Annotated in this window: 801 protein-coding genes, 9 tRNA genes, 1 other RNA gene, 13 pseudogenes and 3 riboswitches (2 of these 827 running past the window's edge); of the genes and pseudogenes, 355 read left to right on the top strand and 469 right to left on the bottom strand. The window is 71.7% G+C overall.

Going from position 1 to position 903,243, the window contains the following annotated elements:
• Positions 1-162, bottom strand: the beginning of a protein-coding gene (locus tag ACZ3OF_RS09280) for an alkene reductase (RefSeq protein ID WP_361668996.1). 906 nt of this gene lie to the left of the window's left edge; the window shows 162 of its 1,068 coding nt (coding positions 1-162); its start codon is at positions 160-162; its stop codon lies off the left edge, out of view.
• 115 nt (positions 163-277) lie between these two features.
• On the opposite strand from ACZ3OF_RS09280, the gene ACZ3OF_RS09275 reads away from it, so the two are divergent.
• Complete coding sequence (locus tag ACZ3OF_RS09275; protein ID WP_361668999.1) at positions 278-790, top strand: MarR family winged helix-turn-helix transcriptional regulator; 513 nt, start codon at positions 278-280, stop codon at positions 788-790.
• A 93-nt stretch (positions 791-883) separates the two neighbouring features.
• On the opposite strand, the gene ACZ3OF_RS09270 is transcribed toward ACZ3OF_RS09275, so the two are convergent.
• Positions 884-1,939, bottom strand: a complete 1,056-nt coding sequence (locus tag ACZ3OF_RS09270) for an aminotransferase class V-fold PLP-dependent enzyme (RefSeq protein ID WP_361669002.1) — start codon at positions 1,937-1,939, stop codon at positions 884-886.
• Between the two features lie 102 nt (positions 1,940-2,041).
• Positions 2,042-2,734, bottom strand: coding sequence for a DsbA family oxidoreductase (locus ACZ3OF_RS09265; RefSeq protein WP_467303685.1), 693 nt, complete (start codon positions 2,732-2,734; stop codon positions 2,042-2,044).
• 110 nt (positions 2,735-2,844) lie between these two features.
• Between ACZ3OF_RS09265 and ACZ3OF_RS09260 the strand changes: the two genes are divergently transcribed.
• The 4 genes from ACZ3OF_RS09260 (at position 2,845) to ACZ3OF_RS09245 (ending at position 7,530) form a co-directional block, all read left to right on the top strand.
• Entirely contained in the window at positions 2,845-4,545 is a 1,701-nt protein-coding gene (locus ACZ3OF_RS09260) for a recombinase family protein (RefSeq protein ID WP_467303683.1), read from the top strand.
• Between the two features lie 411 nt (positions 4,546-4,956).
• Positions 4,957-5,097, top strand: coding sequence for a hypothetical protein (locus ACZ3OF_RS09255; RefSeq protein WP_467303681.1), 141 nt, complete (start codon positions 4,957-4,959; stop codon positions 5,095-5,097).
• A gap of 1,639 nt (positions 5,098-6,736) precedes the next feature.
• Positions 6,737-7,042 carry a hypothetical protein gene (locus tag ACZ3OF_RS09250; protein ID WP_467303679.1) on the top strand — a complete coding sequence of 102 codons (306 nt, stop codon included), beginning with the start codon at positions 6,737-6,739 and terminating at the stop codon, positions 7,040-7,042.
• A gap of 11 nt (positions 7,043-7,053) precedes the next feature.
• A complete protein-coding gene (locus ACZ3OF_RS09245; RefSeq protein ID WP_467303677.1) occupies positions 7,054-7,530 on the top strand; it encodes a hypothetical protein in 477 nt (158 codons plus the stop codon).
• A 1,244-nt stretch (positions 7,531-8,774) separates the two neighbouring features.
• Here ACZ3OF_RS09245 and ACZ3OF_RS09240 read toward each other — a convergent pair.
• Complete coding sequence (locus ACZ3OF_RS09240) at positions 8,775-10,121, bottom strand: tetratricopeptide repeat protein (RefSeq protein ID WP_467303675.1); 1,347 nt, start codon at positions 10,119-10,121, stop codon at positions 8,775-8,777.
• Between the two features lie 992 nt (positions 10,122-11,113).
• On the opposite strand from ACZ3OF_RS09240, the gene ACZ3OF_RS09235 reads away from it, so the two are divergent.
• Positions 11,114-11,557, top strand: a complete 444-nt coding sequence (locus ACZ3OF_RS09235; RefSeq protein ID WP_467303673.1) for a glycine-rich domain-containing protein — start codon at positions 11,114-11,116, stop codon at positions 11,555-11,557.
• An 81-nt stretch (positions 11,558-11,638) separates the two neighbouring features.
• On the top strand, positions 11,639-12,472 hold the full coding sequence (locus tag ACZ3OF_RS09230; RefSeq protein WP_467303671.1) for a protein kinase family protein: 834 nt from the start codon (positions 11,639-11,641) through the stop codon (positions 12,470-12,472).
• A gap of 211 nt (positions 12,473-12,683) precedes the next feature.
• Here the strand turns inward: ACZ3OF_RS09230 and ACZ3OF_RS09225 are convergent, their stop codons facing one another.
• Together ACZ3OF_RS09225 and ACZ3OF_RS09220 are read right to left on the bottom strand one after the other, a co-directional pair.
• Complete coding sequence (locus ACZ3OF_RS09225) at positions 12,684-13,160, bottom strand: GNAT family N-acetyltransferase (protein ID WP_361669006.1); 477 nt, start codon at positions 13,158-13,160, stop codon at positions 12,684-12,686.
• A 123-nt stretch (positions 13,161-13,283) separates the two neighbouring features.
• Positions 13,284-14,201 carry an AraC family transcriptional regulator gene (locus tag ACZ3OF_RS09220; RefSeq protein WP_361669008.1) on the bottom strand — a complete coding sequence of 306 codons (918 nt, stop codon included), beginning with the start codon at positions 14,199-14,201 and terminating at the stop codon, positions 13,284-13,286.
• Between the two features lie 87 nt (positions 14,202-14,288).
• On the opposite strand from ACZ3OF_RS09220, the gene ACZ3OF_RS09215 reads away from it, so the two are divergent.
• Positions 14,289-15,311 (top strand): zinc-dependent alcohol dehydrogenase family protein, encoded by a 1,023-nt coding sequence (locus ACZ3OF_RS09215; RefSeq protein ID WP_467303669.1) that lies wholly within the window; start codon positions 14,289-14,291, stop codon positions 15,309-15,311.
• A gap of 23 nt (positions 15,312-15,334) precedes the next feature.
• On the opposite strand, the gene ACZ3OF_RS09210 is transcribed toward ACZ3OF_RS09215, so the two are convergent.
• A complete protein-coding gene (locus ACZ3OF_RS09210) occupies positions 15,335-16,828 on the bottom strand; it encodes an aldehyde dehydrogenase (NADP(+)) (protein ID WP_467303667.1) in 1,494 nt (497 codons plus the stop codon).
• A gap of 117 nt (positions 16,829-16,945) precedes the next feature.
• Here ACZ3OF_RS09210 and ACZ3OF_RS09205 point away from each other — a divergent pair, with 117 nt between their 5' ends.
• From ACZ3OF_RS09205 to ACZ3OF_RS09185, 5 genes are all read left to right on the top strand, one after another.
• On the top strand, positions 16,946-17,716 hold the full coding sequence (locus ACZ3OF_RS09205) for an IclR family transcriptional regulator (protein WP_361432545.1): 771 nt from the start codon (positions 16,946-16,948) through the stop codon (positions 17,714-17,716).
• A gap of 173 nt (positions 17,717-17,889) precedes the next feature.
• Positions 17,890-18,882, top strand: a complete 993-nt coding sequence (locus tag ACZ3OF_RS09200) for a hypothetical protein (protein WP_467303663.1) — start codon at positions 17,890-17,892, stop codon at positions 18,880-18,882.
• Between the two features lie 47 nt (positions 18,883-18,929).
• On the top strand, positions 18,930-20,150 hold the full coding sequence (locus ACZ3OF_RS09195) for a sensor histidine kinase (RefSeq protein ID WP_467303661.1): 1,221 nt from the start codon (positions 18,930-18,932) through the stop codon (positions 20,148-20,150).
• Positions 20,150-20,797: a response regulator transcription factor gene (locus ACZ3OF_RS09190; protein WP_467303846.1), complete on the top strand. Its 648-nt coding sequence runs from the start codon at positions 20,150-20,152 to the stop codon at positions 20,795-20,797. Before ACZ3OF_RS09195 ends, ACZ3OF_RS09190 begins: the two co-directional genes overlap by 1 nt.
• Before the next feature lie 70 nt (positions 20,798-20,867).
• Entirely contained in the window at positions 20,868-22,316 is a 1,449-nt protein-coding gene (locus ACZ3OF_RS09185; protein ID WP_467303659.1) for a peptidoglycan D,D-transpeptidase FtsI family protein, read from the top strand.
• Position 22,317: 1 nt separating this feature from the next.
• On the opposite strand, the gene ACZ3OF_RS09180 is transcribed toward ACZ3OF_RS09185, so the two are convergent.
• Entirely contained in the window at positions 22,318-22,893 is a 576-nt protein-coding gene (locus tag ACZ3OF_RS09180) for a GNAT family N-acetyltransferase (protein ID WP_361669018.1), read from the bottom strand.
• A 68-nt stretch (positions 22,894-22,961) separates the two neighbouring features.
• On the opposite strand from ACZ3OF_RS09180, the gene ACZ3OF_RS09175 reads away from it, so the two are divergent.
• Complete coding sequence (locus tag ACZ3OF_RS09175; protein ID WP_361669746.1) at positions 22,962-23,351, top strand: hypothetical protein; 390 nt, start codon at positions 22,962-22,964, stop codon at positions 23,349-23,351.
• 102 nt (positions 23,352-23,453) lie between these two features.
• Here ACZ3OF_RS09175 and ACZ3OF_RS09170 read toward each other — a convergent pair whose 3' ends face one another.
• Positions 23,454-24,278, bottom strand: coding sequence for an ABC transporter permease (locus ACZ3OF_RS09170; protein WP_467303656.1), 825 nt, complete (start codon positions 24,276-24,278; stop codon positions 23,454-23,456).
• Positions 24,275-25,195, bottom strand: coding sequence for an ABC transporter ATP-binding protein (locus tag ACZ3OF_RS09165; protein WP_361669023.1), 921 nt, complete (start codon positions 25,193-25,195; stop codon positions 24,275-24,277). Before ACZ3OF_RS09165 ends, ACZ3OF_RS09170 begins: the two co-directional genes overlap by 4 nt.
• A gap of 207 nt (positions 25,196-25,402) precedes the next feature.
• On the opposite strand from ACZ3OF_RS09165, the gene ACZ3OF_RS09160 reads away from it, so the two are divergent.
• The 3 genes from ACZ3OF_RS09160 (at position 25,403) to ACZ3OF_RS09150 (ending at position 28,515) form a co-directional block, all read left to right on the top strand.
• On the top strand, positions 25,403-26,578 hold the full coding sequence (locus ACZ3OF_RS09160; RefSeq protein ID WP_467303655.1) for a sensor histidine kinase: 1,176 nt from the start codon (positions 25,403-25,405) through the stop codon (positions 26,576-26,578).
• Positions 26,575-27,237 carry a response regulator transcription factor gene (locus ACZ3OF_RS09155; protein WP_361669027.1) on the top strand — a complete coding sequence of 221 codons (663 nt, stop codon included), beginning with the start codon at positions 26,575-26,577 and terminating at the stop codon, positions 27,235-27,237. The genes ACZ3OF_RS09160 and ACZ3OF_RS09155 overlap by 4 nt, the downstream gene beginning before the upstream one ends.
• Positions 27,238-27,321: 84 nt before the next feature.
• Positions 27,322-28,515 (top strand): MFS transporter, encoded by a 1,194-nt coding sequence (locus ACZ3OF_RS09150; RefSeq protein ID WP_361669029.1) that lies wholly within the window; start codon positions 27,322-27,324, stop codon positions 28,513-28,515.
• A 16-nt stretch (positions 28,516-28,531) separates the two neighbouring features.
• On the opposite strand, the gene ACZ3OF_RS09145 is transcribed toward ACZ3OF_RS09150, so the two are convergent.
• Positions 28,532-29,662 carry a hypothetical protein gene (locus ACZ3OF_RS09145; protein WP_467303653.1) on the bottom strand — a complete coding sequence of 377 codons (1,131 nt, stop codon included), beginning with the start codon at positions 29,660-29,662 and terminating at the stop codon, positions 28,532-28,534.
• Positions 29,659-30,588 carry a 5-dehydro-4-deoxyglucarate dehydratase gene (locus ACZ3OF_RS09140; protein WP_361669033.1) on the bottom strand — a complete coding sequence of 310 codons (930 nt, stop codon included), beginning with the start codon at positions 30,586-30,588 and terminating at the stop codon, positions 29,659-29,661. The genes ACZ3OF_RS09145 and ACZ3OF_RS09140 overlap by 4 nt, the downstream gene beginning before the upstream one ends.
• Before the next feature lie 224 nt (positions 30,589-30,812).
• On the opposite strand from ACZ3OF_RS09140, the gene ACZ3OF_RS09135 reads away from it, so the two are divergent.
• Positions 30,813-31,622, top strand: a complete 810-nt coding sequence (locus tag ACZ3OF_RS09135; RefSeq protein ID WP_467303650.1) for an NAD-dependent epimerase/dehydratase family protein — start codon at positions 30,813-30,815, stop codon at positions 31,620-31,622.
• A 252-nt stretch (positions 31,623-31,874) separates the two neighbouring features.
• Here ACZ3OF_RS09135 and ACZ3OF_RS09130 read toward each other — a convergent pair whose 3' ends face one another.
• Positions 31,875-32,852 (bottom strand): AraC family transcriptional regulator, encoded by a 978-nt coding sequence (locus ACZ3OF_RS09130; RefSeq protein WP_467303649.1) that lies wholly within the window; start codon positions 32,850-32,852, stop codon positions 31,875-31,877.
• 69 nt (positions 32,853-32,921) lie between these two features.
• Here ACZ3OF_RS09130 and ACZ3OF_RS09125 point away from each other — a divergent pair, with 69 nt between their 5' ends.
• Positions 32,922-33,152 (top strand): hypothetical protein, encoded by a 231-nt coding sequence (locus tag ACZ3OF_RS09125; protein WP_467303647.1) that lies wholly within the window; start codon positions 32,922-32,924, stop codon positions 33,150-33,152.
• 45 nt (positions 33,153-33,197) lie between these two features.
• Complete coding sequence (locus tag ACZ3OF_RS09120; RefSeq protein ID WP_467303645.1) at positions 33,198-34,421, top strand: TerD family protein; 1,224 nt, start codon at positions 33,198-33,200, stop codon at positions 34,419-34,421.
• A 65-nt stretch (positions 34,422-34,486) separates the two neighbouring features.
• On the opposite strand, the gene ACZ3OF_RS09115 is transcribed toward ACZ3OF_RS09120, so the two are convergent.
• Both ACZ3OF_RS09115 and ACZ3OF_RS09110 read right to left on the bottom strand, forming a co-directional pair.
• Positions 34,487-35,932, bottom strand: coding sequence for an alkaline phosphatase PhoX (locus ACZ3OF_RS09115; RefSeq protein WP_361669044.1), 1,446 nt, complete (start codon positions 35,930-35,932; stop codon positions 34,487-34,489).
• 163 nt (positions 35,933-36,095) lie between these two features.
• Positions 36,096-37,550, bottom strand: a complete 1,455-nt coding sequence (locus ACZ3OF_RS09110) for a hypothetical protein (RefSeq protein ID WP_467303642.1) — start codon at positions 37,548-37,550, stop codon at positions 36,096-36,098.
• Between the two features lie 212 nt (positions 37,551-37,762).
• Between ACZ3OF_RS09110 and ACZ3OF_RS09105 the strand changes: the two genes are divergently transcribed.
• A complete protein-coding gene (locus ACZ3OF_RS09105) occupies positions 37,763-39,610 on the top strand; it encodes an endonuclease/exonuclease/phosphatase family protein (RefSeq protein WP_361669049.1) in 1,848 nt (615 codons plus the stop codon).
• Positions 39,611-39,619: 9 nt separating this feature from the next.
• Here the strand turns inward: ACZ3OF_RS09105 and ACZ3OF_RS09100 are convergent, their stop codons facing one another.
• Positions 39,620-40,330 carry an antibiotic biosynthesis monooxygenase gene (locus ACZ3OF_RS09100; RefSeq protein WP_361669051.1) on the bottom strand — a complete coding sequence of 237 codons (711 nt, stop codon included), beginning with the start codon at positions 40,328-40,330 and terminating at the stop codon, positions 39,620-39,622.
• A gap of 93 nt (positions 40,331-40,423) precedes the next feature.
• Here ACZ3OF_RS09100 and ACZ3OF_RS09095 point away from each other — a divergent pair, with 93 nt between their 5' ends.
• Complete coding sequence (locus ACZ3OF_RS09095; protein ID WP_361669053.1) at positions 40,424-40,867, top strand: GNAT family N-acetyltransferase; 444 nt, start codon at positions 40,424-40,426, stop codon at positions 40,865-40,867.
• 11 nt (positions 40,868-40,878) lie between these two features.
• On the opposite strand, the gene ACZ3OF_RS09090 is transcribed toward ACZ3OF_RS09095, so the two are convergent.
• Entirely contained in the window at positions 40,879-41,619 is a 741-nt protein-coding gene (locus ACZ3OF_RS09090) for an SDR family NAD(P)-dependent oxidoreductase (RefSeq protein WP_361669055.1), read from the bottom strand.
• 130 nt (positions 41,620-41,749) lie between these two features.
• Here ACZ3OF_RS09090 and dapA point away from each other — a divergent pair, with 130 nt between their 5' ends.
• Positions 41,750-42,628 carry a 4-hydroxy-tetrahydrodipicolinate synthase gene (gene dapA / locus ACZ3OF_RS09085; RefSeq protein WP_467303634.1) on the top strand — a complete coding sequence of 293 codons (879 nt, stop codon included), beginning with the start codon at positions 41,750-41,752 and terminating at the stop codon, positions 42,626-42,628.
• Here the strand turns inward: dapA and ACZ3OF_RS09080 are convergent.
• From ACZ3OF_RS09080 to ACZ3OF_RS09065, 4 genes are all read right to left on the bottom strand, one after another.
• Positions 42,613-42,831, bottom strand: a complete 219-nt coding sequence (locus ACZ3OF_RS09080) for a hypothetical protein (protein ID WP_467303632.1) — start codon at positions 42,829-42,831, stop codon at positions 42,613-42,615. The two genes, dapA and ACZ3OF_RS09080, sit on opposite strands and share 16 nt — an antisense overlap.
• 75 nt (positions 42,832-42,906) lie before the next feature.
• Positions 42,907-43,890, bottom strand: a complete 984-nt coding sequence (gene dapD, locus ACZ3OF_RS09075; RefSeq protein ID WP_352186255.1) for a 2,3,4,5-tetrahydropyridine-2,6-dicarboxylate N-succinyltransferase — start codon at positions 43,888-43,890, stop codon at positions 42,907-42,909.
• Between the two features lie 136 nt (positions 43,891-44,026).
• Positions 44,027-44,617 (bottom strand): TetR/AcrR family transcriptional regulator, encoded by a 591-nt coding sequence (locus tag ACZ3OF_RS09070; RefSeq protein ID WP_467303629.1) that lies wholly within the window; start codon positions 44,615-44,617, stop codon positions 44,027-44,029.
• On the bottom strand, positions 44,617-44,937 hold the full coding sequence (locus ACZ3OF_RS09065) for a DMT family transporter (RefSeq protein ID WP_361432597.1): 321 nt from the start codon (positions 44,935-44,937) through the stop codon (positions 44,617-44,619). The genes ACZ3OF_RS09070 and ACZ3OF_RS09065 overlap by 1 nt, the downstream gene beginning before the upstream one ends.
• Before the next feature lie 63 nt (positions 44,938-45,000).
• Between ACZ3OF_RS09065 and ACZ3OF_RS09060 the strand changes: the two genes are divergently transcribed.
• Entirely contained in the window at positions 45,001-46,080 is a 1,080-nt protein-coding gene (locus tag ACZ3OF_RS09060) for a DUF7847 domain-containing protein (RefSeq protein ID WP_467303626.1), read from the top strand.
• Here the strand turns inward: ACZ3OF_RS09060 and ACZ3OF_RS09055 are convergent.
• The 10 genes from ACZ3OF_RS09055 to ACZ3OF_RS09010 form a co-directional block, all read right to left on the bottom strand.
• Positions 46,070-46,435, bottom strand: coding sequence for a VOC family protein (locus tag ACZ3OF_RS09055; protein ID WP_361669067.1), 366 nt, complete (start codon positions 46,433-46,435; stop codon positions 46,070-46,072). The two genes, ACZ3OF_RS09060 and ACZ3OF_RS09055, sit on opposite strands and share 11 nt — an antisense overlap.
• A 64-nt stretch (positions 46,436-46,499) precedes the next feature.
• Positions 46,500-46,838 carry a metal-sulfur cluster assembly factor gene (locus ACZ3OF_RS09050; protein WP_361669070.1) on the bottom strand — a complete coding sequence of 113 codons (339 nt, stop codon included), beginning with the start codon at positions 46,836-46,838 and terminating at the stop codon, positions 46,500-46,502.
• Positions 46,835-47,296, bottom strand: coding sequence for a Fe-S cluster assembly sulfur transfer protein SufU (gene sufU, locus ACZ3OF_RS09045; protein WP_352186261.1), 462 nt, complete (start codon positions 47,294-47,296; stop codon positions 46,835-46,837). The genes ACZ3OF_RS09050 and sufU overlap by 4 nt, the downstream gene beginning before the upstream one ends.
• Positions 47,297-47,305: 9 nt before the next feature.
• The gene (locus ACZ3OF_RS09040; protein ID WP_329121975.1) at positions 47,306-48,574 is read right to left on the bottom strand and encodes a cysteine desulfurase; all 1,269 of its coding nucleotides are present in this window, start codon (positions 48,572-48,574) and stop codon (positions 47,306-47,308) included.
• On the bottom strand, positions 48,571-49,335 hold the full coding sequence (sufC, locus tag ACZ3OF_RS09035; protein WP_352186263.1) for a Fe-S cluster assembly ATPase SufC: 765 nt from the start codon (positions 49,333-49,335) through the stop codon (positions 48,571-48,573). Before sufC ends, ACZ3OF_RS09040 begins: the two co-directional genes overlap by 4 nt.
• A 7-nt stretch (positions 49,336-49,342) precedes the next feature.
• Positions 49,343-49,663, bottom strand: coding sequence for a bifunctional 3-phenylpropionate/cinnamic acid dioxygenase ferredoxin subunit (locus ACZ3OF_RS09030; RefSeq protein WP_260228615.1), 321 nt, complete (start codon positions 49,661-49,663; stop codon positions 49,343-49,345).
• The gene (sufD, locus tag ACZ3OF_RS09025) at positions 49,663-50,844 is read right to left on the bottom strand and encodes a Fe-S cluster assembly protein SufD (RefSeq protein ID WP_361669073.1); all 1,182 of its coding nucleotides are present in this window, start codon (positions 50,842-50,844) and stop codon (positions 49,663-49,665) included. The genes ACZ3OF_RS09030 and sufD overlap by 1 nt, the downstream gene beginning before the upstream one ends.
• 86 nt (positions 50,845-50,930) lie before the next feature.
• On the bottom strand, positions 50,931-52,346 hold the full coding sequence (sufB, locus tag ACZ3OF_RS09020) for a Fe-S cluster assembly protein SufB (RefSeq protein WP_352186265.1): 1,416 nt from the start codon (positions 52,344-52,346) through the stop codon (positions 50,931-50,933).
• Complete coding sequence (locus ACZ3OF_RS09015; protein ID WP_361669076.1) at positions 52,343-53,071, bottom strand: helix-turn-helix transcriptional regulator; 729 nt, start codon at positions 53,069-53,071, stop codon at positions 52,343-52,345. The genes sufB and ACZ3OF_RS09015 overlap by 4 nt, the downstream gene beginning before the upstream one ends.
• Before the next feature lie 165 nt (positions 53,072-53,236).
• Positions 53,237-54,763 (bottom strand): carboxypeptidase-like regulatory domain-containing protein, encoded by a 1,527-nt coding sequence (locus ACZ3OF_RS09010; RefSeq protein ID WP_467303614.1) that lies wholly within the window; start codon positions 54,761-54,763, stop codon positions 53,237-53,239.
• 174 nt (positions 54,764-54,937) lie between these two features.
• Here ACZ3OF_RS09010 and ACZ3OF_RS09005 point away from each other — a divergent pair, with 174 nt between their 5' ends.
• From ACZ3OF_RS09005 to ACZ3OF_RS08995, 3 genes are all read left to right on the top strand, one after another.
• A complete protein-coding gene (locus ACZ3OF_RS09005) occupies positions 54,938-55,864 on the top strand; it encodes an ABC transporter ATP-binding protein (RefSeq protein ID WP_361669081.1) in 927 nt (308 codons plus the stop codon).
• Positions 55,861-56,628 carry an ABC transporter permease gene (locus tag ACZ3OF_RS09000; RefSeq protein WP_361669083.1) on the top strand — a complete coding sequence of 256 codons (768 nt, stop codon included), beginning with the start codon at positions 55,861-55,863 and terminating at the stop codon, positions 56,626-56,628. The genes ACZ3OF_RS09005 and ACZ3OF_RS09000 overlap by 4 nt, the downstream gene beginning before the upstream one ends.
• Before the next feature lie 75 nt (positions 56,629-56,703).
• On the top strand, positions 56,704-57,672 hold the full coding sequence (locus ACZ3OF_RS08995) for a COX15/CtaA family protein (protein WP_467303843.1): 969 nt from the start codon (positions 56,704-56,706) through the stop codon (positions 57,670-57,672).
• Between the two features lie 25 nt (positions 57,673-57,697).
• On the opposite strand, the gene ACZ3OF_RS08990 is transcribed toward ACZ3OF_RS08995, so the two are convergent.
• The 3 genes from ACZ3OF_RS08990 to ACZ3OF_RS08980 all read right to left on the bottom strand — a co-directional run bounded on the left by ACZ3OF_RS08990 (position 57,698) and on the right by ACZ3OF_RS08980 (position 60,229).
• Positions 57,698-58,777: an amidohydrolase family protein gene (locus ACZ3OF_RS08990; RefSeq protein ID WP_361669088.1), complete on the bottom strand. Its 1,080-nt coding sequence runs from the start codon at positions 58,775-58,777 to the stop codon at positions 57,698-57,700.
• A gap of 69 nt (positions 58,778-58,846) precedes the next feature.
• Positions 58,847-59,182 carry a hypothetical protein gene (locus tag ACZ3OF_RS08985; RefSeq protein WP_361669091.1) on the bottom strand — a complete coding sequence of 112 codons (336 nt, stop codon included), beginning with the start codon at positions 59,180-59,182 and terminating at the stop codon, positions 58,847-58,849.
• A 93-nt stretch (positions 59,183-59,275) separates the two neighbouring features.
• Positions 59,276-60,229, bottom strand: a complete 954-nt coding sequence (locus ACZ3OF_RS08980; RefSeq protein WP_467303608.1) for a heme o synthase — start codon at positions 60,227-60,229, stop codon at positions 59,276-59,278.
• A 310-nt stretch (positions 60,230-60,539) separates the two neighbouring features.
• Here ACZ3OF_RS08980 and tkt point away from each other — a divergent pair, with 310 nt between their 5' ends.
• The 5 genes from tkt to pgl are packed head-to-tail and all read left to right on the top strand — an operon-like array spanning position 60,540 to position 67,162.
• The gene (gene tkt, locus ACZ3OF_RS08975) at positions 60,540-62,627 is read left to right on the top strand and encodes a transketolase (RefSeq protein ID WP_361669095.1); all 2,088 of its coding nucleotides are present in this window, start codon (positions 60,540-60,542) and stop codon (positions 62,625-62,627) included.
• A 32-nt stretch (positions 62,628-62,659) separates the two neighbouring features.
• Positions 62,660-63,778, top strand: coding sequence for a transaldolase (tal, locus tag ACZ3OF_RS08970; RefSeq protein WP_361669098.1), 1,119 nt, complete (start codon positions 62,660-62,662; stop codon positions 63,776-63,778).
• Between the two features lie 5 nt (positions 63,779-63,783).
• A complete protein-coding gene (gene zwf, locus ACZ3OF_RS08965) occupies positions 63,784-65,316 on the top strand; it encodes a glucose-6-phosphate dehydrogenase (protein WP_361669100.1) in 1,533 nt (510 codons plus the stop codon).
• A complete protein-coding gene (gene opcA / locus ACZ3OF_RS08960) occupies positions 65,313-66,383 on the top strand; it encodes a glucose-6-phosphate dehydrogenase assembly protein OpcA (RefSeq protein WP_467303604.1) in 1,071 nt (356 codons plus the stop codon). The genes zwf and opcA overlap by 4 nt, the downstream gene beginning before the upstream one ends.
• Complete coding sequence (gene pgl, locus ACZ3OF_RS08955; protein WP_361669105.1) at positions 66,380-67,162, top strand: 6-phosphogluconolactonase; 783 nt, start codon at positions 66,380-66,382, stop codon at positions 67,160-67,162. The genes opcA and pgl overlap by 4 nt, the downstream gene beginning before the upstream one ends.
• 22 nt (positions 67,163-67,184) lie before the next feature.
• On the opposite strand, the gene ACZ3OF_RS08950 is transcribed toward pgl, so the two are convergent.
• The 6 genes from ACZ3OF_RS08950 to ACZ3OF_RS08925 all read right to left on the bottom strand — a co-directional run bounded on the left by ACZ3OF_RS08950 (position 67,185) and on the right by ACZ3OF_RS08925 (position 73,800).
• Positions 67,185-68,747: a PH domain-containing protein gene (locus ACZ3OF_RS08950; RefSeq protein WP_467303601.1), complete on the bottom strand. Its 1,563-nt coding sequence runs from the start codon at positions 68,745-68,747 to the stop codon at positions 67,185-67,187.
• Positions 68,744-69,244, bottom strand: coding sequence for a PH domain-containing protein (locus tag ACZ3OF_RS08945; RefSeq protein ID WP_467303599.1), 501 nt, complete (start codon positions 69,242-69,244; stop codon positions 68,744-68,746). Before ACZ3OF_RS08945 ends, ACZ3OF_RS08950 begins: the two co-directional genes overlap by 4 nt.
• 3 nt (positions 69,245-69,247) lie before the next feature.
• Complete coding sequence (gene pgi / locus ACZ3OF_RS08940) at positions 69,248-70,900, bottom strand: glucose-6-phosphate isomerase (protein WP_467303841.1); 1,653 nt, start codon at positions 70,898-70,900, stop codon at positions 69,248-69,250.
• Between the two features lie 91 nt (positions 70,901-70,991).
• The gene (locus tag ACZ3OF_RS08935) at positions 70,992-71,756 is read right to left on the bottom strand and encodes a sugar isomerase domain-containing protein (protein WP_467303596.1); all 765 of its coding nucleotides are present in this window, start codon (positions 71,754-71,756) and stop codon (positions 70,992-70,994) included.
• A gap of 197 nt (positions 71,757-71,953) precedes the next feature.
• Positions 71,954-73,078: a serine hydrolase domain-containing protein gene (locus tag ACZ3OF_RS08930; RefSeq protein ID WP_467303595.1), complete on the bottom strand. Its 1,125-nt coding sequence runs from the start codon at positions 73,076-73,078 to the stop codon at positions 71,954-71,956.
• A 53-nt stretch (positions 73,079-73,131) separates the two neighbouring features.
• The gene (locus ACZ3OF_RS08925) at positions 73,132-73,800 is read right to left on the bottom strand and encodes a DUF4097 family beta strand repeat-containing protein (RefSeq protein ID WP_361669117.1); all 669 of its coding nucleotides are present in this window, start codon (positions 73,798-73,800) and stop codon (positions 73,132-73,134) included.
• A 243-nt stretch (positions 73,801-74,043) separates the two neighbouring features.
• Here ACZ3OF_RS08925 and ACZ3OF_RS08920 point away from each other — a divergent pair, with 243 nt between their 5' ends.
• Positions 74,044-74,772 (top strand): helix-turn-helix domain-containing protein, encoded by a 729-nt coding sequence (locus tag ACZ3OF_RS08920; protein ID WP_361669120.1) that lies wholly within the window; start codon positions 74,044-74,046, stop codon positions 74,770-74,772.
• A 25-nt stretch (positions 74,773-74,797) separates the two neighbouring features.
• On the opposite strand, the gene ACZ3OF_RS08915 is transcribed toward ACZ3OF_RS08920, so the two are convergent.
• The gene (locus tag ACZ3OF_RS08915; RefSeq protein ID WP_361669123.1) at positions 74,798-75,718 is read right to left on the bottom strand and encodes an N-acetylglucosamine kinase; all 921 of its coding nucleotides are present in this window, start codon (positions 75,716-75,718) and stop codon (positions 74,798-74,800) included.
• Positions 75,719-75,793: 75 nt separating this feature from the next.
• Between ACZ3OF_RS08915 and ACZ3OF_RS08910 the strand changes: the two genes are divergently transcribed.
• Positions 75,794-76,642 carry a MurR/RpiR family transcriptional regulator gene (locus ACZ3OF_RS08910; protein ID WP_361669125.1) on the top strand — a complete coding sequence of 283 codons (849 nt, stop codon included), beginning with the start codon at positions 75,794-75,796 and terminating at the stop codon, positions 76,640-76,642.
• 81 nt (positions 76,643-76,723) lie between these two features.
• Here the strand turns inward: ACZ3OF_RS08910 and ACZ3OF_RS08905 are convergent, their stop codons facing one another.
• The 10 genes from ACZ3OF_RS08905 to uvrC form a co-directional block, all read right to left on the bottom strand.
• Positions 76,724-77,059, bottom strand: a complete 336-nt coding sequence (locus ACZ3OF_RS08905; RefSeq protein ID WP_003976875.1) for an RNA polymerase-binding protein RbpA — start codon at positions 77,057-77,059, stop codon at positions 76,724-76,726.
• A gap of 77 nt (positions 77,060-77,136) precedes the next feature.
• Positions 77,137-77,367 carry a preprotein translocase subunit SecG gene (gene secG / locus ACZ3OF_RS08900; RefSeq protein ID WP_361432662.1) on the bottom strand — a complete coding sequence of 77 codons (231 nt, stop codon included), beginning with the start codon at positions 77,365-77,367 and terminating at the stop codon, positions 77,137-77,139.
• A gap of 112 nt (positions 77,368-77,479) precedes the next feature.
• Complete coding sequence (gene tpiA / locus ACZ3OF_RS08895; protein WP_361669751.1) at positions 77,480-78,235, bottom strand: triose-phosphate isomerase; 756 nt, start codon at positions 78,233-78,235, stop codon at positions 77,480-77,482.
• Positions 78,236-78,265: 30 nt separating this feature from the next.
• Positions 78,266-79,477, bottom strand: coding sequence for a phosphoglycerate kinase (locus tag ACZ3OF_RS08890; protein WP_361669129.1), 1,212 nt, complete (start codon positions 79,475-79,477; stop codon positions 78,266-78,268).
• A 110-nt stretch (positions 79,478-79,587) separates the two neighbouring features.
• On the bottom strand, positions 79,588-80,598 hold the full coding sequence (gene gap / locus ACZ3OF_RS08885; RefSeq protein ID WP_361432667.1) for a type I glyceraldehyde-3-phosphate dehydrogenase: 1,011 nt from the start codon (positions 80,596-80,598) through the stop codon (positions 79,588-79,590).
• Between the two features lie 224 nt (positions 80,599-80,822).
• Complete coding sequence (locus ACZ3OF_RS08880) at positions 80,823-83,780, bottom strand: M14 family metallopeptidase (protein ID WP_361669131.1); 2,958 nt, start codon at positions 83,778-83,780, stop codon at positions 80,823-80,825.
• A 156-nt stretch (positions 83,781-83,936) separates the two neighbouring features.
• Complete coding sequence (whiA, locus tag ACZ3OF_RS08875; RefSeq protein ID WP_260228643.1) at positions 83,937-84,926, bottom strand: DNA-binding protein WhiA; 990 nt, start codon at positions 84,924-84,926, stop codon at positions 83,937-83,939.
• Positions 84,917-85,939 (bottom strand): gluconeogenesis factor YvcK family protein, encoded by a 1,023-nt coding sequence (locus ACZ3OF_RS08870; protein WP_361669134.1) that lies wholly within the window; start codon positions 85,937-85,939, stop codon positions 84,917-84,919. The genes whiA and ACZ3OF_RS08870 overlap by 10 nt, the downstream gene beginning before the upstream one ends.
• A complete protein-coding gene (rapZ, locus tag ACZ3OF_RS08865) occupies positions 85,936-86,910 on the bottom strand; it encodes an RNase adapter RapZ (protein WP_361669136.1) in 975 nt (324 codons plus the stop codon). The genes ACZ3OF_RS08870 and rapZ overlap by 4 nt, the downstream gene beginning before the upstream one ends.
• Positions 86,907-89,117 (bottom strand): excinuclease ABC subunit UvrC, encoded by a 2,211-nt coding sequence (uvrC, locus tag ACZ3OF_RS08860; RefSeq protein ID WP_361669139.1) that lies wholly within the window; start codon positions 89,115-89,117, stop codon positions 86,907-86,909. The genes rapZ and uvrC overlap by 4 nt, the downstream gene beginning before the upstream one ends.
• A gap of 58 nt (positions 89,118-89,175) precedes the next feature.
• On the opposite strand from uvrC, the gene ACZ3OF_RS08855 reads away from it, so the two are divergent.
• Positions 89,176-89,967 carry an SDR family NAD(P)-dependent oxidoreductase gene (locus ACZ3OF_RS08855; RefSeq protein ID WP_361669142.1) on the top strand — a complete coding sequence of 264 codons (792 nt, stop codon included), beginning with the start codon at positions 89,176-89,178 and terminating at the stop codon, positions 89,965-89,967.
• A 55-nt stretch (positions 89,968-90,022) separates the two neighbouring features.
• On the opposite strand, the gene ACZ3OF_RS08850 is transcribed toward ACZ3OF_RS08855, so the two are convergent.
• Together ACZ3OF_RS08850 and ACZ3OF_RS08845 are read right to left on the bottom strand one after the other, a co-directional pair.
• Positions 90,023-90,790: a hypothetical protein gene (locus tag ACZ3OF_RS08850; RefSeq protein ID WP_361669144.1), complete on the bottom strand. Its 768-nt coding sequence runs from the start codon at positions 90,788-90,790 to the stop codon at positions 90,023-90,025.
• A 5-nt stretch (positions 90,791-90,795) separates the two neighbouring features.
• Positions 90,796-91,392 carry a papain-like cysteine protease family protein gene (locus tag ACZ3OF_RS08845; RefSeq protein ID WP_361669147.1) on the bottom strand — a complete coding sequence of 199 codons (597 nt, stop codon included), beginning with the start codon at positions 91,390-91,392 and terminating at the stop codon, positions 90,796-90,798.
• A 248-nt stretch (positions 91,393-91,640) separates the two neighbouring features.
• Between ACZ3OF_RS08845 and ACZ3OF_RS08840 the strand changes: the two genes are divergently transcribed.
• Positions 91,641-92,570, top strand: coding sequence for a hypothetical protein (locus ACZ3OF_RS08840; protein ID WP_361669149.1), 930 nt, complete (start codon positions 91,641-91,643; stop codon positions 92,568-92,570).
• A 19-nt stretch (positions 92,571-92,589) separates the two neighbouring features.
• On the opposite strand, the gene ACZ3OF_RS08835 is transcribed toward ACZ3OF_RS08840, so the two are convergent.
• Entirely contained in the window at positions 92,590-93,015 is a 426-nt protein-coding gene (locus ACZ3OF_RS08835; protein WP_361432689.1) for a Rieske (2Fe-2S) protein, read from the bottom strand.
• Between the two features lie 115 nt (positions 93,016-93,130).
• Between ACZ3OF_RS08835 and ACZ3OF_RS08830 the strand changes: the two genes are divergently transcribed.
• The gene (locus ACZ3OF_RS08830; RefSeq protein WP_467303582.1) at positions 93,131-94,024 is read left to right on the top strand and encodes a carbohydrate kinase family protein; all 894 of its coding nucleotides are present in this window, start codon (positions 93,131-93,133) and stop codon (positions 94,022-94,024) included.
• Between the two features lie 110 nt (positions 94,025-94,134).
• On the opposite strand, the gene uvrA is transcribed toward ACZ3OF_RS08830, so the two are convergent.
• A complete protein-coding gene (gene uvrA, locus ACZ3OF_RS08825; protein WP_361669153.1) occupies positions 94,135-97,140 on the bottom strand; it encodes an excinuclease ABC subunit UvrA in 3,006 nt (1,001 codons plus the stop codon).
• Positions 97,141-97,338: 198 nt separating this feature from the next.
• Between uvrA and ACZ3OF_RS08820 the strand changes: the two genes are divergently transcribed.
• The 3 genes from ACZ3OF_RS08820 to ACZ3OF_RS08810 all read left to right on the top strand — a co-directional run bounded on the left by ACZ3OF_RS08820 (position 97,339) and on the right by ACZ3OF_RS08810 (position 100,722).
• On the top strand, positions 97,339-98,040 hold the full coding sequence (locus tag ACZ3OF_RS08820) for a maleylpyruvate isomerase family mycothiol-dependent enzyme (protein WP_361669156.1): 702 nt from the start codon (positions 97,339-97,341) through the stop codon (positions 98,038-98,040).
• A 49-nt stretch (positions 98,041-98,089) separates the two neighbouring features.
• On the top strand, positions 98,090-98,746 hold the full coding sequence (locus tag ACZ3OF_RS08815) for an MBL fold metallo-hydrolase (RefSeq protein WP_361669159.1): 657 nt from the start codon (positions 98,090-98,092) through the stop codon (positions 98,744-98,746).
• A gap of 686 nt (positions 98,747-99,432) precedes the next feature.
• The gene (locus ACZ3OF_RS08810; RefSeq protein ID WP_467303579.1) at positions 99,433-100,722 is read left to right on the top strand and encodes an MFS transporter; all 1,290 of its coding nucleotides are present in this window, start codon (positions 99,433-99,435) and stop codon (positions 100,720-100,722) included.
• A 78-nt stretch (positions 100,723-100,800) separates the two neighbouring features.
• On the opposite strand, the gene ACZ3OF_RS08805 is transcribed toward ACZ3OF_RS08810, so the two are convergent.
• The 5 genes from ACZ3OF_RS08805 to ACZ3OF_RS08785 form a co-directional block, all read right to left on the bottom strand.
• On the bottom strand, positions 100,801-101,820 hold the full coding sequence (locus ACZ3OF_RS08805) for a TerC family protein (protein WP_361669163.1): 1,020 nt from the start codon (positions 101,818-101,820) through the stop codon (positions 100,801-100,803).
• A gap of 235 nt (positions 101,821-102,055) precedes the next feature.
• Positions 102,056-103,996 (bottom strand): TerD family protein, encoded by a 1,941-nt coding sequence (locus tag ACZ3OF_RS08800; protein ID WP_467303577.1) that lies wholly within the window; start codon positions 103,994-103,996, stop codon positions 102,056-102,058.
• A 96-nt stretch (positions 103,997-104,092) separates the two neighbouring features.
• Positions 104,093-104,671, bottom strand: coding sequence for a TerD family protein (locus ACZ3OF_RS08795; protein WP_361432709.1), 579 nt, complete (start codon positions 104,669-104,671; stop codon positions 104,093-104,095).
• A 153-nt stretch (positions 104,672-104,824) separates the two neighbouring features.
• Positions 104,825-106,960, bottom strand: a complete 2,136-nt coding sequence (gene uvrB, locus ACZ3OF_RS08790; RefSeq protein ID WP_361669168.1) for an excinuclease ABC subunit UvrB — start codon at positions 106,958-106,960, stop codon at positions 104,825-104,827.
• A gap of 71 nt (positions 106,961-107,031) precedes the next feature.
• Positions 107,032-107,979 (bottom strand): MHYT domain-containing protein, encoded by a 948-nt coding sequence (locus ACZ3OF_RS08785; RefSeq protein WP_361669170.1) that lies wholly within the window; start codon positions 107,977-107,979, stop codon positions 107,032-107,034.
• Between the two features lie 190 nt (positions 107,980-108,169).
• Here ACZ3OF_RS08785 and ACZ3OF_RS08780 point away from each other — a divergent pair, with 190 nt between their 5' ends.
• Together ACZ3OF_RS08780 and ACZ3OF_RS08775 are read left to right on the top strand one after the other, a co-directional pair.
• Positions 108,170-108,703 carry a methylated-DNA--[protein]-cysteine S-methyltransferase gene (locus ACZ3OF_RS08780; RefSeq protein ID WP_361669173.1) on the top strand — a complete coding sequence of 178 codons (534 nt, stop codon included), beginning with the start codon at positions 108,170-108,172 and terminating at the stop codon, positions 108,701-108,703.
• A gap of 123 nt (positions 108,704-108,826) precedes the next feature.
• Positions 108,827-110,119: an MFS transporter gene (locus tag ACZ3OF_RS08775; protein WP_467303573.1), complete on the top strand. Its 1,293-nt coding sequence runs from the start codon at positions 108,827-108,829 to the stop codon at positions 110,117-110,119.
• A gap of 132 nt (positions 110,120-110,251) precedes the next feature.
• Here the strand turns inward: ACZ3OF_RS08775 and ACZ3OF_RS08770 are convergent, their stop codons facing one another.
• Positions 110,252-110,608, bottom strand: coding sequence for a cupin domain-containing protein (locus ACZ3OF_RS08770; protein WP_361669176.1), 357 nt, complete (start codon positions 110,606-110,608; stop codon positions 110,252-110,254).
• A gap of 536 nt (positions 110,609-111,144) precedes the next feature.
• Between ACZ3OF_RS08770 and ACZ3OF_RS08765 the strand changes: the two genes are divergently transcribed.
• The 4 genes from ACZ3OF_RS08765 to ACZ3OF_RS08750 are packed head-to-tail and all read left to right on the top strand — an operon-like array spanning position 111,145 to position 115,042.
• Positions 111,145-112,005 (top strand): hypothetical protein, encoded by an 861-nt coding sequence (locus ACZ3OF_RS08765; protein ID WP_361669178.1) that lies wholly within the window; start codon positions 111,145-111,147, stop codon positions 112,003-112,005.
• Complete coding sequence (locus ACZ3OF_RS08760) at positions 111,989-113,191, top strand: hypothetical protein (protein ID WP_361669181.1); 1,203 nt, start codon at positions 111,989-111,991, stop codon at positions 113,189-113,191. The genes ACZ3OF_RS08765 and ACZ3OF_RS08760 overlap by 17 nt, the downstream gene beginning before the upstream one ends.
• Before the next feature lie 49 nt (positions 113,192-113,240).
• Positions 113,241-114,155 carry a pseudouridine-5'-phosphate glycosidase gene (locus tag ACZ3OF_RS08755; RefSeq protein ID WP_361669183.1) on the top strand — a complete coding sequence of 305 codons (915 nt, stop codon included), beginning with the start codon at positions 113,241-113,243 and terminating at the stop codon, positions 114,153-114,155.
• The gene (locus tag ACZ3OF_RS08750) at positions 114,152-115,042 is read left to right on the top strand and encodes a carbohydrate kinase family protein (protein ID WP_361669185.1); all 891 of its coding nucleotides are present in this window, start codon (positions 114,152-114,154) and stop codon (positions 115,040-115,042) included. Before ACZ3OF_RS08755 ends, ACZ3OF_RS08750 begins: the two co-directional genes overlap by 4 nt.
• 63 nt (positions 115,043-115,105) lie before the next feature.
• Here ACZ3OF_RS08750 and ACZ3OF_RS08745 read toward each other — a convergent pair whose 3' ends face one another.
• The 3 genes from ACZ3OF_RS08745 to ACZ3OF_RS08735 all read right to left on the bottom strand — a co-directional run bounded on the left by ACZ3OF_RS08745 (position 115,106) and on the right by ACZ3OF_RS08735 (position 117,068).
• On the bottom strand, positions 115,106-115,753 hold the full coding sequence (locus ACZ3OF_RS08745; protein WP_361669188.1) for a nucleoside/nucleotide kinase family protein: 648 nt from the start codon (positions 115,751-115,753) through the stop codon (positions 115,106-115,108).
• A gap of 45 nt (positions 115,754-115,798) precedes the next feature.
• On the bottom strand, positions 115,799-116,326 hold the full coding sequence (locus tag ACZ3OF_RS08740) for a cupin domain-containing protein (RefSeq protein WP_361669756.1): 528 nt from the start codon (positions 116,324-116,326) through the stop codon (positions 115,799-115,801).
• 112 nt (positions 116,327-116,438) lie between these two features.
• A complete protein-coding gene (locus ACZ3OF_RS08735; RefSeq protein ID WP_467303567.1) occupies positions 116,439-117,068 on the bottom strand; it encodes a winged helix-turn-helix transcriptional regulator in 630 nt (209 codons plus the stop codon).
• Between the two features lie 84 nt (positions 117,069-117,152).
• Between ACZ3OF_RS08735 and ACZ3OF_RS08730 the strand changes: the two genes are divergently transcribed.
• Together ACZ3OF_RS08730 and ACZ3OF_RS08725 are read left to right on the top strand one after the other, a co-directional pair.
• Positions 117,153-118,364, top strand: a complete 1,212-nt coding sequence (locus tag ACZ3OF_RS08730) for a pyridoxal phosphate-dependent aminotransferase (RefSeq protein WP_315890786.1) — start codon at positions 117,153-117,155, stop codon at positions 118,362-118,364.
• Between the two features lie 48 nt (positions 118,365-118,412).
• The gene (locus ACZ3OF_RS08725) at positions 118,413-119,846 is read left to right on the top strand and encodes an MFS transporter (RefSeq protein ID WP_467303837.1); all 1,434 of its coding nucleotides are present in this window, start codon (positions 118,413-118,415) and stop codon (positions 119,844-119,846) included.
• Between the two features lie 306 nt (positions 119,847-120,152).
• Here ACZ3OF_RS08725 and ACZ3OF_RS08720 read toward each other — a convergent pair.
• Both ACZ3OF_RS08720 and ACZ3OF_RS08715 read right to left on the bottom strand, forming a co-directional pair.
• A pseudogene (locus ACZ3OF_RS08720) lies at positions 120,153-120,239 on the bottom strand.
• A gap of 37 nt (positions 120,240-120,276) precedes the next feature.
• Positions 120,277-121,011, bottom strand: a complete 735-nt coding sequence (locus tag ACZ3OF_RS08715; RefSeq protein WP_361669192.1) for a DUF7873 family protein — start codon at positions 121,009-121,011, stop codon at positions 120,277-120,279.
• Between the two features lie 81 nt (positions 121,012-121,092).
• Here ACZ3OF_RS08715 and ACZ3OF_RS08710 point away from each other — a divergent pair, with 81 nt between their 5' ends.
• Together ACZ3OF_RS08710 and ACZ3OF_RS08705 are read left to right on the top strand one after the other, a co-directional pair.
• Complete coding sequence (locus tag ACZ3OF_RS08710; protein WP_467303564.1) at positions 121,093-121,551, top strand: hypothetical protein; 459 nt, start codon at positions 121,093-121,095, stop codon at positions 121,549-121,551.
• Between the two features lie 10 nt (positions 121,552-121,561).
• Complete coding sequence (locus tag ACZ3OF_RS08705; RefSeq protein ID WP_361669196.1) at positions 121,562-122,221, top strand: DUF2293 domain-containing protein; 660 nt, start codon at positions 121,562-121,564, stop codon at positions 122,219-122,221.
• A 25-nt stretch (positions 122,222-122,246) separates the two neighbouring features.
• Here ACZ3OF_RS08705 and ACZ3OF_RS08700 read toward each other — a convergent pair whose 3' ends face one another.
• The 3 genes from ACZ3OF_RS08700 to ACZ3OF_RS08690 all read right to left on the bottom strand — a co-directional run bounded on the left by ACZ3OF_RS08700 (position 122,247) and on the right by ACZ3OF_RS08690 (position 127,449).
• The gene (locus ACZ3OF_RS08700; RefSeq protein ID WP_467303563.1) at positions 122,247-123,071 is read right to left on the bottom strand and encodes a chaplin; all 825 of its coding nucleotides are present in this window, start codon (positions 123,069-123,071) and stop codon (positions 122,247-122,249) included.
• A gap of 176 nt (positions 123,072-123,247) precedes the next feature.
• Positions 123,248-124,597, bottom strand: coding sequence for an SWIM zinc finger family protein (locus tag ACZ3OF_RS08695; protein WP_467303562.1), 1,350 nt, complete (start codon positions 124,595-124,597; stop codon positions 123,248-123,250).
• The gene (locus ACZ3OF_RS08690) at positions 124,594-127,449 is read right to left on the bottom strand and encodes a DEAD/DEAH box helicase (RefSeq protein WP_467303560.1); all 2,856 of its coding nucleotides are present in this window, start codon (positions 127,447-127,449) and stop codon (positions 124,594-124,596) included. Before ACZ3OF_RS08690 ends, ACZ3OF_RS08695 begins: the two co-directional genes overlap by 4 nt.
• Before the next feature lie 187 nt (positions 127,450-127,636).
• On the opposite strand from ACZ3OF_RS08690, the gene ACZ3OF_RS08685 reads away from it, so the two are divergent.
• The gene (locus tag ACZ3OF_RS08685; RefSeq protein ID WP_467303558.1) at positions 127,637-127,969 is read left to right on the top strand and encodes a hypothetical protein; all 333 of its coding nucleotides are present in this window, start codon (positions 127,637-127,639) and stop codon (positions 127,967-127,969) included.
• Between the two features lie 16 nt (positions 127,970-127,985).
• Here ACZ3OF_RS08685 and ACZ3OF_RS08680 read toward each other — a convergent pair whose 3' ends face one another.
• The gene (locus ACZ3OF_RS08680) at positions 127,986-128,435 is read right to left on the bottom strand and encodes a DoxX family protein (RefSeq protein ID WP_361669204.1); all 450 of its coding nucleotides are present in this window, start codon (positions 128,433-128,435) and stop codon (positions 127,986-127,988) included.
• A 101-nt stretch (positions 128,436-128,536) separates the two neighbouring features.
• Positions 128,537-129,232 carry a class I SAM-dependent methyltransferase gene (locus ACZ3OF_RS08675; RefSeq protein WP_361669207.1) on the bottom strand — a complete coding sequence of 232 codons (696 nt, stop codon included), beginning with the start codon at positions 129,230-129,232 and terminating at the stop codon, positions 128,537-128,539.
• 139 nt (positions 129,233-129,371) lie between these two features.
• Here ACZ3OF_RS08675 and ACZ3OF_RS08670 point away from each other — a divergent pair, with 139 nt between their 5' ends.
• A complete protein-coding gene (locus ACZ3OF_RS08670) occupies positions 129,372-129,653 on the top strand; it encodes a DUF6343 family protein (protein ID WP_361669209.1) in 282 nt (93 codons plus the stop codon).
• A gap of 31 nt (positions 129,654-129,684) precedes the next feature.
• Here ACZ3OF_RS08670 and ACZ3OF_RS08665 read toward each other — a convergent pair whose 3' ends face one another.
• From ACZ3OF_RS08665 to rpsA, 4 genes are all read right to left on the bottom strand, one after another.
• Positions 129,685-130,053 carry a tetratricopeptide repeat protein gene (locus tag ACZ3OF_RS08665; RefSeq protein ID WP_361669211.1) on the bottom strand — a complete coding sequence of 123 codons (369 nt, stop codon included), beginning with the start codon at positions 130,051-130,053 and terminating at the stop codon, positions 129,685-129,687.
• A 161-nt stretch (positions 130,054-130,214) separates the two neighbouring features.
• On the bottom strand, positions 130,215-130,823 hold the full coding sequence (gene coaE / locus ACZ3OF_RS08660) for a dephospho-CoA kinase (protein WP_361669213.1): 609 nt from the start codon (positions 130,821-130,823) through the stop codon (positions 130,215-130,217).
• A gap of 31 nt (positions 130,824-130,854) precedes the next feature.
• Complete coding sequence (locus ACZ3OF_RS08655; protein WP_361669216.1) at positions 130,855-131,793, bottom strand: PAC2 family protein; 939 nt, start codon at positions 131,791-131,793, stop codon at positions 130,855-130,857.
• 208 nt (positions 131,794-132,001) lie between these two features.
• Positions 132,002-133,504, bottom strand: coding sequence for a 30S ribosomal protein S1 (gene rpsA, locus ACZ3OF_RS08650; RefSeq protein ID WP_019885395.1), 1,503 nt, complete (start codon positions 133,502-133,504; stop codon positions 132,002-132,004).
• Positions 133,505-133,848: 344 nt separating this feature from the next.
• Here rpsA and ACZ3OF_RS08645 point away from each other — a divergent pair, with 344 nt between their 5' ends.
• Together ACZ3OF_RS08645 and hrpB are read left to right on the top strand one after the other, a co-directional pair.
• On the top strand, positions 133,849-134,676 hold the full coding sequence (locus ACZ3OF_RS08645; protein WP_361669219.1) for a class I SAM-dependent methyltransferase: 828 nt from the start codon (positions 133,849-133,851) through the stop codon (positions 134,674-134,676).
• 104 nt (positions 134,677-134,780) lie between these two features.
• Positions 134,781-137,342, top strand: a complete 2,562-nt coding sequence (gene hrpB, locus ACZ3OF_RS08640; protein WP_467303553.1) for an ATP-dependent helicase HrpB — start codon at positions 134,781-134,783, stop codon at positions 137,340-137,342.
• Here hrpB and pgfA read toward each other — a convergent pair.
• The 3 genes from pgfA to ACZ3OF_RS08625 form a co-directional block, all read right to left on the bottom strand.
• Complete coding sequence (gene pgfA / locus ACZ3OF_RS08635) at positions 137,326-138,291, bottom strand: cell envelope lipid trafficking protein PgfA (RefSeq protein ID WP_361669225.1); 966 nt, start codon at positions 138,289-138,291, stop codon at positions 137,326-137,328. The two genes, hrpB and pgfA, sit on opposite strands and share 17 nt — an antisense overlap.
• Positions 138,292-138,305: 14 nt before the next feature.
• Positions 138,306-138,446: an SPW_0924 family protein gene (locus ACZ3OF_RS08630; RefSeq protein WP_361432772.1), complete on the bottom strand. Its 141-nt coding sequence runs from the start codon at positions 138,444-138,446 to the stop codon at positions 138,306-138,308.
• 188 nt (positions 138,447-138,634) lie between these two features.
• Positions 138,635-140,401, bottom strand: a complete 1,767-nt coding sequence (locus ACZ3OF_RS08625; RefSeq protein WP_467303549.1) for a lytic transglycosylase domain-containing protein — start codon at positions 140,399-140,401, stop codon at positions 138,635-138,637.
• Between the two features lie 233 nt (positions 140,402-140,634).
• On the opposite strand from ACZ3OF_RS08625, the gene ACZ3OF_RS08620 reads away from it, so the two are divergent.
• A complete protein-coding gene (locus ACZ3OF_RS08620; protein ID WP_467303547.1) occupies positions 140,635-141,513 on the top strand; it encodes a DUF4184 family protein in 879 nt (292 codons plus the stop codon).
• Positions 141,514-141,570: 57 nt separating this feature from the next.
• Here the strand turns inward: ACZ3OF_RS08620 and polA are convergent, their stop codons facing one another.
• The gene (gene polA, locus ACZ3OF_RS08615; protein WP_361669764.1) at positions 141,571-144,225 is read right to left on the bottom strand and encodes a DNA polymerase I; all 2,655 of its coding nucleotides are present in this window, start codon (positions 144,223-144,225) and stop codon (positions 141,571-141,573) included.
• A gap of 178 nt (positions 144,226-144,403) precedes the next feature.
• Here polA and ACZ3OF_RS08610 point away from each other — a divergent pair, with 178 nt between their 5' ends.
• The 7 genes from ACZ3OF_RS08610 (at position 144,404) to ACZ3OF_RS08580 (ending at position 154,529) form a co-directional block, all read left to right on the top strand.
• Positions 144,404-146,707, top strand: coding sequence for an FdhF/YdeP family oxidoreductase (locus ACZ3OF_RS08610; protein ID WP_467303545.1), 2,304 nt, complete (start codon positions 144,404-144,406; stop codon positions 146,705-146,707).
• Positions 146,708-146,839: 132 nt separating this feature from the next.
• Positions 146,840-147,346 (top strand): PaaI family thioesterase, encoded by a 507-nt coding sequence (locus ACZ3OF_RS08605; RefSeq protein ID WP_361669236.1) that lies wholly within the window; start codon positions 146,840-146,842, stop codon positions 147,344-147,346.
• A gap of 1,311 nt (positions 147,347-148,657) precedes the next feature.
• Positions 148,658-149,890: a branched-chain amino acid ABC transporter substrate-binding protein gene (locus ACZ3OF_RS08600; RefSeq protein WP_361669239.1), complete on the top strand. Its 1,233-nt coding sequence runs from the start codon at positions 148,658-148,660 to the stop codon at positions 149,888-149,890.
• A 99-nt stretch (positions 149,891-149,989) separates the two neighbouring features.
• Positions 149,990-150,919 (top strand): branched-chain amino acid ABC transporter permease, encoded by a 930-nt coding sequence (locus ACZ3OF_RS08595; protein WP_361592884.1) that lies wholly within the window; start codon positions 149,990-149,992, stop codon positions 150,917-150,919.
• Positions 150,916-152,757 (top strand): branched-chain amino acid ABC transporter permease, encoded by a 1,842-nt coding sequence (locus tag ACZ3OF_RS08590; RefSeq protein WP_467303542.1) that lies wholly within the window; start codon positions 150,916-150,918, stop codon positions 152,755-152,757. The genes ACZ3OF_RS08595 and ACZ3OF_RS08590 overlap by 4 nt, the downstream gene beginning before the upstream one ends.
• 3 nt (positions 152,758-152,760) lie before the next feature.
• Entirely contained in the window at positions 152,761-153,816 is a 1,056-nt protein-coding gene (locus ACZ3OF_RS08585) for an ABC transporter ATP-binding protein (RefSeq protein ID WP_467303541.1), read from the top strand.
• Entirely contained in the window at positions 153,813-154,529 is a 717-nt protein-coding gene (locus tag ACZ3OF_RS08580; RefSeq protein WP_361669247.1) for an ABC transporter ATP-binding protein, read from the top strand. Before ACZ3OF_RS08585 ends, ACZ3OF_RS08580 begins: the two co-directional genes overlap by 4 nt.
• Before the next feature lie 77 nt (positions 154,530-154,606).
• On the opposite strand, the gene ACZ3OF_RS08575 is transcribed toward ACZ3OF_RS08580, so the two are convergent.
• Complete coding sequence (locus ACZ3OF_RS08575; RefSeq protein ID WP_361432797.1) at positions 154,607-155,263, bottom strand: ANTAR domain-containing response regulator; 657 nt, start codon at positions 155,261-155,263, stop codon at positions 154,607-154,609.
• A 113-nt stretch (positions 155,264-155,376) separates the two neighbouring features.
• Here ACZ3OF_RS08575 and ACZ3OF_RS08570 point away from each other — a divergent pair.
• Positions 155,377-155,449: transfer RNA gene (locus ACZ3OF_RS08570), tRNA-Leu, on the top strand.
• An 84-nt stretch (positions 155,450-155,533) separates the two neighbouring features.
• Here the strand turns inward: ACZ3OF_RS08570 and ACZ3OF_RS08565 are convergent.
• From ACZ3OF_RS08565 to ACZ3OF_RS08555, 3 genes are all read right to left on the bottom strand, one after another.
• Positions 155,534-156,487, bottom strand: a complete 954-nt coding sequence (locus tag ACZ3OF_RS08565; protein WP_361669249.1) for a DUF4331 family protein — start codon at positions 156,485-156,487, stop codon at positions 155,534-155,536.
• A gap of 54 nt (positions 156,488-156,541) precedes the next feature.
• Positions 156,542-157,978, bottom strand: a complete 1,437-nt coding sequence (gene pyk, locus ACZ3OF_RS08560; protein ID WP_361669252.1) for a pyruvate kinase — start codon at positions 157,976-157,978, stop codon at positions 156,542-156,544.
• A 134-nt stretch (positions 157,979-158,112) separates the two neighbouring features.
• Positions 158,113-158,796, bottom strand: a complete 684-nt coding sequence (locus ACZ3OF_RS08555) for an SIMPL domain-containing protein (RefSeq protein ID WP_361669255.1) — start codon at positions 158,794-158,796, stop codon at positions 158,113-158,115.
• A 135-nt stretch (positions 158,797-158,931) separates the two neighbouring features.
• Here ACZ3OF_RS08555 and ACZ3OF_RS08550 point away from each other — a divergent pair, with 135 nt between their 5' ends.
• Positions 158,932-160,731 (top strand): bifunctional metallophosphatase/5'-nucleotidase, encoded by a 1,800-nt coding sequence (locus ACZ3OF_RS08550; protein WP_467303538.1) that lies wholly within the window; start codon positions 158,932-158,934, stop codon positions 160,729-160,731.
• Positions 160,732-160,737: 6 nt separating this feature from the next.
• Here ACZ3OF_RS08550 and ACZ3OF_RS08545 read toward each other — a convergent pair whose 3' ends face one another.
• From ACZ3OF_RS08545 to ACZ3OF_RS08520, 6 genes are all read right to left on the bottom strand, one after another.
• Positions 160,738-162,150: a lysine N(6)-hydroxylase/L-ornithine N(5)-oxygenase family protein gene (locus ACZ3OF_RS08545; protein ID WP_361669260.1), complete on the bottom strand. Its 1,413-nt coding sequence runs from the start codon at positions 162,148-162,150 to the stop codon at positions 160,738-160,740.
• Positions 162,147-163,541, bottom strand: a complete 1,395-nt coding sequence (locus ACZ3OF_RS08540; RefSeq protein ID WP_467303536.1) for a pyridoxal phosphate-dependent decarboxylase family protein — start codon at positions 163,539-163,541, stop codon at positions 162,147-162,149. Before ACZ3OF_RS08540 ends, ACZ3OF_RS08545 begins: the two co-directional genes overlap by 4 nt.
• A 123-nt stretch (positions 163,542-163,664) precedes the next feature.
• On the bottom strand, positions 163,665-166,157 hold the full coding sequence (gene pepN, locus ACZ3OF_RS08535; RefSeq protein WP_467303534.1) for an aminopeptidase N: 2,493 nt from the start codon (positions 166,155-166,157) through the stop codon (positions 163,665-163,667).
• Positions 166,158-166,225: 68 nt separating this feature from the next.
• The gene (locus tag ACZ3OF_RS08530; protein ID WP_467303532.1) at positions 166,226-167,212 is read right to left on the bottom strand and encodes an asparaginase; all 987 of its coding nucleotides are present in this window, start codon (positions 167,210-167,212) and stop codon (positions 166,226-166,228) included.
• A complete protein-coding gene (locus ACZ3OF_RS08525; RefSeq protein WP_361669269.1) occupies positions 167,209-167,517 on the bottom strand; it encodes a chorismate mutase in 309 nt (102 codons plus the stop codon). The genes ACZ3OF_RS08530 and ACZ3OF_RS08525 overlap by 4 nt, the downstream gene beginning before the upstream one ends.
• An 11-nt stretch (positions 167,518-167,528) precedes the next feature.
• Positions 167,529-168,416, bottom strand: coding sequence for a helix-turn-helix transcriptional regulator (locus ACZ3OF_RS08520; RefSeq protein WP_361669272.1), 888 nt, complete (start codon positions 168,414-168,416; stop codon positions 167,529-167,531).
• Between the two features lie 84 nt (positions 168,417-168,500).
• Here ACZ3OF_RS08520 and ACZ3OF_RS08515 point away from each other — a divergent pair, with 84 nt between their 5' ends.
• The gene (locus tag ACZ3OF_RS08515) at positions 168,501-170,243 is read left to right on the top strand and encodes a glycoside hydrolase family 35 protein (protein ID WP_467303528.1); all 1,743 of its coding nucleotides are present in this window, start codon (positions 168,501-168,503) and stop codon (positions 170,241-170,243) included.
• Positions 170,244-170,312: 69 nt separating this feature from the next.
• On the opposite strand, the gene ACZ3OF_RS08510 is transcribed toward ACZ3OF_RS08515, so the two are convergent.
• Positions 170,313-171,110, bottom strand: coding sequence for a S1 family peptidase (locus ACZ3OF_RS08510; protein ID WP_361669277.1), 798 nt, complete (start codon positions 171,108-171,110; stop codon positions 170,313-170,315).
• 141 nt (positions 171,111-171,251) lie between these two features.
• Here ACZ3OF_RS08510 and ACZ3OF_RS08505 point away from each other — a divergent pair, with 141 nt between their 5' ends.
• The 8 genes from ACZ3OF_RS08505 to ACZ3OF_RS08470 all read left to right on the top strand — a co-directional run bounded on the left by ACZ3OF_RS08505 (position 171,252) and on the right by ACZ3OF_RS08470 (position 179,609).
• On the top strand, positions 171,252-172,127 hold the full coding sequence (locus ACZ3OF_RS08505) for a hypothetical protein (protein ID WP_361669280.1): 876 nt from the start codon (positions 171,252-171,254) through the stop codon (positions 172,125-172,127).
• A gap of 85 nt (positions 172,128-172,212) precedes the next feature.
• Positions 172,213-173,886, top strand: coding sequence for an ankyrin repeat domain-containing protein (locus ACZ3OF_RS08500; RefSeq protein ID WP_467303525.1), 1,674 nt, complete (start codon positions 172,213-172,215; stop codon positions 173,884-173,886).
• Positions 173,887-174,081: 195 nt separating this feature from the next.
• The gene (locus ACZ3OF_RS08495) at positions 174,082-175,233 is read left to right on the top strand and encodes an ABC transporter substrate-binding protein (protein ID WP_467303523.1); all 1,152 of its coding nucleotides are present in this window, start codon (positions 174,082-174,084) and stop codon (positions 175,231-175,233) included.
• 100 nt (positions 175,234-175,333) lie between these two features.
• Positions 175,334-176,251, top strand: coding sequence for an ABC transporter permease (locus ACZ3OF_RS08490; protein WP_467303522.1), 918 nt, complete (start codon positions 175,334-175,336; stop codon positions 176,249-176,251).
• Entirely contained in the window at positions 176,239-177,105 is an 867-nt protein-coding gene (locus ACZ3OF_RS08485; protein ID WP_361669290.1) for an ABC transporter permease, read from the top strand. Before ACZ3OF_RS08490 ends, ACZ3OF_RS08485 begins: the two co-directional genes overlap by 13 nt.
• On the top strand, positions 177,102-178,178 hold the full coding sequence (locus ACZ3OF_RS08480) for an ABC transporter ATP-binding protein (RefSeq protein WP_467303521.1): 1,077 nt from the start codon (positions 177,102-177,104) through the stop codon (positions 178,176-178,178). The genes ACZ3OF_RS08485 and ACZ3OF_RS08480 overlap by 4 nt, the downstream gene beginning before the upstream one ends.
• Positions 178,175-178,828: an HAD family hydrolase gene (locus tag ACZ3OF_RS08475; protein ID WP_467303520.1), complete on the top strand. Its 654-nt coding sequence runs from the start codon at positions 178,175-178,177 to the stop codon at positions 178,826-178,828. The genes ACZ3OF_RS08480 and ACZ3OF_RS08475 overlap by 4 nt, the downstream gene beginning before the upstream one ends.
• Positions 178,829-178,853: 25 nt before the next feature.
• Positions 178,854-179,609: a GntR family transcriptional regulator gene (locus ACZ3OF_RS08470; RefSeq protein ID WP_361669297.1), complete on the top strand. Its 756-nt coding sequence runs from the start codon at positions 178,854-178,856 to the stop codon at positions 179,607-179,609.
• 15 nt (positions 179,610-179,624) lie between these two features.
• Here ACZ3OF_RS08470 and ACZ3OF_RS08465 read toward each other — a convergent pair whose 3' ends face one another.
• The 5 genes from ACZ3OF_RS08465 to ACZ3OF_RS08445 all read right to left on the bottom strand — a co-directional run bounded on the left by ACZ3OF_RS08465 (position 179,625) and on the right by ACZ3OF_RS08445 (position 183,705).
• A complete protein-coding gene (locus tag ACZ3OF_RS08465) occupies positions 179,625-180,173 on the bottom strand; it encodes a phosphonate degradation HD-domain oxygenase (protein WP_467303518.1) in 549 nt (182 codons plus the stop codon).
• Positions 180,170-181,267, bottom strand: coding sequence for a 2-trimethylaminoethylphosphonate dioxygenase (tmpA, locus tag ACZ3OF_RS08460; protein ID WP_467303516.1), 1,098 nt, complete (start codon positions 181,265-181,267; stop codon positions 180,170-180,172). The genes ACZ3OF_RS08465 and tmpA overlap by 4 nt, the downstream gene beginning before the upstream one ends.
• A 202-nt stretch (positions 181,268-181,469) precedes the next feature.
• Positions 181,470-181,892 carry a guanyl-specific ribonuclease gene (locus ACZ3OF_RS08455; RefSeq protein ID WP_361669304.1) on the bottom strand — a complete coding sequence of 141 codons (423 nt, stop codon included), beginning with the start codon at positions 181,890-181,892 and terminating at the stop codon, positions 181,470-181,472.
• A 147-nt stretch (positions 181,893-182,039) separates the two neighbouring features.
• Complete coding sequence (locus ACZ3OF_RS08450) at positions 182,040-182,921, bottom strand: SDR family oxidoreductase (protein WP_361669307.1); 882 nt, start codon at positions 182,919-182,921, stop codon at positions 182,040-182,042.
• Position 182,922: 1 nt separating this feature from the next.
• Complete coding sequence (locus tag ACZ3OF_RS08445; RefSeq protein WP_467303513.1) at positions 182,923-183,705, bottom strand: SDR family oxidoreductase; 783 nt, start codon at positions 183,703-183,705, stop codon at positions 182,923-182,925.
• Positions 183,706-183,772: 67 nt separating this feature from the next.
• On the opposite strand from ACZ3OF_RS08445, the gene ACZ3OF_RS08440 reads away from it, so the two are divergent.
• Genes ACZ3OF_RS08440 through ACZ3OF_RS08420 form a run of 5 tightly spaced genes read left to right on the top strand, consistent with a single transcriptional unit; the run spans position 183,773 to position 188,079 of the window.
• Positions 183,773-184,534, top strand: coding sequence for an enoyl-CoA hydratase family protein (locus ACZ3OF_RS08440; protein ID WP_361669312.1), 762 nt, complete (start codon positions 183,773-183,775; stop codon positions 184,532-184,534).
• The gene (locus ACZ3OF_RS08435; protein WP_467303510.1) at positions 184,531-185,376 is read left to right on the top strand and encodes a CoA transferase subunit A; all 846 of its coding nucleotides are present in this window, start codon (positions 184,531-184,533) and stop codon (positions 185,374-185,376) included. Before ACZ3OF_RS08440 ends, ACZ3OF_RS08435 begins: the two co-directional genes overlap by 4 nt.
• On the top strand, positions 185,373-186,104 hold the full coding sequence (locus tag ACZ3OF_RS08430) for a CoA-transferase subunit beta (RefSeq protein ID WP_361669317.1): 732 nt from the start codon (positions 185,373-185,375) through the stop codon (positions 186,102-186,104). The genes ACZ3OF_RS08435 and ACZ3OF_RS08430 overlap by 4 nt, the downstream gene beginning before the upstream one ends.
• The gene (locus tag ACZ3OF_RS08425; protein WP_361669320.1) at positions 186,104-187,153 is read left to right on the top strand and encodes an NAD(P)H-dependent flavin oxidoreductase; all 1,050 of its coding nucleotides are present in this window, start codon (positions 186,104-186,106) and stop codon (positions 187,151-187,153) included. The genes ACZ3OF_RS08430 and ACZ3OF_RS08425 overlap by 1 nt, the downstream gene beginning before the upstream one ends.
• Positions 187,154-187,182: 29 nt before the next feature.
• A complete protein-coding gene (locus tag ACZ3OF_RS08420; RefSeq protein ID WP_361669322.1) occupies positions 187,183-188,079 on the top strand; it encodes a tyrosine-protein phosphatase in 897 nt (298 codons plus the stop codon).
• Here the strand turns inward: ACZ3OF_RS08420 and ACZ3OF_RS08415 are convergent.
• The 6 genes from ACZ3OF_RS08415 to ACZ3OF_RS08390 all read right to left on the bottom strand — a co-directional run bounded on the left by ACZ3OF_RS08415 (position 188,076) and on the right by ACZ3OF_RS08390 (position 194,090).
• Complete coding sequence (locus ACZ3OF_RS08415; RefSeq protein ID WP_361669325.1) at positions 188,076-189,704, bottom strand: DEAD/DEAH box helicase; 1,629 nt, start codon at positions 189,702-189,704, stop codon at positions 188,076-188,078. The genes ACZ3OF_RS08420 and ACZ3OF_RS08415 overlap by 4 nt on opposite strands.
• 90 nt (positions 189,705-189,794) lie before the next feature.
• A complete protein-coding gene (locus ACZ3OF_RS08410) occupies positions 189,795-189,998 on the bottom strand; it encodes a cold-shock protein (protein ID WP_290114082.1) in 204 nt (67 codons plus the stop codon).
• A 343-nt stretch (positions 189,999-190,341) separates the two neighbouring features.
• Positions 190,342-191,499 carry an acetyl-CoA C-acetyltransferase gene (locus tag ACZ3OF_RS08405; RefSeq protein ID WP_361669328.1) on the bottom strand — a complete coding sequence of 386 codons (1,158 nt, stop codon included), beginning with the start codon at positions 191,497-191,499 and terminating at the stop codon, positions 190,342-190,344.
• 18 nt (positions 191,500-191,517) lie between these two features.
• A complete protein-coding gene (locus ACZ3OF_RS08400; RefSeq protein ID WP_352186378.1) occupies positions 191,518-192,147 on the bottom strand; it encodes a TetR/AcrR family transcriptional regulator in 630 nt (209 codons plus the stop codon).
• Between the two features lie 15 nt (positions 192,148-192,162).
• Positions 192,163-192,957 (bottom strand): SDR family oxidoreductase, encoded by a 795-nt coding sequence (locus tag ACZ3OF_RS08395; RefSeq protein ID WP_467303503.1) that lies wholly within the window; start codon positions 192,955-192,957, stop codon positions 192,163-192,165.
• Positions 192,954-194,090 (bottom strand): acyl-CoA dehydrogenase family protein, encoded by a 1,137-nt coding sequence (locus ACZ3OF_RS08390; RefSeq protein WP_467303835.1) that lies wholly within the window; start codon positions 194,088-194,090, stop codon positions 192,954-192,956. Before ACZ3OF_RS08390 ends, ACZ3OF_RS08395 begins: the two co-directional genes overlap by 4 nt.
• A 57-nt stretch (positions 194,091-194,147) precedes the next feature.
• Between ACZ3OF_RS08390 and ACZ3OF_RS08385 the strand changes: the two genes are divergently transcribed.
• Positions 194,148-195,293 (top strand): acyl-CoA dehydrogenase family protein, encoded by a 1,146-nt coding sequence (locus ACZ3OF_RS08385; RefSeq protein ID WP_361669337.1) that lies wholly within the window; start codon positions 194,148-194,150, stop codon positions 195,291-195,293.
• A complete protein-coding gene (locus ACZ3OF_RS08380; RefSeq protein WP_361669340.1) occupies positions 195,293-196,297 on the top strand; it encodes an acyl-CoA dehydrogenase family protein in 1,005 nt (334 codons plus the stop codon). The genes ACZ3OF_RS08385 and ACZ3OF_RS08380 overlap by 1 nt, the downstream gene beginning before the upstream one ends.
• Here the strand turns inward: ACZ3OF_RS08380 and ACZ3OF_RS08375 are convergent.
• From ACZ3OF_RS08375 to ACZ3OF_RS08355, 5 genes are all read right to left on the bottom strand, one after another.
• Positions 196,292-196,807, bottom strand: coding sequence for a pyridoxamine 5'-phosphate oxidase family protein (locus tag ACZ3OF_RS08375; protein ID WP_361669342.1), 516 nt, complete (start codon positions 196,805-196,807; stop codon positions 196,292-196,294). The genes ACZ3OF_RS08380 and ACZ3OF_RS08375 overlap by 6 nt on opposite strands.
• Before the next feature lie 41 nt (positions 196,808-196,848).
• Positions 196,849-197,223 carry a VOC family protein gene (locus ACZ3OF_RS08370; protein WP_361669345.1) on the bottom strand — a complete coding sequence of 125 codons (375 nt, stop codon included), beginning with the start codon at positions 197,221-197,223 and terminating at the stop codon, positions 196,849-196,851.
• A gap of 71 nt (positions 197,224-197,294) precedes the next feature.
• Complete coding sequence (locus ACZ3OF_RS08365) at positions 197,295-198,014, bottom strand: VWA domain-containing protein (RefSeq protein ID WP_361669347.1); 720 nt, start codon at positions 198,012-198,014, stop codon at positions 197,295-197,297.
• Positions 198,015-198,129: 115 nt separating this feature from the next.
• The gene (locus ACZ3OF_RS08360; RefSeq protein WP_361669350.1) at positions 198,130-199,008 is read right to left on the bottom strand and encodes an alpha/beta fold hydrolase; all 879 of its coding nucleotides are present in this window, start codon (positions 199,006-199,008) and stop codon (positions 198,130-198,132) included.
• Positions 199,008-199,670, bottom strand: a complete 663-nt coding sequence (locus ACZ3OF_RS08355; RefSeq protein ID WP_361669352.1) for a PadR family transcriptional regulator — start codon at positions 199,668-199,670, stop codon at positions 199,008-199,010. The genes ACZ3OF_RS08360 and ACZ3OF_RS08355 overlap by 1 nt, the downstream gene beginning before the upstream one ends.
• 79 nt (positions 199,671-199,749) lie before the next feature.
• Here ACZ3OF_RS08355 and ACZ3OF_RS08350 point away from each other — a divergent pair, with 79 nt between their 5' ends.
• The 3 genes from ACZ3OF_RS08350 to ACZ3OF_RS08340 are packed head-to-tail and all read left to right on the top strand — an operon-like array spanning position 199,750 to position 202,513.
• Positions 199,750-200,880 carry an LLM class flavin-dependent oxidoreductase gene (locus ACZ3OF_RS08350; RefSeq protein WP_361669355.1) on the top strand — a complete coding sequence of 377 codons (1,131 nt, stop codon included), beginning with the start codon at positions 199,750-199,752 and terminating at the stop codon, positions 200,878-200,880.
• Complete coding sequence (locus ACZ3OF_RS08345; protein ID WP_467303498.1) at positions 200,877-201,602, top strand: SDR family NAD(P)-dependent oxidoreductase; 726 nt, start codon at positions 200,877-200,879, stop codon at positions 201,600-201,602. The genes ACZ3OF_RS08350 and ACZ3OF_RS08345 overlap by 4 nt, the downstream gene beginning before the upstream one ends.
• The gene (locus ACZ3OF_RS08340; protein ID WP_467303496.1) at positions 201,599-202,513 is read left to right on the top strand and encodes an alpha/beta hydrolase; all 915 of its coding nucleotides are present in this window, start codon (positions 201,599-201,601) and stop codon (positions 202,511-202,513) included. Before ACZ3OF_RS08345 ends, ACZ3OF_RS08340 begins: the two co-directional genes overlap by 4 nt.
• 479 nt (positions 202,514-202,992) lie before the next feature.
• Here the strand turns inward: ACZ3OF_RS08340 and ACZ3OF_RS08335 are convergent, their stop codons facing one another.
• The 3 genes from ACZ3OF_RS08335 to ACZ3OF_RS08325 all read right to left on the bottom strand — a co-directional run bounded on the left by ACZ3OF_RS08335 (position 202,993) and on the right by ACZ3OF_RS08325 (position 210,230).
• Positions 202,993-204,453: a glutamate synthase subunit beta gene (locus tag ACZ3OF_RS08335; protein WP_361669363.1), complete on the bottom strand. Its 1,461-nt coding sequence runs from the start codon at positions 204,451-204,453 to the stop codon at positions 202,993-202,995.
• Entirely contained in the window at positions 204,446-209,005 is a 4,560-nt protein-coding gene (gene gltB / locus ACZ3OF_RS08330) for a glutamate synthase large subunit (RefSeq protein WP_467303494.1), read from the bottom strand. The genes ACZ3OF_RS08335 and gltB overlap by 8 nt, the downstream gene beginning before the upstream one ends.
• Positions 209,006-209,501: 496 nt before the next feature.
• Complete coding sequence (locus ACZ3OF_RS08325) at positions 209,502-210,230, bottom strand: VIT1/CCC1 transporter family protein (protein WP_361669368.1); 729 nt, start codon at positions 210,228-210,230, stop codon at positions 209,502-209,504.
• 221 nt (positions 210,231-210,451) lie between these two features.
• On the opposite strand from ACZ3OF_RS08325, the gene ACZ3OF_RS08320 reads away from it, so the two are divergent.
• The 7 genes from ACZ3OF_RS08320 (at position 210,452) to ACZ3OF_RS08290 (ending at position 218,223) form a co-directional block, all read left to right on the top strand.
• Entirely contained in the window at positions 210,452-211,462 is a 1,011-nt protein-coding gene (locus tag ACZ3OF_RS08320) for an ADP-ribosylglycohydrolase family protein (RefSeq protein ID WP_361669371.1), read from the top strand.
• 98 nt (positions 211,463-211,560) lie between these two features.
• Positions 211,561-212,778, top strand: coding sequence for an ADP-ribosylglycohydrolase family protein (locus ACZ3OF_RS08315; protein ID WP_467303833.1), 1,218 nt, complete (start codon positions 211,561-211,563; stop codon positions 212,776-212,778).
• On the top strand, positions 212,759-213,913 hold the full coding sequence (locus tag ACZ3OF_RS08310; protein ID WP_361669375.1) for an ADP-ribosylglycohydrolase family protein: 1,155 nt from the start codon (positions 212,759-212,761) through the stop codon (positions 213,911-213,913). The genes ACZ3OF_RS08315 and ACZ3OF_RS08310 overlap by 20 nt, the downstream gene beginning before the upstream one ends.
• A complete protein-coding gene (locus ACZ3OF_RS08305; RefSeq protein WP_361669378.1) occupies positions 213,910-215,301 on the top strand; it encodes an ADP-ribosylglycohydrolase family protein in 1,392 nt (463 codons plus the stop codon). The genes ACZ3OF_RS08310 and ACZ3OF_RS08305 overlap by 4 nt, the downstream gene beginning before the upstream one ends.
• Complete coding sequence (rbsK, locus tag ACZ3OF_RS08300) at positions 215,298-216,218, top strand: ribokinase (RefSeq protein WP_467303491.1); 921 nt, start codon at positions 215,298-215,300, stop codon at positions 216,216-216,218. Before ACZ3OF_RS08305 ends, rbsK begins: the two co-directional genes overlap by 4 nt.
• Positions 216,215-217,420, top strand: a complete 1,206-nt coding sequence (locus tag ACZ3OF_RS08295) for a CaiB/BaiF CoA transferase family protein (protein WP_467303490.1) — start codon at positions 216,215-216,217, stop codon at positions 217,418-217,420. The genes rbsK and ACZ3OF_RS08295 overlap by 4 nt, the downstream gene beginning before the upstream one ends.
• The gene (locus ACZ3OF_RS08290; protein ID WP_361669384.1) at positions 217,417-218,223 is read left to right on the top strand and encodes an HpcH/HpaI aldolase/citrate lyase family protein; all 807 of its coding nucleotides are present in this window, start codon (positions 217,417-217,419) and stop codon (positions 218,221-218,223) included. Before ACZ3OF_RS08295 ends, ACZ3OF_RS08290 begins: the two co-directional genes overlap by 4 nt.
• An 87-nt stretch (positions 218,224-218,310) precedes the next feature.
• Here the strand turns inward: ACZ3OF_RS08290 and lgt are convergent, their stop codons facing one another.
• The 11 genes from lgt to hisI all read right to left on the bottom strand — a co-directional run bounded on the left by lgt (position 218,311) and on the right by hisI (position 227,607).
• The gene (gene lgt, locus ACZ3OF_RS08285; RefSeq protein ID WP_467303487.1) at positions 218,311-219,303 is read right to left on the bottom strand and encodes a prolipoprotein diacylglyceryl transferase; all 993 of its coding nucleotides are present in this window, start codon (positions 219,301-219,303) and stop codon (positions 218,311-218,313) included.
• Positions 219,304-219,391: 88 nt separating this feature from the next.
• Complete coding sequence (locus ACZ3OF_RS08280; protein ID WP_361669389.1) at positions 219,392-220,213, bottom strand: DsbA family protein; 822 nt, start codon at positions 220,211-220,213, stop codon at positions 219,392-219,394.
• 64 nt (positions 220,214-220,277) lie between these two features.
• A complete protein-coding gene (gene trpA, locus ACZ3OF_RS08275; RefSeq protein ID WP_361593077.1) occupies positions 220,278-221,093 on the bottom strand; it encodes a tryptophan synthase subunit alpha in 816 nt (271 codons plus the stop codon).
• Positions 221,090-222,385: a tryptophan synthase subunit beta gene (gene trpB, locus ACZ3OF_RS08270; protein WP_361669392.1), complete on the bottom strand. Its 1,296-nt coding sequence runs from the start codon at positions 222,383-222,385 to the stop codon at positions 221,090-221,092. The genes trpA and trpB overlap by 4 nt, the downstream gene beginning before the upstream one ends.
• 291 nt (positions 222,386-222,676) lie before the next feature.
• The gene (trpM, locus tag ACZ3OF_RS08265; protein WP_361594116.1) at positions 222,677-222,871 is read right to left on the bottom strand and encodes a tryptophan biosynthesis modulator TrpM; all 195 of its coding nucleotides are present in this window, start codon (positions 222,869-222,871) and stop codon (positions 222,677-222,679) included.
• 88 nt (positions 222,872-222,959) lie between these two features.
• Positions 222,960-223,769, bottom strand: coding sequence for an indole-3-glycerol phosphate synthase TrpC (gene trpC, locus ACZ3OF_RS08260; protein WP_361669394.1), 810 nt, complete (start codon positions 223,767-223,769; stop codon positions 222,960-222,962).
• A gap of 142 nt (positions 223,770-223,911) precedes the next feature.
• On the bottom strand, positions 223,912-224,364 hold the full coding sequence (locus tag ACZ3OF_RS08255; RefSeq protein WP_361669766.1) for a DUF2752 domain-containing protein: 453 nt from the start codon (positions 224,362-224,364) through the stop codon (positions 223,912-223,914).
• A gap of 317 nt (positions 224,365-224,681) precedes the next feature.
• A complete protein-coding gene (locus ACZ3OF_RS08250; RefSeq protein ID WP_361669396.1) occupies positions 224,682-224,933 on the bottom strand; it encodes an HGxxPAAW family protein in 252 nt (83 codons plus the stop codon).
• 147 nt (positions 224,934-225,080) lie between these two features.
• On the bottom strand, positions 225,081-225,740 hold the full coding sequence (locus tag ACZ3OF_RS08245; RefSeq protein WP_361669398.1) for a TIGR02234 family membrane protein: 660 nt from the start codon (positions 225,738-225,740) through the stop codon (positions 225,081-225,083).
• Positions 225,741-225,754: 14 nt separating this feature from the next.
• Entirely contained in the window at positions 225,755-227,245 is a 1,491-nt protein-coding gene (locus ACZ3OF_RS08240; protein ID WP_361669400.1) for an anthranilate synthase component I, read from the bottom strand.
• Between the two features lie 11 nt (positions 227,246-227,256).
• Complete coding sequence (gene hisI, locus ACZ3OF_RS08235) at positions 227,257-227,607, bottom strand: phosphoribosyl-AMP cyclohydrolase (protein WP_345692165.1); 351 nt, start codon at positions 227,605-227,607, stop codon at positions 227,257-227,259.
• Positions 227,608-227,691: 84 nt separating this feature from the next.
• On the opposite strand from hisI, the gene ACZ3OF_RS08230 reads away from it, so the two are divergent.
• Entirely contained in the window at positions 227,692-228,327 is a 636-nt protein-coding gene (locus ACZ3OF_RS08230) for a TIGR03085 family metal-binding protein (protein WP_361669402.1), read from the top strand.
• Positions 228,328-228,478: 151 nt separating this feature from the next.
• On the opposite strand, the gene ACZ3OF_RS08225 is transcribed toward ACZ3OF_RS08230, so the two are convergent.
• The 10 genes from ACZ3OF_RS08225 to hisD all read right to left on the bottom strand — a co-directional run bounded on the left by ACZ3OF_RS08225 (position 228,479) and on the right by hisD (position 236,193).
• Positions 228,479-229,741, bottom strand: coding sequence for an MFS transporter (locus ACZ3OF_RS08225; protein ID WP_361669404.1), 1,263 nt, complete (start codon positions 229,739-229,741; stop codon positions 228,479-228,481).
• Positions 229,738-230,325 carry a helix-turn-helix domain-containing protein gene (locus tag ACZ3OF_RS08220; RefSeq protein WP_361669406.1) on the bottom strand — a complete coding sequence of 196 codons (588 nt, stop codon included), beginning with the start codon at positions 230,323-230,325 and terminating at the stop codon, positions 229,738-229,740. The genes ACZ3OF_RS08225 and ACZ3OF_RS08220 overlap by 4 nt, the downstream gene beginning before the upstream one ends.
• 110 nt (positions 230,326-230,435) lie before the next feature.
• Entirely contained in the window at positions 230,436-231,191 is a 756-nt protein-coding gene (hisF, locus tag ACZ3OF_RS08215) for an imidazole glycerol phosphate synthase subunit HisF (RefSeq protein WP_361593098.1), read from the bottom strand.
• A complete protein-coding gene (locus ACZ3OF_RS08210) occupies positions 231,188-231,586 on the bottom strand; it encodes a RidA family protein (RefSeq protein ID WP_361669409.1) in 399 nt (132 codons plus the stop codon). Before ACZ3OF_RS08210 ends, hisF begins: the two co-directional genes overlap by 4 nt.
• Positions 231,583-232,320, bottom strand: coding sequence for a bifunctional 1-(5-phosphoribosyl)-5-((5-phosphoribosylamino)methylideneamino)imidazole-4-carboxamide isomerase/phosphoribosylanthranilate isomerase PriA (priA, locus tag ACZ3OF_RS08205; protein ID WP_361669412.1), 738 nt, complete (start codon positions 232,318-232,320; stop codon positions 231,583-231,585). The genes ACZ3OF_RS08210 and priA overlap by 4 nt, the downstream gene beginning before the upstream one ends.
• Positions 232,321-232,322: 2 nt before the next feature.
• On the bottom strand, positions 232,323-232,973 hold the full coding sequence (gene hisH / locus ACZ3OF_RS08200) for an imidazole glycerol phosphate synthase subunit HisH (protein ID WP_361669415.1): 651 nt from the start codon (positions 232,971-232,973) through the stop codon (positions 232,323-232,325).
• 5 nt (positions 232,974-232,978) lie between these two features.
• Entirely contained in the window at positions 232,979-233,146 is a 168-nt protein-coding gene (locus ACZ3OF_RS08195; RefSeq protein WP_361669417.1) for a hypothetical protein, read from the bottom strand.
• A gap of 4 nt (positions 233,147-233,150) precedes the next feature.
• Positions 233,151-233,744: an imidazoleglycerol-phosphate dehydratase HisB gene (gene hisB / locus ACZ3OF_RS08190; RefSeq protein WP_158986436.1), complete on the bottom strand. Its 594-nt coding sequence runs from the start codon at positions 233,742-233,744 to the stop codon at positions 233,151-233,153.
• Entirely contained in the window at positions 233,741-234,871 is a 1,131-nt protein-coding gene (locus ACZ3OF_RS08185) for a histidinol-phosphate transaminase (protein WP_467303479.1), read from the bottom strand. The genes hisB and ACZ3OF_RS08185 overlap by 4 nt, the downstream gene beginning before the upstream one ends.
• Entirely contained in the window at positions 234,868-236,193 is a 1,326-nt protein-coding gene (gene hisD / locus ACZ3OF_RS08180) for a histidinol dehydrogenase (protein WP_361593110.1), read from the bottom strand. The genes ACZ3OF_RS08185 and hisD overlap by 4 nt, the downstream gene beginning before the upstream one ends.
• Before the next feature lie 174 nt (positions 236,194-236,367).
• Here hisD and ACZ3OF_RS08175 point away from each other — a divergent pair, with 174 nt between their 5' ends.
• From ACZ3OF_RS08175 to ybaK, 4 genes are all read left to right on the top strand, one after another.
• Positions 236,368-237,969, top strand: coding sequence for an oxidoreductase (locus tag ACZ3OF_RS08175; RefSeq protein ID WP_361669421.1), 1,602 nt, complete (start codon positions 236,368-236,370; stop codon positions 237,967-237,969).
• Between the two features lie 139 nt (positions 237,970-238,108).
• Entirely contained in the window at positions 238,109-239,146 is a 1,038-nt protein-coding gene (locus tag ACZ3OF_RS08170; RefSeq protein WP_361669423.1) for a hypothetical protein, read from the top strand.
• Between the two features lie 5 nt (positions 239,147-239,151).
• Entirely contained in the window at positions 239,152-239,889 is a 738-nt protein-coding gene (locus tag ACZ3OF_RS08165; protein ID WP_361642362.1) for an LON peptidase substrate-binding domain-containing protein, read from the top strand.
• Positions 239,890-239,901: 12 nt separating this feature from the next.
• Positions 239,902-240,399: a Cys-tRNA(Pro) deacylase gene (ybaK, locus tag ACZ3OF_RS08160; protein WP_467303476.1), complete on the top strand. Its 498-nt coding sequence runs from the start codon at positions 239,902-239,904 to the stop codon at positions 240,397-240,399.
• 122 nt (positions 240,400-240,521) lie between these two features.
• On the opposite strand, the gene ACZ3OF_RS08155 is transcribed toward ybaK, so the two are convergent.
• The 4 genes from ACZ3OF_RS08155 to ACZ3OF_RS08140 all read right to left on the bottom strand — a co-directional run bounded on the left by ACZ3OF_RS08155 (position 240,522) and on the right by ACZ3OF_RS08140 (position 244,358).
• On the bottom strand, positions 240,522-241,157 hold the full coding sequence (locus ACZ3OF_RS08155) for a DUF2567 domain-containing protein (protein ID WP_467303475.1): 636 nt from the start codon (positions 241,155-241,157) through the stop codon (positions 240,522-240,524).
• Positions 241,158-241,191: 34 nt separating this feature from the next.
• Positions 241,192-241,938 (bottom strand): ABC transporter permease, encoded by a 747-nt coding sequence (locus ACZ3OF_RS08150; protein ID WP_361669769.1) that lies wholly within the window; start codon positions 241,936-241,938, stop codon positions 241,192-241,194.
• Between the two features lie 130 nt (positions 241,939-242,068).
• Entirely contained in the window at positions 242,069-243,049 is a 981-nt protein-coding gene (locus ACZ3OF_RS08145) for an ABC transporter ATP-binding protein (protein WP_361669430.1), read from the bottom strand.
• 28 nt (positions 243,050-243,077) lie between these two features.
• Entirely contained in the window at positions 243,078-244,358 is a 1,281-nt protein-coding gene (locus tag ACZ3OF_RS08140) for an NYN domain-containing protein (protein WP_467303473.1), read from the bottom strand.
• A 226-nt stretch (positions 244,359-244,584) separates the two neighbouring features.
• Between ACZ3OF_RS08140 and ACZ3OF_RS08135 the strand changes: the two genes are divergently transcribed.
• Positions 244,585-244,755, top strand: coding sequence for a hypothetical protein (locus ACZ3OF_RS08135; protein WP_361432994.1), 171 nt, complete (start codon positions 244,585-244,587; stop codon positions 244,753-244,755).
• Positions 244,756-244,846: 91 nt separating this feature from the next.
• Here ACZ3OF_RS08135 and dnaE read toward each other — a convergent pair whose 3' ends face one another.
• Complete coding sequence (gene dnaE / locus ACZ3OF_RS08130) at positions 244,847-248,386, bottom strand: DNA polymerase III subunit alpha (RefSeq protein WP_361669434.1); 3,540 nt, start codon at positions 248,384-248,386, stop codon at positions 244,847-244,849.
• Positions 248,387-248,621: 235 nt separating this feature from the next.
• On the opposite strand from dnaE, the gene ACZ3OF_RS08125 reads away from it, so the two are divergent.
• The 5 genes from ACZ3OF_RS08125 (at position 248,622) to ACZ3OF_RS08105 (ending at position 254,786) form a co-directional block, all read left to right on the top strand.
• Complete coding sequence (locus ACZ3OF_RS08125) at positions 248,622-249,956, top strand: DUF2252 domain-containing protein (protein ID WP_467303472.1); 1,335 nt, start codon at positions 248,622-248,624, stop codon at positions 249,954-249,956.
• A gap of 81 nt (positions 249,957-250,037) precedes the next feature.
• Positions 250,038-250,727 (top strand): hypothetical protein, encoded by a 690-nt coding sequence (locus ACZ3OF_RS08120; RefSeq protein WP_361669439.1) that lies wholly within the window; start codon positions 250,038-250,040, stop codon positions 250,725-250,727.
• A gap of 77 nt (positions 250,728-250,804) precedes the next feature.
• The gene (locus ACZ3OF_RS08115; RefSeq protein ID WP_361669441.1) at positions 250,805-251,620 is read left to right on the top strand and encodes a thioredoxin domain-containing protein; all 816 of its coding nucleotides are present in this window, start codon (positions 250,805-250,807) and stop codon (positions 251,618-251,620) included.
• A gap of 223 nt (positions 251,621-251,843) precedes the next feature.
• The gene (locus ACZ3OF_RS08110; RefSeq protein ID WP_361669444.1) at positions 251,844-253,493 is read left to right on the top strand and encodes an alkaline phosphatase D family protein; all 1,650 of its coding nucleotides are present in this window, start codon (positions 251,844-251,846) and stop codon (positions 253,491-253,493) included.
• A gap of 327 nt (positions 253,494-253,820) precedes the next feature.
• Positions 253,821-254,786, top strand: coding sequence for a zinc metalloprotease (locus ACZ3OF_RS08105; RefSeq protein ID WP_361669447.1), 966 nt, complete (start codon positions 253,821-253,823; stop codon positions 254,784-254,786).
• A 73-nt stretch (positions 254,787-254,859) separates the two neighbouring features.
• On the opposite strand, the gene ACZ3OF_RS08100 is transcribed toward ACZ3OF_RS08105, so the two are convergent.
• Positions 254,860-255,438: a dienelactone hydrolase family protein gene (locus tag ACZ3OF_RS08100; RefSeq protein ID WP_361669449.1), complete on the bottom strand. Its 579-nt coding sequence runs from the start codon at positions 255,436-255,438 to the stop codon at positions 254,860-254,862.
• 47 nt (positions 255,439-255,485) lie between these two features.
• On the opposite strand from ACZ3OF_RS08100, the gene ACZ3OF_RS08095 reads away from it, so the two are divergent.
• Positions 255,486-256,640 (top strand): mechanosensitive ion channel family protein, encoded by a 1,155-nt coding sequence (locus ACZ3OF_RS08095; RefSeq protein ID WP_467303468.1) that lies wholly within the window; start codon positions 255,486-255,488, stop codon positions 256,638-256,640.
• Positions 256,641-256,657: 17 nt separating this feature from the next.
• On the opposite strand, the gene ACZ3OF_RS08090 is transcribed toward ACZ3OF_RS08095, so the two are convergent.
• The 5 genes from ACZ3OF_RS08090 to ACZ3OF_RS08070 all read right to left on the bottom strand — a co-directional run bounded on the left by ACZ3OF_RS08090 (position 256,658) and on the right by ACZ3OF_RS08070 (position 261,267).
• A complete protein-coding gene (locus ACZ3OF_RS08090) occupies positions 256,658-258,244 on the bottom strand; it encodes a Na+/H+ antiporter (protein WP_361669453.1) in 1,587 nt (528 codons plus the stop codon).
• Positions 258,245-258,362: 118 nt separating this feature from the next.
• The gene (locus ACZ3OF_RS08085; protein ID WP_361669455.1) at positions 258,363-258,830 is read right to left on the bottom strand and encodes a GNAT family N-acetyltransferase; all 468 of its coding nucleotides are present in this window, start codon (positions 258,828-258,830) and stop codon (positions 258,363-258,365) included.
• Positions 258,827-259,768 carry an RluA family pseudouridine synthase gene (locus tag ACZ3OF_RS08080; RefSeq protein ID WP_361669457.1) on the bottom strand — a complete coding sequence of 314 codons (942 nt, stop codon included), beginning with the start codon at positions 259,766-259,768 and terminating at the stop codon, positions 258,827-258,829. The genes ACZ3OF_RS08085 and ACZ3OF_RS08080 overlap by 4 nt, the downstream gene beginning before the upstream one ends.
• 17 nt (positions 259,769-259,785) lie before the next feature.
• Positions 259,786-260,367, bottom strand: coding sequence for a signal peptidase II (gene lspA / locus ACZ3OF_RS08075; RefSeq protein ID WP_467303464.1), 582 nt, complete (start codon positions 260,365-260,367; stop codon positions 259,786-259,788).
• A 63-nt stretch (positions 260,368-260,430) separates the two neighbouring features.
• The gene (locus ACZ3OF_RS08070) at positions 260,431-261,267 is read right to left on the bottom strand and encodes a TraR/DksA family transcriptional regulator (protein ID WP_467303462.1); all 837 of its coding nucleotides are present in this window, start codon (positions 261,265-261,267) and stop codon (positions 260,431-260,433) included.
• Positions 261,268-261,823: 556 nt separating this feature from the next.
• Between ACZ3OF_RS08070 and ileS the strand changes: the two genes are divergently transcribed.
• Positions 261,824-264,955 (top strand): isoleucine--tRNA ligase, encoded by a 3,132-nt coding sequence (ileS, locus tag ACZ3OF_RS08065; protein ID WP_467303460.1) that lies wholly within the window; start codon positions 261,824-261,826, stop codon positions 264,953-264,955.
• Between the two features lie 429 nt (positions 264,956-265,384).
• Here ileS and ACZ3OF_RS08060 read toward each other — a convergent pair whose 3' ends face one another.
• The 16 genes from ACZ3OF_RS08060 to rsmH form a co-directional block, all read right to left on the bottom strand.
• Positions 265,385-266,479 carry a DivIVA domain-containing protein gene (locus tag ACZ3OF_RS08060; RefSeq protein WP_361433029.1) on the bottom strand — a complete coding sequence of 365 codons (1,095 nt, stop codon included), beginning with the start codon at positions 266,477-266,479 and terminating at the stop codon, positions 265,385-265,387.
• A gap of 55 nt (positions 266,480-266,534) precedes the next feature.
• Positions 266,535-266,825 (bottom strand): YggT family protein, encoded by a 291-nt coding sequence (locus ACZ3OF_RS08055; protein ID WP_019885526.1) that lies wholly within the window; start codon positions 266,823-266,825, stop codon positions 266,535-266,537.
• 77 nt (positions 266,826-266,902) lie between these two features.
• Positions 266,903-267,523, bottom strand: a complete 621-nt coding sequence (locus ACZ3OF_RS08050) for a cell division protein SepF (RefSeq protein WP_361669467.1) — start codon at positions 267,521-267,523, stop codon at positions 266,903-266,905.
• 124 nt (positions 267,524-267,647) lie between these two features.
• Positions 267,648-268,367, bottom strand: a complete 720-nt coding sequence (locus ACZ3OF_RS08045) for a YggS family pyridoxal phosphate-dependent enzyme (protein WP_361669469.1) — start codon at positions 268,365-268,367, stop codon at positions 267,648-267,650.
• The gene (pgeF, locus tag ACZ3OF_RS08040) at positions 268,354-269,076 is read right to left on the bottom strand and encodes a peptidoglycan editing factor PgeF (RefSeq protein ID WP_467303456.1); all 723 of its coding nucleotides are present in this window, start codon (positions 269,074-269,076) and stop codon (positions 268,354-268,356) included. Before pgeF ends, ACZ3OF_RS08045 begins: the two co-directional genes overlap by 14 nt.
• Before the next feature lie 17 nt (positions 269,077-269,093).
• Positions 269,094-270,305 carry a cell division protein FtsZ gene (ftsZ, locus tag ACZ3OF_RS08035; protein WP_361669474.1) on the bottom strand — a complete coding sequence of 404 codons (1,212 nt, stop codon included), beginning with the start codon at positions 270,303-270,305 and terminating at the stop codon, positions 269,094-269,096.
• A gap of 279 nt (positions 270,306-270,584) precedes the next feature.
• Positions 270,585-271,385, bottom strand: a complete 801-nt coding sequence (locus ACZ3OF_RS08030) for a cell division protein FtsQ/DivIB (protein ID WP_467303454.1) — start codon at positions 271,383-271,385, stop codon at positions 270,585-270,587.
• A 40-nt stretch (positions 271,386-271,425) separates the two neighbouring features.
• Entirely contained in the window at positions 271,426-272,511 is a 1,086-nt protein-coding gene (gene murG / locus ACZ3OF_RS08025; RefSeq protein ID WP_361669479.1) for an undecaprenyldiphospho-muramoylpentapeptide beta-N-acetylglucosaminyltransferase, read from the bottom strand.
• A gap of 6 nt (positions 272,512-272,517) precedes the next feature.
• Entirely contained in the window at positions 272,518-273,858 is a 1,341-nt protein-coding gene (gene ftsW, locus ACZ3OF_RS08020; protein ID WP_467303451.1) for a putative lipid II flippase FtsW, read from the bottom strand.
• Positions 273,859-273,913: 55 nt separating this feature from the next.
• Positions 273,914-275,341, bottom strand: a complete 1,428-nt coding sequence (gene murD / locus ACZ3OF_RS08015; protein WP_361669484.1) for a UDP-N-acetylmuramoyl-L-alanine--D-glutamate ligase — start codon at positions 275,339-275,341, stop codon at positions 273,914-273,916.
• A complete protein-coding gene (mraY, locus tag ACZ3OF_RS08010) occupies positions 275,323-276,393 on the bottom strand; it encodes a phospho-N-acetylmuramoyl-pentapeptide-transferase (RefSeq protein WP_189802264.1) in 1,071 nt (356 codons plus the stop codon). The genes murD and mraY overlap by 19 nt, the downstream gene beginning before the upstream one ends.
• Positions 276,390-277,814 carry a UDP-N-acetylmuramoyl-tripeptide--D-alanyl-D-alanine ligase gene (locus ACZ3OF_RS08005; protein ID WP_361669486.1) on the bottom strand — a complete coding sequence of 475 codons (1,425 nt, stop codon included), beginning with the start codon at positions 277,812-277,814 and terminating at the stop codon, positions 276,390-276,392. Before ACZ3OF_RS08005 ends, mraY begins: the two co-directional genes overlap by 4 nt.
• A gap of 3 nt (positions 277,815-277,817) precedes the next feature.
• Positions 277,818-279,467, bottom strand: coding sequence for a UDP-N-acetylmuramoyl-L-alanyl-D-glutamate--2,6-diaminopimelate ligase (locus tag ACZ3OF_RS08000; protein WP_467303448.1), 1,650 nt, complete (start codon positions 279,465-279,467; stop codon positions 277,818-277,820).
• 16 nt (positions 279,468-279,483) lie between these two features.
• On the bottom strand, positions 279,484-281,457 hold the full coding sequence (locus ACZ3OF_RS07995; protein ID WP_361669490.1) for a peptidoglycan D,D-transpeptidase FtsI family protein: 1,974 nt from the start codon (positions 281,455-281,457) through the stop codon (positions 279,484-279,486).
• A gap of 5 nt (positions 281,458-281,462) precedes the next feature.
• A complete protein-coding gene (gene ftsL / locus ACZ3OF_RS07990; protein ID WP_361669493.1) occupies positions 281,463-282,008 on the bottom strand; it encodes a cell division protein FtsL in 546 nt (181 codons plus the stop codon).
• Between the two features lie 172 nt (positions 282,009-282,180).
• Complete coding sequence (gene rsmH / locus ACZ3OF_RS07985; RefSeq protein WP_361669495.1) at positions 282,181-283,137, bottom strand: 16S rRNA (cytosine(1402)-N(4))-methyltransferase RsmH; 957 nt, start codon at positions 283,135-283,137, stop codon at positions 282,181-282,183.
• A 312-nt stretch (positions 283,138-283,449) separates the two neighbouring features.
• Between rsmH and ACZ3OF_RS07980 the strand changes: the two genes are divergently transcribed.
• From ACZ3OF_RS07980 to ACZ3OF_RS07965, 4 genes are all read left to right on the top strand, one after another.
• Positions 283,450-283,989 (top strand): beta-class carbonic anhydrase, encoded by a 540-nt coding sequence (locus ACZ3OF_RS07980; protein WP_361669497.1) that lies wholly within the window; start codon positions 283,450-283,452, stop codon positions 283,987-283,989.
• A 159-nt stretch (positions 283,990-284,148) separates the two neighbouring features.
• Positions 284,149-285,168, top strand: coding sequence for an AAA family ATPase (locus ACZ3OF_RS07975; RefSeq protein ID WP_361669499.1), 1,020 nt, complete (start codon positions 284,149-284,151; stop codon positions 285,166-285,168).
• Positions 285,168-286,541 carry a DUF58 domain-containing protein gene (locus tag ACZ3OF_RS07970; RefSeq protein ID WP_361669502.1) on the top strand — a complete coding sequence of 458 codons (1,374 nt, stop codon included), beginning with the start codon at positions 285,168-285,170 and terminating at the stop codon, positions 286,539-286,541. Before ACZ3OF_RS07975 ends, ACZ3OF_RS07970 begins: the two co-directional genes overlap by 1 nt.
• On the top strand, positions 286,538-288,958 hold the full coding sequence (locus ACZ3OF_RS07965; protein ID WP_361669504.1) for a transglutaminase TgpA family protein: 2,421 nt from the start codon (positions 286,538-286,540) through the stop codon (positions 288,956-288,958). The genes ACZ3OF_RS07970 and ACZ3OF_RS07965 overlap by 4 nt, the downstream gene beginning before the upstream one ends.
• A 161-nt stretch (positions 288,959-289,119) precedes the next feature.
• Here the strand turns inward: ACZ3OF_RS07965 and ACZ3OF_RS07960 are convergent, their stop codons facing one another.
• The 3 genes from ACZ3OF_RS07960 to ACZ3OF_RS07950 all read right to left on the bottom strand — a co-directional run bounded on the left by ACZ3OF_RS07960 (position 289,120) and on the right by ACZ3OF_RS07950 (position 291,203).
• On the bottom strand, positions 289,120-289,524 hold the full coding sequence (locus tag ACZ3OF_RS07960) for a DUF3040 domain-containing protein (RefSeq protein WP_361669506.1): 405 nt from the start codon (positions 289,522-289,524) through the stop codon (positions 289,120-289,122).
• 280 nt (positions 289,525-289,804) lie between these two features.
• Positions 289,805-290,593 (bottom strand): class I SAM-dependent methyltransferase, encoded by a 789-nt coding sequence (locus ACZ3OF_RS07955; RefSeq protein WP_361669509.1) that lies wholly within the window; start codon positions 290,591-290,593, stop codon positions 289,805-289,807.
• Between the two features lie 79 nt (positions 290,594-290,672).
• Entirely contained in the window at positions 290,673-291,203 is a 531-nt protein-coding gene (locus ACZ3OF_RS07950; RefSeq protein ID WP_361669512.1) for an SAV_6107 family HEPN domain-containing protein, read from the bottom strand.
• 166 nt (positions 291,204-291,369) lie between these two features.
• On the opposite strand from ACZ3OF_RS07950, the gene ACZ3OF_RS07945 reads away from it, so the two are divergent.
• The 6 genes from ACZ3OF_RS07945 to ACZ3OF_RS07920 all read left to right on the top strand — a co-directional run bounded on the left by ACZ3OF_RS07945 (position 291,370) and on the right by ACZ3OF_RS07920 (position 299,922).
• Positions 291,370-292,323 (top strand): ATP-binding cassette domain-containing protein, encoded by a 954-nt coding sequence (locus ACZ3OF_RS07945; protein WP_467303440.1) that lies wholly within the window; start codon positions 291,370-291,372, stop codon positions 292,321-292,323.
• Positions 292,295-294,382 (top strand): YhgE/Pip domain-containing protein, encoded by a 2,088-nt coding sequence (locus ACZ3OF_RS07940; RefSeq protein WP_361669517.1) that lies wholly within the window; start codon positions 292,295-292,297, stop codon positions 294,380-294,382. Before ACZ3OF_RS07945 ends, ACZ3OF_RS07940 begins: the two co-directional genes overlap by 29 nt.
• A 43-nt stretch (positions 294,383-294,425) precedes the next feature.
• Positions 294,426-295,034, top strand: a complete 609-nt coding sequence (locus tag ACZ3OF_RS07935) for a TetR/AcrR family transcriptional regulator (protein ID WP_361669520.1) — start codon at positions 294,426-294,428, stop codon at positions 295,032-295,034.
• Positions 295,035-295,328: 294 nt separating this feature from the next.
• Complete coding sequence (locus ACZ3OF_RS07930; RefSeq protein ID WP_361669522.1) at positions 295,329-295,949, top strand: DUF4126 domain-containing protein; 621 nt, start codon at positions 295,329-295,331, stop codon at positions 295,947-295,949.
• Positions 295,950-296,046: 97 nt separating this feature from the next.
• Positions 296,047-297,480, top strand: coding sequence for a phytoene desaturase family protein (locus tag ACZ3OF_RS07925; protein ID WP_467303437.1), 1,434 nt, complete (start codon positions 296,047-296,049; stop codon positions 297,478-297,480).
• A 279-nt stretch (positions 297,481-297,759) separates the two neighbouring features.
• Entirely contained in the window at positions 297,760-299,922 is a 2,163-nt protein-coding gene (locus ACZ3OF_RS07920; protein WP_467303435.1) for a hypothetical protein, read from the top strand.
• A 27-nt stretch (positions 299,923-299,949) separates the two neighbouring features.
• Here the strand turns inward: ACZ3OF_RS07920 and ACZ3OF_RS07915 are convergent, their stop codons facing one another.
• The 6 genes from ACZ3OF_RS07915 to ACZ3OF_RS07890 all read right to left on the bottom strand — a co-directional run bounded on the left by ACZ3OF_RS07915 (position 299,950) and on the right by ACZ3OF_RS07890 (position 304,634).
• Positions 299,950-300,801, bottom strand: coding sequence for a hypothetical protein (locus tag ACZ3OF_RS07915; protein ID WP_361669529.1), 852 nt, complete (start codon positions 300,799-300,801; stop codon positions 299,950-299,952).
• Positions 300,802-300,852: 51 nt separating this feature from the next.
• Positions 300,853-301,770, bottom strand: coding sequence for a methylenetetrahydrofolate reductase [NAD(P)H] (metF, locus tag ACZ3OF_RS07910; protein ID WP_361669532.1), 918 nt, complete (start codon positions 301,768-301,770; stop codon positions 300,853-300,855).
• A gap of 136 nt (positions 301,771-301,906) precedes the next feature.
• Positions 301,907-302,554, bottom strand: a complete 648-nt coding sequence (gene thiE, locus ACZ3OF_RS07905) for a thiamine phosphate synthase (RefSeq protein ID WP_361669535.1) — start codon at positions 302,552-302,554, stop codon at positions 301,907-301,909.
• Between the two features lie 86 nt (positions 302,555-302,640).
• A complete protein-coding gene (locus ACZ3OF_RS07900) occupies positions 302,641-303,006 on the bottom strand; it encodes an Rv2175c family DNA-binding protein (protein ID WP_361433095.1) in 366 nt (121 codons plus the stop codon).
• Between the two features lie 43 nt (positions 303,007-303,049).
• Complete coding sequence (locus ACZ3OF_RS07895; RefSeq protein WP_361669538.1) at positions 303,050-304,264, bottom strand: NAD(P)/FAD-dependent oxidoreductase; 1,215 nt, start codon at positions 304,262-304,264, stop codon at positions 303,050-303,052.
• Between the two features lie 28 nt (positions 304,265-304,292).
• Positions 304,293-304,634 carry an avidin-fold protein gene (locus ACZ3OF_RS07890; RefSeq protein WP_361669540.1) on the bottom strand — a complete coding sequence of 114 codons (342 nt, stop codon included), beginning with the start codon at positions 304,632-304,634 and terminating at the stop codon, positions 304,293-304,295.
• A 54-nt stretch (positions 304,635-304,688) separates the two neighbouring features.
• Positions 304,689-304,801, top strand: a riboswitch (TPP riboswitch).
• Here ACZ3OF_RS07890 and thiO point away from each other — a divergent pair.
• From thiO to ACZ3OF_RS07860, 6 genes are all read left to right on the top strand, one after another.
• Positions 304,799-305,965, top strand: coding sequence for a glycine oxidase ThiO (thiO, locus tag ACZ3OF_RS07885; RefSeq protein ID WP_467303429.1), 1,167 nt, complete (start codon positions 304,799-304,801; stop codon positions 305,963-305,965). Its footprint overlaps the riboswitch before it by 3 nt.
• An 89-nt stretch (positions 305,966-306,054) precedes the next feature.
• Positions 306,055-306,255 (top strand): sulfur carrier protein ThiS, encoded by a 201-nt coding sequence (thiS, locus tag ACZ3OF_RS07880; RefSeq protein WP_361669771.1) that lies wholly within the window; start codon positions 306,055-306,057, stop codon positions 306,253-306,255.
• A 5-nt stretch (positions 306,256-306,260) separates the two neighbouring features.
• Entirely contained in the window at positions 306,261-307,055 is a 795-nt protein-coding gene (locus ACZ3OF_RS07875) for a thiazole synthase (RefSeq protein WP_467303426.1), read from the top strand.
• Positions 307,056-307,137: 82 nt separating this feature from the next.
• Positions 307,138-309,051, top strand: a complete 1,914-nt coding sequence (pknB, locus tag ACZ3OF_RS07870) for a Stk1 family PASTA domain-containing Ser/Thr kinase (protein ID WP_467303424.1) — start codon at positions 307,138-307,140, stop codon at positions 309,049-309,051.
• 6 nt (positions 309,052-309,057) lie between these two features.
• Positions 309,058-309,909, top strand: coding sequence for a deoxyribonuclease IV (locus tag ACZ3OF_RS07865; protein ID WP_467303422.1), 852 nt, complete (start codon positions 309,058-309,060; stop codon positions 309,907-309,909).
• A 93-nt stretch (positions 309,910-310,002) separates the two neighbouring features.
• Complete coding sequence (locus ACZ3OF_RS07860) at positions 310,003-310,515, top strand: DUF4396 domain-containing protein (protein ID WP_361669551.1); 513 nt, start codon at positions 310,003-310,005, stop codon at positions 310,513-310,515.
• Positions 310,516-310,535: 20 nt separating this feature from the next.
• On the opposite strand, the gene ACZ3OF_RS07855 is transcribed toward ACZ3OF_RS07860, so the two are convergent.
• Positions 310,536-311,168 carry a sulfite oxidase-like oxidoreductase gene (locus ACZ3OF_RS07855; RefSeq protein WP_361669553.1) on the bottom strand — a complete coding sequence of 211 codons (633 nt, stop codon included), beginning with the start codon at positions 311,166-311,168 and terminating at the stop codon, positions 310,536-310,538.
• A gap of 176 nt (positions 311,169-311,344) precedes the next feature.
• Between ACZ3OF_RS07855 and bfr the strand changes: the two genes are divergently transcribed.
• Positions 311,345-311,821, top strand: a complete 477-nt coding sequence (gene bfr / locus ACZ3OF_RS07850; RefSeq protein ID WP_352191833.1) for a bacterioferritin — start codon at positions 311,345-311,347, stop codon at positions 311,819-311,821.
• On the opposite strand, the gene ACZ3OF_RS07845 is transcribed toward bfr, so the two are convergent.
• The gene (locus tag ACZ3OF_RS07845; RefSeq protein WP_467303418.1) at positions 311,818-312,096 is read right to left on the bottom strand and encodes a (2Fe-2S)-binding protein; all 279 of its coding nucleotides are present in this window, start codon (positions 312,094-312,096) and stop codon (positions 311,818-311,820) included. The genes bfr and ACZ3OF_RS07845 overlap by 4 nt on opposite strands.
• Positions 312,097-312,218: 122 nt before the next feature.
• Entirely contained in the window at positions 312,219-313,571 is a 1,353-nt protein-coding gene (locus ACZ3OF_RS07840; protein ID WP_361669558.1) for a class II 3-deoxy-7-phosphoheptulonate synthase, read from the bottom strand.
• Positions 313,572-313,740: 169 nt separating this feature from the next.
• On the opposite strand from ACZ3OF_RS07840, the gene ACZ3OF_RS07835 reads away from it, so the two are divergent.
• From ACZ3OF_RS07835 to ACZ3OF_RS07825, 3 genes are all read left to right on the top strand, one after another.
• Positions 313,741-316,524: an N-acetylmuramoyl-L-alanine amidase gene (locus tag ACZ3OF_RS07835; RefSeq protein ID WP_467303415.1), complete on the top strand. Its 2,784-nt coding sequence runs from the start codon at positions 313,741-313,743 to the stop codon at positions 316,522-316,524.
• A gap of 103 nt (positions 316,525-316,627) precedes the next feature.
• Positions 316,628-316,684 carry a trp operon leader peptide gene (locus ACZ3OF_RS07830; RefSeq protein ID WP_078513512.1) on the top strand — a complete coding sequence of 19 codons (57 nt, stop codon included), beginning with the start codon at positions 316,628-316,630 and terminating at the stop codon, positions 316,682-316,684.
• A 100-nt stretch (positions 316,685-316,784) separates the two neighbouring features.
• A complete protein-coding gene (locus ACZ3OF_RS07825; RefSeq protein ID WP_361669564.1) occupies positions 316,785-318,653 on the top strand; it encodes an anthranilate synthase family protein in 1,869 nt (622 codons plus the stop codon).
• On the opposite strand, the gene ACZ3OF_RS07820 is transcribed toward ACZ3OF_RS07825, so the two are convergent.
• The 5 genes from ACZ3OF_RS07820 to ACZ3OF_RS07800 all read right to left on the bottom strand — a co-directional run bounded on the left by ACZ3OF_RS07820 (position 318,650) and on the right by ACZ3OF_RS07800 (position 323,722).
• Entirely contained in the window at positions 318,650-319,648 is a 999-nt protein-coding gene (locus ACZ3OF_RS07820; RefSeq protein ID WP_361669566.1) for a 2-hydroxyacid dehydrogenase, read from the bottom strand. The genes ACZ3OF_RS07825 and ACZ3OF_RS07820 overlap by 4 nt on opposite strands.
• Positions 319,649-319,808: 160 nt before the next feature.
• Complete coding sequence (locus ACZ3OF_RS07815) at positions 319,809-320,837, bottom strand: 6-phosphofructokinase (protein WP_361669569.1); 1,029 nt, start codon at positions 320,835-320,837, stop codon at positions 319,809-319,811.
• Between the two features lie 219 nt (positions 320,838-321,056).
• A complete protein-coding gene (locus ACZ3OF_RS07810) occupies positions 321,057-321,731 on the bottom strand; it encodes a response regulator transcription factor (RefSeq protein WP_361669572.1) in 675 nt (224 codons plus the stop codon).
• Entirely contained in the window at positions 321,728-322,954 is a 1,227-nt protein-coding gene (gene macS, locus ACZ3OF_RS07805; RefSeq protein ID WP_361669575.1) for a MacS family sensor histidine kinase, read from the bottom strand. The genes ACZ3OF_RS07810 and macS overlap by 4 nt, the downstream gene beginning before the upstream one ends.
• A gap of 36 nt (positions 322,955-322,990) precedes the next feature.
• Positions 322,991-323,722, bottom strand: coding sequence for a lysophospholipid acyltransferase family protein (locus tag ACZ3OF_RS07800; protein ID WP_361433551.1), 732 nt, complete (start codon positions 323,720-323,722; stop codon positions 322,991-322,993).
• Positions 323,723-323,947: 225 nt separating this feature from the next.
• Here ACZ3OF_RS07800 and ACZ3OF_RS07795 point away from each other — a divergent pair, with 225 nt between their 5' ends.
• Both ACZ3OF_RS07795 and ACZ3OF_RS07790 read left to right on the top strand, forming a co-directional pair.
• Entirely contained in the window at positions 323,948-324,730 is a 783-nt protein-coding gene (locus ACZ3OF_RS07795) for an alpha/beta hydrolase (protein ID WP_467303411.1), read from the top strand.
• A complete protein-coding gene (locus tag ACZ3OF_RS07790) occupies positions 324,723-325,412 on the top strand; it encodes a hypothetical protein (RefSeq protein ID WP_467303409.1) in 690 nt (229 codons plus the stop codon). The genes ACZ3OF_RS07795 and ACZ3OF_RS07790 overlap by 8 nt, the downstream gene beginning before the upstream one ends.
• 177 nt (positions 325,413-325,589) lie before the next feature.
• Here ACZ3OF_RS07790 and ACZ3OF_RS07785 read toward each other — a convergent pair whose 3' ends face one another.
• The 6 genes from ACZ3OF_RS07785 to ACZ3OF_RS07760 all read right to left on the bottom strand — a co-directional run bounded on the left by ACZ3OF_RS07785 (position 325,590) and on the right by ACZ3OF_RS07760 (position 330,629).
• Entirely contained in the window at positions 325,590-326,336 is a 747-nt protein-coding gene (locus tag ACZ3OF_RS07785) for an endonuclease/exonuclease/phosphatase family protein (RefSeq protein WP_467303407.1), read from the bottom strand.
• 76 nt (positions 326,337-326,412) lie between these two features.
• Positions 326,413-327,354 carry an ROK family glucokinase gene (locus ACZ3OF_RS07780; protein ID WP_361669586.1) on the bottom strand — a complete coding sequence of 314 codons (942 nt, stop codon included), beginning with the start codon at positions 327,352-327,354 and terminating at the stop codon, positions 326,413-326,415.
• A gap of 66 nt (positions 327,355-327,420) precedes the next feature.
• A complete protein-coding gene (locus ACZ3OF_RS07775) occupies positions 327,421-327,864 on the bottom strand; it encodes a DUF5304 domain-containing protein (RefSeq protein ID WP_361669589.1) in 444 nt (147 codons plus the stop codon).
• An 83-nt stretch (positions 327,865-327,947) separates the two neighbouring features.
• Positions 327,948-329,072, bottom strand: a complete 1,125-nt coding sequence (locus tag ACZ3OF_RS07770) for an ArsA family ATPase (protein WP_361669592.1) — start codon at positions 329,070-329,072, stop codon at positions 327,948-327,950.
• 254 nt (positions 329,073-329,326) lie between these two features.
• Positions 329,327-329,770 (bottom strand): SRPBCC family protein, encoded by a 444-nt coding sequence (locus tag ACZ3OF_RS07765; protein ID WP_361669595.1) that lies wholly within the window; start codon positions 329,768-329,770, stop codon positions 329,327-329,329.
• A 91-nt stretch (positions 329,771-329,861) separates the two neighbouring features.
• Positions 329,862-330,629, bottom strand: a complete 768-nt coding sequence (locus ACZ3OF_RS07760; RefSeq protein ID WP_361669598.1) for a metallophosphoesterase family protein — start codon at positions 330,627-330,629, stop codon at positions 329,862-329,864.
• Positions 330,630-331,012: 383 nt separating this feature from the next.
• Here ACZ3OF_RS07760 and ACZ3OF_RS07755 point away from each other — a divergent pair.
• Both ACZ3OF_RS07755 and ACZ3OF_RS07750 read left to right on the top strand, forming a co-directional pair.
• Positions 331,013-332,101: pseudogene (locus tag ACZ3OF_RS07755) on the top strand (AMP-dependent synthetase/ligase); the annotation flags it as partial.
• Complete coding sequence (locus ACZ3OF_RS07750; RefSeq protein WP_467303827.1) at positions 332,096-332,683, top strand: hypothetical protein; 588 nt, start codon at positions 332,096-332,098, stop codon at positions 332,681-332,683. The pseudogene ACZ3OF_RS07755 and the gene ACZ3OF_RS07750, both read left to right, overlap by 6 nt.
• Before the next feature lie 107 nt (positions 332,684-332,790).
• On the opposite strand, the gene ACZ3OF_RS07745 is transcribed toward ACZ3OF_RS07750, so the two are convergent.
• Positions 332,791-333,933 (bottom strand): glycosyltransferase family 4 protein, encoded by a 1,143-nt coding sequence (locus ACZ3OF_RS07745; protein WP_361669604.1) that lies wholly within the window; start codon positions 333,931-333,933, stop codon positions 332,791-332,793.
• A 95-nt stretch (positions 333,934-334,028) separates the two neighbouring features.
• On the opposite strand from ACZ3OF_RS07745, the gene ACZ3OF_RS07740 reads away from it, so the two are divergent.
• Positions 334,029-335,300 carry a glycosyltransferase family 87 protein gene (locus tag ACZ3OF_RS07740; protein WP_361669606.1) on the top strand — a complete coding sequence of 424 codons (1,272 nt, stop codon included), beginning with the start codon at positions 334,029-334,031 and terminating at the stop codon, positions 335,298-335,300.
• Here ACZ3OF_RS07740 and ACZ3OF_RS07735 read toward each other — a convergent pair.
• Entirely contained in the window at positions 335,230-336,582 is a 1,353-nt protein-coding gene (locus ACZ3OF_RS07735; RefSeq protein WP_467303403.1) for an MATE family efflux transporter, read from the bottom strand. The genes ACZ3OF_RS07740 and ACZ3OF_RS07735 overlap by 71 nt on opposite strands.
• Before the next feature lie 95 nt (positions 336,583-336,677).
• On the opposite strand from ACZ3OF_RS07735, the gene ACZ3OF_RS07730 reads away from it, so the two are divergent.
• Positions 336,678-337,208 (top strand): PadR family transcriptional regulator, encoded by a 531-nt coding sequence (locus tag ACZ3OF_RS07730; RefSeq protein ID WP_361669611.1) that lies wholly within the window; start codon positions 336,678-336,680, stop codon positions 337,206-337,208.
• Between the two features lie 33 nt (positions 337,209-337,241).
• Here the strand turns inward: ACZ3OF_RS07730 and ACZ3OF_RS07725 are convergent, their stop codons facing one another.
• From ACZ3OF_RS07725 to ACZ3OF_RS07705, 5 genes are all read right to left on the bottom strand, one after another.
• Complete coding sequence (locus ACZ3OF_RS07725) at positions 337,242-338,456, bottom strand: hypothetical protein (protein ID WP_361669613.1); 1,215 nt, start codon at positions 338,454-338,456, stop codon at positions 337,242-337,244.
• Positions 338,457-338,496: 40 nt separating this feature from the next.
• Positions 338,497-339,516: a C40 family peptidase gene (locus tag ACZ3OF_RS07720; protein WP_361669615.1), complete on the bottom strand. Its 1,020-nt coding sequence runs from the start codon at positions 339,514-339,516 to the stop codon at positions 338,497-338,499.
• Positions 339,517-339,710: 194 nt separating this feature from the next.
• Positions 339,711-340,739, bottom strand: coding sequence for a C40 family peptidase (locus tag ACZ3OF_RS07715; RefSeq protein ID WP_361593265.1), 1,029 nt, complete (start codon positions 340,737-340,739; stop codon positions 339,711-339,713).
• Between the two features lie 256 nt (positions 340,740-340,995).
• Positions 340,996-342,360 carry an NYN domain-containing protein gene (locus tag ACZ3OF_RS07710; protein WP_467303398.1) on the bottom strand — a complete coding sequence of 455 codons (1,365 nt, stop codon included), beginning with the start codon at positions 342,358-342,360 and terminating at the stop codon, positions 340,996-340,998.
• Between the two features lie 35 nt (positions 342,361-342,395).
• The gene (locus tag ACZ3OF_RS07705) at positions 342,396-342,638 is read right to left on the bottom strand and encodes a hypothetical protein (protein ID WP_260228851.1); all 243 of its coding nucleotides are present in this window, start codon (positions 342,636-342,638) and stop codon (positions 342,396-342,398) included.
• 156 nt (positions 342,639-342,794) lie between these two features.
• Between ACZ3OF_RS07705 and ACZ3OF_RS07700 the strand changes: the two genes are divergently transcribed.
• Together ACZ3OF_RS07700 and ACZ3OF_RS07695 are read left to right on the top strand one after the other, a co-directional pair.
• On the top strand, positions 342,795-343,544 hold the full coding sequence (locus ACZ3OF_RS07700) for a rhomboid family intramembrane serine protease (protein ID WP_361669620.1): 750 nt from the start codon (positions 342,795-342,797) through the stop codon (positions 343,542-343,544).
• Positions 343,541-343,822 (top strand): Lrp/AsnC family transcriptional regulator, encoded by a 282-nt coding sequence (locus tag ACZ3OF_RS07695; protein ID WP_017238849.1) that lies wholly within the window; start codon positions 343,541-343,543, stop codon positions 343,820-343,822. Before ACZ3OF_RS07700 ends, ACZ3OF_RS07695 begins: the two co-directional genes overlap by 4 nt.
• 48 nt (positions 343,823-343,870) lie before the next feature.
• On the opposite strand, the gene ACZ3OF_RS07690 is transcribed toward ACZ3OF_RS07695, so the two are convergent.
• The 6 genes from ACZ3OF_RS07690 to ctaE form a co-directional block, all read right to left on the bottom strand.
• On the bottom strand, positions 343,871-345,286 hold the full coding sequence (locus tag ACZ3OF_RS07690; RefSeq protein ID WP_467303395.1) for an aminotransferase class V-fold PLP-dependent enzyme: 1,416 nt from the start codon (positions 345,284-345,286) through the stop codon (positions 343,871-343,873).
• A gap of 189 nt (positions 345,287-345,475) precedes the next feature.
• Positions 345,476-345,592, bottom strand: a riboswitch (SAM riboswitch).
• A 77-nt stretch (positions 345,593-345,669) separates the two neighbouring features.
• Positions 345,670-346,734, bottom strand: a complete 1,065-nt coding sequence (gene trpD / locus ACZ3OF_RS07685; protein WP_467303394.1) for an anthranilate phosphoribosyltransferase — start codon at positions 346,732-346,734, stop codon at positions 345,670-345,672.
• A 120-nt stretch (positions 346,735-346,854) separates the two neighbouring features.
• Complete coding sequence (gene qcrB, locus ACZ3OF_RS07680; RefSeq protein WP_361669627.1) at positions 346,855-348,480, bottom strand: cytochrome bc1 complex cytochrome b subunit; 1,626 nt, start codon at positions 348,478-348,480, stop codon at positions 346,855-346,857.
• Complete coding sequence (gene qcrA, locus ACZ3OF_RS07675; RefSeq protein WP_361669630.1) at positions 348,477-349,529, bottom strand: cytochrome bc1 complex Rieske iron-sulfur subunit; 1,053 nt, start codon at positions 349,527-349,529, stop codon at positions 348,477-348,479. Before qcrA ends, qcrB begins: the two co-directional genes overlap by 4 nt.
• Positions 349,526-350,335 (bottom strand): cytochrome bc1 complex diheme cytochrome c subunit, encoded by an 810-nt coding sequence (gene qcrC, locus ACZ3OF_RS07670; protein ID WP_361669632.1) that lies wholly within the window; start codon positions 350,333-350,335, stop codon positions 349,526-349,528. The genes qcrA and qcrC overlap by 4 nt, the downstream gene beginning before the upstream one ends.
• 67 nt (positions 350,336-350,402) lie before the next feature.
• Entirely contained in the window at positions 350,403-351,023 is a 621-nt protein-coding gene (gene ctaE, locus ACZ3OF_RS07665; protein ID WP_361669636.1) for an aa3-type cytochrome oxidase subunit III, read from the bottom strand.
• Positions 351,024-351,199: 176 nt separating this feature from the next.
• On the opposite strand from ctaE, the gene ACZ3OF_RS07660 reads away from it, so the two are divergent.
• The gene (locus tag ACZ3OF_RS07660; RefSeq protein WP_352189323.1) at positions 351,200-351,601 is read left to right on the top strand and encodes a response regulator transcription factor; all 402 of its coding nucleotides are present in this window, start codon (positions 351,200-351,202) and stop codon (positions 351,599-351,601) included.
• Positions 351,602-351,604: 3 nt separating this feature from the next.
• Here ACZ3OF_RS07660 and ACZ3OF_RS07655 read toward each other — a convergent pair whose 3' ends face one another.
• The 4 genes from ACZ3OF_RS07655 to ctaC form a co-directional block, all read right to left on the bottom strand.
• Complete coding sequence (locus ACZ3OF_RS07655; RefSeq protein WP_361669639.1) at positions 351,605-352,858, bottom strand: L,D-transpeptidase; 1,254 nt, start codon at positions 352,856-352,858, stop codon at positions 351,605-351,607.
• A 120-nt stretch (positions 352,859-352,978) separates the two neighbouring features.
• Positions 352,979-353,377, bottom strand: coding sequence for a cytochrome c oxidase subunit 4 (locus tag ACZ3OF_RS07650; protein ID WP_361669642.1), 399 nt, complete (start codon positions 353,375-353,377; stop codon positions 352,979-352,981).
• Positions 353,374-355,110 (bottom strand): aa3-type cytochrome oxidase subunit I, encoded by a 1,737-nt coding sequence (gene ctaD / locus ACZ3OF_RS07645; protein ID WP_361669644.1) that lies wholly within the window; start codon positions 355,108-355,110, stop codon positions 353,374-353,376. The genes ACZ3OF_RS07650 and ctaD overlap by 4 nt, the downstream gene beginning before the upstream one ends.
• Complete coding sequence (gene ctaC / locus ACZ3OF_RS07640; protein ID WP_389572861.1) at positions 355,107-356,102, bottom strand: aa3-type cytochrome oxidase subunit II; 996 nt, start codon at positions 356,100-356,102, stop codon at positions 355,107-355,109. Before ctaC ends, ctaD begins: the two co-directional genes overlap by 4 nt.
• Before the next feature lie 285 nt (positions 356,103-356,387).
• Here ctaC and ACZ3OF_RS07635 point away from each other — a divergent pair, with 285 nt between their 5' ends.
• Complete coding sequence (locus tag ACZ3OF_RS07635) at positions 356,388-357,770, top strand: cysteine desulfurase/sulfurtransferase TusA family protein (RefSeq protein ID WP_361669647.1); 1,383 nt, start codon at positions 356,388-356,390, stop codon at positions 357,768-357,770.
• Between the two features lie 103 nt (positions 357,771-357,873).
• Here the strand turns inward: ACZ3OF_RS07635 and ACZ3OF_RS07630 are convergent, their stop codons facing one another.
• Positions 357,874-358,848 carry a carbohydrate kinase family protein gene (locus tag ACZ3OF_RS07630; protein ID WP_361669649.1) on the bottom strand — a complete coding sequence of 325 codons (975 nt, stop codon included), beginning with the start codon at positions 358,846-358,848 and terminating at the stop codon, positions 357,874-357,876.
• A gap of 132 nt (positions 358,849-358,980) precedes the next feature.
• Between ACZ3OF_RS07630 and ACZ3OF_RS07625 the strand changes: the two genes are divergently transcribed.
• Both ACZ3OF_RS07625 and ACZ3OF_RS07620 read left to right on the top strand, forming a co-directional pair.
• Entirely contained in the window at positions 358,981-359,187 is a 207-nt protein-coding gene (locus ACZ3OF_RS07625; protein ID WP_361433201.1) for a hypothetical protein, read from the top strand.
• A 135-nt stretch (positions 359,188-359,322) separates the two neighbouring features.
• Entirely contained in the window at positions 359,323-360,759 is a 1,437-nt protein-coding gene (locus tag ACZ3OF_RS07620; protein ID WP_467303384.1) for a hypothetical protein, read from the top strand.
• Positions 360,760-360,839: 80 nt separating this feature from the next.
• Here the strand turns inward: ACZ3OF_RS07620 and ACZ3OF_RS07615 are convergent, their stop codons facing one another.
• A complete protein-coding gene (locus tag ACZ3OF_RS07615) occupies positions 360,840-361,196 on the bottom strand; it encodes a HesB/IscA family protein (RefSeq protein WP_018848827.1) in 357 nt (118 codons plus the stop codon).
• A gap of 261 nt (positions 361,197-361,457) precedes the next feature.
• Here ACZ3OF_RS07615 and nadA point away from each other — a divergent pair, with 261 nt between their 5' ends.
• Positions 361,458-362,639 (top strand): quinolinate synthase NadA, encoded by a 1,182-nt coding sequence (gene nadA, locus ACZ3OF_RS07610; RefSeq protein WP_361669653.1) that lies wholly within the window; start codon positions 361,458-361,460, stop codon positions 362,637-362,639.
• Positions 362,640-362,724: 85 nt separating this feature from the next.
• Here the strand turns inward: nadA and ACZ3OF_RS07605 are convergent, their stop codons facing one another.
• From ACZ3OF_RS07605 to ACZ3OF_RS07585, 5 genes are all read right to left on the bottom strand, one after another.
• On the bottom strand, positions 362,725-365,874 hold the full coding sequence (locus tag ACZ3OF_RS07605) for an efflux RND transporter permease subunit (protein WP_467303380.1): 3,150 nt from the start codon (positions 365,872-365,874) through the stop codon (positions 362,725-362,727).
• Between the two features lie 148 nt (positions 365,875-366,022).
• Positions 366,023-366,715, bottom strand: coding sequence for a response regulator transcription factor (locus ACZ3OF_RS07600; RefSeq protein WP_361669658.1), 693 nt, complete (start codon positions 366,713-366,715; stop codon positions 366,023-366,025).
• On the bottom strand, positions 366,712-367,941 hold the full coding sequence (locus tag ACZ3OF_RS07595) for a sensor histidine kinase (protein WP_361669660.1): 1,230 nt from the start codon (positions 367,939-367,941) through the stop codon (positions 366,712-366,714). The genes ACZ3OF_RS07600 and ACZ3OF_RS07595 overlap by 4 nt, the downstream gene beginning before the upstream one ends.
• A gap of 80 nt (positions 367,942-368,021) precedes the next feature.
• Positions 368,022-368,300 carry a PspA-associated protein PspAA gene (pspAA, locus tag ACZ3OF_RS07590; RefSeq protein WP_361669662.1) on the bottom strand — a complete coding sequence of 93 codons (279 nt, stop codon included), beginning with the start codon at positions 368,298-368,300 and terminating at the stop codon, positions 368,022-368,024.
• Positions 368,301-368,344: 44 nt separating this feature from the next.
• Positions 368,345-369,139, bottom strand: a complete 795-nt coding sequence (locus ACZ3OF_RS07585) for a PspA/IM30 family protein (protein ID WP_361669665.1) — start codon at positions 369,137-369,139, stop codon at positions 368,345-368,347.
• A gap of 269 nt (positions 369,140-369,408) precedes the next feature.
• Here ACZ3OF_RS07585 and ACZ3OF_RS07580 point away from each other — a divergent pair, with 269 nt between their 5' ends.
• The 3 genes from ACZ3OF_RS07580 to ACZ3OF_RS07570 all read left to right on the top strand — a co-directional run bounded on the left by ACZ3OF_RS07580 (position 369,409) and on the right by ACZ3OF_RS07570 (position 371,967).
• Positions 369,409-370,005, top strand: a complete 597-nt coding sequence (locus ACZ3OF_RS07580) for a DUF3043 domain-containing protein (RefSeq protein ID WP_361433217.1) — start codon at positions 369,409-369,411, stop codon at positions 370,003-370,005.
• Between the two features lie 92 nt (positions 370,006-370,097).
• Positions 370,098-370,832, top strand: a complete 735-nt coding sequence (locus ACZ3OF_RS07575; RefSeq protein ID WP_361669773.1) for a class I SAM-dependent methyltransferase — start codon at positions 370,098-370,100, stop codon at positions 370,830-370,832.
• Positions 370,833-370,908: 76 nt separating this feature from the next.
• On the top strand, positions 370,909-371,967 hold the full coding sequence (locus ACZ3OF_RS07570) for a S1C family serine protease (RefSeq protein ID WP_467303375.1): 1,059 nt from the start codon (positions 370,909-370,911) through the stop codon (positions 371,965-371,967).
• A 97-nt stretch (positions 371,968-372,064) separates the two neighbouring features.
• On the opposite strand, the gene ACZ3OF_RS07565 is transcribed toward ACZ3OF_RS07570, so the two are convergent.
• Positions 372,065-372,274, bottom strand: a complete 210-nt coding sequence (locus ACZ3OF_RS07565; RefSeq protein WP_361669670.1) for a hypothetical protein — start codon at positions 372,272-372,274, stop codon at positions 372,065-372,067.
• A 91-nt stretch (positions 372,275-372,365) separates the two neighbouring features.
• Between ACZ3OF_RS07565 and ACZ3OF_RS07560 the strand changes: the two genes are divergently transcribed.
• The 4 genes from ACZ3OF_RS07560 (at position 372,366) to ACZ3OF_RS07545 (ending at position 377,310) form a co-directional block, all read left to right on the top strand.
• Positions 372,366-373,571, top strand: coding sequence for a bifunctional adenosylcobinamide kinase/adenosylcobinamide-phosphate guanylyltransferase (locus ACZ3OF_RS07560; RefSeq protein WP_361669673.1), 1,206 nt, complete (start codon positions 372,366-372,368; stop codon positions 373,569-373,571).
• Between the two features lie 47 nt (positions 373,572-373,618).
• Positions 373,619-374,707 (top strand): nicotinate-nucleotide--dimethylbenzimidazole phosphoribosyltransferase, encoded by a 1,089-nt coding sequence (gene cobT, locus ACZ3OF_RS07555; protein ID WP_361669675.1) that lies wholly within the window; start codon positions 373,619-373,621, stop codon positions 374,705-374,707.
• 120 nt (positions 374,708-374,827) lie between these two features.
• Positions 374,828-376,588, top strand: coding sequence for a phosphatidylglycerol lysyltransferase domain-containing protein (locus ACZ3OF_RS07550; protein ID WP_467303372.1), 1,761 nt, complete (start codon positions 374,828-374,830; stop codon positions 376,586-376,588).
• Positions 376,585-377,310 carry a hypothetical protein gene (locus ACZ3OF_RS07545; RefSeq protein ID WP_467303371.1) on the top strand — a complete coding sequence of 242 codons (726 nt, stop codon included), beginning with the start codon at positions 376,585-376,587 and terminating at the stop codon, positions 377,308-377,310. The genes ACZ3OF_RS07550 and ACZ3OF_RS07545 overlap by 4 nt, the downstream gene beginning before the upstream one ends.
• Here the strand turns inward: ACZ3OF_RS07545 and ACZ3OF_RS07540 are convergent.
• Positions 377,235-378,017, bottom strand: coding sequence for a hypothetical protein (locus ACZ3OF_RS07540; protein WP_361669682.1), 783 nt, complete (start codon positions 378,015-378,017; stop codon positions 377,235-377,237). The genes ACZ3OF_RS07545 and ACZ3OF_RS07540 overlap by 76 nt on opposite strands.
• A gap of 76 nt (positions 378,018-378,093) precedes the next feature.
• Here ACZ3OF_RS07540 and cobS point away from each other — a divergent pair, with 76 nt between their 5' ends.
• Positions 378,094-378,876 carry an adenosylcobinamide-GDP ribazoletransferase gene (cobS, locus tag ACZ3OF_RS07535; RefSeq protein ID WP_361669684.1) on the top strand — a complete coding sequence of 261 codons (783 nt, stop codon included), beginning with the start codon at positions 378,094-378,096 and terminating at the stop codon, positions 378,874-378,876.
• 9 nt (positions 378,877-378,885) lie between these two features.
• Here cobS and ACZ3OF_RS07530 read toward each other — a convergent pair whose 3' ends face one another.
• Genes ACZ3OF_RS07530 through ACZ3OF_RS07515 form a run of 4 tightly spaced genes read right to left on the bottom strand, consistent with a single transcriptional unit; the run spans position 378,886 to position 384,590 of the window.
• Positions 378,886-379,536 carry a spherulation-specific family 4 protein gene (locus ACZ3OF_RS07530; protein WP_467303368.1) on the bottom strand — a complete coding sequence of 217 codons (651 nt, stop codon included), beginning with the start codon at positions 379,534-379,536 and terminating at the stop codon, positions 378,886-378,888.
• 9 nt (positions 379,537-379,545) lie between these two features.
• Positions 379,546-380,940 carry a hypothetical protein gene (locus tag ACZ3OF_RS07525; RefSeq protein WP_361669689.1) on the bottom strand — a complete coding sequence of 465 codons (1,395 nt, stop codon included), beginning with the start codon at positions 380,938-380,940 and terminating at the stop codon, positions 379,546-379,548.
• A complete protein-coding gene (pelF, locus tag ACZ3OF_RS07520) occupies positions 380,937-382,451 on the bottom strand; it encodes a GT4 family glycosyltransferase PelF (protein ID WP_361669691.1) in 1,515 nt (504 codons plus the stop codon). The genes ACZ3OF_RS07525 and pelF overlap by 4 nt, the downstream gene beginning before the upstream one ends.
• 57 nt (positions 382,452-382,508) lie before the next feature.
• Entirely contained in the window at positions 382,509-384,590 is a 2,082-nt protein-coding gene (locus ACZ3OF_RS07515; protein WP_467303365.1) for a hypothetical protein, read from the bottom strand.
• Between the two features lie 304 nt (positions 384,591-384,894).
• Between ACZ3OF_RS07515 and ACZ3OF_RS07510 the strand changes: the two genes are divergently transcribed.
• The 6 genes from ACZ3OF_RS07510 to ACZ3OF_RS07485 all read left to right on the top strand — a co-directional run bounded on the left by ACZ3OF_RS07510 (position 384,895) and on the right by ACZ3OF_RS07485 (position 394,739).
• Complete coding sequence (locus tag ACZ3OF_RS07510; protein WP_361669695.1) at positions 384,895-386,409, top strand: leucyl aminopeptidase; 1,515 nt, start codon at positions 384,895-384,897, stop codon at positions 386,407-386,409.
• 343 nt (positions 386,410-386,752) lie between these two features.
• Positions 386,753-388,141, top strand: a complete 1,389-nt coding sequence (lpdA, locus tag ACZ3OF_RS07505; protein ID WP_329121381.1) for a dihydrolipoyl dehydrogenase — start codon at positions 386,753-386,755, stop codon at positions 388,139-388,141.
• 61 nt (positions 388,142-388,202) lie between these two features.
• Positions 388,203-389,963 carry a 2-oxoglutarate dehydrogenase, E2 component, dihydrolipoamide succinyltransferase gene (gene sucB, locus ACZ3OF_RS07500; protein WP_467303361.1) on the top strand — a complete coding sequence of 587 codons (1,761 nt, stop codon included), beginning with the start codon at positions 388,203-388,205 and terminating at the stop codon, positions 389,961-389,963.
• Between the two features lie 121 nt (positions 389,964-390,084).
• Positions 390,085-390,708 carry a GntR family transcriptional regulator gene (locus ACZ3OF_RS07495; RefSeq protein WP_361669699.1) on the top strand — a complete coding sequence of 208 codons (624 nt, stop codon included), beginning with the start codon at positions 390,085-390,087 and terminating at the stop codon, positions 390,706-390,708.
• Positions 390,709-391,048: 340 nt separating this feature from the next.
• Positions 391,049-393,745 (top strand): pyruvate dehydrogenase (acetyl-transferring), homodimeric type, encoded by a 2,697-nt coding sequence (gene aceE, locus ACZ3OF_RS07490; RefSeq protein WP_467303359.1) that lies wholly within the window; start codon positions 391,049-391,051, stop codon positions 393,743-393,745.
• A gap of 31 nt (positions 393,746-393,776) precedes the next feature.
• On the top strand, positions 393,777-394,739 hold the full coding sequence (locus ACZ3OF_RS07485) for a helix-turn-helix transcriptional regulator (protein WP_361669703.1): 963 nt from the start codon (positions 393,777-393,779) through the stop codon (positions 394,737-394,739).
• Between the two features lie 40 nt (positions 394,740-394,779).
• Here the strand turns inward: ACZ3OF_RS07485 and ACZ3OF_RS07480 are convergent, their stop codons facing one another.
• On the bottom strand, positions 394,780-395,697 hold the full coding sequence (locus ACZ3OF_RS07480; protein ID WP_467303356.1) for an SDR family oxidoreductase: 918 nt from the start codon (positions 395,695-395,697) through the stop codon (positions 394,780-394,782).
• Between the two features lie 99 nt (positions 395,698-395,796).
• On the opposite strand from ACZ3OF_RS07480, the gene ACZ3OF_RS07475 reads away from it, so the two are divergent.
• Positions 395,797-396,315: a DUF4240 domain-containing protein gene (locus ACZ3OF_RS07475; RefSeq protein WP_361669776.1), complete on the top strand. Its 519-nt coding sequence runs from the start codon at positions 395,797-395,799 to the stop codon at positions 396,313-396,315.
• A gap of 109 nt (positions 396,316-396,424) precedes the next feature.
• On the opposite strand, the gene ACZ3OF_RS07470 is transcribed toward ACZ3OF_RS07475, so the two are convergent.
• Complete coding sequence (locus ACZ3OF_RS07470) at positions 396,425-397,210, bottom strand: SDR family NAD(P)-dependent oxidoreductase (RefSeq protein ID WP_361669708.1); 786 nt, start codon at positions 397,208-397,210, stop codon at positions 396,425-396,427.
• A gap of 121 nt (positions 397,211-397,331) precedes the next feature.
• Here ACZ3OF_RS07470 and ACZ3OF_RS07465 point away from each other — a divergent pair, with 121 nt between their 5' ends.
• On the top strand, positions 397,332-397,982 hold the full coding sequence (locus tag ACZ3OF_RS07465; protein WP_361669711.1) for a TetR/AcrR family transcriptional regulator: 651 nt from the start codon (positions 397,332-397,334) through the stop codon (positions 397,980-397,982).
• A gap of 20 nt (positions 397,983-398,002) precedes the next feature.
• Here the strand turns inward: ACZ3OF_RS07465 and ACZ3OF_RS07460 are convergent, their stop codons facing one another.
• Positions 398,003-398,503 carry a GNAT family N-acetyltransferase gene (locus ACZ3OF_RS07460; protein ID WP_361669713.1) on the bottom strand — a complete coding sequence of 167 codons (501 nt, stop codon included), beginning with the start codon at positions 398,501-398,503 and terminating at the stop codon, positions 398,003-398,005.
• Between the two features lie 46 nt (positions 398,504-398,549).
• Here ACZ3OF_RS07460 and ACZ3OF_RS07455 point away from each other — a divergent pair, with 46 nt between their 5' ends.
• Positions 398,550-399,446: a TIGR01777 family oxidoreductase gene (locus tag ACZ3OF_RS07455; protein WP_361669716.1), complete on the top strand. Its 897-nt coding sequence runs from the start codon at positions 398,550-398,552 to the stop codon at positions 399,444-399,446.
• Between the two features lie 164 nt (positions 399,447-399,610).
• Entirely contained in the window at positions 399,611-400,966 is a 1,356-nt protein-coding gene (locus ACZ3OF_RS07450) for an NAD(P)/FAD-dependent oxidoreductase (protein WP_361669719.1), read from the top strand.
• 76 nt (positions 400,967-401,042) lie between these two features.
• Here the strand turns inward: ACZ3OF_RS07450 and ACZ3OF_RS07445 are convergent, their stop codons facing one another.
• Entirely contained in the window at positions 401,043-402,521 is a 1,479-nt protein-coding gene (locus ACZ3OF_RS07445; RefSeq protein WP_361669720.1) for a regulator, read from the bottom strand.
• A 300-nt stretch (positions 402,522-402,821) separates the two neighbouring features.
• Between ACZ3OF_RS07445 and lipB the strand changes: the two genes are divergently transcribed.
• The 4 genes from lipB to ACZ3OF_RS07425 all read left to right on the top strand — a co-directional run bounded on the left by lipB (position 402,822) and on the right by ACZ3OF_RS07425 (position 405,950).
• Complete coding sequence (lipB, locus tag ACZ3OF_RS07440) at positions 402,822-403,631, top strand: lipoyl(octanoyl) transferase LipB (RefSeq protein WP_361669723.1); 810 nt, start codon at positions 402,822-402,824, stop codon at positions 403,629-403,631.
• A gap of 106 nt (positions 403,632-403,737) precedes the next feature.
• On the top strand, positions 403,738-404,706 hold the full coding sequence (gene lipA, locus ACZ3OF_RS07435; protein WP_361433279.1) for a lipoyl synthase: 969 nt from the start codon (positions 403,738-403,740) through the stop codon (positions 404,704-404,706).
• Positions 404,707-405,022: 316 nt separating this feature from the next.
• The gene (locus ACZ3OF_RS07430; protein WP_361433281.1) at positions 405,023-405,235 is read left to right on the top strand and encodes an SCO2195 family GlnR-regulated protein; all 213 of its coding nucleotides are present in this window, start codon (positions 405,023-405,025) and stop codon (positions 405,233-405,235) included.
• 10 nt (positions 405,236-405,245) lie between these two features.
• Positions 405,246-405,950, top strand: a complete 705-nt coding sequence (locus ACZ3OF_RS07425) for a DUF4191 domain-containing protein (RefSeq protein ID WP_361593351.1) — start codon at positions 405,246-405,248, stop codon at positions 405,948-405,950.
• A gap of 116 nt (positions 405,951-406,066) precedes the next feature.
• On the opposite strand, the gene ACZ3OF_RS07420 is transcribed toward ACZ3OF_RS07425, so the two are convergent.
• Complete coding sequence (locus ACZ3OF_RS07420; protein WP_361675175.1) at positions 406,067-406,534, bottom strand: RDD family protein; 468 nt, start codon at positions 406,532-406,534, stop codon at positions 406,067-406,069.
• Positions 406,535-406,756: 222 nt separating this feature from the next.
• On the opposite strand from ACZ3OF_RS07420, the gene glnA reads away from it, so the two are divergent.
• A complete protein-coding gene (glnA, locus tag ACZ3OF_RS07415) occupies positions 406,757-408,166 on the top strand; it encodes a type I glutamate--ammonia ligase (protein ID WP_361433289.1) in 1,410 nt (469 codons plus the stop codon).
• 103 nt (positions 408,167-408,269) lie between these two features.
• Here the strand turns inward: glnA and ACZ3OF_RS07410 are convergent, their stop codons facing one another.
• Positions 408,270-408,533 carry a hypothetical protein gene (locus ACZ3OF_RS07410; RefSeq protein ID WP_361433559.1) on the bottom strand — a complete coding sequence of 88 codons (264 nt, stop codon included), beginning with the start codon at positions 408,531-408,533 and terminating at the stop codon, positions 408,270-408,272.
• Positions 408,534-408,692: 159 nt separating this feature from the next.
• Between ACZ3OF_RS07410 and ACZ3OF_RS07405 the strand changes: the two genes are divergently transcribed.
• Together ACZ3OF_RS07405 and ACZ3OF_RS07400 are read left to right on the top strand one after the other, a co-directional pair.
• Positions 408,693-409,052 (top strand): arsenate reductase family protein, encoded by a 360-nt coding sequence (locus ACZ3OF_RS07405; RefSeq protein ID WP_361593355.1) that lies wholly within the window; start codon positions 408,693-408,695, stop codon positions 409,050-409,052.
• Positions 409,053-409,238: 186 nt separating this feature from the next.
• The gene (locus ACZ3OF_RS07400; RefSeq protein ID WP_361675173.1) at positions 409,239-409,895 is read left to right on the top strand and encodes a hypothetical protein; all 657 of its coding nucleotides are present in this window, start codon (positions 409,239-409,241) and stop codon (positions 409,893-409,895) included.
• Between the two features lie 12 nt (positions 409,896-409,907).
• On the opposite strand, the gene ACZ3OF_RS07395 is transcribed toward ACZ3OF_RS07400, so the two are convergent.
• The gene (locus ACZ3OF_RS07395; protein WP_361675170.1) at positions 409,908-410,828 is read right to left on the bottom strand and encodes a Gfo/Idh/MocA family protein; all 921 of its coding nucleotides are present in this window, start codon (positions 410,826-410,828) and stop codon (positions 409,908-409,910) included.
• A 191-nt stretch (positions 410,829-411,019) separates the two neighbouring features.
• Between ACZ3OF_RS07395 and ACZ3OF_RS07390 the strand changes: the two genes are divergently transcribed.
• The 4 genes from ACZ3OF_RS07390 (at position 411,020) to ACZ3OF_RS07375 (ending at position 415,677) form a co-directional block, all read left to right on the top strand.
• Entirely contained in the window at positions 411,020-412,447 is a 1,428-nt protein-coding gene (locus ACZ3OF_RS07390) for a hypothetical protein (RefSeq protein WP_361675167.1), read from the top strand.
• Entirely contained in the window at positions 412,444-413,610 is a 1,167-nt protein-coding gene (locus ACZ3OF_RS07385) for an ARPP-2 domain-containing protein (RefSeq protein ID WP_467303342.1), read from the top strand. The genes ACZ3OF_RS07390 and ACZ3OF_RS07385 overlap by 4 nt, the downstream gene beginning before the upstream one ends.
• A gap of 137 nt (positions 413,611-413,747) precedes the next feature.
• Positions 413,748-414,779, top strand: coding sequence for a glutamine synthetase (glnII, locus tag ACZ3OF_RS07380; RefSeq protein WP_361675161.1), 1,032 nt, complete (start codon positions 413,748-413,750; stop codon positions 414,777-414,779).
• Between the two features lie 358 nt (positions 414,780-415,137).
• On the top strand, positions 415,138-415,677 hold the full coding sequence (locus ACZ3OF_RS07375; RefSeq protein ID WP_361675159.1) for a winged helix-turn-helix domain-containing protein: 540 nt from the start codon (positions 415,138-415,140) through the stop codon (positions 415,675-415,677).
• On the opposite strand, the gene ACZ3OF_RS07370 is transcribed toward ACZ3OF_RS07375, so the two are convergent.
• A complete protein-coding gene (locus ACZ3OF_RS07370) occupies positions 415,678-417,114 on the bottom strand; it encodes a PepSY-associated TM helix domain-containing protein (protein WP_467303339.1) in 1,437 nt (478 codons plus the stop codon).
• Positions 417,115-417,159: 45 nt separating this feature from the next.
• A complete protein-coding gene (locus ACZ3OF_RS07365; protein WP_467303337.1) occupies positions 417,160-417,783 on the bottom strand; it encodes a hypothetical protein in 624 nt (207 codons plus the stop codon).
• A 197-nt stretch (positions 417,784-417,980) separates the two neighbouring features.
• Between ACZ3OF_RS07365 and ACZ3OF_RS07360 the strand changes: the two genes are divergently transcribed.
• Together ACZ3OF_RS07360 and ACZ3OF_RS07355 are read left to right on the top strand one after the other, a co-directional pair.
• Positions 417,981-418,976, top strand: a complete 996-nt coding sequence (locus ACZ3OF_RS07360; protein WP_361675152.1) for an NAD-dependent epimerase/dehydratase family protein — start codon at positions 417,981-417,983, stop codon at positions 418,974-418,976.
• A gap of 53 nt (positions 418,977-419,029) precedes the next feature.
• Complete coding sequence (locus ACZ3OF_RS07355) at positions 419,030-420,475, top strand: DUF1996 domain-containing protein (RefSeq protein WP_361675149.1); 1,446 nt, start codon at positions 419,030-419,032, stop codon at positions 420,473-420,475.
• Here the strand turns inward: ACZ3OF_RS07355 and ACZ3OF_RS07350 are convergent.
• Positions 420,472-420,945 (bottom strand): hypothetical protein, encoded by a 474-nt coding sequence (locus tag ACZ3OF_RS07350; protein WP_467303333.1) that lies wholly within the window; start codon positions 420,943-420,945, stop codon positions 420,472-420,474. The two genes, ACZ3OF_RS07355 and ACZ3OF_RS07350, sit on opposite strands and share 4 nt — an antisense overlap.
• 111 nt (positions 420,946-421,056) lie before the next feature.
• Between ACZ3OF_RS07350 and ACZ3OF_RS07345 the strand changes: the two genes are divergently transcribed.
• The 4 genes from ACZ3OF_RS07345 to ACZ3OF_RS07330 all read left to right on the top strand — a co-directional run bounded on the left by ACZ3OF_RS07345 (position 421,057) and on the right by ACZ3OF_RS07330 (position 425,915).
• Positions 421,057-421,857, top strand: coding sequence for a tyrosine-protein phosphatase (locus ACZ3OF_RS07345; RefSeq protein ID WP_361675143.1), 801 nt, complete (start codon positions 421,057-421,059; stop codon positions 421,855-421,857).
• Between the two features lie 59 nt (positions 421,858-421,916).
• On the top strand, positions 421,917-423,857 hold the full coding sequence (locus tag ACZ3OF_RS07340; protein ID WP_467303822.1) for a hypothetical protein: 1,941 nt from the start codon (positions 421,917-421,919) through the stop codon (positions 423,855-423,857).
• A 79-nt stretch (positions 423,858-423,936) separates the two neighbouring features.
• The gene (locus ACZ3OF_RS07335) at positions 423,937-424,821 is read left to right on the top strand and encodes a metal-dependent hydrolase (RefSeq protein ID WP_361675137.1); all 885 of its coding nucleotides are present in this window, start codon (positions 423,937-423,939) and stop codon (positions 424,819-424,821) included.
• Positions 424,818-425,915, top strand: a complete 1,098-nt coding sequence (locus tag ACZ3OF_RS07330) for a PDR/VanB family oxidoreductase (RefSeq protein WP_467303820.1) — start codon at positions 424,818-424,820, stop codon at positions 425,913-425,915. Before ACZ3OF_RS07335 ends, ACZ3OF_RS07330 begins: the two co-directional genes overlap by 4 nt.
• A gap of 20 nt (positions 425,916-425,935) precedes the next feature.
• Here the strand turns inward: ACZ3OF_RS07330 and ACZ3OF_RS07325 are convergent, their stop codons facing one another.
• Positions 425,936-426,202 carry a hypothetical protein gene (locus tag ACZ3OF_RS07325; protein WP_260226591.1) on the bottom strand — a complete coding sequence of 89 codons (267 nt, stop codon included), beginning with the start codon at positions 426,200-426,202 and terminating at the stop codon, positions 425,936-425,938.
• Between the two features lie 38 nt (positions 426,203-426,240).
• Here ACZ3OF_RS07325 and ACZ3OF_RS07320 point away from each other — a divergent pair, with 38 nt between their 5' ends.
• The gene (locus ACZ3OF_RS07320; RefSeq protein ID WP_361675134.1) at positions 426,241-426,963 is read left to right on the top strand and encodes a TetR/AcrR family transcriptional regulator; all 723 of its coding nucleotides are present in this window, start codon (positions 426,241-426,243) and stop codon (positions 426,961-426,963) included.
• Here the strand turns inward: ACZ3OF_RS07320 and ACZ3OF_RS07315 are convergent.
• Positions 426,948-427,280 (bottom strand): 5-carboxymethyl-2-hydroxymuconate Delta-isomerase, encoded by a 333-nt coding sequence (locus ACZ3OF_RS07315; protein ID WP_467303329.1) that lies wholly within the window; start codon positions 427,278-427,280, stop codon positions 426,948-426,950. The two genes, ACZ3OF_RS07320 and ACZ3OF_RS07315, sit on opposite strands and share 16 nt — an antisense overlap.
• Before the next feature lie 52 nt (positions 427,281-427,332).
• Here ACZ3OF_RS07315 and ACZ3OF_RS07310 point away from each other — a divergent pair, with 52 nt between their 5' ends.
• A complete protein-coding gene (locus ACZ3OF_RS07310) occupies positions 427,333-427,851 on the top strand; it encodes a GNAT family N-acetyltransferase (RefSeq protein WP_467303327.1) in 519 nt (172 codons plus the stop codon).
• Here ACZ3OF_RS07310 and pulA read toward each other — a convergent pair.
• The 7 genes from pulA to ACZ3OF_RS07275 form a co-directional block, all read right to left on the bottom strand.
• Positions 427,838-433,147, bottom strand: coding sequence for a pullulanase-type alpha-1,6-glucosidase (gene pulA / locus ACZ3OF_RS07305; RefSeq protein ID WP_467303818.1), 5,310 nt, complete (start codon positions 433,145-433,147; stop codon positions 427,838-427,840). The genes ACZ3OF_RS07310 and pulA overlap by 14 nt on opposite strands.
• 118 nt (positions 433,148-433,265) lie before the next feature.
• Positions 433,266-434,969, bottom strand: a complete 1,704-nt coding sequence (locus tag ACZ3OF_RS07300; RefSeq protein ID WP_361675125.1) for a carbohydrate-binding module family 20 domain-containing protein — start codon at positions 434,967-434,969, stop codon at positions 433,266-433,268.
• A gap of 122 nt (positions 434,970-435,091) precedes the next feature.
• Entirely contained in the window at positions 435,092-436,174 is a 1,083-nt protein-coding gene (locus tag ACZ3OF_RS07295) for a LacI family DNA-binding transcriptional regulator (RefSeq protein ID WP_361433344.1), read from the bottom strand.
• Positions 436,162-437,829, bottom strand: coding sequence for a glycoside hydrolase family 13 protein (locus tag ACZ3OF_RS07290; protein ID WP_361675122.1), 1,668 nt, complete (start codon positions 437,827-437,829; stop codon positions 436,162-436,164). The genes ACZ3OF_RS07295 and ACZ3OF_RS07290 overlap by 13 nt, the downstream gene beginning before the upstream one ends.
• A gap of 49 nt (positions 437,830-437,878) precedes the next feature.
• On the bottom strand, positions 437,879-438,733 hold the full coding sequence (locus tag ACZ3OF_RS07285; RefSeq protein WP_361675228.1) for a sugar ABC transporter permease: 855 nt from the start codon (positions 438,731-438,733) through the stop codon (positions 437,879-437,881).
• Positions 438,727-439,737, bottom strand: coding sequence for a carbohydrate ABC transporter permease (locus ACZ3OF_RS07280; protein ID WP_467303324.1), 1,011 nt, complete (start codon positions 439,735-439,737; stop codon positions 438,727-438,729). Before ACZ3OF_RS07280 ends, ACZ3OF_RS07285 begins: the two co-directional genes overlap by 7 nt.
• Before the next feature lie 19 nt (positions 439,738-439,756).
• The gene (locus ACZ3OF_RS07275; RefSeq protein ID WP_361675119.1) at positions 439,757-441,034 is read right to left on the bottom strand and encodes an extracellular solute-binding protein; all 1,278 of its coding nucleotides are present in this window, start codon (positions 441,032-441,034) and stop codon (positions 439,757-439,759) included.
• 345 nt (positions 441,035-441,379) lie between these two features.
• Between ACZ3OF_RS07275 and ACZ3OF_RS07270 the strand changes: the two genes are divergently transcribed.
• The 3 genes from ACZ3OF_RS07270 to ACZ3OF_RS07260 all read left to right on the top strand — a co-directional run bounded on the left by ACZ3OF_RS07270 (position 441,380) and on the right by ACZ3OF_RS07260 (position 445,161).
• The gene (locus ACZ3OF_RS07270; protein WP_361675116.1) at positions 441,380-443,074 is read left to right on the top strand and encodes an alpha-amylase family glycosyl hydrolase; all 1,695 of its coding nucleotides are present in this window, start codon (positions 441,380-441,382) and stop codon (positions 443,072-443,074) included.
• A 25-nt stretch (positions 443,075-443,099) separates the two neighbouring features.
• Positions 443,100-444,128: a LacI family DNA-binding transcriptional regulator gene (locus ACZ3OF_RS07265; protein WP_361593403.1), complete on the top strand. Its 1,029-nt coding sequence runs from the start codon at positions 443,100-443,102 to the stop codon at positions 444,126-444,128.
• Between the two features lie 103 nt (positions 444,129-444,231).
• On the top strand, positions 444,232-445,161 hold the full coding sequence (locus tag ACZ3OF_RS07260) for a phosphatase PAP2 family protein (protein WP_361675113.1): 930 nt from the start codon (positions 444,232-444,234) through the stop codon (positions 445,159-445,161).
• 16 nt (positions 445,162-445,177) lie between these two features.
• Here the strand turns inward: ACZ3OF_RS07260 and ACZ3OF_RS07255 are convergent, their stop codons facing one another.
• Together ACZ3OF_RS07255 and ACZ3OF_RS07250 are read right to left on the bottom strand one after the other, a co-directional pair.
• A complete protein-coding gene (locus ACZ3OF_RS07255; RefSeq protein ID WP_467303321.1) occupies positions 445,178-446,752 on the bottom strand; it encodes an amidohydrolase in 1,575 nt (524 codons plus the stop codon).
• The gene (locus ACZ3OF_RS07250; RefSeq protein WP_467303320.1) at positions 446,656-448,209 is read right to left on the bottom strand and encodes an APC family permease; all 1,554 of its coding nucleotides are present in this window, start codon (positions 448,207-448,209) and stop codon (positions 446,656-446,658) included. The genes ACZ3OF_RS07255 and ACZ3OF_RS07250 overlap by 97 nt, the downstream gene beginning before the upstream one ends.
• 105 nt (positions 448,210-448,314) lie before the next feature.
• Between ACZ3OF_RS07250 and ACZ3OF_RS07245 the strand changes: the two genes are divergently transcribed.
• Positions 448,315-448,929, top strand: a complete 615-nt coding sequence (locus ACZ3OF_RS07245) for a TetR/AcrR family transcriptional regulator (protein WP_467303318.1) — start codon at positions 448,315-448,317, stop codon at positions 448,927-448,929.
• Positions 448,930-449,010: 81 nt separating this feature from the next.
• On the opposite strand, the gene ACZ3OF_RS07240 is transcribed toward ACZ3OF_RS07245, so the two are convergent.
• Entirely contained in the window at positions 449,011-451,998 is a 2,988-nt protein-coding gene (locus ACZ3OF_RS07240) for a bifunctional [glutamine synthetase] adenylyltransferase/[glutamine synthetase]-adenylyl-L-tyrosine phosphorylase (RefSeq protein ID WP_361675101.1), read from the bottom strand.
• A 233-nt stretch (positions 451,999-452,231) separates the two neighbouring features.
• Between ACZ3OF_RS07240 and ACZ3OF_RS07235 the strand changes: the two genes are divergently transcribed.
• The 3 genes from ACZ3OF_RS07235 to ACZ3OF_RS07225 are packed head-to-tail and all read left to right on the top strand — an operon-like array spanning position 452,232 to position 455,392.
• On the top strand, positions 452,232-454,385 hold the full coding sequence (locus ACZ3OF_RS07235) for a PIG-L family deacetylase (RefSeq protein ID WP_361675098.1): 2,154 nt from the start codon (positions 452,232-452,234) through the stop codon (positions 454,383-454,385).
• A 60-nt stretch (positions 454,386-454,445) separates the two neighbouring features.
• The gene (locus tag ACZ3OF_RS07230) at positions 454,446-454,946 is read left to right on the top strand and encodes a pyridoxamine 5'-phosphate oxidase family protein (RefSeq protein ID WP_361675095.1); all 501 of its coding nucleotides are present in this window, start codon (positions 454,446-454,448) and stop codon (positions 454,944-454,946) included.
• 11 nt (positions 454,947-454,957) lie between these two features.
• On the top strand, positions 454,958-455,392 hold the full coding sequence (locus ACZ3OF_RS07225; protein ID WP_361675092.1) for a VOC family protein: 435 nt from the start codon (positions 454,958-454,960) through the stop codon (positions 455,390-455,392).
• A gap of 228 nt (positions 455,393-455,620) precedes the next feature.
• Here the strand turns inward: ACZ3OF_RS07225 and ACZ3OF_RS07220 are convergent, their stop codons facing one another.
• Entirely contained in the window at positions 455,621-456,049 is a 429-nt protein-coding gene (locus tag ACZ3OF_RS07220) for a hypothetical protein (protein WP_467303314.1), read from the bottom strand.
• Positions 456,050-456,500: 451 nt separating this feature from the next.
• On the opposite strand from ACZ3OF_RS07220, the gene ACZ3OF_RS07215 reads away from it, so the two are divergent.
• A complete protein-coding gene (locus ACZ3OF_RS07215) occupies positions 456,501-456,827 on the top strand; it encodes a carboxymuconolactone decarboxylase family protein (protein WP_361675086.1) in 327 nt (108 codons plus the stop codon).
• A gap of 127 nt (positions 456,828-456,954) precedes the next feature.
• Positions 456,955-458,385, top strand: coding sequence for a DUF2252 domain-containing protein (locus ACZ3OF_RS07210; protein WP_361675083.1), 1,431 nt, complete (start codon positions 456,955-456,957; stop codon positions 458,383-458,385).
• Between the two features lie 110 nt (positions 458,386-458,495).
• Here ACZ3OF_RS07210 and ACZ3OF_RS07205 read toward each other — a convergent pair whose 3' ends face one another.
• Positions 458,496-459,044, bottom strand: coding sequence for a potassium channel family protein (locus tag ACZ3OF_RS07205; protein ID WP_361675080.1), 549 nt, complete (start codon positions 459,042-459,044; stop codon positions 458,496-458,498).
• Positions 459,045-459,221: 177 nt separating this feature from the next.
• Between ACZ3OF_RS07205 and ACZ3OF_RS07200 the strand changes: the two genes are divergently transcribed.
• Positions 459,222-459,920, top strand: a complete 699-nt coding sequence (locus ACZ3OF_RS07200) for a hypothetical protein (protein WP_361675077.1) — start codon at positions 459,222-459,224, stop codon at positions 459,918-459,920.
• A gap of 94 nt (positions 459,921-460,014) precedes the next feature.
• On the opposite strand, the gene ACZ3OF_RS07195 is transcribed toward ACZ3OF_RS07200, so the two are convergent.
• Positions 460,015-461,376, bottom strand: coding sequence for a glutamine synthetase family protein (locus ACZ3OF_RS07195; protein ID WP_352188302.1), 1,362 nt, complete (start codon positions 461,374-461,376; stop codon positions 460,015-460,017).
• 235 nt (positions 461,377-461,611) lie between these two features.
• Between ACZ3OF_RS07195 and ACZ3OF_RS07190 the strand changes: the two genes are divergently transcribed.
• The 4 genes from ACZ3OF_RS07190 to ACZ3OF_RS07175 all read left to right on the top strand — a co-directional run bounded on the left by ACZ3OF_RS07190 (position 461,612) and on the right by ACZ3OF_RS07175 (position 463,909).
• A complete protein-coding gene (locus ACZ3OF_RS07190; protein WP_361675074.1) occupies positions 461,612-461,992 on the top strand; it encodes a hypothetical protein in 381 nt (126 codons plus the stop codon).
• Positions 461,993-462,073: 81 nt separating this feature from the next.
• The gene (locus ACZ3OF_RS07185) at positions 462,074-462,727 is read left to right on the top strand and encodes a DUF3105 domain-containing protein (RefSeq protein WP_361675072.1); all 654 of its coding nucleotides are present in this window, start codon (positions 462,074-462,076) and stop codon (positions 462,725-462,727) included.
• A 2-nt stretch (positions 462,728-462,729) separates the two neighbouring features.
• On the top strand, positions 462,730-463,365 hold the full coding sequence (locus tag ACZ3OF_RS07180; protein ID WP_467303815.1) for a DUF305 domain-containing protein: 636 nt from the start codon (positions 462,730-462,732) through the stop codon (positions 463,363-463,365).
• Between the two features lie 124 nt (positions 463,366-463,489).
• Positions 463,490-463,909, top strand: coding sequence for a CBS domain-containing protein (locus tag ACZ3OF_RS07175; protein ID WP_361675071.1), 420 nt, complete (start codon positions 463,490-463,492; stop codon positions 463,907-463,909).
• Here the strand turns inward: ACZ3OF_RS07175 and ACZ3OF_RS07170 are convergent.
• The 3 genes and pseudogenes from ACZ3OF_RS07170 to ACZ3OF_RS07160 all read right to left on the bottom strand — a co-directional run.
• The gene (locus ACZ3OF_RS07170; protein WP_361675069.1) at positions 463,894-464,727 is read right to left on the bottom strand and encodes an alpha/beta fold hydrolase; all 834 of its coding nucleotides are present in this window, start codon (positions 464,725-464,727) and stop codon (positions 463,894-463,896) included. The two genes, ACZ3OF_RS07175 and ACZ3OF_RS07170, sit on opposite strands and share 16 nt — an antisense overlap.
• Positions 464,724-465,161: pseudogene (locus tag ACZ3OF_RS07165) on the bottom strand (DUF998 domain-containing protein); the annotation flags it as partial. The gene ACZ3OF_RS07170 and the pseudogene ACZ3OF_RS07165, both read right to left, overlap by 4 nt.
• A 291-nt stretch (positions 465,162-465,452) precedes the next feature.
• Positions 465,453-465,641, bottom strand: a pseudogene (locus ACZ3OF_RS07160) (DUF998 domain-containing protein); the annotation flags it as partial.
• Between the two features lie 153 nt (positions 465,642-465,794).
• Here ACZ3OF_RS07160 and ACZ3OF_RS07155 point away from each other — a divergent pair.
• Positions 465,795-466,649, top strand: a complete 855-nt coding sequence (locus tag ACZ3OF_RS07155; protein ID WP_361675067.1) for a DUF4190 domain-containing protein — start codon at positions 465,795-465,797, stop codon at positions 466,647-466,649.
• Between the two features lie 219 nt (positions 466,650-466,868).
• Positions 466,869-468,629 carry an NAD+ synthase gene (locus ACZ3OF_RS07150; protein ID WP_361675065.1) on the top strand — a complete coding sequence of 587 codons (1,761 nt, stop codon included), beginning with the start codon at positions 466,869-466,871 and terminating at the stop codon, positions 468,627-468,629.
• Here ACZ3OF_RS07150 and ACZ3OF_RS07145 read toward each other — a convergent pair.
• Positions 468,595-469,830 (bottom strand): MFS transporter, encoded by a 1,236-nt coding sequence (locus ACZ3OF_RS07145; RefSeq protein WP_361675063.1) that lies wholly within the window; start codon positions 469,828-469,830, stop codon positions 468,595-468,597. The two genes, ACZ3OF_RS07150 and ACZ3OF_RS07145, sit on opposite strands and share 35 nt — an antisense overlap.
• Before the next feature lie 178 nt (positions 469,831-470,008).
• Positions 470,009-471,031, bottom strand: a complete 1,023-nt coding sequence (locus tag ACZ3OF_RS07140; RefSeq protein ID WP_361675061.1) for an endonuclease/exonuclease/phosphatase family protein — start codon at positions 471,029-471,031, stop codon at positions 470,009-470,011.
• Positions 471,032-471,341: 310 nt separating this feature from the next.
• Here ACZ3OF_RS07140 and panB point away from each other — a divergent pair, with 310 nt between their 5' ends.
• Positions 471,342-472,205, top strand: coding sequence for a 3-methyl-2-oxobutanoate hydroxymethyltransferase (gene panB, locus ACZ3OF_RS07135; protein ID WP_361675059.1), 864 nt, complete (start codon positions 471,342-471,344; stop codon positions 472,203-472,205).
• A 37-nt stretch (positions 472,206-472,242) separates the two neighbouring features.
• Here panB and ACZ3OF_RS07130 read toward each other — a convergent pair whose 3' ends face one another.
• Positions 472,243-472,899, bottom strand: a complete 657-nt coding sequence (locus ACZ3OF_RS07130) for a GNAT family N-acetyltransferase (RefSeq protein ID WP_361675057.1) — start codon at positions 472,897-472,899, stop codon at positions 472,243-472,245.
• A 165-nt stretch (positions 472,900-473,064) separates the two neighbouring features.
• Here ACZ3OF_RS07130 and ACZ3OF_RS07125 point away from each other — a divergent pair, with 165 nt between their 5' ends.
• Both ACZ3OF_RS07125 and ACZ3OF_RS07120 read left to right on the top strand, forming a co-directional pair.
• Positions 473,065-474,057: an ATP-binding cassette domain-containing protein gene (locus tag ACZ3OF_RS07125; RefSeq protein WP_361675055.1), complete on the top strand. Its 993-nt coding sequence runs from the start codon at positions 473,065-473,067 to the stop codon at positions 474,055-474,057.
• A 59-nt stretch (positions 474,058-474,116) separates the two neighbouring features.
• A complete protein-coding gene (locus ACZ3OF_RS07120; protein ID WP_467303813.1) occupies positions 474,117-474,917 on the top strand; it encodes an ABC transporter permease in 801 nt (266 codons plus the stop codon).
• 12 nt (positions 474,918-474,929) lie between these two features.
• Here ACZ3OF_RS07120 and ACZ3OF_RS07115 read toward each other — a convergent pair whose 3' ends face one another.
• Positions 474,930-478,712, bottom strand: coding sequence for an AfsR/SARP family transcriptional regulator (locus ACZ3OF_RS07115; RefSeq protein ID WP_467303305.1), 3,783 nt, complete (start codon positions 478,710-478,712; stop codon positions 474,930-474,932).
• Positions 478,713-478,781: 69 nt separating this feature from the next.
• On the opposite strand from ACZ3OF_RS07115, the gene ACZ3OF_RS07110 reads away from it, so the two are divergent.
• Complete coding sequence (locus ACZ3OF_RS07110) at positions 478,782-479,576, top strand: site-2 protease family protein (protein ID WP_361675052.1); 795 nt, start codon at positions 478,782-478,784, stop codon at positions 479,574-479,576.
• 156 nt (positions 479,577-479,732) lie between these two features.
• On the opposite strand, the gene ACZ3OF_RS07105 is transcribed toward ACZ3OF_RS07110, so the two are convergent.
• Together ACZ3OF_RS07105 and npdG are read right to left on the bottom strand one after the other, a co-directional pair.
• Complete coding sequence (locus tag ACZ3OF_RS07105) at positions 479,733-479,975, bottom strand: hypothetical protein (protein WP_361675050.1); 243 nt, start codon at positions 479,973-479,975, stop codon at positions 479,733-479,735.
• 24 nt (positions 479,976-479,999) lie between these two features.
• Positions 480,000-480,698, bottom strand: a complete 699-nt coding sequence (gene npdG / locus ACZ3OF_RS07100; protein ID WP_361675049.1) for an NADPH-dependent F420 reductase — start codon at positions 480,696-480,698, stop codon at positions 480,000-480,002.
• Positions 480,699-480,818: 120 nt separating this feature from the next.
• Between npdG and ACZ3OF_RS07095 the strand changes: the two genes are divergently transcribed.
• Both ACZ3OF_RS07095 and ACZ3OF_RS07090 read left to right on the top strand, forming a co-directional pair.
• Positions 480,819-481,421, top strand: a complete 603-nt coding sequence (locus ACZ3OF_RS07095; RefSeq protein WP_361675047.1) for a hypothetical protein — start codon at positions 480,819-480,821, stop codon at positions 481,419-481,421.
• A gap of 187 nt (positions 481,422-481,608) precedes the next feature.
• Positions 481,609-482,934 carry an MFS transporter gene (locus ACZ3OF_RS07090; protein WP_467303301.1) on the top strand — a complete coding sequence of 442 codons (1,326 nt, stop codon included), beginning with the start codon at positions 481,609-481,611 and terminating at the stop codon, positions 482,932-482,934.
• 33 nt (positions 482,935-482,967) lie between these two features.
• On the opposite strand, the gene ACZ3OF_RS07085 is transcribed toward ACZ3OF_RS07090, so the two are convergent.
• Positions 482,968-483,198, bottom strand: coding sequence for a hypothetical protein (locus ACZ3OF_RS07085; protein ID WP_361675044.1), 231 nt, complete (start codon positions 483,196-483,198; stop codon positions 482,968-482,970).
• A 58-nt stretch (positions 483,199-483,256) separates the two neighbouring features.
• On the opposite strand from ACZ3OF_RS07085, the gene map reads away from it, so the two are divergent.
• Both map and ACZ3OF_RS07075 read left to right on the top strand, forming a co-directional pair.
• Positions 483,257-484,114, top strand: coding sequence for a type I methionyl aminopeptidase (gene map, locus ACZ3OF_RS07080; RefSeq protein WP_361675042.1), 858 nt, complete (start codon positions 483,257-483,259; stop codon positions 484,112-484,114).
• A 114-nt stretch (positions 484,115-484,228) separates the two neighbouring features.
• On the top strand, positions 484,229-484,882 hold the full coding sequence (locus tag ACZ3OF_RS07075) for a biliverdin-producing heme oxygenase (RefSeq protein WP_361675040.1): 654 nt from the start codon (positions 484,229-484,231) through the stop codon (positions 484,880-484,882).
• Positions 484,883-484,951: 69 nt separating this feature from the next.
• On the opposite strand, the gene ACZ3OF_RS07070 is transcribed toward ACZ3OF_RS07075, so the two are convergent.
• The gene (locus ACZ3OF_RS07070) at positions 484,952-485,638 is read right to left on the bottom strand and encodes a PhzF family phenazine biosynthesis protein (protein WP_361675038.1); all 687 of its coding nucleotides are present in this window, start codon (positions 485,636-485,638) and stop codon (positions 484,952-484,954) included.
• A gap of 216 nt (positions 485,639-485,854) precedes the next feature.
• On the opposite strand from ACZ3OF_RS07070, the gene ACZ3OF_RS07065 reads away from it, so the two are divergent.
• A complete protein-coding gene (locus tag ACZ3OF_RS07065; protein WP_467303296.1) occupies positions 485,855-486,325 on the top strand; it encodes a hemerythrin domain-containing protein in 471 nt (156 codons plus the stop codon).
• A 69-nt stretch (positions 486,326-486,394) separates the two neighbouring features.
• Here the strand turns inward: ACZ3OF_RS07065 and ACZ3OF_RS07060 are convergent, their stop codons facing one another.
• Positions 486,395-487,033, bottom strand: a complete 639-nt coding sequence (locus ACZ3OF_RS07060) for an HtaA domain-containing protein (RefSeq protein ID WP_467303294.1) — start codon at positions 487,031-487,033, stop codon at positions 486,395-486,397.
• Between ACZ3OF_RS07060 and ACZ3OF_RS07055 the strand changes: the two are divergent.
• A pseudogene (locus tag ACZ3OF_RS07055) lies at positions 487,008-487,475 on the top strand (FTR1 family iron permease); the annotation flags it as partial. The gene ACZ3OF_RS07060 and the pseudogene ACZ3OF_RS07055 sit on opposite strands and share 26 nt — an antisense overlap.
• 40 nt (positions 487,476-487,515) lie before the next feature.
• Positions 487,516-488,541, top strand: a complete 1,026-nt coding sequence (locus ACZ3OF_RS07050) for an SCO2278 family lipoprotein (protein WP_467303292.1) — start codon at positions 487,516-487,518, stop codon at positions 488,539-488,541.
• Between the two features lie 39 nt (positions 488,542-488,580).
• Here the strand turns inward: ACZ3OF_RS07050 and ACZ3OF_RS07045 are convergent, their stop codons facing one another.
• Positions 488,581-489,351, bottom strand: coding sequence for a bifunctional DNA primase/polymerase (locus tag ACZ3OF_RS07045; protein ID WP_361675032.1), 771 nt, complete (start codon positions 489,349-489,351; stop codon positions 488,581-488,583).
• A 100-nt stretch (positions 489,352-489,451) separates the two neighbouring features.
• Positions 489,452-490,087, bottom strand: a complete 636-nt coding sequence (locus ACZ3OF_RS07040; RefSeq protein WP_361675030.1) for a TetR/AcrR family transcriptional regulator — start codon at positions 490,085-490,087, stop codon at positions 489,452-489,454.
• A 161-nt stretch (positions 490,088-490,248) separates the two neighbouring features.
• Between ACZ3OF_RS07040 and ddaH the strand changes: the two genes are divergently transcribed.
• Positions 490,249-491,082 carry a dimethylargininase gene (gene ddaH, locus ACZ3OF_RS07035; protein WP_361675028.1) on the top strand — a complete coding sequence of 278 codons (834 nt, stop codon included), beginning with the start codon at positions 490,249-490,251 and terminating at the stop codon, positions 491,080-491,082.
• A gap of 28 nt (positions 491,083-491,110) precedes the next feature.
• Here the strand turns inward: ddaH and ACZ3OF_RS07030 are convergent, their stop codons facing one another.
• Together ACZ3OF_RS07030 and ACZ3OF_RS07025 are read right to left on the bottom strand one after the other, a co-directional pair.
• Positions 491,111-492,091, bottom strand: a complete 981-nt coding sequence (locus tag ACZ3OF_RS07030; RefSeq protein ID WP_467303811.1) for a small ribosomal subunit Rsm22 family protein — start codon at positions 492,089-492,091, stop codon at positions 491,111-491,113.
• 84 nt (positions 492,092-492,175) lie between these two features.
• Entirely contained in the window at positions 492,176-493,450 is a 1,275-nt protein-coding gene (locus tag ACZ3OF_RS07025; protein WP_467303288.1) for a Bcr/CflA family multidrug efflux MFS transporter, read from the bottom strand.
• A 76-nt stretch (positions 493,451-493,526) separates the two neighbouring features.
• Here ACZ3OF_RS07025 and ACZ3OF_RS07020 point away from each other — a divergent pair, with 76 nt between their 5' ends.
• Positions 493,527-494,528 (top strand): Gfo/Idh/MocA family protein, encoded by a 1,002-nt coding sequence (locus ACZ3OF_RS07020; RefSeq protein WP_467303286.1) that lies wholly within the window; start codon positions 493,527-493,529, stop codon positions 494,526-494,528.
• Here the strand turns inward: ACZ3OF_RS07020 and ACZ3OF_RS07015 are convergent.
• Positions 494,515-496,158, bottom strand: coding sequence for an alkaline phosphatase D family protein (locus tag ACZ3OF_RS07015; protein WP_467303284.1), 1,644 nt, complete (start codon positions 496,156-496,158; stop codon positions 494,515-494,517). The genes ACZ3OF_RS07020 and ACZ3OF_RS07015 overlap by 14 nt on opposite strands.
• Positions 496,159-496,293: 135 nt before the next feature.
• Here ACZ3OF_RS07015 and ACZ3OF_RS07010 point away from each other — a divergent pair, with 135 nt between their 5' ends.
• Positions 496,294-497,049, top strand: a complete 756-nt coding sequence (locus ACZ3OF_RS07010; RefSeq protein ID WP_467303282.1) for an SDR family oxidoreductase — start codon at positions 496,294-496,296, stop codon at positions 497,047-497,049.
• A gap of 30 nt (positions 497,050-497,079) precedes the next feature.
• Here ACZ3OF_RS07010 and ACZ3OF_RS07005 read toward each other — a convergent pair whose 3' ends face one another.
• From ACZ3OF_RS07005 to rnpB, 3 genes are all read right to left on the bottom strand, one after another.
• Positions 497,080-497,403, bottom strand: coding sequence for a nuclear transport factor 2 family protein (locus ACZ3OF_RS07005; protein ID WP_361433471.1), 324 nt, complete (start codon positions 497,401-497,403; stop codon positions 497,080-497,082).
• A gap of 63 nt (positions 497,404-497,466) precedes the next feature.
• Positions 497,467-498,480: a hypothetical protein gene (locus ACZ3OF_RS07000; protein WP_361675019.1), complete on the bottom strand. Its 1,014-nt coding sequence runs from the start codon at positions 498,478-498,480 to the stop codon at positions 497,467-497,469.
• Positions 498,481-498,708: 228 nt separating this feature from the next.
• Positions 498,709-499,109: RNase P RNA component class A (gene rnpB, locus ACZ3OF_RS06995), an RNA gene on the bottom strand.
• A gap of 77 nt (positions 499,110-499,186) precedes the next feature.
• On the opposite strand from rnpB, the gene ACZ3OF_RS06990 reads away from it, so the two are divergent.
• Together ACZ3OF_RS06990 and ACZ3OF_RS06985 are read left to right on the top strand one after the other, a co-directional pair.
• Entirely contained in the window at positions 499,187-499,954 is a 768-nt protein-coding gene (locus tag ACZ3OF_RS06990; RefSeq protein WP_467303278.1) for a MerR family transcriptional regulator, read from the top strand.
• Complete coding sequence (locus tag ACZ3OF_RS06985) at positions 499,951-500,754, top strand: hypothetical protein (RefSeq protein ID WP_467303276.1); 804 nt, start codon at positions 499,951-499,953, stop codon at positions 500,752-500,754. The genes ACZ3OF_RS06990 and ACZ3OF_RS06985 overlap by 4 nt, the downstream gene beginning before the upstream one ends.
• A gap of 1 nt (position 500,755) precedes the next feature.
• On the opposite strand, the gene ACZ3OF_RS06980 is transcribed toward ACZ3OF_RS06985, so the two are convergent.
• Complete coding sequence (locus ACZ3OF_RS06980; RefSeq protein WP_467303274.1) at positions 500,756-502,201, bottom strand: RNB domain-containing ribonuclease; 1,446 nt, start codon at positions 502,199-502,201, stop codon at positions 500,756-500,758.
• Between the two features lie 96 nt (positions 502,202-502,297).
• Between ACZ3OF_RS06980 and yaaA the strand changes: the two genes are divergently transcribed.
• On the top strand, positions 502,298-503,062 hold the full coding sequence (gene yaaA, locus ACZ3OF_RS06975; protein WP_361675010.1) for a peroxide stress protein YaaA: 765 nt from the start codon (positions 502,298-502,300) through the stop codon (positions 503,060-503,062).
• 73 nt (positions 503,063-503,135) lie between these two features.
• On the top strand, positions 503,136-503,768 hold the full coding sequence (eda, locus tag ACZ3OF_RS06970) for a bifunctional 4-hydroxy-2-oxoglutarate aldolase/2-dehydro-3-deoxy-phosphogluconate aldolase (protein WP_361675008.1): 633 nt from the start codon (positions 503,136-503,138) through the stop codon (positions 503,766-503,768).
• Between the two features lie 67 nt (positions 503,769-503,835).
• Here eda and ACZ3OF_RS06965 read toward each other — a convergent pair whose 3' ends face one another.
• The 4 genes from ACZ3OF_RS06965 to ACZ3OF_RS06950 all read right to left on the bottom strand — a co-directional run bounded on the left by ACZ3OF_RS06965 (position 503,836) and on the right by ACZ3OF_RS06950 (position 508,069).
• Positions 503,836-505,299 carry a bifunctional RNase H/acid phosphatase gene (locus ACZ3OF_RS06965; RefSeq protein WP_467303809.1) on the bottom strand — a complete coding sequence of 488 codons (1,464 nt, stop codon included), beginning with the start codon at positions 505,297-505,299 and terminating at the stop codon, positions 503,836-503,838.
• Between the two features lie 8 nt (positions 505,300-505,307).
• Positions 505,308-506,051: a zinc ribbon domain-containing protein gene (locus tag ACZ3OF_RS06960; protein ID WP_361675213.1), complete on the bottom strand. Its 744-nt coding sequence runs from the start codon at positions 506,049-506,051 to the stop codon at positions 505,308-505,310.
• Entirely contained in the window at positions 506,048-506,866 is an 819-nt protein-coding gene (locus ACZ3OF_RS06955; RefSeq protein ID WP_361675004.1) for a Nif3-like dinuclear metal center hexameric protein, read from the bottom strand. The genes ACZ3OF_RS06960 and ACZ3OF_RS06955 overlap by 4 nt, the downstream gene beginning before the upstream one ends.
• A gap of 162 nt (positions 506,867-507,028) precedes the next feature.
• Positions 507,029-508,069, bottom strand: a complete 1,041-nt coding sequence (locus ACZ3OF_RS06950) for an ABC transporter substrate-binding protein (RefSeq protein ID WP_361675002.1) — start codon at positions 508,067-508,069, stop codon at positions 507,029-507,031.
• Positions 508,070-508,393: 324 nt separating this feature from the next.
• Here ACZ3OF_RS06950 and ACZ3OF_RS06945 point away from each other — a divergent pair, with 324 nt between their 5' ends.
• A complete protein-coding gene (locus tag ACZ3OF_RS06945; protein ID WP_361675001.1) occupies positions 508,394-509,509 on the top strand; it encodes a hypothetical protein in 1,116 nt (371 codons plus the stop codon).
• A 35-nt stretch (positions 509,510-509,544) separates the two neighbouring features.
• Positions 509,545-509,682 (top strand): hypothetical protein, encoded by a 138-nt coding sequence (locus ACZ3OF_RS06940; RefSeq protein ID WP_361675237.1) that lies wholly within the window; start codon positions 509,545-509,547, stop codon positions 509,680-509,682.
• Between the two features lie 164 nt (positions 509,683-509,846).
• On the opposite strand, the gene ACZ3OF_RS06935 is transcribed toward ACZ3OF_RS06940, so the two are convergent.
• The 4 genes from ACZ3OF_RS06935 to ACZ3OF_RS06920 form a co-directional block, all read right to left on the bottom strand.
• Positions 509,847-510,788, bottom strand: a complete 942-nt coding sequence (locus ACZ3OF_RS06935; RefSeq protein WP_361674999.1) for a 3-oxoacyl-ACP reductase — start codon at positions 510,786-510,788, stop codon at positions 509,847-509,849.
• A gap of 14 nt (positions 510,789-510,802) precedes the next feature.
• Entirely contained in the window at positions 510,803-511,879 is a 1,077-nt protein-coding gene (locus ACZ3OF_RS06930; RefSeq protein ID WP_361674997.1) for a Zn-dependent alcohol dehydrogenase, read from the bottom strand.
• 13 nt (positions 511,880-511,892) lie between these two features.
• Positions 511,893-512,747 carry a MaoC/PaaZ C-terminal domain-containing protein gene (locus ACZ3OF_RS06925; RefSeq protein WP_467303266.1) on the bottom strand — a complete coding sequence of 285 codons (855 nt, stop codon included), beginning with the start codon at positions 512,745-512,747 and terminating at the stop codon, positions 511,893-511,895.
• Between the two features lie 277 nt (positions 512,748-513,024).
• Positions 513,025-513,579, bottom strand: coding sequence for an AAA family ATPase (locus tag ACZ3OF_RS06920; RefSeq protein ID WP_361674993.1), 555 nt, complete (start codon positions 513,577-513,579; stop codon positions 513,025-513,027).
• A gap of 101 nt (positions 513,580-513,680) precedes the next feature.
• On the opposite strand from ACZ3OF_RS06920, the pseudogene ACZ3OF_RS06915 reads away from it, so the two are divergent.
• Positions 513,681-514,186, top strand: a pseudogene (locus tag ACZ3OF_RS06915) (response regulator); the annotation flags it as partial.
• Here the strand turns inward: ACZ3OF_RS06915 and ACZ3OF_RS06910 are convergent.
• From ACZ3OF_RS06910 to ACZ3OF_RS06900, 3 genes are read right to left on the bottom strand one after another with little or no spacing between them, the layout of a single operon-like run.
• Positions 514,186-515,616, bottom strand: a complete 1,431-nt coding sequence (locus ACZ3OF_RS06910; protein WP_361674991.1) for an MFS transporter — start codon at positions 515,614-515,616, stop codon at positions 514,186-514,188. The pseudogene ACZ3OF_RS06915 and the gene ACZ3OF_RS06910 sit on opposite strands and share 1 nt — an antisense overlap.
• Before the next feature lie 49 nt (positions 515,617-515,665).
• On the bottom strand, positions 515,666-516,859 hold the full coding sequence (locus tag ACZ3OF_RS06905; RefSeq protein ID WP_361674989.1) for a lipid-transfer protein: 1,194 nt from the start codon (positions 516,857-516,859) through the stop codon (positions 515,666-515,668).
• 12 nt (positions 516,860-516,871) lie between these two features.
• Positions 516,872-519,046 carry an acyl-CoA dehydrogenase gene (locus ACZ3OF_RS06900; protein ID WP_467303262.1) on the bottom strand — a complete coding sequence of 725 codons (2,175 nt, stop codon included), beginning with the start codon at positions 519,044-519,046 and terminating at the stop codon, positions 516,872-516,874.
• Between the two features lie 166 nt (positions 519,047-519,212).
• Between ACZ3OF_RS06900 and ACZ3OF_RS06895 the strand changes: the two genes are divergently transcribed.
• Positions 519,213-519,986 carry a hypothetical protein gene (locus ACZ3OF_RS06895; protein ID WP_467303261.1) on the top strand — a complete coding sequence of 258 codons (774 nt, stop codon included), beginning with the start codon at positions 519,213-519,215 and terminating at the stop codon, positions 519,984-519,986.
• Between the two features lie 104 nt (positions 519,987-520,090).
• On the opposite strand, the gene ACZ3OF_RS06890 is transcribed toward ACZ3OF_RS06895, so the two are convergent.
• Both ACZ3OF_RS06890 and ACZ3OF_RS06885 read right to left on the bottom strand, forming a co-directional pair.
• Entirely contained in the window at positions 520,091-522,367 is a 2,277-nt protein-coding gene (locus ACZ3OF_RS06890) for a S9 family peptidase (RefSeq protein WP_467303259.1), read from the bottom strand.
• 141 nt (positions 522,368-522,508) lie between these two features.
• Positions 522,509-523,180: a DUF4097 family beta strand repeat-containing protein gene (locus ACZ3OF_RS06885; protein ID WP_361674981.1), complete on the bottom strand. Its 672-nt coding sequence runs from the start codon at positions 523,178-523,180 to the stop codon at positions 522,509-522,511.
• A gap of 318 nt (positions 523,181-523,498) precedes the next feature.
• On the opposite strand from ACZ3OF_RS06885, the gene ACZ3OF_RS06880 reads away from it, so the two are divergent.
• Positions 523,499-524,143: a DNA alkylation repair protein gene (locus ACZ3OF_RS06880; RefSeq protein WP_361675210.1), complete on the top strand. Its 645-nt coding sequence runs from the start codon at positions 523,499-523,501 to the stop codon at positions 524,141-524,143.
• A gap of 104 nt (positions 524,144-524,247) precedes the next feature.
• Positions 524,248-524,871, top strand: a complete 624-nt coding sequence (locus tag ACZ3OF_RS06875) for a class I SAM-dependent methyltransferase (protein ID WP_361674979.1) — start codon at positions 524,248-524,250, stop codon at positions 524,869-524,871.
• A 21-nt stretch (positions 524,872-524,892) separates the two neighbouring features.
• Here the strand turns inward: ACZ3OF_RS06875 and ACZ3OF_RS06870 are convergent, their stop codons facing one another.
• Positions 524,893-526,455: a hypothetical protein gene (locus ACZ3OF_RS06870; RefSeq protein WP_361674977.1), complete on the bottom strand. Its 1,563-nt coding sequence runs from the start codon at positions 526,453-526,455 to the stop codon at positions 524,893-524,895.
• A 374-nt stretch (positions 526,456-526,829) separates the two neighbouring features.
• Here ACZ3OF_RS06870 and ACZ3OF_RS06865 point away from each other — a divergent pair, with 374 nt between their 5' ends.
• From ACZ3OF_RS06865 to ACZ3OF_RS06855, 3 genes are all read left to right on the top strand, one after another.
• Entirely contained in the window at positions 526,830-527,705 is an 876-nt protein-coding gene (locus ACZ3OF_RS06865) for an N-acetylmuramoyl-L-alanine amidase (RefSeq protein WP_361674975.1), read from the top strand.
• Between the two features lie 92 nt (positions 527,706-527,797).
• On the top strand, positions 527,798-528,643 hold the full coding sequence (locus ACZ3OF_RS06860) for a DUF5336 domain-containing protein (RefSeq protein WP_467303254.1): 846 nt from the start codon (positions 527,798-527,800) through the stop codon (positions 528,641-528,643).
• A gap of 112 nt (positions 528,644-528,755) precedes the next feature.
• On the top strand, positions 528,756-529,766 hold the full coding sequence (locus tag ACZ3OF_RS06855; RefSeq protein ID WP_467303252.1) for an LLM class F420-dependent oxidoreductase: 1,011 nt from the start codon (positions 528,756-528,758) through the stop codon (positions 529,764-529,766).
• A 2-nt stretch (positions 529,767-529,768) separates the two neighbouring features.
• Here the strand turns inward: ACZ3OF_RS06855 and ACZ3OF_RS06850 are convergent, their stop codons facing one another.
• Positions 529,769-530,320: a hypothetical protein gene (locus ACZ3OF_RS06850; protein ID WP_467303250.1), complete on the bottom strand. Its 552-nt coding sequence runs from the start codon at positions 530,318-530,320 to the stop codon at positions 529,769-529,771.
• Between the two features lie 111 nt (positions 530,321-530,431).
• Between ACZ3OF_RS06850 and ACZ3OF_RS06845 the strand changes: the two genes are divergently transcribed.
• A complete protein-coding gene (locus tag ACZ3OF_RS06845) occupies positions 530,432-530,719 on the top strand; it encodes a hypothetical protein (RefSeq protein ID WP_361674967.1) in 288 nt (95 codons plus the stop codon).
• Between the two features lie 337 nt (positions 530,720-531,056).
• Here ACZ3OF_RS06845 and ACZ3OF_RS06840 read toward each other — a convergent pair whose 3' ends face one another.
• From ACZ3OF_RS06840 to ACZ3OF_RS06830, 3 genes are all read right to left on the bottom strand, one after another.
• Entirely contained in the window at positions 531,057-532,136 is a 1,080-nt protein-coding gene (locus ACZ3OF_RS06840) for a prenyltransferase/squalene oxidase repeat-containing protein (protein WP_467303248.1), read from the bottom strand.
• A complete protein-coding gene (locus ACZ3OF_RS06835) occupies positions 532,133-532,936 on the bottom strand; it encodes a class I SAM-dependent methyltransferase (RefSeq protein WP_467303246.1) in 804 nt (267 codons plus the stop codon). The genes ACZ3OF_RS06840 and ACZ3OF_RS06835 overlap by 4 nt, the downstream gene beginning before the upstream one ends.
• Before the next feature lie 166 nt (positions 532,937-533,102).
• Positions 533,103-534,431 (bottom strand): glycosyltransferase family 4 protein, encoded by a 1,329-nt coding sequence (locus tag ACZ3OF_RS06830; RefSeq protein ID WP_361674961.1) that lies wholly within the window; start codon positions 534,429-534,431, stop codon positions 533,103-533,105.
• Between the two features lie 218 nt (positions 534,432-534,649).
• Between ACZ3OF_RS06830 and ACZ3OF_RS06825 the strand changes: the two genes are divergently transcribed.
• Positions 534,650-535,384 (top strand): TetR family transcriptional regulator, encoded by a 735-nt coding sequence (locus ACZ3OF_RS06825; RefSeq protein ID WP_361674959.1) that lies wholly within the window; start codon positions 534,650-534,652, stop codon positions 535,382-535,384.
• 17 nt (positions 535,385-535,401) lie between these two features.
• Here the strand turns inward: ACZ3OF_RS06825 and ACZ3OF_RS06820 are convergent, their stop codons facing one another.
• The 3 genes from ACZ3OF_RS06820 to ACZ3OF_RS06810 all read right to left on the bottom strand — a co-directional run bounded on the left by ACZ3OF_RS06820 (position 535,402) and on the right by ACZ3OF_RS06810 (position 537,725).
• Positions 535,402-535,938, bottom strand: coding sequence for a hypothetical protein (locus ACZ3OF_RS06820; RefSeq protein WP_361674957.1), 537 nt, complete (start codon positions 535,936-535,938; stop codon positions 535,402-535,404).
• 84 nt (positions 535,939-536,022) lie between these two features.
• Positions 536,023-536,256 (bottom strand): ferredoxin, encoded by a 234-nt coding sequence (locus tag ACZ3OF_RS06815; protein ID WP_361434810.1) that lies wholly within the window; start codon positions 536,254-536,256, stop codon positions 536,023-536,025.
• A complete protein-coding gene (locus ACZ3OF_RS06810) occupies positions 536,256-537,725 on the bottom strand; it encodes an aldehyde dehydrogenase (RefSeq protein ID WP_467303242.1) in 1,470 nt (489 codons plus the stop codon). Before ACZ3OF_RS06810 ends, ACZ3OF_RS06815 begins: the two co-directional genes overlap by 1 nt.
• A 501-nt stretch (positions 537,726-538,226) precedes the next feature.
• Between ACZ3OF_RS06810 and ACZ3OF_RS06805 the strand changes: the two genes are divergently transcribed.
• From ACZ3OF_RS06805 to ACZ3OF_RS06775, 7 genes are all read left to right on the top strand, one after another.
• On the top strand, positions 538,227-539,261 hold the full coding sequence (locus ACZ3OF_RS06805; RefSeq protein WP_467303240.1) for an MBL fold metallo-hydrolase: 1,035 nt from the start codon (positions 538,227-538,229) through the stop codon (positions 539,259-539,261).
• A gap of 54 nt (positions 539,262-539,315) precedes the next feature.
• Positions 539,316-539,482, top strand: a riboswitch (cobalamin riboswitch).
• 62 nt (positions 539,483-539,544) lie between these two features.
• Positions 539,545-540,795: a prenyltransferase/squalene oxidase repeat-containing protein gene (locus ACZ3OF_RS06800; protein WP_467303238.1), complete on the top strand. Its 1,251-nt coding sequence runs from the start codon at positions 539,545-539,547 to the stop codon at positions 540,793-540,795.
• Between the two features lie 38 nt (positions 540,796-540,833).
• Complete coding sequence (locus ACZ3OF_RS06795) at positions 540,834-541,475, top strand: SCO2322 family protein (RefSeq protein ID WP_467303806.1); 642 nt, start codon at positions 540,834-540,836, stop codon at positions 541,473-541,475.
• Entirely contained in the window at positions 541,472-542,569 is a 1,098-nt protein-coding gene (locus ACZ3OF_RS06790) for an energy-coupling factor transporter transmembrane component T (protein WP_361674949.1), read from the top strand. The genes ACZ3OF_RS06795 and ACZ3OF_RS06790 overlap by 4 nt, the downstream gene beginning before the upstream one ends.
• A complete protein-coding gene (locus tag ACZ3OF_RS06785; RefSeq protein WP_361674947.1) occupies positions 542,566-544,314 on the top strand; it encodes an ABC transporter ATP-binding protein in 1,749 nt (582 codons plus the stop codon). Before ACZ3OF_RS06790 ends, ACZ3OF_RS06785 begins: the two co-directional genes overlap by 4 nt.
• On the top strand, positions 544,278-545,159 hold the full coding sequence (locus ACZ3OF_RS06780) for an ECF transporter S component (protein WP_467303805.1): 882 nt from the start codon (positions 544,278-544,280) through the stop codon (positions 545,157-545,159). The genes ACZ3OF_RS06785 and ACZ3OF_RS06780 overlap by 37 nt, the downstream gene beginning before the upstream one ends.
• Before the next feature lie 308 nt (positions 545,160-545,467).
• Positions 545,468-545,869, top strand: a complete 402-nt coding sequence (locus tag ACZ3OF_RS06775; protein WP_361593586.1) for an aggregation-promoting factor C-terminal-like domain-containing protein — start codon at positions 545,468-545,470, stop codon at positions 545,867-545,869.
• Between the two features lie 157 nt (positions 545,870-546,026).
• Here the strand turns inward: ACZ3OF_RS06775 and ACZ3OF_RS06770 are convergent, their stop codons facing one another.
• Positions 546,027-547,196 carry a steroid 3-ketoacyl-CoA thiolase gene (locus tag ACZ3OF_RS06770; RefSeq protein ID WP_467303234.1) on the bottom strand — a complete coding sequence of 390 codons (1,170 nt, stop codon included), beginning with the start codon at positions 547,194-547,196 and terminating at the stop codon, positions 546,027-546,029.
• 334 nt (positions 547,197-547,530) lie between these two features.
• Between ACZ3OF_RS06770 and ACZ3OF_RS06765 the strand changes: the two genes are divergently transcribed.
• From ACZ3OF_RS06765 to ACZ3OF_RS06745, 5 genes are all read left to right on the top strand, one after another.
• On the top strand, positions 547,531-548,778 hold the full coding sequence (locus ACZ3OF_RS06765; RefSeq protein ID WP_361647670.1) for a cytochrome P450: 1,248 nt from the start codon (positions 547,531-547,533) through the stop codon (positions 548,776-548,778).
• 185 nt (positions 548,779-548,963) lie between these two features.
• The gene (locus tag ACZ3OF_RS06760) at positions 548,964-550,064 is read left to right on the top strand and encodes a DUF2330 domain-containing protein (RefSeq protein ID WP_361674941.1); all 1,101 of its coding nucleotides are present in this window, start codon (positions 548,964-548,966) and stop codon (positions 550,062-550,064) included.
• Entirely contained in the window at positions 550,061-550,735 is a 675-nt protein-coding gene (locus ACZ3OF_RS06755) for an O-methyltransferase (RefSeq protein ID WP_361674940.1), read from the top strand. Before ACZ3OF_RS06760 ends, ACZ3OF_RS06755 begins: the two co-directional genes overlap by 4 nt.
• A 55-nt stretch (positions 550,736-550,790) precedes the next feature.
• A complete protein-coding gene (locus ACZ3OF_RS06750; protein ID WP_361674938.1) occupies positions 550,791-551,108 on the top strand; it encodes an antibiotic biosynthesis monooxygenase family protein in 318 nt (105 codons plus the stop codon).
• Positions 551,105-551,596 carry a GNAT family N-acetyltransferase gene (locus ACZ3OF_RS06745; RefSeq protein ID WP_467303228.1) on the top strand — a complete coding sequence of 164 codons (492 nt, stop codon included), beginning with the start codon at positions 551,105-551,107 and terminating at the stop codon, positions 551,594-551,596. Before ACZ3OF_RS06750 ends, ACZ3OF_RS06745 begins: the two co-directional genes overlap by 4 nt.
• A 120-nt stretch (positions 551,597-551,716) precedes the next feature.
• Here the strand turns inward: ACZ3OF_RS06745 and ACZ3OF_RS06740 are convergent, their stop codons facing one another.
• A complete protein-coding gene (locus tag ACZ3OF_RS06740) occupies positions 551,717-553,771 on the bottom strand; it encodes an MDR family MFS transporter (protein WP_361674934.1) in 2,055 nt (684 codons plus the stop codon).
• A gap of 262 nt (positions 553,772-554,033) precedes the next feature.
• Between ACZ3OF_RS06740 and ACZ3OF_RS06735 the strand changes: the two genes are divergently transcribed.
• Positions 554,034-555,299, top strand: a complete 1,266-nt coding sequence (locus tag ACZ3OF_RS06735; protein ID WP_467303225.1) for a peptidoglycan-binding domain-containing protein — start codon at positions 554,034-554,036, stop codon at positions 555,297-555,299.
• A 182-nt stretch (positions 555,300-555,481) separates the two neighbouring features.
• Positions 555,482-556,132, top strand: coding sequence for an HAD-IA family hydrolase (locus tag ACZ3OF_RS06730; protein WP_467303223.1), 651 nt, complete (start codon positions 555,482-555,484; stop codon positions 556,130-556,132).
• Between the two features lie 118 nt (positions 556,133-556,250).
• On the opposite strand, the gene ACZ3OF_RS06725 is transcribed toward ACZ3OF_RS06730, so the two are convergent.
• On the bottom strand, positions 556,251-556,991 hold the full coding sequence (locus ACZ3OF_RS06725) for an ABC transporter permease (protein WP_467303222.1): 741 nt from the start codon (positions 556,989-556,991) through the stop codon (positions 556,251-556,253).
• 254 nt (positions 556,992-557,245) lie between these two features.
• Between ACZ3OF_RS06725 and ACZ3OF_RS06720 the strand changes: the two genes are divergently transcribed.
• From ACZ3OF_RS06720 to ACZ3OF_RS06705, 4 genes are all read left to right on the top strand, one after another.
• Complete coding sequence (locus ACZ3OF_RS06720; protein WP_361674927.1) at positions 557,246-557,908, top strand: HNH endonuclease family protein; 663 nt, start codon at positions 557,246-557,248, stop codon at positions 557,906-557,908.
• Positions 557,909-557,994: 86 nt separating this feature from the next.
• Positions 557,995-559,704 (top strand): alkaline phosphatase D family protein, encoded by a 1,710-nt coding sequence (locus tag ACZ3OF_RS06715; RefSeq protein ID WP_467303220.1) that lies wholly within the window; start codon positions 557,995-557,997, stop codon positions 559,702-559,704.
• A gap of 184 nt (positions 559,705-559,888) precedes the next feature.
• Positions 559,889-560,374: a DoxX family protein gene (locus ACZ3OF_RS06710; RefSeq protein WP_467303217.1), complete on the top strand. Its 486-nt coding sequence runs from the start codon at positions 559,889-559,891 to the stop codon at positions 560,372-560,374.
• 124 nt (positions 560,375-560,498) lie between these two features.
• Positions 560,499-561,110: a DedA family protein gene (locus ACZ3OF_RS06705; protein ID WP_467303803.1), complete on the top strand. Its 612-nt coding sequence runs from the start codon at positions 560,499-560,501 to the stop codon at positions 561,108-561,110.
• Here ACZ3OF_RS06705 and ACZ3OF_RS06700 read toward each other — a convergent pair.
• Both ACZ3OF_RS06700 and ACZ3OF_RS06695 read right to left on the bottom strand, forming a co-directional pair.
• Positions 561,070-561,318 carry a DUF2277 domain-containing protein gene (locus tag ACZ3OF_RS06700; protein ID WP_361674923.1) on the bottom strand — a complete coding sequence of 83 codons (249 nt, stop codon included), beginning with the start codon at positions 561,316-561,318 and terminating at the stop codon, positions 561,070-561,072. The two genes, ACZ3OF_RS06705 and ACZ3OF_RS06700, sit on opposite strands and share 41 nt — an antisense overlap.
• Before the next feature lie 133 nt (positions 561,319-561,451).
• Positions 561,452-561,676, bottom strand: a complete 225-nt coding sequence (locus tag ACZ3OF_RS06695) for a hypothetical protein (protein ID WP_361674921.1) — start codon at positions 561,674-561,676, stop codon at positions 561,452-561,454.
• Between the two features lie 192 nt (positions 561,677-561,868).
• Between ACZ3OF_RS06695 and ACZ3OF_RS06690 the strand changes: the two genes are divergently transcribed.
• On the top strand, positions 561,869-562,627 hold the full coding sequence (locus tag ACZ3OF_RS06690) for a GntR family transcriptional regulator (protein ID WP_467303215.1): 759 nt from the start codon (positions 561,869-561,871) through the stop codon (positions 562,625-562,627).
• Here ACZ3OF_RS06690 and ACZ3OF_RS06685 read toward each other — a convergent pair.
• The 4 genes from ACZ3OF_RS06685 to ACZ3OF_RS06670 form a co-directional block, all read right to left on the bottom strand.
• The gene (locus ACZ3OF_RS06685; protein ID WP_361674917.1) at positions 562,569-563,369 is read right to left on the bottom strand and encodes an MBL fold metallo-hydrolase; all 801 of its coding nucleotides are present in this window, start codon (positions 563,367-563,369) and stop codon (positions 562,569-562,571) included. The genes ACZ3OF_RS06690 and ACZ3OF_RS06685 overlap by 59 nt on opposite strands.
• Positions 563,366-563,902 carry a DUF4231 domain-containing protein gene (locus ACZ3OF_RS06680; protein WP_361674915.1) on the bottom strand — a complete coding sequence of 179 codons (537 nt, stop codon included), beginning with the start codon at positions 563,900-563,902 and terminating at the stop codon, positions 563,366-563,368. The genes ACZ3OF_RS06685 and ACZ3OF_RS06680 overlap by 4 nt, the downstream gene beginning before the upstream one ends.
• A gap of 82 nt (positions 563,903-563,984) precedes the next feature.
• Positions 563,985-564,812, bottom strand: a complete 828-nt coding sequence (locus ACZ3OF_RS06675) for a universal stress protein (RefSeq protein WP_467303212.1) — start codon at positions 564,810-564,812, stop codon at positions 563,985-563,987.
• Between the two features lie 179 nt (positions 564,813-564,991).
• The gene (locus ACZ3OF_RS06670; protein WP_467303210.1) at positions 564,992-566,224 is read right to left on the bottom strand and encodes a serine hydrolase domain-containing protein; all 1,233 of its coding nucleotides are present in this window, start codon (positions 566,222-566,224) and stop codon (positions 564,992-564,994) included.
• 368 nt (positions 566,225-566,592) lie between these two features.
• Between ACZ3OF_RS06670 and ACZ3OF_RS06665 the strand changes: the two genes are divergently transcribed.
• Together ACZ3OF_RS06665 and ACZ3OF_RS06660 are read left to right on the top strand one after the other, a co-directional pair.
• Positions 566,593-567,477, top strand: a complete 885-nt coding sequence (locus tag ACZ3OF_RS06665; RefSeq protein ID WP_467303208.1) for a 2-hydroxyacid dehydrogenase — start codon at positions 566,593-566,595, stop codon at positions 567,475-567,477.
• A gap of 152 nt (positions 567,478-567,629) precedes the next feature.
• The gene (locus tag ACZ3OF_RS06660; RefSeq protein ID WP_361674909.1) at positions 567,630-568,319 is read left to right on the top strand and encodes a hypothetical protein; all 690 of its coding nucleotides are present in this window, start codon (positions 567,630-567,632) and stop codon (positions 568,317-568,319) included.
• Between the two features lie 115 nt (positions 568,320-568,434).
• On the opposite strand, the gene ACZ3OF_RS06655 is transcribed toward ACZ3OF_RS06660, so the two are convergent.
• Together ACZ3OF_RS06655 and ACZ3OF_RS06650 are read right to left on the bottom strand one after the other, a co-directional pair.
• Positions 568,435-569,664: an ion channel protein gene (locus ACZ3OF_RS06655; protein WP_467303801.1), complete on the bottom strand. Its 1,230-nt coding sequence runs from the start codon at positions 569,662-569,664 to the stop codon at positions 568,435-568,437.
• A 713-nt stretch (positions 569,665-570,377) separates the two neighbouring features.
• Entirely contained in the window at positions 570,378-570,800 is a 423-nt protein-coding gene (locus ACZ3OF_RS06650; protein ID WP_361674905.1) for a hypothetical protein, read from the bottom strand.
• Between the two features lie 345 nt (positions 570,801-571,145).
• Between ACZ3OF_RS06650 and ACZ3OF_RS06645 the strand changes: the two genes are divergently transcribed.
• A complete protein-coding gene (locus ACZ3OF_RS06645) occupies positions 571,146-572,411 on the top strand; it encodes a DNA sulfur modification protein DndB (protein WP_467303205.1) in 1,266 nt (421 codons plus the stop codon).
• Positions 572,412-572,901: 490 nt separating this feature from the next.
• On the opposite strand, the gene ACZ3OF_RS06640 is transcribed toward ACZ3OF_RS06645, so the two are convergent.
• From ACZ3OF_RS06640 to ACZ3OF_RS06605, 8 genes are all read right to left on the bottom strand, one after another.
• Positions 572,902-573,078 (bottom strand): hypothetical protein, encoded by a 177-nt coding sequence (locus ACZ3OF_RS06640; RefSeq protein ID WP_361674901.1) that lies wholly within the window; start codon positions 573,076-573,078, stop codon positions 572,902-572,904.
• Positions 573,079-573,157: 79 nt separating this feature from the next.
• On the bottom strand, positions 573,158-573,253 hold the full coding sequence (locus ACZ3OF_RS06635; protein WP_467303203.1) for a DUF6131 family protein: 96 nt from the start codon (positions 573,251-573,253) through the stop codon (positions 573,158-573,160).
• A gap of 141 nt (positions 573,254-573,394) precedes the next feature.
• The gene (locus ACZ3OF_RS06630) at positions 573,395-573,772 is read right to left on the bottom strand and encodes a low affinity iron permease family protein (protein ID WP_361674899.1); all 378 of its coding nucleotides are present in this window, start codon (positions 573,770-573,772) and stop codon (positions 573,395-573,397) included.
• A 92-nt stretch (positions 573,773-573,864) separates the two neighbouring features.
• Complete coding sequence (gene amaP / locus ACZ3OF_RS06625; protein ID WP_467303201.1) at positions 573,865-574,461, bottom strand: alkaline shock response membrane anchor protein AmaP; 597 nt, start codon at positions 574,459-574,461, stop codon at positions 573,865-573,867.
• Positions 574,462-574,472: 11 nt separating this feature from the next.
• A complete protein-coding gene (locus ACZ3OF_RS06620; RefSeq protein ID WP_467303199.1) occupies positions 574,473-575,156 on the bottom strand; it encodes a DUF6286 domain-containing protein in 684 nt (227 codons plus the stop codon).
• A complete protein-coding gene (locus ACZ3OF_RS06615) occupies positions 575,153-575,596 on the bottom strand; it encodes an Asp23/Gls24 family envelope stress response protein (RefSeq protein ID WP_361674893.1) in 444 nt (147 codons plus the stop codon). Before ACZ3OF_RS06615 ends, ACZ3OF_RS06620 begins: the two co-directional genes overlap by 4 nt.
• Positions 575,593-575,820 carry a hypothetical protein gene (locus tag ACZ3OF_RS06610; RefSeq protein ID WP_361674891.1) on the bottom strand — a complete coding sequence of 76 codons (228 nt, stop codon included), beginning with the start codon at positions 575,818-575,820 and terminating at the stop codon, positions 575,593-575,595. Before ACZ3OF_RS06610 ends, ACZ3OF_RS06615 begins: the two co-directional genes overlap by 4 nt.
• Before the next feature lie 36 nt (positions 575,821-575,856).
• Positions 575,857-576,297: an Asp23/Gls24 family envelope stress response protein gene (locus tag ACZ3OF_RS06605; RefSeq protein WP_361674889.1), complete on the bottom strand. Its 441-nt coding sequence runs from the start codon at positions 576,295-576,297 to the stop codon at positions 575,857-575,859.
• Positions 576,298-576,619: 322 nt separating this feature from the next.
• Between ACZ3OF_RS06605 and ACZ3OF_RS06600 the strand changes: the two genes are divergently transcribed.
• Positions 576,620-577,189, top strand: coding sequence for a hypothetical protein (locus ACZ3OF_RS06600; protein ID WP_467303195.1), 570 nt, complete (start codon positions 576,620-576,622; stop codon positions 577,187-577,189).
• 136 nt (positions 577,190-577,325) lie between these two features.
• Here the strand turns inward: ACZ3OF_RS06600 and ACZ3OF_RS06595 are convergent.
• From ACZ3OF_RS06595 to ACZ3OF_RS06585, 3 genes and pseudogenes are all read right to left on the bottom strand, one after another.
• A pseudogene (locus ACZ3OF_RS06595) lies at positions 577,326-577,509 on the bottom strand (transposase); the annotation flags it as partial.
• Between the two features lie 31 nt (positions 577,510-577,540).
• A pseudogene (locus tag ACZ3OF_RS06590) lies at positions 577,541-578,106 on the bottom strand (fatty acid desaturase); the annotation flags it as partial.
• Between the two features lie 38 nt (positions 578,107-578,144).
• Entirely contained in the window at positions 578,145-578,300 is a 156-nt protein-coding gene (locus tag ACZ3OF_RS06585; protein ID WP_356914107.1) for a DUF6131 family protein, read from the bottom strand.
• Positions 578,301-578,970: 670 nt separating this feature from the next.
• Between ACZ3OF_RS06585 and ACZ3OF_RS06580 the strand changes: the two are divergent.
• Positions 578,971-579,166, top strand: a pseudogene (locus ACZ3OF_RS06580) (tyrosine-type recombinase/integrase); the annotation flags it as partial.
• Between the two features lie 62 nt (positions 579,167-579,228).
• Here the strand turns inward: ACZ3OF_RS06580 and ACZ3OF_RS06575 are convergent.
• A tRNA-Val gene (locus ACZ3OF_RS06575) sits at positions 579,229-579,303 on the bottom strand.
• A gap of 163 nt (positions 579,304-579,466) precedes the next feature.
• Between ACZ3OF_RS06575 and ACZ3OF_RS06570 the strand changes: the two genes are divergently transcribed.
• From ACZ3OF_RS06570 to ACZ3OF_RS06560, 3 genes are all read left to right on the top strand, one after another.
• On the top strand, positions 579,467-580,234 hold the full coding sequence (locus ACZ3OF_RS06570; RefSeq protein WP_361674885.1) for a DUF4097 family beta strand repeat-containing protein: 768 nt from the start codon (positions 579,467-579,469) through the stop codon (positions 580,232-580,234).
• A gap of 116 nt (positions 580,235-580,350) precedes the next feature.
• Complete coding sequence (locus tag ACZ3OF_RS06565) at positions 580,351-581,715, top strand: hypothetical protein (protein ID WP_467303191.1); 1,365 nt, start codon at positions 580,351-580,353, stop codon at positions 581,713-581,715.
• A 9-nt stretch (positions 581,716-581,724) separates the two neighbouring features.
• A complete protein-coding gene (locus tag ACZ3OF_RS06560) occupies positions 581,725-581,943 on the top strand; it encodes an FmdB family zinc ribbon protein (RefSeq protein ID WP_361674882.1) in 219 nt (72 codons plus the stop codon).
• A 62-nt stretch (positions 581,944-582,005) separates the two neighbouring features.
• On the opposite strand, the gene ACZ3OF_RS06555 is transcribed toward ACZ3OF_RS06560, so the two are convergent.
• Together ACZ3OF_RS06555 and ACZ3OF_RS06550 are read right to left on the bottom strand one after the other, a co-directional pair.
• Complete coding sequence (locus tag ACZ3OF_RS06555) at positions 582,006-582,653, bottom strand: response regulator transcription factor (RefSeq protein ID WP_361674880.1); 648 nt, start codon at positions 582,651-582,653, stop codon at positions 582,006-582,008.
• Positions 582,644-583,936 carry a sensor histidine kinase gene (locus ACZ3OF_RS06550; protein WP_467303187.1) on the bottom strand — a complete coding sequence of 431 codons (1,293 nt, stop codon included), beginning with the start codon at positions 583,934-583,936 and terminating at the stop codon, positions 582,644-582,646. The genes ACZ3OF_RS06555 and ACZ3OF_RS06550 overlap by 10 nt, the downstream gene beginning before the upstream one ends.
• A 110-nt stretch (positions 583,937-584,046) precedes the next feature.
• Between ACZ3OF_RS06550 and ACZ3OF_RS06545 the strand changes: the two genes are divergently transcribed.
• Positions 584,047-584,664, top strand: coding sequence for a DedA family protein (locus ACZ3OF_RS06545; RefSeq protein ID WP_467303185.1), 618 nt, complete (start codon positions 584,047-584,049; stop codon positions 584,662-584,664).
• On the opposite strand, the gene ACZ3OF_RS06540 is transcribed toward ACZ3OF_RS06545, so the two are convergent.
• The 3 genes from ACZ3OF_RS06540 to ACZ3OF_RS06530 all read right to left on the bottom strand — a co-directional run bounded on the left by ACZ3OF_RS06540 (position 584,627) and on the right by ACZ3OF_RS06530 (position 589,410).
• Positions 584,627-585,493: an HAD family hydrolase gene (locus tag ACZ3OF_RS06540; RefSeq protein ID WP_361675191.1), complete on the bottom strand. Its 867-nt coding sequence runs from the start codon at positions 585,491-585,493 to the stop codon at positions 584,627-584,629. The two genes, ACZ3OF_RS06545 and ACZ3OF_RS06540, sit on opposite strands and share 38 nt — an antisense overlap.
• Before the next feature lie 92 nt (positions 585,494-585,585).
• Positions 585,586-588,159: a phosphoribosyltransferase gene (locus ACZ3OF_RS06535; protein WP_467303183.1), complete on the bottom strand. Its 2,574-nt coding sequence runs from the start codon at positions 588,157-588,159 to the stop codon at positions 585,586-585,588.
• Between the two features lie 9 nt (positions 588,160-588,168).
• Positions 588,169-589,410: an HpcH/HpaI aldolase/citrate lyase family protein gene (locus ACZ3OF_RS06530; protein ID WP_361674872.1), complete on the bottom strand. Its 1,242-nt coding sequence runs from the start codon at positions 589,408-589,410 to the stop codon at positions 588,169-588,171.
• Positions 589,411-589,611: 201 nt separating this feature from the next.
• On the opposite strand from ACZ3OF_RS06530, the gene ACZ3OF_RS06525 reads away from it, so the two are divergent.
• Positions 589,612-590,508: a TerD family protein gene (locus tag ACZ3OF_RS06525; protein WP_361674870.1), complete on the top strand. Its 897-nt coding sequence runs from the start codon at positions 589,612-589,614 to the stop codon at positions 590,506-590,508.
• 9 nt (positions 590,509-590,517) lie between these two features.
• Here ACZ3OF_RS06525 and ACZ3OF_RS06520 read toward each other — a convergent pair whose 3' ends face one another.
• The 6 genes from ACZ3OF_RS06520 to ACZ3OF_RS06495 form a co-directional block, all read right to left on the bottom strand.
• The gene (locus tag ACZ3OF_RS06520) at positions 590,518-591,255 is read right to left on the bottom strand and encodes a TerD family protein (protein WP_361674868.1); all 738 of its coding nucleotides are present in this window, start codon (positions 591,253-591,255) and stop codon (positions 590,518-590,520) included.
• Positions 591,256-591,350: 95 nt separating this feature from the next.
• Positions 591,351-592,496 carry a DUF475 domain-containing protein gene (locus ACZ3OF_RS06515; protein ID WP_361674866.1) on the bottom strand — a complete coding sequence of 382 codons (1,146 nt, stop codon included), beginning with the start codon at positions 592,494-592,496 and terminating at the stop codon, positions 591,351-591,353.
• A 30-nt stretch (positions 592,497-592,526) separates the two neighbouring features.
• The gene (locus ACZ3OF_RS06510; RefSeq protein WP_361674864.1) at positions 592,527-593,102 is read right to left on the bottom strand and encodes a TerD family protein; all 576 of its coding nucleotides are present in this window, start codon (positions 593,100-593,102) and stop codon (positions 592,527-592,529) included.
• Positions 593,103-593,198: 96 nt separating this feature from the next.
• On the bottom strand, positions 593,199-593,774 hold the full coding sequence (locus ACZ3OF_RS06505) for a TerD family protein (protein WP_352192241.1): 576 nt from the start codon (positions 593,772-593,774) through the stop codon (positions 593,199-593,201).
• A gap of 113 nt (positions 593,775-593,887) precedes the next feature.
• Positions 593,888-594,346, bottom strand: a complete 459-nt coding sequence (locus ACZ3OF_RS06500; protein ID WP_260226461.1) for a peroxiredoxin — start codon at positions 594,344-594,346, stop codon at positions 593,888-593,890.
• Positions 594,347-594,522: 176 nt separating this feature from the next.
• Positions 594,523-594,945, bottom strand: a complete 423-nt coding sequence (locus ACZ3OF_RS06495; protein ID WP_361434854.1) for a DUF3052 domain-containing protein — start codon at positions 594,943-594,945, stop codon at positions 594,523-594,525.
• Positions 594,946-595,355: 410 nt separating this feature from the next.
• Between ACZ3OF_RS06495 and aceE (ACZ3OF_RS06490) the strand changes: the two genes are divergently transcribed.
• Together aceE (ACZ3OF_RS06490) and ACZ3OF_RS06485 are read left to right on the top strand one after the other, a co-directional pair.
• Entirely contained in the window at positions 595,356-598,088 is a 2,733-nt protein-coding gene (aceE, locus tag ACZ3OF_RS06490; RefSeq protein ID WP_361674862.1) for a pyruvate dehydrogenase (acetyl-transferring), homodimeric type, read from the top strand.
• Between the two features lie 66 nt (positions 598,089-598,154).
• Complete coding sequence (locus ACZ3OF_RS06485) at positions 598,155-598,931, top strand: potassium channel family protein (RefSeq protein WP_361674860.1); 777 nt, start codon at positions 598,155-598,157, stop codon at positions 598,929-598,931.
• Here the strand turns inward: ACZ3OF_RS06485 and ACZ3OF_RS06480 are convergent.
• Together ACZ3OF_RS06480 and ACZ3OF_RS06475 are read right to left on the bottom strand one after the other, a co-directional pair.
• Complete coding sequence (locus ACZ3OF_RS06480; RefSeq protein ID WP_467303176.1) at positions 598,912-599,388, bottom strand: peptidase inhibitor family I36 protein; 477 nt, start codon at positions 599,386-599,388, stop codon at positions 598,912-598,914. The two genes, ACZ3OF_RS06485 and ACZ3OF_RS06480, sit on opposite strands and share 20 nt — an antisense overlap.
• Positions 599,389-599,547: 159 nt before the next feature.
• Positions 599,548-601,041 (bottom strand): MFS transporter, encoded by a 1,494-nt coding sequence (locus ACZ3OF_RS06475; RefSeq protein WP_467303799.1) that lies wholly within the window; start codon positions 601,039-601,041, stop codon positions 599,548-599,550.
• A gap of 255 nt (positions 601,042-601,296) precedes the next feature.
• On the opposite strand from ACZ3OF_RS06475, the gene ACZ3OF_RS06470 reads away from it, so the two are divergent.
• From ACZ3OF_RS06470 to ACZ3OF_RS06430, 9 genes are all read left to right on the top strand, one after another.
• Positions 601,297-601,935, top strand: coding sequence for a TetR family transcriptional regulator (locus tag ACZ3OF_RS06470; protein ID WP_361674856.1), 639 nt, complete (start codon positions 601,297-601,299; stop codon positions 601,933-601,935).
• Between the two features lie 298 nt (positions 601,936-602,233).
• Positions 602,234-603,445, top strand: a complete 1,212-nt coding sequence (locus ACZ3OF_RS06465; RefSeq protein WP_361674854.1) for an alpha/beta hydrolase — start codon at positions 602,234-602,236, stop codon at positions 603,443-603,445.
• A 74-nt stretch (positions 603,446-603,519) separates the two neighbouring features.
• Positions 603,520-604,494 carry a DUF4429 domain-containing protein gene (locus ACZ3OF_RS06460; RefSeq protein WP_361674852.1) on the top strand — a complete coding sequence of 325 codons (975 nt, stop codon included), beginning with the start codon at positions 603,520-603,522 and terminating at the stop codon, positions 604,492-604,494.
• Between the two features lie 339 nt (positions 604,495-604,833).
• Complete coding sequence (locus ACZ3OF_RS06455) at positions 604,834-606,129, top strand: sensor histidine kinase (protein ID WP_361674850.1); 1,296 nt, start codon at positions 604,834-604,836, stop codon at positions 606,127-606,129.
• Positions 606,126-606,812 carry a response regulator transcription factor gene (locus ACZ3OF_RS06450; RefSeq protein WP_361674848.1) on the top strand — a complete coding sequence of 229 codons (687 nt, stop codon included), beginning with the start codon at positions 606,126-606,128 and terminating at the stop codon, positions 606,810-606,812. Before ACZ3OF_RS06455 ends, ACZ3OF_RS06450 begins: the two co-directional genes overlap by 4 nt.
• Positions 606,813-607,414: 602 nt before the next feature.
• On the top strand, positions 607,415-608,017 hold the full coding sequence (locus ACZ3OF_RS06445; protein ID WP_361674846.1) for a DUF485 domain-containing protein: 603 nt from the start codon (positions 607,415-607,417) through the stop codon (positions 608,015-608,017).
• A complete protein-coding gene (locus tag ACZ3OF_RS06440) occupies positions 608,014-609,633 on the top strand; it encodes a sodium/solute symporter (protein ID WP_467303173.1) in 1,620 nt (539 codons plus the stop codon). Before ACZ3OF_RS06445 ends, ACZ3OF_RS06440 begins: the two co-directional genes overlap by 4 nt.
• A 265-nt stretch (positions 609,634-609,898) precedes the next feature.
• Positions 609,899-610,879 (top strand): alpha/beta hydrolase, encoded by a 981-nt coding sequence (locus tag ACZ3OF_RS06435; protein ID WP_361674843.1) that lies wholly within the window; start codon positions 609,899-609,901, stop codon positions 610,877-610,879.
• Positions 610,876-612,072 (top strand): acyltransferase family protein, encoded by a 1,197-nt coding sequence (locus ACZ3OF_RS06430; protein WP_361674841.1) that lies wholly within the window; start codon positions 610,876-610,878, stop codon positions 612,070-612,072. Before ACZ3OF_RS06435 ends, ACZ3OF_RS06430 begins: the two co-directional genes overlap by 4 nt.
• A gap of 122 nt (positions 612,073-612,194) precedes the next feature.
• Here the strand turns inward: ACZ3OF_RS06430 and ACZ3OF_RS06425 are convergent, their stop codons facing one another.
• Both ACZ3OF_RS06425 and ACZ3OF_RS06420 read right to left on the bottom strand, forming a co-directional pair.
• Complete coding sequence (locus ACZ3OF_RS06425) at positions 612,195-613,211, bottom strand: aldo/keto reductase (protein ID WP_467303170.1); 1,017 nt, start codon at positions 613,209-613,211, stop codon at positions 612,195-612,197.
• Complete coding sequence (locus ACZ3OF_RS06420; RefSeq protein ID WP_361434866.1) at positions 613,208-613,603, bottom strand: MerR family transcriptional regulator; 396 nt, start codon at positions 613,601-613,603, stop codon at positions 613,208-613,210. The genes ACZ3OF_RS06425 and ACZ3OF_RS06420 overlap by 4 nt, the downstream gene beginning before the upstream one ends.
• 52 nt (positions 613,604-613,655) lie before the next feature.
• Here ACZ3OF_RS06420 and ACZ3OF_RS06415 point away from each other — a divergent pair, with 52 nt between their 5' ends.
• The gene (locus ACZ3OF_RS06415) at positions 613,656-614,477 is read left to right on the top strand and encodes a serine hydrolase domain-containing protein (RefSeq protein ID WP_361674837.1); all 822 of its coding nucleotides are present in this window, start codon (positions 613,656-613,658) and stop codon (positions 614,475-614,477) included.
• Positions 614,478-614,536: 59 nt separating this feature from the next.
• On the opposite strand, the gene ACZ3OF_RS06410 is transcribed toward ACZ3OF_RS06415, so the two are convergent.
• From ACZ3OF_RS06410 to ACZ3OF_RS06390, 5 genes are all read right to left on the bottom strand, one after another.
• Positions 614,537-615,310: a hypothetical protein gene (locus ACZ3OF_RS06410; protein ID WP_361674835.1), complete on the bottom strand. Its 774-nt coding sequence runs from the start codon at positions 615,308-615,310 to the stop codon at positions 614,537-614,539.
• Positions 615,307-616,749: a HAMP domain-containing sensor histidine kinase gene (locus ACZ3OF_RS06405; protein ID WP_361674833.1), complete on the bottom strand. Its 1,443-nt coding sequence runs from the start codon at positions 616,747-616,749 to the stop codon at positions 615,307-615,309. The genes ACZ3OF_RS06410 and ACZ3OF_RS06405 overlap by 4 nt, the downstream gene beginning before the upstream one ends.
• Entirely contained in the window at positions 616,746-617,429 is a 684-nt protein-coding gene (locus tag ACZ3OF_RS06400) for a response regulator (protein WP_467303166.1), read from the bottom strand. Before ACZ3OF_RS06400 ends, ACZ3OF_RS06405 begins: the two co-directional genes overlap by 4 nt.
• A 100-nt stretch (positions 617,430-617,529) precedes the next feature.
• A complete protein-coding gene (gene murJ / locus ACZ3OF_RS06395) occupies positions 617,530-619,254 on the bottom strand; it encodes a murein biosynthesis integral membrane protein MurJ (protein ID WP_361674829.1) in 1,725 nt (574 codons plus the stop codon).
• Complete coding sequence (locus tag ACZ3OF_RS06390) at positions 619,251-620,423, bottom strand: lipid II:glycine glycyltransferase FemX (protein WP_361674828.1); 1,173 nt, start codon at positions 620,421-620,423, stop codon at positions 619,251-619,253. The genes murJ and ACZ3OF_RS06390 overlap by 4 nt, the downstream gene beginning before the upstream one ends.
• 190 nt (positions 620,424-620,613) lie before the next feature.
• Here ACZ3OF_RS06390 and ACZ3OF_RS06385 point away from each other — a divergent pair, with 190 nt between their 5' ends.
• A complete protein-coding gene (locus ACZ3OF_RS06385; protein WP_467303164.1) occupies positions 620,614-621,801 on the top strand; it encodes a L,D-transpeptidase in 1,188 nt (395 codons plus the stop codon).
• Positions 621,802-621,907: 106 nt separating this feature from the next.
• Here the strand turns inward: ACZ3OF_RS06385 and ACZ3OF_RS06380 are convergent, their stop codons facing one another.
• Positions 621,908-622,567, bottom strand: a complete 660-nt coding sequence (locus tag ACZ3OF_RS06380) for a pirin family protein (protein ID WP_467303796.1) — start codon at positions 622,565-622,567, stop codon at positions 621,908-621,910.
• A 120-nt stretch (positions 622,568-622,687) separates the two neighbouring features.
• Here ACZ3OF_RS06380 and fasR point away from each other — a divergent pair, with 120 nt between their 5' ends.
• The 6 genes from fasR (at position 622,688) to ACZ3OF_RS06350 (ending at position 628,257) form a co-directional block, all read left to right on the top strand.
• Positions 622,688-623,857: a fatty acid biosynthesis transcriptional regulator FasR gene (fasR, locus tag ACZ3OF_RS06375; protein WP_361435161.1), complete on the top strand. Its 1,170-nt coding sequence runs from the start codon at positions 622,688-622,690 to the stop codon at positions 623,855-623,857.
• An 89-nt stretch (positions 623,858-623,946) separates the two neighbouring features.
• Positions 623,947-624,864 carry an ACP S-malonyltransferase gene (locus tag ACZ3OF_RS06370; RefSeq protein WP_361674822.1) on the top strand — a complete coding sequence of 306 codons (918 nt, stop codon included), beginning with the start codon at positions 623,947-623,949 and terminating at the stop codon, positions 624,862-624,864.
• A 17-nt stretch (positions 624,865-624,881) separates the two neighbouring features.
• Complete coding sequence (locus ACZ3OF_RS06365; protein WP_361674820.1) at positions 624,882-625,913, top strand: ketoacyl-ACP synthase III; 1,032 nt, start codon at positions 624,882-624,884, stop codon at positions 625,911-625,913.
• A 56-nt stretch (positions 625,914-625,969) separates the two neighbouring features.
• Positions 625,970-626,218: an acyl carrier protein gene (locus ACZ3OF_RS06360; RefSeq protein ID WP_260226435.1), complete on the top strand. Its 249-nt coding sequence runs from the start codon at positions 625,970-625,972 to the stop codon at positions 626,216-626,218.
• A 79-nt stretch (positions 626,219-626,297) separates the two neighbouring features.
• The gene (fabF, locus tag ACZ3OF_RS06355; RefSeq protein ID WP_361674818.1) at positions 626,298-627,560 is read left to right on the top strand and encodes a beta-ketoacyl-ACP synthase II; all 1,263 of its coding nucleotides are present in this window, start codon (positions 626,298-626,300) and stop codon (positions 627,558-627,560) included.
• Between the two features lie 151 nt (positions 627,561-627,711).
• A complete protein-coding gene (locus ACZ3OF_RS06350; protein WP_467303160.1) occupies positions 627,712-628,257 on the top strand; it encodes a hypothetical protein in 546 nt (181 codons plus the stop codon).
• 584 nt (positions 628,258-628,841) lie between these two features.
• On the opposite strand, the gene ACZ3OF_RS06345 is transcribed toward ACZ3OF_RS06350, so the two are convergent.
• Entirely contained in the window at positions 628,842-629,336 is a 495-nt protein-coding gene (locus ACZ3OF_RS06345; protein WP_361434878.1) for a DUF3145 domain-containing protein, read from the bottom strand.
• Positions 629,337-629,607: 271 nt separating this feature from the next.
• Here ACZ3OF_RS06345 and ACZ3OF_RS06340 point away from each other — a divergent pair, with 271 nt between their 5' ends.
• Positions 629,608-630,501 (top strand): SGNH/GDSL hydrolase family protein, encoded by an 894-nt coding sequence (locus tag ACZ3OF_RS06340; protein WP_467303157.1) that lies wholly within the window; start codon positions 629,608-629,610, stop codon positions 630,499-630,501.
• Positions 630,502-630,512: 11 nt separating this feature from the next.
• Complete coding sequence (locus ACZ3OF_RS06335; protein WP_467303155.1) at positions 630,513-631,445, top strand: aldose epimerase family protein; 933 nt, start codon at positions 630,513-630,515, stop codon at positions 631,443-631,445.
• Positions 631,446-631,506: 61 nt separating this feature from the next.
• On the opposite strand, the gene ACZ3OF_RS06330 is transcribed toward ACZ3OF_RS06335, so the two are convergent.
• Positions 631,507-633,945: a beta-glucosidase gene (locus ACZ3OF_RS06330; RefSeq protein WP_467303154.1), complete on the bottom strand. Its 2,439-nt coding sequence runs from the start codon at positions 633,943-633,945 to the stop codon at positions 631,507-631,509.
• Between the two features lie 176 nt (positions 633,946-634,121).
• On the opposite strand from ACZ3OF_RS06330, the gene ACZ3OF_RS06325 reads away from it, so the two are divergent.
• From ACZ3OF_RS06325 to ACZ3OF_RS06315, 3 genes are all read left to right on the top strand, one after another.
• Positions 634,122-634,691 carry a TetR/AcrR family transcriptional regulator gene (locus ACZ3OF_RS06325; RefSeq protein WP_361674808.1) on the top strand — a complete coding sequence of 190 codons (570 nt, stop codon included), beginning with the start codon at positions 634,122-634,124 and terminating at the stop codon, positions 634,689-634,691.
• A gap of 101 nt (positions 634,692-634,792) precedes the next feature.
• Positions 634,793-636,031 carry a pyroglutamyl-peptidase I gene (locus ACZ3OF_RS06320; RefSeq protein ID WP_467303795.1) on the top strand — a complete coding sequence of 413 codons (1,239 nt, stop codon included), beginning with the start codon at positions 634,793-634,795 and terminating at the stop codon, positions 636,029-636,031.
• A gap of 89 nt (positions 636,032-636,120) precedes the next feature.
• Complete coding sequence (locus ACZ3OF_RS06315; protein ID WP_467303151.1) at positions 636,121-636,837, top strand: carbon-nitrogen hydrolase family protein; 717 nt, start codon at positions 636,121-636,123, stop codon at positions 636,835-636,837.
• Between the two features lie 27 nt (positions 636,838-636,864).
• Here the strand turns inward: ACZ3OF_RS06315 and ACZ3OF_RS06310 are convergent, their stop codons facing one another.
• From ACZ3OF_RS06310 to ACZ3OF_RS06300, 3 genes are all read right to left on the bottom strand, one after another.
• The gene (locus tag ACZ3OF_RS06310; RefSeq protein ID WP_361674804.1) at positions 636,865-637,671 is read right to left on the bottom strand and encodes an EI24 domain-containing protein; all 807 of its coding nucleotides are present in this window, start codon (positions 637,669-637,671) and stop codon (positions 636,865-636,867) included.
• Positions 637,672-637,766: 95 nt separating this feature from the next.
• On the bottom strand, positions 637,767-638,189 hold the full coding sequence (locus ACZ3OF_RS06305) for an organic hydroperoxide resistance protein (protein ID WP_467303149.1): 423 nt from the start codon (positions 638,187-638,189) through the stop codon (positions 637,767-637,769).
• 63 nt (positions 638,190-638,252) lie between these two features.
• Positions 638,253-639,272, bottom strand: a complete 1,020-nt coding sequence (locus ACZ3OF_RS06300) for an NADP-dependent oxidoreductase (protein ID WP_467303147.1) — start codon at positions 639,270-639,272, stop codon at positions 638,253-638,255.
• Between the two features lie 97 nt (positions 639,273-639,369).
• On the opposite strand from ACZ3OF_RS06300, the gene ACZ3OF_RS06295 reads away from it, so the two are divergent.
• Positions 639,370-639,804 carry a MarR family winged helix-turn-helix transcriptional regulator gene (locus ACZ3OF_RS06295; RefSeq protein ID WP_361674801.1) on the top strand — a complete coding sequence of 145 codons (435 nt, stop codon included), beginning with the start codon at positions 639,370-639,372 and terminating at the stop codon, positions 639,802-639,804.
• A 15-nt stretch (positions 639,805-639,819) separates the two neighbouring features.
• Here ACZ3OF_RS06295 and ACZ3OF_RS06290 read toward each other — a convergent pair whose 3' ends face one another.
• Positions 639,820-640,686, bottom strand: a complete 867-nt coding sequence (locus ACZ3OF_RS06290) for an SCO2400 family protein (RefSeq protein ID WP_361674799.1) — start codon at positions 640,684-640,686, stop codon at positions 639,820-639,822.
• A 122-nt stretch (positions 640,687-640,808) separates the two neighbouring features.
• On the opposite strand from ACZ3OF_RS06290, the gene ACZ3OF_RS06285 reads away from it, so the two are divergent.
• The 6 genes from ACZ3OF_RS06285 to ACZ3OF_RS06260 all read left to right on the top strand — a co-directional run bounded on the left by ACZ3OF_RS06285 (position 640,809) and on the right by ACZ3OF_RS06260 (position 648,340).
• Entirely contained in the window at positions 640,809-641,360 is a 552-nt protein-coding gene (locus ACZ3OF_RS06285) for a hypothetical protein (RefSeq protein WP_361674797.1), read from the top strand.
• A gap of 177 nt (positions 641,361-641,537) precedes the next feature.
• The gene (locus ACZ3OF_RS06280) at positions 641,538-642,581 is read left to right on the top strand and encodes a rod shape-determining protein (RefSeq protein WP_361674795.1); all 1,044 of its coding nucleotides are present in this window, start codon (positions 641,538-641,540) and stop codon (positions 642,579-642,581) included.
• Between the two features lie 36 nt (positions 642,582-642,617).
• Positions 642,618-644,171: a sensor histidine kinase gene (locus ACZ3OF_RS06275; protein ID WP_467303143.1), complete on the top strand. Its 1,554-nt coding sequence runs from the start codon at positions 642,618-642,620 to the stop codon at positions 644,169-644,171.
• Between the two features lie 132 nt (positions 644,172-644,303).
• Complete coding sequence (locus ACZ3OF_RS06270) at positions 644,304-645,491, top strand: MFS transporter (protein WP_361675178.1); 1,188 nt, start codon at positions 644,304-644,306, stop codon at positions 645,489-645,491.
• 49 nt (positions 645,492-645,540) lie between these two features.
• The gene (locus ACZ3OF_RS06265) at positions 645,541-646,992 is read left to right on the top strand and encodes an acyl-CoA synthetase (protein ID WP_467303141.1); all 1,452 of its coding nucleotides are present in this window, start codon (positions 645,541-645,543) and stop codon (positions 646,990-646,992) included.
• Positions 646,985-648,340 (top strand): carboxyl transferase domain-containing protein, encoded by a 1,356-nt coding sequence (locus ACZ3OF_RS06260; protein WP_361674789.1) that lies wholly within the window; start codon positions 646,985-646,987, stop codon positions 648,338-648,340. The genes ACZ3OF_RS06265 and ACZ3OF_RS06260 overlap by 8 nt, the downstream gene beginning before the upstream one ends.
• A 72-nt stretch (positions 648,341-648,412) precedes the next feature.
• Here ACZ3OF_RS06260 and ACZ3OF_RS06255 read toward each other — a convergent pair whose 3' ends face one another.
• The 4 genes from ACZ3OF_RS06255 to ACZ3OF_RS06240 form a co-directional block, all read right to left on the bottom strand.
• Positions 648,413-652,081: a S8 family serine peptidase gene (locus ACZ3OF_RS06255; protein ID WP_467303138.1), complete on the bottom strand. Its 3,669-nt coding sequence runs from the start codon at positions 652,079-652,081 to the stop codon at positions 648,413-648,415.
• 124 nt (positions 652,082-652,205) lie between these two features.
• On the bottom strand, positions 652,206-653,462 hold the full coding sequence (locus ACZ3OF_RS06250; RefSeq protein ID WP_467303136.1) for an MFS transporter: 1,257 nt from the start codon (positions 653,460-653,462) through the stop codon (positions 652,206-652,208).
• Positions 653,459-653,905, bottom strand: coding sequence for a GNAT family N-acetyltransferase (locus tag ACZ3OF_RS06245; protein ID WP_467303135.1), 447 nt, complete (start codon positions 653,903-653,905; stop codon positions 653,459-653,461). The genes ACZ3OF_RS06250 and ACZ3OF_RS06245 overlap by 4 nt, the downstream gene beginning before the upstream one ends.
• Positions 653,906-654,028: 123 nt before the next feature.
• Complete coding sequence (locus ACZ3OF_RS06240; RefSeq protein WP_467303134.1) at positions 654,029-657,331, bottom strand: AfsR/SARP family transcriptional regulator; 3,303 nt, start codon at positions 657,329-657,331, stop codon at positions 654,029-654,031.
• Positions 657,332-657,500: 169 nt separating this feature from the next.
• Between ACZ3OF_RS06240 and ACZ3OF_RS06235 the strand changes: the two genes are divergently transcribed.
• The 3 genes from ACZ3OF_RS06235 to ACZ3OF_RS06225 are packed head-to-tail and all read left to right on the top strand — an operon-like array spanning position 657,501 to position 660,404.
• Positions 657,501-658,256 carry an SDR family oxidoreductase gene (locus ACZ3OF_RS06235; RefSeq protein ID WP_467303132.1) on the top strand — a complete coding sequence of 252 codons (756 nt, stop codon included), beginning with the start codon at positions 657,501-657,503 and terminating at the stop codon, positions 658,254-658,256.
• A 37-nt stretch (positions 658,257-658,293) separates the two neighbouring features.
• The gene (locus tag ACZ3OF_RS06230) at positions 658,294-658,899 is read left to right on the top strand and encodes an NAD(P)H oxidoreductase (RefSeq protein WP_361674778.1); all 606 of its coding nucleotides are present in this window, start codon (positions 658,294-658,296) and stop codon (positions 658,897-658,899) included.
• Positions 658,896-660,404, top strand: a complete 1,509-nt coding sequence (locus tag ACZ3OF_RS06225) for an MFS transporter (protein WP_467303129.1) — start codon at positions 658,896-658,898, stop codon at positions 660,402-660,404. The genes ACZ3OF_RS06230 and ACZ3OF_RS06225 overlap by 4 nt, the downstream gene beginning before the upstream one ends.
• Before the next feature lie 37 nt (positions 660,405-660,441).
• Here the strand turns inward: ACZ3OF_RS06225 and ACZ3OF_RS06220 are convergent, their stop codons facing one another.
• The gene (locus ACZ3OF_RS06220; RefSeq protein ID WP_361593916.1) at positions 660,442-660,924 is read right to left on the bottom strand and encodes a MarR family winged helix-turn-helix transcriptional regulator; all 483 of its coding nucleotides are present in this window, start codon (positions 660,922-660,924) and stop codon (positions 660,442-660,444) included.
• Between the two features lie 106 nt (positions 660,925-661,030).
• On the opposite strand from ACZ3OF_RS06220, the gene ACZ3OF_RS06215 reads away from it, so the two are divergent.
• Positions 661,031-661,447, top strand: coding sequence for an organic hydroperoxide resistance protein (locus tag ACZ3OF_RS06215; protein ID WP_260226412.1), 417 nt, complete (start codon positions 661,031-661,033; stop codon positions 661,445-661,447).
• Between the two features lie 246 nt (positions 661,448-661,693).
• On the opposite strand, the gene ACZ3OF_RS06210 is transcribed toward ACZ3OF_RS06215, so the two are convergent.
• Entirely contained in the window at positions 661,694-662,527 is an 834-nt protein-coding gene (locus ACZ3OF_RS06210) for an ABC-2 transporter permease (protein ID WP_467303125.1), read from the bottom strand.
• Positions 662,524-662,775, bottom strand: a complete 252-nt coding sequence (locus tag ACZ3OF_RS06205) for a hypothetical protein (RefSeq protein WP_361674773.1) — start codon at positions 662,773-662,775, stop codon at positions 662,524-662,526. The genes ACZ3OF_RS06210 and ACZ3OF_RS06205 overlap by 4 nt, the downstream gene beginning before the upstream one ends.
• 240 nt (positions 662,776-663,015) lie before the next feature.
• On the opposite strand from ACZ3OF_RS06205, the pseudogene ACZ3OF_RS06200 reads away from it, so the two are divergent.
• Positions 663,016-663,411 (top strand): annotated as a pseudogene (locus ACZ3OF_RS06200) (winged helix-turn-helix domain-containing protein); the annotation flags it as partial.
• Between the two features lie 809 nt (positions 663,412-664,220).
• Here ACZ3OF_RS06200 and ACZ3OF_RS06195 read toward each other — a convergent pair.
• Positions 664,221-665,570, bottom strand: coding sequence for an ice-binding family protein (locus tag ACZ3OF_RS06195; protein ID WP_467303123.1), 1,350 nt, complete (start codon positions 665,568-665,570; stop codon positions 664,221-664,223).
• Between the two features lie 683 nt (positions 665,571-666,253).
• Here ACZ3OF_RS06195 and ACZ3OF_RS06190 point away from each other — a divergent pair.
• A pseudogene (locus tag ACZ3OF_RS06190) lies at positions 666,254-666,697 on the top strand (IS5 family transposase); the annotation flags it as partial.
• Between the two features lie 149 nt (positions 666,698-666,846).
• Here ACZ3OF_RS06190 and ACZ3OF_RS06185 read toward each other — a convergent pair.
• From ACZ3OF_RS06185 to ACZ3OF_RS06170, 4 genes are all read right to left on the bottom strand, one after another.
• Positions 666,847-667,776: a zinc ribbon domain-containing protein gene (locus ACZ3OF_RS06185; protein ID WP_467303121.1), complete on the bottom strand. Its 930-nt coding sequence runs from the start codon at positions 667,774-667,776 to the stop codon at positions 666,847-666,849.
• A 660-nt stretch (positions 667,777-668,436) separates the two neighbouring features.
• Positions 668,437-668,510 (bottom strand) — tRNA-Ile (locus tag ACZ3OF_RS06180).
• Positions 668,511-668,686: 176 nt separating this feature from the next.
• Positions 668,687-668,759, bottom strand: a tRNA-Asn gene (locus tag ACZ3OF_RS06175).
• 5 nt (positions 668,760-668,764) lie between these two features.
• Positions 668,765-668,837 (bottom strand) — tRNA-Asn (locus tag ACZ3OF_RS06170).
• A 168-nt stretch (positions 668,838-669,005) separates the two neighbouring features.
• On the opposite strand from ACZ3OF_RS06170, the gene ACZ3OF_RS06165 reads away from it, so the two are divergent.
• The 4 genes from ACZ3OF_RS06165 to ACZ3OF_RS06150 all read left to right on the top strand — a co-directional run bounded on the left by ACZ3OF_RS06165 (position 669,006) and on the right by ACZ3OF_RS06150 (position 674,658).
• Positions 669,006-669,308 carry a YtxH domain-containing protein gene (locus ACZ3OF_RS06165; RefSeq protein ID WP_361680082.1) on the top strand — a complete coding sequence of 101 codons (303 nt, stop codon included), beginning with the start codon at positions 669,006-669,008 and terminating at the stop codon, positions 669,306-669,308.
• 158 nt (positions 669,309-669,466) lie between these two features.
• A complete protein-coding gene (locus ACZ3OF_RS06160) occupies positions 669,467-670,906 on the top strand; it encodes an FGGY family carbohydrate kinase (RefSeq protein WP_361680079.1) in 1,440 nt (479 codons plus the stop codon).
• A gap of 90 nt (positions 670,907-670,996) precedes the next feature.
• Complete coding sequence (locus ACZ3OF_RS06155) at positions 670,997-672,730, top strand: ABC transporter ATP-binding protein (protein WP_361680076.1); 1,734 nt, start codon at positions 670,997-670,999, stop codon at positions 672,728-672,730.
• Entirely contained in the window at positions 672,730-674,658 is a 1,929-nt protein-coding gene (locus tag ACZ3OF_RS06150; protein WP_361680073.1) for an ABC transporter ATP-binding protein, read from the top strand. Before ACZ3OF_RS06155 ends, ACZ3OF_RS06150 begins: the two co-directional genes overlap by 1 nt.
• A gap of 57 nt (positions 674,659-674,715) precedes the next feature.
• Here ACZ3OF_RS06150 and ACZ3OF_RS06145 read toward each other — a convergent pair.
• The 6 genes and pseudogenes from ACZ3OF_RS06145 to ACZ3OF_RS06120 all read right to left on the bottom strand — a co-directional run.
• Positions 674,716-675,858 (bottom strand): annotated as a pseudogene (locus ACZ3OF_RS06145) (RNA polymerase sigma factor); the annotation flags it as partial.
• 91 nt (positions 675,859-675,949) lie between these two features.
• The gene (dnaG, locus tag ACZ3OF_RS06140) at positions 675,950-677,863 is read right to left on the bottom strand and encodes a DNA primase (protein WP_361680070.1); all 1,914 of its coding nucleotides are present in this window, start codon (positions 677,861-677,863) and stop codon (positions 675,950-675,952) included.
• Positions 677,864-677,930: 67 nt separating this feature from the next.
• The gene (locus ACZ3OF_RS06135) at positions 677,931-679,190 is read right to left on the bottom strand and encodes an NAD(P)/FAD-dependent oxidoreductase (protein WP_361680068.1); all 1,260 of its coding nucleotides are present in this window, start codon (positions 679,188-679,190) and stop codon (positions 677,931-677,933) included.
• A 122-nt stretch (positions 679,191-679,312) separates the two neighbouring features.
• Complete coding sequence (locus ACZ3OF_RS06130; RefSeq protein WP_467303117.1) at positions 679,313-680,626, bottom strand: deoxyguanosinetriphosphate triphosphohydrolase; 1,314 nt, start codon at positions 680,624-680,626, stop codon at positions 679,313-679,315.
• Positions 680,627-680,768: 142 nt separating this feature from the next.
• Positions 680,769-681,620: a sirohydrochlorin chelatase gene (locus ACZ3OF_RS06125; RefSeq protein WP_467303115.1), complete on the bottom strand. Its 852-nt coding sequence runs from the start codon at positions 681,618-681,620 to the stop codon at positions 680,769-680,771.
• Positions 681,621-681,709: 89 nt separating this feature from the next.
• The gene (locus ACZ3OF_RS06120; protein ID WP_467303113.1) at positions 681,710-682,408 is read right to left on the bottom strand and encodes a hypothetical protein; all 699 of its coding nucleotides are present in this window, start codon (positions 682,406-682,408) and stop codon (positions 681,710-681,712) included.
• A gap of 66 nt (positions 682,409-682,474) precedes the next feature.
• On the opposite strand from ACZ3OF_RS06120, the gene ACZ3OF_RS06115 reads away from it, so the two are divergent.
• The 3 genes from ACZ3OF_RS06115 (at position 682,475) to ACZ3OF_RS06105 (ending at position 686,156) form a co-directional block, all read left to right on the top strand.
• Positions 682,475-683,206 (top strand): aquaporin, encoded by a 732-nt coding sequence (locus ACZ3OF_RS06115; protein ID WP_361680056.1) that lies wholly within the window; start codon positions 682,475-682,477, stop codon positions 683,204-683,206.
• Positions 683,207-683,237: 31 nt separating this feature from the next.
• Complete coding sequence (locus ACZ3OF_RS06110) at positions 683,238-683,960, top strand: SanA/YdcF family protein (RefSeq protein WP_361680053.1); 723 nt, start codon at positions 683,238-683,240, stop codon at positions 683,958-683,960.
• A gap of 96 nt (positions 683,961-684,056) precedes the next feature.
• Entirely contained in the window at positions 684,057-686,156 is a 2,100-nt protein-coding gene (locus ACZ3OF_RS06105; RefSeq protein WP_467303110.1) for a molybdopterin oxidoreductase family protein, read from the top strand.
• Here the strand turns inward: ACZ3OF_RS06105 and ACZ3OF_RS06100 are convergent.
• The 5 genes from ACZ3OF_RS06100 to ACZ3OF_RS06080 are packed head-to-tail and all read right to left on the bottom strand — an operon-like array spanning position 686,110 to position 691,028.
• On the bottom strand, positions 686,110-686,505 hold the full coding sequence (locus tag ACZ3OF_RS06100; protein ID WP_467303109.1) for a gamma-glutamylcyclotransferase family protein: 396 nt from the start codon (positions 686,503-686,505) through the stop codon (positions 686,110-686,112). The genes ACZ3OF_RS06105 and ACZ3OF_RS06100 overlap by 47 nt on opposite strands.
• Complete coding sequence (cutA, locus tag ACZ3OF_RS06095) at positions 686,502-686,834, bottom strand: divalent-cation tolerance protein CutA (protein ID WP_467303108.1); 333 nt, start codon at positions 686,832-686,834, stop codon at positions 686,502-686,504. The genes ACZ3OF_RS06100 and cutA overlap by 4 nt, the downstream gene beginning before the upstream one ends.
• 13 nt (positions 686,835-686,847) lie before the next feature.
• Positions 686,848-688,683: an ABC transporter ATP-binding protein gene (locus tag ACZ3OF_RS06090; RefSeq protein WP_467303106.1), complete on the bottom strand. Its 1,836-nt coding sequence runs from the start codon at positions 688,681-688,683 to the stop codon at positions 686,848-686,850.
• On the bottom strand, positions 688,680-690,413 hold the full coding sequence (locus tag ACZ3OF_RS06085) for an ABC transporter ATP-binding protein (protein WP_467303104.1): 1,734 nt from the start codon (positions 690,411-690,413) through the stop codon (positions 688,680-688,682). Before ACZ3OF_RS06085 ends, ACZ3OF_RS06090 begins: the two co-directional genes overlap by 4 nt.
• Before the next feature lie 15 nt (positions 690,414-690,428).
• Positions 690,429-691,028: an NADPH-dependent FMN reductase gene (locus ACZ3OF_RS06080; protein ID WP_467303102.1), complete on the bottom strand. Its 600-nt coding sequence runs from the start codon at positions 691,026-691,028 to the stop codon at positions 690,429-690,431.
• A 78-nt stretch (positions 691,029-691,106) separates the two neighbouring features.
• On the opposite strand from ACZ3OF_RS06080, the gene ACZ3OF_RS06075 reads away from it, so the two are divergent.
• The 5 genes from ACZ3OF_RS06075 (at position 691,107) to ACZ3OF_RS06055 (ending at position 695,738) form a co-directional block, all read left to right on the top strand.
• A complete protein-coding gene (locus ACZ3OF_RS06075) occupies positions 691,107-691,865 on the top strand; it encodes an aminotransferase class IV (protein ID WP_361680036.1) in 759 nt (252 codons plus the stop codon).
• Between the two features lie 147 nt (positions 691,866-692,012).
• Positions 692,013-693,734: a right-handed parallel beta-helix repeat-containing protein gene (locus ACZ3OF_RS06070; protein WP_361680033.1), complete on the top strand. Its 1,722-nt coding sequence runs from the start codon at positions 692,013-692,015 to the stop codon at positions 693,732-693,734.
• Positions 693,731-694,132 carry a hypothetical protein gene (locus tag ACZ3OF_RS06065; protein WP_467303100.1) on the top strand — a complete coding sequence of 134 codons (402 nt, stop codon included), beginning with the start codon at positions 693,731-693,733 and terminating at the stop codon, positions 694,130-694,132. Before ACZ3OF_RS06070 ends, ACZ3OF_RS06065 begins: the two co-directional genes overlap by 4 nt.
• Positions 694,133-694,495: 363 nt before the next feature.
• Positions 694,496-694,999, top strand: coding sequence for a hypothetical protein (locus ACZ3OF_RS06060; protein ID WP_361680027.1), 504 nt, complete (start codon positions 694,496-694,498; stop codon positions 694,997-694,999).
• Positions 695,000-695,120: 121 nt separating this feature from the next.
• On the top strand, positions 695,121-695,738 hold the full coding sequence (locus ACZ3OF_RS06055) for a class F sortase (RefSeq protein WP_467303098.1): 618 nt from the start codon (positions 695,121-695,123) through the stop codon (positions 695,736-695,738).
• Positions 695,739-695,766: 28 nt separating this feature from the next.
• Here the strand turns inward: ACZ3OF_RS06055 and ACZ3OF_RS06050 are convergent, their stop codons facing one another.
• The 3 genes from ACZ3OF_RS06050 to ACZ3OF_RS06040 are packed head-to-tail and all read right to left on the bottom strand — an operon-like array spanning position 695,767 to position 698,252.
• Positions 695,767-696,546, bottom strand: a complete 780-nt coding sequence (locus tag ACZ3OF_RS06050; RefSeq protein WP_467303096.1) for a TSUP family transporter — start codon at positions 696,544-696,546, stop codon at positions 695,767-695,769.
• A 37-nt stretch (positions 696,547-696,583) separates the two neighbouring features.
• Positions 696,584-696,826, bottom strand: coding sequence for a hypothetical protein (locus tag ACZ3OF_RS06045; RefSeq protein ID WP_361680018.1), 243 nt, complete (start codon positions 696,824-696,826; stop codon positions 696,584-696,586).
• Complete coding sequence (locus tag ACZ3OF_RS06040) at positions 696,819-698,252, bottom strand: ferredoxin reductase family protein (RefSeq protein ID WP_361680015.1); 1,434 nt, start codon at positions 698,250-698,252, stop codon at positions 696,819-696,821. The genes ACZ3OF_RS06045 and ACZ3OF_RS06040 overlap by 8 nt, the downstream gene beginning before the upstream one ends.
• A gap of 212 nt (positions 698,253-698,464) precedes the next feature.
• Here ACZ3OF_RS06040 and ACZ3OF_RS06035 point away from each other — a divergent pair, with 212 nt between their 5' ends.
• The 6 genes from ACZ3OF_RS06035 to ACZ3OF_RS06010 all read left to right on the top strand — a co-directional run bounded on the left by ACZ3OF_RS06035 (position 698,465) and on the right by ACZ3OF_RS06010 (position 705,108).
• Positions 698,465-699,715 carry an NAD(P)/FAD-dependent oxidoreductase gene (locus ACZ3OF_RS06035; RefSeq protein ID WP_467303093.1) on the top strand — a complete coding sequence of 417 codons (1,251 nt, stop codon included), beginning with the start codon at positions 698,465-698,467 and terminating at the stop codon, positions 699,713-699,715.
• A 1-nt stretch (position 699,716) separates the two neighbouring features.
• Positions 699,717-702,242: a nitrite reductase large subunit NirB gene (gene nirB / locus ACZ3OF_RS06030; protein WP_361680009.1), complete on the top strand. Its 2,526-nt coding sequence runs from the start codon at positions 699,717-699,719 to the stop codon at positions 702,240-702,242.
• A 5-nt stretch (positions 702,243-702,247) separates the two neighbouring features.
• On the top strand, positions 702,248-702,580 hold the full coding sequence (nirD, locus tag ACZ3OF_RS06025; RefSeq protein WP_361680006.1) for a nitrite reductase small subunit NirD: 333 nt from the start codon (positions 702,248-702,250) through the stop codon (positions 702,578-702,580).
• A gap of 69 nt (positions 702,581-702,649) precedes the next feature.
• Positions 702,650-703,234, top strand: coding sequence for a TetR/AcrR family transcriptional regulator (locus ACZ3OF_RS06020; RefSeq protein ID WP_361680003.1), 585 nt, complete (start codon positions 702,650-702,652; stop codon positions 703,232-703,234).
• 97 nt (positions 703,235-703,331) lie between these two features.
• The gene (locus ACZ3OF_RS06015; protein WP_467303092.1) at positions 703,332-704,093 is read left to right on the top strand and encodes an SDR family NAD(P)-dependent oxidoreductase; all 762 of its coding nucleotides are present in this window, start codon (positions 703,332-703,334) and stop codon (positions 704,091-704,093) included.
• Positions 704,094-704,148: 55 nt separating this feature from the next.
• Positions 704,149-705,108, top strand: a complete 960-nt coding sequence (locus ACZ3OF_RS06010; RefSeq protein WP_467303091.1) for an oxidoreductase — start codon at positions 704,149-704,151, stop codon at positions 705,106-705,108.
• Between the two features lie 23 nt (positions 705,109-705,131).
• Here ACZ3OF_RS06010 and ACZ3OF_RS06005 read toward each other — a convergent pair whose 3' ends face one another.
• Positions 705,132-705,542 (bottom strand): VOC family protein, encoded by a 411-nt coding sequence (locus tag ACZ3OF_RS06005; protein WP_361679994.1) that lies wholly within the window; start codon positions 705,540-705,542, stop codon positions 705,132-705,134.
• 140 nt (positions 705,543-705,682) lie between these two features.
• Here ACZ3OF_RS06005 and ACZ3OF_RS06000 point away from each other — a divergent pair, with 140 nt between their 5' ends.
• Complete coding sequence (locus ACZ3OF_RS06000; RefSeq protein WP_467303090.1) at positions 705,683-706,252, top strand: hypothetical protein; 570 nt, start codon at positions 705,683-705,685, stop codon at positions 706,250-706,252.
• A 216-nt stretch (positions 706,253-706,468) separates the two neighbouring features.
• Positions 706,469-707,629, top strand: a complete 1,161-nt coding sequence (locus tag ACZ3OF_RS05995; RefSeq protein WP_361679989.1) for an alkaline phosphatase PhoX — start codon at positions 706,469-706,471, stop codon at positions 707,627-707,629.
• Here the strand turns inward: ACZ3OF_RS05995 and ACZ3OF_RS05990 are convergent.
• From ACZ3OF_RS05990 to dusB, 3 genes are all read right to left on the bottom strand, one after another.
• Entirely contained in the window at positions 707,599-708,645 is a 1,047-nt protein-coding gene (locus ACZ3OF_RS05990) for an ArsR/SmtB family transcription factor (RefSeq protein ID WP_361679986.1), read from the bottom strand. The two genes, ACZ3OF_RS05995 and ACZ3OF_RS05990, sit on opposite strands and share 31 nt — an antisense overlap.
• Before the next feature lie 573 nt (positions 708,646-709,218).
• On the bottom strand, positions 709,219-711,930 hold the full coding sequence (ppdK, locus tag ACZ3OF_RS05985; protein WP_361679983.1) for a pyruvate, phosphate dikinase: 2,712 nt from the start codon (positions 711,928-711,930) through the stop codon (positions 709,219-709,221).
• 377 nt (positions 711,931-712,307) lie between these two features.
• Positions 712,308-713,444 carry a tRNA dihydrouridine synthase DusB gene (dusB, locus tag ACZ3OF_RS05980; RefSeq protein WP_467303087.1) on the bottom strand — a complete coding sequence of 379 codons (1,137 nt, stop codon included), beginning with the start codon at positions 713,442-713,444 and terminating at the stop codon, positions 712,308-712,310.
• A 52-nt stretch (positions 713,445-713,496) separates the two neighbouring features.
• Between dusB and ACZ3OF_RS05975 the strand changes: the two genes are divergently transcribed.
• On the top strand, positions 713,497-714,945 hold the full coding sequence (locus ACZ3OF_RS05975; protein ID WP_467303085.1) for an MFS transporter: 1,449 nt from the start codon (positions 713,497-713,499) through the stop codon (positions 714,943-714,945).
• Here the strand turns inward: ACZ3OF_RS05975 and ACZ3OF_RS05970 are convergent.
• Positions 714,909-715,823 (bottom strand): MmyB family transcriptional regulator, encoded by a 915-nt coding sequence (locus tag ACZ3OF_RS05970; RefSeq protein ID WP_467303083.1) that lies wholly within the window; start codon positions 715,821-715,823, stop codon positions 714,909-714,911. The genes ACZ3OF_RS05975 and ACZ3OF_RS05970 overlap by 37 nt on opposite strands.
• 101 nt (positions 715,824-715,924) lie before the next feature.
• Between ACZ3OF_RS05970 and ACZ3OF_RS05965 the strand changes: the two genes are divergently transcribed.
• Positions 715,925-717,382, top strand: a complete 1,458-nt coding sequence (locus ACZ3OF_RS05965; RefSeq protein WP_467303081.1) for an MFS transporter — start codon at positions 715,925-715,927, stop codon at positions 717,380-717,382.
• Between the two features lie 139 nt (positions 717,383-717,521).
• Here the strand turns inward: ACZ3OF_RS05965 and ACZ3OF_RS05960 are convergent, their stop codons facing one another.
• Positions 717,522-717,731 carry a DUF6243 family protein gene (locus ACZ3OF_RS05960; RefSeq protein ID WP_361679975.1) on the bottom strand — a complete coding sequence of 70 codons (210 nt, stop codon included), beginning with the start codon at positions 717,729-717,731 and terminating at the stop codon, positions 717,522-717,524.
• 254 nt (positions 717,732-717,985) lie between these two features.
• Between ACZ3OF_RS05960 and ACZ3OF_RS05955 the strand changes: the two genes are divergently transcribed.
• Together ACZ3OF_RS05955 and ACZ3OF_RS05950 are read left to right on the top strand one after the other, a co-directional pair.
• Positions 717,986-719,020 (top strand): aldo/keto reductase, encoded by a 1,035-nt coding sequence (locus ACZ3OF_RS05955; RefSeq protein WP_361679972.1) that lies wholly within the window; start codon positions 717,986-717,988, stop codon positions 719,018-719,020.
• 29 nt (positions 719,021-719,049) lie between these two features.
• Positions 719,050-719,637, top strand: a complete 588-nt coding sequence (locus ACZ3OF_RS05950) for a TetR/AcrR family transcriptional regulator (protein ID WP_361679969.1) — start codon at positions 719,050-719,052, stop codon at positions 719,635-719,637.
• 87 nt (positions 719,638-719,724) lie between these two features.
• Here the strand turns inward: ACZ3OF_RS05950 and ACZ3OF_RS05945 are convergent, their stop codons facing one another.
• On the bottom strand, positions 719,725-721,107 hold the full coding sequence (locus ACZ3OF_RS05945) for a glycine--tRNA ligase (RefSeq protein ID WP_361679966.1): 1,383 nt from the start codon (positions 721,105-721,107) through the stop codon (positions 719,725-719,727).
• Between the two features lie 176 nt (positions 721,108-721,283).
• Here ACZ3OF_RS05945 and ACZ3OF_RS05940 point away from each other — a divergent pair, with 176 nt between their 5' ends.
• From ACZ3OF_RS05940 to ACZ3OF_RS05925, 4 genes are read left to right on the top strand one after another with little or no spacing between them, the layout of a single operon-like run.
• The gene (locus tag ACZ3OF_RS05940; RefSeq protein WP_467303077.1) at positions 721,284-722,267 is read left to right on the top strand and encodes a metal ABC transporter substrate-binding protein; all 984 of its coding nucleotides are present in this window, start codon (positions 721,284-721,286) and stop codon (positions 722,265-722,267) included.
• 23 nt (positions 722,268-722,290) lie between these two features.
• Positions 722,291-723,061: a metal ABC transporter ATP-binding protein gene (locus tag ACZ3OF_RS05935; RefSeq protein ID WP_361679960.1), complete on the top strand. Its 771-nt coding sequence runs from the start codon at positions 722,291-722,293 to the stop codon at positions 723,059-723,061.
• Positions 723,062-723,071: 10 nt separating this feature from the next.
• The gene (locus ACZ3OF_RS05930; RefSeq protein ID WP_361680088.1) at positions 723,072-723,968 is read left to right on the top strand and encodes a metal ABC transporter permease; all 897 of its coding nucleotides are present in this window, start codon (positions 723,072-723,074) and stop codon (positions 723,966-723,968) included.
• Between the two features lie 46 nt (positions 723,969-724,014).
• Positions 724,015-724,425, top strand: coding sequence for a Fur family transcriptional regulator (locus ACZ3OF_RS05925; RefSeq protein WP_361434950.1), 411 nt, complete (start codon positions 724,015-724,017; stop codon positions 724,423-724,425).
• 87 nt (positions 724,426-724,512) lie between these two features.
• Here the strand turns inward: ACZ3OF_RS05925 and ACZ3OF_RS05920 are convergent, their stop codons facing one another.
• From ACZ3OF_RS05920 to ACZ3OF_RS05905, 4 genes are all read right to left on the bottom strand, one after another.
• Positions 724,513-725,058: a YcxB family protein gene (locus ACZ3OF_RS05920; RefSeq protein WP_361679958.1), complete on the bottom strand. Its 546-nt coding sequence runs from the start codon at positions 725,056-725,058 to the stop codon at positions 724,513-724,515.
• 107 nt (positions 725,059-725,165) lie between these two features.
• Positions 725,166-725,990, bottom strand: coding sequence for an isoprenyl transferase (locus ACZ3OF_RS05915; protein ID WP_361435166.1), 825 nt, complete (start codon positions 725,988-725,990; stop codon positions 725,166-725,168).
• Between the two features lie 19 nt (positions 725,991-726,009).
• On the bottom strand, positions 726,010-726,759 hold the full coding sequence (recO, locus tag ACZ3OF_RS05910) for a DNA repair protein RecO (protein WP_352187931.1): 750 nt from the start codon (positions 726,757-726,759) through the stop codon (positions 726,010-726,012).
• Between the two features lie 49 nt (positions 726,760-726,808).
• Positions 726,809-727,024 carry a hypothetical protein gene (locus ACZ3OF_RS05905; protein ID WP_352187930.1) on the bottom strand — a complete coding sequence of 72 codons (216 nt, stop codon included), beginning with the start codon at positions 727,022-727,024 and terminating at the stop codon, positions 726,809-726,811.
• A gap of 828 nt (positions 727,025-727,852) precedes the next feature.
• Here ACZ3OF_RS05905 and ACZ3OF_RS05900 point away from each other — a divergent pair.
• A complete protein-coding gene (locus ACZ3OF_RS05900; protein WP_361679954.1) occupies positions 727,853-729,226 on the top strand; it encodes an FAD-dependent oxidoreductase in 1,374 nt (457 codons plus the stop codon).
• Positions 729,227-729,286: 60 nt separating this feature from the next.
• On the opposite strand, the gene ACZ3OF_RS05895 is transcribed toward ACZ3OF_RS05900, so the two are convergent.
• The 3 genes from ACZ3OF_RS05895 to ACZ3OF_RS05885 form a co-directional block, all read right to left on the bottom strand.
• The gene (locus ACZ3OF_RS05895) at positions 729,287-729,943 is read right to left on the bottom strand and encodes a response regulator transcription factor (protein WP_361679951.1); all 657 of its coding nucleotides are present in this window, start codon (positions 729,941-729,943) and stop codon (positions 729,287-729,289) included.
• Positions 729,940-731,136: a sensor histidine kinase gene (locus tag ACZ3OF_RS05890; RefSeq protein ID WP_467303071.1), complete on the bottom strand. Its 1,197-nt coding sequence runs from the start codon at positions 731,134-731,136 to the stop codon at positions 729,940-729,942. The genes ACZ3OF_RS05895 and ACZ3OF_RS05890 overlap by 4 nt, the downstream gene beginning before the upstream one ends.
• A 64-nt stretch (positions 731,137-731,200) precedes the next feature.
• Positions 731,201-733,252 carry an MMPL family transporter gene (locus ACZ3OF_RS05885; protein WP_467303069.1) on the bottom strand — a complete coding sequence of 684 codons (2,052 nt, stop codon included), beginning with the start codon at positions 733,250-733,252 and terminating at the stop codon, positions 731,201-731,203.
• A 246-nt stretch (positions 733,253-733,498) separates the two neighbouring features.
• Between ACZ3OF_RS05885 and ACZ3OF_RS05880 the strand changes: the two genes are divergently transcribed.
• Both ACZ3OF_RS05880 and ACZ3OF_RS05875 read left to right on the top strand, forming a co-directional pair.
• Positions 733,499-735,262: a helix-turn-helix transcriptional regulator gene (locus ACZ3OF_RS05880; protein ID WP_467303067.1), complete on the top strand. Its 1,764-nt coding sequence runs from the start codon at positions 733,499-733,501 to the stop codon at positions 735,260-735,262.
• A gap of 132 nt (positions 735,263-735,394) precedes the next feature.
• Positions 735,395-736,795, top strand: a complete 1,401-nt coding sequence (locus ACZ3OF_RS05875; RefSeq protein WP_467303065.1) for an FAD-binding oxidoreductase — start codon at positions 735,395-735,397, stop codon at positions 736,793-736,795.
• 16 nt (positions 736,796-736,811) lie between these two features.
• Here the strand turns inward: ACZ3OF_RS05875 and ACZ3OF_RS05870 are convergent, their stop codons facing one another.
• A complete protein-coding gene (locus tag ACZ3OF_RS05870) occupies positions 736,812-737,504 on the bottom strand; it encodes a TerB family tellurite resistance protein (RefSeq protein WP_361679936.1) in 693 nt (230 codons plus the stop codon).
• A gap of 253 nt (positions 737,505-737,757) precedes the next feature.
• A complete protein-coding gene (leuA, locus tag ACZ3OF_RS05865; RefSeq protein ID WP_361679933.1) occupies positions 737,758-739,515 on the bottom strand; it encodes a 2-isopropylmalate synthase in 1,758 nt (585 codons plus the stop codon).
• 324 nt (positions 739,516-739,839) lie between these two features.
• On the opposite strand from leuA, the gene ACZ3OF_RS05860 reads away from it, so the two are divergent.
• Positions 739,840-740,916, top strand: a complete 1,077-nt coding sequence (locus ACZ3OF_RS05860) for a M4 family metallopeptidase (RefSeq protein ID WP_467303062.1) — start codon at positions 739,840-739,842, stop codon at positions 740,914-740,916.
• 12 nt (positions 740,917-740,928) lie between these two features.
• Entirely contained in the window at positions 740,929-741,192 is a 264-nt protein-coding gene (locus tag ACZ3OF_RS05855) for a protealysin inhibitor emfourin (protein WP_361679928.1), read from the top strand.
• A gap of 54 nt (positions 741,193-741,246) precedes the next feature.
• Here ACZ3OF_RS05855 and era read toward each other — a convergent pair whose 3' ends face one another.
• From era to ACZ3OF_RS05820, 7 genes are all read right to left on the bottom strand, one after another.
• Positions 741,247-742,197 carry a GTPase Era gene (gene era, locus ACZ3OF_RS05850; RefSeq protein WP_389571786.1) on the bottom strand — a complete coding sequence of 317 codons (951 nt, stop codon included), beginning with the start codon at positions 742,195-742,197 and terminating at the stop codon, positions 741,247-741,249.
• A 29-nt stretch (positions 742,198-742,226) separates the two neighbouring features.
• On the bottom strand, positions 742,227-743,174 hold the full coding sequence (locus tag ACZ3OF_RS05845; protein ID WP_361679925.1) for a WxL protein peptidoglycan domain-containing protein: 948 nt from the start codon (positions 743,172-743,174) through the stop codon (positions 742,227-742,229).
• A gap of 84 nt (positions 743,175-743,258) precedes the next feature.
• Complete coding sequence (locus tag ACZ3OF_RS05840; RefSeq protein ID WP_361679923.1) at positions 743,259-744,593, bottom strand: WxL domain-containing protein; 1,335 nt, start codon at positions 744,591-744,593, stop codon at positions 743,259-743,261.
• Between the two features lie 204 nt (positions 744,594-744,797).
• Positions 744,798-745,271: a hypothetical protein gene (locus tag ACZ3OF_RS05835; RefSeq protein ID WP_361679920.1), complete on the bottom strand. Its 474-nt coding sequence runs from the start codon at positions 745,269-745,271 to the stop codon at positions 744,798-744,800.
• A gap of 196 nt (positions 745,272-745,467) precedes the next feature.
• Positions 745,468-745,830, bottom strand: a complete 363-nt coding sequence (locus tag ACZ3OF_RS05830) for a cytidine deaminase (protein ID WP_361594028.1) — start codon at positions 745,828-745,830, stop codon at positions 745,468-745,470.
• A 27-nt stretch (positions 745,831-745,857) separates the two neighbouring features.
• Positions 745,858-746,580, bottom strand: coding sequence for a hypothetical protein (locus ACZ3OF_RS05825; RefSeq protein ID WP_361679917.1), 723 nt, complete (start codon positions 746,578-746,580; stop codon positions 745,858-745,860).
• A gap of 136 nt (positions 746,581-746,716) precedes the next feature.
• Positions 746,717-747,538: a helix-turn-helix transcriptional regulator gene (locus ACZ3OF_RS05820; RefSeq protein WP_467303791.1), complete on the bottom strand. Its 822-nt coding sequence runs from the start codon at positions 747,536-747,538 to the stop codon at positions 746,717-746,719.
• A 157-nt stretch (positions 747,539-747,695) separates the two neighbouring features.
• Between ACZ3OF_RS05820 and ACZ3OF_RS05815 the strand changes: the two genes are divergently transcribed.
• Complete coding sequence (locus tag ACZ3OF_RS05815; RefSeq protein ID WP_467303055.1) at positions 747,696-749,084, top strand: MFS transporter; 1,389 nt, start codon at positions 747,696-747,698, stop codon at positions 749,082-749,084.
• A gap of 70 nt (positions 749,085-749,154) precedes the next feature.
• On the opposite strand, the gene ACZ3OF_RS05810 is transcribed toward ACZ3OF_RS05815, so the two are convergent.
• The 5 genes from ACZ3OF_RS05810 to ACZ3OF_RS05790 form a co-directional block, all read right to left on the bottom strand.
• A complete protein-coding gene (locus ACZ3OF_RS05810) occupies positions 749,155-749,508 on the bottom strand; it encodes an MmcQ/YjbR family DNA-binding protein (RefSeq protein WP_361679908.1) in 354 nt (117 codons plus the stop codon).
• Positions 749,498-750,805 (bottom strand): hemolysin family protein, encoded by a 1,308-nt coding sequence (locus ACZ3OF_RS05805; protein WP_361679905.1) that lies wholly within the window; start codon positions 750,803-750,805, stop codon positions 749,498-749,500. The genes ACZ3OF_RS05810 and ACZ3OF_RS05805 overlap by 11 nt, the downstream gene beginning before the upstream one ends.
• Positions 750,806-750,812: 7 nt before the next feature.
• A complete protein-coding gene (gene ybeY / locus ACZ3OF_RS05800; RefSeq protein WP_352187910.1) occupies positions 750,813-751,310 on the bottom strand; it encodes an rRNA maturation RNase YbeY in 498 nt (165 codons plus the stop codon).
• Positions 751,311-751,322: 12 nt separating this feature from the next.
• Positions 751,323-752,345: a PhoH family protein gene (locus ACZ3OF_RS05795; protein ID WP_361434971.1), complete on the bottom strand. Its 1,023-nt coding sequence runs from the start codon at positions 752,343-752,345 to the stop codon at positions 751,323-751,325.
• A gap of 106 nt (positions 752,346-752,451) precedes the next feature.
• Positions 752,452-753,567 (bottom strand): carbohydrate kinase family protein, encoded by a 1,116-nt coding sequence (locus ACZ3OF_RS05790; protein ID WP_361679902.1) that lies wholly within the window; start codon positions 753,565-753,567, stop codon positions 752,452-752,454.
• A gap of 258 nt (positions 753,568-753,825) precedes the next feature.
• Between ACZ3OF_RS05790 and ACZ3OF_RS05785 the strand changes: the two genes are divergently transcribed.
• Entirely contained in the window at positions 753,826-755,169 is a 1,344-nt protein-coding gene (locus ACZ3OF_RS05785; RefSeq protein WP_361679899.1) for an MFS transporter, read from the top strand.
• A 28-nt stretch (positions 755,170-755,197) separates the two neighbouring features.
• Here the strand turns inward: ACZ3OF_RS05785 and ACZ3OF_RS05780 are convergent, their stop codons facing one another.
• The 6 genes from ACZ3OF_RS05780 to ACZ3OF_RS05755 are packed head-to-tail and all read right to left on the bottom strand — an operon-like array spanning position 755,198 to position 761,035.
• Positions 755,198-756,196, bottom strand: a complete 999-nt coding sequence (locus tag ACZ3OF_RS05780) for an adenosine deaminase (RefSeq protein WP_467303050.1) — start codon at positions 756,194-756,196, stop codon at positions 755,198-755,200.
• A 4-nt stretch (positions 756,197-756,200) separates the two neighbouring features.
• Positions 756,201-757,103: a ribonuclease Z gene (locus ACZ3OF_RS05775; protein ID WP_361679893.1), complete on the bottom strand. Its 903-nt coding sequence runs from the start codon at positions 757,101-757,103 to the stop codon at positions 756,201-756,203.
• 3 nt (positions 757,104-757,106) lie between these two features.
• Positions 757,107-757,466: a histidine triad nucleotide-binding protein gene (locus ACZ3OF_RS05770; protein ID WP_361434976.1), complete on the bottom strand. Its 360-nt coding sequence runs from the start codon at positions 757,464-757,466 to the stop codon at positions 757,107-757,109.
• A gap of 55 nt (positions 757,467-757,521) precedes the next feature.
• On the bottom strand, positions 757,522-758,610 hold the full coding sequence (locus ACZ3OF_RS05765; RefSeq protein WP_467303048.1) for a tetratricopeptide repeat protein: 1,089 nt from the start codon (positions 758,608-758,610) through the stop codon (positions 757,522-757,524).
• Positions 758,610-759,695: a tetratricopeptide repeat protein gene (locus tag ACZ3OF_RS05760; RefSeq protein WP_361679887.1), complete on the bottom strand. Its 1,086-nt coding sequence runs from the start codon at positions 759,693-759,695 to the stop codon at positions 758,610-758,612. Before ACZ3OF_RS05760 ends, ACZ3OF_RS05765 begins: the two co-directional genes overlap by 1 nt.
• Entirely contained in the window at positions 759,692-761,035 is a 1,344-nt protein-coding gene (locus tag ACZ3OF_RS05755) for an ATP-binding protein (protein ID WP_467303046.1), read from the bottom strand. The genes ACZ3OF_RS05760 and ACZ3OF_RS05755 overlap by 4 nt, the downstream gene beginning before the upstream one ends.
• Positions 761,036-761,129: 94 nt before the next feature.
• Here ACZ3OF_RS05755 and ACZ3OF_RS05750 point away from each other — a divergent pair, with 94 nt between their 5' ends.
• Entirely contained in the window at positions 761,130-761,483 is a 354-nt protein-coding gene (locus tag ACZ3OF_RS05750; protein ID WP_361679881.1) for a hypothetical protein, read from the top strand.
• A gap of 26 nt (positions 761,484-761,509) precedes the next feature.
• Here ACZ3OF_RS05750 and ACZ3OF_RS05745 read toward each other — a convergent pair.
• The 5 genes and pseudogenes from ACZ3OF_RS05745 to hrcA all read right to left on the bottom strand — a co-directional run.
• A pseudogene (locus tag ACZ3OF_RS05745) lies at positions 761,510-761,881 on the bottom strand (cytidine/deoxycytidylate deaminase family protein); the annotation flags it as partial.
• Positions 761,882-761,945: 64 nt separating this feature from the next.
• Entirely contained in the window at positions 761,946-762,689 is a 744-nt protein-coding gene (locus ACZ3OF_RS05740; protein WP_361682010.1) for a 16S rRNA (uracil(1498)-N(3))-methyltransferase, read from the bottom strand.
• Entirely contained in the window at positions 762,686-763,762 is a 1,077-nt protein-coding gene (locus ACZ3OF_RS05735) for a nitronate monooxygenase (RefSeq protein WP_467303043.1), read from the bottom strand. Before ACZ3OF_RS05735 ends, ACZ3OF_RS05740 begins: the two co-directional genes overlap by 4 nt.
• 177 nt (positions 763,763-763,939) lie before the next feature.
• Positions 763,940-765,079 carry a molecular chaperone DnaJ gene (gene dnaJ / locus ACZ3OF_RS05730; RefSeq protein WP_361594062.1) on the bottom strand — a complete coding sequence of 380 codons (1,140 nt, stop codon included), beginning with the start codon at positions 765,077-765,079 and terminating at the stop codon, positions 763,940-763,942.
• A complete protein-coding gene (gene hrcA / locus ACZ3OF_RS05725) occupies positions 765,080-766,099 on the bottom strand; it encodes a heat-inducible transcriptional repressor HrcA (protein WP_361434985.1) in 1,020 nt (339 codons plus the stop codon). It abuts the gene before it with no gap.
• A gap of 153 nt (positions 766,100-766,252) precedes the next feature.
• Between hrcA and ACZ3OF_RS05720 the strand changes: the two genes are divergently transcribed.
• Together ACZ3OF_RS05720 and ACZ3OF_RS05715 are read left to right on the top strand one after the other, a co-directional pair.
• Positions 766,253-766,984, top strand: a complete 732-nt coding sequence (locus ACZ3OF_RS05720) for an MBL fold metallo-hydrolase (protein ID WP_467303039.1) — start codon at positions 766,253-766,255, stop codon at positions 766,982-766,984.
• A gap of 10 nt (positions 766,985-766,994) precedes the next feature.
• Positions 766,995-767,795, top strand: coding sequence for a DUF3097 domain-containing protein (locus ACZ3OF_RS05715; RefSeq protein ID WP_361682001.1), 801 nt, complete (start codon positions 766,995-766,997; stop codon positions 767,793-767,795).
• 222 nt (positions 767,796-768,017) lie between these two features.
• Here ACZ3OF_RS05715 and hemW read toward each other — a convergent pair whose 3' ends face one another.
• The 3 genes from hemW to lepA form a co-directional block, all read right to left on the bottom strand.
• A complete protein-coding gene (gene hemW / locus ACZ3OF_RS05710; protein ID WP_361681998.1) occupies positions 768,018-769,250 on the bottom strand; it encodes a radical SAM family heme chaperone HemW in 1,233 nt (410 codons plus the stop codon).
• An 82-nt stretch (positions 769,251-769,332) separates the two neighbouring features.
• Positions 769,333-771,207, bottom strand: a complete 1,875-nt coding sequence (locus tag ACZ3OF_RS05705; protein WP_361681995.1) for an AMP-dependent synthetase/ligase — start codon at positions 771,205-771,207, stop codon at positions 769,333-769,335.
• Between the two features lie 227 nt (positions 771,208-771,434).
• Complete coding sequence (lepA, locus tag ACZ3OF_RS05700) at positions 771,435-773,303, bottom strand: translation elongation factor 4 (RefSeq protein WP_361681992.1); 1,869 nt, start codon at positions 773,301-773,303, stop codon at positions 771,435-771,437.
• Between the two features lie 185 nt (positions 773,304-773,488).
• Here lepA and rpsT point away from each other — a divergent pair, with 185 nt between their 5' ends.
• Entirely contained in the window at positions 773,489-773,755 is a 267-nt protein-coding gene (gene rpsT, locus ACZ3OF_RS05695) for a 30S ribosomal protein S20 (RefSeq protein ID WP_137989361.1), read from the top strand.
• A 382-nt stretch (positions 773,756-774,137) separates the two neighbouring features.
• Here the strand turns inward: rpsT and holA are convergent, their stop codons facing one another.
• Complete coding sequence (gene holA, locus ACZ3OF_RS05690) at positions 774,138-775,124, bottom strand: DNA polymerase III subunit delta (protein ID WP_361594074.1); 987 nt, start codon at positions 775,122-775,124, stop codon at positions 774,138-774,140.
• A 38-nt stretch (positions 775,125-775,162) separates the two neighbouring features.
• Between holA and ACZ3OF_RS05685 the strand changes: the two genes are divergently transcribed.
• Positions 775,163-775,423 (top strand): hypothetical protein, encoded by a 261-nt coding sequence (locus ACZ3OF_RS05685; protein ID WP_467303035.1) that lies wholly within the window; start codon positions 775,163-775,165, stop codon positions 775,421-775,423.
• A 17-nt stretch (positions 775,424-775,440) separates the two neighbouring features.
• Here ACZ3OF_RS05685 and ACZ3OF_RS05680 read toward each other — a convergent pair whose 3' ends face one another.
• The gene (locus ACZ3OF_RS05680; RefSeq protein ID WP_467303033.1) at positions 775,441-776,382 is read right to left on the bottom strand and encodes an arylamine N-acetyltransferase family protein; all 942 of its coding nucleotides are present in this window, start codon (positions 776,380-776,382) and stop codon (positions 775,441-775,443) included.
• 115 nt (positions 776,383-776,497) lie between these two features.
• On the opposite strand from ACZ3OF_RS05680, the gene ACZ3OF_RS05675 reads away from it, so the two are divergent.
• Positions 776,498-776,986, top strand: coding sequence for a pyridoxamine 5'-phosphate oxidase family protein (locus tag ACZ3OF_RS05675; RefSeq protein ID WP_467303032.1), 489 nt, complete (start codon positions 776,498-776,500; stop codon positions 776,984-776,986).
• A gap of 24 nt (positions 776,987-777,010) precedes the next feature.
• Here ACZ3OF_RS05675 and ACZ3OF_RS05670 read toward each other — a convergent pair whose 3' ends face one another.
• The 7 genes from ACZ3OF_RS05670 to leuS all read right to left on the bottom strand — a co-directional run bounded on the left by ACZ3OF_RS05670 (position 777,011) and on the right by leuS (position 787,398).
• On the bottom strand, positions 777,011-778,273 hold the full coding sequence (locus tag ACZ3OF_RS05670; RefSeq protein ID WP_361681977.1) for an MFS transporter: 1,263 nt from the start codon (positions 778,271-778,273) through the stop codon (positions 777,011-777,013).
• Between the two features lie 3 nt (positions 778,274-778,276).
• Complete coding sequence (locus tag ACZ3OF_RS05665) at positions 778,277-778,924, bottom strand: winged helix-turn-helix domain-containing protein (RefSeq protein WP_361681974.1); 648 nt, start codon at positions 778,922-778,924, stop codon at positions 778,277-778,279.
• Between the two features lie 44 nt (positions 778,925-778,968).
• The gene (locus tag ACZ3OF_RS05660; RefSeq protein WP_467303789.1) at positions 778,969-781,449 is read right to left on the bottom strand and encodes a ComEC/Rec2 family competence protein; all 2,481 of its coding nucleotides are present in this window, start codon (positions 781,447-781,449) and stop codon (positions 778,969-778,971) included.
• 20 nt (positions 781,450-781,469) lie between these two features.
• Complete coding sequence (locus ACZ3OF_RS05655) at positions 781,470-782,321, bottom strand: ComEA family DNA-binding protein (protein WP_361681972.1); 852 nt, start codon at positions 782,319-782,321, stop codon at positions 781,470-781,472.
• Positions 782,322-782,695: 374 nt separating this feature from the next.
• Positions 782,696-783,541 carry a DegV family protein gene (locus ACZ3OF_RS05650; protein ID WP_361681969.1) on the bottom strand — a complete coding sequence of 282 codons (846 nt, stop codon included), beginning with the start codon at positions 783,539-783,541 and terminating at the stop codon, positions 782,696-782,698.
• Between the two features lie 70 nt (positions 783,542-783,611).
• Positions 783,612-784,391: a hypothetical protein gene (locus ACZ3OF_RS05645; RefSeq protein ID WP_467303029.1), complete on the bottom strand. Its 780-nt coding sequence runs from the start codon at positions 784,389-784,391 to the stop codon at positions 783,612-783,614.
• A 133-nt stretch (positions 784,392-784,524) separates the two neighbouring features.
• Positions 784,525-787,398, bottom strand: a complete 2,874-nt coding sequence (leuS, locus tag ACZ3OF_RS05640) for a leucine--tRNA ligase (RefSeq protein WP_467303027.1) — start codon at positions 787,396-787,398, stop codon at positions 784,525-784,527.
• Positions 787,399-787,795: 397 nt separating this feature from the next.
• On the opposite strand from leuS, the gene ACZ3OF_RS05635 reads away from it, so the two are divergent.
• Positions 787,796-789,058, top strand: coding sequence for a ferric reductase-like transmembrane domain-containing protein (locus ACZ3OF_RS05635; protein WP_361681960.1), 1,263 nt, complete (start codon positions 787,796-787,798; stop codon positions 789,056-789,058).
• Positions 789,055-790,632 carry an NADH-ubiquinone oxidoreductase-F iron-sulfur binding region domain-containing protein gene (locus tag ACZ3OF_RS05630; RefSeq protein WP_467303024.1) on the top strand — a complete coding sequence of 526 codons (1,578 nt, stop codon included), beginning with the start codon at positions 789,055-789,057 and terminating at the stop codon, positions 790,630-790,632. Before ACZ3OF_RS05635 ends, ACZ3OF_RS05630 begins: the two co-directional genes overlap by 4 nt.
• 123 nt (positions 790,633-790,755) lie before the next feature.
• Here the strand turns inward: ACZ3OF_RS05630 and ACZ3OF_RS05625 are convergent.
• Positions 790,756-790,828 (bottom strand) — tRNA-Ala (locus ACZ3OF_RS05625).
• A gap of 119 nt (positions 790,829-790,947) precedes the next feature.
• Between ACZ3OF_RS05625 and ACZ3OF_RS05620 the strand changes: the two genes are divergently transcribed.
• Positions 790,948-792,174, top strand: coding sequence for a glycosyltransferase 87 family protein (locus ACZ3OF_RS05620; RefSeq protein WP_467303022.1), 1,227 nt, complete (start codon positions 790,948-790,950; stop codon positions 792,172-792,174).
• On the opposite strand, the gene ACZ3OF_RS05615 is transcribed toward ACZ3OF_RS05620, so the two are convergent.
• From ACZ3OF_RS05615 to ACZ3OF_RS05605, 3 genes are all read right to left on the bottom strand, one after another.
• Positions 792,153-792,386 carry a hypothetical protein gene (locus ACZ3OF_RS05615; RefSeq protein WP_073751314.1) on the bottom strand — a complete coding sequence of 78 codons (234 nt, stop codon included), beginning with the start codon at positions 792,384-792,386 and terminating at the stop codon, positions 792,153-792,155. The two genes, ACZ3OF_RS05620 and ACZ3OF_RS05615, sit on opposite strands and share 22 nt — an antisense overlap.
• A 3-nt stretch (positions 792,387-792,389) precedes the next feature.
• A complete protein-coding gene (locus tag ACZ3OF_RS05610) occupies positions 792,390-792,605 on the bottom strand; it encodes a hypothetical protein (protein ID WP_467303019.1) in 216 nt (71 codons plus the stop codon).
• Between the two features lie 71 nt (positions 792,606-792,676).
• A complete protein-coding gene (locus tag ACZ3OF_RS05605; protein WP_467303017.1) occupies positions 792,677-794,110 on the bottom strand; it encodes an MFS transporter in 1,434 nt (477 codons plus the stop codon).
• Between the two features lie 94 nt (positions 794,111-794,204).
• Here ACZ3OF_RS05605 and ACZ3OF_RS05600 point away from each other — a divergent pair, with 94 nt between their 5' ends.
• On the top strand, positions 794,205-795,110 hold the full coding sequence (locus ACZ3OF_RS05600; protein WP_361681736.1) for a helix-turn-helix transcriptional regulator: 906 nt from the start codon (positions 794,205-794,207) through the stop codon (positions 795,108-795,110).
• 48 nt (positions 795,111-795,158) lie between these two features.
• Here the strand turns inward: ACZ3OF_RS05600 and ACZ3OF_RS05595 are convergent.
• The 6 genes from ACZ3OF_RS05595 to ACZ3OF_RS05570 form a co-directional block, all read right to left on the bottom strand.
• Positions 795,159-795,231, bottom strand: a tRNA-Ala gene (locus ACZ3OF_RS05595).
• 85 nt (positions 795,232-795,316) lie between these two features.
• Complete coding sequence (locus ACZ3OF_RS05590; protein WP_361681798.1) at positions 795,317-795,970, bottom strand: histidine phosphatase family protein; 654 nt, start codon at positions 795,968-795,970, stop codon at positions 795,317-795,319.
• Positions 795,967-796,407, bottom strand: a complete 441-nt coding sequence (gene rsfS, locus ACZ3OF_RS05585; protein ID WP_467303014.1) for a ribosome silencing factor — start codon at positions 796,405-796,407, stop codon at positions 795,967-795,969. Before rsfS ends, ACZ3OF_RS05590 begins: the two co-directional genes overlap by 4 nt.
• Positions 796,408-796,487: 80 nt before the next feature.
• Positions 796,488-798,209 (bottom strand): LCP family protein, encoded by a 1,722-nt coding sequence (locus ACZ3OF_RS05580; protein WP_467303012.1) that lies wholly within the window; start codon positions 798,207-798,209, stop codon positions 796,488-796,490.
• 19 nt (positions 798,210-798,228) lie between these two features.
• Positions 798,229-798,849: a nicotinate-nucleotide adenylyltransferase gene (gene nadD / locus ACZ3OF_RS05575; RefSeq protein ID WP_361681745.1), complete on the bottom strand. Its 621-nt coding sequence runs from the start codon at positions 798,847-798,849 to the stop codon at positions 798,229-798,231.
• A gap of 52 nt (positions 798,850-798,901) precedes the next feature.
• Positions 798,902-799,063 (bottom strand): hypothetical protein, encoded by a 162-nt coding sequence (locus ACZ3OF_RS05570; protein WP_361681747.1) that lies wholly within the window; start codon positions 799,061-799,063, stop codon positions 798,902-798,904.
• A 224-nt stretch (positions 799,064-799,287) separates the two neighbouring features.
• Here ACZ3OF_RS05570 and ACZ3OF_RS05565 point away from each other — a divergent pair, with 224 nt between their 5' ends.
• Complete coding sequence (locus ACZ3OF_RS05565; RefSeq protein WP_361681750.1) at positions 799,288-800,427, top strand: M48 family metallopeptidase; 1,140 nt, start codon at positions 799,288-799,290, stop codon at positions 800,425-800,427.
• Here ACZ3OF_RS05565 and ACZ3OF_RS05560 read toward each other — a convergent pair.
• From ACZ3OF_RS05560 to ACZ3OF_RS05525, 8 genes are all read right to left on the bottom strand, one after another.
• Positions 800,412-801,494, bottom strand: a complete 1,083-nt coding sequence (locus ACZ3OF_RS05560; protein ID WP_361681753.1) for an SCO2583 family membrane protein — start codon at positions 801,492-801,494, stop codon at positions 800,412-800,414. The genes ACZ3OF_RS05565 and ACZ3OF_RS05560 overlap by 16 nt on opposite strands.
• A 121-nt stretch (positions 801,495-801,615) precedes the next feature.
• On the bottom strand, positions 801,616-802,218 hold the full coding sequence (locus ACZ3OF_RS05555) for an SCO2584 family spore wall biosynthesis protein (RefSeq protein WP_361681754.1): 603 nt from the start codon (positions 802,216-802,218) through the stop codon (positions 801,616-801,618).
• Positions 802,219-802,332: 114 nt separating this feature from the next.
• Positions 802,333-803,616, bottom strand: a complete 1,284-nt coding sequence (locus ACZ3OF_RS05550; RefSeq protein WP_361681757.1) for a glutamate-5-semialdehyde dehydrogenase — start codon at positions 803,614-803,616, stop codon at positions 802,333-802,335.
• Positions 803,617-803,706: 90 nt separating this feature from the next.
• Positions 803,707-804,186, bottom strand: a complete 480-nt coding sequence (locus tag ACZ3OF_RS05545) for a hypothetical protein (protein ID WP_361681760.1) — start codon at positions 804,184-804,186, stop codon at positions 803,707-803,709.
• A 165-nt stretch (positions 804,187-804,351) separates the two neighbouring features.
• Positions 804,352-805,458, bottom strand: coding sequence for a glutamate 5-kinase (gene proB / locus ACZ3OF_RS05540; protein WP_361681763.1), 1,107 nt, complete (start codon positions 805,456-805,458; stop codon positions 804,352-804,354).
• A 148-nt stretch (positions 805,459-805,606) separates the two neighbouring features.
• Positions 805,607-806,053 carry a GtrA family protein gene (locus ACZ3OF_RS05535; protein WP_467303004.1) on the bottom strand — a complete coding sequence of 149 codons (447 nt, stop codon included), beginning with the start codon at positions 806,051-806,053 and terminating at the stop codon, positions 805,607-805,609.
• Complete coding sequence (locus ACZ3OF_RS05530) at positions 806,053-807,066, bottom strand: glycosyltransferase family 2 protein (RefSeq protein ID WP_361681769.1); 1,014 nt, start codon at positions 807,064-807,066, stop codon at positions 806,053-806,055. Before ACZ3OF_RS05530 ends, ACZ3OF_RS05535 begins: the two co-directional genes overlap by 1 nt.
• Positions 807,063-809,639 carry a YfhO family protein gene (locus tag ACZ3OF_RS05525; RefSeq protein WP_361681771.1) on the bottom strand — a complete coding sequence of 859 codons (2,577 nt, stop codon included), beginning with the start codon at positions 809,637-809,639 and terminating at the stop codon, positions 807,063-807,065. The genes ACZ3OF_RS05530 and ACZ3OF_RS05525 overlap by 4 nt, the downstream gene beginning before the upstream one ends.
• Before the next feature lie 345 nt (positions 809,640-809,984).
• On the opposite strand from ACZ3OF_RS05525, the gene ACZ3OF_RS05520 reads away from it, so the two are divergent.
• Both ACZ3OF_RS05520 and ACZ3OF_RS05515 read left to right on the top strand, forming a co-directional pair.
• Positions 809,985-812,834 (top strand): bifunctional glycosyltransferase/CDP-glycerol:glycerophosphate glycerophosphotransferase, encoded by a 2,850-nt coding sequence (locus ACZ3OF_RS05520; RefSeq protein WP_467302998.1) that lies wholly within the window; start codon positions 809,985-809,987, stop codon positions 812,832-812,834.
• Positions 812,831-814,012, top strand: coding sequence for a glycosyltransferase (locus ACZ3OF_RS05515; protein ID WP_467302996.1), 1,182 nt, complete (start codon positions 812,831-812,833; stop codon positions 814,010-814,012). Before ACZ3OF_RS05520 ends, ACZ3OF_RS05515 begins: the two co-directional genes overlap by 4 nt.
• Positions 814,013-814,117: 105 nt before the next feature.
• Here ACZ3OF_RS05515 and galE read toward each other — a convergent pair whose 3' ends face one another.
• Positions 814,118-815,104: a UDP-glucose 4-epimerase GalE gene (gene galE / locus ACZ3OF_RS05510; protein ID WP_361681780.1), complete on the bottom strand. Its 987-nt coding sequence runs from the start codon at positions 815,102-815,104 to the stop codon at positions 814,118-814,120.
• A gap of 19 nt (positions 815,105-815,123) precedes the next feature.
• Positions 815,124-816,704, bottom strand: coding sequence for a glycosyltransferase family 2 protein (locus ACZ3OF_RS05505; protein WP_467302993.1), 1,581 nt, complete (start codon positions 816,702-816,704; stop codon positions 815,124-815,126).
• 195 nt (positions 816,705-816,899) lie between these two features.
• Here ACZ3OF_RS05505 and ACZ3OF_RS05500 point away from each other — a divergent pair, with 195 nt between their 5' ends.
• On the top strand, positions 816,900-818,639 hold the full coding sequence (locus ACZ3OF_RS05500; protein WP_361681786.1) for a stealth family protein: 1,740 nt from the start codon (positions 816,900-816,902) through the stop codon (positions 818,637-818,639).
• 73 nt (positions 818,640-818,712) lie between these two features.
• Here ACZ3OF_RS05500 and ACZ3OF_RS05495 read toward each other — a convergent pair whose 3' ends face one another.
• Both ACZ3OF_RS05495 and ACZ3OF_RS05490 read right to left on the bottom strand, forming a co-directional pair.
• Positions 818,713-821,523, bottom strand: coding sequence for a stealth conserved region 3 domain-containing protein (locus ACZ3OF_RS05495; protein WP_361681789.1), 2,811 nt, complete (start codon positions 821,521-821,523; stop codon positions 818,713-818,715).
• On the bottom strand, positions 821,520-822,530 hold the full coding sequence (locus tag ACZ3OF_RS05490; protein WP_361681792.1) for a hypothetical protein: 1,011 nt from the start codon (positions 822,528-822,530) through the stop codon (positions 821,520-821,522). Before ACZ3OF_RS05490 ends, ACZ3OF_RS05495 begins: the two co-directional genes overlap by 4 nt.
• Positions 822,531-822,723: 193 nt before the next feature.
• On the opposite strand from ACZ3OF_RS05490, the gene ACZ3OF_RS05485 reads away from it, so the two are divergent.
• Positions 822,724-824,892: a PIG-L family deacetylase gene (locus ACZ3OF_RS05485; RefSeq protein WP_361681795.1), complete on the top strand. Its 2,169-nt coding sequence runs from the start codon at positions 822,724-822,726 to the stop codon at positions 824,890-824,892.
• Between the two features lie 159 nt (positions 824,893-825,051).
• Here ACZ3OF_RS05485 and obgE read toward each other — a convergent pair whose 3' ends face one another.
• The 18 genes from obgE to ACZ3OF_RS05395 form a co-directional block, all read right to left on the bottom strand.
• A complete protein-coding gene (gene obgE / locus ACZ3OF_RS05480; RefSeq protein ID WP_361678570.1) occupies positions 825,052-826,491 on the bottom strand; it encodes a GTPase ObgE in 1,440 nt (479 codons plus the stop codon).
• A 115-nt stretch (positions 826,492-826,606) separates the two neighbouring features.
• Positions 826,607-826,861, bottom strand: a complete 255-nt coding sequence (gene rpmA / locus ACZ3OF_RS05475) for a 50S ribosomal protein L27 (RefSeq protein ID WP_073914109.1) — start codon at positions 826,859-826,861, stop codon at positions 826,607-826,609.
• Between the two features lie 14 nt (positions 826,862-826,875).
• Positions 826,876-827,196 (bottom strand): 50S ribosomal protein L21, encoded by a 321-nt coding sequence (gene rplU / locus ACZ3OF_RS05470; protein WP_015033583.1) that lies wholly within the window; start codon positions 827,194-827,196, stop codon positions 826,876-826,878.
• Between the two features lie 251 nt (positions 827,197-827,447).
• Entirely contained in the window at positions 827,448-831,152 is a 3,705-nt protein-coding gene (locus ACZ3OF_RS05465) for an Rne/Rng family ribonuclease (protein WP_467302986.1), read from the bottom strand.
• Positions 831,153-831,386: 234 nt separating this feature from the next.
• Complete coding sequence (locus tag ACZ3OF_RS05460) at positions 831,387-832,178, bottom strand: TIGR03936 family radical SAM-associated protein (protein ID WP_361678564.1); 792 nt, start codon at positions 832,176-832,178, stop codon at positions 831,387-831,389.
• Positions 832,179-832,301: 123 nt separating this feature from the next.
• Positions 832,302-833,534: a hypothetical protein gene (locus ACZ3OF_RS05455; protein ID WP_467302984.1), complete on the bottom strand. Its 1,233-nt coding sequence runs from the start codon at positions 833,532-833,534 to the stop codon at positions 832,302-832,304.
• Positions 833,535-833,604: 70 nt separating this feature from the next.
• Entirely contained in the window at positions 833,605-835,533 is a 1,929-nt protein-coding gene (locus ACZ3OF_RS05450; protein ID WP_467302982.1) for a TIGR03960 family B12-binding radical SAM protein, read from the bottom strand.
• 50 nt (positions 835,534-835,583) lie between these two features.
• A complete protein-coding gene (locus ACZ3OF_RS05445) occupies positions 835,584-837,158 on the bottom strand; it encodes a CYTH and CHAD domain-containing protein (protein ID WP_467302980.1) in 1,575 nt (524 codons plus the stop codon).
• A 105-nt stretch (positions 837,159-837,263) separates the two neighbouring features.
• Complete coding sequence (rodA, locus tag ACZ3OF_RS05440; RefSeq protein ID WP_361678552.1) at positions 837,264-838,463, bottom strand: rod shape-determining protein RodA; 1,200 nt, start codon at positions 838,461-838,463, stop codon at positions 837,264-837,266.
• Positions 838,464-838,466: 3 nt separating this feature from the next.
• A complete protein-coding gene (gene mrdA / locus ACZ3OF_RS05435) occupies positions 838,467-840,659 on the bottom strand; it encodes a penicillin-binding protein 2 (protein ID WP_361678549.1) in 2,193 nt (730 codons plus the stop codon).
• Positions 840,660-840,678: 19 nt separating this feature from the next.
• Entirely contained in the window at positions 840,679-841,344 is a 666-nt protein-coding gene (mreD, locus tag ACZ3OF_RS05430) for a rod shape-determining protein MreD (RefSeq protein WP_361678546.1), read from the bottom strand.
• 1 nt (position 841,345) lies between these two features.
• Positions 841,346-842,362: a rod shape-determining protein MreC gene (gene mreC / locus ACZ3OF_RS05425; protein WP_361678543.1), complete on the bottom strand. Its 1,017-nt coding sequence runs from the start codon at positions 842,360-842,362 to the stop codon at positions 841,346-841,348.
• A gap of 128 nt (positions 842,363-842,490) precedes the next feature.
• Positions 842,491-843,510 (bottom strand): rod shape-determining protein, encoded by a 1,020-nt coding sequence (locus ACZ3OF_RS05420; RefSeq protein WP_017239313.1) that lies wholly within the window; start codon positions 843,508-843,510, stop codon positions 842,491-842,493.
• A 304-nt stretch (positions 843,511-843,814) separates the two neighbouring features.
• Positions 843,815-844,228: a nucleoside-diphosphate kinase gene (gene ndk / locus ACZ3OF_RS05415; RefSeq protein ID WP_352187845.1), complete on the bottom strand. Its 414-nt coding sequence runs from the start codon at positions 844,226-844,228 to the stop codon at positions 843,815-843,817.
• Between the two features lie 306 nt (positions 844,229-844,534).
• The gene (locus ACZ3OF_RS05410) at positions 844,535-844,894 is read right to left on the bottom strand and encodes a DUF4233 domain-containing protein (RefSeq protein ID WP_467302975.1); all 360 of its coding nucleotides are present in this window, start codon (positions 844,892-844,894) and stop codon (positions 844,535-844,537) included.
• Positions 844,895-844,899: 5 nt separating this feature from the next.
• Positions 844,900-846,417 (bottom strand): bifunctional tetrahydrofolate synthase/dihydrofolate synthase, encoded by a 1,518-nt coding sequence (gene folC, locus ACZ3OF_RS05405; RefSeq protein ID WP_361678537.1) that lies wholly within the window; start codon positions 846,415-846,417, stop codon positions 844,900-844,902.
• 109 nt (positions 846,418-846,526) lie between these two features.
• Positions 846,527-847,741 (bottom strand): sensor histidine kinase, encoded by a 1,215-nt coding sequence (locus ACZ3OF_RS05400; RefSeq protein WP_467302973.1) that lies wholly within the window; start codon positions 847,739-847,741, stop codon positions 846,527-846,529.
• A 129-nt stretch (positions 847,742-847,870) separates the two neighbouring features.
• Entirely contained in the window at positions 847,871-850,492 is a 2,622-nt protein-coding gene (locus ACZ3OF_RS05395; RefSeq protein ID WP_361678531.1) for a valine--tRNA ligase, read from the bottom strand.
• A gap of 138 nt (positions 850,493-850,630) precedes the next feature.
• On the opposite strand from ACZ3OF_RS05395, the gene ACZ3OF_RS05390 reads away from it, so the two are divergent.
• Positions 850,631-851,569 carry a hypothetical protein gene (locus tag ACZ3OF_RS05390; protein WP_361678528.1) on the top strand — a complete coding sequence of 313 codons (939 nt, stop codon included), beginning with the start codon at positions 850,631-850,633 and terminating at the stop codon, positions 851,567-851,569.
• Between the two features lie 73 nt (positions 851,570-851,642).
• Here the strand turns inward: ACZ3OF_RS05390 and clpX are convergent, their stop codons facing one another.
• From clpX to ACZ3OF_RS05365, 5 genes are all read right to left on the bottom strand, one after another.
• Entirely contained in the window at positions 851,643-852,926 is a 1,284-nt protein-coding gene (clpX, locus tag ACZ3OF_RS05385; RefSeq protein WP_137989313.1) for an ATP-dependent Clp protease ATP-binding subunit ClpX, read from the bottom strand.
• A gap of 156 nt (positions 852,927-853,082) precedes the next feature.
• The gene (locus ACZ3OF_RS05380) at positions 853,083-853,745 is read right to left on the bottom strand and encodes an ATP-dependent Clp protease proteolytic subunit (protein ID WP_137994695.1); all 663 of its coding nucleotides are present in this window, start codon (positions 853,743-853,745) and stop codon (positions 853,083-853,085) included.
• Between the two features lie 62 nt (positions 853,746-853,807).
• Entirely contained in the window at positions 853,808-854,425 is a 618-nt protein-coding gene (locus tag ACZ3OF_RS05375) for an ATP-dependent Clp protease proteolytic subunit (protein ID WP_361435043.1), read from the bottom strand.
• A gap of 346 nt (positions 854,426-854,771) precedes the next feature.
• Complete coding sequence (gene tig, locus ACZ3OF_RS05370) at positions 854,772-856,166, bottom strand: trigger factor (RefSeq protein WP_361678525.1); 1,395 nt, start codon at positions 856,164-856,166, stop codon at positions 854,772-854,774.
• A 161-nt stretch (positions 856,167-856,327) separates the two neighbouring features.
• A tRNA-Pro gene (locus tag ACZ3OF_RS05365) sits at positions 856,328-856,404 on the bottom strand.
• Positions 856,405-856,535: 131 nt separating this feature from the next.
• Here ACZ3OF_RS05365 and ACZ3OF_RS05360 point away from each other — a divergent pair.
• A tRNA-Gly gene (locus ACZ3OF_RS05360) sits at positions 856,536-856,606 on the top strand.
• Positions 856,607-856,728: 122 nt separating this feature from the next.
• Positions 856,729-857,124 carry an amphi-Trp domain-containing protein gene (locus ACZ3OF_RS05355; protein WP_361678522.1) on the top strand — a complete coding sequence of 132 codons (396 nt, stop codon included), beginning with the start codon at positions 856,729-856,731 and terminating at the stop codon, positions 857,122-857,124.
• Positions 857,125-857,168: 44 nt separating this feature from the next.
• Here ACZ3OF_RS05355 and ACZ3OF_RS05350 read toward each other — a convergent pair whose 3' ends face one another.
• The 3 genes from ACZ3OF_RS05350 to ACZ3OF_RS05340 form a co-directional block, all read right to left on the bottom strand.
• Positions 857,169-857,363 (bottom strand): hypothetical protein, encoded by a 195-nt coding sequence (locus ACZ3OF_RS05350; protein WP_147978023.1) that lies wholly within the window; start codon positions 857,361-857,363, stop codon positions 857,169-857,171.
• A 174-nt stretch (positions 857,364-857,537) separates the two neighbouring features.
• Positions 857,538-857,987 (bottom strand): HD domain-containing protein, encoded by a 450-nt coding sequence (locus ACZ3OF_RS05345; protein ID WP_467302967.1) that lies wholly within the window; start codon positions 857,985-857,987, stop codon positions 857,538-857,540.
• A gap of 52 nt (positions 857,988-858,039) precedes the next feature.
• A complete protein-coding gene (locus ACZ3OF_RS05340; protein ID WP_361678516.1) occupies positions 858,040-859,185 on the bottom strand; it encodes a PP2C family protein-serine/threonine phosphatase in 1,146 nt (381 codons plus the stop codon).
• A 107-nt stretch (positions 859,186-859,292) separates the two neighbouring features.
• Here ACZ3OF_RS05340 and ACZ3OF_RS05335 point away from each other — a divergent pair, with 107 nt between their 5' ends.
• On the top strand, positions 859,293-860,522 hold the full coding sequence (locus ACZ3OF_RS05335; protein ID WP_361678513.1) for a GNAT family N-acetyltransferase: 1,230 nt from the start codon (positions 859,293-859,295) through the stop codon (positions 860,520-860,522).
• A 13-nt stretch (positions 860,523-860,535) separates the two neighbouring features.
• Here ACZ3OF_RS05335 and ACZ3OF_RS05330 read toward each other — a convergent pair whose 3' ends face one another.
• Complete coding sequence (locus tag ACZ3OF_RS05330) at positions 860,536-861,345, bottom strand: Fpg/Nei family DNA glycosylase (protein ID WP_467302965.1); 810 nt, start codon at positions 861,343-861,345, stop codon at positions 860,536-860,538.
• Positions 861,345-861,839: a ribose-5-phosphate isomerase gene (locus ACZ3OF_RS05325; RefSeq protein WP_361678507.1), complete on the bottom strand. Its 495-nt coding sequence runs from the start codon at positions 861,837-861,839 to the stop codon at positions 861,345-861,347. The genes ACZ3OF_RS05330 and ACZ3OF_RS05325 overlap by 1 nt, the downstream gene beginning before the upstream one ends.
• Positions 861,840-862,022: 183 nt before the next feature.
• On the opposite strand from ACZ3OF_RS05325, the gene ACZ3OF_RS05320 reads away from it, so the two are divergent.
• Positions 862,023-863,480 carry an amino acid permease gene (locus tag ACZ3OF_RS05320; RefSeq protein WP_361678504.1) on the top strand — a complete coding sequence of 486 codons (1,458 nt, stop codon included), beginning with the start codon at positions 862,023-862,025 and terminating at the stop codon, positions 863,478-863,480.
• 83 nt (positions 863,481-863,563) lie between these two features.
• Positions 863,564-864,877, top strand: a complete 1,314-nt coding sequence (locus ACZ3OF_RS05315; RefSeq protein WP_467302962.1) for an FAD-binding oxidoreductase — start codon at positions 863,564-863,566, stop codon at positions 864,875-864,877.
• 50 nt (positions 864,878-864,927) lie between these two features.
• Here ACZ3OF_RS05315 and ACZ3OF_RS05310 read toward each other — a convergent pair whose 3' ends face one another.
• Positions 864,928-865,521 (bottom strand): biotin transporter BioY, encoded by a 594-nt coding sequence (locus ACZ3OF_RS05310; protein WP_361678501.1) that lies wholly within the window; start codon positions 865,519-865,521, stop codon positions 864,928-864,930.
• Positions 865,522-865,776: 255 nt separating this feature from the next.
• On the opposite strand from ACZ3OF_RS05310, the gene ACZ3OF_RS05305 reads away from it, so the two are divergent.
• The 3 genes from ACZ3OF_RS05305 to ACZ3OF_RS05295 all read left to right on the top strand — a co-directional run bounded on the left by ACZ3OF_RS05305 (position 865,777) and on the right by ACZ3OF_RS05295 (position 869,578).
• Positions 865,777-867,171: an amino acid permease gene (locus ACZ3OF_RS05305; RefSeq protein ID WP_361678498.1), complete on the top strand. Its 1,395-nt coding sequence runs from the start codon at positions 865,777-865,779 to the stop codon at positions 867,169-867,171.
• A gap of 166 nt (positions 867,172-867,337) precedes the next feature.
• Positions 867,338-868,741 (top strand): amino acid permease, encoded by a 1,404-nt coding sequence (locus tag ACZ3OF_RS05300; protein WP_467302959.1) that lies wholly within the window; start codon positions 867,338-867,340, stop codon positions 868,739-868,741.
• Between the two features lie 192 nt (positions 868,742-868,933).
• Positions 868,934-869,578, top strand: a complete 645-nt coding sequence (locus ACZ3OF_RS05295; protein ID WP_361605577.1) for a superoxide dismutase — start codon at positions 868,934-868,936, stop codon at positions 869,576-869,578.
• A gap of 112 nt (positions 869,579-869,690) precedes the next feature.
• Here ACZ3OF_RS05295 and ACZ3OF_RS05290 read toward each other — a convergent pair whose 3' ends face one another.
• The gene (locus ACZ3OF_RS05290; RefSeq protein WP_361678492.1) at positions 869,691-870,326 is read right to left on the bottom strand and encodes a mycothiol-dependent nitroreductase Rv2466c family protein; all 636 of its coding nucleotides are present in this window, start codon (positions 870,324-870,326) and stop codon (positions 869,691-869,693) included.
• Positions 870,327-870,461: 135 nt separating this feature from the next.
• Here ACZ3OF_RS05290 and pepN (ACZ3OF_RS05285) point away from each other — a divergent pair, with 135 nt between their 5' ends.
• A complete protein-coding gene (gene pepN, locus ACZ3OF_RS05285) occupies positions 870,462-873,056 on the top strand; it encodes an aminopeptidase N (protein WP_361678489.1) in 2,595 nt (864 codons plus the stop codon).
• Between the two features lie 245 nt (positions 873,057-873,301).
• Complete coding sequence (locus tag ACZ3OF_RS05280) at positions 873,302-874,291, top strand: hypothetical protein (protein ID WP_361678486.1); 990 nt, start codon at positions 873,302-873,304, stop codon at positions 874,289-874,291.
• A gap of 4 nt (positions 874,292-874,295) precedes the next feature.
• Here the strand turns inward: ACZ3OF_RS05280 and ACZ3OF_RS05275 are convergent, their stop codons facing one another.
• From ACZ3OF_RS05275 to ACZ3OF_RS05255, 5 genes are all read right to left on the bottom strand, one after another.
• Positions 874,296-875,435 carry a serine hydrolase domain-containing protein gene (locus tag ACZ3OF_RS05275; RefSeq protein WP_467302953.1) on the bottom strand — a complete coding sequence of 380 codons (1,140 nt, stop codon included), beginning with the start codon at positions 875,433-875,435 and terminating at the stop codon, positions 874,296-874,298.
• Positions 875,436-875,531: 96 nt separating this feature from the next.
• Complete coding sequence (locus ACZ3OF_RS05270) at positions 875,532-875,999, bottom strand: NUDIX hydrolase (protein ID WP_361678480.1); 468 nt, start codon at positions 875,997-875,999, stop codon at positions 875,532-875,534.
• Positions 876,000-876,008: 9 nt separating this feature from the next.
• Positions 876,009-876,488, bottom strand: a complete 480-nt coding sequence (locus ACZ3OF_RS05265; protein ID WP_361678477.1) for an HPP family protein — start codon at positions 876,486-876,488, stop codon at positions 876,009-876,011.
• Positions 876,485-877,351 carry a pyridoxamine 5'-phosphate oxidase family protein gene (locus tag ACZ3OF_RS05260; RefSeq protein WP_467302950.1) on the bottom strand — a complete coding sequence of 289 codons (867 nt, stop codon included), beginning with the start codon at positions 877,349-877,351 and terminating at the stop codon, positions 876,485-876,487. The genes ACZ3OF_RS05265 and ACZ3OF_RS05260 overlap by 4 nt, the downstream gene beginning before the upstream one ends.
• A gap of 150 nt (positions 877,352-877,501) precedes the next feature.
• Positions 877,502-877,957, bottom strand: coding sequence for a VOC family protein (locus ACZ3OF_RS05255; RefSeq protein WP_361678471.1), 456 nt, complete (start codon positions 877,955-877,957; stop codon positions 877,502-877,504).
• Between the two features lie 120 nt (positions 877,958-878,077).
• Between ACZ3OF_RS05255 and ACZ3OF_RS05250 the strand changes: the two genes are divergently transcribed.
• From ACZ3OF_RS05250 to pepN (ACZ3OF_RS05230), 5 genes are all read left to right on the top strand, one after another.
• Entirely contained in the window at positions 878,078-878,620 is a 543-nt protein-coding gene (locus ACZ3OF_RS05250) for a CGNR zinc finger domain-containing protein (protein ID WP_361678468.1), read from the top strand.
• A 189-nt stretch (positions 878,621-878,809) separates the two neighbouring features.
• Positions 878,810-882,127, top strand: coding sequence for a S8 family serine peptidase (locus tag ACZ3OF_RS05245; RefSeq protein ID WP_361678465.1), 3,318 nt, complete (start codon positions 878,810-878,812; stop codon positions 882,125-882,127).
• Between the two features lie 218 nt (positions 882,128-882,345).
• The gene (locus ACZ3OF_RS05240; protein ID WP_467302946.1) at positions 882,346-883,362 is read left to right on the top strand and encodes an aspartate-semialdehyde dehydrogenase; all 1,017 of its coding nucleotides are present in this window, start codon (positions 882,346-882,348) and stop codon (positions 883,360-883,362) included.
• 167 nt (positions 883,363-883,529) lie between these two features.
• On the top strand, positions 883,530-884,822 hold the full coding sequence (locus tag ACZ3OF_RS05235) for a TerD family protein (RefSeq protein ID WP_361678459.1): 1,293 nt from the start codon (positions 883,530-883,532) through the stop codon (positions 884,820-884,822).
• Positions 884,823-884,874: 52 nt separating this feature from the next.
• Entirely contained in the window at positions 884,875-887,448 is a 2,574-nt protein-coding gene (gene pepN, locus ACZ3OF_RS05230; RefSeq protein WP_361678456.1) for an aminopeptidase N, read from the top strand.
• A gap of 132 nt (positions 887,449-887,580) precedes the next feature.
• On the opposite strand, the gene alc is transcribed toward pepN (ACZ3OF_RS05230), so the two are convergent.
• The 4 genes from alc to ACZ3OF_RS05210 form a co-directional block, all read right to left on the bottom strand.
• Positions 887,581-888,717: an allantoicase gene (alc, locus tag ACZ3OF_RS05225; protein ID WP_361678453.1), complete on the bottom strand. Its 1,137-nt coding sequence runs from the start codon at positions 888,715-888,717 to the stop codon at positions 887,581-887,583.
• Between the two features lie 90 nt (positions 888,718-888,807).
• On the bottom strand, positions 888,808-889,728 hold the full coding sequence (locus ACZ3OF_RS05220) for a LysR family transcriptional regulator (protein WP_361678450.1): 921 nt from the start codon (positions 889,726-889,728) through the stop codon (positions 888,808-888,810).
• A gap of 61 nt (positions 889,729-889,789) precedes the next feature.
• Complete coding sequence (locus ACZ3OF_RS05215) at positions 889,790-890,728, bottom strand: DMT family transporter (RefSeq protein WP_467302942.1); 939 nt, start codon at positions 890,726-890,728, stop codon at positions 889,790-889,792.
• A gap of 25 nt (positions 890,729-890,753) precedes the next feature.
• A complete protein-coding gene (locus ACZ3OF_RS05210) occupies positions 890,754-891,686 on the bottom strand; it encodes an EamA family transporter (protein ID WP_467302940.1) in 933 nt (310 codons plus the stop codon).
• A 153-nt stretch (positions 891,687-891,839) separates the two neighbouring features.
• On the opposite strand from ACZ3OF_RS05210, the gene ACZ3OF_RS05205 reads away from it, so the two are divergent.
• On the top strand, positions 891,840-892,355 hold the full coding sequence (locus tag ACZ3OF_RS05205) for a MarR family winged helix-turn-helix transcriptional regulator (protein ID WP_361678444.1): 516 nt from the start codon (positions 891,840-891,842) through the stop codon (positions 892,353-892,355).
• A gap of 80 nt (positions 892,356-892,435) precedes the next feature.
• Here the strand turns inward: ACZ3OF_RS05205 and ACZ3OF_RS05200 are convergent, their stop codons facing one another.
• Genes ACZ3OF_RS05200 through ACZ3OF_RS05190 form a run of 3 tightly spaced genes read right to left on the bottom strand, consistent with a single transcriptional unit; the run spans position 892,436 to position 895,081 of the window.
• Positions 892,436-892,672, bottom strand: a complete 237-nt coding sequence (locus tag ACZ3OF_RS05200; protein WP_260226244.1) for a hypothetical protein — start codon at positions 892,670-892,672, stop codon at positions 892,436-892,438.
• 20 nt (positions 892,673-892,692) lie between these two features.
• Positions 892,693-894,777 carry a 4-alpha-glucanotransferase gene (gene malQ / locus ACZ3OF_RS05195; RefSeq protein ID WP_467302938.1) on the bottom strand — a complete coding sequence of 695 codons (2,085 nt, stop codon included), beginning with the start codon at positions 894,775-894,777 and terminating at the stop codon, positions 892,693-892,695.
• Positions 894,778-894,823: 46 nt separating this feature from the next.
• Complete coding sequence (locus ACZ3OF_RS05190; protein ID WP_467302937.1) at positions 894,824-895,081, bottom strand: hypothetical protein; 258 nt, start codon at positions 895,079-895,081, stop codon at positions 894,824-894,826.
• Between the two features lie 224 nt (positions 895,082-895,305).
• Here ACZ3OF_RS05190 and ACZ3OF_RS05185 point away from each other — a divergent pair, with 224 nt between their 5' ends.
• Positions 895,306-898,371 (top strand): beta-N-acetylglucosaminidase domain-containing protein, encoded by a 3,066-nt coding sequence (locus tag ACZ3OF_RS05185; RefSeq protein WP_361678436.1) that lies wholly within the window; start codon positions 895,306-895,308, stop codon positions 898,369-898,371.
• A gap of 61 nt (positions 898,372-898,432) precedes the next feature.
• Here the strand turns inward: ACZ3OF_RS05185 and ACZ3OF_RS05180 are convergent, their stop codons facing one another.
• The gene (locus ACZ3OF_RS05180) at positions 898,433-898,996 is read right to left on the bottom strand and encodes an HNH endonuclease (protein ID WP_315893268.1); all 564 of its coding nucleotides are present in this window, start codon (positions 898,994-898,996) and stop codon (positions 898,433-898,435) included.
• A 247-nt stretch (positions 898,997-899,243) separates the two neighbouring features.
• Between ACZ3OF_RS05180 and ACZ3OF_RS05175 the strand changes: the two genes are divergently transcribed.
• The 3 genes from ACZ3OF_RS05175 to ACZ3OF_RS05165 all read left to right on the top strand — a co-directional run.
• Entirely contained in the window at positions 899,244-900,305 is a 1,062-nt protein-coding gene (locus ACZ3OF_RS05175) for a mechanosensitive ion channel family protein (RefSeq protein ID WP_361678433.1), read from the top strand.
• 189 nt (positions 900,306-900,494) lie between these two features.
• Complete coding sequence (locus ACZ3OF_RS05170) at positions 900,495-901,709, top strand: ROK family transcriptional regulator (RefSeq protein WP_361678430.1); 1,215 nt, start codon at positions 900,495-900,497, stop codon at positions 901,707-901,709.
• Between the two features lie 199 nt (positions 901,710-901,908).
• Positions 901,909-903,243, top strand: partial view of an ABC transporter substrate-binding protein gene (locus ACZ3OF_RS05165; RefSeq protein ID WP_361678427.1) — the 5' portion only. The gene runs 3 nt beyond the window's last position; 1,335 of the gene's 1,338 nt are visible here — the first part of the coding sequence; it begins with the start codon at positions 901,909-901,911; its stop codon lies off the right edge, out of view.

Here is a 903,243-nt window from a genome sequence, read left to right as displayed (position 1 = left end):
GATGATCAGGCCGGCGGAGGCGCGCTGGGCGTAGTACTCGGCGACCAGGGCGGTCGGTGTCCGGTCCACGGCGTCGGCGCGGCTGCGGGTCATCGGGGCCATGGCGATGCGGTTGGCGAGCCGGGCTCCGGAGAGGTCGATCGGGTCGAATGCGGTGGTCATGCCGGTCTCCCAGAAATTTATGTGGTCGGCCAAATATGTGGCCCGACATCACCGTAACGCATTAGTTGGTCGACCAAGGTAATCTGGGGGCATCAGCCGCAGCGAGGAGAGATCGATGCCCGAGTCCCCGTCCGTGACGACGTCGGAGCCCGTCTGTACGGGTCCGGTACCGTCCGCCGCGCAGGGCGGACCGGTGAGCCACGGGCTCTCCCGCGTCGCCCGGCTCCACCGCATCGCCGCAGGTCGGCTGCTCAAGGAGATCGGGCTCTTCCCGGGCCAGGAGTTCCTGATGATGTGCCTGTGGGACCGCGGGCCGGCGCGCCAGTCGGAGCTGATCAAGGCCATGGGCCTGGACCCGTCGACGGTCACGAAGATGCTCCAGCGACTGGAGCAGAGCGGCCACGTCCGCCGTACACCGGATCCCTCCGACCGCCGCGCGGTCCTGGTCGAGGCGGCGGACGACGGGGGCGAGCTGCGGACGGGGGTCGCGGACGCCTGGACGGGCCTGGAGGAGTACACCCTGGCAGGGCTCACCCCCGCCGAGCGGACGGAACTGACCCGTCTGCTGGCGAAGGTCGAGGGGAACCTCTGCGCGGAGACGGACGGGTGCGGGGCGGCGGCGCCGTGAGGCGCGGGCGCCCCGGCATCGGCATGCGACCTACGCGCTCGGCGGGGTGACGGCGCCCGCACAGCCGGGCGCCCGAGCGCCCGGCACGCCGTGTCAGCCCGCCAGGACCTCCAGGGCCCGGTCGACGTCGGCCGAGCCGTTGTAGAGGTGGAAGGACGCCCGCAGGTTGCCCGCGCGGGCGGACATCAGGACGCCCGCCGCGAGCAGGGCGGACTGGCGGTCGCCGAGGCCCGGGACGCCGACGACGCCGGAGACGTCAGGCACCGGAGCGTGCCCCAGCTCCACGAGCCCGGCACGGAACCGGGCGGCGAGGGCCTTGTTGTGGGCCTCGATCCGCTCGATGCCGATCTCTTCGAGCAGCGCGAGCGAACGGGCCGCGCCGTGGTACGAGAGGAAGGCCGGGGGTTCGTCGAACCGCCGTGCGGAGCGGGCCAGTTCGCGCACCGGACCATAGCTGTTGGTCCACAGCTCCTCGCCCGTGACCCAGCCCGCGTGGATCGCGACCAGCGAGTCCTGCGCCTCCTCCCCGACGGTCAGGAAGGACGCCCCGCGCGGGCAGAGCAGGAACTTGTAGCCGCCGGCCACCGTGTAGTCCCACTCCCCCGCCCGCAGCGGCAGCCACCCCGCCGACTGGGTGGCGTCGAGGAGCGTACGGGCGCCGTGCGCGGCCGCCGCGGCCCGTACCGCCGTGAAGTCTGCCGTCCTGCCGTCCGCCGACTGGACGGCGGAGAAGGCGACGAGCGCGGTCTCGGGGCGGACCGACTCGGCGAGGAGCTCCAGCGGCACGAAGCGCGTCTTGAGGTCGCCGCGCACCGTGAACGGGGTGATCAGGGAGCTGAAGTCGCCCTCGGGGAAGAGGATCTCGGAACCCGCGGGCATCGACTGCGCGACCATGCCGACGTGGACGGAGACCGAGCTGCCGACCGCCACCCGGTCCGGGTGGACGTCCATGAGCCGGGCGTAGGTGGCGCGGGCCTCGGCGACGATCTCGAAGTCGCCGGCCCCGTTCGGACGGCCGGCCGCGGTCTCCTCGGCGAGGAGCGTGATCGCCTCGATCGTGCGGCGCGGCAGCAGCGCGCAGGCGGAGGTGTTCAGATACGTCTGCTGCGGCGCGAACTCGGCTCCGCCGAGGGGTTCCATGGCATCCATGGGACCAGCCTGGGGTTCCCCCGAACCCACGTCAATGACAAATGATCATGGGGAAACCCCAAGCGGCGCTTATGTTCCGAGGTGGGAGCGGTGGGGGACCGCTCAGGAGGTCCGGCAGGTGCCGTCGACGTCGCAGGCCTCGGCGTCGCCGCCGACCGGCTGGAGCGCCCGGCCCTGCCACGCCTGCTCGAGGGCCCGCGTGAAGACCTCGGCGGGCTGGCCGCCGGAGATGCCGTAGCGGCGGTCCAGGACGAAGAACGGCACGCCGTTCGCGCCGAGCTCGGCCGCCTCGCGCTCGTCCGCCCGTACCGCCTCCGCGTACGCGGTCTCGTCGGCGAGCACGGTGCGGACCTCGGTCTCGTCCAGGCCGGCCTCGACCCCGAGACGTACCAGGGTCTCGGCGTCGAAGACGGACCGCTCCTCGGCGAAGTTCGCGCGGTAGGCGAGGTCGAGCAGCTCGTTCTGCCGGCCGCGCTCCTTGGCGAGGTGGAGCAGGCGGTGGATGTCGAAGGTGTTGCCGTGGTCACGGCCCTCGGTGCGGTAGCCGAGGCCCTCGGAGTGCGCGTTGGAGGCGACGTGCGCCTCCATGGCGCGGGCCTCGTCCAGGGTCCGGCCGTACTTCTTCGCCAGCATGTCGATCACCGGCGCGGTGTCGCCCTTGGGCCGGTTCGGGTCGAGCTCGAAGGAGCGGTGCACGACCTCGATCTCGTCGCGGTGGGCGAACTCCGCGAGCCCCTTCTCGAAGCGGGCCTTGCCGATGTAGCACCACGGGCACCCATGGACCAACGGAGCCATACGGCTACTGACCTGCGGAAACGACGCTAGGAGCCCTCGCGCACTGCGCTAGGTAACCCTCGCGCTCTAGGGGCGGGTCAGTGCTACCCAACTCCGATCAGGGACCCCACATGGAACGCGAGGACTACCCGGCACTCAAGGCGCTGGGGTTCGAGGACGACGAGCTCAAGACGCTTGGACTCTGGGAGCCGGTCTCCGGCTCTCCGGAAGAGCTGGCAGAGATGTACGTCCGGCGCAGCAAGAAGAAAGACACACTCAGCTCACTGCGGGAACACGTCCGCCGGATGTGCGCCCATGCCGCCAACGAGCGGAAGAAGATCCGCCACGTCTGGTTTGAGCAAAAGAGCGCCAGCAAGGCGTACGTGCGCCGCGAAGAGTTCGAAAAGGCAACCGGCGCCATCACCGAAAAGCTCCTCTCCAAAACTCTCTATGTCTTCAAGACCAGCCGCCTTTCCCGGCGAGGCATGGGGCAGGTTGGCCTTTTGCTCGACAAGCTGGACGAACTGAAATCCCGCATCTACGCCGTAGCCGAACACCTGGATTCATCCAAGGCGCGAATGCTTTTCGCCATCCTCAGCGAGCAGGCACGCGAGCAAGCCGCCGATATAGCGACGTTCACCAAGGTCGGCATTGACGCCAATAAGTCGGAAGGGCGCTGGACAGGTGGCGTGGCGCCTTACGGGCTCTACTCGCCGCCGGGGTCAGGAAAGCTCGACCACCACCCCAAGGAATACCCGACCGCACGCCGAATTGCGGTCTACCTCCTTAACCGGCTGACGCCCGCATGGATCGCGAACAAGCTGAACTCGGAAGGGCTGAAAACTCGCCACGGAAAGAAGTGGACAGCGTCCGGGATTATCAGCCTTGCACACTCCGTAACGTGGGCGGGCTTGGTGGCCAACCGGGAAAAGATGCTCGACGAAAAGGGAAGAGATCTCGGAAAGTACCACCGAGGAGGAACCCCCTTGCTCGACGAGAAGGGCCACCCGGTCTCGTGCGGAAAGGGAGTTATCTCCTTCGCCGAGCACGTGAAGATCAAGAAAATTCTCGCCGAGCGAGCCCAGCCGGGAACCTCCATTGGCGACAGGACACGCGGAAAGCGTGAAACCGTGGCACTCCTCACCGCCATCTTTCGCTGCCCGCACTGCAAGGGACCGATGGCAAATGGCGGCGTAAATTACCGCTGCTACACCCGACAGATGGAAGGGGAGTCGTCTTGCATTGGCATCTCCACGGATCGCAAACGAATCGATGCAGCGATTGAGTGGGCTTGGGTCTCGCACGTCCACTCACTCACCCCGGAATCTCCGACCATCCATGAAATCGCGCGAGAGTGGCTTTCCTATCAGGACCCCGAAAAGGAAGAGCGCAAGCAGCAGGTAACAGCCGCCCTTGAGTCTGCCGTAGGAAGAGAAATGAAGCTCCGCAAGGACCATTTCGTTCTCAACCGTATCTCCGAGGCAGACTACGAATATCTCTGGCAAGAGCTCAACAAGCAGATCGACTCGCTCAAAAAGGAACTCGCAGGACTCGCCAAGTCCAACGACCTCACGCCACTAATGGAGCCCGAACAGCTTTCGTCACTTTGGGTCGGCGCCGGATTGGGGGAACGGCGGGCCCTGCTGAAAGCGGCGATCAAGAAAATCTCGATCACGCCGCCAAAGTACCGGGGCGACCGAACCCCCATCACACAGCGGCTGATTATCGAGTGGAAGGACACGGAAAACGTGATCTCAGACAACGCGCTTGACTCCGCATTCGACCGAGTGGAGAACAGCCGCAAGCGCCGACTCCCCGAGGAAGCCGCCTAGCGCCCCCTGAGAGCCCGTACAGCCCCGGATGGCACCCCAAGCCGTCCGGGGCTTTCTCATGCCCGCAGACGGCCGCACAGGGACGCGTACAGGTGCCCCCGTCTCCGGCTGTCGGCCAGGAAGCCGCCTGCGCGCCCCCGTGGGCCCCTGGGAGACGCCCCGGCCCCCCGAAGTGGGCGAGGACGCTCCCGTGCCCGCAGACGGCCGTACAGGGTCCGTCGCACAGCCCTCAGCGCGCTGGCACTCCGGGAGCAATCCCTGAATTCAGCAACTGCCCTCCCACGCAGGTACTGAGATCCGTACCTGACCCTCCACCCGCTGGCAGGTAACCACTGCGCTCTAGGTCAGGCGGAGAGAGAGAGAGAGAGAGAGAGGGCGCGAGTGAGCGCAGAGAACTTCTGGGAACGGGTGATGAGTTGGGCGTCTGAGGACTCCCACCGTGGCCGACTGGTCCGGGCCTTCCAAAGCAACCTAGGCGACAGCGCCGAACTACAGGCGCAGCGGGTGGGGATGCTCTCCATCTACATGGAGCGCGAGGCCGTCGCCGCGTAAGAGAACAAGCCGTCCGGCACACCGCTGGGCGGCTTTTTCGCTCCCTCATTTCGTCGCCTTTCGTCTCCCCCAGCCGGCCGTTCCGTCTCTTTGCGTCCCAATTCCGTTCCATTACCGCCACGGAGAAACCTTGAACTCGCACCTACTTGCCGAACTCCACAACGCCGAATCTGCCGCATGGGCGGCTCTCGCCAACCCCACCACGGACGCGCTCATAGAGATCCATGGGCTCATCGGAAAGGCCCTGCGCATCGCCGAGGGACAGGTTTCCGCCCCTCGCTGTGAAGCGCCTTCCTGCACCAACACTGTGGAGTACGGCGGAGTCGGGCGGCCCCGCCGGTACTGCTGCGACAGATGCCGGAAGAGGGCCCACAGGGCAGCGGGCAGCGCATGAGGGGGCTCTGCCTAGCTGTCTGTTCTTTATCTAGATCAAGAGTTATCGATCTTAGGTAACACAAAAGAAAACCTATAAGCATTACCAGCTTCCGTAACGTCTGACCGAGAAAGAGAACACCCATGCTTGGCTTCCATGACACGCCCGTCTGCGAAGAGTGCCCCGAGTGGCTGACCGGCCGTCAGTCCCGCTACTGCTCGCCGCGCTGTCGACAGCGTGCCTACCGACGCGCCCGCTCTAGCAACGCCCCCGCCCGCCTATGCGTTCTCTGCGGGGCAGAGTTCCGACCCACCCGGGGTAAGCAGACGTACTGCGATTACGAGTCGAGCGCCGGTCCCTCGTGCGCCGCTATGCAGGAGCAGCGTCAAGAAAGGGTGCGCGAGCTGGATAACGCGCGCTGGGATGCCGAGTGCGCGCACTGCGGGAAGAACGTCGATTGGGAGGGAGTAGGCCGCCCTCGGCGTTTCTGCTCACCCCGCTGCCGGACGGCTTTCTACCGAGCGGAGAGGAAGAGGGCTTAGATGCCCCTACATGCCCCACAGGCGCCCTCATTCAGGCCCACTCGGGTTTCCCCCCTTCCGAGACTCTCCCGTAGTCGCAGGCGCCCACACAGGGGCTCTCCATTGTCAGCACCCTTAGCCTTTTCAGTAACGCTTGGGTAAAGGTTTTTTCGGAATGTCCAGTGCGTCCCGAATAGTCGGTAACCCTTGCGCTCTAGAGGGGGTGGGCAAGAAACGCCACTCCCTCTAGCAAAGGACACTACCAATGAGTTTCGTGACGCCCCACGAAATCGATCGGGCCCTCGGGGCGCTGGCCGATCACTGCATTGTCCCCCGGGATTCACGCCACCGAAACGCAGTGCTTGACGCATTCGGAACTATTGCCCGTGCGGGGCGCGAACTGGCCGACGCTATCGAGCGGGAGGCAAGCCAGAATGCCGCCTGCTAATTCAGCCACCACCCCCAGCCGGCCGCCCCTGCCCGGGGAAATTCGCGAGGACGAGTGGCGGTATCTGCCGGGGATTTATGACGCCCTGCGTGCTATCACTTACGACGCTCCCGGACAGTGGGTAAACCGACGTGACCTAGGCCGAGAGCTAAGCCACTGGATAGGGCGTCACGGCAAACCGACTCCGCCGATAGGAACCCTTAATCGCGTGCTCAAGCGCGCCGGATATCGACGAGGCCGTGTCAGTTCCACGCCTGTGGTGCACGGGCTACAGCTACTAGAAGGAAAGAGAACCCTATGAGCAACTACCAGGATGACCTAGACGTCAACGGCTACACCCCCGGAAGCCTTGAGACGAACCTACGCAGCCGGGCCGACGCTTGGAATTTCGACCACCAGGCAGAGACGGCGATTTCCTACGCTGGGCAGGGCGGGGAGGTAAGCCCCCAGCTACGTATGTCGATGGGCTACTACCAGACCGGAAAGAAGGCCGCTGAGGCTACCGGTCGTGACGTCACGGACCCGAACGCATCAAAGGACGGAGCCGACAAGCTGTCTGCTGCCTACCGTGCGATTTCCCAGCCCCGCCCCAACTCCCTCTGAGAGGTAAACCAATGACTGACGCCAAGCTAGAAAAGGCTCGCGCCGCCGCTGCTAAGGCCGCCGAGGAAGTGTCCAAGCTGGAAGCGCAGGAAGCCGAAAAGGCCGCGCAGATCGCCGCTGAGAGGGACGCCAAGCAGCGTGAGCTAGACCTTGAATTCCTCGCGCAGTGGCAGACCCTGGACACCGAACTACAGGACGCCGCAACCGGCGACGCTGCGGCTGCTATTTATTCCGGCGCCGACCCTATCCAGGCAGTAGCCGCATTCTGGATCGCCCGTCAGAAGCGTACTGTCGTCCGGCAGTATGCACAGAACGCCTACCTTCGGGTGCACCGTGAAATCCCTCCGAACTTCGCGGCAGATCTCGGGTACCGAGACATGATGATTGCGCAGCGCATAGAGGAGGCGATTTCGAGGGCCTCGCAGAGGCACGCCGCCGATTATGCCGACGAGCTAGACGCAAAGTGGCTGGTGCCCGATGGCAACTGACGCACTCGATCCCGGACCATCGGGGGATTTCCCTTGGTTTCCACGCCTGCCGGACGGCTCGCCAGCATGGGCCGACGTGGTGCCGACCAGCTATTCGGGACCAGTCGTCCGACGGGGCACGGAATGGCTAACAAGTCCTTCGGGGCGACGAGTTGGATTTGATGTGACACCCCGAGATGCGGCGGGGAATCCCATCATCGTCCCGATTCGGCAGGCATGAGGCGGCCGAGGGCGGAGCAGCGCGCAGACGCAAAGTGGCCCCGTCGCCGGCCTGAGGTCGATCCTGGCGCTGACCTGCATCTTTGGTGAGCAGGCAAGCGGATATCAGGGTTCGCATGAACAAACCTGACGCCCCGTAAGGCCCCTGCCCTATTTCAAGGTGGGGGCCCTTCCCATATTTAAGGAGACCCCCATTCCTCGTAAGCCCCGGGTGCCATGCCCACAGCCTGGGTGTCCCGAGCTGACTAATGGTGGACCGTGTGAGGAACACGCGAAGCAGCGTCAGAGTCAGCGCGACAGCAACGCGAAAAGGGGTGGCTATGACGTCCGCTGGCAACGCATCCGGAAAGCATTCATCTACCGGAATCCATGGTGTGTTCTATGCAGTCGAGCGGCTAACGTCGCCGACCATTGGCCGCTGAGTCGCCGCGAACTGCAAGCAAGAGGCGAGCCGAATCCCGATGCGCCTAAGCACTTGAGGCCGCTTTGCGTGTCTTGCCACAACAAGGAAACGGCCAGGAATCAGCCGGGCGGTTTCGCTGCCGAGCATCGCTCGAACGCCACGCGCAAATTGGTCTAGTTGCGGGCACCATTTTTCCGCTCCCTCTCGCTCAGTGCTGGCAGGGGTGGGGGGTACCCCCCTTCCCCCCTCAGGCTGATCGGCAGGGAGGCAAAAACCTACGATGGCTAATCAGACCTTTTCTGTGGACGCCGGGCCTTTCTGATACCCCAAAGAATGGACGACCATGTCTTATCTGACCCCCGAAGATCACGCCCTCATTGAGCGGCTAGCAGCAGCGCGAGTGAAGATCGCGGAGTACGACCGGAATCGAGCGCGCACCCCTAAGCGGATGAGCCAGATCTATCTAACCGGCCTAGATGCGCGCACCATTCGCGAGTACCAGGCACGCGAGAATAGCTAGATCGGATTCGTCTTCTAGCAACGTAAAGGCCCGGCACTTCCCATTCTCAGGGGAGGCGCCGGGCCATTTTTCGTTTTAGCCCACCGTCGCAGCGGCTGCGGGTCAGCGGGGCATTAGTTGCGGCGGGGTAACTAGTCGGGCTTGCTCAAATAGGTCTCGGGCAGCGTGGTTCTTGAGGTACGGCTTAATTCGACTGTGCATGGTTTTGATGCGGTCATCCGCCCGTCCCGATTGGAGGCTCGGGTAGTCCTCCAGGGCGAGAGTCCATGTTTGGCACGCTGCCTCAAGGTGCCCTAGGTCGAGCTGCCTTTCAGCGAGGGTGCAACGATGCCGGACGCGAGCGCGCCGATAGACGCTTTGGCGGATCTTGTCTGACTGCTGCATTGCTGCGATAGACCCGGCGATGTCGCCCAACTCGAAACGCACTTGGCTCGTGTGGTAGAGCAGCGAGGAAGGGTCGTAGGAACCGAATGCCTTGGACTGAGACTCAGCCTTTTCCATGGCCACTTCAGCTTCCTTGAGGTACGCCTGCGCAGCAACTCGGGCACCTGTCTGCGCTGCCGCGTGAGCTTGCTGACCGGCGAGGAAGGCGCGCATTCGAGGGCCCGCTTTCGGGGAGGCGGCAGCGGCGGCGTCCGCAAGTCGCATTGCCTCCGCACCGTGCCCTAGGTCGACGGCCTGAACACTCATTCCTCGCAGCGTCGTGCAGAACGTCAAGTGATCCTCGGATGCCCCCGCAAGCTCAAGGGCCTTGAGGTAATAGCGCTGGGCCAATCCGTGCAGCCCCTCGTCTACCGCCATGTACCCCGTGAGGTAGCAGAGATCCGAGACGGCCCCCATCATGGCTTTTCGCACGCTGTCAGGTGCCTCCGCACGCAGGTACGGGGCCGCTGTGTTCACGAGGAATGCCGCAGCCATGGGGCGCGCGGTCCGCCCGCCGAACTGGTCGTCAAGGTCAGAGATTCGCTCGGTCATGGCTGCGACGGTTTGAACGTCCGCCATTCCTATGCGCTGAACGTGGCCCTTCTGAACGGCTTCCATTCGACCGATCACATCGGGCCAGTTGGGAATTGTCAGCGCGACGGAGAAAAGGCCAACCCCAAGAACGCTTCGGCGGGACGGGTCCATGTCTTGCCTCCCCAGGTCTAGCAACCCTTCCACCGTACTGGGGTGATCGGCTTGCTGATCTCCGGGCGCCGGGGGGAATCCTGCCTCGCTGGCCGTCACGGGGCGGCGCAACCTGCGGGCGAGTGCTTCCAAGATCAGCGGGCGTACGTCCTCTTTCGGCTTGTGCCCCTTGAGCCACTGGTGCACCGATGGCTCTCGGTACCGAAGGGGCGTCCCGCGCTCTGTACCTAAGCGGTTGATCTCCTGTGCGAACTGACGCAGCGTCCAGCCGGTTTCCCGGTACAGGCGCTCTAGCCCCTCGTTCGGTTCCGGCGTAGCCACTGGCCCTCAACTCCCCGCGCTGTGAAGCCGCTTAAAGCTCTTAAGTCCTGCCGCTGCTGCAACGGTACCGCCGCCGGTAGCAAGGCGGTTGCCTAGTGCGAGCAGAGATCACCGCAAGGGACGACGCCACAGCGAGGGGCCCGGAACCATGGATGAGAGAGCCACCCCCCAGCGCGACGACGCGGCCTTACTCGCTGAACTGATTGCGGCGGGCGGGTTCTGGAGGCTCGCGCCGGAATGGGTGCCCCGGAGCGGCTACGTGGGTCCGTCGGCACCGTTGTTGCTCATGGTGCGGGACGGCCTCGAAAGGCGGTTGATCCGTGAACGGCCCTGAGAGCCCGCGTGAGCACCCGCGAGTGTGGGAGCCGGGGGAAGTCGCCCGGGACGTGAGTACGGGTCGTGTGGGCCGCGTTATGGGCCACGAGGGGCCGCGCTACCAACTCCGCCCGCTGAATGGAGGCAAGGAATGGGAAGTCGACCCGTCGGCACTGCTTCCGGCGCAGCAGTCGGACGCGCTGTCCCCGGGCGTAGCCGACGCGAATCGACGCAGCCGGGAATACCGACTCCTGCTGTGAGGCGCCGCTCTCAGCCGTACGGAAACACCGGCCTGTGGGTCGGTATGCGGGTCTACGAATCCACCCATGAAATGGTTGGAATCATTGCCCACATCGCTCCGGGCGGTCTTGTCCACATGGTCCGCCCGACCGGATTTCGTTGGCAGGCACCATGGACCCGCGTCCGCCCCGCCACGGAAGCCGAACAGCGCCAACTCGCCGCACTCCGAAAGCTCCATAGAACGCGCTGCGCCGGGCTCGTTGCATAGGACCGCCGGCTGAGCGTTACAGCCCTCAATCTCCGCTCTCTGTCTGTGAGTTCATAACAGTGGCTCCCCCGCCATTCGTCCGGGCAGAGAGCGGGTACCACTCCCACCCGCCAAGAGAGCGAGTGGGTGGCAAGTGCAGCTCTCCAAACCACTCAGGAGGAAAGCAGCCATGACGGCTATCAGCAACGACCTTCGGACCGGCCGCGCGCTGGTCGAGTCGGAACTGTTCGACAGCATCGCGGAATTCACCGTGATGCACTTCGGGTACGACCAGGAGAGGGCGGAGCGCGCGACCGATCAGGCGCTCGCGTTCCTCGCCACGGTCGGCACGGCCACGGTGAAGATGGTTCCGAGCGACGACGTCGACGGCGCGCTTCACTCGTTCATCCTGCACACCGCCGACTACCGCGAGTTCTGCGAGAAGTACGCGGGCCGGTTCCTGGAGCACAACCCGCGCCCGGGTGGCGGGGGCCGGATCTTCGAGGAGGTGCAGGCGACCGCCCATGCGATCAAGGCCAACGGGTTCATGGTCATGGACGACCTGTGGACCGTGAACGGCGAGAGCGCGGCGCAGTGTGACTCCGACTGCGGGCGCGACTACCGCAACGTCTGACCGCCGGTAGTCTCCGGCCCGTGAAGTGCGTGGAGCCGATCTCCAACCCGGGGGTCGGCTCCGCCGTTGGAAGGTGAATTCATGAATTCCGATGGACCGTACGAACCGCCCTTGGGTTCGCTGGGCCCTCTCAACCCTGGCCCCAAAAGACTCGTTCTCAACCGGCGCGGCTCCACCGTGTGGGAGGTGAAAACTGAGCTTGGTCCCTACGCCGTGAAAGTCGGCTACGCCAGCAAAACTCACGCGTGGACGGCTCTTGCGCCTGCCCGTGAAGCGGCCATTCTGCGGCAGTTGACCCGCGAGCCAATCCTCAGCGGGGAATGGGAGCGGGGCACGTGGAGCGCTCAGCCGTGGCGGAAGGGCGACAGCCTTTATGAGTTGTGGGAGCCGCACCGGTTCGAGAGTGAGCCGACAGCACCGGATGTTGGCGAGGCCCTTTCGTGTGCCGTCGCCCTCGCTGCGCTGCACGAAAAGGGCTGGGTGCACGGGGATGTTCAGCCCGCCCATTTCATCCTCGGACGGACGGCCGGAACGTTCCTGATTGATCTTGCCCTCGCCCGGGGCGGGGCCGTTCCCCGTGGCTGCGACTTTCCGTATCGGGGGTGTCTCGTCCACTACGAGGCGCCGGAAATCTCGGCGAGCGTCCTGGAATCCGGAACTGCGACGCCGACGCGCGAGGCGGACGTGTACGCGCTGGGGGCATCCCTATTCATCAGCGCAACCGGGTGGCGGCACGTCGACTATCCGGACGACGCGTCCCGCGAGGATCAGCGGCGAGCCATCGTGGCGGGCCCGCATCGGCCCGTGAACGTGCCCGGAGTGCTGGGCTCTCTCGTCCCCCACATGCTCAGCCGTGCGCCCGCTGACCGGCCGTCGAGCGCCGAGGTATGCGAGACCCTGAGCGCTGCCCTGTAGGACCCTCTGCGCCCCGTCCATGCGGTCTCAACGGCCCCGTGGGCGGGGCTTGTTCGTGCGCGTCATAGCCGCTGATCAGGGGCCCGCGATAACCTGTGGTTCCGTTGGTTCACGGGCAGGCGATGTCGCTCCAGATCTCGACGCGCATGTTGTTGCTTCTCTCCGGGGTCGTGGGGGTCTTCCGTGGCGGGAACGCACCGGCCGGCCGGATTCATTCCGCGGCGGGCGCCACTGTGAGGCGGAGCACGAGGTGAGTGCCGGAGGGCGGGGTGTCGGGGTCCTGGATCCAGCCGCGGGCGGCGTAGAAGGCGCGGGCCCGCTCGTTCTTCTCGAAGACCAGCAGGCGCGCGGTGGCGATCCCCTCGGCGCGCCAGACGTCGAGGCAGGCCGCGTGCAGGGCGGTGCCGAGACCTCGACGCCAGTGGTCGGGCCGGACGTGCAGCTGGGTGAGCGTCACGGCTCCGTCGCCCCTGCGGTACGCCGCGACGCCGCCGAGGTCGCCGTCCCACTCGGCACAGAGCACGTCACCCCGCTCCACGGCCCTGAGCCACCCGTCCCGCGAGCGGGCGAGCTCCTCGGGCCCGGCGAACTCGCTGTCGGCGAGATGGCCCCGGTAGTACGTGGACCGGGCCTCCAGATGCAGGGCGGCTATGGCGTCGAGGTCGTCGGAGTTCGCGATTCTGATCACGCCGGCGGGGACGCGAGGGGAAGGGGCGCCGGTTGCGTGCGGCGGCGGTCGGGGCGGGGCGCGGGTCCGGCCCGGGTCCCGGGCGCGGGCACGGGTCCCGGGCGAGGCGCGGGGCCGGGGCGGCTATGCCCCCCGCCGGTACCTCCCCGGTGCCATGCCGTACTCCCTCTTGAAGGCCTTGGCGAAGGCGAACTCCGAGGCATAGCCCGCGCGTTGGGCGACCGTTCGGAGCGGGGTGTCGTCCGTGCGGAGGAGGCGGCCCGCCGTCGTCATGCGCCACCACGTCAGATACGCCAGCGGCGGCCGGCCCACCAGCATCGTGAAGCGGCGGGCGAAGGCCGCACGGGAGAGGCCGCCCTCGGCGCCGAGTTCCTCCACCGTCCACGGCCGGGCCGGCTCCGCGTGGATCGCGCGCAGGGCCGCGGTGACGGCCGGATCGCTCAGGGCGGCCGACCAGCCGGTGGTCCGCTCCGGGCGCTCGGTCAGCCACCACGTGCGGAGCATCAGCACGAGCAGGGTGTCGAGCAGGGCGGGCACGAGCGCGTCGGATCCCGGCTGCGGGTCGGCGAGTTCGGCGCCGAGCAGGTCGACCGCGGCGCGCAGCCGGGGGTGGGCGCCGGGCCTGGCCGGGATGTGCACGAACGGCGGCAGCTCGGTGAAGAGGGGATGCGCCCGGGCCCTGCTCACCTGGTACGCGCCGCACAGCAGCAGGGTGTCGTCGGCCCGCGCCGGTGCGCGGTCCGGAGGCGTGGGCCAGGAGCCGTCGGTCGCCTGTACGGCGTCGACGAGCGGGGCGTCGGGGCGCCCGGCCAGCCCGTGGCCCGTGCCGTGGGCGAGCAGCGCCACGTCACCGGGGCGGAGTTCGACGGGTCCGCCGTCCTCGCCCGGCGGGATGAGCCAGGCCGCGCCCTGGACCACCACATGGAATCCGGCGCCCTCGCTCGGTGGGAAACGGAAGCCCCAGGAGCCGGAGTTGACGGTACGGGAGGAGTGCGGGCGCCCGGTACGCATGGCCGCGACGGCATCGCTCAGTACGTCCATGCCCGCACCGTAGCGCGAGACGGACGGACATGGAGGGGAGGTCCTGGAACATGGAACGTCTCTTCCGGCCTGCCTACGGTCGATGCCATGACGACCCACACCACACAGGACATGACGACCCGGCAGACGACACGTGCGGTGCTGTTCCACGAGACCGGCGGCCCGGAGGTGCTCGCCGTGGAGGAGGTCCCGCTCTCCGCACCCGGCCCCGGCCAGCTTCTCGTACGGGTCGAGGCGATCGGCCTCAACCGCGCCGAGGCCCTGTTCCGCGCGGGCACCTACTACTACCCGGCCACGCTCCCCGGCTCCCGGCTCGGCTACGAGGCGGCCGGGGTGGTCGAGGCGGCCGGCCCGGGCGTCACCGCGTACGCGCCCGGTGACGCGGTCATGGCGGCGGCCAACTTCGACTTCGGGGTGCACGGGGTGCACGCCGAGCGCGTGGTGCTGCCCGAGGAGTACGTGGTGCCCAGGCCCGACGGTGTGGACGCGGTGACCGCGGCGGCCGCGTGGCTGACGTACTCGACCGCGTACGGCGGCATGGTGGAGGCGGGCGGGCTGCGCCCCGGCGACCCGGTCGTGATCACGGGGGCGTCCAGCGGGGTGGGGACGGCCGCGATCCAGGTGGCGCGGCGGATCGGCGCGGTGCCGATCGCGACGACGCGCGGCGAGGGCAAACGGCGGAGGCTGCTCGATCTGGGCGCGGCGCGGGTGATCACCACCGAGAGCGAGTCCGTGGTGAAGGAGGTGCGGCGGTTCACGGGGGGCCGCGGCGCGCGGCTCGTCTTCGACGCGATCGGCGGGCCGGGGTTCGCGGAGCTCGGGGACGCCCTGGAGCCCGGCGGTACGGCGGTGCTGTACGGCTGGCTCGACCACAGGCCGGCCACGGTCCCGATGAACTGGCCGCTCACCGTGCGGGGTTACGCCAACGGCGCGGTGGTCGCCGACGAGGAGGGGCGGGCGCGGATCGCCGGCTTCATCGGCTCCGGGCTGCGTGACGGCACGCTGGCGCCGGTGATCGCCGAGACCTTCGAAGGCCTGGAGCGGATCACCGACGCGCACCGGCTGATGGAGTCCGACACGCACACGGGCAAGATCGTGGTACGCGTCTGACGCCGGGCCCTTGCCGTGCCGGGTCAGCGGCGTGGCACATCCAGCGGGTTGCCGTCGCGCAGCTCCGGCGGCAGCAGGTGCTGGGGGGTCGACTGGTACGTGACCGGCCGCAGCCAGCGTTCGATCGCGGTCGCGCCGACCGACGTGGACGTGGAGGTGGTGGCCGGGTACGGCCCGCCGTGGTGCTGCGCGGCCGCGACCGCCACGCCCGTCGGCCAGCCGTTGACCAGCACGCGGCCGGCCAGCGGGGTGAGTTCGGCGAGCAGCGAGGCGGCCTCCGGGTCCTCCTCGGCGATCTGGAGCGTGGCGGTGAGGTTGCCGGGGAGCAGGGCGAGGACCGCGGTGATCTCTTCCCGGGTGGTGTAGCGGGAGACCACGGTCACCGGTCCGAAGCACTCCTCCAGCAGCGCGTCGTGGCCGCCGTCCAGCACATGCCCGGCGTCGACGGTCAGGATGCCCGCGTTGACCGTGTGCTCCCCGCCCGCGCCGGGCGTGACGGGGGCTCGGACCCCCGTGAGTCCGGCGCGCTCGTTCGTTCCCGCGAGGAACGCCCCCCGCATCCGGTGGTCGAGCATCACGCCGGGCTCGGTCTGGCTGATGGCGTCCGTGAGGGCGGACACGAAGCGGTCGCCGGCCTCGCCCGCCGGCGCGAGGACGAAGCCGGGCTTGGTGCAGAACTGCCCCTGGCCCATGGTCACGGAGGCCGCGAGCCCGGCACCGATCTCCGCGGCCCGCTCCTCGGCGGCGGCCCCGGTGATCACGACCGGGTTGAGCGAGCCGAGTTCGCCGTGGAAGGGGATCGGGACGGGCCGGGCCGCCGCCGCGTCGAAGAGCGCCCGCCCGCCCCGTACGGAACCGGTGAAGCCCGCCGCCGCCACCAGCGGATGGCGAACGAGCTCGACACCAGCGTCGAAGCCGTGGACCAGGACGACCACGTCCTCGGGCAGACCGGCCTTGGTCGCGGCCCGGCGCAGCAGGGAGGCGCAGAGCTCGGAGGTGGCGGGGTGGTCGGGGTGGGCCTTGATCACGACCGGACAGCCGGCGGCGAGGGCGCTGGCCGTGTCGCCGCCGGGGACGGAGAAGGCGAGCGGGAAGTTGCTGGCCGCGTAGACGGCGACGACCCCGAGCGGGATCTTCCAGCGGCGGAGGTCCGGCCGGGGCGGGGTGGCCGTCGGGTCGGGGAGGTCGATCCGTACGTCGAGGAACGAGCCCTCGTCGACGACGTCCGCGAAGGCCCGCAACTGGGCCGTGGTCCGGGCGAGTTCACCGGTCAGCCGGACCGGGCCGAGCGCGGTCTCGGCGTCGGCGGCCTCGATGACCTGAGGCCCTGCCTCGTCGAGGAGGTCGGCGGCGGTACGGAGCAGGGCGGCCCGCGCCGTACGGTCGGCGAGCGCCTCGCGGGTGGCGGCCGCGGCACGGACGGCCCCGTCGATCTCGTCCGCTGTGGCCTCCACCGCAACCTGTTCCCGTGGCTTCCCCGTCCGGGGGTCCACACTCCACACTGGTTCAGCTGCCACCGCATGCCCCTCCGTGCGCCCTGTTCGCTATTCTGAACAGAGTTCCTGTAGATGAATCAGGACTCTATTGACGGGCGTGCCGACTCCACAAGGGGCACGGGAAGAGGGGCGAGGGCAATGTCGACTGCCGACACGGGTGGGGCCCAGGTCAAGTCCGCGGTGCGCACGGTGGAACTGCTCGAGTACTTCGCCGGGCGTCCCGGAATGCACTCGCTGGCCGCCGTCCAGGAGGCCGTCGGCTACCCCAAGTCCAGCCTGTACATGCTGCTGCGCACACTGGTCGAGCTGGGCTGGGTGGAGACGGACGCGACGGGCACGCGGTACGGCATCGGAGTGCGGGCCCTGCTCGTCGGCACCTCGTACATCGACGGCGACGAGGTGGTGGCCGCCGCCCGGCCGACCCTGGACCGGCTCTCCGACGACACGACCGAGACCATCCACATGGCGCGGCTCGACGGCACCAACGTGGTCTACCTGGCGACCCGTCAGTCCCAGCACTATCTGCGGCCGTTCACCCGCGTCGGCCGCCGGCTGCCGGCGCACTCGACCTCGCTGGGCAAGGCGCTGCTCGCCACCCACAGCGACGAGCAGGTCCGCAAGCTGCTCCCGGAGACGCTGCCGGCGCTGACCGAGCACACGATCACGGACCGCGAGAAGCTCATCGAGGAGCTGCACCTCATCCGCGAGCAGGGGTACGCGGTGGACCGCGAGGAGAACACCCTCGGACTGCGCTGCTTCGGCATCGCGATCCCGTACCGGACACCGGCGCGCGACGCCATCAGCTGCTCGGTGCCGGTGGCCCGGCTGACGCCCGGCCATGAGCAGATGATCAAGGACGCGCTCTTCGACGCCCGCGACCGTCTGACCCTGGCGACGCGCCGCCTCTGACCCCGCGCCTCGGTCCACCCGAGGGCCGGGACGCCCGCCGGTCGAGACAGGCGACCGGTGGGACCCGTCCTTCCGAGACGCCCGGTGGGCGGAGGCGCCTCTCCCCCGTGCGACGGAGGCGGTTCGTCGGCGGGCAGGAGGTGCGGGAGCGGGCCGCGCGGGAGCGTGGAGCCATGACGCAGACCGCTCCTCTCCCCACCCCCGCGCCCACCGACACCGGCCGGCCGAGCGCCGCCCGCCGGATCCTGCGCGCCCTGGCCGTCCTGGCCTGTCTCCCGTACATCTCCCTCAAGATCGCCTGGATCGCGGGCAGCGAGATCGGCATCCCGGCCGGCAGCGTGCTCCTGGAGCACCGGACGCTGTTGATCGCCGCCAACGCGGTCACCGTGGTGATGGACGCCGCGGTGGTCGTCCTCGCCCTGCTGCTCACCCGGCCGTGGGGGGTGCGGGTGCGGGCCTGGCTGCTCGCGTTCCCGCTGTGGGCCGCGACCGGGCTGCTGGCCCCGATCATGATCGGCTTCCCGGCGCAGATCGTGGTCTCCCTCCTCGCCGGCCCGCAGCAGACCGGGTCCCGCGAACCGTTCCTCGACGAGTGGGTCTTCGGGGTCGTCTACTGCGGCTTCATCATCCAGGGACTCGCGCTCGGCACGCTCTTCGTCCTCTATGTACGGGACCGCTGGGCACACGTCTGGTGCGGCGCCGTGGGCGACCTCCCCGACCGTCTCTGCGGCACCGGCACGCGCGCCACGGTCGCCGTCGCCTCACTGCTCTCCCTGGCACCCGCCGTCGTCCATCTGATGTGGGGGCTGGGCTCGACCCGGGGTCTCTCCCCGGCGCAGATCGCCCGGCGCACCGGTGACTTCTACGTCCTGGAGTGGACACGGGCGCTGTTCGTCGCCGTCGCCGTCGTCGCCGTCCTGCTGCTGGTCGTCCGGTGGGCCCGGCGGCTGTCCGTCCGTACGGCCCTCGGTCTGGCCTGGATCGGCTCGGGCGGAGTGGGGTGCTGGGGGGCGTACATGCTGCTCGTGACGTTCATGCCGGACACCGATCCCGCCAAGACGTTCACCGGCCTGGCGCGGCTCACCTACGCTGGGGAAATGATCACCGGGTTCCTGCTGGCCGGCTGTCTGGCCGTCTTCCTGCGCCGCCGGAGCGCGAGCGCGTGAGACCGCCGCTCATACCCCTCCTGGGCCGGCGCGCCAGGCTCCGCTGGGTGCATCTGATCCTGGGCGGCGCTCTGTTCATGCCGTACTGGCTGGTGGGCACCGTCGTCGTGGGGCTGCTCACGGGCGACGGGTCGATGTTCGGGGGCGGTCTCGCCGTGCAGTTCGGGGCGTACGCGGTCGGCCTGCCGCTCGTCGCGCTCTCCTCGGTCTTCCCTCTGACCCGGCCGATGTCGGTGGCGGCGGTACGGGCGCTGTGCGGGGTCGCGGGCGACCGGCTCGCGGAGGAACCCGCACGGGGGCGGAGCGCGAAGGCGCGGACGTCGGGCTGGTTCACGCTCCATCTGGGGATCGGCGCGCTGGTCAGCGGGGCGACGCTGGCCCTGCCGCCGTTCGCGGTGACGGTGATGGCGCTGCCGTTCTCGGAGGCGCTTCAGAACTCGGAGCTGACCTCGTTCTGGGGTCTGGACCGGCCCTGGCTCCAGTGGGCCGCCGTTCCGGCCGGGCTGCTGATGCTGCTCGCGCTCGCCGCCGTCGCCGCCGGCACGGGGGCCTTCCTCGCGCGACAGGCGCCGCGGCTGCTCGGGCCGAGTCCGGCGGACCGGCTCGCCGCGGCCGAGCGGCGCGCCGCCGAGCTGGCGGTGCGCAACCGGCTGGCGCGCGAGCTGCACGACTCCGTCGGCCATGCCCTGAGCGCGGTGACGCTCCAGGCGAGCGCGGCGCGCCGGGTTCTGGACGCCGACGTGGAGTTCGTACGGGAGGCACTGGCCGCGATCGAGGAGACGACCCGGCGCACGGTCGGCGAACTGGACTCGGTGCTGGGCCTGTTGCGCGAGGGCGAGGACGACGGGGAGCTGCCCGGGCCCCGGCTCGACGCGTTGGACGCGATGGTGAGGGGGGCGGGGCGGCACGTGGAGCTGACGGTGGCCGGGACGCTCGACCGGGTGCCGGACGCGGTGTCGAGGGAGGCGTACCGGATCGTCCAGGAGGGCCTGACCAACGCGGCACGGTACGCGGGCGGGGAGCGCGTGTCGGCGCGGCTCGCCCTGGAGGACGACGAGTTGGAGATCACCATGGAGAACCCGCTGCCCGCCCGCGCCCCGGTGGCCCGCCCCGACGGCGGCCGCGGCCTGCGCGGCGTCGCCGAACGCGCCCGCCTCCTCGGGGGCACGTCAGAGGCGGGCCAGGTGGCCGGCGTCTGGCGCCTCGCGGTGCGCCTGCCGCTGGGGACAGCGAGTGAGCCGAGCGTGGGAGAGGGAGGTGGCCGGTGATCAGGGTGGTGCTCGCGGACGACGAGCGGATGGTACGGACCGCCCTGCGGGTGATCCTCGACGCGGAGCCCGACCTGGAGGTCGTCGGCGAGGCGTCCACCGGGGCCGAGGCCGTGTCGGTGGTGCGCGAGGCACTGCCGGACGTGGTCCTGATGGATGTCCGCATGCCGGAGGTCGACGGGATCCGGGCGACCGAGCAGATCCTTGCCGGGATGGCGCAGCCGCCGCGGATCGTGGTCGTGACGACCTTCGAGAACGACGCGTACGTCTATGACGCGCTCCGGGTCGGGGCGGCCGGCTTCCTGCTCAAGCGGGCCGGCGCGGAGGAGCTCGTGGACGCGGTCCGGCTGGTCGCCCGCAGCGACTCGCTGCTCTACCCGGCGGCGGTACGGGGCCTGGCCGCCGAGCACGCCCGTCACCGGCCCCCGGCGGCGCCGCCCTGGGTGGCCCGGCTGACCGAGCGGGAGGCGCAGGTGCTCCGCCTGGTGGCGACGGGTCTGACGAACGCGGAGATCGCCGGGCGGATGGGGGTGGGCCCGGCGACGGTGAAGACCCATGTGGCGGCGGTCCTGGCCAAGACGGGGGCACGGGACCGTACACAGGCGGTGATCCTGGCGTACGAGTCGCGTTTCGTGAGCCCTGGGTGAGATGAACGTTTCCTGAGAAACGGGACACATCCGGAACGCCGCGCCCCCTCCCGCTCGTCCCGCATATGGGATGAACAAGACGATCAGGCGCGCCTCGGTCTTCGCGCTGCTCCTGGTGCTGGCCCTGCTGGGCCGGGCGACCTGGGTGCAGGCGTACGAAGGCAAGGCCCTCGCGAACGACAAGCAGAACCGGCGGCAGGTCATGGCGCAGTACGCCCAGCCGCTCGGGAACATCGTCGTGGCCGGTTCGCCGGTCACGGGCTCGAAGAAGACGGAGGGCGGCGACCTCGCGTACAAGCGTGACTACACGGACGGCGAGCTGTACGCGGCGGTGACCGGGTACAGCTCCCAGGCCTACGGCGCCACGCAGCTGGAGGGCATCTACTCCGACGTCCTGGACGGCACCGACACCCGGCTGAAGAACCCGCTCGACGCCCTCACCGGCAAGCAGCAGGAGCCGGGTGATGTGGTCACGACCATCGATCCGGCCGTCCAGAAGGCCGCGTACAAGGCGCTCGGCGACAAGAAGGGCGCGGCCGTCGCCATCGATCCGAAGACCGGCCGCATCCTGGGGATGGTCTCGACCCCCTCGTACGACCCCTCCGCGATCGCCGGTCTGACCGACGGCGCCACCTGGCGGGAGCTGACCGGGGACGAGGACAAGCCGCTGGTCAACCGTGCCCTGCGGCAGCCGCTGCCGCCCGGCTCGACCTTCAAGCTGGTCGTCGCGGCGGCCGCGCTGGAGGACGGGCTCTACGGCTCGGTGGACACGGCGACCGAAAGCCCGAACCCGTACAGGCTGCCCGGCTCCACCCGTTACCTGGAGAACGAGAACCCCTCCGCGCCGTGCGAGAACGCCACGATCCGCACCGCGCTCCAGTACTCCTGCAACAACGTCTTCGCCAAGATCGCGGTCGACCTCGGCCAGGACAAGGTGAAGGCGATGGCGGAGAAGTTCGGCTTCAACGACGAGCAGCAGGACGTGCCCGTACGCGCCTACGCAAGTGTGTATCCGTCCGACATGGACAAGGCGCAGACGGCGCTGACCGGTATCGGCCAGTTCGATGTGACGGCGACCCCGCTCCAGATCGCCATGGTGTCCGCGGCGATCGCCAACGACGGACTCATGGCGGCGCCCCACATGGTGTCGCAGGTGGTGGACTCCGACGGTGAGACGCTCGACTCCTTCGAGGACGGGGACACCCGGCGGATCGTCTCGTCCTCGACAGCGGAGCAGCTGCGCAGCGCGATGGTGACCGTGGTCGACAAGGGCACGGGCTCGAACGCGGCGATCGGCGGCGCCGAGGTGGGCGGCAAGACCGGCACCGCCCAGCACGGCGAGAACAACAGCAAGACGCCGTACGCCTGGTTCACGTCCTACGCGAAGGACGCGGACAGCGGCAAGGAGGTCGCGGTCGCGGTGCTGATCGAGGACTCGGGCGCGGCGCGCTCGGAGGTCAGCGGCAACGGTCTCGCGGCGCCGGTGGCCCAGAAGATGATGAAGGCGGCGCTGAGCTGACCTACCGGTCCAGGGCCCTGGCCATGAAGAGGGCGGTCTCGCCCTCGGACTCGGTGCCGGTGTAGAGGGTGGTGTCCAGGCCGCAGAGCCGGAAGCCCATGCGCCGGTAGGCCCGTACCGCCGGGACGTTGACGCTGGTGACCTCGAGCCAGGCGGTGCGGGCGCCGCGCTCGCGGCCGTGGGCCAGGGCGCGGCGCATCAGCTCGCCGCCGATGCCGCGGCCGCGGTGGTCGGCGTGGACGGTGACCTGGTGGACGACGAGCCGCCGGTTCCATTCCTCGACACCGACGGCGATGAAGCCGACGGGCGTGTCGTCGGCGTCGACGGCCACGATCTCGTGCAGGTCGTCGCCCGGGCCGTCGTCGCTCCGGCCGTCGCCGTCCGGGCCCTCGTCGCCCGGGCCGTCCTCCACGGGGAAGACCTTGACCAGCGGCGGGTCGACGGCGACGAGTCGCAGCCCGAACCCGACGTCCCCGGCGGCGACTTCGTAGACGTACTCGGTGCTGAAGGAGTCGTCGAGCGCGGCGATGGCCGATTGGTCGTCGGGCCCCGCGACACGATATGCAAGGTCACGCATGAACCGAGCATAGTTTCGATCCGCGGAGGACCGCCGTGCGACTGCCCCGTTCCCTGTCAGGCTGGACCATGGCCGTCTTCGGACTGCTCGCCGCCGCGCTGGGGGTGGTCGGACTGGTGTCGCCCGATGCCCTGCTCACGCTCATGGGCTTCGACCCCATACCCGATGGGAGCCGCGCGGACGGTGACCACACCCTGGTCTTCCTCACCGCCTCCTCGATGGCCGCGCTCAACATGGGCGTGTACTACATCCTGGCCGCGCTCGCGGACTGGAAGCCGTTCTTCCGCTGGACGGTCCCGTTCCGGCTCCTCACCTGCGCCGTCTTCACCCTCGCCGTCATCACCGGCCGCGCCCCGGCCGGCTTCCTCGGCGTGGGCCTGTGGGAAGGCCTGGGTGCCCTGACCACCTGGGCCGCCCTGCGCCACGAGGACCGGGCGCGGAAGGAGGCCACGGCATAGCCCACGCCCTCGCGACGACCTGTCCGCGGCCCTTCGACGACCTGGGCCACCAGGGTCCGTCGACGACGAGGGCTTCCGTGACCCGCACGGCCGGAGACCCCGTCACACGTCGCGGCGCCTCACGACGAGGACGGCGAGGGCGACCGTGACCAGCGGCCAGAGCGCGTACACGATCCACGAGCCGGGGACCGTGGCGGGGTGGCCCAGGGAAACGGGATCCGGCTCCCACGTCTGGACCAGGCGGTTCCAGGCGGCCGACACCAGCGCGTGCCTGATCTCCGCCGACCAGCGGGTGCTCTCCGAGAACATGGGGGGCAGCAGCACCAGGGCGAGGATGCTGGTGATCATGGTCCCGGCGGCATGCCGGAGCAGAAAGCCGAGGCCAAGACCGACCAGGGCACAGACCGGGGCCAGCAGCGCGGACGCGACCATCGCCCGGAGCACCCCGGGGTGGGTGACCGGAACGCCGGCGCCGTGCCCGTCCAGGATGGCCTGGGAGACCACGAAGGAACCGGTGGAGACGACCGCGCCGACCGCGGTCCACAGCGCGGCGGTGACGGCCGCCTTGGCCAGCACGACCGAACCGCGGGCGGGGACGGCCACGGTGGTGGTGCGGATCAGCCCGCTGCTGTACTCGCTCACGGCGGTGAGGGCGCCCATGGTGGCGGCGACGAGCATCAACGTCCAGTAGCCGGCCGCCGGGTAGGCGTCGAAGGGCAGGAAGTCGGCGGGGCGGGAGCGCGCGGGCCCGTCCGCCGTCGTGGCCACGGCGGCGGACCCGACGACGAACAGGACGGTGAGTCCGATCGTCCACGGGGTGGAGCGCAAGGACCGGGTCTTGATCCACTCGGAGGCGAGCAGGTCGCGGAAGCCGGAGGGCGGCACGGCGGCGACGGTCCGCGGGGCGAGGGGAGCGCGTGTGGTCATCGGGTCTGTCCTGCCTGGTATTCGACGCTGTCGGCGGTGAGTTCCATGAAGGCCGCCTCCAGTGAGGCGGTGCGGGTGGTCAGTTCGTCCACTCGGATGCGGTTCTCGAAGGCGAGCGCTCCGATCCGTTCCGCCGCCAGCCCGGTCACGGCGAGCTTCTCGGCGCCCTCCGAGACCTCCGGCCGGACCGAGGCGCCCGCCGCGATCAGCACGGCCGTCAGCTCGGCGGCCCGCGGTGTCCCGACCACGACGGGGCCACGGGTCCCGCGGGCCGCGAAGTCCCGTAGCGGCTCGGCGGCGATGAGGCGGCCCCGGCCGATGACGACGAGCTGGTCGGCGGTGTTCTCCATCTCCGACATCAGGTGGCTGGAGAGGAAGACCGTCCGCCCCTCGGCGGCCAGGCGCCGGAAGAGCCGGCGCACCCAGAGCACGCCCTCCGGGTCCATACCGTTGATCGGCTCGTCGAACAGGAGCACGGGCGGGTCTCCGAGCAGGGCGGCGGCGATCCCCAGCCGCTGCTTCATGCCGAGGGAGAATCCGCCGATGCGGCGGGTGGCCACGCCGGCCAGCCCCGCTTCCTGAAGCACCTCGTCCACCCGGCGCCGTGGGATGCCGTTGCTGCGGGCCAAGGCCGACAGGTGGGCCACGGCGCTGCGTCCGCCGTGAACCTGGCCGGCGTCGAGGAGGGCACCGACGTGCCGCAGCCCGCGGGGGTGGCGGTGGAAGGGGACGCCGTCGACCGTCGCGGCGCCGGCGGTGGGCGCGTCCAGGCCGAGGATCATCCGCAGGGTGGTGGACTTGCCGGCCCCGTTGGGGCCGAGGAATCCGGTGACCTGGCCCGGCCGTACGGTGAAGGACAGATGGTCGACGGCCGTCCTGCCGCCGTAACGCTTGGTGAGTTCGCTGACTTCGATCACGGCACCCACACTGCCGAAGGGCCGCCCCGCGGACATGAGGCCGTGGGCGGCAATCAGGCGGCCGGGTTCGCCCGGGGGCGTACGTCCCCGGGCTGATGCCGCGGGTGCGGCGGCCGGTTAGTCTCGCGGCGTGAACCCCATGACGATCATTCCGTCGCCCCCGCGCGGCGCGCACCGCGGCCCCGTCCTCCAGAGAGCACCCCGCCGATGACGAGGGCGAAGGCCGTGGCCTGGACGGGCGGTGCCGCCTACTTCCTCATGGTGGGGATGCTGGTGGGCGGCGCGACGCGGGCTTCGGGCACGGTCCACGGCGTCGGGGCGCTGCTGGCCGTGAGCCTGCTCGTCGGCGTGGTGCGACGGATGCCCCTGGCGGCTCTGGCCATGGCACTCCTCGGATCCACCGCCGTGGTGGTCGGTACTCCGGGCTCCGTCCACGAGAGCCTGGCGGCGTCGTACCAGGGCCAGTTCCTGTCGTATCTGGCGGTGGACCTCGTCCTTGGCTTCGTCGTCGCCACCTGCGCACGGCGCGCTTCGATCGTCGCCGTGGCCGTCTCCTTCGCCGTGCAGCTCCTGGTGATCGGCTTCTTCGCGCACGGGGACAACCTGACCGTCAATGGGGTGATCGCACTCCTGGCGATGGCCGCGTCCTGCATCGCCGGTCTGCTGGGTCGCGAGCGCCGCGAGCACGCGGTGGCGCTGCGCGCTCAGGAGGTGGCCGAGGCGGTGACCGCCGAACGGCTGCGGATCGCACGGGAGTTGCACGATATGGTCGCGCACAGCATCGGCATCATCGCCATCCAGGCCGGGGTGGGCAGCCGGGTCATCGAGACCCAGCCGACGGAGGCCCGCGAAGCCCTGCGCGCCATCGAGGCCACCAGCAGGGAGACGCTCTCGGGTCTTCGGCGCACGCTGGTGTCCCTCCGTCAGGCCGACCGGAGCGCGACCGCCTCGAAGCAGTCACCCCTCGCGCCCGCGCCGGGGCTGGCGGATGTCGGACAGCTGGCGGCGGCGACCGCGGACGCGGGGGTGCAGGTCGAGGTGCGCCACAGCGGCAATCGGCGTCCGCTGCCCGCCGACATCGACCTCTCCGCCTACCGCATCGTGCAGGAGGCGCTGACCAACGTGGTCCGCCACGCCGGCACCGGGCGTTGCCGGGTGGTCATCGGATACGGGGACGAGGAGCTGTCCGTGGAGGTCGTCGACGACGGGCACGGCACCACCGGGAACGGCTCGGCGCACGGCTTCGGCATCATCGGCATGCGCGAGCGGGTCGGCCTGCTCGGCGGCGACCTCAGCGCCGGCCCGCGCCCCGAGGGCGGCTTCCGCGTAGCAGCCCGGCTGCCGCTGCCCGCACCCGTCGGAGTTCTGTCGGAGGCCCGATGACCATACGGATCCTGCTCGTCGACGACCAGCCGCTCGTTCGGTCCGGTCTGCGTGTGATCATGGCCGATCACCCCGACCTGGAGGTCGTCGGTGAAGCCGCCACCGGCGCCGAGGCCGTCCGACTGGTCAGGGACGCAGCCCCCGACGTCGTGCTCATGGACATCCGGATGCCCGGCATGGACGGGATCGAGGCCACCCGCCTGATCACGGCCGGTCCGGCGACCACACGGGTCCTCGTCCTGACCACCTTCGACGAGGACGAGCACGTCTACGGCGCGCTCCGGGCCGGTGCGAGCGGCTTCGTGGTCAAGGACATGGCGCTGGACGACATCCTCGCGGCGGTCCGCGTGGTCGCCGCCGGCGACGCACTGATCGCGCCGGGCGTGACACGCCGTCTGATCGCGGAGTTCATCGGGCGCCCGGCGGCTGTCCCGGAGCGCTCCCCACGGCCGGTCGAGGGCATCACGGAGCGGGAACGGGAAGTGCTGACCCTGGTCGGACGCGGCCGGTCGAACACCGAGATCGCCGAAGACCTCTTCATCACGGTGGCCACCGCCAAGTCGCACGTGTCACGGCTGCTCGCCAAGCTGGACGCCCGTGACCGGGTCCAGCTCGTCATCACCGCCTACGAGATGGGGCTCGTCACCGTGCCCCGCTGACCGCGTTCCCGGCATCCACGCCGCAGCCGGGTCTAGGGCATCTGCCCGATCCGCGCGCCCCGCCTCAGACGCCAGGCTGCGGCCATGAAGTGGACTGCGGGTCTCTGTCTGACCGGGGTACTGGTGTCGGGGTTCGGCTCGACGGCGATGTGGCTGGTGTCGGGGATCTGGGTCAAGTCCCTGACCGGCTCGGACAGTCTGGCGGCGCTGACCGTGTTCGCGCTGTGGGCGCCGGTGCTCGTCGGCCCGCTGCTCGGCACGGTCGCGGACCGGGTGCGGCGGCGGCCGCTGATGGTGTGGTCGGACGCGGCGATGGCGGCGCTGCTGCCGACCCTGCTCTGGGTCGACAGGGCGGACCGTGTCTGGCTGCTGTTCGCCGTCCTCGTGCTGTACGGCATCCAGGGCACCGTCCACGACGCGGCGGAGGTGGCGCTGGCGGCGCGCGCGCTCGACAGACGGCTGCTCGGGGACTTCAACGGGCTGCGGACCACGGCCAAGGAGGGCGTGAAGCTGATCGCCCCGCTCGTCGCGGCCGGTCTCTTCGCACGGTACGGAGCCGGGGCCGTGGCGCTGCTCGACGCGGCGACGTTCGCCCTGGCCGCGGGGGTGTTCGCGCTGATGCGGGTACGGGAGGAGAAGCCGGCGCGCCCGGCCTCGGCGCACTGGCTGCGCGACACCGGCGAGGGCCTGCGCACGATCGGCTCCTCGCCCGTCCTGCGCCCGCTCGTCCTGATCGGCTCGTTCACGATGCTGCTCGCCGGGGTCAACGGAGCGGCGGTCTACACCGTGGTGGATCAGGGGCTCGGCCACTCCCCCGCGTACGCCGGGGTGTTGTACGCGGCGCAGGGCGCGGGCTCGGTCGTGACGGGTCTGGTGGCGGGGCCGGGGCTGCGGCGCGTCCCGGGGCGGTCGGCGGCCGCCGCCGGGCTGGCCCTCTTCGCCCTGGCGGTCGGCGCCCGGGCCGTCCCGCACGACGGCGTGGCGCTGGCGGCGAGCGTCCTGATCGGTGTGGGCCTGCCGCTCGTCCTGATCACCGCCATGACGGCGGTCCAGCGGGAGGCTCCCGCGGACGCCGTGGGCCGCGCGGCGGCGACGGCCCACACCCTTCTCTTCGTCCCGAACGCGATCGCGCTGGCGCTGGGCGCGGCCCTGGTCGCCCTCGTCGACCTGCGGGTGCTGCTGCCGCTGCTGGCCGTCGCCGGCCTGGCCGGGGCGATCGCCCTGGCGGGCCGAGGGGCGGCCGCGCGCGTCGACGCCCCGGCGAGGACGGACGCCTGAGGCGCCCGCCCCCCTCTCAGCCGAGCGCCCGCAGCGCCGCCGCCACCAGGGCCAGGTCGGCGTCGGAGGCCAGACCCGCGTGGTAGAGGCGGAGTTCGGTGGCGCCCTCCGCAGCCGCCCGCTTCGCGTCCTCGGCGAGCGTGGCCGGCGAGCCGCCCATGCCGGTCACCACACCGACGTTGGCCCCGAGGACGGTGTCCGGTCCGGCCGCGCGGGCGAAGGGGAGCACGGACGCGGCCGGGGTGACGACGCCGTCCGCGACGCCGAGGACATGGGCCGGGTCGGTGCCGACGTTGGCGCCGCAGCGGTACGGGAGCGGGTCGGCGTGGAGCAGGACGCGGAAGCCGGGCGGGGCGGCCGCGCGGACGGCGGCGACGGCGGCCTCCTGGAGCGCGCCGGCGGTCCGCGTGCGCCAGGCGAGGACCGGTGCCTCGAAGGCGGCCGGCGGCCCGGAAGCGCCCCCCGCCCACACCGGCTCCAGCGCGCCCCGTACGGCCGCCGCCAGCGTGTCGGGGTCGACGCCCTCCTCCCCGTACCCCTGTCGGCAGGAGGGGCAGAAGCAGAGGGACATCAGATACTGCTCGCGGTCGCCGAGCGCGACGCCCGCGGTCTTGTCGTGGGCGTGGAGGTGGGCGAGGCCGTACCAGCCGCAGGACTCCAGCTCGGTGCCGGCCGCCCCGGGCCGTACCGCCGCCTCCACCGCCAGGTCCACCAGGTAGGCGCGGACGTCCGGCCGGGCGATGCAGGGCGCCCAGGGGTAGCGGTCTCCGTAGGCGTTGACGACCGAGGTCTCCGGATGCTCGGCGCCCAGGCGGGAGTTGTGGGCGAGGACGACCCAGCTGTGGACCTCCAGGCCCGCGTCCGCGAGCTCCTGCGCCGCCTCGCCGTAGGCGTCGCCGGGCGCCCACTCCCCCGCCTCGTACGGCCGCAGCGCGCGCCCCGACCAGCGGGCGCCGTCCGGCGGGTAGAGCACGGCGGCGTGTTCGGCGGTGACGATGCGGTGCCCGGGGTGCCGGGGCGTCAGGGCCCGGGTGGAGTGGTACGCGGAGGCGAGCGTGACGCTCGCGAGGCCCAGGTCCGCGAGGCGTCCGGGCGCGGCCGGGTCGCCGACGACGTCCCAGGGGTAGACGAAGGTCCCGGTCCTCACGCGTCGTCCCCCAGCAGCGCGCGTCCGCGCTCGATGATCGTGGCGAGCTCCTTCAGATGCTCGGGCGCGGGCTCGCTGAGCGGCGGCCGTACCTCGCCGACGTCCAGGCCTCCCATCCGTACCGCCGCCTTGACGAGGGAGACGGCGTAGCCGCGCCCCTTGGCGCGGAGTTCGACGAGCGGCCGGTAGAAGCCGTCGATCAGCCGTTCCACCGTCGGGTCGTCGCCGGACGCGAGGGCGTGGTGGAAGGCGAGGGCGATGTCGGGGGCGAAGCAGAAGACGGCCGAGGAGTAGAGGGTGACGCCGATGCCCCGGTAGGCGAGGCCGGTGAGTTCGGCGGTCGGCAGGCCGTTGAAGTAGAGCAGGTCCAGGCCCTCGGACCGCACGGCGCTGACGATCCGCTGCATGAGGTCGAGGTCGCCGAAGCCGTCCTTGAGGCCGATGATCCCGTCGGTCCGGGCGAGGGCGACGGCCGTCTCGGGGGTGAGGATCGCGTTGTCGCGCTGGTAGACGATGACGTCGAGGGAGGTGGCGGCGGCGAGTTCGGTGTAGTGGCGCAGGAGCCCGGCCTGGTCGGCGACGACGAGGTACGGGGGCATGGCGAGGAGCCCGTCCGCGCCGGCCTCCTCGGCGAGCCGCGCGTACCGGACCGCGAGCGCCGTGCCGTAGCCGGCGCCGGCCAGGACGGGGACCCGGCCGGCCGACTCCTCGACGGCGGCTGCGACGCAGGCGCGGAACTCCTCGGGGGTCAGGGCGTGGAACTCGCCCGTGCCGCAGCAGGCGAAGACCGCGGCGGCGCCCGCCTCGATGCCCCCGCGGACGTGCGCGCGGAAGAGGTCGAGGTCGACGGTGCCGTCCGGGGCGAAGGCGGTGACGGGGAAGAACAGCAGGCCGTCGAGCCGTTCGGCGAGCGGGGCTGAGGTCACGGGCGCTCCCAGAGAAGTCCGTCGTGCACCGTCGTGCACAATTATGATTGCTGTCCATATTCTTGAACGCCTTCACGCTAGAGCAGCCCCGAAGTGCCGGTCAAGGCCGAAACCCGTCTCGGTCGCGCGGTCTTGACGGTTCGTGTGCGCTCTTGACGCTCCACGAGCCGCCTCCCTACCGTGTCCACGTTTGTGAATACGATCCACGGACGGAGACTCCACCCATGCCCACACCCCGTACCGTCCTGCTCACCGGCGCCGCCGGTGGCGTCGGCACGCTGATGCGCGAGCTGCTGCCCGCGTACGGATACGAGCTCCGCCTGCTCGACGTGGCACCCGTCGACGGCGCACCGGACGCGATCGTCGCCGACCTCGCCGACCTCGAGGCGCTGCGCGAGGCCGTCCGGGGTGTCGACGCCGTCATCCATCTCGCCGGGATCTCCCTGGAGGCGGACTTCGAGAAGATCGTGGCCGCGAACATCACCGGCCTTCACCACCTCTACGAGGCCGCGCGGGACGAGGGGGTGGGCCGGATCGTCTTCGCCTCCAGCAACCACGCCGTCGGCTTCACCCCGCGTCCGCGCGAGGACGATCCGGTGATCCCCGTCGACGCACCGCACCGCCCGGACACCTTCTACGGCCTGTCCAAGTGCTTCGGTGAGGACCTGGCCCAGTTCTACTGGGACAAGCACGGCATGGAGACCGTCTCCGTGCGGATCGGCTCCTGCTTCCCCGAGCCGACCTCGGTACGCATGCTGTCGATGTGGCTGAGCCCGGCCGACTGCGCCCGTCTGCTGCACGCGGCGCTCACCGCCGAGGGCGTGGGGCACACCGTGGTGTACGGCTCGTCCGCCAACACCCGGCTGTGGTGGGACCTCTCCTCCGCTCGGGGGCTCGGCTACGAGCCGCAGGACGACTCGGAGCCGTACGCGGAACGGATCATCGCCGACCAGGGGCTGCCGAAGGAGGACGACCCGACACACGCCCACGTGGGCGGCCACTTCTGCACGGAGCCCCCGCGCTGGCCGCACTGACGGCGGGCAGCGGACGGGGGTTCCACACGGGCCCGGCCGGACTTTTGCGGGGGCGCCGGCCGGGCCCGGGTCACAGCATGCTCTGGCACACGCGACGGAAGGAACGTTACGGCGGCCGCATATGCGGCCGCGATCCGCTCAGCGCGGCAACTGTCCGCGGAACGCGGCGGGTACGGCGAAGGCCGTGCGGCCCGGCGAGCGCGCGGTCCTGCCAGCGGAGGTCCGGCCGGCACCTCACCGGCCGTCGTCACCTCACCGGCCGCCGACCCCACGCCGCAGCGTCTGCGAGGGCGTCTCCCCGAACCGGGTCCGGTACTGCGCCGCGAACCGGCCGTGATGCGCGAAGCCCCAGCGCCAGGCCACCTCGCTCACGCTCAGCTCCCCTGGGCCCGCGCCCCGCAGCTCCTCATGGACCCGTTCGAGCCGAACCTCGCGGACGTACGCCATCGGTGACATACCCACGTACTCGCGGAACGACTCCTGGAGCCTGCGCACCCCGACCCGGGCGAGGCCGGCGAGCTCGGTCGTGGTGAAGGGGTGCTCGGGTCGGGCCCGTACGGCGTCCATCGCCCGTTTGACGGGCGCGGGCCGCAGCGGCTCGCCCGGATGGGCCAGCTCGTCACGCCAGGGGTGTTCGGCCGCGAGCAGCAGCCCGTTGAGCAGCGCCTCCTGGAGGGGCACGGCGACCAGCTCGTGATGGGCCAGGCTGTCCCCGGCGAGCGCCTCGCGCGCCACCTGGCGGGCGAAGCGCACCCAGCTCAGCCCGGGGCCGCGGGTGGTGTCCAGCCGCGGCGCGAAGGCGAGGTGTCCGCGCGGCGGGCGCCCGAGGAGCCGTTCGAGACGCTCGTGCAGCGCGGCCGCGCCGATCTTGACGGAGAGGGTGCGGCAGTCCCCGCTCCAGCGCTCCAGGACGGTGTCCCCGCACGGATCGAGGAGCACCGCCTCGGCCGCCGTCGCGACCACCGGGGCGGCGCCGCCCTGGCGCAGCTCCATCGTCCCGCCGAGCGGGGCGTTGACATGGAACGCCCCGAGCTCGCCGAAGCGCATCCGGACGTCCGCCCCGCAGGACAGGTCCCCGATGACCAGCGGCCCGAGGGCGACGGTGTCGAACCTGGCCGCGAAGGGCCGCTCGCGCCGCTCGATGACGTCCATGAAGTTGGCGTAGTACCGCGCGTCGATCTCCTGCCGCGCCTGGTCCACGTCCCGCGTACGAAAACTGCTCCCACCCACGAACGGAAGAATACGATCCGCTCGAATATTCATATGACGGACCTGCCCGGGACCGGCAGGATGCCCGCCATGCCACAGCCTCAGGGATTCAGTCACGAACAGCGCGCCGACGGCACGGTCGTCATCACCCACCGCGGGCGCACGGCCGGAACGCTGCGCGGAGGCCGTGCGGAGAAGTTCCTGGCGGAGGTGGCGTCGGGGGACGCCCAGCTGGTCATGGCGCGCTGGACGGGCGCGTACAAGTTCGGCAACGAGCGCACGGCCCGGAACCACCCCCGTAACCAGAGTGTCCGAAGGTAGGGAAGGTAAGGGAACGGCAAAGCGGTCTCGCTCGTTAGCCTTGGCATGACCGCTATGACCCCCGGCTCGAACATCCCGCTCACCGCCGCGCGCGTGGCGGTGGACGTCGCCGCTCCGGTACGGCTCGACGTCTCGGGCCTGCTGCTCAGCGCCAACGGCAAAGTGCGCTCGGACGACGACTTCATCTTCTACAACCAGCCGACCGGCCCCGGTGTGACCTACCGCTCCGGCGGCGGCTCGGCCCCGGACGCGATCGTCGTCGACACCGGCGCGGTGCCGCCGGGCATCGAGAAGATCGTCGTCACCGCCAGCCCCGACGCCGCGGGCCAGTCCTTCCAGGGCATCGAGCCCACGGCGACGATCCGCAACGCGGACGACGGCAGCGTCCTCGCCACCTTCACCCCGCCGCAGCTCGGGACGGAGACGGCGCTGGTGATCGTGGAGATCTACCTCCGCAACGGCGCCTGGAAGGCCCGTGCGGTGGGCCAGGGGTACGCCAACGGACTCGCGGGCATCGCCACCGACTTCGGCGTCTCGGTGGACGAGGAGCCCGCTGCGGCCGCGCCCGCCGCAGCCCCGGCACCCGCAGCACCCGCGGCGCCGGTCGCGCCGCCCGTGGCCGCTCCCGTGGACCCGCGGATCGCCGCCCCCACGCCTCCCCCGGCGGCCCCGGCGGCCCCCGTCTCCACCGGCAAGATCAACCTGGACAAGGGCCGGGTCAACCTCCAGAAGAACCAGACCGTCTCCCTGGTCAAGGGCGGCCGCCCGCTGCTCTCCCAGGTCAAGATGGGCCTCGGCTGGGAGCCCGCGTACCGCGGCAAGGACATCGACCTCGACGCCTCGGTCATCGCGTACGGCCCCCAGCGCAACCACCTGGACAGCTGCTACTTCGGCAAGCTCTCCATCCTGAACGGCGCCATCAAGCACTCCGGCGACAATCTGACCGGCGAGGGCGCGGGCGACGACGAGGTCATCGTCGTCGACCTCGGCCGCCTCCCCGCCGACGCCACGGGCCTGGTCTTCACGGTCAACTCGTTCTCCGGCCAGAAGTTCACCGAGGTCGCCAAGGCGTACTGCCGGCTGATGGACGCGGCGACCGGCGAGGAGCTGGTCCGCTTCGACCTGACCACGGCCGAGCCGCAGACGGGCGTGATGATGGCCAAGCTCATCAAGCAGTTCACCGGTGAGTGGGAGATGACGGCGATGGGCGAGTTCGTGAAGTCGCGGACGGTCCGGGGCATGGTGAAGCCCGCCGCCCAGGCGCTCTGACGACACCGGACACGAGGAAGGGCCCGCCGGGTGACCGGCGGGCCCTTCCGTCGTATCGGCGTGGGTCAGCGGCGGGGCTGGCGGCGCCACGGGCCGGTGATGGCCACCATGATGCCCGGGTCCTGGATGTTGGCGAAGAGCGTGTCGCCGTCGCAGGAGAAGACGACGCCGGTGAACTCGCTGTCGTTCAGGTCGTTGCGGGCGATGGGGTAGGTGCGGCCCCGCTCGGTGGCGCCGAAGAGGTGCTGGACGCCCTCGCCGTCCTCGGCGATGACGAGACCGCCGTAGGGGGAGACGGTGATGTTGTCGGGGCCGTCGTAGGCGCCGTCCTTGTCCGGGTCGGGGTTGACGCCCAGGAGGACCTGGAGGGTCAGGGTGCGGCGCTTGGGGTCGTAGAACCAGACCTGCCCGTCGTGCGAGGGGCCGGGGCTCTCGTCACGGGCGTACGAGGAGACGATGTACGCGCCGCCGTCGGCCCACCACATGCCCTCCAGCTTGCGGGCCCGGGTGACCTCGTCGGGGCCGAACTGCTGGCGCACCTCGACCTCGCGGCCGTCGCGGTCGGGGACGTCCAGCCAGTCCACGCCGTAGACCGTGCCGATCCGGGTGGCCCGGGACAGGTCGTCGACGAAGCGGCCGCCCGAGTCGATGCAGCGGGGCGCCTGGAGGACGCCGGCGTCGTCGGCGAGGGTGCGGAGCTTGCCGCGGCCGTGCTCGAAACCCTTCGGCGGCACCCAGCGGAAGAAGAGGCCGTTGGGCTCGTCGGCGTCCTCGGTGAGGTAGGCGTGACCGCGCTTGGGGTCGATGACGACCGCCTCGTGGTCGTAGCGGCCGAACGCCTTGATCGGCTTCGGGTCGCGGTTGGCGCGGCGGTCGCGCGGGTCGACCTCGAAGACGTAGCCGTGGTCCTTGGTCATGCCGTTCTCGCCGGCGCGGTCGGAGTTCTCCTCGCAGGTGAGCCAGGTGCCCCAGGAGGTGCGGCCACCGGCGCAGTTGGTGGAGGTGCCGGCGATGCCGACCCACTCGGCGACGGTGCCGTCACGGTGCACCTCGACGACCGTGCAGCCGCCGGCCGCGGCGGGGTCGTAGACGAGGCCCTCGGTGAGCGGGACGGGGTGCGTCCAGCGGGAGCGCTTGCCCTTGAGCTCGTGGTTGTTGACCAGGAGGGTGGTGCCGCGCGGGCCGGCGAAGGTGGCGGTGCCGTCGTGCTTCTGCGGGGTGAACTCGCCGGACTCCAGCTTGGTGACACCGCTGTGGGTGATGACGCGGTACGTGAAGCCGGCGGGGAGAGCGAGCATGCCGGCGGGGTCCTCGACGAGGGGCCCGTAGCCGAGCCGGTGCCGGTTGCCCTCCTCCGCCTGCTCCTCCGCCCGGTCGTCCCGGTCGTCCCGGTCGTCCGCGGTGGCGAGCGCCTCGGGTGCGGTGGCGAGCGCGGCGACCGTTCCGGTCAGGACGAGCCCGGCTCCGGCGGCGGTGGACTGCTTGGCGAACTCTCTGCGGTTGAGAGGCATGGCGTGTTCGTCTCCCTGTCGTCACCCGGTGTCGGGCACACGGTCCCGCCCACGCACGAACGGGAGTTGAACGGAGAGACGCCCCGCAATGAACTGCGCCGCCGAGAGGGCGGGGGGACGGGACCCGGGCGCCCGGTCGGGCGCTCGGGTCACCTCTCGCCTCTCACGCCCCCGCGCGCGACCTCGCCTTGAAGGCCGCCTTGCGGGCCTCCTTGGCCGACGCCTTGTCCGGGTGCAGTCGGCCCATGGCCTCCAGGACCTCGGCCGTCGCCGGGTGTTCGACGCGCCAGGCCGCGTCGAAGAAACCGCTGTGCCGGCCGGTGAGCCCCTCGATCAGCTCGCGGAGTTCGTCCAGGTCGCCCCGGGCGTCCAGCTGCGCGGCGATCGTGTCGATCGCCAGCCAGAAGATCATCGACTCCGACGGCGCCGGCACGTCCGCGGCGCCCTGCTCCGCTAGCCAGACCCGGGCGAGCCCGCCCAGTTCGGCGTCGTCGAGCACCTCCCGTACGGCGGGCTCCGCGTCCGCGCCCACGAGCGAGAGCGCCTGCTGGCAGTGGAGCCGGCGCAGCGGGGAGCCTTCGTCGGCGCCCCGCGCGGCGGCGAGCAGGTCCCGCGCCGCGCGCACGGCGTCCCGTCCGGCCAGCCAGCCCACGGTCTCGGCGCGCGCCGCGGTCTCGGGGTAGACCGCGAGCCCGTCGAGGAGCACGTCCGCGCCCTTGTCGGCCAGTTCGCCGACGGCCGGGGCGTCGACGCCCGCCTCCAGCATCCGGGCCCGTACGCCGTAGAGCCCGAGCGGCGTCAGCCGGACCATGCCGTACCGGGTGACGTCCTCGTCGTCGACCTCGTCGATCTGCGCGGTGGGCTCCTCGCCCTCCTCGACCATCAGCGCCTCGTCGACGGGCTGGTACTCGACGAGCCCGATGGGTTCGAGCAGCCGGAACTGCTCGTCGAGGCGCATCATCGCCTCCGAGACCTGCTCCAGGACGTCGTCGGTCGGCTCGCCCATGTCGTCCGGGACGATCATCGACGCGGCGAGCGCCGGCAGCGGCACCGGGCCCTCGCCCGGCCCGCCCTCGCCGACCGTGAGCAGGTACAGATTGCCGAGCACGCCCTCGAGGAACTCGGCCTCCTCCTCCGGGTTCCAGTCGAGGAGCTCGAAGTCGATCTCTCCGTCCTCGCCGATGGCCTCCGCCAGGTCGTCGAGGACGGGCGCGGTGGCGTCGGCGAAGAGGACGTCCAGGCCGTCGAGCCAGATCCCGAGGACGTCGAGCGGGGTGCCGCCGGTGAGGAGCCCGAGGTTCTCGCCCGCGGTGACCGCGCCCGGGGTGTCGTCGTCCTCGCCGTCCTCGACGTCCACGAGCCCGGTGTCGACCGCGAGGCGCCATGCCTCGCTCGCGTACGCCTCACCGTCCTCGTCCGCCGTGAGACCCAGCACCTCGGCCGCGGCGGGCAGTTGCTCGTCGACGAGTTCACCGCCCGCGCCGACCCGGGTCTCGGGGCCGGCCCAGCGGGCGAGCCGGGCCGCCCGCGCCAGGAGGGGCGTGGCCAGGGCATCCCTCGCCAGCTCCGCGTCCGAGTGCAGCTGAACGGGGGGCAGGGTGGGGCGGTCCGGTGCCATCTGGGGTCTTCTCCTCGAAGGGCTGCGAGCCTGGGTGGCCGTGCTGTCGGCGAACGGACTTCAGCGTAGACGCATTTCCCACCCGGCCCGCCGGTTCACCGAGGCGTCAGCCTTCGTACACCCGTCAACCCTTGACAAGTCCACCGCTCAGCCAAGAGATTGACGCGCGTAGATCTATCGACCGTTCATCCAAGCGCTTCCGGAGCTCCCTGATGCCTTCCTCCATACCGAGATCCGCGGCCGTGGCCGCCGTCGTGTCGGCCGCGCTCGCGGCCGGACTCCTCGCCGGCTCCACCGCCTCGGCGGACACCTCGGCGGAGACCACCGCCGGTGTCCGTATCCACGACATCCAGGGCACCACCCGTGTCTCGCCCCTCGTCGGCACCCAGGTCACCGGCGTCACGGGCATCGTGACCGGTGTTCGCACCTACGGTTCGCGCGGATTCTGGATCCAGGACCCGCAGGCGGACGACAACCCGGCCACCAGCGAGGGCCTCTTCGTCTTCACGAGCTCGGTGCCGACCGTCGCGGTCGGCGACGCCGTCAGCGTGAACGGCACGGTCGGCGAGTACGTCCCCGGCGGGCTGAACTCCGGCAACCAGTCGCTGACGCAGATCTCCAAGCCCACGGTCACCGTGGTCTCGCAGGGCAACCCGGTCCCGGCCCCCGTGACCATCTCGGCCTGGTCCGTCCCCGACGCGTACGCGCCCGAGGGCGACGCGGCCGCGGCCGGCTCCATCAACGGCCTCACGCTGAAGCCGCAGCGGTACGCCCTGGACTACTACGAGTCGCTCGAGGGCAGCAACGTCCGCGTCGGCACCTCGCGCGTCGTGGGCGCCACCGACCCGTACTCCGAGCTCTGGGTGACGGTGAAGCCCTGGGAGAACCGCAACTGGCGCGGCGGCACGGTCTACGGCTCGTACACCTCGCAGAACACCGGCCGGCTCCAGATCCAGTCGCTGACCCCGATCGCGCAGCAGCCCTTCCCCACGGCGAACGTCGGTGACGTGCTCTCCGGCACGACCGAGGGCCCGCTCGACTTCAACCAGTTCGGCGGCTACACGCTGACGGCGCGCACCCTCGGCACGGTCGTCGACCGCGGCCTGGAGCGCGAGACGACGGACAAGCAGCACAAGAACGAGCTGGCGGTCGCGACGTACAACGTCGAGAACCTCGACCCGTCCGACCCGCAGGAGAAGTTCGACGCGCTGGCGGCGGCCGTGGTGAAGAACCTCGCCTCGCCCGACATCCTGGCCCTGGAGGAGATCCAGGACAACAACGGCGCCAAGAACGACGGCACGGTCGCCGCCGACCAGACGCTGAAGAAGTTCACCGACGCCATCGTGGCGGCGGGCGGCCCGGCGTACGAGTGGCGTTCGGTCGACCCGCAGAACAACAAGGACGGCGGCGAGCCCGGCGGCAACATCCGCCAGGCCTTCCTCTTCAACCCGGAGCGGGTCTCGTTCACCGACCGCGCGGGCGGCGACGCGGTCACCGCGACGAATGTCGTGCGCGGCGAGGACGGTACGCCCGAGCTCACCCTCTCGCCCGGTCGGATCGACCCGGCGAACACGGCCTGGGAGAGCAGCCGCAAGCCGCTGGCGGGCGAGTTCACCTTCCGCGGCCGTACGGTCTTCGTGGTCGCCAACCACTTCGGCTCCAAGGGCGGTGACGAGTCCCTGGTCTCGCACCACCAGCCGCCGGTCCGCTCCTCCGAGGCGAAGCGACTGCTCCAGGCGCAGGCCGTCAACGCCTTCGTGAAGGACGTGCTCTCGATCCGGAAGAACGCGGACGTCCTCGTCCTCGGCGACATCAACGACTTCGAGTTCTCGGAGACGACGGAGGCACTGACGGACGGCGGGGCACTGTACCCGGCGGTGAAGTCCCTGCCGCGCAGCGAGCGCTACTCGTACGTCTTCCAGGGCAACAGCCAGGTTCTCGACCAGATCCTGACCAGCCCGGGGATCGGCCACTTCGAGTACGACAGCGTCCACATCAACGCGGAGTTCGCGGACCAGAACAGCGACCACGACCCGCAGGTCCTGCGCTTCCGCCCGTAGTACCCCCTGCTACGCGCCCGCGCTGAGGCTCAGCGCGGGCGCGTAGCGCTTCACCGTGCCCGCGACCACTCCCGGGTACGACCGCACCCTCGCCCACTGCGGGGTCGGCGAGCCGACCCCGTCCCCGGGCAGGGCGAGTGCCTCGATGTGGGCCTGCTCGCTCTCCCACTCCGCGTAGTTGAGGACCCTCGTCCCGTCCGTGGAGAGGTGGAAGTGGGCCGAGATCCCGCCGGGCGCGGGCGCCGGGTCCGTCTCCAGCGCGTCGAAGACCCCGTCCACCCAGTCGCGCTGCCGGGCGGCGTCCGGCCCGTCGAACTCCACGTCGACGATGACGACACAGCCGGGAATCCGGTCACCGGCCGGCCCGGCGGATCGGTACGGCGGGGCGTACCGGTGGAGCACGACGCGCTCGATGCCGGGCACGGCCGCGTCGATCTCGGCGTTCCGGTCGTCGCGGAAGGTGCGGACGAAGTCCTGGTACGCCTCCTCGCTCGTCCACTGCGAGTAGTGGAGCAGCGTGTCCCCGTCGGTGCCGATGTACACCGAGTACGAGAGCAGCCCGACGTCCGGCCAGTCCCGGCTCTCCCACGCCTTGGCGATGGCGTCGACGGCGGCACGCTGCCGCTCGGGCGTGCCGACCCGCCATGTGGAGACGAACGCACTTCCCACACCGGGGCGGTGCAGGTCGGGACGGGCATCGGGCTGGGCAACGGCGTTCATGGGGTGACCTCCTGTCGTCGGTGATCCCACCCTCCGACCTCAACCGCGCTTGAGGTCAAGGGCCTTCGGTACGGATCTGCGAGACTCGCCGTCGTGATCCTCCGCCCCGCCACCCGTGCCGAGCTGCCCGCCGTCCTCGCCCTCCTCGCCGACGAGGAGAAGGTCGTCGACCCCGCCTCGGTCGTCGTCACCGAGGCGTACGAGCGGGCCTTCGCCGACATCGGGAGCGATCCGCGCAACGAGATGCTGGTGCTCGTGGACGGCGAGCTGGTCGTGGGCTGTCTGCAGGCGACGTACATCCCCGGCCTCGGCAAGGGCGGCGCCGAGCGGGCGCTGCTGGAGGCCGTGCGGATCCGGGCGGACCGGCGGGGCGGCGGGCTCGGCCGGGAGCTGGTGGCGCGGGCGGTGGAGCGGGCGCGCGAGCGCGGCTGCGCGCTCGTCCAGTTGACCAGCGACAAGCGGCGGACGGATGCCCACCGCTTCTACGCCTCGCTGGGCTTCGCCCGCAGCCACGACGGCTTCAAGCTCGCGCTCTGAGGAACCCCGGTTCAGCCCAGCAGATGGCCTCCGCCGTCGACGAGGAGCACCTCGCCCGTGATGTACGCGGCGTTGGTGAGGTCGAAGACGGCGCCGGCGATGTCCTCCGGGCGGCCCACCCGGCGCAGCGGAACCGCTCCCGCCACACGGGCCTTCGCCTCGTCGGCGCCCTCCACGCCGTCGAACCAGGGGGTGTCGATGAAGCCCGGCGCGACGGCGTTGACCCGGACGTCCGGGCCGAGGGTCTTGGCGAGGAGCTTCGTCATGTGGTTGACGGCCGCCTTGGAGACCGCGTACGGGATGGAGCTGCCACCGGGGCGGACACCGGCCTGCGAGGAGATGTTCACGACGCAGCCCGCGCCGCGCTCGCGCAGGTGCGGGACGGCGGCGGTGACGGTCTGCCAGACCCCGATGACATTGACGTCGTACAGGTGCCGCCAGACGTCGGGAGTGGCCGCGCCGAGGTCGTCGTGCGGGATGAAGCGGGTGGTGCCCGCGCAGTTGACGAGGATGTCGAGCCGGCCGTACGCCTCCACGGCGGAGGCGACGAGCCCGGCGGCCTGGGCCTCGTCCGAGACGTCGGCCCGGACGTAGACGGCGTCGGGCAGTTCGGCGGCGAGGGCCCTGCCCGCCTCCGCCGACCGTGCCGAGTTGACCACGACCCGGATCCCCGCGGCGGCGAGGCGGCGGGCGATCGCGGCGCCGATGCCCGAGGACGAACCGGTGACCAGGGCGACACGCTGTTCACTCATGCTGTGCTCTCTCCATGTCCTCCTGTCGCGCAGGACGATCATGCCAGAGACCCACTCTTCAGCAGTGCTTACTCCTCACCACAAGAAGAACTAAGTAGACCTTCAGGATCAGGCGTCGCAGACTTCCTTGATGAGCACTGAACGCCCCTTCGGCCGAGCCCTCTGCGCGATGATCACCCCGTTCACCGCCACCGGTGGGCTGGATCTCGACGTCGCCCGCGAGCACGCGGCCCATCTGATCTCCGAGGGATGCGACGGTGTCGTCCTCAACGGCACCACCGGCGAGTCCCCGACCACCACGGACGCCGAGAAGGCCGCACTGATCGAGGCGGTCCGCGAGGCCGTCGGCCCCGGACCGGCCGTCGTCGCGGGCGTGGGCACCTCGGACACCCGCCACACCGTGGAGCTGGCGCGCCAGGCCGAGAAGGCGGGCGCGGACGGGCTGCTGGTCGTCACCCCGTACTACAGCCGTCCGCCGCAGGCCGCCGTCGAGGCGCACTTCCTGAAGGTCGCCGACGCGACCGGCCTGCCCGTGATGCTGTACGACATCCCCGGCCGCACCGGCACCCGGATCGAGCCCGGGACGATGCTGCGGCTCGCCGAACACCCGAGGATCGTCGCGGTCAAGGACTGCTCCTACGACCTGCTCGGCTCCACCAAGGTGATCGCCCACACCTCGCTCGCGTACTACTCCGGCTGCGAGGAGCTGAACCTCCCGCTGTACGCGGTGGGCGGCGCCGGCTACGTCAGCACGGTGGCGAACGTGGTGCCGCGTCAGATGCGGGCCGTGCTCGACGCCTTCGACGCCGGCGACACGGCCGGGGCCGCCCGGCTCAACGGGCTCACGGTCCCGCTCGCCGAGCTGATGATGGCCTCCGGCCTGCCGGGCACGGTGACGGCCAAGGCGCTCCTCGGCGACTACGTCCGGGAACCGCTGCAGCCCGCCGACCTGGAGACGGTCGACGGGCTGCGGGCGGCGTACGAGGATCTGGTTCAGTCGAACACGTAGGTGGTACCGAAGAGCGCCGCGTGCTCGAGGACGTCCTCCAGCGGGTCGTCGATCTGACCGGTGTGGAGGGTGAGGCTCGGGCCGTTCGAGACGTACGGACCGTTGTGCGTCCGCGTGTGCGTCTCGTCCGCGGACGCGGCCACGGCGGGCAGGAGCACCGCCGCCACGGTCAGCGCTCCGACGATGGTGGGCCTCGTCCTCATGTCGACTCCTCGCCTTGTCTGCTCGTGTGACCACGTCATCCTGACAACGCAGCGTCACACGACCAGGTCACGGCCTCAGTTGTGGCTGTGGAGGATCTCGTTGAGCCCGCCCCACACCGCGTTGTTCGGGCGGGCCTCGACGGCGCCGGTGACCGAGTTGCGGCGGAAGAGGATGTTGTCGCCACCGGACAGGTCACGGGCCTTGACGATCTCGCCGTCCGGCATCGTGACGCGCGTACCGGCGGTGACGTACAGACCGGCCTCGACGACGCACTCGTCGCCCAGCGCGATGCCGACGCCGGCCTCGGCGCCGATGAGGCAGCGCTCGCCGATGGAGATGATGACGTTGCCGCCGCCGGAGAGGGTGCCCATGGTGGAGGCGCCGCCGCCGATGTCGGAGCCGTCGCCGACGACGACACCGGCCGAGATACGGCCCTCGACCATCGAGGTGCCCAGCGTGCCGGCGTTGAAGTTGACGAAGCCCTCGTGCATGACGGTCGTGCCGGCGGCGAGGTGCGCGCCCAGGCGGACGCGGTCGGCGTCGGCGATCCGGACACCGGCGGGGACGACGTAGTCGGTCATCCGCGGGAACTTGTCGATCGAGGTCACCTGGAGGTGCAGACCCTCGGCGCGCGCGTTGAGGCGGACCTTCTCGATGTCGTCGACGGCGACCGGGCCGAGCGAGGTCCAGGCGACGTTGGCGAGCAGGCCGAAGACACCGTCGAGGCTCTGGCCGTGCGGCTTGACCAGCCGGTGGCTGAGCAGGTGCAGACGCAGGTACGCGTCGTGGGCGTCCAGCGGCTTGTCGTCGAGCGAGGAGATGACGGTACGGACGGCGACCACCTCGACGCCGCGGCGGGCGTCCACGCCGAGGGCCTTGGCAGCGCCCTCACCGAGGGCGTTGACGGCGGCGTCGGGGGTGAGCCGCTCGGTTCCGGCGGGCCCGGGCGCGTCGGTCAGCTCGGGGGCGGGGAACCAGGTGTCGAGAACGGTGCCGTCACCGGCGATGGTGGCGAGGCCGGCGGCGACGGCGCCGGTGGTGCGAGGAGCAGTGGTCATGCGGAAAACCTAACGTTCGGGGCCCCGCCCGGGCCAACCGGTCTCAGGTGTCGGTCGAGCGCCCCGGCGGAACCGCCAACCCGGGCGACGGCCCACTTGGCGGATCACCCGGACCGGACGGGGCCCGGCGCGGGGCTCAGGTGGTGCCGGGCGCGGCGCCCGTCCCCGGTGCCGTCGGCAGGAGGCGCGCCAGCATCTCGCGCGCGTACTCCTCGTCGTACGTCCCGTCCGTCAGCAGGACCTGGAGACAGATGCCGTCCATGAGGGCGACCAGCGCGCGAGCCGTCATCGGGTCCGTCCGCCGGGACAGGGCCTCGGTGACGGCGTCCGTCCACTCCGCGGCGACCGGCCGCAGCGCGGGGCGGCGCAGGGCGGCAAGGTAGAGCTCGTACTCCAGCTCCACCCCCGTCCGCGCGCCGCCGATCCACTCCCCCATCAGCCGGGCGAGGGCGGCGGCGAGGTCGGTGCCGGGGTCCGTGTCGGCGTCGGCGAGCGCCGGGCTCTCGCGCAGCTGCCGACCGAAGCCCTCGTTGGCCTGGCGCAGCGCGGCGACGAGGAGCTCGTCGAGGGAGGCGAAGTGGTACGTCGTGGAGCCGAGCGGCACGTCCGCCTCGGCCGCGACCGTACGGTGGCTCAGCCCTGCGATGCCCCGGGCGCCGACCACGCGCAGCGCGGCGTCGACGATCCGCTGCCGCCGCTCGGGGTCGTGGCGGCGAGCGCGGGCCATCAGTGCGCTCCGCCCATGTTGAGCACGAGGACGCCCGCGATGATCAGGAGGACCCCGGCGACCTTGGCGACGCTGAACGTCTCGTTCATGAAGAGGATGCCGATGACGGCGACGGCCGCGGTGCCGGCGCCGGACCATATCGCGTAGGCCGTGCCGACCTGGAGGGTCTTGAGCGCCTGGGCGAGCAGGGCGAAGGCGACCAGATAGCCGACGCCCGTGACGATCGAGGGCCAGAGCCTGGAGAAGCCGTCGCTGTACTTCATCGAGACCGTCGCGATGATCTCCGCGGTGATGGCTCCCGCCAGCAGTCCGTACCCCATGCGTACTATCGTACACATCTATGCGTACGGGCGTACACAAACGCTCCCGCTACGGTGTCCCGCATGACCTATCCCACGGGGCCGTACGGCTACGGCTACGCTCCCCCGCCCCCTCCGCCGAAGCCCGGCGTGATACCCCTGGCGCCGCTGGGTCTCAGCCAGATCCTGACCGGCGCCTTCGCCACCATCGGCCGCTACTGGAAGCCGCTGCTCGGCGTGGCCGCTGCCGCCTACGGCGGTGCCCTTCTGCTGGTCGCGGCGGCCGGCGGCCTCGCGTACGCCGTGGTCGCGGACCACGTGCCGCGCGTCTTCGACCTGCCCGGCGGGCAGGAGCCCAGCTGGGACAACGGCCGTCCGCTGCTGATCGCCTTCGTCCTCGTGTGGCTGATCGCCGTGATCGGGATGCTGGTCGCGAGCGCCGTCGTGTACGCGGCGTGCCCGGCCGTCCTCCAGGACGCGGTGCTGGGCCGGCGGACGACCTTCGGCACGGTCTGGCGCCGCTCCTGGGCGCGGATGCCGGCGGTGATCGGCACGGTCTTCCTGACGACGCTGATCATCTTCGTGCCCATCGCCCTCTTCACGGTGGCGATGATCGGCTTCGTGGTGGCGCTCTTCACGGCGGCCTCGAACGCGAGCACCGGGTCGGGCTCGACGGCGATCTCACCCGGTCTCGCCCTCGTCGCCTTCCTCGTCGCCCTGGCCGCCATGCCGCTCGCCACCTGGATCTGGGTGAAGCTCAGCCTGGCGCCGGCGGCGGCGGTGTTCGAGGGGCAGGGCGCGACGGCCTCCATGCGCCGCTCCAGCCAGCTGGTGCGCGGCTCATGGTGGCGGACCTTCGGGGCGCTGCTGGTCGCGGGCCTCCTGGCGGCAGTGGCGAACTGGCTGATCCAGCAGGTCCTCGGCCTGCTGCTGTCGGTCCCGGCCTCGTTCTCGGGCTCGTCCGACTTCGAGACCCCGGGCGAGGTCATGATCGCGCTCGTACCGGTGCTGGTGATCGCCGTCGTCGGCGGGATGCTGGCGCAGGCCGTCTGCTCGGTCTTCCCGCCCCTGGTCACCGGTCTCGTCTACGTCGACCAGCGGATCCGCAAGGAGAACCTGGCCCCCGCTCTGGCACAGGCGGCGGGGACCCCGTTCAGTCCGTGAGCGACCGCTTCGGGCGCAGCACGCAGAACTCGTTCCCCTCGGGGTCGGCGAGGACGACCCAGGTCACGTCCTCGCCCTGACCGACGTCGACGCGCCGGGCCCCGAGGGCGAGGATCCGCTCGACCTCGGCGTCCTGGTCGTCGGGCGTCAGGTCGATGTGCAGCCGGTTCTTGACGGACTTGGTCTCGGACACGGGAAGGAAGCACATCCCCGGCATGGCGGTGGCGTCGGCACCGATGACGATCTCGTCCTCGGCCTCGAAGAGGATCCGCCAGTCCAGCACCTGGGCCCAGAACCGGGCCTGGGCGGGCAGGTCGTGCGAGTCGACGGCGAGTTGATACATGCGAACGGCCATGCCCGCCAGTCTGCCTGGCGAGCATGGCCGTTCGATACTGCGAAACGGTCGGACGTCGAGAACGTCAGACGTTGAAGCCGAGCGCGCGGAGCTGCTCGCGGCCGTCGTCCGTGATCTTGTCCGGGCCCCACGGCGGCATCCAGACCCAGTTGATCTTCAGCTCGTTGGCGATGCCGTCGGTGGCGGCCTTCGCCTGGTCCTCGATCACATCGGTCAGCGGACAGGCCGCCGACGTCAGGGTCATGTCCAGCGTGACGACGTTCGAGTCGTCGATGTGGATGCCGTAGATCAGGCCGAGGTTGACCACGTCGATGCCCAGCTCGGGGTCGACGACGTCGTACAGCGCCTCGCGGATCTCTTCTTCGGAGGCCGGCTTCATCGTGGCCTCGGCGTTCTCGGTCATGCCGACTTCCTCTCCGCGTCGCCCAGAGCCTGGGCCGTCGCGTCCTTCCACGCCATCCAGCTGAGCAGCGCGCACTTCACCCGGGCCGGGTACTTGGAGACACCCGCGAACGCGACCGCGTCCTCCAGGATCTCCTCCATCGCGTCGTCCGGCTCGATCTGGCCCTTGGACTGCATCAGCTCCAGGAACGTGCCCTGGATCTTCTGCGCCTCGTCCAGCTCCTTGCCGACGAGCAGCTCGTTGAGGACCGAGGCCGAGGCCTGGCTGATCGAACAGCCCTGGCCCTCGTACGAGACGTCCTCGATCCGCGATCCGTCGTACTTCACCCGGAGCGTGATCTCGTCGCCGCACGTCGGGTTGACGTGGTGCACCTCGGCGTCGCCGTCCCGAAGACCGCGCCCGTGCGGGTGCTTGTAGTGGTCCAGGATGACGTCCTGGTACATCGAATCCAGCTTCACGACCAGCCCCTACCCGAAGAAGTTCCGTACGTGCTCAAGTCCCTCGACCAGGGCGTCGACCTCGGCCGGGGTGGAGTACAGATAGAACGACGCTCGCGTGGTCGCAGGAATTCCGTACCGCAGGCAGACCGGCCGCGCGCAGTGGTGGCCGACACGGACCGCGATGCCCTGCTCGTCGAGGACCTGGCCCACGTCGTGCGGGTGGATGTCACCGAGCACGAAGGAGATCGCCGCGCCGCGGTCCTCGGCCGTGGTGGGGCCGATGATCCGCAGGTCCGGCACCTCCTGGAGCCGGCGCACGGCGTACTCGGTGATCGCGTGCTCGTGGCGCGCGATGTTCTCCATGCCGATCGCGGACAGGTAGTCCACGGCCGCGCCGAGGCCGACGGCCTGGGCGATCGGGGGCGTACCCGCCTCGAACTTGTGCGGAGCGGGCGCGTACGTCGAGGAGTGCATCGAGACGGTCTCGATCATCTCGCCGCCGCCGAGGAACGGAGGCAGGTCCTCCAGGAGCTCCTGCCGTCCCCACAGCACGCCGATACCGGTCGGGCCGACCATCTTGTGGCCGGTGAAGGCCACGAAGTCGGCCTGCAGCGCCTGCACGTCGAGCACCATGTGCGGGGCCGCCTGCGAGGCGTCGATGCAGACCAGCGCACCGACCTCCTGCGCACGCCGGATGATCGTCTCGACCGGGTTGATCGTGCCCAGCAGGTTCGAGACCAGCGTGAACGAGACGATCTTGGTCTTCTCGGTGATGACCTCTTCGATGTTCGAGAGGTCGAGACGGCCGTCGTCGGTGAGGCCGAACCACTTCAGCTTCGCGCCGGTGCGCTGCGAGAGCAGCTGCCACGGCACGATGTTGGAGTGGTGCTCCATCTCCGTGATGGCGATCTCGGTCTCGTGGTCCACGCGGTAGGGCTCGTCGGCCCAGCCCAGCATGTTGGCCACGAGGTTGAGCGACTCGGAGGCGTTCTTGGTGAAGATCACCTCGTCGCGGCTCGGCGCGTTGATGAACGCCGCGACCTTGTCACGGGCGCCCTCGTAGAGCGCCGTCGCCTCCTCGGCGACCGTGTAGACGCCGCGGTGGACATTGGCGTTGTGGCGCTCGTAGTAGGTGTTGAGCGCGTCGAGCACCTGGCGCGGCTTCTGCGAGGTCGCCGCGGAGTCCAGGTAAACGATCTTCTTGCCGTCGTGGACCACGCGATCCAGGAGCGGGAAGTCCTTGCGGATCGCCTCGGTGTCGAGGAGGCCGGAGAGCCCCTGATGGGCAGATGTCACGCGGATGCGCCACCCTTCACGTACTTGTCGTAGCCCTCGGCCTCCAGCTGGTCGGCGAGCTCGGCGCCGCCGGACTCGGCGATGCGGCCGTTCGCGAACACGTGCACGAAGTCGGGCTTGATGTAGCGCAGGATGCGCGTGTAGTGGGTGATCAGCAGGGTGCCGACCTCGCCCGTCTCACGGACGCGGTTGACGCCCTCGGAGACGATGCGGAGCGCGTCGACGTCCAGGCCCGAGTCGGTCTCGTCGAGGATCGCGATCTTCGGCTTGAGGAGCTCCAGCTGAAGGATCTCGTGGCGCTTCTTCTCACCGCCGGAGAAGCCCTCGTTGACGTTGCGCTCGGCGAAGGCCGGGTCCATCTGGAGCTTCTCCATGGCCTCCTTGACCTCCTTCACCCAGGTACGCAGCTTGGGGGCCTCGCCGCGGACGGCGGTGGCGGAGGTGCGCAGGAAGTTGGAGACCGAGACACCGGGGACCTCGACCGGGTACTGCATGGCCAGGAAGACGCCGGCGCGGGCGCGCTCGTCGACCGACATCTCCAGGACGTCCTCGCCGTCCAGGGTCACGGTGCCACCGGTGATCGTGTACTTCGGGTGGCCCGCGAGGGAGTACGCCAGGGTCGACTTGCCGGAGCCGTTGGGGCCCATGATGGCGTGGGTCTCGCCCTGCTTCACGGTCAGGTCGACGCCCTTGAGGATCTCCCGGGGGCCGTTCTCGGCCTCGACGGAGACGTGCAGGTCGCGGATTTCAAGCGTTGCCATGGGTGACTCAGGACTCCTGGGTGACGGAGACGAGCACATCGTCCCCTTCGATCTTTACGGGGTAAACGGGGACGGGGCGCGTCGCGGGAAGGCCGGACGGCTTACCGGTGCGGAGGTCGAAGCTGGAACCGTGCAGCCAGCACTCGATGGAGCAGTCCTCGACCTCGCCCTCCGAGAGGGAGACGTTGGCGTGCGAGCAGATGTCGTTGATCGCGAACACCTCGCCCTCGGTGTGCACGACGGACACCGGCGTGCCGTCGACCTCGACCCGCTTCGGGGTGTCGGCCTCCAGCTCGCTCAGCGCGCAGACGCGGACGAAGTCGGCCATCAGACGGACGCCTCCAGCTCGGCCTCGATCTTGGCGATCAGGCGCTCCTCGACGTCCGGCAGACCGATCTGCTGGACCAGCTCGGCGAAGAAGCCGCGGACGACGAGGCGGCGGGCCTCGGACTCCGGGATGCCGCGGGCCATCAGGTAGAAGAGCTGCTCGTCGTCGAACCGGCCGGTGGCCGAGGCGTGACCGGCGCCGGCGATCTCGCCGGTCTCGATCTCCAGGTTCGGCACGGAGTCGACGCGGGCGCCGTCCGTCAGGACCAGGTTCCGGTTGAGCTCGTACGTGTCGGTGCCCTCGGCGGCGGCCTGGATGAGGACGTCACCGATCCAGACGGCGTGCGCGTCCTGGCCCTGCAGCGCGCCCTTGTAGGCCACGTTCGACTTGCAGTGCGGCATGTTGTGGTCGACCAGGAGGCGGTGCTCCTGGTGCTGGCCGGCGTCGGTGAAGTAGAGCCCGAAGAGCTCGGCCTCGCCGCCGGTGGCCGCGTACTGCACGCGCGGGTGGATACGGACGACGTCGCCGCCGAAGGTCACCACGACCGACTTGAAGGAGGCGTCACGGCCGACCAGCGCGTTGTGCTGGGAGACGTGGACGGCCTTCTCGTCCCAGTCCTGGACGGAGACGACGGTGAGCTTGGCGCCGTCGCCGAGGATGTAGTCCACGTTGGCGGCGAGCACCGCGTCACCGGTGTGGTCGATGACCACGACGGCCTCGGCGAAGGCGCCGAGCTCGATGACCTGGTGGCCGAAGGCGACGCCGCCCTCGCCGTGCACGGCGATACGGATCGGCTCGTCGAGGACGGCCTCCTTGGCGACGGTGACGACCGAGGCCTTCTCGAAGGAGGAGTACGCCTGGGCGGCGACGCGGTCGACGGGGGTGCCGGCCTTGCCGAGCCGCTCGTCGTCACGGCCGACGGTCTCCACGGTGACGCCCTCGGGGGCCTCGATCGCGACCTTGACGCCTTCGCCGGTCGCGACGGCCGTGCCGTCGTGCAGGCCGCGCAGGCGCTCCAGCGGGGTGAACCGCCACTCCTCCTCGCGACCGTGCGGGACCGGGAAGTCCGCGACGTCGAAGGACGGGGGCGCGCTCATGCGCGTGGCGACGGTGGACTCGGCGGCCACCGCGATCGAGCCGGCGGTGGTGGAGCCCGCCGGGATGTTCTGGACCTCAGCCATGGCTGTCGTCTTGCTCTCTTCCTACGTTTCGATCCTCGGCCCGCCGCGTGGGGCGGGCCGCTAGCTGGTGGTGGGGCGTCGGTACGTCAGCCGACCGACCCCTCCATCTGCAGCTCGATCAGCCGGTTCAGCTCGAGCGCGTACTCCATCGGGAGCTCCTTGGCGATCGGCTCGACGAAGCCGCGCACGATCATCGCCATCGCCTCGAACTCGGTCATGCCGCGGCTCATCAGGTAGAAGAGCTGGTCCTCGGAGACCTTGGAGACGGTGGCCTCGTGACCCATCGAGACGTCGTCCTCGCGGACGTCGACGTACGGGTACGTGTCCGAGCGGGAGATGGTGTCGACGAGCAGCGCGTCGCAGAGCACGTTCGACTTGGCGCCCGGGGCACCCTCACCGATCTCGATGAGACCGCGGTAGGAGGTGCGGCCACCGCCTCGCGCCACCGACTTGGAGACGATGTTGGAGGAGGTGTTCGGAGCCATGTGGACCATCTTGGCGCCGGCGTCCTGGTGCTGGCCCTCGCCCGCGAAGGCGATGGACAGGGTCTCGCCCTTGGCGTGCTCGCCCATCAGGTAGACGGCCGGGTACTTCATGGTGACCTTGGAGCCGATGTTGCCGTCGACCCACTCCATGGTCGCGCCCTCGTAGGCCACGGCGCGCTTGGTGACCAGGTTGTAGACGTTGTTCGACCAGTTCTGGATCGTCGTGTAGCGGCAGCGGCCGCCCTTCTTCACGATGATCTCGACGACCGCGGAGTGCAGCGAGTCGGAGGAGTAGATCGGGGCGGTGCAGCCCTCGACGTAGTGGACGTAGGCGTCCTCGTCGACGATGATCAGCGTCCGCTCGAACTGGCCCATGTTCTCCGTGTTGATACGGAAGTAGGCCTGGAGCGGGATCTCGACGTGCACGCCCTTCGGCACGTAGATGAACGATCCGCCGGACCAGACGGCCGTGTTCAGCGAGGCGAACTTGTTGTCGCCGACCGGGATGACCGTGCCGAAGTACTCGCGGAAGAGCTCCTCGTGCTCCTTCAGCGCGGTGTCGGTGTCGACGAAGACGACGCCCTGCTCCTCCAGGTCCTCACGGATCTGGTGGTAGACGACCTCGGACTCGTACTGGGCCGCGACACCGGCGACGAGGCGCTGCTTCTCCGCCTCCGGGATGCCGAGCTTGTCGTACGTGTTCTTGATGTCCTCGGGCAGTTCCTCCCAGGAAGCGGCCTGCTTCTCGGTGGAGCGCACGAAGTACTTGATGTTGTCGAAGTCGATGCCCGACAGGTCGGAGCCCCAGCTCGGCATGGGCTTCTTGTCGAAGAGGCGCAGACCCTTCAGCCGCAGCTTCAGCATCCACTCGGGCTCGTTCTTCTTGGCGGAGATGTCGCGGACGACATCCTCGTTCAGACCGCGCTTGGCGGCGGAGCCGGCCGCGTCGGAGTCGGCCCAGCCGTACTCGTACCGACCCAGGCCCTCGAGCTCGGGGTGGCTGATCTCGGTGGTCATGCGGGGTTCCTCCCGGCCGTGCTTGCGGATGCTTCTGATGGGGTGGTCTGTGGGGCGCTGTGCGGGATGAACGTCGTGCAGACGCCGTCACCATGGGCGATGGTGGCGAGACGCTGGACATGCGTTCCCAAGAGGCGGGAGAAGATCTCCGTCTCCGCCTCGCACAGCTGGGGGTACTGCTCGGCGACATGGGCGACCGGGCAGTGGTGCTGGCAGAGCTGCTCGCCGACCGGCGCGTTCCGCGCAGTGGCAGCGTACCCGTCCGCGCTCAGCGCCTTGGCAAGCGCCTCGGCGCGCTGGTCGGGCGCCGCCGACTCGACGGCCTCGCGGTACGCCTCCGCCTGGTGCTCGAGACGGTCGCGGGCGAAGGCCGCGACGGCGGCTTCCCCTCCCGCGTTCTTCTCGATCCAGCGCAGCGCGTCGACGGCGAGCGAGTCGTACGACTGGTCGAAGGCGTCCCGGCCGCAGTCGGTCAGCGCGAAGACCTTGGCGGGACGGCCACGGGTGCGCTGACCGTAGACGCGCTTCTCGCGGGCCTCGACCACGTTCTCGGCGACCAGCGAATCCAGATGCCGGCGCACGGCCGCCTGGGTGAGGCCGAGCCGCGTCGCCAGATCGGAGACCGTCGACGGGCCGTGATCCAGGATGGAGCGCGCGACACGGTTGCGCGTGGAGCGCTCACCGGTCGCGAGTTCCTCCACGGGAGCCTCGCCAACGTTTTTCACAACGCCATTGTTGCGTAATTCTTTGGAGAGTGACAAGCGACGTCATGGCGGGGGCACGGTGCCGTGCATCACTCAGGTAAGGCTTACCTGACCTGCGGAAACGATCTCCGGGACGGCTCGCGGCCGCACCCCGGAAGGGTACGGTCGCGGTCGTTCGCGAGGGCTTCAGAGGCCCGGAGCGGCCTCCCCGGAGCCCCCGTGACCTCGCACGATCACCGTCACAGGGATGTCGATCACCGGTCCGCGCCCACTGTCCGAACGGACCCGCAATGTCCCTTTCAGCACCGTGCCGGGCGCCACCCCCGTCGTGTCGACCGTGACCGTCACCGCCGTCCGGTCGTGCGGCTCCTGTCCGGCGCCCTCCAGGCCGCCTCCGGCCGGGGAGACGGAGAGCCAGCTCTGCCCGTCCTTCTCGGCCACGCTGTACGCGGTGGGGATGCTGCCCGCGTTGGTCAGGGTGAGCGTCCGGGTGCGCCGGGAGTCCGCCGGGGCCTTCACCCTCAGGGACCGCTTGTCGGCGGTGACCCGGCCGGTGCCGAGCTCGCCGTTCACGAGACGGACGCTGCCGGGCACGGCGGTGACCGTGATCCGGTCGCCCCAGTAGTACGGCGCGTCGAGCACGACGTCGTAGTCCTGCCAGGACGCCGGCACCTGGAACAGGTAGGCGCCGTCGGCGTCGGCGGAGCCGGACGGCCCGAGGCCCCCGCTGTAGGCCCCGACCCGGGCGCCGGCGACCGGGAGCTGGTCGTTGGCGTCGATCACGCGGCCGAGGATCACGGCGGTCCTCGTCTGGCGGAGGGCGATCACCGTCCCGTCGCGCAGGGTGCCCTCGTCCCGCGAGTAGATCAGCGCGCCCTCCCCGGTGTGGCTCTCGGCGCCGACCGTGGCGGACGAACCGTTCTCCCGCCCGGCCCCGGAGAGGTCCCGGTAGTGCAGGGAGGCGGTGCCGTCCTCGCCGATCACGGCGGCGAAGCCGATCCGCTCACCGGTCGCCGGCCCGGCGATCTTCACGTTCCGCCACTCGACGACGATCTTCCGGTGCGGGGCGGTGCCGGTGGCGGCCCAGTACACACCCGACCGGCCGTCGACGGCGAGGTCGTCCCCGAAGGCGTGCAGCGTGCCGTCGGCCGTCTGCGCTCCGGGCGCGGCGAAGGAGAGCGTGCCGTCGACGGAGGCCGTCAGCGAGCGGTACGCGCGGCCGTAGAAGGGCACGGGGAACGGCAGGTCGAAGGCCGCCGTTCCGGAGGCGCGGTCGGCGAGGCGGAGCCGCTCCGTCCCGGCCGGGAACTCGGCGGCGGTCGTGACCGAGCAGGCCGTACCGAAGGCGTCGGTACGGGGCGTCAGCGTGACGTCCTCGGCGCCGCCGGCCGTGGTGACATCGACCTGGACGGTCGCGGGAGAGGCGCAGCGGTGTGCGGGGGCGACGGCGAGCTCGTACTCCCCGGCGGCCGGAAGGCGCAGGGTGTAGCGGCCGTCGGGGCCGGTCGTCGCGGTGGCGCCGGACGGCGAGGCGGTGACGACGGCGCCCGCCTCGGCGCCGGTGGCGCCGGTCACGACGCCGGTGAGATCGATCGTGGCGGGATCGGCCTGCGCGGGGGCGGCGGCCAGCGCCAGAGGGAGCACGAGGGCGGCGGCGGTGAGCGCGGCGAGGGTTCTCCGTCGGTCACGTCGGTGCGATCGGGCCAAGTGCACGGACTCTCCTTCACGGAAGGTGCGACATTTGTACGCACGATCACCCGATCGTGGTGGAGGAGTGCGCTCGATGTGGCGGCTTCCGCCCAATGTTTTCGGCCATTCCCGGGCCTCCGGGGCGGCCGGTTCTCCCCGCCGAACGGAGCAACCGGACGGCTCTCTAGACTTCCGGGCATGAAGAACGAGTCCGTCGTCCAGGTCCGCGGCCTGGTCAAGCGGTACGGGACCAAGACCGCCGTCGACGGCCTCGACCTCGACGTCCGGGCCGGCACCGTGACCGCCGTCCTCGGCCCGAACGGTGCCGGGAAGACCACCACGATCGAGACCTGCGAGGGCTACCGGAAGGCCGACGCGGGCACCGTCCGCGTGCTCGGCCTCGACCCGGTCGCCGACGCGGCCCGGCTCCGGCCCCGGATCGGCGTGATGCTCCAGTCGGGTGGCGTCTACTCCGGCGCCCGTGCCGACGAGATGCTCCGCCACATGGCGAAGCTGCATGCCCACCCGCTCGACGTGAACGCCCTGATCGAGCGCCTCGGGCTGGGCTCCTGCGGCCGGACCACCTACCGCCGGCTCTCCGGCGGCCAGCAGCAGCGGCTCGCCCTCGCGATGGCCGTCGTGGGCCGCCCGGAGCTGGTCTTCCTCGACGAGCCGACCGCCGGACTCGACCCGCAGGCCCGCCGCGCCACCTGGGACCTGGTCCGCGAGCTGCGCGCCGACGGCGCCACCGTCGTCCTCACCACCCACTTCATGCACGAGGCCGAGGAGCTGGCGGACGACGTGGCCATCGTCGACGCCGGCCGGGTCGCCGCCCAGGGCAGCCCCGAGGCCCTGTGCCGCGGCGGCGCCGAGAACACCCTGCGCTTCACCGGCCGCCCCGGACTCGACCTCGGCTCGCTGCTCAAGGCCCTCCCCGACGGCACCCAGGCCGCGGAGCCGATCCCCGGGACGTACCGGATCACCGGCGAGGTCGGCCCCCAGCTGCTCGCCACCGTCACCACCTGGTGCGCCCAGCACGGCGTGATGCCGGACGGCATCGCGGTGGAGCGCCACACCCTCGAAGACGTCTTTCTCGAGCTCACGGGCAAGGAGCTGCGGTCATGAGCACAGGAACCTATGCCCCGAAGCCGGGAGCCGCGCCCGTCGGCCGGATGATCGCGGCGCAGACCGTCCTGGAGACGAAGATGCTGCTGCGCAACGGTGAGCAGCTGCTTCTGACGGTGATCATCCCGTCCCTGCTCCTCGTGCTGTTCTCGACCGTCGACATCGTCGACACGGGCGCCGACGAGGCCGTCGACTTCCTCGCGCCGGGTGTTCTCGCGCTCGCCGTGATGTCCACCGCCTTCACCGGTCAGGCCATCGCCACCGGCTTCGAGCGCCGCTACGGCGTCCTCAAGCGGCTCGGGGCCTCCCCGCTCCCCCGCTGGGCGCTGATGACCGCCAAGACGCTCTCCGTCCTGGTCACCGAGGTCCTCCAGGTCGCGCTCCTGACCGCCATCGCGCTGGGGCTCGGCTGGTCGCCCCAGGGCGACCCCGTCTCCGTCCTGCTGCTCCTCGTCCTCGGCACGGCCGCCTTCTCGGGCCTCGGTCTGCTGATGGCGGGCACGCTGCGCGCCGAGGCGACACTGGCCGCCGCGAACCTGGTCTTCCTGCTGCTCCTGGTGGGCGGCGGGGTGATCGTGCCCCTCGACCGGTTCCCCGACGCGGCCCGCTCCGTCCTGGAGCTGCTGCCGATCTCGGCGCTCTCGGACGGGCTGCGGGACGTGCTCCAGGGCGGCGCCGGGATGCCGTGGGGACAGGCGCTGACGCTCGCCGTGTGGGCGGTCCTCGGGCTCGGCGCGGCGGCGAAGTTCTTCCGCTGGGAGTAGCGGGAGGGTGACGTTCCGGGGTGACTTCACCCGTAACGCACCCCTCGTGAAAGCGTGCACAAGCCCCGTCCTACGATAGGGCCCGTGTTGACCCCCCTCGCCCACATCGCCAGGCGCTGGACCCCGTCCCCACGGACCCTCCGGCGCGCCGCGCTCTCCGCCGTCGTGATGAGCGTCCTCATCATCGTCACGGGAGGCGCGGTCCGGCTGACCGGCTCCGGCCTCGGCTGCGACACGTGGCCCAAGTGCACCGACGACAGCCTCATCGTGACGCCCGAGCAGGGCTACCGCGGGGCGATCGAGTTCGGCAACCGGATGCTGACGTACGTCCTGTCGGCCGCGGTCGGCTGGGCGATCATCGCCGCGCGGTCCACCAAGCCGTGGCGCCGCGGTCTGACCCGGCTCGGCTGGGCACAGTTCTGGATCGTCGCGAGCAACGCGGTCCTGGGCGGGATCACCGTGTGGATGGGCCTCAACCCGTGGACCGTCGCCGGGCACTTCATCGCCGCCAACGCGCTCCTCACCGTCGCCGTGATCACCTGGCACCGCGCCGGTGAGGGCGACACGACGCCCCGGCCGCGCGTTCCCGGGCCGGTGCGCAAGCTCTCCTGGGCGATCATCGCGACCTCGGTCCTCCTGATCGTGCTCGGCACGGGCGTCACGGGCTCGGGCAAGCACGCGGGTGACAGCAGCGACGTCCCGCGCATGCCGTGGGACTGGACCGCCGCCGCCCACCTGCACGCGATCGGCGCCTGGGTGGTCTGCGCCCTCGCCCTCGCGATGTGGCTGGTGCTGCGGGTGGTCGACGCCCCGGACGACACCCGGGCGCGCGCCCGCGACCTGCTGGTCGTACTGCTCGCCCAGGGCGGGATCGGCTACCTCCAGTACTTCACCGGCGTCCCCGAGGTCCTGGTCGGCGCGCACATGCTCGGCTCCGCGTTGATGTGGATCGCTGTGCTGCGCCTGGCCCTGAGCCTGCGTGAGCGCCCGCTGCCCAGCCCGGAGATCCCGGCCCAGGCCGACACGGCCCTGGCGAAGGCGTAACGCCCCGGCGCCCGTCGGACCGTTCTCAGGCCAGCCCGTAGATCCTGCGGGCGTTGCCCGAGGCGATCATGGTCGCCACGCGCTGGGCGTCGGTGAGGGACCAGGCGCCGTCGCCCACCCATTCGCCCAGCACACGGCTGAGCGCGCCACGGAAGACGTTGGCCGCCACGACATGCAGCTCCGGCAGGGCGTGCGCCCCGCTGGAGAAGAGCAGCTTGCCGAAGGGGGCCAGCTCCAGGAGCTCGGCGAGTACGGCCGCGGCCCGGGCCCCGGTCCTGCCGAGGACGGAGCCCAGATCGGCGTACACATGCGGGAACGCGCCCGTGAGCTGGGCCGTCTGCCGGTGGTACGGGTATCCGTGCAGCAGCACGACGTCCGTGCCGAGGCCGCTGGTGGACGCGGCGAACCCGGCGAGCCCGGCGGGGTCCTCGGCCCCCACGTGCAGCTGGAGCGGCCGCCCGGCGCCGACGGCGACCCAGAGCAGATGGCGCAGCAGCACCGGGTCGGTGAGCCGGCCGCCGACCGGGCGCCGCGCCAGCCAGCGCCCCGCCGCCCCGCGCACCTCGCCCGGCCCCGGCGGCTCGGACGCCTGGACGAGGCCCCGGCTCACCCCCGCCACGGAGGTGAACGCGACGGCGGTCGTGGCCGCGCCGTGGACGGCCTCGGAGAGGTTGGCGAGGAGCGCCTCGACCGATCCGGAGGTGTCGGCGACCTGCTCGGCGAGGGGTTCCAGGCGGACGATCTCGTGTGCGGCGGCGGCGCCGGCGGAGGCGATCTCGGCGGGGCCGGTCAGATCGCCGGGCAGGCCGGTGTCCACGAGGTAGGTGGAGATCCCGGAGGCGCGCAGCAGCCGCCGCCCGGACTCCAGGACACCCAGTTCGCGGCGGCGGGCGAGATAGCGGGCCGGCGGGCAGTGCGGCTCCAGGCCGAGCAGCGGCGGGCACCAGCGGCGTACCGCGAAGCCGGTCTGGGTGTCGAAGTAGGTGGTGCCGGGCGCGGGCGGCCGGGCGGTCCTGCCGAGGTACGACTCGAAGGTGCCGAGGCCGAGCTCCGTACGGAGCACCCCGTGGCAGTACTGGTCCACCAGGCTCGGGGTCTCGATCATTCGGGGGGCTCCCTGCGTGGACGTTCTTCCACACGTCCTAACGGGTGAGCCCCGCCCGAGGTTGTTGCCTTACGCGTTGGACGCGCCGCCCAGCTGGATTCCGGCCATCCGGCTCCACTCGTACGGGCCGGTGACGACCTTGGCGGCGAACTCGCCGTCGAACTCCTCGTGGAGGGTCAGCCCGGCCTTCTCCGCCGCCTTCTCCGCGACGGCGTACGTCGGGGCCACCAGGTCGCCCCAGCCGCCGTCCTCGCCGACGAGGACGATCCGGGTGCCCGCCTGGCCGATGTGGGCGAGTTGCCCCTCGGCGCCGCCGTGCTCCTTGGAGAACGCCTGGATCTGCCTGGCGAGCTTGGCCGCCTTGCGCTCCGCCTGCTTGGTCTCCGCCTGCTTGGTGTCTGCCATGGGACAGATGCTACCGATGGGTAGATCAACTGGCGACGGCCGGTGCACGTGGTCTTGCCCACGTGCACCGGCCGTCGATCAGGGTCCGAGGGGCTACCTCAGGAAGGGGTCCACCGCGACCGCCACGAAGAGCAGCGAGACGTAGGTGATCGACCAGTGGAAGAGGCGCATCTCCTTGAGCTTCGCGCCGGTCGCGCCGTTCTTCGCGCGGTTCAGCAGTCCGTGCGCCTCCCAGAGCCACCAGCCGCCGGTGAGCAGCGCCACGGCCGTGTAGAACCAGCCGGTGTAGCCGAGCGGCGTCAGCAGTAGCGAGACGGCGACCATCACCCAGCTGTACGCGACGATCTGCTTGGCGACGACCTTGTTCGAGGCGAGGACCGGGAGCATGGGCACGCCCGCCCGGGCGTAGTCGTCCTTGACCTTCATCGACAGCGGCCAGTAGTGCGGCGGCGTCCAGAAGAAGATGACCATGAAGAGGATGATCGCGGCCCAGGACATCGAGTTGGTGACGGACGACCAGCCGATCAGCACCGGCAGACAGCCGGCGATGCCGCCCCAGACGATGTTCTGCGCGGTGCGGCGCTTGAGGATCATCGTGTAGATCACGACGTAGAAGAGGAGCGCGCCGAGCGAGAGCGCCGCGGAGAGCCAGTTGACCAGGAGGCCGAACCAGAGCGTGGACACCACGGCGAGGGTGAGGCCGAAGATCAGCCCCTCACGCGGGGTGAGGACGCCGGTGACCAGCGGGCGCTGGGAGGTGCGGTCCATCAGGGCGTCGATGTCGCGGTCGATGTACATGTTCAGCGCGTTCGCGCCGCCCGCCGACAGATAGCCGCCGAAGCAGGTGGCGAGTACCAGCCACATGTTCGGGACGCCCTGCTCGGCGAGGAACATCACCGGAACGGTCGTGATGAGCAGCAGCTCGATGATCCGCGGCTTGGTCAGCGCCACGAATGCCTTGACGCGGGCCCCGAACGGCCGATGGCCCCCCGGGCTGGGAGTCAAGACGACCCCTGCGGGTCGGGACTCGACGGCCGTCACGCACACCCCTGACAGAGAATTCCCAGCAAGCTCCCCGGATGAAGACGGGGTGAAGACTTGCGCGTACCACGCCACTGTAGACGTTGCCCAGACGCCGATCTTCGCGGGGGTGGGGTCGTGTTGAGGGGCCTCGTCCCAAGGCGTGGACAGCACTCGGGAGGTGAAGTGACAGAGTGACCGGCACTCTTGCCGTGTCTTCTGTTTTCCGGGGCCCGCACTCGAAAAGATGGACGTGATGACGGGGGTAGGCTCGACAACGCCGGTACACCCTCAGTCACCGGCTTCCAGTACATGTGGAGAGGAGCCCTGACTCAGGGTGAGCACTAAGCCGACCACCACAGACCTCGAGTGGACCGAATTGGACCAGCGGGCCGTGGACACCGCCCGCATCCTGGCCGCGGACGCCGTACAGAAGGTCGGCAACGGCCATCCCGGTACGGCCATGAGCCTGGCGCCCGCCGCGTACACCCTCTTCCAGAAGGTGATGCGCCACGACCCGGCCGATCCGGAGTGGGTGGGGCGCGACCGTTTCGTGCTGTCCGCCGGTCACTCGTCCCTGACCCTCTACACCCAGCTGTACCTGGGGGGCTTCGGGCTCGAGCTGGACGACCTGAAGGCGTTCCGCACCTGGGGCTCGAAGACCCCGGGGCACCCGGAGTACGGTCACACCGCGGGTGTCGAGACGACGACCGGCCCGCTGGGCCAGGGTGTCGCCAACGCCGTGGGCATGGCGATGGCCGCCCGTTTCGAGCGCGGTCTGTTCGACCCGGAGGCGGCCCCCGGCACCTCCCCGTTCGACCACCGGATCTACGCGATCGCCGGTGACGGCTGCCTCCAGGAGGGCATCTCCGCCGAGGCGTCCTCGCTGGCCGGTCACCAGAAGCTCGGCAACCTGATCCTGCTGTGGGACGACAACCACATCTCGATCGAGGGCGACACCGAGACGGCCGTGTCCGAGGACACGATGAAGCGGTACGAGGCGTACGGCTGGCACGTCCAGCGCGTCGAGGCGCAGGCCAACGGCGACCTGGACCCGGCGGCGCTGTTCGCGGCGATCAAGGCCGCCGAGGCCGAGACCGAGCGTCCGTCGTTCATCGCGATGCGCTCGATCATCGCCTGGCCCGCCCCGAACGCCCAGAACACCGAGGCCGCGCACGGCTCGGCGCTCGGCGACGAGGAGATCGCGGCCACCAAGCGGATCCTCGGCTTCGACCCGGAGCAGACCTTCGAGGTCTCCGACGAGGTCATCGGTCACACCCGCTCGCTGGGCGACCGCGGCCGTGAGGCCCGCGCCGCCTGGGAGAAGTCCCTCGCGGAGTGGCGTACGGCCAACCCGGAGCGGGCCGCGACGTTCGACCGCGTCCAGGCGAACGAGCTGCCCGAGGGCTGGGAGTCGAAGATCCCGGTGTTCGAGGCGGGCAAGGGCATCGCCACCCGCGCCGCGTCCGGCAAGGTCCTGCAGTCGCTCGGCGCTGTCATCCCGGAGCTGTGGGGCGGCTCGGCCGACCTGGCCGGCTCGAACAACACGACGATCGACAAGACCTCGTCGTTCCTGCCCGAGGGAAACCCGCTGCCCGAGGCGGACCCGTACGGCCGCACGATCCACTTCGGCATCCGCGAGCACTCCATGGCCGCGGAGATGAACGGCATCGCGCTGCACGGCAACACCCGTGTCTACGGCGGCACCTTCCTGGTGTTCTCCGACTACATGCGCAACGCCGTGCGTCTGTCCGCGCTGATGCACCTGCCGGTGACGTACGTCTGGACCCACGACTCGATCGGTCTGGGCGAGGACGGCCCGACGCACCAGCCGGTGGAGCACCTGGCGTCGCTCCGCGCGATCCCCGGTCTGAACATCGTCCGCCCCGCGGACGCCAACGAGACCGCCATCGCCTGGCGCGAGATCACCAAGCGCCACACCCGCGTGTTCGGAAAGGGCGCCCCGCACGGTCTGGCCCTGACCCGTCAGGGTGTGCCGACGTACGACTGGAACGACGACGCGGCCAAGGGCGGGTACGTCCTGTTCGAGGCCGAGGGCGGCGACGCCCAGGTCGTGCTGATCGGCACCGGCTCCGAGGTGCACGTGGCCGTCGAGGCCCGGGAGCAGCTCCAGGCCGCCGGCGTCCCGACCCGCGTGGTCTCGATGCCGTCCGTCGAGTGGTTCGAGGAGCAGGACCAGGCGTACAAGGACGCCGTTCTGCCGCCGTCGGTGAAGGCGCGCGTGGCCGTCGAGGCGGGTGTCGGTCTCACCTGGCACAAGTACGTCGGTGACGCCGGCCGGATCGTCTCGCTGGAGCACTTCGGTGCCTCCGCCGACGCGAAGGTCCTCTTCCGCGAGTTCGGCTTCACGCCGGAGGCCGTGGCCGCCGCCGCCCGGGAATCTCTGGTCGCCGCGGCGCGCTGACGCCCCTAGACACGAATTTTGGAGAACCTCTCATGACAGACGCTCTCAAGCGCCTCTCCGACGAAGGCGTCGCGATCTGGCTGGACGACCTCTCGCGTCAGCGGATCACGTCCGGAAACCTGGCCGAGCTGATCGACCAGCAGCACGTGGTGGGTGTCACCACCAACCCGTCCATCTTCCAGAAGGCGATCTCGGAGGGTCACGGCTACGACCAGCAGCTGGCCGACCTGGCCGCCCGCAAGGTCACCGTGGACGAGGCCATCCGCATGATCACGACGGCTGACGTGAGGGACGCCGCCGACATCCTGCGCCCGGTCTACGACTCCACGGACGGCCAGGACGGCCGGGTGTCGATCGAGGTCGACCCCCGTCTGGCCCACAACACGACGGCCACCATCGCCGAGGCCAAGCAGCTGGCCTGGCTGGTCGACCGTCCCAACACGCTCATCAAGATCCCGGCCACCAAGGCGGGCCTGCCGGCGATCACCGAGGTCATCGGCCTCGGTATCAGCGTCAACGTGACGCTGATCTTCTCGCTGGAGCGCTACCGCGCGGTCATGGACGCCTACCTGGCCGGTCTGGAGAAGGCCCGCGAGCGCGGCCTCGACCTCTCCAAGATCCACTCGGTGGCGTCCTTCTTCGTCTCCCGCGTGGACTCGGAGATCGACAAGCGCCTGACCGCCCTCGGCACGGACGAGGCCAAGGCCCTCAAGGGCAAGGCCGCCCTCGCCAACGCCCGACTGGCGTACGAGGCGTACGAAGAGGTGTTCTCGAGCGAGCGCTGGACCGCCCTGGACAAGGCGCAGGCCAACAAGCAGCGTCCGCTGTGGGCCTCGACCGGCGTCAAGGACCCGGCGTACAAGGACACGCTGTACGTCGTCGACCTGGTCGCGCCGGGCACCGTCAACACGATGCCCGAGGCGACCCTGGAGGCCACCGCCGACCACGGCGAGGTCGCCGGCGACACCGTGCGGGGCACGTACGCGCAGTCGCGCGCCGAGCTGGATGCCATCGAGAAGCTCGGCATCAGCTACGACGACGTGGTACAGCTGCTCGAGGACGAGGGCGTCGAGAAGTTCGAGGCGTCCTGGAACGACCTGCTCAAGTCGACCGAGGCGGAGCTCCAGCGCCTCGCACCTTCGGAGGCGTAAGCACTTTGAGCGCAGTTCACGGAGCCAACCCGCTCCGTGACGCCGCAGACCGACGGCTCCCGCGCATCGCGGGGCCGTCGGGTCTGGTGATCTTCGGCGTCACGGGCGATTTGTCCCGAAAGAAGCTCATGCCTGCCGTCTACGACCTGGCCAACCGTGGTCTGCTGCCGCCGGGCTTCTCGCTCATCGGCTTCGCCCGCCGCGAGTGGCAGGACGAGGACTTCGCGCAGGAGGTCTACGAGGCCGTCAAGCAGCACGCCCGCACCCCGTTCCGCGAGGAGGTGTGGCAGCAGCTGATCCAGGGGATGCGCTTCGTCCAGGGCGACTTCGACGACGACGACGCCTTCGACCAGCTGAGGACCACCATCGAGGAGCTGGACAAGGCGCAGGGCACGGGCGGCAACTTCGCCTTCTACCTCTCCGTGCCGCCGAAGTTCTTCCCGCTGGTCGTCCAGCAGCTGAAGAAGCACGGCCTGGCCGACCAGAAGAACAACTCCTGGCGCCGCGCGGTCATCGAGAAGCCCTTCGGCCACGACCTGGCCTCCGCGAAGGAGCTCAACGAGGTCGTCCACGAGGTCTTCCCGCCCGACGCGGTCTTCCGGATCGACCACTACCTGGGCAAGGAGACCGTCCAGAACATCCTGGCGCTCCGCTTCGCCAACACCCTCTTCGAGCCGATCTGGAACCGGTCGTACGTCGACCACGTACAGATCACCATGGCCGAGGACATCGGCATCGGCGGCCGCGCCGGGTACTACGACGGCATCGGCGCCGCCCGTGACGTCATCCAGAACCACCTCCTCCAGCTGCTCGCGCTCACCGCGATGGAGGAGCCCGCCTCCTTCGACGCGGACGCGCTCGCGGCCGAGAAGACCAAGGTGCTCGGCGCGGTGAAGCTGCCGAAGGACCTGGGTGCCTCGACCGTCCGCGGCCAGTACGCGCCGGGATGGCAGGGCGGCGCGAAGGCCGTCGGCTATCTGCAGGAGGACGGGATCGACCCCAAGTCGAAGACCGACACCTACGCGGCCATCAAGCTGGAGATCGACAACCGCCGCTGGGCGGGCGTCCCCTTCTATCTCCGTACGGGCAAGCGGCTCGGCCGTCGCGTCACCGAGATCGCGGTGGTCTTCCAGCGCGCGCCCCACTCCCCGTTCGACAAGACGGCGACGGAGGAGCTGGGCCAGAACGCCCTGGTCATCCGCGTCCAGCCGGACGAGGGCGTCACCATGCGGTTCGGCTCCAAGGTTCCGGGCACCTCGATGGAGGTCCGGGACGTGTCGATGGACTTCGCCTACGGCGAGTCCTTCACGGAGTCCAGCCCCGAGGCGTACGAGCGACTCATCCTCGATGTGCTGCTCGGCGACTCGAACCTCTTCCCGCGGGTCGAGGAGGTCGAGCTGTCCTGGACGATCCTCGACCCGATCGAGCAGTACTGGGACAAGCACGGCAAGCCCGCGCAGTACCAGTCGGGGACCTGGGGTCCGGTCGAGGCGGACGAAATGCTCGCACGAGACGGACGGAGCTGGCGCAGGCCATGAAGACCGACCTCACGGACACCACGTCCAGCAAGATCAACAAGGCGCTGGTGCTCGGGCGGCGTGCCATCGGCACGCCCGCCGTCGGCATGGTGCTCACCCTCGTCATCGTCACCGACGAGGAGAACGCCTACGACGCGCTGAAGGCGGCCAACGACGCGTCCCGCGAGCACCCCTCGCGGACGCTGGTCGTCATCAAGCGGGTCTCGCGTTCGCCGCGCGACCGCGCGAAGGCCCGGCTCGACGCCGAGGTCCGCCTCGGCGCCGACGCCAGCACAGGGGAAACGGTTGTCCTGCGGCTGTACGGCGAGGTCGTCGACCACGCCCAGTCGGTGGTCCTGCCGCTGCTGCTCCCCGACGCGCCCACCGTCGTCTGGTGGCCGGTCAACGCCCCGGCCGATCCGGCGAACGACCCGCTGGGCGCGCTCGCCCAGCGCCGGGTGACCGACACGTACGCCTCCGAGCAGCCGATCCACGAGCTGACCGGGCGCGCGGACACGTACACCCCGGGCGACACGGACCTGGCCTGGACCCGGATCACCCCGTGGCGTTCGATGCTGGCCGCCGCGCTCGACCAGGTCGTGTGCGAGGTCACCTCGGCCGAGGTGGAGGGCGAGGAGTTCAACCCGAGCGTCGAGCTGCTCGCCATGTGGCTGGCGGACCGGCTGAAGGTGCCGGTGCGCCGGTCGACGTCGGCGGGTCCCGGGCTCACCTCCGTACGGATGGAGTCCACCTGCGGGCCGATCGTGCTCGACCGGCCGGACGGCTCGCTGGCGACGCTCTCCATCCAGGGGCAGCCGGACCGTGGCGTGGCGCTCAAGCGCCGCGAGACGGCCGAGCTGATCGCGGAGGAGCTGCGGCGGCTCGACCCGGACGACACGTACGCCTCTGCGCTGCGGTACGGGCTCGACCGGCTGGACGAGGAGTCGAAGGTGACGGCCCCGGCGGAAGGTGCGGCTGACCCTGCTGCCGCGGATTCGGCTTCGGCTTCGGCTTCGGCGGATCCGGCTTCCGGCACGGCGAAGGCGCCCGCGAAGAAGGCCCCGGCCAAGAAGGCGGCGGCCAAGTGAGCACTCCCCAGCTCGTCGTCCACCGCGACAAGGAGCTGATGGCCCAGGCCACGGCGGCCCGGCTGATCACGCGGATCGTGGACGCCCAGTCCGCCCGCGGCTCGGCCTCCGTGGTCCTCACGGGCGGCCGCAACGGCAACGGGCTGCTCGCGGCGCTCCGTTCGGCCCCCGCGCGCGACGCGATCGACTGGTCGCGGCTCGATCTGTGGTGGGGCGACGAGCGGTTCCTGCCCGAGGGCGACCCGGAGCGCAATGTCACCCAGGCCCGTGAGGCGCTGCTCGACAGCGTCCCGCTGGACCCGGCGCGGGTGCACGCGATGCCGGCCTCGGACGGCCCGTACGGCAACGACGTCGAGGCGGCGGCAGAGGCGTACGCGGCCGAACTGGCCGCGGCCGCCGGCCCCGAGGACCACGCCTCGGTGCCGACCTTCGACGTGCTGATGCTGGGCGTCGGGCCGGACACGCACGTGGCCTCGCTCTTCCCGGAGCTCCCGGCGGTCCGCGAGACCGAGCGCACGGTGGTGGGCGTGCACGGCGCGCCGAAGCCTCCGCCGACCCGCGTCTCGCTGACGCTGCCGGCGATCCGTGCCGCGCGGGAGGTCTGGCTGCTCGCGGCCGGCGAGGACAAGGCGAAGGCCGCGGCGATCGCGCTGTCCGGCGCGGGCGAGATCCAGGCACCGGCAGCCGGCGCCTACGGCCGCACGCGGACGCTCTGGCTGCTCGACGCGGCGGCCGCCTCGGAGCTGCCGCGCGCGCTGTATCCGCCGGCCTCGGCCTGACGGACGCTCGATGAGGCCCGGTTCACCGCACGGTGGACCGGGCCTCCGGCGTTTCCCGTACGGGTTCCAGGAAGGGAGCGAGCAGGTCGGGCACCGTCTCCGCGGCGAAGGCCAGCCCCTCGCCCTGCCCGGCGTCGTGGATGTCGTACGCGCCCGAGCCCGCCGCGGTCGTCGCGGTGAGCGTCACCAGGCCGGCGCGGCGCTGGAAGTACGACTGCTTGACGGTCCAGCCGATGACGCCGCCGCGCTGGAGGGCGACCGTGGTGCGGCGGACCGTGCCGGACCTGGCCAGCAGGTAGTCGCCGCTGACGCCGTGCCCGAGGTTGCGGTAGGCGTCACGCGCGCCCACCACGGCGAGCGGGCCGAGGACGAGGGCGCAGCCCACGGCCACGTACAGCAGGACGGGCGTGAGGAGGGCGCCGAGGACGGCGAGGACCGCGGCGGGGGTGAGCGCGCTCCACAGCGCCCAGCGCAGCCGCCGGGTGCGGGCCGCGCGCGGATGGACGGTCAGCGGCGCGCTCGTCGGGGACTCGGACTCGCGCAGCACCTGCGCGGCGACCCGGTCGGCGACCGCGCGGGGCGCGGCGGGCAGCAGGGTCTTGTTATCGGCGTGCTCGTCCTCGTCGTGCTCGGCGAGTCCGGTGGCGACGGCGTCGACGCGGGCGGCCCTGCACATCCGTACGCCGAGCGGCTCGACCAGTTCGACCCCGCGCAGCCGGCGTTCCTCGATGGAGATCGAGCGGGCGGTGAGGAGCCCGCGGCGGACCCTCAGGGTGCCGCCGGGCTCGCGCTCCAGGCGGTAGTTCCACCACATCTCGACCCAGAGGCCGAGGGCGCCGACGGTCCCGACGACGACGGCCAGTGCGATGAGGACGAGGATCATGGAGACGACCGAGGTGTCCTGGAAGCGGTCGCCTATCCAGTCGATGACCTCGCCCTGAGCCCCGAACCACTCGCTGACCTGCATCACGGCTCCGGCGGCCGCGCCGCCGAGGGCCACGGTGACGAAGGAGACCGGGGCGTAGCGGATCCAGCCCCGGTCGAGCACGGCGAGCGCGCCGTCGTGATGGGTGTCCTCGGTGCCGGTGGGCGCCCGGTCGAGCAGTTCGCGGCGGAGCCGTTCTCCCTCGGCCCGGTCGACCGGGTCGAGTTCGAGGGTGGACTCGCCGCCGTTGTGCTCGCCGGTGCCGATGCGGACCTTGACCAGCCCGAGGACGCGTTGCAAGGGGTTGGCGGTGAGGTCGACGCTGCGGATGCGTTCGCGGGCGAGCGAGCGCCGCTTGACCAGGAGGAGTCCGGTGTGGAGTTCGACCCTCCCCCAGCCTTCGGCCGGGGGTACCCCCATCTCGCTGCGCTCGGCACCGATGCGGTAGCGGGTGCGCCGCCAACGGATGTGGTCGGCGGCCGCGCCGGCGCCGATGAGGAGTACCGCCCCGGCGAGGATCCAGCCGACGGCCCTCCAGGCGGGCATGGCATTGCGGAGGGCGAAGAAGGTGGGCAGGGCCGCGCCCGCGGCGACGCCCGCGAGGACGACGGCGGTGACCAGGACCGTACGCCGGTCCAGGCGCCGCCACTCCTCGCTCATGTGGCGTCCCCGGGCGTGGCCTGGGTGATGCGGGTGAGCTTCTCGGCGAGATCCGCGGCGAGTTCGTGGTCGAGACCCTCGACGCGGATCGCGCCCTTGGAGGAGGCGGTGGTGACGGTGACCGTGGCGAGGCGGAAGTACTGCTCCAGCGGTCCCCTGACCGTGTCGACGGTCTGGATACGGGACATGGGCGCGATCCGCCACTCCTGCCAGAAGACCCCCGTGCGGACGTAGACGGCGTCCTCGGTGACCTCCCAGCGGTGGAAGCGGAACCACCAGAGGGGGAAGAACGCGGTGCAGGCGAGGCCGACGGCCGCCAGGACGGCGGCGGGCAGCCAGAGCCAGAACCGGGCCGGCGTGATGAGCGCCCCGAGCACGCCGAGGACCACCACCGGTACGGCGGTGGTCACCAGCCACTGGGTGCGCCACCAGCCGACGGCCCGTTCGTCCAGCGAGTTGCTCGGCGGCCGCAGCCGCACCGTGTTCTCCCCCCTCATCGGTCAGCGGCCCCTGAGCGTCCGGTATGTGTCGACGAGCGCGGCGGTCGAGCCGTCGAGCTCCTCGCCGCCGGTGCCTTCGGTGAGCACGGGCTCGATCTTCTTGGCGAGGACCTTGCCCAGCTCGACACCCCACTGGTCGAAGGAGTCGATGTTCCAGACCGCGCCCTGGACGAACACCTTGTGCTCGTAGAGCGCGATGAGCTGGCCGAGCACGAAGGGGGTGAGTGCCTTGGCCAGGATCGTGGTGGTGGGGTGGTTGCCCTGGAAGGTCTTGTGCGGGACGAGTTCCTCGGCGACGCCCTCGGCCCGTACCTCCTCGGGCGTCTTGCCGAAGGCGAGCGCCTGGGTCTGGGCGAAGAAGTTGGCCATCAGCAGGTCGTGCTGGGCGGCGAGCCCCGGGGCGAGGTCGGCGACGGGCTCGGCGAAGCCGATGAAGTCGGCCGGGATGAACTTGGTGCCCTGGTGGATCAACTGGTAGTAGGCGTGCTGCCCGTTGGTGCCGGGGGTGCCCCAGACGACGGGTCCGGTCTGCCAGTCGACGGGGTTGCCGTCGCGGTCGACGGACTTGCCGTTGGACTCCATGTCGAGCTGCTGGAGGTAGGCGGTGAACTTCGACAGGTAGTGCGAGTACGGCAGGACGGCGTGCGACTGGGCGTCGAAGAAGCCGCCGTACCAGACGCCGAGAAGGCCGAGGAGCAGCGGCGCGTTCTCCTCCGCGGGGGCGGTCCGGAAGTGCTCGTCGACGAGGTGGAAGCCGTCGAGCATCTCGCGGAAGCGCTCCGGACCGATGGCGATCATCAGGGAGAGGCCGATGGCGGAGTCGTAGGAGTACCGTCCGCCGACCCAGTCCCAGAACTCGAACATGTTGGCCGTGTCGATGCCGAAGTCCTGCACCTTCTCGGCGTTGGTCGACAGGGCGACGAAGTGCTTGGCGACGGCGTCCTGACCGGCCCGCAGCCCGGTGAGGAGCCAGTCGCGGGCGGAGGTGGCGTTGGTGATCGTCTCGATGGTGGTGAAGGTCTTCGAGGCGACGATGAAGAGCGTCTCGGCCGGGTCGAGGTCACGGACGGCCTCGTGGAGGTCGGCGCCGTCGACGTTGGAGACGTAGCGGAACGTCAGATCCCGCTGGGTGTAGGCGCGGAGGGCCTCGTAGGCCATGGCGGGGCCGAGGTCGGAGCCGCCGATGCCGATGTTGACGATGTTCTTGATCGGCCTGCCGGTGTGTCCGGTCCATTCGCCGGCGCGGACCTTGTCCGCGAAGGCGGCCATCTTGTCGAGGACGGCGTGGACGGCCGGGACGACGTTCTCGCCGTCGACCTCGATGACCGCGTCGCGCGGGGCGCGCAGCGCCGTGTGGAGGACCGCGCGGTCCTCGGTGGTGTTGATCTTCTCGCCGCGGAACATGGCGTCGCGCAGCTCGGCCACACCGGTGGCCGTGGCCAACTCGCGCAGCAGCGTCAGCGTCTCGTCGGTGACCAGGTGCTTGGAGTAGTCCAGGTGCAGGTCGCCGACGCGCAGTGCGTACGCGGTGCCACGACCCGGTTCGGCGGCGAACAGCTCGCGCAGATGGGTGGCTCCCAGCTGCTCGCGGTGCTTGCCGAGGGCGGCCCATTCGGGGAGCCGGTTGAGCCTCGTGCGTCCTTGTGCGTTCATCTCGGACATCGCCTACTTCTTCTCTTCCTGCCTGCTTGCCCCGCTGCGACTCCAACCTAATTGATCGTGGGGGCGGAAGGCGCGCGACGGCTCAGTGGCCGCCGCGATGCAGCCGACCTGCGTAGCGGGCCTCCAGGTCCGCGTTGCGCTCGTGGCCGCCGGGGAGGTTGGCGGAGACGTACACCGGCGGTTCGTGGCCCTCGGCGAGGAGGAGGGCGACCGACTCGGCGACGACCATCTGCACGAGGAGGGAGGAGGTGAGGGTGGAGACCCCGCAGAGGCCCGTGCCGTCCGGGAGGGGGAGCACGGCGTCGCCGGTGGGCGCGCCGTTGTCGAGGACGGCGTCGGCGAGGTCGGCGAGCCGCCGTCCGCTCGCGTGCGGGGCGGGGACGGCGCGGGTGTGCGCGAGCGAGGTGAGCGCGACGAGCGGGTGACCGGCGGCGGTCACCTTGAGCGCCAGGTCGACGACGGCGTTGTTCACGCCCGAGTTGGAGATGATGACGAACAGGTCCTGCGGGCGGGGCGTGGCCAGGGCGTAGAGCCGGTCGGCGAGGCCGGGGGCGCGCTCCAGGAGCGGATCGGCGAGTACGGAGGGGTCCTCGCCGCCGCGCAGTACGAGGTCGGCGAGTGCGATCCGGCTGGTGGGCACGAGCCCGCCGGCCCGGCCCGCGATCTCCAGGGCGGCGGCCTGCGAGTGCCCGGTGCCGAAGGCGTGGATCACCCCGTCGGCGGCGACACAGTCGGCGAAGAGCCGGGCGGCGGCGACGACGGAGTCCTTGTTGCCGGCGACGACCCGCTCGACTACCTCTCGTGCGTGGTCGGCGAACACAGCGGCACCGAGGGCGGGTTGGGGCATGTCCAGCCTCCATTGGTTCGATGAACCGGATCCTGACGGGCATTCCGATTCAATGAACCAGCAACACCCTCCTCGGTCAAGGGCCCGAGAACGCCGACGGGGCGGCGTACACCGACGCGATGCCGGAGCACGCCGCCCTCGGGCGGGACGGGGTTGCGGGAGACGGCCCGCGTACGGCCCATGGTGTCCGGCCCGGTCTACTCGGCGCCCTTCGCCGCGTCGGCCGAGCCGGCCTGCGCGCCGAACACCTCCTGGACGAGGGCCTTCTGCGCCTTCTGGAACGCCGCGGCGGTGGCGGCGAAGTCGAGATCGGCGTCCCCGGTGGTCAGCGAGGCGGTCAGGGTCCTGCTGCCGTCGGGCGTGCTGTACATCAGCGCCGCCCAGCCGAAGAAGCCGCCGTTGTGGTGCAGGACGGTGCCGCCGCCCTCCGTCTCCTCCACGAACACCCCCAGGCCGTAGCCCAGCTTGGGATGCGGCGTGCGCATCTCGGCCAGCAGCGGTGCGGGCACGAGCTTGCCGCTGTTCAGTGCGGAGAAGAAGGTGTGGAGATCCTTGGTGGTCGAGATCATGTCACCGGCGGCGGAGATCCAGGAGACGTTGAACCGGGTGACGTCGACGACCTTCCACTGGCCGGCGTCCTCGTACCGGTAGTAGCCGTGAGCGTGCGGCTCGGGGATCTCCGGCGAGTCGCCCGGCACCACTGTTCCCGACAGCTCCAGCGGCCGCAGGATCAGCCGCTCCGTCTCCTCGGCCAGGGAGCGGCCGGTGACCTCCTCGATCAGCAACTTGGCCAGCACATAGTTGGTGTTGGAGTAGCTCCAGTCCGCCCCCGGCTCGAACCGCGCCGGCTTGGACAGGGAGAGCCGGACCAGCTCCTCCGGGTCGTAGGTGTGGAACTGGCGGTCCACGTACTCCTGGCCCTGCCAGGGGATGCCCGGCGTGACCGTCCCGTCGTCGCCGTACTCGCCGGTGTGGTTGAACAGTCCGCTGGTGTGCTGGAGGAGCATCCGCACCGTGATCCGCCGGTCGAGACCGAACCGGGGCAGGTGGTCGTCCACCGGGCTGTCCAGCCCGAACCTGCCCTCGGCCACCAGCAGCAGCACCACGGTCGCGGTGAAGGTCTTGGTGGTGCGGCCGATCCGGAACCGTCCGTCGGTCGCGGGCTTGGCACTCTCGCCCAGTTCGTTCACGCCGGCGCTGCCGACCCACTCGCCCCGCTCGTCGTTCACGCGCAGCTGGACCCCGGCGAACCCGGAATCGACGATCTCCTGGATGGCCTTCTGCAGTTCCGGGCGGTCCTGGCCGGTGAGGGGGAGGGACATGGTGGTACTCCTTCGCGTTGTGGGTGTGCGGGTACGGCGGCAGTGGCGGCGCTTCAGAGGCTGCGGGCGGTGATGTCGCCGTAGGCCGTGGTGGCGTGAAGGGTCAGGCCGGGCGCGCCGTCGGCGTTCTTGAGCGCGTTGTGGATCCGGCCGTACGCGGTACCGGCGTCCAGGGAGGCGGAGACTCCGCGGGCCGCGCCGACCGACACGTCCCCGGACTCGGTGCGCAGCGTGACGGTGCCGCGCACGGCCTCGGTGATCCGGAGGTCGCCCTTCTGGGTGCTGATCTCCGCGGGGCCGCCCAGACGGCCGACCGAGATGTCGCCGGCGAGGAGGGTGAGGCGGGCGCTGTCGGCCTCGTCGAGCTCGACCGTGCCCTGCGCGCTCTCGAAGGTGACGTCGCCGAGCCGTCCGACGCCTCGGAGTTCGGCGTCGGCGCCCTTCGCCTCGACCCGGGAGCCAGCGGGCATATGGACGGTCACCTCGACGTATCCGGAGGCACCGAGCATCTCCTTCTTCGCCGGCGGGGCCTGGATCCGCAGGACGCCTTCGGTGTGGTCGACCGTGGTCTCCTCCGCCGCCCGCACGTCCCGGCTCTTCGCGGCGTTCGCGGGCCGGACCTCGACCGTGGCGTCGGTCCGGTCGGCGGCGATGAGCCGGATGCGTCCCGCGGGGATGTCCAGGACGGCGAGGACGGGGGCGGTGGTGTCGAACTGCTGCATGACGCTCTCCTTCGTCTTCAGCGTGCGCTCCGTCGGCCCGCTGTTTCTGATGATGGAAAGCTACGTTGCGTTCATGAACTTGGCAACACACTCGTTGCACACTCTCGCCGTTTTCGCAGGCAGTAGCAGCAATTTCGTTGCAACGAATCCAAAAGTAACGCAACGATCTCCAACAGGTTCGTTGCAATGAAGGAGGGATGAACGCTATGGTTGACATCTCTACGGCCGATGAAGGAGACCGCGATGCCCGGAGGCAGACTCACCCAGCCCGAACGCCAGCAGATCGCGCTGGGACTGGCCGACGGCCTCGCCTACGCCGAGATCGCCAGGCGCCTCGAACGCCCGACCTCGACCGTCACGCGTGAGGTGATGCGCAACGGCGGCCCCACCGCCTACCGCGCCGACCTGGCCCACCGCGCCACCGAGCGCCGCGCCCACCGTCGCAGGCAGGCGGCGCCGTCGGAGTCACCCCCACAGGCCGGCGGACGCGACACCGAGGCCGTACGCGAGTACGAGGAGGTGTTCACCACCGTCATGATGCAGTCGGGCATGCCCAAGATGATGTCCCGGGTGATGGCCTGCCTCTGCCTCGCCGACACGGGCAGTCTCACCGCGTCCGAACTGGCCGGGCGCCTCCAGGTCAGCCCGGCGTCCGTCTCCAAGGCGATCACGTTCCTCGAGTCCCAGAGCATGGTCCGGCGGGAACGCGACGAACGGCGCCGTGAGCGCTACGTCGTCGACGACGACGTCTGGTACCAGTCGATGATGGCCAGCGCCCGCACCACCGCTCACATAAGCGACATCGCGCGGCAGGGCGTCGGCGTCCACGGCACCGGCACCCCGGTCGGCACCCGCCTCGAAAACATCGCCCGCTTCCTCGACTTCGTCTCCGAGAGCACCGCCCGCGCCGCGGAGCAGGCCCGCGCCATCCTGCACACGGCCCCCGGCACCACCCCGGACAGCACCACCTGAGCCACCCGGGCCCGCGCGCCGGCCGTCAGCGCGAGAGCCGGGCCAGGGCCACGGCGCCCGGCACGCCGTCCGGGACCGGGGAAAGAGCGAGGCCCCACGCGCCCACCCGCTCGGCGAGACGCGGCAGGAGCGGCCCGACGGGACCGATCAGGCCACCCGTGACGACCAGCGGCTCCCCCGGCCGCGGCCCCAACGCGCCTACGGTGGACGCCAGTTCGGCCGCCGCTCCGTCGAGGAGCGAACACGCCACCTCGTCCCCGGCCTCCTCCGCCGCCACCACCAACGGGCTGAGCGCCGCGAGGCGGACGGGGTGGCCGCCGAACCCGTACCCGACGACGGCCTCCTTGGTCAGACCCCCGCACACCTCCCCCACCGCCCCCGCGAGGCTCGTGGCCGGGCCGCGCCCGTCCAGGGAGCGCAGGACCGCCCGCAGCGCCTCGCGCCCCAGCCAGAAGCCGCTGCCCGCGTCACCGAGGAGCCAGCCGTCCCCGTCCACGGCCCGCACCGCGCGGCGCCGCTCCACCCGCGCGGCCGTCGCGCCCGTGCCCGCGATCAGCACCAGACCGTCCGCCGGGGTCCCCGGCCCGGCGGCGAAGGCGATGTCGGCGTCCCCGAGCACCTCGATCCGCGCCGGGCAGGCCCCCACCCGCCCCAGGGCTTCCCCGAGGGCCCCGCGGGCGTTCGCCACGCCTCCGCCCGGCCCGCCGCCCGCGAAGCCGGCCACCACCGAGACGACCGCGCCCGCCCGGCCGTGCGGCACGGCGTCCCGCAGGGCCCGCGCCAGATTCCGTACGAGATCGGCGGGCGCGACGCTCAGCGCGTTCCCCGGGCCGCCCACGCCCTCTCCCAGCACCGCGCCCGTCGCCGCGTCGGCGAGCCGCGCCCTGATCCGCGTACCCCCGGCGTCGATCCCGAGCACGCACGACTGAATCCCGGATTCGTTCATCAGCCCGCATGGTGGTTGATAGATTCACCGCTCGACAAGACCCGCGCATCAGGCGGGGCAGGAGGGAACGCGCCCGTGATCACCGCTCTGATCCGCTCCGAACTGCCCCGCATGTCCGGTTCCTTGCGCAAGGTCGGCGTCTGGGTCCTCGACGATCCGGACCGCGTGCCCGGGGTCTCCGCCGCGGAGCTGGGCCGACGCACCGGTACGTCCCAGGCGACCGTGACCCGCTTCTGCCGGGCCCTCGGCCTCGGCTCGTACCAGGAGCTGCTGCTCGCGCTCGCCCAGGAGCGGGGCGAGAACGAAGGCGCCGGCGGGGAACGCCCCCTCGGCCCGGACATCGGACCCGACGATCCGCTCGACCAGGTCGTCGCCGCCGTCGCCCAGGCCGATCTGCGGGCCCTGCGCCGCACGGCCGAACACCTGGACCTCGACGCGCTGGAGCGGGCCGCGCGGGCATTGGCCAAGGCCCGCCGTATCGACGTCTACGGCGTCGGCGCCTCCGGTGTCGTGGCCCTGGAGACCGAGGCGCGGCTCTTCAGCATCGGCTGCGACGCCCGCGGCTGGACGGAGGTGCACGCCGCGGAGACCTCGGCGGCGCTGCTCACGCCCGCGGACGCGGTGGTGGCGCTCTCCCACTCCGGCGCGACCCGCGAGGTCCTCTCCCCGCTGCGGCTCGCGGCCGAACGGGGCGCTCGGACGGTCGCGGTGACCGGGGACCCCCGCTCCCCCGTCGCCCGCGCCGCCTCGCTCCACCTGACGTCGACGTCGGCCGAGACCAGCTTCCGGCGCGGCGGCTTCGGGACCCGGCATTCGGTACTGCTGATCCTGGACTGCCTCTACGCGCGCGTGGCGCAGCTGACGTACGCGCGGGCGACCGCCGCGATGGCGCTCACCGCGCACATTCCCGACAACCACCGCTAGAGCGGGCGGGATACGTGAACGGGCCCTGTCCGCGAACCGAGTTCGCGGGCTGGGCCCGTTCGTCACACTGTCACACCACGCTCAGATCTCGCCGCGCAGTTTGGCCAGCGCCTCCGCGAGGATCGCCTCGCCGTCCGCGTCGCTGCGCCGCTCTCGTACGTACGCGAGGTGCGTCTTGTACGGCTCGGTGCGCGGCGGGTCCGGCGGGTTGTCCCGGTCCTGACCGGCCGGGAAGCCGCAGCGCGGGCAGTCCCACGTCTCCGGAACCTGTGCGTCACTGGCGAAGCTCGGCTGCGTCTCGTGCCCGTTCGAGCACCAGAAGGAGATGCGGAGGCGCGGTGCCGACTCGCCCCGCTCGGCCTCCCCCATCGGCCCCGCTCCGACCCGGCTTCCCCGGATCGCGTTGCCACTTGCCACGGTCGTAACTCCCTGCGTGATGGTGCTCGAAGATGCCCCAGTCTACGTAAGGCCCAACGCGCGTCCAGTGATTGGAGTTACACGCCTGCCTTCATCAGGAGGGCAAGTACGACAATGCACGCGAACCACAGCAGACCGACCACTACGGTGATGCGGTCCAGGTTGCGTTCGGCAACCGAGGAGCCACCGACGGACGACTGCATGCCACCGCCGAACATGTCGGAGAGGCCGCCGCCCTTCCCCTTGTGCATCAGCACGAGCAGCATCAGCAGCGCGCTGAAGACGATCAGGGCGATCGAGAACCCCATAACCACGGCTGGACCAACTTCCTCGGACTTATACGGACGGGGGCCGGGCATCTCCAGCCCGACCCCCGCAAGGGTACGACGGATCGTCGCTACCGCCTACTCACCGATCAGGTCACTGATCGCGGAAGCGGACGATCTTGACGAACTCGTCGGAGTCCAGCGCCGCGCCGCCCACCAGGGCACCGTCGACGTCGGGCTGCGCCATGATCGCGGCCACGTTGCCGGCCTTGACCGAGCCGCCGTACTGGATGCGGACCTTGTCGGCCAGCTCCTGCGAGTACAGCTCCGCGAGCCGTCCGCGGATCGCCCCGCAGACCTCCTGCGCGTCGTCGGGCGTGGCGACCTCGCCGGTGCCGATGGCCCACACCGGCTCGTACGCGATCACGATGGACTCGGCCTGCTCGGCCGGGATGTCCTTCAGGCCGCCGTCGAGCTGGTCGAGGGTGTACTGGACCTGCCGGCCGGCCTTGCGGACGTCCAGGCCCTCCCCGACGCAGAGGATCGGGGTGATCCCGTGCCTGAACGCGGCCTTGACCTTGGCGTTGCAGATCTCGTCCGTCTCGGCGTGGTACTGCCGGCGCTCGGAGTGGCCCACGGCGACGTAGGCGCACTTCAGCTTGGACAGCATGAGGCCCGAGATCTCACCGGTGTACGCACCGGAGTCGTGCGCCGAGAGGTCCTGGGCGCCGTACTTGATCTTGAGCTTGTCGCCGTCGACCAGGGTCTGGACGGACCGCAGGTCGGTGAAGGGCGGCAGAACCGCGACCTCGACGGCGTCGTAGTCCTTGTCGGTCAGCGCGAAGGCGAGCTTCTGGACGTGGGCGATGGCCTCGAGGTGGTTGAGGTTCATCTTCCAGTTGCCCGCCATCAGCGGGGTGCGGGTGCTGCTCACAGGTGTTCAGTCCTCCAGTGCGGCGAGGCCGGGGAGCGTCTTGCCCTCGAGGTACTCGAGAGAGGCGCCGCCGCCGGTCGAAATGTGGCCGAAGGCATTCTCGTCGAAGCCCAGGATGCGGACCGCGGCGGCACTGTCGCCGCCGCCGACGACGGTGAAGCCGGGGCTGTCGAGCAGGGCCTGCGCGACGGCCTTGGTTCCGTTGGCGTAGTCGGGGTGCTCGAAGACGCCCAGGGGGCCGTTCCAGAAGACGGTCTCGGCGTCGGCCAGCTTCGACGCGTACAGCTCACGCGTCTTCGGGCCGATGTCGAGGCCCTCCTTCGTCGACGGGATCTTGTCGGCGTCGACGGTCTCGAAGTCGGCCGGGGCCTTGGTCTTCAGGTCCGGGAACTCCGAGGAGACGAGCACGTCGACCGGGAGCACGAGCTCGACGCCGTTCTCCTCGGCGCGCTTCATGTACTCCTTGACGATCTCCACCTGGTCCTTCTGGAGCAGGGAGATGCCGACCTCGAGGCCCTTGGCGTAGAGGAAGGTGTACGCCATGCCGCCGCCGATGAGGAGACGGTCGGCCTTGCCGAGCAGCGCGTCGATGACGGCGAGCTTGTCGGAGACCTTGGCGCCGCCGAGGACGACGACGTACGGGCGCTTGACCTCGTCGGTCAGCTTCTTCAGGACGCCGACCTCGGTGGCGATGAGGTAGCCGGCGGCGTGCGGCAGCCGGGCCGGGAGGTCGAAGACCGAGGCGTGCTTGCGGTGCACGGCACCGAAGCCGTCGCCGACGTAGACGTCGGCGAGGGCGGCCAGCTGGTCCGCGAACGCGCCGCGCTCGGCGTCGTCCTTCGAGGTCTCGCCGGCGTTGAAGCGGAGGTTCTCGATGACGGCGACCTGGCCGTCGGCGAGGCCCGCGACGGTCGCCCGGGCGGACTCGCCGACCGTGTCGGTCGCGAACGGCACGTCGGCGCCGAGCAGTTCACCGAGGCGCGCGGCGGCCGGGGCGAGGGAGAACGCCGGGTCCGGGGCACCCTTCGGGCGGCCCAGGTGCGAGGCCACGACGACCCGGGCGCCGGCGTCGGCCAGCGCCTTGACCGTGGGCAGGACGGCGCGGATGCGGCCGTCGTCGGTGATGGTGGTGCCGTCCAGCGGCACGTTGAGGTCGGCGCGGACGAATACGCGCTTGCCGGCGACGCCTTCGGCGAGAAGCTCGTCGATGGTCTTCATCTTCTACTGACTCCTTGGTACGCGGTGAAGCACACGAGACAGGGCTCGCACAGCGCATCATCGCGCTGTCCGAGCCCTGTGCTCACATCGAGGTGCCGGTTCCGGAGGCTTTAGAGCTGGTCGCCGACGAAGACGGTGAGGTCGACGAGGCGGTTGGAGTAGCCCCACTCGTTGTCGTACCAACCGAGGATCTTCACCGACTTGCCCTCCTGGACCATGGTCAGGGAGGAGTCGAAGGTGCAGGACGACGGGTCGCCGACGATGTCCGAGGAGACGATCGGGTCCTCGGTGTAGGTGAGGAAGCCCTTCAGGGCGCCGTCGTCGGCGGCCTTCTTGAACGCGGCGTTGACCTCGTCCTTGGTGACCTCGCGCTGGAGCTCCACGACGAGGTCGGTGGCCGAGCCGGTCGGGACCGGGACGCGCATGGCGATGCCGTCCAGCTTGCCCTTGAGCTGCGGGAGGACCAGGGCGGTGGCCTTGGCGGCACCCGTCGTGGTCGGGATGATGTTCTCCGCGGCGGCGCGGGCGCGGCGCAGGTCGGAGTGCGGGAAGTCCAGGATGCGCTGGTCGTTGGTGTACGCGTGGACCGTGGTCATCAGGCCCTTGACGATGCCGAAGTTCTCGTCGAGAACCTTGGCCATCGGCGCCACACAGTTGGTGGTGCAGGACGCGTTCGAGATGACGTGGTGGTTCGCCGGCTCGTACTTGTCCTGGTTGACGCCCATGACGATGGTGATGTCCTCGTCCTTGGCCGGAGCCGAGATGAGGACCTTCTTCGCGCCACCGGCGATGTGCTTCTCGGCGTCGGCCTTCTTGGTGAAGATGCCGGTCGACTCGATGACGATGTCGACGCCCAGCTCACCCCAGGGGATGTCGGCCGGGTTGCGCTCGGAGAGCACCTTGATGGTGTGGCCGTCGACGGTGATGGTGTCGGCGGTGTGGGTGACCTCGGCCTTGAGGCGTCCCAGGATCGTGTCGTACTTCAGCAGGTGAGCAGTGGTCGCGGTGTCACCCAGGTCGTTGACAGCCACGATCTCGATGTCGGCACCCTGCTCAAGGAGCGCGCGGAAGTAGTTGCGACCGATGCGGCCAAAGCCGTTGATGCCTACGCGGATCGTCACGAACCGATCTCCTCGTTAGGTACGCCGGGTTTCGACGCCGGCGAGATTCTTTTAGGGATGTCCCCGACCGCTTACGACCCTACCTCTCTCATCGGCTGAGAGTGACATCGCGTGCGGTCGGAATGCCTCGTGAATGCACCGTGGCCCGTTATTACCGGCGGGTTCGAGCCACGGTGCCCAATTCGTCCCGATCACTGACTGTGATCAAAGGTGCGGGTGTCCGCTCAGCCGTGCAGCACGCCGAGCGCCTTGCGGATCAGTGCCGTGCGCTGCGCCGCGGTCGTGACATGTTCCAGGCCGAAGCCGAGCAGAACGGTGTCGCGCGTGGTGACCGCGGCCTGGGAGTGGAAGAGCCCCGCGGACCGGGTCCACTCGGTGCCGTTCCCGGGGCTGCCGGCCGGCGGACCTGGTACGGACCAGGCGCCGAGGGCGGTCTCGAAGCCCTCGCTCTGGCCCGCGGTGCCGCCGACGACGAGCGCGGTGTCGTCGACGAAGGCGCCCATCTCGCCGGTCCCGGGGTCCGAGACGTACGAGATCGACAGCTCGACCTGCTTGCCCGCGTAGGCGCTCAGGTCGATCGACGCCTGCCGCCAGCCGTTGGAGGGGCCGGTGAAGGCGTGCCAGGCACCGGTGGTGCCGGTGGTGGCGCAGCCGTCCTCGCCGACGGTCAGGTAGTGGGCGAGGAAGGGGTGGCCCTGGACGTAGTAGCCCTCGCCGCAGTCGGCCGGGGCTGCGGCGGAGGTCCCGCCGTTGGCGTCGGGCAGCGTGGTCCAGTCGTCCTGGCCGACGGTGTGGGCCTCGACGACGAGGTTGTCGTAGCCGGGCTCGGTGTCGTAGCTGACCTGGAAGCGCAGACTCGGTGCCTGCGCCGCGGTGACGCCGGTGAGGTCGACGGTGCGGCTGAGGCGCGTCCAGGTGTCGTCGACGTGCCGTACGGCCACGAAGGACGTGCCCTCGTAGGGCTCGAACGGGGTGCGGACGCCGGGGTAGTCGCCGGCGGACCTGCTGCTGCCGAACTGCGGGAACTGCCGGGGCTTCAGGGTGTCCGAGGTGACGGTGTACGCGCCGGCGTCGTCCAGCGGGTTGCCGGCCGCGCCGCCGAGGGTGCCGGTGGCGCCGCCGAAGCCGCCGGCTCCGGCGAAGGACGGCGGTCCGTTCAGTCCGGCCCGGTGGTAGGCGCCGAGGTAGTACTGGGCGAAGTCGTTGGACGTGGCCCGGCCGATGTCGACGAGGCCACCGGACTTCTCACCGGCGTTGACCAGCTTGCCGCCCTCGTTGAGGTAGTCCCGTACGGCCATCGTGACGGGCCCCGAGGGTGCCTCGGCGCCGGTGTACCAGACGACGGTACGGAAGTGGCTCAGCACGCCGAGCGGGTCGGGGGCGCCCTGGATGGCGACGTCCCAGACGGCGGAGCCGCGTCCGGTGCCGGCGAGCGCGCCGCGGTAGGCGGCGGTGTGCCGCGCCGCGGTGGTGCCGCCCTCCTCGGCGAGGACGAGCACGTCACCGCGGGGGCGCTCGGCCACGGTGTACGTGAACGGGGTGGAGGAGGACGCCCTGCCCTCGCGGGTGCGGGCGGTGAACCAGACCTCGACGGTGTCGCCCGGGCCGGCGTCCTCGACCTCGGCCCGGTACTGGTCGAAGTAGAGGTTGTCCTCGCCGCCGTACGTCTCGCCGCCCTCCCACGCCTCCAGGCGCTCGGAGTGCGTGCGGCCGCCGTTGATCCGGTACTTGAGCTCCTTGGAGCGCAGCGACTTCCGGGCGGTGACGGCGATCTCCTGGTCGCCGCCGCGGGCGTAGGAGGTGGTGAAGGTGTGCGGGGTGAAGTCGGGCGCGCCGAGACCGGTGACGGAGACGGGCCGGTCCGGGTGGGCGGCGGTCTCGGCGACGGCGAGCGCGAACGGGACGTTCTTGGCGAACTCCGCCTGGATCAGCTTCTCGTCGTCCGGGAAGGTGAAGACGGAGGCGCAGTCGGCGGGCTCCCAGGCATCGTTCGGGTCGACGCGGGAGGCGGTGGCACAGGTCGACATCTCGGGGGTGAACATCTGCATCCCGTTGACGTTCGCCGCGTGTCCGTCGGCCTCACCGTTGGTGGTGTAGAGCTCGGAGGAGACCTGCGGGCGGTAGCCGGGCACGGCAGAGTTGGTCGGAGTGCCGGCCAGCGCCTTGAGCGCCACGTCGTCGGGCGTGTCGGTGGCGACCTGCCAGCCGACGCCGTAGAGCAGCAGCTGGGCGGCGGAGTGGTAGTTGATGCCGTACTGGAAGCCGATGCGCTTCTGGAAGGCGTCGATCGCCTTCGTCTCGGGCTCGGACATCGGGCCGGGCCCGCGGTAGGTCTCGTCGGCGGGGTCGGGGGACGAACCCTCGTTGTCGTAGCCCCACTTGTAGGAGAAGTTACGGTTGAGGTCGACGCCGTCGCCGGGCTCGACGCGGCCGTCGCCGTCGTTGTCGCGGAGGTTCTTGCGCCACTGACGGTTGCCGGGGTCGGCGTGGGTGAAGTCGTAGCCGTCCGGGTTGGCGGAGAGCACGAACCAGAGCTCGGTGGAGTCGATGATCTTCGTGATCCGTGAGTCCGTGCCGTACCCGTCGAGGTAGTGGTGGAGCAGCCGCCGCGTCATCTCGGGGGTGATCCACTCTCGGGCGTGCTGGTTGGACATGTACAGGGCCGCGGGCTTCGAGCCGTCCCTGGCCTTCTTGGCGCCCTTGGTGACCTTGACGGCGAGGATGTCCTGGCCCTTCACCGTCCTGCCGATGGAGACGACCTTGGTGAGGTCCGGGTGGGCCTGGGAGGTGGCCAGGATCTCCTGTTTGAGACCTCCCGCGCCGCCGTACGGGCGGAAGACGCCGTCCCCTGCGCCGGCGACCCGCTTCTCGGTCTGGGCGGAGAGGGTGTGCTCGTCGAGTTCGACGCCCTTGCCGCGCAGCTGCCCGGCCTGCTTGTCGGTGAGGTACAGCTCCAGCGTGGCGGAGCCCTTCTCGGGCACCTGTTCCGTCAGCTCATGGCCGTCGGTGCCCGCTTCGAGCAGCAGCGGTACCTGTTCCTTGGTGACCTTCGCGCGCCATACAGAAACGGCGTCGCCGTCGCCGCTCGTGCTCCGAGGTTCCGCTCCGGCGACGGGTGCCGCCGCCAGTCCCGCGATCAGCAGTGAAGCCGCGGCGAGGATCGCTCCCGCTCTGCGTCTCATAAGCCCCCCTTGCTGTTGTCTGCCACGAAAGTGAACAGACGCCAGGCTGATCACCGTTCATGATCATGTCAAGGGCGCCATGCGAGCCGAACGGGTGCTGCCGGTGCCTCAGAAAGGCACCGGCAGCGGTGAGTTGGACGGGATGGCCCGTTCGGGTCAGCCGACGAGGCTGTCGTCCAGCTCCTCCGTCAGGTTGGACTCGGTCCCGGGGATGCCCAGGTCCTGCGCCCGCTTGTCGGCCATCGCCAGCAGACGGCGGATCCGGCCCGCGACCGCGTCCTTGGTGAGCGGCGGCTCGGCGAGCGCGCCCAGCTCCTCCAGGGAGGCCTGCTTGTGCTCCATGCGCAGCCGGCCCGCGGCGGCGAGGTGCTCGGGCACCTCCTCGCCGAGGATCTCCAGGGCGCGCTGCACCCGGGCGCCGGCGGCGACAGCCGCGCGCGCCGAGCGGCGCAGGTTGGCGTCGTCGAAGTTGGCCAGCCGGTTCGCCGTCGCCCGGACCTCGCGGCGCATCCGCCGCTCCTCCCAGGCCAGCACCGACTCATGGGCGCCGAGCCGGGTCAGCAGGGCGCCGATGGCGTCCCCGTCCCGGACGACCACCCGGTCCACTCCCCGTACCTCACGGGCCTTCGCGGCGATGCTCAGCCGGCGCGCCGCACCCACCAGGGCGAGCGCGGCCTCCGGGCCGGGGCAGGTCACCTCCAGGGAGGAGGAGCGCCCGGGCTCGGTGAGCGAGCCGTGCGCCAGGAACGCGCCGCGCCAGGCCGCCTCGGCGTCACAGGTGGCACCCGAGACGACCTGCGGGGGCAGGCCGCGGATCGGCCGGCCCCGGCCGTCGACCAGACCGGTCTGCCGGGCCAGCTGGTCTCCGCCCGCCACCACCCGTACGACGAAGCGGGAGCCGCGCCGCAGCCCGCCGGGGGCCATCACGATCAGCTCCGAGCTGTGCCCGAAGATCTCCAGGATGTCCCGCTTGAGCCGGCGCGCCGCCATCGCGGTGTCCAGCTCCGCCTCGATCACGATCCGTCCGCTCACCAGGTGCAGGCCGCCGGCGAACCGCAGGATCGACGAGACCTCTGCCTTCCTGCAGCAGGTCCGGGTGACGGGGAGCCGGGAGATCTCGTCCTTCACCGCTGCCGTCATCGCCATGGGCCGATCCTTCCATGCATCCGAAAAATACGGTCGTACGCGGCGGCCAACAGCTCCGGATCATGCTTCGGGAGACCGTCGGCACGGGCCACCGGCGCCAGCTCGACCGCGGCGCCGAGCCGCTTGGCGGCGTCGGCGAGAGACTCGCGATCGGGCACGGCGGCCTCGTCGGCCAGCACCACGTCCAGGGCGAGTTTAGGGGCGTGTCGTCCCAAAACCTCCAAATGACGCTGCGGAGAGAACCCCTCGGTTTCTCCCGGCTGCGGCGCGAGGTTGAGCGAGAGGACCTTGCGGGCCTTGGTCTCGGTGAGCGCGTCGAGCAGCTCGGGCACGAGGAGGTGCGGGATCACCGAGGAGAACCAGGAGCCGGGACCGAGCACCACCCAGTCCGCGTCCCGGACCGCGGCGACGGCGTCGGGCACGGCCGGAGGGTCGTTCGGCACGAGGTGCACCGACTGCACCTCACCGGGCGTGAGGGCCACCGTGGCCTGGCCACGGACGGTGTCCACGTCGTTCGGGCGCTCCGGATCGTGCCCCTTGACCAGGGCCTGCAGCTCCAGCGGCACGGCCGACATCGGCAGCACCCGGCCGTGCGCGCCGAGCAGCTTGCCGACCAGGTCCAGAGCGAGGACATGGTCGCCCAGCTGCTCCCAGAGCGCGACGATCAGCAGATTGCCGACCGCGTGCTCGTGCAGATCGCCCTTGGACTGGAAGCGGTGCTGGATGACCCGGGCCCAGGTCTGCCCCCAGTCGTCGTCCCCGCAGAGCGCGGCGAGCGCCTTGCGCAGATCGCCCGGCGGCAGCACGCCCAGCTCCTCCCGGAGCCGGCCGCTGGAGCCCCCGTCGTCGGCGACGGTGACGACGGCGGTCAGGTCGCCCGTGATCCGGCGCAGGGCGGCGAGGGAGGCGGACAGGCCCATGCCCCCGCCGAGCGCGACGACCTTGGGCTGGGCGCCGCGCCTGCGGAGCGTACGTACGGAGAGGGTGGACGTACGCCGGCGGTACGGCTTCACTCGCGCCCCATGTCCCGGTGGACGACGACGGTCTCGACCCCTTCCGCGGCGAGGCGGGCGGCGAGCTTCTCGGACGTGGCGACGGAGCGGTGCTTGCCGCCCGTGCAGCCGACGGCGATGGTCACGTACCGCTTGCCCTCGCGGCGGTAGCCCGCGGCGATCAGCTGGAGGAGCTCGGTGTAGCGGTCGAGGAACTCCTTGGCCCCGGGCTGGTTGAAGACGTACGCCGAGACCTCCTCGTTGAGCCCGGTGAAGGGGCGCAGCTCGGGGACCCAGTGCGGGTTGGGCAGGAAGCGCATGTCGACGACGAGGTCGGCGTCGACGGGCAGCCCGTACTTGAACCCGAAGGACATCACGGTGGCCCGCAGCTCCGGCTCCTCGTCGCCCGCGAACTGGGCGTCCATCTTGGCGCGCAGCTCGTGGACGTTGAGGCTGGAGGTGTCGATCACCAGGTCGGCGTCGCCGCGCAGCTCGCGCAGCAGGTCGCGCTCGGCGGCGATGCCGTCGGTGATGCGGCCGTCGCCCTGGAGCGGGTGCGGCCTGCGGACCGACTCGAACCGCCGGACCAGGGCCTCGTCGGAGGACTCCAGGAAGACGATCCGCCGGGTGACCTGCTGGGCGTCGAGGGCGGCGAGGGACTCCCGCAGGGCGTCGAAGAACTGCCGGCCGCGGACGTCGACGACGACGGCGATCCGGGCCACGTTGCCCTGGGAACGGGCGCCGAGCTCCACCATGGTGGGGATCAGCGCGGGCGGCAGGTTGTCGACGACGAACCAGCCGAGGTCCTCCAGGCACTTCGCCGCGGTGGACCGGCCGGCGCCGGACATACCGGAGATGATCACCAGCTCGGGGATGGCCGCCGTGTCGGCGGTCTCACCGGCCTCCTTCGTGCCCGTACTCACGTGTCCTGCTCCGTCTTCTCGCTGCACTTCTTGCACTTCTTGCTCTGTCTGACGGTCGTGCTCGGTCATGCCGTGGTGCCCCCGTCGTCTTCCATGATCTCTCCTGTTGCCGTATTCACGGCGGGTGCGGCCGGAGCCGCCTGGGCGAGAGCCACGGCGACGGCCTCGGCCGTCTTCCTGCCCATGCCGGGCACCTCGCAGATCTGCTCGATTGTCGCCTGCCTGAGCCTCTTCACCGAGCCGAAATGCTTGATCAACGCCTGTTTGCGGGTATCGCCGAGGCCGGGGATCGCGTCCAGGGGGCTGGTCCTGATGCGCTTGTTCCGCTTCGAGCGCTGGTAGCGGATGGCGAAGTCGTGAGCCGTGTCACGTACCCGCTGAAGGAGGTAGAGGCCCTCGCTGGAGCGGGGCAGCACGACCGGATCGTCGTCGCCGGGCAGCCAGACCTCCTCCAGCCGCTTGGCGAGGCCGCAGACGGCGATGTCGTCGATGCCCAGCTCGTCCAGGGCCCGCCGGGCGGCGGCGACCTGGGGCTGCCCACCGTCGACGACGACGAGCTGCGGCGGGTACGCGAAGCGCTTGGGGCGGCCGTCGTCGACGGGCACCTCGCCGGAGGCGAGCGGGCCGTCGTGGCGCGGGACGTCCACGAGCGGGCCGCCGCGGTGGTGCGGACCGTCGCGGTGGAGGCCGGAGCCGTTCGCGCCGGAGCTCTCCGCGCCCGAGCCGTTCGCGCCGGAGCCGTCCGCGCCTGCGGCGGGCTCCGGCAGGGTGTCGTCCACCGGCACGCCGACACCGTCCGCCCCGTCACCGTGGGTGTCCACCGCGTCGCCGTCGGCGTCGACGGCGACGCCCTCCTGCCCCCACTCCCCCGTCTTCTCCTTCTCGACGAGATAGCGCTTGAAGCGGCGGCTGATCACCTCGTGCATCGAGCGGACGTCGTCCTGCCCCTCGAAGCCCTTGATCTGGAAGCGGCGGTACTCGCTCTTGCGCGGCAGCCCGTCCTCGAAGACGACCATGGACGCCACGACGTCCTGGCCCTGGAGGTGCGAGATGTCGAAGCACTCGATCCGCAGCGGCGCGGAGTCCAGGTCCAGGGCCTCGGCGATCTCCTCCAGGGCCCGGGAGCGGGTGGTCAGATCGCTGGCGCGCTTGGTCTTGTGCAGCACGAGCGCCTGCTGGGCGTTGCGCGCGACCGTCTCCATCAGGTCCTTCTTGTCACCGCGCTGGGGGACACGGAGCGAGACCTGCGAGCCGCGGCGGCCGCTGAGCCACTGGCTGACGGCGTCGGCGTCCTCGGGCACGGCCGGCACGAGGACCTCCTTGGGGACCGCGTCGCCGCTCTCCTCCCCGTACAGCTGCTGGAGCGCGTGCTCGACGAGGCCGGCCGTGGAGACGGCCTCGACCTTGTCGGTGACCCAGCCGCGCTGACCGCGCACGCGACCGCCGCGGACGTGGAAGATCTGGACGGCGGCCTCCAGCTCGTCCTCGGCGAGGGCGATCAGGTCGGCGTCGGTGGCGTCGGCGAGGACGACGGCGTTCTTCTCCATGGCGCGCCGCAGCGCCCCTATGTCGTCGCGGAGCCTGGCCGCCTTCTCGTACTCCATCTCCTCGGCCGCCTCCATCATCTGCTGCTCGAGGCGGCGGATGTACGTGCCGGTGCGGCCGGCCATGAAGTCGCAGAACTCCTCGGCCAGTTCGCGGTGCTCGTCGGGGGTGACCCGGCCCACGCAAGGGGCGGAGCACTTGCCGATGTAGCCGAGGAGGCAGGGGCGCCCGGCGGAGGCGGCGTTGCGGAAGACACCCGCGGAGCACGTACGGACGGGGAAGACGCGGAGCATCAGGTCGACCGTCTCGCGGATCGCCCACGCGTGCGCGTACGGACCGAAGTAGCGGACGCCCTTCTTCTTGTGACCGCGCATGACCTGCACGCGCGGGAACTCCTCGTTCAGGGTCACCGCGAGATAGGGATAGCTCTTGTCGTCCCGGTACTTGACGTTGAACCGGGGGTCGAACTCCTTGATCCAGGAGTACTCCAGCTGGAGCGCCTCGACCTCGGTCGAGACCACGGTCCACTCGACCGACGCGGCCGTGGTGACCATCGTGGCCGTGCGCGGGTGCAGGCTCACGAGCGGCTGGAAGTAGTTCGCCAGCCGCTGACGCAGGGACTTCGCCTTCCCGACGTAGATCACCCGGCGGTGCTCGTCGCGGAATTTGTAGACCCCCGGCGAGTCGGGGATCTGCCCCGGCTCGGGGCGGTAGCTGGAGGGGTCGGCCATGCTCCCCACCCTACTGGCGGGGGCCGACACTCAGGCCGCGTGCGCTCGTTGGCCGGGCATGACGACGGAGACGACGCGACAGGCGACGGGACGGCTCGCGGGCCGGGTGTGCGTGATCACGGGCGCGGCCAGCGGAATCGGGCGGGCGACGGCGCTGCGGTTCGCGCGGGAGGGCGCGCGGGTGGTGGCCACGGACGTGAACGCGGACCGACTGGCGACGCTGAGTGACGGCGCGGACGGTGGTGGCGGGGGCATGGCGACGGTGGTCGGGGACGTCTCGCGCGAGGAGGACGCCCGCCGGATGATCGCGACGGCGGTGGAGCGGTTCGGGCGGCTGGACGTCCTGGTGGCGAACGCGGGGGTGCTTCCGCTCTCCGACGTCATGGAGTCGACCGGGGAGCAGTGGGACCGGGTGATGGCCGTGGACGGCAAGGGCATGTTCCTGACCTGCAAGTACGCGATCGAGGCGATGGCCGGGCAGGAGAGCGGCGGGGCGATCGTCTGCACCTCGTCGATCTCCGGGGTGGCGGGCCAGGCCCGCCAGGCGGTCTACGGCCCGGCGAAGTTCGTGGCCTCGGGGCTGACGAAGCACCTGGCGGTGGAGTGGGCGGGGCGCGGCATCCGCGTCAACGCGGTGGCGCCGGGCACGATCGAGACGGAACGCGTCGCCGCGGCCCGCACGGAACCGGGCGGCCAGGAGTACCTCTCGGACATCGTCGAGCTCCACCCCATGCACCGCTTCGGCACCCCGGAGGAGGTGGCCTCGGCCATCCTCTTCCTGGCCTCGGACGAGGCCTCCTTCATCACGGGCGTGGTCCTGCCGGTGGACGGGGGGTATCTGGCGCAGTGAGGGGGCGGGGCGGGCGCAGACGCACCCGCCCCGCCTCCCTGCGTCCTCGCGCCGGTCAGGCCAGGGACCGGCGCCGCCAGGCTCGTACGCCGATCAGGCCCAGGGCCAGAACCGCGCCCGCGCCCGCCGTGGCGCCGACGGCCGTGACGAGAGGTTCCTGATGGGCCGCGGGCTCGGTGCCGTAACCGCCGGCCGCGCCCTTCCCGGCGTACACGGACCCCGGCAGCTTGTCCCCGTAGGCCCGCACGACCCGTTCCCGGTAGGCGACGAGACTCGTCCCGTTCCGGCCCACCGCCCGCACCGCGTCCTCGTCCAGCGGCAGCACCTTCGCGCCCTTCTGGACGTACCACGCGTCGATCTGCGGCTCGCGGAACACGATCCCGCCGGGCAGCGCCCGCGCGCCCTGCGCCGCGTACCGGACCTCGTCGTCGCCGGTGGCGATGTTCACCACCTGCCAGCCGCCGTCCGCCCGCCGCGCGGTCCACAGCGAGGCCGTCTGCCCGTCCGAGGCGACCGCCCTGCTCGCTCGGAACTCAACGCGAGCGAGGGGCGCGCCCGCCTTCCCTGCCACGAAGTCCGGGGACAGGACCCGCACCGGCACGGACGCGCCCTCGATCCGGGGCCGGGCGGCCGACCGCGCGACGGCTCCGTCGCGGGCGAAGAACCGGGAGAGCGTGTCCAGGGTCGCGGGCGCGGACGCCGCGGCCTCCGGAGTGGCCGCCGTCGGCGGCGCTTCGGCAGCGCCGGCCGGCACGGCACCGAGCGCGACGAGCGCGGCCGCGGACAGGAACCCGGCGCCGATCGCGCGTGTACGTGTCGTCATCGTCGTCACGCCCCTATCCGGTAGAGCGAGTGCGTCCAGGAGAACGACCCGTTGTCCACGTACCAGGCGTGCGAGGCCCAGTTGTAGCGGTCGCTGGAGGGCCAGGGATCGCCCCAGTAGACCCAGCTGTTCGCGTCGTCGTACCCGTAGATCACATGCATGTGGCCGCCGCCGCTCGCCCACTGGATCCGCGTCTCGATCGGGCGGTCGGCGTTGATCTCGCTCTGCACGGTCGCGTAGCGCAGCCAGCCCGTCACGTACGAGCCGGGGTTGACGCCGGCCCAGCGCAGACCGGTCTGCACGTTCCCGAGCGTGGCTTGATCGTTCGGGCAGTCGTAGCCCTGCCGGCGGTTGAAGGCGGCGTTGCAGAACTGGTTCTGGCTGTAGTTCCGGCCGAACCACGTGGCGATGGTGTTGCCACCCGCGGCCCAGCACCAGTTGCTCTTCTGCTGTGCCTGCATGGTGATGTTCAGCCGCTTGTACGCGAGGCTCGCTTGGGTGGAGACGTCCTCGCCGGTCGGCGCGGCGGTCGCCGACGACATGGGGAGCAGGAAGAGGGCGGCAGCGGCGAGTGCCGCCATGGACAGCTTTCTACTGCGCATCGCGTTCCTCCCGAGACGGGGGGTGTGGGGATGTGTGGGGGTGTGGGGGGTGGAGGAGCGCGTCCGGACGCTGCTCAGGAGCATCGAACGTTGTCCGGAACGGGTCAACACGCTTCAATGCGGGGTGACGGCGGGCTGTGAACGGTGTGACCCGGTTGTGAACACGCGCCTCTCCGTCACCTGCGGGCGCGCCCCCGGCGGCGCGGCGGCCCGCCCCCATCGTCGTGAACGTTCACTGAGGAGTCCCCGTGGGGCACACCGAGGCCGATCTGGCGCAGTTGCTGCACACCGGGCCGTTCCACCTGGCGCTGCGCACGGCCTTCGCGGTGCGCGGCCTTCCTCTCCAGCGGGTGCAGCACCACCTCGCCCACCGGGGCGTCAAGGTCGGGGTGACCAGCCTCAGTTACTGGCAGCAGGGTGCCCGCCGCCCGCAGCGGCCGGAGTCGATGAAGGCCGTCCGGGCCCTGGAGGAGGTCCTCCAGCTGCCCGGGAACTCGCTGATCCGGCTGCTGACCGAGGACGCGGCGGCGCGCGGTGACGTGGAGCGGCCGGCCGGCCGCTCGTACCGCTCGCTGGTGGAGGCGTCGGGGGCGGTGGAGAAGCTGCTCGCCGAGCTCGAGTCACCGGTGGACGGGGGGCTGCACACGGTCGGCCACCACGAGCGGGTGCGGATCGGGGCCGGGCGGGAGCTGGTGGGCCGGGACTCGCAGCATGTGGTGCGGGCGCACCGGGACGGGATCGACCGCTATCTGGCCATCCACCACGGCGATCCGGGCTGCGACCCCTCGCGGGTGGTGGTGCGGGCGACGGAGAACTGCCGGACGGGGCGGGTGCGGTGGCACGCGGAGACGGGCGTGCTCGTCGCGGAGCTGCTGTTCGACGCGCGGCTGCGGGCCGGGGAGACGTACCTCTTCGGCTACGGCTTCGAGGACGGCACCGGCGGTCCGAGCGGGGAGTACGTCCGGGGGTTCAGCTTCGCCGGCGGGCAGTACGTGCTCCAGGTGCGGTTCGACGAGGCGGCGCTGCCGGTACGGTGCCGGCGCTTCGCCCAGGCCTCGGCGGGCGCGGCGCGCGGTGGCCGCTCGGAGCTGACGCTGAGCGGCCGGCACCGCACGGTGCATCTGGTGGAGCAGGGTGTACGGCCCGGGATCCTGGGGGTCGACTGGGACTGGGCGTAGGCGGGCGCGCGGAGGCGCCTCAGGCCTCCGGGCCCGCGACGAGCTTTCCGCCCTCGACGCGGACCGGGACCTCGGGGAGCGGGACCGTCGCCGGGCCCTGGAGGGCCTTGCCGGTGGTCACGTCGAAGCGGCTGCCGTGGCAGGGGCAGTTGCCCTCGTTGTTCTCGATCTTATCGAGCACGCAGCCCGCGTGGGTGCACTGGGCGCTGAACGCCTTGTACTGGCCCTTGGCCGGGCAGCTCACCAGGAGGCGCTGCTCGCGGTAGAGCTTGGAGCCGCCGACCGGCACCTCCTCGGGAGCGCCGAGGGTGACCGGGGCGGTCGGGGTCGGGACCTGGGCGTGCCCGAGCTTGGATTCCGTGGAGCAGGCGGCGACACCCAGCCCGGCGGCACCGGCGAGCGCGGCGCCCTTCAGTACGGTGCGGCGGCTGGACTGGCCGGACATGAGTGCTCCACGGTGCGATCGGGACATGAGGTGACCGAATCGACGATACCGGCGCCTCCGCGGTGGCCTGCCAGGGGGCTGTCGTGGCCGGTGGGGCATGGGTTACGTTCACGGCGTGATCGTCGTCGCCGGTGAGTCCCTGATCGATCTGGTCCCGGACGGTGCCGCCGCCGGGCCGCTGCCCGCGCTGGTGCCCCGCAGGGGCGGAGGGCCGTACAACACGGCCGTGGCCCTCGGCCGGCTGGGCGCCGAGGTCGCCTTCTGCTCGCGGGTCTCGACGGACGCGTTCGGCGAGGCGCTGATGGGCGGACTGCGGGAGGCAGGGGTCGCGACCGGGCTCGTCCAGCGCGGCCCGGAGCCGACGACGCTGGCGGTCGCCTCGGTGGGCGCGGACGGCTCGGCGGAGTACGGCTTCTACGTCGACGGCACGGCCGACCGGCTCTTCGCCCTGCCGGAGCGGCTGCCCGAGGGGGTGCGGGCGGTGGCGTTCGGCACGTGCTCGCTGGCCCTCGAGCCGGGCGCGAGCGCGTACGAGGCGCTGCTGCGGCGGGAGGCGGAGCGGGGTGCCCTGACGCTCCTCGACCCCAACATCCGCCCGGGCCTGATCCCGGACGCGGCCGTCTATCGCGAGCGCTTCGCGTCCTGGCTGCCGTACGTCTCGATCCTGAAGCTCTCGGAGGAGGACGCGGCCTGGCTGGGCGGCACCCCGGCGCACTGGCTGGAGCGGGGGCCGTCGGCCGTCGTCGTGACGCGCGGCGCGGCGGGTCTGGCGGTCCATACCCCGTCGTACGAGGTGTCGGTCCCGGCCGTGCGTGTCGAGGTCGCGGACACGATCGGTGCGGGCGACACGGTGAACGCGGCGCTGCTGCACGGCCTGGGGGACCGCCCGGTGGACTCCCTGGACGCCGGGGCGTGGTCCGCACTCCTGACGTACGCGGCGGGGGCGGCTGCCCTCACCTGCACCCGCCCGGGCGCGGAACCGCCGTACGCGCACGAGCTGACGGACTGACGAGCTGACCGACTGCTGACGGGCCGACGCCGGACCCGGGGCTCGGGCCGGACGTCCGGGCCGGGTGCCGGGGTGCCGGGACCGCTTCAGCGGCCCCCGCACCCCCGCTGTCACGCCTTGCGGGCCCGCGCGGCCGTCTTCTTGGCGGGCGTGGCCTTCGTCGCCGCGGTCTTCTTCGCGACGGCCTTCTTGGCCGGTGCCTTCTTGGCGGGTGCCTTCTTCGCCGAGGCGGACGCCTTCCGTGCCGCCGGTACCGTCGCGTCGCTGACGCGGTCGGCGCCGAGGATCTCGCGGAGGAACTTGCCGGTGTGGCTCGCCGGGACCGAGGCGACCTCCTCCGGCGTGCCCTCGGCGATCACCAGGCCACCGCCGCTGCCGCCCTCCGGCCCCATGTCGACGACCCAGTCCGCGGTCTTGATGACATCGAGGTTGTGCTCGATGACGATCACCGAGTTCCCCTTGTCGACCAGACCCGACAGGACCGTGATCAGCTTCGAGATGTCCTCGAAGTGCAGACCCGTCGTCGGCTCGTCCAGGACGTAGACCGTACGGCCCGTCGACCGCTTCTGGAGCTCGGAGGCGAGCTTCACGCGCTGCGCCTCACCGCCCGAGAGCGTCGGCGCGGACTGGCCGAGCCGGACGTACCCGAGGCCGACCTCGTTGAGCGTGCGCAGGTGGCGCGCGATCGTCGGGACCGCTTCGAAGAAGTCCAGGGCCTCCTCGATCGGCATGTCCAGGACCTCGGCGATGGACTTGCCCTTGTAGTGGACCTCCAGGGTCTCCCGGTTGTACCGGGCGCCGTGGCAGACCTCGCACGGGACGTACACGTCCGGGAGGAAGTTCATCTCGATCTTGATCGTGCCGTCGCCGGAGCAGTTCTCGCAGCGGCCGCCCTTGACGTTGAAGGAGAACCGGCCCGGCAGATAGCCGCGGACCTTGGCCTCCATCGTCTCGGCGAAGAGCCGGCGGACGTGGTCGAAGACTCCGGTGTACGTCGCCGGGTTCGACCGCGGGGTGCGGCCGATCGGCGACTGGTCGACGTGCACGACCTTGTCGACGAGGTCGTCGCCGTCCACGCGCGTGTGCCGCCCGGGCACCGACTTGGCGCCGTTCAGCTCCCGCGCCAGGTGCGTGTAGAGGATGTCGTTGACCAGCGTCGACTTGCCGGAGCCGGAGACTCCGGTGACGGCCGTGAGGACGCCCAGCGGGAACGAGACGTCGATGTCCCGCAGGTTGTTCTCCCGGGCGCCGTGCACGGTGAGCCGGCGCGAGGGGTCCACGGGGCGGCGGATGTCCGGCATCCCGATGGCCCTGCGGCCCGAGAGGTACTGCCCGGTCATCGACTCCTTGTTGGAGAGCAGCTCCTTCAAGGGGCCCGAGTGGACGACCTTGCCGCCGTGCTCGCCGGCGCCGGGGCCGATGTCGACGACCCAGTCGGCGACCTTGATGGTGTCCTCGTCGTGCTCGACGACGATGAGCGTGTTGCCCATGTCCCGCAGCCGGACCAGGGTCTCGATGAGCCGGTGGTTGTCGCGCTGGTGGAGTCCGATGGACGGCTCGTCCAGGACGTAGAGCACGCCGACGAGACCGGAGCCGATCTGGGTGGCGAGCCGGATGCGCTGGGCCTCGCCGCCGGAGAGCGTGCCGGCCGCGCGATTGAGGGAGAGGTAGTCGAGGCCGACGTCCACGAGGAACCGCAGTCGCTCGTTGACCTCCTTCAGGACCCGCTCGGCGATCTTCTTGTCGCGGGCGTTGAGCTTCAGCCGGCCGAGGAAGTCGGCGCACTCGCTGATCGACATCGCGGCGACCTCGGCGATGGACCTCTCCATGACCGTGACGGCGAGGACGATCGGCTTCAGACGGGTGCCCTCACAGGTGGGGCAGGGCACCTCGCGCATGTAGCCCTCGAAGCGCTCGCGGCTGGAGTCGCTCTCGGCCTCGCTGTGCCGCCGCTTGACGAAGGAGACGGCGCCCTCGAAGGCCGGGGTGGTGTACGCCCGCTCCCGTCCGTACCGGTTGCGGTAGCGGACCTCGACCTGGGTCTTGTGGCCGTACATCAGGGCCTTCTTGGCCCGCGCGGGGAGGGCGGCGTACGGCAGGTCCGTACGGAAGCCGAGCGCCTGGGAGAGGCCGCCGATGAGCCGGCCGAAGTACTCCTTGGTGTGGCCGTGGGACCAGGGGTGGATGGCGCCCTCGTCGAGCGAGCGGTCCTCGTCCGGGACGATCAGCTCGGGGTCGACCTCCATGCGCGTGCCGATGCCGGTGCAGTCCGGGCAGGCGCCGAAGGGCGAGTTGAAGGAGAAGGAGCGGGGCTCCAGCTCCTCGAAGGACAGGTCGTCGTACGGGCAGTAGAGGTGCTCCGAGTACATCCGCTCGCGCTCGGGGTCGTCCTCGGCGAGGTCGACGAAGTCGAGCACGACCATGCCGCCGGAGAGGCCGAGGGCCGTCTCCACGGAGTCGGTGAGCCGGCGCTTGGCGCTGTCCTTCACGGTGAGGCGGTCGACGACCACCTCGATCGTGTGCTTCTCCTGCTTCTTCAGGGTCGGCGGCTCGCTGAGCTGGACGGTCTGCCCGTCCACCCGCGCCCGGCTGTACCCCTTGGTCTGGAGGTCGGCGAAGAGATCCACGAACTCGCCCTTACGCTCGCGCACGAGCGGCGAGAGGACCTGGAAGCGGCTGCCCTCGGGGAGCTCCAGGACCTTGTCGACGATGGCCTGCGGCGACTGGCGCGAGATCGGGCGGCCGCACTCCGGACAGTGCGGCTTGCCGACACGGGCGAAGAGGAGGCGGAGGTAGTCGTAGACCTCGGTGATGGTGCCGACCGTCGAGCGCGGGTTGCGCGAGGTCGACTTCTGGTCGATGGAGACGGCGGGCGAGAGACCCTCGATGAAGTCGACGTCCGGCTTGTCCATCTGGCCGAGGAACTGCCGGGCGTACGAGGAGAGCGACTCGACGTACCGGCGCTGCCCCTCGGCGAAGATCGTGTCGAACGCGAGGGAGGACTTGCCCGACCCCGACAGCCCGGTGAAGACGATGAGGGAGTCACGGGGGAGGTCGAGCGAGACGTTCTTGAGGTTGTGCTCGCGAGCGCCACGAACGATGAGACGGTCGGCCACGCCGGTCCGCACCTTTCTTGAGAGAGCGGAGGCACAGAAGTGCGGGTCGCAGATATGCCTGGAAGTACCTGGATGTGTCTGAGTACCCAACAACCAAGGATGCCGGATGCTTCCATCGAGCCTATAGCACGCACATTCGATTTCCGGCCTCGCTCCGACCGCTTCACCCGAATGAGTGGCGGCGCTAGGGTCGGCCTCATGATCGACCATGTGCGTGACCTGGACTCTGTACGTGAAGCGACCGAGCGGCTCCTGAACGCAGCCGCCTCCCTGGACAACGCGGCCGTCGCCGAGCCGTCACGGCTTCCCGGCTGGACCCGCGGCCATGTCCTGGCCCACATCGCCCGCAACGCCGACGCCCTCGTGAACGTTCTCCAGGGGCGGCCGATGTACGCCGACGCGGCCACCCGCGACGCGGACATCGAGCGCGACGCCGCGCGCCCGCTGGACGCACAGCTCGCCGACATCCGCGAGACCGGCGAGCGCTTCCAGGCCGTGGGCGCGGAGCCCGCCGACTGGCAGCGGATCGTGGAGCTCCGCAACGGCGTCACGGACCGTGCGGCCCGCGTGCCCTTCCGCCGCCTCGTCGAGGTGGAGCTGCACCATGTGGACCTGGGGATCGGCTACGGCCTGAAGGACCTTCCCGAGGACTTCGTGATGCGGGAGATCGACTTCCTCGCGGACAGGTGGTCCGGCCGCTCCGAGGTCCCGCCCGTGACGCTCCGCATCGGGTACGACGAGAACGGTCCCAGCTGGCGGACCGGCGGCACCGACGGCGCCCCCGTCGTCCTGGGCGGGCCCGCGAGCGAGCTGCTCGGCTGGCTCTCCGGCCGCGAGCTCAAGGGCGCCCACCTCGCCGTCCTGGAGGGCGACCACCTCCCGGAGCTCCCGCCGTTGTAGTCCCGGCCGTTGGGACCCGTGTGCCCGTGCCCGGCGATAGGCTGAGCCCATGACGTACAGCGGAGCGGTGAAGGTCGGCGGGCCCGCCGATGTGCACGAACTGACGGACCTGATGATCTCCAAGGTCGCGGTCGGTCCGATGGACAACAACGCGTATCTGCTGCGCTGTCGGGCGACCGGCGAGCAGCTGCTGATCGACGCGGCCAACGAGGCCGGCACGCTCCTGACGCTGATCGGTGACGACGGCATCGCGTCCGTCGTCACCACGCACCAGCACGGCGACCACTGGCAGGCGCTCGCCGAGGTGGTCGGGGCGACCGGGGCGCGGACGTACGCCGGGGCGTACGACGCCGAGGGCATCCCGGTCCCGACGGACGTTCCGGTCGAGGACGGCGACACCATCAAGGTCGGCCGGGTGGAGCTGACCGCGCGCCGGCTGGTCGGGCACACGCCCGGCTCGATCGCGCTGATCTACGACGACCCGCACGGCCACCCGCACGTCTTCACGGGCGACTGCCTTTTCCCGGGCGGCGTCGGGAACACCCGGAAGGACCCGGAGGCCTTCGCGAGCCTGATCCAGGACGTGGAGACCAAGCTCTTCGCGGTCCTCCCGGACGAGAGCTGGGTCTACCCGGGCCACGGCAACGACACCACGCTCGGCAACGAGCGCCCGCACCTCCCGGAGTGGCGCGCGCGCGGCTGGTGACACCTCGGGGACGGCGGTGACGCACGCGCCGGTGCGGCGCCGGGTGGCCGGCGCGACCGGTTGCGCGCGGCCGGTGCCGCCCGGACCCGGCTGAACGTCGGGGACGCGCCGTCGCCCTCGGCCGGATGGACGGGCTACGTCGACGAGGCCGTCCCGAACCGTTGACCGGCGGACACACGTCGGCGGCGAGGTGCGGGGCGCCACGCGGTGCCGGAGGCACGCGGCGGTGGCGCCTCCCCGCCCGCCGGGAGGCGCGGGCCGCGGTCGCGTGCTCCCGCGCGCCCCCGTAACTCCCGCGGACCCCGGGTAGTTGGCGCGACATGCACCATGGTCACTCTCCGCGTCCGCCCTCGGCCTCACGGGACGTCGGGGGCTCGTCGGAAGCCCCCGACTCCACGGCGCCGCCGGCCTCCTCGGCGTCGGACGACGCTCCGGCTCCCCCGGGCTCCTCCGCATCGGCCGACCCTCCCAGCCCCCCGGCTCCCCGGGGCGCCTCGGATTCCGTGGACTCCCAGGCTCCTGCGAGTCCCCCGGCCCCACCGGCACCATCCGGCCCCTCGGCCTCACCGGGCTCACCGGGCTCCCTGAGCGGCCCGGGGCCCTCAGGTCCCCCGCTTCCGCCGGGTCCCCCAGGCTCTCCCGCTCCCCCGGGACCCGCGCCCTCGGGTTCGCGCCCCGCTCCTTCCATGGGGCGGCTCGCCTGTGCGTCGCTCGTGGGGACCGCCATCGAGTTCTTCGACTTCTTCGTCTACGGGACCGCCGCCGCGCTCGTTCTCGGGCCGCTCTACTTCCCCACGTTCTCCCCCGTCGCAGGGACGCTGGCCGCCTTCGGCACGTTCGCCGTCGGTTTCGTGGCCCGGCCGCTCGGCTCCGTGCTCTTCGGGCACATCGGCGACCGTTACGGCCGCCGACCGGTCATGTTCGCCTCGCTGATGCTCACCGGCTGCGCCACGGTCGCGGTCGGTCTCGTCCCGACGTACGCGACCCTCGGCATCACCGCCCCCGTCCTGCTCCTCGTGCTCCGCTTCCTGCAAGGGCTCGGCCTGGGCGGCGAGTGGGGCGGGGCCGTCCTGCTCACCGCCGAGCACGCGCCGGAGCGGCGGCGGGGGCTGTGGGCCGGCTTCCCGCAGATCGGCCCGGCGGTCGGCTTCCTGCTGGCGAACGGGGTGCTGCTGGCGCTGTCCGCCACCCTGACCGACGCCCAGTTCCGGGAGTGGGGCTGGCGCGTTCCGTTCTGGGCGGCCGGGCTGCTCGCGGTGGGCGGCCTGCTGCTGCGTTCCTCGCTCGCCGAGACCCCGCAGTTCCAGGAGCTCAGCGCGACCGGGCAGCGGGCGAACGCCCCGCTCGCCGAGGTCGCGCGCGACCACTGGCGGCTCGTCCTGCTCACCGCCGGCGCGCTCGCCGTCGGCTACGCGGTGTTCTACACGGTCTCCACCTGGGCGTTGGCCTACGGCACCGAGCGCCTCGGGGTCGACCGCACGACCATGCTGATCTGCATCATGGGCGCGGTGGCGATCAAGGGCGCCACGACACCGCTGGCGGCGCTGCTGGGCGACCGGTACGGCCGCCGTCCCCTCTGCCTCGCCGGCTGCGCGGCCTCCGCCGCGTGGATGTTCCCGATGGTCGCCCTGCTGCACACGGGACGGCCGCTGCTGATGTTCCTCGGATTCCTGGGCTCCATGCTCGCCTTCATCACCATGTTCGCGGTGGTCGCCGCGTACCTCCCCGAGCTCTACGAGCCGAGGGTGCGCTGCACGGGCGCGGCGGTCGGCTACAACCTGGCGGGCGTCCTGGGCGGGGCACTGACGCCGATCCTGGCGACGACCCTTTCCGGCGGCTCGGGGCCGCCCTGGGGCGTCGCGGCGTATCTGACGGTGGTGGCGCTGGTGAGCCTGGGCTGCTTCGCGCTGCTCCCGGAGACGCTGCCTGCCTCCGCCCGGGCGAGAACGCCGGAGAAGGAGAAGGCGCCCGCGTAGAAACGCACCGCGGCCGGTACGAGCGGTGGCGTGCCGCCCGCACCGGCCGCGGTGCGTTGTTCTGCGTGCCGTACGCGGTCAGGCGCCGACGCTGTCCTTCTCGGGCTCCCCGGCCTCCGCGGCGGGGGCTGTCGAGGCCTCGGCGGCCTCGCGCGCCGCCTGCTTCCTGGAGGCGATCAGGCTGGTGATCGTCGTGACGACCAGGACGCCGCCGATGACGGCCAGCGAGAACGGGATGGAGATCTCGGGGACGTGGACCCCGGACTCGTGCAGGGCGTGCAGCACCAGCTTCACACCGATGAAGCCGAGGATCACCGACAGGCCGTAGCTGAGGTGGACCAGCTTCTTCAGCAGGCCACCGATCAGGAAGTACAGCTGGCGCAGACCCATCAGCGCGAAGGCGTTGGCGGTGAAGACGATGTACGGGTCCTGGGTCAGGCCGAAGATCGCCGGGATCGAGTCGAGGGCGAAGAGGACGTCCGTCGTGCCGATGGCGAGCATGACGACCATCAGCGGGGTCAGCACCCGCTTGCCGTTGACCTTGATGAAGAGCTTCGTGCCGTGGTACTTGTCCGCGACGCCGAACTTCTTCTCGACCGACTTGAGGAGACGGTTCTCCTCCCAGTCGTCCTCGTCCTCTCCGGCGCGCGCCTCCTTGATGAGCTTCCACGCGGTGTAGATCAGGAACGCGCCGAAGATGTAGAAGACCCAGGAGAAGCTGGCGATGATCGTGGCGCCGGCGGCGATGAAGATCGCGCGCAGGACCAGGGCGATCAGTACACCGACGAGCAGCACGCGCTGCTGGAGGTGCGAGGGCACCGAGAACTTCGCCATGATCAGGACGAAGACGAAGAGGTTGTCGACACTCAGCGACTTCTCGGTGATGAATCCGGCGAAGAACTCGCCGGACGCCTGACTGTTGCCGAAGACCGCAAGTCCGATGCCGAAGAGCACGGCGAGCACGATCCAGACGATCGTCCAGATTCCGGCTTCCTTGACCGACACGTCGTGGGGCTTGCGCCCGATGAAGAAGTCGATCGCGATGAGGGCGCCCAGACCGAGAATGGTCAGCACCCAGAGAGTCGTCGAAACGTCCACTGCGCCTCCGGCGTCGTACGGCTACTTGATCAGCGTCGTCGCTGCCGGAGGTCTCTTCCACCCGGGCCGTCCGTGCGGGACGGGCCGGGCCGACGCCCCGGGATCAGACCGCTCAGGATCCGTCCGTATTGACGGGAACGCCGCGCTTGGGGAGTACTCCCCTCCGCGCCAAGAAGACTACCCGAAGAACCAAGAGAAGGTAAAGGCCAGGGTAAAGACCCCCCAAAGGTGCAGGTCAGCGACCCCACTGCCGTCGGGCCTCGGCCACCTGCGCGAGGACCTGGGGCAGCACCCGGCTGCCGGGCGGGAACAGCGGAGGCTCGTACGTCCAGGCGTGGCCGACCCACGGATCGGCCAGGTGATCGTCCGGTACGGGAGTGATCCGCAGAAGCGAACGCCACAGCGGGTCGAGCACCGGGCCGTACGCGGCGGCGTCCTCGCGGTCGGCGACCATCAGGAGATGGACCCCGACCGCCGGGCCCTCGTCCGCGAGATAGCGCAGCTGGTTGACGGCCCGGTCGTCGAACCCGTGCGGGAAGTCATGGACGATCAGGAGCTGCTCGGCGGTGTCCATGCCGGGCGGCAGCGCGTCGGGGGCACCGGCCCGCAGCGCCATCTGCACCAGGTCCACCCGCTCCGTGAGCTGGGCAAGGACGGCCGTGACCCCGGCCGCTCCGGCCGCCGGCGGGCCCGCGAGCACACCGGCCGTGACGAGCGGCGCGAGCGCCGTCGCGCCCGAGCCCGCCGGATCGATGACATGGACGGTGAACTCACCGGGCGGGTACACCGCGAGCAGCCGCGCGGCGTGCGCGACCGCGGTGTCCAGCGCGAGCCGGCGCAGCTCGGCCTCGTCGAGCAGCCCGGCCGCCTCCGAGTGCCCGCGTCCGGAGTCCACCCAGAGCCCACGCTCCAGCGGGAGCCTGACCAGCATCGGGATACGCAGATCCGTGCGCTCGGGGAGGTGGAGGTCGCCCAGGCGGAGCGCCATCGGGGCCTCCATGGGGACGCGGTAGGCGTGCCAGACGGGGTTGTCCCAGCGGGCGTAGGCGGCGGGCAGCGCCGGTTCGACGACCTCGGACTCGGCGGCGAGCTGGGCGAGGTCCCGGTCCAGGGCCTCCTGGGCGCGGGCGGTGAGCTCGTCGTGCTTGGCGCGGGCCGCTTCGCGGGCGGCGTCCCCGGCGCCGCCGATGCGGCTGCGCGGGTCGGAGAGCACGCTGTCGAGCTCCTTGTCGAGCCGGGACTCGGCGAAGTCGCACGCGCTGCGGTACGCGGCGGTGGCGCGGGCCAGGTCCTCGAACATTCCCCAGACCTGGTTGTAGAGCCGCTCGTCCATGGACCAGCCGGCGGCGTCCCCGGCGACGGGCACGGGCGGGCCCTGCCGCGGCTCGGGGACGGCCGCGCGGCGGTCCGGATGGGCGTAGCTGATCGGGCTGCCGCCTGTGCCCGCGTGCGGCGGCCGCGGGGTGGGCTGCGGCGTGGACGGCAGCGGCGGAGGCGGCGGGGTGACCGGCACGGTGGGTGACGGGTCCATGCCGGCCATCGGCTCCGTGGCGGACGTCGGTGCCGAGTGGCGTACGCGCTCCGTCTCGGGGACGCGCGGGGGCGGGGCGGAGACCGACCGGGCCAGGCCCCTGGCGACGGCGTCCAGGATCGAGGCGGCAAGGTCGGCGGGGCGCTCGATGCCCTGGTCGCCGAGCATGGCCGCGAGGCCGCCCTCGTACCCCTGGCCCATCGCGCGCACCTTCCAGGCGCCCTGGCGGCGGTACAGCTCCAGGGCGACGACGGCGCACTCACGGTCCAGGCCGGTGATCGTGTATGAGGCGATCTCGGTGCCGTCGAGGCCGGTGACCGCCACGAAGGGGGCGGCGACGGCGCCGAAGCGGGTCGGGCCGCCGACGCCGACGGGCAGGGCGAGGAGGACCGAGAGGCGGTGCACGGCCGCCGGGACGGCCTCCAGGTCGACGGCGAGGCGGTGGTCGGCCGCGGCCTGCTGGGAGACCTCGACGCCGGGCAGCGAGGGCGAGCCCGGGTGGGCGATCCACTCGACTCCGGGGACCCTGCCCCCCTCGTCGCCGAGGGTGGCTCCGGCGACGACCGGATGACCGGCCGATACCCGGATCTCCAGTCGGGTGTCGGGCAGGGGGTGGTTCTGCCCCCGGACCAGCTCGACCGTCATCGACTCTGTCCCCTCAGCGTCTTGCGTGCGGATCATGTGGGACAGCTCCCGGTGGCCTGCTGCCGCCGGGAGCTGTGGGTGTGCCTGCCGTGCTGCCTAGAGGTGCGGCAGGATCGCCGGCATCAGGTCCTGGAACGTCCGGCCGTTGGCCGGGTTGCCCAGGGCCGTCATCTGCCAGCCGGAGCCCGCCCGGTGCACCTTCGCCATGATCTGCGCGGTGTACTGGCCGCCGCCGTCCAGGGTGTAGCGCGCGAGCTCCTGACCGTTGGTCTCGTCGACGATCCGGCAGAAGGCGTTCTGCACCTCCTGGAACGTCTGTCCGGTGAAGGAGTTCACCGTGAAGACGATCTGGTCGATGTGGACCGGAACGCGCTGGAGGTCGACGAGGATCGACTCGTCGTCCCCGCCCTGGCCGGCGCCGCCCACCAGGTTGTCACCGGTGTGCCGGACCGAGCCGTCGTCGCTGACCAGGTGGCGGAAGAAGACCACGTCCACCGGCTGCTTGTCGGCGAAGAGCACCGCGGAGGCGTCGAGATCGACCTCGCGCGTACGCGAACCGAACAGGCCGCGACGGGGCGCCGCCTGCCAGCCGAGCCCCATCCGTACGGACGACAGGCTGCCTCCGCCCTGCTTCTCCAGGCTGATGGCCTGACCCTTGGTCATGTTGACCGTCACGCGCTGTCCCCTCTCTGAGCGATCCCCGCGGCCGCCTCCGCTGTGCGTGCGGTTTCCCAGCACCCTACGCAGGGGCAGTGACAACGCAGCAGGCGCTGTCGCATTTTGTGTCGGTCTTGCAACACATCGGGCGGTCCCGAGCCCCCGGAGGGGTCAGGCGAGCCCCGCCTCCTTCATCTGGCGCAACTCCTTCTTCAGCTCTCCCACTTCGTCACGCAGCCGCGCGGCCACCTCGAACTGCAGCTCCGCCGCGGCGGCCCGCATCCGGTCGGTCATCTCCTCGATGATCGCGGCCAGTTCGGTGGCCGGGCGGTCGCCGAGCTCGACGGTGGAGCCCGCCTTCCCCTTGGCCTTGCTCCTCGTCGTGTGCGCGCCGAGGGAGGGGACGGGCGCCTTGGCGGCCTTGCCGTCCTTCTCGTGCCGGTATCCGGTGCCGAGGAGCTGCTCGGTGTCGATCTCCTCGCGGGCGATGGTGGCCACGATGTCGTTGATCTTCTTGCGCAGCGGTTGGGGGTCGATGCCGTTGGCGGTGTTGTACGCGATCTGCTTCTCGCGGCGCCGGTTGGTCTCGTCGATGGCCTTCTCCATGGCCGGCGTGACCGTGTCCGCGTACATGTGGACCTGTCCGGACACGTTGCGCGCCGCGCGGCCGATGGTCTGGATCAGCGAGGTGCCGGAGCGGAGGAAGCCCTGCTTGTCGGCGTCGAGGATGGCGACGAGCGACACCTCGGGCAGGTCGAGACCCTCACGGAGCAGGTTGATGCCGACCAGGACGTCGTACTCACCGGCCCGCAGCTCGCGCAGCAGCTCGATACGGCGCAGGGTGTCGACGTCGCTGTGCAGATAGCGGACCTGGATGCCGAGCTCCAGGAAGTAGTCGGTGAGGTCCTCCGACATCTTCTTGGTGAGCGTGGTGACGAGGACCCGCTCGTCCCGCTCGGTCCGCAGGCGGATCTCGTGGACCAGGTCGTCGATCTGGCCCTCGGTGGGCTTGACGACGACCTCGGGGTCCACCAGGCCGGTGGGGCGGATGATCTGCTCGACGAAGCCGTCGCCGCGCGACAGCTCGTACGTGCCGGGGGTGGCCGAGAGGTAGACGGTCTGGCCGATCCGCCCCTGGAACTCCTCCCACTTCAGCGGGCGGTTGTCGAGTGCGGAGGGCAGCCGGAAGCCGTGGTCGACCAGGGTCCGCTTGCGGGAGGCGTCGCCCTCGTACATCGCTCCGATCTGCGGAACGGTGACGTGCGACTCGTCGATGACGAGCAGGAAGTCCTCGGGGAAGTAGTCGAGGAGCGTATTGGGCGCGGAACCGGGCTCGCGGTCGTCGAAGTGCATCGAATAGTTCTCGATGCCGGAGCAGGAGCCGATCTGGCGCATCATCTCGATGTCGTACGTGGTGCGCATGCGCAGGCGCTGGGCCTCCAGCATCTTGCCCTGCTTCTCCAGCTCGGCGAGCCGGGTCTCGAGCTCGCGCTCGATGCCGTTGACCGCCTTCTCCATGCGCTCGGGCCCCGCCACGTAGTGGCTGGCGGGGAAGACGTACAGCTCGCGGTCCTCGCTGATGACCTCGCCGGTGAGCGGGTGGAGCGTGGAGAGCGCCTCGATCTCGTCGCCGAACATCTCGATGCGGACGGCGAGCTCCTCGTAGACCGGGAAGATCTCGATGGTGTCGCCGCGGACGCGGAAGGTGCCGCGGGTGAACGCCAGGTCGTTGCGCGTGTACTGGATGTCGACGAAGCGGCGCAGCAGCTGGTCGCGGTCGATCTCCTCGCCGACCTTGAGCGGGACCATCCGGTCCACGTACTCCTGCGGCGTGCCGAGACCGTAGATGCAGGAGACGGAGGCGACCACGACGACGTCGCGGCGGGTGAGCAGCGAGTTCGTCGCGGAGTGGCGGAGCCGCTCGACCTCCTCGTTGATCGAGGAGTCCTTCTCGATGTAGGTGTCCGACTGCGGGACGTACGCCTCGGGCTGGTAGTAGTCGTAGTACGAGACGAAGTACTCGACCGCGTTGTTCGGCAGGAGCTCGCGGAACTCGTTGGCCAGCTGGGCGGCCAGCGTCTTGTTCGGCGCCATCACCAGGGTGGGGCGCTGCAGCTTCTCGATCATCCACGCGGTGGTCGCGGACTTTCCGGTGCCGGTCGCGCCGAGGAGGACGACGTCCTTCTCGCCCGCGCGGATGCGCCGGTCGAGCTCGGCGATCGCCGCCGGCTGGTCGCCGCTGGGCTGGTAGGGACTGACGACCTCGAAAGGCGCCACCGTACGTTCGATCTGGGAAACGGGCCGCATGCAACCACCGTACGACCCCCCACTGACAGTCGGGCGGGGAACGGTTCACGGCCTGCTCGCGGGGCCGCTTCTCACCACTCCTGGGAGCGGTGGGCACCCCGTCCCGCGATCCTGGCCCGGCCGCGGCTCTCACGGTCGGCCCGGCCCCCTCGGCCGCCCCTGCCTCCGCGGTCGGCGGGCTGCCGGGCCGACCAGTTCGCGGGCTCGCCGTAGGCGGGGGCGCGGCGCTGCGTCGGCACTCCGGGGCGGTGGGGACCGCGGCCGGAGGGCCGCTGCCAGTCCGGGTCGCCCATCACGAGCAGCGGGTCGAACATGACGACGACCGCCGCGAGGAGCAGGAAGACGGCGGGGCCGACCAGCATCGGCAGCAGGAGCGAGGTGGCGGAGTCGCCGCCGCCCGTGACGGTGGCGGCGTCGTGCACATGGACGTTGACGGCGGCCATGGCGGTGTAGTGCATACCACTGACCGCGAGGCCCATCACCATGCTGGCGCCGAGGCTGGCCAGAAATCCGTGTACCGAGACGGCGGCCCAGAGGGCGGTGGTGGCCGCGACGACGGCGATCACGACGGAGAGGGCGACGGTCGGGGTGTCGTAGTCGATCGTCCCGCGGAGCCGCATGCCCGCCATGCCGAGATAGTGCATGGTGGCGATGCCGAGACCGGTGATGGTGCCGCCCGTGACGAGGGTGAGCGCGGTGGCGCCGCGGTAGCCGACGATGAAGATCCCGATGCCCACCATCAGGACCGCGACGCCCAGGCTGGCGAAGGTGATGGGGCGGTCGTAGCCGATGGGTGCCTGGCTGACGGAGAAGCCCATCATCGCGATGAAGTGCATCGTCCAGATGCCGGTGCCTATCGCCGTCGCCCCGAGGGCCAGCCAGCCCGCCTTGAAGGTGTCGCGGTGGCGCAGGGATCTCGTGGTGCAGCGCAGACCCAGGGCGCCGCCGAGGCACGCCATGAGGTAGGCGGCGATCGGTGTGACGAGGCCGTAGCTGAATCCGTCGACCGTGCCCTGCATGAGCGTCCGTCCTCCAGCCGTGGTGCCACGTCGTCCGAAAACAGTCGGTACCGCTGAGTAGTACTGGGGCGAGATTATGGCGCGCGGAGGGCCGTACGACCATGAGGTCCGGGAATTGCGGGCGGCGGGACCGAGACGGGACGCGGCCGTGACGGCCGCGATGTCAGTGGTCGGTCGTACCGTGATCGTCATGGACACCACGGTGGAATGGGCGGTCGTGCCGAGCGACATCGGTCCGCTGATGCTCGCGGCGACCGATCGCGGTCTGGTGAGCGTGGTCTTCCACGCCGTCGGGACGGTCCGGGAGGCGGCGCTCGAGCGGCTGGCGGGGCAGCTCGGCGCGGAGCCGGTGGAGAGCGTCTCGGGGCGGCTCGCCGAGCCGATACGGCAGCTCGCGGAGTACTTCGAGGGTGGGCGTCGCGCGTTCGACCTGGCCCTGGACTGGACGCTGACGACGGGGTTCAACCGCCAGGTGCTGCGCGAGCTGGCGGAGGGCGTGCCGTTCGGGACGGTCGTCGGGTACGGGGACCTGGCGAAGCGGGTCGGGCAGCCGGGCGCCGCGCAGGCCGTCGGGGCGGCGATGGGCGCCAATCCGCTGCCCGTGGTGGTGCCGTGCCATCGGGTGGTGGAGAGCGACGGCGGGATCGGCGGCTTCGGGGGCGGTCTGGAGACGAAGCGGACGCTGCTGGCCCTGGAGGGCGTGCTGCCGCAGCCGCTCTTCTGAGGCGGAGGCCGGGCCCGAGGCCGGGGCTGAGGGTCGCGCGGGGCCGATGGTCCCCGAGGCGTTCGTGCGCGGGTTGTGCGGGCGGCGTTCTCAGCGGCGGGCACGGCTGGCACACTCACGTCAGTGACCAGCACCCCTGATGCCCCTGACTCCGCACGTCCGGCGGAGATATCCGCCGCTGCCGCTGCCTCCGCGCCGCCCGCGCTCCGGCGACGGATCCAGACGGTGCTGATCGCGACGCAGATCCTCGGCGGACTCGGTATCGCCACCGGCATCGCCCTCGCCGCCGTCCTGGCCAAGGAGGTCAGCGGCACGGAAGCCCTGTCGGGCCTCGCCTCGACGGCCACGGTGGCCGGCCCCGCACTGCTCGCCATGCCCCTGGCCGCGCTGATGGGCTCACGCGGGAGGCGCCCCGGACTCGTCCTGGCGTATCTGATCGGGGCACTCGGCGCCGGAGTCGCGGTCCTCGGGGCGGTCGTGAACAGCTTCCCCCTGCTCCTCGCGGGCCTGGTCGGGTTCGGCGCCGCGTCCTCGGCGAACCTCGCGGCACGGTTCGCGGCGGCCGACCTGGTGGAACCGCATCACCGGGGCCGGGCCATCTCCACCGTCGTCTGGGCCACCACGATCGGCGCCGTCCTCGGCCCGAACATCGCCGCGCCGGCCGGGGAAAGCGTGGCCGGACTCGGCATCCCGGCGACGGCAGGGCCCTTCGTCTGGGCGGCCGGCGCGTTCCTGATCGCCGCGCTCGTGGTCGCGCTGCTGCTCCGCCCCGACCCCCTGCTCACGGCGCGCGCCCTGGCCGGGCCGGAAGAGAGCCAGGGTGCCGAGGGGCGCTCGCTCAGGGCGGGAGTACGGGCCGTACGGAAGTCTCCCGGGGCGCGCCTCGCGCTGGTCACCGTGACGGTCTCGCACACCGCGATGGTCTCGATCATGTCGATGACCCCGGTGGCGCTGAGCCATCACGGTGCCGGGATCGAGCTGATCGGCCTCGTGATCAGCGGGCACATCGCCGGCATGTACGCGTTCTCCCCCGTCATGGGCTGGCTGTCGGACCGTCTGGGACGGCTCTCCGTCATCGGCCTCGCGGTCGGGCTCCTCTCCACGGCGGCGCTGCTCGCGGGCACCGCCGGTCCCAGCCATGGGCAGACCGCGGCGGGCCTGTTCGTGCTCGGCCTGGGCTGGTCGGCGGGCCTGGTGTCGGGCTCCGCGCTGCTCACGGACTCCGTTCCGCAGGCCGCGCGGGCGGCGGTCCAGGGCCTGTCGGACTTCATCATGAACACCGCGGCCGGCCTGGGCGGTCTGATGGCCGGCCTGATCGTGGCGCGCGCGGGCTACGGCTGGCTGAACCTGGTGGGCGCGTGTCTGCTGCTGCCGATGGCGGCACTGGCGGTACGCGGAGTGCTGCGGCGGGCCTGAGGGGCGCCACGGCACCGAGCCCGCGGCTCCGCGGGGGCCGGGCGCCGAGGCCGCGGGCCCGGCGGCGAGCCGAGCCCGTCCCACCGCACGCCACGCCCGGCCCGGCTCCCGGCTCCCCCGCCCCACCGGGATTCAGAGGCTGATGTGGTACGCCTTGCGCAGCGTCTCGTGGACCGTCCAGGTGGTCCGGTCGCCCTCGCGCAGGACGCACGCGTCACCGGGTCCGATCTCCAGCGTGTCTCCGCCCTCGACGGCGACGGTGGCCCGTCCGCTGACGACGACGAAGAGCTCGTCCGCCTCGGTGTCGGTGACCACTCCGGGAGTGATCTGCCAGATGCCGCGCACCTGCTTGCCGTCGGCGGACTCCCAGAGGACCTTGCCGGTCACCTCGGGCGTTCCCGAGACGATCTGGGCGGGGTCGAGCGGCTCGGGCTCGAGCTCCGCGTCGGGGATGTGGACGGCGAACGAGGGCTGGTCATGTGTCGTCATGGCCGGTGACTGTAGCGGGGGCTTCGGGACTCCTCACCGCCAGGACCGCTTGGAGGAATCCCCTCCGCTTCGCCGCTGACCAGCCGACTTCGCCGGATCCGAGGGCCGCGACGAAATCCGAAGTACCCCCGGGGGCAGCGCGGGACGGGCCCTGGAAGAGGGTGTCGCCGTACCGGGCGGTCTGCATCCGGCGGCGGCCACCGATTCCGAAGGAGTGGTCGACGCGGCCAATCGGCGTACGTCCGGTCGTTGTCGGACCCGAGGGCGTCGTAGAAGTGGCAGATGAACACTTCGGCCCCCGCGGGGGCGGAACCGCTCATACGCGCACACCGCCGAGGCCGGCATCTCGGCGCCGCACGGCCGGAAACCAGAGCCGGCGGAACGGTCGGTGGACCGATGTTCCCGCTGGTCACCGCAGGCGCCTTTGGTGCGCCCAATGTTGGTCGGACGGAATCCCCCGAGCCCCCTGTCAAGCCTGGCGTGTGCGCGTCAAACTCGCTCGTGACCTCCTCCCCCACCTCCGACAGGAGAGTGCGATGCCCGCGTCGTCCTTCATCGCTCGCAAGGCCCCCCGCACCGCCACCGTCCTGACCGCCGCCGCGCTGCTCGCGGTCCTCGCGGCCGCGCCCACGGCGCAGGCCGCCTCCGAGCCCTCGGCCCGTGAGCCGATAGCCCCCGGCGCCTCCTACAAGGCGGCGTACGACACCCTCGGTCCGCAGCGACTGACCCCGGCCCAGCAGAGACTGAGCGACGCCAAGCAGGCGGCGGCGACCAGGGCGTACAACGGGATCCGCACCCAGGCGGCGCTCGCCGGGTACAAGCTCTCCGGCGGCTTCCACCAGTCCCAGAAGACCTCGTACTGGTGCGGCCCGGCCACTCTCGTGATCGCCCAGTCCGCGGCGGACGAGGTCGCCGGCCGCTCCCAGCAGGACGCGGCGAACCTCCTCAGGACGACCACCAGCGGCACCGCCTGGTACGGCATCAACATCAACGTCCCCAGCCCTACGGGCTACCCGATGGCCGACGCACTGAACTACCGCCTTCCCGGAGCCGGTTACGTGCCCCGTGCGCTGCCGTACACCCCCTCCGCCACCGACAAGGCGAACTTCAAGCAGCACATCACCCACAACACCGACAACGACTACGCGATCGCGGGCAACGCCTGGGAGGTGCCCGGCGGCCCCCACCTCGTCGGCCACCCCAACGTGGAGATATTCCACTGGGTCGCGATCGACGGCTACAACACGGACAACGCCGCCGGGCAGGTCAACTACCTCGACCCCGTGGGCGGGGTGAGCACGAGCGTGATCTCGTGGGCGGGTTCCGTACCCAAGTCGGCGCACATCTCGTCCGACACCCTCACCACCATCATGGGCGGCCGTGGTTACGTCTGGTAGGACCCTCTCCCCGGTCGGCGCCCGGGCGGCACTGACCCTGCTGCTGGCGGGCATCCTGGTCGCGGGATGCTCGTCGACGCGGCACAGCGGCCCGGAACCGACCCCGCGCGAGTCGACCGCCCCCGCGCCGCGACCCACCGCGCTCGCCGCCGCGTGCGAGGTGAAGCTGCCGGCGGCCTGGCGCTCCGCGCTCGCCGCGGGCGAGCTGCGGGCGCCGGCCGGCGAGCGGGCGGTGCTCACCGACACCGGCCCCGGCTGGACAGCCGTCCAGCTCAGCGGCGGCGACCGCAGGCGGGCGGCGCTGGTGGCCGGCGGCGGTGCGCCGCGCACGCTGCTCGCGCTCGCCGACCCGGTCGAGCACCAACTGCTCGCGGCCGACTTCGACGGCCGCCGGTGGGCCGCGTTCGCCGTCCTGGAGGGACGGACGCTGGACAGCCCGTGGAGTCTGTACGTGTGGGACGCCGAGACGGGCTCGTCCCGGCGGCTCGCCCGGGCCGACCGGCCGGGGCCGCTCCCCCAGCCCGTCGTCCGCGACGGCACGGTCCACTGGGCGCAGGGGGCCGGCGACGGCAAGGCCACGGTGTACGCGGCCTCGGCCTCGGGCGGCGCCCCCCGCGCCCTGCACACGGGCGTCGTCGACGCCCCGTTCGCGGCGGGCGGGTTGCTGGTGTGGCGCGAGTCCACGGGCTCCGGCACCCGACTGGCGGCCGTCTCGCTCGTGGACGGGCGGCCGGCCGCGCTGCCGGGCCCCCTGGCCTCGCTCCGGGACATCCGCTCGGTCGTCGCCGACGGCGGAACGGACGGAGGGAGCAGGACGAACGGACGGAGCGGCTCCGGTGACACCTGGGCCTGGGTGGCGGGCGAGGCCGAGCCGCGCCTGATGGTGTGGCGGACCGGCGACGCGCGGCCCACGGCGGTCGTGACGGCGTCCCCGGCCGTCGACGGCATGGACCAGCTGCGGATCAGCGGCCGGCTGGTCACCTGGCGCACGCCGGAGACGTCGTACGCCCTGGACCTCGGCTCGGGTTCGTACGCGCGGATCACTCCCGCCTACGGCTACGCGCAGGCCAGGGGCGGCGCGCTGGCGGTCGCGTACAGCCTGGGCAACGCCAAGACCGACGGCTCCCGGCCGGTGATCCAGGTGGTCGACGCGGTGCGGCTGCCCGCCCTGCCGCGGTGTGGCTGAAGCTCGCCACCGAGGTTTGAGTGGCGCGTGGGCGCGCCAGAAATGGGACATGTCCACACAGGTGTACGAAGAGGTGCGGGAGGCGCTCCACGAGGGCCGGCCCGTCGTCGCGCTGGAGTCCACGATCATCGCCCACGGCCTGCCGCGCCCGCGCAATCTGGCCGTGGCCGGAGAGCTGGAGGCTCTGGTGCGGGCCGGGGGCGCCGTGCCCGCGACGATCGCGGTCATCGACGGGGTGGCTCATGTCGGGCTCGACGAGCGCGGGTTGACGCGCATCGCGGAGGACCCGGCCGTACGGAAGCTGGGCCACCGCGACCTGGCGCCGGCGCTCGCCACCGGGGCGACGGGAGCGACGACGGTCTCCGCGACGGCGTGGCTCGCGGACGCCGCCGGCATCCGGGTCTTCGCGACCGGCGGGCTCGGCGGGGTGCACCGGGAGTGGACCGAGACCCAGGACGAGTCGGCCGACCTGCGGCTGCTCTCCCGGGTCGGCGTCACGGTGGTGTGCGCGGGGGTCAAGTCGATCCTCGACGTCCCCGCGACGCTACAGCGGCTCGAGACCCTGGGCGTGACGGTGGTGGGGTACGGCACGGAGCGCTTCCCGGGGTTCTATCTGGCCTCCTCGGGGGAGCCGGTCGACTGGACGCTGCGCACACCGGAGGAGGTGGCGGGCGTGATACGGGCCCAGGACGCGCTGGGCGAGCCGCGTGGCGCGATGATCGTCGCCAATCCGGTGCCGGAGGCCGAGCAGTTGGATCCTGAGCTGCACGACCGGGTCCTCGCCCAGGGCCTCGCGGCGGTGAGGGAGAAGCGGATCGTGGGGCAGGCCGTGACGCCGTTCCTGCTGGAGTATCTGATGGTGCACACGGACGGGGCGTCCCTTGAGGCGAACCTGGCGGCGGTGCGCGGGAACGTGCGGCTCGGGGCGGGGATCGCCTCCGCGTACGCCGCCTTCGGCGCATGAGCGGTCTCCTGGTCGTCGGCGACGTGGTCACCGACATCGTCGCCCGGTACGGGACACCGCTCATGCCGGCGACCGACACGGTCGCCGACATCCGGCGGCTGCCGGGTGGCGCCGGCGCCAATGCGGCCTGCTGGGCGGCGCGTTCGGGCGCGCCGGTGGCACTGCTCGGCCGGGTCGGCACGGACGAGGCCGGGTGGCACGACCGGGCGCTCCGCCGGGCGCGCGTTCGGCCGATGCTCGTACCGGACAGCGAGGTCGGCACGGCGACGGTGATATCCCTGGTCGACGCGAGCGCCGAGCGCACGTTCCTGACCGACAGCGGCGCGGCGCTGCGCATCTCCCCCGCCGACTGGTCCGACGCGTTCCTCCACGGGATGGCTCGTCTCCATCTGTCGGGATACCTCTTCTTCGCCGAGTCGAGCCGTGCCGCCGCGCTGAGAGCGATGGCCGGGGCGCGGGAGGCGGGGATACCGGTGAGCGTGGATCCGGCGTCCGTGGGGTTCCTGAAGCAGCTGGGTGTGCAGAGGTTCCTCGAGGCCGCGCGGGGTGTGGAGGTGCTCTTCCCGAACGCCGACGAGGCCTTGCTGCTCACGGGGTGCGCCGAGCCGGAGGAGGCGGCCATGACCCTGAGCCGGGCGTTCCCGCTCGTCGCGGTCACCCTGGGCGCCGGGGGCGCTCTGGTCGCCGAGGCGGGTGCGGTCACGAGCCGGGTCGCGGCTCCGGAGGTGTCGCCGGTGGACTCCACGGGCGCGGGTGACGCGTTCGCGGGGGCGTTCCTGGCGGCCCGGCTCGCGGGCGCGGACACCCGCGAGGCGGCCGAGGCGGGCTGCCGAGCCGGCGCGGAGGCGGTGACCGTGGTGGGCGGGCGGCCGTCGACGACGCGGTGACCGGGGGGCGGGTGACCGCCGACGACGCGGTGACCGGGGGCGGGTGACCCCGGCGGTACGCCCCTAGGGCACGTCCTGGCCTGGGAGCCCCGTCCAGGCCGGGTGGCGCGGGTCGTCGGCGCGGACGACCACGTCGGCGGCCTCGGACGGCCCGACCTCGTTCTCGTACCGCTCGAAGGCGGGCAGGGTCCAGAGCTCCTCGCTGCGGCGGGTGAGGGCCGCGGGCGAGAGCCTCAGATGCACGGTCGTGTCGAAGGGGAACCAGTGCCCGAGGAGGAACGGCCCGTGCACCACGAGCACTCCGCCGGGCGGCAGTTCCACGTAGGGGCTGCGCGTGGCTCGGTCGGTGACGGGGTCCCACAGGTCGGGCAGGACGCGCCCGCCGCCGCCCGCCTCCAGGGGTCCGAACACCTCGCGCCACAGCGCGCCGGTGTCGAACCAGTCGCTGTAGTACGAGTCGGGGTCCCGCTTCCCGTACTCGTACCGGAGCGACGCGGGCCGCAGGAACCCTCCGGTGCCGACGACGAGCACGGACCGCCCGCGCAGCCGCAGGGCCTCCGCGATCCGCTCGGCGGTCTCCCCGGTCGGCGCCGCGGGCGCGCCGTCGACGGCGAGCTTGAGCCACGCGCTCCCGTCACCGGGGGTCGCGCCGTCGACATGCGCGGCCAGGTTCTCCGAGAGCCGCTCCCAGGTGATCGCTTCGAATCGCACGGACGTGACCTTGCCACACCCGCGTGACGGTTCGCCCGAGGGGCGTCAGCCCTGCGCGCACTCCGGCTCGGGCTCGTCGACGGAGAGCGGGGCGCCCTCGGGCAGCAGGTAGGTGACGTAGAGGACGACGGGCTCGGCGCCGAGGTTGCGCCCGATGTGCACGTGCCTGCGGCCCGCGGGCTCGATGAACGCCTCACCCGCGGAGGTCGCCTCGACCGAGCAGTCGTCGAGGGTGCGGGTCAGCGTGCCGGACTGGACGACGGCGATGAGCTGGCCGGGGTGGTGGTGCCATCCGGTGGAGCCGCCGGGCGCGATGGTGATGGTGCGGACGGTGACGTCGGTGTCGCCCTTGGGCGCCTTGATCTTCAGCCTGCCGTCGGAGGTGCCCTTGGCGAGCACGGTGCCGCTCACGCCGGTGCCCGGCGTGGCGAGCGCGGCGGACGGGACGACCGCCACGGCGGCGACCGTACCCGCGACGACCAGGCCCTTGCGCAGCCGCAGCCGCAGCCCCAGCCCCGACCCCGACCACAGCCCCACCTGCGACCGCGACCGCCGCGCGCCGAATATGCCCATCCCCATGGAAACCCCCTCCAACTCCCGGGCGCGGTCGCGTGATTCACGACCGTCGACCGCCGGGACGGCCATACGGTAACCCGGGGGAGGCGGCCCGGGCGGCCGAATGATCTCAGCCAGTCCGCACGGTCTCGTCCAGCCACGCGCGCCCCGCCGCGATTGCCTCCGTGAGCGTCAGCTCCCCGGTCGCCAGGGCCCGGCAGGTCGCGGTGTCCGTGCGCAGGTGCGCGTCCGGGGCCTCGGCCGGCCCGTCCGCGTACGAGACGGCCTCGTCGCCCCCGACCCGTACATGGAACACGCCCTCGTCCAGGGTCACTTGCACCACTCCCGTCACCACCCCCTCCAGGGCGTGGAGCAGCGGGATCGCGAACCAGTGGGCGCGTACGGCGTCGGTGGGGCGCGGGTCGTCCAGGGCCGGCGCACCCCAGTCCGCCAGGGCCCGAAGGACCGGAAGCAGCTCGCGTCCGCGCCCGGTGAGCTCGTACACGTACGCCGAAACGGGTGGCGGCAGGCGGCGGCGCGTGACGAGTTCGGCGCCCTCCATGTCCTTGAGGCGGCCGGCCAGCATGTCCGTGCTGACGCCGGGGAGATCGGCGTGCAGATCCGTGTAGCGGCGGGGCCCGGCGAGGAGTTCACGGACGATCAGCAGCGTCCAGCGATCGCCGACGACGTCGAGGGCGCGCGCGGAGGCGCAGTACTGGTCGTAGCTCCGGCGGCGCGGCTGGCGTGACTGACGTGGCATGCGACGCAGTCTAGACAAGTTGTTGGACTTTCCAAGCTCTAACTTGGTAAAACCAAGCATCAATCCTTCTGGGGAGGTCGTCGCATGGAGTTCCGGCAGTCGAGCAAGCTGAGCGAGGTCTGCTACGAGATTCGCGGCCCGGTCATCGAGCACGCCAACGCCCTGGAGGAGGCGGGCCACAGCGTCCTGCGCCTCAACACCGGCAATCCCGCGCTCTTCGGCTTCGAGGCGCCCGAGGAGATCGTCCAGGACATGATCCGGATGCTCCCGAAGGCGCACGGCTACACGGACTCCCGCGGCATCCTCTCCGCCCGGCGCGCCGTCGCCCAGCGCTACCAGGCCATGGGCCTGCCGGAGGTCGACGTCGACGACGTCTTCCTCGGCAACGGTGTCTCCGAACTGGTCTCCATGGCCGTCCAGGCGCTCCTGGAGGACGGCGACGAGGTGCTGATCCCCGCTCCCGACTTCCCCCTGTGGACGGCGGTGACCACCCTCGCGGGCGGGAAGGCCGTGCACTACCTCTGCGACGAGTCGGCCGACTGGTACCCGGACCTCGACGACATGGCGGCGAAGATCACCGACCGCACGCGCGCCGTCGTGATCATCAACCCCAACAACCCCACGGGCGCGGTGTATCCGCGGGAGATCGTCGAGGGCATCCTCGACCTCGCCCGCCGCCACGGGCTGATGGTCTTCGCCGACGAGATCTACGACCAGATCGTCTACGACGAGGCCGTGCACTATCCCGCCGCCTCCCTCGCCCCGGACCTCGTCGTGCTCACCTTCGGCGGGCTCTCCAAGACGTACCGCGTGGCGGGATTCCGCTCCGGCTGGCTGGTCGTCAGTGGCCCGCAGCAGCACGCGAAGAGCTATCTGGAGGGGCTGACCATGCTCGCCTCCATGCGGCTGTGTCCGAACGCGCCCGCCCAGTACGCCATCCAGGCCGCGCTCGGCGGCCGGCAGTCGATCCACGAGCTCACCGCCCCGGGCGGCAGGCTCCACGAGCAGCGCGACAAGGCCTGGGAGAAGCTCAACGAGATCCCCGGCGTCTCCTGCGTGAAGCCGAAGGGCGCCCTGTACGCCTTCCCGCGCCTCGACCCGAAGGTGCACAAGATCCACGACGACGAGAAGTTCGTCCTCGACCTGCTGCTGCGCGAGAAGATCCAGGTGGTCCAGGGCACCGGCTTCAACTGGCCGCGACCGGACCACTTCCGGATTCTGACGCTGCCGTACGCCGACGACCTGGACGCGGCGATCAGCCGCATCGGACGCTTCCTGAGCGGCTACCGGCAGTAGGGCAGCCCGACCCCTACGCTGGCTCGTGACGTGGGCCTCCGCGGACGGATGGGAGTTGGCGCCGTGGAGTTCGGGAAGTCATCGGGCGGTGACGGTTCCACGCCCCCTCCCGAGCCGCCACCGGAGCCGGAGCGACGGTCCTGGGCGCCGCTGCTCGCGGTGTGCGCCGGGTACTTCATGGTGATCCTGGACGTGACGATCCTCAACGTCGCCGTTCCGGTGATCGGCCGGGAGCTGTCGGCCTCGCTCACCGGCATCCAGTGGATCACCGACGGGTACACGCTGGTCTTCGCCGGGTTCCTGCTGACCGGTGGCGCGCTGGGCGACCGCCTCGGCAACCGCCGGGTCTTCTGCGCGGGCGTCGCCGTCTTCATCGTGTCCTCGGCCGCGTGCGCGCTCGCGCCCAGCACCCCCTTCCTCGTGACGGCCCGCCTGGTGGAGGGCCTCGGCGCGGCGCTGATCGTGCCCGGTTCCCTCGCCCTGCTCCAGCAGGCCTACCCGGCGCCGGCCGCCCGATCACGCGCCTTCGGGCTGTGGGGTTCGATGGCGGGCATCGCCGCCTCCGCCGGGCCGCTCCTGGGCGGACTGCTCGTCTCGACCGTCGGCTGGCGCTGGGTGTTCCTCATCAACCTGCCGGTGGGCGCGGCCTGTCTGCTGCTGACACTGCGCCACGTGGAACGCTCGCCGCGGCGCGCCGGCCGGGCACTGGACTGGCCGGCTCAGGTCGCGGTCGTCGCGGGGGTGGCGCTGCTGACGGGTGCGCTCAACGAGGCCGGACGGCGGGGCTGGTCGGATCCGGTCGTCCTGGGCGGACTGGCCCTGGCCGTGCTGTCCGCGGTGGCGTTCGCGGCGCGCGAGCGGCTGGCCCGGTCCCCCGCCCTCCCCCTGGAGCTGCTCCGAACGCGCGCCATGGGCGGCGGAGCCGTCATCGGGCTGCTGTTCAACTTCGGCTTCTACGGCATGGTGTTCACCGCCAGCCTGGAGTTCCAGCAGCATCGCGGCTACAGCGCCCTCGAAACGGGCCTCGCGCTGTTTCCGGCCGTGGCGATGACCATGTTCGCGTCCGTCCTGTCCGGACGGCTGGCCCGCCGCACCGGCGACCGTCCGCTGGTGATCTCCGGCATGCTCCTGGCCGCCCTGGGGCTGGCCGGCTGGGCCGCCGCCGGGCCCGACCCCGCGTACGCCCTGCTGGTGGCCCCGATGATGGCCGCGGGGTTCGGTACCTCCTTCGCCCTCACCGGCTCGACCGCCACCGTGATGGGCGCCGCTCCACCCGCGTACTCGGGGACCGCGTCCGCCCTGTTCAACACCACCCGGCAGATCGGGAGCGCCACCGGGGTCGCGCTCGGTGGCAGCCTGCTCGTCACCGCCGCCGACGACGGGGCCGGGCTGCGCGTCAGCATGGCGGTGGGCGCTCTCGCCTACCTGACCGCCGCCGTCCTCGCCTGGCTGTGCGTCCCGGCGAAGTCCCGTACGGCGTAGGGCGTCGAGGCCGGAAAAGGAGCGGGTCCGAGGGCGTAGCCTGCCCCCGGACCCTGTTCGATGCCACTCACATCACACGCCGGCACACTTGAGGACCCGGGTCAGTCGTCATGGCGTCGCGTCCTGCCGTTGGACCACCGCCGATCGAGCTCGGCGGACCAGATTCGAACTGGCATTTCGACGCACCAGGGCCCGGGCCCGGTCGATCCGGCGATGAGCGGCGAATGCTGAGTCTGGAGCAATAGTCTGAGATTGATCGCGGTCTGCCTCTGCCTGGTTGGGCTATCCCGGCTCGGAAGGTGAGAGCGCCGGGAGGAGGACTCGAACCTCCACTGGAACCGCGGATTCACGACAAGCTTCAGTTTCAGCTTTGCGCTCCTCGCGCACCCCGGCCGTGTTCTGTGGCCGGGGAGTTCATGGGGTCTTCCCGCTACCCGAAGAGGTAGCCGAAGACGGCGTCGCCGACGCGCTGGTCGGTGACCTCGGCGCCGTTCGCCTCCTCACGGGCGAACTTCACCGCCTGCTGGAGCTTCTCCACCCGCTCCAGAAGCTCGTTCACCCGCCGGGCCGGCAGTGCGCCGGAGAACTTGACGGTGGTCCAGTATCCGACCGGCACGTCCTCGTAGTACACCTCGACCTGCGCCGGGTGCTTGTCCGTCGCCTCCGCCTTGACGTGGTTGCGCGGCACCTTCTTCGTCCGGACCGTCCGCACGACCTCGGTCTTCCACGCGTCGGTCGACGGGTCCTGCGTCCACGACTCGGCCGCGTCGAGGACCGGCAGCTTGCGGACGAAGGTGTGGATGTCCGTCAGCTGCTTCTCCAGGAAGAGGAGGTACGCGACGGGTACCTGGCTCACCAGGACGCGTCCGTCGACGGTGATGTCGGCGCGCGCCTCGCAGTTGGCCCAGTCCTTGGTGGCGGTCACATCGAACAGCCTCGTCAACGCCCGCGCGGTGTCGCGCAGTACGTCCTCGGCCTTCACCTGCACCAGCGTGGACTCGGGCGGAAGCTGCTCGCCCTCCTCGTCCTTCGGCTGGTACGTCCGGGAGATGCCGGCGAGCAGGGCAGGCTTCTGCAGTCCGTGGTGCGCCGCGGTGAGGTCCTGCTGCGCCCTGGACTTGACGCCCTTCTCCACTGCGATGATCTGATTGAGTTTCGTTGCCACACGACGGACCTTAGCCGGGGCCGAGACGGTGAATCGAACGATTATTGCCACCACTTGAGCGCGCGGAGGAGCGACCGGTTCATGGATGCGGCACTGATCGCCGTGGCGGGCACCCTGCTGGGTGTGATCGCCACGCACTGGTTCCAGAGCCGGGCCGCGGAGCGTACGGCGGCGCTGGCCCGCGGCGAACAGCTGCGGCAGGAACGGATCGCGGCCTACAGCGCCTTCGCGGGCGCGGTCGTCGACTACCGGCGCAGTCAGAACGACCGCTGGTTCCGTGCCCTGGAGGTCCCCGACTCGGAGCAGGCGGAGGCGTCGCGCTACGCCTCGTACCGTCAGCGCACCGCCACCCGCCAGGCACTCTTCCGCGTCCAGCTGGTCTGTGACGACGCGGACATCCGCCAACTGGCCGAGTCCGCCTTCGAGATGACCAACTGCATGCACGAGGCGACCGGCGAGGAGGACCGCGCCCGTCGCTCGCAGGAGGCGAAGGCGACGCTCGACCGGTTCATCGCCGCCGCCGCTCCCGGCGTGCACTGAGGAGGCCGGCATGGACCTGGTCGCCCCCGTCGTCGTCGAGCCGCTCAAGCGCCGCCGCTGCTCGGAGTGCCACCAAGGGCCTCTGGAGCGGATGATCGTCGAGTTCAACGCGCCCGTCTGCCTGGACTGCGCCGACCTGGGCCATCTGGTGTTCCTGCGCCGCGGGGACACCGCCCTCACCCGCCGGGCCCGGGAGGCCAGCGCGCTGTGGGCGGTGGTCGTACGGCACAACCGGCGCCGTACCCGGTACGAGCGTCAGGGGCTGCTCGTCGAGGAAGCCGCGCTCGCCCGGGCCGAGGCGGCCTGCCTGGCCGACTCGGAGGCGCGGGCGAGGCGGCGGGCCCGGGACGCGGCGCGCCGCGCGGCGCGGGACGCGGAGGTCACGGCGGCGCTGGAGGCCGAGATCCTGCGGCTCTTTCCGCGCTGCCCCCTGGACCGGGCCGCGGAGATCGCGGCCCACGCCTCGACGAAGGGCAGCGGCCGGGTGGGACGTACGGCGGCGGGGCGGGCGCTCGACCGCGGCGCGGTCACGGCCGCGGTGCGGGCCGCCGTACGGCATGTCGACACCGAGTACGACTCACTGCTCATGCGCGGGGTCCCCCGGCACCAGGCCCGGACCAGGGTCGCACCCGCCATCGAGACGGTGCTCCGGGCCTGGCGCCCTGGGTGAGACCGGGAGGACCCGCGCGGGGGGCTCAGACCTGCGCGCCCATGCCGCGCGCCCGGCGGTACAGGAGTGCGCCGCCGAGCAGCAGGGCCGCTCCGGCCGGGGCCGCGTAGCCGACCAGCTCAGAACCCGTGCTGGCGAGCGCGACCGAGCTGGTCCGCGGGCCGGGCGCCGGGGCGGGCTCCTCGGTCTCGGTCTCCGTCTCGGGGACCGGGACGGGGAGGTTCCTCGGCGGCGTGGGCTTCGGCTCCTCGCCGGGCCCCTCGGGGTGGGACGGGCCGTTGACCGAGGTGTTGCCGAACGCCGGGTTGCCGATGCCGACGACGTTGACGGAGTTGCCGCTCACGTTGACCGGGAGGTCGATGGGCAGCTGGAGACCGTTGCCGGACAGCACACCGGGAGAGCCCTCGGCGTGCCCCTCGGCGATCGCGCCGCCCCCGTTGGACGAGCCGCTGTGGGACGAGCCGCCGTGGGACGAACCGGCCCCGGAGCCGCCGTGCTGGCCACCGCCGTGCTGGGAACCGCCGCCGTGCTGCCCGCCGCTGCGCGGAGTGCCGGGCAGGTCCTTGTGGGCCCTGCCCGGGCCGTCGGCGTCCGAGCCGCCCGACCCGCTGATGTTCGCGCAGCGGTTGCCGGCGGCCGGGTTGAGCAGCCCGATGACGTTGACGGTGTTGCCGCAGACGTTGACCGGGACGTGCACCGGCAGCTGCACGGTGTTGCCGGAGCCGACGCCCGGCGAACCGACAGCGGCGCCCTGTGCACCGGAGTCGGCGTGCGCGGCGCCCGCCGAGAGCGCGAGCGCGCCACCCGTGACCATCAGTGTGGCCAGACCACTTCGGCGAATGTGCCTCATGGCTTCCTGCCTTCCGGAGGTTTTCACGGGCATTCGCCCGTACCGCAATTAACGCGATCCCGGCGAGGCCGGATCAGGCCGGTGGCGTGTTTCACTCCATCGAGTGGGATTGACCTCGAACGGACGGGGCAGCCTCTGTCGTTCGATCGCCTGGCGGTATGGCCGTGCGCCGGCGGTCAGCGCCCCAGCAGATCGGTGAGTGCGCCGACGGGGTCGGCGTCGGGTGTGCCGCGGGGCCACCAGTCCTCGCGGTCGGCGTCCGACTCGTAGCCGTACCAGAGTCCGTCGCGGCCGAAGCGGAGCTGGAGGGAGCGGGTCGACAGACGGTTGCGCCAGGGGCGGAAGGCCGGGAAGTCGGCGGCGAGCAGGGCGGGGCGGGCGCGGTCGAAGGGGCCCGCCGGCGGGTCCCAGGGCTCTTCGAGGACGGCGAGTCCGGCGGCTCCGCCCTGCCGCCAGGCGGCGACGGCGCGGGCCAGGTCGGTGGGGGTGCGGTCCAGGGCGTACGCGAGGTCGCGGTAGAGCGCGCGGGTGGAGGCCGTGAGACCGGAGCCCGGATGGGCGGCTGCCAGCCGGACGGCGTCCTGCCAGGGGGTGAGCGTGGCGACGGGGTCGTGCCCGGTGACCAGGAAGGCGTGGGCCCGGGCGGCGGCCTCCGTGGCGAGCAGGTCCAGGGCGAGCGGAGCGAGAGGGGGGTACCCCCGGCCTGAGGCTGGGGAAGGGTCGGGCGCGTGGGGGTCCGGGGGGTAGGCGGGCGGGCGGCCGGGCTGGGCGGGCGTGGGGAGGGGAGGGGGCAGCGACGGCAGGGCGTGACCGGGGTGGGGGGCGAGTGCGGTGCGGGCCGGGACAGTGGCCATCGGGGGCGCCGCCGCCGTCCTCTCCGCGGCGGAGCGGGCCGCGTTGCGCTGGGTGAGGGCGGCGAGGATCTCCTGCTCACCGCGCCCCCTCATCAGGAAGAGGACGAACGGATCCTCGTCGAGGAGCCGCGCCGACTGGTAGCACAGGGCGGCGGCGTGCTTGCAGGGGAAGCCGTCGTCGGGGCAGGAACAGTCGGGGACGAGGTCTCCGGGCGCGGGCAGCAGACCGGTGACGGCCCCAAGGGCGTGCGGAACGTCCTTGTCGAGCAGCGCGGCGATGTGGTCGGGCCGCGCCGCGACCTCGTCGAGGAACCGCTCCCAGCCGTCGTCGCCGAGGGTCCGCAGCCGGATCTCCGTGCGGTACGGACGGGGGCGGGTGCCGTGGACGTGGGCGACGACCCGGCCGGGGGTGACCGTGATGGCGTCGACGTGCCCGCGTCCGGCGTACGCCTTGCCGCGGGCCAGCCGCGCCGGATCGAGGGCGGTGTCCTCCAGGGCCTCCACCCAGGCGTTGCCCCACCAGGTGGCGGCGAAGCGTCCGTCCGGCGCCTCGCGCGGGGCGAGGGCGGGGAACGTGCGGCGCAGGTCGTCGTGGCGGGGGCCGGCGAACCTCCCGGAGGCGGGGCGGCGGGAGCCGTCGGGGCGCGGCGGGGAGCCGGAGCGGCGGTTCACGACGGCCTCCTCAGGGACACCAGGTCCGCCAGCTCGCGGTCGGTCAGCTCGGTCAGGGCGGCCTCCCCGGTGCCGAGGACGGCGTCGGCCAGGGCGCGCTTGGCGCGCAGCATCTCGGCGATGGTGTCCTCCACCGTGCCCTCGGCGATCAGCCGGTGGACCTGGACGGGCTGGGTCTGTCCGATGCGGTAGGCCCGGTCGGTGGCCTGCTCCTCGACGGCCGGGTTCCACCAGCGGTCGAAGTGCACGACGTGGCCGGCGCGGGTCAGGTTGAGCCCGGTGCCCGCCGCCTTCAGCGACAGCAGGAAGACGGGCACGTCGCCGGACTGGAAGCGGTCGACCATGCGCTCGCGCTCGGCCACCGGCGTTCCTCCATGGAGCAGTTGGGCCGGGATCGCGCGGGCTGCCAGATGGTCGGCGAGCAGCCGGGCCATGGAGACGTACTGGGTGAAGACGAGGACGGAGCCGCCTTCGGCCAGGATCGTGTCCAGGAGTTCGTCGAGCAGGGCGAGCTTGCCGGAGCGGCCGGCGAGCCGGGCCGTGCCACCGCCCTTGGCCGTCTGCTCCTTGAGGTACTGGGCGGGGTGGTTGCAGATCTGCTTGAGCGAGGTGAGCAGCTTCATGATGAGCCCGCGGCGCGCGATGCCCTCCGCGCCCTCGATCTGGGCCATGGTCTCCCGGACGACCGCCTCGTAGAGCGAGGCCTGCTCGCGAGTGAGGGCCACGGGGTGGTCGGACTCGGTCTTGGGCGGCAGTTCGGGGACGATGCCGGGGTCGGACTTGCGGCGGCGCAGCAGGAAGGGCCTGACCAGCCGGGCGAGGCGCTCGACGGCCTCCTGGTGCTCGATCTCCTCGTTGTTCTCGACGGCGCGCGCGTGGCGGGAGCGGAAGGCCTTGAGGGGGCCGAGGAGGCCGGGGGTGGTCCAGTCGAGCAGGGACCACAGCTCGGAGAGGTTGTTCTCCACGGGTGTGCCGGTGAGGGCGACGCGGGCGGCCGTGGGGATGGTGCGCAGCGCCTTGGCCGTCGCGGAGAACGGGTTCTTGACGTGCTGCGCCTCGTCGGCGACGACCATCCCCCACTCCTGCTCGGCCAGATGCGGGGCGCTGGTGCGCAGGGTGCCGTAGGTGGTGAGGACGAAGCCGCCGGTGCCGGACTCCGGGGAGAGTCCTTCGAGGGAGCGGTCGGCGCCGTGGAAGCGGCGCACGGGGACGCCGGGGGCGAACCGCTGGATCTCCCGCTGCCAGTTGCCCAGCAGGGAGGCGGGGCAGACGACCAGGGTGGGCGCGCGGCGGGCGCGGCGCAGATGGAGGGCGATGAGGGTGACGGTCTTGCCGAGGCCCATGTCGTCGGCGAGGCAGCCCCCGAGGCCGAGCGAGGTCATCAGATCGAGCCAGGCCAGTCCGCGCAGCTGGTAGTCGCGCAGGGTGGCGTCCAGACCGGCGGGTGCCTCGACCTCCTCGGGGCCGGCGACGAGCCGGTCCCGGAGCGTCGCGAGGGCGCCGACGGGCACGGCCGGGACGGTCTCTCCGTCCACCTCGGCGGTTCCGCTGAGGGCGACGGCGAGGGCGTCGACGGGCTCCAGAAGGCCCAGCTCGCGCTTGCGGGCCTTGCGGACCAGGTCGGGGTCGACGACCACCCACTGGTCGCGCAGCCGCACGATGGGGCGGTGCGATTCCGCGAGGGCGTCCATCTCCCGGTCGGTGAGCGGGTCGCCGTCGAGGGCCAACTGCCAGTTGAAGCGGAGCAGTTCCTCGGTGTCGAAGAACGCGGTGCCGTCGGTGGCGGAGCCGGGGGCGGCGATCGGCGGCCGCACGACGGCGGAGGCGCTGAGCGAGCGGGCCAGCTCACGGGGCCAGTGGACGGCCACCCCGGCGTCCGCGAGGCGGGCGGCGGCGGGGCCGAGGAGCTCGTACAGCTCGTCCTCGGTGAGGGCGAGGACATCGGGGACGTCGCGCTCCAGGAGCCCGCCGAGCGGCGGCCAGACGCGGGCCGCGCGGCGCAGCGCGAGGACGGCGTCGATCCGGGCACGCGGTCCGAAGAGTTCGTCGCCGTCGCCCGCCCAGAGCGCGGCGGCGTCGATGACGAGGGTGGGGTCGGCGAGGCTGTGGATCTGGAGGAGGGCCGCGGCGGCCCTCCGCTCGTCTCCGCCCTCCTCGGCGATGTCGAAGAGTTCGTATCCGCTGAGGTCGAGCCGGAGCGAGACGCGGACCCCGGCGTCCATGCCGGCCGCGGCCTCGGCCGCCCAGGCACGCGCGCGGGGCAGGTGCTGCGCGGCGCGCGCGGCGAACGGCGCGCCGGCGGCGTGGACCGCGGCAGGCGTACGGGGCAGGGTGTCGGCGACCGCGTCGAGGAAGGCCCGCACCAGCGCCTCCGGCTCGGGCAGCTGGAGCGGGCTGCGCCCGGGGACGGGCACCGCGTGGGCCTCATGGGGCATGGCGGCGGCGACGGCCCGCAGATGGGCGATGTCGTCGGCGTCCAGCGGCCCAGCCCGCCAGGCGTCCAGGTCGTCTGCGGTGAGCCCCGGCAGCAGCCGGCCCCGTGCGGCGAGGTGCAGGGCGTGCAGGGCGGCGGCGCCCCAGCAGGCGGTCGCGGGGTGGGCGCCCGGGTACTGGCGGGCGGCCACCAGATGGGGCAGGGCTTCGGCGATCGCGAGGATCACGGCGGGGACGGTGCGGCTGCGGACTCCGGCGCCGTGCCGCCGTACGACGGTGAGCTCCGTGACCTCCGTGCCCTGGCCCGGGGACACGGGCAGTGCGCCGCCGTCCGGCGACCAGAAGGCGACGCGCCCCTCCCGGGGCAGCGAGGCCGGGAGGAAGACGGCGGCGCAGGTCTGCCAGGTGTGCTGGGTCATGGCGCTGGTCACCTCCCGTTCCGCGGCGGATTCCTTCTGGATCTCCGACCTTACGGGTGGGGTCTGACAACGGGCCTCGCGCGGCTTCGCCCGGGCGGCCCAGCAGCGGATGACAGCCCGCCCGGCAGGCGGCAGGGTGGCGTGAACAGGGCTTCTGCCGCCTCCGCCCGACAGACGAGGAACCGCCATGTCCGTTCACCGGCGTCTCGGCACCGCCGCCGGGGCCGCGCTCCTGACGCTCACCGTCGCGGGCTGCTCCGGCCTCGGCCGCACCGCGGTGGGCCCCGTCGTCTACGAGACCGGGCGCGAGGTCGTGGTCTCCGTGACGAGCCCGCTGGTGACCGGATGTCACCGCCTGGCACCGTCCGGCGCGACGGCGATCGAGAACCAGACGCTCATCGACATCAAGGCGTACACGAACCAGAACTGCCAGGGCGACTCCATCTACGTCGCAACGAACACGAGCAACCGGATCGCGCCGGACACCCTCCCCTGGCGCAGCTACAGCTTCGTGCACTGAGCGCGGAACGGTCGCCTCAGGCCCGGCGGCGGAGGATCAGCGCGAGAAGCTCCGCGGTGCGGTCGCGGCGGGTCCAGGCGATCACAGCGAGGGGCACGGCGAAGAGGACCGGTGTCAGGGCGTACTGCCCGTCGAAGACGGTCAGCTGGGTGACGAAGGCCCCGGCCATCAGGCCGATGAGCGCCGTCGCCGCGGCGCCGGACAGGATCGGGATCACCAGTGCCACCGCTCCGGCCAGTTCCAGGGCGCCGACCGTGTACATCAGCCAGTCGCCCCATCCGATCTTGTCGAAGGACTCGGCGGCCGACCAGTGTCCGACGAGCTTCGGCGCCGCGCTCGGGATCGCGAAGGCCAGGGCGAGGAGGATCTGCACGACCCGTACGGAGATGTCGGCGCGGCGGCCCAGGCGGCCCGTCCGCGCGGTGGTCACGGCGGCGTCGGTCGTGGAGGCGATGTCGGTGGTCATTGGGTGATCCCCCTGCTGTCGGCGTTGCGTGCGCTGTCACAGGGGTAGACGGGCGGGGCACCGGAAACTCATCGTCGTTCCGGGACTCGATCCGATCGTTCTCAGCGGGCCGCGGGGCGAGCCCTGACCCATGTGCCGTCGTCCGTCAGATAGGCGTCGGCCGCGAGCCCCGCCTCCCCCAGATACCGCTCGAAGTCCGCCTTGCTCAGGGGCCTCGAAAGGAAGGTCTGGGTCCAGCGCAGATCCGGGAAGACGTACTCGGCGTGGACCGAGTTGACGCCGTCGCCGACCGGGTCCGCGGACACGATCCGTACCGTGCAGCCGCCCGGGTCCTCGCGTTCGCGCGGCACCTCCGCGTGCCATCCTTCGCCCTCGCGCTGGATCAGCACGCAGCCGTCGTCGCGGACATGCCGTCTGCAGGCCTCCAGGAGCGCCTGCCGGTCGTCATGTGCGGCCGTGTGCACCAGGTACGAGGCGAGCATCACCACGTCGAAACGCCGCTCCAGGCGCAGTGATTCGATCGGGCTGCGTACCGTCTCCACGCCCGGCACGCGCTCTCTGACCGCTTCCAGCATCTCCGCCGACTCGTCCACCGCCGTCACGGTGAACCCCCGTTCGACCAGAGGCCCCGTCACGCGCCCCGCTCCACAACCCAGTTCGAGCAGTGAGGCCCCGGCCGGCACGGCGGCCTCGATCACATCGGGCTCGCGTCCCACCCCCAGGCGTCGGTAGACGTCGACGGCGCAGCCGTCCGGGGTGATGGCTCCGGGCCCTGTCCCTTCGTGTCCCTCACGCATCCGTCCGCTCATGCCCAGGAGAACGAAGGCCCTCGGACGGCCGTTCCCGCAGACACCCCGACGGCCCGGACACCCCTCGTTCGAGTGATGTTCGCCCCCGCGCGCCGGGGGTAGACCCTCAGTAGGAGATGCGACCGTCATGCGTACTGGCAGTGAACCGGCGACCGCGCGCAGTGCCCTGCGGATGCGGTTCTGGCTGAGTCTGTGGGGTCTGCTCTGGGCCGCGTTCGGTACGACGGCCTTCGCTCTGGTGGGCAGGCCGGGGTGGGCGGCGGCCTGCGGGATGCTGTTCGTCGTGGCCGCGGTCGACATGTCGATGGTGCTGCGCCACATCCATCAGGGGCCGCACTGGCAGCCCGGGCGGAACATCCCGCCGTACGAGCCCGATCACGGCGGCAGGGGCACGGGCCGCCGCCGCTGACGACGCGGGCGGCAGGGCGTGGCCCGGCCGGTCAGTCCGCGACGCCGAAGCGGGCCGCCTGGAGGTACTCCGGCTTGGGGTCGAGCGCGGCCGCGAGGCGGAAGTGGCGGGTGGCCTGCTCCGGCCGGCCGGAGCGCTGATAGGTACGGGCCAGGGCGAAGTGCGCGAACGCGTTGTCCGGCTCGCGCTCCAGGACCAGCTCGAACTCGAGCTCGGCCGGCCGCAGTTGAGCTGCGGCGAAGAAGGCGCGGGCGCGCAGCAGCCGAGCCGCGGTGTTCTCGGGGTGGGCGGCGATCACCGAGTCGAGCAGTTTCACGGCACCGCGAGGGTCCCGCGCTGCCAGCAGCTGCTCGGCGGCGCGGAAGTCGATGACGTGGGTCTCGGGGTTCCTCTCGGCCACGGTGGCATCCTTCCCTTGCTCCGGCGGTTCAACATCGGGCGCGGCAGCGGTATTCCGGGCCGGAGCACGATCCGGTACATCGGTCCCGGCCGTCCCACTGCCGCACCCGCGATCCCTACCCACCCGGAAGCGTGGCCGATCGGCACGTGCCCCGCCGTTTTCTACCGGGCCCCTTCGGCCGCCCGCCGCGTCAGCTCGTCCCAGACCTTGCGCACCTGGGGTTCCAGCTGGTCCAGCGGTCCGTCGTTGTCGATGACCAGGTCCGCGATCGCCCGGCGCTGCTCGCGCGTGGCCTGGGCCGCCATCCGGGCGCGCGCCTCGGATTCCGCCATCCCCCGCAGCCTTACCAACCGGTCGAGCTGTGTCTCCGGGGACGCGTCGACGACGACGACCAGGTCGTAGAGCGGGGCGAGGGCGTTCTCGGTGAGCAGGGGCACGTCGTGGACGACGACGTCGTCGGGTCCGGCCGTGCTCTCCAGCTCGGCGGAGCGGGCGCCGACCAAAGGATGGACGATCGCGTTCAGCGTGGCGAGACGGTCGGCGTCGGCGAAGACGATCGAACCGAGCTTCGGCCGGTCCAGTGCGCCCTGATCGGTCAGGATCTCTGCCCCGAACGCCTCCGCGACGGCCGCGAGCCCGGGTGTTCCGGGCTCGACGACCTCGCGCGCGATCTTGTCGGCGTCGATCAGCACGGCTCCGTACGAGACGAGGAGCCGCGACACTTCACTCTTGCCGGCGCCGATACCGCCGGTCAGGCCCACCTTCAGCATGAGCGGCAGCTTAGGACCCACGGTCCGTCGCCTACGCGTCGCCCTCCCGCTCGGCGAGGAAGCGCTCGAACTCGCGGCCCAGCTCGTCCGCCGACGGCAGGTCGACGGGCTCCGCGACCAGGCTGCCGCGGGTCTCGGCGCCGGCCACCGCGTCGTACTGGTGCTCAAGGCCCTGGACCAGGGCCGTCAGCTCGTCGTCGCCCTCGCCGATCTGGCGCTCGATCTCCGTCTGGGTGCGCCGGGCCTCCGTGCGCAGGGTGTGGGCGACGCCGGGCAGGACGAGGCCGGTGGCGGCCGTGATCGCCTCCAGGGCGGTCAGCGCCGCGTCGGGGTAGGAGGACCGGGCCACGTAGTGCGGGACGTGGGCGGCGACGCCGAGGGTGTCGTGTCCGGATTCGGTGAGCCGGAACTCGACGAGCGATTCGGCGCTGCCGGGGACCTGGGCCTCGTCGAAGGGGCTGCGGTGGCCGGGCATGAGGTCCGTGCGGCTGCCGTGCGGGGTGAGGCCGACGGGGCGGGTGTGCGGGACTCCCATGGGGATGCCGTGGAAGTTCACCGAGAGGCGGACGCCGAGGCGGTCGACGATCTGGCGGACCGCGGCGGCGAACCGCTCCCACTCCACGTCCGGCTCGGGGCCGGAGAGCAGGAGGAAGGGGGCGCCGGTGGCGTCCTGGACGAGGCGGACCTCGATGGCCGGCGTCTCGTACGAGGTCCAGCGGTCGCGCCGGAAGGTGAGCAGCGGCCGGCGTGCGCGGTAGTCCACGAGCCGGTCGTGGTCGAAGCGGGCCACCACCTGATGCGGCAGCGTGTCCAGCAGGCCGTCGACGATCTGCTCGCCGGTCTCACCCGCGTCGATGTAGCCGTCGAAGTGGTAGAGCATGACCAGCCCGGCCGACTCCTGCGCCAGGGCCACGTCCACGACGGCCAGGCCCTTCTGGTCCCATTCGTACAAATCCTGGGGATCAAGCACGATTACCGCTCCTCCTCGCGTTCCTAGAGAAGAACGCCCCCAGGGACATGAGCATTCCCCCTGGCCCGGTTTTCGTGGACGGAGTGTCAGCGCGTGAGCACGCGCGCGTGGAGCACCCCTGCTCCCCCGGGGCACGACTGAGGCCCGCTCCCCCGGAGGGGAACGGGCCTCGATCGTTGGCTAGCTAGTGCCTAGCAGCAGAGCTGATTCAGCTCTGGCCGCCGGCCAGCTTCTCGCGCAGGGCAGCCAGGGCCTCGTCCGACGCCAGGGCGCCGGAGTTGTCGTCCGACTCCGAGGAGTACGAACCACCCGAGACGCCCGCCGGGGCACCGGCCGGAGCGGCGGCGCCACCCTCGGCAGCGGCGGCCTCGTCGGCCTCGCGGGACTTGATGACCTGAGCCTGGTGCTGCTCGAAGCGCTGCTGCGCCTCGGCGTACTGGGTCTCCCAGGCCTCGCGCTGGGTCTCGTAGCCCTCGAGCCAGTCGTTGGTCTCGGGGTCGAAGCCCTCGGGGTAGATGTAGTTGCCCTGGTCGTCGTAGGACGCGGCCATGCCGTACAGGGTCGGGTCGAACTCGACCGACGCCGGGTCGGCACCGAAGGACTCGTTGGCCTGCTTCAGGGACAGCGAGATCCGGCGACGCTCGAGGTCGATGTCGATGACCTTGACGAAGATCTCGTCGTTGACCTGGACGACCTGCTCCGGGATCTCCACGTGGCGCTCGGCCAGCTCGGAGATGTGGACCAGACCCTCGATGCCCTCGTCCACGCGGACGAACGCACCGAACGGAACCAGCTTCGTGACCTTACCCGGGACGACCTGGCCGATCTGGTGGGTACGGGCGAACTGCTGCCACGGGTCCTCCTGGGTCGCCTTCAGCGACAGGGAGACGCGCTCGCGGTCCATGTCCACGTCGAGAACCTCGACGGTGACTTCCTGGCCGACCTCGACAACCTCGGACGGGTGGTCGATGTGCTTCCAGGACAGCTCGGAGACGTGCACGAGACCGTCGACGCCACCCAGGTCCACGAAGGCACCGAAGTTGACGATCGAGGACACGACGCCGGAGCGGACCTGACCCTTCTGGAGGGTCGTGAGGAAGGTCTGGCGAACCTCGGACTGGGTCTGCTCCAGCCAGGCACGGCGGGACAGGACCACGTTGTTGCGGTTCTTGTCCAGCTCGATGATCTTCGCCTCGAGCTCCTTGCCCACGTAGGGCTGGAGGTCGCGGACGCGACGCATCTCGACCAGGGAGGCCGGGAGGAAGCCGCGGAGGCCGATGTCGAGGATGAGACCACCCTTGACGACCTCGATGACGGTACCGGTGACGATGCCGTCCTCTTCCTTGATCTTCTCGATGGTGCCCCAGGCGCGCTCGTACTGGGCACGCTTCTTCGAGAGGATCAGGCGGCCTTCCTTGTCCTCCTTCTGGAGAACCAGGGCCTCGATCTCGTCGCCGACCTTGACGACCTCGTTCGGGTCGACGTCGTGCTTGATCGAGAGCTCGCGGCTCGGGATGACACCTTCGGTCTTGTAACCGATGTCGAGCAGGACCTCGTCCCGGTCGACCTTCACGATGACGCCGTCGACGATGTCGCCGTCGTTGAAGTACTTGATCGTCTCGTCGATCGCGGCGAGGAAGGCTTCCTCGTTACCGATGTCGTTGACCGCAACCTGCGGGGTGGTGGCGGTGGTCTCGGTGCTGCTCGTCATGTGGGAAAGGGCTCCGGTTACGGACAGAAAGTCGTAGGTACTGCTACGCCGAGAGCCCGTATCGCACCGAAGAAGCCGGACAGCCAATGAAGCGCCTTCCGGGCGGACCGGTGGGCGCCTCGAGAACCGAGGGGACATACAACCGTGCGAGCGCGGCCTGCTCCGTCTGAGGCGCGCAGGCCCGCAGCGCAACCTTTAGCATACGGGGGCAGCCGGACAGGGTCAATGCGCGAAGCGCGCACGCGGGGCGGAACGTCATATACCCGGCACAACTCAAGTCTCCCCAGGCCATCCTGGCCGGGGCCGCGCAGCGACGCTGTGCGCAAACTACATCGACGGGCGAGATGAACCAAGAGTACGAACAGGAAGACGGGCCCGAGTACGAGCCGGAGGCGACCCGGCGTGACACCGGCGACGCGGAGAGCAGCCGGGCGAGCCGGGGCTGGTGGGACCGGAACGCCGACGAGTACCAGAGCGAGCACGGGTCGTTCCTGGGGGACGACCGTTTCGTGTGGGGTCCGGAGGGCCTCGACGAGGCCGAGGCGGGGCTGCTCGGACCGGCCGGCGCGCTGAAGGGGCTCGACATCCTGGAGATCGGCGCGGGCGCGGCGCAGTGCTCGCGCTGGCTCGCGGCGCAGGGGGCGCGGCCGGTGGCGCTCGACCTCTCGCACCGGCAGCTCCAGCACGCGCTGCGGATCGGCGACGACGTGCCGCTGGTCGAGGCGGACGCCGGCGCGCTGCCGTTCCGGGACGGTGCCTTCGATCTGGCCTGCTCGGCGTACGGCGCGGTGCCGTTCGTGGCGGACCCGGTGAAGGTGTTCCGCGAGGTGCGCCGGGTGCTGCGGCCGGGCGGCCGGTGGGTGTTCTCGGTGACGCACCCGATCCGCTGGGCCTTCCCCGACGAGCCGGGCCCCGAGGGGCTGTCGGTCGCGGCCTCCTACTTCGACCGCACCCCCTATGTCGAGCAGGACGAGCGGGGGCGGGCCGTCTATGTGGAGCACCACCGGACGATCGGCGACCGGGTACGGGACGTGGTGGCCGGCGGATTCCGCCTGGTGGATCTCGTCGAACCGGAGTGGCCGGAGTGGAACAGCCAGGAGTGGGGCGGCTGGTCGCCGCTGCGGGGGAACCTGATCCCGGGGACGGCGATCTTCGTGTGCGAGCGGGACTGACCAACAGGGCTCAGCCGGCCGGCTGAGCCCTGTTGGTCATATGAAACGACAGGGCCTGTGGACAGCGTCGCCCGCCGCCGGTGACGACGTACGAGACTGAGTGCGTGATCCGACACGACGCACTCGACCGCCTCCCCGTCCGCCATGCCGTCCCCGAGCTGCTCACCGCGCTCGAGGAGCGCGGCGCGGCGGTGCTGTACGCGCCTCCCGGCACCGGCAAGACCACGCTGGTGCCGCTCGCCCTCGCGGGTCTTATAGGGGACGGGCCGCGGCGCCGGGTGCTGGTGGCCGAGCCGCGCCGGATGGCGGTGCGGGCGGCCGCCCGGCGGATGGCGTGGCTGCTGGGCGAGGAGGTCGGCGAGGCCGTCGGCTTCTCGGTCCGCGGCGAGCGCCGGACCGGCCGGGCGACCCGCGTCGAGGTGGTGACGACGGGCATCCTCCTCCAGCGGCTCCAGCGGGATCCGGAGCTGGCGGGCGTGGACGTGGTGCTGCTCGACGAGTGCCACGAGCGCCATCTGGACGCGGACACCGCGATGGCGTTCCTGGTGGACGTCCGGGCCACGCTGCGGCCCGAGCTGAAGCTGATCGCCGCCTCGGCAACCAGTGATGCCGAGGCGTGGTCGCAGCTCCTGACGGTCCTGGACGGCACCGGTCCGGCACCGGTCGTCCGGGCGCAGGGCGAGGGTCACGGGTACGACGTCCGGTTCGCCGGACCCCCGGCCGGCATCCGGCCCTCCCACGGCACGTGGGTGGATCCCGCTCTGCTGCGTCATGTGGCGGCGACGGTGCGGCTGGCGTGCGAGCGTCATCAGGGCGATGTCCTCTGTTTCCTTCCCGGCACGGGGGAGATCTCGCGCACGGCGGGGATGCTGGCGGATCTCGACGCCGACGTGCTCCAGCTGCACGGGCGGGCACCGGCGGCGGTGCAGGACGCGGTGCTCCGCGGGGCGGAGCCCGGCGGGCGGCGCCGGGTGATCCTCACGACCTCGGTGGCGGAGTCGAGCCTGACCGTGCCCGGGGTGCGGATCGTCGTGGACTCGGGTCTGGCGCGGGAGCCGCGGATGGACCACGCCCGGGGCCTGGGGTCGCTCGCCACGGTGCCGGTGTCGATCGCGGGCGCGACGCAGCGCGCGGGCCGCTCCGGCCGTGAGGCGTTCGGCATCGTGTACCGGTGCTGGGCGGAGGCGGACGACGGACGCCGGTCCCGCTTCCCCTCTCCCGAGATCGAGATCGCGGACCTGGCCTCCTTCGCCCTGCGCGCGGCCTGCTGGGGCGACCCCACGGCGTCCGGACTCGCCCTCCCGGACACACCGCCGGCCGGGGCGATGGCGGCCGCCCGCTCCGTGCTGACGGCGATCGGGGCGGTGGACGAGGAGGGGCGCGCGACGGAGCGGGGTGTACGGATGTCCCGGCTCGGCGTGCACCCTCGGCTGGCCCGGGCCCTCCTGGACGGTGCGCCCGAGGTCGGCGCGCGGCGGGCGGCCGAGGTGGTCGCGCTGCTGAGCGAGGAGCCGCCCCGGGAGTACGGCGACGACCTGGCGGCGGCCTGGCGCGCGGCGCGGCGGGGCACCGACGGGTACGGGGCGCGCTGGAAGGCGGAGGCCCGGCGGCTGGAGCGGTCGGCCGCCGAGGCGGGACCGGGTGCGCCACGGGCAGGAGGCGGTGCCCCGGCAGGCGGCGGGGAGGACGCCGTGGCCGGACTGGTGACGGCGTACGCCTTTCCCGAGCGGGTGGCCAGGGCGCGGGACAGCGGCGGGTTCCTGATGGTGTCGGGGACGGGCGCCGAGCTCGCCGACGGCTCGGCCCTCGGCAGCGCGCCGTGGCTGGCCGTCGCCGTGGCGGACCGGACCGCGCGCAGCGCCACGGCCCGGGTGCGGCTGGCCGCCGTGGTCGACGAGGACGTGGCGAGGGTGGCCGCAGGACATCTGCTCGCCTCCGGCGAGGAGGTCCACTGGGAGGACGGGGACGTGGTCGCCCGGTCCGTGTCCCGGCTGGGCGCCGTCGAGCTGGCCGTCCGTCCGCTCAGGGACGGTGCCGACGCCGGGCTCGTACGGGCGGCGCTCCTGGAGGGGCTTCGGCGCGAGGGGCTCGGGCTGCTGCGGTGGAACCGGGAGTCAGAGGAGCTGAGACAGCGGCTCGCCTTTCTCCACCGGGTCGTGGGTGATCCCTGGCCGGACATGTCGGAGGAGGCGCTGCTCGACCGGGCGGACGAGTGGCTGGAGCCCGAGCTGTCGCGGGCCCGGCGGCGGGCGGACCTCGGCCGGATCGACGCGGCGCAGGCGCTGGGGCGGCTGCTGCCCTGGGCGACGGGCGAGGCGGGCCGGCTCGACGAGCTCGCTCCGGAGCGGATCGAGGTGCCCAGCGGGTCGCGGATCCGGGTGGACTATGGCGGGGAGCAGCCGGTGCTCGCGGTGAAGCTCCAGGAGATGTTCGGGCTCGCGGAGACACCGGAGGTGGCCGGCGGGACGCCGGTCGTGGTCCATCTCCTCTCCCCCGCCGGCCGGCCGGCAGCCGTCACCGGCGATCTGGCCTCGTTCTGGCGGGACGGCTACCGCGCCGTGCGGGCGGAGCTGCGCGGGCGCTATCCCAGGCATCCGTGGCCGGAGGACCCGGCGGGGGCGGAGCCGACGCGGCACACCAGCGCGCGGCTCAGGAGGGAGCGGTAGCGGGGGCGTCCGGGCCGGGGCGCCGGCTTCGGGCTTCCAGCCAGAGGGAGAGGGCGAGCATAAGGAGGGAGAGGGTGACGAACGTCCACGGCAGATAGGAGGTGACGAGCAGGACGACCGTGCGGTTCGTCCTGACCAGCTCGACGGTGCTGCGGATGTAGTCCTCGCGCATCTTCACGTGGCCGGAGAAGGCGGTGACCTTCCAGTCGGACTTCTCGTTGCGGAGCTCCTCCTTGTGGATCTCCTCGCCGTTGACGGGGGCGCCGGTGACGGGGTCGACCCAGAACATCCGCTTGGTCGTGTACCAGATGGTCATGCCCGACTGGCTGATCATCTCGGGGGTGATGCCCTCGACCGGCATGGTCTTGGGCATGGGGACCTTGGTCCAGGGGATGGTCTGCTCGAAGTAGTAGACGTCCATGCCGCGGAAGGTGCGGGTGCCCTTGTAGTGGATGGGCGCCGAGGTGCGGGAGCGGGCGTCGTAGTACTGGTAGTCCCGCTTCTCGGTGAGGAAGGGCCACTTGAACTCGATGCCCTCGCGCCGGACGGCGTCGCCGTCGACCATCGCCCCGGTGGCGTTGACCGGGTCCTGGGTGTGGGCGTCGAAGATGTAGCGCTCGGGGATCTTGGAGACCATCTTGCCGTCGGGACCGGTGATGTAGGTGAGCGCGTCCCAGACGACGACGTCACGGCCGGCGTTCCGCTCGATCCGCTTCGACTCCTCCACGTTGCCCTTGAGCGTCTGGATGATCGTGAGCTTCTCGACCTCCTTCGCCGTGAGGGTCGAGTAGTCGACGAGCGTGGCGGGCTTCGCCTCCAGGACGATCTCCTGGTACTGGTTCGGCGGGATCTTCGCCACGCGGGGGAAGACGTACCAGCGCAGGGTGGGGGCCATCGCGGCGAAGAACACGGCGAAGGAGAGCAGGACGAGGCTGGCGCGGCGGCGCATGGGCGTGGCTCCTCCTACTTCTTGGGGCCGGGGTCGGCGGTGAGGAGGGGCTTGGGCGAGGTGGGCCCGTCGGGCGGCAGGTCGGCCACGGAGACGAGCAGGATGAGGAGGAGGACTGGGACCAGCCCGATGGCGGCGGCTACGAGGGCGCGCAAGGTCGGCCTCCCGGTGCTCGATCTGATGCGGCGTCAGGGCTGGGGCACCGTAGCAACGCGGCCGCGAGATGAGAACACGTTGCACTCAGAACACAGAGCGCCGCCCCCTCGTCCCGGCGGACGAGGGGGCGGCGGATGGACGGCGGCCGAGCGGGGGCGTCCGGTGGGGGCGCTGCTCGGCGGGTCGCTCAGGGGGTCCGGGTGGCCTCCGGGGAGCCGGTCGGCGAGGACGTCGGCGCCGGCGAGCCCGTCGGACTCGGCGTCGGCGTCGGTGTCGGGTCGGGGGCCGGGGCCGTGACCTTGAGCTCGATGGTCAGGGTGCCTCCGCCGGGCGTGGTCAGCCGGAGCAGGAAGGTCTCCGCCTGGTCGTCCGCGTAGATGTCGGGGAGGGTGAGCAGCCCGTTGGCGTCCGTCTTCACCACGAGGGTCCGCAGCGGCTTGCCGTCGGCGTCCTTGAAGTACGGGCCCTTGGTGTTCGGCAGCGGGACGGCCGAGGAGGTGATCATGGTGGCGGTCAGGGCGACCGAGGAGGCGGGGGCGCCGTCGAGGGTCGCCTTCACCGTGACGCGGTCGGCGAACTGGCCGCCGGTGGTGGCCGTCAGCTCCTTGGCGTCACCGCGGACCAGCGTGTCGGCCTGTCGCTCGGTGACGGTCGCGAGGTACGAGACGGGGATCAGGGCCCGGCCCACGACCGTGGCGCGGACGGTGAAGGTGCCCGTCTGCTCGCCGGCCCGGACCGGCGGGGCGACCGCACGGCCCGTGGCACCGGTGGCGACCTGCACGCTCTTGGCCACACCGCCGAAGTTGGCGTCGGTGGAGCCGACGATCTCGAAGCGCACGCTCACTCCGGCGACCGGCTTGCCCGTGGCGTCCAGCGCCTCGACCGTCGGCCGCTCGGCGAAGGCGGAACCGGCGGTGGCCGTCAGCGTGCCGGTGCCGGCGTCCTCGATCCGCGCCACCTTCGCCGCCGCCGTCGGCGGGGTGGTGGTGGGCGGCGGGGTCGGCGTAGGGGTGCCCGGCTGGGACGGGTTCGGCTTCGGCTTGGCCGGGGTGGGCGTCGGCGAGGGGGTCACCGGCGCGGTCTGCGTGGGCCGGGGCGAGCGGCCGGTGCTCGGGGTGTCGCTGCGGTCGACGGGCAGCACGCCCGAGCCGTCCGGGACCTGGTGCGTGCCGCGCTGGTAGTACGCGAACCAGGAGAGCACGGTGCGCAGGTACTCGGTCGAGCGGTTGTAGCTGAGGATCGCCCGGTCCAGATCGGCCTTGACCGCGAGGTCGCGGTTGTTGGCGCACAGGTAGAGCCCGGCGGCCTGCGCGGCGTCGTAGATGTTGTTGGGGTCCTTGCGGCCGTCGCCGTTGGCGTCCTGACCCCAGGTGGCCCAGGTGGAGGGGATGAACTGCATCGGACCGACCGCGCGGTCGTGCGTCGTGTCGCCGTCGAAGGCGCCGTTGTCGGTGTCCGAGATGTTCGCGAAGCCGACACCGTTGAGCTTCGGGCCGAGGATAGGCGAGAGGGTGGTGCCGTTGGCGTCGACGCGTCCGCCGCGCGCCTGTCCGGACTCGACCTTGCCGATACCGGCGAGCAGCTGCCACGGAAGGTGACACGCGGGGTCGCTGGAGCGTATGGACTGCTCCGCCCGCTTGTAGGCGGCGAGGACGGAGGCGGGTATGCCCGCCTCGGCGGGGCCGGTGACGATCGGCAGATCTATGGAAGTGCCGGGCTTGTTGGGCGTGTTCAGCGGCGGGAGGTCGGTGTAGTACGGCGAGTCGCCCGTTGCCGAGCCATCCGGCGGGAGCGTCGCGTCACCGGCGCCGACCGGCCGGTCTCCGCCCGCGCTGTCCGCGGGCGGAGGGACCGCGCCGGGTCCCTGCGAAGCCGCCAGTGCCGCCACCGCCGCGGCCACGACGGCACCGCTGGTGGCTCCCCTGCGCAGCCGACGGCCGAATTGCGCTGCCATACGTCTGGTCCCTCCCCCTCGACTGCACTCCGCGCTCCCCGCGCGAGGCCTCAGGAGACCCTATGACACCGACGGGCCCCGGAACACCGAGCCCTGACCGTGTTTCACGCTTTCGTCACCTCTTGGCCTCCCACGATCCGGGGGGAGATCGCTCACGCATACTGGGCGTGATCGCCGACCGCCGGCCGCAGGGGAGTTCCGGGGCCGGTGCGGATTCCGAGGGGGATGTTCCGATGCCGTTCACGCTCAGTCATGCCGCCGCGGTGCTGCCGGGCATCCGCCGGGACGGCACCGGGCGCGGCCCGTTGATCGCCTCCGCGCTCGTCGCGGGGTCGTTCGCGCCCGACATGACCTATTTCGCGGCCACGGCGATCCCGGGCGCGATGCTCTTCGGGAACGTCACGCACTCCGGCCTCGGCGTGGTGACGGTCGATCTGCTCATCGCGGGCGCGCTGGTGGCGGTGTGGCTGATGGTGCGTGAGCCGTTGGTGGCGCTGCTGCCGGGCCGGTGGCAGGGGCGGGTGTACGGGTTCGTGCGGGGCGGCTCGTGGCGCGGCCGGCCGGCGGCGCCGCTGGCCGGATGGTTCTGTGTGTCCGCGGCGCTCGGGGCGGCGACGCATGTCGTATGGGACTCATTCACCCACCTCGACCGCTGGGGCACGCGCGCGATTCCGTTCCTCGACGCGGTCGTGGCCGGGTTCCCGGTCTATCTGTACCTCCAGTACGGAGGATCGGCGCTGGCGCTGGCGCTGCTGGTGTGGTTCACGGTGCGGGCGCTGCGCGGCGCCGCCGGAGGGGCCGCGCGGCCGGACGGGGTGCCACTCCTGAGCCGCCGTGGAAGGTGGCTGGCCGGCGGGCTGATCGGCGCCTGCGTCCTCGCCGGGATCGTGCACCGGTGCTTGCGCTGGTACGCGTACTGGGGCCGGATCGAGACGCCCCTGGACATCATCCCGACGGCCTGCTTCGGCGGCGGCGCGGGCCTCGCGATCGGCCTGGTGCTGTACGGGGCGGGGATGCGGCTACGCGGAACGCGGCCGTCGTCGCCCGCGTCGGGCGAGGGTGACACCGCCGGGGATCGGGAGCCGGCCGGCTCCCACCCGGATTCACGCTGACCCCGTGCCACCGGTCCGACGGGGTGCGGGCGGTTCTTCGCCCGCACCCCGGGGGCGTCAGTGGGCGGCCGATTCCCAGTCCGGGCCCACGCCGACCGAGACGTCGAGGGGGGCGCGGAGGGAGACCGCCGAAGCCATCTGCTCGCGGAGGAGGGCCTCGACCCGCTCCCGCTCGCCCGGCGCCACTTCGAGCACGATTTCGTCGTGGACCTGGAGCAGCATGCGGGAGGCGAGCCCGGCCTCGGTCAGCGCCCGGTCGACGTTGAGCATCGCGACCTTCACGATGTCCGCCGCGGTGCCCTGGATCGGAGCGTTCAGCGCCATCCGCTCGGCGGCCTCACGGCGCTGGCGGTTGTCGCTGTTCAGGTCCGGGAGGTACCGGCGGCGGCCGAGCATCGTCTCGGTGTACCCCGTGGCGCGGGCCTCGTCGACGACCCGGTGCAGATACTCCCGTACCCCGCCGAAGCGCTCGAAGTACGTGTCCATCAGGGCGCGGGCCTCGCCCGGCTCGATGTTCAGCTGCTGGGAGAGGCCGAAGGCCGAGAGACCGTACGCGAGACCGTAGGACATGGCCTTGATCTTGCGCCGCATCTCGGCGTCGACGGCGGACCGCTCGACGCCGAAGACCTGCGAGGCGACCGTGGTGTGCAGGTCCTCGCCGGAGGTGAACGCCTCGATGAGGCCCTCGTCCTCGGAGAGATGGGCCATGACTCGCAGCTCGATCTGGCTGTAGTCCGCCGTCATCAGGGACTCGAAGCCCTCGCCGACGACGAAGCCGTGCCGGATGGCCCGGCCCTCGTCGGTGCGCACCGGCACGTTCTGCAGGTTCGGGTCGGTGGAGGACAGCCGGCCCGTCGCCGCCACCGTCTGGCTGAAGGTGGTGTGGATGCGGCCGTCGCCGGCGATCGTCTTGATCAGGCCCTCGACCGTGGAGCGCAGACGCGCCTGCTCGCGGTGGCGGAGCATGATCACCGGCAGCTCGTGCTCGGTCTGCGCGGCCAGCCAGGCCAGCGCGTCGGCGTCCGTGGTGTAGCCGGTCTTGGTCTTCTTCGTCTTCGGCAGGTTCAGCTCGCCGAAGAACACCTCCTGGAGCTGCTTGGGCGAGCCGAGGTTGAACTCGTGCCCCACCGAGGCGTGCGCCTCCTTCACGGCCTGCTGCACCGCTCCGGCGAACTGCTGCTCCATGGCCTCCAGATGGGCCCGGTCGGCGGCGATGCCGTGCCGCTCCATCCGGGCCAGGAGCAGGGACGTCGGCAGCTCCACGTCGTGCAGCAGCTCGGTCGCGCCGACCTCGCCCAGCTTCTCGACGAACGCCTCTCCGAGGTCGAGCACCGCGCGGGCCTGAGCCATCAGGGCGTCCGCCTCGGCGTGCTCGTCGGTGCCGAAGGCCAGCTGCCCGTCGGCGGCCGCCGGGGCCAGCTCGCGGTGGAGGTACTCGACGGAGAGGGCGTCCAGGGCGAAGGAGCGGCGACCGGGCTTGACCAGATAGGCGGCGAGCGCGGTGTCCATCGTGACGCCGTCGAGCTGCCAGCCGTGCTCGGGGAAGACCCGCAGGGCCTCCTTGGCGTTGTGCATCACCTTCGGCCTGGCGGCGTCGGCGAGCCAGGCCGCGAAGGCCCGCTCGTCCTGCTCGTCGAGCCGGGTCGTGTCGAACCAGGCCGCCTTGCCGTCGGCCGCCGCGAGGGCGACCTCGCTGACGTTGCCCGCGCCCAGGGCCCAGGCGGTGACGGTGGCCACACCGAGCGGCTGCGCGCCGTGCGCCTCCAGCCAGGGAGCCAGCTCGCCCGTGCCCAGGGCCGTGCCGTCCAGCTCGACGCCCGCGTCGGGAACCGGTGCTTCCTCTTCCTCCGCCCCGGGGTCGACCGCGAGCAGGCGCTCGCGCAGGCTGGGGTTACGGATCTCCAGGACCTCCAGGAAGCCCTTGAGGGCGGTCCTGTCGTACGGCGCGCGCTCCAGCTCCGCGACCGTGCGGGGCAGTTCGACGTCCCGGACCAGCTCCGTCAGGTGGCGGTTGAGCTTGACCGACTCCAGGTGGTCACGCAGGGCCTGGCCGACCTTGCCCTTGACCTCGTCGGCGCGCTCCACCAGCTCCGCGAAGGAGCCGAACTGGTTGATCCACTTCGTCGCGGTCTTCTCGCCGACGCCGGGGATGCCCGGCAGGTTGTCGGACGGGTCGCCGCGGAGGGCGGCGAAGTCGGGGTACTGCGAGGGGGTGAGGCCGTACTTCTCCTGGACCTTCTCCGGCGTGAAGCGGGTCAGCTCGGAGACGCCCTTGGTGGGGTAGAGCACGGTCACATGGTCGGTGACCAGCTGGAAGGAGTCCCGGTCACCCGTGACGATCAGGACCTCGAAGCCGGCCGCCTCGGCCTGCGTGGCGAGCGTCGCGATGATGTCGTCGGCCTCGAAGCCGTCCACCGCGAACCGCACCGCGTTCATGGTGTCGAGCAGCTCGCCGATCAGCTCGACCTGCCCCTTGAACTCGTCCGGGGTCTTGGAGCGATTCGCCTTGTACTCGGGGAAGTCGGCCGAGCGCCATGTCTTGCGGGACACGTCGAACGCGACGGCGAAGTGCGTGGGCGCCTCGTCGCGCAGCGTGTTCGCCAGCATCGACGCGAAGCCGTAGATCGCGTTCGTCGTCTGTCCGCTCGCGCTCGTGAAGTTCTCCACGGGCAGCGCGAAGAACGCCCGGTACGCGAGCGAGTGCCCGTCCATGAGGAGCAGGCGGGGACGGGTTTCTTCGGTCTTCTTCGATGCTGTCTCGGCCACGTACACGATCCTGCCACGGACCACTGACAATCCCGTCCACTCCCGGTCCGGGCACCGCGCTGTCCGGGCCCCGTGACAGGATCGGAGACGTACGACACAGGATGACCGCTCAAGGGAGAGCGCGATGGTCAGCAAGCCCCCCGCCGGCGACCCGGTCCAGGACGCACCGCAGGTCGCGCCGCCGCAGCACGCCGCTGCCGGCCTGCCCGCCGTCGCGCACACCCTCAGGATCGCCCAGGCGCAGATGGGTGTGGCGCGCAGCGCGCGGACCCTGCTGAAGGTCAACCAGAAGGACGGCTTCGACTGTCCCGGCTGTGCCTGGCCGGAGGGCGACAAGCGGCATGTGGCGGAGTTCTGCGAGAACGGGGCGAAGGCGGTCGCCGAGGAGGCGACGCTGCGCCGCGTGACCCCGGAGTTCTTCGCCGAGCACCCCGTGGCGGACCTCGCGAACCGCAGTGGGTACTGGCTGGGACAGCAGGGCCGGATCACGCAGCCCATGCTGCTGGAAAGCGGAGGGGCCCAGCCGGAGGGCGCCGAGCGGTACGAGCCGGTGAGCTGGGAGCGGGCGTTCTCGATCATCGCCGAGGAGCTGACTGCCCTCTCCTCTCCCGACGAGGCGCTCTTCTACACCTCGGGGCGGACCAGCAACGAGGCCGCGTTCCTGCTCCAGCTCTTCGCCCGCGAGTTCGGTACGAACAACCTGCCGGACTGTTCCAACATGTGCCACGAGTCCTCCGGCTCGGCGCTCAACGAGACCATCGGGATCGGCAAGGGCAGCGTCTCCCTCGAGGACCTGCACCAGGCCGACCTGATCGTCGTCGCCGGACAGAACCCGGGCACGAACCACCCCCGGATGCTCTCCGCCCTGGAGAAGGCGAAGGCGGCCGGCGCCAAGATCATCTCGGTGAATCCGCTGCCCGAGGCCGGTCTGGAGAAGTTCAAGAACCCGCAGACCCCGACCGGCATGTTCCGGGGCGTCGCCCTCAACGACCTCTTCCTCCAGATCCGCATCGGCGGCGACCAGGCTCTCTTCCGGCTGCTGAACCAGCTGATCCTGGAGACGGACGGCGCGGTCGACACGGAGTTCGTCGGGGCGCACACGCACGGGTACGAGGAGTTCGCCGCGGCCGCGCGCGCCGCGGACTGGGACGAGACCCTGGCCGCGACGGGCCTTGACCGGGCCGAGATCGAGCGGGCTCTGGAGATGGTTCTCGCCTCGGAGCGGACCATCGTCTGCTGGGCCATGGGCCTCACCCAGCACAAGCACTCCGTGCCGACCATCCGCGAAGTGGTCAACTTCCTGCTGCTGCGTGGCAACATCGGCCGCCCCGGTGCCGGTGTCTGCCCCGTCCGCGGCCACTCCAATGTGCAGGGCGACCGCACGATGGGCATCTTCGAGCGGCCCGCGCCCGCGTTCCTCGACGCTCTGGACAAGGAGTTCGGGATCGTCTCGCCGCGCCATCACGGCTTCGACGTGGTCCGCTCGATCCAGGCGCTCCGCGACGGCGAGGCGAAGGTCTTCTTCGCCATGGGCGGCAACTTCGTCGGGGCCACCCCGGACACCGAGGTCACCGAGGCGGCGATGCGCCGTGCGCGGCTGACGGTCCATGTCTCGACGAAGCTGAACCGTTCGCACGCGGTCACGGGCACGCGCGCGCTGATCCTCCCCACGCTCGGCCGCACCGACAAGGACGTCCAGGCCGGGGGCAAGCAGTTCGTGACCGTCGAGGACTCGATGGGCCTGGTGCACACCTCGCGCGGCAACCTGCCGCCCGCGAGCCCGCACCTGCTCTCCGAGCCTGCGATCGTGGCCCGGATGGCCCGGGCCGTCCTCGGCGCCGGCTCGGCCACGCCCTGGGAGGAGTTCGAGAAGGACTACGCCACGATCCGCGACCGCATCGCGCGCGTGGTGCCCGGCTTCGAGAACTTCAACGCCCGCCTGGCCGCCGATCCGGGCGGCTTCGCGCTCCCGCACGCCCCGCGCGACGAGCGCCGCTTCCCCACGGCCACCGGCAAGGCCAACTTCACGGCCGCTCCCGTCGAGTACCCGAAGGTGCCGGAGGGCCGGCTGCTCCTCCAGACCCTGCGCTCGCACGACCAGTACAACACCACCATCTACGGCCTGGACGACCGCTACCGCGGGATCAAGGGCGGCCGCCGGGTCGTCCTGGTCCACCCGGAGGACGCGGCGGCCCTGGGTCTGGCGGACGGGGCGTACACGGATCTGGTCAGCGAGTGGACGGACGGCAGCGAGCGGCGCGCGCCCGGTTTCCGGGTCGTGCACTACCCGACGGCCCGGGGCTGCGCGGCCGCGTACTACCCGGAGACGAACGTCCTGGTGCCGCTGGAGTCCACGGCGGACATCAGCAACACCCCCGCCAGCAAGTCCGTGATCGTACGGCTGGTCCCGGCGGGGACGGCGGGCTGACCGAAGGGCGGCCCCTCCTTCGCAGGGGGCTGGACCGTGCCGGGGAGCCGTCTGGAACAATCACGGCACGCCTAAGCGTTTGCTCAGGCACGTGTTCATTGACGACGTACGAAGACGAACGGAGCCGGGCCGATGGGCGAGCAGCATCACGTGAAGTTCCCGCAGGAGGTCATCGACGAGTACGCCGCGCTCGGCGTCGACCTTCCCGCCCTCTTCTCGGCCGGGCACCTCGGCAACCGCATGGGCGTGCAGATCGTCGAGGCCTCCGCGGAGAAGGTCGTCGGCACGATGCCGGTGGAGGGCAACACCCAGCCGTACGGTCTGCTGCACGGCGGCGCCTCCGCCGTCCTCGCCGAGACCCTGGGCTCGATCGGCTCCATGCTGCACGGCGGCGTCTCCAAGATCGCGGTGGGCGTGGACCTGAACTGCACACACCACCGCGGGGTCCGCAGCGGTCTCGTGACGGGTGTCGCGACCCCGGTGCACCGTGGGCGCTCCACCGCCACGTACGAGATCGTGATCACCGACGAGCAGGACAAGCGGGTCTGCACTGCCCGGCTGACGTGCCTGCTGCGCGAGGTCTCGCCCAAGGACGCCGACAACATCCCGAACGCGGGCGGGAGCGGCTCCGGCGCCTGAGGCCCGGCCCAGCCCAGCCCGCCGACCAGCAGCACCCACCTGAGCGGGCATCCCTCACCCCTCATCACTACGCGGCCCGGGACGGTCACCACCGTCCCGGGCCGCGCCGCGTGGGGGGGGCGCGCCACGTGGGGGCGATCAAGGCTCCGCGGTCACCGGGAGTCACCACCGCGGAAGCCCGTAGGACTCCGGCCCGGGGCCCTGGCCACCGCCCCCGAGGGAGCGAAGCCCCTCCTTCCGGGCACGGTCGCCGGTGCGGTGCGCCAGGCCCCGGAACACCGGCCCCCGGACGCGGAGCGTCGTCTTCCGAACGCGGACCCGACGACCGGTCGCCCCGGCGGACCGTGCGGGGTTCCGACTCCCGGACACCGGCGCCGCCGGTCCGACAGCGCCACCACCGCGCTCGAAGAGGCCGAGCCCCGCGCCACGCACGGCAGCACCACGCCCACCGCACCCCTCCCCCGGGCCGCCGTGCGCCAACGGCGCTGCCCGCCCGAGCGATTCGCGCAGTTCACCACCGGGATCGCCACCCCGACCATCGCCACGGGGCGCACACCAAGCCCCGGCACCGATCGCCCAACTACCTTAATCAGTCGGCCTGTTGTACTCCGGCACCGCGATCCTCCAGCACCCCCGCGCCTGAGATTCCCGCCGTACGCTCCGGCCCCCCGAGCGGTGCCGGCGCCGCCGCGGGAACGGTCCGGCCCGGCGGTGGACATCCGCACCGACCTCGTCGCGTACCGGGGCGAACGAAGCACCCGAGGGACACGCATGGGCAAGGCGCGACCGGCCCTCCGGAGCACGGGAAGCCGCCTCCGCAGCCCCCTCCGCAACCCCGCTTCCGCCACCCCCACGTGTAACACTCCGTGACCTTCGTCCAGTCATCGAGGGGAGCGGCCGATTCCAGGGGTCCGTCCGCTGACGTCCGGGCGAGTGTCCGATATCCGGAGAGCGTCAGAAACGGTCCGACAGGAGCAAGTTCCGCTCAAGCCCCTTAGCGGAACTGGGCGTTCTCACTATGTGAACACCATGTTGCAGACCCATTTGCCCAAATTTGCCCACCCCCTGTCCACCTCCTCTCCCCCAGGCGATAACAAGACAGTCACATCCTGACCTCGCCGCTCCCCACCTCCTCCACCTGCGCTTAGAGTCACCGCCAGTCACCGCGCCGCCGGGCGCGTCCACTGCACGACCCAGCACCATCACTCAGTCATCCCCAGTACGGCCCGGCATTCACAAACGGCACCTCCAGCTCCATGCTTCACGGCACCGCCTCAGCTCGAGGGGGCCGCGCCAGGGAAAGGATTCATCGTGCGACACCGTTCCTTGCTCATCCTCACCACCGCGATCACCGCGGGAGCACTCACCCTCACCGCCTGCGGTTCGCGCGACGACAAGGGCGGCGACGCCGCCGGCGGCGGCAACACGACCGTCGTCATCGGCCTCGACGCGCCGCTGACCGGCGACCTCTCCGCGCTGGGTCTCGGCATCAAGAACTCGGCCGACCTCGCGGTCAAGCAGGCCAACAAGAAGGAGTACGTCAAGGGCGTCACCTTCAAGCTCGAGTCCCTCGACGACCAGGCCCAGCCGTCCTCCGGCCAGCAGAACGCCACCAAGCTGGTCGCCGACAAGCAGGTGCTCGGCGTCGTCGGTCCGCTGAACTCCTCCGTCGCCGAGTCGATGCAGAAGGTCTTCGAGGACGCGAACCTGGTGCAGGTCTCCCCGGCCAACACCAACCCGGCGCTCAGCCAGGGCCCGACGTGGAACTCCGGTGAGAAGAAGCGGACCTACAAGTCCTACTTCCGCACCGCCACCACCGACGCCATCCAGGGCCCGTTCGCCGCCCAGTACGTCGTCAACAAGGCCAAGAAGACCAAGGCCTTCATCATCGACGACAAGAAGACCTACGGTGCCGGCCTCGCCGCCACCTTCAAGGGCGAGTTCGAGAAGCTCGGCGGCAAGGTCGTCGGCACCGACCACGTCAACCCCGACACCAAGGACTTCAGCGCCGTCGCGACGAAGGTCAAGAGCTCCGGCGCCGACGTCGTCTACTACGGTGGCGAGTACCCGGCCGGCGGCCCGCTGACCAAGCAGATCAAGGAGGCCGGCGCCAAGGTCGTCGTCGTCGGTGGCGACGCCCTCTACAGCGCCGAGTACATCAAGCTCGGTGGTGCCGCCGCCAACGGTGACATCGCCACCTCCGTCGGCGCGCCGATCGAGCAGCTGCCCTCCGCCAAGGAGTTCCTGGCCAACTACAAGGCCGAGAACTACAAGGACGCGTACGAGGCGTACGGCGGCTACTCCTACGACTCGACCTGGGCCATCATCGAGGCCGTCAAGAAGGTCGCGGACGCCAACGGCGGCAAGCTGCCCTCCGACGCCCGCGCCAAGATCGTCGAGGCCATGCAGACCATCTCCTTCGAGGGCGTGACCGGCAAGGTCTCCTTCGACGAGTTCGGTGACACCACCAACAAGCAGCTGACCGTGTACGGCGTCGAGAACGGCGCCCACAAGCCGATCGAGTCCGGCACCTTCGGCGGCTGATCCGCACCACCCCACCAAGCACCACCTTCGCCGCGCGGGGCGCTGCACCAAGCGCCCCGCGCGGTGTCACATCCGTCGAAAGTCTCGGAGGACAATGCGGTGAACGAACTGCCGCAGCAGCTGGTCAACGGCCTGCTACTGGGATCCATGTACGGGCTGGTCGCCGTTGGTTACACGATGGTCTACGGCATCGTCCAGCTCATCAACTTCGCCCATGGCGAGATCTTCATGACCGGCGGCTTCGGGGCCCTGACGGTCTGGCTCATGCTCCCCGGAGGCACCAGCCTCTGGATCGCGCTCCCCCTCATGATCATCGGCGCCATCCTGGTCGCCACGACCATAGCCGTCGGCGCCGAACGCTTCGCCTACCGGCCACTCCGCGGCGGGCCCAAGCTCGCTCCGCTCATCACGGCCATCGGCCTCTCGCTCGCCCTCCAGCAGGCCGTCTGGGCCTGGTACCCGGAGGCCAAGTCGGCCCGTACCTTCCCGCAGATCCCCGGCGGCCCGATCGAGCTCGGCCCGATCACCATCGGCACCGGTGACGTCTTCCTCGTCATCGCCGCCCCGATCTGCATGGCCTTCCTCGCCTTCTTCGTCATGCGCACCCGCATCGGACGCGGCATGCAGGCCACGGCCCAGGATCCGGACACCGCGCGCCTGATGGGCGTCAACACCGACCGCATCATCGTGATCGCGTTCGCGCTCGGCGCCTCGTTCGCCGCCGTCGGAGCCGTCGCGTACGGCCTCAAGTACGGCCAGATCGACTACAAGATGGGCTTCCTCCTCGGCCTCAAGGCGTTCACCGCGGCCGTCCTCGGTGGCATCGGCAACATCTACGGCGCCATGATCGGCGGACTCGTCCTCGGCATCGCCGAGACGATGGCCACCGCCTACATCAACCACATCCCCGGCATGCAGCAGCTCGGCGGCCAGTCCTGGGCCGATGTCTGGGCGTTCGTACTCCTCATCGTCGTACTCCTCCTCAGGCCCCAGGGTCTGCTGGGCGAGCGCGTCGCGGACAGGGCGTGACCACCATGACCACAACTTCCGAGAACACGACGGCCCCCGCCGCACCCGAGCCCACGCCCGCCAAGGCGACCGGTCTCCTCCCACTGCCCGTCTCCACCGCCCGGGCCCTGGCCCTCGGCGGCGGCGCGCTCACGGTGGTCAGCTGCTTCCTCTCGTGGACCTGGACGGCCGCCTTCCCCGGCGACCTCACCGTCTACGGCTACCCGGGCGGTCTGCAGTGGCAGGTCCTCGTGACCGGCCTGCTCACCGTCCTGTTCAGCCTCTCCTCCTACGGAGTCAAGGGCACCCGCTGGCTCTCCCCGGCCGGCGCCGACGCGGCGATCAAGTTCTCCGCGCTCGCCGCCTTCGCCACCGCCTGGTACACGATCGTCTCGATCAGCGTCCAGCTCGGCGGCCCGATCAACCTGGAGCCCGGTGGCGTCGTTGTCGGTGTCGCCACCCTCCTCACCCTGATCGGCGCGCTGGCCCTGCCCTTCGAGCGTCCCGAACTCCACCCCGTGGACCCCGAGGACGACGGCTGGTCGCAGTTCCGGCACCGGATCGCCAACGGTCTGCAGACCTTCAAGGCCTCCTTCGCCTCGGGCCAGGCCCGCCCCGTGCGCCCCCTGCCGTCCGCCGTCGAGATCCTCATCATCACCGGCATCCTCGCCGCCGGTCTCGGCGTCTTCACCTACGGCATCGGCACCGAGTACGACGAGGCGTTCATCGGCTTCCTGATCACGGCCGGCTTCGGCTTCGCCGCGCTCACCAAGTCCGGCCTCATCCAGCAGGCCACCCAGCTGACGTCGAAGCACCAGAACCTCACGATCGCGGGCGCCTTCATCGCCGCGGCCCTGTTCCCGTTCACCCAGACCGACGACCAGTACGCCACCATCGGCGTGTACATCCTGATCTTCGCGACGGTGGCGCTCGGCCTCAACATCGTCGTCGGCCTCGCCGGTCTGCTCGACCTCGGTTACGTCGCCTTCCTCGGCGTCGGTGCCTACGCGGCCGCGCTCGTGTCCGGCGCGCCGACCTCCCCGCTCGGCATCCACCTCCCCTTCTGGGCCGCCGTGCTCGTCGGTGCCGGTGCGTCCCTGGTCTTCGGCGTCCTCATCGGCGCCCCGACCCTGCGGCTGCGCGGCGACTACCTCGCCATCGTGACCCTCGGCTTCGGTGAGATCTTCCGCATCACCATGATGAACACGGACGGCACGTCCGGCCCGGACATCACCAACGGCTCCAACGGCATCGCGTCCATCCCGAACCTCAACATCTTCGGTTTCGACTTCGGCATGGAGCACTCCATCGCCGGATTCACCATCGGACGCTTCGCCAACTACTTCTTCCTGATGCTGCTGATCATGGCGGTCGTCGTCCTCGTCTTCCGACGGAGCGGCAACTCCCGCATCGGCCGCGCCTGGGTCGCCATCCGCGAGGACGAGACCGCCGCGCTCGCCATGGGCATCAACGGCTTCCGCGTCAAGCTCATCGCCTTCGCGCTCGGCGCCTCCCTCGCCGGTGTCGCCGGTACCGTCCAGGCCCACGTCACCTACACCGTGACGCCGGAGCAGTACCTCTTCGCCGGCCCCATCCCGCCCAACTCCGCCTTCCTGCTCGCGGCCGTCGTCCTCGGCGGCATGGGCACGATGAGCGGGCCCCTGGTCGGCGCGGCTCTGCTCTTCCTGATCCCCAACAAGCTTCAGTTCATGGGCGACTACCAGCTGCTCGCCTTCGGACTCGCGCTGATCCTCCTCATGCGGTTCCGCCCCGAGGGCATCATCGCGAACCGGCGCAACCAGCTCGAGTTCCACGAGAACGCCGAAGCGCCCGCCACGCTCGCCAAGGCAGGTGCCTGAACCATGACCACCATCACCACGACGAAGGACGCCGCCCCGGCGGTCCCGGACCGCGAGCCCGTGCTCGACGCCCGCGGAGTCACGATGCGCTTCGGTGGCCTGACCGCCGTCCGCGACGTGAACCTCACCGTCAACAGCGGAGAGATCGTCGGTCTCATCGGCCCCAACGGCGCCGGCAAGACCACGTTCTTCAACTGCCTCACCGGCCTCTACATCCCCACCGAGGGCGAAGTCCGCTACAAGGGCAACGTGCTGCCGCCGAAGTCCTTCAAGGTCACGGACGCCGGCATCGCGCGTACCTTCCAGAACATCCGGCTCTTCAGCAACATGACCGTCCTGGAGAACGTCCTGGTCGGCCGCCACACCCGGATGAAGCAGGGCCTCTGGTCCGCGCTGCTGCGCCTCCCCGGCTTCAAGAAGGCCGAGAACGAGGCGGAGACGCGCGCGCTCGAACTCCTGGAGTTCATCGGCCTCAAGCACAAGGCCGACCACCTCGCGAAGAACCTCCCCTACGGTGAGCAGCGCAAGCTCGAGATCGCCCGCGCGCTCGCGAGCGACCCCGGCCTCATCCTCCTGGACGAGCCCACGGCCGGCATGAACCCGCAGGAGACCCGGGCCGCCGAAGAGCTCATCTTCGCCATCCGGGACATGGGCGTCGCCGTGCTCGTCATCGAGCACGACATGCGCTTCATCTTCAACCTCTGCGACCGGGTCGCCGTGCTCGTCCAGGGCGAGAAGCTGCTGGAGGGCGACAGCCAGACCGTCCAGAGCGACGAGCGGGTCATCGCGGCCTACCTGGGCGAGCCCTTCGAGGGAGCGCCCGGCGAGGAAGAGGTGGCCGAGGTCGAGGCGGCGGAGGCCGCCGCGGAGGAGGCCGCCGCGGACGAGGCGAGCGCGGAGGAGGCGACCGACACGGACGCCGACCCCGAGCCCGCCGACGCCGACGCCGACGAGGCCTCCGACGCCGACGAGGCCTCCGAGGCCGCCACGGACAGCACAGAGACCGCGGCCGAGGACACCCCGAAGGCCCCCGGTTCGGGCAAGGAGAACGACGCATGACCGCACTGCTCGAAGTCGAGGACCTGCGCGTCGCCTACGGCAAGATCGAGGCCGTCAAGGGCATCTCGTTCTCCGTCGAGGCCGGCGAGGTCGTCACCCTGATCGGCACCAACGGCGCCGGCAAGACGACCACGCTGCGCACCCTCTCGGGACTCCTCAAGCCCGTCGGCGGCCAGATCAAGTTCGAGGGCAAGTCCCTCCGGAAGACGCCCGCACACAAGATCGTCTCCCTCGGACTCGCCCACTCCCCCGAAGGCCGCCACATCTTCCCCCGGATGTCGATCGAGGAGAACCTCCTCCTCGGCGCCTTCCTCCGGAAGGACACCGCGGGCATCACCAAGGACGTCCAGCGCGCCTACGACCTCTTCCCGATCCTCGGGGAGCGGCGCAAGCAGGCCGCGGGCACCCTCTCCGGCGGCGAGCAGCAGATGCTCGCCATGGGCCGGGCCCTGATGTCCCAGCCCAAGCTGCTCATGCTCGACGAGCCCTCCATGGGTCTCTCCCCGATCATGATGCAGAAGATCATGGCGACCATCGCCGAGCTCAAGGCCCAGGGCACCACCATCCTGCTCGTCGAGCAGAACGCCCAGGCCGCTCTCGCCCTGGCCGACCACGGCCACGTCATGGAGATCGGCAAGGTCGTCCTGTCCGGAAGCGGCCGGGACCTCCTCCACGACGAGTCCGTGCGCAAGGCGTACCTCGGCGAGGACTGAGCCGCCGGTACCCGAGAGACGAGGAGGCCCGCCCCACAGCGTTGTGGGGCGGGCCTCCTTCTCGTACGGCTACGGCGTCACTGCTGGCCCTTGGCCGCCTTCTTCTCCTCGGCGTCCTCGATGACCGCCTCGGCGACCTGCTGCATCGACATGCGCCGGTCCATCGACGTCTTCTGGATCCACCGGAACGCGGCGGGCTCGGTGAGGCCGTACTGCGTCTGCAGGATGCTCTTCGCCCGGTCCACCAGCTTGCGCGTCTCGAGCCGCTGCGAGAGGTCGGCGACCTCCTTCTCCAGCGCGCGGAGTTCGGCGAACCGGGACACGGCCATCTCGATGGCCGGCACGACATCGCTCTTGCTGAACGGCTTCACCAGGTACGCCATGGCGCCGGCGTCCCGGGCCCGCTCGACGAGGTCGCGCTGCGAGAAGGCGGTGAGCATCAGGACGGGCGCGATGGACTCCCCGGCGATCTTCTCGGCGGCGGAGATGCCGTCGAGGACGGGCATCTTGACGTCCAGGATCACGAGGTCGGGGCGGTGCTCCCGGGCGAGCTCCACGGCCCGGGCGCCGTCGCCGGCCTCGCCGACGACCGAGTAGCCCTCTTCTTCGAGCATCTCTTTGAGGTCGAGGCGGATGAGCGCCTCGTCCTCGGCGATGACGACGCGGGTCGTCAACGGCGGGACGTGCGACACGTCGGCGTCGTCGGCGGGCTGGGGCGACTCGGGGGCGGTCACGGGGGCTCCTCGTTCAAGGCCTCTTCCAAGGCGGATACAGCTCCCCAAGAGCCTACCCACCTCCTGTAAGGTGGGGGCACGGCGGGTGACCGCCGATCTTCGTTCTGAAGGATGCCCCGGTAGCCCAGCGGTAGAGGCAGTGGTCTCAAACACCATCCAGCGTGGGTTCGAATCCCACCCGGGGCACTCTACCTTCGATTTAAAGGTTCGAACTTTCCGTCGGCGATCTTGGGCCGACCCGGTGATCACGCACGGCGGACACCGAGGGCCTCAGTGGGGCGTTCCCAGGTAGGGGAAGTGCGGCAGCAGGTCCTTGTGGGGGCCGATGTGGTCCGAGGTGACCTTGCCGTTGGAGATCATCGCGAGCCGGGCCGAGGTGACGTCGTCCGTGAGCGTGCGCCCGTTGGGGTAGGCGGCGGGCTTGGCGCGGTCGTAGCGCAGGACGTCCGGGAGGACCGTGCGCAGCGCCTCCTCCGCGGTCTCCGGCGTGTAGCCCCCGATGTGGGCGAGTGCCGCCTTCCAGGGTTCCGCGTAGGTCGCCCAGTCTTCGGCCGGCTCCCCGGCGTTGTAGGCGTCCTTGGCGTCCTCCGCGTTGAGATACGCGGTGAGGGAGGGGTGTGCCCCGCGGTCGACGGACTTCAGCTCGCCGTCGACGTGGAGGCTGACGCGGGCCCAGACGCCGATCCGGGGGTCGTCGCCGAGCGCCGCGTCGGGCACTTCGAGGGCGATGCCGAAGACGTTCTTGTCGGCGCCCCAGTCGGTGCCGGTCCAGGTGAAGTCGGCGACGATGCCGTCGAGGTCGGCGAAGAAGGGGTCGCTGCGCAGTCCGGCGGAGACCTTGTAGCCGTCGGCCTCGGTGACGGACAGTTCGCGGCCGAAGGAGACGGGGACGTCGGTGAAGAGGGGCGTTCCGGCGGCCTCGTGGGCGCGGGCCTCGACGCCCGTGGCGCGGTGGAGGGCGAGGGTCTGCTCGCCGTCCTCGGCGGGGTCGGAGAAGGTGAAGCTGAAGGCGATGTCGGCCTGGTTGTCGCCGTCGGTGTCGACGTTGACGCGGTAGACCGCGTCGGGGTGGAACGCGGTGCCCCCGGTGGGCGCGATCGGGTTGACGTTCATGATGAGAACGGTGCGCCCGCCGGGAACGGTGAAGGCGAAGAGGTCGGTCAGGTCCAGGCGGGCGTCGTCCATCGGGGAGCGCAGATGGGGTCCGCTGAGGTGGTGTGACATGGCGTCACCTTCGCGGTACGACACGGGGGTCGGCTCGCGACGGGGCCGCCGTGGTCACTCCTTCGGGCTGTCGTCCTCGCCGATGTGGTGGACACGGACGAGGTTGGTGGAGCCGGGGACACCGGGCGGGGAGCCGGCGGTGATGACGACGATGTCGCCCTTCCGGCAGCGGCCGATGCGCAGGAGCTCCTCGTCGACCTGGGCGACCATGGCGTCGGTGGAGTCGACGTGCGGGCCGAGGAAGGTCTCGACGCCCCAGGTGAGGTTGAGCTGGGAGCGGGTGGCCGGGTCGGGAGTGAAGGCGAGCAGCGGGATGGGTGAGCGGTAGCGGGAGAGGCGCTTGACGGTGTCGCCGGACTGGGTGAAGGCGACGAGGAACTTGGCGCCGAGGAAGTCGCCCATCTCGGCGGCGGCGCGGGCGACGGCTCCGCCCTGGGTACGGGGCTTGTTCCGCTCGGTCAGCGGCGGCAGGCCCTTGGCGAGTACGTCCTCCTCCGCCGCCTCGACGATGCGGCCCATGGTGCGGACGGTCTCGATGGGGTGCTTGCCGACGCTGGTCTCGCCGGAGAGCATCACGGCGTCGGTGCCGTCGAGGACGGCGTTCGCCACGTCGCTGGCCTCGGCGCGGGTCGGCCGGGAGTTGTCGATCATCGAGTCGAGCATCTGGGTGGCGACGATGACCGGCTTGGCGTTGCGCTTGGCGAGCTTGATGGCGCGCTTCTGGACGATCGGAACCTGTTCGAGGGGCATCTCGACGCCGAGGTCGCCGCGGGCGACCATGATGCCGTCGAAGGCGGCGACGATGTCGTCGATGTTCTCGACGGCCTGGGGCTTCTCGATCTTGGCGATGACGGGGAGGCGGCGGCCCTCCTCGTCCATGATGCGGTGGACGTCCTCGATGTCGCGGCCGCTGCGGACGAAGGAGAGGGCGATGATGTCCGCTCCGGTGCGCAGCGCCCAGCGGAGGTCGTCGATGTCCTTCTCGGAGAGGGCGGGGACCGAGACGGCGACTCCGGGCAGGTTGAGCCCCTTGTTGTCGGAGATCATGCCGCCTTCGACCACCCGGGTGTGGACGCGGGGGCCGTCGACGGAGGTGACTTCGAGGGTGACGCGGCCGTCGTCGACGAGGATGCGCTCTCCCGCGGTGACGTCGGCGGCGAGCCCGTCGTAGGTGGTGCCGCAGATGTGGCGGTCGCCCTCCATCGGCTCGACGGTGATGGTGAAGTCGTCGCCGCGTTCAAGGAGTACGGGACCTTCACGGAAGCGGCCCAGGCGAATCTTCGGACCTTGAAGGTCGGCGAGGACTCCGATGCTGCGGCCGGTCTCGTCGGAGGCTTTGCGTACGCGCTGGTAGCGCTCCTCGTGTTCGGCGTAGGAGCCGTGGCTGAGGTTGAATCGGGCGACGTCCATACCGGCTTCGACCAAGGCCTTGATCTGGTCGTATGTGTCGGTGGCGGGCCCCAGGGTACAAACGATTTTCGCTCGGCGCATGGTTCGACCCTAGGGCTTACCGGCGGGTAGTTGAGGGGCCGGGCATGTCTGTTCAACAACCTTTGCGTGAAAGGTTATTGACAAGTCTTGAATCTGTGCGGGCGGGTGCTCCGATGAGCGTTTCGGGGGCGGTTCTAGAGGGCGGGAGGGGCCATCGTGAAGCGGGCGGTCACCTCCGCCGTGACCGTCTGGCGCTGGGGTTCGAGGTCGAGCGGCGGGGGCGCGTCGGAGGCGTCCGCGGCGAAGGCCATGCGCATGCCTCCCATCGCCGCCGGGGGCGGGACGAGGCCCGTGTCCGAGAGCTCCAGGAGGGCCGCGAGCGAGGTGCCGAGGGCCGCCGCGTACGCGCGGGCACGCTGGACCGCTTCCCCCACCGCGGTACGGCGGGCCTCCGCGTAGGCCGGGGAGTCGGGGCGCAGGGCCCACCAGGGGCCGTCGACGCGGGTCAGTTCGAGGTCGGCCAGTCGGGTGGTGAGCTCGCCGAGTGCGGTGAAGTCGGCCAGCTCCACGGTGAGATGGACGCGGCCCTGATATGCGCGGATCCGTTCGCCGCGGCCGTGCCTGCCCGGCTCGGGGGTGATGGAGAAGGCGCCGGTCTCCAGCTTCTCGACGGCGTCGCCGTAGGACTTCACGAGGTCCAGGGCGAGCGCGTTGCGCCGGGTGAGGTCGGACAGGGTCGCCGCCCGGTCCGTGCCGCGGGCGCTGACCGTCACCGCGAGGCGGGCGACTTCCGGATCGACGTCGAGTCGGGCCTCTCCGCGGACCGCCACCTGCGGTGCCTCCGGGGTCGGGTGTGGGCTCGGTTGCGGGGTCGTCACTTCGGGCTCCCTCGTACGGGCGACGGCTGCGATCCCGAACACTTTCCCACTCCGTAACCGGAAAACTCTGTCGCCGACGTGACTGGTGGGCCAGAATCTACGCGCGTTGTGCGCCATTGGACCAAGGAGAAACACATGCCGCTGAACCGCCGGACGTTCCTGGAGAGCTCCGTCGCCGTCGGAGCCGGAGCCGCCCTCACCACGGGGGTCGCCGCAGCCCCGGCGCAGGCCCACGGACCGCGCCCGCGGCCCGCCAAGCGGTACTCCTTCACCGTGATGGGCACCACCGACCTGCACGGAAACGTCTTCAACTGGGACTACTTCACCGACAAGGAGTTCGACGACAAGGCGCACAACGACGTCGGCCTCGCGAAGATCTCCACCCTCGTCGACCAGGTGCGCAAGGCGAAGGGGAAGCGCAACACGCTCCTCATCGACGCCGGCGACACGATCCAGGGCACCCAGCTGTCGTACTACTACGCCAAGGTCGACCCGATCACCGCCCGCCGCGGCCCGGTGCACCCGATGGCGCAGGCGATGAACGCGATCGGCTACGACGCCGCCGCGCTCGGCAACCACGAGTTCAACTACGGCATACCCGTGCTGCGGAAGTTCGAGGAGCAGTGCGACTTCCCGCTGCTCGGCGCCAACGCGCTCGACGCGAAGACGCTGCGGCCGGCGTTCCCGCCGTACAGCATGCACCGCCTGCGCACCCCGCACGGCCGGGACGTGAAGGTCGCGGTACTCGGTCTGACCAACCCCGGCATCGCGATCTGGGACAAGGCCAACGTCAGCGGCAAGATGGTCTTCCCCGGTCTGGAGGAGCAGGCGGCGAAGTGGGTGCCGAGGCTCCGCTCGATGGGCGCGGACGTCGTGGTCGTGTCGGCGCACAGCGGTTCCAGCGGCACGTCCTCGTACGGTGACCAGCTCCCGCACATCGAGAACGCGGCCGGTCTCGTCGCCGAGCAGGTCCCCGGCATCGACGCGATCCTGGTGGGCCACGCGCACACCGAGATCCCCGAGTACCGGGTGAAGAACAAGGAGACCGGCAAGGACGTCGTGCTGTCCGAGCCGCTCAAGTGGGGTCAGCGCCTCACCCTCTTCGACTTCGACCTGGTGTGGCAGAAGGGCCGCTGGGTCGTCGAGAAGGTCGGCGCCCAGGTGCTGAACTCCAACACCGTGGAGGAGGACCCGGAGATCGTCGGGCTGCTCGCCGACGAGCACAAGAAGGTCGTCGCGTACGTCAACCAGATCATCGGCACCTCCAGCGCGACGATGGCCACGGCGGACGCGCCGTGGAAGGACGAGCCGATCATCGACCTGATCAACCACGTCCAGGCGGAGACGGTGAAGCAGGCGCTGGCCGGCGGCGCGTACGCGGCCCTGCCGGTCCTGTCGCAGGCGTCCTGCTTCTCCCGTACGGCGGCGATCCCGGCCGGTCAGGTCACCATCCGGGACGCGGCCGGGCTCTATGTCTTCGAGAACACCCTGGAGGCGCGTCTTCTGACGGGCGCCCAGATCAAGGACTACCTGGAGTTCTCGGCGCGGTACTACGTCCAAACCCCGGCGGGCGTGCCCGTCGACACGGCGAAGCTGACGAACGCGGACGGCACGCCGGACTACAACTACGACGCCGTGTACGGCGTGACGTACGAGATCGACATCGCCAAGCCGGCCGGGTCGCGGATCGTGAACCTGTCCTTCGGCGGCAAGCCGATCGACCCGGCCGCGCAGTTCGTGCTCGCCGTGAACAACTACCGTGCCAGCGGCGGCGGCGCGTTCCCGCACGTCGCCAACGCCCAGCAGCTGTGGGCGAATTCGGACGAGATCCGCAACACCATCATCCAGTGGGTGAAGGCGAAGGGGTCGATCGACCCGGGCCAGTTCGCGTCGGTGGACTGGAAGCTGACACGGGACGGAGTCCCCGTCTTCTAGTGCGGCTCAGCTCTGTGTGAGAGGCGTCAACGCCTGGCCCTGGGCCGGGATGTGTGGCGCCTCTCGCCGTTCCAGGCCGAAGCTGGTGAAGGCGGTGCGGCGCGGCAGCGGGTACGGCTCCTTGCCCGTGAGCGAGTTGAGGATGGTGGCGCTGCGCCAGGCGGCGAGGCCGAGGTCGGGGGCGCCGACGCCGTGGGTGTGCTTCTCGGCGTTCTGTACGTAGACGGAGCCGGTGACGGACGCGTCGAGGACGAGCCGGAACTCGTCGTCGATCCTGGCCCGTCCGGCGGAGTCGTGGCGCAGATACGGGTCGAGCCCGGCGAGCATCCGGTCGACGGGGCGTTCGCGGTAGCCGGTGGCGAGGACGACGGCGTCGGTGGTGAGGCGGGAGCGGGTCGACTGCTGTACGTGCTCAAGATGGAGTTCGACCTTGGTGGTGGCGACGCGGCCGGCGGTGCGGACACGGACCCCGGGGGTGAGGACGGCGTCGGGCCAGCCGCCGTGGAGGGTGCGCCGGTAGAGCTCGTCGTGGATGGCGGCGATGGTGTCGGTGTCGATGCCCTTGTGCAACTGCCATTGGCTCGGCACGAGTTCGTTGCGCGTCTGCTCGGGCAGCGCGTGGAAGTAGCGGGTGTAGTCGGGGGTGAAGTGCTCCAGGCCGAGCTTGGAGTACTCCATGGGCGCGAAGGCCTCGGTCCTGGCCAGCCAGTGGATCTTCTCGGCGCCGGTGGGCCTGGCCCGGAGCAGGTCGAGGAAGATCTCGGCGCCGGACTGGCCGGAGCCGATCACCGTGACGTGCTCGGCGGCGAGGAGCCGCTCGCGGTGGTGCAGATAGTCGGCCGAGTGGAGGACGGGGACGTTCGGGGCGTCGGCGAGCGGCCGCAGGGGCTCGGGTACGTACGGCTCGGTGCCGACGCCGAGGACCACGTTCCGGGTGTACGCGCGGCCCAGCGCCTCGGCCTCGCCGTCCTTGTCGAGCTGGGTGAAGTCGACCTCGAACAGGTCGCGTTCGGGGCTCCAGCGGACGGCGTCGACCTGGTGGCCGAAGTGCAGTCCGGGGAGCTGGGCGCTGACCCAGCGGCAGTAGGCGTCGTACTCGGCTCGCTGGATGTGGAACTTCTCGGCGAAGTAGAAGGGGAAGAGCCGGTCGCGGGAGCGCAGATAGGCGAGGAACGACCAGGGGCTGGCGGGGTCGGCGAGGGTCACCAGGTCGGCGAGGAAGGGGACCTGGAGCGTGGCGCCCTCGATGAGGAGGCCGGGGTGCCAGTGGAAGTCCGGGTTCTGGTCGAAGAACGCGGTGGCGAGACCGCCGGGGACGCCCTGGGCGAGGGCGGCGAGCGAGAGGTTGAAGGGGCCGATACCGATGCCCACCAGGTCATGGGGGTGGTCGAGGTCGCGCTGGGGGGTGCTGCCGGTCATCGGTCGGTGCTGCCTTCCACGAGGTCCAGGATGTCTTGGAGGTCGCCGGGGGTGGCGTGGGGGTTGAGCAGGGTGGCCTTGAGCCAGAGCCGGCCGTCCGCGTGGGCCCGGCCGAGGACGGCACGCCCTTCGGTGAGGAGGGTGCGGCGGATCGCGGCGACGGTGGTGTCGTCGGCGGCGGTGGGCCGGAACAGGACGGTGGTCAGGGTCGGGCGCTCGTACAGCTGAAGGCCGGGGCTCCTCTCGACGAGGTCGGCGAGCTGTCGGGCGAGGTCGCAGACCCGGTCGACGAGCGCGCCCATGCCGTCCCGGCCGAGGGTTCGCAGGGTGACGGCGATCTTGAGGATGTCGGGGCGACGGGTGGTGCGCAGGGAGCGGCCGAGGAGGTCGGGGAGGCCGGCCTCGGTGTCGTCGGCGGCGTTGAGGTAGTCGGCGGTGTGGGAGAGGGCGGCGAGGTCGCGCCCGTCCCGTACGGCGAGGAGTCCGGCGGCGGCCGGCTGCCAGCCCAGTTTGTGCAGGTCGAGGGTGACCGTGCGGGCGCGGTCGAGTCCGGCCAGGAGGGTGTGGCGGGTGGCGCTGAAGAGGAGCGGTCCGCCGTAGGCGGCGTCGACGTGCAGCTCGGCGTGGTGGGCGTCGCAGAGGTCGGCGATCTCCGGCAGGGGGTCGATGCGGCCGGTGTCGGTGGTGCCGGCGGTCGCGGCGACGAGGAGGGGGCCGTGGAGGTCGGTGAGCGCCTCGTCGAGGGCGACGGGGTCGAGGGTGCCGTTGGGGGTGGGCACGCTCACCGGCTCGGGGAGGCCGAGGAGCCAGGCGGCGCGGCGGAAGGAGTGGTGGGCGTTGGCGCCGACGACGGTTTGGACGGTGTGGCCCGGGCCGTGGCGCTCGCGGGCGAGGAGCAGCGCGAGCTGGTTGGACTCGGTGCCGCCGGTGGTGACGAGGGCGTCGGGGCGGGGCGCGTCGGGGTACGCGGCTTTCGCGAGGGCCTCGGTCACGAGGGCTTCGAGGGCGGAGGCGGCGGGGGCCTGGTCCCAGGAGTCCATGGAGGGGTTGAGCACGGACGCGGCGAGGTCGGCGGCGACGGCGAGCGCGAGGGGTGGGGTGTGGAGGTGGGCGGCGCAGAGGGGGTGGGCGGGGTCCGCGGCTCCTTCCGCGAGGGCGCGGGTGAGGGTGTGGAGGGTGGCGGTGGGGTCGGTGCCGGTGCCGGTCTGCGGGAGCGGGTCCCCGCCGAGGGCCTCGCGGACGTGCGCGGCGACCTGGTCCGGTCCGCCGGAGGGGATCGGCCCGCCGCGGGCGGCCGCGCCGGCGCGGAGTGCGTCGAGGACGGTGTCCAGGAGGGGGCGCAGGGCGTCGGTGTCTGTCGCGGCGGGGGGTGGGGCGGGGTCGGCACGCATGGGCAGGAGCCTGCCGGGGGTTCTGCGGGTTTGTCCGGCGATGTCGCCGGAGCAACCCGAACGGGGGACGGGGCCTGGACAAGGCCCGTCCCCCGTGGTCGGCGGTCGGCCGCGATCCGGTGGTCAGGTCGTGCGGACCCTCAGGGCTCGGCGGAGGTCGGCGAGCTGGTCGGTCAGTTTGCGGTGGAGGGCCGGGGTCAGGGTGGGGTCGGTGAGGTGGGATTCGCCCAGGGACAGGGACTCCTGGTCGATCGCGAACGCCGGGAACGCGTAGCGGCCGGCCGCATCCGCCATCGCGGCGCCCCGGCGGGCGCCGAGCGCGGTGGCCGCCGGGTAGTAGCGCGGCACGTACTCCCTTACCAGATCGGCCTGTTCGGGCTGCCAGAAGCCCTGGGCCGTCGCCGTGAACAGGTAGTTGGAGAGGTCGTCCGCGTCGAAGAGGCGGGACCAGGCGGCCGCCTTCGCCTCGGGTGTCGGCAGGGCGGCGCGGCAGCGGGCCGCGCCCTCCTGGCCGGTGGCGCTCGGGTCGCGCTCCAGCTCCCGGTCGATCGCGGCCTCGTCGACCGCGCCGAGGACCGCGAGCCGGGCGAGGATGCGCCAGCGCAGCTCGGGGTCGATCTCCGGGCCGCCGGGGACGGTGCCGTCGGCGAGCCAGCCAGCGATGGTGTCGGGCTGGGTGGCGCTGCTGATGAACGTACGGACGGCGGTGAGGCGCAGTCCGGGGTTGTCGCCGTCCTCGGTGCGGCGGATGAGGTCGCGGGCGAGGCCGGTGAGCAGGGCCAGCGCGGCGGGGCGCTCCTCGGCGGAGACGTACCGGTCGGCGATCTGGGTGCGGGCGAAGGCGAGGACGCCCTGCACGATGGCGAGGTCCGTCTCCGCGGGCAGGTGGGCGCCGGCCGTCGCCAGGTAGTCGCCGGGGGCGAGTTCGCCGTCGCGGACCATGTCGCGCAGGGTGTTCCAGACGAGCGCGCGGGTGAGCGCGTCGGGGATGCCGGAGATGCCGCGCAGGGCGGTCTCCAGCGAGGTCTCGTCCAGGCGGACCTTGGCGTACGTGAGGTCGCCGTCGTTGAGGACGACGAGGGCGGGGCGCGGGCCGGAGAGGTCGAGGGGCGCGCTCTGCGGGACGTCGATCTCCAGGCGTTCGCGCGCGACGAGGCGGCGGCCGTCGAGGAGGTCGCGGTCGTAGACGCCGACGGCGATGCGGTGCGGCCGGCTGCCGTCGTGGCGGACGGTGAGCGTGGTGCGGGTCTCGTCGCCGCCCCGCTCGGGGGTGAGGGTGTCGACGCCGGTGGTCCGCAGCCACCGCTCTGCCCAGGCGTGGACGTCGCGGTCGGTCGCGGAGGCGAGGTTGTCGATGAAGTCGGCGAGCGTGGCGTTGCCGAACCGGTGGCGCTTGAAGTGGGCGTTGATGCCGGCGAGGAAGTCCTTCTCGCCCATCCAGGCGACGAGCTGGCGCAGGGCGGAGGCGCCCTTGGCGTAGGAGATGCCGTCGAAGTTGAGGAGCGCGGAGGCGGTGTCGGGGACCGCGTCCGGATCGGGGGCGACGGGGTGGGTCGAGGGGCGCTGGTCGGCGTCGTAGCCCCAGGCCTTGCGCTCGATGCCGAAGTCGATCCAGGTGTCGGGGAAGCGGTCGGAGCAGGCCTCGTTGACGGTCTGGTAGCCCATGTACTCGGCGAAGGACTCGTTCAGCCAGATGTCGTCCCACCAGCGCAGGGTGACGAGGTCGCCGAACCACATGTGGGCCATCTCGTGGGCGATGACCATGGCGCGGGTCTGGCGTTCGGTGACGGTGACGGCGGAGCGGTAGACGAACTCGTCGCGGAAGGTGACGAGGCCGGGGTTCTCCATGGCGCCCGCGTTGAACTCGGGGACGAAGGCCTGGTCGTAGGAGTCGAAGGGGTACGGCTCCTCGAACTTCTCGTGGAAGCGGTCGAAGCAGGCCTTGGTGATGTCCAGGATCTCGTCGGCGTCGGCGTCGAGGTGGGGCGCGAGGGAGCGGCGGCAGTGGATGGCGAAGGGCAGTCCGGCGTGCTCGGTGCGGACGGAGTGCCAGGGGCCGGCGGCGACGCAGACGAAGTAGGTGGAGAGCAGCGGGGTGGCGGCGGCCTTCCAGCTGCCGTCGCTCTGCTGCTCGGTGATGCCGTTGGCGAGGACGGTCCAGCCCTCGGGGGCCTTGACGCTCACCTCGAAGACGGCCTTCAGGTCGGGCTGGTCGAAGGCGGCGAAGACGCGCTGGACGTCTTCCATGAAGAGCTGGGTGTAGACGTACGACTCGCCGTCGGTGGGGTCCGTGAAGCGGTGCATGCCCTCGCCGGTACGGGAGTACCGCATGGTCGCGACGGCGCGCAGCTCGTGCTCGCCCTCCGTGAGGCTCAGCGGGACCCGGTTCTCGACGAGGGACGCGGGGTCGAGGGGCTCGCCGTCGAGAAGGAGGGAGTGGAGCGTCACGGGCTTCAGCTCGACGAAGGTGTCCCCCGCGGTCCGGGCGGTGAACCGGATGAGCGCGGTGGATTCGAAGGTCTCGTCGCCGGTCGTGAGGTCGAGGTCGACCGTGTAGTGCTGGACGTCGAGGAGCTGGGCACGGGTCTGCGCTTCGTCGCGCGTCAGTACGGACATGGGCCCATGCTGCCCGATGGGGTGGCGGCGGGGCACGGGGGTTCCGCTGACAGCTCAGCGCGGCGTCGTCAGGCCAGGCCGGTGCCGGTGACGTGGGTGAAGGCGGCGGTGATGCCGGGGCGGTCGTATCCGCTCGTGCTCTTGGCGCCGGTGGAGAGGAGCGCGTGGAGGAGGAGGCGGGCCTTGGCGGGGTCGAGGGGACCGGCGGGGATGATGCCGCGTTTCAGGAGGTCGTGCTCGGAGCCGGGTCCGCGGTAGGTACGGGTGAGGGTCGCGCCGGCGCCGGTACGGGAGGCGAGGACGACGGGGATGCGGGTCGCGAGCCGTTCCAGGGGTTCGACGAGCCAGGCGGGGACGTGGCCGGCGCCGAAGGCGGCGACGACGAGGCCGTCGAAGCGGGAGTCGACCGCTTCGAGGAGTTCGCCGCGGTCGCCGAGGGAGAGGGTGACCAGGGCGACGCGTACCGCCGGGTCGAAGCGGAGGGGGTGGATGGCGCTGGTGCCGTTGGGGCGCAGCAGGACGCGCGGCTCGCCCTCGACGACGGCGCCGAGCGGCCCGGCGCCCGGGGAGGCGAAGGTGGCGACGGAGGTGGTGTGGGTCTTGCGGACGAGCCGGGCGGCATGGATCTCGTCGGCCAGGACGACGAGGACGCCGAGGCCCGCGCAGCCGGGGTCGGCCGCGGCGGCCAGGTTGGCCGGCCCGTCGGCGCCGGGCAGGTCGGGGCGGCGCATGGCGCCGGTGACGACGACGGGCCTGTCGGTCTCGCAGAGCAGGTCGAGGAGGAAGGCGGTCTCCTCCAGGGTGTCGGTGCCCTGGACCACGACGACGCCGGAGCCCTGGGCGACGGTCTCGCGGACCTCCTGGGCGAGGGCGGTGAGGTCCTCGAAGGTGAGGGAGGAGCTGGGGAGCCGGCGGAAGTCGCGCAGTTCGACGGCGAGGTCGGTCCCGTCGGTGACGCCGAGGCCGGCGAGGACCTCGGCGCCCGTCATGCGGCTCGCGTCGCCGCCCCGCGCGGAGATCGTCCCGCCGAGGGTGAAGAGAGTGACGCGGTTCATGGCTGCGCTCCGTCCGCGATCGTCTCGTGGTGGCGGATGACCTCCGCGATGATGAAGTTCAGCAGCTTCTCCGCGAACGCCGGGTCAAGCTTCGCGCTCTCGGCCAGCTCCCGCAGCCGGGCGATCTGGCGGGACTCGCGCGCCGGGTCGGCGGGCGGCAGCTGGTGCTTGGCCTTGAGGACACCGACCTGCTGGGTGCATTTGAAGCGTTCGGCGAGCATGTGGACGACCGCCGCGTCGATGTTGTCGATGCTCTCACGCAGCCTGGTCAGTTCCGCGGTGACGGACTCGTCGATCTCGCTCATGAGCAGCGAGCTTAGACGGATCGGGGGCGGATGGTCGGCGGGTGTTCGGGATCCGGGATCCGGTTGCTCCACCCGCCGGGTACGGTCCGGCCCTGTTGTTCGCGGAAGCGGATGGGGGCGGTACCGACCCTGCGGGTGAAGAGCCGGGAGAAGTAGGCGGGGTCGTCGTAGCCGACGCGGCGGGCGACGGCGGCGACGGGCAGTTCGGTGGCGGCGAGGAGTTCCTTGGCGCGGCCGAGCCGGATGGTGAGCAGATAGTCCTTGGGGCTGCACCCGGCGGTGCGCCGGACGGCGGTGCGCAGTTCGGCCTGGGTCATGCCGTGGCGGGCGGCGTGCTCGGCGACGGACAGCGGCTGGAAGGCGTCGCGGGCGAGGGCGGTGAGGACGGGGTCGCCGTCGGCGTTGGTGTCGGCGCGGGCGCGGCGCAGGGCGACGAGGAGTTCGTGGACTGCGGCCCCGGTCTCGACCTCCAGGAGGGGGTTGCCCCGGCGGGCGGCGCGGGCGATGCGGCTGACGGCGGCGCGCGGGGCGGCGGCGTCGGAGAGGGGGACGACGGGCCGGTCGGGTTCGATGTAGCCGAGTTCGGTGTAGGTGGTGGTGGCGGGCCCCGCGAAGTCGACGAAGGCCTCGTCCCATCCGGTGCCGGGGTCGGCGGAGTAGTGGTGGGGTACGCCGGGGGTGAGCCAGATCAGGGCGGGTGCGGTGACGGTGGTGCGGCGGCCGTCGGTGCCCCGGTACCAGCCGCTGCCGGCGCTGACGACGACGGCCACGTGGTGGTCGAGGGTGCGCGGGCCGACGGTGGGCAGGGCGCCGTGCTGGAGTCCGACGCCGAGGCAGACGAGCCCGAGGCGGTGGTGGACCGGGCTGGGCGTGAAATAGCGCATCCAGGTGTGGTACATCCGCCGTACCTGCCTTTCTTCCGTCCAAACAGCGACGATCTTTGTCCATGGACCGGTCCGCCGCCAGAGGGCGAGGGTGACGTCATGAGGACGTTCGCTGTGGGTGACGAGGACTTTCTCCTGGACGGCCGGCCGGTCCGGCTGCTGTCGGGGGCGCTGCACTACTTCCGGGTGCACGAGGAGCAGTGGGGCCATCGCCTGGAGATGCTCCGTGCGATGGGGCTCACCTGTGTCGAGACGTACGTCCCGTGGAATCTGTACGAGCCGGAGCCCGGCCGTTACGGGGACGTGGGCGCCCTCGGCCGTTTCCTGGACGCCGTCGCGGCGGCCGGGATGTGGGCGATCGTGCGGCCGGGGCCGTACATCTGCGCCGAGTGGGAGAACGGCGGGCTGCCGCACTGGCTGACGGGCCGCCTGGGGCGGCGGGTGCGAACGGCCGACGCCGGGTATCTCGCCCCTGTGGAGCGCTGGTTCCGCAGGCTGCTGCCGCAGGTGGTGGAGCGGCAGATCGGCCGCGGCGGGCCGGTGATCATGGTCCAGGTGGAGAACGAGTACGGGAGTTACGGCTCGGACCGGGGGTATCTGCGCCAGGTCGCGGATCTGCTGCTCGACTGCGGGGTGGAGGTGCCGCTGTTCACCTCGGACGGCCCGGAGGACCACATGCTGACGGGCGGGTCGGTGCCGGGTGTGCTGGCGACGGCGAACTTCGGCTCGGGGGCGCGGGAGGCGTTCGCGGCGCTGCGGCGGCATCAGCCGTCGGGGCCGCTGATGTGCATGGAGTTCTGGTGCGGCTGGTTCGACCACTGGGGCACGGAGCATTCCGTACGGGACACGGCGGACGCGGCGGCGACCCTGCGGGAGATCCTGGAGTGCGGGGCGTCGGTGAACGTCTACATGGCGCACGGGGGCACGAACTTCGCGGGCTGGGCGGGGGCGAACCGGGCCGGTGAGCTGCACGAGGGCGAGTTGCGGGCGACGGTGACCTCGTACGACTACGACGCGCCGGTGGACGAGGCGGGGCTGCCGACGGAGAAGTACTGGCGGTTCCGTGAGGTGCTCGCGGAGTACGCGGAGGGGCCGCTTCCCGAGGTGCCGGAGCCGCCACGGCGGATCGCCGGGCCGGCCGGGGCGGCCCTGGCGGAGTGGGCGCCGCTCGGGGAGGTCCTGGAGGTCCTCGGCGACGAGGAGGCGCGGACGCCGATGCCGCCGACCTTCGAGGAACTGGGCGTGGACCGGGGCCTGGTGCGCTACCGCCTGGAGGTCCCCGGCCCCCGGCAGCCGTATCCGCTCTCGGTGACCGGGATGCGCGACCGTGCCGTGGTGTACGTGGACGGGGTCCGGGCGGTCGTGCTGACCTCGGAGGACGCGGTGCTGCCGGAGCCGGTGGCGGGGCCCGCGGTGGTGGAGCTGTGGGTGGAGTCCCTGGGGCGGGTCAACTACGGGCCGCGGCAGGCGGAGCCGAAGGGGATCACGGGCGGGGTCCGGCACGAGCGGCAGTACGTGCACGGGGTGCGGGCCCGGGGGCTGCGGCTCGACGCCTTCGAGGCGCCGGCGGTCGCGAAGGTGCCGTTCCGTCCGGTGGCCGCCGAGGGGCTGCCGGGGCTGTACCGGGCGGCGGTCGAGGTGTCCGGGCCGGGTGACGCGGCGCTGTCGCTGCCGGGCGGGACACGGGGCTTCGTGTGGGTGAACGGCTTCTGCCTCGGCCGGTACTGGAGCGCGGGCCCGCAGGAGTCGCTCTTCGTCCCGGGCCCCGTCCTCCGGGAGGGCCCCAACGAGGTGTGGGTGCTCGAACTGGAGGGCGGGGCGGGGAACGTGCGGCTCGATTGAGCGGTGGGCGGGTACGGAGGCGGCGGCCCCGCCTCCGTACCCGCCCGGTGGCGTGCGGGAAGGCCGCCGCTAGAGGGTCGCCGCGGCGGACTTGATCTGGGCGGCGAAGGTCGAGACCTCGGTGTACACGCCGGGGTAGTTCGGGCGGGCGCAGCCCTGGCCCCAGCTGACGATGCCGACCTGGATCCAGGCGCCGGCGTTGTCGCGGCGGAACATCGGGCCGCCGGAGTCACCCTGACAGGTGTCGACGCCGCCCTGGGGGAAGCCGGCGCAGATCTCCTCGCCGGCGATCAGGGAGCTGCCGTACGCCCTCTTGCAGTCGGCGTCGGAGACGAAGGGGACGGTGGCCTTGAGGAGGTAGCGCTGCTGCGCCCCGCCCTCGCGGGCCGCGCCCCAGCCGGCGACGGTGAAGGTGCCGCTGTTGTACGCGGTGGTGTCGGCGATCTTGAGGGTGGGGACCGAGGTGATCGGCGACGCGAGCTTGATGAGGGCCCAGTCCTTGCCGTTGCCGTTGTAGCCGGGGGCCTGGAGGACCTTGGTGGAGCGGACCTTGATGGCGCTGCTGGACTGGAGGTCCACGACACCGACGGTGGCGGTGATGCTGGTGTTGTTGCCGGAGCCGCTCACGCAGTGGGCGGCGGTGAGGACGATCTGCGAGGTCAGCATGGAGCCACCACAGCCCATGGAGAGCCTGACCATCCAGGGGAACTCGCCCTGCGCGGCGCGGGTTCCGCCGACGACCGGGGCGGGCGCGGCGAAGGCGTTGGAGGGCTGGAGGCTGACGGCCGCGAGGACGACGGCGCCGGCGGCGGCGATTCTCTGAAGGGCGCGGACGAACCTGTTCTTCTTCAAGTGTCTGCCTTTCATGGGGGGTTGGCCTTGATGGCATGAGCGCGTCAAGGCTTGGTCGGGATTATGGACAGCGCCCAGTGGGGGCCACAAGGGCACGTTTTCGGCCAGCGCCGCACTCCCGCACGGCCTCGTACAGTGGAGGGAAGGGGGTGCGGCGTGCCGAACGGAAACGAAGTCGTCCATGGGTTCCCGCACCTCGCCACGGTCCGGGCCTCGATCACCGCGCTGTACCGGCGACTGTCGGCGGACGGGGTGCGGCAGTACGGGGCGAGCGTTCACCCGGCGGCCGTGGCCTTCACCGACGAGGAGGACCTCCACCTCGGGGCGCAGCGTGTGGCCAGGGCCCTCGTGCACCATCTGAGGCTGCCCGAGGCGCGGATGATCGTGAGCTTCCGGGAGATGGAGCACGCGGCGAGCGTCGAACTGGCCGCCGGTCCCGAGTACTTCGTGGAGCTGAACGACCGCTTCCGGGGCCACCGCAAGGACGTCGGGGCGGCGTTGGCCCATGAGATCACGCACGTGCTGCTCCACCGCCTCGACCTGGGCTTTTCCGGCACCAGGGACAACGAGATCCTCACCGATGTGGTGACCGCCTATCTGGGGGCGGGCTGGCTGCTGCTCGACGCCTTCCGGGAAGACGGGATGTCCAGCCAGAAACTCGGGTATCTGACACCGGAGGAGTTCGGATACGTGCTGGCCAAGCGGGCGGAGGTGTTCGGGGAGGACCCCTCGCCGTGGTTCACCAGCCCCCGCGCCTACGAGGCGTGGACCCTGGGGCGGGCGGAGGCGGCGCGGGACGACCGGCAGCCCCCGCTGGCGGCGGCCGGGTGGGCGGCGCGGCACCGGTACGCGAAGGACCGCCGCTACGGGCGGGCGGCGGAGGGTGCTCCGTACGCCTTCGAGGGGAGCGGCCCCTCGGCCCGGGTCTCTTTCCCGTGCCCGGTGTGCCGGCAACGGCTGCGGGTGCCGGCGGGCCGGCGGGTGCGCGCCAGGTGCGGGGTGTGCGGGTCCGTCCTGGAGTGCCACACGTAGACCGCGGGAGGGCGCGGCGAGCGACCTCCGCACGAGGACTTCAACCCGTTTGCGCCGTCCGTGCCCGGCGGGTGAAGGTCGGTGGATGAGCACGTTGTTCGAGGCAATGCACGAGGGGGACGACGCCGTGGTGCGCGTCCTGCGGGCCGGGGTCTCCGCCGAGACCGACGACGAAGGGGAGACGGCGCTGTACCGGGCGGCCGTCGCCAACGAGCCGGGGATCGTCCGGCTCCTGCTGGCGGCGGGGGCGGATCCGGGCCGGGGCAGTGGAGAGGAGGCGGGGGACCTTCCGCTGTGCGGGGCGGCCTGCGGCGGGCACGCCGAGGTGGTGCGGGCGCTGCTCGCGGGCGGGGCACGGGCCGACCAGGCCGAGGCGTACGGCTTCACCGCCCTGGACTGGGCGGTACGGCTCGGGCACGCGGAGACGGTACGGATCCTGCTCGAACACGGCGCCGCGCCGAGCCGGCCGGGCCCCGACGGACTCCCGCCGCTGGTGGCCGCGGCGCGGCGCGGCTCGACCGCGAGCGTACGGGCGCTCCTCGAGTACGGCGCGGGGCCTGCCGAGGACGCCCTGCGCGAGGCGCGGCGCTGGATCGGCGTGGACATCGCCGAGGAGCTGCGGCGCGGGCTGCTCGACGCGGGCGGTCCCGAGGGGGCCGGCGAGACCGTGGTGAGGCACGTGCACGAGGACGGCGGGGTGACCGTCGTCGTCGACGTCCTGCGGGCGGACGGCGCGCCGAGCAGGGGCAACGAGCAGCAGACCGGGCACGCGGCGATCGCCACGCTCCTGGAGCGGGCGCTCGGTGTGCGGGTGGCGCCCGAGGAGCTCGCCACCCGTGCCCTGAGCTGCGGGGACCCGGACCTGGACGACTGGAAGGAGGCGGTCCGCGCGCTGGCCCACCGCGACGACGAGGAGACCTTCCGGGTGGCGGCAGGCTGGTGCGCGAGCGCGGGCCCGCTGCGGCGGGCGCTGGGCGCCCGTGTCCTGGGCGGCCTCGACCGCTTCACGGCGCAGGCAGTCCCGGTGCTGCGCCGTCTCGCGGTGGAAGTGGCGGAGGCGGCGGGATCGGCGGAGACGACGGAGGCCGCGCAGACGGCGAAGGCGGCCGCGGTGACGGAGCCGGGAACGGTGACGGAGCCGGGAACGGTGACGGAGCCGGGAACGGTGACGGAGCCGGGAACGGTGACGGAGCCGGGAGCGGTGACGGAGCCGGGAGCGGTGATGAAGGGGGCCGCGGTGGCGGAGCCGGGAGCGGGTCCGGGTGCCGCCCGGGAGCCCGCGCTCTCCGCCGTCGTCGCGCTCGGGCGCTGCGGGGCGGCGGAGGCGCTGCCCGAGCTGCTGGCGCTGGCGTCGCACCCCGACATCGAGGTGCGGCGGGCGCTCGGCTGCGCGCTCACCGGGCCCGTGCCCGCCGGGCACTCCGAAGCGGTGGCGACCCTGATCGCGCTGAGCCGGGACCACGACCACGGCGTACGGGACTGGGCGACGCTCGCGCTCGCGGAGGTGCCCGAGGACACCCCCCTCCTGCGGGAGGCGCTCGTCGCGCGGCTCGCGGACGACGACGAGGACGCCGTGGCCGAGGCCGCCCGGGGGCTGGCGATGCGTCAGGATCCGCGCGCCGTCGACGCCTTGGCGCGCATCCTCGCCGACGGCGACCCGGAGGGGGCGGCCCGTGACACCGCGCTGGCCGCCGTCGAGTACATCGCGGACCCCCGGGTCAGGACCCGCCTGGAGTGGACGGCCCCGCGCTGCCGCTGACGGAGGGGGCGGAAACCCTCGGTTCCGGGGCGCGTCCCGAGGGATTCCGAGCCCCCCGTTCCGCCGGGGAATCGCAGGGCGGGCTTCGCCTCGCGTTCACCGGTGGGTCATCGCGACCCCCCGTAATGCAGGAGTTGTATGGACAACAGTTGTTCATACATCTTGGCCCCGCTCCCCTTCCCCCATGGAGTACGCGTGACCTCCCCTGCCCGCGCCGCCGTTCTTCTCGGCGCCCTCGGTCTGACCGCCCTGACCCTCACCGCCTGCGGCGCCGCCCCCACGAAGGGCGCCGCGGGCGCCGACGGGAAGAACCTCGCCACCGCCACCTCCGCCACCGAGGCCGGCGGGATGGACGCCCTGGTCGCCGCCGCCAAGAAGGAGGGCACGCTCAACGCGATCGCCATCCCCCGCGACTGGGCGAACTACGGCGCGATCATCGACGGCTTCACCGCGAAGTACGGCATCAAGGTGAACGTCGAGAACCCCGACGGCTCCAGCCAGGACGAGATCAACGCGGTGAAGTCCCGCAAGGGCCAGGACCGCGCCCCCGACGTCCTCGACCTCGGTGCCTCCTTCGCCCAGGCCGCCGGCGAGCAGGGCCTGACCGCCCCGTACAAGGTCGCCGCCTTCGACAGGATCCCCGAGACGCAGCGCGACGCCCAGGGCCGCTGGTTCAACGACTACGGGGGCTACGTCTCCATCGGCTGCGACGCCAAGCGCGTCAAGGTCTGCCCGCAGACCTTCGCCGACCTGCTCAAGCCCGAGTACAAGGGCAAGGTCGCCCTCAACGGCAACCCGACGAAGTCCGGTTCGGCCTTCGGCGGCGTCTACGCGGCGGCACTGGCCAACGGCGGCTCGTTCGACGACATCCAGCCGGGCATCGACTTCTTCGGCAAGCTGAAGAAGAACGGCAACTACAACCCCGTCGAGTCGACCCCCGCCACCGTGGAGAAGGGCGAGACGCCCATCTCCATCGACTGGGACTACCTGAACGCCGGCTACGCCGAGCAGTTCGCGTCCAAGGGCGTGGACTGGAAGGTCGCCGTGCCCACGGACGGCGTCTACGCCCAGTTCTACTCCCAGGCGATCAACAAGGACGCACCGCACCCGGCGGCCGCCCGCCTGTGGCAGGAGTACCTGTACAGCGCCGAGGGCCAGAACCTGTGGCTCAAGGGCTACGCCCGTCCCGTCCTGATGCCGGCCATGGAGGCCGACGGCACGCTCGACAAGACCGCCGCCGCAGCGCTGCCGAAGGTCTCGGGCACCCCGGAGTTCCCCACCGAGCAGCAGACGTCCAAGGCCAAGGAGACCCTGTCGCAGGGCTGGGCCGCGGCCGTCTCCGGGTGACGCCTCGATGACTCCGCACTCCTCCAGCGCCCCGTCCGGGGCCGCCCACGCGCACACCGCGCGGGTGGCCCCGGCGGGGTCGGGGGCCGCCGGTTCCCCCATGACCGACGACTCCCCCACGGCCGCGGTCCCTTCCGTGGCCCAGCCCGCCCCGCTCGCCCCGCCCGCCCCCGTGCGCCGGACCCGGCGCCGCGGGCGGCCGGTCGGCCGGCTCGCCGCGCTGCCACTCCTCCTGGTCGTCGCGCTCGCCTTCGGGCTGCCCGCGCTCGCCATGGCCGACGGTGCCTTCACCGTCGCCGACGGCGGGTACGGCCTCGACAACGTGACCCGGTCCGTGGACGGCGCGTACCGCACCGCCCTGATCGGCAGTGTCGAGCTCTCCGCGCTCACGGCCGCCGCGGGCACGGTCTTCGGTCTCCTCCTCGCCCAGGCCGTGGTCTCCTCGCGCGGCCGGGCGCTCCGCGAGGCCGTCCTCACGGCGTCCGGTGTGCTCGCCAACTTCGGCGGTGTCCCGCTCGCCTTCGCGTTCGTCGCCACCCTCGGCAACGCGGGCGTGCTCACCACCCACCTCGGCCTCGCCGACCACGGCTGGTCGCTGTACGGATTCTGGGGCCTCGCCCTGACCTATCTGTACTTCCTCGTGCCGCTGATGGTGCTGACCGTGGCGCCCGCGCTCGACGGACTGCGCGTCCAGTGGCGCGAGGCGGCGCACGACAACGGGGCGACGACCTGGCAGTACTGGCGCCATGTCGGCATCCCGGTGCTCCTGCCGTCCCTGCTGGGCGGCTTCGTGCTGCTCTTCGGCAGCGCGTTCGCCGCGTACGCGACGGCGGCGGCGATGGTCGGCAGCTCCGTGCCGCTGGTCACCCTGCAGATCGCGGACGCGCTCTCCGGCAACGTCCTGGTCGGCCAGGAGAACGTGGCGCTCGCGCTGAGCCTCGACATGGTCGCGGTCGCGGCGCTCGTGATGGCCGTCCACCTCCCCCTCCAGCGAAGGAGCACCCGATGGCTCGCCTAGGACGTCCCTTCGTCCTCCTGGTCGCGGGGGTCTACTTCCTGGTGCCGCTGCTCGCGTCCGCCGTCTTCACCCTGGACATCCCCGGGCACGGGCTCACCCTCTCCTCTTACACCCGGATCTTCACCGCCCCCGGGTTCACCGGCAGTCTGCTGCTCTCGCTGGGGCTCGCGGCGGCGACCGTGGCGCTCGTCCTGCTGATCACCATCCCCGCGGCGGTCGCGGCCCGGCTCTCGGTGCCCCGGCTGCGGCCGGTCCTGGAGATCGTGTGCACGCTGCCGCTCGTGGTGCCGCCGGTGGCGCTGACCGCCGGGCTCGGAACCGTCCTGCGCTGGGGTCCGGAGAAGCTCTCCACGACCCCGCTCTACCAGACCTTCGTGGCCGTGCAGAACCCGGACTTCCCCTTCGTCCTGGTCCTCGCGTACGCCGTGATGGCGCTGCCCTTCGTCCACCGGGCGCTCGACGCGGGTCTGCGCTCGGTCGACGTCCGCACGCTGGTCGAGGCCGCGCGGGACTGCGGCGCGTCCTGGCCGCGTGCGCTGGTCTCGGCCGTGCTGCCCAATCTGCGCGGCGCGCTCCTGAACGCCTCGTTCCTGACGCTGGCGCTGGTGCTCGGCGAGTTCACGGTCGCCTCGCTCCTCGGCTACCAGCCCTTCGCGGTGTGGATCGTGCAGGCCTCCGGCTCCGACGCCCGGCTCTCGGTGGCCGTGTCGCTGCTGAGCCTGCTGCTGACCTGGGTGCTGCTGCTCGCGCTGACCACCGTGGGCAACCGGCGCCGGGGCGACCGCCGCCGTGCGCCGCGCCCTTCCCGTACGTCCGAAGCCACCGAGGCTTCCCGAGGAAAGACCTCCCGATGACCGTGACCGACACCCCCACCCGGACCGGGACGGCGCTCCAGCTGCGCGGCCTGCGCCGGTCCTTCGGCTCCTCCGTCGCGCTCGACGGCCTCGACCTCGACGTCGCCCCCGGCGAACTCCTCGCCCTGCTCGGCCCGTCCGGCTGCGGCAAGACGACCGCGCTGCGCGTGCTCGCCGGATTCGAGCGGCCCGACGAGGGCCAGGTCCTGCTCGACGGCGAGGACATCGTGCCGGTGCCCGCCAACCGCCGTGACACGGCGATGGTGTTCCAGTCGTACAGCCTCTTCCCGCACCTCACGGCCGCCGACAACGTGGCCTTCGGACTGCGGATGCGCAAGGTGCGGGCCGCCGAGCGCCGTGCGCGCGCCGCCGAGCTGCTCGAACTGGTCGGGCTCGCCGGCCACGGCGACCGCTTCCCGCACCAGCTCTCCGGCGGCCAGCAGCAGCGGGTCGCGCTGGCCCGCGCGCTGGCGCTGCGCCCCCGGCTGCTGCTGCTCGACGAGCCGCTGTCGGCGCTCGACGCCCGGGTCCGCGTGACGCTGCGGGAGGAGGTCCGCCGGCTCCAGCTGGAGCTGGGCATCACCACCGTGTTCGTCACGCACGACCAGGAAGAGGCGCTGTCGATGGCCGACCGGGTCGCCGTGATGAACGGCGGCCGGCTCGAACAGTGCGCCACTCCGACGGAGTTGTACGAGCGTCCCGCCACGGACTTCGTCGCGGAGTTCATCGGCACCATGAACCGGGTTCCCGGCCGGGCCGTGGGCGACGGTCTCGTCGAGGTGCTCGGCGCCCGGCTGCCGGTCGAGGGACCGGCCGGCACGGGTGACGTGCGGGTGCTCCTGCGGCCCGAGGCCCTGGAGGTGACGGCGGGCGGCCCCGCCCATGTCACCGGCGCCTCGTTCCACGGCCCGACGACCCGGCTGCGGATCAGCCTGCCCGACGGTACGGACGTCAAGGCGGACGTCCCCACGCACGCGGCGGCCGGGCTGACCCCGGGCACGGACGTCTCCGTCCGTCCGCGGCAGCGGCCCGTGCTGCTCGCCTCCTCCGCGCCGACGGGCGGTGCGGCGTGACACGGCTGCAGGCGGTCCTCTTCGACATGGACGGGACCCTCGTCGACACCGAGGGCGTCTGGCTGGACGTCGTCGAGGCGGCCGCCGCGCGCCGGGGCCGCGCCCTGGACGCCGAGCGCCGTACGGCGGTGACGGGACGGTCCGTCGATGACACCGCGACCCTGCTGCACACCTATCTGGACGCCCCGGCGGCCGAGCTCGCCGCCGAGCTGGGCGCGGACTTCGCGGGCCGGCTCGCGGTCGCCGCGGCGCCCCGCCCGGGCGCGCTGCGGCTGCTCGCCGCGCTGCGGGAGAGCCGGGTGCCGACGGCGCTCGTCTCCGCCTCGCCGCGGGCGGTCGTCGCCCAGGTGGCGAGCACCCTGGACGGGCACCGGTTCGACGCGCTGTTCGGCGCGGAGGACACCGCACGGACGAAGCCGGAGCCCGACCCCTATCTGGCGGCCGCCGTGGCGCTCGGCGCCGAGCCCGGGCGGTGCGTGGCGGTCGAGGACAGTCCGACGGGGGTCGCCTCGGCCGTCGCCGCCGGCTGCCGCGTCCTCGCGGTGCCCTCGACCGAGCCGCTCGGGGAGTTCGCCGGGACCGAAGGCGTCACGCTGGCGGACTCGTTGACCGAGGTCGACCCCGAGCTGCTGCACTCCCTGGTCGGGTGAGCGGGGCACATGACAGGGTGGACGGGTGAGTGAGGAACGGGCGCGGACGCCGCTGTATCTGAAGGTAGCCGCCGATCTGCGGACCGCCATCACGGCGGGCGAGTACGGCTCCGGGGCGAAGCTCCCGGCGGAGGACGAACTGGCCCGTCGTTACGGCGTGTCCCGGGGGACGGTCCGCCAGGCGCTGGCCGCGCTGCGCACCGACGGTCTGATCACCTCCCGGCGCGGCTCGCGCCGGGTGGTCCTCGGCGGTCCCCGGCTGCACAGCTTCGGGGAGCTGCGCTCCTTCACGCGCTGGGCGCGCTCGCTCGGCGAGGAGCCGGGGGGCCGGATCGTGGCGGTCGAACGGGTGCCGGCGGACGCGGAGGAGGCCGAGAAGCTGCGCGTCGAGGAGGGCGCGCCGGTCTACCGGGTGCGGCGGCTGCGGACGCTCGCGGGCACGCCGGTGATGGTGGAGCGCACGACGTATCCGGAGCGGATCGGGGAGCTGGTGGCCGGGATGCCGCTGGACACGGTCTCGCACTCGGAGCAACTTGAGCTGCACGGCGTGCTGTTCGCCGACGCCCGGCACACGATCGATCTGGTGCCGGCGGACGCGGACGACGCGGAGCTGCTGGGCTGCCGGGCCGGGGAGTCGCTGCTGCGGGAGCGGCGGCACTCGACCGACCCGGCGGGGAACCCGGTGGAGTGGTCGCAGGACCGCTATCTGCCGGGGACGGTGGCGTTCACGATGCAGAGCTCGACGGCGACGAGCGCGCTGGGCCGGCGGCTCGGGTCCTGACCAAGGCTCTCGCGCTCAGCTCCTGAGCAGGGCGGCCAGCAGGGGCCTGAAGTGCTCGAACCCGGGCGTCGGCAGGTCCGGGTCCTTCGCCTGCTCGTCCCAGCGGCGTACGGCGACGGCGTCGGCGGCCCCCGGGTGGGCCTCGAAGGCGCGGACCTGGTCCTCGGTCATCGGCCCGCCCTGGACCGCCAGCGTGTGGACGGAGGCCTCGGAGAGCAGCGCGGAGTAGCCGGGCTCGACGGCGCACAGGTACCGCTTTGCGCCGACGTGCAGCCGTACGGGTTCGGTGACTTCGGGCCCGAACCACTGGTCGAGCCAGTCGGCCCCGGTGTGGCTGTGGCGGTTGTCGGTGCCGTTCTCCATCAGGTCACGGCCGGTGACCGCGCCCTGGAAGTGGCCGACGTCGTGGAGCAGCGCCGCCGCGACCAGGTGCGGTGCGGCCCCGGCCGCCTCGGCGAGGGCGCCGGCCTGGAGCATGTGCTCGGCCTGGGTGACGGCCTCGCCGAAGTACTCGGCGCTGCCTTCGCCCTCGAAGAGCGCGGCGAGGGTGTCGAGGGGGTTCACTTCGCGTCCCCTTCCCGGCGCAGGACGGCGAGCGTGGAGGCGAGGCCGTCGATGTCGGCGTAGGCGCCCTGGAGGTGGCGGTCGCCGGACTCGGCGAAGGCGGTCCTGGCGTGCAGCAGCCGCGTGTTGTCGAAGATCAGGCAGTCGCCGGGGGTGAGCCGGAAGTCGAGCTGGAGCTCCGTTCGGAGCAGCAGCTCGCCGAAGCGCCGGTAGGCGGCGTAGAAGTCGGCGAGGGGGCCGGCCGGCAGCCGCAGGGTACCGAAGGAGCGGTTGTTGAAGCGGATCTCGCGGATGCGGCCGGCCGGGTCGGTGCCGATCAGGGGCCGGTGGGCGCGGAGTTCGGACCGCTCGTCGGCGAAGGCGAACGGTACGGGGACGCGGGTGAGGATCGCGTACGCCTCCCGGTCCTCGTCGCGCAGCAGGCACGCGGCGTGGAAGCCGTCGACGAGTCCGGAGTCGCCGCCCTGCGCCGCGTTGGTGAGGCAGTGCAGCAGCTGGAGGGTGGGGACCGGGTCGCGGTAGGGGTTGTCGGTGTGCGGGGTGATCCGCGCGCCGGTGAAGGCGAGGTTGTTGGGGTCGGCCTCGACCCGGACCTCGAACAGCTCGCCGTAGTTGGTCTCGCGTACGTAGCCGAAGGTACGGGCCACGTCGAGGACCTGGCGGTCGCGTACGGGCACGTTGCGGACGAGCGCGAAGCCCAGTCGGAGCACCGCGTCGAGGACGTCGGCGCGGACGGTGGGTTCGGTCGTGTAGGCGGCCCAGTCGGCCTCGGGAACCCCGTGGGCGAACCGCTCGGCGGCCCACAGCTCCTTGTCGTCCTCGGTGCGGCCGTCACCGGGAGCGGCCGCCGCGCCGGGGAGGTGGGCGCCCAGCCAGGACTCGGCGTAGACCGAGCGGTGTCCGTCGGGGGCCCAGACGACCTCGCGGGCGGGGGCGCCGTCGGGGGTGCGGGTGTCGTGGACGGTGTCGACGGTGAGCGCGTCGGGGAGCTCGGTGATCTGGAACAGCTTCTGGCCGTTACGGGGGTCCCGGCAGTCCGCGCAGGGACAGTTGTCGCGCAGCCAGAGCGGCGGTGCGGCGGCCAGTGACGCCATGAGGTTCTCCAAGTTGTACAGACAACTTCGGTTCTTCCGGGAGCCTCGCAGCCGCGGATGGCCGAGGGGTTACGGACAGCCCAACAGCAGCCGGACGGGACCTCGGCGACAGGCGGCACGCCATGGACGCCGTCGTGCCCGGTCCGCGGCCCGGCCAGGATGGGGGGGCCGGCCGCGAACCGGGGGCTGAGGGGGCGGGGGTTCAGCAGCCGTGGTCGACGAGGTCGAACGAGGCGTAGTGGTCGGCGGTGTAGTAGTCCTCCTGGTGGGACTCGCCGGTCACGATCCGGCGGGCACCGCGGGTGGAGGAGCCCGGGGTCTTCACCGTGTACTCGTGGTAGTAGCCGGTGGAGTGGGCCGGGAGGATGCCTTCGCGGTTCTGGAAGACGCTGCCGTCCTGGCTGTACGGGAAGGGTCCGCCCTGCTCGATCAGGCGGAGGGTGTCATGGGCCTGGGAGGGGAGGTCGGAGTAGCAGATCTCGCCGACGGCGGAGGCCGAGAAGGCGGACGCGGCGGACACCGGGGCCGCCGGGGCGACGGCCGCGCCGGCCGGGGCGCCCAGGAGAAGGGTCGAGACGAGGGCGGCGGCGCCGCCGATGACGGTGAATCGTGGGGGGATTCGCATGCCCCCGATGATGACGCGCGTAGAAGCGACCCCGACAGCCCAACTCCCTTGATTTCCCCGGACGTTAACTTCATCTGCCCGATGTGGGGGCCGCGTGTGCGGCCCTTACCCGGACGTCACGCCCTCCCCTTCTTCGCAGGTGAGGGCTCATCCACCGGCGCCGTACACCGGTCGCGGCACCTCCGCCGCCGCCAGGAGCTTCGACGCCGCCTCCCCCGCCTCCGCCGGGCTCCAGCGCGCCCCCTTGTCGGCCGTCGGGCCCGGCCGCCAGCCCTCCATGACCGTGATCCGGCCGCCCTCCGCCTCGAAGACGCGGCCGGTCACACCCGCCGAGGCGGCGGAGCCCAGCCAGACGACCAGCGGGGAGACGTCCTCGGGTACGCCCTCCAGGCCCGCGAAGGCCTGCTCCGTCATCCGCGTCCTGGCCGCCGGGGCGATCGCGTTGACCTGGACCCCGTAGCGGCCCATCTCCGCCGCCGCGACCAGCGTCAGACCCACGATCCCCGCCTTGGCCGCCGCGTAGTTGCCCTGCCCGACGCTCCCCAGCAGGCCTGCTCCGGACGTGGTGTTGACGACCCGGGCCACCGGTGCGCGACCCGCCTTCGCCTCCGCGCGCCAGTACGCCGCCGCGTGCCGCAGGGGCAGGAAATGGCCCTTCACATGGACGCGCATCACCGCGTCCCAGTCGTCCTCGCCGAGGTTCACCAGCATCCGGTCCCGCAGGAAGCCCGCGTTGTTGACCAGGGTGTCCAGGCGCCCGAAGGTGTCCAGCGCGGCGGCCACGAGCGAGGCCGCCCCCTCCTCCGTGGCGATGTCACCGCCGTGCGCGACGGCCTCGCCGCCCGCCGTACGGATCTCCTCCACCACCTGCCCGGCGGGCGAGCCCGACCCGGCGGAGCCGTCGAGACCCACCCCCAGGTCGTTGACCACGACCTTCGCCCCCTCGGCGGCGAAGGCGCGCGCGTGCGCCCGCCCCAGACCCCGTCCCGCCCCGGTCACGATCACGACCCGGCCCTCGCACAGACCCATCTCAGCTCTCCTTGTCGGCAGTTGCGGCATGGTTGACCGTCGCGGCTTCCAGAAAGGCGGGGCGCTCGCCGCCCCCGTGCACCAGCAGTGAGGCTCCGGAGACATAGGCGGCCCGGTCGGAGGCCAGGAAGACCACCGCCTCCCCCACGTCCGAGGGATCGGCGAGCCGGCCGAGCGGCACGGTCCGGGCGACGGCCGCGATCCCGTCCTCGTCCCCGTAGTGCAGATGGGAGAGCTCGGTCCGGACCATCCCGAGGACCAGGGTGTTCACCCGGACGTACGGGGCCCATTCCACGGCCATCGAGCGCGCGAGGCTCTCCAGGCCGGCCTTCGCGGCGCCGTACGCGGCCGTGCCCGGCGAGGGCCGGGTCGCGCTGACGCTGCCGATCATCACGACGGAGCCGCGCGCTGCCCGCAGCAGCCCGTGGGCGGCGAGCGACACCCGCAGCGGGACGGTCAGGTTCAACTCCACCACCCGTGCGTGCCGTTCGGCGTCTCCCTCCCCCAGGAGCCGGTAGGGCGTGCCGCCCGCGTTGTTGACCAGCACGTCGAGCCGCCCGTACCCCTCGCCGACCTCGGCGAAGAACGCGCCGACGGCGGCGGGTTCGCGCAGGTCGACGGGGACGAAGACGGCCTCGCGGCCACCCTCCGTCATGGGCACGTCCGGCGGCCGGCGGGCGCAGACGACCACCCGCGCCCCCGCCCGGAGAAGGGCCCGCGCGATGCCCGCGCCGACCCCGCGTGTGCCGCCGGTGACGACGGCGACCCTCCCGTCCAGCTCCATCGGCTGCTACCTTCCTCACCAAGCAGTCACCTAACAAATGTTTGGTGGAAAGGTAGCTGATCCGCTCATGGGTGTCTCCACCACAAGCCCTGGCAAGGGCATCGCACTCGTCACCGTCGACTTCCCACCGGTCAACGCCCTTCCCGTACAGGGCTGGTACGAGCTCGCCGACGCCGTCCGCGCGGCAGGCCGGGACCCGGGGACCCGCTGCGTCGTCCTGACCGCCGCGGGCCGCGGTTTCAACGCCGGGGTCGACATCAAGGAGATGCAGCGGGACACCGGGCACGGCAGCCTCATCGGCGCCAACCACGGCTGCGCGGAGGCGTTCGCGGCGGTGTACGAGTGCGAGGTGCCGGTCGTCGCGGCGGTCGGCGGCTTCTGCCTGGGCGGCGGCATCGGGCTCGTCGGCAACGCGGACGCGATCGTGGCCTCCGACGACGCCACCTTCGGACTGCCCGAACTCGACCGCGGTGCGCTCGGCGCCGCCACCCACCTGGCCCGGCTCGTCCCCCAGCATCTGATGCGCGCGCTGTACTACACCTCGCGCACCGCCACCGCCGCCGAGCTGCACGCCCACGGCTCGGTCTGGAAGGTCGTGCCGCGCGAGGAACTCCTCGACGCCGCGCTGGAGCTGGCGGCCGAGATCGCCCGGAAGGACGGGTATCTGATCCGGCTCGCCAAGGCCGCGATCAACGGCATCGACCCCGTGGACGTGCGCCGCAGCTACCGCTTCGAGCAGGGCTTCACCTTCGAGGCCAACCTCAGCGGGGTCGCCGGCCGCGTCCGTGACACCTTCGGCAAGGACGAGGCCAGGGAGGCCGGCTCGTGACCGACAAGACGATGACCCCCGACGAGGTGGTGGGCCGCCTGCGCAGCGGCATGACCCTCGGCATCGGCGGCTGGGGCTCCCGCCGTAAGCCGATGGCCCTGGTCAGAGCGCTGCTCCGGTCCGAGATCACCGATCTCACCGTGGTTTCGTACGGGGGCCCCGACGTCGGCCTGCTGGCCGCCGCCGGCCGGATCCGCAGGCTGGTGGCCGCCTTCACCACGCTGGACTCCATCCCCCTCGAACCGCACTTCCGCGCCGCCCGCGAGCGCGGCGACTTCTCCATGACGGAACTCGACGAGGCCATGTTCATGTGGGGCCTCCACGCCGCCGCCAACCGGCTGCCCTTCATGCCCGTCCGGGCGGGTCTCGGATCGGACGTGATGACGGTCAACCCCGAGCTGCGGACGGTCACCTCGCCCTACGAGGACGGCGAGACGTTCGTCGCCGTGCCCGCCCTGCGCATGGACGCCGCCTTCGTCCACCTCAACCGCGCCGACCGGCTCGGCAACGGCCAGTACCTGGGCCCCGACCCGTACTTCGACGACCTCTTCTGCGAAGCCGCCGACACCGCGTACGTCTCGTGCGAGCGGATCGTCGAGCGGTTCGACGCCGCCACCGCCCCGCAGTCCCTGCTCGTCAGCCGGCACAGCGTCACCGGTGTCGTCGAGACCCCGAACGGCGCCCACTTCACCTCCTGCGTCCCCGACCACGGCCGCGACGAGCCGTTCCAGAAGCTGTACGCGACCACCCCCTGGCCCGAGTTCGCCGCGCGCTTCCTCTCCGGCAAGAGCGAGGACGACTACCAGCAGGCCGTCCGCGCCTGGCACGAGGAGCAGCAGTGACCACGACCGTCACCCGCGCCGAGTACTGCGTCGTCGCCTGCGCCGAGGCCTGGCGGGACGGCGGCGAGGTCCTCGCCGCCGCCATGGCCCCGGTCTCCTCCTTCGGCGCCCGGCTCGCCAAGCGCTCCTTCGCCCCCGACCTGCTGCTGACCGACGGTGAGGCGATGCTCGTCGGCCTCGACGGGGAGGCCGAGGGCTGGCTGCCGTACCGCCGCCATCTGACGATGGTCACCGGCGGCAAGCGGCACGTCATGATGGGCGCGAGCCAGATCGACCGGTACGGCAACCAGAACATCTCCTGCATCGGCGACTGGTCCCGGCCGGCCCGGCAGCTCCTCGGCGTCCGCGGGGCACCGGTCAACACCCTGAACAACCCGGTCAGCTACTGGATCCCCAAGCACTCCCCGCGGGTGTTCGTCGAACGCGTCGACATGGTCAGCGGGGTCGGTCACGACCGCGCGGCCGCCGCCGGGGTGGACCGCTTCCACCGGATCCCCCGGGTCGTCTCCGACCTCGGCGTCCTCGACTTCGAGACGCCCGACCGCTCGATGCGGCTCGCCTCCCTGCACCCGGGCGTCACCGTGGACCAGGTCCGCCGGGCCACCGGCTTCGACCTCGTGATCGGCGACGACGTCCCGTACACCCGCGCGCCGACCGCCGAGGAGCTGCGACTGATCCGCGAGGTGATCGACCCCCGGGGGCTGCGCGACCGGGAGGTCAGGGCCTGATGGAGACGGCGCTCACCGAGCTGACCGGGGTCCGCCACCCGATCGTCCAGACCGGCATGGGCTGGGTCGCGGGACCCCGTCTGGTCACCGCCACCGCGGAGGCGGGCGCCCTCGGCATCCTGGCCTCCGCGACGATGACGGTCGACGAACTCCGGGCCGCGGTCCGTGAGGTGAAGTCCCGTACGGACCGGCCCTTCGGGGTCAACCTGCGCGCGGACGCGGGCGACGCCCGCGAGCGCGTGCGGATCGTCGTCGACGAGGGGGTACGGGTCGCCTCCTTCGCCCTCGCCCCCTCCCGCGAGCTGATCGCGGAGCTGAAGGACGCGGGCGTGGTCGTCATCCCCTCCATCGGGGCCCGGCGGCACGCCGAGAAGGTCGCGGCCTGGGGCGCGGACGCGGTGATCGTGCAGGGCGGTGAGGGCGGTGGGCACACCGGCGACGTGGCCACGACGGTCCTGCTGCCTCAGGTCGTCGACGCGGTCGACATCCCGGTGGTGGCCGCGGGCGGCTTCCACGACGGGCGCGGTCTGGTGGCCGCGCTCGCCTACGGGGCCGCGGGCATCGCCATGGGCACCCGGTTCCTCCTCACCTCCGACTCCACCGTCCCCGACGCCGTCAAGGCGAAGTACCTCGCCGCGACGGTCAAGGACGTGACGGTGACGACCGCCGTCGACGGACTGCCGCACCGGATGCTCCGCACGGAGATGGTCGCCGCCCTCGAACGCGCGGGCCGAGTACGGGCGTTGGCGCAGGCGGTCCGCCGCGCGGCGGGCTTCCGCGGGATCTCCGGGCTTTCGTGGTCACGGATGGTCCGCGACGGTCTCGCGATGAAGCACGGCAAGGACCTGTCGTGGAGCCAGGTCCTGCTCGCCGCGAACACCCCCATGCTCCTCAGAGCGTCCATGGTCGAGGGCCGCACCGACCTCGGTGTCATGGCGTCCGGACAGGTCGCGGGAATCATCGAGGACCTCCCCAGCTGCGAGGAACTCGTCCTGCGAGTCATGTCCGAGGCCGAGCACGTGCTCCGCACCCTGCCATCACCAGGGTGAAACCCTCACCCCTCCACGGGAGTTCCGTCATGCCACTGTCGAGACGCGCACTGCTGAGCACCGCCACCGCCGCCGCGTTCACGGCGGTCACCGCCCCGGCCGTCGCGGCGCCCCGGAGCCGTCCCCGCGCCGCGGCCGTCCGCCACATCCCGCTCCAGGGCGCGGTCAACGTACGTGACCTGGGCGGCTACCTGACATACACGGGCGACCGGGTCCGGCACGGCCTGGTCTACCGCGCCGACGCGCTGAGCAAGCTGACCGACGCCGATGTGACGACGCTCGCCGGGCTGCGTCTGGGGCGGGTCGTCGACTTCCGGATCCCGCTGGAGGTCCAGTACGACGGCGCCGACCGGCTCCCGGCCGGGCTCGTCGCGGTGTCACGGCCGGTCACCGACAACGGCCTCTTCGGACAGCTGCTCGCGGCGATCGGCTCCCGTGACCCGGTACGGCAGGAGGAGCTGCTCGGCGGCGGCCGGGCGGCCGCCTTCATGCGGGAGGTGTACCGCACCTTCGTGACGAGCGCGGCGAACCGCGCCCAGCTCGGCCTCACGCTACGCGAGCTGGCCGGCCTCGGCTCCACACCGTCGCTGTACCACTGCACCTCGGGCAAGGACCGTACGGGCTGGACGAGTTACCTGCTCCTGACGGCCCTGGGCGTGCCGGAGACGACGGCCTCCGGCGACTACCTGGCCTCGAACACCTTCCGGGCCGCGTACGACGCCAAGGTGCGGGAGGGGCTGAAGCAGGGCGGGCTCATGCAGAACCCGGATCTGATCATCCCTCTCCAGGAGGTGCGGACCGAGTACCTGAGGACCGCGCTCGACGAGGTCGAGGCGGGGTACGGCAGCCTCTTCCGCTACCTCACCCACGGCCTCGGCCTGGAGCTGAGCACGCTGGCGAAGCTCCAGGACCGCCTCGTCGACTAGGCGGACGCGCCGCCGCCACGGCGGCCGCCACGACCGCCGCCGGTGCCACCACCGCTGCGGGTGCGGGTGGACGCGCCACCCGCGCCCGTCCGCGCACCGCCCGTACCCGCTCCGGTGCGCGAACCAGCCGAACCCGTACGGGCGTTGGCGCCCGAGCGGGAACGGCCGGCGCCGCCACCGCCACCGCCGCGGCGCGAGCGCTGGCCGCCGGTGCGGGGCTGCGCGGGCTGCGTCGGCTGCGGGACCTCGATGACGACCGGGACGCCGGAGGGCTCACGGGCGCCGGTGAGACGGGTCAGCTCCTCGTCGCTGGACTTGATCTGCGCCGTACGCGGGCTGATGCCGGCGTTCGACATCAGCCGGCCCATGTCGCGCTTCTGCTCGGGCAGGACGAGGGTGACCACGCTGCCGGACTCGCCGGCCCGGGCGGTGCGGCCGCCTCGGTGCAGGTAGTCCTTGTGGTCGATCGGCGGGTCGACGTTCACGACCAGGTCGAGGTCGTCGACGTGGATGCCACGGGCCGCCACGTTGGTCGCCACGAGCGCGGTGACCTGGCCTGTCTTGAACTGGTCCAGGGTGCGGTTGCGCTGCGGCTGCGAGCGGCCGCCGTGCAGGCCGGAGGCCCGTACGCCGCTGGCGAGCAGCCGCTTGACCAGCCGGTCCACGGCACGCTTGGTGTCCAGGAAGAGGATCGTGCGTCCGTCGCGGGCGGCGATCTTCAGCGTGACGGCCTTCTTGTCGGTCTCGTCGGCGATGTAGAGCAGGTGGTGCTCCATCGTCGTGACGGCGCCGGCGGACGGGTCGACGGAGTGCACGACCGGGTCGTCGAGGAACATCTTCACGAGCCGGTCGATGTTCTGGTCGAGCGTGGCCGAGAAGAGCATCCGCTGGCCGTTGGGCTCGACCTGCTTGAGCAGCGCGGTGACCTGCGGCATGAAGCCCATGTCGGCCATCTGGTCGGCCTCGTCGAGGACCGTGATCGCGACCTGGTCGAGCCGGCAGTCGCCCCGCTCGATGAGGTCCTTCAGGCGGCCGGGCGTGGCGATGACGACTTCGGCGCCACGGCGCAGGGAGTTGGCCTGCTTGGTGATCGACAGACCGCCGACGACGGTGGCGAGCCGCAGCTGCACCGAGGTGGCGTACGGGGCGAGGGCGTCGGTGACCTGCTGGGCGAGCTCGCGCGTGGGCACCAGGACCAGGGCCAGCGGGGCCTTGGGCTCGGCGCGGCGGCCCGCGGTGCGGGCGAGGAGCGCGAGGCCGAAGGCGAGGGTCTTACCGGAGCCGGTGCGGCCGCGGCCGAGGATGTCCCGGCCGGCGAGCGAGTTCGGCAGGGTGGCGCCCTGGATCGGGAACGGCTCGGTCACGCCCTGGGCGCCCAGCGTCTTGACCAGGGCCGCGGGCATGTCGAGGGCGTCGAAGGATTCGACTGAGGGGAGCGCGGGCGTCAGCGTCTCGGGCAGGGTGAACTCACGCGGCGGCGGAGGCGAGGCCGGTCCACGGCCACGGCCGGCACCCTTGGCCTTGCCCTTGGGGGTGGCGGCGGCGGAGCCACGGCGGGTATTTCCGGACGGGTTTCCGGAGCGGGATTCCGCGGCCCTGCGGGGCCGCCTTTCGGATCGAGTCATGGGAAATGCCTTCCTGGCCTGAGCACAGCACAAGCCGGGACCCGCACCTGCGCGGTGCGGGTCCCGGCTGCGAGAAAACGCGTCCGGCAATTAGGCCGGGAGGATGTTCTCCGCCTGCGGGCCCTTCTGGCCCTGCGTGACGTCGAAGGTGACCTTCTGGCCTTCCTGCAGCTCACGGAAGCCGGAGGTCGCGATGTTGGAGTAGTGGGCGAAGACGTCGGCGCCGCCGCCGTCCTGCTCGATGAAGCCGAAGCCCTTTTCGGCGTTGAACCACTTCACGGTTCCGGTAGCCACAATTATCTCCTGAATAGGTAAGGGTCCCATCCCGGAGAGTCCGGAAAACAAAATTGCGCCTGAGGAACATTCCCGTCAGGCGCACATAAAGTTCATGGGTACCAACTAGCAACAGTGAAACCTTAGCACGCCGCCCCACCCGGAGGGCGGGACGGCGACGAGCATCACACCGGGAACAGTACGAAGATCAGAGCCGCTCGATGATCGTCACGTTGGCCTGGCCCCCGCCCTCGCACATCGACCCCTCCCTCTCACCGGCCCCCCTCGCACCGATCGGCCCCTGGGGGCCTCACGGGCTTCGGGCGCCTGCGCCGGCCTCCGGCCGGACGGGACGTGTCGGCCCTCAGAGCCGCTCGATGATCGTCACGTTGGCCTGGCCCCCGCCCTCGCACATCGTCTGGAGGCCGAAGCGGCCGCCCGTTCGTTCCAGTTCGTGGAGGAGGGTCGTCATCAGCTTCACGCCCGTCGCGCCCAGGGGGTGGCCGAGGGCGATCGCGCCGCCGTTGACGTTGACCCGCTCCGGGTCGGCGCCCGTCTCCTTCAGCCAGGCGAGGACGACCGGGGCGAAGGCCTCGTTGATCTCGACGAGGTCCATGTCGTCGATGGTCATGCCGGCCTTCTTCAGGGCGTGGGCGGTGGCCGGTATCGGGGCGGAGAGCATCCGGATCGGGTCCTCGCCCCGCACCGAGAGGTGGTGGACGCGGGCGCGCGGCGTGAGGCCGTGTTCCCGTACGGCCCGCTCGCTCGCCAGGAGCATCGCCGCGGCGCCGTCGGAGACCTGGGAGGAGCAGGCCGCCGTGATGGTGCCGCCCTCCACGACCGGCTTCAGCCCGGCCATCTTCTCCAGGGTGGTGTCCCGGCGCGGGCCCTCGTCCACGGTCACGTCCCCGTAGGGGACGGTCTCCCGCGCGAAGCGGCCCGCGTCGATCGCGCGCAGCGCCCGCCGGTGGGAGCGGAGGGCGAATTCCTCCTGGTCACGGCGGGTGATTCCCCACTTCTTCGCGATCAGCTCGGCGCCGTGGAACTGGTTGACGGGCGCGTCGCCGTACCGGGCCCGCCAGCCCTCGGAGCCGGCGTAGGGGCCGTCGGTCAGGCCGAGGGGTTCGGCGGCCTGCCGGGAGGCGAAGGCGATCGGGATCATCGACATGTTCTGGGTGCCGCCGGCGACGACCAGGTCCTGGGTGCCGGACAGGACGCCCTGCGCCGCGAAGTGCACGGCCTGCTGGGAGGAGCCGCACTGGCGGTCGATCGTGACGCCGGGGACCTCCTCGGGGAGGCCGGCCGCCAGCCATGCCGTACGGGCGATGTCACCGGCCTGCGGGCCCACCGTGTCGAGGCAGCCGAAGACCACGTCCTCGACGGCGGAGGGGTCGACGCCGGAGCGGGCGACGAGGGCCTTCAGGACGTGCGCGCCGAGGTCCGCCGGGTGGGCGGAGGCCAGGCCTCCCTTGCGGCGGCCCACCGGGGTGCGGACCGCTTCGACGATGTAGGCCTCGGCCATGACAACTCCTCCAGACGTCTAGGGACGTACGGCGATCCCGTCCAGGACCATCGACAGGTACTGGCGGGCGATCTCGTCCGGGCTGTGCTGTCCGCCCGGGCGGTACCAGGACGCGGCGACCCAGACGGTGTCGCGCACGAACCGGTAGGTGAGCCGGATGTCGAGGTCGGCGCGGAAGGTCCCGGCCTCGACCCCGCGCTCCAGCGTGCCCAGCCACGCCTTCTCGAACTTCTGCTGCGAGTCCGAGAGGTAGTGGAAGCGGGGCTGGTCGGTGAGGTGCCTGGACTCCTTCTGGTAGATCGCGACGGCGGCGCGGTGCCGGTCGATCTCCCGGAAGGACTCGGTGACGAGGGCCTCGATGGTCTCCCTGGGGCCGAGTCCGGCGGCGAGGACGGCGTCGTACCCCTCCCACAGCTCGGTCAGGAAGGTGGAGAGGATCTCGTCGAGCATCGATTCCTTGGAATCGAAGTGGTAGTAGAGGCTGCCGGCGAGCATCCCGGCGGCGTCGGCGATCTTCCGTACGGTCGTGGCGTTGTACCCCTGGGCGGCGAACACCTCGGCCGCGGTGTCCAGGAGTTCCCGGCGGCGCTCGGGCGAGGCGCTCACGGGGGGCTTCTTCTTGCTGTTGCTGCTGACGGTCTTCGGCACACGTCCATTCTGGTCCTACGCGTGCTGGCTGCTGACCGAGACGGTCTCGCCGGTCATGTAGGAGGAGTAGTCGCTGGTGAGGAAGACGATGACGTTGGCGACCTCCCAGGGCTCGGCGTACCGCGCGAACGCCTCGCGTTCGATGAGCCGGTCGAGCAGCTCGGCGGAGGTGACCTTGACCAGGTGCGGGTGCATGGCGAGGGACGGGGAGACGGCGTTGACACGCACGCCGTACGCCGCGGCCTCGACGGCGGCGCAGCGGGTGAGGGCCATGACGCCGGCCTTGGCCGCGGCGTAGTGGGCCTGGCCCGCCTGGGCGCGCCAGCCGACGACGGAGGCGTTGTTGACGATCACGCCGCCGTGCTCGGCTGCCTCGAAGTGGCGCAGTGCGGCGCGGGTGCAGCGGAAGGTGCCGTTCAGGGTGACGTCGAGGACGCGGCTCCACTGGGCGTCGGTCATGTCGACGAGCGCGGCGGTGCCGCCGAGCCCTGCGTTGTTGACGACGGCGTCGAGGCGGCCGTGGAGCCGTACGGCGGTGTCGAGGAGGGCCTGGACCTGGGTCTCGTCGGTGACGTCACAGGGGAGCGCGTCGACCTTGTCCGTGCCGAACTCGGCGGCGAGGGCGGCCTCGGTCTCCTTGAGGCGGCGGGCGTGGGCGTCGCTGATGAGGACCCTGGCGCCCTCCTCCAGGAAGCGGCGGGCGGTGGCTCCGCCGATACCCGCTCCGGCGGCGGCGGTGATGACGGCGGTACGGCCGGTCAGGAGGCCGTGCCCGGGGACGTACGGGGGCGGGGCGCCGGGTGGGGTCATGGGCGCGGCTCCTTGGGGAGGCCGAGCACCCGCTCGGCGATGAGGTTGCGCTGGATCTCGCTCGATCCGGCGTAGATGGTGTCGGCGCGGGAGAAGAGGAACAGCCGCTGCCATGCGTCGAGTTCGTACGGTTCGGCGGCGACGACCGTGGAGGCGGCGCCGCAGATGTCCATGGCCAGCTCGCCGAGGTCGCGGTGCCAGTGCGACCAGGAGAGCTTGGCCATGGAGGGGTCGGTGCCGCGCAGGGCGCTCGCGCGCATGGCCCGGAGTCCGGTCCAGGCCCGGGTGAGGCGGTCGCGGATCAGCGGGTCGGCGAGGGCGCCGTTGCGTCGGGCGAGCGCGATGAGACCTTCCAGCTCGCGGCGGAAGCCGACCTGCTGGCCGAGGGTGGAGACGCCGCGTTCGTAGCCGAGGGTGGCCATGGCGATGCGCCAGCCGTCGCCGGGCGCGCCGACGACGTTCGCGGCGGCGGTCCTGGCCCCGTCGAAGAAGACCTCGTTGAACTCGCTGGTGCCGGTGAGCTGGACGATCGGCCGGATCTCGACACCCGGCCGGTCCAGGGGGACGAGCAGGTACGAGAGTCCGGCGTGGCGCCGGGAGCCGGGCTCGGTGCGGGCGACGACGAAGCACCACTGGGACTCGTGGGCGAGCGAGGTCCAGATCTTCTGGCCGGTCACCACCCACTCGTCGCCCTCGCGCACGGCGCGGGTGCGGACGGCGGCGAGGTCGGAGCCGGCTCCCGGCTCGCTGTAGCCCTGGCACCAGAGCTCCTCGACGGCGCGGATCGGGGGCAGGAAGCGGGCCTTCTGCTCCTCGGTGCCGTGGTCGATGAGGGTGGGGCCGAGGAGCTGTTCGCCGATGTGGTTGACCCGGGCGGGGGCGTCGGCGAGGGCGTACTCCTCGTGGAACGCGATCTGCTCCTCGATGCTCGCGCCGCGCCCGCCGTACTCCGTCGGCCAGCCGACGCAGGTCCAACCGTGGGCGGCCAAGTGGCGTTCCCAGGCGAGGCGTTCGGCGAACGCCTCGTGTTCGCGGCCGGGTCCGCCGAGACCCTTGAGGCCGGCGAACTCCCCGACGAGGTGGGCCCGCAGCCAGGCGCGTATCTCGGCGCGGAACTCCTCGGCGCTGCTCATGGCGCTGCTCATGGCCGTACGTTAACCTACCAAACACTTGTTAGGGAAGGAGCCCCGATGGACCCGTCGTGCAGCGCCGAGGAGGACGCCTTCCGCGTGGAGGCCCGGGAGTGGCTGCGGGCCCATGTCCCCGCCGAGCCGCTGCCGTCCCTGGAGACCAGGGAGGGCTTCGCCGCGCACCGCGCCTGGGAGGCGGTGCTGGCCGCCGGCCGCTGGTCGGTCGTGTCCTGGCCCGAGCGGTACGGCGGCCGGGACGCCGACATCTTCCGGTGGCTGGTCTTCGAGGAGGAGTACTACGCGGCGGGGGCGCCCGGCCGGGTCTCGCAGAACGGCATCAACCTCCTCGCCCCGACCCTCTTCGACCACGCCACGGAGGAGCAGCGGGCCCGGGTGCTGCCGTCGATGGCGACCGGGGAGGTCGTCTGGGCGCAGGCCTGGTCGGAGCCGGAGTCCGGCTCCGACCTCGCCTCACTGACCTCGCGGGCGGTACGGACGGAGGGCGGCTGGCTGCTGTCGGGGCAGAAGACCTGGTCGTCGCGGGCGGCCTTCGCGGACCGTGCCTTCGGCATCTTCCGCACCGACCCGCGGACGGACCCCGCCCGGCCGCACCGGGGGCTGACGTATCTGATGTTCGACCTGCGCGCGCCGGGGGTGACCGTCCGGCCCATCGGGCGCCTCGACGGGAAGCCGGCGTTCGCCGAGCTCTTCCTCGACCAGGTCTTCGTACCGGACGGGGACGTGATCGGGGAGCCCGGTCAGGGCTGGCGGATCGCGATGTCCACGACCGGCAACGAGCGCGGTCTGATGCTCCGCTCCCCCGGCCGCTTCCTCGCCGCCGCCGACCGGCTCGTGCGGCTGTGGCGCGCGGGCGGCGAGGACCGGGGGGTGCGCGACCGGGTCGCGGACGCGGTGATCGGGGCGCGGGCGTACCAGCTCTTCACGGCGGGCGCCGCCGCGCGCCTCGCCGCGGGGGCGACTAAGGGGGCGGAGTCGAGCCTGAACAAGGTCTTCTGGTCGGAGTACGACATCGCGCTGCACGAGACGGCGCTCGATCTGCTGGGCGACGAGACGGAGTCGGCGGACGGCGCGTGGGGCGAGGGGTACGTCTTCTCCCTCGCGGGCCCGATCTACGCCGGCACGAACGAGATCCAGCGCGACATCATCGCCGAGCGGCTGCTCGGCCTGCCGAAGGGGCGGCGCTGATGCGATTCCTGGCGACGGACGAGCAGCGCGACTTCGCGCGCTCGCTGGACGCGATGCTGACGGCGGCGGGGACGCCGACGGCGATACGGGCCTGGGCGGCGGGCGATCCGTCCCCGGGCCGCGCCCTGTGGTCCCGTCTCGCGGAGGCAGGTGTCTTCGCGCTCGCGGTGCCGGAGCCGTACGAGGGCGTGGGCCCGCTGCCGGTCGAACTGGTCACGGCTTTCGTGGAGTTGGGCCGCCATGGGGTGCCGGGCCCGGCAGTCGAGACGGTCGCGGCCACGGCGCTGCTCACGGAGCTGGCGCGGCAGGGCGACGACGGCCCCGCGAAGCGGCTGCTCCCGGGGATCTCCACGGGCTGGACGATCGCGACGCTGGCGACGGGCGTGCCTCCCGCCCCGCCCCGGGGCGCCGCCCTGGACGCGGACAGCGCCGACCTCGTGCTCGTCGTCCGGGGGGACGAGCTGCGGATCGCCCGCGGGTACGAGGACGTACGGATCTCCGCCGATCCCGCACGCCGGTTCGCGCGGCCCGCGCCGGGCGGGGAGTTCCTCGCCGCCGGGCCCGGCGTGACGGCGGGCGTCGCGCGGGCCGGGGAGTGGGCCATGCTCGCGACCGCCGCCCAGGCGCTGGGCGTCGGGCTCACCCTGCTCGACCGGACCGTCGCGTACGCCCAGCAGCGCCGGCAGTTCGGTACGGCGATCGGCTCCTTCCAGGCGGTCAAGCACCGGTTGGCCGACACCCTGATCGCGCTCGAGTTCGCCCGCCCCCTCGTCTTCGGAGCGGCGCTCACGTTCGCGAGCACCGATCTCGCGGCTGCCAAGGTCACGGCCGGCGAGGCCGCGTACACCGCCGCCCGCACGGCCCTCCAGATCCATGGCGCCATCGGCTACACCGAGGAGCTGGACCTCTCGCTCTGGCTCCGCAAGGCCCGTCCCCTCCGGGACGCCTGGGGCACGCCGTCCTGGTGCCGGGCCCGTGTCCTCGACGCGTACGACGGCTCATGACTCCTCGCGCGGCGGGCTGTCGTCCGTACGGCGCCGGATCGTCCGCATCTTCCGCGCCGGTGACCAGGTGCGGACGACCAGGTCGTCGCCTTCGACGAAGGTGCGGACCACCTCCGTCAGCTCCACGCGGAAGACATGGAACGGCAGCGGCATGCCCACCGCCTCCGCGTACCGCTCCAGCGCTCCCGCGTCGGTGATCTCGACGGCGCGGCCCGAGATCCGGACGTCGCCGCCGCCCATGTCCGTCCCCGCGCCGGGGTTGGCGAGGAGCGCGAAGCGGCCGTCGCGGCGCAGGTCGAGCGCCTTGCGGGAGTTCGGCATCATGCCGAGCCACAGCTCGTCCCAGCGGAAGTCGGCCTCGATGCCGCTGAGCCGCGGTGAGCCGTCCTTGCGCACGGTGGCGAGCGAGTGGTGGGTGTACTGCCCGAAGCGCTCGCGCACGGTCGTCGCGAACGTGGGCTCGGCGGCCGCGAAGGCCGCCCAGGTGGTTCCGGTTCCGGTGTCTCCCATGGCTCCAGGAAACACCGGATTCCCGACATCCTCTGTCTGGATTACTCCGCGCGCTCGGCGGCCGACCGCTCCACGCAGAACTCGTTGCCCTCGGGGTCGGCCATCGTGGCCCAGCCCGTACCGTCCGCGTTCCGGTGGTCATCGACCATCGTGGCGCCCAGAGCGAGCAGCCGCTCGACCTCCTCGTCCCGGCTGCGGTCCTGAGGCCGCAGGTCCAGATGGACCCGGTTCTTGACCGCCTTCCCCTCGGGTACCTGGATGAAGAGCAGGTCCGCCCCCGTGGAGTGGACCAGCGCCTCGGGGTCGCCGGGGACATCCTCCTCGGACACCTTCCCGTCCAGGACCTCGGCCCAGAAGGCCGCCAGACCGTACGCGTCGGAGCAGTCGAACGTCACGTGTCGCACAAGAGATGCCATGCTGCCACTATCACCTGGTCAACTGGCCTCGGGCCAGCGGGTTTTCCCGCTACCGCCGAGGAAGCGGCGGCTCACGGCCGGACGATGGCACGGGCCCGGGCGGCGGCGAGCCAGGTGGGGAACTCGGAGACGAGCCGGTCGTACAGCTCGGCGTCCGGAACCCTGCGCGGATCCATGCCCGCGTGGAAGAACCCGGCGTTGTCGACGGGCCGCTTGTCAGGAACCGCCAACTCGTCCAGCTTGCGGAGGAATTCGAACTGCCGGCTGCCCGGGTCGCCGAAGCCGATGAACTGCCAGAAGAGCGGCAGCATCGCCGCCTTGCACAGATACCGCTCGGCGGCGAGCTTGTTGATCGGCCCGCCGTCGGTCTGGAAGACCACGAGCGCGGGCGCGGTGGCGCCGCTGTCGAGGTAGTGGTCGATGACCGCGTCCATCGCCAGGTGGTAGCTGGTCTTGCCCATGTGACCGAGGCCGGCGACGATCCGGTCGATCCGCCCCTGGTGGCCGGCGAGTTCGATGTCGGTCTCGGCGTCGATGTCGGTGGAGAAGAAGACCACGGGCACCCGGCCGTCGTCGTCCAGGTTGGCCGACAGGCCCAGCACCCGGTCGGCCAGCGCCTGGACGCTGCCGTCCTTGTAGTACGGCTTCATCGAGCCCGAGTAGTCGAGCACGAGGTAGACGGCGACGCGCTGCCCCTCCATGCCGTGCTTGCGCAGGGAGACGCCTGCCGACTTGTAGAGACTCACCAGCGCCGGTGCGGTCTCCTCGACCTTGCGCAGACTCAGTGCCACGGACGGCTCCCCTCCCCCGGGCCGCGCGGAGCACTGCCGCGCGGCTCCCTCCCGCATGGACTCCCGAGCGTACGGGATCAGCCGTGGGGCGCTTCACCTGCTCCGCGGGCGGTCGTCACGCGCTCCCCACCGCGGCGAGGATCAGGGAGGCGACGCGTTGCGGCGCCTCCAGCGGGGGCCAGTGGCCGACGTCCGGCAGGGCGTGGAGCGTCGCGTCCGGCATGCGTTCGGCGATCCGCTCGGCGATGTGGGCGCCCGAGACGGGGTCGAGCAGGCCCCAGACGAATGCCGTGGGCAGGTCGCCGGTCTCCATGGCCCCCACCCAGCGGTCGCGGTGGGTGGCCCGGTCGTCGATGTAGCGGATCAGCCGATGGGCGTTCAGGTGTCCGTCGCCGCGGCTGAGGCCCTTCCACATCTCGGCCGCGTCGGCGCTCGCGTCGTGGCTCTCGGGGAAGGTCGGCGCGAGGGCGCCGGCCAGGAGTTCGGCGTTCAGCGCCGCGCTGAGCCGGGGGCCGAGCTCGGGGTCGAGCAGCGCGGACTGGGCCGGCTCCGGCCGGTGGAGTTCGGGGTAGATGCCGCCGTTCAGCAGGGTCAGGCTCGTGATCTCGCTCTTCGACGCTCCCTCGGCGCGGCGGGCGAGGAGCTCCTGCGCCACCGTGGTCCCGTAGTCGTGGGCCACGAGATGCGTCGAGAGCACCGCCTCGTGCTGCCACAACGCGGACACCAGGTCGGCCTGTTCATGGATCGAGTAGGTGTGGCCGGCCGGCTTCTCGCTCGCGCCGAAACCGAGGAAGTCCGGTATGAGGAGGGTGTGGTGGGCGGCGAGCGCGGGTGCCGCCCGCGCCCAGTCGTGCGACGAACTGGGGAACCCGTGGAGGAGGGTCATCACGGGTCCGCTGCCGGTCCGGCGGACGAACACCTCGCGGGGAACCCCGCCGACGGTGAGCGTGATCTGCTCGCCCTCGGCCCACCACTGCTCGATCTCGGTCGTCATCAAAGCCCTCCGTCGGTAGGGGGAGAATGCGGTGTGGCGCCGCGTGGGCGTTCGCCCCCGGCCGCGCGGGACTTCTCCAGGTTCTCGATGTCGTCCAGCATGGCGTCCGCCAGATCGCGCTCGGCGGCGTAGTAGCGCTCGGCCCAGGTGAGCGTGAGCAGGGGGTACGCCCACGCCTCCTCTGCCTTCGCCCCCTCCACGTCGGCCTCCGCGCGCAGCCGCATGGTCTCGGCGAACTCACGGTGACGGGCGAGGACTTCGCGCATCTGCTCGGGTTCGAGGAGATGGCCGAGCCAGAGCCTGAGCATCGGTCCGTGCTTGAGCACCGGCGGATCGACGGGCGCGGTGCGAGCCCACGTGCGGACGGCCGCCATCCCCTCGTCCGTGATCCGGTAGACCCGCTTGTCACGGCTCCCCGTCTCCTGGGCGACGGTCCGCGAGGTGGCGAATCCGGCCTGCTCCAGGCGCTTCAGCTCGCTGTAGATCTGGCTGAACGACGGGCTCCAGTAGAAGAAGCGCAGTGACTGGTCTGCCCACTTCTTGAGGTCGTAGCCGGACAGCTCCCGGCCGAAGGAGAGCAGTCCGAGCACCGCCCAACTGGTCGCGGGAAACCCGGGAATCTCCGGCTCTCCGCCCCGCCCCGCCGTCGTCTTGTCCGCCACGGACCGAAGTCTACGACTCCCTTCCGCCCCTCACCTATGACTGCTAGAAGTATTTCTATTCGAAATAGAGGAGTTCATCGTGAAGTTCTCCATGATCTTCGAGGCCCAGCTCGCCGACCCGACCCCCGAACGTGAGCGCCAGGTCATCCACGACTGCGTCGAACAGGCCGTCCACGCCGAGCGGATGGGCTTCGACCGCGTCTGGGCCGTCGAGCACCACTCCCTCACCCAGTACGCGCACATGAGCGCGTCCGAGATCTTCCTGTCCTGGGTCGCCGCCCGCACCGAGCGCATCCGGATCGGCCACGGCGTCGTCACCATGCCCTTCGGCTACCAGCACCCGGTACGGGTGGCCGAGCGCGCCGCCATGCTCGACGTCCTCAGCGGCGGCCGGGTGGACATCGGCGCCGGCCGGGGCGCGACCCGCCAGGAGATGCGCATGTACGGAGTGCGCCAGGAAGACACGTATCCGCAGATGGAGGAGGCCATGCGGATCTTCTCGCACGCCTGGCGCGAGGAGCGGTTCGAGTGGCACGGCTCCCTCGACATCGGCCCCGGCGCCGTCCTCCCGCGCCCCGTGCAGGCCCCGCACCCGCCGCTCTTCATGGCCTGCTCGAAGCACGACACCCTCAAGCTCGCCGCCGAACTCGGCATCGGCGCGCTGGTGCTGGGGTTCGCGGGCGCCGACGACGTCCGCGCGATGCGGAAGGTCTACGACGACGCCATCGCTGTACGCGACGGCTCGCGGCTCGTCTCCACCGAGGTCAACGACCACTTCTCGGCGCTCTGCCCCACGATCGTCCTGGACGACGCGGAGCGCGCGCTGCGCCTGGGCACACGCGGCCAGCGGTTCTTCGCCGAGTCGATCGCCCACTGGTACGGCAGCGCCCCGGCCCCCACGGGCTACGCCGAGGACGAGGACCACACGGCCGCGCTCGCGCGTCGCCGCGAGGAGCTGGTCGCCCGGCTCCACGAGGCGAACGTCCCGGCCCGCCCGGTCGACACCGGCCCGTACAACACCGACCACGCCTACGGGGACGCCGACACCGCCATCGCCTACGTCGAGCGGCTGCGCGAGATCGGCGTCGACGAGGTGATGTGCCTGATCCAGATGGGCACGGTTCCTCAGGACGTCTGCATGGAGACCATCCGGCAGTGGGGCGAGCGGGTCATCCCGCACTTCCGCGCGCGCTCGGGGGAGGCCTCGTGACCTCCCTCTCCGGCAAGGTCGTGATCGTCACGGGCGCGGCGCGCGGCCAGGGCGCGGCGGAGGCCCGGCTCCTGGCGGCGTCGGGTGCGCGGGTCGTCGGTACGGACGTACGGGAGGCGGAGGGCCGGGCGGTCGCGGCGGAGCTCGGCGACGCGGGCCTCTTCGTGCGCCACGACGTGACCTCGGCGGAGGACTGGCGGGAGGTCGCCTCGGCCGCCGTCGGCGCGTACGGGCGGATCGACGCGCTGGTCAACAACGCGGCTCTGTGGCGGACGGCCCCGGTGGAGTCGGAGACGTACGAGGGTTTCGAACTCCTCCTCAGGGTCAACCTGTTGGGGCCGTTCCTCGGCATCCGGGCGGTCGTTCCGGCGCTGCGCGAGGCGGGCGGGGGATCGATCGTCAACGTGTCGTCGACGGCCGGTCTGGTGGGCGTCCCCGGACACGCGGCCTACGGCTCCAGCAAGTTCGGACTGCGCGGACTGACCCGCTCCTCGGCGCTCGACCTGGCGCGGTACGGGATACGCGTCAACTCGGTGCACCCGGGGGCCGTCGACACACCGATGACGGCGGCGGTGGCCGGCAAGGACTGGTCGCACGTGCCGCTCGGCCGGATGGGCCGCGCGGAGGAGGTCGGCGGTCTGATCGCCTTCCTGGTCTCGGACGCCTCCTCCTATGTGACGGGGGCGGAGTTCACGGTGGACGGGGGGCTGACGGCCGGATGACGGATCCACTGACACCGGCGGCCAGGGCGCTCTGCGAGGCGATGTCGGCGAAATTCCCGGGCCCGGGATCGCCGGCGGCGCTGCGGGCGGCGGCACGGGCGGGCGTACGGGACGTCCCGCCGCCGCACGAGACGACGGCGAACGGCGTACGGGTACGGCTCTACGCCCCGGGCACGGGCTCCGGGCCGGGTACGGGTGTCGCGCTCGACCCCGCGGCCCCTGGCCCCCGGCCCGTCGTCGTCTTCGCCCACGGCGGCGGCTGGGTCCTGTGCGACCTGGACACCCACGACGGCCTCTGCCGTGAACTGGCTGTCCGGGCAGGGGTCTCGGTGGCCTCCGTGGACTACCGACGCGCACCCGAAGACCGTTTCCCGGCCGCCGAGGACGATGTGTACGCGGTCCTGCAGTGGGCCGCCGCCCGGTACGGAGGCCCGCTGATCCTGGCGGGCGACTCCAGCGGCGGCAATCTCGCGGCGGGAGCGGCCCTGCGCGCCCGGGACGCGGGCGGCCCCTCGGTCGCGGGCGTGCTGCTGTTCTACCCGGCCCTCGACCACCGGCTCGACTCCGTCTCGGCGGAGGCGTACGCCGAGGGCTTCTTCCACACCACGGCCCATATGCGCTGGTACTGGGAGCAGTACGTCGGCCCGGCCGGCGACCCGGTCGCCGCCTCCCCCGGTCTGGCCGCCGACCTCACCGGCCTCCCCCCGGCCCTCGTGGTCCTCGCCGACTGCGACCCGCTCCGGGACGAGGGCCTGGCCTACGCCCGCCGGCTCTCCTCGGCGGGCGTCCGCGCCGAGGTGCGGCTGCACACCGGGGTCTTCCACGGCTTCCTGGGGGCGCGCGGCGTACTGCCCGAGGCGGACGCGGCCCTGGCGGGCGCGGCGGGCTGGCTCGCTAGCCTGTGCGGGTGAGACCGAGCACGCCGTACCGTCCGCTGGACATCACGATCCCCTTCCCCGATCTGGCCGCGTACGCGCGGACGGCGACCCGGCTGCACCCGCGCCGGGGCACGCCGACGACGGCGGACAGTTCGGTGGGCGGGCCGCTGCTGTGGCCGGCGGACGAGGCGTGGCCGGTGTGCGGGACGGCCCATGGACGGGTGCCGGGAGTGCGGCCGGAGCGGGCCCGACGGTACGAGCGGATGGTCGAGGCGGCCTGGGCGCGTCCCCGGCCGGCCGATGCGGAGGGCCTGCCGTACACCGACGCCGAGAGGGCGGAGCTGGCCGAGATGACGGGCTCGGGCTACCAGCCGGACCGTCACCCGCCCCGGCGAGGCGCCCCGCGCGGAAGCGCACCGCGGCGCCCTCCCAGTCGTCCGGTCGGGGACATTCGGGGGGCGCCGCGCTCAGTTCCGTACGTCGTTGTACGGGACGTCTTGGGGACGGGACGGTCAGACCGTCAGGGCTCGGTCCGTCGGGCGGATCGGGGCCGGGAGGTCGCTCGCGCCCGTCAGGAAGCGGTCGACTCCGCGGGCGGCCGAACGGCCCTCGGCGATCGCCCAGACGATCAGCGACTGGCCGCGGCCGGCGTCACCGGCCACGAACACACCACCGACGTTGGTGGCGAAGTCCGCGTCACGGGCGATGTTACCCCGCTCATCGAGGTCTAGACCAAACTGCCCGACCAAGCCGTTCTCGACGTCCGTGCCCGTGAAGCCCATCGCGAGCGTGACCAGCTGCGCCGGGATCTTCCGCTCCGTACCCGGCTTCTGCGTCAGCTTGCCCTCGACGAACTCGACCTCGACCAGGTGCAGGAACTGGACGTTGCCGTCCTCGTCGCCCTCGAAGTGGGTGGTGGAGACGGAGTAGACCCGCTCGCCGCCCTCCTCGTGCGCCGAGGTGACCTTGTACAGCATCGGGAACGTCGGCCACGGCTGGCCGGCCGCCCGCTCCTCGCCCGGACGCGGCATGATCTCCAGCTGCGTGACCGAGGCCGCGCCCTGGCGGTGGGCGGTGCCCACGCAGTCCGCGCCCGTGTCGCCGCCGCCGATGACGACCACGTGCTTGCCCTCGGCCGTGATCGGCGCGGTGACGAAGTCACCCTCGACGACCTTGTTGGCGAGCGGCAGGTACTCCATCGCCTGGTGGATGCCGGACAGCTCCCGGCCCGGGACGGGCAGGTCACGGGCGGTCGTGGCGCCCGCGGCGATGACCACGGCGTCGTACCGCTTACGCAGGTCGGTCGCCGTGATGTCGCGGCCGATCTCGACACCCGTACGGAACTTGGTGCCCTCCGCGCGCATCTGCTCGATGCGGCGGTTGATGTGCCGCTTCTCCATCTTGAACTCGGGGATGCCGTACCGCAGCAGTCCGCCGATCCGGTCGGCGCGCTCGAAGACGGCGACCGTGTGACCGGCCCGCGTCAGCTGCTGGGCGGCGGCGAGACCCGCCGGGCCCGAGCCGACCACGGCGACGGTCTTGCCGGACAGGCGCTCGGGCGCCTGCGGCTTGACGTCGTTGGCGTCCCACGCCTTGTCGATGATCGAGACTTCGACGTTCTTGATGGTGACGGCCGGCTGGTTGATGCCGAGCACACACGCGGCCTCGCACGGAGCCGGGCACAGACGGCCGGTGAACTCCGGGAAGTTGTTGGTGGCGTGCAGCCGCTCGGACGCCTGCGACCAGTCCTCGCGGTAGGCGTAGTCGTTCCACTCGGGGATCAGGTTCCCGAGCGGGCAGCCGTTGTGGCAGAACGGGATGCCGCAGTCCATGCAGCGGCCGGCCTGCTTGCTGATGATCGGCAGCAGGGAGCCGGGCACGTAGACCTCGTTGAAGTCCTTGACGCGCTCGCCCACCGGACGGGTCTTGGCGACTTCGCGCCCGGTGGTCAGGAAGCCCTTGGGGTCAGCCATTGGTCGCCGCCTCCATCATCTTCTCGGTGGTCTCGGCCTCGGAGAGACCGGCGAGCTCAGCGGCGTCCTTGGCGGCGAGCACTGCCTTGTACGTGGACGGGATGATCTTGCTGAAGCGCTCCGCGTTCGCGGGCCAGTCGGCAAGGAGCTTCTCCGCGACCGTCGAGCCGGTCTCCTCGTGGTGGCGGCGCACGACGTCGTGCAGCCACTGCTTGTCGGAGTCCGTCAGCGTCTCGACGGCGGACAGGTTGCCCGAGTTGACGTTGTCCCGGTCGAGGTCGACGACGTACGCGACGCCGCCCGACATGCCGGCCGCGAAGTTGCGGCCCGTCTCGCCGAGGACGACCGCGCTGCCGCCGGTCATGTACTCGCAGCCGTGGTCGCCCACGCCCTCCGAGACCACCAGCGCGCCGGAGTTGCGGACGCAGAAGCGCTCACCGGTACGGCCACGCAGGAAGAGCTCGCCGCCGGTCGCGCCGTACGCGATGGTGTTGCCGGCGATCGTCGAGTACTCGGCCAGGTGGTCGGCGCCACGGTCCGGGCGGACCACGACGCGGCCGCCGGAGAGGCCCTTGCCGACGTAGTCGTTGGCGTCGCCCTCCAGGCGGAGCGTGACACCGGCCGGCAGGAAGGCGCCGAACGACTGGCCGGCGGAGCCGGTGAAGGTGATGTCGATGGTGTCGGCGGGCAGACCCGCGCCGCCGAACTTCTTCGTCACCTCGTGGCCGAGCATGGTGCCGACCGTGCGGTTGATGTTGCGGATCGCGACCTGGGCCCGGACCGGCTGGGCCTCCTCGGCCGTCGCCGCGCCGAGCGCCTCGGCGGCGAGCTCGATGAGCTCGTTGTCGAGGGCCTTCTCCAGACCGTGGTCCTGCTCGATCAGGGCGTGGCGGACCGCACCCTCGGGCAGCTCGGGCACGTGGAAGAGCGGGGCCAGGTCCAGACCCTGCGCCTTCCAGTGCGTCACGGCGCGGCTGGTGTCGAGCAGCTCGGCGTGGCCGACGGCCTCTTCGAGCGTACGGAAGCCCAGCTCGGCGAGGATCTCGCGGACCTCCTCGGCGATGAACTCGAAGAAGTTGACGACGAACTCGGCCTTGCCGGAGAAGCGGTCACGCAGGACCGGGTTCTGCGTGGCGATGCCGACCGGGCAGGTGTCCAGGTGGCAGACGCGCATCATGACGCAGCCGGAGACGACGAGCGGCGCGGTCGCGAAACCGAACTCCTCGGCGCCGAGCAGCGCGGCGATGACGACGTCACGGCCGGTCTTCAGCTGGCCGTCGGTCTGGACGACGATCCGGTCGCGCAGACCGTTGAGCAGCAGCGTCTGCTGGGTCTCGGCGAGGCCGAGCTCCCAGGGACCGCCCGCGTGCTTCAGCGAGGTGAGCGGCGAGGCGCCCGTACCGCCGTCGTGGCCGGAGATGAGGACGACGTCCGCGTGCGCCTTGGAGACACCGGCGGCGACCGTGCCGACGCCGACCTCCGACACCAGCTTCACGTGGATGCGCGCGGCCGGGTTGGCGTTCTTGAGGTCGTGGATCAGCTGAGCCAGGTCCTCGATGGAGTAGATGTCGTGGTGCGGCGGCGGGGAGATCAGACCGACACCCGGGGTGGAGTGCCGGGTCTTGGCGACCCACGGGTAGACCTTGTGGCCGGGCAGCTGGCCGCCCTCGCCGGGCTTGGCGCCCTGGGCCATCTTGATCTGGATGTCGTCCGCGTTGACCAGGTACTCGCTCGTCACACCGAAGCGGCCGGAGGCGACCTGCTTGATGGAGGAGCGGCGCGCCGGGTCGTACAGGCGCTCCGGGTCCTCGCCGCCCTCACCGGTGTTGGACTTGCCGCCCAGCTGGTTCATGGCGATGGCGAGGGTCTCGTGCGCCTCGCGGGAGATGGAGCCGTACGACATGGCGCCGGTCGAGAACCGCTTGACGATCTCGGAGACCGACTCGACCTCGTCGATCGAGATGGGCTCGCGGTCCGAGGTGAAGCCGAACAGGCCGCGGAGCGTCATCAGGCGCTCGGACTGCTCGTTCACCCGGTCCGTGTACTTCTTGAAGATGTCGTACCGCTTGTTGCGCGTGGCGTGCTGGAGCCGGAAGACGGTCTCCGGGTCGAACAGGTGCGGCTCGCCCTCGCGGCGCCACTGGTACTCGCCGCCGATCTCCAGCGCGCGGTGCGCGGAGGGGACGCCGGAGGCGGGGTACGCCTTGGCGTGGCGGGCTGCGACCTCCTTGGCGACGACGTCGAGGCCGGCGCCGCCGATCTTGGTGGCCGTGCCGTTGAAGTACTTCTCGACGAAGGCGGTGTCGAGGCCGACGGCCTCGAAGACCTGGGCGCCGCGGTAGGAGGCGACGGTCGAGATGCCCATCTTGGACATGACCTTGAGGACGCCCTTGCCGAGGGCGTAGATCAGGTTCCGGATGGCCTGCTCGGGCTCCAGGCCCTCGATGAAGGTGCCGGCGCGGACCAGGTCCTCGACCGACTCCATCGCCAGGTACGGGTTGACGGCGGCGGCGCCGTAGCCGATGAGGAGGGCCACGTGGTGGACCTCGCGGACGTCTCCGGCCTCGACCAGCAGACCAACCTGGGTGCGCTGCTTGGTACGGATGAGGTGGTGGTGGACGGCTGCGGTGAGCAGCAGCGACGGGATCGGCGCGTGCTCGGCGTCGGAGTGCCGGTCGGAGAGGACGAGCAGGTGGGCGCCGCCCTCGATCGCCGCGTCGACCTCGGCGCAGATCTCCTCGATGCGGGCGGCGAGCGCGTCGCCGCCGCCGGAGACCCGGTACAGGCCGGACAGGGTCGCGGCCTTCATGCCGGGCATGTCGCCGTCGGCGTTGATGTGGATGAGCTTGGCCAGCTCGTCGTTGTCGATCACCGGGAAGGGCAGGGTGACGCTGCGGCAGGAGGCCGCGGTGGGCTCCAGGAGGTTGCCCTGCGGGCCCAGCGAGGAGTGCAGCGAGGTGACGAGCTCCTCGCGGATGGCGTCCAGCGGCGGGTTGGTGACCTGCGCGAAGAGCTGGGTGAAGTAGTCGAAGAGCAGCCGGGGGCGCTCGGACAGGGCCGCGATCGGGGAGTCCGTGCCCATGGAGCCGAGGGGCTCGCCGCCGGTGCGGGCCATCGGGGCGAGAATGATGCGCAGCTCTTCCTCGGTGTAGCCGAAGGTCTGCTGGCGGCGGGTGACCGAGGCGTGGGTGTGGACGATGTGCTCGCGCTCGGGGAGGTCCTCGAGCGTGATCTCGCCGGTCTCCAGCCACTCCGCGTACGGGTTCTCGGCGGCGAGGCCGGCCTTGATCTCGTCGTCCTCGATGATCCGGTGCTCGGCGGTGTCGACGAGGAACATCTTGCCGGGCTGGAGGCGGCCCTTGCGGACGACCTTGGCGGGGTCGATGTCGAGGACGCCGACCTCGGAGGAGAGGACGACGAGGCCCTCGTCGGTGACCCAGTAGCGGCCGGGGCGCAGACCGTTGCGGTCGAGGACCGCGCCGACCTGGACGCCGTCGGTGAAGGTGACACAGGCCGGGCCGTCCCAGGGCTCCATCATCGTGGAGTGGTACTGGTAGAAGGCGCGCCGGGCCGGGTCCATGGAGTCGTGGTTCTCCCACGCCTCGGGGACCATCATCAGGACCGAGTGCGGCAGCGAACGGCCACCGAGGTGGAGCAGCTCCAGGACCTCGTCGAAGGAGGCCGAGTCGGAGGCGTCCGGGGTGCAGACCGGGAAGATGCGGTCGAGCTTGCCCTCGCCGAAGAGGTCGGAGGCGAGCTGGGACTCGCGGGCCACCATCCAGTTGCGGTTGCCCTTGACCGTGTTGATCTCACCGTTGTGCGCGACGAAGCGGTACGGGTGGGCCAGCGGCCAGCTCGGGAAGGTGTTGGTGGAGAACCGGGAGTGGACCAGGGCCACGGCGGTGGCGCAGCGGCGGTCCGACAGGTCCGGGAAGAAGGGCTCCAGCTGGCCGGTGGTCAGCATGCCCTTGTAGACGATCGTGCGGGCGGAGAGCGACGGGAAGTACGTCCCGGCCTCACGCTCGGCGCGCTTGCGCAGCACGAAGGCCTTGCGGTCGAGCGCGATGTCCGTGCTCGTGCCGTCGGCGACGAAGAGCTGCCGGAAGACCGGCATGGTGGAGCGGGCGGAGGCGCCGAGGAGCTCGGGGGCGACGGGGACCTCACGCCAGCCGAGGACGTTCAGACCCTCCTCGGACGCGATCGTCTCGATCTGCGAGACGGCCTGTGCGGAGCCGTCGGCAGGGAGGAAGGCGATACCGACGGCGTAGGAGCCGGCGGCGGGAAGGTCGAAGTCGGTGACCTCGCGCAGGAAGGCGTCCGGGACCTGGAGCAGGATGCCGGCGCCGTCTCCGGAGTCGGGCTCGGAGCCGGTGGCGCCGCGGTGCTCGAGGTTGCGCAGTACGGTCAGCGCCTGCTCGACCAGCGCGTGGCTGGCAACACCGGTCAGGGTGGCCACGAACCCGACACCACAGGCATCGTGTTCGTTACGGGGGTCGTACATCCCCTCCGGAGCGGGGCGACCGTCCATGGGCGACCAGGCGTCGGAACGCATCGGCTCTCCCGTCGTCGTCGTGGCATATGCAGCTGCCGAGGGACGACGTTGGCCCTCCGCGAAATTTCGTGCAGGTTACATGATGGCTGGCTTCTCGCGAAGCGGATAGCTCATTCCAACATGCGGACACCGCTGACACGGAGCGGTGATGGTGGTTCACGCGTGAAGTGGTGGAACTCAGGGGTGAATCTCGGTGGATCTCAAGGGGTCGGACGACCCGACGCAGAGCGAGCCTCATTGCCCGCGGCGCTTACGCCTCATGCCCGGTGGTCATGCATTCGAAACCGCCGGGTAACGGCTACATATGTCGCGCTGTGCATAGTGTCTCACTGGGCGGCCGATCCGCCCAGGGGATATACGTCACAGCAAGCATGCACGCAGAAGGCCCTCGTCGCAGGACGAGGGCCTTCGGTGCGGGTACGCGAGCGGGTGGGTCGCGGGGCCCGCGAGCGGGGCTCGCGGGCGCGCCTCGGCTCTGCGGCGGGGCCGCTCCGGCTCAGAGTGCGGCGCCGAAGAGCATGCCGAGCCCGTACGTGAGGGCCGCGGCCGCGCCACCGAGCACGAGCTGACGCAGTCCGCTGAACCACCAGCTGCGCGCCGTCACGCGGGCCACGAGCGCACCGCAGCCGAAGAGCCCGAGGAGCGCGAGCAGCACGGCCGGCCACAGCGCGCTCGCGCCGAGCAGATACGGCAGTACGGGAAGCAGCGCGCCGAGCGCGAACGAGGCGAAGGACGACACGGCGGCGGTCATCGGCGACGGCAGGTCGTCGGGGTCGATGCCCAGCTCCTCGCGGGCGTGGATCTCCAGCGCCTGCTCCGGGTCGCGGGAGAGCTGCATGGCCACCTCACGGGCGAGTGCGGGCTCGACGCCTCGGGACACGTACAGCGCGGCGAGCTCCTCCATCTCGTCGATCGGGTGCTTGCGCAACTGGCGGCGCTCGACGTCCAGTTCCGCCTGGACGAGTTCGCGCTGCGAGGCGACGGAGGTGTATTCGCCGGCGGCCATGGAGAAGGCACCCGCCGCGAGGCCCGCGAGGCCGGTGATGACGATGGTCTGCTGCGAGACCGCGCCGCCCGCGACACCGGTCATCAGCGCCAGGTTGGAGACCAGTCCGTCCATCGCCCCGAACACCGCCGGGCGCAGCCAGCCGCCGTTCACGTCGCGGTGCGTGTGGTTGTCGCGGTGGGCCTCGTGCAGTGGTGCCTGGACTTCGATGATGGACATGCTTCTCCCCTGTTCGCTCCGGCGGGCCGGGCTGCACCCGCCGCCCCCAACACCCTCGAAAATACGCCCGATGTAAGGGGTCCGCCAGCAAGGCAGGCCGTACTTAGTAAGGCTGACCTGCCCTTCTGGCGGGGTGTCAGCCGGGTGACAGAGACGTTTCTGCGACGTCATCTCCTCCCCGGCGTGGCACAGATCCAGGAACCGTGAAGAAGGGGTGCCAGATGGTGAGCGAGACGGGAACGACGGCATGCGATACGCGCGAGCGCGCCAGGGGCGCGCTGCTCGGCCTCGCGGTCGGTGACGCGCTCGGCGCGCCCGCCGAGAACATGCGCCCGTCGGAGATCCGCCGCCGCTGGGGCCGGATCGAGGGCTTCGTGACGGACCGTCCGGCCGGCACGGACGACACCGAGTACGCGATCTTCTCGGGACTGCTGCTCGCCCGGCACGGCTCGGCGCTGACCGTCCAGCACGTGGAACGGGCGTGGCACCACTGGATCGCGGACCTGGACGAGGGCCCGTTCCGCGGAGCGGGCTTCAGCGAGCGGGGCACGCTGGAGAACCTCCGGCGGGGCCTTGCGGCGCCCATCTCGGCGCAGCACCGGCACGCGTGGTCGGACGGCCTGGCCATGCGGGCGGCGCCCTTCGGGGTCTTCGCGGCGGGCCGCCCGGCGGAGGCGGCCCGGCTGGTCGCCATCGACGGCACCGTGAGCCACGACGGCGAGGGCATCTACGGCGGCCAGGCGGTCGCGGCGGGCGTCGCGGCGGCGATGGGCGGCGCGTCGGTGACCTCGGTCATCGCGGCGGCCCTGTCGGTGGTCCCGATGGACTCCTGGACGGCGCGCTCGATGCGCCGCGCGGTGGTGGCCGCGCAGCGGGTGGACCCGGATCCGCTGGTGCGCGAGCGTACGGTCCGCTCGGCGGTGGTCATCGGCGGCTACCCGTGGACGGACCTCGCCCCGGAGGCGGTGGGCCTCGCCTTCGGCGCCTTCGCGGCGGCCCGCGGCGACTTCCGTACGGCGGTCCTGATGGCGGTCAACATGGGCCGCGACGCCGACACGACGGCGGCCGTGGCGGGCGCGCTCGCGGGCGCGGCCTCGGGGGTCTCGGCGATCCCGGAGGAGTGGGGGTCGGCGATCGCCCCGGTGACGGGCAGCTGCCTCCCGTCGATGCGGGGCTATCACGTCCTGGACATCGCCGACCTGCTGACGGGCGACGAGGAGGAGGCGGCATGACCACGACGGACCCGACCCACCGCACCTACGGCTCCGCCGACCCCGCCGCCGCGATTGTTCCGACCCCTGTGGGCATCTGCTCCGCCGGGGCGGAACAGATGGGCGCAGGACACAAGGGCGGCGCCCACGGGAGCCCGGAGGGCGGCCCCGGGGCCGGGGCCCGGGACGGACGCCCCAGCCCCGCCAGGATCGCCGGCCTCCTCCTGGGCCTCGCCGCGGGCGACGCCGCCGGCTGGCCCGCGGCCAGACACCGCGCCGCCCGCATGCCCGAATGGACCCGCCGCCTCACCCGCGAACTCGACACCTTCGCCGAACAGAACGCCACCACCACCCTCCCCGTCCCCATCGCTCTCAACCAGCCCCCCGAACCCCTCCGCCTCGGCCCCTCCGACGACGCCGAATGGGCGGTCTTCACCGCCGAGGCGGTCCTCGCCGCCACCGGTCCCCTCTTCGCCACGCTCCCCCCGGAGCGCCGCCTCCGCGCCGCCGTCGACCTCGCCTGGAACTCCCTCGCGAGCCAGGTCGCCGCCGCCGCCGACCGTGCCCCCGAGGTCGAGTCCGCCGTCCTCCCTCTGCGCGCCCGGATCTCCGTACGCGCCGGGCTCGGCAATCTCGCCACCGGACTGCGTCCCCCCGCCACCGGCCACGACAACCCGCACTACTTCGACGACGCCGCCTGCGTCCGCGCCGCCGTGCTCGCCGTCGTCCACCCGGGAGACCCGGTCGCCGCCGCCGAACTCGCCGAGTTCGACGCCCGCTACACCCAGGACGGCGACGGCGTGCACGGCGCCCGCGCGATGGCCGCCGCCGTCGCCGCCGCTCTCGGCGGCGCGACCGTCGACGAGGCCGTGGAGGCGGCCCTCGCCCAGCTCCCGCCCACCACCGAGATCGGCCGCAACGCCCGTCAGGCCGTGAAGATGGCCCAGGACGTCACGAGCGCCTTCGAGCTCGTCCCCCTCCTGGAGCACCAGATCGTCGACCACGTCTACAGCTACGGCATCGCCGCCGCCGAGACCGTGCCGGTCGCCCTGGCGCTCGCCCTCGCCGCGCGCGGCGAGGCGTCCGGGGCCGTACCCGCGGCCGCGTGCCTCTCGCGTGTCGCGGACTCCGCCCCGGCGCTCGCGGGCGCGCTCACCGGTGCGCTCGGCGGCGCCGACGCCCTCCCCGCCACCTGGCGTGAGGCGTGCCGCAGGCTCGCCGGCTGCGCGCTGCCCCGCCTCGCCGGCACGGATCTCGTCGAACTCGCCGGGCTGCTCGGAGACACGGAACTGGCCACGCCGGGTGGACAATTCCGACATGACTCCCACACTGGATGACCGGATCACCGGAAGTCTCCTCGGGGCCGCCGTCGGCGACGCGCTCGGCGGCCCCGTGGAGGGCTACACCCCCGAGCAGATCGTCGAACGCCACGGCGGCCGGGTCACCGGCGTCGTCGGCCCCTGGAACGGCGACGCCTGGCGCACGGCCCGCCCCATCGCGCCGTACCACAAGGGCGACGGGCACGTCACCGACGACACCTTGATGACCCACGCCCTGATCAGGGTGTACGAGAAGGTCCGTGACCATCTCGACGCGTACGCGGTGGCGGACCACCTCGTCCCCGAACTCATCGGCAACCCGGTCTGGATCCCCGAACTCGAAGAGCGGGCGCTTCCCCTCCAGCGGATCTTCCTGGCGGAGAAGTGGCTCGTGGCCCGCCTCCACTACGGCCATGTCGATCCGCGCGAGGCCGGCAGCGGAAACATCGTCAACTGCGGTGCGGCGATGTACATGGCGCCCGTGGGCCTGATCAACGCGGCCCACCCGGAGGCGGCCTACGCCGAGGCGCTGGACATCGCGGCGCCGCACCAGTCCTCGTACGGCCGCGAGGCGGCGGGGGTGTTCGCCGCGGCGGTGGCGGCGGCGTGCGCGCCCGGTGCGACCCCGGAGTCCGTCGTGACCGCCGCTCTCTCCCTGGCGAAGGACGGCACCCGCGCGGCGATCGAGTCGGTCGCCGAAGTCGCCGCAGCGCACACGGACTTCGAGTCGGCCCTCGTCCCTCTCCGCCGGGCGGTGGCGCCGTTCGACACCGTGGGCCCCGACTACCGCGCACCGTCGCTGGGGGCGCGCCGCCCGTCGCGGCTGCACGCGATCGAGGAACTGCCGATCGCCCTGGGGATGCTGCTCGTGGGCCGCGGCGACTACCGGCGTACGGTCCTGGGCGCGGTCAACTACGGCCGTGACTGCGACTCGATCGCGACGATGGCGGGCGCGATCGTGGGCGCTCTCGGCGGCGAGTCCGCGATCCCGCCCGCCTGGGCGAAGCAGGTCGCGGAGGCGAGCCGCCTGGACCTGCACGCCCCGGCGCGCGCGCTGACGGCCGTCGCCCACGAGGTCTTCGCGCGCGACACGGCCCGCCGCCGGGCCCACGAGTCGGCGTACGCGACCCTGACGAGCGCGGCCGTCCGATGAACCTGCGCGTCACCTGGGTCCAGCCGGAGGACCTCGTCGGCCACGAACTCCGTCAGGCGGCGGAGGACGGCCGCGACGTCTCCGCGCTCGCCGCCCGCTGGCGCGCGGCGGGCGGCCGGCCCGCCCCTTCGACGGCCGGAGCGTCCCCCACCCCGCGCCCGGAGCTGCGCGCGCTGGCCGAGACCCTCCTCGACGACCTGGCCACGCTCCCCAGCCCCCTGGCCCCGCACGAACCGACGGCCCTTCCGGCCATCCAGGCCCTGGTCCCCCATCCCCTCTCCCCGTCGCGCGAGGCACCTCGCCCTCAGGGGGAGGACCAACCCGAGGACCACCCCCTGCGCGACCGGCTGCACGCCGCCTGGCTCGGGCGCGCCGCCGGCTGTCTCCTCGGCAAGCCCGTCGAGAAGCTCCCCCTCCCCGCCATCCGCGCCCTCGCCCGTGCCGCGGGCAACTGGCCCCTCACCAGCTGGTTCACCGGGACCGGCGTCCCCGCGGACCTGCTCGCCGCCCACCCCTGGAACCGCCGCTCCGCCACCACCTCCCTCGCCGAGAACATCGACGGCATGCCCGAGGACGACGACCTCAACTACCCCCTCCTCAACCTGCTGCTCCTCCAGCGGTACGGCCGCGGCTTCTCCACCGCCGACGTCGCCCGCCTCTGGCTCGACGAACTCCCCGCCGGCCGCACCTTCACCGCCGAGCGCGTCGCCTACCGAAACCTCCTCGACGGCATCGAACCCCCGCTGACCGCCGTCCACCGCAACCCCTTCCGCGAATGGATCGGCGCCCAGATCCGCGCCGACGTGCACGGCTGGACGAACCCCGGCGACCCCGGGGCCGCGGCCGGGCAGGCGTACCGGGACGCGGCGCTCACCCACACCGCGAACGGCGTCCACGGCGCCCTGTTCGTCGCCGCGACGATCGCCGCCGCCGCGGGCGGCACCGCCGACGTCCACCAGGCCCTCGCCGCCGGTCTGGCCGTGGTCCCGCCGCGCTCGCGGCTCGCGCGAGCCGTCCGTCTCGGCATCGAGACGGCCCGCACCACCCCCGACTTCGACACCGTCGTGGACCGGCTCCACACCGCCCTCGGCGGGTATCACTGGGTCCATGCCGTCCCCAACTCCGCCGTCCTCGCCGCCGCCCTCACCCACGGCGACGGCGACTTCTCGCGCACCATCTGCGCGGCGGTCTCCGGCGGCTGGGACACCGATTCCAACGGCGCCACCGCCGGTTCCGTCGCCGGTCTCCTCGCCGGCCACCCCGACCGGCTGCCCGAGCGCTGGACCACCCCCCTCAAGAACCGGCTCTCCACCTCGATCCCGTCCTTCGACGGCATCGGCTTCGACACCCTGGCCGAACTGACGTATCTGGAGGCAGTACGCCCATGACCAGCATCGTGGTGCTCGGCAGCACCAACATGGACCTCGTCGCCTTCGTCTCCCGTGCCCCCGCGCGCGGCGAGACCGTCACCGGACGGGAGTTCCGGACGATCCCCGGCGGCAAGGGCGCCAACCAGGCCGTCGCCGCCGCCCACGCCGGCGGCGACGTGTCGATGATCGGCGCGGTCGGCAACGACGAATTCGGCGTACGGCTCCGCGCCACGCTCGAGGCATCCGGGGTCGACACCGACCTGCTGCGCACGGTCGAGGGCCCCTCCGGCACCGCGCACATCGTCGTCGACGACGAGGGCGGCAACGCGATCGTCGTCGTCCCCGGCGCCAACGGCACCGTCGCCTCTCTCGACCACGGCGACGAGGCCCTGATCGCCAACGCAGGGGCGCTGCTCCTCCAGCTCGAACTCCCCCTCTCCGTGGTCGTCGAGGGCGCCGTCACCGCCCGCCGTCTCGGCGTCCGCACCGTCCTCACCCCCGCCCCGGCCCAGCAACTCCCTCCCGAACTCCTCGCCGCAACCGACCTCTTGGTCCCCAACGAGCACGAGGCCGCCGCGCTCACCGGCGTCGCCGACCCGCGCTCCGCCGCCACCGCCCTGCTCTCCCAGGTCCCCGAGGTGGTCATCACCCTCGGCGCGGCCGGCGCCCTCTACGCGGCCCGCGACACCGAGCCGTTCACGGTCCCCGCTCCCCGTGTCCGCGCCGTGGACACCACCGCAGCGGGCGACACCTTCGTCGGCGCGCTCGCCGTCGCCCTCGGTGAGGGCCGGCCCGTCCGCGAGGCCATGGCCTGGGCCTCGACCGCCGCGGCGCTCTCCGTCCAGCGCGAAGGCGCCTCGTCCTCGATGCCGTACCGCTCCGAGATCGACGCGGCCCACGGTCCCCTCAGCGGCCAGGAGGTCGACGCCGTATGACCCGCACCCACGACACCGCACCTCCCCTCGACGGACTGCGCGTCCTGGATCTCGCCACCCTCTTCGCCGGCCCGCTCGCGGCGATGATGCTGGGCGACTTCGGCGCCGACGTCATCAAGATCGAGCACCCCCGCAAGCCCGATCCGTCCCGCGGTCATGGACCCGCCAAGGACGGCGTCGGTCTCTGGTGGAAGGTGCTCGGCCGCAACAAGCGGACCATGACCCTCGATCTCTCCTCCCCCGGCGGCCGGGACACTCTCCTGCGTCTGGCCGCCGACGCGGACGTGATCGTGGAGAACTTCCGCCCCGGCACCCTGGAACGCTGGGGTCTGGGCTGGGAGGAGCTGTCCGCCGCCAATCCCGGGCTCGTCCTCGCCCGGGTCACCGGATTCGGCCAGTTCGGCCCGTACTCCCACCGTCCGGGCTTCGGCACCCTGGCCGAGGCGATGAGCGGCTTCGCCGCCATCACCGGCGAACCGGACGGTCCGCCCACCCTTCCCCCCTTCGGCCTCGCCGACTCGATCGCCGCCCTCGCCACGGCGTACGCGGTGATGACCGCGCTCACCGCCAGGACGGCCACCGGCCGCGGCCAGGTCGTCGACATGGCCATCATCGAACCGATGCTCTCCGTCATCGGCCCCCACCCCCTCTGGTACGACCAGCTCGGTTACGTCCAGCCCCGCACCGGAAACCGCTCCCGCAACAACGCCCCCCGCAACACGTACCGCACGTCCGACGACGTCTGGGTCGCCGTCTCCACCTCCGCCCAGTCGATCGCCGAACGCGTGCTCCGGCTGGTCGGCCGCCCGGAGCTGATCGACGAGCCCTGGTTCGCCGACGGCGCGAGCCGGGCCGCCCACGCGGACGAACTCGACGAGGCGGTCGGCTCCTGGATCGCCCGCCACACCCGGGAGGAGGCGATGACCGCCTTCGAGAAGGCCGAGGCGGCGATCGCGCCCGTCTACGACGTCCGGGACGTGATGGAGGACGCGCAGTTCCGCGCCCTGGACACCGTCACCGAGGTCCCGGACCCCGAACTGGGGCCGATCAGGATGCAGAACGTCCTCTTCCGGCTCTCCGAGACCCCCGGCGGGATCCGCTGGGCCGGGCGCCCGCACGGCGCGGACACGGCCGAGGTCCTCGCCGAGCTCGGCCTCACTCCGGCCGAGATCGGCGCCCTCCGCGGTGAAGGAGCCGTATGAGCGGTACGCACTTCCCTCTCACCTGGCTGTACGCCCCCGGGGACCGCCCCGCCGTCGTCCAGAAGGCCCTGGTCTCCGGCGCGGACGTGGTGATCGTCGATCTCGAGGACGCGGTGGCCCCGGACCGCAAGGCGTACGCGCTGGCCGCCACGGCCGACCTGCTCTCCGATCCCCACCCCGTACCGATCCATGTCCGCATCCACACCCCACGCGACATCCCCTCCCTGGCCCCCCTCCCCGGCCTCCGTGGTCTCCGTGTCCCCAAGGTGACACACGCCACTGACATCCACCGGATCGCCGAGGTCACCTCCGGGCTCCCGCTCTACGCACTCCTGGAGAACGCGCTCGCCGTCGAGCGGGCGTACACCATCGCCACCGCCCACCCGGCCGTCCACGGCATCGCCCTCGGCGAGGCGGACCTCCGCGCCGACCTGGGGGTACGGGACGACTGCGGCCTCGACTGGTCGCGCGGCCGTCTCGTCGTCGCCGCCCGCGCGGCGGCCCTGCCGCCACCGATCCAGTCGGTCCATCCCGACATCCGCGACCTGGACTCCCTGGCGGCCGGCTGCGCGCGCGGCCGTGCCATGGGATTCCTCGGCCGGGCGGCGATCCACCCCCGCCAGCTCCCGGTCATCGAACAGGCCTATCTCCCCACACCCGACGAGGTCGCGGCGGCCGAGGAGGTCGTCAAGGCGTCCCGGACGGAGGAGGGCGCCCTGGCCCTCCCGGACGGCCGCTTCGTCGACGCGGCGGTCGTCGAGGGCGCGCGCCGCGTCCTGACCCTGGCGGCGAGAGCCGCCTGACCGGCGGCCCGCGCTCCCGCCCGTACGCCACAGGGCCGCCGGGACCCATCGGTCCCGGCGGCCCTGTGGCGTACGCAGGTCTGCTCGTCAGCCCTTGGCCGCGGACTCCGTGCCCTTCGCGGGTGCGTCGTCCGGCTCGTCGGTCACGGCCTCGCGCCGAGCGGTCTCGCCCTCGCCGTCGCCGTCGTCCTCGCCGCCCCCGTCACCGTCGGTCCCGAAGGGGGCCTCGGTCACGGCCGCGCCCTTGGCGTCGCCGGACGGCTTGTCCTTCTCGGGCTCCACGATCTCCTCCCGGCCCGGGCGGAGCCGCGCCGAGATCACGATGTACGCGACGGCCAGGACGAAGACGACGATCGCGGTCCAGACGTTCAGCCGGAGGCCGAGGATGTGGTGCGCCTCGTCGACGCGCATGTACTCGATCCACCCACGGCCCGCGCAGTACGCGGCGACGTACAGCGCGAACGCCCGGCCGTGGCCCATCCTGAAGCGGCGGTCGGCCCAGATCACCAGAAGCGCGACACCGATGCACCACAGCGACTCGTACAGGAAGGTCGGGTGGTAGATCCCTTCCTCGCGGTTCGCGCCGGCGGAGATCTCCAGGCCCCAGGGCAGCGTGGTCGGCTTGCCGTAGAGCTCCTGGTTGAACCAGTTGCCCCAGCGTCCGATGGCCTGGGCGAGGGCGATGCCGGGTGCGATGGCGTCGGCGTACGCGGGGAGCGGGATGCCGCGCCGGCGGGCGCCGATCCAGGCGCCCACCGCGCCGAGCGCGATGGCGCCCCAGATACCGAGGCCGCCCTCCCAGATCTTGAAGGCGTCGACCCAGTTCTCACCCTCGCTGAAGTACAGCTGGTAGTCGGTGATGACGTGGTAGAGCCGGCCGCCGACGAGGCCGAAGGGCACGGCCCACACGGCGATGTCGGCCACGGTGCCGGCTTTGCCGCCCCGGGCGATCCAGCGCTTGTTGCCGATCCAGACGGCGACGAAGACACCGATGATGATGCAGAAGGCGTAGGCGCGCAGCGGGACCGGTCCGAGGTGGAGGACGCCGGTCGACGGGCTGGGAATGTAGGCAAGGTCCATGGCAGAACCGACGCTACCTTGCCGGGCGGGCGTCACGGCAGCCCACCCGGCAACGTCTGCGTAACTAAGGGGATCTTCCGGGGGAACGTCAGCCCGCGGCCGGCGAGGCCGTGCCGGGCTTCTTGCCCTGGTTCGCCTCGGCGACCCACTTCTTCAGGTTCTCCGGGGAGATCTGCTCGCCGCCCTTCGTCGGGAAGATCGATTCCCCGTTGAGCAGCACGGACGGCGTGCCCTGGAAGTCGCCCTTCTGGAAGGCTTCGTTCGACTTCCCGACCCAGCTGTCGTGCGTACCGTCCTCGACGCAGCTGCGGAAGGCCGGCGTGTCGAGCCCCGGAACCTTCGCCGCCAGTTCGATCAGCTTGGCGTTGTCGCCGAAGGCGTCGTCCGGCTCCGGCGGCTGGTTCATGTACAGCGTGTCGTGGTACGCGGTGAACTTCCCGGCGTCCTGGGCGCAGGCCGCCGCGTTCGCCGCGCGGAGCGAGCCCTGACCGCCCATGTTCCGGTCGATGAGGGTGGCGAGGTGGTACTGGCTCTTGAGCGCGCCGGAGGCCTCCAGCTCGTGGATCGTGTCCCGGAACGCGTTCTCGAAGGAGGCGCAGGCCGGGCAGCGGAAGTCCTCCCAGATCTCGAGCGTGGACGGGGCGTCCGACGCCCCGGTCGGGATCGCGGGCTTGTCCCCCTCGATCGAGCCGGTGGGGGCGACGACCGGTCCCGCCTTGTCCGAGCCGCCGTCGTCGCCGCCGGTGTTGGCGGCGATCACTCCGGCGATCGCCGCCAGTCCGAGGACGCCGACGACCGCTGCCGACACGATCAGGACGCGCCGCTGCTTCTCCCTGGCCTTCTCGCGCTCGCGCTGCTGCTGGAGGCGCTCCCGCGCGCTCCGATTACCGTCACTGTTCTTCTGGCTCACGCCCTCAGCAACGAACCGGGGAGGCGCGTCCGCGCCTCCCCGGTCGTAGATCCACCCGTACGGGTTACGAAACGCGCCGCACGCCCTCGGCGAGTTCGCCCGCCAGTTCCCTTACGGCGGCGAGTCCGGCGGCCTCGCCGTCGGCGTCGAGCATCCGCTTGACGAAGGCGGAGCCGACGATGACGCCGTCGGCGAAGCTCGCGACCTCCTTGGCCTGCTCGGCGTTGGAGACGCCGAGTCCGACGCAGACGGGCAGGTCGGAGGTGGCGCGGGTGCGGCGGACGAGGTCGGCCGCCTCGGCTCCGACGGACTCGCGGGTGCCGGTGACGCCCATGAGCGAGGCGGCGTAGACGAAGCCGGAACCGGCGGCCGTGATGGTGGCGAGCCGCGCGTCCTGGCTGCTGGGGGCGACGACGAAGACGGTCGCGAGACCGTGCTTCTCGGCGTGTTCACGCCACTGGGCGGACTCCTGGACGGGCAGGTCGGGCAGGATGCAGCCGGCGCCGCCTGCCGCGGCGAGCTCCTCGGTGAACCGCTCGACGCCGTAGCGGTCGATCGGGTTCCAGTACGTCATGACCAGGACCGGCTTCCCGGTGGCCTCGAAGGCCTCGCGCACCGTGCGCATCACGTCGGCGATCCTGACGCCGCCGCGCAGGGCGATGTCGTCGGCGGTCTGGATGACCGGGCCGTCCAGGACCGGGTCGCTGTGCGGGAGGCCGACCTCGACGATGTCGGCGCCGCCGTCGAAGACGGCCTTGATCGCCGCGATGCCGCCGTCCACGGTCGGGAACCCGGCCGGGAGGTAGGCGATGAGAGCGGCACGGTTCTCCGCCTTGGCCTTGGCCAGGGTGTCGCTGAGGAGCTGGATGTTGCCGCTCACTTGGTGTCCCTCCGGATCTCGCCCGCGCCGTCCTCGGCGGCGGCGTCGGCCTCGACGGGGGCCGCGTCGGTGTCGTACAGCCCGAAGTAGCGGGCGGCCGTGTCCATGTCCTTGTCGCCACGCCCGGAGAGGTTGACGACGAGCAGGCCCTCGGGACCCAGCTCCTTGCCGACCTCCAGGGCCCCGGCGAGCGCGTGAGCGGACTCGATGGCCGGGATGATGCCCTCGGTGCGGGAGAGCAGCCGCAGGGCCTGCATGGCCGCGTCGTCGGTGACGGCGCGGTACTCGCCGCGGCCGCTGTCCTTGAGGTACGAGTGCTCCGGGCCGATGCCCGGGTAGTCGAGACCGGCCGAGATGGAGTACGGCTCGGTGATCTGGCCCTCGTCGTCCTGGAGGACGTACGACCGTGAGCCGTGCAGGATGCCGGGCTCACCGGCGGTGAGGGTGGCGGCGTGCTCGCCGGTCTCGACGCCGTGACCGGCGGGCTCGCAGCCGATGAGGCGCACGTCGGCGTCCGGGATGAAGGCGTGGAAGAGACCGATGGCGTTGGATCCGCCGCCGACGCAGGCGATGGCAGCGTCGGGGAGGCGGCCCGCTCGCTCCAGGATCTGGCGGCGGGCCTCGACGCCGATGACGCGGTGGAAGTCGCGGACCATGGCGGGGAAGGGGTGCGGCCCGGCGACGGTCCCGAAGAGGTAGTGCGTGCGGTCGACGTTGGCGACCCAGTCGCGGAACGCCTCGTTGATGGCGTCCTTGAGGGTGCGGCTGCCGGACTTCACCGGGATGACCTCGGCGCCGAGCATGCGCATCCGGGCGACGTTCAGCGCCTGGCGCTGGGTGTCGATCTCGCCCATGTAGATGGTGCACTCGAGGCCGAAGAGGGCGCAGGCGGTGGCGGTGGCGACACCGTGCTGGCCCGCGCCGGTCTCGGCGATGACGCGGGTCTTGCCCATGCGCTTGGTGAGCAGGGCCTGGCCGAGCACGTTGTTGATCTTGTGCGAGCCGGTGTGGTTGAGGTCCTCGCGCTTGAGGAAGACCCGGGCACCGCCGGCGTGCTCGGCGAACCGGGGGACCTCGGTGAGGGCGCTCGGGCGGCCCGTGTAGTCGACCATCAGGTCGTTGAGCTCGCGGGCGAACTCGGGGTCGGCCTTGGCCTTGTCGTACTCGACGGCGACCTCGTCCACGGCGGCGACGAGGGCCTCCGGGATGAATTTGCCGCCGTAGGCACCGAAGTAACCCTCGGCGCTCGGAACCTGACCCTCCGGGTCCGGAATGAAGAACTCGCTGGACATGCGGCTGCTCCTCGCGGGGCGGATGCCCCGTGTGACATGCGGTCTGGTGGTCACGTCATGCGCGCGACCCCTCACTCCCCGTGTGGGCGATCGTCCCGCAGGGCGGGACGGGTGGGCACACGGGACGGCACCCCGGCGGGTGCCTCCGCTCCAGGTGCCGGCGCCCACGAGGGCGGGGCGGTCACGGGCGGGGGCAGGTACGGAGCGGACGCGCCCGCAGGGGCGCCGTTCCGTTGTGCCCACCCGTTCCGCCCCAGCGGAACGAATGCCCACAACGGGGGCGGGCCCCGGTCAGGCCGTCGTGAGGGTGCGCGCGGGGCGCGGGCGCCATCGCATGCCGTTGACCTGGCCCGGCTCGTCGCCGATCACGTACCGCACCCGGCGGCCGTGGACACGGCGTGCGGGTGCGCGGCAGCCGCGCGGCCGGCAGCCCCGGGCCAGCGGGGCGTGGGCGGGCGCGGCGGCGGTACGGAGCCGGGTGCGCATCGCGCGGGTCACCGCGGCCGCGCCGAAGCCGCCCGGGGCGGTGATGCCCTGGGTGGTCGGCGTGGCGCGGTGCGGGGCCATGGAGGGGTCAGCCCCGCCCGTGGCGCAGGGCCGGGTGGGCGCCGGCGGCGACGAGGTCGGCGACGGCGGCCTTCGGGTCGCGGCCGGTCACGAGGGACTCGCCGACCAGGACCGCGTCGGCGCCGGCGTTGGCGTACGCGATGAGATCGTGCGGCCCGCGGACGCCGGACTCGGCGATCTTGACGATGCCGGCCGGGATCTCCGGGGCGACGCGCTCGAAGGTGGAGCGGTCGACCTTGAGGGTCTTGAGGTTCCGTGCGTTGACGCCGATGATCCGGGCGCCCGCCTCGACGGCGCGCTCGACCTCGTCCTCGTCGTGCACCTCGACCAGCGGGGTCAGGCCGATGGACTCGGCGCGCTCGATCAGGGAGACGAGGGCCTCCTGCTCGAGGGCGGCGACGATCAGGAGGGCGAGGTCGGCGCCGTAGGCGCGGGCCTCCCACAGCTGGTACGCCGTGACGATGAAGTCCTTGCGCAGGACCGGGATGTCGACCCGGGCCCGTACGGCCTCCAGGTCGGCGAGCGAGCCGCCGAAGCGGCGCTCTTCGGTGAGCACGGAGATGACGGCGGCGCCGCCCGCCTCGTAGTCCGCGGCCAGACCTGCGGGGTCGGCGATCGCGGCGAGCGCGCCCTTGGACGGGCTGGAGCGCTTGACCTCGCAGATCACGGTGACGCCCTCGCCGCGCAGTGCGGCGACGCCGTCCTTGGCCTGCGGCGCCTTGGCGGCGCGCTCCTTGAGCTCGTCGAGGGAGACCCGCGCCTGCCGCTCTGCGAGGTCGGCGCGCACGCCTTCGATGATCTCGTCGAGCACACTCACGCGAGAGGCCCCCTTCCGGGACGGTGATGGTGACGGTGGTGCAGATGAACAAGGTTCAGCCATGTCGATGGTATCCGCACCGAGGCTCCGGACTCGCATCCGGCCGTGATGCGTCCCACGTACTGGGACTTCCGGGGCGGGGTCAGGGGGCCAGGGCGGAGCCGAACGGGAGGTTCCGCACAAGGCTGAAGAGGGCGAGGAGGGCGCCGATCGCCCAGGCCCAGGCGGGGGTGACGGCGACCCTCATGGGCACGGCCCGTACGGCGCGAATCAGCCACAGGGCCATGACGAGGGCGAAGAGGCCGTAGCCGACGACGGCGAGGGCGTTGGCGCCGAACGCGGCGGCGAGGTCGCCGTGGACGACGGCGTGGGCACTGCGCAGGCCGCCGCAGCCGGGGCAGTACAGGCCGGTGAAGCGGAGCAGCGGACAGACGGGATAGTGCCCGGGCTCGTTGGGGTCGACGGCACCGACGTAGGCGAACGCGGCGGCGACCCCGGCGAGCGTGCCGACGGGCGCGAGAAGCCGCACCGGGAGCGACCTGGGCGCACGCGCCCCGAGCTCCCCTCCGGGGTACCCGAGCGGCTCCTCGCGCATGCCCAGGGCACGGACGGGCCCGGCGGGGGCCTCGACGCCCCCACGGGCCCCGGAAGCCCCGGACGGCCCGGCGGCCGCCCCGAAGCCCGCCACGGACGGACCGGACGGCGCGGGGGCCGGATCAGAGCCCGCCACGGACGGACCGGGCGGGACCAGGGCCGGGGCGGGGTGGTCCGTGGGGGCGGGCGGCCGCGGCGGGGCGGGGGGCTCGGGGTTGGCGTCCACGCGGTGATTGTCGCGCCTCACGCGCGAAGGCGCAGCCCGGCCCTGCCGGACTGCGCCTTCGCGCGTGTCGCGTACGTCGTGTGCGTCGTCCGTCAGACGGCGCGCGCCTTCGCCGTCGCCGCCTCGCGGGCCGCGGCGACCGCCGCCGACTCCTTCGGCATGCCCAGGCCCGCCACCTTCATCGCCAGGCCGATGACACCGCCCAGCAGGATGACGGCCATACCGGCCCAGAAGCCGGTCGTGTTGGCCGCCACCATGAAGACTCCGGCGATGCAGAAGCCGATGAAGGAGATGATGACACCGGTCCAGGCGGCCGGGGTGTGTCCGTGGGCGCTGCCCGCCATGAGTTGCTCCTCGTTGCTGTTGCTCGGTGGTGGCTCGATGGTGAGGTCTCGCGTGCGCGGACACTCGTGGTTCATTGTCCCGCACACAGGGGCGCGAGGATGAATCGGGGTGGCGCGACGATCACGCGTCGCGTCCGGCCTCCGCGATCATCCCTCGCGCGTCGGGTCCTCGCCGCGGTCCAGGGCCTTCCACAGGTCCTCGGGCCGGTCAGGGGACGCGGCGGGCGCCCGGCGCGCGGCACGGGGCGCGCCGGCCCGCTCGTACCGTCCGCCCATCGTCGGCCAGCGTGTGCCGAACCGCAGCGCGAGCAGCCCGGCGGCCAGGATCAGCAGCGCGCCGGCCGCCGTGACGTACGGCCACGCGGTGTGCGCGAGGCCCGAGACCGTCGCCGCGGTGTCACCGGAGATCCGGGCGGCCTCGGCGTCCAGCGCATCGCTGTCCGAGGCGCCGAGGAAGGCCGCCACCGCCGCTCCCGCGCCGCTCAGCGCGAGCAGGGCGGAGACCAGGGTGCGCCCGGTGCGGCGGACGGCGAAGACGGCGACGAGCGCGGCGAGGCCGACGATCGCGAGGGCCGTCGGCACACCGGTGACGGTGCCGCCGTCGGCCTCGACGGGCACCGTGCCGCCGCCGACCGCCGCCGTGCCCTCGGCCCAGATCTGGCCCGCGGACAGCAGCACGACGGTGGCACCGAGGGCGCCGAGCAGAAGAGCCGCGGCCAGGCTGCGGCGGCCGCCGGGCGCGGCGGCAGCGGCACCCACGCGGGCGGCTCGGGGCTGGGGTACGGGAACAGCACTCACGTACCCCACTATCCCTTACGCCGTCACGCGCCGTTCATCCGGTTGGCGGTGTGCACGGCGCGGAGGACGGCCGCGGCCTTGTTCCGGCACTCGTTGTCCTCCGCGACCGGGTCGGAATCGGCGACGACACCCGCTCCGGCCTGCACATACGCGGTGCCGTCACGCAGCAGGGCCGTACGGATGGCGATCGCGGTGTCGGAGTCGCCGGCGAAGTCGAGGTACCCGACGCACCCTCCGTACAGTCCGCGCCGGGACGGCTCGAGCTCCTCGATGATCTGCATGGCGCGCGGCTTCGGCGCGCCGGACAGCGTGCCGGCCGGGAAGCAGGCGGTGAGCACGTCGAACGCGGTCCGGCCCTCGGCGACCCGTCCGGTCACCGTCGAGACGATGTGCATGACGTGCGAGTACCGCTCGATGGACATGAAGTCGACGACCTCCACCGAACCCGGCTCGCAGACGCGGCCGAGGTCGTTGCGGCCGAGGTCCACGAGCATCAGGTGCTCGGCCCGCTCCTTGGGGTCGGCGAGCAGCTCCTCGGCGAGGTCGTGGTCCTCCTGCGGGGTCGCGCCGCGGTGCCGGGTGCCGGCGATGGGGTGCACCATCGCCTGCCCGTCCTCGACCTTGACCAGGGCCTCGGGGCTGGATCCGACGACGTCGAAGCCGTTCTCGAAGCGGAAGAGGTACATGTACGGCGACGGGTTGGTGGCCCGCAGGACCCGGTAGACGTCGAGCGCCGAGGCGTGGCAAGCGGTCTCGAAACGCTGCGAGGGGACGACCTGGAAGGCCTCGCCCGCCCGGATCCGCTCCTTGATGTCCTCGACGGCTTCCTGGTAGGCCTGTCCGCCCCAGAGCGCGGAGAACTCCGGCAGTTCGGAGGGCGGGAGCGCGGCGGGGACGGTGGCGACGGGGCGGGCCAGGTCGGCCTGCATGGCGTCGAGCCGGGCGACGGCGCCGGCGTACGCCTCGTCGACACCGGTCTCCAGGTCGTTGTGGTTGATCGCGTTGGCGATCAGCAGCACCGTGCCGTCCCAGTGGTCCAGGACGGCGAGGTCGCTGGTGAGCAGCATGGTCAGCTCGGGGAGCTCCAGGTCGTCCCGCGTGGCGTCCCCGATGCGTTCCAGGCGTCGGACGACGTCGTAGCCCAGGTAGCCGACCATGCCGCCCGTGAAGGGCGGCATCCCGGAGGACAGGTCGCGGGGCGTGTGCAGGGCCTCGACCGTGGCGCGCAGCGCGGCGAGCGGGTCGCCGTCCGTGGGGACGCCGACGGGCGGGGTGCCGAGCCAGTGGGCCTGGCCGTCGCGGACGGTGAGGGTGGCGTCGCTGCGGACCCCGATGAAGGAGTAGCGCGACCAGGAGCGGCCGTTCTCGGCGGATTCGAGGAGGAAGGTGCCGGGGCGCTCGGCGGCGAGCTTGCGGTAGAGCGCGACCGGGGTGTCGCCGTCCGCGAGGAGCCGGCGGCTGACGGGAATGACACGGCGGTCTTCCGCCAGCTTGCGGAAGGTCTCGAGATCCATGGCGCCAGACCCTACTTGCCCAGGGGCAGGACGTCGGCGTCGAAACAGGTCCGCGCGCCGGTGTGGCAGGCGGCGCCGACCTGGTCGACCTTGACGAGCACGGTGTCGGCGTCGCAGTCGAGGGCGACGGACTTGACGTGCTGGACATGGCCGGAGGTGTCGCCCTTGACCCAGTACTCCTGGCGGCTGCGCGACCAGTAGGTGCAGCGGCCGGTGGTGAGGGTGCGGTGGAGGGCCTCGTCGTCCATCCAGCCGAGCATCAGCACCTCGCCGGTGTCGTACTGCTGGGCGATGGCCGGGACGAGTCCGTCCGGGCTGCGCTTGAGACGGGCGGCGATGGCCGGGTCGAGATTGCTGCTCATGCGGCCATTGTGCCGTGGCCGGGGGGTGTGTCCGGATGACCGTCCACTGGGCGGACCGCGGGCGTCGGTCGTACGCTGGCGAGCATGTCGACCCATGCGAAGCGTGAACGCCTTCTGCTCGCCGATCTGTTGGAGGCGGCCGGGCCCGAAGCCCCGACGCTCTGCGAGGGGTGGCTGACCCGCGACCTCGCGGCCCATGTGGTCGTGCGCGAGCGCCGTCCGGACGCGGCCGCCGGGACGCTCGTACCGGCGTTGAAGGCGCGGCTGGACCGGGTGCAGGCGGAGTTCGCGGAGAAGCCGTACGAGGAGCTGATCCAGCTCATCCGGACGGGGCCGCCCCGGATGTCCCCGTTCACGATCAAGCAGGTGGACGAGGGGGCGAACATCGTCGAGTTCTACGTCCACGCGGAGGACGTGCGGCGGGCCCAGCCGGACTGGTCGGCGCGCGAGCTGGACCCGGTCTTCTCGGACGCGCTCTGGTCGCGCCTGGAGAAGGGCGCGAAGCTGCTGGGCCGCAGGGCCCCGGTGGGCCTGGTGCTGCGCCGCCCGAACGGCCAGACGGCGGTGGCCCACCGCGGCACCCCGGTGGTGACGGTCTCCGGCGAGCCGGGTGAGCTGACGATGTTCGTCTTCGGCCGCCAGGACCAGGCGAAGGTGGAGCTGGACGGGGAGCAGGACGCGATCGACCGCCTGCACGAGACGAAGCAGCTGGGGATCTAGGGCGGCTCAGGCCGCCGGACCGCCCGGCGCGAGGACCGGCTCCGGCGCCTCCGGCCCGCGCCCGCACCGCCCCCGGCGCGCCCGTCCGGCCCCCGCACGGGTGCGGTCGGGCGCGCCACCCCGCCCCGTGCGAGGCGCGGGGCCGGGCGGCTCAGGCGGCGTCCCCTCGGGGGAGTTCCGCGCGGCGCAGGGACCGGACCGAGAGGGCGTACACGCCGCCCAGCGCGCACGTCGCCGCGCTGGCCACGAACACCGGGCCCAGGCCCCACAGGCCCACCGCGGCGCCGGTGAGGGGGAAGCTCAGCGGGGCGACGCCGAGGCTGAAGAAGCTGGACACGGCCGTCACCCGCCCCAGGTACGCGGGGTCGCACTCCGTCTGGGTGAGGGCGCCGCACAGTGCGCCACTGAGGCCGGCGAGCAGGCCGACCGAGACGGACACGGCCACGGCGACGGACAGCTGCGGTACGTACGCGAGGGCGCCGATCGAGCCCGCGCCGAGGGTGATCGTCCAGGCCATGACCGCCCCGGCGCGGGGTATCCGGCCGCGTACGGTCAGCAGCAGGGAGGCGGCGCCCGCTCCCACGCCGAACCCGGCGAGGACCCAGCCGATGCCGGCGGCGCCCCAGCCGCGCTCGTCGGCGAGGAGCGCGAGGCCGACGTTGAGGGGGCCGACGAAGCCGAGGTCGGAGAGCGCGACGACGATCATCAGCGGGCCGAGGACCCGGTGGCGGCGGATGTAGCGCAGTCCTTCGGCGAGGTCGCGCAGCGCGGTGCCGTCACGGGAGGCCTCGCCGCCGGGAAGCGGGGTGATCCGGAGCCTCAGGAGCAGCGGCAGGGAGAAGGCGAAGAGGAGACCGGCGGCCCCGAACGCGGCCGCCGGTCCGCCCAGGGCGACGGCGAGGCCGCCGAGCGGCGCGCCGAGGACGAGTCCGGCACGGTAGGCGAGGCCGCGCATCCCCTGGACGCGGGCGAGCTGGTCGCGCGGGGCGATCCTGGGCGGCAGTGCGCCGACGGCGGGCAGGAAGAGGGCGTCGACGGTGCCGAAGACGAGGGCGACGACGGCGAGCAGCCAGAGGGCCGGGCTCGCGAGGAGCAGGAGGGCGGCCACGCCTAGGACGACGAGGCAGCGCACGGTGTCGGAGAGGACGACGACCCGGCGCGGCCCGAAGCGGTCGGCGATCACTCCCCCGCCGAGCATGAGCAGGGCGCGCGGCACGGCGCTGACGGCCATGACGAGCCCGGCCTCCGCGGGCGTGCCGCCGCGGACGGCGGTCCAGGACAGGGCGAGGTGGTAGACGCTGTCGCCGAGTGTGGAGGCGGTGTAGGCGCCGAGCCAGCGCAGCACGTTCGGGTCGCGGTGCGCGGGTCCGGCGGGGCGGGCGTGCCCGGTCGCGGCCTCGGTGAGCGCCGTCATGACCGGTAGGGAAAGCCGTGGAGGTGGACGGCGACGTTCTCGCGGCCTTCGGTGTCGCCGGCCTGCTCGGCGGCGCGGGCCTGCGCGTCGTACTTCCTGAGCAGCGCGTCGAGCTCCTCGCCGAGCGCGGCGAGTTCGGCGGCGGTCAGTCGGGGGAGCCACTCGGAGCTGATCGAGGCGGAGCGCCACTCGCCCGACCATGTCAGCCGTTCGTCGAGGAAGCGGCGGTGGAGTTCGGTGCGCTGTTCGTTGATCGTGCGGCCGAGGGCGTCGCTCGCGGCGATCAGCTCGGGTGTGCCCCGGACGTCCTCGTCGCGGATGGAGACGCCGTACGAGCTGGGCTGCCACCAGCGTTCGCGGCCGTCGGCGGAGTGCCCGTGCGCCTCTTCGATGAGGTCGTGCTCGGCCAGCTTGCGCAGGTGGTAGCTGACGAGGGAGACCGCCTCGTCGACCTGGTCGGCGAGCTGGGACGCGGTGGCGGTGCGGGCGACGAAGAGGGCGCGGTAGAGGCGCATCCGCAGCGGGTGCGAGAGCGCCTTGAGGGTGCCGAGATCGGTGATCCGGCGGTTCTCCTGCGAGGTCATGTCCACGACCGTAGATGCGAAAGAAATCTTGCGCAACGGAAATTGCACAAATAATCCTGCTCATCGGACCAAGAGAGAGGCCCCCTTCCGGGGGCCTCTCGGAGCCTGGCTCAGCGGACCGGGTGGCCCGCCTCCCGCAGCGCGCCCTTGACCTCGGAGATCCGCAGATCGCCGAAGTGGAAGACCGAGGCCGCGAGCACCGCGTCCGCGCCCGCCTCGATCGCCGGCGGGAAGTCGGACAGCTTGCCCGCTCCCCCGCTCGCGATCACCGGCACGGTCACGTGCTTGCGCACGGCCGCGATCATCTCGGTGTCGTAGCCGTCCTTCGTGCCGTCCGCGTCCATCGAGTTGAGCAGGATCTCGCCCGCGCCCAGCTCGGCGGCCCGGTGCGCCCACTCGACGGCGTCGATGCCGGTGCCCTTGCGGCCGCCGTGCGTCGTCACCTCGAACGACCCGGAGGCCGTACGCCGGGCGTCCACGGAGAGCACGAGCACCTGACGGCCGAAGCGCTCCGCGATCTCGCGGATCAGCTCCGGCCGGGCGATGGCGGCCGTGTTCACGCCCACCTTGTCGGCACCGGCGCGCAGCAGCTTGTCGACGTCCTCCGCCGCGCGCACGCCGCCGCCCACGGTCAGCGGGATGAAGACCTGCTCGGCGGTGCGGCGCACCACGTCGTAGGTCGTCTCGCGGTTGCCGGAGGAGGCGGTGATGTCGAGGAAGGTCAGCTCGTCGGCGCCCTCGGCGTCGTACAGCTTCGCCATCTCGACGGGGTCGCCGGCGTCGCGCAGGTTCTGGAAGTTGACGCCCTTCACGACCCGGCCGTTGTCCACGTCCAGGCAGGGGATCACTCGTACGGCGAGGCTCATTCCGCACCACTCCTGTACGCCTCGACCTCGACCTCGACGACCAGGCTCGGGTCGACGAAGCCGGACACGATGATCATCGAAGCCGCCGGGCGGACCGCGTCGAACAGCTCCTTGTGGGCGCGGCCGACCTCCTCCACGTCCCGCGCGTGGGTGATGTACATCCGGGTCCGTACGACGTCCTCCGGGCCCAGGCCGAGCTTCTTGAGCGCGTCGAAGGCCACGTTGAAGGAGTTGATCGCCTGCTCGTACGGGCCTCCGCCGGCGATCTGGCCGCCGACCACCGACGTACAGCCGGAGACGAGGACCAGGCCGTTCGGCAGCTCCACCGCGCGGGAGTAGCCGAACTGCTCCTCCCAGGGGGCGCCGGTGACGACCTTCTTCACGCCGTCGGTCATACGGAAGCCACCGCCTCCAGCGCCTCCTCCAGGGTGAACGCCTTGGCGTACAGCGCCTTGCCGACGATCGCGCCCTCGACGCCCAGCGGGACGAGCCCGGACAGGGCGCGCAGGTCGTCCAGGGACGACACGCCGCCGGAGGCGACTACGGGCCTGTCGGTGGCGGCGCAGACGTTCTTCAGGAGCTCCAGGTTCGGACCCTGGAGCGTGCCGTCCTTGGCGATGTCGGTGACGACGTAGCGGGCGCAGCCCTCGGAGTCGAGACGGGCGAGCGTCTCGTACAGGTCGCCGCCGTCGCGGGTCCAGCCACGGCCGCGCAGCGTGGTGCCGCGCACGTCGAGGCCGACGGCGATCTTGTCGCCGTGCTCGGCGATGACCTTGGCGACCCACTCGGGGGTCTCCAGGGCGGCGGTGCCCAGGTTGACGCGGGTGCAGCCGGTGGCGAGGGCGGCGGCGAGCGAGGCGTCGTCGCGGATGCCGCCGGAGAGCTCGACCTTGATGTCCATGGCCTTGGCCACCTCGGCGATCAGCTCACGGTTGTCACCGGTGCCGAAGGCGGCGTCGAGGTCCACCAGGTGCAGCCACTCGGCGCCGGAGCGCTGCCAGGCGAGGGCGGCCTCCAGCGGGGAGCCGTAGGAGGTCTCCGTACCGGACTCTCCGTGCACGAGGCGGACGGCCTGGCCGTCGCGGACGTCGACGGCGGGGAGGAGTTCGAGCACGCTGTTAGAAGACACAGTCACAGGGTTCCGATCCAGTTGGTGAGCAGCTGTGCTCCGGCGTCGCCGGACTTCTCGGGGTGGAACTGGGTCGCCCACAGGGCACCGTTCTCGACGGCCGCGACGAACGGCTCGCCGTGGGTGGCCCAGGTGACCTTGGGGGCACGCATGTTGGGGTTGCCGACCTCCAGGCTCCACTCCCGCACTCCGTAGGAGTGCACGAAGTAGAACCGGGCGTCGGCGTCGAGGCCCGCGAACAGCTCGCTGTCCTCGGGCGCCTCGACGGTGTTCCAGCCCATGTGGGGCACGACCGGGGCCTTCAGCGGCTCGACCGTACCGGGCCACTCGTCGAGGCCCTCGGTCTCCACGCCGTGCTCGATGCCCCGGGCGAAGAGGATCTGCATACCGACGCAGATGCCCATCACGGGGCGGCCGCCGGAGAGCCGGCGGTCGATGATCCACTCGCCGCGGGCCTCCTTGAGCCCCTGCATGCAGGCGGAGAAGGCGCCGACGCCGGGGACCAGAAGCCCGTCGGCGTTCATGGCCCTGTCGTAGTCACGGGTGATCTCGACCTCGGCGCCGACATGGGCGAGCGCCCGCTCGGCGGAGCGGACGTTGCCGAAGCCGTAGTCGAAGACGACGACCTTCTTGGGAGTGCTTGTGGTGCTCATGCCGCTTACTCCCAGATTCCCTGAATCCGAAGGACGCCCGCGACCAGGCACATCAAGGAGGCGATGGCGAGGAGGGCGATCACGCCCTTGGGCAGGTCCTGCTTGGAGAACGAGTACACACCGCCGGCGAGGAAGAGACCGACGACGATGAGGATGGTGGAGAGGCCGGTCATGGAGTTAGAGCGCGCCCTTCGTGGAAGGCAGGATGCCGGCCGCGCGCGGGTCACGCTCGGAGGCGTAGCGCAGCGCCCGGGCCAGCGCCTTGAACTGGCACTCCACGATGTGGTGGGCGTTGCGCCCGTACGGCACGTGGATGTGGAGCGCTATCTGCGCCTGCGCGACGAAGGACTCGAAGATGTGCCGGGTCATGGTCGTGTCGTAGGAGCCGATCATCGGCGCCATGTTCTCGGGCTCGGTGTGCACCAGGTACGGGCGGCCGGAGAGGTCGACGGTGACCTGGGCGAGCGACTCGTCCAGCGGGACCGTGCAGTTGCCGAAGCGGTAGATGCCGACCTTGTCGCCGAGCGCCTGCTTGAAGGCGGCGCCGAGGGCGAGGGCGGTGTCCTCGATCGTGTGGTGCGAGTCGATGTGCAGGTCGCCGTCGGTCTTGACGGTGAGGTCGAAGAGCCCGTGGCGGCCGAGCTGGTCGAGCATGTGGTCGTAGAAACCGACGCCGGTGGCGACGTCGACCTTGCCGGTGCCGTCGAGGTCGATCTCGACGACGACGGACGTCTCCTTGGTGGTGCGCTCGACTCTGCCAACGCGGCTCATGAGCTCTGCTCCTTCTTCAGTGCGCGAACCGCATCGAGGAACGCGTCATTCTCTTCGGGGGTGCCGGCGGTGACCCGCAGCCAGCCCGGTACGCCGTTGTCCCTGACCAGGACACCCCGGTCGAGGATCTTCCGCCAGGCCTCGTGGGAGCCCTCGGCTCCGTCGAAGTGGCCGAACTGGACGAAGTTGGCGTCGGACTCGGTGACCTCGTAGCCGATCGCCCGCAACTCGGTGACCAGGCGGTCCCGCTCGGTCTTGAGCTGTTCGACGTACCCGAGGAGCGTATCGGTGTGCTCCAGGGCGGCGAGGGCGGTGGCCTGGGTGACGGCGGAGAGGTGGTACGGCAGCCGTACGAGCTGCACGGCGTCGACCACGGCCGGGTGCGCGGCGAGGTAGCCCAGGCGCAGACCGGCCGCGCCGAAGGCCTTGGACATGGTGCGGGAGACGACCAGGTGCGGCCGGCCCTCGATCAGCGGCAGGAGGGAGTCCCGGTGGCTGAACTCGACGTACGCCTCGTCGACGACGACGAGCGAGGGCTTGGCGGCCTGGGCGGCCTCGTACAGCGCGAGGACCGTCTCGGCCCCGACCGCCGTGCCGGTGGGGTTGTTGGGCGAGGTGATGAAGACGACGTCGGGCCGGTTCTCGGCGATCGCCTTCTCGGCCGCCTCGACGTCGATGGTGAAGTCGTCGTTGCGCGGCCCCGAGATCCAGCCGGTGCCGGTGCCGCGCGCGATGAGCGCGTGCATCGAGTACGAGGGTTCGAAGCCGATGGCCGTACGGCCGGGCCCGCCGAAGGTCTGCAGCAGCTGCTGGAGGACCTCGTTGGAGCCGTTGGCCGCCCAGACGTTCTCGACGGCGACGGGGTGCCCTCCGGTACGGGTCAGGTAGCGGGCGAGCTCGGTGCGCAGCTCGATCGCGTCCCGGTCGGGGTAGCGGTTGAGGCCGCGGGCGGCCTCGGCGACCCGCTCCGCGATCCGGGCCACCAGGGGCTCGGGCAGCGGGTACGGGTTCTCGTTGGTGTTGAGCTGCACGGGGACGTCGAGCTGGGGCGCGCCGTAGGGGGACTTGCCCTTCAGCTCGTCGCGGATCGGAAGGTCGTCGATCCGGATGGTGTCGTTCGAGGTCACTTGCTTTCTGGCACCTTCCAACCGAACCGGGCCTTGAGCGCGGCACCGTGCGCGGGCAGGTCCTCGGCCTCGGCGAGGGTGACCACGTGGTGGGTGACCTCGGCGAGGGCGTCCCGGGTGTAGTCCACGATGTGGACGCCGCGCAGGAAGGACTGCACGGACAGGCCCGAGGAGTGGCAGGCGCACCCGCCGGTGGGCAGCACGTGGTTGGAGCCGGCGCAGTAGTCGCCGAGGGAGACCGGCGCCCACGGGCCGATGAAGATCGCGCCCGCGTTGCGGACGCGCTCGGCGCGGGCGGCGGCGTCGGCGGTCTGGATCTCCAGGTGCTCGGCGCCGTAGGCGTCGACGACCTTGAGGCCGTCCTCCAGGTCGCTGACCAGGACGATCGCGGACTGCTTGCCGGCCAGCGCCGGGACGACCCGGTCGTCGATGTGCTTGGTGGCGGCGACCTGGGTCTTCAGCTCGGCCTCGGTGGCCTCGGCCAGCTCCTCCGAGTCGGTGACGAGCACGGCGGCTGCCATCGGGTCGTGCTCGGCCTGGCTGATGAGGTCGGCGGCGACGTGGACCGGGTCGGCGGTGGAGTCCGCGAGGATCGCGATCTCCGTCGGCCCCGCCTCGGCGTCGATGCCGATACGGCCGGTGAAGTAGCGCTTGGCCGCGGCGACCCAGATGTTGCCGGGGCCGGTGACCATGTTGGCGGGGGCGCAGGACTCGGTGCCGTACGCGAACATCGCGACGGCCTGGGCGCCTCCGGCGGCGTACACCTCGTCGACGCCGAGCAGCGCGCACGCGGCGAGGATCGTCGGGTGCGGCAGCCCCCCGAACTCCTTCTGCGGCGGGGACGCGAGCGCGACGGACTCGACGCCCGCCTCCTGCGCCGGGACGGCGTTCATGATCACGGACGAGGGGTAGACGGAGCGGCCGCCGGGCGCGTACAGGCCGACGCGCTGGACGGGGATCCACTTCTCGGTGACCGTGCCGCCGGGCACGACCTGGGTGGTGTGCGTCGTACGGCGCTGGGCGCGGTGGACGATCCTGGCCCGCCGGATGGACTCCTCGAGGGCCGCGCGGACGGCCGGGTCGAGCTGCTCCAGGGCCTCGGCGAGCGCCTCGGCCGGCACGCGCACGTGCGTGAGCTCCACGCCGTCGAACTTCTCGGCGTACTCGACCAGCGCCGCGTCGCCCCGATGATGGACGTCCTCGCAGATGGGCCGCACCTTCTCCAGGGCGGCTTCCACGTCGAACTCGGCACGGGGCAGCAGGTCGCGCAGTGCGCCACCCTCGGGGAGGGCGTCGCCGCGCAGGTCGATACGAGAGATCACGGGTCAATTCTCGCAGACGCCCCACAAGCGCCGGACGTCCGTATCACTGGCTGATACGAGCCACAGTGGCGTCTTGTCGCCACAGCTGACCGTTAGCGTTCAGTCCGTCACTCAGCGGGAAGAACGGCTGTACGAATCCAGGGAAGCGGATTCGTGGAAAGCGAGGGGGCGGCAGTGACCGAGCCGCACGAGGACGGAATGCCGGACGGTCTGACGGGCCCGGAGCGGGCCATGTGGCGGGCCTTCCGGATCGGCAGGAGCTGTGATCTGAGCGAGGGGGACGCGGCGCGGGACGACCCCTTCGGCGCCGAGGTGTGGGGCGAGCAGCGCAGTGTGCGCGCCGAGGTGGTGGCGCTGCTGCTGCTCGACGGCCCGCAGGCGCGCTCCGGGCGGGTCGCGGCGCTGAAGCTGCGCGGGGTGCGGATCACCGGCGTGCTCAATCTGGCCGGCGGGACGATCGAACCGTACGTGGAGTGGAACCGCTGCCGTTTCGACCAGGAGATCGTGCTGCCGGAGGCGCGGTTCGGCACGGTGCGGATGGTGGAGTGCGCGATACCGCGGCTCGAGGCGGCGCGGCTGCACACGGAGGGCGATCTGCATCTGCCCCGGTGCCGGGTGCAGCGGGGCATCCGGCTGACGGACGCGCAGATCGGCACCGACCTGCTGATCAACCAGGTCCGGGTGTGGCCGGACCGGCGCGGCCGGGCGATCACGGCGGACGGTCTGGTGGTGGCGCAGGACCTCCAGGCGGAGCTGATCGAGACGTACGGCGAGCTGAGCCTGCGCGGGGCGAAGGTCGGCGTGTCGCTGAGTCTGCGGGGCAGCGTGCTGCGTGGCGCGCAGCAGCGGCGCGCGCTGAACGCGCCGCAGCTGACGGTGGAGCGCTCGCTCTATCTGAACGCGGCGTGGGTGTACGAGGGCTCGGAGAACTCGACGGCCACTCCCCCGTACGGCGTGGGGTACACCCCGGTGCGCGGGGCCCGGCGCAAGCCCGTGGAGTGCCATGGCGGGGTGCGGCTCGACGACGGGCGGTTCGGCGACGCGGTGGACCTGCACTACGCGCGGTTCGTGCTGAACGGGGCGAGCCGCGAGGAGGTGTCGCTGCGCCGGATCGCCACACCGGAGCTGCGGTTCAACGGGGAGCGCCCGGAGGAGGGACGGGTGGTGCTCAACGGCGCCCGTGTGGTGACGCTGATCGACCTGTCCACGAGCTGGCCGGGCCCGGGCGGGCTCTCGATGAACGGCTTCGTCTACGAGAACCTCGTGCCGTACGGACACTTCCCGCTGACGCGCCGCCTCGAGTGGGTGGCGGCGGCGACCCCGGAGTACGCCCCGGAGCCGTACGAACGGCTGGCGACGGTGCTGCGCAACAGCGGGGAGGACGCGGACGCCCGGGTGGTGCTGCTCGCCAAGCAGCGCCGGCGCCGGGAGACGCTGCCGGTGGCCGGGAAGCTCTGGGGCTATCTCCAGGACTGGACGGTGGCGTACGGCTACCGGCCGGGCCGTGCGGCGCTGTGGATGGCGGTGCTGTGGGCGGCGGGGGCCTGGGCGTTCTCCCGCTACGACCCGCAGCCGCTGAAGGCGGAGGAGTCGCCGAACTGGAGCGCCACGCTGTACGCGCTGGATCTGCTGCTGCCGGTGATCAATCTCGGCCAGGACGGCTACTGGCGGCTCGAGGGGCTGTGGCAGTGGGCCGCGACGGCGCTGATCCTGCTCGGCTGGGTGCTGGCGACGACGGTGGCGGCGGGAGCGTCGAGGCTCTTGAGGCGGGGGTGACGGGTGGGGCGTGAGGGGCGGATTGTGCCGACTCCCACCCCTTTCTTTACGCTGTCTTGACCTCCCGCAGGACAACTTTCCCGCCGCTACCAAAGCTTCACAGTCCCCCACTGGCGCCGCCCCTACCTGCGGTTTTTGAATGGTCCGCACGATGTCTCTCCTCCGCGCCCTGATCGGCACCGCCCGTATGGTCCGGCTTGCACCGCGGCTCCACGCCGCCCTGCCGCCGGACGACGACGTGCTGCTCGACGCGCCGGACGACAGACTCGCCCCGGCCCTGGTGGCGGCCGCGCTCGCCGACCCCGAGCCCGCGGCCAAGCTGCTCGCGACGACCCGGGACGGCGCCGAATGGGAGAAGCGGGACCGGTACGTGGCGCGGCTGGCGACCTTCGCGTACAGCCGTGACGAGTGGCTCGCCCACTGGCTCGCCGTCTCGCCCCGCGACCCGGACGCGCTGCTCGTCAAGGCGGAGCTCGCGGTGCGCAGGGCCTGGGAGTCGCCGGCCCGCTCCGAGCGGCTGCGTGAACTCGGACCGCTGATCGACGCGGCCGCCGAGGCCTCGCCGCGCGACCCGGTGCCGTGGCGGCTCGCCCTGGACCACGCGCGGGGCACCCATGCCGGGCACACGGCCTTCGAGTCGCTGTGGGAGCAGGCCGTGCGCCGCTCCCCGCACCACTACGGCTGCCATATCGCCGCGCTGCGGTATCTCTCGGCCCAGTGGTACGGCTCGCATCACGAGTGCTTCGACTTCGCGGAGCAGGCCGCCGAGGACGCGCCGCCGGGCTCCCTGGCCCGGGCCCTCCCGGTCAACGCCGCGTTCGCCCAGCTGCTCGCCGACCCGGTCCCCCTCCAGGGCCACCGGATCGACGCCGCGGCGGACCGGGGCATCGCGCTGTCGGCGGAGTTCCCCGAGGGCGACCCCTGGGCCGCGGAGGTCCGCAACCTGCTGGTGTACGTGCTGGTCAGGCGGGGGCGCTGGGCGGACGCGCTGGAGGAGTTCCGGAAGATCGGCCCGTACGCCACGACGTTTCCGTGGGGGCTCGTCGAGGACGATCCGCTCGCCGCTTTCCTGGAGACGAGGGACCTGGTGCGGGCCGAAGCGGGCCGCACGGCGCCGCGGCGCGGAGCCCGAGCCGGACGGGCCGGACGGGGCGCGCCCGGCGGCCATTACTCTTGACCGCTGTGACCACCGCTCGCCTGCCCCTCTTCCCGCTCAACGCGGTGCTGTTCCCGGGCCTCGTGCTGCCCCTGAACGTGTTCGAGGAGCGGTATCGCGCCATGATGCGCGAGCTGCTCAAGACCGACGAGTCGGAGCCGCGCCGATTCGCCGTCGTCGCGATCCGTGACGGCCGCGAGGTCGCGCCGACGGCGCCGGGGATGCCGGACCAGACGGCGCTGCCGGAGAAGGGGCCCGGAGCGGGCTTCGGACCGGACCCGATCCAGGCCTTCCACCGGGTGGGCTGCATCGCCGACGCGGCGACCATCCGGGAGCGGTCGAACGGCAGCTTCGAGGTGATGGCAACGGGGACGACCCGGGTGAAACTGCTGTCGGTGGACGCGACGGGGCCGTACCTGGTGGCCGAGATCGAGGAGATCCCGGAGGAGCAGGGCGACGAGGCGGGCACGCTCGCGGAGGGCGTGCTGCGGGCGTTCCGGAGCTACCAGAAGCGGCTGGCGGGGGCGCGGGAGCGGTCGCTGACGACGAGTGACCTGCCGGACGATCCGTCGGTGGTGTCGTACCTGGTCGCGGCGGCGGCGGTGCTCGACACGCCGGCGAAGCAGCGGCTGCTGCAGGCGCCGGACACGGCGACGCGGCTGCGGGAGGAACTGACGCTGCTCCGGTCGGAGACGGCGGTGCTGCGGCATCTGCCGTCACTCCCGGCGGTGGAGCTGACGCGGGCGCCGACGAGCCCGAACTGACGGAGGAGCGCGGTGGCGAAGAAGCAGAAGAAGCAGACGGGCGGCACGCCGGCGACGGTGGCCCTGACTGCCGCCGGGGTGGACTACGCGGTCCACTCCTACGACCACGACCCCGCGTCCCCCTCGTACGGCGAGGAGGCGGCTGAGGCGATCGGGGTGTCGCCGGACCGGGTCTTCAAGACGCTGGTCGCGGACGTCGACGGCGAGCTGACGGTCGCGGTCGTCCCGGTCGCGGGCCAGCTGGACCTGAAGGCCCTGGCCTCGGCGGTCGGCGGCAAGCGCGCGTCGATGGCGGACCCGGCCCTGGCGGAACGCACCACGGGCTACGTCCGCGGCGGCATCTCCCCCCTGGGCCAGCGCAAGCGCCTCCGCACGGTCCTGGACGCGTCGGCCTCGACGCACACCACGATCTGCATCTCGGCGGGCCGCCGGGGCCTGGAAGTAGAACTGACCCCGGAAGCCCTGACGACCCTCACCGCTGCCCTCCTGGCCCCCATCGGCCGCGCCTGACCCACGGGGGGGGCGCAGCCCCCCGTCTCGTCAGAGTGTCGGGAAGGGGTGGGGTGGGGGAAGTCCCCGCCCCCGTCACGCGCAGTGGCGGCCGGCCCCGGGGTGGGCGGGTCCCCGCGTCCTCAGGCCTTGTCGCCGTCCCCCTCCGGGGGCCATTCCAGTTCTGGGTCCCTCGGGCCGAACAGGGCCGTCAGGGACAGGTGGACGATCATCGCCGCGAGCGGCCACGCCAGCATCGCCCCCGCCCACATCTCCAGCTTCAGCGGCGCGTCGAACTGCACCCCCGCCCCCACCTCGCGCGCGTGCGCGACCACGTCGTGCGTCGGCCCCAGGAACGTCCCCACGCCCCACCCGAGCAGCGACCCGAGCACACCGCCCCCCGCCAGCGCGAGCACGAGACCCACACCGCCGTGCCGGTGGAACAGGAAGACCAGCGCCGCCGCCGCCGCCCCGAACCCGAGCGCCAGCAGGACGAACGTCCCGTCCGCCCCGACCGCCGACTCCCCCTCGCTGTTCCGCAGGAACACCGCCTTGCCGTCCGAGATCAGCGGAACCCGCGGCGCCAGCCACAGCCACAGCAGTCCCAGCACCACCCCGGCGACCGTCGAGACCGCGGCCACCACCGCGGCCTGCCGGAGCTCCGTGGCCACGCCCGGGGCACCGTCGCCCGGCGGCATCGGCGGATAGGGCGAGGGCCATCCGTCCGGCGGCACGGCGTCGTTCGGCGGCTGGTGAGGCGGTGTCAGAGGTGCGGTCACCCCGCCATCGTGCCAGGTACGGGAACGACCCGCCTCAGCGGACCGCCGCCCGCCGGTACGCCCACGTCGCCACCGCGAGCGACGCCACCCCGACCGCCCCGCACACCGCGAGGTCGAGCCCGACCACCGCCCAGTCCGGGTTCGCGTCGAACGTGCGGGCCAGCGCCTCCACCCCGTACGTCGACGGCAGCAGGTCCCGCGCCCAGCCGACCGGCCCGGGCAGCCGGTCCGCCGGCAGCACGCCGAGCAGCAGCGCGGCCGACATGCCCAGCTGCCCGAGCAGCGTCGCGAGCTCCTGACGCGGCGCGAGCAGCCCGAGCGCCGCCCCGAGGCCGGCCAGCGCGGCCCCCGCCAGCGGCACGACCGCCGCGAGGATCCACAGATGGCCGAGCGGCAGCCCGAAGAGCAGCGACCCGATGACCGCGGTCACCACGGTCCCCGGCACGGTGAAGGACGCGTACGCCCCCGCCGCCCCGAGCACGACCGCGGCCGGCGGCACCGGCAGCGTGGCGTAGTGGTCGAGGCCGCCGGTCGCCCGCAGCTGCCCGAAGTACTGGGCGAGCAGATTGAGCGCGACGAACGCGACCACGAGCACCGACGAGCCCGCCACGACGGCCCGCGCCTCCGACCCGCCGTCGACGACACCCCGCATCAGGACCATGATCCCGACGGACTGGAACGTCGCGACGAAGAGCAGCGGTATACGGGACACCCGGGCGCGTGAGAGCTGCGCGCGGTACACGGCGGCGAGCGCCGGCAGCAGCCGGGCGCGCGGCGCCAGCGGTGCGGCGGCGTCCCCGTTCTCGGCCGACGCGCCGACGGCCGAGGCCGGGACGCCCTCGGCCGACGCCGATCCCGACGCGGCCCCCGACGCGGCCTGGGCGGGCACGATACTCACTCCGTACAGCTCCTCAAGCCTTGACCAACCCCTGCGTCTCGCCGCCCAGCGCCAGATACACGTCCTCCAGGCTCGGCGTCGCCAGTGTGAAGTCGTCCAGAGCCGCGAACGCCGCCCCGCCCGTGACCGCCGCCACCGTCGCCCGCGCCTCGTCCGGGGCGAGCCGGAGCGTCCAGCGCCGGCCCGACTCCTGGGCGAGTCCACGCAGCGCGGCGACCTCGGGCACCTCCAGCGGGGCGCGCTCGCGCCACACCAGGTCGACCCGGACCTCGCCGGCGACGCGTTCCTTGAGCCCGGCCGGCGTGTCGCAGGCGATGACCCGGCCCCGCTCCAGGACGGCGACCCGGTCCAGTACGGTCTCGGCCTCGATCACGTTGTGGGTGACGAGCAGCACGGTGGTGCCGTGCTCGGCGCGCCGCCGGTCGACGGCGGACCAGACGGCGCGCCGGGCGATCGGGTCCATGCCGGTGGTGGGTTCGTCGAGCACCAGGACCGGCCGTTCGCCCACCAGGGCGGTCGCGACGCAGGCGAGCCGCCGCTGTCCGCCAGAGAGCTTCTTCAGCGGCCGGCCGGCGAGCTCGGTGAGGCCCAGCTCCTCCAGGACGGCGTCCTTGGCGGCGCGCGCGTCCCGTGCGCTCAGCCCACGCAGCCGCCCGGTGGTCTCGGCGGCGAGGGCGACCGTCAGCTCGTCGAGCGCGGTCGACTCCTGCCCGAGGTAGCCGAGCAGGCGCGCGGCGCGTTCCGGGTGGCGTACGAGATCGTGGCCGAGCAGTTCGACCGTTCCGGAGTCGGGGCGCATGAGCCCGGTCAGCTGGCGGACCAGCGTGGACTTCCCGGCGCCGTTGGGCCCGAGCAGGCCGAAGATCTCACCGCCGTGGACATCGAGGCTGATGCCGTCGGTGGCGCGGATCTCGGGGGTCGCGGGGGTCCCTCGGCGGGCGCGCACGGCGGGGTACGTCTTGACCAGATCCCGCACCACGCACACCGTACTCACGAGGGATGAGCCTACGGGGTCCGTCGGCCTACTCCCCCGCGGGGGCGCGTTCCGCGGCGGCCCGGACGTCGATCTCGCGCCAGAAGCCCGCCCGGATCGCGTACCGGTCGTGCTCGTCGATCTGGTCGTCCTTGTGGGCGAGCAGGCCGAACCTGGCCGCGTACCGGAGGAGTTCGCCGTCGATGCGGTGCGGGATCCTCGGGTACATCACGGACAGCTTCTGGACGTGACTCTGCTCGGGGAGCCGCTCCATCCAGCGGCGGGCGAACACCTGTCCGACCTCGAAGGGATCGCCGCCGACGGTGGTGATGTCCTCCTCCCGGTCGGCCCAGCGCTGCTCGGCGCTGGTGAGCTGGGCGAGGGTGGGCAGGGAGGCCGTCTCGGGCGGCTCGCCGAGCGCGCCGCCGGGCCGCTCGATCCAGCCCTTGTCGGAGGACCAGCGCAGCGTGGCGTTGGTGGCGGGCGGGGTGGCCGGGCCGCCGGGCCCGCGCAGGCCGGCGAGGTCCTTGGGCGTGGGGACGCCCCGGCCCGCGGCGGGTGCGGGAACGGCGGACGCCGGCCCGTCCCCGTCGGCCGGAGGCGCGGAGTCGGCGGGGGCGGATGCCCCGTTGTGCACGGCGGCGGCTTCCGCGGCCGCCGCCTCGGCGGCCCGCTCGGCGGAGGCCGCGAGCGCCGACTCGGGCAGCGGGGCGGAGAGGATGGCCGCGATCTCGGGGCGCGGGGCGGGCGGGGGCGCGCAGAGACCGCTGAGGTCCTTGGCACGGACGGCCCGGGTGATCCAGGCCCGGTCGAGGACCCGGCGTTCGTCGGCCTCGGCGACGAGGTCCTCGGACTGGTTGTAGTCGCCGTCGGCGGCCTGGACGGCCCAGAGGTGGACGGCGACGCCGTGCTCCTTGGCGGACATCAGACCGGGCAGCAGATCGCCGTCGCCGGTCACGAGGACCACGTCGGAGCAGGCCCGGTTCCTTGCCAGCTCGGTGAGCTCGGCGTGCATCGCGGCGTCGACGCCCTTCTGGGCCCAGCGGCCGTCGCTGCGGGTCAGGGCCCCGAGCCGTACGGTGACCCGGGGCATCACCCGCAGCCTGCGGTGCTCGGGCTGGGGCACTCGGTCGGGCGCGCCGTCGAACCAGTAGATACGGAGCAGGGGCTGTTCGGTGTCCGCCTCGGCCCGTTCGCGCAGCCCCTGGATGAGGGCGGCGTGGTCGACGGTGATCCGGGAGCGGGCCGGTTCCCCGGCGAGAAGGCTCGCGGCGGCGCCCAGCAGATAGCCGGCGTCCACCAGAACGACGCAGCGGTCCACGTGTTCCACCCTCTTTCGGGAACCTCGGGATCGGAAGTTGCTTCGGATTTCCTTCGAGTCTGCCCGAACGTGGGGAGGTTGACGGCCGGAACTGGATCATCGGCGTGGCGAATGTCACTCCGCGGTCGACCGGGGTCCCACTCACGGACGGTAATGATCCAAAATGCGACGTTTGACCCCATGTGTGAGGCTGGCAGCGGCCCTGGCCCCGAGATCCCATTGAGGAGGCATCACCATGGCCAAGAATCGAAAGCAGAACCGCAGTCCGCAGCAGTCGCAGGCCGAGCGCGGCGCCCAGCAGGCGCAGCAGTCGTCGATGGAGTCCCAGGCCGAGCAGCGTGCCTCGCAGGTGACTCCCGGTGACATGGCTCGCAAGGGCCGGCAGAAGCGCTTCGGTCACAACTGATCGCGCGTAACCCCGGAAGGGGCGCACCCGTGACGACGGGCGCGCCCCTTCCGCGCGTGTGGGCCCCGGCTTCCGCGCGCGGGGCCGGCCGCTATCCGGCCAGGCAGGACGGGCCGAGCAGCACCTTCAGGTCGCCGAAGAGCGCGGGATCGGGCTGGACCCGGTGCCGGTCGAGCCGCAGGACGGTCGTCTTGCGCGGGCCCTGGAGCTTGATCCGTACCTCGGTGTTGCCCTTGTGGTGCCCGAGGATCTCGCCCAGCCGGCTCACCATCGGCGGGGTGACCTTCACGGTCGGGATGGTCAGGATGACGGGCGCGTTGGTCCCGGCGTTCGACAGGTCGGGGACCATCAGCTCCATGGCGACCAGCCGGGGCACGTCCTCGCGCTTGTCGAGGCGGCCCTTGACGAAGACGACCGTGTCCTCGACGAGCTGCGTGGACACCAGCTGGTACGTGGCCGGGAAGAACATGCACTCGATGGAGCCGGCCAGGTCCTCGACGGTGGCGATGGCCCATGCGTTGCCCTGCTTGGTCATCTTGCGCTGGAGGCCGGAGATGATGCCGCCGATGGTGACGACCGCGCCGTCGGAGTGCTCGCCGCCGGTCAGCTGGGAGATCGCCGCGTCCGTCTTGTCGGAGAGGACGTGCTCGATGCCGAAGAGCGGGTGGTCGGAGACGTAGAGGCCGAGCATCTCGCGCTCCTGGGCGAGCAGGTAGGACTTCTCCCACTCGACGTCGGAGAACTCCACGTCCAGGCCGAATCCGGGCTCGTCGCTCGCCTCGTCGCCCATGCCGCCGAAGAGGTCGAACTGCCCCTCGGCCTCCTTGCGCTTGACCGCGACCACGTTGTCGATCATCGGTTCGTGGTGGGCGACCAGGCTCTTGCGGGTGTGGCCCATCTCGTCGAAGGCGCCGGCCTTGATCAGCGACTCGATGGTCCGCTTGTTGCAGACGACCGCCTCGACCTTGTCGAGGAAGTCGGGGAACGTCGAGTACTTCCCCTTCGCCTTGCGCGACCTGATGATCGACTCGACGACGTTGGTGCCGACGTTCCGGACGGCGGAGAGGCCGAAGAGGATCACGTCGTCGCCCTGGGCGGCGAAGTTCGACTCGGACTCGTTGACGTTCGGCGGCAGGACCTTGATGCCCATGCGGCGGCACTCGTTCAGATAGACCGCGGACTTGTCCTTGTCGTCCTTGACCGAGGTCAGCAGACCGGCCATGTACTCCGCCGGGTAGTTGGCCTTGAGGTACGCCGTCCAGTAGGAGACCAGGCCGTACGCGGCGGAGTGCGCCTTGTTGAAGGCGTAGCCGGCGAAGGGGACCAGGACGTCCCACAGGGCCTGGATGGCCTCGTCGCTGTAGCCGTTCTTCCGGGCGCCGGCCTGGAAGATGGTGAAGTTCTTCGCCAGCTCCTCGGGCTTCTTCTTGCCCATCACGCGGCGGAGGATGTCGGCCTCGCCGAGGGAGTACCCGGCGATGATCTGGGCGGCCTTCTGCACCTGCTCCTGGTACACGATCAGGCCGTAGGTGACCGCGAGCACCTCTTCGAGCGGCTTCTCCAGCTCGGGGTGGATCGGGGTGATCTCCTGCTGCTTGTTCTTGCGCAGGGCGTAGTTCGTGTGCGAGTTCATGCCCATCGGGCCCGGCCGGTACAGGGCGGACACGGCGGAGATGTCTTCGAAGTTGTCGGGCTTCATCAGCCGCAGCAGCGAGCGCATGGGGCCGCCGTCGAACTGGAAGACGCCGAGGGTGTCACCGCGCTGGAGCAGTTCGAAGGTCTTCGGGTCGTCCAGCGGCAGGGCGAGGAGGTCGAGGTCGAGCCCCTTGTTGGCCTTCACCATCTTGACGGCGTCGTCCATGATGGTCAGGTTCCGCAGACCCAGGAAGTCCATCTTCAGCAGGCCGAGCGACTCGCACTGGGGGTAGTCCCACTGCGTGATGGTCACTCCGTCCGTGTGCCGCACCCAGATCGGGGCGTGGTCCACGATGGGCTCGCTGGACATGATCACGCCGGCCGCGTGGACGCCCATCTGCCGGACGAGGCCCTCCACGCCCTTGGCGGTGTCGATGACCTTCTTCACGTCCGGCTCGTTCTCGTACATCGCCCGGATCTCGCCCGCCTCGCTGTAGCGCGGGTGCGAGGGGTCGGTGATGCCGTTGAGGTCGATGCCCTTGCCGAGGACGTCGGCGGGCATCGCCTTGGTGAGCCGGTCGCCCATGGCATACGGGTAGCCGAGGACACGGGCCGAGTCCTTGATGGCGTTCTTCGCCTTGATCTTGCCGTACGTGCCGATCATGGCGACCTTGTCGGAGCCGTACTTCTCCGTCACGTACCGGATCACCTCGACGCGCCGACGCTCGTCGAAGTCGATGTCGACATCGGGCATCGAGATGCGCTCGGGGTTGAGGAAGCGCTCGAAGATCAGTCCGTGCGGGATCGGGTCGAGGTCGGTGATGCCCATGGCGTAGGCGACGATCGAGCCGGCCGCGGAGCCTCGGCCGGGGCCGACGGCGATGCCCTGCTTCTTGGCCCACATGATGAAGTCGGCGACGACGAGGAAGTAGCCGGGGAAGCCCATCGAGATGATGGTGTCCATCTCGTACTCGACCTGCTTCATGCGGTCGTCCGGGATGCCGTCCGGGAAGCGGCGGTGCATGCCGCGCATGGTCTCCTCGCGGAACCAGGAGACCTCGGTGTAGCCCTCGGGGATGTCGAACTTCGGCATGAGGTTCTTCTCGACGAACATGCCGTCGGTGCTGACCTGCTCGGCGACGAGCAGGGTGTTGCGGCAGCCCTCCTGCCAGGCGTCCGAGGAGTCGACGGCGTACATCTCGTCCGTCGACTTCAGGTAGTAGCCGGTGCCGTCGAACTTGAAGCGGTCCGGGTCGGAGAGGTTCTTGCCGGTCTGGATGCACAGCAGCGCGTCGTGGGCGGTGGCCTCGTGCGCGTACGTGTAGTGCGAGTCGTTGGTGACCAGCGGCGGGATGCCGAGCTTCTTGCCGATCTCCAGGAGCCCGTCGCGGACGCGGCGCTCGATCTCGATGCCGTGGTCCATCAGCTCCAGGAAGTACCGGTCCTTGCCGAAGATGTCCTGGTACTCGGAAGCGGACTTCAGGGCCTCGTCGAACTGGCCGAGGCGCAGCCGGGTCTGCAGCTCGCCGGAGGGGCAGCCGGTGGAGGCGATGAGCCCCTCGGACCACTGGGAGATGGTCTCCTTGTCCATCCGGGGCCACTTCTGGAGCCAGCCCTCGGCGTACGCGTCGGAGGAGAGGCGGAAGAGGTTGTGCAGGCCGGTCGCGTTCGCCGCCCAGATCGTCTTGTGGGTGTAGCCACCGGAGCCGGAGACGTCGTCCCGCTTCTGGTGCGGCTGCCCCCACTGGATCTTCCGCTTGTTGCGCCGGGACTCGGGCGCGACGTACGCCTCGATGCCGATGATCGGCGTCACCCCGGCCTTCTTGGCCGAGTGGAAGAAGTCGTACGCCCCGTGGAGGTTGCCGTGGTCGGACATGGCGATATGGGTCATGCCCATCTCGTTGCACGCGTTGAACATGTCCTTGAGCCGCGCGGCACCGTCCAGCAGCGAGTACTGGGTGTGTACGTGAAGGTGCGTGAAGGGCGGCTTGGTCACGGCGGAAGGCCTCCGGAAACGGCGGGCTACAGGCTGCGGACAGTCTGGGGGGACAGCGTGGAAGTCTACGTCTCCGGACTGACATCAGAGGGATACTGCGGGGCGGAAGCCCCTCGATGGGGGGTGGTGGTCGGGTGACGGGCGGGCGGGCACTCGGGAGTACCGTCGCGCGTTGAGAGACTCGGAACGCCTGTCCAAATTGTCATGAACAGTCTTGCACCAGGAGGCACCCTCGATGTCGGTCACCGAGCCCACCGCCGCCCAGCGCGGTGAGCAGATACTCACCGTCTTCGACACCGCCTTCGGTGAGCTCCTCGCCGCGGACCCCGCCGCCTTCCGCGTGAAGTTCCGCAAGATGGCCGGCTCCGCCTTCGCCTTCTACCGGGGCACGGCGTGCCTGTTCTACGCCGACCTGGAGCAGGAGCGGGCCGGCGGTCCGTATCTGGACGAGCGGACCGGCCGGGTCTGGATCCACGGCGATCTGCACGCGGAGAACTTCGGCACGTACATGGACGCCAACGGCCGGCTGATCTTCAACGTCAACGACTTCGACGAGGCGTACGTCGGCCCCTTCACCTGGGACCTGAAGCGGCTCTCCGCCTCGCTCGCCCTGATCGGCTACACGAAGGCGCTCAGTGACGAGCAGATCACGGAGCTGGTACGGATCTACGCCGCCGCCTACCGCGAGCGGATCCACGCCCTGGCCACCGGCGCCAAGAGCAGCGAATCGTCGGAGCTGCCTCCCTTCACCCTGGACACCGCCGAGGGCCCCCTCCTGGACGCCCTGCGCGTCGCCCGGTCGCTGACCCGCTTCGGGCTCCTGGACTCGATGACGGAGATCCGTGAGTTCGAGCGCCGGTTCTCCCCCGGCGGCGGCTCCATCGAGCTGGACGCGGCGACGCGCTACAAGGTGCTCGCGGCCTTCGACGGCTATCTGGAGACCCTGCCGGAGTCCTCGCTCGCGCGCCCCGACTCGTACCGGGTCAAGGACGTCGTGGGGCGGCGCGGCATCGGCATCGGCTCGGCCGGCCTCCCGTCGTACAACATCCTCCTGGAGGGCAACAGCGACGCCCTGGAGAACGATGTCGTGATCTACATGAAGCAGGCGCAGACACCCGCGGTGTCGCGCCATGTGACGGACGCGGCGGTACGGGAGTACTTCCAGCACGAGGGCCACCGCACGGTCATCTCCCAGCGGGCCCTGCAGGCACACGCGGACCCGTGGCTGGGCTGGACGGAGCTGGACGGCTCCGGGCAGCTGGTCGCGGAGGTCTCGCCGTACGCGGTTGACCTGGACTGGTCGGACATCGACGACCCGGCGGAGATCGCGGCGACCGTGGCCGACCTGGGGCGGGCGACGGCGACGATGCACGCGGCCGCCGACGACTCCAGCGGGCACTCGCTGGTGCCGTTCTCGACGGAGCGGGCCATCGACGCGGCGATCGCGGCCGACGAGGAGGGCTTCGCGGACCTGCTGGTGGACTTCGCGCACAGCTACGGGGCACGCGCGCGTGCGGACCACCAGATATTCGTGGATCTGTTCCGCAACGGCCGGATCCCGGGCCTCTAGGCCGGTCCCCGGCCGGTCGGGGCGTCTCACAGCTCGCCCTTAAGGGCCTCTTACAGGATGGCGTGGCAGACTTCCTCCGCTATGGACATATCAGGGAAGCGGCTCAGAGGGCTGCGGGCGGCGCTCTTCACGGCACTGGTCGTGACGCTGTCCGCCGGCTCGCACGTGCTGCTGTCCCAGGTGCCGCTGCCGCTGCTGACCGTGGGGCTGCTCTCGGTCGGCGTCTTCGCCGTCGCGTACGCCCTGGCCGGTCGGGAGCGCCGCTTCTGGCCGATAGCCGGGCTGCTGGTCCCGCTGGAGCTGGCGGCCGACACGGTCTTCACCGCCGGTCAGACGGTCTGTTACGGCCCCTCCGGCGGCCCGGTCGCCGGTTCGCTGCGCTCGGTGGGCGTGGACGTGCTGTGCGGCGACGCCTTCGGCACCACGCTGCCGGGCGTCGCCGCCCCCGAGAGCGGGACCGCGGCCGCTCTGCTGAGCTCTCCCGCGCCGGCCCTGCCGTGGCTGCTGCTCGCCGCCCATGTGTCGGTCGGCCTGTTCGCGGCGGCCTGGCTGCGGCACGGCGAGCGGGCGCTCGCCCGGCTGCTCTCCGCGGTGGCCGCCTTCGCGTTCCGCCCCCTGATGCTCGTCGTCGCGCTCTTCGGCACTCCGCGCACGGCCCATGGGCGCGGCGGGCGCCCTCTGGACCGGCCGCGCCGGTCCCGTCGTACCCGTCTTCTCGTGCACTCCGTCGGACGGCGGGGACCGCCGCGCCCGGGCTTCGTACTCGCCTGAGCCCTCGCAGTCCCCACCCTTCCGCCCCACGGGCCTTCCGCCCCCACGGGCTTTCGACTTTCACGGAGATCACGACCATGAGCGCACGCAACAGCCACGCCAACAAGGCGGCCGCCCGCGAGCGGCTGCGCGTCGAGCGCGAACGCCAGGCCAAGAAGGACAAGGTCCGCCGCCAGGTGACCGTCGCGGTGTCGGCCGTCGCCGTCCTGGCGGTCGCCGGCGGTGTCGGTTACGCCGTCGTCCAGGCCAACAAGCCGTCCCACTGGGAGTCGGTGGCCAAGGAGTCGAGCGTCACCGCGCCCAAGAACACCGAGGGCACGAACGGCACGACGGTCGTCGTCGGCAAGGCGTCCGCAAAGAAGACCCTGGAGATCTACGAGGACTCGCGCTGCCCGGTGTGCGCGCAGTTCGAGCAGCAGGTGGGCGCGACCGTCGACAAGGACGTGGAGGCCGGCAAGTACAAGCTCAAGTACGTCGGCGCCACCTTCATCGACAACGCCGACCAGGGCGAGGGCTCGAAGAACGCCCTGTCCGCGCTCGGCGCGGCGCTGAACGTGAGCCCCGAGGCCTTCATGAAGTACAAGGCGGCGCTGTACTCCACGCAGTTCCACCCGGAGGAGAGCCAGGACAAGTTCGCCAAGGACTCCTACCTCCTGGAGGTCGCGGACTCGGTCCCGGCGCTGAAGGGGAACGCTGAGTTCAAGAAGAACGTGGAGAACGGCACCTTCGACGCCTGGGCGATGAAGATGTCCGCCGCCTTCGACGCCAGCGGAGTCACCGGCACGCCGACGCTGAAGATGGACGGCAAGGCGCTGACGGTCGAGGGCAGCAAGAATCCGCCGCTGACGGTCGAGGAGTTCAACGCGGCGCTCACCCCGGCGCTCAAGGGCTGACATCGGGCGACGGCCGGTTCGCGGCCGACGGTACGGGTCCGCGGGAGTTCGCTCCCGCGGACCCGTCCCTTTTTGTCCGCACGATCCGGAGAAGCCGGGAAGATCCGGAGACACCCGGATGATTCCGAGGTGCCCGACGGATGCCGACCGCGGGGCGACGAGTGTGCGAACTTTCCGGATTTCGTCTGCCTGTTCGGCATACTGATCAGTAATCTGACTGCCCGTGACCAGTCGACACATATCTTCCGAGCCCACCCGCCGCACCGTCGTGAAGGCCGCCGCCGTCACGGCCGTCGCCACCCCGGCCCTGGTGGGCGCCGCCTCTCCCGCGTTCGCGGGCTCCGAGGCCCCCGCCTTCCTGCACGGTGTCGCCTCCGGCGACCCGCTGCCCGACGGCGTCCTGCTCTGGACGCGCGTCACTCCCACCTCCGACGCCACGCCCGGTTCGGGCAGAGGCCCCGCCGTCACGGTCGGCTGGGAGGTCGCCGAGGACCGGGACTTCGCCCGGACCGTCGCCCGCGGCACCATGACCGCGACGGCCGCCTCCGACCACACGGTGAAGGTGGACGTCCGGGGCCTGCGCCCCGCGACCGCCCACTGGTTCCGCTTCACGGCGGGCGACACCGTCTCCCCCGTGGGCCGCACCCGCACCACTCCGGCGACGGACGCCGCCACCCCCGGCGTCCGCTTCGGCGTGGTCTCCTGCGCCAACTGGGAGGCCGGCCACTTCTCCGCGTACCGCCATCTCGCGGCCCGCGCGGACCTGGACGCGATCCTCCATCTCGGCGACTACATCTACGAGTACGCGGCCGGGGCCTACCCGGATGCCGCGTACTCCGTACGGCAGCACGAGCCGAAGCACGAGATCGTCACGCTCGCCGACTACCGCCTCCGGCACGCCACGTACAAGACGGACGCCGACCTCCAGGCGCTGCACGCCGCCCACCCCGTGATCGCGATCTGGGACGACCACGAGGTCGCCAACGACGCCTGGTCGGGCGGCGCGGAGAACCACACGCCGGGCGCCGAGGGCGAGTGGGCGGCGCGGATCGCGGCCGCGAAGCAGGCGTACTTCGAGTGGATGCCGGTCCGCGCCTCGACCGAAGGCACGGTCTACCGGCGGCTGCGCTTCGGCAAGCTGGCCGATCTGCACCTGCTCGACCTGCGGTCGTTCCGCTCGCAGCAGGCCAAGATCGGCAGCGGCACGGTCGACGACCCGGAGCGTACGATCACCGGCCGCGCTCAGCTCGACTGGCTGAAGTCGGGCCTCGCGAGCTCGGACGCCACCTGGAAGCTGGTCGGCACCTCGGTGATGATCTCGCCGGTCGCCTTCGGCTCGCTGCCGGCCCAACTCCTCGGCCCGCTCGCCGAACTGCTCGGCCTGCCGAAGGAGGGGCTCGCGATCAACGTCGACCAGTGGGACGGCTACACGGACGACCGCAGGGAGCTGCTCGCGCACCTGACGCAGCGGTCCGTCCGGAACACCGTCTTCCTGACCGGTGACATCCACATGGCCTGGGCGACCGACGTGCCGGTGAAGGCGGCGACGTACCCGCTGTCGCAGTCGGCGGCGACCGAGTTCGTGGTGACGTCGGTGACCTCGGACAACATCGACGACCTGCTCCATGTGGCGCCGGGCACCCTCTCCCTCGTGGCGGCCGGGGCGATCAAGGCCGCCAACCGCCATGTGAAGTGGGTGGACATGGACAACCACGGCTACGGCGTCCTGGACGTGACCGCCGAGCACTCGCAGATGGACTACTACACGGTCTCCGACAAGACGAAGGCGGACGCGACGACCGCCTGGGCACGCTCGTACCGGACGAAGAACGGAACGCAGCGCGTCGAGCGCGTGTACCAGCCGGTGCGATGAGATGACTGCATGGTCGATTTTCGGCCATGATCTCTTCTGTTAACGGAAGATCACATCATCACGGCGGGTGGTGGGTTCGGGCGATCGAATCCGGACACACCACCCGCCTCCGTCACCCGGCTCGTTACGTCCGCGTCTCAAACTCCGGAACCGACGAAAGTTCTTCTTCCTGATAACCCGCTTTGCCCCACGAATGATTGGGCTTGATCAATGCTCAACAACGTCTGACATGGACCCGTAATCTCCCCGCGGTGGCGAGGAACTACCTCTCCACGAACCCCCCGCGAGGAGTCACCTGTGCGTGCTCTTGTTCGTATATCGCCGCGTATGTCACGTCGTCTGCTCGGCACCGCGGTCATGGCCGGAACTCTGGCCCTGGCTCCCCTCTCCGCCCCGTCGGCCGCCCCGGCCACCACCACGTCGGCCGCCGGCGTCTCCGCCGAGGAGTGCGTGGACGGTACGGAGTCCCTCTCCGGCGCCCGCAAGGCCCGCGGCGCCGACAACCACGGCCACGAGCCCAACGAGATCTCCGCCGCCCAGGCCAAGGCCATGGACGCGGACCTGAAGAAGAGACTGGAGTCGGTCCGCGCGAGCGGCATGAACTCCACCGCCGCCGTGGTGAACATCCCGGTCTACTTCCACGTCATCCACAGCGGCACCACGGGCAAGCTGAGCGCCACCGCCATCAACAACCAGATGGCGGTCCTCAACGCGGCCTACGGCGGCCAGGGCACCGGCAACGTGAACACCAACTTCCAGTTCACGCTCGCCTCGACCGACTACACGGACAACGCCACCTGGTACAACCTTGCGTCCGGCTCCACGGCCGAGAAGCAGATGAAGCAGACGCTGCGCAAGGGCGGCGCCGGCGCGCTGAACTTCTACACCGCCAAGCTCAGCGGCGGTCTGCTCGGCTGGGCGACCTTCCCGTCCTCGTACAGCTCCAGCCCGTCCATGGACGGTGTGGTCGTCCTCGACTCCTCGCTGCCGGGCGGCTCCGCGGCCAACTACAACGAGGGCGACACCGCGACCCACGAGGTCGGCCACTGGCTGGGGCTGTACCACACGTTCCAGGGCGGCTGCAACGGAGCCGGCGACTCGGTGAGCGACACCCCGGCCGAGAAGAGCCCGGCGTACGAGTGCCCGACCGGCCGTGACAGCTGCGCCAGCAAGGCCGGTGTGGACCCGATCCACAACTTCATGGACTACACGTACGACGCGTGCATGTACCAGTTCACCGCGGGCCAGGTCACGCGGATGAACAGCATGTGGAGCGCGTACCGCGCCGGCTGACACACCGCAGGAAGGAAGGGTGCGGCGGGAGAGCCCCCGTCGCACCCTTCCTTGCGTCCGAGACCTCGTCGCCCTACAGGCTCTCGAGGAACGCCAGCGCGACCGCCCAGGTCTGTTCGGCCGCCGCCTCGTCGAAGTCCGGCAGGTCCGGGTCGGTGAACAGATGGCCGGCTCCCGGGTAGCGGTAGACCTCCACGTCCGCTCCCGTCTTCCCCATCCGCAGGTACCAGGACGTCAGCCAGTCGTGCGACTCGAACGGGTCCGGGTCGGCGATGTGCAGCTGTACGGGAAGGTCGTCGACCGACGCGCTCTCGGCGATGTCCGAGGTGCCGTGGAGCAGCAGCAGCCCGCGCGCCTTCTCGTCCCCGAGGGCCAGGGTCTGCGCCACCGAGGCGCCGAAGGAGAAGCCGGCGTAGACGAGACCGCGGTCCGAGTAGGGCGCGGCGGCGAGGACGGCACGCTTCAGCAGCTCCTCCTTGCCGATCGACTCCTGGAGCTCCATCCCCTCCTCGACCGTCTCCGCGGTTTGGCCCCCGAAAAGGTCGGGCACCTGAACCTGATGCCCGGCGGCCCGCAGCCGCTCGGCCGCGGCCTCCACCGCCGGACGCAGGCCGTAGGTCGAGTGGAAAAGCATGATGTCCATGCGGTCCATCCTGCCAGCCGGGCACACCGAGTCGGAGACACGGAGGCCTCGATCACATGGACACCGCGCTGCGCCCGCTGCTCGTCGTCGGAGGGGCGGTCCTGCTCACCCTGCTGGTGGGGTGGGTCGTCGACGTACTGCTGCGCCGGGCCGACGACAACCATCGCGAGACCCCGCTCTGGGGGCTGCTGCGCCGCTGCCGGCCACCGCTCCAGGCCGTACTGCTCGTGTCCGTCCTGCGTGGCACCTATCGTGAGACAGGGTGGCGGGCCGTCGAGGAACACGCGGCGGGCATCGGCCAGGTCCTCTCCCTCGTCCTCATAGGCTCCGGCGCCTGGCTGGTCATCAACATCGCCTCCGCCGTGGTGGAGGCCAGCTTCGCCCGCTACGCCTCCGCCACCCGCGACCCGGCGCGGGTCCGCCGGGTACGCACCCAGGTGGCCCTCATCACACGCATCGTGACCGCGGTCGTCGCCGTGGTCGCGCTGGCGGCGGCGCTGCTCACCTTCCCGGCGCTCAGCACCGTGGGCACCTCGATGCTGGCCTCCGCCGGCATCATCGGGATCGTGGCGGGCGTCGCCGCCCAGTCCACCCTCGGCAACCTCTTCGCCGGCTTCCAGATCGCCTTCGGCGACATGGTGCGGATCGGCGACACCGTGGTCGTCGACGGCGAGTGGGGCGTGGTCGAGGAGGTCACGCTGACGTTCCTCGCGGTACGGACCTGGGACGAGCGCCGGATCACCATGCCGGTCTCGTACTTCACGGGCAAGCCCTTCGAGAACTGGTCCCGCGGCGGGGCGCAGATGACCGGGGCGGTCCTGTTCCATCTGGACCACTCCGCACCGCTCGACGCGATGCGCCGGAGGACCGAGAAGATCCTCGCGGAGTGCCCGGCCTGGGACGGCCGCGACTGGAACCTGGCCGTCACGGACACCACGCCGAGCACGATCCAGGTACGGGTGGTGGTCACCGCCAAGGACGCGGACGACCTCTGGACGGTGCGGTGCACCGTGCGGGAGGGGCTCGTGGCCTGGCTCGCGGAGCGGCACCCGCAAGCCCTGCCGCGGATCACGACCTCACCCGCGCTGCCGTCGCCGCGCGAGGCGGAGCACCCGTCCCCGCGCGAGGTGGAGCACCCTTCGCCGCGCGAGGTGGGGCACCCGTCCCCGCACGCCAACGGCGACGAGCCCTCGCGGACCGGCCGCGGCTGAGCGGAGACGTCTGCCGGTCACCGCATGCTGCGTACGTCCAGCTGGCGCAGCACCCGGTCCACCACCTCGGGATCGGCCCCCGGCTCGTTGCGCGCCGAGAGCACTTCGTGCCGGGCGGCCGACATCATCTCCCGCTGGATCCGCTGGACGGCCTTGAGGCGTCCGGCCCGCTCGACGAAGGCCGCCCGCCGCTCCTCGTCCACCATCTCCGGGCTGATCCGGGCCCCGATGTCGAACGCCCCGCGCTGGAGCCGCTCCTGGACCTCCTCCGGCAGCTCCTCGACCTCCTCGATCTCCTTCAGCCGCCGCCTGGCCGCCTTGGCGGCGCGCAGCGCCAGCTCGCGCTCCAGGGCCCGTTCGGCGTCGGTGTCGGCCTGCACGCCCAGCCGCTTTACCAGCCAGGGCAGGGTGAGCCCCTGGAGCAGAAGTGTGGTCATGATCACACAGAAGGCGATGAAGATGATCTGCTCCCGGCCGGGGAACGGCGATCCGTCGTCCGTGCGCAGCGGAATGGCGAGCGCGAGCGCCACCGACGCCACCCCGCGCATCCCGGCCCACCACATGACGACGGTCTCCCGCCAGCTGACGGGGATCTCCTCGTCGTAGTCGCGCCGGGTGTGCATCCGCTTGGCCAGCCAGGTGGCGGGCAGCAGCCACAGCAGCCGTACGCCGATCACGACACCGGCCACGACCGCGCCCCAGCCGAGCATCTCGCCGAGCCGGTCGTCGGCGGTGCCGAAGACGTTGTGGAGCTCCAGGCCGATGAGCCCGAAGGCGATTCCGGTGACGAGGGTGTCGACGATCTCCCAGAAGGTCTGCCCGGCGAGCCGGCCCATCACGTCGTCGGCGTCGAGCGCGTTCTCCGCGAGGTAGAGGGCGACGACCAGGACGGCGAGGACTCCGGAGCCGCGCAGCTCCTCGGCGAGGACGTAGGCGACGAAGGGGACGAGGAGGGTGAGCCCGGTCTGCAGGGTGGCTTCGCCGAGGAGCCCCATGAGCTTGTTGCTGAGCCAGCCGAGCACGAGACCTACGGTGACCGCGACGACGGCGGAGAGGACGAGGTCGAGGCCTGCGCCCTCCCAGTTGAAGCTGCCGCCGACGACCGCCCCGATCGCCACGTGGTAGAGGACGATCGCGGTGACGTCGTTGAACAGCCCCTCCCCCTCCAGGATCGAGACGAGCCGGCGCGGCAGCCCCAGCGAGCCTGCGACGGCGGTCGCGGCGACCGGGTCCGGCGGGGCGACGAGCGCGCCGAGCGCGACGGCGGCGGCGAGGGGGAGCCCGGGGACGAGCGCGTTCGCCGTGGCGGCGACGGCGGCCGTGGTGACGAAGACCAGGGCGACGGCGAGCAGGAAGATGGGCCGCCGGTTGGCCGCGAACTGGCGCCAGGAGGTGCGCTGCACGGAGGCGTAGAGCAGCGGCGGGAGGACGAGCGGAAGGATGAACTCGGGCGGGATGTCGACGTTCGGTACGAAGGGCAGGAACGCGAACACGACCCCGATGACGGTCATGAGCACCGGGGCGGGCAGTCCGAGCCGGTCCCCGAGCGGCACGGTGAGTACCGCGCCGAGCAACAGCACGAACAGCAGGGCCAATTGATCCACGGGGCGCCCTTCCGGCCTGGTGGCAGGCACGGTCGATGATCGGGCCTCAACCCTGCCACGCGAGCGGGCGAATCACCCCAAACCGCCGCCCATGCGCCACCCGCCGGACCGGCAGGTGCTAGATCGCCCGCCGCATCGCGCGGTGCGGGATCCCCGCGTCCGGGAACTCGGGGCCGTACGCCTCGTAGCCGAGCCGCTCGTAGAAGCCGAGCGCGTGCGTCTGGGCGTGCAGGTCGACGGCCTCGAGGCCGCGCGTCCGCGCCGCGTCCTCGATGGCGCGGACGAGCGCCGCGCCGACCCCGAGACCGCGCGCGGCCTTGGAGACCGCGAGCCGGCCGAGCGAGCCGACGGAGGCGTCCCCTCCGGTCTTGCCCAGTGCGTCGGCGCCGTGGAGCAGCCGGCCGGTGCCCAGCGGCAGCCCGTCCTCGCGAACGGCGAGGACATGGACGGCCGTCTCGTCGTAGCGGTCGTACTCCATCTCCTGCGGCACGCTCTGCTCGACGACGAAGACCTCGCGGCGGACCGCGAAGCACGCCTCCCGGTCGCCTTGGCCGATCGCCTCGCGGACCTCGTATCCGGTGCTCACTCGCTCTCCGCCGCGATCCGGTCCAGCGCGTTCTGCAGGTCCGCCGGGTAGGTGGACGCGAACTCGACCCAGCGCCCGTCCGACGGGTGCTCGAAGCCGAGCCGCACGGCGTGCAGCCACTGACGCGTCAGCCCGAGGCGCTTCGCCATCGTCGGGTCCGCGCCGTAGGTGAGGTCGCCCACGCAGGGGTGGCGGTGCGCCGACATGTGCACACGGATCTGGTGCGTACGGCCCGTCTCCAGCTTGATGTCGAGCAGCGAGGCCGCGCGGTACGCCTCGATCAGGTCGTAGTGCGTCACCGAGGGCTTGCCCTCGGCGGTGACGGCCCACTTGTAGTCGTGCTGGGGGTGGCGCCCGATCGGCGCGTCGATCGTGCCGCTCATCGGGTCCGGGTGGCCCTGGACCAGCGCGTGGTAGCGCTTGTCGACGACCCGCTCCTTGAACTGCGCCTTGAGCAGCGTGTACGCCCGCTCGGACTTGGCGACGACCATGAGGCCGGACGTACCGACGTCGAGGCGGTGCACGATCCCCTGGCGCTCGGCGGCGCCGGAGGTGGAGATGCGGTACCCGGCGGCGGCGAGGCCGCCGATGACCGTCGTCCCGGTCCAGCCGGGGCTCGGGTGCGCGGCGACCCCGATCGGCTTCATGATCACGACGATGTCGTCGTCGTCGTGGATGATCTCCATGCCCTCGACGGGCTCGGCCACGATCTGCACCGGCGCCGGGGCACCGGGCATCTCGACCTCGAGCCACGCGCCGCCGCTGACCCGCTCGGACTTGCCGACGACGGCGCCGTCGACCTGGACCTTGCCGGAGGCGGCCAGCTCCGCCGCCTTCGTACGGGAGAACCCGAACATCCGGGCGATGGCGGCGTCGACGCGCTCGCCCTCCAGGCCATCGGGAACGGGCAGGGTGCGGATCTCGGGACTCGTACTCACCCGTCGAGTATGCCTTGTCAGTCCTTGTGGACGGTGCCGTCGGGGTCCAGGCCCCGGAACGACAGGATCACGATCAGGAAGCCGCCGCAGACGATCGCCGAGTCCGCGAGGTTGAAGACGGCGAAGTGCGCGGGCGCGATGAAGTCGACGACCGCGCCCTCGAAGACGCCCGGCGAGCGGAAGATCCGGTCGGTCAGGTTGCCCAGCGCACCGCCGAGCAGCAGGCCGAGCGCGATCGCCCACCACGTGCTGTAGAGCTTCCGCGCGAGCCGGATGATCACGACGATCACGGCGGCCGCGATGAAGGTGAAGATGATCGTGAAGGCCTCGCCCATGCCGAAGGCGGCGCCCGGGTTCCGGATCGCCTCGAACCTCAGCACGTCACCGATCACCTGGATCGGCTCGTGGCCCTCCAGCTTGGCGACCACGAGCATTTTGGTGCCGAGGTCGAGCAGATACGCGACGAGCGCCACGACCAGCAGCGCGACGATCTTGCGCCGGCCCTTGGGCCGCTCGTCCGGAGCCTGGGCCGCGGCCTCGCCGCCCGAGCCGTCCGCGTCCGAATCCGGCGTACCGATGATGCGCTCCGCCTCTGCCACGTGAGTCCCTCAACCTAGGTGCCCTGACTGTGCACGAGGGTACGGCACACCCCTTCGGGCCCGTCAGCCGCGGCGCTCCTGCTTCTGCTTGTCCTCGACGCAGAGGGTGGCCCGCGGGAACGCCTGCATGCGCGCCTTGCCGATCGGCTTGCCGCACACCTCGCAGAGGCCGTAGGTGCCCGCGTCGAGGCGCTCCAGGGCGTGCTCGGACTGCTCCAGCATCTCGCGGGCGTTGGCGGCCAGGGCGAGCTCGTGCTCGCGGGTGATGTTCTTGGTGCCGGTGTCGGCCTGGTCGTCGCCCGCACCGTCCCCGGAGTCCCGCATGAGGCCGGTCAGCTCCTCCTGGGAGTGGAGCAGCTCGGCCCGGAGACGGAGGACCTCGCTCTCCAGCCCTGCCCGGGCCTCCGCGACCTCCGCGGGCGTCCAGGGGTCCTCACCGGGGCGTACGGCGAGCTCACCGGCGCGTGCCGGGGGGACCGCGGCCTCGCCTTCGGCCGTCGTGACGCCACCCGCGGTCTTCTTCGCTGCCACTGTCCCGGCTCCTGTCTGCTCCACCTGCGCCGCGGATGCGGCCTTCTTCTTGACTGCGGTCTTCTTGGCTGCGGCCTTCTTGGCCGCCGAGGCCTTCTTCGTCGGCGGAGCCTTCGTCGCGGCCGCCTTCTCGGCCGATTTCTTCGCCGCGGTGTTCGCCGTGCTCTTCGCCGCCGGGGTGGTGGCCTTGGCCGACTTGTCCGTGGTCTTCGCCGTGCTCTTCGCCGTCGTCTCGTGTGCCGGGGCCTTCTTGGCGGCCGCCTTCTTCGCGACCGTCGTCTTCTTGCCGGTGACGTCCTTGGCCGCCCCGTCCACACCGGTGGATGCGGCGGTCGAGGTCTTCTTCGCGGCGGTCTTCTTCGCCACCATGTCGCGGCCCCTTCACATTTTGTGATCTTGCTCGCGAATCGTGCTGGGACGATAAATCGGCCCAAGGCCCGCGGCAACGGGGCACGCCGCCGTTCGCACCCGCCCCATGCCGGTGGCAAGGCGAGTCTGCATCCGTTGTGCCCAGCTCCCCGCCCGGTAATCCGCCCCCGGGCGGCCGGTGAAGTCCGGCCACGGCCGTATGGCCATTCGGGTCATGCGCGGTCGCCCCGCGCGCCGCCGGAAAAGCGGTCTGCCGAGCGGCTTCCGGCCCCGTACACTGGGCTGAGCGAAAGGCTTGGATGGGGACGAGTAGCGTCGTACGCAGCCATGAGCGACCCGGGGACGGTGAGAGCCCGGGGGCGAGCCCGATGTGAAGCATCACCCCGGAGCCGCCGGAAGAAAGCCGTCAGGCGACTAGAACCGGCATCGCGACCCCAATGAGGGGGCCGCGGGCGACGCACGTCCGGGGCCAAGGAGGGTGGTACCGCGGGAGCCGCGCAGCACGGCGCTCTCGTCCCTCCGGACGGAAACGAAGCAGTCCGCCGGAGGAAGATCGATGACGCAGTACCGCCAGGTGCCCGCCCAGGTCGACCTGCCCGCGCTCGAGCACGCCGTGCTCGATTTCTGGCGCGAGAGCAAGGTCTTCGCCAAGACCCTGGAGCAGTCCGAGGGCCGCCCCGAGTGGGTGTTCTACGAGGGCCCGCCGACCGCCAACGGCATGCCGGGCGCCCACCACATCGAGGCCCGCGTCTTCAAGGACGTCTTCCCCCGCTTCCGGACCATGCGCGGCTACCACGTGGCCCGCAAGGCCGGCTGGGACTGCCACGGCCTCCCGGTCGAGCTCGCCGTCGAGAAGGAGCTCGGCTTCGCCGGCAAGAAGGACATCGAGGAATACGGCATCGCCGCGTTCAACGACAAGTGCCGCGAGTCCGTGACCCGCCACACCGACGCCTTCGCCGAGCTCACGACGCGCATGGGCTACTGGGTCGACCTGGACGACGCGTACCGGACGATGGACCCCGAGTACATCGAGTCGGTCTGGTGGTCGCTCAAGCAGATCTTCGAGAAGGGCCTCCTGGTCCAGGACCACCGCGTCGCCCCCTGGTGCCCGCGCTGCGGCACCGGCCTCTCGGACCACGAGCTGGCGCAGGGGTACGAGACGGTCGTCGACCCCTCCGTCTTCGTCCGCTTCCCGCTGACCTCCGGCCCGCTGGCCGGCCAGGCGGCGCTCCTGGTCTGGACGACGACCCCCTGGACGCTGGTCTCCAACACGGCGGTCGCCGCGCACCCCGAGGTCACCTACGTCGTCGCGACCGACGGCGAGGAGAAGCTCGTCGTCGCCGCGCCGCTGGTCGAGAAGGCGCTCGGCGAGGGCTGGGTGACCACGGGCGAGTCCTTCACGGGCGCGGAGATGGAGCGCTGGACGTACCAGCGCCCCTTCGAGCTGGTGGAGTTCCCCGAGTCGGCGCACTACGTCGTCAACGCGGAGTACGTCACGACCGAGGACGGCACGGGTCTGGTCCACCAGTCCCCCGCCTTCGGTGAGGACGACCTCAAGGTCTGCCGCGCCTACGGCCTGCCGGTCGTGAACCCGGTCCGCCCCGACGGCACCTTCGAGGAGGAGGTGCCGCTGGTCGGCGGTGTCTTCTTCAAGAAGGCCGACGAGCAGCTGACGGCCGACCTGGACGCGCGCGGCCTGCTCTTCAAGCACATCCCGTACGAGCACAGCTACCCGCACTGCTGGCGCTGCCACACGGCGCTGCTCTACTACGCGCAGCCGTCCTGGTACATCCGTACGACCGCCGTGAAGGACCGTCTTCTCGAGGAGAACGAGAAGACGAACTGGTTCCCGGACTCGGTGAAGCACGGCCGCTTCGGCGACTGGCTGAACAACAACATCGACTGGGCGCTCTCCCGCAGCCGCTACTGGGGCACGCCGCTGCCGCTGTGGCGCTGTGAGGACGGCCATCTGACCTGCGTGGGCTCGCGCGCCGAGCTCACGGAGCTGACCGGCTCGGACCAGTCGGAGCTGGACCCGCACCGTCCGTACATCGACGCGGTGACCTTCCCCTGCCCGAGCTGCTCGAAGACGGCGACGCGCGTCCCGGAGGTGATCGACGCCTGGTACGACTCGGGCTCGATGCCGTTCGCGCAGTGGGGCTACCCGTACAAGAACAAGGAACTCTTCGAGTCCCGCTATCCCGCGCAGTTCATCAGCGAGGCGATCGACCAGACGCGAGGCTGGTTCTACACGCTGATGGCCGTCGGCACGCTGGTCTTCGACAAGTCGTCGTACGAGAACGTGGTCTGCCTGGGCCACATCCTCGCCGAGGACGGCCGCAAGATGTCCAAGCACCTGGGCAACATCCTGCAGCCGATCCCGCTGATGGACCAGCACGGCGCGGACGCGGTCCGCTGGTTCATGGCGGCCGGCGGTTCGCCGTGGGCGGCGCGCCGGGTGGGCCACGGCACCATCCAGGAGGTCGTGCGCAAGACCCTCCTCACCTACTGGAACACGGTCGCCTTCCAGGCGCTGTACGCCCGTACGTCCGGCTGGGCGCCGAGCGCGTCGGACCCGGCGCCGGCGGATCGCTCGGTGCTGGACAAGTGGCTCCTGTCCGAGCTGAACACGCTGGTGTCCGAGGTCACGCAGGCGCTGGAGTCGTACGACACCCAGCGGGCGGGCAAGCTGATCTCGTCCTTCGTGGACGACCTGTCCAACTGGTACGTGCGGCGTTCGCGCCGGCGGTTCTGGCAGGGCGACGCGGCGGCGCTGCGCACCCTGCACGACGTGGTGGAGACGGTCACGCGCCTGATGGCCCCGCTGACCCCCTTCATCACGGAGCGGGTGTGGCAGGACCTGGTGGTCCCGGTGACGCCGGACGCCCCGGAGTCGGTCCACCTCTCGACGTGGCCGGAGCCGGATCTGTCGCTGGTCGACCCGACGCTCTCCACGCAGATGACCCTGGTCCGCCGCCTGGTCGAGCTGGGCCGGGCGACGCGGGCGGAGTCGGGCGTCAAGACGCGTCAGCCGCTGTCGCGGGCGCTGGTGGCGGCGCCGGGCTTCACGGACCTCTCGCCCGCGCTCCAGGCGCAGATCACCGAGGAGCTGAACGTCACCTCGGTGGCGTCCCTCTCCGAGGTGGGCGGTTCGCTGGTCGACACGACGGCGAAGGCGAACTTCCGCGCGCTGGGCAAGCGCTTCGGCAAGGGCGTCCAGGACGTGGCGAAGGCGGTCGCGGCGGCGGACGCCGCCGCTCTGTCCCTCGCCCTGCGCAGCGGCGAGGCGACGCTGGAGGTCAACGGCGAGACGATCACGGTCGGCCCGGAGGAGATCATCATCACGGAGACTCCCCGGGAGGGCTGGTCGGTCGCGTCGGACGCGGGCGCGACGGTGGCGCTGGACCTGGAGATCACTCCGGAGCTCCGCAAGGCGGGCCTGGCGCGTGACGCGATCCGCCTGATCCAGGAGGCCCGCAAGAACAGCGGCCTGGACGTGGCGGACCGCATCGCCCTCCGCTGGACGTCGGAGTCCCCGGAGACGACGGAGGCCCTGACGGCGCACGCGGCCCTGATCGCGGACGAGGTCCTGGCAACGGACTTCGCCACGGGCCCGTCGGACGACACCTACGGCACCCCGTTCACGGACGAGGGCCTGTCCCTGACGTTCCGCCTCCGCAAGGCATAACCCCACCCGAAAGGCCCGGCCCCCTGGGGGCCGGGCCTTCCGCTTTCCCGGGCCCACCACGAACAAGACCCCACGGGAAAGCCCCCGGGGGCGGAGCCCGCGCACCCCCGGACCCGGGGCGGGGCGAATCCCGCGGCGCGAAGCTGCCGCGCCGCAGAGCCCCCGTAGCACCCACCGCGGGGTCTGGGGCGGAGCCCCGCCGCACAACCAAGCGCCCGCCTCGGCGCGAAGCCGCCGCGCCCCCGCGACGCAAGGCTGCCGCGCCTCGGGTCCCGGGGGGGGCGAACCCTGCAACGCGAACCCGCCACGCCTCGCCGCCCGGAGCGGAGCCCCGTACCCGCCCATGGCAAAAGGCCGGGCCCCTGGTTTCCCAGGGGCCCGGCCTTCAGCCTGCCGACGGCTACGCGCTCATCGCGCGAACCGCCGCCGTCAGTTGTCGTCCTCGTCGATCAGGAAGCCACGCATCGGCGCGGGCGCCTGCTGCATCGGCTGCGGCGCCTGCGGGCGGACCGGAGCCATCGGCTGGGTCATCGCCGGAGACATCTGCTGCTGGCCACCGTAGGACGGGGCACCGCCCATGGACGGCGCGCCGCCCATCGAGCCGTTGCCGCCGTACGACGGCGCACCCGCGCCCGCCGAGGCCATCGAGGGCGACGGCGGCAGCGAAGCCGTGGCCGGAGTCCGCGGCGGAGCCAGCGAGTCGTCCGCCTGGGTCTCCAGCTGACGCAGCTGCGACTCCAGGTACGACTTCAGACGCGTACGGTACTCGCGCTCGAAGCCGCGCAGGTCCTCGACCTTGCGCTCCAGCGTCGCGCGAGCGGACTCGAGCGAGCCCATCGCGACGCGGTGCTTCTCCTGCGCGTCCCGCTCCAGCGCGTCGGCCTTGGCGCGGGCGTCCCGCTCCAGACCCTCGGCGCGCGAGCGCGCCTCGCCGACGATCTTGTTGGCCTCGGAACGGGCCTCCGCGATCGCCTGGTCGGCCGTCTGCTGGGCCAGCGAGAGGACACGCGCGGCGCTGTCGCCACCGGGGCCCTGCTGGGGCTGCTGCATCGGCTGCTGCATCTGCTGCTGCGGGTGCCCCATGGGGCCGCCCATCGGCTGACCCATCGGGCCGCCCTGCATCGGGCCGGGGCCCATCGGGCCACCCTGCATCGGGCCGGGGCCGTGGCCACCGGGACCGGCAGGAAGCTGAGGCGCACCGGACGGCAGCTGCGGCGGGCCCATCTGCGGGGGCTGCTGCTGGACCGGCGGTCCGGATATGGCGGCGGGCACGGGGGCGCCGGGACCGACGGGACGATCCTGCTGCTCCGGGGGCTTGCGCATGCCCTGCTGCTGCTGGTTCTGCGCAGCGGCACGCGTCGCCGCGGCCAGCTTGGCGCGCAGGTCCTCGTTCTCGCGGAGCAGGCGGGTCAGTTCGGCTTCGACCTCGTCGAGGAAGGCATCGACCTCGTCCTCGTCATAGCCTTCTCGAAGGCGGACGGTCGTGAACTGCTTGTTCCGCACGTCCTCGGGGGTCAGCGGCATCTCTTCTTCACCTCTACGTAGTCGTCGGCAGTCGGCAAGACCGTATCGTCCACATTCACCTCGCGAAGCTGCTCACGATGGAGATCAGGATGTAGACGATGATCATCAGAACGAAGAAGGACAGGTCAAGTGCCACGCCCCCGAGACGCAACGGCGGGATGAACCGCCGCAGAAGCTTGAGCGGTGGATCGGTGACAGTGTAGGTGGCCTCCAGAACGACCACCATCGCCTTACCGGGTTGCCATGAACGTGCGAACTGAAAGACGTAGTCCATGACCAACCGGAAGATCAGCACGATGAGGAAGCACATCAGAGCGATGTAGACCACTTGTAGTGCGACGCCCATCCCGCGCTTCCCTCTCCCCTGGCTCTCGTGCTCTCACTTGCCCGGCCTTCCGGCCGGCCGTTCCGGTCTTCGTTTTCTCAGCTCTGGTTGAAGAATCCGCCCTCTGCGATCCGGGCCTTGTCCTCCGCCGTGACATCGACGTTAGCAGGCGACAACAGGAACACCTTCTGCGTCACGCGCTCAATGCTGCCATGGAGCCCGAAGACGAGTCCGGCGGCAAAGTCGACAAGTCGCTTCGCGTCCGTGTCGTCCATCTCCGTGAGGTTCATGATCACCGGAGTGCCCTCACGGAAGTGTTCCCCGATGGTACGGGCTTCGTTGTAGGTCCTCGGGTGCAGCGTGGTGATGCGGTACGGCTCCCGCTCGGACACGACCTTGGGCATGATCACCGGTGCGTTCTTCTCCAGGCTCGGACGTTCGGGTGTGATGGACGCCACGGGGGCGATTCGAGCCGGACGTCCGCTTTCGGCGGATAGCGAGGCGGCGTGAACGACCGGCTCGCGGGGCGCGGGCTGCTGCACCACACGCACCGGTTCCTCGCGCTCCACCTGTCGCGGGGGCTGATGGCGCCGCTCGCGCTCGGGTTCCGGTTCCAGCTCGGGTTCGAAGTCGTCGTCGGGGTCGAACCCCCGGCCGTCGTACCCATCGTCCTCCACGAGGCCGAGGTAGACCGCCATCTTGCGCATCGCGCCGGCCATTCTCTGAGTCCTCCGCTCTGTGGTGGATCGGCCTCGTCGCCAAGTGCCCGTGATCCACGCGGTCTGCCCGCCGACCGGCGGGAATGACCATATTTTCTGCTGTGGTCCGACTTGCTTCGCGACGTTACCCGAGCCTGGGGCGGACACCCAGTACCGCCGTACCGATGCGCACATGTGTCGCTCCGGCCGCCACAGCGTCCTCGAGGTCCGCACTCATCCCCGCGGACACCATGTTCGCAGCCGGACGGGTCGCGCGCAGGAGAGTCGACAAATCCATCAGGCGGTCGAACGCCGCACGTTGGCGCCCCGCGAAGGGGCCGGCGAGCGGCGCGACGGTCATCAGTCCGTCGAGCCTCAGGGCGGGCGCGGCCTCCACGGCGGCGGCCAACTCCTCGACCCCGTCGGGCGAGACGCCTCCCCGCTCGCCGCGCGCGCCCGACTCGGCGTCGAGCGCGACCTGGACCAGGCAGCCGAGTTCCCGGCCGGCCTTCTCCGCCGCCGCCGAGAGCGCGGTGACCAGCTTCAAACGGTCGACGGACTGCACGACATCCGCATAACTCGTCACAGAACGGACCTTGTTCGTCTGCAACTGGCCGACGAAGTGCCAGCGGAGGTCCAGATCCGCGCAGGCCGCGGCCTTGGGGGCCGCGTCCTGGTCGCGGTTCTCGGCGACGTCCCGCACACCGAGTTCGTGCAGGATGCGCACATCGCTCGCGGGGTAGGTCTTGGTGACCACGATCAGGGTCACGTCCTCCCGCTTGCGGCCGGCCGAGGCGCAGGCGGCAGAGATACGTTCCTCCACCCGCGCCAGGTTCTCGGCGAGCTCCGACTTACGGTCCGTCATATCCGTCCAACCAGACATATCCCGCGAGTCGCCCCGTGGTGCGATCGCGGCGGTACGAGTAGTGGTCACCCGACTCGCGCGTGCAGACCTCACTGGCCTGCCGGTCCCGGATGCCGAGCCGCTCCAACTGGGCGTGGACCCCGGCGGTGACGTCGACGGCCGGGGTGCCCCAGCTCGTCTCGGCGAAGGCGGCCGGCTCGACCGCGGCCACCTCGGCGCGCATTTCCTCCGGCACCTCGTAGCAGCGCCCGCAGACGGCGGGGCCGGTACGGGCGGTCATCCGGGCCGGGTCGGCGCCGAGTTCGATCATGGCCTTCACCGCGGCCGGTACGACCCCGGAGACCATCCCGGGCCGCCCCGCGTGGGCGGCGGCCACGACCCCGGCGACGGGATCGGCGAGCAGGACCGGCGTGCAGTCGGCGGTGAGGACCGCGAGGGCGAGTCCGCGCCGGGCGGTCACGATCGCGTCGACCGCGGGAACCGGCCGGTCGCCCCAGGGGGCGTCGACCACCGCGACGTCCGGGCCGTGCACCTGGTTCATCCAGACGACCCGCCCGGGGTCGAGCCCGAGAGCCCCGGCCGCCCGCGCCCGGTTGGTCCGTACGGCTTCGGGGTCGTCCCCCACCGCGCCGCCGAGGTTGAGCTCCTCGTACGGAACGGCGCTCACCCCGCCCCACCTGTCGGTGAAGGCGAAGTGCGCGCCGCTCATGGGTTCGAGCTGCTCTATCACTTCAAGAAGTCCGGAACGTCCAGCTCTTCGGCCTGGGTGTCCGGGTAGGGGCGGGCCGGCGGGACGACCGTCGGGGTGACCGGCGGCAGCGTGCTCTCGGCGGAGGCCACCGGGGCCGGCTCGGCCGGGGCGGCCGGCTCGTCCCGGGGGGCGACGGTGCCGAGGCCGCCGAGCGGGCGCTCGGTGGCGCGCGGCGCCGGGGCCGGCTCCTCGCGCTTGGCCGAGGCCGAGCTGAGGATGTTGTCCCGGCGGGCCGGCGGCTGGCCGCCGTCGAAGCCGGCCGCGATGACCGTGACCCGTACCTCGTCGCCCAGGGCGTCGTCGATGACGGCACCGAAGATGATGTTGGCCTCGGGGTGGGCGGCCTCGCTCACCAGCTGCGCGGCTTCGTTGATCTCGAAGAGACCGAGGTCCGAGCCGCCGGAGATGGAGAGCAGCACGCCACGGGCGCCGTCGATGGACGCCTCGAGGAGCGGCGAGGAGATCGCCATCTCGGCCGCCGCGACCGCGCGGTCGTCGCCGCGGGCGGAGCCGATGCCCATGAGGGCCGAACCGGCCTCGGACATGACCGACTTGACGTCGGCGAAGTCGAGGTTGATCAGACCGGGGGTGGTGATGAGGTCGGTGATGCCCTGCACACCGCTCAGCAGCACCTGGTCGGCCGACTTGAAGGCGTCGAGCACGGAGACCTGGCGGTCCGAGATCGAGAGCAGCCGGTCGTTCGGGATGACGATGAGGGTGTCGACCTCTTCGCGGAGCTCGGCGATGCCGTCCTCCGCCTGGTTGGCCCGACGGCGTCCCTCGAAGGTGAACGGCCGGGTGACCACACCGATCGTCAGGGCGCCGAGCGAGCGCGCGATGTTGGCCACGACGGGTGCGCCGCCGGTGCCGGTGCCGCCACCTTCGCCGGCGGTGACGAAGACCATGTCGGCCCCCTTGAGGACCTCCTCGATCTCCTCACGGTGGTCCTCTGCCGCCTTGCGACCGACTGCCGGGTTCGCCCCGGCCCCGAGGCCACGGGTGAGTTCACGGCCGACGTCGAGCTTGACGTCGGCGTCGCTCATCAACAGCGCTTGCGCGTCGGTGTTGATCGCGATGAACTCGACGCCCTTGAGACCGACCTCGATCATTCGGTTGATGGCATTGACACCACCGCCGCCGACACCGATGACCTTGATGACTGCGAGGTAGTTCTGCGGTGCTGCCACGTCGAAGGCCTCTCGCCTCGAGTTACGTGTCGCCGCTTCGCGGTGGTAGTCGCGCTGCGACGACGGATGCCGATGGGACGGTCCGAAACGCCGACCCAAACCCTAACGTTGAAGTTTAGGGTTACCAGTGTCTCTGTTCGCTGGACTCTTCCGAACAGGACACTAAGTCGACAAGTGGCGCACGTTCAACGAACACGCCGAACCTCCCGTTTTTCTTTTCACCCTATGTGATCACCCGTAGCGCTGGCCAACCAGGGTGCTGGCCAGCGCGTATGGGCGTCAACTCCCCGACGCGGCGGGGGCTGTGGGGGCGCTTACATCGAAGTGCCCCGCTTTGGGCGTCGCCTTCATCAGAGCGGTGAGTACGCGGGCCTTGACGGCACCGTCCTCGCCGCTGCCCCAGAAGACCGTACGGCCGCCGCTGAGCTCCAGGGTGATGGAGTCGTACGAGGCGACCTCGACGACACGAGTGTCCCGGGCGATTTTCTCCGGGAGTTCGCCCGTCACGCCCACGGCTTCGAGCAGGAGCCGGTCCTCGTCGAAACGGCGCAGGCTCGGTGCGGAGGCGGCTTTCAGAACGAGTTCGGGTACGCCGGAGGGCGCCCTGTCCACGGTGGCGAATCGCGTTCCGGCGGAGTCCACTTCCGTGAACTTTCCGCCCTTTTCCACCACCAGAACCGGCCTCCGTTCCGTCACTTTCAGACCGATTCCATCCGGCCAGGACCGAACGACCTCGACCGTGTCGATGCGGGGCAGTTCCCGCAGCAGTCGCGCCTCGATGGCGTCGATGTCGACGGAAACGAGCGGCGATCCGATCGGCACGGCGGCGACCGTCTCCACCTCACGGGGTGTCAGAATCTGCGTGCCGGAGGTCGTCACGCGTTCCACGCGCAGCCAGGCCGAGCCGTAGAGTGCCCAGACTCCGCCGGCCACGATCAGGGCGAGGGCGAGCGTGATCAGCAGGACCCGCGGGCCGGGCACCCGGAATCCACCGTTCCGAGCGCCCGTCCCCGCCGGCCGTTCCGACGACCCCTTCGGTTCGCGTGAGCCGCGCTTCTCCGCGGTCGTCGGTCCGGACACGTTCCTGGCCTCCTGTGCTTCCTGAGGCTCGCTCGGAGCCTCAGCGCGCGGCGATCGCGTCGTACACCATGCCGACGAGCAGGTCGTCGGCGTCCCTGCGGCCGAACTCGGCGGCGGCGCGGGACATCTCGTACAACCGGTGCGGATCGGCCAGTACGGGCAGGACGTTGCCCTGCACCCACTGCGGCGACAGCTCCGCGTCGTCGACGAGCAGCCCGCCGCCCGCCTTGACCACCGGCTGGGCGTTGAGCCGCTGTTCGCCGTTGCCGATCGGCAGCGGCACGTACGCGGCCGGCAGCCCGACGGCGGAGAGTTCGGCGACGGTCATCGCGCCCGCCCGGCAGAGCATCATGTCCGCCGCCGCGTAAGCGAGATCCATCCGGTCCACGTACGGTACCGGGACGTACGGCGGCATCCCGGGCATGTTGTCGACACGCGGCACCTCGTTCTTCGGGCCGACCGCGTGCAGGATCTGGATGCCGGAGCGCTGGAGCACCGGCGCGATCTGCTGGATGACCTCGTTGAGCCGGCGCGCCCCCTGCGAGCCGCCGGAGACGAGCAGCGTCGGCAGGTTCGGGTCGAGACCGAAGGCGGCGCGCGCCTCGGGCCGGACCCGGGCCCGGTCGAGCGTGGCGATGGTGTGCCGCAGCGGGATGCCGATGTAACGGGCGTTGCGGAGCTTGGAGTCCGGAGTGGCGACGGCGACCCCGGCCGCGTACCGCGAGCCGATCTTGTTGGCCAGGCCCGGCCGGGCGTTGGCCTCGTGGACCACGATCGGCACACCGAGGCGCTTGGCCGCGAGGTAGCCGGGCAGCGCCACGTAGCCGCCGAAGCCGACCACGCAGTCCGCCTTGGTGCGCTCCAGGATCTGCTCGGCCGCCTTGATGGTGCCGCGCAGCCGTCCGGGGACGGTGATCAGCTCAGGGGTGGGCTTGCGCGGCAGCGGCACGGCAGGGATGAGCGCCAGCTCGTAGCCCCGTTCGGGCACGAGCCGGGTCTCCAGGCCCTTCTCCGTGCCGAGCGCCGTGATACCCACGCTCGGGTCCTGCCTGCGCAGGGCGTCCGCGAGGGCGAGCGCGGGCTCGATGTGGCCGGCGGTCCCCCCACCGGCGAGTACGACATGCACCGAAATTCACCGCTCTCCGGACGGACGCTTCTTGACGCGCCGTCGCATCGACTTCCATCTCACCCCGGCCCGTTTGCCCCAGCCGGGGCGCCGCATGGCCAGGGCCGCTTTCGCGGCGGGTTCCTGTCGCGCGAAGGCGATGAGGAGCCCGACGGCGAACATGGTCGGCAGCAGGGCCGACCCCCCGTAGGAGAACAGCGGGAGCGGGACCCCGGCGATCGGCAGCAGACCGAGCACCGCACCGATGTTGATCACGGCCTGGGCCGTGATCCACGTGGTCACACCTCCCGCGGCGTACCTCACGAAGGGGTCCTCCGTGCGTCCGGCCACGCGGATACCCGCATAGCCTAGAGCCGCGAACAGGGCGAGTACCGACAGCGTCCCCGCCAGACCCAGTTCCTCCCCGGTGACGGCGAAGATGAAGTCGGTGTGCGCTTCGGGTAGTTGGCCCCATTTTTCCACACTGGCACCCAGACCGGAACCGAACCATCCGCCTGAGGCCAGAGCATAGATCCCGTGGGCGGCCTGGAGACAGGGCGCGCCCTCTCCCCCGGGGTCGGTGGCACCGATGCAGGCGAACCGCTTCAGCCGGTTGTCACTGGTCGTGATCAGCAGGTAACCGATGGCCCCCGCCACCGCGAGCACCCCGACGAAGAGCCTGGTGGGCGCGCCCGCCGTCCACAGCAGCCCGAAGAGGATCGCGGTCAGCACGATCGCCGTGCCCATGTCCCCGCCGAGCATGATGAGCCCGAGCAGCAGGAACGCCGCGGGCACCAGCGGCACGAGCATGTGCTTCCACTGCGTGAGCAGTTTCATGTCCTGCTTGCGGGCCAGCAGGTCGGCGCCCCACAGGATGAGCGCCAGCTTGCCGAACTCGCTGGGCTGCAGCATGAACGGGCCGCCCAGCGAGATCCAGTTCTGGTTGCCGCCGACCGCCCGCCCTATCCCCGGGATCTGCACCAGCACCATCAGGAAGACCGCGCCGACGAGGATCGGGTACGCGAGCGCCCGGTGCAGCTTCACCTGCATCCGGGAGGCCACCAGGAGCAGCACCGCGCCGAGGATCGCGGCGAAGAACTGCTTGCGGAAGAAGTACGAGGGCACGAGGTCGTACCGCAGCGCCGTGATCATCGAGGCGCTGTAGACCATCACCAGGCCGAGCGCGGTGATGAGCAGGGCGGCGCCGAGGATGACGTAGTACGCGGTGAGCGGCCGGTCCCAGGCCCGCCGCGCCTGCTCGTACATCCGCCGTACGCCGCCGGCCCGGGAGGCGCGCGGCGGCGCGGGAACGCGCCCTCCGCCGCGGACGGCGGAGGGCCGGCGGGTCCCGGCGGTTCTGCTCGGCATGGGCGCTGTCCCCTCCAGTCGTGCCCGGCGCTGCCGGACCTCCTTGCTGGTCAGGTCAGACGCGCCCGGTGGCGGCGAGGGCGCGGACCGCGTCCGCGAAGGCCTCGCCCCGCTTGTTGTAATTGGCGAACATGTCCATCGAGGCGCAGGCCGGGGCCAGCAGGACCGTGTCGCCCGGCCGCGCGAGCCGGGACGCCTCCTCGACCGCCGCGGACATCGCCCCAGTGTCGGCCCGGTCGAGGTCCACGACAGGGACCTCGGGGGCGTGTCGCGCCAGGGCTTCGCGGATGAGCGCACGGTCGGCGCCGATGAGGACGACCCCGCGCAGACGCTTCGCCGACTTCGCCACGATCTCGTCGAAGGTGGCGCCCTTGGCGAGGCCTCCGGCGATCCAGACGATCGGGTCGTAGGCCGCCAACGAGGCTTCCGCGGCATGGGTGTTGGTCGCCTTGGAGTCGTCGACGTAGACGACGCCCTGGATCTCCTCGACCAGTTCGATGCGGTGCGGGTCGGGCCGGAAGGCCCGCAGCCCGTCCCGTACGGCCTTGGGCGCGACGCCGAAGGCGCGGGCGAGGGCGGCCGCGGCGAGCGCGTTGGCGATGTTGTGCGGGGCCGGCGGCTGGACGTCCGCGACCTCGGCGAGCTCCTGGGCCTGCTTCTGCCGGTTCTCGACGAAGGCCCGGTCGACGAGGATGCCCTCGACGACGCCGAGCTGGGACGGGCCGGGGGTGCCGAGGGTGAAGCCGATGGCGCGGCAGCCCTCCTCGACGTCGGCCTCGCGGACCAGGTCCTCGGTGGCCTTGTCCGCGACGTTGTAGACGCAGGCGACGGTGTTGCCCTCGTAGACCCGGCCCTTGTCGGCGGCGTACGCCTCCATGGAGCCGTGCCAGTCGAGGTGGTCGGGCGCCAGGTTGAGCACGGCGGCCGAGTGGGCCCGCAGGCTCGGGGCCCAGTGGAGCTGGTAGCTGGAGAGCTCGACGGCGAGGACGTCGTACGTCTCCTCGCCGAGGACGGCGTCGAGGAGCGAGACGCCGATGTTCCCGACGGCCGCGGTCCGCAGGCCGGCGGCCTCCAGGATCGAGGCCAGCATCCGTACGGTCGTGGTCTTGCCGTTGGTGCCGGTCACGGCGAGCCAGGGGGCGGCGTCGGGGCCGCGGAGCCGCCAGGCGAGCTCCACGTCGCCCCAGACCTCCACGCCCGCCTCCGCGGCGGCCGCGAAGAGCGGCTTGTCGGGCCGCCAGCCGGGGGCGGTGACGACCAGCTCGGTGCGCTCGGGCAGGGTGTCGCCGTCGCCGAGGCGGACGGTGATGCCCTCGGCCCGCAGCTCGTCGGCCTGCGCCCGGGAGCGCTCGTCGTCGCCGTCGTTGACGACGGTCACGACGGCGCCGAGGCCGTGCAGGGCGCGAGCGGCCGGGATCCCGGAGACCCCGAGACCCGCGACGGTGACCCTCTTGCCGTTCCAGCTCACTTTTCGGATGCCCATCCCGCGTAGAAGAGGCCCAGGCCCACGATCACGCACATGCCCTGGATGATCCAGAACCGGACGACGACCAGGACCTCCGACCACCCCTTGAGTTCGAAGTGGTGCTGGAGCGGGGCCATCCGGAAGACGCGCTTGCCGGTCATCTTGAACGAGCCGACCTGGATGACCACCGACATCGTGATCAGTACGAACAGGCCGCCGAGCAGGGCGAGCAGCAGCTCGGTACGGGAGCAGATGGCGAGACCGGCGAGCGCGCCGCCGAGGGCCAGCGAGCCGGTGTCACCCATGAAGATCTTGGCCGGCGAGGTGTTCCACCACAGGAAGCCGAAGCAGGCACCCATGAGGGCGGAGGCGACGACCGCGAGGTCGAGCGGGTCGCGTACCTCGAAGCAGGCGTTGGGGTTGGTCAGGGTGACCGCGTTGGCGCAGGACTCCTGGAACTGCCACAGGCCGATGAAGGTGTACGCGCCGAAGACCATCACCGACGCGCCGGTGGCCAGGCCGTCCAGACCGTCCGTCAGGTTCACGCCGTTGGACATGGCCAGGATCATGAAGAGCGCCCAGACCACGAACAGCACCGGCCCGATGGCCCAGCCGAAGTCGGTGATGAAGGAGAGCTTCGTGGAGGCGGGGGTGAGCCCGCGCAGGTCCGCGAACTGCAGGGAGAGCACGGCGAAGGCGATGCCGACGATCAGCTGGCCGGCCATCTTCGCCTTGGCGCGCAGGCCCAGAGAGCGCTGCTTGACGATCTTGATGTAGTCGTCGAGGAAGCCGACGAGGCCCATGCCGGCCATCAGGAAGAGGACGAGCACACCCGAGTACGTCGGGTCCTCACCGGTGATGACCTTGGCGAGCGCGTACGCGATGAGCGTGGCCAGGATGAAGGAGATACCGCCCATCGTGGGCGTGCCCTTCTTGCCGGCGTGGCCGCGCGGGCCGTCGTCGCGGATGAACTGTCCGTACCCCTTGCGGGCAAGGAGCTTGATGAGCAGCGGGGTGCCGATCAGGGTCAGGAAGAGCCCGATGGCGCCCGCGAACAGGATCTGCCTCATCGGTCCGCGACCTCGCTCTCGGTGTCGAGCAGTGCCAGGGCGACCTGCTCCAGACCGACAGACCTGGAAGCCTTCACAAGGACGACGTCCCCCGGGCGCAGCTCTCTGCGCAACAGGTCGACAGCCGCCTGCGCGTCGGACACGTGCACCGACTCCTCACCCCACGAACCCTCGTTATATGCGCCCAGTTGCAGCCAGGACGCTTCCCTGTCCCCTACTGCCACGAGCTTGCTGACGTTGAGTCGGACGGCGAGCCGTCCGACCGCGTCGTGCTCGGCGAGCGATGCGTCCCCGAGCTCGGCCATCTTGCCGAGCACCGCCCACGTCCGGCCCCCCTGGGCCTGTGCGGCCCGGCCCATGGCCGCGAGCGCGCGCAGAGCGGCTCGCATGGACTCGGGGTTCGCGTTGTAGGCGTCGTTGACGATCGTCACGCCGTCCGGACGCTCGGTGACCTCCATGCGCCAGCGCGACAGGGTGCCCGCCTCCGAGAGCGCGGTGGCGATCTCCTCGACGGGCATGCCCAGCTCATGGGCGACGGCGGCCGCGGCGAGCGCGTTCGACACGTGGTGCTCACCGTACAGGCGCAAGGTCACGTCACTGCACCCGGTGGGTGTGTGAAGCTTGAAAGAGGGCTGTCCGTTCCCTGTGAGACGGACGTTCTCGGCACGTACGACCGCTTCGTCCGACTCTCCGAAGAGCGTCACGCGCGCCCGGGTCCGTTCGGCCATGGCCCGGACGAGCGGGTCGTCGGCGTTGAGGACCGCCACACCACCCTGGTCGGCCGGTGGAAGCGCCTCGACGAGTTCGCCCTTCGCCTGGGCGATCTGCTCGCGGCCGCCGAACTCGCCGATGTGGGCGGTGCCCACGTTGAGGACGAGTCCGATGCGCGGCGGGGTCAGTCCGGTGAGGTAGCGGATGTGACCGATGCCGCGGGCGCCCATCTCGAGGACCAGGTGCTTGGTCTCGTCGCTCGCACGCAGCGCCGTCAGCGGCAGCCCGATCTCGTTGTTGAGCGAGCCGGGCGTCCACACGGTGGGTGCGTGGCGTTCGAGGACCTGGGCGATCAGGTCCTTGGTGGAGGTCTTGCCGGCCGAGCCGGTCAGCGCGACGACATCGGTGCCGAGGCGTTCGACGACGGCGCGGGCGAGGGCGCCGAGAGCCGTCTGGACGTCGTCCACGACGATGGCGGGCACGCCGACGGGGCGGGCGGCCAGCACGGCTGCCGCGCCCGCCTCGACGGCGCGGGCCGCGTAGTCGTGGCCGTCGACCTGTTCGCCGGCGAAGGCGGCGAACAGGCTGCCGGGCTTCACCTCACGGGAGTCGATGACGACGGGGCCGGTGATCCGGACGGCCGGATCCGGTATGTCGTACGACTGCCCGCCGACGATTTCGGCGATCTCGGCGAGGGAGAGGGCGATCACAACTTATCCCTGACTGTTCTTGAGGCTGCGTTCAATCGCTGCGTGCAGGACCTTGCGGTCGTCGAAGGGGCGGACCACCCCGGCGATGTCCTGGCCCTGTTCGTGGCCCTTGCCGGCGACGAGGACGGTGTCGCCCGGCTGCGCGCGGGCCACGGCCGCGGCGATGGCGGCGGCGCGGTCGGCGTCGACCAGGACGTCGCCGCGCTCGTGGACGGGCACCTCGGCGGCGCCGGCGAGCATCGCGGCGAGGATCGCGAGGGGGTCCTCGGAGCGGGGGTTGTCGGAGGTCAGTACGGCGGTGTCGGCGAGGCGGGCCGCGGCGGCGCCCATCGGGCCGCGCTTGGTGGTGTCCCGGTCGCCGCCGCAGCCGATGACGATGTGCACCTTGCCCTCGGTGACCTTGCGCAGCGAGCGCAGGACCGATTCGACGGCGTCCGTCTTGTGGGCGTAGTCGACGACCGCGAGGTACGGCTGGCCGGCGTCGACGCGCTCCAGCCGGCCGGGGACGCCGGGGACGGCGGCGACGCCGTCGGCGGCGGTCTGCGGGTCGAGCCCGGCGACGGCCAGGGTGACGATCGCGGCGAGCGTGTTGGCGACGTTGAACGGGCCGGGCAGCGGGGCGGCGGCGGAGATCCGCTCGCCCTGGGGGCCGACGACCGTGAACGTCGAGCCGTGGGAGCCGATCTCGACGTCCTCGGCGCGCCAGTCGGCGTCCGGGTGGCCCTCGGCGGAGAAGGTGACGACGGGGACGCCGGCCTCCTCGGCCAGCCGGCGGCCGTACGCGTCGTCGAGGTTGACCACTCCGCGCCTGCTGCGCTCCGGGGTGAAGAGCCGCGCCTTCGCCGCGAAGTAGTCCTCCATGTCGGAGTGGAACTCCATGTGCTCCGGGCTGAGGTTGTTGAAGACGGCGACGTCGAAGACGCAGCCGTCGACCCGGCCGAGCACGAGCGCGTGGCTGGAGACCTCCATGGCGACCGCCTCGACCCCGCGTTCGCGCATCACGGCGAACAGGGCCTGGAGGTCGGTGGCTTCGGGGGTCGTGCGTTCCGATTTGATGCGCTCGTCGCCGATCCGCATCTCGACGGTGCCGATGAGGCCGCTCCTGCGTCCGGCCGCCTTGAGGCCGCCCTCCACGAGGTAGGCCGTGGTGGTCTTGCCGGAGGTGCCGGTGATGCCGATCTGGAGGAGGTCCTCGCCCGGCCGCCCGTAGATCTCGGCGGCGAGCTCGCCCATCCGTCCGCGCGGGTTCTCCACGACCAGGACCGGCAGGCCGGTCGCGGCGGCGCGTTCGGCGCCTGTCGGGTCGGTGAGGATCGCGGCGGCGCCCAGGCCGGCGGCCTGGGTGGCGAAGTCGGCGCCGTGCAGCCGGGCGCCGGGAAGGGCCGCGTACACGTCGCCGGGCCGTACCGCCCGCGAGTCGTGGGTGATGCCCGTGACGGCGGCGTCGGCGGGCGTCTCGGTCCCGAGCCGGGCGGCCAGGTCACCCAGGGGTGTCGGGCGGGCCTGCTCCGGGCGGGGCGGGGTGGTTCGGTACTGATCAGCGTGTGGCACGGCGGTGAGCGTACCGGGCCCACCCGCCGCGGGGCCAAAAGAGGCCGGGGCGTCGCCGGAGTTCGAATTCCGGTTCCCGGAATCGGGGGTGATCGTGCTCACTGGTGCTCCCGGGGTGTCACTCGCTGTCCTTGAAGATGACCGGCAGTCGGGCGGGCTCGTTGCCCGTCGGGGCCACGTGGAGGGTCTTGAGGGCGAACTCCATGACCTTCTTGTAGATGGGGCCGCAGATCTGGCCTCCGAAGTAGCTGCCCTTGGTGGGGTTCTGGATGGCGCAGTACACCGTGATCTGCGGGTCGTCGGCGGGCGCGAATCCCGCGAACGAGGCGGTGTACCCCTTGTAGCGGCCGAGCTCGGGGTCGACGCGGTTGGCGGTTCCGGTCTTGCCCGCGACGCGGTAGCCGGGGATCCGGGCCTTGGTGCCGGTGCCCTCCTCGTCGCCGACGACGGACTCCAGCATCTGGGCGAGGGTCTTGGCGGTCTTGTCGCTCACCACCCGGGTCTGCTTCGGGGCGGGCGCGGGGGTGAAGCGGCCGTCGGGTCCCTTGGTGCCGCGGACGAGGGTGGGCTCGATCCGTACGCCTCCGTTGGCGATGGTCGAGTAGACCGAGGTGGCCTGCATGGCGTTGACCGAGAGGCCCTGGCCGAAGGGGATCGTGTACTGCTGCGAGGTCGACCAGTTCTGGGGCTTGGCGAGGATGCCCGGGGTCTCGCCGGGGTAGCCGAGCCCGGTGGGGCTGCCGATGCCGAACTTCCGCAGGTAGGAGTGGAGGACCCGGTTGGACTCGGCCTGGGTGTCGCCGAGCTGGCCGGTGGCCAGGATCGTGCCGATGTTGCTGGACTTGGCGAGGACGCCGTTGAGCGTCAGGTACCAGGTCGGGTGGTCGATGTCGTCCTTGAAGAGCCGGTCGCCCCGGTGCAGCCGGTTGGGGACGACGACATGGGTGTCGGGCGTCGCCGCGCCCTCCTCCAGGACGGCGGCCATGGACATGACCTTGCTGGTGGAGCCGGGCTCATAGGCGTCCTGGAGGGCCGCGTTGCCCATCGAGGCGGCGTTGGCCGCGGACAGGTCGTTGGGGTCGAAGCCGGGGGCGTTGGCCATGGCCAGGACCTCGCCGGTCCTGGTGTTCTGCACTATGACGTAGCCGCGGTCGGCCTTGGACTTCTTCACCTGCTCGGTGATGGCCTGCTGGGCGGCCCACTGGATGTCCCGGTCGATGGTCAGCTCGATGTCGGAGCCGGGCACGGCCGGGGTCCCCCGGGAGCCCGCGGTGGGCACCTGGCGGCCGCCGGACTCGGCGAACCTGATCTTGCCCTCCTGGCCAGCGAGTTCCTTGTCGAGCATGGACTCCAGACCGCCGGCGCCCCGCCCCTCGGCGTTGACGTAGCCCAGTATCCCGGCGGCGAGTTCGCCGTTGGGGTACACGCGCTTGGTGCTGGGCTCGCTGAGGATGCCGCCGAGCAGGTTGACGCCGTTGCCGCCCTCGGAGGGCTTGGACTTCTGCGCGTAGACCTTCTTGAGGTCCTTGATCTGGTTCCAGACCTGCGGGGTCTGCTTACGGGCGAGCAGGGTGTAGCGGGACTTGGGGGTACGGAGCTTCTTCGCGAGGTCCGCGGGCTCCTTGCCGAGGAGCGGCGCGAGGAGCGCGGCGGCCTGCTCGGGGGCGTCCTGGACCTTGCTCTCCTCGGGGGTGAAGAGCTTGGGGTCGGCGGTGATGTCGTACGCGTCGACGCTGGCGGCCAGCGCGATGCCGGTGCGGTCGGTGATCTCGCCCCGCTCCGCGGAGAGCGTGTACTCCTGGTAGCGGTGCGCCTCGGCCTTCGCGGCCAGGGCGCTCGCGTCGACGGCCTGCACCTGGAGCAGCCGGACGACGAACGCCAGCATCACGAGGGTCAGGCCGAGCGAGACGAGCCGCAGCCGGGGCTTCGGGCTGCCGAGCCGGATGGTGCGCACCTTCGGCCGCGCGGGGGGCCGGGGCGCGGGCCTGCGCGGGGCGCCGCCGGAGCGTGCGGCGGCGGGCCGGGGGCGGGCGGGGCGCGCGGGCCCGGCGGGGCCGGGCACCCGCCGGCGCGGGGGCTCCTTGGGAGGCACTGCGGTCACCTGCCGGAGGTCGTCGGGGCGGGCGCGGTCGTCTTCGGCGTCGTCTCGGGGGGCTTCACGGGTGTCGCGCCGCCCTGGCCGGGCTGCGCGGGCGGCGCGGCGGAGCCGGCCGGGGTGCTCGTGCCCGGGGTCGAGCCCGTCGGGGCCGGCTTCGGGGCGAGCGCCGGCTTCGGCGCGGACGTGGCCTTCGAGGGCTCGCCGAGGACCGTGCCGTTCGGGTCGAGGAAGGCGGGGCTGCCGCCGGGGACCATGCCGAGCTCCCGGGCCCTGCGCTCCAGCGCGTCGGGCGCGGAGTAGTCGTCCACGTCCCGCTGGAGGGCCTGCTCCTCGTCGGTCAGCTCGGTGGTGCGGTTCTTGAGGTCGCGCAGCTTGAAGGAGCCCTGGTTGAGGGCGGAGTTCAGCAGCAGGAGCGTGATGAGACCGCCGCCGAGCAGCACCACGACGAGCAGGACGAAGGGGGTACGGGCGGCCTTACTGGGCCCCGAGGGCATGAACCGCCCGAGCCGCGCCGCCCTCCCTTTGAGCGGCCCCTTCGTCGTCATGCCCCTGCGCCCTCGTTCTCCCCCGGAGCTGCCGCCCGGGCGGCGGCCCCGGCTCCGCCCGCGAGGCGCGGCGGTGCGGGCATCGTCGTCGTCCGCGGCCCGGTGGCCTCGCGGTGGAGAGGGGTGGCGCACGGCGCCACGGGCAGGGTGGCGGCGGGAGACGGACGGGCGCTCACAGTTCGTCCTCCCGGATGCGCTGCGCTCCTCGGAGCCGGGCCGGGGCGGCTCGGCGGTTCTCGGCGATCTCCTCCTCGGTGGGGAGTTCGGCGCCGCGGGTGAGCAGCTTCAGCCGGGGCTGGTACTGCTCGGGGACCACCGGCAGGCCGGGCGGCGCGGTGTTCGCCGCGCCCGCCGCGAAGACCTGCTTGACCAGCCGGTCCTCCAGGGAGTGGTACGACAGGACCGCGATCCGGCCGCCCACGGCGAGCACCTTCACCGCCGCGGGGATCGCGCGCTCCAGGACCGTCAGCTCTCCGTTGACCTCGATGCGCAGGGCCTGGAAGGTGCGCTTGGCCGGGTTGCCGCCGGTGCGCTTGGCCGCCTGCGGCAGCGCGTCGCGGATCAGCTCGACCAGGCGGGCGCTGTTGGTGAACGGCTCCTTGTCGCGCTCGCGCACGATCGCGGAGACGATCCGCTTGGCCTGCTTCTCCTCGCCGTACGCCCGCAGGATGCGGACCAGCTCGCCCGCCGGGTACGTGTTGAGGACCTCCGCGGCGCTGACGCCGGTCGTCTGGTCCATGCGCATGTCGAGCGGGGCGTCCTGCGCGTACGCGAAGCCACGGTCGGCCTCGTCGAGCTGCATGGAGGAGACGCCCAGGTCGAAGAGGATGCCGTCGACGCGGCGGATGCCGAGCCGGTCGAGGACCTCGGGCAGCTCGTCGTAGACCGCGTGGACGAGTGTCGCGCGCTCACCGAACGGGGCGAGCCGCTCGCCGGAGAGCCGCAGCGCCTCCTTGTCGCGGTCGAGGGCGACGAGACGCGCCTCGGGGAACCGCTCCAGCAGCGCCTCGCTGTGGCCGCCGAGGCCGAGGGTGCAGTCGACGACGACCGCGCCGGGGCGCTCCAGGGCGGGGGCCAACATGTCCAGGCACCGCTGGAGCATCACCGGGACGTGTCGGTCGTTGCTCAATGCGCCCTCTCAGAATTCGGCTCATGATTCGGCGCGGCCGCTACGCATCCGCCGCCTATGCGGGGGAGAAAGCGCGGAAATCGCTCAATGTCTCCGTGAACTTCGCGCCACTTTAGTCCACTGGCCGCAGCGGTCAATCAACCGGCTGGCGCGTCGCACGGGGCTTCGGTCGGAGCGGGTCATTCGGGGCGACTCACCTGAATGGGTCCCCTCTTCTCATGCGTGTGGGTTACCTCACAACAAGGCTCATTGACGTTCTTTGTCCACTCTCACAGCGGGCCATGAGCGCGCGTGACCACTACCGTCATAGACATGTCGACCTCTGCGCACCCTTCTGCCGACGTGATAAACGCCGCCGGTACGGTCACCGACCGGCTCGTCGAGGCCAATGAGCGATATGCCGCCGGCTTCACCGATCCGGGCATGGACGCGCGACCCGTGCTGAACGTGGCCGTGGTCGCCTGCATGGACGCCCGTCTCGATCTCCACGCCGCCCTCGGCCTCGAGCTGGGCGACTGTCACACCATCCGCAACGCGGGCGGCGTCGTCACCGACGACGTGATCCGCTCGCTCACCATCAGCCAGCGCGCCCTCGGGACCCGCAGCGTGGTGCTCATCCACCACACCGGCTGCGGTCTGGAGTCCCTCACCGAGGACTTCCGGCACGACCTGGAGATGGAGGTCGGCCAGCGGCCGGCCTGGGCCGTGGAGGCCTTCCGCGATGTGGAGCAGGACGTCAGGCAGTCCATGCAGCGCGTGCGGACCTCGCCGTTCCTGCTGCACACCGACGACGTCCGCGGGTTCGTCTTCGATGTGACCACCGGTCTGCTCCGCGAGATCGATCCCACCTGATCCGCTGGGCGCAACATGGCAAACCCCGGCATAACGCTCCCACTTGTCCACAGGCGAGTGACACAACCCGGCAAGGGCAACAAGAATGCTCGGGTGACACCCCCCGAAGGAAACGCGGGGGCAGGTGTCGGTGTTTTCGGAGGGGCCGAGGAGGGCCGGGTGACGACCTATGACGATCGAGCGAGCCTCACAGATCTGACCGCCACAGCGGAGCGTGTCCGCAGGTCGGTGGAGGGTGTGATCGAGGGCAAGCCTGAGGTCGTACGGCTTTCGCTGACCGTGCTGCTCGCCGAGGGACATCTTCTGATCGAGGATGTCCCCGGCGTCGGCAAGACGATGCTGGCCAAGACGCTGGCGCGGTCCATCGACTGTTCGGTGCGCCGTATCCAGTTCACGCCCGACCTGCTGCCGTCGGACATCACCGGCGTGTCGATCTTCGACCAGCAGCGGCGTGACTTCGAGTTCAAGCCCGGCGCGATCTTCGCCCAGATCGTGATCGGCGACGAGATCAACCGCGCTTCGCCGAAGACCCAGTCCGCGCTCCTGGAGTCCATGGAGGAGCGGCAGGTCACGGTCGACGGGCAGACGTACGAGCTGCCGAGTCCCTTCATGGTGGTGGCCACGCAGAACCCGGTGGAGATGGAGGGCACGTACCCGCTCCCCGAGGCCCAGCGCGACCGCTTCATGGCGCGCGTCTCGATCGGCTACCCCAGCGCCGAGGCCGAGCTCCAGATGCTCGACATCCACGGGGCGGTCAACCCGCTGGACGATCTGCAGCCGGTCGCCCACGCCCATGACGTCGTCAAGCTCATCGACGCGGTCCGGGCCGTCCACGTCGCCGACTCCGTGCGCCGGTACGCCGTGGACGTCGTCGCCGCGACCAGAAGCCACCCGGACCTGAGACTCGGCGCCTCCCCGCGTGCCACGCTCCACCTGCTGCGCGCCGCCAAGGCGTCCGCCGCGCTCAGCGGCCGCGAGTACGTCCTGCCGGACGACCTCCAGGCGCTGGCCGTGCCGGTCCTCGCGCACCGGCTGCTGCCGACGGCGCAGGCCCAGCTGAACCGGCGTACGGCGGAGCAGGTCGTCCTCGACATCCTGCAGCGCACGCCCGTCCCGGCCACCGCGCCGCCCGCCGGCCCGCACTACGGCCACCAGCAGCCCGGCGTTCGGCCGCTGTGATGACGACCGCTGCCGCGCCGGAGGGGCAGCGGGGTGACGACCTGGGCGCTCGCGCGGGTGAGGACCGGGGCGGCCTGCGGGCCGCCCTGAGCGGACTCACCACGCGCGGCCGGTCCTTCCTCGCCGCCGGTGTCGCCGCCGCGATCTGCGCCTTCGTCCTCGGCCAGGGCGACCTGCTGCGCGTCGGCGTGCTCCTCGCCGTGCTGCCGCTGCTCTGCGCCGTGGTGCTCCACCGCACCCGCTACCGGGTCGCGGGCAGCCGACGGCTCTCCCCGCAGCGGGTGCCGGTCGGCTCGGAGGCACGCGTCCACCTGCGGATGGACAACGTCTCCCGGCTGCCCACCGGGCTGCTCATGCTCCAGGACCACGTCCCGTACATGCTCGGGCCGCGGCCCCGGTTCGTCCTGGACCGGGTCGAGGCGGGCGGGCGGCGCGAGGTGTCGTACCGGGTCCGCTCGGACCTGCGCGGCCGCTTCCCGCTGGGCCCGCTCCAGCTGCGGCTGAACGATCCGTTCGGCCTGTGCGAGCTGACGCGTTCCTTCAGCGCGTACGACACGCTGACCGTGATCCCCAGGACCGAGCCGCTGCCGCCGGTGAAGCTGACCGGCGAGGCGGCGGGGTACGGCGACGGCAGCCTGCGCTCGCTGGCCCTGGCCGGCGACGACGACGTCATCCCGCGCACCTACCGCCACGGCGACGATCTGCGCCGGGTCCACTGGCGGTCCACCGCGCGCTACGGCGAGCTGATGGTGCGCCGCGAGGAGCAGCCGCAGCGGGCCCGCTGCACGGTGCTGCTCGACACCCGGGCCGTCGCCTACGAGGGCGCCGGGCCGGACTCGGCCTTCGAGTGGGCGGTCTCCGGCGCGGCCTCCGCGCTGGTGCACATGCTGGAGCGGGGTTTCTCGGTACGGCTCCTGACCGACACGGGCACCTCGGTGCCCGGCGAGGGGGCCGAGGGCTTCGCCGGTACGACGCACGACTCGGCCGAGGCGGCCGGGCTGATGATGGACACCCTCGCCGTCGTGGACCACTCCGACGGCGCCGGTCTCTCGCGCGCGTACGACGTGCTGCGCGGCGGGAACGAAGGGCTGCTGATCGCCTTCGTGGGCGACATCGACGAGGAGCAGGCGGCGCTTGCCGCCCGGATGCGGCAGCGCAGCGGCGCGGCCGTGGCCTTCGTCCTGGACTCCGGCACGTGGCTCTCCGGAGGCACGGCGTCCGGGGCGGTCGAGGAGCGGCTGAGGCAGCTGCGGGAGGCCGGATGGACGGCGCTGGCGGTTCCCCCGGGAGCCCGGCTCGCCGAGCTGTGGCAGCAGGCGGCCGGGATCCGCGCGGAGAGCGCCGCGGGTGACACGTACGGAGGTTGGTCATGAGCGGCCTCGGGCGGCTGACGCTGGGCGCCTACGCCGCCACACTGATGGCGGCGGGCGCGCTCCTTCCGCTGGTGCGGCCGGCGAACTGGATCTTCACGGCCGCGCTGCTGCTCGCCCTGCAGAGCGGGGTCGGCGCGCTGGCCCGGCGGGTGCCGCTGGCCAGGCCGCTGACGGTCACGGCGCAGGCCGTCGTGGGCCTGCTGGCGCTGACCCTGGTCTTCGCCCGGGAGCAGGCCCTGCTCGGCCTGCTGCCCGGGCCGCAGGCCTTCGCACGGTTCGCCACGCTGTTCCAGTCGGGCGCCGACGACGTGGGCACCTACGCGATCCCGGCGCCGGACACCGCGGGCATCCGCCTGATGGTGATCGGCGGCGTGCTGGTGATCGGCCTGCTGGTGGACACCCTCGCGGTGACCTTCCGCAGCGCGGCCCCGGCCGGTCTGCCGCTGCTCGCGCTCTACTCGGTGGCCGCGGGGCTCTCCGAGGGCGGCGCGAGCTGGCTGTGGTTCCTGCTGGCCGCCTCCGGCTATCTCCTGCTGCTCCTCGCCGAGGGCCGCGACCGGCTCTCGCAGTGGGGGCGGGTCTTCGGCGCGGCGCCCCGCGCGGGCCGCCCGGGTACGGGCGGATCCGGAGGCGGGCGGCCGCTCGCCCCGGTGCGGACCGGCCGGCGGATCGGTGTGATCGCCATGGGTGTCGCGCTGGCCGTGCCGGCCGTGCTGCCCACGCTCTCCGGCGGCCTGTTCGGCGGCGCGGGCGGAGGACCGGGCGAGAGCGGCAAGGGCGGGACGATCTCGGCGGTGAACCCGCTGGTCTCGCTCCAGGACAACCTCCGCCAGCCCGAGGACCGCGAGGTGCTGCGGTACCGGACCAACGCGACCGACACGAGCGGCATGTATCTGCGGCTCGTGGCGCTCGACCAGTTCGACGGCACGTCCTGGAAGTCCTCGGTCCGCCCGATCGAGGACGTGCCCAAGCCGCTGCCGCGGCCGGACGGCCTGAGCGGGCAGGTCAGCACGACCGAGGTGACGGGCAACTTCGTCGCCTCCTCGACGTACGAGCAGAAGTGGCTGCCGATGCCGTACCCGGCGTCCCGGGTCGAGATCGGCGGACGCTGGCGGTACGAGCCGGCCGGACGGATGCTCGTCGGCGACGACGGGCAGAGCACCCGGGGCGCCCGGTACACGGTGGCCAGCCTGGACGTGCGGCCCACGGCCGCGCAGCTCGCGGCGGCCCCGCCGGCGCCGGCCACGCTCCGCACCGAGTACACCAAGGTCCCCGACTCGCTGCCGCTCGACGTGCGGGCGACGGCGCTACAGGTCACGAAGGGCGCCCGGAACGACTACGAGCGTGCCGTGAAGCTCCAGGACTGGTTCGCGAAGGACGGCGGCTTCCGCTACGACGTCGACGTCGAGTCCGGTACGGGAGTCCAGGCCATCTCGCGCTTCCTGGAGCGGCGGGAGGGCTTCTGCGTCCACTTCTCGTTCTCGATGGCGGCGATGGCGCGGACCCTGGGGATCCCGGCGCGGGTGGCGGTCGGCTTCATGCCGGGCAGCGCCCAGTCCGACGGCACGATGTCGGTGGGCATCCGGGACGCCCACGCCTGGCCCGAGCTGTACTTCGAGGGCGCGGGGTGGACCCGGTTCGAGCCGACGCCGACGCGGGGCTCCACTCCGGAGTACACCCGGCAGCAGTCCCCGACGGACACGCCGAGCGAGTCGGCGCAGCCGTCGACCAGCGCCTCCGCGGCGCCGTCGGCGGTGCCGAGCGCCTCGGACAGCTGCCCGCCGCAGCTGCGCCGCCAGGGCGAGTGCGGCCCGGACGTGGCGGCGGGTGGTGCCTCGCCGGACGGCGGCGGGGTGAACCCGCTGACGGTGGTGCTTGTGTGTCTGGGTGTGGCGGTGGTGCTGCTGCTGCCGCTGACACCTCTGCTGTGGCGTACGCGGGTACGGGCGCGGCGGCTCGGCTCCTCGGGCCGTACCGAAGAGGACGCGGTGGCCAGGACCCTGGCGGCGTGGCAGGAGATCGTCGACACGGCCTGGGACCACGGAGTGGTGCCGGACGAGTCGATCACGCCGCGGAGGACGGCGGCGCGGATCGTCCGGCTCGGCGCGCTGGAGGGCGAAGCGGCGAACGCGGTGCACCGGGTGGCGCGGGCGGTGGAGCAGGTCCTCTACGCCCCGCAACCCCGCCCGGGCACGGGCCTGGTGGACGAGGTGACGCTGGTCAGGTCCGGCTTCACGGCGGCCTCCTCCCGGAAGGTCCGGCTGCGGGCACTCCTGGCTCCGCGCTCGGCCGCCCGGGTGGTGTGGACGGCTTCGTCCCGCTGGTCGACGCTGACGGACCGCTGGGGAGCGCGCCGCCAGGCCGCGACGATCCGCCTGACGGCCTCGCTCCGCCGAGTGACCCGCCAACGGGGCTGAGGCCCGGTGTGGGCAGTCGTTCCGCCGGGGCGGAACGACTGCCCACACGGGGGGCGGAGGGCTGCAGGGGGCCACGACGAACGAGCCCCGCGGGGTCGCGCTTCGGCGCGGGCCCGCGGGGCTCGGAGTCGTATAAGGGGCGCAGGGCCCTCAGCGCGGCGTCAGTGGCCGCCGCCCTGCTGTTCGTCACGGCGGCGCTGCCACCGCTCTTCGATCCGGTGCATCATCGAGCGGCGCTGCCGGGTCTGACGGCCACCGGCCGCCGCCCCGCCACTCGCCTGCTGCTCACCCGGTTTGGGCGCCTTGCGCCATCCGGTGACCGCCAGTACCGCGCAGCCCAGCATGACGAGGAACCCCACCACGCTGATCCAGATCTGCTGAGCGACCATTCCAGCCATGAGGAGCGCGATACCCACCAGGAAGCCGGCGACTGCCTGGTAGACCCGTCGCCGGGTGTACGTACGCAGTCCGCTTCCCTCGAGCGCTGTCGCGAACTTGGGATCTTCGGCGTACAGCGCTCGCTCCATCTGCTCGAGCATTCGCTGCTCGTGCTCCGAGAGCGGCACGGAGTCCTCCTAGTCGTCGGTCGCGGGGGCGACCGGGATGCGGCCCTTTCAGGATAGGCAGGGAATCGCCCCCGTGAAACCCGCCCTCAACGCCAAATCGCCAATCCGGGCCGCCATGCGGTCTGGTTGCTGAGGCGTTGATTCCCCGGCTACCTGCCCGTCATGCCGGACGGTGTCCCCCGATCATACGGGGCAAAGCCCGCGACCGGAGGTGCTGTGGCGTACTCCATGTGCGGTTGCGCCGCTGATCAGCGGCGCAGCCGGGGTGCCGGGTGGGGCGTCAGGCGGGCTTCTCGCCCAGGACGTGCAGCTGGGTGGCGATGGCGTGGAAGGAGGGGAGCTCCGCCGCGGCGGCCTCCAGCTTGAGCAGCGCCTCGGCCGCGCCGGGTTCGGTGTCGACGAGGACGCCGGGGACGAGGTCGGCGAAGACCCGCACGCCGTGCACCGCGCCGACGTCCAGACCGGCCGCGCCCGCCAGCTCCGTGAGCTGGTCCGCGGTGAAGCGCCGGGGCACCGGGTCTCCAGTTCCCCAGCGCCCGGCCGGGTCGCTGAGGGCGTTCCTGGCCTCTGTGAAGTGCCCGGCCAGCGCGCGGGCGAGGACGGCGCCGCCGACGCCCGCGGCGAGCAGGCTGAGCGCGCCGCCGTCCCGGAGCGCCGCGGTCGCGTTCCGTACGCCCTCGGCCGGGTCGTCCACGTACTCCAGGACGCCGTGGCAGAGCACCACGTCGAACCCGTCGCGTCCGACCACGTCGAAGAGCCCCCGGATGTCGCCCTGGACGCCGCTGACCCGCTCGGCGACCCCGGCCTCGGCGGCCCGGCGCTCCAGCGCGAACAGGGCGTTGGGGCTGGGGTCGACGACCGTGACGCGGTGGCCGAGGCGGGCCACCGGCACCGCGAAGTTCCCGGAGCCGCCGCCCGTGTCGAGGACATCCAGGCTGTCCTTCCCGGTGGCCTTGACCCGGCGATCGAGGGCGTCCTTGAGGACGTCCCAGACGACGGCCGTACGAAGGGAGGCGCGCGACGGGCGCGACGACGCCTCTCGACCGAAGACAGGGGAAGGGTCCGACACGGCTGTTGACTCCTCGGTGACGGTGTACGAACGCCTCCCACCCTATGGCCTCGGCCGTGCTGCCCCGCTCAACCGTCGCTCACCCCGTCGCCTCGCCGGCGCCGGTCTGGCGGGGCAGTACGGGCTGGAGGACGAGGAGCCGCTCCACCAGGCGCAGGAACATCGCGGCGTCCCGGATCAGGTCGTCGGCGTCCCGGCTGGTCGCGGCGCCCGGTATGCCCGCCTCGGCCCGGGCCCGGCGGGAGGCGCCGGAGGCGAAGAGGGCGCTCCACTCGGTGAGCTCCGGCGCTATCTCGGGCAGCACCTCCCAGGCGCTGCGGATCCTGGCCCGTTTACGGGGGTTGGTCTCGGGACGCCCCCGGACGGCGAGCACGGCGGCCGCGGTACGGAGGGCGGCGAGGTGGGCCGTGGCGTACCGCTCGTTGGGCCGGTCGAAGGCGGCGGCCTCGTCGAGCCCGGTGCGGGCTTGGGCGAGCAGGTCGAGGGCGGCGGGCGGCGCCGTGGAGCGGCGCAGCACGGGGTGGACGTCGGACGGCGGCCCCGCCAGTGCGGGGGCGGGTCGGCCACCGGGGCGGCGCCTGGGCGTGGCTGCTGCGGAGGAGCTGGTCATGACGAGCCTCCTGTCGTCGCGTGACGGCTCTGTGTCCGTATGTGTCCATCGTGAAGGGCACCACTGACAATCGCGCTGACCTGGCGTTTTGCCGAGAACGACGATCAAGGGGTAAGTTTTTGAACTGACTGGTCAGTTCAAAAGTGGGGAAAGTGGGGGTGGACCGGTGGAAGCGAACCCGGAGGAGCCGCACGGCGCCGCCGTCGTCGCGGACGGATTCGGGCTGAAGGGACCGCGCGGCTGGGTCTTCCGCGAGGTCGGCTTCCGGGCCGAACCGGGCGCGCTCGTCGCGATCGAGGGCCCGTCGGGGTCGGGCCGCACCTGCCTCCTGCTCGCGCTGACCGGCCGGATGAAGCCCCAGGAGGGCCACGCCGAGGTCGCCGGGCTGCCCCTGCCGCGCAGGATGGCCGCCGTACGCCGGATCAGCGCGCTCGGCCCGGTGCCCGGGGTCAGCGATCTCGACCCCTCCCTCACCGTCGCCGAGCATCTGCGCGAGCGCGCCCTGCTCCAGCGCCGCTACGACGGCGCGGTCCGGGCCCTGCTCCGGCCGCCCGGCGAGCGGGCCGCCGCCACCAGGGCCCGGATCGACGCGGCCCTGGAGGCCTCCGGACTCGACCTGGAGACCCTGCCGAAGGGCGAGCGGACCTCCGTACGGGACCTGGAGCGTCTGGAGGCGCTGCGCCTGTCCGTGGCCCTGGCCCTCATCGGCCGGCCCCGGCTGCTCGCCCTCGACGACACCGACCTCAAGCTCTCGCCGGCCGACCGGGCCGAGGCCTGGGACCTGCTGCGCTCGATCGCCGACGCGGGCACGACCGTGCTCGCCGTGTGCAGCGAGGCCCCCGAGGGCGCCCTGAGGGTCACCACGGCACCACGCGCCACCGAGGACACCACGGCCGGCGCCACCGAAGAGACGACCGCCGGCACGGCCGAGGCCACCACCGAAGACCCGGCCGAGGACACGCCCGAGAACCCGGTCGAGGAAACGCCCGAGGACACGTCCGAGGAAACGGGCGAGGAAACGGGCGAGGAAACGGGCGAGGAAACGCCCGACGCCGACGCGAACGAAGACACGACCGAGGAGGGGGAAGCCGATGCGCTCGCCGAAACTGGCCGCGCTTGAGCTGAAGCGGTTCGGCAGGGGGAAGCTGCCGCGCGCCGCGCTCGTCGCGATCCTGCTGCTGCCGCTGCTGTACGGCGCGCTGTACCTCTGGTCCTTCTGGGACCCGTACAGCAGGCTCGACCGGATACCCGTCGCGCTCGTCAACGCCGACAAGGGCGCCACCGCCGACGGCAAGAAGATCAACGCCGGTGACGACATCACCGAGAACCTGCTCGACAGCAAGGTCTTCGACTGGCACCAGGTGAGCGACGCGGAGGCCCGCGAGGGCGTGGAGGACGGGACGTACTACCTCTCGCTGACCATGCCGGAGGACTTCAGCACCCGGATCGCCTCCAGTTCGGGCGACGCCCCCGAGACCGGCGCGCTGAAGGTCCGTACGAACGACGCCAACAACTACATCGTCGGGCAGATCTCGCGGACGGTCTTCTCCGAGGTGCGCACCGCCGCCTCCACCAAGTCCTCGCGCTCCTTCCTCGACAAGATCTTCATCTCCTTCTCCGACATCCACGACGCCACCGCCGAGGCGGCCAAGGGTGCGGGGGACCTCAAGGACGGCGTCGACAAGGCCAAGAAGGGCTCCAAGAGCCTGGCCGACGGGCTCAAGGACGCCAAGACCGGCAGCGGGAACCTCTCCTCCGGGCTGAAGAAGCTCGACAAGGGCGCGGGCGAGCTGGAGACCGGCTCCCGGCAGGTCGCCGACGGCACCAAGGCGCTCGCCGACAAGGTCAACGGGAAGGCCGACAAGGTCCGTCCGTACCTGAAGAACAACGGCAAGACGATCGGTGACACCGCCCGCCTGGTCGCCGACGCCGCAGGTGCCGTCCGCCACGACCTGGAGGACGTGGTCCGCCGCGCCCCGGTCGCCCGCAGCGCCGCGCATGTGGCGGACGACAAGCTGGAGGCCCTCCACAAGAAGCAGTGCGTCGACAACCCGCTGCCCGACCCGAAGGCCTGCCCGGTCCTCAAGGAGGCCAAGACCTCGGCCGACGACGTGGCCAAGATCGCCGACGATCTCCACGAGCTGGCCAAGGACAGCGACGGCGACCTGAAGAAGCTGGACAAGCGGCTCGCCGCCGTCCAGAAGCAGGCCAACGACCTCGCCAAGGACGCCCCGCACCTGGACGACGACCTCGAAAGCGCCGTCAAGAAGATCAACAAGCTCAACGAGGGTGCCCAGAAGGTGGCCAAGGGCGCCGACGAGCTCCACACCGGCCTGACCGGCGCCAAGACCGGCTCGGCGAAGCTCGACAGCGGTGTCGGCAAGCTCAAGAAGGGCGCGGGAGAGCTCGACGGCGGCCTGTTCAAGCTCGCCGACGGCTCCGGCGAGCTGGCCACCGGTCTCAAGGAGGGGGTCGCCCAGATCCCCGACTACGACAAGCAGGACCGCGACCGGCGCACGGAGGTCATGGCCGACCCCGTCGAGCTCGCCTCCCAGTCGCTGCACAAGGCGCCCAACTACGGCACCGGCTTCGCCCCGTACTTCATCCCGCTCTCCCTCTGGGTCGGCGCGATGGTGGCGTACATGCTGATCCAGCCGCTCAACCGGCGCGCGCTCGCCGCCGGCGCCTCGGCCTGGCGGATCGCCCTGGCCGGCTGGCTGCCCGTGGCGGCCATCGGGCTGCTCCAGGTCGCCGCGCTGATGTCGGTCCTCCACTGGGGGCTCGGCCTCCAGATGACCAGGGCCGCCGGCACGGTCGGCTTCCTGGCCCTGGTGACCTGCTGCTTCGCCGCGATCATCCAGTGGCTCAACGCCCGCTTCGGCGCGGCCGGCCGGATCCTGGTGCTCGCCGTGCTCATGCTCCAGCTGACCTCGGCGGGCGGCACCTACCCCGTACAGACCAGCCCCGGCTTCTTCAACGCGATCCACCCCTTCCTGCCGATGAGCTACGTGGTCGAGTCGCTGCGCCGGCTGATCTCGGGCGGCGGGATCGGACCGGTGTGGCAGGCGTGCGCGGTCCTGACCGCCTTCACCGTGGGCGCGCTGGCGCTGACGGCCGTCTCCGCGCGGCGCAAGCAGGTGTGGACGCTGGACCGGCTCCACCCCGATCTGTCCCTGTGAACCCACCCCTGTGGCACCCGCGAGACCTGTGAGAATCGAGCCCATGGACAGCAGCAGCACCAGACGCCGGGCCACGCGCGCGAAGCTCTACGAGGCCGCCGTCACCCTCATCGCCGAGCAGGGCTTCTCGGCGACGACGGTGGACGAGATCGCCGAGCGCGCGGGTGTCGCCAAGGGCACGGTCTACTACAACTTCAAGAGCAAGACCGAGCTGTTCGAGGAGTTGCTGCGGCACGGCGTCGGGCTCCTCACCGCCTCCCTGCGGGACGCGGCCGAGGAGACGGCGGAGCGGGGCGGGAGCCGGGTCGACGCGCTGGACGCGATGATCCGGGCCGGCCTGGTCTTCATCGACCGCTACCCGGCCTTCACCCAGCTGTACGTGGCCGAGCTCTGGCGGACCAACCGGGCCTGGAACTCGACCCTCCTGGTGGTCCGCCAGCAGGCGGTCGCGGTGGTGGAGGGCGTGCTGCGCGAGGGGGTCGCGGAGGGCGAGCTCAGCGAGGAGATCGACATCCCGCTCACCGCGGCGGCGCTCGTGGGGATGGTCCTGGTGGCCGCCCTCGACTGGCAGGCCTTCCAGCGTGAGCGCTCGATCGACGACGTCCACAGCGCGCTGTCCCGGCTGCTGCACGGGCGCGTGAGCGGCCGCTGACCCCGGGCGGACCTCCGGCGAGGTGACGTCCTCCGGGCGGACCTGGACCACGCACCACGACGAACGGCGAGGCTCGATCCCCCCGAGCCTCGCCGTCCGCCGTTCCTGCAACCCCCGTTGCACCCCCGTGCCGGCAGGTGCGCGACCCCGTTCCGCCACCCCGTGTCGGCGGTCCCGGAGCCGCGCCCCTTCCGTGCTCCCCACTCTCTCCTCCTCGCAGGTCGGAGCCCATCCGCGTACCTACTCATCTCGACGTATAGGTACGGGTACTCAGACCTGGTTACGATCGCGGGCGTGTCCGTACTCCCCCTGGTCTTCACCAGCGGCTGGGCCAGCGGGATCAACGCGTACGCGGTGGTCCTGCTCCTCGGCATCTTCGGCGCGACCGGCCTCACCGACGAGGTGCCCGAGTCGCTGCAGCGCACCGACGTCCTGATCGTCGCCGGGGTGCTGTTCCTCTGCGAGGCGGTGGCGGACAAGATCCCCTACGTCGACTCGGTCTGGGACTCCGTGCACACGGTGATCCGGCCGGTGGCGGGCGCCGTGGTCGCCGCCCTGCTCGCCGGGGAGTCCGGTTCGATCCCGGAGCTCGCGGCGGGCGCGGTGGGCGGGTCGACCGCCTTGCTGAGCCACTTCGTCAAGGCGGGGACACGGATGGCGATCAACACGTCGCCGGAGCCCTTCTCGAACATCGCCATGAGCACGGCGGAGGATCTCGGGGTCGCCGGGATCATCACCTTCGCGATGTTCAACCCGCAGGTGGCAGCGATCATCGCGGCCGTCCTGCTCGTACTCGGCCTGGTGATACTGGGCATTCTCGCCCACAGCATCCGCCGCTTCCTGCGCCGCAGGGCGCAACGGCGGGAGGAGCGGCGCCTGGCCACCACGGAGACCCGGAGGGTCCCGCCCTACTGACCGGGGGCGCCGGTCACACCCGGCCGAGGCACCGGCCCCACCCGCCTGGCCGGGGCGCCCGACATGACTGTCGGTGACGGCCGATAAGGTCGCTGGCATGGCACGGATTGTGGTGATCGGCGCAGGTCTCGGCGCCATGGCGGCCGCCGCCCGGCTGGCCGTGGCGGGCCACCGGGTGACGGTGTACGAGCGTGGCGGGACGTACGGCGGTGCGGTGCGCCGCTTCGAGCGGGACGGGTTCGGCTTCGACACCGGCCCCGGGCTGCTGCATCTGCCCGCGGTCTACCGCGATCTCTTCGTCAAGACCGGCAAGGAGTCCCTGGAGGACTCCGTCGGGCTGACGCAGGTCGATCCGGCGAGCCGTCATGTCTTCGCCGACGGCACCCGCGTGGACCTGCCGAACGCCTCACGGGCGGGCACGGTCGCCGCTCTGGACGCGGCGCTCGGCGCGGGCGCCGGGGAGCGCTGGGGCGACTTCCTGGTCCGGGCCCGCGAGGCCTGGGACCGCACGCGCCGCCCGCTCCTGGAGGAACCGCAGACGGCGGACACCTCGCCGCTCGCCCGCGAGCCCTACCCGGCCCTGAAGGCGGGGCTGTTGCGGCGCCCCACGACGCTGCTCGCCCAGGTCGGCGCGCGGGAGCTGCGCGACCCCCGGCTGGTCGCGCTCCTCGACGCGTACGCCTGGGCGTACGGCTTCGATCCGGCCACCGCCCCCGCGGCGGCCTCCGTCCTGCCGTACATGGAGCAGACGTTCGGGACCTGGTACGTGAGCGGCGGCATTCGGGCGCTCGCGGACGCGGTGCACCGGCGGTGCCTGAAGCGGCGGGTGGAGTTCGTCTTCGACGCCGAGGTCACCGAGGTCCTGGAGAAGGACGGCCGGGCCGCCGGGATCGCGCTGGCGGGGGGCGGGACGGTCGAGGCGGACCACGTCGTCGCGGGCGCGCCCGTGCCGGCGCTGTACCGGGACCATGTCGTGGGCTGGGAGCGCCAGGACGAGTGGCCGCGGTACCAGGCCGACGGGACGGGACGGATGACGGTCTGTCTGGCCCTGCGCGGGGCCCGGGAGGCGGGCGCCGTGCACCGTACGGTCGTCCACGCGACCGCGGACCACCCGACCACGACCGTGCTGCGGCCCGACGACCCTGCACTGCGCCCCGACGACGGCCACGAGTCGGTCACCCTCACCGCGACGGTGAACCTGTACCCGGAGCACGACTGGGTGGAGATCGCCGAGGAGATGGTGACGGCCGCGGAATCGGCCGTCCCCGGGCTGCGCGAGCGGCTGCTCTGGCGGGAGGTCCGCACCCCGGACGACACCCTGCGGGAGACCGGCGCCGCCGAGGTGCCGGGTCCGGCGCTCGCGGGCGGCCGGGGCGCCTTCCTACCCGCGGCCAACCGCTCCCCGCTGCCCGGGCTCTACTTCGCGGGCGGCTGGTCCCACCCGGGCGGCGGGCTCGCCCACGCGGGCATGTCGGGCGCGCTGGTCGCCGGGCTGATCGTGGAGGGCGACGACTTCCGCGGCTCCCGATGAGGACCGTGAGGGGCTGGGTCCGGTCGCCGGTGATGACGGGACGGAGCCCGGCGGGGGCGTGCGGGGCGGATACCGGGCAGATTCCCCGGCCCCGCGCGGTCCGGCGGGTGCGGCGGGTTCGGTGATCCCCACCGCACCGCTCTTCGCTCCGGGCGCGGACGGCCGTGCCGCCGCGTGGCTCGGACCCGTTCAGCAAGTCTTGATATGTCGCCACTCCTCTCGTACAACCATCCCCCCGGTCCACCTGTCAGAACGGGCGCGACGAACTCGTTCGCTGCGATGCCCCGTCCCGTTCCCCTGGAGGCCACCGACGTGTCCCGCGCCACCCTCAGCCCCCGGCTCCGCCTCGCCGCCGCCGTCCTCACCGTCTCCACGGCGACGGCCGTCGCCGGGACACTCCTCACGGCCCCTGCGTTCGCCGCGCCGCCCGCCGAGATCGTTCGCCAGGAGACCGCCCAGGACGTCGCCCCGTTCCCGAAGGACGCCAGACTCGTCAGTGCGGGCAGGACCGGCTTCCTTGCGCAGATGGACGGGGCGTTCTTCTGGACCGCCTACGACGGCACCGTGACCCAGCTGCCCGGCACCGGCTACTCCGGCGCCGCCGGCGCCGACACGGTCGTCCAGGCGGGCGGGGACGACACCTACACCCTGCGCGACATGGGCACGGACGCCGAGCCGCTCGTCATCATCACGCCCGGCGCCCTCAGGGGCGTCATCGGCACGACCCTGCTGATGGCCCGCGCCGACGGGCTCCACCTGGTCGACGAGAAGGACGGGGAGATCGTCAGCCGCGCGGTGACCGGTCTGCCCGAAGGAGCCACCCGGGTGGAATCCGTCGACGCGGGATCGTTCACGGTCCTGTACGGCGACGACACCCTCTACCTGGTGGACGCCGCCAAGGCCGCCGCGGTCACCCACGCCGTGACCCACAACAACATCCTGGGCTTCGAGAGCGTCGTCAGCTCGCCGACCCACCTGGGCTGGGGCGACTACAACTCCGCGGACACCGAGAGGCACTTCCACCTCCGTGACGTGCGCACGGGCGTGACGGAGTCGGTCTCCGCTACGGGCTCGAATCCGGTCCTCTCGCAGGACTGGCTGGCGTTCTCGGGCCGCTCCGCCACCGACCCCGCCGCGCAGCCATTCACTCTCCACTCGCTCAAGGACGGCCACGTCCTCCAGGTCCTCGACCGCGCCTCCGAGATTCGGCTCGGCGCCGACGGCGCGTTCGTCGTGCGCGGCACCCTCGCCCGGGAGGACGGTGTCTACCGCGTGACCGTCGGCGCGGACGGCACCCCCGCCGTGAAGCTCCTCGCGGGCGTCGGACGCATCCCGGACCTCGCCGTAACGCGCGAGAACACGCCGAGGACTGTCGACCTCAACGGCCCGCTCGACCGGGTGAGGCTGGTCTGGGAGCTGAACCAGCTCGCGTCCGCCAGGCTGACGCTGACCCATACCGCCACCGGCAGGCAGCGGGTGATCGATTCGTACAGCTCGGGGACCGTGCACGAGTTCTCCTGGACCAGCGACACCAGCCTCTACGAGATGGCCGACTACGCCGGCGAGTACACCTGGAAGATGACGGCCAAGGAGAGGTACGAGGTCGGAGCGCCCATCGAGCGGACCGGCTCCCTCACCATCAACCGTCCTCCGGTGAAGCGCGATCACGACGCGAACGGCTTCGACGACATCCTGGTCCGCGACAGCGCCGGAAAGCTGTCCGCGTACGAGGGCAAGCAGCTGTCCTACAAGTGGTCGCTCAGGGAGCTGGACTCGACCGTCCTGGGCACCGGGTGGAACACGTACACCCTGATGGCCGCACCCGGCGACCTCGGCGGCACCAAGGCGGACGACGTCGTCGGCCGCGACCGAGACGGCGTCCTCTGGCTCCATCGGGGCGAGGCGCAGAAGCTGCTGCCCCGCACGAAGATCGGCGGCGGCTGGCAGATCTACAACAAGATCACCGGTGGCTCGGACCTGAACAACGACGGACGGGGCGACCTCCTCGCCACCGACACCTCCGGCGTCCTGTGGGCGTACTTCTCCACGGGTGACGCGGCCAAGCCCTTCAAACCTCGCAAGAGGATCGGCGGCGGCTGGCAGGTCTACAACCTCCTCATCGCTCCCGGCAACCTCACCGGCGCCCCCGGCGGCGACCTGCTCGCCCGCGACACCTCCGGCGTCCTCTGGCTCTACCTCGGCAAGGGCGACGGCACCTTCACCGCCCGCCGCAAGATCGGCGGCGGCTGGCAGCAGTTCACCCATCTCGCCCCCCTCCGCGAACAGAACGTCAACGAATGGCGCTTCGGCCGGACGGGCCTGTTCGCAATCGGACCGGACGGCTCCCGGTACTACCCGAACAGAGGCTCCATCAACGACCTGTTCGCGGCCCCGGTGGAGCTGACGCAGAAGACCGACTCGACGTTCAAGACGATTTTCTGAGCCGCTCGGGGGGCCTCAGGGCGGGGGCTAGTACCGGTACTGCTGGTCGTTGTTGTAGGGCTCGTAGTTCTCGTAGCCCTGCTGCGGCGGCTGCGCGGGCTGCTCGCCGTCGCGCTGCTGCGGCACCCACACCCCGCCGGGCGGGGTGTCGTAGGCGTACGAGGGCGCGTACGGGTCCGCGTAGGGCTGCTGGCCGCCGGTGTCGTAGTCGTACGCGGCGTACTGCCGGCCGTCCGGGGTCGGGCCGATGTACGGGTCGGAGTAGGCGGCGTACTGCTGCTGGCCGGTGCCGTAGTCGTAGGCCGGCTGCGCGTAGCCGGGCTGCGCCTCGTAGCCGCCGGGCTGCTGCTCGTACCCGGGCATGCCCTGCGTGTCCTGCGCGCCGTACCCGTCGTAACCGCCGTAGGCGGGCTGCGGGGTCTCGGCGTGCGCCTGGGACTGGTCGTAGGGGGCGGCGTAGACGCCGTACTGGCCGGTGTCGTCGGGCAGCGGCTGGGGCTCGTAGACCGCGGTGGTCTCGGCCGGGGACGGTTCGTCGACCTGCTCGTAGGAGAGGTCGCTGACCTCCAGGGTGGGGCCGGTCTCGGCCGGCGCGCCGGACTTGCGGCGCCGGCTCGCGCCGGGGCTGCCGCCGATCGCCCACCCGGTGGAGAAGCCGCGGCGGAACGACAGGGTCACATAGGTCTGGCCGACGGCGAAGGCCACCGCGCCCACGATGATCACCGCGACGGACGGCATCAGCACACCGAGGACGACTCCGAGGAAGCCGCAGAAGGCGAGCACGCGCCAGCGGAGCCTCGCCTTGTACTGGAGGAGCACCTCACCCAGCAGCCACAACGCGACGACACCGAACGCGATGTAGAGGACCGTCCACCCCATGCCCGCCCCTCTCCTACGGCCACCGCCGCGGGTCTGGGGCGGGTACGCCGGTCACGACTGCACGTGCAGTCCGAGATTCTCGTAGATCTCCAGCGTCGCGGTGGAGTTGTTCAGCGTGATGAAGTGCAGTCCGGGGACACCCTCGGAGAGCAGACGTGCGCAGAACTCCGTCGCGAACTCGATCCCCATGGAGCGTACAGCGGCCGGATCGTCCTTGACGGCGAGGATGCGGTCTTTCACATGCGCGGGGAAGGTCGCGTTGCTCAGCTGGGGCAGCCGGTCGAGGGTCTTCACGTTCACAACGGGCATGACTTCGGGGATGATCGGCGTCTCGCAGCCGGCCTTGGCCGCGCTGTCGCGCAGCCGCAGATAGTTCTCGGGGTCGAAGAACATCTGGGTGATGGCGTAGTCGGCCCCGGCCCGGCACTTGTCCACGAAGTGACGGATGTCCGTGTCCCAGTCGGTGGAGCGCGGGTGCATCTCGGGGAAGGCGGCGACGCCCACGCAGAAGTCGCCGGACTCCTTGATCAACCGGACCAGGTCGGCGGCGTACCGGACGCCCTCGGGGTGCTCGACCCACTCCCCCAGCGGGTCGCCCGGCGGGTCACCGCGCAGGGCGAGCATGTTGCGGATGCCGGCGTCGGCGTACTGGCCCAGGACGTTGCGCAGCTCGGCGATCGAGTGGTCGACGGCGGTGAGGTGGGCGACGGGGGTGAGCGTGGTGTCGCCGGCGATCTTCTGGGTGGCCTTGACGGTGCCGCCGCGGGTGGAGCCGCCGGCGCCGTAGGTCACGGAGACGAAGCTGGGGCCGACCGCCTCGACCCGGCGCAGGGCGTTCCAGAGGCTCCGCTCACCCTTCTCGGTCCTGGGCGCGTAGAACTCGAAGGAGTACGAAGGCCTGCCGGAGGCGAGGATGTCGCGGACCGTTCGCGCGCGGTCCGAGCGGGTGGAAGCGGTACCAAGGGCCATACCGGCAGGTTAGACGGGGTGCACCGGCCGACGAAGCAGCGTCCGAGTAATGGACACGATTTTGGACATCACCCAGGAGTGGGCTGGGGCCCTCGGACGTTACGACAAGGCCGGGCGGCGACGTCCGTGCCGTCGGCTAGACGCGCTCCCGGACCCGCTTGGCCAGCCGGGCCGCCGCCGCGGCCGGGTCGTCGGCTTCGGTGATCGCCCGGACGACGACGATCCGGCGCGCTCCCGCGTCCAGGACCTCGTCCAGGTTGGTCTCGTCGATCCCGCCGATGGCGAACCAGGGCCGGTCCTGCTCCAGGGCGGCCGCGTGGCGCACGAGGCCGAGGCCGGGGGCGTACCGCCCGGGCTTGGTGGGGGTGGGCCAGCAGGGGCCGGTGCAGAAGTAGTCCACGCCGGGCTCGGCGGCGGCCGCGTCCACCTCGGACTCGTGGTGGCAGGACCGGCCGATCAGGACGTCGTCGCCGAGGATGGCCCGGGCGGCGGGCACCGGCAGGTCGCCCTGGCCCAGGTGCAGCACGTCGGAGCCGATGGCGTGGGCCACGTCCGCCCGGTCGTTCACGGCGAGCAGCTTGTCGTGCCGGCGGCAGGCCTCGGCGAAAACGGCGAGGTGCTCCAGCTCCTCGCCGGCCTCCATGCCCTTGTCGCGCAGCTGCACGATGTCCACGCCGGAGGAGAGCACGGCGTCGAGGAACGCGGGCAGGTCGCCCTGGCGCCTACGGGCGTCCGTGCAGAGGTAGAGCCGGGCGTCGGCGAGCTGCGCGCGAGGCGTGGACATGGGTGCTTCCCCCCGTTGGGTGCGGCGGCCCCCGGGGGCCGGACGGTCCCGGCCCCCAGGAGACTCCTGTGGTGTCTTCGGCTGCGTCAGACGGCGAGCGCCTGGGCGCGGCGCTTCACCTCCGTGCCGCGATTCTCGCTGAGGGCCTGCGCGGGCGTGCCCGGCAGGGTCGGGTCGGGAGTGAAAAGCCACTCCAGCATCTCTTCGTCGGTGAAGCCGTCGTCCCTCAGGAGGGTCAGGGTGCCGGAGAGGCCCTTGACCACCTTGTCGCCGTCGATGAAGGCGGCGGGCACCTGAAGCGCCTTGTTCTCACCGCGGCGCACGGCGATGAGCTGGCCCTCCTTGACCAGCTGCCGCACGCGCGTCACCTCGACGTCGAGCATTTCCGCGATGTCGGGGAGGTAGAGCCAGGCGGGGACGAGAGCATCGGTTCTTGCGTCAATCTCGGTCACGGGGACAAGCCTGCCATCCCGGACTGACAGTCGGTAGTCGGGCCTACAGGACTGCCGCCTTCAGAGGGACGGAGGCGTCGGCGGCGCGCTCCGGGTCGACCCGCGCTCCGGACTCGATCAGCTTGCGACCCTGGGCCAGGTCGCGGGGGCGGCCGACGGCGAGCAGGGCGACCAGGGCGCCGTCGCGCAGCCACAGCACGGACCAGGAGGGCTCGGCGGGATCCCCTCGGTGGACCAGCTCGGCGGCGGTGGCGTGGTGCCCGGCGTACTGGACGAAGCGGCCGAACTGCTCGGACCAGAAGTACGGGACCGGGTCGTAGGTCCCGGGGGTCTCGCCGATGATGTCGGCCGCGACGGTACGGGGGCCCTGGAGGGCGTTGTCCCAGTGGTGGACCAGGAGCCGGGAGCCGTAGCGGGCGGAGGGGAAGGAGGCGCAGTCGCCGACGGCGTACACGTCGGTCAGGGAGGTGCGCAGCCGGTCGTCGGCGGTGATGGAGCCGCCCTCGTCGAGGGCGATGCCGGAGCCGGCGAGCCACCGGGTGGCGGGCCGGGCGCCGATGCCGACGACGACCGCGTCGGCGGGCAGCCGCCGGCCGTCGGCCAGGTGGACCGTGCCGGGCTCGATCCGCTCCACGCGCGCGTGGGTCAGCAGTTCGGCGCCGCTCTCCTCGTACCAGCGGGCCATCGGGGCCGAGACCTCGGCGGGCAGCGCGCCGGCGAGCGGGCGGTCGGCGGCCTCGACGACCGTGACCGCGCATCCGGCCTCCCGCGCGGCGGTGGCGAACTCGGCGCCGATCCAGCCGGCGCCGACCACCACGATGTCGTGGCGCCGCTCCAGGACGGGCTTGAGGCGGGCGGCGTCGTCGAGGGTGCGGAGCAGATGGACCCCGGGGACGCCCTCGGTGCCGGGCAGGGTGACGGGTTCGGCGCCGGTGGCGACGACCAGGACGTCGTACGGGACGGGCCCGGCCTCGGTGTCGACCTCGTGGGCGTCGGCGCGCAGGCCGGTCACGTCGAGGCCGAGGCGCAGCTCGATGGAGAGCGCCTCGAAGTCGACGTCGAAGGCCGAGTCCTCGGCCTTGCCGAGGAGGACCGCCTTGGAGAGGGGCGGGCGGTCGTAGGGCTGATGGGGCTCGGCCCCGATGAGGGTGACCGCTCCGGCGAAGCCCTGCTCGCGCAGGGCGACGGCGGTCTGCACCCCCGCCATCCCCGCACCCACGACGACGACCCGCTGCTGTGCCTGCTTCTGCTCGCTCACCCGATCACCTTACGTATCTGACGCACCGTCAGGAAGACAGCTGCTCCACGACACTGGCGCCGGAGCCCTCCTGGGACTCCCATGCCCAGCTCTCCTCCAGCCGAACGCGACCGTCGGGCAGCTCGACCACCGTGGAGACGCAATGCCCGGAAGATGTCGTTCCGTCCTTCTTCAGCTGCACGTACCGGAAGTCGAGCCGGTCCCCCGCGCGCGTGCCGACGAGATTCCCGCGGACCACGTCCCCGCCCGCGTACTCGGCCCAGATCCGGCCGTCCTCCTCGTGGTACGTGAACCGGGTACGCGTCCCGACCTGACCGGGGGCCTGGTCGGCGACCGGGGCGAGGACGAGACCGTCGAGAGAACGCGGCACGGTGGAGGCTCCCTTACTGGGTGTCGGGGGCTGGGGTTAGGCTGACCGTCAACGTAGAGCACTCGCGGGAGCCCGGACGCACCGGGCTGAGAGGGAGGCTGGCCGGCCTCCGACCGTACGAACCTGATCCGGGTCATGCCGGCGAAGGGAGGGGCTGGACGCCCATGTCGCGTACATGCAGTACCTCTGACGTTCTCGTCATCGGGGGCGGAATCATCGGCCTGGTCACGGCCTGGCGGGCCGCGCAGCGCGGGCTGAGCACCATGGTCGTGGACCCCGAACCGGGCGGCGGGGCCGCCCGGGTGGCGGCCGGCATGCTGGCCGCCGTCACCGAACTCCACTACGGCGAGGAGACCCTGCTCGCCCTCAACCTCGCCTCCGCGCGCCGCTATCCGGAGTTCACGGCCGAACTCCATGACGCCACGGGACATGACGTCGGCTACCGCGCCTGCGGCACGCTCGCCGTCGCGCTCGACGCCGACGACCGGGCGCACTTGCGTGAACTGCACGCGCTGCAGACCCGCTGCGGCCTGGAGTCGGAGTGGCTCAGCGGACGCGACTGCCGCCGCCTGGAGCCGATGCTGGCGCCGGGGGTGCGCGGCGGGCTACGGGTCGACGGCGATCATCAGGTCGATCCGCGCCGGCTCGCCGCCGCGCTGGTCACCGCCTGCGAGCGGGCCGGGGTGGTCTTCCACCGGGGTCCCGCCGAACGGCTGACGGTGGCACGGGACCGGGCCACGGGCGTCGCGCTCGCCGGGGGCCACGAGCTCACCGCGGACCAGGTCGTCCTTGCCGCGGGCAGCCTGAGCGGGCAGCTCGCGGGGGTGCCGCGGGAGGTCCTGCCTCCCGTACGCCCCGTGAAGGGACAGGTGCTGCGGCTCACCGTGCCGCGCGCGTTCGCGCCGTTCCTGTCCCGGACCGTCCGGGCCGTCGTCCGCGGCAGCCATGTCTATCTGGTGCCCCGCGAGAACGGGGAACTGGTGGTCGGCGCGACCAGCGAGGAGCTGGGCTGGGACACCACCGTCACGGCGGGCGGGGTCTACGAGCTGCTCCGGGACGCTCATGAGCTCGTACCGGGCCTCACCGAGCTGCCGCTCACCGAGACGCTGGCGGGTCTGCGACCCGCCTCCCCGGACAACGCGCCGCTGCTCGGCCCGACCGCGCTGCCCGGCCTCCAGCTGGCCACTGGGCACTACCGCAACGGGGTCCTGCTCACGCCGGTCACCGGCGACGTCATGGCCGAGCTGCTCACCACGGGCGTGCTCCCGGACGAGGCCCACCCCTTCACTCCCCGCCGCTTCTCCCCCGTACCTCAGGAGCAGCCCGTATGAACGCCTCGACGAACCCTTCGATGAACGAGCTGAACGATGCTCCGACCGCCTCGCCGACCGCGCCGGCGAGCGCCTCGGCGATCGTCTCGGTGAACGTCTCCGTCAACGGTGAGACGCGCGCCCTGGCCCGGCCCACGGCCCTCGACGCCCTGGTGGCGACGCTGACGACGGCGCCGTCGGGGGTGGCCGCGGCCGTCAACGAGACGGTCGTGCCGCGCAGCCAGTGGTCCGCGACGCTCCTCGGCGAGGGCGACCGGGTCGAGATCCTCACCGCCGTCCAGGGGGGCTGAGCGCCATGTCCGACGACACCTTCCTCCTCGGTGGTACCAAGTTCTCCTCGCGGCTGATCATGGGCACGGGCGGGGCGCCCAGCCTCGACGTGCTCGAACGCGCGCTGGCCGTCAGCGGCACGGAGCTGACGACGGTCGCCATGCGGCGCCTGGATCCGACCGTGCGGGGCTCGGTCCTGTCCGTCCTGAACCGGCTCTCGATCCGGGTCCTGCCGAACACGGCCGGCTGCTACACGGCGGGCGAGGCGGTCCTGACCGCGCGCCTGGCCCGGGAGGCGCTCGGCACCGACTGGATCAAGCTGGAGGTCATCGCCGACGAGCGGACCCTGCTGCCTGACCCCGTCGAGACGCTGGACGCGGCGGAGACCCTGGTGGACGACGGCTTCACGGTCCTGCCGTACACCAGCGACGACCCTGTCCTGGCGCGGAAGCTGGAGGACGTGGGGTGCGCGGCGGTCATGCCGCTGGGCTCGCCGATCGGCTCCGGGCTGGGGATCCGCAACCCGCACAACTTCGAGCTGATCGTCGAGGCCGCGGGCGTGCCGGTGATCCTGGACGCGGGAGCCGGGACGGCCTCGGACGTGGCGCAGGCGATGGAGCTGGGGTGCTCGGCCGTCATGCTCGCCTCCGCGGTGACACGGGCGCAGGACCCGGTCCTGATGGCGGAGGGCATGCGTCACGCGGTGGAGGCGGGCCGCCTGGCCCACCGGGCGGGCCGTATCCCCCGCCGTCACTTCGCCCACGCCTCCTCCCCCACGGAGGGCCAGGCCGCCCTGGACCCGGAACGCCCGGCGTTCTGACGCGGCGGCCTCGCGTCACAGCTGTGCTGCGGTCGGGGGCGGTGGGGACGGGTGGTGCTCGGCGGCTCGTAAACTCGGGGCCGTGGACACGACCCTTCAGGACCCCCTCGTCGGGCAGCTGCTCGACGGCCGCTACCGCGTCGACGCGCGCATCGCCGTCGGCGGGATGGCCACGGTCTACCGGGCCGTCGACATCCGCCTCGACCGGGTGCTCGCCCTCAAGGTGATGCACCCGGCCCTCGCCGCCGACGCCACTTTCGTCGAGCGCTTCATCCGCGAGGCCAAGTCCGTGGCCCGGCTCTCCCACCCCAACGTGGTCGGGGTCTTCGACCAGGGCGCGGACGGCGCGTACGTCTATCTCGCGATGGAGTACGTCGCGGGGTGCACGCTCCGTGACGTGCTGCGCGAGCGCGGGGCGCTCCAGCCGCGCGCCGCGCTCGACGTCCTGGAGCCGGTGCTCGCCGCGCTGGGGGCCGCGCACCGGGCCGGGTTCGTCCACCGGGACATGAAGCCGGAGAACGTCCTGATAGGGGACGACGGCCGGGTGAAGGTCGCCGACTTCGGTCTCGTGCGCGCGGTCGGCTCGGCCACGCACACCACGGGCTCGGTCCTGGGCACCGTCTCGTACCTGGCGCCGGAGCAGATCGAGCACGGCACCGCGGACACCCGTGCCGACGTGTACGCCTGTGGTGTCGTCCTGTACGAGATGCTGACCGGCGGCAAGCCGCACGGCGGGGACACCCCCGCCCAGGTTCTCTACCAGCACCTGAACACGGACGTCCCCGCCCCTTCGGCCGTCGTGCCCGGTCTCGCCCTCGAACTGGACGAGCTGGTGGCGAGTGCCACGGCCCGCAACCCCGACGTCAGGCCGCACGACGCCGTCGCACTCCTGGCCCAGGCCCGTCAGGCCCGCGCGGCCCTCACGGACGCGCAGCTGGACGCCGTACCGCCGCAGGCCCACCCCGAGGACCGCACGGGCTCCGAGGACCGGACCAGCGTGATCCCGCGGGTCCTGCCCGCCGAGACCGAGCAGCCGGTGCAGCACACCAGCCGGCTGACCATGCCGCCGCCCGAGCAGCCCCCGTCGCGACGCCGGAACACCGGTGGCCTTCCCCGTGGGCCTCTCCTCGTCCTCGCCGCCGTTCTGCTCGTCCTCGGGCTCGGCGGCGGCGTCTGGTACATCAATTCCGGCCAGTTCACTCGGGTGCCCGCCGTGCTCGGCCAGACCGAGGTCGAGGCGACCGAGCGGATCACGGACGCGGGGCTCGACGTCGGCACGACGAAGCGGGCGTTCAGCGAGGTGTACGAACGTGGCACGGTCATGGCCACCGATCCCGCCTCCGGCGAGCGGATCCGCGGCAACGGCACGGTCACGCTGACGATCTCCCGCGGCCCCGAGACCGTGAAGGTCCCGAACCTCAAGGGGAAGCCGCTGGCGAAGGCCAAGGAGCTCCTCGCGAAGGAGGGCCTGGCCGCCGGTGTGATCACCGACGCGTTCAGCCAGGACATCGCGCAGGGCGCCGTGATCAGCTCCGACCCCGAGCCCGGCACCGAGCGCAGCCCGGACTCGGCCGTGGCGCTCGTGGTCAGCAAGGGCCGCCCCATCGACGTCCCGGACGTCGCCGGCGACTCGGTGGCCGAGGCCACCGGCACGCTCCAGGACGCCGGGCTCACCGTGCAGATCGCGACCGAGCAGATCCACTCCGCCGAGGAGGCCGGCACTGTCGCGGCCCAGTCCCTCGCGGAGGGCAGCCGCGCCGCGAAGGGCGACCGGATCGTCCTCACCGTCTCCAAGGGACCCCGGATGATCGAGGTCCCCGACGTGACGGGCGAGTCGACCGACGTCGCACGCGGGAGACTGGAGGGGGCGGGCTTCGAGGTGAAGGTCCAGAAGACCTTCCCCTTCCTCGGGGACACCGTCTCGGGCCAGTCGGTCGACGGCGGCTCCACCGCTCCCGAGGGCTCCACCATCACCATCACGATCAAGGGACTGTAGAGACTCATGCGCAACCCCGTCGGCGGCCATGTCCCCGTGGCCGGCGGCCTCGCCACGGTCGGTCTCGGCTACGCCCGCGAGCTGGGCGCGGAGACGGTCCAGGTCTTCGTCGCCAACCCGCGCGGCTGGGCCACGCCCGTGGGCAACCCGGCGCAGGACGAGCTGTTCCGCACCGCGTGCGAGGCCGAGTCCCTGTCGGCCTGGGTCCACGCCCCGTACCTGATCAACTTCGGGTCCCACACCGAGGCCACCGTCGAGCGGTCGGTCGAGTCGCTGCGGCACTCGCTGCGCCGCGGCCGGGAGATCGGCGCGAAGGGCGTGGTGGTGCACACCGGCTCGGCGACCGGAGGCCGCCCGCGCGAGGAGGCGCTGGCGCAGGTACGGGAGCGGATGCGGCCCCTGCTGGACGAGCTGACGCACCCGGACGACCCGTTCCTGCTGCTGGAGTCGACGGCCGGGCAGGGCTTCTCGCTCTGCTCGCGCGCCGAGGACTTCGGCCCGTACTTCGAGGCGCTCGACCGTCACCCGAAGCTCGGGATCTGCCTCGACACCTGCCACATCTTCGCGGCGGGCCACGATCTGACCGGCCCGCACGGCATGGCGCGGACGCTCGACCAGCTGGTGGCGACCGTGGGCGAGGGGTGGCTGAAACTGATCCATGCCAACGACTCCAAGGACGTCGTCGGCGCGCACAAGGACCGGCACGCGAACATCGGGGCCGGCCATATCGGCGAGGAGCCGTTCCGCGAGCTGATGAGGCACCACGCGACCGAAGGCGTCCCGCTGATCATCGAGACACCGGGCGGCAAGGAAGGGCACGTGGCGGATGTGGAGCGGCTGAAGAAACTCCGGGGGTGAGGTACGCGCCGATTCTCCCGTTGAGGAATACCCCTAGGGGGTATACGGTTCCTGCATAGGCAGCAGGAACCGACACTGGTCATTGGGGGACCCATGGATCAGCACGAAGCGCACGCCGACCACCACGCCGACCACCACTCCACCGCGCACGAGGACCACGCCCCCGGCAAGGCCAGCTGGTCCATGGCGATGAAGGCGACCCTCCACTGCCTCACCGGATGCGCCATCGGCGAGGTCCTCGGCATGATCATCGGCACCGCCCTCGGCTGGGGCAACGCCCCGACGATGATCCTCGCCATCGTCCTGGCCTTCTTCTTCGGCTACTCGCTCACCCTGTGGGCGGTCGTCCGCGCCGGACTGAGCCTGAAGGCGGCCGTCGGTGTCGCGCTCGCCGCCGACACCCTCTCCATCGCCGTCATGGAGATCGTCGACAACGGGGTCCTGCTCCTCGTCCCCGGCGCGATGGACGCACACCTCTCGGACGCGCTCTTCTGGGGCGCCCTGGCCTTCGCCTTCCTCGTCGCCTTCCTGATCACCACACCCGTCAACAAGTGGATGATCGGCCGCGGCAAGGGCCACGCGGTGGTGCACCGGTACCACCACTGAGCACGGCCGGCCCGGGGCGACTACAGCTCCGGGCCGTCGCCCGGCTCCTCCTGGTACGAGTACCGCTGCTCTTTCCAGGGGTCGCCGAGGTTGTGGTAGCCGCGCTCCTCCCAGAAGCCCCGGCGGTCGGCGGTCATGTACTCCACACCCCGGACCCACTTGGGGCCCTTCCAGGCGTACAGGTGCGGGACGACAAGCCGCAGCGGGAAGCCGTGCTCGGCGGTGAGCAGCTCACCGTCCTTATGGGTGGCGAAGATCGTGCCCTCGGCCGCGAAGTCGGCGAGCCGCATGTTCGCGCTGAAGCCGTACTCGGCCCAGACCATCACATGCGTGACACCGGGGGCCGGCGGGGCCAGGTCCAGGATCGTCCGGGCGGGCACCCCACCCCATTCGGCCCCGAGCATGCTGAATTTCGTGACGCAGTGCAGATCGGCCACGACCGTCGAGAACGGAAGAGCCGAGAACTCCTCATGGTTCCAGCACCGCTTGTCGCCGTCCGCCGTCGCCCCGAAGACCCGGAACTCCCAGCGGTCCGGCTTGAACTTGGGGACGGGGCCGTAATGGGTGACCGGCCAGCCGCGCTGCAGCCGCTGCCCCGGCGGAAGATCCGACTGCTCTGCTTCCCGGCGTACTCCGCTCTCCGGCTGACCCATGTCATCCATGGTGACAGACCGCGAGGGGTGGTCATGACCAGGCAACCTCGCACGCGTGCACGATTCAGGGCAAGTCCCACTAAGCCTCCACTTACTGGACGCCCCCCATCCGTGGTGCAAGGATGCGGCCATCCTGCCCAGTCACGACCCAGACATGCGTGGAAGGAGCCTCTGCGATGCAGGGCGACCCCGAGGTCCTCGAGTTCCTCAACGAGCAGCTGACCGGCGAGCTGACGGCCATCAACCAGTACTGGCTGCACTACCGCATCCAGGACAACAAGGGCTGGGCCAAGCTCGCCAAGTACACCCGCGAAGAGTCCATCGATGAGATGAAGCACGCGGACAAGCTCACCGAGCGCATCCTGATGCTGGACGGGCTGCCCAACTACCAGCGGCTCTTCCATGTACGGGTCGGCCAGACGGTGACCGAGATGTTCAAGGCGGACCGCCAGGTGGAGGTCGAGGCGATCGACCGTCTGAAGCGCGGCATCGAGGTCATGCGGGCCAAGGGCGACATCACCTCGGCCAACCTCTTCGAGGAGATCCTGGCCGACGAGGAGCACCACATCGACTACCTCGACACCCAGCTGGAACTGATCGAGAGCCTCGGTGAGGCGCTCTACATCTCGACGCTGATCGAGCAGCCGAGCTAGGCAGCCTCAGGCAGGTCCCGCAGATCCTCGGAGTTCTCGGCACTCTCGGGATCCGAGACCGAGGTCAGCGCCGGCAGCCCCTGGTCCAGGAGCTCCCGCCGCGGGCAGTTGCCGCGCCCGAGAATGGCCTGAATACGTCGTACGCACGAACCGCAGTCGGTTCCGGCCTTGCAGGCCGAGGCGATCTGGCGAGGCGTGCAGGCGCCCGCGTCCGCGTGCTCCTTGACCTGCTTCTCCGTGACACCGAAGCATGAGCATACGTACACGCGGTTCACCTCCTGCCGAGATCGATAAGGCTAACCTAACCTTACCCGGCACTCACGAGGCCCAAAAGCCCTCCGTACGACGATGGGGCGCGGATCACATGGATCCGCGCCCCATCGTCGTACGAAGCTACTTACTGATCGCGGTACATCTCCGCCACCAGGAACGCCAGGTCGAGCGACTGGCTGCGGTTCAGCCGCGGGTCGCAGGCCGTCTCGTAGCGCTGGTGCAGGTCGTCGACGAAGATCTCGTCACCGCCGCCCACGCACTCGGTGACATCGTCACCGGTGAGCTCGACGTGGATGCCGCCCGGGTGCGTACCGAGGCTCTTGTGCACCTCGAAGAAGCCCTTGACCTCGTCGAGCACGTCGTCGAAGCGCCGGGTCTTGTGACCGGAGGCCGCCTCGAAGGTGTTGCCGTGCATCGGGTCGGTGACCCAGGCGACGGTCGCGCCCGAGGCGGTGACCTTCTCGACCAGCTCCGGGAGCTTGTCCCGGACCTTGTCGGCGCCCATGCGGACGATGAAGGTCAGCCGGCCGGGCTCGCGGTCCGGGTCGAGCCGGTCGATGTACGTCAGCGCGTCGTCGACCGTGGTCGTCGGGCCGAGCTTGATGCCGATCGGGTTCGCGATCTGCGAGGCGAACTCGATGTGGGCGTGGTCGAGCTGGCGGGTGCGCTCACCGATCCAGACCATGTGACCGGAGGTGTCGTACAGCTTGCCGGTCCGCGAGTCCGTACGGGTGAGGGCGCCCTCGTAGTCGAGCAGCAGGGCCTCGTGTGAGGCGTAGAACTCGACGGCCTTGAACTCGGCCGGGTCGGTGCCACAGGCCTTCATGAAGTTCAGCGCGTTGTCGATCTCGCGCGCCAGCTGCTCGTAGCGCTGGCCCGAGGGGGACGACTTCACGAAGTCCTGGTTCCAGGCGTGCACCTGGCGCAGGTCGGCGTAGCCACCGGTGGTGAAGGCGCGTACCAGGTTGAGCGTGGAAGCGGACGCGTTGTACATCCGCTTCAGACGCTCGGGGTCCGGGATACGGGCCTTCTCGTTGAAGTCGAAGCCGTTGACCGAGTCGCCGCGGTACGTCGGCAGGGTCACGCCGTCGCGGGTCTCGGTCCCCTTGGAACGGGGCTTGGAGTACTGCCCGGCGATGCGGCCGACCTTGACGACGGGCACGGAGGCCGCGTACGTCAACACGGCGCTCATCTGGAGCAGCGTCTTGAGCTTGGCACGGATGTGGTCGGCGGACACGGCGTCGAAGGCCTCGGCGCAGTCGCCGCCCTGGAGCAGGAACGCCTCGCCACGGGCGACGGCTCCCATGCGGGCGCGCAGCTGATCGCACTCGCCCGCGAAGACGAGCGGCGGATACGACTCGAGGTCCGCGATCACATCGCGCAGAGCCTCGGCATCGGGGTACTCGGGCTGCTGCGCCGCGGGAAGGTCTCGCCAGGTGTTGCCACCGGTTGCGGTGGTCTTAGCGTTCACGGTCACAACCACCACATTACGGTGTCCGGCGACCGGTCCAGCGACACGACCATTGAGTGAGACGCGCGCCCGAAATGTCTGTCGACGATGGACGCGCCTCGGACGGGTGTTACCCTCACGCGCGTTCAAACACGTGTTTAAACATCTGAGGCCTAAATACTTCACAGGGGTGGGCGTGAGCCAGGGGCACCGCAGGGACCGCAAGAAGAGACGGCTGCTTTACGGGGCGGCGGCTGCCGTCGTCGCCACGGCGACCATCGGAACGATCGCCGTGGCGTCGCCCGGGATCCTGAACTCCTCGGACGACAAGAACTCCGCAGAAACGTCGCTGCAGTCGCAGTTCGCGCAGGCGGCGGAGGAGTTCGACGTCCCGCAGAGCGTGCTGATGGCGGTGTCGTACCGGCAGACGCGGTGGGAGTCGCACGACGGCGAGCCCAGCACGACGGGTGCGTACAACGTCATGGGGTTGACGGACGTCGACCCGGAGGACATCGAGTCCGGGACGGCCGACGAGGAGGCCATCGCCCACTTCAACGGCAGCGGCAAGCTGGAGATCGAGAAGTCGTTCGACCCCGCCAAGGTCCGCAAGATCCTGGCCGCGGCGACCGTCGACACCGATGACCCCCGGCTCCACACCCTGGACAAGGCCGCCGAGCTGATCGACAGCTCCGCCGAGGCGGTCCAGAACGACTCCGCCGAGTCCATCCGGGCCGGCGCGGCGCTCCTCGCGGAGTACCAGAAGCAGGCCGGCGCCGAGCTGTCCGACGAGCCGGGCGCCTGGTACCCGGCCGTGGCCCGCTACAGCCAGTCGCCCGACAAGAAGGGCGCCGACCTCTTCGCGAAGCGCGTCTTCGAGTCGATCAAGACGGGTGAGCGGGAGCTCACACTGGACGGCGAGCAGGTCGCCCTGCCGGCCGACCCGTCGGTCGAGCCGGTCAAGCCGTCGAGCATGCCGCTGGCGGCGAGCTTCGCCTCCACGACGGCGACTCCGACGCCCGAGTGCCCCGTCGGACTGAACTGCAACTTCGTGCCGTCCCGCACGTCGAGCACGGGCAAGCGCAACTACACGCTCGGCGACCGCCCGAACCAGGGCGTGAACGTCCGGCAGATCATCATCCACGACACCGAGGGCGGCTACGACGGCTCGCTCGCGGCGCTCACCAACCCGGACGTCCCCGGCAGCGCCCACTACCTGATCCGTGCCTCCGACGGTCAGGTCACCCAGATGATCGAGAACAAGCACCTGGCGTGGCACGCGGGCAACTGGACCCACAACATGCACGCGATCGGCGTGGAGCACGAGGGCTACGCGATCAAGGAAGGCAGCTGGTACACCGAGCCGCAGTACGAGTCCTCCGCGGCGCTGGTGAAGTTCCTGGCGGGCAAGTACGGCGTTCCGCTGGACCGCGAGCACATCATCGGTCACGACGAGGTGGCGCTCCAGACTGACGCCGGCATGAGCAGGCTCCACTGGGACGCGGGCCCGTACTGGGACTGGAACCACTACATGAAACTGCTGGGCGCCCCGCAGGGCGACCAGGGCGCGGGCGGCCTGCTGAGGGTCGGCCAGGTGGTCCGTGTGGTGCCGCCGTTCACCACGGCGAACCAGCCGAAGCTGTCGACCGGCGGCAACGCCGTCCCGGCGCGCCCGTCGAACTTCGGCTACCTCTACACGGAGCCGTCGACCAGCGCGACGACCCTGAAGGACCCCTACTTTTCGTCGCTCTGGTCCGAGGGCTCGAACTACGGGAACAAGGTCCGCGCCGGCGGCAGCTACGTCGTCGCGGGCGTCTCGGGCGACTGGACCGCGATCTGGTACGCGGGCGCGAAGGCCTGGTTCTTCAACCCCGGCGGCCAGTACACCGCGCCGGTGACCGGTGGCACGACCGTGAAGGTCAAGGCGGGGGCGACCTCGGCCAAGGTCTTCGGGCGCTCCTTCCCGGAGACCGCCGCGTACACCGCCGCGGCTCTTGAGGCGCCCGGCGACGAGAACGCCCACCTGACGAAGTTCACCTTCGCCTCCGGTCAGGCCTATGTGAAGGCCGGCCCTGCGGTGAAGGGCGACGACTGGTTCGGCTCCGCCCAGAAGAACGTCATCGGCAGCACGATGTTCGTGCCGATCCGCTTCCACCACAAGATCACCTGGGTGAAGCAGAGCGACATCGAGGAGGCGCCCGGCGCCGCGCCCGTCACCGCCACCAACCGCTACAACCTCCTCGCCCGTGACGCCTCCGGCGTGCTCTACCAGTACCAGGGCCGCGGCAGCGCCACCGCGCCGTTCCTCGCCCGGTACCGCGTCGGCAGCGGCTGGAACATGTTCAACACGATCACCCCGATGACCGCGCTGCGCGCGGACGGTACCGGCGACGTGGTCGCCCGTGACGCCTCCGGCGTGCTCTGGTACTACCAGGGCACCGGCAACCCCTCCGCCCCGTTCAAGGCGCGGCTCAAGACCGGTGGCGGCTGGCAGATCTACGACCGGATCCTGGGCGCCCGGGACCTGAGCGGGGACTCCATACCGGACCTCATAGCCCGCGAGAAGTCCGGCGTGCTCTGGTTCTACAAGGGCACGGGCAACCCCGCCTCGCCGTTCGCCGCCCGCACCAAGGTCGGCAGCGGCTGGCAGACGTACAACCAGCTCGTCAGCACCGGTGACCTGAACGCCGACGGCAAGGCCGACCTCGTCGCCCGCGACAGCGCCGGGAACCTGTGGTTCTACAAGGGCACCGGCAGCACGACCGCCCCGTACGCCGCCCGCACCAAGGTCGGCAGCGGCTGGCAGACGTACAACCAGCTCGTCGGGCCGAGCGACCTGAACGCCGACGGCAAGGTGGACCTCGTCGGCCGCGACGGCTCCGGGAACCTGTGGTTCTACAAGGGCACGGGCAGTGCCACCGCCCCGTTCGCGGCCCGCACCAAGGTCGGCAGCGGCTGGCAGATCTACAACCTGATCTTCTGATCCCGACCCCGGTCCGGATCTGATCAGCCTGAGGGCCCGGCGCGCACCGTCCACGGTGTGAGCCGGGCCCCTTCTCGCTGCCCGGCTGCGTTACAGTGCACCCATGTTCGCGCAGACGACCCAGAACTGGTGGTGGACCGCTCATCCGGCGGCCCACTGACTGCGCGTACACCCACGACACGCGAAGGCCGCCCCGAGGGGCGGCCTTTCTCGTACCCCCGAGGCCGTTCCTCTTCCGACTCCCGGAAGGAACACGCTCCATGGACCTCTCCCGTCTCCTCGACGACTCCTGCCCGTCCTTCGCCCTGCTCCGCAGGCGCACGCCCGGCCGCGACCACGACACCGTCGAGGTGCTGATCGGCTCGGTCCACGAGGCCGAGCGGCTCGCCGAGCTGCCCGTCGGCGCGCTCCCGACGCTCGCCCTCGTGCCGTTCCGGCAGATCCGCGAGCGCGGCTTCGACGTCCGCGACGACGGCACCCCGCTCTCCGTGCTCGTCGCCGAGGAGGCGTACGAACTGCCGCTCGCCGACGCACTCGCCCAGCTCCCGACGCACTCCGTCCGGGTCGAGGGCGGCGGGTTCGACGTGTCGGACGAGGCGTACGCCGAGACCGTGCGGCGGGTGATCAGCGAGGAGATCGGCGCCGGCGAGGGCGCCAACTTCGTCATCCGCCGGACCTACACCGGCGAGATCCCGGGCTTCGGGCGCGCCGACGCCCTCGCGCTCTTCCGCCGTCTCCTGGCGGGTGAGCGGGGCGCGTACTGGACGTTCGTCGTCCACACCGGCGACCGGACCCTCGTCGGGGCGAGCCCCGAGGTGCACGTCCGGATGTCGGGGGGAACGGTCGTCATGAACCCGATCAGCGGGACGTACCGCTACCCGGCCGGGGCCGCGCCCACCCCCGAGGATCTGCTGACGTTCCTGGCCGACCGCAAGGAGACCGAGGAGCTCTCCATGGTGGTCGACGAGGAGCTGAAGATGATGTGCACGGTCGGCGACATGGGCGGGGTGGTGGTCGGGCCGCGCCTCAAGGAGATGGCGCATCTGGCGCACACCGAGTACGAGTTGCGGGGCCGTTCGTCCCTCGACGTGCGGGAGGTGCTGCGGGAGACCATGTTCGCGGCGACGGTCACCGGCTCGCCCGTGCAGAACGCCTGCCGGGTGATCGAGCGGCACGAGGCCGGCGGGCGCGGCTACTACGCGGGCGCCCTCGCCCTGCTCGGTACCGACGAGAGCGGGGCGCAGACCCTGGACTCCCCCATCCTCATCCGGACCGCCGACATCGCCGGCGACGGGCGGCTGCGGGTGCCGGTCGGCGCGACGCTCGTACGGCACTCCGACCCGGCGGGCGAGGTCGCCGAGACGCACGCCAAGGCGGCGGGCGTGCTCGCCGCGCTGGGGGTACGGGAGGGGCGGCCGCGCGACGAGTCGCCGGTGGGTCCGCGGCTCGCGGACGATCCGCGGGTGCGGGCCGCGCTGGACGCCCGGCGGGCCGACCTGGCGCCGTTCTGGCTGCGGATGCAGGTCCGGTCGGCCGAGCTGAGTGGCCACGCGCTGGTGATCGACGCCGAGGACACCTTCACGGCGATGCTCGCGCATCTGCTGCGCTCCTCCGGCCTGGAGGTCTCGGTGGTCCGCTACGACGAACCGGGGTTGCGGGAGCTCGCGCTCGCCCATGACGGTCCGGTGGTGCTCGGCCCGGGGCCGGGGGACCCCTCGGACGCCGCCGACCCGAAGATGCGTTTCCTGCGCGGACTCACGGCCGATCTCGTACGGGATCACCGGCACGGCCTGCTGGGCGTCTGCCTCGGCCATGAGCTGATCGCGGCCGAACTGGGCCTGGAGATCGTCCGCAAGCGCACGCCGTTCCAGGGGGCGCAGGTGCGGATCGACCTCTTCGGACAGGAGCAGACCGTCGGCTTCTACAACAGCTTCACGGCCCGCTGCGACGACCGGTCCGCCACCGAACTGGCCCTGCACCGGATCGAGGTGAGCCGGGACGAGGAGACGGGCGAGGTCCACGCGCTGCGCGGGCCCGGCTTCGCGGGCGTCCAGTTCCACCCGGAGTCGGTCCTGACGATGGAGGGGGCGGCGCTGACGGCGTCCCTGCTCGCCGGCGTGCTGGTCTAGGAGGCGGTCGGGACCAGGACGTTCTCGCTGCGGCGCCCCGCGGTGTGGTCGAGGACGTTCTGGACGGTCGTGTCGATGATCTGGCCGACCGCGTCGACCGTGTAGTACGCCTGGTGGGACGTGACCACCACGTTCGGGAAGGTCACCAGGCGGGCCAGGGTGTCGTCCTCGACGACCTCGAGCGACTTGTCGAGGAAGAAGAGCCCAGCCTCCGCCTCGTACACGTCGAGTCCCACGCCGGTGAACCGGCCGGCGCGGAGCTCGGCCACCAGCGCCTCGGTGTCGATGAGCCCGCCCCGGCTGGAGTTCACGAGGATGGCGTCGTCCTTCATCGTCCTGAGCGCGGCGGCGTCGAGGAGGCGCCGGGTCGCGGGGAGCAGCGGTACGTGCAGGCTGACCAGGTCGGACTCGGCGAGGAGCTGCTCCTTCTCGACGTACTTCATGCCGAGTTCGAGGCAGGCGGGGTTCTCGGCGACGTCCCAGCCGAGGAGCTTCATGCCGAAGCCGTGGGCGATCCGGGTGAAGGCCTCGCCGATCTTCCCGGTGCCGAGAACACCGACCGTGCGGCCGCGCAGGTCACGGCCCATCAGCCCGTCGAGACGGAAGTCGAAGTCGCGGGTCCGGTTGGAGGCGCGGACGATCCGCCGGTTGACCGCCATCGCCAGGGTCCAGGCGAATTCGGCGACGGAGTACGGGGAGTAGTACGAGACCCGGGCGACGGTGAGGCCGAGGCGCTCGGCGACGTCGAGGTCGATGTTGTTGAAGCCGGTGGAGCGCTGGGCGATGAGCTTCGTGCCGCCGGCGGCGAGGGTGCGCAGGACCTCTCCTCCGAGGTCGGCGTTGACGCTCGTGGAGACGATCTCGTGGCCGGCCGCGATGGGGACGGTGTCCTGGTCGAGGAGCACGTCCAGACAGCGGACGTCGTGGAGTCCCGCGAAGGCCCTCTCGATCAGCGCCTTCTCGTCGGCCTGCACACCGAATGCCAGGATTTCCACGGATCCCCTCCCGGGGGTTCGCCGGAATTGTCGGGTACCGGCGAATATACGACCCCGGGAGCGGTCCGCGCCGCAGGCCGGGTCGGCCGACGCCGGGTCAGCTGATGCCGGGTCGGCCGACCGGCTGGAACACCGACCGGCCCCACCGGCGCCGCTCCGCTCAGCCGAAGAAGACTCCCACCTCCGCGTACAGCGCCGGATCGACCGTCTTGAGCCGCGCCGTGGCCTCGGCGATCGGGACGCGGACGATGTCGGTGCCGCGCAGCGCGACCATCTGCCCCCAGGCGCCGTCGCGGACGGCGTCGATGGCGTGCAGTCCGAAACGGGTGGCGAGCCAGCGGTCGAAGGCGCTGGGCGTGCCGCCGCGCTGCACATGGCCGAGGACGGTGGTCCGGGCCTCGTGGCCGGTCCGCTTCTCGATCTCCTTGGCGAGCCACTCGCCCACGCCCGAGAGCCGGACGTGTCCGTACGAGTCGAGCGTGCCGTCCTTGAGGACCATGTCCCCGTCCCTGGGCATCGCCCCCTCGGCGACGACGACGATCGGGGCGTAGGTGGCCTTGAAGCGGGAGGTGACCCAGGCGCAGACCTGGTCGAGGTCGAAGCGCTGCTCGGGGATGAGGATGACGTTGGCACCGCCCGCGAGACCGGAGTGCAACGCGATCCAGCCGGCGTGACGGCCCATCACCTCGACCACCAGGACCCGCATGTGGGACTCGGCGGTGGTGTGCAGCCGGTCGATGGCCTCGGTGGCGATGCCGACGGCCGTGTCGAAGCCGAAGGTGTAGTCGGTGGCGGACAGGTCGTTGTCGATGGTCTTCGGGACGCCGACGCAGCGGACGCCGTACTCGTCGACGAGCCGGGCGGCGGCGCCGAGGGTGTCCTCGCCGCCGATCGCGATCAGTGCGTCGATCTCGTACTTGGCGAGGTTCTCCTTGATCCGGCGGATGCCGTTCTCGGCGGTGAGCGGGTTGGTGCGGGAGGAGCCGAGGATCGTGCCGCCGCGCGGCAGGATGCCGCGGACGGTGGGGATGTCGAGGGGTACGGCGACGCCTTCCAGGGGGCCGCGCCAGCCGTCGCGGAAGCCGGTGAACTCGTAGTCGTACTCCTGGACGCCCTTGCGGACGATGGCGCGGATGACCGCGTTGAGACCGGGGCAGTCGCCGCCTCCGGTCAGTACGCCGACGCGCATGGACCTCTCCTTCGCCGTGCGGACGGGATGCGCGACCCACGCTAGTAGTGACGTGGGTCACTTCGACACGGCACGGAGAGTGAATTGTCCTGCGCCGTACGGCGGTACGGGCTCCCGCCCGGGCGCTCGGGCAGGGCCGTTCGGACCCCGCCCCGGGCGCTCGGGTACGGTCGCACGCGCTCCGCGCCCGGCGGTTCGGGTACGGCGGCGGCAGGGCGGTCAGGCGTCGTCGAGGCCGCGCTCTATCGCGTACCGGACGAGCTCCACCCGGTTGTGCAGCTGGAGTTTGCCGAGCGTGTTCTGGACGTGGTTCTGCACGGTCCGGTGCGAGATGACCAGGCGCTCGGCGATCTGCTTGTAGCTCAGGCCCTTGGCCACGAGCCGCAGCACCTCCGTCTCGCGCTCGGTCAGTTCGGGCGCCTTGGGCTCGTCCGCGCCGGCCGCCGGGGCGGGCTCGGAGGCGAGCCTGCGGTACTCGCCGAGGACCAGGCCCGCGAGTCCGGGGGTGAAGACGGGGTCGCCGACGGCCGTGCGGCGTACCGCGTCGATGAGCTCGGCCGTGCTGGCCGACTTCAGCAGATAGCCGGTGGCTCCGGACTTGACCGCCTCCAGGACGTCGGCGTGCTCGCCGCTCGCGGAGAGCACCAGCACCCGCAGCGTGGGGGTGGCACCGACCAGCTCCTTGCAGACCTGAACCCCCGGCTTGGCGGGCAGGTTGAGGTCCAGGACGAGCACGTCCGGGTTGACCGCCCCCGCGCGGCGCACGGCCTGCTCGCCGTCGCCCGCGGTGGCCACCACGTCGAACCCGGCCTCGGCGAGGTCGCGGGCGACCGCGTCCCGCCACATCGGATGGTCGTCGACGACCATCACCTTGATCTGCTGCTGCTCGCTCATCTCGTTCCCGCCTTCCCCCGTGCGTCCGTCGGGCGTGTGCCCCTCGGGACCTTCAGTTCCACTTCCGTGCCCTGGCCCGGTACCGAGATCAGCTCGGCCGTGCCGCCCAGGTCGCGCAGTCTGCCGCGGATGGAGAGCGCGACGCCCATCCGGCCCTCGCCCTCCGCCTGCGCGAGCCGCCCCTCCGGGATGCCCGGGCCGTCGTCCCGTACCGTCACGATCACCTCGTCCGGCCAGTCCTCGACCAGGATCCACGCCCGCGCGTCCTCGCCCGCGTGCACCCGGACATTGTCCAGGGCGGCTCCGACGGCGGCGGCCAGCTCCTGGCCGGCGGCCTGCGGCAGCAGGACAGGGGCGCCCGGGTCCGCGAGCGTGACCTTCGCCCCGGCGCGCGGGGCGAGCAGGGCGCGCAGATCGACCGGGGTGTCGTCGTCCGGCTCCTCGACGACGCGCACCACCGCCCCTTCGGACTCGTCCTCGGAGACCAGCGACGGCCGGTTCAGCCCGCCGGCGACCAGGGTGCGCAGCGCGACCTCCTGCTCGCCCGCCATGCGGCCCAGCTCGGCGGCCTCGCCGCCCAGCGCCGTACCGCGCCGCTGCACCATCGCGAGGACCTGGAGGACGCTGTCGTGGATGTCCCGGGCCAGGCGCTCCCGCTCCCGGGTCGCGGCCTCGATCTCCAGGGCGCGGGCGAGGGTGCGTTCGGAGGCGCGGGCGACCTCGACGACGTATCCGATGGCGATGGACGCCACCCACACCAGGAGGACGTTGTGGAGGGTGTCCCGGGTGGGGTGGGCCCGTTCGATGATGTTGGCGACGGCGACCAGCGAGGAGGCGAAGCCGGCCCAGCGCCAGCCGCCCTTGATCGCGTACGCGAGGACGGCGCCGGCGGTCCATATCGTCGGCAGGGTGGGGCCGTCGACCGACTGGGCGTGCTGATCCGCGAGCGGAGTGAGCAGGATGCCGGTCAGGGCGACGGTGAGGTCGGCGATCAGGAAGCGCTTGGTGCAGCTTGCCGCGTTCGCCACCTTGGGCAGGGTGGCCAGCGTCCAGACGCACATGACGGCGAGGAAGGCGACGGCCACCCAGGGCCGCTCGTAGCGGTCCCGGGCGAAGACGAAGATCAGAACGGCGTAGATCATCGTGCCGATGCGGTACGCGGTGAGCGCACGCCACAACGGCTGCTCGACCGACATCCGCACGACACGCTCGCGCTTGGCCATCTCCCCCACCCCCCGGGCGCCCCCTCTGCATGAGGGTCAGGCGCCGGACTCTTCCCGTGCCGCGATCTCGGCCTTGACGGCCTCCTTGGCGGCCTTCTCGGCCTCCGCGATCTGACGCTTGGCGGCGGTCGCGTAGATGTCGACGTACTCCTGGCCGGACAGCTTCATGATCTCGTACATGACCTCGTCGGTCACCGAGCGGAGAATGAAGCGGTCGCCCTCCATGCCGTGGTAGCGGCTGAAGTCGAGCGGCTTGCCGATCCGGATCCCCGGGCGCATCAGCTTGGGAACGACCTTGCCGGGCGGCTGGATCTTCTCGGTGTCGATCATGGCGACCGGGATGACCGGCGCGCCGGTGGCCAGGGCCACGCGCGCGAGGCCGCCGGGCTTGCCGCGGTAGAGCCGGCCGTCGGGCGAGCGGGTGCCCTCGGGGTAGATACCGAAGAGCCCGCCCTTCTCGATGACCTCGATACCGGCCTTGATCGCCGCCTCGCCCGCGCCGCGGGCGCCGGAGCGGTCCACGGGGAGCTGGCCGACACCCTTGAAGAAGGCGGCGGTGAGCTTGCCCTTCACACCGGGCGAGGTGAAGTACTCGGCCTTGGCGATGAAGGTGACCTTGCGGTCGAGGACGGCGGGCAGGAAGAACGAGTCCGAGAAGGAGAGGTGGTTGCTCGCGAGGATCGCCGGCCCCTCGGCGGGAATGTTCTCGAGGCCCTCCACCCACGGCCTGAAGGCGAGCTTCAGTGACCCTCCGATGGAGAACTTCATTGCGCCGTAGATCAACTCGAGTACCTTCCGTGTGCCGTCGGACAGACCTTATCCCGCCTTTTCCCGCCTGCCCGCTCGGGTACGGCCGTGGGCGGGGCACCTTCGTGCGAACGGACCTGGTCCGGTGTCGGTCCGGTCGCGTACCGTGAAGGCCTTCCCCTTTTGTCGTCGCTTCGTCGAAGCCTCGCCCTCCTCGAAGCCGAAACCCCCGAACAGGAGACCCCGGTGCCGGTCCTTCCTGGAGCCGAGCCGTACCGCCACGAGGGCGGCAAGGTCGGCGTCCTTCTCTGTCACGGATTCACCGGTTCCCCGCAGTCGATGCGCCCTTGGGCCGAGTACCTGGCCGAGCGCGGACTGACGGTGTCGGTGCCACTGCTGCCCGGACACGGCACGCGCTGGGAGGACATGCAGCTCACCACCTGGCACGACTGGTACGCGGAGGTGGACCGGGAGCTGCGGGAGCTGCTCGCCCGCTGCGAGCACGTCTTCGTCTTCGGCCTCTCCATGGGCGGGGCGCTGGCGCTGCGCCTCGCGGCCAGGCACGGGGACGCGGTGCGGGGCCTCGTCCTTGTGAACCCCGGCAACAAGGTGCACGGGCTCGCGGCGCACGCGTTGCCGGTCGTCCGCCACTTCGTCCGTACGACCAACGGCATCGCGAGCGACATCGCCAAGGAGGGCGTGGCCGAGATCGGCTACGACCGCGTGCCGCTGCACGCGGCGCACTCCCTGCGCCAGTTCTTCCGCACGGTGGACGCGGAGCTGCCGCAGGTCACGCAGCCGGTGGTGGTCCTGCACAGCCCGCAGGACCATGTGGTCCCGCCCGCCGACTCGGCGCGGATCCTGAGCCGGATCTCCTCGACGGACGTGAAGGAGATCCTGCTGGAACAGAGCTACCACGTGGCGACGTTGGACCATGACGCGGAGCGGATTTTCGAGGAGAGCCTGGCCTTCGTGGGCCGGCTCGCTCCGGACGTCGTCGGTGAGAAGGGGAGCACGAGCGGTGGCTGAGCAGCAGGACGGGGAGCGCGGCGACCCGCAGCCCATCGACGAGGAGGCGGCGTGGGCCGCGATCGTCGCGGGGTACGGCGAGGAGCCGGCGGACCCTCCGGGGGCGAGGCCGTTCCGGTCGGTGGAGGACCTGGCGCTCCCGGAGCCGGTGGACGGCCAGGACGACGGTGACGGTGCCGCGGGCGACGGTGCCGACGGTGCCGACGGTGCCGCGGACGAGGATGCCTCGGACGAGGACGAGGACGACGACGAGGACGAGGATCGCGGGGGCCCCGCCAAGCCCGCGCTGGGCAGCTCGATCGTCTTCGCGCCCGGCGTGGGTGTGGGCGTGGGCGGCGGCGGCCCCCGGGACTACGAGCTCGCGGACCCCGACGCCGAGACCGCCGAGGCTGACGGCAAGAAGGCGGGGAAGAAGGACGACGACGGCGAGGGTCACTTCGTCCCGCCGGAGCCGCCGCCTCTGCCGGAGGCGGACGCGACGACGAAGTTCGCGTGGCTGGGCGTCGTGGGCGGCCCGGTCCTCATGCTCCTCGCCGTGCTGCTCCAGTGGGACATGACGTGGTGGCTGACGACGGTGTGCGTGGGCGGCTTCCTGGGCGGCTTCGCGACGCTGGTCGCCCGCATGAGGCACGACGACGAGGACGACGAGTTCGACGACCCGGGCCGCGGCGCGGTGGTGTGACGGCGCCTGCGCCCCGGCCTTGTCGGGTCGGGGCGCAGGCGTCGCGGTCGGGCACGGACGCAGGGCTGCGCTCCTGACGCCCTCCTCGCACCGCTCGGCGCCTGGGCGCCTCACGGGCTCCGGACGGCTGCGCCGGACTCCGTCCGCCGAGCACTGTCCCCCCGTCCGCGGCTCCTCTCAGGGCGACGCCGGAATCCTGACCGCCGCGAGGACCGGCAAGTGGTCCGTCGCCGCTTTCAGGTCCGACGGGTCGAGGTCCTGCGGCACGCCGCAGCCCAGGAACTCCACCCCCGGCGTGGCCAGGATCGCGTCGATCCGCTGGTGCGGGTCGTCGGGCGTCGACGTGTACTCGCCGCCCCAGGGGCTGACCTCCCAGCCGTCCTGGAGCTCCTTCGCGAGCCGGGTGAAACTCCGGCCGCCGGGGCGCTCGTTGAGGTCTCCGGCCACGATCGTGTGCGGGGCGTCCATGGCGGCCACCCGGTCGAGGAGCATCCCGGCCTGGGCGTACCGTTCCTCGCTCCGCAGGCTCAGATGACAGCTGATCAGGCCGACCCGGGCGCCCCCGAACCGTACGACGGCGGTGGCGAAACCGCGCCGGTGCAGGCCCGGGGTGAGCGGCAGCAGCACGTCCTCCGTGCGTTCCACGGTCGCCCGCAGCGAGCACATCAGCAGCGGCCCGGCGGCCGTCGCGCCACCGCTGAGCACGACGAGTTCGCTCTTCGCGGCGAGCCTGGCCGCGTGCTTGCGCCAGCGGAAGAACCGCGGCGCCTCCTGGACGAAGACAAGATCGGGTGCGCACGCCCGGATGACGCGGGCGAGCGCGTCCTCGTCGTCCCGCATCGAACGGACGTTGTAGCCGAGGACCCGGACGACGGCCGAACCGTCCGTCTCGGTACGGGAGTTGGGCAGCGGGGTGATCGCCATGCCCAGCAACATACGACACCCGCCCGCCGGTCCCCGGAAGGACGCGGCGGGCGGGTGGAGTCGTGCTGCGCGGAGGCTAGCCCTGGCGGGCCAGGTCGGCCGCGCCGACCAGTCCGGCCTTGCCGCCGAGCTGCGCGGCGAGGACCTGGGCGTGCGGTCGCCACTGGCCGCCGATCAGCCAGCGCCGGAAGGACTTCCGGATCGGCTCGAGGACCAGCTCGCCCTCGTCGGAGACTCCGCCGCCGACGATGAAGGCGGACGGGTCGAAGAGCGAGGCGAGATCGGCGAGGCCGGCGCCGGCCCAGCGGGCCAGCTCGCGGAAGGAGTCCACGGCCACCGGGTCGCCGGCGCGGGCCGCCTCGCTGATGTGCTTGCCCTCGATGCCCCCGACGGTGCCGTCGCCGAGACCGAGGAGGACCTGGGCCCGCTCGGGGGTGGCGTTGGCGCGCTGCTTGGCGTACCGGACGAGCGCACGCCCGGAGGCGTACTGCTCCCAGCAGCCCTGGCTGCCGCAGCCGCAGAGCAGACCGTCCGGGACGACCCGGATGTGGCCGAACTCCGCCGCCACGCCGAAGCGTCCGCGGCGCAGCTTGTTGCCGATGATGATGCCGCCGCCGAGGCCGGTGCCCAGCGTGATGCAGATGACGTCCTCGTGGCCCTTGCCCGCGCCGAACTTGTACTCGCCCCAGGCCGCCGCGTTCGCGTCGTTCTCGACGACGACGGGCAGACCGACCCGCTGCTCGACCTTGTCCTTCAGCGGCTCGTGCCGCCAGTCGATGTTCGGCGCGAAGAGGACGGTGGCGCGCTTGTCGTCGACGTAGCCCGCGGCACCGATGCCCACAGCCTCGATCTCGTGGCCCTTGCCGGCCTCGGAGACAGCGGCGCAGATCGCGTCGACGATGCCTTCGGGGGTCGGCGGGGTGGGCACCTTGTGCGTGTCGAGGATGTTGCCCTCCTCGTCGACCACGCCGGCCGCGATCTTCGTGCCGCCGATGTCGACGCCGATGGTGAGTCCCATGTGTCCCTCAGTTTTCGGTCGAGCCCCGCTAAGGCCAACCGTACCCGAGGGGGCCGCCCGTCCTGATCAGTCGAGGTCGATGTGCTGCCCGGTTCCGGGCCCCTCGTCGTCCCTCTTCTTGTCCTCGGGCCGCTCCGTCGGGGCCTGCCTGCGCGGGTCTTCCGGCTCGTCGCGCGTCCAGCGCGTCTCGTGGTTCTCCACCGCCGAGCGGTACGCGGCGAGCAGCTCGTTGCCGGCCGCGGCGAGGTGGTCGAAGACCTGCGGGTTGCGCTCGACGATCGGCTCGACGGCGGCCTTCGCCTGGTTGACGAACTGCTGCACCGTGCCCTGGGCGGCCATGCCCATCAGCGGGTTGCGCAGTGTGGAGACCTTCTCGGCGACGGCGTCGAAGAGTTTGCGGAACTCCTCGGCGGCCGACCCGGGCTCCGCGCCGGCCGCGGCACGGCGGCGGGCCTTCTCGGCCTCCAGGTCCTCGGCGCACGCCTTGGCCCAGGCATCCGAATCGCTCATGGCGTACTCCTTACGGCTTATACCGTCGACGGTACACGGCGCAGGAGGTCCTCGGGGGCGACGGCGACTTCGGCGGCCCGGGGCTACGGCGTCGTCGGCGCCTTCGGCCAGAGGCCGGTGTCCGGGGTGAACCTGACCCGGAGATCGCCGTCGACGAGTCCGGCGCCGGCGACCGTGCAGCGGCGCAGGGCGGGCGGGAGCGGGACGTTGCGGCGGAACGGGCCGACGGCGAGGAGCAGTTCGTCGCCGCGGCGGACGAGGGTCAGCTCGTGCTTGACGGCGCCGGGCAGGGGGATGTGCCAGACGAGGACGCCGTCCTCGGCGCGGCGGTCCTCGACCGTCCACTCGGGGGCCGTGGCGGGCTTGGTGTCGAGGGCGAGCAGGGCGAGGTCCTCGGGGCCGCGGGGGTCCCGGCCGAGGTGAGGGAGCGCGTGGACGGCTCCGTCGTGTCCGGTACGGAGCCGGTCCAGGTGCTCGTGCTGCTGGGCGGTCAGCGCGGCGAACCAGGGGTCGGACGACTCGGCGGGGAGCAGTTTGTTGGCGACGACGGTGTCGAGCGTGAGGCCGTGGAGCGCGAGGCCGAGGCGGGCGGTGCGCAGGGTGTCCGCGGCGGCGGGCCCCGGCTCGACGACCAGGCGGACGGTGGTGGTGGGGGCGTCGACGACGGCCTGGACGGCGGCGAGCTCGGCCTCCCAGCGGGCGGTCGTCTCGTAGAGCCACTGCGCGGGCATCGGGACGCCTGCGAGCTGGGCGAGCATGGGGCGCAGGGCGCGGGCGGCCTGCCGTTCGGGCGGGAGGAGGCGGCGGAGGTAGCGGCGCAGCTGTTCGGGCAGGGCGAGGAGGGCGAGGGCGTCCAGGAGCGGGGGCAGGTCGACGACGACGAGGTCCCGGTCCTGGGCCGCGGCGTCGCGCAGGGCGCGGAGGAGGGCGAAGGGGGCGCTGCCGGGGAGTTCGGTGAGCTCGGCGTCCTCGAAGGGCGTGGCGCCGAGGAGGTCGAGGGCGGTGGCGGAGCGTTCCTGCAGGGCGAGGAACTCGCGCCGGAAGTCGGCGGCGGGGCTCGGTCGGAGGACGTCCACGCCGAGGTCCTCGTCGGCCTCGGCGGAGACGAGCAGGACGCGGCGGCCGGCGTGCGCCCCGGCGAGAGCGGCGGAGGTGGCGACGGTGGTCCGCCCGGCGCCGCCGGACCCGGTGACAAGCATGATCCCCATGGCCGGGAACGTTACCGGTACGAACCGGGCCCCGGTTGTGGGCTGCCACCCCCGCCCCCGGTTGTGGGCAATCGTTCCGCAGGGCGGGACGGGTGGGCACAACCCACGACGGCGCCACACCCGTGATCACCGGGGGCGGGAGCCTGGGCCCGGCAAGGGCGCGGTCCCGTTTGCCCACCCTCCCTCAGAGTTGCCTCTGGGGGTGCCCCCGGCCCAGCGGGACCGTTGCCCGCACGGAGGTCCGGCTCGCGGACCTACGCGCCCGACTCGACGCGCTTCTTCAGGCCCGCCAGGGCGCGGTCGATGATGACCTTCTCCGCCTTGCGCTTGATCATGCCCAGCATCGGGATCTTGACGTCCACCGTCAGCTGGTACGTCACCTCCGTGCGCGCGCCGCCGCCCGCCGGCGCCAGCCGGTAGGAGCCGTCGAGCGCGCGGAGCATCTGGGACTTGACCAGCGTCCACGAGACCTCGTTGTCGCCGGTCCAGGTGTACGCCAGCGTGTGGTCGTCCTTGATCGCGCCCGCGTCGAGCAGCAGTCGGACCTTCTCCGCGCGGCCGGCCGCGTCCTTCTCCAGGACCTCGGCCTCCTTCACCTCGCCCGTCCACTCGGGGTAGCGCGCGAAGTCGGCGATGACGCTCATGACGTCGGCCGGTGCCGCCTCGATGGTGATGCTCGAGCTGGTGTGTTCGGCCATCGTGGTGGTTCCTCCACTGTGCGGTCCGGCGGAAGTCGTAGGGGCACGAATGTGCCGGACCGAAGGCTATCGCGCCGTCACCGGACGCCCGTCACCACTCCAGCGTCCACGGCCTGCCCGTCGACGCGAAGTGGCCGACGTTCACGCATTCCGTGCTCCCCACCCGCATGCGCCGCGCCAGCGGCTGGTGGACGTGGCCGAAGAGGGCGTACCGCGGCCGCGTGCGCCGGATCGCGTCGAGCAGCGCCCGGCTACCGCGCTCGAAGCGCCGCGGCACCGTGTCGTACGTCAGCTCCGGCACGTCCGGCGGGATGTGGCTGCACAGCACGTCGACCTCGCCGAGCGCCTCGACCTTCGCCGCGTACTCCTCGTCGGAGATCTCGTACGGCGTCCGCATCGCCGTCCGCAGCCCGCCGCCCACGAAGCCGAAGACCAGGCCGTCGAGCTCGACCCGCTCACCGTCCAGGACCGTGGTCCCGGGCCGGGCGTACTCGCGCCAGAGTCCGGGGATGTCGACGTTTCCGTACGTCGCGTACGTCGGGTCCGGGAAGGCCGCGAAGAGCTCTTCGTACTGGCGGCGCACCGCGGACTCGATGGCGGTGTCGCGGTCGACGGGGAGCTCGGCCCACAGGCGCCGTCCCAGGTCACGGGCCTCGTCGAAGCGGCGGGCGGTGCGCAGTTCGACGATCCTGTCGGCGTTCTCGACACCGAAGAGGTCGGGGAAGATGCCCCGGCTGTGGTCGGCGTAGTCGAGGAAGAGCACCAGGTCGCCGAGACAGACCAGGGCGTCCGCGCCCTGCCCCGCCTTGGCGAGGGCCCCGCTGTTCCCGTGTACGTCACTGACCACGTTGATCCTCATGCGGTTCAGCGTAGGCCGTCGGACCTGCGGTTACTTCCGAGTCTTCAAAGCTGTGGACTACTGTGCGCGAAGCACCGCCACAGCTGTGTGACGCACGGAACATCTGACCAGGACCCCCTATCGGGAACCCAGTACTGATGGGTAACGTCCGGGCAGTCCAGTTGTGCTCACCCCCACTGAGCACCTGCCCGATCTTGGACCGCACCGGTGCATTCACACAGAGCCGTGGCGCCGGCGCCCGATGAGGAGCAGCAGTCTTGCGCGAGTTCAGCCTTCCGGCCCTGTACGAGGTCCCCTCGGACGGCAACCTGACGGATCTCATCCGCCGCAACGCCACTCAGCACCCAGACACCGCCGTGATGGGACGCAAGGTGGCCGGCGTCTGGACGGATATCACCGCCAAGCAGTTCCTCGCCGAGGTCCGCGGGGCCGCGAAGGGTCTGATCGCCGCCGGTGTGGAGCCGGGCGACCGCGTGGCCCTGCTGTCCAGAACGCGCTACGAGTGGGTGCTCCTCGACTTCGCGATCTGGAGCGCGGGCGCGGTGACCGTGCCGGTGTACGAGACCAGCTCGCCGGAGCAGATCCAGTGGATCCTCGGTGACTCGGGCGCCTCGCTCGCCCTCGTCGAGTCCGCGGCCCACCAGGAGTCGGTGGAGTCGGTACGGGCGGCCCTGCCGGCCCTCAAGGGCGTCTGGCAGATCGAGGCGGACGCCGTCGCGCAGCTCACGGCGACGGGCGCGGACGTCTCGGACGAGCTGCTCGACGAGCGCATGTCGTCCGCGCACGCGGACGACCCGGCGACGATCGTCTACACCTCGGGCACCACGGGCCGCCCGAAGGGCTGTGTGCTGACGCACCGGGCGTTCTTCGCGGAGTGCGGCAACGTGGTGGAGCGCCTTAAGCCGCTCTTCCGTACCGGCGAGTGTTCGGTCCTGCTGTTCCTTCCGGCCGCGCACGTCTTCGGACGCCTTGTCGAGGTCGCGTCGGTGATGGCGCCGATCAAGCTGGGCTGCGTGCCGGACATCAAGAACCTCACGGACGAGCTGGCGTCCTTCCGGCCGACGCTGATCCTGGGTGTGCCGCGCGTCTTCGAGAAGGTCTACAACTCGGCGCGGGCGAAGGCCCAGGCCGACGGCAAGGGCAAGATCTTCGACAAGGCCGCGCACACGGCGATCGCGTACAGCCGGGCGATCGGCACGCCGCAGGGCCCGTCCCTCGGCCTGAAGCTCAAGCACAAGGTCTTCGACAAGCTGGTCTTCTCCAAGCTGCGGGCCGTGCTCGGCGGTCGCGGCGAGTACGCGATCTCGGGCGGCGCGCCGCTGGGTGAGCGGCTCGGCCACTTCTTCCGCGGGATCGGCTTCACGGTCCTGGAGGGCTACGGCCTGACGGAGTCGTGCGCGGCGACCGCGTTCAACCCGTGGGACCGGCAGAAGATCGGCACGGTCGGTCAGCCGCTGCCGGGCTCGGTGGTGCGGATCGCCGACGACGGCGAGGTGCTGCTGCACGGCGAGCACATCTTCTCTGGCTACTGGCAGAACGAGACGGCGACGGCCGAGGCGCTGGCGGACGGCTGGTTCCACACGGGCGACATCGGCACGCTCGACGAGGACGGCTACCTCGCGATCACCGGCCGGAAGAAGGAGATCCTGGTGACGGCGGGGGGCAAGAACGTCGCCCCGGCGGTCATCGAGGACCGGATCCGGGCGCACGCGCTGGTCGCGGAGTGCATGGTGGTCGGCGACGGGCGCCCGTTCGTGGGCGCGCTGGTCACCCTGGACGAGGAGTTCCTCGGCCGCTGGGCGGCCGAGAACGGCAAGCCGGCGGACTCGACGGCGGTGTCGCTGCGCGACGACGCGGATCTGCTCGCGGAGGTCCAGCGGGCGGTGGACGACGGCAACGCGGCGGTGTCCAAGGCCGAGTCGGTCCGGAAGTTCCGCGTGCTGCCGTACCAGTTCACGGAGGAGGCGGGCCACATCACGCCGTCGCTGAAGCTGAAGCGGAACGTGGTGGCGAAGGACTTCGCGGACGAGATCGAGGCGATCTACCGCGCCTAGTGCACAGGGCTGAACGACGACGGGCCCCGCAGGACGCCGAACGGCGACCTGCGGGGCCCGTCCGTGTCGCGTGGCCGGGGACGCGAAGGCCCCCGCCCCGCGTCCGGCTACAGCAGCTCCCTCAGGCGCTCCGCCAGGAGGTCCCAGCGCCAGCGGTCCTCGACCCAGGCGCGGCCCCGCTCGCCCATGCGGGCGCGGAGGGCCGGGTCGAGCAGGAGGGTCGCGATGCGGTCCGCCGACTCCTCCGGGGCGTCGCCCCTGACCACCCAGCCCGTCTCACCGTCCAGGACCGCGTCCGGCGCGCCGCCCGAGTCGCCCGCGACGACCGGGAGCCCCGTGGCGGAGGCCTCCAGGTAGACGATGCCGAGGCCCTCGACGTCCAGGCCCCCGCGGCGCGTGCGGCAGGGCATCGCGAAGACGTCCCCCGCGCCGTAGTGCGCCGGCAGCTCCTCCCACGGCACCGCGCCCGTGAACCGTACGGAATCGGCCACCCCGGTCGTCGCCGCGAGGCGCCGCAGGTCCTTCTCGTACGGGCCGCCGCCGACGATCAGCAGCACGGTGTCCGGCACCCGCCGCAGGATCTCCGGCAGGGCGCGGATCAGCGTGTCCTGGCCCTTGCGGGGGACGAGCCGCGAGACGCACACCACCACGGGCCGGTCGCTGAGACCGAGCCGCTCCCGGACCTCGTCGCCGCCCGAGCCCGGGTGGAAGGTCTTCTCGTCCACGCCCGGCGGCAGCTGCACCATCCGCCCGGCCGCGGCCGGGGTCAGCGCGGCGGCGATCCGCGAGCGCGTGTACTCACCGAGGTACGTGATCGTGTCCGTACCCTCACCGATCCGGCGCAGGAGCTGCCGGGATCCGGGCAGCTGCGCCCAGCCCGCCTCGTGCCCGTGCGTCGTCGCCACGAGCCGTCGCGCGCCCGCCCGGCGGAGCGCCGGGGCCATCAGGCCGAGCGGAGCCGCAGCCCCGAACCAGACCGACTCACAGCCGTGCTCGCGCAGCAGCGCGGTCGCCCGCGCGGTGACCCGAGGTGTGGGCAACAGCATGGTGGTGCTGTCCCGCACCACCATGAAAGGCTGCTCGGCGTCGAACGCGGCGGTCGCCTCGATCCCCTCGCGGCTGCGCTTCCACGTGGAGGCGTAGACCACGATCTGCTCGGGATCCAGACGCAGCGCCATGTTGTGCAGGAACGCCTGGATTCCACCGGGCCGGGGCGGGAAGTCGTTGGTTACGATCAGGGTCTTGTGCATCGTCGCCGAATGTACGTGACGGCACCCCCCGCCCGGCAACACCACCCGTTCGCGGACGCGGACCGAACAGACCGACAGGATGGGACGAGGTAGGCATGACGGGCGTACTGGGTACGGCTGCCGAGCGCGCGAGACGAAACCCCATACTGCTCTGGGGGCTCACCCGGATCGTTCTGCTCCTGTGTGTCTTCAAGGTCGTCACGGTCCCGGGGCCGGACATCACCAGTGACATCGAGCAGATCTACCAGGGCTGGTTCGAGGTCCTGAAGACGGGCACGTACCCGCTCGACGACGTGACCTGGCAGTACCCGCCGCTGGCCGCCCTCGCGATCCTCTCCCCCGCGGTGCTGCCGTTCCTCGGGTACTCCTCTGCCTTCTTCGTCCTCGCCTTCCTGTGCGACGCGCTCGTCTTCGGGCTGCTGATGTACACGGGCCGGCGGCGCGGCCGGAGCCGGCACGGCGCCTGGATCTGGATCGCTGGTGTGCCGCTGCTCGGCCCGACCGCGTACGCCCGCTACGACCTGATGGTCACGGCGGTGGCGGTGGCCGCGCTGCTGGCCGGTGTGCACCGGCCGCGCGTCCTCGGCGCCCTGGCGGGGTTCGGGGCGATGCTGAAGGTCTGGCCCGCGCTGCTGCTCGCGGGCACGCCCCGCGGCCGTGCGACGTTCCGCTCGTGGTCGACGGCGGCGGGCGCGGCGGCCGGACTGCTGCTCCTGTGCGTGCTCGCGGCGCCCGGGGCGCTGGCCTTCCTGACGTACCAGCGTGATCGGGGGCTCGAGCTGGAGTCCCTGGGGGCCATGGTCTTCCACGTGGCCCGCCACCTCGGCTGGGACGGCGTGGCACAGATGAACTACGGCTCGATCGAGTTCCTCGGCCCGTACGTCTCCGCGGTCGCCACGGTCGCGATGGCCCTGACCATCGCCGCGTTCTGCTGGCTGCTGGTGTGGCGGATACGTGCCCGCGGGTTCACGACGACGACTCCGGCGGACACGGCGTTCGTGGCGGTGCTGCTGTTCACCACGACGAGCCGGGTGATCAGCCCGCAGTACATGCTCTGGCTGGTCGGTCTGGCCGCCGTGTGCATGGCGTACCGGGCGAGCCGGATGCGGCGGCCGGCGCATCTGGTGGTGTGGGCGACGGCGGTGACGCAGTTCGAGTTCCCGGTGTGGTTCTCGCACGTGACGGACAGCGATCCGCTGGGCATCACGCTGCTGCTCATACGGAACGGGCTGCTGGTCGCCGCGTCGGTCTCGGCCTGCCGCATCCTCTGGCAGCAGACGGTCACCGAGCCGCGGCTCACCCCGGTGAAGATCCCGGCTCAGTCGGAGCCGCAATCGGAGCGCGCGCGGAGCCTGCCGGTCGGCTGAGAGCGGCCGTGCGTCGGTGCAGCATCCCCAGGGCCGCGCACTGGCCCGCCATCGCGAGGGCCATGGCGAGGCAGATTCCGGGGAGGCCCAGGCCTGAGAAGGCGTGGGCGAGCGGGAGCTGGGCCAGGACACCGAGGACGGTGATCCTGGCGAGGCGGGGGCTGTCCCCGGCACCCTCGAAGACTCCGGCGAGGGCGATGAAGCCGGCCATCAGAATCAGATAGGGCCCCAGGCAGCGCAGGAAGAGCGCGCCGGCGGCCGCCACGTCCGGCTCGGCGCCGAAGCCCCGCATCACGATGCCCGCGGTGACGAGCAGCAGGACGGCGGCCGTCGTCCCGAGGGCCGCCCCGAGGAACAGGGCCTGTCGGCCCACGTCCCGCCGTTCGTCCCGGCCCCCGCCGAGCAGGTGCGCGGTGTGGATGGCGGCGGCCTGGCGCACGGCGTAGAAGGCCATCGTGGCGACGTACATGGCCTTGGTGGCGATGCCGTAGGCGGCGACCGGGGTGACGCCGAGCCGGGCCACGACACCGACCAGGGCGAGGGCGCCCGCCATCCGCACGACGAAGTCGACGGACATGGGCAGCCCGGTGGCGACGGTACGGCGCAGCGCGGCGGTCGTCCCCTCCGAGGGCCGGGCCGACCGTGCCGCGCGCAGGAGCGGGTTGCGGCGCAGGGCGAGCAGCCCGGCGGCCAGGGCGACGGAGCGGCCGAGGACGGTGGCGAGAGCGGCGCCCTCCACTCCGTACGCATGGATGAGCAGCGGGTCGAGGACCAGGATCAGCCCGTTGGCGAGGAAGGCGAGCCGCATCGGCGTGCGGGTGTCGCCCGCGCCCTTGAGGATGCCGTCGAGCACGGTGATCGCGAAGAAGACGGCCGTGCCGGGGAGCGAGATCGCGAAGTAGGCGGTGGCGAGCGCGTGTACGGGGGTGTCGGTGGCGCCCAGGACGAGCCCGGCGAGGGGTTCGCGCAGCAGGTAGCCACCGAGGGCGACGGGCGGGACGAGCAGGGCCCCGAGCAGCCGTCCGCCGCGGACGGCCGCCCGTACGGCGCCCGGGTCGTCCGCGCCCCGGGCGCGGGCGACGAGGACGGTGGTGCCGGAGGAGGCCATGAGGACCACGCCGAGGGCGACGTTCTCGACGTTCGTGGCGACGGCGACGGCCGCGACGGCGTCGCCGCCGAGGCGGGCGACCCAGACCATGGTGATGATCCCGGCGGCGACGGAGGCGAGAAGCTCGAAGTAGACGGGGTGGGCGAGCTTGATCAGGGTGCGGCGGTGCGTCATGACGGTCCCCCTCGAAACGAGATACCTCGATTCGAGGCATATCGAAAAGAGCTACCATGACGCACCGGTTCGGGACAAGGGCGAAGGAGGGGCGGATGCTGGAGCTGACGATCCTCGGCTTCCTGTACGACAGGCCGCTGCACGGATACGAGCTGAAGGACCGGATCCAGGGGCTGAGCGGCCATGTGCGTCCGGTCAGCGACGGCGCGCTCTACCCGGCGATCACCCGCATGGTGAAGGCGGGGCTTCTGGAGCGGCACACGGAACCGGGCACGGGCGCGGCGCCGAGGAGGACGCTGTCGCTGACCCCCGAGGGCCGGGAGGAGCTCTTCGCCCGGCTGCGCGACCCCAAGGACGCGGACATCACCGACGGCCAGCGCTTCTTCACGCTGCTGGCGTTCCTGGGCCTGCTGCCCGCCCCGGCGGACCAGGCGGCGGTCCTGCGCCGCCGCCAGACGTTCCTGAACACCCCGGCCAGCTTCTTCTACCGGGACGGCGCCCCGGTCCGCGCCGAGGAGGAGCCCGACCTCTTCCGTCAGGGCATGCTCAGGATCGCCCGCGCGACCGGCACGGCGGAGAAGGAGTGGCTGACGGAGGCGCTGCGGCAGCTCGACGCCGGAGCCTGAGGAGACGGCCGGCCGGACGGGCCGCCCCGCTCCCTACGCCAGCCGCTCCCGTACGTGCCCCCGCCAGGCCGCCGTGAACTCCTCCGGGGTCGTGTCGAGGACCTCGGCGAGCGCCTTCTCCACCGCGCCCTCACGCTGAGGGTGGGCGCCCACGGCGCGGTAGAAGGCGGTGAGCTTCGCCTCGCCCCAGCGCTCCGCGATCAGGGCGCAGGCAAGCCAGCCGCCCTCGTAGGCGCGGGCCAGCGCGTCCGGGTCGCTGCCGAACGCGAAGGCCTTGTCGTCCGGGAGGGCCGGGGGGACGTCGCCCGCGTGGACCGCGCGGCGCAGTTCCGGGGCCGCCTGGGCGGCCGTACGGCCCGTGCCGCGGTACGCGACCCAGTCGGCGAACCCCTCGGAGAGCCAGACCGGGGTGGACGCGGAGGTGATGACGCGGGTGGCCACGTGGGTCGTCTCGTGGGTGAGGACCATCTGCTGCCCGAAGTCCCCGAGGACCCCGTACGCCTCGGGGTTGACGATCACCCGGTCCGCGGGCGCGTCCGGCCCGCCGCCGACCTCTCCGGTCGTGACCGCCGCTATCCCCCGGTACGAGGCCGCCGGCGCCCCGAGGAGCCCGCCCATGGCGTCCAGCGAGGCGGGGACGAGCACCACCACCCGGCCCGCCCACGTCCCGGACCAGGCCGACGAGACCGCGGGCACCGCCCGGTCGGCGGCCGCCGCGATCTCCTTGAGCCGCTCCTCCGGCTGCCCGACGCCGAGGACGAGACTGCGCCCTCCCCGTACCGCGTCGACCTCGCCCTGCTGCCACAGCTGCTGGGCGGCGCCCTCGGCGGGCCGGTCGCCGGTCACGTACCACCGGCCGTCGCGCTCGCTCAGGTCCAGGACGCGTTCAGTGGTGACGGGCCCGGAGTCGTAGCCGGCGATCCGGTGGCTGAGCTCGGCGCGGACCGTCGCCCGGCCCCCGCCCCGCCGCTCGACGTCCTGCACCCGGTAGCCCCACGAGGCGAGCGGCACCTCGGTGAGCCGGTCGAACTCCCGGAGCGCGGTGGGCGCGAACGCGGGGTCGAGCCCCACGGCGTACGCCGCCTCGTCGCGGGCGAGCAGCGCAGCCGCGTGCCGGTCGAGGAGCGTGCCGATCTCCTGGGGCGCCGGATCGGCCGCCTCCGGGGCCGCGCAGCCGGCGAGGGCGAGCAGGACGGCCAGCAGGCAGGCCGCCGCCCTCCGCGTCGCTCCGCACCCCTGACCCGCCACGCTCCCGATCGTACGGGCAGACGAGCGGACGGGCGTACGGTCAGACCCGGGTCACCGTCACGTGGGACATCATCCCGACCGGGTCGTAGCGCACCCGCGCGCCGGGATAGGGGGCGTGGATGACCTGCCCGCCGCCCGCGTAGATCCCGACATGGCTGGCGTCGCCGCGGTACGTCACGAGGTCGCCGGGCTGGGCCTGCGAGAGCGGCACCTGCCGGCCCGCGTGCCGCTGCGCCGCCGAGGTCCGCGGGAGGCTGATGCCCGCCTGCCGGTACGACCAGACCATCAGGCCCGAGCAGTCGAAGGCGGACGGTCCGGTCGCGCCCCACACATAGGGCTTGCCGATGGCGCTGCGCGCGGCGATCACCGCGGCGGCGGCCCGCGAGGAGGCCGGTCCGAGGTCGGCGAGCGGCGGCAGCTCCGCGGCGAGTCCGTCCCGGCCCGAGCGGGAGGCCCGGCCCTCGAAGTCCGCCCGCTCCTCGTCCGTCAGCGACTGCAGCAGCCGACGGGCCTCGGCGAGCTTCCGCTCGACGGTGCGCTTGTGCCGGGCGACCTGGGTGCGGCTGCGCTCCAGCTCGGCGAGGAGCCGGCCGGCCTCGGTCCGCTCCTGGTTCAGCCGGCGCTGCTCGTGCTGGAGTTGGCCGAGGGCCAGGCTCTGCCGGGCGGTCACCCGGTCCAGGACGGAGGCCCGGTCGAGGTACGAGTCGGGGTCGGAGGAGAGCAGCAGCGCGAGGGCCGGGTCGATCCCGCCGGAGCGGTACTGGGCCCCGGCGACCGAACCGAGTGCGCCGCGCATGCGGTTGATGCGCTCCTGGCCGCGCGCCACGCTGTCCTTCACCTGGGAGACCGTCCTGCGCAGCTCGTCCGCCCGCTCGTCGGCCTTGTTGTAGCCCTCGGTGGCCCGCTCGGCCTCCTCGAAGAGCCGGTCGACCGTGGCGCGCGTCGTCTCCGGGGTGCCGCTCGGGTCGGCGCTCGCGGGGACGGCGCCGAAGGCCGTGGCCGCGGTGGCCGCGGCGGCGGTCAGGACGGTGACCCTGGCGGGTCGTCGGTGGGACGCCACGTATCGCGCTCCGTTCGGTGTTACCCAGACTGGCGCGGCAGACAGTAGCCGGTGATCACTCTCCGTCCAACGAAGCTTCCCGACACGCAAAGTGACGCCCCGCCGGAGACCACAGGTCACCGGCGGGGCGTCACGTCAGCGAAGGATGCGACATTCCACCCGATTGGGCGTCACGTCGGAGTGCGGCGGTCGCGTCAGATGCGGACGCCGAACTGGAAGGTGCCCATGTAGCTCATGGACTCGTAGCGGACCGAGGCTCCCGGCTTCGGAGCGTGCAGGATCGTGTTGTTGCCCGCGTACAGACCCACGTGCGACAGGCCGTTGAAGAAGACCAGGTCGCCCGGCTTGAGCTGGCTGCGGCCGATCTTCACGCCGTCGTTCTGCTGGGTGTAGGTGGTGCGGGTGAGCGTGACGCCGGCCTGGCGGTAGGCCCACTGCGTCAGCCCGGAGCAGTCGTACGAGTTGGGGCCCTCGGCGCCGGAGACGTACGGCTTGCCGATCTGGGTGGCGGCGGCGCTGAGCGCGGCGGCACCGCGCTGCGAGGCCGGGACCTCGTTGCCGAGGTCGACGCGGTCGCCGGCGGCACGGCTGGCGCGCTGCTCCTCGGCCTGCATCTTGGCGCGCTCGGCGGCGGTGAGGGTGTTGAGCAGCTTCTGCGCCTCGGCGAGCTTGCCCTGGTAGGACTTCTTCTTCTCACCGAGGGTCTTGCGGACGTCCTCGAGGTCGGCGAGCTTCGTCGTCGCCTCGGCGCGCTGCTGGGCGAGCGTGCGCTGCTTGGACTGGATCGACTGGAGCACGTCGGCCTGCTTGGCGCCGAGCTGGTCGATCGCGGACGCCTTGTCGAGGTAGGTGTCCGGGTCGGAGGAGAGGAAGAGCTGGAGCGCCGGGTCGATGCCACCGGAGCGGTACTGCGCGCTGGCGACCGAACCGATGTTGTTCCGCAGGGTGTTGAGCTCCTGCTGGCCGCGCGCCACCTTGTCCTGAAGGGCGCCGATCTCCTTCTGCAGCTTGCCGCGGCGCTCCTCGGCCAGGTTGTACTGCTCCGTGGCCTCCTCGGCCTCGTGGTGCAGCTTGTCGACCTTCGACTTGACGTCGTCGATCTTCGGCTTGGGAGCCGCCTGGGCGCCCGTCTGGGCGGAGAGCGCGACGGCCGCGGCGGCGGTCGCGGTGAGCACGGTCACACGGGTGCGGCTCGGCTGCTTGGGACGACGGTGGGACGCCACGAAGGCGATCTCCTTCTTCCTCGAGCCGCCCAACCAGGCTGCGGCAGGCGGTTCCCCCGCTGCCATCCCGGATGGATGATCAACCGCGCGGAGGTTCGAGGCCTGACCCTAGTGACCATCTTGTGATCAGTTCAAATCCTCATGAGCAAAATCTCGCTCACGCAGCACTTTATTTACACACATCACACAGGTAGTGACGGCCACTTGACCGTGCGCCCTCCAGAATTCGGGCATTACACGCAGGAGTTACGCCACGTCACGAGGCACGCGAAAGCCGCTTAAGCAACAAGGCGGACGCGACCGGCCGCGCACCGGCCTTGGCGACTCCGTCGGCCACCTCGCGGTCGGTGGAGACCACGACGACCGGACGGCCCGGCGGCTCGGCACGCACCAGTTGACGGATCAACTCGTCGGCCGTCACGCCCGGCTTGGAGAAGAGCACCCGCACCCCGCGCGGCGGCGCGAGGAGCACCGGAGCGGCGAGCTCCGCCCCGTCGAAGACACAGGTGACCTCGGCGCCCGAGCGGGCCGCGAGCGCGGAGAGCCCACCGAGCAGCCGCAGCCGCTGCTTCTCCAGCGGCATGGTCGGGTAGCCGGTCTTGGTGACGTTGTAGCCGTCCACGACCAGATGCGCCTGCGGCAGCGCCAGGAGCTGGTCCAGGAGCGCCGGATCGGTCTCGGAGAGCGCGCGGGCCGCGATGTCCTTCGGGGACATCCGGCCGGGCTCCACCGCGTCGACGGTGTCGGCGGGGTGGACGGAGACGGGCGGCAGGGCCAGTTCGCGGCGCAGCCCCTGCGCGGCGTCGAGCACCGTGTCGAGCAGCAGCCGCAGCCGCATGTCCTCGACCGAGCGTCCCTCACGGGCGGCCCGGCGGCTGGCCTCCAGGGCCGCCTCGACCTCGCCGAGCCGGGCCTTGAGACGACGGGTCTCGCTCTCGGCGGCCGAGACCTGCGCCGCCGCCTCCGCCTTGACCGTGTCGATCTCGGCGTGCGTGCGGCGCAGCGCAGCCTCGCCGCGCTTCACATCGCTCTGCGCGCTGCGCAGCTTGCGGTGAAGCGATTCGGCTTCCCTGCGCGCGGCCTCCAGATCATGGCGCAGCTCCTCGGTCTCCGCGCGGCCGCGTTCCCTGGCGGCGGCGACCTCCTCACGCAGGCGCTCCAGCTCGCGCCGGCCGGCCTCGTCGGCGCGCTCGGCGTCCGCCCGCTGGGCCTCCTCGCCCGCGGCGGCGACCAGCTTGACCCAGCCGATGGGGCGCAGCACGTAGGCGGCCGCGGCGACGTCGACGGGGTCCGCGGCGGCGGGCGGGGCGCCGGTCTCGACGGCCCCGGCCAGCTCGGGCTGCGCCTCCTTGAACCGCTCGCCGATCCGCTGCCGGAACAGCGGATCGCTCTCCAGGGCGGCGGCCATGGCGTTGCCCGCGAACTTGGCCCGCCGACTCGGGGTGAAGCGGGCGTACTGCCTCAGGGGTGCCGGAAGCTCGGCGACGGTCAGTCCGCCGAAGGCGTCCGAGACCAGCGCGACGACCCGCCGCCGTACACCGTCAGGCAGCGGGCGGTCGAGCGCCTCGGCAGCGTCACCTGCCGCGCCGGCCGGTTCACCACCGCGCGCGGGCTGCTCCACGTTGCGTCACCCCATCGTGTTGCGCACCGCCGCCGTCAGGAAGCGGTGCCGGGCCTGTCCACCAGTTCGATCTGATCCACCGCGTTGCACCAGCGGCAGCGGACCGACTCGATGGTCTCACTGACCACCTCGCGCTCCTCGACCTTCGGCTCTCCCGCGAGGTCCAGATGGACGTACTCGACGACCTTGGAGGAGCGGGTCACATCGAACCGGGTCAGGTTGCCGCACAGGGTGCAGCGCCAGCGGGTCTCGGCGGTCGGCAGGGGAACCGTCGTCATCGTGCCGTCCTCTTTCAGGTGCGTGATGCGGATGCGGGTGCCGCGGTGCGCCATTGAACTGCGGAGGTACTGCCCGTAACCCTACGGCCTCGCAGGTACCCCATGTCGCGGCGAGGCACTCTGTCCAGGTGGGCCCCGTTACGCCATGATCTGTCCATGATCGACAGGCGGCGCATCGACTGGCGGGAGGCGGTGCTCGGGGCGTGGCGGGGCGCCTGGAGCGGGCCCACGGTGACGTACGCCCTGATCGCCGCCTGCTGCCTCACGTTCCTGATCAGCCCGGTGTCGGGCCTGAACCCGTCCTACGGGACCGGGGACGCGGCCCTGGCGGCGCAGAGCGCGTACTTCCGCCGCTGGGGGGTCGTGCCGGCCGAACTGATGAGCGGCGAGCCGGGCGCGCTCCTCACCCCGCTCACGGCCCTCTTCGTCCACGGCAGCTGGCTGCATCTGCTCGGGAACATGCTGTTCCTCTTCGTCTTCGGCGCGATGGCCGAGGAGCGGATGGGGGCGGTCGCCTTCGCCCTCTTCTATGGGGGATGCGGCTATCTGGCGCTGCTCGGCTACGCGGCGGCGTACGCGAGCAGCGAGCAGACGCTGGTGGGGGCGTCGGGGGCGATCTCGGGGGTCCTCGGGGCGTTCCTGTTCCTCTTCCCACGCGCCCGGGTGACCAGCCTGTTCCCGTTCCTCTTCTTCCTGCCGCTGCGGTTTCCCGCCTGGATCGTGCTCGTCTTCTGGTTCGTGCTCCAGTGGCTCGCGGCCCGCTCGGCGGGGGCGGGGCCCGGCGTCGCCTATCTGGCCCATGTGGTGGGCTTCGCCGTCGGCTTCCTCTACGCCTGGGGCCGCTACCGGGGTGGGGATACAGTGAAGTCCCCAGCCGCGGCGACCGAGGGAGAAAGCCAGCCGTGATCACCGCGATCGTGCTCATCAAGACCAGCGTGGACCGCATCCCCGAGATCGCGGAGTCGATCGCCGCGCTCGACAGCGTCAGCGAGGTCTTCTCGGTGACCGGTACGTACGACCTGATCGCCATGGTCCGCGTGCCCCGGCACGACGACCTGGCGGACGTCATCCCCGGCCGGATCAGCAAGATCCCGGGCGTCGAGGCGACGGACACGCACGTGGCGTTCCGTACGTACTCCCAGCACGACCTCGAGGCGGCCTTCGCGATCGGCCTGGAGTCCTGACGAAGGGGGCCCCGACCGGAGGCCCCCTTCACCCGTACGAGTGGGTGCTCAGCCGCGGTCCGGGACGCAGCGGCCGTCCTCGGTGCGGTACTTCCACTGCGCGCCGTCCCGGACGAGCTCCTTCACGGCGCGTACGAAACGCTCCACGTGCTCGTCGGGCGTACCGGCGCCGAAGCTGACGCGGATGGCGTTGAGCGACTTCTCGCCCGGCGCGGCCTCGGGGGCCCCGCACTCGCCCTGGGTCTGCGGGTCGCTGCCGAGCAGGGTGCGGACCAGCGGGTGGGCGCAGAAGAGGCCGTCACGGACGCCGATGCCGTACTCGGCGGAGAGCGCGGCGGCGAAGTGTGAGCTGTTCCAGCCCTCCACGACGAACGAGATGACACCGACGCGCGGGGCGTCGTCGCCGAAGAGCGAGAGGACCCTGACCTCGGGCACCTCGGCGAAGCCCTCCCGGACGGTGGCGATCAGGTGCTGCTCACGGGCGACGAGGCCGTCGAACCCGGCCTCGGTGAGCGCCTTGCAGGCGGAGGCGATGGAGTAGACGCCGATGACGTTCGGCGAACCGGCCTCGTGGCGGGCGGCGGTGGTGTGCCATTCGACGTCCACTCCGCCGTCGCCGCGGCGGGCGACCTTCTTGGACGCGCCGCCGCCGGCGAGGTACGGCTCGGCGTCCTGGAGCCAGTCGGCGCGGCCGGCGAGGACGCCGGAGCCGAAGGGGGCGTACAGCTTGTGCCCGGAGAAGGCGACCCAGTCCACGTCCAACTCCCGTACGGAGACGGGGTGGTGGGGCGCGAGCTGGGCGGCGTCGAGGACGATCCGGGCGCCGTGGGCGTGTGCGGCGGCGGCCAGCTCCTTCACCGGCCACAGCTCGCCGGTGACGTTGGACGCGCCGGTGACGCAGACGAGCGCGGGGCCGTAAGGGTCGCGGTCGGCGAGGGCGCGCTCCAGGGTCTCGACGGCCTGGGCGGGCGTGCGCGGGGCGTTGAGGTACGTGACCCGGGCGTCCTTCCACGGCAGGAGCGAGGCGTGGTGCTCGGTCTCGAAGACGAAGACCTCGCAGCCGGCGGGGAGCGTGGCGGCGAGCAGGTTGAGCGAGTCGGTGGTGGAACGGGTGAAGACGACCTGGTCGCCGTGGCGACAGTCGAGGAACTCGGCGACGGTGACGCGGCTGCTCTCGAAGAGGTCGGTGGAGAGCTGCGAGAGGTACCCGGCGCCCCGGTGGACGCTGCCGTAGTACGGAGCGTACGCGGCGACGTCGTCCCAGACCCGCTGGAGGGCCGGCGCGCTGGCGGCGTAGTCGAGCGCGGCGTAGGTGACCTCGCCCCCGGTCACGAGCGGAACGGTGACGTCCCGCCCGAGGACGGGGAGCGGGGCGGCGCAGCAGGGATCGCCGGCCTCGGAGCCGGTGGCGACTGTGGAGGCGGCGACGGTCGTGGTGGCGGCGGCGTTCGGGTACGCGGACATGGCGGTATCTCCTGGGCAGGAATGGCAGCGAAGGGCCCGCGGGGCAGCGCGAAGAAGGGTGCCTCACACGGGTGTTGCCTCGACACACGGTGTTCGTGCGGAGGGTGGGGAAACGGGGCCGAAGGCCCTAGCGCATTCGCTTGCTCACGAGACTGCTCCCTTGAGGACCAGGACCCCAGGGTGTGCAGGGGTCCGCGCTTGCCGCGGACCTTGCTGTCCACGGCCTGGTCTTCACCCGGGGCACCCCGCCACGGACGGAGGGTTGCCGGACAGCCAGCCGGGGCTTCATGGCTGTCACTCATGACCTGGCACTGAACGTATGCCACGTGATCGCCGGCGCGCAACCCCGTTCCGGATGGCGGAACGGGGTGCGCGCGGCGCCGCTACTTGTTGCTGGCCGCGACCCAGCGCTCCAGCGCCTGCCGCGCCGCGCCCGAGTCGATCGACTCGGCCGCCTTCGCGATTCCCTCGCGCAGCTGCTCCACCAGGGTGCCCGCGCCCGGCTCCAGAGCCGTCAGCGCCGCCGCCGAGTTCAGCAGCACCGCGTCCCGTACCGGACCGGTCTCGCCCGCCAGCAGCCGGCGCGCGACATCCGCGTTGTACGAGGCGTCGGCGCCGCGGAGCGCCTCCACGGGTACGAGCTCGATGCCGACGTCCCGCGGGTCGAAGGCCTCCTCGCGCACCGCACCGTCCCGTACGACCCACACCCGTGAGGTGGCCGTGGTCGTCAGCTCGTCCAGGCCGTCGTCGCCGCGGAAGACCAGCGCCGAGGAGCCGCGCTCGGCGAGCACTCCGGCCATGATCGGGGCCATCCGGGCGTCGGCCACACCGGTCGCCTGCGCCTTGACGCGAGCGGGGTTGGTGAGCGGACCGAGGAAGTTGAAGGTGGTGCGGATGCCGAGTTCCTTGCGGGCCGCGGCCACATGGCGCAGCGCCGGGTGGAACTTCACCGCGAAGCAGAAGGTGATCCCGGCCTCCTCCGCGACCTCGACGACCCGCTGCGGGGTGAGCTGCAGATTGACGCCGAGCTTCTCCAGGACGTCGGAGGCGCCGCTCGCGCTGGAGGCGGCTCGGTTGCCGTGCTTGACGACCTTCGCGCCGGTACCGGCCACGACGATCGCCGACATCGTGGAGATGTTGACCGTCTTGGCGCCGTCGCCTCCGGTGCCGACGATGTCCACGGAGGGGCCGGGGACCTCGATCACGTTGGCGTGCTCGTACATCGTCCGCACGAGGCCGGAGATCTCCTCGACGGTCTCGCCCTTGGCGCGCAGGGCCACGGCGAAGCCGGCGATCTGGGCGTCGGTGGCCTCACCACGGAGGATGCGGTCCATCGCCCAGGCGGTGTCCTCGGCGCTCTGGTCGCGACCGGTCAGCAGTCCGTCCAGGACGGTGGGCCAGGAGCGGCCCGCCGACATAGGTCCTCCAGCGGGGGTCGCAGCGCTCATGGCAGCTCCTGGTCAGTGCGTGACGGTGACGACTCCACCCTATCGAGCAACGGGGACGGCAAAGAGCCCCGTCCATCGAATGGACGGGGCTCCCGCTGTGGCGACCTCTAGGTCAGGTGATCAGTGGTGGCCGTGGCCGCTGGTGATCTCCTTGTACTCCTCGGCGGTCGGTTTGGCGATCTGGCTGTCCTCGCCGTAGTAGCTCTTGCTGAGCCTGACGCGGAGCTTCTCCATACGGCCGACCTTGCGCTCGACGCCGTTCTCGTCGACCAGCGGGCCGATCTCGGCCGGCTGGTTCTGCTCGTGCGCCGTGAGCCTGTGCAGCTCGCCCTGGCTGAGCGGCTGGTGGACCTCGACGAACTCACCGTGCGGCAGGCGCTTGATGATGCCGGACTCGCGTCCGTGCAGCACCTTGTCCTTGTCGCGGCGCTGCAGGCCGAGACAGATCCGCTTGGTGACGACGAACGCGATGACCGGTCCGAGGAAGAAGAAGATCCGGACGAACCAGGTGATCGAGTTGATCGACAGGTGGAAGTGGGTGGCCCAGAGGTCGTTTCCACCACCGACGAGCATGATCATGTACGCGGTGATCCAGGCGACACCGAAGGCGGTGCGCGTCGGAGCGTTGCGCGGGCGCTGCGCGATGTGGTGCTCGCGCTTGTCGCCGGTGATCCAGGACTCGATGAACGGGTAGACCGCGATGGCCGCGAGGACCAGCGGGAAGATCGCCAGCGGGATCATCACACCCAGGACGAGCGTGTGGCCCCAGAGGTTGATCTCCCAGCCCGGCATCACTCGGATCAGACCCTCGGCGAAGCCCATGTACCAGTCGGGCTGGGCGCCGGTGGACACCTGGTCCGGACGGTACGGGCCGAGCGCCCAGATCGGGTTGATCGAGGCGATCGCCGCGATGATCGCGATGACACCGAAGACCAGGAAGAAGAAGCCTCCGGCCTTGGCCATGTAGACCGGCAGCAGCGGCATGCCCACGACGTTCTTGTTCGTACGGCCGGGGCCCTCGAACTGCGTGTGCTTGTGGTAGAAGACCAGGATCAGGTGGGCGACCACCAGACCCAGCATGATGCCGGGCAGCAGCAGGACGTGGGCCGAGTAGAACCGGGCCACGAAGTCGCCGCCGGGGAACTCCCCGCCGAACAGGAACATCGACAGGTACGTGCCGATGACGGGCACGGACAGGATCGCGCCCTGCATGAAGCGGACACCGGTGCCGGAGAGCAGGTCGTCCGGGAGCGAGTAACCGGTGAAACCGGTGAACATGCCCAGGAAGAACAGCAGGAAGCCGAACAGCCAGTTGATCTCACGCGGCTTGCGGAACGCGCCCGTGAAGAACACGCGCATCATGTGCACGAACATGCCGGCGAGGAAGATCAGCGCCGCCCAGTGGTGGATCTGCCGGATGAGCAGACCACCGCGCACATCGAAGGAGATGTGCATGGTCGAGTTGAACGCCTCGGACATCAGCTGTCCCTGGAGCGGGATGTAGCTGCCGTGGTACTCCACCTCGTTCATCGACGGGTGGAAGAACAGCGTCAGGTACACACCCGTCAGGATGATGATGAGGAAGCTGTAGAGGCAGATCTCACCGAGCATGAAGGACCAGTGGTCCGGGAAGATCTTCCGCATGTTGGCCTTGGCCAGGGAGTAGATCCCCAGGCGGCCGTCGGCCCAGTCGGCCACCCGCTCGCCGGCGGGTGCCTTCTTCTTGGTATCGGTCACAGTGCTCATCCGCGCTCCCAGAAGGCAGGGCCGACGGGCTCGGCGAAGTCGCCGAGCGCCTCCAGGTTGCCCTTGTCGTTCACACCGATCCGCAGCTGCGGAAGGGCGTGACCGGCCGGGCCGAAGATGACACGGGCGCCGTCGGAGAGGTCGAAGGTGGACTGGTGGCACGGGCAGAGCACGTGGTGCGTCTGCTGCTCGTACAGCGAGATCGGGCAGCCCACGTGGGTGCAGATCTTCGAGAAGGCGACGATGCCCTCGTGCGACCACTCGAGCTCGCGCTTGTCCTTGATGTCCTCCGGCTGGATCCGGACGATCATCAGGGCGGCCTTGGCGATCTGGACCTGGAAGTCGTGGTCGTGCTCCGACAGACCCTCGGGCATCGCGAAGGTCAGCGAACCGACCGCGACGTCCTCGGGACGCAGCGGCTCGTGCGTGTTCATGTTGATGAGCTGCTTGCCGTTGGCCCACAGGGTGACCCGGAGCTTCTTCTCGGGCAGCGGGCCCATGTCACGCAGCAGCACGAGACCGGAGAGCGGTACGAGCGACAGCGCGCCGAACATCGTGTTGCGGATCAGCTTGCGGCGGCCCATGCCGGACTCGGCGGCACCGGCCGCGAAGTCCGCCATGACCTTCGCCTTGGTCTCCGGCGACGCCTGGATCGGGTGACGCTCGTCGGCGATCTCCACGTCGGACATCAGGGTGCGGGCCCAGTGGACCGCGCCCGCGCCGATGAAGAAGAGCGCCGCGCCGAGGGTGAGACCCAGGGCGAAGTTGAGCGCGCTCACCCGGCCGAACGGCCAGATGTAGACGATCTTGTCGACCGGGAAGATCACGTACGACGCGATGAAGCCGACCGTGGCCAGCATCGACAGCGTGAACATGAAGGCGACCGCACGCTCGGACCGGCGGGCGGCCCGATCGTCGATGTCCTGGATGCGCGGCTTGTGGGGCGGAAGGCCCGGGTCCGCGAACGGGTCGTCGAGGACCTTCACCGCGCCGTGCGCGGTGTCCTGCTCAGCGGGCAGGTTCTCTTCTGGAATCTCTTGGCTACTCATGACTTCTTGGCCTTAGCGGTGTGGGCCGCGACCCAGACGGCAACTGCGATCAGCGCACCGAGACCGAAGACCCAGGCGAACAGACCCTCGCTGACCGGGCCGAGGCCGCCGAGCGAGAGCCCGCCGGGGCTGTCGGCCTTTTCGCCGTTGACGGCCTGGACGTACGCGATGATGTCCTTCTTCTCCTGCTCCGGCATGGTCGTGTCCGGGAAGGAGGGCATGTTCTGCGGGCCGGTCTGCATGGCCTCGTACAGGTGCTTCGGGCTCACGCCTTCGAGGTTCGGGGCGTACTTGCCGTGCGTGAGCGCGCCGCCCTCACCGGTGAAGTTGTGGCACTGGGCACAGTTGGAGCGGAACAGGTCGCCACCACGGGCGATGTCGGCACCGTCCGGGCTGTACTGGCTCGCCTTCGGCGTGGTCGGGCCGGCACCGAGGGAGGCGATGTACGCCGCGAGCTGATCGATCTCAGCCTGCGAGTAGATGACCTTCTTCTTCGGCACCTGGGCGCCGGGCTGCTGGGCCGGCATACGGCCCGTGCCGACCTGGAAGTCCACGGAGGCCGAGCCGACGCCTACCAGGGACGGCCCGTCGGAGGTGCCCTGGCCGCCGGTGCCGTGGCAGCTGGCGCAGCCGACGGCGTAGAGCTTCTGGCCCTCCTCGATGGCGAGGGACTGGGCGGTTTCATCGGCCTTCGCCGTGCCCGCGGGCGCGAACGCGGCGTACAGCCCCCCGGTGGCCGCCAGCGCGAGGAGTAGGACGACGACCGCCGCCAGCGGATGGCGTCGTCGTGCGGAGAGCTTTTTCACGGATTACCCCGGTGTCAGGATCTTCTGCGTCGATGCTTGCTGGATGTGCTCGGGTCCCGGGACCCGATTACTTGATCATGTAGATCGTGGCGAAGAGGCCGATCCAGACGACATCGACGAAGTGCCAGTAGTAGGACACGACGATGGCGGCGGTTGCCTGCTCGTGAGTGAACCTCTTGGCGGCGTACGTCCGGCCCAGGACCAGCAGGAAGGCGATGAGACCGCCCGTCACGTGCAGGCCGTGGAAGCCGGTGGTCAGGTAGAACACCGAGCCGTACGGGTCCGACGAGAGCGAGAGCCCCTCGTGCTTGACCAGCTCGGTGTACTCGAAGACCTGGCCGCCGATGAAGATCGCACCCATCACGAACGTGATGATGAACCACGTCCGGAGCTTCTTCACATCGCCCCGCTCCGCGGCGAAGACGCCGAGCTGGCAGGTGAGGGAGGAGAGCACCAGGATCGTGGTGTTGGTCGCCGAGAACGGGAAGTTCAGGGCATCTGCCTGTTCCGCCCAGAACTCGGCACCCGTCACCGATCGCAGGGTGAAGTACATCGCGAAGAGGGCCGCGAAGAACATCAGCTCGGAACTCAGCCAGATGATGGTTCCGACGCTGGTGAGGTTCGGTCGATTGACCGACGGGTGCGCGTGCCCGGTTTCTACTGTCGTTACTGTCGCCACGACCGACATTATGTCGGTCGCTTATCCCGCCCTCACTCCGGGGGGTGCCGTTCGGAGTGTCAGGGGCACTTGTCCAGCCCGAACGGCCCATCGAAATGCCTCCCCAGCGGTGTCGTACCGGTGTTGACGGGATGTGGGACGGAGTAGCATCCCGCGCATCGGTTGATGACCTTCACGGAGGAACGATGCAGTCGAGCGCCACGGTCCTGGTCTACAGCGACGACGCCAACACGCGGGAACAGGTGCGGCTGGCTGCGGGTCGCAGGCCCGCGGCCGACGTTCCGCCGGTCGAGTTCATCGAATGCGCGACACTCCCGGCCGTGCTCAAGCGGCTGGAGGAGGGCGGCATCGACGCCTGCGTCCTGGACGGCGAGGCGGTGCCGGCGGGCGGCATGGGCGTCTGCCGGCAGATCAAGGACGAGGTCTTCCGCTGCCCGCCGGTGCTGCTCCTGATCGGCCGCCCGCAGGACGCGTGGCTGGCCACCTGGAGCCGCGCGGACGCCGCGGTCACTCTTCCGGTGGAACCGGTCGAGTTCGCGGCGTCCTTGGCGGCCCTCCTCCGTTCACGTCTGTCCATCGACGCCTGACGGTCAGATGGACGGCTGCAGCCGGGTCGGGTTCGGCTCGTGAGCGGCGCTCTTGGTGTCGGCCACCAGGGCGCTGCCCTCGCGCCACTTCTCCCAGGGCAGGTTCCAGTCGCCGAATCCGTTCCCGAACGGGTCCATCGTGTCGCCGATGCTGTTGACGGTCTGCACGATGTCGCCCGGCCGGACGGTCTCGAAGAACCAGGCCGCGTTGCCCGTCGACATGCCGACACAGCCGTGGCTGACGTTCGCGAACCCCTGCGAGCCCACGGACCAGGGCGCGGCGTGGACGTACTCGCCGCTCCACGTGACCCGGGTCGCGTAGTAGACGGGCAGGTCGTAGGACTCCGAGCTGCCTTCCGCGATACCGACGCTGGTGCCCCGCATCCGGACGTAGTACTCCTTGCCGAGCACGACCTTGATGCCGTTACGGGTTGAGAAGCCCGGTTTGCCGGTGGTCACCGGGATGGTCTTGATCACTTCTCCGTTGCGCCGCACGGTCATGGAGTACGAGCCCGCGTCCGCGACGGCCTCGATCCGGTCGCCGATCGTCAGCTTCAGCGGCTTGGAGTCCCCGCCGTACACCTTGTCGCCGACCTTGACGCCCGCGAGGTTGGCGGTGGCCGTGACGGCCGCGCCGGCGGGCCAGTACTCCTTCGGACGGAAGTGCAGTTTCCGGTCGTCCACCCAGTGCCAGGAGCCCACGACGGCCGGGGTGGAGCGCACCTTCAGGGCCCGTTCGACGACCTTGCGGGCCGCCAGGTCCTTGACGGGGAGGCTGAGCTCGGCCGTGATGGGCTGTCCCACGCCGTACGTGCCCGCCTCCGGGCCGAACGCGACGGTCAGGGCCCGCTTGGCCGGGGCCGTCTCGAAGGTGAACGTACGGGTACCAGGAGCTCCGTCCTCGTCCTCCGTGGACACCCGGACGGTGTAGCGGGCGCCGGCCGTCAGGGAGCCTGTGGAGCGCCAGAGAAGGCCGTCCGCGGTGAGTTCGCCGGCCAGGTGGTGCCCGCTGGCGTCGACGGCCGTCACGTCGGTGATGCGGCCGTCGGCACCCTTGGCCTTGATCTCCAGCGCCTTGTCCGGGTCGGCCTTCTTGCCGTCGCCCGGGGCGCTGAAGGAGACCTGCTCCGCGGCGTCGTAGGGCTTGGTGGACAGCGGGTTGCCGTCGGTGCCCGCGCAGGCACCGGCGCCGACGGTGACCATGAGGGCCATAAGAGTGCAGCTCAGAACAGTCCGAATGCGCGGCGTGTCGTTCATGACATCACCGTAAGAACAATCCTCGCGCCCAGCGCGCCGAGTGCTGCAAACGAGGGGCCCGGACACTTCGGGTGACGAAGTGTCCGGGCCCCTCGGGGTGTTGCGGGGTACTGCTACGGGCTACTGGTTCTGGTTCTCACCGCGGTAGAACTCGAACACCCAGCCGAACAGGCCGACCAGGATCAGCGGAGCCGAGAAGTACAGGATCCACCAGCCCATCGCGACGGCGAGGAAGGCGAGCGCACCACCGACGGCGAGCGAGAGCGGCTGCCAGCTGTGGGGGGCGAAGAAGCCCACCTCGCCGGCCTCGTCCGCGACGTCCGCCTCCTTGTCGTCCTGCGCCATGGCGTCGACACGCCGGGCCGTGAAGGCCAGGTAGTAGCCGATCATGATGGCGAGGCCGAAGGCCAGGAAGAGTGCCGTGGTGCCGACCGGCTCCTTCGACCACACGCCATAGAGGATCGCCATGGCGAGGATGAAGACGCTCAGCCAGATGAACATCTTGCCCTGGATCTTCACTTGCCGGCCTCCTTGCTGCCGGTGAGGGCCACGGCCTCGTGCGGCTTGTTCTCGAGCTGGTCGAGAGCGGCGATCTCAGGGTGGTGCAGGTCGAACGCCGGGGATTCGGAGCGGATCCGCGGCAGGGTGAGGAAGTTGTGCCGCGGGGGCGGGCAGGAGGTGGCCCACTCCAGCGAACGGCCGTAGCCCCACGGGTCGTCGACCTCGATCTTCTTGCCGTACTTGGCGGTCTTCCAGACGTTGTACATGAACGGCAGGATCGACAGGCCGAGCAGGAACGAGGAGATCGTCGAGATCGTGTTCAGCGCGGTGAAGCCGTCGGCGTCCAGGTAGTCCGCGTACCGGCGGGGCATGCCCTCGGCGCCCAGCCAGTGCTGCACCAGGAACGTGCCGTGGAAGCCGATGAAGAGCGTCCAGAAGGTGATCTTGCCGAGCCGCTCGTCCAGCATCTTGCCGGTGAACTTCGGCCACCAGAAGTGGAAGCCGGCGAACATCGCGAAGACCACGGTGCCGAAGACGACGTAGTGGAAGTGCGCGACGACGAAGTACGAGTCGGAGACGTGGAAGTCCATCGGCGGCGAGGCCAGGATGACGCCGGTCAGACCACCGAAGGTGAAGGTGACCAGGAAGCCGATCGTCCAGAGCATCGGTGTCTCGAAGGACAACGAGCCCTTCCACATCGTTCCGATCCAGTTGAAGAACTTCACGCCGGTCGGTACGGCGATGAGGAACGTCATGAAGGAGAAGAACGGCAGGAGGACGCCGCCGGTGACGTACATGTGGTGGGCCCACACGGTCACGGAGAGACCGGCGATCGCGATGGTCGCGGCCACCAGACCGATGTAGCCGAACATCGGCTTGCGGCTGAAGACCGGGATCACTTCGGAGACGATGCCGAAGAACGGCAGCGCGATGATGTACACCTCTGGGTGGCCGAAGAACCAGAAGAGGTGTTGCCACAGCAGCGCGCCGCCGTTGGACGCGTCGAAGATGTGCGAGCCGAACTTGCGGTCGGCCTCCAGCGCGAAGAGCGCGGCGGCGAGGACCGGGAAGGCGAGCAGGACCAGCACACCGGTCAGCAGCACGTTCCAGGTGAAGATCGGCATGCGGAACATCGTCATGCCCGGAGCGCGCATGCAGATGATCGTGGTGATGAAGTTGACCGAGCCGAGGATCGTGCCGAAGCCGGAGAAGGCCAGACCCATGATCCAGAGGTCGGCGCCGACACCCGGCGAGCGGACGGCGTCCGACAGCGGGGAGTAGGCGAACCAGCCGAAGTCGGCGGCACCCTGCGGGGTGAGGAAGCCACCCACGGCGATGAGCGAGCCGAAGAGGTACAGCCAGTACGCGAACATGTTCAGCCGCGGGAACGCCACGTCGGGCGCGCCGATCTGCAGCGGCATGATCCAGTTCGCGAATCCGGCGAACAGCGGCGTCGCGAACATCAGCAGCATGACGGTGCCATGCATGGTGAACGCCTGGTTGAACTGCTCGTTCGACATGATCTGCGTACCCGGACGGGCCAGCTCGGCGCGCATGAAGAGCGCCATCAGACCGCCGATGCAGAAGAAGACGAACGACGTCACGAGGTACATCGTGCCGATCGTCTTGTGGTCCGTGGTGGTCAGCCACTTCACCACGACGTTGCCGGGCTGCTTGCGGCGTACCGGGAGCTCGTTCTCGTACGAGTCCTCAGCCGCGGCTGCACCCTGGGGTTCGTTGAGGATGCTCACAGTTGGTTCTTCTCCGCATTCCTGGCCGGGTCCGTCTGCTCGATGCCGGACGGGATGTAGCCGGTCTGCCCCTTCTCCGCCAGCTCCTTCAGGTGCTGCTGGTAGCGCTCAGGAGAGACCACCTTGACGTTGAAGAGCATCCGGGAGTGGTCGACACCGCACAGCTCGGCGCACTTTCCGAGGAAGGTGCCCTCCTGGTTCGGGGTCACCTCGAAGACGTTGGTGTGACCCGGGATGACGTCCTGCTTGAACAGGAAGGGGACCACCCAGAAGGAGTGGATGACGTCACGGGAGGTCAGGACGAACCGGACCTTCTCACCCTTCGGCAGCCACAGGGTCGGGCCCGGGTTGCCGGTCTGCGGGTTCCGGTCACCGGGGATACCGGCGTCGTAGACACCGCCGGCGTTCGCCGGGAACTGGTCCTGGTACTTGTCCGGAATGGCGTCGAGGTTCGGGGCCGTCTGCGCGTCACCCGTCACCCCGGGCACGTTCTCGATGTAGTTGAAGCCCCAGCTCCACTGGTAGCCGACCACGTTGATCGTGTGGGCCGGCTTGGCGGAGAGCGACAGGAGCTTCGACTCGTCGCGCGCGGTGAAGTAGAAGAGCACCGACACGATGATGAGCGGAGTGACCGTGTACAGCGCCTCGATGGGCATGTTGTACCGCGTCTGCGGAGGAACCTCGACCTTGGTGCGGCTGCGCCGGTGGAACATGACGGACCACAGGATCAGCCCCCACACCAGAACGCCCGTGACGAGCGCAGCGGCCCACGAGCCCTGCCAGAGGGAGAGGATCGTGGGAGCCTCTTCCGTGACGGGGGTGGGCATACCAAGGCGGGGGAAGTCTTCCCAGTTGTACGAGCAGCCGGTGGCTGTCGCCAGGATCAGGCCCGCAGTCAGCACCTGCGGCAGCTTCCGCCGCATCGGGCGCCGAGACGTGGGGGTACCACCCGCGCCTTGGCTGCGGGGGAGGTCGGAGCCGTTGGGACTCACGTAGCGCCTTCCCGAGAGTCTCGGCCCGCGCTGGTCGGCTACGGCCGCCTCGCTGGTCGGTCGCCGCCCCGGCCGCGGGCAGGGGTTTGGATGTTTATGCGGACCAAACCCTACTGGACGCTATTTGGGGTCGCGCGGGGAGGGTGCCCAACGCGCCGTCCGACTCCCCGAAGGGGTGGACTCCTGGCCTCCGCGAAGGGGTCGCGACCCCCCGGACGTGCGGCGATCGACGGTCCGGGCCGCGCATCTGACGGGGGATTACAGATCGCGGGCTAGCGTATTCGAGTGCCCTACTTCGACGCCGCCTCCTCCGCCCCGCTCCACCCCGTCGCCCGCCAGGCGCTGCTTGCCTCCCTGGACGAGGGCTGGGCCGACCCGGCCCGGCTCTACCGGGAGGGGCGGCGGGCCAGGATGCTGCTCGATGCGGCGCGGGAGGCCGCCGCGGAGGCCGTGGGCTGCCGCCCCGACGAGCTGGTGTTCACTCCTTCGGGGACACGGGCGGTCCATTCCGGAATTTCCGGCGCCCTCGCGGGGCGTCGGCGTGTCGGGACCCGGCTGGTGGTCTCGGCGGTCGAGCACTCCTCCGTCCTGCACGCGGCCGAGACCCACGCGGCGGCGGGCGGGTCGATGACGGAGGTGCCGGTGGGCCGGTCGGGGGCGGTCGAGGCCGCGGGCTTCGCGGCGGCCCTGGAGCCGGGGACGGCGCTGGCCTGTCTACAGTCCGCCAACCACGAGGTGGGGACGGCGCAGCCGGTCGCGGAGGTGGCGGAGGCCTGCGGGGCGGCGGGGGTGCCGCTGCTCGTGGACGCGGCGCAGTCGCTGGGCTGGGGGCCGGTGGAGGGGGCCTGGTCGCTGCTCGCGGCGAGTGCGCACAAATGGGGCGGTCCGGCGGGCGTGGGCCTGCTGGCGGTCCGTAAGGGTGTCCGCTTCTCTCCCCAAGGCCCGGCGGACGAACGGGAGTCGGGGCGGGCGGCCGGTTTCGAGAACCTGCCGGCGATCGTGGCGGCGGCTGCGTCGCTGCGGGCCGTACGGGCGGAGGCGGAGGCCGAAGGGGCGCGGCTGCGGGGTCTGGTGGACCGGATCCGGGCACGGGTTCCGGAGCTGGTGCCGGATGTGGAGGTGGTGGGCGACCCGGTGCGCCGGCTCCCCCATCTCGTCACCTTCTCCTGTCTCTATGTCGACGGAGAGACGTTGCTGCACGAGCTGGACCGGGAGGGTTTCTCCGTTTCGTCCGGTTCGTCGTGCACGAGCTCGACGCTGACGCCCAGCCATGTGCTGCGCGCGATGGGGGTGCTGAGCGAGGGCAACGTCCGGGTGTCGCTGCCGACGGGCACCTCGGAGGAGGACGTGGACCGCTTCCTGGCGGTGCTGCCCGGGGTGGTCGCACAGGTACGGGAGCGGCTCGGCGCGCCGGAGGCGGTGACGGAGCCGGGCGGCTCGGGGTCGCTCGTGGTCGACGCCCTGGGCAAGCGCTGCCCGATCCCGGTGATCGAGCTGGCGAAGGTGATCGGCGACGTGCCGGTGGGGGGCACGGTCACGGTCCTCGCGGACGACGAGGCGGCCCGCCTGGACATCCCGGCCTGGTGCGAGATGCGCGGCCAGGAGTACGTGGGCGAGGAGCCGTCCCCGAAGGGCGGGTCGGCGTACGTGGTGCGCCGGGTGGCGTAGGGGCCCGGCGTATCGCCCCGAGCAGGGCCCCGACGGGTCGGCACAGGGGCTCCGCGCGGGGTGGGGCCACAGGGGCTCCGCCGTGGGCGGAGCCCCCGGTGGGTCAGCCCAGGTGCGTCTGGACCTCGGCCGCGGCCTCGTCGCCGTACGCCTTGGTGAAGCGCTCCATGAAGTTCGCCCGGCGCAGCGTGTACTCCTGGGTGCCCAGGGTCTCGATCACCAGCGTGGCGAGCATGCAGCCGACCTGGGCCGCGCGCTCCAGGCTGACGCCCCACGACAGGCCCGTGAGGAATCCGGCGCGGAAGGCGTCGCCGACGCCGGTCGGGTCGACCTTGGCCTCCTCCTCCGCGCAGCCGACCTCGATGGTCTCCCCGCCCTTGCTCTCGATGCGCACACCGCGCGAGCCGAGCGTGGTGACCCGGTGGCCGACCCGGCCGAGGATCTCCTCGTCGGTCCAGCCGGTCTTGGACTCGATGAGTCCCTTCTCGTACTCGTTGGAGAAGAGGTACGTGGCGCCGTCCAGGAGCGTGCGGATCTCGTGTCCGTCCATCCGCGCGATCTGCTGGGAGAAGTCCGCGGCGAAGGGGATGCCCCGGGCCTTGCACTCCTCGGTGTGGCGCAGCATCGCCTCGGGGTCGTCGGCGCCGATCAGGACGAGGTCGAGGCCGCCCACGCGGTCCGCGACGGCCTTCAGCTCGATCTGCCGGGCCTCGCTCATCGCGCCCGTGTAGAAGGAGCCGATCTGGTTGTGGTCCTTGTCCGTGGTGCAGACGAAGCGGGCGGTGTGCAGGACCTCGGAGATCCGCACCGAGCCGGTGTCGACGCCGTGGCGGTCGAGCCAGGCGCGGTACTCGTCGAAGTCGTAACCGGCCGCACCCACGAGGATCGGGTTGCCGCCGAGCTGGCCCATGCCGAAGCAGATGTTCGGGCCCACGCCTCCCCGACGGATGTCGAGGTTGTCGACGAGGAAGGAGAGGGAGACCGTGTGCAGCTGGTCCGCGACGAGCTGGTCTGCGAACCGGCCGGGGAAGGTCATGAGGTGGTCGGTGGCGATGGAGCCGGTGACTGCGATACGCACGGCTGGGCGCTCCTGCGGGACGGAGAGGGGTTGACAGTTCACGCTACCGGCTGGGGGCCGCCCTGCCGAACAGTGGAAACTACCCCAGAGTAGGTCTTTTCCCTGGAGCCATGGCGTGCGTACGGTGCGCTTATGTCCACGTACCCCGCTCCTCGTGAGCGTCAGGAGTCCGAGTTCAGCCTGGCCCAGCTGTGCGGCGACAGTGCGCGGATGGCCCCCCACTGGGTGCTGCCCGCGGTCGCCACGCCCGCCAGGGTCTCCCCCGCCCGCATCCACGGTGTCGTCGTTCCGCCCGCATCGGCGCGGCTGATCGCCGCGACGTCCGACTACGGGGCCTGAGCGATACGGCACCTGCGCGACGGAACCACCCGCTCGCCCGTTCCGTCCCACTGATGTCTTCCGGGGGATGTCCGTCTTCCGGAGGATGCTTCCCGGGGAGACGCCTTCCGGGGTCAGGGACGAAGGAGCGATGCGGTGAGCGGTACGGAGAACCGGCGGATGCGGCACCGGCCGCTGCTCGTGGCCTCGGTGGCGACGGGCGTCCTGCTGGCCGGGGGCGGCGGGGTGTATCTGGCGACCGCGGCGTCCGACGCGGGTGACGCCCGCCCTGCGGGCGCGGCCGCTCCCCCGCCGCTGCGCCTCGACGCCAAGAGCGGCGCGGACGGCACGGGCGGTACGGACGGCGGGCCCGGGATCGCGCCCGGCGAGCCCGACCCCAACGGCGGCGGGGCCGTCTACCGGGCCGAGGGCCCCCTTCCCGACGGACCCTCCTCCGCCGCGGTCCACCGCCCCGAGGGCCGCGTCACCTCGGCGGAGGTCACCCGACTGGCGCAGGCCCTCGGTATCCCGGGCGCGCCGCGCCTCGAGGGCGAGGTCTGGAAGATCGCGCCGGAGAAGGACGGCTCCGGGCTGCGGCTCGACGTGTCGGCCGAGGCCCCGGGCAGCTGGACGTTCTCGCGGTACGACGGGGGTCCGGCCGGTGACACCTGCCTCAAGGGCAAGGCGTGCCCGCCGCCGGGCGAGGTGAAGCCGCCGAGCGGTGGGCCGGTGAGCGAGGCGGCGGCGAGGGCGGCGGCCACCCCCGTGCTGAAGGCGATCGGCCAGGAGGACGCGAAGCTGGACGCGGGCCAGCTGATGGGAGCGGTGCGGGTCGTCAACGCCGATCCGGTCGTGGGCGGGCTGCCGACGTACGGCTGGTCGACCGGGATCCATGTCGGTCCGGGCGGTGAACTGGTCGCGGGCAGCGGGCAGTTGAAGGAGCCGGCGAAGGGTGCCGAGTATCCCCTGATCGATGCCGAGAAGGCCCTTGAGGAGCTGAACAAGGCGTCGTCCGGTCCTGGCTCGATCGGGATCGGCGGATGCGCGACGGATCCGCCGGCCGGGGAGGCTCCGACGGTGACCTGCGAGCCGGGCGGCGAGCGGAAGGAGCTGGCGGTCACGGGCGCGGTCCTCGGGCTCGCGTCGCAGTTCGTGGACGGTGAGCGGGCCCTCGTGCCGTCCTGGCTGTTCCAGGTGGAGGCGGAGGCCGGGGCGAAGCCCCACACGGTCGTACGGACGGCGGTGGCGCCGGAGCACCTGGTGCCCCCGGCGAAGCCCAGTCCGACGCCGCCCCCGGCGCGGGATCCGGGCGAGGGCACGGCGCCCGAGCGGCAGCTCACGTCGTACCGGGTCGACGGGGCCGGCACGAAGCTCTCGGTGACCTTCTGGGGCGGGGTGTGCAGCGAGTACACCGCGACGGCGCGGGAGAGCGCCGACGAGGTCACCGTGCGGGTGGCGGAGAAGCCGATGGAGCCGGGCAGGGCGTGCATCGCCATGGCGGTCGAGGTGACCCGGACGGTGACGCTCGAGCAGCCGCTGGGCGGCCGGACGGTCGTGGACGCGCCGAGCGGGGAGCCCGTCCCGCGCACGTGACCCGCGCGGACGACGGCATACGTACGAAGGCGGCCGCCCCGGAATCCGGGGCGGCCGCCTTCGTACGTACGACTGACGACTTAGCTGAACGAGTCGCCGCAGGCGCAGGAGCCCGTGGCGTTCGGGTTGTCGATCGTGAAGCCCTGCTTCTCGATGGTGTCGACGAAGTCGATGGAGGCGCCGCCCAGGTACGGGGCGCTCATACGGTCGGTGACGACCTTGACACCGTCGAAGTCCTTGACGACGTCGCCGTCGAGCGAACGCTCGTCGAAGAAGAGCTGGTAGCGCAGGCCGGAGCAGCCGCCGGGCTGTACGGCGACGCGCAGCGCCAGGTCGTCGCGGCCTTCCTGGTCGAGCAGGGCCTTGACCTTGGCCGCGGCGGCGTCAGACAGGAGGATGCCGTCGCTGACAGTGGTCTTCTCGTCCGATACGGACATCTGCTTCTCTCCCGGGTTGTACGGAGACTGCTTGCCGACGGTTGCAACCGGCGGGGCCCCGGATTCATTCCGGGCGAGGCTCGGCTTTCACGTCTTGTCCCCTTCATGCTCGCACACCCGCTCGCGGACCGGAGAACGACAAGATCCGATCCGGGGACCGCGAATTCGTCACATCGACACTATGGACATCGTCAAACTGACGTGAACCGGTTATGATAGATAGCGTCATTTAGACGAAAAGGTCTTCCGCAGAAAGAAAGGGTGCGTGACGTGACCACCGCCCAGCCCCTGGACGTCCAGCCGACGCCGCTCGCCCTCCTGCTGCTCGGCCGCGAGGCCGACCCCAAGAGCGAGCGCGGAGTGGAGTGTCCCGGCGACCTTCCGTCGCCCTCCGACCCCGACCTGGTGGCGCGCGCCCGCGCGGCCAAGGAGAAGCTCGGGGACAAGGTCTTCGTGCTCGGCCACCACTACCAGCGCGACGAGGTCATCCAGTTCGCCGACGTCACGGGCGACTCCTTCAAGCTCGCCCGCGACGCGGCCGCGCGCCCGGAGGCCGAGTACATCGTCTTCTGCGGTGTGCACTTCATGGCCGAATCGGCCGACATCCTCACCACCGACGACCAGAAGGTCGTGCTGCCGGACCTCGCGGCCGGCTGCTCGATGGCCGACATGGCCACCGCCGAGCAGGTCGCCGAGTGCTGGGACGTGCTGACCGAGGCCGGGGTGGCCGAGCAGGTCGTCCCCGTCTCGTACATGAACTCCTCGGCCGACATCAAGGCCTTCACCGGCAAGCACGGGGGCACGATCTGCACCTCGTCCAACGCCAAGCGCGCCCTCGACTGGGCCTTCGAGCAGGGCGAGAAGGTCCTGTTCCTGCCCGACCAGCACCTCGGCCGGAACACGGCGGTGCGGGAGATGGGCATGTCGCTGGACGACTGCGTCCTGTACAACCCGCACAAGCCGAACGGCGGCCTGACCGCCGAGGAGCTGCGGAACGCCAAGATGATCCTGTGGCGGGGCCACTGCTCGGTGCACGGCCGGTTCTCGCTGGACTCGGTCAACGACGTGCGCGAGCGGATCCCGGGCGTGAACGTGCTGGTGCACCCGGAGTGCAAGCACGAGGTCGTCGCCGCCGCGGACTACGTCGGCTCGACGGAGTACATCATCAAGACGCTCGAGGCGGCCCCGGCCGGGTCGAAGTGGGCGATCGGCACGGAGCTGAACCTGGTCCGCCGCGTGGCCAACGCGCACCCGGACAAGGAGGTCGTCTTCCTCGACAAGACGGTCTGCTTCTGCTCGACGATGAACCGGATCGACCTGCCGCACCTGGTGTGGGCGCTGGAGTCGCTGGCGGAGGGCAACCTGGTGAACCGGATTCAGGTCGACAAGGAGACCGAGAGCTTCGCGAAGCTGGCACTGGAGCGGATGCTCGCGCTGCCGTAACGCTTCTTCTTCGACCCGTACGTCGGAGGCCCGGCTCGGCACCCTGGGTGCCGAGCCGGGCCTCCGGTCGTCGTGGCGTCGCCCGTCAGATGTCGAGCGCGTCCAGCAGCGTCGCGTCCGCGGGGGTAGTGTCCGGCTGCTCGGGGTTGTCGAGCGTGCCGTCCCGCTTCTTCGCCTTCTTGGCCGCCTTCTTCTTCGCGCGGCGCTCCTTGCGGAGCTCCACCATCGCGTAGAGCGTCGGGACCAGCAGCAGCGTCAGCAGCGTCGAGGTGATCAGACCGCCGATCACCACCACCGCAAGCGGCTGGGCGATGAAGCCGCCCTCGCCGGTGATGCCGAGCGCCATCGGAAGCAGCGCGAAGATCGTCGCCAGGGCCGTCATCAGGATCGGGCGGAGCCGGTGGCGGCCACCCTCGACGACCGCCTCGACGACGCCGAGGCCCTGCGCCCGGTACTGGTTGATCAGGTCGATCAGGACGATCGCGTTGGTGACCACGATGCCGATCAGCATCAGCATGCCGATCATCGCCGGGACACCCATCGCCGTGCCCGTGAGCACGAGCAGACCGATCGCGCCGGTCGCCGCGAACGGGATCGACACCAGCAGGATCAGCGGCTGGATCAGCGACTTGAAGGTCGCGACCAGGAGCATGAAGACGATCGCGATCGCCGCGAGCATCGCCAGACCGAGGTTGACGAACGCCTCGGACTGGTCCTCGGAGACACCGCCGATGGACGCGGTCGCGCCCTTCGGGAGGTCCAGCGCGGCGATCTTCGACTGGAGCTCCGCGCTCACCGCGCCGGTGTTGTCACCGGTCGGCTTGGCCGTGATCGTCGCGGCCCGCGAGCCGTCGATCCGGGTCATCGAGACCGGGCCCGGGACCAGCTTCACCTCGGCGATGTCGCCGAGCACGACCGGTCCGAGCGGCAGCGCCTTCAGGCTCGCCATCGTGGTGGCCGGCTTCGCCGAGGTCAGGACGATGTCCCGCTCGGTGTCGTCGAGGATCGCCTTGCCCGCGGGGGTGCCCCGGACCGCCTGCGCGACGGCCATGCCGAGCGTGGTGTCGTCGAAGCCGAGGTCCGCCGCCTTCGCGTTGGCCTTGACGGAGATCCGCGGCACGGACTGCGACAGGTCGCTCTGGACGTCGGTGACGTCGTCGAGCGTGGCGACCTCGGCCTTGACCGCCTCGGAGGCCTTCTTCAGGGTGTCCGCGTCGGAGGCCTTGACCACGACGCTCAGGTCCTGGCTGCCGAAGCCGTCGCCCGCCGCGATCGTCGTGTCGCCGATGCCGTCGAGCGTGCCGAGGGCCGCGTCGATGGCGTCGCGGGTCTTCTCATACGACGCCGAATCCTCCAGCGTCACCTGGTACGAGGCCTGGTTGGCGCCCGTGCCGCCGCCGAAGGCGGCCATGAAGCCCGAGGAGCCGACCGTGACCTGGTAGTTCTTCACGCCGTCGGTCGAGGCGAGGACCTTCTCGACCTTCTTCGCGGCCTCGTCGGCCGCCGCGAGGCTGGTGCCGGGAGCCAGCTCCTGCTTGATGCTCAGGACCTCCTGCTCGCCCTGGTCGAAGAAGTTCGTCTTCAGGAGCGGGGCCATGCCGAAGGTACCGACCAGGACGACGATCGCGATCACCACGCTGGTGAGGCGGCGCCGGGTCGCGAACCGCAGGACCGGGACGTACAGGCGCTGGAGCCGGCTCTTGCTCTCCTTCTCCTCCGCGAGGCGCCGGGCCTCGTCCGGGTCCTCCGACGTGCCCTTGGGGGCGCGCAGGAACCAGAACGAGAGCACCGGGACGACGGTGAGCGAGACCAGGAGCGAGGCGAGCAGGGCCGCGGTGACCGTCAGGCTGAACGAGCCGAACAGCTCGCCGACCATCCCGCCGACCAGACCGATCGGCAGGAAGACCGCGACGGTGGTGAGCGTGGAGGAGGTCACGGCGCCCGCGACCTCGCGCACGGCGGTGAGGATCGCGGCCTGGCGCTCCTCGCCGTAGCCGAGGTGCCGCTTGATGTTCTCCAGGACCACGATCGAGTCGTCGACGACCCGGCCGATGGCGATGGTGAGGGCGCCCAGCGTCAGCATGTTGAGCGAGAGGTCCCGGGTCCACAGCACGATCAGGGCCAGGACGACCGAGAGCGGGATGGAGACCGCGGTGACCAGCGTGGAGCGGATCGAGGCGAGGAAGACCAGGATCACCAGGACGGCCATGACGAGGCCGAGCGCGCCCTCCGTGGTCAGACCGGAGATCGACTTGGAGACCGCGGGGCCCTGGTCGGAGACGACGGTGAGCTCGGCGCCCGAACCGAGGTCCGCGCGCAGGCCGGGCAGCTTGTCCTTGACCGCGTCGGAGATGGCGACGGCGCTGCCGTCGTTGTCCATGGTGGCCATCACCGCGAGGCTGGGCTTGCCGTCGGTCCGGGTGATGGAGACCCGCGAGGACTCCTCCTGCCGCACCGAGGCCACGTCGGCGAGGCGGACGGCCTCGCCCTTCTCGGGCTTGACGCGCAGGTCCTGGAGCTGCTGGAGCGAGGTGAAGCCGCCGCCGACCTGGACTGTGCGGCTCTTGCCGTCCTCGGAGAACGCGCCGGCGGGCACCGTGCCGCCGCCCGACCGGATGGCCTCGGCGAGCTTCATGGTGGTGAGGCCGGCCGCGGCGAGCTTCCGGTCGTCAGGGGTGACGGAGACCTGGAGGTCCTGGACGCCGTCGACGGAGACCTGGCCGACGCCGTCGATGTCCTCGAGCGCCGGGACGACGGTGCGCTCCAGCTGGTCGGCGAGCGCCTGCTGGTCCTTGTCGGAGGTGACGGCGAGGACGACGGTCGGGATGTCGTCGGTGGAACCGGCCACGACCTGCGGGTCGACACCGTCGGGAAGCGCCACGCGCGCCCGGTTCACGGCCTGCTGGACGTCGGCGACGAGCTGCTTGGTGCCCTCGTCGCCGTAGTCGAAGGTGGCCATGATGAGGGCGTTGCCCTCGGAGGCGGTGGAGGTGACGCCCTTGATGCCGTCGACGGCCTTGATCGTGTTCTCGAGCGGCTCGACGACCTGCTTCTCGACCACGTCGGGGGACGCGCCCTGGTAGGGGGCGAGGACCGAGACCATCGGGAGCTCGATCGAGGGCAGCAGTTGCTGCTTCAGCTGCGGGATGGCTATCGCCCCGAAGACGATGGCCACGATGGACATCAGCCCGATCAGGGCCCGTTGCGCGAGGCTGAATCTGGACAGCCAGGACATGGGGTCTCTCTTCTGTGGCGTGCTCGGCAGGCGGGCGGTGATGGGTGCCCGCCTACACGATCAGCCATGGGAAGCGCCGGATCCTCGGCCCCGGGGTCCAAATCCTTATCCGGCGCATACCGCGTCTGGAGTACGCCGGACTACTCCCTCACTCCACCCTTGGACGTACCAGCCCCGACTCGTACGCCGTGACCACCAGCTGGGCCCGGTCCCGCGCGCCGAGTTTGGCCATGGCCCGGTTCACATGCGTCTTCACCGTGAGGGGGCTGACCTCCAGGCGTTCGGCGATCTCGTCGTTGGAGTGGCCGCCGGCGACGAGGACGAGGACCTCGCGTTCGCGGGTGGTGAGGGCGGCCAGACGCTCGGAGTACGCCGGCGAGTCCGGGTCGTCGTCGGTTCCCGAACTTCCGCCCTGCGCCAGGAACTTGGCGATCAGGCCCTTGGTCGCGACGGGCGAGAGCAGGGCCTCTCCGGCGGCGGCGATACGGATGGCGTTCAGCAGTTCGTCCGGTTCCGCCCCCTTGCCGAGGAAGCCCGACGCCCCGGCACGGAGCGACTGCACGACGTACTCGTCCACCTCGAAGGTGGTCAGCATGACGATCCGTACGTCGGCCAGCTCCGGGTCCGCGGTGATGAGACGGGTCGCGGCCAGCCCGTCCGTACCCGGCATCCGGATGTCCATCAGGACGACGTCGGCCCGGGTGGACCGGGCGAGCTCGACCGCCTCCGCCCCGTCCGCCGCCTCGGCGACGACCTCCATGTCCGGCTCGGAGTTCACGAGCACCTTGAAGGCGCTGCGGAGCAGCGCCTGGTCGTCGGCGAGCAGTACCCGGATGGTCATGTGTCCTCCCCCGTACGGGCCGTCACGGGCAGTATCGCCTGTACGCGGAAGCCTCCGCCGTAGCGGGGTGCCGCGGTCAGCGTGCCGCCGAGGGCGCTGACGCGCTCGCGCATGCCGATCAGCCCGTGGCCCCCTCTGCCGTCGTCGGGCGCCGCCTGCTGCGGTACGCCGTTGTCGAGGACGGTGATCTCGACGGTCCGGCCGACCCGCACGACGCTCACCTCCGCCTTGGCGCCCGGGCCGGCGTGCTTCTGCACATTGGTCAGCGCCTCCTGGATGATCCGGTACGCGGCGAGGTCCACGGCCGCCGGCAGCGCGGCGTCGTCACTGGCGCGTGCCAGCTCTACCGGCAGGCCGGCGTGGCGGAAGGTCGCGAGGAGCTCGTCGAGGACGGTGAGGCCGGGGGCCGGTTCGGTGGGCGCCTCCGGGTCGCCGGACTGGCGGAGCAGGCCGACGGTGGCACGCAGCTCGTTGAGGGCGGAGCGGCTGGCGTTGCGGACGTGGGCCAGGGCCTCCTTGGCCTGGTCGGGCCGCTTGTCCATGACGTGCGCGGCGACTCCGGCCTGGACGTTGACCAGGGCGATGTGGTGGGCGACGACGTCGTGCAGATCGCGGGCGATCCGCAGGCGCTCCTCGGCGACCCGGCGCCTGGCCTCCTCGTCCCGGGTCCGCTCGGCGCGCTCGGCCCGTTCCCGTATGGCGTCGACGAAGGCTCGGCGACTGCGGACGGCGTCGCCCGCGGCCGCGGCCATGCCGGTCCAGGCGAAGATCCCGAGGTTCTCCTGCGCGTACCAGGGGGTGGGTCCGAACAGCATTGCCCCGCAGGTCAGCACGGCCATCGTGACGAGGCCGACGCGCCAGGTGGTGGGGCGGTCGGTGCGGGCGGCGACCGTGTAGAGCGCGACGACGGCGCTCATCGTGACGGGGGCCGGGCTGTTGTCGGTGATCAGCTCGGCGAGGGTGACACCACCGGTGAAGGCGAGGACGGCGAGGGGGTCGCGCCGCCGCAGGACCAGGGCGGCGGCGCCGAGCACCATGAGAAGCACGCTGCTCACGTCGGGGGTGCGGTCGCCGAAGGTGGGGCCGTTGCGGCTGCCGTGGGGGTCGGCGAAGGAGGCCGTGATCATGCAGGCGAGCACGGCGAACGCGAGGGCCCCGTCGAAGGCGAGGGGGTGCGCCCGCAGCCACTGCCGGCTCCGCTGGAAGCCGCTGTCGAGGGAGGTCACGACAGGCAACGGTACGGGGTGGGACGCGCGGGTGCCCCGCTCCCTCGGGCGGGGGCGGGGCACCGGTGCGTCGGAGCGGCTCAGCCCGGGATGAGGCCGTCGTCGGAGAGCATCTCGCGCACCTCGTCGAGGGTCGCGTCCGGCGACGGCAGGATCAGCTCGGAGGGTTCCAGGGCGTCGTCCGGGAGGGGCTCACCGAGCCGGCGGACCTCGTCGAGCAGCGCGCACAGGGTCCGGCGGAAACCGGCGGAGTCCCCCGACTCCATCTCTGCGAGCAGCTCGTCGTCCAGCTTGTTCAGCTCGGCGAAGTGGCTGTCGGCCAGAATCCACTGGCCCTCCCCCATGATCCGTACGATCATGACGCGTCCTTCGGGCTCGTTCCTGCTCGCTGCGGCTTCTCGCTCTACTGCTTGTCGAAGCGGGGCTGGGACTGCTGGTCCTGCGGCGTGGCCGTGCCGTTGCCGCCCTCGATGGCCTGCTTCGAGGCCGAGGGGCCACCGGCGAGCTCCGCCTTCATCCGCTGGAGCTCCAGCTCGACGTCCGTACCGCCGGACAGCCGGTCCAGCTCGGCCTGGATGTCGTCCTTGGCCAGGCCCGACTGGTCGTCGAGCGCGCCCGAGGCGAGCAGCTCGTCGATCGCGCCGGCGCGCGCCTGGAGCTGCGCCGTCTTGTCCTCGGCGCGCTGGATGGCCACGCCGACGTCGCTCATCTCCTCCGAGATGCCGGAGAAGGACTCGGCGATCCGGGTCTGCGCCTGGGCAGCCGTGTACGTCGCCTTGATGGTCTCCTTCTTCGTGCGGAAGGCGTCCACCTTGGCCTGGAGGCGCTGCGCGGCCAGCGTGAGCTTCTCCTCCTCGCCCTGCAGCGTCTGATGCTGCACCTCGAGGTCGCTCACCTGCTGCTGGAGCGCCGCCCGCCGGGAGAGCGCCTCACGGGCCAGGTCCTCGCGGCCGAGCGCCAGCGCCTTGCGGCCCTGGTCCTCCAGCTTCGCGGACTGGCCCTGGAGCTGGTTCAGCTGCAGTTCGAGCCGCTTGCGCGACGTCGCCACGTCGGCGACGCCCCGGCGGACCTTCTGCAGGAGCTCCAGCTGCTTCTGGTAGGAGTAATCGAGGGTCTCGCGCGGATCCTCGGCCCGGTCAAGGGCCTTGTTTGCCTTCGCGCGGAAGATCATCCCCATACGCTTCATGACACCGCTCATGGGCTTCGCGCGCCCCCTTCTGACGGACTCGGCTCAAGCACTCCAACAGGATCCACAGTACGGGCCCTGTCTCCATTGACGCACTGTTCGGGGCCGGATGTGCTCCTCCCCAAGGACGAGTACGAGCGGACTCTCTCCGGCCCAGGGAGTAGGTGGACCTCGGGGAAACCGTGCGTGTCGTCCGTACGTACCCCCACAGACGCGGGCCGATACCAGATCGTTCCCGCCCGCACTGGGGTCCACACCCCCCACCACGTACCCTGGGCCTTGTGTTCCGTAGCCGTTCCAAGGAAGAGAAGGCCCCCACCGACAAGGTGACGGCGGACCTCTCCAAGCAGCCCCGCGACCCCGAGGCCCCCAAGGGCCGCCCGACCCCGAAGCGGAGTGAGGCGCAGACCCAGCGCCGTCGCGCCGCGACGGTGCCGACCGACCGCAAGGAGGCCGCCAAGCGCCAGCGCGAGGCCCGCCGCTCCGACCTGGCCCGCCAGCGCGAGGCGCTGGCCAGCGGCGACGAGCGTTATCTGCCGGCCCGCGACAAGGGTCCGGTCCGCCGCTTCGTGCGTGACTTCGTCGACTCGCGCTTCGCGATCGCCGAGTTCTTCCTGCCGATGGCCGTGGTGATCCTCGTGCTGTCGATGATCCGTGTCCCGGTGCTGCAGAACGTCTCTCTGCTGCTCTGGCTCGGTGTGATCGTGATGATCGTCATCGACTCGATCGGCATCTGGCTCCGTCTGAAGAAGCAGCTCAACGAGCGCTTCCCGAACGAGCCGAAGCGCGGTGCCGTGGCCTACGGCCTGATGCGTACGCTCCAGATGCGCCGACTGCGACTGCCGAAGCCGCAGGTCAAGCGCGGAGAGCGGCCCTGAGCGCGGTCAGCTCCGAGTCCGGTACGGGTACGGGTACGGGTGGCACTCCGCTGCTGCCCGCCACCTCCCCGTGGCCGAGCGGGTACGGCGGGCTGCGCGAGACCGTCCGCCAGGAGCTCGTCGCGCGCCAGCTCGACGAGCAGATAGCCGGCCGCTACCCGGTGGGGCAGCGGCTGCGGATCCTGGACGCGGGCATGGGGCAGGGCGCCCAGGCGCTGCGCCTCGCCAGGGCCGGTCACACGGTGACCGGTCTGGAGTCCGATCCCGAGCTGCTCAAGGCCGCCCGTGACTCGCTGGCGACCGAACCGGCGGGGATCCGTGAGCGGGTCCGGCTGATCGAGGGTGACGGCCGCGAGACGGGCGTCCACTTCCTGCCGGGCAGCTTCGACGTCGTGCTCTGCCACGGCGTGCTGATGTACGCGGACGAGCCGGACGCTCTCCTCGCGGGCCTCGCCCGGATGCTGGCGCCCGGTGGTCTGCTCTCCCTGGTCGTACGGAACGCCGACGCCCTGGCCATGCGGCCGGGCCTGGCCGGGGACTGGTCGGGAGCACTGTCCGGCTTCGACTCGGACACGTACACCGACGACAACGGCTTCAAGGTCCGGGCCGACCGGCTCGACGCGCTGACGTCGACGCTGGCGGGGATCGCCGCACCGCTGCACGCCTGGTACGGCGTGCGGGTCTTCACCGACGGGGTGGCGGGCGACGTGGGCCTGCCGGCCGCCGACGAGCTGGAACGGCTGCTGGCCGCGGAGGACCGGGCCGGGCGGGCGGACCCGTACCGCAGGGTCGCGGCGCTGCTGCACCTGTGCGGGGTCAGGGGCTGACACCCGCGCGTCCCGCGCCCCCTGATCGGCCGCCTCCACCGAGGCGTACGGATCTGACGAACGCGATACTCCGGACATGGATGTCTTCCGTGCCCGACGCCTCCTGCTGCCTCTGACGGCCGGCGCCTGCACGGCGGCCCTCGTCTCGGGCTGCTCGTCCGACGCCGCACCACGTACGGAGGCCTCCACCCAGGCCGCGGCCCCGCTCGTCACCAACGAGCTCCAGGACGACTACCGGGCCGTGATCAAGGACGTCCTGCCGTCGGTCGTCCAGATCGACGCGTCGGCCGGGCTCGGCTCGGGGGTCGTCTACGACGGCCGGGGGCACATCGTCACCAACGCGCATGTGATCGGCGACGAGAAGTCCTTCCGGGTCACGGCGGCCACCGGCAAGGAGCCGATGGCGGCGCGGCTGGTCGCCACCTATCCCGAGCAGGATCTCGCGGTCATCCGGCTGGACTCCGTGCCGCCGGGGCTGAAGCCGGCGACGTTCGGCGACTCGGCCGAGGTCGACATGGGGCACATCGTGCTGGCGATGGGTTCCCCGCTGGGGCTGTCCGGCAGCGTCACCCAGGGCATCGTCTCGGCCACCGGCCGCACGGTCAGCGAGGGCACCACGGGCGGCGGTACGGGGGCGACCATCGGGAACATGGTCCAGACGTCGGCCGCGATCAACCCGGGCAACAGCGGGGGCGCGCTGGTCAACCTGGACGGCGAGGTCATCGGCATCCCGACGCTCGCGGCGTCGGATCCGGGGCTCGGCGGGGGCTCGGTGCCGGGGATCGGCTTCGCGATCCCGGTGTCGATGGTGCGGACCGTCGCGGACCAGATCATCAAGGACGGCAAGGTCACCGACTCGGGGCGGGCTGCCCTGGACATCACGGGCCGGACGGTCCTCGACGGCGCCTACGAGCCGGAGGGGGTCGCGGTGGTCGAGGCGCCGGCCGGCGGGGCGGCGGGCCGGGCGGGGATCAGGCCAGGCGATGTGATCACCCGTATCGGGGACGCGCCGGTCACAACGATCACCTCACTCCAGGAGGCGCTGGCGTCGATGAAGCCGGGCGACAGGGTGACAGTGGTGTACGAGCGGGGCGGCACCGAGGCCAGGGCGCAGGTCACCCTCGGGGAGATCTGAACGGGCGGCCCGGACCCACCGGGGTCCGGGCCGCCCGGCGTTCGAACGGCACGGCCCGGGACCCCTCGGGACCCGGGCCGCCCCGGCGTTCAGGGGCCTAGGCCTCCGCGGCCGAGCGGAGGGACATCGTGTAGATCTCCGTGTCGTCCTCGAAGAGCCTGACCTGCTCGGCGCCGCCCTCCAGGAGGTCCTTCCAGACCTCACCGATCCAGGATTCGGCGTCGCCCTGGGTGGTCCAGTCCTCCGGTTCCACCGCGGGAGCCGTCTCCGAGCCGTCGGCCTTCTCGAACCGCCACGTCCATGCCATGTCCGCCTCCTGAGGTTCACCGGATGATCGGTTTCCTGCCCGCAGCGTAGCCGGGCGCGCACCCCTTGCGGCGACGCGGGAGGATCAAGGGGTGGAACTGACTCTGCTCGGCACCGGCGCCCCCCTCGGGCTCCCCCGCCCCGAATGCCCCTGCGCCGTGTGCGCGACCTCCCGTGGCGACCGGGCGCGGGCCGCCACCTCGCTCCTCGTGGACGAGTCGCTGCTGCTCGATCTGACGCCCGGGGCCGCTCTGGCGGCCGCCCGGGCCGGGCACTCGCTGGTCGGCGTACGGCAGGTGCTGCTCACGCATCCGCACGACGGGCCCGCGGTGGAGGTCCCCGCCGGGCTGCCGGCCGCGGGGCGGGTGCCGGACGGCAGGGAGTTGACGCTGATCAGCGGGCACCGGGTGCGGGCCGTGTCGATGGACTCGCCGGGTACGGGGTACGAGGTGACCTCGCCGGACGGGGAGCGGCTCCTCTATCTGCCGCCCGGCGGTTCCCCCGCCGGTCTGCCGGACGACGACCGGCCGCCGTACGACATGGTCGTCATGGACGTCACCGGCCGGTCCGACGCGCTGGCGCGGCTGCGGTCGGCCGGGGCGGTCGGGGCGAGCACCGACGTGATCGCCGTCCATCTCGACCACGACGTGCCGAACGGTGCCGAGCTGGACCGGCGGCTCGCCGCGGCCGGGGCGCGGACGGTGCCGGACGGCACGACGCTGTACGTCGGTGAGTACCACGCCGTGCCCGACGTGCCGCGCCGCACGCTGGTGACCGGAGGGGCGCGGTCGGGCAAGTCGGTGGAGGCCGAGCGTCGTCTGGAGACGTTCCCCGAGGTGCTGTACGTGGCGACCGGCGGGACGCGCGAGGGCGACCCGGAGTGGGCGCATCGGGTGGCCCTGCACCGGGACAGGCGGCCGGGCTCCTGGCGTACGTCCGAGACATGCGACCTCGTCCCGCTCCTTCAGGAGGCCGACGGGCCCGCGCTGCTGATCGACTGTCTGTCGCTGTGGCTGACGGACGCGATGGACCAGGTGGGTGCCTGGGACGACGAGCGCTGGGCGAACGGCGGGCAGGAGGCGCTGCGGAAGCGGGTCGAGGAGCTGGTGGCGGCGGTCCGCGCCACCTCCCGCACGGTCGTCGCCGTCACCAACGAGGTGGGGTCGGGGGTCGTACCGGCCACCGCGTCGGGGCGGCGCTACCGGGACGAGCTGGGCCGGCTGAACGCGGCCTTCGGTGACGAGTGCGAGCAGGTGCTCCTCGTCGCAGCGGGCCAGGCTCTGGTGCTGCGCGGGTAGGGTTCGATCACCCATGCCAACGCCGACCGACGTCACGAGGAAGAGCCTTGAACCTGGACGACTTCTCCGATCTGATCGAGCGCCCCGACGGCGGGGTGCGACGTGACGCCGAGGACCGCCGGGAGCGGCTGATCGTTCCCCCCGGCGCGCTCGGCCGGCTCGACGAGCTCGGCGAGTGGCTCTCGGCGGCGCAGGGTTCGGTCGAGGTGCGGGCGATCGAGCAGCCGAAGGTGGTGCTCTTCGCGGGCGACCACGGGGTGGCCTCGCTCGGGGTGTCGGGCCGCCCGGCCGGGACGGCGCACGAGCTGGTCCGCTCGGTGCTCGACGGCGGGAGTCCGGTGGCGGTGCTGGCCCGCACCGCAGGCGTGCCGGTACGGGTCGTGGACGCCGGTCTGGACTGCGACCCGGAGCTGCTGCCCGCCGAGGTCGTGCGGCACCGGGTGCGGCGCGGCAGCGGCCGGATCGACATCGAGAACGCGCTGACCACAGAGGAGACCGAGGCGGCGCTCCGGCTCGGTATGGCGATCGCCGACGAGGAGGCCGACTCGGGCACCGATCTGGTCGTGCTCGGCGATCTCAGCGTGGGCGGCACGACACCGGCCTCGACCCTGATCGCCGCCCTGTGCGGGACGGACGCCTCGGTGGTCACCGGCCGTGGTGGCACGGGCATCGACGATCTGGCGTGGATGCGCAAGTGCGCGGCGGTCCGGGACGCGCTGCGTCGCGCGCGGCCGGTCCTGGGCGACCAGGTGGAGCTGCTCGCCGCGGTCGGCGGGGCGGATCTGGCGGCGATGACGGGCTTCCTGCTGCAGAGCGCCGTCCGCCGGATGCCGGTGGTCCTGGACGGTGTGGTGGCCGCCGCGTGCGCCCTGGTGGCGCAGCGGGCGGCGTTCCGGGCGCCGGACTGGTGGCTGGCGGGCCAGGTGAGCGGTGAGCCGGCGCAGACGAAGGCGCTGGACCGGATGGCGCTCAACCCGCTGCTCGATCACGGCGTCACTGTGGGCGAGGGAACCGGGGCACTGCTCGCTCTTCCCCTCGTCCAGGCCGCCGCCGCACTGGCGGCGGAGCTGCCCGAGCGGCCGGAACCGACCATTCCGGAGGACGCGCCGGGCGGCGCGCCCGACGAGGAGAGCTAGACGGATCACGGCGCCGGAAGCGGTCCCTCCCCCAGGACTTCACCCTGGGGGACCCCCTGGCGGGAACGACCGCTTCCGCCGCCCCGCCATGGCGAGCGACGCCCCATATGATCGCTTTTCATGGGAGAGGTCCGTTTGTCCACCGAAGGAACGCCCCGGGGCACCGCCCGCTCGCGGCGCAGCGCCGCGTTCGCAATCTGGTACCTGCGCGCCGTCACGTTCATCAACTTCCTGAGCGCCGTCTGGGTCTCGCTGGGCCAGGACCTCCGCCGGCACAACACGGACGACTACTTCACGCCGTACCTGCTGACCGCGGGCTTCGCCTCGGGCGTCTTCACGCTCTTCCTGGCGATCACCATGCGCCGTCGCAAGCGCGCCGCGTGGATCCTCAACATCGTCCTCAGCGGTCTCTTCCTGCTGCTCTTCGCCCTCGCCATGGCGTTCCCGGAGATCCGGCAGCACGCACAGAACTGGATCTCGCTCGCCCTGACCGCCGCGTTCGTCCTCGCGCTGATCCTCGGCCGCAAGGAGTTCTACGCCAAGGGCGACCGCTCCAACCCGCTCCTCGCCGCCGCCGTCGCGGTCGGCGGCCTCCTGGTCACCTCGCTCCTGGCCGCGTTCCTGGTCACCGTCACCAACACCTCGACGGGCACCTCCACGTTCCTCGAGCGCTGGCGGTACGGCGTGATGCGGCTGATCACCCTGGCCGCCGACGACTCGCGCTTCGACGGGATCGCCACCCCCGGCTGGGTCGACGTCACCATCAACGTGCTGTCCACGCTCCTGATCATCGCCGTGCTCTACGCCGCGTTCCGCTCGCGCCGGGCCGTCGACCCGCTGACGGACGCCGACGAGGAGAGGCTGCGGCTCATCCTGGAGAAGCAGGGCGAGCGCGACTCGCTCGGCTACTTCGCGCTGCGCCGCGAGAAGAGCGTGGTGTGGTCCCCCAGCGAGAAGGCCGCCATCGCCTACCGGGTCGTCGGCGGGGTCTCGCTCGCCTCGGGCGACCCGATCGGCGACCCCGAGGCCTGGCCGGGCGCCATCGAGCCGTGGCTCGCCGAGGCCCGCGAGCACGGCTGGATCCCGGCCGTGATGGGTGCGAGCGAGGAGGCCGGCACCGTCTACGCCCGGCACGGCCTGGACGCACTGGAGCTGGGCGACGAGGCGATCGTGGAGACCGACGAGTTCACCCTCGACGGCCGCGCCATGCGGACCGTCCGGCAGGCGTACAACCGGGTGAAGCGGGCCGGGTACGAGGTCCGGATCCGGCGCCACGAGGACATCCCCGCCGACGAGATGGACGCGCTGCTCCGCAAGGCCGACGACTGGCGCGACGGGGCCACCGAGCGCGGCTTCTCGATGGCGCTCGGCCGGCTGGGCGACCCCCGGGACGGGCGGTGCGTGATGCTGGAGTGCACCGACGAGTCGGGCGAGCTGCGGGCGGTGCTCTCCTTCGTCCCCTGGGGCCCCAAGGGCCTCTCGCTGGACCTGATGCGCCGCGACCGGGACGCCGAGAACGGCCTGATGGAGTTCATGGTCATCGAGCTCCTCCAGCGCGCCAAGGAGATCGGGATCACGCAGGTCTCGCTCAACTTCGCCATGTTCCGTTCCGTCTTCGAACGTGGCTCGAAGCTCGGGGCGGGTCCCGTGCTGAGGATGTGGCGTTCGCTCCTCAGCTTCTTCTCCCGCTGGTGGCAGATCGAGTCACTGTACCGCGCCAACGCCAAGTACCGACCGATCTGGGAGCCCCGCTTCATGCTCTTCGAGAAGAGCGCCGACCTGCTGCGCATCGGCCTCGCCGCCGGGCGTGCCGAGGGCTTCCTGGAGGCCCCGGGCCTGCCGAAGTGGATGCACCGCAAACACCTGGAGGGCAAGCGGTGAGGTCCGCGCTCAAGGACTTCGCCCGCCGCGAGTGGGGGCCCCTCTGGACCGCCGTACGCACCGCGCTCGTCACCCGGCGGTGGAGGGCCGTCCCGATGACGCTGGGCGCGGTGTGCCTCACGGCGCTCTTCCAGCTCGTGCAGAACCAGGACTGGGGCTATCAGCCGGTCCAGAACATCGGCTCGGTGCGCGCCGAGGACCCGCTGTGGCTCGCGCTGCTGCGCACCCCGCTCTCCCTGTTCGTGCCGGCGCTCGACCTGCCCGTGTGGGGTGCGCTGGCGCAGATCCTGCTGGTCTTCGGCATCGCCGAGATCTGCCTGGGAAGGTGGCGGACCCTCGCCATCGCCTATCTGGCGACGCTGGCCGGGACGCTGTACGCGCGCGTGGGCATCGCGCTCGGCCCGGACGGCCCGCTGGGGCTGCCCGCCTCCGACGCCCAGGTCGTCGACACCGGCCCGTCGGCGGCCGTGGTCGGCCTGGCCGTGTACGTCTGCCGGCGCTACCGGGCCCAGTGGACCGGCGCGCTCGTGGTCGTCGCGATGGTGGTGGAGGTGCTGGTCAAGTCCAACCTGGCGGGCAAGGAGCATCTCGCGGCGATCGCCGCCGTGCTGGTGCTCATCGCGGTCGTGGCCTGGCGCGAGCGCCGTCAGCCGCCACCGCCGGACCCCGAGCCGGGGGTACGGCCCGGCACCCGTTCCTGGAAACCGCCGATCACGTCCTGAAGCCTGCGGCGCACCTTGTCCCAGCGCCGGTCGTGCCGGTAGGTGCGCAGCCGGGAGCGGGCGCGGGCCTTGGGGCGGCTGCGGTAGAAACGCCGGGACCACCAGGAGCCGGGCCGGGCGAGGCGGAGCGCCCCGACGATCGCCACGAAGGGCACGAGGGTCCCGACCACCGCCAGCCGGAACTTCCCCTTCACCAGGGCGATCAGGACGAAGAGGAAGTTGACGAGCAGCGTGAGGACGAAGGCTGCCCGGTTCTGCCGCTCGTCCGGCGTCAGTTCGTTGACGCCGAGCGGCGAGAAGCCGCCGAGGACCAGCACCACCAGGGCAGCGGTGAGGACGACGATCTCGACGCTCTTGCGCCCCTGGTCGCTCCAGTAGACGTCGTCGAGGTGGAGGATCAGCGCGAACTCGTCCAGGACGAGCCCCGCGCCGACTCCGAAGATCGCCGCGAAGACACAGGCGGTGACCCCCTCCCGGCCGCTGGCGACCGCCCCGAAACCGCCCACGACGGTCAGGACGACGCCCGGTACGACGTGGTGGATGTGCAGCCCGCCCGCGGACTTCACATTGCCGAACGGGCCCTTCCCCGCCCGGATCATCCGCACGATCATCCGCGTGACCAGGAAGGTCACCACGAACGAGAACAGGGCGATGAGCAGCGGGAGTTTCCCCGGCTCGACGAAGTTGCGGTAGAACCAGTGACCCATGCCACCCGCTTCAGATATGCGCCGTTTACGCGATATGCGCAATTTACAGGGTCGGGTGCTGCCTTACCCTGCCCGGATGGACGGCCTGCGTTTCGCCTTCGGCACCCTCACCGTGCTCCCCGCCCGCATCACCCGCTGGGACAGGGACGCGGCGCGGGCCGGCATGCTCTGGGCCCCGCTGGCGGGCCTCGTCGTCGGACTGCTCGCGGCCGCGCCCGGCGGGGCGCTCCTGCTGCTCGGCTCCGGTCCGCTGCTCGCCGCGGTCGCCACGGCGGCCGTACCGGCGCTGCTGACCCGCGGGCTGCACCTGGACGGACTCGCGGACACGGCGGACGGGCTCGGCAGCGCGAAGCCGGCCGAGGACGCGCTGCGCATCATGAAGCAGTCGGACATCGGCCCGTTCGGTGTGATCGTGCTGCTCTTCGTCCTGCTCGCCCAGGTCGCCGCGCTGTACCGGCTGTACGAGGAGAGCTGGGCGTACGGCGCGGTCGGCGCCGTCCTCGCCGCGACCGTCGCCCGGCTCGCCCTCACCCACGCCTCCCGCGAGGGCATCCCGGCTGCCCGCCCCGAGGGCCTGGGCGCGATGGTCGCCGCCACCGTCCCGGCCCGCGCCGCGTCCCTGGTCACCGCTGCCGTCCTGGTGACGTGCGCCGCGGCGGGGGCGCTGTTCTCCCCGTACGACGCCCTGCGCCATGTCCTCGCGGCGGGCGCGGGCCTCGCCGCGGCGGCGCTGCTGCTGCGGCGCTGCGTGCGGAGGTTCGGCGGGGTGACGGGCGATGTGTTCGGGGCGGTGGAGGAAGTGACGGCCACCGTGGTGCTCGTGGCTCTGACGCTGGGCACGGTCCAGCCGGCCGCCTAGCCGGCCGCGTCAACCGCTCGCCCGGCCGGACGGTGTCCGGTCGGGCGCCCGGGTCAGGGCGTGCGGAAGCGTGCCCCAGGGGTGGGGGCCCGTGCCGGGGACCGCGCAGTGGACGCGCGTCGTCGGGAGCGCCTCGCGCGGGGCCGCGTAGACCAGATGGCAGTAGTGGTCGGCGAGCGGCAGGTCGAGGCCCCGGTAGGAGTCCCAGGGCCCCTCGAAGGTGACCAGCAGGTCGGCGAGTTCGGCGTACCCGGGGTCGGGGTGCGCGCCATGGTTGAGGACCAGCGTGCGGGCGCCGGCGGCGCGGGCGGCGACGCCGATGCGGCGGACGTGGGCGAGGGCCTCGGGCGAGGTCGGCACCTGGTCGAGGAAGGCGCCGTCCGCTCCGTACCAGTCGCGGTGGCGCAGCAGTTCGGCGACGACCTCGCCGTGCGGGCGGCGCCCGTAGGCGGTGTCGGTGTAGCCGAGGACGCGGGCCCCCGCGGCACGGAGCCGTTCGGCGACGGCGGCGAAGGCCGGGTCGGGGGCGGTCCCCGCCCCGTTCGCGGGGTTGAGGACGACGCCGTACAGCGACGGCGCCGCCTCGAGCACGGCGTCCCAGGCCTCGGGCCGGTCGGCGGGATGCTCGTAGAAGGGCAGGAGGAGGGAGGGGTGGTTCACAGGCCTTCCTCAGACGCGGTGGGCGGTCGGGCGGACGAGCAGCGCGCACGTCAGGACGGCGAGCACGACGGCGGCCACGGCGGAGACGGCCGGGCCCGAACTCGGGGCGAGGGCCTGGGTCGCGGCGGTGGCCACGCAGACGACGGCCGCACTGCGCACCGCGCCGAACGCCTGGAGGAGCAGACCGAGCCAGAGCACCACCCCGACGAGCAGCAGCGCGAGCAGCCGAGCGCCGCCCAGCGACTCCGAGCCGGGCCACAGCAGGGTGCCGGCGGTGGCCAGGACGAGGAGGACGGCGAGATAGGCGCCGAGGCAGTGGACGAGGTTCCCCGCCGCCGCCCGCCGGAAGGCGCGGGCGGTGGTGAGGGTCCGCATCCCGGCGAGGCTCACCCTGCGGAAACGATGCAGCAGCCACTCGGCCGGCCCCATGGAGAGCGTGAGCGCGACCACGGGCCCGGCGCCCGTCACGAGGGCGTCGCCGGTCCCCGCGTACAGCACGAGCAGTCCGGTCCCGAGGCCGAACAGGCCGTACGGCAGGGAGGCGGCGAGCGGGGGGCCCGAGCGGGGCCGGCGTGCGTTCCGGCCCGGGCGCAGCACGGTGGCCGCGAAGGCGACCGCGGCCCCCAGGGAGAGGGCCGGCAGCCCGGCCCTGACCGGGTCGGGGAGGTCGTACCAGAACGCGGGCACGGCTCCGAGGAGCGGTGTCAGCGCGCGGAGCAGTGCGCGTTCACGGCCGAGGACGAGCAGGACGGTCGCCGCGCCCAGATAGAGGGCCTGCCCCGCCGCGAACACCACGACGGGCCACTCGCCGGGGCCCGCGGCCGCGAACGCGACCGCTGCGCCGAGGAGCGCGCCCGCCGGGGCGCCGACGAGCAGGGCGCGGGCGGCGGCCGCGGGGTCACCGAGCCCGAGCCAGGAGTACGCGCGATGGGCCAGGGCCTGGTTCCACACCCACCCGGCCACGGCCCCCGCGAGCAGTGGGGCCGTGCTCGGCCCGCCCAGGAGCGGGGCTCCCAGGACGTAGGCCAGCCCGGGCAGGGCGAAGACGAGACCGCGCAGCAGACAGCCGGTGAGCCCGAGGTGCCACGGTCCGGCGGGGGCGGCCTCGGGCTGGGGGTGGTGACGCTCCACCCGCGCGTAGAGCTCCTCGGCGAGGGCGAAGGAGTCGGCGCGCCCGTAGGTGAGCCGTATGTGGTCGTCCGTCATGCCGTCGGACTCCAGGATCGCGGCTATCTCGTCCGGATGCACGGCGTCGGCCGCCAACGCGCTCAGCCGCTCGGCGAGTTCGTCGAGCGGATCGTCGGCGCAGACCGTGCCGTGCGGGGCGGCGGCCACGCGCTGCCGGGGGATCACGGGCAGGGTGTCGCGCATCGTGCCGTTCTTGAGCCAGAGGGAGCCGCTCATGACAGGGAGCCTCCACCGACGAGTTCCTGCCGCCAGGGATCGGTGAGGAGCGCCGTCCAGTCCTCCGCCTCCGGCACGGTGTGGACGGGCCGGCCGGCGAGTTCGCGGTAGATCCGGCGGAAGCCGTCCACCGAGCGGTGCAGGGTGAACCGGTCGACGACCCGCTGCCGGGCTCTTCGCCCCAGCTCGGCCCGGCGCTCCCCGTCCCGCAGCAGCTCCGTGACGGCCGCGGCCATCACCGCGGGCTCACGGGGCGGGACGACGAGCCCGGTGTCGCCGACGGCCTCCCGCACGCCGCCTACGTCCGTGGAGACGGTGGCCCGGCCGCAGGACATCGCCTCGATCAGGGAGAACGGAAAGCCCTCGCTGATGGAGGAGAGCATCACCACGCTCCCGGCCGCGTAGGCGCGGGCCACGTCGGAGACCCGTCCCTCGAAGGTGATGCCGTCGGTCACGCCCAGCTCGGCGGCGAGCTTCTCCAAGCGGGTGAGGTAGTCCTCGTTGCCCGCCGGGACCGGTCCGAACAAGCGCAGCCGCAGCTCCGGCAGTTCGGCGCGGGTGATGGCGTACGCCCGGATCAGCGTCTCCAGGTCCTTGATGGGGTCGACCCGGCCGCACCAGCTGAGCGTGGGGACCTCCGGCTCGGGGCCCGCGTCGGGGAACGCGGCCGGGTCGACGCCGTTGTAGACGGTCCGGATGCGGTCGACGGGAGCGCCGCCGCGCTCCTCCCAGCGACGGTTGTACTGGTTGCAGGGGGTGATGAGGTCGGCCTTGCGGTAACCGAGGCTGTTCAGCTCGCGGTAGAAGCCGAGCATCAGGGCCTTCACCGGCCAGCGCTGGGCCTCGGTGCGGTAGCCGAGGTAGCGCTCGCGCAGATAGATGCCGTGTTCGGTCAGCAGGAAGGGCACTCCTTCGAAGTGCTGGGCCGCCAGCGCCGGCAGGGTCGCCAGTCCGCTGGAGACCGCGTGCGCGACGCTGTCGTCGGGTATCCGGGCGGCGAGCGGGCGCAGCGCGTGTTCGAGCAGGTCGGTGGCGGTGAGCGCGTCGTGGACGGTGGGCCTGGCGGCCGCCGTCGGCAGATGCGGCATGGCCCAGATCCACATCAGCGAGCGCAGCACGCGCTCGGAGCGCAGGGCGGCGGTGAGGCCGCCGCGCCGGGCCAGTTCCGCGAGGGCGTACAGGCTGTCGCCGAAGTCGCAGCCCGAGCCGGGGTCGAGGATCGAGAGCAGGAAGCGCTCGTAGGTGTCGATGAAGCGGCGCCGCTCACGGCCCCGTGGGGGCCGCCCCCGCTCCGGGGCGGTGCCCCAGAGCGGGAAGGCGGTGTGCCGGTAGATGTTCGGCGGCAGCTCCCAGGTCACGGGTTCGCGGCCGCTGCCGGTGAGGGCGAGGATCTGGAAGTCGACCTCGGGCATGCCCCGGACGAGCTGGTCGCACCAGGTGCTCACTCCCCCGTGGACATGCGGATAGGTGCCTTCGGTGAGCATGGTGACGTGACGGCCACTGCTCGGCATGTGCGTTTCCCCCAGAACGTACGGGCAAGTGGTCAGGCAGAACGTACGGGCACGTGGTCAGGCGGTCGGAAGCTTGAGCGTGATCGCGTTCTGCAGCGCCTCCGGGCCGGTCCAGGCCGAGCGCGCTCCGGCGTAGGGCGTCCCGAACACCCCGGTGCCGAGGAGGAGTTGCTTGCGCGTGCCCTCGGGGACGGTGACCGGGGCGGTCACCCCGGAGGGCGCCTTCACGGTGACCGTGGCGCCGATGCGGTACGCGGTGACCTGGCCCGCCGCGAGCGCCCGGTCCCAGGCGGCGCGGCGGTCCAGCTCGGTGCCGACGTCACGCTGACGCGGGGTCACCAGCGGGGTGTTGTCGGCGAACAGCCCCCGGTAGTCGGCGAGGACCCGGTCGAGGACGGGGTAGAGAATGCGGTCCTCGGCCAGGTTGGACTGGTGGACGTAGTGCGGGCGCGGGTCGTTCGCCACCACGTGGGAGAGGGCCGTGCGGGCCTCCTGCGGGACGATGTGGGTGGCGTACCCGGTGGCGGTGTCGAGCGGGGCGGGCAGGCAGGTGGAGGCCGGGTTGGACTCGCAGATCCCGCTGCCGCCGTCGGCCCGCGAGGTGTAGACCCAGTTGTACTCGTCGGCCATCTCGGCGGCCGTCCCGACGTTGTAGTACACGTTCATGGGGTGGCGCGGGACGGTCTTGGCGGCGCCGACGGGACGCTGCTGGGGCTCGCGGGAGTTGTCGCTCGCGATCCACTTCACGCCGTTGTCAAAGAGCGCGCCGGCCAGGTTGGGGTTGTCGGCGGGCTGCTGCGGCGCGGTCTTGAGACCGGAGTGCTCGCCGGTGACGAGTTCGGTGCGGTCGACCGGGATGCCCTTGGCCACGGCCCAGTTGTGGTTGTCGCGGATCTGTCCGGCGATCACGCTGCGGCTCGTCCACAGCGTGGCGCCGGTCGCGTTCTTCGCGCACTGCCAGGGGACGGTGGAGTTGTCCTGCACGCAGCCGAGGAACGGGTGGGTGTAGGTGTGGTTGATCCAGCGGTACTGGGCGCGGTCGGCGATCAGCCGCGCGGCGAGCGGGTCGGTGCCCCCGTGCTCGGTCTTCCACTGCTCGCCCTGGCCGCCGTTGTAGACCATGTCCAGGGTGAAGCCGGCGGACTTCTGCCAGGCGGCTGCGTACGAGGCGTCGTCGGCGGTCATCCGGATCGGGTTCTCGCCGGCCTCCCCGTCGCCGCCGGGGCAGTCGAAGTCGCCGGGGGTGCAGTCGCGGACCGTGTCCCAGCGGGCGTCGGGGGCGAAGACGTCGTCGACGTGGACGGAGAAGTAGTTCCGGTTCTGCCCGAGGTGGACGCCCTGGGTGAGCCACTCGACGATGCCACGCGACAGGGCCCGGAACTGGCGCTGGTGCTGGTTGTAGGCGAAGGTGACGACCAGTTCGCGACGGCCGTCGTGGGCGTACTCGCCGATCAGGCTGGCCCGCCCGCCGCCGTCGACGGGGATGTCGAGGAGGCTGGTGAAGCCCTCGCGCGGACGGCCCGCGTAGCCGTAGCTCTCGGAGATCGAGGGGTCGTTGTCCTCGAAGGTCACCGGCCCGTCCAGGTAGCGGAAGGGGCCGGCCTTGCCGACGGCCGTGACGGCGGCGGAAGCCCCGTCGAGGGGGCCGGAGAAACCGCCGTCGCTGGTGTAGTCGAGGCCGACACCGGGGTGGGCCCAGGTGTACGCGTCGACCTGCGGGATGCCGAAGGTCTTCTCGTACGCCACGAGCGCCGCCTGCTCGGCGGAGTCGGGCCCGAAGGCGGACTCGTGGGGCAGGACGACGCCCTGGTACTTGGCGCGGGGGCGCCCCGAGACCGTGTCGCTGAGGAAGGCGGCGTCGATGACCGGGCGGCCGGAATCGGCCAGATCGACCCGGCAGTACGGGACACCGGTGGAGCGCAGCTCGGCGGTGATCGCCTCCACCGCACCGCCTCCGTCGTCGACGACCAGGACGGTGAGGTCGATCCGCGGGACCGGCGGCGCGGCGGCGCTCGCTCCCGCCGACGGGACGACGGTGGCGAGGAGCGCAGCCGCGATCAGGGCGGCGGTCCTGGTGGTGCCTCCCAGGCCAGAGGCCCTGGGGGAGGTTCGGGGCGTGCGGGATCCGGCAGAGTCCATCGGTGCTGTGTCCCCCCTCGACAGGCCTCCCGGGTGCGGAGGACCTGTGGAGATGATGCGGATGATGCAAAGGGGCGGGTGCCACCCTTGCGCGAATGAGGCGAGTGTGGACGAGCTCTCCGACCTTGAGGGGTAAACGTGAAAGAGACACCACGGATGAGTGAATCACCGTCGCCGTGAGCGAACACGAAGAGCGAGCGTAGGCTCGTTCTCGGCGCTCCTCGGGCCGAAATACGATGCGGCGGGCACGGTCGGCCCATCCCTCGACCGCCACAGAACTCAATGGAAGCGAGATTTCACCACCGTGACTGCTCTCACTCTCAGCACAGCCGCGGCCGCGACGCTGCGCGCCGACGCCCTCGTCGTCGGTGTCGCGAAGTCCGGCAAGGGCCTGGTCGTCGCCCCGGGCGCCGAGGCCGTGGACAAGGCGTTCGACGGCAGGCTCGCCGCCGTCCTGGAGACCCTGGGTGCCGCAGGTGCCGAGGGTGAGGCCATCAAGCTGCCCGCCCCCGCCGGTCTGAAGACCCCCGTCGTGCTCGCGGTCGGCCTGGGCTCCGCCCCCGAGGACGGCGCGGCGTACGCCGCGGAAACGCTCCGCCGCGCCGCCGGCACCGCCGCCCGCGCCCTGAACGGCGCCAAGAAGGCCGCGTTCGCGCTGCCGATCACGGCCACCGAGGACGCCGAGGCGATCGCCGAGGGTGCGCTGCTCGGTGCGTACGCCTACACCGCGTACCAGGAAAGCAAGAACGGCAAGGACGCGAAGAAGCCTCTGGCCGAGGTGGCCCTGCTCGGCGCCAAGCCGCGCGACAAGGCCTTCAAGGCCGCCGCCGAGCGCGCGCAGGCGGTCTCCGAGGAGATCAACCGCGCCCGCGACCTGATCAACATGCCGCCGAACGACCTCTACCCCGAGACGTTCGCCGCCGTCGTCACCGCCGCGGGCAAGGAGCACGGCCTCAAGGTGCAGGTGCTCGACGAGAAGGCGCTCGACAAGGGCGGCTACGGCGGCATCCTCGGCGTCGGCAAGGGAGCCGTCCGCGGCCCGCGCCTGGTCCGCGTCGCCTACACCCACCCGAAGGCGGAGAAGACCCTCGCCCTGGTCGGCAAGGGCATCACCTACGACTCGGGCGGCATCTCCCTGAAGCCGGCCGGCCACAACGAGACGATGAAGTGCGACATGAGCGGCGCGGCCGCCGTCTTCGCCGCGGTCGTCGCCGCCTCCCGCCTCGGTCTGGCCGTCAACGTGACCGGCTGGCTGGCGCTCGCCGAGAACATGCCGTCGGGCTCGGCCACCCGCCCCGGCGACGTGCTGCGCATGTACAGCGGCAAGACCGTCGAGGTCCTCAACACCGACGCCGAGGGCCGTCTCGTCCTCGCCGACGCCCTGACCAGGGCGTCGGAGGAGAACCCGGACGCGATCGTCGACGTGGCGACCCTGACCGGCGCGATGGTGCTGGCCCTGGGCAACCGGACCTTCGGCATCATGGCCAACGACGACGACTACCGCACCGCGATCCACGAGATCGCCGAGGAGGTCGGCGAGCAGTCCTGGCCGATGCCGCTCCCGGCGGACCTGCGCAAGGGCATGGACTCCCCCACCGCGGACATCGCGAACATGGGCGAGCGGATGGGCGGCGGCCTGGTCGCCGGTCTCTTCCTCCAGGAGTTCGTCGGCGAAGGCATCACCTGGGCCCACCTCGACATCGCCGGCCCGGCCTTCCACGAGGGCGCGCCCTACGGCTACACCCCCAAGGGCGGCACGGGATCCGCGGTCCGCACGCTGGTGAAGCTGGCCGAGCGCACGGCCGACGGCGAGCTCTGACCGTTCCCCGGGGTCGTCCCCGGTCACCGCGGCCCCCGGGAATCCTCCCGGGGGCCGCGGCGTTCCCGTGTGGCGTGGAGCCCGTCGTGGCGCCGTGTTCCCGTGGGGCCCGTTGCGCTCTCGACGAAATCCGTAGGTTCGTACGCCGCTGTTACCCGTGCGTACGGACGATCACCCGGTCTCACACACCGGCCCCGCGTCCCGCCTTCCGGCAACAAGTGCGAAGATGGGTTCTCGGCAGGACAGGGCCCCCACCACAGGGCCGAAGAAAAAGCGGCCGAACACCAGCCGCCGCCCGGTCATCGGAGACCGGCGCCCGGCGCACATGCATGGAGGACGTGACGTGGCGAACGACGCCAGCACCGTTTTCGACCTAGTGATCCTCGGCGGCGGTAGCGGCGGTTACGCCGCGGCGCTGCGCGGAGCGCAGCTGGGCCTGGACGTCGCACTGATCGAGAAGAACAAGCTCGGCGGCACCTGCCTGCACAACGGCTGCATCCCGACGAAGGCCCTGCTCCACGCCGGCGAGGTCGCCGACCAGACCCGCGAGGCGGAGCAGTTCGGTGTCAAGGCCTCCTTCGAGGGCATCGACATCAAGGCCGTCCACAAGTACAAGGACGACGTGATCTCGGGCCTGTACAAGGGTCTCCAGGGTCTCGTCGCCTCCCGCAAGGTGACGTACATCGAGGGCCACGGCCGGCTCTCCTCCCCGACCTCCGTCGATGTGGACGGCCGTCGCGTCGAGGGTCGTCACGTCCTCCTCGCCACCGGTTCCGTACCGAAGTCGCTGCCGGGCCTGGAGATCGACGGCAACCGGATCATCTCCTCGGACCACGCGCTGACCCTGGACCGCGTCCCGGAGTCCGCGATCATCCTCGGCGGCGGTGTCATCGGCGTCGAGTTCGCCTCCGCGTGGAAGTCCTTCGGCACCGACGTCACGGTCATCGAGGGCCTGAAGCACCTGGTTCCGGTCGAGGACGAGAACAGCTCCAAGCTTCTTGAGCGCGCCTTCCGCAAGCGCGGCATCAAGTTCAACCTCGGCACGTTCTTCCAGTCCGCCGAGTACACCGACAGCGGCGTCAAGGTCACCCTCGCCGACGGCAAGACCTTCGAGGCCGAGGTCCTGCTCGTCGCCATCGGCCGCGGCCCGGTCTCGGCCGGTCTCGGCTACGAGGAGCAGGGTGTCGCGATGGACCGCGGCTACGTCCTCGTCGACGAGTACATGCGGACCAACGTGCCCACGATCTCGGCGGTCGGCGACCTCGTCCCGACCCTGCAGCTGGCACACGTCGGCTTCGCCGAGGGCATCCTGGTCGCGGAGCGTCTGGCCGGTCTGAAGACCGTCCCGATCGACTACGACGGCGTGCCCCGGGTGACGTACTGCCACCCCGAGGTCGCCTCCGTCGGCATCACCGAGGCCAAGGCCAAGGAGATCTACGGCGCGGACAAGGTCGTCGCCCTGAAGTACAACCTCGCGGGCAACGGCAAGAGCAAGATCCTGAAGACCGCGGGCGAGATCAAGCTCGTCCAGGTCAAGGACGGTGCCGTGGTCGGCGTCCACATGGTCGGTGACCGCATGGGCGAGCAGGTCGGCGAAGCGCAGCTGATCTACAACTGGGAGGCGCTGCCGGCCGAGGTCGCGCAGCTCATCCACGCCCACCCGACGCAGAACGAGGCGCTCGGCGAGGCGCACCTGGCGCTGGCCGGCAAGCCTCTGCACTCCCACGACTGACGCTCACGTCATCACGGGCGCGACGACCACTTCCCGCAATTCGTTAGGAGCAACTGAAACCATGTCGGTTTCCGTAACCCTGCCGGCGCTCGGCGAGAGCGTCACCGAGGGCACCGTCACCCGCTGGCTCAAGGCCGAGGGTGAGCGTGTCGAGGCCGACGAGCCGCTGCTCGAGGTCTCGACCGACAAGGTCGACACCGAGATCCCCGCCCCCGCGTCGGGCATCCTCGCCTCCATCAAGGTCGCCGAGGACGAGACCGTCGAGGTCGGCGCCGAGCTCGCGATCATCGACGACGGCTCCGGTGCGCCGGCCGCCGCCCCGGCCCCGGCCGCCGCCGAGGCCCCCGCCGCTCCGGCCGCTCCGGCCCCCGCCGCCGAGGCCCCGGCCGCTCCGGCCGCCCCGGCCCCGGCGCCCGCCGCCGAGGCCCCCGCCGGTGGCGCCACCGGCACGGACGTCGTCCTGCCGGCGCTCGGCGAGTCCGTCACCGAGGGCACCGTCACCCGCTGGCTGAAGTCGGTCGGCGAGACCGTCGAGGCCGACGAGCCGCTGCTCGAGGTCTCCACGGACAAGGTCGACACCGAGATCCCGGCCCCGGCCTCCGGTGTCCTCCTGGAGATCGTCGTCGGCGAGGACGAGACCGCCGAGGTCGGCGCCAAGCTGGCCGTCATCGGTGCCGCGGGTGCCGCTCCGGCCGCCGCCCCGGCTCCGGCCGCCCCGGCCCCCGCCGCCGCTCCGGCTCCGGCTCCCGCCCAGGCCGCCCCGGCTCCGGCCGCTCCGGCCGCGCCCGCCCCGGCTCCGGCGCCGGCTCCGGTCGCCGCTCCGGCCCCCGTGGCCGCTCCGGCTCCGGTCGCCCCGGCCCCCGCCGCGCCCGCCCCCGCCGCCGCACAGCCGGCGGACGACGGCGCCTACGTGACGCCGCTGGTCCGCAAGCTCGCCTCCGAGAACGGCATCGACCTGGCGTCCGTCAAGGGCACCGGCGTCGGCGGCCGTATCCGCAAGCAGGACGTCCTCTCGGCCGCCGAGGCCAAGAAGGCCGCTCCGGCCCCCGCCGCCGCCGCTCCGGCCGCCGCGCCGAAGGCCCCGGCCCTGGAGGTCTCCCCGCTGCGCGGTCAGACCGTCAAGATGACCCGCATGCGCAAGGTCATCGGCGACAACATGATGAAGGCGCTGCACGGCCAGGCCCAGCTGTCCTCGGTCGTCGAGGTCGACATCACCAAGCTGATGAAGCTGCGCGGCCGCGCCAAGGACGCGTTCGCCGCCCGTGAGGGCGTCAAGCTGTCCCCGATGCCGTTCTTCGTCAAGGCGGCGGCCCAGGCGCTGAAGGCCCACCCGGTCATCAACGCCCGGATCAACGAGGACGAGGGCACCATCACGTACTTCGACTCGGAGAACATCGGCATCGCCGTGGACTCCGAGAAGGGTCTGATGACCCCGGTCATCAAGGGTGCGGGCGACCTGAACATCGCCGGTATCTCCAAGGCCACGGCCGACCTGGCCGGCAAGGTCCGCGGCAACAAGATCACCCCGGACGAGCTGGCCGGTGCGACCTTCACCATCAGCAACACCGGTTCGCGCGGTGCGCTGTTCGACACGATCATCGTGCCGCCGAACCAGGTCGCCATCCTGGGCATCGGTGCCACGGTCAAGCGTCCGGCCGTCATCGAGACCGCCGAGGGCACCGTCATCGGCATCCGTGACATGACGTACCTGACGCTCTCCTACGACCACCGTCTGGTCGACGGCGCCGACGCGGCCCGTTACCTGACGGCCGTCAAGGCGATCCTGGAGGCCGGCGAGTTCGAGGTCGACCTCGGCCTGTAGGGCGAGGCCGGATTGGCAACGTAACAAGCCTCACCTGCGGCGCCCCCGCCCGGAAGTGTTTCCGGGCGGGGGCGCCGCCGTATTGTCTTGAGTGTCAACGCGTCCCTTAAGGAGCGGCTTCATGAGCGTGCCCGTCGTCCACTCGCTGCGCGAACAGATCCGCGAGCACATCGTGGAGGGCATCGTCAGCGGCCGCTGGAAGCCGGGCGAGCGGATCGTGGAGCGCAGGATCGCGACCGAGCTGGAGGTCAGCCAGACGCCGGTCCGGGAGGCGCTGCGCGAGCTGGAGTCGCTGCGGCTGATCGAGTCCTCCCCCAACAAGGGCGTACGGGTACGGAATCTGACCGCGGCCGACCTGGAGGAGAGCTACCCGGTCAGGGCCGGTCTGGAGCAGATCGCGGCGGAGCTGGCGGCGACCAGGCTCGCGGCCGACTGCTCGGCCCTGGAGCCGCATGTGGCGGCGCTGTACGACGCGGACCGGGTGGCCGACGGGACGGCGCAGGTGCGGCACACGGTGGGCTTCCACCGCGAGCTGGTGAAGGCGGCCGGGAACAGCGTGCTGCTGCACACCTGGGAGGGCCTGGGCATCGAGGTCTTCACGGCGCTGTCGATCCGCTGGCTCGGTACGGTCCAGAAGTCGTACGCGGAGGAGCACCAGGAGCTCGTGGAGGCCTTCCGGCGCGGCGACCCGAACATCGGCAACCTGGTCAAGGCCCACGTCCTCGGCTGCGCCCCGAGGGCCTGAGACTCCGGGCGTCGGCACTCGGAATCGCTGACGCCCCGACGGCCGACGCGCGGTTCCCGAACCCTCTTCGAACGTGATGAGCGGGCCCCCGAGGGGCCCGCTCATTCGTGCGAGGACCCTCTCATTCGGCTCCCCACCTGCGAAAACAAGGCACCCGGTGCCCATTTTCGCGGCACCCTGTGCCGACTTTGTCGATCTGGAGCGGTTTTCCCCGGCAACCCTTTGATCGATCATCGATCGGCGGCTTACAGTCTTCGGCGGGCCGCTACCCGGCCCTTCGCCCTGTCCTGCCAGACAAGGCACCCCTTCTCCACCCCCATCTGTCCGGAAGGCGGCGATCATGACCGATCCCGTAGGCAAGATTCCGAGTGAGCTCGACCAGCTCCCGGACCGTGACACCGAGGAGACCGCCGAGTGGGCGGCCTCCCTGGACGCCGTCACCAAGGCCGCCGGCCCGCACCGGGCCGCCTACCTGATGCGCCGCACGCTCCAGCACGCCGAGGGCGCGGGCCTGGCCCTGCCCAAGCTGCTGGAGACGGACTACGTCAACACCATCCCCACCTCCACGGAGCCCGTCATCGACGGCGACGAGGAGATGGAGCGCAGGATCACCGCCTGGAACCGCTGGAACGCCGCCGCCATGGTGACCCGCGGTGCCAAGCACGGGGTCGGCGGCCACATCGCCACCTTCGCCTCGGCCGCCTGGCTCTACGAGACCGGCTTCAACCACTTCTTCAAGGGCAAGGAAGCCGACGGTTCCGGCGACCAGCTCTACATCCAGGGCCACGCCTCCCCGGGCATCTACGCCCGCGCGTTCCTCGACGGACGCCTCACCGAGGCCCACCTCGACAACTTCCGGCAGGAGTCCGGCGGCAACGGTCTGCCCTCCTACCCGCACCCGCGCCGCCTCCCCTGGCTGTGGGAGTTCCCGACCGTCTCCATGGGTCTGGGCCCGCTCTCCGCCATCTACCAGGCGCGCTTCAACCGCTACCTCACCAACCGCGGCATCAAGGACGTCTCGTCCTCGCACGTGTGGGCGTTCCTCGGTGACGGCGAGATGGACGAGCCCGAGTCGACGGCGGCACTCGCCCTCGCCTCCCGCGAGGGTCTGGACAACCTGACCTTCGTCATCAACTGCAACCTGCAGCGCCTCGACGGCCCGGTCCGCGCCAACTTCAAGATCGTGCAGGAGCTGGAGGCCCAGTTCCGCGGCGCCGGCTGGAACGTCGTGAAGTCGCTGTGGGGCAACGCCTGGGACGAGCTGTTCGCGCTCGACACCACCGGCGCCCTCGTCCGCCGCCTCCGCGAGGTCCCGGACGCGCAGGTCCAGACGTACCAGACCCGCGACGCCGCCTACATCCGCGAGGACTTCTTCGGCAAGGACCCGGCGCTCGTCGCGATGGCGCAGCTGCTGAGCGACGACAAGATCCTCGAGTGCTTCCACCTCTCGCGCGGTGGCCACGAGCCGCGCAAGGTGTACGCCGCGTACAAGGCCGCCGTGGAGTTCAAGGGCGCCCCGACGGTGATCCTCGCGCAGACCGTGAAGGGCTTCACCCTGGGTGAGGGCTTCGCGTCGAAGAACGCGAACCACCAGATGAAGAAGCTCAGCACGGACGAGTTCAAGTCCATGCGTGACCTGCTCGACCTGCCGATCTCCGACGCGCAGTTCGTCGACGGCGTGGTGCCGTACGGCCACCCCGGCGCCGACTCCGCCGAGGTCCGCTACCTCCAGGAGCGCCGCGCGGCCCTCGGCGGCCCGGCCCCGGCCCGCCGCACGCACGCGCTCGCCCCGCTGCCGGCCCCGGCCGAGAAGGCGTTCGCCGCGTTCGACAAGGGCTCCGGTACGCAGTCGATGGCGACCACGATGGCCTTCGTCCGCCTGGTCAAGGACCTGATCCGCGACAAGGAGACCGGCAGGCGCTGGGTCCCGATCGTCCCGGACGAGGCCCGCACCTTCGGTATGGAGTCGCTGTTCCCGTCGCTCGGCATCTACTCGCCGAAGGGCCAGACGTACGAGCCGGTCGACCGCGACCAGCTGATGTACTACAAGGAGGCCGTCAACGGCCAGATCCTCAACGAGGGGATCACCGAGGCCGGCTCGATGGCCGACTTCATCGCCGCGTCCACCGCGTACTCCACGCACGGTGAGGCGATGATCCCGTTCTACATCTTCTACTCGATGTTCGGCTGGCAGCGCACCGCCGACCAGATGTGGCAGCTCGGCGACCAGCTCGGCCGCGGCTTCCTCGTCGGCGCCACCGCCGGCCGTACGACCCTGACCGGTGAGGGCCTCCAGCACGCCGACGGCCACTCGCCGGTGATCGCGGCGACCAACCCGGCCGCCCTGACGTACGACCCGGCGTTCGCCTACGAGGTCGCGACGATCGTCAAGGAGGGTCTGCGCCGGATGTACGGCGAGGCCGCCGAGGGCGAGGACCAGGACGTCTTCTACTACCTCACGGTCTACAACGAGCCGATGCCGCAGCCGGCCAGGCCCGCCGGGGTCGACGAGGGCATCATCAAGGGCCTGTACCGCTTCAACACGGCGGAGTCGGCCGGCCTGGAGCTCCCCGCGAACGCCTCGCGGATCCAGCTGCTCTCCTCCGGTACGGCCATCCACTGGGCCCTGGAGGCGCAGAAGCTGCTCGCCGCCGAGTGGGGCGTGGGCGCCGACGTGTGGTCCGCGACCTCCTGGACGGAGCTGCGGCGCGACGCGCTGGAGGCCGACGCGGCGCTGCTGCGCGGCGAGGAGCAGGTCCCGTACATCCGCAGGGCACTGGAGGGTGTGGACTCCCCGGTCCTCGCCGTCTCGGACTACATGCGTCAGGTCCCGGACCAGATCGCGCAGTGGGTCGAGCAGGACTGGTCCTCGCTCGGTGCGGACGGCTTCGGTCTGTCGGACACGCGTGACGCGGCCCGTCGCCACTTCGGTGTCGACGCGCAGTCGATCGTCGTCGCGGCCCTGGCCCAGCTCGCCCGCCGCGGCGAGGTCCCGGCCTCGGCGGTGAAGGAGGCGCGCGAGCGCTACGGCCTGTAGGGCCGGTGGCCGGCCGGGCAGAATGCGCGTCATGCGCGCTGCCCGGCTGATCAAGATGGTCCTTCTGCTCCAGTCCCGCCCGTCGATGACGGCGGCCGAACTGGCCGCGGAGCTGGAGGTGTCCGAACGGACCGTCACCCGTGATGCCCTCGCCCTCTCGGAGGCGGGGGTTCCGGTGTATGCGGACCGGGGCCGGGCCGGCGGGTACCGGCTGATCGGCGGGTACCGCACGCGGCTCACCGGCCTCGCGCGCGGTGAGGCCGAGGCGCTGTTCCTGTCCGGGCTGCCCGGCGCGCTCCGGGACATGGGTCTGGAGGACGCGGCGTCGGCCGCCCGGCTGAAGGTGTCCGCGGCGCTGCTGCCCTCGCTGCGGGACGCTCCGGACTCGGCGGCGCAGCGCTTTCTGCTCGACGCGCCGGGCTGGTACCAGGAGCCGGAGACACCGGAGTTGCTCCCGCCGATCGCCGAGGCGGTCTGGGACGACCGGACGATCTCGGCCCGCTACCGGCGCGGGGACGCCGAGGTGGAGCGCGAGCTGGCCCCGTACGGGCTCGTCCTGAAGGCGGGCGTCTGGTACCTGTGCGCGCGGTCCGGTACGGCCTTCCGTACGTACCGGGTGGACCGCTTCGCGGCCGTGGCCGTCGGCGAGGAGCGCTTCGAGCGGGACGAGGAGTTCGACCTGCCCGCGTTCTGGGCGGAGCGGGCCGCGGAGTTCGCCCGCTCGATCCTGCGCGCCGAGGTCGTCCTGCGGCTCTCGCGGGCGGGGGCGCGCCGACTGCCGTACGTGACGGATCGGGCGGCGGCCGAGGAGGCGCTGGCGGCCGGCTCGACGGACGCCGAGGGCCGGGTGACGGCGACACTCCGCGTGGAGAACGAGGAGGTCGCCTTCAGCCAGCTGCTCTCCCTGGGCCCGGAGGCGGAGATCCTCGCCCCCGAGGCCCTGCGGACCCGCTTCAGGGAGGCGGCCCGGGCTCTCGGGACGCTCTACGGCTGAAGCGGGCGGGCGGGATCGGCCCGGCCGGGCCGGCGCGTGTCTAGCGGTAGTCCTCCACGGACGGCTTGCCCGTCTCACCGGCGATCATGTAGCCCCAGGCGTCCGGACGTGAGCCGTCGACGTCCGTGAAGCCGTACTCCTTCGCCAGCTGGCCGCTGGAGAGCGACCGGCCGTTCCAGCGTGCCCGGTCGGGGTCGGCGTCGAGGGCCGCCACCGCCCGGCCGACGTACGTGGGCGACTCGGCGATCTCGAAGCCGGGGATCTTCTCGATCGCGTCCCGCCAGTTCTCCTCCGTGACCCCGAACGCGGCCAGCATCTGCTCGGAGCGCAGCCAGCCCGGCGTGAGCGCGACGGCCGTGCCGCCCACGCCCTCGAGGTCGTGGGCGAGCGCGAACGCCATCCGGAGGGGCGCGTTCTTCACGAGGTCGTAGAAGAAGTTGAGCCGGAACCGGGTGTTGTACTCGGCCGTCCCGTCTGTCATCTCGACGACCAGGCTGCCGGGGTGCCTGATCAGCAGGGGCACCGCGAGGCGGGAGGTGATCGCGTGGGTGCGCACGCCGAGCTCCAGCATCCGCAGGCCGCCCGTCAGATCCGTCTCCCAGACCTTCTTGTCGAACTCGACCAGATGCTCACCGCCCCACACGTCGTTCACCAGGATGTCCAGCCGTCCCTGCTCCGTGTCGATCCGTTCGACGAGCGCCTGGACCTGGTCGGTCTCCAGATGGTCGGTGGGAACGGCGATGCCCTCGCCGCCGGCCGCCGTCACCAGCTCGGCCGTCTGCTCGATGGTCTCGGTCGTCCGGCCGACCTCGCTGACCTTGTCCCGGGTGGTGCGCCCGGTCACGTACACGGTGGCGCCCGCCGTGCCGAGCGCCACGGCGATGGCCCGTCCGGCGCCCCGCGTAGCGCCCGCGACCAGTGCGATCCTGCCGCTGAGCGGCTTCGTTTCGGTCTCCATGGAACGAGCGTGACAGGAAAGTACGACACCTTCTGTCCGGTTTGATTTTGGCTGTTTCCGGGTGCGTCGCCCTCCCCCAAGGTCGATGCTTGGTCCGTGATGGACGAGACGGAGTTCTGGGAGATCATCGACTCCACCCGCGAGGCCGCCGAGGGCGACCCCGAGGAACACGCCGACCTGCTCGTCGAGCGGCTGCTGCAGCTCGACCCCGACTCCGTGCTCGACTTCGCCCGCCATTTCGAGGCCCGCTACAACCGCGCGTACCGCTGGGACCTGTGGGGCGCGGCGGCGGTGCTGCTCGACGGGGCGAGTGACGACGCCTTCGACTACTTCCGCTGCTGGCTGATCGGCCAGGGCCGGGAGGTCTTCGAGGGCGCGGTGCACGAACCGGACGCTCTCGCCGAGCTGCTCGACGAGTTCGACGAGGAGATCGACGGGGACGGCGAGGAGCTGGGGTTCGCCGCCGACGAGGCGTACGAGCAGCTCACCGGCGCGGAGGCGCCGGATCTTGGGATTCCGCCCCAGCCGGCGGAGCCGGAGGGTGTCGCCTTCGACCTGGAGGACGAGACGGGGCTCGCGGAGCGCTTCCCCCGGCTGTGGGAGCGCTTCGGCTCCTAGCGTCCGCTCCTCGGCCCGTACAGAGGAAGAGGTACGGACCCGGGGGCCGTCCCTCCCCCGGGTCCGTACCGGTCTGTCCGACCGTGGATCGTGTCCGCGCGGTCGGGCGTCAGAAGTGGGTGCCGCCGTCGATGCGTACCTCGGTGCCGGTGATGAACTTCCCGTCCTCGGAGGCGAGCATCGCGACGACACCGGCCACGGTCTCGGGGCCGGCGAAGCCCTCGCCGATGGCCGGGGCGAGCTTGGCGAAGAGGGACCAGTCGGTGTCCTCGGGCAGGCCGGGGCCGGTGGACCGGCGGCTGGCGCCGGAGCCGTCGGTCATGCCGGACGAGATGGAGCCGGGCTGGACGGCGGTGAAGCGGATGCCCTGCTTGGCGTACTCGGCGGCGAGCGCGTGGGTCATCGACTGGATGCCCCCCTTGCTGGCCGCGTAGGCGGCCATGTACGGGTGGGCGAACATCGCCGAGGTGGAGGAGAAGTTCACGACGGCGGAGCCGTTGCCCTCCAGGAGTGCCGGTATCGCCTCGCGGATCACCAGGAAGGTACCGGTCAGGTTGATCCGGACGACCTGCTCGAAGGCGTCGAGGGTCGTCTCGTGGGTGTGCGAGGAGCGCAGGATCCCCGCCGCGTTGACCAGCACGTCCAGGCCGCCCAGCGCCTCGACGGCGGCGGTGACACCGGTGCGTACGGAGGTCTCGTCGGCGATGTTGACGACGAGGGTGGTCAGGCGGTGCGCGTCGGCTCCGGCCTTGGCGACCGTGTCCTCGAGGCCGTCCTCGCTGATGTCGGCGGCGACGACACTGCCGCCCTCGGCGAGCATGCGCAGCACGGTGGCCTGGCCGATGCCTGAGCCGCCACCCGTGACCAGTGCGCGGCGTCCTTCGTAGCGGTTCATGTCCTGTCCGACCTTTCGATGACGATGTCCTGATACACGGACACCGTACGCCTGGATGGCACGTTTTGCCATGTCTGCATGAAATGCATGCACGGCAGGGGCAGGGCGTACCCTTCCTACGGTGAGCACCAAGCCCCCCTCCCTCACGGAGCGCCGCAAGGCGGCCACCCAGCTCGACATCGCGCGCGCCGCCGCCGAGCTCTTCACCGAGCGCGGCCCGGACGGCACCACGGCCGAGGACATCGCCCTGCGCGCCGGGGTCGCGCTGCGCACCTTCTACCGGTACTTCCGCTCCAAGCAGGACGCCGTCGCCCCGCTCCTCGCGGGCGGCGCGGACCGCTGGCGGGAGTCGCTGGCCGCGGCGGAGCCGGGTTCGACGGTGCCGGCCGCCCTGGAACGGTCGATCTCGGAGGCGCTCGCGGCCGCCGACGAGGAGGCGGCCGAGGGGCTGCGCCGGACGCGCGGGCTGCTGCGGGCGGCCGCCGAGGACCCGGCGCTGCGGGCCGTCTGGTACCGGGTCAACCAGGAGTCGGAGGAGAAGCTGCTCGCCGTGGTGGCGCAGCTGGCCGGTCCGGGCGCCGACCCGCTGGAGGTACGGCTCGCGGCCGCGGCGGCCACGGACGCGATCCGGGTCGCCCTGGAGGCCTGGGCGGAGACGGACGCGCCGGTCCGCGGGAAGGGCGCGCCGGCCGAGCTGGCGGTGCGCTGCCTGCGTGAACTGATGGGCGGGATGGGGTCGTTGACACCCCGGGAATCCGGGGACGCGCCCTAGGAGTACGGGGCCGCGGACGCCTAGGGCGTGACCGAGCGGCCCATCAGGACGTCGTCGACGTATGCGCCGCCCAGGAAGAACTCGCCGGGCAGGACACCCTCCACCACGAAGCCCTCGGACGCGTAGAGCGCGCGGGCGGGTTTGTTGTGGCCGAGGACGCGCAGGGTGATCCGTGCGCAGCCCTGGCGCCGGGTCTCCTCGAAGGCGGCCCGCAGCAGCGCACGGGCCACCCCCAGACCACGGGCGCTCTCCGCGACGGCGAGGCCCTGGATCTGGCGGACGTGCGCGTTGCAGGCGAGCGGGGTGGGCGGCACGAGCCGCAGATAGCCGACGACCTCCGGTCCCCGCTGCGCGACCAGATAGTCCTCGGGCCGGTGCCGGTCGTCGAAGAACGGCTCGTACGGGGGCTCCGGCGGGGGCAGCACGGCGTGCAGAGGCGACCAGGTCGCCCGGTCCAGTTCCGCCAGCGCGTCCCCGTCGGCGGCGAGGGCCCGTCGTATGTGCGTCTCCGGCGCGATCATGTCCGCCACTGTGCCACGTCCGGACCGGGGAGGGCAGGATGTCCCCATGCAACCCTCGCGTATCGCCGTCACCGGCGCCTCCGGACTCATCGGCACGGCCCTGGTGCGCTCGCTGCGCGCCGACGGCCACCACGTCTCCCGCCTGGTGCGACGGCCCGCCCGGACCGCGGACGAGATCGAATGGGACCCGGCACGCCTGTACGTGGACGCGGCGGGGCTCGTCGGTGTCGACGCCGTCGTGCACCTGGCGGGCGCGGGCGTCGGCGAGCGCCGCTGGAACGACGCGTACAAGAAGGAGATCCGCGACAGCCGCGTCCTCGGCACGCGCGCGATCGCCGAGGCCCTCGCCTCACTGGCCGAGCCGCCGAAGGTGCTGGTGTGCGGCACGGCGCTGGGCTACTACGGCGACACGGGCTCGCGCGCGGTGGACGAGAGCGCGCCCGCCGGCGAGGGCTTCCTGCCCTCGGTCTGTGTGGAGTGGGAGGCGGCGGCAGCCCCCGCCGAGGAGGCCGGCATCCGGGTCGCGTACGCCCGCACGGGCCTCGTGGTGGCCGCCGAGGGCGGGGCGTGGGGCCGGCTCTTCCCGGTCTTCCGCGCCGGGGTCGGCGGGCGGATCGGCGACGGGCGGCAGTACTGGAGCTTCATCTCGCTGCACGACGAGGTGGCCGCCCTGCGGCATCTGATCGACACTGACTCCCTCGCCGGTCCGGTGAACCTGACGGCCCCCGAGCCGGTCACCAACCGGGAGGTCACCGCGGCGATGGGCCGGGTGCTGCGCCGCCCGACGCTCCTCACGGTCCCGGCGCCGGCGCTGCGCCTGGCGCTCGGGGAGTTCGCGGTCGATGTGCTGGGCAGTCAGCGGGTGCTGCCGGGCCGTCTGTTGGAGTCGGGGTTCGATTTCGCGTTCCCGACGATCGACGAGTCGATCCGGGCGGCGGCCTGACGCCTCGCGGTGCGACCCCGTGCTGCGTGCACCCCCGCGCGCGCCGCTGCCGCGGGCCCGGACGAGGCCCCAGGCTGGCATGCCCTGAATGCGAATGCGGGCATTCCGGGGGCCGGTTGGGGGCATAGGCCTCCCACCAGCCGCGCCGACCTGGGGAGGGGCACGTGCTCAGTACCGCACACCACACGGACGTCGTCACGGACGTCGTCATTGTCGGGGCCGGGATCGCGGGGCTCGCGGCCGCCCACCGGCTGACCAGCGCCGGGCTCGGGGTCACGGTCCTCGAGGCAGGGCCGCGCGTCGGCGGCCGGATGGTCACCGACGAGATCGACGGCTTCCGGCTCGACCGGGTCGGGCCGCTGCTCACGACCTCGCACGCCGAACTGCTCCGTACCCGGGGCCTCGAGGGGGTGGCGCTACGGCCGTTCGCGCCGGGGGCCCTGGTGCACAGCGACGGCCGGTACGCGCGGGTCGGCGAACCGTTCCCGCACGCGCCCTGGCGCGTCGGGCGTGGGTCGCCCCACGGGCCCCGGCGCGTAGGGGGAGCTTTCACGGTGGCGCGCGCCCTCGCGAGCGCCCCCCGGAACCCGGCCGCCTCACTGGACCAGGCGCGGCTGGGTGCCTCGCTGGCCCGGCTGGCGGCGACGCCGGCGCAGCGCCTGCTGGCCCGGTCGGAGCGGACGGCCCGCGAGGCCCTGACGTCCCGGCTGCCGGCCCGTACGGTCCAGGGGGTCCTACGGCCCCTGGTCGCGGCACTGCTCGGCGATCCCGACCTGGCCACGTCCAGCCGCTACGCCGACCTCGCACTGCGCGCGTTCGCGCGCGGACGGCTCTGCGTCCCGGAGGGCGGGTCCGGCTCGCTGCCCGAGCTGCTCGCGGCGTCGCTGCCACCGGGAACGGTGCGGACCGGGGTCCGCGTCACGGATGTCGCGATCAACCGGGTCGAGACGGCCGAGCACGGGGTGTTCGGCTGCCGCTCGGTCCTGCTGGCGACGGGCGCCTGCACGGCGGCGGAGCTGCTGCCGGGGCTGCGCGTGCCCGCCTTCCACGCGGTCACCGTGCTGCACCACACGGCCCCCGAGGCGCCCGCGCCCGACCCGGTCCTGATTCTGGAGTCCGACCCGGGCGGCCCGGTCGCGCACACGGCCGTCATGAGCGCCGTCGACCCCACGCGGGCGCCGGCCGGCCGGACCCTGGTCACCTCGACGATCCTGGGCACCCCGCCCGACGACGCGGAGCGCCGGGTCCGCAAGCACCTCGCGACCCTGTACGGGACGTCGACGGACGAGTGGGAACTCCTCGCGCTCCACCACACCCCCGAGGCGATCCCCGCGATGCCGCCGCCGCACGACCCCAGCCGCCCGGTCCGGCTGCTCGCCGGTCTCTACGTCTGCGGTGACCACCGCGACACGTCCACGCCGCAGGGAGCCCTGACCTCCGCCCATCGCGCGGCGCACGCGCTCCTCACGGACCTGGGCGTCCGGGTGCCCCACAGCGCCCCGGCGGAGGCGGCGGCGTAGGAACGGGGGCCGGGCGGGGGATCAGACACTCGGGCAGGGCGAGCAGGGCCGACAGGCGGGCAGGGCGCGCGGGGCGTCAGCCGATCGCCGCCACGCGGTCGCGGTAGGTACGGACCGCGGCCGCGTCGCGGTAGGGCTCCAGACGGCGTTCGAAGTCCCGGACGTACTCGAGCGCGCGGGCCGAGCGCATCTCGGAGGCCTGCTGCGCCGCTTCCGCGCCCAGGGCGCACGCCTGGTCCAGTTCGCCGAGGCCGAGACGGGCCGAAGCGAGGACCACCCGGCAGAAGAGCCGGCTGCGCGCGAAGCCGGGGGCACGGAGCTGGAGGGAGCGTTCGGCGTGCTGCGCCGCGGCCCGGTACTGCTGGAGGTCGCGGTGGCAGTGGCCGAACTCGTCCGCGAGCTGGGCCTCGTCGAAGGGGCGCGCCCAGTACGGCACGTCGTCCCCGGGCCTGGCCGCTTCGAGCGCCCGCTCCGCCCGGGCCAGCGCCGCGCCGCACGCCCGGGCCTCGCCGAGCACCCCGTGCCCGCGCGCCTCGACGGAGTGCAGCAGCGCCTGGACGACCGGGGGCGCTGCCGAGCCGACGCCCTGCTGGGCGACCCGGGCCAGCTGCACGGCCTCGCGCCCGTGGCCGAGGTAGACGGCCTGCCGGCTCATGGTGATCAGGACGTACGAGCCGTAGGCCCGGTCCCCCGCCGCCTGCGCCAGCCGCAGCGCCTGGACGAAGTACCGCTGGGCGAGTCCGTGCGCCGCGATGTCGTACGAGGTCCAGCCCGCCAGTCTCGTCAGATCGGCCGCCGCGGCGAACAGGCGGCGGCCGACGGTCTCCCCGTACGTGCCGCGCAGCATCGGCTCGGCCTCGTGCTCCAGGTAGCGCACGAGTGCCTGACGGGCATGGCCGCCGCCGTAGGCGTGGTCGAGGGTGCGGAAGAGCTCGCCGACCGAGCGCAGCGCGGCGATGTCGCCGCTGGAGACCCGCTGTCCGGGCCCGCGGTCCGTGCCGCGCTGCCGGGGCACCGAGGGCCGGCCCTGGGGCGGCACACGGGGGTCCTGCGCGAGCCGGCCGTCCGGGCCGAGCCGTCCGTTCGGCGCTGAACCGTCGCTGCGCGCCACGCGGTCGTCGGCCCGGCCGATCAGCCAGTCACGGCTGGGGACGACGAGCCCCGCCGGTGTGAAGGCGATCTTGCGGAGCTCCGCGTGGCTGCCGGAGTCCTTCCGCCACAGCCCGCTGACGATGTCGACGGCCTCCTCGGGCGTCGCCGCGAACTCGAGACCCGCGTACACGGGGGCGCAGGCGTCCAGACCGAGGTCCTGCGCGGAGAGGCGGCGGCCCAGGCGGCGGGTGAAGACCTCGGCGATCAGGGCGGGCGTGGTGCCGCGCGGCTGCTGACCGCGCAGCCAGCGGGTCACGGAGGTCTTGTCGTACCGCAGGTCGAGTCCGTGCTCCAGGCCGAGCTGGTCCACCCGTCTCGCCAGGCCCGCGTTGGAGAATCCGGCCTCGGCGATGAGCGCGGCGAGCCTGCGGTTCGGGATGCGCTGCGGGGGTCGTTCCGTCATCAGCTGTGCGGTCTCCTGCCTTCCGGGCCCGGGTGGAAGCCCGTGTGGACCCTCATGGAACGGCGTGAATTTAGCGGCCCTCACCTCCTATACCGCCTCCTTCGCCCCACATTCATCCGATCGTGTGAGGATTGGGGGCGCCGCTGACGGAGGAGTCCCCGTGCCGGGCCCGCCGCACCTGCCGGACCGGTGTCCGTGGCGCCGCCGTACAGTGGCATGGGCGCGAATGACGCATGGTGCCGAGCCGGCCCCGGGACGATCCCCGGTACCCGGCCCCGGCACCCAGGAGGAGGCACTGCCGTGAGTGAGCTGCGATTCGTCCGTCTGGGCTTCGGCGACGACGCCGTCGAGTACCAGGTGGCCTGGGACAAGCAGCGCGAGGTGCACGCCGCCCGGTTCGCCGACGAGATCTCCGACACCTGTCTGCTCCTGGAGCACCCGCCCGTGTACACGGCGGGCCGGCGCACGGAGGAGAGCGAGCGCCCCCTGGACGGGACGCCGGTCGTGGACGTGGACCGCGGCGGAAAGATCACCTGGCACGGCCCGGGCCAGCTCGTCGGCTACCCGATCATGAAACTGCCCCGCCCGGTCGACGTCGTCGCACACGTCCGCCGCCTGGAGGAGGCGCTGATCCGTACGGCAGCCGAGTTCGGCGTGGAGACCACCCGGATCGAGGGCCGCAGCGGCGTGTGGGTGCTCGGCGACCCGGTGGAGCAGCGTCCGTCTCTCGGCGGGCTCTCGCTGGACTTCGACCCGAGGCTGACCGACCCCGAGTTCGATCCGCGGCTCAACGGCCCGGAGTACGCCCCGTCCAACGCCGGCCAGCGCCGCGAGGACCGCAAGCTGGCCGCGATCGGCATCCGCGTCGCCAAGGGCGTCACGATGCACGGCTTCGCCCTGAACGTGAACCCGGACAACGCCTGGTTCGACCGGATCATCCCCTGCGGGATCCGGGACGCGGGCGTGGCGTCGCTGGCCAGCGAGCTCGGCCGGGACATCACGATCGAGGAGGTCCTGCCGGTGGTCGAGAAGCACCTGCGAGCCGTCCTGGAGAACGCCGAGCTCAAGCCGCGCGTGGTCGAACAGGAGACGGCCGCCGCCTCCGCGTAGGGAATGCCGGGCTCTGGCCACAGGTTGCCCAGGCGTAAACAAAACCGTACGAACAACGGGCGTACCCTGGTGTGCGCCGAAGAATCGAAGCTACAGGGAGCCGGTCGTGTCCGCAGTCGCACCCGACGGACGCAAGATGCTGCGCCTGGAGGTCCGTAACGCCCAGACCCCCATCGAGCGCAAGCCCGAGTGGATCAAGACCCGGGCGAAGATGGGTCCCGAGTACACGAAGATGCAGGGCCTCGTGAAGAGCGAGGGTCTGCACACGGTCTGCCAGGAGGCGGGCTGTCCCAACATCTTCGAATGCTGGGAGGACCGCGAGGCCACCTTCCTCATCGGCGGTGACCAGTGCACGCGGCGCTGCGACTTCTGCCAGATCGACACGGGCAAGCCCGAGGCGCTGGACCGTGACGAGCCCCGCCGCGTCGGTGAGTCGGTCGTCACGATGGACCTGAACTACGCCACCATCACGGGCGTCGCGCGCGACGACCTGGAGGACGGCGGCGCCTGGCTGTACGCGGAGACCGTGCGCCAGATCCACGAGCAGACGGCGGGCCGCGCCGACGGCCGTACGAAGGTCGAGCTGCTCGCCCCCGACTTCAACGCGGTGCCGGAGCTCCTGGCGGAGGTCTTCGCCTCCCGCCCCGAGGTCTTCGCGCACAACGTCGAGACGGTGCCGCGGATCTTCAAGCGGATCCGCCCCGGCTTCCGGTACGAGCGCTCGCTGGACGTCATCACCCAGGCCCGTGACTACGGTCTCATCACGAAGTCGAACCTGATCCTCGGCATGGGCGAGACCCGCGAGGAGATCAGCGAGGCGCTCCAGCAGCTGCACGCGGCGGGTTGCGAGCTCATCACGATCACGCAGTACCTGCGCCCCTCCGTCCGGCACCACCCCGTGGAGCGCTGGGTGAAGCCGCAGGAGTTCGTCGAGCTGAAGGAGGAGGCCGACGAGATCGGCTTCTCCGGCGTGATGTCGGGCCCGCTGGTCCGCTCCTCGTACCGCGCGGGCCGGCTGTACCAGCAGGCGATCGAGAAGCGCGGCGCGGTCGACAACGCGACCCAGGCCGTGTGAATCACCGCGAGAGCCGGCGCGTGATCGGTCGCCCGATCGGCGTGTGAATTCACGCACAAGCAGTTACCGGCCGGTAGTGTCCGGATTCGACGCGACCCGTACACCCCCGCAGGTCAGGGGGGCGTACGGGTCGCGTCGACGTTTCCGGGTGCGTGCAGATGGCCGCATCAGCGTTTCATCAGTGTTTGACCGCCGGGTCACGCACTGGTAACACCAGTCTGTGAGCCTGGCTTCACTCACCGCCACACCGTCGTGAGCGCCACACTCGCTCCACCCCCCACCTCGTCTCATCCACGCTTGAGGGAGGACCCCCGCCATGCAGGCCGCGACACACGTCCGTGCCACCGCCATCCCGTCCGTCACCGACGCCCTGAGGGCCGTCGAGTCGCTCCTGCTCGCCGGCGGCCAGCGGACGGCCCGCCGGAACGCCTGGACCTCGGTCCTTGAGGACCGCCGCCGGGCCAAGGACCGGGTCGAGGCCCAGCATGTGATGGAGGCCGTGGCTGGCCGCGCTTCCCGGGCCACGTAAACTTCAGGACATGGCGAGGAAGGCAAACACGGGCAGCGGTGACGCTGCGAACCAGGGGCGACTGAAGCAGATCGCCCTCACGTACAAGATGACCCGAAAGGCTGACCCCAAGGTCGGGCTTGTCGTCGCGGGCGTGGGCATCGTCGTACTCGGTGTCCTCCTCGCGATCGGCTTCCTGATCGGGCACCCGGTCTACCTGGGCATCCTGGGCTTCATCCTGGCGCTGCTCGCGATGGCGATCGTCTTCGGACGACGCGCCGAGCGGGCGGCCTTCGGCCAGATGGAGGGCCAGCCGGGCGCGGCGGCGGCGGTGCTGGACAACATCGGGCGCGGCTGGACGACGACCCCCGCGATCGCGATGAACAAGAACCGGGACGTCGTGCACCGCGCGGTCGGCCGGGCGGGCATCGTGCTGGTCGGCGAGGGCAATCCGAACAGTCTGAAGTCGCTGCTGGCGGCGGAGAAGAAGAGGATGGCCCGGATCGTCGTCGACGTGCCGGTGACCGACATCGTCGTCGGCAACGGCGAGGGCCAGGTGCCGCTGAAGAAGGTCCGCACGACCATGCTGAAGCTGCCGCGGGTCCTCTCCGGCCCCCAGGTGACGGCGGCCAACGACCGGCTGCGGGCCATGGGCGACCTGATGAGCAACATGCCGCTGCCGAAGGGCCCCATGCCGAAGGGCATGCGGATGCCGCGCGGCGGAAAGATGCGCTGACATCCGACCGAGGATTTCCTCCACGACGAAGGGGCGCCCCGGAACCGATCGGTTCCGGGGCGCCCCTTCGTCGTGCGTGGTGCCCGTCGTACGTGGTGCCCGTGGTGCTCCGGGGGTCAGATCCGGACCTGTACGGCGCCGGAGAGGCGGTCGTGGAGGCCGCGGCCGTCGCGGTCCCAGACGAGGGCCGGGATGGCGAGGCAGACGAGGAGACTGCGGACCACGACCCGGAGGAAGCCGAGCCGGCCGCCGTTCACCGAGGCGACGCGGAGGCCGAAGAGCCGCTTGCCGGGGGTGGAGCCGATGGTGCCGACCGTCAGCACGCTCAGGACGAGCAGGATGAGCAGCGCCCAGTTCCCGGTCGCCTGGCTGTAGCCGTCGGTGACGAGGCCGTATGCGATCACCATGCACAGCGCCCAGTCCACGGCGAGGGCGCCGATCCGGCGGCCGGGGCGGGCGATCGAACCGGGTCCCTCCTCGGGGAGCCCGAGCTGCTGACCGCGGTAACCGAAGTCGACACCTGCGTCCTCGGCCGCCGCGCGGGGGCCGGACAGCCATGATCCGAGTGCTTGCCTGTTGTCCACGCGACAACGGTACTGCGCCCGTTTTTGATCACTTCGGCCCGGGTCGCCGAGGAGCGTCGGGAAGCGGAGCGGCACCCGGCCCGGTTAACTTGGGTGAAACAAATGGGTCATGCCTGAGAAATCCCGTCTGCCTATGGTCGGGTCCAGCGTGTGCCACCGCACTGGCCGCACGACCCGAGCTGCAACCCCGCCCCTCCCCGGGCCGGGAGTAGGAGGAGTTGGATGTTCCAGAACGCCGACGAGGCCAAGAAGTTCATCAAGGACAATGACGTCAAGATGGTCGACGTCCGTTTCTGTGACCTTCCGGGAGTGATGCAGCACTTCACGATCCCGGCGACGGCGTTCGACCCGGCCGACGAGCTCGCCTTCGACGGCTCGTCGATCCGCGGCTTCCAGGCCATCCACGAGTCCGACATGGCGCTGCGCGCCGACCTGTCGACGGCCCGCCTGGACCCGTTCCGCCGCGACAAGACGCTGAACATCAACTTCTTCATCCACGACCCGATCACGGGCGAGCAGTACAGCCGTGACCCGCGCAACATCGCGAAGAAGGCCGAGGCGTACCTCGCCTCCACCGGCATCGCCGACACCGCGTACTTCGGCCCCGAGGCCGAGTTCTACGTCTTCGACTCGGTGCGCTTCAACACCACCGCCAACGAGGGCTTCTACCACATCGACTCCGAGGCCGGCGCCTGGAACACGGGCGCGATCGAGGACAACCGTGGTTACAAGGTCCGCTACAAGGGCGGCTACTTCCCGGCCCCGCCGGTCGACCACTTCGCCGACCTGCGCGCGGAGATCTCCCTGGAGCTGGAGAACGTCGGCCTCCAGGTCGAGCGCCAGCACCACGAGGTCGGCACCGCCGGCCAGGCCGAGATCAACTACAAGTTCAACACGCTGCTGGCCGCGGCCGACGACCTGATGCTCTTCAAGTACATCGTGAAGAACGTCGCCTGGCGCAACGGCAAGACCGCGACCTTCATGCCGAAGCCGATCTTCGGCGACAACGGCTCGGGCATGCACGTCCACCAGTCGCTCTGGTCGAACGGCGACCCGCTCTTCTACGACGAGCAGGGCTACGCGGGCCTGTCGGACACCGCCCGCTACTACATCGGCGGCATCCTGAAGCACGCCCCGTCGCTGCTGGCCTTCACCAACCCGACGGTGAACTCGTACCACCGCCTGGTCCCCGGCTTCGAGGCCCCGGTCAACATGGTCTACTCGCAGCGCAACCGCTCCGCGGCCATGCGTATCCCGATCACGGGCTCGAACCCGAAGGCCAAGCGCGTCGAGTTCCGCGCGCCCGACCCGTCCTCGAACCCGTACCTCGCCTTCTCGGCGCTGCTGCTCGCGGGCCTCGACGGCATCAAGAACAAGATCGAGCCGGCCGAGCCGATCGACAAGGACCTGTACGAGCTGGCTCCCGAGGAGCACGCGAACGTCCAGCAGGTCCCGACCTCCCTCCCGGCGGTCCTGGACGCCCTGGAGGCGGACAACGAGTACCTGCAGGCGGGCGGTGTCTTCACCTCCGACCTGATCGAGACCTGGATCGACTACAAGCGCACGCACGAGATCGCCCCGATCCAGCTGCGTCCGCACCCGCACGAGTTCGAGCTGTACTTCGACCTCTAGATCGCGGACCGGTCGGCCGATCGAACGGCCGGCCGGCCGACTGGACGACGGCGAGGGCCGCCACCCCGGAATCGGGGGTGGCGGCCCTCGCCTTCTGTCCGGGTCAGCGGCCGTAGCGGATCAGGGCGCGGACCATGTGGCAGGTGGTGTCCGAGGGCGGGTGGATGCCGAGGAGCTCGGCCGTGGTGCGTATCTTCGCGTTGCCGGCCTTCGCGGGGTCGTGCACACCCGCGTCGAGGAGGACGATCGCGAGGCGCATGGCCTTCAGGCGGCGGTTGTGCGTGATGTACCACTCGCGGGGGCGGCCCGCGGGGAGCGGCTGCTTCTGGAGGGGCTTCCAGGGTTCGAGGGACGGCTTCCGGATCATGGCTACGGCCACGGGCGACCTCCTGGCGAACGGTGGTGCGGGCCCTCCCCGGGACCCTCACCTTCACCCACGATTTTACTGCCCCCCACTGACAATCGCCCCTGGCCAGAGCGGGTTTGGGGGGTGGTGGGCAGAGGCCGGGGGGGTACCGTGGGGCGAATGGAGATCTGGATCAATCCCGCCTGTTCCAAGTGCCGCAGCGCGATCAGTCTGCTCGACGCGGAGGGCGCCGAGTACACCGTGCGCCGCTACCTGGAGGACGTGCCGAGCCCGGACGAGATCCGGGCCGTCCTGGAGCGACTCGGCCTCGAGCCGTGGGACATCACGCGGACCGGGGAGGCCGTCGCCAAGGAGCTGGAGCTGAAGGACTGGCCCCGGGACGAGGCGAACCGGGACCGGTGGGTGGAGGCGCTCGCCGCGCACCCCAAGCTGATCCAGCGGCCGATCATCACCGCGGAGGACGGCACGGCGGTCGTGGGGCGGACCGAGGAGGCCGTCCGGGACGCCATGTCCCGCTGACGTCCTGCCCCCCCTCACGCCGGCCTCCTCACTCCGGCCTCTGACGGCGACCCGTCACGGCGGCCCGTCACGCGTACGGGAGATGTCCCGGACCAGGCGGCCGTATCCGGCTGAGCGTTGAGCAGAAACGGCGCGCTTCCCGTATCTGACGCCACAGGAACCGACAGGAAACGAACGGAGCCTCACGTGTCACGCAGGAAAACGCTCAGCCGGAAGAAGAAGATCGCGCTGGTCGCCGGTGCCCTCGTGTTCGCCGGGGGGACGGCGGTGGTGCTGACCGGTACGAGTCAGGCGTCCGTGGCCTGCGACGGACTGACCACGGCGCTCGCGAACAACGAGCGGTTCATCGCGGACCAGCGCGCCAACCCGGACGCCCAGTCGCAGGCGCGGATCGCCAACCGGGAAGCGGTGATCGCCCAGATCCGGCTCCAGCAGGCGGCGTCGGGGTGCGGGGGTGATACCGGGGCGGCCGCCCCCGCCGCCCCGGCCACACAACCGGCACCACCCCAGGCGCAGCCGGCCCCGCCTGCCCAGCCCGCCGAACCCGCCGAGCCGGCCCCGCCCGCGGGCGGCGGCGACGGCGGCGGAGGCTCCGGGGATGTCGTCTGCGCCGGTTCGACCGTCACGCTCTCCGGCGAGGCCGGTGCCCCGGCCGCGTCCAGCAACCAGTTCCCGCTCGGCACGCGCCTCAAGGTGACCAACCTCGACAACGCCAAGTCGACCACCGTCGAGGTCACCTCCACCTCCGGCAGCTGCGTCCTGCTCAACGACGCGGCCTTCGAGCAGGTCCGCGAGCCCGGCAAGTTCCTGATCCGGAAGGCCCGGATCGAGCGCGTGGGCTGAGGCCGCCCCGTCTCAGGCGGCGGGCCCTTCCTCCGGGCCCGCCGCCTGCTCCGCGAGGGTCAGGATCTCCGTGATCCGTGCGCCGAAGCGGGCGTCGCACGCGTGCGGCACGCCCGTGCGGGCCGATTCCAGGAGCGCGTCGACCGCCCGGCCGAAGGCGTCCACCGCGCCGTCCCACGCCGGCATGACCGCCCGGCCCCGCTCGCCGTGCAACGAGAGCGCGGCCTCCGCCGCCTCCGGCGGGGCGGAGAGCGTCAGCGTCGCCGTGCTGCTCGCGCCCGAGGTGTGACGCAGGACGAGGTGGTGCGTGTCCGCGGGGCCCCGTACCGCCGTCACATCGGTGACGTCGCCGAGCACCGGGAGGTACACGGAGAGCACATGCGGGCCGACGTCCCACAGACCGCCCTTCTCGCGCCGCCACGGCGAGGCCGCGTACGCGCTCCGGGATCCGGGGCCGTACAGCGAGCCCAGCCAGTGCGCCTCGCCGAGGAACCAGCCGCTCACGGCGGCCTGTTCGTCGATCCAGCGGGCCGTGGGCTCCGCGAAGCGGAGCGTGCAGAAGACGACGGACAGGACACCGGACTTCTCGGCCGCCTCGGCGACCTCCCGCGCCGCCGCGGATGTCGTGGCCACGGGCTTGTCCAGGAGCAGATGGCAGCCGGCGGCCGCGGCCCGGACCGCGAGCGGGGCCTGGACGTCCGGCGGCAGGGCGAACGCGACGGCGTCGCTCACCTCGAGGAGGGCGTCGATGTCGTCGTACGCGGTCGTGCCGAAGGAGGCGGCCAGTTCGGCGGCCGCCTCGGGCCGCCGGCCCCACACCCCGGCGAACTCGACGCCGTCGTGCGCGGCGAGCGCGGGCGCGTGGGTCCGCGCGGCCCAGGGTCCGGTGCCGAGGAGTCCGATACGGGGCTTCGCGCCCATGTGCGTCGTCATGCCCCCAGTCTGCCGGTCACCACCGACACGGTCCCCCAAATCGACTGGCGGACCTCCCCTCCCCCGGTGTTACGTTGCGTCCGCCGGCCGCGGGACTCCGGTGCGACTTCCGGGACCTGCCTCTGAAGCAACGTTTTCGCTGTTCGCGCCCCCATTCCCCGGCCGGCACCCGTGCCACTGCGAGGGAATCCATGACGACGCCGACGGAGACGATCTCCGACCTCATCGCCGCCGAGGACGTCCTGCTCTTCGTCAACGCGGCTGTCACCGCCACCGGTCAGCGGGAGTTCCGCTCGTCCACCGGGGAGCAGCGGCTCTCCCTCGCGTTCCTGCACGAGTACGTCCGGGTCAACTACCGGCCCGTGTACGCCGCCGCGCTCGCGCTCGACATCAACGACCACAACGCGGCGATCATCGTCGAGCAGCTGCTGCGGACCGCCGACGAGGCCGGTGGGACGGACGAGAAGCGGGGCGAGGGACGGCTGATCGCCGCGCGGCTCGCACGCATGCCCCCGCAGCGGGTCTACCGGCTCTTCCGCGCCCTGCGCGCGGCCAAGGTCAACAACCGCCGCACGCGCGCGATCGTCCGTGACTGGCTCGCCGGCCGCGGCGACCTCGGGCACGACGCCGTCAAGTACCGCGCCGGCCTGAAGACCGCCGCCCGGCACAGTCATCTCCCCTTCCCCGGCGCAGCCGCCGAATCGGGCGACTTCCTCTTCTCTCCCGGCCGCCGGGTCCGCTACGACCACGCCTTCCTGGACGCCCACCGCCGCGCCCACTACGAGCAGGGCGCGCTGTACGAGCTGCCGTTCACCGTCGCCGAGGGGTTCGCCGCGCGGCACGGCGTGCCCCGGGCGGTGTTCCTGGAGCGGATCGCTCCCCGGATGACCCGTCTGGAGCGGCTGCGGACGGAGCGGGCGAGCGATCTGACCGTGATGCCGCTGACGCGCCTCGCGCTCTACGTCCTCTCCCTCTCCTTCGGGAAGAGGGTGGAGCGTCGCGTCGAGCTGACGGCAGCCCTGCGGGCGGCCGCGGGCCGGGTCGCGGGGCCGTACGCCGGGACCTGGGGCCGGGTCGCGGCGGTCCTCGACGACAGCTACTCCGCGGCCGGTTCGGCCGTGAAGCGGCGCCGACCGCTGGCGGTCGCCCTCGGCTGCCACTTCCTCCTCGACGCGCTCGCCGCACCGGGGGCGTACTCGGCGCACTGGACCTCGGGCGCCACCGATCCGCTGCTCGTACGGCCCTGGGGACCCACCCCGCTCGGGGCCCGGATCCTGGACGCCCTGGAGGGCCCGGCCCCCGACCGGCTGGTGATCGTCTCGGACGGCTGGGACAACGCGCCGCCCGGCCTCGCGGGCGAGGTGCTGCGCGTCTGGCGGACCCGGCTCGACCCCGGGCGGCGGACGAGCGCCGTCCATGTGAACCCCGTATACGACGCGGACGGTTTCGACGTGCGCCGGCTCGCGCCGAGCGTGCCGACCGCCGGGATCAGGGACGCGGAGGATCTGGCGGCGCTGGTGGAGATCGCGCAGTTCGCCGAGGGGCGGACGGGGCTCGCGGACCTTCTGGCCTATCTGGACCGCAGGGTGGAGCTGTTTCTGAGGGGGGCGCCGCGATGACCCGGATCGATCTGACCGGTCTGGAGGCCCGGCCGGCCCAGGTGTGGGGCGGTGTCCGGCTCGTGCCGCTGGTCAGGGCCGAGCCGGTGGAGGGGCTGCGGCTGCACCGTGAGGTGTACGGGGGCGGGGGCTCGGTCGACCTCGGCGACCGTACGACCTACACCTCGTACATCCCGCACGGCTTCGTCGCGGACTGGTCGGGCGACGAGCGGGAGTCGGCGGCGTACGGCACCCGGCTCGGGGACACGGTCGGCGGTGTGGAGCCGGACGCCGTTCCTGTGCGCCGTCACCACCGGCTCGCCAAGCGCCGGCACACGAACGGGCGGGCCGAGAAGCGGCTCCGCTTCCTGCCCCTCCACCTCGCCCTGGAGGGGTATCTGGCGCTCCACTTCGGTGGCCCGTCCGTCGTCTGGGACGAGTGGTCCCAGCAGGCGGTACGCCGGGGTCTGTCGCCGCGCGCCGAGGCGGCGTACGCGGGGTGGAGCGTCCCGGGGATGGCGGAGGCGCTGCGGATCTTCGAGATCCACCCCGGGCAGTGCGGCCTCATGCTGTACGTCTCCGACTCCCTGGCCGCCGCCTTCGTCGTCCCTCACCCGGAGGACTACCGCGCCCTCCACCCCACCCTGATCGAGGACCTGTACGGGGAGCTGATCCACCAGTACGCGTACTACGGCGCCCCGGTGCCGGATTTCGCGGCGCGCATCCGGGACGAGTCGGGCTCCGTCCGTACGCTGGCGGATCTGCGGGCGGCGGCCCGGGCGCAGGAGCGGTCCTGGGCGGAGGCGCACGACGGGCTGATGGCGCGGGATCTGCTGGGGACGTCGTACGCCTTCGAGCGGGTGTACCGGATGGATTCCTATGATCTGTACCGGTTTCTCCCGCCGTTCCGGCGGGCGGGTGAGGAACAGCACATCGGCGAGCTGATCGCCGACCGCAAGGGCCGGACGCTCTACCTGAAGACCTTCCGGCTCTCCGAGGGCCAGATCAGACGGGGTCACCTCCTCCAGCGTCTCGCGGACGCCGACTGGCACCTGGGCCGCACGGCCGAGGCGTTGGGCACGACGTACGCCGAACTCGTACGGCGGGTCGGGGCCGCCGGCCTCGGCTCGCTGCTCGACGCCCACGTCGTCGCACAGCGGATCCGCGAAGATCGGGAAAGCTGAGTAACACGGGGTTCACAAACGGGCAACGGGCGGGAAATCCCGTGTTGCGAAGCTGCGCGCAGACACATCACGCAGCTCTCGCAGCGTCGCGAGCCGCAGCAAGAACCCCGCAGCAGCACGCCAAAGGATGAGGCCCCGTGACCTTCAAGGCTGAGTACATCTGGATCGACGGCACCGCGCCGACCGCCAAGCTTCGCTCCAAGACGAAGATCCTGCCGGGCACGGGCGCCACCCTGGAGGAGCTGCCGATCTGGGGCTTCGACGGATCCAGCACGAACCAGGCCAAGGGCCACGCCTCGGACCGTGTCCTCAAGCCGGTCTTCGTCTGCCCGGACCCGATCCGCGGCGGTGCCGACATCCTCGTGATGTGCGAGGTCCTCAACACGGACATGACGCCGCACGAGTCCAACACGCGTGCCGCGCTGGCCGAGGTCTACGCCAAGTACGCCGCTCAGGAGCCGATCTTCGGCATCGAGCAGGAGTACACCTTCTTCGACGGCGAGCGTCCGCTCGGCTTCCCCGTCGGCGGCTTCCCGGCCCCGCAGGGTGGCTACTACTGCGGTGTCGGCGCCGACGAGATCTTCGGCCGTGACATCGTCGAGGCGCACCTGGAGAACTGCCTGAAGGCGGGTCTGGGCATCTCCGGCATCAACGCCGAGGTCATGCCGGGCCAGTGGGAGTTCCAGGTCGGCCCGCTGGCGCCGCTGGAGGTCGCGGACCAGCTGTGGGTGGCGCGCTGGCTGCTCTACCGCACGGCCGAGGACTTCAAGGTCTCGGCGACGCTGGACCCGAAGCCGGTGAAGGGCGACTGGAACGGCGCGGGCGCGCACACCAACTTCTCGACGAAGGCGATGCGCGAGGGCTACGACGCGATCATCACCGCGTGCGAGTCCCTGGGCGAGGGCTCGAAGCCGCTCGACCACGTCAAGAACTACGGCGCCGGCATCGACGACCGCCTGACGGGTCTGCACGAGACCGCCCCGTGGGACAAGTACTCCTACGGCGTCTCGGACCGCGGCGCCTCGGTCCGTATCCCGTGGCAGGTCGAGCAGGACCAGAAGGGCTACATCGAGGACCGTCGCCCGAACGCGAACGTGGACCCGTACACGGTGACCCGCCTCCTGGTGGACACCTGCTGCGAGGCCCTGGAGAAGGCCGGCCAGGTCTGATCCGCCCGTTCTCCCTGAAGGGGCGCCCGCCGACAACCGGCGGGCGCCCCTTCGGCGTTGCTCCCCAGGGCGCGGGAGCGTGGACCGAGGGCGACGTGGACAGGGGGTCGTCCCCCGTATTCCCGAGTAGTACACTAGGGATATGGCTCTCACTCGGAACGGATTCGCGACAGGTCGACTCGACCTCGAGCCGTTCTGGCCTTCCCGGCAGCACCATGACTTCGACCGGTGCTGTCGGCGCGTGAAGAACGCATCGGCCCTCTAACGCCCCGACCGGTACGAGACCGGTCCCGCGGCCTTCGGCCGGTGCGCGAACGACGTCGTACGTCTCCGACTCGCGCGAAAGAGCTGAGCTTCCATGGCCCACACCCAGACCGGTACCGCGTCCCTGACCGCCGTCCGTCCACCTCGGCCCCGCCTTCGGGCCGTCGATCCCGACGAGGTCGTCGACCTCGCGCGGGTCGCGGACTTCCTGCCGCCCGGCGCCACGTTGCTGCCCGCACCGCCCCACGCGCTGCCCACGCTGCCCGGGCGGCCGCCGATGGTCGGGTACCTCGTGCTGGTCCCCGTCGACCAGCAGCAGCCCGCGCCCGGTCCCGGCCCCGTGGCCGACGTGCAGGGGCCCGTGGTGATCGACGGCGAACGGCGGATCGCCGTCGTGGACGGGCAGCCGCTGGATCTCACGTACCTCGAGTTCGAGCTGCTCGCCCACCTCGTCGCCCACCCCCACCGGGTCCACACCCGCGACCAGCTGGTCACGACGGTGTGGGGGTACGGGCACGTGGGCGACGGGCGGACCGTCGACGTGCATGTGGCGCGGCTGCGCCGCAAGCTGGGCGCCGAGCACCGCCACACGATCCAGACCGTGCGGCGGGTCGGCTACAAGTACACGCCCTGATCAGGCCGTCCGGGACCCCTGGGACCTCGTCCGCACCCTGGCCACCAGGGAGAGGGCGAGGTCCACGAGCAGGAACGCCACCAGGCTGAGTCCGAGCATCGGGACGAACCAGCCCACGACCGCCGTCGCCGCGAGCAGCGGCAGCAGCATGGTCGGCGGAATCCTCCGCCAGGTACCTCGCGCGACCGGACGCCCGGGACGGCGCAGCCACCACATCCGGTAGCCCCAGACGATCAGCAGGACGAGCGCGAGGGCGAGGGCGGCGAGCGCCAGCTGGTTGAACAGGCCGAAGGTCACGCCCATGTGCATGTCGATCCCGAAGCGGGTCAGCTGGGCGAGCACCGGGTAGTCGGCGAAGCGGAGCTCGTCCATGACCGTGCCGTCGGCCGGGTTCACCGCCACCGAGTCCAGATGGACCGGGAACTGCGCGTCGGTCTCCTTGACGACGTAGCCCGTGCCCTCGGAGGGCAGGACGACCGACACCTTGCCCTCGATCCCCTTCGCGCGGGCCGCCTCGACCACCGCGTCGATGCCGACGTCCGGGCCCTTCGCGGCCGGGGCCTCGTGGCCGGCGCCGTGGCCCGCGTGCTCCGACGAGCCGCCGGCGGCGGCACCTTCGAGGGTGGCGGAGACGGTCGGGGTGGCGCCGCCGAGCTGGTCCTGGACCGCGCCGATGTTCTCACCGGCGTACCGCGACCAGGTCAGACCGGTGGCGGAGAGCATGACCAGACCGACGACCGCCCACAGGCCGACCGTGCCGTGCCAGGACAAGGTGCGGCGGCGGGACTTCGGGCCGCGCTCGGGGACGAAGAGGGCCCGGCGGTTCTTCCTGCGGCGGCCGATCCAGAGGAACAGGCCGCCGAGGGCTATCACCCACAGCCAGCTGGCCGCCAGCTCGCTGTAGTTGCGGCCGAGGTCGCCCAGGTGCAGATCGCGGTGGAGTCCGTCGATCCAGGTGCGCAGCGGAAGCGCGCCGGAGCTGCCGTAGCTGGGGAGCTGCCCCCGTACCTCGGCGGTGTACGGGTCGACGAAGACGGCGAGGGAGGTGCCCTCCTCGACGTCCGGGTCGGCCATGAGGACGCGGGTGGTGGCGCCGTCCTCCGGGGACGGCCAGACGGCGGTGACGGTGCCGTTGGGGTTCACCTTGGTGGCGGCGTGGACCTGCTGGGAGAGCGGCAGGACCTTGTCCCCGACGGGGACTTCCAGCTCGTGCGCGTAGACGACCTTCTCGGCCTGGAAGGAGAGCGCGTAGAGCAGACCGCTCACGGCGGCGATCAGCAGGAAGGGGGCGATGAGGACGCCGGCGTAGAAGTGCAGGCGGAGGACGAGGGGGCGCAGGGCGCTCCAGGTCCCCTTCGCGTCGCCGCCCCCGGTGGTTCTGTCGGGAGTGGTGGGCGCTTCCGCCGTGTCCGGGCGCGCGGGATCGTCGATGGTCATGACTGTCCTAGGAGTCGGTGTCGACAGGGGGAATCGGCCCCCGGGTCAGACGTGTGCTCCGAGGGCGGTGGCGCGGGGTACGGACAGCCGGGGCGGGCCGCGCCGGGAGAGGGTGTGCGCGAGGACGACGCCGTGCAGCCGGCGGGTGCGCGGGCGCGGGCGTACGGGGTGCGGGAGTTCGGGTACGCGGACGACGGCGAGCAGCAGCCGGAGCGGGGTGAAGGCGAGCGCTCCGACGGTCCGGGCGAGCGCGAAGAGCGCGGCCTCGCCCCTGGCCAGCCAGAGGCCGCAGACGAGTGCGGCGAGGGCGTGGGCGGCGAGCATGCCGGCGGAGGAGTGGCCGGTCGCGGTCTCCATGACCGGAGCCATCGCCGCCATCGTCGCCGGGTCCATGGCCAGGTGCCCCATGGTCGCGTGGCCGGCCGTAGCCATCTGGTCGGCCATGGCCGCGTGGTCCGCCGTCGCCACGGGGTCCGTCGCCGCGTGGTCCGTGGCGCCGCCGTGTCCCTCGCCCGCCGAGAAGATCAGGTGCAGGCCCGTCTGTACGGCCGCGAGTCCGCCGGCGATCGCGAACGCGCCGCGTCGCCGGCCGCCCGCCAGCCAGGCGAGACCGCCCGTGACGGCGAAGGCGGCGTACAGCGATCCGACGGGGATCGCGTGTGCAGACATGGACGAATGCCCCACGGCTGCCAATGTCACGCACACAGCCGCGAAGAGGGCGGCTCGCAGGGCGCGTATCGGCGAGCGGGCATCCGTCATGATTCGGCCATGGTGACATCCGTTCGCCAGGAGCGGGAGACCGCCTCCCGTTTCACCCGTGGAGGAATCGTTGGGCACCGGCCCGTTCTCCGATGCACAGTCGTGGCATGAGACTTCTGATCTTGGGCGGGACCGAGTTCGTAGGACGCGCGGTGGCCGAAACGGCGCTCGCGCGAGGCTGGGAGGTGACGGTCTTTCACCGTGGCCGCCACGAGGCCCCGGCCGGGGCCGTCTCACTGATCGGCGACCGTACGGCCCCGGGCGGGCTCGCCGCCCTCACCTCCGACGAGAAGTCCTCCTGGGACGCGGTCGTGGACACCTGGTCGGCGGCGCCCTCGGCCGTCCGCGACGCGGCCCGGCTGCTGGCGGACCGTGTGGACCGCTTCGTCTATGTGTCGAGCCGCTCGGTGTACGCCTGGCCGCAGGCGGCGGGGCTGACCGAGGACGGGCCGCTGGTCGAGGGCTCACCTGACGCCGGAGACGTGCCGTACCCCGAGGCCAAGCGGGGCGGCGAGCTGGCGGCCGCCCGGGTGTTCGGCCCGGACCGCACGCTCTTCGTCCGCGCGGGGCTGATCATCGGCCCGTACGAGAACGTGGGCCGGCTGCCCTGGTGGCTGGGCCGGATCGCCCGGGGCGGCCCGGTCCTCGCGCCCGGACCGCGTGCGCTGCCGCTCCAGTACATCGACGTCCGCGACCTCGCCGAGTGGACGCTCGACGCGGCAGCGGCCGGACTCGCCGGCCCGTACAACCTGGTCTCGGCGCCCGGGCACACCACGACGGACGAGTTGCTCGACGCCTGTGTGCGGGCGACCGGATCGGACGCCGAACTGCGCTGGACCGACCCCGAGACGCTTCTCGCCGCCGGGGTCGAGCCGTGGTCCGACCTGCCGATCTGGATTCCGCCGGGCGAGCTGTACGACGGGATGCACACCGCCGATGTCTCCAAGGCGCTCGCGACGGGGCTGCGTTGCCGCCCGGTGTCCGAGACGGTCGCGGACACCTGGGCCTGGCTCCGGTCGATCGGCGGAGCGGCCCCGCAGCGCGCGGACCGGCCGCAGCTGGGCCTCGCCCCGGAGCGGGAGGCGGCGCTCCTGGCGGACTGATATCCGTCGCGGTTCGGCTGAACGCAGGGCGCCTGCCGTCCGTATCAAGTCCCATGCGACGCACAAGAAAACGTTCGACACGCGCGAAACGAGCGGTGGCCGCCTCCGTCGCCCTGATTCTGGGCGGGGGCGGCCTGATCGCCGCCAATGTCTATGCCTCGGCCGGCCAGGGCTGGGGCGATCGGCCGACGCCGCCGCCCGACCGGCAGAACGCGGTCTCGACGATCGACTGTCCCGATGTCGGCGAGGAGCTGACCCAGGTTCCGGACTCCGCGCGGGCCGCGGTGGACCGTGAACTCGCCACGCTGGACAGTCAGATCACCGTCGCGTACCAGCGCCTCGCCGACAACAAGCAACGGGTGGAGAGCGACCCCGCCTTCGCGGAGCAGCAGATCCTGACCCCTCTCAGGAACGAGCGGCTCAACATCCTTCAGCGGATCGAGCAGATGGTCGGTCAGCCGCTCCAGAGCCTCGCACCGTGCACCCTGCGCGCGGACGACGAGGAGCCGGCGGGTGAGCAGCCGGGCGGTGAGGAGTCGGGCGGCGACCAGGGGGACCCGGAAGAGCCGGGGAACGACGGCGACGACGAGCAGGACCAGGGGCAGGCCGGGAACGGGCCCGAGGCCTCCGACTTCGTCGACATCACCACCGTGCAGCCGAACGTGAACCGCCCCCAGCAGCGGCGTGGCGCCTCGCGCGGCTCGTTCGTCACCAACTGCGGCACGAACCAGAACGGCAAGTTCAACCCGGACAACGTCATCGTCGCGCCGGGAGTGAGCAACGGCGCCCACCATATGCACGACTACGTCGGCAACCAGGCCAACGACGCCTTCGCCAGTGACGACGACCTGGCCAGGGGCCGGACCACCTGCCGCAACCAGGGCGACCGCTCGACGTACTACTGGCCCGTGCTGCGACTCCAGAACGGACAGGCGGAGGCCGACGCGCAGGCGGACGGCGGCGGCAAGGACCAGAACGTCGGCGAGATCCAGACACCCGCGCAGGTCACCCTGAACTTCGTCGGCAGTCCGGTCTCCAAGGTCACCGCGATGCCCCGCTTCCTGCGGATCATCACGGGCGACGCCAAGGCCTTCACCAACGGCGACGCGAACGCCAACGCGTCCTGGTCCTGCACCGGTTTCGAGAACCGCCAGCTGAAGGACAAGTACCCGATCTGCCCCGAGGGCAGCAAGGTCGTGCGGACCTTCCGCTTCCAGAGCTGCTGGGACGGACAGAACACCGACAGCGCCAACCACCGCACCCATGTGGCCTTCGCCGACCCGGCGAGCGGGCGCTGCGGCAACGGCTTCCGGGCCATCCCGCAGCTCGTCCAGCGGATCGTCTACGACGTGCCGCCCGGCCCCGGGTTCGCGGTCGACTCGTTCCCGGAGCAGCTGCACAAACCGATCACCGACCACGGCGACTTCATCAACGTCTTCGACCAGCGGCTGATGCGGAGGGTGGTGAGCTGCATCAACGAGGGGCGCCGCTGCTCCTAGTGGTCTCCGGACCCGTGGTCCGACCCATGGCCCGTCCCATGGGTCGGCCCGTGGTCCGACCCATGTCCGGACGATTGCGACGCGTGCGGCGCGTGCGGCTCGGTGGTCTCGACCTGACCACCGAGCCGTTCGCGTACCTGCTTCACCGTGCCGGCGTCGGCCGACACGGCCCACTTGCGGCCGACGAGATACGAACCGCCGTAGTCCTTGGCCTGGTTGAGCCACTCGCGCTGTCCGCGGTCGGTCGCGAAGGTGGTCAGGACGTACGTCCCGTCGCCCGTCGCGCACTTCGCCTGGCGCAGCTCCGCCGCGTCCGTCTGGAGGTCCGGGGCGCAGCCGGCGCGCTCCGCGATCTGCTCCAGGGTGCCGCTCGCCTCCTCGGGCGCCTCCGCCTGCGACTGGCACCCCGTCACGGCGGCCACCGCCGCCAGAAGGACCAGGGCCACCGTCGTCGTTCGTCGCGTACGCATCAGCATCCGCCCATCCTGCCCGCCCGGTCGCGCCAAGGTGACCGGAATCCGATCGGTTACGGTTTGGTGGGATACGTCCCTAAGACGTACCGATACGGAGGAGTCGACGCCATGCCCGCCATCCCCGCCGCCACCGTCGCCAACCTCCGCGACCTGGGCACCCTCGCCCTCGGTGAGGGGCGCAGCGTCCGCTCGGGGCGGCTCTTCCGGTCCGCCCAGCTCGACCTGCTCGATCCGGAGGACCCGGTGGTGGCCGCGCTCGGCATCCGTACGGTCGTCGACTTCCGTACGGCGCAGGAGCGGGCGGAGCGGCCCGACCGGGTTCCGGCGGACGTGCGGCTGCTCGTCGCGGACGTGCTCGCCGACCATCTGGCCGCCAGTGGCCTGCCGCCGGCCGCCCGGCTGAAGACCCTGCTCACCAACCCGGTGCTGGCCGAGCAGGTCCTCGGCGGGGGCCGCGCCCGGGAGGCCTTCGCGCGGACGTACCGGGCCTTCGTGTCGAGCGACTCCGCCCGCCTCGCCTACCGGGTCTTCCTCACCGAACTGGGCGATCCTCGCGGCGGTCCGCTGCTCTTCCACTGCACGGCCGGCAAGGACCGTACGGGCTGGGCGGCCACGATCGTGCTGTCGCTGCTCGGCGCGGACGAGAAGACGGTCCTGGCGGAGTACCTGTCGGTCAACGCGGCGGTACGGCAGGCGTTCGCGCCGATGATCGAGGGGTTCACGGCCCAGGGCGGCGACCCGGATCTGGCGCTGGCCCTCATCGGGGTCGTACCGGAGTACCTCCAGGCGGCACTGGACGAGGTGGCGACCCGGCACGGCTCGATGGAGCGGTACGTACGGGACGGCCTCGGCGTCCCCGACGAGGTGACGGACGTGATCCGCGAACGGCTGACCGTGTACGAGGCGTGACGGGCGGCGGCCGCGCGGGCGGCCGTTCACCGGGGTGACCATCGGATGATTCGCTCGTTCTGCTGAACGTGAGCACCCAGGAACTCGCCTCCTCCCCCAGCGGCCCGGTCGATGTCGAACAGGCCGAGGCCGCGCTCGTCGAGCACTACCCGCGGTTGGTCCGGATCGCGTATCTCGTGCTGCCGCCCTCGCTGGGGCGCAATCGGCGGGTGCTGACGGCGCACGCGCTCGTCCAGCGGTCGTTGCCGGCGCGGCGGACGTCCGGGGCCGGGATCCCTGGGCCGCAGCGCTCCGAGGACGCCGTCGACCCCGGGTACGCGTACATCCGGGTGGAGGTGCTCCGGCAGGCGCTGATCGCGGGGTTGCCGCTGCGGCGCCGGGCGCTGCCGCGGCGGGCACAGTTCCCGCCGCTGCTGCCGCACGTGTGGGGGCTGCGGCTGTTCCCGCGCGCGGGCGGTGCCGACGAACTGGCCCTGGATCAGCGGCTCTCCGCCCTGACCGGCCCGGGGCGCGCGGTGTACGTGCTGCGGTGGCTGGAGCGGCAGGGGGATCCGGAGGTGCTGCGGGTGCTCGCGGCGGCCGGGGTGACGGAGCCGGACGCGGAGGCGGCGCTCGTGGAGGCCGACGGGGTGGAGGCGGCGCTGGGCATCGGGGCGGCGGGCCTGCTCGACTCGCCCGAGTTCGATCCGTGCTCGCTCCAGGCCCGGCCGACGGATCTGATGCGCCGCCGCCAGCACGGCCGGGCGGCGCTCGCCGCGGCGGCGGCCGTCCTGGTCTGCGGGACGCTGCTCGGGCTGCCCGGTGAGGGCTGGGGGCCGGGCGGCGCCGCCGCTCCGTCGTACGCGCGCAATCCGGCCGCCGAGGCGGCGCTCGACCCGGGGAAGCTGAGACGCGTCCCCGCCGGGTTCTGGCAGCGCTCGGCGCGGACGGACTTCTCGGTCTGGCCGGCCCGGGGCGCCCTGGTGGACGACCGGGCGCTGCTGCGGCGGGCGCTCGCCGTGTGGGCGCGGCCCGGCGGTTCGGTGCGGTCCTCGGCGACGCCGGGGACGCCGGTGGGGCCGCCGATGGGTTCGCCGCAGCTGCTGTACGCGGGCGAGGTGGACGGCTCGCGGGTGGCGCTGTTCCACGACGGGCTGCGGGCGGTGCGGTACGCGGAGCCGTCGGCGGGAACGGCCGGCGCGGCGCTGGACTTCGCGCGGACGGACGGGGCGGACGTGGTCGGCTCCGCGGCCCTCGTCCTCTCCCGTACGACGGCCAACGTCCGTTATGTGACAGCCCCTTGGGTACGGGAGACGGCCGTACGGGACCTGTTGGCGCCGGCGAAGGAGCCCTGGCGGCTGGAGCGGGACGCGCACGGCGTCACACAGCCGCTGCTCAGTCCCGCCCAGGCCCGGGGTTGCACGGCGTGGAACACGCTCCAGGTGCGGGACGCGACGGGGGTGCGGCTGCTTGCCGATCTGGGCGAGCTGGCGCCCGCCCGGCTGACCTCGGGACCGCCGGGGGCGCCCCAGGACGTGACGGGGACGGCGGCGCGGTCGCTGTGGGAGCGGGCGGCCTGCCGGCTGACGGCGGTCCGCTCACACGGGGTGCGGTCGGTCAACGCCTGGCCGTTCGCGGAGCAGCGGCTGCCGGAGGACGGGGGCCGGGCGGCCTGGGTGTGCGCACGGGCGGAGACCTGGCGGGGCACGGGCAGCCGGGTCCTCGCCCAGTTCCAGGTCCCAGCGCCGGGGGTGGCCGCGGCGGTCGTGGCGCAGGCCGAGGAGTCCCCGGCCTGCGGGGTGCGGGAGCCTCGGGTCCTCGCGGGGGTGCTCTGGCAGGCGAAGAGCGGTCGGTGGTACGTCCTGGCGGCGGGGAGCGGGGAGTTCGTGGCGCTGCGGACCACGGGCGGGGTGAAGGGCGAGGCGGACGGCCCGCTTCTCGCGGTGCGGACGGAGGCCGGTGCCCGCGCCGACCTCGTCGGCACGCTGAGGAACGGCACGCGCGTGGGCGCGCTGCGCTGAGGCACAGGCGCCGGGCGCCCCGTGAATTCTCACTGCACGACTCTGTTGCCAACTGCTTACCCCTCAGTACATTGACGTCATGTCTAATACGCAGCCTGCACCGGTGGCGTCGGAGCACATCGAACTCAAGGCCCGGAGGGTCTCCTTCGACTGGGAGGAGACCCCGCTCCACTGGGTTCCCGGCGATCCGTTCACGACCCACACCATCAACGTGCTGCACCTGCTGCTCCCGGCGGGCGAGCGCTGGTTCGTGCACGTCTACAAGCAGGTGCTCCCGTTCATCACCGACGACCGGCTGCGTGCGGACGTCATCGGCTTCATCGGCCAGGAGGCCGTCCACTCCCAGGCACACGACGACGTGCTCCCGCACCTCAAGAAGCTCGGCCTGGACCCCACGCCCTACACGGCCCAGGTGGACTGGTTCTTCGAGAAGCTGCTCGGCGACCGGACCCTGCCGCCCGGCCGGGCGCGCCGCTGGTGGCTGATGGAGCGGGTCGCGCTCATCGCCGCCATCGAGCACTACACGGCGTTCCTCGGCAACTGGGTCCTCAACGCCGAGGAGTTGGACCGGCGGGGAGCGGACCCGACGATGCTGGACCTGCTGCGCTGGCACGGCGCCGAGGAGGTCGAGCACCGCTCCGTCGCCTTCGAGCTGTTCATGCACCTCGACGGCGGCTACCGGCGCCGCGCCCGCACCTGGGCCACCGCCTTCACCGCGATGGTCTTCCTCTGGCAGCGCGGCACCCGCTTCTTCATGGAGAACGACCCCACCCTCGTCGACGGCAGGGCCTCGGTCGGCCAGCTCGTCCGCAAGGGCCGGGAGGGCGTGCTGCCGTCCACGCCCGACCTGCTCCGGGCGGTCCCGCGCTATCTCAGCCGCGACTACCACCCCTCCCAGGAGGGGAACACGGCCCAGGCCGTCGCGTACCTGGCCAACTCCCCCGGCGCCAACGGAGGCCGCTGACCATGCCCCGTCCGCTCACCGTCGTCCTGATCGCCGGGGCCGCGGTCCTCGCCAAGCGCGCCATGCGCCGCCGGATCACCGCCGCCCCGCTGTGGCCGATGCCCGCCCTCGACGAGCCGGTCTCGGGCCGCGGCCGGCTCGCGACCGTCACCAGGAAGGTCCTGGTCACCGAGCGCACCGAGCCCGCCTCCGGCGTCGTACGGCTCCGGCTCGAAGGCACGGGCCTGCCCGCCTGGCAGCCGGGCGCCCATGTCGACCTGGTGCTGCCGTCCGGTCTGGTGCGCCCGTACTCGCTCTGCGGGGACCCGGCCGACACCGACACGTACACGGTGGCGACCCGCCTGATCGAGGACGGCCGGGGCGGCTCGCGCGAGGTGCACGAACAGCTCCACGAGGGCACGGAGATCGAGATCCGCGGGCCGCGGAACCGCTTCCCGCTGGTCGACGCGCCCGCGTACGTCTTCGTGGCGGGAGGCATCGGCATCACCCCCGTGCTGCCGATGCTGCGCGCGGCGGAGGCGGCGGGCGCCGACTGGCGGCTGCTCTACTGCGGGCGCAGCCGCGCCACCCTGCCGTACCTCGACGAGATCGAGAAGCTCGGCGGGGAGCGCAGCGAGACGGGGGTCCCCCCGGCCGAAGGCCGGGGGAGGGTGACGGTGGTCACCGAGGACGAGTCGGGCCGCCCGGAGCTCGGGTTCCTCGCCGAGGTCCCGGAGGAGACGGCGGTGTACTGCTGCGGTCCCGAGGGGCTGATGGACGCGGTGACCGCCGCGATGCCGGCCGGCCGGGCCCCGCATCTGGAACGCTTCTCCCCCGCCGCGACGACCGGCGGCGACTCCTTCGAGGTCGAACTGCGCCGCACCGGTCGTACGGTGACGGTGGCGGCGGACCAGTCGGTGCTCGCCGCCGTCCGTTCCGAGCTGCCCGGCGTCGCGTACTCCTGCGAGCAGGGCTTCTGCGGGACCTGCCAACAGCGGGTCCTGGAGGGCGAGATCGACCACCGCGACGAGCTCCTCACGGACGCGGAGCGCGGCGGGTCGATGCTGCTATGCGTCTCGCGCAGTGCCGGGGAACGGCTGGTTCTCGACCTCTAGAGGAGGCGCCGGATCCCGCCTCAGGGGAGGATCAGCCAGTCGAAGGCGAGCGCGGCGGCCAGGCCGCCCACCAGGAGCCACGTGCCCAGGCGGGTACGGCCGTTGCGGGAGAGCTCGATCACGACGCCGCAGAGGATCATGGCCAGTCCGTACACACCGACGACCAGCACGGACGTACGGCTGGCCAGCCGGATCACCAGCACGGCCGCCATGGCGACCAGCAGCACGGACGCGGCGGCTATCCGCAGTTGGCGGGCCTGCTTCGGGCTCAAACCGTTGGTGCTCATGTCGTGGGAGCGTATCGGACGCCCGTTAGGCTGTTCGCATGACGACCGGGGTACGCCGCAGGATGGGCGTCGAGGAGCGCAAGCAGCAGCTGATCGGGGTGGCCCTGGAGCTGTTCAGCCACCGCTCTCCCGACGAGGTGTCCATCGACGAGATCGCCGCGGCCGCGGGGATCTCGCGGCCGCTGGTCTACCACTACTTCCCCGGCAAGCAGAGCCTGTACGAGGCGGCGCTGCGCCGGGCGGCGGACGAGCTGGCGGCCCGGTTCCTCGAACCGCCGCAGGGCCCGCTGGGCGCCCGGCTGCTGCGGGTGATGGGCCGTTTCTTCGACTTCGTCGACGATCACGGGCCGGGTTTCGCGGCGCTGATGCGGGGCGGGCCCGCGGTGGGTTCCTCGACGACGAACGCGATGATCGACGAGGTGCGGCAGGCCGCCTACGAGCAGATCCTGGCCCATCTGGACGTCGAGTGCCCCTCGGCCCGGCTCGAACTGGTCGTCCGCTCCTGGGTGTCGCTTGCGGAGTCCACGGCGCTGATCTGGCTGGACGGGCGCCGGGTGCCGCGCGCGGAGCTGGAGCTGCAGCTGGTGCACGACTTCGCGGCGCTCGCGGCGGTGAGCGCCGCGTACGACACGGAGATGGCGGACATCCTGGTCCGCATCCTCGCCGACGAGCCGGCGGACGGCCCGTTCGGCGAGCTGGTCGGCCGGCTCATGACGCTGGTGCCGCGGGTTCCGGCCCAGGGCGGTCAGACCTTGCGGTAGGAGGGTTCCAGGTCGCGGACCTCGGCGGAGAGCCGAGCTGCCCCCGGCTCCTTGACGTACGCGGGCAGGAGCGCGACCACGGCCTCCGCGAGGCGGGCCTTCGTCTCGTCCGTGCGGCCGGGCAGCACCGCGATCTCCACATGGACGACGACGTCGTCGCCCGTACCGTCCCCGACGACGGCCTCCTCGACCGCGCGGAAACGGGTCTTGCAGTTCTCGATCCGCGTGTCGACGGTCTGCACCACGAGCGGGTGCAGCGCGAGCGCGAAGCCGCGCCGGTCGAGCGGCGCGGAGTGGTCCACGGTGATCTGCGGCATGAGGGCTCTCCCGGTCGTGAGGATGACTGACCACACCCTTACGGTGATCGTCATGGACGCACAAGTGACCTTCCGGCAGGCGGACGACCGCGATCTGGACCGGCTGGTGGGGTTGTTCGACGGGGCCGCGGGCTGGATGGTCCGCAACGAAATCGACCAGTGGAAGCCGGGCGACAAGAGCGCCGAGCACTTCCGGGCGCGGATGGCCGCCGGCGAGGTGTGGCTCATGTCCCGTGGAGACCGGGCCGTCGGGGCGTACGAGCTGTGGTGGGACGACGAGCCGGCGTGGGGACCGCAGCCCCCGGTCGCGGGCTACGTCCACCGGCTGATGACCGACCGGGAGGCCGCCCCCGCCGGAGCCGGCCGCGCGCTCCTGGCGCATGCCGAGGAGCGGATCGCGGCCGGTGGGAGGGCGGTGGCCCGGCTGGACTGTGTGGCGAGCAACCCGCGGCTCCGTACGTACTACGAAGCCGCGGGGTACACGGTCGTCGGCGAGGAGCTCGGGAAGCTCGCCGCCGACGGCACGCGTTACGGGGTCACGCTGCTCGAGAAGGCGCTCACCCGGCCCTGAACACGGCCACCGTGCGGGCCGGGACCGTGAAGGTGCCGGAACCGGCCTCGTAGGAGGCGGACTTGACCGTGCTGTCCGAGCCGGCTGCCTGGACCGGGTGGAGGGCGTAGCCCTTTCCGGCCAGCGCGGCGACCCGCTGGGTCCGCCGCTCCGGGCTCGCGTTGAAGACCACGACCAGGTCACCCAGGCGCATGGTGATCACGCCCGGGGTCTCGCCGGTTCCCGAGAGCGGGAAGGACAGGGCGTCCTGGACCTGTCCGGCGGTGGCGAGGGAGAAGGCGGACTCGGTCGTACGGATCCTCTGGAGGTCCCGGTAGGCGGCCGAGGCGCCGTCGATCTGGTCGCAGCCGACGGTGAGGCCGGGGGCGGTCAGCAGCGGCTTTCCGTAACCCCACTTGGCCTTGTTGTCGGCCGCCGGGGGAAGGCCACGGCCGAAGCCGTTGCCGGCGCGGCAGTCCCAGTGGATCGCGTTGAACCAGTCGCCGCTGTCGTACGAGTTGCGGTCCAGCGACTTGGAGCGCAGCAGGTCCGAGCCCGCCTGGGAGAGCGCGGGGCCCTGCGAGAGCGTCGCCGTCGCCATGGCGAGGACCTGCATCCTGGACCGGTCGGCGGCCGACGTACCCGCGGGGAGCTTGAAGGCGAGCGCGTCGTACAGGGTCTCGTTGTCGTGGGCGTCGGCGTAGGCGAGGGCGTCACCGGGGGCGGCCGCGTAGCCGGCCGGTGAGCCGTTGTAGTCGACCTGGCTGCCCTTGACGGTACGGCCGGAGGTGTCGGTGAAGGAGTAGTCGGCGAGGTTGCCGGTCAGACCGACCTTGATCAGGTCCTGGTAGTGCAGGAGCCGGGCCTTCTGCTGCTCCGGAGTGCCGTTGGCCGTCGAGGAGTTGGGGTCGGTGAAGAGGCCGGAGGCGAAGCCCTGGACGCCCGGGTCCTCGTCGAAGGGGCCGCCGCCGCGGACGGCGTCCCGGGCCCGGTCGGAGAAGGTGGCGACGCCGGTGCCGGCCATGTTCTTCTGGGTGGCCTGGACGAAGCGGGAGTCGTCGGCGATCTCGCCGAAGTTCCAGCCCTCGCCGTAGAGCACGATCGCCTTGCCGTCGACGCCGTCCTTGGCGACGGTCAGCGCGTCCAGGGCCTTGCGGACGGCGAGGATGTTCTCCTTCGGGTGGTGGCCCATGAGGTCGAAGCGGAAGCCGTCCACCTTGTACTGCTTGGCCCAGGTGACGACCGAGTCGACGACGAGCTTGCCCATCATGGCGTTCTCGGGCGCGGTGTTGGCGCAGCAGGTGGAGGTGGCGACGGAGCCGTCGGCCTGGAGCCGCTGGTAGTAGCCGGGCACGACCTTGTCGAGGACGGACTTGTCGGCCTGGCCGCTCGCCACGGTGTGGTTGTAGACCACGTCCATGACCGTGCGCAGTCCGGCGCCGTTCAGGGACTGGACCATCTGCCGGAACTCGACCGTGCGGCGGGTGCCGTCGGGGTCGGTGGAGTAGGAGCCCTCGGGGACGGTGTAGTGCAGCGGGTCGTAGCCCCAGTTGTAGGCGTCCTTGGCCGCGGCGGCGGCCACGCAGGCCTGCTGCTCCTCGGAGTCGGGGGCGTAGACCTTCAGGTCGCAGGCGGGTTCGGTCTGCTCGGACTTCTTCTCGGGGATGGTGCCGATGTCGAAGGCGGGGAGCAGGTGGACGTAGGAGGTGCCGGAGGCGGCGAGGGCCCTCAGGTGCTGTGAGCCCTTGCTGCCGGCGTCGGTGAAGGCGAGGTAGGTGCCCTTGTGGGCCGGGACGGCCGTGGTGTCCGCGATCGAGAAGTCGCGGATGTGGAGCTCCTGGATCTGGGCGTCCCGCAGCGGTACGGCCGCGGGCTTGGCCAGGCTCTTCCAGCCCTTGGGGGCGAGCTTCGGGTCCGCGAGGTCGACGACCAGGCTGCGGGCCGAGTCGGTGGTCAGGGCGGTGGAGTAGGGGTCGGTGACCTTGTTGGTGACGATCTGCCGGACGGTGGGCGCCCAGACCTTGACCACGTAGCGGTACGGCTTGCCCGTCCAGGCGCGCGTGCCGGTGACCGACCAGACGCCGGAGGCGTCGTCGCGGCGCATGGGCACGGTCCTGCCGTCGAGTTCGAGCGCGACGGACTGGGCGGTGGGCGCCCAGAGCGACAGCGTGGGACGGCCGTGGCGGAAGACCGGGCCGAGGTCGGCCCCGGTCGCCTTCGGTGCGTACAGGTCGTCGAGGACACCGGCGAGCTGGACGCCCGTGGCGGTCAGGACGGCACCGTTCGCCGCGTACTGGGCGGCGACGAGCTGCCCCTTGAGCGCCTCGCGGACGCGGTCACGGTCACGCGGGTCGACCGTGAAGGCGCCGTACGCCTTCAGGTGCGGGAAGGCGGACTTCTGGGCGTCGGTGAGCTCGGTCCGGTTCAGGCGCAGCGCCTGACGGTTCCCGGTGAGCGTCCCGTTCTCGGCCTTGATCGAGCCGTCGCGGGAGGAGAACAGCACGCTGGAGGCGGCGGTGTCGCTGCCGTTCCAGGCGAGGGTGGTCTCGTCGATCCAGACGGCCTGCGCCTTGGTGAGGTCGAGCGCGGCCCCGCTGCCCTTGGGCTGCGGCAGCAGGTACTTCTCCTGGCCGCCGAGCATCCACACCTCGTGGCCGTTTGCCTTGAGGTCCAGGGACTGGTCGGTGGGCAGGTCCTTCTCGTCGCCCTTGTGCAGGATGTACGAGAGGGAGGTGGCGCCGGCCGCGAGCGGGACCTCGTAGACCGCGCCGTAGGCGTCGGTACGCACCGGCTCCAGCGGCTTGCTCCAGTCAGTGGGGTTCGCGGCGCCGGTCCAGGTGTGCAGGCCCCAGCCGGCGTGGTCGCCGTCGGCGCGCTTGTAGTGCAGGACGGCCTTCGTCGTGTCCTGGGGCGGGTAGGCGCCCTCGGGCGCGGCGTTCAGGACCTCCGGCTCGCCCTGCTCGATCCAGACCTCGCCGGTCTTGGAGAGGTCGATCGTGCGGTCTGCGTCGGTGTCCTTGACACCGTCCTTGTTCACGGCGATGAAGCCGACCGAGGAGGCGCCGGGCTTGAGCTTGACGTAGGCGAAGGCGCCGTACGCGTCACGGCCGGTGAAGGGCTTGCCGGCGGGCCAGGTGGTGCCTTCGCCGTCGGCGATGTCGCCCCAGGTGTACAGGCCCCAGTCGGCGTAGTCTCCGTCGGCGCGCTTGTAGTGGACGATCGCGTAGTCGCGCTGGGTGGCGGTCGGCGGCTGTTCGACGGCCGGGGCGCCGCTGGTGGTCGCGGCGGTCGCGCTCGCGGTGCGGCCGGCGCTGTCGACGACGACGGCCTTGTAGCGCAGGGCCGTTCCGGCGGGCGCGGCGATCTTCTGGGTGACCTTGTACGGGGCGTGGTCGGCGGAGCCGAGGACCTGCCACTTCCCGTTGCCGGTCTGGGCGGCGAAGACGACGCGGTTCAGCTGCCCGCCCGTGACGTCGGCGGAGACCTCGACGGTGCCGGTGGCTCCGGCCTCGGGGGCCTTGAGGGTGATCCTCGGCGTGGCTGCGGGCGCGCCGAGCGGCTTCGCGGCCTTGAGCACGAGGGAGCCGAGCGCCGGGACGGTCACCTTGATCTTCGTGTCGCCGGCGCTGGTGACGCGGGCGTCACCGCCGTGGATCGCGGTGAAGTCCGTACCCGCGGAGCCGGTCGGGATCTCGACGGTCTTCGCCTCGGTGGAGCTGTTGACCGCGACGACGTACTCGACGGGCCCGCTCTTCGTGCGGGCGTCGGTACGGGAGAAGGCGTAGACGGAGCCCTCGGCGTACCGCTGCTCCTGGATGCCGTCGCGCAGCGCGGGGTGCTTCTTCGTGAGCGCGGAGAGCGTGGCGATCTGGCGGTACAGGGGGTGCGAGGCGTCGTAGGCGTCGCTCGCGTGGGTGCGGTCGGTGCCGAGCTGGTCGTCGTCCAGGTAGTCGGCGGTCTTCGACGCGAAGAGGGTCTGGCGGGAGTCCTTGTCGCCGCCGGCGCCGGTGTACCCCTGCTCGTCGCCGTAGTAGACGACGGGGTTGCCGCGGGTGAGGAACATCAGCTCGTTGGCGAGCCGGTAGCGCTGGAGGAGTTCGGCGTCGCCGGCCTTCGGGTTGTCCTGCTTGAGGAAGGTGCCGAAGCGGCCCATGTCGTGGTTGCCGAGGAAGGGCACCGACTCGTAGGCGTTGGCCTTGTCGGTGGTGTAGCGGTAGTCCTGGCCGAAGAGGTTCGCCAGCTTGTCCGCCGGACCGCCCTGGGAGGCGAAGGTGCGGGCGGCGTCCTGGAAGGGGAAGTCGAGGGTGGCGTCGAGGCGGCCCTCGGTCACGTACGGGGCGGTGATCGCCGGGTCGGCGGAGTAGACCTCGCCGAACATGAAGAAGTCGTCGCGGCCGCGCTTCGCGGCGTACTCGTCGAGGGCGGTGGCCCACTGCGTCCAGAACGCGGTGTCGACGTGCTTGACGGTGTCGATGCGGAAGCCGTCGATGTCGAAGTCGCGGACCCAGCGCTGGTAGATCTTCTCCATGCCCTCGACGACCTCGGGACGCTCGGTCCACAGGTCGTCCAGGCCGACGAAGTCGCCGTACTGGGAGGACTCGCCGGCGAAGGTCGAGTCGCCCCGGTTGTGGTACATCGTCGGGTCGTTGAGCCAGGAGGGAACCTTGACGTTCTTCTTCTCGGCGGGCACGACGGGCGTGCGGGGGAAGGAGTCCGTGTCGACGCGCGGGAACGAGCCGCTGCGGTCGTCGAAGGGGACGCCGTCCTTCGTCAGATACGGGAAGGCGCCCTTGGAGAGGTAGCCGTAGGTCTTCTCCTTGTAGTCGACGACGTCGGCGGTGTGGTTGGTGATGACGTCGAAGAAGACCTTCATGCCCTTGGCGTGGGCCTGGTCGATCAGCTTCTCCAGGTCGGCGTTGGTGCCGAAGTGCGGGTCGACCTGGGTGAAGTCGGTGATCCAGTAGCCGTGATAGCCGGCGCTGGCGTCCTTCCCGGTGCCCTGGACGGGCTGGTTCTTGAAGATCGGCGCCATCCAGATGGCGGTGGTGCCGAGGCCCTTGATGTAGTCGAGCTTCTTGGTGAGCCCCTTGAGGTCACCGCCCTGGTAGAAGCCCTTGTCGGCAGGGTCGAAGCCGGTGTCGAGCCGGGTGCCGGTGAGCCCGCCGCGGTCGTTGGCGGTGTCCCCGTTGGCGAACCGGTCGGGGAGCACGAAGTAGAACTGCTCGCGCGTGAGGTCGTGCCGCGCGGGCTGCGCGGCGAGCGCCCGGTCGGACGGCGGTGGCGGCGGCGCGGCCGCGGCCGGGAGGGCGGGCACCATCGCCGCGCACAGGGCGGTGGCCACGGCGGCCGCCGTTCTCTTGCGTATCACGGGGGTTCTCCCTGGAGGTACGGGAAGGGGGGCCGCCCCGGCGGGGCGGCCCTGAGGAGAGGAGCGATCAGCTGCGGAAGGTGTCGTTCAGAACGATCCGGCCGGAGGCGGGGACCGTCGCGGTGCGGTTGGCGCCCGACTCCCAGGTCACGTTGCCCGCCGCGTCCTTGCGGACGTACTTGTACTCGAAGGCCGTGCCGACCGGCAGGGTGACGTCGAGCTTCCAGACCGGATACGAGGCCGGGTCCAGCTTCAGGGCCGCGGCAGGGGACCAGTTGCCCAGCTCCGCGCGGTTGCCCGTCACGTAGATGTTCTGGCCGGAGACCGTGGTGGCGTTGACGTTGAAGGAAGCGCCCGTGGCGGCCGGCGGCGGGGTCGTCGTGCCGCCGCCGCAGTTCTTGGCGTTCACGTGCAGCGCCAGCGCCGTGTTCGAGGCAAGCGTCGCCGTGAACTGGCCGGTCGCGTTCACCGTCACGCCCGTGTTCGACTGGACGTCGCAGTACGTGCCGGCCGGCAGCCCCGTCTGGAACGTGCGGGTCAGCGACGATCCCTCGTGGTTGAGGGCGACGTACCCCTTGTCGCCCCGGCCGAACGCGATCGCGTTGTTGCCGTTGTCCCACCAGTTGGTGACCGCCGTGCCGCGCGCGGCGTTGCGGAAGGCGACCATCGAGGCGATCTCCCGCCAGGCGTGCTGGCACTTCCACCCGTCGCTGTAACAGGCGTTGACCTGGCCGCCGTTGGGCGCGCCCGCGTCCTTGTCGGACCACTCGTAGCCGGAGTGGACGTCCGGGGAGCCGTACGGCCAGGCCAGCATGAAGACGCTCGCCAGGGTGTAGGTCGCGCCGTTCTTGTAGTTGAGGGTGTCGCCGCCGCGCTCGGTGTCGTGGTTGTCGACGAAGACGCCGGCCGCGCCGGAGGACATGTAGCCCCAGGACTCGCCGAAGTTGTTCAGGTACGCGAGCTTCTCCGAGCCGAAGATCCGCTTGAGGTCCCGTGCGTAACGGAACTCCTGCACGTCTCCGTTGCCCAGGTACTCGCTCGGGGAGACCGCCTCACCGGCCCCGTATATCGCCTCCTGCTTCCAGTAGACGCCCGGGTTGCTCAGCCGCGACTTGATGTTCGCGAGGTCGGCGGCCGGCATGTGCTTGGCCGCGTCGACCCGGAAGCCGTCCACGCCGAGCGAGAGGAGGTCGTTCATGTACGCGGCGATCCGGCCGCGCACCCAGTCCTCGCCGGTGTCGAGGTCCGGCAGGCCGACCAGCTCGCAGTTCTGGACGTTGGCCCGGTCCTGGTAGTTCGAGATGGTGGCCCGGCAGTCGTCCATGTCGGCGCCCGAGTACAGGCCCGGGTAGTCGTACTTGGAGAACGAGGTCCCGCCCGTTCCCGTGCCCGACGCGTTGGCCATGTGGTTGATGACGGTGTCGGCGACGACCTTCACACCCGCCGCGTGACAGGTGTCGACCATGGCCTTGAAGGCGGTGCGGTCGCCGAGCGGTCCGGCGATCTTGTAGCTGACGGGCTGGTACGCGGTCCACCAGGTCGATCCCTGGATCCGCTCCTGGGGCGGCGACACCTGCACGTAGCCGTAACCGGCCGGACCGAGCTGGTCCGTACAGGCCTTGGCCACCGAGGCGAACTTCCACTCGAACATCACCGCGGTGACGTCCTTGGGGCCGGGTGCCGCCGCCTGTGCCGGGGCGGTCGGCGCCGTGACGGCCACAGCGGCTCCCGCCACCACGGCGAGTGCAGCGGCCACGGTCTTTCTGGCCATGATTCCTCCTGACGACGTCCCTGTCGCAAGAAGTTGCCGAAAATGTCAGCAACTGTTTTCAGCCGTGACCGTACGAGCGCCCCGACCCCGGGTCAACCCTTGGGACCCCTCAATGCAGGGAGTTACGCAAGGAGTTGCAGCGAGGTCCCGGCCGGCGGCTGCGCCGTGGAGCCCCGGACCACCAGCTCCGGCTGGAAGACGAACTCCGTGCGCTGCACGGGGTTCCCCTCCACCTCCTCCAGGAGTGCCCCCACCGCCGCCGTCGCCATCGCCTGCACGGGCTGACGCACGGTGGTGAGCGGCGGATCGGTGAACGCGATCAGCGGCGAGTCGTCGAAGCCGATGACCGACACGTCACCGGGCACGTCGAGGCCCCGGGCGCGCACCGCGCGGATCGCGCCGAGCGCCATCAGGTCGGAGCCGCAGACGATCCCGGTGCAGCCCTGGTCGAGCAGGATGTCGGCCGCGGCGTGCCCGCCCTCGACGCCGAACAGCGTGGGACGGACGTACCGTTCGGCCTCCTCCCGCTCCATTCCCAGGAGGTGGTGCAGCTCGGCCGCGAAGCCCTCCGCCTTTCGGCGCGAGGGCACGTAACGGGTGGGGCCGATCGCGAGGCCGATCCGCTCGTGGCCCAGCTCGACCAGGTGCCGCACGGCCATCCGCGCGGCCGCCCGGTCGTCGGGTGAGACGAAGTTGGCGTCGATCCGCTCGTTGAAGCCGTTGATGAGGACGAACGGGACGCCCCGCGCGGCCAGCCGGACGTAGCGCTCCGGGTCGGCGGAGGCGTCCGCGTGCAGCCCGGAGAGGAAGATGATGCCGGTGACCCCGCGCTCCTCCAGCTGCTCGACCAGCTCGTCCTCGGTGGCGCCGCCTGGCATCTGGGTGCAGAGCACCGGGGTGTAGCCGTGCCCGGCCAGGACCTGCTCGATGACCTGCGCGAACGCCGGGAAGATCGGGTTGGTCAGCTCGGGCACGAGCAGGCCGACCAGGCCCGCGCTGCGCCGTTTCAGCCGTACCGGACGCTCGTAGCCGAGCACGTCGAGCGCGGCGAGGACGCGGTGCCGGGTCCCTCCGGCCACGCCCGCCTTGCCGTTGAGGACCCGGCTGACCGTGGCCTCGCTGACCCCCGACTGGGCCGCGATGTCCGCGAGCCGCGGGGCGCCGTTCCCGGCGCCCCGCGGCAGGGGGATGGTCACACCGCCCACCAGACGGTGGTGTCGGCGGGCAGCTCCACGACGCCTTCCCCGTGGGAGACCGGCTCGTTGGAGAGGAGGAACCGGCCGGGCAGCGGGACGGATATGGCCCGACCGGTGGTGTTGGCGGTGCAGACGAAGCCGTCTCGGCGGAAGGAGAGCACACCCTCCGGTGCCTCCAGCCACTCGACGTCCTCGCCCGCACCGAGTTCGGGGCGCTCACGGCGCACGGCCAGCGCGCTGCGGTACAGCTCCAGGGTGGAGCCGGGGTCGCCGGCCTGCGCCTCGACGCTGAGCCCGCCCCAGGTGGCCGGCTGCGGCAGCCAGCTGCCGCCGCTGCCGAAGCCGTACGACGAGCCCTCGACGGTCCACGGGATGGGCACCCGGCAGCCGTCGCGGAAGCCGTCCTGGCCGGTGGCCCGGAAGAACGACGGGTCCTGGCGGACCTCGTCGGGCAGGTCGGTGACGTCCGGCAGGCCGAGCTCCTCGCCCTGGTAGACGTACGCCGATCCGGGCAGCGCCAGCATCAGCAGCGTCGCGGCACGGGCCCGGCGCAGACCGAGCGCGCGGTCGCCCTGCTCGCGCAGCTGGGTGCCGAGGCCGGGCGGGTTGGCGAACCGGGTGGCGTGCCGGGTGACGTCGTGGTTGGAGAGCACCCAGGTGGTGGGCGCGCCGACCGGGCGCATCGCGGCGAGCGAGGCGTCGATCACCCGGCGCAGCTCGACGGCGTCCCAGTGGGTGCCCAGGTACTGGAAGTTGAACGCCTGGTGCATCTCGTCGGGGCGCACGTAGTGCGCGGTGCGCTCGACGGTCGGGGTCCACGCCTCGGCGACGAGGACGCGCTCGCCGTCGTACTCGGAGAGGACCTGGCGCCAGGAGCGGTAGATCTCGTGGACGCCGTCCTGGTCGAAGAAGGGCATGACGTCGTTGCCGAGCAGCTTGAGCTGGTCGTGCGCGCCGATGTCAGGCAGCCCCTCGGCCTTCACCAGGCCGTGGGCGACGTCGACACGGAAGCCGTCGACGCCCATGTCGAGCCAGAAGCGGAGGATCGAGCGGAACTCGTCGCGTACGGCCGGGTGCTCCCAGTTGAAGTCCGGCTGCTCGGGCGCGAAGAGGTGCAGGTACCACTCCCCGGCGGTGCCGTCCGCCTCCTCGACCCGCGTCCAGGCGGGGCCGCCGAAGATGGACTCCCAGTCGTTGGGCGGCAGTTCGCCGTTCTCGCCCTTCCCCGGGCGGAAGTGGTAGCGCTCGCGCAGCGGGGAGCCGGGGCCCTCGCGCAGCGCGCGCTGGAACCACTCGTGCTGGTCGGAGGAGTGGTTGGGCACCAGGTCGACGATGATCCGCAGGTCCAGCTCGTGCGCCTCGCGGATGAGTGCGTCGGCGTCGAGGAGGCTGCCGAACATCGGGTCGATGGCCCGGTAGTCGGCCACGTCGTAGCCGGCGTCGGCCTGCGGGGAGGCGTAGAAGGGGCTGAGCCAGACGGCGTCGACGCCCAGCTCCTTCAGATACGGAAGCCGGCCGCGGATGCCCTCCAGGTCGCCCATGCCGTCGCCGTTTCCGTCGGCGAAGCTGCGGGGGTAGACCTGGTAGATCACCGCGTCTCTCCACCAACCCGTGTGCGTGCCGGTGGTCGGGGCGGCGTCGGGGGCAGCGAGGTGCTGGGTCATGTCTTCCTTGAGAGGTAAGGAGGTACGTACGTGTGGGGTGTTCGGGTGCTCAGCCCTTGACGGCGCCGGCGGACATGCCGGTCACCAGGTGCCGCTGGGCGAAGAGGAACACCAGCGCCGCGGGGATGGCGATGAGCACGGAGGCCGCGGACATCGGACCCCACTGGGCGCCGTACTGGTTGACGAACTTCTGCAGGCCGCCCGCGAGGGTGAGGTTCTCGTCCCCGACCATGAACGCGGAGGCGTAGGCGACCTCGCCCCAGGCGGTGATGAAGGAGTAGAACGCCGTCACCGCGATGCCGGGCTTGGCCAGCGGCAGGATCAGCCGCCAGAAGGTGCCGAACGGGTTGAGGCCGTCGACCTGGCCGGACTCGTCGATCTCGCGCGGGATGGTGTCGAAGAAGCCCTTCATCATCCAGGCGCAGAAGGGGACGGCGATGGTCAGGTACGTGATGACCAGACCGGCCGACTTATTCAGCAGCCCCAGCGTCGACATGATGTTGTAGATCGGCACGATCAGGACGGCGACCGGGAACATCTGGGTGATCAGCAGCGTCCACATCAGTCCACGCTTGCCGGGGAAGCGGAAGCGGCTGACGGCGTAGCCGGTGGTGGAGGCGATGAAGACACCGAGGACCGTGGTGAGGCCCGCGATGAGCAGCGAGTTGCCGAACCAGGTGAGGAACTCGGTGTTCTCCAGCAGGTCGGTGTAGTTCGCGAGCGTCGTCTCCTTGAAGAAGTCCGTGGTGATCGCGTACTTCGCCGGCTTGAGCGAGGTCAGCAGGACCCACAGCACGGGGAAGACGGCGATCACGGAGGCGACGATCAGGGTCGCGTGCAGCCCGACCGAGGCGAGCGGCGAACGACGGCCGCGGGTGGGCGTGTTGGTGGCGGTGGTCACCAGACTTCTCCCTGCTTGCGGAGGACGCGCCGGTAGATCGCGGCGAAGACCATCAGGAGGACCAGGATCAGGACGCCCCAGGTGGACGACTGGGCGAAGTCACGCGGGCTGATCTCGAAGGAGAACTTGTACGCCTGGGTGACCAGGATCTGCGTGGCCTCACCGGGTCCGCCCCGCGTGAGCAGGAAGATCACCGGGAACATGTTGAAGGTCCAGATGGTGCTGAGCAGGATCACGGTGGTGGACACCGAGCGCAGCCCGGGCAGCGTGATGTTCCGGAAGCGCTGCCAGGCGTTCGCGCCGTCCATCTCGGCGGCCTCGTACAGCTCGCCGGGGATGGACTGGAGCCCGCCGAGGAGGGCGACCATCATGAACGGGATGCCGAGCCAGACGTTGACGGCGATGACCGAGAACTTGGCCCAGGTGGGGTCGTTGAGCCACGGCACGGCGTCGATGCCGGCGCCGCCGAGGACCTGGTTGAGCAGGCCGTTGTCCTGGTTGTAGAGGAAGCGCCAGGCGAAGACGGAGACGAAGCCGGGCACGGCCCAGGGCAGGATCAGCAGCATCCGGTACACGGAGCGGCCGGCGATCCTGCGGTTGAGGATGTTGGCGAGGGCCAGGCCGAGCACGAAGGTGACCGAGACGCAGGCGACCGTCCACACCAGCGTCCAGCCGAGCGTGCCGAGGAACTGGCTCCCGGTCAGCGCGTCGACGTAGTTGTCCAGGCCGACGAACTCGTACGTCGCCGGGATCTGGTTGACACCGATGCTCCGCTCGACGTTCCGCTCGTTGGCGTTCGTGAGGGAGAGGTAGATACCCCGGATCAGCGGATAGCCGATGATCACGCCGATCACGACCACCACCGGAGCGACCATCGCCCAGGCGTACCAGTGGGTGGAGAGGGAACGGCGAACCTTGCCCTCGGGGTTGCCAGTACCACGGTGCCGGCCGCGGGCGACATCGCCCGCGGCCTTCACCGCCGACTGGCTGCTGGTGTCCACAGCCATCAGCCGGCCTGCCTTCCTGTTACTTCCAGTCCTTCAGGAGCTTGCGGTAGGAGTCACCCGTCGCCTTGGCTCCCTTGTCGGGGGTGGTCTGCCCGGTCAGGACCTTCGTGTACTCGGTGACGAGCGGGGCGAAGAGGCTGCCGGTCTCGGGGATCCAGGGGCGCTCGACGGCCTTGTCGACGACCGGCTTGAAGAAGCTGATCATCTCGTTGCTCGCGACGTCCGGCTTGACGTAGACGGACTCGCGGGTCGGGAGCAGGCTGAGCTCCTTGGCGATCTGCGTCTGGGTCTCGACCGAGGTCATGTACTCGGTGAAGGCGTAGGAGGCGTCCAGGTTCTTGGAGCCCGCGTAGACCGCGAGGTTGTGGCCGCCCTGCGGGGCGCCCTGACCGGCCGAGCCGGCCGGGACCGGGGCGATGCCCAGGTTGGCCTTGTCGGCGAACTCCTTGCCGGCGAAGGTGTCGGCGACGGCCCACGGGCCGTTGATCATCATGGCGACCTTGCCTTCCTTGAAGGCGGTCTGCATGTTGTTCCAGCCGTCGGTGGCGTCGGTCTTGGCCGCGCCGGAGTCGACCAGGTCCTTGACCGTGGTCAGGGCCTTCACGCCCGCGGCGTTGTCGATGGTGACGGTCTTCGACTCGGCGTTGACCAGGTCGCCGCCCTCGCCGTAGAGGAAGGAGAGGAACCAGTAGGCGTCGTCGCCGCGCAGGTAGAGGCCGGTCTTGCCGGTCTTGTCCTTGATCGCGGCGGAGACGGTCTTGAGCTCGGCGATGGTCTTGGGGACCTCGACGCCGGCCTCCTTGAAGATCTTCTTGTTGTAGAAGATGCCCATGGAGTCGATGACCTGCGGGACGGCGTAGGTCTTGCCGTTGTACTGGGTCGAGGCTGCGGCCTGCTTCAGGAAGTCCTTCTCGTCCTTGAGCGCGGCGGTGCCGTCGAGCGGGGCCAGGTAGCCGAGGTCCGCGAACTCGGGGGTCCAGGCGACCTCGGAGCGGATGACGTCGGGGGCGCCGGAGCCGGACTGGGCGGCGTTCTTGAACTTGTTCTGCGCCTCACCGAACGGCACGTTCACGTACTTGACGGTGACCTTCGGGTGCTTCTTGGTGAAGTCCTCGGCGATCTTCTTGAAGACCTTGTCCTCGGAGCCGACCGTGGAGGTGTCCCACCAGGTCACGGTCCCGGAGAGCTCGCCGGAGCTCTTCGAGCCGCCGCCGTTCGAACCGTCATCGCTTCCGCACGCCGCCAGGGTCACGCCCAGGGCCGCGACCAGCGCGGTGGCCGCTATGCCACGCCGCATGTGAACTCCTTCAACTGATCCCGGGGTGACGAGGGGCTGGAACCTGCCTCATGCGACCGCTCCCTCGCGGCGCTCCGGGTTGCCAGGAACGTAACAGGGATGAAAACGAGCCGAAAGAGCTTGCGAGAACTTTCTGCAAGGACCGGCGATCGTTACATCGGCGTGTCCTGAAGGTTGCCGACGAGTCGCTTGACAGCGGACCTCAGGCCCCTCTCAGGCCCTCTTGCGGCCGCATCAAGGCCCTGCAAGTCTTTGCATCATCTCTTGCAGGACCGTTTCACGCCCGCCCCGACCTCGTTGTCAGTACGACGCCCAGCCCTGGAACACGCGAGAGGGACACCGCACATGGCCCACGAGCTCACCTCACCGTCGCTGCCGGACTCCGCAAGCTCTTGCGCAAGCACCGCCCGCACCGGCTGGTGGCGGGACGCCGTCATCTACCAGGTGTACGTCCGCTCCTTCGCGGACAGCGACGGCGACGGGATCGGGGACCTGCGGGGCGTACGGGAGCGGCTGCCGCACATCGCCCGGCTGGGCGCGGACGCGGTCTGGCTGACGCCCTTCTACGCCTCCCCGCAGGCGGACGGCGGCTACGACGTCGCGGACTACCGCGCCGTGGACCCCGTCTTCGGGGACCTCGCGGACGCCGACGACCTGGTGCGCGCGGCGCACGAGCTCGGCCTGAAGGTCATCGTGGACATCGTCCCGAACCACACCTCGGACCGGCACCCCTGGTTCGAGCAGGCGCGCGCGGGGGTGGGCCGGGACCGGTACGTCTTCCGCCCGGGGCGGGGGCCGGGCGGCGCCGAGCCCCCCAACGACTGGGAGTCGGTCTTCGGCGGCCCGGCGTGGACGCGGGTGGCCGACGGAGCCTGGTACCTCCACCTCTTCGCACCCGAGCAGCCCGACCTGAACTGGAAGAACGAGGAGGTACGGGCCGAGTTCGACTCCGTGCTCCGCTTCTGGCTGGATCTGGGCGTCGACGGCTTCCGGATCGATGTCGCCCACGGCATGGTCAAGGCGGAGGGCCTGCCCGACATCGGGCAGGGGCAGCAGGCGAAGCTCATCGGCATCCAGCGGCTGCCGTTCTTCGACCAGGACGGCGTGCACGAGATCCACCGCGGCTGGCGCCGGCTCCTGGAGTCGTACGGCCCCGAGCGCATCGGGGTCGCGGAGGCGTGGGCGCCGACACCGGAGCGGCTCGCGCTGTACGTACGCCCCGACGAGCTGCACCAGGCCTTCAACTTCCAGTTCCTGAACTGCGCGTGGGACGCGGCGGCGCTGCGTTCGGTCGTCGACGAGTCGCTGCGCGCCACGGCCTCGGTGGGCGCCCCGACGACCTGGGTGCTCTCCAACCACGACGTCGTACGGCACACCACCCGGTACGGAAGCCCGGAGCGTGCCCGGGCGGCGGCGCTGCTGATGCTGGCGCTGCCGGGCTCGGCCTACGTCTACCAGGGCGAGGAGCTGGGCCTGCCGGAGGTCGTGGACCTCCCGGACGAGGTCCGCCAGGACCCCGCGTTCCTGCGCGGCGACGGTCAGGACGGGCTGCGCGACGGCTGCCGGGTCCCGCTGCCGTGGACGCCGGACGGCCCGTCGTACGGCTTCGGGCCGGCCGGTTCCTGGCTTCCGCAGCCCCGGGAGTGGGGAGCGCTGAGCGTCGCCGCGCAGACGGCCGACCCCGCCTCCACCCTGGAGCTCTACCGCCGCGCCCTGCGCCTGCGCCGGGAACACCCCGCCCTGGGCGCGGGCGAGACGGTGGAGTGGGAGGAGGCCCCGCCCGGCGTCCTGGCCTTCCGCCGCCGGTCCTCCGCGGGTGACGTGGTCGTCGCCCTCAACACGACGGCGCGGGACGTGACTCTGCCGCTCCCCGGGAGGCCGCTGCTGAGCAGCGAGCCCCTCGCGACGGCGGCCGGGAGCGAGGCGACCGGGGGCCCCGGTCCCGTACTCCCCTCCCCCGCAGGGGAATTCGGCCGCGGCGCCGCGCTCGCGCACAACGTCCGGGTTCCCGCCGACTCCTGCGTTTGGTGGGCAATCTGACGTGCGACCGGTACAGTCCAATCCCATGACCGCGCGGCTTGCCGACATCGCAGCCCAGGCGGGGGTCAGTGAAGCCACAGTCAGCCGCGTGCTCAACGGCAAGCCCGGTGTGGCCGCGGCCACCCGTGAATCCGTGCTTGCCGCACTCGACGTCCTCGGATACGAGCGTCCGGTTCGGCTGCGCCAGCGCAGCGCCGGACTCGTCGGGCTGATAACCCCCGAACTGGACAACCCGATCTTTCCCGCGCTCGCGCAGGTCATCGGGCAGGCCCTGACCCGGCAGGGCTACACCCCCGTGCTCGCCACGCAGACCCCCGGCGGATCCACCGAGGACGAGCTCACCGACATGCTCGTCGAGCGGGGCGTCTCCGGGATCATCTTCGTCTCCGGGCTGCACGCCGACACGACCGCCGACATGACGCGCTACGACCAGCTGCGCGGCAAGGGCGTCCCGTACGTCCTCATCAACGGCTTCTCCCCCAAGGTGCAGGCCCCCTTCGTCTCGCCCGACGACCGGGCCGCGATGCAGCTGGCCGTGACCCACCTCGCCGCGCTCGGGCACACCCGGATCGGGCTGGCGGTGGGCCCCAAGCGGTTCGTGCCCGTGCTGCGCAAGATCGAGGGGTTCCAGCGCGGGATGCGGGAACGGCTCGGTCTCTCCCCGGAGCAGTCCGAGGAGCTGATCCAGCACTCGCTGTACACGCTGGAGGGCGGACAGGCAGCGGCGGGCGCCCTGATCTCCGCCGGCTGCACGGCCGTCGTCTGCGCGAGCGACATGATGGCGCTCGGTGCCATCCGGGCGGCCCGGCAGCAGGGCCTCCGGGTTCCTCAGGACGTCTCCGTGGTCGGCTTCGACGACTCCCCGCTCATAGCGTTCACCGATCCGCCGCTGACCACGATCCGCCAGCCCGTGCTGGCGATGGGGCAGGCGGCGGTCCGGGCGCTCCTCGAGGAGGTCGGGGGCACCCCGGCACCGCACAGCGAGTTCGTCTTCATGCCTGAGCTGGTCGTTCGCGGTTCAACCGCTTCCGCCCCCAGTCAGGGAAACCCCTGATCCTCCCTCCCCGGTCCCTCCGTCTCAAGACGGAGCATGTGCGTCGCGAACCCGACGGAGGGATGATCGGACGGAAGGAATGGATCTGGCAGACTCTCCTCCCATGGGTGAAGCGACCGTGAAGAGTTTGGAAGGCAACACGGCGGCCAGCCCGTCACCCATTCCGGACGGTGGCGGTGTGCGGGCCCGGCTGCGCATGCCCCGACGACCCCGGATCTGGTTCGAGATCCTGCTCATCGGCGTCAGCTACTGGACGTATTCGCTCATCCGCAACGCGGTACCGGAGCAGAAGACCCAGGCGCTGAAGAACGCCGACTGGATCTGGGACGTCGAGAGGTCCCTCGGGCTCGCCTTCGAGCAGACCGTCAACCACGCCGTGAACTCGGTGACATGGCTGATCGTGTCGATGAACTACTACTACGCCACCCTGCACTTCGTCGTGACGATCGGCGTGCTGGTGTGGCTGTACCGATGGCAGCCGGGCCGTTACGCGGCGTCACGCACGGTCCTGTTCGCCACCACCGGTGTGGCCCTGGTCGGTTACTACCTGTATCCGCTCGCGCCGCCCCGGTTGATGAACGGCCAGTCCTTCGTCGACACGGTCCTGGTCCACCACACCTGGGGCTCGATGGCCTCGGGCAACCTCAAGCAGATGTCGAACCAGTACGCGGCGATGCCGTCGATGCACATCGGCTGGTCGCTCTGGTGCGGTCTCATCATCTTCGCCCTGGCCTCTGCGCCCTGGGCGCGCATCCTCGGTCTGCTCTATCCGATGGCGACCCTGGTCGTGATCGTGGCGACCGCCAACCACTTCTGGCTGGACGCGGTGGGCGGCATGATCTGCCTCGCCTTCGGCTTCGCCGTCTCGTACTCCATGTACGGCGCGCTGCCGCAGCATCTGCCGAAGCTGGTGGAACCGGCCGCGCCGGTGGCCCGGGGCGGCTCGTCCTCGCGGTCCGCGGCGGGCGGATCCACGGCGGACCACGAGGACGAGCGGGAGTCCGGGCGCGAGAAGGAACGGCTGACCCGCTAGGGCCGCGCGGAGCCGGTCAGCCCCGGTGGGTGACGCGGCCGCCCGCGAGTGTGAGCCGGATCGGTGCCTGCTCCGTCTCGTCGGCGGGCGCCTGGACCGGGTCGACGGTGAAGGCCGTCAGATCCGCGCGGAGTCCCGGGGCGATCCGGCCGCCGAGGTGCTCCTCCCCCGCCGCGACCGCCGCGTGGCTGGTCAGGCCCTCCAGGGCCATCAGACCGGTCAGCCCGTGCCGTGCGGAGGCCGCTCCGCGCGGGGCCTGGGCGGTGGCGAGGACCTGGCGGGCGTCGTGGTGGGCGATGGGCCAGTCCGATCCGAGCGCGAGATGGGCGCCCGCCTCCCGCAGGTCCCGGCAGCGCCAGGCGCGGGCCGCCCGTACGTCTCCGAGCCGCTTGGACCACTCGTCGGTGTGGTCGGCGCGGGTGTAGGCGGTGTGCGGGGGCTGCATCGAGGCGACGACGCCCAGGGCCGCGAACCGGCCGAGCTGGTCGTCGGGGACGGTCTCGATGTGCTCGATCCGGTGCCGTGGCCCGCCGTCGCCAAGCGATTCCACGGTGTCGAGGACGTGCCGTACGGCCGCGTCGCCGATGGCGTGCGTGGCGGTGCCGACCCCGGCCTCGTGGAGACGGCGTACGGCGGCCGAGTAGGCGGCCGGGTCGGGCCAGAAGGCGTCGGTGCCCTGGCCGTGGCAGTCAGCGTGCTCCAGCCAGGCGGTGCCGCCCTCGACGGTGCCGTCCATGAAGAACTTCACCCCGCCGACCCGCCACAGCCGCCCGGACCGCGCCTGGAGCCGTACCAGCTCGTCCAGCTCCTCCGGGGTCGCGCCGGGCATGCACCAGGGCGCGAGCCGGAGCCGTAGCGGAAGGTCGCCGTCTGCCTCCAGGGCGGTGAGCAGCCCGGGTACGTCGTGGCCGCCGAGGTCCATGACGTGCGCGCCGGTCAGTCCGGTGGCGGCCATGGAGGTCAGCAGCGCGACGAGCCGGTCGCGCCGCTCGGCGTAGGGCTGGGTAGGCAGGACGGGGGTCATGAGGTCCATCGCGGCGTGCTCGATCAGATGGCCGGTGGGCCGTCCCCCGGTGTCGCACACGATCTCGGAGCGCTGGGCGAAGGCGCGCGGGCCGTCGATTCCGGCCGCCTTCAGGGCGGCCTCGCTCGCGAGGGCGGAGTGTCCGTCGTAGAGGCGCAGGAAGGCGGGGGCGCCGCCGAGGACGTCCTCGACGAGGTCGCGGTGGATCGGCCGGCCGCCGAAGACGTTGTGGTCGAGGGCGAAGCCGATGATCCAGCCGTCGCGCCGCTCGGCCGTGGCGAGAACCGACCGGAGTTCGTCGAGGTCGCGTACGGCGGAGAGGTTGGTGCCCGTGAACATCTCCAGGCCCCAGACGGGGTGGCTGTGGGCGTCGGTGAGGCCGGGGGTGAGGGTGGCGCCGCCGAGGTCGATCGTCTCCGTGCCGGGTCCGCGCCAGGCGCGGGCGTCGGTGGCGTCGCCGACGGCCGTGATCAGTCCGTCGCGGACGGCGACGGCAGTGGCGTGGGGACGGGCGGGGTCGAGGGTGCGGACGCGGGCGTCGACGAGGACGAGGTCGGGTGCGGGCACGACGGCTCTTCTCCAGACATGGTTACGGCGGGTTCGGCGGCGAACGTGGCGTAGGTCTCCGGGCGCGTACGGCGGAGGCGGTACGCGAGGAGGAGCCCGAGGACGAAGACGGCGGGGACGAGGGAGACCAGGACGGTGTTGACGGTGGTGGAGGCGCCGGTGAAGAGGCCGACATTCGTGACGACGAGGCCGATCGCCCCGGCGAGCAGGACGAAGGCGGCGACGGGGGCGACCACCGTGCGCAGCTTCCCCTCCGTGTGGTGGATGCGGCGGAAGAACAGGGGCACGGCGAGCGCCGCGAGCAGCTGGAGGACCATCAGTCCGATCATGCCCGGGGTGTTCACCCAGAGCAGCAGCTGCTGGTACGGGTCGGCTCCGGCGGCCGCGAACGCGAGGACGACGACGGCGCCGAGGGCGGTCTGCAGGATGCCGGAGACGTACGGGGAGCGGTGGCGGGGGTGGACGCGGCCGAAGGCTGCGGGCAGCACGCCCTCCTCGGCGAGTGCCAGGCCGTACCGGTTGATGGCGTTGTGGAAGGCGAGGAGCGAGGCGAGGACGCTGGTGACGATGAGGATGTGCATCAGGTCCGCGGCCCAGGCGCCCACATAGGTGGTGATGGCGGCGAAGAAGAGCCCGCCGGGGTCGTCGGCCGCGGCCTGGACGACCTTGTCCTGGCCGAAGGCCTGGATGACGGTCCAGACGACGAAGGCGTAGAAGAGGCCCAGGAATCCGACGGCGAAGTAGGTGGCGCGGGGGATGGTGCGGTTCGGGTCGCGGGCCTCGCGGCGGTAGATGACGGTCGACTCGAAGCCGGTGAAGGCGGCGAAGGCGAAGGCCAGGACGGCCGCGGAGCCCGGGACGAGCACGTTGCCGGGGGCGAAGGAGTCCAGGGAGAGGCCGTCGGCGCCGCCGTCGATCAGTACCCCGCCGGCGAGCAGGGCGAGGATGCCGGTCTCGGCGAGGAGGAGGACGCCGAGGACCTTGGCGCCGAAGTCGATGGAGCGGAAGCCTCCGTACCAGATGAGCAGCAGCCCGGCGAGGGAGACGGGGAGCCAGGGGATGTCGACGCCCCACAGGGCCTGGCCGGTGTCGGCGGTGGCGGTGCCGAGCAGGCCGTAGACGCCGATCTCCATGCCGTTGTAGCCGAGCATCGCGAGCAGGGCGGCGGCGATCCCGACGGGCTTGCCCAGGCCGCGGGTGATGTACGCGTAGAAGGCGCCGCCGCTGCGGACATGGCGGCTCATGGCGGTGAACCCGACGGCGAAGACCGCGAGGGTGATGCCGGCCAGGAGGTAGCCGGCGGGGGCGCCGATGCCGCCGAGGACGACGGCGATGGGCGCGACGCCGGCCATGACGGTGAGCGGGGCGGCGGCGGAGACGACGAAGAACGAGATGTCGGCGGTGGAGAGCGTGCCGGTTCTCAGCCCCTCGGGAGCGGTGGTGGTCTGTGAGGACATGGGAGGGGAAGCCCTTCCGCGACAGGAAACCTAAAGGCTTTCGGTTTGCGCAATGTAGCCTCGCGTTCAACGATTCGGGAAGACCTGACCAGGGGGAAGTCATTCATGGGACGGCCGCGCAAGCCCCTCCTCGACCGCGAGCGCATCACCACGGTGGCGCTCGAACTCGTCGACGAGCGGGGCGAGTTCAGCGTCCCGCAGATCGCCAGACGGCTCGGGGTGCAGACCGCCTCGGTGTACCACCACGTGGACGGCCGCGACGGGATCGTGGAGCTGCTGCGCGAGCGGGTCAGCGAGGGGATCGACGGCTCCAGGCTGGACCTGGAGCCGTGGGACGCGGCGCTCGCGGCCTGGGCGCGCTCCTACCGTGCGGCCTTCGCCGCCCACCCTCGGGCGATCCCGATGCTGATGACCTCACCGGTCCGGGCCCCGATGGTGCTCGCGCAGTACGAGGCGGCGGTGACCCTGCTGCTCGCCGTCGGCTTCGACAACGCCGACGTCATGACGGTGATCGTCGCGCTGGAGAACCTGGTCCTGGGTTCGGCGCTCGACCTCGCGGCCCCGGACGCCATGTGGGAGCTCCCCGACGAGGTCACGACCCCGCGCCTGGCCGAGGCCCTGGCGGCACTGGGACCGGCCCGCGCGGACGCCGCCTTCGACCTGGCCCTGGAGGCCTTCCTGGTCCACTGCCGGGCGCTCCTGGAGAACGCGGACGGGTGAGGGAAGGCCGGCGGGTGAAGGCCGGTGGTGACGGGTGCGGCGTGACAGCCGGCCGGCGTGGGGCCGGGACGTGCGGTGCCCCTACGCCCCGTAGAACAGCTCCTCGACGACCGCCCGCGCCCGGCGCGTGATGCGCCGGTAGTCGTCCACCATCTCCCCGACACGGCCGGGGCCGTAGCCCAAGTACCGCCCGACCGCCGCCAGTTCGCGCCCGTCCGAGGGGAAGGTGTCCCCGGGCCGCCCTCGTACCAGCATCACCGCGTTGCGGACCCGGGTCGCGAGGACCCAGGCCTCGTCCAGCGTCTCGGCCTCCTCGGTGGGGATGAGGCCCGCCGAGTGGGCGGCGGCCAGGGCCTCGCGGGTACGGGTCGTGCGCAGGCCGGGCTCGGCCCAGCCGTGCTGCATCTGGAAGAGCTGGACCGTCCACTCGACATCGCTCAGACCGCCCCGGCCGAGCTTGGTGTGGAGCGTCGGATCGGCCCCGCGCGGCAGCCGCTCGGTCTCCATCCGGGCCTTCAGACGCCGTATCTCGCGGACCGCGTCCTCACCGAGCCCCTCGGCCGGGTAGCGCAACGGGTCGATCAGTTCGATGAACCGCGCGCCCAGCTCCCGGTCGCCCGCCATCGTCTCGGCGCGCAGCAGGGCCTGGCTCTCCCAGGCGAGCGACCAGCGGTGGTAGTAGGCCGCGTACGACTTGAGCGTACGGACCATCGGGCCCCGCTTGCCCTCCGGACGCAGGTCCGCGTCGATCAGCAACGGCGGGTCGGCGGTGGGGACCTGGAGCAGCCGGCGGATCTCCGTGACGATCTGGTTCGCGGCCTTGGCCGCCTCCTGCTCGTCGACGCCCTCGCGCGGCTCGTGCACGAACAGGACGTCGGCGTCGGAGCCGTAGCCGAGTTCGTGGCCGCCGAAGCGGCCCATGCCGATGACCGCGAACCGGGTCGGCAGCGTGTCGCCCCAGCCCTCCCGTACGGCTGCCCGCACCGCGCCCGAGATCGTCGCCGCGTTGAGGTCGGTGAGCGCCAGGCCCACCCGGTCGACCAGCGCGCCCGGGTCGAGCTCGCGGGGGCTGTCCTCCGTACCGTACGAGCCGATGAGGTCGGCCGCGGCCGTACGGAACAGCTCACGGCGCCGTACGCCACGGGCCGCCGCGACCGCCTGCTCGGCACCGTCGGCGCGGCCGACCGCCGCGAGGATCTCCTGCTCCAGATGGTCACGCCCGCGCGGCTTCAGACCCTCCGGGTCGCCGAGGATCGCCACCGCCTCCGGTGCTCGCAGCAGCAGGTCGGGGGCCATCCGGCCGGCGGAGAGGACCCGGGCGAGGTTCTCGGCCGCCGCACCCTCGTCGCGCAGCAGGCGCAGGTACCAGGGAGTCTTGCCGAGGGCGTCGGAGACCTTGCGGAAGCCGAGCAGTCCGGCGTCCGGATCGGCGGAGTCCGCGAACCAGCCGAGGAGCACCGGCAGCAGGGTCCGCTGGATCGCGGCCTTGCGGGTGACACCGGAGGCGAGCGCCTCCAGATGGCGAAGGGCGGCGGCCGGGTCGGCGTACCCGAGCGCTTCGAGCCGCTGACCCGCGGCCTTCGAGCTGAGCCGGCTCTCGCCGGGGGTGAGCTGGGCGACGGCGTCGAGCAGCGGACGGTAGAAGAGCTTCTCGTGCAGCCGGCGGACCACCGAGGCGTGCCGCTTCCACTCCTTGTTCAGCTCCGCGACCGGGTCGGTGCGCAGGCCGAGCGAGCGGCCGAGGCGGCGCAGATCGGTCTCGCCCTCGGGGACGAGGTGGGTGCGGCGCAGCCGGTAGAGCTGGATGCGGTGCTCCATCGCGCGCAGGAAGCGGTACGCCTCGTCCAGCTGGGCGGCGTCGGCGCGGCCGACGTAGCCGCCTGCGGCGAGCGCCTTCAGGGCGTCGAGCGTCTTGCCGCTCTGCAGCGTCGCGTCGCCGCGCCCGTGCACCAACTGCAGGAGCTGGACGGCGAATTCGACGTCCCGCAGGCCGCCGGGGCCGAGCTTCAGCTCGCGGTCGACCTGGGCGGCGGGGATGTTGTCGACGACCCTGCGGCGCATCTTCTGGACGTCGGGGACGAAGTTCTCGCGCTCGGCGGCCTGCCAGACCAGCGGGGACACGGCGTCGATGTACGCGCCGCCCAGCTCCGGATCGCCCGCCACCGCCCGCGCCTTGAGCAGCGCCTGGAACTCCCAGGTCTTGGCCCAGCGCTGGTAGTAGGCGAGGTGGGAGGAGAGGGTGCGCACCAGCGGGCCGTTGCGGCCCTCGGGGCGGAGGTTGGCGTCGACGGGCCAGATGGTGCCCTCGACGGTCGTCTCGGAGCAGATCCGCATCAGGTGGGAGGCGAGCCGGGTCGCCGCCTGCATCGCCTTCCCCTCGTCGGCGCCGTCCACGGGCTCGGCCACGAAGATCACGTCCACGTCGGAGACGTAGTTCAGCTCGTGGCCGCCGCACTTGCCCATGGCGATGACGGCGAGCCGGCAGTGCGCCGCGTCGTCGGGGGCGGCGGTACGGGCGATGGCGAGGGCGGCGCGCAGCGTCGCGGTGGCGAGGTCGGCCAGCTCGGCGGCGGTCTGGGCGACGTCGGCGGTGCCGCAGACGTCGCGGGCGGCGATGGCCAGCAGGCAGCGGCGGTAGGCGACCCGGAGGGAGACGGGGTCGGTGGCCTCGGCGAGGCCCTGCTCGAACTCGGCGACTCCGGGGTTCAGGTCGACGGCCTCGTAGGTGACGAGCGCCTGCCAGTCCAATGGGTGCCTGGCCAGATGGTCGGCGAGCGCCTCGGAGGCGCCGAGCACACCGAGGAGCCGGTCCCGGAAGGGCTTGGCGGAGAGCAGCGTGGAGGTGAGCGTCTGGCGCTCCTCCTCGGGCTGCGCCTCGACGAGCCGGACGAGCCCCCGCAGGGCGAGGTCGGGGTCGGCGGTCGCGCCGAGCGCGTCGAGGAGTACGGAGTCGTCGCGCAGGGCGGTCAGCTCGGGGAGGTCGAGCAGGCGCCCGGCGCCTGACGGATCGGTGAACCCGTGCCGCAGCAGACGGCTGAAGGTACTGCTCCTGCGCCCCGGCACCGTCATCCGCCGCTCCCTCCGCCCGTTCAGCTTCCGCATTCGAGCGTATCCGCCGGGAGGGGCCGGGTCGCCCCGGGGCACGCGGGCCGCCGCCCGGTCCACGAGGCCTTCGTTTCGTCACAGATCACACGTGACGCCCCGCACATTCCTCACCATTCGCCGCCGATGAACCGTATTGCTTATAGGTCCGTCTTTCCGGCGTACGCCACCGACCGCACCTTTGAAAGTACATACTCTCGATGCCCGTCCGCCGCCGCCTCCGTCCTGTCTCCGCCCTGACGACGACCGCACTCGTCGCAGGCTCCTTCGTGGGACTCCTCCAGCTCTCCTCCGGCTCCGTCCTCGGAGCCCCGGCGACGAACGGGAGCCGTGCGGCGGAACGCACGCCCACGCACGAGGCCGAGGGGAAGGCCGTGCAGCGGGCGGCGAACGAGGGCGCGGAGCCGGCCCGTACCCCGGACGTCTCCGTGGCGCAGATCGTGGCCCACCCGGACGACGACCTGTTCTTCATGAACCCGGACACGGCCCAGTCCATACGCTCCGGCCGGCCACTGACCACGGTGTACCTGACGTCCGGTGAGGCGGACGGCGTGAACGCCCCGCGCGGCGCCGCCGAGCGGCCCCTGCCGGACAAGGCCGGCTTCGCCGCCGCCCGCCAGAACGGCATACGCGCCGCGTACGCCGAGATGGCCACCGGCAGCCGCACCAGCCCCTGGGACCGTGTCTCCATACCCACCGTCGGCGGCGGGGCCGCCGAGCTGGACACCCTGCGCGCCGCGCCGCAGATCAGCCTGGTCTGGCTCCAGCTGCGCGAGGCGGGCGCCATCAGCGCCGACCGCCCGCACAGCCTGAACGGACTGTGGAACGGGCGGGTCCCGGTCCTCGCGTCCCAGCGGGCCACGGGCACGCCGGTCGCCACCGACTTCACATACAGCAAGGACCAGGTGATCGAGACGCTCGCCGGCCTGTTGAAGCGCATACGCCCCACGTTCGTCCGGATGCAGGACCCGACGCCGGGCCTGCACGCGAGGACCGGGACCTTCACCGACCACCAGGACCACCTGTACGGCGCCCGGTTCGCCCAGGCGGCGCTGGAGCGGTACGCCGCGGCGTCGGGGGCCCGGCCGCACTTCGGTGTGCAGAACTACCTCGGCTACCCCACCGGCTCGCTGCCGCACACCCTCGACCCCGAGTCGGCGGACGCCAAGCTGCGCACCCTGCGGACGTACGCCTGGAGCGACGGGATCAACGACTGTGCCGACCCGGCCGGCTGCGGCGACCTGAAGGTCTCCCAACGGCCCACCGGGCCGGGCTGGACCCAGACCGTCCGGTACGCCCGGGGCACCTCGACGTCCTGGGTGCAGCGCGACACGGACGGCGCTCTGCACGCCTTCTCGGTCCTCGACGGGCGCCTCGCGGTGTGGACGAAGTCCGCGGGCACGGCCGCCGAATGGCGGGGGCCGGTCCTGCTCCCGGGCGAGGGCCTGGACAGCGGCGTGACATCCGTACGGCTCCCGGACGGGCGGATCGCCGTCTTCGGCACGCGGACGACGATCGGCGGTTCGGCGCGGTCGTACGGCCGTGAGGTCGTGACGACCGAGCAGACCGCACGGGGCGGCGCGTTCGGGCCGTGGCGGTCGCTCGGCACGCCGGAGGAGAGCGACGCCCGGGGCACCTCCGACATCAGCGCCCCGACCGTGGCGGTGGACGGGACCGGCCGGGCCACGGTGGTGGTGCGCGACAGCGCTCACCGGCTGACCGCCCGCGACCAGCGGCCCGACGGTGCCTGGGGTCCGTGGCGGCCGCTGAGCGGTCCGGCCGCCGAGGCCGTGTACGGCGATCCGGTGGCCACGACGGACGCGGCGGGCCGCGTCCATGTCTTCGCCGGCACCGCCGCGACCGTCCTCACCTGGTCGCAGCAGCACCCGGGCGCCCCGCTCGGCGGACCGCGGCCGACCGGTCTGCCGGCGACGACGCTGGCCCTGAACGCGAGCCCCTCGCCCGAGGGGCAGGGCATACGGCTCTGGTTCCGCAAGCCGGCCTCGGGCGATCTCCGCACGGCCGACCTCCCGGGCACGGGCGACGGCCTCGCCTCGCCGGTCACCGAGCTGGCGGGCGGCGTCGCGGGCTTCGGCCCGGTGGGCGGCGGGCCCGGCATGCTGGCGGTCCGCTCCCGTACGGGCGTCCTGGCGACGGCCCCGGAGTCGCTGGGACGCGCGGGCCGGGACGGCGTGACGGGCGCCGGAACCGCCGGGGGCGGGCGTACGAGCGCGACGACGCCACTGTGGACGCTGCAGAACTTCCTCTTCTCGGGTGCGCCGGGCGGGGTCGTGGACGGCGTGGCGGCGGTGGGTCTGGACGGACAGCTGCACTGGACGCCCGCGGAGCGATGAGTTCGGGGCGGGTCCAGGGTCATACGTACGTAGACCCGATGCTCTGGAGAGGGAACCGCGATGACCCCGGAACCGACCCTGGACGCCCGTTTCAGTGACCCGAAGGCACGCCCCGCCGCATGGTCGGAGGCGGCCGAGCGGCTGGCCCGGGCCGAGGTCTTCTGGCTGACCACGGTCCGCCCGGAGGGCCGCCCGCACGTCACGCCGCTGATCGCGGTCTGGTGGCAGGACGCGCTGCACTTCTGCACCGGCCCCGACGAGCGCAAGGCGCGCAATCTGGCGGAGAACCGGGAGGTCGTCCTCACCACCGGTACGCCGTCGCTCGGCGAGGGCTTCGACCTGGTGGTGGAGGGCGAGGCCGACCGGGTGACCGACGAGGCGCGGCTACGGGCGCTGGCCGACGCGTACGTCGAGAAGTACGGCGCCGATTGGCGATTCGGCGTGCGCGACGGGGCGTTCGTGGGCGACGGTGGAACCGCCCTGGTGTTCGCCGTCGCGCCGCGCACGGTCTTCGGCTTCGCCAAGGGCGAGCCGTTCGGCCAGACCCGCTGGCGCTTCTGAGGAGGCCTTCCATGAACTGGACGCTCGAAGTCGTCCTCGTCCCCGTGACCGACCTCGACCGGGCCAAGGAGTTCTACGGCGAGAAGTGCGGCTTCACGATCGACCTGGACACCGAGGTCGCCCCCGGGATCCGCATGATCCAGGCGACGCCGCCCGGTTCACGCTGCTCGATCATGATGGAGAGCGCCGGCATGCCTCAGCTGCCCGGCACGAAGCCGATGGCGCCGGGCACCCTGCAGGGCCTCCAGCTCTGCGTCACGGACATCGAGGCGGCGCGCAAGGAGCTGCTCGCCCGCGGGGTGGACGTCACCCCGGTCCGCCATGTGAGCGGGACGGGCTGGGAGGACGGCAAGGGCGAGACCTGGAACTCCTTCGTGGCCTTCACGGACCCGGACGGCAACGGCTGGGTGGTCCAGGAGGCCCCGTCGGAACTCTCGGAGCGCTGAGCGCGGGCGCCACGTGCCGGCACCCCGGGTACCGGCAGCCGGGGTGCCGGCAGCCGGGTCCGCCGCTCAGAGAACCGGCGAAGGAAGCAGGCAAGCATGCCGAGACCCCAGGCGATAAGGAGGACCCGGTGATGTCCGGTGCGCAACGATGCCTGGCCGACAAGCTGCACCGCAGGAGCACAACGGTCCGGCCCCGGCAGTCGTCAGGTGCTCGCGGCGAAGGTCCGGTCAACAGCTGAGGCTGGTCGCGGCTGCCGTCGCGGTCTCGTCGAGCTTCTGGATCTGCGGCTGGAGTTGCGCAAGAGCGTCCCGGCCCGTGGTGTCGTCCGGCAGGTCGTCGTAGGACTTCTTCAGGTCTTCGGCGGCGTCCTGGACAGCCGTCCTCTCGGATTCCCTCATGGTTGCCGCGTTTTCCTTGATGCTGTCCCAGTCGTCGCGAATGGCTGCAACTGCCTCCTCGACCTGGTCCTTGGTCGCGGAGGCGGGATCCAACGCCTTCAGCTTGGCGTTGTCGGCCTTCAGTTCAGAGATGTCGGTACAGAGTTCGCCGGCCGCCTTGGTGGCATCCTCCGACGCCGATCCGTTGTCGTCGGAACATGCGGTGACCCCGAGCACCACAATGACCCCGAGCACGCCGGCCATGAGATGACGCTTCAAGGGAGCTCCTCGAACGAGACGGTGAGGGCGGAAGTGGCTACGGAATTCACATCACCACATACGCATGATCAGGGGGATTGCGCACTCGTGCGCAGGCCATTCGGGGGCTCGGTGAGGGAGAGACGACCTCGTCCGCGTGTCGGCTGCGCCTACGTGCACGCCCATCGCCCTCGGAGGAGCCGCACCAGGTCCTGAGGTGCGCAGCACGCGAGACAGGTCGACAGTGGAAGTAGCTCGATCAGCCCACCAGAAACCATGGTTGTGAGAAGCCGTCCGAAGCGAAAACGGGCCTCGACAGCGGGTGGTGGTCTTCCTGATCGCGATCAGGGCCTTCGCGATCTGGGCCTTTTTGCACCGCTCCCAGCCCGTCGGAACCCTGAATCACCCATGCCCGCATCCGTTCCGTCCGCACCCACCGAAGGCCGGAAACACACCCAGGAAGACGCGCAATATGTCCACTACATCTGAAACCCCTGTCCTGGACACCCTCGCAGCCATGACGGTCGACTCGATCGAACGGTGCGGGCTGACCCCGGACATGCTCATGCTCACGCGTATCGCGGCACTCGCCGCTTCGGACGCTCCGCCGATCTCGTACGTGGCTCATATCGACCCCGCCCTCAAGGCCGGCATGACCGCCGATCAGCTGCAGGACGTCCTGGTCGCCATCGCGCCCATCGTGGGCACCGCCCGCGTCATGACGGCGGCAGGCAACATCGCCGCGGCACTCGGCATCGCGATTGCCGTCGCCGACACCGAGATCGAGGGCCAAGGCTGAGACGAGACGCCCACCCGGCATCGACGATCCGCGCGGCCGACAGGGGAGAAGGCCACGGAGCCCTTCTGTCCGACGTGTCCTGTGCCGGGCGCCCCAACGGCCGCAGGACCAGGCAGGAGGGCCTTCGATGCCCCAGAACGCGATCACGGCGATGCGCGCGGCACCCCACGCCACGCCCGGGGAACGGGCGGCCCTCGGCAAGGAGGCACGGCGCCGCTCGCCACGGTCGAGCCATGCCGAGTACAAGCCGTCTCCTGACAGGCCGGACCCGCTGGCGATTCTGGAAGCCCAGTCCGCGACGCGGGTGCCCGAACTCGTCCCGATCCGCTACGGCCGGATGACGGAGTCCCCGTTCCGCTTCTACCGGGGTGCCGCCGCGATCATGGCATCCGATCTGGCCGACAGCCCGCGCTCGGGGATCACGGCCCAGCTGTGCGGGGATGCGCACATGCTGAACTTCCGTCTGCTCGCGTCTCCGGAGAGGCAGTTGATGTTCGACATCAACGACTTCGACGAGACGCTGCCGGGCCCGTGGGAGTGGGACGTCAAGCGACTGTCCGCGAGTTTCGTCATCGCGGGCCGGGCGAACGGCTTCGACGACACCGAGCGTGCCCGCATCGTGAGCTCCACGGTCCGTTCGTACCGAGAGGCGATGATCCGCTTCGCGGGTATGCGCACCATCGACGTCTGGTACGCGAAGATCGACGCGGACCGCCTTGAGGCCCTTGCCACGGACCGACTCCACAAGCGCGGTCAGAAGAACCTGGCCCGCGCCATGGCGAAGGCCCGCACCCGCGACAGTCTGCAGGCTTTCGCCAAGGTCACCGAGACGGTCGACGGCCGACCCATGATCGCGGCGGATCCCCCGCTGCTCGTCCCGATCAGCGACATGCTGCCGGACGCGGAGCGCAGCGCGCTCGAGAGCCAGTTCCGAGGCCTGATCGAGCGGTACGGCCGCACCCTGGCCTCCGACCGGCGCACGCTCCTGGAGGACTACCGGCTGGCCGACGTCGCCCGCAAGGTGGTCGGTGTCGGCAGCGTCGGCACCCGATGCTGGATCTTCCTGCTCCTCGGCCGGGACGACCGGGACCCCCTCTTCCTCCAGGCCAAGGAGGCCGACACCTCCGTGCTCGCCGCACACGTCGGCGCGAGCACGTACCGCAACCAGGGCGAGCGGGTGGTCTCCGGCCAGCGGTTGATGCAGGCCGCCAGCGACATCTTCCTCGGCTGGGAACGGGTGGACGGCATCGACGGCAAGCAGCGCGACTTCTACGTCCGCCAATTGCGCGACTGGAAGGGCATCGCCATGCCGGAGAGGATGCAGCCGAAGGACATGGAAGCGTTCGGCGAACTCTGTGGCATCACGCTGGCTCGTGCACACGCGCGGTCCGGCGACCGGATCGCGATCGCCGCGTATCTGGGCAGCGGCGACTCCTTCGACCGAGCACTCGCGACGTTCGCGGAGGCATATGCCGACCAGAACGAGCGGGACCACAAGGCCCTGCTCGACGCGGTACGCGCGGGCCGGCTGCCCGCGGAGGAGCTGCCGGCGGCCTGACCCGCAGGAGGCTCCCGGGAGTCGACCGCCGGTGAATCGGACCAGGTCACCGCGCGAGGGGCGAGCCCCTCGTCGTGCGAGCGGGAGGGACGGTCCGTGGCTGACGGGGCTCATGCCTCGTCGCGTCGGCCTCCGGTCTCCGAACGGCCCGACTGCACTCTGCCCTGTTCGACTGCCGATACCAGGAGCCGGGCAGCGACACCGATCAGCAGCAGGTTCAGGGTCATCTGCCCCGTGGCCAGCAGCCGGGCCGGTTCGCTGCGCGGGCTGATGTCTCCGAAGCCGACGGTGCTGAAGACGGTCATGGTGAAGTACAGCGCGTCGCTCCGCGACAGCGCCTCGCTGAAGCTGTCCGCGGCGCTGCGCTCCATCAGGTAGTAGGCCGTGGCGAACAGGAGCAGGTAGAGGGGAAGAGTTGTCCCCAGGGCTTCCGCGGCCCGCAGCTCGGGCCGCGGGGACAGCGTGATCTTCCGGATCTGCCATGCCAGGAGCAGCGTCACCGCCGCCATCCCGCCGACCAGCGCGACGAGGGTGCCCGTGGCGTAGGCCGAATCGAGCGGTAGCACGTAGTAGGCGGTGACAAGGATTCCCGCCGTCAGCACCGAACGCACCGCGGCTCGGAGCGTCTGTCGTCGGCTCTTGCGCGAAGTCTTGTCCACGGTTCCGTCCCGATGCGCCGATGCAGTGATCGCGTGGTCGCGTCTGCTCGTGGCTTCAACGTCTCCGTGGTTCGGGGGCCAGGGTGGCAGGCGCACCAGGTGGTCACCGGGATGGCGGCGTCTGCCCCAGGGCGGATTGTGCGACGTGGCGTTCTTCCGTCGCGGAAGGGGTGAGCGATGACGGCTTCCGACGCGGGCCGCGGGACGGCTTCACCGAGCGGCTGGGACGCCCGCCTGTACTGGCAGTGGATCGGCTACAACACGATCGCGTTCGTCATCGTCCTCACCGTCGGCTTCGTGCTGGCCCTGCTCAGCAGCGACGCACTCAACCTGGACCTGATCAGCCGCCATGCCCTCGTCGCGCTGCTGATCGCCACCCTCGGGGCCATCCTGTTCGGAGGCGTCCTCGGAGCGCTCCAGTGGCTGGTCGTCCGCCGGCGGGTCCCCATCCCCCGCAAGGTATGGATCACCGCCAACATCGGCCCCGCGCTCCTGGCCTGGCTGCTCGTGATCATGCCTGCGGTGATCACGGCCCAGGAGTCGGACAACGACGTGTCCACGGCCTACCTACTGGCCGCCAGCCAGAGCCTCGCCCTGGGACCCCTCCTCGGCCTGTCCCAGGCAATCGTGCTCCGCAAGGTCACCAGGCGCTGGGCCTGGTGGATCGGAGCCAACCTGGCCTCCTGGCTCATCGTCGATGCCGTCCTCTACCTGCTGTCACGCCTGTCCGGCGACCTGGACGTCCTCACCGGCGACGGATCGATCGTCGAGGTCTACCTGACCCTGATCGCCACGACTCCGCTGACCGGCCGAGCGTTGCTGTGGGTACTGGCTCCCTCGGCCCTGACGGTGCCCACCGATCCACCATCACGGTGACAGCCCGACCGTCGGCCCAGGGCGATCAGGGCCGACGGTTCCCGACCGTCGGCCCTGATCGTCAGTTCGGGCTTCTACCCGCTCCGACCTGCGCCTACAGCACCGGCAGGTTCTTCCGCAGCTCGAAGGCGGTGACCTCGGAGCGGTACTCCTCCCACTCCTGCTTCTTGTTGCGCAGGAAGAAGTCGAAGACGTGCTCGCCCAGCGTCTCCGCCACCAGTTCGCTCTTCTCCATCAGGGCGATCGCCTCGCCCAGGTTCTGCGGCAGCGGTTCGATGCCCATCGCGCGGCGTTCCGCGTCCGAGAGCGCCCACACGTCGTCGTCCGCGCCCGCCGGGAGTTCGTAGCCCTCCTCGATGCCCTTGAGGCCCGCCGCCAGGAGGACCGCGTAGGTCAGGTAGGGGTTGGCGCCCGAGTCGATCGAGCGGACCTCGACGCGGGACGAGCCCGTCTTGCCCGGCTTGTACATCGGGACGCGGATCAGGGCCGAGCGGTTGTTGTGGCCCCAGCAGATGTACGAGGGGGCCTCGCCGCCCGCGCCCGCGCTGCGGGCCGAGCCGCCCCAGATGCGCTTGTAGGAGTTGACCCACTGGTTGGTGACGGCCGAGATCTCGGCCGCGTGCTTCAGCAGGCCGGCGATGAAGGAGCGGCCCACCTTGGAGAGCTGGTACTCCGCACCCGACTCGTAGAACGCGTTGCGGTCGCCCTCGAAGAGGGAGAGGTGGGTGTGCATGCCCGAGCCCGGGTACTCCGAGAACGGCTTCGGCATGAACGTGGCCTGCACGCCCTGCTCCAGCGCCACCTGCTTCATGACCAGGCGGAAGGTCATGATGTTGTCGGCCGTGGACAGCGCGTCGGCGTAGCGGAGGTCGATCTCCTGCTGGCCCGGGGCGCCCTCGTGGTGGGAGAACTCCACCGAGATGCCCATCGACTCCAGCATCGTGATGGCCTGGCGGCGGAAGTCCATGCCCACGTTCTGCGGGGTGTGGTCGAAGTAGCCCGAGTTGTCGGCGGGGGTCGGCTTCGTGCCGTCGAGCGGCTTGTCCTTCAGCAGGAAGAACTCGATCTCGGGGTGGGTGTAGAAGGTGAAGCCCAGGTCCGAGGTCTTGGCCAGGATGCGCTTGAGGACGAAGCGCGGGTCCGCGAAGGACGGCGAGCCGTCCGGCATGAGGATGTCGCAGAACATCCGGGCCGTGCCCGGGGCCTCCGCGCGCCACGGCAGGATCTGGAACGTGCTCGGATCCGGCTTGGCGATCATGTCCGACTCGTATACACGGGCGAAGCCCTCGATGGCGGAGCCGTCGAAGCCGATGCCCTCGTCGAACGCCTGCTCAAGCTCGGCGGGCGCCACGGCCACCGACTTCAGGAAGCCGAGCACGTCGGTGAACCACAGCCGCACGAACCGGATGTCACGCTCTTCGAGCGTCCGGAGCACGAATTCCTGCTGCTTGTCCATTTCCACACCCATCTTTGCTGGTCAGGCCGCCTGTTCCCACCGCCTCGGGCACATCGGGGGGCACCTGAGCATCCCACCACATGGTTTCGCGCACGTTGCACACCCATAGTGCCTGCTCGGGTGTGACTCAGGTAACGGTGGACAGGCCGGCTCCGTGCGTCCGCTCCCCGCGGTTCCCCCCGTACTTCCCCCCGGATCCCCACTCCCGGCCCATGGGCCACTACGATCTCCGCACATGGGGGGCCCTCCACTCGTACGCCTGTCCCGGCGCGCGCGTCCCATGGCACTGGCGAGTGCCGTGGCGACGCTCCTCGCCGCGCTCTTCGTCTGTCTGGGTGCCGGCGACACGGCCTCCGGCCACGACGAGACCACCCGGGCGCACCACCGGGTCACGGCCGCCGAGGACGAGTACGTCTGCCCGTACGACCGAGGCGACTGCTCCCTGTTCCCCTCGCTCAGCCCGGCGGTGCTCACCGCGCCGCCGCTCGACCCTCCGCAGCACGCGGAGGGCCGGCTCCCGGGCCCCGTACCGGCGTACGACACCGGCCGGGCGCTCCGTCCCGACGCGCAGCCCCGCGCACCGGACCTGCACGTCCTTCAAGTACTGCGGACATAGCCGGCGGGCCGCATCCGCCCCCGCCCCCGGCTCACGCCCGACGCCTGACGCCACCCCACATCCGAGAAGGACGACACTCACATGGCCGCCAACCGCTCCTCCAATGCCGACCGCCGCGCCCGAATAGAGGAGATGCGCCGCGCCGAGCAGGCCCGCGAGCGCCGCAACCGCTTCCTCACCATCGGTATCTCCACCGTCGTCGTCCTGAGCCTCGTCGGCTTCGGCGGCTACGTGCTCAACAAGGAGTCCGAGAAGAAGGAACAGAGGGAGGCCGCCGCGAAGGCCCCCATCAAGGACGAGAAGTCCTGGGACGCCAAGAAGCTCGGCCGCAACCACGTGACGACCCCGGTCGCCTACGAGATGAAGCCCCCGGTCGGCGGTGACCACGACCAGGTCTGGCAGAACTGCGACGGCGACGTCTACACGTCGAAGATCGCCGAGATGAACGCGGTGCACTCGCTGGAGCACGGAGCCGTCTGGGTCACGTACAACAAGAAGGCCGCCGAGGCCGAGGTGAAGAAGCTGGCCGAGAAGGTCGGCAAGACCCCGTACTCGCTGATGAGCCCGGTCGACGACCAGACCGGCGCGATCATGCTGAGCGCCTGGGGCAAGCAGGTGACCGTGGACAGCGCGAGCGACCCGCGCGTCGACGCCTTCTTCACCAAGTACGTGCAGGGCCCGCAGACCCCCGAGCCCGGCGCGGCCTGCACCGGCGGTGTCGGGGCGACCCAGTGAGGCTGACCCGTACGCACGGGGCGTCGATCGCCGCCGTCGTCCTCGCGCTGCTGTTCGCCGGGGGCGCCGTCACGGTCGCCTCGGCGGAACGCGAGGAGGCTCCGGCGTCCCCCGTGTCGGCCTCGGCGGACGCGGGCTTCGCCCGTGACATGGCGGTCCACCACCAGCAGGCCGTCGAGATGTCGTTCATCGTCCGGGACCGCACCGAGGACGAGGAGGTGCGCCGGCTGGCGTACGACATCGCCAACACCCAGGCCAACCAGCGCGGCATGATGCTGGGCTGGCTGGACATGTGGGGCCTGCCGAAGGTCGAGTCCGGCACCGAGACGATGGCCTGGATGGGCATGGACGGGCACGGCGACGCCGGTCCGCTCGACGGGGCGCTGATGCCGGGCATGGCGACCAAGACCGAGCTGGAGCAGCTGCGCAGGGCCAGTGGCAAGGAGGCGGAGATCCTCTACCTCCAGCTGATGACCGACCACCACAAGGGCGGTGTGCACATGGCCCAGGGCTGTGTGGACAAGTGCTCCGTGGAGATCGAGAAGAACCTGGCGCAGGGCATGGTCGACGCCCAGGAGTCGGAGATCGCCCTCATGGCGGATCTGCTGAAGGCGCGGGGCGCGAAGCCGCGCGCCTGACGGCCGAAGGACAGCGGGCCGGGCCCCCGTGACCCCAGCGGTCGCGGGGGCCGCCGCGTACGCGGACAATGGTTTGCGCTCGGGGACGTACGTACGACGACGTTTCTACGGAGGTACGCACCCCATGACCACGGCGAAGGACATCATGCATCCCGGGGCCCAGTGGATCCCCCGGCACGAAACGCTCGACCGCGCCGCTCAGCTGATGCGCGACCTCAATGTGGGCGCGCTGCCCATAGCCGACGAGAACGAGCGGCTGTGCGGCATCATCACGGACCGCGACATCGTGGTCGGCTGTGTCGCCATGGGCCATGACCCGGCGAAGGTGACCTGCGGAGAGATGGCCCACGGCACTCCGCGCTGGATCGAAGCGGGTTCGGATGTGAGCCAGGTTCTCGACGAGATGACGGGGCACCAGATCAAGCGGCTGCCGGTCATCGAGAACAAGCGTCTCGTGGGGATGATCAGCGAGGCCGATCTGGCGCAGCATCTGAACGACGAGCAGATCAAGGAGTTCTGCGCGACCGTCTACGCCTCCTCCTGATCCCGTACCGCGCGCGCCACGGCGTCCGGGCGGTCCCACATCATCAGATGGCCCGACGGCTCGGCCGCCTCGTAGCGGGCACCGAGCCGTCGGGCCAGTGCGCGCTGGCGGCGCGCCCAGCGGGCGGAGCCGTCGGGGGCGGCGAGGACGGTCACGGGGCGGTCCTGCGGCAGCGGGAACCGCTCGCTCAGGGCGAGGAGTTCGGCGGCGACGGCGCGGTAGTGGGTGTTCTCCAGGAGCGTTCCGTGGAGCACGCGCGAGGTGGAGTACACGCGGCGTACGAGGTCGGCGGGTGCCGGGTCCCCGCCCGCGGCGCGGGAGAGCCGTACGGTGGCGTGGCGGGCGGCGGGACCGAGGGCGGCCGGGACGCCGGCGGCCGACAGCAGGGTCCCGAGGCCGCGGGTGGCGGCGGTGCGCAGGGCAGGGGCTGCGGGGGTACGGGCGTGTTCCTCGACGGACGCGTCGACGAGGACGATCCCGGCGGTACGGCCCGGGTGGAGGCGCGCGAAGGCCTCCGCGTGGAACCCGGCGATGGAGTGCCCGACGACGGTGGCCCGCCCGGGCAGGGAGAGCGCGTCCAGAAGGCCCGCGATGCGGTGCGCCTCGCCCGTGGCGCTGGGCGGGACGGATGCCGGGGCGGAGAGGCCGTGGCCGGGGCGGTCGAAGCGGACGACCGTGCGGTGGGGGGTGAGCAGCGGGACGACCGCGTCCCAGTCGAACCAGCTCATGCCGAGGCCCGCGCTGAGGACGCAGACGGGTCCGGTGCCCTCGATCACGACGTGGTGGGCCACGCCCCCGACCCGTACGAACACGCTCAAGGTCGCTCCCTGGCCACGGAGACGGCGAGTACTGCGAGCCAGAGTGCCACGAGGAGGACCTGGAGCCGCTGGCCGGCCCCCAGTGCCCAGGTGCCCCCTCCCGTCTCGAAGGCGGCGACGGCGGCCAGGGTCCAGACGGTGGCGGCGATTTCGAGGACGACGAGGACGGCGCCGGTACGGCTGAGGGGCAGCCAGATTCCGTGGCGGCGGGCGGCGAGGGTCAGGGCGATCATGGCGGCCAGCGCGCAGGCCATGGCGAGGCCGGAGCTGGCGGCGTGCGCGGTGTGGGTGGCGGGAACGAGGCCGGCGGCCTCGCGGGCGGCGCAGGCCGGGTCGGCGGTGGGGGCGCAGCTGAGCGGCAGCCGGGAGTCGACCGCGGTGGCGGCACCGAAGAGCGCGAGGGCGAACCAGCCGACGAGGACGAGACGGCGGCGACGGGGGCGGGGGCGGGGTCCGTGGCGTTCGTGGTCGCGGTCGGCGTGCGGGCCAGGGTCATGGCCGGCGTGGGCGTCGTGGCTGGCGCGGGCGCCGTGGGCGCCGTGGGCGCCGTGGGCGCCGTGGGCGCCGTGGGCGCCGAGGCCGGCGTGAGCGTCGTGACTGACGTGAGCGTCGAGGGCGTCGAGGGCGTCGTGAGCGTCGTTGTGGGTGTCGCCGGAGTCCGTCGGTGGCCGGCGGGTCGCCCGGAGCGCCGTGGCGGCCGCCGCGAGGACGAGGAGGCCCGCCGTGAGGTCGGTCGCGCGGAAGAGGCCGCCGAGCGGCTGGTCGGTGGCGGCGAGTTCGGAGACGTACGTCCCCACCGGGTCGAGCCCGGTCCTGACGACGGCTTCGAGGGCCCAGGCGGTGTACGCGAGCGCGCCGAGGACGAGGAGGACCGCGGTGACTCGCGCGGCACTGCCGGGACGAGAAGTGGACATAGTGGTACGGATGTTATGCGGACGCTGCCGGGTCCGCCCGGTCGGGGTGGGACCGGCCGGCCGACGACCCCCACCGGTTGATCACAAAATCCCTGGCTCCTCCATAATCAGCTGGCTTAACGTCAACACCCTGACCACCCCGGAGGATGTCGCATGACCACGCCCACGAACGCCCCAGGCCAGAATCCCTGGGGGCAGCCGCCGACCGGTATGCCCGGGATGCCGCCGCAGCCGCCGTTCCAGCAGCCGCGCAACGGGCTCGGGGTGACCGCTCTCGTCCTCGGCATCGTGGGCCTGCTCTTCGCGATCCTCCCGTTCCTGTTCTGGCTCGGCGGGATCCTGGGCCTGCTGGCCCTCATATTCGGCATCATCGGCCACTCCCGCGGCCGTAAGGGCGAGGCGACGAACAAGGGGATGGCCCTCACCGGCCTCATCCTCGGTGCGGTCTCCATCGTCGTCTCGATCATCTGGCTGATCGTCGTCGTCACCGCGGTCAAGGACATCGCGGACGACATCGACAAGGAGATCAAGAAGCAGGAGAAGGCCACCGCCGCTCCCGCCGAGCCCGGCGCGGAGCCCACGGACGCCGAGCCGACCGAGGCCGCTCCGGCGGCGCTGAAGTTCGGTCAGACCTTCGCGTACGAGGACGGGATCAAGGTGACCGTCTCCAAGCCGCGCGCCTACAAGCCCGACCAGTTCGCCGCCGGGCACACCAAGGGCAACAGCGCGTTCCAGGTGACGGTCACGATCGTCAACGGCAGCAAGGAGACCCTCGACGTCACCGGCGCCCTGGTGGACGCGAGCGACGCGGAGGGCGCGCGCGCCGAGCCGGTCTTCGACGGCAGCAACGCCACGCAGATGTTCCAGGGCAACGTGCTGCCCGGCAAGCAGGCCAAGGCCGACTTCACCTTCTCGGTCTCGCCGAAGGCGGACGGTGAACTGCAGGTCCAGCTGAGCCCGACCATCCTCGACCACGAGGAAACGATCTGGCTCGGCCCGACGAAGTAGCCGAACACCCGGCGTGGCCCGGCGTCCCACCCCGGGGCGCCGGGCCTCGCCGTTTCCGGCAGCCGCGGGCGTACCGGACCGGACCGCCGGACACGCGCGGGCCACGCCGGCCACGCCCGGCCGCCGGGCCCGCCGGACGACGCCCGGCCCCCAGCCGCGACCACACCGATCCTGGCCGTCGTCAGGACATAGCGTCGGTCTGACGATTACACTGGGCACGTGCCTCAACTACGCCTCGCTCTGAATCAGATCGACTCGACCGTCGGCGATCTCGCCGGGAACGCCGAGGCGATCGTCCACTGGACCCGGCACTCCGCCGAGCAGGGCGCGCATCTGGTCGCGTTCCCCGAGATGGTGCTGACCGGCTACCCCGTCGAGGACCTCGCGCTGCGCTCGTCCTTCGTGGAGGCGTCCCGGGACGCCCTGCGGGCGCTCGCCCGGCGCCTCGACGCCGCGGGTTTCGGGGAGCTCCCCGTGATCGTCGGCTATCTCGACCGTTCGGACCGCGCCAAGCCCCGCCTCGGCCGGCCCGCCGGGTCCCCCGAGAACGCCGCCGCCGTGCTGCACCGCGGCGAGGTGGTGCTGCGCTTCGCCAAGCACCACCTGCCCAACTACGGCGTCTTCGACGAGTTCCGCTACTTCGTCCAGGGCGACACCATGCCCGTCGTCCGCGTCCACGGCGTCGACGTGGCGCTCGCGATCTGCGAGGACCTGTGGCAGGAGGGCGGCCGGGTTCCGGCGGCCCGCAGCGCGGGGGCCGGGCTGCTCGTCTCGATCAACGCCTCGCCGTTCGAGCAGGACAAGGACGACACGCGCCTCGAACTGGTCCGCAAGCGCGCCCAGGAGGCGGGCTGCACCACCGCCTATCTCGCGATGATCGGCGGTCAGGACGAGCTGGTCTTCGACGGCGACTCGATCGTCGTCGACGCGAACGGCGAAGTCGTCGCGCGCGCCCCGCAGTTCTCCGAGGGCACGGTGATCGTCGACCTCGACCTGCCGGCCGCCTCCCCCGACGCGCCCACCGGCGTCGTCGACGACGGGCTGCGGATCGAGCGGGTGGTCCTCTCCGAGGAGCCGCTGCCCGCGTACGAGCCGGAGCTCACCGGCGGGTACGCGGACCGGCTCGACGACGACGAGGAGGTCTACTCGGCGCTGGTCGTGGGCCTGCGCGCGTACGCCGCGAAGAACGGCTTCCGCTCGGTCCTCATCGGCCTCTCCGGCGGCATCGACTCGGCGCTGGTCGCCGCGATCGCCTGCGACGCGGTGGGCGCGCAGAACGTGTACGGCGTCTCCATGCCGTCGAAGTACTCCTCGGACCACTCGCGCGGCGACGCCGCCGAACTGGCCCGCCGCACCGGCCTCAACTTCCGTACGGTGTCGATCGAGCCGATGTTCGACGCCTACATGGGCGCCCTCGGGCTCACCGGTCTCGCGGAGGAGAACCTCCAGTCCCGGCTGCGCGGCACGATGCTGATGGCGCTCTCCAACCAGGAGGGCCACATCGTCCTCGCTCCGGGCAACAAGTCCGAGCTGGCGGTGGGGTATTCGACCCTGTACGGCGACTCGGTCGGCGCGTACGGCCCCATCAAGGACGTCTACAAGTCGACCGTGTTCCGGCTGGCGCGCTGGCGCAACCGGGCGGCCGAGGAGCGCGGCATGACCCCGCCGATCCCGGAGAGCTCGATCACCAAGCCGCCGAGCGCCGAGCTGCGCCCGGGGCAGGTGGACACCGACTCGCTGCCGGACTACGACGTCCTGGACCGCATCCTCGCGCTGTACGTCGACCGCGACCAGGGCAAGGACGCCATCGTCGCGGCGGGCTTCGACGAGGAGCTGGTGGCGCGGACGCTGCGGATGGTGGACACGGCGGAGTACAAGCGACGCCAGTACCCGCCGGGCACCAAGATCTCGGCGAAGGGCTTCGGCAAGGACCGTCGCCTGCCGATCACGAACCGCTGGCGGGAGACGACGAGCCACTGACCGCTCGTTCGACGGCCGGGGCGCCTCCCGCGACGACGCGGGAGGCGTTCTCGGCCGTACGGGTGCGGTCCAACAGGCCCGCCACCGCCGCGATCGCCAGGCCGACCACCGCCAGGACCGCACCGACCAGGGTCGGGGAACTCCAGCCCCAGCCCGCCGCGACGGCCGCGCCGCCCGCCCAGGCGCCGCCCGCGTTGGCGAGGTTGAAGGCGGAGTGGTTGGAGGCGGAGGCCAGGGTCGGGGCGTCCTTGGCCTTGTTCATGACCAGCATCTGGAGCGGGGTGGTGGTCATGAAGCCGACGGCGCCGAGCACGACGACGGTCACGAGCGCCAGCCACGGCACGTGGATCGTGAAGCGGAAGGCGCCCAGGACGAGCGCGAGGGCGGTGAGGGAGCCGTACAGCGTCGGCCGCAGCGCCCGGTCGGTCAGCGGGCCCGCGGCGAGCGCGCCGGCCGTCATGCCGATGCCGAAGAGGGCGAGGACGAGGGTGACCGAGGACTCGCCGAAGCCCATCACCTCGGTGGTCATCGAGGCGAGGTAGGAGTAGACGGCGAAGACACCCGCGAAGCCGAAGACCGCGGTGAGCAGGCCGAGCAGCACCTGAGGCCGGCCGAGCGCCCGCACCTCGCGGCCCAGGCTCTGGCGTTCGTCGACGGGGACGTAGGGCACGAGCCGGGCGAGCGCCGCCATGGCCAGCAGGCCGATGACGGTGACGACGAGGAAGGTGGCCCGCCAGCCGAGGTGCTGGCCGAGCAGGGTCGCGGCCGGTACGCCGAGGATGTTGGCCACCGTGAGTCCCAGGAACATCGTGGCGACCGCCCGCGCCTGCCGGCCCTCGGCCACGAGCCGCGCGGCGACGACGGCGCCGACGCCGAAGAACGCGCCGTGCGGGAGCCCGGCCAGGACCCGGCCGGCGACCAGCCAGCCGAAGCCGGGCGCGAGCGCGGACGCCAGGTTGCCGACGACGAACAGCGCCATCAGCAGAAGCAGCATCTTCTTGCGCGGCACGCGCGAGCCGAGGGCGGTGAGCAGCGGGGCGCCGATGACGACGCCGATCGCGTACGCGGAGACCAGGTGGCCGGCGGTGGGGACGGAGGTGCCGAGGTCGTCGGCGACGTTGGGCAGCAGGCCCATCATCACGAACTCGGTCGTGCCGATGCCGAAGGCGGAGACGGCGAGCGCGAACAGCGCCAGGGGCATGGGAGAAGCCTTTCCAGGGAATAGTTCTTCGACTGAACAAATACTCTCAGCCGAAATGTTCCCGACGGCCTCCCCCAGGTGACGGGAAGGTTTCGACCCGGCCGCGATCAGGACCGTACGAGGATCGGAGCCGGCCACGCGGAGCAGAGCCGTTACGAGCGTCAGCGCCGTACGCGCGTCAGAGCTTGACGCGCGCCGCGATCGGCAGGTGGTCGCTCTTGGTCTCCGGCAGCGTCCACGAGGACATCGGCTCGACGCCCTTCACCAGGATCTGGTCGATCCGCGCCATCGGGAACGAGGCCGGCCAGCTGAAGCCGAAGCCGTCGCCCGACGCGCCCTGCGTCGAGCGCATCTGCGCGGTGACGGCGTTGAGCGAGCGGTCGTTCATGGTGCCGTTGAGGTCGCCGAGCAGGACGACCCGCTCGTGGGACTCCGCGGCGATCGCCTCGCCCAGCAGGTCCGCGCTGTTGTCGCGCTGGTTGGCGGTGAAGCCCGCGTTCATCTTGACCCGCACGGACGGGAGGTGGGCGACGTAGACGGCGACCTCGGCGCCGGGCGCGGAGACCGTGGAGCGCATCGCCCGGGTCCAGCCCATCCCGATGTCGACGGAGTCGGTGCCGTGCAGCGGGTACTTGCTCCACAGGCCGACCGTGCCCTGCACGGAGTGGTACTTGTACGCCTCGGCCAGACCCTTCTCGTAGACCGGGACCATCTCGCCCTTGAGCTCCTCCAGGGCCACCACGTCCGCGCCGGACTCGGCGATCTGCCGGGCCGTGCCCTCGGGGTCGGGGTTGTCGGCGTTCACGTTGTGGGTGGCGACGGTGAGGTCACCGCCCGCCTCGGACTTGTCGGTGATCAGCCCGCCGAAGAGGTTCACCCAGACCACGGCCGGCAGGAGCAGGGCGATCAGCGCGGTCGCGGAGCGCCGCAGCAGGGCCAGGAGCAACAGGACGGGCACGAGGACGCCCAGCCAGGGCAGGAAGGTCTCGTTGAGGCTGCCCAGATTGCCGATCCGGTTGGGGATCTCGGCGTGGAAGGCCATCGCCAGCGTGATAAGCACCGCGCAGACGGCCAGCAGGATGCCGCGGCGCCAGATGCCACGGTCACCGCGGAGGCGGTCGAGCGCCGATCGGAACCGGGACCCGGAGCGCTCGTCCCTGGCGCCACCGTTCTCCGTCTCCGCCATGTCCACCCGCGCCATCACTCAGTCCTCACTGCCTTGCCGTCGTGCTGTCGTGCCCCGCGACCCGACTCGACACTAGGTGATGACGGGTCCTCGGTACTGCCACGGGGGACGACAGGGCCGCGCGGCGGGTTCCCGCGTCCGGCGCGGGGCGGGGTGGCTGTGACAGAACGCGCACATTCGTACGTACGCGCCGAAACTCTGTCGTCGCGGCGGTGTGAACAGCGCCACTTCGCCGCACTTCCCCCGTCACCGCGGGAAGTGCCACCATGGACGTGGTCCGGGGACGCCGTCAGGGCGCCTCGAGATGACGAAGGAGCCGTTCACCATGACGCTTCAGCCTGCCCAGAAGCACTCCCCCGACAGCAGCAAGGCGCTGTACGGAGGCAAGGGCACGCGCCGTATCACGGTCCACGACATCACCGCTGCCAAGGCCCGCGGCGAGAAGTGGCCCATGCTCACCGCCTACGACGCCATGACCGCGTCCGTCTTCGACGAGGCCGGTATCCCGGTCGTCCTCGTCGGCGACTCCATGGGCAACTGCCATCTCGGCTACGACACCACCGTGCCCGTCACGATGGACGAGATGACCATCCTGTCGGCCGCCGTCGTACGGGGCACCAAGCGCGCCCTCGTCGTCGGCGACCTCCCCTTCGGCTCGTACCAGGAAGGGCCCGTCCAGGCCCTGCGCAACGCGACACGGCTCGTCAAGGACGCGGGCGTCGGCGCGGTCAAGCTGGAGGGCGGCGAGCGTTCGCTGCCGCAGACCGAGCTGCTCGTCCAGGCCGGGATCCCGGTCATGTCCCACCTGGGCCTGACCCCGCAGTCCGTCAACACCATGGGCTACCGGGTGCAGGGCCGCAGCGACGAGGCCGCGCACCGGCTGCTCAGCGACGCCAAGGCGGCCCAGGACGCGGGCGCCTTCGCCGTCGTCCTCGAACTCGTACCGGCCGAGCTGGCCGCCGAGGTCACCCGCTCCCTGCAGATCCCGACCATCGGCATCGGCGCCGGCCCGGACACCGACGCCCAGGTCCTCGTCTGGACCGACATGGCCGGTCTGACCGGCGGCAAGGTGCCGCGCTTCACCAAGCAGTACGCGAACCTGCGCGAGACCCTCGGCGACGCCGCCCGGGCCTTCGCGGAGGACGTCACCGGCGGGGCGTTCCCGGCCGAGGAGCACACCTTCCACTAGGAGGGCCTTCAGGCCCCCTTCGAGGAGGGCCGTCCGATCAGGACGTCCGGCCGCGGGCCGTGCGCGAACTCCTCGCGCGGCCCGCGGCCAGCCGCTTTTCGAGCCGTGCCCGGCAGTCCGGCCACTCGGCGGCGATGATCGAGTAGAGCGCCGAGTCGCGGAGCCGACCCTCCTCACCCTCGACCCATGACGGGGCCCACTGGCGCAGCACCCCTTCGAAACGCGCGCCCACCGCTTCGATCGCCGCCCGCGAACGGCTGTTGCGCGCGTCCGTCTCCAGGTCGAGCCGGGGCAGGTCCCAGTTCTCGAAGGCGTGCCGGAACAGCAGGTACTTGGCCTCGGTGTTCACGCCCGTGCCCTGCGCGGACGCCGCGAGCCAGGTGTAGCCGACCTCGACGGCGCGCAGACCGTCCCCCGACGGCGAGAGCCGCGGGGCGCAGTAGGCGGTGACGCCGACAGCGCGCCCCGACGCCCGCTCCACCTGCGCGTACGGCGCCAGCTTCCCGGTGGCGGCCAGGGCGAGCCTGGTCTCGACGTACTCCTCGATCCCGGCCCCCACCGGTACCCGCGTGAAGCGGTAGGAACCGCGGTCCTCCTCGGCGGCCGCGGCCAGGTCCGCCGCGTGGCGGTGGTCCAGCGGCTCCAGGCGCACCAGTGCGCCCTCCAGAAGCGGCCCCTCCAGCACGAACGTCATCGATCGCCCCTCCTTCGCGGTTCGCCCGTCGGCTTCGGGACGACAGCGTTCCAGAGCCGCCGCGCGCTGTCGCCCGAATTCGTTCCGACACCGGTCGGCGGGGTGTCGGACGGCTGTCGGTCGTCTGTCGGTGCGTTGTCAGTGGCGGCTGATCTGATGGTGGCCATGACGCGATCCGCACACAACGCCGTCGAGGTACGAGGCCTCGTGAAGCACTACGGCGAGACGAAGGCCCTCGACGGGGTCGACCTGGACGTCCGGGAGGGCACGGTCCTCGGCGTGCTCGGCCCGAACGGGGCCGGCAAGACCACCCTCGTCCGCTGTCTGTCCACCCTCATCGTCCCGGACTCCGGGACCGCCACCGTCGCCGGCTACGACGTGGTGAAGCAGCCGCGCCAGCTCCGCCGGACCATCGGCCTCACCGGCCAGTACGCCTCGGTCGACGAGAAGCTCTCCGGCTGGGAGAACCTCTACATGATCGGGCGGCTGCTCGACCTCTCCCGTGCGGACGCCCGGCGCCGCGCCGACGACCTCCTGGAGCGGTTCTCGCTGAACGAGGCCGCCAAGCGGCCGGCGATGCAGTACTCCGGCGGTATGCGCCGGCGGCTCGACCTCGCCGCCTCGATGATCGGGCAGCCCGCCGTCCTCTATCTGGACGAGCCCACCACCGGCCTCGACCCGCGCACCCGCAACGAGGTCTGGGACGAGGTGAAGCGGATGGTCGCCGAGGGCGTGACCGTGCTGCTCACCACGCAGTACATGGAGGAGGCGGAGCAGCTCGCGAGCGAGCTGACCGTCATCGACCGCGGCAAGGTCATCGCCAACGGCAAGGTCGACGAGCTCAAGGCCCGCGTAGGCGGGCGCACGCTCACGATCCGCCCGGTGGACCCGGCCGACCTGCCCTCGATGGCGTCGGCGCTGCGCGAGTCCGGCCTGGACGGCATCGCCGGCTCGACCGTCGTCCCCGACGAGGGCGCGCTGTACGTGCCGATCCTGAGTGACGAGCAGCTGACCGCCGTCGTGGGCCTGCTGGGCGCGCGGGGCTTCGGCATCGCCCACATCGGCACGCACCTGCCCAGCCTGGACGAGGTCTTCCTCGCCATCACGGGCGAGAAGACCACCGTTTCCGACACGACCCCCGAGGAGGTCGCCGCGTGAGCACCACGACGACCACACAGCTCACCAAGGCTCCCGTCGACGCGCCGGGCCCCGCTCCGATGCGTCCGGCGCCCGGCGGTGAGGGCCGGATCGGTCTGCGCGCCAACTTCCGCCACATCGGCGCCCTGGCCCGGCGGAACGCGCTGCAGATCAAGCAGGACCCGGAGTCGATGTTCGACGTCGTCCTGATGCCGATCATCTTCGTGCTGCTCTTCGTGTACGTCTTCGGCGGCGCGATCTCCGGCAAGGGCAACAACGACGCCTACGTCAACTACGTGGTCCCCGGCCTGATGGCCATGATGGGCATGAACATCGCCATGGCCGTCGGCACGGGCATCAACGACGACTTCAAGAAGGGGGTCATGGACCGGTTCCGGACGATGCCGATCGCCCGGTCCTCCGTCCTCATCGCGAAGATCGTCGTCGAGATCGGCCGGATGCTGATCGCCACCGCGATCCTCCTCGGCATGGGCTTCCTGCTGGGCCTGGAGATCAAGGGCTCGATCCTGGACCTGTTCGGCGCCATCGGCCTGTCCATGGTCTTCGGCGCCTCGCTGATGTGGATCTTCATCCTGCTCGGTCTCGCGATGAAGACGGCCCAGGCCGTCCAGGGGATGGCCATGATCGTTCTGATGCCGCTGCAGTTCGGCTCCTCGATCTTCGCCCCGCCGACCTCGATGCCCGGCTGGCTGGAGACCTTCACCGACTACAACCCGCTGTCGAACCTCGCCGACGCCGCCCGGGCCATGATCAACGGCACCCCCGTCGGCGACTCGGTCTGGATGACGCTCGGCTGGGCCGTGGTGATCACGGCCGTCACGGCGCCGCTCGCGGTCGCCAAGTTCCGCAAGAAGACCTGAGGCCCACGGGGTTCAGGACTCGGCGCCCCCGTTGATCGCGTCGGTGCGGGCGAGCAGGGCGGTGGCCTCCTCCAGGGAGAGGCCACCGCCTTCGGCGTACGCGGCCGCGAAGGCCTCGTCCCCGAGGACGGATCGGGCGAGTGCCGTGGCCTGCTCCAGGTTCTCCCGCTCGGGCGGCGAGAGCAGATGGCCCTCGGGGAGCAGGCCCGGGTGGGCGCCGAGGAGCCGGGCCCCGACCGTCGCGCCGGGGCCGCCGAGACCGGCGAGGGCCCAGGCGGCGGTGACCAGATGGAGCGCCGGCATCTGCGGGGCGACCATCATCGACAGCGTGCCCAGGGACCGGTCCAAGGCCTCCCGGGCCAGGCCGAGCGCCGAGGCGTACTGCCCGTCGAGGTTGTCCAGCCAGGCCAGGCTGCCGAGGGTGAACCCGGCGAAGATCGACAGGGTCTCGGAGCTGAAGTCCTCCAGTAGTCCGGTCAGTTGCCGCCGGGCCTCGGCCGTACGGCCGGTGCGGCCGAGCAGCATCGCCAGGAACAGCCGGGCCGCGAGCACCGGTTCGTGTCCGCGGTTCTCCCCGGCCACCAGGACCTCACGGAGGATCGTCTCCGCCTCCTCCTCACGACCGGTCACGGCGAGCATGTCCGCGTAACGGGCGCGCAGGAGTGCCTTCTGGGTCTGGGCGCCGATCCGCTCGGCGTAGCCGATGGCCGCGGCGAAGTCCTCGGCCGCGCCCTCGTACCGGCGCTGCCGCTCACGGGCCTCGCCGCGCGAGGAGAGCGCCTCCGCCGCGCCCCACGCGTCGTCGAGGCGGACGAAGATCTTCAGGCTCTCCTCGGCGTCGGCGGCCGCGTCGGCCGCCATGTCGGACCGGTTGGCCAGCAGGTTGGCGCGCGTCTGGAGGGCGTTGGCGAGTTCCCATTCGTATCCGAAGGAGCGGCACGCCTCGACGGTGGCGTCGAGGACCTCCCGCATCCGGCCCCCCTCCCCGATGAGCAGGACGGCGAAGACGGCGAAGGAGCCGGGCAGCCGGCAGGTCTGGGGAAGCCCGGGCCGGTAGACGGTGGTGATGCGGCGCAGTCGCTCCGAGCCTTCGGGACTGGTCCACCCGCCCGTCTCGTAGTCCATGTTGAGCAGCTCGATCAGCCGCACCCCGCGCCGGGCCTCCCAGAGCTGCTCCTCGCTCAGCGGAGGCGGCGTGGCGGTGCAGGGCTCGTGGAGCGGTACGGCGGGGACGGTCGGCGGCGCGAACGGGTCGGGTCCGAGGGCGGCGACCTCCTCGGCCCAGTGCAGGGCGTCGGCGCGCAGATCGCGCAGCTGCCAGTACCAGAGGAGGCAGTGGACGAGCATCAGCGCCTCGTGCTCGTCGCGGACGGCGACGGCGCGGCGCAGCGCGGTGCGCAGGTTCTCGTACTCGGTCCGGAACCAGGCCATGGCGCGGCGCTGGCCGCCGCCGCGGAGTTCGGGGTCGGCGAGGCGGGCGAGTTCGCGGTAGTGGACGAGGTGGCGCCGCTCGATCGCGGCCCGCTCCCCCGCCTCGTCGAGCCGCTCGCCGGCGTATTCGGCGACGGTCTCCAGGAGGCGGTAGCGCATCGTCCCGTCGTCGGCGGGGGCGGCGACGACCAGCGACTTGTCGACGAGCGAGCCGAGCACGTCGAGGGTCTCCGCGTGCGGGGCGGTGGGCTCGGGGGCCTCGCCGGGCCGTTGGACGGGTGCCGAACAGACCGCCTCCGCCGCCTCCAGGTCGCAGCCGCCGGTGAAGGCGGACAGCCGGCGCAGGACGGCCCGTTCGGGCGCGTCGAGCAGGTCCCAGGACCAGTCGACCACCGCGCGGAGGGTCTGCTGACGGGGCAGGACGGTGCGGGCTCCCGAGGTGAGGAGGAGAAAGCGGTCGTCGAGGCGGTCGGCGATCTGGCGCGGTGTCAGGAGCCGTAGCCGCGCGGCCGCGAGCTCGATCGCGAGCGGGAGGCCGTCGAGGCGTCGGCAGATCTCCGCGCACGCCTCGGGATCGTCGCCGGGGTCGAAGCCGGGGCGGGCCGCGGCGCCGCGCTCGCCGAGCAGACGCAGCGCGCTCTCGGGCGGCAGCGGCTCCACCGGGCGCAGGAACTCGCCGGGGACACCGAGCGGTTCGCGGCTCGTGGCGAGGACGGTCACGCCGGGGCACCGGGCGAGGAGGGACTCGGCCAGGACGGCGGCCGCGTCCACGACGTGTTCGCAGTTGTCCAGGATGAGCAGGAGGCGGCGCGCGGCGCAGTGCTCGACGAGGCGTCCGAGCGGGGTGTCGGTGCCGCGCAGCTCCTCGGCGCCCGCGCCCCGCAGCACCGTCTCGCGCGCCCCGACGGCGCCGAGCACGGCCTCGGCGACGGCCTCGGGGTCGGTGACGGGCGCGAGTTCGACGAGCCAGACGCCGTCGGGCCACGCCCCGGCGCCGGCGGCGCGCTCGGCTCCCTCCTGCGAGAGCCGGGTCTTCCCGGCCCCACCGGGACCGAGCAGGGTGACGAGCCGGCTCCCGTGCAGGTCGTCGCGGAGTTGGGCGATGTCCTGACCGCGCCCGACGAAACTGGTGAGCCGCGCCCGAAGATTCCCGGGCCGCGGCGGACCGGCGATGCGCCCCGGATCCGCGAGGACCTCCCCGCCACGCCCGGCGGCCGGGACCTGGGCCGGGCCTCCGGATTCCCCGTGCCCCGCACCGGTGGCGGCTTGCGCCGGGCCGGGGGCCGCCGGAGCAAGGGATCCGTCCGGCCCCGAAGGCCGGGCGGAGACACCGGTGTCGTGCGCCGGGCCGGTGGCCGCCAAGGCCTCCCGCATCCCGGATCCGTGCCATGCCGCAGGTCCGGCGGGGCCGCCGCGCGGGGAGACGGGGTCCTGCGCCGAGCCGGGGGCAACCGGGCCGCCGGATCCCCCGTGCCCCACAGACCCGACAGGGCCGCCGGTGGCGGCTTGCGCCGGGCCGGTCCCTGCCAGGGGGTGCTGCGTGCCGGGGCCGCCCCCGGCACGGGCGGGCGCCTCGTGGGGTGTCCGCCTCTGGCCGGGGCTGGTCGTCCCGGCATCCGGCGACAGCAGCTCCGCGTGGAGCGCGCGCAGGGGTGGGGAGGGGTTCGTCCCCAGGCGGTCCGCCAGGTCGCGGCGTACGGCGTCGTAGGCGGCGAGGGCCTCCGCCGCGCGGCCCGTGTCGCGCAACGCGCGGATGCGCAAGGCCTGGAGCGGCTCGTCGAGCGGGTGCGCCTCGCAGAGGGCGACCAGTTCGGGCAGGACCGACGCCCCCTCCCCGAGCGCGAGGGCCGCGTCGAAGCGGGTGCGGCGGGTGTCGAGGCGGCGGGTCTCCCAGCGGGCGGCCTCCGCCGTACGGTCGGGCAGGTCGGCGAGCGCGGGCCCCCGCCACAGGCCGAGCGCCTCGTCGAGCAGCTCCGCCGCCCGCCCCGGGTCGCCCGCGCCCAACGCCCGTACGCCCTCGCCCGCCAGCCGTTCGAAGCGCTGCGCGTCCACCTCCTCGGGGCCGGCCGCCAGCCGGTAGCCGCCCGGGGACGACTCCACGGCGTCCCGCCCGAGCACCTTCCGCAACCGGCCCACCAGGGCCTGGAGCGCCGCGGCGGCGTCCGCCGGCGGGTCCCCGTCCCACACCTCGTCGACGAGGACGGTGACCGGCACCGTGCGCCCGGCCCGCAGGGCCAGGACGGTCAGCAGCGCCCGCAGACGGGCCCCGCCGAGCGCGACGGGGGTGCCGTGGGCGGTGTGGACCTGGGTCGGGCCGAGGACGGAATAGCGCACAGGCCCTATTCTCCGTGAGCCGGGGATCATCACAGGAACTCACCCCCGCCCCGGCACGTTTCCCGCAGACACCCCGCCGCGCCCCAGGGAGTCCCACCGATGACCACGGCCACCACCCGCAGCCGCGAGCGCAGGATCAGCCCGGTCTTCCTGGCGATCCTCGCCGTCATGGCGGTCACCGGCTGGGCCGTGTGGACCGGCTTCGCCTCCTCCCCCGGTCTGGCGATCTTCCTCTTCGTGACCTCGGCGTGGATCGTGTCGCTCTGTCTGCACGAGTACGCGCACGCCCGCACCGCGCTCCACAGCGGGGACATCACGGTCGGCGCGAAGGGGTATCTCACCCTCAATCCGCTCGCCTACACCCACGCCGTGCTGAGCATCATCCTGCCGGTGCTCTTCGTGATCATGGGCGGAATCGGTCTGCCGGGCGGCGCGGTCTTCATAGAACAGGGCCGGATCCGGGGGCGCTGGAAGCACAGCCTCATCTCGGCGGCGGGCCCGCTGGCGAACGTCCTGTTCGCGATCGTCTGTACGGCGCCGTTCTGGCTGGACGCGCTGGAGGGCGTCCCGCTCGCGTTCCAGTACGCGCTCGCGTTCCTGGCGTTCCTCCAGGTGACGGCCGCGCTGCTGAACTTCCTGCCGGTGCCGGGCCTGGACGGCTACGGGGTGGTCGAGCCCTGGCTGTCGTACAGGATCAAGCGGCAGATCGAGCCGTACGCGCCGTACGGCTTCTTCGTCGTGATCGCGCTGCTCTTCGTCCCGGCGGTCAACGGCGCGTTCTTCGACACGATCGACGCGCTGATGCGCGCGCTCGGCGTGCCGGAGCTCTCCCGCTACTGCGGCTCGAACCTCTACCGCTTCTGGCAGGGGACGCCGGACCTCTGCGAGGTCTAGGGCCGCGGCCCCGGCTGTACCACCGACCGGGCGACCCGTGGTGCCGGACACGCCCCGGATCGCGGCGACGGCGGGCTCGGCGGCGCGAGAAGAAGTCCGCCGCCACGGTGCACCCCGACCGGCAGGCCGGCTAGCTCACGGGCCTACGCCGGGAGGCTAGGCCGTCTCGGAGGGGCGGGCGGCCTCGGTCCTCGCGCGGCGGATGTAGTACCAGGCCATGTTCGAGGAGAGGCCTGCGAGCAGGACCCAGACGATCCCCAGCCACATGCCCGCGACGAAGGAGACGACGGCCGCGGCGACGGCGAGGGCGCAGACGGCGAGGGCGTACAGAGCGAGGCGGGGCATGGGGGTCGGCTCCTGTCCGGGTACGGCTGATGGTGCCCGTCCAGTGTCCCCCATGCCCAGGCCCGCCCGGGCACGCGGTCAGACGTCGGTGACCCGGAGCCCCGCGTGGGCCTTGTAGCGGCGGTTGACCGAGATCAGGTTGGCGACGAGCGACTCGACCTGGTGGGCGTTGCGCAGCCGGCCCGCGAAGACGCCGCGCATGCCGGGGACGCGGCCGGCGAGCGCCTGGACGATCTCGACGTCGGCGCGCTCCTCGCCGAGGACCATCACGTCCGTGTCGATCTCGTCGATCGAGGGGTCCTGGAGCAGGACGGCGGAGAGGTGGTGGAAGGCGGCGGTGACCCGGGACCCGGGCAGCAGAGCGGCGGCCTGCTCGGCGGCGGAGCCCTCCTCGGGCTTGAGGGCGTAGGCGCCCTTCTTGTCGAAACCGAGCGGGTTGACGCAGTCGACGACGAGCTTGCCCGCGAGTTCGTCGCGCAGCGACTCCAGCGTCTTGGCGTGCCCGTCCCACGGAACGGCGACGATCACGATGTCGCTGCGGCGGGCGCACTCGGCGTTGTCGGCGCCCTCGACGCCGAGACCCAGCTCCTCGGCGGCGGTCCGGGCGCGCTCCGCCGCGCGGGAGCCGATGATCACCTTCTGGCCGGCCTTGGCGAGGCGGTAGGCGAGGCCGCGGCCCTGGTCGCCGGTGCCGCCGAGGACGCCGACGACGAGGCCGGACACCTCGGGGAGGTCCCAGGGGTCCTTGGGGGCGGGCTTGCTGTCAGTCGTAGTCATGGCCTCGACATTACTGGCCGGTCAGCCCATCCGTTTCCCGTCGGGTGGGTTTTCCCGTACGGGTGGAACCCACGGCAACCACCCTCCGCGCGCGGCCCGGCTGCGGCAGGATGCGGCCCCATGGATGCCGTACGCGTCGCGCTGCTGCGGGAAGTGCTCGCCGGGACGGAGTGGCCGGCTGCCGCCCGCCGGTTCGCGGGCTCGCTCCGCTCCTCGGTCGTACCGCACGGGGGCGGGCTGCTGCTGGTGGGCACGGAGGGGTACGAGCCCTGGCATCTGGCGGCGCATCTGGTGGACGAGGCGGCCTGGTCGGGCCGGCCCGAGCTGACGCCGACGCTGGTACGGCACCGGGTGCGGCCGGGCGATCCGGCGCACCTGGCAGTGGGCCTCGGCCGGCTGGAGTCGGCGCGGCGCGGGGCGACGCTGCTGATGGTGGCGCCGGAGCGGCCTCCCGCCGGGCTTCTGGAGCGTGTCCACGACGCGCGCAGGGCGGGGGCGACGGTGCTCTCGCTCGACGGCGGCGATCCGGAGATGCGGGGCCTCGCACACGAGACGCTGACGGTGGGGGAGGGCGCGGAGGTCGACCTGGACACCGTCCAGCACCTGGTGAGCGCGGCGGCCGGCGAGAACAGCCTGCCCTCCCCGCGCGGGCGGCGCCGCTTACGGGACCGCCTCTCCCTCCTGGCGGACCTTCTGACGTCTCCGCCCCCGACGCGCTGGTAGCCCACGGCGACCGGTCCCGGTACGCCCGACCCGCTGGTTGCCCGCGGCGACCGACCGGCCCCGCCCGTCCGCGGTCACCACGCCCCGGAGCTCCTGACGCCACCCGTGCCCCCCGCCCGCCGCGGCGCCCCCTGCGCGCCGTAATTCGGTTGCCGGGCGCCTCGTGGCGGTCGGAGCATGGCACCTCGTGACCTCGAAGCTCTCCGCCGTACTGCCCGACCTCGCGCCCTGGCGCTCCTCCCGCGACTTCCGGCTCCTCTGGGTCCAGGGGCTCGTCGCCTTCTTCTCCAGCGCCGTGGCGATGATCGCGCTGCCGTTGCAGATCAAGGATCTGACCGGCTCCCCGCTCGCCGTCGGGGCGATGGGCGCGGTCGAGCTGGTCCCCTTGGTCGTCTTCGGGCTCTACGGCGGCGCGCTCGCCGACGCCGTCGACCGTCGCAAGGTCCTCGTCGCCACCGAGTCCGGGCTCGCGCTGCTCGCCCTGCTGCTGCTGATCAACTCCCTGCTGCCCGAGCCGATGCTCTGGCCGCTGTACGTGGTCGCCGCCGGCGTCTCCGCGCTGGCCGGTCTCCAGCGTCCCGCCCTGGACTCCCTGCTCGCCCGGATCGTGCCGCACGACCAGCAGACCGCCGCCGCGGCGCTCAACTCGCTGCGCTGGCAGATGGGCACCATCGCGGGCCCCGCGCTCGCCGGCCTGCTCGTGGCGTACGCCGGGCACGCCCCGGCTTACGCCGTGACGATCGCCGGTTTCCTCGTCTCCGTACTCCTGTGTCTGCGACTCTCCCCCGCGCCGCCCGCGCACGACGCCGACAAGCCGTCCCTGCGCGGCATCGTGGAGGGCGCGCGCTACGCCTGGTCGCGGCCGGTGCTCCTCGGGACGTACGCGATCGATCTGGCCGCGATGCTCTTCGCGTTCCCGAACACGATCTTCCCGTTCCTGGCGGACGAGCTGGACGCCGACTGGTCCCTGGGCCTGATGTACGCGGCGGGCTCGGTCGGCTCGCTCGTCCTCGGTCTGACCAGCGGCTGGACCTCGCGGATCCGCCGGCACGGATGGCTGGTCGTGTGCGGGGCCACCGCCTGGGGGCTCGCGATCGCCGCGGCCGGCTGGTTCTCGAACATCTGGCTGGTGCTGCTCTGCCTGGCCTTCGCGGGCGCGGGCGACATGGCGAGCGGTCTGGGCCGCGCCACGATCTGGAACCAGACGATCCCGGAGGAGTTGCGCGGCCGGCTCGCCGGGATCGAGGTGCTCTCGTACAGCGTCGGCCCGCAGCTGGGCCAGGTCCGGGCGGGCGCCATGGCGGGCTGGACGGGGACGCGGGCGGCGATCTGGTCCGGCGGCGTCGCGTGCGTGGCCTCGGTGGGGCTGCTCTGCCTCGCCCTGCCGAAGCTCCTGCGGTACGACTCCGAGACGGACGAGGACGCGCTGCGCCACAGGACCGCGCAGGCGGAGCGGGAGGCGCGCGAGGCGCGGGACGCGCGGGAGGCCGGGACCGGGGCCCCGGCCTCCTGACGGCAGAAGTCCGACGTGCGGCAGCGGCGGGACCTAGTCCGGGGTCTCGTCCGTCTTCGGGGCGTCGTGCCACTTCGGGTCCGTCTCCCACTCCTCGTTGCGGTCCCGCGCGGTCTCCATCGCGTGGGACGCCTCCTCACGTGTGGCGTACGGTCCGAAACGGTTCTTCGACGGGCACTCCGGGCCTTCCTCGACCTTCTTGTGCTCCAGGCAGTAGTACCACTCGCCCGGTTTGCCCACCGTGCGCTTCTTGAACAGGGCCATCGTCGGCTCCTTCCTCTGAGGCCATGCTGCCCCAGACGTGGTCGTTAGACTCGCTGACATGTCTGGCCAGTCGCTGCTCGTACCGGGGGAGCTCTCCCCCCACCGCTCCGTTCCGGGAGCCATCCGTCGTCCCGAGTACGTCGGGAAGCCCGCGCCCACCCCGTACACGGGGCCCGAGGTGCAGGATTCCGACACGATCGAGCGGATGCGGATCGCCGGCCGCATCGCCGCGCAGGCGATGGAGGAGGCCGCCAAGCACATCGCGCCGGGTGTCACCACGGACGAGCTGGACCGGGTCGCACACGAGTTCATGTGCGATCACGGGGCGTACCCCTCCACCCTCGGCTACCGCGGCTTCCCGAAGTCGCTCTGCTCCTCGGTCAATGAGGTCATCTGCCACGGAATCCCCGACTCAACCGTCCTCCAGGACGGCGACATCGTGAACCTGGACGTCACGGCGTACATCAACGGGGTCCACGGCGACAACAACGCCACCTACCTGTGCGGTGACGTGGACGAGGAGTCCCGGCTGCTCGTCGAGCGCACCCGCGAGTCCCTGAACCGGGCCGTCAAGGCGGTCAAGCCGGGTCGGCAGATCAACATCATCGGCCGGGTCATCGAGTCGTACGCCAAGCGGTTCGGCTACGGCGTCGTGCGTGACTTCACCGGGCACGGCATCAACTCGTCCTTCCATTCCGGTCTGATCATCCCCCACTACGACTCCCCGCACGCCACCACGGTCATCCAGCCCGGCATGACGTTCACCATCGAGCCGATGCTGACGCTGGGCACGCACGAGTACGACATGTGGGACGACGGCTGGACGGTCGTGACCAAGGACCGGAAGCGGACGGCGCAGTTCGAGCACACGCTCGTCGTGACGGACAGTGGAGCCGAGATCCTCACGTTGCCCTGAGGCGCATTCCGGGTAGTTGTTTACCGACAGGACGTCGGGAACCAGTTGACTTAGGTAAGCCTAAGCAGCAGTATCTCCACAGGTTCCCGTCCCCATCGGCTCCGGAGGCACGCCTTGGACACGCCCTTCTCGACGCTCATCCGCACGGCCTCTCACGAGCAGCACACCGAGGCCGAGACGTCGACCTTCATGAGCGACCTCCTCGGCGGCAGGCTCGCGGTGGGCGCCTACACGCGGTACACGGAGCAGCTGTGGTTCGTGTACCGCGCGCTGGAGGAGGGCGCCGAGGCGCTGAAGGACGACCCGGTCGCCGGGCCGTTCATACAGCCGGAGCTGTTCCGCACCGCCGCCCTGGAGCAGGACCTCGCCCATCTGCGGGGTCCGGACTGGCGCGAGGGGCTCTCCCCGCTGCCCGCCACGGCCGCGTACGCGGCGCGCGTGGCGGAGTGCGCGCGGGAGTGGCCCGCCGGCTATGTGGCGCACCACTACACGCGCTACCTCGGTGACCTCTCCGGCGGCCAGATCATCCGCGACAAGGCGGAGCGGACCTGGGGCTTCGCGCGCAAGGGCGACGGTGTCCGCTTCTACGTGTTCGAGGAGATCACGAACCCGGCGGCCTTCAAGCGCGGGTACCGGGAGCTGCTCGACGGGGTGAACGCCGACGACCTGGAGAAGCAGCGGATCATCGACGAGTGCAAGCGCGCGTTCGACTTCAACGGCGCGGTGTTCCGGGAGCTGGGAAGCGAGTTCCCGCTGACCGCCGCGTGAGCACGGGCGCGACCGCGCGCGTGCGCCCGCCTGCCCGCACACCCTGCGCGTGCGCGGTGCGTCCGCACGTCACGGCGTGAGGACGAGGGTCCGCTCCAGGCGGACCCGGCCGCCGAGTTCGATCACGCCGTCCGGGCCGGGGGCCGTGAGGATCTGCGAACCCCGGCCCTGAGTGATGTTCAGGGCGCGGCCGAGCCGGGCCGTGAGCAGCAGGGCCGCGGCGCCCGTGGCCTCGTCCTCGTCGATGCCGTCACCGCGGCCGGGGAACCCCCGGGCCCGGACGCGCCCGGCGGCCTCGTCCTCCCAGGCCCAGGCGTAGATCCACTCCCCCGGCTCGGGCACGTCCAGCGCGTCGACCTCGGCGGCGGACCCGTACCGCCGCAGGGTCCGCGGCGGGGCCCACTCGGCGCGGGCCTCTATCCACGTGAACTCCCCGTCGCCGCGCACCCACACCTCACCGGCGGGCGGGCGGACTACCTCCAGGTCGAGCAGCCAGGCAGCCCCGACCACGGGATAACCGGCGAACGGCAGCCGCACACCGGGCGTGTATATGTCGACGGTTCCGCGCTCCGGGTCGTCCACGAACACGGTCTCGCTGAACCCGAGCTCCTTGGCGAGCGCCTGCCGGGACGCCTCGTCGGGATACGTGCGCCCGTCCCGTACGACACCGAGGGCGTTGCCGTACCGGCCGTCGCCGGCACAGAAGACGCGCAGGACGTCGATGTCGGTGGCGCGGCTCATCGCGGTCGAGTTCATGGCGGAATTCAAGCATCCAGGCCTCCCGCTCCGCCGGTCCACCGGAAATCGGCCCGGGGCACGGGCTTTCTCGTGCGGGGGCCGCGGCGGTGCCGACGGGACGACGCACGCGGTAGTGTGCGGGAAGCGTCGCGTGCCGGTGGCAGACCGTGTCAGGCATGGAGGCGCCCGATCGAAGGAGGCCGACGATGCACTCGTCGTACCCTTCGCTCTCGCGTGACTGAGCGCGAGACGACCAGGCTCGTCGCCTGGAGCCAAGAACTCCGTCGGGTGCATGCCCGGCTGCGGGAAGCGCTGTCCGTGACCCGCGCCTCCCTCGCCGACGGCACCCCCGGCGAGGCGGCCACCCGTGAACTGCTGCTCTATTGCCATGGTTTCTGCACGGCACTCGACAGCCACCATCAGGGCGAGGACCGCACCCTGTTTCCGGCCGTCGCAGCTGCGCATCCGGAGCTCCGGCCGGTACTGCGCCTGCTCGAGCAGGATCACTCGATGATCGCCCACCTGATCGGCAGCCTCCGTGCCGCGGTCGCCCGGGCCGCGCCACCCGAGGAGCTCGACCTCCATCTCGAAGGCATCGCCGCGATCATGGAGAGCCACTTCCGCTACGAGGAGCGCCAACTGCTCAAGGTGCTCGAAACCCTTGAGCTCGCAGCCGTACCCCGGGAGGTGCTCGGCCCGATATGACAGGGCCTCACCGCCGTTTCCGGGGGTGCGGCCGTGCCTGTGGGGGGTGGCGGTTCTCAGGTGCGGGGCTCAGGACTCCGTCGTACGGCGGCGGACCGCGAGGACGACGGCCGCGCCCGCGAGGGCCGTGGCGCCGGCCGCACCGAGCAGGGCGCCGGCCGGGAGGTCCGCGCCGGTGGCGGCGAGGGAGCCGGAGCCGCCGACCGTGCCGCCGCCACCGGTGGTCGAGCCACCGGCGGTACCGCCGGTGGTGCCGCCGGTCGTCCCGCCCGTGGTCGTGGCCGGCAGCGTGGCGTCCTTGTCCACGGTGAGGGCGACCGTCACCGGGTCGATCGCGGTGCCCGGCTTGTAGAAGGCCTCGCCCTTCGGGCCCGCGAACCGGGCCGCGCCGTCCTTCGTCAGCTTGGCCGGGACGTTCTCGAGCGTGACGACGCCCTTCGTCGCGGTGTAGTCGGCCTTGGCGAGGTCGAGGTCGGCGAAGGTCACGTCGTTCTTCGTGCCCGTGGAGGTGGTGACATCGGCGACGAGCGTGCCGGTCGCGCCCTTCGCCCTCACCTTCACATCGCTGATCGCCAGGTCGATGGTGTGCGCGGCGCACTCGGTGGTCGGCTGCGCGGTGGGCTGCGCGGTGGTGGGGGCCGTGGTCGGCCGGGCCGTGGTCTTCGTCGGCGTGGGGGTCGGGGTGGGCGTGGGCGTCTTGGTCGCCACCGCCTTCCTCGCGGTGGGCCGCGAGGGTCTGGAGACCGCGCTCTTCGTCCGGGCATCGGTACGGGCCTCCTCCGACGGTACGTCAGCGCCGTTGATCGGGGTGCTGCTCGCCATCGCGACGGCGGTGCTGCTCGGCTGGCTCTTCTACCGGGGCGCGCTGAAGATCGACCTGGCGCGGTTCTTCACCTGGACCGGCGGCATGCTGGTCGTGGTGGCGGCGGGCGTCCTCGCGTACGGCGTGCACGACCTCCAGGAGGCGCGTTTCCTGGGCGGTCTCGCGGACAAAGCCTTCGACATCTCGACGACGATCCCGCCGGACAGCTGGTACGGGACGTTCCTCAAGGGCGTCTTCAACTTCCAGCCGAACCCGACGGTTCTTCAGGTCACGGTGTGGGCGCTCTATCTGGTCCCGGCGCTCGCACTGTTCCTGGCCCCGGTAGGGTCGGGTCCGTCCGTGCCGGTGAAGGAGCAGAAGGCGACCGATGAGAAGGCTGAGGGGACCGTCGAAGGCACTCGCTGAGCCGGGAGGACCGTCCCGGGTGTTCGTGGCGACGGCGGCGGCGGTCGTGCTGGCGCTGACGGCGAGTGGCTGCGTGACGGTGCACGGAGAGCGGGAGCTGATCCCGGCGGCGACGAAGGCCGAGGCCGAGCAGGCCCTCGCGGACTTCACCGACGCCTATAACAAGGCCGACAAGGCGCACGACCCGACGCTCGACTCGGACCGGGTCACCGGAGCGCTCGGGGCGATCAACCAGGCCGGTCTGAAGTCCCGTTCGATCACCGCTCCCGGGGGCAACCCGCAGCATCAGCCCCTGGAGCTGACGGACGCGACGTTCTTCCTTCCCAAGAAGGCGGGCTGGCCGCGCTGGTTCGTCGCGGACACCGACTCCAACCGGGACGCCGACGACGGCCGGGGCGACAACCGCTGGCTCCTGGTCTTCGTGCGCAACGGCGCCGACCAGCTGTGGGAGGTCGCCTATCTGGCGATCCTGACCCCGGACGAGATCCCGGCGTTCAGGACCGAGGGCGGGTTCGCCGTCCCGGTGCCGGCGGACTCCACGGGCCTCGCGGTCGCGCCCAAGGATCTGGGACGGAGCTACGTCTCGTTCCTCGCCGGCGGGGAGCGGGGCCAGTTCGCCGCCGGTCCGCACACCACGCTGTGGCGTGAGGAGCGGGAGAAGGGCGCGAAGCGGGTGGGTCTCGCGACGCAGTACGTCGACCAGGTCACGGACGCCGGGGACTTCGCACCGCTGGCACTCGCGACGGAGGACGGCGGGGCGCTGGTCTTCTTCGCGACGCGCTACTTCGAGCAGCAGACGGCGGCCAAGGGCTACCGGCCGAAGGTCGACCCCGATGTGAAGGCGCTGATGACGGGCGAGGTGAAGAACACCGTCACCAAGGAGTGGGTGTCGAGCCAGACCGTGCTGGTGAAGCCGGCGGGCACGGACGCGGACGGGGTCACGGTCGCGGGCCGGCTCCAGGGCGTCACGGGCGCGAAGGGCTCGTAGCCGAACGGGCTCGGCGGAACGGCGCGTCGCCCGGATCGTTCAGCGGCGGCCGAGCGGCCAGGCCACCTCGTGTCCGGTGTGCTGGTCCCCCTGCGCGGCCGCGTGCCGGGCACAGGCGTCCGTCAGGGTCTCCAGGAGGTTCAGCGGGTCGGGCAGAGGGTGCTCGGGGCCGCGGACCCAGCTGACCGCGGGCCGCTCCTCCTCGTCACCGATGAGCCGGGCCGGCGGTACGAGGACGTAGCTGCCGCGACAGTGCCAGCGGAGTCCCGGGTGCTCGTCCATGGTCTCCGGATGGCAGTCCAGCTCGCAGGGCCACCACTCGTCCTCGTCCTCGGGGGTGCCGCGGGTGGCGGTGAAGAAGAGCATCCGGCCGCCGTCGCCCGCGCTCTCCGCGGACTCGGCGACCGGTCCGACGTCCACGCCCTGGTCGAGGAGGCGCGCCAGGGCGGCCCGGCCGGCCTCCAGGGGGACGTCGAGGACGTCGTGGACCATGCCGGTGGCCGTGATGAAGTTCGCCTCGGGCTCGTTCCTGGCCCAGCGCTCGATCTGGGCGCGGTCGGTGGTCGACTGCGTCTGCCAGGCGAAGGAGACGGGGTGCCGGGCGGGGGTGGGACAGCCGATGCGCTCGCAGGAACAGCGGTAGCCGACGGGGTACGCGGCGGGGGCGAGGGGCAGTCCGGCGGCGGCGGTGGCCAGGAGCAGGTCCTCGCGGCGGTTCTCGTCCTCGGCCGCGGTGCGTTTGGGCCGCCTGCGCAGCCACTGCGGGAGCCTGCTCTCCGTGCCGCGGTAGCGGCCGATACCGTCGCCCATCTATCCCCTCACACCTGTCCTCGCCCGTTCGGCTCTGCCCATCGTCGCATCTTCCGGTGCTCCAGGTGACCGGAGTACCCAACCGGGGTACGTCACGGGGTTACGCCCTGGGCGCGAGCCCGCGCAGCGCGTAGTCGACGAGGGTGTCGGCGTAGGCGTGGGTGAGGGGGAGGGTGCGGTGCAGCCAGCGGTGGTTCAGGGGGCCGACGAGGAGCTCGAGGGCGATGCGCGGGTCGACGCCGGGGTCGATGTCGCCGGCGGCCTGGGCCGCCTCGATGCGGCGTACGTAGTACTGGAGCTGGGGTTCCAGGAGTTTCTCGACGAACTGGCCGCCGAGCTCGGGGTTGACGATGCCCTCGGCGGCCAGGGCGCGGGAGGGGGCGTCGTAGGTGGGGTTGTTCAGCTCGTCGACCGTGGCGCGGAGGACGTACTTCAGGTCGGCGGCGAGGTCGCCGGTGTCGGGGATCTCACTGTCGGCGTCGCCCCCCAGCGCCTCGTTGGCCTGGGCGGCGAGGTCGAGGAAGGCTTCGAGGAGGACGGCGGCCTTGGAGGGCCACCAGCGGTAGATCGTCTGCTTGCCGACCCCGGCGCGGGCGGCGATGCCCTCGATGGTCGTCCGGGCGTAGCCGGTCTCGGAGACGAGGGCGAGGGCGGCGTCGTAGATGGCGCGGCGGGAGCGCTCGCTGCGACGGGTGGCGTCGGGGGTCTTGCCGGCGGGGCTCTTGGTGTCGGACATGACACCAATCTAGCAGCAGACGAGACGGTGCGTCTCGCCTACCTCGGGTACCCGTTCCGGACGTTCGGTGAACCACCCGAACGGTCCACTGCGCGGAGCCGGTCGAGGGCGGACCATGGGCTCCGTCCGACGACTGTTCTTCCGTCCGTGAGGAGCCCTCTTTGCGCCAGACCCCGCGCGAGGCCTCGCCCCGCCGTTATCTGATGTGCCCACCCACGCACTTCGAGGTGACGTACTCCATCAACCCCTGGATGGACCCCACCAAGCCGGTCGACCTTCCGCTCGCCCTCGCCCAGTGGGAGGACCTGACGGCCAGGTACCGCGCGCTCGGCCACACCGTCGAGCTGCTCGACCCGATCCCGGGCCTGCCCGACATGGTCTTCACCGCGAACGGCGCGACCGTGGTCGACGGCCGCGTGCTGGGCGCGAAGTTCGCCCATCCCGAGCGTACGGAGGAGGAGGCGGCGCATCTGGACTGGTTCCGCGGAAACGGTTACGCGGAGGTCCGCGTGCCGGAGCACGTGAACGAGGGCGAGGGCGACTTCGCCGTGACCTCGTCCTGGATCCTGGCCGGCCGGGGCTTCCGCTCCACCCCGCTCTCGCACCTGGAGGCGCAGGAGTTCTTCGGGCGCCCGCTCATCGGTCTGGAGCTGGTGGACCCGCGCTACTACCACCTGGACACGGCGCTGTGCGTGCTCGACGCGGCGCGCGACGAGATCATGTACTACCCCGGCGCCTTCTCCCCCGGCAGCCGGGCCGTGCTGTCCCGGCTCTTCCCCGACGCCCTGCTCGCGACGGAGCAGGACGCGGCGACGCTGGGCCTGAACGCGGTGAGCGACGGCCACCATGTGCTGCTGCCCCAGGCGGCGGTGGACCTCTTCGAACCGCTCCGTGACCGTGGCTTCGAGCCGGTGGGCATGGACCTGTCGGAGCTCCTCAAGGGCGGCGGCAGCGTGAAGTGCTGCACCCAGGAGCTGCGCCCGCGCCAGGGATGAGCCCCGGGGCGGCCCCTGGCCCCGGGTCCTACTCCGAGGCCTCCGGGGGCCAGTGGTCGCCCCACTCCGCGTCCCGCGCCGCCTTGTAGAGCGCTCCGTGCCGCTTGGTGACCGTCTCGCGCGTCAGTCCGGTCTCCTCGGGTCCGCAGAGGTCCAACAGGACCTGGCCCTTGCGGATCTGGGGCTTCCGGGTGACCCGGGAGGCCGCCGGCAGGACGGGGAACCGGGTCGCCGCCACGTAGGCGAACTTCTCGTCCTCGTACGGCAGCGAGCCGCCCTTCACCTGCCGGTGCAGCGACGACCTGCTCACCCGGGCCGCGAAGTGGCACCAGTCCTTGCCCGGCTCGATCGGGCACGTCCCGCTGTGCGGGCACGGCGCGGCCACGGTGAAGCCCGCCTCCACCAGGAGGGAGCGCGCCGCGATGATCCGCTCGTAGCCGTCGGGGGTGCCCGGCTCGACGATCACGACCGCCTGCGCCACCCGCGCCGCCTCGGTCACGATCGCGCGGCGGTCGGCCTCGGTCAGCTCCTTGAGGACGTAGCTCACCGTGATCAGGTCCGCCGTGTCGAGCCGCAGCGCCCCGCCGATCCGGTCCCGGCGCCACCGAGCGTCGAAGACCCCGTCCGCCAGTTCCTTCCCGAGGGCGAGCGCGGGCTCGGCCCAGTCGAGCACGGTCGTGCGGGCGGCGCCGTCCCAGGCCTCCGCGACCGCCCAGCTGGCCGCTCCGGTGCCGCCGCCGATGTCGGTGTGCGTGGCCGGCTCCCATGACGGGGCCGCGTCCCGCAGGGCGTCGAGTACCGCCCGTACCGCCTCGAACGTCGCCGGCATCCGGTACGCGGCGTAGGCGGCGACGTCGGAGCGGTCCCGCAGCACGGGGGCGTCGGTCGGGGTGGTCCCCCGGTAGTTGGCGATCAACCGGTCGACGGCCTGGGTCGCCTGGCGCGGCGGCAGCCCGTCGAGGAGTCCGGCGAGCGCGGCGCGCAGCTCGTCGCCGGAGGCGGCGCGCAGGGTGCCGCGCGAGGCGGCATCGGAGGCGTCACCTGCGGCGGTGTCACCGGAGGGAAGGGAGGCGGAGGCGTTCACCTCCACATTTTAGGCGGCCGGCCGGGGGCGCCACGGCCGGCACAGCCCCAGGAAGCAGGCGAGCGCCCCGGCCGCGCAGACCAGCTGCACCACGGCCATCGGCACGGCCGTCGCCTCGCCCGCGATGCCGACGAGCGGGGAGGCGATCGCCCCGATCAGGAAGGACGAGGTGCCGAGCAGCGCGGACGCCGAGCCCGCCGCGTGCGGGGTGCGCATCAGCGCCTGCGCGTTGGTGTTGGGCATCGCCAGACCCATCGCCGACATCAGGACGAAGAGCCCGGCGGCCACCGGCGCGAGCCCCGGCTCCCCGAAGACCCCGCTCGTCATGAGCAGCAGCGCCACCGAGGCGAGCAGGATCACGCAGAGACCCCAGCCCAGTGCCTTGTCGAGGCTGACCCGGCCGACGAGCAGCTTGCCGTTGATCTGCCCGACGGCGACGAGGCCGACGGAGTTGAGGCCGAAGAGGAGGCTGAAGGTCTGCGGCGAGGCGCCGTAGATCTCCTGGACGACGAAGGGCGAGGCGCTGATGTAGGCGAAGAGCGCGGCGAAGGCGAGCCCGCCGGCGAGCATGTAGCCGGTGAAGACCCGGTCGGCGAGCAGCCCGCGCATGGTGCGCAGCGCCTCTCCGACACCGCCCTCTTGGCGCCGCTCGGGCGGCAGCGTCTCCCCCAGCCACTTCCAGACCACCAGGGTCAGGAGGACACCGATGACGGCGAGGACGTGGAAGACGCCCCGCCAGTCGGTGATCCGCAGGATCTGGCCGCCGATGAGCGGGGCGATGATCGGGGCGACGCCGGAGATCAGCATCAGGGTGGAGAAGAAGCGGGCCATCGCGACGCCGTCGTACAGATCGCGGACGACGGCCCGGGCGATCACGATGCCGGCCGCGCCCGCCAGGCCCTGGAGCAGCCGGAAGCCGATGAGCAGTTCGACGGTGGGGGCGAAGGCACAGACCGCGGTGGCGGCGACGTACACGAGCATGCCGATGAGCAGCGGTCTGCGGCGGCCCCATCTGTCGCTCATCGGGCCGACGACGAGCTGGCCGAGCGCCATGCCGGCGAGACAGGCGGTCAGGGTCAGCTGGACGGTCGCGGCGGGCGAGCGCAGCATCTCGGTGACCTCCGGCAGCGCCGGCAGGTACATGTCCATGGAGAGCGGCGGGAGGGCGGTGAGACCGCCGAGGACGAGCGTGACGAGCAGGCTCGCGCGCCGTGCGGGGGCGGCGGGGCCGGCGGATATGTGTCCCTGCGATCCCTGCTTCGTGGGCTGGCCGCTCTCCGGCATCGACTGCTCCCTTTCGTTGAAACTTTCCCTATGCTCTCAGCTCGTCGGAACGGACCGAGACGTCGTGGGGTGGGTCATGGGGAAGACCGTGCGGTGGGGCGTGCTGGCGACGGGCGGGATCGCGGCGAAGTTCGCCGGCGACCTGCTCGCGGCGGACGACGCGGAGGTGGTGGCCGTGGCCTCCCGTACGGAGGCGTCGGCGCGGGCCTTCGCCGACCGGTTCGGGATTCCGAAGGCGTACGGCGCGTGGGCCGAGCTCGTCGCCGACCCGGACGTCGACGTGGTGTACGTGGCGACCCCGCACCACGCGCACCGGGAAGCCGCCGGGCTCGCCCTGGAGGCGGGCAAGGCGGTCCTCTGCGAGAAGGCCCTCACCCTGAACGCGCGGGAGGCGGAGGAGTTGGCCGCGCTCGCCCGGGACCGTGGTCTCTTCCTGATGGAGGCCATGTGGATGTACTGCAATCCGCTGGTCCGGCAGCTGGCGGAGCTGGTCCGGGACGGCGCGATCGGCGAGGTCAGGACCGTTCAGGCGGACTTCGGGCTCGCGGGCCCGTTCGCCGCCGACCACCGGCTGCGCGACCCGGCCGTCGGCGGCGGGGCGCTGCTGGACCTCGGGGTCTATCCGGTCTCCTTCGCGCATCTGCTGCTCGGTGAGCCCGGCTCGGTCCAGGCTCATGCGCTGCTCTCGCCGGAGGGCGTGGACCTGAACACGGGGATGCTCCTCGGCTGGTCCTCGGGGGCCTCGGCCCTGCTGTCCTGCTCGCTCGTGGCGGACACCCCGATGACCGCCTCCGTGACGGGGTCGGCGGGCCGGATCGACGTCCCGTCCGGCTTCTTCTTCCCGGACCGCTTCACGCTGCGCCGGCCCGGCCGGGAGCCGGAGGAGTTCGTCCTCGACGGGGACCGGCAGTCGCTGCTGCCGGAGGCGGCCGAGGTGGCGCGCTGTCTGAGGGCGGGGCTGACGGAGTCCCCGCTCGTACCGCTGGAGGGTTCCCTCGCGGTGATGCGGACGCTCGACGCGGTACGGGACCGCATCGGCGTCCGCTATCCCCAGGAGCTGTCGGTCACGCCGGTGTGAGACCGGGGTTGCCCGCCTCCGTGACGAAGGACCCGGCCGTGGTGACCGGGGCGCCGGGGGTCGTCACCGCCGACACCGTACGGAAGTCGGCGCGGGCGCTGTCCCGGCCGAGCGCGACCGTCACATAGCCTCGCCGCCCGTTGTAGAACTTCAGGTGCGGGTTGGCGGCGGTGAGGTTGTCGTAGTTGGCGGGCCGGTCGGCGCCGTCCTTGCCGCTGGCGATGGAGGTGGCGACGATCTCGGTGCCGAGGGTGCGCGAGGCCGGGTCGCGGTGGTCGGCCTTGATGTCGAGGCCGTAGCCGACGTGGACGTCGCCGGTGAGCACCATCAGGTTCTCGACGCCGGCCGCCGCCGCGCCGTCCAGGATCCGCTGCCGGGAGGCCGGGTAGCCGTCCCAGGAGTCCATGGAGAGCTTGAAGGCGTCGGTCGGCACGTCGCGCCGCTCGGCGAAGACGACCTGCTGCGGGACGACGTTCCACAGCGCGCGCGAGTCACGCCAGCCGTCGAGCAGCCACCGTTCCTGCGTGGCCCCCGTCATGGTGCGGCTCGGGTCCTCGGACTCCGGCCCGGGGACCCGCCAGCCGTCGCCGTACGCCTGGTTGGAGCGGTACTGGCGGGTGTCGAGGATGTCGAACTGGGCGAGCCGGCCGAAGCGGAGGCGGCGGTAGAGCCGCATGTCCGGGCCCTCGGGCCGCTGGACCCTTCTGAGCGGCTGGTTCTCCCAGTACGCGCGGTAGGCGGCGGCCCTGCGGAGCAGGAACTCCTCCGGCGGCACGTCGTTCTCGGGGATGTCGCCCGCGTAGTTGTTCTCGGTCTCGTGGTCGTCCCAGGTGACGACGAACGGGTGCGCGGCGTGGGCCGCCCGAAGGTCGGGATCGGACTTGTAGAGGGCGTACCGCAGCCGGTAGTCCTCCAGGGTGATCGTCTCCCGGTTGAAGTGGGCGGGCAGGCGCCGGTCGGTGTAGGCGCGGGCGCCGCCGGTGGCGTTGACGGCGTACTCGTAGAGGTAGTCGCCGAGGTGGAGGACGACGTCGAGGTCCTCCTGGGCGAGGTGGCCGTAGGCGGTGAAGTAACCGTCGTGGTACGCCTGGCAGGAGACGGCGGCGATCTTGAGCTCGGATATGCGCGCGCCGGGGGCGGGGGCGGTCCGGGTGCGGCCGACGGGGCTGGTCCAGTCGCCGACGCGGAACCGGTAGAAGTACACACGGTCCTGGTCGAGGTGGTCGATCTCGACATGGACGCCGTGCCGGAACTCGGGGTGGGCGGTGACCTTGCCCCGCCTGACGGTCCTGCCGAAGCGCTCGTCGTGGGCGAGTTCCCAGTGGACGGCCACGCGCTCGCGGGGCAGTCCGCCGTCGGGTTCGAAGGGTCGGGGCGCGAGCCGGGTCCAGAGGACGACCGAGCCCGGAAGCGGGTCGCCGGATGCCACCCCCAGGGTGAACGGGTCCTCGGTGACGCGGCGGGGGTTCAGCTCGGCGGCGCTCGCCGCGCCGGCGGCCGGCAGCTGGACCGCGAGGGCGAGCGCGGCGGCGGCGCCCGCGGTGGTGAGGAAGCCGCGGCGACCGAAGTGCCGGGCGGCGGCGCGGAGTTCGTCGGTATGGCCGGACGTGGGTGTCTGTGCGTACGTCATATGCCCCTCCCCTGACGGATGTTGTCCGTCAGGCATTGGAGTGGCGCGGGACGTCCCTGGGTTGTCGGGTACAGAACATCCGCGTGTCGGACAGATGAGTTCCCTGTGCACCGATCTCACGTACGCTGCGCGCCCATGAGCACTGAGTCGCGCATCGCTGTGGTGACGGGAGCGGGATCGGGCATCGGCCGGGGTGTGGCCCTGGCCCTGGCCGGGGCGGGCTGGTCGGTGGCGCTGGCGGGCCGCCGGCGCGAGCCTCTGGAGGAGACGGCGGCGTCCGTCCCGTCGTCCGACGTCCTGTGCGTCCCGACGGACGTGACCTCGCCGGAGGCGGTGACGGCCCTCTTCGACGCGGTACGGGACCGGTGGGGCCGGGTCGACCTGCTCTTCAACAACGCGGGGACGTTCGCGGGCGGCGGGACCCCGGTCGAGGACCTCGCCCACGAGACCTGGCGCTCGGTCGTGGACGTGAACCTGACGGGCTCGTTCCTGTGCGCCCAGGCGGCGTTCCGGACGATGAAGGAGCAGTCCCCGCAGGGCGGCCGGATCATCAACAACGGCTCGATCTCGGCGCATGTGCCGCGCCCGCACTCGATCGCGTACACGGCGACCAAGCACGCGATGACGGGCCTGACGAAGTCGCTGTCGCTCGACGGGAGGCCGTACCGGATCGCGTGCGGTCAGATCGACATCGGGAACGCGGCGACGGAGATGACGGCGCGGATGCAGTCGAGGATCCTGCAGGCGAACGGGCAGCTGGCGGCGGAGCCGGTGATGGACGCGGCGGACGTGGCGGCGACCGTGGTGCACATGGCGGGCCTGCCGCTGGAGGCGAACGTGCAGTTCGCGACGGTGATGGCGACGGCGATGCCGTACATCGGGCGGGGATAGGGGCCCGCGGAGGGCCCCCGCCCCCTGGGGCTACGCCTGGCCGGTCTCGAAGCGGCTGACCTTTCCGTCCTGCACCTGGAACCTCCAGGCCGTCCGCATCTCACCCCAGGTGTCGTTGCGGTAGCGGGCGACGAGGGCGCGCCCGCCGTCCTTCTCGGACTCGACCTCGATATGGCCGCGCGAGGAGAAGATCTCCTTGTCGGTCCACTCGTCGACGTTCCGGTCGGAACCGTCGTCGGACATGGTGGCGCCAGGGGTGAGGACCGCGAAGAAGGCGTCGCGGTCATTGGCGTTGAGGGCCGTGACGAAGGCGCGCACGGCCGGGTCGCTGAGTCTGTCCACGGGAATCGTCATGGCCCTACCCGTACACCGCCCCGCCCCGTTCCCCGCGGACCCGGGCCGCGTGTGTGGCGCGGCTCAGCGCACGGACTCGGCCACCTGGACGAGCAGGGCCGCGGCCTCGTTCTCGGGCAGGACGCGTTCGAGGACGAGCTCGCCGGTCATCCCGGGGAAGAACCGGCCCGCCGGCCAGCTCCGCTCGTACGGGGGCGGGTCGAGGACCACGAGCCGTACGCCGTCGACGACCGGGATCTCGGAGGGGTTGCCCTCGTTCCAGATCCACTCGCCGTCGGCACCGACGAGGTTGAAGGAGCCGGTGGTCGAGGTCATCCCGGGCTGGTCCCGGCACATGGCGACGGCCTGCGGGGAGGGCGCCGTACCCGGCAGGTGTCCGCCGCCGATCAGGGCGTCGGCGAGGAGGGTGTGCAGCTGGAAGTTGTCGCCGATCCCGGAGACGCGTACGGCGAAACCGGCACCGCTCTTCCGGTCGAGCACGACGAGCGGCTCGTCGTCCAGCACGTCCAGGGCGTAGGCGAGGCACTTGAACGGATCCCCCGACGCCTCCCGGACGCGCTCCACGACCGCCCGCAGCTCCGCCTTGCCGCCGGCCTCGCGGCGTACCGCCTTCGCGTTGAGCATCGCGACGCAGGCCATCTCCCACTGCGGAAGCGACTCCCAGCCGACGACGGCGTCGAAGCCGACCCGCTCGACGTGGGCCTCCGTCAGGTCGCCGTCCTCGTGGCCCGGCAGGTCGCCGCCGCCGGTGGCCGCCCACCGCTCGCAGAACACCTCGGCGGCCTCGAACGCCTCACGTGCCCCCGCGAACACCGCGGGAGCGCAGGCGACGGCGTCGGCCCCGCGCTCCACACACGCCCCGACCATCACCGCGGTCACGGCGCGCGGCCCCGGGGGCACCTCGGCGAGGAACGCCGCGAGCCGGGGCCCGGCCTCCAGCAGCTCCGCGTCGCCGGCCCGGCCGAAGGCCTGGTGCAGACCACCGAAGGCGCGCTCGGCGGCAGCACCGTCCTGCGCCCGTACGGCGGTCTCGAACTCACTCACGGCGGCCTGGAGCCGCGCACGCCCGAATATCACGCGCGTACCCTACCGACCGTGCCGACCTGGCAGTCTTCTGCTCCATGACCGACCCGTGGAACACCGTCGACCGCCTCGCCTCCTGGATCTCCGCGCACCACGCCCTGCCTCCGGAGCAGGACGTCCTGCTGCGGGTCCTGAAGCTTTCGGAGGAGGTCGGCGAGGTGGTGAGCGCCATGACGACCCCCCTCCGGCCAGGAGGAAAGCCCCGGTTCAGGGGGTATGAGGCAGACGAGCTGGGCTGTACGCCGGGTTCTGTGCCCCGGGACCTCGCGGTCGTCGGGGTGACGGCCATCCATCTAGGGCCGGCGTTGCCACCGGCCTCGTGCGGTCTACCCGCGAACTCGGGCGGGCAGCCCTCGATCGTTCGCGCAGAGTCGTCCGAGGACGACCCCTCTTGACCTTGCTCCGGGTGGGGTTTACCTAGCCGCCTGAGTCACCTCAGGCGCTGGTGGTCTCTTACACCACCGTTTCACCCTTACCGAGGACCGAGGTCCCCGGCGGTCTGTTTTCTGTGGCACTGTCCCGCGGGTCACCCCGGGTGGCCGTTAGCCACCACCCTGCCCTGTGGAGCCCGGACGTTCCTCGGGAGGATCCGAGGATCCCCACGCGGCCGCCCGCCCGGCTCGTCTGCCGTGCCGACCATGCTACCCGCCGCCCGGCGTCCGCTTGACCTTGTCGCAGCGTCAGGGTTTCTACTGGCGTCATGCGAATCGGCGAGATCGCCGCGCTCATCGGGGTCACCCCGCGGGCCGTGCGGCACTACCACCATCTCGGGCTGCTGCCCGAGCCCGTACGGCTGGCCAACGGCTACCGCGAGTACGGCATCCGGGACGCCGTCCTGCTCGCCCGGATCCGGCGGCTGACCGAGCTCGGCCTCGGGCTCGACGAGGTGCGGGACGTGCTCGCCGACGACGAGGGGCGGGAGCTGGTGGAGGTACTCGAGGAGCTGGACACCGACCTCGCGCGGCAGGAGGCCGTGATCCAGGAGCGGCGCGAGCGGCTCGCCGAGCTGCTCGGGGAGGCGCGGGCCGGGCGGCTGACCGCCGAGGGCCCCGTCTCGGCCGAGCTGGCCGACCTGTTCGCGGGTCTCGGTGAGGTCCCGGAGTCCCCCATGGCCGTCAAGGACCGCGAGATCCTCGCACTCCTCGACACCGTGGCACCGGACGAGGAGCGGTCGCGGCTCATCGGCACGATGCGCGCCATGACCTCGGACCCCGAGTCGGTCGCCCGCGCCCACGACGTGTACGCCCGACTCGACGCCCTCGCCGACGCGGACCCGGACGACCCGCGCGTGGCCGAGGCGGCGCAGGCCCTCGCCGGCCTTCTGCCGGACTCCATGGCGGTGCAGCTCGGCGAGCAGGGCGGCGTGCCGCAGGGGCAGCTCGCCGAAGCCCTCTTCGGCGACTTCTCCCCCGCCCAGTCCGCCGCCGTCCACGGCGCCCTCCGTCTCGTCGCGGAGCGGGTCCGGTGACCGCCCTGATCCGGCTCCTGCGCGGGGTCGCGTACACCGCCCTGCCCGCCGAGCTCGTCCTCGTCGTCTGCCTCGTCGCCGGTGTACGGATACCGATACCCGTCCTCGCCGCCGCCGAGGTCCTCACCCTTCTGCTCGCCCTCGCGAGCCTCACGGCGTACGTGGGCCTCCGGCGGCGCGGGCTCTCCGCGCGGCAGGCCCTCGGGGAGCTGGTGCCCGTACCCGTACGGCGGCTCATCGGGCACGAGCTGCGGCTGATGGCCAGTCTCGCCCTGTGGGTCGCCCGGCGCCGCGACGGCGCCCGCCCCGGTGACCAGGTGTTCCCGCACGCCCGTGACCAGGCCGCCCTCATGTACGGCTTCGCGTTCGTCTGCCTCGTCGAGACCGTCGGCATGTCGTACCTGCTGGCCGACTGGCCCGTCACCCATGCGATCGTGCTGGTCCTGGACGTGTACTCGGGGATCCTGTTCGTCCTCGGGATCCACGCCGCGTCCGTGACCCGGCCGCACATCCTCACCCCCGACGCGCTCCGCCTGCGGCAGGCCGCGCACATCGACCTCCACATCCCGCTCGACCGGATCGCGACGGTCCGGCACGAGCTGCGCTTCACCCACGAGAAGACGGACGGGGAGCTGAACCTCGCCGTCGCCTCGCAGACCTCGGTCGTCATCGAGCTGACCGAGCCGGTCGACGCGCCCCGGCTCCTCGGCGGCTCCCGGGCCGTGCGGATCGTCCGCTGCCACGCGGACGACGCCCGGGCCTTCCACCGGGCGCTCACCCACGCCGTCGCGGCCGTCTGACTCAGTCCGGCACGTGCTCGAAGAGGACTTTGTCCCTGGCCGGATCGTTCGGGTCGGCCTTCTTCAGCTTCACCTTCACCGGGTTCCCCTGCTTCAGCCGCTGCCGGCTCTTCACGGTGCCCACGACGGCCGGGTCCCTCAGATGCACGACGCCCTTGCTGCCCGCGCTGTCCTTGACGTCGATCACGAACCCGTCGAACACCTCGTCGATCCGGTCCTTCAGAAGCGCCGCCTCGACGACGTCCATGCTCTCTCTGTCGGCATCCTTGCCGCGCCCGCTGTCCATCTCGGCCGGCAGCTTCGACAGCGCGTCCGTGACCCACCCGGGCGGCGCCTGGCCCGCGACGGCCGCCAGACAGAGCTCGCCCACATAGCGGTCGACCAGGCGACGCAGGGGCGCGGTGCAGTGCGTGTACTCGTCGGCGATGGCCGAATGGACCACGGAGTCCGGAAGACCGCCGCCTTCGAAGACGATGTACGCGGAGTTCTCGAACAGGCCCGTGGCGGCGTCCATGAGGAAGGCGGCGTGCCGGGGGTTCGACGGATCGAGCGAACGGATGAGCTTCGCGTACGAGAAGTGGGGCGGCCAGTCGATCCCCAGCGCCGACGCGGAGCCGCGCAGCCTGTCGACCCCGTCCGCCGCGGCGCCGAGGGTGCGCAGGATCCCCGTGCCCGCGGCGATCATCAGGTCGGCCGCGGCCATGCCGGTGAGCAGGGAGATCTGCTCGTTCCAGCCGTCGACCCGGCGCGGGGCCCGGTAGACCAGGGTGTACGTCTCGCCGGTCTCGACGACCTCCTGTTCGGGGAGATCGAGGGAGACCCCGCCGCGTTCGACCTCCAGGGCCTCGCGGAGCGTGCCCACCGTCTTGAGCAGGGCGAGCGGTTCCTCGGCCGTGCCCGCGTCGATCAGCTGCTGGGCGCCGGCGTAGTCGAGCCTGAGGCAGCTGCGCACGCGCGCGCGGCGTACGTCGACGGCGACCTGGTGGCCGTCGGCGTCCAGGTCGAAGCGCCAGAGCAGGGCGGGCGCGGTGTGGTCGGGCAGCAGGCTGGCTGCGCCCTCGGAGAGGACCGGGGGGTGCAGCGGGATCTTCTCGTCGGGGAAGTAGAGGGTCTCGACGCGCCGGTGGGCCTCTTTGTCGACTTCCCCACCGGGGGTGACGAACGCGGCGACATCGGCGATGGCGTAGTGGACCCGGTAGCCGCCGCCCGGCCGGCGGGCGAGGTGCATGGCCTGGTCGAGGTCGCGGGAGCCCGGCGGGTCGATGGTGAAGAGAGGGATGTCGGTGGCGTCGTACTCCGGCAGCCGCGGGGAGCCCGCGGCCGCCTCCGCCTCGGCGAGGACGGCCGGAGGGAAGCTCTCCGGGACCTGCATCCGGGTCCTCAGTACGCGCAGCGCGGCCCGCAGGTCCTCGGCTGCGCCGGTCACGTGGATGTGGCGGCGGGGCATGGACCGAGCGTATGGCGGGGGGCGGGGCCCGGCACTTTGTAGGCTGAACGCTCTGGGGCCGCACCCCCAGCCCTGGACGTACGAAGGAGAACCACCGTGCTCGTGCTGTTGCCGCCGTCGGAGGGTAAGGCCGCATCGGGCCGTGGGGCGCCGCTCAAGCCGGAGTCCCTGTCGCTGCCGGGCCTGGCCGAGGCGCGGGCGGCGGTCCTGGACGAGCTGGTCGAGCTGTGCGCCGCCGACGAGGAGAAGGCGCGCGAGGTGCTCGGGCTGAGCGAGGGGCTGCGCGGCGAGGTCGCCAAGAACACGGAGCTGCGCACGGCGGGCGCCCGTCCGGCCGGCGAGATCTACACGGGCGTGCTGTACGACGCGCTGGGCCTGGCCACCCTGGACGCGGGCGCCCGGAAGCGGGCGCGGGCGTCGCTCCTGGTCTTCTCGGGGCTGTGGGGCGCGGTGCGGGTGGACGACCGGATTCCGTCGTACCGCTGCTCGATGGGCGTGAAGCTGCCGGGGATCGGGGCGCTGGGCACGCACTGGCGGGGCGCGATGGCGACCGTCATGCCGGAGGCAGCGGGCGACGGGCTGGTCCTGGACCTGCGGTCCTCCGCCTACACCTCGGCGTGGAAGCCGAAGGGCGAGGTGGCGGCGCGGACCGCGACGGTCCGGGTGCTGCACGCGCCGACGCGGAAGGTGGTCAGCCACTTCAACAAGGCGACGAAGGGGCGGATCGTGCGCAGCCTGCTCGAGGCGGGCGCGGCCCCGAAGGACCCGGTGGAGCTGGTGGAGGCGCTGCGGGACCTGAAGTACGTGGTGGAGGAGGGGAAGGCGGGGGCGCTGGACGTGCTGGTGGACGAGATCCACTAGGGCCGACAGCAGGGCGTTGCACTGTGCGCAACGCTCGTTGCGCAGGTTGTCGCGTACGGGCAGGATGAGGTCCATGACCTCCGCGCTGCCCTCCGTTCTCGACCTCGCACCCGTCGTCCCGGTGGTGGTGATCGAGGACGCCGCCGACGCCGTACCCCTGGCCCGTGCCCTGGTCGCGGGCGGTCTGCCCGCGATCGAGGTGACCCTGCGGACCCCTGCCGCGCTCGACGCGATCCGCGCGGTCGCCGCCGAGGTCCCGGACGCCGTCGTCGGCGCGGGCACCGTCATCTCCGCGGCGGGCGTCGCGGACGCGGTCGGCGCGGGAGCACGCTTCCTGGTGAGCCCCGGCTGGACGGAGAGCTTGCTGGACGCCATGCGGTCCGCGGGTGTGCCGTTCCTCCCGGGGGTCTCGACCACCTCGGAGGTCGTGGCGCTGCTGGAGCGCGGGGTGCGCGAGATGAAGTTCTTCCCGGCGGAGGCGGCGGGCGGCGTCCCGTATCTGAAGTCGCTCTCCGGCCCGCTCCCCCAGGCCCGGTTCTGCCCGACCGGCGGCATCTCCCTGGGCTCGGCCCCGTCGTACCTGTCGCTTCCCAACGTGGGCTGCGTCGGCGGTACGTGGATGCTGCCCACCGATGCCCTGGCGGCCCGCGACTGGGCGCGCGTGGAGTCCCTGGCGCGCGAGGCGGCGGGGCTGCGGGCGCGCTGACCCCTGGAACGCGAACGGGGGCGGGGCCACGGTCGTCCGTGTCCCCGCCCCCGTTCCTTCGTTCAGATCACCTCAGGTGCGCGGTGTCGTTCAGGAGGCGCACGGAGGCGTTGCCGTCCGCGTAGTACGCCACGGCCGACAGCGAGGCGGCCGAGAGCTCCATCCGGAACAGCGACTCCGGCGGGGCGCCGAGGGCCAGCCGCACCAGGGTCTTGACGGGCGTGACGTGGGTGACGAGGAGGACCGTCCGGCCCGCGTACGCGGCGGTCAGCCGGTCACGGGTCGCCGAGACGCGCCGCGCGACGGTCGCGAAGCTCTCACCACCGCCGGTCGGGGCGGCCTTGGGCGAGGCGAGCCAGGCGTCGAGGTCCTCGGCGTACCGCTCCCGCACCTCGGCGAAGGTCAGCCCTTCCCAGGCCCCGAAGTCGGTCTCGCGCAGCCCGTCCTCGATCCGTACGTCGAGTCCGAGCCGGGCGGCGACGGCCTCGGCGGTCTGCCGGCACCGCTTGAGCGGCGAGCTGACGATGGCCTGGATCGTGCCGCGCGCGGCGAGCGCGGCGGCGACGGCGTCGGCCTGACGCAGCCCGGCGGCGGACAGCTCCGGGTCGGTGCCCCCGCTCCCGGAGAACCGCTTCTCGGGCGTGAGCGCGGTCTCGCCGTGCCGGAGCAGGACGAACGTGACCGGCGCCCCCATGTCGGGCGCTCCCCACCCGGGTGCGGCGGGCGCGGCAGGCGCGGGCTCGTGGCCGAGAACACCGGCCTCGGCCTCGAAGTCGCCGCTCGCCGCGGTCTCGCGCTCGGCCGTGGCGGCCGCCGCCAGGGAGGCGCGGGCCTGCGCCGCGATCGTCTCGTCGGCCGCGAACAGACCGTCGTCGGCCCGGACACCCGCGCCGCCGGAGCCCGTACCGCCGCCGGAGCCCGTACGCGCACCGGAGGACGCACCCGCACCTGACGCCGTACCGGCGCCGGAGGACGTGCCCGCGCCCGTACCCGCGAGGGCCGCCCGCGCACGGGCCGCGCCCGCCGTCGCGTCGCCGGGAGGCCCCGAGGGCGCCGCCGCCGCGCTGCGCGCCGCCGAGGCGTCCAGGGCCGCGGAGGACGCCGACGGCTCCCACTGCTTGCCGCGCTTGCCCGCGTCCATCGCCTCGTTCGCGAGCCGGTCCGCGTGCTTGTTCTTCTCGCGCGGGATCCATTCGTAGCGGACCTGGCGCGCCGGGAAGACCCGGGCCGCCTCCGCCGCGAGCGGCTTCATGTCCGGGTGCTTGATCTTCCAGCGGCCGGACATCTGCTCGACGACCAGCTTGGAGTCCATCCGGACGTGCACCGCGGCGTCGGGGAACAGCTCACGCGCCGCCTTCAGCCCGGCCACCAGGCCCTTGTACTCGGCGACGTTGTTCGTGGCGACGCCGATGTACTCGGCGCGCTCCGCGAGCGTCTCGCCGGTCACCGGGTCCAGGACGACCGCGCCGTATCCGGCGGGCCCCGGGTTCCCCCGGGAGCCCCCGTCCGCCTCGACGACGACTTCCCTGATGGCCGTCATTACAGGCCGGACTCCGACGTACGGACCAGGATGCGACGGCAGTTCTCGCACCGCACCACCGTGTCCGCGGCGGCGGCCCGGACCTCGTTCAGCTCGGTGATGTTCAGCTCGATGTGGCAGCCCTCGCACTTGCGCTGGTACAGCCGCGCCGCGCCGACACCGCCCTGCTGCTCGCGCAGCTTCTCGTAGAGCTTCAGCAGGTCGGCCGGGACGGAACCGGCCACGAGCTCGCGCTCCTTGCCGACGGACGCCGCCTCGGCGTCCAGCTCGCCCTGGGCCGTGTCGCGGCGGGCGGTCGCGTCGTCGGCCTTGGCCTGGACGGCGGAGGTCCGCTCGGTCAGCTCGGCGACCCGCTCGGTCGCGGACTCACGGCGCTCCATGACCTCGAGGACGATGTCCTCCAGGTCGCCCTGGCGCTTGGCGAGCGAGGTGATCTCGCGCTGGAGGCTCTCCAGGTCCTTCGGGGAGGAGACGGCGCCGGAGTCCAGGCGCTGCTGGTCCCGTGCGGCACGCTGGCGGACCTGGTCGACGTCCTGCTCGGCCTTGGTCTGCTCGCGGGCGCAGTCGCTCTCCTCGGTCTGCGCGGCGACGAGCAGGTCGCGCAGCTGCGTGAGGTCCTTGTTCAGCGACTCGATCTCGGCGTGCTCGGGCAGGGACCTGCGCTTGTGGGCGAGCTGCTGGAGACGGACGTCCAGGGCCTGGACGTCGAGGAGTCGGATCTGGTCGGCGGGCGCGGCGTTCAGTTGGGGGCTCCAGGGGAGGTGTGATGGGAGGACCAGGGGTCGGTGACCGTCTTCGAGACGTGGACCCGCAGGTCCCAGCCATGGCGGTCGGAAATCTCGTCGAGCTGGGCGGCGGCCTGCTCGCACCAGGGCCATTCGGTGGCCCAGTGGGCGGCGTCGACCAGACCGATCGGCGCGCGCTGGGTGGCCTCGGACACCGGGTGGTGGCGCAGGTCGGCGGTGAGGAAGGCGTCCACGCCCGCGGCCCGTACGGCGTCGAAGAGGCTGTCGCCCGAGCCGCCGCTGACGGCGACCCGGCGGACGGTCATCGCCGGGTCTCCGGCGACTCGGATGCCCTGCGCTGTGGCGGGCAGCCGCCGCGCGGCGCGTGCGGCGAACTCGGCCAGCGTCTCGGGGTGGTCCAGCTCGCAGATCCGGCCGAGGTTGTTCTCGGGGACCAGGGGGCCGGTGATCCGCAGGTCGAGGGCGCCGGCGAGGGCGTCCGAGACTCCGGGGTCGGCGGTGTCGGCGTTGGTGTGCGCCACGTGCAGGGCGATGTCGTGCTTGATCAGCGTGTGCACGACGCGGCCCTTGAAGTGCGAGGCCGCGACCGTCGTCGTACCCCGCAGATAGAGGGGGTGGTGGGTGACGATCAGGTCGGCGCCGAGCGCGATCGCCTCGTCGGCGATCTCCTGGACGGGGTCGACCGCGAAGAGGACGCGGGTGACCGCGGCGTCGGGGTCGCCGCAGACCGTGCCGACGGCGTCCCACTGCTCGGCCCGCTCGGGCGGCCAGAGAGCGTCGAGCGCGGCGATGACTTCAGACAGACGGGGCACGGAGGAAAGGCTACCTGGCCTCCGTACCCCGCCGTCCTGCCTGTGGACAACCGCGACGGACCCCGACCGACGTGGTCACGAGCTCGCGCGTCGGTTCTTCACGAGCTCGTGTCGCCACTTCTTCACGCGGTCGCGCCGCTCCTTCTTCTCGAGCTCACGCCGTCACTTCTTCACGAGGTCGGCGCGCAGGTCGTCGAGGACGCTGTTCGCCGCCGTCACGCCGAGGCCCAGGTACCAGGTCTCGTCCGGGACGTCCTTGGCCCGGCCGGCCTTGACCGCCGTGAGGTTCTTCCACAGCGGGTTGGCCTGGGCGGTGTCGCGCTTGGTGGCCTTCGGGTCGCCGTAGACGCCGGTGAAGATCCAGTCGGCGTCGGCCTGGTCGATCTTCTCGGGGCTGATCTCGGCGGCGAGGTCGTCGATCTGCTGGTTCTCGGGCCGGGGCAGGCCCGCGTCCTCCAGGATCGTGCCGATGAAGGACGCCTTGGCGTAGAGGCGGATCTTGCCCGGAAGGTAACGGACCATCGAGACGGACGGCTTGTTCGGGCCGATGTCCGTGCCCAGCTGCTTCGCCTTCGTCTCGTACGCGGCGAGCTTCGCCTTCGCGTCGGCGGTCCTGTCCAGGGCCGCGGCGTTGAGGAGGTAGTTCTCCTTCCAGGTGAAGCCGGGGCGGATGGAGAAGACGGTGGGGGCGATCTTCGACAGCTCGTCGTACTTGTCCGCGGCGCGCAGCTGGCTGCCGAGGATCAGGTCCGGCTCCAGGTTGGCGATCGCCTCTAGGTTGAGGTTGTTGATGGTGCCGACGGACTTGGGGGCGCCCGCGTCCTTGCCCAGATACGTGGGGATGCCATCGTCCCCCTCGGAGGGGGCGTATCCGACGGGCTTGATGCCGAGCGAGACGACGTTGTCGAGCTCGCCGACGTCGAGGACCACGACCCGCTTCGGAGCCGCGGGGATCTCCGTCCTGCCGAGCGCGTGGGTGAGGGTGCGCGGGAACCGGCCGGGCTCGGCGTCCGTCCCCATCGCCGCGGTCTTGGCGGCCGCGTCGCCGAAGTCCTTGCCGCCCGTGGCGACGTCCTTCTTGGCGGCCCCCTCCTTCTTCTCCGAGGCGGCGCCCGAGGAGTCGTCACCGTTTCCGCAGGCCGCGAGGGAGAGCGCGGCGGCGAGTGCGACGGCGGCGGCGGTGCCGCGGCGGCGGAGGGACATGGGGCTTCTCCTGTACGGGTACGGGGACGGCGGCTCGGACCCCCGGCGGAACGGCCCGAGAACCGGCGCGCGAACCGGCGCGCGACCGACACCTGAACCGGCACGTGACCGGTTCGGGGACGGGCGCAGGACGGCCCCATACCCGGAGTCACAGGCTCCACTTAGGATCGCCTTACCTTATGCATCACTCATCTCTCCAGCACAACCGGCCCCCTCCCCTCAGCAGAATCGATTCACGGCCACCCTTATGTGTGAAGTGACCGGGCTCGTGTTGTTCGGCAGGAAGTGCGAAAACTAGCTTCGGTGGCCGGAGGTGACGAGTCGATGACAGCCTGTGCCATCGAGACAGCGACGGACGACGGCGGCGCGGTGCGGCCGGCGCGATTCACGATCACGGCGAACGGGGCGTACGCGGCGCGGCTCGCCGGCACGGGGGACGCCCTGTACGCGGAGCGTTGGACGCTGGACGGGCCGGAGCCGTACGCCGTACCGCTGCCGCTCGACCAGCCCGAGGAGTCCCACACCCAGTTGCTTCCGCTCGCGGACGGACGGGTGTTGATCGGCCGCCGGGTGGACGGTCGCCGGCACACGTTCTCCCTGCTGTATCCGACGGGCCCGGGGACGGGCCAACTGCCCCTGGGAGCAGTCGAGTCCGACGAGCTCGTCCTTCTGCCGCCCTCCCCGGACGGCATCTGCGGGTATGCGATGTGCGTCGGCGTGGACACCACCACGATCTGGCTGGTGGCGGGTGGGGCGTTCGGCCCGGAGCAGGTCGCGGAGGTCAAGGGCCGCTGCTCGGGCGGCGTCTGGCTGGACCGTACGGGACGGATGCTCGCCCTCGACCGCAGCGTCGACGGCGGACCGGTGAAGGCGGTGGCGGTCGACCTGGAGCGAGGGGGCGAGGTGACGCCACTGCTCCAGATCGCCGAGGAGAGCAACGACCGGCTGCTGATGGCCGACCCTGACAGCGGACTGCTGCTGATCCGCTCCGACGCCCCCTCCCCCGGCCACGACCGGCTCGGCTGGGGCGTGCTCGGCAGTCTGCTGCCGGTCCGGTTCCCCGAGTGCCTGCGGCTCGACGACGCGGCGGTGACCCCCTTCGCCGTACAGCCGGGGCAGGTGCTGCTGCCGGAGAGCTGCGCGGTCGCGCTGCGGATCGACGCGGCGGCCGGGAGCTGGGTGGGGATGTGGCGTCCCGCGGGGCGCAGGATGCACCAACTGGCCGCCCCGGTGGGGTGGCCGGCCGGGGCGGGGGTCTGGACGGCGGAGGGCGTGCTGAGGCTCCCGTACACGACGCCGGAGACGCCCTGCGGGCTCGTCGGCCTCGAGGTCCCGCCGGACCCCGAGCCGGCCGCGGTGACGGTCACCGTCGAGCCGCGCGTCTGCCGCCCGGTCCCACTCCAGCAGGCACCCCTCGCAGACCGTAAGGCCGCTGGTTAGACTCTCGGCCGCACGAAAACAGCGATCATTACGGGGTGAGTTCCACCATGTCGGAAGCGCGTACGGACGGGACGGAGTCGCAGGGCTCCGGAAAGCACCGCGGCGAGGCGGCGCCGACGGAGGACTCCACGTCCTCCCCCCACGGCCGCCACCGCCGCGACGCGGGGCAGTAGTCACGGATCAGTCGTCACGGATCAGGTGACTTCGGATCCGTGGCCACGGACCAGTGGCCACTGATCCGTCGTCGTGACCACGCCGAACAGCCCCGGGGAAACCCGGGGCTGTTCGATGTTCCCCACCTCGAGCCTTAGGGGACCCGCCCCGGGACCCCCGGCCCTCATCCCCGCTTCAGCCCCAGGACCTCCGCCGCCGCGAACGTCTCGCCCGCCGGCCGGGACGCGTAGTGCGGGGACAGCAGCCCGTCCAGCTCCTCGTACGTGAAGGCGTCCTTCGCCGTGTCGAACTTCGCCGTGACCTTGGGGCGTTCCACGACGGCGACCATCCCGCCGTGCACGACCAGCAGTTGGCCGTTGACGGCCGCCGCCGCAGGAGAGGCCAGATAGCCCACGACCGGTGCGACGTGCTCCGGCGCCAGCGCGTCCAGCTCACCCTCCGTCGGCTCCGCGAACCCCGCGAAGACGTCCTCGGTCATCCGGGTACGCGCCCGCGGGCAGATCGCGTTCGCCGTCACGCCGTACTTCGCCAGCGCGAGCGCAGTCGACGTCGTCAGCCCCACGATCCCGCCCTTGGCCGCCGCATAGTTCGGCTGACCCGCAGAGCCGGCGAGGAACGCCTCCGACGAGGTGTTGACGATCCGGCCGTACACCCCGGCCTCCCCCGCCTTCGCCCGGCCCCTCCAGTGCACCGCCGCGAAGTGCGTGGTGTTGAAGTGGCCCTTCAGATGGACCCGGATCACCGAGTCCCACTCGTCCTCGCTCATCGAGAAGACCATCCGGTCGCGCAGGATCCCCGCGTTGTTGACCAGGATGTCCAGCTTCCCGAACTCGCCCACCGCCAGGTCCACCAGACCCCGCGCCGTCTCGAAGTCGGCGACGTCGCCGAGGTGCGCGACCGCCCGGCCGCCCGCCGCGCGGATCTCCTCGGCGACCTCCTCGGCGGGGGCCGCCGACGCCGCGCCGGAGCCGTCCCGCCCGGGCTGCCCGTAGTCGTTGACGACCACCGCCGCGCCCAGCCGGGCGAGTTCCAGCGCCTCGGCGCGGCCCAGGCCCCGGCCCGCGCCGGTGACGATCGCGGACAACCCCTCCAGAGGGAGTGACATCGATTCGCGTCCTCTCAGATCTCGATGCAGGTGCGCAGCGCGACACCCGTACGCATCTGCTCCAGCGCCTCGTTGATCCCGGAGAGCGGCACCCGGTGGGTGATCAGGGACTCCAGGTCGATCCGGCCGGCCCGCCAGAGCGCGATGGCCCGCTCGTACGAGCGCAGCACGTCACCGCCCCCGTACATCGACGGCAGGATCCGCTTCTCGTCGAAGAACAGCTCGAACATGTTGAGCTGCAGGAAGTCGTCGAGCGCGCCCGCGCCGACGACGCAGAGCGTGCCGCCGCGCCGGGTCGTCTCGTACGCGGTCCGGGCTGTGGCGGACTTGCCGACCACCTCGAAGACGTAGTCGAAGCCCTCTCCGGCGGTGACCCGCTGCTTGGCGTCGGCGAGGGCGTCGGGGGCGACGGCCTCCGTCGCGCCGAAGCGCAGGGCGGCCTCGCGCCGGGACTCGACGGGGTCGACGGCGACGATCTGCGCCGCCCCCTGGAGCTTGGCGCCCTGGATCGCGGAGATGCCGACACCGCCGCAGCCGATGACGGCGACCGAGGAACCGGCCTCCACCTTCGCCGTGTTGATCGCCGCGCCGAGCCCGGTGGTGACGCCGCAGCCGATGAGGGCGGCGATGTCGAAGGGCACGTCGTCGGGGATGGGCACGGCGCAGCCGGCGTCGACGACGACCTCCTCGGTGAACGTGCCCGTACCGGCGAAGCCGAAGACCTCCCCTCCGGGCCTACGGAAGTTGGGCGTGCCGGCGTTCATGAAACCGGCCAGGCAGAGCTGGGTCTGGCCGCGCTTGCAGGCGGGACAGACCCCGCAGGCGGGCAGCCAGCACAGCAGCACCCGCTGCCCCTCGCTGAGCCCGGTGACGCCGTCGCCGACGTCGAGGATCTCGCCCGCGCCCTCGTGGCCGGGGATGAACGGCGCGGGCTGCGGGAGCACGCCGCTCATGGCGGAGACGTCGGAGTGGCACAGTCCGGTCGCCCTGACCCGTATCTTCACCTTGCCGGGGCCGAAGCCCACCGCCTCGACGTCGTCGAGGACCTCGAGCTTTTCCTGGCCGATCTCGTGTAGTACGGCTGCGCGCATGGTGCGGCTCCAATCACGAATGTTCGACGAGGGTGTCGGCGAGCACGGGAGCGTCCTCGCGCTCCACGGCCGTGACCGACACCTGGACGCGGCCGTCCCCGGTCCACATCCGGATACGCAGGGTCTCGCCGGGGAAGACGATCCCGGCGAATCGGGTGCGGTACGAGCGGACCCGGGCGACGTCGCCGTCGAGCACCGTGTCCACCACCGCCTTCAGGGTCATGCCGTACGTGCAGAGTCCGTGGAGGATCGGCCGGTCGAAGCCGGCGAGCTCGGCGAACTCGGGATCGGCGTGGAGGGGGTTCCAGTCGCCGGAGAGCCGGTAGAGCAGCGCCTGGTCCTCGCGTACGGGGCGCTCGACGGTCTTGTCGGGCTCACGGTCGGGGAGTTCGAGGCGTTCCGAGGGCCCGCGGTCGCCGCCCCAGCCGCCTTCTCCCCGTACGAAGATCTGCGCGTCGCTGGTCCACAGCGGGCCGTCGTCGTCGGCGACCTCGGAGCGCAGCACGAGGACGGCCGCCTTGCCCTTGTCGTGGACGGCGGCGACGCGGGAGGTGGCGACGGCCCTGCCCTGGGCGGGGAGCGGCCGGTGGAGGGTGATCGCCTGGCCGCCGTGCAGGACGGCGGCGAGGTTCACCTCGATGCCGGGGGCGGAGAGCCCGCCGACGACTCCCATGCCGGCGCCCGCGACGGTGGCGAAGCTGGGCAGGACGTGGAGCCTGGATTCGAGGGTGTAGCGGAGCTCGTCGGGGTCGGTCGCCGGGGTGCCGGCGCCCAGTCCCAGGTGGTAGAGCTGGACGTCCTTGTGGCCCCAGGTGATCTCGGCGCTTCGGGGCTCGGCGGCGACGGCCTTGGCGGCATCAATGGGCATGAGGATGCTGCTCCTTGGAGATCCGTGAGGATCCTCGACGAGTGGAAGACCTCGGTGCGGCCGTCCGCACCGTCGGCCGCACCGAGGCCGTGCGGGACCGTCCCGTACGCGCCCGTTCTAGAACGCGTTCTAGGTCGGTGATCCTCATGTATAGCCGAGCGGGGGTGAGTTGAGAACCCCTCCGGCAGCCATGCCTGACGGTACGTCAGTTACGGCCCACGGGAGGCCTCGCGACCGAGGGCGCACCCTCGACTCGGGCCCGTCCCTCTGTTCCGGGTCACGGTGTACGCGCAGGGCGCGGCCCGGTCCAGCCGGTGGCGGCCACGACGTCCCGTGCGATGTCCACGACAGAGCGCTCGTCCGTCGCCACCCGCACGGCCTCCGCCGGAGCCCGCTGGTCCAGGAGCCTCGCTTTGCGCCGGCTGCCGGCCAGCTCCTGCTCCAGCTCCGAACCGCGTTCACGGCCCACCAGCCGCCCGTGGACGGTGTCGTCGGAGGCCGTGAGCAGGACGCGCACGATGCGCACCCCGGCTCCCATGGCACGCTCGAACATGCCCGTCGCCTCGGGCAGCACGCTCACGGTGTTCGTGTAGACCAGCCTCCGGTAGCCGCGCTGCGCGAAGTTCGCCCACACGGCACTCAGGTTGCTCTCGGTGATCTCCTCGCGGTGAGGATCCCCCTCCGGTGCCGGATGCACCTGCCCCATGAAGTCACCCTCGATGATCGCGTGAGGGACCGCCGCGGCGCGCAGCTGCGCGGAGACCTCCCACGCCACCGTCGTCTTGCCGACGCCGGCCCGCCCGCCGATGAGAAGTACTTCTGCCTGTTCCATCCGGGCAGCGTGCCATCGGGCGGCCGCTTCGCACGACCCGGCAGCGCTCGCCGAACGCGCCCCAACAGGCTGCCCGCCCTACGCTGTTCCTTGTGAACGAGATGCCGCAGGACCACCGGCCGGCGAAGTCCGTGAGGGTCCTCCTCGCCGAGGACCAGGGCATGACGCGCGGGGCCCTGGCCCTGCTGCTGGGCATGGAGCCCGACATCGAGGTCGTCGCCCAGGTGGGCCGGGGGGACGAGATCGTGGACGCGGCGCTGGTCAGCCGGCCGGAGGTGGCGCTCCTGGATGTCGAGCTGCCTGGCCGCTCCGGTCTCGACGCCGCCGCGGACCTCCGCGACGAGGTCCCCGACTGCCGGGTCCTGATCCTCACGACCTTCGGCCGCCCGGGCCACCTCCGCCGCGCGATGGAGGCGGGCGCGGCGGGCTTCCTGGTGAAGGACGGCCCGGTGGAGGAGCTCGCGAACGCCATCCGCCAGGTCCTCCGCGGCGAGACGGTCATCGACCCGGCCCTCGCGGCAGCCGCCCTCAGTGCGGACCCGACCCCTCTGACGGCGCCCGAACCGGACGCCTGACGGCCGCCGTGGACGGCGCGACGATCGCGGATCAGTCCTGACGCTCGGGCCGCGGAAGCCACAGCAGCATCAGCACCGCCGCCGCGACCAGCACCCCCGTCGCCGTGCGGAAGGCCAGGGCGTAGCCCTCCGTGAGGGCGGCGGGGGTGGTGGCGCCCGCCGTTCGGGCGGTGGCCACGGTGGAGAGGACCGCCAGGCCCAGGGCGCCGCCCATCGTTCGGGAGGTGTTGACCACGCCGGAGACGAGGCCGGCGTCGGCGGGGGCGGCGCTGGAGGTGGCGAGGGTGGCCAGCGGGGTGGTGAGCAGGCCGATACCGGCCATCATGAGGATGCCGGGGCCCAGGATGGTGGTCAGGAACGTGCCGTCGGCGGTCATCGTCGACTGCCAGCCGAAGCCGGCCGCGGCGACGAGGGCGCCGATGACCGCGAGGTTGCGGGCGCCGGTCGTCGGCATCAGGCGGGGTGCCAGCTTGGAGCCCACGATGACGCTGACCGAGCTGGGGACCAGGGCGAGGCCGGCCTGGAGCGGGGTGTAGCCGAGGACGTTCTGGGCGTACACGGTCATGAAGAACCACATGGCGAACGAGGTCGAACCCGCGAGCAGAATCGCCACGTTGGCGGCCGAGACCGCCCGCGAGCGGAAGACCTTCAGCGGCATCAGCGGGGCCGCCGTCCGTGCCTCGACGGCGACGAAGGCCGCGAGGAGCGCCAGGCCCCCGAGCAGCGGGACGAGGGTGGCCGGGGCGCCCCAGCCCACCTCCTCCGTCTGCACGATGCCGTACGCGACGGAGGCGAGGCCGCCCGTGACGAGGACGGCGCCCGGCAGGTCGATCCGCCGGCCGGCGCCGGTACGGCTCTCGCTCAGCCACAGCGCGGCGCCGACGAGGACCAGCACTCCGACGGGGACGTTGATCAGGAGCACCCAGCGCCAGGAGAGGAGGTCCACGAGCACGCCGCCGACGAAGCCGCCCGCCGCGCCACCGGCGGCACCGACGGCCGTCCAGGTGCCGATGGCCCGAGTCCGCGCGGGCCCGGCGGGGACAGCGGCGGTCACGATGGTGAGCGTCGCGGGTGCGAGCACCGCGGCGCCGAGGCCCTGCACGGCCCGGGCGGCGACCAGTTGCCAGCCCTCCTGTGCGAGCCCGCCCGCGACGGAGGCCGCGGTGAACAGCCCTAGCCCGAGCAGGAACATCCGCTTCCGGCCGAAGAGGTCGGCAGCCCGCCCACCGAGCAGCATGAACCCGGCGAACGCGATCGAGTAGGCGTTGAGGACCCACTGGAGTCCGGTGGCCGAGAGACCGAGGTCGGTCCGCATCGACGGCAGGGCGACGTTCACCACCGACACGTCGAGGACCACCAGGAACTGCCCCGCGCACGCGGCGAGCACGACGAGCCAGGTGCGCGGGGTGGGGCGCGGGGTGGTGGGTGGGGCGGCAGACGCGGCGGGCTCGGTGTGGACCATGCGTGTGATGGTCGCAGACGCTCTGCACCCCGTACATGGGGAATGAGTCCTACGACCTCCGGAGCACCGTGACGACCGCGGCCCCGCCGAGCCCGATGTTGTGCGCGAGGCCGACGCGGGCCCCCTCGACCTGGCGCGGGCCCGCCTCGCCGCGGAGCTGCCAGACCAGTTCGGCCGCCTGGGCGAGACCGGTGGCCCCCAGTGGATGCCCCTTCGAGATCAGTCCGCCGGACGGGTTCACCACCCATCGCCCGCCGTACGTCGTCGCGCCCGACTCGACGAGCTTCCCCGAGGCGCCGTCCTCGCACATGCCGAGGGCCTCGTAGGTGAGCAGCTCGTTGATGGAGAAGCAGTCGTGCAGCTCCACCACGTCGACGTCCTCGATGCCGAGGCCCGACCTCTCGTACACCTGCCGGGCCGCGGCGCGCGACATGGGCCGGCCGACCGCGTCGATGCACGAGCCGGAGGCGAAGGAGTCCTCCGTGTCGGTGGTCATCGCCTGGGCCGCGATCTCGACGGCCTTGTCGTGCAGCCCGTGCTCGACGACGAACCGCTCCGACACCACGACCGCCGCCGCGGAGCCGTCCGAGGTCGGCGAGCACTGCAATTTGGTCAGCGGCCGGTGGATCGTCTTCGCCGCGAGGATCTCCTCGACCGAGTACACGTCCTGGAACTGGGCGTTGGGGTTGTTCGCCGAGTGCCGGTGGTTCTTGGCGCCGACGGCGGCGAGCTGGGCCTCCGTCGTCCCGTACCGCTCCATGTGCTCACGGGCCGCGTTGCCGAAGATCTGCGCGGTCGGCGGGGACATCTCGAAGCCGTGGCCGGCGGCCATGATGCCGTAGTGCCGGGCGACCGGCGAGGTCTTGAAGTCGCCCCCGTCCGAGCCCCCGCCCAAGGCCCCCCGCGCCATCTTCTCGAAGCCGAGCGCGAGGACGCAGTCGGAGATCCCGCCCTCCACGAACTGCCGGGCCATCATCAGCGCCGTCGACGCCGTGGCGCAGTTGTTGTTGACGTTGTAGACGGGCACACCGGTCAGGCCGAGTTCGTACGCGGCGCGCTGCCCGGCCGTCGAGGCCTGGAAGCAGTAGCCGACGGGGACCTGCTCGACCTGCTCGTAGGAGACTCCGGCATCGGCGAGCGCCGCCGTGCCGGCCTCGCGCGCCATGTCCCAGTACTGCCAGTCGCGCGTCTCGGGCTTCTCGAACTTCGTCATCCCGACGCCGACGATGTACGCCTTCCCCATCTTCGTTCCCCCTCAGTCCCTCGGCAGGCCGAGCAGACGCTCGGCGACGACATTGAGCTGGACCTGCGTGGTGCCGCCCGCGATGGTGAGGCAGCGGGACATCAGCAGGCCGTGGACGGCCCGCTCCCCCGGCCCCTCCCGCACCGCGCCCTCGGGGCCGAGGACCTCGAGCGTGAGCTCGGCGAGCTTCTGCTGATGGACGGTCTGGACGAGCTTGCGGACGCTGGCCCCCGCGCCCGGTTCCAGGCCGGAGACCTGGAGCATCGTGGTCCGCAGCCCGATGCAGGCGAGCGCGTGCGCCTCGGCCGCCAGAGCCCCGATCCGTACGCGTACGGTGCTGTCGGCGTCGGCCGCCCGCTCGATCAGCGCTTCGAGACCGGAGTCGAAGGCGACCTGGTCGGCCATGTGGACGCGTTCGTTGCCGAGGGTGTTGCGGGCGACGCGCCAGCCGTCGTCGACCTCGCCGACGACGGCGTCGGCCGGCAGCAGCACGTCGTCGAAGAACACCTCGTTGAAGAGCGAGTCGCCGGTGATCTCCTTGAGCGGCCGGATGTCGATGCCGGGCGTGGTCTTCATGTCGACGAGGAAGTACGTGAGCCCCCGGTGCTTCGGCGCGTCCGGGTCGGTGCGGGCGAGCAGGATGCCGTGGTCGGCCCACTGGGCCGCGCTCGTCCACACCTTCTGTCCGTTGATCCGCCAGCGGCCGTCCTCGGTGCGTTCCGCCCTGGTGCGGAGGGAGGCGAGGTCGGAGCCGGCGCCGGGCTCGGAGAAGAGCTGGCACCAGAGCAGCTCGCCCCTGAGAGTGGCGGCGAGGTAGCGCTCCTGCTGCTCGGCCGTTCCGTACGCGAGGAGGGAGGGGACGACCCAGGTCGCGATGCCTAGTCCGCCGATCACTATCCCGGCCGCGTCCAACTCCGCCTGTACCGCGAGTTGTTGCAGCGGCCCGGCGCCGAGCCCGTACGGCACGGGCAGGTGCGGGGCCGCGTAGCCGGTGGCGGCGAGGGCGCGGCGGGCGGCCCGCGGGTCGAGCCCGGCGGCGGGTGCGACCGCCTCGCGCGCCGCGGCGCGGAACGTGTCGGCCTCGGGTGGCAGTTCGAGCCTCAGCTCGCGTCTGGCACCTTCGGCCGCGAGCCGTACGGCGTGCGCGCGGTGGGTGTCGCCCGAGCCGAGGAGCTGGCGGGCGACGAGAGCGCGGCGGAGGGAGAGATGGGCGTCGTGCTCCCAGGTGAAGCCGATGCCGCCGAGGATCTGGATGCAGTCCTTGGCACAGCTGTAGGCGGCGTCGAGGGCGGTGGAGGCGGCGAGCGCGGCGGTCAGGGAGCGCGCCTCGTCCTCGGTCGCCCGGGCCGCGTCCCAGGTGAGGGCGCGGGCCTGTTCGACCCGTACGAGCATGTCGGCACAGAGGTGCTTGACTCCCTGGAACTGCCCGATGGGCCGCCCGAACTGCTCGCGCGTCCTGGCGTACCCGGCGGCTGTCTCCAGCGCCCGGGCGGCGTTCCCGCAGGCGTCGGCGGCGTACAGCACGGCGGCGAGATCCGGTACGAGGGTGGGGTCGACGTCCAGGATCCGGTGGGCGGGCACGTGCGTCCCGTCGGCGGTGACCTGGGCGGTCGGCCGGGTGGGGTCGGCGCTCTCGTGGGGGCGGACGGCGAGGGTGTCGGCGTCGACGGCGACCCGGACGACACCGCGTGCGGTGCTCGCGGCCAGGATCAGCAGATCGGCCTGGGCGCCGCCGAGGACGGGCGGGGCGCTGCCGTCGAGCAGCAGCCCGCCCTCGGCCTCGACGGCGGTCAGCCCACCGGGCCCGAGGGCGACCGCCCCGATCCGGGCCCCGCTCGCGAGGTCGGCGGCAAGCTCCGTCACGAGTCCGGCGGCGTCGGCGCGGCGCAGGATCTCCGCGGCGAGCACGGTGGGGAGGTACGGCCCCGGCAGCAGCGCCCGCGCGGCCTCCTCCAGCACGACGGCCAGGTCGACGAGATCGCCGCCCCCGCCCCCGTACGCCTCGCCCAGATGGATCCCGAGGAGCCCCTGGCCGGCGAGCGCGTCCCAGTGGGCGGGCCGCCCGACGACGCCCGCGGCAGGCGCGTCCAGAAGCTTCCGTACATCCTCGGGCGGTACGGCCCGAGCGAACCACCCGCGCACGGACCGGGCCAACTCCCGCTGCTCTTGCGTGATTCCGATGCCCATGGGGCGCAGACTAGAACACGTTTCAATCTGACGGAAGGTCAGATACGCGCCGGATGCGCGAGATCAAGGAGGAGGGAGAACCCGGGTGACGGAGGCTTCCGTCACGCGTACAGTCGGGATCTTCGGCCGGCGGAAGCCACCGGAGTCCCACTGAGGCCCGCCCACCATGACGAACGTCGACGACACTCCCGCACGACGCCGGCTCGACCGCGCTCTCGACCGCCTGGACACCACCTTTCGCGGCATGACCGCCCGCCGCGAGGAGCAGCAGTGCGACTGCCACTGGGGAAGCGCGGAGGAGCTCGCGCAGCTGAAGGTTCCGGACATCGAGCTCGACCCCGGCCTTCTGCGCCGCACCTGGACCGCCCCCGACTGGAACGATCACGGCGCGGTGCTGCGCCGCATCCTGCCCCAGTTCGCCCGAGCACTGGTCGACGGCCTCGTGGAGAAGTCCCTGTTCGGCATGGGCAGGGTGGGGCACTCGTTCGCCCGTGGTCACTGGCGGCAGTGGCCCGCGGACCAGAGCGCCGCGGTATGGGAGTTCCTGCGGGCCTGGTGGGCCCACAGCCTCACCGATCCGGCTCCCCCCGTCCCCGTCCACGAAGTCCTCGCCCTGTGCACCGAAGCGTCCACCACGCTCGGCCCGTGGCTCGCGGTCTGGGAGGCGCTCGACGACGCCGTCGCCGACCGGCACCTGGCCGAGGCCGCTGCCCACTGGGAGTACGACCTGCTGGGTGATGAACTTCCCTGGGACGCGTGGGACACGTGGAACGACAGGGAAGCCTTGCGCACCGAACTTGCCGCCTGGCTCGTCCGATGCGCCCCCGCGCGGCTCCGTGGCCAGGACGCCCACGAGGAACTGCTGCACCGGATACGGCTCATCGGGCTCACCGGCCCCGCGCGCTGGGACGACCCCCACTGGCCCAAGCACCGTTACTGAGCCGCCCCGTACCGCACTGAGCCGCCCCGTACCGCGCTCCTGCGGGGAGCCGGCTCAGGCGGCGCGCGCCTCCTCGCGCCGGCTCACCCCCGACAGGACCGTACTCAGGCGAACATCTCGGCCAGCAGCTCCGGGCCGATCGCGATGGGGGCCGGGCGGTACGCGGGGGGCCGCGTGCCCATCAGTTCGCGGACCATGAAGTCCCAGCACCGCGTGCGGACGTAGGCCAGGGAGTCGATGAACGTGTGCTCGGCCCCGGGCACGATCAGCAGCTCGAAGTCCTTGCCCGCGGCGACGAGCCGGTCGGCCAGTCGAAGCGTGTGGTCCGGGTGGACCTGGTCGTCCATCTCGCCGTGGACGAGCAGCAGCTTGCCCGCCAGCCGGTCCGCGAGGTCGACGTTGGAGGCGCGGGCCCAGGCTTCCGGGTTGTCCGCACCGCCGTAGGTCTCCACGAAACCCGGGTTGAAGCAGCGGGCCTCGTGCGAGCCGGAGAGGGCGACCCCGGCCCTGTACACCTCCGGGAAGTCCAGCATCGCCCGCGCCGCGGCGAACCCGCCTCCGGAGTGGCCGAACACGCCCACCCGGTCCAGGTCCATCCACGGCCGGGACCCGGCCAGCTGCCGGAGCGCCGCGACATGGTCGGCCAGGCAGCCCGCGTCGGCCAGATTGCCGAAGGAGGCATCGTGGAAGGACTTGTCCCGCCCGGGAGTCCCCCGCCCGTCCAGCGCCACCACCACGAAGCCCAGCGCCGCGAGGGGTTCGGCGTCGAGGCCCATCCCGCCGGGGTCGAAGCACGGGGCGACCCGTTCGACCTGCGGGCCGGGGTAGACGTTGTCCACCACCGGATAGCGCCGGGCGGGGTCGAACCCCCGCGGCCGGTACAGCACCCCGTAGATGTCCGTCACCCCGTCGGCCGCCTTGACGCGGAACCGTTCCGGCGGCGTCCAGCCGGTGGCCACGAGCTTGCCGATGTCGGCGCGCTCCAGCTCCACCAGCACCCGCCCGGTCCAGTCGCGGACCGTCGTCACCGGCGGGGTGTCGACGGTGGACGCGGAGTCCACGAAGTACTCCTGGCCGTCCCCCATGGTGACCATGTGGTCCAGCGCGTCGTCCGTGATCCGGGCGAAGCCGGAGCCGTCCAGTCCGACCCGGCACACCGTGCGCCGGTACGGATCCTCGTCGACCAGCCCCGAGGCGGTGAAGTACACCACCCGCTCGTCCTCGTCGACGCGCAGGATCTGCCGTACCCCCCACCGCCCGGAGGTGACCTGTCCGAGCAGCGCGCCGGTGCGCAGGTCGTACCGGTACAGATGGCCCCGGCCGTCGCGCTGCGAGTACCAGAGCACCTCGTCGGCGAGGACGCGCACGAGCGGGGGCTCCAGCATCCACTGGTTGGGCTCCACCCGGGTCTCCCCGGTCTCGCTGAGTACTTCGGTGACCTCGCCGGTGGCCGGGTCGAGGCGGTACAGGGTGAGCGTGCGCAGGTCACGAGGCCGGCCGAGGTAGTGGACCGCCGAGCTGTCCGGGGCCCACCACGCCCACTTGGCCGTGATCGGCGACATCACCGGCATGAGCAGCGGCTCGGCCTGCGCGCGGACCACCGCGCCGGTGGCGACGTCCAGCACGACCAGCTCGGCCTGCGGCAGGTTCTCGTCCCCGGCGTAGGCGTACCGCTGGGTGTGCAGGCGGGGCTCCGCGCCGTCGGCGGGCCGTGCCTCCACGAGGTGGGTCTGCCGGACGCCGCGCTCGTCGGTCCGGTGGGCGAGGACCTTCGTCGAGTCGGGCGACCAGGCCACCGCGGGAGGCAGGTACGGCAGGCCGATCTTGCGCAGCAGGGTGCCGTTCCCGGTGCATTCGGGGCCCGTGCCGTACTGGTGGGCGGGCTCGCCGTCGGTGGTCAGCGCCCACTCACGGCCGTCGGAGAGCGAGCGTGCCCACAGGTCGTGCCCCCGCCGGGAGACCGCGAGCTTGCTGTCGGGCGACGGGACGTCGAGGGGGTTGCCGGGCGGCGTGAACTCGGCGCGCTCGCAGGCGTAACCGTCCAGGTGACAACGCCAGTACTCGCCGAACGCGGCGAACTCGACGGCGTGCCCGGTCAGTTCGACTGCCGCGAACGGCAGGGCCTCGGGGTCGACCTGCTGTCCGGAGGCGGCGGCCAGCGCGGTGGCGAGCAGGGCGTGGTCGAAGGCCGGCTCGCGGGTGCCGGCCGCCGGGTCGACCAGGACGAACCGCCTGCCGGCGCCGTTGCTCACCGAATACCAGAAGCGGGCTCCCCCGTCGATCCACTGCGGCCTGACCTTGTCGCCGACGACGAGCTCGCCGGGGCGGGCGGGGCGGCGGAGGAGCTGCTCCGCGGCCTGGTAGTCCTGAGTGGTGCTCAATCTCTTCGTCCTTCCTCGTCGATGTGATGCGGTGCCGGGTGGTGCGATGCGGTGGGATGCCGGGTCGGGCCGGGCGGCGGCGGACGGTGAGGGCACCGTCCGCCGCGGGTGGGCGCCACGACCTGCCGTTCGGGCGGGGCGTCAGAGGCTGCGGGCGGTGATGTCGCCGTAGGCGGTGGTCGCCTGGATGTTCAGGGCGGCGGCCGCGCCGTCGGCGTTCCGGAGCGCGTTGCGGATCCGCCCGTAGGAGGTACCGGCGTCCAGGGAGGCGGAGACCCCGCGGGCGGCGTCGACCGAGATCTCACCGGCGTCGGTGCGCAGGACGACCTCGCCGCCGACGGCCTCGGCGATCCTGATGTCGCCCTTCTTGGTGCTGATCTCGGCGGAGCCGCCCAGGCGGCCGACCACCACGTCACCGGCGAGCAGGGCGAGGCGGACGCTCGCGGCCTCGTCGAGCTTGACCGGGCCCTGGGCGGCCTCGACGGTGACGTCGCCGAGGCGTCCGACGCCCCGGAGGTCGGCGGCGGCCGCCTTGGCCTCGACGCGGGAGCCGGCGGGCAGCTGGACGGTCACCTCGACCGAACCGGAGCTGCCGAGGATCTCCCTCTTCGCCGGCGCGGCCTCGATCCGCAGGACACCGTCGACGAACTCGACGCGGGTCTGCTCGGCGGCCTTCACGTCGCGGCCGTTGGAGGCGTCCGCGGGCAGGATCTCGACGGTGGTGTCGGCCCGGTCGGCGGCGATGAAGCGGATGCGTCCGGCGGGGACGTCGAGGACGGCGGCGATCGGGGCGAGGGTGTCGAACGTCTGCATGTGACTCTCCTTCATCTGAGCGGGCGCTCCGTGCGCCGCGCTGTTTCCGATGATGGAAAAGCTACGTTGCATTCACGATCTAGGCAACAGACCGATTGCGCTTGATTCTCATACACGCAGCTCACAGCCCTCAAATCGTTGCAACGACTTCAAAGCTAACGCAACAATGCCTGTCCGGCTGTTGCAATGAAATGAAGCTGAATCTCCTGTGACGCAACGGCGGCGTCGGCCACGGCGGCCACGGCCGCCCGCCGTACCCTGGATCCCACCCGCGACGGACAGGAGGCCGAGGTGACCGGGACGACGGTGACGGAGGTCATGGCCGATCTGGCCGTGCTCGAAGACCCGAAGATGCGCAGGGTGAACGAGAAGCACGGTGACGATCACGGTGTGAACCTCGGCAAGCTGCGCGCGCTCGCGAAGCAGCTCAAGACGCAGCAGGATCTCTCGCGCGAGCTCTGGACGACGGGTGACACCGCCGCGAGGCTCCTGGCGCTCCTGATCTGCCGCCCGAAGGCCTTCGGGCGCGACGAGCTCGACACCATGCTCCGCGAGGCACGTGCGCCCAAGGTGCACGACTGGCTCGTGAACTACGTGGTGAAGAAGAGCCCGTACGCCGAGGAGCTGCGCCTCTCCTGGTTCGAGGACCCGGATCCCGTGGTCGCGAGCGCCGGCTGGGCGCTGACCACCGAGCGCGTGGCGAAGAAGCCCGAGGGCCTCGACCTCCCGGGCCTCCTCGACATCGTCGAGGCGGAGATGAAGGACGCCCCGGAGCGGCTGCAGTGGGCGATGAACCACTGCCTGGCGCAGATCGGGATCGAGCTCCCCGAGTACCGCGCCCGCGCGGTCGACATCGGTGAGCGGCTCGAAGTGCTCAAGGACTACCCGACCGCCCCGAACTGCACCTCGCCGTTCGCGCCCGCCTGGATCGCCGAGATGGTGCGGCGCAAGGAGGCGGTCTAGCGGTCGCCGGGTGGGCCGGTCGCGGGCGGGGACGGTGTGGTTCGCCGGCGACGCGTAGGGCACGATGGGCGCTCGCACCTGCGTACCCGCCAGTAGGAGGACCCATGCCCGCGCCCGAGATCCTCGCCGCCTTCGAGGCCGCCAAGGGCTTCATGCCCGTCGACGAGGGGCTCGCGCTGCACGCCGCCGCCACGGAGGCCGCCAGGCTCGGGCTGCCGCTGCTCGAGGTCGGCACGTACTGCGGGCGCTCCACGATCCTGCTCGCCGACGTGGCGCGGGAGGCGGGGACCGTCGCGGTGACCGTGGACCACCACCGGGGCAGCGAGGAGCAGCAGCCGGGGTGGGAGTACCACGACCCGACTGTCGTGGACCCCGAGGTCGGACTCATGGACACCCTGCCCACCTTCCGCCGGACGCTGCGCAGGGCGGGCCTGGAGGAGCACGTGATCGCCGTCGTCGGCCGCTCCCCGCAGGTCGCGAAGGTCTGGGCGGGCGACCTGGCCCTCGTCTTCATCGACGGCGGGCACACGGACGAGCACGCCACCAACGACTACGAGGGCTGGGCGCCCAAGGTCGCCGCCGGTGGCCTGCTCGTCATCCACGACGTCTTCCCGAACCCGGAGGACGGCGGACAGGCCCCGTACCGCATCTACCTCCGGGCCCTGGAGTCCGGCGACTTCGAGGAGGTCTCCGTGACGGACTCCCTCCGCGTCCTGCGCCGCCGTTAGAAGCCGAAGCCCAGGTCGAAGCTAGAAGCCGAAGCCCGAGGTCACGTACAGGCAGTTCGTGTACGAGTACCCCGGCTCGATCTTCGCCGTGCTCGACTTGTCCGCCGCCGACAGCGTGCCCGCCGTCTCCGACCGCTTCTGCAGGAAGTGGTACTGGCCGGCGGGCAGCGTCAGCGTCGCCTTCGGGTACTTCGAGGACGGACCGGTACACACCTTGGGCTTCGCCGCGCCCAGCCGGAGACTGCCCTCGTACGCCCGGCAGCTCCCGCACGCCTTCAGCGTGACCCGGCCGGTCACCGGCCCGGTGTAGAGCAGCTCGACCGCACCCGGGCCGTCGTTGGACACCACCATGACCATCCGGGAGCCGCCGGGCGCGGTGGCGGACGGCAGCCGGCTGCCCGCGGCCGGCGTCTCGTCCGCTATCTCGGCGGCGATCGCGATGGTCCTGGCGTGAGCGGTCTGCGGGCTGTCCGGGTACCGCTCGGCGTACTCCGTCATCGTCTGGACGGCCTCGCTGAACTCCTTGCCCTTGAACTGCTCGACCCCGCAGGCGAAGTCGCCCTTCTGTATCTCCTTGCCCGTGTCGCGCGCGACGGCGGCGAACGTGGCCTCCGGCTGGAGGGCGCCCACGGAGGTGTCGAAGCGCCGCAGTTCGACGACGGCGGCGCAGGCGCCGGTGGCACCGGCGGATATCGCGGCGGACCGGGTCCTGAGGCCCTCACGGACCGCGGGCTCGACCCTCCCCGCGTACGGGGACTGGGGGAACGTCGAGAGCAGCGCGTTGAGATGCTCCCCGGCTGTCGTCTCGGTGCCCGCGCGGCCGAGTCCGGCGACCCCGCACTCGTACCAGGAGTGGGCCAGCGGGTCGTCCGCCTTCCCCGTCAGCCCGGCGAGCAGCCCGCGGTCCACCGTCCCCGGCAGGGCCCGCAGATGCTGGAGGCCCGGGACGGCCTCGCAGTACTTCTTCTGTTCGTACGGGGCGGAGACGGACGCGTAGTAGTCCGCGAGCCGGTCCGGGACGAGCTTGCCCGCCCGCGAGCCCGCGTGCTTCGTACCGAGCTCCTGGTACACGGCGAGCGCCTTGCGGTACGTGTGCTCGGCACCGCCGAAGCTCTGCCCCTCGACCGACGTGACCTGCTGGTCGGCGGCGGCCAGGCGGGCCAGGAGCGACTGCTCGACCGCCTCGTCCCGCGCCGCGCCATAGGCGACCGAGCCGCCGACCGGCACCGCGAGGAGGACCAGCGCGAGGGCCAGCGGAAGCGCGAGACGCCGCGAGGCGGCGCCCGTCCCCGCGCCCGACGCGCCGCCGAGCGCGAGCGGGGCGCGCAGCCCGCGCCGGGCCCCGTCGACGGCAGCGGCCAGCAGGACGACGCCGTAACCGGCGAGGACGCCGGTGGGGACCCCGTCCACGTCGGCGGGGAGCGCGACGAGCAGCAGGAGGGCGGTCGCCAGCCAGCAGACGGCGGCCAGGATCCACTGCTTGAGCAGGACGTAGCCGAGCCCGAGGCAGGAGAGGTTCAGCAACCCGACGAGGACGGCTTGCGCCGGGTTCGACTCCGGTGGCGCGGGTGGCGGCGCGGGCATGCCGGGCGGTTCCGCGGGCGGCGGCGGAAAGAGGGGTCCGCCGGGCGCACCCGGCGGACCAGGTGCCCCTATGAACCCAGGAACCCCTGGCGTCCCCGGCGCCCCCGGCGTCCCCTGCGGCTCTGATGCCCCCGGTGACCCCTGCGTCCCCGCAGGCCCAGGCGCCCCCGGCGCCCCATAGGCCCAGGGCGTCTCCGAGACCCTCGGGTCTCTCGGCTCCCCCGGCTCGGACGTCGGACGTGCGTCGTTCGGCTCTTCCCCCGCCACAGTTCCCCCCGTGGTCCGCGTGTCCTCTCTCCCTACCCATCACAGCCCCCGCACAGTCCCGTCGCGTCAACGGACCGCCCGGCGACACCGCCCACTAGAGTCGCAAGGTGCCGTACGACCACCACAAGATCCTCACCCCCGCCGCAGCGCTCACCGGGGCCCTCACCGCCTGTGCCGCCCTCGCCGGCTGCGGCGCCGGCCCGCAGTCCGACGCCCCGAGGACACCGGACGCCAAAACGACCCAGTCCGCGGCCTCGACCCCGGCGTCCCCGGACTCGGCCTCGGCCGCCCCGGCCCCCGCCCAGGCCCTCCCGCTCGCCGGGCGCACGATCGTCGTCGACCCCGGTCACAATCCCGGCAATTTCCAGCATTCCCGGGAAATCAACCAGAAGGTCGATATCGGCACAGCACGCAAGGAATGCGACACCACCGGCACCTCCACGAACGCCGACTACACCGAAGCCGCATTCACCCTGGATGTTTCACACCGTCTGCGCGATCTCCTCAAGGCCCAGGGCGCGAAGGTCGTGCTCACCCACGACGCCGACCGCCCCTTCGGTCCCTGCATCGACGAGCGGGCCCGGATCGGCAACTCCGCGCGCGCCGACGCCGTCGTCTCCGTGCACGCCGACGGATCCGCCACCGGCAACCGTGGATTCCATGTGATCGTGCCCGCCCAGGTCAGTTCCGGCGCGGCCGACACCCAGAAGATCGTCGGCCCCTCCCGCGACCTCGGCGAGAACATCGCCCGGCACTTCGCCCGGGCGACCGGCACCGCGCCCGCCAACTACCTCGGCTCCGGAACGGGGTTGGACGTACGGGACGACCTCGGGGGACTCAATCTCTCGACCGTGCCCAAGGTGTTCGTCGAATGCGGCAATATGCGTGATTCGAAGGATGCCGCACTCCTCACGAACGCGGCATGGCGTCAGAAAGCGGCGCAGGGCATCGCGGACGGCATCGGGACCTACCTCAAGGGGTAGTACCGACGGGCGATAGATTCCCTCCGTACGATGGGGGCCGCCCCCGTGCTTTCGCGCCACCCCGACGAGACGACCCGACGAAGGACTCTTACGTGAATATCCGCTCCCTCACTCGAGGCGATGGCGTTCTGATCGGTGCAGCGGTGGTGCTGTTCATCGCCTCATTCCTCGACATCAGCGGCTGTGACGCCGGCGCCGCCATCTGCGACCAGGTCCCGAGCACGAACTCCTGGGAGATCTCGCCCCTCGGCTGGGGCGCCTTCCTCCTCGGCATCGCGGGTGCCGCCCTCGTCGTCGTGTCGCACGCGCTTCCGCAGCCCCGCAAGGTCGTGGGTCTGGAGCTGGGCCAGATCGGCGTCGCGTTCGCCGTGGCCTCGGCCTGGAACGTGCTGATGTGGATGTTCGAGTCCGAGAACGCCGGTGCCGGCCTCATCCTCGGCCTCATCGCCGCCCTGATCCTGGCGGCCGCCGCCGTCGCCGCCCCGCTGGTCCCGGCCCTCAAGGGCCCGCTGCTGAGCGCGCCGAAGCCGCAGACCCCGCAGCCGTACGGCATGCAGCCGGGCCAGCCCGGCCAGCAGGGCGTCCCCGGTGGCTACGGCTACCCGGGCGCCCAGCAGCAGCCCTACGGCGCTCAGCCCCAGCCGTACCCGGGCCAGCCGCAGCCCGACGCGCAGGCCCAGCAGGCCCCTCAGCCCACGACCGCCCAGTCGGCTCCGGCGCAGGGTCAGGGTCAGTCCGGCGACTTCGCGCCGTTCTGGTTCGCGGTCCCGGTCGCCCGTCCGCTGTACGCGGAGGACGGCTCGCCCACCCCGATCGCCGAACTGGCCCCCGGTACCTGGTACCTGGCGGTCGAGCAGCGCGGCCCGGGCCTGATCGCCCAGACGCAGGACGGCCGCCGCGGTGTCCTCCAGGACACCACCGGCATCCAGCGCGGCTGAGCACGCACGCTCCCACGGCCCCTCGCCCGGAACCCCTTCCGGGCGAGGGGCCGTTGTCGTACAGTCCCCCGGGAAGTGATGATCTGACGAACCGTCAGGAAGGCTGGACGTCATGCGCCTCGGACTCGCTCTCGGCTACTGGGGACGCGGCCCCTCCCCCGCCCATCTGGAACTCGCCCGCGAGGCGGAGCGGCTCGGGTACGACTCGGTGTGGACCGCCGAGGCCTGGGGGTCCGACGCGTTCACCGCGCTGACCTGGATCGCCGCGCACACCTCCCGTATCGGACTGGGGACCGCCGTCGCGCAGATGGCCGCGCGGACGCCCACCGCCACCGCCATGCACGCCCTCACGCTCGACCACCTCTCCGGCGGGCGGATGATGCTCGGCCTCGGCCTGTCCGGGCCGCAGGTCGTCGAGGGCTGGTACGGCCGGCCCTTCCCCCGCTCCCCGTTGACGGCGACCCGCGAGTACGTGGACGTGATCCGGCAAGTGCTGCGGCGCGAGGGGCCTGTCGCGCTGGACGGACGGTTCCACTCCCACCCGTACTCCGGGGACGACGGCACCGGGCTCGGCAAGGCCCTCAAGCCGATCACCCACCCCCTGCGGGCCGACCTGCCGGTGCTGCTCGGGGCGGAGGGCCCCAAGAACATCGCCCAGACCCTGCGGATCGCCGACGGCTGGCTGCCGCTCTACTGGTCCCCCTCGCGGTACGCCGAGGTCTACGCCCTCCCCGACCGGCTCCCCGACGGCTTCCGTGTCGCGCCCATGGTCCGTGCGCAGCTCTGCGACGACCCGGCCGAGGGGCTGCTGCCCGTCAAGGCGATGCTCGGCTTCTACATCGGCGGCATGGGGCACGCCGCCCGGAACTTCCACGCCGACCTGATGGGGCGCATGGGGTACGAGTCCGAGGCCCGGCACATCCAGGAGCTGTTCGCCGCGGGCCGCCGCGAGGAGGCCGTGCTCGCCGTGCCCGACGCCTTCGCGGACGAGATCTCGCTCGTCGGGCCGAGGGAGCGGATCGCCGAACGGCTCGACCGGTGGCACAAGGGCCCGGTCACCGACCTGCTGGTCACGGCGCCCGACCCGGCCACGCTACGGCTGCTCGCGGAGCTCAACACATGACGTCATCCGCCCAGTTGTGACGTGCTGGGCACCTTGTCGGTCACCACCGCGCCCGCGCTCCTGCCCGCGTCCTTCACGTCGGTGATGACGTCCTCGAACGCCCCGACGTCGGCCTCGCTCGCCTCGCCCTTGCGGAGCTTGGTGCCGAGGTCCTTGAGCTTGTCGATGCCCGCCGTGAGCGGCGCGACCGCCTTGGACAGGAGCGGGTCACCCTTGGCGTTCTCCGCCGCCGCCTTGAGCCGGTTGTACGCGAAGGCGCCCGCGAGGCCCGCCTTGACCAGGGCGAACGTCCGTCCGTCCGTGCCCTTCTCGAACTTGCCGTCGCGGTACGGCTTGACGATCCACTGGTACGTCGCGCCCGCCGCCAGGCCCGCGTTGGCCACGAAGCGGGTCTTGGCGAGCCGCTGCTGCTCGACCGTGCCCGTCGGCGTCGCCGTGCCGCTCGCGCTCTCGTCGTCCCCGCCGCAGGCGGCGTTCGTCAGGAGCAGCGCGCAGGAGAGCACGAGCGCCACGACGCCGCGGCGTATCGGACCGGAGGGCACGGAACGGGGCACGGCGGAACCTCCCTGAGGGCTTTGGCCACAGCCTCGCCCCGCCCCTGCGGCTCTGCCACCCGGGCGACTCCGAACGGGTTTCGGCCAACGGATCGCGGCAAACCGAACGTCATGACTTCACGCAGCGGCACAACGCAGACGGCGAGAGTCATCGCCGTGGTCGCCGACATCATGGCCGGCCTGATCATCCTGTGGATCCTCATGTACCTGCTGGAGGCCAACCGGGCCAACGCCCTGGTGAGCTTCGTACAGGACGCCGCCCACTGGCTGGCGGCATGGTCCTACGACCTCTTCACCTTCGACGAGGCGTGGGCGCGCGTGGTGACGGGGTACGGTCTCGCCGCCGTCGTATACCTCGCGATAGGCCACGCGGTCGCGGGCGGCCTGCGCCGCCACTGACACCGGGAGCCAGCCCGCCGCGGTTGACCCAGGGTCGGCCCGGCGGCCACCTCCCCCGGCAGTCAGCCCGGGAGTCAGCCCACCGCGGTCGGCCCGGGGCCAGCCCAGGTCGGCCCGGCGGTCACCTCCCGCGGTCGGCCCGCAGTTAGCCCGCCGCCGACGCCACGCGCCAAGCCCCACGGTCGGCCCGGGGTCGGCCGGCGGCCACCCCCCGCAGTCAGCACGGAGGTCGGCCCGGGGTCAGCCGGCGGTCGCCCCGCCGCCGACGCGCCGGGGGTCAGCCCGGCGGTCGGCCCGGCGGCCACCCCCCGCGGCCGGTCCGGCAGTCGGCCCGCGGTCAGGAGTCGCAGCAGTCCGGCTCGAGGCCTGCCGGCAGACGTTCGCCGCCGAAGACCGCCACCGTCGCCTCGTCGCCGCCCAGCGCCGCCACGGCGAGCAGCAGCGAGCCGGCCGTCCAGGTCGTGAGCTCCTCGGGCCACACGGCCTTGTCGCCCTCGAAGACGTACCCCGTCCAGTACATGCCGCCCTCGGCGCGCAGGTGCTGGATGGACTGGAGGATCTCCAGGGCGCGGTCGGACTCCCCCATCGCCCAGAGGGCGAGGGCGAGTTCGCAGCTCTCGCCACCGGTCACCCACGGATTGGGCAGGACACACCGCACACCGAGCCCGGGGACGACGAAGTCGTCCCAGTGGGCCTCGATCCGGGCCGTGGCCGCGGGACCCCTGACGGCGCCGCCCAGGACCGGGTAGTACCAGTCCATGGAGTAGCGGGCCTTGTCGAGGAAGCGCTCGGGGTGGCTGCGGATCGCATGGCCGAGCGCACCCGCCGCCAGCTCCCAGTCCGGCTGGGGCTCCTCGCGCGCCTCGGCGATGGCGAGCGCGCAACGCAGTGCCTGGTAGATGGAGGAACTGCCCGTGAGGAGCGCGTCGTCGACCGCCGCGCCGTCCGCCTCCCGCTTCCAGCCGATCTGCCCGCCGGGCTGCTGGAGGGCGAGGACGAACTCGACGGCGGCGTAGACGACCGGCCACATCCGGTCGAGGAAGGCGTCGTCGCCGGTCGCCAGGTAGTGGTGCCAGACGCCGACGGCGACGTACGCGACGAAGTTCGACTCGCGGCCCCGGTCGGTGACGTCGTCCGGGTCGCCGTCCCGGTAGGCCGCGTACCAGGAGCCGTCGGCGTTCTGGTGCCGGGCCAGCCACTCGTACGCCCGGGCCGCCGCCGTGTGCTCGCCGGCGGTGTCCAGGGCCATGGCGGCCTCGGTGTGGTCCCACGGATCGAGGTGGTGGCCGCGGAACCACGGGATCGCCCCGTCCTCGCGCTGCGCGGCGAGGACTCCGGCGACGGTCTCGGCGGCCTGCTCGGCGGTGAGGACCCCGGGCAGGAGCAGGTGCTCCGCGATCTGCTCGGGAGAGGTCACTTGGCCGCGTCCACGGCGTTCGAGGCGGCATCCGAAGCGGCGTCCGAAGCATCGTCCGCGGAGGCGGCCCCGGCGTCGGCCTTCGGCAGGTGGGGCTTGGTCGCGTACGCCACGAAGCTCTTGCCGACCACCGGGTTGAGCAGCTGTTCGGCGACCCGGGTCAGGGCCGGCTTCTTCATGATGTCCCAGACCAGGAGCTTGTGGTACGCCCGCACCGGCAGGGCCTTGTCGTTGTCCACGCCGAAGGCGCACTTCAGCCACCAGTACGGCGAGTGCAGCGCGTGCGCGTGGTGGGTGCCGTACGGCTTGAGACCCGCCTGGCGGATCTTGGCGAGCAGCTCGTCCGCCTTGTAGATGCGGATGTGCCCGCCCTCGACCTCGTGGTACTCGTCGGAGAGAGCCCAGCAGACCTTCTCGGGGCCGTAGCGCGGGACGGTGATGGCGATCCGCCCACCGGGCTTGAGCACGCGGACCATCTCGGCGAGGACGCCCTTGTCGTCCGGGATGTGCTCCATGACCTCGGAGATGATCACGACGTCGAAGGACTCGTCGGGGAAGGGCAGGTTGAGCGCGTCGCCCTCCATCGCGGTGGCGGTCGCGCCGGCGGGGGCCTCGCCGGCCTCCTTCATCGCCGCGAACCACTTGGCGACCTCGCGGATCTCCTCGCCGTTCTGGTCGAGGGCCACGACCTGGGCGCCGCGCCGGTAGCACTCGAAGGCGTGCCGGCCCGCACCGCAGCCCAGGTCGAGCACGCGGTCGCCGGGGGCGAGCGGGAAGCGGGTGAAGTCGACGGTCAGCACGGGGTCCTGCTTTCGGTGTTGACGGGAGGTTGCGGGGCGGCGCCGGGTGGTGGGCAGGCCTTCCGCACGGCGAAGGGGGTCCCCCCTGCTCGAACGGAGCCGCAAGCTTGGGGGAGGGCGGGCACCACCCGCCCACCGGGCCGCACCCGGCGAACACGGCGAGACGTCACCCGGCGCCTCCGCGCACCCGGGCGCCTTGGCGGGCGATCGCCTCGCGATAGAGGTCCGCGGTGCCTTGGGCGGCACGCGCCCAGGTGAAGCGCTCCAGGACCCGGACGCGCCCCGCCGCCCCGAGCCGCGCGCGCAGGCCGGTATCGCCGAGCAGCCGGCCGAGCGCCGCCGCGAGGGCGTCCGCGTCACCCGGCGGCACGGCCAGGCACGTCTCGCCGTCGGCCCCTGCGACCTCCGGGATGGCACCCCCCGTCGTGGCGACGAGCGGGGTCCCGGTGGCCATGGCCTCGGCGGCCGGCAGGGAGAAGCCTTCGTACAGCGAGGGCACGCAGGAGACCTGGGCGGAGCGGACGAGGTCCACCAGCTCCGCGTCGGAGATGCCCTTGACGAACTCGACGGCGTCCTGGAGTCCGTAGCGTTCGATCGCCTGCGCGACCGGACCGCCCTCGGCGCGCCTGCCGACGACGACGAGGTGCGCGGCAGGGTTCTCGGTGCGGAGTTTCGCCAGGGCCTCGACGAGGTGGATCAGGCCCTTGAGCGGGACGTCGGCGCTGGAGGTGGTGACGATCCGGCCGGGGACCTCGGCGACGGACGGGTCGGGGGACCAGAGGTCGGTGTCGGCGCCGATGTGGACGACCCGGATGCGGTCGTCGCGTACGCCGAGGTGCTCGACGATCTCCTGCCGGGAGGTGCCGGAGACGGTGAGGACGGACGGCATACGGCGGGCCACACGCTTCTGCATCCGGGTGAAGCCGTACCAGCGGCGGACGGAGGCGCGGCGCTTCCAGTCGGCGGCGGCATCGAGCTCCAGCTGCCGGTCGACGGTGATGGGGTGGTGGATCGTGGTGACGAGCGGGGCGCCGAGCGCGCGGGTGCCGCCGAGGAGTCCGTAGCCGAGCGTCTGGTTGTCGTGGACGACGTCGAAGTCGCCGCGGCGGGCGGCGAGCATGCGCCGGGCCCGCAGGGAGAACGTGAGGGGCTCGGGGAAGCCGCCGGTCCACATGGTGGCGACCTCGAGGGCGTCGATCCAGTCGCGGTACTCGTCCCGCTTCGGCGTTCGGAAGGGGTCGGGCGAGCGATAGAGGTCGAGGCTGGCGATCTCGGTGAGGGGCACGCCCTCGTCGAGGGTCGGGTACGGCTGCGAGCCGATGACCTCGACGTGGTGGCCGAGGCGGGCGAGTTCGCGGGAGAGGTGGCGGACATAGACACCCTGACCGCCGCAGAAGGGATTCCCCTTGTACGTGAGGAGAGCGATCCGCAACGGAATGTCACCGTGGTCGGTGACGCCCTGGCGGGGGCCTGCCTCTATGGCCTCAGCGGTCACTCGCGGCCCCCTTCAAGCGTGCGTTTCGCGCGAGCGTAACCGCTCGCGCTAATCTAGAACAAGTTTCAGACTTGATCGTTCTTGATCGTTCAAGGAGCACAGAATCTACCGGCAGGTAGCCCCGCCGTAAGAGCCGGATCAGGTGATTCGCGCCACGACGGAAGCCCCGCCATACTCCGGCCATACTGTCGCTCCCCCACCGCACGGAACGGGACTTCATGACCGCGGAAGAAAGACCGGCCTCGCCGCCCCTGACAGAGCGCCAGGAGGCGCGACGCCGCCGCATCCTGCACGCCAGCGCGCAGCTCGCCGGGCGGGGCGGTTTCGACGCCGTGCAGATGCGTGAGGTCGCCGACGCGGCCGGGGTGGCCCTGGGCACGCTGTACCGCTACTTCCCGTCCAAGATCCATCTGCTCGTCGCGACGATGCAGGACCAGCTCCAGCACATGCACACGACTCTGCGGAAGCGGCCGCCGACGGGCGACACCTCGGCCGAGCGGGTCGCGGAGACCCTGATGAGGGCGTTCCGGGCGCTCCAGCGCGAGCCGCAGCTCGCGGACGCGATGGTGCGGGCGCTGACGTTCGCGGACCGGAGCGTGAGCCCCGAGGTGGACACGGTCTCGCGGCTGACGACGGCGATCATCCTGGACTCGATGGGGCTCGAACACCCGACGCCGCAGCAGCTGTCGGCGGTACGGGTGATCGAGCACACCTGGCACTCGGCGCTGATCACCTGGCTGTCGGGGCGGGCCTCGATCGCGCAGGTGAAGATCGACATCGAGACGGTCTGCCGCCTGATCGACCTGACCGCACCGAGCGGGCAGGCCGGGCAGGCCGGGCAGGGCCGGCCGGCCGCGCAGGGCGCGCCGGGAGCGCCGGGAGCGCCGAGCGGGGCGGTCGCGCCGAGCGGGCCGGTCGCGCCCGCGGCCGCCGAGGGCCGCGGGGCGGTCTGACGGAGCCCCAGGAGCCGTTACGGCTTCCTGTTCTTCTCCAGGTCGGCCTTGAACAGGGCCTCGCACTCCGGGGTGTTGTCCGTGCCGATGAACATCACGATGGCGAAGCCGGCGGCGCCGTGGTTGCTGGCCTTGACCGACCAGGTGCCCTTGTTCAGCGTCTTGACGGTGGACCCGGACTGCTCGGTGGCCGGGCCCTCCTTCCAGCCGCCGCCGGTCAGTGCCGTCACCGTGGCGTCGTAGGACTTCTTCGGGTCCGCCGCCTTCTCGGCGTCGGCCGTCCAGGACACCATGCAGCTCTTGAGCTCGGCCGGGACCGCGTCGCCCGAGGGGTCCTCGGTGAAACCGGCCGCCGTGGCCGCGGTCCCGATCTCCTTCCTCACCGCGGTCGCGTCCGGGCTCTCGCCGCCCGCCTCCGCGCCGCCGGTCGTGGAGCCCGAGGAGGAGGCGGACGAGCCGCCCTTGTTCTTGCCCGAGCCGCCGCCATCGCTGCCGCAACCCGCCACCAGCAGCACCACACCGGCGGCCACGGCCACCCCCGTCGCCTTGCGCACAACTCTTCCAATCCTCGGCGCACGCGGGCCTGTTGCCCCCGTGGTCAGAGGAAGATTTTTGCACGCGTGAACACGTGCTCGTGGCTACTCCTCCGGCGGGAAGACCGGCTCCCCGCTGTCGAGCAGCGTGATCAGAATGGCCTCCACCGGGCAGCCCTCGGCCGCGGCCAGCACCCGCTCGTTCGCGTCCGACTCCGGTTCGCTCGGGTGGGACTGACGGGCCGTGTCGAGGCGGAAGCCGTCCGGGGCGTGGTTGACGCACATGCCGGAGCCGATGCACACCCCCCGGTCGACCTCCACACGCCAGCGGTCGCCCATCAGGCACCACCCGGTCCCTCGTACCCGGCCGGCAGGTGGATCATCTTGTGCTCCAGGTACTCGCCGAAGCCCTCGGGGCCGAACTCCCGCCCCAGGCCCGAGTTCTTGTAGCCGCCGAAGGGGCCGAGCATGTCCAGGCTGAAGGTGTTGATGTTGAAGGTGCCCGTGCGGACCTGCCGGGCGAAGTCGATGCCGTGCTCGACGTCCCCGGTCCAGACGCTGCCGCTGAGCCCGAAGTCGGAGTCGTTGGCGATCCTGAGCGCCTCGCTCTCCTCCCCGTACGGAAGGAGACCGATGACCGGTCCGAAGATCTCCTCGCGTGCGATCCGCATGGTGTTGTCCACGGCCCCGAAGAGCGTCGGCTCGACGTACCAGCCGCGGTCCAGGCCGGCCGGACGGCCACCGCCCGTCAGGACCTTGGCGCCCTCGTCCTGGCCGAGCTTGATGTAGTCGAGGGAGCGCTGCCGCTGCCGCTGGGCGACCAGCGGGCCGACCTGTGTGGCCGGGTCGAGCGGGTCGCCGACGACCAGCGCGCCCGCGGCGGCGGCGAACGCCTCGGCGATCTCGTCGTACCGGCTGCGCGGGGCGAGGATGCGGGTCTGGGCGACGCAGGCCTGGCCGTTGTTCATCCAGGCCGCGGGGACGATCCCGGCGACGGCGGTGGCCACGTCGGCGTCGGGCAGGATGACGGCCGCGGACTTGCCACCGAGTTCGAGGGTGACGCGGGTGAGGTTGCGGGAGGCGACCTCCATCACGCGCTTTCCGGCGGCGACCGACCCGGTGAAGGAGACCTTGTCGACGCCCGGGTGGCCGACGAGGTACTCGCTGACCTCGCGGTCGGCGGGCAGGATGGACAGGACGCCTTCGGGGAGGCCCGCCTCGGTGGCGATCTCGGCGAGGATGTACGAGTCGAGCGGCGACTCGGGCGAGGGCTTGAGGACCACCGTGCAGCCGGCGAGCAGCGCGGGCCCGAGCTTGGCGGCGGCGGTGAACTGCGGGACGTTCCACGGCACGACCGCCGCGACGACACCGACCGGCTCGCGCCGCACCAGGATCGGCCCGAGGACGCCCGCGCGCCTGCTCTCGTACGGGAAGTCACGGGCGATGGTGATCGCCGCGTCCCAGACCATCATGGCGCCGAGGGCCTGGGCGAGAACGCTCCAGGAGTACGGGGAGCCGTTCTGGGAGCTGATCGAGCGGGCGATCTCCTCGTGGCGTACGGCGATGGCGTCCTTGATCCGCCCGACGACGGCGATCCGCTCCTCGAGCGTCATCCTGGGCCAGGGCCCGTGGTCGAAGGCCTCGCGCGCGGCGGCGACGGCCCGGTCGACATCCTCCCGGGAGGCGTGCGGCACACGACCGATGACCTCCTCGGTGTGCGGCGAGATCACCTCGATGACATCCCCGCCGGCCGGATCGGTCAACGCCCCGCCGATGTACAGCTTTCCGTGCTCCACAAGCTCGGTCATGGCCGACTGCCTCCCGGAACCCGCACTGTTTCTGACTGTGTATCAGAACTGATATCAGTTCTAGTTATAGGGGGCAATGGCCAGGACGAGACAGGCCCCCACCAGCCGCTTTGCTGCTGGTGGGGCCTGCGTCACACCGCCTGGGCCGTCTCGGGGCCGTCAGTCGTTCCGGCGGCCCGCCGATCCCTGTCGCCGACGGCCTTCCGAGTACGGCTCTCGCTGCTCGGCATGAGGTGCGTGTACACCCGCAGCGCGAAGCCCGGATCGGCGTGCCCGACGAAACCACACAGCGCCGTGATGTGTTCGCCGGTCCCGAGCGGCCCAGGCCGCACCCTGCGCTGACGACTCCACCCTCCACCACCGCGAGCCCGAGGGCCTGGCGGTCTACCGCACGGCCGCGCGCCCGACAAGGCACCGCACGCCACCCTGACGGACCGTCAGTTCTCGTTATAGTGGGCCCGGTCGAGCAATCGCCCTGCCGTCGCGGAGAGATGAGGGCCCATGAGCCAGGTGACCGAGCACGGCGGAGGCGTCTGGTCGCTCCGGGTACCCATTCCGGACAACCCCCTCGGGCACACCCTCGTCCACGTCCTCGACACCGACCGCGGGCCCGTGCTGATCGACACCGGTTGGGACGATCCGGCGTCCTGGAACGAACTGGCCGACGGACTGACCGCGTTGGGGACCTCCGTACGGGACGTGCACGGGGTCGTCATCACGCACCACCACCCCGACCACCACGGGCTCTCGGGTCAGGTCCGCGAGGCGTCCGGCGCGTGGATCGCGATGCACGCCGCCGACACCGCCGTCGTCCGCCGCACCCGCGAGTCCGAACCCGGCACCTGGCTCGACTACCTCGCCCGCAAGCTGGCCGCCGTCGGCGCCCCCGAGGAGCACACCGCCCCGCTCCGCGCGACCCGCGCGGGCCGCGCGAGCACCCTGCCCGGACTGCGCTCCGCGCTCCCCGACCGCGAGATCGTCCCCGGCGAGCTGCTCGATCTCGCGGGCCGCCGGCTGCGCGCGGTCTGGACCCCCGGACACACCCCCGGCCATGTCTGCCTCCACCTGGAGGAGGAGCACCCCGCCGGACTCCCGGGCCACGGCCGGCTCTTCTCCGGCGACCACCTGCTCCCCGGGATCTCCCCGCACATCGGTCTCTACGAGGACCCGGACGACGAAACCGCCACCGACCCCCTGGGCGACTACCTGGACTCACTGGAGCGGATCGGGCGGCTCGGCGTCGCCGAGGTGCTCCCGGCCCATCAGTACGCCTTCACCGACGCCGCCGGCCGGGTACGGGAGCTGCTCGACCACCACGAGGAGCGGCTGACCGGACTCCTGCGCCTCCTCGCGGCGCCGCTCACCCCCTGGCAGCTCGCCGAGCGCATGGAGTGGAACCGCCCCTGGGACCAGATCCCGTACGGCTCCCGCACCATCGCGGTCAGCGAGGCGGAGGCCCACGTGCGCCGCCTCGTGAAACTGGGCCGCGCGGAGGCCGCCCCGGGCACCGACCCCGTGGCGTACGTGGCGGTGTGAGGCCCCGGCCGCCCCCGGCCCGGGCGGAGGTGTGAGGCGCCTCGCACCCGCCGGTCGGGCGGTGTACGGGCCGGTAGAGTGTGCGAGTCGTCCTCACACCCGTACGGGGGGAAGCCGGTGCAAATCCGGCACTGACCCGCAACCGTGACCGCCCTCGCCCGCCGTGGACGGAAGCCGGAATGCCCCGCCCGGGACGTGACCGCCGGCACCGTCGAGGAATACGGAGCCGAGCCTGGTGCCTCAGCGTGCCGGTGCCCGGCCGCAGGAGAGGGCCACAGCTCGCATGATCACCGTCCGTCGCGGCGCCGCCGCGTTCGCCGCCGCAGCGGTGCTCTGCACCGGCGTCGCCCCCGTCGCATCCGCCGCGCCCTCCCCGTCCGCGACCCCCGCGCCCGTGATCCCCGCCGGGCTCTACGGCACGAAGGACCCGACGTACGACGGCGTGTGGCGCCAGTCGCTCGCCTTCATCGCCCAGACGACCAGCGGTGTGCAGCCCGCCGACGAGGCCGTGTCCTGGCTCCGGAAGCAGCAGTGCGACAGCGGCGCCTTCGCGTCGTACCGCCCGGACCCCGCCAAGCCCTGCGACACGGCCACCATGCTGGACACCAACGCCACCGCCGTCGCCGTCCAGGCACTCACCGGCGCCAAGCGCCTGAGCACCGAACCCGAGCCCCTGGCCAAGGCGGCCGCGGCCGGCGCGGCCTGGCTGAAGGGTGTGCAGAACAAGGACGGCGGCTGGGGCTACAACCCCGGCGGCCCCAGCGACGCCAACTCCACCTCGATCGTCATCAGCGCGCTCACCGCGCTCGGCGAGAAGCCCGGCGCGGTGAAGTCCGTCGAGGGCAGGACCCCGTACGACGCCCTGCTCGGCCTCGCCCTGCCCTGCTCCGCCAAGGAAGGTGCGGGCGCCTTCGCGTACCAGCCCGACAAGGACGGCAAGCTTCTCGCGAACGCCGACGCCACCGCCGCCGCCACGCTCGCCGGGCTCGGCAAGGGCATCACCGCGCGGGGCGTGGAGCCCCAGCAGAGCCCGGTCTGCACGGACCTGGCGAAGCCGACGATGGACCGGGCCGCGCTCAACGGCGCCTCCTACCTGGCCGCCGCGCTGGCGAAGACCGGCCACCTGAACACCCCGCCGATGCCCGGCGCCACCGACCCGACCGAGCTGCCCGACCACGGCAACACCGCCGACGCCGTCGTCGCGCTCGCCGCGACCGGTGCCACGAAGGAGGCCTCCGGCGCGCTGACCTGGCTCCAGAAGAACTCCGCCGCCTGGGCGAAGGAGAGCGGTCCCGCCGCGTACGCGCAGCTGATCCTCGCCGCGAAGGCGATGCACGTCGACCCGCGCGCCTTCGGCTCGACGGACCTCCTCGAGGAGCTGGCCGCCACCGGGCCCGCGCCGAAGGCCTCGCCGTCCGCCGCGCCCGAGGCGAGCGACGACGACTCCGGCTCCTTCGACGTGTGGTGGATCATCGGCATCGGCATGGTCGTCGGCGTCGGCATCGGCTTCCTGGTGAGCGGGCGCAAGAAGTGAGGGCCGGGCTCCTCGGCGCAGCGGCCGGCGTCGCCCTGATGCTGGCCGCCGCCGCTCCCGCCGAGGCCGTCGGCTACCGGTACTGGTCGTCCTGGGAGAGCGACGGCGGGGGGACCTGGGCGTACGCGACGCAGGGCCCGGCGACCGCCCGGCCGTCCGACGGCGAGGCCGTCGGCTTCCGCTTCGCGGTCAGCAAGGACAGCAGCGACGCCGCCCGGCCCACCGCCGCCCCCGACTTCGCGGGCGTCTGCGCCGGTACGGAGGAGAAGGCCGGCACCAAGCGGGTGGCGGTCGTCGTGGACTTCGGCACCCCGCAGGACGCCCCGCCGGGCGAGGCTCCGCCCCAGCCGCCGGTGAAGACCGGCTGCGCCCAGGTCCGCGAGGACGCGACGAGCGCGGAGGCGCTGGCCGCGGTGGCGAAGCCGCTGCGGTACGACAGCGCGGCGCTGCTGTGCGGGATCGCCGGCTACCCGGCGAAGGGCTGCGGCGAGCAGGTGGCGGAGACGAACCCTCCGTCCGGGGAGAGCCGGCCCGACGGCGACCTCACGGTGACGGCCACCCAGGCGCCGGAGGGCAAGGGTGAGGACGACGGCGGCCCCTCCGTCGGGATCGTCGTGGGCGGAGCCGCGGTGCTCGTGCTCGGGGGCGCCGCGGTCTGGAAGGCCCGCCGACGCGCATGATCCGTGCCCCCGAGGCGAGCCGCTCCAACGCCCTGCACGCGGGCGCCTGGTGGCTCTGGGCGCTCGGCCTCGCCGTCGCCGCCTCCCGCACCACCAACCCGCTGCTCCTCGGCCTGATCGTCGCGGTCGCCGGCTATGTCGTCGCGGCCCGCCGCACGGACGCCCCGTGGGCCCGCTCCTACGGGGCTTTCGTGAAGCTGGGCCTGTTCGTGGTGGCGCTGCGGGTGGTGTTCTCGGTGCTGCTCGGTTCGGCGATCCCGGGGACGTACGAGCTGTTCACGCTGCCCGAGGTGCCGATTCCGGACTGGGCACAAGGGGTGCGGATCGGGGGCCGGGTGACGGCGGAGCAAGTGGTCTTCGCCGTGTACGACGGTGCCAAGCTGGCGACCCTGCTGATCTGCGTGGGCGCGGCGAACGCGCTCGCCAATCCGGCGCGGCTGCTCAAGTCGCTGCCGGGCGCGCTGTACGAGGCGGGGGTCGCCGTCGTGGTGGCGATGACCTTCGCGCCGAACATGGTGGCCGACGTCGTGCGGCTGCGGACGGCCCGGCGGCTGCGGGGGCGGCCGACGGGCGGGGTGCGGGCGGTGCTCCAGATCGGGCTGCCGGTCCTGGAGGGCGCGCTGGAGCGTTCCATCGCGGTGGCGGCCTCGATGGACGCCCGGGGGTACGGCCGTACGGCGCAGGTGCCGCCGGCGGTGCGCCGGACGACGAACGTCCTGACGCTGGGCGGCCTGCTCGGGGTGTGCGCCGGATCGTACGGACTGCTCGCGGCGCAGGGCGCGGGGTACGGGCTGCCGCTGGTCGTCGCCGGTCTCGTCGCGGCCATGGCCGGACTCCGGCTCGGCGGCCGCCGGGCGGTACGGAGCCGGTACCGGCCGGACGCGTGGGGGGTGCGGGCCTGGCTGGTCGCCGGTTCGGGCGTGGCGGTGGCGGCGCTGATGATCTGGGCGAACGTGTACGCCTACGAGGCGCTGCACCCGGGCGTCGTACCGCTCGTCGCGCCGGAGCTTCCGGTGTGGCCCGCACTGTCGATCCTGGTGGGCCTGTTGCCCGCGTTCGTGGCCCCCGTGCCCGCCTCCAAGGAGTCTTCGTGATCCGGTTCGAGAACGTCTCGGTGACGTACGGCGCGGGCGAGCCGACGCTCCGGGACCTGGACCTGACGGTCCCCGAGGGCGAACTGGTCCTGCTGGTGGGCCCGTCGGGCGTGGGCAAGTCGACGCTGCTCGGGGCGGTCTCGGGGCTCGTGCCGCACTTCACGGGCGGCACGCTGAAGGGCCGCGTGACGGTGGCGGGCCGGGACACCCGTACGCACATGCCGCGCGAGCTGGCGGACGTGGTGGGCACGGTCGGCCAGGACCCGCCGGCGCACTTCGTCACGGACACGGTCGAGGACGAGCTGGCGTACGGGATGGAGTCCCTGGGCCTGGCTCCTGCGGTGATGCGGCGGCGGGTCGAGGAGACCCTGGACCTGCTCGGGCTCGCGGAGCTGCGCGACCGTCCGATCGCGACGCTCTCGGGCGGGCAGCAGCAGCGGGTGGCGATCGGTTCGGTGCTGACCCCGCACCCGAAGGTCCTCGTCCTCGACGAGCCGACGTCCGCTCTGGACCCGGCGGCGGCGGAGGACGTCCTGGCGGTCCTGCAGCGCCTTGTCCACGACCTCGGCACGACGGTCCTGATGGCGGAGCACCGCCTGGAGCGGGTGGTCCAGTACGCGGACCAGGTCCTGCTGCTTCCGGACGGGGTCATGGGCCCGCCCGCCGAGATCATGGCGGTCTCCCCGGTCCACCCCCCGGTGGTGGCACTGGGCCGCCTGGCGGGCTGGAGCCCGCTCCCCCTGACGGTCCGGGACGCCCGCCGCGCGGCGGGCCCGGTACGGGCCCACCTGGAAGGCCGGACTCCGGACGGGGGCCTCCGCCCCGAGGCCTCGGCGCCTTCGTCACCTGCGACCCCGGGCGCGTCACCTGCCACCCCCGGCGCCCAGCCGCCCGCCGGCCCCCGGCAGCAGGGTTCCGGGGAGGGGAGGGGTGGGGGAATCTCCCTGTTCCGACGGCGCCCGCGCCCCCAGCCCGACGTACCCACGCCCGCCCCCCACCGCCTCGTCGACGTCCGTGCCCTCGGCGTCCGCCGCGGCCGGGTCGAGGCGCTGCGGCGCGTGGACCTCCAGGTCGGCTCGGGCGAGACCGTCGCGCTCATGGGACGCAACGGCGCCGGCAAGTCCACGCTGCTCAACGCGCTCGTCGGCATCGTCCCGCCCACCTCCGGCACCGCTCTCGTCGCGGGCCACGCCCCGCACCGCACCGACCCCCGCGAGATGATCCGCCACGTCGGTCTCGTACCGCAGGAGCCCCGTGACCTGCTGTACGCGGACACCGTCGGCGCCGAGTGCGCGGCCGCCGACGCCGACACGGGCGCCGCCCCCGGCACCTGCCGGGCGCTGGTCTCCGAGCTGCTGCCGGGCGTGGCGGACGACACGCACCCCCGTGACCTGTCCGAAGGCCAGCGCCTGGCGCTCGCGCTCGCGGTCGTGCTGACCGGCCGCCCCCCGCTCCTGCTCCTCGACGAGCCGACCCGCGGTCTCGACTACGCGGCCAAGGCCCGCCTCGTCGCCCATCTGCGAGGGCTCGCCGCCGCGGGGCACGCCATCGTGCTCGCCACCCACGACGTGGAGCTGGCCGCCGAGCTGGCGCACCGGGTGGTGATCCTGGCGGGCGGCGAGGTCGTCGCGGACGGCCCGACGGCCGAGGTCGTCGTCTCCTCCCCCGCCTTCTCCCCCCAGGTCGCCAAGATCCTCGCCCCGCAGCCCTGGCTCACGGTCGAGCAGGTGAGGGAGGCGTGGTGAGCAGAGGCCCCGTACGGCTCGGGCCCCGCTCGATCGCGGCGCTCGTCCTCGTCTCCCTCGTCGGGGCGATGGCCGTCGCGTGGCCGCTCTTCGCGGACGGTGCCTCGGCGGTCACGAACCACGCAGCCGACGCCCCCTGGTTCTTCGCCGCGCTGCTGCCGCTGCTGATCGCGGTCGTGGTCGCGACGATCGCCGACTGCGGGATGGACGCGAAGGCGGTCGCGATGCTGGGCGTCCTGGCGGCCGTGGGGGCCGCGCTGCGTCCGCTCGGCGCGGGTACGGCGGGTCTGGAGCCGATGTTCTTCCTGATGGTGCTGAGCGGCCGGGTCCTCGGGCCGGGCTTCGGCTTCGTCCTCGGGGCCGTCACCATGTTCGCGTCCGCCCTGCTCACGGGCGGTGTGGGCCCCTGGATGCCGGTGCAGATGCTGGCCATGGGCTGGTTCACCATGGGCGCGGGTCTGCTGCCGGGCGCGGCGCAGGACGGGGTCCGTGGCCGGGGAGAGCTGCTGATGCTGTCGGCGTACGGGTTCGTGGCGGCGTTCGCGTACGGCACCGTCACCAATCTGTACGGCTGGGTCACGGTCGGCGGCCTCGGCACCGGGATCTCGTTCCAGCCCGGGGAGCCGGCTCACGAGAACCTGGTCCGCTTCCTCGCGTACGTCCTCGCCACCTCCCTCGGCTGGGACCTCGGCCGGGCGGCTCTCACCGTCGTCCTCACGATGACCGTCGGCGGCACCCTCCTGAAGGCGCTCAGGCGGGCCACGCGGCGCGCGAACTTCGAGGCCCAGGTCACATTCGAGGGCCCGGAAACGCCGCTCCGGGGTGAGGCGCCCCACAGGACCTAGGTCACGTACGACGCGGAATAGGAGAGGGTTCAGACCCTCCCAAATCCCCCCATAGACCACCTTGACCTGCGATAACGCCCGGGCCCCCGCCCCCGGGCCGTTCGGCGCGGATCCGACTCCGCTTCGTACAGGGGGTCGTTGCGAGGGCTTCCGAGGCCTGCTTGTCTGGTGGACGTCGCCAGGCAAGCAGCGTTCAGCGCAGCGCCTCGGACAGGCCGATTCCCCGCAGGATCCGGGTTCCCCGGGCTCTGGTTCCGGCTTGCCGAAAACGCCCGGCGCGCCCCATGTCCCCGACGTTAGGTCGATTCGTGTTCCGCTCGCTCTCCACTCGTGTCTCGTCCCGCAAGAAGACCTTCGCCGCCACCGCAGCCGTGCTGCTCGGCGCCTCGGGTGCGGTTCTCGGCACGACGTCCACGGCCTCGGCCGCGACCCCGCAGGAGATCGCGAAGAAGATCGTTCCGGCTTCGCAGTACCAGGCCTTCAGCAAGATCGTCTCTCACGAGTCCGGCTGGAACCCCTCCGCCACCAACTCGTCCAGCGGCGCCTACGGCCTGGTCCAGGCCCTCCCGGCCTCGAAGATGTCTTCGGCCGGCTCGGACTGGAAGACCAACCCGGCCACCCAGATCAAGTGGGGCCTCAACTACATGAACGAGCGCTACGGCTCCCCGAACGCCGCCTGGGCGTTCTGGCAGGCCAACGGCTGGTACTAAGAGTCACCCCCCAGCCGCAGGCAGCCGCGCACCCGCAAGGCCCCGCCCTCCTCACGGAGGGGCGGGGCCTGCGGCGTTTTTGGAGCGACCAGCCCGGCCGGCCGCTCAGCCGGCCGGCCCCCGGGCCGCCCGGCGGCCATGGCTCCCCCGCCCCGCCCTACAGCCGCTGGATGATCGTGCCGGTCGCCAGCGCCCCGCCGGCGCACATCGTGATCAGGGCGAATTCCTTGTCCGTACGCTCCAGCTCGTGCAGGGCCGTGGTGATCAGACGCGCCCCGGTCGCACCCACCGGATGCCCGAGCGCGATGGCGCCGCCGTTGACGTTGACCTTGTCGAGGTCCTGGTCGAAGACCTGCGCCCAGCTCAGGACGACCGAGGCGAAGGCCTCGTTGATCTCGACGACGTCGATGTCCTTGAGCGACATCCCCGCCTTGCCGAGCACGGCGCGCGTCGCGTCGATCGGCCCGTCCAGGTGGAAGTGCGGGTCGGATCCGACGAGGGCCTGGGCGACGATCCGGGCGCGGGGCCTGAGCTTGAGGGCGCGGGCCATCCGCTTGGACGCCCACATCAGCGCGCACGCCCCGTCGGAGATCTGGGAGGAGTTCCCGGCGGTGTGGACGGCGGTCGGCATGACGGGCTTGAGCCGGGCGAGCGCCTCCATGCTGGTGTCGCGCAGCCCCTCGTCGCGGTCGACGAGCCGCCACATGCCCTGGCCCGCGGCCTGCTCCTCCTCGGTGGTCGGGACCTGGACGGCGAAGGTCTCGCGCTTGAACCGCTCCTCGGACCAGGCGATCGCCGCCCGCTCCTGGGAGAACAGACCGAGGGAGTCGACCCGCTCGCGGGTCAGACCGCGGTGCCGGGCGATGCGCTCGGCGGCCTCGAACTGGTTGGGCAGGTCGACGTTCCACTCGTCCGGCCAGGGCTTTCCGGGCCCGTGCTTGGATCCCGAGCCGAGCGGGACGCGCGACATGGCCTCGACACCGCAGCTGATGCCGATGTCGATGACGCCCGAGGCGATCATGTTGGCGACCATGTGACTCGCCTGCTGCGAGGAACCGCACTGACAGTCGACGGTGGTGGCGGCGGTCTCGTAGGGAAGACCCATGGTGAGCCAGGCGTTGCGCGCGGGGTTCATGGACTGCTCGCCGGCGTGGGTGACGGTACCGCCGACGATCTGTTCGACGCAGTCGGCGTGGATGCCGGTGCGGCCGAGGAGTTCACGGTAGGTCTCGCCCAGGAGGTAGGCGGGGTGGAGATTGGCGAGCGCGCCTCCACGCTTGCCGATGGGGGTGCGTACTGCTTCGACGATGACGGGTTCCGCGGCCATGAGCTCGTCCTCTCCTCGCCCGGGCGGGGTGTCCCGGCACTCCGCGACGGGGGCGGTACGGGGAACTAGTACGCGTTCTAGTTCTGAGTGAAGTCTTATGACTGCTACCGCCGGTACGCAAGGGTCGTGCACGCACCCGCGTGCGCCGATCACAGGCAACAGTTCCCGTCGCATGCCTTGCGACTTGTAGAACCCGTTACTACCTTGCGGGCATCTTCTGATGGGCCGTCAGACTTCAGGCGTTCCGTCAAGCATGCCGTCAGACATACCCGCCCGGACATGCCGCCAGGCACGCCGTCCGGCACGTGTGTCCCAGACATGGAGTGTGTTGCCGATGCCCTGCCCTCACCTCCCCGAAGGGTTCGACGCCACCGATCCCGATCTGCTCCAGAGCCGCATACCCTTCCCGGAGTTCGCGTCGCTGCGGCAGACGGCACCCGTCTGGTGGTGCCCCCAGCCGCGCGGCATCACGGGCTTCGACGACGAGGGCTACTGGGCCGTCACCCGACACGCCGACGTCAAGTACGTCTCCACGCACCCGGAGTTGTTCTCCTCCACCGAGAACACGGCCGTCATCCGCTTCAACGAGCACATCACCAGGGACCAGATCGAGGTCCAGAAGCTGATCATGCTCAACATGGACCCGCCGGAGCACACCCGCGTCCGCCAGATCGTCCAGCGCGGCTTCACCCCCCGCGCGATCCGGACCCTGGAGAACGCCCTGCGCGAGCGCGCCCGGAAGATCGTCGAGGAGGCGAAGCGGAACGCCGGCACCGACGGCTCCTTCGACTTCGTCACCCAGGTCGCCGTCGAGCTGCCGCTGCAGGCGATCGCCGAACTCATCGGCGTACCGCAGGAGGACCGTGCCCGGATCTTCGACTGGTCCAACAAGATGGTCGCGTACGACGATCCCGAGTACGCCATCACCGAGGAGATCGGCGCCGAGGCCGCCATGGAGCTCATCGGCTACTCGATGAACCTGGCCGCCGAGCGCAAGGAGTGCCCGGCCAAGGACATCGTGACCCAGCTCGTCGCCGCCGAGGGCCAGGGCAACCTCTCCTCCGACGAGTTCGGCTTCTTCGTGCTGCTGCTCGCGGTGGCCGGCAACGAGACCACCCGCAACGCCATCAGCCACGGCATGCACGCCTTCCTCACCCACCCCGAGGAGTGGGAGCTCTACAAGCGGGAGCGGCCGGCGACCGCCGCCGAGGAGATCGTGCGCTGGGCGACCCCCGTGGTCTCCTTCCAGCGCACCGCCACCCAGGACACCGAGATCGGCGGCCAGAAGATCCGGCGGGGCGACCGGGTCGGACTCTTCTACTCCTCCGCCAACAACGACCCCGAGGTCTTCGAGAACCCCGAGACCTTCGACATCACGCGCGACCCGAACCCGCATCTCGGCTTCGGCGGCGGCGGACCGCACTTCTGCCTCGGGAAGTCGCTCGCGATCAACGAGATCGATCTGATCTTCAACGCGCTCGCGGACGTGCTGCCCGATCTGACCCTCGTGGGCGAGCCGCGGCGGCTGCGGGCGGCGTGGCTGAACGGGATCAAGGAGTTGCGGGTCCGGGTCGGCTCCTGACGGCCGCACCTCGAGGACGCGGCCGGAAGACGCTCCTGACAGACCGGAAGGCGGGGGCTCCATCCCCCTACGCCCAGAGCCCCCGTCTCCCGCCTCCCGTCCCGCTCCGCGGCTTTCGCACCCGGAACCGGCACCTCGCCTGCCGCGTCTGACGGCACATGCGGGGGACACACAGGATTCTGGCCATGATCGTCGCGCTGCTCGCGCTCCAGCTCGGCTCGCTGATCGCACCGGCGTACGCCTGCGGCTGCGGCGCGATGATCCCGGACCGTAACCAGCGGATCGGCGTCGACCGGGAGACCTCGGCCGTGCGCTGGGACGGCCGTACGGAACAGATCGTCATGCGCTTCACCGTGCGCGGGGACGCCGAGCGGGCGGCCTGGATCATGCCCGTACCCGGCCGGGCGGACGTGACGCTCGGCGACGCGGCGCTCTTCGACGCGCTGGAGGACCTCACCCGGCCCGCGCACGAGGACCGGTACTACTTCTGGCCGCGCGGCGACGACTGGCCCTTCGACCTCGGCGAATCGGACGGCGCCGGGGCCGCCGCGCCCGGGAGCGCCGGTTCGGACGTCGGTGTCGTCGGGCGCGAGCGGCTCGGCCCCTTCGACGTGGCGCGGCTGACCGCCACCGACCCCGAGGCGCTGAGCGGCTGGCTGGAGAAGAACGGTTTCGCGCTCCCCGAGCGACTGGCGACCGAACTGACGCCGTACGTCGAGCAGAAGTGGGAGTACGTAGCGGTACGGCTCGCTCCCGACGCCACCGGTACGGCCACCGGCACCGGCACCGGCACCGGCACCCGCACCGCGCTCCAGGGTGAGCTGACCCCGCTCCGGATCAGCTTCGCCAGCGACCGGCTCGTCTACCCGATGCGGCTCTCCCGACTGGCGAAGACCCCGCAGTCCCTCGGCCTGTACATCCTCGCCGACCACCGCATGGAGCCGCGCGACGACATCGGCGGCGATCAGCCGGAGGTGACGTTCGCGGGCGAGATCGAGGGGACGCAGCGCGACTCCCTCGCCTCCCTCACCGGCGGCCGCCCGGTCTATCTGACCGCCCTGGACCAGTCGTTCCCCGTACCGTCGCTGATCGACGGCGACCACGAACTGCGGACGGTCGCCGACACGCCGTATCGGGAGGTGATCTACACCGACCGGCTGCTCACGGTCGGCGACGGGGTTCCGGTCTGGCTCCTGACGGTCTCCGGCGTGCTGCTCGCGGCGGGCGGGACGGTCGTGGCGATCCGCGTACGGCGGCGGCGCCCTGCGGTACGTTCGGCCGCATGACCCAGGATCAATGGACCGCCGTCGACCGCTACTTCACCGACCTGCTCGCTCCGGCGGACGACGCGCTCGCCGCCACGCTCGCCGACTCCACGGCCGCCGGACTCCCCGAGATCGCCGTCGCGCCCAACCAGGGCAAGCTTCTGAACCTGCTCGTCACGATGTGCGGCGCGCGCTCGGTCCTGGAGATCGGCACGCTCGGCGGCTACAGCACCATCTGGATGGCCCGGGCGCTGCCCGCCGACGGCCGGATGATCTCGCTGGAGTACAACCCGACCCACGCGGACGTGGCCCGTGCGAACATCGCCCGCGCCGGGCTCGAGAAGGTCGTCGAGGTCCGGACGGGCGCGGCCCTGGACACCCTGGCCGAGCTGGAGACGGAGGGTGCGGGACCGTTCGACTTCGTCTTCATCGACGCCGACAAGGTGAACAACCCGAACTACGTGGCGTGGGCGCTGAAGCTCTCCCGTCCCGGCACGGTCATCGTCGTCGACAACGTCGTGCGCGGCGGCGCGATCCTCACAGCGGAGGCGGAGACGGACGACCCGGCGATCACCGGCACGCGCGCGATGTTCGAACTGGTCTCCCGCGAACCCCGGTTGGACGCGACGGCGTTCCAGACGGTCGGCGTGAAGGGGTACGACGGGCTGCTGCTGGCCCGCGTCGTGTCGTGACGCACCCACCAGTCCTGTGACACGGCCGGTCCGGGCCGGTCATATCCTGCCCTTCATGAGCATCGTGAAGATCAACGTACTGACCGTCCCGGCCGAGCAGCGCGAGGTCCTGGAGCAGCGGTTCGCCTCGCGCGCCGGGGCCGTGGAGGGCTCCGACGGTTTCGAGTGGTTCGAGCTGCTGCGGCCCGTCGAGGGCACCGACCAGTACCTCGTGTACACCCGCTGGCGCAGCGAGGAGGACTTCCAGAACTGGATGTCCGGGTCCATGAAGGCCGCGCACGAGGGCGGCGCCGCCGGCGAGCGGCCCAAGCCGGCGGCCAGCGGCTCGACGCTCTGGTCGTTCGAGGTCGTCCAGCAGGCCTCCCCGAAGTGAGCGGCCACACCACGGGATGGGCCTTCGCGCCCGAGGACGTCCACACCGAGGACGCGACCGCCCTGCGCCGCGACTACTACGACGACGTCGCGAGCCGCTACTGGAAGCGGCCGGCGACCCGGGCGGAGATAGACGAGGGTCTGACGAACGACGGCGTGGAGCTGCTCGCCCCGCCGACCGGACACTTCCTCGTGGGCCGGTACGAGGGGAAGCCGGCCGCCTGCGGCGGCGTACTGCTCCTCGACGAGGACCGCGCCGAGCTGACCCGGGTCTTCCTGCGCCACGCCTTCCGGGGCACGGGCGGCGCCGGGGCACTGCTGGGGAAGCTGGAGGACGCGGCGCGTGACCTGGGCGCGCGGCGGATGGTCCTCAACACTCGCCTGGACCTGATCGAGGCCCGCAGCCTGTACACGCGCCACGGGTACGCGGAGATCCCGGCGTACTGCGAGGGCCCCTATATGGACATCTGGTACGGCAAGGACCTCTAGCGCGACCGTGCCGGACGTGACGGATGCTCGGGCGTGGCGGACTCTCGGGCGTCAGGCCGCTCACGCCGCTCACGCGTGACGGTCGCTCAGGCGTGACGGTCGCTCAGGCGTGACGGTCGCTCAGGCGTGATGGTCGCGGGGTGGCTCGGACGAGTACGGCCGCTCCGCGTCCGAGCCGCCCAGCTCGGCCGTCAGCTCCTCCACCAGCTGGACGAGATCGGTGGGCCGGTCCGGCCCCCACCAGTCGCCGAGCAGCTCGGCGAGCGACTCCTCGCGCGCCTTGGCCAGCTGGGTCGCGGCCGCGAGTCCTTCCTCTGTGAGGACAAGCTGCAGCCCCTCCCGGCGGGCCAGACGGCGTTCCTCGATCTGGCGGGAGGCCGCTGTGATGGCCCGTAGGGGCACGGGGGTGGTCTCGGCGAGGCGGACGGGTTCCACGGTCCCGTGGCGGCGGATCCTCAGCAGCAGCCAGCTCGCCGCCGGCAGCAGATCGAGCCCCGCCTTCGCGGTGATCTTCTCGTAGACCGCCTTGCGCCCCTCGCGCGAGCCGAGCACGGACAGGGCCCGGGCGCACTCGTCGTACGAGGAGCGCTCCACCGGGTTGGAGGCGAGTGTCTGGCTGGCGTCGGGGGCGGTGACCGAGCCGCGCAGCTTGTCCTCCTTGAGGAACCAGGCGACGACGAAGGCGACGAGGACGACCGGCGCGGCGTAGAGGAAGACGTCGGTGATGGAGGTCGAGTAGGCGTGCACGACCGGCTGCTGCAACTCCGCCGGCAGTTCGGAGATGGCGCGCGGGTCGGCGGCGATCTGATCCGGTCCGGTGCCCGGCGGCAGCGTCTGCCCGGCGAGGGCGGCGTCGAGTTTGGTGTTGAGCCGGTGGGTGAAGATCGTGCCGAAGATGGCGACGCCGAACGAGGCTCCGATGGAGCGGAAGAAGGTCGCGCCGGAGGTGGCGACCCCGAGGTCCTGGTACGAGACGGCGTTCTGCACGACCAGGACGAGTACCTGCATGACGAGGCCGAGCCCGACGCCGAAGACGAAGAAGTAGGCGCTCGTCTCCCAGGTCGAGCTGTTCTCCGTCAGCTCGTTGAGCAGCAGCAGTCCGAGGGCCGTGATGCCGGTGCCGGCGATGGGGAAGACCTTCCAGCGCCCGGTGCGGGAGACGATCTGGCCGGAGACGGTCGAGGTGATCAGCATGCCGAGGACCATGGGCAGCATGTGGACGCCGGAAACGGTCGGGGTGACGCCCTGGACCACCTGGAGGAAGGTCGGCAGATAGGTCAGCGCGCCGAACATCGCGAAGCCCACCACGAAGCTGATGACCGAGACGAGGGTGAAGGTCCGGATCCGGAAGAGCTTCAGCGGCAGGACGGGCTCGGCGGCTCGCCCCTCGACGCGCACGAACCACACCAGGAGCACGGCTCCGAGGACGGCGAGCCCGATGATCTGCGGGGAGTTCCAGTCCCAGGTGGTGCCGCCGAGGGAGGCGACGAGGACCAGACAGGTGGCGACCGAGGCGATGAGGAGCGTACCGAGGTAGTCGATGGTGTGGCGGGTGGAGCGGGCCGGGATGTGCAGCACGGCGGCGATCACGAAGAGGGCAACGATGCCGATGGGCAGGTTGATGTAGAAGACCCAGCGCCAGGAGAGGTGCTGGGTGAACAGCCCGCCGAGCAGCGGTCCGAGGACGCTGCTCGCTCCGAAGACCGCACCGAAGAGCCCTTGGTACTTGCCACGCTCCCGGGGCGACACGAGGTCGCCGACGATGGCCATCGACAGGACCATCAGGCCACCGCCGCCGAGGCCCTGGAGAGCACGGAAGCCGATGAGCTGCGGCATGTTCTGGGCGATGCCGCAGAGGGCGGAGCCGACCAGGAAGATGACGATGGCGCCCTGGAAGAGTTTCTTACGGCCGTACTGGTCGCCGAGCTTGCCCCACAAGGGCGTGCCCGCGGTCGACGCGAGGATGTACGCGGTGACGACCCAGGACAGGTGCTCCATGCCGCCGAGCTCGCTGACGATGGTCGGCAGGGCCGTGGAGACGATGGTCTGGTCGAGTGCGGCGAGCAGCATGCCGAGCAGCAGCGCTCCGATCGCGACCATCACACTGCGGTGGCTCCGCCCGTCCCCGGGCGCCGGGCCACCGCTGGGGTCTGCCGCGCGTACTTCCTGGGCCATGGGCATCTCCTCGGGTCCGTTCCCCTCCCCATCCTGATTGGAATGTCCGGTTATGGCCTGCGGAAGGGCACGGTTGTTCCCCTGGTGGAGGACGACGGCCCAAGGGCGGGCTGCATAATCGCTGCCAGGTGAACTGGGGAGGGGCCTAACTGTGGTCGGACACGTCTGTCCTGAATGCGGTGTACACAGACCGCGCTGCGCGTGTGTCGAGGCGGAGATAGCGGCGGCGGAGGACTTCGATCCGCTGCGGATCCGTCCGTACGTGACGCTGCCGTCACCCGCCGAGCAGGGGAACCCGCCGCCGGCCCCGCCGTCCGTCCCGGCCCCTCCGGGGGCGGGTTCGGGGACGGAAGCGGGAGCGCAGCCGGGAGCAGGGCCGCGACCGGAAGCGGCCGCCGGGCCGGTCGCCGGGCCGGGAGCGGGTCCGGAACGGACTTCCGGCCCGGGAGCGGGTGCGGAACCGGCCTCCGGGCCGGGAGCGACCTCGGGAACGGTCTCCGGACCGGGAGCGGCCTCGGGACCGGTCTCCGGACCCGGGACGGTCGCGGGACCGGCCGCGGGCTCGGGAGCCGCCGCCCCGGGGCCCGTCTCCGGACCGGAAGCGACTTCGGGGCCCGTCTCCGGCTCGGGAGCGACCTCGGGACCGGTCTCCGGACCCGGGACGGTCGCGGGACCGGCCGCGGGCTCGGGAGCCGCCCCGGGGCCCGTCTCCGGACCGGAAGCGACTTCGGGACCCGTCTCCGGCTCGGGAGCGACCTCGGGACCGGTCTCCGGACCCGGGACGGTCGCGGGACCGGGCTCGGGCGAGACGACGCCCCTGTTCCTGAGCGGGATCGCGGCGGAGACCGAGGCGTACGACATCGCGTACGACACGGAGTACGGGCCGTACGAACCCGAGCGCCCGGCCACCCGCCGGCGCGGCGCGCTGGTGGCGCTCGCGGCGGCGGTCGCGGTCGCGGTGGTCGCCACGGCGGCGGTCGCGGGCGGGCTGCTCGGGGACGGGGACGAGTCGGACGACCGGGCGGCCGCGCCCACGCTCACCGCGAGCGCCTCGGAGAACGTCGCCGTGTCGGAGGCCCCGTCCTCACCGGCCTCCGCGTCCCCCTCGTCCGCCACGGCGTCGGCGTCGGCATCCGCCACCGCCTCACGTTCCGCGTCACCGTCGTCGTCGCCGTCCCCCTCCAGCCGAACGGCGGAGGCGACCGCCACGACCACCGCCACCGCGCCGGCCGGGCCTCCGTCGCCTTCGGCCACCCGGACGACCGCCGCACCGACCCGCACGCCCACGGTCGCCCCGATCGCACCGGCCCCGACCCTGCGCTACGGGGACTCCGGGGCCGAGGTCGCGGAGTTGCAGCGTCGGCTCGAACAGGTGTGGGCCTACGACGGCCCGATCGACGGCGAGTACACGAGAGAGGTGCGGCGCGCGGTCGAGCGGTACCAGTCGTGGCAGGACATCGAGGAGGACGAGGAGGGCGTGTACGGGCCGGCGACGCGCCGGTCCCTGGAGGCCGTGACCACGGGCTGAGGCATGGCCGCGCGGTCCGCGATCCCCGAGGTCCGCAAGGGCCCCGGGGTCCGCGATGCGGGACGGATTGGCGCGGGAGGCCTCTCGTTTTGTATCGTCGAGGAACAAAGTGGCCCCGCCCGCACCCCCTGACCGGCGGGCGGGACCGCTCTGCTCTCCTCCCACCCCTCTGGAGACCCTTGATGACCGCGCTCACCACCCGCGCACTGCTCCTCGACATGGACGGCACGCTCGTCAACTCGGACGCCGTCGTCGAACGCTGCTGGCGCCGCTGGGCCGAGCGTCACGGCCTCGACCCGGACGAGGCGCTCAAGGTCGTCCACGGCCGCCAGGGGTACGCCACGATGGCAGTCCTCCTCCCGGACCGGCCCATGGAGCAGAACTACGAGGACAACCGGGTGATGCTCGCGGAGGAGACCGCGGACCTCGACGGCGTCGTCCCGGTCCCGGGCGCCCCGGCCTTCATGGCCGCCCTCGACGGCCTCCCGCACGCCCTCGTGACCTCGGCGGACGCGAAGCTCGCCCGGGCCCGGATGGGCGCGGCGGGGCTGCGGATGCCGGAGACCCGGGTGACGGCGGAGTGTGTCGGAGCGAGCAAGCCGGACCCGGAGGGCTTCCTCAAGGGCGCGGCGGAACTGGGCTTCGACCCGGCCGACTGCGTGGTCTTCGAGGACTCCGAGGCAGGCATCCAGGCGGGCCGCGCTGCGGGCATGCGCGTGGTGGGCGTGGGCCCGCGGGCGGCGGCCTTCGCCCCGGACGTCCACGTCCAGGACCTCACGGCCGTCACGCTGACGCCCCTCCAGGACGGCACCCTCAGCCTGACGTTCGCGTAACCCGCACCCGACCCGGCGGCCCCGGGTCCGGGCGGCACCCGGTCCGGGCGGCCCCGACCCGGCGGAGCCGCCCGCCTCGGACGTAACGGGGGACCAGCCCGAAACAGTGCCCCGTCGGTCACCCCCGCGCGACCGCTCCCCGGGCCACCAGCTCCAGCACCACCGCCACCGCCACCGCCTGCACCACCATCAGCGCCACCAGCACGAACAGCTGGACCGCCCCCGCCTCCCAGGGCGACGCACCGCCCAGCAGCATCCCCACGAACGCCCCCGGCAGCGTCACGAGGCCCACCGTCCGCGTCTGGTCGAGCCCCGGCAGCAGTGCGTCCGACGCCGCCGTCCGCGCCACCTCCAGCCGCGCCTCCCGTTCCGGCAGTCCGATCGCGAGCCCCGCCTCCACCTCGCCGCGCCGCGTCTCCAGCTCGTCCAGCGCCCGCCTCCCGCCCAGGACCGTCGCGGTCAGCGCGCCGCCGATGAGGATGCCGGTGACCGGGATGAGCGCCACGCCCCGTACCGATACGAGCCCCGTGAGCAGCAGCGTCCCGACCACCGGTCCGACCCCGGCCGCGATCGGCACCCCCGCCCACCACCGCCCGCGCCCCGCCCCGGGCACGACGCGCCGGCCCGCGGTCCATGCCGCCACCCCGTACATCACCACCAGGAACGCCAGCAACAGCGGCAGATACCGCATCACCCAGCCGATCACGAGCGAGACCGCGACGAGTTGGACCGCGGCGCGCCCACCCGCGATCACCGAGTCGCGGGGCCGCCCGAGCCGGGCGAACGCGACGACGCCCGCGGCCACGGCGAGCAGAACGGCGAGAACCACCCCAAAGGTGACGTTCACTTCCAGAAGCACGCACCAACCCTAGGGCCAGGAAACGGAAGTGTCGTTCCGTCACACCTCTTGATGTGACGTGCCCATGTCGTCACTCTGTTACCTGGCGCACCCCCCAACGCAACCTGGCGCCGCCACGATGACCTGGCCGCCGGGCACCCACCCGGGCACGCACCGGGCACTCCACCCCGTACGCACCGGGCAACCGTCCGGGACGCACGGGGCAACCGCCCGGGACGGCACGGCCAAGGTCCCCCCACCTCAAGGGAGTTCGCATGCTCGCCGCAAACGTCTACGCGCGTCGAATAGCCCGTCGCGCGACCGTTCTCGCCGCCACCACCGCCCTCTCCGTCACCGGCCTCCTCGCCACCGCGCCGTCCGCCCAGGCGGCCATGCCCACGCCCGTCAGCGCGGCCACCGCCCGTACCTACCTCGCCTCCCTCACGGTCAAGGCGGAAGGTTCCTCCTCCGGCTACAGCCGTGATCTCTTCCCCCACTGGATCACCCAGTCCGGCGCCTGCAACACCCGCGAGGTCGTCCTCAAGCGCGACGGCGTGAACGTGGTCCAGGACTCCAGCTGCGCCGCCGTCAGCGGCAGCTGGTACTCCGAGTACGACGGCGCGACCTGGACCGCCGCCGCCGACCTCGACATCGACCACGTCGTGGCCCTCTCCGAGGCCTGGCGCTCGGGCGCGAACGCGTGGACCACCGCCAAGCGCCAGCAGTTCGCCAACGACCTGACCCGCCCGCAGCTCATCGCCGTGACGGACAACGTCAACCAGGCCAAGGGTGACCTCGACCCCGCGGAGTGGATGCCGTCGCGCACCGCGTACCGCTGCACGTACGCCCGCGCCTGGGTGCACGTGAAGTACTACTGGGGCCTGAGCGTGGACTCCGCCGAGAAGAGCGCCCTGCAGTCCGTTCTTAACGGCTGCTGAGAACGCTTCCGTCGCGCCTCCCTCGTTCCGTACCGTACGGGCGTTCCCTACCGAACGGGCGGGACGACGGAGGAGCGGGGAGATCGATGGCGGCGGGACTGAGGCTCGGACCAGTACTTCGGTACGTCGACGGGGTGACGGGTGACTCGGCGACGATCTGGGTCGAGACCGACCGCCCGTGCACGGCGGAGGTCCATGGCGCCTCCGGCGCCGGCGGCAGCACCCGGACCTTCCAGATCGCGGGCCATCACTACGCCCTGATCCCGGTGACCGGCCTGAACCCCGGAACGGCGACGGCCTACGAGGTCCGGCTCGACGGGCGGACGGTCTGGCCGCCGGTCGACTCCCGCTTTCCCCCGAGCACGATCCGCACCCCCTCCGCCGACACCGAGATCAAGGTGGCGTTCGGCTCCTGCCGCTGGGCGTCGAAACCGGCGAAGGGAAGGGACCCGGTCGGCCCGGACGCCCTGGACACGCTCGCCACGCACCTCGTGAAGCGGCTCACGGCCGGCGAACAGCCCGACATCGGGCAACCCGACGTCGAACGACCCGACGTCCTGGTGCTGTTGGGTGACCAGGTGTACGCCGACGAGACCTCGGCCGCCACCCGCCGGTGGCTCGCCGCCCGCCGGGACCCGCGCGACCCGCCGGGCTCGGAGGTCGGGGAGTACGAGGAGTACACCCGGCTCTACGACGAGTCCTGGGGCGACCCCGAGGTCCGCTGGCTGCTCTCCACCGTCCCCAGCTGCATGATCTTCGACGACCACGACGTCATCGACGACTGGAACACCAGCGCCGCCTGGCTGGCCGGAATGCGGGCCACTCACTGGTGGCACGAACGGGTGCTCAGCGGGCTGATGTCGTACTGGGTGTACCAGCACCTCGGCAACCTCTCCCCCGCCGAGCTGGCCGCCGACCCGCTGTACGCCGAGATCCGGTCCGTCCCGGACGGGACGGACCTGCTGCGGCGGTTCGCGGCGGAGGCGGACGCCGAGCCGGCCTGTGTGCGCTGGAGTTACCGCCGGGACTTCGGCCGGACCCGGTTGCTGATGATCGACACCCGGGCGGGGCGGGTCCTGAAGGAGGACGCGCGGGCGATGCTGGACCCGGCCGAGGCGGCCTGGGTGCGCGAACAGGCGCTCTCGGACCGGGGCTCGTACGACCATCTCCTCGTCGGCACCTCGCTGCCCTGGCTGCTGCCGCCGCTGATCCATGAAGCGGAGGCCTGGAACGCGGCCCTGTGCCGGGGTGAGCGCGGCGGACCGGAGGGGCGCTGGGCACGGTTCGCGGAGGATCTGCGGCAGCGGGCGGACCTGGAGCACTGGGCGGCGTTCCCGTCGTCGTTCGAGGCCCTGACCCGGCTGCTCGCGGAGGCGGGCGGCGGACCGGACGCGCCGGCGACGGTGTGCGTCCTGTCAGGGGACGTCCACCACGCCTACGTGGCGGAGCCGCACTGGCCCGACGAGCCGACCGGGGGCGACACGGGCCTGCGCCGGCCCGAGGCGCGGGTGGTCCAGCTGACGTGCTCGCCGCTCCACAACGCGATTCCGCGCTCGGTACGCCTGGGCTTCCGCTTCGGGTGGAGCCGCGCGGGCAGCGGCCTGGGCCGCGCTCTCGCCCGCCACGCGCGCGTGGGCCGCCCCGTGATCGGCTGGCGCAGAACGGGCGGCCCCTGGTTCGGAAACCAGCTCATGACCCTCACGCTCCACGCCCGCTCCGCCCGTCTGACGCTCACCCAGGCGCGCCCGAACGGGCGCATCATCACCGTCGACGAGCGCCGTCTGAGCGGGAGTTGACACCGCGACAGGGAGACGCGCCGGAGCGCCCGCACCTCGCGTGACACTCGACACAGATCGCCATGGGATCGAATGTTGAAGTTGCAAGTAATAGTGAGGGGTGCCTAACCTGACGTCCTCATCGGTTCCGTCCCCCCGCGTTCCGTTCCCCCGGGACCGACTCGACCGAAGGAGTCACACCCCCATGAATCCCCTGGCCAACCGCGTAGAGCAGGCCCAGCCGTACGCGCTCGGGCTGTTCCGCTTCGTCATCGGTCTGCTCTTCGCCTGCCACGGCGCCGCCTCGCTCTTCGGCGTGCTCGGCGGTGCCGTCGGCGGTGGCACCGTCCCGGCCGGCACCTGGCCCGGCTGGTACGCGGCCGTGATCCAGCTCGTCGGCGGCGCCCTCGTGGCCGTCGGCCTGGGCACCCGTACCGCCGCTCTCCTCGCCTCCGGCTCGATGGCGTACGCGTACTTCAAGGTCCACCAGCCCGAGGGGCTCTTCCCGCTCCAGAACAGCGGCGAGAGTGCCGCGCTCTTCTGCTGGGCGTTCCTGCTGCTCGTCTTCACCGGCCCCGGCGCCCTGGCTCTCGACCGGCTCTTCGGCGCCCGCACGGAGCGGGAGGGTGAGCGGCCCCAGGGACGGAGCGAGGACCGGAGCGAGAACCGGCGCGAGCCGGTCGGAGCGTAAGCCGCACACCCGACCTGCGGCCGAACGGGCAGGGGCCGGGGATCGCCGTGGCGATTTCCGGCCCCTGCCGGTTTTCGCTTCCCGCCCCCGCGTACGCTCTAGCGCTGTGAACGTGCTCGACAGCATGGGGTCACTGCAGTCACTGACCGCAGGCCCGTGGATCTACGCGGCGGTGGCCACGTCGGTACTGCTCGACGTCTTCCTGCCGGTGCTGCCGAGCGGGGTCCTGGTGATCACGGCCGCGACGGCGGCGGCGACCGCCACCGCGGCCTCCCCCGACGTACCCTCCGTCCTCCCCCTCCTCCTCTGCGCGGCCACCGCCTCCGTGCTCGGCGACTTCGTCGCGTACCGGCTGGCCTGGAGGGGCGGGGCCCGGCTGGACCGGGCGATCGCCCGCTCGCGCCGGCTGACCCGCGCGCAGGAACGTCTCGGCGTGGCCCTCGCACGCGGCGGCGGCGCGCTCGTGGTGATCGCGCGCTTCGCCCCGGCCGGCCGCTCGGTGGTCTCCCTGGGCGCGGGCGCGGCGCGGCGCCGGATCGCGGACTTCCTGCCGTGGTCGGCGCTGGCGGGGGTGGCCTGGGCGGGCTACAGCGTGGCGCTCGGCTGGTTCGGCGGGCTGTGGCTGGGCGCGACCTGGTTCAGCGCGGGGGTCTCCGTCCTCGCACTGTTCCTGGCGGGCGCCCTGGCGGCCTATGTCATACGGCGTCCGGCTGCGGCTCCCGCGCCGGCTTCCTGAGCCCGCGCACCTCGAGTCCGTCGAGAAGCCGGGCGGTCGCCGCGGCGATCTCGTCCACGGCTTGGTCGAACACCTCGACGTTGTGCGCGGCCGGTCTGTGGAACCCGGACACCTTGCGGACGTACTGCAGGGCGGCGGCGTGGATGTCGTCCTCGGTCGCCTCTTCGGGCAGAACCGGCGGTCGGAGAGTCTTGATGCTGCGGCACATGTCTCCAGTGTCGCGCGCCCCACTGACAACGCCCGGCGCCCGAGCGCGAGCCACGGTCCCGCGTGGCGCAGGGGCGGACCCGGCGCGCCCGGCGTGCCCGGCGTGCCCGGGGATGGATCCTCGCGCCCGGGGATCAGCTCCCGATGCCGCGCCTGCTCCGTGCGTTGATCTCGGCGGCGCGGGCCCGCAGCTCCCTCATGGGCGTGGCGAGCTGGACGTCGCCGGGTTCGGCCTCCCACTCGCGACCGCCGTTGACGGGCCGGATCAGAAACCGGCCGGCGACGCTGTCCAGGTAGAAGCCGACCCGCCCGGTGGCGGTATCGCGTACGAGGTCACCGACCTCGGGCAGTGGTTGCACGAATCCCCTCCGTCCCGGAATTCCAGTTCTCTAGAGATACACCCAGAGAAACCCGACCGCTCCCCTCTGTCAACGTATCTCTAGAGAAGTCCCCCGATGGATGGATCACTCGCACAGGTCGGCGCACAGGCGTGCATCACCTGGTCGGAGCGCGCCGTAGGGTGTCCCGCAGACGAAGGGAGTGGTCCACCCATGACTGACCAGGACAGCGGTCGTCGGCCCAAGTACCAGCGCATCGCCGACGAGTTGAGAACCGCCATCCAGTCAGGCGCCTTCGCCCCCGGCGACCGGCTCCCCGGCGAGAACGATCTGATGACCACGTACGAGGTGGCCAGGATGACGGCCCGCCAGGCACTCTCCGTCCTGCGCACCGAGGGCCTGGCCGAGGCCCGCAAGGGCGCGGGGGTCTTCGTCCGTACCTTCCGGCCGCTGCGCCGGCGGGGCATCCCCCGGCTCGCGCAGGACCACTGGGGCACGGGCCGCTCGGTCTGGTCGGCGGACATCGAGGACCGTGCGCTGGTGGTGGACCAGATCGAGGTCGGCCGGGAGCCGGCGGACGCCCGGGTCGCCGCGGCCCTCGGCCTGCCGGCCGACGCCCCGGTCTGCGTCCGCAGCCGCCGCTTCGTCCTGGACGACAAGCCGGTCCTGCTCTCGGTCTCGTACCTCCCGGCGGACCTCGCCGAGGACACCCCGATCGCCACGCCGGACACGGGCCCGGGCGGCACCTACGCCCGACTGGCCGAACTCGGCCACCAGCCGGTCCACTTCCGTGAGGAGATCCGCTGCCGGATGCCCACGGCCGACGAATCCACCCGCCTCTCCCTGGAGTTCGGAACGCCGGTGATCCTGATCGGCCGTACGGCCTTCACGGCGAAGGGAGTCGCGGTGGAGCTCAACGAGATGACGCTGGACTCGGCGTCGTACGTCCTGGAGTACGACTTCGACGCGTAGCGCCGAACACGGCACCGGGCGCGGCGTAGGCGACCTCCCCCTCGAACACCCGTCCCGCGCCGGCCACCGCGTGCTCGGGCTCGGTCCCGGGCCCGACATGGGTGACGACCAGCCTGCCGACACGGGCGGCGGCGGCCGTCCGCCCCGCCTGCTCGGCGGAGTGGTGCCCGGGCCCCTCCCCGTCGGCCTCGCAGAGGAAGAGCTCGCAGTCCCGGGCGAGTTCGACGACCGCCGGGCACGGCTCACAGTCGCCGGAGTAGGCGATCCGGAGCCCCTCCGGGTCCTCGACCCGCAGGCCGAAGGCGGCCAGCCCACCGTGCTCGACTCCCCGCGCGAGCAGACGGAGTCCCCCCACGCGCGCCTCATGGCCGTCGTACAGCTCCTCGACGGCGAAGGCGTCCTCGACGGGACTGCGACGCGGGCCGTTGGTCAGGAAGCCGGCGAGCCGTTCGGCGATCCCGGGCGGCCCGAAGAGGGGGACGGGCGCGTCGAGCCGGATGTCGGCGTACAGGAGCCCGTAGTAGGCCGTGAGCAGGTCCGCGCAGTGGTCGGCGTGCAGATGGGAGATCCACACGGCGTCGATCTCCCCGAGCCCGGCGTACCGCTGCAACTCCCCGAGCGAGCCGCTGCCGGCGTCCACCCACACGCGGGCGCCACCGCCGTCGACGAGATACCCGGAACAGGGATTCCCGGGCCGCGGGTGGGGCGTGGCGGACCCGAGAACCGTGACACGCAGACTCACGCGCCCTTGGCCTCCTGCCGGGCGGCGGGGACGCCGCCCTGCTGCTGGACGTCGGCGTTGACCTGCCCGCCGAGGGTCATGACGTTGAGGGTCGCCGCGTTCTCGCTGGCGATGGCCTTCTCGACGCGGGCGACCAGGGTCGTGAAGCACTCGCGGTCGGAGAGGTTGTGGTACGGCCCGACCCGTGCGGCGAAGTAGACCCGCTCGTGGCCGAGCAGTTGCTCGGTCGACCGGTAGTTCTTCCACTGCTCCCGGTACCGGTAAACGCTCTCGAGCGACACCGACGCCACGACGACGAGGCTGAGGACGGTGGCTGTCATCTTCGCGAACCCCATGTCGAGGTTGACGAGCACGGGCACGAGCGCCCCGCCGACGACGGCGAGGGTGCGCATGCGCAGGTGCATGGCCTTCATCCGCGTGGCCTTGAGGTCGTACCACTCCTGATACTGCGTCAACCTGCTGTCCACGTACCGCTGTGCCGTCATGACCCCGCCCGACACATCGCCCTCGGGCGCGTCCCCCACCTCGTCCATGCCGCGAGTACACCCCTCGCGGGCGCACGGGGTCAACCGGCCGCGACGGACCGCCTCGGGGCGTACGGCTCGTGATGCCGGGTCAGGAGTGCGGCACGACGGCCACGGGGCAGGGCGCGTGGTGGATCACGGCGTGGGTGACGGATCCGAGGTGGGAGCCCCTGGCGGCCCGGCGCCTGCCGACGACCAGGAGACGCGCGTCCGACGCGGCGTCGACGAGGTGCTCGGCCGCCCGTCCGGGAGCGGACACCTCGGACACCCGTACCGCCGGGAACTTCTCCCGGAAGGGACGCACCGCCTCCGAGAGCGCCGCCGCCGTCCCCGCCTCGTCGTCCGCTCCATGGTGCCGGTGGAAGGAGGTGTGCCAGGTGTTGACGATCTCCAGGGGGACGTCGTGGCGCCCGGCGAAGTCGAAGGCGAAGTCGAGCAGTTCCGGCGTCACCTCGGCCACGTCGAGGCCGAGCACCACCCGCTGCCGGCCACTGTGCTCGTACCCCGGGCGCACGAGCACCACGGGACGCTTCGCGTCGGCGACGACCTCCTGGCCCACGGATCCGACGACGAAACCGCGGACGCTGCCGAGCCCGTGCGAACCCACGACGAGCATGTCCGCCTCGGAGGCGGCGGCGAGCAGCACCTGGGCGGGGGCGTCCTCGATCTCCTCCGCGCTCAGGACGACGTCGGGCCGCCGGGCCCGCGCACGCTGCTCGGTCGCGGAGATCACGCTCTCCGCCTCACCGGCCCGGTCCTCGTGGGACACCTTCATGGCCGCCAACTGGTGCTGCGCCCACAGCGTGGCGTACACGAGCCGCAGCCCGCCACCGCGCAGCCCCGCCTCGTCGGCGGCCCAGTCCAACGCCGCCACGCTGCCTTCGGATCCGTCCACTCCCACGGTGACAGGTCGGGACACGCCGCTCTCCTCGTCTCGGGGCCGCCCACGGGTGAGCGCGCCGGATCAGGAAGCTACCGACTCCCCCCGAGCCCGAGGCCGCACCGCATCCACGAACGCCCCCGAAGTACCCGTCCGGCGCATCGGCTCCGGTCCTCACGGGGGCGGGGGCGGGGGCGGGGGCGGGGGCGGCGGCGCGGTCAGCCGAAGTCGGGGACGGGGTGGTCGGGGGCGAGGGCGGCGGCGATGCGCTGGGCGATCACGTGGGCGGAGTGTCCGTCCTGGGCGGTGGGGCCTTCCGTGGTCGAGACCGCGATGGCCAGGCGCTCGGACGGGAGGTAGGCCTGCGAGGCGGAGTAGCCGAAGAACAGCGGATGCTGGGCGATCCAGTCACCGAGGACGAGCACGCCCATGCCGTAGTGGGTTGCCGCGGTGTTCGGGAGACAGACCGTGGCCGGGCACGTGGAGGTGGGCCGGCCCAGGCCGACCGTCCCCGGGTTCAGCAGCTCTCGGTGGCCGGCGGGCGAGAGCAGCTCGCCCGAGCCGATACCGGCCGCGGAGCGGGCCAGGTCGCAGATGTCGGTGGTCTGCACCGCTCCGGGGGCGGTGGTCCACGAGGGATTCCAGAAGGTGGACTCCTCGTAGATCCCCCGGTCGGCGTCGAAGGCGTGCAGGACGGGCTCGGGAATGTCGGGCGTGAAGTTGTTACGGGTCTCGCGGAGTCCGAGCGGCCGCAGCACCTCCCGCTGGAGCAGGACGTCCAGCCGGGTCCCGGTGATCTTCTCCAGGGCATCGCCGAGGAGGACGAAGTTGGCGTGCGAGTAGCTCCAGTTGGTACCGGGTTCGTACCATCGCGGCTTGCCGGCGGCGAGGGCCACCAGCTCGTCGGCCGTCCAGTGGCGGAACGGGTTCGCGGTGACCGCCTGCTGGAACTCGGGCAGCGGGACGTAGTCGACGAGACCGGTGGTGGAGGCCCCCAGCATCCGCAGGGTGATGCGCTCGCCGCCCTCGAGATCGGGCAGCCAGCGCGCGACGGTGTCGTCCAGACCGACCCGCCCCTGGTCGACGAGCCGCAGCAGCGCCGTGCCCATGTAGCTGATCGCGATGTTGCCGTTCCGGAAGTGCATCGCGGGCTCGGCCGGGACCCCGGTCATCGACTCGCCGAGCGCGCTGGTGACGACCTCGCGGCCCCCGGCGGTGACCCGCAGGATGACGGACTTGAGCCCCATCTCCGCCTGCGCCTGCTCGGCGATCCGCACCACGTCCCGGGCAGGCCCACGCTCGGGCACCCGAGAACTGACGCACCCCTCACGATGCCCCCCATCACCCACCGCGCCCCCGGCGGCCGTGACGGGCGAGCTCAGGGCGATGAGTGCGGCGAGGACGGTGACGGCGGCAAGGCGCGACCGTGACGTGGCGCGGGCTGATCTCATGGCGGGAGTATCAGCCGCCCCCGCCCTCCCGGCGCCCCGAGCGGCTTCGACCCGCGCGAACATCACCCATCAAGCCCGGCACGAACCCCCACCTCACCCACGCGCCACGCAGGATCCCCGGCGGACAGCGACCGGGGCTTCCGGCCGTGGGGGCGACGGTCGCGACGGGGATGGTTGCCGGGGCCGCGCACGAGCACCCGGACCTCGGCCGACCTCCGAGTTCGCCGAACAGAGACGAAGTCCGTCGAGTCCGCGCCGATCATTTGTGGCGAATGGTCTAGGTTCGACCCGTGAGTTCCTCGGACCGTCCTGCTGATCAGGGCGCCGCCCGGTTCCTGTTGCCGTATCCGGCATCGGATGTGCGCGGCATGCCCGATGATCTGCCCGTCATGGTGTGGGACGGCGCCGGCGGCCCGCCGGACGCGGAGAGCCTCGCCACGGTGGAATTCCTGGTCGTCCCCTACGGCCGCACGGATGCTGCCGTACCCGTCCTCGCGAGCGCGCCACGGCTGCGAGTCGTCCAGTCCCTCTCGGCCGGCGTCGACGACCTCGCGGAATTCGTTCCCGCCGGCGTCACACTCTGCAACGCCAGGGGCGTTCATGACACCAGCACCGCCGAACTGGCCGTGTCGCTCGCTCTCGCGTCGCTCCGGGGCATCCCCGACTTCGTGCGTGGCCAGGACGTCGAGGAGTGGCGGACCGGCTACCGTCCCGCGCTGGCCGACCGTACGGTCCTGCTCATCGGCTACGGCTCCATCGCCGCCGCGATCGAGGACCGGATCACCCCCTTCGAGTGCGCCGTCCTGCGAGTCGCCCGCAGAGCCCGCTCGACCCCGCGCGGCCCCGTACACCCGCTCGCCGGGCTACCCGAACTCCTGCCCCGAGCCGACGTCGTGATCCTCACGGTCCCCCTGACCGAAGAGACGCGCGGCCTGGTCGACGCGCGATTCCTCGCCCTCATGCCGGATCAGTCCCTGCTGGTGAACGTCTCCAGAGGCGCTGTCGTGGACAACGACGCGCTGCTCGCCGAACTCACGTCCGGCAGACTGCACGCCGCCCTGGACGTCACCGACCCAGAGCCTCTCCCGCCCGGCCATCCGCTGTGGCACGCACCCCACACACTCATCAGCCCGCACGTCGGGGGCAACAGCTCGGCCTTTCTGCCACGGGCATTCCGGCTGATCCGCACCCAGATCCTGCACCACCTCGCTGGAGAGCCACTGGAGAACGTCGTCCCGACCCACAAGTCCTGATCTCGGACGGTCGTTGCACCCGGACAGAAATCCGGCCAGAGGCGAGACGACCACCGATCACGAACACCTCCCTGTCGCCCGACCCCGCGCGCGTCGCCCGTCGCGGTTGTCCCGGGGCGGTGCGACGGACGACGACTGCAAGGGCCCGCCACGTGACCAGACATCAGTCTCCAGAGCCGGCCGAGCGCCAGGATCCGCCGGAGGCGTTCGGCGAATCCCGCTGGCCCATGGCCGCGGCCGTCCTCGCTGCGATCGTGCTGACCGTGCTGCTCCCCGACAGCTTTCGTGTGGCGCCTCGTTGGGTCTTCCCGGTCATCGAGGGACTGCTCATGCTGGCGCTCATCGCGGGGGACCCGGGCCGGATCGACCGGCGATCCGCCTTCCTGCGCGCGGTCTCCATCACCTTGGTCGGAGTCCTTTCGCTCAGTGCTGTCTGGTCGACCGTCCATTTGGTCGACGACCTCATCCACGGCGGCCGGGAGACCGGCTCGGCCTCGAGCCTGTTGCAGAGCGGCGGCACGGTGTGGGTGTGCACCGTCCTGGCCTTCTCACTGCTGTACTACGAGCTCGACGGCGGCGGGCCCGCCGCCCGCGCCCATCACATGCCTCCCACCCCGGCACTCGCCTTCCCTCAGCAGCTCAACCCCGAACTGGCACCGGCCGGCTGGCGCCCCCGCTTCATCGACTACCTCTACCTCGGGTTCACCAACGCGACCGCCTTCAGCCCGACCGACGTCATGCCGCTGGTCCCCTGGGCCAAGATCGTCATGAGCGTCCAGGCCCTCCTCTCCCTTCTCATCCTCGGGCTGGTGATCGCCCGCGCCGTCAACGTTTTTGCCTGACTTCCCGCGAGACCGCCGGTGCTGTCGGCCGCAGAAGGGGCACTTCGGTAGCGCCACGGAGCGGGGTGCACCGCGTGACGAAGGCGCGGGCACGCGGCCGACAACCTCCGGCCGTTCAGCGCAGGGAGGCGCCGGAGTCGTCCAGTTCGAGCCGGGGACGGCCGGTGACGACCAGCCAGGCAGGCAAGGAAGCGACACAGAGCAGAGCGAACAGCGAGGGCTGGGGGGCGAGGACGGCGGCGGTGAAGAGGCTCACCCAACCCAGCCGGGTGGTCGCGAGCAGGACGCCGAGCACGCCTGCCGAGACGGCGACGGCCGGGGGAATCTCCGGCACGAGGGCCTGGGCGAACAGACCGAAGGCGACGCCGACGAACACGGCGGGGAAGATCCTGCCGCCCCGGAAGCCGCAAGCGGAGGCGACCAGCAGGGCGACGACCTTTACGGCTGCCATCTTCGCAAGGTCGCCGGAGGACCAGCCGCCGAGGTTCGAGGTGAGTTGCTTGACCTGCTCCAGGCCCTTGAACAGCGTCAGGGATCCGCCGAGTGTTCCGAGGACGCCGAGGATCAGGCCGCCGAGGGGGAGCATCAGCATCGGGTGGCGCAGCCGCCGGAAGGCGCTGTGGATGTAGGGGAAGCAGTAGCAGGAAAGGAGGCCGACCAGGGCCGCGGCGGTGGCCACGACCATCGCCGCGAGCAGGTCGCCCCATCCGGGGTCGGTCACCTGGGGCAGTGACAGGTCGAAGGTGAAGTCCGTGAGCAGCGAGGTGACCATCGCCCCGGTTCCAGCGGCGACCAGTGGCGCGAAGAGCCGGTCCCACAGCGAGCCTCGACCGGCCGGCTGGTGGGTGAGGGCTTCGGAGACGACCAGGGCCGCGGCCACCGGGGTGCCGAAGAGGGCACCGATGGTGGCGGAGGTGGCGAGCACGACCCACAGGGCGCCGGGCGCGGCGGGCACCACCTTGCGGCCGAGCCAGTAGAGGAGGGCGATGTTGGCCGCGATGATCGGGTTCTCGGGTCCGAGGCTGACCCCGCCCGCCAGGGCGAGCGTGCTCGCCACCAGCAGACCGGGGACGACCACGGGGGCCAGCGGAGGACCTTCGAGCCCGGTGGAGGCCGGGTCGGGGCCCGCATGCCCTGGAACCTTCCAGACGACCAGCCCCACCGCGATGCCGGTCGCTGTCAGCACGACGATCATCCAGAGGGAGGAGTAGTCGCCGATGCCCAATGCGTCCGGGAGTGTGCCCCACAGCACGTCCTTGAGCTGCTCGGACAACTCACTGATCCCGATGTAGAGCAGACCGGACACCGCCCCGACCACGAGCGCGGGCAGGATCTGCGGCAACAGGACCCGGAACGGGCTACCAGGAGCGGAGGGCGGAGGCTGAGATGACGGGGTATCAGTGACCACCGGAACACCCTATGCGCGCAAATGTCCAGTAAGCCCGCAATCGGAGCGTTTCGCATCCCCCTCCGGGGAGTGACCGCGCGGACCTCGGCCCATCCCGACCGCGCGCGACTCAAGGCTTCGCCCGCCGCGGCCGGCACACCACCGAGACCCTGACAGAGGGCTTCAAGGCCTCCCGTCCCTCCGGCATCTACGCATGGCCACCGGGAGGCCTCGCCCGCATCTGGGCAGACGGCCACGAGGAAGTCGAGGGCTTCTACGTGTTCGACGCCTTGGCCACGGCCCCTCTTGCCTACCAGCCCCACGTCGCCGTGACGTCATCAGCTCCAGCGACCGCTGGGAAACGTATGCGTCAACGTTGCCCGCCTTCGGCACCGACAGCCCCTACTGCGACTGCGACCTCAGCTGAACGCATCCAGTGCCCTGCCAGCGCCGACCGCGCGGACGCTTTCCAATGCCTCTCATGCTTGCAACTCACTAGCCAGCAATGCCACGTCAAGCCGCCCCCGGCCGCCGCCATCCACCGCTGTTGATGGCATCCGTGCTTGCCAGACGCACAGATGCCAGCCGAAGCATCAGACTCCGTCCTGCGACCCACTCCAGCCCCTCGTCCCGGCACACACTGGACATGAAAACCCGCTTCCTCACAGCAACTATGAACGTGCATGAAGCTCGTGCAGGGAGTTGACCTGCCCGATCCAGAACTCGAGCCTTGCCATTGAGGAGGAGCCTTTGGGGAGCAGATCGAGCTGCTGCGCGAGTGCATAGAATCCGGGGCCGGCATCGTTCGCTCCGAGATAGTGCACGAGAGCCGAGATCATGAGCCTGCTGTCTGCGTAGTCACGCTCCACGACCAGGCCGAGCAGGTGACCCATTGCCGCCCGTTCGTCCGCCCGCTCGAAGTCGAAGCCTGGAAGCCCGGTCCGTCGAGCCAGCACGGAGTTCATCTCCGTGTACGTCGTGACCTTGCGGAGCTGCGCCCGCTCAACAAGGAACCTCAGGCCAGTATCAACCAGCTGATCCCATTCGTCATCGCTCCGGCCGTACATCGCCCACCCTCTGCGCTCGCGGTCCAAGTTCTTGAGTATGCCGAACAGCCCAACCAGATGGAGCGGCTTGGAACACATGGTTCTGGAGAGCCGGTGCGTCTCAGGCAAATGAGCAGGCCGTGCCCTATCAGTGATCCGCCTATTCCGTTGCGTCCGCGGATGGGCTGACTGTGGGTCGTGCGTCGTTACCCCTGCTGCTCGCCAGATCAGTCAGAATCGGTCGGCAATGACCTCAAGCGAAGCGCGTACGAACAGAATTTGCCAAGTCAGTCTTCAGGTTAAAAACTTATCGCCTGCAGGTTCCAACTTGAATATACGGTTTGCTCGTTGCCGCGCTGAACCGTGCGCGGTTGATCCCATTGGGGGGACCACATGAGCATCACCGTCGATCCTCTGCGACTGTCCAAGCCGCAGGACTCCAGCACCTACCTCGCCATCAAGACGCCTCAGGGCGGCCGCACCGTCTACAGCGTGCGCGTGCCCCTCCTTGACCTCCCGACCATCCTCCCGGTTCCCGACCCGAACAACGTTGACAAGGACAACCGTAAGGTCGACCGTCTCCACGCCAAGCATTTCGGCGAGTACCTCGATGCCAAGCAGGACTGGGTTGCCCCCGCCCTCCTGGCTCGGGACGGTGGTGGCTGCACCTTTGAAAAGGTGGACGATCAGGGTGCCGTCGGCTACCTCACCGTCCCGTGGGCGATCGGCGGCATCTCTTCCCTGCGGACCATCGACGGCCAACACCGCGTGCTCGGTGTCGCCATCGAGAAGCAGCGCATCACCGATGCCATCTCCGCCGTCGATCGCGAGGTGGCCCGCAAGGTCAGCCAGGAGAAGGCCGCGAAGCTCGAGGTCGAGCGCGAGAAGCTCATCAGCCAGATGAACCGCCTGAAGGCGGAGTACGTTGGTCTGGACATCTACGTCGAGCCCGACCCGATCAAGGCCCAGCAGATGTTCGTGGATGTTGCCGACAACGCCAAGGGCATCAGTAGCGCCGTCCGCGCCCGCTTCGACAGCTACAAGGTTGCCAACCGCACTCTGTCCGACGTCATCGATCACCCGCTGCTCAAGGGCCGGGTCGATGCCGAGCAGGACCGCATGACGCTCAAGAACCCCAACTTCATGGGCGCCAAGCACGTCGCCGACATCACGCGCGCTGTCATCGCCGGCGCTGGCGGTCGAATCAGCAAGAAAGCCGAGCAGACCCTCACCGACGGTGAGGTGATCGAGCAGGTCAAGGACTTCCTTGACGTTATCTCCAACGCCTTCACCGACCTCGCCAACCTCACCGAGGACGACCCTGACGCGGAGCGTCAGCCTGGAGACCTCACCACGGCCCAGGAGGTACGCCGCACCTCACTCCTTGGCTCGGTGGGCATGCTCCGCGTTCTCGGAGGTGTGTTCCGCGAGCTTCGGGCGGGCGATAACCCTGCCGAGCTGGATGACATCACCGCGTTCTTCAAGCGGCTCGATCCGCACATGGCTGCGCCGGTCTCTGAAACCAGTATCTGGCGTACCACTGGGGCGAACGACGATTTCGAGCCGAACGCTGCTGCGCCGATCATGCGGACCCAGAACATCGTCCACCTGGTGGGCGTCATCGCCGGCTGGTACAGGAAGGCGCCCGCAGCGCTGTAGCTGCCGCGGCAACGGCGGGCGTAGGCGCCAAAGACCCCGGACCTTGATCGGTCCGGGGTTCTTCGTGCTTTCGCTTTGTGAGCCTGGCCGCGGGATCCAAGCCATCACCCCATCTCAGCCTGTCTGCGCGCTGCGACGGCTGTCAGGAGCTGCGGACGCCCTGACGTTCCGCAAATGACCGTGACTGACCGCTCGATCTGGCACGTATCCGGCACGCGTGCTCAGAGCTCAACTCGCTGGCTCACAACGTCGTCATCAGGCTCGGAGGTGTCTCCGGCAGGTCGAAGAGTGCGTCCTGCATGGCAGCACCCTCCCACCTGGCACGGACAGTCGACCTGTCTCGGGGCACCGCACTTAGCATTCGCGATTTACATGCGGCGCCTTCATGGCGGGGTCAGGCTGCCGTCGTCGCATCGTGGTCCGAGGCTAACCGGGTAGCACCCGTCAGGGTCGTCGAGAACCGCGTGCCCGGAATCAGCTCCGATCGTGATCAGTGGCCCGTGGGCCGGCGTCGGCGCAAGCGCAATATCGAGCGCACGAGCAGATACAGCACGGCGACGACAAGAAGTAGCACTCCGATCGAGAGCAGGTACAGCATTCCGTCCACGACAGCGCCGATGATGATCAGCGTTATGGCGCTGACGAGCAGAATCAGGAAGATGACCATCGCGCTACGCCTCCCTGTGTGATGGCGGCGATAGGGACGGGACCGCGCGCCTGCATCAGCACGCGAGCCGATCCGTCTATCAATAGTGACGGCGTCCGCCGACCGCGTGACCGACCGCCCCGATGATCCACAGGATGACTCCGATGACGAGCAGGATGACCGCGAGAATGGTCATGATGACCTCCGGCCTCGCGGGTGCCTCAGTCTCAGAGTAGGCGCGGCACCCGATGGTGGCCTGCAAGGCAGTGTCTCGACGGTGGTCGCTTCCTTGCTGGCACCGTCGGCTACGCCCGCGAGCCTGACCACCCCGGTGGACTCAGGAGCCTTCTTCGTTGCCGAGGATGGACCGTAGCTTCTGGTGTGCCTGTCCGGTGTCGCCACCCTCCTGCCCTTCCAGCAGGACGGCTGCGATGGCGTCCAGCTTGCGCTCGACGGCGCGTTCGGCCCGCAGCTCGGAGTTCTTCAGCAGCGCCACCAGTAGCAGGGTCAACGCCGACATCGCCTCCCCCACGAACAGAAGCCACGTGATCGGCAGACCGATCACGTGCAACGCGACGGCCACGGCGACCAGGATCAGGCATATCCCGAAGAACGATGCCGAACTGGTGAACCGTGAGGCGTTCTCGGCCAGTCTCTCGAACGGCTTGCTCCGCGAGCCTCCGCGGTCGGACGGATGCTTGAGAATCATGCCCATCCTCCACGGTGGACGGTGGCACGCCGGGGGGCCGCCCCGCCCGGATATCGACCTTCCTGGCGGGATTCCGGTCTGGATGCGGCGAAGGGTCCCTAGTCGACGCGACGGGCCTTGTGGCGAACTTCCCGGAGGCTGACCTTCGAGGGAAGGCCGTCCAGGCCTGCCGAGTCCCGGGCGCGTGCGAGCGTTTCCCGGCTGAGTCGCCCCAGGGTCTGCTCCGGATCCGCGTGAGGCTCCAGCCACAGCCGCACGCGTGCGACCGGAGCGGTACGCCGGCCGGTCAGCCGGACATGAGCCCGCGCGACTCCGTCCAGGGCCTGCGCCTCGTCCTCGATCACTTCCTCGAACGCACGGCCTTTGAGTTGGGCAGTCGCGCCGTCTTCGCTGTCGACGAGGACGCGGTCCAGCCGGCCTTTGCGCAGTAGCGCAACAAGCCACCACAGCAGCAACACCAACAACACGGCGAGCACGGCGATAACGGTCGGCCACCACCAGCCCTCTTCCCGCCACCGAGTGCGTCCCTCGATGCCCAGCACTACATCGGCCGGACCGCGAAAGGGCCACCAGCCCGGTACGTCGAAACCCCAGTGGCGCTGCAGATCCAGACCGCCCAGCAGAACGCCGCCGCCCAGGGCGAACAGTCCGAGGCCGAGCAGCCCCAGCATCAACCGGTTCACCGTCTTGAGCATCGGGATCGACCTCAGCCCTTCCTCGGGCGCCGGACACGCACGGACAGCGTGGGTGGCCGAGCGAGACCCAAGGTCGTAACGGCTTCGCCCAGCGCGGCATCGAGGTCCGCTCGGACCTCGTCGAGTTCACGGAAATGTACCTGCGCCTGTGCTTTGACCTTCCGGCGCCCGACATCTACCCGAGCCGACTCGACACCGGACACCCGCATGGCCCGGTCACGCAGGATCAGGGCGGCTGCGCGGCGGTCGAGCCCCGCGTGGACCTCGGCCGTTCCTCGGGTACCCGTGGGCTGCCGCATGGGCAGAAGCTTGCGCAGCCCCGGCGTCACCGCCAGCAGGAAGAGCCACAGCCCGAGCGCCATGGCCACCGCGGCTCCGACGATCATCCAGATGTCGTCCAAGGGTCGGGTGGCCAACTCATCGGCGAGCCGCCGCCGCCAGCTCATCCCGGGCTGGCCGGCCCGCACCGAGACCACGTCGTACAGGAGCAGTCCAGTGGCTCCGACGAGCAGCAGGGCCACAATGACCGCGGGGATCCGCCGCGCGGACCAGAATCGCCTGGGCGACTTGCCCGATTCTCGGACTGCCGTCGGCGCGCCGGGGTCCCGGGGGTCCCCCGGGGGCGAAGCTGCCTCCCCGGGATCGGGAGGAAGGTCGCTGTCGCCGGCCGGCTTCCGCCACGTGTTCGCGCTCATGTCACCCTCTCCTGGTCCGGACGCCGCGAATGAACCGAGTGCAGCCTCTCGACCGACACCACGAGGTCAGAGACATCCAGGCCGGCCCACGCCCTCAACCGTTCGGTGACCTCTCGGCGCACCGCAGCGCACTGAGCCCCGATGTCCGACGGATAGCCCAGCTCCACAGCGATACGCGCCCGGACCTCGCCAAGCACCGGTCGACTCTCGCCAGGGTCACCTTCCCGCTCTGCCCCATTCCGCTCCGACGCCCGCCGCACGGACGCCGTGACGCGTGGCTTCCGGCGGCCGGGAGGTACGTGACCGGCCGACTCTGTGAACCGCCTCAGCGCCTCGCGCGCCACCTGGGCGGCAATCTTCGCCGCAACGCGGTCGTCGACCGCGGTCGCACCCCGTTCCCCGCGGGGAACGGCCGGGCGCCGGGCGGCTTCCCTGGTCACTGCCGCCAGTCTCTCCGGGCCCGCCGCTGGTCATCGCGGATCCGCTGCTGGTCGTCACGGCGGCGGACGAAGTAACCCGGTTCAAAATCACCTTCCGACAACCACCCGACCACAAGTCCGACGGCGCCGAGCCCAAGAACCAGCAAGAAGGCCCAGAAGTCCCCGAAATACGCGGCGAAACCCAGCGCCATTCCGGCGATCAAACCCACCACGGCTCTGCTCATCACGCGCTCCTTCACTCAGTAGCCGAACCCGTCCGGCTACTGGATCCGCTGCCGCTCCTCCCCTTCGTCCTCTTCGTCCTCCTCGTCGGGCAGCTTCACGTCGCTGACCATGATGTTGACTTCCACGACTTCCCGCCCCGCCAACCGCTCCACCGCGGAGATCACGTTCTCCCGTACCTCACCGGCCACGTCCGTGATCGAGACGCCGTAGTCGACAACGATCTCCAGATCGATCGCCGCCTGTACCTCTCCCACCTCGACACCGACCCCGCGGGTGACGGACTTGCCGCTACCGGCGCCGGGCACCCGCTCCCGCATCGCGCCCATCGAGCGCGAGAATCCACTGCCAAGAGCATGAACGCCGGACACCTCCCGTGCCGCTATCCCAGCGATCTTCTCCACCACCACATCGGCGATGGTCGTCCGGCCACGAGAGGCGGGCGCACCACCGTGCCTTACGTCGGACTTCTCACTCATCAGGCCATTCCTCCCTGGACGGGCACACCTGACAATCTTGGCTTTATCCTCATTTTATAGCTCCTTTACGCGGAGGGACGACCGCGAGCCGGGGCGGTCAGGCGGGCGCCATGGGCGTCCCGGCTCAGTTGCAGGAACAACCCTGGGAGAGGGTGGACCGGTGGAAACCGAGGCGTGGACGCAGGCAGTACGCGACCAGCTCCACCTGGGTCGACTGCTCCCGCTCGGAGGGCCCGAAGACGGGACATGGATCACCGAGCAAGCGGCCGTCCTTGCCCTCTGGCCCACGGCCGCCGAGACTCCCGGCGTCACGCTGAGGAGCATGCGCATCGGACCGGCACCGCACGAACCCGTATCCGAACCGGCCGTCCGCCCGCCCGCCAGCGCGCTACCGCCTGGACCGCTCAGGATCGAGGCCGCCTTGACCGCATCCGCGACGCGGCCGGTACACCAGGCCGCCGAACAGTTGAGGACCACGCTGCTCGACGTGGCCGCTGAACGGCTCGGCCTGACGATCGTGGCAGTGGATCTGCGCGTCACGGGTCTCGACGAAGGCGCGGAGTCGCCCACGTCGAAAGCTCCACCCACGCGAAGCTCCGCCCCCTCGACCGGAGCAAAGTCCATGCGGGGGCCCATCGCGGAACTTGCCGGCGTCGCGTCGGCCGTGCCAGGCGTCGCTCGCCTCACCGCCCCGCTGGGAGGCCGCCCGGTCAAGGTGGAACGACAGGACGATCCACCCGGTCGGCATGTCCAGGTCCAACTCGCGGTCGCGCCCGGCCACCATCCTCTGGAAGTTGCCCGCGCCGTCCGGGCAGCCGTAACCGCCGCGCCCACCAGTGACACCCCGGGCCCGGCAACCGTTGCCATCCTCATCACAGGAACCGCGGCCTAGCTAGTGCCTGTCCGACAGCTCAAGCCGGGTCGGGACGAACCAGCCCCCAGGGATGATCACCCATGAGACGAGGGGGCGCTCGCCATGGCCACGGCTGGTTCCAGGGCCACGGCTGGTGGCGCGGCCCTGGCCGGGGGCGGACCTGGACACGCTGAAGCAGTCGGACCCACGTGCCGTCCGCCTCCCACCGGCAGAACCGCTCGTACGTCGTTCGTACACCGTCTGCCATGGTGTCCGTACCGCTCAGGGAGCTCGCGCCACGGTGCTCCGGTTCGCAGCCGTCACAGCACACCGTTGACCACTTGCCTGTGGTCACGCCATTGGACGGCCACAGCCCGTCTAGGCTTGGGTGCGGTGCTTCAGGGAGCGGTTGGCCAGTGCCTTCACCCCTATCACATGCAGGTTGAAGCCCTCCAGAGTGAGCAGCGGGAAGAAGAGGAAGGCCTGGGAGCGGCCGATGAGGCGGGGAAGGCCCTTCGCGGCGCGTGCCTGGCGCTGGGACCAGACCAGCAGGTCGGGGGCGAGGTCTGGGTCGAGAGTTAGTGGTTGGGGTTGGCATGGTGACGTGTTTGTCTGTCCTGCCACCAGCCGTAGCCCATCCCGATGCCCACGTTCCCGGCGATACGGCCGAACCGTTCGCTGGGCTTGCGCAGGGACACCTGGCGGTGAGCCACGTCATGGGCGAGGAGGGCGACTTGGCCGAACGCCACAGCGAGGAAGGCGGCGGCAAGTGAGCCGATGAGTACGAAAGCGATCCAGCCGCCGGCATAGAGCACGCCGACCGCGGTGATGCGGGCCGTGTAGCAGCCGGGTCTGCGGTGCATCAGGCCGGCGTCCGCGACCTCCTTCGCCAGTCTGGCGAAGTCACTGCCCGTGGCCTTCGAAGTCGGAGCGCGCACAGAAGGGGGGCTCGTCATGACAACCGGAACGTTCCACCATCATGCCACCGCGCCGGTTACCAGTAGTGCCGGCGTCCGCCGACCGCGTGACCTACCGCGCCCAGAATCCACAGCAGAACCCCGATCGCGACCAGAACGATCCCGATCGTCCAGAGAATGCCGATGCCGGCCACGAGGCCGATGACGAGCAGGATTACTCCGAGGATGATCATGATGTCCTCCGGTGCACAGGACGCCCTCGTCGGGCGCTCCTACGCCCCGCGACTCCCCGCCCAGGAACGAGGCAAACCCGAAGCAAGCCGGCCCAGCGCGTGTGCCTCCCCGGCAGCGTTGCCGGAATGGCGATTCACGGACCTGCGACGGGACTCTGGGCGCACAACGTCGGGACACGACGAGCAGCCACGTGGAGCTCGGGCTTCTCGCTTTCCGCCACAGCGGGATCGCCCGGGCTTGCGCGACAGTGGGAGCACACCGCTCGCGGCTCGACTTGGCGTCACCGATGTGTCGCCTGGGGCCTCATCGCACGCCACGTCCATGGAGAGCGGCGAGGCGCAGGCCTCCTCATACAGCACCGCGAGGTTCTCCGTCAGGTAGTGGGCCACGCCCAGCGACCCGACCGCGTGCACTCCGGCGATCAGGACGAAAGTCCCCTGGCCGCCGGGGTGGGGAAGCCTTCCGAGGTAGGCGACATCCGCTGGCGCGGGGTCGTGCGGGTCATCGCTCGGTGAGGTGTAGGTCTTCCCGCTCTCGCTCCCCATCGAGCTGGAGGTTCTGGGCGAGCGCCAGCGGCTTCTGCCCGGTCGAGCTGTCCTTCAGGGCCACGTACTCCCGATCGCCGGGGCGAAGCGGTACGGCAACCTGCACCAGCTGCGTACCAAGGAACGCTCGTCCGGCGCCCGGCACGGGTGCGCGACGCTCCTGTTCGCCGCAGGGGTGCCGGCGCGGGGCGTCATGGAGATCCTCGGTCACTCGCAGATCGCCGTCACGAATGAACATCTACACCCACGCCTCCGACGAGCGTCGGAGGGAGGCGATGGGCCACATGGACCGGCTGCTCCGCCGGCGCCGTCCTGAGTGAGACTGCCGTCAGCCTCTACCGTCAAAGGCCCCCGCAACGATGAGCTGCGTGGGCCTTTGTGCTGGTGGGCGCGGACGGTTTCGAACCGCCGACATCTGCTTTGTAAGAGCAGCGCTCTACCCCTGAGCTACGCACCCGTGGAGTGAGGCAACAGCGTACATGGCTCATGGGTGGGTCCCGCAAACCGGTTGATCCGGGGGTTAGCCCCACCTTCCGCGGGTGGGTCGCCGGATCGTCGCGGTCGGCGGGGGTCCGTAGCGTGGGGGGTCAGTCAGCGTGTCACCTGGGGGTTTGGTCGTCATGATCGGTCGTCTTCGCATCCGTACGTTCCTCGTCGCCGGTGGCGTCCTCGTCGGGGGCCTCGGGCTCGTCGGGTGTGGGAGTGCGGAGGTGGAGGGGGCGCCCGTGGAGAAGAGGAGCTTCGCCTTCTCCGGGGACTCGCTCGTCGTCGATGCCGACAACTCCGAGCTGGAGATCGTGCCCGCCGACATCAAGGACGTGCGGGTCCAGCGGCAGGTGGACGGGTGGGTGTTCATGGGGAGCGGGCCCGAGGCCGTATGGGGGCTCGAGGACGGGCGGCTCACGCTGCGCGTGAAGTGCGAGGCCGTCGCCAGCAACTGCGACTCCGTCCACCGGATCCAGGTGCCCCGTGGCGTCGCCGTCACCGTGGAGGACGACAACGGGAAGGTGACCGCCGACGGGTTCGACACCGATCTGAGGATCCGGTCCGACAACGGCGCCGTCGTGGTCCGGGGCTCCTCCGGGGCACTCGATCTGACCAGCAACAACGGCGAGATCGTCGTCGAGGGCGACACCCGCTCCGAGCAGGTCGTCGCGCGGTCCGACAACGGCGCCGTACGGATCGCCCTGAGCGCCGTCCCCGGGCGTGTGGAGGCCGTCAGCAACAACGGGGAGGTCGACATCGCGCTCCCCGACGCCACGTACGACGTCGACGGGCGCAGCGACAACGGCGAGGTCCGGATCGACGTGCCCACCCTGAAGGGCAGCGCCCACGTCGTGACCGCCCGCAGCGACAACGGGGAAGTCGTCGTCCGCAGCGCGAACTGACGGGCCCGTGTGTTCGTCCTTACCTGGTGGGACAATGAACCGGACCGGGCAGGGCGGACACAGCACGGGAGAGGGACGTGGCGGCGACTCACGCGAGGGGTACTTCTACGAGCGCCGTGACGGGGGCGGGAACGGGGACCCAGGAAGAAGGCGCGCGCGGGGGCTCGCTCCGGCTCGGTGTGCTGCTTCCGCTGCTCGCCGTCGCCCTCCTTCCCGCCGCCTTCGCCGGCGGCGGCAACCGGCGCTGGTTCGGCGGGCGCGGCGAGAGCCAGCGGGCCGAGGCGCAGGCCGCCAAGGACGACGCGGCCGCCGCGTTCTACGAGCTCGACACCGCCCAGCGTGATCTCCGGATCTCCATCGAGACGATCACCGCCGTGGACGACTCCCCCGGCGCCCGCCGCGCCGTCGACGGCTTCGCGGCCCTCGGCCAGCGGATCGACGAAGTCAGCCACGCCTACATCACCGCCGTCGACGCGCACGACCTCGACCGGGACGAGCTGGACGCGGCCACCGCACAGCGTGCCCGCACCGAGCTGACCAGGGCCAAGGACGAGCTCGTACGGGTCAAGGGGGAGCTCGACCGCTTCGCGCAGGGGCTCGGGCCGCTCCTCGACACGGCCGAGACCCAGCTCGCCCGGCTCGCCCCCGCCGTCGAGCGGGCGCGACAGGCGCTCCGGAACGCGAGCACCGCTCTCGAAACGGCCCGCGGCGCCGGCCTCCGCGCCGACGATCTCGCCGCCAGGCTCGCCGCCCTCGGCCCCGACCTCACCCGGCTCAACGAAGGCGCCGGGCGCCACGGCGTCGCCGACACCCTCCAGCGCGCCGACAAGGTCCTGCGCGACGCCGAGGCCGTCCGCACCGAGGCCGAGCGCCTCCCCGAGCGGGCCGCCGAGACCGACAAGCGCCTCGTCTCCCTCCGTACCCGCGCCGAGGCGCTCACCACCAGGACCGGCACCGTCGAGCCGGTCCTGTCCGAACTCCGCCGCCGCTTCACCGCCGCCTGCTGGCAGGACCTCCAGTACGTCCCCTCCCAGGCCGCCGACAACGTTCGCAAGGCCGAGGAGAAGCTCACGGAGGCGGCCAAGGCCCGCGACGAACAGCGCTGGCCCGACGCCACCAGCCTCCTCGCCACCGCACGCGCCCTGCTCAACGCCACCGACGAGGCCGTCTCCGCCGCCGGCGACCGGCTCCGCCGCCTCGACGCCGTCGCCAAGGACCCGCAGCACGAGATCGAGCGCGCCCGCTTCACCATCCGGGACGCCCAGCGCCTCGCCATGGCCGGGCGCAACACGCCCGACCCGCGCCACGCCCGCCCCCTCGACGACGCCGTGGGACGGCTCGACCGGGCGATCGGCACGCTGGAGGGCCGCCACCCCGACTACTGGCACTTCCTGACCGAACTGGAGGGCGTACGCGCCACCGCCGCCCGCGTCGTCGAGCAGATCCGGGAGGAGCGGGGCGCCGGGCACCACTCCGGCTAGCCTGTCCGTATGCCTCGATACGAGTACCGCTGCCGCACCTGTGGCGACACGTTCGAACTCAGCCGCCCCATGGCCGAGTCCTCCGCCCCCGCCGCCTGCCCCGCCGGGCACGACGACACCGTCAAGCTGCTCTCGGCCGTCGCCGTGGGCGGATCGGCGACGGCCGCACCCACACAGTCCGGCGGTGGCGGTGGCGGTGGGTGCTGCGGTGGTGGCTGCTGCGGCTGAGGCTCACCAGCCGTCCCTCGGGCCCGTCCGCCGGCTGACCGGCCCTCCCTCGGGCCCGTCCGTCAGCTGCCCAGGTAGCGGAGCACCGCGAGGACCCTTCGGCTGTAGCCCTCGCCCCGGCCCGTCAGCTCGAGCTTGTCGAAGAGCGCGTTGATGTGTTTCTCCACCGCGCTCTGCGACACGTGCAGCTGCCTGGCGATCGCCGCGTTCGTGTGCCCCTGAGCCATCGCCGCGAGCACCTCGCTCTCCCGGGGCGTCAGCCGCGCCAGCGGATCGGTGTGGGTGGTACGGACGAGCAGCCGGCGGACGACCTCCGGGTCGAAGGCCGTCCGCCCGTCCCCCACCCGTTCCAGCGCGTCCAGGAACTCGTCGACCTGCGCCACCCGGTCCTTGAGCAGATAGCCCACGGCCCCCGACTCGCCGGTCAGCAACTCGGTGGCGTACCGCCCCTCCACGTACTGCGAGAGCACCAGCACCCCGACGTCCGGCCACTCCCGGCGGATCTCGAGCGCCGCACGCAGCCCCTCGTCCGTGTGCGTCGGCGGCATCCGTACGTCGGCCACGACCACGTCCGGCGGGTCCGCCCGTACCGCCGCGAGCAGTTCGATCGCGTTGCCGACCGCCGCCGTCACCTCGTGGCCCTCCTCGGCCAGGAGCCGTACGAGCCCTTCCCGTAGCAGCGTCGAGTCCTCCGCCAGGATCACGCGCACGGCAGGACCGCCCGTACGACCGTCGGCCCGCCCGCCGGGCTGTCCACCTCGAACCGCCCGTCCAGCGCCGCCGCCCGGCTCGCGAGTCCGCTCAGACCGCTGCCGGACGCGTCCGCGCCACCCGTCCCGTCGTCCGTCACCGACACGCTCAACTGCTCACCATCCAAGGTTACTTGTACGTCGATACGGGTCGCGCCCGCGTGCTTGACCACATTGGTGACCGCTTCCGAGACGAGGAAGTACGCCACCGTCTCCACCGCCCTCGGAAGCGGCCGCTCCACGGCGTACCCGAGCCCCACGGGCAGCGTGCTGCGTTCCGCGACCGTCTCGAGCGCCGCGCCGAGACCGCCCTCGTCGAGGACGGCCGGGTACACCCGCCAGGCCACCTCCCGCAGTTCGGCCAGCGCGCGGCGGCTCTCCTCGTGGGCCTGGAGCAGCAGGGCGTCGGCGCCCTCCGGGTCCCGGGCACGGATGCGGCGCGCCCGGCCGAGCAGCATGCCGAGGCCGACGAGCCGCTGCTGGACACCGTCGTGGAGGTCGCGCTCGATCCGGCGCCGCTCGTCGTGCACGACGTCCATCACCTCGGCGCGGCTGGTCGCCAGCTCGGCGATCCTGGCCTCCAGGGCATCGGCGTGGCTGGGCCCGGAGCGCCGGGCGAGCCCGTCCTCCAGGGCGACGACGCCGAGGGCCCCCTGGGCGGAGAGGAAGACCAGGAAGAAGCCGCCGAGACTGCTCAGGCCGACGAGCCAGGGATGGTCGATGTCGGTGATCAGCCAGCCGACGAAGACGAAGGCGCCGAGGCCGAGGCCGTACGCGGCGCAGCCGAGGAGGACCCCGCCGAGGATCCCGAGCGGCCAGCGGGCGGCGAGATAGCGCAGGGCGGCGGCGTCGTGGACCCCGGGGAGGCGGACGCCGAGGAAGCGGTCGAGGCGGGCCCGCTCCAGACGGGCGAGGGCGTGTGCGGCCGCGGTCAGGGGGCGCAGGACGGCTCCGCGGCCGCGGGGCGAGGCGAGTACGGGCAGCAGCGCGAGTCCGCCGGCGACGGTGCCGAGGAGCTCCAGGACGGCCGTCCCGGCCCCGAGCGCGAGTCCGAGGGCCAGGCGCGTCCAGCGCGCGAGGTGCCGGAGGAGCGGCCGCCCGGCCCCCGGATCGGGCGACCGGGCGGCATACCGGCCCGCCTCCCGACCGGCCGACGGGCCCGGCACGGTCGGCGGGCCCGGCACGGTCGGCCGCTCCGCGCGACGCGCCTGCCGACTGTCGTCGTCCGGGGCTGAGTTCGTCATGATCTGTCACGCTAGCCGGACCGCGCCCCCACCCGCACTGCGGAAAACCGCACCCTCCTCTGCGGCCTCCATCAGTCCCTGCCCGGCGCCCGCTTCCTAGCGTGGAAGCCATGGAAGCCTGGATCAACAGCCTCATGGACACCCTCGGCGCCCCCGGTGCCGGGCTCGCCGTCGCCCTGGAGAACCTCTTCCCGCCCATCCCGAGCGAGGTCATCCTGCCGCTGGCCGGATTCGCCTCAGCGACCGGGCGGATGGACCTGTTCGCCGCCCTCCTCTGGACCACGGCCGGCTCGGTGGCCGGCGCGTGGGCCCTCTACGGCGTCGGCGCGCTGCTCGGCCGGGAACGTACCGTCGCCATCGCCGCCCGGCTGCCCCTGCTGAAGGTCTCCGACATCGAGCGGACGGAGGCGTGGTTCGCCCGGCACGGTACGAAGGCGGTCTTCTTCGGCCGGATGGTGCCGATCTTCCGCAGCCTCATCTCAGTCCCGGCAGGCGTCGAACGCATGCCGATGCCCGCCTTCCTCCTCTTGACGACGCTCGGCAGCGCGATCTGGAACACCGCCTTCGTGCTCGCCGGCTACGCGCTCGGTGACAACTGGGAGGAGGTCACCGGGTATGTGTCGGTCTACTCGAAGGCGGTGCTCGCGGTGGCCGCCGTGGCCGTCCTGGGCTTCGTCGGGACGCGGCTGCTCAGGCCGGGTCGGGGAGCGCGGCGGGGGACCCGTTGAGGAGCTGCGCCGGGATGGCGGCGGACGCCCGGTGGTCGGCCACGGCCGCCCGGAAGCGGCGGAGGATCTCCTCACCGGCCGCCACGCCCCGCTCCGCGAGGACGTCGAGGTGCGCGGCGGTCCAGGCGGTGTCCGCGAGTTCGCCGTGGCCGGGGCGCCAGGCACGGTCGGCGGCCAGCAGGAGGTCCGCGTCGAGCAGCGAGTCCCCCGCGGCCAGGACGAGGTCCGCGCCGCAGCGGCGGGCCACCTCGCGCATCGCCGCGCTCTTGGTGAGCGGCTTCGGCACGGCGTACACCTTGCGGCCCTGGAGCGAGACCGTCCAGCCGCGGCCCTCCGCCCACTCGCCGAACCGCTTCAGCCACTCCTCCGGCATCCGCTCCCGCTCCACGACGAGATACGCGAACAGATCCTCGGCGACCCGGTGCTTGCGCACCCAGGACAGGTCGGTGGTGGCGGTGAAGTACGCACGGATCTCGGCGAGCGGCGCGCACTCCTCGGCGATCCCGCGCACCACGGACTCGTGCCAGTCGCGGTCGGCGATGCCGTCGACGAGGATGTGCCCGCCGTTGGCGCAGATCGCGTACTTCGGTGCGGTGCCGGGGAGTTGGATGCGCTGGTACTGCTTGCGCGTTCGGGTCGTGGTGGGTACGAAGACCGCTTCGGAGCCCAGCCGTTCGAGCAGCACGGCCGCGTCCTCGGTCATGTACGACAGCGGCTTGGACTCGTGCACCTCCACGCTGAGCAGCCGGGGCGCCTGGGCGTCGGGCATGCCGAGCGCGAGGGCGGCGGAGGAGTAGATCAGCGTACGGTCGAGGTCGCTGGCGACCATCACGGAGCCGCTGCCCGAGGGTGCCGACGCGATCGAAGTCGCCGGAGCGGCCGAAGCCGTCGCACTCACCGAATTCACCGGAGTCACCGAAGTCACTGGGAGACCACCGCCTTTCCGTCGGCGCCCGTGGCGCCTCTCGTGAACTGAGGGTGGATCAGCCCCACACAGGTGTACGGGAGTCCGTCGACCTCCTCGACGGGAACCCCGCGCTGCTCGGCGAGGAGGCGCACGTGGGCGAGGTCGGCGCCCGCGTCGCGCTGGGCGAGGATCTTCCAGGGGACGCGGCGCAGCAGGACCCGGGTGGTCTCGCCGACACCGGGCTTGACCAGGTTGACGTCGTGGATGCCGTACTCCTCGCTGATCCGCTCGACGGCGGCCCAGCCCTCCCAGGTGGGCGTGCGGTCGGCGGCGAGCAGCTCCTTCACTCCCGTCGCGACGTCCTCGGCCACTTCGTCGAAGCGGGCGGCGACGGCGTCGAGGAAGGCGTTCGAGACGTCGGCGCCGGCCAGCTCGCGGTAGAACTTGCCGCCGTGGAAGTCGTCCGGGCCGACGAGGTCGGCGCGCAGGACCGTACGCGATATCAGTCCGGAGACGGTCGAGTTGAGGCAGGCGGAGGGGATGAGGAAGTCCTCGCGGGTGCCGTACGTACGCACGCAGGAGCCGGGGTCGGCGAGGACCGCGATCTCCGGGTCGAAGCCGGTGATCCCCTCGACGCGCTCGAACTCCTTGACCGCCTCGGCCAGTTCGCGGGTGATGGCGCCCTTGCCGGTCCAGCCGTCGACGAAGACGACGTCGGCCGGGTCGTGGTGGGCGGCGAGCCAGCGCAGTGCGTTGGCGTCGATGCCGCGGCCACGGACGATCGAGACGGCGTAGTGGGACAGCTCGAGGTCGTGGCGGGCCTGGGCCCAGCGGCGCATGAGGACGCCGACGGGGGTACCGGCCCGGGCGAGGGAGACGAGCACGGGCGTGCCGGTCTTCTCGGCGAGGACGGTCTCGGTGACGGTGCCGACGGCGCGGGCGATCCGGGCGGCCGAGGTCTCCAGGGCGGCGTGGAAGAGCTCCTGGTACTGGGCGCTCGGCTGGTACTCGACCGGCAGCGACTCCGCGTAGTGGGCGCCGCCGCTCTGGATCGCCTCCTCGCGCTCCTCGGTCGGCGCCTCCAGCTCGACGTCCGAGAGGTCCTGGAGCAGCCAGCCGACCTCCTCGGGGGCGTACGAGGAGAAGGCGGGGCCGCGGAGGGGCTCGGGCAGCATGGAGCTCCTTTCGGGAGCTTGGGTGGCTTCGGGAGCGGAGGTGACTCGGGTGGCTCGGATGGCTCGGGTGGCTCGGGTGGCTTCTTGGGGGGCTTCCGCGGGCGCCTCCGGGGCCTGGGAAGCCTCGACGGCCCGCTCCGCCCCGCACTCCGGCACGTACGACGGGACCACCGCGAGCACCACGTGCGGGATGTGGGCCGCGAGCTGGGCCAGCAGGCCGTCCGGGGCGTGCAGCTCCGGTGTGTCGGCGACGGAGTCGACGACGGCCACGACCGCGTCGAAGCCGGCGCCGGCGACGTTGTAGGCGTACCGCTCTCCGGGGCCGTCCGCGGGCTCGTCGTGGGCGGGGAAGACGAGCCGGGTGCGTATGGCGTAGCCCGGGTCGTCGACCGCGAGGACCGGGGAGCGGGTGGTCGTGGAGTACGAGACGTCCCGGCCGGCGCGCTCCAGGGCGACGGCGAGCCGCAGCGGCGCGTACATCAGCTCCTCGAAGCCGAGGACGAGTATGCGCCGCGCGCCGCCCAGAGCGGCGCCGAGGCGCTCGGTCATGGCCGGGAGGGCGTCGTTCAGGGCGGCCGCGTGGGGCGCTGCGAAGCCGTGGCGGCCCCCGTCAGGTATCGAGGTCGGCCAGCCGAGCTCGACCCGCACAGGGGCCGTCAGGGGCGTCCTGGGGGGCGGAACGGCCCCGTCCGGGGCCTCCGAAGCGGTCTCGTGGGCGGCGACGAGCGCCTGGCCCTTCTCCAGGACGCCGTCCGGCAGTCGTACGGTGCCGGTCGCGCCGGTCACCAGGTCGACGCGGGCGCCGATCTCCCGGGCGAAGGCCTCCAGCCGGCCGAGGTCCTCGGCCGAGCGCATGTCGACCAGCGCCACGACCACGTACCGCTCGCGCGGGAAGCGTTCGTGCAGGTCGCGGATGGTGTTGAGGACGGTGTTGCCGGTGGAGAACTCGTCGTCGACGAGGACGAGCGGCCCGTCGCCGGCCAGCAGCTTCGGGTCCTCGGGGAGCAGGAGGTGCGAGGTGGCGTGGGAGTGGGACTCCTCGAAGCCGCCCGCGCTCGCCACCCCGTCGACGGGCCGGCGGGTGGAGTGCAGGTAGGGCGCGAAGCCCAGTCCGTCGGCCACCGAGTGGCCGAGGCCGGTGGCCGTCTCCGCGTAGCCGACCACCACGCTGCGCGCGGCCTCGTCCCGCCCGAGCAGGTCACGCACCCGCAGGCCGAGCGAGAACCCGGAGCCGTAGACGACGCCCGGCCGCTGCGGCACGTGCTTGCCGAGCACGTTGGAGACCAGCAGATGCGCGCGCTTGGGGTTGCGGCGCAGTGCGAGGCCCAACAGGCCGGGGAGCTCCTCGCCGCCGATCAGTTCGACGCCCAGTCGCTCCGCGACCCACGTTCCCGACCACACCACGTCGTCCATCACCTTCCGTCAGCCGGCCAGTCCGGCGGTGAGCAGATCCACGAAGCCGACGTCCTCCTTGGCGACGCCGAAGACCTCGGCGCGCAGGAGGGTCCGTTCGGCCCACGCGCGATGCGGCTTCACCTCGTTCATCTTGTTCGTGTACGCGGAACGCATCACGCCGCCCCCGCCGCGCTCGGGCCGCAGGATGTCCTGCGCGTCGCTGAACTCCTCGTGGCTGACCACGGAGAGCGCGTGCACGGGCACCACGTGTGTGGGGTGGATGCAGGTCTTGCCGAGCAGGCCGTTGGCCCGGTCGAGTTCGATCTCGCGCAGCAGCCCGTCGAGGTCGTGCTCGATGAGGGCGGTGCGCAGGTCCTCGGCGCTGCCCTCCAGGAAGGGGCTGCGGCGCAGCTGGGGCTTGAACATGCGCTCGCCGAGCCGGAAGTACTCCCAGACGGGTCCGGTGATGGTGAAGCCGGTGCCGTCGGAGCGGCCGAGGACGTTGACGACGTCGGCGATCACATGGGCGACGAGCTGGACGTCGTACGCCGTCATGTCGGGGGAGCGGCGCAGTCCGTAGGCGGAGCAGAAGTCGGTGACGCCGAGGCGCAGGGCGAGGACCCGCTCCCGGTGCTTGTCCACGGTCGCGGCGATCCCGGCGAGGGTCTCGGCGCGGGTCTCCAGGTGCAGGAGCTCGGGAGACTCCAGGACGGGCATGGCGAAGAGTCGCCGTCCGCACGCCCTCTCGGCGGCGGTGAGGGCCTCCAGGAAGACGCGTCCGCGGGTCTCGGTGAACTTCGGCAGGACGAATCCGGACAGCAGGCGGACGTCGCCCCCGAGGCGTGCGACCAGATCGGTGATCTGGTGGGGTTCACGGACCCGGATGAAGAGCAGGGGCACGTCCCGGGGGGCGAGTCCGTCCGTCGTGGCGGCGCCGTCGGCCGGGGAGCCGCCGGCATCGGAGCCTGCCGCGAGGCCCGGCGTGAGGCCCCGTGCGAGGTCCGCGAACTGGTTCACGAGGTTGGTCTCGGCGGCCTCCACGTCGGCGTCGGCGATGGAGTCCTCCAGGCAGAGCACCATGGAGACGACCCCGCGTGCGGCCTGTTTGCGCACGTCGTCGGCGAGCCGCGGCCGGGTGGCGGGGCTGTAGAGAGTGGCCCCCAGGGCCACGGCGAGCGTGCTCGCAGGGGAGTCGGCCGTGAACTCGGCCGGCTCCTGGTGGAACAGCCCGGCCCGCATGGCGGACGGGATGTGCCCGAAATGACGCAATGTAACTCCCCCGACTGCCTCTGTGGCCGTGACGACATGTGGCCGGTAATAGTACGTAGGTACGGGTGTACTCAGTTCCCTTCGAGTATGAAATCCAGGTAACTCGTCCGCATCCGTCGCATGCCGTGTACTTCCCCGAATGTCGCGACGCGCGGATCGGTACGGCCCCCGCGTTGTCCGGCGGTCGGCCGGGAAGGCAGGATGACGGTCATGACGCACGCGATGCTGAAGGGCTCCAACGTCCCTCTCGACACCGCGGCCGTACGGGCCGTGCTCCGCTGGACCCCGGGCCCCGGGGTCCCCGACGTCGACGCCTCCGCGCTGCTGCTGGGCGCCGACGGGCGCGTGCGTTCCGACGAGGACTTCGTCTTCTACAACCAGCCGCGCCACCCCTCCGGCCTGGTGCGCCGTCTGCCCAAGAAGCGGGTGACGGAGGGACTGACCGACACGGTCGAGGCCGATCTCGGCGGGCTCGACCCGACGGTCGACCAGGTCGTGATCGCGGCCTCCTCGGACGGCGACACCTTCCGTTCCGTCTCCGACCTGCGGATCCTTCTGTACGACGCGGGTGCGCCGGACCGGGAGCCGCTGGCCCTCTTCGACGTGAAGGCGGAGACGGGCGAGGAGACGGCGATCATCTGCGGCGAGCTGTACCGGCGCGGGGACGGCTGGAAGTTCCGCGCGGTGGGGCAGGGCTACCCGACCGGCCTCGTCGGGCTCGCCACCGACTTCGGGATCTCGGTCGACGAGGCCTCCGAGGACACCGACGGCTCCGAGGCCCCCGGTGGCCCGGGGAGCTCCGACGGCTCCGGTGCGCGGGACGCCGGCTCGGCCGGGGCTCCCGTCCAGGCACACGATTCGGCCACTCGGACGGTTCCGCCCGTCCCGGATCTCGACGCGACCGTCGTCCATCCGCCCGTGGCCGTGCCACCGCAGCCGACCAGTCCGCCCGCGCCCGTGCCGGCCTACGGTTACCCGCAGCCGGTCGCGTCCGACCGGCCGGCGTACGGCTATCCCCAGCCCGCCGCGGCCGCCGCGCCCGCCCCGGACCCGAACTTCCGGATGCCGCCGATGGGCCCGCAGTTCGTCCGCCCGTAAGCGCATCGCCTACGCCTTGGTCTTGTAGCCGCGCCCCCACTGCAGGCCCCAGCCGTACAGCCGGTCCAGCTCCGCCTGGAAGCCGTACACGAACTTCACCTCACGGCGGACGATCAGCTCGTCCTTGACCTTCTCGACGGTGAAGACCGCGCAGGAGCGGGCCTGCGGGGCGCGCTCGTCGAGTTCGATCTCGATCCTCGGTCCGTTGCTGGGATAGAGCGTCACCTTGGCGTGCGTCCGGTCGAAGGCCGGGGTCTGGTCGTAGATGTAGACGAAGAACAGCAGGCGCTTGATCGCGTCCCGGTGGTCGAGGTTGACGAAGATCGTCTCGCCGGACGAACCGCCGAACCGGTCGTCGCCGCTCAGGTTCACGTACGGCGCCGCGTTCAGGGACCCGAAGAAGCCGCCGAGCGGCTGCACCACGCCCTTGCTGCCGTCCGCGAGCTCGTACATGCAGCCGAGGTCCAGGTCGACGTTGACCATGCTCTGGGTGTGCGCCTGGACGACCTCGGGCTTGAAGAGCTTCGAGGGGTGGCGGAGCAGTTGGCCGCTCTGGCGTGAGCGGCCGTCGATGTCGGAGGTGCGCATCCGCCAGGAGAGGTTGACGCGCAGATTGCCGGTGGCGGCGCCCTGTTTGGTCAGGGAGACCGTCGGGCGCCGTTTGGTGAGGTCGATGGTGTTGCTGGAGGCGCTGCCCGAGTCGAACTGCGCGGCCCTCCCCGGAAACAGGCCGTCGAAGAAGCCCATGTGCCCCACCCCCCACTCGAAACCTGGTCAGACGCGGCGGGGCGGCCGGGTGCACCGGCCGCCCCGCAGTGAAGCGTTCCTCATTGCCGGGGGTGTCACACCCCGGACGACACCTCGGTCTTGCCCGAGGAGTCAGCTTTTCCCTCGGCCGCCGCCAGGGCCCTGTTGCGCCGGACGGAGGACCAGAAGGACCAGCCGATCAGGGCGACACCGATGAGGCCGGTGACGACCTCGGGGATCTGGTAGCGGATGGAGATCATGAGGATCACGGCGAGCGCGCCGATGGCGTAGTGGGCGCCGTGCTCCAGGTAGACGTAGTCGTCGAGGGTGCCCTGGCGGACCAGGTAGACCGTCAGCGAACGGACGTACATCGCGCCGACGCCGAGGCCGAGCGCCATCAGGACGATGTCGTTGGTGATGGCGAAGGCGCCGATGACACCGTCGAAGGAGAACGACGCGTCGAGGACCTCGAGGTACAGGAACATGAAGAACGCGGCCTTGCCGGCCATCTGCACGGCGGAGACCTTCTTGCCGCTGCGCTTGGCCTCCTCCTCGGCCTCGTGCTCGCGCTCCTCTTCCTCCTCCAGCTTGTTCTCGAAGTAGCCCGAGAGACCGCCGACGACGAGGTACGTGATGAGGCCGAAGACGCCCGAGAGCAGGACGGTCGCCGCCTTGTCGACGTGCGTACCGCCGTGCTGGTGGGCCTGGGTCGCGAAGGTCATGGCGCTGGCCGCCAGGACGATCAGGGCGATGCAGACCGACAGCATGTCGATCTTGCCGAGCTTGGCCAGCGGGCGCTCCAGCCAGCCGAGCCACTTGATGTCACGGTCCTCGAAGATGAAGTCGAGGAAGATCATCAGCAGGAACATACCGCCGAAGGCGGCGATCGACGGGTGAGCGTCGGTCACGAGCTGCTCGTAGCGCTCGGCGTCGTTGAGGGCGAGATCGACAGCCTCGATGGGGCCGATCTTGGCGCTGATCGCGACGATCACGACGGGGAAGACCAGCCGCATGCCGAAGACGGCGATGAGCACACCGATGGTGAGGAAGATCTTCTGCCAGAAGGCATTCATCTTCTTCAGGATTCCGGCGTTGACCACCGCATTGTCGAAGGACAGCGAGATCTCGAGGATGCACAGGATCGCGACGATCCCGAACGCTTCCCACCCCCCGTAGAGCACCGCTGCGACCAGTCCGAGCGCCGTGATGGCGAACGACCAGCCGAAGGTTTTCAGAACCACTGTCTACCCCATCGTTTTAAGTACGCGGCTTTACGAAACGTTGACCCCGAAGTCTAGAGCGATGCCCCGGAGTCCGGACGCGTACCCCTGCCCCACCGCCCGGAACTTCCATTCACCCCCGTACCGGTACAGCTCACCGAAGATCATCGCAGTCTCGGTGGAAGCGTCCTCGGAGAGGTCGTAACGGGCCAACTCCTGGCCGTCCGCCTGGTTCACGACGCGAATGAAGGCGTTGCTGACCTGGCCGAAGGTCTGGCCGCGATTGTCGGCCTCGTGGATCGAGACCGGAAAGATGATCTTGTCGCAGTGGGCCGGGACCTTGATGAGATCCACGATCAGCGACTCGTCGTCGCCGTCACCCTCGCCGGTGAGGTTGTCGCCGGTGTGCTCGACGGAGCCTTCGGGGCTCTTGAGGTTGTTGTAGAAGACGAAGTACTCGTCGCCGAGCACTCGTCCCGACTGGCACAGCAGGGCGCTGGCGTCGAGGTCGAAGGGCGCTCCGGTGGTGGAGCGCGCGTCCCAGCCGAGGCCGACCAGCACCTGGGTGAGGTTGGGTGCGGCCTTGGAGAGGGAGACGTTGCCTCCCTTGGCGAGCGTGACGCCCATGTGTGTTTCCTCCCCGGTGAACTGCGATGGTCGTGCTGATGAGGCACGTCCGGCGCCGCACGGAGTGTGCGACGCCGGACGGATCGGACTGTCGGATCAGACGTTGACGCCGAAGTCCTGGGCGATGCCGCGCAGGCCCGAGGCGTACCCCTGGCCGACCGCGCGGAACTTCCACTCCTCGCCGTTGCGGTACAGCTCGCCGAAGACCATGGCCGTCTCGGTCGAGGCGTCCTCGGAGAGGTCGTACCGGGCGATCTCGGCACCGCCGGCCTGGTTCACGACGCGGATGAACGCGTTGCGCACCTGGCCGAAGGACTGCTGGCGGTTCTCGGCGTCGTAGATCGACACCGGGAAGACGATCTTGGCGACATCGGCGGGCACCGTGGCCAGGCTGACCTTGACCTGCTCGTCGTCACCCTCGCCCTCACCGGTGAGGTTGTCACCGGTGTGCTCGACCGAGCCGTCGGCGCTCTTCAGGTTGTTGAAGAACACGAAGTCCTGGTCGTTGCGGACCTTGCCCTCCGCGCTGACCAGAATGGCGCTGGCGTCGAGGTCGAAGTCCGTCCCGGTGGTGGTACGGACATCCCAGCCCAGACCGACGGTGACGGCGGTCAGGCCAGGGGCCTCCTTGGTCAGCGAGACGTTGCCGCCCTTGCTGAGGCTGACTCCCACGAGTCCCTCCATGTGGTTTCCAGGGGCAGCGCCCCCGTCGTGCGTTGGCATCGGATCAACGAGTGGATCCTAGTGAGGGGTTCCCGGCCTGGACAGACGATTCGCCCCGATGCTCAGAGAGTGTCGAGCGCCTTGAGGTAGTCGTTGAGGTCGCGGGCGTCCGGAAGGGCGTTGACGACGGTCCAGCGGACGACGCCCTCCTTGTCGATGATGAACGTGCCGCGCACCGCGCAGCCCTTGTCCTCGTCGAAGACTCCGTACGCACGGGAGGCCTCGCCGTGCTTCCAGAAGTCGGAGAGGAGCGGGTACTCCAGGCCCTCCTGGTCGGCGAAGACGCGCAGGGTGTGGATCGAGTCGTTGGAGACGGCGAGGAGCTGGGTGTCGTCGTTGACGAACTTCGGCAGGTTGTCGCGCAGCTCGCACAGCTCGCCGGTGCAGACGCCGGTGAAGGCGAAGGGGTAGAAGAGCAGGACCACGTTCTTCTCGCCCCGGTAGTCGGAGAGCCTCACGGTGCGGCCGTGGTTGTCCTTGAGCTCGAACTCCGGCGCCTTCGTGCCGACCTCGATCGCCATGGCGTACGTGTCCCTTCACTGGACCGAACAGGTGAAGGCCCAGCTTAGAACCCCGCCGAAGACCCACGTCCCCACCACGCACCGAGCCGCCCGGCGGCCCACCGCGTCGCGCGGTCCCCACCACGCACAGAGCCCCCACCGGACGGGTCCGGTGGGGGCTCCTGCTGCTTGGGGGATCAGCGCTTGGGTGCGACCAGGCGGCTGCCCGCCCAGTCCTTTGCCACGCTGATGCTCTTGGTCTGGGAGAGGCCGGCGGTCTGCGCGGCGTCACTGATGTCGCTCGGCTCGACGTAGCCGTCTCGGCCCGTCTTGGGCGTCAGCAGCCAAACGACCCCGCCGTCCTCCAGCAGGCCAATGGCATCGACCAGGGAGTCCGTCAGATCTCCGTCCTCGTCGCGGAACCAGAGCACGACTGCGTCAGCGACGTCGTCGTAGTCCTCGTCCACAAGGTCCGACCCGATGATGGACTCGATGCCTTCGCGGAGATCGAAATCGACGTCGTCGTCGTAACCGATCTCCTGGACCACCTGTCCGGGCTCGAACCCCAGCCTCGCTGCCGGGTTGGTCCGCTCCTCCGCGTGGTCCGCGGTCGCGCTCACGGCTTGCCTCCTGATCATGTATCGGAAAATGCTTCGGCCACGCGCGTACGCGCGGCGCTGGCCGTAGTCCACACGGGCTGGGCGGATCGCGCAAGTACCCGGCCGCCGAGACCGCCGAAACGGTGACGTTTGGGGCCGTCTCGCCGCATCTTCCGGCTCGCTTCCACTCCGCTCCGTGACGTACGGCACACGCTTGGTCCTGTTTTACGGTGTTCCGCGGCTTCAGTCTGCCGAACGTGCTGACGAAACGCATGCGCGGGTTGGGCGTAAGGTTGCGATTTGACCCAACCAGGCGCCCAGCGGGGGTTACCCCTCGGTAGAGATGACGTTTGACACCGACGGGGTACACGATGGACATCCCGGCCGGCGTCCCGGCCTCCGTGGGCTCCACCGAACAGCGAAGGAACAGCGTGGCTTCCGGATCCGATCGCAACCCGATCATCATTGGCGGCCTTCCCAGCCAGGTCCCGGATTTCGATCCCGAAGAGACCCAGGAATGGCTCGACTCCCTCGACGCGGCGGTCGACGAGCGGGGTCGCGAGCGGGCCCGCTACCTGATGCTCCGCCTGATCGAGCGCGCCCGCGAGAAGCGCGTCGCCGTGCCCGAGATGCGCAGCACGGACTACGTGAACACGATCGCGACCAGGGACGAGCCGTTCTTCCCCGGCAACGAGGAGATCGAGCGCAAGGTCCTCAACGCGACCCGCTGGAACGCGGCCGTGATGGTCTCGCGCGCGCAGCGCCCGGGCATCGGGGTCGGCGGCCACATCGCCACCTTCGCCTCCTCCGCCTCGCTGTACGACGTCGGCTTCAACCACTTCTTCCGCGGCAAGGACGAGGGCGACGGCGGCGACCAGATCTTCTTCCAGGGCCACGCCTCGCCCGGGATCTACGCGCGCGCCTATCTGCTCGACCGGCTGTCCGAGACGCAGCTCGACGCGTTCCGCCAGGAGAAGTCCAAGTTCCCGAACGGGCTCTCCTCGTACCCGCACCCGCGGCTGATGCCGGACTTCTGGGAGTTCCCGACCGTGTCGATGGGCCTCGGCCCGCTCGGCGCGATCTACCAGGCCCGGATGAACCGCTACATGGAGGCGCGCGGGATCGCCGACACCTCCAAGTCGCACGTCTGGGCGTTCCTCGGTGACGGCGAGATGGACGAGCCGGAGTCGCTCGGCCAGCTGTCCATCGCCGCCCGTGAGGGCCTGGACAACCTGACCTTCGTCGTCAACTGCAACCTCCAGCGCCTCGACGGCCCGGTGCGCGGCAACGGCAAGATCATTCAGGAGCTGGAGTCGCAGTTCCGCGGCGCCGGCTGGAACGTGATCAAGCTCATCTGGGACCGCTCCTGGGACCCGCTGCTCGCCCAGGACCGCGACGGCATCCTGGTCAACAAGCTGAACACCACGCCCGACGGCCAGTTCCAGACGTACGCCACGGAGACCGGCGCGTACATCCGCGACCACTTCTTCGGCGACGACCAGCGGCTGCGCTCGATGGTCGAGGGCATGTCGGACCACCAGATCCTGCACCTGGGCCGTGGCGGTCACGACCACAAGAAGATCTTCGCGGCCTTCGCGGCGGCCAAGGCCCACAAGGGCCAGCCGACCGTCGTCCTCGCGCAGACCGTCAAGGGCTGGACGCTCGGCCCGAACTTCGAGGGCCGCAACGCGACCCACCAGATGAAGAAGCTGACGACCGACGACCTCAAGCGCTTCCGCGACCGTCTGCACATCCCGATCACGGACACGCAGCTGGAGAACGGTCTGCCGCCGTACTACCACCCGGGCCGGGACTCCGAGGAGATCCAGTACATGCACGACCGCCGCAAGGCGCTCGGCGGGTACGTCCCGACGCGCGTAGTGCGGGCGAAGCCGCTGGTCCTCCCCGAGGAGAAGACCTACGCCCCGGTGAAGAAGGGCTCCGGCCAGCAGTCGATCGCCACCACGATGGCCTTCGTCCGGCTGCTCAAGGACCTGATGCGGGACAAGGAGATCGGCAAGCGGTTCGTGCTGATCGCGCCCGACGAGTACCGCACCTTCGGCATGGACTCGTTCTTCCCGAGCGCCAAGATCTACAACCCGCTCGGCCAGCAGTACGAGGCCGTGGACCGCGAACTGCTGCTCGCCTACAAGGAGTCCCCGACCGGCCAGATGCTGCACGACGGCATCTCCGAGGCCGGCTGCACGGCCTCGCTGATCGCGGCCGGTTCGGCGTACGCCACGCACGGCGAGCCGCTGATCCCCGTCTACGTCTTCTACTCGATGTTCGGCTTCCAGCGGACCGGCGACCAGTTCTGGCAGATGGCCGACCAGCTCGCGCGCGGCTTCGTGCTCGGCGCCACCGCCGGCCGCACGACGCTGACCGGTGAGGGCCTCCAGCACGCGGACGGCCACTCGCACCTGCTCGCCTCGACGAACCCCGGCTGTGTCGCGTACGACCCGGCCTTCGGCTTCGAGATCGCGCACATCGTCCAGGACGGCCTGAAGAGGATGTACGGCCCCGACGCCGAGGACGTCTTCTACTACCTGACCGTCTACAACGAGCCGATCCAGCACCCGGCCGAGCCCGAGAACGTGGACGCCGAGGGCATCCTCAAGGGCATCTACCGCTACAAGGCGGGCGAGGCCGGAGCGATCCCCGCGCAGATCATGGCCTCCGGTGTCGCCGTGCCGTGGGCGATGGAGGCGCAGCGGATCCTCGCCGAGGAGTGGAACGTGCGCGCCGACGTCTGGTCGGCGACGTCCTGGAACGAGCTGCGCCGCGAGGCCGTCGACGTCGACCGGCACAACCTGCTCCACCCGGAGGAGGAGCAGCGCGTCCCGTACGTGACGCGCAAGCTGTCCTCCGCGCAGGGCCCGTTCGTCGCCGTCTCCGACTGGATGCGCTCGGTTCCGGACCAGATCTCCCGCTGGGTGCCGGGCACCTACACGTCGCTCGGCGCGGACGGCTTCGGCTTCGCCGACACGCGGGGCGCCGCCCGCCGCTACTTCCACATCGACGCCGAGTCGATCGTGCTCGCGGTCCTCACCGAGCTGGCCCGCGAGGGCAAGGTCGACCGGTCGGCGCTGAAGCAGGCCGTGGACCGCTACCAGCTGCTCGACGTGGCCGCCGCCGACCCCGGCCCGGCCGGCGGAGACGCGTAACGGCGCACACGTGTGGTGTGGGTGCGGGGGCTGATGCGCCCCCGCACCCCCCATACGATTCCCGGCATGATGGAACGCTGGGAGAAGCGCACCCAGACGCCACTGCTGATCCTGGCAGTGGCGTTCGGCGTCGCCTACGCCGTACCGATCGTGGCGCCTGATGCCGACCGCTGGATCCATGAGCTGTGTCTGGCCGTGGAGTGGGTGGTCTGGGGCGCGTTCGCGCTCGACTACGCCGTGCGGCTCGTGCTGGCCCCGGCGAAGTGGCAGTTCGTACGGGGCCACCCGCTCGATCTTCTCGCGGTCCTGCTCCCGCTCGTGCAGCCGCTGCGGCTGCTGCGTCTCGTCTCGACACTCCTCCTCGTGGGCCGGCGGGCCCGGATGGCTCCGCAGATAACGCTCACCACCTATGTGGCGGGCGCGGTGGTCGGGCTGATGATGTTCGGCTCGCTCGCCGTGCTCCATGTGGAGCGGAACGCCCCGGACGGGAACATCAAGACGCTCGGCGACGCGGTCTGGTGGTCGTTCACCACGATGACGACGGTGGGGTACGGCGATCACGCACCCACCACGGGACTCGGCCGCGTCCTCGCGGTGGGGCTGATGCTCTCGGGGATCGCCCTGCTCGGTGTGGTGACCGCCAACATCGCCGCCTGGTTCATCTCCCGCTTCGAGCGGGACGACGCCCAGGAGCGCCGGCAGACCGAGCTCCTGGAGGCCCTGACCCGGGAGGTCCAGGAGCTGCGCGCCGAGGTGTCCCGGCTCTCGGCCCCGGTCACCGCCACGCCGGCCGACCCCGTGCCGCGGCAGGGCGGCGCGGTGCCTACCGCTCCCAGAGCTTGAAGGCTCTGACCTCGTACGGACTCTGGGGCACCCAGGTCCCGCGCCCCGGATAGGTCTCGAACTCGCCCGTCTCCCCGCACTCCGCGGACTGGTACGTCGTCACGGGCCGTCCGGTCCTGTTGGCCAGGGCGCTCGCGCCGGGCGGCAGGGCGACACAGCTCTCGATGTCGGTGTCGGCCAGCTCGTGCTTCCACGACGGGCCCTTGAAGTCCGCCTTCGGCCACAGACACAGCTGACCGGGCCCACACGCCCCGAGCTTGGTGGCCGGCGCGGCCGGGGCGGCGACGGACACGGCGGTGGCCGGCCAGGCCGCCGGCAGGGCGGCGGCGGTGAGCAGAGCGGCCGCCAGTGCGGCCCGGAGTACGTGCTTCGTCGCCCGGGTGTGCTTGGTCCCTGCGTGCTTCGTCCCTGCGTGCTTCGTCCCTGCGTGCTTCGTCCCTGCGTGCTTCGTATACATGTCGGTGAACCCCCCGATTCCGTAACTCTCTGTAATCAGAACTCTGGCGGAGGTCACAGCCCGTTGGGAAGAGGCCAAGGCTCGATTCACCCGGACAGGTGACAGCCCCGCCGGACCGGGTCCGGCGGGGCTGTCGTTTCACCAGGCAGATGCGGAACGTCAGATGTGGGCGGCGCCCGCCCCCGCCTCCGCGTTCTCGCCGCGCTTGGTCAGCGTGGCGACCAGGGCCGCGACGACCGCGACGACACCGGCGACGGTGAAGGCAAGGCCCATGCCGTCCAGGAACGTGTCGTGGATGACGCCCCCGATCTTGTCGAACATGTCCGGGGTCATGTTGGGCGCCTTGGCCAGCTCCTGCGGGACCATGCCGAACTCGGCGGCCTCCTCGAGACCCGGCGCGGGCGCGCCCGGAATCCCGGCCGCCGTCCAGTTCTCGGCGAACGCGCTGGAGACCTTGGAGGACATGACCGCGCCCAGCACGGCCGTACCGAGCGCGCCGCCGACCTGCATGGCGGCCTGCTGCAGGCCGCCCGCCACACCGGAGAGCTCCAGCGGGGCGTTGCCGACGATGACCTCGGTGGCGCCGACCATGACCGGGGCGAGGCCCAGGCCGAGCAGAGCGAACCAGAGCGACATCGTGAACGTGCCGGTCTCCGCGGAGAGGGACATCATGCCGAACATCGCGACGGCGGTGCAGATCATGCCGCCCACCAGCGGGATGCGCGGGCCGAACTTGGTGATCAGCGCACCGGCCAGCGGCGAGGAGACGATCATCATCGCCGTCAGCGGCAGGAGGTGCAGACCGCTGTCGATCGGGCTCAGGCCCTTGACGCCCTGCAGGTAGAAGGTCACGAAGAACAGGCCGCCCATGAAGGCGAAGGCCATCAGGACCATCAGCACCACGCCCGCCGTGAGCGGGACGGAGCGGAACATGGCCAGCGGGATGAGCGGCTCCTTGACCTTCGTCTGCCAGAAGGCGAAGAGGACGAAGAGGAAGACCGCTGCGGCCAGGCAGCCCACGGTGTTGCCGCTCGCCCAGCCCCACTTGGCACCGGCGTTGATGAGGCCCCAGACGAGGGACCCCATCGCGCCGGAGAGCAGCAGGATGCCGAGGATGTCGAAGGAGCGCGGTGCGTTCTCGGCGCGGTGGTCCTTCAGGATCACCAGGCCGAGGACGAGCGCGAGGACACCGACCGGCACGTTGATGAAGAAGACGGACTGCCAGCTGACGTGCTCGACGAGGAAGCCGCCGAGGATCGGGCCGCCGGCCGTGGAGGCACCGATGACCATGCCCCAGATGCCGATGGCCATGTTCAGCTTCTCGGCCGGGAAGGTGGCGCGCAGCAGGCCGAGCGCGGCCGGCATCAGCAGGGCGCCGAAGAGGCCCTGGAGGACACGGAAGGCGATCACGAGCCCGATCGAGTCCGAGAGGCCGATCGCCCCGGAGGCGGCGGCGAAGCCCGCGATGCCGATGAGGAAGGTCTGGCGGTGGCCGAAACGGTCACCGAGCTTGCCGGCCGTGATCAGCGCGACGGCCAGCGCGAGCAGATAACCGTTGGTGATCCACTGGAGCTGGTCGAGGGTGGCGCCGAGGTCCGCCTGGATGGCGGGGTTGGCTATGGCGACGATCGTGCCGTCGAGCGCGACCATCATCACGCCGGCGGCGACTGCGAACAGGGTCAGCCAGGGGTGGCCTCGCAGGCCTTTCGACGGAGCCGGAACGGGGCTCCGGTCGCCCCCCTGGCCCTGCGGGGCCTTTTCCACGGTGGTCTGACTAGTCATACGAGGGAGGCTAATGTCAGTGACTGACAATTGACAAAGCAATTCACACGCCGGTAACTGTCACTTGGCTCACAGGTACGCTGAGCGGCACGAAACGATGGAAAGTGGCGGAAAGAGGGCCATAAGGTGACGGTTTCCGGTCTGCGGGAACGGAAGAAGCAGCGCACACGGGACGCGCTCCTCCGGGTGGCCCTGGAGCTGTTCACGACACAGGGGTACGAGCAGACCACCGTGGACGAGATCGCCGACGCGGTCGAGGTCTCCCAGCGCACGTTCTTCCGCTACTTCACCTCCAAGGAGGAAGTGGCGTTCGCCGTGCAGCAGATGGTCGAGGAGCACTTCGTCCAGGCGCTGGTGGAGCGCCCCGCGGAGGAGGGTCCGCTCGACGCGATGCGCAACGCCGTGCTCGCCTCGTGGGACACGATCGGCGAGGCGATCATGGAGGTCGTGCCCGTCGACATGTACCTCCGGACCTTCCAGATGATCGAGTCGACGCCGGCGCTGCTGGCCGCGCATCTGCGGCGCACGACCGAGATGGAGGACACCATCGCCCGGGTCGTCGCCGAGCGCGAGGGCGTCGACGTGGACGAGGACCCTCGCCCGCGGATCGTGGTCGCGGCGTTCAGCGGCGTGATGCGCGTGACGGGCCAGCTGTGGGGCCGGGGCACCGACCTGAGCCTGGAGGGCATCCGCGCCCTGACGGAGGACTACCTGGACCACCTGGCGCCGGCGCTGGCCCGGGACTGGCGGGGCGAGGGCGCGTAGGTCCGGGGGGCCGCAGAGGCGTCTCGGCGCGGGACCGGCCCGTACCGGAGGTCTCGTACGGGGGACTTCGTACGGGCACGGTCGGGCCCGTCCGGTCGCGCGAGCCCGCCCCTCCCCCACCGACAGGAACGGGCCTGCGCCTGCCGTCACCGCCCGTCCCGTACGGACTCGCCCGCGTCACGCCTCAACCCATGGCGTACGCCCGCGCGTACGGATCGTCATCCCACGCCACCTCCCCTCGTGATCCGCGTCACGTGGCGCCCCAGGCCGCCTTTCGCGTCTCCTAGGGTGAGGCGCAGTGACTTCCTTCGACTCCTCCCCCACGCTCTCCCTCTGGCGCCTGCTGCTCGCGCTGGCCGTCGTGTTCGTACTCCTCGCGACCACCGGCTGGACGACGATCAGCCATCAGCGCGGGCCGGGCGAGTCCCGCGAGGCCGCGCTCGCGTCCTGGGTGCACAGCAGGATCGGCCACCGGGCGCTGCCCGACCCGTCCGCCCCCGCCCGGACGATCTCCGCGTTCTTCGCCTCCGTCGGACCGTCGCAGGGCGCCTTCCTGGCCGACGCGCACCCGCTCGTCGTCGGCAATCTCGACGGCGCCCCGGTCGCCCTCCGCTACCGCGCCAACCGGATCTCCCTGGGCCGCGCGCTCGACGCCGAGCGCCACAGGATCGAGACCGCCAAGCTGACCACCGACGGCCGGCGTGAGGCCGTGCGCCGGGCTCACCGCTTCACCTCGCTGATGCGGTCCGACCGGCAGATCCTCGCCTTCGACCCGAGCGGCGGCGGCCGGATGGCCGAGGTCCTCGGCGATCTGGACCGGGCGGACCGGGTCTCGGTGATCGTGCCGGGCGTCGACACCAATCTGCTGACCTTCCAGAAGACGAGCCGCAAGTACTCGGCGCCCGTAGGGATGGCGCAGTCGCTGTACGCCGCCGAGCTCCGGGCCGCGCCCCGGAGCCGTACGGCCGTGATCGCCTGGGCCGACTACACCGCGCCCGTCGGGGTCGGCATCGACGCCGCGATGGGGCGCCTCGCCTCGGCGGGTGCGGTACGGCTGCTCGGCATGACGAACGCCCTGCCCGGAGACTCGCGCGTCAGCCTGTTCTGCCACAGTTACGGCTCCGTGCTCTGCGGGGTCGCCGCGGACGAGCTGCCCTCCCGGGTGACGGACGTCGTCGTGGCGGGGAGCCCGGGCATGCGGGTGGGGAGCGCGGCCGAACTGTCGACCCGGGCCCGGGTGTGGGCGATGCGGGACGCGGACGACTGGATCGCGGACGTACCGCACCTCGCGGTCGGCGGGGTCGGGCACGGGGCGGATCCGGTGGCGCCGGAGTTCGGGGCGCGGCTGCTCTCGTCGGAGGGCGCGAAGGGCCACACCGGCTATTTCGAGCCGGGCACCGGAAGCCTGGACAACTTCGCTGCCATAGGCGTCGGTTCGTACGGGAGCCTGACATGTGCGAGCGCCGACAGCGCTTGCCGCAGGGGGATTTCCGGCGCGGAAGAGGTCTGACGCGCGTAGAGCGGGGCGTTTCGGCTGCCCGCGCAGGGGCGACGCGCGGTCGCACGCCGCCTACGATGAGGCACATGGGTGATGTGCTGGCCGGAAATCATGCCACCTGGGAGTTCGAGAGTGACGCCCTCGTCATCCGCTTCGAACGGGGGATCCGCACACCGAAACTCTTCCAGGCGCTGGGCGAACGACGCATCCCGCACGAGGCGTTGGCGTCGGTGACGCTCGTCCCGGGCAAGCGGGGCACGGTCGTGCTGCACGCGGTGCCGAGACGGGGCGCCGATCCGCTGATGGAGGCGGCCGCGGGGCAGTTGAAGGAGGGATACGACCCGTACCGGCTGGTGCTGCCGGCGGAACGGGAGACGCTGGCCGAGTACTACCGGGACGAGCTACGGGAACGGCTCGGGCGGGCCGACGGGGCCCACGTCTCGACGAGTGGCTCGCTGGGGGGCTCGTCGGGTGGCTCGCCGGCTGCCCTGTCCGACAGGTCGTCAGGCGTCGCGTGGGACCTCCCCGGCGACGAGCCGACCGACGGCTTCCTCGTGGCGGCGCCCCAGGGGCCGCAGTCCTTCAAGGCGTACGACGGCAAGGCGAGCTTCGACGGCACGTCGAAGGTCACGTTCCGCTGGTTCTGGACGGGCGCGTCCTCCGAGAAGTGGAAGGCCGGCGACCAGACGTTCTCGGTACGGGAGCTCAGCGGGGTCGAGTGGCGCTCGCCGGACATCTTCGACGGGTACCTGCGGCTGCTGCCCCGGGCCGGGGAGCCTCGGTCGGCACAGGCGGACCACGACCCGGCGGCCGTGGTCTTCGGCCTCGGCTACGGCCCGGTCCACGAGTCCCTGCCGTTCGCCGCGGCGGTCCTGGCGGCGATCCGAGGCGCGGGACGCACGGCGGCGCCGGAGCCCGCGGACGTGCCGGCGTCGCCGGAGTCCCGCGACCCGGCGGGCGTCGCGGAGCGGATCCGGCACCTGGGGGAACTGCACCGCGCGGGGCTGGTGACCGACGAGGAGTTCACGGTGAAGAAGGCGGAGCTGCTGGCGGAGCTGTGAGCGCGGCGCTCGGGGACGGGCGACAAGGACGGCGCTCGGGAGACGGGCTGGGGGGCGACCCTCGGGGACGGGCGACAGGGACGGCGCTCGGGAGACGGGCTGGGGGGCGGCCCTCGGGGAGGGGCTGGGGGCGGCCCAAGGGGACGGCTGCGGGGGCGGCGCTCGGGGACGGCTGCGGGGGCGGCGCTCGGGGAATGGGGGCGGCCCCCGGCGACGGGATGGGGGCGGCCCCGGCGACGGCTGGGGGGTGCGGCCTCCGGTGATACCCAGGTATCACCCCTGGACCGGCCCCTCGGTATGACGTCTCGCGCGGGCCCGGCTGCCTAACCTGGGCGGGCCATGAAGAAGACACCCACCTCCCCCCGCCTCGCCGCGCGGCTCGCGCCCGTGCGCCTGGCGCTGCGGTCCTTCGGGGTCGCCCTCGCGACCCCGACCGAGCCGGGCGCGCCCCTGTTCGCCGATGTGCGCAACCGGTGGCTGAGGATGCTCCCGTACGCCGTCGCGCTCGGCTTCGTCTGTTCGCTGCTCCCCGTCACCGTCACCGTCCTCATGCAGGACTACGAAGTGAACGGTGCCCTCGCGGGTGCTCTCGCCACCGCGCAGACCGCGCCGTTGCTGCTCGCCGTCACCCGTCCCCTCCAGGCCTGGTGGATCATCGGCGCCGCCGACGTCCTCGGCGCCGTCGTGCTGCTCGGCGCGGACGGCCTGGACGGACGGTCCTGGCCGTGGACGCCGATGGTCGTCGTCGGGTACCTCGCGCTGATGCTCGCCCTCGGGCTCCGCGAGTCGCGCAAGGCCCTGCTCGGGGTGTGGCTGGTGACCGGGGCCGCCGGGTTCGTGCTCGTCGCGCTCCGGCCGGAGCGGGACGACGGCGTCCACATCCTGCTCTTCGTCCTGAGCGGCGTCGTCCTGCTCATCACGGCGACGCTGCGGGAGCGCGGGGACGCCGAGCGCCGCACACAGGAGGAGCGGGCCCGTACGACGCTCCTGGAGGAACGCGCCCGGATCGCGCGCGAGTTGCACGACGTCGTCGCCCACCACATGTCCGTGATCACCGTGCAGGCGGACTCGGCGCCGTACCGGATCCCGGATCTTCCGGAGGCGGCGCGCGAGGAGTTCACCTCGATCGCGGCGAGCGCGCGGGAGTCGCTCGCGGAGATGCGGCGGCTGCTGGTGGTGCTGCGCAGCGAGGGCACGGAGGGCGAGCGGGCCCCGCAGCCGGGCCTGGACCGGGTGCAGCAGCTGATCGAGGCGACGGTACGGGCGGGGGTGCCGGCGGAGCTGTCGATGGCGGCAGATCTCAAGGACCGCGGCGACGTACCGCAGGCGGTGGATCTGTCGGCGTACCGGATCGTGCAGGAGGCTCTCGCGAACGTGGTCCGGCACGCGCCGGGCGCGGAGACCCGGGTGTCGGTACGGTCCGAGGACGGCGTGCTGATCGTGGTGGTCGTCAACGGGCCCGCGCCTGGGCCGACTTCGCCGCTGGAGGGCGGGACCGGGACGGGTCACGGGCTGGTCGGCATGCGGGAACGCGTACGGTTGACGGGCGGCACGCTGGACACCGGGCCGCTGCCGGACGGCGGCTTCCGGGTCGCGGCCGGACTCCCGCTGCGCACGAAGGACGGACTTCCGTGACCCCCATCCGCGTGATCATCGTCGACGACCAGGCCATGGTGCGGGCGGGGTTCGCCGCGCTGTTGTCGGCGCAGGCCGACATCGACGTGGTGGGCGAGGCGCCGGACGGGCGGCAGGGGGTGGAGGTCGCGCGTGCGACGCACCCGGACGTGGTGCTGATGGACGTACGGATGCCGGAGATGGACGGGCTGGCGGCGGCGCGGGAGATCCTGGACCCGCCGGCGGGGGTGGTGCACCGTCCGAAGGTGCTGATGCTCACGACGTTCGACGTGGACGACTACGTGTACGAGGCGCTGCGCGCGGGCGCGTCGGGCTTCTTGCTGAAGGACGCGCCGCCGGCGGATCTGATCGCCGCGGTACGGGTGGTGGCGGCGGGCGAGGCGTTGCTGGCGCCGTCGGTGACGCGACGGCTGATCGCCGACTTCGCGGCGACGAGGCCGGCGCCGCGGGCGGACCGGGCGGCGCTGCGGCTGAACGGCCTGACGCCGCGTGAGACGGAGGTCCTCGAACTGATCGCCCGGGGCCTGTCGAACCAGGAGATCGCGGAACGTCTGGTCCTCGCGGAACAGACGGTGAAGACCCACATCGGCCGGGTCCTGGCGAAGCTGGACCTGCGGGACAGGGCGCAGGCGGTGATCTTCGCGTACGAATCGGGCCTGGTGACCCCGGGCGACGCACGCTAGGCCGTGAGGACGCCGAGGTCCCGCCGGAGTCCTGCGGGGAGAGGCCTCCGGTCGCGGTGGCGAAGAGCGGCATGAGCGCAGAGAAAGGCGAAACCGAAGCCGAAGCCGAAGCCGACGAGGAGGATGCCGGCAGTCGGTGGGTGGCGTAGGAGCCGCCGGCCTCGACGCCGTCAGGAGCGCAAGGCCGACCGACGCGAGCGCCAGGCCCGGCACGATCAGGCCACGGGGCGCCGGCCGGTGCCGCAGGCGGGCGGAGACCTGGGCGGAGGCGTTCCCGCCATCGGCAGCGGGCCAGGCCGATCCGGGCCGGGGGCAGCCGAGGGCATCCGCCCGACCACATCGTCGGCCCGCCCGGCGCAACGCCGGACCGGTCGTGCCGAGCGGCCCGCCCGGCCCCAGGGCCGGCCCGAGACTCACCTGTGACCTGCGGAAAGATCCACGACGGGGTTACCGCGGGTTCCGTCGCCGCGCACACAGGATCGTCACCGAACCGACATACCGAGCGGTCGGAAACCTCTTACGCAGGAGCTGTACCCATGAGTAACGTACGCGGACCACCGGCGCCACCCGCCCGTTCCCCGGGGCGGCAAGGAGCAAGATCGATGTCGTACCACCAGCCTTTCCCCGGCCCACCGCCCGTACCCCAGCACCGGAATGCCGGGCGGCACCGCCAAGAGGCGGAGTCGCAGTCCTGGGAGGATGGATCGCAGTCCTGGGACACCGATCCACAGGCAGCCTGGGACTCGTCCCCGCGAGCGTGGGACTCCTCGCCGCAGGGCCGGGACTCCGGGCAGCAGCCCTGGGACGCGTCCCCGCAGCCGCAACCGCCCGCCGCCAGCGACGATCGTGATGATCTGCACCGGCTCGGATCGGCCTACCGCAGGCTCCGCCGGGTCGCCACCTTCACCGCGCTCGGCTACTTCGTCATCTTCCTCTTCCTGTCCGGCTACGCCCCCTCGATGATGACCGGCACCATCAGCGGTGGTCTCACCATCGGTCTGGTCCTGGGGCTCCTCCAGCTGCCCGTGGCGCTGGCTGCGATCGCGCTGTACGAGCGGATCGCGCGCAACCGCGTCGACCCGCTCGCCGCGGCGATCCGCGAACGCGCCGAGCAGGCTGCCGCGGCAGCGGCGCCCCGGCCGGAACGCCAGAGCCGCTCCGGCCGTCCCGTGTGGCAGCAGCCCAGCGGAGGTGCGCGCGCATGACCAGCTTCAGCTCCGAGGCCCAGACCATGTCGCTGATGGCGTTCATCGCGGTCATCACCGTCACGCTGCTGCTGTGCGTGATGACCGGCCCCGATCGTGACGACCTGGGCGATTTCTACACCGGCTACCGCTCGCTCTCCCCCGTGCAGAGCGGCCTCGCGATCGCCGGTGACTACATCTCCGCCGGCACCGTGCTCGGCACCATCGGCATCATCGCGCTCGTCGGCTACGACGGCATCACGCTCGCCCTGAGCACCGTGCTCTCGCTGGTCCTGATGATGTTCCTGCTCGCCGAACCGCTGCGCAACGCCGGCCGGTTCACGATCGGCGACGTCTTCACCCGGCGTCTCCCCGGCCCCGCCGTGCGGATCACCACGGCCGCGGTCACCCTGACCGCACTGCTGCCGCTGGTGATCTTCCAGCTCGCGGGCGCCGGCGATCTCCTCTCCGTCGTCCTCGGCTTCGACGCCGACGGCTTCAAGACCGGCGCGATCGTGTTCCTGGGCCTGCTGATGATCGCGTACGCGGCGATCGGCGGCATGAAGGGCACCGCCTTCATCCAGATCGTCAAGACCGTCGTCCTGCTCGGCGCGTCCCTCGCGATCGCCGCGCTCATCCTCAACCGCTTCGACTTCAGCCTGCCCTCCCTGCTGGACGCCGCCAAGCGCGGCAGCGGGGCGGGAGACGCCTACCTCGCCTCCGGTCTGCAGTTCGGCGGCAACGAACTCGACATGATCAGCACTCAGTTGACGGTCGTGCTCGGCGCCGCGGTGCTGCCGCAGATCACCATGCGCATGTTCACCGCGCGCAGCGCGGCAGCCGTGCGGCGCTCGATGTCCTGGGCCGTGTCGACCGTCGTCGTGACCTGTCTGCTGATCGCCGTCATCGGCTTCGGCGCGGCGGCGATCGTCGGCCACCAGGGGATCGTCGCCGGCGACCCGCAGGGCAAGACGGCGTTCCTCATGGTCAGCCAGGCCGTCATGGGCACGGACCAGACGACCGTCGAGACACTGCTGTTCACGGCCGTGGCGACAGCCATCTTCCTCACCCTGCTGGCCTCGGTCGCCGGGATCACCCTCGCCTGCGCCAACACCCTGGCGCACGACCTCATCACGCACGGGCTGCGCCGCAAGGCGCAACTGAAGGGCTCCGCAGAGATGGCCATCGCCCGGACCGCCGCGGCGGGCGTCGGGCTCGTGGCGATCGCGATCGCCGCCGGTGCACGGCATCTGAACCTTCAGGCACTGCTCACCCTGTCGTTCTGCATCGGCGCGTCCGCGGTCGCACCGGCCCTCATCTACAGCCTCTTCTGGCGCCGCTACTCCCGTACGGGGCTGCTCTGCACCCTCATCGTGGGCAGCGCCTCCGCGTTCATCCTCATGACCGGCAGCAACCTGGTGTCCGGATCGCCCCAAGCGATCTTCCCGGACCAGGACTTCAACTGGTTCCCCTTCACCACGTCGGGAATCCTCTCGGCCCCGCTGGGCTTCCTCGCGGGCTGGCTCGGCACGGTGCTCTTCGAACGTGACCCGGCCGACCAGCGCATGCGGTACGAAGCGGTGGAGGAGACGATCCTGGCCGGCACACCCGCGGCGAACAGTACCTCCGCGTCCTGACGCGCACGCCCCGACGAAAGGGCGCCCGGCCTGAAGTTCCAGGCCGGGCGCCCTTTCGGCTGTCCCGAGGTGCCTAGGGCCTCTCGTTCTCCCCGCCCCGCTATGGGGGGGGGAGAACCCCACCCCCTCACGGGGGTCGGCGCCTCCTCCGGCCCCTACCCCGGTATGAGGCCCGACTTGGCCCTCCGGTGTGACGTCGTGTCAGGCGTCCTCTTCCTACCTTCCTCTCGCCATCGCAACGAGACGTGAAGAGGGAGGGCGCCGCATGCGCCGTTACACGAGGACCCTGGTCGCCGCCGCGCTCGCCGTCACCGTCGTCGCCGGGACCGCCGGGTGGGCGTCCGGGAGCGCGCAGCGGGCCGTGACCGGGCCGCCCGTCGGGGCGGAGGCGTGGACGGCCGCCGGGCTGCCCGACCCCGAGCGCACCAGCCCCGCCGAAGTCGCCGCGTTCTTCCGCGACTTGAACCCCGCCCGGCAGCAGGAGCTGCTCCGCGCCCACCCCTCCGTCGTCGGCAATCTCGACGGCGTTCCGCCCACGCTTCGGTACGAGGCCAACGCCCTCACCCTCGGCGCCCAGTACGCCGGTCGGCAGGTCCTCGCCTCCGACCCGCGCGGACGCGGCCAGATCGCCCTCGTCTCCGGCGACCTCACCACCGCCGAGCACATCGCCGTCGTCGTCCCCGGCTCCGACATCGACGCCGGCAACATCCGGCCCCTCACCGACATGGCCGACGCCCTGCGCCGCGCCACCGACGGCCGTACCGCCGTCATCGCCTGGGCCGGCTACACCACCCCCGTCGGCGTCGGCGTCGACGCCGCCACCGGCGACCTCGCCGAGGCCGGAGCCGAGCGGCTGACCCGGCTGACCGACGGCCTGGCCGCCGTCGGGGCGCCCGCCCCCTCCCTCTTCTGCCACAGCTACGGCTCCGTCGTCTGCGGCCTCGCCGCCCACGACCTCAAGGCCAAGGACCTCGTCGTCCTCGGCTCCCCCGGCATGCGCGCCGGCAACGTCGGCGAGCTGCGCACGTCCGCCCGCGTCTGGGCCGCCAAGGACCCGTCCGACTGGATCGACCGCGTCCCCAACGTCTCCTTCGCCGGGCTCGGCCACGGCGCCGACCCCACCGAGCCCGCGTTCGGTGCCCGCCGCGTCCCCGCCGACGACGCCCGCGGCCACAACGGCTACTTCGCGACCGGCACGCAGTCCCTCCGTACCTTCGCCGCCATCGCCCAGGGGGATGCCCGATGAACGCGCTCGCCGAACGCATCGAGGCCCGTACCCCCGCCCATCGCGACCGCGCGATCGACGGCCTGCGCGCTCTCGCCCTCCTCGCCGTACCGACCGGCCACTGGCTGCTCGGCGGGTTCACGCTCTCCTCCGACGGCGCGATCCACAACGCCAGCCCGCTCTCCGCCTTCGGCGGCCTCGCCCCCGCCAGCTGGATCCTCCAGATGCTCGGGATCTTCTTCCTCGTCGGCGGCTACGCCTCCGTCCTGTCCTACCGCCGCCACGAGGGTTCCACCGCCACCTGGCTCAAGGGCCGCCTCGCCCGCCTCGGCCGGCCCGTCCTCGGCGTCACCGCCGTCTGGGCCTTGCTCCTCCCTCTCCTCCACTACGGGTTCGACGTCCCCGGCGACACCCTGCGGACGGCCTCCACGCTGGTCATCCAGCCGCTCTGGTTCGTCGGGGTGTACACGGTCGTCACCGCCCTCACCCCCCTGTGCGTCCGCGCCGCCCGCCGCGCCGGAATCTGGGCCGCGGCGCCCCTGCTCGGCTCCGTCGCCGTCGTCGACTTCCTGCGCTACGGCCCGTACGCGGACGCCATGCCCTCCTGGCTGAGCGTCCTGAACATCCTCCCCGGCTGGCTCTTCGCCTACCAGCTCGGTGTCTCCTGGGGCGAGGGGCGGGTCACCCGGCGCCACGCCTGGGGTCTGCTGCTCGGCGGCGCGGCGCTCTTCGCCGCCCTGCTCCTCGCCTTCGGCTACCCGGCCTCGATGGTCGGCGTCCCCGGCGAGGCCCGCACCAACTCCCACCCGCCGTCGCTGCTCGTCCTCGCCCTCGCCGCCGCACAGAGCGGGGCGGCGATCCTGCTCCGCGAACGGTTCGGGAAGCTGCTGCGGCGACCCGCGCTGTGGGCGCCGGTCGTGGTCGTCAACCTGTCCGCGATGACGATCCTGTGCTGGCACCAGACGGCGATGCTCGCCGCCGCGATCCCCGCGTCGTACGGGGGTGAGGTCCCTGGCCTCGTCGGCGCGCCGGACTCGGTCGGCTGGATCCTGGCCAGGCTCGCCTGGATGCCGCTCTTCGCCGGGCTGCTGGTCCTGATCGGGCGCTTCACCCGACGCTTCGAGTCCCCCTGGACCCGCACCGGCCCCGCCCGCCGCACGGCGGCAGGCCTCCTCGCCGCGGGCTTCGCCGCCTTCGCCCTGGGACTGGCATGAGCCCGGCGCGGCGCCGGGAAACCCGGCGGACCGGCCGGCCCCGAGGGCCCGACCGGTCCGAGGCGCCCGGCCGTCCCGGCGGACCCGAGGACCCGGGAGCCGGCCTTGGGCGCCCCCGACCCCTACTCCCTCACCGTCGCCGTCGAGCGCATGTCCGGGTAGCGGTCGCCCGACACCTGGGACGCGATCGGCTCCAGTTCCGCCAGTTCCGAGGGCGTCAGCTTCAGGCGCGTCGCCGCCGCGTTCTCCTCAAGGCGCGTGCGCTTGCGGGTGCCCGGGATCGGGACCACCGTCAGGCCGTGGACCGAGGCACGCTGCTGGACCCAGGCCAGGGCGACCTGCGCCGCCGTCGCACCGTGATCGGCCGCGATCTTGTGGACCGGTGCGAGCAGCGCCGCGTTCCGTACCGCGTTCTCGCCCGAGAAGCGGGGCTGGTACGCACGGAAGTCGCCGCTCGACAGCTCCTTCGAGGCGTCCGCGAACGCTCCCGTCAGAAAGCCCCGGCCCAGCGGCGAGTACGCCACGAACGTCACCCCGAGTTCCGCCGCCGCCCCCACCGCGCTGCGCTCCACATCGCGTGAGAAGAGCGACCACTCCGACTGCAGGGCCGTGATGGGGTGCACCGCGTGCGCCTCGCGCAGCTCCGCGCCCGTCACCTCGCTCAGGCCCACGTACCGGATCTTGCCTTCCTGTACGAGCTCCGCCATCGCCCCGACCGACTCCGCGAAGGGGACCTCCGGGTCGTGCCGGTGCATGTAGTAGAGGTCGATCGTCTCGATGCCGAGGCGGCGCAGGCTCCCCTCCACGGCCTGGCGGATGTACGCCCGGTCGTTGCGGATGGCCCGGTAGTGCGGGTCCCCGGCGCGCCGCTCGATGGCGAACTTGGTGGCGAGCGTGACCTCGTCGCGGTGCCGGGCGAGGAACGGCGCCAGGAACTCCTCGTTGGCGCCGCTGCCGTAGACGTCCGCGGTGTCGATCAGGGTGACGCCGGCCTCGAGTGCGGCGTCGAGGGTGTCGCGGGCGGCGGCCTCGTCCGTGTCGCCGTAGAACTCGCTGATGCCCATGGCGCCGAAGCCCTGGACGCCGATCTCCGGTCCGTCCTGCCCGCCGAGCCGTACCGTGTCGATCCTGGTGGTCATGAGGTCGTGCCTCCGCAGATGGTTCCGTAGTGCCCGATCTTGATGTCGAGCACGGCGAGCGCGTCCTGGAGTTCGCCGATCCGGGAAAGGACGTCCCGGCGGGTGCTCTCCAGGAGCTCGCGCCGTTCGTCCCTGGTGTGATCGCCCTCCCGCACCAGCTCCGCGTACCGCACCATCCCGGCGACCGGCATCCCGGTCAGCCGGAGCTTGCCGACGAACGCCAGCCAGTCCAGATCGCGCTGCGAGAAGCGGCGCTGGCCGGTGTGCGAACGGTCGACGTGCGGCATCAGCCCGATCCGCTCGTACCAGCGCAGGGTGTGCGCCGACAGGCCGGTCAGGGCGGCCACCTCACTGATGGTGAAGTGGGCGGCGCTGCTCTCGATCACGCTCATGACCCCCACGCTAGAACCCTTGAGTGCACTCTAAGCAAGTAGGCTCGGCTCCATGTCCTTGCAGAGCCTGGCGTTGATCGAGAACTGGCCCGTCCCGACCGCGGCCGCCGCCGTCGTCCGCGCGGACGGCACCCTGGCCGGGGCGCACGGCCCCACCGGACAGCGGTTCCCGCTCGCCTCCGTCACCAAGCCGCTGGCGGCGTACGCCGTCCTCGTCGCGTACGAGGAGGGGGCGATCGAGCTCGACGAGCCGGCCGGGCCCGAGGGCGCGACGGTCCGGCACCTGCTGGCGCACACCTCGGGGCTCGCGTTCGACGAGCCGCGGGTCATGGCCGCGCCGGGCACGCGCCGCATCTACTCCAACACCGGGTTCGAGGCGCTCGGCGACCATGTCGCCAAGGCGACGGACATCTCGTTCGCCGACTACCTCCACCAGGCCGTCCTGGAGCCGCTGGGCATGACCTCGACGTCGCTGGAGGGCTCGCCCGCCAAGGACGGCGTCTCGACGGTCGACGACCTGGTGCGGTTCGCGGCCGAGGTGCAGGCGCCCCGGCTGCTCGACGCGCGCACGGTGCTCGACGCGATGACGGTGTCGTACCCCGGTCTCACCGGCATCCTGCCCGGGTACGGCCATCAGCGGCCGAACGACTGGGGGCTCGGTTTCGAGATCCGGGACGGCAAGGCGCCGCACTGGACGGGGGCCTCGTCCTCGCCGCGGACGTTCGGGCACTTCGGGCAGTCGGGCACGTTCCTGTGGATCGACCCGGACGCGCGCGCCGCGTGCGTGGCACTGACCGACCGGCCCTTCGGGCCGTGGGCCGTGGAGGCGTGGCCGCCGTTCACGGACGCGGTGCTCAGGGAGCTGCGCGGCTAGCGCGGCGTCCAGGCTGTTCCGCCCGGCCCGGTGGATGCGCGGGACGTACACGGACCGCGTCAGGGGGTGTTCGTGCGCGTCGGGGACGGGTGCCGCTCCGCCGTGCCCGTGGGCCCCGGGCTGCCCGCTCCGCCGCCCGTGCCGAAGAGGTCGCCCGGGGTGGTGGGCGAGGGGCCGCCACCGGGCGAGGTCTCCGTATCCGTAGGGGTGACGGTCTCCGACGGAGCCGGGGTGCCGACCTCGAATTCGTCGCAGCGCTCGGCGGGGCGCGTTCCGCCCGGACCCGACAGGACGACCGCGATCCGTGCGTCGGTCTCCTCCGCGTAGGCAGCCGTGCACACCAGCTGACGGACGGCCGTCCCGTCCAGGTCTCCCAGCGGGAAGTCGAGGCTGACCCGCAGCGTGGGCTCCTCGTCCCCGTCCTCCCCCTCCACGTTCACGAGCGGCCCCGCCTTCCCGTCCGCCCACCTGCCCGGTTCCGGCAGTCTGGACGCCAGCCCGGCCGCGCGCTCCGCGGCGTTGGGCCCCCGGAGCAGCGCGGCGAGCGCCTTGGAGGCGATGGCCCCGGTGCCGATCGGATAAGTGAGCGGGCCCTGGCCGGGGACCGACTGGTAGTCGTAGTCGAACGGCGGCTCCATGGGGCGGGCGGCCGGGGTCAGTCTGCCGTCCACGTCGACGTAGAACAGCAGCAGCCGGCTGCCCTCGCCGGGGGCGACGGCGACCGTCGCCGGCCCGCCGGCCTCCACGACGTCGCTCTGCTGGATGCCGCAGCCGGTGAGCGCGAGGCCGCCCGCGAGGAGGGCCGCGCCGAACCCGGTTCCGCGCCTCCTCATCGGGGGATCCGTACGGTGAAGACGGCGCCGCCGTCGGGGCTGTTCATGGCCGTGACGGTACCGCCGTGCAGCCGGACGTTCTCCAGGGTGATGGCGAGCCCGAGTCCGCTGCCCGCGGAACGGGTACGGGCCTGATCCGCCTTGAAGAAGCGGTCGAAGACGTGCGGCAGGACCTCGTCGGCGATGCCGGGCCCCCGGTCGGCGACCTCGGTGACCAGCCAGTCGCCGTCGGCACGCAGGCTCACCGTCACCGGCGCCTCGCCGTGCCGCAGCGCGTTGCCGACGAGGTTGGCGACGACGATGTCGTAGCGGCGCGGGTCGAGCCGGGCGCGCACTCCGGCGGGCAGATCGGTCCGGACGAGTTCCGGATCGGTCCAGTGGCGGTGCTGGAGGGTCTTGCGCACGCTGTCGGCCACGTCCACCTCGTCCACGTGGAGTTCGGCGGCGCGCGCGTCGAAGCGGGAGATCTCCATGAGGTCCTCGACCAGCACCGCCAGTTTGCCGGTCTCGGCGCTGATGAGCCGTACCGCCCGGGCCGTGTCGCTGTCGAGGCCGGCCGCGTCCTCGTCGAGGACCTCGGTGACGGCGAGCATCCCGGCGAGCGGGGTGCGCAGTTCGTGGGAGACGTCGGAGGCGAAGCGCCGGGCGCGCGCCTCGGCGTGCCGCAGCTCGACGACGGAGCGTTCGAGCGCGGCGGCGGACTCGTTGAACGTGCGGGCTAGATCGGCGAGTTCGTCGCTGCCCTTGACCTGGATCCTGGCGTCGAGCTCACCCCGCCCCATGGAGTCGGCCGCGCGGCGCAGCTCCCGTACCGGACGGAGCACGCTGCGGGCGGCGAGCAGGGCGGGGATCAGCGCGACGGCGAGCGCGGGCAGGGCGCCGTCGCGGGCGGCGAGGACCATCGCCTCGACGTTGGCCTCCTCGACGTCGAGTTCCATGACCGCGTACAGCACGAGGCCGGTGCGGTGGACGGCCTTTGCCGGGGTGTGTGCCCGGAAGACTGCGGGGACGGCCACGGTCAGATAGGGCCGGCCGTTCTTGACGACCCGCTGGAAGGAGCCGTGGGCGGAGGCCCGGGCCCGGGAGCGCAGTTCGGGCGTGATGACGGTGGAGGTGGGCCGGTCGGCGGACGAGACGCGGAGGGAGCCGTACTCGGCGTAGACCCGCCAAGGTCGCGGCTTGCCCTGGCGGGCGATCTGCTGGAGGTCGAAGCGCAGCGCTTCCTTCTCGATCGGCAGCGCCACGTTCAGGACCTGGACCCGCTCGCGGAAGGCGGACACGGCGGTGTCCTGGGCCTGTTCGAGGATGGCGTTGCGGGCGGCGCGGTAGGTCAGGGCGGCGGTGGTGCCGCAGCAGAGGGCGGCGACGAGGAGGAAGGCGAGGACGAGCCGGGTGCGGAGGCCGAAGGGGCGGCGGCGCGGGGCGCGGCGGCGGCTCACAGCGGGCCGAAGCGGTAGCCGAAGCCGCGCAGGGTCTGGATGTAGCGGGGGGCGCCGGCCGGGTCTTCGATCTTGGTGCGCAGCCGGCGGACGCAGGCGTCCACGAGGCGTGCGTCGCCGTGGTAGCTGTGCTCCCAGACGTGTTCGAGGAGTTGCTGGCGGCTGAAGACCTGCTCGGGGTGGGCGGTCAGATGCAGCAGGAGCTTGAGCTCGGAGGGGGCGAGGGCGATGCGCTCACCGGACTTGGCGACCGTGAGTCCGGCGCGGTCGATGGCTATGTCGCCGTGGAACTCGACGGCGGGGCGGCCGGCGCCGGGCTCCTCGATGCGCCGGAGGACGGCGCGTATGCGGGCCTCGATGACTTCGGTACGGGCGGGTTTGACGATGTAGTCGTCGGCGCCGGCCTCCAGGCCGACGACGATGTCGAAGTCGTCACCGCGCGCGGTGAGCATGATGATCGGCAGCTGGCTGGTCTGCCGGATCCGGCGGCAGACCTGGACGCCGTTGACGCCGGGGAGCATCAGGTCGAGCAGCACGAGATCGGGCCGGAACTCGGCGACCAGCGCGAGCCCCGCCTCGCCGGTCGCGGCGCCGCGGACGTCGTGCCCACGTCGGCGCAGCCCGAGTTCGACCCCTTCGCGGACGGAGGGGTCGTCTTCGATGAGAAGAACGCGAGGCATATCGGCAGTATCCCAGGGTGAGAAGAGGGGCAGGTGGGCCGGTCGGGGCGTCGGTCGGGGCAGGGCGGGGCGTCGGTCGGGTCTGGGCGTCGGTGACGGCTCAGCCGCGGCGGGCGAGACCGCGCAGGCGACCGCCCGCGCCCGCCATCAGGGCCTGGACCTCCGTGAGCCGGAGCGGCCGGGCGAGCAGGGCGAAGACGGCGAGGATGACGAGGCCCCCCGCAGCGCCGGCGGCGAGCGCTCCGGCCGGGGCGGTCGTGTCGGCGGCGAGCAGCCCGAACCCGGCCGCGGGCACGGCGGCCACGAGCAGCCGCGCGAGCGCGGAGGCCGCGCCGGGAGAGCCGGTACCGGACGCGCCCGCGCCGAGCGTGGACGCCTCACCGGAGTCGGACGCGACCGCCGCACCCGACGTGCCCTCCGCGCCCCGCCGGGAGCGGCTCAGGCGGCGTCGGAGTGCGTACGCCGTCAGCGCCCAGCCCGCCCACAGCGCGAGCGAGTAACCGGCCGCCATGCCCGCCACCGCCCAGGTCGGCGGGAGGAACGTGTACGCGGTCACGGACAGGCCCGCGTTGACGGCCGCGATCACCAGGTTGAGGAAGAAGGGGGTCCTGGTGTCCCGCAGCGCGTAGAAGGCGCGGGTGCAGACGTACTGGCCGGAGAAGGCGATCAGCCCCGGCGCGAACGCCATCAGGATCCAGGCCATGGCCCGGATGTCGTCCGCGCCGGTCCTGCCGTACTGGAAGACCAGGCTCATCAGCGGCACGGCCAGCGCGAACAGGGCGCAGGCCGCGGGGACGACGGCCGCCGTGCTCGTGCGGAGCCCGTACGAGACGTCCCGCCGCACCCCCGTCAGGTCGCCGTCCGCCGCCGCCCCGCTCATCCGCGGGAGCAACGCCGTCACCAGCGAGACGGTGACGATGCCGTGCGGCACCGCCCACAGCAGATAGGCGTTGTTGTACGCGGCGAAGCCGAAGCCACCGCCCGCGCCGAGCTCCTCCGCCCGCGTGCCCGCCGCCGTCGCCAGCTTCGTCGTCACCCAGTACGCGGCCTGGTTGGTGAGGACCAGCATCACCAGCCAGCCCGCCGACCGAAGCGGCGCCGTCAGCCCGCTGCCCCGCAGGTCGAGGCGCGGACGGAAGCGGAAGCCGGCCGACCGCAGCGACGGCACCAGCGCCAGCGCCTGCAGCGCGATGCCCGCCGTCGTGCCCCAGCCGAGCAGCGCGGTCTCGCCCGCCGTCAGTCCGCCGCCCGACGCGGTCGCCAGGTAGAGGGCGAACACCCCGATGACGACGACGTTGTTGAGGACCGGCGTCCACATCATCGCGCCGAACCGGCCCCGGGCGTTGAGGACCTGCCCGAGCAGGGTGAAGAGCCCCAGGAAGAAGATCTGCGGCAGGCAGTAGCGGGCGAAGGCGACCGTCATGGACTCCCGCGCGCCGCTGTAGTCGGTGTACGCGTCGATGATCGCGGGCGCCGCGAGCACCGCGCCGGCCGTCAGGACCAGCAGCGCGCCCACGCAGACCGTGAGGAGCCGGTCGGTGTACGCGACACCGCCGTCCTCGTGCTCCTTGGCCGCCTTGACCAGCTCGGGCACGAAGACCGCGTTGAGGGCCCCGCCTAGGAGCAGCATGTAGACGATGGTGGGGATGGAGTTGGCGACCGCGTACCCGTCCGCGATCGCCCCCACGCCCAGCGCCGCGGCGACGATCGCCGACCGTACGAATCCGCTGGCGCGCGAGACCAGCGACCCGGCGGCCATCAGCGCGCCGCTGCGGAGCACGGAGGACGCGCGCTGCTTCGGCGCCTCCACCACGGTCGCCGTCATCGACGGGCCAGGTAGGCCTGGAAGGCCCGGTACAGCGTGTGGTTCGTCGTGCCGTCCAACGGTGTCTCCCACTCCCCCAGCGTCTCGACGGCCTGCCCGCCCGTGCCGAGCTTCCAGCGCAGCAGACCGTGGGCGCGGTCGTCCGGATCAAGGGTGGAGGGTATCCCGCGCATGTCGTAGACATCGGCGCCGAGCGCCTGGGCGTCGAGCAGCATCCGCCACTGCAGGGCGTTGGAGGGGCGGACCTCGCGGCGGTGGTCGGCGGACGCGCCGGTCTGGTACCAGACCCGCTTCCCCACCGTGATCATGGTGTGGGCGGCGAGCGTCTCGCCCTCGTGGCGGGCGAGGTAGAGCTTCATCCGGCCCGGTTCCTCGGCGTTGAGGACCGCGTACTGGCGCTCGTAGTACGCGAGGGAGCGGCCGAGCCGGAAGCCGTCGCGCTCCTCGGTGATCCGCAGGAGCCGGAAGAACTCGGGCAGGTCGGCCGCCGAGCCGACGACGATCTCGACACCCGACGCGCGCGCCTTGCGTACGTTGCGCCGCCACTCCTGGTTGAGGCCCTTCCACAGGTCGTCGGCGCTGCGGCCGGCGAGGGGGACCTGGTAGACGTGGCGGGGCTGGGCGTCGGCGCCGTCGGAGGCGTTGGTGGAGTCGCCTCCGCAGCGGCGCCAGCCGCGGGAGCGGAGCCGCTCGGCGACGGCGGTGCCGAGCGGGTCGACCTCGTCGGCGAGGACGTCGGCGAGGCGCCGGCCCGGCCCGGTGTTCGCCTTGAGGGTGGCGGCGTTCCAGCGGCGGAAGGCGGGCGAGGGCCCGATGCGTACGGCGAAGGCGCCCGCGGCGCGCAGGTGCCGGAGCAGCGGGATGAGCCAGCCGTCGATGTCGGGGGCGGCCCAGTCGGCGACAGGCCCCTCGGGGAGGTAGGCGAAGTACTTGCGGGTGCCGGGGAAGGCCCGCAGCAGGACGAGGGCGACACCGGTGAGGTGGCCGTCCCCCGGCCCCCAGCCGAGGAGCTGATGGCTCCAGCCGTCCTTCACCCCGGCCCAGGAGGGGAGCTGGAGGAAACCGGCGGCCGCACCACTGCGGGCGAGGTGGGCGCGGTACTCCTCCGAGGTGAGGGGCTGCACGCGGGTGGCGTGCTGGGGTGCGGCCGTCACGAGCAGAGCTGACACAACGGGAGCCTCCTTGTTCCGCCCCTCGGTCGTGGGGCGCACAGGATGCTCACAGCCGTCCTTGACCGTGCCGCGCGTCGTGTGTGACCGGACGATGACCGTTCCTCACCAGCCCTTGTCACACAGCGTCCGAGGTGCTTCCCGCGGCCTACAGTCCGGGCATCCCACACCTTTTCCGGAGGCTTCCGTGATGTCCGTACGCACCCGAACCCGCGCCCGAATACGCCCGGCGCTTGCGGCCCTCGCCCTCTGCGGCTCCCTCACCGCCTGTTCGGCGGGTGCGGTGGGCGCGCCCCGTGACGAGGGAAGCGCGGAGTCGATGGAGTCGCCGGCGAAGGTGACCGTGGCGAGCCCCGCGGCGGGACGGACCGTCACGGTCACGGCGACGGGCGGGAAGCTGACGTCGGTGAAGGTCGTCGCCGCGGACGGCGCCGCGCTGGCGGGCCGTACCGGGGCGGACGGGACCTCGTGGGTCTCGGACCGGAAGGCGGTGACGGGCACCTCGTACCGGGTGGAGGCGACGACCCGTACGCCGGGCGGGAAGGAGGCGACGACCCGGTCGACGTTCACGACCGCGGAGGCGTCACAGGTCAACAAGCTGACGCTGGCCCCCGGGAAGAACACGACGGTCGGGGTCGCGCAGCCGCTGTCGATCGTCTTCGACCGGCCGGTGACCCGGAAGGCCGATGTGGAGAAGCAGCTCAAGGTCACCACGTCGAACGGCACGGTCGGCTCGTGGGGCTGGCTGAAGGACTACTCGGGCAAGGACCGGGTGGACTGGCGGCCGAAGGAGTACTGGAAGCCGGGCACGAAGATCACGCTCGACGCGGCGCTGAACGGTACGGACTCGGGCGGGGGCTGGTTCGTGCGGGACTACCGGACCGGGTTCACGGTCGACGGCGCGGCGCAGGTGGTGAAGGTCGACCTGGACCGCAAGAAGCTCGTGCTCGAGAGGGACGGGCGCGCGGTGCGCACGATTCCCGTGTCCGGCGGGACGCCCGGTGGTGACAAGCGGTCGTGGCGGGGGACGGCGGTGCTGATGGCGAAGGAGGGCACGATCAACATGAACTCGGAGACGGTCGGGCTCGGCGACGCCTACGACAAGATGGTCGACTACTCGATGCGCCTGACCTGGTCGGGGATGTACGCGCACGCGGCACCGTGGAACGCGGCCTACTTCGGTCGGGCCAACAGGAGCTCGGGCTGCATCGGCATGAGCGACGCCGACGCGGCGTGGTTCTACGGGCAGGTCCGCGCGGGCGACCCCTTCGAGATCCGCGGTGCGGAGACGAAGGGCACGGTCGCGGAGGGCAACGGCTACGGGGCGTGGAACCTGAGCTGGGAGCAGTGGCAGGCGAAGAGCGCGGTGGGCCACTGACCCCGCATCGGGCCGGGCGGGGGCGGCTCGGCGGGCGGGGCGGCGGCCCCCACAGCCCGGCGAGCGGGTGCGCCCCCGGCCCCCGCGGCCGGGCTCGCCGGACCGCTCAGACGCGCCGCATCTCCCAGAGGAGGACTTCCGCGTCGGAGGTGGCCAGGAGGGCGAGGGCCCGCGCGTCGGTGACCCGGGCCGCGTCGCCGGGGGCGAGTTCCTCGCCGTCCAGGCGGACCGTGCCCCGCACCACGTGGGCGTAGACGAAGTCCGCGTCCGGGACCGCCGTACGCTCGCCCGCCTCCAGCCGGCGGACGTGGAGCATCGCGGCCGCCTCCGGGAGGGCGTACGGCGTGGAGTCGGCGATCCCGCGGACGATCTCGTACGCCGGGTCGCCGCCCGGTGCCAGCGGGGCGAGCCACATCTGGACGAAGACCAGCGGCACGTCGGCGTCGTTGCGCTCCTCGTGCCGTACGCCCCCCGCGGAGCTGAGCCGCTGGACGTCCCCGGGGCGGACGACCGTGCGGTGACCGGCGGCCGTGTCGTGGTGGGTCAGCTCGCCCTCGACCACCCAGGTGACGATCTCGGTGTGGCTGTGCGGATGCTCGTCGAAGCCGGCGCCGGGCGCGAGCCGCTCCTCGTTGCAGGCGAGGATCGCGCCGAAGCGGATGTTCTCGGGGTCGTAGTGCGCGCCGAAGGAGAGAGCGTGGCGGGTCTCGATCCCGGCCTCCGGATCACCCCCGGGGTAGCGGTCACCGGCCCGCTGGATACGAATCACGGTGCCACGGTATCCCCGGCCCCCGCCGGTCGCGGGGTCCACGCGGGCGGAAGGGCCACGGCCCCCCGGCCACATATCGGTGGCCCGATGAGGCACCCTTAGTCCGTGTCTGAACCGATGAACGCCTCCCATCCGCACTCCGCGACCCTGAAGCGCCTCGAACAGTCCTCCGGGCGGCTGGCCGCCAACGCCATTGCCCGCATGGACGAGACGCTGCCGTGGTACCGGGCGATGCCGCCCGAGAACCGGTCGTGGATCGGTCTGGTCGCCCAGGCCGGTATCGCCGCGTTCACCGAGTGGTTCCGGCACCCGGAGACCCCGCAGGCCATCTCCACCGACGTCTTCGGCACCGCTCCCCGCGAGCTGACCCGCGCCATCACGCTGCGGCAGACCGTCGAGATGGTCCGCACGACCATCGAGGTCATGGAGACGGCGATCGAGGAGGTCGCCGCCCCCGGCGACGAGTCGATCCTCCGCGAGGCGCTCCTCGTCTACGCCCGGGAGATCGCCTTCGCGACCGCCCAGGTCTACGCCCAGGCCGCCGAGGCACGCGGCGCCTGGGACGCCCGGCTGGAGTCGCTCGTCGTCAACGCGGTCCTCTCCGGGGAGGCCGACGAGGGCGCGGTCTCCCGGGCCGCCGCCCTCGGCTGGAACTCCCCCGAGCATGTCTGCGTCGTCCTCGGCACCGCCCCCGACGGCGACAGCGAGCTGACCGTCGAGGCCATCCGCCGCGCCGCCCGGCACGCCAAGCTCCAGGTCCTCACCGGCGTCCTCGGCAACCGGCTCGTCGTCATCGCCGGCGGCAACGACAACCCGCTCGCCGTGGCCAAGGCCCTGATCGGCCCGTACGCGGCCGGGCCGGTCGTCGCGGGCCCCGTCGTCCCCGACCTGCTCGCGGCGACCCGCTCCGCGCAGGCCGCCGCGGCCGGTCTCAAGGCCTGTTCGGCGTGGCAGGACGCGCCGAGGCCGGTTCTGGCGGACGATCTTCTTCCGGAGCGCGCGATCGCCTCCGACCCTTCGGCCCGTGAGCAGTTGGTGGAGGAGATCTACAGACCGCTGGAGGAAGCGGGCTCGGCGCTGCTGGAAACACTGAGTGTCTATCTGGAGCAGGCGAGCAGCCTCGAAGGCGCGGCGCGCATGCTCTTCGTCCACCCCAACACCGTGCGCTACCGGCTTCGACGTGTGACAGACGTCACCGGATGGTCACCCTCCGATGTGCGTTCGGCGTTCACGCTGCGGATCGCGCTCATTCTCGGGCGCTTGGCCGACGGAGATTCGCAGCCCTAGACTTTTGTCGAATACCAACAATTCCCCCGACGGTTCTTCGTGCTAGTCCCCACGGGCGCTTGAAGCCGTCCCCAAGAGAGAGTGTGAGGGTGCTCGTACTCGTCGCTCCCGGCCAAGGCGCCCAGACGCCCGGCTTCCTGACCCCCTGGCTCGAACTCCCCGGTGCCGCCGACCGCTTGGCGGCCTGGTCCGAGGCCATCGGGCTCGACCTCGTCCACTACGGCACGAACGCGGACGCGGACGAGATCCGCGACACCGCCGTGGCCCAGCCCCTGCTCGTCGCCGCCGGTCTGCTCTCCGCGGCCGCGCTCGGCGATGTCTCTCCCGGGGCCGTCGCGGGCCACAGCGTCGGTGAGATCACCGCCGCCGCGTTCGCCGGCGTCCTCGACGACACCGCCGCCCTGCGTCTCGTACGGACGCGTGGTCTGGCGATGGCCGAGGCCGCCGCGGTCACCGAGACCGGCATGGCCGCGCTGCTCGGCGGCGAACCCGACGTGACGGTTCAGCACCTGGAGAAGCTCGGCCTGACCCCGGCCAACGTCAACGGCGCCGGGCAGATCGTGGCCGCCGGCACCCTGGAGCAGCTGGCCGCCCTGGAGGCGGACAAGCCCGAGGGCGTGCGCCGTGTCGTGGCGCTGAAGGTGGCCGGGGCGTTCCACACGCACCACATGGCACCGGCGGTGACGAAGCTGGCGGCCGCCGCGAAGGAGCTGAAGGTCGCCGCTCCGCGCGTGCGCTACGTCTCGAACAAGGACGGCCAGGTCGTCACGGAGGGCGCGGAGGTCATCTCGCGCCTCGTCGGCCAGGTCGCCAACCCGGTCCGCTGGGACCTGTGCATGGACACCTTCAAGGCCCTGGGCGCGACGGCGCTGATCGAGGTGTGCCCCGGCGGCACCCTGACCGGTCTGGCCAAGCGCGCGCTTCCGGGCGTGGCGACCGTCGCCCTGAAGACCCCCGACGACCTCGACGCGGCCCGCACGCTCGTCGCCGAGCACACTGCAGCCTGAGTAAGGAGCCGTAGAGCATGTCGAAGATCAAGCCCAGCAAGGGCGCCCCGTACGCGCGGATCATGGGTGTCGGCGGCTACCGCCCCACCCGGGTCGTGCCGAACGAGGTGATCCTCGAGAAGATCGACTCCTCCGACGAGTGGATCCGCTCGCGCTCCGGCATCGCCACCCGCCACTGGGCCTCCCCCGAGGAGACCGTGACCGCGATGTCCGTCGAGGCCTCCGGGAAGGCCATCGCCGACGCCGGGATCGACCCCGAGCAGATCGGCGCCGTGGTCGTCTCCACGGTCTCGCACTTCAAGCAGACCCCGGCCGTCGCCACCGAGATCGCCGACAAGATCGGTGCGGGCAAGCCGGCCGCGTTCGACATCTCCGCCGGCTGCGCGGGCTTCGGCTACGGCCTGACGCTCGCCAAGGGCATGATCGTCGAGGGTTCGGCCGAGTACGTCCTCGTCATCGGCGTCGAGCGGCTGAGCGACCTGACCGACCTGGAGGACCGCGCGACGGCCTTCCTGTTCGGCGACGGCGCCGGCGCGGTCGTGGTCGGCCCGTCCGACGTGCCGCACATCGGCCCCACCGTGTGGGGTTCGGAGGGCGACAAGTCCGAGACGATCAAGCAGACCGTCCCGTGGAACGAATTCCACGTCGGCGACGTCTCGAAGCTCCCCCTCAACGAGCAGGGTGAGATCAAGTTCCCCGCCATCACGCAGGAGGGTCAGGCGGTCTTCCGCTGGGCCGTCTTCGAGATGGCGAAGGTCGCCCAGCAGGCGCTGGACGCCGCCGGAATCTCGGCGGACGACCTTGACGTCTTCATTCCGCACCAGGCGAACATGCGGATCATCGATTCGATGGTGAAGACGCTGAAGCTGCCGGAGCACGTCACGGTCGCGCGTGACGTCGAAACCACCGGCAACACCTCGGCCGCCTCGATCCCGCTCGCGATGGAGCGGCTCCTGGCGACCGGAAAGGCGAAGAGCGGCGACACGGCGCTCATCATCGGCTTCGGGGCGGGTCTCGTCTTCGCCGCGACGGTCGTTACTCTCCCCTAGGCACTCCGGATCTTCCGGAAGCCATTTACCGAAGCAATCACAGAAGGAGCGCCAACATGGCCTTCACCCAGGAAGAGATCGTCGAAGGTCTCGCCGAGATCGTGAACGAGATCGCCGGCATCCCGACCGAGGACGTCCAGCTCGAGAAGTCCTTCACGGACGACCTCGACGTCGACTCCCTGTCCATGGTCGAGGTCGTTGTCGCCGCCGAAGAGCGCTTCGACGTCAAGATCCCGGACGAGGACGTCAAGAACCTCAAGACGGTCGGCGACGCGACCGACTACATCCTGAAGCACCAGGGCTGATTCGGCCCCTGCTGACTCGGTCAGCCACCCGGCGGTGGCGCCGTATTTCGACCATCACACACGTGGAGAAAGAATTCCTGTGAACTCGACCAATCGCACCGTGGTCGTCACCGGTATCGGCGCAACCACACCGCTGGGTGGCGACTCCGCATCGACCTGGGAAGGTCTGCTCGCGGGACGCTCCGGCGTCAAGCCCCTCGAAGGCGAACGATTCGCCGAACTGCCCGTACAGATCGCGGCGCTCGCCGCGGTCGACCCGGGTGACGTTCTGCCCCGCCCGCTCGCCCGCAAGCTGGACCGCTCGGCGCAGTTCGCGCTGATCGCGGCCCGTGAGGCGTGGGCCGACGCGGGCTACACCGCCCCGGCCGGTGAGGACGAGAGCATCGCGCCCGAGCGGCTCGGCTCCGTCATCGCCTCCGGTATCGGCGGTGTCACGACTCTGCTCGACCAGTACGACGTGCTGAAGGACAAGGGCGTTCGCCGTGTGTCCCCGCACACCGTGCCGATGCTCATGCCGAACAGCCCCTCCGCCAACGTCGGTCTGGAGGTGAACGCCCGGGCGGGCGTCCACACCCCGGTCTCGGCGTGTGCGTCGGGTGCCGAGGCCATCGGCTACGCCGTCGAGATGATCCGTACCGGCCGGGCCGACGTGGTCGTGGCCGGCGGCACGGAGGCGGCGATCCACCCGCTGCCGATCGCGGCCTTCGCCAACATGATGGCGATGTCCAAGAACAACGACGAGCCGACGAAGGCCTCGCGTCCGTACGACACGGGTCGTGACGGCTTCGTGCTCGGCGAGGGCGCGGGCGTGGTGATCCTCGAGTCCGAGGAGCACGCGAGGGCGCGTGGCGCGCGGATCTACTGCGAGGTGCTCGGCCAGGGCCTGTCGGCCGACAGCCACCACATCGCGCAGCCCGAGCCGACCGGCCGGGGCATCGCCGCGGCGATGCAGAACCTGCTGGACTCGACGGACCTGAAGCCGGCGGAGGTCGTCCACCTCAACGCGCACGCGACGTCGACGCCGCAGGGTGACGTGGCGGAGATCAAGGCGCTGCGCAAGGTGCTGGGCGACGACCTGGACCATGTCGCGATCTCGGCGACGAAGTCGATGACGGGTCACCTGCTCGGTGGCGCGGGCGGCATCGAGACCGTCGCGACGGTCCTGGCGCTGCACCACCGGGTGGCCCCGCCGACGATCAACGTCGACGAGCTGGACCCGGCGGTCGACGCGGACATCGTCCGCGACGAGCCGCGCGAACTCCCGCAGGGCACGATCGCCGCGATCAACAACAGCTTCGGCTTCGGCGGCCACAACGTGGTACTGGCGTTCCGCACGGTCTGACCCGCACCCACCTGCGAGGCCCACCCCACACCCGGGGTGGGCCTCAGCCACGTCCGCCGGACGGAGTCCGGCACAGCGCCCCGAAGCCCGCGAAGCGGCGCGAGGCGCGCACGCAGGAGGGGACAACAGCTTCGGGGTGAGGACCGCCCGAGTGCCTCGCGGGTCGCTCTCGCCCACGGCGATCACCGCGGGCGCCACGGAGAGGACCTGGATGTCCGCCGTCGTCACCACGGGCAGCCTCGCCGCCCAGCGCTCCACGCCGGTACGGGTGTCGAGCGCGAGCAGCCGCGCGGTGACCAGGCTCGGGTCGAGGGGCCTGGTGCAGGACTCGACGAGCAAGGTGCGGGCGGCTGTGACATCCGACGCGACGATCCGGCAGTTGTCGGCCAGCGGCCTCGTCCACTGTTCGCTGCCCGCCTCGGTGGAGCGGGCCCGCACGGCCCGGTCCTCCACGGCGACCACGGTGCCTCCGCCGAGGGCGAGCTCCGGCAGCATGACGCCGGCGCCGGCGACCGGCTGTCGCCACACGGTCCGGCCGTCGTCCGCCCGTACGGCGGCGAGCACCGCACAGGGCTTGCCGTGCCGGCCGTACGCAAGCAGGCCCACCCCTCGTTCGGCGCGGGCGCTCAGCGCGCAGACGGACTGGCGGGCCGGGGCGGGGGTGCGCCAGCGCTCGGCGCCGTGTGCGGTCCCGTAGGTGGTGAGGCCGTCGGCTCGGATCCGGGTGACGCCGCCGTCGAGGTCCCAGACGCCGAGGACCCGCGCATCGGCCGGGCCTCCCTCGGCTGGCGCCTGCCAGGCGACCTCCACGTGCGGGCCGCGCATCCACCCGTACGTCTGCCAGCCCGCCCAGAGCCCGACGAGGGCGGCGAGGACACCGAGAGAGAGGCGGAGGACGGAGGCCGGCGTCCGCCGTCCGTCCCTGGAACCGAGGTTCTGCCCGACGTCCCCGTCCGCGCCCGCGCCCGCCTCAGGTGACGCCCCGTCGTCCGGGCGCAGCCACCCCAGGACCACCGGCATCACCAGCGCCGCGAAGAGCCCCAGCCCGATGGCCGTGAGCATGATGCCCACGAACCCCGGTGGGCAGTCGTCGCCGCCGCACTCCGCGGGCGCCTCTGTCACCACCAGGAACACGAAGCCGGCGATCAGCGCCGCCTAGACGGCCCACATGGTCACCCACAGCAGAACGACGGCCCTCCCGGCCGCCGCACGCACACGCGTCACCACAACCCCCACCCCGGGCGCACCCCCTGCACGCCCCCGTGGCGGAATCTACCCGCGTCAGACCACCTGGTGGAGCCAGCGGACCGGGGCGCCCTCGCCGGCGTAGCGGAAGGGTTCCAGTTCGTCGTCCCAGGGCTTGCCCAGGAGCTTGGCGATCTCCGACTCCAGCTCCGTCTCGCCGCGCACCGAGCGGGCCAGGGCGGCGCGCAGGCGGTCCTCCGGGATCAGGATGTCGCCGTGCATGCCGGTGACGGCGTGGAAGATGCCCAGCTCGGGCGTGGCGCTGTAGCGCTCGCCCTCGGCCGTCGGGCAGGGTTCCGCGGTGACTTCGAAGCGGAGCATCTGCCAGCCGCGCAGCGCGGAGGCGAGCTTGGAGGCGGTGCCGGTCTCGCCCTGCCAGGAGAACTCGGCTCTCCAGGTGCCGGGCGACGCCGGCTGGCGGATCCAGTCGAGCTGGACCCTCGCACCGAGGACACCTGCCACCGCCCATTCGACGTGCGGGCACAGCGCGCGCGGTGCGGAGTGTACGTACAGGACTCCACGTGTCGTCACCGGGACCTCCAGTGTGGGACGAGGTTCGCCTTTCCCAGCGGCCTCAGTAAACAGCATCGGGAGTGAAACTCCGTAAACCCCCGAAAAAGGGACAGCATGTGACGTGATGTAATTTACCGGAGCCGATTGGCAAAGGTGCCTCTGGTTCGACGGGGGAAAAGCTACCGTGCCGCACCGCCCTTGGGGTGACGTACGGTCGGTCCGGGGTGGGGTGGACACGAAGCTTTCACCCGCCAGGACGCCGAACGGACGCCGGAGGAGGGGCCGAGGGATGCGCGGCAGACGCCGTTTCCGTACCACTGTCGCCGCTGCGGGGGCCGCGCTGCTGCTGTGCGCGGGCGCCTTGACGGGGTGTGAGACGGCCGGGCCGGCCGTGACGGCGTCGCCGAAGCCGACGCCGCGGCCCACGCCCGTCTGGGACCGCACGCCCGCCTCCCTCGCCGCCGTCGGCGACTCCATCACCCGTGCCTTCGACGCCTGCGCGGTCCTGGCGGACTGCCCCGAGGTGTCCTGGGCGACCGGCACGGACACCGGCGTCAACAGCCTGGCCCTGCGGCTCCTCGGCGCCGAGCGGGTCACCGACCGCAGCTGGAACCTGGCCAGGACCGGGGCGCGGATGGCGGAGCTGCCCCAGCAGATGGCGCGGGCGGGGGCCCGGAAGCCGGAGCTGGTGACGGTGATGATGGGCGCCAACGACGCCTGTCGTGACCGGGTCGAACTGATGACCCCGGTCGAGGAGTTCCGCGCCGACTTCGCGGCGGCGCTCGCCGCGCTGCGGAAGTCCGCGCCCAAGGCGCAGGTGTACGTGACGAGCGTGCCGGACCTGAAGCGGCTGTGGGCGCAGGGCAAGGACAGCCCGATGGGCCGCCAGGTCTGGAAGCTGGGGATCTGCGCCTCGATGCTGGCCGACGCGCAGGATCTGAGCGCCCCGGCCGAGCGGCGCCGGACGCTCGTGCGGGACCGGGTGGTGGCGTACAACACGGTCCTGGAGGAGGTCTGCGCGAAGGACCGGCGCTGCCGGTACGACGGCGGCGCGGTGTTCGGCTTCCGCTTCGACGGCAGGCAGCTCAGCCCGTGGGACTGGTTCCACCCCAGCAAGAACGGGCAGGCGCGGCTCGCGGAGATCGCCCACCGGCAGGTGACGGCTCCGGAACCGCCCGCGTAGGGTTCCGGATCATGAGGATCACGGGTGAACCCTTCGGTTCGGTCGACGGTACGGACGTCACGCGCTGGACGCTCCAGCGGGACGCGGTGCGGGTACGGGTGCTGACCTACGGCGGCATCGTGCAGTCGGTCGAGACCCCCGACCGGGACGGCGTCCCGGACGGCGTGGCCCTCGGCTTCCCCGGGCTGGAGGGGTACCTGAAGCACCCGGAGCCGTACTTCGGCGCTCTGGTGGGCCGTTACGCCAACCGGATCGCGGACGGGACCTTCACCCTGGACGGCACGACGTACCGCCTCGTCCGCAACGGCGGTCCGCACTCGCTGCACGGCGGGGAGCGCGGCTTCGACAAGCGGGTGTGGGACGCGCAGGAGGTCGAGGGCGGGGTGCGGCTGTCCCGGGTGAGCCCGGACGGCGAGGAGGGCTTCCCCGGGCGGCTGGAGGTCTCGGCGACGTACACGCTCGACGACGACGGCGCACTGCGGATCGGCTATCGGGCGGAGACCGACGCGCCGACGGTGGTGGCGCTGACCAACCACACGTACTGGAACCTGGGCGGTGGCGGCCACGAGCTGCGGATCGCCGCCGGGCGGTACACGCCGACCGGCGCGACGGGCGTCCCGACCGGGGAGCGGGCCGAGGTCGCGGGCACGGAGCTGGACTTCCGTACCGGCGGGCCGCTCACGATCCCGCTGGACCACAACTTCGTGCTGGACCACGAAGGCCCGGAGGCGGCGGAGCTGTACGCGCCGGAGACCGGGCGGACCGTGACGGTGGAGACCACCGAGCCCGGGCTTCAGGTGTACGCCAGTCCGGAGCTGGGCGGGGTCGCCCTGGAGACCCAGCACTTCCCGGACTCGCCGAACCGGCCGGAGTTCCCGTCGACGGTGCTGCGGCCGGGGGATGTGTACGCCTCGGCCACGGTCTTCCGCTTCGGCACGCGCTGAGGGACGGGGTGGAGCCCCGGGGCGGTTGTCAGGTTCCGCCCCGGGGCCGGACACGGGGAGGTCAGACCTCCAGCGTGGCGGTGACGCGCGCGTCGCCGAGCGAGTGCGCGGCGCCGACCTCGTACGCGCCGGGGACGAACGTCCAGTCGTGCTGCTCCTCGTCCCAGATCTCGAAGGCGCGGCGCGGCAGCGGGATCTCGACCTCGACGGACTCGCCGGCGCCCGCCTCGACGGAGGCGAAGCCGGCCAGCCAGCGCGCCGGGCGCTCGACGCTGTCGGCCGTCGGCGTCAGGTAGATCTGGACGACCTCGCGGCCGGTGCGGATGCCGGTGTTGGTGAGCGTGACCTTGGCGGTCGTCGGGGTGACCTCGAGGGAGTCGTAGCTCCACGTGGTGTAGCCGAGGCCGTGTCCGAAGGGGTACGCGGGGATGGCGCCGGTCTTGTCCCAGGCGCGGTAGCCGGTGAACACGCCCTCGATGTAGGCGAGTTCGCCGTCGGTCGGGGTGACCTCGGTGACGGGGACGTCGGCGAGGGCGACGGGCCAGGTGGTGGGGAGCCGGCCGCCGGGCTCGGCGGCACCGGTGAGGACGTCGGCGAGCGCGGCGCCGCCCTCCTGGCCGGGGAACCAGCTGAGCAGGACGGCGGCGACGTCCTCGCGCCAGGGCATCTCGACCGGGGAGCCGGCGTTGACGACGACCACGGTGTTCGGGTTGGCGGCGGCCACGGCGCGGACCAGTTCGTCCTGGCGGCCGGGCAGGGCGAGGTCCTTGCGGTCGAACCCCTCCGACTCGACGCGCTCGGTGGTGGCGACGACCACGACGGCGGTGTCGGCGGCGCGGGCGGCCTCGACGGCTTCGGCGATCAGTTCGTCGGGGTCGCGGCGCGGCCCGAGGTGGACGAAGGAGAACATGACCGCCGGGAGCGGGGCCGCGAACTCCTTGTCCAGCGTGTGGAGCAGGGACACCTCGACGGACTCGCCCGCGGTGAGGGCGACCTTGGCGCGCTCGACGGGGGCGCCGAAGAACGCCTCGAAGGGGTCGGTCTCCGGGCCCATCGCCTGGACGCCCTCGAAGAGGGTCTCGCCCGCCACGCCGAGGGTGAAGGCGCCGAGGCCGCGGGTGCCGAAGGAGTGCTCGCCGGACTCGCGCGGGGTGAACGTGCCGGTGACCTCGATGGAGTGCAGGTTCTCGTGGGTGACGCCCGCCGGGAGGTCGTCGCCGATCCACTGGACCTGGCCGTTGGGCAGGGTGCCCTCGCCGAGGACGGTGCCGTCGGCGCCGCGGCAGACGGCGCGGAGGGTGAAGCCCTGGTCGGCGGGGGTGAGTTCGTCGCTGGGGTCGGCGCCGACGGAGAAGGTGAGGGCGCCTTCGGGCAGGGCGGCGGTGAGGCCGGCGAGCGGGGAGACGGTGTGGTCGGGGAAGACCTGGGCGGAGCCTCCGCCGAGGACGCGGGCGTCGCGTGCGGCGGCGCCGGAGAGGGCGACGGTGCCGCTCGCGGCCAGCGGCAGGGCCGCGTTCTCGTTCCGTACGAGGACGAAGCCGCGGTGGGCGATCTCGCGGGCGAGCGCATCGCCGTCGATGGTCTCGGGGGTCTCGGTGACGACCGGCGGGGCGCCTTCGAGAGCGCCGACGCGGGCGGCGAGCCGCAGCACGTTCCGTACGGCCGCGTCGACGGCCGACTCCTCGACCTCGCCGGCGCGGACGGCGGCGGCGAGCGCCTCGCCGTAGACGGTCTGCGGGCCGGGCATGGCGACGTCGAGGCCGCCCTCGATGTCGCCCTTGGTCGAGCGGGCGGCCATCCAGTCGGAGACGTTGTAGCCGTCGAAGCCCCATTCGCCGCGCAGGACCTCGTTGACGAGCTCGTGGTGCTCGGTCATGGTCACGCCGTTGACCTGGTTGTAGGCGGTCATGATGCCCCACGGGCGGGCGTTCTTGACGATGGCCTCGAAGGGGGCGAGGTAGAGCTCGCGCAGCGGGCGCGGGGCGACCTTGTTGTCGACTGTGAAGCGGTCGGTCTCGGCGTCGTTGGCGACGAAGTGCTTGACCGTCGTGCCGACGCCGCCGTCCTGGACGCCCTGGACGTAGCCGGTGCCGATGGCGCCGGTGAGGAAGGGGTCCTCGCTGTACGCCTCGAAGTGGCGCCCGCCGAGCGGTGAGCGGTGCAGGTTGACGGTGGGCGCGAGGAGGACGTGGACGCCCTTGCGGCGCGCCTCCTGGGCGAGCAGCCGGCCGGCGCGGCGGGCGAGGGCCGGGTCCCAGGCGGCGGCGAGCGCGGTCGGGGACGGCAGGGCGACGGAGGGGTCGTCGGCGGTCCAGCGGACGCCGCGGACGCCGATCGGGCCGTCCGACATCACGACCGACCGCAGTCCGATCTCGGGCACGGCCGGCAGCGACCACATGTCCTGGCCGGCGAGGAGCCGTGCCTTGGTGTCCAGGTCGAGCTTTCCGAGCGCCGTCTCGACGGCCTGCTCCCGGACGGTGTCCGCGCTGATCTCCGACACGGCCGTACCTCCTTGTTGACGTCCCTTGTGGCGCCCATGGTGGATCCGATACCAGTAGAGCGGTAGTTTTGGTTATCGTTTCGTTACCATCAGATGTCGTACGGTCCTCGTACGGCCCCGCGGGGCCGTGCTTCCGCCGGACGGCGACAGGGACACAGGGAGAGGGGGCCACGGCGATGGTGCGGGCCAGGAGCGAGGAGCGGCGCTCGGACATCGTTCGCGCGGCCCTCGAAGTGATCGCCGAGCGCGGCTACCGGGGCGCGTCGCTCGGCGCCGTCGCCGAGCGGGTCGGGCTGACGCAGCAGGGGCTGCTGCACTACTTCCCCACGAAGGAGACCCTGCTCGTCGCGGTCCTCGCGGAGCGCGACAAGTGGGACACCAGCGGGGCGGGGACGCGCGAGGGCTGGCGGCTCGACCTGATCGACTCGCTCGTCGAGTACAACGCGATGCGGCCGGGGATCGTGCAGACGTTCTCCGCCCTGCTCGGGGAGAGCGTGACGGAGGACCATCCGGCGCGCGCCTTCTTCACCGAGCGCTACACCCAGGTCCGCGACGAGATGGCGAACGTCCTGCGCCTGGAGTTCGGCGAGCGTCTGCCGAGCGGACTGACCCCGGAACGGGCGGCGCCCCTCCTGACGGCCGTGATGGACGGGTTGCAGTACCAGTGGCTGCTCGACCCGGCGTCGGTGGACATGCCGGAGGCGTTCCGGGACTTTCTGCGCCTCCTACACGGAAGCGACAAGTGAGGGCACCGTAGCGGGATTTGCCGGAGAGTCGGGATACTGCGCGGGCCGGTCACCGGCCCGTGTTCCCTGTGTTCCCCGACCCGACGGAAGGCTCGCCTGTGCTGTCCCGGATACGCCATGCCTCGCTCGGCCTCGCCCTGATCACCGCCACGCTGGTCGCGGCGACTCCACCCGCCGCGGCCGGCGACGTGGGCACTCTCGCCGGCACGGTGGAGGAGGCCCGGCTCGACCGGGCCGCGCCCCAGGAGATCCTGCGGCGGGGCGGATTCGGCTCCGTGGCACCGGAGTTCGGCCGCGCCCTCGGGGGCGCGGAGTCGTACCGGGAGGCCGAGCGCGCGGTCGTACGGCACGGGGAGCGGCTCTGGCGGGACGCGGTCGACCGGGCGCAGGGGCGTCTCGTACGCGGTGATCTGAGCCGGGACGACGACCGTCCGCTGTACTGGGCACGGCTGACGATGACCCGCGAACTGCGTTCCTGGAGCCCGGAGTTCACGCTCTCCCCGGAGGGCAGGGCCCGGCTGCTCGACCGGCTGGAGCGCTCGTCGCGCGGCCAGGACTCGATCCGCTTCCCCCTCGGCAAGGGCGTGAAGCGGATCCTGATGACCGGCTTCGACCCGTTCACGCTCGACCGGGACGCCCGGATCTCCAACCCCTCCGGGGCCACCGCCCTCGCCCTGGACGGTACCTGGATCCGTACGGCGGACGGCAGCCCGGCCCGGATCGAGACGGCCGTCTTCCCCGTCCGCTGGCAGGACTTCGCCGACGGCACGGTCGAGCGGACGCTGCGCGGGCAGTTGCCCCAGGTGGACCTCTTCACCACGGTCAGCCAGGGCCGGGTCGGCCGCTTCGACATCGAGCGGTTCAACGGGGCCTGGAGGGGCGGGTTCCCCGACAACGAGAACCTCTCGCGCACGGAGACCGTCCCGGTCGCCGACCCGGCCACGCAGCCCCAGTGGACGGCGACGACCCTGCCGTACGCCTCGATCGTCGCGGCGGACACCGGACGCTTCCCGGTCCGGGACAACACGGCGGTGACCGAGATCCCGGCGGGCGGGACCGGGCCCGTGGTCCGCGCGGACGGTCCGACGCCGGGCTCGACGGCCCGCGCGGGCGGTGGCGGGGACTACCTCTCCAACGAGATCGCCTACCGCGCGACCCTGCTGCGCGACCGGCTCGGCCTGCGGGAGCTGCCGGGCGGTCACGTCCACACGCCGGTTCTGCAGTTCGGCGCGGAGAACGCGGATCCGGCCACGGGTGCGGTCACGGACCCCGAGTTCGTACGCAATCGGCTGGACATCATCGACCAGGTACGGGCGATCATCGCGGTGGCGGCTTCCTGACACCTGTCCCCCGGGCCCGCCGGCCCCGGCCGGGCGGGCCCGGCCCGGGGGGTTTCCCGGCGGGCCGGGCGGGCTGGATGATGGGGGCCATGATCGTCGCAGCAGCGCAGTTCGCCCCGGTCGCCGGGGACATCGACGCCAACGTCCGTACGACGGCCGACCTGATCCGACGGGCCGGCGCGGAGGGCGCGCGGGTCGTCGTCCTCCCCGAGCTGGCCCTCACCGGCTACGAGCCGACCCTGATCCACAAGACCCCCGCCACGCATCTCACCGAGGACGACGGGCGGCTCGATCCGATACGGGAGGCTTGTCGAGCGTCCGGCGCGGCGGCCGTCGTGAACGGGCCGGTGCTCACGGCCGAGGGCCTGCCGCCGGGCATCACCTCGCTCGTCCTCGGCCCGGACGGCGGTCTCCTCACCCGCTACGACAAGACCCATCTGCACGGCTTCGAGAACGAGGTCTTCACCGCGGGTACGACCGACGGCCGCTTCACGCTCGACGGCACCCGCTTCGCGCTCGCCACCTGCTACGACAACCGCTTCCCCGAGCTCGCGGAGCGGGCGGCGGCCGACGGCTGCACGGTCTATCTGGCGAGCTCGGTGCTCTCGGTCGGCAACGACTCGTTCGAGACGGTCTATCCGGCACGGGCCAGGGACTTCGGGCTGTACGTGGCGATGGCCAACGTCTTCGGCGAGAGCGAGGAGGGCACGTGCGAGGGCCACAGCGGTGTCTGGGGCCCGGACGGCGAGCTGATCGCCGACGCGGGACCCGGCCGTGAGGGCTTCGCCCTCGCCGAGGTGGGCTGAGGCACCGCCGGACCGGAGCTCCCGGGGTTACGCGCCCGGGTGGTACGGGTGCGGGCCGCCCGTCGGTACGGGAGCGGGCTGCTTGCGGTCCGTGTGCGCCTCGCCCGTCAGGTCGCGGGCCATCAGCGTCGCGCCCGCGACCGCGCCCGGCATCAGGAACACCGCGACCAACGGGACCACGAACGACAGGGCCAGCGGGACGCCGAAGCCCAGCGTGAGCATCCTGCGGCCGCGGAGCATGCCGAGGCGCTCCTTCAGCTCGACGCCGCGGCGCTGGAGGGCGACGGACGTCAGCTCCTGGGCGAGGAAGAAGCCGGAGACGCAGAAGCCCACGACCGGGACGACCGTCTGGCCGACGACGGGGATGAAGCCGCAGGCGAAGAGCAGGATGCCGTACAGCGCGACCCGCAGCAGGACGCGCAGGCTGTCGCGGGCCGAGATCCACAGCTCGCGCCAGAGCGGCAGGCCGGACTCGGGGACATCGCCGCCCTCGGCGCGGTCGACCTGCTCGGAGAGCGACTCGTAGAACGGCTGGCCGACCAGCAGGGTCACCGCGGTGAAGGTGATGACGGCGAGGAAGAGCCCGAGGGCGAAGACGAGGCCGGTGAGGAAGCCCCGGAAGATCCCCTGCCAGGGGGAGGTCCAGTCGTCGGCGAACGGCGTCGCCCAGGCGGTCAGGTCGTCGGCGCCGTAGCCGAGGCCGATGATCGCGCCGATGTACAGCAGGAGGGTCACGAGCCCGGGCAGCAGCCCGAAACCGAACCACCGGCCGTGCCGGCCCACCCACTTCTGCCCCTGTACCAGATAACCGAACCCGGCCCCGAAATCACGCATGTCGATCACCCTATCGGGCGCCCCGCACGGGCCGGGACGCAGAAGACCGCACCCCGGTCGGTCGGGGTGCGGTCCTCTTCAGCCTACGCGCAAAATCAGACGGCCAGCTCGACCGTGATGTTCCCGCGGGTCGCCTTGGAGTACGGGCAGACCTGGTGGGCCTTCTCGATCAGGCTCTTCGCCGTCTCGACGTCCACGTTCGGAATGGACGCCGAGATCTTGACGATGAGGCCGAAACCGTCGTCGTTCTTGCCTATGCCGACCTCGGCGGTGACCGTCGAGCCCGAGATGTCGGCGTTCTCGTTGCGGGCGACGACGCCCAGCGCGCCCTGGAAGCACGCGCTGTACCCGGCGGCGAAGAGCTGCTCGGGGTTGGTGCCCGCGCCGGAGCCGCCCATGGCCTTCGGCGGGTTCACGACGACATCGAGCTGACCGTCGTCGGTGGCCACGCGGCCGTCCCGGCCGTTCTCGGCGGTGGCGACGGCGGTGTACAGGACGTCAGACTGCTGGATCGACATCTGGGTCTTCCTTCTGCTGGTTCGCCGCGACTCGCGCCCACGATCGCGACGGCTGAGGGAAGACTAACGGGTCAGCGAAACGATCATCTTTCCGGTGTTCTCGCCGCGGAGCAGCCCGAGGAAGGCGTCCGCGCCGTTCTCGATGCCCTCGACGAAGGTCTCGCCGTACTTCAGCTCGCCGGAGCGCAGCCAGCCGCCGACCTCCTGCACGAACTGCTGCTGCATGTCGTAGTGGTCGCCCACGAGGACGCCCTGGAGGCGCAGCCGCTTGCCGATGATCATGGCCATGTTGCGCGGTCCGGGCACCGGCTCGGTGTCGTTGTACTGCGCGATCATGCCGCAGATGGTGGCGCGGCCGTGCACGTTGAGCGAGGAGATCGCGGCTTCGAGGTGGTCGCCGCCGACGTTGTCGAAGTAGACGTCGATGCCGTCCGGGGCGGCCTCGCGCAGCTGGTCCTTGACCGGGCCGTTCTTGTAGTTGAACGCGGCGTCGAAGCCGTACTCCTCGACGAGCAGCTTGACCTTCTCGTCGGAGCCGGCGGAGCCGATGACCCGGGAGGCACCCTTGAGCTTCGCCATCTGGCCGACCTGGCTGCCGACGGCGCCGGCCGCGCCGGAGACGAAGACCGCGTCGCCCTCCTTGAAGGAGGCGACCTCGAAGAGACCCGCGTAGGCCGTCAGGCCCGTCATGCCGAGGACGCCGAGGTACGTGGAGAGGGGGGCGAGGTCGGGGTCGACCTTGGTGGCGTGCTGGGCGGGCACGTCGGCGTACTCGCGCCAGCCGAGGCCGTGCAGGACGTGGTCGCCGACGGCGAAGCCCTCCGCGTTCGACGCGACGACCTCGCCGACCGCGCCGCCGTCCATGGGGTGGTCCAGCTTGAACGGCGGGATGTACGACTTCACGTCGTTCATCCGGCCCCGCATGTACGGGTCGACGGAGAAGTGCAGGTTCTTGACCAGGATCCGGCCCTCGGCGGGCGCGGTGACGGGGGTCTCACGGAGCGCGAAGTCCGCGGGGGTCGGCCAGCCGTGCGGACGGGCGACGAGGTGCCACTCACGGTTGGACGCGGGAAGAACGGACATCAGCACTGCCTCCTGGAACAGAAAATTACTTCACTACCTGAAACAACCATGCGCCTGGATATTTCATGTTGTCAAGTATCTGGGTACGATGAACCCCATGGCCACCTCACGCACAGACCCCCTGACCCTCGAAGTCGTCGAGCTGATCGGCGCGGTCGTGGCGCGGTACCACCAGGAGTACGAGCAGGCGGCCTCGGAGCACTCGCTCACCGGCGCCCAGGCCCGCGTCCTCGGACTCCTCTCCCTGGAGCCGGTCCCGATGCGGAAGATCGCCCAGAAGCTCCAGTGCGAGCCGTCGAACGTCACCGGGATCGTCGACCGCCTCGAATCGCGCGGCCTTGTGGAGAGGCGCCCCGACCCGGCCGACCGTCGCGTCAAGCTGGCCGCGCCGACCCCGGAGGGCCTGGACACGGCTCGTCGGCTCGGGGAGTCGCTGGACTTCGCGCGCGAGCCGCTGGGGCAGCTCACGGACGTCGAGCGGACGCTGCTGCGGGATCTGCTGAAGCGGATGCTGGGCGTGGACGTGCTCTAGAGCGACTCCGGTCGCCTAGCAGAAGATCCAGAGCCAGCAGCTCGGGCTGGGCGTGGGTGCCGGGGTGGTCGGTGCCGGCGGTTCGCCGGGCGGTGTCGCGGTCGGGCTGCCGCCACCCGAGGCGGTCGGCGTGGGGCCGCTCGCCGACGCCGACGGCGAACCGGTCGGCGGGGCGCTCGTCGGGCCGCCCTGGCCGCCGTCCGAGCCCTGCGGGCCCGCGCCCCCGCTCCCGCTCTCGCTCCCGGAGCCGCTCCCGCTCCCACCGGAGCCCGACCCACCGGAGCCGGCAGCCGACCCACCGGACCCGCCACCGGGTATGCCCGTGTGGCCGGGCGCGGGTGTGTCGGTGTCCCGGGGCGCGGCGGACTTCGTGACCTCGACCGGAGTCGTACCGCCCGTCGGCGGGACGGTCGCCGAGGGCACCGGCGGCAGGGAGGTCTCGACGACCTCCTCCTCCTGTACGGCGGTGGCGGCGCCGCCCTCGTCCGGGGGCTCCAGCGCCAGCTTGGCCATGCTCAGCGCGCCCGCCGCGAGGGCGAGGCCGAGGGTGCCCACCAGGACGTTGCGCCCCTTCCGGCTGCGGGCCCGCCGGCTGCGGCGGGCACCCGCACGGCCGGGCGCCGCGCCGCGACGGGCGGCACGACCGCCAGGAGCGGCGGCCGCGCGCGGCGGCTCCAGCGGGTCCAGTTCGTAGACGTGCTCGGCCCGCTCCTCGCGCTCCACACGCGCACCGTGCTCGACGTACTCGACACGCTCGACCGCGACCGCGCGGGGCGCGGCCGTCTGCGGGGTCTCGTACCGCAGCTCCTCGACGGGGGTCCCGCATCCGGCACAGGCAAGTGCGCCGTTGAGGTGCCGTCGGCACTGGTGGCAGTAGTCCATGGCTGCCGCAGAGTATGTGTCGACGGGACACCAGAGGTAGGCGGGAACGTGAGGATCCTGTGAGGAAACCCCAGGTGGGCGGCGTGTCGTCGTGAATCTCCCGCTTCGGGCAGGATGGGCTCATGACACCGTCCGAGCCTTTCGGGCCCCGCGAGTTCCAGCTCGTCCTGCTGCGCCGCATGGCCGACCACCAGCCGGATCTGGTCGAGGACGCGCTCCGGGAGCTGGGGGCGACCAGGGCCGAGTCGCGTGAGGCGAACCGCCGCTGGCAGGCATGGGCGCACGGCCGCGGAGGGCGCGGGGAGTCGGCCCGCTACCGGTCCGTCCTGGGCGAGCCCGTGGCGCGGCGCGCGGTACCGAGGTCGGCGGCGGAGCTGCTGGAGTGGGAGCTTCCGCTCTGGCCGGAGCTGCGGTGGCAGGTGATCGTGGGAGAGCGGGCGGCGGTCTGGGGCAGCGGCCTGGTCCGCGCGCCGGGCGCCCCGGTGCCCGAGCTGCGCGGCGAGTCCGACCTGCGGCCCTGGGGCTGCACCCTCGCCGAGGTCGGCAACGCCTTCCCCCCGGCTCGGGCACGCGAAGGCAGCGCCCCGACGCGTCTCCGGCTGGACTTCACGCTCCCGGACGGCACCCCCCGCGCGGCGGAATTCACCTGGGGCCTCTTCCAACGTCTCCTCTGACCCGAGCCCGCCACCGCGACGTGCACGCGCCCCGCTGAGCCGCCGTCAGGCGGAGGTGCACCCCCGGGCGGCTCAGCCCAGCGCGCGCCGGGGGTGCGGGGGTCGCACGATGCGAACAAGGGCGCCCGAGCGCTCATGCCTCGCTCCGTGCCAGCACCGCACTCCGGAGGATCTGCCGTGACCGTCAGCCTTGAGCAGCTGCGCCGTTGCCATGTCGCCGTCGACCTGGGGGCCGCCCGGACCCGGGTCTTCGTGAAGGGCGCCGGGCTCGTCGTCGACGAGCCCAGTGTCGCCGCCGTGAACACCCGTACCGGCGCCCTCATCGCCGTCGGCGCCCTCGCCGAGAAGATGACCGGCCGCACCCCCGACTACATCCGCGTCGTGCGGCCCGTCTCCGGCGGCACCGTCGTCGACATCGAGATGGCCCAGCGGATGCTCCGTCACCTCCTCGGCGAGAAGCTCCGCCGCCAGCTGCGCCGCAAGCCCCGGCTGCGCGCCGCCGCCAGCACCCCGCACGACAGCGACCCGCTCGCCCAGCGCGCCACCGTGGAGACCCTCGTCGGGCTCGGCGCCCGGCGGGTCGAGCTGGTCGACACCCTGATCGCGGCCGCCGTGGGCTGCGGACTTCCCGTCGAGCAGCCCACCGCGACCATGATCATGGTCTGCGGCGCGGCGACGACCCAGGTCGCCGTGCTCTCCCTCGGCTCCATCGTGACCGCCGAGCGGATCCCCGTCGGCGGCGACGCCATCGACCACGCCGTCATCCAGCACCTGCGCCACCAGCACGAGCTGATGCTGCCCAGCCAGTCCGTCCGCCCCCTGCAACTCGCCCTCAGCGGCAACGGCCTGACCCTCCAGGGCCCGAGCTACACCGAGATCCACGGCCGCGACGTGGCCACCGGCCTCGCCCGCTCGGTCACCGTCGACACCGCCGCCGTACGGCAGGCGATCCACACCCCGCTGACCGCCGTCCTCGACGGCATCGGCAAGATCCTGCGCGACTGCCCGCCCGACCTCGTCGCCGACCTCGCCGAGCGCGGCGTCATGATGGTGGGCGGCAGCGCGCTGCTCCCCGGCCTCGACCAGATGCTGCGCGAGGCGACCGGCATGCCCGTGGCCATCGCCGAACGCCCCGACGTGTGCGCGATCCTCGGGCTCGGCGCGATGCTGGAGGGCAAGATCCAGCCGATGGTCCTCGACCCGCTGGCCGACACCCACTGACCGTCACGATCGGCCGGTCTGCCCGACAATGGTCCCATGTCACTCAAGGCCCAGGACGACGAACCGGCCCCCCGTCTGCCCCTCCTCCTCCAGGCGGTCCTGAGTGTCGGCACCGATCTCGAACTGCGGGCCACGCTCCAGCACATCGTGGACTCCGCGATCGAACTGATCGGCGCGCGCTACGGAGCGCTCGGGGTCGTCGACCCCGAGCGCGGCCGGCTCACCGAGCTGTTCACCGCCGGGATGACGGCGGCCGAGCGGCAGCGGATCCCCCGGCTTCCCGACGGCCACAGCGGGCTCCTCGGCGTGCTCATCCAGGACCCCCAGCCGCTGCGGCTGGACGATCTGACGGCGGATCCGCGCTCCGGCGGGATGCCCGAGGGGCATCCTGAGATGCACTCCTTCCTCGGCGTCCCCATCCGCGTCCACACCGAGGTCTTCGGCAACCTCTACCTCACCGAGAAGCACGGCGGCCCGTTCACCGACGAGGACCTGGCCATGCTGCGCGTCCTCGCCTCGCAGGCCGGCATCGCCATCGGCAACGCCCGGCTGTACGAGACCGTCCGGCAGCGCGAGCGCTGGATCGAGGGAGCGGCGGCGGTGACGACGGCTCTGCTCACCGGGGAGCCGGCGGCGGACGCGCTGATGGCGGTCGCCGAGCGGGCGCGGCTGCTCGCCGACGCCTCGGCCGGCGTCGTCCTCCAGCCCACCGAGGAGGGCGGGATGGAGATCGTGGCGGCGTCGACGGTGGACGACCCGGGCGACCTGGTCGGCACGACGATCGCGCCGGGGTCGCCGGTCCTGGAGCAACTGCTCGGCGGGGAGCCGGTGTTCCTCGACGACTCGGCGACCGATCCTCGGATGACGACGCACGTACGGTCGCGGTTCGGGCCGTCGATGATGCTGCCGCTGCAGAGCGGGGGCCGTCTCATCGGCACCCTCGCCCTCCCCCGGCGGCGCGGCGGACGCCCTTACACGGCGGTGGAGCGGCTGCTCGCCTCGCAGTTCGCCTCCCAGGCGGCGCTCGCGCTGGTCCTGGCGGACGCGCAGCACGACAGGGAGCAGCTCGCGGTGTACGAGGACCGCGACCGGATCGCCCGTGACCTGCACGATCTCGTGGTCCAGCGGCTCTTCGCGACCGAGATGATGCTGGAGTCGACCCGCCGGCGCGCGGCCGCCGGCGCGAGCCCCGAAGAGGCGGGGGCCGACCCCGAGGAGAGCGCCCTGCTCGCGCGGGCCGTGGACGAGCTGGACTCCACGATCCAGGAGGTGCGGACGGCCATCTTCGCCCTCCAGCAGCCGCCCGCAAACGCGCCGACGACGTTCCGGGGGCGGGTCCTGCGCGAGACGGGCGGGGCCTCCGTGCTGCTCGGCTTCCAGCCCTCGGTGCACTTCTCCGGCGCGGTCGACACGCTCGTCGAGCCCGCCGACGCCGACCGGCTCCTCTCGGCCCTGCGCGGCGCGCTGGCGGCCGCCCACCGCAGGCCGGGCGTCACGGCGATCAGTGTCGAGGTGGCGGCGGCCCCGGAGGGCCCCCGCCTGGTGGTGAGGGACGACGGCCGCCCGCCGACGACCGTCGCCTGGCCGTAACGGAAGCCGTCCGGGGCCCCGGACGCGCCCCCGTACGGCCCAATCCGGCGCGCCCCGCCCGTCTCCGCGAACTTGACTGATCACGTGGACACCCTCGAGAGACCCTCCGGCACCGCCTACCGGAACCTGGTCATGGCCACGATCGGATTCACCCTCACGTTCTGGGCGTGGAACCTGATCGCGCCGCTGGCCGGTGACTACGGAGACCGGCTGAACCTCAGCTCGTTCCAGCAGTCGCTGCTCGTCGCCGTCCCGGTCCTGGTGGGCTCGCTGGGCCGGATCCCGGCCGGTGCGCTCACCGACCGCTACGGCGCCAAGGTGATGTTCCCCCTGGTGTCGGCGCTCACGATCGTGCCCGTCCTGCTGCTGATCCCGGCGAGGGACTCGTACGGCGCGATGCTCGCGGTCGGTTTCCTCCTCGGTCTCGGCGGCACGACCTTCGCCATCGGCATCCCGCTGGTCAACTCGTGGTTCCCGCCCGCCAAGAGGGGCCTTGCGCTGGGCGTCTTCGGCATGGGCATGGGCGGTGTGGCGCTCTCGGGGTACTTCACGCCGCGCATCGCCGAGCACGGCGCCAACCTGCCGTTCGTCGTCGTCGCGATCGCCCTCGCCGCGTACGCCGTCCTCGCCGTGTTCCTGATCGCCGACCGCCCCGGCCGGCCGGTCCCCACGGCCTCCCTCGGCTCCCGGCTGGGCAAGGCGGCCCGGCTGCGGGTGACATGGGAGCTGTCGGCGCTGTACGCGATCGGCTTCGGCGGCATCGTCGCGTTCGGGGTGTACCTGCCGACGTATCTGAAGACCTGGTACGAGCTCGACCCGACCGACGCCGGCACCAAGGCCGCCGGTTTCGCCCTCGTCACCGTCGTCTTCCGGCCGATCGGCGGCTGGTTCTCGGACCGGATCCACCCGGCGCTCGTCACCGCCGCCGCGCTCGGCCTCGCCGCCCTCTTCGCCATCGTCCAGGCCTTCGACCCGCCGCTCGACCCGGGCGGCACGATCGCCCTGCTCTGCATGGCCGCCGGGCTGGGCACGGCGAGCGGATCGGTCTTCGCGCTGGTCTCCCAGGTCACCCCGCAGCCGCAGGTCGGCAGCGTCACCGGCATCGTCGGCGCGATGGGCGGACTCGGCGGGTTCGTGCCGCCGCTGGTGATGGGCGCGATCTACAGCGCCAAGGACTCCTATTCGATCGGCTTCATGCTCCTGTCCGACCTGGCGCTCGCGGGCTGCGTGTACGCGTACGGGCGGATGCGGACGATCCGGCCGGCCGAGGACGGCGGCGGCTCCCCTGAGGTGAGCAAGGTCGCAGCGCGCCGCCCCTGAGCGAGGGGAAGAATGCCTCTCGCATCCCGCTACGCGAGGAGGACGACCGTTGAGCGCGCTCTTCCCGGCCCTGGTGGCCGGCTCGGACCAACCCGCACTGCGCTTCGGCGCGGACGCCCTGACGTACCAGGAACTGGCCGGGGCCGCCGGGGCTTTGGCCGCGCGGATCGAGGGCGCGGGACGGGTCGCCGTCTGGGCCACGCCGACCGCCGGGACGGCCGTAGGCGTGGTGGCCGCGCTGCTGGCCGGCGTACCGGCGATCCCGCTCAACCCGCGCACCGGGGAGCGGGAGCTGGCGCACATCCTCGGCGACAGCGCCCCGGGGGTGGTCCTCGCGGGCCCGGAGGACGTTCTGCCGGCGGGACTCGCGGCGCTGCCCCGGATCGACGTCGACGTGCGGGAGCGGGGGCCGGCGTACGGGGAGCCGGTGGACGCCGAGTCGCCCGCCCTGATCGTCTACACCTCCGGCACCACGGGCCCGCCCAAGGGTGTCGTGCTCTCCCACCGCGCCGTCGCCGCCTCCCTCGACGCGCTGGAGGAGGCCTGGGCGTGGACCTCGGACGACGTGCTCGTGCACGCGCTGCCGCTGTTCCACGTCCACGGGCTGATCCTGGGGGTCCTCGGCCCGCTGCGGCGCGGCGGATCGGTTCGCCACCTCGGCACGTTCTCCGTCGAGGGCGTCGCGCGGGAGCTGGGCGCGGGCGGCGGCACGATGCTGTTCGGCGTACCGACGATGTACCACCGGATCGCGGACGCGCTCGGTGACGATCCGGCGCTGGTACGGGCGTTGGCCGCGGCGCGGCTGCTGGTCTCGGGCTCGGCGGCGCTGCCGGTCCACGACCACGAGCGGATCACGGCGGCGACGGGCCGGACGGTGATCGAGCGGTACGGCATGACCGAGACGCTCATGAACACCTCCGTCCCCGTGGGCTCCCGCCCGCGCCCCGGGTCCGTCGGGCTCCCCCTCCGGGGCGTGGAGCTGCGGCTCGTGGAGGAGGACGGCACGGAGATCGGGGCGTACGACGGGGAGAGCGTCGGCGAGATCCAGGTCAAGGGGCCGAACCTGTTCACCGCGTATCTGAACCGGCCGGACGCGACGGCGGCCGCCTTCGAGGGGGACTGGTTCCGCACGGGCGACATGGCGGTCCGTGAACCCGACGGGTACGTACGGATCGTGGGCCGCAAGGCCACGGACCTGATCAAGAGCGGCGGATACAAGATAGGCGCCGGCGAGATAGAGAACGCGCTCCTGGACCATCCGGCGGTGCGGGAGGCCGCGGTGACCGGTGCTGCGGACCCGGATCTCGGGGAGCGGATCGTGGCCTGGGTGGTGCCGGCCGACGCGGAGAAGCCGCCGACGGCCGACGAACTGGCGGACCATGTCGCCGGGCTCCTCGCGCCGCACAAGCGCCCGCGCACGGTCCACTTCCTCCGGGCGCTGCCCCGCAACGACATGGGCAAGCTCCTGAAGAAGGCCCTCCCGGGGGCCCTCGATGGCTGAGCGCCTCAAGGCCCGCGAGGTGATCGCGCTGGTCACCGACGACTTCACCCCGCTACGGACCCCGGCCCCGCCGACGCCACCGCCGGCCGACGGTCCGATCGGCTGGTCCGGGTACGACGCCGCACGCGCGCGTGCGGCCGCCGGGACCGGCGAGGAGGAGTCCGTGCTGCACGGGCGTGCGACGGTCGACGGGCGCCGGGTGGTCCTGGTCGCCTTCGAGTTCGGCTTCCTCGGCGGCTCGCTCGGGCAGGCGGCCGGCGATCGGCTCGTCGCCGCGTACCGCGCGGCCATGGAGGCGCGGGTCCCGCTGGTGTCGCTGGTGGCGACGGGCGGCAGCCGGATGCAGGAGGGCATGATCGCCCTGGCCCAGCTCCAGCGCGTGGCGGAGGCGACGGTTCGGCTGCGGGGCGCCGGCGTCCCCCATGTCACGGTGTTGCGCGACCCGTCCACCGGCGGCGGCTGGGCGACCGTCGGTGCGGGCGCCGACGTGGTCCTCGCCCTCCCCTCCGCCCAGGTGGCGTTCGCCGGCTCCCGGGTCCGCCCGCGGGACGCCGACCCGGCCGCGTACACGGCGGAGAGCCAGTGGGAGTACGGGCATGTGGACGCGCTCGTCGCCCCGGAGGAGCTGCGGACGATGCTCTCCCTGTGGCTGCGTCTGCTGACGGTCCCCGAGGACGGCTCCCCGGCTCCCCTCCCGGCTCCCCCGCCCCGCGCGCTCACCGAGGCCGCGCCGCCCGGCAGCGGCTGGGAGGCCGTCGTACGGGCCCGGTCGTCCGGCCGCCCCCGCGCCGGGGCCTATCTGGACGCCTACTTCACCGCCCGGGCGACCGTCCGCGGCGACCGGGCGGGCGGGGTGGACCCCGGGGTGGAGTGCGGCTTCGGCCTCCACGAGGGACGGACCGTCGCGTACGCCGCGCAGGACGGGTCGGCGACGCGGCCCTCGGGCTTCCGGACCGTCGCCCGGCTGGTCCGGCTCGCGGACCGGCTCGGGATCCCCGTGCTGACGCTGATCGACACCCCGGGCGCCGCCAACGACGCCGAGGCCGAACGGGCCGGGGCGGGGCCGGCCATCGCGGACGCGTTCACCGCGGTCGCCGAGGCGCGGGTGCCGGTGACCTCGCTCCTGGTCGGCGAGGGCGGTTCGGGCGGAGCCCTGGCGCTTGCCGCGCGGGACAACACCTGGGCCACGCCCGACGGTTACTTCTCGGTCATCGCCCCCGAACTCGCCTCGGCCATCCTCAAGAGGCCCGACGACCAGGCCCCGGCCACCGCCGACCAGCTCCGGCTGCGGCCCCAGGACCTGGTGGACCTGGGGATCGTGCGCGGGGTCGTGACGCGCGGCGACTGACGGCCGGACGACGGAAGTCCCGGTACGGCAGTACGCCGCGCCGGGACTCCCCCGTCTCCAGGACTCCTGGGGCTACTTCACCCCGACCGCCCGGATGATCTCCTGCTCGACCGAGCCGCCCCGGTCGTCGGACGCGCCCGCCCGGAAGGAGATGAACTGCGCGTGGTCCGGCACCCGCAGCTCACCGGTCCAGGCCGCTCCGCGCGAGGAAGGACGCAGGGTGACCTTCTGCCAGGTCGTGCCGTCGTCGTACGAGACGTCCAGCGTGCCGCCACCGAGCTTGCCGGTGCCGGTCGCGCCCTCCACGTACTCGGCGAAGATCCCGACGGGCACCCGGCTTCCGCCGCGCACATCGCCCTTGAGGTCGGTGTCGACGTCGAAGCCGAGGTTGATCAGCGGCAGGTACACGGTGGTGTCGGCCGCGGGCTCCTTGGAGCGGAAGGTCCACTCGGAGTGGCCCTTGGTCGAGAGCCGCCAGCGCGCCGGGTCCATCGTGGTGTCGGTGACGACCTTGTAGGTCGCCTCCTCGGACGGGGCGTCCCAGGCGTAGGCGCCCGAGCTCATCTTCCGGTCGACCCGCGTTCCGTTGACGTAGACCTCGGTGAACTGGGTCTGCGAGTCGTCGCTCCACACGTTGCCGAAGCCGGTGTGGTCGGGGCCGGAGTCGCCCCAGCCGGGGGTGTTGAACCGCAGCTGGTTGCCGGACCGCTCCTGGCCCCAGCCGAGGCCGGTGCCGAGCCAGGGGTGCCAGACGGGCTCGAACCAGGCGAGGCTCTGGCTGCTGCCGCCCCGGTAGGAGTTGATGCCCCCGCGCTGCTCCAGGGAGTCGGCGAGGTCGACCGACTCGTGCCAGCCCTGGCCGGTACCGGTGGAGACGTACTCGGTGCGCTCGGTCGGGAAGGCGATGTACTCCTTGAAACCGAAGCCGACCGGGAAGGTGTCTGTGATCGAGTAGCGGAACTCGCCGCCCAGCTCCTTCCTGCCCGTGGGCATGTGGAACACGGAGCGGATGGTGGCCAGTTCGTCCCGGTCGGGCCGGAAGACGAGGTCCTTGCCGATCGCTCCGGGGTGCCCCTCGGAGAGGTCGTAGGTGTACGGGGTGAAGCGGGTGCCGGTCAGGTCGATGCGCTTGCCGCGCGCGGCCGCCTCCGAAAGCCGTGCGGCGTCCGCGGAGTTGACCGTGGAGACGGCGAGCGGCCGGTCCTCGTACTCGGCGGTGCCGAACCAGGACATCAGCCGGCCGGGCTGGTCGTCCGTGACGAACAGAGCCTTGGCGCCCGCGTCCTGCGCGTTCTGGGCGATCTCCGTGTTCGGGATCGCGCCGGCCCGGACGAGGACGGCCTTGCCCGTGACGTTCTTGCCCGCGTACGCGGCGGCCGTGCCGGTGCCGGCGTCGACGACACCGAGCCTGTGCCGCCCTTCGAGCACCGTGGTACCGGCCTGCGGGGTGGCGTCGGACAGCCGGTCGCCGTCGACGCTCGCCTCGACGACCGGCTTGCCCAGGCGCCACACCGTCCGGTACTCGAACGTGCCGTTGGCGGGCTTGCGGGTGGGCGCGGCGAAGACGGAGTCGTACTTCGGCGGCACCTGGACCGCGCCGCCGTAGGAGGCGCCGTGGGCGTCCCGGTCGAACTCCATGAGCAGCTGACGGGTCTCCGTCCGCTTCTCGACCTCGGCCCGGATCTCACGGAGCTGACGCCCGTCGAGGGTGATCTCGCGGTCGCGGTCGAGGACGATCTCGGGGTCGGTGAGGAAGCCGAGACCGAGGGAGTCCTTGCCCTTGGAGCCGCGGACGTCGAGGAAGGTGTCGATGGTGTACGTGTCGGGCTTCAGCCGGAGCTCGAGGGTGCCCGAGTCGCCGACGGCCACCGGGAACGGGTCGTGCCGCCCCTCGGCGAGCTGCTTGACGACGACGGTGGCGGGGCTGGGGGCGCCGTCACGGTCCTTGACGTGGATCGTGAGGTTGTAGCGCTCCTCCTCCTTCACCAGGCCGAGCGCGGTGTGCGCGACGGGGGTACCGGCGGCCGAGGCGACGATCCGGCCGGAGGCGTTGCCGACCGGGGCCTTCGTGCCGTCGCCGGTGACCGTGGTCTGCGCGATGCCGTGGGCCGGGACGGTGAGCGTGGTGTCGGCGAGGGTCGCGACACCCGCGGGCATCCCCTCGACCGCGAGGTCCAGCTCCACCGCGGAGTCGGAGTGGTTGGTGTACGTGACGGTCTTCGTGACCGGCTTGTTCTCCTCGTACGGCCAGGCGAAGAAGCCCAGGTCGGCGGAGCCGGTGGCGGTGACGTCCGCGGCGATCGCGGCGGCCACGTCGACCCGGCCGGCGCCGAGCGCGTAGGCGGAGTCGGTGAGCGGCTTCGACGAGGACATCAGGGCGTTCTTGAGCTGCGCGCCGGTCCAGTCGGGGTGCTTCTCGGCGAGCAGCGCTGCGACACCGGCGACGTGCGGGGTCGCCATCGACGTACCGCTCATCGTGGTGTAGAGCCCGGTGCCGGAGGCCAGTTGGGAGCGGGCGGCGAGGATGTCCACGCCGGGCGCCGAGAGGTCGGGCTTGAGGGCCTGGTCGCCGAAGCGGGGTCCCTGGCTGGTGAAGTAGGCGGCCTGGTCGGCGGAGTCGACGGCGCCGATGGTGAGCGCGGAGTCGGCGGCGCCGGGCGAGCCGATGGTGCCGGGGGCGCCGCTGTTTCCGGCGGCGATGACGAAGAGGGCGCCCGTCTCGGCGCTCAGGCTGTTCACGGCCTGTGCCATCGGGTCGGTGCCGTCGCTGCCCTCGCGCGAACCGAGGCTCATCGAGACGACCTTCGCGTCGATGTCCTTGGCGGCCCACTCCATGCCGGCGATGATCTGCGACTCGGTGCCGGAGCCCTCGTCGCTGAGGACCTTGCCGACGGCGAGGGTCGCGCCCGGCGCGACGCCCTTCTCCTTGCCCTCCGAACCGGCGCCGCTGCCACCGACGGTGGAGGCGACGTGGGTGCCGTGGCCGTCGCGGTCGGCGACCTCCTGGCCCTCGATGAAGGACTTGGACTCGGCGACACGGCCGGCCAGGTCGGGGTGGCCGAGGTCGGCGCCGGTGTCGAGGACGGCGACCTTCACGCCCTTGCCGGTGAGCCCGGCCTCCCACGCCTTCGGGGTGCCTATCTGGGCGTTGGACTCGGCCATGGCGGCCTCGACCCTGCCGTCCAGCCAGACCTTGCCGCCCGCGGAGCGGGAGGTGGGCGAGGTGAACGACCGCCAGAACGCGGCCGGGTCGGTCGCCTCCACCGCGGCGCCGCCGATGCTGGGCAGGGCGCGTACGGTCTCGGTGCCGCGCGGCGCGGCGGCGCGCGCGCCCCTGCCGTGGGTGACGATCAGCGGCAGTTCGTCGGTGACGCCCTGCTCGATGAGGCCGCTGACGTCGAAGAGCCGGCGGTCGAGGACGCCCGAGTCCAGGTAGGGGCGGGCCTCGTCGGGGACGACGGTGACCCGGCCGTCGGAGATCTCGCTGCGTACGGCTCCGGTGGCGCCCTCGGCCCGGTCGACGGTGACGGTCTTCCTGCCGCCGCCCAGTTCGGTGACGGTGACCCGGTCTCCCGTGATGAGCGTGACGGTGGCGCTCTGCGCGGCGGAGCCCTTGAAGGTGTCGGGTACGGCGGGAGTGGCGGCTCCCCCGGCAGCGGCGGTCTGCCCTGCCGTGAGCAGCACCAGCGAGATGCCGACGGCGAGCAGCCCGGCCCTTCCTCCTGCGGAAGGTCTGATCATCGACGCGCTCCTCGGCACCCGGGGGAAGGGGTGGTTCCGGGCGCCGCGAGGAGTCTGTTCCGGTCGGAGGCCGTTGAATACCGTACGGCCTGGCGGCTATGCGCCGTGGCGGCGAACCGCCAGCTCAGACCGTGGGACGACGTGCGTCGTAACGGCGGAATTCCCGCCCGTACAGGGCGAGTACACCGATGGCGAGCACACAGGCGATTCCGCCTCCGGTGACGGCGACGGCCGGCGAGGTCAGATCGGCGACCGAACCGGCGAGGAAGTCGCCGAGCCGAGGGCCGCCCGCGACGACGACGATGAAGACGCCCTGGAGCCGGCCCCGCATCTCGTCCGGCGCCGCGACCTGCATCATCGTGTTGCGGAAGATCATGGAGACGGTGTCGGAGTAGCCGGCGAGGGCGAGCAGGAGGAGCCCGAGCCAGAGGTTGCGGGTGAGGCCGAAGACGGCGATCGCGGTGCCCCAGCAGGCGACGGCGAGCAGGATCGCCTGTCCGTGGTGGTGGATGCGCCCCTGCCAGCCGCTGAGGACCCCGCCGAGGAGCGCTCCGGCGGCCGGGGCGGCGGCGAGGAGTCCGGTGGTGGTGGCGTCGCCGTCGTACCAGAGGACGGCGACGACGGGGAACAGGGCGCGGGGGTGGGCGAGGATCATCGCGCAGAAGTCCGAGAAGAACGTCATGCGCAGATTGGGCCGGGTGGCGAGGAAGCGCAGCCCGTCGAGGACCGACGCCCTCTTGGTACCGGTCCGTTCGGGGAGCATCGAGGGCAGGCGCCACATCGCGTAGAGGGCGGCGGAGAAGGCGAAGGCGTCGATGAGGTACGCGGTCTGGAAGCCGCCGACGCCGACGAGGAGGCCGCCGAGGCTCGGGCCGACGAGCGTGCCGAACGTCATCGTCATCGAGTTGAGCGCGTTGGCGGCGCGCAGCTGCTCGGCCGGCAGCAGGCGCGGGATCATCGACGTCCGGGCGGGCGAGTTGAGCGCGGCGCAGACGGACTGCAGGGCCACGATCGCGTACAGGAACCAGACCTGGTGGAAGCCGGCGAACGCGGCCGTGGCGAGGGCGACGGAGAGCACGGCGGAGCCGGTGGCGCTGGCGAGCCCGAGCTTGCGGCGGTCGACGGTGTCGGCGATGGCACCGCCGTAGAGGCCGAAGACGATCAGCGGGACCAGGGAGCACAGCCCGACGAGCCCGACGGAGAACGGCGAGCGGGTGATCTCGTACACCTGGAGCGAGACCGCGAGCGCGGTCATGCCCTGGCCGACCCAGGAGACGGTGTTGCCGAACCAGAGGCGGCGGTAGTGCGCGGAGGTACGGAGCGGGGTGAGGTCGGCGAAGACGCGGCGGTCGGGCCGTTCGGTCTTCTCGGTGGCGCTCACGCGACGTCGTACCGGAGCTCGGGCCTGGCCCAGTGGATGTGCCCGGTGGGCTCGACGGTCCCGGTGCGGCGGGCTCCCGTACGCAGGTAGAAGTCCTCGGCGGGCGGATGCGCGACGACCCGTACGGAGGTGAGCCCGGCGGCACGGGCCTGCGCGGTCATGTGCTCCATCAGGAGCCGGCCTATGCCGCGCCCCTGCGCCTCGTCGGCGACGAAGGCGAGGTCGAGCTCGGCCTCGTCGAGGAGGAGGGCGTAGAACCCGAGAACGCGGTCGTGCTCGTCGACGGCGACGAAGACGGGGTGGTGCTCGATGTAGCTCCCTCCGACGGTGTAGCCGTCGACCATCGATGCGTAGTCCCCGCGATAGGCGGCGGACTTCCGCACGAGCCGGCTGAGCCGACGGGAGTCGTCGGCGGTGGCCCGCCGAAGCGTGAGGGAGGACATGGGGTCGAGTATAGGGACGCGGGGAGGGTGGGCTCCTTACAATTTCCCGCCGCCCCGCCCGCCCCGTTGTGGCGCGGCCGTCCCGCAGGGCGACGGGCGATCACGAGCCACGAGCGCGGCGCCCTACGGGGCCGGTGCACCCAGGACCCGCACCTCCCGCACGGCCGCCTCCGCGGACAACCCGGCCCCCCGGGCCAGCCCCGCTTCGAAGGGGGCCTCGCTCAGCAGGGCCCGGGCCGAAGAAGCCACCCGCTCCACGTCCCTCCGCTCCGCCGGAGGCAACGGCGCGCCCGTCGAGGCCCGCAGGGCCGACGCCGCGCCCAACAGCACCGCCGCGCCTTCACCGCGCCCGGCCAGGGCATGCGCGCCGGCGAGCCCCTCCAGCGCCAGCGCCACCGCCCGCGGATCCCCCGTCGTCAGCGCCGTCGCGTACCCCTCCTCCTGGAGTGCCAGCGCCCCCTCCGCGTCGCCGCGCAGCTCGGCCGCGAAGCCCAGCTCGGCGAGGATCAGCGCGTTGGCTCCGTCGAGCCCGACCAGCCGGTGCCAGTCGAGGACCTCCCGGAGGTGCTCCTCGGCCTCCTCCAGGAGACCCTCGCGGCGGGCGCCGAGGCCGAGGCCGAGGACCGCGTTGACCTCGCCCGCCCGGAAGCCGACCTCGACGGCCTTCTCCCTGCCGGCCTGGTGGTACGCACGGGCCTGCGCCAGATCGCCCATGAGCAGCGCGGTCCGGCCGAGGCCCGACAGCAGGTCGGGCACGTCGGTGGTCAGTCCGAAGCTCTGGGCCGCGTCCAGGGCGGCGCGCTTGAGCCGGGCGGCCCGCTCGTACTCGCCGCGGATCTCCGCCACCGTGGCCAGCGGGTAGACGGACCAGAGCCCTCCGCACGTGTCGCCGAGCCGCGCGAACAGCTCGGCGCCCGAGGTGGCGTCGGCCTCCGCTCCGGCCAGGTCCCCTCTGAGGAGCCGCTGGACGGACCGGTCCGCGAACGCCGCGGCCTCACCCCACCGGTCGCCGACTTCCCGGAACCCTTCGAGTGCCTCCCCGGTGAGCTCCTCGCCCTCGCTCTGCCCTCCGGTGCCGCACAGCGCGTGGGCCAGGAACCACCGCGGCCAGGGGTCGGGCGTCCCACCGGGCGTCGCCGCGTCGTACGCCGCGAGGGCCCCCTCGATCCGCTGCCGCCGGTCGGTCCCGTCGCCGCTCATGACCGCGAGGCCGGTCCGCCAGACCTCGACCCTGGCGCGCAGCAGGGTGTCACCGCCGGCCGTCCCGAGGGCCGCGTTCACCGAACGGATCGCCTCGCCGAGCCGCCCGCCCCGGATCCAGTACCAGCCGAGCGCGTCCACGAGGCCCAGCGCTTCCCGCGCCAGGTCCTGCCGCACCGCCCGGTCCAGGGCCGCGCGCAGGTTCGCGCTCTCCGCGTCCAGGCGCGCCAGCCACGCGCGCTGCCCGGGCCCTCGCAGCTCGGGTTCGGCGGTGCGGGCGAGGCGCGTGTAGTAGGCGAGGTGCCGTTGTCGTACGGCCTCGGTCTCGCCGGCCTCCGCCATCCGCTCCAGGCTGTACGCCGCCACGGATTCGAGCAGCCGGTAGCGCGGCCCGTCCTTGCCGTCGACGGCGACGACGAGCGAGCGGTCCACCAGCCGTACGAGCAGGTCGAGTACGTCCCCGAGCGCGATCTCCTCGCCCCCGCAGACCCCTTCCGCCGCCTCCAGCGTGCAGCCCTCCGCGTGCACGGCGAGCCGGCGCAGGACCGTCCGTTCGGGCTCCGTCAGGAGCTCCCAGCTCCAGTCGATGACCCCGCGCAGCGTCTGCTGCCGGGCGGGCGCACCGCGCTGCCCGGCGCTGAGCAGCCGGAACCGGTCGTCGAGCCGTTCCAGCAGCCGGTGGACGCCGAGCGCGCGGACGCGGGTGGCGGCCAGTTCGAGGGCGAGCGGGATGCCGTCGAGGCGGCGGCAGACGGCCTCCACGGCCGCCCGGCCCGCTTCGTCGAGGACGAGTCCGGGGGCGGTCGCCGTCGCCCGGGCGGCGAAGAGCTCGGCCGCGCTGTCGGGTGTCAGCGGCGGAACGGCCCAGAGGGTCTCCCCGGCGAGCGCCAGGGGCTCCTGGCTCGTCGTCAGCACGACGAGTCCGGGCGCGGTGCGCAGCAGCAGTTCGGTCAGCCCGGCGGCCTCGTCGATCACGTGCTCGCAGTTGTCGAGGACGAGCAGCAGCCGCTTGCCGCGCAGGACCTCCGCGATCCGCTGGGCACCGTCTCTCGGGCCGTCCGGGAGGATGCCCCAGACGCCGTCGTCGCGCAGTTCCAGGGTGGCGGCCACGACCTCGGCCAGATCGCTCCGGGCTCCGGCGAGTTCGACGATCCAGACGCCGTCGGGGAAGTCCTCCCGCGCTCGCCGGGCCGTCTCCACCGCGAGCCGGGTCTTGCCGACGCCGCCGGGTCCGGTGAGCGTGACGAGCCGTCGCGTGGTGAGCAGGCCGCACACCTCCGCGACGGCGGCCTCCCGTCCGACGAGCCCGGAGAGCGGCACGGGAACGTTTCCCCGGACCTCGCCGACCTTGGGCGCGGATGGCGCGGCGGCCGAGGCCTCCACCCCCGGGCGTTGCCCCTCGGGCGCGGTGGAAGCCCCCGTACCGGACGACGCCCCCGCCGTCGGTCCCGCGGTCCCGGGCGCCGCCGCCACCGCGTCCAGCGCGGGGTCCTGGCGGAGGATCGACCTTTGCAGCGCGACCAGTTCGGGACTGGGGTCAAGGCCCAGGTCGTCGGCGAGGCGGGTGCGCAGGTCCTCGTACGCCGCCAGCGCCTCGCTCTGGCGGCCCGAGCGGTACAGGGCGCGCAGCTGCACGGCGCGCAGCCGCTCGCGCAGCGGATGCCGTTCGACGAGCTCGGCCAACTCCCCTGCCAGGAGCGCGTGTTCCCCGGCGGCGAGGCGGGCCTCGGCCGCCTCCTCCCGCACGACGAGCCGCTCCTCCTCCAGCCGGTTCACGGCGGCCCTGGCGAAGGGTTCGTCGGCGGCGTCGGCGAACGCCGGCCCGCGCCACAGCTCCAGGGCATCGGCGAAGAGCGCGGCACGCCGGGCCGGGTCGGGTACGGCCCGGGCCCGGGCGGCGAGCGCCGTGAACCGGTCGGCGTCCAAGGCGCCTTCCGGGAGCGCCAGTTGGTAGCCGGGAGCGCGGGAGAGGACGAGGTCCCGGCCGCCGGGCTCGGCCTCCTCCAGGACGCGGCGGAGCTGGGACACCTTGGCCTGGAGGGCGCGCAGAGGGTTGCCGGGCGGCTCCTCGCCCCACAGGTCGTCGACGAGCCGGTGGGTGGCGACGGGCCGGCCCGCGTCGACGAGCAGGGAGGCGAGCAGGACGCGCACCTTGAGCTCCGGGACCCGGACGAGCCGCCCGTCCTCGGTCCGTACGGCCGTCTCCCCCAGCACCCCGAATCGCATGGGGCCACCGTAACCCCCCGTCTGAGCAGGGCCGTAACACCGTCCGAACCGGACCCGAACACGGTCCGGGCCGGACCCGAACAGGCGCGCCGCAGAGTCGTCCCCGTCAAGAGAACGACGCACCGGCGGACGGCAGCACCGGCCGAACGCCCCACCCGAGGAGAAGCCCATGTCCACCACCTCCCTCTCCGGCAGGACCGCCCTCGTCACCGGCGGCAGCCGTGGGATCGGCCGCGCGATCGCCCTCCGTCTGGCCGCCGACGGCGCCCGGGTCGGCGTCCACTACGCGAGCAACGAGGCGGCCGCGAAGGAGACGGTCGCCGCGATCGAGGAGGCCGGCGGCTCCGCCTTCGCGCTCCGTACCGAACTGGGTGTCCCCGGGGACGCCGAGGCCCTCTGGACGGCCTTCGACGCACACGCCGACGGTGTCGACATCCTGGTCAACAACGCCGGGATCGCCGGCCCCGGCACGATCGACGAGGTCGAGGAGGCCGACTACGACCGGGTGTTCGCGGTCAACGCCAAGGCGCCCTTCTTCATCGTCAAGCACGGTCTCGGCCGGCTCCGCGACGGCGGCCGGATCATCAACATCTCCTCCGGTGTCACCAAGGTCGCCTTCCCCGGCATGACCTCGTACGCCGCCTCCAAGGGCGCTGTCGAGGTGCTGACCCTGACCCTCGCCCAGACCCTGGGCTCCCGGGGCATCACCGTCAACGCGGTCTCCCCCGGCACGATCGAGACCGACATCCACCCGTGGATGGCCGACCCGGCCGCCAAGGCGCACGCCGCCGGGTTCTCCGTCTTCGACCGGGTGGGGCAGCCGGGGGACGTGGCCGATGTCGTCGGCTTCCTCGCCTCCGACGACGCCCGCTGGGTGACGGGCCAGAACATCGACGCGAGCGGCGGCTCCGGCCTCGGTCTCTGATCCCCTCGCCCCCGGAAGCAACCGGAAGGAAGCCGTCATGACCCGCCACACCCTCCTCGTGCACGCCCACCCCCGCCCCGACTCGCTCACCGCCCAGGTCGCCGGCCTCGTCCACGGCCGTCTGACCGGGACGGGAGGGACGGTCGACGTACTCGACCTGTACGCCGAGGGGTTCGACCCCGTCCTGCGTCCGGCCGACGAACCGGACTGGGAGGACCGCGAGAAGACCTACACCCCCGAGGTCCATGCCCATATGGACCGCATCCTGGCCGCCGACGACATCGTGGTCGTCTTCCCGGTCTGGTGGATGGCGCCGCCCGCCGTCCTGAAGGGATGGATCGACCGGGTGTGGAACTACGGCTTCGCCTACGGCCGCAGCAAGCCGAGGCTGGCGGAGAAGCGGATGGTGTGGCTGGCCCTGCTGGGCAACTCGCAGGAGGAGATCGAGAAGCTGGGTCTGGACACCGTCCTGGACACCCAACTGCGCGTCGCCGTCTCCGAGTACTGCGGGATCCGGGACGTGTCGGTGCGGAGCGTGTACGGCACCGAACTCTCCGGCGTACCGAAGGACCTGCGCACGGAGCGGGTGCGGGAGCTGCTCGCCGAGGCGGGCACGGCACTGGACGGAGCGCTGTCGCGATGACCACCACCCACTCCCCCGAGTCCCCCGCGGCCACCGCACCGGCGCCGGAGAGGGCCGGCGCGCGCCAGTGGCTCGGCCTCGCCGTCCTCCTTCTCCCCGTCACCCTGATGACGACCGACCTCGGCGTGCTGTGGCTCGCCACCCCCTACCTGGCGGCCGATCTGCGGCCGAGCGGCGCCCAGTTGCTGTGGATCACCGACATCTACGGCTTCCTCACCGCCTCCACCCTGGTCATCATGGGCACGCTCGGCGACCGGCTCGGCCGGCGGCGGCTGCTGGTGGCGGGCTCGGCGGGCTTCCTGCTGGCCTCGCTCCTGGCGGCGTACGCGCCGAACGCCGGGACGCTGATCGCGGCGCGCGCCCTGCTGGGCGTGGCGGGCGCCGCCGTACTGCCCTCCACGCTCGCCCTGATCAGCCATATGTTCACCGACGCCCGGCAGCGGACCACGGCGATCGCGATGTGGGTGACGGCGCTCTCGGTCGGTCTCGCGATCGGACCGGTCGTCGGCGGGGTGCTGCTGGCGTCCTGGTGGTGGGGGTCGGTGTTCCTGATCGGGCTGCCGGTCATGCTGATCGCCCTGGCCTCAGCCCCGGTGCTGCTGCCCGAGTACCGCGATCCGCGCCCGGGCCGGCTGGACCTCGCGAGCGTCACGCTCTTCCTGCTCGCGGTCCTGCCGCTGGTGTACGGAGTGAAGTCGCTGGCCGCCCACGGCACGACGGCGGAGACGGGCGCGGCGTTCGCCGCCGGACTCGCCTTCACGTTCCTCTTCGTACGGCGGCAGAACCGGCTGGCAACCCCGCTGCTCGACCTCCGGCTCTTCCGGAACCGGGCCTTCACGGGCGCGCTGCTCACCCTGCTGCTCGGGATGACCGCGCTCAACGGGGTGGAGTATCTGGTCCCCCAGTACCTCCAGGCGGTCGCCGGTCTTTCGCCCCTCGACGCCGGGCTGTGGCTGCTGCCGGGCGCGGCCGGTCTGATCGCCGGTTCCCAGCTGACCCCGCTGCTCGCCCGCCGTTTCCGTCCGGCGTACGTCCTGGTGGGCGGGCTGCTGGTCTCGCTGGCCGGGTACGCGGCGCTGGCCCTGGCCTCCGGGGTGGCCGTGGCCTCCGTGGGCCTCACGGTGATCATGTTCGGGGCGGCCCCGATCAGCGTCCTCGGCACGGCCCTCGCGGTCGGCGCGGCGCCGCCGGAGAAGGCGGGCGCGGCGGCGGCGACCGGTCAGACGGCGTACGACCTGGGGCTGGCGCTCGGGATCGCGGTGACCGGCAGTGTGGCGGTGGCGGTCTACCGGAGCGGCGTCCCGGGCGACGCCCCGGCGGCGGCGCGCGAGTCGCTGGGCGGTGCGGCCGCGGTGGCCGGAGAGGGGCTGCTCGCGACGGCCCGGGAGGCGTTCACGATGGCCCTGCAGTCGGCGTCGGCGCTGAGCGCCGGGTTCGCGCTGCTGACGGCGGTGCTGGTGGTCGCGCTCCTGCGGAAGGTGCCCAGGATCACTTCGGGCGAGTGACGAGCGCGAGTGGGGGCCTGTCCTGCGGACGGGCCCCCTATTCGCACGGGCCGAGGTCGTCCGGGTCGACACTGTCGAGCCGGGCGGCCAGCTCGTTGAGCCGGGCCCGCATGCCGCGGATCTCCTCCAGCTCCATGCCGGTCGCGGCGGCGATCCGCTTCGGCACGGCGAGGGCCTTCTCCCGCAGGGCGGTGCCTGCCTCGGTGGGACGGGCGGTCACGGACCGCTCGTCCTCCGCGGAGCGCCGCCGCTCGACGTATCCGGCCGCCTCCAGCCGCTTGAGCAGCGGCGACAGCGTCCCGGAGTCCAGGCGCAGGTGCTCGCCGATCCGCTTGACGGGCAGCTCCCCGTGCTCCCAGAGCACCAGCATGACCAGGTACTGGGGGTAGGTGAGCCCGAGGTCCTTGAGCGCGGCGCGGTAGACGCCGTTGAAGGCGCGGGTCGCGGCGTGCAGCGAGAAGCAGATCTGGTGGTCGAGCCGGAGGAAGTCCTCGTCCCGGTTCGTGTCGAGCGTCTCCATGGCTCCAGGGTACGGGACATCTCATCGCGAGCCATTAAGTTGTGCACAACTGAATTGCGCGCTACTGTCTGATGCAGACCCCGACCGCGTACGGAAACGAGGACCCATGAACGCGATCTACACCGCCGTCGCCACCGCCAACGGCCGCGAGGGCCGCGCCGTCAGCTCCGACGGCCACATCGACCTCCCCCTCGCCCACCCGCAGGCCCTCGGCGGCAACGGCCAGGGCACCAACCCGGAGCAGCTCTTCGCCGCCGGTTACGCGGCCTGCTTCGCCAGCGCGATGGGTCTCGTGGCGCGCCAGGAGAAGATCGACATCACCGACGCCTCGATCACCGCCGAGGTCTCCATCGGCAAGGACGAGACGGACGGCGGCTTCGGCCTCGCGGTCGTCATGCGCGCCGAGTTCCCCGACCACCTCCAGGGCGAGCCGGGCCGCGAGCTGCTCGAGAAGACCCACGCGTTCTGCCCGTACTCCAAGGCCACGCGCGGCAACATCCAGGTCGAGCTCGTCGTCGAGTAGTCCTGGCGCACCGGACGCCGACGAGGGCCCGTACGTGTCAGGGGACACGTACGGGCCCTCGTCATGCGCGTGGGGCGCGCCCGTCAGCCTCTCCGATCGAGCGAAGCAGGATCACGGGCTGCGCTCGCCACGTCTCGTCCGCGCAGGCCGGCCGGCCCCGAGCCGAGCCCGTATCCCGAGCGCGCCGTCCTGGCGGATCACGAGCCCCGAGCGTCGGCTCCGGGGCGACTTCGCCGCTCGATGTGGCTACGCGTCGCGCCTCCGCAGCAGCAGGCCGCCGGCCAGCAGCGCGGCCGCGGCCCACGCGGCGAGCACGCCCAGGCCGGCCCATGGGCCGATGGGCAGCCCGGGCAGGTGGGCGGTGGCCTGGACCGCGAGTCCTGCGGTCATCGGCGCGATCTGCTGAAGGTGACGCTGCCACTCCGGATCGTGGACCACCTGCGTGACGACCGGGAAGAGGTACAGCAGCCCGAGTGTGATCCCGATGGCGGTCGCCGCCTCCCGTACCGCCGTCGCCACGCCGAGGCCGATCAGAGCGATCAGGCCGAGGTAGAGGACCGAGCCCGCGGCCGCGCGCAGGGTCGGGCCGTCGGCAAGGGACAGGGCGTACCCGTGCGCCTCGGTGAATCCGTTGCCGGGCAGGATGTGGCGGCCGGCCAGAAGGGAGACCAGGACGGCGATCGTCCCGCAGGCCAGGACGACCGTGGTGAGGACTGTCGCCTTGGCGGTCAGGACGGTGATCCTGCTCGGCACCGCCGTGAGCGTGGTGCGGATCATCCCGGTGCCGTACTCGCCGCTGACGGCCGGTACCGCGAGGACGGCGACGACCGCCTGCCCGGCGGTGACGCCGGTCAGGGCGAGCCTGACGGCGTCCTGGCCGCACCCCGTTTCCGGGCACTTCACGGCCTTGGCGGTGCCGCAGCCCACGGCCACGGTCAGGGCGACGGCGAGCAGGAGCAGCCATCCCGCTCCCCCGGCGGTGCGCAGCTTCGTCCACTCCGCGCGCAGGGCGTTGCCGAAGTCCCCTCGCCACGCGCCGTCCGCCTTGCCGACGAGTGGCGTGCCGCCGAGGAGATTCATACGTCCCTCCCGGCCATGACGCGCAGTTCGGTCGCCGCCGGGACGGGAAAGACGTGGAAGCCTCTGCCGAGTGCGCCGCTCTTCCCGATCGGGATGGTGATCGCGGCGGCGACCAGGCCGATGGCGAAGGCGACTCCGCCGGCCACCAGGGCCTTGGCGCCGAGTACCCGGGCCCGCGGGGGCACGGCCGTCATGGTCGTACGCAGCAGGCCGTGCCGGTACTCGCCGGTGATGAACACCGTGCCCACGGCGATCACCACGACGAGTCCGGCGAACGTACCGACGAGGAAGTTCTCGACGGAGAAGCCGCCGCCCATGACGGGCCCGCCGATGACCGGTGCGATGTCGCCGGCCCCGGTGAACCCGTCGCCGGTCCGGGTGAAGCCGCCCTTGACGGTGTTCGAGTAGCTGCCGGAGGTGCCGGCGTCGCCGCCTACCTGTGTGCCGCTCCACGCGCCCGGGGACCAGCTGCCCGTCAGGCCCGGGGCACCGAAGGTGCCGACGACTACCTGGCCAAGCCCTTCCATTTCCCCGAACTCGTCCTGCGCCTGCGCGCCCTGGCCCGCCGCCGCCCCGCCGCCCGGTCCCGCACTCTGCGCGCGGCGGGCATCGAACTCGACCCGCTGCACCGTACGGCCGGCCGGGACGGTCGCCGGCTCAACCTCTCCGTCAAGGAGTTCGCGGTACTCGAAGCCCTCCTGGACGCGAGCCCCGCCTTCCTCAGCGCGGAGGACCTCCTCGAACAAGTCTGGGACGAGCACGCCGACCCGTTCACCAACACCGTCACGGTGACCATCAGCCGCCTGCGCCGCAAACTCGGCGACCCCGTGGTCATCGCCACCACACCTGGCGTGGGCTACCGGATCGTCGACCCGGCCGACTGAGCCGCCCCTGCGGTCCGCCGCCCGCGGCGGCGCGGCGCTGCGTTGTGGGTCGGCTCACACCTGCGTCGGGCGTGGACAGGGATGCGGCATCCGAGTGACTCGGGCGTGTCGTGCCTCGCGCGGTCCCGGTCCTTCCCCGCACTGGGGGAAACGCGTGGGCGGAAGCCCTCGCCTTCGGGACGCGAATCGTCCGACCAGCGAATGGGCTGGTCAGAACGATTCTGCTTCACCATGCGACGGTGGGGCGGGTGGGACTCGAACCCACGGCCGACGGATTATGAGTCCTTAGGGATCTTGGCGGCCCTTGGTATTTGATGCCGAGGATTGACGTATTGCCTGGTCAAGCAGGGTGAAGTTGTCCCCCTCTTCCCTACCCTTGTCAGTCCTTTCCTGTCCTTGTGTCCAAACGCCGTCCGAACCCTGTCCCATCCGGGGCTACTCGGCGGGCCGCCCGAGCGTCGCGCCAGCTCAGCAAACGGCTTTGGACTCGCGCGCGACGGATTCACATTCCAACACGCAGAGGCTCCGCCCCCGTGCCGGGGGCGGAGCCTCATGGCCGTTTCGTCGGCCCTACGTCTGCCCTCAGGTTATCGGGCTCGACCTCCTGCACCAAGAGGAGCTGCACGTTCTCCGACCGAGGTCGCTTGGGGCCCGCGGTGTAGAGGATGAACCCTCCGCCGGGGGTGATGGCGATCTCTGAAATTGGCCAGGAGTGCTCGTCGCCCCGCTCGGTCGGGATTCCATGAGGAGGATCTGGAAGCGCCACGCACGCTGGGGTGCAATGTGCCGCCACCCGCGAACGCGGGGACTTAGTACCAGCGCAGCCGCGGAGGCAGCCATGCTGCCGGTCCCGGATGGCGGGGAAGCGCGTGGCCCAGAGCATCTTCAAGGCTGCCCGGCAGGAAGTAGGCCCCCCACGGGGGCTTGCCCTGGTCGTGGTCGTCGTGACCGTGACCCTGCTCGCCCTCGTCGTGACCGTGACCCTGCCCGCCCTCGTCGTGACCGTGACCCTGCCCGCCCTCGTCGCCCTCGTGGTGGCCGTGGTCGTGATCAGGCTTTGCGGGCCCGGCGGGTCCAGCAGGCCCCGTGGGTCCGACAGGTCCGGCAGGGCCGGTGGGTCCGGGTGCACCGTCGGGTCCGGGTGCACCGGTCGGGCCAGGTGCTCCGGTGCTGCCGTCGGGTCCGGGTGCACCGGTCGGGCCAGGCGCTCCGGTGCTGCCGTCGGGTCCGGGTGCACCGGTCGGGCCAGGTGCTCCGGTGCTGCCGTCGGGTCCGGGTGCACCGGTCGGGCCGGGCGCTCCGGTGCTGCCGTCGGGGCCGGGTGCACCGGTCGGGCCAGGCGATCCCGTCGGGCCGGGAGGTCCAGTCGGTCCGGGAGGTCCAGGCGGGCCGACGGCGCAGGTCGGCCTCGTAATGGTGTTGTTGTCCATCGTGACCGCGGCCTCACGCGCCAGGGCGCGACCTTCGATCACGGCGCTGTTGTTCAGCGTGATGGACTGCATGGCCAGGATGGTGCCCTTGAACTGGGTGGTCGTGCCGAGGGTGGCGGAGCTGCCCACCTGCCAGAACACGTTGCAGGCATTTGCTCCGTTGATGAATTCCACGGAACTCGACGAAGCCGTGATCAAGGTCGAGGGGGTCCGGAAGATGAAGACGGAGTTGGGGTCGTTCTGGCCGTCGAGGGTGAGCGTCCCGGTGAGTTTCAGGGACGCCGGGTCCGCCGGGGCCGTGTAGACGCCGGGCGCCAGCGTCCGTCCGCCGAGCTCGTCCGAATCGAGAATGGTCCCGGGTCCCCGGCCTGCCGCGTCGTCGTAGGCGACGACGAGGTCGGACTTCGCCTGGCCGGCGGCGGCGTTGGGGAATACGCGTCGCACTCCGTTGATGATGCCGGGCGGGAAGCCGGTCACGTCTGTGCCCGGATAGAGCCCCAGGTCGCCGTTGATGACGGTGGGGTTCGTGTTGGTGACCGTCGAACCGGCCAGGACCCCGTAACTGGCGGTGGTCCCCAGCAACACGGGGGATTCTGCGGCATAGGCGTTGGTCGGGACCAGGGCGGCCACCAGGAGCGATGCGGGGAGCAGGGCGAAGGCTCCCCGTTTGAGCAGATTGCGTTGCAGGCTAGAGACGGGTGGAGCCCACCGGATGACATCCAATGCCATGGCAGAACCTTTCTTGTCGCTGGTCTGGGCCGCCGGCCTGCTGCCTGTGTCGACTCGCAGGCTCACCCCGGGCAGGGGACGCAGATCTACCCCTGCCGGAGGTAGTGATGGGGCGTCACGTGAGAGCATTCCCGCATATTTCAAAGCAATAGACTGAAAATCAGATAAATCGTCTGCATGGGTGACGTGGTGTGAGGAAGTGAATCCGTCGTACGTCTGCGCGTATTTGTTGCGCCGTCCAAACGGTGTCACGAGCCCATCTGGCCCACTGGTGGTGTGAGCGCCGACCGTAGGAGAGGTGATCCGCATCGCGTGTCGCCCCTCCGTGGGGGTCACGTCCCTTGTCGTGGTGTAGCCGATCACGGCCCGCCGCCTCTGGTCCGACGGCTACCCGATGCCTCCGTGGCTTCCCGCAGGAACCAACGGCAGCGCGCCGACGCCTCCTCCAGGAGCGACTCATCGCACGCCGCCGCGCTCCTGCAGACCCGGGCCCGTCACCTGCTCCACCGAGGCATCAGTCCGGGTCCGCGTCACCCCACGAAATCGCCGGTGACGGTGCCGCTCTTTGAGGAGGCCTCGCAGGCCCGGGGGGATTCAAGACATCCGTCACCGGCGTGAAGTGGCTCGAGCCCTTGCACGAACGACTTTGAACCGCCTACAGCTCGGATCAGTGGGCTCACACCGGACCTTCGCCGGTCGACCGGGCACGGCCGGGCAGCAAGCACCATCTGATCGTCGACCGGCACGGCACACCGCTCGCCGTCTCGCTGACCGGCGGAAACCGGCACGACGTCACCCAGCTCATTCCACTCCTGAACGCGATCCCGACCATCCGCGGGCTGGTCGGCCGGCCCCGTAGCCGCTCCCGACGCGTGTTCGCCGACCGCGGCTACGACTTCGACAAGTACCGCCGCATCCTCCGGGCCCGCGGCATCACACCCAAGATCGCCCGTCGAGGTGTTGCGCACGGCTCAGGACTGGGCAAGACCCGCTGGTTCGTCGAGCGGACGTTCGCCTGGCTCCACCAGTTCAAACGTCTCCGCATCCGCTACGGGATACGCGCAGACCTCCACCTCGGTCTCCTCCAACTCGCATGCAGCATCATCTGCTTGAGACGACTTCGAACCCCATTCCGAAACGATCAGTCAGGCGTGTCGGGAGCCGGAGAGAGTCGGCGAGAGGAACTCCCCCTACTGGGTATCAGCGTTGGGCAGGATGGGAACTCGATGCTGGACGCGAGGAGGAGACTCGCGGTGATTGACTTCCGCTCCCCGCCCTAAAGGGCGGGGATTCCTACCACGGTCGTCTGACCGTCTCGGTGGGTTCCTGTTTCGCTGCGCTGCGCCGGGACGCGTCCCGGTCCTACCTGCGCTCCACAGGCTGACACCGCCAGTCCGGCGGCCTTGGCGACGTTGACCGCCGCGTTGATGTCCCGGTCGAGGACCGCGCCACACGCCTTGCACGTCCAGGTGCGGACGTTTTCCAGCCGCTGCCGATCCTCACCCGGGGAGCGAAGGTGCCGTCGCCCTTGCCCAGGTACAGCCATAGGACACCGTCCTTGTCGCGTGTGACGAGGTCTCCTTCCGACCACGTCGCCCACGCGGGTGCCGGCGACGTCCCCGACCGACTCGGCGCGGTCGTAGATGTTCCAGCCGCGTCCGACCTGGGGGAGGTAGTCCAGAGCACGTCGGATTCCGTCACCGGACGGTGTTCTATTGGTGTCGCCGCGCAGAAGGGGGCCGTAGGCGTTGAACAGCAGGACATCGGGTGTCCCGTTGTCGTTGTAGTCGTGTGGCGCGGCGGCCCGGTTCACCGTGACCTTCACCTCCGGCCCGATGCTGTCGTCCGGGCTCGCAGTGATCTCCCAGGTGTAGGCACCGTTGTACGCGGCCTGCAGTGGGTTGAGGAGATTCGAGCCGTTCCAACGCCAGCCGATGCGCTGTCCGTCCCGGTAGCCCTCCCCGGGGGCGGCCGGATCCGTGGACCAGATCTTCCGCCGCGATCGCTCCCCCGTCCGCTCGTGGACGAGTGTCAGCCATACGTCGGTGTCGACCCGGGAGAAGTCCCAGCCCAGGTCCACGCCCTGGCCGATGCGATCGAAGGTGATCGTGCCCGGGACCCTCGTACCGAGATACTTCACGGCCGTCGTCTGGCCGGTCGAGGCGACGAGTTCGGCGACCGGCTTGCCGTTCCCGTCGAGCGACACCAGGTAGAGGCCCTCGTCCCGGTCGAGCGTGCCGCCGCGAACCAGGAGGGAACCGGCCGGGGTGGGTCACGGCGGAGGAGTAGTGGGTGAGGAGCTCGACGGTCTCACCCGTCTCCGGGAGACCGGTTCCCTCGACGTACCGCACTTCGGGGGAACCCCTCCGGGCCACGGCGATACGGCCCTCACCGCGGTCGTCCAGCTCCTGCCAGGCCACATGGGTCGCCGAGACGGCACCCGGCCACCAGCCCCCTGTGTCCCGACGCACCTCCAAAGCGGTGCCCGTGGCGAGTTCGACGACAGCCGTGTCCAAGGAATCTGAGAAGTGGCTCAGCGAGCGGTGCGGTGGGAAACGACTGACCGTCCTGCGGGTCGAGAACCTGAGCAATGCCAACCCCGACGATCAACGGCACAACGTCACGTTGCTCCGGTTCGTACCCTCACGGAGCACGACGCCGGATGTTGTGGGGTGGCTCACAAAGCGGCCGGACGGGGGCGGCCCTGCGGCATCCGGGTGACTCGCGCGTGTCGGACCACTCGCGTCCAAACACTCTGTCCAAACATTGGAGGAACGCGGAAGCGAAGGCCGTGCGCGAGCGCCGTGAGAGTCGCCCGACCAGGGAAAGTGCCTGGTCAGAACGATTCTGCTTCACCATGCGACGGTGGGGCGGGTGGGACTCGAACCCACGGCCGACGGATTATGAGTCCGCTGCTCTAACCGGCTGAGCTACCGCCCCTTTACGTGTGGCGCGTACATGTGTGCGCGCCGTCTGCCGCAGCATAGCCGCTCATACGATCTCCTGCTCCGGATGGTCGGGCTCTGCAGCGCACTGCTCGACCATGAGGACCGCGCAGCGTGGCGCATGGTTCCCGGACATAAGAAAAAGGACCCCGAAGGGTCCTCTTTCGCTTGCTCCCCCGGCTGGACTCGAACCAGCAACCCTCCGGTTAACAGCCGAATGCTCTGCCAATTGAGCTACAGGGGACCGCGCTCCCCCGACTGGACTCGAACCAGTAACCTGCCGGTTAACAGCCGGCTGCTCTGCCAATTGAGCTACAGGGGATTGCTGCGTTGCACCGAACGGATCCACCTCGGGCGTTCCCGGGCGGCGCTCGCTCGCTGCGACACATACATTAGCGCAAGCAGGGGGGTGCTCCGCCAATCGGTATGCCGTGGGCGCTCGTGGGCACCAGTGAAGCATCAGGGAAGCTCAAGGGAAGGTGGTGCCGCCGTGCGGTACAAGCTGACGTTCGTCGTAGGGCTGGCCGTCGGTTACGTCCTCGGCACACGCTCCGGGCGCGAACGCTACGAGCAGATGAAGAAGTCCGCGCGGGACTTCTCGCACAACCCGGCGGTGCGCAACGCCGCCGAGTCCGCGGCCCAGACCGGGCGGCAGGTCGCCGGCAAGGCGTTCCACGTCGTGAGCGACAAGGTCGGCGACAAGCTGCCGGCCTCGGTCACCGACCGGATCCACGCGCTGCGCCAGCACAACGGCCAGGTGACCGAGGACGACTGGGGTGTGAGCAACACCTGACCGGAGGCCGGTGCCCGCCGACCGCCGGGCACGGTGGTGGTCGGTGGCCGGATCCGGCGACTCGCCGGCCGCCGGGGGGGGCGGGCATGGGCCCGAAAACGCGTCTCCTACCCCGCCGACGCTCCCCGTACTCCCCCGAGTGCGGCAGAATCTCCTCCATGGGGATAGTCGCCGGCTTGGACAGCTCTGCCGAGTTCACACGCATCGTCGTCTGCGACGCGGACACGGGTGCCGTACTGCGTCAGGGGTACGCCCCGCACCCGGGTGAGCCCAAGGCCACCGATGTCGACCCGCAGGCCTGGCTGCTCTCGCTCGGCGAGGCCGCCGGCGGCGGGCTGCTCGAAGGGGTGCAGGCCATCGGCGTCTCCGCCCAGCAGCACGGCCTCGTACCGCTCGACCCGCAGGGCGCTCTCGTGCGGCCCGCGATGGTCGGCAACGACAAGCGGGCGCAGGTGGCCGCCGCGGACCTGGTCGAGGCGTTCGGCGGGCGGCAGGCCTGGGCCGAGGCCGTCGGCTCCGTGCCGCAGGCCGGACAGCCCGTCGCCAAGCTCCGCTGGCTGGCCCGCTCCGAGCCGGAGAACGCCCAGCGCGTCGCGATGCTCCTCCAGCCGCACGACTGGCTGGTCTGGCAGCTCCTCGGCCGGCCCGTGCGCCGCACCACCGACCGCGGCGCCGCCTCGGCCACCGGCTACTGGTCGGCCGGCTCCGGGGCCTACCGCCCCGACCTGGTCGAGCTGGCCCTCGGCCACCAAGCCGTGCTCCCCGAGGTCCTCGGCCCGGCCGACGCCGCCGGGACCACCCCCGAAGGGCTGCTGATCTCCGCCGGTACGGGCGAGACGATGGCCGCCGCGTTCGGGCTGGGCCTCGGCCCCGGCGACGCGGTCGTCTCCCTCGGCGCCTCGGGCTCCGTGATGGCCGTACACCACGAGGCGCTCGCCGACCCCCAGGGCCTGATCACCTCCTTCGCCGACGCGACCGGGATGCACCTGCCCGTCGTGCACACCTCCAACGCGGTACGGGCGCTCCGCGGCACCGCCGAGATGCTCGGCGTGGAGAACCTGGAAGAGCTGTCCGCGCTGGCGCTCAAGTCGACGCCCGGCGCCTCCGGACTCGTCCTGCTGCCGTACCTGGAGGGCGAGCGCACCCCGCAGCTGCCGCACACCGCCGGCACGCTCAGCGGGCTGCGCCGCGAGTCGATGAAGCCCGAGCACCTCGCGCGGGCCGCGTTCGAGGGCATGCTCTGCTCGCTCACCGACGCCATGGACGTGCTGCGCGGACGCGGTGTGGAGGTGCGCCGGGTGTTCCTGCTGGGCGCCGCGGCCGGGCTGCCGGCCGTCCAGGCCGTCGCGCCCGCGATCTTCGGCGCGCAGGTCGTCGTCCCGCAGCCCGCGGACTACGCGGCGCGCGGCGCCGCCCGGCAGGCCGCGTGGGCGCTCGGGGTCGCGCGCGGGACGCTGTCGCCGGCCGCTCCCCCGGCCTGGCAGGGCGCCGCCGCGCAGGTCTTCGAGCCGGGTGAGGAGCTGGCGGTCGGTCAGGCGGTACGGCAGCAGTACGTGGCCACGCGGGAGCAGACGCACCCGGGCGCGTTCGGCTCGTAGCGGCGGTGGATTCGGCTGGTAGCGGAGTCCGTTCAAGACTCGACAAAACTGGCTCGTAACGTCCTGGGAGCGCGGGCGATAGTAGAACCCGTGCTCCTACGACTTCTCCGAACCCACCTTCGACCGTACAGAAAACCCATCGGAGTGCTGGTCCTGCTGCAGTTCCTGCAGACCTGCGCGTCCCTCTACCTGCCGAGCCTGAACGCGGACATCATCGACAACGGTGTCGTGAACGGTGACACCGGCTACATCCTGCTGTTCGGCGCCGTGATGATCGCCGTCTCGGTGGTGCAGGTCGTCTGCAACATCGGCGCGGTGTACTACGGGGCGCGCACCGCCTCCGCCCTCGGCCGGGACGTCCGCGCCGCGGTCTTCGAGCGGGTGCAGTCCTTCTCCGCCCGTGAGGTGGGACAGTTCGGCGCGCCGTCGCTGATCACCCGTACCACCAATGACGTCCAGCAGGTCCAGATGCTGGTCCTGATGGCCTTCACGCTGATGGTCTCCGCGCCGATCATGTGCGTCGGCGGCATCGTCATGGCGCTCGGGCAGGACGTGCCGCTGTCGGCGGTGCTGCTCGCGGTCGTGCCGGTCCTCGGTGTCTCGGTCGCGCTGATCGTGAAGCGGATGCGCCCGCTGTTCCGGACCATGCAGGAGCGGCTCGACACCGTGAACCGGGTGCTGCGCGAGCAGATCACCGGCAACCGCGTGATCCGCGCGTTCGTGAAGGACGACTACGAGCGCGAGCGGTTCAAGGTCTCGAACACCGAGCTGACCGACGTGTCGATGGCGACCGGCCGCCTGATGGCGCTGATGTTCCCGACGGTGATGACGGTCGTGAACGTCTCCAGCGTCGCGGTGGTCTGGTTCGGAGCACACCGCATCGACAGCGGCGGGATGGAGATCGGCGCGCTGACAGCGTTCCTCGCCTATCTGATGCAGATCGTGATGGCCGTGATGATGGCCACCTTCATGTTCATGATGGTGCCGCGGGCCGAGGTGTGTGCCGAGCGCATCGAGGAGGTCCTCGCCACGGAGAGCAGCGTCGTGCCGCCGGCCGAGCCCGTGCGCGAGCTGGGGCGGCGCGGTCACCTGGAGGTACGGAGCGCGGAGTTCCGTTACCCGGGCGCCGAGGAATCGGTCCTGCGGGACGTGGAGCTGGTGGCGCGGCCGGGCGAGACGACGGCGATCATCGGTTCGACGGGCAGCGGAAAGTCGACGCTCCTCGGCCTGGTGCCGCGGCTGTTCGACGTGACCGGCGGCGAGGTGCTCGTCGACGGGGTGGACGTACGGAAGCTGGAGCGCGCGCTGATGGCGCGCACGGTCGGGCTCGTCCCGCAGAAGCCGTACCTCTTCTCCGGCACGGTCGCGACGAATCTGCGGTACGGAAATCCCGGCGCGACCGAAGACGAGCTGTGGCACGCGCTGGAGGTCGCGCAGGCGGCCGACTTCGTGAAGAAGCTGGAGCACGGCCTGGACGCCCCGATCGCGCAGGGCGGCACGAACGTCTCCGGCGGGCAGCGGCAGCGGCTCGCGATCGCCAGGACCCTGGTGCAGCGGCCGGAGATCTACCTCTTCGACGACTCGTTCTCCGCGCTGGACTACCGGACCGACGCGCTGCTGCGGGAGGCGTTGAAGGCGGAGACGGCGGATTCGACCGTCGTGATCGTCGCCCAGCGGGTGTCGACCATCCGGGACGCCGACCGGATCGTGGTCCTCGACGAGGGCCGGGTCGTGGGCACCGGGCGCCATCACGAGCTGATGGCGGACAACGAGACGTACCGGGAGATCGTGCTCTCCCAGCTGACCGAGGCGGAGGCAGCCTGATGGCCGGTCCTGGCGGACGCATGATGGCCGGTGGCGGCCCCGACCAGCGGTCGATGGACTTCAAGGGCTCCGGCAAGCGGCTGATGAAGCAGCTGGCGCCCGAGCGGGGCGCGCTCTGGCTGATGCTGATCGCCTGTGTGCTCAGCGTGGCGGCCTCGGTGGTCGGGCCGAAGATCCTCGGCAAGGCGACCGACCTGGTCTTCGCGGGTGTGGTCGGGCGGCAGATGCCCGAGGGCACGACGAAGGCGCAGGCGATCGAGGGCCTGCGGGCCCAGGGCGACGACGGGATGGCCGACATGCTGTCCGGGGTCGACTTCACCCCCGGGCAGGGCATCGACTTCTCGGCCGTCGGCGAGGTGCTGCTGTGGGTCCTGGCGATCTATGTGGCTGCCGGTCTCCTCATGCTGGTGTCGACCCGGATGTCGATCAAGGTGATCAACCGGACGGTCTACCGGATGCGGGAGGACGTCCAGGCGAAGCTGGCACGGCTGCCGCTGTCGTACTTCGACAAGGCCAAGCGCGGTGAGGTGCTGAGCCGGGCGACCAACGACATCGACAACATCTCGCAGACGCTCCAGCAGTCGATGGGGCAGCTGATCAACTCGCTGCTCACCATCGTCGGTGTGCTGGCCATGATGTTCTGGATCTCGCCGCTCCTCGCGCTGGTCGCGCTGGTGACCGTGCCGGTGTCGGTGGTCGTGGCGACCAAGGTCGGCAAGCGGTCGCAGCCCCACTTCGTCCAGCAGTGGAAGTCCACGGGCACGCTCAACGCCCATGTGGAGGAGATGTACACCGGGCACGCGCTGGTGAAGGTCTTCGGGCGGCAGGACGAGTCGGCGGCGGACTTCCGCGAGCAGAACGAGGCGCTGTACGAGGCGGGCTTCAAGGCCCAGTTCAACAGCGGTGTCATGCAGCCGGTGATGTTCTTCATCTCGAACATCAACTATGTGCTCGTCGCCGTGGTCGGCGGGCTGCGGGTGGCGAGCGGCACGCTCTCCATCGGTGACGTGCAGGCGTTCATCCAGTACTCCCGCCAGTTCTCGATGCCGCTGACGCAGGTCGCGTCGATGGCGAACCTGGTGCAGTCGGGCGTCGCCTCGGCCGAGCGGATCTTCGAGCTCCTCGACTCCGAGGAGCAGGCCCCGGACGCGCCGAAGAGCGAGAGGCCGTCCGAGTCGCTGGGCAAGGTCGCCCTGGAGGAGGTGGCGTTCCGCTACGAGCCGGACAAGCCGCTCATCGAGGACCTGTCGCTGACGGTGGAGCCGGGGCAGACGGTCGCGATCGTCGGCCCTACGGGCGCCGGCAAGACGACGCTGGTGAACCTGCTGATGCGGTTCTACGAGGTGACGGGCGGCCGCATCACCATCGACGGCGTGGACGTCTCGGCCATGACCCGCGACGACCTCAGGTCGGGCATCGGCATGGTCCTCCAGGACACCTGGCTGTTCGGCGGGACGATCGCCGAGAACATCGCGTACGGGGCGCGCGGCGAGGTCACCCGGGAGCGGATCGAGGAGGCAGCGCGGGGCGCGCACGCCGACCGGTTCATCCGGACCCTGCCCGACGGCTACGACACGGTCATCGACGACGAGGGCGGGAACGTCAGCGCGGGCGAGAAGCAGCTGATCACCATCGCGCGGGCGTTCCTGTCCGACCCGGTGATCCTGGTCCTCGACGAGGCGACCAGCTCGGTCGACACCCGCACCGAGGTCCTCATCCAGAAGGCGATGGCCCGTCTGTCCCACGGCCGTACGTCGTTCGTGATCGCGCACCGGCTCTCCACCATCAGGGACGCGGACGTGATCCTGGTGATGGAGAACGGCTCGATCGTCGAACAGGGCACCCACGAGGAGCTGCTGGCGGCGAGCGGCGCGTACGCCCGGCTGTACGCGGCTCAGTTCGCGCAGGCGGTCGCCGAGGTCGACTGATCACCGGGTGCGCCCGTGTCGCGCGGGACGCGGCGCGGGCGCGCCCGCCCGGACCGTCTAGTCGAGATAGCCGCGCAGTTGGTCGGCGAAGGCGTGGTCCCGCAGTTTGCTGAGGGTCTTCGACTCGATCTGGCGGATGCGTTCGCGCGTCACGCCGAAGAGGCGGCCGATCTCCTCCAGGGTGCGGGGCCGGCCGTCGTCCAGGCCGTAGCGGAGCTGGACCACCTTGCGTTCGCGCTCGCCGAGGGTGGAGAGGACGGCCTCCAGGTGCTCGCGCAGCAGCAGGAACGCCGCCGATTCCACCGGGCTCGTGGCGTCGCCGTCCTCGATGAGGTCGCCGAGGGCGACGTCGTCCTCCTCGCCGACGGGGGCGTGCAGGGAGACCGGCTCCTGGGCGAGGCGCAGGACTTCGCCGACCCGCTCGGGAGCCAGGTCGAGCTGGGCGGCGACCTCCTCCGGGGTGGGTTCGTAGCCGCGCTCCTGGAGCATGCGGCGCTGGACCCGGATCACCCGGTTGATCAGTTCGACGACGTGGACGGGGACGCGGATGGTCCGGGCCTGGTCGGCGAGGGCCCGGGACATGGCCTGGCGGATCCACCAGGTCGCGTACGTCGAGAACTTGTAGCCCCGGGCGTAGTCGAACTTCTCCACGGCGCGGATCAGGCCGAGGTTCCCCTCCTGGACCAGGTCGAGCATGGTCAGCCCGCGTCCGACGTACCGTTTGGCGACCGATACGACGAGCCGCAGGTTGGCCTCTATGAGCCGGCGCTTGGCCATCCGGCCGAGGACGACGAGCCGGTCCAGGTCGAGCGCGAGCCGGGAGTCGAGGTCGGGGGTGCCTGCCAGCTTCGCCTCGGCGAAGAGCCCGGCCTCGACGCGGCGGGCGAGCTCGACCTCCTCGGCGGCGGTGAGCAGCGGGATGCGGCCTATCTCGCGCAGGTACTGGCGGAAGAGGTCGGAGGAGGGCCCGTTCCCGCCGAGGTCGACGCGGCGCGGTACCGGCTCCGGTTCGGGCGTGTCGTCCACGAACTCGGTGGGCTCGACGGGCTCGGGCGGATCGGCGGCCTCGCCCGGCTCCGCGGAGGCCGGCGCCTCCGGGTGCTGGACGGCCGGGCGTTGCCCGGGAACGACTTCCGTCGGGGACAGGGTCTGGGTCTGCACGGGGGCGACCTCCAGGGTGATCGCTGCCGGTGCTCCGGGGGCTCAGGCACCGCTCCCCAGTGTGGGGTACGACACATCACCGCCACGAGGGGCGTGCGGTGACTTTTTGAGTTCGCGAGGTGACCGAACGTCAGAGTGCGTCGGCGCCGTTGGTGCGCAGCGACTGGGCGTACTGCGTCAGAACCCACAACTCGTTCTGTACGGCGGCCAGTTGGGCGGGGTCGCCGTGGGCGCCGAGGCGGGCCAGGCTGCCCTGGATGTCGCGGATACGGCGGTCGACGGCCCGCAGGCGGACCGAGACGAGCTGGGCGCCCGCGTAGATCTCGTCGACGACCTTGGCGAAGATCGTCTCGACGGCGAGTTCGGTGACGAGCGCGCGGACCGTGTCGTCGGGGGCCGCCTCGCGGACGGCGGACAGATAGTCGGCGGGGGCGCCGGTGGCACCGCCCGCGTCCTGGACGCACTGGCGGACGGCCGCGTAGGGCGGGGCGGTGAACTCGTCGGCGCCGTACGCGTCGAAGGCCGGCGAGACCAGTTCGGGGCGCTGAAGGGCCAGCTTGAGCAGTTCGCGCTCGGTGCGGTGCGCGGGGCTGCGCAGATTGAGCGCCGGTCCGCCGGTCGCGACGGGTGCCTGGGTCGGGTAGTCCCCCATACCCCTTCGGGCAGGGGAGGCACCTCCATGCTGCGGGGCCGGTGCGCCCCTGCCGCCCCGGTCGCGCTGCCAGCGGGCGATCTGACCGACGCGCTTGACGACGAACTGGGTGTCGAGGATGCCGAGCATGCCCGCGAGCTGGACGGCGACCTCGTGCTGGGAGGCGATGTTCTTGATCCGGGCGACGATCGGCGCGGCCTCGTCGAGGGCGGCGGCCCGGCCCGCCGGGGTCTCCAGGTCGTACCGCTTCACGATCTGGCGCAGGGCGAACTCGAAGAGCGGGGTGCGCGGCTCCACCAGCTCGGCGACGGCCTGGTCGCCCTTGGCGAGCCGCAGCTCGCAGGGGTCCATGCCGTCGGGGGCGATCGCGATGTAGGTCTCGGCGGCGAACTTCTGGTCGTCCTCGAAGGCGCGCAGCGCGGCCTTCTGGCCGGCCGCGTCACCGTCGAAGGTGAAGATCACGCGCGCCGAGCCGTTGTCCATCAGGAGCCGGCGGAGGATCTTGATGTGATCGCCGCCGAAGGCGGTGCCGCAGGTGGCGATGGCGGTGGTGACGCCGGCGAGGTGGCAGGCCATGACGTCGGTGTAGCCCTCGACGACGACGGCCCGGCTGACCTTGGCGATGTCCTTCTTCGCCAGGTCGATGCCGTAGAGCACCTGGGACTTCTTGTAGATCGGGGTCTCGGGCGTGTTGAGGTACTTGGGCCCGTTGTCGTCCTCGCGGAGCTTGCGCGCACCGAAGCCGACGACGTCACCGCCGACGTCCCGGATCGGCCACATGAGCCGGCCGCGGAAGCGGTCGATGGGGCCGCGGCGGCCGTCCTGGGAGAGCCCGGAGAGGATGAGCTCCTTGTCGGAGAAGCCCTTGCCGCGCAGGAAGCGGGTGAGGTGGTCCCAGCCGGCGGGCGAGTACCCGACACCGAAATGCGCGGCGGCGGCCTGGTCGAAGCCGCGCTCGGCGAGGAACTTCCGGCCGATCTCGGCCTCGGGCGAGTCGAGTTGGTCGATGTAGTACTGGGCGGCGGCCTTGTGCGCCTCGACCAGGCGGATGCGCTCGCCCCGCTGGTGACCGGGGTTGTAGCCGCCTTCTTCGTACCGCAGGGTGATGCCCGCCTTGGCGGCGAGGCGCTCGACCGTCTCCGAGAAGGAGAGGTGGTCGATCTTCATCACGAAGGCGATGGTGTCGCCGCCCTCCTGGCAGCCGAAGCAGTGGAACAGGCCCTTGCTCGGGCTGACCTGGAAGGAGGGCGACTTCTCGTCGTGGAAGGGGCAGAGGCCCTTGAGGTTGCCACCGCCGGCGTTGCGGAGCTGGAGGTACTCGGACACGACGGCGTCGATCGGGACCGCGTCCCGTACCGCCTTCACGTCGTCATCGTTGATCCTGCCTGCCACGCATGAATTCTACGGGCGGGCAGGCGTCTCCTCCCCCAGGAGAACGCCGCCGGCTGCGCCGACGACGTCAGATCAGGCTCTCCAGCGCGACGGAGGGATCACCGAGGGCGTCGGTGTCCACCGGGGACTGGGCGCGGATGAGCCGCTGGATCGTCTCTGTGACGTCCCACACATTCACGTTCATCCCCGCGAGCACCTTGCGGTCCTTGAGCCAGAACGCGATGAACTGCCGCTTGCCGACGTCGCCGCGCAGCACGACCTGGTCGTACGAGCCGGGCGGGGCCCAGCCCGAGTACTCCATGCCCAGGTCGTACTGGTCGGAGAAGAAGTACGGGACCCGGTCGTAGGAGACCCGCTGCCCGAGCATGGCGCGGGCGGCGGCCGGGCCGCCGTTGAGGGCGTTCGCCCAGTGCTCGACGCGGAGCCGGGTGTGCAGGAGCGGGTGAGCGGCGGCAGCGACGTCCCCGGCCGCGAAGATGTCGGGGTCGGAGGTGCGCAGCGACTCGTCGACGGCGACGCCGCCGCCGTGGGCGCGGTCGACCAGGTTGAGCCCGGCGGCCTCGGCGAGGGCGGTGCGCGGGGCGGCGCCGATCGCGGCGAGGACGGCGTGGGCGGGGTGCTCCTCGCCGTCGTCGGTGCGGACGGCGAGGACCATGCCGTCCTGGCCGACGATCTCGGTGAGCCGGGCACCGAAGACGAAACGGACACCGTGCTCGGTGTGGAGGTCGGCGAAGAGCTGGCCGAGCTCGGGGCCGAGGACCTGGTGGAGCGGGGTGGGCTCGGACTCGACGACGGTGACCTCGGCGCCGTACCCGCGGGCGGCGGCGGCGACCTCCAGGCCGATCCAGCCGCCGCCCGCGATCACCAGGTGGCCGTTGTCCCGGCCCAGGGAGGCGAGGACGTGGCGCAGCCGGTCGGCGTGGGCGAGCCGGCGCAGATGGTGCACGCCGGCCAGTCCGGTGCCGGGGATGTCGAGCCGGCGCGGCTCGGATCCGGTGGCGAGCAGGAGCCGGTCGTAGCGGATGGTGGTGCCGTCGCCGAGGCGTACGGTGCGGGCCTCGCGGTCGACGACGGTGACGGGCTGCCCGAGATGGAGCTCGACCTCGGCGCGGGCGTACCAGGCGGGCTCGTGCACGAAGACGTTCTCCCGCGCCTCCTTGCCGGTCAGATAGCCCTTGGAGAGGGGTGGGCGTTCGTAGGGGTGGTCGCGCTCGTCACCGATGAGGATCACGCGGCCGGTGAATCCCTCGGAGCGGAGCGTCTCCGCCGCCTTGGCCCCGGCCAGTCCCCCGCCGACGATGACGAAGGTCTGATCTGCGTCGACCACTTGATGCCTCCTCGTTGCGTCCGCTTCTACGCTACGCCTCCGGGCGTTCGGCGAGCCGTACCGCCTCGGGCGCTCCGCCGAGCGTCCCGCACGGAGCGTGATGGCGAAAGAGGGCGGGCCCCTCAGGCGCGACGGGGCCGGAGGCGGGCGTGGAGGGTGCGGGCGGAGGCGTCGGTGAGGGAGGCGATCTGGTCGACGATCACCCGCTTGCGCGACCGGTCGTCGTCCGCCGCGTCGAAGAAGGCCCGGAACTGCGGGTCGAGGCCTTCGGGGGCGCGGAGGGTGAGCGCCTCGGCGAGCTCGGCGAGGATGATGCGCTGGTCGGCGCGGAGCGCCTCCTGCTCGGCGCGCTGCATCACGTACCGGTCGGCGACGGCCTTGAGAACGGCGCATTCGTTACGGGTCTCACGGGGGACGACGAGCTCCGCTCCGTAGCGGGTGAGGCGGCCGGAGCCGTAGGTCCGGCGCGTGGCGCCCTCGGCGGCGAGGCAGAAGCGGCCGATCAGCTGGCTGGTGGCGTCCTTGAGGCGGGCCTGGGCGACGGCCGATCCGTCGTAGCCGTGCGGCCACCAGTCCTGGTCGACGAGCCGGTCGAGGGCGTCGGCGAGTTCCTGCGGATCGGTGTCACGCGGTACGTACCGGCCGATGGCGACGGCCCAGATGTCGGCGCGCTCGGGCTCGGCGAAAAGCATGTTCGGGTCGATGTGGCCGGCGTGCAGGCCGTCCTCGAAGTCGTGGACCGAGTAGGCCACGTCGTCGGACCAGTCCATGACCTGCGCCTCGAAGCACTTGCGGTGCGCGGGGGCGCCCTCCCGGGCCCAGGCGAAGACGGGCACGTCGTCCTCGTACACGCCGAACTTCGGCGAGTCGGGGTCGTCGGGGTGTCCGCCGCGCGGCCAGGGGTACTTGGTGGCGGCGTCGAGCGCGGCGCGGGTGAGGTTGAGGCCGACGCTGACGGGGCGGCCGGTGGCGGAGTCGGCGATGAACCGCTTCGGCTCGATCCGGGTGAGCAGCCGAAGGGACTGGGCGTTGCCCTCGAAGCCGCCGCAGTCCTTGGCGAAGTCGTTGAGCGCGACCTCTCCGTTGTGCCCGAAGGGCGGGTGGCCCATGTCGTGGGCGAGGCAGGCGGCCTCGACGAGATCGGGGTCGCAGCCGAGCGCGGCGCCGAGTTCGCGCCCGACCTGGGCGCACTCCAGGGAGTGGGTGAGCCGGGTGCGGGGGCTGGCGTCCCAGGCGTGGCTGAGCGATCCGGGGGTGACGACCTGGGTCTTGCCGGCCAGTCTGCGCAGGGCGCTGGAGTGCAGGACCCGCGCCCGGTCCCGCTGGAAGGCGGTGCGCCCGGGCCGTTTGTCGGGCTCGGCGGCCCAGCGCTCGGTGGCGGTGTCGTCGTAGCCGGGGGTGTCCGTGATGCCAGGGGTGTCCGTGAAGCCTTCCATGCACCGAAGGTAACGGGCGGGACGGACAGTGGGGCGAGGGCGTGCGGTCGAAGTCGGCCCGTACGTGCCTCGACGCCCGGTTCACCGAGGGGCGGGGCGGACGGGCGCGGCGGACGGGCGCGGCGGGATCCGCGCGGTTCCTTCAGGCGGAGGCGAGTTGTCGCCAGGCGGTCGCGGGGGCGGTGAGGGACTGGTCGTAGCGGTGGAGGATCAGGCGGGCGAGGGCGGGGTGGTCGCCGAGCGGGGGCGCGGCGATCCAGGGGGCGTGGGCGGCGGCGCGGCCGGCGAAGAGGCCGGGGGCGGTGAAGCAGGAGGCGACGGCGACCCGGTGGCGGCCCCGCGCGGCGAGGAGGCGGACCGCCTCGGGGACGGTGGGGGTGGCGGCGGAGGCGTACGCGGGGAGGACGGGCACACCGCCGAGCCGATCGGACAGCGCGGCGGCGATCCGGCGCACGGCGGCGAGGCCCTCGGGGTCGCGGGAGCCGGCCGCCGCGAGGACGACGCCGGTGGAGTGGGAGACGCTGTCGGCGGAGGTCCAGCCCGCCTCGGCGAGCCGGTCGGCGAGGGCCTCGACGAGCAGCGGGTGGGCGCCGAGGGGCTCGGCGATCCGGACCCGGCCGTCGGGCAGGGCGGCGGCCGCGCCGGGCAGGTCGTGCTTGACGTGATGGCCGGGTCCGAAGAGGAGCGGGACGAGAACGGCCCCCGGGGCCTGCGCCGCGATGTCGGCGAGGACGTCCGGCAGGAGCGGGGTGTTCAGTTCGATGTGGGCCAGGCGGACGTCGAGGCCGGGGCGGAGTTCGCGGACGCGGTCGATCAGGTCGGCGAGGGTGGCGGCGGCGCGCGGGTCGCGGCTGCCGTGGCCCACGGCGACCAGGGTCGGGCGGCCGCGCCGGACGTCGTACGGGCGGACCTGGCTCAGGCGCTCGCCGAGCCGCGTCGTGATCGTGCCGAGCAGCTCGGCCGTGCTGTCGAACGTACTGTCCCGCTCCGTCATGCACCGATCCTGACGGCGCCGCGTTGCCTCCCCGTTGCGTGGGCGTCACGAGTGTTTTCCACCGGCTCACGGACGGCCCGCCGGAGGTGTCAGGCGTCGGTGGCCAGCCAGACCCGCAGGGGGCCGATCTCCTCGAAGCCGGCGGCGAGCGCGGGCGGCAGGTCGTCGCCCGACTCGTAACCGACGACGGCGCGCCCGTCCCGTACGAGACCGAGGCAGCCGGACCAGGTCGCCGAGGGGTCCGCGCCGCCGGCCGTGAAGAGGTTGGAGACGCCGGTCACCCGGCCGCTCTCGCTGAGCACCGCTCCGCCGAGGATCCGGCCGTCCGCCCCGTACCCCGCGACGACCGTCGTCCCGGGGTCGGCGAGCAGTTCGGCGCGGAAGAGCGCGGCCTCGTCGGCGTCGCCGCCGCTCCAGGCCGTCGCCCAGTCGGCGAGCTCCGCCGGGGTACGGACCGCACGCCAGCGCGTCCTGTCCGTCGCCGCCTCCATCGGGAGTCCGGCGGGCCGGTGGATCCAACGCGCCTCGAAGAGCGGCCGGAAGCCCTCGGCGGACAGGTCGAGTCGGGCGAAGGAGTCCTTGACGGAGGCGCCGGGGGCGGTGCGGTCGACGCCGTCGAGGACGTCCCGTACGGACGCGTCGGCGGTCAGCGTCACGGCGTCCGGGTAGTAGAGCGGGGTGCGGCGGCCGTTGGTCCAGGCGCGCGGTCCGAAGGTTCCGGGGCGGCCGTGCGCGCGGCACATCGCCTCGCACCACGCCGCGTTGTCGAGGGCCGCCTCGGTGATCATCTGCGGATCGTACGGCTTTCCCCCTTCCTCCCTCATTCTTTTATCTAGCGGAATATCTTTTCCACCATGCGAATGATTCCGACCGCCCCGCCACCCGGGCTCTCCAGACGCGCCGCCGCCGAACTCGTGGGAACCGCCGCCCTCGTCACCGTCATCGTCGGCTCCGGTATCCGCGCCGAGGCCCTCAGCCGGGACGTGGGGGTGAGCCTGCTGGCCAACTCCCTCGCCTCCGCGATCGGCCTCGGCATCCTGATCGCACTCCTCGGCCCCCTCTCCGGCGGTCACCTCAACCCCGCCGTCACCCTCTGCGAGTGGTGGGCCCGCCGGGGCGAGGAGAAGGCCCCGGGCGTACGCGAGGTCGCCGCCTACTGCGCCGCGCAGCTCGTCGGCGCGGTCGCCGGCGCGCTGCTCGCCGAGACGATGTTCGGGCGGGCGCCCGGCACCTGGTCCACCCAGGTCCGCTCCGACCACCACCTCCTGCTCGGCGAGACCGTCGCCACCGCGGGGCTCGTCCTGCTCGTCCTCGGGCTGCGCCGCATCGGCCGCCTCGCGCTCGCGCCGCTCGCCGTCGCCGCGTACATCGCGGCGGCGATCTGGTTCACCTCCTCCGGCTCCTTCGCCAACCCGGCGGCGACCGTCGGCCGCGCCCTCTCCGACTCCTTCACCGGGATAGCCCCCGGCTCGCTGCCCGGCTTCGTCGGGGCGCAGCTCCTCGGCACACTGCTCGGCGTCGCCCTCGCCTCCCTTCTCTACGGCCGCGGCGAACCGAACAGCGCCGATTCGCGTCGAACAGGGTGACGGGGCAGGCAAGATCCACGGAGGTTCGTCCATGCGACGCGTACGCGTACCCGCCCGGCTGAAGCGGGTTTCGCTGCTGCCCCGCCGGATCTCGCTCCTGCCCCGCACCCGGCGGGCCCGCCGCCGTACCGTCCAGGCCGTCATGCTGGGCACCGTCCTCGCCCTCGCGCCCGCCACCTGGATGCACGCCGTCGCCGACAGCCGGCTCCGGACCACCGCCGACGTCCCCGCGCAGGACGTCGCCGTCGTCTTCGGCGCCGGCCTCTGGAAGGGGCGGCCGACGCCGTACCTCGCGCACCGGCTCGACACGGCCGCCGAGCTCTACCGCGCGGGGAAGGTCAAGGTCGTCCTCGTCACCGGCGACAACAGCCGCGTCGAGTACGACGAGCCCGACGCGATGCGCGCGTACCTCACCGAGCGCGGGGTGCCCGACCGTCACATCGTCAGCGACTATGCGGGCTTCGACACCTGGGACTCCTGCGTCCGCGCCAAGAAGATCTTCGGGGTCGACCGTGCCGTCCTCGTCACCCAGGACTTCCACATCAAGCGGGCCGTCGCCCTCTGCGGAGCGGCCGGAATCGACGCGTACGGCGTCAAGGTCGTCGAACCGCACGACTCCGTCTTCTACTACGGCGGCGTCCGGGAGCTCGTCGCCGCGGGCAAGGCGGCCGTGGACGCGACGCTCCGGCCGGACCCGCACTTCCTCGGGGAGCGCGAGGAGGGCGTGACGGAGGCGCTCGCCTCGGCGGGCTGACCCTCACCTCCGGCGCGGCCCACCGCGGAGCCCGACGTACCGGAGGCGTAATGCGGGCTGCCTCCTCCCGTAACACGGCTGACGCACGCTTTCCGCATGTCCGAGGCTGTCACCACCCCCACGCACTGCCCCTACTGCGCCCTCCAGTGCGGCATGGGGCTGCGCCCCGCGGACGGCTCCGTGGAGGTGGTCGACCGCCCCGACTTCCCCGTCAACCGGGGCGCGCTGTGCGGCAAGGGCCGTACCGCCCCGGCCGTACTCTCCTCCCGGGTCAGGCTGACCGGGCCCCTGGTCCGATGCCCTGACTCGGGGGTCCTGAAGTCGGCCACCTGGGAGGAGGCACTCTCCGCCGTCGCCGACGGACTGCGCCGGACCCGCGCCGACCACGGACCCGATGCCGTGGGGGTCTTCGGCGGCGGCGGTCTCACCAACGAGAAGGCGTACACGCTGGGCAAGTTCGCCCGGCTCGTGCTCGGCACCTCGCAGATCGACTACAACGGACGCTTCTGCATGTCGTCCGCGGCCGCCGCGCACCAGCGGGCGTTCGGGCTCGACCGGGGGCTGCCGTTCCCGCTGGAGGACGTCCCGCGCACCGGCTGTGTGATCCTCGTCGGCTCCAACCTGGCCGAGACCATGCCGCCGGCGCTGCGCTACCTCACCGAGCTGAAGGCGAACGGCGGGAAGCTGATCGTCGTCGACCCGCGCCGCACCCGCACCGCCGAGCAGGCCGACCTCCATCTCGCGCCGCGCCCCGGCACCGACCTCGCGCTCGCCCTCGGCCTGCTTCATCTCGTGGTCGCCGAGGGGCGCGTGGACGAGGAGTTCGTCCGGGAGCGTACGGCGGGGTGGGAAGCGGCCCGCGCCGGGGCGATGGCGCACTGGCCGGAGCTGGTCGAGCGGATCACCGGGGTGCCGGTGCCGCTCCTGCGGGACGCGATGCGGCTGTTCTGCGACGCGGAGAGCGGGATGGTGCTCACCGCGCGCGGCCCGGAGCAGCAGTCGAAGGGCACGGACACGGTCGGCGCGTGGATCAACCTCTGCCTCGCGACCGGGCGGGCCGGGCGGCCGCTGAGCGGGTACGGATGCCTCACCGGGCAGGGCAACGGCCAGGGCGGCCGTGAACACGGCCAGAAGGCCGACCAGCTGCCCGGCTACCGGAAGCTGGACGACCCGGCGGCGCGGGCGCACGTGGCGGGGGTCTGGGGGGTGGACCCCGCGTCGCTGCCGGGGCCCGGGCGCAGCGCGTACGAACTCCTGGACGCGCTGGGCGGCGAGGTGAAGTCGCTGCTCCTGATGGGCTCCAACCCCGTGGTCTCGGCGCCGCGCGCCGCGCACATCGAGGGGCGGCTGCGCTCGCTCGACTTCCTGGCCGTCGCGGACGTGGTCCTGTCGGAGACGGCGGAGCTGGCGGACGTGGTGCTGCCGGTCACCCAGTGGGCGGAGGAGACGGGGACCACGACCAATCTGGAGGGCCGGGTGCTGCTGCGGCAGCGGGCGGTCACCCCGCCGGACGGGGTCCGCACGGACCTGGAGGTCCTGCACGGCCTGGCGGCCCTCCTCGGCTGGGAGAAGGGCTTCCCGACGGATCCCGAGGAGGTCTTCGACGAGCTCCGGCGCGCGTCGGCGGGCGGCCCGGCGGACTACTCCGGCATCAGCTACCGCCGCATCCGCGAGGAGGACGGCGTCTTCTGGCCCTGCCCGGAGCCCGCCGAGGGGGCGGCGGCCCACCCCGGCAGCCCGCGGCTCTTCCTCGACCGGTTCGCCACGCCCGACGGGCGGGCGAGGTTCGTGCCGGTGGTGCATCGGGGGCCCGCCGAGGAGACCGATGCCGCGTACCCCGTGGTGCTGACCACCGGGCGGGTCGTCGCGCAGTACCAGTCCGGGGCGCAGACGCGGCGCGTCGACGAGCTGAACGCCGCCGCGCCCGGGGCGTTCGTGGAGCTGCATCCGCGGCTCGCCGAGCGGATCGGCGTGGCCGAGGGCGAGCGGGTCGCCGTCGTGTCGCGGCGCGGGCGGGCCGTCGCGCCCGCGCGGATCACCACGTCCATCCGGCCGGACACGGTCTTCATGCCGTTCCACTGGCCCGGCGAGGGCCGCGCCAACACCCTCACCAATCCCGCGCTCGACCCCGTCTCCCGGATGCCCGAGTTCAAGACGTGCGCGGTCCGGGTCGAACCCGCCAGTCCCCGCCCCTGATGAGCGGTCCGTACGGGGTGCCGGGGGCCGCGAAGTAGACCCAGGCCCGGACGGCCGCCCCGTCCCGGGCCCGTACCACCTCGCGCTCCGCCCGCTCGTACCCGGCGGGGAGCTCCACCCGGTCCAGTACGGCGAGGAGTTCGCCGTACTCCCCGGGCGCCGCCGTCACCAGGTCGCCCGCGACCAGGCCCTCGCCCGGCACCACGTAGGGGTAGCCGGGCCCGTCGTGCAGGAGCGCTCCCGGGAGCCGGGCCGGCTCCTCCCGGGCCGTGCGGCCCCGGAGGAAGCGGTCGTGGTTGTACTCGCCCGGCCGCAGCGTGCCGTAGACGAAGAACGGCAGCTCGGTCATTCGGCGACGGGCGGGGTCGTCTCGGCCTCCAGCCACGCCAGGTAGGCCGCCGAGGCCCTGACCACCGCCGTGGCGACGATCTCCGGGGTGTCGTAGTCGTGGGCGGCGAGGAGGTGGACCTCCAGCTCCTCGTAGCGCGCCGCCGTCGTCTTGAAGAGCACCTGCCACTCCTCCTCGGTCTCGATCGCCTTCCGCCAGTGGTAGACGGAGGTGACCGGCCCGGAGATCTGCGCGCAGGCGGCGAGGCGGGCCTCCACCGCCCCGCGCGCGAGATCCTGTGCCTTGGCGGCGCTGTCGGTGGTGGTGAGGACGGTCCATGCGAGAGTCACCCCCTCACCGTACTCAGGCCGCCGCGGCGAACTGGGCCGCGTACAGCCGGGCGTACGCGCCGCCCGCCGCCAGGAGTTCCCCGTGCGTGCCCTGTTCGACGATCGAGCCGTTCTCCATCACGAGGATCACGTCCGCGTCCCTGATGGTGGAGAGTCGGTGGGCGATCACGAACGACGTACGGCCCTTCCGGAGCGAGGACATGGCCCGCTGGATGAGGACCTCGGTCCGGGTGTCGACCGAGCTGGTCGCCTCGTCGAGGACCAGGATCTGCGGCTCGGACAGGAACGCCCGGGCGATCGTGACGAGCTGCTTCTCCCCCGCGCTGAGCCCGGCACCGTCCTCGTCGAGGACAGTGTCGTACCCGTCGGGCAGGGTGCGGATGAACCGGTCGGCGTGGGTGGCCATGGCGGCCTCCACGATCCGCTCCCGGGTGACCTCGCCGCTCGCTCCGTACGCGATGTTCTCGGCGATCGTCCCGCCGAACAGCCAGGTGTCCTGGAGGACCATGCCGATCCCGGACCTGAGGTCCTCGCGTGCCATGCCCGCCACGTCCACCCCGTCGAGGGTGATCCTGCCGCCCGTCACCTCGTAGAACCGCATGAGCAGATTGACCAGCGTCGTCTTGCCGGCACCCGTCGGGCCGACGATCGCGACCGTCTGCCCCGGCTCCACCGTCAGCGAGAGGTCCTCGACGAGCGGCTTCTCCGGCTCGTAGCGGAAGGCGACCTTCTCGAACGAGACCCGGCCGGTGACCGTCTCCGGCAGCTGCGCGTCCTCGGGCGCCGGGGACTCCTCCTCGACGTCCAGCAGGTCGAAGACCCGCTCGGCGGAGGCGACTCCGGACTGCAGCAGGTTGGCCATGGCCGCGACCTGGTTGATCGGGCCGCTGAACTCGTACGAGTACTGGATGAACGCCTGGACGTCTCCGACGCTCAGCGTTCCGCTCGCCACCCGCAGCCCGCCGACGACCGCGATCAGGACGTAGTTGAGGTTGCCGACGAAGGTGAGGGCCGGCTGGATGAAGCCGGAGATGAACTGGGCGCGGAAGCTCGCCGCGTACAGTTCCTCGCCGAGCTCGTCGAAGCGGGCCACGGCCGCGTCGCGCCGCCCGAAGACGACGACCTCCGCGTGCCCGGTGATCATCTCCTCGACATGGCTGTTGAGACGGCCGGTGACCGCCCACTGCTTCACGAACTGGGGCTGGGCCCGCTTGCCGATCCGGGCCGCGACCAGCAGCGAGAGGGGGACGGTGGCGAGGGCGACGAGGGCGAGAAGCGGCGAGATCCAGCACATCATCACCAGCACGCCGACGATCGTGAGCAGCGCCCGGACCATCTGGCTGAAGGCCTGTTGGAGGGTCTGGGTGATGTTGTCGATGTCGTTGGTGGTGCGGCTGAGGACCTCGCCGCGCGGCTGCCGGTCGACGTACGAGAGCGGCAGCCGGGCCAGCTTGCGCTGGGCCTCGGCGCGCAGCCGGTACCCGGCGCGCTGGACGACGGTCGTGGCGAGCCGCTGCTGGAGCCAGGTGAGCGCGGCGGAGCCCGCGACGGCCGCGAAGGCGGCGGCGAGGGCCTGGCCGACGGCGCGGAAGTCGACGCCGGCCGGGCTCGCGGCGCCGGTGACGACGAGGTCGGTGGCGTGGCCGAGGATCAGCGGGCTGAGGACGGCGAGGGCGACGCTCGCCGCGGCGGCGGTGAGCACGCCGAGCAACCGGGGGCGGTCGGGGGCCATGGTGCGCAGCAGGCGCAGGCCGGAGGAGCGGAAGTTCAGGGAGCGTTCGAGGGACGGGGTGCTGATGCCGGGGCCGCGCTGCTGGACGGCCGGTCCCCGGCGCTGGGGGGCACTCACGCTGCTTCCTCCTCGGTGAGCTGGGAGAGGACGATCTCCCGGTAGGTGGCGTTGTCCCGCATGAGCTGCTCGTGGGTGCCGCTGCCGACGGCCCGGCCCTGGTCGAGGACGACGATCCGGTCGGCGTCGCGGATGGTGGAGACGCGCTGGGCGACGATGACGACGGTCGCGTCGGCGGTCTCCGCCCTGAGGGCTTCTCGCAGCAGCGCGTCGGTGCGGTTGTCGAGGGCGGAGAAGGAGTCGTCGAAGAGGTACACCCGCGGGCGGGCGACGAGGACCCGGGCGATGGCGAGGCGCTGGCGCTGGCCGCCGGAGAGGTTGGTGCCGCCCTGCGAGACCGGCGCGTCGAGGCCTTCGGGGAGGTTCCGCACGAAGTCAGCGGCCTGGGCGACCTCCAGGGCGTGCCACAGCTCCTCGTCGGTCGCCTCGGGTTCTCCGTACCGCAGATTGCTCGCGACCGTGCCGGAGAAGAGGTAGGGCTTCTGCGGAACGAGTCCGACGGTACGGGCGAGCAGCGCGGGGTCCATGTCGCGGACGTCGACGCCGCCGACGGTGATCCGGCCGCCGGTGGCGTCGAAGAGCCGGGGGACGAGGCCGAGGAGGGTGGTCTTGCCGCTGCCGGTGGAGCCGATGACGGCGGTGGTGGTGCCGGGGCGGGCGCTGAGGCTCACGGAGCGCAGGACGGGTTCCTCGGCCCCGGGATAGCTGTAGTCGGCGTCGTGGATGTCGAGCCGTCCCGGGCCTCGCAGCGCGTGGACGGGTGCGGCGGGGGCGGAGACGGAGGGTTCGGTGGCGAGGATCTCCTGGATGCGTTCGGCGCTGACCTCGGCGCGGGGCATGTGCATCAGCAGGAAGAGGACCATCATCACCGACATCATGATCTGGAGCAGATAGCCGAGGAACGCGATCAGCGAACCGGCCTGCAGGGCGCCGGACTCGATCCGGTGGGCGCCCGCCCAGATGATGGCGACGGTCGAGAGCTCCCAGACGATCAGCACGATCGGGAACGTCAGGGCCTGGAGCCGGCCCACCCGCAGTCCGACCGACCGCAGTTCGCCGTTGGCGGCGGCGAACCGCCGCTGCTCGTGACGGTCGCGGACGAAGGCGCGGACGACCCGGATGCCGGTGATCTGCTCGCGCATCACCCGGTTGACCCCGTCGACGCGTTCCTGCATCCCGCGGAAGAGCGGCCGCATGCGCAGGACGACGGTGCCGACGGCGCCCGCCATGAGCGGGACGAAGAGCAGGAGCAGCAGCGCGAGCGGGACGTCCTGGTCCAGGGCCATGACGATGCCGCCGACGCACATCAGGGGCGCCGCCACGAGCATGGTCAGGACGAGGACGGCGAACGTCTGCACCTGTTGGACGTCGTTGGTGGTGCGGGTGATGAGGGAGGCGGTGCCGAAGCGGCTCATCTCCCGGGCGGAGAAGTCCTGGACGCGTCGGAAGGCGGTGGCGCGCAGATCGCGGGCGACACCCATGGCGATCTTGGCGCCGTAGTAGACGGCGGCGGCCGCGGCGGCCGCCTGGAGGAGGGTGACGGCGGCCATCAGAGCGCCGCCGGTGAGGACATGGGCGGTGTCGCCGCGCAGCACGCCGTTGTCGATGACGTCGGCGTTGAGGGTGGGAAGGGTGAGGGAGGCGAGGGACTGGACGAGCTGGAGGACGACGACGAGGGCCAGGGTGCGCCGGTAGGGCCGGAGCCGGCCGGCGACGAGTTTGAGCAGCATGGGTGGGACTCCCCCTCAGGCGCCGTAGGGGCGGACCGACTTGGCGTCCCGCAGGGCGTGCGCCCACCAGGCGAGCTGGTCGAGCATCGTCTTGGCGGCGGCGTCCGGTCCGGTGGGGTCCTTGTGGCTTCCGTCCTCGTCGAAGTGGCCGTGTGCGTTGTGGAAGGAGACCGTGTCGCGGACGGTCACGGCGTGCATCTCGGCAAAGACCTGGCGCAGTTGCTCGACGGCGCGCAGGCCACCGGAGATCCCGCCGTACGAGACGAAGCCGACGGGCTTCGCCTGCCACTCGGTGTAGTGCCAGTCGATGAGGGACTTGAGCGGGGCGGGGAAGGAGTGGTTGTACTCGGGGGTGAGGACGACGAACGCGTCGGCGGCGGCGAGGACCGGGGAGACCTTGGCGAGTTCGGCGCGCGCGGTGGCGTCGGGGTGGTGGGAGAGCGCGGTGGGCAGGTCGACCTCGGCGAGGTCGACGACCTCGAGGGTGAAGTCGGCGCGTGCGGCGACGCGGGTGCGGAACCAGTCGGTGATGACGGGCGCGAACCGGCCCTCGCGGTTGCTGGCGACGACGACGGCGAGCGTGAGCGGCGTGGAGTCCGCGTGGGTGATGTCCATGCCGAGGATCCTGATACCTCAAGTTTGCTTGAGGTCAAGCGCCGATGTTCCGCACCGCGTCGGCTTACGGTGAGAGCCATGACGACACCCCTTCCGCACATCGAGATCGACGGCGTCCCGGCGGCCGATCCCGCGCTCCTCGCCACCCTGTTGAGCGGCTTCGGCCACTTCACCGCGATGCAGGTGAGGGACGGTCGGGTACGCGGTTTCGGCCTGCACGTCGACCGTCTCGACCGCGCCACCCGCGAGCTCTTCGGGCAGGGCATCGACGGAGAGCACGTCAGGCGGCTCCTGGCCGGCGCGCTCAGGACGGCGGGTCTGACGGACGCGACCGCGCGGGTGTACGTCTACGAGGGCGTCCGCCTCGTGACCATCGTCCGCGCCCCGGCCGCCGCGCCCCGGACCCCGCAGCGCCTGAAGTCCGTCGAGTACTGGCGCCCCGCTCCCCACATCAAGCACCTGGGCGGATTCGGCCAGTCGTACTACGGCGAGGCTGCCCGGCGCGAGGGGTACGACGACGCGCTGCTGATCTCTCGGGACGGCGAGATCGCGGAGGGCGCGGTCACCAACATCGCCTTCTGGGACGGCACATCGGTGATCTGGCCCGCGGCGCCCTGCCTCACGGGCGTCACGATGGCGCTCCTCGAACAGCGCCTGGGGTCGGTGCGACGCCGGGTGACGATGGCCGATCTCCCCGGCATGCGGGCGGCGTTCGTCACGAACTCGCGCGGCATCTCGCCGGTGGGCGGGGTCGACGCCCTCGGGTTCGCGGTGGACGAGGAGCTGATGGGGCGGGTGTACGAGGCGTACGAGTCGGTGGCGTGGGAGCGGCTGTAGGAGCGTGGGGGGAGACCCTGCGGAACGACTGCGGAGCGGCCCCTCGGGAAGGGTATTTCATGCTCAACACGACCTGCTCCACCAGTTGTTCGGCGCCGCGCGCCGGGTAGCATCGATGGTGCAGGTGGGTGACATGGGGGTCCGGAGATGGTCGCGAGGTACGTCGTCTCGCCGCGGGGCGGCCGTCGCGGCTACCCCGACATCACCTCCGCCCTGCGCGCCGCGGCCGCCCGTGGCCGGGCCGCGCGGATCGAGATCGCACCCGGCCACTACGACGAGATGCTGCTCGTCCGGGGCGAGGTCCGGCTGGTCGCGCTCGAAGGGGCGGGTTCCGTCGTGGTGAGCCGGCCGCACGGGCCCGTGCTCGAGAGCTCCGGGTCGGTCGGTGTCGAAGGCCTCGTGCTGACCGGCGGCGACACGCAGGCCGACGCCGTCGCCTGCCAGTGGGGAACGCTCACCCTCGACCACACGGAGGTCCGCGTACGGGGCGGCGTCGCCGTGCACGCGCGGCCGCACACCTCCGTCACCCTGCGGGACAGCACGGTCCTGCACGGCCGCACCCTCTTCAGCGGCTCCTCCGGGCTGGTCGAGCGGTGCCGGTTCACGGACGCCGCCGACAACGCGATCGCCGTGATCGAGGGTGCCCGGGTCTCCGTCCGTGGCAGCCGGATCGAGGGCAGCCGGATCCACGGGGTGCGGGTCTGCGACGCGTACGGCGCGGTCACCGGGTGCGAGCTGACCGGCACCGGGAACGCGGCGCTGATGGCGGACACCCGGGCCGAACTCACCGTGGCCGACTGCACGATCACCGCCGTGGACGCGGAGGGGATCATGTTCATCGAGCAGTCCCGGGGCTCCGTGGACCGCACCCGCGTCACCGACGCACGGCACGGGATCGGTGCGGCGAGCGGCGCGGACCCGGTGGTGCGCGGCTGTGTGCTCACCGCGTGCCGTGACACCGGCATCAACGTCCAGACCTCGGGCCGGGGCAGGTTCGAGGACTGTCAGGTCCTCGGCGCGGGCAATGTCGCCGTGTTCTCGACCAAGGGCGGCGCGCCGGAGGTCCACGACTGCCGCGTGTCGGGGGGCAACGTCGGCATCGCCGTCACCGAAGGCGCCAGGGGCCGCTTCACCGGCATCCGGATCGAGGATCTGACGGGCTCGGCGCTGCGCGTCTTCGACGACGACTCCACGGCCGTGTTCGAGCGCGTCCGGGTGGACCGCTGCCCGTCCGGTCTGGAGGTACGGGGCAACGGAGGCACCACGGCCGAGGTCGCCGACTCGGAGTTCCACGACTTCGCCCTGGCGGCGGTCGCCGTCGGCGGCCAGGCCCGGGTCTCGCTCAAGGGCATCAGGGCGGAACGCGGAGTGCTGGGGCTCGGCGTCGGCGAGGAGGCCTCGCTGCGTGTGTCCGACAGCGGTGTCCGGGCGGTGACGAGCGGCGGGGCGGTCGTCTTCGGCAGCGCGCGGCTCTTCGCGACGGACCTGGCCGTCACCGGCTCGGGAGCCCTGGGTCTGTACGGCAGGGACTCCGCCTACCTGGACGTCACGCGCGGCGTCTTCACGGACTGCGCGGCCGTGGGTGCGGCGTTCGACGGCGAGTGCGGCGGCCGGCTCGTGGACTCCTCCGTGAGCGGGCCGGGGCGTGCGGCCGTGCGGCACAACGGCCGGGTCGACCTGGTGTCGCTGAACACCTCGCTGCCGGTCGTACGGAACGAGGAGCCGGTCGAGGTGCCGCCGACGATCGTCAACATCTTCAACGGACCGGTCTTCAACAAGCCCGTCATCAACAGCCACATCCTGTGGAACAACGACAACGTCAACCACGTCATCCAGCGGCACACGACAGAGGACGGTCCCGGCACATGAGTGATCCGCAGCACGTGAACCGCTACGACGGCCCGGTGTTCAACGGCCCGGCCACCCACAACCAGCTCTCCTGGAACAACGAGACGGTCACCCAGAACCTGCAGGTCAACAGCACGGTCGCGGCGGGCTACGAGGAGCTCGCCGCGCGCGTGACGGAGCTGCTGCGGCAGCTGCCCGAGGCAGGGCTCTCCGACCAGGACCGCGAGGACGCCGAGGCGGCGGCCGGCGAGGTCCTCGCGGAGATCACCCACCCGACACCGCCCGAGCAGGGTCGCCTCCGTCGTGTGCTCGCCACGCTCAGGGGAGCGCTGACCCCGGTCGCGATGGGGGCCGCGGCAGGCACGACGGTGGCGACCCAGGAGTGGGCCCGGGCGGCGATCGAAGGGCTGATCGTCTGACGGTCGCGACGGAGGAGCGAGGCGCGGCGCTGCCCGGCGGGCGGGGCGAGGCGAGGCGGGGCGGGCAGGAGCGGCTCGGGGCCGCTCGCGGGGGCGGGCCCGCAGGAGCGGGGCCCGGCGCCTGCCCCGGTCCGTGTCACCCGTTCGACACGGATCGTGCGCTGACTCCCCGTAACCTGCCCTGACCTGCTCAAACACTGTTCGGGCAAGGGGTCACACCGCACCGGACGGCGTAATTCTGACCCTCCCTCAGCAGGCGCGCGGCGCGTCGCGGCTCTTATCTCGGTCCTAGGAGGTAGGTCCCGGGAAGTCCCTCCCGGGAGGCCTCCCCGGCATGACCGCTCGCGCGCCCCGGAGGACCCCATGCGCACCACTGCCCGCCTGCTCACCGGTACCGCGTTGACGGTCGCCACCGTCGGTGCCCTCGGCGCCCCCGCATTCGCCGGGGACTCCGAGGCCCTCGAGGTCTACCCGTCCTCCGCGACCCCGGGCACCACCGTCACCGTCAACACGCTCGCCTGCGGCAAGCACGGCCACGGTGTCGGCGACGCGCAGTCCCTCGGCGCGGGCGACTTCCAGCTGAACCCGAGCACGCACAAGGAGGTCGTGGTCGGCCAGTTCAAGGTGCCGCACCACGCCAAGGCCGGTACGTACTGGATCAGCGTCGCCTGCGACAACGGCAGGACGGCTCGCGGCGAGCTCGAAGTCAAGCACAAGGCCCCCAGCGGCCATGTGAGTACCGGTGTCGGTGGCAGCGTCGGCCCCGACACCACCCAGATCGCGGCGGGCGCGGCGGTGCTGGCCGCGGCTGCCGTCGGCGGTACGTGGCTCCTGCGCCGCCGGGCGAGCGGCGCGCAGGACGGCTGAGACGTACCGCACGTCCTGCCCCCGCCGCGCGCCCGCACGAGGCCCGGCGGGGGCAGGGCCACACCCGGGACCCGCTCCCCCACCCGGGACCCTTCCCCGCACCACCCCGAGAGGGCAGAACGTGAGCAACAGGAGCAAGGGCTGGGGCATAGCCGTCGCCGTGTGCGTCGGCATCTGGCTCGTCCAGAACGGCTCGGAGAACGTCACGCCGCCGGTCCCGTCCGCCGCCCAGGCCTTCGCCGCCGGCCCGAACGCGCACACCACCGCCGCCGCCGACCCGCTGCCGCCCTCCGCGCCCGTACGGATGCGCATCCCCGAGATCGACGTGGACACGCCCATGATGGGGCTCGGCCTCGCCCCCGACGGCGCCCTCGACGTGCCGCCGGCGGAGAACGGCAACCTGGCCGGATGGTACGAGGGCGGCACCCCGCCCGGCGCCAAGGGCACCGCGATCGTCGCCGGTCATGTCGACAACGCGCGGGGCCCCGCCGTCTTCTACGCCCTCGGCGCGCTCAAGAAGGGCAACCGGATCGAGGTGGACCGCCAGGACGGCCGGACCGCCGTCTTCACGATCGACGCGGTCGAGGTGTACGAGAACAAGGAGTTCCCCGACGCCAAGGTCTACGGCGAGGCGGACCGGGCCGAGCTGCGTGTGATCACCTGCGGTGGCGGCTTCACCAAGAAGAACGGCTACCAGGGCAACGTGGTCGCCTTCGGCCACCTAATCGGCGTGCGCTGACCCCGCTTGCGGCGTGCGCGGACGCCGCTCAGGACCACTGGTCGAAGGCGAGCTTCGCGACCAGCGAGAAGACGACGACGAGCAGTACGCGGCGGACGAACTCGGCGCCCTTGCTCAGCGCCATCCGTGCCCCGATCATCCCGCCTGCCAGGTTGAAGACGGCCATGACCGCCGCCAGCTGCCAGAGCACGGTGCCCTGGTAGGCGAACATCGCCAGCGCGCCCGCGTTGGTGCACACGTTGACGATCTTGGCCGTGGCGGAGGCGGTCACCATGTCGAGGTGGAGTACGGCGGTGAGCGCGAGGACCAGGAACGTGCCGGTCCCCGGCCCGAACAGCCCGTCGTAGAAGCCGATCCCGCCGCCGACGAGCACGATCGCGGTGACGACCCGGGCCCGGCCGACGGGCCCCTTGGCCTCCGTCTGCGTCCCGAAGGACGGCCGCAGCATCACGAACGCGGCCACGCCCACGAGCACGACCATCACCAGGGGGCGCAGCACGTCGCTGCTGATCCCGGCCGCGAAGAAGGCGCCCGCCATCGACCCCGCGAGGGCCGCCAGCCCGATCCGTACAGCTGTCTTCACCTGGACCGGGGCTCTGCGTACGAAGGCGACGGCGGCCCCGGTCGTGCCGACGATCGCGACGGCCTTGTTGGTACCGAGGACCTGCCCGGGCGAGGCGTGCGGAAGCCCGAGCAGCAGGGCGGGCAGCAGCAGGAGCCCACCCCCTCCGACCACGGCGTCGATCCAGCCGGCGACGAGTGCGGCGACGCAGAGCAGGACGATCGTCGTGAGGGATATGTCAGGCATGATCGCGAGCCTAGGGAGCAGATGGGTGTGCCGTCCATCAATCTCTGGAGAGTTGAGCTACGTCTGAGGTTGTGCCGATCGGCGACCGGTCGGGCGCGGGCGGCGCGGCCGGTTCGACGGCGACGGTGAGGAAGGTCGCGGCGAGGGCGCCGACGGCGAGGAGCCCGGCCGCGACCTGCCGTCTGGCGCGGTCGGTGGGGTGGACGGCCTGCGCCCGGGCAGCGGCGTGCCCGGTGAGGCGGGCGGTGACGCGGGGGCGCGGGGCGCGGTGCTTAGTCATGGCTGAAGTCCTCGGTGTGGATGCGGCGGGCGGGGACCCCGGCCCGGACGAGTGCGTCGGTGGCCGCGCGGGCCATCGCGGGCGGACCGCACAGATAGACGTCGTGGGCGGCGAGGTCGGGCACGAGGCCCCGCAGGGCCTGCGGGGCCAGCGGGTCGAAGGAGGCGTCGGACGGGCCGAGGAGGTAGTGGAGCGCGGCCTGGCGTGCGTGGGCGATCCGTTCGAGCTCCTCGCGCAGGACGAGCCCCTCCGCGTCGGACGCCCGGTAGAGCAGCGTCACGTCGCCGGGCCCTCCCGGCATGGTCTCGAACAGCGCCCGCATCGGCGTGATGCCCACGCCCCCGGCGAGCAGCAGCACCTTGCGGCGGGTGCGGCGGTGGGCGGTGAGCGCGCCGAACGGTCCGGTGGCCAGGACGCGGGTGCCGGGGCGCAGCCGCCGGATCCGGCGGGTGTGGTCGCCGAGGGCCTTGACGGTGATCCGCAGGGTGTCGTCGCGGACGGGCGCGGAGAGCGAGAACGGCAGCGCGGTGCGCCAGAGCCGCCGGGACAGGAACCGCCAGCGGAAGAACTGGCCGGGTTCGGCGCACAGCCGCTCCAGGCCGGTGCCGCGGATGGTCACCGAGACGACGTCCGGGCTCTCGTCGCGGACCTCGGTCACCCGGAGGGTGTGGCGGAGGGCCTGCCGGACGGGGACGACGATCCGGTACCAGACGAGGAGGACGGCGACGGTGGCGTGGGCCATCGACCAGCCCCAGAGCGCGAGCACGCTTCCGGTGAGGTCGGGGCCCGCGAGCTGGTGCACGAAGCCGAGGGCGGCGGCGAGGTGGCTGAGCAGATGGACCGCCCGCCAGGTCTCGTGACGCAGCCGCCGCCGGGCGGCCCGGGCGGAGGTCACCCCGACGGCGACGAAGAGCGCGGTACCGGCGGTGGCGGCGGCGAGCGCGGGGTAGGCGAGCAGGCCGCCCGCGGCGGTGACGAGGTCGGTACGGGTGTGCACGGCGTACCCGCAGAGCGCGAGGAGCGCGTGGGCGCCGACGAGCCCGAGGACGTACCGTCCGCCGAGCGCGTGCCACCGGGCGAGCCGGTCGGCACCGACCCCGTGCTCGACGGCGGGGACACGGGCCATCAGGAAGAGCATGACGAGCACGCCGTAGCCGGCGAGCAGCCCGGTGAGGTGGGCTCCACCGGCGAAGAAGGCGTCGAGCCGGGCGGAGGGCTCCGCCTGGACCCCCCACATGAGCGCGACGCCCCCGGCCCCGGCGACGATGCCGTCCCGCAGCCGACCGGGGGCGACGCGCAGCGGCGCCGGGGTACGCGGGACGGGCGGGAGGCGCCGGGGCGCCGGCCCGGGCCGCACGCGCCCCTCGCGCTGCTCCAGGTACGCGGCGAGCGCCGGATGGGTCGGTTCCTGAACCTCGGTGGTCACAGCACCGCAGACTAGGGTCAGGCGGTATACGAGAACCCCAGGTCAGCCCCTCCCCCGCGATCCTTAAGGTCCCCTTGAGGACGCCCTGACCACCGGTTAAGCCTCACCGCCGCGCGCCTCACAGTGCGATCCCCCGGCAGCTGAGATCAGCGTTCCGTGCGGGAAACAGTTGGGATGCCGACGGGTAACACCCGCCCCGCACTCTTCGGTGCATGAGTACACGGATCGTGGTGGTCGGAGGCGGAACGGCGGGCGCCCGGCTCGCCCAGCGTCTGCCCGTCACCCTCCTCGGCGAAGAGCCGCACGCGCCCTACAACAGGGTGCTGCTCGCGGACGTCCTCGCCGGGCGGTACGCGCCGGAGGTGATCGCGCTGCCTGCCCCTCTGGAGCCGGTGCGGCGAGGGGTGCGGGCGGTGCGGATCGACCGGGCCGCGCGGACCGTGGAGTGCGACGACGGCACGGAGGTCGGCTACGACCGGCTGGTCCTGGCGACCGGCTCCAACCCGGTGCTTCCGCCGCTGCGCGGACTGCGCGGCTCGCTGCTGCCGTCGGGCGTCCACCCGTTCCGTACGCTCGACGACTGCCTGGAGCTCCGGGCCGTCGTCCGCCCCGGGGTCCGCGCGGTCGTCATCGGCGGCGGTCTGCTCGGGGTCTCGGCGGCCCGCGCGCTGGCCGCGCTCGGCGCGGAGGTCGTGCTGACCCAGCAGGGCGAGCGGCTCATGGAGCGCCAGCTCGACGCCTCGGCCTCGGAGCTGCTCCGGACGCACGTGGAGTCCCTCGGCGTGGAGGTGCACACCGAGTGCCGCGTCAGCGGGCTGCGGCAGCGGGACGGCGCGGTCACGGCCGTGGAACTCGCCGACGGGTTCGTGCTCGACGCCCAGGTCGTGGTGCTCGCGTGCGGGGTGAGGCCGCGGATCGGTCTCGCCCGGGACGCCGGGCTCGACGTCCGTACGGGCGTCGTCGTCGACGACCAGCTGCGGACCTCCGACCCGTACATCCACGCCATCGGCGACTGCGCCGAGCACGCCGGCCGCGTCTACGGACTGGCGGGCCCGGCGCTGGAACAGGCGGACGCGCTGGCGGACATCCTCCGGTCGGAGGCGGCGGACGCGGCCCCCGCGGCCACCACGCTCCCCGCCGAACCCGCCGCGCCCCGCCCTGCGTACACCGGCACGCGCGCCCTGACCCGGCTCACGCTCGGCGGGCCCGGGGCCGGGCCCGAAGCACTCGACCTGGCCGCCTTCGGCGAGGCGACACCGCTGCCCGGGGACGACGTCGTCCAGCTGACGGACGCCACCCGGCGCGCCTATCGCAAGGTCGTCGTCCGCGGCGACCGGCTCGTCGGCGGCGTGCTGCTCGGCGATCTCGCCGCGGTCGGGACGCTCGCCCGGGCGTGGGAGGGCGACGAGGCCCTGCCCGACGCTCCCCTGCTTCATCTGCTCACCCATGACGGAGGCTCCTGAGATGCACACCCCCACCCTCGTCCTGGTCGGCCACGGCATGGTCGGCCAGCGGTTCCTGGAGGCGCTCGCGGACCGGGGCGTCACCGAGCGCGCGCGGGTCGTCGTCCTCTGCGAGGAGCCGCGCCCCGCCTACGACCGCGTCCAGTTGACCTCGTACTTCAACGGCCGGACCCCCGACGATCTGTCGATGGTCGAGGACGGCTTCATGGAGAAGTACGGCATCGAGCTGTACGTCGGCGACCCGGCCGAGTCGATCGACCGCGCGGCCCGTACGGTCACCGCCCGCTCCGGGCAGGTCTTCGCGTACGACACGCTCGTCCTGGCCACCGGCTCGTACCCCTTCGTGCCGCCCGTCCCCGGCAAGGACGCCCGCGGCTGTTTCGTGTACCGGACGATCGAGGACCTGCTCGCGATCGAGGAGTACGCGAAGACGGCGACGACGGGCGCGGTCGTCGGCGGCGGTCTGCTCGGCCTGGAGGCGGCGGGCGCGCTCAAGGGGCTCGGACTCGACACGCACGTCGTGGAGTTCGCGCCCCGGCTGATGCCGGTGCAGGTCGACGAGGGTGGCGGCGCGGCGCTGCTGCGCACGATCGAGCAGATGGGGCTGACGGTCCACACCGGCACGGGCACGCAGGAGGTGGTGACCGCGGACGGCGTGGTCACCGGGATGCGGCTCTCGGACGGCTCCGAGGTGGCCACGGACATGGTGGTGTTCTCGGCGGGTGTACGCCCCCGGGACCAGTTGGCGCGCGACTGCGGTCTCACGGTCGGCGAGCGCGGCGGCATCGCGGTGGACGACCGGTGCCGGACGTCCGATCCGTCCGTCTACGCGATCGGCGAGTGCGCGCTCGCCTCGGACGGCCGGGTGTACGGCCTGGTGGCGCCCGGCTACGAGATGGCGCTGACGGTGGCGGCGACGATCGCCGACGAGGCCGAGGAGCGCTCCTTCACGGGTGCCGACATGTCGACGAAGCTGAAGCTGCTCGGTGTGGACGTGGCCTCCTTCGGCGACGCGCACGGCACGACCGAGGGCTGCCTCGACGTCGTGTACTCCGACTCCCGCTCCGGGGTCTACAAGAAGCTCGTGGTCGACGGGGACGGGGTGCTGCTCGGCGGTGTCCTGGTCGGTGACGCCGACTCGTACGGCATGCTGCGGCCGCTCACCGGCTCGGTGCCGCCCGTCTCCCCCGAGCAGCTGGTCCTCCCGGCGGGCGCGGGCGCGCCGGTCGCGCTCGGTCCGTCCGCGCTGCCGGACGACGCGGTCATATGCTCGTGCCACAACGTCACCAAGCACGCGATCAGCCAGTGCGCGACGCTGCCGGAGGTGAAGAAGTGCACCAAGGCGGGGACGGGCTGCGGCAGTTGCGTGAAGCTCATCGGCCAGTTGCTGCCGGAGCCCGCGGACAAGGGGCTGTGCGGCTGCTTCTCGTACACCCGCAGTGAGCTGTACGAGATCACCCGTACGCTGCGGCTGACCTCCTTCGCCGAGCTGCTCGACTCGCACGGCCGGCCGGAGGCGCGGGGCGGCGAGGGGTGCGAGGTCTGCAAGCCGACCGTCGGCTCGATCCTGGCCAGTCTCGCGCCGACGATCGGGGTGGGCGGCTACATCCTCGACGGCGAGCAGGCGTCCCTCCAGGACACCAACGACCACTTCCTCGCGAACCTCCAGCGCAACGGCTCGTACTCGGTCGTGCCCCGCATCCCGGGCGGCGAGATCACCCCGGAGAAGCTGATCGTGATCGGTGAGGTGGCCCGCGACTTCGGCCTCTACACCAAGATCACGGGTGGTCAGCGGATCGACCTGTTCGGTGCCCGGGTGGACCAGCTGCCCGCGATCTGGACCCGGCTGGTCGACGCGGGCTTCGAGTCGGGGCACGCGTACGGCAAGTCGCTGCGCACGGTGAAGTCCTGCGTGGGGCAGACCTGGTGCCGCTACGGCGTCCAGGACTCGGTGAAGATGGCGATCCAGCTGGAGCTGCGCTACCGGGGCCTGCGCTCCCCGCACAAGCTCAAGTCGGCGGTATCCGGCTGCGCCCGGGAGTGCGCGGAGGCGCAGTCGAAGGACTTCGGCGTCATCGCGACGGCCAACGGCTGGAACCTGTACGTCGGCGGCAACGGCGGCGCGACCCCGCGCCACGCGGACCTGCTCGCGCAGGACCTGTCGGACGCCGAACTGGTGCGGCTGATCGACCGGTTCCTGATGTTCTACATCCGCACCGCCGACCGCCTGGAGCGCACCTCGGTGTGGCTGGAGCGCCTCGAGGGCGGGCTCGACCATCTGCGGGACGTGGTCGTGCACGACTCGCTGGGGCTCTGCGACGAGCTGGAGGCCCTGATGGCGGCCCATGTCGCGGACTACCAGGACGAGTGGGCCGCGACCCTGGACGACCCGGAGCGGCTGCGCCGCTTCGTCTCCTTCGTGAACGCGCCGGACGCGCCGGACCCGTCGGTGCGGTTCATCCCGGAGCGCGACCAGATCAAGCCGGACCTGACCATTCTCACCATCGGAACTCTGGAAGGGGTCTGAAGCCGATGAACCTCGAACTCTCCCACGACGTCGAGGCCGACGCCTGGACGACGGTCTGCGAGACCGCCCGGCTGATCCCGGGCCGGGGCGTGGCCGCGCTGCTTCCCGACGGCCGGCAGGCGGCGCTCTTCCTGGACCGGGCGGGGCGGGCGTACGCGATCGAGAACCGCGACCCGTTCACGGGCGCCCAGGTGCTGTCCCGGGGTCTCCTCGGATCGGCTGGCGGACGGACCTTCGTGGCCTCGCCGCTCCTGAAGCAGCGCTTCGACCTGGAGACGGGGAAGTGCCTGGACGACGAGGGCGTTTCGGTGGCGGTCTTCCCGGTCCGCACGGTGTGATGTGCCGGCCGTGGATCAGGTGATCATTTCTACTTGACCGCTCGTTCCAGATACTCCTAGAGTCAACGCGTGGCCAGGACCAAGGAATTCGACCCGGACGCCGCGCTCCAGGCAGCCCTCCATCTGTTCTGGGCGCGCGGGTACGAGGCGACGACGATGGCGGATCTCGTCGAGACCCTCGGGATCGGCCGCGCCAGCATCTACGCGACCTTCGGCAACAAGCACGCCCTGTACCTGAAGGCGCTGGACCGCTACCTCCGGTCACGCGACCCGCTGATCCTGGAGGAGCTGTCCGCGCCCGGGCCGGCGCTTCCGCCCGTACGGGCCCTGATCCGCCGCTTCGCGGCGGAGGCGGGGGCCGAGGAAGCCCGCCTGAACGGCTGCTTCGTCACCAACTCGGCGGCCGAACTGGGGCCGCGCGACGAGGCGGTGGCGCACCGCGTGGAGCGGAGCTGGGATCACATCGAGACCCTGATCCACGCCGCGCTGGTACGGGCCCGCGCCCAGGGCGAGCTGCCCGCCGACCGCGATCCGCGGGCGCTGGCCCGGATGCTGCTCGTCCTGGCACAGGGGCTCCGCGTGGTCGGCAAGGCGTCGAGCGACCCGGCCCGGGTCCACGACGCGGCGGAACAGGCCCTGGCCCTGCTGGACTGAGGCCGGTCGCGAGAACCAAGGGGCGCCCCACGGCGCCCCTTTCCCCGGCCCCCTTATTGGAACGTACGGTCAAGAAACCTAGGGAGTTGGCATCCACATGCCCACACGTTTCACCGAGAAGCGCGTCCTCGTCACCGGCGCCGGCACCGGACTCGGACGGGCCATCGCGCTGGCCTTCGCCGCCGAGGGCGCGAAGGTCGTCGTCTCCGGCCGCAGCGCCGCCACCCTCGACGAGACAGTGCTGCTGATCAAGGACCTCGGCGGCACCGCGGCCGCCGTCACGGCCGATGTCGCCCGCCCCGAGGACACCCGCCGTCTGGTCCGGGAGACCGTCGAGACCTTCGGCGGACTGGACGTCGCCGTCAACAACGCCGGGATCTTCCGGGGCGGCGCGTCCGCCGCCGACTTCCCCCTGGAGGACTGGCAGGCCCTGCTCGACACCAACGTCACCGGCGTCCTGCACTCCCTCCAGGCCGAGATCGCCCATATGCGGGCCCATGGCGGCGGCGCCATCGTCAACATCTCCTCCAACCTCGGCCCGCACCTCCGCATCCCCGGCGTCTTCGGCTACCAGGTCTCCAAGGCGGCGGTCTCCGCGATGACGCGCGCCGCCGCCCTCGACCACATCACCGAGGGCGTCCGTATCAACGCGGTCAGCCCCGGAGCCTCGGAGTCCGCGATGTCGCTGCGGCCCGGCGAGACGGAGGCCGAGCGGGCGGTGCGGATGAAGGGCGAGTCCCCGCTCGGCCGGATCTCGGCGGCCTCCGAGGTCGCGGCGGCGGTGCTCTACCTCGCCTCGGAGGACGCGGGCTCGGTCGTCGGCACCGACCTGGTGATCGACGGCGGCGTTTCGGCCTGAGGCGGTCGGACGTAGGCTGGGCCACCTACTCCGGAGTAAGAACGAGGGGGTCCGCATGGCCACGCCCGGCCGCAGCACCGGCAGAGGCATCGGCGCCTGGAGCGCCCGCGACATCCCGGACCAGCGCGGCCGCACCGCCGTGGTCACCGGCTCCAACAGCGGCATCGGTCTGGTCACCGCCCGCGAACTCGCCCGCAGGGGTGCCCGGGTGGTGCTCGCGTGCCGCAGCGAGGCCCGCGGAACGGCGGCCGTCGAGCGGGTGCGGATCGAAGTGCCGGGCGCGGAGGTGGAGTTCCGCCCCCTGGACCTCGCGGACCTCTCCTCCGTACGGGAGTTCGCGGGCTCGCTCCCGTACGAACGGCTGGATCTGCTCGTCAACAACGCGGGCGTGATGGCGCTGCCGTACGGCCGGACCGCGGACGGCTTCGAGACGCAGTTCGGCGTCAACCACCTGGGACACTTCGCGCTCACCGGCCTGCTGCTGCCCCGGCTGCTCGACGCCCCGTCGGCCCGGATCGTCACCGTGTCCAGCGGCATGCACGCGCTGTCCAGGCTGGACATGGGCGATCTCAACAGCGAGCGGAAGTACCGCCGCTGGATCGCCTACGGCCGCTCCAAGACGGCCAATCTGCTCTTCGTCCACGAGCTGGCGCGGCGGCTGGGGGCGGCGGGCTCGGGAATCGTGGCGGCGGCTGCCCACCCCGGGTACGCGGCGACCAACCTGCAGACGGCCGGGGCGCGGATGGAGGGCCGTACGGCCGCGGAGCGGATCATCGAGCTCGGCAACCGGCACCTCGCCCAGCCGGCCGAGGCCGGGGCGCTGCCGACGCTCTACGCGGCGACGGCGGACGGGGTGGCGCCCGACTCGTTCACCGGCCCGTCGTTCCTGATGGTGCGGGGTGCGCCCGGCGCTTCGTGGCGGGCGCGGTGGACGCTCGACGACGTCGCCGGTGAGCGGCTCTGGGTTGCCTCGGAGCAGCTCACCGGCGTGACGTACGACGGTCTGAAGGGGTGATCGGCGGGGAACCCGCCGGGTGATCAGCCCTGGATGGCGGCCGGGTCCATCCACATGACCTCCCAGTGGTGGCCGTCGGGGTCCGTGAAGGAGCGGCCGTACATCGTGCCGTAGTCCATGGGCTCCTTCGCCGGGGAACCGCCGGCGGCGAGAGCGCCGTCCGCCAGCTCGTCGACCTTCTCGCGGCTCTCGGCGCTCAGCGCGAGGAGCACCTGGGTCGTCCTGGTCGCGTCGGCGATCTCCTTGCCCGGCTTGGTGAACTCCTTGAACTTGGGCTCGGTCAGCAGCATCGCGAAGATCGTGTCGCTGATGATCATGCACGCGGCGGTCTCGTCGCTGAACTGCGGGTTGAAGGAGTAGCCGAGCTTGCCCCAGAAGGCCTTCGAGGCCTCGAGGTCCTTGACCGGCAGGTTGACGAAGATCATCTGGTTCATGGTGTCCGCTCTCTCGTGTCTCTCGTGCGTCTGGGGTGTCTCAGGTGCCTCGTGTGCGCTTTCGAGAGTTAAGACGGCGGGCCCCGTCCGAACTCATCGGCGCACGGGAAGTTTTTTCCGGACCGGGCTGACGTCGGGGTATGAGCCCCGCGGGCAGGAAGATCACGGAGCGATTGTCGGACGACGCCCTGACCGCCGCCACCGGTAAGGGCTGGGCAGCATGGTTCGCCCAGCTCGACTCCTGGGGCGCCGAGCGGCAGGGGCACACCGCGATCGCCCGCCATCTGGTGGAGGCGCACGGCGTCAACGGCTGGCACGCCCAGTCGATCTCCGTCGGCTACGAGCAGGAGCGCGGGCTGCGCGAGGTCGGCCAGTCCTCCGGTGGCGACTGGCAGGTCAGCGCGAGCAAGACGGTGAACGCCCCGGCCGAGCGCTGCACGGCCGCCTTCGCCGACGAGCAGCTGCGCCGCCGATGGCTCCCCGACGGCGAGCTCGACGTCCGCACCCATCGGCCGGGCAGGTCGGTGACGGCGGACTGGGACGGCGGGACGAGCTGGATCGAGGTCCATCTAGAGCCGGTGCGCGACGCGAAGACCCGGATCGGCCTCGGCCACACGAAGCTCCCGGACGCGGACGCGGTGGCGGCCTACAAGGAGTTCCGGCGCGAGCGCTTCGCCGAGCTCAAGACGCTCCTGGAGTCCGAGGCGTAACCGGCGGCCCGAGGCCCCACACGCCCCGACCGGCCGGCTCCGGCCGCCGTGCGCGCGCCTCCGTACTCCACTCACCTTCCGACCGACGCTTCCCCTTCATCGGTTGTTGCTGCACCGTCAACTCCGTACCAACTCCGTACTCCTAGGTTCCGAAAGCGCGCGACCCCGCCGCCGACCGGTGCGGCGGGTTCACACACCACCCTTCTGGAGTGAGACGTGGAGCGACGCAGTTTCCTGCGCGGAGCGGTCATCGGCACGTCGGCGGCCGCCTTCGGCGGCACCCTGATGCGCGGTGCGGCCTACGCGGCCCCCGCCCAGCCCGGCGCCGGCCCCTACGGGGCCCTCGGCTCCGCCGACGCCAACGGCATCCTGCTGCCGAGCGGATTCAGCAGCCGGGTCATCGCCCGGTCGGGACAGACCGTCCCCGGCACCTCGTACACCTGGCACAACGCCCCCGACGGCGGCGCCTGCTTCGCCGACGGAAGCGGCTGGATCTATGTCTCCAACTCGGAGATCAACCCCGGCGGCGGCGCGAGCGCGGTGAAGTTCAGCTCCACCGGCACCGTCACGGGCGCGTACCGCATCCTCTCCAACACGCGCACCAACTGCGCGGGCGGCAAGACCCCGTGGAACACCTGGCTCTCCTGCGAGGAGGTCAGCCTCGGTTACGTCTACGAGACCGACCCGTACGGCGTGAACGCGGCCGTCCGCCGCGCCGCGATGGGCCGCTTCAAGCACGAGGCGGCCGCCGCCGACCCCGTCCGCAGGGTGATCTACCTGACCGAGGACGAGACAAGCGGCTGCTTCTACCGGTTCATACCCACCACCTGGGGCAACCTCTCCTCGGGGACGCTCCAGGTCCTGGTGGCCGGCACCGCCACCTCCGGCTCCTTCACCTGGCAGAACGTGCCGGACCCGGACGGCTCGCCGACCGCGACGCGCAGCCAGGTCTCCGGCTCGAAGAAGTTCAACGGCGGCGAGGGCTGCCACTACGCCAACGACACCGTCTGGTTCACCACCAAGGGCGACAACCGTCTCTGGCAGCTCAACCTCACCACCAACACCTACGAGCTCGCGTACGACGACTCGCTGGTGTCCGGCGGCGGCGCCCCGCTGACGGGCGTCGACAACGTCACCGGCTCCTCCTCCGGCGACCTGTTCATCGCCGAGGACGGCGGCAACATGGAGATCTGCATCATCACGCCGGACGACGTCGTCGCCCCGTTCCTGCGGATCAGCGGCCAGTCCGGCTCCGAGATCACCGGACCGGCGTTCTCCCCCGACGGCAGGAGGCTGTACTTCTCCAGCCAGCGCGGCACCTCGGGCAGCTCCTCGGGCGGCATCACCTACGAGGTGACGGGCCCGTTCCGGGCGTAGAGCCGCTCCGCGGGGGCCGCCGACACGGCCCCCGCGACCCTTCTCCGGGCGCCGCCGAGCAGGGCGGCGCCCAACGGCGTCAGGGTGTGCAGGACGGCGTTGCCGTGCCGCAGGGTCGCGACGAGCCCCGCCTCGCGCAGAACGCCGGCGTGCTGGCTGGCCGAGGCGAGCGACACCCCGGCCCTGCGGGCGAGTTCGCTGGTGGTGCCGCCGTCGCCGATCGCGTGCAGGACCGCCGAGCGCGTGTTGCCGACCAGCTTGGCGAGCGAGGAGCCGCCGGGCTCGTGGACGGTGGGCGCCTCGCAGTGCGTCGTCGGGTAGACGAGCACCGGCGGCAGCGCCGGGTCGCGCAGGACGACCGGCGTGCCGCGACAGAAGTACGAGGGCTGGAGCAACAGGCCCCTGCCGTCGAGGTGGAGGTCCCGCGCGACGGGATAGTCGGCCTCCAGGACGGGTGAGCGCCAGCGGAACATCGGCGGCAGCGAGGCGAGGAGCTCCTCGGCGCCCCCGTCGAGCAGGGCGCGGCCGCGCAGCGCGCGGTCGGCCTCGACCCGGGCGCGGATGTGCGGCCAGTACGGCTCGATCGCGGCCCGGTGGTAGCTGCGCAGGGTCCCGAGGAGCCGGCTGAACGGTTCTCCACCGCCCTCGGCGAGGGCGCGCAGCGAGTGCGGCACCGTACGGCCGCCGGCCCGGTCGGCACCGAGGAGGGCCAGCTCGGACCTGAGCCGCTCCACGGGGGTCTCGCGGAGCGCCTGAAGGGCCTCGTCGAGACCGTGGAGGCCCTCGGGAGGGGTCAGGAAGTCGGGGAAGTAACCGCGACTCGGGACGAGCGCGGCAAGCAGCCGCGTCTCCCCGTTGAGCCGGGGACGTGTGTCGGAACGCCATTCTCCGTAGACGACCGGCCCCCGCCGGTCCCTAAGCCGGTGAAAGCTGAGAATCGTTTCCCACAGAACGTCCGGCCGGGCCGCCATACGCACCCCCGCCACGTCGCTCGCGGTGAAATGAATCCGCAGCATTGAACCCCCACCTGTGCACTCGCAACCGCCCCCGTCGATGAGTATGCACATCATCACAGCACGTTACCAGGGTGTTTCAGCCACACTTGAAAGGCATCGCGGCGACCGGGGGCAAACGGAAAAGCTGTGGGGGTCGGGCAGGAAACCTTCAGGACCGAGGTGGCGTGGCGAAGACCGTGGGGGGCTTTGCGCGTCCGGCGGCGGTCGGCGAGGGTTGCGGCTCACCTGCCCGGCATGGGTAATGGGCGCGGCCACCGGGTGGGGATCCGGGGGTCGCGCCCGTCCCGTTCTTTGCGGGACCAATCGTGGAAAGTTCAATACCGAAAGTTCAACGACCAATAATTCAATCGGCCTCGATTGAACATAAACTCACATCCGGCGTACATCCCGGGGCCGCGCCGGGGTGGACGAAATACGACGGGGCGGACACCTCCGCACAAGGTGTCCGCCCCGTCTCTCTTGCGACCCGGAGCCGCCGCCCATCGGTTGAGGGTCGGGGACGAGCGGCGACTCCGGTGACCTTTGCTACTGAACGTCCGGTCAGCGGCCGTCCAGCGGCGCCGAGCCGAGGGCTCAGCGGCTGTCGGAGCCCTTCGACTCCGCGGCGGCGCGGCCGGCCTCCAGGCGCGCGACCGGGATCCGGAACGGCGAGCAGGAGACGTAGTCGAGTCCGACCTCGTGGAAGAAGTGCACCGACTCCGGGTCGCCGCCGTGCTCGCCGCAGACGCCGAGCTTGATGTCCGGGCGGGTGGCCCGGCCGGCCTGGACCGCGCTGCGGACCAGCGCGCCGACGCCGTCCTTGTCGATGGTCTCGAACGGCGAGACACCGAAGATGCCCTTCTCCAGGTACGCGGTGAAGAAGCTGGCCTCCACGTCGTCCCGGGAGAAGCCCCACACGGTCTGGGTGAGGTCGTTGGTGCCGAAGGAGAAGAACTCGGCGGCCTCGGCGATCTGACCGGCGGTCACGGCGGCGCGCGGCAGCTCGATCATGGTGCCGAGCGCGAGCTTCAGCTCCACACCGGTCTTGGCCTGGACCTCGGCGATGACCTGCTCGGCCTCGTCGCGGACGATCTCCAGCTCCTGGACGGTGCCGACGAGCGGGATCATGATCTCGGCGCGCGGGTCGCCCTTGGCCTCGATGCGCTGGGCCGCGGCCTCGGCGATCGCGCGGACCTGCATGGTGAACAGACCGGGGATGACCAGGCCGAGCCGGACGCCGCGCAGACCCAGCATCGGGTTCTGCTCGTGCAGGCGGTGCACGGCCTGGAGCAGGCGCAGCTCGTTCTCGTGCGGCTCCTTGCGGGCCTCGGCGAGGGCGACGCGTACCGACAGCTCGGTGATGTCGGGCAGGAACTCGTGCAGCGGCGGGTCGAGCAGACGGACCGTGACGGGCAGCCCGTCCATGGCCTCGAAGAGCTCGACGAAGTCCTTCTTCTGGAGCGGGAGCAGGGCGTCCAGGGCCTCGGTCCGCTCCTCGTCGGTGTCGGCGAGGATCAGCTTCTCGACCATCTCGCGGCGCTCGCCGAGGAACATGTGCTCGGTGCGGCACAGGCCGATGCCCTGGGCGCCGAAGCGACGGGCGCGCGAGGCGTCCTCGGCGTTGTCGGCGTTGGCACGGACGCGCAGCCGGCGGACGCGGTCGGCGTAGGCCATGATCCGGTGGACGGCGGCGACCAGCTCGTCGGCGTCGTCGGCGCCGGCGTGCATCCGGCCCTCGAAGTACTCGACGACCGGGGACGGTACGACGGGTACCTCACCGAGGTACACCTTGCCGGTGGAGCCGTCGATGGAGACGACGTCGCCCTCCTCGATGACCTGTCCCGAGGTGGTGGTCATCCGGCGGCGCTTGGTGTCGACCTCGAGCTCCTCGGCGCCGCAGACACAGGTCTTGCCCATGCCGCGGGCGACGACGGCGGCGTGCGAGGTCTTGCCGCCGCGCGAGGTCAGGATGCCCTCGGAGGCGATCATGCCGTCCAGGTCGTCCGGGTTGGTCTCACGGCGGATGAGGATGACCTTCTCGCCGGAGCGGGACCACTTGACGGCCGTGTACGAGTCGAAGACGGCCTTGCCGACGGCCGCGCCCGGGGAGGCGGCGATACCGCGGCCGATCTGCTCGACCTTGGCGTTCTCGTCGAACTTGGGGAACATCAGCTGCGCGAGCTGGGCGCCGTTGACGCGCTGGAGCGCCTCGGCCTCGTCGATCAGGCCCTGGTCGACGAGCTGGGTGGCGATGCGGAAGGCGGCACCGGCGGTGCGCTTGCCGACGCGGGTCTGGAGCATCCACAGCTGGCCGCGCTCGATGGTGAACTCGATGTCGCAGAGATCCTTGTAGTGGGTCTCCAGGGTCTCCATGATCTGCATCAGCTGGTCGTACGACGCCTTGTCGATCGACTCCAGCTCGGCCAGCGGCACCGTGTTGCGGATACCGGCGACGACGTCCTCGCCCTGCGCGTTCTGCAGGTAGTCGCCGTAGACGCCCTGGTGGCCGGAGGCGGGGTCGCGGGTGAAGGCGACGCCGGTGCCGGAGTCCGGGCCGAGGTTGCCGAAGACCATGGAGCAGATGTTGACCGCGGTGCCCAGGTCGTGCGGGATGCGCTCCTGGCGACGGTAGAGCTTGGCGCGGTCGGTGTTCCAGGAGTTGAAGACGGCCTCGATGGCGAGGTCCATCTGCTCGCGCGGGTCCTGCGGGAAGTCGCGGCCGGCCTCGGCCTTCACGATCTTCTTGAAGTGCTTGACGAGCTTCTTCAGGTCGGCGGCGTCGAGGTCGGTGTCGACGGTGACCTTCTTGGCGGCCTTCGCCTCGTCGAGCGCCTCCTCGAAGAGCTCGCCGTCGACGCCGAGGACGGTCTTGCCGAACATCTGGATGAGGCGGCGGTACGAGTCCCAGGCGAAGCGCGCGTCGCCCGCCTGGGCGGTGAGGCCCTCGACGGAGGTGTCGGAGAGGCCGATGTTCAGGACCGTGTCCATCATGCCGGGCATGGAGAACTTGGCGCCGGAGCGTACGGAGACGAGCAGCGGGTCGTCGGCCTGGCCGAGCTTCTTGCCCATCTTCTGCTCGAGGGCGTCCAGGTGGGCGCTGACCTCGTCGCGGAGCTCGACCGGCTCGGAGCCGCTGTCGAGGTAGACCTTGCACGCCTCGGTGGTGATCGTGAAGCCGGGGGGAACCGGGAGGCCGAGGTTGGTCATCTCGGCGAGGTTCGCACCCTTGCCACCGAGCAGGTCCTTCAGGTCCCTGTTGCCCTCGGTGAAGTCGTACACGAACTTCTGATCTTTGTTTTCCGACACGTGTCTCGACTCCTCGAGGACTCGGTGGCTGCCCTGACGGCGAGGAACATACCCAGATCGAAGGCTCCTGTGGAGGTACGCCTGCCGGTCACATGGTCTTAACCACCCGTCCGCCAGCGCATCGAAAGTAACTGACGAGTAGCTTCCGCTTTCAGACTCCGAAGCTCCTTTGACTCAAACCCAAGGTTACCCGCTCACATGAGCGGCTTCTCCAGCACTTGCGTTCAACTATTGAATGCAAGAGGGGTGGCACCCAGTGCCACCCCTCCATAAGTACAACGCCTCGTAATCTGCTCATCTGAGCACCACCCCTATCAAGGGTGGCGAGGATCACGCCGAACTTCGGCCCGATTTTCCACGATCCGGACGCCCGCGGGTCACCCTCCGGACGTGTCCAGCTCAGCCTCCTCGCTGACACCCGCACAGTCGTACGGGTCCTTCAACCAGCCATCCGGCAGCACCACGCGGTTGTTGCCCGACGTGCGGCCACGCGGGCCGTCCGCACCCGCCGGCCACGGCTGGTCCAGATCCAGCTCGCTCAACTGAGCGCTCAGTTCGTCCAGGGACGAGGTGATCGCCAGCTTCTTGCGCATCTCGGAACCGACCGAGAAGCCCTTCAGGTACCAGGCCACGTGCTTGCGGAAGTCGATGACACCGCGCGACTCGTCCCCGAGCCACTCGCCGAGCAGCCGGGCGTGCCGCACCATCGCGTCCGCGACCTCCCGGAGCCCCGGCTGGGCGTACGCACCCGTGCCCTCGAAGCCCGCCACGAGGTCGCCGAAGAGCCACGGTCGTCCCAGGCAGCCGCGCCCCACGACCACGCCGTCGCAGCCGGTCTCGCGCATCATGCGCAGCGCGTCGTCCGCCGACCAGATGTCGCCGTTGCCGAGCACCGGGATCTCCGGCACGTGCTCCTTGAGGCGCGCGATGGCGTCCCAGTCCGCCGTACCGCCGTAGTGCTGCGCCGCCGTCCGCCCGTGCAGGGCGATCGCCGTCACGCCCTCCTCGACCGCGATCCGGCCCGCGTCCAGGTAGGTGATGTGGTCGTCGTCGATGCCCTTGCGCATCTTCATCGTGACCGGCAGGGCGCCCGCGTTGGACACGGCCTCGTTCAGGATCGCGCGCAGCAGCGGCCGCTTGTACGGGAGGGCCGAGCCACCGCCCTTGCGGGTCACCTTGGGGACCGGGCAGCCGAAGTTCAGGTCGATGTGGTCGGCCAGGTCCTCGTCCGCGATCATCCGCACGGCCTTGCCGACCGTCACGGGGTCGACGCCGTACAGCTGGATCGACCGCGGCTTCTCGCTCTCGTCGAAGCGGATGAGCTGCATGGTCTTCTCGTTGCGCTCGACCAGCGCCCGCGTCGTGATCATCTCGCTCACGAACAGGCCCTTGCCGCCGCTGTACTCACGGCAGAGGGTGCGGAAAGGGGCGTTGGTGATGCCGGCCATCGGCGCGAGGACCACCGGCGGCTGCACGATGTGCGGCCCGATGGCGAGAGGGGAGAACGCGGTCATTCAGCCATTGTCGCGCACTGCGGCAGTCTTTAGGCAGCCGTACGATCCGCACATGCCCGAGCTCACGTCTGCGCCGCTCAGCCGGGACCGGAAACGGGTCGTCCTCGCGATCTGCTGCATGAGCCTGCTGATCGTCAGCCTGGACAACACCGTGCTGAACGTCGCGCTCCCCGCCATGCAGCGCGACCTCCGCGCCTCCGTCTCGGGCCTGCAGTGGACCATTGACGCCTACACGCTGGTCCTGGCGTCGCTGCTGATGTTCGCCGGCTCGACCGCCGACCGGATCGGCCGCCGCAAGGTCTTCGTGTCCGGCCTGGTCCTCTTCACTCTCGGCTCGCTCCTCTGCTCGCTCGCGCCCAGCCTGGAGACCCTGGTGGTGTTCCGGATGATCCAGGCGGTCGGTGGATCGATGCTCAACCCGGTCGCCATGTCGATCATCACCAACACCTTCACCGAGCCGGCCGCGCGCGCCCGGGCCATCGGGCTGTGGGGCGGGGTGGTCGGCGTCTCCATGGCGGCGGGTCCGGTCGTCGGCGGACTGCTCGTCGACTCGGTGGGCTGGCGCGCCGTGTTCTGGATCAACCTGCCGGTCGGCCTCGCCGCACTGCTCCTGACCCTGCGCTACGTCCCCGAGTCCAAGGCGCCCAGGCCCCGCCGCCCCGACCCGGTCGGCCAGCTGCTCGTCGCCGCGTTCCTCGGCTCGCTCACGTACGCGATCATCGAGAGCAGCATCCCCGTCGCCGGCGTCGCACTGGCCTCGCTCGCCGGGCTGCTGCTGTACGAGCCCAGGCGCGGGGAGCCTCTGATCGACCTGCGGTTCTTCCGGAGCGCCCCGTTCAGCGGTGCCACGATCATCGCCGTCAGCGCGTTCGCCGCCCTGGGCGGGTTCCTCTTCCTGAACACGCTCTATCTCCAGAACGTGCGGGGGCTCTCCGCCCTGGACGCCGGCCTGTACATGCTGCCGATGGCGTCGATGACCCTGGTCTTCGCCCCGCTCTCCGGGCGGCTCGTCGGGGCGCGCGGACCGCGTCTGCCGCTGCTGATCGCGGGAACGGCGATGGCGGCCGGCTGTCTGCCCTTCGCCGCCTTCGAGGCCGAGACCCACGATCCGATGCTCTTCGCCGGGTACGTGGTCTTCGGGATCGGCTTCGGCATGGTGAACGCCCCGATCACGAACACCGCCGTCTCGGGCATGCCCCTCTCCCAGGCCGGGGTGGCGTCGGCCGTGGCCTCCACCAGCCGGCAGATCGGCCAGACGCTCGGCGTCGCCGTCGTGGGGGCCGTCCTGGCCGCCGGGGTCGGCACGCTCTCCCGTACGGAGGACTTCGTCGCGGCGAGCAGGGGCGGCTACTGGATCATGACCGGCTGCGGTCTCTGCGTCCTTCTGGTGGGGGCGCTGACCAGCGGGACGTGGGCGAGGGGGACGGCCGAGCGGACGGCGCGGCGGCTGGAGGCGGAGGAGGCTCAGACACCGGCGGGCGCGGCCTCTGCCTCCTCCTGACGCACGAGCCGCAGGAGCCGCTCCACGCCCGCGCGTGACTCCGCGTCCACCGGCACGTACGTCACCAGGCGCGGCCCGGAGGTCGGTCCGAGCCACGTGTTGGTGTGTTCCAGGTGCAGCGTCCCGACATACGCGTTGCGGATGATCTTGGTACGGCCGCCCTGGGCCACCACCTCGTGGCGCGCCCAGATCTCCCGGAACTCCGGCGAGGCCGCCTCCAGCCGGTGCAGCAGCGCCTTCCAGGCGGGCTCGGCGAGGTGCTCGGCCATGGAGGCCCGGAACTTGCCCGCCATCGCGCGCGTGACGTCCGGCAGTTCGGCGACGGCCGCCCGCCACTCGTCGTTGGTGAAGGCCAGCCAGATGCAGTTGCGGTCCTCGCGCGGCAGCGTGTCAAGGTCGCAGAGCAGCCTCCCGTACGTGCGGTTGTGGGCGAGGATGTCGTACCTGCTGTTCTGGATGCAGGCGGGCATCGGCTCCAGCTGGTCGAGCATCGCGCGCAGGGCGGGCGTGACGGTCGGGCAGGGCGACTCGGGGTGCGGATCGGTCTCGCCGCCGAGGGCGAAGAGGTGGGTGCGCTCGGTCGGGTCGAGCAGCAGGGCGCGGGCGAGGGCGTCGAGGACCTGCGGGGAGACATGGATGTCCCGGGCCTGCTCCAGCCACGTGTACCAGGTGACGCCGACGGCGGAGAGGTGCGCGACCTCCTCGCGGCGCAGCCCGGGCGTGCGGCGGCGCCGGCCTCGGGGCAGGCCGACCTGTTCGGGGGTGATGCGCTCGCGGCGGCTGCGCAGGAACGCGGCGAGTTCGTGCCGCCGGACGTCGGTCTGCGCTCCGGCCTCCGTGACTCGCGTGCGCGTGGTCTCCACCGCCATGGTCGTCATGCTCCCAGGGTGCCGGGGCGCTCAGCCCATTTCCAGGTAGTGCTTGTACCAGGATAAAGACACTCTGGTACCAGGCTGAGTGGGGAGGGATCGTCGAGACCGTGCGTACTCCAGCCTCCCCCTCCGCCACCGCTCCCGCCCCCGCCTGCGGGACCGGCGCCGTCGTCGATCACACGGCGCCCGTCCTCGGTCCCCTCGGACTCTTCACCGTGCTCCTGGGCGCCGCGCTGCCTCTGATCGACTTCTTCATCGTCAACGTCGCCCTCCCGACCATCGACCACGACCTGGCGGCCGGTCCGGCGATGCTGGAGCTGGTCGTGGCCGGCTACGGACTTTCTTACGCCGTGCTGCTCGTCCTCGGCGGGCGGCTCGGCGACCTCTTCGGCCGCCGCCGGCTCTTCCTCGCCGGCATGGCCGCCTTCGGCGTGACCTCGCTGGCCTGCGGCCTCGCGCCGGACGCCTGGACGCTCGTCGGGGCGCGTGTGGCACAGGGTGCCTCGGCGGCGCTGATGCTGCCGCAGGTCCTCGCGACCATTCACTCCTCGACGACGGGGGCGCGGCGCGCGAAGGCGCTGAGCCTGTACGGAGCCACCGCCGGGCTCGCGATGGTGGCCGGCCAGATCCTGGGCGGGGTGCTCGTCGCGGCCGACCTCGCGGGCAGCGGCTGGCGGGCGATCTTCCTGGTCAACGTGCCGGTGGCGGCCGCCGGGCTGCTGCTCGCGGTACGGACCGTCCCGGAGACCCGCTCGGAGCGCCCGGCGCCGGTCGACGTCCCGGGCACACTGCTCCTCGGCCTCGCGCTGCTCACGCTCCTCGCCCCTCTCACAGAGGGGAAGGCGGCGGGCCGGCCACTGTGGACCTGGGTCGCGCTCGGGATCTTCCCGTTCGCCGCGGGGGCGTTCTGGTGGGTGGAGCTGCGGGCCGACCGGCGGGGCCGTACGCCGCTGGTACCGCCGAGCCTGCTCGGTCTCCTCTCGCTGCGCCGGGGGCTCGCTCTGGTCCTGCCGTTCTCGATCGGCTTCGGCGGCTTCATGTTCGTGATCGCGGTGGCGCTCCAGCAGGGTCTGCGGATGAGCGCGGTGGTCTCAGGTCTGGCGCTGGTCCCGATGGCGGTGGCCTTCTTCGGGGCCTCGCTGGCGGGTCCTCGGCTGGTACGGCGCTGGGGCACCCGGATCGTCACGGCGGGCGCCCTCGTACAGGCTCTCGGCATCGGTCTGCTCGCCCTCGCGGCCTGGGGGTCATGGCCGGACCTCTCGGCCTGGAGCCTTCTGCCGGGCATGGCGGTCGCGGGGCTCGGCCAGGGCCTCCAGCTCCCGGTCCTGTTCCGGGTCGTCCTCTCCGAGGTGCCGGCGGACCGGGCGGGCGTGGGCAGCGGCGTCATGGTGACCACCCAGCAGTCCGCCCTGGCCCTGGGCGTGGCGACGCTCGGCTCGCTGTTCCTGTCGCTGTCGGCGTCCGGCTCGATGGGCACGGCGCTGACGGTGACGCTCCTGATCCAACTGGTGGGGGTACTCCTCACCGCCCTGATGAGCCTGCGGCTGCCGCGCGTCGTGGGCTAGGCCGGGAACAGGGTCGCGAGCCGGTCCGCGAGCCAGGCCGCATGCCGGGGTCGCGAGCCGGTCCGCACGCCGGGGGCAGACGCACGTGGGCCCGGGTCACCTTCCGTGACCCGGGCCCACGCCGTCGTACCGGCCGCGCCTACTCCTGGCCGCCCGTGGTGTCCGCGGCGGCGGTCTCGGTGCCTTCGGCGCCCAGCGCGCGCTCGCGCATCTTCTTCAGCAGCTCCTGCTTCTGGTCGACCGCGGCCTTGCGGTCGGCGTTGCTGCTCTGAACGGCGCCCTGCTGGTCGCGGGACAGCTTCTTGCGCTGTCCGCCGACACCGAGCAGGTTGTTACGGCCCTTGGCCATGGGGTTCTCCCATTGATGAGAAGTGGTGAGGGGATCGTCCGGCGGGGGCGGGCGTCGAGGCCCGCCGCGCTCTCACTCGTAGATCTGGAAGAACGAAGACATGTCGTAGACGCTACCCCGCCCAGGAGCCTCGGTCACACCGTTTTCCTCTCCACCATCCGCACGAATGACAGATGTTGAAATCTGTCAGCCGTCATGCCATAGTTGTCATGCGTCGTTCCCCGGCGTTCCGCGTCCCTCCCGAGGAGACCCCCATGACCTCCACCCGCACCCTCCCGACCCGCCGCCTCGGCACCACCGGCCCCCAGGTGTCCGCCCTCGGCCTCGGCTGCATGGGCATGTCCGCGCTGTACGGCGAGAGCGACCGCGCCGAGTCGATCGCGACCATCCACGCCGCGCTCGACGCCGGGATCACGCTCCTCGACACCGGCGACTTCTACGGAATGGGGCACAACGAGCTGCTGATCGACGAGGCCCTGCGCACTGCCCCCGCGGCCGCCCGCGAGCAGGCCCTGACCAGCGTGAAGTTCGGCGCCCTGCGCACGGTCGAAGGCGGCTTCACCGGCTATGACGGCCGCCCCGCCGCGGTGAAGAACTTCGCGGCGTACTCCCTGCAGCGCCTCGGCACCGACCACATCGACATCTACCGGATCGCCCGCGTCGACCCCGACGTGCCGATCGAGGAGACGGTGGGTGCGATCGCCGAGCTGGTCGATGCCGGACACGTCCGCCACATCGGGCTCTCCGAGGTCGGCGCGGACACACTGCGCCGGGCGGCGGCCGTCGCCCCGATCGCCGACCTCCAGATCGAGTACTCCCTGATCTCCCGGGGCATCGAGGAGAAGATCCTGCCGACCGCGCGCGAGCTGGGCATCGGCATCACGGCGTACGGCGTGCTCTCGCGCGGCCTGATCAGCGGTCACTTCACCCGTGACCGCGAGCTCACCCCGGGCGACTTCCGCGGGATGTCCCCCCGGTTCCAGGGCGACAACCTCGACCGGAACCTGGACCTGGTGGACCAGCTGCGCGCCATCGCCGAGGCCAAGGGCGTGACGGTCGCGCAGACCGCGATCGCCTGGGTCCTGGCGCAGGGCCCCCTGCACGGCGCCGACATCGTGCCGCTGATCGGTGCCCGCCGCCGGGACCGGCTCACGGAGGCCCTCGGCTCCCTGGACCTCACGCTGGACACCGCCGACCTGGCCGCGATCGAGCGGGCCGTCCCCGCGGGCGCGGCGGCCGGCGAGCGCTACCCGGCGGCCCAGATGGCCCACCTGGACAGCGAGCACTGACGGTCCGGGCTGACAGGTACTGTCATTCCATGGCCGCCACCGAGACCCTGACCGCAGAGCGCATCCTCGAAGCAACCGAGGAGGTGCTGCGCCGGTACGGCCCGGCGAAGGCGACGGTGGTGGACGTGGCCCGGGTCCTCGGCGTCAGCCACGGCAGCGTCTACCGCCACTTCCGTACGAAGGCGGCGCTGCGGGAGGCGGTGACGGCGCGCTGGCTGTCCCGTACGGAAGCCACGCTCGCCGAGCTGACCGGTTCCACGGGCCGGCCCGCCCCGGAGAAGCTCCGCGCCTGGTTCACCGGGCTCTTCGACGCCAAGCGCCACAAGGCGGGCGACGACCCGGAGCTGTTCGCCACCTACGAGGTCCTGCTCGACGAGAACAGCGGAGTGGTCGAGGACCATCTGGGCGTGCTGGTCGGCCAGGTGCGCGAGATCGTCGAGGAGGGTGTCCGGGGCGCCGAGTTCACCGCCCCCGACGCGGACACCACGGCCCGCGCCCTCTTCGCCGCCACGGCCCGCTTCCACGATCCGTCCTACGCCCCGGAGTGGCAACGCCCCACGATCCAGGCGGAGTTCGACGCGGTGGTGGACCTCCTCCTGCGCGGCCTGCGCCCGTAGCCCGGAACGACGCCGAAACCCCGGCAGATACGCCGAAGCCCCCGGTTCCAGTGGAACCGGGGGCTTCGGCGTAGGCGATCAGGCAGGTCAGCAGCCGAGGAGGCGGCTGCCCAGGTAGCCCTGGATCTGGTCCAGGGAGACGCGCTCCTGCTTCATGGTGTCGCGCTCGCGCACGGTCACCGCGTTGTCGTCCAGGGTGTCGAAGTCGACCGTGACGCAGAACGGCGTACCGATCTCGTCCTGGCGGCGGTAGCGGCGGCCGATGGCGCCCGCGTCGTCGAACTCGATGTTCCAGTTCTGCCGCAGGTCGGCGGCGAGGCCCTTGGCCTTCGGCGACAGCTGCGGGTTGCGGGAGAGCGGCAGGACGGCGACCTTGACCGGCGCGATGCGCGGGTCGAGACGCATCACGGTGCGCTTCTCCATGACGCCCTTGGCGTTCGGGGCCTCGTCCTCGTTGTACGCGTCGAGCAGGAAGGCCAGCATCGTGCGGCCGACACCGGCGGCCGGCTCGATGACGTACGGCGTCCAGCGCTCCTGCGTCTCCTGGTCGAAGTAGAACAGGTCGTTGCCGGAGGCCTTGGAGTGCGCCTTCAGGTCGTAGTCGGTGCGGTTGGCGACACCCTCGAGCTCGCCCCACTCGCTGCCGCCGAACTGGAAGCGGTACTCGATGTCGGCGGTGCGCTTCGAGTAGTGGGAGAGCTTCTCCTTCGGGTGCTCGAACCAGCGCATGTTCTCCTCACGGAGACCCAGGCCCGTGTACCAGTTCCAGCGCTGCTCCATCCAGTACTCGTGCCACTGCTCGTCCTCGCCCGGCTTGACGAAGAACTCCATCTCCATCTGCTCGAACTCGCGGGTGCGGAAGATGAAGTTGCCCGGAGTGATCTCGTTCCGGAAGGACTTGCCCATCTGCGCGATGCCGAACGGGGGCTTCTTGCGCGAGGTCTGCTGGACCTGGCCGAAGTTGGTGAAGATGCCCTGGGCGGTCTCGGGGCGCAGGTACGCGACCGAGCCGGAGTCCTGGGTGGGGCCGAGGTGCGTGGAGAGCAGACCGGAGAACTGCTTGGGCTCGGTGAAGGTGCCCTTGTTGCCGCAGTTGGGGCAGTTCAGGTCCGTGAGGCCGTTCTCGGGGAGACGGCCGTGCTTCTCCTCGTACGCCTCCTCCAGGTGGTCCGCGCGGTAGCGCTTGTGACAGGAGGTGCACTCGGTCAGCGGGTCGGTGAAGGTGGCGACGTGGCCGGAGGCCTCCCAGACCTCGGTGGCCAGGATCACCGACGAGTCGATGCCGACGACGTCCTCGCGCGCGGTGACCATGTAACGCCACCACTGGCGCTTGATGTTCTCCTTGAGTTCGACACCCAGCGGTCCGTAGTCCCAGGCGGCACGCTGGCCGCCGTAGATCTCGCTGCACGGGTAGACGAAGCCACGGCGCTTGCTCAGGCTGACGATGGTGTCGATCTTGTCGGCGGCCACGGTGCTCTCTTCATTACGACGACGAAGTGCGAATGCTTCAGGTTACCGGCGCCCGCACCCCCCGTATCAAATCGGCCCGGCCCTCGCGCGCAGGCGGACGGGGCAGGGCGGCGCGTGTCAGGGAACACAGGAAGGGCAATTGACAACCGTTTCCAACTTTGTTGAAAATGAGTGTCATGAACGTACGCCGTCTGATACCCACCACCGCCGTCGCCGGAGCCGTCGCGCTCGGTCTCGTGACCCTGTCCGCGTGCTCCGGAACGTCCGACGCCGCCGACAAGGCGAACGGCAAGCTCAGCGTGGTGGCGTCGTTCTACCCCATGCAGTACCTGGCCGAGCAGATAGGCGGCGCGCACGTCTCCGTCGAGACGCTCACCGCGCCGGGCGTCGAGCCGCATGACCTGGAGCTCAAGCCGAGGCAGATCGGCTCGCTCGGCGACGCGGACTACATCCTCTACCTCAAGGGCGTCCAGCCCGCCGTCGACGAGGCGATCAAGCAGGCGGGCGTCCAGCACACCGTCGACGCCGCCACCCTCACGAAGCTCGAAGCGCACGGCACCGAGGGCGGCCACGACCACGGCGCCGAGGAGCACGGCCACGAGGAAGAGGGCCACGACCACGGCCACGAGTCCGAGGCCGGTGCCGACCCGCACATCTGGCTCGACCCGGTGAAGTACGCCGAGGTCGCCAAGGGTGTCGGCGCCTCGCTGGAGAAGGCCGACCCGGACCACGCCGCCGACTACAAGAAGAACACCGACGCCCTGGTGAAGAAGCTCGGTGACCTGGACACGGCGTTCGAGACCGGCCTGAAGAACACCACCACCAAGACCTTCATCACCACGCACTCCGCCTTCGGCTACCTCGCCGAGCGCTACGGCCTGGACCAGGAGGGCATCACCGGCCTCGACCCCGAGTCCGAGCCGAGCCCCGCCCGCGTCCAGGAGCTCCAGTCCATCGCGAAGCAGGAGAAGGTCTCCACCGTCTTCTTCGAGACGCTCGCCAGCGACAGGACCGCGAAGACCCTCGCGAAGGACACCGGCCTCAAGACCGACGTCCTGGACCCGCTGGAGGGAATCACGGACCGGTCCAAGGGCGATGACTACATCGAGGTCATGCAGTCCAACCTCACCGCGCTGAAGAAGGCCCTCGGCGCCAAGTGATCCACGCACAGCAGGAGGCACCCGTGAGCGCGCCCGACACGCCCGTCATATCCGTCCGCGGAGCCACGGCGACCCTCGGCGCGCGCCCCGTCCTGCGCGGCGTCGACCTCGCCGTACACCCCGGCGAGGTCGTCGCGCTGCTCGGCGCCAACGGCTCCGGCAAGTCCACCGCCGTCCGCGCGATCATCGGCCAGGTGCCGCTGACCGGCGGCGCGATCTCCCTCTTCGGCACCGAGCAGAAGCGGTTCCGCGAGTGGGCCCGCGTCGGCTACGTACCGCAGCGCACCACCGCCGCCTCCGGCGTCCCCGCCACGATCCGCGAGGTCGTCTCCTCCGGCCGGCTCTCCCGCCGTACCTTCGGCTGGCTGACCAAGGCCGACCGGGCCGCCGTCGACCGGGCCATCGAGCTCGTCGGCCTCGCCGACCGCGCCAAGGACTCGGTGAGCGCCCTCTCCGGCGGCCAGCACCAGCGTGTCCTGATCGCCCGCGCGCTCGCCTCCGAGCCCGAGCTGCTGATCATGGACGAGCCGATGGCGGGCGTCGACCTCGCCAGCCAGGAGATCCTCGCCGGCACCCTGCGCGAGCAGGTCGCGGGTGGCACCAGCGTGCTGCTCGTGCTGCACGAGCTGGGTCCCCTGGAGCCGCTGATCGACCGGGCCGTGGTCCTCCGCGACGGCTGTGTCGTCCACGACGGCCCGCCGCCGCAGGCCGTCGGCCAGCACGCGCTTCCCGGCCACGACCACGTCCATCCGCACGCGGCCGGTGAGCCGCTCCGTACGGGTCTGCTGACCTGAGGAAGCTGACCTGATCATGGAATTCCTCGAACCCGCCTTCATGCAGCGGGCGCTCCTCGCCGCAGTCCTCGTCGGCATCACCGCGCCCGCAGTCGGCATCTTCCTCGTCCAGCGCCGCCAGGCGCTGATGGGCGACGGCATCGGCCATGTCGCCATGACCGGTGTCGGCCTCGGCTTCCTGCTGAACAGCAGCCCGGTGTGGATGGCCACCCTGGTCGCCGTCGCGGGCGCCGTGCTGATGGAGCTGATCAGGACGTACGGGCGCACCCGCGGCGACCTCGCGCTCGCCCTGCTCTTCTACGGAGGCATGGCGGGCGGCGTCATGCTGATCCAGGTCGGCGGCGGCTCCAACGCCAACCTCCTCTCGTACCTCTTCGGCTCGCTGTCCACGGTGTCGTCCGAGGACGTCACCGCGATCGCCGTCCTCGCCGCCTTCGTCGTCCTGGTCACCATCGGCCTGCGCCGTCAGCTCTTCGCGGTCAGCCAGGACGAGGAGTTCGCCCGCGTCACCGGTCTGCCGGTGCGCGCCCTGAACCTGCTCGTCGCGATCACGGCGGCCGTGACCGTCACGGTCGCGATGCGGGTCGTCGGTCTGCTGCTCGTCAGCGCGCTGATGGTGGTGCCGGTGGCGGCGGCGCAGCAGCTGTCCCGCTCGTTCCGCGCGACCTTCGTCCTCGCGATCGTCATCGGCACCGGTGTCACGCTGACGGGCACCGTGACCACGTACTACCAGGACCTGCCCCCGGGCTCGCTCATCGTGCTGCTCGCGATCGGCGTCTTCATCGTCCTCACGGCGCTCTCGGCGCCCCTGGCCAGGCGCCGTGCCCGGGCCGCCGAGGCGGCCACGAAGGCGTGTGACGCACAGGTCCCGCTCACCCGTCGGCCGACGGACGACGTCACGGTCTAGCAGCCTGGCAGAATGGCGGGGGCGACGACATCACTAGGAGGCCCCTGTGGCGACGGCAGGACCCCCCGTACGCGGCCGCTCGACGAAGCAGCGGGCCGCGGTCGCGGCGGCACTGAACGAAGTGGACGAGTTCCGCAGCGCCCAGGAGCTGCACGACATGCTCAAGCACCGCGGCGACTCCGTGGGCCTCACGACGGTGTACCGCACGCTCCAGACCCTCGCGGACGCGGGCGAGGTCGACGCGCTGCGCACCAGCGACGGCGAGACGGTCTACCGCCGCTGCTCGACCGGCGACCACCACCACCATCTCGTCTGCCGCGTCTGCGGCAAGGCGGTCGAGGTGGAGGGCCCGGCGGTGGAGCAGTGGGCGGAGACGATCGCGTCGGAGCACGGATTCGTGAACGTGGCGCACACGGTCGAGATCTTCGGCACGTGCGCGGAGTGCGCGGCCAAGTAAGACCGCGCAGCGACACGGACGAGGGGCCCCGCCGGAGAGATCCGGCGGGGCCCCTTCCGCGTACCCGCGTTTGTCGCGTACGGCGGTTCAGACCCGATTGCTGTACCGGTCGAGCACGGCCCGCAGTCGATCGATCTCCATCGGGTCCGCGACCCCGCGCTTCGGCAGGACGACCAGGCCGATGCCGTGCTTGTCGGGGGTCAGCAGGACGAAGAGATCACGTGTCTCGGCGTACCGGGTGAGCATCGTCCACCGGTACGTGGTGTCGCTGTCCCGAGACACCACGCGCACCCCGGCCTCGGCGACGAAGCCCCGGAACTCCCCCTGCGGGCCGAACATCCGGTGCACCTGGCGCCCCTGGATGCTGGGGATCATCACGTACGTGCCGGCGATCAGCGCCAGCGCGAGAAGGCAGATCACGGTGGTGCCCAGGCTCGGCCCCTTCGGCCCCAGGAACGTCAGGGCGAAGGCAAAGCACATCAGGCCCCCGGCGGCCAGCAGGACGCCGTTCTGCAACCGTCCCGCCGGCGTGGCGCGCATCCGGGCACGGAGCGCCTCCGTCGCGTCGGAGACCACGGGCAGATAAGCCAGCTCCACGGTCTCCGGCGTCGTTTCGTACTGCTCTTCGGTCACGGCCCCTCCCGGCCTCGCGCAACTGAGAGCGGTGATCGTAGCGGCGCCGGGGTGGCTGACCGTGGCCCCGGGGCTCAGGCCGGGGCCACCGGCTCTCGCCGGGCCGCTCAGCCCTTGTCGAGGACGGCCATGTCCGCCGCGTCGACGCCGCCGAAACGGCGGTCGCGGGAGGCGTACTCCACGCAGGCGCGCCACAGGTCGCGGCGGTCGAAGTCCGGCCACAGGACGTCCTGGAAGACCATCTCCGCGTAGCTGCTCTGCCAGATCAGGTAGTTCGAGGTGCGCTGCTCGCCGCTGGGGCGCAGGAACAGGTCGACGTCCGGCATGTCCGGGTAGTACAGGTACTTCTGGAAGGTCTTCTCGTTGACCTTCGCCGGGTCCAGCCTGCCCGCCGCCACGTCCTCCGCGATCTTCTTCGCGGCGTCGGCGACCTCGGCGCGACCGCCGTAGTTCACACAGAAGTAGAGCGTCATCGCGTCGTTGCCGACGGTCTGCTCCTGGGCGACCTGGAGCTCCTGGACGACCGACTTCCACATCTTCGGCATCCGGCCGACCCAGCGGATGCGGATGCCCAGCTCGTCCATCTCGTCACGCCGGCGCCGGATGACGTCCCGGTTGAAGTTCATGAGGAAGCGGACCTCCTCGGGGGAGCGCTTCCAGTTCTCGGTGGAGAAGGCGTAGAGGGAGAGGTTCTTGACGCCCATCTCCAGGCAGCCCTTGAGCACGTCGAGGACCACGCCCTCGCCGACCTTGTGGCCCTCGGTGCGCGGCAGGCCGCGCTCCTTGGCCCAGCGGCCGTTGCCGTCCATCACGCAGGCCACGTGGTTGGGCACCAGCTCGGCGGGGAGCTTCGGCGGACGGGCACCGGAGGGGTGCGGCTCGGGGACCTTGTACTCCCGGCGCTGCCGTCCGAGGATTCCGCGTCGTGCGATGGCCATGGCGATGGATCTCCTAGCTCTTCTCTACATACCGCAGCGAGCGCAGGCCGCGCTCCAGGTGCCAGTGCAGATACGCGGACACCAGCCCGCTCCCCTCCCTGACGTGACGCGGCTCGCACGCGTCCGCAGTCGCCCAGTCGCCGGTGAGCAGCGCACTGAGCAGGCCGATGGCCTCCGGAGAGGGTACGACGCTGCCGGGCACCCGGCAGTCGCCGCATATGACGCCGCCCGCCGCGACCGAGAAGAACCGGTTGGGGCCGTGCAGCCCGCACTTCGCGCAGTCCTCGAAGCTCGGCGCGTAGCCGTTGACGGCCAGGGAGCGGAGGAGGAAGGCGTCGAGGATGAGATGGGGCGCGTGCTCGCCCCGGGCGAGGGTGCGCAGCCCGCCGACGAGCAGCAGGTACTGCTGCACGGCCGGCTCGCCCTCGTTGTCCGTGAACCGCTCGGCCGTCTCCAGCATCGCCGTCCCGGCGGTGTAGCGGGCGTAGTCGGTGACGATCCCGCCGCCGTACGCGGCGATGGTCTCGCTCTGGGTGCAGAGGGGGAGCCCGCGCCCCACGAGATCACTCCCGCGGGCGAAGAACTGCACGTCGACGTGGGAGAAGGGTTCGAGCCTGGCCCCGAACTTCGACTTGGTCCGCCGCACCCCGCGCGCCACGGCGCGTACCCGGCCGTGACCGCGTGTGAGCAGTGTGATGATGCGGTCCGCTTCACCCAGCTTCTGGGTGCGCAGCACGATGCCGTCGTCGCGGAACAGACTCATGCGGCCCATTCTCCCGTACGGGAGGAGTGGTCAGGGGCCGAAGCCAGGCTCATGGCACCTCGCCCCGGCTCCGCGCGTTCGCGTGCGCGGTCGCGGCGCGGAGGCGCTCGGCCGAGGTGGCCTCACGGACCCCCTCCGGCTCCGCGTCCCACTCCCGACCGCCGCCCAGCGGCCGCAGCTGGATGTACGGGCCCTCGTGCCCCATGACCGTGCCCACCCGCCCGGTGCGGATCTCGACGGCGTACGACCCGATGGGCAGTTTCATGACCGGCCCCTTTCCCCTGGCTGTACGGCGACGGCCGGCAGCCGTTCCGTTTCCACCGTGCAGCGTCCCAATTCGATGAGCGGCCGCGGGGGTTCGGCGGCGAGGTCCCCCGTGGGCGGTCGCTCGCCCAGTTCCTTCACAACGCATCTCTCCCTGAATCCATTTCCGGATTTCCGCATCCAGGGCGGGGCCGGATCCGTAAAATCGACAGATGCGCAGGTCCAGCAACTGCGGCGCATCGATTGGGTGTTAAGTCATGGCCAAAGGCGGCGAACCTTCCACAGGGGGCGCTCGGCAGACTGGTGTTCGTATCAGGCGGATACCTCGGACCGTTCGAGCGGGGAATCCGAAAACGAATCAACGCGGCGCCGCAAACCGGCGGTATTTTCGAACGCACGCGGTGCGAGCTCATCGACAAGTCGCCGTAAGCGGAGTATTTCCAGGAGATGGCCGAGCCGGAGGCGGCGGGACCCCCGCCGGGCCGCCCTCGCCACGAGCACGGCCGAGCTGCGCCGGTAGCCCGACCTGAGCGCGGCGAACGTACCCCACGCCCCGAGCGGCAAGGTGTCGAGCGCGAGTCCGACCGTCGTGACCGTGTCCGCACCCCGGTCCGCCGCGGCCGCCAGGAGGAGCAGCACGACGGCGGGCAGAACGGCGACCACCAAGGGCGGCGGCAGCCATGGACCCCAGCCTTCCTTGGGGAAGCCATAAGTCCGCCTTATGAGGCCATAGACCGGGGGCGGGTACCGGCTCGCTCAAGGCGTTATTTAGGGTGACCTAAGTGACGACAGCCATCGTCGTCGCGTCGTTTTGCGAAGGGAACCTGACATGCCCCGCCCTCTCCGGGTCGCGATCGTCGGCGCCGGCCCCGCCGGGATCTACGCCGCCGATGCGCTGCTGAAGTCCGAGGCCGCCGCCGAGCCGGGCGTGTCGATCGACATCTTCGAGCGGATGCCGGCCCCCTTCGGTCTCATCCGGTACGGCGTCGCGCCGGACCACCCGCGCATCAAGGGCATCATCACGGCCCTGCACCAGGTCCTCGACAAGCCGCAGGTCCGCCTCTTCGGCAACGTCGACTACGGCACCGACGTTCACCTGGACGACCTGCGCGCCTTCTACGACGCCGTCGTCTTCTCCACCGGTGCGATGGCCGACCGCGAGCTGAGGATCCCCGGCGTCGAGCTGGACGGTTCCTTCGGCGCCGCCGACTTCGCGTCCTGGTACGACGGCCACCCGGACGTCCCGCGCACCTGGGAGCTGGAGGCCGAGAAGGTCGCCGTCCTCGGTGTGGGCAACGTGGCCCTCGACATCGCGCGCATCCTCGCCAAGACCGCGGACGAGCTGCTGCCGACCGAGATCCCGCCGAACGTCTACGACGGCCTGAAGGCCAACAAGGCCGTGGAGATCCACGTCTTCGGCCGCCGTGGCCCGGCGCAGGCGAAGTTCAGCCCGATGGAGCTCCGCGAGCTGGACCACTCGCCCACCATCGAGGTCATCGTCAACCCCGAGGACATCGACTACGACGAGGGCTCGATCGCCGAGCGGCGCAAGAACAAGCAGACCGACATGGTCGCCAAGACCCTGGAGAACTGGGCGATCCGCGACATCGGCGAGCGCCCGCACAAGCTCTTCCTCCACTTCTTCGAGTCGCCGGTCGAGATCCTCGGCGAGGACGGCACGGTCGTCGGCCTCCGCACCGAGCGCACCGAGCTGGACGGCACGGGCAACGTCAAGGGCACCGGCCGGACCACGGACTGGGACGTCCAGGCCGTCTACCGCGCCGTCGGCTACCTCTCCGACGAGCTGCCCAAGCTTCCCTGGGACACCGCCTCCGGCACCGTCCCGGACGAGGGCGGCCGCGTGATCGAGGAGGGCGGCGCGCACCTGGCGTCGACGTACGTCACCGGCTGGATCCGCCGTGGCCCGGTCGGTCTCATCGGCCACACCAAGGGCGACGCCAACGAGACGGTCGCGAACCTGCTCGACGACTTCGCAAACGGCCGGCTCCTCACCCCCGAGACCCCCGAGGCGGACGCGGTCGTCGCCTTCCTGGAGGGCAAGGGCATCACGTACACGACGTGGGAGGGCTGGTACGCCCTCGACGCCGCCGAGAAGGCGCTGGGCGCGCCGCAGGGTCGCGAGCGCGTGAAGATCGTCGAGCGCGAGGACATGCTCCGCGCGAGCGGCGTCGAGCTGGGCTGACCCCGGTCGTGCGCTTCCCGGGCCCGCGTCGGTCAAGTGCCGGTGGGGGCCCGGTCCGTCTCAGCGACTCGGTGCGACCAGGCCCGACTCGTACGCGGAGATGACCAGTTGGGCCCGGTCCCGGGCCCCGAGCTTGCCCATGATCCGGCTGACATGGGTCTTCGCCGTGAGCGGCGAGAGCCCCAGCGCCTCCGCGATCTCCGTGTTGTTCAGCCCCCTGGCCACCAGCGCGAGCACTTGGCGCTCGCGGTCCGACAGCCCCTCCGGCCCTCCCGTCACCGGCGTGTCCGGGGTCGCGAGGACCCTGGCTATCAGCCGGGCCGTCGGGCCCGGGGAGAGCAGGGACTCCCCCGCAGCCACCGTGCGGATCGCCGCGAGGAGCTCGGCGGGGCGGATGTCCTTGACCACGAAGCCCGAAGCACCCGCCCGCAGCGCCTCCACGATGTGCTCGTCCGTGTCGTACGTCGTCAGGACCAGCACCTTCACCCCGGCCAGGTCCTCGTCGGCGGCGATCAGCCGCGTCGCCCCGATCCCGTCCAGCTCGGGCATCCGGACGTCCATGACCACCAGGTCCGCCCGTGCCGAACGCGCCAGCTCCACCGCCTCCTTGCCGTTGGCCGCCTGGCCCACGACCTCCATGTCGGGTGCCGAGTCGACGAGCATCGCGAACGACGCCCTGACGAGCGTCTGGTCGTCCGCGAGCAGGACACGGATCACACCGCCACCTCCTTCGCCACGAGCGGCAGCGCCGCCGTGACCTCGAACCCCCCGCCGGCGCGCGGGACCGCGCTCAGTGTGCCTCCCACACTCCGCGCCCTCTCCCGCATCCCGAGGATCCCGTACCCGGAACCGCCCGACCCGCCCGACCCGCCCGACCCGCCCGAGCCGCCCGCGGCCTCCGCGCCGCCCGAACCACTCCCCGACGCGCCGCCGTTGGTCACCCGTACCGTCAACACCTCGTCCGCCAGCCCCACATCGACCCGCACACCGACGTCCGCACCCCCGTGACGGACGGCGTTGGTCAGGGACTCCTGCACGATCCGGTACGCCGCCGCCCCCACCGCCGCCGGGACCTTCGCGCCGCCGGTCCGCAGCGACAGGTCCGCGCCCGAGGACCGTACGAGATCGGGCAGCGAGGCGAGATCCGGCAACGGGCCCTCCGGGGCCGCCCGCAGCACGTCCAGGGTCGTCCGCACCTCGGAGCGTGCCTCCCTGCACGTCTCGGCGATCCCGTCGAGCGCCCGGACCAGCGCCTCCCTGTCGAGCCGGTCCGGATCGGCGACCAGGACGTGCGCGGCGACCGACGTCTGCACCCCGATCAGGGTGATCGAGTGTGCCAGCAGGTCGTGCAGGTCCCTGGCTATGCGCAGCCGCTCCTCGGCGGCCTTCCGCTCCGCCTCCTGCTCCGCCCGCTCGACCACACCCGCCACCAGCTTCCGGTAGAGCCGGATGCTCGCGCCGAAGCCCAGCACGGCGATCGACCAGCCGGAGACCCGCAGCAACTCCACGATCTCGTGCGGGTTCACGAATATCTGCATCGTGAGCGTGATCGACGTGACCGAGAGCCCCACGAGCAGCGTGCGGCGCGGAGGGCCGGTGGCCGCGACCGTGTACAGCGCGGTCATCGAGGCCGGTATCGGCGCCAGGTGCATGTAGTCCAGCCCGTGGTACGGGGCGACGCAGGCCACCACGGCCAGCAGCACCGGCATGGGTGCCTTGCGCCGCCAGGCCAGCGGGACGTGCGCGGCCAACAGCAGTGCCCAGCCCACCAGATCCGGCCGGCGGCCGTCGTCGACGGTGAGCGCGATCACCGCCGCCACGGCCGCGAAGACCGCGGCAGCCGTCGCGTCGCACCGCACCGGGTACGGCGCTGCCTGTGGGTCACGGGTGAAAGCCGCTGCGAAGTCCATGACGTTCATCCTCCCCGCGGGCGGGGGCTCCTGACAGTCCGGGGAGCCCCCCACCCGCCCCTGATCACACCCGTACGGGCTGCCGCTCGGACTCCGAACCGGCCGCCGGCGCGGGCCTCTTGGCCAGCGGACCCGGCCACCACACCTTCCGGCCGAGCAGCACGCTCGCGCTCGTGACGAGGTACGTGCGGACCAGGAAGGTGTCGAGCAGGACGCCGACCGCGATCACGAATCCGAGCTCCGCCAGCTGCACCATCGGCATGTTGACGAGGACCGCGAAGGTGGCGGCGAGGACGAGCCCCGCCGACGCGATCACCCCGCCGGTCGTACGCAGCGCCGTCAGGGCCGCGGCACCCGGCTCCGCACCGTTCAGGCACTCCTCGCGCATCCGGTGCATCAGGAAGATGCCGTAGTCCACACCGAGGGCGACGAGGAAGACGAAGGAGAGCAGCGCCAGGCCCGGGTCGGTCCCCTCGAAGCCGAAGAGGGGCTCGAAGACGAGTCCGCCGATGCCGAGGGCCGCGCCCCAGACGGCGACGACGGCGGCGACCAGGATCAACGGGGCGACGAGGCTGCGCAGCAGCACGATCAGGACGAGCAGGACGACGGCGATGACGAGCGGGACGACGATGTTCCGGTCGCCGGCGTTGGTGTCGGTCATGTCGAGCTGCTCGGCGCTCGGCCCGCCGACGTACACGCCGTCGCCGAGCGCGGTCCGCAGCTCCCTGATGGTCGTGGTCTCCGCCGCCGACTGCGGCGGGTGGGAGGCGATGACGGAGATCTCCGTCCAGCCGTTGCCGCTCCGGCCGCGTTCGGCCTTCGCGACGCCGTCGGTCGCCAGCGCGGTCCGCAGCGCCTCGGGGACCGCGTCGGTCGGGGCCACGACGGTGATCGGCTGGGTCCCCATCTCCGGGTACGCGGTGGCGAGCGTCTTCATCGCGGCGACCGCCTCCGGGGTGGAGGTGAAGGAGTCCTCCTGCTTGACGGCCCCCGGGAGGTTCAGCGCACCGAGCCCGAGCGCGGCCAGGGCGGCACCGCCCGCGACGAGGACGGCGAGCGGACGGCGGCCCGCCGAGGAGCCCATCGCCGCGAAGAGGGAGCGGCGCGCGGCCTTCGGCTCGCTTCCGTACGTGGGGATCAGCGGCCAGAAGACCCGCCGGCCGAGGACGACGAGCAGGGCCGGCAGGAGCGTCAGCATCGCGACGAGGGCGCACAGCACCCCGACGGCGGCCGTGGGGCCCATGCCCCGGCTGCTGTTCATGTCGGCGGCGAGCAGGCAGAGCATGCCGAGGGCGACGGTGCCGGAGGAGGCGAGGACGGCGGGGCCGCAGCCGCGCAGGGCGGTGGCCATGGCGTCGTACGGGCGCGGTGTGCGGCGCAGTTCCTCGCGGTAGCGGGAGACGAGGAGGAGGGCGTAGTCGGTGCCCGCGCCGAAGACGAGGATCGTCATGACACCGGTGCTCTGGCCGGAGACGCTGATGTCGAAGCCCTGGTGGAGGAGGTAGGTGACCGCCATGGAGAGGTAGTCGGCGACTCCGGCGACGACCAGGGGGACGAGCCAGAGGAAGGGACTGCGGTAGATGACGATCAGAAGTACGGCGACGACGGCGACGGTCGTGTAGAGGAGCGGGCCGTCGAGGGAGTTGTAGACCTCGCTCGCGTCGGTGGCGAGAGCGCCGGATCCGCCGACCTCGCCGCTGACCGTCTCGCGGATGTCGTGGACGAAGGCGTCCCTGGCCGCCTCGTCCGTACCGGGCTCGGTGCTGGACACGGCGTACAGGAGCGTGGTGCCGTCCTCGGAGGGGACGGGCCGGGGCATCGAGCCGAGCGGGTGCTCCGCGGCGACCTGTGCCACCTCGCGGGCGGCGGTGGCCTTGTCGGCGGGGGTCAGTCCGCCGTCGCGGTGGTAGACGAGCACGAGGTCGGTGGAGTCGCCCCCGGGCATCTGCTCGGTGATCTTCGCGACCTGGGTCGAGTCGGCGCTCGCGGGCAGGTAGTCGACGGCGCGGTCGCGCTGTACGTCGCCGAGCTTTCCGGCGAGGGGTGCGGCGAGGGCGATCACGATCACCCACAGGGCCAGCACCCCCCAGCCGACGGTCCTCTTACGGCCCTCCATCACGGGCTTCCCTCCGGTCGGTTCGGTCTTCTGGGTCGGTCTTCTGGGTCGATCCCAGATTCCCGTCGCCCGGAGACGGATTCGTCGCGCTGACGGCCGAGTTGGGGGCTACTGCCGGGGGCGGTACGGCGGCCCGGTTACTCCCGCGGGAGTACGTGAGGGGATACGCACCGGCACGGGAGGCCGTGCGCGCGGCGCGCTCCTATTCTGGAAGCACCGGCCGGGCCGGAAGGGAAGTGAGCGGCGATGGCCGTCCCCGTGGACGAGGCGCCCGCCGTCGAGCGGGCGAGGGACGCGGCGGCCCGGGAGGCGTGGGCCGAGGCGTACGTCCTGCTGCGCGAGGCCGACCTCCACCCCTCCGCCTCGCTGCACCCCGCCGACCTGGACCTCCTCGCGGACGCCGCCTGGTGGGCGGGGCACGTGGACGAGTCGGTCACCGCCCGGCTGCGGGCCCACGCGGGGTACGTGGCTGCGGGCGACCACCGCGGGGCGGGCCAGGTCGCGTGGTGGCTGCACTTCGAGTACCGCTGTCTGGGGCGGCCCGCCACGGCGGCCGGGTGGCTGCACCGGTCCCGGCACCACCTGGAGGGCGAGCCGGACTGCCCCGAGCAGTGCTTCCTCGCCTGGACGGACGCCGAGGAGGCACAGGAGCACCGCGACCCGGAAGCGGCACTGGCGGCGGCGCGGCGCATGGAGGCCCTCGCCCGTGACTCCGGCAGCCCGGATCTGATCGCCCTGAGCCGCCAGGCCCACGCGGCGGTCCTCCTCGCGAACGGCCGCAGGTCGGAGGGGCTGGCGCTCCTCGACGACGCGATGTGCGCGGTGACGGCGGGCGAGCTGAGCGGGATGTTCACGGGCTGGCTCTTCTGTCTGGCGCTGACCGAGTGCATGGAGGCGGCGGACCTCGGCCGGGCGGTGGAGTGGACGGACGCGGCGATGGCCTGGTGCGAGGTCCCGTGGTCCCAGCACGTCCGTACGGCGGGCACGGAGGGATCCCAGGAGGTGCCAGGGGCGGCGTCCGCGTCACCCTTCCCCACCCCCACCCCCGAGTCGGTCACGGACAACCCCTTCCGTGGCCTGTGCCGGATCCACCACGTCGAGGTGCTCGATCTGCGCGGGGCATGGGAGCTGGCCGAGGCCGAGGCGGCCCGGGTGTGCGCGGAGGTGCCGGTGGACAGTCTCGACGTCGCCGCCGAGGCGTACTACGCGGCCGGCGAGATCCGGCGGCGTCAGGGCCGCCTCGACGCCGCCGCCACCGCGTACGCGAACGCCCATGAACTCGGCCGTATCCCGCAGCCGGGGCTGGCTCTGCTGCGGCTCGCCCAGGGCAAGGCCGACGCCGCCGTGACGGGCCTGAAGCTGGCCCTGGCCTGTCGGAGCGACCCGGCCCACGACCTCCTCGGCCGGGCCCGGCTGCTCGCGGCGCGGACCGAGGTGGCGCTGGCCGTCGGGGACCAGGACGATGCCGCGGAGGCGGTCGCCGAGCTGGAGGCGCTGCCCGGTGAGGTGCCGCTCCTGCGGGCCGCCGCCGACACCGCGCGGGGCGCCCTCGGCCTGGCCCGCCACGAGCCGGCCGCCGTGCGGCCGCTGCGCCGGGCGCTGGCGGGCTGGCTGGAGCTGCGCGTCCCGTACGAGGCCGCGCAGGTACGGATGCTGCTCGCCGCGGCCGACCGGGCCGCGGGCGACGAGGAGGCGGCGCGGCTGGAGCTCATGGCGGCCCGGGCGGCCTTCGAGCGGCTCGGCGCGCTGCCCGACGCCCGTCGCGCGGCGGCCCTGCTGACGGCGGGGCGGCGGCACGCGCTCCCGGGCGGCCTGACGGCCCGCGAGGCGGAGGTGCTCCGGCTGGTCGCGGAGGGCGGCACGAACCGGGACGTCGCCCAGGCCCTGGTGATCAGCGAGCACACGGTGGCCCGCCACCTGAACAACATCTTCGCCAAGCTGGACGTGACCTCCCGTACCGCCGCCACGGCCTACGCCTACGCCCACGGTCTGGCCGGAGCCCCCGTATAGCCGCCTTACTGGCGGCCGGCCGCCGTACAGGCCGCACCCCCGTATAGGCCGTTTCGCCCATCCCAGGCCCACGCCCCGACATGGGTGGTTCGAGCGATGCCCCCGCCCGCGCCCCCGGCCTAGAACGGGTTCATGGACACCATCGACACGCTCACCCCCGGCGCCCTCACCGCCGGGCTCCCGCTCGACCCCCTCCGCGACTCCGTCCGCGGCGACGTCGTCGTCCCCGGCGACCCCGCCTACGACGAGGCCCGCCGGGTCTACAACGCCCTCCACGACCGCCACCCGGCCGTCGTCGTCCGCGCCTTGGACGCGGGCGACGTGATCGCCGGCGTCCGCTTCGCCCGGGACCACGCGCTGCCGCTCGCGGTCCGCGGCGGCAGCCACGCCGTCGCCGGTCACGGCACCGTCGACGACGGGCTGGTCGTCGACCTGTCCCGGATGCGCTCGGTCCGCGTCGACCCCCTGGCCCGTGCCGCCCGGGCCGACGGCGGCTGCACCTGGGGCGACTTCAACCACGCCACGCACGCCTTCGGCCTGGCCACCACCGGCGGCGTCGTCTCCAGCACCGGTATCGGCGGTCTCACCCTCGGCGGCGGGATGGGCAACCTGGCCCGCCGCTACGGGCTGAGCTGCGACAACCTCGTCGAGGCCGATGTGGTGACCGCCGAGGGCGCCCTCGTCACCTGCGACGCCGAACGGCACCCCGACCTCTTCTGGGCGCTGCGCGGCGGCGGGGGCAACTTCGGGGTCGTCACCTCGCTCGTCTACCGACTGCACCCGGTGGCGGACGTCCTGGGCGGGATCGCCCTGTACCCGCTCGACGGGGACGTGGCCCGGCGCTGGCGCGACATGATCACCGACGCGCCCGAGGAGCTCAACGCGATCTTCGTGATCGTCCTCGGTCCCGATCTGCCGTTCCTGCCGGAGCGCTGGCACGGACGCCCGGTCTGCGGCCTGCTGACCTGCTACAGCGGCCCCGCCACGGAGGACGAGAAGGTCCTCCGCCTCCTCGGCGAGCTGGGCCCCGTCATCGGGAGCCTCATGGAGCGGATGCCGTATCCGGTGGTCAACACGCTCTTCGACGACGAGCTCCCGCCGGGCCTCTACCACTACTGGAAGGGCAACTTCAGCCGCGATCTCAGCGACGGCGCCATCGACGTGCACATGCGCTACGGCCGGACGCTGCCGTCGATGGAGAGCGACACGGCCATCTTCCCGATCGACGGCGCGTGCCACCGTGTCGGCCCCGAGGACACCGCGTTCGCGTACCGCGACGCCTCGTTCTCGGCAGCGATCGGCACGACGCACACGGACCCGGCCGACAACGAGGCGAACATCGCCTGGACGCGGGAGTACGACCGGGATCTGCGGCCACACACCGAGGAGGCCGGCTACATCAACTTCATGGACACCGACGACCAGGACCGGGTGCGCGCCAACTACCGGCAGAACTACGACCGGTTGCGTGCGGTCAAGCGCCGCTACGACCCCGGCAACCTGTTCCGCCTCAACCACAACATCGAGCCGTGAGCGCCTTCCGGCCTCGCTACAGCAGCGTCCTCGCCGTGGCGAGGAGCCGGGCCGTGTCGTCGGAGCAGAGCGCGAGCGCGTTCCCGACGGTGTGGAGCACGTCCCGCTCCGCCGGGCTGTACGCCCCGTCCGCGAGCGCGATCCTCGCCCCCTGGAGCAGGATCGACTCGCGCCCGGAGGCCGCGAGATGCGGGGCGAGCGGCTCCAGGGCCTCGTGCAGCTCGATCGCCAGGGCCGCGCCGCCGCTGCCCGCGTCGGGCAGGAAGCGGCCGGTGTCTGCGGCGAGTGCCTCGACGAGGTCGGTGAGCTGGACCCCGGTGCACTCGTCGAATCCGGCGGCGCGGACCGCCGTGACGGCGGTGTCCACGGCGGTACGGGAAGAGGTGCCGCCCGCCGCGAGGACGGCCAGGGCGACCGTGTGCACGCCGTCGCGCAGCATGGCGGCGAAACGGCTCGTGGTCGGGTGGTCGAGCACGTCGGTACCGAAGTGCGTGTGGCAGGCGGTGCATTCGACGACCGGACCGGCGAGGCCGCGCGGCAGCAGGGGCACGCCCAGGACCGCGAACCGGCGGCGTCCCGTCCGCCTGCGGTAGTTACGGTCGCCGCCGCACTCCTCGCAGAAGAACTCGCCGTCCCCGACGGTGTTCCAGGAGGTACGAACGCCGCAGAGGATCACTTTTCGTCCGCGTGACTCTCGGGCAGACCGCACACCGCACCTCCCTTGACGAACCGGCGACTTTGCCGACGTGGGGAGTGATGTTAGCCACATCCTTGATGTGGCGTCAGCACCTCGTCGCCAGATCGCCATCGACTTGGCCGAGACACGACACCGCCTCGAGCGGGGTCCGGCGCCGTCGCCGCACCGCAAAGGGGGCCCGTCCGTGTGGACGGGCCCCCTTCGGGCAGTGCCCGGTGTCAACCGGAAAGGGTGACGGTGACCGCCGCCGGGTTTGGGCGGCGGATCAGCGCGCGGAGCGGTTGACCGCCGAGATGACGGCCTTCAGCGAGGCGCGGGTGGTGTTGGCGTCGATGCCGATGCCCCACAGGACCTTGCCGTCGATGGCGCACTCGATGTACGAGGCGGCCTGCGCGGAGGCACCCTCGCTCATCGTGTGCTCCTGGTAGTCCAGCAGTCGGGCGTCCACGCCGACCGCCTGCAGCGCGGCGAAGAAGGCGGAGATCGGACCGTTGCCGGAGCCGGTCAGGACGGTGTCGACGCCGTCGACGACCGCCTCGACGGTCAGGGTGTCGGTGCCGTCCGTGTCGGAGGTGGTCTGGCCGGAGCGCAGCTGGATACGGCCCCAGGCGTTGTCCGGGTTGGGCAGGTACTCGTCCTGGAAGACCGACCAGATCGCGGCCGGCGTGACCTCGCCGCCCTCGGAGTCCGTCATCTGCTGGATGATCTTCGAGAACTCGATCTGCATCCGGCGCGGCAGGTCCAGCTTGTGGTCGTTCTTCAGGACGTACGCGATGCCGCCCTTGCCGGACTGCGAGTTGACCCGGATGACGGCCTCGTAGGAGCGGCCGACGTCCTTCGGGTCGATGGGCAGGTACGGCACGGCCCACTCGATCTCGTCCACGGTCCTGCCCTGGGCGGCCGCGTCGGCCTCCATGGCGTCGAAGCCCTTCTTGATGGCGTCCTGGTGGGAGCCGGAGAAGGCGGTGTAGACCAGGTCGCCCGCGTAGGGGTGGCGCGGGTGGACCTCCATCTGGTTGCAGTACTCGCTGGTGCGGCGGATCTCGTCGATCTGCGAGAAGTCGATCTCCGGGTCGACGCCCTGGCTGAACAGGTTCATGCCCAGGGTCACCAGGTCGACGTTGCCGGTGCGCTCGCCCTGCCCGAACAGGCAGCCCTCGATGCGGTCGGCGCCGGCCATGATGGCCAGCTCGGCCGCCGCCACCGCCGTACCCCGGTCGTTGTGCGGGTGGACGGACAGGCAGACGTGCTCGCGGCGGGTCAGGTTCCGGGACATCCACTCGAACCGGTCCGCGTGCGTGGAGGGCGTCGAACGCTCCACGGTGGCGGGCAGGTTGAGGATGATCTCGCGGCCCTCCTCGGGCTGCCAGACGTCACAGACCGCCTCGCAGACCTCCAGGGCGAAGTCCAGCTCGGTGTCGGTGAAGATCTCCGGGCTGTACTGGTAGCCGAAGACCGTGTCGTCGCCCAGCAGCTTGTCGGCGTACTCCATGACCAGCCGCGTGCCGTCGACGGCGATCTGCTTGATGTCCTCCTTCGAGCCGCGGAAGACGACCCGGCGGAAGGTGGGCGCGGTGGCGTTGTACAGGTGGACGGTGGCGCGCCTGGCACCGACCAGGGACTCCACGGTCCGCTCGATCAGGTCCTCGCGGGCCTGGGTCAGTACGGAGATGGTGACGTCGTCCGGGATCGCGCCCTCTTCGATGATGGAGCGCACGAAGTTGAAGTCGGTCTCGCCTGAGGACGGGAAGCCGACCTCGATCTCCTTGTAGCCCATGCGCACCAGCAGGTCGAACATCTCACGCTTGCGGGCGGGGCTCATCGGGTCGATCAGCGCCTGGTTGCCGTCGCGCAGGTCGGTCGACAGCCAGCGGGGAGCCTTGGTGATGCGCTGCTCGGGCCAGGTGCGATCGGGGATGTGCACGGCCTCGTACCGGCCGTACTTGTGGATCGGCATGCCGGACGGCTTCTGCGTCCGGGTGGCGTTGGTGATGGGCGTCGGGCGGCCAACGGGCTGGGACATCGCGTGGGGCTCCTCGGATCCGGGAGTGGGGGTCCCCCTGCTCGAACGAAGCCGAGAGCTTGGGGGAGGCCGACTTTGGCGCAACACCAGGTCCCGCGGGGAGGGGGTCGGCCTACGACTACAGGCCCTCGCCGCGGCAGCTAAGGAGAAGCAGCCCGAAACGCATGATGTGCCGCAGCCTAGCTCAGGTCCGCGGAGCGCGGACGTCCTGTTCAGTATGCGGGACGGCCGGACCGACAATACGAAAGGGTGACGAATCACTCCATTTCGCGGATCATGGTCGCCCCTAGTGACAGTCGCGTGACCCAGTGCCACATTGCTGGCATGACCTCCCCCGCGTACGTCCCCGCCCACCCGGTCTTCTGCACGATCGTGCCGCCGCATCTGCTGGAGCACCTGGCCTCGTCCGCCGACCCCGCCGTCGCCGCGGCCGCCCGGCGCACCCTGGTCGCCGACGCGATGAACCGGACCAGCCGCGTCCTCTCCCAGCCGGCCGTGACCCGGTCCGCCGGACCCACGGAGCCGGCGGAGCCGGCCCGCCCCCGCCGCACGGTGTACGACGCGGAGAACGGCACGGACCTGCCGGGCACCGTGGTCCGCGAGGAGGGCCAGGAGGCCACCGGGGACGCCACCGTCAACCGCGCGTACGCCGGGCTCGGCGCCACCTTCGACCTCTTCCTGAAGGGCTTCGGCCGGGACTCGATCGACGGCGCGGGGCTGCCGCTCCTGGCGACGGTCCACTACGACCGGAACTACGGCAACGCCTTCTGGAACGGCGAGCAGATGGTGTTCGGCGACGGCGACGACGAGATCTTCCTCGACTTCACGCTGCCGGTGGACGTGATCGGCCACGAGCTGGCGCACGGCTTCACGCAGTACACGGCGAACCTGGAGTACTTCAGCCAGTCGGGCGCGCTCAACGAGTCCGTCTCGGACGTCTTCGGCTCCCTCGTGAAGCAGTACACGCTCGGCCAGAACGCGCAGGACGCGGACTGGCTGATCGGCGAGGGCCTGTTCCACCCCGACGTCGAGGGGACGGCGCTGCGGTCGATGAAGGCGCCGGGCACGGCGTACGACGACGACGTCCTCGGCAAGGACCCCCAGCCGGGCCACATGGACGACTACGTCCGCACGAGCCGGGACAACGGCGGGGTGCACATCAACTCGGGCATCCCGAACCACGCCTTCTACCTCGCGGCGACCGAGCTGGGCGGCAAGGCCTGGGAGCGGGCGGGGCAGATCTGGTACGACGTGATGACGGGCGGGGCGCTCACCCCCGAGACCCGGTTCTCCGAGTTCGCGGCGGCGACGGTGGCGGCGGCGCGGGAGCGGTACGGGGACGGGGAGGAGATCCAGGCCGTGCTGAAGGCCTGGGGGGCTGTCGGCGTGCCGACGGACTGATAGACCAGGGCCATGCGTATTCGAGTGCGGCGCACGGGCGGCTTCGCGGGCATCGAACGGTCGGCCGAGGTGGACACCTCCGGCCGGCCGGACGCCGGGGACTGGCACGCGCTGGCCGTCGCCGTCCTGCGGGACGGGGACGGCGGCGCCGGGGGTGTGCCGGACGGTTTCTCGTACGAGATCACGGTCGACGACGAGACGGTCCGCTGCCGCGACCCACGCCTGACGGAGTCGCAGCGCGCCCTGATCGCGAAGGTCCTGAAGGAAGGCGCCTGACCCCGGCGGTCGGCCGCCGGCCGGCCTGGGGCGCGTCGGGGCGCGATACGGGCGTCAGAAGCCGAGCTTGCGGAGCTGCTTGGGGTCGCGCTGCCAGTCCTTCGCGACCTTCACATGGAGGTCGAGGAAGACCGGGGTCCCGAGCAGCGCCTCGATGTGCTTGCGGGACTTCATCCCGACCTCCTTCAGGCGGCTGCCCTTCGGGCCGATGATGATCCCCTTCTGGCTGGGGCGCTCGATGTAGACGTTCGCGTGGATGTCGAGGAGCGGCTTGTCCGCCGGGCGGTCCTCGCGCGGGATCATCTCCTCGACCACCACCGCGATCGAGTGCGGCAGCTCGTCCCGTACGCCTTCCAGCGCCGCCTCGCGGATCAGCTCCGCGACCATCACCATCTCCGGCTCGTCCGTGAGGTCGCCCTCGGGGTAGAGCGGCGGGGACTCCGGCAGGAGCGGGATCAGCAGGTCCGCGACGAGCTGGACCTGCTTGTCGCCGACGGCCGAGACCGGCACGATCTCCTGCCACTCGAAGCCCAGCTCCTTGCCGAGCTGGTCGACGGCGATGAGCTGCTCGGCGAGCGTCTTGGAGTCGACCAGGTCGGTCTTGGTGATGATCGCGACCTTCGGGGTCTTCTTGATCCCGGCGAGCTCCTTGGCGATGAAGCGGTCGCCGGGGCCGAGCTTCTGGTCGGCGGGCAGGCAGAAGCCGATCACGTCGACCTCGGCCCACGTCGTGCGCACGACGTCGTTCAGGCGCTCGCCGAGGAGCGTGCGCGGCTTGTGGAGGCCGGGCGTGTCCACGAGGATCAGCTGCGCGTCCGGGCGGTGCACGATGCCGCGCACCGTGTGCCGGGTGGTCTGCGGCCGGTTGGAGGTGATCGCCACCTTCTGGCCGACCAGAGCGTTCGTGAGGGTGGACTTGCCCGCGTTGGGGCGGCCGACGAAGCAGGCGAAGCCGGCCCGGTGGACGGCTTCGGATTCTTGGTTACGAGCGCTCATGGGGGCCATTCTCCCCGATGCGGGACGTCGTCACGTACTCAGTGCCTCCCTGAGCCCCTGCGACGCCGGACCCGCAGCCCGATCAGCGCCGCCGCTCCCCCGGCGAGCACGGCGGCCGCGGCGAGCCAGGGCAGCGCGAGGAAGGAGGCCCGCCCGGACTCCCGGACGTCCTTCGCGGTGGCCGTGAGGGTCACCTCGCCCCAGTCGAACTGCGGCGACCCGGTCCACCGCTCGGTGAGCCGGATCTTCTGGCGGGGCAGCAGCTCGGAGGGGATCTTCGCCAGATCGCGGGCGAGCAGGGTGCGGCCGAAGACGCCCTCGGCGCGCAGGGCGACCCTGGGGTTGAGGGTGACGTTGCCGCGGTTGTGGAGCGTGTACGAGATCAGGGCGGTGCTCGTACCGGCGCCGGGGACCAGCGGCCGGTCCTGGTCGAGGGTGACGTCCTCGACGGCGAGGGCGGGGACGGTCGGGCCGTCGACCCGGAGGTAGACCCTGGCTCCTACGGCCCGCTGGACGCCGACGGCGACCGAGCCCTGTCCGCCGGCCTCCACGCGCTCGTCGAGGGCGACGACGGCGCCGGGGTGGTCGCCGGGCTCCGCGTCCTCGGGGACGGTCAGGGTGTACGGCACGGTGACGGAGGAGCGGGCCGGGACGGTGACGCGGGTACGGGCGGGCTTGATCCAGGCACCGGCGCCGGTCTGCTTCTCCTGGCTGGTGCGGATGGCGAAGCCGCCGTCGCGTTCGGTGTTGTAGGCGTCGGCGCCGTAGAGCCGGAAGGTGAGGGGAGCACCGGTCTTGTTGGCGACGGTGACCTCGTCGGTCACCGTCGTGCCGGGGTCCGCGGAGAGGTAGAAGTACGGCCGGCTGCCGAGCTGGGAGGCGGCCGGGTAGACGGCCCACTCGCCGTTGTCGGCGGCCCGGGCGGACGGAGCGGCGAGCAGCACGAGCGCCGCCGCGACGAGGAGGACGTACAGCTTGGTGCGCACGGTGCGGACCCTCCCGGGGGTCGGAGCGGGGTTCGGAGCGGGCCGACCGGGTGCGCGCCCGGCCCGCTGTGTGCGTACCGCGGATCAGCTGAGCGTGAGCGTCAGGACGCCCGCGTACGAACCGGGCGCGGTGAACGCCGGGACGTCGAGGGAGACCTTGGCGTCGACGGTGAACTCACCACCGGTGAGCGCGCCGTTCGGGGTCGAGGCGAGGGTGGCCCCGCCGCTGCCGACCGTTCCCGCCGAGCCGGGGACGCAGGTGCTCGGGCTGCCGGCCTTCGTGGTGCAGGCCGGGGTCCAGCTGAGGGCTCCGGCGCCGATGGAGCCGCCGGGGCCGGTGAAGTCGGTGACCTTGCCGGTCAGGGACCAGCCCGCGGGGCCGCCGCGGAAGTCCTTGACCGTCACCGTCCTCAGATCGCCGGTCGCCGCGCCGCCCTGGCCGAAGTCGACGGACGACAGCTGGACGGCGTCACCGGCCTGGGTCATCGACAGTGTGCCCGCCGTCACCGCCGCGGTGAGCTTCTGGCTGTTCGGCGGCTGCGGGGTGTCGTCGATGACGGTGTACGCGGCCGGTCCCGCGCCCTTCTCCGCGTCCCAGGCCGTCCCCTCGTACGCCACGATTCCGGTGGTCGCCTTGTCGTTGACCTTCAGTCGGGCGACGAATCCGCCCTCGCTGTCGGCCGTGACGGTCATCTTGTCGGCGGTCTCCGCCGCGCCGGACCGGCCGACGACGGTGACCTCGGCGAGCGGGGTGAACTTGGCGCCGGTCACGGTGACCCGGACGCCCGGTGCGCCGGAGGCCGCGTCGAGCGCGATGTTGCGCTCGTTGGCACCCGGCTGCGCGCTCGCGACGACCGTCTCGGAGACGGGGGCGGGCGGGTTCAGGACGGTACAGGGGGTGTCCAGCTCCATGATGTAGCTGGTGTGGATGTTGTAGTCGCCGGGCGAGAGGCTGATCGAGCCGGGCGCGGTGACCGTGAACGTACCGGTCATCGAGAACGACGGGAACGTGCCCTTGCCGGGGACGGGCGGATTCTTCTTGGGGCCGGTGACGGTGACCGCGCCGGACTGGGCGCCGCCGAGGACGACCTTGCCGCTCGGGGTCATGATGTCGGCCGGGAGGGCCAGGTCGACGGGGTTCGACGCGGCGGGCTTGGTGACCGTGTAGGTGACCGTGACGGTGTCGCCGACCTTGGGCGTGGGCTTGTCGACCGTGATCTCTGCCGTCGTGGTGCCTTCGATCGGCGGGATGCCGGCGATCGGCGGCGGGACGCAGCGGGTCATGAAGTCCACGGCCTGGGACGCGGGCCCCAGCGCGCCGGCCGGAGACGCCAGCGCGCCTCCGACGCCGAACACCAGGGCGGCGGTCCCGATGGCGGCGGTCCAGCGCCGTCTTCGGGGCGGGTTTCTCAAAGCCATGTGTGCCCCCTCCTGAGGGATGAGAGGGCGCCATTGACGACCGAGCGTGAGGAGAAGTCAATGGAATCGAAATGCACCGACTGATGGCCCATCAGATGCTGTCAAGATCGACGTTTTGCCTGGTCAGGCGCGTGCGCAACACAGGTACCGGCGCCGCGCGAGGCGACGCCGGTGAAGGTGCGACAGGTGGGACGGGGCGGCCCGTCAGAAGACGAACGGCCCGGGCGACTGCGAGGTGACCGCGTCACAGTTCACGGTCACGCCGAAGATCGTCATCTTGAGTGCGATGCCCGCGAAGTACGAGTTGAGACTGTCGCCGGCGGCCACGGTCCCACTCAGCGGACCGATGGTGACGGACTGGTTCGCCGCCAGAGCCGGGTTCTTGGTGCCGCTGAAGACGCGGGTACCGCCCCCGCCCTTGGCCATCGTCAGCTGAGCGTTGATGGTGTCGGCGCCGACCGCGACCGGCGTCTTGACGGCGGAGGTGAGGGTGATCGTCGCGGCCGTGCCGCTCTGCGTGGCCTGGAGGGTGGCGAGCCCGCCGCCCCAGAACCCGCAGTCGTACGTGGCCGTGGCGGTGCCCGGCGTCACGGCGGCGGCCGCCGGGGCGAAGGCGAGTCCGGTCACGGCGAGCGCGCCCGCGAGGACGGCACCGATTCCTAAGTTGCTGCCTCTCATGAGGTCGTACCCCTTCCGGTGAAGCACGCAGGGGTGCGGACGCTGCGTGAAGGCGTCGATCTGACGGTCCGTCGGACGGACCGCTGTCATTGACGCGCACCTGGCCTGGGAAGACAAGAGACGGTTCGTTGATTTTTCACAAACGCGCAAAGGGGGCCCGGCATTCTGCCGGGCCCCCTTCGGGTCCGTCTGGGCCTCAGCCCGCCGTGACCGCCGCGCGCAGCTGCCCGTCGGGCCCCGCGAGGAGCACGGGGGTGTCCGGACCGCCGAGGTCGCGCACCGCCGCGCGGTCCTCGTCCGACGCGGCGTCGGCGTTCGAGACGACGGCCGCGGCCTCCAGGGACTGGGCGCCACTGGCCACGGCCATCGCGACCGCGGTCTGGAGCGCGCTCAGCTTGAGCGACTCCAGGGCCACGGTCCCGGCCACGTACGTGCGGCCGGTCTCGTCCCGTACCGCCGCGCCCTCGGGCACACCGTTGCGGGCGCGGGCGCTGCGCGCCAGCGTGATGATCTTGAGGTCCTCGGCGCCGAGGCCGCCGTGGTCAGGCTGAATCGTCATGCCCCGAGGATAGGTCGGGGCCCGGGATCAGCTCTGCGCGCCCTTCACGAACTTGTCGGCGGCGAGCTTGGCGAGGGCGTCGAAGTCCTTCTTGGCGGTGGCGGCGTCGGCGAGGTGCAGGAACCGCAGCACACCGGTGCCCTGGCGGGCGACGACGAGGTTCGGCTCGATCTTGATGCCGGGCGCGACCTCCATCGAGAGGGTGAAGGCGTGCGCCTCCTCGACCCCCTGCGGGGCGGTGATCTTCTTGACCGTGGACTTCATCTTGTTGCCCTCGATCTCGACCGTGAACTCGGTGCAGCCGGCCAGCGCGGTGCCGACCTTCTTGGTGAAGTCGGCCGCGCCGGTACCGGCGAAGGTCACGATCTCCTCACTGAGCTCGGCCTCGCTCTCGCCCACGGTGAAGTCGACGCTCGCGCCCTTGGTGGCGCCGGCGATCTCGTCGCCCATCACATCGGCGAACGGCTGGCACTCCGGCTTGTCGGCCTTGTAGACGTCCGTGGACGGCTTCGTCGTGGTGTCCTTCCAGCCCGACGGCAGGTCCTTCAACACCAGGATGCCGGCCTTCATCTGCGCGGCCGTCAGCGGAGTGGCGGGCGCCGGAGCCGCCGACGTCTGTCCGGCAGCCGGCTTGTCGGCCGCCTTGTCCTTGGTGTCCTTGGCGTCGCCCGATCCACCGCACGCGGCGACGAGGGAGAGCGCGGAGACGGTGAGAGCGGCGGCCAGGCCGTGGCGAATGCGAGTACGCATGGTGGAAAGGCCCCTTGTGGGTGCGAGTGACGTGGCAAACCGGCACCGGAGGGAGGGGGACGGCCGGATCGCGAGGAGGATATACGCCACCTGTGACATTCCTGTGCGCAGGGGGCCTCCCGGGCGGCCGCTCCGGTCAGCCCGCGATCGGGTACATCGCCCCGCGCCGGCCCTCGGGGGAGACCAGCCAGGTCAGCTTCGCCTCCGTGTCCGCCGCCGGCAGCGGGGTGTGCATGACGATCGTCAGGTCGGGGCGCGCGGGCACCCGCAACTGCGTCGACTCCAGGTGCAGCTCGCCCACCACCGGATGCCCGATCTCCTTGCGGATCTGGCCGCCCGGGGCGATGTCCCGCCGCTCCCACAGCTCCGCGAACTCCGCGCTCGCCTCCTTCGCCTCCTCCACCACCGCGCGGAAGCCGTCGTCGTCCGGGCACTCCGAGCACGCGGCCCGGAACTGGGCGACGACCTGCGGCGCGAGGCGCTCCCAGTCGGCCGACCGGGAGCGGTAGAGCGGATCGGTGAAGAAGGAGATGAGGCAGTTCTGCGAGATCTCGGGCCGCATGCCCAGGACGACCGACGCCGAGTCGTTGTACATGATCGTGTTCCAGTACACGTCCATGATGTGCGCCGGGAACGGCATCCACGCGTCGATCAGCCGCCGCAGCCCCGCGCACATGTCCCGCGCCGCCGGATCGACCTCGGGCGCGGGCGGGTTGAGGGCGGCGAGGACGTACAGATGGCGGCGCTCCGCCGCGCTGAGCCGCAGCACCCGGGCGACCGCGTCGAGGACCTGGGGCGAGACCGTGATGTCCCGGCCCTGCTCCAGCCACTGGTACCAGGAGACCCCGACGCCCGCGAGGACGGCGACCTCCTCGCGGCGCAGGCCGGGTGTGCGGCGCCGGGCCCCGCCGTCCGGGAGGCCGGCCTCGGCCGGCGTGACCCGGGCCCGACGGCTCATCAGGAACTCGCGCAGTTCGGCCAGTCGGTGTGCCTTGGCAGCGTCGTTCTCGACCGCAGTGACCACGGCTGCTTCCTCCCCCTGGATGCCTGGTGGTGCGACCAACAGGATAAGTACCCGCTCCCCACGGATGTTCCCGCGCTCCGAGGGTGGGGGCATGCCAACGACCCTCACTCCCCCGTCCCCGACCCGGCCGGCCCTGACCGGCCGTGCCCGGCTGATCCTCTTCGTGCTGTGCGCCGCCCAGTTCATGGTGGCGCTCGACTTCTCCGTACTGAACGTGGCGCTGCCCGTGCTCGGCGCCGACCTCGGGATGAGCCCGTCCGCGCTGCAGTGGGCGGTGACCGCGTTCGCCCTGCCGTCCGGCGGGTTCCTGCTGCTCTTCGGCCGGATCGGCGATCTGTACGGCCGCAGGAAGCTGTTCCTCGCGGGGCTGGCCCTCTTCGGGGCGGCCTCGCTGCTCGCGACCTTCGCCTGGGACCCGGCCTCGTTCCTGACCGCGCGTGCCCTGCAGGGCCTCGGCGCGGCGGCGATCGTGCCGACCGGCATGTCGCTGCTGACCACCACGTTCGCCGAGGGGCCGCAGCGGGACCGGGCGCTCGGCATCTCCGGCACGCTGATGTCCCTGGGCTTCACGATCGGCATGGTGCTCGGCGGTGTCATGACCGACACGCTGGGCTGGCGCTCCACGATGGGCGTGCTCGCTCTGTTCAGCGCGGTCGTGCTGCCGCTCGCGCCCGGCCTGCTGCCCGAGTCGCGGACCTCGGACCGGCCCCGGCTTGACGTGCCGGGCGCGGTGACCGTGACCGGTGGACTGCTCGCCGTGATCTACGCCCTGTCGACGGCGGCCGAGCGCGGTTTCGGCGGTACGGACGTCCTGGTCACCCTGGTGCTGGGCGTACTGCTCCTCGCGGCCTTCGTGGTGTTCGAGTCCCGGCACGAGGCCCCGCTGGTCTCGCTGCCGATGCTGCGCCGGCGGACGGTGGCCTTCGGCAATCTGGGCGGGCTCGTGACCTTCTCGATGATGTCCACGGTCGTCTTCGTCCTGACCCTGTACCTCCAGGAGACGCTGGGGCTCTCGGCCTTCGGCACCGGCCTGGTCTTCGGGGTGCAGGGCGTCCTGTCGGTGCTCGCCGGTTCGGTCGCGTCGAAGGTCATCGGCCGGTTCGGCGCCCGCCGCACGCTGGCGCTCTCCCTGCTGGGCCAGGGCGTGTTCGTGGCGATGCTGCTCGGCCTCGGCACGGAGTCGGGCGCGGTGTTCGCGACGGTCGGCGTCTCCTTGGCGAGCATGTGCCACCTCGGCGCCATCATCGCGTACGGCGTGACCGTCACCTCCGGCGTCCCGGACGAGGAACAGGGCCTGGCGACCGGCCTGGTGACGACGACCCAGCAGGTCGGCATCACCGTCGGCATCCCCCTGCTCGGCGTCCTGGCGACGACCGGCCCGAGCCTGTACGACGGGGTGCGCACGGTCCTCGCCGTCGACGCGGCGATCGTCCTGGCGGCGGCGCTCCTGATCGCCCTGGGCCTGCGCCGCAAGGCCTAGGCGCCCGGGCGCCTCCGGCTAGGCGCCCGGGCCTGGGCCCCCGGGCCGGAGTCTCCCGGCCGTGGAGCCTCTACGGCCGGTCGAGGCGGAGGCGGACCGTCTTCGGGAGCCCCGCGACCACCAGGTCGTACGAGTCCTCGACGAGCTCCCGGACCATGCGGTCCGGGAGCCCGCCGACGGTCACCGTGTTCCAGTGGCGCTTGTTCATGTGGTAGCCGGGTGCGACCGCCGGGTACTCCTCGCGGAGCCGGACCGCCTCGTCCGGATCGCACTTGAGGTTGATCCGCAGCGGTTCGCCGTCGAGCCAGGACAGCGCGAACATCTTCCCGGCGACCTTGAAGACGGAGGTGTCCGGCCCGAAGGGGAACTCCTCCGTCGCGTCGTTGAACTCCAGGCAGAAGGCGCGCAGCTGGTCAGGCGTCATCCCCGGTCCCTTCGGATGCGGCCGGCACGGGCTCCACGAGCACCGTCACGATCTTGTTCCGGCGGCCCGCGGGGGACTCGGCGGTCAGCCGCAGCGAGCGCCCGTCGGGCAGCTCCACGACCGCCTTGGCGCCCGAGATCGGCACGCGGCCGAGCGCCTTGGCGAGGAGTCCGCCGACGGTCTCCACGTCCTCGTCGTCGTACTCGTCCGGGCCGAATCCGTACAGCTCGCCCAGATCGCCGATGTCGAGGCGCGCGGTGACCCGGTAGCGGTCGTCGCCCAGCTCCTGGACCGGCGGGAGTTCGCGGTCGTACTCGTCGGTGATCTCGCCGACGATCTCCTCCAGGATGTCCTCGATCGTGACGATCCCGGCCGTGCCGCCGTACTCGTCGATGACGACGGCGACGTGGTTGCGCTCCTGCTGCATCTCCCGAAGCAGGTCGCCCGCGTTCTTGGTGTCCGGCACGAAGGCGGCCGCCCGCATCGCCGTCGACACGAGGTCGGCCTCGGCGTCGCGGTTGATGTGCGTCTTGCGGACCAGGTCCTTCAGATACACGATGCCGACGATGTCGTCCTCGTTCTCACCCGTGACCGGGATCCGCGAGAAGCCGGAGCGCAGCGCGAGCGTGAGCGCCTGACGGACGGTCTTGTACCGCTCGATGCAGATGAGATCGGTGCGCGGCACCATGACCTCCCGTACGAGCGTGTCGCCGAGCTCGAAGACGGAGTGCACCATCCGGCGCTCGTCGTCCTCGATCAGCGACTCCTGCTCGGCCAGGTCGACCATGGCCCGCAGCTCGGCCTCGGAGGCGAAGGGGCCCTTGCGGAAGCCCTTGCCGGGGGTGAGGGCGTTGCCGATGAGGATGAGGAGCTGCGGGATCGGGCCCATGATGCGGGCCAGCGGCAGCAGGACGTACGCGGAGGCGGTCGCCGTGTTCAGCGGGTGCTGCCGGCCGATGGTGCGCGGGGAGACGCCGACAGCCACGTACGAGACGAGCACCATCACCGCGATGGCGACGAGCAGGGCCTGCCAGGTCTCGGTGAACTCCTCCAGGCAGGCGTACGTGACGAGGACGCCGGCCGCCATCTCGCAGGCGACGCGGACGAGCAGCGCCACGTTGAGGTAGCGCGTCGGGTCGGAGGCGACCTGCGCCAGCTTCTCGGCGCCGCGCCGCCCGGACCGTACGGCCTCGGCGGCGCGGAAGCTGGAGACGCGGGCGATACCGGCCTCGGCGCAGGCGGCCAGCCAGGCGACGATGACCAGGCCGACGGCACCGAGGATGAGTGATGCGTTCATCGGGGGCTCAGGAGACGGTCGGCGCCGGGGAGGGGCCGGTCAGGCCCTTCTCCGCGCGCCAGCCGTCGACGATCGCCGCCTGGAGGCCGAACATCTCGGCCTTCTCGTCGGGCTCCTCGTGGTCGTAGCCCAGCAGGTGCAGCACTCCGTGGACGGTGAGGAGCTGGAGCTCCTCGTCCATGGAGTGCTGCGTCGGCGCGTCCTTGCCCTGCTGGGTGGCGACCTCGGGGCAGAGCACGATGTCACCGAGGAGGCCCTGCGGGGGCTCCTCGTCGTCCTTCGTCGGCGGGCGCAGCTCGTCCATCGGGAACGACATGACGTCCGTCGGGCCCGGCAGGTCCATCCACTGGATGTGGAGCTGCTCCATCGCCTCGGCGTCGACGACGATCACCGAGAGCTCGGAGAGCGGGTGGATGCGCATCCGCGCGAGCGCGTAGCGGGCGATGTCGAGGATCGCCTGCTCGTCGACCTCGGTTCCGGACTCGTTGTTGACGTCGATCGACATGGTGCTTCTCTGCTACTTCCCGTTGCGGCTGTCGTACTGCTCGTACGCGTCGACGATACGGCCGACGAGCTTGTGCCGGACGACATCCTGGGAGGTGAGCATCGAGAAGTGGACGTCCTGGACCCCGTCCAGGATCTCCCGGACCTGGCGAAGACCGCTCTTCGTGCCGCCCGGCAGGTCGACCTGGGTGATGTCACCGGTGATGACGATCTTGGATTCGAAGCCGAGGCGGGTGAGGAACATCTTCATCTGCTCGGGGTTCGTGTTCTGCGCCTCGTCGAGGATGATGAACGCGTCGTTGAGCGTCCGTCCTCGCATGTACGCCAGCGGCGCGACCTCGATCGTGCCCGAGGCCATCAGCTTCGGGATCGAGTCGGGGTCGAGCATGTCGTGCAGCGCGTCGTAGAGCGGCCGCAGGTACGGGTCGATCTTCTCGTAGAGCGTGCCGGGCAGGAAGCCGAGCCGCTCGCCCGCCTCGACGGCCGGCCGGGTCAGGATGATCCGGGTGACCTGCTTGGACTGCAGGGCCTGGACCGCCTTGGCCATGGCCAGATACGTCTTGCCGGTACCGGCGGGGCCGATGCCGAAGACGATCGTGTGCTTGTCGATCGCGTCGACGTACCGCTTCTGGTTGAGGGTCTTGGGGCGGATGGTGCGGCCGCGGCTGGAGAGGATGTTCTGCGTGAGCACCTCGGCCGGGCTCTCCTGGCCGTCCTCCGCCTTGCCGTTCTCGCTCGCCCTGAGCATGGCGATCGAGCGTTCCACTGCGTCCTCCGTCATCGGCTGCCCGGTGCGGAGCACCAGCATCATCTCGTCGAACAGTCGCTGGATGAGGGCGACTTCCGTCGCCTCGCCCACTGCGCTGACCTGGTTGCCCCGGACATGGATGTCGGCCTTCGGGAACGCCTTCTCGATCACACGCAGGAGTGCGTCACCGGAGCCGAGAACGGTCACCATCGGATGCTTGGCGGGGACGGTGAAGTGGGCGCGGGCCTCGCCCGGCGCGCCATTGGGGGCTGTGGGTGTCTGAGTCATGGGCCGGCACTGTGGCCTGCACATACCTCCCGTTGCAGGGTTCTCGCTGCTCGACAACCTCTGGGATACCAAGCCTACGACTTGTCACCGACACGGCCGAAGGCTTTTAGAGCTGCGCTGCCCTGAAGCCGATCGTCGGGACCGCGCGGCGCAGGGGCCAGGGGCGGGTCGCGGCCGGGAGCAGCCGCTCCAGGAAGGCGTACCGGTCGCGCAGGGCCTCCGGGTCCTGGCAGACGTGCTCCTGGACGTGCTCCCACCAGGTGGCGACCTCGCCCCAGCCGGGCGCGGAGAGCGAGCCGCCGAACTCCTGGACGGAGAGCGCGGCGATCAGCCCGGCGAAGGCCAGCCGGTCGGCGAGGGGCCAGCCCGCGAGGGTGCCGGTGACGAATCCGGCCACGAATACGTCTCCGGCGCCGGTCGGGTCGAGGGCGGAGACCTCGATGGCGGGCACCTCGGCGGTCTCGCCGGTGGCGCCGTCGACCGCGTACGCGCCCTCCGCGCCCAGGGTGACCACGGCGTAGCGGACCTTGTCGGCGAGCGCGCGGGCGGCGGCCCTCGGGCAGTCGGTGCGGGTGTAGCGCATGGCCTCCTGGGCGTTGGGCAGGAAGGCCTCGCAGTGCTCCAGGTCGGCCAGTCCGTTCAGGTCCCAGCGGCCGGTGTCGTCCCAGCCGACGTCGGCGAAGACCTTCGCGCCGCCCCGCGCCGCCTGGGCGACCCATTCCTCGCCGCGGCCCGGTACGAGCGAGGCGACGGCGGCCCGGGCGTGCGGCGGATAGGCGGGCAGGGCGCCGTCCAGGGGCGGGGCCTCGTGGCCGTGGGAGACCATCGTGCGCTCGCCCTCGTACGCCATGGAGACGGTGACCGGGGAGTGCCAGCCGGGCACGGTCCGGGAGAGCGAGAGGTCGATGCCCTCGCCCTGCTCCAGGGCGTCCCAGCAGTACTCGCCGTAGTGGTCGTCCCCGAAGGCGGCGGCGAGCGAGGTGCGCAGGCCGAGGCGGGCGAGGGCGGTGGCCATGTTGGCGACGCCGCCGGGGCTGGAGCCCATGCCCCTGGCCCAGGACTCGGTGCCGCGCACGGGGGCGCAGTCGAGGCCGGTGAAGATGATGTCGAGGAAGACCGTGCCGGTGAGGAAGACGTCGCAGGCGGGGTCGGTGGGCTCGCGCAGACGCACCAACGGGTCGACGCCCGCGTCGTGTTGGTGGTCTCCCCTTGGTGTGGTCACGGCAGGCTCCCCGAACGTGGTGCGGATCAGGTCAAGTGTGCCCGACGGGGCCTGAGTGGCGGGTGCGGCGAGAGCAAAATCGCTCGCGCCTACCCGGGGAATCAGACCCCAAACCCATAGTGACTCAGATCACATTCCGAATGCGGGGTTTCCATCCCTTTCGGGGTTCTCGGGACCCTCACGTGCTTGATACATATGTCCCGCGATCCCGTGCAACACCGGGCGCCCCTCCCCTCCCTCCCGTTCTCTGGAACGCCCATGTTGTCGCGCCCGCGTGCCCTGGGGCCTCTTGTCGCCCTGTTCACGGCCGGTTATCTCGCTCCGTACCTGCTCCCGACCGTCGTCGGCAGACTCTCCGCCGGGCTCGGCCTCACCCCGGCCCAGGCGGGCCTGGTCGGCTCCGTGCTGCTCCTCGCCTCCGCCTCGGCCGGCTTCACGCTGGCCGCGCGCGTGGAGCGGCTCGGCCCACGCCGGGCGGCCCGCATCGGCCTCCTCGCGATGGTCGCCGGCTACGGCTCGGCGGCGCTGACCACGAGCGTTCCGCTGGTGGTCGGCGGCGCGGTCGTGGGCGGCTTCGGCTCCGGTACGACGCTGGCGGTGGCCGCGGCCGGCATCGCGGCCCAGCGGGACCCCCACCGGGCGTCGACGCTCGGCCTGCTCGCGGTCTCGGCGACGGCCGGCGCGCTCTACCTCTCGCTCCCCCACCTCGGCAGCGGCCATGCGCTGCCGTTCGCGTCCATCGCGTTCGCGGCGGCACTGGTCTGGCCGCTGACGGGCGGCCTCGCGGGCGGCTCCGCGGGTGGGATCAGGCGCCCGGTCGCGGAGCCCGCCAAGGGCGGGGGCGCGGGATCCCCGCTCCCCCACCGGCGCTCCGGCCTCGTGCTCGCCGGGGCGATCCTCTGCTGGTCCTTGGCGCAGAACGCGCTCTGGGGTGTGAGCGGCCGGATCGGGCTCACCCAGGCCGGACTGAGCGAGGTCACCGTCGGTGCCGTCTTCGCCCTGGCGCTCGGGGCCGGACTCGCGGGCGTCACGGCCGCAGGGGCGCTCGGCTCGCGGATCGGCCGGGCCGTGCCGGTCGGGGCGGGCACGGTGATCATCGCCGTGTGCGTGCTGGTCAGCTCGCGCGCGGAGAGCCTGCCCGCCTTCGCGACCGGCGAGATCCTCTGGAACGTCTTCTACCCGGTCGTCCTGTCGTACCTGCTCGGTCTCGCCGCATCCCTCGACCCGCGCGGCCGCTGGGCCGTGCTGGTGGGATCGGCGTCCTCCCTGGGCGTGGCCTGCGGCCCGGTCACCGGCAGCGTCCTGTCCGAGCAGGCCGGCTACCCCGGCATGGGCCTGGTCCTGTGCGTCCTGCTCCTGCTGGTGGCGGTCCCGATGACGGCGGTCGCCCTGCACACCTCCGGGCGTCCGCTGGTCCCCGGCTCCGTCCGCCGCCGCGGCGGCGCCCCGGCGGCGGTGCTGGCGGGTACGACGACCGCCGCGACGGGCCTGGTGCCGCAGATGGGCGCCCGGGAGCAGGAGGTCACCGAGATCCCGGTCCCCGCCCGACGCCGCGCCGACCGCCGCGCCTTCCGCCTGGCCCGCCCGAGCGACCGGGGCTGAGGGCAGCGGCCCCGGCCCGCACCCCGCCCTACTCCGCGTCGAAGTCGTACGCCTCGACCTCGGCCAGGTACCGCGCCCTGCGGTCCTCGTCGTCGTCGAGGAACGACGCCTCGAAGGAGTTGCGCGCCAGCGTCCGCAGCTGTTCCCGGTCAAGACCCAGCGCGCCCCGCACCGCGTCGAACGTGTCGCCCACGTAGCCGCCGAAGTACGCCGGGTCGTCGGAGTTGACCGTCGCCATCAGGCCGGCGCCCAGCATCGCCGCCAGCGGGTGGTCCTCCAGGACGTCGATCGCCCGGAGGCGTACGTTCGACAGCGGGCAGAGCGTGAGCGGCACCCGCTCCCGCACGAGCCGCTCCACCAGTTCCGGGTCCTCCATGCAGCGCAGCCCGTGGTCGATCCGCTCCACCCCGAGGACGTCCAGCGCCTCGCGGATGTACGCCGGCGGGCCCTCCTCGCCCGCGTGGGCGACCTTGCGCAGACCGAGCGCCTCGGCCGCCGCGTACACCTCGCGGAACTTCGACGGCGGGTGGCCCACCTCCGCCGAGTCCAGACCGACGCCCGTGAGCCGGTGCAGATACGGCCGCGCGGCCTCAAGCGTCGCCATCGCCGACTCGGCGGACTCGTCGCGAAGGAAGCACATGATCAGCCGCGTCGACACGCCGTGCCGCTCCTCGGCCCGGTCGAGGGCGCGGGCCAGCCCCTCGATCACCGTCCCGATCGGCACCCCGCGGGCGGTGTGGGCCTGCGGGTCGAAGAAGATCTCCGCGTGCCGCACGCCCTGCGCCGCGGCCCGCGCCAGATACGCGTCGGCCAGCTCGCCGAAGTCCTCGGTCGTGTGCAGGACGGCCATCAGCTCGTAGTACAGGTCCAGGAAGGACTGCAGATCGCTGAAGAGGTACGCCTCGCGCAGCTCCTCGGTGTCCGCGTACGGCAGGGTGACGCCGTTGCGCGCGGCGAGCGCGAACGCCAGCTCGGGTTCGAGGGTGCCTTCGATGTGAAGGTGGAGTTCGGCCTTGGGGAGGGGCATGGATCTATCTTTTCGGTAGGGGGACCCTCATGAGGTCCTGGGCAATGCTCAGCTCGCCGTCGAACCCGGCCGCCCGCGCCTGCCGTTCGAACTCGGCGGGATCGCCGTACCGCTGCGAGAAGTGGGTCAGCACGAGGTGCCGCACCCCCGCGTCGCGTGCGACGGCGGCGGCCTGGCCGGCCGTCAGATGGCCGTGGTCGGTGGCGAGCCGGACGTCCTCGTCGAGGAAGGTCGACTCGATGACGAGCATGTCGGCGCCCTCGGCGAGCGCGTGCACGCCGTCGCAGAGCCGGGTGTCCATGACGAACGCGAACCGCTGCCCGCGCCGGACCTCGCTGACCTCGTCCAGCGTCACCCCGTCCAGGGTTCCCTCGCGCTGGATCCGGCCGATGTCCGGGCCCTTGATGCCGTGCGCGGCGAGGCGCTCGGGCAGGATGCGGCGCCCGTCGGGCTCGGTGATCCGGTAGCCGTACGACTCCACCGGGTGCGAGAGCAGGTACGCGTCGAGGGTGTACGCGTCGGTCACGGCGAGGGGCCCGTCGGCGGCCACCGGGGCCTCCGCCAGCTTCACCGTCTCGCGGTAGGCCGTCGCGTACCGCAGCCGCTCGAAGAACCGCTGCCCGCTCGCCGGGTAGTGCGCGGTGACGGGGTGCGGGACCTGGTCGAGGTTGATCCGCTGGATCACCCCGGCCAGGCCGAGCGAGTGGTCTCCGTGGAAGTGCGTGACGCAGATCCGGTCGATGTCGTGCGCGGCGACCCCGGCCCCCAGCATCTGCCGCTGGGTGCCCTCGCCGGGATCGAACAGGATGCCCTGGCCGTCCCAGCGCAGCAGATAGCCGTTGTGGTTGCGGTGCCGGGTCGGGACCTGGCTGGCGGTCCCGAGCACGACGAGTTCACGTACGGACACGGCTTATCCGGGGGGCCAGTTGAGGCCGCGGCCGCCGAGGACGTGCGCGTGGGCGTGGAAGACGGTCTGGCCCGCACCGACGCCGGTGTTGAAGACGATCCGGAAGCCGGTGCCGTCGACCTTCTCCTGCGCGGCGATCTCTCCGGCCTCGCGCAGCACGTCGGCGGCGATGGTCGGCGCGGCGGCGGCGAGGCTGGCGGCGTCGGGGTAGTGGACGCGCGGGATGACGAGCACGTGCGTGGGCGCCTGCGGGTTGATGTCCCGGAAGGCGAGGGTGGTCTCCGTCTCGCGCACGATCGTCGCCGGAACCTCCCCGTCCGCGATCTTGCAGAACAGGCAGTCGCTCTGCGGCTCTCCGGCCATGGCCCGGGCCTCCTCGCCTTGGATGATCGGTTACTCCGGCATCGTATCGGCCGTGTCACCGGCCGCGCTCGGCCGCGGGGGCGCGGCGCTGCAGGGCGGAACGGCTCACCCAGTACGTGATGATCACGGCCCAGAAGCACGGGAAGCCGAGCGCCACGACGACGGAGGGACCCAGCGTCCCCACGACCATCGACACCACCGAGTGCAGGGCGAGCAGTCCGACGGAGATCGCCATGGCGAGCACGGGTCGGCAGTTGCGCGCGACGAGGAGCAGCGGGCGGCGCAGCCGCGGCGGGATGCGCCGGGCCATCCACACCGCCCAGCCGGCCCAGCCGCCGACGAGGACGACCGCGCCGATCAGGTACGGGACGAGGGCATCCGCGCCCGACCCGCCGTTCCGCAGCGGCGCCCCGCCGAGGCCGGCGGCGAAGAAGCCGAGCAGGGCCACCCAGCGGGCGCCCGCGGCGGTGCCCCAGGCCATGGTCTCCAGGTTGTAGCGGGCCTGCCGGTCGTTCATGTCGAGCGCCGCGGACTCGACGAAGCCCTCGGCGGCCTTCGTCCACGCCCCGGGCCGGAGCCAGCGGCGGCGCAGATGCAGCAGGGAGAGGTTGTTGTGCGCCTCGCTGTTCTCCGGGTTGAGGCGCAGCGCCGTCTCGTAGGCCTGCTGGGCGACGCGGTGGTTGCCGGTGCGGTGGGCGGTGAGGCCGACGAGGAAGTGCGCGTCGCTCTCCTCGGGGGCGAGCGCGACGGCGGCCCGGGCCGCCTCGTACCCCTCGCGCCGGCGCTCGACGCGGACGGACCGGTCGAGGACGGTGCCGAGGGCGTAGTGGCTGCCCCAGTACTGCGGGGCGAGTTCGACGGCGTACCGGGCGGACCGCTCCGCCTCCTCGTACCGCTTCAGCGCGAGCAGGACGTGGGTACGCATCAGCCAGGCCGGCAGCGAGTCGGGGTCGGCGCGCAGAGCCGCCTCGACCGAGTCGAGGGCCTCCTGCTCGCGAGACAGCCGGTGCCGGCAGCGGGCCAGCAGGACGTGCGCGGCGGCGTCCTGAGGGTCGGTGGTCAGATGCTGGGCGGCGAGCGCGGCGGCCTGCTCGTACCGGCCGACGTCGAAGAGTGCGTCGGCCCGGTCCAGCGCGGGGCTCATCAGACCTTGTTCCGGTCGTGCGTGATGCTGAGCAGGTTCGGTACGAGTCCGAGCCAGAACAGGACCTGGGGAACGGTCCGGTCGGTCCACGGCACGAGGACGATCAGCAGGGCGCAGAGCGTGGCCAGGACAGCCTGCCCGAGGACGACCCGGGGCCAGAACAGCCGCCGCACGAGGGCGCGTACGGTCAGCTGGGCGCCGGTGCGCATCCGCTGATAGCGCCGCAGGGCGCCGAAGCCCCACACCGCCGCCATCAGCGCGAGCGCCCAGAGCCGGGTGCCGAGGTGGACCGGGAGTTCCTTCGCGTCCTCGCCGTCCGTCGGGAAGATGTCGACGACGACGCCCGCCATGACCAGGCAGAGCAGCGCGAGCCACCGGGTGCCTCGCAGCATCCGGTAGACGGCCTTGTCGAGGTCCCTGCGGAGCCAGTTGGCGTCGGGCGCGGCGGCGAGACCGCCGGCGTACAGGTCGGCCGCCTGCGCGACGGAGGTGCCGGGCTTGGCGGCCTCCTCCTCGGTGGCCATCGTCACGGCGAGGGTGTTGGTGGGGTCGATCCGCAGGAGCTGCCGGACGGCCTCGTCCGCGAGGTCGGGGCGCCGGTTGAAGAGGGCGAGCTTGTACAGGGCCTCCCACGCGCGGGTCTCGTCCGGTCCGAGCCGGACGGCCTCCTGTGCCTCCGCGAGCCCCTCGACGACCGCCGCCGCGTCGCCTCCGGGGAACCGGTCTCTCACGAAGGGCATCAGCTCGGCGCGCACGGCACGCGGCGCCCAGTAGTGCGGGTCGAGACGGATGGTCTCCCGCATCGCCTCTTCGGCGTCGTGGGGCCGCCCCGCCCGGCGCAGCGCGACACCGCGGATGTAGTGCCCGAAGGCGAAGTCGGGTGCGTAGGTCAGCGCCGCGTCCGCAGCTGCGAGGCCCTCGGCGGGCCGCTCCTCGGCGATGAGGCAGCGAGCGAGCAGCAGCAGGGCGTGGTGGTCGTCGGGGGCCTCGGCGATGTACCGGGCGACCCGTTCCCGGCTCTCGCCGTACCGGCCCATGTCGTACAGCAGCTCGGCCTGTTCGAACTGCGGGTGCTTCACGCTCACAGCTTCCGCTTCTTCTTCAGATAGGTGACCAGGTCGTCGTACATGCCTCCGTCGTTGGCGAACATCGCCACGTTGCGGGCGGAGGCGAACCAGGACTCGCTGGACGGCTTGATCTGCTTGGCCGCGCCCAGCAGGTCCTTCATGTTGATCATGCGTACGGTGCCGGTGCGGGCGGAGTCGAGGAGCGCGGACTCGGCGGCTGTCTCGCACAGATGGGCGAGGTCGGCGCCGGAGAAGTCCTCGGTGATCTTGACGAGTCTGCCGAGGTCGACCGACTCGATGGGCCGTTCGCGCAGGTGGTAGCGGAGGATCGCCTCGCGGGCCGGGGCGTCGGGCGGCAGCACGAGCAGGGTGCGGTCGAGGCGGCCGGGGCGGCGCAGCGCGAGGTCCACGTCCCAGGGCACGTTGGTGGCGGCGAGCACGAAGACGCCCTCGTTCTCCGCCCCGTCGACGCCGTCGAGCTCGGTGAGGAGCTGGTTGACGACGTTGCGCAGCCCGCCGTGGTGCGTACGGGAGCGCTTGGCGCCGAGGGCGTCCAGCTCGTCGAGGAAGACGACACAGGGGGCCTGGGCGCGGGCGGTCTCGAAGATGTCGTGGACGTTCTTCTCGGACGTGCCGATGTACATGTCGAGGATGTCGGCGAGCGAGATCGATATGAAGCTCGCCCCGAGCTCACCGGCGACGGCGCGGGCGATGAAGGTCTTGCCGCAGCCGGGCGGCCCGTAGAGGAGGAGGCCGCCGCGCAGGGACTTGCCGTACAGCTTGCGGAGTTCGGGGTTGCGCATGGGGGCGAGGAACGCGGCCTCCAGGCGGTCCTTGACCTCCTGCATGCCCCCGACGTCGGCGAGGCGTACGGAGCCGGGGGCGTCGACGTCCCAGGCGGAGGCGTCCCCTGGGTCGCCGCTGCCGTCGGCGGTGAGCGGCTGCTCCAGGTCGTCGCCGGTACCGCTGCCGCTCTCGACGAACCGGGGCCCGACCAGGTCCCCGACCTCCTGCTCGGCCGCCCTCCAGTCGAAGGGGGAGGGCTGGGCAGGGGTCCCGGGGCCCTCCGGGACCGCGGCGGTCGCGGGGGCCGCCTCGGTCGCGGGGGCCGCCTCGCTCGTGGCGGGCGCGGCGGCTTCCTCGGTCGCGGCGGGCAGTCCCATCGCGCGCACCATCAGCGCACGGGCCGCCCGGTCGCCCGGCGCGTGCTGGAGCGCCACGGCGGCCTCCGTGACGGCCTCGTCGCCGCGCCCCTCGGCGAGGAGCAGTTCGGCGAAGTGGAGCCGCAGGGGCACGTCTTCGGGCGCGGCGGCGACCGCGGCGCGCAGACTACGGATCAGGGGAGACTCGTCGGACATGCGGTCACCCTATGAACCGGCCCACCGTCCGCGCCCACCGGGTTGCCGAAATCCTGGTTGCCGGACCACCGGGTTCCCGGCCTACGGTGGGCCCATGAGTCGACGAGACCGCGTACCGCGCAGGCTGGTGGTGGACGGCACGGTCTGGCTCTGGTCGGTCGGCCATCTGCATCCGCCCTGCCGGGAACTGCTGACGCTGCGCCGCGCCGACGCCCCGCACGCCCAACTGCGCCTGGTCTTCCAGGAGGGCCCGGGCCGGGTGACGCAGGGCGGGTACATGGGCGCCGGCCAGGTCGCGGACACCGGAGACGGCTACCTCAACCTCAACGAGCCCGGGGTGGTGCGCCGTTTCCTCGACGAGGCCACGGCACGCGGCCTCCTCCCGACGGCCCACGGCCTCCACGAGAGCGACGGCTGGCCGCTGTTCGACGCGCTGGTGTCAGCCTGAGCGGCGCGGTCTGCTCGGCGTCGAGCTGGGAGCAAGTCGGTGATGAGGACGGTCCGGACGCGGTCGTGTTCCCCGACGATGACCTTGAGGGTGGGGAAGTAGTCGAGGAGGACCTGACGGCACCGGCCGCACGGGGAAACGACCCCCCGGTAGCGGTCGCCCACGGCCACGATCGTGTCCAGCTCGTGGGCGCCCTGGGCGGCTGCCGCGCCGATGAGTGCCAGCTCGGCGCACGGACCCCCCGTGAAGTGGTAGGCGTTCACCGCGGTGATGATCCGGCCGTCCCGGGCACGGGCCGCGGCCGCCATGGTGTGGTTGTCGCCCCGGCAGCGGGTGCGGGCGATGTGCGCTGCGGCCTGGACGAGTTCGTGGTCGACGCGGTGGGTCTGCGCGGTCATCCGGACTGCTTCCGTCGGGTGCCGGGCGACGGCGAGCGCCGACCGGGGTGTCCTTGATGCGGCACTAGCTCCAGCGGCCCGTGCGTCCGAGGAGCAGCGCGGTGGCCGCCGTACCGGCCGTGGAGGTGCGCAGGACACTGCGGCCGAGTCGGTACGGCTTCGCGCCCGCCGCCTCGAACGCCGCCAACTCCTCGGGAGAGACGCCCCCTTCGGGCCCGACGACGAGCACGATCTCGCCCTCGGCGGGCAGGGACGCGTCGGCGAGCGCGCCGCTCGGGTGGTCCCGGTCCTCGTGCAGGACGGCGGCGAAGTCGGCGCCCGCGAGGAGCGTGGCGACCTGCTTGGTGGTCATCGCGTCGGCGACCTCGGGGAAGCGCGTGCGGCGCGACTGCTTCCCCGCCTCGCGCGCGGTCGCCCGCCACTTGGCGAGCGCCTTCAGACCGCGGTCGCCCTTCCACTGGGTGATGCAGCGGGACGCGGCCCACGGCACGATCGCGTCGACGCCGGTCTCCGTCATGATCTCGACGGCCAGCTCGCCCCGGTCGCCCTTCGGCAGCGCCTGGACGACGGTGATACGGGGAGCGGGCTCGGGATCCTCGTACGTCCCCGAGACCTGGACCGTCAGCTGGTCCTTGCCCTCGGCGGTGAGCACGACGCAGTCGGCCCAGGCGCCCCGCCCGTCCGTGAGGACGAGGTCCTCTCCCCCGCGCATCCGCTTCACGGAGACGGCGTGGCGGCCCTCGGGGCCGTCGAGGAGGAAGGTGCCGGTGCCGGGGACGGCCTCGACGACGAAGACGGGTGCGGTCATGAGGCGCTCCTGTGGGCCTGCGCGGTGAGTGCGGTGTCGAGTTCGGCGGCCAGCACCTCGACCAGCCGGCCGGCCGGGAGGTCGCGGGCCAGCCGGTGCCCCTGGCCGGCCCACAGGGCCATGCCCTGCGCGTCGCCCGCCGTGGCGGCGGCCTTGCGGAGGGGCGCGGTGAGGTGGTGGATCTCGGGGTAGGCGGCGGGGGCGTACGGCCCGTGCTCGCGCATGAAGCGGTTGACGAGCCCGCGCGCCGGGCGGCCGGAGAAGGCCCGGGTGAGCTCGGTGCGGACGAAGAGGGGGTTGGTCAGGGCCTGCTTGTGCAGCGTGTGCGCCCCCGACTCGGGGCACACGAGGAACGCGGTACCGAGCTGGGCGGCGTCGGCCCCCGCGGCGAGGACCGCGGCGATCTGGGCCCCGCGCATGATCCCGCCGGCCGCGACGATCGGCAGCCGCACGGCCTCCACGACCTGGGTGACGAGCGTGAGGAGCCCGGTCCCGGCGAGCGCGGCGTCCGGGTCGTCGCGGTGCGTGCCCTGGTGCCCGCCGGCCTCCACACCCTGCACGCAGACCGCGTCGGCCCCGGCCCGCTGGGCGGCCCGGGCCTCGTCGGGCGAGGTGACGGTGACGATCGTGTACGTACCGGCGCGGGCGAAGGCCTGGAACGTGTCCCGGTCGGGGCAGCCGAAGGTGAACGAGACGACGGGGACCGGGTCCTCGAGCAGGATCGCGAGCTTGGCGTCGTAGGCGTCGTCGCGCCCGTTGTCGGGGTCGCCGAGGGCCGTCTCGTACCAGGTGGCCTCGCCGGCGAGCTGGTGCCGGTACACCTCGACGGCCGCGGGGTCACCGGGCTGCCCGCCGGGCGGCATGAAGAGGTTCACGCCGAAGGGCTGACCGGTCAGCCCGCGCACCTGTTTGATCTCCTGGTACAGCCCGCCGGCGGTCTTGTACCCCCCGGCGAGGAACCCGAGCCCGCCGGCCTCGCAGACGGCCCCGACGAGCTCCGGACAGGACGCTCCACCCGCCATGGGGGCCTGCACGATCGGGTATCGGGAGAGATCGTTCAGCGCGGTGGACATGCAGGCATCGTGTCATACGGAAGGGCGGCATCCGCCCTGCGGATACCGCCCTTCCAGGCATGCCACGCCCAGTCCTACCGGCCGTTGAACGCGTCCTTGAGCCGCGAGAACAGGCCCTGCTGTCCCGGCTGACCGTGCCGACCCGGGGGACAACCCCCGGACCCCCGGCAATCACGCCTACCGGCCGTTGAACGCGTCCTTGAGCCGCGAGAACAGGCCCTGCTGTCCCGGCTGGAACTGACCCGTCGGCCGCTCCTCGCCGCGCAGCTTCGCCAGTTCGCGCAGCAGCCGCTCCTGCTCGGCGTCGAGCTTCGACGGCGTCGTCACCTCGACGTGCACGATCAGGTCGCCACGGCCGCCACCGCGCAGGTGTGTGATGCCGCGCCCGTGCAGCGGGATCGACTGGCCGGACTGGGTGCCCGGGCGGATGTCGACCTCCTCCACCCCGTCGAGCGTCTGCAACGGCACCTTCGTACCGAGCGCACCCGCCGTCATCGGGATGGTGACCGTGCAGTGCAGGTCGTCGCCGCGCCGCTGGAAGGTCTCGTGCGGGACCTCGTGGATCTCGACGTACAGGTCGCCGGCGGGGCCGCCGCCGGGGCCGACCTCGCCCTCGCCCGCGAGCTGGATCCGCGTGCCGTTGTCCACACCGGCCGGGATCTTCACGGTCAGCGTGCGCCGCGAGCGGACCCGGCCGTCGCCCGCGCACTCGGGGCACGGGGTCGGGACGACGGTGCCGAAGCCCTGGCACTGGGGGCAGGGGCGCGAGGTCATGACCTGGCCCAGGAAGGACCGCGTGACCTGCGAGACCTCACCGCGGCCGCGGCACATGTCACAGGTCTGGGCGGACGTGCCGGGGGCGGCGCCCTCACCCGAACAGGTCGTACAGACGACGGCCGTGTCGACCTGGATGTCCTTGGTCGTGCCGAACGCGGCCTCGTTGAGGTCGATCTCCAGCCGGATCATGGCGTCCTGGCCGCGGCGCGTGCGCGAGCGTGGCCCGCGCTGCGACGCCGTACCGAAGAACGCGTCCATGATGTCCGAGAAGTTCCCGAAGCCGCCCTGGCCGAAGCCACCGGCTCCACCGCCGCCGCCGGACGCGGACAGCGGGTCGCCGCCGAGGTCGTAGACCTGCTTCTTCTGCGGGTCCGACAGCACCTCGTAGGCGGCGTTGATCTCCTTGAACCGCTCCTGCGTCTTCGGATCGGGATTGACATCCGGGTGCAGCTCGCGGGCGAGCCGCCGGAATGCCTTCTTGATCTCGTCCTGGGACGCGTCGCGGCGTACGCCGAGTACGGCGTAGTAGTCCGTGGCCACTTACGACTCCGCCAGGATCTGTCCGACGTAACGTGCCACTGCGCGTACCGCTCCCATCGTTCCGGGGTAGTCCATGCGGGTCGGTCCGACCACGCCGAGTTTGGCGACTGCCTCGTCGCCCGAACCGTAGCCGACCGCGACGACGGACGTGGAGGTGAGGCCCTCATGGGCGTTCTCGTGCCCGATCCGTACGGTCATGCCCGAGTCCTTGGCCTCGCCCAGCAGCTTGAGGAGCACGACCTGCTCCTCAAGGGCTTCGAGGACGGGCCTGATCGTGAGGGGGAAGTCATGGCCGAAGCGGGTGAGATTGGCGGTGCCGCCGATCATCAGCCGCTCCTCATGCTCCTCCACCAGGGTTTCGAGCAGGGTCGCGAGCACGGTCGAGACCGTGCCGCGGTCCTCCGTCTCCTCGAAGGACTCCGGAAGATCCTGCACCAGTTGCGGCACGTCCGCGAAACGGCGGCCGACGACCCGGCTGTTGAGCCGGGCGCGCAGGTCCGCGAGCGAGGTCTCGCCGAACGGCGCCGGGCAGTCGATGACGCGCTGCTCCACCCGGCCGGTGTCCGTGATCAGCACGAGCATCAGCCGGGCGGGGGCCAGCGAGAGCAGCTCCACGTGCCGGACCGTCGAGCGGGTCAGCGACGGGTACTGCACGACGGCGACCTGGCGGGTCAGCTGCGCGAGCAGCCGGACCGTACGCCCGACGACGTCGTCGAGGTCGACGGCTCCGTCGAGGAAGTTGTGGATCGCGCGCCGCTCGGGCGTCGACAGCGGCTTGACGCCGGCGAGCCGGTCGACGAAGAGCCGGTAGCCCTTGTCGGTCGGGATGCGTCCGGCGCTGGTGTGAGGCTGGGCGATGTAGCCCTCGTCCTCCAGGACGGCCATGTCGTTGCGCACGGTGGCGGGCGAGACGCCGAGCTTGTGGCGCTCCGTGAGCGCCTTGGAGCCGACCGGCTCCTCCGTCCCGACATAGTCCTGGACGATGGCGCGCAGCACCTCGAGTCTGCGTTCGCTGAGCATCGCGCACACCTCCAGCTGTCGTATCGGTTGCTCCGCATTTGGCACTCGCCCTGTTCGAGTGCCAGGAATCCCCCGGCCAGTGTACGGCGGCGGGCATCGCTCCTGGCAAGGAGGCCGCGTCGGAGGTCGCGTCGTTGCGGATAGCGTCGCGGTATGGATGTCGATTGGGAAGAGTACGGCTGGGAGCGGCTCGGTAACGGGGTGGGGAGGCGGCGGCTGCCGGGCTGGGACGCCACGGTGGGCCTGGTCATGGGCGAGAAGGCCGTCCTCCTGTACGACACGGGCTCGACGCTCGCCGAGGGCGCGGAGCTGCGGGCTCAGGCGGAGGCGCTCACGGGCGGCCGGAGAGTGACGCACATCGCACTGAGCCACCCCCATTTCGATCATGTGCTGGGCACGGCGGTGTTCGCGGGCGCGGAGGTGTTCGGCGCAGTGGGCGTGGACGATCTGCTGCGACGGGAGCGGCACGCGCTGCGGGAGGACGCGGTACGGCACGGGGTGGAGGAGTCGGCGGCGACGGAGGCGGCCGACACGCTCGTGGCGCCGCACCATTCCGTCTCCGGGGAGTGGACGCTCGACCTGGGGGGCCGCCAGGTGCTGCTGGCGAACATCGGCCCGGGCCACACGGCGCACGACCTGGCGCTCTTCGTGCCCGGCGTGCGCGGCGTGCCGGAGATCGTCTTCTGCGGCGATCTGGTGGAGGAGTCGGGAGAGCCCCAGGCGGGCCCGGACGCGCTGCCATCACGCTGGCCGGCGGCCCTGGACCGACTGCTGTCGCTGGGCGGGGAGGACGCGATGTACGTGCCGGGGCACGGGGCGGTGGTGGACGCGGCGTTCGTACGGCGCCAGCGGGATGAGCTGGCACGGCGCTTCTCCGTCGCATAACGTCGCCCAAATGCGCAGCTACAACCCGGACCTGACGCCCCCTTGGAAGCGATCCGCCCCGGTGCCGGAGGTACCGGCGGAGGTGGACCTCGTGGTGGAGGAGGTCTCCACGGGCTTCTGCGGGGCGGTGATCCGCTGCGAGGCGGGCACGGTGACCCTGGAGGACCGCTTCGGCAAGCACCGCGTGTTCCCGATGGAACCGCGGGGCTTCCTGCTGGAGGGCAAGGTGGTGACGCTGGTCCGTCCCGCGGCCGGTCCGACGCGCCCCACTCGTACGGCCTCCGGCTCGGTCGCGGTCCCGGGCGCGCGGGCCCGGGTGGCGCGGGCGGGCCGGATCTACGTGGAGGGCCGGCACGACGCGGAGCTGGTGGAGCGGGTCTGGGGCGACGACCTGCGCATCGAGGGCGTGGTGGTGGAGTACCTGGAGGGCATCGACGACCTCCCGGCGATCGTCGCGGACTTCGCCCCGGCGGCGGACGCGCGGCTGGGCATCCTGGTCGACCACCTGGTGCCGGGCTCCAAGGAGTCGCGCATCGCGGCGCAGGTCTCGTCCCCGGACGTTCTGATCGTGGGCCACCCGTACATCGACGTCTGGGAGGCGGTGAAACCGTCGTCGGTGGGCATCGCGGCATGGCCGGTGATCCCCAGGGGCCAGGACTGGAAGACGGGCGTCTGCCAGGCACTGGGCTGGCCGCAGAACACGGGAGCGGCCTGGCAGCACATCCTGTCGAAGGTCCACACCTACAAGGACCTGGAACCGTCGCTCCTGGGCCGAGTGGAAGAACTGATCGACTTCGTGACAGCGCCCTAGCCCCAGCCGCCCGGTCTTGGGCGCCGTTCAGCCCCGCCCGTTGTGGGCAATCGTTCCGCAGTGCGGAACGGGTGGGCACAGCCCCACAGGGGCGGCGCCTTTCTCGCGCCCCCGCACAGGGGCGGCGCCTCCTCGGGCCCCCGGAACAGGGGCGGGCGCCCCTCGGGCCCGCCCAGGGGCGCCCGCGCGCTCACCGCCCCGCCCAAGGGCGACCCGACCGCCCTAGTCCACCAGGTCCCGAACCACCGCGTCCGCCAGCAACCGCCCCCGCAGCGTCAGGACCGCCCGCCCCGCCGCGTACGGCTCCGCCGCGAGGAGCCCGTCCGCGAGCGCCTTCTCCGCGGCCGCGAGGCCCACGGGGCGCAGGAGCTCCAGCTCCACGCCCTCCCGGAGCCGGAGCTCGAGGAGCACCCGCTCCACGCGACGGTCCTCCGCCGAGAGGACCTCGCGCCCCGCGCCCGGCGACCTCCCGGAGGAGAGCGCCGCCGCGTACGCCCCCGGATGCTTCACGTTCCACCACCGCACACCCCCGACGTGCGAGTGCGCCCCCGGCCCCGCGCCCCACCAGTCGGCACCGCGCCAGTACAGCTCGTTGTGCAGGCACCGCCCGGCCTCCGACGTGGCCCAGTTCGACACCTCGTACCACTCGAAGCCGGCCTCCGCGAAGACGGAGTCGGCGATCAGGTACCGGTCCGCGTGCACGTCGTCGTCCGTCATCGGGACCTCGCCGCGGCGGATCCGCCGCGCCAGCTGCGTCCCCTCCTCGACGATCAGCGCGTACGCGCTGACATGGTCGGGGCCCGCCCCGATCGCCGCCTCGAGCGAGGCGCGCCAGTCGTCGTCGGACTCCCCCGGCGTCCCGTAGATCAGGTCCAGGTTGACGTGTTCGAAGCCCGCCGCCCGCGCCTCCGCGACGCACGCCTCGGGCCGCCCCGGGGTGTGCGTACGGTCGAGGACCTTCAGGACGTGCTGCCGGGCGCTCTGCATGCCGAAGGAGATCCGGTTGAAGCCTCCGGCCCTCAGCTCCGCCAGGTACGCCGGATCCACCGACTCCGGGTTCGCCTCCGTGGTCACCTCGGCATCGTCCGCGAGCCCGAACTCGTCCCGGATCGCCCCCAGCATCCGTACGAGATCACCGGCCGCGAGCAGCGTCGGCGTACCGCCGCCGACGAAGACGGTCCGCACCGGCCGCGGGTCGTCGCCCAGCACCTTCCGGGCGAGGCGTATCTCCTCGACGACCTGCCCCGCGTAGTTGTCCCGGGAGGCGAGCACGCCTCCGGCACCGCGCAGCTCGCTCGCGGTGTACGTGTTGAAGTCGCAGTAGCCGCAGCGCGTCGCGCAGTACGGCACATGCAGATAGAACCCGAGCGGCCGCTCCCGGGCCCCTTCCAGGGCGTGCGCGGGCAGCGCCCCGTCCTCGGGCATGGGCTCACCATCGGGCAGTACGGAAGGCATGAGCCCATTGTCCCGTACTGCCCGAGGTAAGCCGCCGGCCTGTGGACAACCCGGCCGGCCGCGGCTTGCCGAGCCGCGGCGGTTACGCCTCCCGCGCCCCCGCGTACATCTCCTCGATCAGGTCCTTGTACGTCCGCTCCACCACCGGTCGCTTCATCTTCAGCGACGGGGTCAGCTCACCGTGCTCCACGTCCAGGTCCCGCGGCAGCAGACGGAACTTCTTGATCGTCTGCCAGCGCTGCAGGCCCTCGTTGAGCCGGTCCACGTACCCCTGGACCATCTCCTGGGTCTGCGGTGCCGCCATGACCTCCGCGTACGCCTTGCCGCCGAGGCCGTGCTCAGCGGCCCAGCCGAGGATGGCGGGCTCGTCGAGCGCGATGAGCGCGGAGCAGTAGTTCCGGTCGGCGCCGAGGACGACGATGTTGGAGACGAACGGGCAGACGGCCTTGAACTGGCCCTCGATCTCGGTCGGCGCGATGTACTTGCCGCCCGAGGTCTTGAACAGGTCCTTCTTGCGGTCCGTGATCCGCAGATAGCCGTCGGCGGACAGCTCGCCGATGTCCCCGGTGTGGAACCAGCCGTCCGCCTCCAGGACCTCGGCCGTCTTCTCGGGCAGGCCGTGGTAGCCCTGCATGATGCCGGGGCCGCGCAGCAGGATCTCGCCGTCGTCGGCGATCCGGACCTCGCAGCCGGGCAGCGGCTTGCCGACCGTGCCGGTGCGGTAGGCCTCGCCCGGGTTGACGAAGGAGGCGGCGCTGGACTCCGTCAGGCCGTAGCCCTCCAGGATGTGGATGCCCGCGCCGGAGAAGAAGAAGCCGATCTCGGGCGCCAGCGCGACGGAGCCGGACACGGCGGCGCGCAGCCGGCCGCCGAAGGCCTCGCGGAGCTTCTTGTAGACGAGCGCGTCGGCGACCTTGTGCTTCGCGGTGAGGCCGAAGGGCGCGGAGGCGGTGCCGGTGCGGCGGAAGTTGTCCTGGGTGACCTTGGCGTACTCGCGGGCCACTTCGGCCGCCCACTGGAAGATCTTGTACTTGGCCGCGCCGCCCTCGCGGGCCTTGGCGGCGACGCCGTTGTAGACCTTCTCGAAGATGCGGGGCACGGCGGCCATGTAGGTCGGCTGGACCACCGGCAGGTTCACGATGATCTTGTCGATGCGGCCGTCGACGGCGGTGACGTGGCCGACCTCGATCTGGCCGGAGGTGAGCACCTTGCCGAAGACGTGCGCGAGCGGCAGCCAGAGGTACTGGACGTCGTCCCCGGTGACGAGGCCGGTCGCGGCGATGGCCTTGGCCATGTACGACCAGTTGTCGTGCGGGAGGCGGACGCCCTTGGGGCGGCCCGTGGTGCCCGAGGTGTAGATGAGGGTGGCGAGCTGGTCGGCGGTGATGGCCGAGACGCGCGCCTTGACCGCGTCGGCGTGCTTCTCCAGGTACGCCTGGCCGCGCTTCTCCAGTTCGGCGAGGGAGAGGACCCAGTCGTCGCTCTCGACGCCCGTGGGGTCGATGACGACGACGTGGTGGAGACCGGGCAGGTCGGCGCGGGTCTCGCGGGCCTTGGCGACCTGCGCCGCGTCCTCCGCGATCAGCACCTTGGACTCGGAGTCGGAGAGGATGAACGCCGACTCCTCGGCGTTGGTCTGCGGGTAGATCGTGGTGACGGCGGCTCCCGCGCACATCACGCCGAGGTCGGAGAGGATCCACTCCACCCGGGTGGAGGAGGCCAGGGCGACCCGCTCCTCCGCCTGTACGCCCAGGTCGATGAGGCCGGCCGCGATGGCGAAGACCCGCTCGGCGGCCTGCCCCCAGCTGAGCGACTTCCACTCGTCCGGACCCTGGCCGGAAACGGCCGGTACCGGGTAGCGATAGGCCTCCGCGTCCGGGGTCCGCTCGACGCGCTCAAGGAAGAGCGTCGCCACGGAGGGCGGCCGGTTCTCGATCAAGGTCTGTGTGTCGCTCACGACGTCCTCCGGGCGGCGGCGATGCCTGCGGGTGGTGCGATCTGGCGGTGCGTTCTAACTGGCGAGTAACCTTCGATTCGGGGATCAGAGTAGATGGCCGAAGTCCGGCGCGTAAGAGCCTGGCGGCCGCCTCTTCATACCCGGTTGATAACAGAACGAACGCCGAACGGGCCCCCTCGCCGTCCGCGCGGAGACCCGTTCGATGTATCAGTCAGCTAAACAGCCGATCACTTCTTCTTGCCGCCGGCGGAGTCGTCGCTCGACAGGACGGCGATGAAGGCCTCCTGCGGGACCTCCACGGAGCCGACCATCTTCATCCGCTTCTTGCCTTCCTTCTGCTTCTCCAGCAGCTTCCGCTTACGGGAGATGTCACCGCCGTAGCACTTGGCGAGGACGTCCTTGCGGATGGCGCGGATGGTCTCGCGGGCGATGACCCGGGAGCCGATGGCGGCCTGGATGGGCACCTCGAAGGCCTGCCGCGGGATGAGCTCGCGCAGCTTGGCGACGAGCCGCACGCCGTACGCGTACGCGGCGTCCTTGTGGGTGACGGCGGAGAACGCGTCGACCTTGTCGCCGTGCAGCAGGATGTCGACCTTGACCAGGCTGGAGGCCTGCTCGCCGGTGGGCTCGTAGTCGAGGGAGGCGTAACCGCGCGTCTTGGACTTCAGCTGGTCGAAGAAGTCGAAGACGATCTCGGCCAGGGGGAGGGTGTAGCGGATCTCCACCCGGTCCTCGGAGAGGTAGTCCATGCCGAGCAGCGTGCCCCGGCGGGTCTGGCACAGCTCCATGATCGCGCCGATGAATTCGCTGGGCGCGAGGATCGTGGCGCGTACGACGGGCTCGAACACGTCGTTGATCTTGCCCTCGGGGAACTCGCTCGGGTTGGTGACCGTGTGCTCGCTGCCGTCCTCCATGACCACGCGGTAGACCACGTTGGGGGCGGTGGCGATCAGGTCGAGCCCGAACTCGCGCTCCAGACGCTCGCGGATCACGTCCAGGTGGAGCAGACCGAGGAAGCCGACACGGAAGCCGAAGCCGAGAGCGGCGGAGGTCTCCGGCTCGTAGACGAGCGCGGCGTCGTTGAGCTGCAGCTTGTCGAGGGCGTCGCGGAGGTCCGGGTACTCCGAGCCGTCCAGCGGGTAGAGCCCGGAGAACACCATCGGCTTCGGGTCCTTGTAACCGCCGAGGGCCTCGGTGGCGCCCTTGCTCAGGGAGGTGATCGTGTCACCGACCTTGGACTGACGGACGTCCTTCACACCGGTGATGAGGTAGCCGACCTCGCCGACGCCGAGACCGTCGGACGGCGTCATCTCCGGGGAGGAGACGCCGATCTCCAGAAGCTCGTGGGTGGCGCCGGTCGACATCATCCTGATGCGCTCGCGCTTGTTGAGCTGGCCGTCGACGACACGGACGTACGTCACGACACCGCGGTACGAGTCGTAGACGGAGTCGAAGATCATCGCGCGGGCGGGGGCGTCGGCCACACCGACGGGGGCCGGGACGTTCGCGACGACGCGGTCGAGCAGCGCCTCGACGCCCAGGCCGGTCTTGGCGGAGACCTTGAGCACGTCCTCGGGCTGGCAGCCGATGAGGTTGGCGAGCTCCTCGGAGAACTTCTCCGGCTGCGCGGCGGGCAGGTCGATCTTGTTCAGCACGGGAACGATCGTGAGGTCGTTCTCCATCGCGAGGTACAGGTTCGCGAGGGTCTGCGCCTCGATGCCCTGGGCCGCGTCGACCAGCAGGATCGTGCCCTCGCAGGCGGCCAGGGAACGCGAGACCTCGTAGGTGAAGTCGACGTGCCCGGGGGTGTCGATCATGTTGAGGATGTGGGTCTTACCCTGACCCTCGCCCTCGGTGGGCGCCCAGGGAAGACGCACCGCCTGGGACTTGATCGTGATGCCGCGCTCGCGCTCGATGTCCATCCGGTCGAGGTACTGGGCGCGCATCTGCCGCTGGTCGACCACACCCGTCAGCTGAAGCATCCGGTCGGCAAGCGTGGACTTGCCGTGGTCGATGTGCGCGATGATGCAGAAATTGCGGATCAGCGCCGGGTCGGTACGGCTCGGCTCAGGCACGTGGGTAGGAGTCGCGGGCACGCAGGGTCTCGTCTCGGGGCGATGGTCGGATCGATACGTAGGCTCCATGGTCCCACGAGTGAGCGGCTCCGCTCGGTTTGGGCGGAGGTTAGGGGCCCTGATATCGTGGACAGCTGTGTCTCGTACGCCCTCTCAGCGAAGAGGCACACCTCAGAAACAACACCGAACCTGAAAAGGCTCTTTTCGTGGCGAACATCAAGTCCCAGATCAAGCGGAACAAGACGAACGAGAAGGCGCGCCTGCGCAACAAGGCCGTCAAGTCGTCGCTCAAGACCGCGATCCGCAAGGCCCGCGAGGCCGTCGCCGCGGGTGACGTCGAGAAGGCCGTCGTGGCTTCTCGCGCCGCCTCCCGCGCGCTCGACAAGGCTGTCTCGAAGGGTGTCATCCACAAGAACGCCGCCGCCAACAAGAAGTCGGCGCTGGCCACCAAGGTTGCCGCTCTGCAGGGCTGAGCCCCTCTGATGTAACGCCGGACGGGACCCCGCGGGCCCTCTCTCCCGCTCCCAACCGGCACCCCGGACTCGTGCGCGATACGCGTTCGCCACGCGTGCACGAGCCCACCATCACTACGACAAGGCCCCGTCCCCTCCTTCCCCAGGAGCCCGGGGCCTTTGTCGTACCTGCCTCACCCCGACCGACGCGGCACCACGAGCACCTGGGCACACCGGTCCGCCGCCAGGCACGACGGCCCAGGGACGCCACGTTCCGGGGGGACCCGAGAGAGCCGAGAGGCCCACGAGGGGCGGAGAAGACCCGAGGGAGCCCGAGGGGGGCGCCGAGGGAGCCCGAGGGGGGCAGAGGGCCCGAGGAGGGCGAGAGGACCCGCGAGGGGGCCTACCTCCGAAGTCGCGCCGCCCGCGCCACCGCGACCACCGCCTTCTCCAGGGCGTACTCCGGGTCGTCCCCCCCGCCCTTCACGCCCGCGTCCGCCTCTGCCACCGCACGCAGCGCCAGCGACACCCCGTCCGGCGTCCAGCCCCGCATCTGCTGCCGTACGCGGTCGATCTTCCACGGCGGCATCCCCAGCTCCCGCGCCAGATCCGCCGGCCGCCCGCCCCGCGCCGACGACAGCTTGCCGATCGCGCGGACACCCTGCGCCAGCGCGCTGGTGATCAGGACCGGCGGGACGCCGGTCGACAGCGACCAGCGCAGCGCCTCCAGCGCTTCCGCCGCCCGCCCCTCCACCGCACGGTCCGCGACGTTGAACGACGACGCCTCCGCCCGCCCCGTGTAGTACCGCCCGACGACCGCCTCGTCGATCGTCCCCTCCACGTCCGCCGTCAGCTGCGACACCGCCGACGCCAGCTCCCGCAGGTCGCTGCCGATCGAGTCGACCAGCGCCTGGCACGCCTCGGGCGTGGCCGACCGCCCCAGCGCCCGGAACTCCTGCCGAACGAACGTCAGCCGCTCCGCCGGCTTCGTCGTCTTCGGGCAGGCCACCTCCCGAGCGCCCGCCTTGCGCGCCGCGTCGAGCAGGCCCTTGCCCTTCGCGCCGCCGGCGTGGAGCAGCACGAGCGTGATCTCCTCGACGGGCGCGTCGAAGTACCCCTTGATGTCCTTGATCGTGTCCGCGGACAGGTCCTGCGCGTTCCGCACGACCAGCACCTTGCGCTCGGCGAAGAGCGACGGACTCGTCAGCTCCGCGAGCGTCCCGGGCTGGAGCTGCTCGGAGGTGAGGTCCCGCACGTCCGTGTCGGCGTCGGCGGCCCGCGCGGCCGCCACCACCTCCTGGACGGCGCGGTCGAGGAGCAGGTCCTCCTGGCCCACGGCGAGCGTGACGGGGGCGAGAAGGTCGTCGTTCGAATTCTTCCTGGTGGCCATCCCGTCCAGCATCCCACGGGCCACTGACAGCGATCCCCATGCCCGAGAATGGCGGGGTGAGTGAACGACACGTACTGGTACTGCCCGACCGCGACGCCGCCGAGGAGGTCGCCGAAGAGCTTCCCGCCCGCTTCGGTGTCGCCCAGGAACCTCAGCTCGTACGGGACGCGCTGGCCGGCGAGGACGACGCCGAGGACGCGCAGTGGCTGGTGGTCGTGGAGGACCCGGACAGCCGGCTGGACTCCGCGGCGCTGGACGAACTCGCCGCGGAGTACGAGGGCTGGCTGGAAGCACCGTAGGGACGGGAACGGCCGCCCTACGCGGACGGGTCAGCGCCGTCCGCGGCCGTGTCAGAGGCAGCGGGCGCGGCAGCGGCAGCGGCAGCGGCAGCGGCAGCGGCAGCGGCAGCGGCAGCGGCTCCACGCTCCCGCGACGGCGGTACGGCCGGCAGCTCGCCGAGCCCGATGCCGAACAGGTCCTGGTACGCCGCCCTCACCTCGTCCTCCCCGTCGAGCAGCCGCTCGGTGCGCTCCCCGCCGTACACGGTCGTGACGAGCTTGTGGCCGCTGAGGGTGATCCGGCCCTCCTCGGTGAGCCGGGAGCAGACGAGCGAGCGGGGGAAGTGCGAGTCCGGGGAGGTGCGGTGGTACCAGGCCCCGGCCGTGAAGTCGGCGAGCACGCGCGGTCGCCGCTCCAGCCGGTACTGCGGCTCGCCGTCGCGCAGCACGTCCAGGTCGCCGTCGTCGGTCTCCACGACGCGGAACGTGCCGCCGGGATCGGGCTGGTCGCCCCGTTCCTCCAGCGCCAGCGGGAAGTGGCTGTGGTCGCCGAACCCGACGTCCGCCAGCCACCGCCCCTCCTCCGCCGTCTCCACCAGCACCACCATGTGGTCGTACGGGATGCCCAGTCGGCCGTCCTTGCCGAAGCAGCGTGCCTGAAGGAGCGTGACGGCGAAGCCGAGTTCGCGCAGCAGGACGGCGAAGGTGGAGTTGACCTCGTAGCAGAACCCGCCCCTGCCCGCCCCGACGATCTTGTCGAGCAGCGGCTTCTCCTCCAGGACGATGTCCTCGCCGAGGTGGATCGACAGGTTCTCGAAGGGGACCGTCTTCAGGTGCCGCAGATGCAGGTCGCGCAGAGCGGCCACGTCGGGACGGTCCGGCCGGGCCGCTCCGAGGCGCCGCAGATACGCCTCTACCGGCACCTCCGCCGCGTCCGCCGTGTCTGCCGCGTCCGGGGCCCGCTGGGTATGAGTGGTCATGCCCCGAGTCTGCCGCCGCGCCCCTCGGTTCGCCCATGAGGCGCTGGTCCTAGGTCCGATGTCCGAGGCCCGTGGCCCGAGGCGCCCCCGCACCACTTCAACTACCGTCCGGGTCATGCCCGATCATGAGCCGTCCGTCCCCCTTCCCCGTCCCCGCTCGCAGCGCAAGGAGGACGTCCTCACCCGCCTCCGTCAGGACGAGGACCTCTGGGTCGCGACCGCGTCCGCCCGCGACGAACCGTGCTTGGTGCCGCTCTCCTTCGCCTGGGACGCCCAGGACGGGCTGCTCGACCGCGGGACCCTTCTGCTGTGCACGAAGCGGACAAATCCCACGGCCCGTAACCTCACCCCGAAGGGCGAGGTCAGGCTCAGCCTCGGCCATACCCGGGACGTGGTGCTGATCGACGGCACGGCCGAGCTGGTGGAGGGCGCCGATCTGCCGAAGGCCTCGGCCGACGCCTTCGCGGCCAAGCTGGCCTGGGATCCGCGCGACCGGCCCGCCTGGGTCTATCTCCGGGTCACCCCCCGATCGGTGAAGGCCTGGCGCGAGGAGAACGAGCTGGCCGAGCGGGTGCTGATGCGCGACGGCGCGTGGCTGGTCTGACGGGCCGGCCACCGCCGGACGGGCTCAGGCCGCGGGTACGGGATCCTCGGCGGGCGTGGGCAGTTCGCGCGTGCGGGGGAGCGGCGAGGGCAGCAGCCACAGCACGGCGAAGAGCCCTCCGACGGTGGCGATCCACAGGGTCGGGCGCAGCCCGAGGGCCGTGCCGAGCACACCCGCGGCGAGCGCTCCGACCGGGCGGAAGCCGTGGTTGAGGGTGCGGAACGCGCCCATCACCCGGGCGCGGATGCCGTCGGGGATCACCGCCATCTGGTACGACGCAGCGGCGACGTCGACGATCATGACTGCGGCGCAGGACAGGAACTCGGCCGTGAACATCAGCGCGACGACGAGAGCGACGGGGCCCTGGGCGAGCGGTATGAGCAGCAGCGGCGCGGTGAAGCCGACGAAGCCGAACACGATCGAAGGGCCGATCCCGAAGCGGCGTACGACCGCTCCGCTGCATGCGGCGCCGAGCAGCCCTCCTACCGCTCCCGCGCCGAGCACAGCACCGAGAACGCCCGCGCTGAGGCCCAGTTCGACGGTCGCGTAGAGCACGAAGAGCGTGTGGAACATGTAGTTGAAGAACTGGATCGTCCCGGAGGCCGCGAACAGCGCCCGCATGGACCGTTCCCGGACGAGCCAGCGCAGGCCCTCGGTGAAGTGCCCCTTGCCGACCGGCGCCGGCGGGGGCTCCACGGGTCTGATCCGGGCCAGGTAACCGGCCGAGACGAGATAGGTGAGGGCGTCGGCGACCAGGGCGATGGGCGCCGTCAGTACCTGCACGAGCACACCGCCCACACTGGGGCCCGCCAGCCATGCCATCGAACGGCTGCCGTTGGTCAGTGAGTTGGCCTGCACATAGCGCTCGGACGGGACCAGCGCCACGAACAGCGAGGCGTTGCAGGCCTCGAAGAGCACGGCCAGCGCGCCGACCCCGAAGGCCACGACGTAGAGCTGCCCGAGGGTGAGGGCGTCGAGCAGATAGGCGACGGGAAGGGTCAGCAGCAGCGCCGCCCGTGCGAGGTCGGCCGCGATCATGGCGCGCCGCCGCTTCGTCCGCCGGTCGGCCCAGGCCCCGAGGGGCAGGTTCAGGAGGAGCGCGGGCAGCAGTTCGGCGGTCTTGAGCCAGCTCATCTCCGCGGCGTCGGCTCCGAGCACGAGCACGGCCGCCAGCGGAATCGCGATGAGAGAGATCTGGTCGCCCACGAGCGAGACGGTCTGGCCGGTCCAGTACCGCCGGAAGGTCCGCTCCCGCAGGAGCGCGGGTATGCGTTCCACCACTCTCATCGCTCACTCCTCGTCGTCGTGGAGGAGTTCGGGAATCTCCTCGGGAATCTCGCGGTCCAGATACGCGATCCGCACCACGCTGACCGGCCTGGCCCCTTCCGGCCGCAGCGAGACGTCGGACTCGCGGCCCTCGTACGGCTGTAGCAGTTCGTCGACCCGCCGGCTGAAGGCGGCCAGCTCGTCCGGCGTGAGGTAGAGCAGGGAGTCGCCGAACATCTCGGCCTCCCGCCACTCCTTCGGCAGCCGGTGCCTGTCCTGCATGGCCCGGACGACCCGCTCGAAGTACCGCTCGGCGACCGCGGCGCTCAGCGCGTCCGCCGCCTCCGCGACCGAGGCGTCCTCGCTGTCGCCCGGCCAGTCGGTGTACCGGGCCGTCGCCCGCCAGGGCTTCTCCCTCCCCCGCCCGCCGGGCGCCTCCTCCACCAGCCCGTACTTGGCGAGTATCCGCAGGTGGTACGAGCAGCTGGCCACCGATTCCCCGGTCAGCTCGGCCGCCCGGGTCGCGGTGAAGGGTCCGCTCCGCCGCAACAGACCGACCAGGGTCATCCGCGTCGGGTGGGCATAGGCCCGCAGGGCCCGGGGGTCCGTGAGGCTGATGCTGCGCGGTTGCTCGTCGCCGGGCGGCGTGGCCGCCGTCTCGTTCTCCGACATGATGAAAAGCTATCTTTAGAAAGACTTCTTTACAAGCATTTACTTCACAAGGGCCGCCGCACGCTCGGTACGGCCACCAGTCCGGCTCCGGCCCCCGTCACCGCGATCGCGCCGTCCCGGTCCGTCCGCAGCACCTCCGCGCCCCCGGCCCGCAGCGCCGCGACCGTCCGGGGTGAGGGGTGGCCGTACGGGTTGTCCCGGCCGGCCGACACCAGCGCCAGCCGTGGCCTGACAGCCCGCATCAGCCCGGGATCCTGGTGGGCGGAACCGTGGTGCGCGACCTTGAGCACGTCCACCGGCGCGAGCCCCGGGTACGCGCGCAACAGGCCCTGCTGGGCGGGCGGTTCGAGGTCCCCCAGGAGCAGCAGCCGCAGCCCCCGGTCGGTCCGGACGAGCAGCGTGACGCTGGAGTCGTTCGGCCCCGGCTCCTCCGCCCCCACCGCCCCTGGCAGCACCCGCGGCCACAGCACCTGCCACTCCAGCGGGCCCAGGCGTCTGCGCTCTCCGGGCCCGGCCGGGACGACGGGCACTCCCGCCGCCGCGGCCGTGCGCCGCACGAACGTCGCCTGCCCCCGGGGTTCTTCGAGCCCTGTCGTCTGGATCGCCCCGACCGACCGCCCCCGGAGCACCCCGGGCAGCCCCGCGACATGGTCCGCGTGAAAGTGCGTCAGCACCACCAGGGGGACCGTGCTGACCCCGAGATCATGGAGGCAGCGGTCCACCAGGGCCGGGTCGGGCCCCGCGTCCACGACGACCGCCGCACCACCGCCGGCGGCGAGCACGGTCGCGTCGCCCTGTCCCACCTGGCACATCGCGAAGGCCCAGCCCGGCGGCGGCCAGCCGTTGACCAGCCGGGTCAGCGGCGGCGGTCGCACCACCGCGAGGAACAACAGGACGACACAGCCCGCCGCGATCCTCCGCCGGAAGGGCAGCCTCCACGCCCCGAGCACCACCAGACCGAAGAGACCGGCCAGCAGCAGCGCGCCCCACCATCCGCCGGGCCACTCCGCCTCCGCTCCGGGCAGGGAGGCACCGGCCCGGGCGACACCGGCGATCCACCCCGCGGGCCAGGCCGCGATCCTCGCCACCAGTTCCGCCGCCGGGAGCGAGAACGGCGCCAGCGCGAGCGCCCCGAACCCGAGGATCGTCGCCGGTGCCACGGCCAGTTCGGCGAGCACGTTGCAGGGGATCGCGACCAGGCTCACCCGGGCCGCGAAGACCGCCACCACGGGCGCGCACACCGCCTGGGCGGCCAGAGCCGCCCCCAGCGCCTCGGCGAGCCTCCCCGGCAACCCGCGCCGTCGCAGCGCATCGCTCCAGCGCGGCGCGATCGTGAGCAGCGCCCCGGTGGCCAGGACCGAGAGCAGGAATCCGTAACTCCGCGCGAGCCACGGATCGTAGAGCACCAGGATCAGCACCGCCGCCGCCAGCGCGGGGATGAGCGACCTGCGGCGGCCCGTGCCGATGGCGAGCAGGACGACCGCGCCGCAGGCCGCCGCCCGCAGCACGCTCGGATCCGGTCGGCACACGAGGACGAAGGCGAGCGTCAGCCCGCCCCCGATGAGCGCGGTGGACCGCAACGGGATCCCGAGGCGGGGCGCGAGCCCGCCGCGTTCCGCCCGCATCGCCGTACCCGGCCGCCCGATGAGCAGGAGCAGCACGATGGTGAGGTTGGAACCCGAGACCGCGAGGAGATGGGTGAGATCCGTGGCCTGGAAGGCGTCGCTCAGCTCCGGCTCGATCCGTGAGGTGTCGCCGACGACCAGCCCGGGCAACAGGGCCCGGGCATCCGCGTCGAGGCCCTCGGTCGCGCGGCGCAGTCCCGTCCGCAGCTTCCCGGCCGTGCGCTGCGCGGAGCTGGGAGGTCCCGTGATCCGGGGCGGTCCCGCGCCGTGGACCCGGAGCACCGCCGCGAACCGGTCGTCCGGGTGCATCGGGGGTGCGAGCCGTGCGGTGAGCCGCAGCCGGGTCGAGGGCAGCAACCGCAGCCACTCCCGTTGTGTCTCCCCGGCCGGCACGATCACCAGAACCGGTGTCCTGGTGCGGTGCGCGGCCCCGCCCGCCACCTCGATCCGGGTCACCTCCGCGTCCAGCACGACGGAGACCGGCGCCGCCCTGTCGCCCCGGACCCGGGTTCGGGTGAGCCGGGGATCGGAGGTGACGGTGACCTCCGCCCCCGCCCGGGCGTACTCCTCGGCGAGGCCGGGCACCGGCCCCCGCCTCAGGTCCGCCGCGTGGAACCCGCCCGAAGCGGCACCGGCGGCGGCGCAGAGCAGCACGGCCCCGCCCGCGGCGGCCCGCAGGGCCCACCCAGGCCGCCCCCGGAGGGCCGTCAAGAGGGCCGCCGCCCCCGCCAGACAGACGAGCACCCCCGTGACCACCCACCACCCGGCGGCCCCCACCGCCCACGCTGCCGCTCCCCAGGCCGCCAACGCCGGTGGCACGAGCCGGAGATCGACCGGCCCCTCGTCCGGCAAGCGCCCTCGCTCGGACACCTCGTCCGCATCGGACACCTCAGGCAGCATCCCGGGCGCGTGGGGCGCGCTCATGGCCGGACCAGGGGTGACAGGTCGGCGAACCGACGCTCTCCGATGCCGTTGACCTCGCGCAGCTCGGCCACCGACCGGAACCCACCGTGCTCCGTACGGTGGTCGACGATGTGCTGGGCCAGAACCGGACCTACCCCGGGCAGGGTGTCGAGCTGCTCCACCGTCGCGGCGTTGAGGCTCAGCGGAGCCGCCCGCGCTCCCGGAGCGGGGCCCGTCCCCGTACCCACACCCGTACCGCCACCCGCGACGGCGGCGGCCGGCACTCCGACCGCGACCTGTTCGCCGTCCATGAGGACCCGGGCGCGGTTGAGCCCGGTGAGATCGGTCCCCGGACGGACCCCTCCCGCCGCCCGCAGCGCGTCCGCGACGCGCGACCCGGCCGGCAGCGTCAGCACCCCGGGCCGTCGCACCTTGCCGCTCACGTCGACCACGACACCCGAGGGCGGTGCCCCGCTCGCCGGACCTGGCGTGGTGGCCGCCGAGACCGCGGGGGACGCTCCGCTCTCCGGCAGCGGCGCCGCGTGCACGATCTCCGGCGCCCTGACCGCCTCCGGCCGCCCGGTCCAGAAGTACCGTCCGGCGAAACCGGCCGCCACGACGAGCACCACGGCGAGCGCCGCCAGCGTCCGCGGTTCGAGACCGCACCGGGACTGCGCCCACACCGGTAGCCGCTCGCTCAGCGCGAGCCTCAGCCGCTCCCACCATCCGGCGGCCGCCCGCTCCTGCTGGCGGCCCGGTGGCGCGGCGACCTCGGCCGCGCCCCACTCCGACGAGGGCAGCGGCGAGGCGGGCCGGGGCGCGTCGAGGAACAGCGCCTCGCCCCGGCGCCGTACGGCGGCGCCGCTCACCGCGACCGCGCTTCTCCCCCGCACCCGGTCTCGGCCGCGCACGGCAGGCGAACCACGCCCGCGGACGCGGATGCGCCCGTCCGAACCGGGCGCGCGACCGGGACCACTGGCCGCGGCCGCCGCCCTCCTCACCGAGGGGGCAGCAGCGGGCGGCACCGCCTGACGCACGGTGTGACCACCGGCAGAAGGGCCGAACTGGCGACTACTGGTCTGACGCGCGGAGTCACGCGTCGGCGGACGGGATGCGAGATGTGTACGAAGAGTCATGGACAGGACGGTAGGCACATCCGTCCGAATCCGCTGAGACGCGTCGATTTCCGTGGACAGACGCCCAGTTGTGGAAAAACCCGTCACTCACACGAGGGACATGACCATCAGCGAGGCGAGACGACGACGGCGAGAAGCCCCGGGCCCGTGTGCGCCCCGATCACCGCTCCCACCTCGCTGACCTGCAACTCCTCCACCCCCGGCACCCGTTCCCTCAGCCGGTCGGCCAACACGGCGGCCCGCTCGGGGGCGGAGAGATGGTGCACGGCGATGTCGACGGCCCCGGTGCCCGCCCGCTCCACCGCGATCTCCTCGAGCCGGGCGATCGCCTTCGACGCCGTCCGCACCTTCTCGCGCAGCTCGATCCGCCCTCCGTCGAGCTGGAGCAGCGGCTTCACGGCGAGTGCGGAGCCGAGCAGAGCCTGCGCGGCCCCGATCCGGCCTCCCCGGCGGAGATAGTCCAGCGTGTCGACGTAGAAGAAGGCGGAGGTGCCGGCGGCGCGCTTCTCGGCGGCGGCGACCGCCTCGTCGATCGAGCCGTCGGCGTCCACGACCTCGGCCGCCGCCAGCGCGCAGAAGCCGAGCGCCATCCCCACCATGCGGGTGTCGACCACCCTGACCGGCACGGGAGCGTCCTTGGCGGCGACAACGGCGGCGTCGTACGTGCCCGAGAACTCGCCGGAGAGGTGCAGCGAGACGATGCCCCGCGCCCCGGCCTCGGCCGCCGCGCGGTAGGTCGCCGCGAAAACCTCGGGGCTCGGCCGCGAGGTGGTCACCGGCCGCCGCTTCTGGAGGGCCTGGGCCAGTGAACGGGCCGAGATCTCGGTCCCCTCCTCCAGCGCTCTGTCGCCGATGACGACGGTGAGCGGGACCGCGGTGATGCCGTGCCGCTCCATCATCTGGGGTGGCAGGTAGGCCGTGGAATCGGTGACGATCGCGACATGCCGGGACATGAGCGGGAGGTTACCCGCCGGGGCGGCCCCGCGGCAGCCCGGCCCCGCGTTCCGCGACGCCGGCCGGATGTCAGTTGGTGGTCTCGGGGCGCGCCGTCTTCTCCCACGGGTAGGCGGTCAGGCGCGGATCGCGTGCCGTGATGGCCTGCGGCGGCTGCCCCGGGGCCTCGGTGTCCGGGCGCTGCCCGGCGTTCGCGCCGTCCGCGTCGGCCTCGCCGGGCCATACCTGTCCTCGCTCGGCGCCGGGCGCGGCGGCACTCGCGTCGGGCCAGGAGAAGTCGTCCGCGGCGGGGTCCTGGGCGGTCGCCCCGGACCAGTGGCGCAGCGCGCCCGCCTCCAGGTCGATCTGCGCGCCCAGGGAGGTCAGGTCGTCCTCCGCGAACTGCCGTGCACGGTCCCGGGCCGCCCAGCGCAGCGAGTCGGCCGAGTGCGTGATCCGCTCCGTGCGCTCCCGCAGGTCCGTGAGCTGTGCAGCGACCCTCGCCCGGTCGGGCTCCCGCTCCAGGCGCTTGAGGTCCTCGTCCAGCTCACGGCCGTGGGCGGTGAGCCGCTGGAACAGGTCGAGGGACTCCTTCAGAGAGGCGTCCTCGGCGACACCGGCCTGCAGGGCGTCCTGCGTGGCGCGCATCGAGGTGCGCAGGGAGAGCCGCAGCTGGGCCAGTTCCCCGCCGACCCCGGCCTGCCCGAAACTCTTGGCACGCAGGGTGGTGTCCTCGACGGTGCGCCTGGCCTGGTGGATCGTGCGGTCGACGCCGCGCTTGGCGGCCTTGACCACCTTCACGGTCGCGTAGACCCCCAGCGCCACGAAGGCGAAGAAGAGCAGCGCCATGATCACAATCGCGGCTTCCATGAGCGCCCCTCCGGCGTGGGTCGAGTTCCCTCGGCTGTCGTTCTTCCACGGTAAACGGAACGGGCAGGCCGGAGGTTCCCTTGGAACCCCCAACCTGCCCGTAGGGGAAAGCCCCCATACCGCGCTGCCGGGGTTATCCGGCGACGATGTTGACCAGCTTCGGCGCGCGCACGATCACCTTACGGATCTCCGCGCCGCCCAGCGCCGCGACCACGTTCGCGTCACCCAGCGCCAGCGTCTCCAGCTCCGCGTCCGTGATCGCCGGGGAGACCTCCAGACGCGCCTTGACCTTGCCCTTGATCTGCACGACACAGGTCACGGTCTCGTCCACGACGTACGCCGGGTCGGCGACCGGGAAGTCCTGGTGGACGACCGAGTCGGTGTGGCCCAGCTTGCGCCACAGCTCCTCCGCGATGTGCGGCGCCAGCGGGGCGACCAGCAGGACCAGGCGCTCGGCGACCGAGCGGGAGACCGGGCCGCCCACCTTGGTCAGGTGGTTGTTCAGCTCGGTGACCTTGGCGATGGCGGTGTTGAAGCGCATGGCCGCCATGTCCTGCGAGACGCCGTCGATCGCCTTGTGCAGGGCGCGCAGCGTGTCCTCGTCCGGCTCGGCGTCGACGACCGTCACCTCGCCGGTCGCCTCGTCGACGATGTTGCGCCACAGGCGCTGCAGCAGCCGGTACTGGCCGACCACCGCGCGCGTGTCCCACGGACGGGAGACGTCCAGCGGGCCCATCGCCATCTCGTACAGACGCAGGGTGTCCGCGCCGAACTCGGCACAGATCTCGTCCGGCGTGACGGCGTTCTTCAGGGACTTGCCCATCTTGCCCAGAACGCGGGTGACCTTCTCGCCCTCGTACCAGAAGCCGCCGTCACGCTCCTCCACCTCGGCCGCCGGCACGGCGATGCCGCGCGCGTCCCGGTAGACGAAGGCCTGGATCATGCCCTGGTTGTACAGCTTGTGGAACGGTTCGGCCGAGGAGACGTGACCCAGGTCGAACAGCACCTTGGACCAGAACCGCGCGTACAGCAGGTGCAGTACGGCGTGCTCGGCACCGCCGACGTACAGGTCGACGCCGCCGGTGGGCATGGACTCGCGGGGGCCCATCCAGTACTGCTCGATCGCCGGGTCGACCAGCTTCTCGGAGTTGTGCGGGTCCAGGTAGCGCAGCTCGTACCAGCAGGAACCGGCCCAGTTGGGCATCGTGTTGGTCTCGCGGCGGTACTTCTTCGGTCCGTCGCCCAGGTCCAGCGTGACGTTGACCCAGTCCTCGTTGCGGGACAGGGGCGTCTCGGGCTGGGTGTCGGCGTCGTCCGGCTCGAAGGTGCGGGGCGAGTAGTCGTCGACCTCGGGCAGCTCCAGCGGCAGCATCGACTCGGGCAGCGGGTGCGCGATGCCGTCCTCGTCGTAGACGATCGGGAAGGGCTCGCCCCAATAGCGCTGGCGGCTGAACAGCCAGTCACGCAGACGGAAGTTGACGGTGCCCTCGCCGATGCCGCGGTCGGCCAGCCAGGTGGTGATCTTCGCCTTGGCCTCGACGACGCCCAGGCCGTCCAGGGAGATCTCACCGTTCGCGGAGTTGACCAGCTTCGCCTCGTACGAGGCGAAGGCGTCGTCCCACGTGGACGGATCGGTGCCGCGGTCGTCGCTCGGCTCGACGACGCAGCGCATCGGCAGCTCGAAGGCGCGCGCGAAGGCGAAGTCGCGGGTGTCGTGCGCCGGGACGGCCATGATGGCGCCGGTGCCGTAGCCCATCAGGACGTAGTCGGCGATGAAGACGGGGACCTGCTCGCCGCTGACCGGGTTGGTCGCGTACGCGCCGGTGAAGACGCCGGTCTTGTCCTTGGCGTCGGCCTGGCGCTCGACGTCGGACTTGGAGGCGGCCTGCTTGCGGTAGGCGGCGACGGCGTCGGCCGGGTTGGCGTGACCACCCGTCCACACGTCGTGCGTACCGGCCGGCCACGCGTCCGGGACGATCTTCTCGACCAGGTCGTGCTCCGGGGCCAGGACCATGTAGGTGGCGCCGAACAGGGTGTCCTGGCGGGTGGTGAAGACGGTGATCGCGCCGGCCTCGCCGACCTGGAAGTCGACGCGGGCGCCCTCGGAGCGGCCGATCCAGTTGCGCTGCTGCAGCTTGATGGCCTCGGGCCAGTCCAGCGCGTCCAGGTCGTCCAGCAGGCGGTCCGCATAGGCGGTGATGCGCATGTTCCACTGGCGCAGCCTGGACTTGAAAACGGGGAAGTTTCCGCGCTCGGAACGGCCGTCGGCGGTGACCTCCTCGTTGGCCAGGACGGTGCCCAGGCCGGGACACCAGTTGACCGGCGCGTCGGAGGCGTAGGCCAGGCGGTACTCGCCCAGGACGTCGGCGCGCTCGGCGGCGTTCAGCTCGCTCCACGCGCGCGTGGAGGAACCGGGGACGTCACGGGTGCCGTTCTCGAACTGCTCGACCAGCTCGGCGATCGGGCGGGCCTTCTTCGCCTCGTCGTCGTACCAGGAGTTGAAGATCTGCAGGAAGATCCACTGGGTCCACTTGTAGTACTCCGGGTCGATCGTCGCGAACGACCGGCGCTTGTCGTGGCCCAGGCCCAGCCGGCGCAGCTGGACCTTCATGTTCTCCATGTTGGCCTCGGTGGACACGCGAGGGTGCGTGCCCGTCTGCACGGCGTACTGCTCGGCCGGCAGGCCGAAGGCGTCGAAGCCCAGGGTGTGCAGCACGTTGTGGCCGGTCATGCGCTGGTGGCGCGCGAAGACATCGGTGGCGATGTAGCCCAGCGGGTGACCGACGTGCAGGCCCGCGCCCGAGGGGTAGGGGAACATGTCCATGATGAACTTCTTGGGGCGGGAGGCGATCTCCGGATCGCCCGCCAGGTCACCCGTCGGGTTCGGCGCCTCGTAGGTTCCCTCGGCGTCCCAGAAGTCCTGCCAGCGTGCCTCGATGTCGGCGGCCATGGCCGCCGTATAACGATGCGGGGCCGCCGTCTCGGCAGCCGAATTCATCTCGCTCATGATCCCTGAAGCTCCATCGATCGTCTCTGCCCACTGCCCGCGAACTGCACTGTCACGAAATGAAAAATCCCCTCGCACAGGAGGGGACGCCGCGCCGATACCGACAGGATCTTTCATCCGTCGGGACTGATCAGCGCGGCTCGCTAAGCAGAAGGCGTACGGCACGCATGGCGTCAGGGTACCGCAGGGCCCGTGCGTGCCGCACCGGCGTTCCACCGTGCGGTCGGGGCGCCCGAGCCGCCCGGGTTACTCCGCGTATCGCCCTTATCCGGGGCAACCCAAAAGTCAGTTCGGCGTCCTGCGCCCTGTAAACGAGCAAACCACCTACCGCCTGGTATGGAGCGACCTAGCATGCGGCAACGGGACCTCTTAATCCGCACCATTCGGAGTCGCCCCCATGAACCCTCATCGCAAGATCCGCTCCACCCCCGCCCAGCGCACCGGTTTGAGCAGACCGGTCCAGGGCGGGATATCGGTCGCGGCGCTGGTGATCATTCCTCTGCTCGCCCTCGGCGGCAGTGACGGTTTCCGGGCCGCGCTCGACTTCACCAGCGGCGTGCTGTCGCTGGTGTCCCTGACCGCGTCGGTCGCGTGGGGTCTGATCGCGACCGACCGGCTGCTGCTCTCCACCCGGCACCGGCTGCTCGCCCAGGGCATCCACCGCGCCACCGCGATCGCCTCGCTGGGCTTCCTGCTGCTGCACGGAACCGTCAAGGTCTCGCTCGGCCATGTGGAGCTCATCGGCGCCCTCGTCCCCTTCGGCCTGGGCGTCACGGGCACGTCGGCGCTCATCGGCTTCGGCTCGCTCGCCGGGCTCCTCATGGTCGTCGCGGCCTCCACCGGCGCCCTGCGCAGCACGCTGGCGGGCCGGAGCCGCTTCGCCGCACGCTGGCGGCCGCTGCACATGCTGGCCTATCCGGCCTGGTGCTTCGCCCTCGTGCACGGTCTGTACACGGGACGGCCGGCCGCGACCTGGGTCGTCGTCATGTACTGCCTGGCGCTGACCGCGGTCGCCTCCGCTGTCGCGCTCAGGATGCTGCCCGCCCCGACGCAGCGGGCGCTCGCCGACCGGTTCGCCGGGCTCCTCGCCTCCCTGGAGGGGCGCACACCGCCCCCGGAGCCCCGCAGCACCGAGCTGCCCGGCCTGGCCACCGGCCCGACCGACCCGGCTGTCACGGTCGGCGAGGAGCCCCGCTACGAACCCCCCACCGTGTCCACCGAGTGGCTCGACCGTCCCTCGCCGGGCGTCCCCGGCGGCTTCTCGGCCGCCTACCGCGCGGTGTCCCGCGCCGCCCCGGCGCCCGAGCCCACTCCGTACGCCCCCGAGGGCACTGCCCCGCTCGCCGAACGCATCCCCCTGACCGAGGAGCTCCCCGTCGTCCCCGACACACCCGTCCGTCCCGGCTACTGGCCCGCTCCCTCGCCGACGATGCCGACGTACACGTCCCCACCCGCGGTGCCGACGTACACGACCCCACCGCCGGTGCCGACGTACGCGGCCCCGCCGTCCACGCCGATGTACTCGGCCCCGCCCTCCGTCCCGACGTACGACACCCCGCCCCCGGTGCCGACGTACACGACCCCGCCCCCGACGCCTACCTACGCCACCCCGCCTCCCGCGGGTGAGCCCTGGACCGCACCCGCAGGAGACCGCCCGTGAACGCCCCGCTCCCCGACGTCCCCGAGGTCCGCGTCGTCGGTCTGCCCCAGCTCACCCAGGGCTTCGACCTGGTCGAGCGGCTCGGGCTCGACATGCACCTGAAGGTGCACGGGCCCCTGGACCCCATGAGCGGCGACCAACTCGCCCAGCTCGCGGACGAGATATCCCTCCACGGGCGCGGGGGCGCCGGATTTCCCTTCGGCCGCAAGCTCAGGGCGGTCGGCAAGGCGGCGATCCGCCGCGGGATACGCCCCGTGGTCGTGGTCAACGGCAGCGAGGGCGAGCCCGCCTGCCGCAAGGACACGGTCCTGCTCAACCGTGCCCCGCACCTGATCCTGGACGGCGCGCTGCTGGCCGCCGAGGCGCTCGGCGCCCGGACGCTGATCGTGGCCGTGACGCGTAACTCCACGGAGATCTCCATCCGGTCGGCGCTCGCCGAACGGGGCCTCTCCGACCGGCGTGGGCAGGCGCTACGCGCGCGTGTCGTCCGTACCCCGGAGCGGATGGTCTCCGGGGAGGCATCGGCGGTGATCCGCGCCGCCGGCGGCGGACCCGCCCTGCCGGCCGGCCGCCGCGAGCGCGCGGCCGAGTCGGGCGTGGGCGGCGCTCCGACGCTGCTGTCCAACGCCGAGACGTACGCCCAGCTGGCCGTGGCCGCCAGGGTCGGCCCGCGCCGCTACGGACACTCCGGTCTGGAGTCGGAGCCCGGCACGGTCCTGCTGACCCTCTCCGGGGCGGTCGCGCGGCCCATGGTCGTCGAGGTGCCGACGGGTGTCCCGCTGCGGTACGTGCTCCAGCTGGCGGGTGCCCCGCTGCTGCCCCAGGGCGTCCTCACGGGCGGCTACCACGGCAACTGGATCGACTCGGTCTCGGTCGACAACGCCGTCGTCTCCCGTGCCTCACTGGCGGCCGTCGGCGGCGCGCTCGGGGCCGGGGCGATCCTGCCGATCGGCCCGGAGACCTGCCCGCTCGGCGAGTCGCTGCGGGTCGCGAACTGGCTGGCGGCGGAGACGGCGGGCCAGTGCGGCCCCTGCCGGCTCGGCCTTCCCGCGGCGGCGGGCGGCCTGTCGGACGTCCTGAACGGGGGCGGCCCGGCCGCCCTGGAGGCGCTGCGGGAGGTCACCCAGGCGGTGAAGGGCCGCGGGGCCTGCAAGCACCCGGACGGTTCGGCCCGCTTCTTCGCCTCGACCATCTCGGCCTTCACGGACGATCTGGCCGCCCATGTCCTCGACGGCGGCTGCGGCCGCCCGACCGTCGGCGTGCTCCCCCTCCCCTCCCCTGGCTACCAGGACGCGGAGGAGTCGATTCCGAGCGGCGAGAAGCTGGCGGTGGACTGGACGCTGTGCCAGGGACACGGGCTCTGCGCGGACATCGTGCCGGAGCTGATCAGGCTGGGCCCGGACGGCTATCCGGCGCTCGCCGACGCCTCGGTGCCGATGCATCTGCGCGGCCGGGCGCAGCGGGCCGTACGCCGCTGTCCCGCGCTTGCGCTCCGGATCGAGCAGGGGCCCCAGGAGCGGCCGGCCCTGCCGCCGGGCGGTGGCCGCAAGGCACTGGGCAGCGGAAGGGGCTGACACCCCGGAACGCCCGGAACACGCGGAAGACCCGGTGCTTCCGGACCGGAACGACCCCCGGTCCGGAAGCACCGGAAACGAAGAAGCGGACCATCCGATTCGGATGGTCCGCTTCTCTTTCTGTGGAGCTAAGGAGAATTGAACTCCTGACCTCCTGCATGCCATGCAGGCGCTCTACCAACTGAGCTATAGCCCCTTGCTGTCCGCCTCGTCCGGGTTTCCCTCGCGGCGACAGACAGAACATTAACCGGCTCTCCGTGGGATCACCAAATCGTTTCCCTGGCGGCCCGAGGGCGCCGGGTAGGGTCCCCCTCTGTGACCGTGTCCGTGCTCACCCGAACCCGCGCCCGCCAGTGGCCTCTCGCCACCGCCGCGGCTGCCTGTCTCCTGTCGTTCATAGCGTTCTGGGTGGCCCAGCGGCTCGCCCACGTGAACATGCTCGACGTCATGGTCTACCGGGCGGAGGGGGAGACCGTCCGGGCCGGCGGCGACCTCTACGCGATGCGCGCCACATCGGCGAACCTCGCCATGACCTATCCGCCCTTCGCGGGGCTGCTGTTCGTCCCGCTGACGTTCGTCGGTGTTCCGCTGATGCGGACGCTCGCGACCGCGGGAAATCTGCTGCTCGTGGTGGCGCTGGTCCAGCTCTCCCTGCAACTGGTCCGTCCGTCCCTTTCGGGGGCGCGACTGTGGCGCGCCGCGCTGCTGGTGGCGGCGGTCGTGGTCTGGTGCGAGCCGGTGTGGACGACGCTGCGGTACGGGCAGATCAACCTGCTCATCGCGGTGGCCGTGCTGTGGGACTTCACACGCCGCGAGGGACACCGCTGGGCGGGCGTGGGCATCGGTCTGGCGACTGCGGTGAAGCTCACACCGGGTCTGTTCGTGGTGTTCCTGTTGGTCGCCGGGGTGCTCCAGTGGCGCCGGGAGAGGCGCTGGAACCAGTGGCTGAGCACGGCGGCCACGGCGACGGCGGTGTTCCTCGGGACGACACTGGCGAGCGCACTGGTCCTCCCGTACGACTCCAAGCGCTTCTGGACCGAGACCCTCTTCGAGACCGGGCGGGTCGGGTTCGCCGAGGAGACCGCCAACCAGTCGCTGCGTGGCGTGCTGGCCCGGCTGATGCACACCGATGACCCGGGCCTGTGGTGGCTGGTGGTCGCCGTGCTGTTCGGAGCCGCGGCGATGGCGCTCGCGGTACGGGCCGCGCTGCGCGGGGACAAGGCGCTGGCCGTCGTGGTCTGCGCGATCACGGCGCTGATGGTCAGCCCGATCTCGTGGTCCCACCACTGGGTGTGGTGCGTCCCGCTGATCGTGCTGCTGGTGGACCGCCGTGACCGGGTGCGGCCGCGCTGGACCGTGGGCGCGGTGGCGCTGGTGTTCGCCTCGTTCGCGCTGTGGTGGGTGCCGCACGACCCGGGCCGCCCCGAACTCGACCAGAACGCGGGTCAGATGCTGCTGTCGGGGGTCTATCCGCTGACGATCGCGGCGCTCTTCGCGGGCTACGCCCTCGCGCGTCGGCGTCAGGCCGTGGCGAAGGAGTAGAACCGCTTGAGGGTGCAGTGCTCGTCGAGGAGGCGGCCGTAGATCGGCTCTCCTTCGAGCTCACGGTACGTCTCGATCGGGTCGCCCTTTATGATCAGCGCCCGCGCGCACTCCTCACACCAGTACTGGTACTCGGAATTGACCGGATCCATGTCCCGGACGATGGGCGTGCCGCTGCCACACCAGTCGCATTTCCGCCTGTGTGCTCCCATCACTCAGCTCCAGCTGTGGCCGCAGGACGTGCACACATAGGACACTCCGCCGTTGTCACCGAGCATTTGGGCCACCTGGGCGGAACCGCACGAGGAGCAGTCGAGCCGGGATCCGGCCCCCTCGACGGCGGCGCGGACCGCGCGTGGGACCGCGTCTGGGACCGCTGCGGGCTCGGCGACGGCATGGGCCTCGGCATCCTCGGCACCACTCACGGCCAACGCGCACTCCCTCCCGCCCGGACCCTCGTTCCCCTCCGGCCGTCCGATTCTGCCATGGCCCCGCAAGGGGGTCAGCGAGGTCGGCGTACGAGGGAGGTCGACGCGGCCAAGATCGATGCCGCGGCCAGCGCGAGAGCGCACGCCCAGAGCGCGTCGGCGGAGGCGTGCGCTCCTGGTACGTCCAGCCGGCCGAGGAAGAGCGTGCCGAAGGTCGCCACTCCGATCAGCTGACCGAGCTGGGTGACGGTGGCGAGCAGACCGCTGGCGTCGGCGGCGTCCTCGGGCCTTACGCCGGCGAGTGCGCCGGTCAGGGCGGGGCTGAAGGCCAGCGCGAGCCCCCCGCCCATGACGGCGAGAGCCGGATGGAGCAGCCAGCCGCCGCTGTCGCCGCCCTTGAGGAGGCCGCCCATGGCCACCGCCGCTGCCGCCGCGGCGAGGAATCCTCCCGGGATCAGAAGGCGCTGCCCGCGGGCAGGCCAGCGCCGCCAGGTGAGGCCGATCACGCCGAAGGCGACGGCGGCCGGGGCGAAGGTCAGCCCGGCGCGCAGGGCGCTGTACCCGAGCCCTCCTTGCAGGTGCAGGGTGATGGTGAAGAGGAACCCGGCGTTGACGGCCATCGCCACGCCGATCCGGAACGCGGCCCGTCCGATGCCGGGGGCGCGCAGGACGTGCGGGGCGATGAGCGGGGCACCACCACGGCGGGCGAGCCGCGCTTCGTACGCGCCGAACGCGGCGAGGAGCACGAGGGACGCCGCGAGCGAGAGCCAGGACCACAGCGGCCAGCCCTCCTCCTGTCCGAGGACCAGGGGCACGGTCAGGAGGGAGACTGCGGCGGCGAGCAGGACCAGACCGGGCAGATCGAGGGAGCGCGAGCGTTCCGGTTCGGTGCGCACGTCGCGCGGCAGGACGCGGGCGCCCAGGGCCAGCAGGGCAAGTCCGATGGGTACGTTGACGAGGAAGACGGGCCGCCAGCCGCTGCCGAAGAGGTCCGCGCTGACGAGGACGCCGCCGGCGACCTGGCCCGCGGCGGCGCCGGTGGCGAGCACCGCCGAGTACGCGCTGAGGGCGCGGACGCGGCCCTCCCCGGTGAAGTTCCGCTGGATGAGGCTGAGCACCTGCGGGATCATCAGGGCCGCTCCTGCGCCCTGGACGAGCCGGAAGGCGATCAACTGGCCCGTTCCCGAGGCCAGTCCGCAGGCGAGCGAGGCGGCGGTGAAGAGGGCGAGGCCGCCGAGGTACATGCGGCGGTGGCCGAGCCGGTCGCCGAGCCGCGCGCCGGTGATCAGCAGGACCGCGTAGGCGATGGTGTATCCGGCGACGACGAGCTGAAGTCCCGCTCCGGAGGCGCGGAGTTCGGTACGGATGGTGGGCGCCGCGACGTTGACGATGAAGACGTCGAGCAGTGCCATGAACTGAGCGGCGAGCACCACGGCGAGCAGCAGCCGCCGCCGGTTGTCAGTGCCGCCGTCTTTACTGAGTACGGGACGTGTTCTGGTCGTCGTCATGACAGGCAGCGTGACGCCGATCCGATACGGGTAACGAGAGCCCGCTGATGCTGGTACTGACACCACCTGGCAACGGCGGCAGGGGGACTCGACCATGGGGGGTGTGACGATCTTGGCAACACCGACACCGGCACCGAAGCCGGCACCGAAACAGACATCACGCCGGCGCCGACACGAACTGGCCGCGTTCCTGCGCAGCCGCCGGGCCCGGGTGACTCCGGAGGACGTGGGCATGCCACCGGGCCTGCGCCGCCGCACACCAGGGCTGCGCCGCGAGGAGGTCGCCCAGCTCTCCGGCGTCGGCGTCACCTGGTACACCTGGCTGGAACAGGGGCGCCCGATCAACGCCTCCGCCCAGGTGCTCGACGCGGTGGCCCGTGTCCTCCGCCTCGACCGGCCCGAGCGCGAGCATCTCTACCACCTGGCGGAAGTGCCGTTCGCGCCCGACCAGAGCGCCGAGGACGTGGACGTGGTCAGCCCGGAGATCCAGGGCATCCTGGACGCCCTGGCACCCCATCCGGCGGTCGTCTACAACAGCCGGTACGACGTGCTGGCGACCAACTCCACGTACCGGCTGCTGTTCTCCGTCCCGGAGGCCACATCGCCCGGCGTCCGCAACGTCCTGTGGACGCTCTTCACGATCGCCGACGAGAGCTGCCCGGTCGTCGACAAGGAGCGCGAGCTGCCGCTGATGGTCGCCCAGATGCGGGGAGCGTACGGCCGGCATGTCGGCGAGCCGGCCTGGGAGTCGTTCGTCCGGCGGCTCACGGAGGCGAGCCCGGACTTCGCGCGGATGTGGCGGAGCGGCGATGTCGTGCCGCCCCGCAGCCAGATCAAGACCTTCCGTCACGACGCGGTGGGAGAGCTGCGGCTGACGTCGGTGTCGCTCTCGATCAACGGAATGCCGGAGTGCCGGATCGTGGCGTACACGCCGAACGACGAGGAGAGCCGGCGGGCCGTCGAGACGCTGCGCACCGAGGAGGTGGACTCCTGGGCGTGACGGAAACGACGAATCCCGCCCCCTGGTGGGGACGGGATTCGGTGACTGTGGAGCTAAGGAGAATTGAACTCCTGACCTCCTGCATGCCATGCAGGCGCTCTACCAACTGAGCTATAGCCCCTCGTGTTCTTCGCGCTCCGCGCTGCGAACAAGAAGAACTTTAGCCTGTGACCTGCCGGAAAGTGAAATCCGGGTCCGCGGGCGACTCAGTCGTCGTCGCCGAGGACCGGCTCGGGCAGCGTGCCGGCGTTGTGCTCCATGAGACGCCAGCCACGGGCGCCCTCGCCGAGGACGGACCAGCAGCAGTTGGAGAGCCCGCCTAGGCTCTCCCAGTGAGGCGCCTCCAGGCCGAGGAGGCGGCCGATGGTGGTGCGGATCGTGCCGCCGTGGCTCACGACGACGAGCGTGCCGTCCTCGGGCAGCTTGTCGGCGTACTCCAGGACGAGCGGGGCGGCCCGGTCGGCGACCTCGGTCTCCAGCTCGCCGCCGCCCCGGCGCACGGGCTCGCCGCGCTTCCAGGCGGCGTACTGCTCGCCGTACCGCGCGACGATCTCGTTGTGCGTCAGCCCCTGCCACTCCCCCGCGTACGTCTCGCGCAGGGCGGAGTCGTGCGCGACGGGGTGACCGGTGAGCGCGGCCAGCTCGGCCGCGGTGGCCGCCGCCCGCTTCAGGTCGGAGGCGATGATCGCGTCCGGCTTGAGCGAGGCGAGCAGCCGGGCGGCCCGGCGCGCCTGGGCGACACCGGTCTCGGTCAGCTCGATGTCCGTGGAGCCCTGGAAGCGGCGCTCCAGGTTCCACGAGGTCTGACCGTGCCGCCACAGGACGATGCGGCGGCCGCTGCCGCCTTTGGTCGTGCTCAGCTCAGCTCACCGTCCGTCTCCTCGGCGGCGCCCGTCAGCGCGGCGTGCTCGGCGGCCTTGCCGCGCGTCTTCAGGGCGTCCTCGGGGAGAGCGATCTCGGGGCAGTCCTTCCAGAGCCGCTCCAGAGCGTAGAAGACCCGCTCCTCGCTGTGCTGGACGTGGACGACGATGTCGACGTAGTCCAGGAGGATCCAGCGGGCGTCGCGGTCGCCCTCGCGGCGGACCGGCTTGGCGCCGAGGTCCTTGTTCAGCCGCTCCTCGATCTCGTCGACGATCGACTTGACCTGGCGGTCGTTGGGGGCGGAGGCGAGCAGGAATGCGTCGGTGATCGACAGCACATCGCTGACGTCGTACGCGATGATGTCGTGCGCGAGCCGGTCGGCCGCCGCCTGGGCGGCGGCGTTGACGAGCTCGATGGAGCGATCCGTGGCGGTCACAAGCAGGCTTTCGTCGGCGGTCAGAGACACATCAAGGGTCTCACGTACCGCCGACCGCCCCGCAAACGATTACGAACGGGTCACTTCTTGCTCCCGGGGATCTTGTAATCCTGGCCCAGAACCACCGTGACCGCGGCGTTTCCGGCGGGCTTGCCCTTCTTGACCGCGCTCTCCGGGAGGCCAAGCGTCTTGGCCACCTCGACCGCGGTCGCCTTCTGGGCGTCGTCGCCGTACAGGACCTGCGAGCTCTCCTGGGTGTCCGCCTCGGTGCCGCCCACGAAGGCGAAGCCTCCGTTGACGAGGACGACTCTGGCGGCCTCCGTGGCGTCCTTGCCGGTCGCGTCACGGAGCGAGACGCGGACCGCGCCGCCCTGGTCGGGAGCGCTGACCTTGCCGCCGAGAATGTCCTTGACCACGCTGTCCGCGGCGCCCTCGCGCAGGGAGCCGTCCTGCTGCACCGGGAGGAGCGCCGTCTTGTAGTCGCCGCCCTTGGCGTGCTTGGCCAGGCCGGCGAGCGAGGCGCCGAGGTCCTTCTCGGGCAGGGACGGGTCGAGGATCATGACCAGGGTGGCGATGGTGTCCGCGTTGGCCTTGGGGTCGTCGGACATCTTCCGCAGCACGGCGTACATGACCTGGCCGAAGCGCTGGAGCTGCTTGGCCTCGGCCTCGCCGGGCGCGCGGTAGGTCGCGTAGGCGACGGCGGCGCGGCCGTTCAGCGTCTGGTTCTCGCCCTTGGTGACGAGCGGGTCCTCGCCCTTCTTGTCACTGGGCACGGTGACATCGGTGGTCAGATCGATGTTGCTGACGATCTCGACCAGGTTCTCCAGGTACGGAGTGTCCAGCCGCCAGGTGCCGGCGATCTCCGTGCCGAGGAGGTTGCCGATCGACTCGCGGGTGCCGCTGGAGCCGTCGTCCTCGACGGACTTGGCGAGCGTGGTCGGGGTTCCGTCCTCGGTGGAGACGGAGAGCTCGTTCGGGAGCAGGACGGTGGTGCCCTGCCCGGTCGTCGTGTTGTCGACGAGAAGGGCGGTGGAGGTGCCGCCGCCCTTGAGGTCGTGGAGGTGGACGACGATCGTGTCGCGCTTCTGCGGGCCGGTCGCGGTGTTCTGCTTCTGCTCCTCGCTCGAGAAGCCGGGGAGCTTGCCGGCGGACCAGAGGTAGCCGACACCGCCGACGGCGGCGAGGGCGAGGACCACGATCAGGGCGACGACCCGGTTGCGGCCCCGGCGCCTGGCCTCCTCGCGCCGCTCGGAGCGGCTCTCGGTGAACTTCAGCCAGTCGATGACGTCTTCGGAGTCCTCGTCGGGCTCCTCGATGAACGAGAACTGCTCGGTGCGGTAGTCGCGCTCGCCGCCGTCCTCCGGCGCGGAGCGCTGGCCCGGCACGGCGGCCGGAGCGGCCACGGGGGCGGGCGGAGCGGGGGCCGTCTCGGGCTGGACGGCCCACTGCTGCCCGGTGTCGTACGAGGGGTACCCGTAGCCCTGCTGCTGCGACTGCTGCTGTCCGTGCTGCGCGTACGGGTCGTACTGCGGCCGCTGGGACGTGTGGGGCTGCTGGGGCTGGGCGGGCTGCCCGTAGGCGTCGTAGCCGTACCCCTGCTGCTGCCCGTGCTGCGGGGCCTGCGGCTGCTGCTGCGCGTGCGGCCGGCCCTGTGGCTGCTGCTGCGCGACGTACGGGTCATAGGCGTCGTACGACTGCTGTGCCTGCGGTGGGACCTGCTGGTACACCGGTTGCCCGTACTCGTCGTAGCCGATGATCTGCGGCTGCGGGTAGTACGGGTCGTACGGGTTCTGATCGTTCACCGGTGCCCCTCTCCGAGGCTCACTCGCCGCGGTACAACTGGCGCTTGTCGATGTAGCGCACCACGCCGTCCGGCACCAGATACCAGACCGGGTCGCCCTGCGCGACTCTCGCCCGGCAGTCGGTGGAGGAGATGGCGAGCGCGGGAACCTCGACCAGCGAGACGCCGCCCTTGGGCAGGCCGTCGTCCGTGAGGTCGTGGCCCGGCCGGGTGACGCCGATGAAGTGGGCGAGCGAGAAGAGCTCCTCGGCGTCGCGCCACGTGAGGATCTGCGACAGCGCGTCGGCCCCCGTGATGAAGAAGAGGTCCGAATCGCCGCTGAGGGAGCGCAGGTCCCGCAGGGTGTCGATGGTGTACGTCGGCCCGCCGCGGTCGATCTCGATGCGGCTGACCGAGAACTGCGGGTTGGACGCCGTGGCGATGACCGTCATCAGATAGCGGTCCTCGGCCGGCGACACGGCCTTGTGGCTCTTCTGCCACGGCTCCCCGGTCGGCACGAACACCACCTCGTCGAGGTGGAACAGGGCGGCCACCTCACTGGCGGCCACCAGGTGTCCGTGGTGGATCGGGTCGAACGTTCCGCCCATCACGCCGAGTCGGCGCTTGCCGCGGCCGCCAGTAGGCACTTCCTGCTCTCCCATGCGTGCAGAGCCTACTGGCACGGCAGCGGGCGCCTTCGGTCCGGTCGCCGGCTCAGCGGTCGCGGTTGAAGCGGGTGGTGATCCACAGCAGCAGGAGCAGCGCACCGAGCGCGCCGAGACCGGTGAGGTAGGGGTTGAGGCTGTCGTGGTTGCCACCGTGCTCGGCGCCCTCGGCGAGCGTGACCAGGCTGACGGCGGTGCTGTGGAGGCTCATCTTCAACAGGACCTATCGATCGGGGACGGGAGAAGACTTCGCGCACATCGTATGCGGGCCGTCCGGGCACGCTCACGCCGACTCAGTCGTTGTCCGGGCTGTCGTACCCCGCCGCCGTCCACCATGCCCGAGTTATCCACAGGCTCCGGTGGCCGTGGACCCCAGCACCTAGGCTGGGATTCGTCAGGGGGACGAGCAAGGTCTCGTACGAACAGGGGGCATCCATGACCGAGAAGTCCGACAACCAGGGGAACGTGCCGAGCAGGCAGCGCAAGCGGTTCCCGGAAATCTCCTCACGCGCCTACGAGCATCCGGCGGACCGCTCGGCGCTCGTGGCCCTGCGCAAGCTCACCGGCTTCGACACGGTCTTCAAGGCCCTCAGCGGGCTGCTGCCCGAGCGCAGCCTCCGACTGCTCTTCCTCTCCGACTCCGTGCGGGTGAGCGACGCCCAGTTCTCCCACCTCAACGACATGCTGAGGGACGCGTGTTACATCCTGGACCTGGAGAAGGTCCCGCCGATGTACGTCGCGCAGGACCCGAAGCCGAACGCGATGTGCATCGGTCTCGACGAGCCGATCATCGTGGTCACCACGGGCCTCGTGGAGCTGCTCGACGAGGAGGAGATGCGGGCGGTCGTCGGCCACGAGGTGGGCCACGCCCTCTCCGGTCACTCCGTGTACCGCACGATCCTGCTGTTCCTCACCAGCCTGGCGGTCAAGGTCGCCTGGATCCCCCTCGGAAACGTGGCGATCATGGCGATCGTCACGGCGCTGCGGGAGTGGTTCCGCAAGTCCGAGCTGTCCGCGGACCGGGCGGGTCTCCTGGTCGGGCAGGACCTCCAGGCGTCGATGCGCGGTCTGATGAAGATCGCCGGCGGCAACCATCTGCACGAGATGAACGTGGACGCGTTCCTCGCCCAGGCCGACGAGTACGAGAAGGGCGGCGACCTGCGCGACTCCGTCCTGAAGATCCTCAACGTGCTCCCGCGCACGCACCCCTTCACCACGGTCCGGGCGGCCGAGCTGAAGAAGTGGTCCGAGACCCGGGACTACCAGCGGATCATGGACGGGCACTACCCGCGGCGGACGGAGGACAAGGACACCTCGGTGACCGACTCCTTCCGGGAATCGGCCGGGCACTACGCCGAATCGGTGCGCACGAGCAAGGATCCGCTGATGAAGCTGGTCGGTGACATAGCCGGCGGCGCGGGCGACCTGGCGGGCGACCTGGGCGGGAAGCTGCGCAGTCGGTTCGGCGGCGGCGCCCCGCGCACGGACGGCGGCACGGGCGGCCGCGGTGGCGGCGAGGGCGACGGCACCAGCGGTGACGGCGGCAGCACCGACGGCGGTCAGAAGGAGGGCTGAGCGCTCGGGGCCAGGGTCCCGCAGAGCGAGGAGACGGACGGCCGGCCGGTGGCGTACGGGTCGGTGACGGCCGCCCCGCCCGAGTCCGGAGCCCGTTCGCCCGCGAGCAGCGGGCGCAGGGCGCCGGCGGGGTCGGGTCCGCAGGCCTGCGGACCGGCCTGGACGGTGCTGGCGAGGAGCTCGGCGCGGTGCATCCGCAGGTCCTCGCGGTCGAAGCGGAAGTGCGTCTCGCGGTGGACGGTGAAGAGGGAGGCCTCGCCCACGGGCCCGGCGCCGGAGGCCGCGGGGCGCAGGGCGTAGGTGAAGGTGTGATCCGAGGTGACCTCCAGCATGTCGGTCGCCGTCTCCGCGAAGCGGAGGGTGCCCTGGACGCGGACGGAGCGGTCCGCCAGGGCGACCTCGGCGGGGTCGAACCGCACCAGCCAGCCGCCGACCGCGTGGCGGCCGTCGTCGAGCGAGGCCTCGACGCTCTGGTCGAACTGCGCCAGCTGGTCGGGGTCGAGGAGCAGCCGGGCGGGGCGGACCGTCACGCCCGTCAGGACGTCGGGCTCCAGTGAGGAGGCCACGAGATAGTCCTTGGCGATCGTGAGGGCGGTCACGACCTGGCTCTCCGAGAAGTGTGTGGTGCGTCCGGTGACCGGGAGGTTGATGCCGGCGGCGCCCGTGCGGTACTCGGCGGCGGGGCTGTGGGCGAAGAGCTGGGCCGGCTCGCCGCCCGGGACGGGGCCCTGCGGGGCGAGCGGGACCATGGTGATCCGCAGCGGTTCTGCCCGCTGGTCGACCGGGGGCTGGTAGGGGTTGCGTACGCCGAGGTAGATGGCCGTACCGAAGGCGAGGAGGATCAGCAGGACCAGCAGGAGGGCCTGGCGGGAGCCGCTTCTGGCCTCGGTCCAGGTGGGGCGGGAGCGTACGGCCTGGGAGTGTTCCCCCATCCGCTCCTCGGCGGAGAACTCCTGGAGCCGGGCAGCGCGGACGAACGACTCGTCGAAGACGACGGATCGGTACTCGTCCTCACCACCGCCGGGGTCGGGAACCGGCCCCTCAGGCGGGTCGCCACGCCCTGCCATACCTTCAGAGTAGGTCGGACGCGGCCCGGGTAAACGCCCAGGTACACGACAAGTTCCGAAGAATTCCGACGAAAGGGCCGGCCACCTGGGCACATGCCGCCGGGCGCCCGGATCGTGGGGATCACGGCGTTCGGGGGACGGCGGGGACGGGTGGCGCGGAGTACTCGGCGGAGGCCGAAGGCGCGGTGACCGCCGGAGGGTTCACACGCGGTTTGTCGATCCCGGTGGTCGCCGGGGCGGGGACCTGGTCCTGACGGTTGGCGGAGGCACCGCGGTAGACCGCGGTGAAGGCGAGGGCGACCATGCCGACGCCCATCACCAGGGCGAGCACCCAGGCGACGGGCCGGTGCCAGCGGGCGCTGCCCCGGTAGGGGCGCAGGGCGCCGCCGTGGGGGCCGTAGGGGCCGCAGTCGCCGTCGGGGTCGTCAGGGTCGTAGTCCGGGCCGTAGCGGCCGCCGAGGGGGTCCGAGGGGTCGTAGCCGTCCTCGTAGAGGTCGTCGTCGCCCGGGCCGCCGCCGGCCCGGGCGCGGGCGGCCTCCGCCTCGGCGCGCGCCTGCGCGGCCGCGAGAAGGCGCTCCACGGCGGTCGGCTCGTGGACCTCGGCGGCCCGTACGAAGTCCTCGTCGAACACCACGGTGGCGAAGTCGTCCGCGCCCCCGCGGTCGTCAGCGTTCTCAGGGTCCCTGCCGTCCGGGAACGGCTTGCCCCCCACGTCGTCCGGCACGTTTTTCAGAGTAGACCTGGGAGGTGGTTTTGGGCAGGGAGAGTGCGAACTATCCCCGCCCGTACGGCTCCCCCGGGGCCCCGTGAAGGCGGGGCCGATCGGGGGATTCCGAGGTCAGCGGGTGTGGCCGTCGCCGGTGACGATGTACTTCGTCGAAGTCAGCTCGGGCAGGCCCATGGGCCCACGGGCGTGGAGTTTCTGGGTCGAGATGCCGATCTCGGCGCCGAAGCCGAACTGGCTTCCGTCGGTGAAACGGGTGGACGCGTTGACGGCGACCGTCGTGGAGTCGACCAGCTGGGTGAAGCGGCGGGCCGCGGCCTGCGAGGTGGTGACGATCGCCTCGGTGTGGCCGGAGGACCAGAGCCGGATGTGCTCGACGGCCTTGTCGAGGGAGTCGACGACGGCTGCGGCGATGTCGTAGGAGAGGTACTCGGTCTCCCAGTCCTCCGGGGTCGCGGCGACGACGGTGGCCTTGGAGCCCTCGGCCCGGGCGAGGACGCGCTCGTCGGCGTGGACGGTGACTCCGGCGTCGGCCAGGGCGGCGAGGGCGAGGGGGAGGAAGGCGTCCGCGATGTCCTGGTGGACGAGGAGGGTCTCGGCGGCGTTGCAGACGCTGGGGCGCTGGGCCTTGGAGTTGATCAGGATGTCGACGGCCATGTCGAGGTCGGCCTGGGCGTCCACGTAGACGTGGCAGTTTCCGGTGCCGGTCTCGATGACCGGGACGGTGGACTCCTCGACGACGGTACGGATCAGAGAGGCGCCGCCGCGCGGGATGAGGACGTCGACCAGTCCGCGGGCGCGCATCAGCTCGCGCACCGAGTCGCGGGACTCGCCGGGGACGAGCTGGATGGTGTCGGCGGGCAGGCCGGCGCCGCCGACGGCGTCGCGCAGGACCGTCACCAGGGCGGTGTTGGAGGAGTAGGCGGAGGACGAGCCGCGCAGGAGGACGGCGTTTCCGGCCTTGAGGCAGAGGGCGGCCGCGTCCACGGTCACGTTGGGGCGGGCCTCGTAGATGATGCCGACGACGCCGAGGGGGACGCGGATCTGGCGCAGGTCGATCCCGTTGGGGAGGGTCGAGCCGCGGACGACCTCGCCGATCGGGTCGGGCAGGGCTGCCACGTCGCGCACGTCGGCGGCGATGGCGCGGACGCGCTCCGGGGTGAGGGTGAGCCGGTCGATGATCGACTCGCTGGTGCCGGCCTCGCGGGCGCGGGCGACGTCCTCGCCGTTCGCCTCGACGATCTCGGCGGTGCGGACCTCGAGGGCGTCCGCGATCGCCAGCAGGGCGTCGTCCTTGGCCGCGCGCGGAAGTGGCGCGATTTCGGCGGCGGCGGCGCGGGCGCGGTAGGCGGCCCGGGCGACCGGGGACAGGTTGTCGAGGGGCGTGAGCGAGGTCATGCCCGCAGGGTACTGGCACCTCTGCGGACATCCCTCACGAATGCCGTCCGTATCCCGCACTCCGAGACGCTGGTCTCAGAGGCGCCGTTCTCAGTACGGGTGGACCCCCACCGGGGCGGCCGGTGGGGGGCCGTAGCCCTCGGCGATGCGCTGGTGGTAGGTCTCGCGGTCGATGACCTCCAGGCCGACGATCTCCCACGGCGGCAGCTTGGCGCTCTGCCGGTGCTCGCCCCACAGCCGCAGCGCGACCGCCGCGGCATCGTGCAGGTCACGGGCCTCTTCCCAGTAGCGGATCTCGGCGTGATCATTGGCGTAGCGGCTGGTGAGCAGGAAGGGATGGTCGTGCGCCAGCTGTTCGAGGCCGCGCCTGACCTCCTTCAGCGGGGCCTCGGCGCCCGAGACGCTGAGGGTGATGTGCCAGAGCTTCGAGGCGACCACCGGCCGTTCCTCGACGCGTGCCCCAGCTGTGTCGGTGTCCTGTCCCTCGTCGAAGTCGGCTCCGGCCTCGACACTGGTCAGGGCGCGTTCGGCTGTCCCGCGGGGCAGTGCCCCTGGGCGCGCTCGTCTCACCGGCGGCCTCCTGTTTGATGCGTGTGGTGCTGTACCCCGCCCTTGTCTTGTCCCCGAGACAAAGTTGACCAGCCCGAGGCGGCATCCGGGGCGGTTTTGGTAAAGGTCCCTACCGGATGGCCGGTCTTTCAGCCGTTTCTCCACACGCCGGTCACGAGGGGCGCATCAGGGGCGGACGACGACCAGATCGTCGCGGTGGACGACCTCCCGCTCGTACTCCGGGCCGAGCTCCTTGGCGAGCTCGGGCGTGGAGCGGCCGAGCATCCGCGGGATCTCCTTGGCGTCGAAATTGACCAGTCCGCGGGCGACGGCCCGGCCGTCGGTGTCGCGCAGTTCGACCGGGTCGCCGGCCACGAACTCCCCCTCCACAGCGGCGATTCCGGCCGCGAGGAGCGACTTCTTGCCCTCGACGACGGCCCGTACCGCACCCTCGTCCAGGGTCAGATGGCCCTGCGGGGTGGAGGCGTGGGCGAGCCAGAGCAGCCGGTCGGCGGAGCGGCGGCCGGTGCGGTGGAAGTACGTACCGGTGTCGCGGCCGGAGAGGGCGTCGGCGGCGCGGATGGCGGAGGTGAGGACGACGGGGATGCCGGCGGCGGCGGCGATCCGGGCGGCCTCGACCTTGGTGACCATGCCGCCGGTGCCGACCCCTGCCTTGCCGGCGGAGCCGATCTCGACATGGGCGATGTCCGCGGGGCCCGCCACCTCCGCGATCCGCGCGGAGCCCAGCTTGGCGGGGTCGCCGTCGTAGAGCCCGTCGACGTCCGAGAGCAGGACGAGCAGGTCGGCGCGGACGAGATGGGCGACGAGGGCGGCGAGCCGGTCGTTGTCGCCGAAGCGGATCTCGTCCGTCGCGACGGTGTCGTTCTCGTTGACGACCGGCAGCGCGCCCATGGCGAGGAGCTGGTCGAGGGTCCGGTAGGCGTTGCGGTAGTGGGCGCGCCGGCTGGTGTCGTCGGTGGTGAGCAGCACCTGGCCGACGCGTACGCCGTAGCGGGCGAAGGAGGCGGTGTAGCGGGCGACGAGGAGACCCTGGCCGACGCTGGCGGCGGCCTGCTGGCGGGCGAGGTCCTTGGGTCTGCGGGTGAGGCCGAGCGGGGCGAGACCGGCGGCGATGGCGCCGGAGGAGACCAGCACGATCTCCTTCTCGCCGCCGCTGCGGACCTTGGCGAGGACGTCGACGAGGGCGTCGACCCGGTCGGCGTCGAGGCCGCCGGACGCGGTGGTGAGCGAGGAGGAGCCGACCTTGACGACGATCCGTCGGGCTTCCGTCACGAACTGCCTTGCCTCTGTCACCTGTACCGCCGTCACCTGCGTCGCCCTCACTCGGATGTCTGCCAGGCAATCTACGCGAGCCGGGACGGAGGGCGCCCGTCCATTCCACCCAGCGGAACGGACGGGCGCCGCGTCGCCGGGCCCGTCGTCAGCGTGTGGCGACGGAGTCCGGCTCGACGCCGGAATCACCGGTGGAGCCCGCGGGGCCCGCCTCCGCCCTGCGCCCGCCCGGCACGAGGATCTTCTTCGACAGCAGATAGGTGAACGGGATGGCCACGACGGCCGCGACCAGCGGCGCGATCCGGTCGTCCATCCCGGCCCATGTCACCAGGGCGTACAGGCCGACGCTCTGCACCAGGTAGTTGGTGAGGTTGGTGAGCGGGAAGAGCGCGAACTTCTTCCAGGTGGGCCGGGTGCGGTAGGTGAAGTACGTGTTGAGGAAGAAGGAGCCGACCATGCTGAGCACGAAGGCGATGGAGTAGGCGGCGAAGTACGGCATCCACGGGTGCAGCAGCAGATAGCAGCCGTAGAACGTCCCCGTGTTGATCCCGCCCACCACGCCGAAGCGGACGATCTGGCCGAGCTGGCCGCGCATCACATCTCCCGTTCGGTCGCCGCGACGCGGGCGCGGCCGTCCCGGCGGCCCGCGGCGTAGGCGCTGCCGGCGATGGGGCGGCGCGTCCGGGTGCGGTCGGTCTCCTTGACGAGGAAGTGCGGCCGCCGCTTGGTCTCGTAGTAGATGCGGCCGATGTACTCGCCGATCAGCCCCAGCATGATCATCTGTACGCCGCCGAGCCCGACGATGATCGCGACCAGGGTGACATAGCCCGGGGCGCTGACGCCCTGGGTGAGGGCGGCCACGACGATCCAGATCGCGTACAGCGCGGCGAGACCGGTGAGCGTGAGGCCGAGCCAGATCGCGATGCGCAGCGGCCTGTTGTTGAAGGAGATCAGCCCGTCCATGCCGTAGTTGAGCAGGGAGCTGAACTTCCACTTCGTCTCGCCCGCCTCACGCGCGGCGTTCTGGTAGTCGAAGGTGACGGTGTCGAAGCCGATCCAGGAGAAGAGCCCCTTGGAGAAGCGGTTGTACTCGGGCAGCGAGAGCAGCGCGTCCACGGCCGCGCGGGAGAGCAGGCGGAAGTCGCCGACGCCGTCGGTCAGTTCGACGTCGATCCACTTGTTGACACCGCGGTAGTAGAGCCGGCTCAGGGCGCTGCGGAGCTTCTTGTCGCCCTCGCGGGTGCGCCGGGCGATGATCTGCTCGTGGCCCAGCGCGTGGAGTTCGAGCATGCGCTCGATGAGCTCCGGCGGGTGCTGGAGGTCCGCGTCCATGATCACGACGGCGTCGCCGGTGGCTTCGCGGAGCCCGGCGAGCATGGCGGCCTCCTTGCCGAAGTTCCGGCTGAAGGAGACGTACCGGGTCTCCTTCTCGAACTCGGCGGCGATGGCGCGCAGCCGGACGAAGGTGTCGTCCTTGCTGCCGTCGTCGACGTAGCAGATCTCGTACGTGATGGGCAGGCCGCCCAGGACCTCGCGGATACGGGTGTCGAACTGGTCGATCACCGCTTCCTCGTTGTAGCAGGGGACAACGACGGACAACTTGATCATGAACGTTGGCTCCTGAACGACGAACGCGATCTACGGGACGAGTCGGCGGCGCGGGATGTGCGGAACGTGCCGGAGGTACGGGTACGGAGCAGGTGGGCGGCGGTGACGGCGAGCAGCAGCGCCGCGGCGGCACCGCTCGCCGCCAGGCCGAGCCGCAGCCCCGGGGTGCGGTAGGAACAGAAGAGCCGCGAGGCGCCGTCGCCGAGCTCCACCGCCATCAGGCCGCCGAGCGTGCGCGGCACGCGCGCGGGGCCGCCGTCGACGGCGCACCGCCAGCCGGGGGTGGCGGGCACGGCCAGGACCGCGGTCCCCGCCGTGCGGGCGGCGAACGCGGCGCCGATGCCGTGGCCCGCGGCGACCACCTCGGCGGGGCCGGTGGCGCGCAGATTCCGCACGGTCCGGTCGAGCGCGGCACGGTCGAGGCAGCCGACGGGGCTCTGCGGGATGTACTGGCGCTGCGCCGAGCGGACCCCGACCGCGACCCGGCCGTCCGCGGGGACGGTCCCGAGGCGGTACAGCGGGTTGCTGGTCATGGGGTACTTGCCGACGGGCCGGAGGGCCGTGCCGAGCGCGTCGACCCGGCCGCGCAGCCAGGGCGCGTACCAGTACGCCTCCGAGCCCGGGGTGCAGACGGCGGTGAAGGTGGTTCCGGCACCCGCGCCGTCCGCCGTGAGGGGCCAGCCGCGGCCGGGCACGGGGTCACCGCCACCGCTCCTCGTGAGCGTCGGCACCTCGTAGACCCGCGCGCCAAGGACCCGTTCCTGGCGCGAGAAGAGCGAGACGTCACGGACGGTCCCGTCGAGGGGCGTACCGGACGGGCGCAGGGTGACGACGGGCGGGGCGAGGGCAGGGCGCCGGACGAATCCGTCGGGTCCGGCGTCCGGTTCGAGGTAGCTGCTGACGCCCATGACGGCGCGGCCGACCGGGTCGTTGAAGCTGCGCGTGTGGCGGCCCTGGATGTACCAGCCGCCGCCGAGCCGGTGGAGGGCGTCGGCGGTGACCGCCGGCAGATAGCTGCTGTAGTAGCCGCCCCCCTGCCCGGCGAGCAGCATCGGATCGTTGGAGGCGAACGAGTGCGGACCCGGGTCGGTACGGCTCGCGGGCCAGGCGTCCGCCGCCTTCAACTGCGCGTACGCGGCGAGCGCCTGCTCGTCGAAGGTGCGCTTGGGCTTCCACCACTCGATGGCGTCCCGGATCCTTGTCGTGGACAGGACGGTGTACGAGGAGGAGAGGAAGACCGCCCCGGCCAGGGCCACGGTGAGACCGCGGCGCACCCGGCGGTCGTCCCGGAAGCGGTCCAGCGCGAGGAGCAGGCCGAGGAGGACGACTCCCCCGGCGGTGAGGATCCAGGGCCCCGTCGTCATGTACGCGGTGGTGCTCACGCACAGGACCAGGACGAGGACCAGGGCGGCGCCGCCGAGCAGCTCCGGGAGGCGGGGACGGCGGGCGAGCGCCAGCCAGGCGACGCACACGAGCACGGCCGTCAGGGCGATCGAGGCGCGGTAGGGGCTGCCGTTGGGCATGGCCAGTCCGTGCCAGAGCAGGATCGTGGGCTGCCAGACCAGGGAGCCGGCCATCAGCGCGATCAGGGCGAGCCAGGCGATCCGCTCCCTGCGCGGCACGCGGCCGATGAAGGGGTAGGCGGCGACGAGGAGCAGGGCGAGCATGCCGACGGAGATGTGCGGCGCGCGGCCGACCAGGCCGCCCGGGATCAGGTGCGCCAGATAGTCGAGGGGCGCGGGTGGGCCCTGGTAGACGGCCTCGGGTGCGGGCTGGGAGAGCTTGCTGGCTCTGAGGCTGACGGTCAGTACGGGCGCGGCCAGCAGGATCCCGGCGCCGGTCATGGAGGCGGCCCGCGCGACCACGCGCAGCCGCTCCGCCACGGGCCGCCCGTCCAGCAGCACCCGGACCAGCAGGACCAGGCCCATCCCGATCGTGGCCATCGCGGCGGTGTAGAAGTTGCCGGCCCAGCAGACCGTCACGAGCAGCGAGCCGGTCACCCAGCGGCGGCGGTGCAGGCACCAGTCGTAGGCGATGCCGAGCAGCGGAAGGGCGACCAGGCCCCACATCCACATGGGGTCCGAGAATCCGTCCGAGATCATCCAGGCGCTCAGTCCGAATCCGACCGAGAGCAGGGCGCGCAGCCAGGGACTTCCCTCGTGGAGTCGGCCGAGAAAGACGGTCGTCAGCGCGGCGGCGAGCCCGACGCTGAACAGTGTCACCAGAAAGACGGGGAACTCGACACCGTCCCGGGGGAAGACCCCGACCAGCCACGAGAACGGGTTCATCAGATAGGTGAAGAAGTCGGCGAGAAAGGGCGTGCCGTATCCGCTGGCCCAATTGAAGAACAGGTCGCCATGGGCTTCGCCGTGCATCAGGTCCCAGAGGCGCGCGTGGAACGGCACGAACTGATTCCCGAGGTCGTTCACCGCGCGGGATCTGCCGCCGAAGGGATACGTGCCCTGCACGGCCATGGCGAGGCAGTACGCGCCCATGGCCGTCACGGCGGCGAACCAGGGCGCGGTCCGCCGCGCCCTGAGGTCTCTTCTGAGCGCCGGCCCGGTCGGTGTCACCCCTGGAGAGGAATCGTCTCCTCGCCGGCCGGCACCCTTCTCAAGCGAGGGATTCAGCACGGCGGACATCCCTGAATTCCGAACTCCTGGTCGACATTCGAACGGCCCGTCACTTTCCCTCGTCCATTTATGCACAAACAGGTTATGACCCGATGCGCACACTTCTCTTGGAAGAGGACGGAGCCGATAGGGTTGCCCCTTAAAAATCGACGAATCCGATCGCGGAGCGCCCCGTCGTCCGGGCGTGGACCCCCACCCGGACGCCTCCCACCCCATCGGACCGCCGGAAAGTGAACGCGAGGTGCCGTCGAGGCAGCCTGCGCACGAAAATGGATCGAGGTGCCAGTGCCTGACGTCTCAGTGATCGTCATCGGCTACAACGACGCGGAGCGTCTCCCGACGGCCGTGCGATCGGTGTTGGACCAGACACTGCGGAGCGTCGAGGTCGTGATCGTCGACGACTGCAGCGAGGACCGCACCTTCGAGGTCGCCCAGGAACTGGCAGCCGCCCAGCCGGAGCGGGTCCGGGCCTACCAGCTGCCGGAGAACAGCGGCGCGGGCGGAGAGCCGCGCAACGTCGGCATCGGCCACGCGCGGGGCCGGTACGTGATGTTCCTGGACAGCGACGACGTCCTGGAGCGCAACGCCTGCCGCAACATGGTCGCGGCCGCCGAGGAGACCGGCGCCGACCTGGTCTCGGGCCTGTGCGTGCGCCTCACCAAGGACTCCCGGCACGAGAAGCGCAACGAGTGGTACGCGTGGCTCTACTCGGCGACCCGCACCCTGGAGTCCGTCACCGAACTGCCCGACCTGTTCGTCTGGGACACGCTCTCCACGAACAAGTGCTACCGCCGCGACTTCCTCCTCGACAACGGACTCCGCTTCCCCAAGGGGATGTTCTACGAGGACCTGATGTTCGTCGCCGACGCCTACCTCGCGGCGAAGAAGATCACGCTCATCCCCAACCAGGTCTACTTCTGGCACGTCTACGAGCGGGCCGAGGTCAAGTCGGTCACCAACAGCCGCCACGAGATGGTGAACTACCGGCACCGGCTGGAGATCCACCGCCGGATCGACGCGCTCCTCGACCGGCACGGTCTGGAGGAGCTGCGGGCCGCCAAGGACGTCAAGTTCCTCAAGCACGACCTCGTCCTCCATCTGCGTGATCTTCCGTTCCGGGACGAGGCCTACCGCCGCGAGTTCGCCGAGCTCTCCCGGCCGTACCTCCAGGGCCTGGACCGCGAGGCGTACGGCCAGGCGGCCAAGATCCAGGCGATCTGCGCGTACCTCCTGGAGAAGGGCGACTGGGAGAACCTGCTGCCCGCCGTGGACACCCTGATCCACCGCGACAAGGTCTCCTCCCCGCTCGCCCGGCGCGACGGCCGGGTCTACTGGTGCGCGGAGCACCTCGACGACGCGTTCGGCCGGGAGGTCCTCGACGTCACCGAACTCGGCTATCACCAGAAGCCGATCGACAAGCTGTTCCTGCGCAACGAACTCACCTCGTACACGGAGTCCGACGGCATCGCGCGCCTCGCCGGCCGGATCACCAACCCGCTGGGGATCGTGGCGCCCGGGGACACGCTCACCGCCGAGCTGGAGTTCCGCGCCCGCCGCCGCAGCCTGCGGACGTACGTCTTCCCCGTCACCTCACTGCGCCACGACGGCGAAACGGTCCGCTGGGAGACCGAGGCCGACATCAGCTCGACGCTCCGGCCCCTCGGCGTCATCGACCCGGTGTGGGACGCCCGCGTCGTCCTGCGGGCGAACGGCGTAAGCACCCGGACCCGGCTCACCGTCGACCAGCACGATCTGGGCGGCGGAGCGCTCCCCGTCAAGCCACGGCTGACACGCCTGGTGGGCGACCGCATGGAGCCCCACCCCACCGCCAAGGGGCATCTCGCCTTCCGTCTCGTCTCGTCCAAGGGCGACAGCGACCGGATCGAGGAGCTCGTCCAGCGCGGACTGCGGGGGAAGCCGGGGCAGGTCGCCAAGTCCGGTCTGCGGCGGGCCAAGGCGCTGCGCAAGACCCTCACCTCCGGTGAGACCAAGCTGCGGCTCTACCACGAGGTGTACAGCCGGCTGCCCGTGCAGAAGCGGACGGTCGTCTTCGAGAGCCAGCTGGGCAAGCAGTACAGCGACAGCCCACGCGCGATCTACGAGGAGATGCGCCGCCAGGGCCTGGACTTCCACGCGGTCTGGTCGTACGCCGGAACACCGCGGGACTTCCCCGAGGACGTCCAGCTCGTACGCCGCTGGTCGCTGCCGTACCTCAAGGCGCTGGCCCGCGCCGAGTTCTGGGTCGACAACCAGAGCTATCCGCTGAAGCTCGCCAAGCGGCCCGAGACGACGTACATCCAGACCTGGCACGGCTCCGCGCTCAAGAAGATGGGGTTCGACCAGCCCAGCCTCAAGGCGCAGACCCGGCAGCAGCAGGCGGTCCAGCAGGACCACCTCGACCGCTTCGACCACTTCCTGGTGCGGTCGGAACACGATGTACGCACCCTCGCCAAGGCCTTCCGGCTGAAGGACCGGACGCTGCTGCGAACCGGCTACCCGCGCAACGACGTGCTGGTCAGGGCCCGGCAGCGCGAGGAGGAGGCGGGGCGCCGGGAGCGCGGCCCGCTCGCCGAGAAGCTCGGCATCCCGGACGACCGGACCGTGCTGCTGTACGCGCCGACCTTCCGCACCTCGGGCAAGGCCAGCCGGTTCGCGCTGCCCTTCGACGTGGAGCGGTTCGCCGAGGAGTTCGGCGACCGCTACGTGCTGCTGGTGCGGGCCCACTACTTCAACCACGTGGTGCTGCCGCCCGATGTCGAGGGCAAGGTCGTCGACGTCTCCTCGGAGCACGACGTGATGCCGCTGATGGAGCTCGCCGACGCCCTGATCACGGACTACTCCTCCGTGATGTTCGACTACGCCCTGCTCGACCGGCCGATGCTCTTCTTCACGTACGACTACGAGGCGTACGTCCACGAGGACCGCGGGACCTACTTCGACCTGCTGGAGCACGCGCCCGGCCCGGTCCTCCGGACGGAGGACGAACTCCACGCCTCGCTGCGGAACCTCGAGTCCGAGGGCAGGGAGTACTGCGACGCGCGCAAGCGCTTCGTGGCCGAGTTCGGCGAGTACGACCAGGGCGACGCCGCGCACTCGATCGTCCAGAAGTTCTTCTCCGGGTGGAGCCGTCGATGACCGAGACGATGGAAGCAGCGACCGGGACGACGACCAGGGACATCGTCCTCGTCTCCAACAGTGTCGACGAGATCGGCGGCATCACCAGCTGGTCGCACCAGATGGCGCGGCTCTTCAGCGAGCGCGGCCACCAGGTCCATGTGGTCGGCATCGTCCCCGCCCCGGAGGAGCGACGCGCGGACCTCGGTACCGATCTGCCCTACCGGACGACGACGCTGTACGACGCCCACCCGCCGGTCCTGAAGCCACGGCGCGGCGTGAAGGGCCGGCTCGACCTGGTCGAGCGGCGGCGCAGGGCCTCGCGCGCTTCGGGCATGCGCAGGGAGGCGGCGAAGCTCACGAAGATCCTGCGCTCCGTGCGCCCGGGTTCCGTCGTCGTCGTGACGCAGGTCTGGGCCATGGAGTGGGTGGCCCTCGCGGACACCTCGGGGCTGCGGGTGATCGGCATGAGCCACGAGTCCTTCCAGACGTGCCGTGCCTCGTCCCGCTTCCAGCGGGTCAAGCGGTACTACCAGGACGTGGACCGGATGCTCGCGCTGACGCGGGAGGACGCGGACCTGTGGATCCGCCAGCGGTTCGACCACGTCGGCGCCATGCCGAACCCGCTGCCGTTCTTCCCCGACGAGCCGTCCCCGCGAACGGCCAAGGCGGTCGTCAGCATCGCCCGGCTGCATGAGGAGAAGGGCGTCGACCTGCTCCTGGACGCCTGGTCCGAGGTCGCGCCCTTCCACCCCGACTGGGTCCTGCGGGTCTACGGCTCCGGCGAGGAGGAGGCGGCGCTGAAGGCGCAGGCCGCCCGGCTCGGGCTGACCGGCTCCGTGGCGTGGATGGGGCGTACGGACGATGTGCCGGGCGCGCTGCGCGGCGGCTCGCTGTTCGCGCTGTCCTCGCGGGGCGAGGGCTTCCCGCTCGCCCTGATGGAGGCGATGGCGACGGGCGTGCCGTGTGTCGCCTTCGACGTGGCCCCGGGTGTCCGGGAAATCATCGCGGACGGTGAGAACGGGCTCGTGGTGCCGCCCGGCAACACGGGCGAGTTCGCGCACAGGCTCGACGAGCTGATCTCCGACAAGGAGCTGCGGGACCGGATGGGCGAGCGGGCCCGGGTCGACATCCAGCGCTATTCGACGGACGAGATCGTGGCGCGCTGGGAGTCCCTCTTCGCGCTGCTGGACCGCTAGGGAGCCGAGGGGCGGCCGGAGGTGCGAGCGGCCGGGGGCGACGAGAGGGAGGACCGCCGGTGACCGGCGGTCCTCCCTTCGTATCGCCTGCGTAGCGGCCTCGGATCAGGCGGAGACGCCGCGGCGGGCGACCCAGCCCGTCCAGGCGGAGTCGATCATGTCGCGGACGTCGTGGCGGGCCTTCCAGCCCAGCTCCGTGGCGATGCGGTCCGCGGAGGCGACGACGCGGGCCGGGTCGCCGGGGCGGCGCGGGGTGACGACGGGCGCGGCGGAGTGGCCGGTGATCTCGTTGATCAGGTCGATCATCTCGGTGACGGAGACACCCTCGCCACGGCCGATGTTGACCGTCAGATCGCGCGGCTCGCCGGCGGCGGCCCACTCGGCGAGCTTGCGCGCGGCCACGAGGTGCGCGTCGGCGAGGTCCTCGACGTGGATGTAGTCACGGACGCAGGTGCCGTCCGGGGTGGCGTAGTCGTCACCGAAGATCCGCGGGGCCTCACCGGCGTCGAGCCGCTCGAAGACCATCGGGACCAGGTTGAAGACACCGGTGTCGGCCAGCTCGGGGGTCGCGGCGCCCGCCACGTTGAAGTAGCGCAGGCAGGCCGTGGAGATGCCGTGGGCCTTGCCGGCCGCCCGGACCAGCCACTCGCCGGCGAGCTTGGTCTCGCCGTACGGGCTCAGCGGCAGGCAGGGCGTCTCCTCGGTGACGAGGTCGACGTCGGGCATGCCGTAGACGGCGGCCGAGGAGGAGAAGAGGAAGTTGCGCACGCCGGCGGCGGCCACGGCCTCGAGGAGGACGGTGAGGCCCAGCACGTTCTCGCGGTAGTAGTGCAGGGGCTGCTCGACGGACTCGCCGACCTGCTTCTTCGCGGCGAGGTGGACGACGCCCGTGACACCGTGCTCGGCGATGGTCCGGTCGAGCACCTCGCGGTCCAGGGTCGAACCGACCACCAGGGGCACGCCCTCCGGAATCCGCTCCTGGTAGCCCGTGGACAGGTCGTCGAGGACGACGACCCGCTCCCCCGCCTGCGTCATGGCGCGGACCACGTGCGAGCCGATGTATCCGGCACCACCGGTGATCAGATAAGTCATAACGCCCAAATCCCTTTCGCTAAGTCCCGCGGGAGAGCCTGCGGAGCCTGGCTCCGACTGCCCGGAGCCCGTCACGGACACCGGGTGCGATCCGCACCGCGAGCGAGCCGTTGGCCGTGGTGTACTGCTGCACCAGCAGTACACCGTACCGGCTGCTCGGCAGGACCCACCGTCGCTGCCGCTCCTCCGGCAGCCGCAGCGCGGTCGCGAAGGACTCGCCATCGGCGCAGTCCACCGTGATCCGGAGGTCCCAGAGCTGGATGCCCCTGTCTCCCCGGCCGCGGCCCGCCAGCGCGAGGGCGGTGAGTCCGGCCGGGACGCGGCCGGTCCAGCCGCCCGCCACCTCACGCAGCTCGGCCCGCTCGGTACGGACGGACGCGTCCGAGCCGCGGGGCAGGAACGACACCTGCGCGGTACGGGGCACGGCCGCGCTCAGCCTGCCGTACAGATCGCGCACCGTGAACCGCAGTTCGCCGCCCCGGCCGCAGTACAGGGCGGCGTCGACGACCCCCGGGAGGGCGGCCAGGGGCAGGGTGTCAATGCCGTCCAGCTCCGCGCCGGGAAGGTCGTCGGACCAGACGGCGGCGCCCCCGCTCCGGGCGTACGGCGGGAGGAGCCGGGCCGGTTCGGCGGCGAGCCGGGACAGCCGGGTCAGGTCCCGGGGCTCGTCGGCGGCCAGGATGAAGCGGGCCATCCAGCGCGAGGGGGCCGCCGCCGCGGCGAGGTCGCTCTCGTCGAACGTCTTGAGGTGTTCCCGGGTCGCCGCCCACCACTCGCTGCGGTACCCGGCGTCGCGGCGCCTCAACTCGCGGGCGTACAGGCGCAGGTCGTGTTCGAGGAACTTGGTGCGGCAGGCGGCGGCGAGCTCGGTACGGCCGGCCGCCTCGAAGGTCTCGACGGCGGTGCGGTGGGCGGCGACCCTGGCCCGCCAGTTGGTGACGCCGTCCCGGTCGAGGGAGATGGACAGATGGGCGGCGGCGCGGCGCACGTGCCAGACGTAGACCGTGTCGGGGACCACGGCGACGCGTGGCGCGGCGGCCAGGACGCGCGCGGTGAAGAGGAAGTCCTCGTAGACGCAGTGGCCTTCGGGGAAGAGGATGCCGTGCTCGGCGAGGAAGGACCGGTCGTAGACCTTGTTGACGCAGAGCGTGTCGTGGACCAGCGGGGTGAGGTCCGCCGCCGTTTCCAGGAGGGCCGGCTCGTGGTAGAGCGCGGGCTGCCAGCGCACGTCGCGGCCTTCGGGCAGCTCACGCCGTACGCAGGCGCCGACGGCGACGGGGGCGCGATGGAGCTCGGCCGCCGCGACCAGCGCCTCGGCCGCCCCCTCGGGGAGGATGTCGTCGCTGTCGAGGAATATCACCACGGGAGCGGTGACCGCGCGGACGCCGTCGTTGCGCGGGGTGCCACAGCCGCCGCTGTTCACCGTGCGGTGGACGACGCGCAGCCGGGGGTGGAGCGCGGCCAGCTCGTCCAGGACCCGTGCCGTGCCGTCGCTCGAACCGTCGTCGACGGCGATGACCTCCGCCACCACGGGTCCCTGGTCGAGGACGGACCGGATCGCCTCACCGACCAGGGCCTCGTCATTGTGTGCGATTACCACGACACCGAGTTTGCCCGCTACCTGAGGCGGGGTGACGCTACTCACATCGGGGATCCTACGGGACGCGCGCCCGACGGATCGCGCGCCGGGCGGCGTTCGTCCCGGGTGCTCCGGGCCCCTCCGGGAGGGGGGTCGTCACCCGTCATACTGGATACGTTCACATGTCCGTATGTCCAGGTTCAGGAGTCGACCGCAGTGCGCAATCCCGAGGCACCCCGGCTGCTTGGGGTCTACCGCCGAGCCATACCGGAACGCGTGCGGAAGGCCATCGTCGCGCAGGTCGACGCCGACGTCCGCCGCCGTCTGAAGATCCGGATCGCGAACGGCACGGCCGCGGCCGAGCGGCTGCGCAGCGGCCGGGTCGCCAAGCGGTACGAGACACTCACCGCCGCCCCCGACCGCGCCGTGATCAGCGTCGGCCGCGAGTCGAAGGTCGCCCTGGTCTCCACCGGGATCACCCCGCTGGAGGCCCGCCGCGCGAACCTGGACTCCGTGCTGAGCGCACTGGCCGGGGCGGGGATCGAGCACTTCTGCGTACGGAGCCAGTCGGACACCGCCGCCGCCGTGGCCGTACGGGCCGAGGACCGCGCCGCCGTCATCACGGCGCTCACCGACGCCTGCAACCGGCTGCCGGGCTACGTGGCCCCGGTCGGGGGGAGCAGCGCCGTCTCGGCGACCTCGCAGCCCGGCTTCGAGGCGGCCACCTGGCAGCGGCTGCGCGACGCCGACGTGCTGCGCCTCACCTGGTACCACACCGATCCCACGCGTCTGCTGAAGCTCGGTGACCGGTACGGCTGCGACGTGGAGTTCTGGCACGAGGAGGACGGCGAGCTGGTGGCGCCGAGGCCCGGCAAGATCGCCTCCGCCCTGCCGCTGCGGGGCGAGACCGTCACCGTGCCGGAGTCGTACTTCACCAGCCTCGCGCCCCGCGAGGCGGCCGACGCGGCCCGGGTTCCGGCCCGCGCGGAGACGGCCGTCGTCCACACCGACGAGGTCACCTTCCCGATCGACGTCGTCTACACCTGGGTCGACGGCTCCGACCCCGCCTGGCTGCGCCGTCGCGCCGAGTTCTCGGGCGAGGCCTACCACGCGGAGGCGGCCAACGCGGCGCGCTACCTCAGCCGCGACGAGCTGCGGTACTCGCTGCGCTCGCTGCACATGTACGCGCCGTGGGTCCGCACCATCTACCTGGTGACCGACGACCAGCAGCCCGACTGGCTGGACACCGAGGTCCCCGGCCTGAAGGTGGTCAGCCACAAGGACGTCTTCCGCTCCCCCGACCTGCTGCCGACGTTCAACTCGCACGCCATCGAGAGCCAGCTTCACCACATCGAGGGACTGTCCGAGCACTTCCTCTACTTCAACGACGACGTGATGCTCGGCAACGAGGTCACCCCGCAGGACTTCTTCCACTCCAACGGGCTGACCAAGTTCTTCCCGTCCCCGGCCCTGGTGCCGCTCGGCGAGCGGACCGTCGACGACCCGCCGGTCGCCGCGGCCGGAAAGAACAACCGGCGCCTGATCGAGGAGCGTTACGGCGCCGTCCTGGTCCAGAAGATGAAGCACATGCCGCACCCGCTGCGCCGCAGCGTGCTGACGGAGATCGAGACCGAGTTCGAGGCCGAGTACCGCCGTACGGAGGCGAGCAGGTTCCGCAGCATCGACGACATCTCCATCTCGTCGTCGCTGCACCACTACTACGCCTTCCACACCCAGCGGGCGGTGCCGTCCCAGCTGCCGTACGCGTACCTGGACCTGACGCATCCGTGGACGGAGACCCGGCTCGGCCGGCTGCTCGCCAGCCGCGACAAGGCCGTCTTCTGTGTCAACGACACGGTGTCGACGGAGCAGGACGTGACCGACCAGAAGGACTTGATCACGCCCTTCCTGGAGGCGTACTTCCCGGTCCCGAGCCCTTACGAGAAGAAGCCGTAGCGCGCGTAGAAACGAGAGGGGGGCCCTTCCCCGTCCGGCCGGACGGGGAAGGGCCCCCCTCTTCTGTGTGGAATCAGCTCCGCTCGAAACGCGAACGGACCGGGAAGTAGGCGTTCAGGAAGGCCCGCAGCACGCGGTCCTGCTCGTCCACCGGCACCTCCGCGTCCGCGGACTCACCGATGCAGAAGACGTCGTGGCTCCGGGAGGCCAGCAGCCGGCTGAGCACCGAGTGGTGGTCGTAGTTGCCGACGTTGACGTAGCTGCAGGAGATCGCCGACGGCACCGAGCTGCCCGTGAGGTAGCCGTAGTGGTGGTGCAGCGACGAGGTGATCGACAGGTCCGAGTTGGCCCGGAACGGGTTACGGGCCGTTGCCGAGACCTCCTCGGGGAACCGCTCGGCGATCTCGGCCAGCACGCTGCGGCGCAGGGGGTGCGGGGCATGCAGGAAGCCGTGCGTGGCGACCCGCCCGAACGCCTGCTCCAGCAGGGCCCGGTTGTTCTTCGCCGCGGCGAAGTAGCCCTCGTCGTCGGGCGACGGGTCGCTCGGCGGGACGGCGGTCGGCGAACGGAACAGCTTCGCGACACCGTTGCTCAGGAAGAACGAGCCGGGCGAGAGCGGACGGCCGATGAAGACGTCGTCGTTGAAGTAGAGGAACTGCTCGGAGAGCCCCTCGATCCGGTGCAGCTGGCTCTCGATGGCGTGCGAGTTGAACGTGGGCAGCCAGGACTGGTCCGGGAAGATGTCCTTGTGGGCGACCACCTCGATGCCGGGCTGGTCGGTGTCCAGCCACTCGGGCGTCTGGTCGTCCGTCACCAGGTAGATGGTGCGCACCCACGGCGCGAACATCTGCAGCGACCGCAGCGAGTACCGCAGTTCGTCGCGGTTGCGGAAGCGGACGTCACCGCTGTCGGCGTCGTCGACGGGCATGTCCAGCTTGCGGCGGACGTCGTCACGGCGCTTGCGCCACGCCGGGTCGGTGTCGTCGACCCACGTGTAGACGACGTCGATCGGGAAGTCGACTTCCCACATCAGCTGCTTGGTGAACTGGGTCAGCGTCGGGTAGGCGTGCTCGCCGACCTGAAGCTTGGCGGTGGGCTCCAGCGACGGCAGGCGGCGGCCGAGGAGCGTGGCCGAACGCGGGCTGTTGCGCCAGCCGTCCTCGTCCTCGTCCCAGAACTCGACGGTGCAGCCGTACGCCGGCCCGTAGCGCAGCGTCCGGCTCGCGCTCGTCACCGGCTTGAAGACCTTCACACCGGCGACCTCACCGACGGTTTCGAGCCGCTCGGCCAGTACGGCTCCGGGGGCGGCGCCGCGCGGCGTGATGAGCTCGCCGTACACGGGCTTGCCCTGCAGCTCGGTCGCGAGCGCCCGGAGGGCGCTTTCACGGTGCTCGACCGGGACGGCCACCAGGTGCGCGAGGCCGTCGTTGCGGACGAGGGTGAAGGGGACTCCGGCGTTCTCGAAGGCCTTGGCCGTGATCTCCAGGTTGAGATCGGCCATCGTCGGGCCGTCGATGTCGTCCCGCTCCTCCGCCAGGCGGCCGGCGGAGCGGATCAGGGACCGGTTCTGCGCCTGGATCATCACCTCGCGCGCCTTCTGCTCGTCGGCGGAGTTGGCGAGCAGGGAGACGGGAGCGGCGACGCTGAAGCTCTTGGTACCGCCCTGCGCGATCCGCAGGGCGGTACGGTCGGCCCGCGCGGCGAGGCGCTCGGGAGTGTCACGGCGAGCGACGAGACGCTCGAAGAGCTCCTCCCACTGCGCGGTGATCTTCTCGCCGGAGAAGCGCTCGTTGACGCCGGCACGCGCCGCCTTGCCGAAGGCGTGGCGGGTGTCGTCGTCCTCCATCAGCCGGGACATGGCCGCGGCCAGGGAGTCGATGTCCCGCGGCGGGACCAGCAGTCCGTCCACGTCGTGGCGGATGATCTCGGCGGGGCCGGTGACGATGTCGTACGCGATCACGGGCACACCCGCGGCGAAGACTTCGAGGAGGACCAGGGGGAACGCCTCGTTGCGCGAGGGCAGCAGGCAGAGCGCCGCCTTGGCCCACTCCTGCTCCATCTGGTCGGAGCGGCCCATGAGCTCCACCCGCGAGTGGATTCCGAGCCCCTCGACGAGATGACGCAGTCGCACCTGCTGCGGGCCGTCACCGAAGATCCGCAGAGTCCAGTCGGGGAAGTCGGCGGAGACACGGTGGAAGGCGTGGATCGCGTGGTCCAGCTGCTTCTCCGGGGTCATCCGGGCAGCCAGGACGATCGTCTTGCTCTCGAGGTCGGAGCGCTGGCGGTAGCCGTCGGGCACCGCGTTCGGAATGGCGACGAGCTCGGGCGCCGCGGCGCCGAGCGAGTCGGCGAACCAGTCGTTGGTGCGCTCGGTGAGCGAGACCAGGGCGTCGATCCGGGGCGCGTACACGAGGAGGGGCTCGCCGGAGACGCCGCGCAGCTGGGAGGCGCGGTGCTCCTGGTGGACGGTGACGACACGGGCCGGCGCGAGGTCGGCGACGGCGGCCATGAGGGCCGGCGTGGTCGTGACGAGGACGTCGGAGTCCAGCGAGCCGAGCGCCTGGGTCATCTCGATGTCGGAGAGCCGGTTGAAGGTGCTCTCCCAGGACGGCTTGATGATCTCGCTGGGGAGGGAGGTCAGTGTGCGGCAGGCCTCGGCGTCGAGGGTGGAGCTCCGCACGGGGCGCTCGACGGCGCCGGTCCGGTCCACCAGGTAGCGCCGCTTCACCTTGCGGGCCGCCGAGAAGAAGGGTTCCTGCCGCGTCTTGAAGACACTGAGGACCTCGACGTCATGCCGGGGCGCGAGGTGGATCGCCTGGGTGTAGGCGGCCATCTCGGTGCCGCCCATTTCGTCACCCCAGGTGAGCAGAAACGTGATCTTCATGCGACTTCCTCTGTACTGGGGTGCGCGGCTATGACATCTGCGCAGTTGACGGCGAGCGCTCCGGCCGCGGTGACATGGGCGTGCACCCGCAGGAGGGAGCCGTTGTCGAGGGCGACGATGCGGAAGGGGGTCCGGTAGACCTGCTTGGGGTGGCGGACGTCGGTCAGCTTCCGGGCGATCTTCAGCCGGGTGCCGCCGAGCCGCAGGTACAGGTCCCAGGTCCGGGCCGTGCCGCGCCCTCCGCCCATCCTGTCCAGAGGGACGTCGAAGGTGAAGCGGTCGTCCTGCCACTCGGGCGTGACGGTGACGGCCTTGTGGTTGCCTCGGCGCAGCGCCGCCTCCGCCGTCCCGGCGGCGGCTTTGGCGGGGGCGACACCGATGAGTCGTCCGTGCACGGTGACCCGGTCCCAGCGCAGGTCGAACGAGGTGAGTTCGGCGTGCGGGCGGGGGGCTCGGACCTTCAGCAGCGCGAAGCCGTCGACCGAGCGCACGAGCCGGAAGGTCGCGCCGCTCGTCGGCGACGGCGAAACCGGAAGGGTGGGGCCGTCGGAGAGGTCCTGTCCCGCGGCCGCGGCGATGGCCGCACGTCGGGTCTGCCCGTCCTCGTCCGTGATCAGGACCGCGATCCGCCAGATGCCGCTGCCGAGCACCGGTCCGCGGCCGGCGGGCTCCGGGTGGCCCTGGTGGCGCAAGGGGACGGTCGCGGTGAGCAGCGCCGTTCCGTCGGCCTGTGGTTCGAGCTCCAGAGGCACCCGCTCACGGCTCGTGCCGTGCGACAGCACGAGTTCGGCGGAGGCGACGCGTCGGCCGGGGACGGCGACGGCGACGTTCAGCGTCCTGCCGCTGGAGACGGAGAAGTGCACGGGCTTGAGCTGTGCGCCCGGCCGGATCCCGCCACCGATCGCCGGCACGGTGTGCAACTGCTCAACTCGACGGCGCATGCGTACGGCGGCCCGGCGCGCACGCTTCGCAGCGCCCACCGCGTAGGGCAGCAGTGAGTCACTCACGGCGATTCCCGGCTTCCATTCTCAGCAGACAGTCAGCGGCACATGCTGTCAAGGACGAAGTTCAATGGCAAGTTGACTCCTGATTTGACCATTATGTGACCGCAATCACTCGATCAAGTGAAACCCATGTGGCCGTTTCCCCTCTTTACCTGTGGCGATCTCGCCGGATCGTCAGCAGGAAAGCAGGGGGAAGATGGGCCGCCGGAGCAACTTCGACCACTTTGTGCCGTCGCGACGCACGCTGCTCGGAACCGCGGCCGGCATCACGCTGGCCGGACTCGTGAGTGGCTGCACCACCGCACCCGCCTCCGCGCCTCCGGGCGACCACGCGGGCGGTGGCGGCTCCGGAATGCCGGTGCGGCAGCTGGGCGCCGAGCCGCGGAACGGATTCGCGGAGCCCGGCGGTGCTCGGGTGATGCAGATCGTGGCCCACCCGGACGACGACCTCTTCTTCATGAACCCCGACGTGATCCACACGCTGTCGAACGGCGTGCCGGTGATCTCCGTCTATGTCACGGACGGCGGTTCCTTCGGCGTGAACGCCGTACCCGGCCGACCGAACCCGTCCGCGAACATACCCGCGTACGTCTCCTCTCGCCAGCAGGGCCTGCGGCAGGCGTACGCGCGAATGCTCGGCGCCCCCCTCTTCACGACGTGGGAGCGGACCACGCTCCCACTGCCCGAGGGCCGGGAGGCCGAGCTCAACGTGCTGGAGCACCAGGGACGGCGCGCGGAGCTGATCTTCCTCAACATACGGATGCACGCGAAGGACCGGGGCCGGCCGGTCAACATGGCCCACCTGTGGGGCACGCCCGGCGTCCGCCTCCCCACCCAGCCCACCCCCGAGTCCCCGGTCCGGGGCTCGTTCTCCTACGGTCGCGAGGACCTGGTGGGCACCCTCGTCTCCCTGCTGCGGCGCTACCGGCCCACCCTGATACGGACCCTCGACCCCGACCCCGACGCCCAGGTCCACGACAAGCGGCATCCGCGTGGCAGCGACCAGGCCGGCTACTCCGACCACCCCGACCACACCGCGACGGCGCTCTTCACCTGGCGCGCGCTGGCCGAGTGGGCCGACGGCACGGCACGCCGCGGCAAGGCGCCCGCGTTCCAGACCGAGTCGTACCGCGGCTACTACAACCAGCGCTGGCCGCACAATCTGCCGCCCGAGACGGTCGCCCTCAAGACCGAGTACCTCAACGCCTACGGCGGCGACCCGTCCTGGGAGTGCGGCAACGCCTCCGGCTGCGGGGACTACGCGATCGGCTCCGACCGCGTCCTCGTGTCGAAGAAGGGGTGGGTCCGCAGCACCCACCGGCGCTACCCGAACGCCGGGCCCCAGGTCGTGACCGCCGAGGACGGCACCCTGACCGTGTACGCCGTGCTCGGCACCCGCCTCGCCCGCTGGAGCGGCACGTCCGCCGGGGTACTGGGCGCCCCCGAGGACCTCGGCGGCGGACCGCTGGCACCCGCGATCTCCGTGACCACGGACGCGAAGGGGCGCCAGCTGATCTTCGCCCTGCGCTTCTCCCGGCTGGAGGGCGCCACGTCCCGGAACGTCCGCGAGATCGTCATGCTGCGGCAGCGGACGCCCGGCGGGGCGTTCGAGTCCAGCTGGGTCGGGCTCGGCAACCCCGAGAACCGCCCGCGGCGCTCCCGGCTGACCGGTCCGCCGACCGCGGTGACCGGCTCCGACGGCCGGATCCACGTCTTCGTACGGAACGGGCACAAGGGAGTGAGCACCCGCGTCCTCGACGAGCAGGGCACCTGGTCACCGTGGCGGTCGCTGCCCGGCGGGTACGTCCAGGACGGCCTCGCCGCGACGGTGGACGGCGGCGGGCTCATCCATGTCTTCGCCGCCGCGCCCGGCTGGGTGGAGCACTGGGCGCAGCGCAAGCCGTCCGCCGAACTGCGCAAGGGCTCGCGGCGCTTCGTGGCGAGGCCGGGGGACGTGCCGGACGCGGTGACCGCCTCGGACGGTTCCGTGCTGCTCGGCTACCGGCCGGTGACGAGCGACCGCGTGATGGTCGAGCGGCTCGCCGCGGGGCGGACGGGACGCTGGACGACCGTGGCGAACCCGGTCGTGCCGGGCTACGGCCGGGTCAGCCTGGTCGGCGGCCGCAAGCCGAGCGCGGACGGGCTGCTGATGGCGGCCGCCGCCGGGGGCGGCGAGGCGCTGGTCTACGACGTCCGCGACGGCGGAGTGGCCGAGGCGCGCGCCCGGCAGCATGCGGTCACGGTGGGCACCCCGGCAGCGCTGTCGCCGGCCGGCGGCGCTCCGGCGGCCGTGGTCACCCTCGGTCTGACGGGCCGCCCGGTCATCACCCGCCTACGGGACATGGCGGACAGCCAGGCGTCCTGAGGGCCCTGACCGCCTGACCGCGCGAGCGCCCCACGGCCGAAGTGGCACGCGGGGCGCGCGGCACGGGTGGACCGGGGCCTGAACGACGAGCGCCGCCGTACCCCTCCGGAGGGGTACGGCGGCGCTCGTCGTTCAGGCCGGCCGGGCCAGGGGCAGCCCCTAGAACGGGTTGAACTCGTCGAACTCGCGCTGCGCGTCGTCCCGCTCCGCCTCGCGGTCGCGGCGGCGCTGCGCGGCCGGGCGCGGGGCCTCGAGGCGGTGGTCCTCGCCTCGGCGGCCGAGCATCTCCGCGCCGGCCATCATCGTCGGCTCCCAGTCGAAGACGACCGCGTTGTCCTCGGAGCCGATCGCGACGCCGTCGCCCGCGCGGGCGCCCGCCTTCATCAGGGCGTCCTCGACGCCCAGGCGGTTGAGGCGGTCGGCCAGGTAACCGACGGCCTCGTCGTTGTTGAAGTCGGTCTGGCGGACCCAGCGCTCCGGCTTCTCGCCGCGCACCCGGTAGACGTCCTCGGCCTCGTCGTACGTGACCGTGAAGCCCGCGTCATCGACCGCCTTCGGGCGGAGGACGATCCGCGTCGACTCCTCCTTCGGCTTGGCCGCACGCGCCTTGGCGACGATGTCGGCCAGCGCGAAGGACAGCTCCTTCAGACCCGTACGGGCCACGGCCGACGCCTCGAAGACCTGGTAGCCGCGCGCCTCCAGGTCCGGGCGGATCATGTCCGCCAGGTCCTGACCGTCCGGGATGTCGATCTTGTTGAGGACGACGATGCGCGGACGGTCCTCGAGACCGCCGTACTGCTTCAGCTCTTCCTCGATGATGTCGAGGTCGGTGACCGGGTCACGGTCGGACTCCAGCGTCGCCGTGTCCAGGACGTGCACGAGCACCGAGCAGCGCTCCACATGGCGCAGGAACTCAAGGCCCAGGCCGCGGCCCTGGCTGGCTCCCGGGATCAGACCCGGCACGTCGGCGATCGTGTAGACCGTCGAACCGGCCGTGACGACGCCCAGGTTCGGGACGAGCGTGGTGAAGGGGTAGTCCGCGATCTTCGGCTTGGCGGCCGACAGGACGGAGATCAGCGAGGACTTGCCGGCGCTCGGGTAGCCGACCAGCGCCACGTCGGCGACGGTCTTCAGCTCCAGGACGATGTCCCGCGCCTCACCCGGCTCGCCGAGGAGCGCGAAGCCGGGGGCCTTGCGGCGCGCGGAGGACAGCGCGGCGTTGCCGAGGCCGCCGCGGCCACCCTGGCCCGCGACGAAGGTGGTGCCCTGGCCGACCAGGTCGGCGAGGACGTTGCCCTGCTTGTCGAGGACGACGGTGCCGTCGGGCACGGTGAGGACGAGGTCCTGGCCGTCCTTGCCGGAGCGGTTGTCGCCGGCACCGGGCTGACCGTTGGTCGCCTTGCGGTGCGGCGAGTGGTGGTACTCGAGGAGCGTGGTGATCGCCTGGTCGACGACCAGGATCACATCGCCGCCACGGCCGCCGTTGCCGCCGTCGGGGCCGCCGAGCGGCTTGAACTTCTCCCGGTGTACGGAGGCGCAGCCGTGGCCTCCGTTACCCGCGGCGACATGCAGCTCGACGCGGTCCACGAAGGTGGTCATGGTTGTGCCTCCAATTACAAGGGGTACTACGGGGTGGAATGTCTATCTAGTAACACGCGAAAGGCGGACCCGCTTCCCTGCCGGGAAGTGAGGTCCGCCTCCGCAAAAGAACCGATCAGGCGACCGGAACGATGTTCACGACCTTGCGGCCACGGTGGGTGCCGAACTGCACCGAACCGGCCTGCAGGGCGAACAGCGTGTCGTCGCCGCCACGGCCGACGCCCGAGCCCGGGTGGAAGTGGGTGCCGCGCTGGCGGATCAGGATCTCACCGGCGCTGACGACCTGACCGCCGAAGCGCTTCACGCCGAGCCGCTGAGCATTGGAATCGCGACCGTTCCGGGTGGACGATGCGCCCTTCTTGTGTGCCATCTCTCCTCAGTCCCTTACTTCGCAGCCGCGGGGATGCCGGTGACCTTGATCGCCGTGTACTGCTGGCGGTGGCCCTGGCGACGGCGGTAACCGGTCTTGTTCTTGTAGCGAAGGATGTCGATCTTCGCGCCCTTGTGGTGGTCCACGACCTCGGCCGTGACCTTGATACCGGCCAGCACCCACGGGTCGCTGGTCACGGCGTCGCCGTCGACAACGAGCAGCGTAGAGAGCTCTACGGTGTCGCCAACCTTGGCAGTGGAAATCTTGTCAACCTCAACGATGTCGCCGACAGCAACCTTGTGCTGGCGACCACCGCTGCGCACGATGGCGTACACGCGGATCTCTCTCTCACTCGGGAACGGTCCCCTGATGCCAGCCGCTCACACGGGCCGGGGCCCGCGGTGATCCGGAAGTGGACGAGCGGCCTCTCCCGGAACCGGGAGGAGGGTGCTCAGGGGGGTGGCGCGTCATACGACACGCCGACGGTCAAGGTTACGGGCCGGTGCCTCAAGGGGTCAAATTCGGTGACTTCGACCTCTGGGGCGGTGTGGGCCGTCCCGGTACGGAACGGCCCACACCGGCCTTGTCAGTCCTGCGCGGGGGCTGCCGTCTTCTTGGCGGTGGCCTTCTTCGCAGTCGTCTTCTTCGCCGCGGTCTTCTTGGCCGTCGCCGTCTTCTTGGTGGCGGCCTTCTTCGCAGTGGCCTTCTTCGCCGTCTTTCGGGCGGCCGTCTTCTTGGCCGGGGCGGAACCCTCGGCCTCGGCCTCCACGACGGGCGCCTCGGCCGGAGCGGCGGCCGGGGACTCGACCACCACGACGGCGGCCTCCTCGGCACCCGCGGGCGAGCCGGCGGGAGCGGTCACCTTACGGACGACCCGGCGACGGGCACGCGGCGGGGCGGCCACGGGGGCCTCCTCGACGACAGGCGCGGGCGCCGGCTCGGGAGCGGACTCGGCCTCGACGACCGGCTCCGCGGCGACCACCGGCTCGACGACCGTCTCGATCACCGTCTCCGGCGAACCGGCCGGGGCCGTCGCCTTACGGGTGGCACGACGGCGGCCACGGGGGGCCGGGGCGGCCTCCTCGACGACCGGGGCGGCCTCGGCGACCGGGGCCTCGACGACGGGCTCGGGCTCGACGACGGGCTCGGGCTCCTCCACGACCACCGGGGCCGGGGCGGCGGCGACCGGCGGACCGGCCGGCGCGGACACCTTGCGGGTCGCGCGGCGGCGGCCACGACCGCGCGTGGCGGCGGCCTCGGCCTCGGCGGCGCTGCTGTACAGCTCCTCGTCGGCGCGGAAGGGCTCCTCCACGGCCACCGGGGCGGCGATCTCCGCGGCCACATCGGCCTCGGTCTCGACCGTCTCGGTCTCGGAGTCCGTCTCCACGACATCGACGTGCTCGTGCTCGTGGTGCTCGGCACCGCCACGGCCACGCTTCTTCGAACGCTTGCCGCTGCCGCCGCCACCGGGGGCGGTCGGCTGCTCCATGTGCACGATGACCCCACGGCCGTTGCAGTGGACGCAGGTCTCGGAGAAGGACTCGAGGAGACCCTGGCCGACCCGCTTACGGGTCATCTGGACCAGGCCCAGCGAGGTGACCTCGGCCACCTGGTGCTTGGTCCGGTCACGGCCCAGGCACTCCAGGAGGCGACGCAGCACCAGGTCGCGGTTGGACTCCAGGACCATGTCGATGAAGTCGATGACGACGATGCCGCCCAGGTCGCGCAGGCGCAGCTGGCGCACGATCTCCTCGGCCGCTTCGAGGTTGTTCCTCGTCACGGTCTCCTCGAGGTTGCCGCCCTGACCGGTGAACTTGCCGGTGTTGACGTCGACGACGATCATCGCCTCGGTCTTGTCGATCACCAGCGAGCCACCGCTCGGCAGCCAGACCTTGCGGTCCAGCGCCTTCATCAGCTGCTCGTCGATCCGGTACGTCGCGAAGACGTCGACCTCGCTCGTCCACTTGGACAGGCGGTCGGTCAGGTCCGGGGCGACGTGGTTCACGTACCCGTGGATGGTCTCCCAGGCGTCGTCGCCGCTGACGATGACCTTCGTGAAGTCCTCGTTGAAGATGTCGCGGACGACGCGGACGGTCATGTCCGGCTCACCGTAGAGAAGGGTCGGAGCGTTGCCGCTCTTCGCCTTCTTCTGGATGTCCTCCCACTGGGCCTGCAGACGCTCGACGTCACGGCGCAGCTCGTCCTCGCTCGCGCCCTCGGCGGCGGTGCGCACGATGACGCCCGCGTCCTCGGGAACGATCTTCTTGAGGATGGTCTTCAGCCGGGCGCGCTCGGTGTCCGGGAGCTTGCGGCTGATGCCGGTCATCGAGCCCTCGGGGACGTACACGAGGTAGCGGCCCGGCAGGGAGACCTGGCTGGTCAGACGCGCGCCCTTGTGGCCGATCGGGTCCTTCGTCACCTGGACGAGGACCGACTGGCCGGACTTGAGGGCGGTCTCGATGCGGCGCGGCCCGTTGGCCATGCCGAGCGCCTCGAAGTTGACCTCACCGGCGTACAGGACGGCGTTGCGGCCCTTGCCGATGTCGACGAACGCGGCCTCCATCGACGGCAGCACGTTCTGGACCTTGCCCAGGTAGACGTTGCCGACGTACGAGGTGGCCTGCTCCTTGTTGACGTAGTGCTCGACGAGCACGTTGTCTTCCAGGACGCCGATCTGGGTGCGCTCGCCGTTCTGGCGGACGACCATGACGCGCTCGACGGCCTCACGGCGGGCCAGGAACTCGGCCTCCGTGATGATCGGGACGCGACGGCGGCCCTGCTCGCGGCCCTCGCGGCGACGCTGCTTCTTCGCCTCCAGGCGGGTCGAGCCCTTGATGGACTGGACCTCGTCGGACGGCTCGGCCTTCTCACGGGCCGGACGGGGCTCACGGACCTTGACGACCGTACGGACGCCGTCCTCCTCGCCCGCCTCGGTCTCGCCGGACGCGTCACCGCTGCGACGGCGACGACGGCGACGGCGACGCGAGCTGCTGGAGCCGCCGGAGGACGCGCCGCCCTCGTACTCGTCGGACTCGCCCTCCTCCTCGGACTCCTCGTCCTCGGCGCGGGCCTCGTCCGACTCCTCGCTCTCCTCGGCCTCCTCGGCCTCGGCGAGCTCACCGCGGCGACGGCGACGGCCGCCACGGCGGCGACGGCGGGACGGACGGTCCCCGTACTCGTCGGACTCCTCGGACTCCGCCTCGGGCTCCTCGGCCTCGACCTCGGGCTCGTCGGCGACGGTGGCCGGCACCGGCTCGACGGCGACGGGCTCGGCGGGCTCGCCACGACGGCGACGACGGCGACGGCCGGCGGGCTCGGGACGCTCGGCCGGCTCGGCGACGGCGGCGGTCTCCTCGACCTCGACCGTCTCCTCCTCGTCCTCCTCCGGCTCCACTACGCCGGCGGCAGCGGCGGCGGCCGCCGTCTCCGGGGTCTGGAACATGGGCTCGGTGAAGACCGGGGCCTGGAAGACGGCGACGGCGGGGCGCGCGGCGCGGCGGCCGCGGGGCTCCTCCTCCGCCTTGGGGGCGGTGACCGGCTCGGCGGTGAACTGCGGCGAGGACGCGCGGCGGCGGGTACGACCGCGGGTGGCGGCCTTCTCGGCGGCGGCGACCTCCGGCTCGGCCTCGTCGGCGGCGATCTGCGCGACGGTCTCCTGCGGCAGGCTCTCGCCCCGGGCGGGGGTGACCTCGGGGCTGGTGGCCTTACGGGTCGCGCGGCGACGGGTGCGGGCCGGGGCGGGCTCCTCGGCAGGAGCCTCGGGGGCCGCGGGGGCCTCGACGACAGGCTCGGCGACGGTCTCGGTGACCGGCTCCGGCGTGGTGGCCTTACGGGTGGCACGGCGGCGCGTACGAGCGGGGGCGGCAGGCTCCTCGACGGGGGCCTCCTCCACGACGGCGGCGGCCTCGGCCGAAGCCTCGGCGACCGGCTCCGCGACCGGCTCGGGCGTGGTGGCCTTACGGGTCGCACGGCGACGGGTGCGCGCGGGGGCGGGCTCCTCCACGGGAGCCTCCTCCACGACGGCCGCGGCCTCGGGCGACTCGGGCGTCTCGACGACCGGCTCGGGGGCGGCGACCTTCCGCGTGGCGCGGCGGCGCGTACGGGCGGGAGCGGGCTCGGCGGCCGGCTCCGGGGTGGCGGGCGTCTCCACGACGACCTCGGCCACGGTGTCGGTGACCTCCGCCGCGACCGGCGGACCGGCGGGGCGGGAAGCCGCTCGGCGCCTGCGGCGCGGCGGCAGCTTGTCACCAGGTGCGTTGTTGTCGGTGTTCTCTTCGTGCTGTTCGAGCATGCGGGCGGTTCTCCCGTCACGCCCCCGGGCGCCGCGCCTTGTTCCGGTCCGGCGGCACGATCGCGCACAGTGCGCGGTGCCGCCGTCCGGGGCGCGGGCGCCGCACGGGAGCTGATGTCTGGCTCGCCGGTTCCGTACGCGTTCTGCGTACGGCCTGGCGAAAGTCTCCTGGTCAGTGCGCTGCCCGACCCAGGTGGCTCCCGAGTACCAGGGCTGCGCTACAACGACCGCTCCCTACGCGGAACCTGCACCCTGCGCCGTCGCTGAGGCGGTCGCGGCGGCCGTGGGTGGAGCGGCCGTGACTGCCTCGCGGTCGGGCGCGAGCGGGTCGGTCACCGTGCCGGACTCCTCGTCGAAGAGCCCCTGCGCCAGCCTGGTCACCGCTGCGGGGACCGGCGGCGCCAGGTCGGCCACAGCTCGGAGACCGGACAGGACGTCGTCGGGTCGTACGGCAGGTGTCACGTGCCGAACAACCAGCCGCAGTATCGCACAGGCATTGTCCAGGGGCCTATCAGCTGTGGAACGTGCCTGTGGAAGGTCCACGACGAGGTCGGCGACGGCCGAGCGGGCGTCGAAGGTGCGGATGCCGTTCTTGGTCTTGCGCTGCACTTCCACGGTGTCGGCCGCGAGGAAGGCCGCGACGGCCTTCTCCGCGTCCTCGACGGAGACGCCGTCGAGCCGCAGCTCCCACACGGAGGCGGTGAGCCGGTCGGCGAGTCCGGAGGTCCGGGCCTCGACGGCGTCGGTGATGTCGAGGCCGTCCGGGAGCGACTCGTCGAGCAGGAGCCGCAGAGTCTCCGGGTCCCGCTGCTCGGTGAGGGCGATCTCCAGGAACTCGGCCTCGGAGCCCGTACCCGTCGGGGCGGCGTTGGCGTACGACACCTTGGGGTGCGGGGTGAAGCCGGCCGAGTACGCCATGGGCACCTCGGCGCGGCGCAGGGCGCGCTCGAAAGCGCGCTGGAAGTCACGATGGCTGGTGAACCGGAGGCGGCCGCGCTTGGTGTAGCGCAGTCGGATGCGCTGCACCGCCGGTGCGGGCGGCGGGCCTTCGGGCTGTCGCTTGCCCAGTGGTTCTTCTCCTCGGTGCGGGGCGGGCGCGGTGGCGCGCCGCCCACGAAATGCGGGTGGCCTCTGGGGGGCCCGACCGGCTCACCCCCGCTTTCGCAGGGAGATCTCGGGTGCGGGCGCCGCGCCGGAGGCGGTTGTTGTACTACCCAGAGTACGCGCAGAGGCCACCACCGGTTCCACAGGCTCGGTCAATCGGGCTCCCCCGACCAACGCTCGCCACGCGTCCCTCCGCGCCTGCCGCACGGTCGCGCGCGCCGCGGCGAGGGCCTCCCGCGCGGCCCGCCCGGCCCCGACGGCCGCCCGCCTGGCCGGCGCCCAGACCTGATCACGGACCCAGTGCCCGACGGGGGCGCAGACGCTCCGGTAGAACCAGACGGTGGGGCGCCCGAGAAGATGCCAGGCGACCCACTTGAGGGCGCGCCCCACGGCCCGGGAGATGAAGCCGGCGACCCGCCAGCAGACGCGCAGCGCGTCGACGACCTCGCGCCCGACCGGGGTGAGGACGTGGCGGTACAGCCAGACGAGTGGGACGACGACCCCGTACCGCACGACGGGCACCACGAGGTGCCGCCACAACCCGACCCACGGCCACACGAAGACGGCCTTGCCGAGCAGGACCACACCGGCCCACACCCCGGCCCCCACCACGACGAGCCCCCGCCACAACCCTGCGAACACCCAGGCCAGACCGTGTCCGAGCGGGGTGAGGACATGGCGGTACAGCCAGACGAGTGGGAGCGCGATGCCGTAGCGGGCCGCCGGGACGACGACGTACCGCCACAGCCCGACGGCCAGGAACGCGACGCCGGCACCGAGCGGAGTGAGGATCCACCGGTACACCCATGCGGCGGGAACCCCGATGCCGTAGCGGGCGACCGGGACGATCACATACCGCCACAGCGCGACCCAGGGCCACACGAACAGCGCCTTGCCCAGCCAGGCGGCGGCGATACCGAGGCCCCGGCCCACCGTGGTGACCAGCCAGGTCAGCCCGTGTCCCAGCGGGGTCAGGACCTGCCGGTACAGCCACACCGCGGGAACCACGAGCACGTGGTGCACGACCGGTAGCACGACCTGACGCCACAGCCACACCCACGGCCACACGAACAGCGCCCTGCCCAGCCAGGCCAGCGCGCGGCCCGTCGGACGCAGGACCGTGCGGTCGAGGGCGCGGGCGCAGACGACCAGGACGTCCCACACCATCCGTACCGGAACGACGATCACCAGCACCACGATCCGCACCGGAATCCTGATGACCGCCGCCAGGCAGCCCTCCGGCTCGGCCGGCCTGGGCTGGGGCTTCTCCATGCTCATGCCGAACATGACGCGACGGCCCGGCGCAGGGTTTCCCCTGACGCCGGGCCGTCGCCGGAGTGTTACGCGGCTACTTGACGACCGTCAGCGGCAGCAGCTTCTGACCCGTCGGGCCGATCTGGATGTGCGTGTCCATCTGCGGGCACACGCCGCAGTCGAAGCACGGCGTCCAGCGGCAGTCCTCGACCTCGGTCTCGTCGAGGGCGTCCTGCCAGTCCTCCCAGAGCCAGTCCTTGTCGAGACCGGAGTCCAGGTGGTCCCAGGGCAGGACCTCCTCGTACGTGCGCTCGCGCGTCGTGTACCAGGCGACGTCGACGCCCATGTCGGGCAGCGTCCTGTCCGCGCACGCCATCCAGCGGTCGTACGAGAAGTGCTCGCGCCAGCCGTCGAAGCGGCCGCCGTCCTCGTACACCGCGCGGATGACGGCGCCGATCCGGCGGTCGCCGCGCGAGAGCAGGCCCTCGACGATGCCGGGCTTGCCGTCGTGGTAGCGGAAGCCGATCGAGCGGCCGTACTTCTTGTCGCCGCGGATCTTGTCCCGGAGCTTCTCCAGGCGGGCGTCCGTCTCCTCCGCCGACAGCTGCGGCGCCCACTGGAAGGGGGTGTGGGGCTTCGGGACGAAGCCGCCGATGGAGACCGTGCAGCGGATGTCGTTCTGGCCGGAGACCTTGCGGCCCTCGGCGATGACCTTGACCGCCATGTCGCCGATCTGGAGGACGTCCTCGTCCGTCTCGGTCGGCAGGCCGCACATGAAGTACAGCTTCACCTGGCGCCAGCCGTTGCCGTACGCCGTGGAGACGGTCCGGATCAGGTCCTCCTCCGAGACCATCTTGTTGATGACCTTGCGCATGCGCTCGGAGCCGCCCTCGGGGGCGAAGGTGAGGCCCGAACGGCGGCCGTTGCGGGTCAGCTCGTTCGCGAGGTCCACGTTGAAGGCGTCGACGCGGGTGGACGGCAGGGAGAGGCCGATCTTGTCCTCCTCGTACCGGTCCGCCAGGCCCTTCGCGATGTCACCGATCTCGGTGTGGTCCGCGGAGGAGAGGGAGAGGAGGCCGACCTCCTCGAAGCCCGTGGCCTTGAGACCCTTCTCGACCATCTCGCCGATGCCGGTGATGCTTCGCTCCCGCACGGGGCGCGTGATCATGCCGGCCTGGCAGAAACGGCAGCCGCGGGTGCAGCCGCGGAAGATCTCGACGGACATCCGCTCGTGGACCGTCTCGGCGAGCGGGACCAGCGGCTGCTTGGGGTAGGGCCACTCGTCGAGGTCCATGACGGTGTGCTTGGACACGCGCCACGGCACGCCGGAGCGGTTCGGGACGACGCGGGCGATCCGGCCGTCGGCCAGGTACTCGACGTCGTAGAAGCCCGGGATGTAGACCGAGCCGGTCTTGGCGAGCCGGAGGAGGACCTCCTCGCGGCCGCCGGGGCGGCCCTCCGCCTTCCACGCGCGGATGATCTCGGTCATGTCGAGGACGGCCTGCTCGCCGTCGCCGATGATCGCCGCGTCGATGAAGTCCGCGATCGGCTCGGGGTTGAACGCGGCGTGGCCGCCGGCGAGCACGATCGGGTGGTCGACGGTGCGGTCCTTCGACTCCAGCGGGATGCCCGCCAGGTCGAGGGCCGTGAGCATGTTGGTGTAGCCGAGCTCGGTGGAGAAGCTCAGGCCGAAGACGTCGAACGCGCCGACGGGACGGTGGCTGTCGACCGTGAACTGCGGCACACCGTGCTCACGCATCAGCTCTTCGAGGTCCGGCCACACGCTGTACGTGCGCTCGGCCAGGACGCCCTCGCGCTCGTTCAGCACCTCGTAGAGGATCATGACGCCCTGGTTGGGCAGACCCACCTCGTACGCGTCCGGGTACATGAGCGCCCAGCGGACGTCGGCGGACTCCCACGGCTTGACCGTGGAGTTCAGCTCTCCACCGACGTACTGAATCGGCTTCTGCACGTGCGGGAGCAGAGCTTCGAGCTGCGGGAAGACAGACTCGGCAGCAGACATCTCGAACCTTCGTGAGCTGGCAGGGGGCGACTCTCAAGCGTACCCGGTGCTCAGTGGGTCAGTGCCGCCCTCAGTTCCGGGGCCGACGCCTTGGCCCAGACCTCGGGGAACTCGCGCTCGCGATCCGCGCCGGCCGCCTCCTCCTGGCCGTGCAGGAGTCCCCAGGTGAAGGCGGACTCGCCGGCCGCGTGCGCCTGGATCGCGAGGTCGCGCAGGGTCTCGCGGGCGACGACGCTGTCCTGGTGGTCGCCGAGGAGACTCTGGACCGACTTCATCCGCTTGGCGAAGCGCTTGGCCGGTTTGCCGAGCGTGGGGCGGGCGGCGTCGGCGGCGTAGCGGGCGCGCTTGGCCGCCTTGCGGGCCGCGTGCATCGCGAGGTCGCGGTCGTGGCCCGGTGCGTCGGCGAGGGCGTGGTCGACGCGGCGGGCGAGACGGTCGTAGTCCTTGAGGACCGCGCGGGCGAGGACGGGCCCCGGGGCCTCGGCGGCGGCCTTGCGGAGGGGCGGGTCCGCGAGGAGTGCGTCGAGGCCGGCGAGGAGCGCGAGGTGGCGGTCGGAGTCGAGGGCGGCGAGGGCCTTGCGGCGGGCGTCGGCGCTGTCGGCCGCGTCCCAGAGCTGCAGGCGGGCCCGGACGGGGCCGAGGAGGAGGGTGTCGGGAACGGCGTCGACGCGGGTACGGAGGCGTGCGGCGAGGACCTCCTGGTCGCGGGCGTGGCCGAGCTCTCCGGCGAGCCACTTGAGCTCGTCGCCGATGGGGTCGGTGACGGTGCGGTCGAGGACCTTCCGGTAGGTCTTGCAGGCGCTGCGCAGGCGGCGGCAGGCGACCCGCATCTGGTGGACGGCGTCGGGGAGGTCGCGGCGGACGGCGGGGTCGAGGGCGATGATCGCCTCGACCTGCTCCCGTACGTAGGCGAGCACCCGGCCCCCTGCGGTGTCGTCGCCCGGCCGGTCGGTCCCGGGACGGTCGGACGTGGTTCCTTCGGCGTCGGATCCGCCGGCCTGAAGCCCGTCGGTTCCGTCGGCCTCGGGGTCCGTCGTCTCCTCCAGCGCCCGCGCCATTTTCGACGGCGCCGACGACGGGCGGATGCCCGCCTTCTTGAGGCGCTTCTCGACCGCGTCGAGGACCGCCGGGTCCACGTCGTCCGCGAGTTCGACCTCGATCTCCGTCCAGGACGCGTCCGGGCCCTTGGGGAGACGCTCGGCGTGGACCGTGTCCACCGAGACCTCCGCCAGCAGGGCGCCCGACTCGTCCATGAGGTGCTGGACCTTGCGGGAGGTGCGGAGGCGGACGACGGGGACGACGTCCTCGTGGCGGATGCGGGAGCGCAGGAGCCTCGCCAGGGATTTGGGGAGGGTGTCGGCGAGCGGGGCCCTGATCTCGTCGCGGATCCCGGACGAGACCGGGAATTTGAGGTGCCAGCCCTCGTCCTCGCCGCCGGTGCGGCGGCGCAGTGTCAGGGAGTCCGCGGCCAGCCGCAGGTCGGCCGTGTCGTAGTAGACGGCGTCGAGTTCGGCGACGCCCTGGTCCACGACCGACGCGACTCCGGCCGACCGCGTCAGGTCCGGGAGTCCCGTCGTCTCGGTGGCTTCGTACTTCCGCTCGATCTCACGCTTCGTCTCCGCCATGAATCGAATCTAGACGTGAAGTGAACGGAAGGGCAGACCGCCTTGGGCCCATGAGGTGACCGTGCGGTGACGGTACGGCCGTCCTGGCCGCTGCCGCGCGGCGGCCTATGCCGTCATCGGCCGCTGGACCCTGATCGACTGGAGCAGTCCGATCGCCACCCACACGGCGAACATCGACGAGCCTCCGTACGACACGAACGGCAGCGGCAGACCCGCCACCGGCATGATGCCGAGCGCCATGCCGATGTTCTCGAAGGACTGGAAGGCGAACCAGGCGATGATTCCGGCCGCGACGATCGTTCCGTAGAGCTCCGTGGTCTCCCGGGCGATGCGGCAGGCCCGCCAGAGGATCACGCCGATCAGCAGGATGATCAGTCCGCCGCCGAGAAAGCCGAGCTCCTCGCCGGCGACGCTGAAGATGAAGTCGGTCTGCTGTTCGGGCACGAACTGGCCGCTGGTCTGGTGGCCGTTGAAGAGCCCCGCGCCGTACAGCCCGCCGGAGCCGATCGCGATGCGCGCCTGGTTGGTGTTGTAGCCGACGCCCGCCGGGTCGAGCTCGGGGTTGGCGAAGGCGGCGAAGCGGTTGATCTGGTACTCGTCGAGGAGGCCGAGCGCGGTGACCGCGACCGCGCCCGCCACGCCGGTGCCGATGAGGCCGAGGACCCAGCGGTTGGAGGCGCCGGAGGCGAGGAGCACGCCGAGGACGATCACCGCCATGACCATCACCGAGCCGAGGTCCGGCATCAGCATGACGATCCCCATGGGGAGCGCGGCGAGAGCCAGGGCCTTGGCGACGGTCCGGTGGTCGGGGTGCACCTGGTCGCCGGCGTCGACCTTGGCGGCCAGCAGCACCGCCATGATCAGGATGATCGTGATCTTCACGAACTCGCTGGGCTGGAGCGAGAAGCCGCCGCCGATCACGATCCACGCGTGGGCGCCGTTGATGGTCGCGCCGAGCGGGGTGAGGACGGCGAGGATCAGCAGGATCGAGATGCCGTACAGGACCGGCACCGCGCCGCGCAGGGTGCGGTGGCCGAGCCAGATGGTGCCGATCATCAGGGCGAGCCCGATGCCGGTGTTCAGGGCGTGCCGGAAGAGGAAGTAGTACGGGTCGCCCTGGTTCAGCTCGGTACGGCCGCGGGTGGCGGACCAGACGAGCAGGGAGCCGAGGAACGACAGCGCGAGGCTGGAGAGGAGGATCGGCCAGTCCAGCCGGCGCATCAGCGAGTCGCGGGCGGTGAGCTTGGCGATCGGACCGCGTTCGGGGGCGTAGCGGGAGACGGAGAAGCCGTGGGGTGCGGTCATCGGTCAGTCTCCCGTCCTGCCGGGCTGCGGCCCCGCGAGTGGCTCTTGTCCGTCGCCCGTCCCGGAGGCGTCGACGAGCTGCGACTTGGGGTCGTACGGCTTGATGTCCGGCGCGTCGATGGAGCCGTCCGGCTGGACCTTCGGCAGAGCCTTCTGCGGCTGGGGCAGGAGGGCACGCTTGAGGTCCTGGTTGCCCGCGTCGTCGAGGCCGTAGAGGGCGTCGTAGATGTTGCGGACGGCGGGGCCGGAGGCGCCGGAGCCCGTACCACCCTGGGAGATCGTCATGACGATCGTGTAGTCGTCGGTGTACGTGGCGAACCAGGAGGTGGTCTGCTTGCCGTAGACCTGGGCGGTACCGGTCTTGGCGCGCATCGGGATCTTGTCCTGCGGCCAGCCGCCGAACCGCCAGGCGGCGGTGCCGCCGGGCTCGACGACGGAGCGCAGGCCCTTGTCGAGGTCCTTGATCGTCTGGGCGTCGACCGGCAGCCTGCCGTGGGCCTTGGGCTTGATCTCCTTGACCGACTTGCCGTCGGGGCTGATCACGGCCTTGCCGATGGTGGGGTCGTAGAGGGTGCCGCCGTTGCTGATCGCCGCGTAGGCGGTGGCCAGCTGGACGGGCGTGATGAGGACGTCGCCCTGACCGATGGAGAAGTTGATGCTGTCGTAGGCCTTCAGCTGGTTGCCCTCGAGGCAGCTCTCGTAGGCGATCTGCTCGACGTAGGTGCCCCCCTTCTTGCCCTGCTTGCACCAGGCGTCCTTGTTGGCCTCCCAGAACTTCTGCTTCCACTGACGGTCCGGGATACGGCCCTTGACCTCGTTCGGCACGTCGATGCCGGTCTCGGAGCCGAAGCCGAAGTCACGGGCGGTCCGGTAGAACCAGTCGTGGGCGTCCTTCTTCGGCTTGAGGCCGCCGTCGCGGTTCCACTCCTGGTGGCCGAGACGGTAGAAGACCGTGTTGCAGGAGTACTTGAGGGCGTCGCCGAGGGTGATGGGGCCGTGCCCCTGGGACTCGAAGTTCGCGAAGCTCCGGTTGCCCATGCTGTAGGAGCTGCTGCAGAGGTACTTGTCGTCGAAGTCGTAGCCGGCCCGTACGGCCGCGCTCGCCGACACCACCTTGAAGACGGAGCCGGCGGGCGCCTGCCCCTGGATGGCCCGGTTGAGCAGCGGGTAGTTGGAGTCCTTGCTGGTGAGCCGGGCGTAGTCCTTGCCGGAGATGCCGCCGACCCAGGCGTTGGGGTCGTAGTCGGGCTGGGACGCCATCGCGACGACGCGGCCGGTCCTGGACTCCATCACGACGACGGCACCCGCGTCGGCCTCGTACTTCCGGCCGGTGATCTTGTCGGTCTCGCCCCGGACCGCCTTCATCGCCTGGTGGAGTTCGTACTCGGCGACCGCCTGGACCCGGGCGTCGATGCTGGTGACGAGGGTGGAGCCGGGCACGCCCGGATCGGACTGGGTCTGGCCCATGACACGGCCGACCTTGTCGACCTCGTACGACGTGACGCCGGCCTTGCCGCGCAGCTCCTTGTCGTAGGTGCGTTCGATGCCGGAGCGGCCGATCTGGTCGGAGCGCAGATACGGCGAGTCGGTGTCCTTGGCCTTCTGGATCTCCTGGTCGGTGACCGGCGAGAGGTAGCCGAGCACCTGCGCGGTGCGGGCGTCGCCGGGCGCCGTGTAGCGGCGTACCGCGGCGAGTTCGGCGGTGATGCCGGGGAAGTCCTCGGTGCTCTCCCGGATCCGCAGCGCCTGCTGCGTGGTGGCCTCGTCGGTGATCGGGATCGGCTGATAGGGGGAACCGTTCCAGCAGGGCTGCGGGGTCTGGGAGTCGCAGAGCCGGACCTTGTCCATGACCTCCTTGGGCTCCATGCCCAGGACGCCCGCGAGGCGGGTGAGGACGCCCTTGCCGTCGTCCTTCATCTTCATCAGCTCGGTGCGGGACGCGGAGACCACGAGCCGGGTCTCGTTGTCGGCGAGCGGCACTCCCCGCGCGTCGAGGATCGAACCGCGGACGGCGGGCTGGACGACCCGCTGGACGTGGTTGCTCTTCGCCTGGTCGGTGTACTCCTTGCCGTTGCGGATCTGGAGGTACCAGAGGCGTCCGCCGAGAGTGAGCAGGAGGGAGAAGACGAGGATCTGGATGATGACGAGACGGATCTGGACCCTGGGGGTCCGTCCGGTCTCCGGGATGTTGCTCATGCTGCCGGTGCCCCCTCGGTCACAGTCGCTTGACTCCCTTGATGCGGCCGGCACGTGCCGCTCTCGTACGGGCGGCCTTGACGCGCAGGCCGCCGCGCTGGCTGCCGATCTGGAGGCCCGTGCCCGAGCTGAGCCAGCCGGAGGCGACGTCGGTCGCTCCCCCGGAGGTGTCGGCGAGCGGGTCGTTCTCGGCGCGCCGGGCCAGCGCCATGATCAGCGGCACGGTGAAGGGCGCGAGGAGGAGGTCGTAGATCGCCGCGGTGAACAGCAGGAAGCCGAGGCCGACATGGCGGGCGGCGGTGTCGCCGACGAGGGCGCCGACACCCGCGTACAGCAGGGTCGAGCCGAGCGCCGCGGCGACGACCACGGCCATCGGGCCGCTGGCGGACTTCAGCTTGCCGTTGTCGGGCCGGGCGAGTCCGGCGAGGTAGCCGATGACGCAGAGGACCAGGGCGTAGCGGCCGGCGGCGTGATCGGCGGGCGGGGCGAGGTCGGAGAGGAGTCCGGCCCCGAAGCCGATGAGGGAGCCGCTGACCGGCCCGTACACGAGTGCGAGGCCGAGGACGGTCAGCAGGACGAGGTCGGGCACCGCGCCGGGGAGCTGGAGGCGGGCGAGGACGGAGACCTGGATGACCAGAGCGACGACGACGAGGGTGCTGGAGAGCAGGATCCGGTTGAACTTCACGTCATTCCCCCTGCTGCTCGTTCTCGGGCTTCTGCCCCGACTGCTGTTCTCGTCCCGGCTGCTGCTGCCCCGGCTGCAGGTTCCCCGACTCCCCCTGCGGCTGCTCCCCCTCGGGCGGCGGCGGGGTGACCGTGACGGTGACGGTCGGGGCCGGCTTGGGCTTGGGCGGCAGGACCATGTCGCGGGGGTTGGTACGCGGGGCCTGGACGACGACGCCGACGATGTCGAGCTTGGAGAAGCCGACGTACGGGCGGACGTAGACGTTGCGGGTCAGGCCGCCGCCCAGCGGGTCGACGCGGACGATCTCGCCGACCGGCACGCCGGGCACGAAGGGCTTGTTCGCCTGCGAGCCGAAGGTGACGAGCCGGTCGCCGGGCTTCACCTTCGCCTTGCCGTTGAGGAGCTGGACGAGGAGCGGGCCGTTGCCCTGGCCGGTGGCGAAGCCGAGCTCGTCCGAGTTCTCCATCCGGGTGCCGACGGTGAAGTCGGGGTCGTTGGCGAGGAGCACGGTCGCGGTGGAGGGCCCGACGGTGGTCACGCGGCCGACGAGACCGGAGCCGTTCAGTACGGTCATGTCCCGCTCGATGCCGTCGTTGGCGCCGGCGTCGATGGTGACGGTCCAGGAGAAGCCCTGGGCCGCTCCTATGGCGATGACCTCGGCGCCCTTGATGCCGTACTGGCCGGCGCCGGCCGTCTTGAGCAGGGTGTCGAGCTCACGGAGGCGGCTGCGGTTGCGGTCGTCGCTGCCGAGCTTGGCCTTGAGGGCGGCGTTCTCGCGCTCCAGGGCGGCGATGCGGTCGTGCCGCTCGCCGGAGTCGCGTACCGCTCCTATGGCGTTGCCGACGGGGTCGACGGCTGCCGCGACCCCGTTCTCGACCGGGCCGAAGACCGCTGCGGCTGCCTGCCGGGCGCCGTCGACCGGTGACTCCTCGCCGCCGCGGATGTCCACCGTGATCAGTGCGAACGCGATGGCGATCAGCAGCACCAGGAGCAGCCGGCTCTCTCGTGTGTCCCTCACGTGCGGCGGCCGTGCCTTTCCTGTCGGTTCGGTTGTTCCGTGCGGATTGTGGCGTTATATCAACGATCCTCTGTACGGGGGGTCTTGCCACCCGTACAGAGGAATCGAGGCGAATGGGTGCGCACTTGTTACCGGCGCGGCTGGGCGTCCAGGACCTGCTGGAGGGCCTCGAACTCCTCGACGCACTTGCCGGACCCCAGCGCCACGGAGTCCAGCGGATCCTCGGCGATGTGGATGGGCATCCCGGTCTCGCGGCGCAGCCGCTCGTCCAGGCCGCGCAGCAGCGCGCCGCCACCCGTGAGAACGATGCCGCGGTCCATCACGTCACCGGAGAGCTCGGGCGGGCACTTGTCGAGCGTCGTCTTCACGGCGTCGACGATCGCGTTGACCGGCTCCTCGATGGCCTTGCGGACCTCGGCGGCCGAGATGACCACGGTCTTGGGCAGACCGGAGACGAGGTCACGGCCGCGGATCTCGGTGTGCTCGTCCTTGTCGAGGTCGTAGGCCGAGCCGATGGTGATCTTGATCTGCTCGGCGGTGCGCTCACCGAGAAGGAGCGAGTACTCCTTCTTGATGTGCTGGATGATCGCGTTGTCGAGCTCGTCGCCGGCCACCCGGATCGACTGTGCTGTGACGATTCCGCCCAGTGAGATCACGGCGACCTCGGTGGTGCCGCCGCCGATGTCGACGACCATGTTGCCGGTGGCCTCGTGGACCGGGAGGCCCGAGCCGATGGCCGCGGCCATGGGCTCCTCGATGATGTGCACCTGGCGGGCGCCCGCCTGGGTCGAGGCCTCGATGACGGCGCGGCGCTCCACTCCGGTGATGCCGGAGGGCACGCAGACGACGACGCGGGGGCGGGCCAGGTAGCGGCGCTTGTGGATCTTGAGGATGAAGTAGCGGAGCATCCGCTCCGTGATCTCGAAGTCGGCGATCACACCGTCCTTCAGGGGCCGCACGGCCACGATGTTGCCGGGCGTGCGCCCGATCATCTTCTTGGCCTCGGCGCCGACCGCCAGGATGCCGCCGGTGTTGGTGTTGATCGCGACGACGGACGGCTCGTTCAGAACGATGCCTCGACCCCTGACGTACACCAGCGTGTTGGCGGTCCCGAGGTCGACAGCCATGTCACGGCCGATGAACGACATTGAGTTCCCCTTGTTTCCCATGAGGATGCGTCGGGCCTTCCCAATCGGAGCGTTGACGGCTTCTCAGGTAGGCGAGGTGGTGGGTGTTCGAGTGCTGCGGCGTGGAGTTTTCCATCGTAGTGCCGCCCACGCGGATACCGCGCGGTGGATCCACCTCTGTACAGGTGACGACAGGACGCAGCGATGCGTTCCCGATTGCTTCGTTCATATGCCCAGGGGCGACCGAAATTCCTTCGGTCGCCCCAGGTCTTTGCGGAGGATGGCTGACACCGGGTCAGAACGGGCCGAACCGGTCAGCCCCGGATCACGCCAGGCCGGGGAAGAAAATCTTCATCTCCCGAATGGCGGACTCCTCGGAGTCCGAGGCGTGGATCAGGTTCTCGCGGACGATGGTGCCGAAGTCGCCACGGATGGAGCCGGGGGCGGCGGCGATCGGGTCGGTCGGGCCGGCGAGGGTCCGCAGACCCTCGATGACGCGCTCGCCCTCGACGACCAGGGCGACGACGGGGCCGGACTGCATGAAGCCCATCAGCGGCTCGTAGAAGGGCTTGCCCTTGTGCTCGCCGTAGTGCTGCTCCAGCGTCTCCTGGCTCAGCTCGCGCAGTTCGAGCGCGGAGATGGTCCAGCCTGCCTTGCGCTCGATACGGCCGATGATCTCGCCGATCAGGCCACGGCGGACGGCGTCGGGCTTGAGCAGGACGAGCGTGCGCTGGCTCACGGTGGAGACTCCTTCAAATCCGGTGTGCGGGGTTCAGAGGCTACAGGGCCGACCCGCCCGCCGATTACGCAGCGTCAGGCCCTCCCCAGCCCGCGGGGCGACCGGCCCACGGAGTGACCGGCGGCTCGGGCCGGGGTGCGGCCCACGGCCGGGGCGCGGCTCGGGCCGGAGTGCGGCCCCGGGCTACGGCCCTCGGCCGGGCCGGGGTGCGGCTCGGGGCGCGCTAGGGCGATGGCCTGGCCCGGCGGGCCGCCACCGCGGCTCGGGGCGCGCGCCTCCGGCCGCGACGGCGGCTTCGGGCGGAGCTCAGCTCGCCTCTGGTTCGGGCTGGTTCTCCGCCTGGGCGGCCCAGCGGGCCTTCACCTCGTCGATCTTGGCACCGTAGTGGCACGAGGCCCACCACAGGGCCGCGAACGTCGCGCCGAGGAAGAACATCACCGGCACGACGAAACCGCTCGCGATCAGGGCGATCTGCAGCGCCCATCCGAGCTGGACGCCGCCCGGGCGGGTGATCATCCCGCACAGCAGGACCGACAGCAGCATCGCGGCGCCGCAGACCCACCACACCGTGGCCGTGGACAGGCTGTCGTCCTTCATGGCGACGAGCCCGGCGAAGCCGATCACGAAGAACTCGCCGATCAACGTCGACGCACAGAGCGTACGCATCCGAGTCAGCGCCTTCCGAGCAGCAGCCGGGCGTCCCCGACCGTGAAGATCGAACCGGTCACGAGCACACCCGCGCCGGCGTACTCGCCCTCTTCCTCCGCGAGCGTGATGGCGGCCTCGATGGCGTCGTCCAGACGCGGCTCGACGACCACCCGGTCCTCGCCGAAGACCTCCACGGCGACCGCCGCGAGGGCGTCCACGTCCGTCGCACGCGGACTGGAGTTCGCCGTGATCACGACCTCCGCGAAGATCGGCTCGAACGCTTCGAGCAGACCCCTGGCGTCCTTGTCGGAGCTGGTGGAGACCACGCCGATGAGCCGGGAGAAGCCGAACGACTCGCTGACGCCGTCGGCGGTGGCCCGCGCGCCGTGCGGGTTGTGCGCCGCGTCCAGGACGACCGTCGGGGACTTGCGGACGACCTCCAGACGGCCCGGGGAGGAGACCGAGGCGAAGGCGCGCCGGACGGTGTCGATGTCCAGGGTGCGGGCGTGCTCCGCGCCGATCCCGAAGAACGCCTCGACCGCCGCCAGGGCGACCGCCGCGTTGTGCGCCTGGTGCGCGCCGTACAGCGGCAGGAAGACCTCTTCGTACTCGCCGCCGAGTCCGCGCAGGGTCAGCAGCTGGCCGCCGACCGCGACCTCGCGGGAGGCGACGCCGAACTCCATGCCCTCGCGGGCCACGGTCGCGTCGACCTCGACGGCCTTCTTCAGCATCACCTGCGCCGCGTCCACCGGCTGCTGGGCCAGGATGACCGTCGCGCCCTGCTTGATGATCCCGGACTTCTCGCCCGCGATCTCACCGGGCGTCCCGCCCAGCCGGTCGGTGTGGTCCAGGTCGATCGGGGTGACGACGGCGACCTGGGCGTCGATCACGTTCGTGGCGTCCCAGGTGCCGCCCATGCCGACCTCGACGACCGCCACGTCCACCGGGGCGTCCGCGAAGGCCGCGTACGCCATTCCGGTGAGGACCTCGAAGAAGGAGAGCCGGAACTCCTCGCGGGAGTCGACCAGCTCGACGTACGGCTTGACGTCCTGGTACGTCTCGATGAACCGCTCGGCGGAGATCGGGGCGCCGTCGAGGCTGATGCGCTCGGTGATGGTCTGCACGTGCGGCGAGGTGTACCGGCCGGTGCGGAGGTCGAAGGCGGCGAGAAGCGCCTCGATCAGCCGCGCCGTGGACGTCTTGCCGTTCGTGCCGGTGATGTGGATCGAGGGGTACGCGCGCTGGGGTTCGCCGAGGACGTCCATCAGTGCCGCGATACGCGTCACCGAGGGCTCCAGCTTGGTCTCGCCCCAGCGGGACGACAGCTCGGTCTCGACCTCGCGCAGCGCCCTGTCCACCTCCGGGTCGGCGGGCCGGGCGGGCACGGGGTCGCCCTGGGGCGGACCGGCCTGCGCGCGCAGCGTGCGGCTGCCTGCCTCGATCACCGCCAGGTCGGGGTCTCGGTCGGTCTCGGCGGCGACGATGTCGTCGAACTGGTCGGACTGCTCGGATTCGTCGAACTGGTCGCGGGGCTCACTCACGGGCCCAGTCTACGGAGGGGTACCGACAGGACCGTGGACCCACCCCTTTCGGGACTTTCGCCCCACCGCCCGCCCCACCTCCGCCGTACCGGCGGGACCGATGGGACGATCACGGAACGGGGCCGGGCAGCGGCGGATCCACGCGCGGTGGCGGCTCCACGCGCGCGTGGCCGCGCCGCGGCCATGCCGGGGCGAAGCCCGTCGGGAGCAGGGCCGTCACGGCGTACGTGGTGCCGTACGTGCCCGCGGTGAGCGTGCCGCCCATGCTCGTGACGCGCTCCTCCATGGAGAACAGTCCTGTGCCGGTCGAGACGGGCGCGGGGTCGGGCGGGGACTCGGGAACGGCGTTGCGCACGTCGATGCGCAGGTCACGCCCCGTCACCGCGATCGTCACCGTCACCGGCAGGCCCGGCGCGTGCTTGGCCGCGTTCGTCAGGCACTCCTGGACCACCCGGTGGACGGCCGTCTGCCGCAGCGGGGAGAGCGCCTTGGCCTCCTCGGCGACCGTGAGCTCGACCGGGCTGCCCATGCGCTCGCTCTCGTCCGCGAGCGCGGCGAGCCCGTCGAGGCCGGGGGTCGCCGCTCCGTGGTCCGCCCGGCGCACGACAGTCTCGTTCAGCATGTGGTGGGCCCGCCGCGCGGTGTCCGCGAGCTCCTCGAAGTCCTTCACGTGCGCCTCGCCCCGGGCCCGTACGGCGAGCACCTCGGCGCGCACGGCGAGCACGGTCAGCTCACGCCCCACCAGATCGTGGACGTCCCGGCCGACCGAGATCCGCTCCTCCTGCACCGCCTGCCGTGCCGCGGCCTCGGCGCGCTGGGACTCCAGGGCGCGCACCAGGTCCTGCCGGTACGCGGCGATGCCGACGCCGGCGGCGAGCACGCCGATGGGGACGACGAGGCTGAGGAAGTCGCTGAGCGTCTCGCCGTGCCGGGCGGGCCAGCCGGGCGTGTGGAAGAGCGCGTACGCCACGGCCACGTAGAGCACCGTGGCGACGACGGCGACCCTACGGCCCCGGAACCGGCCCAGCGAGTACAGCGCGAACTGAATCATCGTCAGCTCGTGCAGCCAGCCCATCAGCGCGAGCGCCACGAGGTACGGGATCCAGGGCAGCCGGCGCCGCAGCACCAGCGTGGCCGCGCCGGACGCGAGGACCAGGGTCGCGGTGACCCCGGTCAGCGAGTTGTCGGCGCGTGCGAGGCCGGGCACGTCCAGGACCATCAGGGCGAAGGCGCTGACGGCGGCGATGACGTCGAGGGCGGGCGGTGTGACGGCCCACCGGTCCACGCGGCGGCGCAGCGCGGGGAAGGTGGGGAGTCGGGACATGCCTTCCATCATCCAAGGTCCTTCGGCCCCAAGGAGCATGACCTAGGTCACAAGTCGTGTGATATCACGCACTCCGGACAAATGAGAAGGGCCCGGAACCGTGTCGGTTCCGGGCCCCCTCTTCGGCACCTACGCCTGCGGCAGGCGCTCCAGCTGCGCCTGGATGCGGGCGATGTCCTCGTCCGCCTTGGCCAGACGCGTACGGATCTTGTCGACCACGTTGTCCGGGGCCTTGGCCAGGAACGCCTCGTTGCCGAGCTTCCCGTTGGCCTGGGCCTTCTCCTTCTCCGCGGCCGCGAGGTCCTTCGCGAGGCGCTTGCGCTCCGCCGCCACGTCGATCGTGCCGGACAGGTCGAGCGCGACCGTGGCGCCGGCGACCGGCAGGGAGGCGGTGGCGGAGAAGCCCTCGCCCTCCGGCTGGAGCCGGAGCAGCTGACGGATGGCCGCCTCGTGCGGGGCGAGGGCGGTGCCGGTCAGGTCGAGACGGGCCGGGACCTTCTGTCCGGGCTGCAGACCCTGGTCCGAGCGGAACCGGCGGACCTCGGTGACGACCTGCTGGACCAGCTCGATCTCCTTCTCCGCGGCCTCGTCGCGGAAGCCGGAGTCGGCGGGCCAGTCGGCGATGACGACCGACTCCTTGCCCGTGAGCGTGGTCCAGAGCGTCTCGGTGACGAAGGGGACGATCGGGTGGAGCAGTCGGAGCATCACGTCCAGGACCTCGCCGAGGACCCGTCCGGAGACCTTGGCGCCCTCGCCGCCGGCGAAGAACGTGGTCTTCGACAGCTCGACGTACCAGTCGAAGACCTCGTCCCACGCGAAGTGGTAGAGCGAGTCGGCGAGCTTCGCGAACTGGTAGTCGTCGTAGTACGCGTCGACCTCGGCGACCGTCTTGTTGAGACGGGAGAGGATCCAGCGGTCCGTCGCGGACATCTCCGACGGGTCCGGCAGCGGGCCCTCGACCGTCGCGCCGTTCATCAGCGCGAAGCGGGTGGCGTTCCAGATCTTGTTGGCGAAGTTCCGGGAGGCCTTGACCCAGTCCTCGCCGATCGGGACGTCGACGCCCGGGTTGGCGCCGTTGGCCAGGGTGAAGCGGACGGCGTCGGAGCCGTACTCGTCCATCCAGTCCAGCGGGTTGACCGCGTTGCCGAAGGACTTCGACATCTTCTTGCCGAACTGGTCGCGGACCATGCCGTGCAGGGCGATGGTGTGGAACGGCGGGGTGCCGTCCATCGCGTACAGACCGAACATCATCATCCGGGCGACCCAGAAGAAGAGGATGTCGTAGCCGGTGACCAGGACGGAGTTCGGGTAGAACTTCGCGAGGTCGTCGGTCCGCTCCGGCCAGCCCAACGTGGAGAACGGCCACAGGCCGGAGGAGAACCAGGTGTCCAGGACGTCCGTGTCCTGGTGCCAGCCCTCGCCCGTCGGCGGCTGCTCGTCCGGTCCGACGCAGACGATCTCGCCGTTCGGGCCGTACCAGACGGGGATGCGGTGGCCCCACCACAGCTGGCGCGAGATGCACCAGTCGTGGAGGTTGTCGACCCAGTCGAAGTACCGCTTCTCCATCTCCTGCGGGTGGATCTTGACCTTGCCGTCGCGGACCGCGTCACCGGCGGCCTTGGCGAGCGGGCCGACCTTGACCCACCACTGCATCGACAGGCGCGGCTCGATGGTGGTCTTGCAGCGCGAGCAGTGGCCGACGGAGTGGACGTACGGACGCTTCTCGGCGACGATCCGGCCGTCGGCCCGCAGCGCGGCGACGATGGCGGAGCGGGCCTCCAGGCGGTCCAGGCCCTGGAAGGGGCCGTGGGCGGTGATGACCGCGCGCTCGTCCATGACGGCGAGGTTCGGCAGGCCGTGGCGCTGGCCGATCTCGAAGTCGTTCGGGTCGTGCGCCGGGGTCACCTTGACGGCGCCGGTGCCGAACTCGGGGTCGACGTGCTCGTCGGCGACGACCGGGATCCGGCGGCCGGTCAGCGGCAGCTCGATCTCGGTGCCGACGAGGTGCTTGTACCGCTCGTCGTCCGGGTGGACGGCGACGGCCGTGTCACCGAGCATCGTCTCGGCGCGGGTGGTGGCGACGACGATGGACGCGTCACCCTCGCCGTACCGGATGGAGACGAGCTCGCCGTCGTCGTCCTGGTACTCGACCTCGATGTCCGAGATGGCCGTCAGACAGCGCGGGCACCAGTTGATGATGCGCTCGGCGCGGTAGATCAGCTCGTCGTCGTACAGCTTCTTGAAGATGGTCTGGACGGCCTGCGAGAGGCCCTCGTCCATGGTGAACCGCTCGCGGGACCAAGCGACGCCGTCACCGAGGCGCTTCATCTGGCCGGAGATCTGACCGCCGGACTCGGCCTTCCACTGCCAGACACGCTCGACGAACGCCTCGCGGCCCAGGTCGTGGCGGGACTTGCCCTCCTTGGCGAGCTCCCGCTCGACGACGTTCTGGGTCGCGATGCCGGCGTGGTCCATGCCGGGCTGCCACAGCGTCTCGAACCCCTGCATCCGCTTGCGGCGGGTGAGGGCGTCGATCAGCGTGTGCTCGAAGGCGTGGCCCAGGTGGAGCGACCCGGTGACGTTCGGCGGCGGGATGACGATGGTGTACGCAGGCTTGTCGCTCTTCGCGTCGGCCTCGAAGTAACCACGCTCTACCCAGCGCTCGTACAGCTTCCCCTCTACTTCGGCCGGCGCGTACTGGGTCGGCAGTTCGGGGTTGGCTGCTGGCTGCTGCTGAGTGTTCTCGGTCACGGGGTCAGTTTAGGGGTGCGACAGGGCTGTCCCGAAACCCGATAGTTCCGTAACGGTGTGCCCCCCGCCGCCCCTGCGGGGCACGGCTTCCGACAGGATGTTCGCTACGCATAAACATCCTGTGAGGGGAACCTGTCCATGAGCTACAACCAGCCGGGTCCGTACGGCGGTCAGCCTCAGCAGCCCGGACCGTACGGTCAGCCGGGCCAGCCCGGCCCGTACGGCCAGCCGCCGCAAGCGCCGCAGCCCGGCTACGGCTACCCGCAGCAGGCACCCCAGGGCGTGCCGCCCCAGCAGCCCTACGGCTACCCGCAGCAGCAGCCGGGCCCGTACGGCCAGCCTCCCCAGCAACCGCCCTACGGCCAGGCCCCCGGCGGCTACATGCCGCACCCGCCGCCGGCCCCGAAGAAGAAGACGGGCCTGATCATCGGCGCATCGGTCGTGGCCCTGGCCCTGGTCGCGGGCGGCGCGTGGTACTTCACGGCGGGAGGTGGCGGCTCGTCGGTCGCGAACGACGGCCCGCACAAGCTGATCACGCCGGAGACGGTCCTCACGGAGTACAAGAAGGCCCCTGACAGCGGCAACGGCAGCGACAAGGAGTCGCTCAAGGAGGCCCAGCAGAACGGCGTGAAGAACGCCAAGAACGTCAGTGCCGCGTACCAGGTGAAGGACCCGAACAACCCGCTCGGCACGAAGATGATCTCGTTCAGCGGCCTCTACGGCGAGATCGACGACCCCGAGCAGGTGGTCGACACCGTCTTCGCCACCATCAAGAAGGAGGCCGAGAAGGACAAGGGCAAGGCTGACGAGCCGCAGCTCGTCGGCAGCCCCGAGAGCTACGAGCCGGCGGAGCTCGACGGGGCGGTCCTCAAGTGCCAGCAGGCGAAGTCCGAGGCCAACGCGGCTGAGTCCACTCCGGCGTTCACCATGACCATCTGCGTGTGGGGCGACCACAGCACGGTGGGCTTCGTGGTTCCGATGGACATGGGCGCCATGATGACCGGCAAGGCGGGCTCCGCCGAGGAAGCGGCGAGCCTCACCGCCAAGCTCCGCAAGGAAGTCCGCGTCAAGCTCTGACCGCGTACGGAACGAGAAGGGGCGCCTCCACCAGTGGTGGGGGCGCCCCTTCCTCGTACAACTCGCCTACGCGCTAGGCGCTCTTCTCGTGCCGCCCGTCGTTCTTCACGATCCGCGGGACCAGCGTCGGGTTCACGTTGTTGTGGACGACGTCCGCCGTGATGACCACGCGGGCCACGTCCTTGCGGGACGGGACCTCGTACATCACCGACATCAGGACCTCTTCCATGATGGCCCGCAGGCCACGCGCTCCCGTGCCGCGCAGGATCGCCTGGTCGGCGATGGCCTCCAGGGCCGGGCGGTCGAAGTCCAGCTCCACGCCGTCGAGTTCGAAGAGGCGCTGGTACTGCTTCACCAGCGCGTTGCGCGGCTCGACGAGGATCTTGAGCAGGGCCTCGCGGTCGAGGTTGTGGACCGAGGTGATGACCGGGAGGCGGCCGATGAACTCCGGGATCATCCCGAACTTCACCAGGTCCTCCGGCATGACCTCCTGGAACTGGTCGCTCGCCTCGATCTCGCGCTTGGAGCGGATCGTCGCCCCGAAGCCGATGCCCTTGGCGCCCGCACGCGACTCGATGATCTTCTCCAGGCCGGCGAAGGCGCCGCCCACGATGAAGAGCACGTTCGTGGTGTCGATCTGGATGAACTCCTGGTGCGGGTGCTTCCGACCGCCCTGCGGCGGTACGGAGGCCGTGGTGCCCTCCAGGATCTTGAGGAGCGCCTGCTGGACGCCCTCGCCGCTCACATCGCGCGTGATCGACGGGTTTTCGCTCTTGCGGGCGACCTTGTCGATCTCGTCGATGTAGATGATCCCGGTCTCGGCCTTCTTGACGTCGTAGTCGGCCGCCTGGATCAGCTTGAGCAGGATGTTCTCGACGTCCTCGCCGACATACCCGGCCTCCGTCAGCGCCGTCGCGTCGGCGATGGCGAACGGGACGTTGAGCATGCGCGCCAGTGTCTGGGCCAGGAGCGTCTTGCCGGAGCCCGTGGGGCCCAGCAGCAGAATGTTGGACTTCGCCAGCTCGATGGCGTCGTCACGGCCCGCCCCGCCGCCGTTCTCGCCGGCCTGGACGCGCTTGTAGTGGTTGTACACCGCGACCGAGAGGGCCTTCTTCGCGGGCTCCTGCCCCACGACATACCCCTCGAGGAACTCGTAGATCTCGCGAGGCTTGGGGAGCTCCTCCCAACGCACCTCGCTCGTCTCCGCGAGTTCTTCCTCGATGATCTCGTTGCAGAGGTCGATGCACTCATCGCAGATGTACACACCGGGTCCCGCGATGAGCTTCTTCACCTGCTTCTGGCTCTTTCCGCAGAACGAGCACTTGAGCAGATCGCCGCCATCACCGATGCGTGCCACGAGGTGCTTCCCCTTCGCCTGGGAGCGCCTGGTTCAGCGACTCCTGGTGCCTCATATTCGACGGTACCTTGCCGGGCCCCCCGTTCGGGCCCCCCTTGGCACGGTTCACATGGTCGTGATTCGGCCACGCGGACCGTGCCAGGGGAAGGTCGAGCGTCAGGCTGCCGCGGCGGCCGTGCTCTTACGGGTCGAGACGATCTGGTCGACCAGGCCGTACGCCAGGGCGTCCTCGGCGGTCAGGATCTTGTCGCGCTCGATGTCGTCGCGGATCTTCTCGATCGGCGTCGAGGAGTGCTTGGCCAGCATCTCCTCCAGCTGCGTGCGCATGCGCAGGATCTCGTTGGCCGCGATCTCCAGGTCGGAGAGCTGCTCACGGCCGGTGCCGCCGGACGGCTGGTGGATCAGCACACGGGCGTTCGGCAGGGCCATCCGCTTGCCGGGCGTACCGGCGGCGAGCAGCACGGCCGCGGCGGAGGCCGCCTGGCCCATGCACACCGTCTGGATGTCCGGCTTCACGAACTGCATCGTGTCGTAGATTGCGGTCAGCGCGGTGAAGGAGCCACCGGGGCTGTTGATGTAGATCGAGATGTCACGGTCCGGGTCCATCGACTCCAGGCACAGCAGCTGCGCCATGACGTCGTTGGCGGAGGCGTCGTCGATCTGCACGCCGAGGAAGATCACGCGCTCCTCGAAGAGCTTCGCGTACGGGTCGTACTCGCGGATGCCCTGCGAGGTGCGCTCGACGAAGCGCGGGACCACGTACCGGTTGTCCATCGGCGCGCCGGTGTAGAGGCCGCTCGGGGAGAGGTTGTTCTGCATCTGGATGTTCACCGTCCTGGTGGCGTTCGGCGGGGGCTGGGACTCTTCAACGGCTGCCGGGCTCAGGCGCCCGTGCCGCCGCCGCCGGGAACGCCCGCGGCGTGGGTGATGATGTCGTCGATGAGGCCGTAGTTCTTGGCCTCCTCCGCGGTGAACCAGCGGTCGCGGTCACCGTCGCGGATGATCGTCTCGACGGTCTGACCGGAGTGGAGCGCGGTGATCTCGGCCATGCGCTTCTTCGTACGGAGAAGGTACTCGGCCTGGATCTTGATGTCCGAGGCGGTACCGCCGATGCCGGCGGAGCCCTGGTGCATCAGGACGTCGGTGTTCGGCAGCGCGAAGCGCTTGCCGGCGGAGCCGCCGGTGAGCAGGAACTGGCCCATGGAGGCCGCCATGCCCATACCGATGGTGACGACGTCGTTCGGGATGTACTGCATGGTGTCGTAGATGGCCATGCCGGCCGTCACCGAGCCACCGGGGCTGTTGATGTAGAGGTAGATGTCCTTCTCCGGGTCGGCGGCCAGGAGGAGCATCTGCGCGGTGATCTTGTTGGCGATCTCGTCGTCGACCTGCTGGCCGAGGAAGATGATGCGCTCGCCGAGCAGCCGGTTGTAGACATGGTCGCCGAGGCCACCACCGATGGACGGCTCACCCGCGGCGTAAGGCTTCAGATTCGTCACGTATCCACCTGCTCGTCTCCGACGGCCCCCAGGCCGTCTCAGCGTCTCGTTCAGAGGGCAGTGCCCTCGTATTCATGGACCCTAACGCGCAGGTAGGACAACGCCATCCCGGTTCCCGAACTGTTCGCTGGGAGCGCAAGGTTGTCAGGGGCGCGAGGGGGCCTGTACGGGGCGTGCGGACGGGGCGCGCGGCACCTCTTCACGCAGGCCGGCGTCCGGGCCCTCACGCAGGCTCTCGCGCAGGCTCCACGTGAGAGGCCAGGCCCGCGTCAGTCCCCGCGTACGGGCACGGGCCCGGCGCACAGCAGTGCGTCCGGGCCCGTGGACCTGCGGTTCAGCGCGAGGCTCAGGCCTCGTTCTTCTCCTCGGCGACCTCGGTCTCGCCGGTGACGGCCTCGACCGCCTCCGCGGCGGCCTCGGTCTCGTCCTCGTCGTCCTCGAGGTCGACGACCTCACCGTTGGTGTCGACGACCTTGGCGGACTCGACGACCACCGCGAGGGCCTTGCCGCGGGCGACCTCGCCGACGAGCATCGGCACCTGGCCACCCTCGACGACGGCCTGGGCGAACTGGTCGGGGGACATGCCGGAGGAGGCGGCGCGGCGCATGAGGTGCTCGGTGAGCTCCTCCTGGCTGACGTTCAGCTTCTCCTTGTTGACGAGCTCATCGAGGATGAACTGCGTCTTGATGCCCTTCTCGGCCTGCTCCTTGGTCTCCGCCAGGAACTCTTCCTCGGTCTTGCCCTGGATCTCCAGGTACTTCTCGAGGGTGAGGCCCATCTGGCCGAGCTGGTGGTGCTCCAGGTTGTGCTTGCGGGTGTTGATCTCGTCCTCGAGCAGCTTCTCGGGCATCGGGACGTCCGCCAGCTTCAGCAGCTCGTCGAGGACGCGCTCCTGGGCCTGGGTGGCCTGGTCGAACTGCTTCATGTTCTCGAGGCGCTTGCGGCTGTCGGCCTTGAGCTCGTCGAGGGTGTCGAACTCCGACGCGAGCTGCGCGAAGTCGTCGTCCAGCTCGGGGAGCTCACGGGCGGCGACGGCGGTGACCTTGACGGTGACCTCGGCGTCCTTGCCCTCGGCGGAGCCGCCCTTCAGCTGCGAGGTGAAGGTGGCCTCGCCGCCGGCCTCGAGGCCGGTGACGGCCTCGTCGATGCCGTCGAGGAGCTCGCCGGAACCGATGGTGTACGAGACGCCCTGGGCGACACCGTCGGGCAGGACCTCGCCGTCGACCTTGGCCTCGAGGTCGATGGTGACGACGTCACCCTCGGCCGCGGCGCGCTCGACCGGGTTGGTGGAGGCGAAGCGCTCGCGCAGCTGCTCCACGGACTTCTCGACGTCCTCGTCGGTGACCTCGACCGCGTCGACGGTGACCTCGATGCCGGAGTAGTCCGGGATCTCGATCGTCGGGCGGATGTCGACCTCGGCGGTGAAGGCCAGCAGCTCGCCGTCCTTCAGCTCCGTGATGTCGACCTCGGGCTGACCCAGCGGGTTGACCTCGGCCTCGTTGACGGCCTCGGTGTAGAACTTCGGGAGCGCGTCGTTGACGGCCTCTTCCAGCACCGCACCACGACCGAACCGCTGGTCGATCACACGAGCCGGGATCTTGCCCTTGCGGAAGCCCTTGACCGTGACCTGCTGGTTGATCTTCTTGTACGCCGCGTCGAGGCTGTCCTTGAGCTCCTCGAAGGGCACCTCGACAGTGAGCCGAACCCGGGTCGGGTTCAGGGTCTCCACGGCGCTCTTCACGGTTCGGTCTCCTTGGTGGCTGATTCTTGGATTCTGCCGATGCCGCTTGGTGGCGGTTCCGGCCGATCGGCCCGGTCAGAGAGACACACGGGCACGCAGCTTGCATAGTAACCGCAAGCGGGATGACGCCCACAACGCGATCTTGTGATCCATGATCTTGGTGGTCGGGGTGGCGGGATTTGAACCCACGGCCTTCCGCTCCCAAAGCGGACGCGCTACCAAGCTGCGCCACACCCCGTCGGTGCGACACGTAGGGTACATGCACGGAGACAGTGCGACGCCCCCTGTTGAAGGGGTGTGCGGGGACCACCCGGGACCCGCTACGATGCTGTCCGTGCCGCGGCCCTCGTGACCTGCGGCGCGACCTTTGCGGGCGTAGCTCAATGGTAGAGCCCTAGTCTTCCAAACTAGCTACGCGGGTTCGATTCCCGTCGCCCGCTCTTCCGGCCTCGGGGCCGGGCCGGAGGTTCACTCCTCCGGCCCGGCCCCGAGGCGTTTTCCGTGGTGCGGCCGCAGAGTGGGTGCTGTCCCCGTCTTTCTTTCTGCCGCACCGGAGGCAGCCGTGAAGGATCTCAAGTTCGAGCAGAGCCACCCGATGACAGTGATCGAGGCGGCGGAAGTGCTGGAGAGGCTCGCGGAGGGGATGAGACACGGCGGCCTGGTGGAGCTGTCGCTCATCACCGGAGAGCTGACCGTGCGGATCCCCGACGAGCTCTGGACCGAGGTGGAGTGGGAGGTCGGCGACGGGAAGATCGAGCTGGAGATCGAGTTCACCTGGCCGATCGGGACGTCCCGAAAGGCGTCGGCCCCGGCGGCCGCGAGCACGGAGAAGCCCACGAAGCCCACGAAGCCCGCCGACCCGGAGAAGCCCGCCCGCCCGGAGAAGCCGGTGCGGAGCCGGAAGGCCGCGCCCGCCAAGCGCACACGGACGAAGCGGACCGCCGCGAAGACGGCCTGAGCCGCACGGGGTCCGCTGTCGCCGCCCGGACGGCGGGCGTCGGTTCAGAATTTGATGGAGCTCACGGTCTGCGTTATCGAGTCCAGGAAGCGCTGGATGTCGTCGGCCATGCCCGTGGAGGCAAGGAAGAAGCCGAAGAGCACCGCGACGACGGCCGGGCCGGCCTTCAGGTTTCCGCCGCGGATCAGCACCACCAGGATGATCGCCAACAGCAGCACCACGGATAGCGAAATGGCCACAACTGATCACACCCTCGGTCGGTCCCACCTAGCCGCCCGGGAGCGCACGTCACAGAACACCCCCGCTGCATCCATCGTGCCACCAACTTCTTGCCCACCGACGCCGGGTGACGAATCGTCGACGTAGGAATCGAGCCAACCCGCGATATTTCGTCTTGATCGTCCTGGGTGGGGTCAGTCGGTGGAGAGCCCGAGGAGCCCTCGTACGGTGGCGTACTTCACGGTCAGCCGCGCCCGGGTCGGCTCGTCGAGAACGGCCAGGCGAGCCGGGTCGGCGTTGTGCGCGAGGTCGGCCTCTTTGACGAGCAGGGCGCCCGGGACCGCGAGGATCCGGCGGGTGTACGACTCCAGGTCCTCGCCCGGACGCTTGGTGAGGGCTAGGACCATGTCCTTGACGGAGCGCGGGAGTTCGGCCGATTCCAGCCACTGCGCGGAGAGCGCGTCGTCCTCGACGGAGTCGTGCAGCCAGGCCGCCGCGATCTGCTCGTCGCTCCCGCCCCGGGCCCGTACCCCCTCGGCCACCGCCCGCAGATGCTCGGCGTACGGGCGGCCCGCCTTGTCGGTCTGGCCCTCGTGGGCCGCGACGGCGAGGGATTCGACCTGGGCGAGGGTGAGGTGCGGCATGCGCCGACTCTACGGCGCGGCGTGCTCGGTGCGCTTGGGCAGGGCCATGGTCTCAGGTCTGGCGGCTGATGAGCAGCAGCGCGCGGTCGTCGTTGACGTCCTTGGCGCAGGCCTCGATCAGGTGCCAGGCCGCGCCCTCGAAGCCGGAGGCGACATAGCGGTCGGCCTCGCCCGTGAGGCGGTCGATGCCCTCGGCGATGTCCCGGTCGGCGGCCTCGACGAGCCCGTCGGTGAAGAGCATCAGGACGTCACCGGGCTGGAGCGAGCCCTTGACGGGGTGGAACTCGGCGCCGTCGTAGACACCGAGGAGCGGGCCCTCGCCGGACTTCTCCTCCCAGCGGCCGGTGCCCGCGTGGAGCTGGAGCGCGGGCAGGTGACCCGCGGAGAGGAGTTCGTAGTCCCCCGACTCCAGGTCGAGGACCAGGTGGATGGAGGTGGCGAAGCCCTCGTCCCAGTCCTGGCGCAGCAGATAGCCGTTGGCGGCCGGAAGGAAGCCGTGCGGCGGCAGCGAGCCGAGCAGTCCTCCGAAGGCCCCGGAGAGCAGCAGGGCGCGCGAGCCGGCGTCCATGCCCTTTCCGGAGACGTCGGTGAGCAGGACCTCCAGGGTCCTGCCGCCGTGGGTGCGGGCGGCGACGACGAAGTCGCCGGAGAAGGACTGGCCGCCGGCCGGGCGGAGCGCCATCTCGCGGTGCCAGCCCTTGGGGAGCCGGGGCAGGGCGCTCTGCGCCCTGATCCGTTCGCGCAGGTCGAAGAGCATGGTGCCGCCGCGGCGCCAGGGCACGCCGACGCGGGCCCTGAACTGGGCGATGAGCAGCCCGAAGAGTCCGCAGGCCGCGACGGTCAGAACCGTTCCCGGGGTGACCCGGGCGGGGCCCTGGGTGTACGGGCCGAGCACGACGGACTCGACGATGAGGGCGCCGGCGGCCGCCGCGTACAGCCCGAGCAGGCTCGCGGGGCGCAGCAGCAGTCCCCCGGCGACGATCGGCAGGACGAGCACGGCGGGCGCGCACCACACCGGATTGGCGAGGGTGCCGACGGTGATGGCCGGGATCGTCAGCAGAAGGCCGGCGAAGGCGACCCAGTCGGAGCCCTCGCCGCGGAAGTAGTCGACGGCGGATTTGCGCAGGGAGATGCGGACCCGGTGTGCGCTCCTGCGCATCCGGGCCGAGTACGAGGCGACACCCACGCGACTTCCCATTGGCCTGGACCCTATCCACCCGGTCGGACCTCGTGCAGGGGGACCCCTGAGACATTGCGCGCGAAATCGGGTCGCCTCGGGCTGGTCCGCGCTGGTATCGATGGCATATGACGACTGAACTGCGCGTACTCGGGCCGACGGAGTGGAACGAGTGGTACGGGACGCTGGAGCTCGCGTTCGGCGGTGTGCCGGAGGCCGCGGAGGAGGTTGAGCTCTGGCAGGAGCTGACCGAGTACGACCGCTCGATCGGCGTCTGGGACGGCGAGCGCTGTGTGGGGACGGCCGGCGCGTTCTCGTTCCGGCTCTCCGTCCCCGGCGGGGCGCTCGTGCCTGCGGCGGGCGTCACCATGGTGAGTGTGGCGGCGACGCACCGGCGGCGCGGGATCCTCACCGCGATGATGCGGCGCCAGCTCGACGACGTACGGGCGGGGGGCGAGCCGCTGGCCGTGTTGACGGCCTCGGAGCCGGCGATCTACGGCCGGTTCGGCTACGGCATCGCCACGTACGCGACGCGGGCGACGATCGACACGAACCGGGTGGCGCTGACCGTGCCCGAGGGCACGGACGACGTGGTGCTGCGCCAGGCGGACCCGGCGAAGGCGTCGGGGGCGTGCGAGGCGGTGTACGCGCGCCGGGTCACGGCGCGGCCCGGGATGCTGGCCCGGCAGCCCAAGTGGGAGCAGCTGCCGCTGCTCGACCCGGAGGGCGAGCGGGGCGGGGCGTCGCCGCGGCAGTGCGTGCTCGCGGAGCGGGACGGGGAGGTCGTCGGGTACGCGCTGTACGCGATCAAGCCGGAGTGGTCGCACGCCGGTGCGGAGGGCAGCGTGCAGGTGAAGGACCTGGAGGCGCTGGACCCGGCGGCGGAGGCGGCGCTGTGGCGCTACCTCTGGTCGATCGATCTGACGTCGTCGGTACGGCTCCACAGCCGGCCGGTGGACGACGGCTGGCAGCACCTGGTGTCGGACCTGCGGCGGTGCTCGCCGACCCAGCGGGACGCGCTGCATCTGCGTCCGGTGGACGTGGGGGCGGCGCTGGAGGCACGGACGTATCAGACGCCGGTGGATGTGGTGTTCGAGGTGGCGGACGCGTTCTGCCCGTGGAACGAGGGGCGGTGGCGGGTCACGGGGGACGCCACGGGGGCGGTGTGCGTGCGTACGGACGAGGCCGCGGACCTCGCCTTGTCCGTACGGGAGTTGGGCGCCGCCTACCTGGGCGGGACGTCGTTGGTCTCGCTGGCCGCCGCCGGGCGCGTGCGCGAGCTTCGGGCAGGGGCACTGACCGAGGCGTCCGTGGCGTTCGGGTCGCCCGTGGCGCCGTGGCTGCCGCACGGCTTCTAGCCCGCCGGCCGCGTCAGCGCTGTTGGCAGGTGGGGCACCAGAAGAGGTTGCGGGCGGCGAGGCCGGCGGTGCGGATCTCGTCGCCACAGATGTGGCAGGGCATGAGCGTCCGGCGGTAGACGTAGACCTCGCCGCCGTGGTCGTCGACGCGGGGTGGGCGGCCCATCGCCTCCGGGGTGTGCTCGGGGCGGACCGTGTCGATGCGGTTCAGGCGGACGCCCTCGCGCATCAGGGCCACGAGGTCCGTCCAGATCGCGTCCCACTCGCGGCGCGTGATGTCCTTGCCCGCGCGGTACGGGTCGATGCCGTGCCGGAAGAGCACCTCGGCGCGGTACACGTTGCCGACGCCCGCGATGACCTTCTGGTCCATCAGGAGGGCGGCGATCGTCGTGCGGGACTTCGCGATCCGGTGCCACGCCTTGGCCGGGTCGTCGTTCTCCCGGAGCGGGTCGGGGCCGAGGCGGTCGTGTATCGCCCGCTTCTCGGCGTCCGTGATCAGCGCGCACGTGGTGGGGCCGCGGAGGTCGACGTACGACTCGGTGTTCGTGAGCCGCAGCCGCACGGTGTCCGTGGGCGGCGGCGCCGGGGCGTCTCCGAAGGTGACCTTGCCGAAGAGGCCCAGGTGGATGTGGACCCACTCCTCGCCGGGGAAGCCCAGGAAGAGGTGCTTGCCGTGTGCCTCGGTGGATTCGAGGACCGCACCGTCGAGCAGGGTGGCGGAGTCGGCGAACTTGCCCTGCGGGCTGGTCACCCGCACGGACCGGCCGCCGAACCGTTCCCGGTGGTCGGCGGCCAGTCGGTGGATCGTGTGCCCCTCGGGCATCAGGCGGAGGGCTCCTGCGGGTGGTGGGCCGGGATCGGGGGGAGCTCGCCGGTCGTCTCGTAGGCGCTGAGCATGTCGATCCGGCGGGTGTGACGCTCGTCACCCGAGTACGGGGTGGAGAGGAAGATCTCGACGAACTTCGTCGCCTCTTCCTGGGTGTGCATCCGACCGCCGATGGAGACGACGTTCGCGTTGTTGTGCTCGCGGCCGAGGGCGGCGGTCTGCTCGCTCCAGGCGAGGGCGGCACGCACACCCTTCACCTTGTTCGCGGCGATCTGCTCGCCGTTGCCGGAGCCGCCGATGACGATGCCCAGGCTGTCCGGGTCCGCGGCCGTCTTCTCGGCGGCACGCAGGCAGAACGGCGGGTAGTCGTCCAGGGCGTCGTAGATGTGGGGACCACAGTCGACGGGCTCGTGGCCATGGGCCTTCAGCCACTCGACGAGGTGGTTCTTGAGTTCGAAGCCGGCATGGTCGGAGCCGAGGTACACGCGCATGATCCGAGTGTGGCACGGCCCGCCCTGGGTAGCGGTCGGCGGGGTCGGGGCCTTCGCCCGCGTCGGTGTGGACCTTCGCCCCTTACGCAACGAATCGGAATCGACCCTTCCGATCACCCCGTCCCCCGGTGTTGAATGCTCGGGCTCGTGACCCGAGCGCCCCACACACGTAAGGAAGCGTTCATGAACACGCAGCCGACCCTTGCGAAGGAAGGCGAGGTCACCGGAAACACCGGTGATTCGCAGTCTTCCGACGGACTCAAGGCCGGTCTCAAGAACCGACACCTCTCGATGATCGCCATCGGTGGCGTCATCGGCGCCGGACTCTTCGGAGGTTCCGCGGCCGGCATCAAGGCCGCCGGCCCCGGCATCCTGCTGTCGTACGCACTCGTGGGCGCGATGGTCGTCTTCGTCATGCGGATGCTCGGCGAGATGTCCGTGGCGAACCCGACCTCCGGCTCCTTCTCGGCCCACGCCGACCGGGCGCTCGGGCGCTGGGCCGGTTTCTCGATCGGCTGGCTGTACTGGTTCTTCTGGGTCGTCGTGCTCGCCGTCGAGGCGACCATGGGCGCGGACATCCTCAACGGCTGGATGCCGGCCGTCCCGCAGTGGGCCTGGGCGCTGATCGTCATGGTCGTCCTGACCGTCACCAACCTCGGCTCGGTCGCCTCCTACGGCGAGTTCGAGTTCTGGTTCGCGGGCATCAAGGTCGTCGCCATCGCCGCCTTCATCGTGGTCGGCGGGCTCGCGATCTTCGGTGTCCTGCCCGGCGCGGACACGTCGTCCGCCGGTCTGAGCAACCTCACCGAGCACGGCGGCTTCCTGCCCAACGGCTACGGCGCGATCCTCACGGGCATCCTGATGGTCGTCTTCTCCTTCATGGGCAGCGAGATCGTCACCCTCGCCGCCGGCGAGTCGTCGGACCCGCGCCGCGCGGTCGCCAAGGCCACCAACAGCGTGATCTGGCGGGTCGGCATCTTCTACCTCGGCTCGATCCTGGTGGTCGTCTCGCTGCTGCCGTGGAACGACCCGTCGCTGCAGAAGGACGGCTCGTACGTCGCGGCGCTCGACTCGATCGGCATCCCGCACGCCGGCCAGATCATGAACGTGATCATCCTGACCGCGGTGCTCTCCTGCCTGAACTCGGGCCTCTACACCGCGTCCCGCATGGCCTACTCCCTCGGCCGGCGCGGCGACGCCCCGAAGGCCTTCGCCCGGGTGAACGCGAAGGGCGTGCCGCAGACCGCGATCATCGGTTCGGTGATCTTCGGTTTCGTCGCCGTCTTCTTCAACTACAAGTGGCCCGACACCGTCTTCGCCTTCCTGCTGAACGCGTCCGGCGCCATCGCGCTCTTCGTCTGGCTGGTCATCTGCTTCTCCCAGCTGCGGATGCGGAAGATCATCCTGCGGGAGGCCCCGGAGAAGCTGCTCGTTAAGATGTGGCTCTTCCCGTACCTGACCTGGGCGACGATCGCGATGATCGTCTTCGTCCTCGGCTACATGCTCTACAACGGCGGCTCCGCCCGTGAGCAGGTCCTGCTGTCGCTGCTGGTGGCGGGCCTCGTGGTCGCCATCTCCGTGGTCCGCGACCGCTTCGGGGCGAAGGCCGTGGCGCCCGCGGAGCCCGTCACGAAGGACTGAATCCATACCTGACGGGTTCTGTCAGGTATGACCGAGAAGCTCTCCGTATCCAGGGAAACCCCCACGAAACGGAGAGCTTTCTCATGTCCCTCTCTGCGCGGTACGTCTTCCGTCCCGGCGATGCCGGGTACGACGAGGAGCTCGCGGGCTTCCAGACCGGCTTCGCCCTCCGCCCCGAGCTGGTCGTCGGCGCCACCGGCGCCGACGACGTCCGGGCGGCCGTCGCGTACGCCGCCGGGCGCGGGCTTCCGGTCGCCGTCCAGGCCACGGGGCACGGGCTGCCCGGCGCGGTCGACGGCGGTGTCCTGATCACCACGCGGCGGATGAACGAGGTCCGGATCGACCCCGGGGCGCGCCTCGCCCGTGTGGCGGCCGGGGTGCGCTGGGGGCAGGTCGTCGAGGCGGCCGCCCCGTACGGCCTCGCCCCGCTGAACGGCTCGGCGCCGAGCGTCGGGGCGGTCTCGTACACGCTCGGCGGCGGCCTTGGGATCCTCGCACGGGAGTTCGGCTGGACCGCGGACCATGTGCGCTCGCTCGACGTGGTGACCGCCGACGGGGCCCTGCGGCATGTGACGGCCGCGAGCGATCCGGAGCTGTACGGAGGGCTGCTCGGCGGCGGGTACGGCCTTGGGGTCGTGACCGCCCTGGAGGTCGGTCTGGTCCCGGTCGCCCGGCTCTACGGCGGGTCGATCGCCTTCGACGGCGCCGAGACCGACCCGGCCGCGGTCCTGCGGACGTACGCGGAGTGGACGGCGACCCTGCCGGACGCCGTGACCTCGTCCCTGGCCGCGCTGGTCCACCCCGGCCTTCCGGCACTTCCGCCGCATCTGCGGGGCCGGTACGTGCTGTCCGTGCGGGTCGCCTTCACCGGGGACGCCGCCGAGGGCGAGCGGCTCGTGGCACCGCTGCGCGCGCTCGGCCCCGCGCTCTCGGACTCGCTGCGGGAGATGGCGTACACCGAGAGCCACACGATCCACAGCGATCCGGACTTTCCGCACGCCTACTGGGGCGACGGGATCATGGTGAGCGAGCTGGACGTCGACGCGGCCACCTCGGTCCTGGAGCTGACGGGGCCGAAGGCCGGCCGCATGGCGGTCGTGCAGATCAACCACCTGGGCGGGGCGCTCGCGCGGAAGCGGGCCAACTCCGTGCCGTACCGGGAGGCGGGCTTCCTGGTGAGGGCGCTGTACCCGCTGGACGACGACGGCACGGAGCCCGTCCGCGCGCTCCACGCGCGCGTGGAGGCGGCGCTGGCGCCCCGGACGCTCGGCCGGGCGGTCAACTTCGCCTTCGGGGACGGTGAGCGCGGGGAAGGGCTGTACGACCCGGAAACGCGGAAGAGGCTCGCCGGGCTGAGGGCGAACCTCGACCCGGCGAACCTCTTCAGGCGGTACTGAGCCACCTCAGGCGGTACCGATCCGACTCAGGCGGCACCGACCGACAGGCCTCAGCCCTTGCGGCCGATGAGCTTCCACGCCGTCGGCAGCGCGCCCATCGCGAGGGCGGCCTTGAGGGCGTCGCCGATCAGGAACGGGGTCAGGCCGGCGGCGACCGCCTGGGAGAAGGACATGCCGGTGGCGAGGGCCAGGTACGGCACGCCGACCGCGTAGATGATCACGGAGCCGAGTGCCATCGCGCCCGCCGTGCGGAGCACGGAGCGGTCGGCGCCGCGGCGCGCGAGGGCGCCGACGACGGTCGCGGCGAGCAGCATGCCGAGGATGTAGCCGAAGGAGGGCATCGCGTAGCCGGAGGTGGCCTCGGCGAACCAGGGCACGCCCGCCATCCCGACGACCGCGTACAGCGCGAGGGAGAGGAAGCCGCGGCGGGCACCGAGCGCCGTGCCGACGAGGAGGGCCGCGAAGGTCTGACCGGAGACCGGGACCGGCGAGCCGGGGACCGGGACGGCGATCTGTGCGGCGATGCCGGTGAGGGCTGCGCCGCCGACGACGAGGGCGATGTCGCGGGCGCGGCTGGACGGCAGCAGGTCGGCGAGGACCGTCCCGGAGCGGAGGGAACGGACAGGGGCGACGGCGGTGCTCATCGGTACTCCGCGGGGTGAGGAGGTACGGGGACGGATCGACCGTAGTCGAGGAGTGAACGCTCGATCACCATCAGCCGCCCACAAAGCGGGGGTTGAGCGTTTCGTGGAGATCGGACAAAGAACGGGTTCCATGCCTCGCACCACGTGACGCTTGTCACGGCGAGGAGCTGGAAAGAGGGCCATTTTGCGCCAGAGGGCGGTCAGCGGGGAGACTGTGGGTTCTCCATAAACGCTTCCGAAGGCACGAGCCCCCTCATGCACGACGCACCACCTGCCGCTCCGGCTTCCCTGGCTCCCGAACCGGAGCCGCTCGCCCCCGGACTGAAGCAGCGTCACCTGACGATGCTGGGGCTCGGCGGGGTGATCGGGGCCGGGCTCTTCGTCGGTTCCGGGGCGGGCATCGCGGTCGCGGGGCCCGGCATCGTCCTTTCGTATCTGATCGCGGGCGCGCTCGCGATGCTGGTCATGCGGATGCTCGGCGAGATGTCGGCGGCGATGCCGGCCTCGGGCGCCTTCTCGGTCCACGCCGAGCGGGCCCTCGGCCGCTGGGCGGGCTTCTCGGTGGGCTGGCTGTACTGGTTCCTGCTGGTCGTCGTCCTCGCGGTGGAGGCGACGGGCGCGGCGCAGATCGCGCACGGCTGGGTGCCGGGGGTCCCGCAGTGGGGCTGGGTGCTGATCTTCATGCTCGTGTTCACCGTGGCCAACCTGGCGGCGGTGAAGAACTTCGGCGAGTTCGAGTTCTGGTTCGCCGCGCTCAAGGTCGGCGCGATCGTCCTCTTCCTGGTGCTGGGGACGCTGGCGATCGTCGGCTGGCTGCCGGACACGGACCCGGTGGGCCTGGCGAATCTGACCGGCCAGGGCGGCTTCCTGCCGAACGGCTGGGAGGGCGTGGTCTCCGGTGTGCTCGCCGTCGTCTTCGCCTTCGGCGGCCTGGAGGTCGTCACGATCGCCGCCGCCGAGTCCGACGACCCCGCGCGCAACGTGGCGCGGGCGGTGCGCAGTGCCGTGTGGCGGATCCTCCTCTTCTACGTCGGCTCGATGCTGGTCATCGTGACCCTGCTGCCCTGGACCTCGATGAAGCCGGGTCAGTCGCCGTACGTCGCCGTGCTCGACTCGATCGGCGTGCCGGCGGCCGGTCAGATCATGAACATCGTGGTCTTCGTGGCCCTGCTCTCGGCGCTCAACGCGAACCTGTACGGCTCCTCGCGGATGGTCTTCTCGCTCGCCGAGCGCGGCGAGGCGCCGAAGGGGCTGCTGAGGGTCTCGGGTGGAGGGGTGCCGCGCCGGGCGGTGCTCGCGTCGGTGGCCTTCGGCTTCGTCTCCGTGCTGCTCAATCTGAAGTGGCCGGATTCCGTCTTCCTCTACATGCTCAACGCGGTCGGCGCGGTGCTCCTCTTCGTCTGGGGACTGATCGCGGTCTCGCAGCTCCGGCTGCGCCGCCGGATCGAGCGCGAGGCCCCTGAGACGCTGACGCTGAAGATGTGGGGCTTCCCCTGGCTGACCTGGACGGCTCTGGCCGCGATGGCGGCGGTCCTGATGCTGATGCTGACCGACGACGGGGCGCGGCCGCAGGTTCTGTGGTCGGGTGCGGCCACCGGGGCCGTACTGCTGGTGGCGGGCCTGCGGGAGCTGCGGGACCGGCGACACTGAGGCGCGCGGGGCCGGGCGGCGGACCCTACCGGCGCGTACGAGAAGACACGAGATCTTCACGTTGCGTGAAGCTCGTGACCGTATAGCGGACATCCGTTCCCTGTCAGCGGTACGCACCCACAGACTGTGGCGCGTCCCCCGCCTCCTCCCCGAACAGGGCTGGTTCATGTCCCGGACCACCGCGCCCGCGCCCGTCGACCGCAAGGACGACTCGGCGACGCTCTCGCACGGGCTCAAGCAGCGTCACCTCTCGATGATCGCCCTCGGCGGCGTCATCGGCGCCGGCCTCTTCGTCGGCTCCGGCGCCGGCATCGCCGCCGCCGGCCCGTCCATCGTCCTCGCGTACACGCTGTCCGGTCTGCTCGTCATGCTGGTGATGCGCATGCTGGGCGAGATGTCGGCCGCGTACCCGTCCTCCGGATCGTTCTCCTCCCACGCGGAGCGGGCCTTCGGCTCCTGGGCCGGATTCACCGCCGGCTGGTCGTTCTGGGTGCTGCTCAGCGTCGCCGTAGGCCTCGAGGGCATCGGCGCGGCGAAGATCGTCACCGGCTGGCTGCCCGGCACGCCCGAATGGGCCTGGGTCGCGCTCTTCATGCTGCTCTTCTGCGGCGCCAACCTGGCGGCCGTGAAGAACTTCGGCGAGTTCGAGTTCTGGTTCGCCGCCCTCAAGGTCGGTGCGATCACGCTCTTCCTCGGCCTCGGTGTGCTGGCGGTCCTGGGCGTCCTGCCCGGCACGGACTCCCCCGGCACGGCCAACCTCTTCGGCGAGGGCGGATTCCTGCCGACCGGAAGCGAGGGCCTGGTCATCGGCCTGCTCGCCTCGGTGTTCTCGTACGGAGGCATGGAGACGGTCACCATCGCCGCCGCCGAGTCCGAGGACCCCGTCAGGGGCGTCGCCAAGGCCGTGCGCACCGCGATGTGGCGCATCTCGCTCTTCTACATCGGCTCGATGGCGGTCATCGTCACGCTGGTCCCGTGGAACGACAAGGCGGTCACCGAGAAGGGCCCGTACGTCGCCGCCCTCGACCAGCTGGGCATCCCGGGCGCCGGCCAGATCATGAACGTCGTGGTGCTCATCGCCCTGCTGTCCGCGATGAACGCGAACATCTACGGCTCCTCCCGCATCGCCTTCTCCCTGGTCAAGCGGGGTCTCGGCCCGAAGATCCTCGGCGCGGTCTCCAGCGGTGTGCCGCGCTTCGCCGTACTCGCGTCCTGCTTCTTCGGCTTCGTCTGCGTGGGCCTCAACTACTGGTCCCCCGAGACGATCTTCCCCTGGCTGCTGAACATGATCGGCGGCGTGATCCTGGTCGTCTGGATCTTCATCGCCGCCTCGCAGCTGGTGCTGCGCCGCCGTCTGGAGCGCGAGGAGCCCGAGAAGCTGGTCGTCCGGATGTGGGCCTTCCCGTACCTCACCTGGGTGGCGCTGGCCGGCATGGCGGTGATCTTCTTCCTCATGGCCCGCGAGGAGGGCACCCGCGTGCAGCTGTACGCGACGGGCGCCATGACCGTGGCGCTGGCCGTCATCGGCCTCGTCCGCCAGAAGACGGGGGCGGCGCGCCAGGACGCCTGACACCGCCTGCCGTCTCCCGTTTCGCCGGAACGCCCGGACCGCTCCCCGCGGTCCGGGCGTTCCGCTGTCTCCCCGCCCGTCGCGGCGCCACGGGTCCTAGGGCCAATGACTGATCAACTTCGGACACTCCTGCTGCTAGCCTGCACTTGCATAGAGGTTGCAATAACTCAGAAGCAGCGAGAGGCTCGGCACATGGCGATCTACACCCTTCCGGAACTGCCGTACGACTACGCGGCTCTGGAGCCGGTGATCAACCCCCAGATCATCGAGCTGCACCACGACAAGCACCACGCCGCGTACGTCAAGGGCGCGAACGACACCCTTGAGCAGCTGGAAGAGGCGCGCGACAAGGAGCAGTGGGGCTCGATCAACGGCCTGGAGAAGAACCTCGCGTTCCACCTCTCCGGCCACATCCTGCACTCCATCTACTGGAACAACATGGACAGCCCGAAGGACGGTGGCGGCGGCGAGCCGCTCGCGGCCGACGGCGTGGGCGACCTCGCCGACGCGATCACCGAGTCCTTCGGCTCCTTCGCGAAGTTCAAGGCCCAGCTGACCAAGGCCTCCGCGACCACCCAGGGCTCCGGCTGGGGTGTCCTCGCGTACGAGCCGATCAGCGGCCGGCTGATCGTCGAGCAGGTCTACGACCACCAGGGCAACGTCGGTCAGGGCTCGGTCCCGGTCCTCGTCTTCGACGCCTGGGAGCACGCCTTCTACCTCCAGTACAAGAACCAGAAGGTCGACTTCATCGAGGCCATGTGGCAGGTCGTCAACTGGCAGGACGTGCAGAAGCGCTACACGGACGCCAAGGGGCGCACCCCGCTCATCGGGATCTGAGGAACGTCCTGCTCGTGATCGTCTTCTCAACCTTCACCGGCAGGCGGAAGAAGGGCGGGCCCCCGCGGTGACGTGAACCGCGGGGGCCCGCCTGTATGTACGGACGCGCGCTCTACTCGAAGCTCGGCGCCGCCGTCCGCGTGCGCTTGATCTCGTAGAAGCCGGGCGTCGCCGCCACGAGCAGCGTGCCGTCCCAGAGCCGCGCCGCCGCCTCGCCGCGCGGGGTCGGGGTGACGACCGGGCCGAAGAAGGCGACCTCGTCGCCCTCCGCGCCCGGAACGGAGATGACCGGCGTACCGACGTCCTGGCCGACCTTGTCGATGCCCTCCTTGTGGGAGGCGCGCAGCTCGGTGTCGTACGTGTCCTTGTCGGCGTAGTCCGCGAGGTCGGCCGGCAGACCGACGTCCGCGAGGGCGGCCGCGATCGCCTCGCGCGTCGGACCCTCGCCGTTGTTGTGGAAGCGGGTGCCGAGCGCGGTGTAGAGCTTGCCGACGACCTCGTCGCCGTGCAGCTGCTGGGCCGCTATGACCACACGGACCGGGCCCCAGGCCTTGGTCTCCAGCATGTCGCGGTACTCGGCCGGAAGCTCGTCCAGCTTGTCCTCGTTGAGGACGGCCAGGCTCATCACCTTCCACCGGACGTCGACCGGGCGGACCTTCTCGACCTCCAGCATCCAGCGGGAGGTCATCCAGGCCCAGGGGCACAGCGGGTCGAACCAGAAGTCGGCGGTGGTCCTGCTCTCGGACATGTCACTCCTCAGGGACGGATGTCTATGCGCCGGAGGAGGAACGTCCTCGGTCGGCGGGGGCATTCCCCATGTGCCGGGTGTCAGCTCCACATGGGAGGATCGGTGCTGTTTCGAACGAGCCACGAAGGAGTGACCGTGCCCGGTGAGAATCTGTCCCGCGACGAGGCCCGTGAGCGGGCCGCGCTGCTGTCCGTCGACGGGTACGAGGTCGCCCTGGATCTGCGCTCGGCGGTCGGCGAGCCGGGCGAGTCCGGCGATGGGGGCACCCCCGCCGAAGGTAGGGGGAAGGTCCGCACCTTCCGCTCGGTGACGACCGTCCGCTTCCGCCGTACGGGTACGGGCTCGGCCACCTTCGTCGATCTGATCGCCCCCGCCGTCACCTCGGTGGAGCTGAACGGCCGCGCGCTCGACCCGGCCGCCGTCTTCGACGGCGCGCGGATCGCCCTGGACGGCCTGGCCGACGAGAACGTGCTCGTCGTGGACGCCCAGTGCGCCTACAGCCGGACCGGCGAGGGCATGCACCGTTTCGTCGACCCCGAGGACGGCGAGGTCTACCTCTACACGCAGTACGAGCCGGCCGACGCCCGCCGGGTGTACGCCACCTTCGAGCAGCCCGACCTGAAGGCGCCGCACCTCTTCTCGGTGACCGCGCCCGAGGGCTGGACGGTGTGGAGCAACGGCGCCGGGGAGCAGGACGCCGAGGGCGTGTGGCGCTTCGCGAGGACGGAGCCGATCTCGACGTACATCACCTGTGTCGTCGCCGGGCCGTACCACTACGTCACGGACACCTACACGCGCACGCTGGCCGACGGGACCGAGCTGGAGATCCCGCTCGGCGCGATGTGCCGCAAGGGGCTCGCCAAGCACTTCGACGCGGACGACGTCTTCCTGATCACCAAGCAGGGGTTCGACTTCTTCCACGACAACTTCGACTACCCGTACCCGTTCGGGAAGTACGACCAGGCCTTCGTGCCCGAGTACAACCTCGGCGCGATGGAGAACCCCGGGATGGTGACCTTCCGCGAGGAGTACATCTACCGCGGCAAGGTCACCCAGGCCGCGTACGAGCGCCGGGCGAACGTCATCCTGCACGAGATGGCCCACATGTGGTTCGGCGACCTGGTCACCATGGTGTGGTGGGACGACCTGTGGCTGAAGGAGTCCTTCGCCGACTTCATGGGCTCCTTCTCGCTGGCCGAGGCGACCCGCTTCACCAACAGCTGGGTGACCTTCGCCAACAACCGCAAGGCATGGGCGTACCGCGCCGACCAGCTGCCGTCCACCCACCCGATCACGGCCGACATCCGTGACCTGGAGGACGCCAAGCTGAACTTCGACGGCATCACGTACGCCAAGGGCGCCTCCGTGCTGAAGCAGCTGGTGGCGTACGCGGGCCGGGACGCGTTCCTCGAGGGCGCACGGCGCTACTTCAAGCGCCACGCGTACGGGAACACGCGCCTGACCGATCTGCTCTCCGTGCTGGAGGAGACCTCCGGCCGCGACATGAAGGCGTGGTCGCGCTCCTGGCTCCAGACCTCGGGCGTCAACACGCTGGCGCCGGAGGTGACGTACGACGCGGAGGGCCGGATCACCGAGCTGGCCGTCGTCCAGGGCGGGGACGAGCTCCGCCCGCACCGGGCGGCCGTCGGCCTCTACAGGCTCTCGGTGGACGGCGAGCTCGTGCGGTACGCGCGGGCCGAGGCCGATGTCACCGGCGCGCGGACGGTCGTGGCCGAGCTGGCCGGGTCGGCGCGGCCGGACCTGGTCCTCGTCAACGACGACGACCTCACCTACTGCAAGCTCCGCTTCGACGAGGGTTCGCTCGCCACCCTGCGGGCGCACCTGGGCGACATCACGGACCCGCTGGCGCGGGCGCTGTGCTGGTCGGCGCTGTGGAACCTGACGCGGGACGGTCTGATGCCGGCCCGGGACTTCGTGGCGGTCGCCCTCGACTTCGCGGGCCGCGAGACGGACATCGGCGTCCTTCAGATGGTGCACGCCTGGGCACGGTCGGCGGTCACGCACTTCGCGGCGCCCGAGTGGCGCGCCGAGGGAGGCCGGCTGCTCGCCGAGGGCGGGCTGCGGGAGCTGCGCCTGGCCGCGCCGGGCAGCGAGCACCAGCTGACCTGGGCGCGGTTCTTCGCGACGGTCGCCGCCTCGGACGCGGACTTCCAGCTCTTGGAGGGCCTGCTCGACGGCACGGCCAAGATCGACGGTCTGGACGTCGACCAGGAGCTGCGCTGGTCGTTCCTCGAGCCGCTCGCCGCGCACGGACGGGCGGACGAGGCCCGGATCGCGGAGGAGCTGGCCCTCGACGACACGGCGACCGGCAAGCGCCACCAGGTCCGCTGTCTGGCCGCGCGGCCGTCGGCGGCGGTCAAGGCGCAGGCCTGGGCACAGGTCGTCGAGTCGGACACGCTGTCGAACGCGCTGGTGGAGGCGACCATCGGGGGCTTCGTCCAGCCGTCTCAGCGGGAGCTGATCGCGCCGTACGCGGAGAAGTACTTCGCGGTGATCGAGCGGGTGTGGGCGGACCGTTCGATCCAGATCGCCATGGACGTGGTCAAGGGGCTGTTCCCGGGGCTCCACGGCGAGCCGGCCCTGGCCGCGACGGACAGCTGGCTCGCCGCCCACGAGTCGGCCGCGCCGGCGCTGCGGCGGCTGGTCCTGGAGGGCCGGGACGACCTGGCGCGTGCGCTGCGGGCGCAGGCGTGTGACGGCGGCCTGTAACCCGCACAGTCTCCGGAGCGCGGCGCCCTTGTCCGGGCGCCGCGCTCCGGTGCGTAGCGGCACAGGGCGACGCGGACGCGCCCGCCGGGGCGCCGTCCGTCGTGCCCCACGCTCCCCGGGCGCCGTCCGGGCGACGGTGCATTGTCGGCAGTCGAACGTGCGTACTTTAGGGCGAGGATGTCCCGGTTTGGCGACGCGCTTGTAACAGCGGTTAGTGGAGGCTCGGGGAGCGGAAGACCCCCGGCATGAACCACAACACCCCCATCACCCCCCGGGCCCTCCCCCTCCCCTCCGTCGCCGACGAGCGCCAACGCATCGCGTCCACTGCCCAGTTGCGTGAGCGGGGACTGTCCGGTGCCGACATCGCCGGGCGCTGCCGGCCCGGCGGCGAGTGGCAGCAGATCCTGCCCGGCGTCCTCCTGCTCCGCCCCGGGCAGCCCACCAGCGAGGACCGGCTGAAGGCCGCACTGCTCTACGCCACCCCCCACGGCGCCGAGGCGATGATCACCGGTCTCGCCGCGCTCGCCCTGCACCGCTTCTCCTCCGCTCCCCCGCTGACGGCCGTGGACCGGATCGACGTGCTGGTCCCCCGCACGCGCAGACTGCGCTCCACCGGCTGGGTGCGGGTGGTGCGCGCCCCGGAGTCGCCCGAGCCGCTGGACGTCGCCGGGGTGCCCGTCGCACCGGTCGCCCGCGCGCTGGCCGACGCGGTGTCCGGTCTGACCGACGCGGGCGTGGTGCGCCGGCTGCTCACCGAGGCCGTGCGTGGCGGCCACTGCGAACCCGGTGCGGTGGTTCGGGAGTTGAACCGTGCCCGGCTGCTGAACCGGCCGCACGTGGTGGACGCCGTGGACTCGCTGCTCGCGGAGGGCCGGAGCATCGCGGAGGAGCGGCTCTACGAGATGGTGCGGGAGTTCGCCCTGCCCGACCCGCTGTGGAACGTGGATCTGCGGCTGCCGGGCGGTCCCCACCTCGGCGGCCTGGACGCCTACTGGCCGGAACACGCGGTGGCGGTGGAGCTGGACACCCGGGCGCCCAGGCAGGACGACGACGCGCTGTGGTCGGAGTACACCCGTAAGCGCGAGCACCTGGAGCGGCTCGGTATCACGGTCGTCCACATCACCCCGCGCAAGCTGCGCGAGGCGATGGACCAGCAGGCCACCGTGGTCCGTACGGCCCTGATGGCCGCGACGGACCGGCAGCCCGCCGCGTATGTCGTCGTCCTGCCCCGGTGACGTCTCAGCCTCGGCCGCAGAACTCGGCCTCGACGACGGTCTGGCTGTCCCCCGTCCAGTCGGCGTTGAAGTTCATGGCGAGCGAGTGCTCGCCGTCGCGGGTGGAGACGGCCTGCGAGGAGGAGCCGTGGATGCCGCCGCCGTGGCCCCAGACCTCCTTGCCGCAGCTCAGCTTCACCTTCATCAGCCCGAGGCCGTAGAAGAACTCCGGGTTCTCGGCGCCGACCGGCACGGCGCGCGTCATCTCGCGCATCTCGGCCTTCGGCAGCAACTTCCCCTTGAACAGGGCCCGGTAGAAGGTCTGCAGATCGTTGGAGTCCGAGATCATCTCGCCCGCCGCGCCCGCGAGGCTGGGGTTCAGCTCGGTGACGTCGTGGACCGTCGGCGCGTTCGGGTCGAGCGAGAGCTTCGAGTACGCCCGTGAACTCGGCCGCGGCACCGTCACGGTCGTGCCGGGCACGCTGGTGGCGCGCAGCCTCAGCGGCTTGAGGATCCGCCGGTCGACCTCCTTGCCGTAGGGGCGGCCGGTCGCCTTCTCGATCACCATGCCGGCGAGGACGTAGTTGGTGTTGGAGTAGCTCCACGAGGTGCCCGGGGCGAAGTCCGGTTCGTGGGTCATCGCGACCGCGACGAGCTGCTCCGGGGTCCAGGTGTCATAGCGGTGCTTCAGGAAGTCCGGTCCGAAGACCTTCTGCTGGAATCCGGCGTCGGAGGTGACGTCGTAGACGCCGCTGGTGTGGTTGAGGAGCTGGCGAACGGTGATCTTGCGGCCGTCGTGGCCGTTGCCGCTGACCACGCCCGGCAGCCACTTCTCGACGGGGTCGTCGAGGTCGAGCCGGTTCTCGGCCTGGAGCTGGAGGAGGACGGTCGCCACGAAGGTCTTGGTGATCGAGCCGACCCGGTAGCGGTCCTTGCCGCCTCGTTCGCCGGCGGTCCCGGTCCAGGCGGCGTGACCGGTCCGCGCCTGGGCGACGGCGCCCGGCACACCCGCCTCGACCGCCGCGTCGAGGGCCCGCTGCGTGGCGGTGTGGTCCGGCTTCTTCGGCGCGGTGGCCGCGACGGCGGGCGCGGCGAGCGCTCCGGCGGTGAGGGCGGCCACGGCGGTGGCGGCGAGGAGGGTGCGGGCGGCGCGTACGGATGTCATGCGGGTTCCCCTGTGTGTCGTGTGCGTCCTGCGGTCACGGGAGGGGACCCGGCGGCGGGCGGGGCGGTTGAGCGGGCCGCTGAGGTTGAGCGGAATTCAGCCGTTCGCGGGATCGGCGAGGCGGGAGCGGCCGACGGGGGGACGTTCGCGCCACAACTGCAGACCGATGTCCACGAGTTCGACGCGGGTGAGGTCGGCGACGGAGGCGAGCGGGTGCCAGGCGGCGAGGTCGGTGGAGCCGTTGGTCTCGTTGCGCAGGGACCCGCCGGTGACCCGGCTCTCGTAGATGATCCGCAGGCCCTGGAAGTCGCCGGCGTCGCCGAGCCTGCGGAGCCGGCCACGGCGGATGGAGTCGATGCCGAGCAGGGCGACCGGCTCGGTGAGATAGCCGGTCTCCTCCTCGACCTCGCGGACGACGGTGTCGACCGGCTCTTCTCCGTGGTCCATCCCGCCGCCGGGCAGGGTCCACCGCTTGGCGCCCGCGCGGTCCACCCAGCGGGCGAGGAGTATCTCGTCGTCACGGACACACACGGCGTAGGCCGCCACCCTCAACTCCTGTTTCATGAGCCGAGGTTAGAACCAGTACGTGGGGTATGTCCGCCCGGTTGCGCGGGCGCCCGCGAGACCGACGGCGACGAGCAGGAGGCTCGCGAGGGCGAGCAGGGCGAGGAAGGTCCAGAACGGCGGATTCTGGAGGGTGACGATCACGGCCGTGGCGGCGGCGGGCGAGTGCGGGGTGCGGGCGGCCATCATGACGCCGAGCGCGAGGCCGCCGGAGAGCGCGGCGCCCCAGAGGGTGGGGCCGGTGACGAGGAGGACGCCGAAACCGGTGAGCGCCGAGAGGAGCTGACCGCCGACGACCGAGCGGGGCTGGGCGAGCGGCAGGTCGGGGGCGCCGGCCACCAGCGCCATGCTGGCCGCCAGCGGCGGGATCAGCAGGGGCTGGTGGAGCAGGGTGCCGAGGGCGACCAGGGCGAGCAGGGCGGTGACGCTCACGGTGGTCGCCAGGGCCACGGCCCGGGGGTGAGGCCGGGCGGGGGCGGCTGTCGTCATGCGGAGTCCTGGGGATGGGGCGGGTTGGCGGGTGAGTACTCGGGCTCCGACCAGCGCAGGGGGCTCGCGGACGGGATCTCGACGGTCCGCCGGATGTGGAAGCGGGTGGTGCGGATGCCGTCGGGGCCGTAGTCGGTGTGGGCCGTGCCGGACAGCTGGAGCGTGGTGCCGTTGCGCCAGTCGACGAAGAGCAGGCCGGCGCGGTCGTCGGACTCCAGGTTGCCGAGGGTCAGGAACATGGCGTTGCCGGGATAGTCCCGCCAGCTCAGCTCGGTGGGGTCGGTGACACTCACGAAGCCGGGGAAGCCGCCGCGGTGGCTCGCGTCGACGCCGTCGGGGGCGGTGGTCGCGATGAAGAAGGTGTCCGCGGCGCGGACGAACCGCTCCTGGGCGGCGGTGAGCGCGGTGCCGTGGAGCGGGTCGCCGGGCGGGGTGGTGAGGTCGGGCGCGTACAGCTCGCGCTTCTGGAGGTACTTCGGGCAGTTGGAGAAGACCTGCTCCGCCTCGACGGTGAAGCCGCGGGCGCTGGGACGGGCGATGCCGTTGAGGCGCATACGGCGGCGGGTGCGGGGGTCGAGGGCGATCGTTCCGACGGGGGTCGGTCCGGGGGCGGGGGGTGGGGCCGCCACCGAGATCGTGTGCGGGCCGGTCGCCCGGGCGAAGCCGGGGGTGCCGGTGAGGAGGGTGCTCCAGACATGCCCTTCGCCGTCCGCCGCGGCGAGCACGAGCATGGGCTGGAGCTCGAGGAAGGCGGCGGCGATGGGGCGGATGCCGGTTCCGATGGAGCGGCCCACGTGGGCGGCGACCTCGCTGACGCCTACGCGTTCCTGGACCGCTCGGGAGCCGGGGTTGTACGGGTCCATGTCCTTGGGTCCTTCGTGGTGCGGGCCTGGGGCCCGGAGTACGGGCCCTCGGCGCGGGCAGCGCGTTCGTGGCTGCGCCCACCCGTTCCTCCCCCTGGGACTGCGCCCTGGGGGACCCTCAGCGGAACGGGTGTCCACAGCCTGGGTCGGCTAGAAGAAGCCGCAGGTCGGGGCGGACCCCGCCGGGGCTTCCGTGCCTTCCGCGCCCGTGGGGGCGAAGATCTCCAGGCGGGTGCCGTCCGGGTCGTGGAAGAAGATGCCGCCGGAGGAGCCGCCCTCGGAGTGGGGGACCACGCCCTCGTAGGCGAACGCGGTGCCGCGTTCCTTCAGGGCCGCCTCCGCCGCCTTGACGCGGTCGATCGACTCGGCCTCGAAGGCGAGGTGGTGCAGGCCCGCGCGGCCGGAGTCGTACGCGCCCTCCGCCTGCTGCCAGAGCGTGACGACGAGCTTGCCCCCCTGGCCCAGGAACGCGTACCGCCGGCCGTCCTCCTTGCCCTCGCCGAGCACCTCGAAGCCCAGCACGTTCCCGTAGAAGTCGAGCGAGCGCTCCAGGTCCGTGACGTTGAGCCCGATGTGGTTGGTGACCAGCGTTCCGATCGCCGACATGGCGGTTCCCCTCTCAGCACGTGAGTACTAACCTCTGAGTTCGACATTAGAGGTTAGAACGCGACCGTGCAACCGGTCACGTAACCTTGAGGGGTTAGTTCTACGAGGAGGATGTCCGCCATGACCGTTTCCGATCCGCGGCCCCTGGTCGGCGAGCCCGTCTCCCTCGACCTGCTCAACACCCGCTGGATGATGGACGGCGCGCGCCAGGACCTCCTCACGGACACCGAGGGTCTGGCCGTCTGGCTCCGCGCCAACGGGCTCGACGAGCGCTTCACCGCCGACGCGGCCACCCTCCGCCACACGCTCGCCGCCCGCGACGCCCTCGCCGGCCTCGTCGACCGGCCGGGCGACCCCGCCGCCACCGCCCGTGTCGACGCCGTCCTCGGCCACGGCCGCATCCGCGCCACGCTCACCGCCGAGGGCCCCGGCGAGCGGCCCGAGTTCGCGGACGTCACCTGGGGCCCGGGCTGGACGGCCGCCCGCGACTACCTCGACCTGCTGCGCACCGCACCGGACCGGATCCGGTCCTGCGCCCACGACGCGTGCATCCTGCACTTCTTCGACACCTCGCGGAACGGCACCCGACGGTGGTGCTCGATGGCGGTCTGCGGCAACCGGGCCAAGGCCTCGCGCCACTACGCTCGTACAAAGGACAACTAACCGACCGGCCAACTCGCCCCACTTGAGGGCGATTCCTTCCCGATGGCGCATGTCCCGCGGTGGCGGATGTGCGCCATCAGCACATCCCGCCACCTGACAACTCTCCACAAACCCCTGTCACTTGCGAAAGGCTGAGCGGTCATCCGGTACCGAAATCCGGACCCTCTTCTTTCACCATCAGGGATGTAAATGACCACCCCCGAATCTCAGAGCTCCATACCCGGGCGCTCGACCCCCGGACACAGACGCGCGGCGCGCATCGCCGCCGCCGCCGGACTCGTGACCGCGCTCATCGCGGCCGGTGCGGCTCCGGTCCTGGCCGCCGAAGACCCGGCGACCACTCCTCCGGTCAAGTCCTCCGACTCCGCCGACAAGCTCGGCCCGACGGACGCCCAGCGCCTCACCGAGGCCGAGGCGACCGGCGAGAAGAACGTCACGATCCTCGTCGCCACCGCCCCCGGCGCCACCGAGCAGGTCGCCGGCCAGCTCGACGCCGTCCAGGGCGCCTCGGTCGGCAAGCGGAACGACAAGCTCGGCTACGTCCGCGCCACGCTCCCGACCGCCAAGGCGGAGGCCGCCATCACGGCGGCCACCAAGCTCTCCTCCGTCCAGTCGATCGACCTCCAGGCCGAGATCAAGCTGGACGACCCGACCCCGGACTCGGGCACCACCGGCGCCGTCGAGGGGACGACCGTCTCCCAGACGTACCCGGCCCCGGGCAAGAGCACCCCGGCGAAGAACCCGTACAACCCGTCCCACGAGACGGGCGCGGTCGAATTCGTCGAGGACAACCCGCGCGCCGACGGCCGCGGTGTGACCATCGGCATCCTCGACTCCGGTGTCGACCTGGGCCACCCGGCGCTGCAGAAGACCACCACCGGCGAGCGCAAGATCGTCGACTGGGTCACCGCCACCGACCCGCTGACGGAGGGCGACGGCACCTGGCGCGCCCAGATCACCCCGGTCGCCGGCCCGGTCTTCACCGCCTCCTCGCAGTCCTGGAAGGCGCCCGAGGGCTCCTACCAGTTCAGCCGCTTCAACGAGGCGATCACCGCGGGCGGCGACCCGGCCGGTGACATCAACCGCGACGGCGACACGGCCGACCTCTTCGGCATGCTGTACGACCCGGCCGCCGGCACCGTCCGCGTCGACACCGACCAGAACAACGACTTCACGGACAACGCGCCGATGAAGCCGTACAAGGACGGGTACCAGATCGGCTACTTCGGTACCGACAACCCGGCCACCGAGGTCGTCGAGAAGACGCCGTTCGTCGTCGAGATCCGCAAGGACGTGGCGATGGACCCGCTCGGCGGGACCTGGGTCGGCAAGAAGGCCGACTTCGTCAACATCGGCGTCGTCGAGTCCTCCCACGGCACGCACGTCGCCGGCATCACCGCCGCGAAGGGCCTCTTCGGCGGCAGGATGAACGGCGCGGCCCCGGGCGCGAAGATCGTCTCCTCGCGCGCGTGCACCTGGACCGGCGGCTGCACCAACACCGCCCTCACCGAGGGCATGACGGACCTCGTCGTCAACCGTGGAGTCGACATCGTCAACATGTCGATCGGCGGTCTGCCCGCGCAGAACGACGGCGACAACGTCCGCGCCCGCCTCTACACCCGTCTGATCGACCAGTACGGCGTGCAGCTGGTGATCTCGGCCGGCAACTCCGGGCCGGGCATCAACACGATCGGCGACCCCGGCCTGGCCGACAAGGTCATCTCGGTCGGCGCGGCGATCTCCAAGTCGACCTGGGCCGCCAACTACGGCTCGGCCGTCACCAAGTCGTACGCGATGTTCCCCTTCTCCTCGCGCGGTCCGCGTGAGGACGGCGGCTTCACCCCGACCATCACCGGTCCGGGTTCGGCCGTGAACACCATCCCGACCTGGCAGGCCGGCGCCGGCGTGCCCGAGTCCGGCTACGCGCTGCCCGCCGGCTACGGGATGCTGAACGGCACCTCGATGTCCTCCCCGCAGGTCGCGGGCGCGAGCGCGCTGCTGCTCTCCGCCGCGAAGCAGAAGCGCATCGAGCTCTCGCCGCTCACCCTGCGCACCGCGCTCACCTCGACCGCCGACCGGATCTCCGGTGTGGCGGCCCACGAGCAGGGCTCGGGTCTGATCGACATCAACGACGCCTGGGAGTCGATCAAGGACGGCGCCACGGCGCACGAGTACAAGGTCGAGGCTCCGGTCGACACCGCGATCTTCCCGGCCCCGCACACCGGCACCGGTGTGTACGACCGTGAGGGCGGCCTCAAGGTCGGCCAGAAGAAGGTCTACGACGTCACCATCACGCGCACGACCGGCCCGAACCGGGCCATCGAGCACGAGCTGGAGCTGAAGAACAACGACGGCACCTTCCGGATCCTCGGCGACGACGAGGTCGACCTGCCGCTGAACAAGCCGGTCACGGTCAAGATCCAGGCCCGGCCGACCTCGGCCGGCGTGCACAGCGTGATCCTGGAGGCGGACGACGACCGCACCGAGGGCGTGGACAAGCAGATCCTCGCCACCTCGGTCGTCGCGAGCGACCTGGCCGCGCCCGGCTACGGCTTCTCCGCGTCCGGCTCGGTCCAGCGCAACAGCCACAAGTCGTACTTCGTGACCGTGCCGGAGGGCGCCAAGACCCTCGAGGTCGCCCTCGGCGGTCTGAAGGAGAAGAGCCAGACCCGGTTCATCTCGATCCACCCGTACGGCGTGGCCTTCGAGTCCACCGCTTCCAACGTCTGCTACCCGCACTACAACCCGGGCAACGGCTGCCGTGCGGATCTGCGTTCGTACGCCAACCCGACGCCGGGCGTCTGGGAGATCGAGGTCGAGGCGCGCCGCACCTCGCCCGACCTGGACAACCCGTACAAGCTGGACGTCTCGGTGCTCGGCGCCGACTTCGACCCGGCCGTCCAGACCGTCGCCGAGGCGAAGGTCGGCACGCCGGCCGCCGTCGAGTGGACCGTCACCAACACCTTCGCCGGCATCGACGGCAAGCTGAAGGGCGGCTCGCTGGGCTCGGCCAAGGTCGAGACGCCGACGATCAAGCACCACGAGCAGCAGATCAAGACCGTCACCATCGGTGAGGGTGTCGAGCGGCTCGACGTGGCGATCGGCAACACCTCGGACAAGGCCGCCGACCTGGACCTGACGGTCCTGCGCGACGGAGTCCAGGTGGGCCAGGCCGCCGACGGTGACTCGGAGGAGGCCGTCTCGCTCGTCAAGCCGGCCGCCGGTACGTACACCATCGTGATCGACGGTTACTCGGTGCAGGCCGAGGGCGGTACGACCTTCGACTACAAGGACGTGTACTACTCGGCCGCGCTCGGCAGCGTCCAGGTCGACGCGTCCAAGAGCTACCCGCTGACCAGCGGCGCGACCGCGAAGGTCGCCGCCGAGGTGCTGGTCGCCGGTGCCGCGCCCGAGGGCCGGCAGTTCTTCGGCGAGGTCCAGCTGCTGAACGCGCGCGGTACCGCCGCGGGCGCCGGCAGCGTGGTGATCGGCAAGGTCACCCCGTAACACCGCTGTACGAGTGAGGGGCGGGCACCGGAACCGGTGCCCGCCCCTTCCCCGTCTCCGCCTACGTCCGCGCCGACGTCCCGGCCCCGTGGCACGGCCTGCGCCTCGGCCGCCGTCGCCCTACCGTCCCGATCCTCGGACAATGGATTGGACAAGGCGGGCCAGGACATACGCATCATGGACGGCAGCAGCCTGCACAAACGTACGGAGGAGTCCCCGTGAAGGTCGGAATCGTCGGAGCCACCGGTCAGGTCGGCACAGTCATGCGCAGCATCCTGGCCGAGCGGAAGTTCCCTGTCGACGAGCTGCGGCTCTTCGCCTCCGCCCGCTCCGCCGGCACCGTCCTCGACGGGATCACGGTCGAGGACGCGGCCACCGCCGACTACACCGGCCTGGACATCGTCCTCTTCTCCGCCGGCGGCGCGACCTCCAAGGCGCTCGCCGAGAAGGTCGCCTCCCAGGGCGCCGTCGTGATCGACAACTCCTCCGCCTGGCGCCGCGACCCCGAGGTCCCGCTGGTGGTCTCCGAGGTCAACCCGCACGCGATCAAGGACCGCCCCAAGGGCATCATCGCCAACCCGAACTGCACCACGATGGCCGCCATGCCGGTCCTCAAGCCGCTCCACCAGGAGGCCGGCCTGACCGCGCTGGTCGCCACGACCTACCAGGCCGTCTCCGGCTCGGGCGTCGCGGGCGTCGCCGAGCTGCGCACCCAGGCGTGCGCCGTCGCCGAGAACGCGGACCAGCTGGCGTTCGACGGCGAGGCCGTGGAGTTCCCCGAGCCCGCCGTCTACAAGCGTCCGATCGCCTTCAACGTGGTCCCGCTGGCCGGCTCGATCGTCGACGACGGCACGTTCGAGACCGACGAGGAGCAGAAGCTCCGCAACGAGTCCCGCAAGATCCTGGAGATCCCCGAGCTGAAGGTCTCCGGCACCTGCGTGCGCGTCCCGGTCTTCTCCGGCCACTCGCTCCAGGTCAACGTCCGCTTCGACCGTCCGATCAGCGTCGAGCGCGCCTACGAGCTGCTCAAGGACGCGGAGGGCGTCGAGCTCTCCGAGATCCCGACCCCGCTCCAGGCGGCAGGCAAGGACGTGTCGTACGTGGGCCGCATCCGGGTGGACGAGACGGTCGACAACGGGCTCGCGCTCTTCCTCTCCAACGACAACCTGCGCAAGGGTGCCGCGCTCAACGCGGTGCAGATCGCGGAGCTGGTCGCGGCGGAGCTGAAGGGCTGACGCCGTTCGGTACGCCGAAGGGGCGGCCGTCCGGGAGGACGGCCGCCCCTTCGGCGTACCGGCGCGGCATCCCGTCCTCGCGTCCCGTTCCGGCGTCCCGTGGTCACGGTCCGGCGGAATTCGGACAACGCGTTCGAAGCCGGGCCTCCGAGTGACAGGATCCGACCATGACCCAGCTGCCCGAGTGCGCCGACCTCCCGGTCCCCGCCCAGGCCCTCCAGGTCGCCGTCACCTGGCAGACCGTCCCCGGCGCGCCCGAGGTGGACGTCTCCGCGCTGCTGCTCGACGGCGGCGGGCGGGTGCGGGGGGACGCGGACCTCGTCTTCTACAACCACACCGAGCACCCCTCCGGAGCGGTGCGGCATCTGGGGAAGTCCGCGCCGGGAGCGCCGGGCAGCGCGGCCGCGGACTGGCTGTGGCTGCATCTCGCCCGGATGGAGCGCGAGGTCGACCGCGTGGTGGTCGCCGCCTCCGTGGACGGCGGGTCCTTCGGGCAGGTGCGGAGCCTGGACGTGCGGGTCACGGATCTCTCGGGCGCGCCCGTCTCGTACTTCGCGATCGGGGGCGCGACGACGGAGACGGCGTTCGTCTTCGGCGAGTTCCGGCGGCGGGAGGGCGGCTGGACGTTCCGCGCGGTGGGGCGGGGGTACGCCTCCGGGCTCGCCGGGCTGGCGACGGACTTCGGCATCGTGGCCGAGCCCCCGCCCGCCCCGATCCCGGGCCCCGGCTACGTGCCCCCGCCCGTACCGCGACAGGCGCCGGGGTACGGAACCCCGCCCACGCCCGTGCACAGCCAGGCCTACGGGACCCCGCCCACGCCCCGGCCGGCGCCCGGGTACGAGACCTCGCCCCTGCCCGTCCCGTGCCATGAGCACGTGGCCCCCGCGGTGTTCGACCCCTTCTCGTCCTCCTTCCGGCCCTCCGTGCACCAGGGCCGCGGCAAGGAGACCGTGCACTGCGACCCCGCCATCCCGCCGGGCTGGGCGCTCCTGGAGATCGAGTCGTACCACTCGATCTCCACCACCATCGAGTCCTGCGACGCCCACGGCCGCGCCGAGGACTTCCTGCTCATGGCCTACGAGGACGACGTCCGCGCCCGCACCGTCGCCGTCGTCCCGCCGGACCGGCCCCTGACCCTGCGGGTCGACGCCGACACCCCGTGGACCCTGCGCGTCCTCCCGCTCGCCCACGCCCGCCGTTTCGACAGCCATATCGAGGGCCACGCACACGACCTCGTCGTCTACGACGGGCCGCCCGGGGTCCTCGACTTCTCCCACAACGGCGAGTCCCCTTTCACCGTCCACCGGCACACCCCTGCGCGCGAGCCCGAGTACGACGCGGAGGACCAGGAGCTCCTGGTCCACGAGATCGGCGAGGTCCGTGTCAGCGCGTCCGTGACCGGTCCGGGACTGCTCCGGATCAGCGGCGACGGACCGTGGAAATGTGCGATGCGGCGCTGAGGTACGGCGTGGAAGGATGACCCAAACATCACGAAACCGAGGAGTTGACCGGGTGCCTGGCACAAACCTGACCCGTGAAGAGGCGCAGCAGCGGGCGAAGCTGCTGACCGTGGACGCGTACGAGGTCGACCTCGACCTCTCCGGTGCGCAGGAGGGCGGCACCTACCGGTCCGTCACCACCGTCCGCTTCGATTCCGCCGAGGCCGGTGCGGAGACCTTCATCGACCTCGTCGCCCCCGCCGTGCACGAGGTCGTTCTCAACGGCCACGCGCTCGACGTCGCCGCCGTCTTCCGTGACTCGCGGATCGCCCTGGCCCATCTGCACCAGGGCCCGAACGAGCTGAAGGTCGTCGCGGACTGCGCGTACACCAACACGGGTGAGGGTCTGCACCGCTTCGTCGACCCCGTCGACGACCAGGCGTACCTGTACACCCAGTTCGAGGTGCCGGACGCCCGCCGCGTCTTCGCGTCCTTCGAGCAGCCGGACCTGAAGGCGACCTTCCAGTTCACCGTGAAGGCGCCGAGCGGCTGGACGGTGATCTCCAACTCGCCGACCCCGGAGCCCAAGGACGACGTGTGGGTCTTCGAGCCGACCCCGCGGATCTCGACGTACATCACCGCGCTGATCGTCGGCCCGTACCACTCGGTGCACTCCTCGTACGAGAAGGACGGCCAGACCGTTCCGCTCGGCATCTACTGCCGTCCGTCGCTGGCCGAGTTCCTCGACGCGGAGCACATCTTCGACGTCACGCGTCAGGGCTTCGACTGGTTCCAGGAGAAGTTCGCGTACGACTACCCCTTCGCCAAGTACGACCAGCTCTTCGTGCCGGAGTTCAACGCGGGCGCCATGGAGAACGCCGGCGCGGTCACCATCCGCGACCAGTACGTCTTCCGCTCGAAGGTGACGGACGCGGCGTACGAGCGCCGGGCCGAGACGATCCTGCACGAGCTGGCGCACATGTGGTTCGGCGACCTGGTCACCATGGAGTGGTGGAACGACCTGTGGCTGAACGAGTCGTTCGCGACGTTCACCTCGGTCGCCTGCCAGGCATCCGTGGAGGGCACCCGCTGGCCCAACGCCTGGACGACCTTCGCCAACGCGGAGAAGACCTGGGCGTACCGCCAGGACCAGCTGCCGTCCACGCACCCGATCATGGCCGAGATCAACGATCTCGAGGACGTGCTGGTCAACTTCGACGGAATCACCTACGCCAAGGGCGCCTCCGTCCTCAAGCAGCTGGTCGCGTACGTCGGCCAGGACGAGTTCTTCAAGGGCGTGCAGGCGTACTTCAAGCGTCACGCCTTCGGGAACACGCGCCTCTCCGACCTGCTCGGCGCGCTGGAGGAGACCTCCGGGCGTGACCTGAAGGCCTGGTCGAAGGCGTGGCTGGAGACGGCCGGCATCAACATCCTGCGCCCGGAGATCGGGACCGACGAGAACGGCGTCATCACCTCGTTCGCCGTCAAGCAGGAGGCCCCGGCGCTCCCCGCGGGCGCCAAGGGCGAGTCGACGCTGCGTCCGCACCGGATCGCGATCGGCTTCTACGACCTGGACGCGGCCGGCAAGCTGGTCCGTACGGACCGGGTCGAGCTGGACGTCACCGCCACCGAGCTGACGAACGTGCCGCAGCTGGAGGGCAAGACGCGTCCGGCCGTGGTGCTGCTCAACGACGACGACCTGTCGTACGCCAAGGTCCGGCTGGACGAGGTGTCGCTGAAGAACGTCACGGAGCACCTCGGCGACTTCGCCGAGTCGCTGCCGCGCGCGCTGTGCTGGGCCTCCGCCTGGGACATGACCCGCGACGGCGAGCTGGCCACCCGCGACTACCTGGAGCTGGTCCTCTCGGGCATCGGCAAGGAGTCCGACATCGGCGTGGTCCAGTCGCTCCAGGGCCAGGTGAAGGCCGCTCTCGACCTGTACGCGGCGCCGGAGTGGCGCGAGGCCGGGCTGACCCGCTGGACCGACGCGACGCTGGCGCACCTGCGCGCCGCCGACGCGGGCAGCGACCACCAGCTCGCCTGGGCGCGGGCCTTCGCGGCCACCGCCCGCACCCCGCAGCAGCTGGACCTGCTGGCGGCCCTCCTGGAGGGCGGCGAGTCCATCGAGGGCCTGGCGGTCGACACCGAGCTGCGCTGGGCGTTCGTACAGCGTCTGGCGGCGACCGGCGTCTACGACGAGTCGGAGATCGCGGCCGAGCTGGAGCGGGACAGGACCGCGGCGGGCGAGCGGCACGCGGCCACCGCGCGGTCGGCCCGTCCGACGGAGGCGGCGAAGGCGGAGGCCTGGGCGTCGGTCGTGGAGTCCGACAAGCTGGCGAACGCCGTGCAGGAGGCGGTGATCGGGGGCTTCGTGCAGACCGACCAGCGTGAGCTGCTCGCCCCGTACACGGCGAAGTACTTCGCCTCGATCAAGGGCGTCTCGGAGACCCGTAGCCACGAGATGATCCAGCAGATCGTGGTCGGGCTCTACCCGACGATCCAGGTCTCGCAGGAGACCCTGGACGCCACGGACGCCTGGATCGCGGCGAACGACCCGGCGCCGGCGCTGCGACGTCTGGTGACGGAGTGCCGCGCGGGCGTGGAGCGCGCCCTGAAGGCGCAGGCGGCGGACGCGGCCGCGGCGTAACGACGGTTCGGACGAAGGAAGGACGAAGGGGCACCCTCCCCCACGGAGGTGCCCCTTCGTCCGTTCGAGTCCGCTCGGCGGGCGGGCGTCGGTGCGCGGCCGCCCGCCGGGCGGAGACCTGGGTCCGGCGGCTCAGCCGCCGAGCGCCGCGTAGCGGGCGCGCAGGTCGGCCGCGCCCTGCTCGGTCAGCGCGCCGTGGAGACGCATCCGGGCGACGCCGCCGTCGGGGAAGGCGTCGAGGCGGACGTGGGTGACGACGGCCTGCGCGGGGAGCTTGAAGCGGTGCAGGGTGTCGGGCTGCAGCCTGGTCCGGGGGATGATCTCGAACCACTCGCCCGTCTCGCCGTTGCGGCCCTGGAGGGCGATCCAGCCGGCCGAGTTGCCCTTGAGGTACGCGGTGTCGATCTCGACGGCGCGTACGGCACCCTGGGCGGCGAGCCGGAAGCGGACCCAGTCGTTGGTGCCGCGGACCCGGCGGCGGCGGTTCTCCCAGCCGTCGTCCATCTTGCGGGAGGTGCCGGGCAGGATGATCTGCGTCGGCGAGGAGTAGAACTTGTCCGACGCGTCCTCGTACACCCCTCCGTTGAGTACGGAGATCAGGTCGAGGGTGCCGAGCAGCTCCAGCCACTCGGGGTCCGGGACGACCTCGCCGTGGACGCGCAGGCGCGCGATGCCGCCGTCGGGGTGCTGGCAGACGCGGACATGGGTGAAGCGGCGCTCGACGTCGATCCCGAAGCCGTTGGCGGCGTGGCCGCGGACGGGGGTGGGCGGGACGATCTCCTCCCACTTCACGTCGTCGGCGAGGAGCTGCTCGGGGCTGGGCGATCCCTCGACGGCGGTGGCCTGGATCGACACCCGCTGCGGGTAGTTGCCGCGGAAGTGGGCGGTGTCGACGACGATGCCGCGGATCACGCCGGGGGCGCCGAGGCGGACGATCGCCCAGTCGTGGTCCTCGGGGGCGGGGAAGACGTTCTCGGCGTCGGCGCCACGGCGGCGGCGGGTCTCCCAGCCGTCCATGATCTTGCCCTTGTGGCCGAAGTGCTCCGGGTCGAAGACGGCGCGCTCGCGGACGAGGAGGTTCTCGCGCTCGGCGAAGAACTCGTCGTTGGCGGCGACGACACCGGCGCCGAGGCGGCGGTCGGCCAGGTCGACCAGCTCGGTGAAGGGGAAGTCACCGGTGCGGTAGTCGGCGTACGGGTCGCCCCCGGCGTAGGGGGCGGCGTCGTTGGCGTGCGGGTCGGCGGTCGCGGCGTTCTCGTCGAAGCTCATGCCTCGACTGTGCCGGGCCCGAGCACCCCGGTCCATCGAATGTTTTCGACAGATACTTTCAGCTGAACTGAACGATCGGCTTCCGCGGTGCTACTGCACGGTCTCGCGCTGGACGGCCGCCTGCCGGAGCGCGGCGAGCACCCGGGCCACGGCGGGGCCCTCCTCGGCCCCGCGCCGTACCGCCGCGACGACATGGCGGCGGGGCTGGTCGGCGGAGAGGACCCGCATGACGATCCCGCGCTCGCCGCGGCGCTCGGCGGAGGCCATCCGGGGCACCAGGGCGACGCCCATCCCGGCCTCGACCATGGCGAGGATCGCGGTCCAGCCGGCGGCGCTGTGGGCCTGCTCGGGCACGAATCCGGCGGCCTCGCAGGCGGCGGTGGTGATCTCGGACCAGGGCCCTGAGCCGCCGAAGATCCAGGGCTCGGCGGAGAGGTCGGCAAGTCGCAGCCCGGGCGCGTCGGCGAGGGGATGTCCGGCGGGCAGGGCGACGTCCAGCGGGTCGGCGAGCAGCGGGACGCGGCTGAACTTGGGGTCGCGCGCGGAGGGGGCGTGGGCGGCGAGCGAGAGCGCCAGGTCGACGTCGCCGGCGGTGAGCAGTTCGTACGCCTCCGCCGCCTCGGCCTCGCGGATCCGGACGTCGAGGCCGGGGTGGGCGGTACGGAGGTGCTGCACCGCGGGGACGACGAGGGCGGGCACGGCCGTGGAGAACGCGGCCACCCGCACCTGGCCCGCCTCGCCGCGCAGATAGCCGTCCAGTTCGGCATCGGCGCGCTCCAACTGGGCGAAGACGGCCTCGGCGTGACGGAGCACGAGATGCGCGGCGTCGGTGAGGCGCACCCGGCGCCCGTGCGCCTCCAGGAGCGGGACGCCGAGCTGCCTGGCGAGGTTGCTGAGCTGCTGGGAGACGGCCGAGGGGGTCATGAGCAGCGCCTCCGCCGTGGCGGTGACGGTGCCGCGGTCGCGGAGCGTGCGGAGGATCTGGAGCTTCTTGATGTCCCACTCGGTCATGGGTCGCAACCTACCGGGGGCAGCGTGCGGACCGTTCACGCGCGACCGCGCGGGGTCGTGCTCATGCCCGGGCCCGGGCCCGCGCACTCGCCAGCGCCACCCCGCCCAGGATCAGCGCCATGCACGCGCCGCCCACGATCCCCAGCTCCTCGCCGAGCAGGGCGTACGAGAGCAGGGCCACGCAGACCGGCTGGAGGTAGTAGACGACTCCGGCGCGGGCCGCGCCGATCAGGGCGATGGCCTTGTTCCAGGCGAGGAAGGCGACGGCGGAGGAGAGGACGCCGAGGTAGAGCAGAGGGCCGACCGTGCCGGTCCCGGGCTCGAAGCCGCCCTGGACGGCGATGCTGACGCCGTACGCCGGGAGCAGCATCAGGGCGCCGAGCACGAAGGTCGTGAAGAGGAAGGCCAGGGCGCCGATCCCGGCGGGCTTGCGTTTGAGCAGGGCGCTGTACGCGGCGAAGGAGAGGGCGGCGCCGAACATCCACAGATCGCCCGCGGTGAGGTCGGCGGCGAGGGAGCCCTTGCCGACGAGGAGCAGCACGCCGAGCGCGGCGAGGAGCATCCCGACGGTGCGGCGGGCGCCGAGGCGTTCGCCTCCGAGCCGGGAGAAGAGCGCCATGATCACCGGGGAGGCGGCCATGATCATGCCCATGTTGGAGGCGGTCGTGGTCAGTGCGGCCTGGTGCACGAGGGTGTTGTAGAGGGCGACGCCGAACAGTGAGGCCAGGGCGACGAACCCGAAGTGGCGGCGGATCAGGTGCCGCTGCCGCCACGCCTGCCGGGCCGCTAGGGGGGCGACGGCGAGGAGGGCGATGACCCAGCGCCAGAAGACGGCCTGGACCGGCGGGACGGAGTCGGCCATGTCCCGGGTGGCGACAAAGCTGCCGGACCAGACGGCCGTGGCGAGGAGCGCGAGGAGCAGTCCCACGCCCGCGCCCCGCGCGAGGACGCGCGGGGCGGCGGTGGGCTCGGTGGTGCGGACGCGGGCCAGGAGTGCCACGGTGATCCTTCCGGTCGGTGAGGCACTACCGTCGCACCGAGGAAACCTCCAGGTCCATCGAAAGTTCCTGACTCTTCTGTTCAGTTGAACTGAACGATTTGGCGGTACGGGGGCTGAGCTGGCCGACCAGGGTGGCGCCGAAGGCGACCGCCATGCCGACGAGCTGCACGGGGCCGAGCGCCTGGCCGAGCGCCACCCAGCCGACGACGGCCGCGGTGATCGGCGAGAGCGGACCGAGGAGGGTCACCGAAGAGGCGCTCAGCCGCTCGATGCCGCGGAACCAGAGGAAGTAGGAGATCGCGGTGTTGCCCAAGGCGAGATAGGCGTAGCCGAGGAGGTTCGTGGAGTCCAGGGCGGGCGGGGCGCCTTCGACCAGGGCGGCGATGGGCAGGATGACCAGACCGCCGGCGGTGAGCTGCCAGCCGGTGAGCGCCAGCGCGCCCACCCCCTCGGGCCTGCCCCAGCGCTTGGTGAGGACGACGCCGGCCGACATCGAGAGCGCCGACAGCAGCCCCGCGAGCACCCCGACCAGATCGAGGGCGGCGCCCGCCTTCAGGACGACGAGGCTGACACCGAAGGCGGCGGCGAGGGCGGTGAGAAGGGACCGCGCGGTGGGCCGGTCGCCGAGGAGGAGCGCGGCCAGACCGACCACGAAGAGCGGGCCGACGGAGCCGACGACCGCCGCCACACCGCCGGGCAGCCGGTAGGCGGCGAGGAAGAGCAGGGGGAAGAAGGCGCCGATGTTGAGGGCCCCCAGGACCGCGGACTTCCACCACCAGGCACCCCGCGGCAGCGTGCGGGTGACGGCGAGCAGCAGCAGTCCGGCGGGCAGCGCACGCATCAGGCCGGTGAAGAGCGGCCGGTCGGGCGGCAGGAACTCGGTGGTCACGAAGTAGGTGGAGCCCCAGGAGATCGGGGCGAGCGCGGTCAGGGCGACGACGGCGGCTTTGCGGGACATGACGGGTCCCCCCTTGGTCCGGAGTGGTTCCGAGTGGCTTGGTGATAAGTAGCTTACTGCTAAGCTACTTATTGGCAAGTGACTTACGCACGAGCATCTTGCTTTCCAGTCACTTACTTGCCGTCGAGTCGATCTGGACAGGAGACTGCCGTCATGGACAGCACCGAACCCCCCGCGCACGACGCCGTCGACGCGATCACGGACCAGTGGGCGGCCGTCCGCCCCGACCTGGACACCCTCCCCATGGCCGTCTTCGGGCGGATCTACCGGCTGGCCGCGGGGATGCGCGGCCGGGTGGACAAGGCGTACTCCCCGTACGGGGGCATGGGGCTCGGGGAGTTCGACGTCCTGGCGACACTGCGCCGGTCGGGTGAGCCCTACACCCTCTCCCCGCGCGAGCTCACCGCCACGCTGATGATCACCACGGGCGGGATGACGGGCAGACTGGACAAGCTGGAGAAGGCGGGGCTGCTCACCCGCAGCCCGGACCCGAACGACCGGCGCGGGCTGCGGGTGACGCTCAGCGAGCGCGGGCGCGAGCTGGTGGACCAGGCGGTGGGAGCGGGGCTCGCGCAGCAGCGGGAGGCCCTGGAGGCCGCGCTCACGCCCGAGGAGGCGGAGCAACTGGCGAGTCTGCTGCGCAAGCTCCTGGCCACCACGGTCGTGTGAACGACGACCGCGTGGACGCACACGAGGGCGCCGCGCCGGTACTCATGTACCGGCGCGGCGCCCTCGGAAGCGGCTGGGCCTCAGGCCTTCTTGGGCCTGTCGGACTTGTCGAGCACCATCACGAGACCGGCGATCACCAGGAACAGCACGATCGGCGCGGCCACGAACAGGCCGAGGGTCTCGACGACACTCAGCTTGGGGGCCGGGTCGTCACCGTCGTCGCGGGTGAGCGCGAGCGCGGGGGACGACATGAGCAGCATCATCAGCGTCGTACCGGCCGCGACAGCACCGGCGCGCAGGGCGTTCTTCTTGTCCACGGTGCAAACGTAGCGAACACCTAAACGGGCCGCGCGTCCGGGGGTGCCGTACGGACGCCCTCCGGGGATCGGAAGACCTCCAGGAGGCGGTGCAGCCGGGGCGAGGCGGCCAGTTCCTCCAGGGTGAGCGGCTGGCCCTCGGGGCCCGCCACCGGCAGCCGCCAGTTGGGGTACTGGTCCCAGGTCCCGGGCAGGTTCTGGGGCCGCCGGTCCCCCACCGTGTCCGGCAGCCACACCCCGACCATCGTGGCCGGGGTCCGCAGCAGGAACCGGTGGACGGCCCGCACCTCGGCCTCCTCGTCGCCCGGGCCCTCGGGGAGCAGCCCGAGCCGCTCCAGGTACGTCAGCCACTCGGCGACCTCGGCCGTGTCCCGGGCGCGCTCGCGCCCCAGGTCGCCGGTGAGCAGCCCGAGCCGGTGGCGCAGGGCGACATGGTCGCCTGAGAGCCTGGCCGCGGTGGAGGGGAGGTCGTGCGTGGTGGCGGTGGCCACGCAGTCGGCGCGCCACTCCTCGGGGGCCAGCGGCCGGCCCGTGCCCGACCAGTCCCGTTCGAACCAGAGCACGGACGTGCCGAGCACCCCGCGCCGCGCGAGCTGCTCGCGTACGCCCGGCTCGACCGTGCCGAGGTCCTCGCCGATGACGACCGCGCCGGCCCGGTGGGCCTCCAGGGCGAGGACCGCGAGCATCGCCTCGGAGTCGTGACGGACGTACGTGCCCTCGGTGGGCTCGCACCCCTCGGGGACCCACCAGAGCCGGAACAGGCCCATCACATGGTCGATGCGCAGCGCGCCCGCGTGCCGCAGCAGCTCCCGCAGCAGGCCGCGGTACGGGGCGTAGCCGGAGGCGGCGAGGGCGTCCGGGCGCCAGGGCGGCAGACCCCAGTCCTGGCCGCGGGAGTTGAAGGCGTCGGGCGGGGCGCCGACCGACATCCCGGCGGCGAAGGTGTCCTGGAGCGCCCAGGCGTCGGAGCCGTCCGGATGCACACCGACCGCGAGGTCGTGCACGATCCCGACCGCCATCCCCGCCTCCCGCGCGGCCTCGCTCGCGGCCGCCAGCTGGCGGTCCGTCAGCCAGGCCAGCCGGCAGTGGAAGTCGACCCGGGCGGTCAGCTCGTCGTCGGCGCGGACGGCCGCGGCGGCGGAGCGGGGGTCGCGCAGCTCCTCGGGCCAGGACCGCCAGTGGTGCCCGTGGCGCTCGGCGAGCGCGCAGTAGGTCGCGTGGTCCTCCAGGGCGCGGCCCCGTTCGGCGAGGAAGTCGCGGTACTCGGCGCGTCTGCCCGGGCCGAGCTCCACCGTCCGTACGAGCTCCAGAGCGCGCCGCTTGACCTCCCACACCGCGTCCCGGTCGATCAACGCGCCCTTGCGCAGGACACGTTCGCGCAGCTCGGCGGCGTCCCCGACGATCGCGTCCAGCGCGTCGCGGTAGCGCGGGCCCACGAGGCCGTACTCGGGGATGTCCTCGATCCGCAGATGGACCGGGTCGGGGAAGCGGCGGGAGGACGGGCGGTACGGGGAGGGGTCGGTGGGCTCGCCGGGCACGGCCGCGTGCAGCGGGTTGACCTGCACGAAGCCGACGCCGTGCGACCGGCCCGCCCAGGTGGCCAGTTCGCGCAGGTCGCCGAGGTCGCCCATCCCCCAGGAGTGGGTGGAGAGCACCGAGTACAGCTGGGCGAGCAGCCCGAACACGCGCCCCTCGGGCCGGGGCACGCGCGCGGGGGCGACGATCAGCGTGCCGACGGCGCCGCGCCCCTCGGGGTCCCGGGCCTCGACGCGGTGCACGCCGGGCGGCAGGCCGTCCCAGTCGTCGCCCTCGACGACTTCCCCCGACTCGGTGGTGACGCGCAGCCGGGTGCCGGGCGGAAGGTCCTGGGGCGGCCGGACGGGGCCGTCCTGCCAGCGCACCAGCGTGGGCGGGAGCAGCCGTTCCCGCTCGGCCCGCTCCGCCGCTTCCAGGGCGGCGGCGACCGCCTCCGGTGTGCCGGCGTCCACGTCGAGGGCGGCGAGCACGGTCACGACGGTGGCGTCGGGCACCTGGACGGTCACGCCCGCGGAGGGCTCGTACGCGGTGGCGACGCCATGGAGGGCGGCGAGGCGGGCCAGGGTCACTTCACACTCCAGAGGTCTGGGACGGTGGTGGCGGCCGGCCCCGCGGTCACACTCCGGGGGACTCCGTGCCGCCCGCGGTGCCGGGGGCTGTGGGTTCGCTGGTGAGCGGCGCCACCGAGGTCAGGGGCGGCTCGCTGGTGAGGGGGGTCGCCGACGTCAGGGGCGGCTCGCTGGTCAGGGGGGTCGCCGACGTCAGGGGCGGCTCGCTGGTCAGGGGTGCGGCGTGGGCGAGGAACGGCTCGCTGGTGAGCGGGGCCTGTTTCAGCTCGGGTATGTCGAGGGCGTGGGGGGCGATGGTGGTCACGGGGGTTCTCCCGGTTTCGTCGAGAACAGGTGGAACGACAGAGCCCTACCCACCGCACCCCGTTTTACCGGCGGAAGTTGGCGAAGCGGTGCCACCTCGCCGGAAGACCCCCGGGCAAACCCGACACTTCGGCCACGCGCATTGACACCCCTGCCGGACGGGTGGTGGGCTCGTGACCCACTCGTGACCCAGAGGCGGCGTCACCCACAGGAGAGAGGGGCCCCGTGCACCTCGGACGCAGGAAGCGGACCGCGACCGCCGTGGCCGCCGCGGTGATCGGCGGACTCCTCGGCAGCGGCCTCACCGGCGCCGCCCAGGCCGCCCCGGTCTCCCCCGTCACCACCCCCGACGTACCGCAGAGCCCGGCCGGACCCGACGTCTGGCCGCGCCCGCAGTCGCTGCGGGCCGCCGGTCCCGCCGTGCCGCTGGGCGACGAGGTGACCCTCCTCACGGACGCCGACGCCGACCCGTACGCCGTCGCCGCGCTCCGCGAGGTGCTGCGGGCGGCGGGGGTACGGACCGTCCACACGTCCCTGCCGGGCGGCGGGACCGTGATCCGCGCGGGCTCGGCCGCCTCCCAGGAGGCCCTGCGGGCGTTGCGCGTCGCCGAGCGGGCCGATCTGCCGCGCGGCGGCTACCGGCTCGCGACGGGCCGCGTGCAGGGCCGGAACACCGTCGCCCTGGACGGAGTCGGCGAGGACGGCCTGTTCCACGCCGTACAGACCCTGCGTCAGCTGATCGACGGCGCGCCGGAGGACGAGCGGCAGATCCCCGGCGTCGTCGTCCGCGACTGGCCCGGCACCGCCGTGCGCGGCCTGACCGAGGGCTTCTACGGCCGCCCCTGGAGCCAGGAACAGCGCCTCGCCCAGCTCGACTTCATGGGCCGCACCAAGCAGAACCGCTACCTCTACGCACCCGGTGACGATCCGTACCGTCAGGTCCAGTGGCGCGACCCCTACCCCGCCGAGCAGCGCGCGGAGTTCCGGGCGCTCGCCGAGCGGGCCCGCGCCAACCATGTGACGCTCGCCTGGGCCGTGTCCCCCGCCCAGTCCATGTGTCTCGCCTCGGGCGACGACGTGAAGGCGCTCACCCGCAAGATCGACGCGATGTGGGCCCTGGGGGTGCGCTCCTTCCAGCTCCAGTTCCAGGACGTCAGCTACAGCGAGTGGCACTGCTCGAAGGACGCGGACACCTTCGGGCGCGGGCCGGAGGCCGCGGCGACCGCCCACGCGCGCGTGGCGAGCGAGGTGGCCCGTCACCTGGCCGCCCGGTACCCGGACGCGCCGCCGCTCACGCTGATGCCGACGGAGTACTACCAGGACGGCGCGACCACCTACCGCACCGCGCTCGCCGCGGCGCTGGACGACCGGGTGCAGGTCGCCTGGACCGGCGTGGGCGCCGTTCCTCGCACGATCACCGGGGGTGATCTGGCGGGCGCCCGGAACGCCATGGACCACCCGCTGGTCACCATGGACAACTACCCGGTCAACGACTACGCCCAGGACCGGCTCTTCCTCGGACCCTCCATGGGCCGCGAGCCGGCCGTGGCGGCCGGCTCGGCCGCGTTCCTCGCCAACGCCATGGAGCAGGCCGCCGTCTCCCGGATCCCGCTCTTCACCGCCGCGGACTACGCCTGGAACCCGCGGGGTTACCGGCCGCAGGAGTCCTGGCGGGCGGCCGTCGACGAACTGGCGGGACCGAACCCCGCCGCCCGCGAGGCGCTGCGGGCTCTGGCCGGCAACGGCGCCTCCTCGATCCTCGACCCTGCGGGCGAGTCTGCGTACCTCAAGCCGCTGATGACCTCGTTCTGGAACAGCCGTACGGCCCAGGACGGGGCCGTACGGGAGAAGGCCGGGCGCGAACTGCGCGCGGCGTTCACCGTGATGCGGGAGGCTCCCCGGCGGCTCGCCGCGACGGCCGGCGGCACCCTGGACGACGAGGTCGGCCCCTGGCTGGAGCAGCTGTCCCGCTACGGCCTCGCGGGCGAGACGGCGGTCGACATGGTGCTCGCCCAGGCCCGTGGTGACGGCGCGGCGGCCTGGCAGTCCCAGCTGCAGCTGGAGTCGCTGCGCGAGTCCCTGAAGGGGAGCGAGGTGACCGTGGGCAAGGGCGTCCTCGACGCCTTCCTCACGCGCGCGGTGACGGAGTCGGCGGCCTGGACGGGCGCGGACCGCGAGCGCCGCGCCGGCCGCACGGCGGACCGGGAGCGGGACGCGTACACCGTCCGGCTCGACCGTTCGCGGCCCGTGGAGGCGGTGACGGTGATGACGGAGCCGGGCTCGGGCGAGTCGGCGCGCGTGGAGGCGTACGTCCCCGGCGAGGGCTGGCGGTCGCTGGGCCCGGTCTCCCCGACCGGCTGGACGCAGACGGACGTGAAGGGGCTGCGCGCGGACGCGGTACGGATCGTGTGGAACGGCGCGGACGGACGGGGCGACCCGCGGGTGCGCTCGCTGGTGCCGTGGTTCGCGGACGAGCCGCCCGCCGAGCTCGTGCTGGCCCGTGCGGAGCTCGACGCCGAGATCGGCGGGCCCGCGGGGCGGGTGGACGTACGGCTGGTGGGCCGGAGCACCGACGAGGTGCGCGGGGCGCTGACGGCGCGGGCGCCGAAGGGGATCGAGGTACGGCTCCCCAAGGAGGCGCGGGTGCCGCGCGGCACGCGCGCGACGGTGCCGCTGGAGGTGTCGGTCGCGCCGGACGTGCCCGCGGGCTCGTACCAGGTGCCGGTGTCCTTCGCGGGCGAGGAACGGACGCTGACGGTCCGCGCCTTCCCGCGCACGGCGGGCCCGGACCTGGCGCGTACGGCGACGGCCTCGTCCTCCGGTGACGAGACCCCCGACTTCCCCGCCGTCTCGGCCCTGGACGGCGACCCGGCCACCCGCTGGTCCTCCCCCGCCGAGGACGGCGCGTGGTGGCAGCTGGAGCTGGCGAGCCCGGCCCGGATAGGGCAGGTGGTCCTGCACTGGCAGGACGCGTACGCGTCGCGTTACCGCATCCAGGTCTCCGCCGACGGCCGCAACTGGCGTACCGCGGCGACCGTCGCCGAGGGCCGGGGCGGCCGCGAGAGCGTCCGCATGGACGCGGCGGACACCCGCTTCCTGCGGGTGCAGGGCGACAGGCGGGCGACGCAGTACGGCTACTCGCTCTGGTCCGTGGAGACCTACGCGGTGGCCCCGCCGGAGGAACCCGTCACGCCGGGGCCGCCCGAGGGGACGGCCGGGACGGCAGGGACGCCCGGGGAACCGGGGCAGCCCGAGCAGCCCGAACAGCCGGAACAGCCCACGGACGAGTAGGGGGCGCCCTCACCGGCGCGCCCCCCGTACGACGATGGCCGGGGTACGACGAAGGCCCGGCTCAACCCGTCTTCACGGCCCCCGTGGGGGCGGTGGAGACGGCGTCGATCCGGGCCATCACGTCGTCCGCGCCGTACGGCTGCAGATAGGGCAGCCAGCGGGGGTCCCGGTGTCCGGTCCCGATGATCCGCCAGGCCAGACCGCTCGGCGGGGCGGGTTGATGGCGCAGGCGCCAGCCCAGGTCGTGCAGGTGGCGGTCGGCCTTGACGTGGTTGCAGCGGCGGCATGCCGCCACGACGTTCTCCCAGGCGTGCGTGCCCCCGCGGCTGCGCGGAATGACGTGGTCGACGCTGGTTGCGACGCCACCGCAGTACATGCAACGCCCTCCGTCTCGGGCGAAGAGGGCTCGGCGGGTCAGAGGAACGGGCCCCCGGTAGGGGACCCGCACGAACCGCTTCAGCCTGACCACACTGGGTGCGGGGATGACGCGGGTCTCGCTGTGCAGGAAGGCGCCGGACTCCTCGAGGCAGAGTGCCTTGTTCTCGAGGACGAGGACGAGCGCGCGGCGGAGCGGTACGACGCCGAGGGGCTCGTACGACGCGTTGAGGACCAGGACATGCGGCACGGATGCCTCCTAATACGCCGGCGGCGCGTGGCTCGCGCCGGGACGAACTGCTCTCAGTCTCTCCTCATGCCTGGTCGGAGCGCCACCACGTACCGGTAACGGGCTTGAAGTGTTCTCGACCACATCGGCATCGTCTCTCCGTACATCCCCGCGTGAGGTCGGTCTCTCCCTCGAACAGGGCATCAGGAGTACACCCGGTGCCCCGTTAGTGTGGATGCTCCGCGTACGCCACGCCTGGAGGTTCTACGTGTCCTGGTCCGCCCTGTCGACCGCCGACGATCCGCAGAAGGTCCCCGTCACTCTCGACGAGGCCGCGGAGAAGGCGACGAACGCCGCGGGCTGGGTGGAGGAGAACTGGTCCACCTGGCTGAACACCGGCCTGCGCATCCTCCTCATCCTGGTCGTCGCCCTGTTGCTGCGGATGGCGATCCGCCGCGCCCTGACGAAGCTGATAGAGCGGATGAACCGGTCCGCCCAGGCGGTGGAGGGCACGGCGCTCGGCGGACTCCTCGTCAACGCCGAGCGGCGGCGGCAGCGCTCGGAGGCGATCGGCTCGGTGCTGCGCTCGGTGGCGTCGTTCGTGATCCTGGGCACGGCGGGGCTGATGATCCTCGGCGCCTTCCAGATCGATCTGGCGCCGCTGCTCGCCTCCGCAGGTGTCGCCGGTGTCGCGATCGGCTTCGGCGCCCGGAACCTGGTCACGGACTTCCTCTCCGGTGTCTTCATGATCCTGGAGGACCAGTACGGGGTCGGTGACTCGGTGGACGCGGGCGTGGCCTCCGGCGAGGTCATAGAGGTCGGTCTGCGTGTGACGAAGCTGCGCGGTGTCGACGGGGAGATCTGGTACGTCCGCAACGGCGAGATCAAGCGGATCGGCAACCTCAGCCAGGGCTGGGCGACCGCGGCGGTCGACGTGACGGTCCGCCCGACGGAGGACCTGGACCGGGTGCAGTCGGTGATCGACGAGGCCACGGCGTCCATGGCGAAGGACGAGCCCTGGAACGAGCGGCTCTGGGGCCCGGTGGAGGTCCTCGGTCTGACCGAGGTGCTCCTCGACTCCATGACCGTCCGGGTCTCGGCGAAGACGATGCCGGGCAAGGCCCTGGGCGTCGAGCGCGAGCTGCGGTGGCGGATCAAGCGCGCGCTGGACGCGGCCGGCATCCGGATCGTCGGCGGCGTCCCGGCCCCGGCGGAGGAGTCTGCGGCGGACCCGACGGCGGGTATGGCGGCCCCCTCGGTCTTCGCCTCGCCGACGTCCCCGCAGGGCGCGGCGGCGAGCCCGCTGCCGAGGCCGGACCTCGGCAAGTAGCACCCGTCACACCATGTGACACGCCACGCACGCACACCGTGCATGAACGACGCCCCCGCAGGTAACGCTTTGGTTGCCTTCGGGGGCGTCGTGCGTGCGCGGGTATTGACGCCCCGGTGACGGTCGTCCTACGGTCCTCCCACCCAATAGGAAACTTTCCTAACAGTGAGAAGGGCGGGTGTACCCGACATGGCCGGTACGACCCCGGGTACCCCCGGCACCCCACGAGTGCTGCGGGCCATGAACGACCGCGCGGCCCTCGATCTCCTCCTGGAGCACGGGGCCCTCTCCCGCACCCGGATCGGCAAGCTCACCGGCCTGTCCAAGCCGACCGCCTCCCAGCTGCTCGCCCGCCTCGAAGCCGCCGGGCTCGTCGTCGCCACCGGGACCACCGCGGGCCGGCCGGGACCCAGCGCACAGCTGTACGCGGTCAACGCCCGGGCCGCCTTCGCCGCCGGGCTCGACGTGACCCCGCGGCTCATCCGCGCCGCCGTCGCCGACATCAGCGGCCAGGTCGTCGGCGAGTTCGAGCTCCCCACCCCGGGCCGCGCGGCCGACGACGTCGTCCGGCAGGTCACCACCGCCCTCGACGGCGCCGCCAAGGACGCCGGGATCACCCGGGGCGAGGTGCACCGGCTCGTGATCGGCACCCCGGGCGCCTTCGACCCGGCCACCGGACGCCTGCGGTACGCCTCCCACCTGCCCGGCTGGCACTCCCCCACGCTCCTGGAGGAACTGGCGGCCGCGCTCCCGATGCCGTTCGAGTACGAGAACGACGTCAACCTGGTGGCCGTCGCCGAGCAGCGCCTCGGCGCCGCCCGGGGCCACGAGGACTTCGTGCTGCTCTGGAACGAGGAGGGCCTCGGCGCCGCCCTCGTGCTCGGCGGCAGGCTCCACCGGGGTTTCACCGGCGGCGCCGGCGAGGTCGGCTTCCTCCCCGTGCCCGGCACCCCGCTCGTCCGGCAGGTCACCAAGGCCAACTCCGGCGGCTTCCAGGAGCTGGCCGGCGTCCAGGCCGTGCCCCGGATCGCGCGGACCCTGGGCATCGAGACCACCGAGCACCCCTACGTGCCCACCGCGTCCGGGCTCCTCGCCCACGCCGCCGCGCACCACGGCGACGACCCGCGGTACGCGGCGCTCCTCGACCGGTACGCCGAGCGCCTCGCCACCGGTCTCGCCTCCCTCGTCGCCGTACTCGATCCCGAGGTCGTCGTCCTCTCCGGTGCGGCGATCGCCCCCGGCGGGGAGCCCCTGCGCGAGCGCGTCCAGTCCGAGCTGGCCGAGCTCGCCGCCTCCCGGCCACGGCTCGTCCTCGGAGGCGTGGACCGGCACCCCGTCCTGCGCGGGGCCCTGGAGAGCGCGCTCGCCACCACGCGCGACGAGGTCTTCGACACGTCCCGGTAGACCACGGGCCGGGCCGCGGACGCGCCACGGGCCCCCGGCCACCGAGCACTTCAGCACCGTCGGCACCGCCCGCACTGCACGCACCGCCCGCACTGCACGCACCGCCCGCACTGACTGCCTCTCCCGCACCTCCTGCGTCGCCCGCACCGCCCGCAGTCCTCATTCCCCCGTCGACCCCTCCGCCACAGGGAGCTCCGTCATGCCCGTACGCCCGCGCAGAGCCGCCGTCGCGCTCGCCGCCACCGCCTCGATCGCCCTTCTCGCCTCGGCCTGTACGGGCTCGGCGGACAACAAGGCGAGCGACGACCCGAACGCCGAGACCACGATCACCTTCTGGCACGGCTGGTCGGCGCCCTCCGAGGTCAAGGCGATCCAGGACAACGTCGACCGCTTCGAGAAGGCCCACCCGAACATCAAGGTGAAGGTCGTCGGCAACATCAACGACGACAAGCTAAGCCAGGCGCTGCGCGCGGGCGGCTCCAACGGTCCTGACGTGGCCGCCTCCTTCACCACGTCCAACGTCGGCAAGTTCTGCCACTCCGGCGCGCTGGCGGACCTGAAGCCCTTCCTGGAGAAGGACAAGGTCGACCTCGACAAGACCTTCTCGAAGGTCCTCCAGGACTACACCCAGTTCGAGGGAAGGCGCTGCTCGCTGCCGCTGCTCTCCGACGCGTACGGGCTCTACTACAACAAGGATGCCTTCAAGGCCGCCGGCATCACCGCCCCGCCGAAGACCTGGTCGGAGTTCTCCGAGGTCGCCAAGAAGCTGACCAAGGAGAAGGGCGACAGCTACGAGCAGCTCGGCTTCATGCCGAACTACCTCGGCTACGAGACCGTCCCGAGCCACTACATGTCGCAGTGGGACCACACGTACTTCGACGAGAGCGGCACGTCGAACCTCGCCAAGGACCCCGGCTTCGCCGAGATGCTGACGTACCAGAAGTCGCTGGTCGACGACCTGGGCGGGTTCGCGAAGCTGGACCGTTACCGCACCACCTTCGGTGACGAGTGGGGCGCCAAGCACCCCTTCCACACCGGTCAGGTCGCCATGCAGCTGGACGGCGAGTGGCGGCTGAACTTCATCAAGGACGCCAAGGTCGACTTCGAGGTCGGTGTCGCGCCGCTGCCGGTCGCCGACGACGAGGTGGCCGAGTACGGCAAGGGCTACCTCTCCGGCACGATCATCGGCATCGCGCCGCAGAGCAAGAAGCAGAACGCGGCCTGGGAACTGGTCAAGTACATGACCATGGACACCGAGGCGGTGGTGAACTTCGCCAACGGCATCGGCAACGTCCCCTCCACCCTGGAGGCTCTGAAGTCCCCGAACCTGAAGGTCGACGAGCGCTTCAAGGTCTTCCTGGACATCGCCCAGCACCCCGAGTCCTCCACCTCGGACGGCGCGGTGAACGGCTCCACGTACCAGGACACCTTCCAGGACTTCGCCCAGAAGTACGAGAAGGGCCAGGTCAAGGACCTGAAGAAGGGCCTGGAGGAGACGGCGGCCCAGATCGACCGCGACATCGCCCAGGCGAAG

The organism is Streptomyces sp. NPDC022552 (assembly GCF_055561875.1).
The sequence above is the reverse complement of the archived record's forward strand: the minus strand, read 5'-3'. Positions and strand labels throughout refer to the sequence as shown.

Excerpts from the sequence above, each read along its gene's own strand:
- ACZ3OF_RS09275 (WP_361668999.1), top strand. The coding sequence starts at position 278 with ATGCCCGAGTCCCCGTCCGTGACGACGTCGGAGCCCGTCTGTACGGGT.
- ACZ3OF_RS09270 (WP_361669002.1), bottom strand. The coding sequence starts at position 1,939 with ATGGATGCCATGGAACCCCTCGGCGGAGCCGAGTTCGCGCCGCAGCAG.
- ACZ3OF_RS09265 (WP_467303685.1), bottom strand. The coding sequence starts at position 2,734 with ATGGCTCCGTTGGTCCATGGGTGCCCGTGGTGCTACATCGGCAAGGCC.
- ACZ3OF_RS09260 (WP_467303683.1), top strand. The coding sequence starts at position 2,845 with ATGGAACGCGAGGACTACCCGGCACTCAAGGCGCTGGGGTTCGAGGAC.
- ACZ3OF_RS09255 (WP_467303681.1), top strand. The coding sequence starts at position 4,957 with ATGAGTTGGGCGTCTGAGGACTCCCACCGTGGCCGACTGGTCCGGGCC.
- ACZ3OF_RS09250 (WP_467303679.1), top strand. The coding sequence starts at position 6,737 with ATGAGCAACTACCAGGATGACCTAGACGTCAACGGCTACACCCCCGGA.
- ACZ3OF_RS09245 (WP_467303677.1), top strand. The coding sequence starts at position 7,054 with ATGACTGACGCCAAGCTAGAAAAGGCTCGCGCCGCCGCTGCTAAGGCC.
- ACZ3OF_RS09235 (WP_467303673.1), top strand. The coding sequence starts at position 11,114 with ATGACGGCTATCAGCAACGACCTTCGGACCGGCCGCGCGCTGGTCGAG.
- ACZ3OF_RS09230 (WP_467303671.1), top strand. The coding sequence starts at position 11,639 with ATGAATTCCGATGGACCGTACGAACCGCCCTTGGGTTCGCTGGGCCCT.
- ACZ3OF_RS09220 (WP_361669008.1), bottom strand. The coding sequence starts at position 14,201 with ATGGACGTACTGAGCGATGCCGTCGCGGCCATGCGTACCGGGCGCCCG.
- ACZ3OF_RS09215 (WP_467303669.1), top strand. The coding sequence starts at position 14,289 with ATGACGACCCACACCACACAGGACATGACGACCCGGCAGACGACACGT.
- ACZ3OF_RS09205 (WP_361432545.1), top strand. The coding sequence starts at position 16,946 with ATGTCGACTGCCGACACGGGTGGGGCCCAGGTCAAGTCCGCGGTGCGC.
- ACZ3OF_RS09200 (WP_467303663.1), top strand. The coding sequence starts at position 17,890 with ATGACGCAGACCGCTCCTCTCCCCACCCCCGCGCCCACCGACACCGGC.
- ACZ3OF_RS09185 (WP_467303659.1), top strand. The coding sequence starts at position 20,868 with ATGAACAAGACGATCAGGCGCGCCTCGGTCTTCGCGCTGCTCCTGGTG.
- ACZ3OF_RS09180 (WP_361669018.1), bottom strand. The coding sequence starts at position 22,893 with ATGCGTGACCTTGCATATCGTGTCGCGGGGCCCGACGACCAATCGGCC.
- ACZ3OF_RS09175 (WP_361669746.1), top strand. The coding sequence starts at position 22,962 with ATGGCCGTCTTCGGACTGCTCGCCGCCGCGCTGGGGGTGGTCGGACTG.
- ACZ3OF_RS09170 (WP_467303656.1), bottom strand. The coding sequence starts at position 24,278 with ATGACCACACGCGCTCCCCTCGCCCCGCGGACCGTCGCCGCCGTGCCG.
- ACZ3OF_RS09160 (WP_467303655.1), top strand. The coding sequence starts at position 25,403 with ATGACGAGGGCGAAGGCCGTGGCCTGGACGGGCGGTGCCGCCTACTTC.
- ACZ3OF_RS09155 (WP_361669027.1), top strand. The coding sequence starts at position 26,575 with ATGACCATACGGATCCTGCTCGTCGACGACCAGCCGCTCGTTCGGTCC.
- ACZ3OF_RS09150 (WP_361669029.1), top strand. The coding sequence starts at position 27,322 with ATGAAGTGGACTGCGGGTCTCTGTCTGACCGGGGTACTGGTGTCGGGG.
- ACZ3OF_RS09135 (WP_467303650.1), top strand. The coding sequence starts at position 30,813 with ATGCCCACACCCCGTACCGTCCTGCTCACCGGCGCCGCCGGTGGCGTC.
- ACZ3OF_RS09125 (WP_467303647.1), top strand. The coding sequence starts at position 32,922 with ATGCCACAGCCTCAGGGATTCAGTCACGAACAGCGCGCCGACGGCACG.
- ACZ3OF_RS09120 (WP_467303645.1), top strand. The coding sequence starts at position 33,198 with ATGACCGCTATGACCCCCGGCTCGAACATCCCGCTCACCGCCGCGCGC.
- ACZ3OF_RS09115 (WP_361669044.1), bottom strand. The coding sequence starts at position 35,932 with ATGCCTCTCAACCGCAGAGAGTTCGCCAAGCAGTCCACCGCCGCCGGA.
- ACZ3OF_RS09110 (WP_467303642.1), bottom strand. The coding sequence starts at position 37,550 with ATGGCACCGGACCGCCCCACCCTGCCCCCCGTTCAGCTGCACTCGGAC.
- ACZ3OF_RS09105 (WP_361669049.1), top strand. The coding sequence starts at position 37,763 with ATGCCTTCCTCCATACCGAGATCCGCGGCCGTGGCCGCCGTCGTGTCG.
- ACZ3OF_RS09100 (WP_361669051.1), bottom strand. The coding sequence starts at position 40,330 with ATGAACGCCGTTGCCCAGCCCGATGCCCGTCCCGACCTGCACCGCCCC.
- ACZ3OF_RS09090 (WP_361669055.1), bottom strand. The coding sequence starts at position 41,619 with ATGAGTGAACAGCGTGTCGCCCTGGTCACCGGTTCGTCCTCGGGCATC.
- dapA (WP_467303634.1), top strand. The coding sequence starts at position 41,750 with ATGAGCACTGAACGCCCCTTCGGCCGAGCCCTCTGCGCGATGATCACC.
- ACZ3OF_RS09080 (WP_467303632.1), bottom strand. The coding sequence starts at position 42,831 with ATGAGGACGAGGCCCACCATCGTCGGAGCGCTGACCGTGGCGGCGGTG.
- dapD (WP_352186255.1), bottom strand. The coding sequence starts at position 43,890 with ATGACCACTGCTCCTCGCACCACCGGCGCCGTCGCCGCCGGCCTCGCC.
- ACZ3OF_RS09070 (WP_467303629.1), bottom strand. The coding sequence starts at position 44,617 with ATGGCCCGCGCTCGCCGCCACGACCCCGAGCGGCGGCAGCGGATCGTC.
- ACZ3OF_RS09065 (WP_361432597.1), bottom strand. The coding sequence starts at position 44,937 with ATGGGGTACGGACTGCTGGCGGGAGCCATCACCGCGGAGATCATCGCG.
- ACZ3OF_RS09060 (WP_467303626.1), top strand. The coding sequence starts at position 45,001 with ATGACCTATCCCACGGGGCCGTACGGCTACGGCTACGCTCCCCCGCCC.
- ACZ3OF_RS09055 (WP_361669067.1), bottom strand. The coding sequence starts at position 46,435 with ATGGCCGTTCGCATGTATCAACTCGCCGTCGACTCGCACGACCTGCCC.
- ACZ3OF_RS09050 (WP_361669070.1), bottom strand. The coding sequence starts at position 46,838 with ATGACCGAGAACGCCGAGGCCACGATGAAGCCGGCCTCCGAAGAAGAG.
- sufC (WP_352186263.1), bottom strand. The coding sequence starts at position 49,335 with ATGGCAACGCTTGAAATCCGCGACCTGCACGTCTCCGTCGAGGCCGAG.
- ACZ3OF_RS09030 (WP_260228615.1), bottom strand. The coding sequence starts at position 49,663 with ATGGCCGACTTCGTCCGCGTCTGCGCGCTGAGCGAGCTGGAGGCCGAC.
- sufD (WP_361669073.1), bottom strand. The coding sequence starts at position 50,844 with ATGGCTGAGGTCCAGAACATCCCGGCGGGCTCCACCACCGCCGGCTCG.
- sufB (WP_352186265.1), bottom strand. The coding sequence starts at position 52,346 with ATGACCACCGAGATCAGCCACCCCGAGCTCGAGGGCCTGGGTCGGTAC.
- ACZ3OF_RS09005 (WP_361669081.1), top strand. The coding sequence starts at position 54,938 with ATGAAGAACGAGTCCGTCGTCCAGGTCCGCGGCCTGGTCAAGCGGTAC.
- ACZ3OF_RS09000 (WP_361669083.1), top strand. The coding sequence starts at position 55,861 with ATGAGCACAGGAACCTATGCCCCGAAGCCGGGAGCCGCGCCCGTCGGC.
- ACZ3OF_RS08990 (WP_361669088.1), bottom strand. The coding sequence starts at position 58,777 with ATGATCGAGACCCCGAGCCTGGTGGACCAGTACTGCCACGGGGTGCTC.
- ACZ3OF_RS08985 (WP_361669091.1), bottom strand. The coding sequence starts at position 59,182 with ATGGCAGACACCAAGCAGGCGGAGACCAAGCAGGCGGAGCGCAAGGCG.
- tal (WP_361669098.1), top strand. The coding sequence starts at position 62,660 with ATGACAGACGCTCTCAAGCGCCTCTCCGACGAAGGCGTCGCGATCTGG.
- opcA (WP_467303604.1), top strand. The coding sequence starts at position 65,313 with ATGAAGACCGACCTCACGGACACCACGTCCAGCAAGATCAACAAGGCG.
- ACZ3OF_RS08950 (WP_467303601.1), bottom strand. The coding sequence starts at position 68,747 with ATGAGCGAGGAGTGGCGGCGCCTGGACCGGCGTACGGTCCTGGTCACC.
- ACZ3OF_RS08945 (WP_467303599.1), bottom strand. The coding sequence starts at position 69,244 with ATGAGGGGGGAGAACACGGTGCGGCTGCGGCCGCCGAGCAACTCGCTG.
- pgi (WP_467303841.1), bottom strand. The coding sequence starts at position 70,900 with ATGAACGCACAAGGACGCACGAGGCTCAACCGGCTCCCCGAATGGGCC.
- ACZ3OF_RS08935 (WP_467303596.1), bottom strand. The coding sequence starts at position 71,756 with ATGCCCCAACCCGCCCTCGGTGCCGCTGTGTTCGCCGACCACGCACGA.
- ACZ3OF_RS08930 (WP_467303595.1), bottom strand. The coding sequence starts at position 73,078 with ATGTCCCTCCCCCTCACCGGCCAGGACCGCCCGGAACTGCAGAAGGCC.
- ACZ3OF_RS08925 (WP_361669117.1), bottom strand. The coding sequence starts at position 73,800 with ATGCAGCAGTTCGACACCACCGCCCCCGTCCTCGCCGTCCTGGACATC.
- ACZ3OF_RS08920 (WP_361669120.1), top strand. The coding sequence starts at position 74,044 with ATGCCCGGAGGCAGACTCACCCAGCCCGAACGCCAGCAGATCGCGCTG.
- ACZ3OF_RS08915 (WP_361669123.1), bottom strand. The coding sequence starts at position 75,718 with ATGAACGAATCCGGGATTCAGTCGTGCGTGCTCGGGATCGACGCCGGG.
- secG (WP_361432662.1), bottom strand. The coding sequence starts at position 77,367 with ATGGGGTTCTCGATCGCCCTGATCGTCTTCAGCGCGCTGCTGATGCTG.
- tpiA (WP_361669751.1), bottom strand. The coding sequence starts at position 78,235 with ATGGCGGGCAACTGGAAGATGAACCTCAACCACCTCGAGGCCATCGCC.
- ACZ3OF_RS08890 (WP_361669129.1), bottom strand. The coding sequence starts at position 79,477 with ATGAAGACCATCGACGAGCTTCTCGCCGAAGGCGTCGCCGGCAAGCGC.
- ACZ3OF_RS08880 (WP_361669131.1), bottom strand. The coding sequence starts at position 83,780 with ATGAGACGCAGAGCGGGAGCGATCCTCGCCGCGGCTTCACTGCTGATC.
- whiA (WP_260228643.1), bottom strand. The coding sequence starts at position 84,926 with ATGGCGATGACGGCAGCGGTGAAGGACGAGATCTCCCGGCTCCCCGTC.
- rapZ (WP_361669136.1), bottom strand. The coding sequence starts at position 86,910 with ATGACCGAGCACGACCGTCAGACAGAGCAAGAAGTGCAAGAAGTGCAG.
- uvrC (WP_361669139.1), bottom strand. The coding sequence starts at position 89,117 with ATGGCCGACCCCTCCAGCTACCGCCCCGAGCCGGGGCAGATCCCCGAC.
- ACZ3OF_RS08855 (WP_361669142.1), top strand. The coding sequence starts at position 89,176 with ATGACGACGGAGACGACGCGACAGGCGACGGGACGGCTCGCGGGCCGG.
- ACZ3OF_RS08850 (WP_361669144.1), bottom strand. The coding sequence starts at position 90,790 with ATGACGACACGTACACGCGCGATCGGCGCCGGGTTCCTGTCCGCGGCC.
- ACZ3OF_RS08845 (WP_361669147.1), bottom strand. The coding sequence starts at position 91,392 with ATGCGCAGTAGAAAGCTGTCCATGGCGGCACTCGCCGCTGCCGCCCTC.
- ACZ3OF_RS08835 (WP_361432689.1), bottom strand. The coding sequence starts at position 93,015 with ATGTCCGGCCAGTCCAGCCGCCGCACCGTACTGAAGGGCGCCGCGCTC.
- ACZ3OF_RS08820 (WP_361669156.1), top strand. The coding sequence starts at position 97,339 with ATGATCGACCATGTGCGTGACCTGGACTCTGTACGTGAAGCGACCGAG.
- ACZ3OF_RS08815 (WP_361669159.1), top strand. The coding sequence starts at position 98,090 with ATGACGTACAGCGGAGCGGTGAAGGTCGGCGGGCCCGCCGATGTGCAC.
- ACZ3OF_RS08810 (WP_467303579.1), top strand. The coding sequence starts at position 99,433 with ATGGGGCGGCTCGCCTGTGCGTCGCTCGTGGGGACCGCCATCGAGTTC.
- ACZ3OF_RS08800 (WP_467303577.1), bottom strand. The coding sequence starts at position 103,996 with ATGACGGTCGAGCTGGTCCGGGGGCAGAACCACCCCCTGCCCGACACC.
- uvrB (WP_361669168.1), bottom strand. The coding sequence starts at position 106,960 with ATGCGGCCCGTTTCCCAGATCGAACGTACGGTGGCGCCTTTCGAGGTC.
- ACZ3OF_RS08785 (WP_361669170.1), bottom strand. The coding sequence starts at position 107,979 with ATGCAGGGCACGGTCGACGGATTCAGCTACGGCCTCGTCACACCGATC.
- ACZ3OF_RS08780 (WP_361669173.1), top strand. The coding sequence starts at position 108,170 with ATGGACACCACGGTGGAATGGGCGGTCGTGCCGAGCGACATCGGTCCG.
- ACZ3OF_RS08770 (WP_361669176.1), bottom strand. The coding sequence starts at position 110,608 with ATGACGACACATGACCAGCCCTCGTTCGCCGTCCACATCCCCGACGCG.
- ACZ3OF_RS08765 (WP_361669178.1), top strand. The coding sequence starts at position 111,145 with ATGCCCGCGTCGTCCTTCATCGCTCGCAAGGCCCCCCGCACCGCCACC.
- ACZ3OF_RS08755 (WP_361669183.1), top strand. The coding sequence starts at position 113,241 with ATGTCCACACAGGTGTACGAAGAGGTGCGGGAGGCGCTCCACGAGGGC.
- ACZ3OF_RS08750 (WP_361669185.1), top strand. The coding sequence starts at position 114,152 with ATGAGCGGTCTCCTGGTCGTCGGCGACGTGGTCACCGACATCGTCGCC.
- ACZ3OF_RS08740 (WP_361669756.1), bottom strand. The coding sequence starts at position 116,326 with ATGGGCATATTCGGCGCGCGGCGGTCGCGGTCGCAGGTGGGGCTGTGG.
- ACZ3OF_RS08735 (WP_467303567.1), bottom strand. The coding sequence starts at position 117,068 with ATGCCACGTCAGTCACGCCAGCCGCGCCGCCGGAGCTACGACCAGTAC.
- ACZ3OF_RS08730 (WP_315890786.1), top strand. The coding sequence starts at position 117,153 with ATGGAGTTCCGGCAGTCGAGCAAGCTGAGCGAGGTCTGCTACGAGATT.
- ACZ3OF_RS08725 (WP_467303837.1), top strand. The coding sequence starts at position 118,413 with ATGGGAGTTGGCGCCGTGGAGTTCGGGAAGTCATCGGGCGGTGACGGT.
- ACZ3OF_RS08710 (WP_467303564.1), top strand. The coding sequence starts at position 121,093 with ATGGATGCGGCACTGATCGCCGTGGCGGGCACCCTGCTGGGTGTGATC.
- ACZ3OF_RS08705 (WP_361669196.1), top strand. The coding sequence starts at position 121,562 with ATGGACCTGGTCGCCCCCGTCGTCGTCGAGCCGCTCAAGCGCCGCCGC.
- ACZ3OF_RS08700 (WP_467303563.1), bottom strand. The coding sequence starts at position 123,071 with ATGAGGCACATTCGCCGAAGTGGTCTGGCCACACTGATGGTCACGGGT.
- ACZ3OF_RS08690 (WP_467303560.1), bottom strand. The coding sequence starts at position 127,449 with ATGACCCAGCACACCTGGCAGACCTGCGCCGCCGTCTTCCTCCCGGCC.
- ACZ3OF_RS08685 (WP_467303558.1), top strand. The coding sequence starts at position 127,637 with ATGTCCGTTCACCGGCGTCTCGGCACCGCCGCCGGGGCCGCGCTCCTG.
- ACZ3OF_RS08680 (WP_361669204.1), bottom strand. The coding sequence starts at position 128,435 with ATGACCACCGACATCGCCTCCACGACCGACGCCGCCGTGACCACCGCG.
- ACZ3OF_RS08675 (WP_361669207.1), bottom strand. The coding sequence starts at position 129,232 with ATGCGTGAGGGACACGAAGGGACAGGGCCCGGAGCCATCACCCCGGAC.
- ACZ3OF_RS08670 (WP_361669209.1), top strand. The coding sequence starts at position 129,372 with ATGCGTACTGGCAGTGAACCGGCGACCGCGCGCAGTGCCCTGCGGATG.
- coaE (WP_361669213.1), bottom strand. The coding sequence starts at position 130,823 with ATGCTGAAGGTGGGCCTGACCGGCGGTATCGGCGCCGGCAAGAGTGAA.
- rpsA (WP_019885395.1), bottom strand. The coding sequence starts at position 133,504 with ATGACGAGCAGCACCGAGACCACCGCCACCACCCCGCAGGTTGCGGTC.
- ACZ3OF_RS08645 (WP_361669219.1), top strand. The coding sequence starts at position 133,849 with ATGAACCAAGAGTACGAACAGGAAGACGGGCCCGAGTACGAGCCGGAG.
- pgfA (WP_361669225.1), bottom strand. The coding sequence starts at position 138,291 with ATGCGCCGCCGCGCCAGCCTCGTCCTGCTCTCCTTCGCCGTGTTCTTC.
- ACZ3OF_RS08625 (WP_467303549.1), bottom strand. The coding sequence starts at position 140,401 with ATGGCAGCGCAATTCGGCCGTCGGCTGCGCAGGGGAGCCACCAGCGGT.
- ACZ3OF_RS08620 (WP_467303547.1), top strand. The coding sequence starts at position 140,635 with ATGCCGTTCACGCTCAGTCATGCCGCCGCGGTGCTGCCGGGCATCCGC.
- polA (WP_361669764.1), bottom strand. The coding sequence starts at position 144,225 with ATGGACGGGCACTCGCTCGCGTACCGGGCGTTCTTCGCGCTGCCCGTG.
- ACZ3OF_RS08610 (WP_467303545.1), top strand. The coding sequence starts at position 144,404 with ATGGTCAGCAAGCCCCCCGCCGGCGACCCGGTCCAGGACGCACCGCAG.
- ACZ3OF_RS08605 (WP_361669236.1), top strand. The coding sequence starts at position 146,840 with ATGGGCGAGCAGCATCACGTGAAGTTCCCGCAGGAGGTCATCGACGAG.
- ACZ3OF_RS08585 (WP_467303541.1), top strand. The coding sequence starts at position 152,761 with ATGACCACCATCACCACGACGAAGGACGCCGCCCCGGCGGTCCCGGAC.
- ACZ3OF_RS08580 (WP_361669247.1), top strand. The coding sequence starts at position 153,813 with ATGACCGCACTGCTCGAAGTCGAGGACCTGCGCGTCGCCTACGGCAAG.
- ACZ3OF_RS08565 (WP_361669249.1), bottom strand. The coding sequence starts at position 156,487 with ATGTCACACCACCTCAGCGGACCCCATCTGCGCTCCCCGATGGACGAC.
- pyk (WP_361669252.1), bottom strand. The coding sequence starts at position 157,978 with ATGCGCCGAGCGAAAATCGTTTGTACCCTGGGGCCCGCCACCGACACA.
- ACZ3OF_RS08550 (WP_467303538.1), top strand. The coding sequence starts at position 158,932 with ATGCCGCTGAACCGCCGGACGTTCCTGGAGAGCTCCGTCGCCGTCGGA.
- ACZ3OF_RS08545 (WP_361669260.1), bottom strand. The coding sequence starts at position 162,150 with ATGACCGGCAGCACCCCCCAGCGCGACCTCGACCACCCCCATGACCTG.
- ACZ3OF_RS08540 (WP_467303536.1), bottom strand. The coding sequence starts at position 163,541 with ATGCGTGCCGACCCCGCCCCACCCCCCGCCGCGACAGACACCGACGCC.
- pepN (WP_467303534.1), bottom strand. The coding sequence starts at position 166,157 with ATGTCCGTACTGACGCGCGACGAAGCGCAGACCCGTGCCCAGCTCCTC.
- ACZ3OF_RS08530 (WP_467303532.1), bottom strand. The coding sequence starts at position 167,212 with ATGAACCGCGTCACTCTCTTCACCCTCGGCGGGACGATCTCCGCGCGG.
- ACZ3OF_RS08525 (WP_361669269.1), bottom strand. The coding sequence starts at position 167,517 with ATGAGCGAGATCGACGAGTCCGTCACCGCGGAACTGACCAGGCTGCGT.
- ACZ3OF_RS08520 (WP_361669272.1), bottom strand. The coding sequence starts at position 168,416 with ATGTACCACACCTGGATGCGCTATTTCACGCCCAGCCCGGTCCACCAC.
- ACZ3OF_RS08515 (WP_467303528.1), top strand. The coding sequence starts at position 168,501 with ATGAGGACGTTCGCTGTGGGTGACGAGGACTTTCTCCTGGACGGCCGG.
- ACZ3OF_RS08510 (WP_361669277.1), bottom strand. The coding sequence starts at position 171,110 with ATGAAAGGCAGACACTTGAAGAAGAACAGGTTCGTCCGCGCCCTTCAG.
- ACZ3OF_RS08500 (WP_467303525.1), top strand. The coding sequence starts at position 172,213 with ATGAGCACGTTGTTCGAGGCAATGCACGAGGGGGACGACGCCGTGGTG.
- ACZ3OF_RS08490 (WP_467303522.1), top strand. The coding sequence starts at position 175,334 with ATGACCGACGACTCCCCCACGGCCGCGGTCCCTTCCGTGGCCCAGCCC.
- ACZ3OF_RS08485 (WP_361669290.1), top strand. The coding sequence starts at position 176,239 with ATGGCTCGCCTAGGACGTCCCTTCGTCCTCCTGGTCGCGGGGGTCTAC.
- ACZ3OF_RS08480 (WP_467303521.1), top strand. The coding sequence starts at position 177,102 with ATGACCGTGACCGACACCCCCACCCGGACCGGGACGGCGCTCCAGCTG.
- tmpA (WP_467303516.1), bottom strand. The coding sequence starts at position 181,267 with ATGGCGTCACTGGCCGCCGCACCGCCGCTCTGGCTGCGCGACAACTGT.
- ACZ3OF_RS08455 (WP_361669304.1), bottom strand. The coding sequence starts at position 181,892 with ATGCGAATCCCCCCACGATTCACCGTCATCGGCGGCGCCGCCGCCCTC.
- ACZ3OF_RS08450 (WP_361669307.1), bottom strand. The coding sequence starts at position 182,921 with ATGGGTCTGTGCGAGGGCCGGGTCGTGATCGTGACCGGGGCGGGACGG.
- ACZ3OF_RS08445 (WP_467303513.1), bottom strand. The coding sequence starts at position 183,705 with ATGGAGCTGGACGGGAGGGTCGCCGTCGTCACCGGCGGCACACGCGGG.
- ACZ3OF_RS08440 (WP_361669312.1), top strand. The coding sequence starts at position 183,773 with ATGGGTGTCTCCACCACAAGCCCTGGCAAGGGCATCGCACTCGTCACC.
- ACZ3OF_RS08425 (WP_361669320.1), top strand. The coding sequence starts at position 186,104 with ATGGAGACGGCGCTCACCGAGCTGACCGGGGTCCGCCACCCGATCGTC.
- ACZ3OF_RS08420 (WP_361669322.1), top strand. The coding sequence starts at position 187,183 with ATGCCACTGTCGAGACGCGCACTGCTGAGCACCGCCACCGCCGCCGCG.
- ACZ3OF_RS08415 (WP_361669325.1), bottom strand. The coding sequence starts at position 189,704 with ATGACTCGATCCGAAAGGCGGCCCCGCAGGGCCGCGGAATCCCGCTCC.
- ACZ3OF_RS08405 (WP_361669328.1), bottom strand. The coding sequence starts at position 191,499 with ATGGCCGAGGCCTACATCGTCGAAGCGGTCCGCACCCCGGTGGGCCGC.
- ACZ3OF_RS08395 (WP_467303503.1), bottom strand. The coding sequence starts at position 192,957 with ATGACCCCACCCGGCGCCCCGCCCCCGTACGTCCCCGGGCACGGCCTC.
- ACZ3OF_RS08390 (WP_467303835.1), bottom strand. The coding sequence starts at position 194,090 with ATGAGCAGCGCCGAGGAGTTCCGCGCCGAGATACGCGCCTGGCTGCGG.
- ACZ3OF_RS08385 (WP_361669337.1), top strand. The coding sequence starts at position 194,148 with ATGGACCCGTCGTGCAGCGCCGAGGAGGACGCCTTCCGCGTGGAGGCC.
- ACZ3OF_RS08380 (WP_361669340.1), top strand. The coding sequence starts at position 195,293 with ATGCGATTCCTGGCGACGGACGAGCAGCGCGACTTCGCGCGCTCGCTG.
- ACZ3OF_RS08375 (WP_361669342.1), bottom strand. The coding sequence starts at position 196,807 with ATGGGAGACACCGGAACCGGAACCACCTGGGCGGCCTTCGCGGCCGCC.
- ACZ3OF_RS08370 (WP_361669345.1), bottom strand. The coding sequence starts at position 197,223 with ATGGCATCTCTTGTGCGACACGTGACGTTCGACTGCTCCGACGCGTAC.
- ACZ3OF_RS08360 (WP_361669350.1), bottom strand. The coding sequence starts at position 199,008 with ATGACGACCGAGATCGAGCAGTGGTGGGCCGAGGGCGAGCAGATCACG.
- ACZ3OF_RS08340 (WP_467303496.1), top strand. The coding sequence starts at position 201,599 with ATGACGGATCCACTGACACCGGCGGCCAGGGCGCTCTGCGAGGCGATG.
- ACZ3OF_RS08335 (WP_361669363.1), bottom strand. The coding sequence starts at position 204,453 with ATGGCTGACCCCAAGGGCTTCCTGACCACCGGGCGCGAAGTCGCCAAG.
- gltB (WP_467303494.1), bottom strand. The coding sequence starts at position 209,005 with ATGCGTTCCGACGCCTGGTCGCCCATGGACGGTCGCCCCGCTCCGGAG.
- ACZ3OF_RS08325 (WP_361669368.1), bottom strand. The coding sequence starts at position 210,230 with ATGTCCATCATCGAAGTCCAGGCACCACTGCACGAGGCCCACCGCGAC.
- ACZ3OF_RS08320 (WP_361669371.1), top strand. The coding sequence starts at position 210,452 with ATGGTGAGCGAGACGGGAACGACGGCATGCGATACGCGCGAGCGCGCC.
- ACZ3OF_RS08315 (WP_467303833.1), top strand. The coding sequence starts at position 211,561 with ATGGGCGCAGGACACAAGGGCGGCGCCCACGGGAGCCCGGAGGGCGGC.
- ACZ3OF_RS08310 (WP_361669375.1), top strand. The coding sequence starts at position 212,759 with ATGACTCCCACACTGGATGACCGGATCACCGGAAGTCTCCTCGGGGCC.
- ACZ3OF_RS08305 (WP_361669378.1), top strand. The coding sequence starts at position 213,910 with ATGAACCTGCGCGTCACCTGGGTCCAGCCGGAGGACCTCGTCGGCCAC.
- rbsK (WP_467303491.1), top strand. The coding sequence starts at position 215,298 with ATGACCAGCATCGTGGTGCTCGGCAGCACCAACATGGACCTCGTCGCC.
- ACZ3OF_RS08295 (WP_467303490.1), top strand. The coding sequence starts at position 216,215 with ATGACCCGCACCCACGACACCGCACCTCCCCTCGACGGACTGCGCGTC.
- ACZ3OF_RS08290 (WP_361669384.1), top strand. The coding sequence starts at position 217,417 with ATGAGCGGTACGCACTTCCCTCTCACCTGGCTGTACGCCCCCGGGGAC.
- lgt (WP_467303487.1), bottom strand. The coding sequence starts at position 219,303 with ATGGACCTTGCCTACATTCCCAGCCCGTCGACCGGCGTCCTCCACCTC.
- trpB (WP_361669392.1), bottom strand. The coding sequence starts at position 222,385 with ATGTCCAGCGAGTTCTTCATTCCGGACCCGGAGGGTCAGGTTCCGAGC.
- trpM (WP_361594116.1), bottom strand. The coding sequence starts at position 222,871 with ATGCGCACCCGGCTCCGTACCGCCGCCGCGCCCGCCCACGCCCCGCTG.
- ACZ3OF_RS08255 (WP_361669766.1), bottom strand. The coding sequence starts at position 224,364 with ATGCGCGAGGAGCCGCTCGGGTACCCCGGAGGGGAGCTCGGGGCGCGT.
- ACZ3OF_RS08250 (WP_361669396.1), bottom strand. The coding sequence starts at position 224,933 with ATGGCGGGCAGCGCCCACGGACACACCCCGGCCGCCTGGACCGGTGTC.
- ACZ3OF_RS08240 (WP_361669400.1), bottom strand. The coding sequence starts at position 227,245 with ATGGATCTCGAGACCTTCCGCAAGCTGGCGGAAGACCGCCGTGTCATT.
- hisI (WP_345692165.1), bottom strand. The coding sequence starts at position 227,607 with ATGAGCAGCAATCTCGACCCGGCCATCGCCGCCCGTCTCAAGCGCAGC.
- ACZ3OF_RS08230 (WP_361669402.1), top strand. The coding sequence starts at position 227,692 with ATGTCGACCCATGCGAAGCGTGAACGCCTTCTGCTCGCCGATCTGTTG.
- ACZ3OF_RS08225 (WP_361669404.1), bottom strand. The coding sequence starts at position 229,741 with ATGACGGCGCTCACCGAGGCCGCGACCGGGCACGCCCGCCCCGCCGGA.
- ACZ3OF_RS08220 (WP_361669406.1), bottom strand. The coding sequence starts at position 230,325 with ATGACCTCGCAGGAGAACCGCCGGATCACCGATCTCGGCACCCTCAAG.
- hisF (WP_361593098.1), bottom strand. The coding sequence starts at position 231,191 with ATGAGCCTCGCCGTACGAGTGATCCCCTGCCTGGACGTGGACAACGGC.
- ACZ3OF_RS08210 (WP_361669409.1), bottom strand. The coding sequence starts at position 231,586 with ATGACCGACGGCGTGAAGAAGGTCGTCACCGGCGCCCCCTGGGAGGAG.
- hisH (WP_361669415.1), bottom strand. The coding sequence starts at position 232,973 with ATGAGCACCACAAGCACTCCCAAGAAGGTCGTCGTCTTCGACTACGGC.
- ACZ3OF_RS08195 (WP_361669417.1), bottom strand. The coding sequence starts at position 233,146 with ATGACCGGCCTCTCCACCATCCTCATCGTCGTCGGTCTCTTCCTCGCC.
- hisB (WP_158986436.1), bottom strand. The coding sequence starts at position 233,744 with ATGAGCCGCGTTGGCAGAGTCGAGCGCACCACCAAGGAGACGTCCGTC.
- ACZ3OF_RS08170 (WP_361669423.1), top strand. The coding sequence starts at position 238,109 with ATGGTCCGCACGATGTCTCTCCTCCGCGCCCTGATCGGCACCGCCCGT.
- ACZ3OF_RS08135 (WP_361432994.1), top strand. The coding sequence starts at position 244,585 with ATGGCCAAGAATCGAAAGCAGAACCGCAGTCCGCAGCAGTCGCAGGCC.
- ACZ3OF_RS08125 (WP_467303472.1), top strand. The coding sequence starts at position 248,622 with ATGTCGGTCACCGAGCCCACCGCCGCCCAGCGCGGTGAGCAGATACTC.
- ACZ3OF_RS08120 (WP_361669439.1), top strand. The coding sequence starts at position 250,038 with ATGGACATATCAGGGAAGCGGCTCAGAGGGCTGCGGGCGGCGCTCTTC.
- ACZ3OF_RS08115 (WP_361669441.1), top strand. The coding sequence starts at position 250,805 with ATGAGCGCACGCAACAGCCACGCCAACAAGGCGGCCGCCCGCGAGCGG.
- ACZ3OF_RS08105 (WP_361669447.1), top strand. The coding sequence starts at position 253,821 with ATGTCACGTCGTCTGCTCGGCACCGCGGTCATGGCCGGAACTCTGGCC.
- ACZ3OF_RS08100 (WP_361669449.1), bottom strand. The coding sequence starts at position 255,438 with ATGGACCGCATGGACATCATGCTTTTCCACTCGACCTACGGCCTGCGT.
- ACZ3OF_RS08095 (WP_467303468.1), top strand. The coding sequence starts at position 255,486 with ATGGACACCGCGCTGCGCCCGCTGCTCGTCGTCGGAGGGGCGGTCCTG.
- ACZ3OF_RS08070 (WP_467303462.1), bottom strand. The coding sequence starts at position 261,267 with ATGGTGGCGAAGAAGACCGCCGCGAAGAAGACCTCGACCGCCGCATCC.
- ileS (WP_467303460.1), top strand. The coding sequence starts at position 261,824 with ATGACGCAGTACCGCCAGGTGCCCGCCCAGGTCGACCTGCCCGCGCTC.
- ACZ3OF_RS08060 (WP_361433029.1), bottom strand. The coding sequence starts at position 266,479 with ATGCCGCTGACCCCCGAGGACGTGCGGAACAAGCAGTTCACGACCGTC.
- ACZ3OF_RS08055 (WP_019885526.1), bottom strand. The coding sequence starts at position 266,825 with ATGGGCGTCGCACTACAAGTGGTCTACATCGCTCTGATGTGCTTCCTC.
- ACZ3OF_RS08050 (WP_361669467.1), bottom strand. The coding sequence starts at position 267,523 with ATGGCCGGCGCGATGCGCAAGATGGCGGTCTACCTCGGCCTCGTGGAG.
- ACZ3OF_RS08045 (WP_361669469.1), bottom strand. The coding sequence starts at position 268,367 with ATGACGGACCGTAAGTCGGAGCTCGCCGAGAACCTGGCGCGGGTGGAG.
- pgeF (WP_467303456.1), bottom strand. The coding sequence starts at position 269,076 with ATGAGCGGCGCGCACTTCGCCTTCACCGACAGGTGGGGCGGGGTGAGC.
- ftsW (WP_467303451.1), bottom strand. The coding sequence starts at position 273,858 with ATGCCGAGCAGAACCGCCGGGACCCGCCGGCCCTCCGCCGTCCGCGGC.
- murD (WP_361669484.1), bottom strand. The coding sequence starts at position 275,341 with ATGGGCATCCGAAAAGTGAGCTGGAACGGCAAGAGGGTCACCGTCGCG.
- mraY (WP_189802264.1), bottom strand. The coding sequence starts at position 276,393 with ATGAGGCAGATCCTGTTCGCGGGCGCCATCGGGCTCTTCCTGACCCTG.
- ftsL (WP_361669493.1), bottom strand. The coding sequence starts at position 282,008 with ATGACGACGAAGGGGCCGCTCAAAGGGAGGGCGGCGCGGCTCGGGCGG.
- ACZ3OF_RS07980 (WP_361669497.1), top strand. The coding sequence starts at position 283,450 with ATGTCGACCTCTGCGCACCCTTCTGCCGACGTGATAAACGCCGCCGGT.
- ACZ3OF_RS07970 (WP_361669502.1), top strand. The coding sequence starts at position 285,168 with ATGACGACCGCTGCCGCGCCGGAGGGGCAGCGGGGTGACGACCTGGGC.
- ACZ3OF_RS07965 (WP_361669504.1), top strand. The coding sequence starts at position 286,538 with ATGAGCGGCCTCGGGCGGCTGACGCTGGGCGCCTACGCCGCCACACTG.
- ACZ3OF_RS07950 (WP_361669512.1), bottom strand. The coding sequence starts at position 291,203 with ATGACCAGCTCCTCCGCAGCAGCCACGCCCAGGCGCCGCCCCGGTGGC.
- ACZ3OF_RS07940 (WP_361669517.1), top strand. The coding sequence starts at position 292,295 with ATGCGCTCGCCGAAACTGGCCGCGCTTGAGCTGAAGCGGTTCGGCAGG.
- ACZ3OF_RS07935 (WP_361669520.1), top strand. The coding sequence starts at position 294,426 with ATGGACAGCAGCAGCACCAGACGCCGGGCCACGCGCGCGAAGCTCTAC.
- ACZ3OF_RS07925 (WP_467303437.1), top strand. The coding sequence starts at position 296,047 with ATGGCACGGATTGTGGTGATCGGCGCAGGTCTCGGCGCCATGGCGGCC.
- ACZ3OF_RS07920 (WP_467303435.1), top strand. The coding sequence starts at position 297,760 with ATGCCCCGTCCCGTTCCCCTGGAGGCCACCGACGTGTCCCGCGCCACC.
- ACZ3OF_RS07915 (WP_361669529.1), bottom strand. The coding sequence starts at position 300,801 with ATGGGGTGGACGGTCCTCTACATCGCGTTCGGTGTCGTCGCGTTGTGG.
- metF (WP_361669532.1), bottom strand. The coding sequence starts at position 301,770 with ATGGCCCTTGGTACCGCTTCCACCCGCTCGGACCGCGCGCGAACGGTC.
- thiE (WP_361669535.1), bottom strand. The coding sequence starts at position 302,554 with ATGTCCACGCCTCGCGCGCAGCTCGCCGACGCCCGGCTCTACCTCTGC.
- thiO (WP_467303429.1), top strand. The coding sequence starts at position 304,799 with ATGTCGCGTACATGCAGTACCTCTGACGTTCTCGTCATCGGGGGCGGA.
- ACZ3OF_RS07875 (WP_467303426.1), top strand. The coding sequence starts at position 306,261 with ATGTCCGACGACACCTTCCTCCTCGGTGGTACCAAGTTCTCCTCGCGG.
- ACZ3OF_RS07865 (WP_467303422.1), top strand. The coding sequence starts at position 309,058 with ATGCGCAACCCCGTCGGCGGCCATGTCCCCGTGGCCGGCGGCCTCGCC.
- ACZ3OF_RS07860 (WP_361669551.1), top strand. The coding sequence starts at position 310,003 with ATGGATCAGCACGAAGCGCACGCCGACCACCACGCCGACCACCACTCC.
- ACZ3OF_RS07855 (WP_361669553.1), bottom strand. The coding sequence starts at position 311,168 with ATGGGTCAGCCGGAGAGCGGAGTACGCCGGGAAGCAGAGCAGTCGGAT.
- bfr (WP_352191833.1), top strand. The coding sequence starts at position 311,345 with ATGCAGGGCGACCCCGAGGTCCTCGAGTTCCTCAACGAGCAGCTGACC.
- ACZ3OF_RS07825 (WP_361669564.1), top strand. The coding sequence starts at position 316,785 with ATGGACCTCTCCCGTCTCCTCGACGACTCCTGCCCGTCCTTCGCCCTG.
- ACZ3OF_RS07815 (WP_361669569.1), bottom strand. The coding sequence starts at position 320,837 with ATGCGCGTCGGCGTACTGACCGGAGGCGGCGACTGCCCCGGTCTCAAC.
- ACZ3OF_RS07810 (WP_361669572.1), bottom strand. The coding sequence starts at position 321,731 with ATGAGCGAGCAGCAGCAGATCAAGGTGATGGTCGTCGACGACCATCCG.
- macS (WP_361669575.1), bottom strand. The coding sequence starts at position 322,954 with ATGGCCAAGCGCGAGCGTGTCGTGCGGATGTCGGTCGAGCAGCCGTTG.
- ACZ3OF_RS07800 (WP_361433551.1), bottom strand. The coding sequence starts at position 323,722 with ATGAAGTTCTCCATCGGAGGGTCACTGAAGCTCGCCTTCAGGCCGTGG.
- ACZ3OF_RS07785 (WP_467303407.1), bottom strand. The coding sequence starts at position 326,336 with ATGGCGATCACCCCGCTGCCCAACTCCCGTACCGAGACGGACGGTTCG.
- ACZ3OF_RS07780 (WP_361669586.1), bottom strand. The coding sequence starts at position 327,354 with ATGGGACTCACCATCGGCGTCGACATCGGCGGCACGAAGATCGCGGCC.
- ACZ3OF_RS07775 (WP_361669589.1), bottom strand. The coding sequence starts at position 327,864 with ATGAGCGATTCGGATGCCTGGGCCAAGGCGTGCGCCGAGGACCTGGAG.
- ACZ3OF_RS07770 (WP_361669592.1), bottom strand. The coding sequence starts at position 329,072 with ATGGGGATCATGCTTGTCACCGGGTCCGGCGGCGCCGGGCGGACCACC.
- ACZ3OF_RS07765 (WP_361669595.1), bottom strand. The coding sequence starts at position 329,770 with ATGGCCGAACACACCAGCTCGAGCATCACCATCGAGGCGGCACCGGCC.
- ACZ3OF_RS07760 (WP_361669598.1), bottom strand. The coding sequence starts at position 330,629 with ATGAGGATCAACGTGGTCAGTGACGTACACGGGAACAGCGGGGCCCTC.
- ACZ3OF_RS07745 (WP_361669604.1), bottom strand. The coding sequence starts at position 333,933 with ATGCACAAGACCCTGATCGTAACCAACGACTTCCCGCCCCGGCCCGGT.
- ACZ3OF_RS07740 (WP_361669606.1), top strand. The coding sequence starts at position 334,029 with ATGACGGGCGTACTGGGTACGGCTGCCGAGCGCGCGAGACGAAACCCC.
- ACZ3OF_RS07735 (WP_467303403.1), bottom strand. The coding sequence starts at position 336,582 with ATGACGCACCGCCGCACCCTGATCAAGCTCGCCCACCCCGTCTACTTC.
- ACZ3OF_RS07730 (WP_361669611.1), top strand. The coding sequence starts at position 336,678 with ATGCTGGAGCTGACGATCCTCGGCTTCCTGTACGACAGGCCGCTGCAC.
- ACZ3OF_RS07705 (WP_260228851.1), bottom strand. The coding sequence starts at position 342,638 with ATGACGACGGTTCCCCTGCCGACCGCCGAGACCCGCTGGCGCTGCACC.
- ACZ3OF_RS07700 (WP_361669620.1), top strand. The coding sequence starts at position 342,795 with ATGATCGACAGGCGGCGCATCGACTGGCGGGAGGCGGTGCTCGGGGCG.
- ACZ3OF_RS07690 (WP_467303395.1), bottom strand. The coding sequence starts at position 345,286 with ATGTCCGCGTACCCGAACGCCGCCGCCACCACGACCGTCGCCGCCTCC.
- trpD (WP_467303394.1), bottom strand. The coding sequence starts at position 346,734 with ATGAGCGCTGCGACCCCCGCTGGAGGACCTATGTCGGCGGGCCGCTCC.
- qcrB (WP_361669627.1), bottom strand. The coding sequence starts at position 348,480 with ATGAGCACTGTGACCGATACCAAGAAGAAGGCACCCGCCGGCGAGCGG.
- qcrA (WP_361669630.1), bottom strand. The coding sequence starts at position 349,529 with ATGAGTAGCCAAGAGATTCCAGAAGAGAACCTGCCCGCTGAGCAGGAC.
- ctaE (WP_361669636.1), bottom strand. The coding sequence starts at position 351,023 with ATGTCGGTCGTGGCGACAGTAACGACAGTAGAAACCGGGCACGCGCAC.
- ACZ3OF_RS07660 (WP_352189323.1), top strand. The coding sequence starts at position 351,200 with ATGCAGTCGAGCGCCACGGTCCTGGTCTACAGCGACGACGCCAACACG.
- ACZ3OF_RS07655 (WP_361669639.1), bottom strand. The coding sequence starts at position 352,858 with ATGAACGACACGCCGCGCATTCGGACTGTTCTGAGCTGCACTCTTATG.
- ACZ3OF_RS07625 (WP_361433201.1), top strand. The coding sequence starts at position 358,981 with ATGTCCACGTACCCCGCTCCTCGTGAGCGTCAGGAGTCCGAGTTCAGC.
- ACZ3OF_RS07615 (WP_018848827.1), bottom strand. The coding sequence starts at position 361,196 with ATGTCCGTATCGGACGAGAAGACCACTGTCAGCGACGGCATCCTCCTG.
- ACZ3OF_RS07605 (WP_467303380.1), bottom strand. The coding sequence starts at position 365,874 with ATGTCCTGGCTGTCCAGATTCAGCCTCGCGCAACGGGCCCTGATCGGG.
- ACZ3OF_RS07600 (WP_361669658.1), bottom strand. The coding sequence starts at position 366,715 with ATGACCATCCGGGTACTGCTCGCCGACGACCAGGCGCTGCTCCGCAGC.
- pspAA (WP_361669662.1), bottom strand. The coding sequence starts at position 368,300 with ATGATCGTACGGATCATGGGGGAGGGCCAGTGGATTCTGGCCGACAGC.
- ACZ3OF_RS07585 (WP_361669665.1), bottom strand. The coding sequence starts at position 369,139 with ATGAGCGGTGTCATGAAGCGTATGGGGATGATCTTCCGCGCGAAGGCA.
- ACZ3OF_RS07570 (WP_467303375.1), top strand. The coding sequence starts at position 370,909 with ATGGATGTCTTCCGTGCCCGACGCCTCCTGCTGCCTCTGACGGCCGGC.
- ACZ3OF_RS07565 (WP_361669670.1), bottom strand. The coding sequence starts at position 372,274 with ATGGCATGGACGTGGCGGTTCGAGAAGGCCGACGGCTCGGAGACGGCT.
- ACZ3OF_RS07550 (WP_467303372.1), top strand. The coding sequence starts at position 374,828 with ATGGGAGAGGTCCGTTTGTCCACCGAAGGAACGCCCCGGGGCACCGCC.
- ACZ3OF_RS07540 (WP_361669682.1), bottom strand. The coding sequence starts at position 378,017 with ATGGGTCACTGGTTCTACCGCAACTTCGTCGAGCCGGGGAAACTCCCG.
- cobS (WP_361669684.1), top strand. The coding sequence starts at position 378,094 with ATGGACGGCCTGCGTTTCGCCTTCGGCACCCTCACCGTGCTCCCCGCC.
- ACZ3OF_RS07525 (WP_361669689.1), bottom strand. The coding sequence starts at position 380,940 with ATGAGCGGCTCCCTCTGGCTCAAGAACGGCACGATGCGCGACACCCTG.
- pelF (WP_361669691.1), bottom strand. The coding sequence starts at position 382,451 with ATGCCGAGCAGTGGCCGTCACGTCACCATGCTCACCGAAGGCACCTAT.
- ACZ3OF_RS07515 (WP_467303365.1), bottom strand. The coding sequence starts at position 384,590 with ATGGACTCTGCCGGATCCCGCACGCCCCGAACCTCCCCCAGGGCCTCT.
- sucB (WP_467303361.1), top strand. The coding sequence starts at position 388,203 with ATGTCGGTTTCCGTAACCCTGCCGGCGCTCGGCGAGAGCGTCACCGAG.
- ACZ3OF_RS07495 (WP_361669699.1), top strand. The coding sequence starts at position 390,085 with ATGAGCGTGCCCGTCGTCCACTCGCTGCGCGAACAGATCCGCGAGCAC.
- aceE (WP_467303359.1), top strand. The coding sequence starts at position 391,049 with ATGACCGATCCCGTAGGCAAGATTCCGAGTGAGCTCGACCAGCTCCCG.
- ACZ3OF_RS07485 (WP_361669703.1), top strand. The coding sequence starts at position 393,777 with ATGCGCGCTGCCCGGCTGATCAAGATGGTCCTTCTGCTCCAGTCCCGC.
- ACZ3OF_RS07480 (WP_467303356.1), bottom strand. The coding sequence starts at position 395,697 with ATGGAGACCGAAACGAAGCCGCTCAGCGGCAGGATCGCACTGGTCGCG.
- ACZ3OF_RS07475 (WP_361669776.1), top strand. The coding sequence starts at position 395,797 with ATGGACGAGACGGAGTTCTGGGAGATCATCGACTCCACCCGCGAGGCC.
- ACZ3OF_RS07470 (WP_361669708.1), bottom strand. The coding sequence starts at position 397,210 with ATGAACCGCTACGAAGGACGCCGCGCACTGGTCACGGGTGGCGGCTCA.
- ACZ3OF_RS07460 (WP_361669713.1), bottom strand. The coding sequence starts at position 398,503 with ATGATCGCGCCGGAGACGCACATACGACGGGCCCTCGCCGCCGACGGG.
- ACZ3OF_RS07455 (WP_361669716.1), top strand. The coding sequence starts at position 398,550 with ATGCAACCCTCGCGTATCGCCGTCACCGGCGCCTCCGGACTCATCGGC.
- ACZ3OF_RS07445 (WP_361669720.1), bottom strand. The coding sequence starts at position 402,521 with ATGACGGAACGACCCCCGCAGCGCATCCCGAACCGCAGGCTCGCCGCG.
- ACZ3OF_RS07430 (WP_361433281.1), top strand. The coding sequence starts at position 405,023 with ATGCAGGCCGCGACACACGTCCGTGCCACCGCCATCCCGTCCGTCACC.
- ACZ3OF_RS07425 (WP_361593351.1), top strand. The coding sequence starts at position 405,246 with ATGGCGAGGAAGGCAAACACGGGCAGCGGTGACGCTGCGAACCAGGGG.
- glnA (WP_361433289.1), top strand. The coding sequence starts at position 406,757 with ATGTTCCAGAACGCCGACGAGGCCAAGAAGTTCATCAAGGACAATGAC.
- ACZ3OF_RS07410 (WP_361433559.1), bottom strand. The coding sequence starts at position 408,533 with ATGATCCGGAAGCCGTCCCTCGAACCCTGGAAGCCCCTCCAGAAGCAG.
- ACZ3OF_RS07405 (WP_361593355.1), top strand. The coding sequence starts at position 408,693 with ATGGAGATCTGGATCAATCCCGCCTGTTCCAAGTGCCGCAGCGCGATC.
- ACZ3OF_RS07395 (WP_361675170.1), bottom strand. The coding sequence starts at position 410,828 with ATGACGACGCACATGGGCGCGAAGCCCCGTATCGGACTCCTCGGCACC.
- ACZ3OF_RS07390 (WP_361675167.1), top strand. The coding sequence starts at position 411,020 with ATGACGACGCCGACGGAGACGATCTCCGACCTCATCGCCGCCGAGGAC.
- ACZ3OF_RS07385 (WP_467303342.1), top strand. The coding sequence starts at position 412,444 with ATGACCCGGATCGATCTGACCGGTCTGGAGGCCCGGCCGGCCCAGGTG.
- ACZ3OF_RS07375 (WP_361675159.1), top strand. The coding sequence starts at position 415,138 with ATGGCCCACACCCAGACCGGTACCGCGTCCCTGACCGCCGTCCGTCCA.
- ACZ3OF_RS07370 (WP_467303339.1), bottom strand. The coding sequence starts at position 417,114 with ATGACCATCGACGATCCCGCGCGCCCGGACACGGCGGAAGCGCCCACC.
- ACZ3OF_RS07365 (WP_467303337.1), bottom strand. The coding sequence starts at position 417,783 with ATGTCTGCACACGCGATCCCCGTCGGATCGCTGTACGCCGCCTTCGCC.
- ACZ3OF_RS07360 (WP_361675152.1), top strand. The coding sequence starts at position 417,981 with ATGAGACTTCTGATCTTGGGCGGGACCGAGTTCGTAGGACGCGCGGTG.
- ACZ3OF_RS07355 (WP_361675149.1), top strand. The coding sequence starts at position 419,030 with ATGCGACGCACAAGAAAACGTTCGACACGCGCGAAACGAGCGGTGGCC.
- ACZ3OF_RS07350 (WP_467303333.1), bottom strand. The coding sequence starts at position 420,945 with ATGCGTACGCGACGAACGACGACGGTGGCCCTGGTCCTTCTGGCGGCG.
- ACZ3OF_RS07345 (WP_361675143.1), top strand. The coding sequence starts at position 421,057 with ATGCCCGCCATCCCCGCCGCCACCGTCGCCAACCTCCGCGACCTGGGC.
- ACZ3OF_RS07335 (WP_361675137.1), top strand. The coding sequence starts at position 423,937 with ATGTCTAATACGCAGCCTGCACCGGTGGCGTCGGAGCACATCGAACTC.
- ACZ3OF_RS07325 (WP_260226591.1), bottom strand. The coding sequence starts at position 426,202 with ATGAGCACCAACGGTTTGAGCCCGAAGCAGGCCCGCCAACTGCGGATA.
- ACZ3OF_RS07320 (WP_361675134.1), top strand. The coding sequence starts at position 426,241 with ATGACGACCGGGGTACGCCGCAGGATGGGCGTCGAGGAGCGCAAGCAG.
- ACZ3OF_RS07315 (WP_467303329.1), bottom strand. The coding sequence starts at position 427,280 with ATGCCGCAGATCACCGTGGACCACTCCGCGCCGCTCGACCGGCGCGGC.
- ACZ3OF_RS07310 (WP_467303327.1), top strand. The coding sequence starts at position 427,333 with ATGGACGCACAAGTGACCTTCCGGCAGGCGGACGACCGCGATCTGGAC.
- pulA (WP_467303818.1), bottom strand. The coding sequence starts at position 433,147 with ATGGTGCCCGCCCTCCCGGCCGCGGCCGCGCCGCCGCCACCGCCGTCC.
- ACZ3OF_RS07300 (WP_361675125.1), bottom strand. The coding sequence starts at position 434,969 with ATGGCCAGAAAGACCGTGGCCGCTGCACTCGCCGTGGTGGCGGGAGCC.
- ACZ3OF_RS07290 (WP_361675122.1), bottom strand. The coding sequence starts at position 437,829 with ATGACCCAGCACCTCGCTGCCCCCGACGCCGCCCCGACCACCGGCACG.
- ACZ3OF_RS07280 (WP_467303324.1), bottom strand. The coding sequence starts at position 439,737 with ATGGCTGTGGACACCAGCAGCCAGTCGGCGGTGAAGGCCGCGGGCGAT.
- ACZ3OF_RS07275 (WP_361675119.1), bottom strand. The coding sequence starts at position 441,034 with ATGCGGCGTGGCATAGCGGCCACCGCGCTGGTCGCGGCCCTGGGCGTG.
- ACZ3OF_RS07270 (WP_361675116.1), top strand. The coding sequence starts at position 441,380 with ATGGCCCACGAGCTCACCTCACCGTCGCTGCCGGACTCCGCAAGCTCT.
- ACZ3OF_RS07265 (WP_361593403.1), top strand. The coding sequence starts at position 443,100 with ATGACCGCGCGGCTTGCCGACATCGCAGCCCAGGCGGGGGTCAGTGAA.
- ACZ3OF_RS07260 (WP_361675113.1), top strand. The coding sequence starts at position 444,232 with ATGGGTGAAGCGACCGTGAAGAGTTTGGAAGGCAACACGGCGGCCAGC.
- ACZ3OF_RS07250 (WP_467303320.1), bottom strand. The coding sequence starts at position 448,209 with ATGTCCTCACAGACCACCACCGCTCCCGAGGGGCTGAGAACCGGCACG.
- ACZ3OF_RS07245 (WP_467303318.1), top strand. The coding sequence starts at position 448,315 with ATGGGACGGCCGCGCAAGCCCCTCCTCGACCGCGAGCGCATCACCACG.
- ACZ3OF_RS07240 (WP_361675101.1), bottom strand. The coding sequence starts at position 451,998 with ATGACGGTGCCGGGGCGCAGGAGCAGTACCTTCAGCCGTCTGCTGCGG.
- ACZ3OF_RS07235 (WP_361675098.1), top strand. The coding sequence starts at position 452,232 with ATGCCCGTCCGCCGCCGCCTCCGTCCTGTCTCCGCCCTGACGACGACC.
- ACZ3OF_RS07230 (WP_361675095.1), top strand. The coding sequence starts at position 454,446 with ATGACCCCGGAACCGACCCTGGACGCCCGTTTCAGTGACCCGAAGGCA.
- ACZ3OF_RS07225 (WP_361675092.1), top strand. The coding sequence starts at position 454,958 with ATGAACTGGACGCTCGAAGTCGTCCTCGTCCCCGTGACCGACCTCGAC.
- ACZ3OF_RS07215 (WP_361675086.1), top strand. The coding sequence starts at position 456,501 with ATGTCCACTACATCTGAAACCCCTGTCCTGGACACCCTCGCAGCCATG.
- ACZ3OF_RS07210 (WP_361675083.1), top strand. The coding sequence starts at position 456,955 with ATGCCCCAGAACGCGATCACGGCGATGCGCGCGGCACCCCACGCCACG.
- ACZ3OF_RS07200 (WP_361675077.1), top strand. The coding sequence starts at position 459,222 with ATGACGGCTTCCGACGCGGGCCGCGGGACGGCTTCACCGAGCGGCTGG.
- ACZ3OF_RS07195 (WP_352188302.1), bottom strand. The coding sequence starts at position 461,376 with ATGGACAAGCAGCAGGAATTCGTGCTCCGGACGCTCGAAGAGCGTGAC.
- ACZ3OF_RS07190 (WP_361675074.1), top strand. The coding sequence starts at position 461,612 with ATGGGGGGCCCTCCACTCGTACGCCTGTCCCGGCGCGCGCGTCCCATG.
- ACZ3OF_RS07185 (WP_361675072.1), top strand. The coding sequence starts at position 462,074 with ATGGCCGCCAACCGCTCCTCCAATGCCGACCGCCGCGCCCGAATAGAG.
- ACZ3OF_RS07175 (WP_361675071.1), top strand. The coding sequence starts at position 463,490 with ATGACCACGGCGAAGGACATCATGCATCCCGGGGCCCAGTGGATCCCC.
- ACZ3OF_RS07155 (WP_361675067.1), top strand. The coding sequence starts at position 465,795 with ATGACCACGCCCACGAACGCCCCAGGCCAGAATCCCTGGGGGCAGCCG.
- ACZ3OF_RS07145 (WP_361675063.1), bottom strand. The coding sequence starts at position 469,830 with ATGCCCCTGGCGCTGTTCGCGCTCGCCGTCTCCGCCTTCGGCATCGGC.
- ACZ3OF_RS07140 (WP_361675061.1), bottom strand. The coding sequence starts at position 471,031 with ATGGCGCGGGTGGACATGGCGGAGACGGAGAACGGTGGCGCCAGGGAC.
- panB (WP_361675059.1), top strand. The coding sequence starts at position 471,342 with ATGACGCTTCAGCCTGCCCAGAAGCACTCCCCCGACAGCAGCAAGGCG.
- ACZ3OF_RS07130 (WP_361675057.1), bottom strand. The coding sequence starts at position 472,899 with ATGACGTTCGTGCTGGAGGGGCCGCTTCTGGAGGGCGCACTGGTGCGC.
- ACZ3OF_RS07125 (WP_361675055.1), top strand. The coding sequence starts at position 473,065 with ATGACGCGATCCGCACACAACGCCGTCGAGGTACGAGGCCTCGTGAAG.
- ACZ3OF_RS07120 (WP_467303813.1), top strand. The coding sequence starts at position 474,117 with ATGCGTCCGGCGCCCGGCGGTGAGGGCCGGATCGGTCTGCGCGCCAAC.
- ACZ3OF_RS07115 (WP_467303305.1), bottom strand. The coding sequence starts at position 478,712 with ATGATCCCCGGCTCACGGAGAATAGGGCCTGTGCGCTATTCCGTCCTC.
- ACZ3OF_RS07110 (WP_361675052.1), top strand. The coding sequence starts at position 478,782 with ATGACCACGGCCACCACCCGCAGCCGCGAGCGCAGGATCAGCCCGGTC.
- ACZ3OF_RS07105 (WP_361675050.1), bottom strand. The coding sequence starts at position 479,975 with ATGGGGGACACTGGACGGGCACCATCAGCCGTACCCGGACAGGAGCCG.
- npdG (WP_361675049.1), bottom strand. The coding sequence starts at position 480,698 with ATGACTACGACTGACAGCAAGCCCGCCCCCAAGGACCCCTGGGACCTC.
- ACZ3OF_RS07095 (WP_361675047.1), top strand. The coding sequence starts at position 480,819 with ATGGATGCCGTACGCGTCGCGCTGCTGCGGGAAGTGCTCGCCGGGACG.
- ACZ3OF_RS07085 (WP_361675044.1), bottom strand. The coding sequence starts at position 483,198 with ATGGCCCTGTTCAAGAAGCGCACGGTGGGCAAACCGGGCGAGTGGTAC.
- map (WP_361675042.1), top strand. The coding sequence starts at position 483,257 with ATGTCTGGCCAGTCGCTGCTCGTACCGGGGGAGCTCTCCCCCCACCGC.
- ACZ3OF_RS07070 (WP_361675038.1), bottom strand. The coding sequence starts at position 485,638 with ATGAACTCGACCGCGATGAGCCGCGCCACCGACATCGACGTCCTGCGC.
- ACZ3OF_RS07050 (WP_467303292.1), top strand. The coding sequence starts at position 487,516 with ATGAGAAGGCTGAGGGGACCGTCGAAGGCACTCGCTGAGCCGGGAGGA.
- ACZ3OF_RS07045 (WP_361675032.1), bottom strand. The coding sequence starts at position 489,351 with ATGGGCGACGGTATCGGCCGCTACCGCGGCACGGAGAGCAGGCTCCCG.
- ACZ3OF_RS07040 (WP_361675030.1), bottom strand. The coding sequence starts at position 490,087 with ATGTCCGACACCAAGAGCCCCGCCGGCAAGACCCCCGACGCCACCCGT.
- ACZ3OF_RS07025 (WP_467303288.1), bottom strand. The coding sequence starts at position 493,450 with ATGCCGGAGAGCGGCCAGCCCACGAAGCAGGGATCGCAGGGACACATA.
- ACZ3OF_RS07020 (WP_467303286.1), top strand. The coding sequence starts at position 493,527 with ATGGGGAAGACCGTGCGGTGGGGCGTGCTGGCGACGGGCGGGATCGCG.
- ACZ3OF_RS07015 (WP_467303284.1), bottom strand. The coding sequence starts at position 496,158 with ATGACGTACGCACAGACACCCACGTCCGGCCATACCGACGAACTCCGC.
- ACZ3OF_RS07010 (WP_467303282.1), top strand. The coding sequence starts at position 496,294 with ATGAGCACTGAGTCGCGCATCGCTGTGGTGACGGGAGCGGGATCGGGC.
- ACZ3OF_RS07005 (WP_361433471.1), bottom strand. The coding sequence starts at position 497,403 with ATGACGATTCCCGTGGACAGACTCAGCGACCCGGCCGTGCGCGCCTTC.
- ACZ3OF_RS06990 (WP_467303278.1), top strand. The coding sequence starts at position 499,187 with ATGCGAATCGGCGAGATCGCCGCGCTCATCGGGGTCACCCCGCGGGCC.
- ACZ3OF_RS06980 (WP_467303274.1), bottom strand. The coding sequence starts at position 502,201 with ATGCCCCGCCGCCACATCCACGTGACCGGCGCAGCCGAGGACCTGCGG.
- eda (WP_361675008.1), top strand. The coding sequence starts at position 503,136 with ATGACCTCCGCGCTGCCCTCCGTTCTCGACCTCGCACCCGTCGTCCCG.
- ACZ3OF_RS06950 (WP_361675002.1), bottom strand. The coding sequence starts at position 508,069 with ATGTCCCTCCGCCGCCGCGGCACCGCCGCCGCCGTCGCACTCGCCGCC.
- ACZ3OF_RS06945 (WP_361675001.1), top strand. The coding sequence starts at position 508,394 with ATGACAGCCTGTGCCATCGAGACAGCGACGGACGACGGCGGCGCGGTG.
- ACZ3OF_RS06935 (WP_361674999.1), bottom strand. The coding sequence starts at position 510,788 with ATGTCACTCCCTCTGGAGGGGTTGTCCGCGATCGTCACCGGCGCGGGC.
- ACZ3OF_RS06930 (WP_361674997.1), bottom strand. The coding sequence starts at position 511,879 with ATGCGCGCAGCCGTACTACACGAGATCGGCCAGGAAAAGCTCGAGGTC.
- ACZ3OF_RS06925 (WP_467303266.1), bottom strand. The coding sequence starts at position 512,747 with ATGCCCATTGATGCCGCCAAGGCCGTCGCCGCCGAGCCCCGAAGCGCC.
- ACZ3OF_RS06920 (WP_361674993.1), bottom strand. The coding sequence starts at position 513,579 with ATGGAACAGGCAGAAGTACTTCTCATCGGCGGGCGGGCCGGCGTCGGC.
- ACZ3OF_RS06910 (WP_361674991.1), bottom strand. The coding sequence starts at position 515,616 with ATGGTCCACACCGAGCCCGCCGCGTCTGCCGCCCCACCCACCACCCCG.
- ACZ3OF_RS06905 (WP_361674989.1), bottom strand. The coding sequence starts at position 516,859 with ATGGGGAAGGCGTACATCGTCGGCGTCGGGATGACGAAGTTCGAGAAG.
- ACZ3OF_RS06900 (WP_467303262.1), bottom strand. The coding sequence starts at position 519,046 with ATGGGCATCGGAATCACGCAAGAGCAGCGGGAGTTGGCCCGGTCCGTG.
- ACZ3OF_RS06895 (WP_467303261.1), top strand. The coding sequence starts at position 519,213 with ATGACGAACGTCGACGACACTCCCGCACGACGCCGGCTCGACCGCGCT.
- ACZ3OF_RS06885 (WP_361674981.1), bottom strand. The coding sequence starts at position 523,180 with ATGCAGACGTTCGACACCCTCGCCCCGATCGCCGCCGTCCTCGACGTC.
- ACZ3OF_RS06880 (WP_361675210.1), top strand. The coding sequence starts at position 523,499 with ATGGCCGATCTGGCCGTGCTCGAAGACCCGAAGATGCGCAGGGTGAAC.
- ACZ3OF_RS06875 (WP_361674979.1), top strand. The coding sequence starts at position 524,248 with ATGCCCGCGCCCGAGATCCTCGCCGCCTTCGAGGCCGCCAAGGGCTTC.
- ACZ3OF_RS06870 (WP_361674977.1), bottom strand. The coding sequence starts at position 526,455 with ATGCCCGCGCCGCCACCCGCGCCACCGGAGTCGAACCCGGCGCAAGCC.
- ACZ3OF_RS06855 (WP_467303252.1), top strand. The coding sequence starts at position 528,756 with ATGCGCCTCGGACTCGCTCTCGGCTACTGGGGACGCGGCCCCTCCCCC.
- ACZ3OF_RS06845 (WP_361674967.1), top strand. The coding sequence starts at position 530,432 with ATGACTTCACGCAGCGGCACAACGCAGACGGCGAGAGTCATCGCCGTG.
- ACZ3OF_RS06825 (WP_361674959.1), top strand. The coding sequence starts at position 534,650 with ATGACCGCGGAAGAAAGACCGGCCTCGCCGCCCCTGACAGAGCGCCAG.
- ACZ3OF_RS06815 (WP_361434810.1), bottom strand. The coding sequence starts at position 536,256 with ATGGGCGACCGCTGGCGTGTGGAGGTCGACCGGGGGGTGTGCATCGGC.
- ACZ3OF_RS06810 (WP_467303242.1), bottom strand. The coding sequence starts at position 537,725 with ATGACCGAGCTTGTGGAGCACGGAAAGCTGTACATCGGCGGGGCGTTG.
- ACZ3OF_RS06805 (WP_467303240.1), top strand. The coding sequence starts at position 538,227 with ATGAGCCAGGTGACCGAGCACGGCGGAGGCGTCTGGTCGCTCCGGGTA.
- ACZ3OF_RS06800 (WP_467303238.1), top strand. The coding sequence starts at position 539,545 with ATGATCACCGTCCGTCGCGGCGCCGCCGCGTTCGCCGCCGCAGCGGTG.
- ACZ3OF_RS06795 (WP_467303806.1), top strand. The coding sequence starts at position 540,834 with ATGCTGGCCGCCGCCGCTCCCGCCGAGGCCGTCGGCTACCGGTACTGG.
- ACZ3OF_RS06790 (WP_361674949.1), top strand. The coding sequence starts at position 541,472 with ATGATCCGTGCCCCCGAGGCGAGCCGCTCCAACGCCCTGCACGCGGGC.
- ACZ3OF_RS06770 (WP_467303234.1), bottom strand. The coding sequence starts at position 547,196 with ATGGCCGCGGAACCCGTCATCGTCGAAGCAGTACGCACCCCCATCGGC.
- ACZ3OF_RS06765 (WP_361647670.1), top strand. The coding sequence starts at position 547,531 with ATGCCCTGCCCTCACCTCCCCGAAGGGTTCGACGCCACCGATCCCGAT.
- ACZ3OF_RS06760 (WP_361674941.1), top strand. The coding sequence starts at position 548,964 with ATGATCGTCGCGCTGCTCGCGCTCCAGCTCGGCTCGCTGATCGCACCG.
- ACZ3OF_RS06755 (WP_361674940.1), top strand. The coding sequence starts at position 550,061 with ATGACCCAGGATCAATGGACCGCCGTCGACCGCTACTTCACCGACCTG.
- ACZ3OF_RS06750 (WP_361674938.1), top strand. The coding sequence starts at position 550,791 with ATGAGCATCGTGAAGATCAACGTACTGACCGTCCCGGCCGAGCAGCGC.
- ACZ3OF_RS06740 (WP_361674934.1), bottom strand. The coding sequence starts at position 553,771 with ATGGCCCAGGAAGTACGCGCGGCAGACCCCAGCGGTGGCCCGGCGCCC.
- ACZ3OF_RS06730 (WP_467303223.1), top strand. The coding sequence starts at position 555,482 with ATGACCGCGCTCACCACCCGCGCACTGCTCCTCGACATGGACGGCACG.
- ACZ3OF_RS06720 (WP_361674927.1), top strand. The coding sequence starts at position 557,246 with ATGCTCGCCGCAAACGTCTACGCGCGTCGAATAGCCCGTCGCGCGACC.
- ACZ3OF_RS06715 (WP_467303220.1), top strand. The coding sequence starts at position 557,995 with ATGGCGGCGGGACTGAGGCTCGGACCAGTACTTCGGTACGTCGACGGG.
- ACZ3OF_RS06710 (WP_467303217.1), top strand. The coding sequence starts at position 559,889 with ATGAATCCCCTGGCCAACCGCGTAGAGCAGGCCCAGCCGTACGCGCTC.
- ACZ3OF_RS06705 (WP_467303803.1), top strand. The coding sequence starts at position 560,499 with ATGGGGTCACTGCAGTCACTGACCGCAGGCCCGTGGATCTACGCGGCG.
- ACZ3OF_RS06700 (WP_361674923.1), bottom strand. The coding sequence starts at position 561,318 with ATGTGCCGCAGCATCAAGACTCTCCGACCGCCGGTTCTGCCCGAAGAG.
- ACZ3OF_RS06690 (WP_467303215.1), top strand. The coding sequence starts at position 561,869 with ATGACTGACCAGGACAGCGGTCGTCGGCCCAAGTACCAGCGCATCGCC.
- ACZ3OF_RS06680 (WP_361674915.1), bottom strand. The coding sequence starts at position 563,902 with ATGGACGAGGTGGGGGACGCGCCCGAGGGCGATGTGTCGGGCGGGGTC.
- ACZ3OF_RS06670 (WP_467303210.1), bottom strand. The coding sequence starts at position 566,224 with ATGAGATCAGCCCGCGCCACGTCACGGTCGCGCCTTGCCGCCGTCACC.
- ACZ3OF_RS06665 (WP_467303208.1), top strand. The coding sequence starts at position 566,593 with ATGCCCGATGATCTGCCCGTCATGGTGTGGGACGGCGCCGGCGGCCCG.
- ACZ3OF_RS06645 (WP_467303205.1), top strand. The coding sequence starts at position 571,146 with ATGAGCATCACCGTCGATCCTCTGCGACTGTCCAAGCCGCAGGACTCC.
- ACZ3OF_RS06640 (WP_361674901.1), bottom strand. The coding sequence starts at position 573,078 with ATGGTCATCTTCCTGATTCTGCTCGTCAGCGCCATAACGCTGATCATC.
- ACZ3OF_RS06635 (WP_467303203.1), bottom strand. The coding sequence starts at position 573,253 with ATGACCATTCTCGCGGTCATCCTGCTCGTCATCGGAGTCATCCTGTGG.
- ACZ3OF_RS06630 (WP_361674899.1), bottom strand. The coding sequence starts at position 573,772 with ATGGGCATGATTCTCAAGCATCCGTCCGACCGCGGAGGCTCGCGGAGC.
- amaP (WP_467303201.1), bottom strand. The coding sequence starts at position 574,461 with ATGCTCAAGACGGTGAACCGGTTGATGCTGGGGCTGCTCGGCCTCGGA.
- ACZ3OF_RS06620 (WP_467303199.1), bottom strand. The coding sequence starts at position 575,156 with ATGAGCGCGAACACGTGGCGGAAGCCGGCCGGCGACAGCGACCTTCCT.
- ACZ3OF_RS06610 (WP_361674891.1), bottom strand. The coding sequence starts at position 575,820 with ATGAGCAGAGCCGTGGTGGGTTTGATCGCCGGAATGGCGCTGGGTTTC.
- ACZ3OF_RS06605 (WP_361674889.1), bottom strand. The coding sequence starts at position 576,297 with ATGAGTGAGAAGTCCGACGTAAGGCACGGTGGTGCGCCCGCCTCTCGT.
- ACZ3OF_RS06600 (WP_467303195.1), top strand. The coding sequence starts at position 576,620 with ATGCGCATCGGACCGGCACCGCACGAACCCGTATCCGAACCGGCCGTC.
- ACZ3OF_RS06585 (WP_356914107.1), bottom strand. The coding sequence starts at position 578,300 with ATGATCATCCTCGGAGTAATCCTGCTCGTCATCGGCCTCGTGGCCGGC.
- ACZ3OF_RS06570 (WP_361674885.1), top strand. The coding sequence starts at position 579,467 with ATGATCGGTCGTCTTCGCATCCGTACGTTCCTCGTCGCCGGTGGCGTC.
- ACZ3OF_RS06560 (WP_361674882.1), top strand. The coding sequence starts at position 581,725 with ATGCCTCGATACGAGTACCGCTGCCGCACCTGTGGCGACACGTTCGAA.
- ACZ3OF_RS06550 (WP_467303187.1), bottom strand. The coding sequence starts at position 583,936 with ATGACGAACTCAGCCCCGGACGACGACAGTCGGCAGGCGCGTCGCGCG.
- ACZ3OF_RS06545 (WP_467303185.1), top strand. The coding sequence starts at position 584,047 with ATGGAAGCCTGGATCAACAGCCTCATGGACACCCTCGGCGCCCCCGGT.
- ACZ3OF_RS06540 (WP_361675191.1), bottom strand. The coding sequence starts at position 585,493 with ATGGTCGCCAGCGACCTCGACCGTACGCTGATCTACTCCTCCGCCGCC.
- ACZ3OF_RS06535 (WP_467303183.1), bottom strand. The coding sequence starts at position 588,159 with ATGGACGACGTGGTGTGGTCGGGAACGTGGGTCGCGGAGCGACTGGGC.
- ACZ3OF_RS06525 (WP_361674870.1), top strand. The coding sequence starts at position 589,612 with ATGACGGTCATGACGCACGCGATGCTGAAGGGCTCCAACGTCCCTCTC.
- ACZ3OF_RS06520 (WP_361674868.1), bottom strand. The coding sequence starts at position 591,255 with ATGGGCTTCTTCGACGGCCTGTTTCCGGGGAGGGCCGCGCAGTTCGAC.
- ACZ3OF_RS06510 (WP_361674864.1), bottom strand. The coding sequence starts at position 593,102 with ATGGGCGTCACGCTCGCCAAGGGAGGCAACGTCTCCCTCTCCAAGGCC.
- ACZ3OF_RS06500 (WP_260226461.1), bottom strand. The coding sequence starts at position 594,346 with ATGGCGATCGAGGTCGGCACGAAGGCGCCGGAGTTCGAGCTCAAGGAC.
- ACZ3OF_RS06485 (WP_361674860.1), top strand. The coding sequence starts at position 598,155 with ATGATGGAACGCTGGGAGAAGCGCACCCAGACGCCACTGCTGATCCTG.
- ACZ3OF_RS06480 (WP_467303176.1), bottom strand. The coding sequence starts at position 599,388 with ATGTATACGAAGCACGCAGGGACGAAGCACGCAGGGACGAAGCACGCA.
- ACZ3OF_RS06475 (WP_467303799.1), bottom strand. The coding sequence starts at position 601,041 with ATGATGGTCGCGCTCGACGGCACGATCGTCGCCATAGCCAACCCCGCC.
- ACZ3OF_RS06460 (WP_361674852.1), top strand. The coding sequence starts at position 603,520 with ATGGGTGATGTGCTGGCCGGAAATCATGCCACCTGGGAGTTCGAGAGT.
- ACZ3OF_RS06455 (WP_361674850.1), top strand. The coding sequence starts at position 604,834 with ATGAAGAAGACACCCACCTCCCCCCGCCTCGCCGCGCGGCTCGCGCCC.
- ACZ3OF_RS06445 (WP_361674846.1), top strand. The coding sequence starts at position 607,415 with ATGTCGTACCACCAGCCTTTCCCCGGCCCACCGCCCGTACCCCAGCAC.
- ACZ3OF_RS06440 (WP_467303173.1), top strand. The coding sequence starts at position 608,014 with ATGACCAGCTTCAGCTCCGAGGCCCAGACCATGTCGCTGATGGCGTTC.
- ACZ3OF_RS06435 (WP_361674843.1), top strand. The coding sequence starts at position 609,899 with ATGCGCCGTTACACGAGGACCCTGGTCGCCGCCGCGCTCGCCGTCACC.
- ACZ3OF_RS06430 (WP_361674841.1), top strand. The coding sequence starts at position 610,876 with ATGAACGCGCTCGCCGAACGCATCGAGGCCCGTACCCCCGCCCATCGC.
- ACZ3OF_RS06425 (WP_467303170.1), bottom strand. The coding sequence starts at position 613,211 with ATGACCACCAGGATCGACACGGTACGGCTCGGCGGGCAGGACGGACCG.
- ACZ3OF_RS06420 (WP_361434866.1), bottom strand. The coding sequence starts at position 613,603 with ATGAGCGTGATCGAGAGCAGCGCCGCCCACTTCACCATCAGTGAGGTG.
- ACZ3OF_RS06415 (WP_361674837.1), top strand. The coding sequence starts at position 613,656 with ATGTCCTTGCAGAGCCTGGCGTTGATCGAGAACTGGCCCGTCCCGACC.
- ACZ3OF_RS06410 (WP_361674835.1), bottom strand. The coding sequence starts at position 615,310 with ATGAGGAGGCGCGGAACCGGGTTCGGCGCGGCCCTCCTCGCGGGCGGC.
- ACZ3OF_RS06400 (WP_467303166.1), bottom strand. The coding sequence starts at position 617,429 with ATGCCTCGCGTTCTTCTCATCGAAGACGACCCCTCCGTCCGCGAAGGG.
- murJ (WP_361674829.1), bottom strand. The coding sequence starts at position 619,254 with ATGACGGCGACCGTGGTGGAGGCGCCGAAGCAGCGCGCGTCCTCCGTG.
- ACZ3OF_RS06385 (WP_467303164.1), top strand. The coding sequence starts at position 620,614 with ATGTCCGTACGCACCCGAACCCGCGCCCGAATACGCCCGGCGCTTGCG.
- fasR (WP_361435161.1), top strand. The coding sequence starts at position 622,688 with ATGAACGCCTCCCATCCGCACTCCGCGACCCTGAAGCGCCTCGAACAG.
- ACZ3OF_RS06365 (WP_361674820.1), top strand. The coding sequence starts at position 624,882 with ATGTCGAAGATCAAGCCCAGCAAGGGCGCCCCGTACGCGCGGATCATG.
- ACZ3OF_RS06360 (WP_260226435.1), top strand. The coding sequence starts at position 625,970 with ATGGCCTTCACCCAGGAAGAGATCGTCGAAGGTCTCGCCGAGATCGTG.
- ACZ3OF_RS06340 (WP_467303157.1), top strand. The coding sequence starts at position 629,608 with ATGCGCGGCAGACGCCGTTTCCGTACCACTGTCGCCGCTGCGGGGGCC.
- ACZ3OF_RS06335 (WP_467303155.1), top strand. The coding sequence starts at position 630,513 with ATGAGGATCACGGGTGAACCCTTCGGTTCGGTCGACGGTACGGACGTC.
- ACZ3OF_RS06325 (WP_361674808.1), top strand. The coding sequence starts at position 634,122 with ATGGTGCGGGCCAGGAGCGAGGAGCGGCGCTCGGACATCGTTCGCGCG.
- ACZ3OF_RS06315 (WP_467303151.1), top strand. The coding sequence starts at position 636,121 with ATGATCGTCGCAGCAGCGCAGTTCGCCCCGGTCGCCGGGGACATCGAC.
- ACZ3OF_RS06310 (WP_361674804.1), bottom strand. The coding sequence starts at position 637,671 with ATGCGTGATTTCGGGGCCGGGTTCGGTTATCTGGTACAGGGGCAGAAG.
- ACZ3OF_RS06305 (WP_467303149.1), bottom strand. The coding sequence starts at position 638,189 with ATGTCGATCCAGCAGTCTGACGTCCTGTACACCGCCGTCGCCACCGCC.
- ACZ3OF_RS06300 (WP_467303147.1), bottom strand. The coding sequence starts at position 639,272 with ATGTCCGTTCTTCCCGCGTCCAACCGTGAGTGGCACCTCGTCGCCCGT.
- ACZ3OF_RS06295 (WP_361674801.1), top strand. The coding sequence starts at position 639,370 with ATGGCCACCTCACGCACAGACCCCCTGACCCTCGAAGTCGTCGAGCTG.
- ACZ3OF_RS06290 (WP_361674799.1), bottom strand. The coding sequence starts at position 640,686 with ATGGACTACTGCCACCAGTGCCGACGGCACCTCAACGGCGCACTTGCC.
- ACZ3OF_RS06285 (WP_361674797.1), top strand. The coding sequence starts at position 640,809 with ATGACACCGTCCGAGCCTTTCGGGCCCCGCGAGTTCCAGCTCGTCCTG.
- ACZ3OF_RS06275 (WP_467303143.1), top strand. The coding sequence starts at position 642,618 with ATGTCACTCAAGGCCCAGGACGACGAACCGGCCCCCCGTCTGCCCCTC.
- ACZ3OF_RS06270 (WP_361675178.1), top strand. The coding sequence starts at position 644,304 with ATGGCCACGATCGGATTCACCCTCACGTTCTGGGCGTGGAACCTGATC.
- ACZ3OF_RS06260 (WP_361674789.1), top strand. The coding sequence starts at position 646,985 with ATGGCTGAGCGCCTCAAGGCCCGCGAGGTGATCGCGCTGGTCACCGAC.
- ACZ3OF_RS06255 (WP_467303138.1), bottom strand. The coding sequence starts at position 652,081 with ATGATCAGACCTTCCGCAGGAGGAAGGGCCGGGCTGCTCGCCGTCGGC.
- ACZ3OF_RS06245 (WP_467303135.1), bottom strand. The coding sequence starts at position 653,905 with ATGTCCTCCCTCACGCTTCGGCGGGCCACCGCCGACGACTCCCGTCGG.
- ACZ3OF_RS06240 (WP_467303134.1), bottom strand. The coding sequence starts at position 657,331 with ATGCGATTCGGGGTGCTGGGGGAGACGGCCGTACGGACCGAGGACGGG.
- ACZ3OF_RS06235 (WP_467303132.1), top strand. The coding sequence starts at position 657,501 with ATGTCCACCACCTCCCTCTCCGGCAGGACCGCCCTCGTCACCGGCGGC.
- ACZ3OF_RS06230 (WP_361674778.1), top strand. The coding sequence starts at position 658,294 with ATGACCCGCCACACCCTCCTCGTGCACGCCCACCCCCGCCCCGACTCG.
- ACZ3OF_RS06225 (WP_467303129.1), top strand. The coding sequence starts at position 658,896 with ATGACCACCACCCACTCCCCCGAGTCCCCCGCGGCCACCGCACCGGCG.
- ACZ3OF_RS06220 (WP_361593916.1), bottom strand. The coding sequence starts at position 660,924 with ATGGAGACGCTCGACACGAACCGGGACGAGGACTTCCTCCGGCTCGAC.
- ACZ3OF_RS06215 (WP_260226412.1), top strand. The coding sequence starts at position 661,031 with ATGAACGCGATCTACACCGCCGTCGCCACCGCCAACGGCCGCGAGGGC.
- ACZ3OF_RS06210 (WP_467303125.1), bottom strand. The coding sequence starts at position 662,527 with ATGAATCTCCTCGGCGGCACGCCACTCGTCGGCAAGGCGGACGGCGCG.
- ACZ3OF_RS06195 (WP_467303123.1), bottom strand. The coding sequence starts at position 665,570 with ATGGCATTGGATGTCATCCGGTGGGCTCCACCCGTCTCTAGCCTGCAA.
- ACZ3OF_RS06160 (WP_361680079.1), top strand. The coding sequence starts at position 669,467 with ATGGGGATAGTCGCCGGCTTGGACAGCTCTGCCGAGTTCACACGCATC.
- ACZ3OF_RS06150 (WP_361680073.1), top strand. The coding sequence starts at position 672,730 with ATGGCCGGTCCTGGCGGACGCATGATGGCCGGTGGCGGCCCCGACCAG.
- ACZ3OF_RS06130 (WP_467303117.1), bottom strand. The coding sequence starts at position 680,626 with ATGGAAGGCTTCACGGACACCCCTGGCATCACGGACACCCCCGGCTAC.
- ACZ3OF_RS06125 (WP_467303115.1), bottom strand. The coding sequence starts at position 681,620 with ATGACGGAGCGGGACAGTACGTTCGACAGCACGGCCGAGCTGCTCGGC.
- ACZ3OF_RS06120 (WP_467303113.1), bottom strand. The coding sequence starts at position 682,408 with ATGATCACCGAGGCGGCCCTCGACAACGCGGCGTGGTGCGAGGCGATG.
- ACZ3OF_RS06115 (WP_361680056.1), top strand. The coding sequence starts at position 682,475 with ATGCGAATGATTCCGACCGCCCCGCCACCCGGGCTCTCCAGACGCGCC.
- ACZ3OF_RS06110 (WP_361680053.1), top strand. The coding sequence starts at position 683,238 with ATGCGACGCGTACGCGTACCCGCCCGGCTGAAGCGGGTTTCGCTGCTG.
- ACZ3OF_RS06105 (WP_467303110.1), top strand. The coding sequence starts at position 684,057 with ATGTCCGAGGCTGTCACCACCCCCACGCACTGCCCCTACTGCGCCCTC.
- ACZ3OF_RS06100 (WP_467303109.1), bottom strand. The coding sequence starts at position 686,505 with ATGACCGAGCTGCCGTTCTTCGTCTACGGCACGCTGCGGCCGGGCGAG.
- ACZ3OF_RS06085 (WP_467303104.1), bottom strand. The coding sequence starts at position 690,413 with ATGCTGCTCAAACTCGTCGCCGGCCGGCTCCGGCCCTACCGGCGCACC.
- ACZ3OF_RS06080 (WP_467303102.1), bottom strand. The coding sequence starts at position 691,028 with ATGGACATCACCCACGCGGACTCCACGCCGCTCACGCTCGCCGTCGTC.
- ACZ3OF_RS06075 (WP_361680036.1), top strand. The coding sequence starts at position 691,107 with ATGACGACACCCCTTCCGCACATCGAGATCGACGGCGTCCCGGCGGCC.
- ACZ3OF_RS06070 (WP_361680033.1), top strand. The coding sequence starts at position 692,013 with ATGGTCGCGAGGTACGTCGTCTCGCCGCGGGGCGGCCGTCGCGGCTAC.
- ACZ3OF_RS06065 (WP_467303100.1), top strand. The coding sequence starts at position 693,731 with ATGAGTGATCCGCAGCACGTGAACCGCTACGACGGCCCGGTGTTCAAC.
- ACZ3OF_RS06060 (WP_361680027.1), top strand. The coding sequence starts at position 694,496 with ATGCGCACCACTGCCCGCCTGCTCACCGGTACCGCGTTGACGGTCGCC.
- ACZ3OF_RS06050 (WP_467303096.1), bottom strand. The coding sequence starts at position 696,546 with ATGCCTGACATATCCCTCACGACGATCGTCCTGCTCTGCGTCGCCGCA.
- ACZ3OF_RS06045 (WP_361680018.1), bottom strand. The coding sequence starts at position 696,826 with ATGACTAAGCACCGCGCCCCGCGCCCCCGCGTCACCGCCCGCCTCACC.
- ACZ3OF_RS06035 (WP_467303093.1), top strand. The coding sequence starts at position 698,465 with ATGAGTACACGGATCGTGGTGGTCGGAGGCGGAACGGCGGGCGCCCGG.
- nirB (WP_361680009.1), top strand. The coding sequence starts at position 699,717 with ATGCACACCCCCACCCTCGTCCTGGTCGGCCACGGCATGGTCGGCCAG.
- nirD (WP_361680006.1), top strand. The coding sequence starts at position 702,248 with ATGAACCTCGAACTCTCCCACGACGTCGAGGCCGACGCCTGGACGACG.
- ACZ3OF_RS06015 (WP_467303092.1), top strand. The coding sequence starts at position 703,332 with ATGCCCACACGTTTCACCGAGAAGCGCGTCCTCGTCACCGGCGCCGGC.
- ACZ3OF_RS06010 (WP_467303091.1), top strand. The coding sequence starts at position 704,149 with ATGGCCACGCCCGGCCGCAGCACCGGCAGAGGCATCGGCGCCTGGAGC.
- ACZ3OF_RS06005 (WP_361679994.1), bottom strand. The coding sequence starts at position 705,542 with ATGAACCAGATGATCTTCGTCAACCTGCCGGTCAAGGACCTCGAGGCC.
- ACZ3OF_RS06000 (WP_467303090.1), top strand. The coding sequence starts at position 705,683 with ATGAGCCCCGCGGGCAGGAAGATCACGGAGCGATTGTCGGACGACGCC.
- ACZ3OF_RS05990 (WP_361679986.1), bottom strand. The coding sequence starts at position 708,645 with ATGCTGCGGATTCATTTCACCGCGAGCGACGTGGCGGGGGTGCGTATG.
- dusB (WP_467303087.1), bottom strand. The coding sequence starts at position 713,444 with ATGACCGCGTTCTCCCCTCTCGCCATCGGGCCGCACATCGTGCAGCCG.
- ACZ3OF_RS05975 (WP_467303085.1), top strand. The coding sequence starts at position 713,497 with ATGCCCGAGCTCACGTCTGCGCCGCTCAGCCGGGACCGGAAACGGGTC.
- ACZ3OF_RS05970 (WP_467303083.1), bottom strand. The coding sequence starts at position 715,823 with ATGACGACCATGGCGGTGGAGACCACGCGCACGCGAGTCACGGAGGCC.
- ACZ3OF_RS05960 (WP_361679975.1), bottom strand. The coding sequence starts at position 717,731 with ATGGCCAAGGGCCGTAACAACCTGCTCGGTGTCGGCGGACAGCGCAAG.
- ACZ3OF_RS05955 (WP_361679972.1), top strand. The coding sequence starts at position 717,986 with ATGACCTCCACCCGCACCCTCCCGACCCGCCGCCTCGGCACCACCGGC.
- ACZ3OF_RS05950 (WP_361679969.1), top strand. The coding sequence starts at position 719,050 with ATGGCCGCCACCGAGACCCTGACCGCAGAGCGCATCCTCGAAGCAACC.
- ACZ3OF_RS05940 (WP_467303077.1), top strand. The coding sequence starts at position 721,284 with ATGAACGTACGCCGTCTGATACCCACCACCGCCGTCGCCGGAGCCGTC.
- recO (WP_352187931.1), bottom strand. The coding sequence starts at position 726,759 with ATGAGTCTGTTCCGCGACGACGGCATCGTGCTGCGCACCCAGAAGCTG.
- ACZ3OF_RS05905 (WP_352187930.1), bottom strand. The coding sequence starts at position 727,024 with ATGAAACTGCCCATCGGGTCGTACGCCGTCGAGATCCGCACCGGGCGG.
- ACZ3OF_RS05900 (WP_361679954.1), top strand. The coding sequence starts at position 727,853 with ATGCCCCGCCCTCTCCGGGTCGCGATCGTCGGCGCCGGCCCCGCCGGG.
- ACZ3OF_RS05890 (WP_467303071.1), bottom strand. The coding sequence starts at position 731,136 with ATGGACTTCGCAGCGGCTTTCACCCGTGACCCACAGGCAGCGCCGTAC.
- ACZ3OF_RS05885 (WP_467303069.1), bottom strand. The coding sequence starts at position 733,252 with ATGGAGGGCCGTAAGAGGACCGTCGGCTGGGGGGTGCTGGCCCTGTGG.
- ACZ3OF_RS05880 (WP_467303067.1), top strand. The coding sequence starts at position 733,499 with ATGGCCGTCCCCGTGGACGAGGCGCCCGCCGTCGAGCGGGCGAGGGAC.
- ACZ3OF_RS05875 (WP_467303065.1), top strand. The coding sequence starts at position 735,395 with ATGGACACCATCGACACGCTCACCCCCGGCGCCCTCACCGCCGGGCTC.
- leuA (WP_361679933.1), bottom strand. The coding sequence starts at position 739,515 with ATGTCCCAGCCCGTTGGCCGCCCGACGCCCATCACCAACGCCACCCGG.
- ACZ3OF_RS05860 (WP_467303062.1), top strand. The coding sequence starts at position 739,840 with ATGACCTCCCCCGCGTACGTCCCCGCCCACCCGGTCTTCTGCACGATC.
- ACZ3OF_RS05855 (WP_361679928.1), top strand. The coding sequence starts at position 740,929 with ATGCGTATTCGAGTGCGGCGCACGGGCGGCTTCGCGGGCATCGAACGG.
- era (WP_389571786.1), bottom strand. The coding sequence starts at position 742,197 with ATGGCCCCCATGAGCGCTCGTAACCAAGAATCCGAAGCCGTCCACCGG.
- ACZ3OF_RS05840 (WP_361679923.1), bottom strand. The coding sequence starts at position 744,593 with ATGGCTTTGAGAAACCCGCCCCGAAGACGGCGCTGGACCGCCGCCATC.
- ACZ3OF_RS05835 (WP_361679920.1), bottom strand. The coding sequence starts at position 745,271 with ATGAGAGGCAGCAACTTAGGAATCGGTGCCGTCCTCGCGGGCGCGCTC.
- ACZ3OF_RS05830 (WP_361594028.1), bottom strand. The coding sequence starts at position 745,830 with ATGACGATTCAGCCTGACCACGGCGGCCTCGGCGCCGAGGACCTCAAG.
- ACZ3OF_RS05825 (WP_361679917.1), bottom strand. The coding sequence starts at position 746,580 with ATGCGTACTCGCATTCGCCACGGCCTGGCCGCCGCTCTCACCGTCTCC.
- ACZ3OF_RS05820 (WP_467303791.1), bottom strand. The coding sequence starts at position 747,538 with ATGAGCCGTCGGGCCCGGGTCACGCCGGCCGAGGCCGGCCTCCCGGAC.
- ACZ3OF_RS05815 (WP_467303055.1), top strand. The coding sequence starts at position 747,696 with ATGCCAACGACCCTCACTCCCCCGTCCCCGACCCGGCCGGCCCTGACC.
- ACZ3OF_RS05810 (WP_361679908.1), bottom strand. The coding sequence starts at position 749,508 with ATGACGCCTGACCAGCTGCGCGCCTTCTGCCTGGAGTTCAACGACGCG.
- ACZ3OF_RS05805 (WP_361679905.1), bottom strand. The coding sequence starts at position 750,805 with ATGAACGCATCACTCATCCTCGGTGCCGTCGGCCTGGTCATCGTCGCC.
- ybeY (WP_352187910.1), bottom strand. The coding sequence starts at position 751,310 with ATGTCGATCGACGTCAACAACGAGTCCGGAACCGAGGTCGACGAGCAG.
- ACZ3OF_RS05795 (WP_361434971.1), bottom strand. The coding sequence starts at position 752,345 with ATGACTCAGACACCCACAGCCCCCAATGGCGCGCCGGGCGAGGCCCGC.
- ACZ3OF_RS05785 (WP_361679899.1), top strand. The coding sequence starts at position 753,826 with ATGTTGTCGCGCCCGCGTGCCCTGGGGCCTCTTGTCGCCCTGTTCACG.
- ACZ3OF_RS05780 (WP_467303050.1), bottom strand. The coding sequence starts at position 756,196 with ATGCCCCTCCCCAAGGCCGAACTCCACCTTCACATCGAAGGCACCCTC.
- ACZ3OF_RS05770 (WP_361434976.1), bottom strand. The coding sequence starts at position 757,466 with ATGGCCGGAGAGCCGCAGAGCGACTGCCTGTTCTGCAAGATCGCGGAC.
- ACZ3OF_RS05765 (WP_467303048.1), bottom strand. The coding sequence starts at position 758,610 with ATGAGCCCCGCGCTGGACCGGGCCGACGCACTCTTCGACGTCGGCCGG.
- ACZ3OF_RS05755 (WP_467303046.1), bottom strand. The coding sequence starts at position 761,035 with ATGTCCGACGAGTCTCCCCTGATCCGTAGTCTGCGCGCCGCGGTCGCC.
- ACZ3OF_RS05750 (WP_361679881.1), top strand. The coding sequence starts at position 761,130 with ATGAGTCGACGAGACCGCGTACCGCGCAGGCTGGTGGTGGACGGCACG.
- ACZ3OF_RS05740 (WP_361682010.1), bottom strand. The coding sequence starts at position 762,689 with ATGACCGCACCCGTCTTCGTCGTCGAGGCCGTCCCCGGCACCGGCACC.
- ACZ3OF_RS05735 (WP_467303043.1), bottom strand. The coding sequence starts at position 763,762 with ATGTCCACCGCGCTGAACGATCTCTCCCGATACCCGATCGTGCAGGCC.
- hrcA (WP_361434985.1), bottom strand. The coding sequence starts at position 766,099 with ATGCTCAGCGAACGCAGACTCGAGGTGCTGCGCGCCATCGTCCAGGAC.
- ACZ3OF_RS05720 (WP_467303039.1), top strand. The coding sequence starts at position 766,253 with ATGGATGTCGATTGGGAAGAGTACGGCTGGGAGCGGCTCGGTAACGGG.
- ACZ3OF_RS05715 (WP_361682001.1), top strand. The coding sequence starts at position 766,995 with ATGCGCAGCTACAACCCGGACCTGACGCCCCCTTGGAAGCGATCCGCC.
- hemW (WP_361681998.1), bottom strand. The coding sequence starts at position 769,250 with ATGCCTTCCGTACTGCCCGATGGTGAGCCCATGCCCGAGGACGGGGCG.
- holA (WP_361594074.1), bottom strand. The coding sequence starts at position 775,124 with ATGGCCACCAGGAAGAATTCGAACGACGACCTTCTCGCCCCCGTCACG.
- ACZ3OF_RS05685 (WP_467303035.1), top strand. The coding sequence starts at position 775,163 with ATGCCCGAGAATGGCGGGGTGAGTGAACGACACGTACTGGTACTGCCC.
- ACZ3OF_RS05680 (WP_467303033.1), bottom strand. The coding sequence starts at position 776,382 with ATGACCACTCATACCCAGCGGGCCCCGGACGCGGCAGACACGGCGGAC.
- ACZ3OF_RS05675 (WP_467303032.1), top strand. The coding sequence starts at position 776,498 with ATGCCCGATCATGAGCCGTCCGTCCCCCTTCCCCGTCCCCGCTCGCAG.
- ACZ3OF_RS05670 (WP_361681977.1), bottom strand. The coding sequence starts at position 778,273 with ATGAGAGTGGTGGAACGCATACCCGCGCTCCTGCGGGAGCGGACCTTC.
- ACZ3OF_RS05665 (WP_361681974.1), bottom strand. The coding sequence starts at position 778,924 with ATGTCGGAGAACGAGACGGCGGCCACGCCGCCCGGCGACGAGCAACCG.
- ACZ3OF_RS05660 (WP_467303789.1), bottom strand. The coding sequence starts at position 781,449 with ATGCTGCCTGAGGTGTCCGATGCGGACGAGGTGTCCGAGCGAGGGCGC.
- ACZ3OF_RS05650 (WP_361681969.1), bottom strand. The coding sequence starts at position 783,541 with ATGTCCCGGCATGTCGCGATCGTCACCGATTCCACGGCCTACCTGCCA.
- ACZ3OF_RS05645 (WP_467303029.1), bottom strand. The coding sequence starts at position 784,391 with ATGGAAGCCGCGATTGTGATCATGGCGCTGCTCTTCTTCGCCTTCGTG.
- leuS (WP_467303027.1), bottom strand. The coding sequence starts at position 787,398 with ATGAGCGAGATGAATTCGGCTGCCGAGACGGCGGCCCCGCATCGTTAT.
- ACZ3OF_RS05635 (WP_361681960.1), top strand. The coding sequence starts at position 787,796 with ATGAACCCTCATCGCAAGATCCGCTCCACCCCCGCCCAGCGCACCGGT.
- ACZ3OF_RS05615 (WP_073751314.1), bottom strand. The coding sequence starts at position 792,386 with ATGGGAGCACACAGGCGGAAATGCGACTGGTGTGGCAGCGGCACGCCC.
- ACZ3OF_RS05605 (WP_467303017.1), bottom strand. The coding sequence starts at position 794,110 with ATGACGACGACCAGAACACGTCCCGTACTCAGTAAAGACGGCGGCACT.
- ACZ3OF_RS05600 (WP_361681736.1), top strand. The coding sequence starts at position 794,205 with ATGGGGGGTGTGACGATCTTGGCAACACCGACACCGGCACCGAAGCCG.
- nadD (WP_361681745.1), bottom strand. The coding sequence starts at position 798,849 with ATGGGAGAGCAGGAAGTGCCTACTGGCGGCCGCGGCAAGCGCCGACTC.
- ACZ3OF_RS05570 (WP_361681747.1), bottom strand. The coding sequence starts at position 799,063 with ATGAGCCTCCACAGCACCGCCGTCAGCCTGGTCACGCTCGCCGAGGGC.
- ACZ3OF_RS05565 (WP_361681750.1), top strand. The coding sequence starts at position 799,288 with ATGACCGAGAAGTCCGACAACCAGGGGAACGTGCCGAGCAGGCAGCGC.
- ACZ3OF_RS05560 (WP_361681753.1), bottom strand. The coding sequence starts at position 801,494 with ATGGCAGGGCGTGGCGACCCGCCTGAGGGGCCGGTTCCCGACCCCGGC.
- ACZ3OF_RS05550 (WP_361681757.1), bottom strand. The coding sequence starts at position 803,616 with ATGACCTCGCTCACGCCCCTCGACAACCTGTCCCCGGTCGCCCGGGCC.
- ACZ3OF_RS05535 (WP_467303004.1), bottom strand. The coding sequence starts at position 806,053 with ATGCGCGGCCAGCTCGGCCAGATCGTCCGCTTCGGCGTGGTGGGCGGG.
- ACZ3OF_RS05530 (WP_361681769.1), bottom strand. The coding sequence starts at position 807,066 with ATGATCAAGTTGTCCGTCGTTGTCCCCTGCTACAACGAGGAAGCGGTG.
- ACZ3OF_RS05515 (WP_467302996.1), top strand. The coding sequence starts at position 812,831 with ATGACCGAGACGATGGAAGCAGCGACCGGGACGACGACCAGGGACATC.
- galE (WP_361681780.1), bottom strand. The coding sequence starts at position 815,104 with ATGACTTATCTGATCACCGGTGGTGCCGGATACATCGGCTCGCACGTG.
- ACZ3OF_RS05495 (WP_361681789.1), bottom strand. The coding sequence starts at position 821,523 with ATGAAGATCACGTTTCTGCTCACCTGGGGTGACGAAATGGGCGGCACC.
- ACZ3OF_RS05485 (WP_361681795.1), top strand. The coding sequence starts at position 822,724 with ATGGGCCGCCGGAGCAACTTCGACCACTTTGTGCCGTCGCGACGCACG.
- obgE (WP_361678570.1), bottom strand. The coding sequence starts at position 826,491 with ATGACCACCTTCGTGGACCGCGTCGAGCTGCATGTCGCCGCGGGTAAC.
- rpmA (WP_073914109.1), bottom strand. The coding sequence starts at position 826,861 with ATGGCACACAAGAAGGGCGCATCGTCCACCCGGAACGGTCGCGATTCC.
- ACZ3OF_RS05465 (WP_467302986.1), bottom strand. The coding sequence starts at position 831,152 with ATGCTCGAACAGCACGAAGAGAACACCGACAACAACGCACCTGGTGAC.
- ACZ3OF_RS05455 (WP_467302984.1), bottom strand. The coding sequence starts at position 833,534 with ATGAGCATGGAGAAGCCCCAGCCCAGGCCGGCCGAGCCGGAGGGCTGC.
- ACZ3OF_RS05450 (WP_467302982.1), bottom strand. The coding sequence starts at position 835,533 with ATGTCTGCTGCCGAGTCTGTCTTCCCGCAGCTCGAAGCTCTGCTCCCG.
- ACZ3OF_RS05445 (WP_467302980.1), bottom strand. The coding sequence starts at position 837,158 with ATGGCGGAGACGAAGCGTGAGATCGAGCGGAAGTACGAAGCCACCGAG.
- rodA (WP_361678552.1), bottom strand. The coding sequence starts at position 838,463 with ATGACCGCACCCCACGGCTTCTCCGTCTCCCGCTACGCCCCCGAACGC.
- mrdA (WP_361678549.1), bottom strand. The coding sequence starts at position 840,659 with ATGAGCAACATCCCGGAGACCGGACGGACCCCCAGGGTCCAGATCCGT.
- ACZ3OF_RS05420 (WP_017239313.1), bottom strand. The coding sequence starts at position 843,510 with ATGTCGTTCATCGGCCGTGACATGGCTGTCGACCTCGGGACCGCCAAC.
- ACZ3OF_RS05410 (WP_467302975.1), bottom strand. The coding sequence starts at position 844,894 with ATGCGTACGCTCTGTGCGTCGACGTTGATCGGCGAGTTCTTCGTGATC.
- ACZ3OF_RS05400 (WP_467302973.1), bottom strand. The coding sequence starts at position 847,741 with ATGTCCCGACTCCCCACCTTCCCCGCGCTGCGCCGCCGCGTGGACCGG.
- ACZ3OF_RS05390 (WP_361678528.1), top strand. The coding sequence starts at position 850,631 with ATGAGCTACAACCAGCCGGGTCCGTACGGCGGTCAGCCTCAGCAGCCC.
- ACZ3OF_RS05380 (WP_137994695.1), bottom strand. The coding sequence starts at position 853,745 with ATGCAGAACAACCTCTCCCCGAGCGGCCTCTACACCGGCGCGCCGATG.
- ACZ3OF_RS05345 (WP_467302967.1), bottom strand. The coding sequence starts at position 857,987 with ATGCCGCACCTCACCCTCGCCCAGGTCGAATCCCTCGCCGTCGCGGCC.
- ACZ3OF_RS05340 (WP_361678516.1), bottom strand. The coding sequence starts at position 859,185 with ATGGGAAGTCGCGTGGGTGTCGCCTCGTACTCGGCCCGGATGCGCAGG.
- ACZ3OF_RS05335 (WP_361678513.1), top strand. The coding sequence starts at position 859,293 with ATGACGACTGAACTGCGCGTACTCGGGCCGACGGAGTGGAACGAGTGG.
- ACZ3OF_RS05330 (WP_467302965.1), bottom strand. The coding sequence starts at position 861,345 with ATGCCCGAGGGGCACACGATCCACCGACTGGCCGCCGACCACCGGGAA.
- ACZ3OF_RS05325 (WP_361678507.1), bottom strand. The coding sequence starts at position 861,839 with ATGCGCGTGTACCTCGGCTCCGACCATGCCGGCTTCGAACTCAAGAAC.
- ACZ3OF_RS05320 (WP_361678504.1), top strand. The coding sequence starts at position 862,023 with ATGAACACGCAGCCGACCCTTGCGAAGGAAGGCGAGGTCACCGGAAAC.
- ACZ3OF_RS05315 (WP_467302962.1), top strand. The coding sequence starts at position 863,564 with ATGTCCCTCTCTGCGCGGTACGTCTTCCGTCCCGGCGATGCCGGGTAC.
- ACZ3OF_RS05310 (WP_361678501.1), bottom strand. The coding sequence starts at position 865,521 with ATGAGCACCGCCGTCGCCCCTGTCCGTTCCCTCCGCTCCGGGACGGTC.
- ACZ3OF_RS05305 (WP_361678498.1), top strand. The coding sequence starts at position 865,777 with ATGCACGACGCACCACCTGCCGCTCCGGCTTCCCTGGCTCCCGAACCG.
- ACZ3OF_RS05300 (WP_467302959.1), top strand. The coding sequence starts at position 867,338 with ATGTCCCGGACCACCGCGCCCGCGCCCGTCGACCGCAAGGACGACTCG.
- ACZ3OF_RS05295 (WP_361605577.1), top strand. The coding sequence starts at position 868,934 with ATGGCGATCTACACCCTTCCGGAACTGCCGTACGACTACGCGGCTCTG.
- ACZ3OF_RS05290 (WP_361678492.1), bottom strand. The coding sequence starts at position 870,326 with ATGTCCGAGAGCAGGACCACCGCCGACTTCTGGTTCGACCCGCTGTGC.
- ACZ3OF_RS05280 (WP_361678486.1), top strand. The coding sequence starts at position 873,302 with ATGAACCACAACACCCCCATCACCCCCCGGGCCCTCCCCCTCCCCTCC.
- ACZ3OF_RS05275 (WP_467302953.1), bottom strand. The coding sequence starts at position 875,435 with ATGACATCCGTACGCGCCGCCCGCACCCTCCTCGCCGCCACCGCCGTG.
- ACZ3OF_RS05270 (WP_361678480.1), bottom strand. The coding sequence starts at position 875,999 with ATGAAACAGGAGTTGAGGGTGGCGGCCTACGCCGTGTGTGTCCGTGAC.
- ACZ3OF_RS05265 (WP_361678477.1), bottom strand. The coding sequence starts at position 876,488 with ATGACGACAGCCGCCCCCGCCCGGCCTCACCCCCGGGCCGTGGCCCTG.
- ACZ3OF_RS05260 (WP_467302950.1), bottom strand. The coding sequence starts at position 877,351 with ATGGACCCGTACAACCCCGGCTCCCGAGCGGTCCAGGAACGCGTAGGC.
- ACZ3OF_RS05255 (WP_361678471.1), bottom strand. The coding sequence starts at position 877,957 with ATGTCGGCGATCGGAACGCTGGTCACCAACCACATCGGGCTCAACGTC.
- ACZ3OF_RS05250 (WP_361678468.1), top strand. The coding sequence starts at position 878,078 with ATGACCGTTTCCGATCCGCGGCCCCTGGTCGGCGAGCCCGTCTCCCTC.
- ACZ3OF_RS05245 (WP_361678465.1), top strand. The coding sequence starts at position 878,810 with ATGACCACCCCCGAATCTCAGAGCTCCATACCCGGGCGCTCGACCCCC.
- ACZ3OF_RS05235 (WP_361678459.1), top strand. The coding sequence starts at position 883,530 with ATGACCCAGCTGCCCGAGTGCGCCGACCTCCCGGTCCCCGCCCAGGCC.
- alc (WP_361678453.1), bottom strand. The coding sequence starts at position 888,717 with ATGAGCTTCGACGAGAACGCCGCGACCGCCGACCCGCACGCCAACGAC.
- ACZ3OF_RS05220 (WP_361678450.1), bottom strand. The coding sequence starts at position 889,728 with ATGACCGAGTGGGACATCAAGAAGCTCCAGATCCTCCGCACGCTCCGC.
- ACZ3OF_RS05210 (WP_467302940.1), bottom strand. The coding sequence starts at position 891,686 with ATGTCCCGCAAAGCCGCCGTCGTCGCCCTGACCGCGCTCGCCCCGATC.
- ACZ3OF_RS05205 (WP_361678444.1), top strand. The coding sequence starts at position 891,840 with ATGGACAGCACCGAACCCCCCGCGCACGACGCCGTCGACGCGATCACG.
- ACZ3OF_RS05170 (WP_361678430.1), top strand. The coding sequence starts at position 900,495 with ATGGCCGGTACGACCCCGGGTACCCCCGGCACCCCACGAGTGCTGCGG.